This window comes from Janthinobacterium sp. GL_088 (genome assembly GCF_057837845.1).
Genome location: NZ_CM174453.1, coordinates 4,445,989 through 5,366,699, shown reverse-complemented (window position 1 = coordinate 5,366,699; position 920,711 = coordinate 4,445,989). Strand labels below are relative to the sequence as shown.

Here is a 920,711-nt window from a genome sequence, read left to right as displayed (position 1 = left end):
CCAACGTGAATACGGTCGACGAGATGGTCAACATGCTGTCGGCTTCGCGTTCGTACCAGACCAACGTGGAAACCATGAACGCGGCCAAATCGCTGCTCCTGAAAACCCTCACCCTCGGCCAATAAGGCTGACTGACCAATATGGCAACCATCGATACCAGCACCTCCAAAGTCACCGACCTGATGGCGACGATGAATCCGAAGAAGACCACGGCCGAGAAAGGCAGCGTCGAGGAAGAAACGAACAAATTCCTGACCCTGCTGGTGACCCAGCTGCAAAACCAGGATCCGATGAACCCGCTGGACAATGCACAGCTGACGAGCCAGCTGGCCCAGCTGTCCACGGTGACGGGCGTCAACAAGCTCAATACCACCCTGGAAACGCTCAAAACCAGCTACCAGCAGGCCGAATCGATGCAGGCGGCCAATATCATCGGCCACGGCGTGCTGACGGCAGGCAAGAGCATCAACTTGAGCAAGAGCGCGGCCCTGCTGGGCGTGGACTTGGCGACTCCGGCCGACAAGGTCAAGGTCATCATCTACAACAGCACGGGCAAGGAAGTCCATTCCATCGACCTGGGCCCGCAGGACGCGGGTACTTTGCCGCTGGGCTGGAACGGTTCCACCGCCGAGCTCGACAAGGATGGCAAGAACATCGTGCTGCCGGATGGCGCCTACACCTTTTCGGTGGAAGCCACGCGCGGCGGCGCCAAGCTGACCGATGCCGCGGCGCTGATGTTTGGCTCGGTCGCCAGCGTGTCGACGGGCGCGGGTGGCGTGAAATTGAACGTGCCGGGCGTGGGCAGTATCACCATGGCCGATGTGAAACAGATTTTGTAAGCCGCTTCCCCTTAGCGTGACCCTCTACCCCTAATTTCTACCAGGAGAACACAATGTCTTTCCAACAAGGCCTGAGCGGCTTGAACGGCGCCGCCAAATCGCTGGACGTCATCGGTAACAACATCGCCAACTCGGCCACCGTGGGTTTCAAGCAATCGCAGGCGCAGTTTGCCGACATCTATGCCAACTCGCTGTATGGCGTGGGCGGCAACCAGCCCGGCATCGGCGTGTCCGTGTCACAAGTGGCGCAGCTGTTCAACCAGGGTAACCTGGAGAGCTCGTCCAATCCGCTCGACATCGCCATCAATGGCGGCGGTTTCTTCCGCACCAGCGTGAACGGCGCCATCCAGTATTCGCGCAACGGCCAGTTCCAGGTCGACAAGAGCGGCTTCATCATCAATGCGCAGAAAGCCCAGCTGACCGGCTATCCGGCCGATGCGAACGGCAAGATCCTGGCCGGCGCCACCGTGCCGCTGCAGATCGACCCGTCCGACATGGCGCCGCAGGCGACCACCAAGGTCGATACCCAGATTAATCTCGATTCCAAATCGGCCATGCCGACCGTGGTGCCGTTCACCGTGGGCGAGCAAAAGTCGTGGACCCAGCAATTCCCTGTGCCGGTTTTCGACTCGCTGGGCAATGCGCACACCATGTCCAATTTCTATGTCAAGACGGGCACCAATACATGGGATGTCTACTCGGCCACTGACGGCAAGGAAATCACCAGCGCGAAAGTGGCGTCCGCAGCGCAGACCGATGCCGCCTCGGTGGCTGCGCGTGCCACCTACCAGGCCGCCGTCACGGCCGTGCCGCTGGTACCGGCGGCTATCACGGCTGCCGCCGTCGCCTATGGCAATGCGGCCGGCGCCGCAGTGCGCGCCGCCGCGGTGCTGGCCGGCGCCAGCACCGCCCAGTTGAATGCCATCAGCGCCACCTATGGCAGCGCCGTGCCCAACGGCGTCAATTCCAGCCTGACGCCAGACCAGATCGACGCCAATATCTCCTCGGTGACGGAGGTGCCCGCCGTGAAGTCGGCTTCGCTGGTGTTCAACAGCGTCGGCAACCTGGACAAGGCAGCCATGCTGGGCCTGACGCCGCCGCAAACCTTGCCGGTGACGGTGAACCTGCCCGTCTTCCCTGCCACAGGCGCGAACGCCAACCTGGCGATCAAGGTCGACTTCACCAATTCCACCCAGCTCAGTTCGTCCACCAGCGAAAAGCGGACCGTGGCCGATGGCTACGCGGCCGGCCAGCTGAGCCGTTTCGTCGTGGGTTCCGATGGCGTGATCCAGGGGCAGTACAACAATGGCAAGACGCGCGACCTGGGCCAGGTGGTATTGACCAAGTTTGCCAATCCGAATGGCCTCGAACCGCTGGGTAACAATGCCTGGGCGGAAAGCTCGGTCTCGGGCAGTCCCATGACGGGTTCGCCAAGCTCGGGCGGTCTGGGCGACCTGCGCGCGTCGGCCGTCGAAGTGTCGAACGTCGACCTGACGGCGGAACTGGTCAACATGATCACGGCCCAGCGCGCCTACCAGGCGAATGCGCAGACCATCAAGACGCAGGATTCCGTTTTACAAACCTTAGTCAACCTCCGCTAATAAGTTGACCGGGGGCGCATGCCCCCGATTTTATTGTTGGTTTGGGAGAAATAGAAAATGGACCGTCTCATTTACACCGCCGGCTCGGGCGCCAAGCACATCCTCGACAAGCAGGCGACCACGGCGAACAACCTGGCGAACGCCACCAGTACGGGTTTCCGTGCCCAGCTCGACTCGTTCCGCGCCGTGCCCGTGGTGGCCGACGGCATGATGCCAACGCGCACCTTTGTTGTCGATTCGACGGTCGGTTCCGATTTCACGCAAGGTCCGATGCAGCACACGGGCCGCGCGCTCGACGTGGCCGTGGAAAACGGCGGCTGGATCGCGGTGCAGTCGGCCGACGGTTCCGAAGCCTACACGCGCAACGGCGCCCTGAAGCTCAATGAAAACGGCATGCTGCAAACGCAGGGCGGGCTGATGGTGCAGGGCGATACGGGCCCCATGGCGATTCCACCCGGCGTGACGGTAGCGATTGCCAGCGACGGCACGGTGGGCACGATTTCCACGGACGTGCCGCCGGGCCCGTCGACGGTGCTCGGGCGCATCAAGCTGGTCAATCCGCCCGAGCAGCAACTGGTGCGCGGCGACGACGGCCTGTTCCGCCTGAAGGATGGCACGGTGGCGCAGGCCGACCAGGCCGTCAAGCTGACCACCGGTGCCCTGGAGGGCAGCAATGTCAGCCCCGTCGACTCCATGGTCAGCATGATCGCCCTGGCGCGCCAGTTCGAAACGCAAATGAGCCTGTTGAAGAATGCCGAGAATAACGCGGCGAAAGCCACCCAGATCCTCGCTTTGAATTGATGGGGGCCACCGCATAATGGTCACATAGAAATAGTCTACAGGGCTGGTTAGCGCTGTTATTGGAGAAAAATCATGATTCGTTCCCTTTGGATTGCCAAAACCGGCCTGGAAGCGCAACAGACGCAGATGGACGTGATCGCCAATAACCTGGCCAACGTCAGCACCACCGGCTTCAAGAAGTCGCGCGCCGTGTTTGAAGACTTGCTTTACCAAAATGTGCGCCAGCCGGGCGCACAATCGTCGCAGCAAACCCAGCTGCCATCGGGCTTGCAGATCGGCACGGGCGTGCGCACCGTGGCTACCGAACGCATCCATACGCAGGGCAATCCCCAGGCATCGGGCAATTCGCGCGACGTGATGGTCAACGGCACGGGTTTCTTCCAGGTGCTGATGCCGGACGGCGCCACCGCCTACACGCGCGACGGCTCGTTCCAGACGGATGCCAACGGCCAGCTGGTGACGTCCGAAGGTTTCGTCATCCAGCCCGCCATCACCGTGCCGACCAATGCGCTGAGCCTGACCGTGGCGCGCGACGGCACCGTTTCCGTTACCTTGCCCGACACGGTGGCGCCATCGCAAATCGGCTCGTTGCAGCTGACCACCTTCGTCAACCCGGCCGGCCTGGAATCGAAGGGCGAAAACCTGTACATGGAAACGGGCGCTTCCGGCGTGGCGCAAACCAACACCCCGGGCACGAACGGCGCCGGCGTGCTGATGCAGGGCTATATCGAGACGTCGAACGTCAACGTGGCCGAGGAAATGGTCAACATGATCCAGACGCAGCGCGCCTACGAGATCAACAGCAAGGCCATCACCACATCCGACCAAATGCTGCAGAAACTGTCGCAACTTTAATTTTCATAGTCGTCATGCCATCCGCCGCCGGATGGCAGCGGAGGTTCGCCATGCAATACCCCATCATCGCTTTGTTCTCTGCAGTCCTGCTGTCCGGCTGCGCCATCACGCCTACGTCCATCGTGCAATACCCGACCACCACGCGCGCGCCGATGCCGGAACCCGTGGTCGTCAACAACGGCTCCATCTACCAGCCGTCGACCTACCGTCCCGCCTTCGAAGACCGCCGCGCGCGCCACGTGGGCGACACCATGACGATCGCCATCACCGAGCGCACGAATGCCGTCAAGGCGGGTGCCAGTTCCGGCAACAAGTCGGGCAGCGTGGGCTTCAGCACGCCCGGCTTCGCCCAAGGCCGTTTCGGCGGCACCGTGGCGGCAAATGGCGCGACGAAATTTGCCGATGGCGACAACCAGTCCGCCAGCAACACTTTTAGCGGCACGATCGGCGTGACGGTGATCGAGGTATTGCCAAACGGCAACCTGATCGTTGCCGGCGAAAAACAGATCGCCATGAACAAGGGCACGGAATTCATCCGCTTCTCGGGCATGGTCAATCCGGACACCATCGGCACGGGCAATGTCGTGCCCTCGACCCAGGTGGCCGAAGCGCGCGTCGAATACCGCACCAACAGCCAGATCGACCGCGCCGAGATGGCTTCGATGGCCTCGCGCTTCTTCCTCAGCCTGCTGCCTTTCTGATCATGGCAACTTTTACCTTTTCCCGCTTTGCCGCCATTTTCGGCCTGGCCATCTCTCTGCTGGCGCCCATGGCGCAGGCCGAGCGCATCAAGGACCTGGCCAGCATCGCCGGCGTGCGCCAGAATCAGCTGATGGGCTATGGCCTCGTCGTCGGCCTCGACGGCAGCGGCGACCAGACCACGCAAACCCCATTCACCATCCAGAGCGTGGCGGCGATGCTGCAGCAGCAGGGCATCAACTTGCCGCAAGGCACCAGTTTGCAGCTGAAAAACGTGGCCGCCGTGATGGTGACGACGGCCTTGCCCGCGTTTGCCCAGCCGGGCCAGTTGCTCGACGTGACGGTGTCGTCGATGGGTAATGCGAAAAGCTTGCGCGGCGGCACTTTATTGATGACGCCCTTGAAGGGCGCCGATGGCCAGGTGTATGGCATGGCGCAAGGCAACGTGCTGGTGGGAGGCGTGGGCGCGCAGGCGGCCGGCAGCTCCGTTGTCATCAATCACCTGAGCGTGGGACGTATTTCTGGTGGTGCTACCGTCGAGCGCAGCGTGCCGTCAGTGCTGGGCGCCAACAACACCATCCGCCTGGAATTGAACGCCACCGATTTCGCCACCGCCAGCCGCGTGGTCGACGCCATCAACAGCCGCTACGGCGCCGGCACGGCCGCCGCGCTCGATGGCCGCGTGATCCAGGTGCAGTCGCCCAGCGGCAGCGACCAGCGCGTGTCCTTCCTGGGCCAGCTGGAAAGCATCGAAGTCAACCCGGCCCGCCTGGCGGCCAAGGTCATCATGAACGCGCGCACCGGTTCCGTCGTGATGAACCAGTCCGTGACCCTGGAAACGTGCGCCATTTCGCACGGCAACCTGTCCGTTACCATCAATGTCGAGCCGCAAGTGAGCCAGCCGGCGCCCTTGTCGGGCGGACGCACGGTGGTCACGCAGACGGCGCAGATCGATATCAAGAAGGAACCGGGCAAGGTCATGCTGATCAAGGGCGGCGCCTCGCTGTCCGACGTGGTGAAAGCCCTCAACGCCATCGGCGCCTCGCCGCAAGACTTGCTGGCCATCCTGCAGGCGATGAAGGCGGCCGGTTCGCTGCGCGCCGAACTTGAAATCATTTGATGGACACGCCATGATCAGTCAAACCGACCTCAGCAATACCGCCGCCTATGACGTGAAAGGCATGGATGGCTTGCGCCAGTCCGCCAAGGCGAAGGACCCCGCCGCCCTGAAAGAGGCGGCCACGCAATTCGAAGCCATGTTCATCAACATGATGATGAAAAGCATGCGCGAAGCGACGCCGCAAGACGGCATCATGGATAGCCAGCAAAGCAAGATGTACACCTCGATGCTGGACCAGCAGACGAGCCAGAACCTGGCCAAGCGGGGCACGGGCCTGGCGGACGTGCTGATCCGCCAGCTGTCGTCGTCGAACCAGGCGCTGGCCGCCGATGGCGCCGAAGCGCCGTCGCCCCGGTCATCGAGCATGGCGCAGGCGCTGGCCGCCTTCCGCCAGCAGCAGGGCGCCCTGACGGATGGCGCCGGCAGCGCCGCCGCCGCCGGCAAGACCCTGAGCGACAAGGCCAACGCCACGCAGGCGCCGCACGTGCGCGCCTTCCAGGAAAAACTGGGCGTGCATGCGGAAGAAGCCAGCCGCGCCACGGGCATCCCGGCCAAGTTCATGCTGGGCCAGGCGGCACTGGAAACGGGCTGGGGCAAGCGCGAAATCATCGCCCGCGACGGCAGCAGCAGCCACAACCTGTTCGGCATCAAGGCATCCAGCGACTGGAAGGGCAAGGTCACGGAAGCCGTCACCACGGAATACGTGAATGGCAAGGCGCAGCGCAAGGTGGAAAAATTCCGCGCCTACGACAGCTACGCGGACAGCTTCAAGGACTATGCGCAGTTGATTACGAACAACAAGCGCTACGAGAAAGTCCTGGCCAGCGCGGGCGACGCCAGCACGTTCGCCCACGGCTTGCAGAAAGCCGGCTACGCGACGGACCCGAATTACGCTGCTAAATTGACAAAAATCATTAAAAATTCGCTGGTCGGTTAAGCCACCGCCATACCCCTGTGCAGGCCGCGCGCTTCAAGTTTTCGCCGCGGCTGCCGTAAATACATTTGACGGTAACCAATAAGACACCATGACTTCGAATCTACTCAGCATCGGTAAGAGCGGTTTGCTTGCAGCGCAGGTGGGCCTGTCGACGACCGGGCATAACATCACCAATGCCAACGTGGCCGGCTACAACCGCCAGGTGGTGCTGCAGCAGACTTCGCAGTCCAACTATGCCGGCTATGGCTTCATCGGTACGGGTACGGAAGTGTCGCAGATCAAGCGCCAGTACGACAGTTTCATGGCTACCCAGGTCAATGCCGCGCAAAGCGCCACCAGCGCGCTCGACGCCTATTACACGCAGATCAGTCAGATCGATAACTTGCTGGCCGATCCCACGGCGGGCCTGTCGCCCGCCCTGCAGGACTTCTTCAAGGGCGTGCAGGATTTCAGCTCCAATCCCTCCTCGGTCGCATCGCGCCAGGCGCTGCTGTCGAGCGCCGGCTCGCTCGCTTCCCGTTTCCAGGGTTTGAGCGCGCGCCTGACGGAGATCGGCGACGGCGTCAATTCGCAGATCACCTCGAATGTGACGGTGATCAATACCTACGCCAAGCAGCTCGCCGAGCTGAACAAGTCAATTTCCCAGTTGTCGGTCGATGCCAGCAACCAGCCCAACGATCTGCTGGATCAGCGCGACCAGCTGATCACGGAATTGAACAAATATGTCAAGGCGACGGTGCAGCCCGCTGCCAACAATACCGTCACCATTTCCATCGGCTCGGGCCAGCCGCTGGTGGTGGCGGACCGCAGCTTCGAGCTGGCGGCCACGCCTTCGCGGACGGACCCGAACCGCATCGAGGTGGGCTATGTCACGGGCAGTACCGTCACCGTACTGCCGGACAGCTCCCTGACCGGCGGCTCGCTGGGCGGCTTGCTGGAATTCCGCAGCGGTACCCTGGACAATGTCCAGAACTCGCTGGGCAAGGTGGCCATCGCGCTGGCCAGCACCTTCAACGACCAGCACAAGCTGGGCCTGGACTTGAATGGCGCCATGGGCGGCGACTTTTTCAAGATACCCGATCCCGTGATCGGCGCCGATCGCGGCAACAACGCCAGCAGCACCACTGTGCTGTCGGCCAAGGTCAGCGACCCCACCAAACTGACGGCCAGCGATTACAGCCTGAAATACGACGGCAGCAATTATGTGGTGACGCGCGAGTCCGACGGCGCGCACACCATCATCAATCCCTACCCGCAAACGGCGCCGCAAACCATCGACGGCGTCGATTTCTCGATCTCGGGCACGGCTGCCCAGGGCGACAACTACGTCATCAGGCCGACGGCGAACGGTGCGGCCGGCCTGGCCGTGCTGATCACCGACCGCAACAAGATCGCCGCGGCCGCACCAATCGTCACGGCGGCGCCCGTGGCCAATACGGGTTCGGGCAAGCTCAGCGCCGGCTCCGTCGACAAGGCCTACCTGACACCAGGCAATGCCCTGACCGGTCCCGTGACCTTGACCTACGACAAGGCGACCACCTCGCTGACGGGTTTCCCGGCGGGTCAGGCGGTGACGGTCAAGGGCTTGAATGGTGCCACCACGACCTATCCGGCCGGCACGGCGAACATCCCGTATACGGAAGGCGACAACTTCAGCTTTGGCGGCATCAATGTCGGCATGACGGGCACGCCGGCGCAGGGCGATAAATTTACCATTGCGCCGAACACGGGTGGCGTGGGCGACAATCGCAACGCCGCGCTGCTGGCGGGCTTGCAGACGAAGAACATCCTCGATGGCGGCAATGCCACGTTCCAGGGTTCGTATGCGCAAACCGTGAGCTTCGTGGGCAACAAGACGCGCGAAGTACAGGTCAGCGGCCTGGCCAGCCTGGCCTTGCTGCAGCAGACCAGTACCCAGCAGCAGGCAGTTTCCGGCGTCAATCTCGATGAAGAGGCGGCCAACCTGTTGCGTTACCAGCAGTCCTACCAGGCATGTGGCAAAGTCATGCAGATTGCCAGTACCCTGTTCGACGTGGTGATCGGCCTGGGACGTTAATCAATTTTTACCGCAGCGCAGCGCGCGGCGGCTTTCTGGAAGGGCAGCATCATGCGCATCAGCACACGAATGATTTATGACCAGGGCAGCTCGCAGCTGAACAATCTGCAGGGTGCCTTGAACCGTACGCAGATGCAGCTGTCGTCGAACCGCCGCAACCTGACGCCGGCCGACGATCCGATCGCCTCGGCGCGCGCGCTGGAAGTGACGCAGTCGCAATCGATCAACACGCAATTCGTGACGAACCGCTCGAACGCGAAGAACTTCCTGTCGCAGGAAGAGCTGGCATTGGCCAGCACCACCTCGCTGATCGCCGACGTGAAAGACCTGGTCGTGAAGGCCGGCAATCCTTCCCTCAAGGATGTCGACCGCGATACCCTGGCCAAGGAACTGGAAGGCCGGCTGACCGACTTGCTGGGCATCGCGAACACGGCCGACGGCGCCGGCGGCTACCTGTTTTCCGGCTATAAATCCACCACCCAGCCATTCAGCCAGACGCCGACGGGCGCCAGCTATGTGGGCGACCAGGGCCAGCGCGAACTGCAGGTGGGCTCGGCGCGCTACCTGGCTACCAGCGATTCCGGCGCTACCGTGTTTGAAAACAACCTGACCGGCAACGGCAAGTTCACCACGGCGGCCGCCACCGCCAACTTCACGCGCGGCGGCTCGGGCATCGTTTCCGGCGGCACGGTGACGGACCCGTCGGCATTGACGGGGCATAAGTATTCGATCGATTTCAAGGTCACGGGCACGGGCACGGATGCCGTCACCACGTACACTGTCACGGACGCCACCTTGGGCCAGACGGTGCCCAATCCCGCCGTGCCCATCCCCTACAAGGCGGGCGACGCCATCACCTTCGATGGCCAGCAGGTGAACATCACGGGCAAGCCGGCCGACCAGGACAGCTTTACCCTGGAGCCGAGCGCCAAGGAATCGCTGTTTACCACCGTGAAAAACCTGATCGGCGTGCTGCGCCAGCCGGGCAGTGGCGATGCGGGACAGGCGCGCCTGACGAATGGCTTGAACGCCGCGCATAATATTCTCGACACGGCCTACGACAATGTCCTGTCTGTGCGCGCGGAAGTCGGTTCGCGCATGAAGGAACTCGATTATCTCGACAGCGCCGGCGACGACCTCGACATCCAGTACGCCACCACCCTGTCGGACCTGCAAGACCTCGACATGGTCAAAGCCATTTCCAACTTCAGCCAGCAGCAAGTTACCCTGCAGGCGGCGCAGAAAACCTTCACCTCGATCTCGGGCCTGTCGTTGTTCAACTACATCAGCTAAACAGCCGGCATCGGCAGGAAGTCCGGCAAGCCGGGGCAGGGAGAACATCTTCCGCCCCGGTTTTTTTTCGTCCGCAATATAGCCGTCTTGACAAGATATACAGGCAAACTGTGCAGTCTACCTGCATATCTGTTATAGTAGGGGCCGTTGATCCACCACACGGCTACCATGACCGCCCCGCAAGAAGACCACGAACAAGTCCTGCAACTGGCCGGCGAATTGCGCATCCTGGTCGGCAAGTTGCGCCGCCGCCTGCGCGAAGAGGCGTACCTGGGCGATGTCAGCATGTCGCAGGCATCCGTGCTCAGCCGTCTTGAACGCGACGGCCCGGCCACTGCCAGCAGCCTGGCGCGCGCCGAAGGCATGCGGCCCCAGTCGATGGCCGCCACCGTGCAAGCCTTGACGGAAGCGCAGATGGTGACGGGTTCGCCCGATCCGCTTGATGGCCGGCAAACGCTATTGACCCTGACGGACAGCTGCCGCGCCTGGATAGCGGCCAGCCGCGCCGCGCGCGAAGACTGGCTGGCGCGCACCATTGAAACCCGGCTCACGCCGGACGAAGTCACCGAACTGAACCATGCGGTGGCATTACTCAAACGCTTGGCGGAGTGATCCGCTGAATTTTTCACCACGACCCCGGCAAGGAGCCCGCACGCCCAGATGAACAACACATTCCGTTCGCTACGCATTCCCAATTACCGTATCTGGGCCGGCGGCGCCCTCGTGTCGAATATCGGCACCTGGATGCAGCGCACGGCGCAGGATTGGCTGGTGCTGAGCGAATTGACGCAGCACAATGCCAGCGCCGTCGGCATCGTCATGGCCTTGCAATTCGGCCCGCAACTGCTGTTGCTGCCCCTGACGGGCATGGCGGCCGACTTGCTGGATCGCAGGAAATTGTTGTTGTGTACGCAGGCGGCCATGGGCTTGCTGGCGCTGGGCCTGGGCTTGCTGTGCATCAGCGGCCTGGTACAACTGTGGCACGTGTATGTGTTTGCTTTCCTGCTGGGCTGCGTGACGGCCTTCGATTCGCCCGTGCGCCAGACTTTTGTTGCCGAAATTGTTGGCGAGGAAGATTTGACGAACGCCGTGGCGCTCAATTCCACCTCGTTCAATGCGGCGCGCATGCTGGGCCCGGCGGTCGCCGGCTTGCTGATCAGCAGCGTCGGCAGCGGCTGGGTCTTCATCATCAACGCCGTCTCGTTTGCCGCCGTGATCGGATCGCTGTTGCTGCTGCGCGTGGAATTGCTGCGCCGCGCGCCGCGCCTGAAGGCCACGCGCGCCAGCCTGGGCGAGGGATTCCGCTACGTGCGCCAGCGGCCCGACCTGATGGCTATTTTGCTGATGCTGTTCCTGATCGGCACCTTTGGCCTGAACTTCCCGATTTTCCTGTCGACCATGTCCGTGACGGCCTTCCATGCGGGCGCCGGCCAGTATGGCGTGCTCAGTTCCATCATGGCTTGCGGCTCCGTGGCCGGCGCCTTGCTGGCGGCGGGGCGCGGCCAGCCCACCCTGGCCTTGCTGCTGGGCGCCGCAGCGCTGTTCGGCCTGGCGTGCGCGCTGGCCGCCGTGATGCCCAATTACTGGCTGTTCGGCATGATGCTGGTGGTCATCGGCATTGCCGCGCAAACCTTTACCACCAGCGTCAACAGCAGCGTGCAACTGTCGACGGCGCCCGCCATGCGGGGCCGGGTCATGGCCATCGTGCTGGCCATCTCGGCGGGCGGCACGCCGCTGGGCGCGCCCATCGTGGGCTGGGTAGCTGATACCTTCGGCCCGCGCTGGGCGCTGGGTATAGGCGCACTCTCGGGCCTGGCGGCGGCGCTGGTCGGCGTGCGCTACCTGGTCAAGCATCACCAGTTGCGTTTGAATGTCGACCTGCGGCGCTGGCGCTTCGCGCTCAGCAGCGACCAGCCCTGAGGTTGCCAATCAGGGCGGCAGCAGGCCCGTGCGGGCGGCGGCCAGGATGGCTGCGCTCAAGCCATCGAGCAGGCTGGACGCGGCACGCGCCGTATGCCAGTACAGGGGAACGTCCAATGGCGTAGCGGGCAGCAGTTCCACCAGGGCGCCCTTGTCAAGGTGGGGCTGGATCAGCGCCTGCGGGTGCAAGCCCCAGCCCATGCCGGCCAGGCCTGCCGTGACGAAGGCGTGCGGCGAAGGCAGGGCATGGCGCGGCAATTCCACGTGCCGGTGGCACAGGCGGCGCACCCAGCGCGATTGCAGTTCGTCCTTGGCATTGAAGACGAGGCTGGGCGCCAGCGCCAGGCTGGCGGCGCCCACGCCGTGGGCAAAATGCCGCTGCACGAAGGCGGGACTGGCGGCCGCCAGGTAGCGCATGGCACCCAGCGGACGGCTGTTGCAGCCTGATGCGGGCCGGGCCGTGGCGCTGACGGCCGCCAGCACGGCGCCGCTGCGCAGCCACTCGGCCGTATGGTCCTGGTCGTCGACGGCCACCTGTAGCAGCACCGGGTGTTCGGCAGCGAAGGCAGCGATGGCGGGCGCCAGCCAGGTGGCCAGGCTGTCGGCATTCACGGCGACGGGCACGCTGGCGCGCGAGGGGCCTTGCGCTGCCAGCGCCGGCAAGGTCCCCTGCAAATCCTGCTCCAGCAATTGCACCTGGTCCACGTGCTGGCACAGGCGCCGGCCCGTTTGCGTGGCGCGGCAGGGCTGGTCGCGTATCACCAGCGCGCAGCCGACGCGCTCTTCCAGCAGGCGGATGCGCTGCGAAATGGCCGATGGCGTCACGTGCAAGGCGCGCGCCGCGCGCTCGAAACTGCCTTCGCGGATGACGGCGGCCAGCGCGGCGAGGGCGGCATAATCGAGCATGAATGAAGTTTTCCTTAACTGGCTGTAGAAAAGGTAGTTTGCCTTCATTTCGTGGGGCTGGCAAGATCGCCGCATGACACTCCCGACCGCCACCACACCACTGGTTTTTTCCGTCTTTCTCCAAGGCATGACCCTGGGCTTGGGACTCATCGTTGCCATCGGTTCGCAAAACGCTTTTGTCTTGCGACAAGGCTTGCGCCGCGAACACGTGGGCGCCATCGTGCTGTTTTGCGCCCTGGCCGACGCGGCGCTGATTGCCGCCGGCGTCCTGGGCATGGCCAGTGCGCTGGGGCAGCGTCCCCTGCTGGCCAGCGCGCTGGCGCTGGGCGGCGCCGCTTTCCTGGCCGTCTACGGTTGGCAAGCCCTGCGGCGCGCGCGCCGGCCGCAGCAGTTGCGCGCGGCCGAAGGCGGGGCGCAACTGGGCCTGGCTGCCATCCTGGCCCAGGCGGCCGCATTTACCTTGCTCAATCCTCACGTGTATCTGGATACGGTATTGCTGGTGGGAAGTATTGGCGCGCAGCAGCCGGGCGCGTTGCGCGCCTGGTTTATTGCCGGCGCCAGCGCGGCCAGTCTGCTGTGGTTTGCCTCGCTGGGATTTGGCGCGCGCTGGCTGGCGCCGTGGTTTGCGCGGCCCCGGGCCTGGCAAGTGCTCGATGGCTTGATTGGTATCACGATGTTCGTGCTGTCGGCGCTGCTGCTGCGCCACGCGCTGGGCTGATACTTCTGTTCAGCGCGCGGCTGGCAGCGGTGCCGGTGGCGCCGGGCGCAAGGGATTCGGCGGTACGGGCGGCGCAGGCCGGTCGCGCGTGGCAAAGCCGCGCGGCAGCAGGCGTGCCGTTTCTATGCCGCGCAGGAACATGTTCTGGAAGGGTGTGGCCAGGTAGGGCAGGACCATGCCGATCACCAGCAAGCCCACGCCCAGGGTCACGGGAAAACCGATACCGAAAATGTTCAGCTGCGGTGCGGCCCGCGTCAGGATGCCCAGCGCCACGTTGGTCAGCAGCAGGGCCGCGATGATGGGCAGCGAAATTTGCAGACCGGAACGGAAGATTTCCCCACCCCAGGCCGCCAATTGCTGGAAACCACCACCGCTGATGGGACTCGACGAGATCGGCAGGCTGACAAAGCTTTCCGCCAGCGCCGCCAGCAAGACCAGGTGGCCGTTGACTGTCAAAAACATCAAGGTGGCCAGCATGACGAGGAACTGGCTGATGGCGGAAGAGCGGCCCTTGGTTTGCGGGTCGAAGAACGAGGCGAAGCCCAGGCCCATGGTGAGACTGCTGATTTCACCGGCCATTTCGATGGCGGAAAACACGATGCGGATGGAAAAACCCATGGCCAGGCCCACCAGCATCTCCTGCGTGAGAATCAACAAGCCTGGCAAGGACATCGGGTTGACGGCAGGCAAGGCCGGCACGGTGGGGGCGATGATCATGGCCAGCAGCGCGCCCAGGGTCACCTTGACGGTGGCCGGCACGGCCGCGTTACCGAACAGGGGGGCGGCCGCGATTAGGCCCAGGATGCGGCTAAGTGGCCACAGCAGTGCTGCGATCCAGGTATTGAGTTCGATGCTGGACAGGGTCAGCATGGCAACAGCGACTGCACTAGCCCACCAGGTTCGGGATGCCCGTAAACACCTGGCGCATATAGTCGAGCATGACGGACAGCATCCACGGGCCGGCCACGACGAGGGCGACGAAAATGCCGACCAGCTTCGGGATGAAGGACAGGGTTGCCTCGTTGATCTGCGTGGCCGCCTGGAAAATACTCACGATCAAGCCGATGATGAGGGCGACGAGCAGCATGGGCGCCGCTACCATCAGCGTGATTTCCATCGCATGGCGGCCCAGGGTCATGACGCTTTCGGGTGTCATCGTACTTCCCCTAGTAAAAACTCTGTGACAGCGAGCCCAGCAGCAACTGCCAGCCATCGACCAGCACGAACAGCATCAGCTTGAACGGCAGCGAAATCGTCGCGGGCGACATCATCATCATACCCATCGACATCAGCACGCTGGCGACCACCATGTCGATGATCAAAAACGGGATGAAGATGGCAAAGCCGATCTGGAACGCCGTTTTCAGCTCGCTGGTGACGAAGGCGGGCACGAGGATGCGCAGCGGCACGTCTTCCGGGCCTTGCAGGGCCGGCGAGCGCGACATCTTGGCAAACAGGGCCAGGTCGGCCTGGCGTGTCTGCTTGAGCATGAAGGTTTTCAGGGGATCGACGCCCTTGTCCATCGCCTGCTGCATGGTGATCTTGTTTTCCTGATAAGGAAGATAGGCATCCGTATAAATCTTGTCGAACACGGGACCCATGACGAACAGAGTCAGGAACAGGGCCAGCCCCACCAGCACCTGGTTCGGCGGCGCCGATTGCGTGCCGATGGCCTGGCGCAGCAAGGACAGCACGATGATGATGCGCGTAAAGCAGGTCATCATCAGCAAGGCCGCCGGCAAAAAGGTGAGCGACGTCATCAGGATGAGCGTCTGCACCGGCAAGGAATAATTCTGTCCCCCGCCCGGCGCCGGCGTGCTGTTGAAGGCCGGGATGCCCGGCTGGGCCATGGCCCACAGCGGCAAGGCCAGGGCGGCTGCCGCCAGCAGCCAGGTCAGGGGAGTCTTCAAGGTGGACCACGCCATCTGCTGCTTATTTCCCATTGCGTTTTTCGATGGTCTGTTTCAGCCACTCGGAAAAATTGGCGGCCGCGGGGCCGTTTTGCGCCGTGGCCAGTTGCGGCAGATCGCCTTCCTGGCGCGGCATGGTGGCCAGCGCGTTGATACGGCCGGGCGAGGCGCCGACGACGATCCACTGGTCGGCCACTTCGACGAGGACGATGCGTTCGCGTCCGCCCAGGTTGAGCGAGCTGACGACGCGCATCTTGTTGTTGCCGCCCATGACCTTGGGGCCATAGCGTTTCATGAACCAGGCCAGGCCGATCAAGAGGGCCAGCACGAACACGAGCGCGAAGATAGTTTGCAGCAGGCTGCCGGCCGAGCTGGTCGGCGCCATCGTCATCGGTGCGCCGGGCGGCATGGCGGGCAGGACGGCGGTAGGCGAGGCAGCAGCTGTAGTGGCAGGTGAGGCTGCTGGCGCCGCTGCGGCAGGCGGTGTCTCGCTTGCCAGCGCGACGGAAGCGCTGGCGGCGCTGGCCGCCGCTGGTGCGGACGCGGCTGGCGCTTCAGCCAGGGCAATGCTGCATGCCGCCATCAGCGGCAGCATGGTGGAAATCAACAGGCCAGGCTTCATTTATTCAATTTTCGGATGCGTTCGGAAGGCGTGATGATGTCGGTCAGGCGGATGCCGAACTTGTCATTCACCACCACCACTTCGCCCTGGGCGATCAGGCAGCCGTTCACCAGCACGTCCATCGGTTCGCCGGCCAGGCCGTCGAGCTCGACCACGGAACCCTGTGCCAGCTGCAGCAGGTTCTTGATGGCGATCTTGGTGCGGCCCAGTTCGACCGTCAGCTGCACCGGGATATCGAGGATGAAATCGATATCGTTGTGCGTTTCCGACTTCGATGCCTGCTTGGAAAAGTCCTTGAACACGGCGGCGCTGGCCGCGCTGGCCGTATTGGCGGCCTGGTTCTGCAGCGCTTCGGCTTCCGCCTTGGCCTGCTCGGCAATGGCCGCGCCCCAATCGTCTTCCGCGCTTTGGTCGTCTTGGTTGTCAGACATGTGTTTCTCCTGTTGTACAGATACGGACCGCAACGCGGCCCGGGTATTTATTTAGTGGTTATTCATGTTATCGGCATTGGCCAACAACTTTTCAACCTTTAAGGCATATTGTCCGTTCAACACGCCATACGTGCAATCCATCACGGGCACGCCGTCGACGGTGGCGGCGATCAGTTCGGGAATATTCAGCGGGATGATGTCACCCACCTTCATGTTCAGGATTTCATCGAACGACACGCGCGCCGTGCCCAGCGAGGCCACCAGCTCGACTTCGGCGATCTGGATCTGCTGCGTCATCAGGCGGATCCAGCGCTTGTCCACTTCCAGCGCCTCGCCCTGCAGGCTCGATGTCAGCGAATCGCGGATCGGCTCGATCATCGAATACGGCATGCAGAAGTGGATTTGTCCGGAAACGGAGCCCAGTTCCACCGTAAACGTGGACGCCACCACCACCTCGTTCGGCGTGGCGATGTTGGCGAACTGCGTGTTCATTTCTGAACGGATATATTCGAACTCGACGGGGAAGACCGGTTCCCACGACTTGGTGTAGGCCTCGAAGACGATGTCGAGGATGCGCAGGATGATGCGCTGCTCCGTCTGCGTAAAGTCGCGCCCTTCGACGCGCGTATGGAAGCGTCCATCGCCACCGAACAGGTTGTCGACCAGCAGGAACACGAGGCCCGGATCGAAGACCATCAGGGCCGTGCCGCGCAGCGGCTTCATGTGCACCAGATTCAGATTGGTCGGCACCACCAGGTTACGGATGAACTCGCTGTATTTCGACACGCGCACGGAACCCACCGACACTTCGGCGCTGCGGCGCAGGAAGTTGAACAGGCCCACGCGCAGCAGCCGGGCGAAACGCTCGTTGATAATTTCCAACGTCGGCATCCGGCCGCGCACGATGCGCTCCTGGGTTGCCAGGTTGTAGGTACGAACTCCCGTGACATCTTCCGGCGCCTGCGCGTCGTCCTGGTCTCCGTTGACGCCCTTGAGTAGGGCATCGACTTCTTCCTGGGAGAGGAAATTATCGGCCATGGCTGCTTATTGAATGATGAATGCGGTAAATAATACGTCCGTCACGTCCTGCTCCGGCCCTTTGTCCTCGAACGGCTGGTTCACCTGATTGATGATTTCGGCCGCCAGTTGCTGCTTGCCTTCCACGGTATTGAGTTCGGATGCCTTCTTGCCGGACAGCAGCAGCAACAAGCGGCTGCGCACTTTCGGCATGTTGACCTTGATCAAGTCCATTTCTTCCGGGCTGCTGGCCTGCAAGGTAAACGCGATTTGCAGGTATTGCTCGCCATTTTCCGGCTGCAAATTGACGGTGAAGGCATCGATGGGCACGAAGACGGGCGGACCTGCCTTGGAAGCGGCATGTTTTTTCTTGCTCGGTGCCGATTCTTCTTTATCGGCCTTGCCATGCAGGAAGTACCAGGCGGCACCGCCACCGATACCGCCAGCCACCAGCACCGAGGCCAGCACGATGATCAGAAGCTTCTTTTTCGAGGCGCCGGCGGGAGCCAGGCCTGCATCTGCTTTCGGATCTGCTTTCATTTTTGGATTTGCTTTCAATGGTACTCGAGTGCATGGAAGTGGATCACGACGCCATTATGTCATTATCGGCAAATTCTGCGCAGAAGGATGCAGTGAAAAGAGGGCGGAAGCGCCCTCAACTCGCTGTTTTTAGACGAAAAGTTACGCCGTGGGGCGCGCCAGTGGCTTGCGGACGACGAATTGACCTCAGGCAAAGGTATCCACGGCACTCAGGCTGGGCCGGCTGCGTCCGCCTGTCGCCGGCGCGATGGCGATCTCGCCACCCGATACGCCACCACCCTGGCCATTGCCACGGCGTCCGCCAGATGCTTCCCGGTTACCCTGGTCCTGCTGTTCCGGCGTGCCGGCCGAGACGGTGGCGCTGCCAAAGGCGATGCCCGCTTCGCTCATCATTTCGCGCAGGCGCGGCATGGCCGCTTCCAGCGCCTGGCGCACTTCCGGCTGGGCCGACATGAAGGCGGCATCGGCCTGGTCATTGGTGACTGTCAGTACCACTTGCACGGGTCCCAGGTCGGGCGGATTCAGGGTCAGGGTGGCGCTCTGGTCGCCGCCAGCCGCCATCCACACGACTTTCTGTCCCAGCTGCTGGTCCCAGGCCGGCGTGCCGACCCGGCCCGTCAGCTTGTCGGCCGGCACGGCCACGGCGGCCGCAGCCTGCTGCAGCGCGCCCGGCTGCAACTGGGCAGCCAGGCGGCTCAGGTCGGCAGGTGTTTCCTTGAGGATCGGTTCGGCCACGGCGGCGCCCGCCTTGGCGGTGGCTGCCAGCTGGGCGTCGATGGCCAGCTTGCCCGGTTCGGCCTTGCCGGTCGGCACGCTGGCGCCCGGTGTGGCGGCTGCCTTGCCCTGGGCCTGGCCCAGGCTGTCGGCAAAGTCGCCGCTGTCGGCTTGCGCGGCGGCGGTGGCGGCAGCCTTGCCGCTGCCCTGGCCCACTGCCAGCAGGGGGCCTGTTGCCGGATTCTTGCCCTCGGCCTTGACACTGGCGCGCGCCGGCAGTTCCGGCGCGGCCTTGGCGGCGGCTGCCGGTGGCTGGATGGCCAGCTGGATGCTGCCTACGAGGGCCAGCATTTCGGCGGCCGGATCGGCTGGCGGCGTGACTGTCGCGGCGGGGGCGGCAGGCACGCTGGCCTCGGCCGGGGCGCTGTCGGCGGTGGCTGGTGTCGCTGCCTCGCTCGATTGCGCGGGCGGCTGTTCGCTGCTGGCCGCCTGTTCGGTGCCTGCTTGCGCCGCTTTCGCTTCGCTGGCTGGCGCCTGGGCGGGTGCCTGCGTGGCGGCGGGGCTGGCGGGACGAGCTGCCGGTGCCGGCGCCGGCGTTTGTATTTGCGCTTGCGCCATATTGCGGCTGACCTGGCGCTGCTCGATCTGGCGATTCAGGGTGCGCTGGAAGTCGCCCGCCGTGCCGCTGGTGGACGGCTGGCTGCGGTTGGCGGCGCCCGGCGTGGCGTTGGGCGAGATAATCTGGGAAATCGGTGTTGGCTGGGTTTGCATGATGCTGCCTCAGTGTTGCTTAGCGTTTGTAATAGGCTTGTCGCGCCGCGTGCTCATCCATTGCTTTCTGGTCGCGCTTGTTTTCCAGCTTCAGCGCCTGTTCCTGCGCCCGGTTGTTCAGGGTGGTGTACGACATGCGCTTGCGTTCGGCCAGTTGCCAGCGCATCTTTTCATTGTCGCTGCGCGCTTGCGCATGTTCGACTACTTGCTGCTGGCCCAGGATGGCACTGTCGAGCTTGACCATGAAGGCCTGGAAGTTGCGGTAAGCCATGGGCGTAATGCCGCTGCTCATGCTTGCCTCGAAGCGTTTGGCGTAGTCGTCGCGGTAGCCGGACAGCATGTCGAGCTTCTGGCGGCAATCGTCGAGCGCTTTCAGGGCCGCGCCCAGGCGCTTGGCGCAGTCATCCGTTTCGCGCTGGGCAAGGTCGATCAGGGTTGCAAGTTGGGAAGGAGAAGCCATGGCTGATTATATTCCCGCTAGGCAAGCCCTAATCAGTCGAATAGAGCGGTAAGTTGCCCCAAGCTCTCGTCCATGCTGACCCGCTCCGTGATTTGCTGTTGCAAAAACGCCTCGATCTTTTCATGCAGGGCGATGGCCTGGTCCAGCACGGGGTCGGTGCCGGCGCTGTAGGCGCCCACGCTGATCAGGTCGCGGCTGCGTTCATAACGCGAATACAGCTGTTTCAGCTTGCGCGCCTGCTGCTGGTGTTCGTGCGTGGTGATCGAGTGGGCGGCGCGCGAAATCGATTGCTCGATGTCGATGGCGGGATAATGACCCGCTTCGGCCAGGCGCCGGTTCAGCACGATGTGGCCGTCAAGAATCGCGCGCGCCGAGTCGGCGATCGGGTCTTGCTGGTCGTCGCCCTCGGTCAGCACGGTGTAGAAAGCCGTGATCGAGCCGCCGCCTTCCTCGCCATTGCCGGCCCGCTCCACCAGCACGGGCAGCTTGGCGAAGACGGATGGCGGATAGCCCTTGGTTGCCGGTGGCTCGCCGATGGCCAGGGCGATTTCGCGCTGCGCCATGGCGTAGCGGGTCAGCGAATCCATGATCAGCAGCACGTTTTGCCCCTGGTCGCGGAAGTGTTCGGCAATCGCCGTCGCATACGCTGCGCCCTGCAGGCGCATCAGCGGCGGCGTGTCGGCCGGCGCGGCCACGACAACGGAACGGGCCAGGCCTTCGGGGCCGAGGATTTGTTCGATGAATTCTTTTACTTCGCGTCCCCGTTCGCCGATCAGGCCGACGACGATCACGTCCGCTTCCGTGTAGCGGGCCATCATGCCCAGCAGCACGCTTTTACCGACGCCGGAACCGGCGAACAGGCCCATGCGCTGGCCACGGCCCACGGTCAGCATGGCGTTGATCGAGCGCACGCCCACGTCGAGCGTGTCGACGATGGGGGCGCGGCCCAGCGGATTGGCGGGGCGTACATTGATGGGGGCGCTGTCGGTCGTGTGCAGCGGACCGAGCTGGTCGAGCGGGCGGCCCGCACCGTCGAGCACGCGGCCCAGCAGTTGCGGCCCCACGGGCAGGTGGCGCGCGCGGTCGCTGGGGCGGCGGCGCGGGTGCGCCACGCTGCCGGGGCGGGGAATGGCTGGTTCGACGGAAAACACGCGCGTGCCGGGCACGATGCCCTCGACATCGCTTTGCGGCATCAAGAACAGGCGTTCGCCTTCAAAGCCCACCACTTCCGCTTCGACCCGGCCGCCATTGGGCAGCGGCACGGTGCAGGCGGCGCCGACGGCCAGGCGCAAGCCCACGGCTTCCATCACCAGGCCTGCCACGCGCGTGACGCGGCCTGAAATCTGCATCGGTTCGACAAAGCCGACCACGGCCGTACAGTCGCTCAGGTAGGCGCGCCAGCGCGCCGCATGGGCAGTCGGGCCTTTGACGGGCTCGCTCACGGCGCTAGCCAGTCCAGGTCTTTGCCCAGCGCATGCGTCAGGCGGTGCCAGCGGGTGGACGTCTGCGCGTCGATCTGGTTGCTGGCCGTGTCGATCTTGCAACCGCCGCGTTCCACGCTGGGATCTTCGATGACGCGCCAGCCACCTTTGTCGAGCTCATCGCCGATGCCATCGCGTACCACTTGCGCATCGTCCGGGTTGAGCATCAGCAAGGCTGGTTGTTGTAGCACAGGTAAGTATTCGATGGCTTCGCGCACCATCGGCAGCATCAGTTCGGGGCGCACGGGCAAGGCCGTCTTGAGCATGCCCTTGGCCAGCTGCAGGGCCAGTTCCATCACGTCATTGGCGATCAGGTCGTCGGCCTGCTGCACGGCCGTGCCGAAGTCGACGGCGATGGTTTGCAGGTGTGCCAGCTCGATGGCCGAGGCCGCTTTGCCTTGCGCATACGATTCGGCATGGCCATCGGCATGCCCGGCCGCGTGGCCTTCCGCATAGCCGGCCGCGCGGCCTTCGTCGAAGGCCGTGGCGCGCGCTTCCTCGCGGATGGCGTCGAGTTCTTCCTGCGTCGGGTATTCGAGCGGCGGGGCCAGCTCTTCCTCGTGCAGTTCGGCAAAGGGGTCGAGCTCCGGTTCGGGGTCCGGTTCCAGCAGCTTGCGCGCCGCCACCACGCTGGGACGCTCGTCGCCAAACGAGGTCATTTCCCAGCGCTGGTAGGCGGTTTGCTGCTCTTTGGGAATCAAGTTAGACAAACGAATCCTCGCCTTTTCCGCCTAGGACAATCTGCCCCTCGTCCGCCAGGCGGCGCACGATCTGCAGGATCTGTTTCTGCTGCGATTCCACTTCCGACAGGCGCACGGGGCCTTTCGACTCGAGGTCTTCGCGCATCATCTCGCCGGCGCGCTGCGACATGTTCTTGAAGATCTTGTCGCGCAGCTCCTGCGAGGCGCCTTTCAGGGCGATGATCAGCATTTCCGACTGCACTTCGCGCAGCAGCAACTGGATGCCGCGGTCGTCGATATCGATCACGTTGTCGAACACGAACATTTCGTCCATGATCTTTTGCGCCATGTCATTGTCGTAGTTCTTGATATTGTCCATGACGGAGCCTTCCTGCTCGCCGCTCATGAAGTTCAGGATCTCGGCCGCCGCGCGCACGCCGCCCAGCGACGATTTCTTGATATTTTCATTACCGGACAGCAGTTTCGTCAGCACGTCGTTGAGTTCGCGCAAGGCGGCTGGCTGCACGCCGTCCAGGGTGGCGATGCGCAAGACGACGTCGTTGCGCAAGCGGTCCGTGAAGTGGCCGAGGATTTCGCACGCCTGGTCGCGTTCCAGGTGGACGAGGATGGTGGCGATGATCTGCGGGTGCTCGTTGCGGATCAGCTCGGACACGGATTGCGAATCCATCCACTTCAGCGATTCGATGCCGGACGCATCTTTGCCGCCCAGGATGCGCGACAGCAGCACGGACGCCTTGTCGTCGCCCAGCGCCTTGGTGAGCACTTGGCGGATGTATTCGTCCGAATCGAGGCCGACGGTGGAATTGAGTTCCGTCTGCGCGCGGAAGTCGCCGAGCACCTCGACCACCTGCTCGTGCGCGATGCCCTTCATGGTGGCCATGGCGGCGCCCAGTTTCAGCACTTCGCGCGGCCCGAGGAATTTCATGACCTCGGCCGCTTCGCTCTCGCCCAGTGCCAGCATCAGGATCGATGCTTTTTGCAGTCCCGTTGTCTCAGTCATTATTGCCTATCCATGCTTTGATTACGTTGGCCACGACGCGCGGGTCTTCCTGCGCCAGTTTCCTGGCCATCGCCAGGTTTTCGCGATAACCGCGGGCCGTATCTTCTTCCAGTTCTTCCAGCTCCGCTTCGCTGAGCAGGACTTCGTTTTCTTCGCCGTCCTTGCTCAATTCCGGCTCGATGACGGGCGGCGGGGCGCCGAAATCGTCGATCTTGCGCATCACGGGGCGCAGCATCGGACGCACGATCTTGATGAAGATATACAGCAGGATCAGGGCCGTGATGAGGAATTTCGCCAGTTCCTTGGCCAGCGGCAAGTTGGCCGGGTCGCGCCACCACTCCAGCTTGCCTTCCGGCGCGCGGTCGATGCCGTCGAAGGGCGAGTTGGCCACGCTGAAGCTGTCGCCGCGTTCCTTGTTGTAGCCCATCGCTTCCTTGACCAGATTATTGATCTGGACCATTTCGGCAGGGGAAATTGGCTTGACCGTAACCTTGCCATCCTTGTCGAAGCTGCGGCGGTAGTTGACGACGACGGCCACCGACAGGCGGCGCAAACCACCCATGGATTTCTGCTCGTAGCGCACGGTCTTGTCGACTTCATAATTCGTCGTCGATTCCTTCTGTGTCGGTGCCGTCGGCGCGCCGCCCGGTGCGCCAGGCGCTTCGGCCGTCAACGGGGCCGTCGCCACGCCTGGCGGCTGGTTCGACAGCGCGCCCGGCACGCCGGAAGGGTTGGCATTGCCGGCGCCCGTCGATTCGCTCGTTTGCTGGCTGCGGATGGTGGACGCTTCCGGCGGCGAGTTCGGCTTGTAGGTTTCAGCCGCCTGCTCGCTTTGCGAAAAATCAACATCGGCCGTCGCTTCGGCGCGTACATTGCCTTCGCCGACGATGGGCAGCAAGATCGATTCGACCTGCTTGATCACGCTTTGCTGCAATTGTTGCACGTACTTCAGCTGGTTCGGGTCCAGACTCTTGATGCCGTTGGCGCGGTCCTTGTCCTTTTCCTGGTTCGACAGCAGGGTGCCGGCCTGGTCGACCACGGTGACATTGATCGGCAGCAACTCCGGCACGCTGGAAGCCACCAGGTGCACGATGGCGCTCACCTGCAACTGATCGAGGCCACGGCCCGGATGCAGGTTCAGCAGCACGGACGCCGTCGGTTTTTGCTGTTCCCGCACGAAGACGGATGGTTTGGGCAGCGCCAGGTGGACACGCGCCGTGTCGACGGCGGAGACGGATTCGATCGATTTGGCCAGTTCGCCTTCCAGCGCGCGCTGGAAATTGACCTGTTCCAGGAATTGCGACACGCCCAGCTTCTGGTTTTCCATCAGCTCGAAGCCTACGTTGCCGCCCTTCGGCAAGCCTTGCGCGGCCAGTTTCAGGCGCGCGTCGTGGACTTGCTCGGACGGCACGAGAATGGCGCCGCCGCCTTCGGAGAACTTGTGCTTGATGCCTAGCTGGTCCAGTGACGCGGTGATGGCGCCGCCGTCGCGGTCCGTGTAGTTCGAGAACAGGACTTTGTATTCGGGCGGCTGGTTCCACATGTACAAGGCCACGCCGATGGCGACCAGTGCCGCCACGCCCAAGCCGCGCAGGAAATTCTTGCCCATCGGCGTCTTGGCGAAGGCTTGCACGGACTCCACGGGCGAGCGGGCAGGCGCCGGTTCCGGGGGTATGCGGTTCACATCGATTTCTTCGGCTACAGCCATGATTGCCTTCCAGGGCGCGTATGTTTGGTAATGAGCGGGGGCCGCTTCCTCGGGAGGAGGGGCGATATGCAGAATTATCCGCCACTGTCACGCGCTTCAATCGTCCAAATAGAAGGCGCTTTTGCCGCCTGCTCGGCCGAGCGGCTGGCGTTGGCGCTGGTATTGTGGAACCCTGGCAACATGTGACGGAAGTTATTGTACCCGTCGTTGCCTTGCAAGCCAGGGTTTTGTTCTCTGGGTGCAACAGGCATGGAACAGATATGAAGCAGACCAGAATCGGGAGGCAAAGTGAAAACAGGCGGTATCGATAGCAGCAGGATCGAGGCGATGATCGCGCAACTGAAGTCGGCGGCCACGCGGCCGGAGGCGAAAATACCGGCGATCCAGACCGAGCTGCCAGCGGCGAAGGTGAATTTTGCCGATGCCTTCAAGAGCGCGCTCGACTCCGTGAGCGGCGCGCAAAAGGCCTCGTCGGCCCTGGGCCAGCGCTTTACCATGGGCGACGAAAAGGTCAGCCTGTCGGACGTGATGGTGTCGATGCAAAAGTCGAGCATCGAATTCCAGGCGACGGTGCAGGTGAGAAACAAGTTGGTTTCTGCATATCACGAGATCATGAATATGCAGGTTTGATACAGGCAAGTGTATTGCTACGTCACGAACGCCTTACAAAACGTAGCGAGCGGAAGCCAGTTGTGGCCGAGAAGCGGAACTGTACTCTAGTACAGTGAGCATCGCAGGCCGCAAATGGCGACGCGCAGTAGGTTTGTAAGGTGTTAACCCAACCCCGCCATGCGGGCGTTGCGCTCACGCTCCAGCCGCGTGATATAGCGCTGCACGTGCGCCAGCATGCTGCGCGGCAGGTCGACGAACTGGCAGCCGAGGCGGCGGTTCAGCTTGTTGTTCAGCAAGGTCATGTCCAGCGAATTGCGAATTTGCAAAGTCGCGGTGACGATGCCGACGTCGGGCAAGTCGATGCGGCAGCCGGGATAATCCCTGCCGATGGTCTCGCCCAGCATCAGTTTATTGTCGAGGATGGCGATGCCGCCGCAGCTGATGTCGGCCAGCGGGAACAGGGTGTCGGCGCCACCCAGTGAGGGCGGCAGGGGGATCGCCACGCGCACGGGATTGCTCACGGGCGTCGTCATGCGGTAATACTCGCGCCGCTGCAGGCGGATCAGTGTTTCTGGAATGGCAATTTTCAAGGCGGGCGTGCCGCCGAAATGGCACTCTTCCACCAGGGCGCTGGCAAACAGGATGCGGATCTTGTCGAGCGAGGTTTCAAACGAAATGCCCTTGGCGGCCAGCATGCGCCGGTTCTGGTCGGCGTTCACGGAACGGTCGAGGATGACGGTATCGTGCTCGGCATCGACTTCCAGGATGGAAGTGACGCACACATCGGATTCACCGTGGATCAACATGCGGATCAGCTGGTTCTTTTCACTGATGCTGCGCAGCAAGGCGATGATTTCCCGCCGCGATTCCACTTCAAAATCATGCCAGTTTTCGAGGCCGGAATCCATAATATGTGCTTGCATTGATGCCTGTCTATGTATCGGTGAGGTTGACGCTGGTGTCGGGCGGCGGCGGGATCGGCCCGCCATTCGCAGATTCAATATGATATAACCAGGCCAGCAGTTCCGCAATCGCCCGATACAGGCCGGGCGGAATCTGACGGTCCAGGTCGACATCCATCAACAGCGCCACCAATTCCTTCGATTCATGCACGAAGACGCCGTGTTCGCGCGCCGTGCTGATGATCTGGTCCGCGATCAGGCCGCTGCCCTTGGCCACCACCTTGGGCGCCGGCGTGCCGCTCTGGTAAGCCAGGGCGACGGCCGTCTGCGGCACCTTGCGCTTGGTGTCGTCAAGCATCATCCGCTTCCGCTTCCGCTGGCTCGGCTGCCTCGGGCTTGCCGGCGATCGTCAACGACGACAAGGGCCAGCCGGCCGCATCGAGCGACGCTTCCAGCGCCGCCGCATGCTGGCGCAAGGTGCCGGCGCTGCCTTCGCTGCCCGCTTGCAACTGGATGGCCACGCGGCCGCCCTGCAAGACTACGTGCGCGGCCAGGTCGCCCAGCAGGGGAAACTGGAAGCGCACATTGCTGCGCCAGGCCGTCGCTTCCTCGTCGGCTTCCGTGCCAGCGTGCTGCTGTCCTTCCGGCGCATCGCGGCTGATATCCCACTGCATCTTCTGGCCGGGCCACGCTTCGCCCTGCCACTGCACGCGCGCCTGTTCGTGCGTATGCAGCTGTAAATTGATCAGTTGCGCTGAGGCCAGGTCGGTCCCCGTCCTGGCCATGTCGCCCTGTGCCGCCTTCTGCATTTGCGGCTCCAGCAGCAGCGACGCGAGCGGCCGCTTGCCTTCGGCCCATTCGGCCACATGCGATTCATAGAACAGGCCGCTGCTGCCGACGGCATCGCGCAAATTCTGGGCCACCTGGGCCGGGGCGGCGCCCGGCGTGGCCATCAGCGGCGTCTTGCCGACCAGGGACAGGGGCGCGCCGGGCACGCTTTCCGCCTGGCTGAGCACGCTGCTGATGGCGCGCGCGGTGGTGCTCAGTTCGGGTGCGGGCGTGTCGCCTGCCAGGGCGGGCAGCAGATTGGCGGGCGTCAGGGGCGCGCGGCTGAGCAGGGTGGCGGCCGTGCTGCTGGCGCGCGTGCCCGCCTGGGCGGCGCCGGCTTGGGGGCCGCGCGCTTCGGCAGCGTCGGGCTCGGCTTCCGCGTCCGCATACGTCAGCAGGGCGCTGGCGGGCTGGTCGCGGCTATTGCCGATTTGAAAAGAGGGGCGGGGATTGATGCCGATCAAGGTCAGCGGGATTTCCGTGCCCGGCTGGGCGCCGGCGGGCAGTTGCATGCGGGCCGGCGTACCGGCCACGCGCACGAGGAAGCTGCCGTCGCCCATGCGGGCCAGCACCTGTCCCTGCATGGATTTGCCGATCAGGCCCTGCAGCGAGCGCTGGAACTCGGCCTGGCGCGGGTCGGCGACGGCGTCGGCCGTCCGCGTGGCCTTGACCGGGGTCAGGGGCGTCATGCCGATCGCATCCATCTTCGGCAACATGATAGCTGACCTTGCCCCGTGGGCGCTTACGCGCCGTAGGCGTTGGCCAGGCGCCGCTCCGTGCCGGTGCTGCTGATCAGCTTGGACAATTGCGCCATCCACGGCATGGTCAGGTCGCGGATCTTGCGGTCGTCTTCCAGGATCTGCTTGATCAGGGCGACCTTGCGCTGGCGGCCAGCGCTTTCCAGCACGACTTTTTCTTCATTCGCCTTCAGCGCGGCCACATGCGTGCTGATGCGCTGTTCCAGCGCTTCCAGCGCATCCCAGTCGGCGTTGGTGGCGGCGGTGACCATCTGGCCCGTCAGGGTCTGCATGGCTTCGTAAGTGGTCAGGACTTCTTGATTCGTCATCATGGGTCAGGCGCTCGCAAGGCTGGGCATACGTTTCAGATCGGCGCCAGGCATGGCGGCGGGGGTGGCGCCTATGGCGTTCCAGGTTTCGCGCAAGTCGGTGAGCAGGCGCTGCACCTCTTCCAGCAGGGCGATATCGTTGTGCAGGTTGGCCGTCAGCAGGCGTGCACTCATGTATTCATACAGGGCGTCGAGGCCTTCGGCGATCTGGCCTCCCGCTTCCTTGTCCAGGCTGGCGCGCAAGCCATTGTCGATGATCTGGATGGCTTTCGAGATGGACTTGCCTTTTTCCGGCACATTGCCCGATTTCATGTGCATCTGCGCGCTGAGCACGGCCACCAGGGCGCCGTCGTACAGCATCACGATCAGCTTGTGCGGCGAGGCCGAAACGATGCCCGTTTCCAGACCGACCTTGGCATAGGCGTTGACGCCGCGTTGTTGGGTTCCAAACATTTAATTCTCCTGATGATTGGGCTTAACGGTTGGCGGCGATGGCGGCCAACTGCTGGGTCAAATAGCTTTGCATGCCCTGCAATTTATTCAGGGACACGTCCAGGCGCGAATACTGGGCGCGGTAGCGCGCTTCGATGTCGTTCAGTTTGTCACTGAACTTGTCACGCTGCGTCGCGATGCTCTTGATGGTTTCGTTGAGGCCCTTGGAGCGGTTGGTGATCATGCCGTCCGTGCCGAGGAAGGAAGTGGCCAGGTTATTCAACTGGTAGGCATAGCCTTGCGAGAAGCTGACGGTGCCGCGCGAGCCGGTGGTGCCGCCCGTGACTTCAATCTTCAGGCCATCGGCCGGCGAACCGGCGGCGCCCGTCAGGGTCTGGCCCGAGCCGATCACCGGTTGTCCGCCCAGGGTGCCAGCCACGTCCGTGCCCTTGACGGGCGCGGATGCGCCGAACAGGTCGGTTGGTGCCGTGCCGGTGCCGCTGCTGATGGCGATATTCGAGACGGAACCATAGCGGCTCGACGCCAGTACCAGTTTGCCCGCACCATCGACGGAAGCCGACACGGTGGAGCCGTTGTCGGAAAACGACTTCACGCCGTTGATCGATGACTGGATGATGGACGCCATCTGGGCCGGGGTGTACGTCCCGGCAGGAATGACGACCTGGGCCGTATTCTTGGCAGCGCTGGGCTCGGTATCGTTCAGCGTGATGCTCCACGTGGTATCGCTGCCTATCGTGGTGGTGGCCGGCATCACGGCGGCCGAGGTGATCGAGCCCTGGCTGGCCATCGTGGTGATCGTCAATTCATAGCTGCCTGGCTTGGTTGCTGCGGTCGAGCTGGTAAAGGCGACGTTGCTGTCGGTGGCCTTGCCGAGCGCGGAAAACAGGCCGGCGATGTCGGTGAAGTTGGCGCTGATGGCTTTGTCGAGCTTGCTGGAATCCAGGGTCAGGCTGCCATCTTTCTGAAAGGAAATGCCGACCTGGCTCAGGGTGCTCAAACTGCTGTTCAAGCCGGTAATGGGCGCACCCAGTTGCTTGCGCAACTGGCTCTGGATCGATTGCGCGGTGGAGTCCCCCAGCAGGACGCCGCCCTTCTTGGTTTCCGGATCATAGGCCGTCATCTTGGCCATCGCCGTATTCAGGTCGTTATACGCCTTGACGAAGGTATTGATGCTGGTCTTGACGGTGGAGGTATCTTTCTGCACCGACAAGCTGGTGCTGCCGACCTTGGCAATGCCCAGGGTCACGCCTTCGATGGCCGTATCGACACTGTTGGACGCGCTGGTGATGGCGATGCCGTTGACGCTGAAGTTGGTGTTTTGCGCGGCGCTGTTCTGTTTCAGGTTTTGCGTGCCGCTCGCATCGTAGGACAGCAAGTCATTCAGGGCGCTGTCCGGGGGCAGGCCGTCGCTGCCGCTCAGCGAGATCTTCATGGACGAGTTGGCGCCCGTCTTCGACGAGCTCAAGACCAGATGGAACGGCTTGTCCGTGCCGTCCGAAACGATGCTGGCGGTCACGCCCAGGCCTGCGTTATTGATGGCGTCGCGGATGCCTTGCAAGGTGTTGTTGGTGGCGTCGATCACCACCGTGCCCGTCGCCTGCGTGCCGTCCTGGGTAAAGTTGGTGTTCATGTAGGCGCCACCCGAGCCTGCCGTCAGTCCGGCGGCGGCCGGATTGCTGCCAGCGATGGTGATCGGGCTGGCATTGCTCGAGGCCAGGTTGATGGTGCTGGTCAGCGTCACGTTCGAGCCGTCATTGACCGAGTTCGAGGCGTGGCCGATGCCGCCCTTGACCGAGCCCGTCACCACTTCTTCGATGTTCAGGTTGGAACCGTCGGCGCGCGTAAATTTCAGGGTGCCGTCGGCGGCCTTGCCGGTGACGGTGATGTTGGCCGCGGCCAGCGCATTCGAGACGGCATTCGGACCTTCGAGCGTCGTATCGAGCGAGGCGGCCGTGATGCCGCCGTTGGCGGCCACGCCGTTGCCCTGCGTAACGATCTCGATGCCGCCCACCGACAGCGAGTAGGTGCCATCCGCGCCCGTTTCGACGCTGCCGAAGCCGGCGAACATGGTGGCGCTGCTCGACGTCGGCTGGGCCGTGGCGGTCACGCCCGTGGTGCTGCTCTTGGCGTTGATGGCGTCGGCCAGGGCGCGCGCGCTCTTGGTGCTGGCATCGGTGGGGATGGCGGTGCCGTTGAGTATCAGCGAGCCGTTGCTGATGCCGGTCTGCGCCGTGGTGGCGCCCAGGGCGGTGCCGTTCAAACCGAAGGTGCCGCCGGTGAGCGCGCCCAGCTGGAAGGAAATCGTCGTCTTGCTGCCCAGCCCGATGGTCGACAGCTTGCTGGCCATGCCGCCCGACATCAGGGTCTGCGACTGGGCCAGTTGGGTGACGTTGATGTTGTAGTTGCCGGCCACGGCCTTGGCGCCGGCGCTGGCCGTCAATACCAGGGGATCGGCGGGCGTGGCGCTGACGGCGCGGAAGTTATTGGTATTCGACAGGGCCGACAGCGAATTCTGGAAGGTGCTGACGGCGCCACTGAGCGTGCCCATCGCACTGAGCTTGGCCTGGTAGGAGGCCGTTTTCTTGTCAAAAGTACCCAGCGGTGCGGCTTCGGCCGTCATCAGCTTGTCGATGATGGCATTCACATCCAGGCCGCTGGCGCCGGCGCCGATGCCTATGGATGAAAGTGTAGGTGTGATGGCCACTGAATACTCCTAGGAAAACGCTAATATAAGCTGTTATCGGCAGAATCAATCAGGACTTGAGAGGGGGATTTACCGCGCTGTTTTCAGCGGGAGCGAAAAAGCGGGAAAGGGGCAGGGACGTGTTGTGTTGGTTGCAATAAAATCGGGGCCGGATAGCCAGGCTATCGGACCCCGTGGTCATGCCGATGCGTATTGCCACGATGTCGCATGTCCGTGTGCCATGCCATCGCTATGCGCTTTGACTGATCAGCGAACCTTTGGCCGAATCGAAGGTTTTGGACAATTCCAGGGCTTCCTTGGTAGGAATCTGGCGCAGTACTTCCTTGGTTTCCTGGTCGATGACTTTGACGACCGTGCGCTGGCTGTCTTCGTCGATGGAAAATTCCAGGCCTTGCGTCTTCATCTGCGACGACTGGTTCAGCTCCGATACCGCCTTGTCCAGCTGCTCGCGGCTGGGCTCCTTGCTGGCTTGCTGTGGCGCAACCGTAGCGTTTTCCGTGGCGTTGCGGGGTGCTGCCGGGCGTGCCGGCGACGTATCCGCAGACACATAACTCTTGTCTATCCTGGCCGCGGAGGCGGCCGCTATCGTGTCGATAGTCATGGTGCTCTCCTAGTGAAAATTCCCCTGCCGAAAAAATCCGGCAGGGGAATCGAGTCCTGCGCTGTTGCCTGACTAATCGGAGATTAGCCGCGCAGCAGACTCAGGACGCCGTTTGGCAGCGAGTTCGCTTGCGCCAGCATGGCCGTACCAGCTTGTTGCAGGATCTGGCCGCGGGTCATGTTGGCCGTTTCCGATGCAAAGTCGGTATCGACGATGCGGCTGCGCGATGCGGACAGGTTTTCCGTGGTCGATTGCAGGTTTGCAATCGCCGACGAGAAGCGCGATTGCAAAGCACCGTACTGGGCGCGTTGACCGTTTACCGTTGCCAGTGCTGCATCGGCAATTTTCAGTGCCAGTTGCGCGCCGTCAAACGTCGTCACGTCCAGGGTCGACACGGAGTTCAGGGTCGAACCTTGTGCCGTTGCTTTACCAACTGCCAGGCCGGTAGGGGTGTTTTCCGTCACCGAGAAGCTGTTTTGCGAGTCGAAAGTCACGCGGCCGTTGACCGTGGCAGCGGCGGCTGCGGTGATGATCGACTGGGATGCGGCTTGGACCTTGCCATCGGCCTTGTAGCCATCGACGTCGAATTTGGTGTTGGCCGTCGTGCCTTGCGTCAGGTTGATATTTTCGCCCGATGCATTGGTCAGCTTCATGCCCTTGTTGATGCTGTCGTACTGGGCCGTGACGCCGGTCTTTGCCGTTTGGGCATTGATGGCGTTGATGCCTGCGGCATAGTCGGCGGCGGTCGACGCCGTGCCGCTGACGGCAAACGATACGGTGACTGGCGCTGTGCTTGGGTTGTCCGAATTGATGGCGAACGAATACGATTCTGCGCCCAGGTTCAGGTTGACGTCCGTTTGTGCCGTTGCCGTCACGCCCGTTTTCGCCGTTTGGCTGTTGATGTCGGCGGCGACGGATTTGGCCGTGCTGCCTTTGACGCCGGCGGCTGCTGCCGTCGTGTCGACGGTCGCGGTGCCGATGGAGCCGGAAATCGTCAGCTTGCCGACGACTGCATTACCCAGCGCATCTTTCTTGACGGCCGATGCATCGTTGGCGATACGGTTGTTACCGTAGGTGTTGGTCAGGAAGTTCGCGCCGCTGGCGGAAATCAGCTGATTGGCATCTGCGCCAACCTGGAAGTTGGCCGTACCCATGGTGCCGTCCAGCAGCGCCTGGCCGTTGAACGAGGTGGTTTGGGCGATACGGTTCAGTTCCGAACCCAGCTGGCCTACCTCGGTTTGCAGCGCCTGACGGTCGCTCGACGAGTTGGTGGCGTTCGACGATTGCACGGCCAGTTCGCGGATACGTTGCAGGATGTCGCCCGAGCTTGCCAACGCGCCTTCAGCCGTTTGAGCCAGCGAAACGCCGTCGTTTGCATTGCGGGTTGCTTGGGTCATGCCGCGGATTTGCGACGTCATACGGTCGGAAATTGCCAGACCAGCGGCGTCATCCTTGGCGCTGTTGATGCGCATGCCGGAGGACAGGCGTTGCAGCGAGGTGCTCAGGGCCGACTGCGAGGTCGACAGATTGCGTTGCGAATTCAGGGACGAGATGTTGGTATTAATTACTGCAGCCATGATAATTCTCCAAACAGGTACTACATTGCGCTATGTGCTAGTCACTTTGGCCTGCCCCGCTGTTCCGGGACAATCAAGCCGCTGTTGTTTAGGGTAACGGTTGCTCTGCGGGAAAATTTATGGTGAAAAGTGCTTTAAATTTTAATTTTTAGCCCTTCAGTTTGCTGCCGGCCGCGCGCTAGGCGACAGGATTTAAGGAAACTTGAGGGTAAAAATAGTTTTATTTTTATATGTTGCGGAGGCTGGCGGCGTGCCGGAGGGGGAAGGATATTATTGTTTTTGCCATGATTGTGCCGTCCGGCCGGGTGGCGGGACGGCATGCGGCGAAGCGCCAGGGTTCAGTCCGCGACCACCACGCGGTTCTTGCCCGTCTGCTTGGCCTGGTACATGGCGCGGTCGGCGCGCTTGACCAGTTCGGCCTGGTCTTCGTTGGGCAGGCGCAGGGCCACACCGGCAGAAAAGGTGATCAAGACTTTTTCGTTGTCGTGCAGGAAGAAATGCCGGGTCAGCTCGCGCTGCAATCGCGTCATCGTCGATGAGGCGGCCTCGACCGTCGTTTCCGGCAGCAGGATGAGGAATTCCTCGCCGCCGAAGCGGGCGATGACATCCATCGAGCGCAGGGTTTCCTTGACGATTTTGACCAGGTGTTTCAGCGCCGCATCGCCGGCCAGGTGGCCGTAGGTGTCGTTCAGGCGCTTGAAGTCGTCCAGGTCCAGCATGGCGATGCACAGCGGCGTGCCGCGGCGGTCGGAGCGGGCCGTCTCGCGCTCGAACACGTCGTCCAGGCCACGGCGGTTCAGGCTGCCCGTCAGCTGGTCTTCCCGCACCAGTTCGCTCATATGCTGAAGCTTCGCTTCCAGCGTGTGGATGCGCTGTTCCGCATCCTGCACTTCCTGGCGCGCCAGCACCATCTTGTCGCGTGCGCGCAAGGCTTCGTTCTGCACCATGCGCGTTTCGCGCAAGACTTCGTCGAGAACGCTGTTCAGTTCGCTGATATTTTCCGCCTGGCTGATCTTTTCCGAATAGCCGCCGATCTTTTCATGGAAGTCGCCCGTGCTGGCCGCCACTTGTCCCAGGCGGTCGATGAAGGTCATCATCATGTTCTTGACCGTCAGCTTGACGTCGGACAGGCTGTGCTTGAGCTGGCCCTGCTTGTAGATGACTTCCTTCAGGCTGCGCGTGGCGTCTTCCAGCGCGCGCTGGTCGAGCGGGCCGGCGATCAGGTTTTGCACGGCATCGACCTGGCCGCGCAGCCAGCTGTCGTCGTCGAGCAACTGGCTGACGTTATCGAGCAGCAACTTGAACAGGCGCAGCAGCAGTTCCTGCTGCTCGGCCGTGTCGCCGCTTTTCAGTTCGATCTGGTAGCACAGCTGCTTCAGGCGCAGGGCCGCTTCGTTCAGCGCTTCTTCCGTGTGGGCCAGCTTGATGGCCGCGCCCAGCGATTCGGCTTCTTCCACCAGCGCGGGCGTGCCCGTCAGCAAGGTGGCGACGGCAAAGCCCAGGGTGCGGCTGAGCAATTCGCGCAGGGTGCGCGTCTGTTCGCCGTCCGGCAGGGGCGGCAATTCGATGCCGCCGCCTTTCTTGACCTGTTTTTCCGCCAGCTGCGCCAGGGTGCGCGCATAGCTGTCCCAGTCGCGCGCTTTCAGGGCACGCTGGAAGCGCCGGCCAAAGTCGCCCAGTTCGCCCGCCGATTCGCTCATCTTGGCGGCAAACTGCGTCAAGACATTCTCCGCGCCGCTTTCCGTGGGTGCGCTGGCGGCCAGCACGGCACCCGGCGCGGCAGGGCTGTCCGCCGGTTCGCTGATGCCGGCGATTTCATTATAGATATCGCGGTAGGCGCTTGGCGTCGGGGCGATGCGGCGCGTGGCCAGGCGGCGAAACGCTTCGCGGGCGATATCGGCAGGGTTCATCGCCGCAGCGGCGGCGGTCGTCGTGGCGCCAGCGGGAGCGCTTGCTGGTGAAGTTGGCAATTTACTGGACATGTAGGCACAGCCTTTTTAGATATTTCTAATTATCCTCATGATATGCGAGTTGGCAAAGAACTTATTGTGCGAGAAGCAAGGAGAAGTCCTGTCAATTCGCCCGATGCCAGCGTGCATGCCACTTTGCCGTCAATCCACCAGCTGGTTGCGGATGGCGTAATGCGTCAGTTCGGCACTGTTCTTGAGTTTCATCTTGACCAGCAAGCGGGCGCGGTATTCGCTGACGGTTTTCACGGACAATTTCAGTTCTTCGGCGATGGCGCCCACGGCCTTGCCGGAGGCGATCATGACCAGGGTCTGGTATTCGCGGTCCGACAAGGTGTCGTGCAAGGCCGTTTCGTGGTCTTCGCCCACCGTGTTGGCCAGTTCCTGCGCCAGCGAGGCGCTGATGTATTTCAAGCCCTGTGCCACCTGGCGGATGGCCGTGACCAGCTCGCGCGGCGCGCTCTGTTTCGTCAGGTAGCCGGCCGCGCCCGCCTTGAGCGAACGGATGGCGTACTGATCCTCGCGGTGCATGGAGAGCATCAGCACGGCCAGTTCCGGCTTTTCCTTCTTGATCTGCTTGAGCACCTCGATGCCGCTGCGGTCGGGCAGGGAGATGTCGAGCAGCAACACCTGGCATTTCGAGCCGCGGAACAGCTTGATGGCGTCGTGGCCATTTTCGGCCTCGCCGGCCACGATGATGTCCTTCGTGTCGGCGAGGATTTGCTTCAAGCCCTCGCGCACGATCGCATGATCGTCGGCGATGAATACCCGGATGGTGGCTTTTTCTTTCATGACTGCGTTGTTTCCTATCTGAATCTCTGCGCCCTGCGGCGGCCCTGTGGCCTTATGGCGATCCGCTCTGCGCTGGTGCGCTGGCTGCAGCCGCTATTATCGCCTCTCGCGGCGTGGTCAGCCGGATTTTTATGCTCAGGATGGTGCCGCCGTCCGGCCCGTCCATCAGGCTCAGGGTGCCGCCCAGCGCAGCGGCGCGCTCGGCCATGCCGCGGATGCCGAACGATTGCGGCTTGGCGCGGTCGGAGAGGCGCATGCCGACGCCATTGTCGGCGATCGACAGGCTGATATGCTGGCGCTGCCGGGCCAGGCGCACGCTGACCTTGCTTGCCTGCGCATGCTTGGCGATATTCGTCAGCGCCTCCTGCGCGATGCGGAACAGGCTGGTCGCCTGATCCAGTTCCAGTTCGATGTGCTGGCGGTTTGAAATGAACTGGCATTCGATGCCGGCCTGGCGCGCGAATTCCTTCACCTGCCAGTCCAGCGCGGCGACCAGGCCCAGGTCCAGCATGGAGGGGCGCAAGTCCAGCGAAATGCGGTGCACGGCGTCGATGCTGCGGTCGACCAGGGCATCGACATAGTCGGCCTTTTCCTGCAGTTGCGGGTCGTCCGGCGGCAAGCGGCGCGCCAGCATGGCCAGCGCCATCTTGATCGCCGTCAAATTGCCGCCCAGGTCATCGTGCAGTTCGCGCGCCAGGCGCGTGCGTTCGTGTTCCTTGACCTTGTCGATGTGCGCAGTCAGCTCGGCCAGGCGGGCGCGCGACTGGCGCACTTCGATCTGCTCGAGCCGGCTTTCCGTGATATTCGTCATGATGCCTTCCCACTGCACCGTGCCATCGGCCAGCGCGCGCGGCGTGGAGCGCAGGTTGATCCATTTGACATCCTTCCAGGCATCGATCCAGATGCGGCCTTCCCAGTTCCAGCTCCACAAGGCGCTTTTTGAGGCTTGCATCGATTCCAGATACGAGGCGCGGTCGTCAGCGAGGATCAACTGGTAAAACAGTTCCGGGTGCGCGTGCAGCTGTGCCGGCCCCAAACCCAGCAGGGCCTGGCAGCCATCGCTCAGGTAGGGGAAGGCGGCGCGCCCATCCGCATGCAGGCAGAACTGGTACACGAGGCCCGGCGTATTCGAGACGATGGCGTTAAAGCGCGACTGTACTTGCGCCAGGGCGGCGGCTGTCGCCTGCGGCGTGCGCAAGTCTTCGCCCTCGGCCAGCAGCAGGGCGCGTCCCTGGCGGCTGGCGCGCGACAGGTGCAGGCTGAGCGAATACAGGCTGCCATCGCGGCGGCGCTGCTGTACGTGCAGCAAGGCCTGCGCGCCGATGCTGTCGTCCAGGGTCGCCAGCACGGCGGCCAGTTGCTGCGCGTCCAGCTGCGGCGCCAGGGTGAAGGGCGTCATCGCCAGCAATTGCTTGCGCGCATACTGCAAGTTGTCGCAGGCGGCATTGTTGGCGTCCAGCAATTGCAAGCTGGCCGCGTCGTACAGGTAAATTTCCGGCGCCGCCGCGCGCATGGCGGGGGCCAGCCGGGGAGTGTCGTGCATGGAGTGGCCTTTCTTCATCAGCGGCGGGCGCGCCAGAAGGCGGCGAAACGGCGCAGCACCCTGGCCGGGCGGGAGTTATGGCGTCCTGGCGTGCCCTTGCGCAAGCGTTGCCACCAGGCACGGCGGGCGCGGCCCAGTGCGGCCGACAGGCGGCTGACACGGCGCCAGGGGCGCGTGGCGCGCAGGCGGGCGATCCAGCGGTCCTTGGTTTCCATGAACAGGCCATGCCAGCGCGCAAACCATGGCAGACTCAACAGGGTAGGGCGCGTCAGGCTGTACAGGCGCGCCACGGCGGCCGCGCCGCCCAGCTTGGCGATGACGATCACGCCGATGCCGGAAAATGCATGGCCGCGCGCGATGGCCAGCAGGGCCAGCAGTTTGACGGGGAACAGCAGCACGGCCGGCAGCACGAAGATGGCCAGCGCCCAGTACGGCGGCAGGCGCTTGATCCACGCTTCGAGCGCATGCAGGGGCGGAAATTGCGCGATCACCTGCATCAGGCGCGCCCCGGTCGCCCACAGCCATTCCTCGATCAACAGGAAGATGGCGGCCAGGTAGACCAGTGGCGCGAACAGCCAGCGCCTGACTCTGTAGAATTTTTTCATCCGTCTCCGTGTGCGGCGCAGGTTTGCCGCGATTGCCACGATGATACGTCAAAAAAGCCCGTTTGCCCCCGCATCCCGTGTGCCCGTGGCTCCCTGGCGGGGCTACAATAGGCAGATGAATAAAGCCTTTGTAAAAGAATCCGACAACGACGACGATGAAGAAGCGGCCGCGCTGGCGCTGGCCATTCCCGCCGGCGCCAAGAACTACATCACGCCGGCCGGTTACCAGCGCATCAAGGAAGAGTTGCTGCAGCTGATCGACGTCGACCGTCCGGAAGTGGTGCGCATCGTCCACTGGGCGGCGTCGAATGGCGACCGTTCGGAAAATGGCGACTATATCTACGGCAAGCGGCGCCTGCGCGAAATCGACCGCCGCATCCGCTTCCTCACCAAGCGTATGGACCTGGCCGCCATCGTCGACCCCAGCGTGCACCATGGCAACGACCAGGTGTTTTTCGGCGCCACGGTGACTTACCGCACCAGCGACGGCGAAACGCATACCATCACCATCGTCGGCATCGATGAATTCGATCCCCTGAACGGCAAGATCAGCTGGGTCTCGCCCATGGCCCGCACCATCACCAAGGCGCGCGAAGGCGACGTGATCACCCTCACCACGCCGCTGGGCGAGCAGGAGCTGGAGTTGCTGGAAGTGACGTATCCGGCGCCGGGGGAGGCTTGAAGTGATGTGATCGGCATGAAAAAACGGCTGGGCAGAGAATCTGGCCAGCCGTTTTTTAATTTCGTTCGCGCAATATTCTATTGACACCCGCTACCCGCCGCACATTGCGCAGCAGGGCGGCCAGGTGGACGCGGTCCTTGACTTGCACGGTGAAGCGCAGCTGGTCGAGGACGTTGTCCTTGTCTTCGTCCATGCCCACATAGATGATGTTGGCGTCGGACTCGCCGATTTCGGCGGCCACGCGGGCGAGGATGCCCCGCTCGCTGTTGATCAGCACCTTGATGCGGCAGTCGAAGCGGCGGTTCAGTTCGGTTCCCCAGCGCACGGCGATCCAGCGATCCGGTTCCTTGGCGCGCTGGCGCTTCGCTTGCGAGCAGTCGCTCGTGTGCACGAGCAAGCCCTGGTCGCGGCGCAGCTGGCCGATGATCTGGTCGCCGGGAATCGGCAAGCAGCATGGCGCCAGTTGCACGGAGACGCCTTCGCTGCCGCAGATGGTGACCGGGTCGAGTTCGCTGCCGCTATTGTGTTCCACCGGCATGCTGGCCGCTTCGCCGCCGATCAGGCCAAAGATGTGGCGCGCCACCAGGGTGGCCATGCGCTTGCCGATGCCGATGTCCGCGTACAGCTCGTCCATGGAATTGGCGCTCGACTCGTTGAGCAGGCGTTCGACCAATGGCGCTTGCAGGTCGGCGTCGATGTTCAAGGTCTGCAGCGCCTGCGACAGCAATTGCTGGCCCAGGGCGATCGATTCGGGCAGGTTGATCGTGCGCAAATGGTGGCGGATGGCCGAACGGGCCTTGCCGGTGCGCACGAACGACAGCCAGGTCGGGCTGGGGCGCGACGAGGAATCGGTGATGATTTCGACGATGTCGCCATTGTGCAGCTCGGTGCGCAGGGGCGAGGTTTCGTTGTTGATCTTGACGGCCACGGTCTGGTCGCCGATGCCCGTGTGGATCGAGTAGGCGAAGTCGATGGCCGTGGCGCCGCGCGGCAGGGCGATGATCTTCGACTTCGGCGTAAACACGTAGACGGAATCGGGGAACAGGTCGACCTTGACGTGTTCGAGGAATTCGGCCGAGTCGCCCGTCTGCTGCTGGATGTCGAGCAAGGATTGCAGCCACGCATGCGTGCGCTGCTGCAAGTCGGACGGGTTCGATTCGCCGCTCTTGTATAGCCAGTGCGCCGCCACGCCGGATTCGGCCGTGCGGTGCATTTCCTGCGTGCGGATCTGGAATTCGACAGGCGTGCCGTACGGGCCGATGACGGTCGTGTGCAGCGACTGGTAGCCGTTCAGCTTGCGGATTGCGATGTAATCCTTGAACTTGCCCGGCATGGGCTTGTACAGGCTGTGCAGGGTGCCGAGGGTCACGTAACAGTCGGCAAAGCTGCCCACCACCACGCGGAAGCCGTACACGTCCAGCACTTGCGAGAACGACAAATGCTTGCTGCGCATCTTTTTATAGATGTCGTACAGGGTCTTTTCGCGGCCCGTGACGTCGGCCTCGAGTTCGGCCATGGACAAGGTGCTTTTCACCGCTTCCATGATCTTGTTGACCACTTCGCGCCGGTTGCCGCGCGCCGCCTTGACGGCTTTCGCCAACGTGCGGTAGCGCATCGGATACAGGTGCGAGAACGACAGGTCCTGCAGCTCGTGGTAAATATTGTTCAGGCCGAGGCGGTGCGCGATCGGCACGTACACTTCCATGGTCTCGCTGGCGATGCGGCGCTTTTTGGCCGCCGTCATGAAGTCCAGGGTGCGCATATTGTGCAGGCGGTCGGCCAGCTTGATCAGGATCACGCGCACGTCGGAGGCCATGGCCAGCAGCATCTTGCGGAAGTTTTCCGCCTGCGCTTCGATCTGGCTCTGGAATTCGATCTTTTCCAGCTTAGACAGGCCATCGACCAGGTGTGCCACCGGCGCGCCGAAGCGCTCGATCAATTCATCCTTCTTGACGTCCTGGTCTTCCATGACGTCATGCAGCAGGGCGGCCATGATGGCTTGCGCGTCGAGCTTCCAGTCGGCGCAGATTTCGGCGACGGCGATCGGGTGCGAGATATACGGCTCGCCCGAGCGGCGCATCTGGCCCAGGTGCATTTCGTCGGAGAAGCGGTAGGCTTCCTTGACTTTTTTCAGGTCGGCAGGGGAAAGGTATTCGGCCAGCTTGTCGGCCAGGTGGCTGACGGAGGCCACGCCCAAGGCGGGCGCTGGCGGTACTGCGGGGGTGTTGCTGCCGGACGTGCCGGTGCCGGGCGCGGAAGCGCCCTGCGATTTTGCCGCCTGGCGCGAGGCCAGGGACGGCAGTGCTGCGGAAGTCGTGTCGGCTGGGGTCAGACTCATAAAACGTCGCGTTGCTTCACAGTGTGAATAAAGGATACGGTAGAACCAGGGGTCAGCACTGTTCCGGCACGCGGGTTCCCACTACATCGGGACCTTTTTCAGCATTTCGATACCGACTTTACCGGCAGCGATTTCACGCAGTGCGACAACGGTAGGCTTGTCCTTGGCTTCGACCTTGGGGGTGTGGCCTTGCAACAACTGACGTGCGCGATAAGTCGCAGCCAGGGTCAGCTGGAAACGGTTAGGGATCTGCTTCAGGCAATCTTCGATTGTGATACGGGCCATAGTAACTCCTAAATTGTGTGCGTGGTGCGGGGCGCTGTGTGAACTGGCGTGCAGAGACGATTATTCTGCGTGCAGGCCCAGCTGGGCGAATAGCGATGCGTTGCGGGCCGCTTGTTGCGCAAACCGGCAACGGGCCGCTCTCACGATCGCGCTCAGTTCGGACAAAGCGACCGTAAACTCTTCATTGATAATAACATACTCGAACTCGGGAGCGTGTGCGATTTCGCCGCCGGCCGCCAGCAGGCGGCGCGTGATCACGTGCGGCTCGTCCTGGCCGCGCTTGTTCAAGCGCTCTTCCAGCGCATCGATCGATGGCGGCAGGATGAAAATGCCGGCCGCGCGGGGAAATTGCTTGCGCACCTGGCGCGCGCCCTGCCAGTCGATTTCCAGCAGGATATCGGTGCCGGCCAGCATTTGCTGTTCCACCATGATGCGCGAAGTGCCGTAGTAATTGCCATGCACTTCTGCCCATTCCAGGAATTCACCCTGGTCGGCGCGCGCGACAAAGTCTTCCGCCGTCGTGAAATAGTACTCGCGGCCATGCTGCTCGCCCGGACGGGGCGCGCGCGTGGTGGTCGAGATCGACAATTTGATGCCGGGCTCTTGCGCCAGCAATGCATTGACCAGTGTCGATTTGCCGGCGCCCGATGGCGCGGCGACCACGAACAGGCTGCCGGAGAAGGCGGTAGGGTGGCTCATGCGGATCTTTCCATATGCGTGTGATGGCGGCGTGTGCACTTGCATGGGCGCCGCCCAATTCGGTATTTTACCAAGAGGCAAGGCGGCGAGCCAGCCCTGCGATGCGCCTTGCCGCCAGGCTTGCACATATTTTGCTTGTTATCTTGAGGAAATAGTTATTTAATTTGGAATGGTTTTTTCTTGATAACTATTTACCGACAGGATGCGCGCATGAAGAATTTTCCGTTTCTCAGTTCTGCCCAGGCCATGTTGCTGCTGCGCGTGGCCATCGCCGTGATGTTCATGGCGCACGCCATCACGCGCATCGCCAATGGCACCATTCCCCGCTTTGCCGGTTTCCTGGAAGACAAGGGGTTCATCTACGGTCTGGCCGTGGTGTGGGCGATTACCGTCGTCGAAATCGTTTGTGGCAGTTTGCTCATCGCCGGCAAATACACGCGCTGGGCGGCGGCCGGGCTGATGGTGATCTGCATCGGCGGCATCGCCATCGTGCATGCGGCCAAGGGCTGGTTCGTGGGCGAGCATGGCGCCGGCGGCGTGGAATACAGCATCGTGCTGTTTGTCGCCTGCGTCGTCATCGCCGCCAGCGACAAGGGGCGCGCCGGAGCGCGCCTGGTCTGAAGGGCGCTTACTCCAGGTTCTGTACCTGTTCGCGCATCTGCTCGATCAGCAGCTTCAAGTCCATCGAGGCGTCGGCCAGTTCCTTGACGGACGCCTTGGCGCCCAGCGTGTTGGCTTCGCGGTTCAGTTCCTGCATCATGAAGTCGAGGCGCTTGCCCACTTGCCCGCCCTTGGTGAGGATGTGGCGTGTTTCGCCCAGGTGGGCCGACAGGCGCGCCAGCTCTTCCGACACGTCGATGCGGATGCCGTACAAAATCACTTCCTGGCGGATGCGCTCCATGGCGTCCTGGCGCGACAGGGCCGAATTCGAGCCCTGACTGGCCAGGCCCAGCGCGTCCTGCATGCGCTCGATGGCTTTTTGCTGGAAGGCCGCCACCACTTGCGGAATCAATGGCGTGATGCGCTTGACGATGGCTTCCATCGCTTCGATGCGCGACACCAGCACCGCTTCGAGCGCGGCGCCTTCGCGCTTGCGGCTGTCGACGAAGGCGGCCACGGTGCGGCGGGTCAGCGCGCCCACGTCCGCCTGCAGGGACTCCTGTCCCACTTGCGCTTCTTCGATGACGCCAGGCCAGCGCAGCAGTTCGGCCACCGTCATGACGGGGGCGGAGACAAAATGCTGGCCCACTTCGTTTTGCAGGCGCGCCAGTTCTGCCAGCAGGGGCAGGTTCAGCGCTTGCGTGCCGTTTGTGGCGGCCTTGCGGCCAAAGCTCAGGCGTACCTCGACTTTGCCGCGCGTGATGGCGGACATGACGGCGGCGCGCAAGTCAGGCTCCAGGGCCCGCAGATCGTCGTTGATCCGGAATTGCAGGTCGAGAAAGCGTGAGTTGACGCTCTTGATTTCAATTGTCAGTGTGCCTGCAGCACCTTCGCTGGTGGCAACCGCGTAGCCTGTCATGCTTGAAATGCTCAAAGGATTCCCCGATTTGGTCTTGTATACAGTCACTTATACACTTAATCAGCCAGCGCAGGCAATACCGCCCGCGCCGCAAAAACAGAACCGCATGGTCTGATGGCCTGAAAATTGCTGAATAGTGTGCGTTTTACGGCATTGTAAAGAAAATTGTGTTTGGCGGGGCAGGATTGTAGGGATCATGTGTGCGCCGCGCGCCATTGCGTCCTGCGCTGTTGCATGACTGCAAACAGACGCGCGCGCGGTGGTAAAATCGCTGCCGCAACCCCAATCACACAGGACAACCCATGACATTTGAATCCCGCCCGAGCGGCCGCGCCGTCGACGCGCTGCGCGCCATCCGCATCACCCGCCAGTACACCAAGCATGCCGAAGGCTCGGTGCTGATCGAGTGCGGCGACACCAAGGTCATCTGTACCGCCAGCATCGAAGACAAGGTGCCGGGTTTCCTGAAAGGCAAGGGCCAGGGCTGGTTGACGGCCGAGTACGGCATGTTGCCGCGCTCGACGCACACGCGCATGGACCGCGAAGCGGCGCGCGGCAAGCAGTCGGGTCGCACGCAGGAAATCCAGCGCCTGATCGGCCGCTCGCTGCGCGCCGCCTTTGATTTGCAGGCGTTCGGCGAACGCACACTGCACCTTGATTGCGACGTCATCCAGGCCGACGGCGGCACGCGCACGGCCTCGATCACGGGCGCCATGGTAGCCGCGTATGACGCGTTTTCCCAGCTGCAGGCACGCGGCGCGATCACCGCGATTCCCGTGAAAAGCTTTGTCGCCGCCATTTCGGTGGGCGTCTACCAGGGCATGCCGGTGCTGGACCTCGATTACGTGGAAGACTCGGGCTGCGACACGGACATGAACGTGGTGATGACGGAAGCGGGCCACTTCATCGAAGTGCAGGGCACGGCCGAAGGCGCCGCGTTCGACCGCGCCGGCATGAACCGCCTGCTGGACCTGGCGCAAGGCGGCATCGCCGACCTGATCACCCTGCAGAAGCAAGCCCTCGGCATTTAATCTTTACATAAATTTACACATCACTGCCCGCGGCGCCGGGCAAAAAGCCCACACTTGCCGCCGTTGAGAGCGGAGGTGGGCCGAGGTGAGGGGAGCGCAAAAGGTTTACAATGTCGGCACTTCAACCGGACTACTGACATGACCCAACGCCTCATCCTCGCCTCCAATAATGCCGGCAAGCTCAAGGAATTCAATGAGCTTCTCTCGACCATCGGCTTTTCCGTCCATGCCCAGGGCGAGTACGCCGTGCCGGAAAGCGACGAACCGTTCCACACCTTCGTTGAAAACGCCTTGCAAAAGGCGCGCCACGCGTCGCGCCTGACGGGCTTGCCGGCGCTGGCCGACGATTCCGGTGTGTGCGTCAATGCGCTTGGCGGCGCACCGGGCGTGTACTCGGCCCGCTATGCGGGCGAGCCGAAATCGGATGCCGCCAACAGCGCCAGGCTGATCGCCGACCTGGAAGCGCATGCCGACAAGTCCGCATACTACTATTGCGTGCTGGTGTACGTGCGCCATGCGGATGACCCCCAGCCCGTGATCGCCGACGGCCGCTGGAATGGCGTGATGACCGCCGCGCCGCGCGGCAGCGGCGGCTTCGGCTACGATCCGCATTTCTTCATTCCCGCGCTGGGCAAGTGCGCGGCCGAACTGACGTCCGACGAAAAGAACGCGCTGTCGCACCGTGGCCAGGCCCTGCGCGCGCTGGTGGAAAAACTGCGATGATCCCGATCAAACTGGTGGGCGCCGTTGCCAAGTCGGCAGCCAAGCCGAATACCGCTCCCGCGCCGCAGGAAGGCATTTCCGGCGCGGCCGGAGCGGCCCTGAAATACCTGCAGCCGGGCGCGCTGAACCTGACGGCCCTGCCGCCGCTGTCGCTGTACATCCATTTCCCGTGGTGCGTGAAAAAATGCCCGTATTGCGACTTCAATTCGCACGAGGTGCGCGGCGACTTGCCGGAAGCCGAATACCTGGCGGCCCTGCGCCTGGACCTGGAAATGGCGCTGCCGCTGATCTGGGGCCGCAAGATCCACACCATCTTCATCGGCGGCGGCACGCCCAGCCTGATGTCGGCGGCGGGCCTGGACCGGTTGATGTCGGACGTGCGCACCTTGCTGCCACTGGAGCCCGATTGCGAAATCACCATGGAAGCCAATCCGGGCACCTTTGAAGCGGAAAAATTCAAGTCTTACCGGGCCAGCGGCATCAACCGGCTGTCGATCGGCATCCAGAGCTTCAATGGCCGCCATTTGCAGGCGCTGGGCCGCATCCATGACGATGACGAAGCGCGCCGCGCGGTGGAGATCGCGCACGCGAATTTCGATAATTTCAACCTCGACCTGATGTACGCGCTGCCCACGCAAACCCTGGCCGAAGCGCAGCAGGACCTGGACACGGCGCTGTCGTTCGCGCCGCCGCATTTGTCGCTGTACCACCTGACGCTCGAACCGAACACCTTGTTCGCCAAGTATCCACCGGTGCTGCCAGACGATGACGAGAGCGCGGACATCGCCGACATGGTGGCCGCGCGCGCCGCGCAGGCGGACTATGGCCGCTATGAAGTGTCGGCGTATGCGCAGCCGGGCCGCCAGGCTAAGCACAACCGCAATTACTGGGAATTCGGCGACTACCTGGGCATCGGCGCGGGCGCGCACAGTAAAATCTCGTTCCCGCACCGCGTGCTGCGCCAGGCCCGCTACAAGCAGCCGCGCGCCTACATGGACGCGGTACTGGCCGGTAGCCCCGTGCAGGAAGAGCGCGAACTGGCGCGCGAGGAAATGGGTTTTGAATTCATGCTCAATACCCTGCGCCTGACGCAGGGTTTTTCGCCGAACCTGTTCGCCGAGCGCACGGGTCTGGCCCTCAACGCCATCGAGCAGCCGCTGAATGCGGCCGAAGCGAAAGGCTTGCTGTACCGCGACCACCAGGTTATCCGTCCGACGGCGCTGGGATTGTCCTTCCTGAATGACCTGCAGCAGATGTTCCTGGAAGACTGACGCTGCCTGTGCGCTAATGCGCGCTGGCGGCGCGCAGGCGCTGCAGCTTGGCTGCGTACAGCCCGTGCTCGCCGCGCGTGGTGCTGTTGTCCATCGCCAGTTCCAGCTGCCTGTCCGCCAGCGAGAGTTGTCCCATGCGCGCATACGCCTGCGCCAGCCAGAAGTGGAATTCATGGTAATAGGGGTCACGCGCGATCTCGCGCTTGAACAGGCGTGCCGCTTCCTGGTAGTTGGCGCTTTCCATGGCGCGCTGGCCCAGGTTGAAAAAGTGGAAGGGCGGCTCCGGCTGCAGGGCCAGCAATTTGCGCCGCAGCAGCTGCGCTTCCTCCGCGCGTCCCAGGCCGTCGAGTGCCTGCGCCAGGTTGGACAGCAGCACGGTGTTCGATGGCGAGCGTTCCAGTGCGTAAGCGAGCGTGCGCCGCGCCGGTTCGGTATCGCCGTGGCGTAGCTGGATGATGCCCAAGGTATTGAAGGAGCCCGCAAACGTGGGGTCTTGCAGGGTGGCGGCGCGGGCATACCAGTAGGCTTGATCGAGTTCGCCGCTGGCCATGGCTTCGGCGGCGCGATTGTTGAGGTACATGGCCACGATGGTTGCCTCGCGCACTTCCTGCGTGCGCTGGCCGACGAGGTCTTCGCCAGGCAGGAAGTCGATGAGCAGGATGGCGTCGGAATCGTAGCCGACCGCATTGCTGAGGGGGCGGCGTTCCAGCGCGAGATTGACGTGGCCGGCGACGAAATACATGCCACCGCTGCGGCTCCAGCTCTCTTCGCCCAGGACCACCTGGTAACGTACTTCCAGCCCCATCTCCTTGGCCAGTGCTGCCGTCATCAGGACCAGCGACAGGCAATTGCCACTGCGCGCATCGAATGTCTGTGCCGCCGTGCGCGTCATGGCGGCATCATATTCCAGCTGCAGCCCGGCCCGGTTGCGCAGGGCCTCGGCCAGCGCGCGGCGGGGATTCTTGCTGCGCGCCTCGCGCGCGATATCGACACGCACGTAAAGCCGCATGGCGTCGCTCATGGCAAACGCCTGCTGCGGGTCGACCGGCACGGCCGGCGCGGCAAAGCTGGCATCGTTGAACAGGTCGGGGGGAGGCGGTGTGGCGGGCACCGTGGCGCAGCCGGCAAGGGCTGCGCACAGCAGCAAGGGGGACAGGAAGCCCAGGCGCAGCTGTTCGCTGACGCGGCGGATACTTTTCATGTTCGTGCTCCCGCAGAACGATGTCAGGCGCAACACGTATCGCTGCCGGTGGAGCGCCATGCCACCTGAAGCCAGTATCCTCGCGCGCCAGGGCGCTGTCAAACCCTTTTGACGGACCCTGTTGCCCGCCTTAAAACTCTTCCCAATCCTGCTCGCCAGCCACCTGCGCCTGGGGCTTGCGCGCAGCAGGCGCGCTTCTTGCCGCGATGACTGGCTGCCTGGCGGTGGTGCTGTTGGCCGCCGGCTTGGCCAGCCGGGTGGGCGCCGACCGAGCGGTGCGTACCGGCGCCGCTGCGGCCATGTGTTCGAGCTGGAAGCCGGCCGCCACTTGCGCCAGGCGCGCGGCCTGGTCCTGCATGCTTTCGGCGGCTGCCGCCGCTTCTTCCACCAGGGCCGCATTTTGCTGCGTCACCTGGTCCATCTGTGCGATGGCCTGGTTGACCTGGTCGATGCCCATGCTTTGCTCGGCGCTGGCGGCAGTGATCTCGGCCATGATGTCGGTGACCCGGCGCACGCTGTCGACCACTTCGCCCATGGTGTTGCCGGCCTGCTGCACCAGCCGCGTGCCGTTGTTGACCTGTTCCACCGAGTCGCCGATCAGGGTCTTGATTTCGCGCGCCGCCGCGGCCGAGCGCTGCGCCAGGCTGCGCACTTCCGTGGCGACGACGGCAAAGCCGCGTCCCTGCTCGCCAGCGCGCGCCGCTTCGACGGCCGCGTTCAGGGCCAGGATATTCGTCTGGAAGGCGATGCCGTCGATGACGCCGATGATGTCGACGATTTTCGTCGATGCCGTATCGATGGCGCCCATGGTGTCGACCACCTGGCTGACGATGCTGCCGCCCCGTTCGGCCACGCCGGAGGCGGCCACCGCCATCTGGTTGGCCTGGCGCGCATTGTCCGCATTCTGCTTCACGGTGCTGGTCAGTTCTTCCATCGACGATGCCGTCTCTTCCAGCGAACTGGCCTGCTGCTCCGTGCGTGCCGACAGATCCTGGTTGCCGGCGGCGATTTCGCCCGACGCCGTGGCAATCGCATTGGTACCCGTCTGCACTTCCGACACTACCTTGCGCAGTGCCTCGTTCATGCCGTGCAGCGCGCGCATCAAGTCGCCGATTTCATCGCTGGCAGGGGTGCCGAAATGCGTGCGCAAGTCGCCGTCGGCCACCGTTTCGGCGACCTTCACGGCGGCCTTCAACGGTTGTGTGATCGAGCGTGTGATCAGCCAGGCGCAGACGCTGCCCAGCGCCACCACCAGCACGCACAGGGTCAGCAGCAGGGTGAAGCTGCGCCCGTTGGCCGCCTCGATCGCTTGCGCCGTGGCGTCGATGGCCTGGCGCTGCTGCGACAGCAGGGCCTTGACATTGTTCTGGTATTTGGCGGCGGCCGGCGCGAAGCTGTCGCGGTAAGTGCTTTCCGCCTGCGCCGCGTCGCCGGCCTTGCGCGCATTCATCACCAGGGTCTTGGCATCCTGGTATTTGACGCGCTCGGCGATGGAGGATTTGAAGATGGCTTTTTCTTCGTCGCTGTCGAGCAGCGCCTCGATTTTCTTCAGCAGTTCGCTGCCCTGTTTCGTGCTGTCGGCGATGGTGTCGGCAAACACGCTCGACAGCGTTTCATCCGTGCTTTTGGCGATCATCGAGGTGCGCGCGATGGCCGAGTAAATCAGCACGTACCAGTCCGAGACGAGGCGTTCCTTGGCGAGCGGTTTTTCCATCATTTGCCGCGTCGCTTCGGCGTTCACGCTGGCGCTGTACAGCGCGTACGAGGTGGAAATCACGGACAGCAGCAGCACCAGCGCGAAGCCTGCAGCCAGGCGCGTGCCGATACGAAGGTGGGAAAGGGCGTGCATGGTTGGAACTCCTGTCGCAGAGGGATTGAAGGTTGCCTGTGCGACATAGTATGCACTGATAAGTGACCAATAGGCGAGGGAAAAGCACGCTTGTTTTCGAGCCTGTTGCAGTCTCGCCCGTGCTACAGGTCGAGCGCCTGGCGCAGGTTCGGCTGCTCGGCCCAGCGGGCGAAGGCGGCCGCCATGCGTTCGCTTTCCGCGATGGCGCGGCGCCAGTCGCGCATGCGCGCTGCATGATCCTGGCCGTAGTGCGGGAAGTCGCGCCGGTCCGGCAGTTTGCCATTCGGCAGGCTGGCCACGAAGGCGGGCGAGGGCGAGACGAGGATCATGTTGTCGAGTGCGCTATCGCCGCTTCGTGCGCGGCGCCAGGGCATGGCCTTGTCCAGCCAGCCCGGCACGATATGGTCGGCAAAATGCGGGTACAGCACCAGATCCGGTTCGCGCTGGTAGGGCAGGTGCAAATGATAGTCGACCAGGCCGCCGTCCCAGTAGCGCCCGGGCGGGGCGCCGGCGATGTCCGTCACGGCGTCAAGCACCAGTGGGATGGAGCCGGAAGCGAGCAGCGCGTCGCGCAGGTTGTCCTGCGCCAGCGGCACGAAATGGGAATGAAAGGCGTCGAAGCGCGAGCGCAGCCAGCTGGCACCGTCCGGTCCGGCATGGAACACGGTTCGTTCCAGCGAGGCGGCCAGACGCGCCCGCGCCACGGCGTTGCCGGCGGCCGCCAGCAGGAAGCCGCGCCGGTCGCGCCATTTGCCCGGCTGCGCCAGCGCGCCGATGCCGCGCACGGCCAGCACCGACAGACTATGTTGCGCATGCCGCAGCAGCTGCGCATCCTGGCCATCGAGGACGGCATCGAGCAGGGCGCGGCAAGTGCGGCTGACGTGCGCCGCCTCGGGCTTGTCTGGATAGCGCTGGCCCACGTATGCGCGCACCAGGCGGCGTTGCGCGGCCACCGGGTCGGGGAACACGGCGGCGGCCATGCGCCAGGCGCCGATCGAGGCGCCGACGAAGTGGCGCGGACGCGGCGCCTGCGCCAGAAAATCGCCGAACAGCCAGCAATCGAGCTGGTGCAGGATCAAGCCTTTCGGCCCGCCCGCGGCGGCAGGCACGATGGCGATGTCGCTCGCGCGCAAGCCGTTGTCGGCAATGCGGGCGCGGGCGCGGCGGCCCAGGCGGATGGTGATCGGTGATTGCATGAGTAGTTGTTGGCGGCCGGTAGCCAGGCATTTTACCGCCAGCGTGGCGCCACGACGCAGTCGCGCTCGTTATAGTCACATTGTTAGTATTAATAAATTTCTTTCAGGCAACCATTCTTTTGAGAAATGTTGCATAATATTGGACGTTGAATTTTTGGCATGAGCCAAGGATTCCTTATGTCTTGCTTTTTTATTGGAATCGTATGCAACTGAATCACGCTTTTGTTCTGACCCTGATCGCCGCTTCGCTCGCCGCTTGCGGTGGCGGCGGTTCGTCTTCCCCATCCGACACGTCGGTTGCCGTGAATACGGCCAAGCCTGCCGATCCGGTAGCGCCCGTCGTTCCAGTCGTTCCCGCCGTGCCGGCGGCCACTGGCGAAAACACGGGCACCGTCAGCGCACGTTTCGTCAATGGCGACAACAGCCGCTACGTCTTTACGTCGATCGGCTTGCAGGGTAATGGCAAGGCCGGTCTGCTGGTACAGGATGCCTCCGGCGCCTTGAGCAATATCGGTGGCATCGTACTGACGGGCAATCCGGCCGTGACGCGTGAAATCAGCGGCGACGCCAGCTTTGCGCAGGGACGCTGGTTCAAGGGCTCATTCAGCAATAGCTCTGGCGCCACTACGTTGAGCGGCAACAATGCCAGTGCGCATTACGTCGCTTATAACGTGCTCGCCGCACTGCCAGCGACCGGCACGTTCTCCTGCGATGCAGGCACGTTCACGGCGCCAAGCTATACGGGTGGCAGCAGCGTCTCGTCGACAGCTTACTTTGGTACCGTCAGCGGCAATGCCAGCATGTCCTTCGATGCCTCCGGCGCCAAAATAGCGCTGACCATCGACGCCAGCGCAGGCGGCAGCACGGGCAAAGTAACGGCTTCGACGACCATGGCTTCGGCCGCGTCGAGCAGCATCACCGGCGGCTACCTGTCGAATGGCACGGGCGCGCAGCTGATGCTGGGCGACGGCGGCGCTGGCCGCTATCTGCTGATCGCCGCTTACAAGGCGCAACTGGCAAATGGCCCCAATTACCAGGGTGTGGCCACATTCCGTTGTTCCTGATCACGCGGGCATGAAAAAAGCGGCGCCGTGCACTGCACGGACGCCGCTTTTTTTACGCACGTCGTGATTAACGCAGTGCCGCGATCATCTGTTTCAGCTTGCCGGAATCGACGCAGAAGGCGCGGATGCCTTCGGCCAGTTTTTCCGTCGCCATCGCGTCTTCATTCATCATGAAGCGGAAGGCTTCTTCGTTCAGCGACATTTGCACGATGTTGGTCGATGGCGCCGCTTCGGCGCTCAGCTTGCGTTCCACCGGCGCATCGCTGTCGGCCAGCTTTTGCAGCAGGTCGGGGCTGATGGTGAGCAGGTCGCAGCCGGCCAGTTCGAGGATTTGCGACGTGTTGCGGAAGCTCGCGCCCATCACCTCGGTCTTGTAGCCGAACTTGCGGTAGTAATTGTAGATGCGGCGTACCGATTGCACGCCCGGATCTTCCGCGCCCATGTAGTCGATACCCGTCGATTTCTTGTACCAGTCGTAGATGCGGCCGACGAACGGCGAAATCAGCTGGGCGCCCGCTTCGGCGCAGGCGATGGCCTGGGCCAGCGAGAACAGCAGGGTCATGTTGCAGCGGATGCCTTCCTTTTCCAGGATGGCGGCGGCGCGGATGCCTTCCCAGGTGGAAGCGATCTTGATTAGCACGCGTTCGCGTGGAATGCCGGCGTTCGAATACAGGGCGATCAGGTCGCGGCCCTTGGCGACAGTACCTTCCGTATCGAACGACAGGCGCGCATCGACTTCGGTGGAGACGCGGCCGGGGATGGTTTGCAGGATTTCCACGCCAAAGGCGATCAGCAGACGGTCGATGATTTCGGCGGTCGAGGCATTCGGATGGTCGCGCACGGCCTTTTCCAGCAGCGGCTTGTATTCATCCTTTTGCACGGCCTTCAGGATCAGCGACGGATTCGTCGTCGCATCGCGCGGCGTGTAAGCCTGGATCGATTGGAAGTCGCCGGTGTCGGCCACCACGGTAGTAAATTGCTTCAGTTGTTCGAGTTGGTTCATGGCTGCACGGGAAAGAGTGAATGGGCTTGCCGGAGTATTGTACCGAATCCATTGCCCGAAGCATCGACTATTGTCTTCCCCGCGCACTACTTGTTCAATTGAATCTTGCTTTTTTGAGAACTCGCGCATAATTGCCTGGACTTGTTTATTTTGCACATTGTTTTGATAAGCAATGTGCGATGCCACTTTCCAGATGAAGAGCATCCTTTGACACAAGATATCGTTAGCGCGGTAGCCGCCTTCAATGGCGCGACGCGCCTGTATGCATTGTCCATCGGCGACGATGGCCAGGACAGCGGCTTGCTGGTCGAAGCCTTTGCCGCCGATGAACGGCTGCAGGAGGTTGGCGCGCGCGAGATTATCGCCTTGTCCACGAATGCCCATGTTGCGCTCGCCTCCTTGCTGGGCCAGCCTGCCAGCCTGCATATCAGCCTGGCCGACGGCACGCGCACGCAGTTTTCCGGCTATATCAGCGCAGCGGCCATGCTGGGCAGCAATGGCGGCCTGGCGCGCTACCGCTTGCGCATCACGCCCTGGCTGTGGCTGTTGACGCAAGTGCGTAACAGCCGCGTATGGCAAGACCGGAGCGTGACGGCCATCGTCGACGAGGTATTGCAAGCCTATGCGCCGCATGCCCTGTGGCAATGGAGCGACGAGGTGGCGCAGTGCATGCGGCAGGCGGGCGAGCGCAGCTATTGCTGCCAGTACCGGGAATCGGACTTCGATTTCGTGCGCCGGCTGCTGACGGAAGAGGGCATCGCCTGGCGCTTCGAGGCGCACACGCTGATTTTGTTCGCCGACAGCAGCCAGCCCTGCGCCACGCCCGAGGACGCCAGCAGCGCGCAAGGCGGCGGCTTGCGTTTTCATGGCGCCAGGGCCGGCGAAGCGAGCGACAGCGTGCAAGCGCTGTGTGCGCGGCGCAGCCTGCACGTCGGGCTGAGTAGCGTGCTGAGCTACGATTACAAGGCCAAGAAGGCGGTCGCCGCCAGCGTGCCGACGAATCTGGCCATCGGCGGCAAGCATGCCCCCGTGCTGGAAAGTTACGATACGCCGGGCCAGTACTGGTATGCGAATGGCGCGCAGGCGCAGCACTATGCCGCGTTGCAGATGCAGTCGCGCGAAGCGCGCGCCCAGTTGTGGCAGGCGCGCTCGACGGTACGCACCCTGCGCGCCGGCACGCGGTTCACCCTGACGCAGGGGCCGTTGCCGCAGGCCGATGGTGCCGCGTCCGACTATGTCGTGCTCCGCGTGGCCAGCATCGGCATCAACAACCTGCCGGCGCCCGCGTCGCAGGCGCTGGCAGAACTGTTCGGCCCAGTGCCCGAACTGCTGCAAGAAGCCATGCCTGGCCTGGGCGACGGCTTTGCCGACTTTGCCGCCGCGATTGCCCAGGCGAAAGCCAGCGGTTACGCCAACTGCATCGAGATGCTTGCCGCGGCAACGCCATGGCGCCCCGTGCATGACGGCGGCGACGCGCGCCACCACCCGAAACCGACGGCCTGCGGCAGCCAGAGCGCCATCGTCGTCGGCGCCGACGGCGGCACCAGCGCCAGCGGCGGCAGCGAGATCCATTGCGACAAGCTGGGCCGGGTGCGCATCCGTTTCCACTGGCAACTTGACGGCAGCGCCACCTGCTGGGTGCGCGTGGCGCAGCGCTCGGCCGGCGGCGGCATGGGCAGCCAGTTCCTGCCGCGCATCGGCCAGGAAGTGCTGGTGCAATTTCTGGAAAACGATATCGACCGGCCCATCATCGTCGGCGCCCTGTACAACGGGCAAGGCGAGGGTGGCGTCGCGCCCACGCCGGGCGGCATCACGGACAAGCCCGCGGACGCCAGCGTCTTCGAGCCGGCGCGCGACCATGCGCCATCGGCGCAGGGCAACGTGGCTGGCGGCAACAGTCCGCTCTGGCATGGCGCGGCTGGCGGCAGCGCCGGCCACCGCAACGGCGCGGCGCAATGGGGCATCCGCAGCAAGGAATTCGGCGCCGCCGGCTCCGGCTCTGGCTACAACCAGTTGCTGTTCGACGATACCGACCAGCAAGGGCGCATCCAGCTCAAGAGCAGCCATGCGGCAAGCGAACTCAATCTTGGCCACCTGATCCATGCGGCCGACAATTACCGGGGCAGCCTGCGCGGCACGGGCGCCGAGCTGCGCACGGACGCTTACGGCGCCGTGCGGGCCGGTGCCGGCCTATTGATTTCCAGCTACCTCGTCAACCACGACGCGCAGGCGCGCGATCCGGCCGGCGACAATGCACCGGGCATGGTCTTGCTCAAGCAGGCAGCCAAGCTGGGTGCAACCTTCAGCGCCGCCGCCGTCACGCACAAGACGGTCGCGTATGCCAGCCACCTGGGCCCGGCCAAGGCGAATGCCAGCGTGCTCGACGAAAAGGCGGCGCCCTTGCCAGCGTTCCAGACGAGCGTCTCCGGCATGCTGAGCCAGGAAAATACGGCCGCCGCCAGGCGCGACGCGGCGGGCAAGCCGACCAGCCCCGGCGACGACAAGCTGCCGCACAGCAGCGACGCCATCATCGCCATCGCCGCCCGTGCCGGCCTGGGCGTGCTGGCGGGCCAGGATATCCAGCTGGTCAATGGCGAAACCACCTCCCTGATGAGCGGGCTGGACACCCAGTTCGTCGGCGGCGGCCAGCTGCGCGTGCACAGCGGCCAGGCCATCGGCGCGCTGGCCGGCGTCGTCAAGGCGGGTGAGAACAATATCGGCCTGCAACTGATTGCCGCCAAACAAGCCATCGACCTGCAGGCGCAGGCCGATGTGCTCAACGTGCAGGCGCGCGAGGAAGTCAATATCGTCAGCGCCGCCGCGCACATCGACTGGGCGGCGGCGAAAAGTATCCGCCTGTCGACGGCGGGCGGGGCGAATATCACCATCGAGGGCGGCAACATCACCGTGCAGTGCCCCGGCAAGATCACGGTGCATGCGGGCAAGAAGAGTTTTATCGGGCCGGAACGGCTGGCTTATCCATTGCCGGCGCTGCCTGCCAGCGTCTGCAAGGCGTGCCTGTTGGCAGCGTTGCGTAGCGGCAGCCCGTTTGTCGCGCCCACGGCAGCCTAGAAAAGGAATCCTGATGTACTTTGCCATCAATCTTCCTGACCCTGCAGTTCCAGCGCAGATCGCACAGCAACTGCAGGCCTTGAGCGCGGAAGCGGCGGTGGCGAACGGCGGCCAGCCCTTGCACCTGCTGGCGCTGCTGGACGGCGCCTGCGATGAGGAGTTTTTCACCAAGCGCTACCCGAGCCGTTTGCGGCGCCAGTCGCTGTATGCGCACACCTCGCTGCAAAACTTCAAGAGCGCCGCACCGCATTTAATGGCGGCGCCATCGGCAAGCAGCGAGCAGACCGAGTGGCTGCAGCGCCTGTTTTCGCTGTGCGCAGGCAAGCCCATGCTCAGCATCATCGCCAGCACGCTCGATATCGACCAGCTGGAACAGCATCTGCGCCCCTATTTGATTGCCATCACGCCAGACACCGTCGAATGGCCCGTGCGCTGGGCCGATAGCCGCACATTGCCGGCCTTGCTGGCAGCCTTGACTGAAACGCAGTCCGCGCATTTGCTGAGCCCCATTTACCGCTGGTGGTCGCTGCAGCGCGATGGTTCGCTGATCAGTTGGCAGGGCGAGGCGCAGCCCAGTCCCGTCCCTGCGGAGTTTGATAAATTCCCCCTCGGCGACGACGCCTTCGCCGCCCTGGTGGATAGCGCCGAAGCCGACGCCATCCTTGCCAACCTGCATGATGTGCAGCCGGATCTGTTTCATTCCGGTACCCCGGCCCAGTGCCACGCGCGCGTGGCGCGTCATTTGTTTGTGGCAAACGCCAGCGGCATCGAGGCGGCGGGCCAGCGTCAGCATTTCAGCGCCTTGGCCTTGATGCTGGCCGATGATTTCACCTTGCATCCTGCGATGGCCAGCCTGTTGCGGCGCACGCGCCAGGGGGCGAATTACCTGTCCGAGCTCGACACGCTGCCCGACGATTTCTGGCAGGCGCGCTCGGCTGCCTAGCCTTGTTCATTCAACTACTTACTTTGATAAAAGGAAAATCATGAAATGGATTATGTATCTTGGCACTGCCTTGCTGTTGAGCGGCTGCGCCCTCAAGGCCAGGCAGGTTGAGCAAGCTGGCCCAAGTCCTACCGCGACGGCGCAGGTGGGTATTGTCAACCATACGGGGAAGTATATTTATTCCGCATCGGTTGATGGCGCGGGAGGAGCCAATATGGCCAGATGGGGAGCGGGGGGGGCTGATGTTTGTTGTGCTTCTATTCCGCGGGTATGGTATCCGGGAATGAAAGTCTTGGTGCGTTGGAATATGCCTGAAGGGCGTACCGACGTTATCAAAGAAAAAATGGTGGAAGTGGAAAAATACGATGAGCCTGGGGATATCTATATGCATTTCTTCCCCAATGATGAGGTGAGAGTTGTCGTGTCAAATGCCGGAGGGGGGGCAAAAACTCATCCTATTCTTCACTCCGGAAAACCTGCCAATATTCCTTGATATTATGATCAGTGAAACTCCCAATTCCGCGCCGTTTCCCGTCGATTTCTTTCTAAAACCGTCGACGAAAGAACAATCCGAAATTTCCAAGGAGGCATGTGCTAATAAAGATAGCGCGCCGTGCAGTATTCCAGTAAGGGTTGGACTTTTCTTTGATGGAACCAATAATAATCTGGAGCGCGATAGGAATGGGGTTAGGACAGGCGTGCTCGACCCGAAAACAAAGAAGCCTATTTCTATAAGTAATGCTGTAGTCGACGCCAATAGCGCCAGTCATAGCAATGTGGCGCGGCTATTTTCGAGTTTTCCATCGAATAAGCGGGGTGCTGGATATTTTCGAAATTATATTCCTGGCGTGGGAACGCCATTTGCGGAAATCGGTGAATTGACTGAATCGGATGAGGGGAAAGCTTTTGCCAAAGGAGGGCAGCCGCGCATTATCTGGGGATTGTTGCAGGTTCTAAATGCAATTCATCGAACGGTATATGGAGATGAAACTCCATTATATAAATCAGATAAGGCTGGCGAACTTGCCCGTGCTTATGATAATGCCGTAGGCCACAAAAAGGTGCCGCATCCCTCAACCGGCAGGGAGCGCTTCATGACTCACTCGGACTGGTTCGCTGAGCATATTGAAAAACTAAGGGAGGCGATGGCGGCACGGCCCAAGCCGAATATTCCATCGCTGACCCTGTCCGTGTTCGGTTTTTCGCGGGGCGCCGCCGAGGCGGTGGCGTTCTGTCAGCTGTTTGCCGATTTGCTCAAGCCGGGCGAGAAGGGGCCGGAGTTTGCCGGCATCCTTGCCAGCATCGATTTTCTTGGCGTCTTTGACACGGTGGCAACCGTGGGCAGCTCGGCGTCTGTCGCGAAAACCACGATCGCGCCTGGCGCGATGTTCGATGGCCATTGGGCCTGGGCCAATGAATTGCTCAAACCATTGCCGTCCTGCGTCCAGGCAGGTCTGCATTGTATTGCCACGCATGAGCAGCGCATGAATTTTCCCGTCACGCGCCTGACAGGGAAAATCGAGGAAGTGTATTTCCCTGGCGTGCACTCGGACGTAGGAGGCGGCTATGGTCCGGGCGAGCAGGGAAAGGGGCGTGGCGGACAAGCGGCCTTGTTGTCGCAAATCCCGCTCGCGCATATGTTCAAGGAAGCGCGCCTCAAGGGCGTGCCCTTGATACCGTTCAGCGAACTGGAACTTCGCGATCAGGAGGATTTCCAGGTCAGTCAAGAGCTTGCCAAAGCATGGGAAGCATATACCGCCGAGCTTAACAAGCAAGGCGCCTTGCTGAGCAAGCACATGGAGCTGTATTACCGCTGGCGCGCCGCGCGCGTCAAGACCCTGGAAGCCACGGCCAGCTTCAAGGCGGCCAGCGCGCAAGAGCGGGAGGATCTGGGTTCCTACAACCGTTTGCTGGCAGGCGATCTGGAAGCGCTGCGCGCGCGCAAAGCCTTCCTTCATGGCGATGAGGGGCAACCGTTCAGTGCCCGGGACATTGCGCGCATCAATCACTGGCAATACTATCGAGCCCAAAATCACATCTCCTTGGATGATTGGGAATCATGGGCGCTCGACATATTCGATCACCCCAAACCGCTGCCGCCCGAAGTGATGCGGTTTTTTGACGACTATGTACATGATTCGTTGGCCGGTTTTTATATGGCAGGCGAAGTGACGGAATACGACAAGCGGGCCAGGATCGCCTCGTTCGCCAATAAACCACCTGAAGAACGTTTTTATAAACGCGTATATGAGCTCAGCCGAAAGACGGAAGCCGCGCAACTGAAACAGAAGAATGGCGAAGCATTGACGCCGGAAGAGGAAGCACTGGTCAAGGAAGCGCAGTATGGCACTCCCTATCCGATCCGCACGGATGCCGACAGCGCCGACATGCGCAGCTGGGCGATTACCACGCAAACCTATACGCGGCGCGAGGGTGGCGGCTATATCTTGCGCCGAGGCTATTACCCGCAAAGCGGTTTCTTCCGGAAAAGCGTGCACGAGAAGGAGCTGCAACGCATGCCGACGGCCGGCATCGAGGCGAAAGAAGCACCCGAAGAATTTGTGTGGAGCGAAAACTTAACACAGGATATTGCGCAGGCCAAATCCGATGAAGAGATTTACCTGGCGCAGCAGCGCTACGCAACGCGTGCCGAGGCGCTCGCATAGAGCGTGATTTCAGCGCGGCTGGAGCCGGGTAGATTCATTTGGCGATTTTATAGATAGCGATGACATCATGACGACGTTGCTCAAGCACCATTGCTGGCGAGTCCTCTTGCTGGCCGCATGTTTACCCGGCGTCGCCATGGCCGCGAGCATTCAGGCGCTGAATTATTCTTCGCGCGAAGTCGATTACATCGCGGTTGAAAATCCGGGCAATACCAACAGCGGCGGCGGTGGCGATTCGATCCGTCCATACGGGCAGGGCGGATCGATATGCTGTTTCACCGTGCCGGAAAAGTGGCATGCGGATTTGAAGGTGGTGGTGGTCTATCAGTTGTCCCCGGACCCGACCTTTCATCGCGAGACGGTCAGTGTTCCACAGTATCCGGATGGGAAGGCGGGCGATATCTGGCTGATCGTCTATGAAGATGGCAGCGTGGGAGCCGTGGTGTCGCTTTACGGACCGAGCCGACCGGAGTGGCCGGGAAAAATCAAGGGGTATCCGGTGCCGACGAAGGAGTATCGGGATGAGCGTCGTAAGCAGAAATTGAAGAGAGAAAAAGCTAGCTTACTTACGCTGGAAAGAGGACTGTTGCTTAGAGGGATTTCTTTGCCAGACGAGAAGGTAAAGGAGATTCAGGAAATCATTGAGTTTCAGAAAAAAGTCATCCAAAGCTTGGAAGGAAATCCATGACTGCTTTTTTAGCCAAAAGCTATTCTGTTGAACCATCCACGTGTGGACAGTCCCCTATTTTCTATTGCCGTATATGGCAGTAAAGTAGAAAAACAACGTAGCATTTTTGCAAGGTGAAAACCATGAAATGGATTATGTATCTTGGCACTGTCTTGCTGCTGAGCGGTTGTGCCCTCAAGGCCAGGCAGGTTGAGCAAGCCGGCCCAAGTCCTACCGCGACGGCGCAGGTGGGTATTGTCAACCATACGGGAAATTTTATTTACTCCGCATCGGTGGATGGTGCCGGAGGCGCGAATATGGCCAGATGGGGAGCGGGGGGAGCCGAAGTTTGCTGCGCCTCTATCCCGAGAGTGTGGTATCCAGGAATGATGGTGCTGGTGCGGTGGGATATGCCGGATGGACTAAAACATATTATTAAAGAAAAAATGGTGGAAGTGGAAAAATATGATGAGCCTGGGGATATCTATATGCATTTCTTTCCCAATGATAAAGTGAGGGTTGTCGTGTCAAATGCTGGAGGGGGTGCAAAAACTCATCCTATTCTTCATTTCGGAAAACCTGCCAATATTCCTTGATAGGATGATCGATAAAATTTCCATTTCTGGACCGCTTCCGAGCACTTTTTCTTGAAGCATCCACGTGTGGACAGTCCCCTATTTTCTATTGCCGTATATGGCAGTAAAGTAGAAAAACAACGTAGCATTTTTTGCAAGGTGAAAACCATGAAATGGATTATGTATCTTGGCACTGTCTTGCTGCTGAGCGGTTGCGCCCTCAAGGCCAGGCAGGTTGAGCAAGTCGGCCCAAGTCCTACCGCGACGGCGCAGGTGGGTATTGTGAACCATACGGGGAATTTTATTTACTCCGCATCGGTGGATGGGGCAGGAGGGGGGAATATGGATAAATGGGGGGCGGGAGGTGCGAATATTTGCTGTACATCAATCCCGAGAGTATGGCATCCAGGAATGAACGTCATGGTACGGTGGGATATGCCTGAAGGGCATACGCATATTGTTAAAGAAAAAGTAGTGAGAGTTGAAAAATATGATAGACCCGGAGATATTTATATGCACTTTTTTGAGAATGATGAGGTGAGGGTTGTTGTGTCGAATGATGCAGGGTATGGAAAAGATCACCCGATTCAACACACGGGTAAACCATCACTTAAAAAATGATTCATTATGATTAATGTTCCGCCTTTCAAAGCTCCCGTTCCTGTCGATATATTCTTAAAGCCAGGCACGAGTGAACAGTCAAAAATCGCTCAAGTTGTATGCAGCGCGGCATCAGACGCACCATGCAGCATAGCTGTACATGTGGGACTATTTTTTGACGGCACGAACAATAATTTGGAACGGGATCGCAACGGCTTGCGTACCGGTGTAATTGATGAAAAAACGAAAGTCCCCATTGCCATTGCGAAAATTCCACTCAAACCGGAAGATGCCAGTCACAGTAATGTGGCGCGCCTTTTTTTAACATATCCAAATGGCAAGCAACAGAGCGGATATTTTTCAAACTATATTCCAGGCGTAGGGACTCCGTTCAAAGAAAGGGGGGGAATATGGCCAGATGGGGGCGGGGCTTGCCAATATTTGCTGCGCATCCATTCCTCGTGTGTGGTATCCGGGAATGAAAGTCCTGGTGCGGTGGGATATGCCGGAAGAACATACGCATATTGTCAAAGAAAAAATGGTGGAAGTGGAAAAATATGATAGACCCGGAGATATCTATATGCATTTTTTTGAGAATGACGAGGTGAGAGTGGTTGTGTCAAATGCTGGAGGGCCTAGCAAAATTCACCCCATTCTTCATTCCGGAAAACCTGCCACTATTCCTTGATGGGATGAACGATAAAATTTCTATTTCTATTTCTATTTCTATTTCTATTTCTATTTCTATTTCTGAGGCTCTTTCCAGTCTTTTTCTTAAGCCGTCGACGCTTGATCGATCCAATTAGCCATTGGTCTTATATGATGAAAATTATGAAACGGTTTTTTTGGGGTGGCGTTTTGTTTGCTGCCTTGCTGCTGAGCGGCTGTGCATTCAAGGCCAGGCCGGTTGAGGAAGCCGGCCCGAGTCCTACCGCGACGGCGCAGGTGGGTATTGTCAATCATACGGGGAAGTATATTTATTCCGCATCGGTGGATGGGGCGGGAGGGGGGAATATGGCCAGATGGGGGGCGGGACTTGCCAATATTTGCTGCGCATCTATTCCTCGAGTGTGGCATCCGGGTATGAAAGTCTTGGTGCGTTGGAATATGCCTGAGGGGCATACCGACGTTGTCAAAGAAAAAATGGTGGAAGTGGAAAAATATGATAGACCAGGAGATATTTATATGCATTTTTTTGAGAATGACGAGGTGAGAGTGGTTGTGTCAAATGCTGGAGGGCCTAGCAAAATCCATCCTATTCTTCACTCCGAAAAACCTGCCAATCTTCCTTGATAAGATGATCGATAAAATTCCATTTCTGGACCGCTTCCCAGCATTTTTTCTTGACGCATCCACGCATGGGCATCCCCCTATTTTCTATTGCCGTATGTGGCGGTAAAGTGAAAAACGACGTGGCATTTTCTGCAAGGTGAAAATCATGAAATGGATTATTTATCTTGGCGCTGCTTTGCTGCTGAGCGGCTGTGCGTTCAAGGCCAGGCAGGTCGAGGAAGCCGGCCCAGGTCCTACCTCGATAGCGCAGGTGGGTATTGTCAATCATACGGGAAAATATATTTATTCCGCGTCGGTGGATGGGGCGGGAGGTGCCAATATGGCCAGATGGGGAGCGGGAGGACCTGAAGTTTGCTGTGCCTCCATTCCGAGAGCGTGGTATCCGGGAATGATGGTGCTGGTGCGGTGGGATATGCCGGATGGACTAAAACATACTATTAAAGAAAAAATGGTGGAAGTGGAAAAATACGATGAAACAGGAAGTATTTATATCCATTTTTTTCCAAACGACGAAGTTCGGGTTGTGGTTTCAATTTATCCCGGATATAGCACTGCTCATCCGATACGCCACTATGGGAAACCAAAGGATCCCAATTCTTAGACACGGATGGTGGGCTGATCTTTCGATGCAAAGGCTGCGCGTGTATCGGTTCCTGATGTGAGATCAAGGAAGAGATATCCTGGTCCGATGGAGACGTTTGGATACGGAGCGGCACCAGCGAGGCTGGCGCCGATCGGGGATCAGCCGATGAAGGAATCGAACTGCATGTCGAATTCCTGCAGCGCTTTCTGCGCATTTTGCATTTTCTTGCGGAATTCCGGCCCGCGCTGCAGGGCCAGGCCCACGGCCAGCACGTCGATCACGACCAGGTAGGCCAGGCGCGCCGAAATCGGGGTGTAGGGGTCGGTGTTGAAGACCAGGTCGATCGGGATCAGCACGGTTGCCAGGTCGGCCAGCGGCGTGCCCGATGGGGCCAGCACGACGACGTCGGCGCCGCCGCGGCGCGCCAGTTTCACGGAGCGGACCAGGGCGGGGCTGTTGCCGCGCTGCGAGATGGCCACCAGGCAGTCGCCGCCGCGCAGCAGGGCCGCGGCGATACTGTGGATGTTCGGATCGCTGTAGGCCACCGTCGGTACGCCCGAACGGAAGAACTTGTGCTGCGCGTCGGCCGCCACGATGCCCGATGTGCCCTGGCCATAGAATTCGATCTTGCTGGCGCGCGACAGGATGTCGAGCGCGCGCTGGATCGCTTCCGGGTTCAGGTTGTTGCGCAGGTCGAGCAGGGTGTTGATCGAGCGGCTGCAGATTTTATTCACCAGGTCGGCCGCCAGGTCGTCCTGCGCCGGCTGCTCGTTCGCACCCGGCATGGCCAGGGCCAGGCCCTGCGCCAGCTTCAGCTTGAATTCATGCCAGCCGTCATAGCCCAGCGTGCGGCAAAAGCGCACCACGGTCGGTTCCGACACCTGCGCGCTTTTCGCCAGCGCCGTGATGTTCTGGCTGACCGTCTGGTTAGGCTGGTCAAGCACGGCCAGCGCGACCTTCTTCTCCGACTTGGAGAGCGAATCGAGCTGGGTGCGGATGGAATCAAGCAGCATTAAATTAGTCTTCTGATTTCGGGAAGCGGTGAAGCAGGGAATTCGCGGAGCACAGCTCCGCGCCTGCGTAACGGCCGTGCCTTGCAAGGCACGGCTCCTTGCCCTGCTAGATTAGTCTTCCGGCAGGGCTTCTTCACGCCACTGCAAGCCATCGCGGCCGATCAGGGCGCTGGCGGCCGCGGGGCCCCAGGTGCCGGCCGTGTACGGAATCGGCGCGCTGTCGTTCTGTTCCCAGTTGTCGAGAATCGGCTCGACCCATTCCCAGGCCGCTTCCAGTTCGTCGCCGCGCATGAACAGGGTCAGCTGGCCGCGCAGGACGTCGAGCAGCAGGCGCTCGTAGGCGTCCATGCGCGGGGTCTTGAACGATTCGCGGAAATCGAGTTCCAGTTCCGCCGGTTTCAAACGCATGCCGTCGCCCGGGGTTTTCGCCATCAAATTCATGCGCAAGCCTTCGTCCGGCTGCAAACGGATCACCAGGCAGTTCGGCTGGAAGCTCGACGTGGGCTGGTTGAAGATCGAGTGCGGGATCTGCTTGAAGCGCACGACGATCTCGGCCAGGCTGTCGGCCATGCGCTTGCCCGTGCGCAGGTAGAACGGCACGCCGGCCCAGCGCCAGGTGTCGATTTCCGCCTTCAGGGCAACGAAGGTTTCGGTGCGCGAATGTTCCGGCGCATCCGGTTCGTCGCGGTAGCTCGGCACGGTGGCACCGTCGACGTGGCCGGCGCGGTACTGGCCGCGCACGATGTTCTGAGCCAGAGTGGTGGGCGTGAATTTTTTCAGCGAGCGCAGCACTTGCAGCTTTTCATCGCGCACGGCGTCCGGCGCGATCGAGGTCGGCGGTTCCATGGCGACGATGCACAGCAGTTGCAGCAAGTGGTTTTGCAGCATGTCGCGCAGCGCGCCCGACGTGTCGTAGTAACCCATGCGGTTGCCCACGCCCAGTTTCTCGGCGATGGTGATCTGCACGTCGGAAATCCATTCGCGGCGCCACAGCGGTTCGAACAGGATATTGCCGAAGCGTAGGGCCAGCAAGTTCTGCACGGTTTCCTTGCCCAGGTAATGGTCGATACGGTAGATCTGCGATTCCTGGAAGACCTTGCCCACTTCGGCATTGATCTGCTTGGCGCTGGCCAGGTCGCGGCCCAGCGGCTTTTCCAGGACCACGCGCGAATTCGGCGTCACCAGGCCGTTGTCTTCCAGGTTGTCGCAGATCAGGGCGAACAAATGCGGCGGCGTCGCCAGGTAGTACACGCGCGTCAGGTCGGCATCGCCGCGCAGCGCTTCGACCAGCGGCGCGTACGTGGCCGCATCGCTGGCGTTGAGCGACACATACACGATGCGCGCGCAAAATTTGCTCCAGGTGGCGGCATTCAGGGTGCTGGCCTTGATATGGGGACGCGAGTTGGTCTCTACCATTTTCAGGAAGGCATCCTGGCCGCTGTCCTGGCGGCCCACACAGATGATGCGCGCCGTCGGCGGCAAATCGTTCGCGACGTCGCGCGCATACATTGCAGGCAACAACTTGCGCATTGCTAAATCGCCGCTGCCGCCAAACAGGACCAGGTCAAAATCGGTAAGTGCCATAAGTGAGTGTCGTCGCAAAAGTAAAAGGGCCGGAGCGGGGAGAAAGCCGACCGGAAGTGCCAGTCTGTCGCTACTATAATCGGTGGTGTAAATTTACTACGTAGAACAGGCAATTGCAAGAAATTTTACTACATTCCATCCGCTGCCGTCGCCATTTTGCCCGGTATTCTTGCCAGTGATGCCAGCATGGCCATTATATGCCGTTCGCCGCTGCTGGCGCTGTGCCATGCTTCTTACCTGGCTTTTCAAAGCAACCATGGTTGCCACGGAAATTTTCGATTCTCTCCGTCATCATTTGCGCTGTAGCAACAAGCAAATCAAGAAATGCTGTCAGGATCGGCGTTGGCAGCGTAAAGTAGCTTTGAAGAAAGTAAAAAACCGTATAATTCAAGATCAAATCGATAGCAACTATTGGTTGTAAGAAATTGTACGATACACACTGCACCGCTAGCGCCGGCCATGCCCCGAACCCGCCATCCGACGTCCATGCGACGTGCAGTCCGCATTGCCCGCAGCATCAGGGGCAGGCGACTTAACTTTACAAGACGGCTCAAGGGGACACAATGAATTCAATGCAGCAAGATGTCGATGAACGCACCAGCCTGACAGGCAATAACAAATTCGAACTGTTCCTGTTCAAGCTGGGCACCAGTGATCACTCGACCAGCCGCGAACTCTTCGGCATCAATGTGTTCAAAGTCCGTGAAATCATGGAAATGCCGGCCATTACGGCCGTGGCCGGTTCGCACCCGCACATGCTGGGCGTGGTCAACATCCGTGGCCAGATCGTGCCCGTGATCGACTTGCCGATGGCGGTCGGCTGCAAGAGCAATGGTTTGAAGATCCTGATGGTGACCGAATTTGCCCGCTCGACACAGGCGTTTGCCGTGGAAGAGGTCGATGAAATCGTGCGCCTGGAATGGAATCAGGTGCTGTCGGCCGAGTCGAGCGTCGGCGGCGGCCTCGTCACCAGTATCGCGCGCCTCGATGGCGACACGGACAAGACACGCCTGGCACAAGTGCTGGACGTGGAACAAATCCTGCGCAACGTGCTGCCGTCGGGCGACCCGGATGTGGACGAGAACAGCATCGGCCCGCAAGTGCGCTTGCCGGCAGGCGCCGTGATCCTCGCGGCCGATGATTCCTCGCTGGCCCGCTCGCTGATCGAAAAGGGCCTCGAAGCGATGGGCGTGCCTTTCATCATGACCAAGACGGGCAAGGAAGCGTGGGAACGCCTGCAGGCGATCTCGGCCCAGGCGGCTACCGAAGGCAAGACGGCGAAAGACAAGGTCGCGCTGGTGCTGACCGACCTGGAAATGCCGGAAATGGATGGCTTTACCTTGACGCGCAACATCAAGAACGATGGCCGTTTCTCCAACATTCCCGTGGTGATCCACTCTTCGTTGACGGGCTCGACCAACGAAGACCACGTCAAGGGCGTCGGTGCGGATGGCTACGTGGCCAAGTTCGTGGCGGCGGAATTGGCGGAAACCATCCGCAAGGTGCTGGCGCGTTAATCAGCTCGCTCGCATATGAAAAAGCGCCGGTACCCGCGAGGGTCCGGCGCTTTTTCATGCTGGCAGACGACTACGCCTGGTAAGCCGTCTCCGGCTGTCCCGCCACGTCCACGCGCACGGACAGCACGTGGCCCGTCAACGGGTAGTCGGCGATCTCGGCGTTTGACCGGTTGTGGCTGGCGCTGGTGATGTACAGGGTGCGCAGGTCGGGGCCGCCGAACGTCACCATGGTGGGGCAACGCACGGGCACGGTAATTTCGCCCAGCAGATGGCCATCGGGGGCGAAGCGCAAGATCTTGCCGCCTTCAAACATGGCCGACCAGTAATTGCCTTCGCTGTCGACGGCCGCGCCATCGGGGCGCCCGCCGTAATCAAATGCTTTCTTGTCCGTGGAAAAACGCTGGAACGGCTGCGGCGCGGAAATGGCACCCGTGGCCGCATCGAAATCAAAGCGGTCGATGCGGTGCGTGGTGGTATCCGAGTGGTACATGGTGCGCTTGTCCGGACTGAAACCCAGGCCGTTCGACACGGTCATGCCGCCCGACCAGACCTTGCGTACTTGTCCCTTTTCCAGCACGAACATTTCCGCCGCATCGGCGCTGCGCGGCTCGAAAATCGTGCCGACCCAGAAACGGCCGGCCGGGTCGACCTTGCCATCGTTAAAGCGCGTGGTGGCCATGTCGAACGGCGCCGGGGCGATTTCCGCCAGGCTGCCCGTTTTTGTATCGAGGTGGGCGAAGCCGCTGCGCAAGGCCACGATCAGGCCGCCGCCGGCGTTGATCGCCAGCGCCGACGGTTCCGTCGGCATGTTCCATTGCTCATGCTTGCCGCTGGCCGGGTGCAAGCGGTGCACGGCGCGGCCATCGATATCGACCCAGTACAGGGCCGCTTCCTTGCCATGCCATAGCGGGCATTCGCCCACTTGCATGGGCTTGTCGCTCACTACTTTGATTTCGTAAATATTCATCTATCTCTTTTTAATATGCGGCCTTGGCGGCTTTAGCCAGGGCAATCAAGCCATTGGTCGAGCTGTCGTGGTGGTCGGGACGGGCTTCACCCGTCAGTTCGGCCTGGATTTTCTTGGCCAGCACCTTGCCCAGTTCCACGCCCCACTGATCAAAACTGTTGACGTTCCACAAGACGCCCTGCACGAAGGTCTTGTGTTCGTACAGCGCGATCAGGGCGCCCAGGGTGGTCGGGGTCAGCTGGTCCATCAAAATGGTATTGCTGGGGCGGTTGCCGGGGAAAGTTTTGTGCGGCACCAGCGCTTCGATCTCGCTTTCCGGCAAGCCTTGCGCCTGCAAATCAAGGCGCACTTCCTCGCCCGTCTTGCCTGTCATGAAGGCTTCCGACTGGGCGAAGCAGTTTGCCAGCAGGGCGTCGTGGTGGCCCGGCAAATCGTGCGTGGCGCGCAGGGCGGCGATGAAATCGATGGGCGTGATGTCGGCACCCTGGTGCAGCAGCTGGAAATACGCGTGCTGCGCATTCGTGCCGCAATCGCCCCAGATGACGGGGCCGGTAGGCACGTCGACGGGCACGCCATCCTTGGTGACGCGCTTGCCGTTGCTTTCCATGTCCAGCTGTTGCAGATAGGCGGCAAAGCGGCTCAAGTCCTGGTGGTACGGCGCGATGGAAACGGAGCTGCAATCGAGGAACTGGCGGTTCCAGAAGCCCACCATGGCCAGCACGACGGGCATGTTCTGTTCCAGCGGCGCCTGGCGGAAATGCTGGTCCATCGCATGCGCGCCGGCGAGGAAATCGCTGAAGTATTCAAAGCCGACGGACAGGGCCACGGCCAGGCCGATCGACGACCAGACGGAATAGCGGCCGCCGACCCAGTCCCAGAACGGGAACATGTTGTCCGGTGAAATGCCGAAGTCGACGATGGCTTGCGTGTTGGTCGAGACGGCCACAAAATGTTGCGCCAAATCCTTTTCTTCGCCTTCGAGCAGGAACCAGGCGCGCGCCGTGTTGGCGTTGAGCATGGTTTCAGCCGTCACAAAAGTTTTCGAGGCCACGATGAACAGGGTCGTTTCCGGATCGACTTTCGACAGGGTCGCTTCCATGTCGTGCCCGTCGACGTTGGAAACAAAGTGCATTTCCAGGCCCGGGTTGGCGTACGAGCGCAAGGCCAGGCAAGCCATTTTCGGACCCAGGTCCGAACCGCCGATGCCGATATTGACGATGTCGCAAATCGGTTTGCCCGTGTAGCCGAGCCAGCTGCCATTGCGTACTTTGTCCGTAAACGCCTTCACGCGTTGCAACACATCTTGCACGTCGGCATCGATATCCTGGCCATCGACGACCAGCTTGGTGCCGCGTGGCGCGCGCAAAGCCGTATGCAGAACGGCCCGATGTTCGGTAAGATTGATTTTCTCGCCAGTGAACATGGCTTCGCGCTGTGCTTCCACGCCGCGCTCGCGGGCCAGGTCCATCAGCAGCGCCATGGCGGTGGCGTCGACCCTGTTCTTCGAGTAATCGAGCAGCAGGCCGGCTGCATCGACCGTCATTGTCGAGAAACGTGCTGGATCTGCGGCGAACAGCTGGCGCAGATGCACGTCGCGCAGGCTGGCGCTGTGCGCTTGCAGGGACTGGAAACTGGCGGTGGCGGTGATGGCAGGAGTAGGTGCTGGCTGGCGCATGGCGGTCGGCTTGGGTGCTTGTCTCGGTTGAAAGGAGCGCGGCGCGTTCATCGTGGCGAACAGCGGATCCGGCATTGGTATGAGAATAATACATCAGAAAAACGTAATTTCACTACAGTTTGTGCAGGCGCATGGCATTTTCAGCGTTTTTTCAGCGTTTTATCCGTGCTGCAATAGATAGGCACGCAAGACGGGTGGATGTGGCATGCTGTTGTTTTGCCTTGAAAGGTCGTGGAAAAATGGATTATTTCTGCCACTGGCCACTGCAAGAGTGCTTCTGCGCGACCATTTTGTAGTAAAATTTCACGAAATACTCATTTTTAAGGAAATCCATATGGCGCTGCATCCAGTAGTCGAATCCGTAACAGCGCGCATCATCGCGCGCAGCCGGCCATCGCGCGGCGCCTACCTGGCGCACCTGGATGCGGCCCGCATCCAGGGCGTGCAGCGCGGCGCTCTGTCGTGCACCAACCTGGCGCACGGCTTTGCCGCCTTTCCCGCCAACGACAAGCTGTCGCTGAAGGAATACAAGAAGCCGTCCGTGGCCATCGTGTCCTCGTACAACGACATGCTGTCGGCACACCAGCCGTTTGAAGGCTTCCCGCAAATTATCAAGCAAGCCGTGCGCGAAGTGGGCGCTGTCGCCCAGTTCGCCGGCGGCGTGCCTGCCATGTGTGATGGCGTGACGCAAGGCCAGCCGGGCATGGAACTGTCGCTGTTTTCGCGCGACACCATCGCCATGTCGACGGCCGTGGCGTTGTCGCACAATATGTTCGACTCGGCCCTGTACCTGGGCGTGTGCGACAAGATCGTGCCGGGCCTGTTGATCGGCGCGTTGCACTTCGGCCACTTGCCAGCCGTCTTCGTGCCGGCCGGTCCGATGACGTCGGGCCTGTCGAACCAGGAAAAAGCCAAGGTGCGCCAGCTGTATGCGCAAGGCAAGGCCACGCGCGAAGACTTGCTCGAAGGCGAATCGAAAGCCTACCACGGCGCCGGCACCTGTACCTTCTACGGTACCGCGAACAGCAACCAGATGCTGATGGAAGTGATGGGCCTGCACTTGCCGGGCGCCGCCTTCATCACGCCAAATACCCCGCTGCGCGATGCACTGACCGCCGCCGCCGCCCAGCGCGCCGCCGTCATTACGGCGCAAAGCGGCAGCTACTTGCCAGTCGGCCATATCGTCGACGAGAAATGTATCGTCAACGCCGTCGTGGGTCTGCTGGCCACGGGCGGTTCGACCAACCATACCTTGCACCTGGTGGCCATCGCCAAGGCGGCCGGCATCGTCATCGACTGGAACGATTTCAATGAACTGTCGGCCATCGTGCCGATGCTCACGCGCATCTACCCGAACGGCGACGCCGACGTGAACCATTTCCACGCGGCCGGCGGCACCGGTTACCTGATCCGCGAACTGCTGGACGCCGGCTTGCTGCACGAAGACGTCAACACCATCCTGGGCCACGGCTTGCGCGCGCACTGCATGGAACCGTTCCTCGGTGAAGATGGCAAGGTCTTCTGGAAAGATGCTCCGGCAGCCAGCGCCGACGACAACGTGCTGCGTCCCGCCTCGAACCCGTTCGCGCCGGACGGCGGCATGGTCCTGGTCGCGGGTAACCTGGGCCGCGCCGTGATGAAGGTCTCGGCCGTCAAGCCGCAGCACCGCACGGTCGAAGCGCCGGCGCTGGTGTTCAATTCGCAGGAAGAATTCATGGCCGCCTACAAGGCGGGATCGCTGGACCGCGACTTCGTTGCCGTGCTGCGCTTCCAGGGCCCGCGCGCCAACGGCATGCCGGAACTGCATGCGCTGACCCCCGCGCTGGCCAACCTGCAGGATGCGGGCCGTCACGTGGCGCTGGTCACCGATGGCCGCATGTCGGGCGCGTCGGGCAAGGTGCCTGCCGCCATCCACGTATCGCCTGAAATCCTCGCCGGCGGCCCGCTGGGCCTGGTGCGCGACGGCGACATCATCCGCCTCGACGCCTTTACCGGCGTATTGGAAGCGCTGGTGCCGGCCGACGTCTGGCACGCCCGTGCGCTGGTCACGGCCGACCTGTCGCCGAACCACGTCGGCATGGGCCGCGAGCTGTTTTCCATGTTCCGTTCCACCGTCAGCGCGGCGGAAGAAGGTGCCACCACCTTCGGCCTGCCGTCGCCGATTCCCACCACCGTCGCCTTGCACGACGCCGACAATGTCGGTGATACCGTACCGGGTTCCGATGAAGACTTTTTGGCTAGGAAATAAGAGATGACCATGACACTACTGGAAATTATGCGCACCTCGAGCGTGATCCCCGTGATTGCGATCGATGATCCTGAACATGCCGTACCGCTGGCGCGCGCGCTGGTGGCGGGCGGCATCCGCGTGCTGGAAGTGACCCTGCGCACCAAGCACGGCCTCGAAGCGATCCGCGCCATGTCGGCAGTGCCGGGCGCCATCGTCGGCGTCGGTACCTTGACCCGTCCCGAGGAATTCGCGCAGGCGCGCGATGCGGGCGCCGTGTTTGGCGTCTCGCCAGGCCTGACTTCCGCCCTGGTGGCGGCGGCGAAAAGCAGCGGCTTGCCCTTGCTGCCAGGCGTGATGACGCCAGGCGAAGTGATGGCGGCGCGTGAAAACGGCTTCCAGCAGCTGAAGCTGTTCCCTGCCGTGCCGGCGGGCGGCATCGGCATGCTCAACGCGATTTACGGCCCGCTGCCGGACATCACGTTCTGCCCGACGGGCGGCATCTCGCAAGAGACGGCGTCGCAGTTCCTGGCGTGCAAGAACGTCGCCTGCGTGGGCGGTTCGTGGCTGACGCCGAAAGACGCGATCGCGGCCGGCAACTGGGACCGCATCACGGAAATCGCGAAAGCGGCCAGCGGCCTGCGCTCGGCGTAAGCGCTACCGGCGCGGCAGGCCTGCCTGCCGCGCTTTCTTCTCTTCTTCCTATGCGAGTCTTGCGCCGCCCTCTCACCATCGGCGAAACCGCCATGGCCCGCAGCGTCTTCCAGAGCGCCATCGACTACGCGCGCGTGCGCGTCGTGCGCGGCTCCTTTCTACCGTTCGGCTTGCAGGACCAGAACACGGCGATGACGCCGCGTGGCAGCCTGTACTTCATGCCGGCCCAGTACCGTGACGATTTTTCCCGCGAAGGCAACAGCGGCAAGCTGTTCTTCATCCACGAGATGGTGCATGTGTGGCAGTACCAGCTCGGCTACAGTGTGCTGCTGCATGGCGTGCTGCTGGCGCTGTGCGGCGGCTATATCCGGCAGCGTGCCTACCGCTACGACGCGCAGGCGGGCGGCGTCCTGTCCGACTTCAACATGGAACAGCAGGGCGATATCATCGCCCACTATTTCGGCGCGCGCCAGCTGGGCATTCCCGCCTATGTGGCGAAGCTGCCTCAACTGCAGGAGATCCTGCAAGGCTTCCTGATCAACCCTGCCGACCGCCGCCTGCTGCCGCGCTGATTTCACCATTACGGCGCCAGGTTCGATGCCAGGCGCACGTCCGGCGCGCGCAGGCTGGCCGCCGCATCCTTGCCCAGCAATAAACGCAGGTCGGCGCCCGCGCCGATGCCGCTGTCGTCCGCCGCCTGCAGCTGCGGCATGCCGAAGTGATGGCTGCGCGTGAAAACAGCTTCCAGCAGCTGAAACTGTTCCCAGCCGTGCCGGCGGGCGGCACCGGCATGCTCAACGCCATCTATGGCCCGCTGCCGGACTCTGCACTTCATGCCGGCCAAGTACCGCGACGACTTTTCGCGCGAAGGCAACGGCGGCAAGCTGTTCTTCATCCACGAAATGGAAAGTTTGTGGTGGTTTGCACACCCGATGGCTAGGCGACGGATGCCATACAATTAACTGATGGATGTCATACCTTTGAATCGCCCACGCTCACGCCTGCTCACTGCCGGTGAGATAGCTGCTGAAAAATCACATTTTTAAGAGCAGTCCTATATGCGAAGCAGTTGCAAGGCAGTAAATTTACTGAGCCGTTATGATGGATTGATTTCATGAAGGTGAGTAAAATTTTCGTAGCTGGACAATTCAATAGCTGTTGAACAGCCACATTTAATAAATGGAGTAAGAATGCAAATTTTATCGGAAATTGAAATTCAAGACATTTCGGGTGGTCGCGCATTTTGCTCGGATCGCATGTCAGCTAGCGACTATTCCAGCACGGCTGGTTTCTGGGGTGGCATCGCCAGTATCGGAGGGGGCATTGCTGTCGTGCCAGGTGGACAAGCTCTGGGCGGCAGCATCATGATAGGTGCTGGCGCGTTGTATGCGTACAATTCATATTGCTCGGGCTAATAAGGGAAGCGATAAAGCGGGCTGAACATACCCAGCTACTTGCTATCCTGGTGCTGATAGTGACGCCGGCCGCAATATTTCTGTGACAGTATTGTGGCCGCTTGTTGCCTGAGGAAAGTCATACGCCTGAATTGAAGAGAGAACTTTTAATGCATATAGCCGTCGACAAGTCAGGTTCACAATGGTTGGTACTGGAACATTTATTAAAGAAGAAAAATGGCGTGCTGCTCGCGTCGCTAGCAGGATTTCAAAAAAGAAAATTTCTGTATATTTTTTGCGATCTGTTGGCATTGCTTTCCATCATCGCCGGAATGGCGTGGATTCTGTATCCCGAGAGAATTTTCCTGCAATCCTTTCCACTGACCGTCTTGCTGTTGCTGCTGGCAGGGCAAGGTATCCGTTTTAAAACGGTAGCGATGCCGCAAGCGGTGAGCCAGGAAAAAATGGATGCGTTCTTAAAGATACACATTGGGCTATTGTTCGCGGCCATGATGGGCTGTCTTTTGCAGGTTGCAGTGGCTGTGTGGAAGATGTTTGCACCGTGGTGAAAAAAGTTCGCTGCAATCGCCAGCGTGCGGGCGAAGGTCGGGCATCCGTTTCATGTCATGAAGAACCTGTTCCGGCATCGCAAAACGCGCTATCGCGGCCTGGCCAAAAACACTGTACAGCTGTTTAAGCTGCTCGCCTTCGCCAATCTGGTGCTCGCCGCCAGGCGCTTTACGATCACTAAATCCCGTAGTCTGTCTTGATTACAGAAATATGCAGGACATCCTGCTCAACCCCGTCGACCGCCGCTTGCTGCCGCGCTGATGCTTCCGTCACGGTGTCGTAGTCGATGCCAGGCGCACGTCTGGCGCGCGCAGGCTGGCCGCCGCATCCTTGCCCAGCAATAAACGCAGGTCGGCGCCCGCGCCGATGCCGCTGTCGTCTGCCGCCTGCAGCTGCGGCATGCCGCCCAAGGCCAGGGCCAGGGTGGCTGCCGCCTGCGCATGGCCGGGCCGGTAGACGATGCTGCTGGCCTGGACCATGTATGGCCGCTGGTTGCCCAGCCGCAGCACGCTGATGCCCATGCCACCCAACATGCCGCGCATGCGCGCCGCCATCCCCGTTGTGCCATTGCCGTTGATGACTTCCAGCCGTGGCAGCGCTGCCGCCGTCGCCGGCGCCACCGGTTTTGCCGGGGCTGGCAAGGCGACGCGTGCCGCCACGGGACCATCGCGCCAGCTCAGCGCAAAGATATTCGGCTGCAATTGCGTCAGCTGCAGGCGGCTGGCCGGCGCCGCTGGCACGGGCGCCGGCGCGAGGTCGGGCGCGATGGCGTCCGCGGTGGCATCGACTGTGACTATGCTGCGCGCCAGCGCCGCGATGGCCAGCTCCAGGTTGGCGCGCGCCGGCTGCTGGCCGTTGTCGAGCTGCAGCGACTGGCGCAGTACGCTGGCCGCCTGCGCGTAATCGCCCTGCAGGTACAGCACGTAGCCGAGGTTGTTGTAGGTCCTGGCCGTCGGCGCTTCTTGCGCTAGCGCCTGCAGCATCCTGCGCGCCGTTTCCAGCTGGCCCAGTTGCGCGTGCAGCACGGCGGCGCCATTGCGTGCATCGGCCGAACCGGGCTCAAGCAGCAGGGCTTCGCGGTAGGCCGCCAGCGCCGCGCGCGAGTCGCCCACTTCCTGCAGGCGCTTGCCCAGCTTGCAGAACGCGGCGGTGCGGGTGGCGGGGCTGTCATCGATGCGCGTCTGGAGCGGCGCAACATGGCTGCCTTGACTGCCCTGGCTGGCGGGGCCGGGCAGGTGGCCGCAGGCGGGCAGCAGGCCCGCGCAGGCGAGCATGAGCATCAGGGTGGTGTGCTGTGACATGGCGGTTCTCCGGTCAGTTGCCGCTGCCCATGCTGGGCAGGAGCACGCGGTAGATTTGCAGGAAGGCTGGTCCCATCAGGACGACCAGCAGCGACGGGAAGATGAAAAAGATCAGCGGGAACAGCAGCTTGAGGGCGATCTTCGCCGCTTCTTCCTCGGCCATCTGGCGACGTTTGGTGCGCAGCTGGTCCGACTGCACGCGCAGCGAGGCGGCGATGCTGGTGCCGAAGCGCTCGGCCTGGATCAGCATGGCCACCAGCGCGTCGACATCCTCGACGCCCGTGCGCAGGGCCAGGTTGCGCAGGGCCCGTTCCTTGGTGTTGCCGGCGCGCAGTTCCAGCATCACCAGATGCAGTTCTTCGGCCAGCACGGTGCTTTTCAGGGCGATCTCGGCCGCCACCCTGGCCAGCGCCGCATCCATGGCCAGGCCCGCTTCCACGCACACCGTCATCAAGTCCAGCGCATCGGGAAAGCTTTCAAAGATATCGCGCTGGCGCCGCTTGATCATTTGCGCCAGGACAATATTGGGCAGGTAGTAGCCGATGGCGGCCACGATCAGCAGCCAGAACAGGAGAGCTTTGCCCGCCATCTGGCTGCCCGAGGCGCTCAGTCCCAGGAACAGCAGCAGGGGCAGGCCGATGGCCAGCATGGTCTTGGCGGAAAAGAACAGGATGGGCGCCGACGCCTGGCGCAGGCCGGCATTCATGAAGCGCCGGCGCATCACGGAGCCTTCCCAGCCCTGATCGGGCAGCGACAGTTTGGCCAGCGGGCCGCTCAGGCGCACCATGCGCGCCAGCCAGGGGCTGGGCGCGGATGCGCCAGGCGCTGCCGCGCTCTTGCCGGTGGCGTTGTCCATGCGCTGGCGCATGGGATCGGGGGCGAAGCTGCGCATGGCCACCAGCACGCTGCCGAAGACGGCGATGAAGAGCAGGGCGAGAAAGGCGAAATGGACGGGGTTCATGAGGATTCTCCTTGCGGGCTCAGACACGGATGCGGATGATATTGCGCATGACCAGGACGCCGCATACCATCATCAGCAGGGCGCCGACCAGCATCTTGCGTCCGCCCGGATCGACGAACAGCATTTCCAGGAACTGCGGATTGGTCAGGTGGATCATGGCCGCCGCGCCGAAGGGCAGCAGCGACAGGATCCAGGCCGACAGCCGGCCTTCGGCCGACAGCACGCGCACCTGTCCCAGCAGCTTGATGCGCTCGCGGATGATGCGGCTGATGCTGTCGAGCAGCTCGGCCAGGTTGCCGCCCGTTTCGCGCTGGATCAGCACGGCGATGACGAAGTAGCGCAAGTCCGTGCTGGGCACGCGCGTGGCCAGGTTCATCAGGGCGTCCTGCATGGCGATGCCGAAATTGACTTCGTCGAAGGTGGCGCGAAATTCCACGGCCAGCGGTGCGTTCATTTCATCGCCGACCATTTTCAGGGCCGTGGGGAAGGCGTGGCCGGCGCGCAGGGCGCGCGCCATCAGGTCCAGTGCATCGGGCAATTGCTGCTCGATGCGCTGCAGGCGCTTGGCCTTGGCGCGCAAGACCACCAGCAGCGGCAGCAGGGCCGCGCCGGCCACCAGCGGCAGGCGCAGCAGCCACGGCACGCTGAAGTAGCTGAGCAGCAAAAACGCGGCGCCGGCCGAGGCCAGCATGACGCCGGCGAAGCTGGCCACGCTCCAGCTCAGGCCCGACTGTTCCAGCAGGCGGTCGAGCGCATGCACGCGGGGCACGCTGAGCAGCACGCGCTGCAGGGCCGGGGTGTCGCTCAGCAGGCGCTTCTTGATCATCGAACTGCCCGCGTCGCCATGCGCGCCGGCCGACATAATGCGCAGGCGGCGCGCGACCCGTTCCGCTTCCGGACCGCGCGACGTGTTCCACGCCAGGTACAGTCCCTCGATCAGCAGCACCACGGCGATGAAGGTGAGGATGGCGAATACGTAGTAGAGATAGTCCATGATGCTCCCCTTAATGGTACTGGCGGGCGGGATCGAACAGGGTTTCCGGCAGGCTGATGCCGAAGGCGCGCAGGCGTTCCAGGAAATGCGGCCGCACGCCGCTGGCATGGAAATGCCCCTGCACCGTGCCGTCCTCGCCGATGCCCGTCTGGCGGAAGGTGAAGATTTCCTGCATGGTGATCATCTCGCCTTCCATGCCCGTGATTTCCTGGATCGAGATGATCTTGCGCTTGCCGTCCGTCAGGCGCGCCACCTGTACCACCACGCTGATGGCGGAACTGATCTGCTGGCGCATGGCTTTCACGGGCAGGCCTGCCGAGGCCATGCTGATCATGTTTTCCAGCCGCGTCAGCGCGTCGCGCGGGGTGTTCGCGTGGATGGTGGCCATCGAGCCTTCGTGGCCCGTGTTCATGGCGCCCAGCATGTCGAGCGCTTCGGCGCCGCGTACCTCGCCCAGGATGATGCGGTCGGGGCGCATGCGCAGCGCGTTGCGCACCAGCGCCCGCTGCGTCACTTCGCCCTTGCCCTCGATGTTCGCGGGCCGCGTTTCCAGGCGCACCACGTGCGGCTGCTGCATCTGCAGTTCGGCCGCGTCCTCGATGGTGACGATGCGTTCGGCCGTGCTGATGAAGCCGGAAATCGCATTGAGCATGGTGGTCTTGCCGCTGCCCGTGCCGCCCGAGATCAGGATGTTGACCTTGGCCTTGCCCAGCGCCTGCAGGGTGGTGCTCATTTCCTCCGTCAGGCTGTGCTTGAGCATCAGGTCGGCCAGGCGCAGGGGCTGGGCAGAGAAGCGGCGGATCGACATCACGGGGCCGTCGATGGCCAGCGGCGGGATGATGGCGTTGACGCGCGAACCGTCGGGCAGGCGCGCATCGACCATGGGGCTCGATTCGTCGATGCGCCGGCCCACGCGCGAGACGATCTTGTCGATGATCTTCATCAGGTGGGCGTCGTCGGTGAAGCAGACGTCGCTCAGCTCCAGGCGCCCATGGCGCTCGACATACACCTGGCGATAGGTGTTGACGAGGATATCGGACACGCCGGGATCGGCCAGCAGCGGTTCGAGCGGGCCGAAGCCGAGCACCTCGTCCTGGATGTCGCGGATCAGCGAGCGCCGTTCCAGCTCGTTGATCACCACATTGTCTTCTGTGAGCACGTCGCTGACGAGGATTTTCAGCTCTTCGCGGATCTGCTCGCGCGACAGGCGCTGCATGCCTTCCAGGTCGACGCGGTCGAGCAGCGCCTGGTGGGTGCGGTGCTTGAGTTGCTGGTAGCTCTGGCTCGATGCGCCCTGGTGCGCGGCATCGTCATTCAGGCTGGCGTCATCCTGGGCATAGCCCAGGCGGTCCCGCAGGGTGAGTTTTTCGGCAGTCATGGTCGGTCTCCGGTGAATGTGGGGGATCAGGCGCGCTGTAGGGAATCAAGCGCGCTGTAGCGAATCAAGCGCGCGCCAGTAGCCGCGAAACCCAGCCTTGCGCGGCGGGCGGGGTTTCGCCGGCCAGGCTGGCGGCCAGTTCCTGCAGGGCGCGCGAGACGGGATTGTGCGACGCCAGCTTGAGGATGGGCACGCCCTGGCTGACGGAGGCCGCCACCGCCTCGTAGTGGTTGGGGATGGATTTGTAGACGTGCTTGCCATATGCCGCTTCCAGGTCGGCCACGCGGATGTTGTCGCTGCTGGCATAGCGGTTCAGGATCAGGCGGATCTTGTCTTCGCGGTAGCCGAGGCCGCGGAACACGTCGAGCAGGCGCTTGCCGTCGCGCACATACGGCAAGGTTGCCTGCAGCACGGGGAAGATCAGGTCGGCCCGGTCCAGCGCACGCACGCTGACGGGGTCGAGGCCGCGTCCCACGTCGAGCACGATGTAGTCGTACTGGCTGCGCGCCAGCGTCAGCAGCCGATCGATATGGTCGGCCTCGACGTCGGCCGCATGGGCGGGATCGTCGGCGGCGGCCAGCACGCTGTAGGCAGGCGTGATCTGGATCATGCTGGCGCTGAGCAGCGAGGCGTCGAGGCGCACGATCTGCTGCGACAGTTGCGACAGGGTGGTTGCCGGCTTGTGGTCCGAGACGAACAGGGCGGCATCGCCGAACTGCAGGTTCAGGTCGAACAGCGCCACCTTGCGCTGTTCGCCGGCGGCCAGTGCGTAGCCGAGGTTGGCGGCGATGAAGGTGGCGCCGCTGCCGCCCTTGCACGAGACGAAGGCCAGCACCTGGCCCTTGCGCGTGACTTGCTTGTGCAGTTTTTCCTCGATGCGGCGCAAGGCGGCGCACAGAGCCGCGTCGTCGTCCGGCTGCAGCACTTCGCGCACGCCGGCGCGCATCGAGCGCAGCAGGAATTGCGGGCTTTGCTGCGGACACTGCACGATGATGGCCAGGCTCGGATAGCGCCCGCCCAGCAGTTCCAGCTGTGCCAGCTCCGCCTCGCCCGTCTGCTCCTGCTCCAGCAGCAGCAAGTCCGGCGTGAGGCCGTTGTCGAAGACATCCGGTATGCTCGCCAGCAGCGCGACGCGGTCGGCCGCGCTGCGTTCGCGCAGCAAGCGGGTGAGCCGCTTGAGCTGGACTTCATTTTTCGAGACGATGACGATATTCACGTGGTACTCCCCGGTAAAGGCGTTCGGTAAAGGCGTTCAGTTGATCTGGAAGCCCAGGCTTTCGGCGTGCATGACCACCACCGAGGCGGGCACGGCGATATTGAGAAAACCGAACAGGCTGACCATCGGCGTATAGCTGACGTTGTCGATCGATACGCGCACGCTGTCGATGCAGCTGGCCGTGCGCGTGTTGTCGCCGCAGGCCGACAGGTTGTCGCCCGGGTCCAGCGGCGGCAGGGTCACTTCGGCGCCGCTCTTGTTCAGGTAGCGGATGGTGATGTTGGCGGCCGTCAGTTCCGGCGCGGCCGGCAGGGCCGTGCCGCCGAACAGGGCCAGCGTCTTGATGGCGTCGGTCTGGTCGATCCAGCGCACCACCGCTTCGCGCGCGGCGCGGCGGCTCACTTCCTGCACCGTGTTGTACAGGAATAGCATGCGGCCAAATTCGAGGATGCCGAACAGCAGGGTGAAAAACAGCAGCGCCACCAGGGCGAATTCGACGGCGGCGGCGCCGCGCTGGCGGCCAGTGCGGAGGGCAAGTGGAAGGCGGTGGCGCATGGCGTTCTCCTTACAGCATGTAGCGCATGGTGGTGCGCGGCGACAGCGGCGTGGCATAGCTGCTGGCCGCGCCGATCACGAAGGGCAGGTACTGGCCCACCGACAGCGTGTAGTTGACGACTTCGACGCGGATGCCGCCCGGCGCCGTGCCATCGGTGCAGCTGCTGTCGTTGAAGCTCGCGTCCAGGCAAGTCACTGTCACGTTGGCCGTGGTGAAGTCGCTGATGCCGGCGCTGAGGGCCGCATCGACCACAGTCTGCCTGGCCGCCGGCACGCCCTGCGAGGCGATGCCGGCCTTGGCCTTGACGGACATGTTGCGCGCCGCGTCGCGCGTCGCCTTGGTCAGCGCGTCGTAGTACCAGAAGGCGCGGCCGAAGCCGAAGATGCCGGCCAGCAGGGTGACCAGCAGGGCCAGCACGATGCCGAATTCGACGGCGGCGCCGCCGCGCTGGCTGAGAGGGGAAAGGGGGATGCGCATGGCCGCCTCACTTGTAGAGTTTGATTTCGGAATTCGGCACGGGCTCGATCAGGCCCGCGAACTCGACGTCGAGGCGCGCGCCGCCGCTGAAATCGGCCTTCATCGTCATGAAGAATTTGCCGATGCCCACAGCATCCATGGCGCCGCACGAGGCCGGCCCCACGGGTGCCGTGCGGCAGTCGACCAGCACCACGTTGAGGATGCGCCGGTTGTTGCGGCCCGGATGGGCTGCCGAGGGCGCCTGGAACGTGGGGCCGCTGGTCTGGTTGTACGGCGAAGGCGGCGTACTGGCAGGAAAGCTTGCGCCGGGGCTGACGGGGTAGCTGGCCGTGTCGAAGTAGGTCGCCTTGGCCGTGCTGTACATGGGGTTGGCATTGGCGTCCGCGACGCTATACGCCGTGCCGGCCTTGGCCGGGGTGGCTCCGTTGCTTTGGTAGGCAGGGCCGTAGGACCACAGCACGCCATAGCCGGCGAACTGCGCCTGGGCCGCCGTCACGGGCGTCGTGAAGGTCGGCGGCAGGCGGTAGTTCGGCTTGCTGCCGGACAGACTGACCGACTGCTGGCTGGGCAGGGTGCTGGCGCCCGGTTCCATCCAGCCGGTGGGCGGCGAGTTGGCGGCGCTGGCGACGCAGGGCGATGAGCCGCCCTTGCAGGGATATTCCTTGATGTTGGTATCGGGTGGCGCCGTGGCGGGGTCGCACACGGATGGCCCGCTGTAATCGTCGAAGCGTGAATTGAGGGCCGCTGCGATCTTGCCGGCGCTCAAACCCGTGTTCGTGTAGACCTTGCCCGAGCCGCTGCTGACGACGGCGCTGCTGCCCGTGCACATGAACGGCGCGGTGGAATTGGCGCTGGCATGCGATGCGTCGCAGGCGCCAGGGGGCGCGTCGACAGGGTTGATCAGGTAGGGATCGGACGGGCCGCCCAGGGGATTGAGACCGAACAGGTTGTAGGTGACGCCGCGGCGGAAACCGAATTCCAGCAGTTCCGTCAGGCCCGTGCCGGCCGGCGCGGCCGGATACGTGTATTGCGCCGTCTTGTTGGCCGGATCGACGGCGCACACGCCGATCGGCGTGACGTCGTTGACGAAGCGGCCCGCCACCGCCACGCCCGAGGTGCTGGTGCTGGCGATGCCGGCGATGCCCATCAGGTAGGTGGCGAAGGTCTTGCTGCCCGTGTCGACGCGGATGAAGGTCTGGCCCTGGGGACTGGTGCGGGCGCTGGCGCCGGACGACCAGGGGCCATCCGGGCTGGGGCCGAAGCTGATGTTGGCGGCCGTCAGCGTCAGCGTGGTGGAAAAATCGTAGCGGTTCTTTTGCGCGATGGAGATGGCCTTGGCCTGCGCATTGTCGATGCCGGTGGCGCTTTGATTGAGTTCCACGGCGCCTGCCAGCGCCGAGCTGTCGGCGCCGTTCTGCAGCTCCGTCTTGGCGATGTACAGGTGGCCCAGGTCCAGCACCAGACCGCCCATGGCAAACAGCACCACCAGGGTCAGCCCCAGCACGATGGCGATCGCGCCCTGCTGCTTGTCGTGCCTGCGAAATGCGGTGTTCATGGCTGTCTCCTGGTGGCCTGGGGGGGGGGATCGCGGGACTGGCGCCTACTGGCGTCCGCCCACGCCGATGGTGAAGACATTCGGTTGCGGTTCCGGCGCCGCGAACGATTTCTGGTAGCGCTGGTAGGCGCTGGCGCCGGCCTTGCCGTCGATGCCGCTGACGGGGTTGGCATTGCGGTAGGCGTCCGGGTACATGATCTGCTGGGCCTTGAGCAGGGCCACCGATTCGCCGAAGTGCGAATCGAGCACGGGCGTGGTGGTGGCGGTGCAGCCGGCCAGCAGCGACAGCAAAGACAACAGGGCGGCGCAAGGCAGGCGATGTGCGGTTTTCATGGTGTTCTCCTATTTGAGGTCGAAGCCGGCGGCAGGCTGGGGCGCGGCCGCTTGCGGCGGCATGGGGGCCGCTGGTGCTGGTTCCTGTGCCGCTGCGGGCGCCGGCGCGCTGCCTTCCATTTTTCCCTGCATGAACATGTCGCCGCGCGTCGGCTGGATGTAGCCGTCGGTGGGCAGCTTGTAGTCGGGCGGCAGCGGCTTGACCAGGTGCGGCGTGATGATGAAGACCAGTTCCGAGCGGTCCGTCTGGAAGTCCGTGCTGCGGAACAGGGCGCCCAGCACGGGCACTTCGCCCAGGCCTGGCAGGGCCTTGATATTGCTGGTCACGTTGTTCTTGATCAAGCCGCCGATGGCGAAGCTCTGGCCGTCGAACAGCTGCACCGTGGTGGTGGCGCGCCGCGTCGTAAACGAAGGCAGGACGGCCGTGGCCGAGATGCCGGTGGCGGTGATGCCGATGCCGTCCTTGTTCAGGTCCGACACTTCCGGCGCCACCTTCAGGTTGATGCGTCCCCCTTCGAGCACGGTGGGCGTGAATTTCACGGCCACGCCGAACTCCTTCTCTTCCAGCGTGATGGTGGGCACGCCGCCATTGTTGGTCTGGCTGACGGGGATGAAGATTTTTCCGCCGGCCAGGAAGCTCGCCTCCTGGCCGCTGATGGCCATGATGTTCGGTTCGGCCAGCACCTTGATCAGGCCATCGCGTTTTTGCGCGTCGAGGTTGAAGAAGTTGTTCTTGCTGGCGCCGCTCAAGCCGCTGGGATTGTTGCTGAGCAGGCTCGACAGCAGCGAATATGACCAGCTGCCGATGGTCTTGTTGATGCCCAGGCTGGCGCCCAGCTGGTCGACCAGCACCTTCGACACTTCGGCCACCTTCACTTCCAGCATCACCTGTTGCGGCGCGGCGATCGACAGCAGGTTGATCACGCGCGGCATGCCCGCATCGGGCGCCGCTGCTGGAGCGGCGGCGCCCGCGGCTGGCGCGGCGCCCGAGGAGGCACCGCCGCTGCGGCTGCTGCGCTGCACATAGGCGTTGGCCAGCGACAGGGCCTGGTCGGCCTTGACGACATCGCTGACCATGCCCGACAGGATCAGGGTGTCGCCCGCTACCGTGACGTGGATCTTTTCGTTCGGCAGCAGCTCGGCCATGCGTGCCTGCAGGCTGCTGCTGTCGATGCCGACGGCCAGGTCGATGATGGTGGCGTCATTGCTCTTGTTCCACAGGATCAGGTTGGTGGTGCCGACGGAGCGCCCCAGCAGGTACACCTCGTTGGGGTTGAGCAGGATGACGTCGGCGATGCGCGGATCGCCGACGGACATGCGGCTGGCGGCGAACGGCAGGCGCATCAGGGTCGACTTGCCTTCGGCCAGGCTCATTTGCGGCGCCATCTCGGTGCGGCCGGCGCGCGATTCGCTTTGCGGCGGCGTGGACTTGGGACGGACGGCTGCCCGGCTGCTCCTGGCGGTGCCCGCTTCGGCGGCAACGGCGGTGGCGGTGGCGGCCGTGGCGGCGACTGGCTCGGCATGCGCCCGGGGCGCCAGGGCGCCGATGGCGGCGATGGCAAGCGCCAGGTGCAGGCCCCGGATGCCGCTTGCTGTGCGATATGTACTCATGGCTAGGCTCCTCTGGTGCAGGTTAGAATTGTTGGGAGCTGCGTTCCAGCCCCTTGATGACATCGACGCGGGGACCGGCCTGTGGCGCAGCTGCGGCTGCAGGACGGCGGCGGGGGAGCGGCTTGGCTTGCACCATGGCGGCGGGGGCTGCCATGGAGACTTTTTCATCGAGCAAACTGGACTTGGTGGCGCCTTCCGTGTTGACGGGCTTGTCCTCGACCTGGTTGCGCAGCACCAGCGACAGGGTGCCCACGCTGCGCGCCAGGTCGAGTTTTTCCGCCTGCTCCGGCGTCAGCTCCAGGGTCACGGCGTTGACCACCTTGGGTTTGGTGTCGTCGCGGCTCGATTCCTGGGCGATGGCCAGCACGAGGATGCGTTCGAGCACGATCTTGGAAATATTCGGATCGCGGTCCGGCGTCTTGCGCGCCCCTTCGCCCTGGGTGTTGACGAGGATGTCGACGAAGTTGCCGGGCAGGGCGAAGCCGGCCACGCCCACCACATCGTTGACGCGCACGGTCATGGCACGCTTGCCCTCGGCGACGACGGCCGACAGGCCGCCTTGCGTGCCGGGAGGCGCCAGCTTGCCTTCCATGATCGGTTCGCCGTGCTGGATGCTGGTGCGCGTGACGCGCGTTTCCAGCAGTTTCGGATCGTTGATGGCCCCTGGCGGCAGTGCGTTCGATGGCCAGTCCACCATGCGCACCATGTCGGGCGTGAGGCGCGCCCCCAGGCTGATGTCGACCTGGGCCACGGCCACCTTGTTGATGTTGCCCGAGGCTTGGGCATTGATCCAGCGCGCGGCCACGATGACCGCGGCGAACGCCAGGATGACCGCAATGGCCATCATCGTCAGTGCGCGTGCGTTTCTCATTTTGCTTCCCCTTTGTGCTGGACCGCTGCCGGTCCGTTATGTGTGCTTGCAAGGTCGTCATCGCTGCCGAAATAGTTTTTCCATGCCCACAGCAGCACTTCCGGATTCAGTTGCGCCGCGTGGTCTTCATAGCGCGCCTGGTCGCACACCTGCGCCAGGATGTCGCGCGGATAGCAGGCCAGCAAGGGCCGCTGGTGCTGGTTGTGCAGGTGCAGCAGGTAGGTGTAGGAGGCTTCGTCGAAGTTGATGCCCAGCTGGGCGCAGGTGCTGCGGAACACGGCCAGGTAGTGGTAGGCGCTCAGGGGGCCCACGTGGATCTTGTAGCCGATGCGGCGCAGGAAGGAGTCGTCGGCCAGGTGCTGCGGCGCCAGGTTCGACGAGAACACGACGATGACGTCGAAGGGCACGGGGAATTTGTAGCCCGTGTGCAGCGACAGGTAATCGATGTGGCGCGCCATCGGCACGATCCAGCGGTTCATCAGCTCCACGGGCGAGCAGCGCTGGCGCCCCAGGTCGTCGATGATGAAGATGCCGTTGTTGGCCTTCAGGTGCGGCGGCGCCTGATACAAGCGGGTGCCCTGGTCGAATTGCAGGTCCAGCATGTCGAGTGTCAGCTCGCCGCCCGTCAGCACCGCAGGGCGCTCGGCGCGCACCCAGCGCGGGTCGGATGGCACGGCGCCGCCGCGCGACAGGGTGTGCAGCATGGGGTCGAGGAAGGGCAGCACTTCGCCATCGACCATCACGGCATGAGGCAGGGCGATGGCGCCGCTGAGCAGGCCGTTCAGGCGCTCGGCCAGGTAGCTCTTGCCGCTGCCGGCGGGGCCGTGGAAGAACAGGGCGCGCCCGGAATTCATGGCCGCGCCCAGCTGGTCGAGCACGGCCGAACTGGCCACCACGTCGCGGAACTGGCGCTGCACGTCGTCGCGCGTGACCTGCATGTCCGCCACGCTTTGCGCCAGCACCTGGTTGCTGTAGTCGGCCAGGGTGACGGGGGCGGGACCGCTGTAGGCATTGCGGCGCATGTATTCGGCGGCGCGCAGGCGGCCCTGGTCGCCCAGCAGGTAATACAGGTCGGCGTCGGTGCCGTTGCCGCCGTTGCGGCGCGCTTCGCACAGTTTTTCGGCGCGCATGAAGGTGAGCAGCGGTTCGAGCACGCCGGCGCCCAGTTTTACGTGCGTCGACAGGGCGGGCAGGCCGATCTGGCCGCGCAGGAAGAGTATCTTGACCAGCAGTTCGACCAGGAACAGGAAGGGCAATCCCGTTTCCTCGACCGTGCGTGGCGCGCGCCGGGCCGCCGGCTCGATGCCGCCGCCGTCGCTGCGTTCTGGATAAGTGTCAGGCATGATGGATACTCCTCGCTTGGGTGGCCGGTGATCAGAAAATGAAGGGCAGCAGGCGGTACTTCACCTGGCGCATGTAGACGCGATAGCGCACGTCGGTGGACAGAAAGCGTTCTTCGCGCAGCAAACGCGCCACCAGCATCAGCATGGCCAGCACGTACACGGCGCCATTCGCGGGCGAGGTATTGGCCAGCAGGTAGCCGCTCAGGGAAATCAGGTAGCTGGCATACAGCGGATGGCGCACCACGCGGTAGGCACCGCCCGTCTTGATCTCGCGCTGCGCCGCCACCAGGCCGAAGCTGCGGTTCAGCGACAGCAGGCCGGCGATCTGCAGCAGGCTGCCGACGGCCAGCAGGTAGCGCGCGCCGGGCCAGATGGCCATGTCGGCGGGCGACAGCAGGAAGGGCGCGAAGGTGGCGCCGATGGCCAGCAGCCAGTCGCCCGCATCGGTGGAGACGCTGACGGGGGCCGAGCGCACGACGAAGAACAGGGCAGCCAGGGTTTCGGCGGCGCAGAACAGCAAATAGCTCCAGTCGCCGCCGTGCAGGTAGCCCACCACGTGGGCACTGGCGAAGAACGTCCACAGGCAAGCCATTGCGATGCTGGTGAACAGGCTGGCGTGGCGCGAGTGGCAGAGGGTGGCGAGAGTGTGCATGGTCGGATCCTGTGGTGGCTGGTCGTCGGAGCGGCGCGTTTCAGCGCAGGCTCCACAGATGGTTGTATTGCAGGAACACCTGCAGCGCGGTGCCGCTGGCAATGGCGTAGGCGTAGGCCAGCTTGCCTGTGGCTGGCGGCGGTTCGGCGATCGTGGCGGCGCCGCCGGCAAGGCTGTGCAGCAGCGCACCCAGCATCATGTGGTAGGTGTTGCGCAGCACCAGGCGCAGGCGGCGGCCTGCCAGCGCGGCGACCAGGGCCAGCACGCCGCCGCACAGGAAGGTCAGCAGGGCCGCTTCCAGCACCGCATCGGGACCGAGGAAGGCGCCGCACATGGCCATCAATTTGACGTCGCCGGCGCCCAGGGCGCGCAGCAGGTACATGGGCAGCAGCAGGGCCAGTCCGGCAGCGGCACCGGCCAGTGCCTGCAGCAGTCCCAGGCCGCCGAAGGCGGCGTCGAACAGGCCGGCGCCGGACGGCACGAAGCTGTTCAGGATCAGTCCCGCCAAGGTGCCCCACAGCACCAGCAGGTTGGGGATGCGGCGCGTGCGCAGGTCGTGCCACAGCGCGGCAGCGAGCAGGGTGGCCAGCACGGCCAGGCACAGCAGCATGGGCAGGCGGGCGCTCATGATGTCAGTCCTCCCTTGCTCATGCAGGGCGCCGTGGCCATGTGCATGTTGGGGGCTGGGGCCTGGCTGCCCAGCAGCCGTCCCACCAGCTGCCACACCAGCGCCGCGCCGGCCGCACCCACATAACCATCGAGCGCATAGTGCCAACCGAGGTGGATGGAGCCAAGCAGGATCAGCACGGCGAAGGCGGACAGGGCGAGTCCGGCGGCGCGGCTGACTTTCCAGCCCATGATCGCCATCAGCACGGCCGTGGCCACATGCATGCTGGGCATGGCGGAGATGCCCAGTTCGCCGTTCGCGCCCTTGCTTTGATAGCCTTGCCACAGCATGTCCTGCACTTGCAGGGCCCAGACAGGGACGTGCTGGTTGGCGTCATGCAGGTAGGCCATCAGCGGCGCATACGGGTCGCTGGCGTGCAGGTGGCCGTAGTAGCAGGGGCCGACCGAGGCAAACAGCACGGCCAGTATGCTGCCCAGGGCGATCCAGGTCAGCGCAAAGCTGAGCAGGAACTGCATGCGGAGCAGTGGGCGGCGCGTGTCGAGGATGAGCCAGTACAGGATGGCGTAGAACAGGAAGAACCAGAAGTGGTAGCTGAAGTTGAGCAGGCCCGTGACGAGCGGGTGGCCCAGCAGCGGCTGCAGCCTTTCCCATGGGGCCTTGCCGCCATGCAGCGCGATGTCCCAGGCGGACAGGCTGGCATCCCAGGTGTACGGATGCAGGCGGGGGATGGCGGCCTTGAAGACGGTGAAGCTGGAGGCGAAGACGGGGATCAGCAGCATGGCCGGCAGCGCGTGCAGCAGGCGCTCGTTGCTCAGGTAGCTGCGCAGATCGTGGTACAGATAGTGGCACAGGCGGTGCGGGCGTTTCACCACCATGACGTGGATGGTGTAGCCGCACAGGATGAAGACGGGGCCCGTGAGGATGGCCATGAGGAAGCCGGCCAGCACGTTGAGGGTATCCGAGGCGCTGGGCAGGCCGCCGGCCAGCAGTGCCGCCGCGGCGGCATACAGCAGCACGATCAGCAGCAGGGCGCGGTGGGTGCGCAGCGAGGCGCGCAGGGTATTCATGACAGGGCCAGGACCACTTGGTCCTTGACGTAGACAAACAGCAGCCGGACCTGGTCACCGAGCAGGGTGATCGTGATCACCAGCACTGCCGCGATCAGGCTCGCCAGCAGCGCGTACTCGATCGCCGTGACGGCGGACTCGTCGGATAAACGGCTGAAGAGAGATTTCACGATGGGCCTCTGATAGGTGAGCAGGAGAAATGAGCCTGTGGCGTTGACCTGGCGGTAACCGGACTGGCGACGTGCCAGCCCGGAGTACCGTGTTCAGGCGGCAGCGGTGTTGGCGGAGGTGAGCTTGGTGCCGATGGTGCTGAAGGTTTTTTTCAGCTGCGTGCCGACGATGGTGACGGCAGCGATGATCACGACGGCAATCAGGGCGGCGATCAGGCCGTATTCGATTGCGGTGACGCCATCTTCTTCGCGGATAAAGTTTTTGATGAGGTTCATGACAACTCCTGGTGGTGGTTAAGGTACAGCGGTGGGTAAAACGGCATGGCAGCGTTGCTTCCTGGCGTACTCATGGGCTCTCGCCCAGTGCCAGCAGTCCGATGATGCAGACCACCGCCATGAGGGCCGCCACCAGGGCATAGCGGTAGAACGCAGCCTTTTCCTTGCCCTGCAAATAGGTGATCAGGGCTGTCGGAAGAAACTTGTCAAAGCGCATGCTGTGCTCCGTGTTGTGGTGGGCCGCGCGGTGATTTGCACTCCGGTAAATCCACTATAGAAGTCGGCACCTTGATCTACATCAGAAGAACATCCTTTTATTGCGGGGAGGAACTGCTTGTTTTTTTCGTGACAATTGTCATGCTTGAGTTTGGCGCGCGCAGGGGCGCGGCGAGGCCGCGCCGGTGGCGGGCGAAGGGGGCGGCGGGGAGGAAGGGCGCGGCCGTGCGGTGGCCGTGCAGGGGGATGGCGGCGTCAGGCGCCGGGCGGCAATTGGCCCAGCTGGTGCTTGGTGGCGTAGGCGTACAGTTCCAGGCGGTTGTACACGCCCAGCTTGCGGTAGATCGACGTCAGGTGATTGCGCAAGGTGTGTTCGGAGATAAACAGCTGGTCGGCCAGCAGCTTGGCCGGCGTGCCGCTGCCGTGCACCAGCGCGGCGATGATCTTTCTTTCCTTGAGGGTCAGGCTGGCGACGGCGATGGCTTGCGCCGAGCCGCCGCCGGGCTGGGTCAGCTGCGTCAGCATGCGTCCCAGCATCGCGTGTTCCAGCCACAGTTCGCCCTGGTAGACCTTTTCGATGGCCTTCAGGACCATCTCCGCCGGCGCATCCTTGCTGACGATGCCGCGCGCGCCTTTCAGTACCGTCTGGTCCAGGATGGCCTGGTCGTGGCTGGCCGTCAGCACCAGCACGCGCGTGCCGCCGCACTGCGCCAGCGCGGGCAGGATGGCCAGCGAGCTGATGCCGCCCAGGTCCAGGTCCAGCACGATCACATCCGGTTGCAGTGCCTTCGCCTGCTCCAGCGCCTCGGCGCTGTCGGACGCCGTGGCGACCACGCGCATGCCCGAGTGCTCGCCGCCGATCAGCCGCTCCAGGCCCCACAGCATGGTCTTGTGATCGTCCACCAGCATGACGCTGATGACATGTCCGGTCGGTGGCATGTGGCGTAAGTCATTCATATGGGGATCTCGATCTGTACGGAGGTGTTGCCCAGCATGCCATGCGTGACGCGGGCGGTGCCGCCGAGGGCGGCGGCGCGCTCGGCCAGCGAGTCGGGCAGGAAATCGGGGACGTGCGCGGCGGCGCATTCGTTGTCGATGCTGATGTGCAGCGCGCCCTGCACGCAGGTCAGCTTGACGGCGCCATGGCGCGCCGACGTATGCTTGCGGATATTGCTCATGCCTTCGTTGACGATCTGGAACACCTCGGCCGCCAGGCGGTCGTTGATGTGCAGGTCGCCTTCGATGTGCAGGGCGATGTCGATGCCATAGAATTCGCGGATCTGCGTGGCCTGGCGGCGCAGCGCGACCAGCAGTTCCGGCTCGCTTTGCACCTGGCCGTTCTTGAACGTGCGCGCATAGCTGCGCAGGTCGGTGATCACCTGGCCCGACATGATGATCAGTTTTTCCAGTTCGGGCAGCAGCGGGTTGCCCGGCGTGGCTTCGTTGCGCAGGGCGGCCAGGCCATGGCGCAAGCCGATATATGGCTGCACCGCCGTGTCATGCAGGTCGCGCGCGATCTTTTCGCGCTCGCGCGAGGCCGCCTGCGACGCCAGGCGGTCGAGCAGGTCGATGTTTTCAATGACGGGAAACGCCTGCGCGCCTATATGGCTGAGAAACAGGGCGTCCGTCTTGCTCATGCTGGTGGCGGACACGATGAAGATGCGGCCTTTGCCATTGCGCAAGGGCAGCGGCGCGCTGATGAAGGCGTGTGCCTCGAGCAGTTCGGCCAGGCGGGCGCCTGCCGCGTCGTCATGCCGCAGCCAGCGCCCGCTGTCGGGTTCGAGCATGCGCGCGCCGCCGGTCCACGGCAGCCAGCGCCCGGCGGGCTGGTTGTACAGGGCGATCTTGTCATAGGGGAAAGCGAGCAGGGGGCTGGCCGCGTCGTCGCTGAGGAGCGAACTCGTATGCACGACGCCCGTGCCAGTATGAATCACGCTGCGCAGCGACCAGACCCGCGTGCCCTTGTCCTGCATGATCAGCAGGCAACTGCGGCCGTTGAAATAACTGCGGGTCTTTTCCAGCACCGAGGTGATGGTCTGGTCGACGCCGAAGCGGGGATTGGATAGCTGGCTGACATCGCGCAGCAGCGCCAGGTGGCTGCGCTGGGTGATGGCCGAGCCACCCCAGTAGGCGATCATGTAGCCGAGCGCCAGCAGGAAGGTGGTGCGCAGCAGCAGGCGCGACAGTTCCGCATCCGTTTCGCCGAACAGGGCGGTGGCGGCAAACAGGCCGGCTGAGGCCAGGGTGACGCGCGCGCCTTCCTCGAAGCCCCGCTGGAACGACGAGGTGAGGATGGCAAAGAAAAAAAACAGGAAGAATAAATTGTTGTGGCTGCTGGTGGAAAACACGATCAGCGCATACCAGGCCACGTCCAGCCAGTACAGCAGTATATCTTCCGGCAAGCTAAGGCCCAGGACGGCCAGCACATACAGCAGCAGGCTGTGCATGGTGTAGGCGGAAAAGATCAGCCAGGTGATCTTGGTCAGCTTGCCGGCGCTTTCGGGGTCGATGAACAGGGTCAGCAAGGTGGCGCTCGACAGCAGCAGGCGCATGCCGTTCACCATGGTCGTATCCATGCCGGCGCCCGGCAAGCCGGATCTGAGGGGAGGATCGAGATTCACAAGCGCTCCTGGCCATGTCCCGCATGGGTGGGCCATGCGCAGGGATAGATACCACAGATAAATTCTTGTTGTTGTTGCTGCAATCAGTAACGAGTCTACGCACACGCCGTAAAGATGTCTACAGGAATCCTTTGCCTTGTGTTGCTTTTTTTATAGCGGCTGCACCATCACGCGGTTGCGCCCGGCACCCTTGGCCAGGTACAGGGCGCGGTCGGCGGCGCCGATCAGGGCGGAGATGGCCAGCGGCTGCTGCGGTTGCTGCGTGGCGATGCCGATGCTGACCGTGATGTGCTTGACCTCATTGCCCGTCTTGGCATGCGGAATGCGCAGGTCCGCCGCATGCTGGCGGATCGCCTCGGCCATGCGCAGCGCCTGCGCCGCGTCCGTGTCGGGCAGGATGGCGGCAAACTCTTCGCCGCCATAGCGGGCCAGCAAGTCGGTCGGGCGCTGCAGCATGGCGGCCAGTTCGGCCGCCACGCGGATCAGGCAATCGTCGCCTTGCTGGTGGCCGTAATGGTCGTTGTAGTCCTTGAAATGGTCGATGTCGATCATCAGCAGCGACAGCGGGCTGCTGGTGCGCATGGCGCGCCGCATTTCCTTCTCGATCGCCACGTCGAAGTGGCGGCGGTTGGCGATGCCCGTCAAGCCGTCGGAAAAGGTTTGCGAGCGCAAGACCATGGTCTGTTCGCGCAGCAGCTTCTCGCGTCCCACGGCGATGGTGACATCATTGATCTGGATCAGGCAGTGGCGCGGCGAACCGGGTAAATTGATCGGCGTGACGGCGATGGCTTGCTGCATGCGTTCCTCGCCATCGCTGCCGCCCGTGGCCGCGCCATGCGTGTACAGCGCAAACGGCGCCTTGTGCAGGGTTTGCGACAGCAGCGACTGGAAATTGTCGCGCAGGGCCTGGGTGATGGCCGAATCGATGCGCTTGTGCCGCATTTCCGGGAAGACGGCGAAGAAATCCTGGCCCAGCACGGCGTCGGCCGGGTGGGCCGAGTGGCGCGCCATCCAGCGGTTCCACAGTACGATGCGGTGCTCCTCATCGAGCACGATGGCGCCCAGGTTCACGGCGCCGAGTATGCTCTCGAGCAGGGCGAGTCGGTGCAAGGCATCCGGCATGATCGTCACGCCTGTCCCAGCACCTTGGCCAGGTAGCGGCTGACTTGCTGTTTCAGGTCGTGCAGGGCGGACAGGTCGAGCACGAAGGCCACATAGCCATGGATCTGGTGCTTGGACAGCACGAAGTCGATATGCAGCATCAGCACGACGGCCTCGTCATCCTGGCCGCCGAACGAGGACAGGATTTCCGCGCTGGTGCCCACGTGGTACAGGGGCAGCGAACCGTGCAGTTCGCTGTCGAACAGGTTGGCCAGGGTCCCCACGCAGGAGTTGAGGATGATGTTGCCGATCTCGCTCATTGCCTCCTGTTCCATCTCCGTCAGTTCCTGCAGCGGCATGGCGTCGCCCACCATCAGGCGCACGATTTCCAGGCTCTTGTCTTCCGGGAACATCAGGATGGCTTCGGTGGCAAACGCGCCATCGTAATGCTGGCTGACGCCGCAGATGCGTTCGCCATCCTTCTTGCTGCCCAGCAAGGCGGCCGCGTCGGCACGGTTCAGGAAGGTGATCGACGGCACCGACATGGTGACTTCTTCATTCACGATCTCGCTCATGGCCGCCGCCGCGTGGCCCACCCCGATGTTGAATATCTCTACCAGGGCGTCGTTCTCGAGTTCGGAGAGATTGATCATGCTCACAGTCCCAGTGATTCGATCAGCTGGTGGATGCGCGTTTCCGTGATCGGTTTTTCCATGAAGCCGACTTTCATTTCGCTGGCGCGGTTGCGGGTGGCGTTCTGCACATTGGCCGTGACGAGAATGATGTGCGTCTGCGGGCACAGCGCGCGCAATTGCTCCGCGGCCGCGATGCCGCCCATGCCGGGCATGTTGACATCCAGTAGTATCAGCACAGGGGTGACGGTCTTGACTTTTTCCAGGGCTTCCTCACCCGTCGTCGCCTCAATCACTTGCCAGTCGGCGTGTTTGCTGAGGATGAATTGATGCGACATCAAACGTGAAACCCGGCTGTCATCGACAACAAGTACCTGTTTACTGTGAGTCATGTGCTATTCCTGAAACGTCATATCGGTGTATCGTTTCATTTTCGCATATTTTAGAGGGCATAGAGTGTAATTGGGTGCGCAATTGCCCTAGGGCAATGTTTTCCCGTTTAGCTGTTGTATCGCGTCTTCTCGTCGGTCATGATGGCCGGTTGGCCAGGCTGGCAATCCGTTAAAATAGCGCCATTCCTCACTTTAGCCTGAATGCCATGACCCAAGACGAATTGAAACAAGCCGTAGCCCGTGCCGCCATCGCCTATGTGGTGGAGGGTGAAATCATCGGTGTCGGCACCGGTTCCACCGCCAACTTTTTCATCGATGAACTGGCCAAGATCAAGGACAGCATCAAGGGCACGGTCGCGTCGTCCGAAGCGACGGCCGCGCGCCTGGCAGGCCATGGCATTCCCGTCTTCGACCTGAACGATGTTGAATCGATCGCCGTCTACATCGACGGCGCCGATGAAATCACGGCCAGCGGCGCCATGATCAAGGGCGGCGGCGCGGCATTGACGCGTGAAAAGATTGTTGCTTCCGTAGCGAAACAGTTCGTCTGCATCGCCGACGGCTCCAAGCTCGTCGATACCCTGGGTGCCTTCCCGCTGCCGGTGGAAGTGGTGCCGATGGCCCGCGCCGCCGTCTCGCGCCAGCTGGCCGCGCTGGGCGGCACGCCCCGTTTGCGCCTGAAGGCCGGCAGCACGGAAGCGTTCATTACCGACAATGGTGGCGAAATCATCGACGTGCTGGGCTTGCAGATCGCCGACCCGGTGGCGCTGGAACAGCAGATCAACCAGATCGTCGGCGTCATTGCCGTCGGCCTGTTCGCCGTGCGCGGCGCGAATGTCTGCCTGCTGGGCATGCCGGAAGGCGTGCGTACTCTGGCATATTAAGGTGATAGCCGGTGCTTGCCGGCTTCCACACCTGTCTTACACGGCGGCCCCTTGCGGGCCGCTTGTCATATGTGCCTGGCGGTACACGGCCACGGTGCGCAGCAAGCCGCCGAGGAAGATGCCGCTGAAGCAGCCATAGGCGAGGCAGACGGGCACGTTGAAGCCGGGCGCTTGGGCATAGGCCGGGGCGATGGCCAGGGTCACGGCGACCGCATATTTCATGCAGAAAATGCTCATCATCAGGACCAGCGGTACCCAGCTGCCGGGACGCTGCACGCTGCCCCGCGCGGGAATGGCCACGATGGCGTCTGTCCTGGTCAACGACCATGCCAGCACCGCGCCGGCCAGGGCGCCTGCTGCCCAGGCGAACGGCGCCACACCGGCCAGGCCGAAGCTGCCATGTACGCCGCTCAGCGACAGGGCCAGCATGACCAGGGGAATGATGCACAGCTTGCGCAAAGTCACTTCGCGTGCGCGGCTGGCCAGCACGCCCCGGTACACGAGAAAGCCCAGGATGGCCCAGACGTAGAGGGGAGTGTGGCTGAAGATTTGCTGCAACATGGTGTCCGCCTTGGAATGAGGTTGTCGATGGACGTACTGTGCCAGCCGGCGGCGTGGGCGGCGAGCGGTGTGCGACGAAACGGGGAGGCAGTGCCGTGAAACGGCGGGGGAGGGCGTGAAACGCAGGTGCAGCGAAGGTGAAACTGCCCGTGACGTGGTCACGGGCAAGCGGTAACACTTATTCCGTTGGCGGCACGTAACCCATGGCCGCATCGGCGCCATCGCCGAAGAAATGTTTTTCCATCTGCGTGGCCAGGTATTTGCGGGCGCGCGCGTCGGCCAGGTTCAGCCGGTTCTCATTGACCAGCATGGTCTGGTGCTTGAGCCAGGCAGCCCACGCTTCCTTCGACACGGATTCGTAAATTTTCTTGCCCAGTTCGCCCGGGTACGGCGGGAAATCCAGTCCTTCGGCTTCCTTGTTGAGTTTGATGCAGTGGATCGTGCGGGCCATCTGTGCTCCTGAATCAGTGTAGAGATAAAGCGTGATTATAAGGCACTTTGCGCCTGCCCTCGCGGGGCCGTCGCGGCCTGGCGACACGCCGTTTGCCGTGCCCTTGCGCTGGATCAAATTTGATCTGCGCCGCCCTAGCTAGTAAGATGCCTTATCGCGCCAGCCGCTGGCTGCGCCTCTTCCAACCCAGTAGTAACAATTAACCAATATGGAATCCCCTATGGCCTCAGTGAAAGTCAATGGCATCGATGTCAGCAATGAAGGCAGCTTTGTGCTGTTTGGCGGCATTAATGTGCTCGAATCGCGTGATCTTGCCATGCGCGCCTGCGAAGAATATGTGCGCGTGACGCAAAAACTGGGCATTCCCTATGTGTTCAAGGCCAGTTTCGACAAAGCCAACCGCTCCTCGATCCATTCTTATCGCGGTCCGGGCCTGGAAGAAGGCATGCGCATCTTCCAGGACGTCAAGACGGCGTTCGGCGTGCCCGTGATTACCGACGTGCATGAGCCATGGCAGGCGCAGCAGGTGGCCGAAGTGGTCGACGTGCTGCAATTGCCCGCCTTCCTGGCGCGCCAGACGGACCTCGTCGTGGCCCTGGCGAAAACCGGTAAAGTGATCAACATCAAGAAGCCGCAATTCCTCAGCCCTGGCCAGATGGCCAATATCGTCGAAAAATTCAAGGAAGCGGGCAATGATCAATTGATCCTGTGCGACCGCGGCACCTGCCTCGGCTACGACAACCTGGTGGTCGACATGCTGGGCTTTGGCGTCATGAAGAAAACCTGCGACGACCTGCCCATCATCTTCGACGTCACGCATGCGCTGCAGCAGCGCGACCCCGGCGGCGCCGCGTCGGGCGGCCGCCGCCAGCAGGTGGCGGACCTGGCCCGCGCCGGCCTGGCCGTCGGCATTGCCGGCCTGTTCCTGGAAGCCCATCCTGATCCCGACAACGCCCGCTGCGACGGCCCCAGCGCCTTGCCGCTGGACCAGCTGGAGCCATTCCTGGCGCAATTGAAGGCGCTCGATGACCTGGTCAAATCGTTTGCGCCGCTGAATATCAAGTAATGATATTTTAGTAAAGAAAAAGCCCGGCATGCCGGGCTTTTTCAGTTTTAGAGTGTCTTGATCAACACTTGGGATTTGCGCTGCCAGTTATACATATGCTGGCGGTCCTTCGGCAAATCGTCGACGGTGGCCGGCACGAAGCCGCGTTTCTTGAACCAGTGCGAGGTACGCGTGGTCAGCACGAACAGCTTGTTCAGGCCGGCGGCGCGCGCGCGGTTTTCCATGTGTTTCAGGATGCGCTCGCCGTCGCCCTGGGCTTGCACTTCCGGGTTGACCGTCAGGCATGCCATTTCCGCCATCTTTTGCGCAGGGAAAGGGTACAGGGCGGCGCAGCCGAAGATCACGCCATCGTGCTCGATGACGGAGAAATAATCGATTTCCCGCTCGATCAGCTCGCGGCCCCGCTTTACCAATGTGCCGTCCGCTTCCAGCGGTTCGATCAGCTTGATGATGCCGCCCACGTCTTCGATGGTGGCCTGGCGCAAGCTTTCCAGGTTTTCATGGCTGATCATGGTGCCCACGCCATCATGGGTAAACAATTCCAGCAGGGCCGAACCATCCATCGAGAAGGGCACGATGTGCGAGCGCTCGACGCCGTTGTGGCATGCCTTGACGCAATGTTTCAGGTAAAACGCCGTGGCGTCCGGCAAGAAGCCCGCCATCAGTACGGCTTCGGCCTGGTGCGACGACAGTTCGCGGATTTCCACGCCCGTGGCGTCTTCCATCATCGGTGTTTCGGTAATGAAAATCAGTTTATCTGCGTGCAGGGCGATGGCAGCGCTGCAGGCCACGTCTTCCATGGTCAGGTTGAATGCTTCGCCGGTCGGCGAAAAGCCCAGCGGCGAGAGCAGCACCAGGCCGTCCGAACCGAGGATGGAATGGATGGTTTCGGCATCGACCTTGCGCGTGATGCCCGTCAGTTCCAGGTCCACGCCATCGATCACGCCCAGCGGGCGCGCCGTGATGAAGTTGCCGGAAATGATACGGATGGCTGCATGCGACATGGGCGTGTTCGGCAAGCCCTGGCTGAACGCGGCCTCGATATCGAGGCGCAGCTCGCCGGCGGCTTCCTTCGCGCATTCCAGCGCGGCGATGTCGGTGATGCGCACGCCATTGTGGAAGCGGCCTTCGACGTTACGCAAGGCCAGCTGTTCCGCCACCTGCGGCCGCGAGCCGTAGACGACGGTGACATTGATGTCCAGCGCATGCAGCAGGGACAAATCATGGGCCAGCACCTGCAGCGCCCCGGCGCTGACGAGTTCACCGGGGAAGGCGACCACGAAGGTCTTGCCGCGAAAGGCGTGGATGTAGGGCGCGACTGAGCGCAGCCATTGGACGAATTGGGTAGGGTTTTCCATTAAGCGCATTATAATTCGCTGCGCGATGTGCGCGCTTAAAATACCTGTAAAAAACAATGTCTTCAGCCAGCAATAAGTCTTCCCCTCCTTCCAACGTTGCAAATGTGCCCGCCAGCGGGGATGTTTCCGCGCCTGCAGGCACGCCTGCGCAGGGCCGCCAGCGCCCGCCCGTGAGCCAGCAAAGGCCGCAGGCGCCGCGCGCGGAGCAGCCGAAAGTACAACAGCGGCAGCAACAGCAGCAGCGATCGGCAGAGGGCAAGCCCCAGGCCGCGCGCCCGCCGCGCGAGGGGCAGGAAAGCCGCGAGAGCCGTGACGCAGCCCGCGCCGCGCGCGAGGCGGAAAAGGCCTTCCGCAATCCGCTGCCGCCGATTACGTATCCGGAAGACTTGCCCGTCTCGGGCCGGCGCGCGGAAATCGCCAAGGCCCTGATGGAAAACCAGGTCATCATCGTCTCGGGCGAGACGGGTTCCGGCAAGACGACGCAGTTGCCGAAGATTTGCCTGGAACTGGGACGGGGCCAGAAGGGCATGATCGGCCACACGCAGCCGCGGCGTATCGCCGCTTCCTCGACGGCCAAGCGCATCGCGCAGGAGCTGGGGACGCCGCTGGGCGAAACCGTGGGCTTCAAGGTGCGTTTTACCGATACCCTGAGCCGTGGCGCTTCCGTCAAGCTGATGACGGACGGTATCTTGCTGGCCGAGACGCAGACCGACCCGTTGTTGAAAAACTACGACACCATCATCATCGATGAAGCGCACGAACGCAGCCTGAACATCGACTTCCTGCTGGGTTATTTGAAACAGCTGCTGCCGCGCCGGCCTGACCTGAAAATCATCATCACCTCGGCCACCATCGATGCGGAACGCTTCTCGCGTCATTTCGGCACGCCGGAAAAGCCGGCGCCCGTGATCGAAGTGTCGGGCCGCCTGTACCAGGTGGAAGTGCGCTACCGTCCCGTCGAGCGCGAGCAGGTGGCCATGCCTGGTTCGGGCGCGAACGCCGACAAGCCGGGCCAGCGCACGGCCGCAGCGCGCGAAAAGCGCGACTTGATGGATGCCGTCGTCGATGGCGTGGAAGAACTGTGCCGCATCGGTTCGGGCGATGTGCTGGTGTTCTTGCCGGGCGAGCGCGAAATCCGCGACTGCGCCGAAGCGCTGCGCAAGCACCATCCGCCGCATGTGGAAATCCTGCCCCTGTTCGCCCGCCTGTCGGCCGAAGAGCAGGAACGCGTGTTTAAAACCAGCAACGCGCGCCGCATCGTGCTGGCCACCAACGTGGCGGAAACGTCGCTGACCGTGCCCGGCATCCGCTACGTGGTCGACGCGGGCCTGGCGCGCGTGAAACGCTACAGCTACCGCAATAAAGTGGAACAATTGCAGGTCGAGCCGATCGCCCAGTCGGCTGCCAACCAGCGCGCCGGGCGTTGCGGCCGCGTGGCCGATGGCGTCTGCATCCGTTTGTACGAAGAGCAGGATTATTTGCTGCGCCCGAAATTCACGGAGCCGGAAATCCTGCGCTCCTCGCTGGCGGCCGTCATCCTGCGCATGAAATCCCTGCACCTGACGGACGTGGAAACCTTCCCCTTCATCGAGCCGCCGCTGGCGCGCGCGGTGGCCGACGGTTATCAATTGCTGCAGGAACTCGGTGCCGTCGACGAGGTCAACAAACTCACGCCGCTGGGAAACAAGCTGGCCAAGCTGCCGCTGGACCCGCGCGTGGGCCGCATGATCCTCGCCGCGCTCGATAACGCGTGTCTGACGGAAGTGCTGATCGTCGCCTCGGCCCTGTCCGTGCAGGATCCGCGCGACCGCCCGATGGAACACCAGCAGGCGGCTGACGAGGCGCACAAGAAATTCGCCGATGAAAAATCGGAATTTCTCAGCTACCTGAAAATCTGGCGCTGGTTCGAATCGGCCATCGAGCACAAGAAAACCAACCGCCAGCTGCAGGATAATTGCCGCACGAATTTCCTGTCGCAGATGCGCTTGCGCGAATGGCGCGACGTGCATTCGCAGTTGCTGACCATCGTCAAGGAACAGGGCTGGCGCCTGAACGAAGCGCCGGCCACCTACGATAACCTGCACATGGCTTTGCTGACCGGTTTGCTGGGCAATATCGGCTTCAAGGGCGAGGACGAGCCGGGCGCCGGGTATCTGGGCGCGCGCGGCATCAAGTTCCACATCTGGCCCGGTTCCTCGCTGCTGAAAAAGCCGGGCAAGTGGATCATGGCGGCCGAACTGGTCGACACGACGCGCCTGTACGCTCGTTGCGTGGCGCAGATCCAGCCCGAGTGGCTGGAAAAAGTCGGCGAGCATTTGCTGAAGAAATCGTGGGGCGAGCCGCGCTGGGAAAAACGCTCGGCGCAGGTGACGGCGTCCGAACGGGCGACCTTATATGGCCTGGTGGTGTACAGCCAGCGCCGCATCAACTACGGCAATTTCAACTTGCCGGAAGCGCGTGAAATCTTCATTCGCGACGCTCTCGTTGGCGGCGATTTCGACACGCGCGCGCCGTTCTTTGCGCACAACCATAAATTGATCAAGGACATCGAAAACCTCGAACACAAGTCACGCCGCCTGGACGTGCTGGTCGACGATGAACTGATCGCCGCTTTCTACGATAAATTGCTGCCGGCGGACGTGTGCAATGGCGCCGGTTTCGAGAAATGGCATAAAGAGGCCACGCGCGACAATCCGAAGCTGCTGTATCTGAACCGCGAAGAGCTGATGCGCCACGAGGCGGCCGGCGTGACGACGGACCTGTTCCCGAAAACCATGTCGGTGACGGGCCTGGAAATGGGCCTCACGTACCACTTCGAGCCGGGCAGCGTGCGCGATGGCGTGACCTTGAGCGTGCCCCTGTATGCGCTGAACCAGTTGCCGCGCGAGCGCTGCGAATGGCTGGTGCCGGGCATGCTGAAAGAAAAAGTGCATTTGCTGTTGAAATCCTTGCCGCAAAAGCTGCGCCGCCACTGCGTGCCGCTGCCCGATTACGCAGCGAAATTTTGCGAGCGCGTGCATGAGGCGGGCGTGTTTGGCCGCGGCGATCTGATCGACGCCATCATCCTCGATATCCGCACCCAGATCACGATCAATGTGCTGACGACGGATTTCAAACCGGAAACCCTGCCTGCCCATCACTTCATGAATTTCAAGGTGATCGATGAGCACGGCCGTCAGCTGGACATGGGCCGCAACCTGGCCACCCTGCAAGCGGAATTCGGCGGCCAGGCGCGCCAGAGCTTCCAGAAACTGGCCGAAGTGTCGGGCGTGTCCGGCACGGGCACGCCCGGTGCCAAGGTGGCGGGCGCGCAAGTGGCGTCGCGGCTGCAAGCGCAGGGCGCCAGCGCGGCAGCAGGCAAGGGCGGTGCGCCAGCCAAGGGCGCAGCCGCTGCCGCGCCGGCATCGCCGAATGCCACCGTCTCGCAGCACATGGGCTTGACGGCCTGGACCTTTGGCGAATTGCCGGAGTTGCTAGAAATCGTGCAGGGCAAGCTGACCCTGATCGGCTTCCCCGCCCTGGTCGACAAGGGCACGCATTGCGACCTGGAAGTGTTCGATGATCCGACCGTGGCCGCCCGCACGCACAAGATTGGTTTGCGCCGTTTGTTCGCGCTGCAAATGAAGGAGCAGATCAAATACGTCGAGAAAAGTATTCCCGGCCTGCAGCAGATGGGCATGCAATTCATGGCCCTCGGTTCGCAGGAAGAGCTGCGCGAGCAAATCATCAACAAGGCGCTCGACATCGCCTGCCTGCAAGATCCGCTGCCGCTGGACGCCGCCTCGTTTGCCAAGCGCCAGACGGAGGGCAAGTCGCGGTTGGTTCTGTTGGTGAACGAAATTGCCCGTTTGCTGTCGCAAGTGCTGACGGAATTCCACGGCTTGCCGAAGCGGCTACAAAATATTCCCGCAGCGGCGGCCACCGATATCCAGGCGCAGCTGCAGGGCCTCGTGCATAAGCGTTTCCTGACGGAAAACGAGTACACGCAGCTGGCGCATTTCCCCCGCTATTTGAAGGCGATCAATGTGCGCCTGGAAAAACTGCGGGCCGACCCCGCGCGCGATATCAAGCTGATGGCCGAATGGCAATCGGCCGCCGCGCCGTATCTGCGCCAGACCAAGGACCGCCAGGCTGGCAAGAACACGGATCCGAAACTGGTCGACTTCCGCTGGATGCTGGAAGAGCTGCGCGTGTCGCTGTTTGCGCAGGAATTACGGACGCCGATGCCGGTGTCTGCCAAGCGCCTGCAGAAAGTATGGGAGTCGATGCAGCGGTGATGGCACCTCTATAAACCTACTGCGCAGCTCACTATCGCGTCGGCGTTGCTCACCGTACTAGAGTACGGTTGCGCTACTCAACGCGATATTGAACTTGCTCGCTATGGTTTCTAGAGGCGCCTTGACGCTAACGATGGGCAGCAACATGCTCCGCTAATCCATCCTACCCGACCTACGTTCCACCTGATCTCTCAAGTGCGCTTGTTGAGATCATCATCATCGCCGAGCGATGAGCGCGAACCCAGGTCGCCCTGGCTGCCGCCCGTGCCGGCGCGGCTGCCGCTCATGGAGGTGCCGGACAGGCTGCCTTCGCTGCCCGCTTGCAGGCTGGCGCCGCTGCGCAGGTCGCTGCCGGATGGCATGCGGCTGCCTGCCATGGCGCCGCTGCCGTAGCGCGTGCCGCTGCCATAGAACGCTTCCATCTGCAGATTCCACGCTTCACTGCCCATGTCGGGCCAGTTGTTCTTGTCGAAGCCGGGGGCATCCTTCAGCAGGTCCTTGTCGACGTTGAGCAGGAAGCGCTTGTTGACGGTGTCCAGGGTCAGGCGCTCCCAGGGCACGGCAAACAGCTTGTCGCCCATGCCCAGCATGCCGCCGAAGGACAGCACGGCATAGGCGATCTGGCCGGTGCGCATGTCGAGCATGATTTCCTTGATGTCGCCCAGCTCCTCGTCGTTGTGATTGTAGACATCGTCCCCGATCAGGGTATCTGCCCCCATCAGGGCCGGCCCCGGGCCGTCGTGGTTGCGGTACATGCCCAGGATATCGCGGTCCAGATAGCTCATGGTGTTCTCTCCTCGTGTGAAGTGCTGATCGAACATCCAGAGTAAGCATACGCCCCAGGTCGCGCTTGATCTGCCTCAATGGTGCTAAGTAACCCCCAATAAATTATTATGATTTCTGACTTCCATAACCGGCGCTCTGCGGCGTTGCCCGCTGCTAGCAGTGCTCGCACTGCGTCGCAGTGGGCGCCTTGCATAGCATCCGGTTCTGTTCGTTATAAATTCACAATAATTTCCTGAGGATTACTTAGCGGCACTTTATCGGTGTGCAACCGTACGGTGTGGTCAGCCAATTGCGGTACTCTATGCGATATACGGAGGAGGCCGCACATGCTGACGATGCAACGATGCAGAGGGATGAACTTGCGGTACGCTCCACTACGACACGCGCGCCGCTTGTCATGGTAAAGCCCGCCACCAAGTGGCTGCGTGGGCTTTTGCGCGCCGGCAAGGCGCAGCAGCGCACTGCCACCAAGCTGGCGAAGGTGCTGTTCGGCCCCGTGCCGGCCAAGCCCAAGGCTAAATCCAAACCCCGTGGCAAGACCGTGGTCAAGGCCGTGGTCAAGACCAGGCCGCCGCCGCGCGCCAGGCCTGCCAGCGGCGCCGTGCCCGCCCTGGCACCCTTTGCCACGCCCCTGTCGCCACCGCGCGTGCGCAAGCGAACGGCGCCCCCGCCGGGCAAGTGGCTGGCCGCCCACTATGCACCGTTGCCTGAACTGGGTCAGTTGCCGGGCCGGCGCCTGCCATATTTCCTGTACTTGCCCGAGAAGGCGCCAAGTGCCGCCATGCGCAGCCGGGGCCGGCCGCTGTTGGTGATGCTGCATGGCTGCGAACAGAGTGCCACGCAGTTTGCCGAAGGTACGCGCATGAACCGCCTGGCCGAACGCAAGGGCTATGCCGTGCTGTATCCGCAGCAATCGCTGCGTTCGCATGCGCGCCGTTGCTGGAAGTGGTACGACAAGCTGACGCAGGAGGGTGGCGGCGACGTGCGCCTGATCGTCGGCGCCATCGAGCAGGTGGCGGCCCGCTATGCGATCGACCGCGCGCGCATCTATATCTGCGGCATTTCCGCCGGCGCCGGCATGGCGCATATCGTGGCCCTGAACCATCCCCATCTGTTTGCCGCGCTGGGCCTGCATTCCGGGCCCGTGTTTGGCGCCGGGCATAACCTGATCGGCGCGCTGGGCGTGATGCAGCATGGCGCCAGCGCCCGTGCCGACGCGGCCATCGATGAAGTGCTGGCGCGCCAGCCCGCGTTTCCCCGCCTGCCCACCATCCTGCTGCAAGGGCTGGCCGACAAGGTGGTGCGTCCCATTAACCAGACGCAGCTGGTGCGCCAGAGCGTGCGCGTCAACCGCTTGCCGGTTGATACCGTGGTGACGGCGCAGCGTTTGCCTGGCGGCGCGGCGGGCGGACGCAATCCGGCCCATGCGTATGGGCTGCACGATTATCAGGTGGGCAAGGATGTGCTGCTGCGCGTGGCGCAGGTCGAGCACCTCGAGCACGCGTGGAGCGGCGGCGACGCCAGTCTGCCATTCAACGACAAGGCCAAGCCCGACGCCAGCAAGATGCTGCTCGATTTCTTCGCCAGCCACCGCCGCCGGTAAGCCAGCGTGCTGCGCGCCGCAACGGTGCGCAGGTACTGGTACGCATCGTTTTCCTTTCTCCCGTACGGCTGCTGCCGCGCGCCGGCACGCTGGCGGTGCCCTTTCCAGCGCAGATTCCACATGCCGGAGCACCATGAATTTTGTAAAGTGGTATTGTTTCGGTATTTAAAAATAACAAAATCAGGCGCTAAAAATACTAATTGGTATACAATTGGTACACGTTTTCAGTGTGATCCGTGTCCGCCGTCCCATGCCCCGACGGCTGGCATGCACTGACGGCAGCCACCCACGTTACGGAACGCGCCATGTCCATCAAGTCCAAGCAGTTGCTGTGGTTTTTTGCGTTTTTTCTCGTCTTTGAACTGAATATTTATTTGTCGAACGACATGATCATGCCGGCCATGCTGGGCATCGTCGGCGAGTTCCAGGCAGAGGAAAAATTCGTCCCCTTGTCCCTGAGCCTGTATCTGCTGGGCGGCAGCTCGCTGCAGATTTTCCTGGGGCCGCTGGCCGACACCATCGGCAAGCGCAAGCTGGTACTGACCGGCAATACCTTGTTCCTGCTGGCCACCTTGGCTGTGCCATTTGCCGCCTCGATCGAGCAGTTTCTCGCCGCCCGTTTCATCCAGGGCATGGGCTGCTGCTTCATCTTCGTCGGCTATGCCATGATCCATGAGTTGTTCGATGACATGGCCGCCGTCAAGCTCAGCAGCATCCTGTCGAGCACCACCATCCTCGCGCCCCTGGCCGGCCCCATCCTCGGCAGCGCCATCATCAGCCGGCTGGACTGGCGCTACGTCTTTTTCCTCTCGGGCCTGCTGGCGCTGCTGTCCCTGCTGGGCCTGTGCAAGACCATGCCGCGCGTGGCGCCCAAGGTCACGCGCCTGGACCTGGCCGCCATCGTGCGCAGCTATGTCGCCATTTTCAGCAACGGGCGCTTCATGTTCGGCATGTTCACGGCCGGGCTGGCCACCGTGCCCCTGACGGCCTGGATCGGCTTTTCGCCCCTCTTCGTGCTGCAGGAAATGGGCGCGTCCTACGCCACGTATATCGCCTTGCAATGCGTGATTTTGTCCGGTTTCGTTCTCAGCAGCATCGCCATCCAGCGTTTGCGCCAGGATTTCCCGCTCGTGTCCCTGCTGCGCCTGGGCGGGCTGATCGCGGCCGCCGGCATGCTGGGCGCCGGCGCGGGCCGCCATCACGTCGACGTGTTTGCCGCCTGCATGTTTGTCTATTCCATCGGCTTCGGCCTGTTCAATGGCGCCCTGATTCGCAGCGCGATTACGGCCAGCAAGGAATCGATGACACTCACGACGGCCGCCATGAGCTTGCTGTACTGCATTTATCTGTCCGCCTGGCTGCAGCTGTACAACGTGCTGTGCCAGCGCTTTGGCTATGCGCTGGAAACGTATGCGCTGCTCAATATCCCCGTCATCGTGGTCATCGCCGCCTGCCTGCTGCTGTTTGCGCGGGGTATGGCGGGGCGCCGGGAAAGCGAGGTGCTGCTCGCCCGGCACTGATGGCGCAGCGATGCGCATGTTGTCGACCTTGTTTTACCTCCTGCGAAGTTCATTGACACTCTCCTGCGGAAAATGGTGCGCCCATGAAAATAGATGACCTGGCCTCGAAACACGATCAAGCAAAGATTTTCAACCTGGAATACGAGTTTCGCATCAACCGGCTGAAACTCGATTACATCACCCTGGCCGATGTCCGGCCCCCCGGCATTGATCTGGAACGACTGGCCGTGGAGCACCAGGCGGGCATCGCGGCCCTGCGCAGCTTTGTCGCCCTGAACTTCAACCATTTCAATGCGGCAAGCTGTTCCTCGCTCAGCTGCATCCCCACGCGCGCGCTGGGTGACGACGAGCGCTACCTGCACCGCATCTGGATGGGCGGACCATTGCCGGCCATCGCCTGTGAGGCGATCGGGCAGTGGGGCGCGGCGCTCGACGACGTGCGCTACAACGGCGGCGCGCCGTACGTCTCCATCCTGTGGGTGTGGGATGCGCAGCAGCTGCGCGATGACGAGCGCTTCAGCCCCACGGGCGGCGCCGGGCGCTACACGATAGGCCGCTACGACATCGGCGGCACGACCCTGCATATCAACTCGCTGCGCGCGCTGGCGCTCGATTTCGCGCCGGCCCGCTTCGATATCCTCGATACCCTGCATACGCAGCGCTACTTCGCCACCTTGTCCGATTATTTCCGCATCCTCATCATGTGCGAATACGGCGGCATGTATATGGATGTCGATACGATCCCGCACAATCCGGCGACGATTTTCCTGATGAAGCCGGAAGTGCCCGATTATTTCCAGCGCAACGCCGATGACAGCGAAGAGCGCCGGCATGTCAGCTGGATGAATCTGTTTCTCGATGAAACGGGCATGCTGATCGCCAAGAAGAACGATGCCGCGTTGCGCGTGATCCAGCGCAATGTGAACCTCGCCTATGCTGGTATCGATGCGCAGGTTCCCCGTTCTTGCCCGCAATTCGAGGCGCAGCTGTTTGGCCAGTTCTATGCCGAATGGAAGAAAAACCTGGGCGTGACCCTGCTCAGCCATGCCGAGTTCTACCAGCGCTATTGCGTGCTGTATGACGGCGCGCGCGAAGCGGTGGCGGGCGGCATCCGCGGCATGCGCTTGCTGGACGATATCATTACCGACATGCACATCCCCTTGAGCGACGAGGAGCGGCGCGCGTACGCGCGCTGCGTGGCGCGGCTCGATGAAATCGCTTGGCAGCTCGACGATCCTTTGAGCCTGGTCAATATCGTCGACGTGTTCGATATCGAGGAAGTGCCGCGCATGGCGTATGCTGCCCAGTTGCGGGCGGACATCGACCACTTTCACTATTACTCGGTGCTGTCGGACGACCCGCAGCTCGACCGCGTGAATGCCGTCTTTTGCCGTTACCTGCTGGCCCACCGCTCGGAGCAGATTGCCGCCGGCAACTTCTGGCGCCCGACCGTGGGCCGCCACGGCAGCCGCATGCCGGCCACCAGCGATGCCGCCGCGCCAAGTGACGAGGCGCAGGCGGGCCTGCTGTCGCATGCGCCGCTCACACTGGTGGCGGGAGAACTGCTGGGCGACGAGGCGAAGAACCGCATGGCCAAATTGCTGTTTGCCACCAGTTACCTGGAATACTGTTCCTTTGGGAATAAATTGAATCTGCAGTTAGTCGAACTGCAGCGGCGGCAAAATATCGATCCGTATCTGGCGCACATCCACGGCCTGCATGACGAGGAGGGGCGTTTCATCGGCTTCTTCACGGCCGCGACGATGGACGAGTTCCAGGCCTGCGGTGCCGTCTCGTATTACCGCGATGACATGAAGGCGCTTGACGATGCGTATGACGCCTTCGTGCTCGCGCATGCGCGCGCCGACGACTGTTTCGTCAGCAGCCTGGCCATCGACGAGAAATACCGGGGCCAGGGCTTGTTTCGGCAAATGTTCCATGAAATCCGCGACCTGGCCAGCCGCAAGGGCTGTGCGCGCATCACTTTGACGGTGTGGGAAAAGAGCGAAGCGCTGCAAGTGTATCTGCACAAGGGTTTTCGCAGCGTGGGCACGTTCGATTATGCCTACAGCCTGTTCTATGACCGGCTGCATTTTTTGGTGTATGAAGGTAACTGAGGAGGGCAACTGAGGGAAACAGGGGCGGCCGGCAGCCGCCCCGCGATGCAGCTTACAACGCCAGGAAGGCCAGGCCCGCCACGGCCGTCGGCAGCAGGGCGCCGGCCAGCAGGCCGACGGCGCCGATCGATTCATCCTTGAAACCGCGGCGCAGCAGGGCCACGCCGGCCGGGTTCGGCGCGTTGGCGATGACGGTCAGGCCGCCGCCGGCCACGGCGCCAGCCATCAGCATGTATTTTGCTTCGTCCGTCATGCCGACGATCAGCGAACCGAGGTAAGTGAGGGCCGCATTGTCGGTAATGGCCGTCAAGCCCAGGGCGCCGAAGAACAGGGCCAGCGGCTTCAGGCTGGAAACGATGGGCTGCAGCCACCATTGCTGCATGCCGCCCAGTACCACCAGGCCGCCGAGGAAGAAGCCGACCAGCAAGCCTTCCTTGAGGATCAGCGGGCTTTGATAGCGCTCATACGCCTGCACGAAGCCGAGGAAGAACAGGAACAGGCCGATGAACAGCACGGGATGGTGCGCCAGGGTGACCACGCCGGCCAGCACGATCATGTGCACCAGGCTGACGGCCAGCGGCACTTTCGGCGCTTCCACTTCACCGGCTTTCGGCTTGATGTCGGAAGTGTTGCTGTGCAGATATTTGCGCAGCAAGATGCTCACGCCCGTGGCGTTGATCAGCACGGCGATGGCGGCCTTCCAGCCGAAATGGCTGGCCATGAAGGCGCTATCCCAGTTCCACGTGGTGGCCACCATCAGCACGGGCGGCGCCGCGTACGAGGTGAGGGTGCCGCCGATGGAAACATTGACAAACAGCACTCCCAACGCGCCGTATTTCAGCCATTCAGGGATGCCCGGGCGGAAGATTTGCGGCGCCAGCATCAGCGCGGCCAGGGTCATGGCGGCCGGTTCCGTGATCAATGAACCCGTCAGGGGCACGAGCGCCAGGCCCAGCCAGACGAGGGCCAGTTCCGTGCGCAGCGGCATCACGCGCGCCACGCCTTTCAACAGGCGCTGTACGGCGTCGAGCACGGGGCGTGAGGCGGCCACGACCATGACGACAAAGACGAACAGCGGCTCCGTGTAATGGCGCGACTCGGCATACTCGATGGCCGCATCGCCGCCCGAGACAAAGGCCATGATGATGATCAGGATAAAGGCCCAGAAGCCGAACACGACTTCCACTTCACCCAGCAAATGCAGCAGGCCCGCATGGCGGGGATGGCGCCTCGATAATGTTTCAAACGACTTGGCGGCGAAGGTGTGGATGAGCGCAAGGCCGAAGACGATGGCGCTGATGATTTGGATGGTGGTCAAATGCGTTTCCTTATGGACGGAGGAAGCCGCCCGGTGCATTGCCGAGCGGTAAGGAGAGTGCTTATGGTACAGCAATCGATGCCAGAAACGGGGTTTTTCGGACATGGCGGAGCGGCCTCCGGGCAGGCGCTGAGCAGATAAGCCTTGCCAAAAGCAGGACTGGATAGTACTGTATATGCATACAGTATTTATCTTCATATTCAATTATGCAACATTCTCAATTGATGGCCTCGCCGGAAGCCTTGCACCCGTCTTTATGGCGCGCATCGCAGCTGGGACAGGGCGCCACGCGCTGCCTGGACACGGGCTTTGCCGCCCTGTCCGCGCAGTTGCCCGGCGGCGGCTGGCCCAGCGGCAGCCTCATCGATCTGCTGGTGCAGCAGCCAGGCAGTGGCGAATTGCGCTTGCTGGCGCCCGCGCTGGCGCAGCTGCCGGGCTTGCCCATCGTGCTGCTGCAGCCGCCCCATCCGCCGCAGGCGCTGGCCCTGGTGGCGCAGGGACTGGCGCCGTCGCAGCTGCTGTGGCTCAAGAGCGCCGGCAGCAAGGATGCCCTGTGGGCGGCGGAAAACATCTTGCGCAGCGGTAGTTGCGGCGCCTTGCTGTTCTGGCAGCCGCACGTGCGCGCCGACAGCCTGCGCCGCCTGCACCTGGCTGCGCAAGGAGGCAATACCTTGTTCTGCATGCTGCGCCCCTTGCACGGCGCGCAGGATGCGTCGCCGGCGCCGCTGCGCCTGTCCGTGCGCCCGGCCGCCGGCGGCATCGAGATCGGCTTCATCAAACGCCGGGGACCGCAGCGCGACGCGCCCCTGTTCCTGCCCCTGCAACCTCCTTCATTATTGCCACGCCATGCGACTCTGGATCGGCCTGTGCCTGCCCCGGCTTCCGCTCGAAGTATTTTGCCCGCGCTGGTCGGCTGACAGCCTCGGCGTGGTGCTGGAGCAGGAGCAAGTGATGGCCCTGTCGCCGCTGGCGCGGGCGGCCGGTATCCGGCCGGGCATGCGCCGCGCCGGCGCGCTGATGCTGGCGCCGCAGGCGCGCCTGCACGAGCGCTCGCTTGAACTGGAAGCGCAGGCGCTGCAGGCGGTGGCGCTGGCGCTGCTGCAATACTCGCCGCTGGTGGCGCAGGGCGAGGAAGCGACCCTGCTCGTCGATGCGGGCGCCAGCCTGCGCCTGTTTGGTGGCGTGCGCGCCCTGTGCAGGCAGATCGCGGCCAGCTTGCGCGCGCTCGGCTACACGGCCCAGCTGTCGTGCGCCCCCACGGCGCGCGGCGCCTGGCTGCTGGCGCGCGCCGGCACGCGCCGGGGCCGCGTGCTGGGCATGGCCAGCCTGGTGCGCCGTCTCGACGGCCTGCCGTGCGCCTTGCTGCCGCCCGCGCGCGCCTATCTGGACTGGTTCGAGGGCATCGGCTGCCGCACCCTGGGGCAGCTGCGCCACTTGCCGCGCCCTGGCTTGCAGCGCCGCTGCGGCGGGGCCTTGCTCGACATGCTCGACGATGCGCATGGCCACAGCACGGAACTGTTCGTGTGGCTCGAAGCGCCGCCCACGTTCCGCGCCAGCCTGGAATTGTTCGACCGCGTGGAGCACGCGGACGCGCTGCTGTTCGGCGCGCGCCGGCTGCTGCAGCAAATGACGGGCTGGTTGTGCGCGCGGCAATTTGCCGTCGAGCGCATACAGTTGCTGCTGGCGCACGAGCGGGGCAGGGTGGCGCGCCCGCCCACCATCATCGACCTGGCGCTGGGCGAGGCCGTCTGGCGCGACGAGCACCTGGTGCGTTTGCTCAAGGAGCGCCTGGCGCAGCTGGTGCTGGACGCGCCCGTGATCGGCCTTACTCTGGAAGCGCTGCAGGTGCAGCCGATGGCGCCGCCCAGCGATACCCTGTTCCCCGAACCGGGCGGTACGCCGCAGGAGCGCCAGCGCTTGCTGGAATTGCTGGTGGCGCGCCTGGGGAGCGACAATGTCTTGCAGGCCGCGCCGCGCGCCGATTACCGTCCCGAGGCGGCCAACCAGTGGTTGCCGTTGCCGGCCAAGCCAGGCGGCAGGAACACGGTGCCCGACTTGCCGCCCGGCTTGTCCGGCATGCCCCGTCCCGGCTGGCTGCTGGCCCAGCCCATCGCCCTGCTGATGCGCGAGCACCGGCCGTTCTATGGCTCGCCCCTGAAAATGGTGTCAGTGGCCGAGCGCATCGAGGCAGGCTGGTGGGGCCAGTCGCAGGCGCGTGATTATTTCATCGCCGAAGGTCTCGACCACGCCCATTACTGGGTCTACCGCGAACGCATCGCCGGCAGCGGAGAAGACGCCGCGCCGCGCTGGTTTTTGCATGGCTTGTTTGGCTGAATGCGCTGTCCTGCTGAAACTGCCATGCTTGGCTATACTTGCTCTCTTGCGCCGCGTCAACCATCTCAATAAGGATTCCAATGTCCCAACTTTCCGACTTCCCCATCACCCAAAAATGGCCTGCCCGGCATCCGGAACGCCTGCAGCTGTACTCGCTGCCGACGCCGAACGGCATCAAGGTTTCCATCCTGCTGGAAGAGCTGGGCCTGGCGTACGAGCCGCACCTGGTCAGCTTCGAACAAAATGACCAGCTGTCGCCCGCCTTCCTGTCGCTCAATCCGAACAACAAGATTCCCGCCATCCTCGACCCGGACGGTCCCGATGGCAAGCCGCTGGCCCTGTTCGAGTCGGGCGCTATCCTGCTGTACCTGGCCGAGAAAACGGGCAAGTTCATCCCGCAGGACGCGGGCTTGCGCTATGAAACGATCCAATGGCTGATGTTCCAGATGGGCGGTATGGGCCCCATGTTTGGCCAGGTGGGCTTCTTCCACAAATTTGCCGGCAAGGACTATGAGGACAAGCGGCCGCTGGAACGCTATATCGGCGAGGCCAAGCGCCTGCTGAGCGTGCTCGAGCAGCGCCTGCAGGGCCGCGACTGGATCATGGGTAGTCAGTACACGATTGCCGACATCGCCATCTTCCCGTGGGTGCGCTGCCTGGTGGGTTTCTATGGCGCAGGCGATCTCGTCGGTTTCAGCAGCTTCCCGAACGTGCAGCGCGTGCTGGACGCGTTTCTGGCCAGGCCAGCCGTCATCAAGGGTGTCGACATCCCATCGCGTGGCTAAAACAGCTGTGGCCGGCCGGCGCTACAATGCGTCATCGGCCGCCCTGTGCGGCAGCTTTGATCTGAGACAATGAAATCCACCCGGCAAGATTTTCCCGGCGCGCACGGCCATGTGCTGGCAGCGCGCCTCGATGCGCCCGACGGCGCCATCCGCGCCTACGCGCTGTTCGCCCACTGTTTTACCTGCGGCAAGGACGTGCTGGCCGCGCGGCGCATCGCGCAAGGCTTGACGGAGCACGGCATCGCCGTGCTGCGCTTCGACTTCACGGGACTGGGCGCCAGCGAGGGCGAGTTCGCCGCCACCAATTTCTCGTCGAATGTGGACGACCTGGTCGCCGCCGCCGATTTCCTGCGTGCAAAACATGCGGCCCCGCAATTGCTGATCGGCCATAGCCTGGGCGGCGCCGCCGTGCTGGCTGCCGCGTCGCAAGTGCCGGAAGCGATCGCCATTGCCACCCTGGCCGCCCCGAGCACGCCCGCCTACGTGACGCGCATGTTCAGCGCGCACCTGGAGCAGATCGCCGCGGAAGGCGAGGCGCTGGTGCAGCTGGAAGGGCGGCCCTTCCGCATCCGCCAGCAATTCGTCGACGACGCCGGCAGCCACAGTTTAAAAGAGCACATCGCCGGCCTGCGCCGCGCCCTGCTGGTGATGCACGCACCGAACGACACGACGGTGAGCCTGTCGAACGCGATGGAGATCTTTACGGCAGCCAAGCACCCGAAAAGCTTCGTTTCGCTCGACGATGCCGACCATTTATTGACGGGGCGCGATGACGCGGCATATGTCGCCAACGTCATCGCCGCGTGGAGCGCGCGCTATATCAACTAAGCAACTAAGCTGAATTAAGTCTTCACCCATGAAAAACGCCGTACCGGCAAGATGCGGGTACGGCGCAGATGGGGAGAAAACGGCTCAGTCCTCGTCGAATTCTGCCGAAAGATCCTTCCAGCCTTTGCAGATTGCAAAGGCGGAAAATTCCTCTGGCGCTTCCAGAACGATCAGTTTCTTGTCTTGCAGGCCAAGGTCGCCATGGCCGAAGTCGGGGCCAACGTAGCCGAGGCTGCGCAGGCGGGTCAGGATGTGGCCGACCAGGGTCTTGTCCTTGTAGGCGCCCGCTTCGAGCGGGGCGGCGAAATCGACGTAGACGTCGATGATGCCGTAGCCTTCGTCGAAGATGCGGATGGCCTTGATGTCGTGGGCACGGCCGGAGCCGTCGGTGGCCTTGAAGGGGCCGCTGAGCTGGATGTCGGTGTCATTATTCATGCCGCCAGCATACACCAAAAGCCGGCACCGCATGGGGGACGCCATGCAAAATCCCCGTGGATGGGCCATGTAAAAATTTCTTACAAATTCTTCGCCGTCTGGGGCGCTTTTCGCCAATTTCAAGGCCTTGAAAGGGCGTTGACAGGCCGTATATCGGTAACAGGCGGATGCTCACGGTGAGGTCCGCCCCTCTTATCGCTTCATTTGAAAAGGATAGTTATCATGCGTACTTTTGACCTTGCTCCCCTGTATCGTTCCGCCATTGGCTTTGACCGCCTGGCACAGCTGCTCAACGAACAGCGCGCCGATGCGCAACCGAGCTACCCCCCATACAACATCGAACTGGTGTCGGAAGACAAGTACCGCATCGTGATGGCCTTGGCCGGCTTCTCGCGCGAAGAGATCGACATCATCACGGAACGCGACTCCCTGCACGTCACGGGCCGCAAGCAGAAAGATGGCGTCGAGCGCACGTTCTTGCACCGCGGCATCGCTGCCCGCGATTTCGAACAGCGTTTCCAGCTGGCCAACCATGTGAAGGTCACGGGCGCCACGTTTGAAAATGGCATGCTGACCATCGACCTCGTGCGTGAAGTGCCGGAAGCGCTGAAACCGCGCAAGATCGAGATCGGCAGCGGCGGCGATACCGTCAGCGTGCTGGAACAGCGCCAGGCAGCCTGATCTGAGCTGAGCTGACCCCGGCGCCCCTCGGGCGCCCAGGTAGGCTCTTTCCATGCAGTAAAATACTGGCCGGTTGATCCGGCCAGTGTCACGTCCGGAGCCCGTTCGGGTACTCCTTGATCGCCATGCAACCTGCGTGCGGCAGGCAAGATTAAACCCTGCTTAAAGGCGCAAATGCTTGTTTCCAAATGGAAAAATGTTAAGCACCGCCTAAGACTCGTGGCCCACTATTGCATACATCAAAATCTCATTGAATGAGGAGCAATTCATGGAACAGCAAACGAATACCGCATCCCTGAAAATCAAACGCACCGTAGCCGCGCTGGCCGCGATCGGTGTGCTGGGCGCCGGCGGCGCCATGGTGGTGCATCAGAACAATGCCGGCGCGAATGCCGCAGCGGCCGCCGCCGCAGCACCCGTGGCCGCCGCTGTCGCGCCTGCCGCGGCCTCGCCGCTGGTGGCCTTGCCCGACTTTAGCCAGATCGCCGCGCGCAACAGCCCCGCCGTGGTGAATATCAGCGTCACGGGCAGCACCAAGGTGGCCTATGACCCCTCGGCCCAGGCCGGCAATGACGACTTCGGCAACGACCCGTTCCTCGAATTTTTCCGCCGCTTCCAGGGACCGCAAGGCGGACAGCGCGGTGGCCGCGACGTACCGACGCATGGCCTTGGTTCCGGCTTCATCGTCAGCCCGGACGGCATCATCATGACGAATGCCCACGTGGTGCGCGATGCGCGCGAAGTGACCGTCAAGCTCAACGACCGCCGCGAATTCCGCGCCAAGGTGCTGGGCACGGATCCGAAGACCGATATTGCCGTATTGAAAATCGACGCCAACAACCTGCCCATCGTGCCGCTCGGCCATTCGAGCGACCTGAAAGTGGGCGAGTGGGTGCTGGCCATCGGCTCTCCTTATGGCTTCGACAGCACGGTGACGGCCGGCGTGGTCAGCGCCAAGGGCCGCTCCTTGCCGGACGACAGCAATGTGCCCTTCATCCAGACGGACGTGGCGGTGAACCCCGGCAATTCGGGCGGCCCGCTGTTCAACACGCGCGGCGAAGTGGTCGGCATCAATTCGCAGATCTACAGCCAGACGGGCGGCTTCCAGGGCTTGTCGTTCGCCATCCCCATTGACCTGGCCGGCCGCATCAAGGACCAGATCGTCGCCACGGGCAAGGCCAGCCATGCCAAGCTGGGCGTGACGGTGCAGGAAGTCAACCAGGGCTTTGCCGACTCGTTCAAGCTGGCCACGCCGGAAGGCGCGCTGGTGGCCAATGTGGAGCGGGGCAGCCCGGCTGACAAGGCGGGCTTGAAGTCGGGCGACGTGGTGCGCAAGGTCAATGGCCAGCGCATCATCGGCTCGGCGGACTTGCCGGCGCTGGTGGGCACGTCCTTGCCAGGCGACAAGATCAGCATGGATGTCTGGCGTGACGGCAAGATCGTCAGCCTGACGGCGACCCTGGGCAATGCGGCCGACAAGGTGGCCGAAGTGGCGAAGAGCGACAGCGCAGCCGGCAAGGTAAAGCTGGGCCTGGCCCTGCGTCCGTTACAATCGGATGAAAAACGCGAGGCGGGCATCAGCGCCGGCCTGCTGGTGGAAGACGCGGGCGGCGCCGCCGCGAATGCCGGAGTGCAGCCGGGCGACGTGCTATTGTCGGTCAATGGCCGTCCCGTCAACACGGTCGAGCAGGTGCGCGACGTGGTGGAAAAATCCGCCAAGTCGGTCGCCTTGCTGATCCAGCGCGGCCCCGACAAGATATTCATTCCAGTACGCCTGGGTTGAACACACGAGTAACGAGATAGAGAGGCAAACCATGCGCTTATTGCTGGTAGAAGACGACACGATGATCGGCGAGGTGGTGCTCGACTTGCTGCGCGCCGAGCATTACGCGGTGGACTGGGTCAAGGATGGCGACATGGCCGACACGGCCCTGCAGACGCAGACCTATGACCTGGTGCTGCTGGACCTGGGCTTGCCGCGCAAGGATGGCCTCGACGTGCTGCGCTCGATGCGTTTGCGCAAGCTGGACACGCCCGTGCTGGTGGCCACGGCGCGTGACGCCGTCGAGCAGCGCATCGCCGGCCTCGACGCGGGCGCCGACGATTACGTGCTGAAACCGTATGACCTCGACGAATTGCTGGCGCGCATACGTGCCCTGCTGCGGCGCGCCTCGGGGCGGCCGGAACCGATCTTCGAGCACCAGGGCGTGAGTATCAATCCGCTGACGCGCGAAGTGATCGCCGAGGGCCACCCCGTCAACCTGTCGGCGCGCGAATGGGCCGTGCTGGAAGCGCTGATCGCCCGTCCCGGCATCGTGCTGTCGCGCGCGCAGCTGGAAGAAAAGCTGTACAGCTGGAAGGATGAAGTCAACAGCAATGCCGTGGAAGTGTATATCCATGGCTTGCGTAAGAAGCTGGGCAGCGACTTGATCCAGAACGTGCGCGGCCTTGGTTACATGGTGCCCAAGGCATGAGGATGAAGGTCACGGTGACGCATTCGCTGCGCGGCCGCCTGCTGTGGTTTTTGCTGGCGGCCATCATCATGGCGGCGCTGGCGCAAGCGTCGATCGCCTACCGCAGCGCCCTGTACGACGCCGACCAGATTTTTGATTACCACATGCAGCAGATGGCCCTGTCGCTGCGTTCCGGCGCGCCGCTGGCCAACCATGCGCAAGCCTTGCCTGCCGACCCCGTCAACAACGACATGGTGGTGCAGGTGTGGACGCCGGACGGCGTGCAGGTGTTCCGTTCGATCACGCGCGCGGAACTGCCGCAGCGCGCCGTGCTGGGCTTTTCCAACGTGAAAGCCAACGGCACGACTTACCGCATCTTTTCCGTGCAAACCAGTTCCCAGACCGTGCAGATCGCCCAGGACATGGCCGTGCGCAAGCGCATGGCCGGCAGCCTGGCGCTGCGCACGGTCGGTCCCATCGCGCTGATGGCGCCTATCCTGATGCTGGTCGTCTGGTGGGTCGTCAGCGGTTCGCTGGCGCCCGTCTCGCGCGTGCGCAAGCAGGTGGCGGCGCGTCAGGCGGACGACCTGTCGCCCGTCTCGGAAGCGGGTTTGCCTGACGAAGTGCGCCCCCTGGTGCATGAATTGAATTTGCTGTTCGGGCGCGTGAAAACGGCGTTCGACGCGCAGCAGCACTTTGTTGCCGACGCCGCGCATGAATTGCGCACGCCGCTGGCTGCCCTGAAACTGCAGGTATTGAGCCTGGAACGGGCCGAATCGGAAGAAAAACGCAGCCTGGCGATTTCCCGCGTCAGCGCCGGCATCGAGCGGGCCACGCGCCTGGTCGAGCAGCTGCTGGTGCTGGCGCGCCAGGAAGCCAGTGCCGCCAGCGGCGACCAGCTGCAGGCGGTGGACTTGAACGATGTCGTCAAGCGGGCGCTGGGCGACATGGCCGGCATCGCGCAGGCGCGCAAGATCGACCTTGGCCTGCATCACATGGACCCGGCCAAGGTGGCGGGGCAGGCCGATGCGCTCAACATCATGCTGCGCAACCTGGTCGACAACGCCATCAAGTACACGCCGCAGGGCGGCACGGTCGATATCGACCTGCGCGCCAGCCCCGTCGGCGTGACCTTGTCGGTGGAAGACAGCGGCCCTGGCATCCCGCCCGAGGAGCGCGAGCGCGTCTTCAGCCGCTTCTACCGCGTGCCCGGCACGGACGCCAACGGCAGCGGCCTGGGGCTGGCCATCATCAAGGCCATCGCCGAGCGCCATGGCGCGCGCCTGGTGCTGGATAAATCCGAGCGCCTGGGCGGCCTGTGCGTGCGCGTGGAGTTCCCGCAAGCCGTGAAAAAATGACGTTTTGATCATGATCTTTGGCCTGTTGCATTGACGCGCGCGCCGCTGGCATATATTGTCTGCGCAATAAGCAATCAAGCAAACGGAGCGCAGCATGCAGAAGATCGGCTTTTCAGGAACCCTCGATCCCATCACCAACGGCCACATGTGGGTGATCGGCGAGGCGCGTTCGCTCGCCGACGAGGTGATCGTGTTCCTGTCGCAAAATCCCGCCAAGAAGCCGCAATTTCCCGCCGAAGACCGCAAGCGCATCATCGAACAGAGCGCGCGCGAGTGCGGCTGGGACAATGTGCAGGTGGTCATCGTCAAGGGCGACTACACGGCCCGCGCGGCGAAAAAGCATGGCTGCGACTACCTGATCCGCGGCATCCGCACGACGGCCGATTTCGACTATGAAAACCTGATCCAGCAAACGAATGTGGACGTGCTGCAGGGCGCCAAGACGATCTTCGTCATGCCGCCGCGCGACCTCGGTTCCGTCAGCTCCAGCTTCGTCAAGGCGCTGGAAGGGCCCGTGGGCTGGAACTGGACCATGAAGAAATTCGTCCCCGGTCCCGCCTACCAGGCGTGGATACTCGACTGCCTGCGCAAGGAGTGGGAAGCGCTGTGGAACTACGCCACCGCCTCGTCAGACGACATTGCGCTGGCGGATCACTGGTTCGCCCACCTGACGGGGCCGCAGGCGTATGGCGGCGCGGACCGCCACTATCACAACCTCGACCATCTGGTGCACGGCCTGTCCGAGATCCGCGTGTGGGCCGACAATACCTTTGCGCCCAAGCGCGACAGCGCGCTGGTCAAGAAGGCGTTCTGGTTCCACGACGCCGTCTACAGCCACGACGACGATGCCCTGTATTCCAGCGAAGAGGCGAGTGCCCAGTTGTGGCTGGCAAGCGGCCTTGATGCGGGCGATAACCTTGATGTGGCGCAATTGATACGCGCCACCGACCATTTCCAGGGGCCGGGCATCAGCCACGCGCTGAAAGACGCCATGCTCAGCGCCGACCTGGCCATCCTGGGGCAGGATGAAGAGGTGTATCTAGCCTACACGCAAGCCATCGTCCGCGAATACGCGCACGTCGACCCCGTGCGCTTCAACGAGCAGCGGGGCCTGGCCCTGCAGCACCTGTGCAGCAAGGCGCAGGCGGGCCAGCTGTTTGGCGATGCGTATTTCGCCGACCAATATAACGAGCGGGCGATCGAGAACATGCAGAAAGAGATCGCGGCGCTGGCCGGCGCCTGAGCCGATGCGCGCGTGGTGGCCGCTGCCCGCCTCTATTGTATGGACTGCTTCACCGCATGCTGTACCTGCAGCAGCATCCAGTCGCACTCGAAGCGCAGTTCCGCCGTCTTGCCGTTGATGGGTCCCCATAAACTGCGCCTGAGCCGCAGCCCCAGGGCTGCCAGTTCGACGGCGAAGGCGGGGCAGGACTTCGATAGTTGCTGGAATGCCAGGCCATTCTTTTCCGAACCATGATTTTCCAGATCGGCGGGCTTGCAATGCACGCCTTCCTGGAAGACCGATAGCAGTTCCGTGGAACCCGCATACGAGGTGAATATCTGCTGCATCAGGGCAGATTTTCCGATCAGGTTATAGCTGGATTGGAACAGTCCCGCCTCCGCCGTGTTTGCCGCCGTATTATGGGCATCCTTGTCGCGGCCTTCGCAATAGCGGCCCGAACTTTCGCGCATGCCCAGGCCCGTCAGGAGGACATACAGATGCCGCAGCGTATCGGCGCCATCCTTGTCATTCTGCATGCCCAAGGCCGCGAATTGCCCGCCATACCAGTCCAGCGCATCGTTGTCGTCGTTGCCATGCGTGGCTGCGGCCATTCTCACGGCAGTGGCATCGTTTTCTAGCCAGTTGTGGTACGCCTTGGCAAATGCCAGGGCCATGCCCTTGATGTAGCCTGCCGGCGCGACGCCGCGGCCGGGCCAGTCGTAACGCGCCAGTTCGGAATGGGCGGCAATTTCCAGTATGGTTTCCTGCAGCTGGGCCGGTACTTGGGCGGGCAAATGCGCTGGCAGCGGCAAGGCCGATACCGTCAGCGGGACGGCGGCGATGTCCGGACCGCTGGGCCGCAGGAAATACTCGGTGGGCGTTTTGCCATTGCCTGAGGCATGGCGTATATGGGTCTGCGCCTGCTGGTTGTCGGCGATGCGCATGGCATCGGCGTCGAGGCGTTCCGCCACGAGGTAGATGTGGTCGGCGCCAGGCGGACTCTTGAGGTCATACGTGACGCCGACGTCGCCGGCCTGCTGCTCGCCTACGCCGATGCGCTGCCAGCGGCGCGATTGGCCGCCGCTGCCGCCAAGGCGTTGCGCCAGATGCCCTGCGCCCAAGGTGAGGGGAATATCCACGCCGACGGAGATCAGCAGTGCGCTCAATGTTGCCGCGCAGCCATTGAGCAATGGCGGTTGCGCATCGTCCAGATCAAGCGCCACGGCCGCGCGCTGCTGGGCTGCGTGCAGCCGTGCATCGCTATTGGCCGCTGCGATGATCTGGTCGATCAGTTGCTTATCCATGGGTATGCTCCGTTTCTCATCGCAATCTGGGTTGGTCATCGCAATCGGGTGAAAGTTCGCAGCAAGTGATTATTCCGCCTTGGGTTTGCCGATCAGGACGCAGGAGTCGATTTCGTCCAGGGCAAGCTCGCCCAAAGCCGTAATTTGGGCCAATTGAGCGATGCGAACGGCTTCACTCCTCTCGTTCGCCGCAGCCAGCGCGGCAAGCTGGGCTGCCTTGCTCGGCTCTTTGATTTCTCTGGCCTGTATCTGACGCGACTGTTTCTGCAGGAGCTGAAGCGCCTGTTCCTGCTGGAGCAGGGCGGCCGAGAGAGTATTTCCTGTACTGTTGACTAAAATGTTGTTGCTGGCATAGCGGTCGCGCAGGTCGATGACTTGCTTGATGCTTACTTCTTGCGGCTTGAGCACTTGCAGCGATGCACGCAGTTCTGCCAGCACCGAGAGCCAGGCGACATTGAGCGAAGAAGTGGTTTGTTGTTCGATGCTGTCGGGCCAGGCGATCACGCTTGCGACAGGACGCTTGCGCTGCTCATAGTTCGACAGGACGACGCTCAGGCAGGCCACCTTGTCGGCCGCCTTGGCGTAGAGCGTCGATTGCTGGTCCAGTGAGTAGCGCGAAGCGACCAGGCCGGCGCCACCGCCGATGACGGCACCCAGTGCCGCTGTCGGCAGCGATTTGAGCAGGCCGCCCGCGGTTCCGATGGCGCCGCCCGTCAAAGCCCAGTCGCTCTGGTTGTAGATGGCGCGCTGGCTATCCTCGGCCAGCTTCAAATACCAGAATCTTTGTTTGAGCAATAATATCTTGCTCTCTGCCAGCGTGGCGGGAGCGCCAAACAAGGTATTGCTCTGCACGCTCTCGGTCAGCGCATTGCTTTCCGCGTTGCTGGGCATGCGAAAGATCGGATAGGCATTGGGCGGTGCAAAGCCGCATCCACTCAATAGCAGCGCCAATAATGGCAGCGCAGGAAATGCTTTCATTTCGCTCCTCCTTGCATGGCATACATGCAATTACCGAAGGGAAATGTACGTGCAATCCCAAGCAACGACAAGTTAATTATTTTTTTGTCATGGCGCTATTTTCATGCGGGGAAGGTGTAGAAACGCGTGCGCAGGTGTGTTGCTGAGGCTGCTTCTTGCGCACGTCGTTCCTGAAAACAGCGTCAGGTTTCACATTGACAGTGACCGTGCGACCGCCGCATGCGCCAGCGCATCGTCCAGCCAGTCGTTGCCCTAGAATAATTTCCCATGGCTGATGCAATTGGGGGCGCCGAACAGGTTCAGCGCTTGTGCCTGCTCAGTTTAGCTGCTTGTGGCCGCCGCCTTGGCGCGCGCCGCATGCAACTTCTTGAAGCTGTCGATCAGGCGCTGGTGCCTGTCGAGGCCTTCCAGTTGCATGCTGGTCGGGGTCAGGCCGAAGAAGCGCACGCTGCCGTCCACCGAGCCCAGCACCGCGTCCATGCGTTCGTTGCCAAACATGCGGCGGAAATTGACGACGTAATCGTCCAGCTCCAGTTCGTCGTCGAGTTCCACTTCCAGCACCACGTTCATGGCTTGATAGAACAGTTTGCGCTCGAGCGTGTTGTCGTTGTACTGCAGGAAGGTTTCCACCAGCTCTTTCGCTTCTTCGAATTGCTGCAGGGCGAGATGAATCAGCAGCTTCAATTCAAGGGTCGTCAGCTGGCCCCACACGGTATTTTCGTCAAATTCGATGCCGATCAGGGTGGCGATGTCGCCGTACTCGTCGAGCTCGCTGTTTTCCAGGCGCTCGAGCAGGTCTTCCAGGCTGGCATCGTCCAGGCCGTGCAAGTTCAGGATGTCGGCGCGGAACAGCAGCGCCTTGTTGGTGTTGTCCCAGATCAAATCTTCGACCGGATACACTTCCGAATAGCCGGGCACGAGGATGCGGCAGGCGGTGGCGCCCAGCTGGTCGTACTCGGCCGTGTAGACTTCCTTGCCCATGCCGGCGAGGATGCCGAACAGGGTGGCCGCTTCCTCGGCATTCGAGTTCTCGCCGTGGCCGGAAAAATCCCACTCGACAAAATCGTAATCTGCCTTCGCGCTGAAGAAGCGCCACGAGACGATGCCGCTCGAATCGATGAAGTGTTCGACAAAGTTGTTTGGCTCGGTGACGGCTTCGCTGGCAAACGTCGGCTGCGGCAAGTCGTTCAAGCCTTCAAAACTGCGGCCCTGCAGCAATTCCGTCAGGCTGCGTTCGAGCGCCACTTCCAGGCTCGGGTGTGCGCCGAACGAGGCAAACACGCCGCCTGTGCGCGGGTTCATCAGGGTGACGCACATCACCGGGTACACGCCGCCCAGCGACGCATCTTTCACCAGCACGGGGAAACCCTGTTCTTCCAGGCCGGCGATGCCGGCCACAATGCCCGGATACTTCGCCAGCACGTCCTGCGGCACGTCGGGCAGGGCGATTTCGCCTTCGAGGATTTCGCGCTTGACGGCCCGCTCGAAAATTTCCGACAGACATTGCACTTGCGCTTCAACCAGGGTATTGCCGGCGCTCATGCCATTGCTGACGTACAGGTTTTCAATCAGGTTCGACGGGAAATACACGACCTCGCCATCGGAGTGGCGCACATACGGCAGCGAGCAGATGCCGCGCTCGGCATTGCCGGAGTTGGTGTCGATCAGGTGCGAGCCGCGCAGCTCGCCATCGGGGTTGTAGATGTCGAGGCAGTAGGCGTCGAGAATCTCTTTCGGCAGCGCATCCTTGCGGCCCGGCTTGAACCAGCGCTCGTTCGGGTAATGGACAAATGCCGCGTTGGCGATGTCGTTACCCCAGAAAGATCCGGCGTAGAAATGGTTGTTGCTGAGGCGCTCGATATACTCGCCCAGGGCCGACGCCAGCGCGCTTTCCTTGGTCGCGCCCTTGCCGTTGGTGAAACACATGGGCGAATGCGCGTCGCGGATATGCAGCGACCATACATTCGGAATGATGTTGCGCCACGAGGCGATTTCAATCTTGATGCCGAGGCCCGCCAGCAGGCCAGACATATTGGCGATGGTCTGTTCCAGCGGCAAGTCCTTGCCCACAATATAGGTGCTGGCTTCGCCGGCCGGATTGAGCATCAGCAAGGATTGCGCATCGGCATCCAGATTCGCGACTTCTTCAATGACGAACTCGGGCCCCGCTTGCACCACTTTTTTCACCGTGCAACGGTCGATCGAGCGCAGGATGCCCTGGCGGTCCTTGGCCGAGATATCGGCCGGCAACTCGACCTGGATCTTGAAAATCTGCTGATAGCGGTTTTCAGGATCGACAATATTGTTTTGCGATAAACGGATATTTTCCGTGGAAATATTGCGCGTATCGCAATACAACTTCACGAAGTAGGCCGCGCACAGGGCCGACGATGCCAAAAAGTAATCGAACGGGCCGGGGGCCGAACCATCGCCCTTGTAGCGGATAGGCTGGTCGGCGATGACCGTAAAATCGTCGAACTTGGCTTCGAGACGCAGCTTGTCGAGAAAGTTGACTTTAATTTCCATGGTAATCCAATATGTGCATAAGTAAGTTAGCCGCTATTATCCGTTCTTTCTGCCGCAGGGCAAAGATTGTTCACCGCGGCCGTGCTGGCTGGAAGCGGCCGGGGCAATGAGGCAGGCTGATAAATGGGCGAGGCGATTCAACTGAACATGCGAATAACACTGATGCGTCACGGCGAGCCCCGACTCGCCAAGGGGCGCTGGATAGCGCCCATGCAAATGGGACAGTGGATTGATCGCTACAATCAATCCGTCATTGAAGACAATGACATCCCTGCGGAATGCCCTTTGGCAGCGCTTTCCGCGTCAACCATCGTGGCAAGCACGGCACCCAGGGCATGCTCCTCGGCCAGGGCATTGGGCGAATTGCCGTTCATGCAAGAGGCGATTTTTATTGAGGCCGGGCTTCCCTTTGCCCTCTGGAAAGCGCCCTGGTTGCCGTCTCAAGTCTGGGCAGTGATTTTTCGCCTGCTCTGGTTGTTCGGTTATGCGCGCGGTGCGGACTCGCTAGCGATAACCCGGCGGCGCGCCAGGGCTGCCGCAGAGCGGCTTGTCGCGCTTGCCGCCAATGGGCCTGTGCTGCTGGTCGGACATGGCATCATGAATCGTTTGATCGGCAAAGAGCTGCAGGCATTGGGGTGGCTTGCCCGCAACAGGCAAGGCAGCCGCTACTGGAGCATGGGAGTGTATGAGTTATGAAACTGGTGGGACGTGGATCGATACAATAGATGTTGATGTTGTCGAAACGCTTGGACCTTCCCATTGCGAAGGTCAGCGCCATCCATAAAGAAGGCCGTGCCGATGCAAATTTCCATGAATGATGTGATTACCGAGCAAGAAGTGATAGCCATCTACAAGGCCAATCACTGGTCATCCGCAGAAAAGCCCAAGGAGCTGATGGCCGCATTGCGCAATTCCCACAGCCTGGTGACGGCCCGCGCAGATGGCAAATTGATTGGCATCGGCAATGCCATTTCCGATGGCTATCTGGTGGTCTACTTCCCGCATATGCTCGTCGATCCCATGGCGCAAGGCCAGGGCGTCGGCAGAAGGATGATGGCGGCAATGCTGGAAAAATATTCGGGGTTTCACCAGCAAATGCTGACAGCGGACGGCAAGGCCATCGCGTTCTATGAATCTGTGGGCTTCGTGCGGGCAGGGAAAACAGAACCGATGTGGATCTATGCGGGCGATGAGCATTGAATTGCGTATGCCGATATAACAACAGCGGCTGTCCATGCTGGCGCAGCCGCTGTTTTCTTATACGGACACGGTGATCAGAACTTCACCCACAGCCGTCCGAAATACGAAGCGCCGTTCAGGCCGAACTGCACGCTGTCGTATTTGAAGCCGTTATCCGTTTCATCCGCGTTTTGCGTGGTCGGCTTGACGTTGAAGATGTTGTTGCCGCCAAAAGTGAGCTTGGTATTTTTGCTGATGCTGTAGGTGAAGCTCAGGTCGGCCGAGGTCTTGGCCGCATAGCGGGCGTTCGGTACGCCTTCGGCCGTGCCGCTGAAGGTGCCCAGGGTTTGTGGACCAAAATAGATGATGCGCAGGTCGGACTCCAGCTTGCCCGTGATGTAGTCGAAGCCCAGAGTGGCTTTCGCGCGCGGGCCGCCCTGCTCGATGAACAGGCGTTCGCGCTCGGACAGCAGGACATCCTCGAAGCCCGTCAGCGAGGCGGGCGTCTTGACTTTCGTCACTTCCGTTTTGCTCAAATTCAAGGCCAGGAAGGTGTTCAGGCGGTTGCCGGCCAATTCTCCCTTGTGCGAGGCCGTCAGGTCCAGCCCGCGCGTGCGCGTGTCGATGGAGTTGACGAAGAATTGCGCCTCGCCCACACCCAGCAGGGCCAAGCGCGCGGCCAGGTCCGGGTAGTTGTCCGCGTTGAAGCGGCCCGACAGCACGATGCGGTCCTTGATCTTGATGTTGTACAGGTCGGCTGTGACGGAAATGGCTTGCGTCGGCGTCCAGGTGGTGCCCAAGGTAAAACTGGTGGATTTTTCCTCTTTCAACTTCGGAATACCGGCCGCGTTGGCGACGGCGCCGCCGTTCGGCGCCAGCACCACGTCGGTGGGTACGCCGCCGATGAAGTCGGTGAAGGTGGACGAGAAATACACTTGTTGCAACGATGGCGCGCGGAAACCCGTGCTGGCCGAGCCGCGCAGCAGCACGTTCGGCGCCACTTTATAGCTGGCGGCCAGCTTGCCCGTCACGGTGGAGCCAAAGTCGCTGAATTTTTCATAGCGCAGGGCGGCCTGGGTCTTCAGGCGCTCCGTCCAGTCCAGTTCCACGTCGCCATACGCGGCGATGCTGTGGCGTTTGGCCTTGGTGGCGTCGCCGGGCTGGAAGCCGGGAAAGCCCTGGCTGCCCGCATTGCCGCCCACGCCCACGCCGTCGGCGTCGCTGTAGGAGCCCGGTTCGCCGGCCATGATCTTGTATTCCTCGCTGCGGTATTCGGCGCCGAAAGCCACGTTCATGCCGCGCATCACTGTGTCGTAGTAACGGCTGAAGTCGGCGTTGCTGGTCAGCTGCTGGAACGAGAAGCCGCCCGCGTCATAGCTGCTGGCGCTGATGCCCTTGCCGCCGTTCATCAGGTCGAGATTGGCGATCGAGGCGTTCAAGGTATGGCTGATGTCATAGCGCATCTTGTTGTAGCCATAGGTTTGCGAAAAGTCCGCATGCCATTCGCCGATCTGGCTGCGGTGGCCGATGGTGGCGTACTGGTCGTCGATCTTGCCGTTAATGAAAGGCACGAAACCGTCCGGATACATGGCGGCCGAATTGCGCGATGGAATGTCGTCGCTGCCGATGCCGCCCCGGCCAAATGCGGCGCTGGACGCGTCGCGCGTCTGCGCGCCGGCCGTGAAGTACAGCTTGCCCGTGCCGCTGGTGGCGTAGTCGCCATTCACGTACAGGGTCTTGTTTTTGGACTTGGTGTCGCCGATGATGCGCATGCTGTCCGCATCGGCCCGGTTCGAGCGGCCCCGGTCCAGGTATTCGCCCGTGATGGCCAGGGTGCCCTTGTCGCCCAGCGCGATGCCGCAATAGGCGGAGGTCATGTAATTCTTGCCGTCGCCTTCGGAATACTGGCTGTAGCCTGCCACGGCTTCGCAGCCCAGGCTTTTCTTCAGTTCGATGTCGATCACGCCGGCAATGGCGTCCGAGCCGTACTGGGCGGCGGCGCCGTCGCGCAGCACTTGCACGTTCTTGATCGCCAACAAGGGAATCGCATTCATGTCCGTGCCCGTGTTGCCGCGGTTGCGCGCGCCGAACAGGTTGACCAGGGCTGTCGTGTGGCGCCGCTTGCCGTTCACCAGCACCAGGGTCTGGTCGGAGCCGAGGCCGCGCAGGGCGGCCGAATCGATCAGGTCGGCCCCGTCGGCGCCCGTCTGGCGCGTGGAGTTGAACGAGGGCGAGATGTATTGCAGCGATTGCGCCAGGTCAAACTGGCCGCCTTGTTCGGCCACCTTGGAAATGGGAATGATATCGACCGGCACCATGGTATCGGTGGCGGAACTGGCAACCCGGCGCGAGCCGACCACGCTGACCGTTTGCACGGGGCCGTCCGTGGCGGCCGCTTCCGTGTTCTGGGCCATGGCGGCGGGACTGAAAACGGCCAGGGCGGCGCTGCCGTACAGGCTGATAAGGACTGCTTTACGCAAGGTGGTGAGGGTCGGCACGCAGTATCTCCAAGTGGCTGATGAGCAAGATTCGTGACTTGATTCTAGTGCCATCATTTCAGCATTCACCAGCGATACTTTGTTTTGTTATTACAAATTTGCTGTAACTGTTGTTTCCTGGTTGATTATCTTTTCGTCGCTGCCTGGCTTGCCTTGCGCTGGTGCGGCATGCCCCATTCAGGTGCTGCGTTGCACCATGCCGCCCACCCGGATGGCCTGCGCGCTGTACTGCACCTGGATCAAACACGGCTGCTGCGTCACGTGGCCCTGATGCAGGCTCAGCGACTGTTGCCAATGCGCTGCCAGCGCGCCCGCCGCCACACCCGTAGCGCTGTCTTCCAGCGCCGGATCGAGGTGGTTGAAGTTGCGCCCTTCGTACTCGTGCTCGCCCGTGCGGCAATACGCATAGCAGCCGTTGACCTTGTGCAAGGCGCTCCAGTCGGCGATCAGTTCCAGGTTCGGCCGCAGCGCGCGCAGGATGGTGCGGTCGGCCACTTCCAGCAGCAGCTTCGGACTGCCGACAGAGGCGATGACGGGCGGCGACAGCAAGTGCATGTGTTGGCCCATGAGTTCGGACGGCACATATTTTTCCAGCATGACGGCAGGCGCCGGCTGCGGCGCCAGGCTGATGAATAGACCGGCGGCGTTGCACTCTAGCTGCAAGGCTTGCCCGCGCATGGCCGTGCTTACCGTCAGGGTTGCCGGGGCGCCAGGCGCCGTCAGCAGCACATGCGCGGCGGCCAGGGTGGCATGCAGGCACAGGGGACTGCGCGTGTGCGGATAAAAATAGTCAAGCACGATGCCGCCGTCCGCTTGCCGGTCGAGGAAGACGCAGGCACTCACATTGCGCTCGCGGGCGAATTGCTGGCGCGCCGTTTCGCTGCTGTCGTCGTTCTCCACGACCAGCGCCGCATTGCCGCCACCGGGTGCGGCGCCGAAACATTTTAATAAGTGGACGATCATGGCGGATGATGTGCAAGGTAAAACATCAGCATAAACGATAAGCCCGATTCCAGATAAGTATAATATACTGTGTTTATATACAGTATTGAGGTAGATCATGTGGGGCGCAGTCTTACCCGAGTATGCTGAGTTGTACTGCCTGAGCAATTTCAGCTTCCTGCATGGGGCCTCGCATGCGGAAGAGCTGGTGGCGCGCGCCGTCCAGCTCGGGTACAAGGGGCTGGCCATCACGGACGAGTGCTCGCTGGCCGGTGTCGTGCGCGCCCATGCGACGGCCAAGCGGGTTGGTTTCCCCTTGATTATCGGCGCGCATTTTCACTTGACGCAGGCCGACGGCAGTCCGGCCCTGTCCTTGCTGGCGCTGGTGCAGAACCGCGATGGCTATGGCAATTTGTCGGAACTGATCACCATGGCGCGCACGCGGGCGGCCAAGGGCAGCTATTTGCTGACGCCTGATGATTTCGCCGCGCCTTCGGCGGAGTTTGCCCATTTGCAGGGCTTGCCCGGCTGCCTGATGATCTTGCTGCCCAGCTACCCGGCCCAGTCCGGGACGCTGCGCGCACAGGGAGCGTGGATGGCGTCCACCTTTGGCGGCGAGCGCAGCTGGATCGGCCTGAACCTGCTGCAGCGGGCGCAGGATGACGCACACCGCAGCGCCGTGCAGGCGGCGGCGCAGGCGCTGGGCTTGTCCGTGGTGGCTGTGGGCCATGTGTGCATGCACGTGCGTTCGCGCAAGCCCCTGCTCGACACCCTGTGCGCGATACGCGTGGGCAAGCCCGTGGGCGAGTGCGGCTATGCGCTGGCGCAAAATGCGGAGCAGCATCTGCGCGCGCGCCTGCGCCTTGCCAATGTGTATCCGCCGCAGGCGCTTGCGGAAACCTTGCGCATCGCCAAGAAGTGTACATTTTCCCTCGACAGCCTGTGCTATGACTATCCAGTCGAGCTGGTACCGCACGGCCACACGCCGGCGACCTATCTGCGCGAAGAGACGTATGCGGGGGCGCGCAGCCGCTTTCCGCTGGGTATTCCGGCCAACGTGCAGGAGCAGATCGAGCAGGAGCTGGAACTGATCGCCGAGCTGTCGTATGAAGCATACTTTTTGACCGTGTACGACATCGTGCGCTTTGCCCGCTCACAAAACATCCTGTGCCAGGGCAGGGGCTCGGCCGCCAATTCGGCCGTCTGTTATTGCCTGCACATCACGGAAGTGGACCCGGCGCGCGGCAACTCGCTGGTCGGACGCTTCATGTCGCGCGAACGCAACGAGCCACCCGACATCGACGTCGACTTCGAGCACCAGCGGCGCGAAGAAGTGATTCAATATATCTACGGAAAATATGGCCGCGAACGAGCCGCTCTGGCAGCCGTGGTGATCAGCTACCGGCCGAAAAGCGCCTTGCGCGACAGCGGCCGGGCGCTGGGGATCGACCTGGCCATCGTGGAAAAAGTGGCCAAGGCGCATCGCTGGTTCGATGGCAAGCGCGATCTGCTGGAGCGCCTGGCCGAATGCGGGCTCGACCCGGAGGCGGAATTGTCGCAGCAGTGGGCCGGCCTGGCGCAGCAGTTGCTGGGTTTTCCCCGCCATCTGTCGCAGCATCCGGGCGGCTTTGTGATTGCGCAAGGAAAATTGTCGCGACTGGTGCCGATTGAAAACGCCAGCATGGCCGAGCGCAGCGTCATCGAGTGGGACAAGAATGACCTCGAGGAGCTGGGCTTGATGAAGGTTGATGTGCTGGCGCTGGGCATGTTGTCGGCCCTGCGCCGCGCGCTGGAACTGGTGAGTGCGCGGCGCGGCGAGGAATTTCGCCTGCAGGATATCCCTGCCGAAGACCCCGCCACCTACGACATGATGTGCGAGGCCGACACCATCGGCGTGTTCCAGATCGAGTCGCGCGCCCAGATGAGCATGCTGCCCCGTCTGCGCCCCCGTGAATTCTACGACCTCGTCATCGAGGTGGCGCTGGTGCGTCCCGGCCCCATCCAGGGCGGCATGGTGCATCCGTATCTGCAGCGGCGCCAGCAGAAAGAACCTGTCGACTATCCGAAGGGCCTGGAAAAGGCGCTGGGACGTACCCTGGGCATTCCGATTTTCCAGGAGCAGGTGATGCAGGTGGCCATCATCGCGGCCGATTTCAGTCCCGGCGAGGCCGATGAGCTGAGGCGCGCCATGGCGGCCTGGAAACGCAAGGGCGGCATGAACAATTACAAGAAACGTATCGTTGAAACGATGGTCAAAAATGATTATGACCGGGAGTTCGCGGAGGCCATCTTCAGCCAGATTGAGGGCTTTGGCGAATATGGTTTTCCCGAGTCGCACGCGGCCAGTTTCGCGCTGCTGACGTACGCCAGTTCCTGGCTGAAATGCCACGAGCCGGCCGCCTTTCTGTGCGCCTTGCTCAACAGCCAGCCCATGGGCTTTTACAGCCCCTCGCAACTGGTGCAGGATGCGCGCCGGCATGGCGTACACGTGCTGCCCGTCGACGTGTCCATCAGCGGCTGGGAAGCGGTATTGGAAGAAGGCAAGGGAGCGGCGCCCGCCGTGCGCCTGGGCTTGAACAGTCTGTTCGGCATGCGCGCCGAGGCGGCCCTGCGCATCGAGGATGCGCGCGCCATCACCGCCTTTGTCGACGTGGCCGACCTGGCGCGGCGTGGCGGCCTGGACCGTCATGACTTACAGGTGTTGGCTGCTGGCAACGCCCTGCACGCGCTGGCTGGCCACCGGCGCGAGGCGCTATGGCAGGCGGCCGGCGCCGTGCCTGACAAGGATTTGCTGCGCGTCACCACGCAAGAGGAAGACTTGCCCGTACTGGCCGCACCGACGGAAGGCGAGAGCATCGTCAGCGACTATCGTGCGCAAGGCCTGACCCTGGGCCGCCACCCGCTGGCGCTGCTGCGCAGGCAATTGCTGGAACAGCGTTTCCTGCCCGCGTCCGCGCTGGCCAGCTACACGGATGGCCAACTGGCGCGCGCCTGCGGCATCGTCACCGTGCGCCAGCGTCCGGGCACGGCCAAGGGCGTGATCTTCATGACCCTGGAAGACGAGACGGGCACCGTCAACGTCATCGTCTGGCCCGACCTGGTGGAAAGCCAGCGACGCGAAGTACTGAGCGCGCCGCTGCTGGGCGTGTACGGCGTGTGGCAGCGCGAAGGCATCGTGCGCAATCTGGTGGCCAAGCGCCTGGTCGACATGTCGCATTTGCTGGGGCGCTTGCGCACCAGCAGCCGGGATTTCTGTTGATGCTTGTCAACATTATCCAGCTGATGGCATGATTGTTATATGACTACTTTGCCCGAACCGACATTGCGTCCCGCCCTGGTTGCCGACGCGCCCGCCATCGTCGCCCTGATCGACGACCTGATGCCCTTTCTGACCTTGCACCCTGATGGCGCGGGGGCGGAAAAGTTCATCGAACACTGCCGCCAGCCGGCCATCGAAGGCTATCTGTCGCAGTCGCGCTACGCGTATCAGCTCGCGCATATCGACGGCGCACTGGCCGGCGTGGTGGCCATGCGCGACAACACGCATCTGTTCCACATGTTCGTGCCGCGCGCCCTGCACCGGCGCGGCATGGCGCGCCGGCTGTGGCAGGCTGCCCGCGATGCGTCGCTGGCCAAAGGCGATGTGACGGCCTTTACCGTCAATTCCTCGCTGTATGCCTTGCCCCTGTACACCAGCCTGGGCTTTGTCGCCACGGGGCCGAAGGTGGAAATGGATGGCATCGCCTTCGTGCCGATGCGCATGGAATTGACGGCCTGATTACCAGCGCACGATCTTGCCCGGATTCATGATGTTCTTCGGGTCCAGCGCGTGTTTCAGGGCGCGCATGGTGTCGATGGCACCTGCACCATGTTCTTCCACCAGGAAAGCCATCTTGTGCATGCCCACGCCATGTTCTCCCGTGCACGTACCATCCATGCCGATGGCGCGCGTGACCATGTCGCTGTTGACCTTTTCCGCGCGCGCGATGTCGGCGGGGTCGTCCGGGTCGACCAGCATCTGCACGTGGAAATTGCCGTCGCCGACGTGGCCGATGATGGCGTAGACGAGCCCCTGCGCTTCGCAATCGGCCTTGGTGGCCAGGATGCATTCGGCCAGGCGCGAAATCGGCACGCAGCAGTCGGTGGAAATGGCGCGGCTGCCGGGACGCATCTGCAACAGGGCGAAATAGGCGTTGTGGCGCGCGGCCCACAGGCGAGAGCGGTCTTCCGGGCGGCTGGCCCACTCGAAATCGCTGGCGCCGTGTTCCGCCGTGATGGCTTGCACCAGCTGCGCTTGCTCGGCCACGCTGGCCGGCGTGCCGTGAAATTCAAACAGCAACAAGGGTTTCTCCGGCAGCGCCATCTTGTCGTAGGCATTGATGGCTTTCACGCCATTTTCATCGAGAAACTCGACCCGCGCCACAGGAATACCCATCTGGATGGTCTGGATCACGGCGCTGACGGCCTCGCCCGTGCCGTGGAACGAGCACACGGCCGCCGAGATCGCTTCCGGCAGCGGATACAGTTTTACCGTCACTTCCGTGATGATGCCTAACGTGCCCTCGCTGCCGACGAACAGGCGCGTCAGGTCGTAGCCGGCCGACGATTTTTTCGCCCTGGTCCCCGTCTTGATGATGCGGCCATCGGCCGTCACCACCGTCAGGGCCAGCACGTTTTCGCGCATGGTGCCGTAGCGCACGGCGTTCGTGCCCGAGGCGCGCGTGGCAGCCATGCCGCCCAGCGACGCATTGGCGCCGGGGTCGATGGGGAAGAACAGGCCCGTGTCGCGGATTTCTTCATTGAGCTGTTTGCGCGTCACACCCGCCTGCACGGTGGCCGTCAAGTCTTCACTATGCACTGCCACCATCTGGTGCATTTGCGACAGATCAATCGTCACGCCGCCATGCAGGGCCAGCACGTGACCTTCAAGCGAAGTGCCGCTGCCGTAGGCGATGACGGGCACGTCGTGCGCGCTGCACAGCTTGACGGCGGCCGCCACTTCCTCGGTGGAATGGGCGAAGATAACGGCGTCCGGTAACATGGGAGGATAGCTCGACTCGTCGCGGCCATGGTGTGCGCGCATGGCTTGTGTCATGGAAAAGCGGTCGGCAAAGATCAGGGAAAGTACGGCAGCAAGGGATTCTGGCAGCGGTTTTTTCAGTACCGCCAACTGGTCAGTTTGATTCACGCGAGTCCTCCGTTTTTTTTATTCTACTCCGCGCCCGGGGATTTCACCGAAGCACCATTTTTATTTTTGCCAGTTGTAAAAAAATCTGCCTGGTTCAGCGTACATTGGTTGTAAATGAGAATCATTTCTATTAAAATGCCCGCCAGTAGTTATTTTGCAATGCGTGCTTCCACCCGAAAGGCCATGCCCATGAAATTCCCCTTGTCCCTCGCTGCTGTCCTGCCCGCCTGCGTACTGGCGTTGAGCGCCTGCAGCAGCGTCGCCCCGGTTGCAGGCACGGCCACCGGCGCCGCCACAGCGTCCGCTACTGTACAAGACGTGCGCCAGCTGGGCGAGATCGTCGACCTGCGCAGCGGCCAGCGCGTGACTGCCGAACAATTGCTGGCCCAGCTGGCCACCGCGCCAAGGATCATTGTCGGCGAACAGCATGACCAGCTCAGCCATCACCAGATCGAGCAATGGCTGCTGCAGCAACTGCAGGGCCAGCGCCCGCAAGGCAGCGTGCTGCTGGAAATGCTGAACCCGGACCAACAAGCCAAGGTGGACAAGGTCAAGCCGTGGCTGCAGACGGATCCCGTGGTGCGCCCCGAACACGTGGCCGAGCTGCTGGCCTGGCAGCCGAGCTGGAAGTGGGAACAATATGGCGACCTGGTCATGACCGTGATGCGCGCGCCGTATCCCGTCTGGTCGGCCAACCTGGACCGCAGCGAGATCAAGCAACTGTTTATCGACAAGCCGGCCGTGCAGGGCAAGCACTCGAACCTGGCCAACGATGGCAAGGTGCATGACAAATTGAAGGACATCATCCGCGTCATGCATGACAACCAGATCGATGAGCCGCGCCTGGCCGCCATGCTGTCGGTGCAGCAGCAGCGCGACCGCCGCATGGCCGAGCGCCTGCTGGCCGCGCCCGCGCCGGCCGTGCTGATCGCCGGCGCCTACCATGCGCACAAGGACCTGGGCGTGCCGCTGCACGTGCAGGACTTGACGGGTGGCCCCGCGCCGCTGGTGCTGGTTCTGGCACAGCAGGGCGCCACGGTGCTGGCGCCGCAGGCGGATTTTGTCTGGTTCACGCCGGTTGTTGCACCTGCCGTCGCCAGCGCCAAATAATTTTTTGTATGTCCGCCGGGCGTTCTGCCCGGCACTCTCCCCCAGCAAGCTCCCCCGCAGCAGCCAGGTAGTCCGTCCGATTTTTTTGCATGCGCGTGCGCGCCGTTGGCGCAGCCATGCCTGTTACCTGTCAAAGTTCTCATGCGTATCCTCCGTATCAAAGCCGCCAGCTGCGGTGCCGTTCTTTCCCTCTGTCACGCCACCGCGCAAGCGTCCGCTTTGCCCCATGACATGTCGCCGCTGGGCATGTTTTTCGCCGCAGACCAGGTCGTCAAAAGCGTGCTCATCGGTTTGCTGGTCGCCGCGCTGGCCACCTGGGTGGTCTTGCTGGTGAAGGGCGCCAGTTTGCTGCAAGCCCGGCGCGAGGCGGCGCAAGCCGTCGCCATGCTGAAGTCGGCCACTTCCTTGCCCGATGCGGCCGCCAAAGTGGAGGGGGCGGGCAGCACTTCGCTGGCGCGGCAACTACTCGACGATGTGCAGCAGGAGCTGAGCCTGTCGCACGCCAATGCCCCGGCGGTAGCCCTGAAGGAGCGGGCCGGCTTTCGCCAGGAGCAGCTCATTGCGCAGCAGGTGCGCGGCATGACGCACGGCATCGGCCTGCTGGCCAGCATCGGCGCCGTGGCGCCGTTCGTCGGCCTGTTCGGCACCGTGTGGGGCATCATGAACAGTTTTATCGGCATCGCCGTCAGCCAGAGCACGAATCTGGCGACAGTAGCGCCTGGCATCGCGGAAGCCTTGCTGGCGACAGCGCTGGGCCTGGTGGCGGCGATACCCGCCGTCGTCATTTATAACGTGCTCAGCCGCGGCATCAACCAGTACAAGGCGCAGCTGCGCGCCGCTTCCGCGCAAGTGCTGCTGATGCTGAGCAGGGATCTCGACATGCGCAAGCAGGCCTGAGCCATGGCGTCCCTGTTTCCTTCGTCGGACGACGACACGGCCGACATGCCGGAGTTGAGCGAGATCAATGTCACGCCTTTCATTGACGTGATGCTGGTGCTGTTGATCATCTTCATGGTGGTCTCGCCGCTGGCCACTGTCGACCTGAAAATCGACTTGCCGGCCGCCACGGCCAAGCCGGAGCCGCGTCCCGAAAAACCGCTGTTCGTTTCCCTGAAAGCGGACCACAGCCTGTACCTGGGCGAGTCGCCCGTGGCGCGCGAGCAGCTGGGCAGCCTGCTCGATGCGCAAACGGGCGGCGACCGCCAGCGCACGCTGTTTTTCCAGGCCGACAAGCAAGCCGCGTATGAAGACGTGCTGAGCGTCATGGACGCCCTGCGCCAGGCCGGCTATCTGAAAGTGGGCCTGGTGGGCCGGGAGGGCGGGTGAATCCGCGCCCTGTATTGAGCTGGGGCATTGCCACGTCGCTGGTGATGGCGGGCGCGCTGACGCTGCTGTTGTGGGCCAGCTGGCAGCCCGTCACCGTCGTGCCCGCCAACCCGGCGGCCAGCGTGATGGTGGTATTTGCCGTGCAAGCGATGTCGCCGGAAACACAGGTGGCGCATGCCGTGGGCGCGCGCCAGTCGGCGGCGTCCAGCGCCGCCCGGCCGCCCAAGAGTGCAGTCCGGCAGGAAGCCTTGCCGGTGCTGGCGCGTGCCGCCGCGCCGGACATCGTCGCCGCGGAAAAAGACACCAAGGCAGCGGCCAGTCCGTCGCCCGATCCCGGCAAGGATGCCGCGAAGGACGCGTCCGTGCCTGCGCAGGCCAGCAGCAGCGCCACGCCGGCGCCGGCTGCCGTGCGCGGTCCCCAGGCGGCGCCGTTCAACAGCGACACGCCATCGACCAGCGCGGCGCCCGCCAGCTGGCAAAGCCAGGTGCTTGGCCACTTGGCCCATTTCAAGCGCTATCCGGGCGATGCGCGCCAGCGCAAGCGGGCTGGCGCCGCCTGGGTGCGCTTCCAGGTGGATCGCGACGGAAAATTGCTGGCCAGTGAATTGATCACCTCGTCGGGCACGGTGCTGCTCGACCGCGAAGCCTTGCAAGTGCTGCAGCGCGCGCAGCCGCTGCCGGCGCCGCCCGCCACCGTATTGCGACAGGGCACGGTGACGGTCACCTTGCCCGTGTCGTTCCGGCTCGATGCCGACGGCGGCACCAGCTGAATGTCACATTTTTCAATCACATAACAAATCGAGGGTGTATGCATATCAAGACAATGACGCAGGCCGTGGGCATCTGCATGGCCTTGCTCGCGCAGCAGGCATGGGCGCAACAAGCGCAAGACAGCGGCAAGGTAGAATTTTCGCCGTTGAATGTATCGGGTGAAACTGTCCCGGCGGAACAGCAGGCGCTGGAAAAACCGGGCGCCGTCAGCGCGCGCGGGGCCGATACGCGCTTGCAGCCCGTGGACCAGATCGTGCGCAGCATGCCGGGCACGTTTACCCAGATCGACCCGGCGCAGGGCGCCGTCAGCGTCAACATCCGCGGCCTGTCGGGCCTGGGGCGTGTCAACATGATGGTCGATGGCGTGAGCCAGAATTACTATGGCAGCGCGCCGTCGTCCGTGTCCCACGGCGGCGTGCCCAGCAGCCAGTTCGGCGCCCTGATCGACCCGAATTTCATCATAGGCGTGGATGTGTCGCGCGGCAATGTCGTCGGTGGCGACGGCGTCAATGCGCTGGCCGGCAGCGCCAATTTCCGCACCATCGGCGTCGATGACGTCGTCTTCGCCGGTGAAAAAACGGGGGCGCGCACGAAGATGTGGAGCGGGAATAATGGCGTGGGACGCAGCGCCATGCTGGCCATGGCCATGAAAAACCCCGCCTTCGATGGCGGCAGCGTAGGCTTCATGGCTGCCACCAGCGCTAGCGTGATCGGCAACAACTACAAGAATGCCAAGGGCGTCAACAGCGAGGAATTCGGTTTCGGCTACAACCGCTATTACAAACAGAAACCCAAGTCGCAGCTGCTGAAGCTGGACCTCAAGTTGAGCGACTTCCATGCGCTGGAACTGTCGGCGCGCGATTACCGCAGCACGTTTACGCGCCGCGACATCCGCAGCAATGACTACTACGTAAAATATCACTACACGCCGTTTTCGGAATTGATCGACCTCAATGTGGTGGCCAGCAGCAGCCGCGGCAACCAGAAATACATGCCCGAGGCGCTGACCAATTTCATCAACACGAATGCGGCCAACCGCGCCGACGCTGTCGACATCAACAACACCAGCAGCTTCAGGCTGGCGGGCGGCGATGCGCTGGTGACCATAGGCGGCAAGCTGATGCGCAATAAATACAGCAAGCACGTGGAAAGCCTCGTCGACGATCCGGACAATCCGGACGCGAACCAGCAATCGATTGAAAACAATACGTTTGGCCCCGAGGGCGTGCAAAAGATCAACAGCCTGTATGCGGGCCTGCAATACAACCGTGGGATTGTGCAGGTCAATGCGGGCCTCAATTACACGCACTTTGATTTGACCGGCTACAAGCCCGCCTGCGACCCGCGCGTGCAGTGTTTCCCGCAAGGGGCGAGCAATATTGCGCTCAAGGAGCATGGCATCAATCCTTCGCTGCTCGTTTCCGCGCAAGTGACGCCGTGGTTCCAGCCGTTTGCCAGCGCCGAGCGCACCATGCGCGGGCCGAATCCGCAGGAAGTGTTTTTCTCGAATGACGGCGGGGCCTCGATGAATCCTTTCCTGAAGGGCGAGCGGGCCAGCACCTATCAGCTGGGTTTCAATTCCAGCCTGCATGGTTTGCTGAGCAAGAATGATGTGCTGAACTTCAAGGCCCTGTATTTCAAGAGCAAGATCGACGGCTATATCACCAGCCAGTCCTTCCTCGTGTGCGACCGCGGCCGCAAGTGCAATATCGCGGAAGTGCTGGCCAATGACTGGCAGAATGTGGATGACTACATGACCAATATGTATATCTACATCAACTCGGCCACGCCCGTGTACTCGCGCGGATGGGAACTGGAAGCGCAATATCATCTGGGGCCGGCCTATGCGCGCCTGTCGTACACGCGTGAAACGACGCGCCAGCCCACGTCAATCGCCAGCGCCTGGTTTGGCGCGGCCGACATCAGCGAGCTGCCCAGCGTGTATTACAACCTCGACGTGGGCACGCGCCTGCTGGATAACAAGCTGGAAGTGGGTGCCATCCTCAAGCACACGGGTTCGAACCGCCGCCTGTCGCCGGACAATGAAGCCGATGAAGCGACGGGCGAAGTGCTCAAGGCCGAGAATCCGAAGATCCCGGCTGTGATCGACTTGTATGCGAGCTGGCAGGTGACGAAAAATCTGTTCCTGCGCCTGTCCGTGCAAAACGCCATGAACAAGGATTTCTCGGAAGCGCTGAACCGTTTGAACTCGATGCCGTCGCAGTCGCAGGAAAACACGCCGCTGAGCACGGCGCGGGGCAGGACGTATGTGGCTGGGCTGGAGTACCGCTTTTAAAGCAGACCCCAGCCCCGCGCTTTGGCTTGATTAATACTCGCGTGGTGTCGTTCCGTAGTAACTATGGATGGACTGGGCCCACGTGGTATCGGCCATGTTCGGCCAGTTATCCGTATCGAAGCCGGGCGCATTTTCGATGCGCTCCTTGTCGACGTTGAGGGTGAAGCGCTTGTTGACGGTGTCGAGCAGCAGCGCTTCCCAGGGCACGGCGAACAGCTTTTCGCCGATGGTGAAGACACCGCCGTGCGACATGACGGCATAGGCGATCTTGCCGCTGCGCATGTCGATCATGATTTCCTTGATTTCGCCCAGATGTTCATCCTTGGCGTTGTGCACATGGTCGCCGATCAGGGTGTCGGCACCCATCAGTTCGGGGCCGGGACCTTTGTGGCCGCGGTTGACATACATGCCGTAGGCGTCGCGTTCTTCGTAGCTCATGATGGACCTCCTGTTGAAAATGCCAGTCTGCCGCCAGGGCGCGGCAGGGTCTGTTCGCTCTCCCACACAATATATGGAATTGGAAATATTTCAATTATTGCCACTACGCAATTTTGTTGTGTGTAGACAGCAGGAGGGGGAGGGATAGTCGGTATTTGCCGCAAATTTCCGTGCGCGGGGAGCGACGCAGGCGGGCTTTAGTGTATAATTTCAATTTCCCGCACGTGCCGTTCGGCACCATCTGCAATGACCAAATTTGTCTTCGTCACTGGTGGCGTTGTGTCTTCCCTTGGAAAAGGGATTGCCGCCGCCTCCCTCGCCGCGATCCTCGAATCGCGCGGCCTTAAAGTCACCATGCTCAAGCTCGACCCGTATATCAACGTCGATCCTGGCACGATGAGCCCTATGCAACACGGTGAAGTATTCGTCACCGATGACGGGGCCGAAACCGACCTCGACCTCGGTCACTACGAGCGCTTCATTTCCACCCGCATGAAAAAGGTGAATAACTTCACCACTGGCCAGATCTATGAATCGGTGATCCGCAAGGAACGCCGGGGCGAATATCTGGGCAAGACCGTGCAGGTGATTCCGCATATCACCAATGAAATCCAGGATTACATCCGCCGTGGCGCCGAAGGCTACGACGTGGCCCTGTGCGAAATCGGCGGCACCGTCGGCGATATCGAATCCTTGCCCTTCCTGGAAGCGGCACGTCAGCTGAGCCTGCGCGCCGGCCGCAAGAACACGGCTTTCGTCCACCTGACCCTGGTGCCTTACATCGCCTCGGCCGGTGAACTGAAAACCAAGCCGACCCAGCACTCGGTGCAAAAGCTGCGCGAAATCGGCATCTTGCCGAATGCGCTGCTGTGCCGCGCTGACCGCGCCATCCCGGAAGACGAACGCGCGAAAATCTCGCTGTTCTCGAACATCGAGGAAGACGCCGTCATTTCCGTGTGGGACGTCGACACCATCTACAAAGTGCCACAAATGCTGCACGACCAGGGCCTCGACAAGATCATCTGCGACGCGCTGGACCTCGATCCGGCACCGGCCGACCTGTCGATCTGGAGCAAGCTGATCTACACGATGGAGCATCCGAAGGCGGAAGTGACCGTCGGCATGGTCGGCAAGTATGTCGAGCTGACCGAGTCGTACAAGTCGCTGATCGAAGCGCTGCGCCACGCCGGCATCCACACGGAAAGCCGCGTCAACATCGAGTACATCGATTCGGAAGAAATCGAAACGACCGGTTGCGACAACCTGGCCAAGTACGATGCCATCCTGGTACCGGGCGGCTTCGGCAAGCGCGGCGTGGAAGGCAAGATCAAGGCCGCCCAGTTCGCCCGTGAAAACAAGATCCCTTACCTGGGCATCTGCCTGGGCATGCAAGTGGCCCTGATCGAATACGCGCGCAACAAGGCAGGCATGCCGAACGCGAATTCGACCGAGTTCGACCTTGATACGGATCAACCTGTCGTTGCACTGATCAATGAGTGGCAAAACCACGATGGTAAAGTCGAGTTGCGCGATGAAAACTCGGACCTGGGCGGTACCATGCGCCTGGGCGCGCAGACCTGCGCCGTCAATCCGGGCACCCTCGCCGCCGAGATCTACGGCAGCGTGGTGACCGAGCGTCACCGTCATCGCTACGAAGCCAATAATCACTACCTGGCCCGTGTCGAAACGGCTGGCCTGATCGTGTCGGCCCGCACGCCGAGCGAAGATTTGTGCGAAATCATGGAATTGCCACGCACGGGTGAAAATTCCCACCCATGGTATATGGGCGTGCAATACCATCCTGAGTTCAAGTCGACGCCACGCACCGGCCATCCGTTGTTTACCTCGTTCATCAAGGCAGCGCTGGCGCACAAAGAAGCCAACGCCGCTGCGCAATAACGCGGTCGATCGGTACAGTATTACCCGTAAGACAGCTCCCGGCCAGATCGTTCCCGCCGGGAGTTTCTTTGCCCCCTTTGTGCAATTGCGCATCAGAACGCAGTGTGCAGCCCCCTGTTAAGCTTAACTTTGGAGAATGACATGAGTGCTATTGTTGATATTATCGGTCGCGAAATCCTGGACTCGCGCGGTAACCCGACCGTCGAATGCGATGTGTTGCTGGAATCGGGCGTGATGGGCCGTGCGGCCGTGCCGTCGGGTGCCTCGACCGGTTCGCGCGAAGCCGTGGAATTGCGCGATGGCGACGCCAAGCGCTACTTCGGCAAGGGCGTGTTGCAAGCATGCGAAAACATCAATACCGAAATCTCCGAAGCCATCATGGGCCTGGACGCCAATGAACAGGCTTTCCTGGACCGTACCCTGATCGACCTGGACGGCACGGAAAACAAATCGCGCCTGGGCGCCAACGCCATCCTGGCCGTCTCGATGGCCGTTGCCAAGGCTGCCGCCGAAGAAGCGGGCTTGCCGCTGTACCGCTATTTCGGCGGTTCGGGCGCCATGCAGATGCCAGTGCCGATGATGAACGTCATCAACGGCGGCGCACACGCCGACAACAACCTGGACATCCAGGAATTCATGATCATTCCCGTGGGCGCCCCGTCGTTCAAGGAAGCTGTCCGCTACGGCGCGGAAGTGTTCCACACGCTGAAAAAGATCCTGCACAAGAAGGGCCTGAACACCAACGTGGGCGACGAAGGCGGTTTCGCGCCATCCTTGGCCAACCATGAAGAAGCCATCAAGCTGATCATCCAGGCTATCGAAGAAGCGGGCTACGAGCCAGGCACGCAGATCGCCATCGGCCTCGATTGCGCCGCGTCCGAGTTCTACAAGAATGGCAAGTACGAAATGGAAGGCGAAGGCCTGAGTCTGACCGCTACCGAGTTCACCAACCTGCTGGCGACCTGGTGCGACAAGTACCCGATCATCTCGATCGAAGACGCGATGCATGAAGGCGACTGGGACGGCTGGGCGATCCTGACGGCGGAACTGGGCAAGAAAGTGCAACTGGTCGGCGACGACCTGTATGTCACCAACACCAAGATCCTGAAAGAAGGCATCTCGAAAGGCATCGCCAACTCGATCCTGATCAAGATCAACCAGATCGGTACCCTGACGGAAACCTTCGCCGCCATCGAAATGGCCAAGCGCGCCGGCTACACGGCCGTCATTTCGCACCGCTCGGGCGAAACGGAAGACTCGACCATCGCCGATATCGCCGTTGCCACGAACGCCCTGCAGATCAAGACCGGCTCGATGTCGCGTTCGGACCGCATGGCCAAGTACAACCAGTTGCTGCGTATCGAGGAAGACCTGGGCGACATCGCCAGCTACCCTGGCCGCGATGCGTTCTATAATCTGAAGTAAGCTGATGTAAAACCCACTGGCCGGCCGGAAATGTTCCGGCCGGTTTTTTAACTGAATGCCCCATGCGCCTGATTACGCTCGCCCTGGCAGCCCTGCTGCTGTTGATTCAATTTCCCCTCTGGCTGGGTAAAGGCGGCTGGCTGCGTGTTGCCGACATGGAATCCCAAGTGGCGGTGGCCAATAAGAAGAATATGGAATTGAAGGCGCGCAACGCCAAGCTCGAATCCGAAGTGCGCGACCTGAAAGATGGGACGGGCGCCGTCGAAGAGCGTGCCCGCTATGAGCTGGGCATGGTCAAACAGAATGAGATTTTCGTGCAGATCGTGCGCAAGGGACAAACCCCGCCACTGCTGGAAACGCCGGTGGACGCCGCTGCGCCACACTAAGATAGTACGACTTCCCGCTTGCCAGCCTGGACCGATTGCCAGGCTGACCTGTCACATGACTACCTTGTTACCTTGTACTGCTACGCACGACTGGCCGCACGGCGCGGCGTGCTGCTGCCTTGCTGCTTGCTGATCAGAAACGGGCCTTGCCGGTCGTGATCAGGTAAAAATGGATGCTGGTGACCACGATGGCAACAGCGATCAGTGCGGTTTCGAGAAATATCATATAAAAATCCTTGTCAGTATTTATTTGGTTGGCTTAAAAAACGTCCAGGGCCAGGCGCCAAGCCGAAGACAGTACGAACGTACGGCGAGGCGCAGGCAACGCCGCCCTGGGCATTTTTTAGCCGCGCGAGGCCAGGAAGCGCAGTTCCGAAGCCAAGTTCGGCATCAGGTTTTCGTAACGGGCCGCTTCCGAGTTCAGCAGGGCGATGTCGCGCTTGCTTGGGCGCACATAGCGCGCGTCATCGGTACTGGTCGTCGTGCTGGCGATGACTTCCTTCTGTGCCAGTTCGCTGTACGGCTTGGAAGCGAGCAGGGCGCCGAGGAAGGCGCGCGTGGCGCGGCCCAGGTTGCTGAAGTAGTTGTCGTTGTCGTTGCTGTAGGTGTTGGTAAAAGTGGACATATGCCCTCCATGAATGGTCTGTTGTTGCATTGCACAATAATGGAGTTTGCGATATGCGTCCAATTTCAAATTCCAATTTCAGAAATTCAAGAAACGAATAATAAGGGCGTAGCCATCGGCCACGCCCTGAAAATGAATTTGTTACTAAATGTTTATCCTGCGGTTTATCCTGCGGCGATGCGTCCCAAACCCGGATCGTCGCTGAAAAAACCGTCGAGTCCCGTCTCGATGTAACGCCGCATTTCCGCCACGGAACCGGCCTCGTTGCGCGCATTTTCTCCATTGCCATCGCGGAAGTCGGCCGCCAGGAAACGGTTTTCCGGGCGGAAGGTCCACGTGTGCAGCAGCAAGCCTGCCTGGTGCGCATCGTCGACGATGGACGAGGGCTTGGCCAGGCGCTGATCGGCGCCCAGCGCGATGACGCCCCGCGTGGGCGGCGCCACCACGTCCGCGTAGGCGGCGATGTCGCGCAGGCCGGCTGGCGTCGTCATCTGCCCGAACGTCAGCTTGCCGCCTGCCTTGGCCACGTCCATCGGGCGCACATCGCCACCCACCACCAGCTGCATCAGGCGCACGTTGGCGCGCCGTCCCAGTTTCTCGCGCAGGTATTTCAAATTTGCCACTTCGAAGGACTGGATTTCGATCGGCGCGCGGCGCGTGTACTCGTGCGCGAGCAGGGTCGACAGGAAACGGTCTTCCAGCGCCAGGTTCGCATCGCGGAAGTAGGTCGAGCTTTTCAGCTCGGGCACGAGGCCGATGATGCGTCCGCTGGCGGCAGATTGCGCTGCAACAAAATCGATGATTTCTTCCCAGGTCGGGATCTGGAATTGTCCATCGTACAAGGTGTTGCCGGTACGTACTTTCGGCAGCCGTTCGATGGCGCGCAGGGTTTTCAATTCCGCCAGGGTGAAGTCGTCGACGAACCAGCCTTCGTGCCATTCGCCGTCGACCAGCTTCTTGCCGCGCCGGCTGGCGAACTCGGGCCGGCGCGCCACGTCGGTGGTGTCGATCAGATTGCTTTCGTGGCGCGCCACGAGGATGCCGTCGCGCGTGGCGACCAGATCCGGCTCGACGTAGTCGGCGCCGTCGAGGATGGCCTTGGCATAGGACGCCAAGGTATGCTCGGGACGCAGGGCGCTGGCGCCGCGGTGGGCGAATACGAGCGGACGGGCAGGTTTTGTCTCCAGCAGGCCGGCCGCAAAGCCGGGCGCGGCGGCCAGGGCCAGTCCGCCCACGGCCGCCTGGACGAAGCTGCGGCGCGAAAAGTGACGCTGGGGCAGCACAGGGGCGATATGCGGCGTGCGCATCAGAAATCCGCCGTCAAGGTGAGGAAGCCCTGGCGTGGGGCGATCGGGAAGGTGTTGTATGTCTTGTCGGCCGCGCCGACCACCACGTTCAGCGAGCCTTCGCGGTTGGCCAGGTTGCTGACGTTCACTCTCCAGCGCGGGTTTTTCAACCAGCTGGCCATGGCCGGCAGCTTGCCCGACACGCCCAGGCCCATCAGGAAATAGCTGGGGACGGACAGATCGTTGGTGTACGTCGCGTAGCGCTTGCCCACATAGTCTCCCGTCAGCTGCACTTCGATATCGCCAAAGGTAGCCGAAGCAACAAACTTGTTCAGCCACTCCGGCGAGCCGGGCACGTTCTTGCCCGCTGTCAGCACCAGCGCGGCGCCATTATTGTAATTGTCCGCATACTGCGAGCGGTTGTACGACAGGGCATTGTAGAACGAGAAATTGTTGCCGAAGTGCACAGTACCCGCGATATCGATGCCGTCCGTGCGCACGCTGCCCACGTTGGCCAGCACGGGGTTGCCGCCAATGATGGAGGAAATCACGGGGGTTGGGCTGATCTGCAGCAAGCGGTTGCTGAAATCGACGTGGTACACATTGACCTGGCCATCGATGGCCGTGATGGCGCCCAGGTTCAAGGCGTGGCTGCCGCGCACGCCCACTTCATAGGTGAGGGCCGTTTCCGGCTTGGCGTCGCGCTTGAACAGGTCGAACGCGGCCTGGCTCGACAAGCTCCACGGCGAGGCGCCGCCACCGCCATAGGTGACGAACTGGCGCATGTTTTTCTGGATATTGAAGTACAGCTGGTCTTGCGGCGTGAAATCCCAGCGCGCGCCCACTTGCGGCAAGAACCATTTTTTCGTGTTGATGGTGCCGACCGGCAAGGCCGTCGAACCGCCGGAAATGGCGCCCTTGGCCGGCTGCACGGGGAACTGGCCATCGGCGAATTGCAGGCTGGACTTGAAGCCCGCTTGCAGGGCGATATCGGGGCGGATGCGCCATTCATCCTGCAAGTGCAGCTGCACCACCTTGTTGTCGATCTCGCTGCCGTACTGCGTGATCAAAGGATTGCTGGGGCGGTCGTACGGCGAGGTCGGGTTGTTGACGTCCAGCGCATACCAGCGGCGGTAGGCGGACGAGCGGTTCTGTTCCAGCCACAGGCCCGCTTCCAGCTGGTGGTTGCCGATTTCCTTGCGCAGGGTGGAAATGAAGCCGCCGCGCTTGATGTCGTATTCCGTCGTGCGCACGGCGTAGCCGGAGTTGCCGAACACTTCCTTCAAATTCTGTTTCGGGTAGTACACGCTGAACAGGCCCGGCAAGCCGGCCACGCCGATGGGGCCGGCCACCACGCCCGCGCCGTCATCCTTGTGGTAATACACCTGGTTCGACCAGGTCATGCCTTCGGACAGGTTGGCGTCGAACTTGGCATATGCCAGGTAATCGGTGCGCTGCGCATCGCTGTAGTAATTGCGGTAATTGTTGCCGTCCGCGGCAGGCGTGGCGCCCGTTGGCGACAGGTAATTCAGGGCCGCCTTGAAGTCCGGGTACAGGAAGGGGCGCGTGTATGGCGCGCTCGTTTCGCCGGCCACGTGCACGGTGCTGTCTTCGTTCGGCTCGATCTTGTCCGAGTAATTGAAGAACAGGGTCAGCTTGCCCGCTTCGCTGCGGTTGACATATTTGGCGTTGAACTGGTCGCCGCCCTGGCGCGCATCGAAATCCCAGGCCCGCGCTTCATGGTGCAGGATGGAAAAATAGGCGCTGCTGCCATCGCCGAAGGCGCCCGTGTCGTAGCGGGCAAACGTGCGCGAAGTGCGGTGGCTGCCCACGGTTTGCTGCACGCTGGCGCCCTGCGTGGACAGCGGGTCGCTGGAATAGGTTTCGATGGTGCCGCCCAGGTTGCTGGTCGAGGCCGTGGCCAGGTCGCCCGCACCCGACGACAGCACGACGCTGCGCACGTTTTCGCTGATGACGGCGCGCTGCGGCGACAGGCCGTTGTAGTTGCCGTATTGCTGGTCGCCCAGCGGCACGCCATCCATGGTGTAACCGAGTTGCTGGCCGGAAAAACCATGCACGAACAGCGACAGGTTTTGCTCGTTGTTGCCCCATGGATCGGCCGTCTGGAAGCTGACGCCTGGCAGGGTTTGCAGGGCTTTCAGGGGATTCGTGCCGGGCAGGATTTTCTGGATTTCATTCTTGCTCAGGGCGACGGAAGAGCGCGTCTTGCGCGAGGAAATCTCCACGGTGGCCATCGGAGCATTGTCGTCGGCAGCCGGGGCGGCCGCTGCGGCCATGTCGGTAGTGGCCGAGGCCACGGCGGCGGCGACGGCCGTTTGCGCCAGGGTTGGCAAGCTCAAGCCCGCGGCGCAAGCGCCCAGCAAAACGTGGAAGGAATGGCGGCGCAGGGCCAGCGTCAAGTGGGAGTTCATCATCAGCCTGTGGAAAGTATTGGAAGGAATACAAGCTGCGCAGCGTAACGGCGGCGCGTGACGGGCTGATGACGAACTGATGACGGAACGATGACAGTGGAAACAATTGCGCCGCCTCAAGGGCGGCGCGGCAGATTCATTACGAAACTGTAATGCTTAGTTGATGCTGGCTGCGGGTGGAATCAAAACTTCCGCCGGCGCATCCGTGATGAACAGCTGCGCGCAATCGACCTTGTCGAATTCATAGTGCTGGCCGCAGAAATCGCAATTGACACCCACTTGTCCCACTTCGTCCAGGGTGCTGTTGACTTCTTCCTCGCCCAGCATCTTGAGCATATTGCCCACTTTTTCACGCGTGCAACTGCAATGGAAGCTCGGGTGCAGCGGGTCGAAGACGCGGATCGTTTCTTCCCAGAACAAACGCTGCATCAGGGTCTCGATGTCCGTCGACAGGATTTCCGCCTCTTTCAGGGTCGACGCCAGCATCACGGCGCGGTTCCACGTGTCCAGTGCCGCTTCTTCCGACACGGGCGTCGCTTCGGCCTTGCCGCCATGGTGGGGCAGCTTTTGCAGCAGCAGGCCGCGCGATACGGTGTCGTCCGTGGCCAGCCACAGACGCGTATCGAGCTGTTCCGAGCGCAACATGTAGTTTTCGATCACGGTCGCCATGTCATCGCCGTCCAGCGGCACGATGCCCTGATACGGTTGCTGGCCCGGCACCTTGTCGGCCGGGTCCAGGGTGATGATGAAGCGGCCCTTGCCGGTGGCATTGAGCAATTGCGGCACGGTGGCCACGTCGGGGATGGTGGCGTCCGGGTCCAGCTTGGCCGTGGCGCGCAGGCGCAGGTCGGAGTCGCACTCGACCACCATCAGGCGCACGGGACCGTCACCATGGATTTGCATGATGATGGAGCCGTTGAATTTCAGGTTGGCCGACAGCAGGGCGGCGGCAGCCACCATTTCGCCCAGTACTTTTTTCACGGCTGTCGGGTAGGCGTGGCGCGACACCACTTCCTGCCAGGTGCCGGAGACGTCGATGAACTGGCCGCGCACGGCGGCGTTGTCGAAAATAAATTTTTGCAGGGTATCCTGGCCGCTAACGGCTGCGCTGACCGCGCCCGTGGTTTCAGTCGTCATTCTCTTATCCAATCTTCTTGAGTTGCGTATTAAATAGCTGGCCGCGTTGCACATAGTTCACGGCGTTGCCTTGTAGTCTGGTGATATCGTCTGCCGTCAGGACCCGCACAGCTTTCGCCGGTGAGCCGATGATCAGCATATTATCGGGAAATTCCTTGCCTTCCGTGACCAGCGCGCCCGCGCCGACCAGGCAGTTTTTGCCGATCTTCGCGCCATTCAGGATCACGGCCTGGATGCCGATCAGGGCGCCATCGTCGATGGTGCAGCCATGCAACATTGCCTGGTGACCAATGGTGACGTTCTGGCCGATGTCCAGCGGATAGCCCGGATCCGTATGCAGCACGGCGCCTTCCTGCACATTGCTGTTGGCGCCCACGGTGATGCGTTCGTTGTCGCCGCGAATCGTGGCGCCGAACCATACGGACGTATTCGCTTCCAAGGTCACCTTGCCGATCACATTGGCCGTGTCGGCAACAAAAGCGGAAGCATCAATCTGTGGCGCATCGGCGCCCAATTGGTAGAGTGTCATCGTTAGCCTGTGGCGGTCGTGGAAGCGCCGGGCACGGCCGGACGCGGAAGTTTTGCGCTATTTTACGCTGTTGCAGGGCAAGTCCGAACGCCGGGCGTTAATCCGGTATAATTATCGAACGGTCGTACTTTTATGCGCACCCTATCTACAGACACAGCATGTGGCGCCATCTGCGCCACTTTCAAGGCAGGCATCCGATGAAACCCATGAAACTTTCCCGTTCCGAATGCATCAACGTCCGCGGCGCCCGCACGCATGTGCGCCACTGGGGCCGCGACGGCGCGCCCATCCTGTTCATGGTGCATGGCTGGATGGACGTGGCCGCCTCATTCCAGTTCGTCGTCGACGAACTTGCCGGCGACTGGCATGTGATTGCCCCCGACTGGCGCGGCTTCGGCCTCAGCGACTATACGCAATCGGACACTTACTGGTTTCCCGACTACCTGGCGGACCTGGACGCCATGCTGCTGCATTACTCGCCGGACGCACCTGTCAACCTGCTGGGCCACAGCATGGGCGCCAACGTGGCCGGCCTGTACGCGGGCGTGCGGCCCGAGCGCATCAGCCGCTTCATCAACCTGGAAGGCTTCGGCATGATGGCAACAAAACCGGAGCAGGCGCCGGGCCGTTACGCCAAGTGGCTAGCCGAATTGCGCGAGCCGCCCGCGATGCGCAGCTATCCCACGCAAAAGGCCGTGGCCGAGCGCCTGCAAAAGACCAATCCGCGTCTGCCGGACGAGCGCGCGGCTTTCCTGGCCGAGCACTGGTCGGCGCAGAACGAGGCGGGCGAGTGGGACATCATGGGCGACCCTCAGCACAAGCGGGTCAATCCCATCCTGTACCAGGTGGAAGAAGTGATGGCGTGCTGGCGCCGCATCACGGCGCCCGTGCTGTGGGTGGAAGCCGACGATACAAATATGTGGCAATGGATGGGGCCCAAGGAAGAGGCGCGCATAGAAATCGACCGGCGTTTGGCCTGCATCAAGGATGTGCGCTGCGAGATGATGCGCGATGCGGGCCACATGCTGCACCATGACCAACCGGCGGCACTGGCGCGCCTGGTGGAAGCCTTTTTGGCCTGATTTTTGGCCCGATATGTGACGGGAACGCCGCAGCGCTATTTGACAAGCAGCGTACAATGAAAACTTCTTCCATGCTGAGCCCGTGCAGGGTATTGTTTTCACATGCTTAAAGTCGACCTGCATTGTCATTCGAATATCTCCGACGGCGTGCTGTCTCCCGCCGCCGTGGCCGCGCATGCTTGCCGCGCCGGCGTCGATGTATGGGCGCTGACGGACCACGATGAAGTGTCCGGCGTCGCCGCTGCGCGCACGGCCGCGCTGGACCTGGGCATGCGCTTCGTGGCCGGTGTGGAAATTTCCATTACCTGGGCCGGCGAAACCGTGCACATCGTGGGCTTGCAAGTCGATGAAAACAATCCCGGTCTGGTACAGGGCTTGCACCAGACGCGCTCGGGGCGCGACGCGCGCGGCCGGGAAATTGCCCGCCAGCTGGATCTGGCCGGCATCCCCGACGCCTATGAAGGGGCACTGAAATTTGTCGGCAACCCGGACCTGATGTCGCGCACGCACTTTGCCCGCTACATCGTGGAAATGGGCAAATGCGCGAACATTCCCGACGTATTCAAGAAATACCTGTCGGAAGGCAAGCCCGGCTACGTCGAACACCGCTGGGCCACCCTGACCGAAGCGGTGGGCTGGATACGCGGCGCGGGCGGCGTGGCCGTCATCGCCCATCCGGGCCGCTACCGCTTCAGCGACATGGCGCAAGGCGTGCTGTTCGATGAGTTCAAGCAGCTCGGCGGCGTGGCCATTGAAGTCGTCACGGGCAGCCACAGTCCGGACCAGTATCCGGAATACGCGCAACTGGCCAACGCCTACGGCTTCCTCGCTTCGCGCGGCACGGATTTCCATGCGCCAGGCGAGTCGCGCGTGGATTTTGCCATGCTGCCGCCTTTACCTTCCAACGTGACCCCGATCTGGCACGACTGGTTCTAGGGCGCGGCTGGCCTGCGCCTGCCGCGCGGACTTGAAAAGTCGCGGCCGTATACTTATCTTTTAGCCATTCTTGTTTTTCCGGAGCCAACGCCCATGAAACGTATCGTCCTGTTTATTGCAACCAATCTGGCCGTGATGCTGGTGCTGTCGCTCGTGCTCAGTTTGCTGGGCGTGGGCAATCCGGCGCGCGGCAGCACCCTGAACCTGGGCAGCCTGCTGGTGTTTTCGCTGGTGGTCGGTTTCACGGGGTCGATCTTTTCCCTGTTGATCAGCAAACCGATGGCCAAGTGGAGCACGGGCGCGCGCGTCATCGAGAACCCGACCTCGTCGACGGAATTGTGGCTGGTCAATACCGTGCGTGCGCTGTCCGAGCGGGCCGGCATCGGCATGCCGGAAGTGGCCGTCTATGAGGGCGACGCGAATGCGTTCGCCACGGGTGCTTTTAAAAATTCGGCGCTGGTGGCCGTCTCCACGGGCTTGCTGCAAAGCATGAACCGCGATGAAGTCGAAGCCGTGCTGGGCCACGAGATCGCTCACGTCGCGAATGGCGACATGGTGACTTTGACCCTGATCCAGGGCGTAGTGAATACCTTCGTCGTCTTCATGGCCCGCGTCGTGGGCTTCTTTGTCGACAATGTGCTGCTGAAAAATAACAACCGCGAAGGCGGCGGGCGCGGCATTGGCTACTTTGTGACCGTGATGGTGTGCGAAGTGATCTTTGGCTTGCTCGCTTCCATCATCGTGGCCTGGTTCTCGCGCCAGCGCGAATTCCGTGCCGACGCCGGTTCCGCCAAGCTGCTGGGCAGCCCCACGCCGATGATGCATGCGCTGGCCCGCCTCGGCGGCGTGCCGCCGGGCGAACTGCCGCAATCGATGCAGGCGTTGGGCATCAGCGGTGGCAATGGTGGCTGGGGCGCCCTGTTCGCCACCCATCCGCCACTCGAACAACGCATCGCCGCGCTGCGCGGCGTACAATAATGCTAACTTAACAAGCTGGTTCGCCAGAACGCTTACACATGAGTCAATTTTTTCATATTCACCCTGACAATCCGCAATTGCGCCTGATCAAGCAGGCGGCGCAGATCATCCAGTCCGGCGGTGTCGTGGCCTTGCCGACCGATTCCTGCTACGCGCTGGTGTGCCAGCTCGACGACAAGGGCGCCGTCGAGCGCCTGCGCCGCATTCGTGGCGTGGATGAAAAGCACCATCTGACCTTGCTGTGCCGCGACTTGAGCGAGTTGGGCGTGTACGCCCGCGTGGACAATCGCCAGTTCCGCCTGCTCAAGGCGGCCACGCCGGGCGCCTATACCTTCATCCTGGAAGCGACGAAGGAAGTGCCGCGCCGCCTCAGCCATCCTTCGCGCAAGACCATCGGCCTGCGCGTGCCGCAACACCGTATCGTGCAATGCCTGCTGGAAGAGCTGGGCCAACCCTTGCTGGGCGCCACCCTGACCCTGCCCGGCGACGAAGACAGCCTGACGGATGCCGACACCATCCGCGAGCGGCTGGAAAAGCTGGTCGACCTGATCATCGATGGCGGTGTCTGCGCGCATGGCCCCAGTACCGTGATCGACCTGACGGGGCCGGAGCCGGAGGTGGTGCGCGTGGGACGCGGCGACCCGGCCGTGCTGGGTTTGTAGTGGCTGGCGCAGGGGGCCGAATTTACCTATCTTTAATGGCAACATAAGAAAGTGCCTGGGACGCCTCTGGTAGAATCGCGGTCATGAGCGATTTCAATACGATAGTCCAGACCATTGCGGTGTACCTGGTGCCGGTGCTGTTTGCCATTTCCCTGCATGAGGCGGCGCACGGCTACGCGGCCCGCTATTTCGGCGACCCCACGGCCTCGAACGAGGGCAGGCTGAGCCTCAATCCCATCCGGCATATCGATCCTTTCGGCACGATCCTGCTGCCCTTGATGCTGTATTTCACGATCCAGGTGCCGTTCGGCTATGCCAAGCCGGTGCCCGTCGATTTCAGCCGCCTGCGCAATCCGAAGAAGCAGATGGCCTGGGTGGCGTTTGCCGGGCCTGGCGCCAATTTCGTCATGGGCTTCGGCTGGATGATCGCCTTTGTCGTGCTCAGCGTTATGCCGCCGACGGAAATGGGCATGTTTTTCCGCAAGATGGCGGGCGCCGGCGTCAGCGTGAATGCGGCCATGTTCGTCTTTAACCTGATACCCGTGCCACCCCTCGATGGCGGACGCATCATGACGGGCTTGCTGCCGATGCAGCTGGCGCGTCCTTACGCCAGCATCGAGCGCTACAGCCTGTATGTGTTTGGCGCCCTGGTGCTGCTGATGTACACGGGCGTATTGAACCGCGCCTTGCTGGCGGCGATCGAATTTGTCATCGGCATTTTTGTCACCCTGGTCACGCCCCTGACGGCGCTATTGACTTGATGCCCGCAACTGGAAGTACGCAAATAATTGATGGAAGTACCGATGCAAGTAATTGAACCAACAATAGAAACCGAAGCGATTTCCGGTTGGGTACGCCGCTGGGCGCCCCTGATCCCGGGCGGCGAAGTGCTGGACCTGGCCTGCGGCGCCGGCCGCCACGCGCGCCACTTGGTAAGCCTGGGCCACCCCGTGATCGCGCTCGACCATGATCCGGAAATGCTGGAAAAGGCGGCCGGCACGGGCATCACCACCTCGCTGGTGGACCTGGAAACGCCGGGCGCCGTGTGGCCCTTCGCGCCCGGCCGTTTTGCCGGCATCGTCGTCACCAATTATCTGCACCGGCCGCTGCTGGACGCCATGATTGCCAGCCTGGCGCCCGATGGCGTGCTCCTGTATGAAACGTTTGCCGAGGGTAATGAGCAGTTCGGCAAGCCGTCGAATCCGAAATTCCTGCTGAAGGAAGGCGAAATGCTGACCTGGGCGGTGCAGCAGGGCTTGCGTGTGGTAGCGTATGAGGATGGGCGCGTGGAACAGCCAAAAGCTGCTCTGGTGCAACGAATTTGCGCCGTCCGGCCGGATTTTCCACGGTTGGCAGCCCTGCTGCCGACGTTTTGAGCGGCCATACTATGTCAGAATGCACCACAGGCGCGGGCTATCCGCTACAATCGTTGTTTTATTTATCGGCGCTATAAACTTACTATGATCAAGGGCAGCATTGTAGCAATCGTCACCCCGATGCACGCAGACGGCAGTCTGGACTTTCCAGGTCTGCGCAAGCTGATCGACTGGCATATCGCCGAGGGTACGGACGGCATCGTCATCGTTGGCACGACGGGCGAATCGGCAACAGTCAGCGTGGAAGAACACTGCGAACTGATCCAGTTGACCGTCGAACATGCCAAGGGACGCATTCCTATCATCGCCGGCGCCGGAGGCAACTCCACGGCCGAGGCGATCAAACTGACGCGCTATGCGAAAGAAGCGGGCGCCGATGCTGTCTTGCAAGTGGTGCCGTACTACAACCGTCCTACCCAGGAAGGCATGTACCAGCACTTCAAGGCCATCGCCGAAGCCGTCGACATCCCCGTCATCCTGTACAACGTGCCGGGCCGCACGGTTGCCGACATGAGCAACGAAACCATCGTGCGCCTGTCCGCCATCCCGAATATCGTCGGCGTGAAAGATGCGACCGGCAATATCGGCCGCGGCATCGACCTGCTGCGCCTGGTTCCAGCGGACTTCGCCGTGTACTCGGGCGACGATCCGACGGCCATGGCGCTGATGTTCTGCGGCGGCCACGGCAACATCTCCGTGACGGCCAACGTCGCGCCGCGCGCCATGCATGACATGTGCGTGGCAGCCATGGCGGGCGAGCGCGCCACGGCGATTGCCATCAATAACAAGGTTTTTCCTTTGCACCAGAAATTGTTTGTCGAGCCCAACCCGGTGCCCGTCAAATGGGCGCTGGCCGAAATGGGCCTGATGCCAGCTGGCATACGCTTGCCACTGGTGCCACTGGCTGAAAATTGCCATGCCACCGTGCGCGATGCCTTGCGCGACGCGGGCATCCTGTCTTAAGCCGAACTTCAAGCCCGGACTTGACCAGTCCGGACCTTCCCTGATTCCAGCTGCTACTTAGCTTCTTATCCAGTTACGACATGACTAATTGCAAGAAAACCCAATCGGCGCCTGCCACCATCGCCGTCCGCGGCATCGTCATCGGCGCCGTCGCAGCCAGCCTCGCGGGCTGCGGCATGATCAGTTCGGTAGTCGGCGGCGACAAGGTCGACTACAAGTCGGTCAAGAAAGCCAGCACCCTGGACGTGCCGCCTGACCTGACGCAATTGCAGCAGGACAACCGTTACTCCTTGCCGGATTCGAAAAACGGCGTGGCCACGGCTTCCGGCTATAACGCGCAGCGCAACGCCACGGCCGGCGCGCCCGTCATCGTGGGCGCCGACGGCGTAGTCGGTGTCGTGCCCGTCACGGCCGGTGGCGTGAAGGTCGAGCGCGCGGGCAACCAGCGCTGGCTGGTCGTCAAGCAATCGCCTGAAGTGCTGTGGCCGCAACTCAAGCAATTCTGGGAAGATTCGGGCTTTACCGTCGCCATCGACCAGCCAACGGCTGGCATCATGGAAACCGAGTGGAACGAGAACCGCGCCAAGCTGCCGCAAGACTTTATCCGCAACACCATCGGCAAGGCTTTCGATTCGATGTACTCGACCGGTGAAAAAGACAAGTTCCGCACCCGTGTGGAGCGTCTGGCCGATGGCTCGACCGAGATCTACATCAGCCACCGTGGCGTGGAAGAGGTCGTCACGGGCCGCGACAAGGAAACCACCACCTGGACCGCGCGTCCCAACGATCCGGGCCTGGAAGCGCAATTCCTGGCCAAGCTGATGACGCGCCTGGGCGCGGCCAGCGACGAAGCGCAAGCGAAGACGGCTGTCGACGGCGCCATCGTGCAGCCGCTGCACGCCAAGCTGGTGGGCGACGCCGCCACGCCGGCGCGCGCCATCGAAGTCGATGAAGGTTTCGACCGCGCCTGGCGTCGTGTCGGCCTGGCGCTGGACCGCGTTGGCTTCACCGTGGAAGACCGCGACCGCACGCAAGGCACGTATTTCGTGCGTTACGTCGATCCGGACGCGGTCAAGAAAGATGGTTTCTTCTCGAAACTGTTCAGCTGGGGTTCGTCCTCGGACAAGGACAAGGAAGCGCAGCGCTACCGCGTCCTCGTCAAGGCCGGCAATGGCTCGACCAGCCTGGTCAGCATCCTCAGCAACGAAGGCCAGCCGGATGTCTCGCCAGTGGCCGAGAAGATCCTGGGCCTGCTGAACGAGCAGTTGAAATAAGTGGTGTGACAGCGGCAGGTTTGAAAACCTGCCGCGCCTTAAAAAGGCTGGCCCGGTGCAAACCGGGTCAGCCTTTTTTATTGCCTGCGTCCGGCGTCATATCTTGCGGACAAAACGCCGGACGCAAAAAAGCCGACCCGAGGGTCGGCTTTTCCTAGTGCAGGGTGCTAAATTACTTAGCAGCCGATGCAGCAGCCGAAGCAGCCGAAGCAGCGTCGGTAGCGGCCGAAGCGGCAGCCGAAGCAGCAGCAGCAGCGTCGGTAGCGGCCGAAGCAGCAGCGTCAGCAGCAGCAGCTGGAGCAGCTTCAACTGCTGGTGCTGGTGCTGGGGTTTCAACTACTGGTGCTGGTGCAGGAGCTTCTTCTTTTTTGCTGCAAGCAGCCAGAGCAACAACCATCAGGGAGGCGATCAGCAGGGATTTTTTCATTTGTTTTCCTTAATTATTTCAAAAAATAAATCAATATTGTTGCGATGAATAATTACCGGTAATTATCGCTCGTTAGGTCGTCTTCGAAGGCTTTTCGTACCAGGTGGTGCCTGCCAGACAACGGAAACTTCCTAACCGAATATTATAGCGATTTTTGGTGCGTCGCAATAGGAGCAAGAGGCAAATTCGCAACTATTTTGTGATATCGCAATATTTGCCGAAGCAAATTGCAAGCAAGTGTAAGCGATTTGCGAAAGCGCGACAAAACGATATAAAAATAATATGTTTTTATTGCGCTAACGCAGATACTGTTATTTTACCTACTGTAATACCACTTTGCTACGCCGCACCCATTCAAGCCAGTTCGATCCAGCCATCCTGATACCACGTATATAAGGCATCCATCACGTCATCGGAAGCCTGGGCCACGGCGGCGCCATCGAGCGCGCGTTCGTTGGCCAGGGTTTCCAGGGCCGTTTTATCGGCCTTGCCAATGGCAAACGATTCGCCATTGATGAAGACATTCTTGCCACGATACAGCATCAGCGTCTTGCGCGACAACACGACACCCTTTTTCTGTGCGGCATCCGCGAAGCGGCCCACCGTCAGCGGCTTGGACAGCGGTGTGAAAAACACATTGTGCTTGGGTTCCGACAGGTGTTCGCCGAGGAAAATGGTCACGTCTTCTTCCGTGAAGCGCACCTTGTTCATTTCTTCCGCGATGGTGCTGAGCATTTCACGGGGGATTTCCGCCGGTTTGCCCGACGCTTTCAGGTCCGGATCGCTATAGATGCCCGGCAAGTCGATCGAGTCGGCCATGAATTGCAGGAAAGCTTCGCCCAGTTCCTGAAACGTCGGCGAGCGGAAGCCGATCGAATACGTCTGGCAATCGCCAATGGCCACGCCGTCGTGCGCGTAGTGGGGCGGCAAATACAGCATGTCGCCCGGTTCCAGCGTGAATTCTTCGTCGGGCGTGAAGTTGCTGAGGATTTTCAGCGGCAAGCCGTCGATCAGGCTCAAGTCTTTCTGCGCGCCGATGCGCCAGTGGCGCTTGCCCTGGCCTTGCAGCAGGAACACGTCATAGGAATCGAAATGCGGGCCCACGCCGCCGCCATCGGTGGCAAAGCTGACCATCAGGTCGTCCAGGCGCGCGTCCGGCAGGAAACGGAACTGGCGCAGCAGGGCGTCGGCCTTGGCGCTGTGCAGGTTGGCGCCCTGCACCAGCAGGGTCCATTCCTTCTGTTTCAGCGAAGGCACGCTGGTCAGCGGGCCTTGCTGCATGTTCCAGTGGCCATCCGCATGGCTGACCAGGCGCGATTCGACGTGATCGAGGGTAGCCAGCTCGGCCAGGGCCTTGAAATCGAACAGCGCCTTGAAGCCAGGCACGGCTTGACGGATCAACAAGGGTTTTTTATGCCAGTAGTCGCGCAGGAATTGCGCCGGCGTGATATCGCCGAGGAGAGTTAATGTTTTCATGCGCCCATTATAACAACCGGAAATGCAGGAATGCGCCTGCCGTTGGCGGCGTGAAGGTATAATTTGCCAGCTTATACAATGAAAGGAAGCATAATGAAGATTGCCAAAAATACGGTCGTGACTGTCAACTACAAACTGTCAGACGCGCAAGACAATCTGATCGAAGACGGCCGCCAGCCGATGGTCTACCTGCACGGTGATTATGAAAACACCCTGCCAAAGATCGAAGAAGAGCTCGACGGCAAGGAAGTTGGCTATTCCAACACGATCCAGATCGAACCGGATGATGCTTTCGGTGAATACGATCCAGCCCTGGTGAAGGTCGAGCCGCGCAATCGCCTGCCTGAGCCGCTGGAAGTGGGCATGCAGTTCGAAGGCATGCCGGAAAGCGACTCGCCGGACGAAGAAGCGATGATCTTCACGGTCACCGACATCGCCGACGACAAGGTCGTGCTGGATGGTAACCATCCTCTGGCCGGCATCGCGCTGCGCTTCTCGCTGACCGTCGCTGACGTGCGCGAAGCCACCGAAGAAGAAATCGCCCATGGCCACGTGCATGGCGCACACGGCCATGACCATGGCGATGAAGATGATGAAGGCGAAGGCGAAGAGGGCGACCACTTCCGTACGCATCCGATTCATTAATACTGCTTGTTCCAGGCCGGCTCTATGCCGGCCTGTTCGTTTGTGCGCTGTTACTAACGGCGCACAGTCGACGCCTTGGCGCGCGCCTGCGCCGATGGGCGGGTAGCGCGTTGACGCACCTCAAAGAATGGCGTCTTGCCTGGCCGCACGGCGATGGCGGACCAGTCGTTGTCGATGCTGACGTGGCCCAGGTTGCCTTTCCAGCTGATCTTCGGCCCGCCTGCCCTGGCTGCGGCCTTTTTACTCTTGCCTTCCTTGCCGTCCGCGTCGCCATCGCGCTGCGTATCGACCAATAAGACCTTGCCACTGAATTTCTTCGCCAGGGTGCGGATCTGTTTGCGCGGTCCGGCAAAGCCGTCCTGTTTCGAGCTGAAGCTGGGCAGCAGCGAATTGTCGTCTTCATCGAGCGCGCCCACGTCGCCATCGGAAAACAGCACGATGCCGTCGAGCTGCTTGCGCTGCGCCATGGCGAACAGGCGCTGCAGCCAGGAACGGTTGGCGACCAGGCGGTCTTCGAATTCGCTGTTGCGTCCCGCTTCCGGCAAGAAATGGTTGTTATTCGCGGGCAGGTTGACGGTGGCAAACAGAACGCCGCCGTATTCCCAGTGGGCATTTTCCGCATAGCTGCGGAACTTCGCCGTCGATGATAATCGCGACAGGGTCAGCTTGCGCTGGCCCAGGCTCTGGTCGTCGGCAAAATACACGTCGCGCAGGCGGTTCAGGCGCTCGATGGCGTTGACCCTGCCGCGCGAATTGCGGCAGTTGGCCCAGTCGCTGGCCGACAGCGAGACGATCAGCGGCGGGCCGCTGGCGTCCAGCAAATCCTTGCGCTGGCCATACAGCTTGTCGCTGCACGACTCACTGGCGGCCTTGATGCCGGTGGCCACGACGAACGACGCATTGAAGGCGCTGGTGTCGGCGATGGCTTTTTTCAGGGGACCATCGTCCGGCCCCGCGTTGAAGGAATGGCCCAGCACGGCAAACTCGAAGCCGGCCTGATCGACCTGGCCGGCCAGCGCCGCTTGCCACTGCAGGCTGGCAGCCAGCAGGCCGGCGGCCAGCAGGCGCAGGCTAGCGATGCTGCGCCGCGTGGTCATGCGGCGGCCAGCCGTTTCAACTGGTACAACTGCTCCAGCGCATCGCGTGGCGTGAGCGCATCGGGATCGAGGTCGGCGATGGCGTCGAGCAAGGCTTGCTGCGCCGCATTCAGCGCGGCCAGCGGCGCCGCTTCCTCTTCTTCCTCTTGCGCATATGGATCGGTTGCCGGCGCGGCGAACAGGTCGCGTTGCGGCGTGGCGTCGAGCGCCTGCGCTTCCAGGCGCGCCAGATGCTTGCGCGCGGCCTTGATCACGGGCTGTGGCACGCCAGCCAGTTGCGCCACCTGCAAGCCATAGCTTTGCGAGGCGGGACCTGCCTGCACGGCGTGCAGGAAGACGATGCTGTCCTTGTGCTCGACGGCGGACAGATGCACGTTGGCGGCGCTCGGGTGACTGTCCGGTAGTTGCGTCAGTTCAAAGTAATGTGTGGCGAACAGCGTAAAGCTGCGGCTGGTATCGATCAGATGGCGCGCGATAGCCCAGGCCAGAGCCAGGCCGTCGAAGGTCGAGGTGCCGCGGCCCACTTCATCCATCAGCACCAGCGAGTGCTCGGTGGCGCCGTTCAAAATCGCCGCCGATTCCGTCATTTCCACCATGAAGGTCGAGCGTCCGCCCGCCAGGTCGTCGGTGGCGCCGATGCGCGTGAAGATGCGGTCGATGGGGCCGATGGTGGCGGACGCGGCCGGCACGTAGCTGCCCACGTAGGCCAGCAAGGTGATCAGGGCCACCTGGCGCATGAAGGTCGATTTACCGCCCATGTTCGGACCGGTAATCAAGAGCAGGCGGCGCTCGTTGACGAAGCGGCAGTCGTTGGCGATGAAGCGTTCGATCTGCTTTTCCACAACGGGGTGGCGGCCTTCGACGATGTTGATGCACGGCTCCTCGACCAGTTGCGGCGCGGCCCAGTTGTGTTGTTGCGCGTGTTCCGTCAGCGCGTTCAGGGTGTCGAGCTGGGCCAGGCCCTGCGAAATGGTCTGCAAGGTGCCGATGTGCGGCGCCAGGTCGGCCAGCAGCAGGTCGTACAGCATCTTTTCGCGCACCAGCGCCTTGTCTTGCGCCGACAGGGCCTTGTCTTCGAACACTTTCAGTTCCGGCGTGATGTAGCGCTCGGCGTTTTTCAGGGTCTGGCGGCGGCGGTAGTCGTCCGGCACCTTGTCCGTCTGGCCGTGCGTGACTTCAATATAGAAGCCGTGCACCTTGTTGTATTCCACGCGCAAATTGGCGATGCCCGTGCGCGCCCGTTCGCGCGTTTCCAGGTCGAGCAGGAACTGGCCCGCGTTTTCCGACAGTGCGCGCAGCTCGTCCAGTTCGGCATCGAAGCCGGTGGCAAACACGCCGCCGTCGCGCACCATGGCGGCCGGTTCCTGCGCCACGGCGCGCACCAGCAAGTCCAGGCAGGCCGTTGGCGTGGCCAGCGCCGCGTGGATGGCGGCCAGCAAGCCGGTTTCGCCGCCCTGGCCAGGACCATAACAACGGACGACGTCGCCGCGCAGGGCCGGCAGTTGCAGCAGGCCGTCGCGCAGGGCGGCCAGGTCGCGCGGACGCGCCGACAGCAGCGCGATGCGCGTGGTGATGCGTTCGATATCGGGCACTTGCGCCAGGGTGGCGGCCAAGGGCCCCGCCGCTTCGCTTTGCGCCAGCGCGGCGATGGCTTCATGGCGCGCGCGTGCCACGCTCTGGTCGCGCCGCGCATGGTGCAGCCAGTGGCGCAGCATGCGCGAACCCATGGCCGTGCGGCAATGATCGAGCAGCGAAAATAAAGTCGGCGATTCCTGGCCGCGGATGGTTTCCGTCAACTCCAGGTTGCGCCGCGTGGCCGCGTCCAGTCCGATGAATTCGCTTTCCGTTTCCGTCGTCAATGAGCGCACGTGCTGCAAGCCGCGTCCCTGCGTCGATTGCGCATAGCGCAGCAGGGCGCCGGCCGCGCCGAACGCGGCGCCGAGGCCATCGGCGCCAAAACCCGTCAAGGTCGCCACGCCCAATTGATCCAGCAGGGCCTTGTGGCCGCCGACCACATCGAAATGCCAGTCCGGCACGCGGTTGATGTGCGTGCCTGCGTAGTCGTCGAACAGGTTGCCATTGTCGCCGCTCAGGATTTCGGCCGGCACGATGCGCTCCAGTTCCTGCTGCAGGCGCACGGCCACGGTGCTGCTGTCGCCGGAAAACTCCATCAGTTTCAATGCGCCGCTGGCCAGCGACAGCCAGGCCAGGCCCGTCGTCACCGTCTTGCGCTGCGTGATGCTGCACATGGCCAGCAGCGGGCGCTCGGCCTTCTCTGGCAGCAAGTCCGCATCCGTCAGTGTGCCGGGCGTGACGACGCGCATGACCTTGCGTTCGACGGGGCCTTTGCTGGTGGCCGGATCGCCGATCTGCTCGCAAATGGCCACCGACTCGCCCAGCTTGACCAGCTTGGCCAGATAGCCATCGAGCGAATGAAACGGCACGCCGCACATTTTAATAGGGTTGCCACTGGCCACGCCGCGCGCCGTCAAGGTAATGCCCAGCAGGCGCGAGGCTTTTTCCGCATCCTCGAAAAACAGCTCGTAGAAATCACCCATGCGGTAGAAGACCAGCATCGTCGGGTGGTTTTCCTTGATGCCTAAATATTGCTGCATCATCGGAGTAAGCTTTTCAGCCGAATTTTTCTTTGCCGCGGCGGCGTTGATTTCTTTTGGGACGGTGGTCATGTGTTCTTTGTCGTTGGTCCGGCGGCAGGAAAAGGCGTGCCTGCCGGGCTGTGTGTGGTGCTGTGTGCAGTCAAGGCCGCGCCAGGGGGCGGAGCTTGGGTTCAAGGCCGTCATTTTACCGCTTTCGGCGGGCGGGGCGGCGTATTGCGTGTGGGTGTGAAAAAGCCGCGCCGGTGGAGGTGGCGCGGCTTGGAGTGTGGAGTGGGTCGGCGCTGTCCGCGCGGCGCTTGCGCCACGCGTCAGCTGTTACATGTCGATCGAGCCGCCGACTGAGCTTTCCGGATCGAAGGCCAAGACGCGCAGTTCCGGTTGCACGCCTTCACCGCGCAAGATGCGCACGGTAATGACAAAGGATAATTCCCAGCGGCCTTTTGTATGACCTACGTCCAGCGTATGCTTCCATTCCTGGCGAATGCGGCGCAGGTCCGGCAGTTCAGGGTCTGGCGGCAGCAGGTGCGACTCGAAATCCAGTTGCAGTGGATAGGCGGCGCCTATGGCTTGCAGGAATGGCGAGGGGGGCGAGTAAACGGTCGGCACATTTGGGCCAATCTGCGTCAGTTGCGGAATGGTGACGATGCAGCAATCAACGATCTGGAATGAGGTGAAGCCGCTTTTCTTGGAGCCGCAGCAATTGACATCCAGGTAGACATGCTGTCCTGGCTGAAAGTGCACACCGCCCATATATTCGCCGTGGCGTGGGTCCGCGGTACCATCGCAAGAGATAAATTTGTAGTCCAACTCGCTGCTGGTCTGGTCTGCATCAAAATGTACGGATAGTTTCATCCAAGGGCTTACAGGCGTCATGTTTTACGATCTCTTTTGAGGTTAATAATAAACTGCTGGTAGCGAGCATCTCGCCTGAGGTTCAACAGATCGGGTGCAGTCTCGATCAGATTGACGGGGTAGCCGAGTTTGGCCGCTTGTTGTAGCGCCGCCAGCGCCTCGTCGTGATTGCCGATCAGCTCATGAGTCAGGGCGGCACGGAACTGTACGTCTGCCACTTCGCCGGACAATTCCAGCGCCTGTTTGAGCCGTGCCTGCGCTTCCTTTGCCTCTCCTACGTAGGCACGGTACAGCGCCATGCGCGAATGGATGATCGCGTTATCCTTCCGGCGCTGCAAAATGGGTGTCAACAGTGCTATGGCGCGGCGGTAGGAATCCGTCGATGCAGCGGCCTGGGCTGGAATCCAGCGTTGCGCGTCGGCCAGGTTAGCCCACAGTAAATAGGTGTTCGGGCTGCCCTTGCTGGAGGACACGGCATTCTTGAACGCTTCCACCGCACCCAGGTAGTCGGCCTTGGCGAACAGCGAGGCGCCCAGATTGTTGTACAGCTCCCAGTGTGGCTGGATTTGCAAGCCCTGCTGCAGAACGCGCAAGGCTTCATCGTTGCGGTCCAGCCGCAGGAGGGTGGCATTCAGGTAGGCATAGGCGTTCGATGATTGCGGATCAAGCTCGATAGCCCTGCGGAACGACTTTTCCGCATGGGTGTAGGCGGACTGGCGAAAGTGCAGCATACCCTGCATGATGTGAAACAGACGTTCGTGCGGGTAGATAAGTTGTGCCTTGTCGATGACGGATTGTGCCAGATCAAATTTTTGCACATTCATCAGCACGCGTATCTTGCCCATGTGCGCCAGCAGATTTTGTGGATCCAGGTTCAATGCTGCAGCGGTACTTTTCAGGGATGCCTCGGACTGTCCCTTCAGTTCCTGCACCCAAGCTTGCGCGACATGAGCCAGCGCAAGTTGGTTATCCTCCACCAATGCCTGCTGGGCACTGGCATCGGCACGCTGCAGCCAGGTTTCGTCTCGGCCATTGCCCACGTAGCGCTGGCTATATGCCAGGGATAGGCCTGCCGCCGCTGCCGCACTCTTCGGATTGTGCGTCAGCACAGTGGTGAATTGCTCGATGGCTTTCGCCTGGCTCGTATCGCGATCAAACACCCGCAACGCCTCCATCCCCGCCGCCATGCTGGCCATTTCCGAATATGGCGCGGGCGCCTTTTCGCCTGTGACGAACGATTTGACGGTAGGAACGATATTGGGCAGCTGCCATCCCGCCAGTACCGCCAGCAGCGCCACGCCCGCGCCCCATTTCAGGGTGCGCTTGCGTGGCAGGGGCAGGCGGATGGAGACGCTGGCGGGCGGTTCTTCTTTTGCAGGCGTCTCGTCGGCAAGGGGCGTGGCCATGGTGAGCGGTTCCCCGCGCTGCGCGCCAATCGCTTCGCGCACATCGCGCATGGTGCGTGGCCGTTCCGCCGGGTCGTGCGCCGTCATCGCGCGCACGAGGGCGTTGATGGTGGGCGGGACGGAGTCGGGCAGGTCGGGCCAGGCTTCCGTCGCCTGCATGTGGGCGGCGGCCAGGGCCAGGCCGTTCAGGTGGGCGAAGTGGCGCTGGCCGGCCAGCAGTTCGTACAGCATGGCGCCCAGCGCATAGACGTCGCCGCGCGTGTCGGGCAGGCGGCCCATCAGGCGCTCGGGCGCCATGTAGGCGATCGTGCCCTGCAAGTCGCACAGGGTGGTCGTTTGCGTTGCTTGCGGGTCGATGTGGCGCGCCAGGCCGAAGTCGAGGATGCGCACCTTGCCATCCGCCTCCAGCATCAAGTTCGATGGTTTCAGGTCGCCGTGCACGAGATCCATGGCGTGCGCCTCGTCCATGGCGTCGGCGATCTGGTAGGCGATGTCGAGCGCCGCCTGCAAGTCCGCCTTGCCGCTGTGCATGAACTGGCCCAGGGTCTGGCCTTCGACCAGTTCCATGATGATGGACTGGCTCGTGCCCTGGCCCTCGATGGCAAAGATGCGCACGAAGGCCGCATGCTTGAGCGAGGCGGCCAGGCGTGCTTCATTGATGAGTTTTTCCGGATGCAGCACGTCGGCTTGCGGTTTCAGGCGCTTGAGCGCCACGCTGCGGCACAGCTTGGCATCCCAGGCTTCGAATACATGGCCGAAACCGCCTTCGCCCAGCAAGCGGCGCACTTCATAGTGCCCGCTGATCGTGTCGTCTTGCGGTGGGGTCTGACGCAGGGAGTCGAGCAGTTCCATATACCTTGGCTTCAGAGTGCATCAACGTGGGCGTCAAGCATCGAAAAGGGGTAATGCGATGTTTGAATCCTCAAGATGATTGATTTTGAGTAACTTCCTGATTTAAAACGATTGTTTCGAATAAGTCAATTAATATTGACAAGGAGTGAACAAAAGCTGCCATTGACGGCGATTGTCATGTCGGCGGCGGGCAAGCCGTCAATGTGCTCGAACGCAATGACGACTGTTGCGTAGCGCCCGATAATGCAAACGGGAGCGGCACCGTATGGACCGGTGCCGCGGTATGCGCTGGACAGGAACAGGAGGCAGTATGCGCGGCGTGATCCGCTTGAACGACCCCACCAGCCATGGTGGCAAGGTGGTGGGCGCGGCGCCGAACAGTACGGTACTGGGCGTGGCCGTGGCGCGCAAGGGCGACCCTTGCGTGTGCCCGATCAAGGGTCACGTGCGCTGCGTGATCGCCGAGGGCGATCCACAGGTGCTGATCGATGGCGTGCCCGTGGCCTTCGAGGGTCACAAGACCAGCTGCGGTGCCAGCCTGATGTCCACCGTGGGTAACAGCGGGCGGGGTTAGACGACGCAGGCGTCGATGGCCGGGCTCAGCTTGTCGACGATTTCATCGACGTGGCTGGCGTCGATGATGTAGGGCGGCGCCAGCAGGATGTGGTCGCCGTGCAGGCCGTCGATGGTGCCGCCCATGGGGTAGCACATCAGTCCGTTTTGCATGGCGTGCGCCTTGATGCGCGCGTGCAGGCGGCGGGCCGGGTCGAACGGCTGCTTGGTATTGCGGTCCTGCACCAGTTCCAGGCCCAGGAACAGGCCGCGGCCGCGGATGTCGCCCACGTGCGCATGGCCGTCGAAACGCGCCTGCAGCCGCTCCTGCAGCAAGTCGCCCATGGCGCGCACGTTGGCCAGCAAATCGCGTTGCTCGATCTGCCGCTGCACGGCCAGGGCGGCGGCGCAGGCCGTGGCGTGGCCGATATACGTGTGGCCGTGCTGAAAAAAGCCCGTGCCGGCGCGGATGGTGTCGCGGATATCCTTCGATACCATCACGGCGCCGATGGGCTGGTAGCCGGCGCCCAGGCCCTTGGCGATGCAGACCAGGTCAGCCGTGACGCCTTCCTGTTCGCAGGCGAACAGGCTGCCCGTGCGCCCCATGCCGCACATGACTTCGTCGAGGATCAACAGGATGCCGTGGCGCTGGCAGATGGCGCGCATGCGCGCAAAATAGCCGGCGACGGCGGGCAGGGCGCCGGCCGTGGCGCCGACGACGGGTTCGGCGATGAAGGCCATGACGTTGTCCGCGCCCAGTGCGGCGATATGGTCTTCCAGCTCCTGGCCCAGGCGCGCCACGTAGTCGCCGTCCGTTTCATGCACCTGCTGGTCGCGCCAGGCGTAGCAGGGCGACACGTGGGTGACGCCTATCAGCAACGGCTCGAACTGCTGGCGGCGCCAGGCATTGCCACCCGTGGCCAGCGCACCCAGGGTGTTGCCATGGTAGCTCTGGCGGCGCGCGATGACGTGGCGGCGCTGCGGCTGGCCCTGTTCCACGAAATACTGGCGCGCCATTTTCAACGCGCTTTCCACCGCTTCCGAACCGCCAGAGACGAAATATACGCTGTCGATACCGGCAGGCGCGCGGGCGACGAGGAAATCGGCCAGCTGCTCCATCGGCTCGCTGGTAAAGAAAGAGCTGTGCGCGTAGGCCATGCTGGCGATCTGCCGCTGCACGGCGGCGATGACGGCCGCATCGGAATGGCCAAGGCAAGAGACGGCCGCGCCACCGCAGGCGTCCAGGTAGCGCTTGCCAGCCGCATCGATCAGGTAAGGGCCATCGCCGCCCGTGGCGACAGGATAGCTGGCGGTCAAGCTGCGGTGGAAGACGTGGCTCATGGCATCGCTTTCTTATCGGCAAGGGAGATGGCCGATTATAGGCTGCGTTGCACCGTATAGCAACGTTCGATGTATTTGTTTCTAATTTACATCATTTGATGTTTTTTCGTAGGCGCCCAGCGTCCGCAGTTGGGTTTCCGCCGCACCGATGGCGTGTACGGCGTCCGGCCCCGCGCGCGCCACCAGCAATTCCACCAGGCTTTCCACGGCCGCGACGCCGGCCACGATGGAGGGAAAGAACGAGGGACTGTCGACGGCGATGACGATGCTGGCGTCGGCCTGCAGGGCCAGCGGCGACATGGCGCTGTCGCTGATGGCAACCACCTGGCAGCCGGCCTGGCGCGCCGCTTGCGCCACCAGCAGCGCTTCGCTCGAATACGGCGCGAAGCTGACGACGACGACGGCTTCGTCCGCCTGCAGGGCGCGCAAGTCCATCTCCAGCGTGCCGCCCTGGCCGCTCAGCAGCTGCACGCTGGGGCGCAGCAGCCGGTACAGATAGTGCAGGGTGTAGGCGATCGGGTGGGCGGCGCGAAAGCCGGCCACGTGCACGCGGGGCGCCGCCTGCAGCAGGCTGGCGGCCGCATCCAGGGCCGCATGGTTGGCGCTCTCCGTGGCGGCCAGGTTGCGCTGCTGCGCCGTGAACACTTCGGTGACCAGGTCGCGCTCTTTCCCCTCTTTGCCAGCAAGCGCGCCGGCCTTTGCCGCATAGCCGCTTGGCCCCGCGCGCAGGCGTTCGACGAAGATGGCTTTCAGTTCCGGCCAGCCGGCAAAGCCCAGCTGCTGCGCAAGGCGCACGAGGGCGGCCGATTGCACCTGCGCGCGCGCGGCGATGCTGCGCATCGACGACACGGCCACTTCGTCAGGATGGTCGGCCAGGTAGCGCGCGCCAGCCTGGAATTGCGGACTCAGTTCCGCATGGCGCGCCTTGATCAGGTCCATCAGTGCCGCATAGGAATCGTGGGGTGTCGCTGCCTGCATCGCCGTGCCTCATTGGATAGGTTGCGGCGATGGTACAGGATTCGTCAGCGCGCCGGTAGCGGTGCGCCTTGCGCCAGGGCAGCCGTGCGTGGACGCAGGCGGGTAAACAGGTGCGGCCCGGCCGGCTTGCGGCGCGGTCCCGTCGTCAGCACGCGCAAGGCGGTGGGCAGCGGCACGTCGTGGCAGTGCAGGAACAGGGCGGCGGCGCCCGTGCCGGCCATTTCCTGCAAGGCCAGCGCATGCTCGACCAGCGCCGCCGTGCGCATGTCGAGCCGCACCGGGATGTCGGGTTGAAATAGCTGTGTGTCGACGTGCCGTGCATCGCGCATGCTGTCCCCGCCGGGTTCGATGGTCAGACTGCCAGCATAAAAGCGCCCCGGCGGCGCTACTTTGCGCCAGATCACTCCTGTGTCGGATAGATTCCACAAAGCAAAAAAACGCCAGCCGTTGCCGGCTGGCGCTGAAAACCCTCAAGGAAGAAAGGGTGGGGGACTGGCTAGTAGCTCCAGCGTACTGATAAACCTACGACCTTGTCATAGCGCCGCACGTCGCGCACGTAGTCCGGCGTGTCGTGATAGTCGCGGTAGGTCGAGTCGAGCAGATTGTTGGCGTCCAGGGTCACCGTGGTGTTCGGATTGAGCTTGTACGACACCGACGCGTCCAGGGTCTTGGTGGGCGCCACGGTCAGGTGGATGCCCTTGCCGCGGTAGTTGTAGTCGTCGACGTACTTGTCGCGCCAGCTGTAGGCCAGGCGCGCCGACCACGCTCCCTGTTCGTACAGACCGACGATGTTGGCCGACCACTTCGACATGCCCGTGAACGGATGTGCGCTGCCATTCAATTCCTCCAGCTCGCCCGTCATGTAGGTGGCGTTCGCCTGCAGGCCCAGGCCGCTCATCCAGCCCGGCAGCTTGTCGTAGAACTGCTGGTAGGCCATTTCCAGGCCTTGCAGATGGCCCTTCGAGGTGTTGCGCGGACGCGTGATGTCGTATTCGATGCCGCCATACGTTTCCTTGGCCGATCCGGACAGGATGTAATTCTTGAAGTCGTGGCGGAACACGGTGGCCGTGACGGAACCCGTCTGCGCGAAATACCATTCCAGCGCCACGTCGAGGTTCTTGCCTTCCACGGGTTTGAGGTCGGGGTTGCCGCCGCTGCCCGTCGGGCGCACCATTTCCAGGCTCTGGCCCAGGCTCACGCCGGGGTTGAAATCGGCGAAGTTCGGGCGCTGCACGGCCTTGCCGGCCGTCAGGCGGGCGACCAGGTCCTGGCGCAGCATGGCTTTCAGGGTCATGCTGGGCAGCACGTCTGTATCCGAGGTCTTCACGCGCACGGGCGTGATGATGCCGTTTTGCGCGGAATTGCCTTGCAAGTCCTGCTTGGTCTGCACCACGCGCACGCCCAGGGTGCCATCGACCGGTACCTGCGCCAGGTCAAAGCCGATGCGCGCCTTGCCGTAGACGGCATTGGTTTTTTCCACATCCTTGAAGTGGGTCATCGGATCGTCGGGACTGCGTTCGCTGCTGCCCGTAAACAGCTGGCGCAGCGCGGCCGTGTTGTTGAGCATGAAGTCGCGGCACGGCGTGAGCCAGCTTTGCAGGCCGAAGTTGCCCGTGTTGTCGTGCGAGGTGCATGCCAGGCCGGGAATCGCGTCCGCAGTCATGATCGACGTCAGCCCGCCCTGGCCATTTTTTTCGCGGACCGATTCGGCCTTGCGCTTGGCCAGGCGCACGCCGCCCGAGAATTCGCGGAAGAAGCCCGTGCTGTCCATGTCGTAGGTAACGTCGCCGCGCCAGTCGGTCGAGCTGCCTTCGTCGTGGTTGTGATTGTCGTAGAAACCGAGCAGGGTATAGTTCTTCGGGTCCAGCATGTTGTAGCCGGGGTAGCTGATCTGCGCGCCGCCGTTGACGTTCGTGCTGCCGATCACGCTGGTCGGATGGGCGAGGAAATCGAGGATGGGAAATTCGCGCTCGAAGTTGCTGACCGTGCGCGCCAGTTCCGTCGTGGCGCGCAGCTGCGGCGTAATGTCCCAGCGCGCGCCGATGGCGCCTTGCGAACCGATCGAGCGGTCGCGCCGCGCCTGGGTCGAGCCCAGCGTGAACGGCGACCAGGGGCCGTCGATCTTGCCCACCGTGGCCGCCTGGCTGGTGCCGGGGATCAGGGTGATGTCCGGGTTCTGGCCCCAGGGCAGCGAACCGACGAAGAACTGGCTGTCGAACGCGTGCTTGATCAGGGTCGACATGCCTTCCGCATACACTTCCACCTGCGAGTTCGGACGCCACTGGAAGGCGGCGTTGGCCGCGTAGCGCTTGCGGTCGCCCACGGTGGGGATCATGCCGACGGAATCGGGGCCCGTGATGTTGCCCGCGTCGGGGCGCTTGACGGGTTCGGCGTTCCAGATCGTCTCGTCATAGTATCTGCCGCGCTGGTAGGACAGGCCGAGCAGGGCGCCGAATTCGCCGTATTGGGTCTTCCAGCGGTTCGAGACCATGCCGCCGACGTTCGGGTCCGTCGAGCCGGACTTGTCGCGGTGCTCGGCGCGCACGTTGCCCGATGCCGTGAAGCCCTTGAAGTCGAACGGTCGGTTGGTGCGCACGTCGATCACGCCGGCCGTGCCGCCTTCGACCATGTCGGCGCCCTGCGATTTGTACACGTCCACGCGCTGTAGCATGGCCGTCGGAATGTCGGCCAGGTACAGGCTGCGGCCCACGGAGGTGAACATTTCACGGCCATTGAGCAAGGTCACCACGCCGGGCAAGCCGCGGATGATGACGGTGCCCGCCTCGCCACCCTCGCGGCGGATCTGCACGCCCGTCACGCGACCGAGGATTTCGGCCACGTTCTTGTCGGGGAATTTGCCGATTTCATCGGCGACGATGGAGTCGACCACTTGGTCGTTGTTTTTCTTGATCGTCTGCGCGCTCTGTGCGGCCCTGCGCACGCCCGTGACGGCGACGACGGCGATGCCGGCATTGTCGGTCGCCGCCGGTGCCGCTACTGCAGCCTGTGCCGTTTCTTCCGCTGGCGTGTCCACGACGGGCGCCTGTTGCGCCCATACGGAAGCGCTGCTCAGCAAGCCGGCGCTGGCCAGCGCGGCCACCGTTGCCTTCAAGGTCAAGCGCGTGTTTTGTGCGGACGTGCGGGTGCCCGTTGCCATCAATTGCTTCATCTTGTCTCCACCTGTATTTTAGTTATGTTGAGAACGCTGCGGCAGTCGCCGCCAGAGCTGGAACCTGCTCAGAAACATGGTAGGTGGGAATGACTTTGCCCCACAAATGACTTCTTTTGCGATGTCAATACCGATTCCGGTATCCCTGCTGCATTCATGCGCCCTGGCGGCGCGGCGCGCATTGCCGAACTTGGCGCGTGCGCGTTGCGGGCGCTCCACAGAAAGTGTCAGGCGGCGCAGGGCGCGGCGCTTTGCGCCAGCCAGTCCATGAAGTGCGCCTGCGGCATGGGGCGGGCAAAGTAAAAGCCCTGCAATTCATCGCAGCCGGCTTGGCGCAGCACGTCGGCATCGGCCGCGCTTTCCACGCCTTCGGCGGTGACCGTCAAGCCCAGCGTATGGCCAAGGCCGATGATGGTTTTCGTCACCGCCAGATTCTGCGGCGAACCGTGGATGTCCTGCACGAAGCTCATGTCGATTTTCAGCTTGTCGAGCGGGAAGCGGCACAGGTAGTTCAGGCTCGAATAGCCGGTGCCGAAATCGTCGATCGACAGCGCAAAACCCAGCGCCTTGATGGCGTGCAGGGTGGCGATGGTGTCGTCCACGTTGTCCATCAGGATCGATTCGGTCAGTTCGAATTCGATCTGTTCCGGCGTGACGGGAAATTCGCGCAGCACTTCGCGCAAGGTCGCCACCAGGCCGCCGTTTTTCAGCTGGATGGCCGACAGGTTGATCGACACGGCGATGTCGCCCGCGCCCGCCTCGCGCCAGGCCAGCTGCTGGCGGCACGCTTCGCGGATGACCCACGCACCGATGGAGACGATCAGGCCCGATTCCTCGGCGGCGGGAATGAAGCTGTCGGGCGCGATCAGGCCGTGCTGCGGATGCTGCCAGCGGATCAGGCTTTCCACGCCATTCAGGCAGCTGCTTTTCGCATCGATGCGCGGCTGGTAGTACAGCACCAGTTCCTGCCGCTCGATGGCGTGGCGCAGATCGCTTTCCAGGTGCAGCTGCTGCAACTGCTGTTCCTGCATCTGCGGCGTGAACATGCGCGCGTGATCGCGTCCGCCGCTCTTGGCCTGGTACATGGCCGCATCGGCGTGGCGCATCAGGGTATCCATGTCGTCGCCGTGGTCCGGGTAGACGGCCACGCCCACGCTGCACGAGACATACAGCGCGTTGCCTTCCACCTGGTGCGGCTCGCGCATGGCCGGTATCAGCCGCGTGTCGAGCAGGGCGGCGATGGCTGCGGCGTCGCCGACGCCGTTGAGGATGACGACGAATTCATCGCCGCCCAGGCGGCTGACGGTGTCGCCTTCGCGCACCAGCTGCAGCAGGCGCTTTGAGACCGATTGCAGCAGCGCGTCGCCCACATGGTGGCCCAGTGCGTCGTTGACGTGCTTGAAGCGGTCCAGGTCGACGAACAGCACGCCCACCTTTTCGCCACTGCGGCGCGCCTGCGCGATGGCGGCCGCCAGGCGCAGTTTCGAGACGTGGCGGTTCGCCAGTCCCGTCAGCGCGTCGTGGTGGGCCATGTGCTCGATCTGCCGCTCGCTGGCCTTGCGTTCGCTGATGTCGAGCGAGCTGGCGATGAAATGCGTGGTGACGCCATCGAGGCCGCGCACGGCGTTCATCACCAGCCAGGCGGGATAGCTTTCCAGCGACTTGCGCTGCACCCGGATCTCGCCCTGCCAGTAGCCGCGCCGCGCCAGGGTCCGGCGCAGGCTGTCGAGCTGTTCGGGATTGTTGTCGGGCGCGAGCAGGAAGGCGGGGCGCTTGCCGATCAGCTCCACCATGTCGTACAGCGAATGGCGGCGGAAGGCCTGGTTGACGGTGATGATGCGCATGCCTGCGTCCATCACGATCAGGCTTTCGGCCGAGGCCTCGAAGACCTTGGCCCACAGTTCCAGGCGCGACTCCATCAGCTTCATCTTGTTGATCGGCGTGAAGGTCGACAGCACGGCGCGCTGGCCCTGGTAGTCGATCAGGCGCGCGGAAATAAGGGCCCAGGTGGGCGTGCCTCCGCCGCTCCAGCACACTTCGAATTCATCGACGGCGCCCAGGTCGCTCAAGCGCTGGAAGAAGCGCGAACGGGCTTGCGGACTCATGCCGCCCACCCACGGGTCCAGTTCCAGGCCGCCCTGCCACGCGTGCGCAGCCTGGTTCGCGTGCAGCACCTGGTGGTGCGGGATCGAGGTGACCATCAGCGGGATGGGAATGGCGTCGACCAGCTGGCGCTGCGCATCGGCCGCGCTGGCGCGCGCCACCAGTTCCTGTTGCGCCATGCGCTGGAAGTCGAGCTGCTGCAGCATGGTATTGAAGGCGCGCACCAGACGTCCCGTTTCATCTTCGCTGTCCCAGACGGCGCGCAGGCTATGGTCGCCCGTTTCGCGCACTTCCTGCGCCACGCGCGCGAGGCGGCGGATGGGCAGGGCGATCTGGCGTGCGACGAAAAACACCAGGCCCAGTATCATCACCAGCAGCAGCACGGCCGTACCCAGGTGCAGCCACATACGCGTAAAAAAGCCGTCCACGCGCAGCTGGATCAGCCGGTGCAATTGGCCTTCTGCCTCGCGCCAGGCATGCTGCAGGGCCGTGGCGGCGGCCGCATCGCGGCGCAGCAGTTCCTGCGTGCCGGCGGGGTAGGCTTGCGCGCCGGCCAGCGGCTGGGTACTGGCGCGTAAGCGCGCCACGGCCTGCTGCAGGACTGCGCGCGAACCATCGAGGTGCTGGCGCAGCAGCGGCGTGCTGGCCGCGAACGCCTCCGTGTAGTCGCTGCCGATGCCGCCCATGGTGGCGTCCATGCGGCCTTCCAGGATCAGGAACTGGGTCTGCAGGCGCTGGCGCTGCGCGCCTTCGGCCGTGGCCAGTTGCAGGGCCAGGGCGCGCGTGCTGTTGATCACTTCCAGCAGCTCGGGAAAGCGCAGGATCACCAGCGACATCGTGTAGTAGCTGTCGAGGTCCGGGTCGAGGATCAGGTTCGACTGGTTGCCCACGCGGGTGAGCAGTGCGCGTCCTGCAACAAAGGCGGGCGAGGGGGCGATGCCGTCGTCGGGTGAGGCGGGAGTACTGCCGGCCTGGCGCAGCAGGGTGGCAAATTGCGCATTCAGTTCGGCGCTGCGCATGCCGCTGCCGAAGCGGCTCTCAGCCTGCTCCAAGGCCGCGGCCTGCGCGCCCGCTTGCGCCGTGCTGCGCACCAGGGGCAGCAGCGCATCGCGGATCGCGGCGATGTAGTCATTGCCCGCCATCTCCTTGCGCGAGAAATCGATGGCCAGGTATTTTTCGTTGATGAGGATGCCGGAAATGAAGATGACGGCGGACAGGTCGAGCAAATAGATCAGCGCCAGTTTGCGCCCCACCGTCAATTTTCCGATCATGCGCGAGATTCTGCCCAGCATGCGTGCCCCACCTTCTCGTCAGCCCATTTATGTTTTCTTATGAGCAATTTTCATGCCTGAATTTACAAGCTTGCAAGGGGGCTTTTGCACCATGCGGGTGCGCGCAGGGAGGTGGCGGGCGCCAATAAAAAGGGCGGCCCGCAGGCCGCCCTTGTGCGCAGTGATGCAGCGCTTAAGCTTCGGCAACGCGCTTGGCGATGTGCGCCAGCGCTTCTTCCACCTGGTCGATCAGGATCAGGCACAGGTCGCCTTCACCGAGGCGCGCCAGGGCCTTGTCGATGGCGACGAATTCGCCGTTGATTTCATCGATATGCGTGGTGCGCTTGGCGCCGTTCAAGCCCTGGCGCAGCAAGGCCACCACTTCTCCGTCGGCGCGGCCGCGCTGGCATTGATCCTGGTACAGCAGCACGTCGTCGAAGGCGGCACCGAGGATTTCCGTCTGCTGGCGGATGTCTTCGTCGCGGCGGTCGCCGGCGCCGCTGATGACCACCGAGCGGCGCTTGGCCGGCATGCTTTCGACGGCCTGCACCAGCGCCAGGATGGCGTCCGGATTGTGGCCGTAGTCGGCGATCAGGGTGGCGCCCTTGTAATCGAAGACGTTGAAGCGGCCCGGCGCATTGTCGGCTTCATTGGCAAAGGTTTTCAGGCCCAGCGCGATGGTTTTCCAGTCCAGGCCCACGGCCCAGGCGGCGGCCAGCGACGCCATGACGTTGTCGACCTGGAAGCCGATGGCGCCGTTGCGCGTGATCGGCACCTGCGACAGGGCGATTTCGTGGCGCTCCTTGCCCTGTGCCGCGACCAGCTTGCCGTCTTCCACGTACACGACGCGGTTGCCCTGCGCGCGGTGCGTGGCCATCACGGGATGCGTCTTGTCGGCGGCGAAGAAGGTCACCGTGCCGCTGCAATTCTTGGCCATGCGGGCCACGGCCGGGTCGGTGGCGTTCAGCACGGCCACGCCGCTGTCGGCCACGTTCTGCACGATCACGCGTTTCAATACCGCAAGGTCTTCCACGGTGGTGATGTAATTCAGGCCCAGGTGGTCGCCGGCGCCGATATTCGTCACCACGGCGACCTGGCAGCGGTCGAAGGCCAGGCCTTCGCGCAGCATGCCGCCGCGCGCCGTTTCGAACACGGCCGCGTCCACGTCCGGGTGCAGCAGCACGTTGCGCGCGCTGCGCGGGCCGCTGCAGTCGCCGCTGTCGATCTGGCGCCCTTCGATGTACACGCCATCCGTGTTGGTCATGCCCGTGCGCAGGCCGGAGGTGGTGAGCAGGTGGGCGATCAGGCGCACGGTGGTGGTCTTGCCGTTTGTGCCGGTGACGGCGACGACGGGAATGCGGCCATCGTCGCCTTCGGCGAACATGGCGGCGATGATGGCTTCACCGACGGGGCGCGGCTTGCCGAACGACGGCGCCAAATGCATGCGCAAGCCCGGTGCGGCGTTCACTTCGACGATGCCGGCGTTCTGTTCTTCCAGCGGTTTCAAAATGCTTTCGGAGACGACGTCCACGCCGCAGATGTCCAGGCCCACCATGTGCGCGGCGGCGACGGCGCGCGCCGCCACTTCCGGGTGCACGTCGACGGTGACGTCGGTGGCCGAGCCGCCCGTCGACAGGTTGGCGTTATTGCGCAAGATCACGCGCTGGCCCACGGGAGGCACGGATTCGGCCACATAGCCCTGCTTGGCCAGGCTGGCCAGGGCGATGTCGTCGAAGCGGATTTTCGTCAGCGAGGTGGCGTGGCCGCTGCCGCGGCGCGGGTCCAGGTTGACCTGGTCGACCAGTTCGCGCACCGTGTGCTGGCCGTCGCCCACCACTTGCGGCGGGTCGCGGCGGGCCGCTGCCACCATCTTGTTGCCGATGACGAGCAAGCGGAAATCGTGGCCAGGCAGGTAGCGTTCGACGAGAATGTCGTCGCGGAACTCCTGCGCCGCGAGGAAGCCGGCCGTCAGCTGTTCGCGCGTGGTGACATTGACGGTGACGCCCTTGCCCTGGTTGCCATCTTTTGGTTTCACGACGACGGGCAGGCCGATTTCGCAGGCGGCGGCCCAGGCGTCGTCCGCATCGACGGCGACACGGCCGTGCGGCACCGGCACGCCGGCCGAATCGAGCAGCTTCTTGGTCAGTTCCTTGTCTTGCGCGATGGCTTCGGCAATGGCGCTGGTGCCGTCCATTTCGGCGGCCTGGATCTTGCGCTGCTTGCTGCCCCAACCGAATGTCACCAGGCTGCCCTCGGTCAGGCGGCGGAACGGAATGTTGCGCGCCACGGCGGCGTTGACGATGGCGCCCGTCGATGGGCCCAGACGCACGTCTTCATCGAGTTCCTGCAACTGGTGCAGGGCGCCGGCCAGGTCGAACGGCGCATCGTCGAGCGCCGCACGGCACAGCTGCTGCGCCAGTTCCAGGGCCAGGCGGCCGACGGCTTCTTCCGAGTATTCGACGACGACCTGGAAGATACCCGTTTCCAGGGTCGGCGTGGTGCGGCTGAAGGTGACGGGGCAGCCGGCTTGCGCCTGCAGGCCCAGCGCCGCCAGTTCCAGCACCTGCGCCATCGGCGCGGCGTTGTAGTTGCCCAGTGGTTGCAGCGGGCTCAGTTGCGGAAAGCGCGCGCGCAGGCGGGCTTCGAAGCCGGGCAGCTGGGCGATGTCGAGTTCCTGCGTGGTGCAGGAAACAATGGCTTCCACGGCGGTGTCGTGGCTCCAGAGGTTAGGGCCCCGCAAGGCCCGTACGCGAGATACTTCCATAATTAAACCGTAATCCTGTTGTGTTCTTGTGGGCCCGGCCGTCCTGGCCGGGCTTGAGTGCTGCTTTGCCTTAGTTGCCGATGCAGCCGGGTGCGGCGTCGAACGTGCGCAAGCCAGCGCAAATCAGGTCGACGGGCAGGTTCAGGGCCCAGGCGGCGGCCGCGACGGCCAGCACGCTGTCGACATTGCCGGCCGTGGCTGGTTTCAGCAGGTCCAGGCACAGCAAGACCGTTTCGATGCCGCCTTCGGCCAGCACGATGTGGTTGCCGCGCACGAATACGGCGCGCTGGCCGGCGGCCAGTTGCGCCGCGATGGCTGGCAAGCCGCCGTCCTGCGCATACAGGGTCACCGTGCCGTCGCACAGTTCGGCCAGTTCCAGCACGTGCGCGTTGGCCGCGTTGAGCACGGCCACGCCCGTCGGCACCACCACGTCAACCTGGCTGCGCACGGCCTTGTACAGGCCCACTTCGTCCAGCACGTCGAAATCCTTGACGCTATCGAGGCTGCCCATGTCCGTGACGATGCCGATCTGGCACTTGTCGTAGGCCAGGCCTTCGGCCAGGATCATGCGCGGATTGCTCTCGAACAGGGCCGTCTGCACGGTGCGGTTGAGCAGCAGGCGCTGGCCCGCGTCCCAGTTCACGCAATCGCTGCTGACGACGCGGCGCTGGTCCAGATACATGCCTTCGCTGCAGACGGCGCCCGTGTGCAGGCCCGACAGGTTGAGCAGCTTGCACAGCATGCGCACGATCAGGCTGGCGCCGCGCGTGCCCGTCACGCCGATCAGCGGAATGCGGCCCGTTTCCTCGGCAGCGAACAGGTGGTCGACGATGGCCGCGCCGACAGGGCGGCTCTGGCCCACTCCCGGCTTGATGTGCGCCAGCAGGCCGGGGCTGGCATTGACTTCGATGATGGCGCCGCGCTGTTCTTCCAGCGGACGCGTGATGTCGGTGGTGACCAGGTCGATGCCGGCGATATCCAGGCCGACCACGCGCGCGGCCAGCAGGGCAGCATGCACGACGGACGGATGCACGTCGTCCGTGACGTCGATGGCCACGTTGCCGTTCGGCTGGATCAGCACTTTCTGGCCCGCCTGCGGCACGGACAGGGCGGTCATGCCCTGGCGCTGCAGTTCCAGCACGATTTCGCCCGATTCGTGCGGCTTGACGGTGCCTAGCGGGAAGTCTTCGCCTTCGCCGCGGCGCGGATCGGTATTGATCTGCGTGTTGACCAGTTCCAGCACGGTCGAGACGCCATCGCCGTCGACCCACAAGGATTCGCCCTTGGCGGCCGCGATCAGCTTGTTGCCGACGACGAGCAGGCGGTGTTCGTCGCCCGTGATGAAGCTTTCCACCAGCACGGCCGAGCTGTCGCCCTTGCGTGCGGCCAGTTCGTAGGCGGCCTTCACGTCCGCTTCCGTCATCAGGTTCAGCGACACGCCGCGGCCATGATTGCCGTCATACGGCTTGACGACGACGGGCACGCCGATGTCCTGCGCTTCTTCCCAGGCCGCTTCGGCGCTGCGCACCAGGCTGCCCTCGGGCACGCGCACGCCGCACGATTTGAGCAGGAATTTGGTCAGATCCTTGTCGCTGGCGATGCCTTCGGCGATCGCGCTGGTGCGGTCCGTTTCGGCCGTCCAGATGCGGCGCTGGGCGGCGCCGTGGCCCAGTTGCACCAGATTGCCGTCGTTCAGGCGCAGCGAAGGGATGCGGCGTTCGGTGGCGGCATCGACGATGCTGGCCGTGCTCGGGCCCAGGCAGCGCGAATCGACCATGTCGCGCAGGGGCGCCAGGGCCGCTTCCAGGTCATAGGCTTCATCGTTGATGGCGGCCATCAGCAGTGTGCGCGCGGCGGCCAGGGCGGCGCGGCCCACGTGCTCTTCACGCGTGCGGAAAGCCATCTTGTAGACGCCGCGCTGGCTGGTCGAGCGCGTCTGGCCGAAGCCCGTGCGCATGCCGGCCAGGTTTTGCAGCTCCAGCACCACGTGTTCGAGGATGTGGGCCGACCACGTGCCTTCGCGCAGGCGCTCGAAAAAGCCGCCCCGTTCGCCCACGCCGCAGCGGTGCTCGATCATGCCGGGCAGCCAGGCCACCAGGCGCTCGTACAGGCCGGGCAGGGTATTCGATGGATAGTCTTCCAGTTCGCCGATGTCGACCCAGGCTTCAATCACCGGGCGATAAGTCCAGATGTTGGGGCCGCGCAAGTGGGTGACGCGGGCAAATTCGATGTTCTTCTTCTTGATCATGTAAGTGGTTTCTTGATAACAAGCCAGGCGTCTGGGCGCCAGATACTTTATGTTGGCTCTACAGAGTCTTTTCAGGCTCGTGCTTGGTTCTTTATCCCGGGTATGCGCAGTGTGCCACTTTTAGCGGCCTCTTGTCGCGTTTGCTTCTCGTATTCTGCTGGTGTTGTCATTCTAATTGTTACTAATTGTTGCCATACTTGTTATAAAGATACCGACTCTGCTTAAAGCTGGAGCATTTGTGCAACAGCGGGATGTTGTATACTTGCTCCGGTACGACGGTCGCCCATTTTTTTGCGCCGTTTTGTCATCATTCCTTACCGGCAGGCATCCATTCGATACAATACAGGAAATTGCCACTGGTGCATCCACCTCGCCATCGCGCAGTACACAAACATTGATCGGGCGTCTGCCCCATCCCCCAAATCCCGCCCTGAAGGGCTTGGCCTCGAGCCGGAGTATGCTTTACGATGACAACTGAACTGAGTGTTCCTGCAACAACTATTCCCCTCACCTCGCTGCCTGAACACTGGCTGGTGGAAGTGGAGAGCAACCTTTCTCCAGGGGAGAACGTTTTAAGTAGCGTTGAGGTTGACCTCGATGCGCGATTACGTTTCACAAAAGGCATAATAGTTGTCACCGAGAAGCGATTACTGGCCCGTTCGCCGGGCGACACCGTCTGGAAAAGCTGGTCTTTCCGCCACGGATTGCGCCTGACGCACCACGACCACGCCGGCGTCGGCCACCTGGAACTGTTCGATGACCACGGCCGCCTGGCCTCATGGCGCTTCACTTTGGGACAGAACTTGCACGCCATCCGCGTGCTGGAGCAGTTCGTCGAGCGCCTCGACAGCCACCTGACGGGCCAGCCCGTGCTGGAAGCGGAGCAGGAAGTCTGTCCGAGCTGCAAGGCGCCTTTGGCGCCTGAGCAGGAAGAATGCCCGATCTGCGCCAAGGTGCTGCACACGCCCCCATCGACCTGGACCCTGTTCCGCCTGTGGCGCTTCGCCCACCCTTACCGCGGCCAGCTGGCCCTGGGCTTCATGCTGATGCTGCTGAGCACGGCCGCGCACATGATTCCGCCCTATCTGACGGCGCCGCTGATGGACAATGTGCTGATCCCGTATCAGAACGGCAAGCACATCGACCCATGGCTGGTGGTGTACTACATGAGCGGCTTGCTCGGTTCGGCCCTGCTGGCCTGGCTGCTGGGCTGGGGCAAGACGTATGTGCTGGCCCTGGTGTCCGAACGCATGGGCGCCGACTTGCGCTCGGCCACGTATGAACACCTGATGAAGCTGTCGCTGGAATTTTTCGGCGGCAAGCGCACGGGCGACCTGATGGCGCGCATCGGCAGCGGCAGCGACCGCATCTGCGTCTTCCTCTCGCTGCATCTGCTCGATTTCGCTTCCGACGTGCTGATGATCATCATGACGGGCGTGATCCTGTGGTCGATGAACCCGTGGCTGGCCATCATGACGCTGGCGCCGCTGCCCTTCATCGCCTGGATGATCCACCTGGTGCGCGACCGCTTGCGCACGGGCTTTGAAAAGATCGACCGCGTGTGGAGCGAAGTGACCAACGTGTTGGCCGATACCATCCCCGGCATCCGCGTGGTGAAGGCGTTTGCGCAGGAAAAACGCGAAGCGGCCCGCTTCCGCGACGCCAACGCGCACAACCTGGCCGTCAACGACAAGTTGAACAAGGTCTGGTCGCTGTTCTCGCCGACCGTTTCCTTCCTGACGGAGATGGGTTTATTGGTCATCTGGTGCTTCGGCATCTGGCAGCTGTCGCGCGGCGAAATCACCGTTGGTGTGCTGACCGCCTTCATCGCCTACAGCACGCGTTTCTATGGCCGCCTCGACTCCATGAGCCGCATCGTCTCCGTGACGCAGAAATCGGCGTCGGCCGCCAAGCGCATTTTCGACATCCTCGACCACGTGTCGAGCGTGCCGGAACCGGCGCAACCGGTGAAACTGGACAAAATCGAAGGACGCATCGACCTGCGCGAAGTCGGTTTCCGCTATGGCAACCGCGCCGTCAACCGCGGCATCACCCTGAACATCAAGGCGGGCGAGATGATCGGCCTGGTAGGCCACAGCGGTTCGGGCAAGAGCACCCTGGTCAACCTGATCTGCCGTTTCTATGACGTCTCGGAAGGCGCGATCCTGCTCGACGGCGTCGACATCCGTTCGTTCGCCGTGTCCGACTACCGCCGCAATATCGGCCTGGTGCTGCAGGAGCCATTCCTGTTCTTCGGCACCATCGCGGAAAATATCGCCTACGGCAAGCCGCACGCGACGCGCCAGGACATCATCGCCGCTGCGCGCGCCGCGCATGCCCACGAATTCATCCTGCGCCTGCCGCAAGGCTACGATTCGATGGTGGGCGAGCGTGGCCAGGGCTTGTCGGGTGGCGAACGCCAGCGCATCTCGATTGCCCGCGCGCTCTTGATCGACCCGCGCATCCTGATCATGGATGAAGCGACATCGTCGGTCGACTCGGAAACGGAAAAAGAAATCCAGAAGGCGCTGGACAACCTGGTGCAGGGCCGCACGACGATCGCCATCGCGCACAGGCTGTCGACCCTGCACCGCGCCGACCGCCTGGTGGTGCTGGACCGCGGCCAGGTCGTCGAAGTGGGCAGTCACGATGAACTGATGGCGAAAGAGGGCGCCTATTTCCGCCTCTACGAAGCACAGGCGCGCAACAACGAACTCGCCCTGGATGACAAGGAATAAGCATGGCCAGTACAACTTTTACATTAAGCCGCGACACCTTCGGCAAGCTGGTGATGACGGACGCGGACGGCCAGGTCTTTGAAGGCGTGGCGCCCGTGCGCGCCTTTCCCATCCAGTCGCCGGACGAAGGCATTTCGCTGGTGCTGGGCAATGGCAAGGAAGTGGCGTGGATCGACCGCATCGACGCCTTGCCGGAACCGGCGCGCAGCCTGCTGCAGGAAGAGCTGGAGGGGCGCGAATTCATGCCCGAGATCGCGCGCGTGAAAAGCGTTTCCAGCTTCGCCACGCCGTGCACCTGGCATGTCGATACGGACCGGGGCGAGACGCAATTCGTGCTGAAGGGCGAGGAAGACATCCGCCGCATCGGCGCCACGTCGCTCTTGATCGCCGATAACCACGGCATTCACTTTTTGATCCGCGACATGTTCAATATCGACAAGACGACGCGCAAGATACTCGACCGCTTCCTGTAAGCGATGCGACAATCAAAAACGGCGCCTTCAGGGCGCCGTTTTTTACTGTTGCAGCATATCTTTGTGTTTTTCGCGCATCGTCTCAAGTTGTCCTTGCAGGCATGCCAACAAATCGGTGCGTGCAGATAGTGGCATTTTTTCCGAAAAACTGATGGCGTACTGGGGCAGTTCGGCAGCATATTCGATGCCGAACTGCATTTTTTTGCCGGCAACAAAGTGCTCCAGCTGGTCGATGGCGGCAGGCAGGGGCACGGCGCCGGTCAGGTAGCCAGGCTCATTGGTCTGCGTTGTCTGCGTGCGCATGGCCTTGCCCTGGTCGGCTGCACTCAGCCAGAATCCCGTGGGTCCCGGCAGTTTCGGCTGGTGTTGTATTGGCCGCACATCGAGCTGGCTGATTGGCAGGCTGTTCCTTCCCGCCTTGACACTGCCCCGCAATGTCGACGCTGAAGTGAGCAGCAAGAACTCGTGTCTTTCAAGAATTTCCCCGACCATCACCGTCGCTGTCAGCTTGATGCCGCAGACGTCAAAGCCCTCTTTGGCGCGCTCGATGATCGGATGCATGGTGACATGCCTGGGTGTGACGAGCATTGCTGCTGACAGCGCGGGCGCCGACAGGCAAAGTGGCGCGGCAAGCGCGCACCATCGAACAAAATGCATGGATGTCCTTTTTTGAACACTGGGCGGATAGTCTGATCCGCCCAGCGATAACGTTGGCTTACTGAAACGCCACTTCCGCAAAGCTGCGCAATTTGCGGCTATGCAGCCGGTCCACGCCCTGGCGGCGCAGCAATTCCACGGCGCGGATGCCGATGCGCAGATGCTGGTCGACCCGTTCGCGGTAGAAGTGGTTGGCCATGCCGGGCAGCTTGATTTCGCCGTGCAGCGGCTTGTCGCTGACGCACAGCAGGGTGCCGTAAGGGACGCGGAAACGGAAGCCGTTGGCGGCAATCGTCGCGCTTTCCATGTCCAGCGCGATGGCGCGGCTCTGGCTGAAACGGCGCTCCGGCGTGCGCTGCGGCAGCAGTTCCCAGTTGCGATTGTCCGTGCTGGCCACGGTCCCCGTGCGCATGATGTGCTTCAGATCATGCCCGGTCAACTGGGTGATTTCCGCCACGGCCGTTTGCAGCGCCTGCTGGATTTCCGCCAGCGGCGGGATCGGCACCCACAGCGGCAAATCTTCGTCGAGCACGTGGTCTTCGCGCACATACGCATGCGCCAGCACGTAGTCGCCCAGGCTTTGCGTGGTGCGCAAGCCGGCGCAATGACCGAGCATCAGCCAGGCATGCGGACGCAGCACGGCGATATGGTCGGTGATGGTTTTCGCATTGGCGGGACCGACGCCGATATTGACCATGGTGATGCCGCTGCCATCCGCGCGCAGCAGGTGGTAGGCGGGCATCTGCGGCAGGCGCGGCGGCGCGGCGCCCAGCGCATCCTCGCTCTCGACCGTCTGGCCGACCCGGCGCGTGACCACGTTGCCCGGTTCGACAAAGGCGACGTAGCCATCGTCGTCCGAGGGTGCGGCCGCATCGGGCGCGCGGTCCATCATGGCGTGGCCCAGGCGGATGAATTCGTCGATGTAGAACTGGTAATTGGTGAACAGCACGAAGTTCTGGAAATGCTGCGGCGATGTGCCGCTGTAATGGCGCAGGCGCTGCAGCGAATAATCCACGCGCGGGCCCGTGAACAGCGACAGCGGCTGCGCTTCGCCATGCGCCGGTTCGTGCGTGCCGTTGGCGATGCCGTCGTCCATGGCCGACAGGTCGGGCAGGTCGAACAGGTCGCGCATGGCCAGGCGGCGGCCCGCATCCATATTGCCTTCGATATGGTCATGCTCGGCGAACGAGAAATGCACGGGAATGGGCTGGGCGCTGACGCCCACTTCCAGGTGCACCTTCTGGCCGCTGTTATGGTTTTTCAGCAGCAGGGTGAATTGATCGAGGTAATAGTCGCCGAACAGGTCGGGGCGCGTCAGCGTGGTTTCAAACACGCCGGGGCCGGCGACAAAACCATAGGCCAGCGGCGAGTCGGCGCGCGCCACGGTGTCCGTCTGGATGCGCACGAAGGGGTAGCAGGCGCGCACGCGCTCGTGCATGTCTTCGCCGGCGACAAAGCGCTGCAGCGCATCGCGCAAGTGTTCGATGCTGCTGCGGTAAATGGCTTGTACTTGTTCCAGCGCCAGGCGTGGATCGTCGAAGCGGGAGGAGGCGATGAAGGGGGGCGTAAGCAAGCGGATTCTCCTTTAGCGGTTCGTGCATACCATTGTAAGGCAGCGGGGCAACTCTTGTCGGCGCATCTGGGGCCGCTTGACGGATTCAAATAGAATCTGTATTCTATTTGAATGGTCAGACTAGCTAAATTCAACGAAAACAACTTCATCGACAGCGCGATCGCCGTCGCCGCCCAATGTGGCGTGGGTGCCGTCTCGATGGCCGCCATCGCCGTCAAGGCCGGTGCGCCCATCGGTTCCGTGTATCACCGCTTCGATTCGCGCAACGCCATCCTGGCGCGCGCCTGGCTGCGCGTGAAGAGCGACTTCCGCGAGGAAGTGGCCAGCCGCTGGCTTGGTGGCGACACCTGGGCCGGCGTGCACGGCTTGCTGGACTGGTGCCGGCGCAAGCCCGTGTATGCACGCTTCCTGCTGCAATGCGCGGACAGCCCCGATTTCAGCAATGGCCTCAGCGAGGAATTGCTGGCCGCCGTCGAAGAAGAGCAGGCCGCGCTCGACGCCTGTTTTGTCCGCTGCGCCGAAGCCATGCCCGCCACCACGGAGCTGGACCTCGACCACATGCTGCTCAAATTCGTTCTGATCGACGCCCCCGTGGCCGTCGTCAAGCCTTACCTGACCCAGGAGCGGCCGATACCGGCCAGCGTCGACGCCATGCTGCGCGCTTCGCACGACGCCGTGCGCGGCTGGGCCGCCCACACCACATCACACTAACAAAGAAAAGAATCCCCATGCGCTATTCCACCCAGCTTGAACACGGCAAGAAAATCCCCCTGCACGACGAAGAAGGTTTCATCGGCATGCGCGCGGCCGGCCGCATCGCCGCCGACACGCTCGACTACATCGCGCCTTTCGTGAAACCGGGCGTCTCGACGGCCAAGCTCGACGCACTGTGCGAAGAATTCATGCGCGCCGCCGGCGCCATTCCGGGCACCATCGACTACCACGGCTACAAGCACGCCAGCTGCATCTCCGTCAATCACGTGGTCACGCACGGCATCCCGTCCGAGACCAAGATACTGAAAGTGGGCGATATCCTCAACATCGACGTGACGCCGAAGTTCCAGGGCTGGTTCGGCGACACCAGCCGCACCTTCAAGGTGGGCGCTGTCTCCATTCTCGCCAACCGCCTCGTCAACACGGCGTATGACGCCATGATGGCAGGCATCCACACCGTGCGTCCGGGGGCGACTTTGGGCGACGTGGGCGCCGCCATCGAAGCGGTGGCCAAGGCGCAGGGCTTTTCCTCCGTGCGCGACTTCTGCGGCCATGGCGTGGGCCAGGTCTTCCACGACACGCCGCAAGTGCTGCACTATGGCCGCGCCGGCACGGGCATCGTGCTCGAACCGGGCATGATTTTTACCATCGAGCCGATGCTCAACGTGGGCAGCTACCAGGTCAAGGTCTTGCCCGACAAATGGACGACGGTGACGAAAGACCGTTCGCTGTCGGCGCAGTTCGAGCACTCGCTGGCCGTGACGGAAACGGGCTTTGAAATCTTCACCCTGACCGGTTCGACCGAGCCGCTGGTGTAAGCATGGATGACGCGCGCCGGCAGCAGCTCATCGATATCGTCGCCGCGAAAACCGGCGTGGATGTCGCTTGCGCGGCGCGCCACCTGGCGCTGCATGACGACGACGTGGCGGCCGCCCTGCGCGGCATCGACATCGAGCGCCATACACTGACGCAGCGCCTGCTGAACAAATACCGGCGCGATCCGGAAGACGCGCTGCAACACGTGGCGCTGGCCGTGCTGCAGCACGAAGGCATCCGCAGCGACAGCGTGCTGCGCACCGAGCGCATCGCGGCCCTGGCGCCGCCCGTCGCCGGCATGGTGCTGCTGGCCGAGTGGCTGGCCTATGTGGACTGGGAAGGCTTCGACAGCGCCCTATACGCGAATATCGACGCGGTGGCGGCATTCATCGCCGGCGGATTGGACCTGCCCGAAGTGGCCGCCAATCTGCTGCAAACGCGCGATGAAGCCGTGTTTGAAACGCAGCGCCTCGCGCTGGCGACAGCGGCCCTGCTGTTCATCGAGCGCCACACTACGCAGTTTCCCTGACGGCTGGCGCTTTGCCGCCGGGAGGCGCGCGTCTTACAATGGCGGCAAGCACTGTTGCCCCATTTTGAAGACTTCCGCATGAGCGATTTTCCCGAAGATATCTACACCGAGCCGTCCGCCGACGTGCACACCCTGAACAACCTGGGTCCCTTGACGGGCATGGCTGGCATCTGGACGGGCACGCGCGGCCTGGACGTCAAGCCGAAAGCGGATGGCCCACGCAAGCAGGCCTTTGTCGAGCGCATCGAACTGCAGCCGATCGACCCCGTCACCAACGGCCCGCAACTGTTCTACGGCTTGCGCTACTACATCCACATCACCAAGCCGGACCAGGTCAAGACGTACCATGAGCAGGTCGGCTACTGGCTGTGGGAACCGGCCACGGGCGCCGTGATCCAGACCCTGGCCATCCCGCGCGGCCAGATCGCCATGGCGTCCGGCACGACGACGGCGGACGCCACCAGTTTCGAATTGGTGGCCAAGCGCGATTCGACGGCCTACGGCATCTGCTCGAACCCTTTCCTCGAACACGCGTTCACCACCGTCGAATATCGCATCAAGGTCGATATCCACGCCGATGGCACGTGGGGCTACGATGAAGACACGGTCATGCTGATCCGCGGCAAGGACGAACCATTCCACCACACGGACCGCAACCTGCTGACAAAAGTCGCCGAGCCGACGCCGAACCCGATGGCCTTGCAGGCGCTGGCGGCGGCTGCTTAAGGCTGCCCCTGGGCGACGGCCTTGATCGCGCGTTCCTCGCCCATTGCGGCGGCGATCTTCCAGCGCTGCATGGCGCTGGCGCGGTCGGGGCGTTTCAAGCCCGCACCTTCCCAGTCCATCAGGCCCAGGTTGTAGATGTCGCCCGCGCTGCCCTTGTCGGCGGCCAGGGTGAACCATTTGCGCGCTTCCTTGTGGTTGACGGGGATCTGGTAGCCGCGCACGTGGTACAGGCCCAACAAGTGCATGGCTTGCGCATTGCCCTTGTTCGCGGCCTGTTTCAGCAGGTCGAGTCCGCGCGCCATGTTGCGCGGCTCTTGCCAGCCTTCGGCCAGCATCACGCCTTTCGCTGTCAGCGCATAACTGTCGTTTTTCACGAGGCCCTTGCCGATCAGCGGCTTGGCGGCCAGCTGGCGCGCTGCGCGCTGCTGCGCCGTTGGCGCGGTGATGGGGCCGGGTTTGCCTTCGCCCATCAGCAGCATCCAGCCATACAGACCATACGCGCCCGCGTCACCCTTGCCGACCAGGCTTTCCAGCATGGCCAGCGCCTGCGCCTTGTCGCCATTTTCATACAGTTTGACGGCCTTGGTGCTACTGGCATCCTGCGGCACGGTGGCTGGCGCATGCGGTGCGACGGGCGCCGATGCCATGGCCGTTTGCGGCGGTGGAGCAGCCGGGCGTACGCGCACGGGCAAGCCATAGCTGGCGGCCAGCACGGCCAGGCTGGCGGGCGCGAGGATCAGCACGTGCGCCAGCTGGTTGCGGCGGCCCTTGCCGGCGATGCCCATGGCCCGTTCCGCCTGCTGTTCGCCGCCCAGCGCTTCGCTCAGCACGTTTTTCACCTTGCGGTTGAACAGCCAGTAGCCGGCGCCCGTGACGAGCAAGCCGGCGACGGCGGCCGCACCGCGTCCGGCGAAAAACCACGTGGCGATGGCGGCGGCCAGGGCGGCCAGCGCGCTTTTCCACCAGAATTGCTTGGCCAGCCGCGTGTAGACCTGGCGCAAGGCGCCCAGCACGCAGGTGCGCACATTGTTGGCATAGTCGGCGGAAACGACATCGACGTGCGCGTGGTCGGTTACTCCGCTGAGCACCGATTCAATCACGTCCGCATTCAGTTCCGAGGCGGCCACGTCGCGCAGCGGCGTGAGCAAACCCTGTACGTGGGCCGAGAACAGGCCGTCGTCGGCGCTGCCGGCCAGCGCATCGCTGAGCGCCTTGAGGTCGCCGCGCAGCAGCTTTTCCACGATGTCGTCCAGGGTCAGCCAGCGCAGATCCGTGCCGTACGCCACCAGGTGGTGCTTTTCGGTGTTGCACGATGCGTCCAGGCGCACGATGCGCAGTTTGCCCGCATACAGGGCGTCGACTTCCTGCGGCTGGTCTTCATTGTAAATGCTCACTTTCGCCAGGCCCAGGCTGCTGGCAATGGCGGCCAGTGAGTGCACGCTCTCCTTGTCGCGGATACGGCGCGCGTCGTCGGGCGCCTGCTTGGGCAGGCTGACACTGTAGCCTGGTGTCACGTGCACGTCGACCCAGGCCGCCTTGCCCACCTTGCCGGAACCGTCGCACGGGTTGCAGCGCAAGTCGCCCACGCCGCTGCAGGTGCGGCACGTCACCTTGCCGCTGGCGCGGCAGGTGCCGCAATTGATGCTGCCGGAACCGTGGCAGGTGCTGCAACTGACCTTGCCGTAGCTGCAATGGTAGCAAGAGCGGTATTCGGTGCGGTACTGGGCGCGCGTTTCGCTGTGGTAGCTGGTGTGCGAGCTGCCGTTGCTGTAAGTGGTAGTGGGTACTTGCACCGTGACGTAGTCGGTGACTTGTTCTGACACCGTGCCGCTGCCGCTGCAATACGAGCACGACACCTTGCCGCTGCCGTAGCAGCCATACGCGTCGCAGCTGACGGTGCGCCCGCCGTGGCAGCTCCAGCACGTTTCCGTCGTCGCGCCATAACAGGTGTGGCAGCCGATGCGGCCTTTGCCGGTGCAGTTGCTGCAGGTGTCCAGGTGCCAGTACTTGACGGCGTGCGGCAGGTAGACGCCCGCTTCGATGCCGTTGTAGGCCTGGCCTGCCTGGCGCAAGGCATTGTCGAGTTTGCCCGCCGCGCGGCGCAGCCGTTCCTTTTCCTGCGCGTGAGCGAGCGCTCCCACCTCGTGCGAGCCACAGCGGCAGTCATTGCCCGCCGGCGTGAAATAGCCATTGATGACGCGCTGCTCGAAGCGCGCCTCGAGCGCGTAGTTCGCTTGCAGCGAGAATTCCTGCAGCACGTCTTCCTCGTCCAGCGGCGTGATGTCGTGCGGTTCGAAACGTGTCTTGTCCTGCACCAGGGTGCGCAGCTTGCCCAGCACCGTGGGTATCTCTTCCTTGTCGAGTTGGATGGGCGCTGGCGCCGTCACGACCGTCTCCGTCACCTGCGGCGCATCCTCGCTGCCTGGGGTTTCATGGGTCGTCTCGGTGCTGGGGTTCATGCGCGTCCTTTTGCTCTCTGGAAAGATGTTTGAATTTTAGCATCCCCATATGACAAACCATGACAAAGCGGATCCGCTTTTCAGCGCAGGCCGCGGCGGAACTGGTCGGGCGTGCCGCCGCTCTGGCGGCGAAACATGGCGATGAAGGCCGAGGCCGTGCTGTAGCCCAGTTCCAGCGCGATGGCCTGCACGGTGTCTCCCTGTTCCAGCAGGGGCAGGGCGGCCAGGAAGCGCTGGCGCTGGCGCCATTCGCCGAACGGCATGCCCAGTTCGCGCTGGCAGCGGCGCGCCAGGGTGCGCTCGGTCACGTGCAGCTGCGCGGCCCACTCCGCCAGTGAGCGGTTACTGCCCGGTTCCGCCTGCAGGGCGGCCAGCAGCGCCGCGATGACGGGTTCGTCGCTGCCGGGCAGGTAGTTGCGGCTGCACGGCGCCAGTTGCAACTGGTCCACCAGCACCTGCGCCAGGCGCTGGTCGGCTTCGGTGGCGGGCGTGGTGACGCCCCGTTCGGCAAAGTCGCCGAGTATGGCTTTCAGCAAGGGACTCAATACCAGCGCGCACGGCTGCGCCGGCAACTGCGCGCACAGGCTGGCGTCGATGTAGGCCGAGTGAAATACGACATCCTGGCGGATATAGCCATCGTGCAAGGTCTCGGGCGGTATCCACACGGCGTACTGGGGCGGCGACAGATAGCGCTGTCCCGCCACCATGATTTCCATCACGCCCGTGGAGCAATACGTGAGCTGGCCCCACGGATGGCTCTGGTAATCGAATTGCTGGTGCGCGTGGTAATCGTCGAGGCGAAAGTACACGGGATAGGGCAGGGCGTCGGAAACGGCGGGGAAATGCTGGTTGCTGGCCATGGTGTCTTTGTCCTGTTCTTCGCATCGATTGTCCGATATGGATTATATCCATGGAATCGGACCATGCGAAAATGGCGGTCTTGAATAATGGAGTACGCCGCATGCAAGTGAAACACTATCTGTTACCCGTGATCGCCGTGCTGATCTGGGCCATCAATACCATCGTCAGCAAGATGGCTGTCGGCGTGATCGATCCGGCCGCCATCTCGTTCTACCGCTGGCTGCTGGCCGGCGTGCTGCTGGCGCTCGTGTTTGGCCGCGCCGTGTGGAAGCAGCGGGCCGTGGTGAAACCGTATTTGGGCAAATTGTTTGTGCTGGGCATGTTGGGCATGGTCATGTACCAGTGCCTCGCCTACATCGCCGCGCAAACGACGACGGCTACCAATATGGGCATCCTGGCGTCCATGATGCCGCTGCTGGCCGTGGGCCTATCCGTATTGTTGTTGAAAGAAGCGCCCACCGTGGGCGGCGTGTTTGGCGGCCTCGTGTCGCTGCTGGGACTTGGCTACTTGCTGAGCCATGGCGACCCGGCCGCTTTGCTCGCCCATGGCGCGGCCGTGGGCGATGCCCTGATGCTGCTGGCGTGCCTGTCGTATGCGGGCTATGGCGTGCTGCTCAAGCGCTGGAAGATTCCCCTGAATAACTGGCACTCGCTGCTGATCCAGGTCTGGTGCGCCGTGCCCGTGCTGTTCGTGTATTACCTGAGCCAGTCCGCGCCGCCCGTCACCAGCGCCGGCTTGCCGCTGGTGCTGTTTGCCGGCATTCCCGCGTCCATCATCGCGCCGTTCCTGTGGATGCACGGCCTGGCCAAGCTGGGGCCCAGCCGCGCGACGACCTTGATGAATCTGCTGCCCGTGTTCACGGTGATCATCGCCATGCTGTTCCTCGGTGAAACTTTGCACAGCTATGACGTGATCGGCGGCGGCGTGACCCTGCTGGGCGTGGTGATGGTGCAATATCTGAAACGTCCGCTGCGCCGCGCCAGCGCCTAGTGCTATGCTGGTGTTTTGAACAAGGAGCCATCATGCCGGACATTGATACCCTGTTGAGCGAACTGGAAGCATTTGGCAGCAGCAACGATGCGGCGCATGCGGAGCGGGCCAGCCGCATGCTCAACATCACGCGCGACACGGGCGAGCTGCTGGCCGTGATGGTGCACGCGCGCGGTGCGCGGCGGGTGCTGGAAATCGGCACCTCGAACGGCTATTCCACCCTGTGGCTGGCGCGCGCCGTGCAGGCGCTGGGCGGCAAAGTGGTGACGGTGGAAAAGGCGCAGGACAAGTTCGACATGGCGCATGCCAACTTTGTACGCGCGCAATTGCAGGGCGTAATCGGCCAGCTGCTGGCGGACGCGGGCGACGTGCTGCGCGATGCGGCGGACGGCGCCTACGATTTCATCTTCCTTGATTCCGCGCGCCAGCAATACGCGCAATGGTGGCCGCAGCTGGACCGCGTGCTGGCGGCCGGCGGCGTGCTGGTGGTCGACAACGCCAGTTCGCACTACGCGGACATGGCCGGTTTTATCGAGGCCATCCGCGCCGACAGCCGCTACACGACGTGCCTGGCCACCGTCGGCAAGGGCGAATTCATCGCCGTCAAGGCAGGCAACTAGTTATTCAGCAACGATAGCCGCTTCCAGCACGCGCACCAAGGATTCGACGCCTTGCGCGTCGACTTCGTCGAAGCGGCCGATCAGGGGGCTGTCGAGGTCGAACACGCCGATGATCTGGTCGTGCGCAAACACGGGCACCACCAGTTCCGAGCGGGAATTGACGTCGCAGGCGATGTGGCCAGGAAACGCGTGCACATCGTGCACGACGATGGACTTGCCTTCGACCACCGTGGTGCCGCACACGCCGCGGCCCTTCTTGATGCGGATACAGGCCGGTTTGCCTTGGAACGGCCCCAGCACCAGTTCCTCGCCTTTCATGAAATAAAAGCCGGCCCAGTTGAGGCCCGGCATCGTATTGAAGACCAGCGAACTGAAGTTGGCCGTATTGGCGATGAAATCGGTCTCGCCTGACAGCAAGCCTTGCAGCTGCGAGCGCAAGTCCGCATACATGGCTTGCTTGGCTTCTGGGGTATCGGTGCCGTAGGCGGCGTCGCTGATGGTAAACGTCATGGTCGTGGTGGCGCGCAAAATGGGGAAGGCGTTATGGTAGCGCGTCTGGCCTGTCCGCGTGCGGCGTTCACTTTTGCAGATGTTCCACCGCCAGCTGGCGCAGCAGGGGCAGGGCTGCATGGCCGTGATCTTCCCGCCAGGCAAGGCCGATGCCGGCCGCCAATTCCTTTCCCTCCACCAATGGCCGGTAGGCCACGCCAGCCAGGCGCAACGCGCGGAAGGAGTCGGCCAGCAGGGCCATGCCCTTGCCGGCCGCCACATCGCCGAGCAGCACATGATGGTCGGGCGCTTCGCGCAGGAAGACGGGGGCGAAGCCATGCCGGCGAAATACTTGCTGGCAATGGTCGAAAAAGGCAGGCTGGCGCGCCCGTTCGAACCAGTAGACGGATTCCTGGGCGATATCGGCCAAGCTGAGCTTGCGCTTTTTCGCCAGCCGGTGCCCGGCGGGCAGGGCCAGCATCATGGGCTGGCGCGCCAGCGGCTGCACGGCCAGTTCGAACGTGGCGCTGGGTAGCGCGAGCAGGGCCGCATCGAGCTGGCCCTTGCGCACGGCCGCGACCAGGCGCGGCGAGGGAGCGGACGTCAGTTCCAGGCGCACATCGTGTAGCTGCTCTTCCAGCGCCGCCAGCAGCGGGCGGAACAGGCCGGCCGCCACGGAACTTGTCAAGCCCAGGCGCAGGCGCGCGGGCGCGCTGTCTTGCCGCAGCGACGCTTGCGCCATCTCCAGCAAATCGAGGATGTGCAAGGCCTGTGGCAGCAGGGTGCGTCCCGCTTGCGTCAAGGCCACGCCCTGCGTGTCGCGCTCGAAAAGGCGCGCGCCCAGCCGCTCTTCCAGCACCTTGATGGCGCGCGACAGGGGCGGCTGGGTCATGTGCAACTGCTCCGCCGCCTGGCGGAAATTCAGGCAGCGGGCGACGGCGCAAAACAGTGTCAGGGCATGGGTATCGAGGACTCTCATACCAGAAAGGTATCACGAAATCGCGCATTCCCCCGCCAGCCGGCGCGGCCTAGACTGGCCGCATTGACATCAACGATTGAGGGAGATCAACATGCAACAACGACGGATCGGCAATAGCGGCTTGACCAGCTCGGCACTGGGCCTGGGCTGCATGGGCATGTCGGAATTTTATGGCGCCACGGACGAGGCGCAGTCCTTGGCCACCCTGGAAGCGGCGCTGGCGGCGGGCGTGACCCTGTTCGACACGGCCGATGCCTACGGTTTCGGCCACAACGAGCAATTGCTGGGACGTTTCCTGGCGCGCCATCGCGGCCAGGCCCTGGTCGCCACCAAATGCGGCTTGGCGCGCGAGGCGGGCAGCTATGCGCGCCGCGTCGACAATTCCCCCGCCACCATCCGCCAGGCGTGCGACGCGTCGCTGGCGCGCCTGGGCGTGGAGAGCATCGACCTGTTCTATCTGCACCGCCTGAACCTGGAGACGCCACTGGAAGAATCGATGGGCGCGCTGGCGCAACTGCGGCAAGAGGGAAAGATCCGCGCCGTCGGTCTGTGCGAAGTGAGCGCCGCCACCTTGCGGCGCGCGGCGGCGATCTGCCCCGTGGAGGCCGTACAGAGTGAATACTCGCTGTGGACGCGCGAGCCGGAGCAGGGGGTGCTGACCGCCTGCCGCGACGTGGGCGCCAGTTTCTTTGCCTACAGCCCGCTGGGGCGCGGTTTCCTGACGGGCGCCATTGCCGATGCGGCCAGTCTCGACGCGGGCGACTTTCGCCAGTTCAATCCCCGCTTCGCTACCGATAACCTGGCGCGCAACCAGGCCATCGTCGCGCAGGTCAGGGATATTGCGCGCGCAAAAGGCTGCACGCCGGCCCAGCTGGCGCTGGCCTGGCTGCTGGCGCAAGGCGACGACGTCATTCCCATCCCCGGCACCAAGCGCATTGCGTATCTGCACGACAACCTCGGCGCGCTGACCGTGCGGCTGGACGGTGCCGAACTGGCGGCGATGAACGCGGCCTTTCCCTTGGGCATGGCGGCGGGCGCGCGTTATACGGAGGAGGGCATGAAGGGCTTGGATGCCTGAAAAAAGACGCGTGAGTGTACGCCAGCGTACCTAACTGAAGCTTTTCCTGCGGGATAATCGGCGACGATCTGCTAGCATTTGGCCGTGACTACGCGGTGCGTATTGCACCGCGTTCAATGGTCAGGTATCCGATGAGGTGGATGTTGTTAGAGGACGATATTTTCGATATAGAACTGAAATTGTTGCTTGAGGGAATCTTATTGAGATATCAGCACGATTTCCGCGATTATTCGGTGGCGTCGCTGCGCCGGCGCATGCGCCAGGCCATGGAGCGCTTCGGCTGCGCCAGCCTGTCGCAATTGCAGGACCGCATCTTGCACGAGCCAGCCATGTTCGCGCAGATGTTGCAGTTTTTCACGGTGCAAGTGAGCGAGATGTTCCGCGATCCCGCCTATTTCCGCGCCTTGCGCGAAAAAGTCGTGCCCATCCTGCATACCTATCCTTCCATCAAGATCTGGGTGGCGGGCTGCAGCAGCGGCGAAGAAGTGTGGTCGCTGGCCATCTTGCTGGAAGAGGAAGGCTTGCTTGAACGCAGCATGATTTACGCGACGGACATCAACGTGGAAGCGCTGGCCGCCGCCGAAGCGGGCATCTATCCAGTCGAGCGCATCGCCCAGTTCAGCGAGAATTACCAGTTGGCGGGCGGCAAGCGTTCGCTGTCCGACTACTACACGGCCGCCTACAAGGGCGCCATCTTTGAGCGGCGCTTGCGGCGCCAGTTTGTCTTCGCCGACCACAGCCTGGCGACGGACAGCGTGTTTTCGGAGGTGCACATGGTTTCCTGCCGTAACGTCATGATTTACTTCAATAAAGACTTGCAAGATCGCAGCCTGGGCCTGTTCCACGAAGCGCTGGTGAACCGGGGCTTCCTGGGCCTGGGCATGAAGGAAAGCCTGCATTTCAGCCGCCATGCGGCCAGCTTCAACGAGCTGAGCCCGGCTGAACGCATCTTCCAGCGTGCCTGACATGCTGCCGACCTGCGACGTGGCGCCGCCGCCTGCCGGCCTGCGCCTGATCGCCATCGGCGCCTCGGCTGGCGGCGTGGAAGCGCTGGGCATCGTGCTGCGCGCCTTGCCCGCCACCTGCCGCGCCGCCGTGGTGGTGGTGCTGCACCTGGCGCCGGGCCGCTCGAGCCAGTTGCCGCATCTGTATGCGGCACGCTGCGCGCTGCCCTTGCGCGAAGCGCAGGACAAGGAGCCCTTGCAGGGGGGCACCGTGTATTTCGCGCCACCTGATTACCACCTGCAAGTCGAACCCGATGGCTGTTTTTCCCTGTCGCAGGAAGCACCCGTGTATTTTTCGCGCCCGTCCATCGATGTCTTGCTGGAAACAGCAGCGTACGCCTACCGGCGCGCCATGCTGGCCATTATCCTGACAGGTGCCTCGGCCGATGGCGCGGCGGGCCTGGCGCGCGTGCGGCAGCTGGGAGGCGGTGCTTGGGTGCAAGATCCGCAGCGGGCCAGTTGTGGCATCATGCCGGCCGCCGCGCTCAAGCGGGCCGGCGCCGACCGCGTGCTCGATTTGCCGCAGATGGCTGCCAGCCTGGCATTGCTCGGCGATGACGAACACAAGTGAATGGGAATAGTGCAGTGCGTGTAATATATGTGAGAATTGAAACAATGTTTATGTCCATATCGAAACACGATGGCATCTTGCCGTTGCGATGCCTGAAGACTGATCCGTGACCGCCCCTATCCATATTCTCGTCGTTGACGACATCGCGCAAAACCTGGTCGCCGCCGAAGCCGTGCTGGCACGGCCCGGTATTGTCATCCTGAAGGCAAGCTCGGGCGCGCAAGCGCTGGAATTGCTGTTGACGCACGAGGTCGCAGTGGCCCTGATCGACGTGCAAATGCCCCAGATGGATGGTTTTGAACTGGCCGAGCTGATACGCGGCAGCGAACGCACGCGCAGCATTCCCCTGATTTTCCTCACGGCGGCGTCGCGCGAACCGAGCTACAGTTTCCGTGGCTACGAGGCGGGCGCCGTCGATTTTTTGTACAAGCCCATCGACGTGAAGGCCTTGCAAAGCAAGGTCGCCGTGCTGGTCCAGTTGTACCAGCAGAAACGCGAATTGTCGGCTCAGCTCGACGAGCTCAAGCATGCCCTGCACCTGAATGAACTGTTCACGGCCGTGCTGGGCCACGACTTGCGCACGCCCCTGTCGGTGGTGATGAACGGTGCCATGCTGTTGCCGATGATGAGCGACCACCCGAAGGTGATCGTCACGGCGCAGCGTATCGAAAGCAGCGCCAAGCGCATGGCGCGCATGGTCGACCAGTTGCTGGACCTGGCGCGCATCCGTTCCGGCACGATGGAGTTGCGCAGCAGCACGCACGACTACCTGGCACTGGCGCGCGCCATCGTCGAGGAATTCGAGACGGCTGGCCAGGTCCCGCGGGTCGAAGTCAGCAGTGTGGGCGAGCTGCGCGGGCAATGCGATGCGGGCTTGCTGTCGCAAGTCATCTCGAATCTGTTATGCAATGCTCTCACGCATGGCGAGGCGGGCACGCCGGTGCAGCTGGCCCTCGATGGGCGTGCTGCGGACAGCATTGAGTTGCGCATCGCCAATCGCGGCGTCATCCCCGCCGCCCTGCTGCCGACCCTGTTCGAGCCGTTCCAGCAGGCAGGCGAAAAGCGCAGGACGGGGCAGGGTCTGGGGCTGGGCCTGTACACGGTGAATATGTTCGTCAAGGCCCACGGCGGCACGGTCGAGCTCAGTTCGACGGCCACGCAGGGCACGCTGGCGACCGTGCGCATCCCGCGCCAGTGCCAGGTGCGCGTGCAAGCGGGACTGGCCACATGAGCGCGCCAGCCTGGCCGCGCGGCGGCGGCCGCATGGGCGAGCTGGTGCGCCAGCGCGACTGGTCCGCCACCAGCCTGGGCGCCCTCGATGGCTGGCCGGCCAATTTGCGCACCAGCGTCGACATCGTCCTCAATTCGCCGATGGCGATGGTGCTGATGTGGGGGCCGCAGCACGTGATGATTTACAACGACGACTACATCCAGATCGCCGGGGCGCGCCATCCGGCGGCGCTGGGCGCTACGGTGCCGGCCGTCTGGCCCGAAATCTGGGACTGGAACGCGCGCATCCTCGAAGCGGGATTGCGCGGCGAGACCCAGGTGCACCGCGAATGCTGTCTGCCGCTGTTGCGCGACGGACAGCGCGCGGATGTCTGTTTCGACCTGTATTACGCTCCCGTGCATGGCGCCGGCGGCCAGGTGGATGGCGTGCTGTGCACGGCGCTGGAATTGACGGCGCGCATGGAGGAGGGGCGTCAGCTGAAGCTGGCCACGGCCGAACTGGGCGAACTCAACACCACCTTGCAAGCCGAGAGCGAGGCCGTGCGCGCGGCCAACCGCCGCCTGGGCGAGGAACGCGCGCTGTTGCGTGCCCTGTTCCAGCAGGCGCCCAGCTTCATGGCCATGCTGCGCGGACCGCGGCACGTGTTCGAATTGGCGAATGAGCATTATCTGCGCCTGGTAGGGCACCGCGATCTGCTGGGCAAGACAGTCGAAGTAGCCTTGCCCGAAGTTAAGGAACAAGGCTTCATCGCGCTGCTGGATCAGGTCTACCGCACGGGCGAACCTTACGAGGGGCGGCAGGTCAAAGTGGATTTGCAGACGGCGGATGGGCAGACGGGCCAGCGCCAGATCGATTTCGTCTACCAGCCCATCAAGGATGACGAGGGCGTGGTCACGGGCATCCTCGTCGAAGGCATCGACGTTACCGAGCGCATGGAAGGCGAGGAGCGTTTGCGCCTGGCCCAGCAGGCCGGTGGCATTGGCACCTTCGAATGGTTCCCCGAGACGGGCGCGATGCTGGTATCGCCCACCTTCCGCCGCCTGTGGGGCATTGCCGACGAGGTGGAGGTGACGGAACGCCTGCTGGTGAGCCTGGTCGATGCGCGCGACCAGCAAAAGGTCGGGCCGAGCAAGCTGGACCTGACGCCCAATCCCCTCGAATACGTGGAATACCGCATCCGCCGTCCCGCCGATGGCGCGCTGCGGTGGATCGCGCGCCAGGGCGAGGTGGTGGCGGGCCGCGTACCGGGCCAGCGCCGCTACGTGGGCGTGTCGTTCGACGTGACGGAGCGGCGCCAGATCGAGGATGAACTCAACGCCAGCCAGGAGCGCATGGCCGCCATTTTCGGCCAGGCTTCGGTGGGCTTGTCCGAGCTGGGCCTCGATGGCCGTTTCCAGCGCGTCAATGGCGCCCTGTGCCGCATGCTGGGGCGTTCCGCCGAAGAATTGCTGAGCCTGAACATGAACGACATCATGCATCCGGCGGATGTGCCCGGCAACGGCGTGCTGTTCCAGCGCCTGGTGGAAACGGGCGAGTCGTTCTCGCTGGAAAAACGCTACCTGAAGCCCGATGGCTCGCAAGTGTGGGTGTCGAGCAATGTCAGTCGCCTGGTCGATGAGCAGGGTCATACGCGTTCCTTGATCGCTGTCAAGACGGACATCACGGACCGGCGCCGCGTGGAAAAAGCGCTGCATGAATTGAACGAAACGCTGGAACACCGGGTCGAACAGGAAGTCAACGAGCGCACCAAGGCCGAGGACGCCTTGCGCCAGGCGCAAAAGATGGAAGCCGTGGGCCAGCTGACGGGTGGCATCGCGCACGATTTTAATAATGTGCTGCAAATCATTTCCGGTAATTTGCATTTGTTGCAGCACCTGGCGGGCACGGATGGCCTCATGCGCCAGCGCCTGGACACGGCGATCGCTGCCGTCGAGCGGGGCGCCAAGCTGTCGTCGCACCTGCTGGCGTTTGCGCGGCGCCAGCCGCTGCAACCGGTGGTGGCCGACCTGGCGCGCGTGGTGCGCAACATGGATGCGCTGCTGCGGCGCGCCCTGGGTGAAGCGATCGACATCGTGCTGGTGGGCGGCGGCGGACTGTGGAATACCCTGGTCGACCGCAGCCAGATCGAGAACGTCATCCTCAACCTGGCCATCAATGCGCGCGATGCCATGGATGGCGTGGGCAAGCTGACCATCGAGCTGGGCAACGTCGTGCTCGACGAACAGTATGTGCACAACCTGGTCGACGTGCCGGCCGGGCAGTACGTGATGCTGTCGGTGACCGATACGGGCCGTGGCATGAGCGGCCCCGTGCTGCAGCGGGCCTTCGAGCCGTTCTTCACGACCAAGCCGGAAGGCGCGGGCACGGGCCTGGGCTTGTCGATGGCGTACGGCTTTGTCACGCAAAGCCGCGGCCATATCCGCATCTACAGTGAACCTGGCGTGGGCACGGGAGTCAAAATCTATTTGCCCCGTTCCCTGATGGCGGAAGCGGACGAGGAACTGGAATTGAGCGGCGTCGTCACGGGCGGCACGGAAACCGTGCTGGTGGTGGAAGATGACGTGGGCGTGCGCACCACTGTGGTCGATATGCTCGGTGCGCTCGGTTACCAGGTGCTCAAGGCCGAGGATGGCGAAAGCGCGCTGGCCGTGCTGCACAGCGGTGCGCAGATAGACTTGCTGTTTACGGACGTGATCATGCCCGGTCCCGTCAGCAGCACGGAGATGGCGCGTCAGGCGCGCGAATTGCAGCCTGATATCGCCGTCTTGTTTACTTCGGGCTACGCACAGGATGTCATCGTGCACGAAGGCAGGCTCGACGCGGGCGTGGAATTGCTCAGCAAGCCATACCGGCGCGAAGAGCTGGCGCGCAAGCTGCGCCATGTGCTGGCCAACCGTCAGCAACAAATGCGTGCGCGCCAGTTTGAACGGTCCGGTGCGCCGGTGGCCGGCACGCTGGCAAGCGGCAGCACGGCGGCCAGCCTGTTGGGGGGCGGCACGCCGGGGCTGGACTTGACGGGGCATGCGCCAGAACCGCAGGGGGACATGCCGACATCCATGAAGATACTCGTGGTGGAAGACAATCTCGATTCCCAGCTGATGGTATGCGAACTGGTGGGCATGCTGGGCCACACGGTGAGCGGCGTGTCCGATGGCGAGGCGGCGTGGGAATTGCTCAACGAGCAAGACTTCGATATCCTGTTTACGGATGTCAGCCTGCCCGGCATGTCCGGCATCGCGCTGGCGCGCATGGTGCTGCGCGAGAAACCGGACATGCGCATCATCTTTTCCACCGGCTATGGCAAGGAATCGATGGATGAGCTGGGCTTTTCCGCCAGCGTCTTGCGCAAGCCCTATGATTTGATGGAGTTGCAAGCGGCACTCGACCAACCCTGACGGGCATGCGCCGGCACGGCTTGCCTGTCTCACCCGCAGAGGTAAGACATGACCCCTGAACTGACGATGCTGGCTTGTACTTTGGTGCTGGCGCTGGTGCAAATCCTGCTGCCCGCGCTGTTTCGCACGCGCGAGACAGGCACGGCCTATAACGTGAGCGCGCGCGACGGCGACGGGCCGCCCGTCGGCAAGATCACGGGCCGCTTGCGGCGGGCCCAGGCGAACCTGTTCGAAACCCTGCCCCTGTTCGCCGCCGCCGTGCTGATTGCCCACGTGACGGCGCAGGAAAGCGCGCTGACACTGTACGGTGCCGCCCTGTACCTGGCCGCGCGCGTGCTGTATTTACCGCTGTACGCGTTCGGCGTGCCCGTCGTGCGTACGCTCGTGTGGTGCGTGTCGATTGCCGGCTTGCTGATGCTGTTCTGGGCCATCCTCTTTACTTCCTGAAGTCCTACGCCGGCTGTGGCGCCCGTCCTATGGCGGTGCGCCAGGCCCGGCCGTAAAGTAACTGCACCTTGGCGCAGGGGCGCCGGCAGTGTTACTTTCGGGACGGCAATAATGCATGCTTCAGTGTACAAGTCTGGTCGACACATCCAGCGCCTGCTGCGCACGGTCTTTGGCGTGGCGCGGCTGCGCACGGGCCAGCAGGAAGTCATCGACAGCGTGCTGGCCGGGCGCGACACCCTGGCCATCATGCCCACCGGCAGCGGCAAGTCGCTGTGCTACCAGCTGCCTGCCGCCCTGTTGCCGGGTGCCACTCTGGTCGTGTCGCCGCTGATTTCGCTGATGAAAGACCAGCTGGAAAAGCTGCACGAACTGGGCATCACGGCCGTGCAGCTCAACAGCAGCCTGTCGCGCGCGGAAGAGGATGAGGCCATCGCCCGTATCGGCCAGGGCGGCAGGCTCATCATCTTTTGCACGCCGGAACGCCTGGCGACGCCCGAGTTCCTGTCGCTGCTGGCCAGCGCGCCGCCCAGCCTGGTCGTCATCGATGAAGCCCATTGCATTTCCCAGTGGGGCCACGACTTCCGGCCCGCCTACCTGGACATCGCGGCCGCCTTGCGCGCGCTGGGCCGTCCGCCCGTGCTGGCGCTGACGGCCACGGCCACCGGGGAAGTGATAGACGATATCGACACGCAGCTGGAAGCGCGCAAGCTGCAGGTCATCAATACCGGCATCTACCGCGCCAATTTACGCTACCGCGTGATCCAGGTGACGAATGCCGCAGAAAAACAGGATACCGCCTTGCGCCTGCTGCGCGAGACACCAGGCGTGGGCATCGTGTATGCGGCCACCGTCAAGGCCGTCGAGGACCTGGCGGCGCGGCTGGAGGAACTGGGCGAGAGCGTCACGTGCTACCACGGCAAGCTGGCGGCGCGCGAGCGCAAGCACAACCAGGATTTGTTCATGAATGGCGAACGCCGCATCATGGTGGCCACCAACGCCTTCGGCATGGGCATCGACAAGCCCGACACGCGCTTCGTCATCCACTTGCAGGTGCCTGCCAACCTGGAAGCGTACTACCAGGAATCGGGCCGGGCGGGACGCGACGGCTTGCCCGCCGATTGCACCTTGCTGTATTTCCAGGAAGACAAGCGGGTGCAGCAGTTTTTCCTGGCCAAGCACTATCCCACGGAAGGTGAACTGGCTGCCATCATTGCGGTAGCGCAAGAATTGCCAGCCACGTTTGCTTTCGCTGCACTGGCGTCCAGCCTGCCCGAGTTTTCCGACGGCCACTTGAAGGTATGCCTGAAACTGTTGAAAGACGGCAAGCTGCTGCGCCAGGACCGCAAGCTGGGCTACCGCTTGACAGCGCCGTCGGCCGCCGCGCCCCCGTATGCGCAACTGGCGCAAATCTATGTCGACAAGCAGGAGCGCGACAAACAGGCGCTCGAGCAGATGGTGGCGTATGCGCAAAGTGGCCTGTGCCGCTGGAAACCGCTGCTCGATTACTTTGGCGATGCCGGCGATTTCGAGCGCTGCTGCAGCTGCGACAATTGCCAGTCGCCGCCCGCGCTGGCAGCGCCCATCACCCTGGTCGAGTTGCCGCCGGCGCCTGGCCAAGTACCTGCGCCGGCGCCGGTACCCCAGATCGCCGTCGGCAGCCGCGTGCGCGTGCCCCGCTACCAGATTGGCACCGTGCTGTCCGTGGCGGGCGACCAGGTCACCATTGCCTTTCCGGAAGACACCACGCGTACCTTCATGGCGGAATTCGTCGTGCCCGCATGAAGCCATGGTGCGCTGTCGAACAGTGATCTGGCGCAAGCGCGCTAGAATCAGCCCATTCCAACGCGCTTTTTTAACGCAGGGAGCAGGGCATGGCAGACATGGTTGTGGTGCGCAAGGAAGGCTTGTATTGTGTGCCGGGTCAGTTCTACATCGACCCGTGGCGCCCCGTCGAGCGCGCCATCATCACGCACGCGCACGCCGACCATGCGCGTGTCGGGCACCGGCATTATTTGTGCGCCGCTGCCGGCGAGCAAGTGTTGCGCGCGCGCCTGGGCGCCGTTTCCATCCAGGGCCTCGCGTATGGCGACAGCATCGAACACCACGGCGTGCACGTGTCGCTGCATCCGGCCGGCCATGTGCTGGGTTCGGCGCAGGTGCGCATGCAGCACGGTGGCGAAGTGTGGGTGGCGTCCGGCGACTACAAGCTGCAGCCCGACCCCACCTGCGCACCGTTCGAGCCCGTGCGCTGCGATACTTTTATTACGGAATCGACCTTCGGCCTGCCCATCTACCGCTGGCAGGCGCCGCAGGACGTTGTTGACGACATCAATCAGTGGTGGCGCAGGAATGCGGCCGAAGGGCGCACCAGCGTGTTGTTCTGCTATGCCTTCGGCAAGGCGCAGCGCATCCTGGCGGGACTCGACGCCACCATCGGCCCCATTATCTGTCATGGCGCGGCGCAGGCCTTGACGCAGGTCTACCGCGAGTCCGGCGTGGCCTTGCCCGCCACCGTGATGGTGGGCGACGTCACGGACAAGGCGGCCCTGAAGACGGCGATGGTGATCGCGCCGCCGTCGGCCGCCGGCTCGCCGTGGATGAAGCGTTTCGGCGACTACAGCGATGCGTTCGCCAGCGGCTGGATGCTGCTGCGCGGCGCGCGCCGGCGGCGTGGCGTGGACCGGGGTTTTGTGCTGTCCGACCATGCCGACTGGCCCGGCCTGATGCAAGCCATCCAGGCCACGCAGGCTGAACGCATCATCGTCACGCATGGCTCGATTCCCGTGATGGTGCGCTGGCTGCAGCAGAACGGCTGGCAGGCGGGCGGCTTCGAGACGGAATATGGCGACGACGAGGCGGAAGACAGCGTAGTTGCACAGCAGGAGGCAGCGCCCCATGCGTGACTTTGCCCGGCTGTACGCGGAACTCGATGAAACCACGTCCACCAGTCGCAAGCTGGCGGCCCTGCAAGCCTATTTTCGCGGCGCTTCGCCCGAGAATGCGGCCTGGGCCGTGTATTTCCTGGCCGGCGGCAAGCCGCGCCAGGCCGTGCCCACCAAGTTGCTGCGCGAGTACGCGACCGAGCGGGCGGGCCTGGACGCCTGGCTGTTCGACGAGGCCTATCACGCCGTGGGCGACCTGGCCGAAACCATCGCCCTGATCCTGCCCGCGCCCGCCAGACGCAGCGACATCGGCCTGGCCGAGTGGGTCGAGCAGCGCATCGCACCGTTGCGCGGCGCGGCGCCCCACACCATCCGCGCCGACTTGCTGGCCTACTGGGACGAGCTGGAAACGCGCGAACGTTTTTTGTTGATCAAACTGATCGGCGGCGGCTTTCGCGTGGGCGTGTCAAAACTGCTGGTGACGCGCGCGCTGGCCTCCATCGCCGCCGTCGACAGCAAGCTGATCGCCCAGCGCCTGATGGGCTGGACGGATGGCAAGGTCAGCCCCACGGGCGCGGGCTTTCTCAAACTGATCGCCGCGCAGTCGGAGGGAGAACATGCGCTGCGCGGCGGCCAGCCGTATCCGTTTTTCCTCGCGCACCCCTTGCAGACGGGGCCGGAGACGCTCGGTGACATCGGCGGCTGGCTGGCCGAATGGAAATACGACGGCATGCGCGCCCAGCTGCTGCGCCGCGAGGGCGTGAACTGGCTGTGGTCGCGCGGCGAGGAATTGATCACGGAGCGCTTTCCCGAACTGGCGCAACTGGCCTTGCCCGAGGGGACCGTGCTCGATGGGGAAATCCTCGTCTGGCAGCCGGGCGACGTGCCGGCGCCATTTGCCGATTTGCAACAACGCATGGGCCGCAAGAGCGTGTCGCCCAAGCTGCTGGCCGGGTTGCCCGCCGTGCTGGTGGCCTACGATGTGCTGGAAATGGATGGCGTCGATGTCCGCCAGCTGCCCCAGCTGGAACGCCGCGTGCTGCTGGAAAGCGTGGTGGCCCAGGTAAATGCTCCCGCGCTGCGTCTGTCGCCGCGCATCGAGGCGGCAAGCTGGGATGCGCTGGCGGCCATCCGCAGCGAATCGCGGGCGCGCGGCGTGGAAGGCTTGATGCTCAAGGCCGTGTCAGCCGCGTATGGCGTGGGCCGCACGAAAGACGTGGGCACGTGGTGGAAATGGAAGATCGACCCGTATGCCGTCGACGCCGTGCTGATCTACGCCCAGGCGGGCCACGGCCGGCGCGCGTCGCTGTACACGGATTACACGTTCGCCGTCTGGGATGAGGAGGGTGGTGAAGGTGGCGGGGAACGCAAGCTGGTGCCGTTCGCCAAGGCGTATTCGGGCTTGACGGATGCCGAGATCGCGCAAGTGGACGCCGCCATCCGCAAGACGACGATAGAAAAATTCGGCCCCGTGCGCAGCGTGCAGCCGACCATGGTGTTCGAAATCGGCTTCGAAGGCATCGCCGCGTCCAGCCGCCACAAGGCGGGCATCGCCGTGCGCTTTCCCCGCATCCTGCGCCGGCGTGACGACAAGGCCATCGCCGAGGCGGATACGCTGGCCACCCTGAAGGCCATGCTGGCCCAGGCCACATGAGCAAAAGCGCGCTGGCGCAGCGCATCGACGCGTGGTTTGCCGCACGCGACTGGTCCGTGTTCCCGTTCCAGCGCGCCGTCTGGCGCACCGCCGCCCAAGGGCAATCCGGTCTGCTGCATGCCAGCACGGGTTCCGGCAAGACGTATGCCGTCTGGTTTGGCGCCTTGCTGCGCGCCGAGCGGCTGGCGCGCAAAGGTAAAAAACAGGGCTTGCGCGTGTTGTGGATCACGCCCATGCGGGCGCTGGCGGCCGACACCGTGCGCGCCCTGCAAGGCTCTAGCGCCGACCTCGCTCCCGGCTGGCGCATCGAGGCGCGCACCGGAGATACCAGCGCCGCGCAGCGGGCGCGGCAGGCGAAAGCCTGGCCCGACGTGCTGGTGACCACGCCGGAAAGTCTGTCATTGATGCTGAGCCAGGCGGATGCCCGGGAACGTTTCAGCCTGCTGGAAACCGTGATCGTTGACGAGTGGCATGAATTGATGGGCAGCAAGCGCGGCGTGCAGGTGCAGTTGGCGCTGGCCCGCTTGCGCCGCTGGAATGACGCATTGATGACGTGGGGCCTGTCGGCCACCCTGGGCAATCTGCGGCAGGCGCAGGATGTCTTGCTGGGCGAGGAAAACGCCGGCGTGCTGGTGGAAGGGAAAATTAAAAAACGCATCCTCGTCGACAGTTTGATCCCCGTCAACCCTACGCGCTTTCCCTGGGGTGGCCACCTGGGCATCCAGATGCTGCAACCGTTGATCGCCGAAATCGAGGGCAGCGACACCACCCTGGTGTTTACGAATACGCGGTCGCAGGCCGAGCTGTGGTACCAGCATCTGCTCGATGCGCGCCCCGACTGGGCGGGACTGATCGCCCTGCACCACGGTTCGCTGGACCGCGAAGTGCGCGAGTGGGTCGAACAGCACTTGAAATCGGGTGAGCTGAAAGCCGTCGTGTGCACTTCCAGCCTGGACCTGGGCGTCGATTTCCTGCCCGTCGAACGGGTCTTGCAGGTGGGCAGCGCGAAAGGCATCGCGCGCCTGGTGCAACGGGCCGGGCGCAGCGGCCACGCGCCGGGGCGCATCTCGCGCGTCACGCTGGTGCCCACCAACAGCCTGGAATTGCTGGAAGCGGCTGCTGCCCGCACTGCCCTGGCGCAGGGCCAGCTGGAAGCGCGGCCCGTGCCGGACAAGCCGCTCGACGTGCTGGTGCAGCACCTGGTGACGATCGCCCTGGGCGGCGGTTTCCAGTCGGGCCCATTGTATGAGGAAGTGCGCGCGGCCTGGTCCTACCGCGACCTGACCCTGGACGAATGGCAATGGGCGCTCGACTTCGTCGCGCGCGGCGGGCAAAGCCTCACCGTGTATCCGGAATACCGGCGCGTGCTGCCCGATGAGGCGGGCGTGTATCGCGTGCCGGATGTGGCCCTGGCGCGGCGCCACCGCATGAGCATCGGCACCATCGTCTCGGAGGCGGCGATCCAGGTCAAGTTCCTCGGTGGCGCGCGCATCGGCAGCATCGAGGAATCGTTCATCGCGCGCCTGAAGCAGGGCGACCATTTTTTGTTTGGCGGGCGCATCCTGGAATTCGTGCGCGTGCACGAGATGACGGCCTACGTGCGGCGCGCCACGGGCAGCCGCGGCGCAGTGCCGCGCTGGCAGGGTGGCAAGATGCCCCTGTCGTCGGAACTGGCGCATGCCGTGCTGGACCAGTTGCAGCTGGCGCAAGATGGGAAGGCCAGCGGGCCGGAAATGCGCGCGCTGGCGCCGCTGCTGGCCATCCAGCAGGCATGGTCCAGCCTGCCCACGCGCGCGACCTTGCTGCTGGAAACCCTGTCCAGCCGCGAAGGCCATCATTTGTTCGTGTATCCGTTTGCGGGACGCTCCGTACACCTGGGTCTGGCGTCCCTGGTGGCCTACCGCATCGCGCGCGTGCAGCCGGCGACCTTGTCGATCGCCGTCAACGATTACGGCTTTGAATTGCTGGGCGCGGACGATGTCGATTTTGCGCCGCTGTTGACGGCCGCCAGCGGCGCCGGTATTGCCCTGTTCAGCACGGACAACTTGCTGGAAGACGTGCTGGCCAGCCTGAACGCGACGGAATTGTCGCAGCGGCGCTTCCGCGAAATTGCCCGCATCGCCGGCCTCGTGTTCCAGGGCTATCCGGGCCAGCCGAAAAGCGCGCGCCAGTTGCAGGCTTCGTCTTCGCTGTTTTTCGAGGTGTTCCGCAAGCACGATGCGGCCAATTTGCTGCTCACGCAGGCGCAGCGCGAAGTGCTGGAACAGGAACTGGAACTGACGCGCTTGCGCGCCACCTTGCGCGAGCTGCATGGACGGCGCATTTCCCTGCAGCCGTTGGCGCGGGCGTCGCCCTTTGCCTTCGGTCTGATGGTCGAGCGCTTCCGCGAACAGCTGACGACGGAAAAATTGTCGGACCGGGTGGCGCGGCTGGTCAGCGCGCTGGAAAAGGCGGCCGCATGAGCGGGCCGCAGCAAGCGCACTGCGTGGTGGAGCTGGCCGGCGAGATGCTATGGCTGCTGGCGCACAAGGCCGTGTATTGGCCCGCGCGCAGGATGCTGGTCATCGCCGACATTCATTTCGGCAAGGCGGCCGCGTTCCGCGCACTGGGCGTGCCCGTGCCGCGCGGCACCACCACGCAAAACCTGCTGGCGCTCGACGCCTTGCTGGCCAGTTACGCCTGCGGGGAAATCGTTTTTCTCGGCGATTTCTTGCACGCGCGCGCCGCGCATGCGCCCGCCACCGTGGCCGCCATGCTGGCCTGGCGCGCGCGCCATCCGGACGTGCGTCTGACGGTGGTGCGCGGCAACCACGATGCGCATGCGGGCGATCCGGCCGCCGCGCTGGGGATACGCATGGTCGATGAACCGCACCAGGTGGGCAAGCTGACGTTCTGCCATCACCCGGATACCGTCGCGCCCGGCTATGTACTGGCCGGTCACGTGCATCCCGTGTTTCACTTGCGCGCAGCAGGGACGGGACGATATGGAGGCGGCTTGCGCCTGCCGTGTTTCCTGCTGGGCCAGCAGCGCGCCATCTTGCCTTCGTTTGGCGCGTTCACGGGCGGCCATGCGGTGCGGCCCGCCGTTGGCGAGCGCGTGTATGTGACGGCGGACGCGGCAATTTTCCCGCTGCCTGCTAACTGCTGAGTGTCTGGTACTTTTGGTGGAAAACTGAAAGTAACTGCGCCACCGTGGGCGGGACTCATCCTACATGCGCTCTTGCCATCCTCCTATTTCTTGTGCCCCATGTGCGCACTAAGATGACGGTTCCCTTGCCATGCGAGGGGGAAGAATTGCATGGTTTGCATTGTTTTTTGCATTGTTTCTGATTCCATCGATTAAGGAGATCATCATGGCCACATCGAGCGACAATAAACAGCAAGGTAGTAAAACCAGTAGCAGCAGCAGTAGCAGCGGCGGCAACAAGCAAAGCGATACCAGCAAACGGGGTTTCGCTTCCATGGATCCCGCCCAGCAGCGTGAAATCGCCAGCGAAGGCGGACGTGCTGCGCATGAAAAGGGCACTGCGCATGAATTCACGTCGGAAGAGGCACGCCGCGCAGGCAGCCAAAGCCACAAGAACGATGCCAGCCGGCAAAGCGCCACCAGCTCCAGCGGTACGCGCGACAATGCCAGCATGAACCAGGATGGCAACCGCGACAGTGGCAACAAGCAAAGCGGCGGTGCGGGTTCCAGCTCGGGCTCCTCGGGTTCGCGCAACAAGTCGTAGCAAGTCGTCATGAGCAGTAGGAAGTGAGCATGGCCAGCGGCAGGTACGCCGTTGGCCATGGTCGCATCTGTCCGGTCGCCGCAAAATTTTGATGCAATGCAGCAGGCATGGACTATGATGAAATAGCTGCGCCAGCAAGGTGCAATCACCGTGCAATCGCCTCGCAGTCAACTTGTATTGATGATCAGGGAGAAGATTATGGGCAACTCGAATACGCCGCAACCGGGCAATAGCCAAGGCGGCACGCCATCTACGGCGGGCAGCAAGCAAAGCACGGCCGACTCGGCCGAAAACTTTGTGCTGGTCGATAGCGAGCAAGGCCTCGATATTGGCGACGATCTGTTTTCCATCGGCGAAGTGCGGCGCGCCGACCGCTTGCCCCATCACCAGTCCGGTTCCTCCGGGCAGAGCCGGCAGAGTGCCGACGATGCGCCAGACACCACGGGCAGTACGGGCGTCTGAACTTTCCTTCCTGACTGTCTGATCATCCCCGCAAGGCCAGCCGTCAGGCGTGTTTGCACACGCCGACTGGCCCGCATGCGCGCGGGTAAATCAGGAAGGCTCCGCTACAGGTCGACCCGTCCATGTTCGCCCAGGTCCTTCGGCGGCTCGCCCGTAATGGCGGCCCTGGCCATCTCATAGAATTGCATCATCTTGCTGGCGCTGCTATCCCAGTACTCGGCCGACTGGATCGTCACCTTGATCAGCGACAGCTTCGGATCGTCGAGTCCGCCCGGGAACCAGGCTTTTACGAGCGGGTTCCACAATTCCTCCGCCTTGGCGCGGTCCTTCAGCAGCTGCGCGTGGCCGCAGACGGACACATACAGGCTGTCGCCCGTGTCGACAAAGCTGACATTGATTTGCGGATTGTTCAGCAAATCGCGCGTGTAGGCGGCTTCATCCGAGACAAAGAACCAGATGTGCCCATCGCTGTCGACCTGCTGCTGCGTCAACGGCCGGCTGGTGAGGGTGCGCATGTCATCGCTGGTGGTCAGCATGCCGAATTTGACGTCCTTGATTTTGGCCGCGATGCTGGCCAGTTGTTCGCTGGAATACGCTTGCATGGGGTGCTCCCTTGATGGTTGTCCTGAACAAGAGCATAGGCGGGCGCGGCAGTCGGCTCTGTACGGCAGCTTACGTAGTGGCGTCGGCCTGTCTGCCTCGCGCCATGTTTCAAAGCTGTTACAAAACGCTGGCCCGACGGGGCGCCCCATGTATTGACTTAATAAATGATAATCATTATCATTTGTTTGAAAATTAGGCATGAACTTTGATTGAAGGATGGGAATGAAGCACACTGACTTGTCGCGCCACCTGGCCCGCTCCTTGCCGGGAGCGCTCGATGGGTAATGCGGGCGCCGCAGACAAGGCCAAGAACAACGCCAGCCGCGCCGTCTGGCTGAAGAATTTGCATCAATGGCACTGGATCAGCTCGGCACTCTGCCTGCTGGGCATGTTTCTTTTCGCCATTACCGGCATCACCCTGAACCACGCCGGCCAGATCGAAGCCAAGCCGTCCATCACGCGGCAGAAGGCAGAATTGCCGGCACCCCTCGTCACGCAACTGGCCGCCTATGCCGCCAAGCACGATGGCGCCAACGCACCGATGCCGGCCGCCGCCGAAGCCTGGCTCAAGCAGCAGTGGTCGCTCAACGCGGGCGGCCGTCCCGCCGAATGGTCGATCGACGAAGTGTATTTACCGCTGCCCAAGGCGGGCGGCGACGCCTGGGTGCGCATCGGCCTGGAAGACGGGGCCGCCGAATATGAATTGACGGACCGGGGTTGGGTGTCCTGGCTCAACGATGTCCACAAGGGCCGTAACACGGGCGTGGCCTGGAGCTGGTTCATCGACATTTTTGCCGGCGCCTGCATCGTGTTTTGCCTGACGGGTTTGTTGATTTTGAAATTCCACGCGGTCAACCGGCCATTTACCTGGCCGATGGTTGGCCTCGGTATCTTGATACCTTGCGCGATCGCCTTGTTGTTTATCCATTGATCGTTTTTATTTTTCCTTTTTACAGGCACACCATGAAATTACGCTACTCCCTGGCGCTTGGCCTTCCCCTGATCGGTACGTCGGCGATGGCGGCCGACCTGGCCCTCAAGATTGAAATCCCGCAACTGAACGTAGCGGAATACCACCGTCCCTACGTGGCGGCGTGGCTGGAAACGGCGGACCAGAAGGTGGTTGGCAACCTGACGGTGTTGTATGACGTGAAAAAGAAAGACAAGGCGGGCGAGAAGTGGCTGAAGGACATGCGCCAGTGGTGGCGCAAGAGCGGCCGCGACCTGGCCATGCCGGTTGACGGCGTCAGCGGCGCCACGCGTGCGCCGGGTGAACACACCCTGACGTTCCCAGGCGCCAAGGCCTTGCTCGACAAGCTGCCCGCCGGCGAATATCAGGTGGTGGTGGAAGCGGCGCGCGAAGCGGGTGGACGCGAACTGGTGCGCGTGCCGTTCCAGTGGCCGCTGAAGTCGGCCCAGTCCGTGCCTGCCAAAGGCAAGGAAGAACTCGGCAATGTCGTCGTCCAACTCAAACCATAAGGCGCACACCATGTTCAAGCAATTCAATAAACCCCTGATCGCCCTGGCCCTGGCCGGCCTGGCCATGAACGCCCACGCCCACCGCGGTTGGATGGTGCCATCGAGCACGATGGTGGAAAGCAAGGACGCCTGGGTGACGGTGGATGCCGCCGTCTCCGACGGCCTGTTCGAGATCGACCACCAGCCGCTGCGCCTGGACGCGCTGCAAGTCATCGGTCCGGACGGCGCCAAAGTTACGCCGGCGAACACAGTCACGGGCCGCTTGCGCAGCGTCTTCGACGTCAAAATGGAAAAGCCGGGCACGTACAAGGCGGCCATCGTGTCGCAAAACGTGATGGGCAGCTACAAGCTCAACGGCGAGCAGAAGCGTTTCCGCGGCAACGAAGAGACGTTCAAGAAGGAAGTGCCGGCCGATGCGCAAGAGCTGAAAATCACGCGCACGGCAGCGCGCCTGGAAACCTTCTTCAGCAATGGCGAAACCAGCACGGAAGTGTTCAAGCCGACCGGCGTGGGCCTGGAATTCGTGCCGGTGACGCACCCGAACGACTTGCGCGCGGGCGAGAAAGCCACGTGGCGCTTCCTGGTCGATGGCAAGCCGGCGGCGAACCAGGCCTTCAGCCTGGTGCCAGGCGGCGTGCGCTACCGTGGCGTGCTCGGTGAAATCCGCCAGAGCACGGATGCCAAGGGCGAGATCACGTTTACGGTGCCAGCGGCCGGCATGTATTACCTGAGCAGCACCTGGCCAGCGGCCGCCCCGGCCGTGGCCGGCCAGCCGCCGGTGATGCCCGAGCGCCGCATGACGTACGCGGCCACCGTGGAAGTGCTGCCGCAGTAAGCGGCGGCCTGTTCACAAGGTTTCCGATGCGCCGGGTCCTGCTGCCGCAGCATATTTCCGATCAGATCGCGCCGCCCGGCGCCGCGATCCGGGACTTGCGCGGCCTGACCATGGGCACCAGCTGGTCGGTGCGCCTGCTGGAGTCCGCCATGCCGGGACGCGCGGGCAGCGCCGACTTGCAGCAGGGCTTGCAGCAGCAGCTGGATCTTGTTGTAGCGCAAATGAGCCATTGGAGTGACGAGTCCGACCTGGGCCGCTTCAACCGGGCCGAACCCGGCAGCTGGCATAGCTTGCCTGCCGCGTTTTGCGAGGTGCTGGGCTTTGCCATGCACGTGTCGCAAGCGTCCGGAGGCGCGTATGACCCGTGCGCCGGCGCCCTCGTCAACCTGTGGGGCTTCGGCCCCCGCAACCGCTACGATGAGCCGGGTTTCCTGCCGCCGAAAGACGATACCGTGGCGTTGCTGCTGTCGCAGCGCCAGCGCCGCCGCCTGGAACTCGATTTGCCGGCCCGCCGCGCGCGCCAGCCGGGCGGCTTGCAGCTCGATTTGTCCGCCGTGGCCAAGGGCTATGGCGTGGATCGCCTGGCTCGCTACCTAGACAGTCAGGGCATTCAGCATTACCTGGTCGAAGTGGGCGGCGAGCTGCGCGGCGCCGGCAGCAAGCCCGACGGCCAGCCGTGGTGGGTGACGCTGGAACAGGTCGATGGCGCTGCCGATAGTGCCGGTCATGCACAGCATCCGCCGGAAATGCTGCTGGCGCTGCACGGCCTGTCCGTGGCGACGTCGGGCGACTACCGGCGTTTCTTCCAGGATGGCTCAGCGCGTTTCTCACACACCATCGATCCGCGCAGCGGCATGCCGATCGCCAATCAACTCGCTTCCGTCACCGTCGTGCATGCCGAATGCATGGCGGCCGATGCCTGGTCGACGGCCCTGACCGTGCTGGGTGTCGAGGCCGGCATGGCCCTGGCCGAAGAGCAGGGCCTGGCTGCGCGCTTCCTGCAGCGCGACGGCGATGGCTACCATGAAACGCTGAGCAGCCACATGCTGGCCATGCTCGACGAATGAACGATTAATTCCATGATTTTTACGCACGATACGACGCGGCTGGCCTTGCTGGCCGCCCTGTCCCTCAGTTATGCGGGCGTGTGCCTGGCGCCCTGGCTGCGCGCGCGCGCCAAGCGCCGCGCGTCCGACGCCGCCAGGGCGGCGCTGGCAAACAGTCCCGCCTGGCTGGTGGCGTATGCGAGCCAGACGGGCAATGCCGAGGAACTGGCCACGCAAACGGCACAGAGCCTGCAACTGGCCGGCATCCCCGTGCGCCTGTGCGCGCTGGCCGAACTCACGGCCCTTGATCTGCAACAAGCGGAACGGGCCTTGTTCCTGGTCAGCACGTATGGCGAAGGCGATGCGCCCGACAATGCGGCGGCCTTCATGGGCCGCCTGATGACGGGTGAGCTGGCGCTGCCGCAATTGCATTACGCCGTGCTGGCCCTGGGCGACCGCAGCTATGGCCAGTTCTGCGGCTTCGGCCGCGCGCTCGACGCCTGGCTGGCCGCGCAGGGTGCGTCGCGCCTGTTCCAGCGCATCGAAGTCGACCGCAGTGCCAGCGCCGCCATCGAGCAATGGTTCCAGCACCTGAGCCACCTGGCCGGCACCAGCGACGCGCCCGACTGGAGCGCCCCCGCCTTTGGCGACTGGCGTCTGACGCAAAGGCAGTTGCTGAATCCTGGCAGCGCCGGCGGCGCCATTTATCACGTGGAACTGGCGCCCGTGGCGGGCAGCTTGCCTGACTGGCAATCGGGCGACCTGGTGCAGGTGACGGCACCCGCCGACCCGTCGCAGCCGCGCGAATACTCGATCGCCTCGATCCCGCGCGATGGCGGTGTGCATCTGCTGGTACGCCAGCATGCGCATCCCGATGGCAGTCTGGGCCTGGCCTCTGGCTGGCTCACGGCGCAAGCCAAGGTGGGCGACGTGGTGCAGCTGCGCTTGCGCCAGCACAAACGCTTCCGCCTGGAAGACAATGCCCAGCGGCCATTGATTTTGATCGGCAACGGCAGCGGCATCGCCGGCTTGCGCGGGCATTTGAAAAGCCGCGTGCTGGCAGGGCAGCGGCGCAACTGGCTGATCTTTGGCGAGCGTAACGCGGCCCACGATTTCCATTATCGCGAAGAAATTGAGCGCTGGCACGCCAGTGGCGACTTGCCGCGCCTGGACCTGGCGTTTTCGCGCGACCAGGCAGAGCGGACCTACGTGCAGGACCGCCTGCGCGGCAATGCCGACGAGGTGAAACTGTGGCTGGAACAGGGCGCGGCCATCTATATTTGCGGCAGCCTGGCCGGCATGGCGGGCGGTGTCGACCAGGCCCTGCAGGAAATCCTGGGGCGTCCCGCGCTCGACGCGCTGGCGGCCGAAGGGCGCTACCGGCGCGACGTCTACTGAGTTTTTGACGCCGCCAGCGCGTTCGCGCGCACACGGCTATCATGATTGTTTCATCCAGGGAGAACCATCATGAGCGACAGCATTTACGACATTCCCTTGCGCCGCATCAATGGCGAGCCCACCAGCCTGGACGCGTATCGCGGCAAGGTCGTGCTGGTGGTCAATGTCGCCTCCGCCTGCGGCCTGACGCCGCAGTACGAAGGCCTGGAAAAACTCTACGCCGACAAGCAGGCCGAGGGCCTGGTGGTGGCAGGTTTTCCCGCCAATGAATTCGGCGCGCAGGAGCCGGGCAGCAATGCCGAGATCGCCGACTTTTGCCGTGGCACGTTTGGCGTGCAATTTCCCATGTTTGAAAAAATCGTCGTCAAGGGCCCTGGCCAGCATCCGCTGTACCAGCGCCTGGTGCAAGAGCAGCCGCGGGCGCAGGAAAAGCCGGGCAGCGATTTCCGCGCCAAGCTGGCCGGCTACGGCATCACGCAGGAGCAGCCCAGCGACGTGCTGTGGAATTTCGAGAAGTTTTTGATCAGCAAGGACGGCAAGGTGGTGGGGCGTTTCGCGCCCGACACCACGGTCGATGATGCGCTGTTGCGCGAGGCCATCGCGCAACAGCTGCAGGCCTAAGCTTGGGCCTGGCTTAGTCGGATGCGTCCAGCACGGCCGGCTCCATCTCGCCGCTCACTTCCTGCAAGCCGCGCGCCAGGCTGGAAATGCTGGGGTTGTCGATGAAGACGCAGCGCTTGCCCGTGCGCTTGCAATAATCCTTGACGCGCCAGTAGGCGCTGTGGCTGATGCAGCCCGTCTGGCAAATCACCAGGTCGGCCGCCGCCAGGCTCGAGTCGAGCAGGTTGGCATTGTCTTCCAGGCCGCCGTCGTGGTGGGCAAACTGCGCGCCGACCCGTTCGATCAGGGCGCGGTAGGTGGCGACATTCCCGCTGCGTCCGCCCACGCACAAGACGCTTTGATCGACGAGGCGGATCGGCATTTTCAGCTTGCCGCCCGTCGGCACTTCCAGCTTCGGCGCCGGCGGCGGCGCGACCGCGCCTGGACGTGGCTGGGCCTGTTTCAATTCCACGATTTGCTGGCGCAATTCCTTTTCGCGCTCATCCATTTGCGCCAGGCGCTCGACCAGGCGCGTGCGCGATTCCAGCGCCGGGATGGCCGCCTGCAATTGCGCCAGTTCCGCGCGCAAGCCATCGATCACGCTATCCTTGCCTATGGCCTCGGCACGCGTGCGCAGCAGCACGGCTTCCTGGCGTTCCAGTTCGCCCGTCTTTTCCATCAGTGCGGCCTGGCTGCGTTGTTGCAGCTTGGCCAGTTCGTGCGTCAGGCGTGCATTTTCTTCCTGCAAGGCCGTAAACTTGCCCATGTCGGCGCGCACGCAGGCGCCGGCCTGGTGCTGGATCATGTGCAAGTCGCGGCACATCTGCTCTTCCAGCTCGGCATCGCAGCGCGGGTGCGTCAGACCGGCCCAGAAAGCGCCCGACACGTCGCCGTTGGCGACGGCCGTGCGCCACAGTTCGGCCACTTGCGCCGTCGTCTTGGCGCCGCGAAAGCGCAGGATCACGGGAGCGTAGCGGCGTTCGAGTTCCTTTTGCAGCGCTTCGGACAGGCGGTTGCGCGCGCCGCATTCCGTCACGGCACCCACGTGCACTTCGTAATCGTCGGCCAGCACGCGCCCGCCCGTCATCTTGCCCACCAGCTTGCGCAGGTATCCCAAGGGCAAGCCCACGCCGACCAGCGGGCAATGACAGGTATGCGACAGTTCCCACAGCCGGCGGCGGCGCGAAGCGAGTGCGGCCGTTTCGGCCCCGCCGCTGGAACAATTGCTGATGACGGGCAGGGACTGGTCTTTGTCACACATGGCGATATCCTGTTGGACGGTGGGGATGGAAAAGAAATTATTGCGGCAGGGGCGAGGCAGGGCGCTTGGCGCTCAGCATGCGTGCCAGGCGATCCAGCAAGGAGGTCCTGGGCGGCGCGGGCTTGTGCAGCGCCACCAGGGCGGCCCATTGCTGCGACAGTTGCTGGCACGTCGCTTGCAGCACGGGGCCCAGACCGGGCGAACTCGACAGTACTTGCAGATGGCGTTCGATGACACCGGCCAGTTTCTCGCAGGGACTGCCCGCATGGTAGTGCGACATCAGGTGCAGCACGGCCGACAGCAGCAATTCAGGCTGTTGGCCTTGCGGGGAGGGAAACATCGGGGAAGGTCGGTCGTTCGCCATCAAACACTCCTGTGCGGTGGTTTGGCTGGCTGCGCGCACGGGGCGCGACTGGCTGGCGAGTGTGGTGACTGGCTGCCGTGCTGCTTCAGGCAGTCAGGATCAGCTTGTTCAACTGGGTGACGCGCAGGCGATAGATCTTGCCGCTGTGCTCAATCTCCACTTCGCGACCCTGCTGCAGCAGCGCTTCGCTGGTGATGCGGCGCGCCGGCTGGGTCATGCTGACGGGAGGGCGGACGTGGGCGGTAGCGGCATCCTGGATCAAGGCTGGTTTTGAGCTTTGCATGTTGGGCTTTCTTTATCTCAGTTGAGAATGATTCGTATTTGCATTATTGTTGAATGTGGCCCGAAAAGCAAGGCTTATTTGTGCGGAATCCGCGCTTTTTTATGGTGACATGGCAGCGTGGATGATCGTGCTGCGCAAAGCTGGCCGCAGGAGCGGCGCGGGAGGCGGAGGCGGCAAAAAAGACCCGGCAAGGCGTTGTGCGCCTTGGCCGGGTCAAGCCTGTGCCAAGCTTGAGGAAATCGGGATGGCGCTAAATAGTAGCCAGCAATTGCGCCGAAGCGCTGGCGGCGGCGGTGGTGTCGGCCTTGAGCTTGGCGGCGGCCAGCTGCTTGGCGCGCGAGCGCGACGGCGGCAGGCGGCGCAGGGTTTTCAGGGCGTCCGGATCCTTGATGCCGATGGTGCGCTGGTCAACCGTGATCAGGCCGATTTCATTGAAGGCGGACAAGGTGCGGCTCACCGTTTCCAGGGTCAGGCCCAGATAGCTGCCGATTTCATGGCGCGTCATGCGCAGGTTGAACAGCTTGCTCGAATAGCCCATCTGCGCAAAGCGGTCGGCCAGCGAGACGAGGAAGCGGGCCACGCGGGCTTCGGCACTGAGGGCGCCCAGCATGCCGATCATGGCTTGCTCGCGCACCAGTTCGCGGCTCATCACGCCGTACATGACGTTTTCCAGTTCCAGGTGGACTCTGCCCAGCGCCGTCAGCTTCTTGAACGGCAGCAGGATCAGGTCGCAGTCGGACAGGGCCACCGCTTCCGAGGAGTAATGGCGCGAGTGGATGCCGTCGACGCCCAGCATGTCGCCCTTCATGGGAAAGCTGAGCACCTGCTCATTGCCGAATTCATCGATGAGCACGGTTTTCAGGAAGCCTGAATTGACGATGTACAGGGTGTCGAACGGCTGGCCGATCGTGTGCACGCGCTGGCCCGTCTTGAATTGCACGTGCTGGAACAGCAGTTCGTCGGCGGCGATGGTGCAGGCGCTGGAGATATGCAGCAGGTCGCACACCTCCTTCAGGTTCGACCAGAGCCGGCCCTGGCGCTGGCGCCCCGCTTCCATCGGAGAGGAGGGGGCCAGCGATGGTGAGGCGGCGCGGGTATCGGGCTTTTGCGTGGACAGCATGTTCATCTCCTGGTGACAGGTAGTTCAGAGTTGAATAACGGGGTGCGCGGGACGGCGGGCGGGCAAGGGCCGGCGGCGCGCGTTCAGGCAGGTAATGCTCAATTCGCTGAAGACTTGCTGTGTGATGAAATAACTTCCCAGCAACTTGATTACTGGTTTCAGTATGCCAACAACCGTATGCAATTAATATCAGCAGTGGCTGAATATGGCAGTAGGAGCTGTGGTAGATGTAGTAGGATTGTTCCTACAGTCGACGCGCGGGCGCGCGCCGCCGGACTTAGGTCTTGAAGGGGGAAAGCAGGCGGTGCGCGACGGCATACTGGACCATTTCCGACAGCGAACTCATACCCATTTTTTGCATGATGCGCGTCTTGTGCGTACTCACCGTTTTGACGCTCAGGTGCAGGTTGTTGGCAATTTCCGTGATCGACTTGCCTGCCACCAGCAGGGAAAAGACTTCGAATTCGCGGTCCGACAACTGTTTGTGCAGCAAGCTTTCATTCGGCATCATGATGTTGAGCACGAGTTGCTCCGCCACCTCGGCGCTGATATAGGGACGGCCCGACGCCACCTTGTGGATGGCGCCCACGAGCTGGGTGCCCGCGCTTTCCTTGGTCAGATAGCCTTGCGCGCCGGCGCGGATGGCGCGCACCGCATATTGTTCTTCCTCGTGCATGGTGAGGATCAGGATGGACAGCTTGGGCGCCTCGCTGCGGATTTGCCGGATCAGGTCGACGCCGCTGCGGCCCGGCATCGACAGGTCGAGCAGCAACAGGTCGAAGCCGCCCTGGCGCACATGGTTGAGGACTTCAAAACCGTCGATGGCTTCACCCACGATGTCGATATCCGGCGCGCCGTCAAGGATGCGCTTTAATCCTTCACGCATGATGGTGTGGTCGTCGGCAATCACAATACGTATCATAGGCGGGCAATCTGGTGGCGTGTAATCTGCTCTGTCCGTCACCGGACAATCAAATGTTAAGAAACGAGAAATGTTGTCATTTTAACTGAAGTGGCCGCACGTTTGCCTTTTTCTTGGTGCGCCGGCAACGGCGGCCTTCGTGGCCATGTGACCCCTTATTTTGCCGGGGGTTCCTTGATCAGCCTGTGCACGAGCACGGGCAGTTTCGAGTGCGACAGCACCTTGTTGGTCACGCTGCCCAGCAGTAACTGCCCCCAGCCGCTGCGGCCGTGCGAGCCCATGAAGATCAGGTCGCATTGCTGCAATTGCGCCACTTCCACGATTTTCAGGGCAGGGCTGTCGGAAAAGGCCGTCAAGCCCGTCGCCTGCAGACCCCGCTTGGCGGCCGCGTCGAGGATGGGCTGCCAGTGGTCGGCGCCCGCCTTGCGCATGGCGATGCGGTATTCCTCTTCGCTGGGATAGCTCGGTGGAATGATTTCGATGTACACCGGGTACTGGTACTCGGGCGCCACGTACACGGCAAGGATGTCGGCGTGCATCTGTTCGGCAAAGGCAACGCCGGCACAGGCCGTCAAGTTGGAGACGGTGGAGCCGTCCGTGGCGATCAGAATTTTCTTATACATGGCAGGTCCTTTGGCAGTGACTCAGCGCGCGCAACGCCTCTTATTGTAGACGTGGCGGCAGCATTGTATTCATGTAAAGACTTGATAATTATCAATACTACTGCACCTTCAGTATAGACAACATTGGCAGAAAGATCGTGTTTAGCTGCAACGATGGCCGTGCGAGGCTGTTGCGCAGGCGCCCGGAGGCAGGATTTGTCATGTCGCGCGTGGTCTTGCACGCACGCCAATGGTAGTATTTCAAAATACAACAGCAGGAACACTTATTTCCTGGCGGAAAAGCTCTTGTGGACCCGCTTTGCACCAGGAAGCGCGTTTTGAGATTTACCAACAGGGCGGCGCCCTGCTACACTCGCACCATCGCAGCGGTATTGCCTCAAATCATCTTAATCGAGAAATTGTGGGTATCAGTCTGTAAAACGCACAGTTCAGGCGGAATTTTGACAAATTATGGAGAAGCAGGGATATGACCAACGCCGCTGATGATTTCGATGCATTATTCGATGAAGTATCCGCGCAAAGCGCGGCCGCAGCCACGCCGGCACCCGCCGCCGCGCCCGCTCCTGCCGTGATCGCGGATGATGATTTTGACGCGCTGTTCGACTCCGTGTCGGCCAGCGCCGCCGTCCCGGCAGCCGCAGCGGCGCCGGTGGCTGCCGCGCCAGCCGCTGCGCAAGCGGCCGCCGTGGCCAGCGCCGACGCGCATGGCGAGGCGGCAGATCCTGTCGACCAGTCCGACAAGCCGATGTTCGAGCGCCTGGGCGGCATCGTGCGCCTGCTGCACGATTCGCTGCGCGAACTGGGCTACGACAAAGCGTTGACGGAAGCGTCGTCACAGATCGTCGATGCCCAGGACCGCCTCGAATATGTCGCCACCCTGACGGAGCAGGCCGCCAACAAGGTACTGAATACGCTCGACGAAGGCATGCCGGCGCAAGACGTGTTGTCGAAGAAAGCCAAGGACATGGACGGCCGCTGGACAGCCTTGTTCGACGGCAAGCTGAGCCTGGAAGAATTCAAGGCTCTGGCCGGCGATTCGCGCCAGTTCGCGCAAGCCGTTGCCGAAGCGACGGAAGCGGAAAAAGCACGCTTGCTGGAAATCATGATGGCCCAGGACTTCCAGGACATCACGGGCCAGCTGATCAAAAAAGTGGTCAACATCACCAAGACGGTGGAGCACGAGCTGGCTCAGCTGCTGCGCGACAACGCGCCGGCCGAAGTGCGCGAGAAACTCGCACAGAAGCAGGACGCGCCGCTGATGCAGGGCCCGTCCGTGCCGTCGGTGGCGCTGGACCAGGATAATGTAGACGACCTTCTTGCGGATTTGGGATTCTAATGGACGATATGCTCAAGGATTTCGTCGTTGAGGCGATGGATCTTGCGGTTAATGTTGAAGAGCACTTATTACGCCTCGAGCGTGATCCTGACAACAAGGAAACACTGAATGCCGTGTTTCGTTCCTTCCACACCATCAAGGGTGGCGCCGGCTTCATGGGCTTGCCCGCGCTGGTGGCAGCCTGCCATCTGACGGAAAACCTGTTCGACGCCTTGCGCACTGGTGCCGCGCCCGTGACGCCGATCGCCATCGAGGCGGCGCTGCAAGCGTCCGGATTCGTGGCCGACCAGCTGACGGAGCTGGCGAATGGCGCCGCGCCGGAAAGCTTGCCGGCCATGCCAGAAGAGCTGGAACACATCCTGACGAACGCCATCGAAGGCAAGGGCATGGACGCGCCTGCGCCGGCCGCCGCCTTGGTGGCGGAAGTTGCCGTTGCCGAGGTTGTCGAAGTCGTCGTGGCCGCGCCTGCCGCCGCCGTTGCCACTGCCAGCGCCGATGGCCTGGACTGGGAAGGCATGTATAACGCCGTCGTGCCCGAGGGTAATCGCGTCGCAGCAGCGCCGGTGTCCGTCGTCGCCGCTGCGCCTGCCGCCGTGGTCGCCGCGCCTGCTGCTGCCGCTGCTGCCGCCAAACCGGTCGCCAAGGCCTGGGATGGCGCCGAACGCCGCGAAGAGCGTCCGGAAGTGCGCCATGCCGCGCCCGTCAAGGAAGACAGCATCCGCGTCGACGCCGTCAAGCTCGACGCCTTGCTGGAAGTGGCCGGCGAATCCGTGCAGGCCGCCAACCAGGCTGCCGTGCTGCTCGAGCGCTTGCTGCAATTCAAATTCGAAGGCCAGGCCGCCACCTTGATGGCGACCCTGGCGGAAACCCTGGAACGCGCTTCGCGTTACTCGACGGAACTGCAGCGGGCCACCCTGGCCACGCGCATGCAGCCTGTCGGCCGCCTGTTCCAGAAATTCCCGCGCCTGGTGCGCGAGCTGGCCAAGGATCTGGGCAAGGATGTCGAACTGACCATCGAAGGCGCGGAAACGGAAGTCGACCGCGTGGTGGTCGACAGCCTGTACGATCCGCTCGTGCACATGCTGCGCAACTCGCTCGACCATGGCGTCGAATCGCCGGAAGCGCGCCTGGCTGCCGGCAAGCCCGCCAAATCGTATATTTCGCTGAAAGCCTGGCAGGAAGCCAACAGTGTCATGATCGTGCTGCAGGATGATGGCAAGGGCATGGACCCGGCCTTCCTGCGCAGCAAGGCCCAGCAAAAGGGATTGATCAGCGAAAACGCGCAATTGAGCAACGACGAATGCTTCCAACTGGTGTTCCTGCCGGGCTTCTCGACCAAGGAAGTCGCGTCCAGCGTTTCCGGCCGTGGCGTGGGCATGGACGTGGTGAAAACGGCCGTGGAGAAAAACCGCGGCGCCATCCACATTGAATCGGCGCTGGGCAAGGGCACCAAGTTCGCCATCCGCCTGCCGATCGAACTGTCGATCGTGCCGACCATGCTTGTGTCGACCTCGGGCGCCGCGCTGGCGCTGCCGATGGCGGTGGTGCAGCGCGTCGTCGAATTGCCGGAAACTTTCATGGAAGTGGGCGGCGCGCCCGTGCTGAAAGACCAGGGACGTCCATTGCCCGTGCGCTCGCTGGCCGGCTCGCTGGGCTACGAATCGTGCAGCGAGCGCGTCGGCATCGTTGTCGCTGCGCCACAGCCGTACATCCTTGCCGTGGAAGCCGTCGATGGCACGGCCGACCTCGTGATCAAGCCGATGACGGCCATCACCGTGGAAGGCATCACGGGCACGGCCCGCTCGGCTGAAGGCGAACTGGTGCTGGTAGTCGGCCTGTCGTTCCTGATGGATGGTTGTCGAGGTAGCGTGCGTTTAGCTGCCTGACGTAAGTGTCGCTGTATTCTTTGGAAAGCCCGCCAGGTATGGCGGGCTTTTTTTATGGCGCCAGCGGTGTCAAATGTTGTTAGGGCGTAGCGTGCCGCCTTCCAGCCAGCGCTGCACGCGCACGATTTCCTGGGCGCGCCCCGCTTCGTCCTTCGGCGGCGGCAGGTAGATGTCGGGCATGATGCCGCCCAGGTCCACTTGCAGATGCGGCAGCCGGGCCGAGCGCGAGGTCGCGTATTGCAACTCGCGCACGCCGGAAGGCAGGGCGTGCAGGCGCAGGTTGGAATAGTCGAGCGCGCCTTCGCTGTTGCGGCCGATCAATTTGACATGAAAACTTTGCCGCGCCGCCAGCAGGAATTCCTCGCAGGAACTGGCGCACTCGCTGTCCATCAGCACGGCCACGCGTGCGGGCCGGCGCGGCTCCTGCGCGCTCACGCGGGCATAGCTGATGAGTTCGTCATTTTCCTGTGGCACGTAGTCGCCCGGCTTGACCGTGCGCATCTGTTTCACGGCCTGGGTCGCAAAGTCGATGCAGTCCTGGTCGCCGGGTGCCACCAGCGCGCAGATTTTTTCCTGGCTCGCGATATTGGCCGGCGTGGACAGCCATTCGGCGCCCACGCTGACCATCTCGTCTGAGCTGATCCATTGCAGCAGCGGCGCATACGTGCTGTCGCTGCCGCCGGCGTTGCGGCGCACGTCGATGATCCAGTTGGGACGCGCCGCCAGTACCGCGCGATGCGTATCGAGCAGGGCGGCCACGGCGGCGCGGTAGGGGTCGTGAAAGCTGGGCAGGCTCAGCAGCACCGTCGCGTCAGACAAGATTTGCAGCGCCGGCTCCTTCGACGGGGCTGCCTGGCTCGCCACGTTCGGCCTGGCTGGCGTCGGCTTGGCAATCTCTTGCACGCTGCCCGGCTTCACATACAAATGGCTCTTGCGCCACATGCCCAGATAGTTTCCCAGGATCGCGTTGCAAGCCTTGTCGTCGGCCGCGCTGGCCGCCGCCGTGGTGGCCGTGGCCAGCGCCAGGTCGAAGTAGGCCTGGCCCTTTTGCGCCAGGTGGGCGCGTGCGCCCGTATCATTTTCCAGCAGGAAGGGAGTAATCGCGCGCAAGTCCCGCACGCAGGTTTCTCCCGGCGCGGCGGCCAACGCATGCGTGTTGGCCAGGGTGAGGGCGGCCAGCGCCCAGAAGTGCAGTTTCATTCAGCTCCCCATCGGTTGTGGGCGCGTGCGCTTGCGCGCGCCGGTCATTATTGTCGAAATACAATACACGAAAGATTGAGTAAAAAATATCATTTTTTTGACCGCGCCGTGACTCGTTCGGCGGCCTGCGTGCGGACGGGGCCGGTATGCCGCCAGCAAGGCAATATCGGCAATTTTTCGCCCATATCCAACAAATGAGCCGAACTTTGTATCGCCAATCCCACGCTTTTGCCTGTTTCGGTTCTGTATTCCCCAATATATGGCATAATCCTTGTGGATCACCGTATGACCTGGTATCACTTGATCACTTAAACAGGCTGTGGCAACGCTGCATAAATCATGATGAAGACGCTTTACGACAAACTTTGGGAATCCCACGTTGTTCGGGCCGAAGATGATGGCACGACAATTCTGTACATCGACCGGCACCTGCTGCACGAAGTCACCAGCCCGCAAGCCTTCGATGGCCTCAGCGTGGCGGGCCGCCAGCCGTGGCGCATTTCCGCCAACCTGGCCGTGGCCGACCATAACGTGCCCACCACCAGCCGGGTCGACGGCATTGCCGACCCCGTTTCGCGCCTGCAGGTGGAAACGCTGGACAAGAACGCCAAGCACTACGGCTTGACCTACTTCAACATGAACGACAAGCGCCAGGGTATCGTGCATGTGATCGGCCCGGAACAGGGCGCGACCCTGCCCGGCATGACGGTCGTCTGCGGCGACTCGCACACGTCCACGCACGGCGCGTTCGGCGCGCTGGCGCACGGCATCGGCACGTCCGAAGTGGAACACGTGCTGGCCACGCAGACCTTGCTGCAAAAGAAATCCAAATCCATGCTGGTGCAGGTCGACGGCGCCTTGCCGGCCGGCGTGACAGCGAAAGATATCGTGCTGGCCATCATCGGCAAGATCGGCACGGCCGGCGGCACGGGCTACTGTATCGAGTTTGGCGGCTCGGCCATCCGCGCGCTGTCGATGGAAGGGCGCATGACGGTGTGCAACATGGCGATCGAGGCGGGCGCGCGCGCCGGCATCATCGGCGTGGACGACACCACCATCAATTACGTCAAGGGCCGTCCGTTTTCGCCGGCCGGTCCGCACTGGGAACGGGCCGTGACCTATTGGCGCACCCTGCATTCGGACCCGGGCGCCCGTTTCGACCTCGTCGTCACGCTCAACGCGCAAGAGATTCAACCGCAAGTGACATGGGGCACGTCGCCGGAAATGGTCATCGGCATCGATGGCCGCGTGCCAGATCCGGACAATGAAAAAGACAGCGTCAAGCGCGACGCCATCGAAAAAGCCCTGGTCTACATGGCCCTCAAACCGAACACGCCGATCACCGACGTACGTATCGACAAGGTTTTCATTGGTTCCTGCACCAATTCGCGCATCGAAGATTTGCGCGCGGCAGCCGCCGTGGTGCGCGGCAAGTACCGCGCCTCGAACGTGACCCTGGCGCTGGTCGTGCCCGGTTCCGGCCTCGTCAAGGATCAGGCCGAACGCGAAGGCCTGGACCGCATCTTCAAGGATGCCGGCTTCGAATGGCGCGAACCGGGTTGCTCCATGTGCCTGGCCATGAATGCGGACCGCCTGGAACCGGGCGAACGCTGTGCATCGACCTCGAACCGCAACTTCGAAGGCCGGCAAGGGCAGGGCGGCCGTACCCACCTGGTGTCGCCCGCGATGGCGGCCGCGGCGGGTATCGCTGGCCACTTTGTCGACGTGCGGGGCTTGCGATGACGGCAGGGACTGGCGCCGCTGGTTTACACTAGCGTTCCCAGTCCCTTACTTACTATCAAGAAATCATCATGAAAAAACTCTTCGCCCTCCTCATCGCCACCGTGATCCTGTCTGGCTGCAACACCGTCTCCGGCATCGGCCGCGATGTGCAGAAAGTCGGCCAGGTCGTCACTGGCGCCGGCGGAAAATAAACCGTGACGTGCCGGCGCCCAGCGCCGCGCGTCCTACCGAGTAGAAACAGCATGGATAAATTTACGATTTACGAAGGCCTGGTCGCTCCGCTGGACCGCGCCAACGTCGACACCGACGCGATTATCCCGAAGCAATTCCTGAAATCGATCCACCGCAGCGGCTTCGGCCCCAACCTGTTCGACGAATGGCGCTATCTCGACCATGGCGAACCGGGCCAGGACAACAGCCGCCGCCCGCTGAACCCGGAGTTCGTGCTCAACGAGCCGCGCTACCAGGGCGCCTCGATCTTGCTGACGCGCAAGAATTTCGGCTGCGGTTCCTCGCGCGAACACGCGCCGTGGGCACTCGATCAGTATGGCTTCCGCGCCATCATCGCGCCCTCGTTCGCCGACATCTTCTTCAATAATTGCTACAAGAACGGCTTGCTGCCCATCGTGCTGTCGGAAAGCCAGGTCGAGCACCTGTTCAATGAAGTCAAGGCGTTCCCCGGCTTCAAGCTGGTGGTGGACCTGGAGCAGCAATGCGTGCGCACCAGCAATGGTTCCGTGTCGTACCCGTTCGAGATCGACGCCTTCCGCAAATATTGCCTGATGAATGGCCTCGACGATATCGGCCTGACCTTGCGTCACGCCGACGATATCCGCGCCTTCGAAGAACGGCATCTGACTAATCAGCCTTGGCTGGCCAACGTTATCTAAAGATCATTCCATGAAAATTGCAATCTTACCCGGCGACGGCATCGGTCCTGAAATCGTCGCGCAAGCCGTCAAGGTCTTGAATGTGCTGGGCGAATCGTTCGAGCTGGAAACGGCGCCCGTGGGCGGCGCCGGCTATGCGGCCCATGGCCACCCGTTGCCGGAAGGCACGCTGGCGCTGGCGAAAGCGGCCGATGCCGTGCTGTTCGGCGCCGTGGGCGACTACCAGTACGACAACCTCGAGCGCCAGTTCCGTCCGGAACAGGCGATTTTGGGCTTGCGCAAGAACCTGGGTTTGTTCGCCAACCTGCGTCCGGCTATTTTGTATCCGGAACTGGCGGGCGCCTCGACCCTGAAGCCGGAAGTGGTGTCTGGCCTGGACATTTTGATTATCCGTGAATTGACGGGCGACATTTATTTTGGCCAGCCCCGTGGCGTGCGCGAGTGCCCGGACGGTCCGTTCAAGGGTCAGCGCGAAGGTTTTGACACCATGCGCTATGCGGAAGGCGAAATCCGCCGCATCGCCCATGTGGCTTTTCAGGCGGCACAAAAGCGCGACAAGCGCCTCACCAGCGTGGACAAGGCGAACGTGCTGGAAACCTTCCAGTTCTGGAAAGACATCGTCACCGACGTGCACAAGGAATACCCGGATGTTGCGCTTGATCATATGTATGTCGACAACGCGGCCATGCAACTGGTGCGGGCGCCAAAGAAATTCGACGTCATGGTGACGGGCAACATGTTCGGCGACATCTTGTCGGACGCTGCCGCCATGCTGACGGGTTCGATCGGCATGCTGCCGTCGGCCTCGCTGGACGCCAACAACAAGGGCCTGTACGAGCCATCGCACGGTTCGGCACCCGATATCGCGGGCAAGGGCATCGCCAATCCGCTGGCGACGATCTTGTCGGCCGCCATGATGCTGCGCTATTCGCTGAACCGCGAAGAGCAGGCAAACCGCATCGAGGCAGCCGTCAAGCAAGTGCTGGCGCAGGGTTTGCGCACGGCCGATATCCACGAAGCGGGCACGACTTTGGTCGGTACTGAGGCGATGGGTGATGCAGTTGTAAAAGCACTGGGATAAAATAGTCTAATGACGGCAGTCGCCGTCTCATCTTGAGGAATGGTAATGAAATTAGTTGGCTTGGTAGGTTGGCGCGGTATGGTCGGTTCGGTCCTGATGCAACGCATGCAGGAAGAGGGCGATTTCGCCCACATCGAACCGGTGTTTTTCACCACCTCGAACACGGGCGGCGCGGCGCCGGCCATGGCGAAGAATGAAACCATCCTCAAGGATGCCAACAACATCGCCGAACTGTCCAAGTGCGACATCATCATTTCCTGCCAGGGCGGCGACTACACGAGCGCCGTCTTCCCGCAGCTGCGCGCAGCGGGCTGGAATGGCTACTGGATCGATGCGGCCTCGACCTTGCGCATGGAAAAAGACGCCGTCATCGTGCTCGACCCCGTCAACCTGCACGTCATCAAGGATGCGCTGGGCAAGGGCGTCAAGAACTACATCGGCGGCAATTGCACCGTATCGTGCATGATGATGGGCCTGGGCGGCCTGTTCCAGCACGATTTGATCGACTGGATGACGTCGATGACCTACCAGGCGGCATCGGGCGGCGGCGCGCAGCACATGCGCGAACTGCTGACGCAATTTGGCACCATCAACGGTTCCGTCAAGGCGCTGCTGGACAACCCCGCTTCCGCCATCCTGGAAATCGACCGCCAGGTGCTGGCCACCCAGCACGGCTATTCCCCGGATGAAATCAAGCAATTCGGCGCGCCGCTGGCCGGCAACCTGATCCCGTGGATCGACAAGGACCTGGGCAACGGCCAGTCGAAGGAAGAGTGGAAAGCGGGCGCGGAAACGAACAAGATCCTGGGCCGCGGCATCGACTTCGGCACCAAGGAAATCCCTGTGGACGGCCTGTGCGTGCGCATCGGCGCCATGCGCTGCCATTCGCAAGCCTTGACCATCAAGCTGAAAAAAGACGTGCCGCTCGATGAAATCAACGACATCATCGCCAGCAACAATCAGTGGGTGAAATTCGTGCCGAACACGCGCGAAGCGTCCGTGCGCGACCTGTCGCCGGCGGCCGTCACGGGCAGCCTGACGATCCCCGTCGGCCGCGTGCGCAAGATGAGCATGGGCGGCGAATATCTGTCCGCCTTCACCGTGGGCGACCAGTTGCTGTGGGGCGCGGCCGAGCCGCTGCGCCGCATGCTGCGTATTTTGCTGGACGCGTAAGCGCCACAAATTGCTGATCCAGATCAAGCCGGGGCTGTTTTCCCGGCTTTTTTTTCGTCCTGGGCCCGTCAAGGCTCAACCATGCGGAGCTTGCATAGCTCTGGGCATGATGATATGTTGATACCTCTGGAAAAGTAACAGTTTTCCCATGTCAACTAAGATGCCGCCAACTATGCCTGTACACACTCGTCCCCGGGTCGCCTCCCTTGCCATTCAAACACTCAGCAGCGCTGTCGCCTGTGCGGTGTTATTGTCACCGGCGGTATCCGCAGCCGAGCTGGGCAAGATCACGGTGCTGTCCGCCGCCGGCCAGCCGCTGCGCGCCGAGGTCGAATTATCGGCCGTCAAGCCAGGCGAGGCGACCAGCCTGCTGGCCAAGCTGGCGCCGCCTGACGCCTACCGCCAAGCCAACGTGGAATTCAATCCTGCCCTGAATGCGCTGACGTTTGCCGTGGAAAACCGCAACGGCAAGTCCTTCATCCGCATCAGTTCGGCGCAACCGGTAGCCGAGCCCATGGTCGACCTGCTGCTGGAACTGAGCAGCAAGAGCGGCCGCCAGGTGCGCGAGTATGCATTCGTGCTCGACACGCCGGAAGCGCGCCAGACGCGCGGCGCGCAAGTGACAGCGCCAGTCGAGCCGGGCAAGGCCAAGCCGGCCGCCGCCTCTGCCGCTGCCGAGACTGCGCCGCCGGCCGCGAAAAAGGCGGCAGGTGAATACAAGGTCAAGGCGGGCGACACCCTGAGCCGCATCGCCAGCGAACTGAAACCATCTGGCGTCTCGCTCGACATGATGCTCGTCGCCCTGTACCGCGCCAATCCCGACGCCTTCAAGGGCGAGAACATGAACCGCATGCAGGCCGGGCGCATCCTGGCCGTGCCGGGTGCGGACACCGTGCGCGCCACCGGCGCGGCCGAAGCGAAGGGCATCGTGACGGCGCACGCCATCGATTTCGACGCCTACCGCAACAAACTGGCCGGCCAGGTGTCGCAAAGCAAGCCAGCCAAGGCCGCGCAAGCGACGCAAAGCACGGCCGGCAAGATCGGCCCGACGAAGGTGCAGGAAAAACCGACGGCCGTGAGCGAATCGCAAGACAAGCTGAAGCTGTCGAAGGCGGAGCCGGCGGCCAAGTCGGCCGGCAAGAGCGCCGTCGCCAGCGAAGAAGACAAGATCGCCAAGGCGAAACAGGTCGATGAAGCGGCTGCCCGCGTCAAGGAGCTGGAAAAGAACGTCAGCGACCTGGAAAAGCTGATGGCGGTCAAGAGCAAGGCCATGGCCGACAAGAGCGCGCCGGCACCTGCCAAGCCGGCCGAGGCCGCTGCCAGCGCATCGGTTAGCGCGCCTGCCAGCGCCGTTGCCAGCGCACCGGCCGAAGCCCTGCCACCCGTGCCGAAGGCGAAACCGGTGCCGCTGGTGAAAAAACCATCGCCGCTGGAACCGACCTTTGCCGACAAGATCAACGACCACCTGGGCGCCATCGGCATCGGCCTGGCCGCGCTGCTGGCCGCCGTGGCCGCGCTGGTGATCGCGCGCCGCCGCAAGGAGACGCCGCCGCCCGCCGAAGCTATCGCTCCCGTGCTGGAGCCGGAAGCGCCAGTGGCGCCGCCGACGACCGGCCTGGCGCCGGAAGACCAGCAGTCCGAAGCGAGCAACCACCTGTTCGGCACGGGTGCGGCCGCTGCCGGAGTGGCCGCCGCAGCGGGCGCCAGCATGCTCGACGCGAATGAAACGGACCCGGTCGCCGAAGCGGACGTGTATATCGCCTACGGCCGCGATGGCCAGGCGGAAGATATCCTCAAGGAAGCCTTGCGCATCCATCCGGAGCGCCATGCCGCCCGTTTGAAGTTGCTGGAAATCTATTCGGCCCGCAACGACGTGCGCGCGTTTGACGACCAGGCCAGCGAGCTGTACAGCCTGACGCGTGGCCAGGGCGAAGAGTGGCCGCAGGCGGCCGCGCTGGGTCTGGCGCTCGATCCCACCAACCCCCTGTATGGCGATACGGAAGACGACGCCGTTGTCAGCCTGAGCAAGGCTGCCGGCGACGACTTGCACGGCCAGAGCATGGATTTGCCTGACGAGCCGTCAGCGCCGCTGGCTGACCTGGCGCCAGCCGAGCCGCTATCCGCCGTGGCGGCCCGCGATCCGCTCGACTTTGACCTCGACAGCCTCGATTTCGAGCCCGTCTCCACCAGCGATCCGATCGTCATGCCGGGGCCGGACAGCAAGCCGGTCTCCGCCGCGCACGATGCGCAGTATGACGCCAGCATGGATTTCGGCCTGGACCTGGAGCCGCCAGCCGGCCCCGTGAATGGCGTGGGCGCCGGCTTGACGCCGTTGCCTGATCCGTTGAAGGATGTCGATCTGGCCCATTTTGACCTCGACGAACCGGTGGCAGCCGCTGCCGCGCCGGTGGCGGCGGCCGAGCCTTCGCTCGACAGCCTGTTTGAAGATGCGCAAACGCCCGCCACCTTGCCGGAAGCCATACCGCCGGCACAGGAATTCGACCTGTCCGGCATCGACCTGGACCTGAACGACGGCAAGACGGCCAGCGTGGGCGTGGACGACCCGCTGTCGGCCATCCACATGGAAATGGATACCAAGCTGGACCTGGCAATCGCTTACCAGGAAATCGGCGACAAGGAAGGCGCGCGCGAGCTGATCGATGAGGTCATCAAGGGTGGCAGCGAAGAGCAGGTGAAGAAGGCGAATACCATGCGCGCTTTGCTCAGCTAAGCTAAGCGTCGATACGACGTCCATGGCTGCGTTGCACGGTCTCGCCGTACTATTCGTACTGTCTTCGACCGTGCGCCTTGCCCTGAACGCCGTCTCGCTCGCTTAGGGCGATACGGCGCACCGGGGCTGCTGCGCCGGTATAATGCTTCGATGCAAAATATTACGACAGCAACGCCATTCAAGCGTATCGTCCTCGGCCTGCAGTACGACGGCACGGCCTGGCACGGATACCAGAAGCAGGAAGACGGGCAAACGGTGCAGGACCAGCTGGAAAATGCGCTGGAGCAGTTCGCCCGCGTGCGCCTGGCCACCACTTGCGCCGGCCGCACGGATACGGGCGTGCATGCGCTCGAGCAAGTCGTGCATTTCGATACGGACCTGAACCGTGACGTGCATTCGTGGGTGCGCGGCGTCAACGCCTTCCTGCCGAAATCCATCGCCGTGCGCTGGGCCAAGGAACTCGAAGGTGATCCGACGGTCAATGACTTCTTCCACGCCCGTTTCAGCGCCCGCGCGCGCACCTATCATTATGTGTTGTACAACAACGCTACCCGTTCGCCGCTGGTAGAAGGGCGTGCCGGCTTCTTTTTCCGGCCGCTGGACGTGGAACTGATGCGGCAAGCCGTGCAGCCGCTGCTGGGCTGGCACGATTTCACGGCCTTCCGCGCCGCGCAATGCCAGGCCAAATCGCCTGTCAAGCTCATGCATGACATCCGCATCGAGCGGCGCGGCGATTGCGTCATCTTTACCATTACGGCCAATGCCTTCCTGCACCACATGGTGCGCAACCTCGTCGGTTCGCTCGTCTACATCGGCACGGGACGGGAAAAGCCGGAATGGCTGGGGCATCTGCTGGAAAGCAAGGACCGCCACGCGGCCGCGCCCACCTTCATGCCGGACGGCCTGTACCTGGCACAGATCGATTACGATCCGAAATGGGCATTGCCGCAGGACAGCAGCAGCGCTTTGCCCTGGTTTTGATCTGCATCAAATCAAGTAAAGGATTGCCATGCCTCGCACACGCATCAAGATTTGCGGCCTGACCCGCGTTGAAGACATCCAGGCCGTCGTGGCGGCCGGCGCCGACGCCATCGGCTTCGTGTTCTATCCGAAAAGTCCCCGCTACGTCACGCCCGAACAGGCAGCTGCCCTGATCGCCGCCGTGCCGCCCTACGTGACGACGGTGGGCCTGTTCGTCAACGCCACGGTGGAAGAGGTGCGGGCAACGAAGGCCGTGGCGCCTTTATCCCTGCTGCAATTTCATGGCGACGAGACGCCGGAACATAGCGCCGCGCTCGCTGGCGCCGTGAATACGCCGTTTACGCAAGTGTTCCGCGTCAAACCCGACACCTCCTTTGAAGATTTGCTAGAATACGAACAGCGCTATCGCGCCGCCAGTCCCTTGTTTTCGAGTCTCTTGCTCGATACCTATGTGGATGCCTATGGCGGTGCAGGAAAGGTATTTGATTGGTCCCTCATTCCAAAAGAACTCGCGCCTCGGGTCGTTTTAAGTGGTGGCTTGAGCGTACAAAACGCGACTGACGCAGTGGTGCGCGTGCGCCCTTACGCCGTCGACATCAGCAGTGGTGTCGAAGCGTCCAAGGGCATCAAGGACGCGTCCCGTGTCCGCGCGTTTATCGCCGCGGTGCAGGATGCTGATGCCATCATTGCCAGAGGAAACAACCATGAATGACCGTACCACAGCGCCCGGCGCAGCCGCCGCATTGTTCCACGCCACCGATTACCCGTTTCCCGACCTGCGTGGCCACTTCGGCCCGTACGGCGGCTCCTTCGTTGCCGAAACGCTCACCCACGCACTGGCCGAGCTGAAGGATGCCTACGCCCGCTACAGCGTCGATCCGGAATTCCTCGAAGAATTCCGCTACGAGCTGAAACACTTCGTCGGCCGTCCCTCGCCGATCTACCACGCCAAGCGCTGGTCCGAAATGGCCGGCGGCGCGCAAATCTATTTCAAGCGCGAAGACTTGAACCACACGGGCGCGCACAAGATCAATAACGTCATCGGCCAGGCCCTGCTGGCCAAGCGCATGGGCAAGCCGCGCATCATCGCCGAGACGGGCGCCGGCCAGCACGGCGTGGCCACGGCCACCATCTGCGCCCGCTTCGGTCTCGAATGCGTGGTCTACATGGGCAGCGAAGACGTCAAGCGCCAGGCGCAGAACGTGTACCGCATGAAACTGCTGGGCGCGACCGTCGTGCCTGTCGAATCCGGTTCCAAGACCCTCAAGGATGCGCTGAACGAAGCCATGCGCGACTGGGTCACGAATATCGAAAACACCTTTTACATCATCGGCACCGTGGCCGGCCCCCATCCGTATCCGATGATGGTGCGCGACTTCCAGTCCGTGATCGGCGAGGAATGCCTGGTGCAGATGCCGGAAATGACGGGCCGCCAGCCCGACTACGTGCTGGCCTGCATCGGTGGCGGCTCGAACGCCATGGGCATTTTTTACCCGTACATCGACCAGAAGGATGTGAAATTGATCGGCGTGGAAGCGGCCGGCGAAGGATTGGACACGGGCAAGCACTCGGCGTCGCTGACGGCCGGTTTCCCGGGCGTGCTGCACGGCAATCGCACCTATCTGCTGCAGGATGAAAATGGCCAGATCATCGAGACGCATTCCGTCTCGGCCGGTCTCGACTATCCGGGCGTGGGCCCGGAACACGCGTGGCTGAAAGATTCGGGCCGCGCGCAGTATGTGTCCATCACGGATGACGAGGCATTGCAGGCCTTCCACGACTGCTGCCATATCGAAGGCATCATCCCGGCCCTGGAATCGTCGCACGCACTGGCCTACGCGGCCAAGCTGGCGGCCACCTTGCCGAAAGACCAGATCGTGCTGGCCAACCTGTCGGGCCGTGGCGACAAGGACATGCATACGGTGGCGGAGCGCATGGGATTGAATTTCAGTTAAGCAACTGACAATTCCAAGCAGGTCGGGTTGGCGCGAGCGCGTAACCCGACATTTCTCACCGATAACACGAAAGCATCCCATGTCCCGTATCGCCACCACCTTTGCCAATTTAAAATCCAACAACAAGACCGGCCTGGTCACGTTCATTACCGCCGGCGACCCCGGCCCTGACGCCACCGTGCCCCTGATGCACGCGCTCGTCGAGGGCGGTGCCGACATACTGGAACTCGGCGTGCCGTTTTCCGACCCCATGGCCGAAGGCCCCGTCATCCAGCGCGCCTGCGAACGGGCCTTGAAATTCAATGTCGGCATCCATGACGTGTTCGGCTATGTGCGCCAGTTCCGTGAAACGAACCAGACGACGCCCGTGGTGCTGATGGGCTATGCCAACCCGATCGAGCGCATCGGCAGCGCCGCTTTTATTGATGCAGCGCAAGCGGCCGGCGCGGATGGCGCCATCGTCGTCGACTATCCGCCGGAGGAGTGCGAGGAATTCGCGGCCGCCATGCGCGCAGCAGGCCTCGACCTGATCTTCCTGCTGGCGCCCACCTCGACCGAAGAGCGCATCGCGCAAGTGGCCAAGGTTGGCGGCGGCTTCAGCTATTATGTGTCGCTGAAAGGCGTCACGGGCGCCGGCAACATTGATACGGAACAGGTGGCAGAGCGCCTCGCGGCCATCCGCCAGCATGTAAAATTGCCTATCGGCGTGGGCTTCGGCATCCGCGATGGCGCCACGGCCAAGGCCGTGGCCAAGGTGGCCGATGCCGTCGTGATCGGCAGCCGCATCATCCAGGAGATAGAAAATGCCCCGGAAGGTGGCGCCGTCGACGCCGTGCGCAGCTTTACGGCAGGCATCCGCGCCGCACTGGATGCGTGAGCAAGCTTGTTGTTTACGCAAGCTCGGGTGGCGGCAAAGTTCGACAGCCCGGCGATAAACGGCTACACTTCGGCCACTGATTTGCCTGTTATTGTGCAATAGATAAAATTTTTGGTGGCGCCCTGCGGGGCGTTGCCGTTTACCGTCTGCCGGGGGCGTCCACCGACGCTACCCCTACAAGGGCCCAAGGAGAAAATATGAGTTGGTTGGAAAAACTGCTGCCACCGCGCATCCAGCGTTCGGACGCCGCCGCGCGCAAGACCATGCCGGAAGGCCTGTGGGTCAAGTGCCCGTCGTGCGAAGCCGTGCTGTACCGTACGGACCTGGAATCGAATTTGCACGTGTGCCCGAAATGCGACCACCACATGCGCATCCGCGCGCGTGAACGCCTCGACAGCCTGCTCGACGCGGGCGGCCGCTATGAAATCGGCCAGGAAATCCTGCCTGTCGACACCTTGAAATTCAAGGACAGCAAGAAATACCCGGACCGCCTGAAGTCCGCCATGGAAGCGACGGGCGAGACGGATGCGATGGTCGTCATGGGCGGCGCCATCATGAGCCTGCCGGTGGTCGTGGCGTGCTTCGAATTCGAATTCATGGGCGGCTCCATGGGCTCCGTCGTGGGCGAGCGCTTCGTGCGCGGCGCGCAGATCGCGCTGGAACAGAAAGTGCCGTTCATTTGCATCACCGCCACCGGTGGCGCGCGCATGCAGGAAGGCTTGCTGTCGCTGATGCAGATGGCCAAGACCACGGCCATGCTGACCAAGCTGTCGGAAAAGAAATTGCCATTCATCAGCGTGCTGACCGACCCGACCATGGGCGGCGTGTCCGCCTCGTTCGCCTTCATGGGCGACGTGGTCATCGCCGAGCCGAAAGCGCTGATCGGCTTTGCCGGCCCGCGCGTGATTGAAAACACCGTGCGCGAAAAACTGCCGGAAGGCTTCCAGCGCGCCGAGTTCCTCGTCACCAAGGGCGCCGTCGACATGATCGTCGACCGCCGCAAGATGCGCGAAGAAATCGCTCGTCTGCTGGCCTTGTTGCAAAACCAGGCTGTCGAAGTCTTGGCGTAATCCGCCAACGTAACAGGCCGGGCGGCGTCCGCAGGACACGCCCGGTTGCCACGCTACACCGTCTGCGCGCCGCGCGCACTGTCTCCTCATCAAGAAGTCTCCCATGCACAACCTCCCCACCACCTTGCCGGACTGGCTCGCCATGCTGGAAACCCGCCATTCGGAAACCCAGATCAACATGGGCCTGGACCGCGTGCAAGCCGTCAAGGCGCGCATGCAACTGGCTTTTACCTGCCCCGTGATCATGGTGGCGGGCACGAATGGCAAGGGTTCCACCTGCGCCATGCTGGAATCCGTGCTGTTGCGTGCCGGCTACAAAGTGGGGCTGTACATCAAACCGCACTTTCTCGATTTTAACGAGCGCGCCCGTGTGTTGGGCGAGATGGCCAGCGACGAACAACTCGTCGCCAGCTTCAACTCTGTTGAAGCCGTGCGTGGCGACACGCCGCTGACGTATTTCGAATTCACCACCCTGGCGATTTTGCACCTGCTGTCGCAGGCCAAGCTGGACGTGGCCATCCTGGAAGTGGGCCTGGGCGGGCGTCTGGACGCGGTCAACGTGATCGACGCCGACGTGGCCATCGTCACCAGCGTCGATATCGACCACACGGATTACCTGGGCGACACGCGCGAAGCGATCGGCTTTGAAAAGGCCGGTATCTTCCGTCCGGGCAAGGCGGCCATCTGCAGCGACCCCGTGCCGCCGCAGTCGCTGATCGACCATGCGACCGCCATCGGCGCCGACCTGTGGCTGATGGGCCGCGATTTCAATTATTCGGGCGACAAGCAGCAGTGGAACTACGGCGGGCGCGAGCAGCGCCGCAATTCGCTGGCTTACCCGAGCTTGCGCGGCGCCAACCAGATCCTGAATGCGACGGCCGTGCTGGCCGCGCTGGAAGTGCTGAAGCTGAAACTGCCCGTGGGTGCGCAGGAAGTGCGCACGGGCCTGGTGACGGTGGAACTGCCGGGCCGCTTCCAGGTCTTGCCTGGCCGACCCAGCGTGATCCTCGACGTGGCGCACAACCCCCACGCGGCCTCGGCGCTGAACCAGAACCTGGGCAATATGGGTTTCCACCCGTACACCTATGCCGTGTTCGGCTCCATGCTGGACAAGGATATCGATGGCGTATTGGCCGCGATGAGCGAACATGTCGACCACTGGTGCCTGACGGGCCTGCCTTCGCCGCGCGCGGCCACGGCTTCCGAGCTGGCCGCCAAGGTACAGATCATGCTGGAAGACAAGCCTGACAGCAGCGAACATACTGTGTCTATTTTCGATGATCCGGCACAAGCTTTTGCAAATGCAATGAGCCGGGCCGGTGAGAATGATAGAATTGTGGTCTTTGGTTCTTTCCTCACCGTTGCCGGCGTGATGAAGGCCCGAAAATCCTCACTTCACTGAAACGCACTCGACTGAAAATCACGCATGGGCTTGTTCTCGAAACTGTTTAAAAACAAGCAAGAATCCTCTGGCGAAGACAGCGGCTTTTATGTCCCTGGCGAAGCACAGTCGCCGACCCGCAAGCGCGCAGCCAACACCTCCGGTGGTGGCGGATCGCGCCGTGGCGGCAAGGAAGCGCCGGATCCGGTCTTGCCTGAAAAAAAACGCGCACGCCGCCGCCTGGTCGGGGCCATTGCCCTGGCCCTGGGCGTGGCTGTCGGCTTGCCGATGCTGCTCGATTCCGAGCCGAAGGCGCCCTTCAACGATATCGCCATCGACATTCCGTCGAAGGAAAAGGCTGTGGCGCCTGCGCCTGCGCCCGTGCCTGCTGTTCCGGCCCAGGCCGCATCGAATGGTCTGGACCAGTCCGAGGAAATTGTCGACGCGCCGCTGCCGCCTGCGGCCAAGCCGACGCCGACGCCAGCACCCGTGCTGGCCGCCGCCCAGCCTGCACCGGTCAAGCCTGCCTATGTGGAACCGAAGCCCGAGCCCAAGCCTGAGCCCAAGCCTGTCAAGGTGGAGCCGAAGCCGGAAGCCAAGCACGAACCCAAGCCTGAGCCGAAACACGAGCCAAAGCCCGAGCCCAAGCATGAGGTAAAACCGGAAGCGAAGCCCGAGACTAAGCCTGCCAAGCCGGCGCAATCGGCCGACGATGCCGCGCGTGCGCTGGCTATCCTGGAAGGCAAGCCGCAAGAGAAAGCACAAGACAAGGCTCACGACGCCGGCAGCGGCAAGTTCGTGGTGCAGGTGGCGGCCCTGGCAACGCAGGACAAGGTTGACGAATTGCAGGACAAGCTGCGCGAAGCAGGCATCAAGTCGTACACGCAGAAAGTCTCCAGCCCGGCGGGCGAGCGCATCCGTGTAAGAGTTGGCCCGTTCGGCAGTCGCGAAGATGCCGAAAAGACCCGCGCCAAGCTGCAGAAGCTGGGCCTGGGCGGCAGCCTGGTACCGGCGTGATGTTGCAAGGCTGAACGCGCGTGACGATCTTCGATTACCTGGTGCTGTTCGTGCTGGTGACGTCCGTGCTGATCAGCATGATGCGCGGCCTGGTCAAGGAAATACTGTCATTGGTCAGCTGGATCGTGGCTTTCGTCATTGCCAACGCCTATGGCGCCACCCTGGCGAAATTCCTGCCGGAAGCCGTGCCGGGCGAGGCCATCCGCCTGCTGCTGGCCTTCGTGGTGCTGTTCATCGGTGTGCGCATTTTGATGGGATTGCTGTCCATGACGGTCGACGCGCTGGTCAAGGTGACGGGCCTGAGCCTGGCCGACCGCACCCTGGGGAGCCTGTTCGGCGTGGCGCGGGGCCTTGTGATCGTGCTGACCGCCGTCATCTTGTGTGGCATGACGTCCATACCGCAGCAGCCCTTCTGGAAAAACGCGCAGCTCAGCCCGCTCGCGGAGCAGGGCGCGCGCGCCATCAAGCCTTATCTGCCTGCCGCTTACGCGCAGCATGTGAAATTTTGAATTTTGAATTTTTTTAAAATCAGTAGCACAGTTTAGGAGCACACCATGTGTGGCATCGTCGGCGTCGTTTCCCATCAACCTGTCAATCAATTGCTCTATGATGCATTGTTGCTCCTGCAACATCGCGGTCAGGACGCGGCAGGGATTGCGACCAATCACAGCAGTATGTTTTCCATGCACAAAGCCAATGGCCTCGTGCGTGACGTCTTCCGTACGCGCAACATGCGTTCGCTGCAAGGCACGACGGGCATCGGCCATTGCCGCTACCCGACAGCCGGTTCGTCGAGCGAAGAGGAAGCACAACCGTTCTATGTGAATGCGCCGTTCGGCATCACCCTGGCGCACAATGGCAACCTGACCAACTGGGAACAGTTGAAGCTGGAAATGTTCAAGAACGACCGCCGCCACATCAACACCGATTCCGATTCGGAAGTGCTGCTCAACGTGCTGGCGCATGAAATCCAGGAAGCGACGACGGGTCTGAACCTCGATCCGGAAGCCATCTTCAAGGCCGTTACCGTGCTGAACCGCCGCGTCAAGGGTGGCTACGCTGCGGTCGCGCAAATCGCCGGCGTGGGCTTGCTGGCCTTCCGCGACCCGCACGGCATCCGTCCGCTGTGCCTGGGCATCAATGAAACGGAGCAAGGTCCCGAATACCTGATCGCTTCCGAATCCGTGGCACTGGAAGGCATGGGCTTCCGCTTCGTGCGCGACATCGGTCCCGGCGAAGCCGTGTTTATCGATGCCGATAAGAAATTGCACAGCGCTCAATGCGCCGACAATGCCAGCCTGAACCCGTGCGTGTTCGAATTCGTCTACCTGGCCCGTCCCGACTCCGTCATCGACGGCGCCTCCGTGTACGCCACGCGTCTGAAAATGGGCGAGTACCTGGCCGAGAAGATCCGTGCCGAATTGCCAGGCGTGCATATCGACGTGGTCATGCCGATTCCCGATTCCTCGCGTCCGGCCGCCATCCAGCTGGCCATGGCGCTGAACATCGAGTACCGCGAAGGCTTCATCAAGAACCGCTACATCGGCCGCACCTTCATCATGCCGGGCCAGGCGGCGCGCAAGAAATCCGTGCGCCAGAAGCTCAACGCCATCCCGTCCGAGTTCAAGGATAAAGTGGTGCTGCTGGTCGACGATTCCATCGTGCGCGGCACCACCAGCCGTGAAATCGTGCAGATGGCGCGCGAAGCGGGCGCGACGAAGGTCATCTTCGCCTCGGCCGCGCCTCCGGTGATTTACCCGAACGTGTACGGCATCGACATGCCGACGCGCGACGAACTGATCGCCTATGGTCGCACGACGGAAGAAGTGTGCCGCGAAATCACGGCCGATTACCTGGTCTACCAGGATATCGGCGCGCTGAAGCAGGCGATCGCCGACGTCAATCCGGCCCTGACCAACTTCGAAGCATCGTGCTTCGATGGCGTCTACGTGACGGGCGACGTGTCGCAGGAATACCTGGATCGCCTGGAGTATGCACGCCACCATCCGAAGGCGGCAGCGCCCGAAGATACGCCGCGTTCCCAGCTGAACCTGAACCTGGCGACGACAGAAGCATAAGTACCTGCCCGGCCGATGCCGGGCTTTTTTTTCTTTGCGATCATGAACGATAAAAAAAACTACGGCTTTACCACCACCATCCTGCATAACGACCGCCGCAAGGGCATCGAGCACGGCTCCCTGCACAAGCCCGTGCACACTTCCGTTGCTTTTGGTTACGCCGATGCGCGCCAGCTCGCTTCCGTGTTCCAGGGCAAGGAGCCGGGTTTCCGCTACGGCCGCCAGGGCAATCCGACCGTCTCCGCGCTGGAAGACAAGGTCAACAAGATGGAGGACGGCGTGGCGACCCTGTGCTTCGCCACCGGCATGGGCGCCATCGGCGCCGTGGTGCAATCCTTGCTGCGCGCCGGTGATCACGTCGTGTCGTCGGCCTTTTTGTTCGGCAACACCAACAGCCTGTGGCAAACGGTGACGGGGCAGGGCATCGCCGTGTCCTTCGTCGACGCCACCGACGTGGCCAACGTGGCGGCCGCCATCACGCCGTCCACGCGCATCGTGTTTGTCGAAACCATCGCCAATCCGCGCACGCAGATCGCCGACCTGGCAAAGATCGGTGACTTGTGCCGTGAGAAGGGTATTTTGTACATCGTCGACAACACCATGACGACGCCATACCTGTTCCGTCCGAAAGCGGTGGGCGCGGGCCTGGTCGTCAATGCGCTGACGAAATCGATTGGCGGTCACGGCAATGCGCTGGGCGGCAGCTTGACGGACACGGGCGTGTTCGACTGGACGCTGTATCCGAACATCTTTGAGAATTATAAAAAGGCGGCACCGGCACAATGGGGCATTGCGCAAATCCGCGCGAAGGCCTTGCGCGATTTCGGCGCCTCGCTGGGCCCGGAAGCGGCGCACCACATCGCCGTCGGCGCGGAAACCATGGCCTTGCGCATGGATCGCACCTGCTCGAACGCCCTGGCGCTGGCCACCATGCTTGCCGCCGATCCGCGCGTAGCGGCCGTGCATTACCCGGGCTTGGCGTCGCACCCGCAGCACGCGCTGGCGACGGATTTGTTCCGCAGCTATGGCTCGCTGTTCAGCTTTGAGCTGAAAGATGGCATCGACTGCTTCGATTTCCTCAATCGTCTCAATCTTGCTATTCCAGCGAGCAACCTCGGCGACACGCGCACCTTGGTGATTCCCGTCGCCCATACGATTTTCTACGAGATGGGCGCCGAGCGCCGCGCCAGCATGGGCATCGCCGAATCGCTGATACGCGTGTCGGTGGGTATCGAAGATGAAGCAGACTTATTGGAAGATTTCAGTAACGCCCTGGATGCATAAGCAGCCGCGCATGTAAAAAGGGCCGCGACAGTCATGCTGTCGCGGCCCTTTTTTTACGCTGAAAGCTTAATGCCAGCTGCGCATCAGTCCGACGGCGAGGCCTTCCAGCGCAAACTCGTCTTCCGGCGACACGGTGATCACCTTGAAGTCGGGGTTTTCCGGCAGCAGTTCGATGACGGAGCCCGTCTTCTTGTAGCGCTTGACGGTGACTTCGTCGCCGATGCGGGCGACGACGATCTGCCCGTTCTTGGCGCTGTCGACTTTTTTCACGGCCAGCAAATCGCCATCCATGATGCCGGCGTCGCGCATGGACCAGCCGCGCACCTTCAGCAGGAAGTCGGGCTTGGCCGAAAACAGGGCCGGGTCGACGTTATAGCTCGCTTCCAGGTTTTCCTGCGCCAGGATGGGCGAGCCTGCAGCCACCCGGCCGATCAGGGGCAGCGACATCAGCAGGGCCGCCGGCACTTTCGACGGCGCCGCTTCGGCGGCCGCGCCGATCAGGCGGATGCCGCGCGAGGTGCCGGGCGAAATCTCGATCGCGCCCTTGCGGGCCAGGGCCTGCAAATGCTCTTCGGCCGCATTGGCCGATTTGAAACCCAGTTCATTGGCGATTTCCGCACGGGTGGGAGGAAAGCCCGTGTTTTCAATCGCGTCCTTGATCAGGTTCAGGATTTGTTCTTGTCGTGCTGTCAGCTTGATCATGAGCGGTGGGTGCATACTAAAATGCTGTCTATATGAACAGTCTGTATTTTTGTACAGTATCGCCCACTATGCAAGGGGATTTCCGTGTTTTCGGCGAATTTTGCAAGAAATACTTGCCCATGGGCCGAAAGCACGCTGGCGCACGGGCTTTTCGGGTGCTGGTGGAAGGAATGATTGAAACGTTTGCAAAAGGCGGTTATAATCTTCGGCTGACCTTCCCACACCCGTCTTGACGCCGGGGTGGGCGATTATCAATCCGACCTGAAGGAGTTTGCATGCGTCATTATGAAATAGTCTTTATCGTCCATCCGGACCAAAGCGAGCAAGTGCCCGCGATGATCGAACGCTACAAAGCCAGCGTAACCACCCGCGGCGGTTCGGTTCACCGCGTGGAAGATTGGGGCCGCCGTCAAATGGCTTACTCGATCCAAAAGCTGCCTAAAGCACACTACATCTGCCTGAACATCGAATGCGACAACGAGACCCTGGTCGAGTTGGAAACAGCATTCAAATTCAATGATGCCGTGTTGCGTCACCTGACCGTTAAAATGAAGAAAGCTGAAACAGCTCCTTCGCCGATGATGAAATCGGTACAACGCGAAGACGCGGCCAAAAGCCACCGCACCGAAGCACCAGCAGCCGCTCCAGCCGCAGCAGCAGCTTAATTCTTGACCAGGATCGTGCGCTGAACCAGCTACAAGTCACCGCCATCATTGCCGAGCGCGAAATATTGCGCTATACCCCGGCAGGGCTGCCGATTGTGAATGCAGTATTGCAACACAGTTCGCAGCAGATGGAAGCAGGGATTGCCCGTTTGACCGAGTTTGATGTTGCCGCGCTAGCCGCTGGCGAAATCTCAGGCCGGTTCAGTCAGGCAAGCTTGGGCGGGGTATATCAGTTCACGGGTTTCCTGGCCAGGAAGAGCCGCAACAGCAAGAGTTTGGTGTTTCACATCATTGATTTTAGTGCAGTCAATTTTGACTAGCGCATTTTAGATACAGGAGCCTGACATGGCATTCGGTAAAAAGTTCGACAAAAATAAGCTCAAGCTTAAAGAAAAACGCAAACAGCAAAACCCGTTGTTCAAACGCAAGAAGTTCTGCCGCTTCACCGCAGCTCACGTTGAGCAAGTCGACTACAAAGACGTCGACACGCTGAAAGACTTCGTCCAAGAAAACGGCAAGATCATGCCAGCACGCCTGACCGGTACCAAAGCGCACTACCAGCGCCAAGTTGACACCGCAATCAAGCGCGCTCGCTTCCTCGCGCTGCTGCCATACACCGATCTGCACCACGCTTAATCGGTCAGATATTCCTGGAGAAGAACTATGCAAATCATTCTGTTAGAAAAAGTTGTTAACGTCGGTAACCTCGGCGAAGTCGTCAAAGTCAAAGACGGTTACGCACGTAACTTCCTGATCCCGCAACGCCTGGCACGTCGTGCTACGGCAACCGCTGTGGCTGAATTCGAAGTCAAGCGCGCCGAACTGGAAAAAGCTGCTGCTGCCAAACTGGCCGCATCGCAAGCCCAGGGCGAAAAACTGAGCGGTCTGACCGTTCAAGTTGCTCAAAAAGCTGGTGTTGATGGCCGTCTGTTCGGTTCCGTCACCAACTTCGACATCGCTGAAGCGCTGACCAAGCAAGGTTTTGCTGTTGAAAAAGCACAAATCCGCATGCCTACCGGCCCGCTGAAGATCGTTGGCGAGCACAACGTTTCGGTTGCTCTGCACACCGACGTGGTTGTGGAAGTTGTTATCGCTGTCGTTCCAGACGCGAACGCGTAATCGTCTGCGGGCCTGGCCCGCAGGCATTGCCGCACTATGAAAAGCCGGGTTCGCCCGGCTTTTTTGTGGCCTTTTTTTCGCTCAATTTCAGCCCTTTATTTTTGCCAGCACGCCGAAGCGGGTATAATTCGCGCCATGAACGCCCCCTCTGATCCGCAACTGGATTCCCTCCGTATTCCGCCGCATTCGATCGAAGCAGAACAATCCGTTATCGGTGGTCTGCTGCGCGACAATGCCGCATATGACCGCATCGCCGACTTCATGCATGCGGAGGATTTCTATCGCTATGACCATCGCATCATCTTCGAGCAAATCGTCAAGATGGTTAACGCTTCCAAGCCCGCCGATGTCATTACTGTTTTTGAAACCCTGACCCAGCTCGGCAAGGCCGATGATGTGGGCGGACTCGCTTACCTGAACGCCATGGCGCAAAACACGCCATCGGCCGCGAACATCCGGCGTTACGCCGAGATCGTGCGCGACCGCGGCGTGCTGCGCAAACTCATCACCGTCGCCGACGATATCTCCGGCACGGCCTTCAGCCCGCAAGGCAAGGAAGTCAAGCAAATGCTTGACGAGGCCGAATCGAAGATTTTCGCCATCGCGGAAGAAGGCGCGCGCGGCGCCCAGGGCTGGACCGCCATCCAGCCCCTGCTGACGCAGGTGGTCGAGCGCATCGACGAACTGTACAGCCGCGACAACCAGAGTGAAATCACGGGCGTGCCCACCGGTTTCATCGACCTCGACCGCATGACCTCCGGTCTGCAGCCGGGCGACCTGGTGATCGTGGCGGGCCGTCCTTCGATGGGCAAGACGGCGTTTTCCGTCAACATCGGCGAAAACGTGGCCATCGACAGCGGCTTGCCCGTGGCCGTGTTCTCGATGGAGATGGGTGGCGCCCAGCTGGCCATGCGTATGCTCGGCTCCGTCGGACAGCTCGACCAGCACCGCCTGCGCACGGGCCGCCTGAACGACGAAGACTGGCCGCGCCTGACGAATGCGATCCAGAAGATGAACGACGCGCAGTTGTACATCGATGAAACGCCGGCGCTCAATTCCATCGAATTGCGCGCCCGCTCGCGCCGTTTGTCGCGTCAATGCGGCAAGCTGGGCCTGATCATCGTCGATTACTTGCAGCTGATGTCGGCCAATACGCCGGGCGACAATCGCGCCACGGAGATTTCCGAGATTTCACGGGGCTTGAAAGGCCTGGCGAAAGAACTCGGTTGCCCCGTGATCGCGCTGTCCCAGCTGAACCGCTCGCTGGAGCAACGCCCGAACAAACGTCCCGTCATGTCCGACTTGCGCGAATCGGGCGCTATTGAGCAGGATGCGGACGTGATCCTGTTCATTTACCGTGACGAGGTGTATAACCCCGACTCGCCAGACAAGGGAACGGCCGAAATCATCATCGGTAAACAACGTAACGGTCCAATCGGCAGCATCCGCCTTACCTTCATGGGGCAGTACACCAAATTTGGCAATTACAGTGGTGGCCTGGCGCTTTACCAAGGCGACTAAGACTCAGCAGCACTGGCAATTCCATCGGCCGCCCCCGATAACGGGGCGGCTTTCTGTAGTAAATAACACGACTCAATGCTTAACGGAGAATGACATGTTTGGACGCTTGATGCCCACTGAGGGCAAGTTTTTTGAATTGTTTAACCAGCACGCGGAACTGTGCGTCAAGGGCGCCAAAGAGATGCTCGGCCTGATGACCAATTTCGACGACCTGGAAAACCGCGTGCATGCGATCGAAAGCATCGAGAAACAGGCGGACAAAGTCACCTACGCCACCGTGGAAATGCTGCACAAGACCTTCATCACGCCGATCGACCGCGACGACATCCATCAGCTGATCACGCGTCAGGACGACATCCTCGACCTGCTGGAAGATGCGGCGCAAACCGTCTCGCTGTACGACCTGAAAGCCGTCACGCCGGAAGCCAAGCGCCTGGCCGAACTGGTGCTGGCCTGTACCGAAAAAGTGCGCGACGCCGTCGCCATGCTGCACAACATGGACAACTCGCGCAAGATCGTCGCCATTTGCGAAGAGATCGACCGCCTGGAATCGGACGCCGACCACGTGATGCGCGCCGCCATGTCCAAGCTGTTCCGCGATGAGCCGGACGTGCGCAACCTGATCAAGCTGAAAGCGATCTACGAAATTCTGGAAACCGTGACCGACCGTTGCGAAGATGTGTCCAATATTATCGAAGGCATCATCGTCGAAAACGCGTAAGCGTTGGGCCTGTCCTGAACCAGAATCAGAAAAGAAACTACAATGACCATACAAATCAGCATCTACGTGCTAGGCCTGTTGATCGTCCTCGCGCTGCTGTTTGACTTCATGAACGGCTTCCACGATGCCGCCAACGCGATCGCCACGGTGGTCTCGACGGGCGTATTGAAACCGCAAACCGCGGTTGCCATGGCCGCCACGTTCAACTTCGTCGCCATCTTCGTGTTCCACCAGCTGACCGTGGCCGCCACGGTGGGAAAGGGAACCATCGATCCGGCTGTGATCGACCAGTACGTGATCTTCGGCGCGCTGATGGGCGCCATCTTCTGGAATTTGTTTACCTGGTACTACGGCATTCCCTCGTCGTCCTCGCACGCGCTGATCGGCGGCTTGGTAGGCGCCGCTGTCGCGAAGTCCGGCACGGGCGCGCTGGTCGCGGCCGGCCTGTGGAAAACCGTGGCCTTCATCGTCATCGCACCGGTACTGGGCTTTGTCTTCGGCTCGATCATGATGCTGCTGGTGTCGTGGATATTCGTGCGTTCGACGCCGCGCAAGGTCGACAAGTGGTTCCGCCGTTTGCAACTGGTATCGGCGGCGGCCTACAGCCTGGGCCACGGCGGCAACGATGCGCAAAAAACCATCGGCATCATCTGGATGCTGCTGATCGCCGCCGGTTATTCCAGCGCGGCCGATGCCATGCCGCCGATGTGGGTCATCATTTCGTGCTACACGGCCATCAGCTTCGGTACCCTGTTCGGTGGCTGGCGCATCGTCAAGACCATGGGCCAGAAGATCACCAAGCTCAAACCGGTGGGCGGCTTCTGCGCCGAAACGGGCGGCGCGATCACCCTGTTCGTCTCGACGGCGCTGGGCATTCCCGTGTCGACCACGCACACCATCACTGGCGCCATCGTCGGCGTCGGCTCGTCGCAAAAAATGTCGGCCGTGCGCTGGGGTGTGGCGGGCAATATCGTCTGGGCCTGGATCTTCACGATTCCTGCCTCCGCTTTCGTGGCAGCAGTCGCGTGGTGGATTGGCCACCACATCATGTGATGGATAGCCAACGCCAGTAAAAAGGGAGCCTTGCGGCTCCCTTTTTTTATGCACCGGCCAGTTCCACCGTCAGTCCCTCGTAGGCAAGGAACACCTGCAGTCCGGCCAGGCGGCTCGCATAGCGGCCCATTACGTCGGCAAACACGGCTTCGAGCTGCTCGTCGCTGCGGGTCGGTTCGTGGTGGGTGCAGTACAGGCGCCGCGCGCCGCAGCGCAGGGCCAGGTCGAAGGCGGCGTCGAAGGTGCCGTGGCCCCAGCCCTGCTTGCCCGGGTATTCCTCGCGCGTGTACGAGCAATCCATGATCAGAGCGTCGACGCCGGCGACGACCGCATCGATGCCGGCCTGGCGCTGCGCATTGCGCGCCGCGCAGGCCGCATGCTCGGCGTGGCCGGGCGGATGCAGGTTGTAGAACGGTTCATGGTCGCCGCTGAAAAACAGCGCGGTGCCGCCGCAGTCGATGCGGTAGCCGAGGTTGACGACCGGGTGGTTCATTTCCGCGCCGCACACGCGCGCGCCGCCCACTTCGACGGCTTCGCCTGGCGCCAGGGTGCGGTACTCGATGCTGGCCGCCATGGCCGCTTCGCTGACGGGGAAATAGCTGCTTTGCAGCTGCACCGCCATCACGTGTTCGATGCCGCGTCCGGCGGCCGCATCGTGGGCGCCGTGCAGGCGCATGCGGTTGCCGGCCACGAACAGGGGCGAAAACATGGGCAGGCCGTGGATGTGGTCCCAGTGGCTGTGCGTAATGAAGACGTGCGCGTCGACGGGCTCGCCCGGCGGCAGTTGCTGTGCCAGCGAAAAGATGCCGCTGCCCGCATCGAGGATGATCAGGCTATCGTTGTCGGTGCGTACTTCGATGCACGTGGTGTTGCCGCCATAGCGCGCCGTGCGCGGGCCGGGAGAGGGGATGGAGCCGCGCACGCCCCTGAACGTGAATTTCATTCAGTACCTTGTTACGGTGTAATTATTGTTGATTCTATTCTAATTAATAAGATTGGCGGCAACATTTATGCGTGTTGCGATACGGCAAGTTATTTCATTTTGTTGTAACTAAGTAATGTACAGTGCGCAGGGGGGCCGTTACACTGGCGCTTGCCGACTTCCCCTTTTTTGCTTGCCCATTACCTGATTGCCGCCAACATGCCTCAGTTGCACCCTGAGAAAATCGCCCACAGACTGGAGCAATTGACCGAACTCAGTGTCGCGCTCGGCCATGGCCTGGGCGGCGAGGGACACGATATCGGCGCCTTGTTGCAGCGCATCGTGCTGCTGGCAAAAAGCATGAGCGGCGCCGATGGCGCGACCCTGTACCGGCCCGTGGCCGAGGGCCGTCAGCTGGCGTTCGACATCAGCGTCAACGATAGCCTGGGCATCGCGCAGGGCGCCGACATGGGCTTGCCGGGCGTGCCCCTTTTCGACGCTGCCGGCCAGCCGAACCTGGCATCGGTGGCCGCGTATGCGGCGAACCTGCGCCGCAGCGTGAATATCGCCGACGTCTACCGCGACGAGGGCTTCAATTTTTCCGGCATGCGCGAGTTTGACCGCCACCACGGCTACCACACGCAATCGATCCTGACGGTGCCCATGAGCGACCACGAGGGCGACCTGATCGGCGTGCTGCAACTGGTCAATGCCAAGGATGGCGAGACGGGCCAGGTGCGCGCCTTTTCCTCGACCGACCAGCGCTTCATCGAGGCGCTGGCCGCGCAGGCGGGCGTGGCGCTGACGAATCAATTGCTCATTTCGCAGCTGGAAGAGCTGCTCGAGTCCCTGGTCACCCTGATCAATATCGGCATCGATGAAAAGTCGCCCTACACGGGACGGCACTGCCAGTTCGTGCCCGAGCTGACGATGCTGCTGGCCGACGCCGCGCATGCGACGGACAGCGGACCGCTGGCCGATTTCCGGCTCAGCGACAACGAGCGCAAGCAGCTGTGGCTGGCCGGGCTGCTGCACGATTGCGGCAAGATCACCACGCCCGTGCACGTGGTCGACAAGGCCACCAAGCTGGAAACGATCTTTGACCGCATCGCCCTGATCGATACGCGCTACGAAGTGCTGCTGCGCGACGCCGAGATTGCGGCCTTGCGCCAGCAGGCGGCGCAGCCGCAGCAAACAGACGCCATCGCCCGCGAGCTGGAACAGGAGCAAACGGCGCTGCGCGAAGAGCGCGACTTCATCCGCACGGTGAACGTCGGCGGCGAAAGCATGGCGCAGGCGGACCAGGAAAGAGTGCGGCAGATCGCCAGGCGCCGCTGGCGCGCGGCGGACGGCGAGCTGCGCGATTTCCTCGACGCCGACGAGACGGAAAACCTGACCATCCGCGCCGGCACCCTGACGGCTGCCGAGCGGGCCATCGTCAACAACCATATCAGCGTGTCGATCCGCATGCTCGAAGCGCTGCCGTGGCCCAAGCACCTGCAAAAGGTGCCGGAATATGCGGGCGGCCACCACGAGCGCATGGATGGCAAGGGCTATCCGCGCGGGCTGACGAAAGAGCAGATGTCGGTGCCGGCGCGGCTGATGGCCATCGCCGACATTTTCGAGGCGCTGACGGCGCGCGACCGGCCGTACAAGAAGGGCAAGTCGCTGTCGGAATCGCTGCGCATCCTCGGCAATTTCAGCCTGAACGGGCATATCGACCCGGAGCTGTTCGACGTTTTCATCCGCAGCAAAGTCTATCTGACCTTCGCTGAAAAGCACATGCATCCGAGCCAGATCGATGCTGTCGACGAGGCGGCCATTCCGGGCTATACCCCTTGAAGCTGTCGCCGGCCTGGCGCAAGCACGGGGCGCGCTGCTTGCTGGGCGTGCTCCTGAGCGTGGGCGCGGCCGTCCTGTGCCTGGCCGGGAATGAGAATATTGCCCGCCTCGACGCCATGCTGGGCGACTGGCGCATGCGTGCCGAGACGCCGCAGCTCGACCGCCGCATCGTCATCGTCGACATCGACGAGCAAAGCCTGGCCCGGGTGGGCCGTTTTCCCTGGAGCCGCGACATCCAGGCGCGCCTGGTGCGTCAGCTCACCGGCCATTACGGCGTGGCCGCACTGGGCTTTGACATTGCCTTCCCCGAAGCGGACACCAGTTCCGGCTATGCCGTGCTGCAAGGTCTGGCGCGCGGCGAACTGGCGGGCGTGGTGGGCTTGCCGGCGCAGCTGGAAAAACTGCGCCCGGCCATGGATTACGATGGCCTCTTCGCCGAAGCCATGCGCGGCCAGCCCGTGGTGCTCGGCTACAGCGTGTCGGAGCAGCAAAGGAAGGGCGTGCTGCCCAAGCCCGCCTTCACCGTCGCCGACCTGAATGGCCGCATGGTGACGGCTTACGTGGCGCGCGGCTACGAAGCCAATATCGCGCCCCTGCAGGCGGCCGCGCAAGGCGCCGGCATCTTCACGGCGCTGACCGATGCCGACGGCGTCGTGCGTTCCTCGACCCTGTTGCAGCGCATCGGCGACGGCTATTACCCTTCGCTGTCGCTGGCCACCGTGGCCGTCTACCTGCAGACGCGCGCCATCGCCCCCCGTTTCACGGGCACGGCCGATACCCTGTCGGCGCGCGAACTGGCCAATGGCGGCCTCGAACACATCATGCTGTTTACGCCGCGCGGCGCGCTGGCGATCCCCGTGGGCGAAGCCTTGACCACCACGGTGCAGTACCGCGGCGAGGGCGGCCCCGATGGCGGCGCCTTCCGCTATGTGTCGGCGTCCGACGTGCTGGCCGGCACGGTGCCGCCCGCGCTGCTGAAGGGCGCCCTCGTGCTGGTGGGCACCACGGCGCCCGGCTTGAACGATATCCGCGCCACGCCCGTGAATGCCGAATATCCGGGGGTGGAGGTGCACGCCAACCTGATCAAGTCCATGCTCGACGGGCGCTTCAAGGCGCGGCCCGACTATGCGCTGGCATTGGAACTGGTGCAGATCGTGCTGTTTGGCCTGTTGCTGGCGGGCGCCTTGGCCGTGCTGCCGCCGGCCGGCGTGATGCTGGCCACCGTGGGTGCGCTGGCGGCCGCCATCGGCATCAACCTGTACCTGTACGCCGCGCACGACCTGGTGCTGGGCGGTGCCGTGCTGCTGTTGCTGATCCTTGCGCTGTTCATCGCCAACCTGGCGTGGGGCTACTTTTTCGAGGTGCGCAAGGGACGCGCACTGGTGGCGCGCTTCGGCGAATACGTGGCGCCCGAACTGGTGGCCGAGATGGCCGACGATCCGCAGCGCTACACGATGGAGGGCGAGAACCGCGAACTGACGGTGCTGTTTGCCGACGTGCGCGGTTTCACGGCCATTTCCGAGCAGCTGGCGCCGGCCGCGCTGCGCGAATACATCAATACCTACCTGACGGCGATGTCGGAAGATATCCGTGACAGCCATGGCGGCACCCTGGACAAATACATCGGCGACGCCGTGATGGCGTTCTGGGGCGCGCCCGTCGCCTTTGGCGATCACGCCAGCCGTGCCGTGGCCAGCGCCCTGCTGATGCAGGGCAGCGCGGCGCGGCTGAATCAGCAGTTCTGCGCGCGCGGCTGGCCGGTGCTGCGCATCGGCATCGGCCTCAATACGGGACCCATGCATGTGGGCGACATGGGCTCGCGCATCCGCCGCGCCTATACGGTCATGGGCGACAGCGTCAACCTGGCCGCGCGCCTGGAAGGCGCCAGCAAGCTGTATGGCGTGGGTATCGTGGTGGGCGAGGCCACGCGCGCCGCCGCCCCGGATTTCCTGTACCGAGAACTCGATCGCATACGCGTGCTGGGCAAGCAGGAAGCGGTGGCCATCTTCGAGCCGCGCTGCCTGCTGGCCGGTGCCGCTGCCGCCGAACTGGCGCAGCTCGAGCGCTGGCACGCGGTGCTGGCCCGTCTGCGCGCGCGCGACTGGGTGGCGGCCGGCGCGCAGCTGGCCCGTTTGCAGGCGGAGTTTCCTGACGACGGCTTGTACCGGCTGTACGCGGCGCGCCTGGAACAGTACCGCAACGCGCCACCGCCTGCCGACTGGGATGGCGTGACGGAATTACACAGCAAGTAAGACTGTCAGCGCATCAGAAAATGCAAGCGATTGCGGCATTTTTATCATGCTGCGCGCATGGTTTGTTGCGCTGCGATGAAAATCGCGGAGAAATGTTAGAAATTTCTGACTGGAAACTAAAAGCCGTCTAAAATTTGTCTTCAATCCATTGCCGGACATGCAGGCGCCTGCGGGCCGCGCGCTTGTCCGGTTACACAAGAAATCCTTCACATGACATATCGTTTGGTGCACCTGCTTGCGGGTTCCGCGCTGCTGTTCGCCGTCGGCGCCGCCGGCGCTGCCGTTTCCATGGATGAAGCTGCTCCTGCCGCGCAGGAAGACGGCGTGCCGCGCTTCGAGATCCGCCGCTTCGACGTCCAGGGCAATACCCTGCTCACGTCAGCGCAGGTGCAAACCCTGCTGGCGCCTTTTACAGGAGCGCAGCGCGATTTTTCCGACATCGCGCGTGCCGTCGAGGCGCTGGAAGCGGCCTACCGCGAGCGCGGTTACAGCGCCGTGCAGGTGCAACTGCCCGAACAGGAACTGGAGCATGGCGTGGTGCGCCTGAGCGTGCTGCAAACGCCGCTGGGCAAGTTCGCCATCAGTGGCAACGCCTACGTCGACGAGGCCAACGTGCGGCGCGCCTTGCCGTCCTTGCGCGAAGGCGAGACGCCGAACTTGCCGGCCTTGTCGCAAAGCCTGAAGCTGGCCAATGAAAACCCCGCGCGCAAGATCGAAGTGCGCCTGCAGGCCGACGAGCCGGCCGGCGCCATCGACGCCATCGTCACGGTGGCCGATGAAAAGCCGTGGAAAGCCATGCTCAACGTGGACAATACGGGCAATGCGCAAACGGGCAAGACGCACGTCGGCGTGGTGCTGCAGCATGCCAATCTGTTCGGCCTCGATCATGTAGCCAGCCTGCAATACACGAGCAGCCTGGAAAAGCCGGACAAGGTGGGCGTGTATGGCGCCGGCTACCACTTGCCGTTGTATGCGCTGGGCGACTCGATGGATTTTTTCGCCAGCTATTCGAACGTCGATTCGGGCAGCGTCTCGGCCGGCATTTTCGACCTGGCCGTCAGCGGCCAGGGCAGCATGGCCGGCATCCGCTACAACCAGAACTTTCCCCGCAGCGGCGATTTCGAGCCCAAGCTCGTGTACGGCGTCGACTACAAGGCTTACCGCAACAGCGTGCAGCTGTTCGGCATGGAGCTGGGCGCCGACGTCACCGTGCACCCGCTCAGCGTCAGCTACATTGGCAACTGGACCTTGCCCACGGGCGAGACCAGCGTGGCGGTCACGTTCGCGCACAATATCCCTGGCGGCAAGCATGGCGCGCAAGCCGATTTTGACCGGGTGCGCGCGCACGCCAAGGCGGCCTACAACACCTTGCGCCTGAGCGCCAGCTCGGGGCGCGTGCTGGCCGGCGACTGGCAATGGCGCGCGCTCGTCAATGCGCAAGTCACGCCGGATGCGCTGGTGCCGGGCGAGCAGTTCGGTGCCGGCGGCGCAGCGTCCGTGCGCGGCTTTGCCGAGCGCGAGGTATCGAACGATTCGGGCATCAACCTGAACCTGGAACTGTACACGCCGAACTGGTGCGGCCAGGCACTCGGCTACCAATGCCGCGCGCTGGCTTTCTATGACACGGCATGGCTGCGCCGCAACCATGCGCTGCCTGGCGAAAGCGCGTCGCAAGGGATCAGCAGCGGCGGCCTCGGCCTGCGTTTACTGCTGAGCCGCTATGCCAATCTGCAACTCGATTACGCCCATGTCGTCAATGGCGGCGACACGGGACAGCGGGGCGCCAACCGCCTGCATTTCCGCCTCGCCTTGGCCTACTAGCATCAGGATGAACACCATGCACAACCACGTTCAACACGCCTCCGTTTTCATCCTGACGCCACCGTTTGCACCACCCTTGCGCCGCACGGCGCTGGCGCTGCTGCTGGCCGGCTGTTTCGGCGCGGCGCAGGCCAATCCCGCCTTGCCGCAGGTGGTCAACGGACAGGCGACGTTCAACCAGCAGGGCAACATCTTCTCGATCACGAACACGCCCAACACCATCATCAACTGGCAGAGCTTTTCCATCCATGCGGGCGAAATCACGCGCTTCATCCAGCAAAACGGCAATAGCGCCGTACTCAACCGCATCACGGGACAAGACCCCAGCAAGATCCTCGGCGCGCTCGAATCGAACGGCAAGGTCTTCCTGATCAACCCGAACGGCATCGTCTTCGGCCAGGGCGCGCGCGTCGATGTGAACGGGCTGGTGGCGTCCAGCCTGGGCATGACGAACGAGGATTTCCTGGCCGGCAAGCGCCAGTTCACGGCCGGCAGCGTGGCCGGCGGCGTCAGCAATGCGGGCACCATCAACGCTGGCAAGGGCGGGCAAGTGCTGCTGATCGCGCCGAACGTGGAAAACACGGGCATCATCACGGCGCCAAATGGCGAAGTGATCCTGGCGGCCGGGCGCAGCGTGCAGCTGGCCGACCCCGGCAATCCGCAATTGCGCGTGCTCGTTTCGGCACCGACCGACCAGGCGCTGAACCTGGGCCAGATCATCGCCCAGGGCGGCAGCATCGGCATGGCCGGCGCGCTGGTCAGCCAGCGCGGCGTGCTCAACGCGAATAGCGCCGTCGTCGGCGAGAACGGCAGGATCGTTCTGAAGGCCAGCGGCAAGGCGCTGCTCGAAGCGGGCAGCGTCACCAGCGCCACGGGCGCGGTGGGCAAGGGCGGCGACATCCAGGTGCTGGGCGAACAGGTGGGCTTGCTGGGCAATGCGACCATCGACGCCAGCGGCGGCACGGGCGGCGGCACGGTCTTGCTGGGCGGCGACTACCAGGGCAAGAACGCGGCCGTGCAGAATGCGCGGCAAGTGCTTGTCGGCAAGGACGCCAGCGTCAAGGCCGACGCGATCAACAGCGGCAACGGTGGCAAGGTCATCGCCTGGGGTGATGACTCGGCGCAGGTGCACGGCAGCATCTCCGCGCGTGGCGGCGCGCAAGGCGGCGACGGCGGCTTCGTGGAAACCTCCGGCCATTCCCTGGCCGTCGACGGCATCCGCATCGATACCAGCGCCCGCTCCAGCAGAGGCAAGCGCGGTATCTGGCTGCTTGACCCATTCGATATCGATGTGGTGCAGGGCAGTGGCGGCAGCCTCGATGATGTAGACCAGTTCCTGGAGGGGCCGCCCGCCAGCAGCACCAGCATCGGTGCCGATACCATCTCCAACGCCAGCAGCAATGTGATCTTGCAGGCCCAGCACCGTATCAATTTCAGCGCTGCCGTCAACATGGTGCATGCCGACATCGGCCTGAGCGCCACGGCTGGCGAGACGATCAATGTGTACGCGCCCATCACCACCAATGGCGGTAACGTGACCCTGTCGGCGAACGACGCCAGCAGCGGCGGCGCATACGGCCCCGGGTCGAACGTCATCCTGAACGCGGCGATCACGACGAATGGCGGCAGCGTGTCCCTGTCCGGCGCCAGCGTGGTGGGTGCGGGCGTGGTCAGTGTCGGCAATGGCAACCTGTTCCTGCGTGCCAACCATGCGGGCGGCGAAATTAACCTGACGGGCGGCGGCGCGCGGCTGGTCGGCAGTGGCATCGCCAACCAGAGCGTGACCCTGCAGGCGGACAGTATCACGCTCGGCGGCACCTTGAATTTCGGCGGTAGCGCCGCAGGCGCCAACGTGACGCTCAAGCCCCTGAGCAGTTCGCGCATCATCGACCTGGGCAGCAAATCCGGTGGCGCCCTGGGCCTGACGGCAGACGAGCTCGCTGGCATCTCGGCCGCGTCGCTGACCATCGGCGACGGCACGAATACGGGTGGCATGCGGATTTCGGATGCGCTCGCCAGGACCGGTGATCTGCACCTCAATTCAGGTTCCGCCATCACGGCCACGGGCGCCGTGACGGTGGATGGCAGCTTTGTACTCGACGGCGGCAGCTGGGTGCAAAACGGGGCGGTCCTGCCAGGATTCAGCGCCAGAAGCTTTGCCATCGGCAGCGGCGCCAGTTTCCTGCGCGCGGCCGGCGGCGACGGCGGTTCGTCCTCGCCTTATCTGATCGCCGATATCTACGGCTTGCAAGGCATCGCCAGCCTTGGGCTTGGCAACAGCTATCGCCTGGCCGGCAATATCGACGCCAGCGGCACCGCGAATTGGAACGCTGGCCAGGGCTTTATGCCGATCGCCGGCGGCGGCAGCGGTTTTTCCGGCGTCTTCGATGGCGGCGGATTTACTCTCAGCAATTTGAAAATCGATCGCAGCCTGGCCTCCGGTTCGGCGGCAGGTCTGTTTGGCACCGTGCAGGGCGGCACCTTGCGCAACCTGACCCTGAGCGGCGGCAGCGTCACCGGCACGGCCAACGTGGGCGCGCTGGCGGGCGAGGTCGTCAGCGGCGTCATCGATGGCGTGAACAGCAGCATGGCCGTCAGCGGCCAGCGCAATGTCGGCGGCCTGGTGGGCAGCAATGGCGGCGTCATCACCTTGTCCGCCAGCAGCGGCGCCGTCACAGGCATCAATGCCGATGGCGGCGGCGCCGTCGGCGGCCTGGCGGGATTGAATGCGTCCGGCGCCCGTATCGCGACTTCGTACGCCACTGGCGTGGTGACGGGCGCGCGCGAAATGATCGGCGGCCTGGTCGGCAATAACCAAGGCGCGCTGAGCCAGTCTTATGCCACCGGCAATGTCACTGGCGCGCGCAGCATCGGCGGCCTGGTGGGCCTGAACGGCGGCAGCATCGACGATGCGTATGCCCGCGGCGCCGTGGGCCGGGCGGGCGTTGCCGATCCCATCCTGGCCAGGGAAAACATGGGCGGGCTGGTCGGTGAAAGCACGGGCAGCGTCAGCCATGTCTTCAGCAGCGGCGCCGTGACTGGCGACGGCTATGCGGCCGTGGGCGCGGTAGTCGGCCGCGTGTCCGCGGGTTCTCCGTTCAGCTATGGTTTTTTCAATTCTGAAACGTCGCTGGTGCAGACCGATCCAGGCGGCTCCAGCGGCCGCAGCACTGCGCAGATGCAGCAGCAGGGCAGCTTCAACGACTACGATTTCAGCAGCGTGTGGCGCATCTACGAAGGCTACACGACGCCGATGCTGAAGGCTTTCCTGAAGCCGCTGCAAGTGAATCTTTCTGGCAATGCCGCGGGCAAGGTCTACGATGGCCAGCTGGCCGCCTTCCTCGGTGCAATCGGCTATGTGGGATTGATTGATGGCGATGCCGGCGTGAATGGCAGTCTCGGTTACGGCAGCAACGCGCGCAATGTGGGCAGCTATGCGGCGACGGGCCTGTGGTCGACCAAATACGACATCACGATGGGTGGCACGACGACCTTCGCCATCACGCCGCGCGCGCTGACGGTGAGCCTCGGTGGCAATGGCAAGATATATGACGGCACCCTGGGTTACGACGGCGTCAACTTTGTGCTGGGCAATGTGGTGGCGGGCGACAACATCAGCATCAGCGGCAGCGCCGCCTTCCTTGACAAGAATGCGGGCGGCAGCAAGGCCGTGCACGCCAGCGGCCTGGCCCTGGGCGGCAATGAACTGGGCAACTACAGCCTGGCCGCGACGACGGTGGACGGCACGGCGGCCATCACGGCACGCATTCTGAACTATGGCGTCACGGGCGCGCAAAGCCGCGTCTACGATGGCACCTTGCAGGCGGCCCTGAATGGCTACTTCGAAGGCCTGGTGACGGGCGACCAGGTCGGCATGGCCGGCTTGCTGGGCAGCTTCCGCGACAAGCATGTCGGCACCGGCAAAGTGGTCGATTACCAGGTGGCGACCGGTCACCTGACGGGCGCCGATGCGGGCAACTATGTGCTCAATGGAAATGCGGGCAGCACGACGGCCGACATCACGGCGCGTACTCTGAACGTGAGTTTCAATGGCATCAACAAGACCTATGACGGCACGACGGGCGCGCAAGTGAGCTTTGGCGACGACCGTATCCAGGGCGACGCCTTGAACGTGAGCGGCAGCGCGGCCTTTGGCAACAAGAACGCGGGTGCCGGCAAGGCGGTCACGGTGACGAACGTGGCGCTGGGCGGCGACGACGCGGGCAACTACGTGCTGAGCAGCAATGCAGGCAGCACGACGGCCGATATCACGGCACGTTCCCTGAACGTGAGTGTTAACGGCATCAACAAGACATATGACGGCACGACGGGCGCGCAAGTGAGCTTTGGCGACGACCGTATCCAGGGCGACGCCTTGAACGTGAGCGGCAGCGCGGCCTTTGGCAACAAGAACGCGGGTGCCGGCAAGGCTGTCACGGTGACGAATGTGGCGCTGGGCGGCGACGACGCGGGTAACTATGTGCTGGGCAGCAATGCGGGCAGCACCACGGCCGATATCGCGGCGCGCGCGCTGAACCTGTCCGGCGTGGCGGGCAACAAGGTCTACGATGGCACGACGGGCACGCAGCTGAACCTGGGTGATGACCGCATTGCCGGCGACAATTTGACGGCCTCGGCAGTGGCCAATTTTGCGGACAAGAACGTGGGCGTAGGCAAGGCCGTGCAGCTCAGTGGCGCGGCGCTGACGGGCGCCGATGCGGGCAATTACTTTATCGTCCTGCCAACTGGCTTGCTGGCCAGTATCACGCCCGCCAGCCTGACCCTGGCGGGCCTGAGCGCCGTCGGCAAGGTGTATGACGGCACGACTTCCGCTACCGTCAGCGCCACGGCGAACGGCGTGCTGGGCCTGGATGTGGTCAGCGTGGTTGGCGGCAGCGGCAGCTTCGCCGACAAGAATGCGGGTGCCAACAAGCTGGTGACCGCCAGCGGCTTCCGCCTGGCGGGCGCCGATGCGGGCAATTACACCCTGGAAATGTCGGGCGGCACGGCGCAGGCAACGATTGCGCAAAAACAATTGTCGACCTGGGTCGGCAGCGGCAACGGCTTGTGGGGCGATGCGGCCAACTGGGACGGCGGCGTGGTGCCGGAAGGCGCGAACGTGCTGGCTGTCGACTTTAGCAACAGCAAGGGCGTCGTCACCTACAGCGCGGCGGCCGGCAACACCGTCCTGAAAAACCTGAACTCGGCGACGGGCTTGCTGTTGACGGGCGGCAGCCTGACCCTCGGTGAAAGCGCGCTGGACCGCTCCGTGCTGGGCGGTCTGGCTGGCCTGGAAATCAACGGCGGCAGCTTGCTGCTGAATGGCAGCCTATCGGCGGAGCGCTATGCGCAAGGCGGCGGCATGCTGAGCGGCAACGGTAACTTGCTTGTCGCCAACAGTTTTAATCAGACTGCCGGTGCCATCCGGCTGGCGGGTCAGCTGGCCATTACGCAAGCGGCTGGCGATTTGCGCTTCGCCAGCGTGGCGGCGAGCGAAGTACGCTTGAGCGCCCTGAACGGCGCCATAGTCCAGGACGGTGCCTTGCTCGCCAGCAGCCTGGCTGCGCAGGCGCGCGACGGCATCGTGCTGGACCATGCGGGCAACCAGGTAAGCAGTTTTACCGCCAGCAATAGTGCGGGAGGCGGGATTACGCTGAACAATACCTCGGCGCCGGGCACATTGACTCTGGGAGCGCTGACCACGGGCGCGGGCAATATCGCCATCGACAACACGGGCGGCATCAATGCTGGCAACATCAATGCGAATGGCGGCAACGTCAGCGTGACGGCGCACAGCCCCGTCACCGTCAACGGCAAGATCGCGGGCAATGACATCACTTTCAATGCCAGCACGGACGTGCTGCTGGGCGATGGCGCGCAGCTGACAGCGGCGCGCGACATCAGCCTGGTGGCTGGCGGCGATATCCGCGTCGAAGGCAATGCCAAGCTCGTCGGCGCTGGTAATTTTACCGCCAGCGCGGAAGGCTATGTGCGCTTTGCGGACTCGGCAAGCTTCGTCTTGCCGGCGGCGGGCAGCATGAGCGTGCTGGCGAAAACGGGCAACATCACGGGTGACTCGGGCGTGCGCATCAACCGCCAGCGTGCCAACGTCAGCTTGCTGGCGCCGAACGGCACGGTGAGCATGGCGGACGCCATCTTCCTGCCAGCGACCACCATCGACAAGCCCGTGATCGACGCCGCCACGAGCGCGGCCATCGACGATGCCTTGCGCATCATCAAGCAGGCTGATCGTGCCAACGATACGCTCGCGTCCACGCCGGCAGCCAAGCCGGACGACAAGAAGAAGGAGAGCAAGGATGTTGCCGATGCCACAGATAAATCCACAGGATACAAATTTGATGACCCTACTAAAAAAATGTACTGCAATTAAGGCCTTGCTGTGGCTGGCCCTGATGTGCCTGGGCGCGCACGCCTGGGCCGGGCAAGTGGCCGGCACGGTGATGCAATTGAGCGGCCCACTGATGGCCAAGAAAGTGGACGGCAAGGTGAAAATCCTGGCCATCAGGTCCGAGGTCGAGCAGGGCGACACCTTGCTGACGGAAAAGGACACGTATGCCTTGATCAAGCTGATCGACAATAGCGAAATCACCCTGAAGCCGAATACCAGTTTCGTGATCGAGCAATTCAGCTACACGGCCGAGCAGCCCGACGGCGACCACGCCATCTTCAGTTTGCTCAAGGGAGGCTTGCGTTCCGTCACGGGCCTGCTGGGCAAGCGCAACAAGGAGCGCTTCGAAATGAAGACGCCGGCTGCCACCATCGGCATCCGCGGCACGACGTTTATTGCCAGCTATGTCGCTCCCTCGGCAATGCCGCTGCCAACGGCGGCGCCATCGGCAGGACAAGGGCTGGCTCCCGGCCTGTATGTGCATGTGCTTGACGGCCTGATTCAGGTGAGCAATCCGGCTGGCGCGCAAAGCTTTGCCCCGGGCCAGTTTGGCTTTACGCCCAACTTCAGGCAGCCGCCTGTGTTGTTGCCCGTCAATCCAGGCCTGCAGTTCACGCTGCCGCCGGCCTTTGTACCGTCGCCATCGAGTGGGGGCGCCCCTGCCACGCCCGGCAAACCTGCTGCCATCGACTGCGTGGTGCGCTAGGTTTTCAAACAAGCCCTGCACACCGTGCAAATAGGGCTTGACCTTCCCATCATGGGATAGCAGATCCTGACCCTATTCGTTAATCTTTCGTACAGGATCTGCCATGAACCAGAGTGCACTCGCTCCCGCCAATTCCAGTCCTCCCCCTCCCGCCGCCGCGCATGCGCAGGCGCTGGCCATTGAAGGCATGAGCTGCGCCTCGTGCGTGGGCCGCGTCGAAAAGGCCTTGGCCGCCGTGCCCGGCGTGAGCCAGGTCAGCGTCAACCTGGCCACGGAAGTGGCCAAAATCACGTCCAGCACGCCGATTTCCCTGGTCACCTTGCAGGCGGCAGTGGAAAAGGCTGGCTATACGGTGGCGCAGCGCGAGATCGACCTGAACATCGCCGGCATGACGTGCGCCTCTTGCGTGGGCCGGGTGGAAAAAGCCCTGCTGAAAGTGCCGGGCGTGCTGGCCGCCAGCGTCAACCTGGCCACGGAAAGCGCGCGCATCAAGGTGACGGGCGGCCTGGAGGCGGGCACCCTGATCGCCGCCATCGACAAGGCCGGCTATGCAGCCAGGGTGCCCGCCGCCAGTCAGGCCAGTGCGTCCGCTGCCGCACCGAACCGCGACGGCATGAAAGTGGCATTCGCGGCCGTGCTGGCTTTCCCCCTGATGCTGCCGATGCTGCTCGAGTGGGCCGGCATCCATCTGATGCTGCCCGGCTGGCTGCAATTCGCGCTGGCCTCGCCGGTGCAGTTTTACTTTGGCGCGCGTTTCTACAAGGCGGGCTGGAAGGCGGCCCGCGCCGGCAGCGGGAATATGGATTTGCTGGTGGCGCTGGGCACGAGCGCCGCGTATGGCTTGTCCGTCTACCAATGGCTGACGGCGGGCGAAATGCTGCCGCACCTGTATTTCGAAGCGTCGGCCGTCGTCATCACCCTGGTGCTGCTGGGCAAATGGCTGGAAAGCCGCGCCAAGCGCCAGACGGCTTCGGCCATTCGCGCGCTGCAAGTCTTGCGTCCGGAATCGGCCCGCGTGCGCCGCGACGGCGTGGAAATCGACTTGCCCGTGGAGCAGGTGAAAGTGGGCGACCTGGTGGTGATCCGTCCCGGCGAGCGGGTAGCCGTCGATGGCGTGGTGGTGGAAGGCGCCAGCCAGATCAATGAGTCCTTGATCACGGGCGAAAGCTTGCCGGTCGATAAGCATCCGGGCGACAAGGTCACGGGCGGCGCCATCAATGCCGATGGTTTGTTGCTGGTGCGCACCCAAGCCGTGGGCGGCGAGACGACCTTGTCGCGCATCATCCGCCTGGTGGAAGATGCGCAGGCGGCCAAGGCGCCGATCCAGCATCTGGTCGACAAGGTCAGCGCGATCTTTGTGCCCGTGGTGCTGGTGCTGGCGCTGCTGACCATGCTGGGCTGGTGGTTCGCTACCGGCGAGCTGGAGAACGCCATCATCAATGCCGTTGCCGTGCTGGTCATCGCCTGCCCCTGCGCGCTGGGCCTGGCCACGCCGACGGCCATCATGGCTGGCACGGGCGTGGCCGCCCGCTATGGCATTTTGATCAAGGATGCGGAAGCGCTGGAAGTGGCGCACGCCGTCAATACCGTCGTGTTCGACAAGACGGGCACCCTGACGGTGGGCAAGCCTTCCTTGGCAGCCCTGCATGCGCATGGCATCGAGGATGCACGGCTATTGCAACTGGCGGCCAGCATCCAGCGCGGTAGCGAGCATAGCCTGGCGACGGCCGTGCTGGATGCGGCTGCCGCGCGTCATATCGAACCCTTGCCGGCCACGGGCCTGTCGGCCTTGCCGGGCCGCGGCTTGGCGGCCCACGTGGATGGTCTGGAGTTGAAACTGGGCAGCACGCGGCTGATGCAGGAACTGGGCGTGGACATGTCGCCTCTGGCGGCCCAGGCCTTGTCGCTGGAAAACACGGGCAACACGATTTCGTGGCTGGCGTCGGGATCGGAACTGCTGGGCTTGTTCGCCTTTTCCGACCAGGTCAAGCCGAACGCGCAGGCAGCCATTGCCCATTTGCACAGCCTGGGTATCCGCACGGTGATGTTGACGGGAGATAACCAGGGCAGCGCCGACGCCGTCGGCAAACTGCTGGGTATCGACACGGTGGCGGCGAAAATGCTGCCGGCCGATAAAACCGCTAAAATTGTCGCGCTGAAAGGCGAGGGCGCGAAAGTGGCCATGGTGGGCGACGGCATCAACGATGCGCCCGCGCTGGCGGCCGCCGACGTGGGCATCGCCATGTCGACGGGCACGGACGTGGCGATGCATGCGGCCGGCATCACCCTGATGCGTGGCGATCCGGCCCTGGTGGCGGACGCCATCGATATCTCGCGCCGCACCTACAGCAAGATACGGCAGAATCTGTTCTGGGCCTTCATTTATAACCTGATCGGCATTCCCTTGGCCGCCTTCGGCCTGCTCAACCCCATGGTGGCGGGCGCGGCGATGGCCTTCAGTTCGGTCAGCGTGATCAGCAATGCCCTGTTGCTGCGCCGCTGGAAAGCCCGCAGCGCGCATACCAAGGAGTCATAGGATGAATATCGGCCAGGCGGCAAGCGAGACGGGCGTATCGGCAAAAATGATACGCTACTACGAGAGTATTTCATTGTTAAAACCCAGCGCACGCAGCGACGCCGGTTACCGCATATACACGCCGAACGATTTGCACGCCCTGCGTTTCATCAAGCGCGGGCGGGGCCTGGGCTTTTCGCTGGAGCAGATCCGCGAGCTGCTGTCGCTGTGGCAAAACGACCAGCGCGCCAGCGCGGACGTGAAAGGCATCGCGCTGGCCCATGTCGCCGAGCTCAACAAGAGGATCGCCGAATTGACGGAGATGCGCGACACTTTGGCCCACCTGGCGCAATCGTGCCATGGCGACGACAAGCCCGATTGCCCCATCCTGCAAAGCCTGGGGCTGGCCGGCGACGCGGAAGCGAAAGCCTGTTGCCATTGAGGTAAATCAAAGGAGGTGGGGTATGGCGTATGCACTGTATTACTGGCCCGCGATACAGGGGCGCGGCGAATTCATTCGGCTGGCCCTGGAAGAAGCGGGCGCCGAGTACCGTGATATCGCCCGCTTGCCTGAACGCACGGGGCAAGGCCTGTCTGCCATGCTGGCCTGCCTTGATGGCGACAGCACGTCACAGGCCGCTTACGCGCCGCCCGTGCTGCGCGATGGCGATGTGCAGATCGGCCAGACGACGAATATCCTGTTGTACCTGGGCCGGCGCCTGGGGCTGGCGCCACGCGCGGAAAGCGGCCGTTTGTGGCTGAACCAGCTGCAACTGACCATGGCCGACTGGTTGACGGAAGTGCATGACACGCACCATCCGCTGTCGATGAATCAATATTACGAAGAGCAAAAGCAGGCGGCCATGTTGCGCAGCGCGGATTTCCGCGCAACACGTTTGCCCAAGTTTCTCGATTATTTCACGCAGGTGCTGCTGAACAGTCGCGGCCAGTATCTGGTCGGGGCCAGGCTCACGTATGGCGACCTGTCGCTGTTCCAGATGCTGGCCGGCCTGCAGTATGCGTTTCCGCAAGCCATGGCACGCCTGGCTCCGCAGTATCCTGCCCTGCTTGCGCTGCACGACATGGTGGCCGCGCGGCCGAATATTGCCCGCTACCTGCGGTCGAAGCGTAGGATCGCGTTCAATGAGGAAGGCATTTTCCGCCACTATCCCGAACTGGATGGATAAAAAAAGGCTCTGTCATCGATAAATAGGGGAACTGCCGGAATCTTCCCTTGGCATTGCTGTCTGACTCTGCATACTTACCACATAGGGAGCAGATCATGCAGCCAGCCGAATGGATGCGTTTTATCGCCCAGTTTGCTCACCTGAACCGACGCCAGCGGCAGACAGGCATCGCCCTGCTGCGTGGCAACGCACCGCAAGATGCGACCGTCGCGTTGCTGGAAAGCGTGGCGCAGCCGCGATTGGCCTGTCCCGCCTGCCGCTCGCCTCACCTGCACCGGCATGGCCATGCGCACGGCTTGCAGCGCTACCGCTGTGTGCCTTGCGGACGCACTTTCAATGCCTTGACGGGCACGCCGCTGGCCCGCTTGCGTCACAAGGCGCTGTGGATCGCGTATGCCGATTGCCTGCTCGACTCCTCCTCGGTGCGCCAGGCCGCTCAGCAGCTAGGATTGCACCGCAACACCACGTTTCGCTGGCGCCACCGCTTTCTCAGCGTGGCGAAGACGGACCGGCCGCATGGCCTGCATGGCATCGCCGAGGCCGATGAACTCTACGTGCTGGAATCGGAAAAGGGATCGAGGCAGATGACGCGGCCGGCTCGCCGCCGGGGCGGCCATGCCTTTAAACGTGGTATCTCGAATGAGCAAGTCTGCATCCTGGTGGCGCGCGACCGCACGGGCCAGACCCTCGATTTCGTCACGGGCAAAGGCGCGTTGACGAAGGCGCAGCTGCACCGATGTTTGTTGCCCGTTATCGACAAGGATGTTCTGCTGGTAACGGATGGCCATGCGGCCTACCGGGCGTTTGCGAGGGAAGCGGGTATCAGCCACGAGGCCGTCAACTTGCGCGCCGGCATCCGTGTGCAGGGCGCCGCGCATGTGCAGAACGTCAATGCGTATCACAGCCGCTTGCGGCAATGGCTGCGTCCGTTTCACGGCGTGGCGACGCGCTACCTGCCAAATTACCTGGGCTGGCGCTGGATACTCGACGCCAGACGCATCCGTTCACCAGAAACGTTATTGAAAGCAACACTGGGAGTATTCCCACATCTTACGGTGACATAGCCATAAAAAAAACAGCCGGCGCAAGGGCCGGCTGTTCTTTGTAAGTGTCGCTTATTGCGCGCTGGTGACGGGGTAGCCCGCCTCCACGATGGCTGCGCTGATGGCGCCCAGTTCGGCGGGTGAGTCCACCGTGACACGCTTGCTGGCCAGGTCGATCTGCACCTGGGCTTGCGGGTCGATGCCTTGCACCGCTTTCGTGACCGAGCCGACGCAATGGCCGCAGCTCATGTTTTCAACTTGTAACTGATACATGGCAAGTACTCCTTGAATGATTAAGTGCTGCCACTGTAATCCTTGCCCCGGTGGGAAGGTCAAGCGGCAGCGTGATCGTTGATTTTAATGCAGCAAATAATCGTCAGCTTGCATGGGTGGCGGCACGTTCTCGTCTTGCACGGATTCGCGCAAGCTGATTTCGATGGCGCGGCACATGGCCGACAGCGGCAGGTCGTTGGCGTCTTCGCCGAACGGTTCCTCGATCTCGTCCCCCAGGGCATCGAGGCCAAAGAAGGTGTACGCGACGATGGCGACGACAAACGGCGTCATGAAGCCCAGCGAATCGACGAGGCCGAAGGGCAGCAGGAAACAGTACAGATAGGCCGTGCGGTGCAGCAGCAGCGAATACGAGAAGGGAATCGGCGTGCTGCGGATGCGTTCGCACGAAGCGCCTGCGCCCACCATGGCCGAGACCGTATTATCGATCTGCGTGGCCAGGATGCTGTCGATGCGACCTTGCCGGACGCAGTCGGCCAGGTCGTGGCCCATCTGCAGCATCAGGTAGTCGGACGGATTCGATGCCTTGCAGGCCGCGTCCCATTCGGCCGGGCGCAGCAGCGGCTGCAGGTCGGCGGGTCCGCGCGTGTCGCGCAGCTGGTGGCGCAGGGCGTGGCAAAAGGCGATGGTGCGGTAAATCATGCGCACGCGCACGTCTTCCAGGCCCAGCCTGGCGTGGGTCGGCGTGTCGCTGCGTATCATCGTCTGGCACTGGCGCGAGAAATTCCGGCTGCGCAAGACCAGTTCGCCCCACAGCTTGCGCGCTTCCCAGTAGCGGTCGTAGGCGGCAGTGTTGCGAAAGCCCAGGAAGATGGCCAGCGGCAAGCCGATCAGGGTGAATGGGATGGTCGTGAGGATCACCTTGTGGTCGAACAAGGTGCCGTGGCACCAGGTGACGAGGGTGGCGATCAGGGTATTGACGATCAGCGTGGTGCGGATGCGCGGCAGGACGGAGCCGCGCACCACGAGGAACAAGCGCAGCGCCGAGGGACGCTCGCGCACGATCATGCTGCGCTCCCTGTGGGGAGCTGGGCTGGCGGGGAACAGCGCGCCCGGTGATCGTTAAAAGGGGAAAGACGGAGTGGCAATGGCCGGGAACAAAAAGCCCGCGAGGTATGCGGGCTGAGCAGGGTGTACATGGGAGGCAGAGTAGGGGAGACGGCTTGAGTATAGGCCGCCGTTTCGCTTCCGGCCAATTCACAGTGGCGATAGGTGTTATTCATTTCATGAATGAATATTTCATTTGTAATTTAAATCCATGTAAGCGCTGAAATTACGATCTTTCGTCTGGACCAGTCGCAAAAGTTCGCCTGTATCAGGTGCGCCTGCAGGGCAGGACTTTTCGCGTCGAGCCTGCCCGATTCGTCTTCTCAAGGCACCTGCTAAGTAGGGGAATCATTTCAGCAGTCCATTCGAGAGGCTTTACACCATGTCCGTCAGTCGCAAGCAGCATCGCTATATTTCCACACCGCAAATCCTTCCCATCGCCCGTGCCGTGTCGCTGGCCGTGTGCAGCCTGGCACTGTATGCGGCCATGCCAGCCCTCGCGCAGGCGCAAACTTCCCAGGCCCAGCAGGCTGGCGCCACGCGCCTGGCCTATAACATCCCTGCCGGTCCGCTGGCGCCTGCGCTGCGCAGCTTGGCCAGCGCCGCGAATGTCTTGCTCAGCTACACGCCCGAACAGGCCAGCGGCAAGAGCACGGCCGGCTTGCAGGGACAGTATACGCCGCAGGCTGCCCTGGCGGCCTTGCTTGCAGGCGGTCGAACTGGAAGCGGGCAGCTATGTGCTGCGCGCCGCGCCTGCCGTGGCCAGCGCAGGCACGGCGCCGGACGCCGTCATGCCGTTGATTTCCGTCATGGCAGCGGCTGACGCAGGCGAGGGTACGGTATCGCGCGGCTATGTACCGATCAGCGTGGCCGCCACCAAGATGCGCACGCCATTGATCGAGACGCCACGCGCCATTTCTGTCGTCACGCGTGAACAGATCAAGACGCAGGCGCCGAAAAGCATCGAACAGGCGCTGGCGTATACGGCGGGAGTGCTGACGGACGTGACGGGCGCCGACGTGCGCATGTCGGGCGCCACCATCCGCGGCTTCAGCGATGGCAGCTCGTACTACCAGGATGGCTTGAGGCTGTTGTCGGCGGGCAGTTATGGTTCCTGGAATAGCGAAATGGAAGACCTCGACAGCGTAGAAGTCATCAAGGGGCCCGCGTCCGTCTTCTACGGCCAGGGTCGCCCAGGTGGCATGATCAATGTCACGTCCAAGCTGCCGAGCGCCGACCACGTCAATAGCGTGGGCGTTTCCGCAGGGCGCTACCAGCGCTATCAGGTCAATGCCGACCTGGGCGGAGCCGTCGCGGGCAACGATGGCTTGTTGTACCGCGTCACGCTGACGGGTCGTGATGCCAACGACCGTCCCATCGAGTCGAAGAACAACCGCGTTTCCATCTCGCCGTCGCTGCGCTGGGACATCTCGGCGCGCACCAGTCTGACCGTGCTGGGCACATATTCGCAAGAGCGGGGTACGCCGAAACCATGGTGGCCCAGCCTGTTTGTCCATCCGCAAATCAAGGACTTGCCCGTAAGCCGCACGGCGGGCGACCCGTCCTTCGATTATTTCAACCGCGATACGCGCGCCCTCGGCTATATGTTCGAGCATGCAACAGGGAGTGGCTGGAAGCTGACGCAAAACTTGCGCTATGCCACCATCAAGGTCGATTACCAGCATATTTATGCCGAGGGTTTGCTGGCGGACGGACGCACGGCCACTCGCGGCAGCCTGGCGGAAAAAGTGGACGGCAAGACCTGGACGGTGGACAGCCGCGCACAAAAGGAATTTCGCTGGGGCGAGATCGAACACCGTTTTGTGGCGGGCATCGATTACCTGAAATACAAGGAAAATGACGGCCTGGGCTTTGGCTGGGACGTGCCGAACCTGGATATTTATTTGCCGGTGTACCATCAATCGATCGCCGCGCCTGAACTCGACTATACCGACACTGAACTCAAGCAGACGGGCCTCTACACCTTGAACCAGTTCAAGCTGGGCGCATGGGTGGCGAACGCCAGCCTGCGCCACGACCGTGCGCGCAGCACGCAGCGCAATTCGGCGACCACGCGCATCGGCGACAATGCCACCACGGGCAGCGCAGGCCTGCTGTACCTGTTCGACAATGGCGTGGCGTCGTATGCCAGCTATGCCACCTCGTTCGATCCGGCCACGGGCCGCGACTTTGACGGCAAGGCTTTCCAGCCACGCAAAGGCAAGCAGGTGGAGCTGGGTATCAAGTACCAGCCTGCTGGCACCTCCACCATGCTGACGGCATCATTGTTTGATCTGACGCAAACGAATGTCACGACTCCGGACCCACTGCATCCGCGTTCGTCAATACAGACGGGCGAAGTGCGCGCTACGGGCGTGGAACTGGAAGGCACGTTCAAACCCTTGCCCGAGCTGGGTGTGCTGGCTGGCTACACCTATCTTGACCCGCGCACGACGAAGAGCAACCACGACTACGAAATCGGCCGCCAGAGCCTGCAAACGACACGCCATGCGGCCAGCGTGTGGCTCGACTACCGGCCCCTGGCCGTGCCTGGCCTGATGCTCGCCGGCGGCCTGCGCTACCGTGGCCGTTCGCCCTACAATGGCGCGGCCAATGCGCTGTACCTGAATGATCCGTACACCTTGGCCGATATCGCCGTGGCCTATGAAACGGCGCATTACCGCCTAGCCCTGAATATCGGCAATGTCTTCGATAAAAAATACTTTGGCGGCATCTTCCGTGGCGCGGAACGTGAAGCCCTGTTGAGCTTGAAGGTGAATTTCTAGCCATGACCGGGCTGTACCAGGCTGTAGCCAGCCGGGGCCGTGCGATTACAGCCCCGGCGCGCGCCAGCCATATACGGCCAGCGCCGCCACCCACGCCAGCAAGATTGCCAGCCCCGGCAACAGCACCCATTTCGTCACCGTTTCTTCCCACGCCACAAAAGCGCGTCCGCCGCGCGCGATGGCCAGCAGCGCCTGTCCCCCGTTCAAGCCGGCGAACGGCAGCAGGTTGAAGGCGCACAGTTTCAATGAGAACAGGGCGAACAGCAGCGCAAAGCCGTGCGTGCGGGCAAAGGTTTCTCCATCACCCAGCAATTCCTGCGCCACGGACAGCGGCGCCAGTGCGCCGTGGATGATCTGCCCGAAGGCAGCGACAAAGCGCTCCCAGCCCGACGCTCCCATGATACCCAGCGATAAGGCCAGCAGTACCCCCACGCCGCTCAATGGCAGCAGCACCTGCTTCCACAACGGCTGGAAGTTATAGGCATCAAGACAGGGATCGTCGTCATACAAGGTTTCCTCGCGCGTATCCTTCAGCACCACGTTGCCGGCCAGGGGCAGCAGCTTGACATGGACTTTTCCTAAAGTCAGCAAGGTCGGTCCCACGCCATAGCTGATGCTGCGCACGGTGATGCCGAATGCGCGAGCGCACAGGGCCATGACGGAAATGTGGATCAGCATGAAGAGGATAAGGCAGAGCAACAACTGGAAAGCGGGGTGCATCGGATATGGTGTCCTGAAAGAAAGGAGCGGTATTAGAACATGCCTCCACGAAAAGTCGCGCACAAGAAAAAAGCCCCGCCTGCATCGCTGCAGCCGGGGCTTCGAATGACTGGGCAGCTTGCGCCGCCCGCTATAACTTACAGCACGTTACAGCACTTCGCTGGCGTGGTCGGCCAGGCGTGAACGCTCGCCGCGGGCCAGGGTGACGTGGCCGCTGTGGGTCCAGCCCTTGAAGCGGTCGACCACGTAGGTCAGGCCGCTCGAGCCTTCCGTCAGGTACGGTGTGTCGATCTGCGCGATGTTGCCCAGGCACAGGATCTTCGTGCCGGGACCGGCGCGTGTGACGAGGGTTTTGACTTGTTTCGGCGTCAAGTTTTGCGCTTCATCGATGATGAGGAACTTGTTCACAAATGTGCGGCCGCGCATGAAGTTGAGCGACTTGATCTTGATGCGCGAACGGATCAGGTCTTGCGTTGCCGCACGGCCCCATTCGCCGCCATCCGAGTCGGACTTGTTCAGCACTTCCAGGTTGTCGTCGAAGGCGCCCATCCATGGCGACATCTTTTCTTCTTCCGTGCCTGGCAGGAAGCCGATGTCTTCGCCCACCGGTACCGTCACGCGGGTGACGATGATTTCATTGTAGAGCTTGGTTTCCAGCACTTGCGCCAGGCCGGCGGCCAGGGCCAGCAAGGTCTTGCCGGTACCGGCCTGGCCCAGCAGGGTGACGAAGTCGCATTCCGGATTCATCAGCAAGTTCAGGGCGAAGTTCTGCTCGCGGTTGCGCGCCGTTACGCCCCACACATTGTTCTTCGTGTGGCTGAAGTCGCGCAGGGTTTGCAGCACGGCCGTCTTGCCGTTGATCTGTTTTACCTGGCCGTAGAATGGCGTTTCGCCGTTTTTCGGTTCCAGGTAGATGAACTGGTTGACCAGCAAGGATGGAATGAACGGGCCCGTCACGCGGTAGAACGTCGAGCTGTAGCCGTTCTTGCTTTCCTGCCAGGATTCCATATCCTTGCCGTGCTTGTTCCAGAAGTCGTCCGGCAATTGCACGATGCCCGAGTACAGCAAGTCCGTGTCTTCCAGCACATGGTCGTTGAAGTAATCTTCGGCTGGCAAGCCCAGGGCGCGCGCCTTGATGCGCATGTTGATATCTTTCGACACCAGCACGACGGGGCGGCCTTCCTGTTCCGACTCCAGCGAGCGCACGACGGCGAGGATCTGGTTGTCGGCCTTGCCTACAGGCAAGCCTGCCGGCAAGTCGGCGCTTTGCAGACGCGTCTGGAAGAACAGACGGCCCTTGGCATCCTTGTTGCCCAGCTTGGACAGCAAAATGCCGTGTTCGATGGCGTCGTCATCCGTGTTGCTGATCAGGGCGTCCAGGGTGCGCGAGACCTGGCGTGCATTGCGCGCCACTTCCGTCATGCCCTTCTTGTGGTTGTCCAGCTCTTCCAGGGTCATCATCGGCAGGTACACATCGTGTTCCTCGAAGCGGAACAGCGACGATGGATCGTGCATCAGCACGTTCGTGTCGAGCACGAACAGCTTGCTGATGCCGCGCTGGTCGGCGGCGCGGCTGGCGGACGACTTGAGCTGTACTTCGACCGCCTTGTGCTTGGCCGGATGTGGCTGCTCGGCTTGCTTGACTGGCTTGATCGGCGTGACCTTGCCTTTTGCCGCCGGCTTGGCTTTCGCCGCAGGCGCGGCAACGACGGCAGGTGCGGCCGCAACCGGCGCAGGTGCAGGTGCCGGCTTGGCGACCATCAGGGCCGCCACTTGCTTGATCTTCGTGGCCGCATTGCGGACCGGCTTGGCAACTTCGGCGATCGCCGCTTCAATGATCGGTGCAGCCACTTTCTTGGCTGCCGGGGTTTTGGTGGCCGGGCGCGCTGCGCCTGCGGTTGGGTAATCTTGGGTGGCCAGGATGGTGGCTGGCTTGCTCGGTAATTTTGGCAGTGGCATCAGGATCTCAATCAAAAAATTTCTGGAATGAATCGCCCATGGGCAGCCAGCTTCTGGCGGCACTTCTCATGGGGTGGATGCGGGGGAACAACAATGCTATAGGACGAGTAACTGCCGGAAGGCCGGCAGCATGGCCGGTCATGGACGCCATCGGCGGGCTGCAGGCCCGCCTGGCGGAGTGGGTGGAGGCGCTTCGTTGACTCAAAATGGCGATAGGTACCGTGAACTGAACTGCGGTTGAACCAGGCTCGCTGGAAGCCGACAACGCGCATTGGATCAAAATGGACGATCAATTCAGATGCGCTACGAATTCCAGCACTTCTTCCACGTGAGTTGCGACCTTCACGCCTCTCCATTCTTTCACCAATCGGCCCTGGGCGTCAATCACAAACGTACTGCGCTCGACGCCACGGACCGTCTTGCCGTACATCTGTTTCATCTTCATGACGTTAAACAGCAGGCAAACGGCTTCGTCCGGGTCGGAAATGAGCTCGAATGGCAGCTCCAGCTTGGCTTTGAAACTTTCGTGCGAGCGCAGGGAATCGCGGCTGATGCCGTAGATTTCCACGCCGGCGGCGACGAATTGTGAATACGCATCGCGGAAGGCGATGTTTTCCGTGGTGCAGCCAGGGGTGTTGTCCTTCGGATAGAAAAACAGCACGGTGGCCTTGGCCGGACGGCCCAGCAACTGAAAGGTCTTGCCGCTGGTCATAGCGGCGCTAAAGTCGGGTATGCTTACGAGGGATTGGCTATCAGCCACAGGTTCTCTCCTGAACGGTGATCATCAGCGCTGTTTTTAATCTGGCAACGCATCCAGGTGCAACAATACAGCATTCAGGCCGCTTTGCCCTGCACAATCAGGCGTCCCGAACGGCCTGGCAACTCATCCCAGGTGACGGGACAAACGGGCAAGTCCGTATTTTTTATCTTTTCATAATAATCGCCCATCGCTGCAAACTGGTAGCCCTGGGCTTTCCAACCAGCCAGCAATTGTTCGAAAATGGGGGCGAGTTTCTGTCCTTCAAGTTCCGCATGCAAGGTATACACGTGATCGCGGGGATTATCCGCCGTCAGCGACAATATATGCGCGGCAACATTGCCGGTCGTGATCAGTTTGCCGTCGATTTCGCAGCCCAGCAATTCATCCAGGGTGGGCAGGGTGGTGGGCAGTTGCACGCATTGCAGGATGGTGTTGCCATTGCGCACGCGGTGCGGGCCATTGCTAGGATGGACCATGGCGCCGCGCGCGTCGAGCATGGCGCGGCCATCGGAGGCAAAGCGGTAGCCGGCCGTGTCGTGTTCGACAAAGGCGCTGACATTCATTTGCCAGCCGGCCGCGCCGTGCGTGTGCGGCTTGGTGCCAAATACTTGCTCGTAGCGGTTGGCGGCCTTGCGCATCATGTTGATGGTCCAGGCGGCGTTGCGCTTGGCCACGTTGTCTTGCCACAGGGTGTGATCCCAGGTGTGGATGCCGCACTCGAAACCGGCATCGCGCACGGCGCGCAATTGCGCCGCGCATTGCTTGCCGATATCGGGTCCTGGCAGCAAAGTGCCGTACATCAATGTTTTCAAGCCGTAGTGCTCGACCACCGAGGTGCGCGACACCTTGCTGAAAAAGCCGGGCTTCAAGGCGCGCCGCAGGGCCCAACCCGTGTGGTCGGGGCCCAGCGAGAACAGAAAAGTGGCCTTGGCCCGGTGCGCGGCCAGCATGCGCACCAGATTGCCCATGCCTTCACGGGTGCCGCGATAGGTATCGACGTCGATTTTCAGGGTCAGGAACGGCTTGCTCAACATTAATCCATCAGTGCTTTGGCTTGGGCTACCTGGCTGCGGTAGGCGTCGAAAATATTGCGCAGGGAATCGGCCATGGTGGTGGTCGGCGCCCAGCCCAGCTCTTCGCAGGTATTCGTGATTTTCGGCACGCGGTTTTGCACGTCCTGGTAGCCGGCGCCATAGTAGGCGCCCGACGTCGTTTCCACGATTTTCACGTGTTTCGCGCCTTCGGCATATTCCGGGTATTCGGCGGCCAGGGTCAGCATCATGCCGGCCAGGTCGCGGATCGAATAGTTATTGGTCGGATTGCCAATGTTGTAGATCTTGCCGCTGGCGATGCCGTTCTTGTTGGCGATGATACGGATCAGTGCATCGATGCCGTCGTCGATGTAGGTGAACGCGCGTTTCTGCGCGCCGCCGTCGACCAGCGAGATGTTCTCGCCGCGCACGATGTGGCCAAAGAATTGCGTCACCACGCGCGAGGAACCTTCTTTCGGCGTGTGGATCGAATCGAGGCCGGCGCCGATCCAGTTGAACGGACGGAACAGGGTGAAGTTCAAGCCTTCCATGCCGTAGCCCCAGATCACGCGGTCCATCAGCTGCTTGGCGTTCGAATAGATCCAGCGCGGCTTGTTGATCGGGCCGCAGATCAGTTCCGAGTTTTCCGGGTCGAATTCCTCGTCATGGCACATGCCATACACTTCCGAGGTCGACGGGAAGACCAGGTGCTTGCCGTACTTGGCGGCCGAGCGGACGATGGGCAGGTTGGCTTCGAAGTCCAGTTCGAACACGCGCAGCGGCTGCTTGACGTAGGTCGATGGCGTGGCGATGGCGACCAGGGGCAGGATCACGTCGCATTTCTTGACGTGGTACTCGACCCATTCCTTGTTGATCGTGATGTCGCCTTCGAAGAAGTGCATGCGCGACTTGTAGTTGTCATCTTCCAGCAATTCCGTGATGCGGTCCGTGTTCATGTCCATGCCGTAGACATGCCAGTCGGTGGTTTCCAGGATGCGCTTGGACAGGTGGTGGCCGATGAAGCCGTTGACGCCTAAGATGAGGACTTTTTTCATGTGAGATTCTCTTGAGTGATATCAGTGTGTGCTGACGCGGGTGGTCAGACTTGCTTGCAATTGCTGAGCCGAAATCGGCTCCCCGGCAGCCCTCAGCGCGGAAATGGCCAGCATGCGGCCGTCTCCGCAGACGCCAAAGATGCAATTATCCACTACCGCCAAGCCCGGTGGCAAACTTCCTGCGGAATGCTTGCTCAAACGGGCTTTTTCGATGGTGTAAATGACATCGTTGACTTCGGTGAATGCGCCGGGATAGGGGGGCGCGACGGCCCGGTGCAGGTTGTATACCTGCACCGCCGGTAACTTCCAGTCGATGCGGCCGTCTTCGGGCTTGCGGCCGCCGAAGTAGCCGCCCTGGCGCAAATCGTTGAGCTGGCGCGGCGCCGTGCCGTCCAGCAAGGCCGGCAGCACGTTCCACAAGGTTTGTTCCGCCGCCACGGTGACTTTACCGAAGACTTCGAAGGCCGTGTCGTCGGGCAGGATGGGTACGGCCGTTTGCGCGACGATGGCGCCGGCATCGGGCTTGACCGTCATTTCATGCAGGGTCGCGCCCGTTTGCGGGGCGCCATGCAGCACGGCCCAGTTGACGGGCGCGCGACCGCGGAACTGCGGCAGCAGCGAGCCGTGCATATTGTAGGCGGGCGCGACTTCCAAGATGCTAGCCGGCAACATGTGGCGGTAGTAAAAGCTGAACAGCATGTCCGGCGTTGCCGCCTGCACCTGCGCCAGCAGTTCGGGCGCGCGCGCGTCCGATGGCGTGATGTACGGGATGCCTTCGGCCTGGCACAGACTGGCGACGGATTCGAACCACAGGTTTTCCGAGGGGCTGTCTTCGTGCGTGACGACCAGGGCGATGTCGACGCCACCGGCCAGCAGCACCTTGATGCAGCGCACGCCTACATTGTGGTAGCCGAAGACGACGGCGCGTGGCGCGCCCATCAGCGGCCCACCTGGCGCTTTTCCAGGCGCACGTACGATAGCGCCTCGGCTTCCGCCTGGATCATGCCGTCCTGCAAGATGGTTTGCACCACGTAGCGGGGCCGGGCACGAACTTGCTGGAAGATGCGTCCCACGTATTCGCCCACCAGACCGATGCCGAACAGGATCACGCCCATCAGGAAGAAGGCGATGGCGAACAGGGTGAACACGCCCTGTGCCTCGGCGCCGAACAGGAAGCGGCGCGCCAGCAAATAGATCACCAGCACGGCCGAACTGAAGGACAGCAGCATGCCCAGCATGGAAAAGATTTGCAGGGGAATCAGCGAAAAGCCCGTGACCAGGTCGAAATTCAGGCGGATCAGGCTGTACAGCGAATATTTCGATTCGCCGGCCGAGCGTTCCTCGTGCTCGACGGTAATTTCCGTGGGCTTGCGGGCAAACGTGTAGGCCAGGGCGGGCACGAAGGTGTTGACTTCGGCGCACTGGTTGACCAGGTCGATCACATTGCGGCCATACGCGCGCAGCATGTTGCCCTGGTCCGTGATCTTGATGTTGGTGATGCGTTCGCGCAAGCGGTTCATCATCTTCGATGCCAGTGTGCGCCAGGCGGAATCTTGCCGCTTGCGCCGGATCGAACCCACGTAATCGTAGCCTTCGCGCATCTTCGCCACCAGGTTGCCGATTTCTTCGGGTGGATTTTGCAGGTCGGCGTCGAGCGTGACCATGATTTGCCCGCGCGAGGCTTCAAAACCGGCCAGGATGGCCATGTGCTGGCCATAATTTCCGTTGAACAAGACCACGCGCGTGACGTCGGGGCGCTGGCGGAACTGTTCCGCCAGGATGGCTACCGAATTGTCGCGGCTGCCGTCGTTGATGAAGATGATTTCGTAGCTTGTCTGCAGGGCGTCGAGGGCGGGATACAGGCGGGCGAACAGGCTGGCCAGGCCATCCTGTTCGTTGTAGATCGGAATGATAATGGACAGTTCAGGTTTCATCGGCGCGCTGCTCATTTGATGAGAATGGATTTGACGGTGGCGACGGCGCGTTCCACGTCTTGTGTCGTCATGGCGTAGAACATCGGCAAGGTCACGGTCAGGCGGCCGATCTTTTCCGAGACGGGGAACATGCCCTCGGTAAAGCCGCGTTCGCGGTACATGGTAAACAGGTGGATCGGTGCGTAATGATAGCCCGTTCCCACGTTTTGCTGCGCCATTTGCTGCATGAAGGCGGCACGCGTGCCGGGGCCAATGTCGGGCAGGATGATCTGGAACAAATGCCAGTTGCTGTTTTCAAAATCCTGCACCGGCAACTGGGCGCCGCTCAGGGCTTCGAAGTCGCTGCCGAATTGCGCGAAATAGTGGCGTGCCAGCGCGCGACGGTGGGTCGTGATCGCATCGATATTGGCGAACTGGCCGAGGCCGATGGCGGCCATGATGTCGCTCATGTTGTACTTGCCGCCCAGCACATCGACGTCGATGCCGTCGACGCCGCTGCGCGTCACGCCCTGCAGCCGGTATTTCTCGGCCAGCTTCGCTTCTTCCAGGTTGTTCAGGACGAGGCAGCCGCCTTCGCCCGTGGTGATGTTCTTGTTGGCCTGGAAGCTGAACGAGACGAAGTCGCCAAACGCGCCGATGCGCTTGCCTTTCCAGGTGGAACCGAACGCTTGCGCCGCGTCTTCCACGACCCGCAAATTGTACTTGTCAGCGATCGCGTACAGGCGGTCCATGTCGACGGGCAGGCCGGACAGGTAGACGGGGATGATGGCCTTGGTACGCGGGGTGATGGCCGCTTCCAGCTTGTCGAGGTCGATATTCCGCGTGACGGGGTCGATATCGGCGAAAACAGGCGTGGCGCCCACTTCGATGATGACGTTGGCCGTCGCTACCCACGACACGGGCGTGGTGATGACTTCGTCGCCGGGGCCGATGCCGGCGATGCGCAGCGCGATTTCCATGGTGCACGTACCCGAATTGAAGGTGCGCACGGGACGCCCGCCAAAATACTCGGACAGCTGGGCTTCGAAGGCCTGCACTTTCGGGCCGCTGGTGATCCAGCCCGAGCGCAGCACGTCGCCGACGGCGGCGATGGTCGCTTCGTCGATGGTGGGTTTGGAAAAGGGCAAAAAGGGCAGGGTAGAGGTCATGGGGCGCAGTTCTTGGATCTGTATTGTGTCAGGGTATCGGCATCGCCGAGGCTGCCAGTGCCGTCAACAGCGGCCGGCAGGCATGGCTATTTTATATCGTCAGTATGGCGGCGCAGCCCCTTCAGCGGTGAAAAATCCTGCTGATGCGGGGGCGGCGCAAACTGGCCGGGGGCGCGATCCGTGCTGCCTCGCGCCCCTTTAAACATTTATTTGTTGGCAATGACCATGCGGCGCGCATCTTCGGCAATCACACGCATGGGCACGCCACGCGCTTGCAATTCCTTGTAACGGTTCAGGCTGATAATCGCCATGTCGCGCACGCCGGCATTGGCATCGTTCGTCCACTGCGTGATGAAAGTCTCGATGCTGGGGATGGACAGTTCGGGCTGCTGTTTCAGGCCAAACGTAAACTCATCCCAGTAATCGACGAGGATCACGGGCCGCTGCAGATAATACGTCAGCGACTGTTCATAGATGCCGACGGAATAGAGCTTGGTATCGGCCGTCAGTTCGGCCTGGATCTGCGGCAGCATGTCCGTGCCAGCGCGGTTCTGGCCATACAGCTCGGAGCCGGCCAGGATGCAGTGCGTGGCCAGGAAGCCGGCGCCGGCGATGGTCAGCACCGTCATGTCGCGGCGCAGCTGGCGCGCATGCAGCAAGGCCAGGGCGCCGCCGGCCAGGGCGAAGAAGCCGGCCGCCATCAGCCATGGCTGGTAGCCCTTGAGCGCGACCAGGGCTTCCGCGTCGCGTGCGCTGGCTTTGCTGAAGGCGATCGGTCCGCCGATCAGGATGGCCGCGCCCAGCACGCACAGCAGGCCGGCGGCGAACAGGCGCTGGCGGCGCGAAGCCGATTCCAGGTACAGCGCCACCAGCAGGGCCAGGGCCGGGAAGACGGGCACGATATAGCCGGGCAGCTTCGACGTCGAATAGCTGAAGAAGAAGAAAATGAAGACGGCCCAGACCAGCAGCATCAAGCGGGGCTGGAACGCGCCTTCCTGGCGCTGGAAGGCGGCGGCCAGGCTTTGCGGCAGCACGCCTATCCATGGCAGGATGCCGGGGATGAGCAGCACGAGGAAGTAATACCAGGCGCCTTCGCGCTTGTGGCCCTTCATCAGGAAGCGCTGGAAATGTTCGTGGATGAAGAAGAAATGCGGCTGCTCCGGATTGCGCAGGGCGACCAGCACGAACCATGGCGTGGCGATGGCAAAGAACACCAGCAAGCCCTTGACCAGGTGCAAACGCGTCCAGATACGCCAGTCGCGCGCACACAGCGAATACAGCACCAGCACGGCGCCCGGCAGCACGATGCCGATCAGGCCCTTGGCCAGCACGGCCAGCGCCATGGCGGCCCAGCAGGCCAGCATCCAGTTGCGTCGCTCGTTCGCCGTGGCGTCATCGCGCTGGGCGATCAGCAGGCTGCCCAGGGTGAGGGTCATCATGCCCGACAGGCCCATGTCCAGCGAATTGATCTGGCCGGAAGCGAGCCAGAACAGGCTCGACGCCAGAACCAGGGCCGCATACAGGCCGACGCGCGGGCCGAACACTTTCTTGCCCGCGTAGGCCGTCATGCACACGCCGATGATGCCGCACAGGCCAGTCCACAGGCGCGCCTGCCATTCGCCCAGGCCGAAGGCGGCGAAGGTCAGCGCATTCATCCAGGTTTGCAGCGGCGGCTTTTCAAAGTACTTGATGCCGTTCAGGCGCGTGGTTATCCAGTCGCCCGTGACGAACATTTCGCGCGCCATCTCGGCGTAGCGGCCCTCGTCGGGCGGCACCAGCGTGCGCACGCCCAGCGCATACAGGGTGACAACGATGAAGATGCCCAGCAGGGACCACATCAGCACCCGCGACGAGTGCAGCTCGTTGACATTGATTTTCATGCGGCCTTGCCTGCGGCCGGGGCCAGGATCAGTGCCAGGGTGACTTTGCGGCCTTCGCCCATGAGGATATTGTAGGTGCGGCAGGCAGCCTGGCTATCCATGCATTCGACGCCGATGCGGCGCATGGTCAGCGCGGCCGTCAGCTTCGGATGCACGAAGCGCTGGCGCTCGCCCGTGCCGAGGATGACCACGTCGGGCGCGTCGGCCAGGATTTGCGCGAAATGCGCCTCGTTCAATTGCTCGAAACTGTCCACCTCCCATGCCCGTGGCGGCATTTCCGGCATGACGATCAGGCTGTAGCTGTAGGGCTGGGCATTGATCTCGACGCCGTTTTCGTCATAGCCGGTGACAGTCTGGTATTGTTGGGTGCTGCTGGCATGGAGTTTCATGGCGATATCGGGGCTGGTCGTGTCGGTTGATCGGTGCGCGCGCGGCCAAACTGCGTGCCGCGGCCAAGGGCGTAAGCATGCCATAAATGACAGAAAAGAGCGACTGAAAAGCAACATCCTTTCCAAATTGCAATGTTCGGCGCCACAGTGGCGATGCCTGCTTGCGCCATGGTAGTGCTGCAAGATTAAGGGAAGATGAAGATGGCACCCACCCGATTGCCGTCGGGAGGCGCCGGCGTGGCAGAATCGGCGTCAAATGCTGGGGTTGGCCATGTTTAATTTGATAAAATGGCCTGTTTTCGGCGAGAATGGTTGTTTTCGCCTTGCAGTCTTTCGCATCGCAGTTTCACGGGTTCATAGTTCTGGCGCGGCTATCATGCTGCAAGCTTAGGTCTCCGCGCCGCATCACGACAGGGATTTATTTTGCGACCGATTCAGAAATCGAATAAATTGGCGGACGTCTGCTATGACATCCGCGGCCCGGTCCTGGAAAAATCCAGGCAAATGGAAGAAGAAGGCCACAAGATCACGAAGCTCAATATCGGCAACCTGGCCGTCTTCGGCTTCGATCCGCCGGACGAGATCGTGCGCGACATGATGCTCAATCTGCAGAACGCGGCCGGCTATACGGATTCGAAAGGCATGTTCGCGCCGCGCAAGGCCGTCATGCACTACACGCAGGGCAAGAATATCGCCGGCGTGACCATCGATGACATCTACCTGGGCAATGGCGCTTCCGAGCTGATCGTCATGTCGATGAACGCCCTGCTCAACAGTGGCGACGAAGTGCTGGTGCCGGCACCCGACTACCCGTTGTGGACGGCCGCCGTCAGCCTGTCGGGCGGCAATCCCGTGCACTATGTGTGTGACGAGCAGAACGAGTGGTATCCCGACATCGAGGACATGCGCCGCAAGATCACGCCGCAGACCAAGGCTATCGTCGTCATCAACCCGAACAATCCCACCGGCGCGCTGTACCCGGTGGAAGTGCTGCTGCAGATCGTCGAACTGGCGCGCCAGCACCAATTGATCATTTTCGCCGACGAGATCTACGACAAGGTCCTGTACGACGAAGCCGAGCACGTGTCGATCGCCTCGCTGGCCGACGACGTGCTGTTCATCACAATGAACGGCCTGTCGAAGAATTACCGCTCCTGCGGCTACCGTTCCGGCTGGATGGTGGTTTCGGGTGAAAAGCGTCACGCAAAAGATTACATTGAAGGCCTCAACATGTTGGCCTCGATGCGGCTATGCGCCAACGCGCCGGGGCAGTTTGCCATCCAGACGGCGCTTGGCGGCTACCAGAGCATACAAGACCTGGTGGGGCCCGGCGGGCGCCTGTTGAAACAGCGCGACCTGGCGCACAAGCTGCTGACCGATATTCCGGGCGTCACCTGTGTCAAGCCGAAGGCCGCGCTGTACATGTTCCCGCGCCTGGACCCGGAGATCTACCCGATCGCCGACGACCAGCAGTTTGCCTATGAATTACTGGCCGAAGCGAAGGTCCTGATCGTGCAGGGCACGGGCTTCAACTGGATCGCGCCCGACCATTTCCGCGTCGTCTTCCTGCCCAACTCCGATGACCTGACCGAGGCCATGGGGCGCATTGCGCGCTTCCTCGAAGGTTACCGCAAGCGTCACGGCCGGGGCTGAACCAGCCAGCAGCAGCAATCTCGATCAACCATACCGATCAACCTGGCGCCGCCCAAGGGGGCGCCACTTATGAGCAGTCAAGCACAATTATGAAATCCATCAAGATCGGCCTGCTGGGCCTGGGCAATGTCGGTTACGGCACGTTCAGCGTCCTGAAACGCAACCAGGAAGAAATCAAGCGCCGCGCGGGCCGCGGCATTGAAGTCGTCGCCGTCGCCGTGCGCGACGTGGCGCGCGCCGAAGCGCTCGTCGCCGGCGGCTGCAAGGTCGTCAATGACCCGATGCTGATCGTCAACGATCCCGAGATCGACATCGTCGTCGAACTGATCGGCGGCTACGACCTGTCGAAAACCCTGGTGATGCAGGCCATTGCCAACGGCAAGCACGTGGTCACGGCCAACAAGGCCCTGCTGGCCGTGCACGGCAACGAAATTTTCGCCGCCGCCCAGGACAAGGGCGTGATGGTGGCCTTCGAGGCGGCTGTCGCCGGCGGCATCCCCATCATCAAGGCGCTGCGCGAAGGCTTGACGGCCAACCGCATCGAATGGATCGCCGGCATCATCAACGGCACCACCAATTTCATCCTGTCCGAGATGCGCGACAAGGGCCTCGATTTTGCCACCGTGCTGAAACAGGCGCAGGAACTTGGTTACGCGGAAGCCGACCCCACCTTCGACATCGAGGGCGTCGACGCCGCGCACAAGGCCACCATCATGTCGGCCATCGCCTTCGGCATCCCGGTGCAGTTCGACAAGGCCTACGTGGAAGGCATCAGCAACCTCAATGCCGTCGATATACGCTACGCCGAGCAACTGGGCTACCGCATCAAGCTGCTGGGCATCACCAAGCGCGCCACCGTCAACGGCGTGGAAGGCATCGAGCTGCGCGTGCATCCGACCCTGATCCCGGCCAAGCGCCTGATCGCCAACGTGGAAGGTGCCATGAACGCGGTGCTGGTGCATGGCGACGCCGTCGGCGCCAGCCTGTACTCGGGCCGCGGCGCGGGCGCCGAGCCGACCGCCTCGTCGGTGATCGCCGACCTGGTCGACATCACGCGCCTGGCCACGGCCGACCCGGAACACCGCGTGCCGCACCTGGCGTTCCAGCCGAACGCGATGACCGATATCGCGATCCTGCCGATGTCGGAAATCACCACCAGCTACTACCTGCGCATGCACGTGGCCGACCAGCCGGGCGTGCTGGCCGACCTGACGCGCATCCTGGCCGAACGCGGCATCTCGATCGACGCCATGCTGCAAAAAGAGCCGGCCGAGGGCGAGACGCACACGGACATCATCATGCTGACGCACCAGACGCAGGAAAAGAATGTCACGGCCGCCATCGAGAAGATGGAAGCCCTCAATAGCGTGGTGGGCACGGTCACCAAGATTCGCCTGGAAAACCTGAGCTGATTTTCACAAGGTTGCATGCAAAACGGCGCCCGCGGGCGCCGTTTTTTCATACGATGACTGTCTTACAGTTGCGGCACGCCGGGCGCGCCGACCGGACCCACATCCATGCCGTCATAGCTGGCCAGCTGGTTGTCCTGCGCAAACGCCATCAGCTCGCCATTGCGCGCGTGGAGGCTGTCGACGCCATGCACTTCGGCCTTTTCCACGTGCAGTACCCACACGGGCGGTGCGGCAGGGTCGTCGAGTTCGGGCTGGTACAGTTCCACCGGGCGGTAGCCCTGCAGCGCCAGCAGGGTGGCGGCTTGCTCCAGCGGCTCGGACGCCGGGTTGGTGAAGTAATAGCCCCACAGCAGCGGCTGGGACAGATCCCACGGCGCGTTCTCGGCGATATTGGCAAACAGTTCGGTCACATCTTCTTTGGTCATCATGGCGGTGCCTTCCTTAAAATCTCAGGACGCGATCTTAGCATCGACTGGCGTCGGGGCGAAATACACGCCGACTTTCAGTCCATGTCCATTCGCCGCTGTCGTCAGTTCCAGGCGGGCACCGTGCAGGGCGGCGATGTCGCGCACGATGGCCAGGCCCAGGCCGGCGCCGCCAGGGTTGCTCTCGAGCGCCGTGCCGACCCGGTAGAACGGCGTGAACACGCGTTCGCGCTCGGCCGGCGGGATGCCCTTGCCGCTGTCTTCCACCTCCAGCACGGCGCCGTGTCCGTTCCCCGCCTGCGCGGCGCGCACGCGCAGGATCACGCTGCCGCCCTGCGGCGTGTAGCGCAGGGCGTTGTCGACCAGGTTGGCGACCAGTTCATGCAGCAGCAGGGCCTGGCCATGCACGGGCGCTTCGTCGGGCGCTTCCAGCGACAGGTCGATATGCTTGCCGACGGCGGCCATGGCCATTTCCAGTCCCACCTGCTGCGCCACGTCGCGCAAGGGTACGGTGTCCATCGCCAGGTTCTCGCCGCCATGCTCGATGCGCGCCAGGGTCAGCAGGCGGTTGGCCAGCAGCACGGTCGAATCCGTGGTGGCGGCGATCGAGCGCACGATGTCGCGCAGGGCGGCCATGTCCTGCGGCGCGGCGCCTTGCCGGTCGCACTCGCGCATGGCCAGTTCGGCCTGGGTTTTCAGCACTGTCAACGGCGTGCGCAACTGGTGCGAAGCGTCGGCGATGAAGCGGCGCTGGCTGGCGATCAACTGCTGCAGGCGCGACATGGAGCCGTTCATGGCGCTCACCAGCGGGCGCATTTCCTTGTGCACCAGCGTGGGGTCGACGTCTGACAGGTCGGACAGGGTGCGCGTCTCGACTTCCGTTTTCAGGCGCATCAGCGGGCGCAGCACCAGGCGCACGGCAAACCACACGAGGGCGCCCATCACCAGTATCATCGCCGCCTGCCAGCTCAGGGTGTCGAACAGGATCTGGTTCGACAGGCCGCGTCGCGCGTCCAGCGTTTCGGCCACCTGGATCAGGGCGATGCCGCGCATCGAGTCGTCATACACGGGTTGCAGCAGGGCGGCGATGCGGATCGGCTTGCCATGGTAGTCGGCGTGGTAGAAGCGCACCAGGGCCGGATAATTCTGTGAGCGGGGCACGTTTTTTGGCACGGGCGGCAAGTCGCCATAGCCCGACACCAGCTCGCCATTGATGCCCGTCACCTTGTAGTAGATGCGGCCCAGGGTGTCGGTCTCGAAGCTGTCGAGCGCCACGTAGGGCACTTCGGCCACCACCTTGCCGCCCACGATGGAAACGCGCTCGGCCAGCGCCCGCGTCGACGCCAGCAGGGAGCGGTCGTAGGCCATGTCGGCCGCGTCGAGCGCGTTGCGGTACACAAAAACGGCATCGAGCAGCACCAGCATCACCAGCGGGATGAGCAGCCAGCGCAATAGCTGGCTGCGCAGGCTGCCCAGCGGCCGCCCCTGCGCCCAGCGCCGGCGCAGGCGCTCGAACACGGGCAGGCGTGGGGCGCGCACGGTCATTTCGGCGCGGCCGGCGCCATGGCGCTGCGCGGCTGCAGCAGGTAGCCGATGCCGCGCAGGGTGGTGATGACGGCGCCGTCGGGCGAACCGCTTTCGAGTTTTTTGCGCACGCGGTGGATATACAGTTCGATGGCGTCCAGGTTGGCGTCGTCGGCCAGCGCGAAGACTTCATCGAACAGCTTTTCCTTCGATACGGCGCGCCCCGAGCGCGTGATCAGCGCTTCGAGCACGGCGTGTTCGCGCGGCGTCAGGGGAAAGGGGGCGCCGGCATAGCTGAACATGCGCGTGACGGTGTCGAAACTGAGGGCGCCGCAGGTGTGCACGAGGGCTTCGTTGCCCTGGCTGCGGCGCAGCAGGGCCTTTACGCGCGCTTCCAGCTCGGCCAGTTCGAACGGCTTGGCCATGTAGTCGTCCGCGCCCAGGTTCAGACCCTGCACTTTTTCATCGAGGCCGCCGCGCGCCGTGAGTATCATGACGGGAGTCTTGCCGCGCGTGCCGCCGCGCGCGCGCAGGCGGCGCAGCACGTCCAGGCCATCCATCTTGGGCAGGGTCAGGTCGAGCAGCACCAGTGAATATTCCTGCGTGTGCAGCAGGGCGTCGGCATCGGCGCCGTTGTGGGCGGTCTCCACCGTCAGGTGCGCGTCGCGCAGGGCCTTTGCCAGCCAGTGCGACAGCTCCAGATGGTCTTCCACTAATAATATGCGCATGGTCTCCGCCATTCGTTTGAATTGATGCAGTGTAAGCCTGCCGGCGCCGCGCCGACAGAGGCGGCGATGAATATGTTTGTCCCCCTTGTGGCTGGCGGACGACACCTGTCAGTCTGAAAGCGAATTGAAAGGATCGCGCTCATATAGTGTGATCCTGATTCATGAAATTGATCAGGCATATCACTAATAACTATATCTAAGGGAGACACGTTACATGAAGAAAACTGCATTCTCGCTGGCCGCCATGGCGGTACTCGCTGCCGCCGGCAGCGCCCAAGCCCAGTCGAACGTCACCCTGTACGGCCGCCTGGACGCCGGCATCAGCAACACCAGCAACGCCGGCCCGAACAAAAGCTCGATGACGCAAGTGAGCTCCGGCGGCATGAATACCTCGCGCTGGGGCATCCTGGGCAGCGAAGACCTGGGCGGCGGTCTGAAAGCCGTCTTCAACCTGGAAGGCGGCATTCTGGTCGACACGGGCGCGGCCGACGGCGCGCTGTTCAAACGCCAGGCCAATGTGGGCCTGGAAGGCGCGTTTGGCCGCGTCGTGCTGGGCCGCTCGTTCACCACCGTGTACGATTTCGTGCTGCCGTTCGATCCGATGGCGTATGCGCCGTTCTACTCGTGGGCCACTTCGGCCAACGCGACGGGGCCGAGCAAATACGGCATGACGACGGCCTTCGACAACATGGTCAAGTATTCGGGCAAGACGGGCGACTTCAGCTACGGCGCATCGTACGGTTTCGGCGAACAGTCGACGGGCAACTCGGATAGCGCCAAGCTGTCCACGGCCGTCACCTACAAGACGGGTCCTGTCAGCCTGCTGGCCACGTATGAGCAGGTCAACGGCAATGCCATCGCCGGCGGCGCGCGCGACAAGACCACCGTGTACCACCTGGGCGCCATGTATGACGACGGCCCGTGGAAAGTGCAGGCGGCGGCGCGCGACTACAAGCTCGATCCGGCTGCTTCCGGCAAGGCCGACGTGCGCGGCACCCTGTACTGGGGCGGCGTCAGCTACAAGACCACGCCGGTCATCACCCTGACGGGCGTGATCTACTACCAGGACGTGAAAAACGTGGCCGCCAACCTCAATGCCGATCCGATCATGTACGTGGCGCGCGTGCGCTATGCCCTGTCCAAGCGCACCGACCTGTACGTGGCCGGCGCCTACGCCAAGGCCAAGCACAACCAACTGGTCAGCCTGTCGCGTGACGATGCCGGTTTCGGCGACACGCAGCGCGGCCTGATCGCCGGCATCCAGCACCGCTTCTAAGGCATGACGATGCTGCGCTCCCTGTTCCTGTCGCTGCTGTGCCTGCTGCCCGCTGTTGCGGGGGCGCAGGCGTTCGCGCCGGCCGAGTGCGTGGTGCCGTCCAAACCGGGCGGCGCCATGGACCTGACCTGCAAGCTGGCGAAAAAAGGCCTGGCGCAGGAGGGCGTGGCCGCCGCGGCTGCGGGCACAGCCATGCGCATCAGTTATCTGCCCGGCGGCATCGGCGCTGTGGCCTGGCACTCGATGGGCTCGCAGCGCCGCCGCGCGGAAGCGAACACCCTGGTGGCCTTTTCGGGCGGTTCGCTGCTCAATCTGGCGCAGGGCAAGTTCGGCAATGCCAAGGCGGGCGACGTGCGCTGGGTGGCGGCCTTGGGCGCCGACTACGGCATGATCGCCGTGCGCAGCGATTCGCCCTACAAGACGCTGGGCGACCTGATCGCGGCATTGCGGCAGCATCCGGACAAGGTGCTGATCGGTGTCTCCGGCACCATCGGTAGCCAGGACTGGCTGAAGATGGCGCTGGTGGCCCGCCAGGCCGGCATCGATCCGAAAGTGCTGCGTTTTGTCGCGCTCGAAGGCGGCGGCGAAGTGTTTACGGCGATGCAGGCCGATTATGTGCAGGTGGTCTCGGGCGACACGTCCGAAGCCACCCTGAACGCCAGTGCCAACCACGCGCGCGTGCTGGCGGTGCTGTCGGAGAAGCGCCTGCCCGGCGTGCTGGCCGGCGTGCCGACGGCGCGCGAGCAGGGCGTCGACGTGGTATGGCCGATCATCCGCGGCCTGTGGATGGGCCCACAGGTGCCGGATGCGGATTACCAGCGCTGGGTAGCCACGTTCGAGCGCGCCATGGCCACGCCGCAGTTCGCCGAGTGGCGCGCGCAGGCTGGCCTGTATCCATTCGCCCTGACGGGGCCGAAGCTGACCGCGTATGTCAGGAAGGCGGTCGACGAGTATGCCAGGCAGGCGAATGAGCTTGGCCTGATGCGCTGAACGACCTCATATTAAAAAACCTATTCATAGACGGAGACAACCCCATGCAAACCAAGACCCTGCTTCAAGCCGCCCTTGCCACCGCGTTTGCCAGCCTGGCCGGCGCCGCTTTCGCCCAGGTACCGGCAGGCTATCCGGCCGACTACCAGAAGATCATCGACGCTGCCAAGAAGGAAGGCAAGGTGGTGATCTACAGCGCCACCGACAGCAAGGCCGCCGCGCCGCTGATCAAGGATTTCAGCGCCCTGTATCCTGGCATCTCGGTCGAATACAACGACATGAATTCCACTGAAGTGTATAACCGCTTCATTTCCGAAGTGGCCGCCGGCGGCAACACGGCCGACGTGATGTGGTCCTCGGCGATGGACTTGCAGATGCGCCTGGCCTCCGATGGCTACGCCCTGAAATACAAGTCGGTCGAAGCGGCCAAGATCCCCGGCTGGGCCATGTGGGACGACCAGGCCTACGGCACCACGTTCGAGCCGGCCGCCATCGTCTACAACAAGCGCTTGCTCGACCCGAAGGAAGTGCCGAAGAACCATGACGACTTCGTCAAGCTGATCGCCACGCCGAAGTTCAAGGACAAGGTCACGACCTACGACATCGAAAAATCGGGCGTGGGCTTCATGTTCATGTCGCAGGACGCGAAGGAATATCCGCAATTCCTGGCGCTGCAAAACGCGTTTGGCACGGCCAAGGTGCGCGTGCAGTCGTCGACGGGCACCATGATGGAGCGCATTTCATCGGGCGAAAACCTGATCGGTTATAACGTGCTGGGCTCCTACGCCCTGGTGCGCGCCAAGACCGACCCGTCGATCGGCGTGGTGCTGCCCAAGGATTACACCCTGATCCTGTCGCGCGTGCAGTTCATCAACAAGAACGCGAAGAACGTCAACGCCAGCAAGCTGTGGCTCGATTACATCCTGTCGCACCGCGGCCAGACCATCATCGCGAACGGCGCCAAGCTGTTCGCCATCCGCGCCGACGTCACGGGCGAGACCACCTCGGCGGACCTGATCAAGGAAATCGGCGCGGCCAATGTCAAGCCGGTGCCGGTGCATCCGATCATCCTGCAATTTTTGGGACCAGCCAAGCGCATGGCTTTCCTCAAGCAATGGAAAGAGACAGCCGGCAAGAAGTAACGCCGTCCTGGCCGTCCGCAGGCGCGTGCCAGCGGACGGATGCCGTACCCTTCATTCATTGGATTCATCATGCAAACTGCTATCTTGCCGCTGCCTGCACGGTCGCGCTCTCCCTTGTCGCGCCTGAACTGGCCGCGCGGCGTGGTCGTGGCGATCACCCTGGTCGCCATTTTCCTGCCGCTGTTCCTGATTTTTTACCAGAGCTTTTTGAACGCGCCCTTTTTCATGCCGGTGCGCGAATTCGGCTTTGATTCCTACCGTTTCATCTTCGATGATCCCGACTTTTCGATGGCCTTCAAGAATGGCCTGATGCTGGCCTTCGGCCTGACCGTCATCGCCGTGCCGCTGGGCGGCATGCTGGCCTTCCTGATGGTGCGCACGGATTTGCCGGGCCGCGGCTGGGTGGCGCCCATGCTGCTGGTGCCGATCTTTGTCTCGCCGATGGTGATGGGTTTTGGCTACGTCGTGTCGATGGGGCCCGTGGGCTTCTATTCGATCTGGGCCAAGGAGCTGCTCGGCTTCGTGCCCTGGAATATTTATTCTTTCACCAGCATCGTCATCATCGCCGGCCTGACGCACGTGCCGCACGTCTACCTGTATGCGTCGTCGGCTCTGAAAAGCCTGGGCTCGGACGTGGAAGAAGCGGCCCGCGTGGCTGGCGCCTCGCCGATCCAGGTGATGCTCAATGTGTCGCTGCCGATGATCATGCCGGCGCTGGCGTATGCGGGCGTGCTGGTGTTCTTCCTCGGCTTCGAAGTGTTCGGCCTGGTGCTGGTGCTCGGTGATCCGGAAGGCCACCTGGTGCTGCCGACCTATCTGTACAAGCTGACGAACAAGCTCGGTACGCCGTCGTACCATCTGATGGCCGCCGTCGCCGTCTGCCTGGTGATGGTGACGATGCCGCTGGTGATGATACAGCGCTGGCTGCTGAAATCGGCCAACAAATACGTGTCGATCAAGGGCAAGGGCGCGCGCAGCAAGGCCATGCCGCTGGGCCGCTGGAAGTGGCTCGCGTTTGCCTTGCTGGCAGGCTGGCTGATCTTCACCATCATCCTGCCATTGACGGGCATCGTGCTGCGCTCTTTCGTGCAGTACTGGGGCGAGGGCGTGCACCTGGCCGATGTATTGACCTTGCAGCATTTCCGCGATATTTTCGACCAGCCATCGCTGGTGCGCGGCATCGTCAACACCATCCTGATCGGCGTCGTCGGCGGCGCGCTGGCCGTGGGCTGCTACAGCTTCATCGCGCTGGCCATGCACCGCAAGCAGGACGGCATCACGCGTCTGCTCGACTACAGCGTGCTGGTGCCGCGCGCCGTGCCGGGCCTCCTGGCCGGCCTGTCGTTCCTGTGGGTATTCCTGTTCGTGCCGGCCTGGCTCGACGGCATATTGAAGGGCATGGACAACGGCGTGGCCCTGTGGCTGAGTGGCCATGTGATCCCCGTGCTGCGCGAAGTGCGCTCGACGATCTTTGCCCTGTGGCTCGCGTATTCGGTGGTGTGGATGGCCTACGGCATGCGACTCATTTCGACAGCGCTGCTGCAGGTGGGGCCGGAACTGGAAGAGGCGGCGCGCGCCGTCGGCGCCAACCGCGGCCAGGTGACGCGCGACGTGACCCTGCCGCTGATCAAATACGGTTTGCTGGGTGCCTGGCTGATGGTGTTCCTGATCTTCGAGCGCGAATATTCGACGGGCGTGTACCTGCTCTCGCCGGGCACGGAAGTGATCGGCGCCATGCTGGTGTCGCTGTGGGCGGGAGGCTCGACCGACCTGGTGGCGGCGCTGTCCTTCATCAATATTACCCTGGTGGCCATCGGCCTGGGCATCGCGCTGCGCTTCGGCGTGAAGTTGCATAACTAAATACAAAGACTGAGACCACATCATGAATGAATTGACTGTCAATGAGCTGTACCTGGACTACGGCACCGGCGCCTCCGCCAACCAGATACTGAAGGGTGTCTCGATGCACCTGAAAAAAGGCGAAGTGGTCGCCTTGCTGGGGCCTTCGGGCAGCGGCAAGACCACCTTGCTGCGTGCCGTGGCCGGGCTGGAAAGCCCGAAGGCAGGCACCATCCAGATCGGCGAGCGCAATGTCTACGATGGCGCGAAACACTTCGAGATGCCGGCCGAGCATCGCAACCTGGGACTGGTGTTCCAGTCATATGCGCTGTGGCCGCACAAGACCGTCTTCGACAACGTCGCCTATGGCCTCAAATTGCGCAAGATGGGCAGCACGGAGATCGCCGCGCGCATCAAGGAAGTGCTGACGCAACTGGGCCTGGGCCACCTGGGCGAGCGCTATCCGCACCAGCTGTCCGGCGGCCAGCAGCAGCGCGTGGCGATCGCCCGCGCGCTGGTGTACAACCCGCCCGTGATCCTGCTCGACGAACCGCTGTCGAACCTGGACGCCAAGCTGCGCGAGGAAGCGCGCGCCTTCCTGCGCGAACTGATCGTGCGCCTGGGCCTGTCGGCCCTGATGGTGACGCATGACCAGGGCGAGGCGATGGCCATTTCCGACCGCATCCTGCTGCTGAATAACGGCAAGATCGAGCAGCAGGGCACGCCGCAAAGCATGTATGAAACGCCGGACACCCTGTTCACGGCCGAATTCATGGGCAGTAACAACCGCCTTCCCGGCAAGGTGGTGCAGCGCGAAGGCAATCAGGTGCGCCTGCTGGTCGATGGCGCGTCCATGCAGGGCGTGGCGCGCGGCGCCAACGTGGGCACGGAAGTCACCACCATGATCCGCGTCGAGGAAGTGAAGATCAGCGCCACGCAGGTCGACAACGCCATCGAGCTGCCGCTGCTGACCTGCATGTACCTGGGCGACCGCTGGGAATGCCTGTTCGAACGCGGCGGCGCCGAGAACATCAGCCTGCGCGCCTATTCGCGCCACAAGCTCGAAGCGGGCAAGTACTGGCTGCACATGCCGGCCGATAAGCTCTGGGTGTTTTAACGGTGACGAGGTGGCCACGCTGGCGCACAGTATATTGCCCTTCCTGTGCGGCACTGGCTACCGGATTGGCGGGCGCCTCCATCTGTTGCGCCTGCCCGAATTGATGATGCGCACGGACCCTCTGTTCGTCGTCATCGCCCTGGGTACATGCTTCGGTCCCGCCTTCCTGGATACTGCTCCTCGCTACATGGCCGGCGCGGCGCGGTGCAGCTTCTTGATGCTGCTGGTCGCTGCCTTCGGGCTGGGCTTGTCGCATTGGCTGGGCATCCATCCCTGCACGGCCATCCTGACCTTCTCGCCCGGCGGTATTGCCAAGATGTCGCTGACGGCCAAGACCCTGCATATGGGCGCGCCCATCGTCACGGCGCTTCATGTTTTTTCATGCTGATATGCAAAGCCGCCAGAGTTGAATCGGCCGGCTGGAACTGGCATAAAGCAAATGCTCTGTATCGTCCCTGCTGCGCACCCGCTTTAAGCCATGCGTGGGTAATATGTGGCTGCCCGTTTTTCCAGGGCATTCCATCCTGGCGGTGCACTGGCCAGCCATGCCCGGCGACCGTATTTTCCGCACCGTTGCGCCATGTTGAGTGTGTTATCTAAAAACAACGCTCCAGTGTGTGGTATGCGCACCTTGTTTTGATCATGGATAAAAACACACCCGTTCTGAGAATGCCGGCGGTTTGCCGGAGAATGCTTATTCTCCCATTGAAAATATAGATGTGAGTGTTGCAAATAGTAACTAAAGGGAGGTCAAACTTTAAAAGATGAATTTTGTATTTGCATTTAAAAAGTTGCTCCACAGCCATTTATTTTAGTTATTTTTACTTCCTTCGTTTATAATTTGAAAAGAACGCCGGCGAGGCTTTTTGCGCAGTTTTGACGTGAGTTCGCCTTTTTTTGAGCTCAGGGATATGCATATGCGCACCGACGGTGTCCGTTTTTCAATTGTCAGACATGCCGCATGGGCGCCAGGCCTGGAAACGCCGCAGCAATGGCGCGCGTGGGCGCAAAGCACCTTGCCCGTCGCACCGATTGCTGCTGCTGGCGAGCCGGGCGTGCGCGCGATGACGCCGATGCTGCGCCGCCGCGCCGGTCAGCTGGGCAAGATGGCGCTCGAAGTGGCGTACGCCTGCCTCGGCGAACAGCGTGATATTCCGCTCGTCTTTTGTTCCCGCCATGGCGAGGTGGCGCGCGCCGTCGAACTGTTGTCTGCGCTGGCCCAGGGCGAACCCCTGTCGCCAACGGCATTCGGCATGGCCGTACACAATGCCAGCGCAGGCCTGTTTTCCATCGCTCGCGCCGATACGGCGAATCAGCTGGCCATCGCTGCCGGTGCGGCCAGCCTCGAAGCCGCGGTGATCGAGGCGTGCGGCTTGCTGGCCGATGGCGCGGAGCAGGTATTGCTGGTGCTGGCGGAGTGTCCCTTGCCAGCGCCATTCGAGGTTTTTGAGGACTGCCATGAGCAGTCGCATGCGTTTGCCTGGCTGCTGCAGGCCGAGGCTACCCCTGGCACCGCTTTCAGCCTGACGTGGCGCGCCCGCGGCAGTGATGACGCGTTCGCGGTGGCCGCCGGCGCCATGCCGGGCAGCCTGGCCGTGTTGCGATTCATGCTCGGCGAGGCCCGCACGTTCGAGCATGCGGCCAACCGCCAGGCATGGTGCTGGAGCCGCCATGCATAGGCTGAAGGCTGTCCGCACCGGCCTATCGATAGGCTGGCGTACCATCGCGACCGCGCTCAGTTTTGCCGCCTTCGGCCTCGGTGGCTTGCTGCTGCGCGTGCTGGTGTTTCCCGTGCTGCAGATGCTGATGTGGCGGCGCGAGACGCGCATTGCCTGCGCGCGCACCATCATCCGCTGGAGTTTTCGCTTGTACATCGGTCTGATGCATTTTCTCGGCGTGCTGCGCTACGACTTGCGCGGTCTCGACAAGCTGGAACGTGGCGGCTTGCTGATCCTGGCCAATCATCCGACCCTGATCGACACGATTTTCCTGATGGCGTATGTCAAGCAGGCCGATTGCATCGTCAAGTCCGATTTGTGGAATAACCCGTTTACGGGCGGTCCCGTGCGCGCGGCAGGCTATATCAATAACACGGGCGGCGCCGAACTGGTGGACGCCTGCCTGGCATCGCTGGAGCGCGGCAATAACCTGATCATTTTCCCGGAAGGCACGCGCACGCCATGCAGTGGCGAGGTCGTGCTGAAGCGGGGCGCGGCGAATATCGCCGTGCGCGGCCGCCGCGACGTGACGCCCGTGCTGATACGTTGCCTGCCCAGGACCCTGGGCAAGGGCGAAGCATGGTGGCGCGTGCCGGCCCGCCGTGCGCATTTCGAGATCGCCGTGCAGGACGACCTGGCGATCGGCGAGTTTACCGGCGGTGGCGCCAGCGACGTGATGGCGGCGCGCACCTTGACTACTCATTTGCAACATTACTTTAGCGGGAAACAGGAACAACATGCTTGAACAAGAAGTGAAGGAACTGATCATCGAGGCGCTGCAACTGGAAGACGTGAGCGCTGCCGATATCGATACGGATGCACCCCTGTTTGTCGAGGGCCTGGGCCTCGATTCGATCGATGCGCTGGAACTCGGCGTCGCCCTGCAAAAAAAATACGGCATTTCCCTGTCGGCCGATTCGGCCGATACGCGCCGCCACTTTGCCTCGGTACGGGCGCTGGCGGCCATGGTTGACACTCACAGAAAGAAGTAAGGAGCAGCAAAATGGTAGATATGAGCGCAATGAGCCGCGATGAATTGTACGCATGGGTGGTGCAGCTGCTGGCCGAAATGTTCGAGCTCGATCCGACGGCGCTGACGCCGCAGTCGAATCTGTACGCCGAACTCGATATCGACAGCATCGATGCGGTCGACCTGGCGGTCAAGCTGAAGCAGCTGACGGGCAAGCGCCTGCAGCCGGAAGTGTTCAAGACCATCCGCACGATCGACGATGTGGTCGAGGCGCTGCGCGCGATGTCGGTGTCGGAACAGGCGGCATAACGCGTGCTGCTCAATGCCGTCGCGTTGCTGCTGACCGTCCTGTATCCGTTGGTGATCTGGTTCGGTTACGGCCAGGTCGAGCCGCGCTGGCTGGCGCTGTTGCTGTTGCTGGCCGCCGCCTGCCGTCTGCCCGCGCTGAAGCTGCAGCGCGCCGCGCGCTGGTCGGTGGCCGCCGCGCTGCTGCTGGCCGCCATCGCTCTGTGGAGCAACCTGCTGCTGCCGCTGAAACTGTATCCGGTACTGGTCAACGTCGTCTTGCTGGCCACCTTCGGCTACAGCTTGTGGGCACCGCCTTCGGTGGTGGAACGCCTGGCGCGCTTGCGCGAGAAGGATTTTCCGCTCGCCGCCGTGCGCTATACGCGCCGCGTGACGCAAGTCTGGTGCGGTTTTTTTATCGTCAATGGCGCTATCGCGCTCGGTACGGCATTGTGGGCCAGCGAAGCCGTCTGGTCGCTGTACACGGGCGTCATCGCCTATGTCCTGATGGCCCTGTTATTTGGCGGCGAGTATCTCGTCCGCCTGCGTTTTAAGCGTTTGCACCATGCCTGAATCTTCCCTGCCGCAAGCCACTGTGCCTGACGCACATCCGCCGATTTCCCCGCTGGCGCGCCTTGCGCTGTTCGTGCATGGCCGCCCGCCGGCCATGCACGTGGGCTGGCGCGATGGCGCGGTGCTCGATTGCGCGCACTTTGCGGCGCGCATGGCCGCCTGGGCCGGCTTGCTGGAAGGCCAGGCAGGCCGCCATTTCGCCCTGTACCTGGACGACAGCATCGAGTTTGGCGCCGCCTTGCTGGGCGCCTGGCAGGCGGGCAAGACCGTCTGGCTGACGGCCGATACGCTGCCGGCCAGCTGCGCTTCACTGGCTGCGTCCGTCGATGGTTTCCTGGGACAGTTCCCGGCAGCGCATGCGCCGCTGCCGCCACCACCGGACAGTCTGGCCGAGCGTGCGTGGACGCAGCTCGCCGACGATTTCCCGGCGCTGGTGGTGTACACCTCGGGCAGTACGGGCGCGGCGCAAGCCATCCCGAAAAAACTCTCGCAGCTGGCCAGCGAGGTGGCCACGCTGGAGCAGCTGTTTGGCGAACACGCCGATGGCGCGGCCGTCGTCGCCACCGTCTCGCACCAGCATATCTACGGCTTGCTGTTCAAGGTCCTGTGGCCGCTGGCGGCCGGGCGTGCCGTGCATGCGCACAGCGTGGACTACCCGGAACAGCTGGCTGCCTTGCTGGCGCGCGGTCCGTGCGTGCTGGCCGCCAGCCCCGCGCACCTGAAACGCCTGCCGGAACACATCGACTGGTCCGGCGCGCGCGCGCAGCTGCGCGCCGTGTTTTCCTCGGGCGGGCCGCTGGCCCTGGACAGCGCGCTGGCTGCGGGGCATTTGCTGGGCCGCGTGCCGCGCGAAATCTATGGCAGCTCGGAGACCGGCGGCGTAGCCTGGCGTCAGCGCGTGCCGGAGCACCCTGACGACGAGAGCTGGCAGGGTTTTCCTGGCGTCGACTGGCGCCTGATGGCTGACGGCGCGCTGGAAGTGCGTTCGGCGCACCTGGCCGACGATGGCTGGCTATGTTTGGCCGACCGCGCGCGCGAAACGGCGTCAGGACGCTTCCAGCTGCTGGGACGCAGCGACCGCATTGTGAAGATCGAAGAAAAACGCATTTCCCTCAATGCCATCGAAGCGGCATTGCTGGCCACGCCGCTGGTGCTGGACGCGCGCGTGTTGCTGTGCGATGCGCCGGCCGGCGAGCGCCAGAAGGTGGCCGCCTTTGTCGTCTGCAGCGCTGCTGGCCGGGCGCTGCTCGATGCCGAAGGCAAGCTGGCCCTGAACCGCCAGCTGCAAACGGCGCTGGGCGGGCAGGTCGACGCCATTGCCATGCCGCGCCGCTGGCGCTACCTGGAACAATTGCCCATCAATGCACAGGGTAAGACGACGCAGGCGCTGTTGCTGGCATTGCTCGAGAAACCCCGCTTGCCGCATGCGCGGCTGATCGAGCGTTCGGCCGATGGCGAAACGCCACGGTTGCTGTTCCAGCTGCGCGTGCCGGCGAATCTGTTCTATTTTGACGGCCATTTCACGGGTGCGCCCTTGCTGCCCGGCGTGGTGCAAGTGGAGTGGGCGCTGCACTTCGCGCGCCAGCACCTGGATCTGCCCGCGCGGTTCCGCGCCATGCATGCCCTGAAGTTCCAGCAGCCGGTGCTGCCGGACCGGCCGGTCCGGCTGGCGCTGGAATACGACGCGCTCAAGGCCAGCCTGCAATTTCGTTATCTGTCGGACGCCGGCCAGCATGCCAGCGGCCGCATCCTGTTTCACCCGAATGCCGCTGCCGTTCCCGATGGCGGCACCGATACACCCACTCCAGCAGCGAGCGCATGTTAGATAAAAAATTCTCACCCGAACGCCAGACCGCCTTTGCCGCCCGTTTCGAGGCGCAAAAAATCGCTTTCGGTCCCGTCGTCTTTCAATGCGTGCGCTATGCCTGGAAGCGCGGCATGCTGCAGGCATTGGCCGACACAGGCCACAGCGGCTTGAGCGTGGCCGAGATGGCCGCCAGCGGCCGCTGGACGGAATATGCGCTGAAGGTGGCGCTCGAATCGTGCCTGTCGGCCGGCGTCGTCTCGCTGCGTGACGGCGCATATGTGCTCGATAAAGTCGGTTTTTGCATGCTGACCGACAGCATCACCCAGGTCAACCTGGACTTCATGCATGACGTTTGCTACCAGGGCTTGTTCGACCTGGACCGTTCGCTCGACGCCGAGCAGCCGCTGGGATTGGCCGCGCTGGGCGATTGGCCTACCCTGTACCAGGGCCTGTCTGCCCTGTCGGAGCCGGCCAAGGGCAGCTGGTTCGCCTTTGACCACCATTATTCGGATACATCGTTCCCCGAGATATTCCCTGACGTCTTCGCCACGGCGCCGCGCCGCATCATGGACATCGGCGCCAATACGGGCAAGTTCGCCAGTGCGGCGCTGGCCTACCATGCGGGCGTGGAACTGCACCTGGTCGACCTGGAGCGCCAACTGGCGGTGGCCGACCAGACTCTCACCGATGCCGGTGTGCGCGAGCGGGCGCATTTGCACGCCTGCGACCTGCTCGACGACGTGGCGCCCCTGCCGGCCGGCATGGACCTGATCTGGATGAGCCAATTTCTCAGCTGTTTCAGCGAGCCTGCCATCGCCAGCATCCTGCGCCGCGTGTCGCAGGCGCTAGGGCCGAACGGGCAAGTGCTGATCATGGATACCTTCTGGGACCGCCAGCAGTACGATATCGCCGCATATTGCCTGATCAATACCTCGCCGTACTTCACGGCCATGGCCAGCGGTAACAGCAAGATTTACCAGAGCACCGACTATATCCGCCTGGCGCAAGCTGCCGGCCTGGAGTTGCTGACCACGCGCGACGGTATCGGCTATTGCCATTCGCTGCTGCGCTTTGGCCGCGCCGGAGCGCACAGTGACTGAAGTGCGTTTTCAACCGTGCATCGTGATTCCCGTGTTCAATCATGAACACGCAATCGGCGCCGTGGTGCAGCGCCTGCTGCCGCATGGCGTGCCGCTGATCCTTGTCGACGACGGCAGCTTTGACGTCGGCGCGCGCACCCTGGACGCGCTGGCCGCCGCGCATCCTTCGCGCGTGACCCTGCTGCGCCATGCGCAAAACCAGGGCAAGGGGGGGGCGGTGCTGACGGGCTGCCGCCACGCGCATGCGCACGGCTACAGCCATGCGCTGCAGATCGATGCCGACGGCCAGCATGAAACGGACGATGTGCCGCGCTTCCTGGCGCAGGCGCAAGCCATGCCGGCGGCCGTGGTGGTTGGCTACCCAGTGTACGATGCTTCGGTGCCCAGGGCGCGCTACTACGGCCGCTATGCGACGCACGTCTGGGTATGGATCAATACCCTGTCGCTGCAGATTCGCGACTCCATGTGCGGCTTTCGCGTCTATCCGCTGGCGTCTTTCATGGCATTGGCAGAGAAGTGCCAGCTGGGACAGCGCATGAATTTCGACACCGATGTGCTGGTGCGCCTGTACTGGGATGGTTTGTCGATGGCGAATCTGCCCACGCGCGTCGGTTACCCCAGCGACGGCATCTCGCATTTTGAGCTGTGGCGCGATAACGTGCTCATTTCGCGCATGCACGCGCGTCTGTTTTTCGGCATGCTGTGGCGCGCACCGCGCCTGCTGGCCCGCCACTGGCGCGCGCGATGACGGCAGCACCGCAGCCGTCGCGCGGACACTGGTCCGGCTTCAATGAAGTCAGCTTCGTGGCCGGCATGCGCCTGCTGTTCTGGATCTGCCGCGTCTTCGGCCGCTGGCCTTTTCGCATCGTGCTGTACCCGGTGCTGGCCTGGTACGTGCTGACCAAGCCGCGTGCGCGCCGCGTGTCCCGCAGCTACTTGCGTCGCGTCGCGGCCTGCGGCGGCCCGGCAAACCTGAGCGTGCTGCGGCACTTTGCCACGTTTGCCGAAACCATCCTCGACAAGATGCTGCTATGGGGCGGCCTGTACGACACGCGTAGCGTGAGCCTGCACGGCGTCGATGGCGACGATGGCGTCAACCGCTGCCTGGACGAGGGACGCGGCGCCTTGCTGATCTGCGCCCACCTGGGCAACCTGGATTTGTGCCGCGTGCTCTCGCAGCGCACTACGCGCTTGAAGCTGACGGTGCTCGTGCACACGCGCCATGCGCAAGCGTTCAACCGCATGCTGGAGCGCCTCAATCCGGACAGCCAGCTCAATCTGATGCAGGTGACGGAAATCACGCCTGCCACGGCCATGCTGCTGGCGGAAAAGGTGGCGCAAGGTGAGTTCGTGGTGATCGCCGGCGACCGCGTTCCCGTCTCGCCGCAGCCGCGCGTGGCGGTGGCGCCGTTCCTGGGTCAGCCGGCCGCCTTTCCGATCGGCCCGTATGTGCTGGCCAGCGTGCTGCAATGCCCGGTGTACCTGCTGTTTTCCATGCGCATCGGCCAGCGCTCGGAAGTGCATTTCGAACTGTTCCGCGAGTCGCTGCACCTGCCGCGCAATGCACGCGAGGCGATGCTGGCCGAACTGGCGGCCGCCTATGCGGCGCGCCTGCAGTACCACTGCCTGCGCGCGCCGCTCGAATGGTTCAATTTCTACGATTTTTGGCAACTCCCCGATACTTCAAGACTGGATACTCCCGATGCAACTCGCTGACCTGAAAAACACCCGGCGCGCCGTCCGCTTCGACCGCGAGCGGCTGCGCATCGAAGACATTACCGACATCGCGCATGGCCGGGCCAGCGCCGAACTGTCCAGCGACCCCGTCTTTCTGGCGGCGATCGCGCGCGGCGCCGACTTTCTTGACCGCCTGCTGCGCGAGGATGGCACGATCTATGGCGTGACCACCGGGTACGGCGATTCGTGCACGGTGACCGTGCCGCCGGAACTGGTGGCCGAGCTGCCGCACCACTTGTACACCTATCACGGCTGCGGCCTGGGCGAATTCTTCACGCCAGCGCAGACGCGCGCCATCATGGCCACGCGCCTGGCGTCGCTCTCCAAGGGTTTTTCCGGCGTCAGCGTGGAACTGCTGGCGCAGATCGCGCGCTTGCTCGATGCTGGCCTGCTGCCGCTGATCCCGTCCGAAGGCTCGGTAGGCGCCAGTGGCGACCTGACGCCGCTGTCCTACCTGGCGGCCGTATTGTGTGGCGAGCGCGAAGTGTGGCGCGACGGCGTGCAGGTGCCGGCGCAGCAGGCGCTGCGCGAAGCGGGCATCACGCCTCTGCGCCTGCGTCCGAAGGAAGGCCTGGCGATCATGAACGGCACGGCCGTCATGACGGCGCTGGCCTGCCTCGCGTATGAGCGCGCCGAATACCTGACGCGCCTGACGACACGCATCACGGCCATGGCCTCGTTTGCGCTCGACGGCAACGCGCACCACTTCGATGAAACCCTGTTCTCCGTCAAGCCCCATCCAGGCATGCAGCAAGTGGCGGCCTGGCTGCGCGCCGATCTGCCCACCGATTCCTGGGAGCGCAATGGCAAGCGCCTGCAGGACCGCTACTCGATCCGCTGTGCGCCGCACGTGATCGGCGTGCTGGCCGACGCCTTGCCATGGCTGCGTTCGTCGATCGAGAATGAACTCAATAGCGCCAACGACAACCCCATCATCGACGCCGAAGGCGAGCGCGTGCTGCATGGCGGCCATTTCTACGGCGGCCATATCGCCTTCGCCATGGACAGCATGAAGAATACGGTGGCCAACCTGGCCGACCTGCTGGACCGCCAGATGGCCTTGCTGGTCGACAGCCGCTACAACCAGGGCTTGCCGGCCAACCTGTCTGGTGCCACGGGGCCGCGCGCGGCCATCAACCACGGCCTGAAGGCGCTGCAGATCAGCGCCTCCGCCTGGACGGCCGAAGCACTGAAGCTGACCATGCCCGCCTCGGTGTTTTCACGCTCGACCGAATGCCACAACCAGGACAAGGTCAGCATGGGCACCATCGCCGCGCGCGACTGCCTGCGCGTGCTGGAGCTGTGCGAGCAGGTGGCCGCCGCCTTGCTGATCACGGTGCGCCAGGGCGTCTGGCTGCGCTGCAAGGTCAGTCCCGACGTGCCGCCGCAAGCGGCGCTGGCGGCGATGATGGCGGCGCTGGCGGCCGACATCGCGCCGGTTGAAGAAGATCGCCGCCTCGATCCGGAACTGCGCGTGCTGCTCGAACGCATGCGCACGCAAGCGTGGCCGTTGTACGGAGCCGGGAATGACTGAGACGCATAAGGTGCGCGGCAAAAAGGCCACGCCTAGCCGCTGGAACGCCGAAGTCGAGATGCAGGTGCAGTTCTTCGACCTGGACCCGATGGAGATCGTCTGGCACGGCCGCTACGTGAAATACCTGGAAGTGGTGCGCTGCGCGCTGCTCGACAGCATTGGCTACAACTACGTCGACATGAAGGCCTCCGGCTATGCCTGGCCCGTGATCGACATGCACTTGCGCTATGTGGCGCCAGCCACCTTTGGCCAGCGCCTGACCTTGCGCGCCGACCTGGTGGAATGGGAAGACCGTTTGAAGATCGACTACCTGGTCAGTGACAGCGCGACGGGCAAGCGCCTGAACCGCGCCAGCACGACGCAGGTGGCCGTCGACATCGCCAGCGGCGAGATGTGCTTTGCCTCGCCGCCGATACTGTTTGAAAAATTGGGATTGAAGACCGTATGAAAAAACAATTCAAAGTTTTGCTGGCATGCCTGTGCCTGATGGCGATGGCGCCGCTGCACGCGGCCGCGCCCGTGGCAAAGATCGAGGCCATGCTGGCCAAGCCGCAACAGTTGTGCGGCCGTTTCGACCAGAGCAAGCAGCTGGCGGGCATGAAGAAGGCGCTGGCCTCGAATGGCCGCTTTTGCGTGGTGGCCGGCAAAGGTGTGCTGTGGCGCACCTTGCAGCCGTTTCCGAATACCCTGCGCCTGACGCGCGACGAGATCGTGCATTTCCAGGGCGAGCGCGTGGCCATGCGCCTGGACGCGAAGACGGAACCGGTGGTCAAGATGATCAACAGCGTGTTGTTTTCGCTGCTGGCCGGCGACCTGGCGCAACTCGATACGCTGTTTGAAGTGGACGGCAGCATCGATGGCGGCACCTGGCAGGTGGCGCTGAAGGCGCGCCAGCCGGCGCTGGCCAAGGCCATCGGCAGCATCCGCCTCGATGGCGGCGCCTTCGTGAAAAACATCAGCATCAGCGAAGCGAGCGGCGACCGCACCAGCATCGTGTTTTCCGCGATTGAAACGGGACCGGCCGCCATCACGGCGCAAGAGGCGGCCCTGTTTTGACTTCCCTGACGAAGCGTGGCCGCAACGCCGGGCGCTTGCTGGCCATCGCCTGGGCGCTGGTGGTGGCGCTTCTGCTCGCGCATAACGCCTATCTGTGGCTGGGCAAGCGCATCGCGCCCGAAACCGACATTCTTGCCTTGCTGCCGGTGCAGGAGCGCGACCCCGTCTTGCAGGCATCATTTACACACATGGTCGACGCGGCGCAGCAGCGTCTGGTGGTGCTGGTCGGTGCGCCCGACTGGACCGAGGCCAAAAAAGCGGCCGACGCCTATAGCGCCGTGCTGGCGCGCCAACCGGACCTGTTCCAGTCCACGCCGCTCGACGAGCAGACGCAGAACGACTGGCTGGCCCTGTTCCAGCAGCACCGCTTGACCCTGCTGACGGCGCCGCAGGAAACGCAGCTGCGCCAGGAAACGCCCGCATTCTGGCGCGATTCGGCGTTGAGTCAGCTCTACAGTCCTTTCGGTGGGCCGAAACTGGGCGCCTGGCAGGACGATCCTTTCGGCCTGTTCAGCGGCTGGGTGCAGGAGCGGGCGCAGGAAACCCCCGTGCGTCCGCGCGACGGCCATTTGTTCGTCGCCGACGGCGAACGCCAGTATGTGCTGCTGCCGCTGACCTTGCGCCTGCCCGCCTTTTCGCTGGGCGCGCAGGAAAGCGCGCTGCCCGTGCTGGCGCAAGCCGAGGCGGCGGCGCGGCAGGCTGTGCCTGGCGTGGACATCATCAGCGCCGGCGTGATCCTGCATGCGGCTGCCGCCAGCAGCCAGGCGGCGGGCGAGATGTCGACCATCGGCCTGGGCTCCCTGGCCGGCATCATCCTGCTGACGTGGCTGACCTTCCGCTCGGTCAAGCCGATTGCGCTGATCCTGCTGTCGATCGGCATCGGCTGCCTCGGTTCCTTGTCCGTGTGCTGGCTGCTGTTCGGTAAAGTCCACCTGATGACCCTGGTGTTTGGCGCCAGTCTGATCGGCGTGGCGCAGGATTACGGCATTTATTTCCTGTGCAACCGCCTGGGCGCCGATCCCGCGCTCGACTCGCGCGCCTTGCTGCGCCGGCTGCTGCCGGGCCTGTGCCTGACCTTGCTGGCCGCCGTCATCGGCTACCTGGGCCTGGCCCTGACGCCATTCCCCGGCCTGCGCCACATGGCCGTGTTTTCCGCCCTGGGCCTGGTGTTTGCCTGGCTGACCGTGGTGTTCTGGTTCCCTGCGCTGATACGCGGCGGCACCCTGAAAAGCGGCGTCCTGGTCGCGCGCTACGGCGCGGCGCGCGCGTGCTGGCCGCTGTTGCGCGCCAACCGCGCCACCCTGGCTGGCGGCGTGCTGTTCGCCGTGTTTGCCGTCTTCGGCATCGGCCGCCTCGGTGTCAACGACGATATCCGCTTGCTGCAAACGCCGCCCGCGCACCTGATACGCGACCAGATCAAATTGAGCAAATTGCTCGATGGGCCCACGCCGGTGCAGTTCTACCTCGTGCGCGGCGACAGTGCGGAAGCCGTGCTGCAGCGCGAGGAAGCGTTGAAACAACGGCTGCTGCCGCTGATCGCGCAAAAGCACATCAGCGGCTATCAGGCCATGTCGAACTGGGTGCCGTCGCTGCAGACACAGGCGGCGCGCCGGGCTTTGCTCGACACGGCCATCCTGCGGCCGGGCGCAGCGCTCGACTTGCTGGCGCAGTCCGTCGATGAAGGTCCCGAGTGGGCCGGCAAGGTACGCGCGCAGTTGGCGCAAGCCGGTGCGCCGCTGTCGATCGATGCCTTCTTGCAGGTGCCGGCCAGCGAGCCATGGCGCCACCTGTGGCTGGGCAAGGTCAAAGGCGGCTATGCCTCCATTGTCGCTCTGCGCGGCATGCAGTATGCGGCCATTCCTCTGCTGGCGCAGGCGGCCGACGGTTTGCCCGGGGTGCAGTGGGTCGACAAGGTGAGTGAAATTTCCTCGGTGCTGGGCCGCTACCGCGTCTACATGGGCGCCGTGGTGCTGGGTGCCTACGTGGTGGTCTTCGGTTTGCTGCTGCCCCGTTACCGGCGCCGCACCTGGCGCGTGCTGGCGCCGACTGCGCTGGCCAGCGTGGCGGCCCTGGCCTTGCTCGGTTATTTGAACCTGCCGCTGCAGTTGTTCCACGTGCTGGCGCTGATGCTGCTGCTGGGCGTGGGCGTCGATTACGGCATCTTCATGCAGGAGCATCCTGATCGCCGCAACAATACGCCGTGGCTGGCCGTGGGCTTGTCGGCGGCGAATACCATTCTGTCTTTCGGCTTGCTGGCCTTGAGCAAGACGGCGGCCTTGCAGGCATTCGGCCTGACCATGCTGATCGGTACGGCGCTGGTCTGGCTGCTGTCGCCATGCTTTGCCGAGGCAGACAACCGTAGCGCGGCCGATGCCGCAGGAGAAATCTGATGTTTTTGCACTGTCAACGATGGGTGCCGGCACTGCTGCTGGCACTGGCCGGCTGCGCCAGCACGCCTCCTTCGGCACCGGCGCGCCTGGGCCTGAAACTGGCGCCGGCCGCACTGGGCGCCACGGTCAGCTTGCAGCAGCATCTGGTTGTCGAACGGGCAGGGCGCATCGACGAACTCGATGCGGCGCTGGAAGTGGAGCCGTCGCACCTGGACCTGGTGGGCCTGGCGTTCGGCCAGCGCGTGCTGTCGCTGCATTACGACGGCAAGGAGATGACGTCGTGGCGCCACCTGATGCTGCCGGCACAGGTGCGCGCGGAAGACGTGCTGGAAGACATGCAGCTGACCTTGTGGCCGCGCGAGGCGATCGCCGAGGTCTTGCCGACCGGCTGGCGCATCGAGGACAGCGGCCTGCGCCGCACCCTGTTCCTGCATGACGAGGCGGTGACGGTGATCGACTACAGCGCCATGCCGCGCTGGAGCGGCACGGTGGTGCTCGACAACCTGCGCTACCGCTATCGCCTGACGATACAGAACGCCCCGGAAGGAAGCTGAATGACTGGCTTGACCGTGTATTTGAATGACTGCGGTATCGTCTGCGCGCTGGGGGCCAGCCGCGACGAGGTGCGCGCGCGCCTGTTTGCCGCGCACAGCGGCGTGCTGGCCACCGACCGCCACACGCCGGGCCGCGTGCTGCCGCTGGGCGTGGTCGATGCGGCCCTGCCATCGGTGGCACAGCACGGCATCGCCGCGCGCAGCCGCAACAACCAGATGGCGCTGGCGGCGCTGGCGCAGATCCGCCCCGCCGTGGAACATGCCGTCGTCCGCTACGGCGCGGACCGCGTGGCCGTGGTGATCGGCACCAGCACCTCGGGCATCGGCGAGACGGAAGACGCCATCGGCCAGCATGTGGCGGGCGACGGCTTGCCGGAAGCCTTCCACTATGGCCAGCAGGAGATGGCGTCGCCGGCTCTGATGCTGGCCGAGGAACTGGGCATCGACGGCCCGGCCCTCGTGCATTCGAGCGCCTGTTCGTCGAGTGCCAAGGCGATGGCCAGCGCGGCGCGCCTGATCCGCATGGGCCTGTGCGACGCCGTGCTGACGGGGGGCGTCGATACCCTGTGCGGCTTTACCGTGGCCGGTTTTTCCGCGCTGGCATCCGTCAGCGCGCGGCGCTGCAATCCGCTCGGCGCGAACCGCGACGGCATCAATATCGGCGAAGGTGCGGCCCTGTTCCTGATGACGGCGGAACCGGCCAGCGTGGCCTTGCGCGGATGGGGCGAATCGTCCGACGGCCACCACATGTCGGCGCCCGATCCCGCAGGCGGCGGGGCGCGCCTGGCCATCGGCCAGGCCCTGGCGCGCGCGGGCATCACGGCGGCGCAAGTCGACTATGTGAACCTGCACGGCACGGCCACGCCGCAGAACGATGCGATGGAAGCGCGCGTGGTGTCCGACCTGTTCGGCGCCACGGCGATGGTCAGCTCCACCAAGCCGCTGACGGGCCATGCACTGGGCGCGGCCGCCGCCATCGAGGCGGCCCTGTGCTGGCTGGCGATGCAGGACGATAACGCCGAGGGCTTGCTGCCGCCGCACCTGTGGGATGGCGTGCCCGATGATTCCCTGCCGCCGCTGCGCCTGGCTTTGCCTGGCGCGCGCCTGGGGCGTCCGCTCGACTGGGCGCTGAGCAACTCGTTTGCCTTCGGCGGATCGAACGCCGCTCTGCTGTTCGGGAGGGGAGCATGAGTTTTCCGCCTATCCGTGAGCTGGTGCCCCATTCCGGCGCCATGGTCCTGCTCGACCGGGTGCTGTCGGCCGATGTGGAAAACCTGTGCGCCGAAGTCACCATCCATGCCGGCAGCGTGTTGTATGACGCGCCGTCGGCAGGGGTGGGTAGCTGGGTCGGCATCGAATACATGGCGCAGGCGATCGCCGCGCATGCAGGCTACCGCGCCCGCTTGGCCGGTGCGCCCGTGAAGATCGGTTTTTTATTGGGGGCGCGGCGCTACGAAGCGCAGCTGCCTCTGTTCGTCGATGGCAGCGTGCTGCAGGTGCATGTGCAGCAAGCCTTGCAGGGCGAGAATGGACTGGGCGCGTTCGAGTGCCGTATCGAGATGGCGGGCGCCGTGCTGGCGCAAGCGACGATCACGGTATTTCAGCCCGAAGATGCAAAGCAATTTCTGCAGGAGAGTATGAATGGAGCGCAGCATGAGTAAAAGTGTATTGGTGACGGGATCGTCGCGCGGCATCGGCAAGGCGATAGCCTTGCGCCTTGCGCGCGATGGCTTTGACGTGGTACTGCATTGCCGCAGCGCGCGCGCCGAAGCCGACGCGGTGGCGCAGCAGGTGCGGGCGCTGGGGCGCGCGGCGCGCGTGCTGCAGTTCGATATCGGCGACCGTGCCGCGGCAGTTTGCGCGCTGGAAGCGGACATCGCCGAACATGGCTGCTATTACGGCGTCGTGTGCAATGCCGGCGTGGCGCGCGACAATGCGTTTCCCGCCATGTCGGGCGAGGACTGGGACATCGTCTTGCAAACCAACCTCGATGGTTTCTACAATGTGCTGAACCCGCTGGTGATGCCGATGGTACAGCGCCGCAAACCGGGGCGCATCGTCACCATGGCATCCGTCTCGGGCCTGATCGGCAACCGCGGGCAAGTCAATTACAGCGCGGCCAAGGCAGGCATCATCGGTGCGACCAAGGCGCTGGCGCTGGAACTGGCCAAGCGCGCCATCACCGTGAACTGCGTGGCGCCGGGCCTGATCGAGACGGACATGATCAGCGAGGTTCCACTCGACGAAGCGCTGAAGATGATCCCCGCGCGCCGGGTCGGCACGCCGGAAGAGGTGGCCGCCGCCGTGAGTTTCCTCGTTGGCGAGGAGGCGGGCTACATCACGCGCCAGGTCATTTCTGTCAACGGAGGCATGGCATGAGCCGCCGGGTAGTCGTGACCGGCATGGCCGGCATCAGCCCGATCGGCAACGACTGGCCGGCCATCCGCCAGCGCCTGGGCGAGTACCGCAACGCCATCGTGCGCATGGAGGAATGGGCCGATTATGAAGGCTTGAATACGCAGCTGGGCGCGCCGGCCGCGCCGTTCGCGCTGACAGACCGCTATAACCGCAAGGCGGTGCGCAGCATGGGGCGCATCGCCTTGATGGCCACGCGCGCCAGCGAACTGGCGCTCGAACACGCGGGACTGGCCGGGCACCCCGTGGTGAAAAGCGGGCAGATGGGCATTTCCTTCGGCTCGTCGGCGGGTACGCCCAGCGCCATCGGCGACTTTGGCCGCATGATGGAAGAGCGCACCACCAAGGGCATCAACGCCACCACCTACATCAAGATGATGGCGCACACGGCGCCCGTGAACATCGGCGTGTTTTTCGGCGTCACAGGCCGCGTCATCACCACCTCGAGCGCCTGCACCTCGGGCAGCCAGGGCATCGGCTATGCCTACGAGGCGATCGCCGGCGGCAAGCAACTGGCGATGATCGCCGGTGGTGCCGAGGAACTGTGCGCCACCGAGGCGGCCGTCTTCGACACCCTGTTCGCCACCAGCACGCGCAATGACGCGGGTCACACGACGCCGCGCCCGTTCGACGCCAGCCGCGATGGCCTTGTCATCGGCGAAGGCGCCGGTTGCCTGATCCTGGAAGAATTCGAGCATGCGCAGGCGCGCGGCGCCGCCATCCACGCGGAACTGGTGGGCTTCGGCACCAACAGCGATGGCTGCCACGTGACCCAGCCGAACGCCGCCACCATGCGCCAGGCGATGCTGCTGGCGCTGGCCGACGCCGGCTTGCAGCCGTCCGATATCGGCTACATCAATGCGCATGGCACCGGGACGCAGCAGGGCGACATCGCCGAATCGCAAGCCACGTTCGAGGTGTTTGGCGACCGCACGCCTATCAGTTCGCTGAAAAGCTACATGGGCCACACCCTGGGTGCCTGCGGCGCGCTGGAAGCGTGGATCAGCATCGAAATGATGCGCGAAGGCTGGTTCGCCCCGACCATCAACTTGCAGCAGGTCGACGCGCAATGCGCGCCGCTCGACTACATCGCTGGCGAAGGCCGGGCCATCGAATGCGAGTATGTGATGTCGAATAATTTTGCCTTTGGCGGCATCAACACGTCGCTGATCTTCAAGCGTTACCGGCCGTGAAGTCAGCTTGTGCTGGCGCAAGTGGCAAGTGTGCTTCCGTTTGTACTATCTTTAACTTATCGAGGAAAGCAGCATGAAAAAAATGATGATCCTGGCGGCGCTGAGTGCGGCGCTGACGGTTGCCTTGCCGGCACAGGCGGGCGATACCAAACACATGATGCCGATCGCCAATGCGATGTCCGCCAACGATGCCCAGGCCCGCCTTGGCGATACCGTCAAATTCTACTTTGGCGACCAGGCAACGCCGCCGATTGCCACGCGCATCAGCAGCGACAAGACGAGCCAGAAAACCAATGGCGTCGGCAAGTCCGCAGAAACCTCGTGCAACTGGGCCTTCCTGTCGGCCATGCTGGCGCTGCAAAAGCGTGCCCAGTCGGTGGGCGCGGATGCCGTCGTCAATATCGTCAGCAATTACAAGAACATCGAAAATTCCAGCGCCACGCAATTCGAGTGCCATGAAGGCACGATGATGACGGGCGTGGCCTTGAAGGGTGAGTTCGTGAAGTTGAAGGCAAGTAAGTAGCAGTAGCAGGAAGCAGCAGGGAAGTTCACCCCATCGGTGACCGGCGCAATCAGATGTAGTGATCGCGTCCGGGAGCCACTCCAATAAAAAAGTAGAAAGAGAATATGCAAAAAGTATCGAAAACTGTCGTCCTGGCTGGCGCGTTGCTGGCATTGACCATGTTGCAAGGCTGCGCCACGCGCATCAAGGCATCGTCGACGGCCAATCCGCCGCCGAGCGAGGCTTTCTCGTCGTTTGGCCGCATTGAAGTCAAGTCAACAGTCTTTGCCGAGGGCTACAAGGGCAACCAGGCCGCCATGGCGAAAATCGACGAGAATATCCGCAAGGACCTGGCCGAATCGCTGACCAGCTGGAATGCCGCCCCGGCCAATGGCCGCGTGCTTATCATCGAGCCTATCGTCGAAGAAATCCAGTTCAAGAGCGGCGCCAAGCGCGTATTCCTGGGACCATTGGCCGGCAGCTCCGGCGTGCGCATGCGCGTCATGATCCGCGACAACAAGGGCGCCCTGGTCGCGACGCCAGAGTTCTTCCAGCGCGCCGACGCGATGGCGGCCGGATTCACGTTTGGCGTGCACGATAACCTGATGCTGACCCGCATCGCCAACCTGACCAGCGCTTACATCAAGGCCAACTATGTACGTGCCGAAGGCGGCCCGACTGGCGCCGATAGTAAAGCGGTCGAAGCAGCAATGACGAACTAAGAAGGGCGCGGCGCGCAAGCGCCTGCAGACCTGCTGAGATGGCAGCGACGGGCAACCGCGCTGCCATTTTTTTGCTGCATGCATGCTGGTCATTTGTGGCAGACTGCGCCTTTGCCTATCCAGACCTTGTCATGTCACCAGCCTTCCCCGGTAACGGCGCCAGCATCTGCCTGCTCGATTCCCGCAGCATTGATCTCGCGCAGCTGACTCAGTATGAAACATGGCTCGGGCCAGCGGAAACGGCCCGATACGCGCGCTTTGTGCGGCCATTGCGCCGGCGCCAGTTCCTGCTGGGGCGTGCCTTGCTGCGCGTAGCCATGGGGGAAATGCTGGAAGTGGCGCCGGAGTCCATTGCGCTGGAAGAGAGATCAGGTCAGGCGCCGCGGCTGCTGGCGCCCGCCGGTGGTCCCTATTTCAGTATCTCGCATAGCGGCCACTGGGTTGCCTGTGCGTTGAGCGGTACCACGCGGCTGGGGCTCGATATTGAGCTGCGTGACCCGCGGCGCGACGTGCTGGCACTGGCGCGCCAGGCGTTTGGCGCGGCCGTGGCGGCGGATCTGGAAAAGCTGCCACAGGAGGAGCGCCGGGAGGCGTTTTACCAGTGCTGGAGCGAGGCGGAGGCGCGCTACAAGCTGGGCATGGACGCGGGCGCTTGCGTGACCTTGGCGCATGCCGAGCTGTCCATCGTGCTGTGCAGCGCCGCGCCGCTGGCACACCCGCCCGCCTTGCTATTGTCCTGTCTGGCGCCAGACTAATTCCCCCGTACCACGATTTCCTGCACTTTCGGTTCGCGCTGGCGCATGAAGCGCACGATGGAGTCGACGGTGACGACGTCGATCTGGCGCGTCATGCGGCGCTCGAACGGGTGGTCGTCGAAGGCGATATTTGCGCGGAACATGCGCGCGCCCAGGCGCGTGGCGGCGGGTATGCTCAGCGTTTGCGGCGCGTAGCTGGCGCTGCGCAGCCAGCCTTGCGCTTCGGCGCGCGTTTCTATCTTGCCGGGCTCGTTGCTGGCGGCGGCCAGGGTTTCCAGCACCCACTGGTTCGAATTCTGGTACTTGGTGGAAAACGGGTAGGCCAGCATGTTGTAGTGCGCCTCATGCAGGCGCTTGGGCGTGTTCGACGTCAGCAGGCGCACCAGTTGCTGCTGCGTATCCTGGCCCGGAATCAGGATCATGCTTTCATACATGAACACATCGTCCATGAAGAAATTGCCCAGGCCTTCGTTGTACAGCGACGATTGCGCCGTGCCGCACTCATTGAGTTCATGCACTACCAGCCAGCGGCCCTTCGGGTGGTCGCGCCAGGCCAGCGCCATGTGCGAATAGCGCAAATTGTACTTTGACAGGTCTTGCCCGGCGCGCGCCAGCAGCGCCACCTGCGCGCCCGAGCCATCGAGCGCTTGCAGTGTCTTTTGCGCCAGGTCCATCGATTTGACGAGGGTGGTCGCATCCGTTTGCTTTTCCTCGCACGAGCGTCCCGCATGGGCGGCGCCGGCCAGGGCCAGGCTGATGATCATGGCAGTCAGGCGTTTCATGGGTTTACGCTTTCGAATGGTGGAGGATGGCATTGCCGGCCGCATTCGGCACATAGGCGATGGCCTTGCCCGACAGCACCAGCATGTGGCCCGTCGAGACGGCCACCACCTGGATGGCCGTGCCGGCCGCCAGCGACAGGCCCTGCGTGGCCTTCTGGCTCAGCTTGACGGAGGCCTTGGCCGCCTGCGAGGCGCCTTTGGCTGCGCTTTTCAGCACGAGGACGCTGCCGTCGGCCACATCTTCCACCTTGTCGATGATGATTTCACCGGCGGCGGCCAGCACCGACATGGAGCCGACGAGCACGATGGCCGACGCCATGCTGGCGTTGTCGGACGCGTTGGTGGTGTCGGAGTTGGCGGCCCGGGCCAGTGGCGCCATGGTGGCGGCGCACAGGAGGGCGGTGGTGAGCAGATGTTTCATGGAATGTCCGTTCTTCATTGGTGGTTACACTTTGGAGTGGTGCAGCAGCGCCTTGCCCAGTTCGTTCGGGATAAAGGCGATGGCCTTGCCGGAAAGAACCAGCATGTGACCGGTGGACAGCGCCACCACGTTGACCACGGTGCCGGCCGCCAGCGACAGGCCCTTGGCCGCTTGCGTGCTCATCTGGATGGATGCGCCGCCCGCTTCGGACGCGCCTTTCAGCACGATGACGATGCCTTCGCCCACCGTTTCCACGCTGGCGACCACCACCTGGCCGGAGGCGACCAGCATCGACATGGAGCCTGCGACGACGATGGCGGATCCCTGGCTGAGGTTTTGCGAGCCATTTGACAGATTCTCGGAGGCGGCGGCGTGGACCAGGCCGGGAGCGGCCACGGAGAGCGTCAACAGCGACAGGGACAGGCAGAGGGGCAGCAGGCGTTTCATGTGTTTCTCCTTCAAGTGTGCCAAGTGGCAACGCCATCATTGTAGACTGTGGGCAATTGGTCAATGAAAACGCTACTCGTAGCGGGCAGGCATACCGCAGGTAGCGTATAGCGCTACTTTTTTGCCGCTGGAACCGATGCTATTTATATAAAGGAAGTGCATGCCGCAAACCCACGCCTTGATCGAAGCCTTGAAACGCCTGTTGAAAGCGCGTTCCGTCACGTATGCCGAGCTGGCCCAGCGCATCGGCGTGTCCGAAGCCAGCGTCAAGCGGATGTTTTCGCAAAAGCAATTTACCCTGCAGCGCCTGGACCAGATCCTGGTGGCCATCGGCAGCGATTTCCAGCAACTGGCGCTGGCCGTGCAGTCAGCCCAGGCCGCGCCCACCCTGATCACGGGACTGACGTATGCGCAGGAAAAGGAAATCATCGAGGATACCCGGCTGTTCGTGGTAGCTGTCTCCGCCCTGAACCTGCTGCCGCTGGAACAGATCGTCGCCATCTACGACATCAGCGAGGCGCAAGCCGTGAAATACCTGCTGCGCCTCGACAAGATCGGTTTTTTGGAACTGCTGCCGAATAACCGGGTCAAACTGCTGGTGGCACGCACGTTTGCGTGGATACCGAACGGTCCCATTCACACGTATTTCAAAAAGGAAGCCTATGGCGACTACTTGAATTCGCAATTCGATGGCGAGACGGAATTGCTGCGTCTGGTGAACGTGATGCTGTCGAAAAAATCCACGGCAGCCTTGCTGGAACGCCTGAAACAAGTGGCGGTGGAATTCTCGCAGCAGCACCAGGAAGACGCGCGCCTGCCCGGCGATGAGCGCCTGGCCATCAGTTTCATGCTGGCGGCGCGGCCGTGGATGCCGCAGACGTTCAAGGCGTTGCTGCGGCAGTGAGGCAGCCATATTGCGGGCAAGCGGCTATTGCTCCTGCTTGTCGGTACTGCCTTGTTCCTGTTTCATCTGCGTCAGCAAACGCCAGGCAAAAAAGCCCAGCACGCCCACGCCCAGCAGCAGTGCGCCCCACAGCGCGGCCAGGCGCCACGTTGTCCCGTCCTTGGTGACGCGTGCGGGCGCAGCCACGCTCCCGTTGGGTTTGAGCGGACCGGCGCTGGCCGTCTTGAGCGCCAGCAATTCGTCCGCCCTGAAGCCGGGCGCCACTTGCGCCAGCGGTTGCGCCACGGCGGCGGCGTTGCGGTTGCCGAACGCCAGCTGATAGGGCGGCTTGCCGCTGGCCAGGAAGACCACGGTGGCCGGTGTCCAGCCCAGGCGCATGGCGGGCGCGTCGCTGGCGGAGAGCGCGAGATCCGTGGCCGTCAGCAGCACCCATTCGCCCGTTTGTGTGACGGGCATGGTCAGGTCGCCCGAGACCCTCTCCTTGCCATCGAGGCCGATGCGGTAAAACGTTGTGCTCAGCAGGGGATCGAAATAGGCGCCTTGCGCGGGACGCGCCTGGTGGCGCAGGTGTAGCCGGTGCCGGGGAACATAGCTGCTTTGGCGATACACGCCCAGGGTCACGGGCAGCACCACATTGTTGTGCGTCAATTGCAGGGCGATGCTGTCGGCGGGGATGGCGAGGGGAGTGGCGTAGCGCCATTCATTCGCCCGTTTGCCGGGCAAGCCTTGCAGCACGATGGAGGCGCGCGGTGGGGCGATGTCCGTTTCGCTGACGGCTTGCGCCGTAATCGCCGCAAAGGCCAGCGGCTCGCCCGCTTGCCAACTCAGGCGCGCATAGCGAAACGCGCGCGGCGCAAAGGCGATGCTGTCGTTGGCCAGGGTCTGCGTGTCGCTGTTGCTGAGCCAATTCAGGGTGGTGGTGCCGATGGCGTCCCATTGTTTCAGGTCATCGCTCACTTCCAGCAGCACTTGCGCACTGTAATTGTCCGTGCGGGCCGGCGGCGTGAAGCGCAAGGCGGCGATGCGCTTGTCTTGCGTTTGCTTGCCCAGGTCGAGGATCAGCGCTTGCAGCGCCGCCGTGGCCGCTGCCGTGCCGGCGCGCGTGCTGACCGACAGCAAGCGGCCATCGTCGGCCGTGCGGATATCGATGCCTTGCATGCCATCGCCAGTTGCCGGCGCGCCCGTCACGGGGAAAATGCGGGCGGGAATGCTGGTGCGCTGCGTGGCCGATTGCGCGGGTGGTGCGCCGATGGCGTAGGCCAGGCGCTTGCCGTCGGCGTCGAACAGGCGCAGGTCGGCCAGGCTGGCCGAGCTGGCGTGCAGGTAAACGTCCCTGGGCAATGTTAGCTGCACGATGCCGGCGCCGGCCGGTGACTGGATGGGCATGCTCCAGGCATAGTCCTGCGGCCGGTCCTGGCCAGGTGCGGCCAGCGCGGCGCCTGCCACCAGCAGGCCGCAGCAGATCAATGAGGCTTTCATGCGGCTCCTTGTTGCGGTTCGGCTGGCGCTGGCGCAGCAGCCTTGGGGAAGGGGGCCAGGTAGCCGATCAAGACCATCAGCAAACCGACACCGACGAAGGAGACGATGCGTTCGATGCCGCCCACGTTCGACAGGTCGATCAGGAACAGTTTCAAGACGACCAGGCCCAGCAGCACGGCGCCCAGGCTCCATTGCTGGCGCCGCTGCTGGCGCGCCGCGTGGCGCATCAGCAGCAGGGCCGTGATGCTCCACACCAGCGACAGCATCGCTTGCACGAACTGCGAGGCCAGCATGGCGTCAAAGGTATACGGCACGCCCAGGTAATGCGACACGGTGCGCAGCAGCATCAGGTTGAACCAGGCATACAGCAAGCACACGGCCACGACAGGTAGGCGCGTTTGCCACACGGCGGGCAGCGGGATCTGGCCGGCCGGGAATAAACGGTAGCTGGCAATGGCCAGCAGGACGGCAAAGCCCGTACTCAGGTCCAGCGGATTGAGCAGCGGCAAATAGGGCAGGGGTGCCATGGCGCCGTTGTCGAAAATGTTCCATGCGGCGATCAGCAGCAGCGACCATGCCGCCGCCAGCGGTATCAGATAACGCTGGTACCAGTCTGCAATCGGCGCCACCGGCCAGGCGTTCGCGCGGCAGCGGCGGATCAGCAGGGCCAGTACCAGCATCATGGCCCAGGCCGGCAAGTAACGGGCCCAGGCAGGGCTGACGCTGTCTTCATGCTGTGCCAGCCAGGCGCTGACCTGGATGGCGCCCACGGGCCACAGCATCAACCAGGGCGCGGCCGTGCGCAGCGTATGCAACAGGCGCAGGGCACGCACGTCGAGTTGCCAGCCCGCTTGCGGCCAGGCCCGCAGCAGGTATTCGCCGGCCGCCAGGGCGCTGGCCAGGGCCAGCCAGCTCAAGCCGGTCGGCAGGTAATCGCGCAGGTACAAGGCCAGCAGCATGTGGGCGCTCCACAGGCCCAGGCCAAGCCAGGTGGCCACGCTGAGCCAGCGCAGTTGCTGCCAGTCGAGGCGCCGCGCCAGGATGGCGAACACGGGCGTCGTGACGCAGACGGCGATCAGGTACAGCGCCAGCCAGTGTTCGCCCGCGTGCGGTTGCAGCCCCAGGTCGCCGTCGATCAGGCGCAGCAGCCAGCTGGTGAAGGGCACGAGGATGGCGGCAAACCACAGCAAGCCGCTCCACACCAGCAGGGGGCGCGCCACCAGGGCCAGCAGCTCGTCGCCGCCGCGCGCGCGCAGCGCAAGGAAACGCGCGCTGGCAAACGCTGCGGTGCCCAGCAGCAGGGCGCTGAGGAAGGAACCGCCGAACAGGCTGGCCGGATGTTGGTCCCAGGCCCAGCTGGCGCGGCTGAGCATGACCATGCCGGCCAGCACCTGCACGGCCAGCAGCAGCGCGCGCGGCGCATGCCATTGTTCGCGCCGCGCCAGCGCCGCCAGCAGGGCTGCCACTGCCAGCGCGCTGACGGTCAGCAGGTTCAATTGCGTGGCGGCATCCGTGCGCAGCAGGATTTCGGTCCAGATGCCGCCCAGCAGCCAGACCGTGGCGGCCGTCAGGAACAGCACGGACAGGCTGCGCATGAACTCCGGGTGCAAGTGGCTGCCGTGGCGGCGGAAATTGTAGGCCATCACCAGCGCGGCGGCGGCCAGCAGCGCGCAGCCGAGCCAGATGTTGGCGTCCAGGGCCGCTGCCGTATTGAGTTCCTGCATGGCGCCGAGGAAGGCCAGCCAGGCGGCCCCCTGCACCAGCAAGCCGAAGGCCCAGGCCAGCGTCTGGCGCTGGCGCAAGCCGACCCAGACGATGCCCGCGCCTTCCAGCGCCCAGGCGGCGGAGGTCCAGCGGCCATCTAATGCGAACGGAATGGCCAGGGTGCCGAAGACGATGCCCAGCGCAAGGAAGGCTTCGGCCAGCAGTTTGAAACCGTTCCTGCGCCACAGGGCCACGGCCAGTCCCGTGTAGGTCAAGCCGGCGAGCAGCGCGGAAAACGCCAGGCCGAAGTCAAAGTGCCGCACCAGGCCGTATTGCAGGCCCATGGCCGCCAGCGGCGTGCCGAAGACGAGGGTGCCATCCACGTAATGCTTGAGGCGCGGCGCCTGGCGCGCGCAGTAGGCAATCGCGATGCCGATATAGAACAGCACGAACAGGATCAAAAACAGTTGCGTCGACAGGTAGTGTTCGGGCGTGTAGCGCAGCAGGCCCCAGGTGGTGGCGACGACAAAGGTAAAGCCAAAGCTCAGCACATTCAGGACCCGCCAGGCGCGTTTCAGGGCGATGGCGAAGACGCCTGCATTGAGCAGCGCGTAATAGCTGAACAGGCCGATATGGTTGCCGCTGCCCGTCGACACGAGCAGGGGCACGGCAAAGCCGCCGACGATGCCGAAGACGGCCAGCCAGACGGCGTTTTGCAGCACGGCCAGCAAACACGTGAATGCCGTCAGCACGAACAGCACGGCAAACGCCAGGCCGGCCGGGATCAGTTCATACAGGCGGAAGGCGCCAAACGTCACCAGCATCAATATCGCCAGCGCCGTGCCCTGCAGCGGCAGGCTGATGCCGGGACGGCTGAGGCGGATGCGCCAGGCCCAGGCCAGCAGGGCGATGTCAGCCAGCACGATGCCGGCCAGGCGCAGCTCGATGGGCAGCGTGACCTGCGCCGACACGTATTTGAGCAGGAAGCTGACGCCGAGGAAGAGGATCAGCAAGCCCAGCTTGGCAACCAGGTTGCCGGTAAACAGCCAGTTCTTGGCCTTGGCAACGAGGCCGTCCGGGTGCGCGATCCAGGACGGGGTGTTGGGGACGGCGGGAGCGGGCCTGGCCGGAACCGGCGGGGCTGGCTTCGGCGGCACGGGTGCAGCTGGTGCGGCCGGCGCGACCTTCGCCACCTCGGCCACCTTGATCGCTGCCGCTTGCGGCACGGGGGCGGGCGTCGGCAAAGGCGCCGGCGCTGCCACGGGCGCCACTCTAGCGGGCGCGGCGGGTGCGATGGGCACGGCGGACGTGCCGGCCGGCGCTTCGGCCTGGCCTTCCAGCGCTCGCAGGCGCTGCTGGATGGCGTCGACTTCCTTGCGCAAGCGCGCCGTCAGCAATTCCAGATCCGCTACTTTCCGGCGGTGCTGCAGCACCAGCACGAAGGCGGTGACCAGCAAGGCCAGGATGGTCAATGATGTCATTCCAAACATGGAGGCAGCTTTCCGGGAGGGGCGGGCAGGGGCGCCAGCGGTATGCGCACATTACCTTATTATCAAGAAACAAGCGATTTCTGTTGTATCAGAGTAAGAGCCAGGCAGCGCGTGGGCGGCAAGGCGAGCATGACGCGCAGGCTGTTTTCTGTATTGATGCCGAGCAAGAGGACGACATTCAGATTGTCGTGCGCAAGATAGTGCTGTATTTTAGCAATTCCTTAATTGCCAGTTCCCCATGCCATGAGTCAAAGCAGCCAGTTTTCCTTATTGTCGCAGCGCCGTTTCGGGCCCTTCTTCTGGACCCAGTTCTTCGGCGCCTTCAACGACAATCTGTTCAAGACGGCCTTGATGGTGATCCTCGCCTACGATGCGCTGAGCTGGACCACGCTCGACCCGTCCACCATCACCAACCTGATTCCCGGCCTGTTCATCCTGCCCTACGTCGTGTTTTCAGCCACGGCGGGCCAGCTGGCCGACAAGTTTGAAAAGGCGGGCCTGGCCCGTTTCGTGAAATGGATGGAACTGGCCATCATGGCCGTGGCCGCCGCCGGCTGGATGACGCATACGCTGTGGCTGCTGGTGGCGGCCGTGGTCGGCATGGGCGTGCATTCGACCCTGTTCGGCCCCGTCAAGTATGCGTACCTGCCGCAGCAGCTGAAACCCGAAGAGTTGGTCGGCGGCAATGGCCTGATCGAGATGGGCACCTTTGTCGGCATCTTGTTGGGTGAAATCCTCGGTGCTGTCTTGATCGTGCACAAGCCGCTGGGCGTGGAACTGGTGGCTGGCGCGACCATCGCCGTGGCCATTTTCGGCCTGCTCGCCAGCTACCGCGTGCCGCGCACGCCGGCGCCCGAGCCTGATTTGAAGGTGAGTTTGAATTTTGTGGCCGAATCGTTCCGCAACCTGAATTTTTCGCGCAAGAACCGTCCCGTCTTCCTGGCCATGCTGGGCAACTCCTGGTTCTGGTTCTACGGCGCCCTGATCCTGGCGCAGTTCCCCGTGTACTCGAAGGATTTCCTGCATGGCGACCATAGCGTGTTCGTGCTGCTGCTGACCGTGTTTTCCGTCGGTATCGGCACGGGGTCCTTGCTGTGCGAAAGGTTGTCCGGTCACAAGATCGAAATCGGCCTGGTACCGTTCGGCTCCATCGGCCTGTCGCTGTTCGGCATCGACCTGTATTTCGCCAGCAATGCGTATGCGAATACGCAAGTGGTCGACGCGCTGGCCTTCGTCAGCCAGGCGGGCGTGCCGCGCATTTTGCTCGACATCGTCATGATCGGCGTGTTCGGCGGCTTTTTCATCGTGCCCCTGTTCGCCCTGATCCAGACGCGCTGCGACCCGAAACACATTTCGCGCACGATCGCCGGCATGAATATCCTGAACGCGCTGTTCATGGTGGCGGCCGCGGGCGTGGCCATCGTGCTGCTGGGGCAAGGCTTTACGATCCCGCAGTTGTTTCTCGTTACGGCCATTTTGAATGCGCTGGTGGCCGCCTACATCTTCTCGCTGGTGCCGGAATTCCTCATGCGCTTCCTGGCGTGGATCTTGATCCAGACCGTGCACAGGGTCAAAGTCGTCGATGGCGAGCGCATCCCGGCGGAAGGGGCGGCCGTATTGGTGTGCAACCACGTCAGCTATGTGGATGCCATCGTCATCATGGCGGCCAGCCCCCGCCCCATCCGTTTCGTCATGGACCACCGCATCTTCAAGATGCCGCTGATGGGCTGGATTTTCCGCACGGCCAAGGCGATTCCCATCGCGCCGGCCAAGGAAGATCCTTTCCTGATGGAAAAGGCTTTCATTGACATCGCGCAAGCGCTGCACGAAGGCGAACTCGTCTGCATCTTCCCCGAAGGCAAGTTGACGCGCACAGGCCAGATCAGCGAATTCAAGGGCGGCATCGCGAAGATCGTCGAGCGCAGCAAGGTGCCCGTGATTCCACTGGCGCTGCGCGGCTTGTGGGGGCATCTGTTGAGCCATCGCAATGGCCATTTGTTCGAGCGCGCCTTCAAGGCGGGCTTGCGCTCGCGCCTGTCGCTGGCCGTGGGCATGCCCGTGGCGCCCGAGGCCGCCACGCCGGAACTGTTGCAGCAAAAGGTGCAGGAATTGCGCGGCAAGTGGAAGTAAGCGCTAGGTTGCCCGCGTAGTGTCCCCCGCCCGCCGCGCCAGGTGCTGTTCCAGCAGGGCTGCGATGGCGGCGAAATCCACCGGTTTCGTCAGATGATGGTCGAAACCGGCTTGTTCCGTGCGTGAGCGCGCCTCGCCCCAGCCCGTCAGGGCGATCAGCAGCACCTCGCGCCCGTGCGCACGCTGGCGTATCTGGCGCGCCGCTTCATAACCATCCATGTCCGGCATGCCCAGATCCATCACGACCAGTTGCGGCCACGTCATCTCGATGGCCGCCAGGGCTTGCGCACCGCCATACGCGACCCTGGCGGCATAGCCCTCGAGCTGGAACAGACTTTGCAGGGAGTCTGCCGCATCGAGGTTGTCGTCGACCACCAGCACTTGTACAGGCGGGACCGCGCCGGTGGGGGACTCTTGGGCGGCCGCCGCCGGCATGACGGCAGGGGCGTCGCCGGTGCTGGCCGGCAAGGTGACGATGAAGCGGCTGCCGCGACCGGGGCCATCGCTGCAGGCTTCGATGCTGCCGCCATGCATCTCGGCAAACTGGCGCGCCAGGCTGAGGCCGATGCCCAGGCCGCTGGCCATCTGACCGGCTACCGTGCGCCCCTGTTCAAACATGGAAAAGATGCGCGGGATGGCGTCCGGCTCGATGCCGATACCATTGTCTTCGACCGTCACCTGCAACTGGCCCTGCGCCAGGCATGCCGTGAGGTGGATGTGGCCGCCGTCGGGCGTGAACTTCACGGCATTCGACACGATATTGGCGAAGATCTGCACCACCCTGGCATAGTCGGCGTGCAAGGTCACGGCATGCGGCGGCAATGCCTGCGTGATGCTGATGTGCCGGCTGTCGGCAGCGGGCTGGCACAGTTCGATTACATGCTCGAGCACTTGCTGCAATTTAATATTCTCGCGCTGCAGCAGTACCTTGCCGCTGGTGATGCGCGCCACGTTGAGCAAGTCATCCACCAGCCGCGTCAGGTGCGTCACCTGGCGGTCGATCACGCCACTCACTTTGCTGACCTGCTCGGATGCCGGATACAGGTGCTTGAGCAGGGCCACCGAGGTCTTGATGGGCGCCAGCGGATTGCGCAGTTCATGCCCGAGGCTGGCAAGGAATTCATCCTTGCGTCGCTGCGTCTCGCGCACCTGGTACTGGCGCCGACGCGCGCGCAGCATGGCGTGGGCCGAGGTGATCAGGGTCAATATGTGTACGGGGCGTTCCAGTAGGGTCAGGTTGCCCAGGGTGGCAACGGCTTGCCGCAAAGGCAGGGAATCGAGTCCCGCGTGCGTCAGCAAAATGATGGGCAAATCGGACCAGTCCGGTTGCTGGCGGGCGTAGGCGTCGAGCACGGCGTACACGCCTGCATGCAAGGCCTCGTCCACCGTCAGCACGCCGCCGGCGCCCAGCGCCAGTTGCTCGGCCAGTTCGCCGGCGGAACGGCAGGCGTGGCTGGCGATGGCCTCGCCGGCGAGCACCCTGGTGGTCAGGGCAGCGTCCTGGCCGCCAGGCGCATAGATCAGGATACGCTGCTCCATGGCAACTCCTAGGGGAAGGGCGTGCCGCCGATGGTGGGCAAGCCCGACAGGATGCCGTGAAAGCCGGCCAGGGCCGGGCCGATGCGGATGCCCTGCGGGCTGATCTCGAAGCGGCGGATGCTGCGCTCGTGCGCGCTGCCGCGCTTCTTGAAGACGGAAATGGCTTGCCGCACCTCGCCTTCCGTTTCGTAGTAGCGCAGCATGATGACGCTGTCGGCCAGATAGCTGGCGTCGGCCGCCGTCGTCATCGAGGTGCCCAGCATGTTTTGCTGCACGCCGACGAGCAGGGTGGCCACGCCGCGTTGGCTCAGGTAATTGAGCAGTTCGTGCAGGTAGGTGCTCTGGAAGCGTTCATTGGGCACGGCATGCATGTAGCCGTTCAGGCTATCGATGACGATGACCTGGGCGCCCCGTTCTGCCGCGTCGACCACGGCCTGGGCGAATTCTCCCGGTGTCAGCTCGGCCGGATCGATTTGCTGTGCGCTCAGCAGGCCGGAGTCGAGTGCCGCCTGCAGGTGCATGCCAACGTTGCCGGCCCGGTTCAGGAGCTTGCTGCGCGCCTCCTCGAACAGGAACATGGCGCACGGTTCGCCGCGCGTTGTGGCCGCATGCACGAATTGCGCCGCCAGGGTGGACTTGCCGCTGCCGGCTGGGCCGGAAATGAGCGTGCTCATGCCTTCTTCCAGGCCGCCGCCTATCATGGTATCGAGTTCGGGCACGCCGCTCGACAGGCGCCGATGGTCGCCATCGCGTCGCGTGTCGGCCGCCACCAGGCGCGGATAGACGATCAGGCCGTCATGGGCGATCTTGTAGTCGTGCGTGCCGCTGCGAAACGGCACGCCCCGGTATTTCACCACCCGCACGCGGCGCCGGTCATTGCCATAGTCCTGGTTTTGCAGTTCCAGCGAGATCACGCAATGGGCCACGCTACGCACTTGCAAGCCGTCGTCCAGCGCGGAACGGTCATCGATCAGCAGGGTGGTGCAGTGCCGGCTGGCCAGGTATTGTTTCAACGCCACGACCTGGCGCCGGTAGCGCAAGGGGTTTTCCGCTAGCAATTGCAGTTCGGACAGCGAATCGAGCACCAGGCGGGCAGGGCGGTGCTTTTCGATGGCGGCGAGGATGCGCTGGTTGGTCGAGGCCAGTTCGATTTCCGACGGGTGGAAGATGGTGTACTGGCGTTCGGGGTCGAGGATGTCGTCGCTGGGCGCCACCTCTTCGATGGCGATGCCGGCCAGGTTCCAGCCATGCGACAGGGCCGCGCCGCGCAGCTCGATCTCGGATTCCGCCAGGGCGATATACAGCACGGGCACGCCGCTGCGCGCGCCCTCGGCCAGAAATTGCAGCGCCAAGGTGGTCTTGCCCGTGCCGGGAACGCCTTCGACCAGATACAGGCGCTCGGCCAGCAAGCCGCCCGTGAGTATGGCGTCGAGGCCGGCGACGCCCGTCGACAGCAGTGGCGGCGTGTCCGGGCCGCTCGGGCCATCTTGCTGCCTGGTATTTCGCGCCTGTGCTGTCATCGTTGCGCCCCCGCTTTGCCACGCTGTGGCCACTATACTAGCGCGTCCGCCGCGCCATGTCTTTTCGATACCATTGGTAAATATTTATGGTGGCGAGGTGTGTGTGCGCAGGCAGTGTTGCGCGCGCGATCACGGCTTCAGCAAAAAACGCATTACCCTGCTACAGTAATCATTCAATCCAACTTTCCCGCTTTGCCGTTTTGCCGCCGCCCGCCCGCTTCCTGCTCGACCTGGCTGGCGTGCCGACGCTGTTGCTGTCCTCATTTCATTGCCTCATTGATAATTTAATTCGCTTGATAGTTACTATGTTTCAATTGTAACGATGCTTGACGATTTTAGAATGATCGTTCATTCTTTGATCTGCGTTAATAAATTTAGTCATTTCTAACGACACTAGCCAGCTTCTTTTTCAGAAAGTCCAAGATGCAACCAACATTTTCCTTGACGTCGCCGCGTACGAGCGGCGCTATTGCCGTTCTGTGCGCCACTGTAATCATGGCCGGCTGCAGTAAAAAACAGGAAGCACCTCACGCGCAGCAAGCGCCACAGGTGGTCGTGTTTACTGTTAATCCGGCCGCGTTGCCGATGAGCGCCGAATTGCCCGGCCGTACGAATGCCTACCAGGTCGCCGATGTGCGCCCGCAGGTCGGTGGCTTGATCCAGAAGCGCCTGTTCATCGAAGGCAGCGATGTGAAAGCGGGCACGGCCCTGTATCAGATCGATCCTGCCACCTACCAGGCAGCCTACAATTCGGCCAAGGCCGCGTTGTCGAAAGCCAAGGCCAACCTGCTGACGGCCGGTCCGAAAGCATCGCGCTACAAGGAATTGGTTGCCATCGAAGGCGTGAGCCGCCAGGAATACGATGATGCCGTCGCGGCGTTCGAGCAAGCCAAGGCAGATGTCGAGTCCGCCACTGCGGCGCTGGAAACGGCAAATATCAACCTCAAGTACAGCACCGTGACGGCGCCGATCAGCGGCCGCACCAGCCGCTCGACCGTGACGGCCGGCGCGCTGGTCACGGCGGGCCAGGCCGATGCCCTGACTACGGTGCAGCAACTCGATCCGATCTATGTCGACGTGACCCAGTCGAGCACGGATTTGCTGCGCCTGAAACGCCAGATGGCCGACGGCTCGCTGAAAAAAGTCGGCGAAGGCCAGGCCAAGGTCGACCTGATCCTGCCGGATGGCAGCAAGTACAGCGAACCGGGCAAGCTGCAATTCGCGGGCGTGACGGTCGATCCGACCACCGGCAACGTAATCTTGCGCGCGCTGTTCCCGAACCCGAAAGGCGAATTGCTGCCAGGCATGTACGTACGTGCCCAGCTGGAAACGGGCGTCGATGAAAAAGCCATCACCGTGCCGCAAGTGGGCGTGACGCGCAACCAGAAGGGCCAGGCAACGGCCTTGATCCTGAACAAGGAAAACAAGGTCGAGCAACGCGTGCTGACCACCAGCGGCACCGTCGGCACCAACTGGCTGGTAACGTCCGGCCTGGCCGCAGGCGACCGCGTGATCGTGGAAGGCTTGCAAAAAGTCAAGCCAGGCGCGCCAGCCGTTGCCGTACCGGCCAAGGCTGCTGACGCGCCTGCCGCTGCCGCCTCTGCCGCCGCGTCGGCTGCCAGCGCCCACTAATTCAGGAGAATATTAATGGCCCGTTTTTTCATTGACCGCCCGATTTTTGCCTGGGTGGTCGCGATCGTCATCATGCTTGCCGGCGTGATTTCGATCCTCAGCCTGCCGATCGCGCAGTACCCGAGCATTGCTCCGCCGTCGATTTCGATCAGCGGCTCCTACCCTGGCGCCTCCGCCAAGACCGTGGAAGACGCTGTCACCCAGGTCATCGAACAAAAGATGAAGGGTATCGACGGCTTGCGCTACATGGCTTCGTCGAGCGATGCCACTGGCGGCATCAGCATCACGCTGACGTTTACCAGCGGCACCAACCCTGACATTGCCCAGGTGCAAGTACAGAACAAGCTGCAGCTGGCCACGCCACTGCTGCCGACGGCTGTTACGCAACAGGGTCTCGTCGTGTCGAAAGCGACGAAGAACTTCCTGATGGTGTTCGGCTTCATTTCCGAAAACGGCAAGATGGACCAGACCGACTTGAGCGACTATGTGGCCGCCAACGTCGTCGATCCGCTGAGCCGCGTGCCTGGCGTGGGTGACGTGACCCTGTTCGGTTCGCAGTACGCCATGCGCATCTGGCTCAATCCGGCCAAGCTGCAAAGTTTTAACCTGACCCCGGCGGACGTGATCACGGCCGTGCAGGCGCAGAATGCGGAAGTGTCGGCCGGTGAGCTGGGCGGCACGCCGTCCATCAAGGGCCAGCAGCTGAACGCGACCGTGTCGGCGCAAAGCCGTTTGCAAACGGTGGAGCAGTTCGGTGCCATCTTGCTGAAAACCACGACCAACGGCGCCATGGTGTACCTGAAGGATGTGGCCACCATGGAACTGGGCCGCGAGAACTACAACACCGTGGCCCGCTACAACGGCCATGCGGCAACCGGCGTGGCGATCAAGCTGGCGACGGGCGCCAACGCGCTCGATACGGCCAACGCGGCGAAAGCCATGCTGGGCAACCTGAGCAAGCAATTCCCTGAAGGCATGAGCTACCAGGTGGCGTTCGACACGACCCCGTTCGTGAAACTGTCCATCGAAGAAGTGGTCAAAACCCTGGTCGAAGCCGTCATCCTGGTATTCCTGGTGATGTATTTGTTCCTGCAGAACTTCCGCGCCACCCTGATCCCGACCATGGCCGTGCCGGTCGTGCTGCTGGGTACCTTCGGTATCCTGAACGCTTTCGGCTATTCGATCAATACGCTTACCATGTTCGCCATGGTGCTGGCCATCGGTCTGCTGGTCGACGATGCGATCGTGGTGGTGGAAAACGTCGAGCGCGTGATGAGCGAAGAGGGCTTGTCGCCGCTGGAAGCGACGCGCAAGTCCATGACGCAGATCACGGGCGCGCTGGTCGGTATCGCCATGGTGCTGTCGGCCGTGTTCGTGCCGATGGCCTTCTTTGGCGGTTCGACGGGCGTGATTTACCGCCAGTTCTCGATCACGATCGTCTCGTCGATGGTGCTGTCCGTCATCGTCGCGCTGGTGTTTACGCCAGCGCTGTGCGCCACTCTGCTCAAACCGGTCGAAAAAGGCCATCACGCGACGAACAAGGGTTTCTTCGGCTGGTTCAACCGCAGCTTCGACAGCAGCAGCAACAAATACCAGGGCCTGGTAGGCAGCATGATCCGCCACCGCGCCCGTTCGATGCTGTTGTACGTGCTGTTGCTGGCCGGCCTGGTGTTCGTCTTCATGCGCCTGCCGACCTCCTTCCTGCCGGAAGAAGACCAGGGCATCCTGTTTACGCAGATTCAATTGCCGACGGGAGCCACGCAAGAGCGCACCTTGAAAGTGATCGAGCAGGTCGAAGACCACTTCATGAACAGCGAGAAAGACAACGTCGCTTCCGTGTTTGCCGTCGCCGGCTTCAGCTTCGGCGGTAACGGCCAGAATACGGGTATCGCCTTCGTGCGCCTGAAAGATTGGTCGCTGCGCAAGGATGTGGCGCAAAAAGCGCCGGCCGTGGCCGGTCGCGCCATGGGTAAGTTGTTGCAGATCAAGGATGCGATGGTATTTACGTTTGCACCGCCTGCCGTGCTGGAACTGGGTAACGCCACCGGTTTCGACATGCAGCTGCAGGATATCGGCGGTGTCGGCCATGACGCCTTGATGGCGGCGCGTAACCAGTTGCTGGGCATGGCGTCGCAGAATCCGGCCATGGTCGGCGTGCGCCCGAACGGCCAGGAAGATACGCCGCAGTACAAGATCGACATCGACCAGCAGAAGGCAACGGCGCTGGGCTTACAGATCTCGGAAATCAACCGCGTGCTGAGCGTCGGCTGGGGTAGTTCGTATGTGAACGACTTCCTCGACCGTGGCCGCGTGAAGAAAGTGTTCATTCAGGGTGACGCCAGTTCGCGCATGCTGCCGGAAGACTTGAACAAGTGGTTCGTGCGCAATACCGCTGGCCAGATGGTGCCGTTCTCGGCCTTCGCCACCGGCAAGTGGATTTACGCGTCGCCACGCCTGGAACGCTACAACGGTTTGCCGTCGGTAGAGATACTGGGTACGCCGGCGCCGGGCCAAAGCACGGGCGCCGCCATGAATGCGATGGAAGAAATGGTCGCCAAGTTGCCGCCTGGCATCGGCTTCAGCTGGACCGGCGTGTCGCTGGAAGAGCGTGAATCCGGTTCGCAGACGCCGCAGCTGTATGCGCTGTCGCTGCTGATCGTGTTCCTGTGCCTGGCCGCGCTGTATGAAAGCTGGTCGATTCCGTTCTCCGTGCTGCTGGTAGTACCGCTGGGCGTGATCGGCGCCGTGCTCGGTACGTGGATGTTCGGCTTGTCGAACGACGTGTACTTCCAGGTGGGCTTGCTCACGGTGGTGGGCCTGTCGGCGAAGAATGCGATTCTGATTGTTGAATTCGCCAAGGAAATGCAGGAGTCGGGCATGTCGCTGCTGGACGCGACCTTGCATGCGGTGCGTCTGCGTCTGCGTCCGATTCTGATGACCTCGATTGCCTTCGGCCTGGGCGTGTTGCCACTGGCGATCTCCAGCGGCGCCGGTTCCGGCAGCCAGAACGCCATCGGTATCGGCGTGCTGGGCGGTATGTTGACGGCCACGTTCCTCGGTATCTTCTTCGTGCCGGTGTTCTTCGTGCTGGTGCGCGGCTTCTTCTCGAAGTCGGACGCGCCCGCCATGCCGGCGACGCCTGGCTCGCCAGCCGTCACGCTTTCTAAGGATGCGCATTAATATGAAAAAAACGCTACTCTCCATGGCGGCACTGGCCTTGCTGGCCGGTTGCAGCCTGGCTCCCACGTATGAGCGTCCGGCAGCGCCGGCGCCCACGGCGTGGCCGACCGGTCCTTCCTACAAGGCCGACACGGCCGCCGCCGACGCCAAGCCGGTGGCGGACGTCGCCTGGCGCGAGTTCTTTGCCGATGCGCGTTTGCGCCAGGTACTGGAACTGGCGCTGGCCAACAACCGCGACCTGCGCGTCTCGATCCTGAACATCGAGAAGGCGCGCGCCACGTACGGCATCGAACGCGCCGCGCTGATCCCGACCCTGTCGGCGTCCGGCGGCCAGACGGCCAGCCGCGTGCCGAAGAACGCCAGCGCCAACGGCGAAGCGTCCATCAACCGCCAGTACACGGCGAACCTGGGCGTGTCGGCGTACGAGCTGGACTTCTTTGGCCGCGTGCGCAGCCTGTCCGACAGCGCGCTGGAACAATACCTGGGCACGGAAGAAGCACGCCGTGCACAGCAGATCAGCCTGGTGGCCGAAGTGGCCAGTACCTATCTGAACCTGGTGGCGGACCAGCAGCGCCTGCGCGTGGCGCAGGATACCTTGAAGAGCCAGCAGTCGTCGTATGACCTGGCCGTGCGCCGCTTCAGTGCCGGTGCGACTTCCGGCCTGGACAAGTACGATGCCCAGACCAGCGTGGAATCGGCCCGTTCCGACGTGGCCGTCTACACGAGCCAGGTTGCGCTGGATCAAAACGCGCTGGTGCTGCTGGTGGGCGGCCCCGTGCCGGCCGACCTGCTGCCGCCAGCCGAGTTCGGCGCCGTGACGGCCCTGGCGGACATTCCGTCCGGCGTGCCGTCGGACGTGCTGCAACGCCGTCCCGACGTGCTGGCGGCGGAGCGCACCTTGCGCGCGGCCAACGCCAACATCGGCGCGGCGCGCGCGGCCTTCTTCCCGCGCATTTCGCTGACGGCCACAGCCGGCTCGCTGAGCGACAACCTGTCGGGCCTGTTCAAGGCGGGCAGCGGCACGTGGAGTTTCATTCCGCAGATCAGCTTGCCGATCTTCGATGGCGGCGTGAACCGCGCCAACCTCGATATCGCCAAGGTGCAGCGTGAAATCTCCGTGGCGCAATACGAAAAGGCGATCCAGGTCGCCTTCCGTGAAGTGTCCGATGCGCTGGCCCAGCGCGGCACCATCGACGAGCGCCTGCAATCGCAGGTCTCGCTGGTCGAGGCGTCGACGAAGAGCTACACCATCCACGACGCGCGCTACAAGCAGGGCGCCGAGTCCTACCTGAACGCCCTGGTGGCCCAGCGCGCGCTGTACACGGCGCAGCAAAGCCTGATCACGGCGCGTCTGGCCAAATCGACCAACCTGGTGACCTTGTACAAGGTGCTGGGCGGCGGTTGGCAACCTGAGCAGACAGCCGTCGCGGCGGCTGGCGGCGTCCAATAATCACGGGGACGCCGACGCCGGCCTTGCCCGCAAGGGCAGGGCCGGCGCGCTACTGGAAAATCATGAACCAAGTTGAAAAGAAGCATCCGGATCCCGAGCGCGCCAACACGCGGCGCAAGCAGGTGCTCGATGCGGCCGAAAGCTGTTTCAGCCGACGCGGCTTTCACGGCGCCAGCATGGCCGAGATATCGAAAGCGGCCGGCATGAGCGCGGGCCATATCTATAATTATTTTGACAGCAAGGATGCGATCATCGCCGCCTTCGTCATGCAGAATACGGAGCGGGTGTCGAACCTGATGCAGGACCTGGCGCAGCGCGAAGACCCGCTGCAGGCCGTGATCGACAATGCGGGCGAGCATGTGCTCGAAGCGCTGGACCCGAAAACGTGGATGATGCCGCTGGAAATTTTTGCCGAAGCATCGCGCAATCCGGTGATCGCCGAAATGCTGCAATGCTCGGACCAGCGCTCGCGCCAGCTGTTTCTCTCCATCATCCGCGATGCGCGCATCAAGCGCGGCTTGCCGGCCGATGAAGAGATGCTGGAAGGCCGCCTGAATGCCCTGGTCGCCATTTACCAGGGCTTGCCCGTGCGCTTCATTCACAATCCGGACGTGAAAGTCGAGCCGCTGATCGCGGGCTTCCGCATCGTCCTGACGGCGCTGCTGCTGAACGAATAGGCCGCTTGCCAGGGCCATGCAAAAAAGTTTGCGCAGATCGATATGAATCATGCGCAAAGCATGGCAAAAATCTAAAAGCCTCTGCTATAATTCCCACCTCGTCGGGGCGTAGCGCAGCCTGGTAGCGTACATGCATGGGGTGCATGGGGTCGGAAGTTCGAATCTTCCCGTCCCGACCATAAGAATCAAAGACTTAGCAGTTTTTGTGCTGCTGAGATAAGAAGCTGTGTACACAGATGTGTACACAGCTTTTTTTGTGACTATTGTGTTCATGAGGATATCTTGTTCTTTTGCGCGCCGAATTGACCCACTCTGTTTGACCCTCCCTCCATTGCCTGGCGAACGCCGCCACTCGGTCGTAAGACCCCTTGAACCCCAATTCCGTTAGGTCCTCGTGAAGCTGTTTTAGGCTGCGCCGTTGCTTGCGTGATTTGGCCGCCTCGGTCTTGAGCCAGCCTGCGAGGTGAAAAGCGTATGGGTCGATGGCGCTGGCCGATTGGCGCTCCGCATAGGCGGGCTCGGTTGTCTCCGAGCGCAGATAGCGCCGGACGGTGTTGCGCGAAATGCCGAGGCGCTTCGCGATTTCCCTCAATGAGACTTGGTCGCGAAGATGCCAGCGCCTAATAATTCCTAGTAATGCCACGTCAATCACTCCGATCCCCTACTCATTCAGATAAGTAGGATTGTGTGCTAAACGTGGGTCAGTTTTCGGTGCAAATCAACAGAGTAGCACTTCGACTGTCAAAGCTGGCCTCGTTATTCTAGTCCTGGCTCTGCACATATATTTTCCAGGTATGCCGCTTCAATTGCGAGCTAACACGGCCTAGTCAACGGCGCCGTCCCAGTGAGCCGCTTGTATTTGATGCGGTGGCTCCATGCGTATCCATGTTGCGCTGCTCCCCCCATCTGGGTTCATGCATATGTCCTTCTAAATCGCCAAGCCCGGGCAGCAACTCTATCGGCGGCGTTCATCCCGCCAGCGCCGGTTTCCTCCGCGATTTGTAGGCGTTCGTCGCATGGGAGAAGATACGGGCGTCCGTGCCGCTAGAATGGGGGCGAGCTAAACACAAGGAATTTGATGAGTTCTCCCCCATTTTTGCCATTCAACGCGCCTCCCGTATCGGAAGTCAAGCACGACCGCCACCTTGTGCGCCGCTACTTGCTACAGTCGGCGCTGCGCTTAAACGCCGGTTCACTCTTGTTCATGTCGCTGGCGATCGCGCTGCTGCCGCTCTGGCTGAACCACACCCCGGCCGCGCCCGGAGAAATGGAGACCCGCAAGCTGACTCCGTACATTGTCAGCGGCGTTGTAGCGGCGGTGATGGTCTGGCTCGCGCTGATGTCTAATGGGATCGCACGCGGCTTTCTAGCGCGGCTGGGCGAAGAGGGCAAGGCGCTGAGTGTCGAGGCGATGGCTTCCTTGGTTACGCGTCACATCCATGCGCCGTTCAATCCCTACACCACCTTTGACCTGTGCACCGAGTCCCTATCAGGGCTGGCGCTCGGCACGGCACTTGGCTACTCCGGTCCGCCTGCGTTTTTTCACGACCCTTTCAAGGGCCGGATCGTGCTGGGTCGCTGGCGCCCGTTGGCGCTGGGGCGCCATGTCGAGGTGAGAATATCGTCCGATTTGGGCCCCAGTTGCGACATTGAGCTGCGCTGCCGACCTGGCCTGGCTTGGTTCGCGATCCAGCAGGGTGAGTCGCTAAAGACTGCCGAGATGGTATCTACCCAACTGCACCAGCACCTCGCGCGCCATGCAAGCGCGCTAAATGCGGCTCGGCGTGAGCGCGAGCTGGAACGCACCTCTCTGCAGGCGCGCCTTTCAGCCTTGCAGGCCCAGGTAGAGCCGCACTTCCTGTTCAATACCCTGGCAAATCTAAAGTATCTGATCCGCACCGACCAGCGGGCCGCGCAAGAGATGCTTGACCATCTGGTCGGCTACCTGCAAAACGCGATGCCCGATATGCGCTCGGTGTCCTCGACCCTGGGACGAGAAATGGATCTTGTTAGCGACTACCTAGCGGTGATGCGCATCCGCATGGGCACGCGCCTGCGCTACGCTGTCGAAGTGGCCGAGGAATTGCGCAGCCTGCCATTCCCGCCGGCGATGCTGATCTCGCTTGTGGAGAACGCCGTCAAACACGGTTTGGAGCGGGCCAGCCGACCGGGCCTGATTACCATCAGCGTAAGGCAAGAAAGCGACAGCACGGACGGGCTGCTGAGCGTGTCTGTTGTCGACGACGGGGTCGGCTTGACCGAACAATCCGGGCAAGGAACGGGATTGGCGAATATTACAGAGCGCTTGCTGCTGCTATATGGACGGAAGGCTAGCCTTTTTGTGGAGCCGGGCGACGGACAAGGCGTATGTGCAGTGTTGACGGTGCCTATTGTCGGGAGCCACGCCTGATGCCAAGCGCTCTGATCGTCGAAGACGAGCCTCTGTTAAGGGCGGAGCTGGTGGACCAGCTGTACGCCTTGTGGCCCGAACTGCAAATCGCCGGCCAGGTCGAAAACGGCATCGACGCGGTGGCAAGCATCGACGTACTGAAACCGGACATCGTATTCCTGGACATACAGATGCCCGGCCTGAACGGCATGGAGGTGGCGCGCCATATTCCTGAGTCGTGCCAGGTAGTGTTCGTTACAGCGTATGCGGACTATGCCTTGGCCGCTTTCGATACCGGCGCGTCCGACTATCTGGTCAAGCCAGTGACGACCTCACGCCTGCTGCAGACGATCCGTCGTTTGAAGTCGCGCACGGCCGCAAGCCCGCCGCCGGCCGTGTGGGAACAGCTCTTTGAACAGGAGAGCGCACCGGTGTACCTCAAGTGGATCAAGGCCTCAAGCGGCAATTCGGTGCGGCTGGTGATGGTGAGCGAAGTGCTGTACTTCCAGTCGAACGAAAAGTACACGCGGGTGGTGACGGACAACGGCGATTCGCTGATTCGCTTGCCTCTCAAGTCCCTGCTCGATCAACTGGACCCGCAGTTGTTCACGCAAATCCACCGCAGTGCCGTCGTCAATCTGCAGGCCATTGACCGGATTGAACGCATTGAATCCGGGGTGCGCAGCGGCCCTTGGCTGGAGGTCATCCTGAAAGGCCGGACCGAGCGCCTGACCGTTAGTGAGGGATTTACCAAGCAGTTCCGCCAGATGTAGCAGGGATGTTAAAGCCTCCCTGCCGATTGGCCGCCTTCGTGACGACGGCGGATTTGTTGGTTCAGTTCGAAGTGAATCATTTAATCATATTAAAAAAGGAAAATAATGATAAATAAATGGATAGTCTCCCTGGCTTTGTTATTGCTGACCGTGACAGGGGCAATCGCAGCCCCCCCGGTGGCGCCGACAGTGGAGGTCAATCGGGCAGTCCGGTTGGAGGTCATCGATACGCTGATTGCCAAGCTCAATGCCCACTACGTTTTTCCAGACAAAGCCAAACAAGTCGAGCTTGTCTTGCGCCAGCATCAGCGCGAGGGCAAATACGATAGGGTCACGGACGGTCAACAACTCGCCAAACAGCTATTCGATGACATTGATGGCGTTATCCACGACAAGCATATGTTCATCGATGTCAGTGCCCACCCGGTGCCGCCCGATGATGCAATGCCGCCGCCACCACAGACGCGGGCGGAATGGGAAAAACAAGTGCCGCCTGCCGTGCTTGAAAGGGTTCTTGCATCAAAATTTGGCGTGGAAAAGGTCGATCATCTTAGTCCCAATATCGGCTACCTGGAGATTTCCTCATTCGGACCGGTTTTCCTCGTATCCGACAAGTTCGCCGCAGCGATGAATAAACTCGCTAACACCGATGGCCTCATCATCGATCTGCGCAACAACGGCGGTGGAGGGGAAGACTCAGTGGCGCTACTGATCAGTTATCTTGTTGACGGGCGCACCCGCCTCAACGACATCTGGGAACGTGCGACCGGTATCACCACACAGTATTGGACGCAGGATAAGCTCGACGGCAAACGCTATGGGGGCAAGAAGCCGGTCCTCATCTTGACAGGCCCCGATACGAAGTCCGCCGCCGAATCATTTGCGTACCAAATGCAGGCGCTGAAACGCGCCAAGGTGATCGGGGAACGCACTTGGGGCGGCGCCAACGCTTCGCGCCCATATCGTCTCAGCGAGCATTTTGCTATCTTTATCCCAAGCAAGCGCCCGATCAGCTCAATTACCCGTACAAACTGGGAGGGCACGGGAGTCACTCCGGATGTAGCTACAAAGGTGAACGATGCTCTCGCGGAGGCTAAAGTTCTGATGCAGCGACAATTTCATGGGGGCGCACCACGTACTACCAAGGATCACTAAAAACTATGGTCGATATGCCGGGTGCGAAGTTCATATTTGTCACGATGAGGTAGAAAACAGCCCAGTGCAGTCTTTGGGTGGCGAGATTCTTCACTTCGACGGCAAGAGTTTCACCCGGTTTGAGTTGCCGGAGACAAAGGCAGATAAACACGGCTAGAACGGGATTCAGATGTCAGGCTCAGTATTGATTGATAGGTTTTATATCTCCATGACGGCACGGCCCAAGCATGCACTATGGCGGGAGGGACACCTCCAAAGTGCACACCTCTGTTCGTTTTCTGGCTGGATTGACCCTCTCAGTTTGACCGGCCCTCCATGTCTTCGCGAACGCCGCGACCCTGTCGCAAGACCCCTCGAATCCCAATTCCTTCAAATCCTCGTGAATCTGTTTCAGCGTGCGCCGCTGCTTGCGTGATCGCGCCGCCTCGGTCTTCAGGAGTGCAGAAAGCTGGAACGCGTATTTGTCGATGGCGCGGGTAGAGCGCCGTTCAGAGTAAGCTGGCTCAATGGTTTCCGATCGCAGATAGCGCCGGACGGTGTTTCTAGAGATACCCAAACGCCTGGCTATCTCTCTCAAAGGGACCTGGTCGCGAATGTGCCAGCGTCGAATAATGCCTAGTAATGCCCACATCGATCACTCCAATTCCCCACTCAATGTCATGAGCAGGATTGTGTCTTATACGTGGGTCAGTTCGGTTTGCAAATTATGTGGCAAAGGGGGTCATATTTCGCTGCAAATCAACAGCGGACGCTCAAACATCCCGCGTCTGCAACTTCATAGCGGGCGTCTCGCGCTTTTAGGTTTCGCAGTAGCTTATGGTTCAATGCCATATCATGATCCTCATCACTGTGTACACTTGAATGTACACAGAGTTCATGGCAGTAGTTGAAACAGGCTGAACATCTGTGACCCAGGAGTGTTTATTAACTTGTTGAATATAAAGGGAATTATGCCACAAGTGGGAATGGATGAATTTTGTTGAATAGATTGAATACTTGTATGGGGTGCATGGGGGCGGAAGTTCGAATCTTCTCGCCCCGACCATTAGATTCAAGGAGTTACAGCGCAAGCTGTCTAGAAACCCAGTACTGTATTATACGTTTGTATAATATCGGTACTGGGTTTTTCCGTTTACGTGACGTATGATTTCTCATCGCCGCATGCCGATGGCTGCTACCGGCCGCCATGCGGCGGTCAAACGGTCCTGCATATTTTGTCTGAACTTACATCCGCCACCATGACGATTTCCGAATTTCTTACCGCTGTTCGCACGCCATACATCGGCACCTTGGCACGGGCCGCCACGCAGCTTGCATCGCATGTGGAGCCGGCATACAGGCAAAGCGATGGATCGCTGGCCGTCGAAGGCGCACTCGGCCTTCCTTGCAGAGCCGACGTCATCCCAATGGAAGGGGCCGCTGCGGGTCAATCGATTCAAGTCGACTCCGAGACCCGGTTGGAGTTTGAGGCAGTCACTTTTGCGTCGGGTGCGGGTGAAGTGGTTCTTGCACCGTTCGTGTGGGATTGGATGCCGCTCGAAGTGCGTGGCCTGAGCCAGGAGGCCGTTTCAGACGTTTTTCAGGCGTGGTTCCTGAAGTGGTTCGATACCGACGATGAAAATGTAGCTACTGCAGAAGGCCTTTTCGGCGTCGTCCACTTCATGTCTGAGCTGGAACCCACAGACGCGGGCTGGAGAGTGACGGTTGATCTTGGCTCGTCGCCGGTGAGCGCAGTTGAAGATTTCCTGTTTCGCATATTGGATGCCGGCGCATCTCAAGTTCGGGTCGGCTGACCCCATGCAATTCAATGCAGCCGCCTGACCAGTCATTCAAGCCATCGCAGAACGTCGGATTATTGCGTGTGCCATGCATGCCAGCCCGCTTTTGCCGGCGCCTGCCTTTGCCTTTCATTCCCCGTTTCCCCCATCCTGTCCCTTGATTTCCGTTCCCTGTCGCGTAGTCAACCTGGCAATACTGCTTTGGCCTATGATCTGCTGGCACATGCACGTGTGAAGTTTTCCTTCATTCATCAACCATGAGGTGTCCATGATCCGCTATGTCCTGCCTGTCCTGTTGTTCGCCGGCGCACTGCCGGCGCACGCCCAAGTCCCTGCCAAGGAAACGCCGCTGATCGAGCGGGCCAAGCTGTTTGGCAATCCCAGCAAGTCCGGTGGCAAGCTCAGTCCCGACGGGCAGTGGCTGTCATGGATCGCGCCGCGCGATGGCGTGCTCAATGTGTGGGTGGCGCCGGCCGGCGACCTGGCGCAGGCGCGCCCGCTGACGGAAGAAAAGGTGCGGCCCATCCGCAGCAGCTTCTGGTCGCCTGATTCGAAGACCCTGCTGTTCATCCAGGACAAGGGCGGCGATGAAAACTTCCTGCTGTACGGCGTGAACGTGGCGAGCGGCAAGCAGATCAACTACACGCCGTTCGAGAAGACGCGGGTGCGGATAGTCCAGATCAGCAGCAAGGTGAAGGACCGCATCCTCGTCGGCATCAATAACCGCGATGCGCGCTGGCACGACGTGTACAGCCTGGAGCTGGCCAGCGGCAAGCTGACCCTGGTGCAGCAGAACGATGGCTATGGCGGCTATGTCGCAGATGAACTGCTCAACTTGCGCATCGCCAGCAAGGCGCGCGCCGATGGCGGCATGCAGTATTTCCGCCTGGCCGATGGCAAGGTCGAGAGCACGCCGCTGGCCGAAGTCGGCCTGGAAGATGCGCAGACCACGTCGCCACTGGGCTTTACGGTCGACGGCAAGACCTTGTACTGGACCGATTCGCGCGGCCGCAATACCTCGGCGTTGCTGGCGCAGGATGTGGCCAGCGGCAAGACCACGGTGGTGGCGCAAGACCCGCGCACCGACATCGCCGACGCGCTGTACGACACGCGCACGGGCCGGGTGCAAGCCTATACGGTCAATTATCTGCAGCAGGAATATCTGCCGCTGACGGACGAGCTGAAAGGCGACCTGGCCTTCCTGAAGAGAAATACGAAGGGCCAGTTCACGGTGACGTCGCGCACGGATGCTGACGATAAATGGCTGGTAAGCGTCGATGCCATCACGGCGCCGCCATCGAGCTGGCTGTATGAGCGCAAGACCAAGAAGCTGACGCGGCTGTATGTGACGCGTCCGGAACTGGAAGGCGCGCCGCTGGTGCCCATGTATGCGCAGCAGATCAAGGCGCGCGACGGCCTGACCCTGGTGTCCTATCTGACCTTGCCGCAGGCATCGAAGGCGGGCGCCGGCGGCACGCCTTCGCAGGCGGTGCCGATGGTGCTGCTGGTGCACGGCGGCCCGTGGGCGCGCGATACGTATGGCTACAATGGTTATCACCAGTGGCTGGCCAACCGCGGCTACGCCGTGCTGTCGGTGAACTTCCGCGGTTCGACGGGCTTCGGCAAGCAATTCATCTCGGCCGGCGACCTGCAGTGGGGCCGCAAGATGCATGACGACTTGCTCGACGCCGTGCAGTGGGCGGTGCAGAGCGGCGTGACCACGGCCGACAAGGTGGCCATCATGGGCGGCTCGTACGGCGGCTACGCCACCCTGGCCGGCATGGCGTTTACGCCGACGACGTTTGCCTGCGGCGTCGACATCGTCGGCCCGTCGAACCTGTTTACCTTGCTGCAAACCATCCCGCCATACTGGGAAGCGGGCAAGCAGCAGTTCTACAAGCGCATGGGCGACCCGACCACGGAAGAGGGCAAGGCGCTGCTCAAGGAGCGTTCGCCGCTGAACTTTGCGCAGAACATCCAGCGCCCGCTGCTGATCGGCCAGGGCGCGAACGACCCGCGCGTCAACGTGGCTGAATCGGACCAGATCGTGGCGGCCATGGCGGCGAAGAATATTCCCGTGACGTATGTGCTGTTTCCCGATGAAGGCCATGGCTTTGCCCGGCCCGTCAACAACATCGCCTTCAATGCGGTGACGGAGAACTTCCTGGGGCAATGCCTGTCTGGCCGCGCCGAGCCGATTGGCGCCACCCTGAAGGCATCCACTGCGCAGATCAAGCATGGCGCCGAGTTCGCGCCGGGGTTGAAGCAGGCAATGCAGTAACGCTGCCAGCATGTGGCGCGGCCTGCGGGGCAATCTGCCGGGCAGGCCGTGCTGCCCGCTGACAAGAAGTTCCGCGCCGGTGGCTTGCAATGTGACAGCTTCCGGCGTTGCGTGCGTACAACTGATGGCGGGGTGTGCGAGGCCGCATTCGATGCGGCCACTGCCGATGACGCGGCAGCCATGCGCCGCAGAAATCCGCCGTGCAAGGTGGATTTCTGCTGTGGCGCAGAGCATACCGGACGGGAGAGCGGGCGGAAAACCCTTGCTGCTGCCTGGGAAAACTGGCGTCGGGCCGCGCCAGCATGGTTCACGGCGAGTTGGTCAATATAGCCATCCATGCGCCTTTCTTTTTCATATTTGTTGCTAAATAAATACACTCTTTTGGCAACAATTGATTTTCATTAAAAACTTCCCTATTTGATAATATTTTATAGTTGCTTTCTTTGTAAGTCGTAGTAGCATAGATTGACTTAAAGCAAGGTTCAATCATGCTGGAAAGCCATCTTCAGTCCTGTTGGCGGTCGTTGTCATCGGCGTGCAGGTTAGCCATGACCGTTATCAGTACCAGGCCCAGCGCCAAGATAAATGTATCGAGGGAAGACAAATGTTTCTAAATTTCACGAAATTTGGATGGCTATCCACGCCCGTCCGGGGTGTTGATGGCTGCATTGCCAGAGTCCATGGCGCGCCGCCTGCCCAAGGTCTGGCGCCGTCAATGCTGATGTACCTGGCGGGAACTTTGCTATTTGTCTTGCTGTTCCTTTTTTCCAGCCAGGCTTCCGCCGCCAGCACCTGCCCGAGCCCGCGCGCCGTCAGCATCGTAGCGGGGGGAGAGTATTACGAGGATTACACCAATGCGCCTTGTTCCCAGTTCGGCCTGACGGGAACCCTGGTGGCTCCGCTGTATGGCACGCTGGAAGATTCGAATGCCACGAATGCCGTGCGCTACCGGAATACCAATCTCAGCGCGACCTCGGACACGTTTACCGTCAGGGATGATGTGGGGCAGCCCATCGTGTACAACGTCACGATCACCTCCGCCATCGTGCTGTCGCCGGCTACCCTGCCGAATGCCACGGTGGCCCTGACTTACCCGACGACGACCATGACGGCGACGGGGGGCGCGGCACCGTACACCTATGCCATCAGCGCTGGCGCCTTGCCGGCTGGCATGAGCTTGAGTGCTGGCGGTGTGCTGTCGGGTACGCCGACAGCGGGCGGCACCTTCAACTTCACCGTGCGCGCCACCGACTCGCTGGCCATCAATGGCACGCGCCCGTATACGCTGACGGTCTCCGCGCCCACCATCACCATCGCGCCGACGACCTTGCCGGCAATGACAGTCGGTCTCGCCTACAGCCAGGCCATCACCGGCGGCGGCGGGACGGCAGCGTACAGCTATGCCGTCACTGCCGGCAGCGTGCCTGCGGGCTTGAGCCTGGCGGCGAACGGCACCTTGTCCGGCACGCCGACGGTAGCCGGGGCATACAGTTTTACCGTCACCGCCACCGACAGCAGCGCAGGGAGCGGTCCGTACACGGGGGCACGCGCCTATTCCGGCACGGTGGCGGCCGGTGCACCAGTCGCCAATGCCAGCAGCGCCATAGTGGCTTACGGCAGCAGCGCCAATCCGCTCACACTGAGCCTGAGCGGCGGTGCGGCGACATCGGTGGCCATCGCCTCCGGCGCCTCGCACGGCACGGCGACGGCCAGCGGCACCAGCATCACCTACACGCCGACGGCAGGTTACGGCGGACCTGACAGTTTTACTTACACGGCCAGCAACGGCATCGGCACCTCGGCACCGGCCACCGTGACGATCACGGTCAGTGGCCCCACGATCACGATTGCACCCTCCACCGTACCAGCGGGAAGCGTCGCTACGGCCTACAGCCAGACCGTGACGGCCGCGAACGGCACGGGGCCGTACACCTACGCGATCAGCGCCGGTTCCTTGCCAGCCGGGTTCAGCTTGAATACCGCCACCGGCACGCTGTCGGGCACGCCGACGGCGGGCGGCGTCTTCAACTTCACCTTGCGGGCCACGGACAGTTCGACGGGCAGCGGCCCGTATTCCGGTGCGCGCGCCTATTCGCTGACGGTGGCGGCGCCCACGATCAGTATCGCGCCAACGACCCTGCCGGCAATGATGGCCGGCGTCGCCTACAGCCAGGCCATCACCGGCGGCGGCGGGACGGCAGCGTACAGCTATGCTGTCACTGCCGGCAGCCTGCCCACCGGCTTGACCCTGGCGGCGGACGGCACCCTGTTCGGCACGCCGACGGCCACAGGCGCGTACAGCTTTACCGTCACCGCCACCGACAGCAGCACCGGCAGCGGACCCTACACCGGCGCGCGCGCCTATTCCGGCACGGTCGCGGCCGGTGCGCCAGTTGCTGGCGCCAGCAGCGCCTCGGTGGCCTACGGCAGCAGCGCCAACCCGATCACCCTGAACCTGAGCGGCGGTGCGGCAACGTCGGTGGCCGTGGCCTCCGGCGCCTTGCACGGCACGGCGACGGCCAGCGGCACCAGCATCACCTATACGCCGACGGCAGGTTACGGCGGGCCTGACAGTTTTACTTACACGGCCAGCAATGGCGTAGGCACCTCGGCACCGGCCACCGTCACGATCACGGTCAGCGGACCCACCATCACGATTACGCCAAGCACCGTGCCCCCGGCAACTGTGGGAACGGCCTATAGCCAGAACGTGACTGCAGCGAACGGCGCCGCGCCCTATACCTATGCGATCAGCGCCGGTTCCCTGCCAGCCGGACTCAGCCTGAATACGTCCACCGGTTTGCTGTCGGGCACGCCGACGGCGGCAGGCACGTTCAATTTCACCGTGCGCGCCGAGGACAGTTCGACGGGCAGCGGCCCGTATGCCGGTGCGCGTGCCTATTCGCTGACGGTGGCGGCACCGGCGGTCGGCATCGCACCATCGACCCTGCCGGCCATGACGGCAGGCGTCGCTTTCAGCCAGGGCGTCAGCGCCACGGGCGGCACGCCAGCATATAACTATGCCGTTACCGCCGGCAGCCTGCCCACCGGCTTGACCCTGGCGGCGGACGGCACCCTGTCCGGCACGCCGGCGGCAGCGGGCGCTTACAGCTTCACCATTACCGCTACCGACAGCAGCACCGGCGCAGGCGCTCCCTTCTCTGGCTCACGCGCCTATTCCGGCAGCGTGGCACCGGGTGCGCCCATTGCCGGCAATGTCAGCGCCACGGTAGCCTACGGCAGCAGCGCCAACCCGATCACCTTGAGCCTGAGCGGTGGCGCGGCAAGCTCGGTGGCGGTGGCTTCCGGTGCCTCGCACGGCACGGCGACGGCCAGCGGCACCAGCATCACCTACACGCCGACGGCCGGTTACGGCGGGCCGGACAGCTTTACCTACACGGCCACGAACGGGATCGGTACCTCGACCGCGGCCACCGTGACCATCACCGTGGGCACGCCGACGGTGACGATAGTGCAAACCAGCGTAGCTGGTGGAACAGTCGGCGCGGCCTACAGCCAGACCCTGACGGCCGCAAATGGCCTGGCACCATACACCTATGCGATCAGCGCCGGTGCCTTGCCGTCCGGCCTGAGCCTGTCCAGTGCCGGTCTGCTGGCGGGCACGCCGACGGCCGGCGGTACCTTCAACTTCACCGTGCGCGCCACGGACAGTTCCACGGGCAGCGGTCCCTATGCTGGCGCGCGGGCTTATTCGCTGACGGTGGCGTCGCCAACGGTCAGTGTTGCGCCGTCGACCCTGCCGACAATGACGGCAGGCGTCGCTTTCAGCCAGGCCATCACCGCCACGGGCGGCACGGCAGCGTACAGCTATGCCGTCACCACCGGCAGCCTGCCGGCGGGGCTGACTCTGGCGGCGAACGGCACCCTGTCGGGCACGCCGACGACGGCGGGAGCGTACACCTTCAGCATCACCGCCACGGACAGCAGCACCGGCAGCGGACCGTATGCAGGCGTTCATGCCTATTCAGGCACGGTGGCGATCGCCGTGCCCGTCGCTGGCGCCGTGACCACCACGGTGGCTTACGGCAGCAGCGCCAATCCGATCACCCTGAACCTGGGCGGAGGCGCGGCGGTCTCGGTGGCCGTGGCAGCGGTACCCGCGCACGGCACGGCGACGGCCAGCGGCACCAGCATCACCTACACGCCGACGCCAGGCTACAGCGGCAGCGACAGCTTTACCTACACGGCCACGAATGGCAGCGGCACGTCCGCTCCCGGCACCGTGACGGTCACCGTGGGCGCGCCGACGGTCAGCCTGGCTCCGGCCAGCTTGCCCAACCCGACGGCGGAAGCGGCTTACAGCACGACCCTGACGGCGACGGGCGGCACGGCGCCGTACAGCTATGCCGTGGTGGGCACCTTGCCCGTTGGCCTGAGCCTGAACGCAGCCACCGGCGTGCTGTCCGGTACGACGAATGCGGCCGGTAGCTTTACATTCAGCATCAAGGTCACCGACAGCAGCACGGGCTTGGGCGCGCCATTTAGCGCCAGCAACAGCTACACCCTGGCCGTGGCGGCGCCGGTATTGACCCTGACGCCGGCCAGCCTGGCGGCGATCCGCGCCGGCGACGCGTATAGCCAGACATTCACGGCCAGCGGCGGCATCGCACCCTACGTCTACTCCTTGAGCAGCGGCGCCTTGCCGACTGGCCTGGTGCTCAATGCGGCGACGGGCATCGTCAGCGGCACGCCGACGGTGGCGGGCAGCTTTGCCTTTACCTTGCAAGCGAAGGATGCGCACCAGTTCACGGTGCAGCAGGCGCTGACCTTGCAGGTGAACCAGGCGCCGCCGCCGGTGCCGAATGAAACGGCGACCACTTCGGCGAACCAGGAAGTGAGCCTGACCATCGCGTCCACGGATGGCAGCCCGATCACGGACGTGACCATCGTCACGCCGCCGCAGCACGGGACCGTCACGGTGGTTGCGAGCGGCGCGGCGGGGGGCGGCAGCGGCCGCTCTTTCAAGGTGTCGTATGTGCCGAATGCGAACTACTTCGGCCCTGACGCCTTCAGCTACACGGCGACGGGTCCGGGCGGCACGTCCGCGCCCGCCACGGTCAGCCTGACGGTGGCGCCGCAGCCCGTGCCGGTACCGGTCGCCAAGACGGCGATAGTGCTGGCCGGCACGCCGGTGACCTTGAACGTGACGCAAGGCGCGACGGGCGGGCCGTTCACGGCGGTGGCCATCACCACGCAGCCGGCCAGCGGCACGGCGGTGGTCAATGGCCTGGACATCGTCTACACGCCAGGCATCAACACCAGCGGCGACATCCGCATCGGCTACACCGTGTCGAACGCGTTCGGCACCTCGGCGCCGGTGACGTCGACGATTGCCGTCAATCCGATGCCGCAGGTACTCAGCCAGAGCGCCACGGTGGTGGCCGGCCTGACGGTCACCGTCGACCTGACGGCGGGCGCCACGGGCGGCCCGTTCACGGCGGCGAATGTACTCAGCGTGGCGCCGGCGGAAGCGGGCAAGGCGGTGGTGCGCGATGTGGGCACGGCCGGCAAGCCGTCGTACCAGCTGAGCTTTGCGGCTTCGGGCAAGTTTGCCGGTGCGGCCGTCGTCAGCTATACCCTGAGCAATGCCTTCGCCACCTCGAAACCGGGCGTGGTCAACGTGACGGTGACGGCGCGGCGCGACCCGTCGGTCGATCCGGAAGTGATCGGCCTGCAGGCGGCGCAAGCCGATGCGGCGCGGCGTTTCGCCAGCGCGCAGCTGTCGAACTTCACGCAGCGCCTGGAAAGCCTGCATGGCGATGGCTGGGGACGTTCCAGCTTTGGCCTGAGCCTGACGCCGCCGAACGACAGCGGTAACCCGACGGCGGCGCTGGCGCGCTGGCAGGCGGACGAAGCGGACCGCGTGTTTGGCGCGGCCGTGAAACCGTTCATGCGCAAGGCGGCCTTGCGCCAGCCTGACACGGGTTTCAGCAGCGACCGGCAACAGGTTGATGTCAGCGGCGCCACGCAGGGCTTGCCGGACATGCCGCAAAAGCCGGACACGCAGAAGCAGGCGTTGTCGCTGTGGCTCGGTGGCGCGGTGGATTTCGGTCAGCACTATGTGAATGGCCGCGAGACGGGCTTCCGCTTCCGCACGAATGGTGTCAGCGTGGGTGGCGATTACCGCCTCAGCGACCTGGCCACCCTGGGCGTGGGCGCCGGTTTCAGCCATGATCGCAGCGACGTGGGCCAGAACGGCAGCCGCAGCACGGCCGACAGCGCCGTGGCGGCTGTGTATGGCAGCCTGCGTCCGAGCAAGGGCGTCTTCCTTGACGGCGTGCTCGGCTACGGCACCCTGCAGTACGACGCCTCGCGCTACCTGTCCGATGGCAGCGGTTTCGCCACGGGCGAGCGCGACGGCAAGCAGGTGTTCGGCGCCCTTGTCGGCGGTATCGAGATGCGCCAGGAAACCTGGATGTGGTCGCCGTATGGCCGCGTGGAACTGATGTCGGCCAAGCTTGATCCGTACACGGAGAAGGCGGCGGGCATTAACGCGCTGAGCTACTTCAAGCAGACCGTGCGTTCGCGCATCGGCGCGCTCGGTGTGCGGGCCGAGGGCATCTATGTGGGCGGCCTGGGCACGTGGTTCCCGCGCGCGCGGCTCGAGTACCGGCACCAGTTCCAGGGCGCCGATGATGCGCGCCTGGCGTATGCCGACCTGGTGGCCGACGGCCCCGTGTACGTGATCCGCACGGTGCCGCAGCAGACGGGCAACTGGGCGGCCGGGCTGGGCGTCAAACTGCTGCTGTCGAACGGCATGACGATTACGCTGGACTACAACAGCAATCTGAACATCGATAGCGGGCGGACCCAGTCGGTGATGTTCGGCATCGCCATGCCGCTCAAGTAGGGCTGCGAATCACGGAGTGACGCCACGGGGCGGGAGCAGCTTGCTTCCGCCCCGTGGCGCATGTGACGCCTGTTTTTTTCATGTCATTGCCGTGCCAGGGCGGCAATGATTCCATTAGAATCAGGCATCGTCTTGACCACACTGCTTACGGAATGGAATACCTGGAATGATGAATGTACTGACCCTCGAACATTTTGCCGCGCGCGTCAACGAGACGTTTGTTGCGGCCGCTGACGGGAATGCCGCCTTTGTCCTGAAGGAAGTGCGCCCGCTGCCGACAGCGACCCTGGAGGGCTTGATGCGCAAGCCGTTCAGCCTGCTGTTTCACAATAGCTCGCCCATCCTGTTCAACCAGAAAATCTTCCAGATGCAGCATGAGGCGTTTGGCGAGGTGGGTATCTTTCTGGTGCCGGTGGCGCGTGACAGCCACGGCTTTCTGTACCAGGCAGTGTTTAACTGAGGCCAGTACGGGGAGAAAGGCAGGGCGGGCGCCGCGATGGCGCCGCCTGCCTGGATTAATCCAACTTAATCAAACGACGGGAATTCGCCTTGCAGGGCGATGCAGAAATTGACCGCCAGCAACGGCTGGCGGTTTTCGTGCGGCTGGCCGCCGCCAGCGGTACCGATCGCCGCAGGGGCCAGCGTGACATTGGGTGGCGTCGTCGGCACGAATGCGGACGTGCCGCCAAGCGCAATCAAGCCATCGCCACTGAGCGGTGTGTTGTGCTGCAGGCCGGCGGTGGGCTGGCGGTACACATTGAGCTGATGGGTGTGGTTCGGGATCTCCGTGACGTTCAACGTGACACTGTTGCTACCGAAGGTTTCGCCCATCACGCGCGGTGTCAGTCCTGGTCCTTGTCCCTGGCTGCAGGGAGCGCGTCCCGTGAAGTTGGGCAGCTGGAAGGTGGTGGTGCCATTGCCGCCATACTGCGTGCCGATCAATGAAAACAGGGCACTATATTGCTGGATTTGCAGGGTGGCGCCATTGCAGCTGGCCCAACCGTAGGGTGTGAAATTGAAGCCGAAGACTTGTATCTCGCCAATGTATGGTGATGTCACGGTAGGTTCTCCTGATCGATGTTAGTGGCTGCGCTTGCGTGCCGGCTGTTATTGCTGCGATGGGAAAATGCCTGCCCATGCGATGCAAAATGAGGCGGTCAGGGTCGGCATGGTGTTCTCGTGCGGCAGGTTTCCGCCTGTCGCGCCCGTGGCGGTGGTTGCCAGCGCATAGGCGCTCAGGCCGGTCAGATCGCTCGTGTACATCTTGTCGTTATTCGACGGGGCCGTCAGCAGCAGGTTGGTTGCTGGCACATTCGCCGTCGCCAGGGTGCTGTTCACATTGAACGGGTGCGTATGCGTAGGAAGCTGGGTGGCCAGCAAGGTCACCGATTCGCTGCCGCTTCTCAGTCCGATGGGCCGGTTGCTCAGGCCGGGACCGGTGCCCATATGCAGGGGAACCTGGCCGCGCAGGTCGGGCACGGCAAAGGTGGTGACGCCATCACCGCCGTAGGTGGTGCCCAGCAGGACGAACAGTACCTCGTATTCGGAGATCGGTTTCAGGCTGCCGTCGCAGGCGAACCAGCCGCTGGGAATGCGGGGAAAGGAAAACAGGCGAATTTCGCCGACATAGGGTGTGGTCATGACTATGCTCCGTAAGAAGTGGCTGATTCGTTAGTTGCGCGACGGGAAGATACCGCTCAAGGCGATATTGAAGTTGATGACCGAGAACGGCTGCATATTGTTATGCGCCTGGTTGCCGCCGGTCAACGCCAAGGTCTTGTTGGAGAGGGTCACTTGCGGGCCAGCCGAACCGTAGATGGATTCCGCGCTGCTGCCGCCAAACAGGGTATTGGTGGGGTTTTTCGAGGTGCCGGGCGTGGTCACCGCATTGGCCGCATGCGTGTGCGGTGGCATCTCGGTCGATATCAAGGTGACAGCCTCCACTCCCGCGCGCGTGCCGATCTGGTAGGGAGTGGGTTGCCAGGAACCATCCACCGAACCGCCTGCACCAACAGGGGTACTGCCTTGCAAGTTAGGCAAGGCAAAAGTCGTACTGCCATTGCCGCCGTAATACGTGCCCAACAGCGCAAACAGCGCCTGATTCTGCGCAACTGGCAGCAATTGCCCGTTACATGCTGCAAAGCCACGCGGCGCAAAATTGAAACCGCCCATCATGATTTGTCCTAGATACACATCAGCCATCATCGTTCTCCCACGGTTGGAATGCCATCAAATGTTAAGAAAATAATATTTTCCATTTGTAATCAATATTGTGTTTTGAAAAACCCTTTTTGTTATAGTTACTTTATTGAAATCTCGGAGTAGCATACGTTGTCATATGGCAAGCGTCAACATCTGTTGGCACTCTGGAAGAGCTCGGAATGGGCATTGCCGGCGACCTGAAATCACGTTCATTTTTGTCTGAATTTCGTCTGAAAAACTCTGTATTGGAGAAACTATGTTGCGTACTTGCAACGATATTATTGGCCGCCCGGCACATTTTTTCCTGCTTGCCTTGTTTGCTGCAAAGCGGCAGCGAAGGGCGGAGCGCGCGGCCTTCGGGACATCCGTATCTTGCCGTCTCGGGCAGTGGTTCGCTTCGCTATGCCTGCTGGTGCTGGCGTTCGGCGTCACCCCCGCGCAGGCGGCTGGCCCGAGCGTTATCTGCCCTCCCACTCAGAGTTTTATCGTCGCCTCGGGTGCTGCGTATGTCATCGACCTGTCGAGCTGCAATACTTTTGGCCTGAACGATAATGCCGCCACGGCATTGCATGGCACGATTACCGGCCTCACCAACAATCAGGATAACAAGGCGACCTATACCAATAATGGTGATGGCGCGCTGTCCGATACGTTTGTGCTGCTCGACGAGTCGCAAGGAGAGATCACCTTCACGGTGACCGTCTTGCCTCCTGCCGCCGCCTTCACTGTGTCGCCGGGCAGTCTGACCGCGCCCGTGATTGGCGTGCCGTACAGCCAGGCCATGTCGGCGAGCGGCGGCGTGGCGCCTTACACCTACGTGCTTGATTCCGGCACCTTGCCGCCTGGCATTAGCGTATCGGCGAGCGGCGTGATTTCCGGCACCGTGACGGCCACCGGCTCCTTTGCCTTTGGCGTCAAGGTCGCCGATACGACCCCGGGCACGCCGCAGGAGGTCACCAAGAACTATTCCGTGACGGTCGCCATACCGATCCTGTCCATCACGCCCACGGTCCTGTCAGCGGGAGGATTGTCGACGCCCTACAGCCAGCAGATGTCCACTTCCAATGGCACCGCGCCCTATACCTATGTAGTGGAGTCGGGCAGCTTGCCGCCGGGCCTGACCTTGTCGAGCAGCGGCCTGATTTCGGGCACGCCAGGCAGCCTGGGTACCTTCAACTTCGTGATCAAATCGACGGATGTCACGGGCGGAAACGGACCGTATAACACGTCCAGAAGCTATTCCCTGGTGATCAACGCCCAGCCGCCGCCGACCATCACCGCCGTGTCGCCTGCCTCCGGCCCTGCGACCGGCGGCACGGCCGTCACGATCACCGGTACCGGTTTTACAGGAGTCACGGCGCTGAAGTTTGGCGCCAACAATGGTGTCAGCGTTACCGTGGTCAATGCCACGACCATGACAGCCACGTCGCCAGCGGGCAGCGCCGGCACCGTGAACGTGACCGTCACCGCAAGCGGCGGCACCAGCGCCACCGGCGCCGCGAACCAGTTCACATATATTCCTGCGCCAACGGTCACCAGCATTTCGCCCACGGCAGGACCGACCACTGGCGGCAGCACCGTCATCATCACGGGCACGGGCTTTACCGGCGCCGCGGCGGTGACCTTTGGCGCGACTCCTGCCACCGGCTTCACGGTCAACAGCGCCACGCAGATCACGGCGACGGCGCCAGCTGGCAGCGGCGGCACGGTAGACGTGCGCGTGACCACGGCGGGCGGCACCAGCGCCACCAGCGCAGCGGACCAGTTCACCTTTGTGCCGGCGCCGACGGTGACGAGCATTTCGCCCACGGCCGGCCCGGCCACGGGCGGCAGCACCGTCACCATCACCGGCACGGGTTTTAGCACGACGACGGCGGTGACCTTTGGCGCCACGGCGGCCACCGGCTTTACGGTCAACAGCGCCACGCAGATCACGGCGACGGCACCCGCCGGCACGGGCACGGTGGATGTGCGCGTGACGACGATTGGCGGTACCAGCGCCACCAGCGCCGCGGATCAATATACCTATTTGGCGGCACCAGCGGTGACGAGCATTTCGCCGACGGCGGGTCCGACTACCGGCGGCACGAGCGTCATCATCACGGGCACGGGCTTTACCGGCGCCACGGCGGTGACCTTCGGCGCCACATCGGCCAGCGGCTTTACGGTCAACAGCGCCACGCAGATCACGGCGACGGCGCCGGTGGGCAGCGCTGGCACGGTCGACGTGCGCGTCACTTCGGCCGGCGGCACCAGCACCACGAGTGCCAACGATCAATTTACCTACGTGGCGGTACCGGCAGTGACGAGCATTTCGCCGACCGCCGGTCCGGCGACCGGCGGCACCACGGTCACCATCACCGGCTCGGGCTTCAGCGGCACGACGGCGGTGACCTTCGGCGCCACGTCGGCCACGGGCTTTACGGTCAACAGCGCCACGCAGATCACGGCGACGGCGCCAAGCGGCACGGGCACGGTGGACGTGCGCGTCACCACCTCGGGCGGCACCAGCGCCACCAGCGCGGCGGACCAATATACCTATGTGGCGGCGCCGGTGGTCACGAGCATTTCACCGACGGCGGGTCCTTCTACGGGCGGCACTACGGTGATCATCAGTGGTTCGAATTTTAGCGGCACGACGGCGGTGACCTTCGGCGCCACGTCGGCCACCGGCTTTACGGTCAACAGCGCCACGCAGATCACGGCGACGGCGCCGGCCGGTACGGGTACCGTGGACGTGCGCATCACCACCGCTGGCGGCACCAGCGCCACCAGTGCAGCGGACCAGTTTACGTATGTGGCGGCACCGGCGGTGAGCGGTATTTCGCCGGGCACGGGGCCGGCTACCGGCAGCACCGCGGTCATCATCACCGGCTCGAATTTCAGCGGCGCTACTGCCGTGACGTTCGGCGCGACGGCAGCTACTGGTTTCACCGTCAACAGCGCCTCGCAGATCACGGCGACGGCGCCCGCCGGGACGGGCACGGTGGATGTGCGCGTGACCACGGTCGGTGGTACCAGCGCCGCCGGCGCGGCCGATCAGTTCACTTATTTCGGTGCGCCAGTTGCAGGCGCCGCCAGCGCCTCGGTGGCCTACGGCAGCAGCGCCAACCCGATCACCTTGAACCTGAGCGGCGGCGCGGCAACTTCCGTGGCCATCGCCACTGGTGCCTCGCACGGCACGGCCAGTGCCAGCGGCACCAGCATCACCTACACGCCGACGCCAGGTTATGGCGGGCCTGACAGCTTCACTTACACGGCCACCAATATCGTCGGCACCTCGGCACCGGCCACCGTCACGATCACGGTCGGCGCGCCTACCCTGACGCTGGCGCCAAACACCGTGCCCGTGGCAGGCGCAGGGGTGGCCTACAGCCTGAGCGTGAGCGCCGCGAACGGCACGGGGCCGTACACCTACACGATCAGTGCGGGCGCCTTGCCTGCTGGCATAACCTTGTCTGGCGCCGGTCTGCTGTCGGGCACGCCGACGGCGGTTGGCACCTTCAACTTCACCGTGCTTGCCACGGACAGTTCGACGGGCAGCGGCCCGTATTCCGGCACGCGCGCCTACGCGTTGACGGTGGCGTCGCCATCGATCAGCGTTGCGCCGTCGACGCTGCCGGCCATGACGGCCGGCGTCGCCTTCAGCCAGGCCATCACCGCCACGGGCGGGACGGCAGCGTACAGCTATGCCGTCACCGCCGGCAGCGTGCCGGCAGGCCTGAGCCTGGCGGCGAACGGCACCCTGTCCGGCACGCCGACGACGGCCGGCGCCTACAGTTTCACCGTCAGCGCCACCGACAGCAGCACTGGCGCAGGCGCCCCGTTCTTGGGCGCTCTCGCGTATTCCGGCACGGTGGCGATCGCCGTGCCCGTTGCCGGCGCCGTCACCAGCACGGTGGCCTACGGCAGCAGCGCCAATCCGGTCACCCTGAACCTGGGCGGCGGGGCGGCAACGTCGGTGGCCGTGGCCTCCGGCGCCTTGCACGGCACGGCGACGGCCAGCGGCACCAGCATCACCTATACGCCGACGGCAGGCTACAGCGGCAGCGACAGCTTTACCTACACGGCCACGAATGGCAGCGGCACGTCCGCTCCCGGCACCGTGACGGTCACCGTGGGCGCGCCCACGGTCAGCCTGGCTCCGGCCAGCTTGCCCAACCCGACGGCGGAAGCGGCTTACAGCACAGCCCTGATGGCGACGGGCGGCACAGCGCCGTATTCCTACAGCGTGACCAGCGGCAGCCTGCCGGCCGGCCTGAGCCTGAACACTGCTACGGGCGTGCTGTCCGGCACGACGAATGTGGCCGGCAGCTTCACGTTCAGCATCAAGGTCACGGACAGCAGCACGGGCACGGGTGCGCCGTTCAGTGCAAGCAGAAGCTATACCGTGACCGTCTCCGCACCGACCATCACGGTCACGCCAGGCACGTTGCCGGCGGCGACCGTGGCCACGGCGTACAGCCAGCAACTGACGGCCAGCGGCGGCGTCGCTCCCTATGCCTACACGGTGTCGAGCGGCAGCCTGCCGGCGGGTCTCACCTTGAACGGCAGTGGTTTGCTCAGCGGCACGCCGACGGCCGGCGGCAGTTTTACCTTGACCGTGCAGGCGGCCGATGCACACCTGTTTACCGGTGCGCAAAGCTATACCCTGACGGTGGCCTCGGCCACGGTCAGCCTGGCTCCGGCCAGCTTGCCCAACCCGACGGCGGAAGCGGCTTACAGCACGACCCTGACGGCGACGGGCGGCACGGCGCCGTACAGCTATGCCGTGGTGGGCACCTTGCCCGTTGGCCTGAGCCTGAACAGCGCCACCGGCGTGCTGTCCGGCACGACGAATGTGGCGGGCAGCTTCCCGTTCAGCATCAAGGTCACCGACAGCAGCACGGGCTTGGGCGCGCCATTTAGCGCCAGCAACAGCTACACCCTGGCAGTGGCGGCGCCGGTATTGACCCTGACGCCGGCCAGCCTGGCGGCGATCCGCGCCGGCGACGCGTATAGCCAGACATTCACGGCCGGCGGCGGCGTCGCACCGTATGTCTATTCCGTGAGCAGCGGCGCCTTGCCGACTGGCCTGGTGCTCAATGCGGCGACGGGCATCGTCAGCGGCACGCCGACTGTGGCGGGCAGCTACAACTTCACCTTGCAGGCGCGCGACGCGCACCAGTTCACGGTGCAGCAGGCGCTGACCTTGCAGGTGAACCAGGCGCCGCCGCCGGTGCCGAATGAAACGGCGACCACTTCGGCGAACCAGGAAGTGAGCCTGACCATCGCGTCCACGGATGGCAGCCCGATCACGGACGTGACCATCGTCACGCCGCCGCAGCACGGGACCGTCACGGTGGTTGCGAGCGGCGCGGCGGGGGGCGGCAGCGGCCGCTCTTTCAAGGTGACGTATGTGCCGAATGCGAACTACTTCGGCCCTGACGCCTTCAGCTACACGGCGACGGGTCCGGGCGGCACGTCCGCGCCCGCCACGGTCAGCCTGACGGTGGCGCCGCAGCCCGTGCCGGTACCGGTCGCCAAGACGGCGACGGTACTGGCCGGCACGCCGGTGACCTTGAACGTGACGCAAGGCGCGACGGGCGGGCCGTTCACGGCGGTGGCGATCACCACGCAGCCGGCCAGCGGCACGGCGACAGTCAATGGCCTGGACATCGTCTACACGCCAGGCATCAACACCAGCGGCGACATCCGCATCGGCTACACCGTGTCGAACGCGTTCGGTACCTCGGCGCCGGTGACGTCGACGATTGCCGTCAATCCGATGCCGCAGGTACTCAGCCAGAGCGCCACGGTGGTGGCCGGCCTGACGGTCACTGTCGACCTGACGGCGGGCGCCACGGGCGGCCCGTTCACGGCGGCGAATGTACTCAGCGTGGCGCCGGCGGAAGCGGGCAAGGCGGTGGTGCGCGATGTGGGCACGGCCGGCAAGCCGTCGTATCAGCTGAGCTTTGCGGCTTCGGGCAAGTTTGCCGGTGCGGCGGTGGTCAGCTACACCCTGAGCAATGCCTTCGCCACCTCGAAACCGGGCGTGGTCAACGTGACGGTAACGGCGCGCCGCGACCCGTCGGTCGATCCGGAAGTGATCGGCCTGCAGGCGGCGCAAGCCGATGCGGCGCGGCGTTTCGCCAGCGCGCAGCTGTCGAACTTCACGCAGCGCCTGGAAAGCCTGCATGGCGATGGCTGGGGACGTTCCAGCTTTGGCCTGAGCCTGACGCCGCCGAACGACAGCGGTAACCCGACGGCGGCGCTGGCGCGCTGGCAGGCGGACGAAGCGGACCGCGTGTTTGGCACGGCCGTGAAACCGTTCATGCGCAAGGCGGCCTTGCGCCAGCCTGACACGGGTTTCAGCAGCGACCGGCAACAGGTTGATGTCAGCGGCGCCACGCAGGGCTTGCCGGACATGCCGCAAAAGCCGGACACGCAGAAGCAGGCGTTATCTCTGTGGCTCGGTGGCGCGGTGGACTTCGGCCAGCATTATGTGAATGGCCGCGAGACGGGCTTCCGCTTCCGCACGAATGGTGTCAGCGTGGGTGGCGATTACCGCCTCAGCGACCTGGCCACCCTGGGCGTGGGCGCCGGTTTCAGCCATGACCGCAGCGACGTGGGCCAGAACGGCAGCCGCAGCACGGCCGACAGCGCCGTGGCGGCCGTGTATGGCAGCCTGCGTCCGAGCAAGGGCGTGTTCCTCGACGGCGTGCTCGGCTACGGTACCTTGCAGTACGACGCCTCGCGTTACCTGAGCGATGGCAGCGGTTTCGCCACCGGTGAACGTGACGGCAAGCAAGTGTTCGGGGCGCTGGTGGGCGGCATGGAGATGCGCCAGGAAACCTGGATGTGGTCGCCGTATGGCCGCGTGGAGCTGATGTCGGCCAAGCTTGATCCGTACACGGAGAAGGCGGCGGGCATCAACGCCCTCAGCTACTTCAAGCAGACGGTGCGTTCGCGCATCGGCGCGCTGGGCGTGCGGGCCGAGGGCATCTATGTGGGCGGCCTGGGCACGTGGTTCCCGCGCGCGCGGCTCGAGTACCGGCACCAGTTCCAGGGCGCCGATGATGCGCGCCTGGCGTATGCCGACCTGGTGGCCGACGGCCCCGTGTACGTGATCCGCACGGTGCCGCAGCAGACGGGCAACTGGGCGGCCGGGCTGGGCGTCAAACTGCTGCTGTCGAACGGCATGACGATTACGCTGGACTACAACAGCAATCTGAACATCGATAGCGGGCGTACCCAGTCGGTGATGTTCGGCATCGCCATGCCGCTCAAGTAATCAACTAGCCCTCAGCTTAGCCCTGATCGCCGGCCCGGAGCCAATCCGGTCCGGCGATTTTTTTTGTCCGCGCGCCATCACAGCGTCCACGGATGGTCTTCCGCGCCGGCAACAATGCCGCCCAGCAGTGCCTGGTCGCGTTCGGCATGGCTCTGGCGCAGGAAGACGGGCAGGTCGGCAACCAGGCGGGCGAAACGGGCATCGCGGCACAGGGGACCGGCGCCCAGCGCCCGCGTGGCCAGATGCAGGACCAGGGCGGCGGCGTCTTCCGTTGCCAGGCGCAGGCGCAGGGCCAGCCCCATGGCGTCGCGTTGCGGATGCAGGTCGATTTTGGCGGCTCCTTCGCGCAGCAGGGCGCAGGTGGCGCGCAGGACGCAATCGATTTGCCCCAGCTGCGCCAGGCGCACGGGGTCGGGGGCGGCGTGCTGCGCGCGCGCATGCAGGTGGCTGGCGACGGCGCAGGCCGCGCCATACCAGGCGGCCGCGATGCCCGCGTTGCCATGCCAGAAGCCGGGCCGCTGCAGATAGGCACCCGGTGCACCAACGGGATAGGCGCGCGCGGCAGAAAAAGTCACGTCGACGCTGGCACAGGCATGCATGCCGACGGCTTGCCAGCCTTCGTCCGTGACGTGCACACCGGGCTGCGACAAGGCCACCGAGGCGAGGCAAGCCTGGCCAGCGTCGTTCCAGCAGCTGACTAATGCGTGGCTGAGGCCCTGTGCCCCGGCACACCAGGCCTTGCGTCCATCGAGCACATGGCGGCCCTCGGCCGTCTGCCGCAAGCGGACGCGCGCGCCCGGCAGGTCCGTGCACCAGACGCCCCAGCTGCTGCCGGCCGGCACGGCGGAGCCGCCGATTTCCGCCAGGATGGCGAGCGCATCGGTATGGCCTTCATACAGCTTGAGCAGGGAGAGGTCGACGGCGGCGATGGCGGCCAGCATTTGCCAGCGCTGCAGGGTGGCGCCGTGGCCGGGTAGGGGCAGCAGGTCCAGTCCCGCGTCGCGCAAGCGCCGCAAGCCTTCGATGGGGTGGAAAGCGCTGTCCTGAGGCTGCAGCAGGGCGTCCAGTGCAGCGTGGGAGGGCAGGGGAAAGGCATGGTGTGACATGGCAAGCTCCTGTTTTTCTACAGGATAGCTTTTTATTTTTGCAATGTCTGTTTGATTTTACACAGACTCCCGTTCACGCTTGCGAGTCCATGAAGCGGCGGGCGAGAAGATGCGCCGTGGCAACTGCAGGGCCGGGCGGCCCCGCAGCTGATCACGCGCTTATTTTTTCACGTAATGCACGTCCAGGACATACACGCCCTTTTTCGGGTCCAGCACCACCGAGTACAGGTCGTTGCCGTGCAAGGACAGGCCGCCGGGGATGCTCGGCGCCGGCAGCATGCCTTCATCCCACATGCACGATTCGCCATTATCCACGTTGACGCACCATTGCTGCTTGCCATCGCGCAATACATATTGCACGGTGGCGCCGCTGCGCTGGAAGGTATAGGCCGGCACCGACGAGGTGACCTTGTCGACGCGCAAGTTCGTTGCCGCGGCGTTTTCCGCCAGCTTGATCGGCATGTCGGCTGTACCGTCCGGCTTGCCGGTGATTTTCGCGCTCATGCCGTCCGTCGCGACCACGGGGCCGGTGCAATCGGCCTTGAAGTAGGTTTCGCCGGTCGGCGTCAGTTCCAGCGAACCGCTGCCGTCGCTCTTGAGCGCGATGACGAGCAGTTGACGGTCGTGATTGTCGCACGCCGATTGCCACGTGCCGAGATATGCGGCCAGTGGCGAGGTGGAACCGGAATCGCCGGCAAGCTGCTGCGCCGAACCGCCGCCACCGCCGCCACCGCAGCCGGTCAGGAGTGCCGCGGTCGAGCCGACCAATACTGCCAATAATTTTTTCATTCAGAGTCCTTTTTATCCGGCAGCGGTGCGTGCCGTCAACGCGGCCTGATTATAGGATTATTAATAGGAAGGAATTCTCACCGAATCTATCGATGATTTGATTTGGATCATGTCGCGGCAATGCGCTGAAATGATTTGCGGGAATGAAGGGAGGATGTGGTGTAACTGGTGTGCATTGCGCCGCTCACGCGGCGCAATGGCTGATTATTGGCTGATTACTGACTGATTTATTGTTTTACATAGTGCATATCGAGCACATAAGCACCGTCTTTTTGCATCACGGTAAACAATTCGTTACCGCGCAAATAAAAGCCGCCGTTGCCACTTACTGCCTGTTGTATGCCGGTATCCGGGATGTCCGTGGTGTCGCCACTGCCATCGGTGATGCGCCAACGGGGTTTGCCATCGACCATTACCGTGGTGACGGCCGGGCCCGTAATCTGGATGGTGTGGGCTGGCAGCGACGATACGACCTTGTCGATGCGGATGTCCGTGGCAGGGCTGTCCGCCGTCAGTTTGAGCTGGATATTGCCTGCGCCATCCGGCGTCGCGGTAATCTTTTCACTCGTGGTTTCCGTAAATTGCACGGGGCCGCTGCAATCGGCAGTGCTGAAGGTTTCATCGTAGGTCGATATTTCCAGGGCGCCGCTGCCATCGTTCTTGAGGGCGACGACGAGGCGCTGGCGGAAAGAGTCGTTACAAGCGGGTGTCCAGGTACCAACATAGGCGGCCAGTGCGGGAGGCGGCGGAGGTGCGACCACCACTGGCGGGGGCGCTACCACCACTGGCGGGACCGCTACGTCTGCATTGCCGTTAGCACTACCGTTAGCATTACCATTAGCGCTACTGTTTCCGCCACCACCGCAACCAGTCAATACCACTGTGCCCGATACCATTAATAAAGCCAATACTTTTTTCATCCGTGATTCCTGTAAATCTTCAACCGGCTGGAAGCGTGCCGGATACGCGGCGATATTATAAAGTACATGCGTATCTTATTTTTCTGAAATCTGTAATTGGCCGCAATTCCTGCATTGAAAATGGTCATCGGATAAATTCCGGCAGGAGCGGTTGACCATTTTCCTGGTGCTGATGTGGCGGGAAATAAAGGAAGGTAATCTCACGTGCGGCCATTCACTGGCGTCGAGGAGAAACAGGCGGGTGCCGCGCCGCATCCGGCGCGAGGCAGGTATTGATATGGCCGTTTATGAAATTCGTGCCGGCGCCTGAATCTGGCGCCGGCCGCAGCCGGAAATGGCCGGTTTAAAACTCTTCCCAGTCATCGCCTGCCGGCGCCTTGGCCGGCGCATGCTGTGCCGCTTGCGGCTTGGCAACACTCAGGCGTTTGGCTGGCGTGGCTGTCTTGGGCGTCACGGCGCGCGGCGCGGCTGGCGCTGCAGCCGGCGTTGCCTGCCGCGCCTGCTCGCCCAGCTTGAACACGCTGACCACCTCGGCCAGATGGCTGGCCTGGTCTTGCAGGCTTTCGGCGGCCGCTGCCGCTTCCTCGACGAGGGCCGCGTTTTGCTGCGTCACGCCATCCATCTGCGCCAGCGCCTGGTTGACCTGGGCGATGCCGTCGCTTTGCTCGGTGGTGGCGACGCTGATGTCGGCCATGATGGCGGTGACCTTGCGCACGCTGTCGACCACCTGCTCCATGGTGGCGCCTGCTTCATCGACGAGCTTGCTTCCGGCGGCCACCTTGCCCACGGAATCGTCGATCAGCAGCTTGATTTCCTTGGCCGCCGCGGCGGAGCGCTGCGCCAGGTTGCGCACTTCCGTAGCGACGACGGCAAAACCGCGCCCCTGTTCGCCCGCGCGCGCCGCTTCCACAGCCGCGTTCAGCGCCAGGATATTCGTCTGGAAGGCGATGCCGTCGATGACGCTGATGATGTCGACGATCTTGTTTGACGAGTCATTGATCGACGTCATGGTTTCTATGACTTTGCCGACCACTTCACCGCTCTTCTGTGCCACACTCGATGCGGAAGCAGCCAGTTGATTCGCTTGGCGCGCATGGTCGGCATTTTCCTTGACGGTGCCCGTCAGTTCTTCCACGGAGGCGGCCGTTTCTTCCAGCGAGCTGGCTTGCTGTTCCGTGCGGGCCGACAGGTCGTTATTGCCTTGCGCAATTTCTGCGCTGGCGCGCGCCACGTTGTCGGCACTGGCTTGCACTTGCTGCAGCACGGCGTGGATCTTTTCGACGAAGGCGTTGAAACCCTTGCCGATGACGGCGAGCTCGTCGGTGCCCTTGACTTCCAGCTTGACGCGCAGGTCGGCATCGCCGCTGGACAGGTCCGTCATGGTGCGGCCCAGGGTGCGCAGGGGGCGCGTCAGCTGGTTGACGACGAGGATCAAAATGCCGGCCGTGGCTGCCGCGCACAGCAGGGCAACGATCAGCGTGTAGACCATCAGGTCGCGCGCCGAGGCGGTGGCCACGCTTTTCGGGAAATTCAGTTCCACGCTCCATGGCGCGATGTCGGGGTGGATCTGCAGCGGCTGCAGCAAGTGGATGTAGCCCTTGTCGTCCTCGTATTCATACGCCTGGCCCTGGCGCACCTTTTCCAGGCCGGCGGCGGGCACGTCGTCCGCCTTCTTGCCCAGCCGTGCAGGCTCGGGGTGGCTGGCGTACAGGCCGCCGTTCGAGATCAGGGCCAGCTTGCCGCCCTCGATCACTTTCAGGTCGGCGAGGATTTTCGCCAGGCGCGTGAGCATGAAGTCGGCGCTGGCCGTGCCCTTGAAGCTGCCGTCGATCATGATGGGCGCCACCAGCGAAGCCATCAGCACATCCTTGCCGTCGACGGGGTAGATATACGGTTCCGTAAAGTAAGTCTTGCCGGTGCGCTTGGGCACGTCGTACCAGTCGTTGGCGCCCGCTTTCGGGTCGAAGACGATGGGTTCGACTTGCAGCTTGCCGCCGGCGCCCCGTGTCCAGTAGGGCATGAAGCGGCCGCTGGCGTCGTAGTTCGGTTTCTGGTTGGCAAACTCCGCATCCTTGCCGTCGAGCGCATTCGGCTCCCACGTCACGGCCGAGCCCAGCAAGTCTTCCGAGCTGGTCAACGTCGCCTTGGTCAGTTCATTGATCTGGTCGCGCTGCAGGGGCAAATTCGCGCCCTTGGTGCCGCGCATGGCGCCGGCCAGGCTGGAAACGCTCGACAGGTTGCTGGCGATGCGCGCCTGCAGCGCACCGGCCACTTCGCGTGCCGACGTGCGCGCCAGTTCCAAAGCAGCCGCCTCGGCGCTGGCGCTGCTCTTGTAGCCGATCACGGCCGCCGTGACGCCGAGGCTGAGGATGGCGAGCGCAGTGGCGGCGACGCAGATTTTACTGTTCAGTGATAGTTGCATGAGGCTGTTCCTTGATGGGGAGGGGTATCGGTGTCTCGGGCGTCGCGGGTAGCGCGCCTAGAAAGTCTTGCTGACGGCCAGCACGAAGGTGGCCGCGGCCGGGTTCGAGGTGTCGAACCGGCCGGCCGCATTCGGGATGCCCAGCGTGTAATGGTCGTAGGCGTCGGTGGCGCCCCAGGCGCGCGTCACGGCGCCACTCAGGCTCCAGCCGCCGTCGAAGGCCCGCGTGATGCCCACCTTGGCATCGCGCCAGTTCCACATGGCATTGCCCGTGCCCGCCACGCGACCATTGCCGGCGTGCAGGTTCAAGGTCCAGGCATTGCCCAGGTCGACATTCGCGCCCACGTCCAGGTAGCCGGTGCCGCGCGCATGCGTGATGCCGAAGAAGTCGCGCGTGACGGTATGGTTGTATTTGGCGTACAGCATGCGGTAGGTCAGGCCCAGCGACAGTTCGCCGTAGTCGTACTTGACGCTCGTGGCGCGGTACACGGCGCCCGGATACTTGTAGTAATACGCGAGCACGCTGTAGCCCAGCTCGCCCACCGTGCCGCCGTAGCCGCCGTACAGGTCCCATTCGACGCTTGCATCCTGGATATAGCGGTCGCTGACGGTGGAAGCCCAGGTGCCCAGCGACCAGCCGCTCGGGTGCGCGTAATCGACGCCCGCCTGCAGGGCCGGCTTGCCCCAGGTCTGGCGGAAGCCGCGCGAAATGTATTGCGAAGTGAGGCTGGCATTGGCGCTGAAGGTGGCGCCAGTGCTGTCCGTGGTCTGGGCTTGCACGGGCAGGGCGGCCGCCAGCAGGAAGGCGCAGCCCAGCAAGGATGATCCGGGGAAACGGTGGTGCGATGGCATGGCAGTCAGCTCCGTATTTGCCGGCAGCGGCCGTCCAGGCGCGTTGCCCTGATGGTTGCAATAAAAATGCGGAATGGACTTTTGTGAAGGCAAGGCGAGGCCGTTTGCATGTTCGTCTGAACATGCACACATTCTCACCAAACGTAACTGAAAGGATAGGGGCTAGGGCTAGTGGAAGTCAATAAAGTTGCGCTACGGAAATCGTAAGTTGTTGTTTCCTGGCACTTTTTCATGCTCCTGTCACATTTCCGGCCTGCCCCGGCTGGCGGCCTGTTGCAAGCCGGCCAGCAAGCCTGGCAGGGCCGCATGCAAGGCTTGCAGGCTGTCGGCGTCCAGCCCGGCCTGCATTTCCACCCGGCCCGAGGGCTGGCCCCAGACGACCTGTGCGCTGAGCCGGGCGCCGGCGTCGAGTCCCGTGACGCTGACCAGCAGCGCGACTTCTTCCGGCGCATCCTCGGGCACGTCTGCGAGCAGGCAGGAAATGCCGAAATGATAATCCTGGAAGGCGCTGGCCGTGCCGCTGGAAAAGGCGAAGACGGAAGCGAGCACCTGCGGCGCGGCGGCCGCCAGTGACGGCAGGGCGGCGCGAAACAGGGGTAGCAAGTCGTTTTCCAGCTGCTGTACCAGCGGATGAGTGTGGCTGAGGACGGTCATGGGCGGAGGAAAGGAGTGGCGGCGCGCGATGGTAGCAGTTTTCGCCGCCGCCGGGGCCGTCGTCAGGCGGCGTAGCGGCTGGCCATGCTGGCGATAGTGCTTTTCATCTGTTCGCGCAGGGCGGCAGGCGCCAGCACTTCCACGCCATCGCCCAGGCCCAGCAACCACCACTGCAGTTCGCGCGTGCTGGGCACGGTGGCGGTCAGGTGCAGCGAGCCATCGGCGCGTTCCTGCAATTGCTGGTCCGCGCTCAGCGGCGTCTCGTACAGGTGCTCGCCGCTGCGACGGGCAAACACGGCTTCCAGCAGCAGCGGTTCGCCCTCGCGGATGCCCATGGCGCCCGAAGCAATATACGCATCGATGTCGAAGCCTGGCTGCGCGCGCGCGGCCAGATAGAGCATTTCCGCCTGTTGCACGCGGTGCAGGACCAGGGTGCGCACGTCGTTGTAGTCGGCGAACAGGCATACCAGGTAGAGCAACTGACCGCGCTGCACGATGGCCAGCGGATGGACGGCGTCATAGTTGACGGGACTGTCGTTGTCACGCTTCTTGTAGCTCAGCTTGAGCTGGCGGTTTTGCATCAGCGCTTCATACACGGTGCGCTGGCAAGCTTCGTCGATGTCGGGCGCCAGCAGCCGCTGCATGGGGGCGATGACGCGTATCTTGTCCAGCCAGGCGGATGCGCTGGCACGTTCGCTGGCCGCGTTCAAGGTCTGGCGGGCCGCGCTGAAATACGGCTGCATGCTGTCCAGGGTGGATGGCGGCAATGCATGGCGCATGTGCTGTTCCATCAGGGCCAGGGTCAGCGCGGCCGGCGTCGACAGGCCCGGCATGTCCATGCGCGCCGCATTTTCCATCCAGCACCAGCCAAATGGCTTGCTGTCGGCGGGATTGGTCAGCGGGAAAATTTCGGCCAGGTCGAGCAAGTCGCGCTGGATCGTGCGCACGCCGATGGCAAAGTCGATGGCCTTGAGCTTGTCGTGCAATTCGGCGACGGTGATGGTGCGTGGCGCCTGCGGTATCAGGCGCAGCATTTGCCATTGGCGCATGATGGTGGAAGGGCGGGGCGCGTGTTCAGACATGGTGATTCCGTTCTCTTCAGTGGCAGGATGTGTACTGACAAGTACACAAGTTAACGAATGGTAACATTGATTCGATGGCAATTACAGGGCGTCCAGCATGGCTGCCCTGACGCAATTGCGCCCCGCGTGCTTGGCCTGGTACAGCAGGCGGTCGGCCGCCGCGACCAGGGCGGCGGCGCCGGGCGCCCGGCTATCGGGCGTACACGCGAGGGAGGCGACGCCGAAGCTGGCCGTCGTCCCGATGTGCCGTGCCAGGCCGTCGCGCAGGCGTTCGGCCAGGCGCACGCCGCCAGCCAGGTCCGTTTCAGGCAGGATCAGCAGGAATTCCTCACCGCCGTGGCGCACCACGCTGTCGATGCCACGGCGCGTGGCGTTGCCGAGCAGGCCGGCAAAGGTGCGCAGCACGGCATCGCCCGCAGCATGGCCGTGGGCGTCGTTGATGCGCTTGAAGTGGTCGAGATCGCACAGGATGGCCGTCAGGCACAGGCCATGGCGTTGTGAACGCGCAAGTTCGGCGCCCAGCAAGTGCTCGTCGAGATAGCGGCGGTTGTAGCAGCCGGTCAGGTGGTCGCGCACGGCCTGTTCTGCCAGGATGGCGTGTTGCAGGACGTGCGCGCGGCGCTGGCGCTGCTGGCCATGGCTGGCACACAGGCCAGTCAGGTTGAGCAGCAGCAAGGTGGCGGCGTTGCCGGCTTGAAAGTCATCCTGCAGGCCGAGCCAGGCCAGGCTCGCCACGATGGCCAGGCCGGCGGCGCCCAGCAGTTGCCGCGTGATGCCGGCATAGGGGGCAACGAGCAGGATGCAAAAGGCGGTTGCGTGCCAGCCGGCGTCGGTTTCGCGCAAGGCATAGCAGAGCAGGAACACGAGCACGTCCAGCGCCAGCAGCGCGGTGCCGGAGGCGGCGCTGCCAGGCTGTGCGGCGGGTGCGCGCAAGGCCCGCAGCAGCATGGCCAGAATAAGCAGGCAGCAGGCCAGGCCCAGCGGCCAGCCGGCGGGCGGCAGCAGCGCGACGGCAAAGCTGGCGCTGGCGCCGGCATGCAGCGCCAGCAAGGGAAGCGGCGCCGGATTGCGGAGATCGTCAATTGCATGGTGCAAATGCATGGAAACCTGTCGGATAGCGAATCGGGCCTCCATTCTTGCCCGGCCCTGCGACAAGCCACGACGCGTTGCGCCACCATGCTGCATATCAGATTGGTCCTACCAGTGACCCTTATTCGTCGCTGGTGACGCGCGTGCGCACGAAATCGATGTGGCCTTGCATGGCCGTGCGCGCCTCTTCGGGCTGGCTGGAGCAGATGGCCTCGCACAGCGTGCGGTGCTGCGACAGCAGTTGCAGCGAAGTCGCCTCGTCCTGCTGGCGCAAGCCTGTGCCATTGATGGTGATGTGTTCGCGCAGCATGCCGATGATGCTGGTGTGCAAGTGCAGAAACATGGTGTTGTGCGACGCCTGCGCGATGACTTCATGCAGCCGTGCATCGGCCTGCGCCTCGCCGTGCTTGTCGTCGCTGGCGCGCGCCTGTTCCAGCTCGGCCAGCAGCGCCATGATCTGCGCGCGCTCGTCGCCGCTGGCCCGCTGCGCCGCAAAATAGGCCGTCGCCCCTTCCAGCACGCGGCGAAATTCCAGGATGTCGTTGCGCAGGGCGGGGTGGTCGGCCACCAGCTGGCTCCACGGCGACGCCATGCCGGTGCGCAATTGATCCGTCACAAATACGCCGGCGCCGTGCCGGCTGCGCACGAGGCCCCGCGCCGCCAGCCGCTGCACCGCTTCGCGCACGGTGTTGCGCGAAACCGCATATTGCTGCGCCAGCAGGCGTTCGGCCGGCAGCTGCGCGCCCGCCGGCAAGCTGCCGTCCAGCAGGGCCGTTTCCAGCCGGCGCATCACCATCTCGACCCTGCCCCGCGTTTGCATGCCTGTCGCCATCGCTGTCTTCCGGTGTTGTTTTAAAGTGGTCTGAGCAATTTGAAGTGGCTCGCGGAAGCTGGAATTATGCGTGAACCGGTCATTCTTAACAACACACAGCGGCGCCGCAGCAACATACAGAGCGCCGGGGAGACACACTCATGCAGCCAGACCCGCGCCAGCCACGTCGCTATCCACCCGCACCGCTCCAGGTGTACCTGTTCGCCACCTGCCTGGTCGACCTGTTCGTGCCGCAGGCGGGACTCGACGCGGTGCGCCTGCTGGAGCGGGAAGGCTTGCTGGTGCATTATCCGCGCGGCCAGAGCTGCTGCGGCCAGCCCGCCTACAGCAGCGGCAATCCGGAGCAGGCGCGCGCCGTGGCCCGCGCCCAGCTCGACCTGTTTGCGCAGCCGTGGCCCGTGATCGTGCCGTCCGGCTCTTGCGCCGGCATGATGCGCCACCACTGGCCGCAGCTGTTCCAGGACGACCCCGTCGCCGGTCCCAAGGCGGTTGAACTGGCCGAACGCGTGTATGAACTGAGCGAATTTCTCTTCTGCGTGCTGAAACTCGACCTGGCCGGCCTTTCTGGCGCCGGACAGGCCGATGAAAACGTGGTGCTGCACACCTCGTGCGGCGCGCGCCGCGAAATGGGCACGCGCACCCACGGCTTGGCCCTGGTCGACGCCTTGCCCGGCGTGACGCGCATGGAGCATCAGCGCGAATCGGAATGCTGCGGCTTCGGCGGCACGTTTTCATTGAAACATCCGGATATTTCCGGCGCCATGGTCAGTGACAAGATCGCCTCGGCCTGCGCCACCGGCTGCGACCGGCTCGTCTCGGCCGATTGCGGCTGCCTGCTCAATATCGGCCACGCCGCGCAGCACCAGGGCGCGCCGCTGCCCGTCGAGCACCTGGCCAGCTTCCTGTGGCGCCGCACGGGAGGCGCGGCATGAGCGCGATCCTGACCGCCCGCGAACGCATGCTGGGGCGCTTGCGCGCCGCGGCCCCCACCGCGCCCGAGACGGTGGAGCTCATCGATACGGCCATCGACCGGCATTACCTGGCGCGCCGCGCGCAAGCGCCGCTGTCGCCACGGGGCGCGATAGCCGCCATGCAGGCCGCCTTGCGCGCCGCGCATGCGCAAGTCGACTGCGTGAGCAGCAACGCCTGGCCCGCCCTGCTGGCGCAGCGCCTCGGCGCGCAGCAGGTGCGCCGTTTGCTGATGGATACCGGCAGCGCCGAAGGGCTGGCCTTGCGCGCCGCCTTGCCCGCTGGCGTGGAAACGCTGTCCTTTGACCGTCCGCTGGCACAGTGGAAGGGCGAGTTGTTCGACACCGTCGACGCGGGGTTGACCGTCGCCCGTTCCGGCATCGCCGCCACGGGCACCCTGGTCATCGCGCCCGATGCGGCCGCGCCGCGCACGGTGTCCTTGGCGCCGCCGCTGCATATCTGTCTCGTGTATGCCAGCACTGTGCATGCGGACTTGCACGCTGCGGCGCGCGCCGAGCGCTGGTGCGACGGCATGCCGGCCAACCTGGTGCTGGTGTCGGGGCCCTCGAAAACGTCCGACATCCAGCAGACGCTGGCCTATGGCGCGCACGGTCCGCGCTGGCTGTGGGTTTTGATTATCGATGATTTATCTGCCCATGAAGGAGGCCAGCCATGAACGCCAAGCCCCTGCAATTCGTCAAGCCGGCAGACTTCCATGCGCGCGCCCGCGCCGCGCTGGACGACCCGAAGCTGCGCCAGAGCTTTCGCGGCGCGATGGATTTTTTACAGGACAAGCGTAGCACCCAGTTCCCCGACGGCGACGAACTGGAGCGCCTGCGCGACCTCGGCGAAGCCGTGCGCCGGCATGCGCTGGCGCGCCTGCCCGATTTGCTGGTGCAGCTGGAAGACAAGCTGACGGCGGGCGGCGTGCAGGTGCACTGGGCCGAGGATGGCGAGCAAGCCAACGCCATCATCCACGCCATCGCGCAGCGTAATCAGGCGACGCGCTTCATCAAGGGCAAGTCGATGGCCAGCGAGGAAATCGAGCTCAATCACTACCTGGAAGCGCGCGGCATGAGTTGCCTGGAATCGGACATGGGCGAATACATCGTGCAGCTGGCCGGCGAAAAGCCGTCGCACATCGTCATGCCGGCCATTCACAAGACCAAGGCCGACATCGCAGGCCTGTTCGCCGAGAACATTCCCGGCGCGCCCTACACGGAAGACGTCGACAGCCTGATCCAGACGGGACGGCGCGCCCTGCGCCAGGCGTTTGTCGAGGCGGACATCGGCCTGTCGGGCGTGAACTTCGCGGCGGCCGACACGGGCACCCTGTGGCTGGTGGAAAACGAGGGCAATGGCCGGCTGACGACGTCCGTGCCGGAGGTACACATCGCCATCATGGGCATGGAAAAGGTGGTCGCCAAGCTCGAACATATCGTGCCGCTGGCGAGCCTCTTGACGCGCTCGGCCACGGGCCAGGCCATCACCACGTATTTCAACCTGATTTCCGGTCCGCGCCGCGCCGGTGAGCTGGATGGCCCGCGCGAAGTGCACCTGGTCTTGCTCGACAACGGCCGCAGCCAGGCTTACGCCGACGAGCAGCTGCGCGCTACCTTGCAATGCATCCGCTGCGGCGCCTGCATGAACCACTGCCCCGTCTACACGCGCATCGGCGGCCACGCCTACGGCACCACGTATCCGGGGCCGATCGGCAAGATCATCTCGCCCCACTTGCTGGGACTGGCTGCGACGGCGGACTTGGCCACCGCGTCGAGCCTGTGCGGCGCCTGCGGCGAAGTGTGCCCCGTGCGCATCCCCATTCCGCAACTGCTGGTGCGCCTGCGCACGGAGGCCAACCGCAATCCGCACGAGGAAGTCAGCCATCCGCTGCGCGGCCAGGGTGCCAAGTTCAGCCGCGGCGAAAGCCTGATCTGGCGCTTCTGGAGCGGCGCCTTTGCGCGTCCTGCCAGCTACCGCCTGTTCCGTTGGGCCGCCACGCGCCTGCGCCTGCTGACGCCGCGCGCGCAGCTGGGTTGGACGCAGCACCGCAAGCCCTTGACGCCGGCGCCGCGCAGCCTGGCCGACCTGCTCAATGCACGAGGGCAGGAAGAATAGCGTCGCTCCGCCATACCGCAAAAAACACGCTACACACAATTACATCAAAAGCCGTTTTTTACTTAACCAGCATCCACCGGAGGAGACCCGACATGCAGACCTGGACCCAACTTTATACACCGCTCGGCAGCCTGTGGCTGTCGTCGCTGGCGGCAGCCGTTCCCATTATTTTCTTTTTCATCGCCCTGGCGGCACTGCGCATCAAGGGCCACGTGGCGGCCGCCGTCACCCTGGCGCTGGCGCTGGCTGTGGCCATCTTCGCGTATGGCATGCCCGTGCCGCAGGCGCTGGCGGCGGCCGGCTACGGCTTTGCGTATGGTTTGTGGCCCATCGCGTGGATCATCGTTACGGCCGTCTTCCTGTACAAGATCGTCGTGAAGACGGGGCAGATCGAGATCATCCGCGCCTCCGTATTGTCTGTTACGGACGATCAGCGCCTGCAGGTGCTGCTGATCGGCTTTGCCTTCGGCGCCTTCCTGGAAGGGGCGGCCGGTTTTGGCGCGCCCGTGGCGATCACGTCGGCCTTGCTGGTGGGCCTGGGCTTCAACCCTCTGTATGCGGCGGGCCTGTGCCTGATCGCCAATACGGCGCCCGTGGCCTTTGGCGCCATGGGCATCCCCATCATCGTGGCGGGCCAGGTGACGGGCATCGATCCGTTCCTGATCGGCGCCATGGCGGGCCGCCAATTGCCGCTGCTGTCGCTGGCCGTGCCCTTCTGGCTGGTCTTCATGATGGATGGCTTCCGCGGCGTGCGCGAAGTGTGGCCGGCCGCGCTGGTGACGGGTTTGAGCTTTGCCGTGACCCAGTACTTCACGTCTAACCATATCGGCCCTGAGCTGCCGGACATCACTTCGGCCCTCGTCAGCCTGGTGTCGCTGACCCTGTTCCTGAAAGTGTGGCAGCCGAAGAATGCGAAAGTGGCCCATGCCGTCGGCGGTGGCACGGCTGCGCTGTCCGGTTTTGGCGGTGGCGCCGGCAAGGCGGACTTGCGCGGCAGCGGCAGCCGCGCCGCCTCGCCCTACACGACGGCGCAGACCATGCGCGCCTGGGCGCCGTTCGGCCTGCTGACGGCCATCGTCACCGTCTGGAGCCTGCCCGGCTTCAAGGCCCTGTTCGCCGCCGGCGGGGCGCTATCGAGCCTGGTTGTCAAGATCCACGTGCCTTACCTCGATAAACTGGTGATCAAGACGATGCCCATCGTGGCGGAGCCGAAGGCGTATGACGCCGTCTTCAAGCTCGACCTGCTGTCGGCCGTGGGCACGGCGATCTTGCTGACGGCCGTGCTGTCGATGTGGATGCTGCGCATGAAGCCGCGCGATGGCCTCAAGGCCTTCGTCGAAACGCTCGTGGAATTGCGCCGTCCCGTGCTGTCGATCGGCCTGGTGCTGGCGTTTGCCTTCGTTGCCAATTACTCGGGCATGTCGTCCACCCTGGCCCTGTTGCTGGCCGGCAGCGGCGCCGCCTTCCCGTTCTTTTCGCCATTCCTGGGCTGGCTGGGCGTCTTCCTGACGGGTTCCGATACGTCCTCCAACGCCTTGTTCTGCTCCCTGCAAAACACGACGGCGCACCAGATCGGCGTCTCCGACACCTTGCTGGTGGCGGCCAATACGACGGGTGGCGTGACGGCGAAGATGATCTCACCCCAATCGATCGCCGTCGCCTGTGCGGCAACAGGCCTGGTGGGCAAGGAATCGGACCTGTTCCGCTTTACCCTGAAGCACAGCCTGATGTTTGCCGTGATCATCGGCATCATCACCATGCTGCAGGCCTACGTATTCACCGGCATGATCCCGCACTGAGCGATCCGTAGAAGTACGTAGTAAAACTAGATGAATTGATAGTAAAACGTGCATCAGGTCATGAAAATGACCTGATGCACTGCAGCATATCCAAGATAGCCCGGCGCAATGCCGGGTCTGCGGCGATGCCTTCCGCATCGAGACCCGACCCCAGCAGGGGCAGGCTGATACAGGCCTCGTCGATCAGTCGTGCCGACATGGTGCGTACCGTTTCGCGCAGGGCCGCTTGCGCATGCGTGGCGCGCGGCGAGGCGTTCAGCAGCACCAGCGGCTTGTCGATGAACGATTCATTTCCCACCATCCAGTCCAGCGCGTTTTTCATGGGGCCACTCACGCCGTGCGCGTACTCGGGACTGGCCAGCAGCAGCACGTCGGCCGCCAGGATGGCGTCGCGCAGGCCCGTCACGGCCGGCAGGCTGTCGGCGTCGAGGTCGGGATTGAACAGGGGCAGTTCACCGAGTCCCGGATAGATACGGATGTCGAATGGCGCTGGGGCAAGCCGGGCGATGGCGCGCAGCAGGGCGGTGTTCAGCGAGGCGGCGCGCAGGCTGCCGGCGATGGCGAGGATGGTAATGGGCGTTTGCATCCCGCCTGTATAGCCCATCCTGTGCTCAAGCGCAAGGCGAGCAGGATGGCGCTATCGATGTTGCAACAGCCGATGATGGGCTGCGTGTTGCCGTACTAATTAACGGCTCAGACCGCTCATCCAGCTTGGCTGCGGGTTGGCACGGGCCAGTTCGCGCATGCGGTATTCCAGATCGTAGCGGTCGGTCGATTCGGCCAGGTAGGCTTCTTCGTAAGCGCGCTCGCGGCGGTCGCTGCTTTGGTTCAGCCAGGCACCGACGCGCTTGGCGGCGTGGACCAGGGTAGCGACGATATTGCTGTTTTGCGTGGTGTGATAGGTAAATGCGGTAGACATGGCAGACTCCTTATGTGGCGTGCCGCGTTGTGCTGCACTGCAATATAAGTATAGCGATTCCAAGTTATAAGGCTACTTTTGATTTCAAATGTCAGCTATTCAATTTTGAAATAACAGCCGCTAAAGCTGCGCAATACGGGGCTTTAAGGCATAATGCCGGCGCAGTATCGTAGTTTTACTACAAGACTGTTTTGTCCTGGATGTTGTTTTCAGACGCAGCCCGCAGGCGCGCCGCGTCCACAAGACATCATCTGACGAGAAACGGTCGGCCGTGCGCCTGCCGCGCGCAAGAGTCGCCATGCCTGCCCCCATTTCGTCAATGGCAGTCATGGCCCACGCTGATATCTGCGTGGCGCTTGCGCGTCCTGGTGCTGCCCGGGTGGAAACGCTTCCATGCCTGGCAAGATCAACTTGGAATTGAAAAATGGAGAAGGTATGGAATACGTAAAGCAAGGTCCGGGCATACAGTCCGCACAGGCCGGCACGCAAAACAATACAGGCGCCCTGATCATTGTCACGGTGCTGTTTTTCATGTGGGGACTGCTGACATCGCTCAATGATGTGCTGATTCCCCACCTGCGTTCGATCTACACCCTGACCTATGTCCAGGCGATGCTGGTGCAGTTCTGCTTCTTTGGCGCCTACGCCATCGTTTCGCTGCCCGCCGGCATGCTGATCAAGAAAATCGGTTACCAGCGCGGCGTCGTCGCCGGCCTGCTGATCGCGGCCGCCGGCTGCGCCATGTTCTACCCGGCGTCCACCGGCAGCTATGCACTGTTCCTCTTGTCCTTCTTCATCCTGGCGGCCGGCATCACCGTGCTGCAGGTGGCGGCCAATCCCTACGTGACGGAACTGGGCGACCCGCAGACGGCGTCGAGCCGTTTGACCCTGACGCAAGCGTTCAACGCGCTGGGCACCACCGTGGCGCCTGCGCTGGGCGGCATGCTGATTTTGTCGGGCACCGTGCTGACGGTGCAGCAGTTCGATCTGCTGCCGGCCGTCGAGCAACTGGCTTACCGCGCCAAGGAAGCGGCCTCCGTGCAGGGGCCGTATCTGGTGCTGGCCGCTACCCTGGTGATCCTGGCGGTGCTGTTCGCGCTGGCCAAATTGCCGAAGATTTCGCATGCCGACGATGCGGCCGCCCTGGCGCAGGATGGCCACAAGGTCTCGATCTGGTCGCACCGCCACCTGGTGCTGGGCGCGCTGGCCATCTTCCTGTATGTGGGCGGTGAAGTCAGCATCGGCAGCTTCCTGATCAACTTCCTGGGCGAGAGCCATATCGCTGGTCTCAGCCACGCCGACGCCGCGTATTTCGTCAGCTATTACTGGGGTGGCGCCATGCTGGGCCGCTTCGTCGGCTTTGCCGTGATGCGCTATGTCAGCCCGGGCAAGACCCTGGCCTTCAACGCCGCCGTCGTCATCGCGCTGATCCTCGTTGCCGTGTTCTCCAGCGGTCACACTGCCATGTGGGCATTGATCGCCGTAGGCCTGTTCAACTCCATCATGTTCCCGACCATCTTCAGCATGGCCCTGAACAAGCTGGGCGCGCAAACGGGTCAAGGTTCGGGCATCCTGTGCATGGCCATCGTCGGCGGCGCCATCGTGCCGTTCATCCAGGGCTTCCTGGCCGACCACATCAACCTGCAGCTGTCCTTCCTCGTGCCGGCCCTGTGCTACACCTTCATTCTGTACTTCGGCTGGAAGTACGCCAGCATGTACAACGACGACGCCAAGTAAGCAAAGTGGCGTGATCAATCAAAAGGGTGGCTTCGGCCACCCTTTTTTGCATTAATGAGCGAACTGCGTGCCCAGCACGTCCTGGCATACCTCGAGCCAGGCGCGCGCCGCGTGCGACAGATAGCGCCCGCTCCAGATATGCGCCACCTGCCACGCCACTTCCGGCTCGACGATGCGCACCGCCTCCAACGGTTCGCCGGCCAGGCGGTGGATGAACGGCTCGGGCAACAGGGCCACGCCCAGGCCCGCCGAGGCCATCGCCACCAGCCAGTCCCACTGCCCGCTCTGCGCGGCGATGGTCGGCGTGAAGCCCGCTTGCGCGAAATGCTGGCGCAGGCTGCGCGTGAGCGCGAAATCATCTTTCAATAACACCAGCGGCAGCTCGGCCAGCGCCTTGAAGGGCAGTGTCGTGCGGTTTTTCTGGAAGGTGCCCGGCTCGGCCAAGGCCCAGATCGGATAGTTGGCCACTTCCACGGCCACGAGATCGAGTTCCGGGTCGGCCGGCAGCACCGTCATGCCGATTTCCAGCTCGCCGGCCGCCACCTTGCGCTCGATCTGCTGGCCCGTGTCTTCCTGCAAGGTCAGGCTGATGTTCGGATGGCGCGCGCGGAAGGCTTTTAGTACGGGCGTAAACAGCACATTGATCATGGGCGGGATGCCGACTGTCAGGCTGCCGCGCTGCAAGGCCTGCGTGTCGCGCACTTCCAGGGTCAGCTGGCGCATATTGGCCAGCATTTCCTGGCCATGCTGGTAGACGATGCGGCCCGTGTCCGTCAGGGTCAGCTTGCGCCCGTCGCGTACCAGCAGCTGGGCCCCAACCTCGTCTTCCAGTTGGCGCACCATCTTGCTGATGGTCGACTGGGTCAGGTGCAGCGATTCGGCCGCCTGCGTAAAGCTCGACAGGCGCACGGTTTCGACGAAATAGCGCAGGGAACGGATATCCAAGAGGAGGCTCGGCGTTGGCAAAGCATGAAAATATCGACTGGATATGACGAAATTAATTCATACCATGCATGTAGGCGGGATTTTATACTGAATCCACTTATGGGGTTGGTGTATGACAGCCATCCAGTTTGAGAATATTAAGAATATCAGGAGCATCAAGATGTACGAGGACCGTATTCGCCACCCAGGCTTGCTCAGCAAAATCATGAGCGCCGATGAGGCCGCCAAATTGTTCCACAACGGCATGCGTGTCGGCATGAGCGGCTTTACCCGTGCCGGCGACGCCAAGGCCCTGCCGCGCGCGCTGGCCGAGCGCGCCCTGCAAGACCCGCTGAGCCTGACACTGATCACGGGCGCCTCGCTGGGCAATGGCAGCGATGGCCTGATGGCCGAGGCGGGCGTGCTGGCGCGCCGCATGCCGTTCCAGGTCGACTCTGTGCTGCGCGGCAAGATTAACAACGGCGAAGTCATGTTCATCGACCAGCATCTGTCGGAAACGGCGGAGCAACTGCGTTCGGGCAACCTGGCCGCCGTCGACATCGCCGTCATCGAAGCGACGGCCATCACGGCCGCCGGCGCCATCATCCCGACCATGTCTGTGGGCAACTCCGCCGCGTTTGCCCAGCAGGCCACGCAGGTCATCATCGAGATCAACCTGTCCACGCCGCTGGCGCTGGAAGGCTTGCACGACATCTATATTCCGCAAACCTTGCCGGGGCGCGAACCGATTCCCCTCACGCGCGTCGACCAGCGCCTGGGCAGCACGGCCATCGCCATCGATCCGGCCCGCATCGCCGCCATCGTCATCACGGACAGTCCCGACAGCCCGTCGAACGCCTTGCCGCCCGACGAAGAGACGCAAGCCATTGCCGGCCACGTGATCGCCTTCCTGGAGGGCGAAGTGGCGGCTGGACGCATGGGGCCGGAATTGCTGCCCCTGCAGGCGGGCATCGGCACCATCGCCAACGCCGTGCTGCATGGCCTGATCGGTTCGCCTTTCCGCAATATGACCATGTATTCGGAAGTGCTGCAGGACAGCGCCATCGAGTTGCTCGACTCGGGCCAGCTGGCGTTTGCCTCGGCCTCGTCGATTACCCTGTCGGCCGCCGTGCATCAAAAGCTGATGGACAATATCGACCATTACCGCTCGAAGATCGTGCTGCGCCCGCAAGAGATCAGCAACCATCCGGAAATCGTGCGCCGCCTGGGCATCATCGCCCTGAACACGGCGCTGGAATTCGACATTTACGGCAACGTCAATTCCACGCACGTGTGCGGCACGCACATGATGAACGGCATCGGCGGCTCGGGCGATTTCGCGCGCAACGGGCAAGTGTCGATGTTCGTGTCGAAATCGGCGGCCAAGGGCGGGCGCATTTCCAGCGTCGTGCCGATGGTCTCGCATGTCGACCACACGGAGCATGATGTCGACGTACTGGTGACGGAGTGGGGTTTTGCGGACTTGCGTGGCCTGGCGCCGCGCGAACGGGCGCCGTTGATCATCGAGCGCTGCACGCATCCCGCTTACCGCGATCAATTGCGCGCGTATTACGACGCGGCATGCCAGCGCGGCGGTCATACGCCGCACATCCTGGAACAGGCGCTGTCGTGGCATACGCGCTATCAGGAAACGCAGAGCATGCTCGAAGCGCAGTAAGCTTCGGGCATATCAAGACGGGGCAGGGCGGTGCAGCACCGCGCCTGCCTTTACTTTTTCTCAGTACATGTGCAGCGCCTTGGCGCCCAGGTCCAGCAAGGCAAGTTTGCGCTGGATCAAGCGTCAGGAAGCCGGTGCAAAGCGCAGGCGGATGCCTGTCGTGACGACGGCCAGCAAGTCGTCGATATGCGCGTTCATTTCCGGGTGCGGCGTCCACGGGTCGCCCGCATCCATGACGATGCGCAGCGACACTAGGCCGTGCAGCGACTGCCAGAAGATTTGCGTCATCGTATGCAGCGCCAGCTCGTCCTGGCGTACCAGGCCCGTTTGTGCCAGTTCGGTAAACAGGTGCAGCGCATAGGCGTACGGGTCTTGTTCGATATTGCCGTGTTCCACTTCGACGGCGTCGAGTTCCGCGTGCGGACGCAATTCCATGAAGATCAGCGAATACTCGTCGGGATGCTGGAAGCCGTACTCGATATAGGCGCGGCCGACCAGGGCGATGCGCTGCCATGGATCGTCGCTGGCGGCGCACGCCTTGCGCATGGCGCGCACCAGTTCCAGCAAGTCCTTGTCCATGGCCTGGGCGATCAGGGTGGCCTTGTCGCGGAACAGGGCGTACACGACGGTGGTGGAAAAACCGGCCGCCTCGGCCACCTTGCGGATGGAGACGGCGCGCGCGCCACCCTTCTTGATGAGATCTTTGACGACGTCGATGATGTGCTCGCGCCGCGCCTGCGCCTCGCGTAACTTTCTTTCCTGGATGTTAGTTAACTTCTTGTCCACGACTCTTTCCTGGCGACTCTATGAAAGCAAGAATTATAGGGGGGCGACCGGGCGCCAATGTGTCAGCCGCTGTTACAAAGCAGTTTTTTGTCCGGTAGATGCAACAGCTGACCGATTTTTCGCGCTTTTGCCCGGCACTTTTCCATCGATGCCCCGGATTGGTGCATAAATCGCCGGGCCAGGCTTTGCGAACGGGGTCAAAGGGCGGAAAATAGCGGGATAGCTTACACTGCGCTTTTTAGCGCGACGGCGCTAGCCCACGAGGCAACGCCGTAACACTTACCTTCGGACGGGATCATTACATGACCATTAAAATCAGCCAGAACTTCGACTCGGGCGCCATCGACGTGGTGAGCGCCGCCAGTGCCGGCGCCATCGACCTGAATTTGCGCAAGGATAGCCACGCCGACATCCACCAGTGGTTCCACTTCCGCCTGCAGGGCGCGCGTGGTCAGGCATGCACGATGCGCTTCCTGAACGCGGGCCAGGCTACCTATCCGGCCGGCTATGAAGACTACCAGGCCGTGGCCAGCTACGACAGCGAAAACTGGTTCCGCGTGCCGACCTCGTTTGATGGCCAGGTCATGACGATCTCGCACACGCCGGAACTCGACAGCGTGTACTACGCCTATTTCGAGCCGTATTCGTGGGAACGCCATCTGCGCCTGCTGGGCGAAGTGGCCGAGCATCCGCTGGCGCGCGTGTCCGACCTGGGCAGCACGGTCGACGGCCGCGACATGAACATGATTACCATTGGCAATCCGCAGGCGGAAAAGAAAATCTGGGTCATCGCGCGCCAGCATCCGGGCGAATCGATGGCCGAATGGTTCGTCGAAGGCCTGATCGATTCGCTGCTCGACGATGCCAACCCGATCGCGCGCAAACTGTTGCAGCGCGCCGTGTTCCACATCGTGCCGAACATGAATCCGGACGGTTCCATCCGCGGCAACCTGCGCACGAATGCGGCAGGCGCCAACCTGAACCGCGAATGGATGACGCCATCGCTGGAATCGAGCCCGGAAGTGCTGTGTGTGAAAAACAAGATCCACGAAACGGGCGTCGACATGTTCTTCGACATCCACGGCGATGAAGCGCTGCCGTACAACTTTGTGGCCGGCAATGAAATGCTGGAAAACTTCACGCCGGCGCAAGCGGCGCACCAGAAGGCCTTCATCGAGCGCTACAAGCAGGCCAGCCCCGACTTCCAGGACAAGTTCGGCTATGCGGCCAGCAAGTACAAGTCGGACATGCTGACCCTGGCGTCGAAGTATGTCGGCCATCACTTCGGCTGCCTGGCGCTGACCCTGGAAATGCCGTTCAAGGAAAACGCCGACTTGCCGGATCCGGCCGTCGGCTGGAATGGCGCGCGCAGCGCGGCCCTGGGCGCGGCCATGCTGCAGCCTATCCTGCTGTCGCTGGATTGAACGGCGTTGTTCATGGGTATCGAGATCGAGCGTAAATTTCTGCTTGCCAGCGACGCCTGGCGTGGCCTGGGCCAGCCGGTCCTGCTGCGCCAGGGTTATTTGTCGTCCGCGCGCGAGCGCGTGGTGCGCGTGCGCATCGAAGGCGGGCAGGCGATGCTGACCATCAAGGGGGCGAATGTGGGCGCGACGCGCGGCGAGTGGGAGTATCCGATTCCGCTGGCCGACGCCGCCGAACTGCTCGACGGCCTGTGCGAACAGCCGCTGATCGAAAAGTACCGTCATCGCATCGAACATGCAGGCATGGTGTGGGAAGTCGATGAGTTCCTGGGCGCCAATGCGGGCCTGGTGGTGGCCGAGATCGAACTGGCCTCGGAAGACCAGCCCTTCGAGAAACCCGACTGGATCGGCGCGGAAGTGTCGGGCGATACGCGCTACTACAACGCAAACCTGATCCGCCACCCGTTTTCACAGTGGTGATGTTGGCCACAGGAACTGGAAAATCACGGCATTCATCGTCAGATTGAATGCCGCGTGCGCCGCCATTGCTGGCCATAGCGAAGCATGGCGACGACGTAACCACGCGAACAGGCAGGCTGTCGCAAACATCAGCACCACCCACACTGCCGCCGAGACCACATTCAGCGACAGGCCTGCAGCCGTCATGCTCAGGCCATGATGGCACAGGTGTGCCAGGCCGAACAGCCCTGCTTCCACGCAGGTGCTGCCGCGCACGGACAGTTTTTCCTCGAGTGCCTTTTGCAGCACGCCCCGAAAGAAGATTTCCTCCCCGATAGGGCTGAAGATGCAGGCCGGCACGGTGATCATCAGGTGCAGCATCCAGATACTCAGCCCGGCCGTGGGCGCCGTGCGGCGAAAGCTCGTCGCTATGCTGACAAACCAGTTGTCCGGCGTGGCGCCATACAGCAGCATGCCCAGCGCAAAGCACAGGAGCGCGGCCGCCGCGCCGCAGATCAGCGCCAGGGCATAGGGCGCCTTGCCCGAGGGCGCTTGCAGGCCGATGCTGCGCCGTCCGTGCGGTGACAGCAAGATCCATGGCAAGGCCGCCATCACGCAAAAACTCAGTGGCAGCATCCAGAACAAACCCAATGGCCCCAGCGTGCCCATGACGCGCATGGCGATGAATACGCCTGCCAGCAACATTGCCAGCATGGGGAAGGACAGCGCCAGCAATGCTGGCCGCAGGGGAGGGAGCGAGGCTGGGCTGGAATGCATCGGCGGCCGGGGCGAAAAAAAGGCCGGAAGAAAACTTCCGGCCAGATAAATCATCAATTAATGGAAATGCTCGGTGCCTTGCGGCGTATCTTCCGGCATTTCCGCATGCGCCAGCTCGCCGACAGGATCGGCAAACAGGGGCGCGCCGCAATCGTCGCAGTATTCGCCGACAAAACGTTCCGCGTGGCGCTTGATCTGCGTCACGCCGGCGGCGTTCAGGTGCTCGATGATTTCATCGACGGGCGTCTTTTGCTTGTCCAGCGCGGCGATGCCGACCTGGATCAAGCCTTCGATCGGCGTGCCATCCTCGTCTTCCTGGCCGTACAAAGGCCAGACGATGCCGTAGATGACGTCCGGCGCCTGGCGCAGGGTGAAGGCAATGCGGTACTCATCCACCTGGCCATCGGCCGCTTCCTCGCCGAAACCGGCGATGACGGCGCGCAGTTCCGACGGCTCGATGGCCAGCGTATGCGTCAGGTAATGCACGGCGGCACGCACGGAAACGGGGCGTATCAGCTTGTCCGCTTCGCGGCAGGCCACGTAATACGCTTCCGGCAGCAGCAACTCCAGGCCGCAGCCTGGCAGCAGGCGGGCAATCGTCGGCGTTGCCTGCGTGCGCCATTGTTCCAGGGCGGCGCTGCGCTCGGCGATGAAGTCGAGCTGGCTGGCCGGCGTCTGCCAGCGGAACAACGGTGCGCCCGCAGGGGCGACCACGGCCACCAGCAGGTAGCGCGTATCGGCCAGGAAGGGCGCCGTTTCCGCCTCTTTGGCTGACGGCTTGACGGCCGTGCCTTTCAGCGCGGCCAGTGCCAGCTTCTGCGTCTTGGCATAGGTCTCGACGTGGCTGCGCGGCAGCTGGTCGATCGAGTACAGGGTCGGCGCCATGGCCATCTTCGTGCCATCGGCCAGCAGGTGGGCGGCGAAATGCGCCGACAGCACGCCGTGCGCGTCGCCGGCCATGGGGCCGGAGGCGATGGAAAAGCGCGTCCACGCGAGGATGGGCACGGCGACCAGCAGGGCGTCGTAGCGCACGTCTTCATGTGTGACGACGGTCGATTCGCTGACGGCTTCAACGCAGTCCATCAGCACGTCGTAGGCGTTCAAGTCTTCCTTGAACAGGCTGCCCAGGGTATTGTCGATGGTGTCCTGGTGGCCGGTTTTGAGTAATTTCTGGAGCTGCGTATCCAGGCTGTGTTCCCAGGACCGCTCTTCGAGACGGCTGGCTGCCTGTACGATCGCCTGGGCAAAGGTGACCAGGCGCTGGCTGTCGGCAGTCAGTTTATGGGATGAATCTTTGGAAGGACGACGCATAGCGGGATAAGAGTCTCGGAAAGTGAAAAAAATGGATCAGTCAAACAATGATAAACCCTTATAACCGTATTGTAGAGGATTCAGCCGCACGCAATACGTAAGCTATCCTCAGATCATGCCAATAGTCGAAATTTCAAGGAAAAACGCGGGGCCGGGACGAAAAAAAGCGCCGGTCGGAACCGGCGCTTTTATCTTACCTCACAGCTGGGCTGATTACTCGGCCAGCAGTTGACGCAGGACGAATGGCAGGATGCCGCCATGCTTGTAGTAATCGACTTCGATCGGCGTATCGATGCGCAGCAGGACTTTGACTTCCTGGCTGCTGCCATCGGCGCGGTGGATCACCAGGGTGGCCAGTTGCTGTGGCTTGATTTCGCCTTCGAGGCCTTTCAGGTCGAAGGTTTCCTTGCCGGTGATGCCCAGGGTTTGCACGCTGTCGTCGCCGATGAATTGCAGCGGCAGCACGCCCATGCCCACCAGGTTCGAGCGGTGAATACGCTCGAACGAACGGGTGATCACGGCTTTCACGCCCAGCAGCTGGGTGCCCTTGGCTGCCCAGTCGCGCGACGAGCCCGTACCGTACTCTTCGCCGCCGAAGACCATGGTTGGCGTGCCTTCAGCAACATATTTCATCGCTGCGTCGTAGATCGACATTTCTTCGCCGGAAGGCTGGTGGATCGTGATGCCGCCTTCGACCGCCGAACCGTCCGCTTTCGCAGGGATCATGCGGTTCTTGATGCGCACGTTGGCGAACGTGCCGCGCATCATGATTTCATGGTTACCGCGACGCGAGCCGTAGGAGTTGAAGTCCGCTTTCAGGACGCCGTTTTCCTTCAGCCATTTGCCTGCAGGGCCGTTTTCCTGGATCGAGCCGGCTGGCGAGATGTGGTCGGTGGTGATGGAATCGCCGAACACGCCCAGTGCGCGCGCGCCTTCGATGCCGGTGGCCACTGCCGCTGGCGTCATCGAGAAATTGTCGAAGAACGGTGGTTCCGCGATGTAGGTCGATTTTGGCCAGTTGTAGACTTGACCGGACACGGTCGTGACTTTTTCCCACAGCTTGCCTGGTGCGCCCTTGACGTCGGCGTAGTTGTCCTTGAACACCTTGGCGTTCATGGCGAACTTCATCATGGCCGACACTTCAGCCGAGGTTGGCCAGATGTCGCCCAGGTAGATGTCCTTGCCGCCCTTGCCTTTGCCGACAGGTTCCGTCATCAGGTCGCGCGTCATGTTGCCGGCGATGGCGTAAGCGACGACCAGCGGTGGCGAAGCGAGGAAGTTCGAGCGGATGTTCGGGTGAATACGCGCTTCGAAGTTACGGTTGCCCGACAGTACGGCCGACGCGACGATGTCGTGCGTGGCAATCGCTGCGTTCAGCTCAGGCGTCAGGTCGCCCGCATTGCCGATACAGGTGGTGCAGCCGTAGGCGGTGACGCCGAAGCCCAGTTTTTCCAGGTAGGGCAGCAGGCCGGCAGCGGTCAGGTACTCGGTCACGACGCGCGAGCCAGGAGCCAGCGAGGTCTTGATGTGCGGCGCGACTTTCAGGCCGGCTTCCACGGCTTTCTTGGCCAGCAGGCCGGCAGCCAGCATCACGCTCGGGTTCGAGGTGTTGGTGCACGAGGTGATCGCAGCGATCAGTACGTCGCCGTTCGACACTTTCACGTTGTTGGTGGTCTCGTACACGGCGTTCAGATCGGCCGGGTTCTTGTTGAAACCGTTCTCCGAGGTTGGCTTGGCGAACAGTTCGGCGAAGTTCGCTTTCACATTGCCGATTTCGATACGGTCTTGCGGGCGTTTCGGGCCAGCCAGCGACGGAGCGACCGATGCCAGGTCCAGTTCCACCACGCGGGTGTAGTCGATGTCGCCGGCTTTTGGCACGCCGAACAGGTTTTGCGCCTTGAAGTAGCCTTCGAACGCGGCGATTTCAGCCTTGCTGCGGCCGGTGCCCTTGAAGTAATCGATGGTCGCTTCGTCGACCGGGAAGAAGCCCATGGTCGCGCCGTATTCCGGTGCCATGTTGGCGATCGTCGCGCGGTCGGTCAGGGTCAAGGACTCGGTGCCTTCGCCGAAGAATTCGACGAACTTGCCGACGACTTTTTCTTTGCGCAGCAGTTCGGTGATGGTCAGTACCAGATCGGTGGCGGTGCAGCCTTCGCGCAATGCGCCCGACAGGTTCACGCCGATGACGTCTGGCGTCAGGAAGTAGACCGGTTGGCCCAGCATGCCGGCTTCCGCCTCGATGCCGCCCACGCCCCAGCCGACCACGCCGATGCCGTTGATCATGGTGGTGTGCGAGTCGGTGCCGACCAGGGTGTCAGGGTAGTACACGTCGCCGGCTTTCTTGCCGGAGTGGTGCACGCCGCGCGCCAGGTATTCCAGGTTGACCTGGTGGACGATGCCGAAGCCTGGTGGCACGACGCCGAAGGTGTCGAAGGCTTGCATGCCCCATTTCATGAACTGGTAACGCTCGTTGTTACGCGAGAATTCCAGTTTCATGTTCAGGTCCAGCGCTTTCTTTTCGCGGTAGTGATCGATGGTGACCGAGTGGTCGACCACCAGATCGACCGGTACCAGCGGTTCGATCTTCTTGGCGTTGATGCCCATCTTGGCGGCCACGTTGCGCATCGCTGCCAGGTCGGCCAGCAGCGGCACGCCGGTGAAATCCTGCAGCACGACGCGCGCCACTACGAACGGGATCTCGTCGGTGCGCTCGGCGGTCGGGCCCCAGCTCGCCAATTGCTTGACGTGTTCTTCGGTGACTTTTTTGCCGTCGCAGTTGCGCAATACCGATTCGAGCACGATACGAATCGACACTGGCAGGCGGGAGACATTGATGCCCAAGCTTTTTTCCAGCGCAGGCAGGGAGTACAGCTTGCCCTTCTTGCTATCCGAAATATTAAAGTCCTTGAGCGTGTTCAGAGTGTTGCGGGACATGACCTCTCCTTGTTGGGTATCGTCTATTTATTGATTATTCAAATTACAAAACATGACTGAGCCCCCGAAGAGGCCCTTGCTGCTCACATCAGCCGCCGGTCGCCGGCAGCACGCCCAGCGATGGCGCGGCTTCCACCGCTGCCGCCGGCTTGGCTTGTTCCGCATCCTTGCATTCATTGGCCAGCTGGCGGCCCTGCTTGGAATCGAGCAGCATGCCTTTGGCCGGGATGCCGATCCAGACGAGACCGTACAGACGGTTCTCGAAGCGGTTGGCGCCGGTGGTGGTACCAACGCGGCTCAGGCGGTGCAGGCGCTTCTTCCAGCGCAGGGCGATGTGTTTGTCGTCAGTCGCATTGGTGTAGATGGTAATTTTATTACCAAGTTCACAATTGAAATCGGTGGAGGCCGAGCCTGCGGTGTCCGGTTCGTCGGATTCTTCCTTGTCGGCGACTGACATGGCGAGCGGATGGGCTTCCTTGGCGGCTGCCTTGGCTTTGGTGGTCTTGGCCTTTGGCTTGGCCTTGGCAGCCTTCACTGCCTTGGGGTTTGCCTCTGCCGTGGCGGCGAAGCTGGCTGGCGCCAGCGTGAGGGTCATGGCGCCCAGCGCGACGCTGCAGGCAATGGCTAATTTGGAGAGGGACATCGTGTAATTCCTGTCAGTTTTCAGTGGTGCTGGAAGAGGGGGTGTTGAGTAATGCAGCGGCCGCCTCGGGCAGGCCGAGGCCTGCCAGTTTGGCGCGTTGCAAAACGGTCCAATAATATCGGTAGCTGGCGCGGTCGTGCAAGCGGCCATTTTGCGCAATCGGTCCCCAGTTGGCGCGCAGCGCCTCATTCAGGATGTTGCTGGCCTCGTTGACTTCGGACAGGCGCGGCGTGAAGGCCTTGATGATGGGCTTGATCTGGTCCGGGTGGATGCTCCACATGCGCGTGTAGCCGAACTCGGCTGTCGCGCGCTGGGCGTCATTCGCCACCACGGCCGAATCGCGCACGTCCGTCGTCACGTTATGCGACGGCACCTTGCCGTGCGCATGGCAGGCGGCCGCCACTTCCAGCTTGGCGCGCACCACCAGCGGGTGCGTGAACTGGCCCGGCGTGCGCATGGCGGCGGCGGGAATGGCGCCGTAGTGGGCCGAGACGAAATCCATGATGCCGAAGGACAGGCATTCGACCTGGGGCAGGGCGGCGATCGCGTAGGCGTCGCGCAGCGCGCCATGCGTCTCGATCAGGATGTGCACGGGCAGGTTGTCGCGGCCGGCGCGGCGCGCGTGCAGGTTGATCAGGTCGATGGCCAGCATGGCATCCTGCACGCCTGCCACCTTGGGCACGGCGATGTAGGCCAGGCGGGAGGCTGCACTGCAGATGATTTCCACGTCGCGCGCGAAAAACGGGCTGTCGACGTCGTGCACGCGCACGCCGATACGGTTGAACTGGTTGTCGTCGCTGGCCAGCAGGCCGGCGATCATCAGGGCGTGGGCTTCTTCATTGCCGGCGCTGGCGCCGTCTTCGCAGTCGAACGTGATGTCGAACAGGGGGCCAAGCTCTTGTTGCAAAGCAATCGATTTACGCATCAGCTTTTCAGAGCCGGCGTAGTGGTCGCAAGCGGCGAGCAACAGCGGCTGGCGTTTGCCTTGGAATAAAACCTCGGAAGGGTGCATGCTTAAGGCATTTCTGCAGGTAAAAACTACTTGATAAACAGTCGGGCCGCGCAGGCCGCACCGCGACATGCGCGGGGCGGCCTTCTTTGGCGGGCGGCGCATTGCCGCGCCGCCAAAACTGGACTTAGGCCAGCAGGTGTTTCACGCCTTCGCGCTCTTCGGTCAGTTCTTTCAGGGTCAGGTTGATGCGCTCTTGCGAGAATGCATCGATTTCCAGACCTTGAACGATGGTGTACTCACCGTTGTCGGTGGTGACCGGGAAGCCGAACACTGTGCCTTCAGGAATGCCATACGAGCCATCCGAAGGAACGCCCATGGTGGTCCACTTGCCTGCCGTGCCCAGCATCCAGTCATGGATGTGGTCGATGGCGGCGTTCGCTGCCGACGCTGCCGACGACAGGCCGCGCGCTTCGATGATGGCCGCGCCGCGCTTGCCGACGGTTGGCAGGAAGGTGTTGGCGTTCCATTCCTGATCGTTGATCAGGTCTTTCACAGCCTTGCCGTTGACGGTGGCGAAGCGGTAGTCGGCGTACATCGTTGGCGAGTGGTTGCCCCACACGGTCAGCTTCTCGATGTCTTTCACGGCGGTGCCGGTCTTGGCAGCGACTTGCGACAGCGCGCGGTTGTGGTCCAGGCGCAGCATGGCGGTGAAGTTTTTCGCTGGCAGCGATGGTGCCGATTTCATGGCGATGTAGGCATTGGTGTTGGCAGGGTTGCCGACCACCAGCACTTTGACATTGCGCGAAGCGACGGCGTCGAGCGCCTTGCCTTGCACCGTGAAGATCTGGGCGTTCGCTTCCAGCAGGTCCTTGCGTTCCATGCCTGGGCCGCGTGGACGCGCGCCAACCAGTACGGCCACGTCGACATCCTTGAAGGCGGTCAGCGGATCGGAGTGAGCGGTCATTTCCGTCAGCAGCGGGAAGGCGCAGTCGTCGATTTCCATCATCACGCCCTTGAGCGCCTTCTGGGCTTTTTCGTCCGGGATTTCAAGCAGTTGCAAGATGACAGGCTGGTCTTTGCCGAGCATGTCGCCATTGGCGATGCGGAACAACAGGGCGTAGCCGATCTGGCCGGCGGCGCCGGTCACTGCAACACGCATTGGGGTTTTAGCCATGATGAATCTCCAAAAATGGGAAAGAAAACGGGCTTGAAGCTGGGCTTACGCTTATCCGGAAAAACTATAATGATACCAAAACCGGCACGCGCCACCGAATTGCTGGTGTACGCTGCCGTCACGCTCGTGCTGCACGAGGCCAGAGTGGCTGGCCGACAACATAAAACGCTGGCTCACAAGTTTTATCGAGGGCAGTTTAGGCCCCCGATCTGTATCTGTCAATCATATCTTATGTCTTATATAAGACAGATAACTACGAGTCTTTTACTGGACGCGGGCAGTGATTTGTGTTGAAATGTCGGACTATGAATTCCGCCTCGTCCAATCTGACCAACAATGCCACTGCTGCAAGCGGGGCGGTCAGTCCGACCGCGGGCACCCCGGCCACGCCCGTTGCCGCAGCGGCCAGCACCGCCGCCACCCCTGTCGCCAGCGTCAATACCACTGCCTCCACCGCCGTGGCCGCGCCTGCCGCAACTGCCTCGCCCACCTTCAGTCCCCTGTACCAGCAGATCAAGGCGCTCATCACGCAGAGCCTGCAATCGGGCGAATGGAAACCGGGCGAGCTGATTCCCAGCGAAGTCGAACTGGCAGGACGCTTCAAGGTCAGCCAGGGCACGGTGCGCAAGGCCATCGATGAACTGGCTGCCGAGAATCTCGTCATGCGCCGCCAGGGCAAGGGCACCTTCGTTTCCACCCACCATGAGGCGCGCGCGCATTTCCGCTTCCTGCGCCTGGTGCCGGACGAAGGCGTGCCGCATTATCCTGAAAGCAAGTTTATTGAAGTCAAGCGCGTGCGCGCGCCGGCCGACGTGGCGCGCCTGATGGACCTGAAGTCCGGCGACGCCGTCATCTTCATCAAGCGGGTGCAGTATTTCGACGGCGTGCCGACCATCGTCGAGGAGCTGTGGCTGCCTGGCCTGATCTTCAAGGGCCTGACGGCCGAGCGGCTGGTGGAATACAAGGGCCCCATGTACGGCCTGTTCGAAACGGAATTTGGCACGCGCATGATACGCGCGTCCGAGCAGATCCGCGCCGTGTGCGCGGACGCGGGCGCTGCCCAATTGTTAAATATCGACCTCGGCACGCCCTTGCTCAGTTCCGAGCGCGTGTCGTTTACCTACGGCGACAAGCCGGTCGAACTGCGCCGGGGCCTGTACCTGACCAGTCGTCATCATTATCAGAATGAACTCAGCTGAAGCGGCGGGGCACCCTTGGGTGCCCGAACAAGCAGCAAGGCTGAAGTGCATCGCTTGCAAGATGCCTGCTGCAAGGCGGGCAACGGAGACAACGGAAAGCGCAGCGACAGCATGGCCCGCCCCGGCGGGCCGTGTTTTGCCGGCGATTCTGTAATTAAATTACGTGAACTACGGAAAGTAGCGCGGTATTTTGTAGTAAAAAACCATTTTGGTTATATGTAACAATAGATATTGGTATGGGTTGCGAAAATCGGCGAAAATCGCGGCTTCAATATTTAGTTGAAATTCAAAGGGGAGGTTTTTGTTATGTCTGAAGCCGTAAGAGAAGTACCAAAAAAAGAACGGCCGCAATTCCGTAACATTCATGTTACCGAATTGTCGAACTACCGCATGGCTGTCGGCGCCATCGTCTCGATCCTGCATCGCATCAGCGGTTTCATCATTTTCGCCTTGCTGCCATGCATACTGTACATGCTGGAACTGAGCCTGCGTTCCGAAATGTCCTACGCCTACTTCCAGGGCATCGCCTCGCACTGGTTCGTCAAGCTGATCACCCTGGGTCTGGTCTGGGCCTTCCTGCACCACTTCTGCGCCGGTATCCGTCACCTGTTCATGGATGTGCACGTTGCCATCGAAAAAGATTCGGCACGCAAGACCGCTTCGTCCGTGCTGGTCGTGAGCCTGGTGTTGACGGCTCTGGTCGCTTTGAAACTGTTTGGAGTATTTTAAACATGGCAGACAATAATATCGGACCGAAACGCCTCGTCGTCGGTGCCCATTACGGCTTGCGCGATTGGCTGGCGCAACGCGTTACCGCCATCGTCATGGTGGCCTATGTGGCCATCCTGCTTATTTCTTTCCTGACCGGCAGCAACTTCAGCTATGAAGGCTGGGCTGGTCTGTTCGCACAGCAGTGGTTTAAATTGTTCAGCCTGGTGACCTTCGTCGCCCTGTTCTACCACGCATGGGTCGGCGTACGCGACATCTGGATGGACTACGTGAAAAGCGCTGGCCTCCGTCTGACCCTGCAAATTGCCACCATGCTGTGGTTGATCGCTTGTGCCGGCTGGACGGTACAGATACTCTGGAGTGTGTAATCGTGGCAGCATATAAATCTGCAATCCCTACCCGCCGCTTTGATGCGGTCATCGTTGGCGCCGGCGGTTCCGGCATGCGCGCGTCGTTGCAACTGGCTGAAGCCGGTCTGAACGTCGCTGTTTTGTCGAAAGTTTTCCCGACCCGCTCGCACACCGTGGCGGCGCAGGGCGGTATCGGCGCGTCGCTCGGCAACATGGCCGAAGACAACTGGTTCTGGCACATGTTCGACACCGTCAAGGGCGGCGACTATCTGGGCGACCAGGATGCCATCGAATTCATGTGCCGCGAAGCACCGAAGGTCGTGTACGAACTGGAACACTTCGGCATGCCATTCGACCGCAACCCTGACGGCACCATCTATCAGCGTCCATTCGGCGGCCACACGGCCCACTTCGGCGAAAAGCCGGTGCAGCGCGCTTGCGCGGCAGCCGACCGTACCGGTCACGCCCTGTTGCACACTCTGTACCAGCGCAACGTGCGTGCGCGTACGCACTTCTTCGTCGAATGGATGGCACTCGACCTGATCCGTGACGCCGAAGGCGACGTGATCGGTGTTGTCGCGCTGGAAATGGAAACCGGCGAATGCATGATCCTGGAAGCAAAAACGACGGTCATGGCAACGGGCGGCGCAGGCCGTATCTTCGCCGCATCGACGAATGCCTTCATCAACACGGGTGACGGCATGGGCATGGCGGCACGCGCCGGCTTGCCGCTGCAAGACATGGAATTCTGGCAATTCCACCCGACCGGCGTGGCCGGCGCGGGCGTATTGATCACCGAAGGCGTGCGCGGCGAAGGCGGCATCCTGATCAATAGCGAAGGCGAACGCTTCATGGAGCGCTATGCGCCGACCCTGAAGGATCTGGCGCCGCGCGACTTCGTCTCGCGTTCGATGGACCAGGAAATCAAGGAAGGCCGCGGCTGCGGTCCGAACAAGGATCACGTGATGCTGGACCTGCGCCATATCGGCGCCGACACCATCGCCAAGCGCCTGCCGTCGATCCTGGAAATTGGCCACAAGTTCGCCAACGTCGACGCCACCAAGGAGCCGATTCCTGTCGTGCCGACGATTCACTACCAGATGGGCGGCATCCCGACGAACATCCACGGCCAGGTCGTCACCCCGACCGGTCCGGATAATTCGGCCAAGGTTGTCAACGGCCTGTACGCGATCGGTGAATGCGCCTGCGTGTCCGTGCACGGCGCCAACCGCCTGGGTACGAACTCGCTGCTCGACCTGGTGGTCTTCGGCCGCGCGGCCGGCAACCACATCGTCAACAGCGGCCTGAAAGCCAAGGAAAACAAGCCTTTGCCAGCCGACGCTGCCGAATTCGCCATGGGCCGCCTGGCGCGCCTGGAAAACTCGACCGGCACGGAAACCGTGCAGGGCGTGGCGAATGACATCCGCGCAACGATGCAGAAGTACTGTGGCGTGTTCCGTACCGACGAGATGCTGAACAAGGGCGTCGAAGAAATCATGAAGCTCGACGAGCGCCGCAAGCACGTCTCCTTCAAGGATAAATCGATGGTCTTCAACACGGCCCGCGTGGAAGCGCTGGAACTGGATAACCTGATCGAAACGGCGAAAGCGACCATCGTTTCGGCAGCCGCCCGCAAGGAATCGCGCGGCGCCCACGCCCAGGACGACCATCCGCAACGTGACGACGACAACTGGATGAAGCACACTCTGTGGTATTCGGAAGGCAACCGACTGGAATACAAGCCAGTCGTGACCAAGCCGCTGACGGTTGATACCTTCAAACCGAAACCACGTACTTTCTAAGGCTATACCATGGCACGCACTCTTAAATTCAAAATCTACCGCTACGATCCTGACCAGGATGCCAAGCCGTACATGCAAGACCTGACGGTCGAACTGAAAGACACCGACAAGATGCTGCTCGACGCACTGCAGCGCATCAAGGCGGACGTCGATGACTCGCTGGCCCTGCGCCGTTCGTGCCGCGAAGGCGTGTGCGGTTCGGACGCGATGAACATCAACGGCAAGAACGGCCTGGCATGCACCACGAACCTGAACGAACTGTCGGAGCCTATCGTGCTGCGTCCGTTGCCAGGCTTGCCAGTCATCCGCGACCTGATCGTCGACATGACGCAATTTTTCAAGCAGTACGATTCGATCAAGCCTTTCCTGATCAACGATTCGATCCCGCCTGAAAAAGAACGCCTGCAGTCGCCGGAACAGCGCGAAGAACTCGATGGCCTGTACGAGTGCATCCTGTGCGCATGCTGCTCCACGTCGTGCCCGTCGTTCTGGTGGAATCCGGACAAATTCGTCGGCCCGGCTGGCCTGCTGCAAGCCTACCGCTTCATCGCCGATTCGCGCGACGAAGCCACCGGCGCGCGTCTGGACAACCTGGAAGACCCGTACCGCCTGTTCCGCTGCCATTCGATCATGAACTGCGTCGACGTCTGCCCGAAAGGGTTGAACCCGAACAAGGCGATCGGCAAGATCAAGGAATTGATGGTCCGCCGCGCGATCTGATCCTCCTGATCGCGTCCGCCGGGCGCCGTTTGCAGGAAGAGGGTATCCTCTCTTGCCTGCAGGCGGCGCCTGCAAAGCAGCACCGTGCCGCAAGGCACACGTAAAGTGGTAAACCAAATGACAGAATCAATTTTGTCCTCGCATCAGGCCGACCCGGCCAACCGCGCCCGCCTGCGCTGGCGTTCACGCCGTGGCCTGCTGGAAAACGACATTATCCTGACCCGTTTTCTCGATGCGTATGAAACCGAATTGACCGATGAAGAAGTTGACGCGCTGACGCGTTTGCTGGATTTATCGGACAATGCGTTAATGGATCTGGTACTGGCCCGTAAAGAGCCGGAAGGCGAAGTCGATCTGCCGCATGTGCGCGCACTGCTGCAACGACTGCGCATTGCCTAGACGCCTGGGCGATATATTGCAAACGGTGCGAGTGGCGCGCTGTAGCACTGCCGAATTGCGGTGCGAATTGCAGCCAGAATTTTTGATTTTAATTTCGACTCACTCCCGAGAAGGAAGAGCCCATGAATATCTCTGACACAAAAGCTACCCTGTCGTTCTCCGATGGCAGCCCATCGCTTGAATTTCCAATCTACAAAGGCACGGTTGGCCCGGACGTCATCGACATCCGCAAACTGTACGCCGGTAGCGGCAAGTTCACCTACGACCCAGGCTTTATGTCGACGGCCGCCTGCAACTCGTCGATCACCTACATCGACGGCGACAAGGGCGAGCTGCTGTACCGTGGTTACCCGATCGAACAGTTGGCCGTCAACGCCGACTTCATGGAATCGTGCTACCTGCTGCTGAACGGCGAACTGCCGAACGCGGCGCAAAAAGCCAAGTTCGTCGACACCGTCACCAAGCACACGATGGTGCACGAACAGATGCAATTCTTCTTCCGTGGCTTCCGCCGCGACGCGCATCCGATGTCGGTCCTGGTGGGCACCGTCGGCGCGCTGGCATCGTTCTACCATGATTCGCTGGACATCAACGACCCGCGTCACCGCGAAGTGTCGGCCATCCGCCTGATCGCCAAGATGCCAACCCTGGTCGCCATGACCTACAAGTACTCGGTCGGCCAGCCGTTCGTGTACCCACGCAACGACCTGTCGTACAGCGCCAACTTCATGCACATGATGTTCGCCAACCCGTGCGAAGAGTACAAGGTCAACGACGTGCTGGTGCGCGCACTGGACCGCATCCTGATCCTGCACGCGGATCACGAGCAAAATGCATCGACCTCGACCGTCCGTCTGGCCGGTTCGTCGGGCGCCAACCCGTTCGCCTGTATCGCTGCCGGTATCGCCTGCCTGTGGGGCCCTGCCCACGGCGGCGCCAACGAAGCGGCACTGAACATGCTGAAAGAAATCGGCACCGTCGAGAACATCCCTGCCTTCATCGAGCAAGTCAAGGACAAGAACTCCGGCGTCAAGCTGATGGGCTTTGGCCACCGCGTGTACAAGAACTTCGATCCACGCGCCAAGCTGATGCGTGAAACCTGCTACGAAGTGCTGCAAGAACTGGGTCTGCAAGACGACCCGCTGTTCAAGCTGGCGATGGAACTGGAAAAGATTGCACTGAACGACGAATACTTCGTGTCACGCAAACTCTACCCGAACGTCGACTTCTACTCGGGCATCGTGCAATCGGCGCTGGGCATCCCTGTGTCGCTGTTCACCGGTATCTTCGCTATGGCCCGTACGATCGGCTGGATCGCCCAGTGGAACGAAATGATCGCCGACCCAGAGCAAAAAATCGGCCGTCCGCGCCAGCTGTTCGTCGGTTCGACCACGCGCGAAGTACTGCCACTGGACAAGCGTTAATCCAGAGCGGTATCGAGCAAACAAAAAACGGGCTTCGGCCCGTTTTTTTATGCCGGGCTGTTATGCTCGGACCCTGGTTCAACAGGAAGTACAACGCGATGAATGAAGAAACCTGCGCCCCCGGCGGCGTGGCCCTGGGCGATACGGCATTTGGCTACACCTTGTCGCTGATCGGCGGCAAGTACAAGATGCTGATCCTGTATGCACTGGCGGAAAACACCGTGCTGCGGCATAACGAACTCAAGCGCCATCTCGGCGGCATTGCCTTCAAGACCCTCAGCGTCGTCCTGAAGGAGCTGGAAGCCGATGCGCTGATCATCCGCAAGGAATATCCCCAAGTGCCGCCCAAGGTGGAATATTCGCTCTCCAGCAATGGCGCCTCGCTGATCCCCGTGCTCCACACCTTGTGCGAGTGGGGCGAACGGCACCAGCCAGCCTGATCCGGATACGCATGGCAAAGCGCTATTCTACGGGCAAGTAACTTACTTTTTATAGGGTATGAGCAGTTAATGTGCGTACTTGTGAAAAGTACTCGCCATCGCTATGCTGTTTTTGCCTCTGCAGGCGCGCGGCCACATGCTGCGCGCCACGGGGCAGGGTGCCGGCTTGCCTGCTTTTTTGTGAGCGCGGGGCCGGTGCGTCCACCCATTTTCAGGAAAGCAGCATGATGAAAACCCTCGTTATCGTCTTCCATCCCTCGATTGACACGTCGGTCGCCAACAAGCGCTGGCTGCAGGAGCTGGCACAGTATCCCGACCGCTACACCATCCACGACGTGCATCGGGCCTACCCCGACGGCGTCATCGACGTGGCGCGCGAGCAGGCGCTGGTGGAGGCGCACGCCCATGTGGTCCTGCAATTCCCCGTGTACTGGTTCAACTGCCCGCCCTTGCTGAAGCGGTGGCTCGATGAGGTGCTGGCGTATGGATGGGCCTACGGTACGGGCGGCGATGCCTTCAAAGGGAGAAAAGTGGCGCTGGCCGTCACGGCAGGCATCCGCCAGGAAGACTTCACGCCGGAAGGCAAGTGGAATGTCACCCTGGCGCAGTTGCTGGCGCCGTTCGATGTCACCCTGGCGTATATCGGCGCCGACAACCGCCGCTTCTTTGCCTTCTATGGCGCGGAAGACGGGCCGAAGGAAACGGGCTATGCCGAGCGGCTGGCGCGCAGCGCGCAAGCGTATGAGCGCTTCCTGGCTGCGTTGTAGGGACGGCCTGCATCGTGTCAGTTCAAGGCCGCTGGCCGGTCGTGGTGATGGTGTGCGCTAACTGCGCGGCATCGGAAAGGTTGCCCGGGTACGCGAGGGGCGGGCGGCGCGTGCAAACATATTATTTGTCGTCGCATGGATCCTTTCGACCCGGCACGGCAAATAGGGTAGATTGCAAGCCTTAGTTGCATGAATCGGACGAATCAAGGGAGTACTGCATGGACCGCATCACCGCCGCACAAGTATTTGTCGCCATCGCCGAGCGTGGCAGCATGGTGGCCGCCAGCGACGCGCTCGACATGTCGCGCGCCATGGTGACGCGCTACCTGGCCGAGATGGAGCAGTGGGCGGGGGCGCGCCTGTTGCATCGCACCACGCGCCGTTTGAGCCTGACGGATGCGGGCGAGGCCACGCTCGCGCGCTGCCGGCAGATGCTGGAAGTGGCTGGCGCCATGGCCATCACCTCGTCCGAGGGTCTCGACACGCCACACGGCTTGCTGCGCATCACGTGCTCGCAATCGCTGGCGCAGACGGCACTGGCCGGCGCAGTAACCGCTTACCTGCGGCGCTACCCGCGCGCCGCCGTCGACCTGCAGATGGAAAACCGCGCCGTCAACCTGGTGGAGCAGCGCATCGACCTGGCGATCCGCATCACCAACGCGCTCGAACCGAACCTGATCGCGCGCCAGCTGGCCAGCTGCGCTTCGGTGGTGTGCGCCGCACCATCGTACCTGGCGGCGCACGGCACGCCGCGCCGGGCGGAAGACCTGGCCCTGCACAACTGCCTGACGTACACGTATTTTGGCAAGAGCCTGTGGCAGTTCACGCATGACGGGGAAGCGCTTACTGTCCCCGTCAGCGGCCGCCTGTCGGCGAATGAGTCGCTGGTCCTGCTGGTGGCCACGGTGGCGGGGGCGGGCATCGCCATGCAGCCGCGCTATTCGGCCGCGCCGCTGATCGCCAGCGGCCAGCTGGTGGAGCTGCTGCCCGCTTATGTGCCGCAGGACATGGGCATCTACGGCGTCTACACCTCGCGCCAGCACATGTCGCCGCTGCTGCGCACCATGCTCGACTTCCTGGTGGAGTGGTTTGCCGGCGATGCCGAGTGGCTGGCGGCCATCGCGGCGGCGCCGTTGCCGGGCAGACCAGTTGGGCGCAAACGGCATGCCGGCAGGGCCGCCGATGTGTTGTAAGCATAACAGTGACAGGCTTGCAAGCCCGGGAAAATCAGCAACACAGCTTACATTTGCTTGCCAAATAAAATTCAACTAGCCGTTGTTGCGTTACAATACCGCGTGCTATTCTAAATGACGGTATGCAGAATGCTGGTGCAATAAAAAAGCCCTTCCCCACAACTTGATGTGCAATCCGCTAACCGGTCAGGCCGTGTCGCGGAAGGTTAGATTAACCCGCTAATTCCTCGCGAAACGCGAAGAAAGGTGAGCAATATATGCAGCAATTAACGACCAACTCCTACCTGTTCGGTGGGAATGCTCCGTACGTGGAAGACCTGTACGAGGCGTATCTGAACAACCCAGGCTCGGTACCCGATAACTGGCGCTCCTACTTCGACGCGATGCAGCACGTGCCTGCCGTCGATGGCACCAACAAGCCTGACGTGGCGCATGCCTCCGTCGTCGCCTCGTTCGCCGAACGCGCAAAAGCTGGTCCGATCCGCACAGTAACCGCTTCCTTCGATGCTGAAATGGGCCGCAAGCGCGTCGCCGCCACGCAGCTGATCGCCGCTTACCGCTACCTCGGTTCGCACTGGGCCAACCTGGATCCGCTGCAGCGCCAGGAACGTCCGATGATCCCGGAACTGGAGCCAAGCTTCTACGGTTTCACCGACGCGGACATGGACACCGTGTTCAACATCAGCAATACCTATTTTGGCCCCGAGACCGCCACCCTGCGCGATCTGCTGAACTATCTGCGCGATACCTACACGCGTTCGATCGGCGCCGAATTCATGTACATCTCCGACCCGGCCGAAAAGCGCTGGCTGCAAGAGAAACTGGAAGCGATCCGCTCCACCCCGAATTTCACCCCAGAGAAAAAAATCCACATCCTCGACCGCCTGACCGCGGCTGAAGGCCTGGAACGCTATCTGCACACCCGCTATGTGGGCCAGAAGCGCTTCTCCCTGGAAGGCGGCGAAACCTTCATCGCCTCGATGGATGAAACCATCCAGCGCGCCGGCGAAAAAGGCGTGCAGGAAATCGTCATCGGCATGGCCCACCGCGGCCGCCTGAACGTGCTGGTGAACACCCTGGGCAAGGCGCCGCAGGAACTGTTCGAAGAATTCGAAGGCAAGCATGGCGACGACCTGCCTGCCGGCGACGTGAAGTACCATCAAGGCTTCTCGTCGGACATCTCCACCGCAGGCGGCCCGGTCCACCTGTCGCTGGCGTTCAACCCGTCGCACCTGGAAATCGTCAACCCTGTGGTCGAAGGTTCCGTCAAGGCCCGCATGGATCGCCGCGGCGACGCGCAGGGCGCGCAAGTGCTGCCTATCCTGGTGCACGGCGATGCCGCTTTCGCCGGCCAGGGCGTGGTCATGGAAACGCTGAATCTGGCGCAAACCCGTGGCTACCATACCGGCGGCACGGTGCATATCGTGATCAACAACCAGATCGGTTTCACCACTTCGGATCCGCGCGATGCCCGCTCGACCCTGTACTGCTCGGACGTCGTGAAGATGATCGAAGCACCGGTCCTGCACATCAACGCCGATGATCCTGAAGCCGTGGTGCTGGCGACGCAGATCGCGCTCGACTACCGCATGGAATTCAAGAAGGACATCGTCCTCGACATCATCTGCTACCGCAAGCTTGGCCACAACGAGCAAGATACGCCGGCACTGACGCAGCCACTGATGTACAAGAAGATCGGCCAGCACCCAGGCACCCGCAAACTGTACGCGGACAAACTGGTAGCGCAAGGCGTGATCCCTGCCGATGGCGGCGACAAGATGGTGGCCGCCTTCCGCGACGCCATGGACGCCGGCAAGCACACCGTCGATCCGGTCATCTCGAACTTCAAGAACAAGTACGCCGTCGACTGGCTGCCGTTCCTGAACAAGAAATGGACCGATTCGGCCGACACCGCCGTGCCGATGACGGAACTGAAACGCCTGGCCACCCGCATCACCACCGTGCCGGAAGACTTCAAGGTCCACTCGCTGGTTGAAAAAGTACTGGGCGACCGCGGCACCATGGGTCGTGGCGAAATGAACCTGGACTGGGGCATGGGCGAACACCTGGCCTACGCATCGCTGGTATCGTCCGGCTACGCCATCCGCCTGACGGGCCAGGACGCCGGCCGCGGCACCTTCGTGCACCGCCACGCCGTCTTGCACGATCAAAACCGCGAGCGTTGGGATGCAGGTACCTACATTCCGCTGCAAAACGTGTCGGACAACCAGGCGCCGTTCACCGTCATCGACTCGGTGCTGTCCGAAGAAGCCGTACTGGCCTTCGAATACGGGTACTCGACCGCTGAACCGAACACGCTCACGATCTGGGAAGCCCAGTTCGGCGACTTCGCCAACGGCGCGCAAGTGGTGATCGACCAGTTCATCAGCTCCGGCGAAGTGAAGTGGGGCCGCGCTTCGGGCCTGGTCATGATGCTGCCGCACGGTTACGAAGGCCAGGGTCCTGAGCACTCGTCCGCGCGTCCTGAGCGTTTCCTGCAGCTGTGCGCAGACAACAACATGCAAGTGGTGCAGCCGACGACGGCTTCGCAGATCTTCCATTTGCTGCGCCGCCAGATGGTGCGTCAGTTCCGCAAGCCGCTGGTCATCCTGACGCCGAAGTCGCTGTTGCGCAACAAGGATGCCGGTTCGCCGCTGACCGACCTGGCCAAGGGTGGTTTCCAGACCGTCATCGGCGAAGTCGACGACAAAATCGACGCCAAGAAAGTCAAGCGCGTGGTCGCCTGCTCGGGCAAGGTCTATTACGACCTGGTCAACGCACGCAAGACCCGCGGCCAGACCGACACGGCCATCGTGCGCCTGGAACAGCTGTATCCGTTCCCGCACAAGTCGTTCGCTGCTGAACTGAAGAAGTTCCCGAACCTGGTCGAAGTCGTCTGGGCGCAGGACGAGCCGCAAAACCAGGGCGCCTGGTTCCAGATCCAGCACAACATCTTCGAAGGCCTGGAATCGGGTCAGCGTCTGGCTTACGCCGGCCGTCCTGCTTCGGCGTCGCCTGCTGTCGGTTACTATGACAAGCACTACGCCCAGCAAAAAGATCTGCTGGAAACGGCATTCTCGAAGCTGAAGGGTTTTATCCTGACCAAGTAAGTGGCAGGAGCTTGCATACATCATGACGGAGCGCCGCCCTTGCTACGCAGGGGCGGCGCCGCAATAACAAAATAAACGGAGTTTTACATGGCACAAATCGAAGTCAAAGTTCCCCAGTTGTCGGAATCGGTTGCAGAAGCGACCCTGCTGGCATGGCACAAGAAAGTCGGCGAACCAGTCGCGCGCGACGAAAACATGATCGATATCGAAACCGATAAAGTGGTGCTGGAACTGCCGGCGCCAGCCGCTGGCGTGATCGTTCAAATCATCAAGGCTGACGGCGCCACCGTCGTCGCCGGCGAAGTCATCGCCATCATCGACACCGACGGCTCGGCCAAGGTCAGCCCGATGGAAGTGTCGGCCGTGCCTGCACCAGCCCTGGCTGCCGCTGCGCAAGACGCATCGACCGCTTCGGCGCCTGCCGCCGCGACCAAAGGCGATGTCGCCATGCCTGCCGCTGCCAAGATCCTGTCCGAAAAAGGCTTGTCCGCTGGCGACGTCGCCGGTTCCGGCAAAGACGGCCGCGTGACCAAGGGCGACGCCCTGGCAGCTTCCGCCAAGCCAGCTGTCGCGCCACTGGCGCCAGCCGCTGCCAAGCCAGCGCTGCAACAAGTTGCCACGCCATCGGCCGCCAGCCTGGGCGACCGCCCTGAAGAGCGCGTGCCGATGAGCCGCCTGCGCGCACGTATCGCCGAGCGCCTGCTGCAATCGCAATCGACGAACGCCATCCTGACCACGTTCAATGAAGTGAACATGCAGCCGGTCATCGACCTGCGCAACAAGTACAAGGACAAGTTCGAGAAAGAGCATGGCGTCAAGCTGGGCTTCATGTCCTTCTTCGTCAAGGCCGCCGTCGCCGCCCTGAAAAAGTACCCGATCATCAATGCCTCCGTTGACGGCAACGACATCGTCTACCACGGCTACTTCGACATCGGTATCGCCGTCGGTTCGCCACGCGGCCTGGTCGTGCCTATCATCCGCAACGCGGACCAGCTGTCGATCGCCGACATCGAGAAAAAAATCGGTGAATTCGGCGCGAAAGCCAAGGAAGGCAAGCTGACCCTGGACGACCTGACGGGCGGCACGTTCTCGATCTCGAACGGCGGCACCTTCGGCTCCATGCTGTCGACCCCGATCATCAACCCGCCACAATCGGCCATCCTGGGCGTGCATGCGACCAAAGACCGCGCTGTTGTCGAAAACGGCCAGATCGTGGTGCGTCCGATGAACTACCTGGCCATGTCCTACGACCACCGCATCATCGACGGCCGCGAAGCCGTCCTGGGCCTGGTGGCGATGAAAGAAGCGCTGGAAGATCCTGCACGCCTGTTGCTGGACCTGTAAGCACTGTAGTCCCCCGGCGTCGCCGCCGGGGCAATGTAGCTGATACCCCTTGCCAGAAGACGCAGCTGGCTGATCTCAATGAAAGAGGATTCCCATGAACGTCTCTGAAGAAATCAAGCGTCTGCACGAGTTGCACCTGGCGGGCGCCCTGAGCGACGCGGAATTCGCGCAAGCGAAAGCCAAGCTCCTGAGCAATATCAACCTGGACAAGCCGGACAACGCGTCCGGCGCCGATGCGGCCCCCGGCCCGGCGAACGACCTGGTGCAGGAATTCAACCGCCTGCGCCGTTCGCGCAACGACCGCTGGCTTGGCGGCGTCTGCGGCGGCCTGGGACGCGCTTCCGGCATGGAAGCGTGGATCTGGCGCCTCGTCTTCGTCCTGTTTACATTGACCTTCGGCTTCGGCGTGGTGATTTACCTTCTATTGTGGATTTTCGTACCAGACGAAGAGATTGGAATAACAAAACATGAGTACTAAACAATTTGACGTAGTTGTCATCGGTGCGGGCCCTGGCGGCTACATCGCCGCCATCCGCGCAGCGCAGCTGGGCTTTTCCGTCGCTTGCGTCGACGAGTGGTCGAACGCCAAGGGCGGCGCCGCTCCTGGCGGCACCTGCACCAACGTCGGCTGCATCCCGTCGAAAGCGCTGCTGCAATCGTCCGAGCATTTCGAACACGCGGGCCACAGCTTCGCCGAGCACGGCATCGACGTCGCCGGCCTGAAGCTGAACCTGGGCCAGATGCTCAAGCGCAAAGACACCGTCGTCAAGCAAAACAACGACGGCATCCTGTACCTGTTCAAGAAGAACAAGATCGCCTTCTTCCACGGTCGCGCCGCTTTCGCTGCCGCCGCCGCTGGCACGTACGAGATCAGCGTGACGGGCGAAGCCAACGAAACCCTGACGGCCAAGCACGTGGTCATTGCCACGGGTTCGAACGCACGCGAACTGCCGGGCGCACCATTCGACGAGAAACTGATCCTGTCGAACACGGGCGCACTGGCCATCGACGCCGTACCAGCCAAGCTGGGCGTCATCGGTGCCGGCGTGATCGGCCTGGAAATGGGCAGCGTCTGGCGCCGCCTCGGTTCCGACGTCACCGTGCTGGAAGGCCTGCCGGTCTTCCTCGGCGCCGTCGACGAGCAGATCGCCAAGGAAGCGTCGAAGCTGTTCATCAAGCAAGGCTTGAAGATCAACCTCGGCTGCAAGATCGGTGCGATCACGCCAGGCAAGAAAGACGTCACCGTGGAATTCGTGGACGCCAAGGGCGAAGCGCAAAAAGCCGTGTTCGATAAGCTGATCATCTCGATCGGCCGCACGCCGAACACGAATGGCCTGGGTGCCGACAAGGTCGGCCTGCAGCTGGACGAACGCGGCTTCATCGCCGTCGACGGCGACTGCAAGACCAACCTGCCGAACGTCTGGGCAGTGGGCGACGTCGTGCGCGGCCCGATGCTGGCGCACAAGGCCGAAGAAGAAGGCGTTGCCGTGGCCGAGCGTATCGCCGGCCAGCATGGTCACACCAACTTCAACACGATTCCTTGGGTGATCTACACCTCGCCGGAAATCGCATGGGTCGGCAAGACCGAGCAAACCCTGAAGGCCGAAGGCATCGCCTATAAGGCCGGCACCTTCCCGTTCATGGCCAACGGCCGTGCGCGCGCGCTGGGCGACACTTCGGGCATGGTGAAATTCCTGGCCGATGCGACCACCGATGAAATCCTCGGCGTGCACATCGTCGGCCCGATGGCCTCCGAACTGATTTCCGAAGCCGTCGTGGCGATGGAATTCAAGGCCTCGGCCGAAGACATCGCACGCATCTGCCACGCTCACCCATCCCTGTCGGAAGCGACCAAGGAAGCGGCACTGGCGGTTGACAAGCGTACGTTGAACTTTTAATTGTAGTTAGTCCTGCAGGGGCGCTCGCGGAATTTTTCCGCCGGCGCCCTTGTGCGTTAAAGCGAATCCCATGAACGTAGAAGAGTTTTACCAGCACGCGCTGCAGAAGCGTGATTTCAAGGCCGATGCCGCCCAGCGGCGCGCGGTCGACCGCCTGCAGCTGTGCTATGACGAGTGGGTGGCCTACAAGGGCCAGCGCTCGAGCACCTTCAAGCGCCTGCTGAACCGTCCTGCCGTGCCGAAAGGCGTGTACATGTGGGGCGGGGTGGGGCGCGGCAAGTCGTTCCTGATGGATAGCTTCTATTCGGTCGTGCCCCTGGTGCGCAAGACGCGATTGCACTTCCACGAATTCATGCGCGGCGTGCACCAGCAGCTCGATGAATTGAAAGGCGTGGCCGACCCGCTCGACGAGGTCGCCAAGCGCATCGCCAAGAAATACCGCCTCATCTGTTTCGATGAATTCCACGTCTCCGACATTGCCGATGCGATGATCCTGTACAACCTGCTGTCGGCCCTGTTCGCCAACGGCGTGTCCTTCATCATGACCTCGAACTACGATCCGGACCTGCTGTATCCGGACGGCCTGCACCGTGACCGCATGCTGCCGACCATCGCGCTGCTCAAGGACAAGCTCGACGTGATGAACGTCGACGCCGGCGTCGATTACCGGGGCCGCGCACTGGAACAGGTGGAAAGCTATTACACGCCGCTGGGCGCCGATACCGACAAGGCCCTGCGCGACGCGTACACGCGCATCGCCGAGACGGCCGACGAAGACGCGCGTATTCGCATCGAGAGCCGCGAAATCCATTGCCTGCGCCGCGCCGGCGGCATCATCTGGTTCGATTTCGCCACCCTGTGCGGCGGTCCCCGCTCGCAAAATGATTACCTGGAAATCGCCAGCCGCTTCCATACGGTGATATTGTCCGGCATACCGGCCATGTCGGCGGCGCAGTCGTCCGAGGCGCGCCGCTTCACGTGGCTGATCGACGTGTTTTATGACCAGAAGGTCAAGCTGATCATGTCGGCCGAAGTGGCGCCTGAAGAGCTGTACACGAACGGCATGCTGGCCAACGAGTTTCACCGCACCGTTTCGCGTATCATCGAGATGCAATCGCGCGAATACATGGAAAAAGAACAGCGCGGCGCGGCCGACGCGATCGTTTGAGGCAGGGATAAGGAACATGATGGCAAATACACTATACAAGCTGGGTGCGGCGCTGGGCCTGGTCCTGGCGTTGTCCGCCTGCGCCCACCAGGGCGCCGCGGCACTGGATGAAGTCGGCGCGCCGCAGGTGCCCGCCACCTTGTCGGTGGACGAGGCGGACGCCAAGCTGAAGCAGGTCGCCAGCGAGCGCGCGGCGGCGGAAAACGAGTTTGCCGCGCGCGAACTCGAGTGCTACGACAAGTTTTTCGTGAATAACTGCCTGGACACGGCCAAGGAAAAGCGCCGCCTGATCCTCGTGCGCCTGCGCGCCGTCGAAGCGGAAGCGAATTACTTCAAGCGGGCCGAGTCCGTGCGCCTGCGCGATATCGACCTGGCCCGCACGCAGGAAAGTGCGCGCCTGGACGCCGAGCAGCGGGCCGCGGCCCTGCCCAAGCCTGTGAAAGTGGTCGCGCCCGAGCCGGCGCCGCCCAAGCCGCAAGGCAAGAGCGTTGCCGAGCGCGAAGCCGAGCATGCGGCGAAGGTGGCGAAGCAGGCTGCCGCCGATGCCGCCGACGCGCCGCGCCGCGCGGCTCGCGAAGCGCAATATGCGAAAAAACAGGCTGACGCCGTGGCGCGCCAGAAACGGGTGGCGCAACGCCTGGCCGAGCGCCAGGCCGAAGCGCAGGCCAAGGCGGCCAAGGCGGCCGCCGCCGCTGCCAGCACGCCGGCCGTTGCTGTACCTGTGCCGCCTGTCAAATAAGACCACCGCGCAGGGGCATGCCGGAAATGGCGTGCCCTAACGCGCGCGGCAGGTTAAACTACGCACGATGGCTGCCTGCGTACGCTGCGCGCGCCGGTTTCCCAACACTGTCACCAACACTGCCTGGAACGCAACACATGAGCGATGCACAGCAAATAGAGCGGCGCCTGATTGAACTCAACGTGGAACACCGCGACCTCGATGCCGTCATCGAGTTGCTGATACTCGATGGCCACCATGACGAGTTGCAGCTGCGCCGCCTGAAAAAGCGCAAATTGCAATTGAAGGATCACATCACCTTGCTGAAAATGCAGTTGGTGCCCGACGTTCCCGCCTGAGGGGCGCCAGTAGCGTCCAGTCCAGCCTTCACCTAAGTATATTTTGACCGATCACAATTTATTGCCAGTAAACCCAGATGGCCAGCCTGCTGTCTTGCCAGCCGATGTGCCAGCCGAACCGCAGGCGGCGCCTGGCAAGCACGATGCCGACATCGAGCGCCTGTTCGGCGCCGGCGGTCCGCTCGGTCCGGCCGTGGGCAGCTACAAGCCGCGCCGTTCGCAAACGGAAATGGCGAAAGCCATCGCCAGCGCCATCGACAGCCAGACGACCCTGATCGCCGAGGCGGGCACGGGCACCGGCAAGACCTTCGCCTACCTGGTGCCGGCCCTGATGTGGGGCGGCAAGACCATTGTCTCCACCGGCACGAAGAACTTGCAGGATCAATTGTTCCTGCGCGACATCCCCACCGTGCGCGCCGCGCTGCAGGCGCCCGTTTCCGTCGCCTTGCTGAAAGGCCGCTCGAACTACGTCTGCCACTATCACCTGGAACGCACCCTGCAAAACGGCCGCATGACGTCGCGCGACGACGTGGGCCATTTGCGTGAAATCTCGCGTTTTATCAAGATGACCAGCTCGGGCGACAAGGCCGAGCTGACCAAGGTGCCGGAAAACGCCATGATCTGGAACCTGGTGACGTCCACGCGCGACACCTGCATGGGCGCCGAATGCCAGTACTACCAGGATTGTTTTGTCATGAAGGCCCGCAAGGAAGCCCAGCAGGCCGATGTGGTGGTGGTCAACCACCACTTGTTCTTTGCCGATGTGGCCCTGAAGGATACGGGCGTGGCGGAATTGCTGCCCTCGGCCAACACCATCATCTTCGATGAGGCGCACCAGTTGCCCGATACGGCCACCTTGTTCTTTGGCAACACGGTATCGACCTCGCAAATCCTGGAGCTGTGCCGCGACGTGCTGGCCGAGGGGCTCGCGCACGCGCGCGGCATCGACTGGGCCAAGACCGTCACGGTGGTGGAAAAGGCGGCACGCGACCTGCGCTTGACCTTCCCGCAGGATATCGTGCGCCTGTCCCTGCCGCAGATCGCCCCGTCGAGCGATTTCTTCCCCGCGCTCGACACCCTCAAGGATGAGCTTGACGGCATGGTGGCCGTGCTGGAAACGCAGGCGGAACGGGCGGAAACGCTGGAGCAGTGCCGCGTGCGCGGTGTCGAGCTGGCGCAGCAGCTGAGCGGCTGGAAGTTCGATCCGAAGGCGAAAGTGGCGGCCGGCGAAGAAGCCGTGTTCTGGGTGGAAGCGTTTTCCAGCTCCTTGCAATTGCATAAAACGCCATTGTCGATCGCGCCGATCTTCAACAACCAGCGCGAAGGCACGCCACGCAGCTGGATTTTCACGTCCGCCACCCTGGCCGTGAAAAACGACTTCAAGCATTTTTCCGAACAGATGGGCTTGACGGGCGAACCGTCGCATACGTGGCCGTCGCCGTTCGACTATGGCCAGCAAGGCTTGCTGTTCGTGCCGCAAAACCTGCCGCAACCGAACTCGCTGGGCTACACGGATGCCGTCATCGACTGCGCCCTGCCCATCATCGAGGCGGCCGGCGGTCGTACCTTCTTCCTGTGCACCACCTTGCGCGCCGTCAAACGGGCCGCCGAGCGCCTGGCCGATGAATTCAAGCAGCGCGGTTTGAACTTCCCCCTGTTCGTGCAGGGAGAAAAGGGCCGCACGGAATTGCTGGACCAGTTCCGCGCCGCCGGCAACGGCGTGCTGATCGGCAGCCAGAGCTTCTGGGAAGGCGTCGACGTGCGCGGCGATGCCTTATCTCTGGTAATCATCGACAAGCTGCCGTTCGCGCCGCCCGACGACCCCGTGCTGGCCGCGCGCATCGAAGTGATGGAAAAGCAGGGCAAGAACGGTTTCATGCACCACTCGCTGCCGGAAGCCATCATCAACCTGAAGCAGGGTGCGGGCCGGCTGATCCGTGACGAGGGCGACCGGGGCGTGCTGATGATCTGTGATCCGCGCCTGATCTCCAAGCCGTATGGCAAGCGCATCTGGCAAAGCCTGCCGCCGTTCAAGCGCACGCGCGACACGGCTGAAGTGGTAGAGTTCTTCCGCAACCTGCCCGCCAAGGGCGCTTAAGTCCTTGTTGCCGGCGCCTTCCGCGCGCCGGCATATTTCCCTTTGTTATCAGGCGAGTAGCGTTGTTCACGCGGTGCCCGCTTGCGCGCCTGGCATGCCAGAAATCGGCGTGATCGCGCCAGTTTCTGGCTTTCTTGCGAATGTCCAGGACGCCAGACACATCTTTGCGCCAGCGCAAACAGGCCGTTGCTCAGCGGTCTACAGTGACTTCATGCCTTGTGGGATCAAGGCGCGGCGATGGCAGGGCCGCACGGGGAACAGGGGGATGCCATGGAGATCCGCTACGGCTGTTTCTTGAGCTACGCGCACGGCCAATATGCGTACATGAACAAGTTCAAGAATGACCTCATCGAGGCGCTCGCTTGCTATCTGGAACCGCACCTGGACCGCGAGGAAGTCCTGTTCATCGACAGCGAGCAACTGGGAGGCGGTGACGATATCGACCTGCGCGTGGCGCGCGCCATGTGCCAGAGCGTCTGCATGATCGTGCTGTACACGCCTAAATATGAAGCGCACGGCTACACGCGGCGCGAATTTGCCGCCATGCAGCTGATCGAGCAGGAGCGGCGCGCCTGGTATGAACTGCCCAGCCATTTGATTATCCCCATCATCATGACGCGCCATCCCGACGGCTTGCCGCCGCAAATCACGGAATCGGGCCTGTACGTCGATTTTTCCGGCTACACCCTGGCCAGCGGCGACCTGAAATCGAATCCGCAGTACCTGCCCGACATCGAACGCATCGTGCAGCGCATCGCCACGCATTACCACTTGCTCAAGCGGTCAACACCGCCCGGCCACGATTGCAGCCGTTTCGTGTTGCCCGCTATTCCGCCGGAATGGCGCGCCATTCCGCCTCCCCACTTTCCGCGTTAATCACGTAAAAGGTCCTGTCATGGAATGCCAACGCCTCTCCCTGCCACCTTTGAGCGCCCCTGGCGAAGTCGTCACCTTCTATTCCTACAAGGGCGGTACCGGCCGCACCATGGCCCTGTCGAACATCGCCGTCCTGCTGGCGCGCCGCGAAAACGCCAGCGTGCCCGTGCTGATGCTGGACTGGGACATGGAAGCACCGGGCCTGCACCACTATTTCGAACAGCACGAGGAGCGCCCGGGCGTGCTGGAATTCTTTGAGGCGTGCCGCCAGCAGCTCGAACGCCTCAGCCTGGAGACGGGAGGCAAGCGCGGCTCGGTCGCCGACGATGTCGCCCTGGCCCAGCGCGTGCTCGACGCCATCGACTGGCAGCAGTACGTGGTGCGCGTCGACCAGGGCAGCCCGCTGTACCTGATGCGCGCGGGGCGCTTCGACGCCAGCTACAGCGAGCGCCTGGCGCAGATGCGCTGGGATCAGCTGTTCGACAGTTGCCCGGCCCTGTTCCGCTGCTTCGCCGATACCCTGGCCCAGCATTTCCGTTACGTGCTCGTCGATTCGCGCACGGGACGCACGGACAGCGCCGGCATCTGCACCACCTTGCTGCCGAAAAAGCTGGTGGTGGTCTTCACGCCGAACCGGCAAAGCCTGGAAGGCGTCGATGCGCTCGTCACGCGGGCCATCGAGTACCGCCGCAGCCATGAAGACGAACAGCGTCCGCTGCTCGTGTACCCCTTGCCCTCGCGCATAGAAATGGGCGATGGCGCGCAGCGTGCCGAGTGGCGCCGCGGCGACGCGCACAAGGGCATCGCCGGCTTCCAGCCCATGTTCGAGCGCCTGCTGCGCGCTTCCTACGGCTTGCCGCAGATCGCCCTCGACAGCTATTTCGACGAAGTCCAGCTGCAGCAGACGAAAACCTTTGCCTACGGCGAGCAGCTGGCCGTGCGCATCGACCAGGGCGGCGACCGTTTTTCCCTCACGCGCACCTTCGAAGCGTTTTTGCACTGGCTGACGGGCGGCTACTTCCCCTGGCAATCGAGCCGTGAAATCGCCTTGCTGGGTGCCATCAGCGAAGCGCGCCAGGCCTTGCTGCTTGAGCCGGGCCGCGCCGTGGCCCTGCCGCTGGCGCGCGACCTGGCCCGTCTGGGCGAGCTGTACCGCAAGGATGGACGCAGCGCGCTGGCGCTCGACGCCTTCCGCCAGAGCGTCGAGATCCGCGTGCGCCTGCTGGGCGAGGAGCATCCCGACAGCCTGGCGTGCAAGAGCGGCATGGCGCGCCTGCTGCGCCAGCTGGGCAAGCTCGATGAAGCCCGCTTCCTGGAAGAGGACGTGCTCGACGTGCGCGAGCGCGTGCTGGGCAGCGAGCATCCCGACACCTTGGCTGCCCGCGCCTGCCTGGCGAAGACCCTGTTGCTGCAGGGGGAGCTGGCGGCGGCGCTGCTGCTGCAGGATGCGGTGCTGGCAAGCTATGCGCGCCAGCTGGGCGGCGAGCATCCGCTGACCCTGGAAGCGATGGACGGCCGCGCCGCCACCTTGCTGCGCATGGGCCGGCTGGCGCAGGCGCAGCAAGTGCTGGCCACGGTGGTGGCGGCGCGCGAACGCCTGTTTGGCGCCGAGCATGGCGATACCTTGCGCAGCAAGCTGGCCCTGGCGCAGGCGCTGGGGCGCGAAGGCGACCTGGAAGGCGCGCGGCGCCTGTTCGTTGCCGTGCTGCAGGCGCAGGAGCGGCGCCTGGGCGGCGACCATGCGGCCACCCTGGCCACGCGCGATTTGCTGGCCGACATCGTGGCCGGGCAGGGCGACTGGGCCGGCGCGCGCCAGTTGCACGAAGACCAGGTGGCGGCGCGCGAGCGCACGCATGGGCTCGACCATCCGGAAACCCTGATGAGCCAGCGCAAGCTGGCCGAGGCGCTGTTGCGGCGTGGTGAGCTCGATGCGGCGCGCAGCGTGCAGGAGCAGGTGCTGGAAGTGCATGCGCGCCTGCTGGGCGAAGACCACCTCGATACCTTGCACAGCAAGACGCAATTGGCCGGTACCTTGCAGCAGCAGGGCGACAGCGAGGCCGCGCGCCTGCTGGAAGACGCCGTGCTCAGCGGCAGTGACCGGCTCCTGAATGCGCCCGTCACGGGGCATGCGGACAGCGTGCTGGACGGTGCGCGGCATTTGCAGGAAACCATCCTGGCCGGCCGCGCCAGCGGGCACGAGGGCGCGGAGCCGGATACCCTGGTCAGCATGATCTCCATGCTGCAAGGCATGATCGAGCGCGAACAGTATACGCAGGCGGGCGAACTGGCCGAACATTTGAAGTCTTGCCTGCTGCGTCCGGGCGTGCCGGGCAAGCTGCGCCGGCGCGGCATGGCGCAGCTGAAAAGAATGTACAAATTGCAAGGCGATTTGAATGCCTTGCTGGCCTTGCAGGAAGATGAAGTGCAGGCGCTGGAAGGGGCATTGTCCGAGGCGCGCATCGAGCAGCGCTGATCCTGTGCACCATGTCCGCGCGGCAGCACAAATAATGCTGTCTATCGGCGTGCGGCATGCGCAGTGTTGGCATCGCTTCGGGTAAAATCCCGTTATGAGAATTCTTATCAGTAACGACGACGGCTACCTGGCGCCTGGCCTGGCGGCCCTGGCCGACGCGCTCGCACCCATTGCCGACATCGTCGTGGTGGCGCCCGACAGCAACCGTTCGGGCGCCTCCAATTCGCTGTCCCTGGACCGCCCCTTGTCCGTGCACAAGGCCGCCAACGGCTTTTATTTTGTCAACGGCACGCCCACCGACTGCGTGCACGTGGCGCTGACGGGCATGCTCATCGAGCGACCCGACCTGGTGGTCTCCGGCATCAACAATGGCCCCAACATGGGTGACGACACCCTGTATTCGGGCACCGTGGCGGCCGCCACGGAAGGCTATCTGTTCGGCATTCCCGCCATCGCCTTTTCCCAGTCGCAGTTTGGCTGGGCCAACCTGGACGCGGCTGCCCGCGTGGCCAGGGAAATCGTCGAGCGCCAGTTCGACGCCCTGCAGAAACCGTATCTGCTGAATGTGAACATCCCCGCCATCCCTTATGAGCAAATGCAAGGCATGGCGGCCACGCGTCTGGGCAAGCGCCATTCGGCCGAGCCGGTGATCCGCGCGCTCGACCCCCGTGGCCGCGAAATCTTCTGGATCGGCCCGGCCGGCGCCGCCAAGGAAGGCGGTCCGGGCACGGACTTCCATGCCGTTGAACATGGACAAGTATCGATCACGCCGCTGCAGATCGACCTGACCCATACCACCCAACTCGATGCACTGGCGAAAGGCCTGGCATGACCGCTCACTATGACTGACAAGCCGCGCACCTTCCCCCTTACCCTCGATTCGCTGGCCGGCAAGCCCGCCAGGCCGGGCGGGGGACAGTCGCTGGCCCAGTCCAGGATCGCCACGCCGCAGACGGCCACGCAGAATGCGGCGCAAAACGCGGCGCGCGGCGTGGCGCAGCCGTATGGCGCGCACGCGGCCATCGCGCCGTCGCGCGCCCAGGCCATCGCCAATGAGCGGGCGCAGCCGGCGGTGGTGTCGCCGCCACGGCAAAACCCGCTCGTCTCGGAGGCCGTGCGCCGCGCCATGGTGGCCCGCGTGGCGAAGCAGGGCGTCAAGGACCAGGTGGTGCTCGACGCCATGCAGGCCGTGCCGCGCCACATGTTCATGGACGAGGCGCTGGCGTCGCAGGCGTATATCGACGCGTCCCTGCCCATCGGCCACCACCAGACCATTTCGCAGCCATATATCGTGGCGCGCATGATCGAAGTGATGCGCCAGGGCGGCAGCCTGCAGCGCGTGCTGGAAATCGGCACGGGCTGCGGCTACCAGGCGGCGGTGCTGTCGCTGGTGGCGAAAGAGGTGTATTCGATCGAGCGCATCCGGCCCCTGCACGAGCTGGCGAAGGCCAATCTGCGCCCGCTGCGCGTGTCAAATCTGCGCTTGCAGTACGGAGATGGTATGCTTGGCCTGCCGCAGGCGGCGCCCTTCGACGGGATCATCCTTGCCGCAGCCGGCCTGGAAGTCCCGCAAGCCTTGCTGGAACAGCTGGCGCCCGGCGGGCGTCTGGTTGCGCCGGTGGGGGCTAAATTGCAACACTTACAACTCATTACCCGGGTGGGGAAAATGGAATGGACTAGCCAAACCCTGGAAGATTGCCATTTCGTACCTTTGCGCCCGGGCACCATATGATCCCCGGATCAGCTAGCAAGCAGGACATACAATTACATGCGAATGATTAAGAAAAGTAACATACTTCTATGTGGCATCACCTTGGCCGCGCTGTTGAGCGGTTGCGGCACGACGGGCGTCCAGGCGCCCGTCGTGGAGCGCCACCCATCGAGCAGCAGCGCCGCGGCCAGCGATCCGCGCGACCGCGATCCGGCTTATTACACGGTCAAGCGTGGCGATACCCTGTTGCGCATCGCCCTCGAGCACGGGCAGAATTACCGCGACCTGGTGGCCTGGAATGACTTGAGCAATCCGAACGACATCAAGGTCGACCAGGTGCTGCGCGTGTTGCCGCCGAATGGCGATACGGGCGGGGCGCAAACGTCGGCCATCGTCATGCCGCCGGTGACGGAAGTCAAGCCGGCCGCGCCTGTCGTGCCGAAGAAAACGGGTCCGCGCGGCGAGAAGCGCGCGTATTCCGACGCTACCCTGGCCGAGCTGCGCGCCGATGGCGGCGACGCCAAGCCTGCGCCGGCCCCGGCAGCAACTGTTGCCTCCGCACCGGCCGCCGCCGCGGCAGCCCCTGCGGCATCGGCGCCTGGCGACGAGAAGATCAGCTGGATGTGGCCTTCCGAAGGCAAGGTCATCGGCACTTTCGACGAAGGCAAGAACAAGGGCGTCGATATCGCCGGCAAGGCGGGCCAGCAGGTCGTGGCCGCCGGCGCGGGAAAAGTCATGTATGCCGGGAGCGGAATCCGTGGTTATGGTAATCTTGTCATCGTGAAGCACAGTAATAGTTTATTGTCGGCGTATGCGCATAACCGCAGCATCCTGGTGAAGGAAGGGCAGAACGTCAACAAAGGCCAGGCCATCGCCGAAATGGGCGATTCCGATGCCGACCGCGTGAAACTGCACTTTGAAATCCGCCAGCAAGGCAAACCTGTCGACCCATCGAAATTCCTGCCTAACCGTTAGGTAAAGCAATGACACACGCGCCGCACGACCAGCTGGACGATGACCCGGAACTGCCAGAAGACGGGGCAGACGAAGTCGTGACGGACGATGCCGGCGAACTCGACGGCATTGACGCCGTCGACGCCGTCGACGCGGGCGAGGTGGCCAGCGTAACCGTGTTGGTCGAAAGTGTCGATGAACTGAAAAAGGTGCTGGCGGCCGAGCTGTCGACCGATACCACGCAGCACTATCTGAACCAGATCGGCACGCGGCCCCTGCTGACGGCGGCGCAAGAGGTGCATTACGCCACCCTGGCCAAGCAGGGCAATTTCGAAGCCCGGCAAACCATGATCGAGCACAACCTGCGCCTGGTCGTGTCGATCGCCAAGCATTACATCAACCGCGGCGTGGTCTTGCTCGACATGATCGAGGAGGGCAACATCGGCCTGATGCGCGCCATCGACAAGTTCGAACCCGAACGCGGTTTCCGTTTCTCTACTTATGCCACCTGGTGGATACGCCAGAGCATAGAGCGCGCCATCATGAACCAGGCGCGCACGGTGCGCCTGCCCGTGCACATGGTGCGCGAACTGAACCAGATTTTGCGCGGCAAATACCACCTGGAAGCCCAGCATCACGATGGCAAGGATGCCACCGCGGAAGATATCGCCCACCTGGTGGGCCGTCCCGTGGAAGAGGTGCAGGATATCCTGGCCCTGTCCGAGCACGCCACTTCGCTCGACGCGCCGCTCGACAACGATCCGCAGTCGTCGTTGATGGACATGTTGCCCGGCGCCAGCGAAGACAGCCCCGACGCGCGTGCCGAACACCATGAAATGACGGTGCTGGTGCGCGACTGGCTGACCAAGCTGCCCGACAAGCAGCGCGTGGTCATCATGCGCCGTTTCGGCCTCGACAATGACGATCCCGCCACCCTGGAAACCCTGGCCGAGGAAATGGGCGTGACGCGAGAGCGCGTGCGCCAGATCCAGCAGGAAGCCCTGATTAAACTGAAGCGGGCCATGGCGGCGCGCGGCGTAGTAAGAGATTCCCTTTTGTAATCCCCTGGCCCGGCTGTCGCGGGCCTGCATCTGCTATCATACGCCCCGCTCGCGGCGCCTGACCTTTCCCCCATTCTTTCAAGTTCCAGCGCGGCCCTGCGTCCTGGCCCACTCTTACCTATTGATCGCTATGCAAGAAAATATCATCGAAATCAAATCGCTCGACATGGACGCCCGCGGCGTTGGCCATATTGAAAACGAAGACGGCTCGCCGGGCAAGGTCGTGTTTGTCGAAGGCGCATTGCCGGGCGAGCGCGTCAGCTTTGTGACGTTCAAGAAAAAGAAGAACTGGGAAATGGCCCGCATGACGGCGCTGCACCGCGAATCATCGATGCGCGTGACGCCCAAGTGCAAGCATTTCGACAATTGCGGCGGCTGCTCGATGCAGCACCTGGAGCCGTCGGCGCAGGTGGCGATCAAGCAGCGCGTGCTGGAAGACAACTTGTGGCATATCGGCAAGGTGCGTCCGCAAAGCATCATGCGCCCCATGTATGGCCCGACGTGGGGCTACCGCTACCGCGCGCGCCTGTCCGTGCGCCACGTCAAGAAGAAAGACGCCGTGCTGGTAGGCTTCCATGAAAAGAAATCGGCGTTTGTTGCCGACATGGATAGCTGCGAAATCCTGCCGCCGCATATCTCCGCCATGCTGCTGCCGCTGCGTGGATTGATTGCTTCGCTGTCCATTTTCGACCAGATGCCGCAGATCGAGCTGGCCGTGGGTGAAGACGTCACCGCCATGGTCTTGCGCATCATGGCGCCGTTGACGGCGGACGATGAAACGAAACTGAAGGCCTTTGCCGACGAATACGGCGTGCAATGGTGGCTGCAGGTGAAAGGTCCGGAAACGGCCGTGCCGTTCTATCCGCTCGACAAGCATTTGCACTACCTGCTGCCGGAATTCGGCGTCAAGATGCCGTTCAAGCCTGTCGATTTCACGCAGGTGAACCACCACATCAACCGCGTGCTGGTATCGAAAGCCCTGCGTTTGCTGGAAGTGCAGCCGACGGACCGCGTGGCCGACCTGTTCTGCGGCCTGGGAAATTTCACCTTGCCGCTGGCCACGCAGGGCAGTGAAGTGGTCGGTATCGAAGGCAGCACCACTCTGACGGAGCGGGCGCTGGAAAACGCGCTGGCCAATGGCCTGGCGGAAAAAACCTCGTTCTCGACGCGCAACCTGTTCGAAGTGACGACGGACGACCTGATCGCGCTGGGCAAGTTCGACCGCATTCTCGTCGACCCGCCGCGCGATGGCGCCATGGCCCTGTGCCAGGCGCTGGTCGGTTTGTCGCAAGTGCGTCCTGACCTGCTGCCGAAACGCATCGTCTACGTGTCGTGCAGCCCGTCGACCCTGGCGCGCGACGCCGGCATCCTGGCGCTGGAAGCCGGCTATGTGCTGAGCAAAGCGGGCGTGGTGAACATGTTCCCGCACACTTCGCACGTCGAATCGATGGCCGTGTTTGATCTGCCGCAATAAGTCTGCCTGACACGGCGGGTGGCCAGGCAGGCACCCGCCGTTGCCGTATGTGACGGCACAGCAAGCTCCCCCAATACCACTTACAGCGTGTTATAAAACTGGTCTGTCTTTTCCCGATCCAGCGTCTTTTTTCATCCTTCCTCTGCCGTTTTTTTGCTTGTCCAGTAGGACAACGCGCCGTCCGCCTCCGCCGTTATGCTTTCTTTGTAAAGTGGTATTGCCCACTTTGAGGCCACTTCAAAACCACTTGACCGCCTATTTTTTCAGCAGCATGCTGTTCTTGCAACTGCAAAAAACAAAATCACAGGTAGCTTTTTATTGAAGCAGAGTGGTATTTCCGCAAACCTGAACAGGAGACAACGTGGAAAATTTAATACTCAAAAAAACGATCAGAAACATGATGGTATGTCTGGCCAGCGGTGGCGTGCTGGCCGCATGCGGCGGCGGTGGTGGTGATGCCGGCGCCCCGGCTGGCTCGCAATTGCTGGCGGCCAGCACCGTCGTCGCCTGCGTGCCTTGGCAAGAGGGTGGCACGTATAACGCAGGCACGGTGGTCACTTACCTGGGCGCCAACTACACGGCCCTGGTGACGCAGACCGATCACGTGGGCTCCGGTTGGAACCCCGTTTCCACGCCGAGCCTGTGGAGCGCCGGCGGCACTTGCGATGGCGGCACCACGCCGACACCTACTCCGACGCCCACGCCAACCCCGACGCCGACGCCGACGCCGACGCCGACTCCTGCGCCAACACCGAACCCGACGCCCACCCCGACGCCGACGCCCACCGGCGGCACCTGCGCGCTGGCCTGGGTGGCCGGCACGGCCTACAGCGCGGGCGCCACCGTCAGCTATGCGGGCACGAATTACCGCGCCAACTACTGGACACAGGGCGACAACCCGTCGACCAGCAGCGGCGCCGCCGGCACGGGCAAGCCATGGACCAGCCAGGAGATATGCAGCACCACGCCGACACCTACGCCTACGCCTACCCCGACACCGACACCGACACCGACTCCGACTCCAACGCCGACTCCGACCCCAACGCCAACGCCAACGCCAACGCCAACGGGCCGCGAAGTCGGTTCCTATTTCGCGCAATGGGGCGTGTATGGCCGCGACTATGAAGTGGCGAACGTCCACACCAGTGGCGTGGCCGACAAGCTGACCTTCATCAACTATGCCTTCGGCAATATTTACCCGAAAAACGGCGGCTATGAATGCGCCATGATTACCAAGACGGAACCGGGCGCGACGAATCCGAATTCGCCGGACGCGGGCACGGGTGGCGATGCCGAGGCCGACTACATCCGCACGCCGAAGCGCACCGTCGATGGCCAGGCGATCCCTTGGGACGCTCCGTTGTCGGGCAACTTCCTGCAGCTGAGGAAACTCAAGGCGGCGCACCCGAACCTGAAGCTGTTCATCTCGCTGGGCGGCTGGAGCTGGTCGAAGAACTTCTCCGTCGGTTCGGCCACGGATGCGCTGCGCAAGCAGATGGTGCGCTCGTGTATCGACATTTACATCAAGGGCAACTTGCCGGTGCAGGGCGGTCGCGGCGGCGCGGGCGCGGCGGCCAACATCTTTGACGGCATCGACATCGACTGGGAATATCCGGTCGGCGGCGGCCAGCCGTACAACACGGTCAGCCCCAACGACAAGCGCAACTTCACCTTGCTGATGGCGGAATTCCGTGCCCAGCTCGATGCGCTCGGTGCAGCCAACGGCAAGCGCTATCTGCTGACGGCCGCTGTCGGTGCGGGCAAGGACAAGATCGACAACACGGAACCGGCCCTGTACTCGCAGTACATGGATTGGATCAACCTGATGACCTACGACTTCCACGGCGGCTGGGAAACGAGCACCAACTTCAACGCCCAGCTGTTTGCCGATCCTGCCGATCCATCGACGGGCATGGCGCGCGAGTACGTGGGCGACAAGGCGGTGCAGTACATGATTGCCGCCGGCGTACCGCGCGACAAGCTGCTGCTGGGCATACCGTTCTATGGCCGCGGCTGGACCGGCGTGGCGCCGGGGCCGAACGGCGATGGCCTGTACCAGGCGGCGACGGGCACGGCGCCAGGCACGTACGAGTCGGGCATCGAGGACTATAAAATCCTCGTGGCCAAGGCCGGCACGCGCTACTACCACCCCGTGACCAAGCAGCTGTACCTGTACACGGGGGCGGGCGGCCAGTGGTGGAGCTATGATGACCCGACCGTCATCGGCACCAAGGTCAAGTACGTGAAGGACCAGGGCTTGCGCGGCGCGTTCTCGTGGGAACTCGATGGCGACGCGAATGGCGTGCTGGCGACCGAGGTGTGGAAAGTGCGGTAATGTTGATGTAGCGTAAGACGCGGCCGGATAGCCATGCTGTCCGGCTGCTTGTTCACATAAAAAAACAGGAGACGGGCGATGGCGGCAGTATCGACATTCGGAGTCAAGCAGCAGCAGGAGCAGCAGCAGGAGCTGAGCCGCGAGTGGCGCAGCTGGATCGCGGAAAACCTCATGCTGGGCAGCCACCCGTCGGCGCTGATGCCGGTGCTGCAACAGGCCGGCATCGCGGAGCCGCTGGCGCGCCGCGAAATCGAGCTGGCGCTGCAGAGTCCCTACCTGGCCGGCGCCGTGCGCCTGTCGAACCGGCTGGCCAAGCGCGACTGGGTGATCGACATCCAGCGCAAGCTGAACCAGCTGCGCCCACCCGAGATTCCCCGCCGCGAGAAACTGACGGCGCAAGAGTTCCTGACGGAGTTCTATTCCACCAACCAGCCCGTCATCATCACGGGCATGATGGACGACTGGCCCGCCATGGCCAAGTGGAGCCCGGCTTATTTTCGCGACCATTACGCGCAGCGCGAAGTGGAAGTGCAGTTCGGCCGAGAGGCGGACGCCCAGTACGAAATGAACAGCGTGGCGCACAAGCGCAAGATGGCGTTCGGCGAATACGCCAGCCTGGTCGAGGGCAGTGGCGCGACCAACGATTTCTACATGACGGCGAATAACAATTCGCAAAACCGGCAAGCCTTGCGCGAGCTGTGGGACGATATCGGCCAGCTGCCCGAATACCTGGAACAGAGTGGCGGCCCCACGGGCTTTTTATGGTTTGGCCCGGCCGGCACCGTGACGCCATTCCACCACGACCTGACGAACAACTTCATGGCCCAGGTCAAAGGGCGCAAGCGGCTGCGCATCATGGCCGCCTGCGAGGTGGCGCGCGCGTACAACCAGCGCCACTGTTTTACGCCCGTCGACGGCCGCGACATCGACCTGCGGCGCTATCCGCTGATGGCCGACGTGCAGGTGCGCGAATGCGTGCTGGCACCGGGCGAGATCCTGTTTTTGCCCGTCGGCTGCTGGCATTTCGTCGAAGCGCTCGACGTATCGATGACGGTGGCGTTTACCAATTTCAAATGGGATAACGATTTTTACAGCAAGTACCCGTCAAATCACGACTTTTGATGGTGACATGACTTGCTGCGAACAGCCGCCGTACAGGCGGCTTTTTTCATGCTGCGGAGCGTTTCGTACGAAAAATATTTCCATAAAAAAATTGATTCAAATCATTTTGCAGCAATTATTTTGATATGAATGACCATGATGTTTCATTATCCAGATGGGCATGGCAGGCGGATAATTTTATGACTGGTGCGTCGCCGGGCACCTGAGTGCATTGCCGGCGCGTGCCAGCACCGACAACCATCTGGAGGCGGCAGGGCATGAACACGCAGCAAATGACACGGTTACAGCAAGCACCAGCAGGTAGTACTGAACTCCAGCTCGACACGCGGCTGACCCGCGAAGCGGCCGAATTGCTGGCCAGGGCCGACATCCATTTGAATGGACGCGCCGCCTGGGATATGCAGCTGCGCAAACGGGGTGTGCCCGAACGTGCCTTCGCCAGCGGCAACCTGGGGCTCGGTGAAGCCTACATGGATGGCGACTGGGATGCGCAGCAGCTCGACGAATTCTTTTGCCATCTGCTGCGCTCCAGGGTGGCCGACGACGTGCGCCCCATGCGCCTGGCCTTCCACGCGCTGACCGCGCGCCTGTTCAACCTGCAGACGGAGCGCCGCGCCTGGATGGTGGGCAAGGAACACTACGACTTGGGCAATGTCTTCTATGCGGCCATGCTCGATCCGCGCATGACGTATACCTGCGGCTACTGGAAGGATGCGGCCAACCTGGCCGAGGCGCAGGAAGCCAAGCTCGATCTGATCTGCCGCAAGCTCAGGCTGGAGCCGGGCATGCGCGTGCTCGACATCGGCTGCGGCTGGGGCAGTTTCATGCGCTATGCGGCGGAAAAATACCAGGTGCGGTGCGTGGGCGTGACGATCTCGCAAGAGCAGGCAGAGTATGCGCGCGCCATGCCGGGCGGCGAGCAGCTGGACTTCCGCTTGCAGGATTATCGCGACACTGATGAAAAATTCGACCGCATCGTCAGTATCGGCATGTTCGAGCACGTGGGGCATAAAAATCACCGCACTTTCATGGAAGTGGCGCACCGCTGCCTGGAAGACGACGGCCTGTTTTTGCTGCACACGATCGGCAAGAACAAGCGCCATTCCACGTGCGACCCGTGGATCGACAAATACATCTTCCCGAATGGCGACTTGCCGTCGATCGGCCAGATCGGCGACGCCATGGACGATCTGTTCGTCGCCGAAGACTTGCACAACTTCGGCGCCGACTACGACAAGACCCTGATGGCCTGGCATGCGAACTTTGAGCAGGCGTGGCCGCGTTTTGCTGGCCAGCTGGGCGAGCGCTTCCACCGCATGTGGTCATACTATCTGCTGTCCTGCGCCGGCGCCTTCCGCGCGCGCGACTTGCAGCTGTGGCAATGGGTCTTGTCGAAGCAGGGGGTATTGGGTGGTTATGAACGCATTAGTTGAGATGTGCGGCAACTGATATGATGGATTGATGGATATCAATCAAGCGCGTACCTTCCTCGAAGTAGCGTCCTGCGGCAGCTTCATCATGGCCGCCGAGCGCATGCACGTGACGCAGACGGCCGTCAGCGCCCGCATCCGTACGCTGGAGCAGCAACTGGGGCGCCAGCTCTTTGTGCGCAACAAGGCGGGGGCGCGCCTGACGTCGGCCGGCGAGCGCTTCATGCGCCATGCGGCCACCATGGTGCAGGTGTGGGAAAGGGCGCGCCACCAGGTGGCCCTGCCGCCGGGGCGCGATGACGCCGTCAGCATCGGTTGCGAGCTGAGCCTGTGGCAACCGCTGCTCGGCGACTGGCTGATACGCATGAGCCGCGACTGCCCCGAGATCGCCTTGCGCGCGGAAGTCGACAGCCCCGCGCGCCTGCTCGACGCCGTGCACGACGGCTCGCTGGACCTGGCCGTACTGTACAACCCGCCGCAGCGCCCGGGCCTGGCCAGCGAATTGCTGGCCGAGGAAAAGCTGGTGATGGTGACCACGCGCGATGACGGCCAAATGCATGCCGATACGTATGTGTACGTGGACTGGGGGCCCAGCTTCGCGGCCAATCACCAGGCGGCCTACCCGGAGCTGAGCAGCCCGCCCATCTCCATTTCCCTGGGGCCGCTGGCCCTCGTCTACCTGCTGGAGGTGGGCGGCGCCAGTTATTTCCGTATCGGCAGCGCGCAGCCCTATCTCGATGCGGGCCTCTTGTACCGCGTGCGCGACGCGCCCGAATTCTCGCATTCCGCCTACGCCGTCTACGCGGCGCAGCGCGACAACCCGACCCTGGACCGCGCCCGCGCTTGTCTGCTGGAAGTGGCGGAGAGAATCAAGTAGATTCGACAGACGTAAAAAAGCCGACCCGAGGGTCGGCTTTTATTTTCATGCCCTGGTGCATAAGCGCAGCGCTTAGTCGCGGCTGCCGCCGGCGAAACCGAGCAGTGACAACAGGCTGGTGAAGATGTTGTACACGTCCAGGTAGATGCGCAGGGTGGCCGAGATGTAGTTGGTCTCGCCGCCGTTGATGATTTGCTGCACGTCATACAGGATGTAGGCCGAGAAGATGGCGATGGCGACCATGGAGATCACGATCGACAGTGCCGACAGGCCCAGGAAAATATTCGCCACCGACGCCAGGATCAGCACGATCACGCCGGCGAACAGCCATTTGCCCATGGCCGAGAAGTCGCGCTTCGAGACCGTGGCGATGGTTGCCATCACGGCCAGGATGGTGGCCGTGCCGCCGAATGCCGTCATGATCAGCATGCCGCCGTTCGAGTAGCCGAGCGTACGCGTCAGGATAGGCGTGAGCATCAGGCCCATGAAGAAGGTAAAGCCCAGCAGGACGGCGACGCCGAGGCCCGAGTTCTTGGTTTTTTCAATCGCGTACATGAAGCCGAAAGCGACGACCATGAAGATGATGAAACCCATGCCGCCGGTCAGCATCGGCAAATGCATTTGCACGCCGATGAAGGCGCCCAGCACGGTCGGGATCATGGACAGCGCCAGCAGCCAGTAAGTGTTGCGCAAGACCTGATGGCGGACTTGCTGCATGCCCCCCGACAGGTCAAAGGTGCGTTGCATGTTCTGATTCATAGTGCCTCCGTGTTGTCAATTCAAATTACTGCTTTACCCAAGGATAGCATGAGGGCCGGAATTTGCCAAAAAAGCAGCTTAAGATTTCATTAAACGGGGGTGGGGCGGCAAGATGCCCCCTGCCTCTCTGGGTGATATGGGGTGGAGTATGGTAAAATCAAAGGTTGATTGAGTTCTCAATTTACCGTTTTAAACCTTACTTTTTATTGGAGTTTTCACACATGGCAATCGAACGCACCCTGTCGATCATCAAACCAGACGCAGTTGCAAAAAACGTAATCGGTCAAATCTACTCGCGTTTTGAAAACGCTGGCCTGAAAATCGTTGCAGCACGCATGACCCAACTGTCGCGCGAACAAGCTGAAGGCTTCTACGCAGCGCACAAAGAACGCGGCTTCTTCAAAGATCTGGTCGACTTCATGGTTTCCGGTCCAGTCATGATTCAAGCCCTGGAAGGCGAAAACGCCGTTCTGGCCCACCGTGACCTGATGGGCGCGACCGATCCGAAGAAAGCAGAAAAAGGCACGATCCGCGCCGATTTCGCCGATTCGATCGACGCTAACGCCGTACACGGTTCCGACGCTGTCGAAGCTGCTAAAGTGGAAATCGCTTACTTCTTCCCAGAACTGAAGGCTTAATTGCCTTAGATAACGTTATTTCCTGGCGTTATCTGTGAAATAACTTATCACCCCCCTGTTCCCGCTGCGCTGTGGAGTTTTCGCTCCCGATGCGCGCGGGGACGGATTTTTAGAATAGACAAGATCATGAATACGACGACCCTCACCAACTTGCTGGACCTCGATCCCGCGCAACTCATCGCCTATTGCGCCGAGTTGGGAGAGAAACCGTTTCGTGCGAAACAATTGCAACGCTGGATACACCAGTTCGGCGCCTCCGACTTCGACGCCATGACGGACCTGGCCAAGTCGCTGCGCGACAAGCTGGCCACGCGCGCCGAAGTGCGCGCCCCGGCCATCATCAGCGACCATACGTCGACGGATGGCACGCGCAAGTGGCTGGTCGACGTGGGTAATGGCAATGCCGTGGAAACCGTGTTCATTCCGGAAGAAAACCGCGGCACCCTGTGCATCTCGACCCAGGCCGGCTGCGCCGTGAACTGCCGTTTTTGCTCGACGGGCAAGCAAGGCTTCAACCGCAACCTCAGTGTCGGCGAAATCATCGGCCAGCTGTGGATGGCGGAATTCGAATTGCGCCGTACCAAGGGCATCGAGCCTGGCCCGAAAGGCGAGCGCCAGATCACCAACGTGGTGATGATGGGCATGGGCGAACCCCTGCTGAACTTTGAGCCGACCGTCACAGCCCTGAAATTGATGCTCGACGACAACGCCTACGGCCTGTCGCGCCGCCGCGTGACCCTGTCGACCTCGGGCGTGGTGCCGATGATGGACAAGCTGTCGCAGGAAGTGCCGGTGGCCCTGGCCGTCTCGCTGCACGCCTCGAACGATGCCTTGCGCGATGGTTTGATTCCACTGAACAAGAAATACCCGCTGAAGGAATTGATGGCGGCCTGCAAGCGCTACCTGGAATTCGCCCCGCGCGATTTCATCACGTTTGAATACTGCATGCTCGACGGTGTCAACGACAGCGACGAGCATGCGCGCGAACTGCTTGCGCTGGTGCAAGACCGCGAGTTCGGCGTGAACTGCAAGTTCAACCTGATTCCGTTCAACCCGTTTCCCGAGTCGGGCCTGTTCCGCTCGAAAAACCCGCGCATCAAGGCCTTTGCCCAGGTGCTGATGGATGGCGGCATCATCACCACCGTGCGCAAGACGCGCGGCGACGATATCGACGCGGCCTGCGGCCAGCTGGCCGGCGAAGTCAAGGACCGCACCCGGGTGCAGGAGCGCATGGAAAAAATGACTGAGTATCAACAGAAATTTGGCGCCAATTTCGGCAAGATCGTGGAGATCCGCTCCTGATGCGGGGAAGCATGGCTTATCCTGGCGTACTTGCCGCGGCTGTTGTCAGCCTGGGCGTGCTGCTGGCCGGCTGTGCTTCCACCGCGGACAAGGAGCAAGCTGCTTCTGTCGAGCAGCGCGCCGCCTTGCGCTTGCAGCTGGCCAGCGCCTATTATATGCAAGACCAGTTTGCGGTGGCGTTGACAGAAGCGGATCAGGCGGTGCAGCTGCTGCCGGGCAATGCCCAGGTGCGCGGCATGCGCGCCCTGATTTTTGCTGCCCTGCGCCAACCTGCTGCTGCTGAAAAAGATTTTCTTTACGCATTGCGCCTTGCGCCCCACAATCCCGAGTTGAGCAATAATTATGGCCTGTTTCTGTGCCAGACCGGGCGCGCGGCGCAGTCGCTGGCGTATTTTGATGCCGCATTGCAAGATACCGCCTATGGCACGCCTGAACTTGCGCTGCATAATGCGGCCGCGTGCAGCCTGCTCATGAAAGATTACCCGCGCGCCGCCAACTACTGGCTCAAGGCGGAGCGCATCGCACCTGGCGCGGCAATCACGTATGCCGGCCTGGTGCGCGTGTATTACGAACAGCAAGACTACCGGCAAGCGGCTCAATACCTTGAGCGGCTCGGTAAAGCAGCGACAATGGAGAGCCAGACGGCCGATGTGCTGTGGCTCGGGATCAAGGTGCAGCATAAGCTCGGGGATGCGGGTGCGGAAGCTGGCCTGGGGGCGCATTTGCGCCGCCACCATTCCGGCTCCCCCGAATATGCTGCTTATCAAAATGGGGCGTTTGATGAGTGAGACAGGGATACCAATGAATTCAGAGTGGGCAGAAACGCCTCAGCAGCAGCCCCAGGGCAATCTTGCGTTGGCAGGCGCACAGTTGAAGGCACAGCGCGAAGCGCTGGGCTGGCCGGTGGAACAGGTGGCCGACCAGCTCAAGCTGGCGCCACGCCAGGTGATCGCGCTGGAAGAGGGCGACATGGCGGCCTTGCCGAACGTGGCCGTGGTGCGCGGTTTCGTGCGCGCCTACGCCAAGGTGGTGCGTCTCGACGCGGCGCCGCTGGTGGCCATGATCGAAGTCCATCCGGCGCCGGCGCAAGACCCGGCCGCGCCCGTGCGGCGTGAAATTTCCGCCACGTTTTCCGAATCGCGCTTCCCGTCGATGACGCAACGCTCGTCGAACCAGACTCCCCTCTGGATCGCCGGCGCCGTGGCCGTCGTCGTGGCGGCCGCCTTTGGCGCCTATAAACTCGGTTATGTGCCGGCCAGCCTGCTGTCCTCGCACACGGAGAAAGAAACGGCGCATGCGGAAGTGGGGCCCGTGGAAACGACCCTGATCAAGCCGGGCCAGGACTTGACGCCGGTGCAGTCGCCATCCGTGCCGCTGATCTCCGTGCCACCGCCGCCAGGCAACGATACGCAGACTGGCGCACCGGCCTCTGGCGTCGCTTCGGTGCCGGCCGCCGCCGTGCCGCCAGCAGCTGCGCCGGCAACGACGGCCGCCGTCACGCCGCCCGCGGCGGCTACCACTGCAGCTGCCGTGGGCGCGAATGCGCTGGTGCTGAAGGTCGAGCAGGATTCCTGGGTGGAAATCCGCCGTCCTGGCAGCACGCCGCTGATTTCGCGCATGGTGAAGGCGGGCAGCACGGAAACGTTTGATATCACGGGTCCGGCTACTCTGGTGGTGGGCAAGCCTGGTGTTGTGCAGGCAACTTTGCGTGGCGCCAAGCTGGATCTGCCAACCGTTGCCGGCGGCACGATTTCGCGCGTCAGCATCAAATAATTGCAGTAATCGTTCAAGCAAACTCAGAAGATAATATTATGGCTACCTCGAAAACAGCGATCGGCTCCGGTCCATCCGGCCGGCGCGACAGCCGCAAGGTGCTGATCGCGCACGGCCAGCGCCAGATCTGGGTGGGCGGCGACGCCCCCGTGGTGGTGCAGTCGATGACGAACACGGATACGGCCGACGCCATCGGCACGGCGATCCAGATCAAGGAACTGGCGCGTGCGGGTTCGGAACTGGTGCGCCTGACGGTGGACCGTCCGGAAGCGGCCGCGGCAGTGCCCTACATCCGCGAGCAGCTCGACAAGATGGACATCGACGTGCCGCTGGTGGGCGATTTTCACTATAACGGCCATACCCTGCTCAACGATTACCCCGATTGCGCGCGCGCGCTGTCGAAGTACCGGATCAATCCAGGCAACGTGGGCAAGGGCGCCAAGCGCGACACGCAATTTGCGCAAATGATCGAGGCGGCTTGCCGCTACGACAAGCCGGTGCGCATCGGCGTGAACTGGGGCAGCCTGGACCAGGCCTTGCTGGCGCGCATCATGGATGAAAACGCGGGTCGTGCCGAACCGTGGCCGGCGCAAGCCGTCATGTATGAAGCGCTGGTGACGTCGGCGATTGAAAATGCCGTGCGGGCCGAAGAGCTGGGCCTGGCGCGCGACAAGATCATCCTGTCGTGCAAAGTTTCTGGCGTGCAAGATTTGATCGCCGTGTACCGCGAACTGGCGCAGCGCTGCGACTATCCGCTGCATCTGGGCCTGACGGAAGCGGGCATGGGCAGCAAGGGCATCGTGGCGTCCACCGCGGCGCTGTCCGTGCTGCTGCAAGAGGGCATCGGCGACACCATCCGCATTTCGCTCACGCCAGAACCTGGCGGCGACCGCACGCGTGAAGTCATCGTCGGCCAGGAAATCCTGCAAACCATGGGCTTGCGCAAGTTCGCGCCCATGGTCATCGCCTGCCCGGGTTGCGGCCGCACGACGTCGACCACCTTCCAGGAGCTGGCCGACAATATCCAGACGTATCTGCGCGAGCAGATGCCGGAATGGAAGAAATCGTATCCGGGCGTGGAAGCGATGAACGTGGCCGTCATGGGCTGCATCGTCAACGGCCCCGGCGAATCGAAGCATGCGAACATCGGCATCAGCCTGCCCGGCACGGGCGAGTCGCCGGCCGCGCCCGTGTTTGTCGACGGCGAAAAAGTCGTCACCCTGCGCGGCGAACGCATCGTCGAGGAATTCCAGGACATCGTCTTGAAGTATGTACAGAGTCACTATGGAAACACGGTTGCCGTCTGAGCCTGATCCGATAAAAAAGTAAAGAAGAACACTATGTCCGAAAATAAAAAGCTCGACAAGATCACTGCCGTCAAAGGCATGAACGATATCCTGCCGGTCGACGCCCCGCTGTGGGAGTTGTTTGAAAACACGGCGCAGTCCGTGCTGCAAAGCTATGGCTTCCAGCAGATCCGCACGCCGATCGTGGAAGAAACGAAATTGTTCGCGCGCGCCATCGGCGCCGTGACCGATATCGTGGAAAAGGAAATGTATTCGTTCACCGATTCGATGAACGGCGACAACCTGACCCTGCGTCCTGAAGGCACGGCCGGCGTGGTGCGCGCCGTGGTCGAGCACAACCTCGTCTACGAAGGTCCGAAACGCCTGTGGTACAAGGGCCAGATGTTCCGCCACGAGCGCCCGCAAAAGGGCCGCTATCGCCAGTTCCACCAGTTCGGCGTGGAAGCCATCGGTTTTACAGGGCCGGATATCGACGCCGAAATCATCATGCTGTCGCGCCGCCTGTGGGATGACCTGGGCCTGGAAGGCATTCGCCTGGAACTGAACTCGATCGGCGACGCGGCCGAGCGCCTGCGCCACCGCGCCGACCTGATCGCCTACCTGGAAGGTCACAGCGAGCTGCTCGACGAAGAAGCCAAGCGCCGCCTGCACAGCAATCCGTTGCGCATCCTCGACACCAAGAACCCTGCCATGCAGGACCTGGTCAATGGCGCGCCGAAGCTGCTGGACTACCTGGGCGAGGAATCGCTGGCCCACTTCCATGGCGTGCAGAAGATTCTGAACCACAACAATATCCCGTTCACCATCAATCCACGCTTGGTGCGCGGCCTCGATTACTACAACCGCACGGTGTTCGAGTGGGTCAGCGATAAGCTGGGCGCGCAAGGCACGGTCTGCGCCGGTGGCCGCTATGACGGCATGGTGGAAATGTTTGGCGGCAAATCGACGCCCGCCGTCGGTTTCGGCATGGGCGTCGAACGCCTGGTGCTGCTGATGAAGGATGCGGCCGAGCCGGAACAGCCGGCCCAGTGCGACGTCTACCTGGTGCACCAGGGCGAGCAGGCAGGCTTGCAAGCCTTCGTGCTGGCCGAGCGGATTCGCGATGCGGGCCTGGACGTTGTGCTACATTGCGCAGCGAGCAACGGTGGTGGCAGCTTCAAGACGCAAATGAAAAAGGCCGACGCCAGCGGCGCGGCGTTTGCCGTGATCATGGGCGACGATGAAATCGCCAATAACGTCGCGACGGTGAAAGCCATGCGCGAAGCCGATGCCGGCGCGCAGCAGAACACGGTGCCGTTCGATGATGTCGTCGATTACGTGGTGGACCAGATCATCGGCGACCACGATTGCGGCCATGACCACGGTCCTGGCGGCCACGTGCATCACCACCACTGATTTGCAGCAAGACCGTTCTACCCTCGATCAACTACTCATTAAAACTGACGACCCATGGCATACGATCACGAAGAACAAGAACAACTGGCAACCCTCAAGGCCTGGTGGCAGCGCAATGGCAATCTGACCTCCTGGGTCCTGATCGTGGCGCTGGCAGGCTACAGCGGCTGGGCTGGCTGGCAGTACTACCAGCGCACGCAGGCCGCGCAAGCGGGCCAGCTGTACGACGAACTGCAAAACGCCATCGCCGCCAAGGACACGGCCAAGGTGATGCGCGCAGCCGGCGACATGCAGTCGCGCTTCGGTGGCACGGCATATGCGCAGATGAGCGCCCTGTCCGCTGCCAAGGTGGCGTTCGACGCGAATGACCTGAAAACGGCCAAGACCCAGTTGCAATGGGTGGCCGAGCATGGCACGGAAGAGTACAAGTCCATCGCCAAGCTGCGTCTGGCCGGCGTCCTGCTGGACGAAAAAGCCTACGATGAAGCGCTGAAAGTGCTGGCGACGGCTTCCGTGGCGCAATTTGCCGGCGCCGTGGCCGACCGCAAGGGCGACATCCTGGTGGCGCAAAACAAGCTGGCCGATGCGCGCACGGCTTACCTGGCCGCGATAGCCGCGACGGACAAGAACAATCCAGGCCGTCAATTGATCCAGGTCAAACTGGAAGCGATCGGCGGTACGGTACCGGAAGACAAGGCCAAGGCTGACAAGGCTGCCGCCTGACAGGAACACTGATGGCGTGGCCGCGCGGCGTTCTGCGCCGCCTGCCTTGCCCTTACAAGTACAAGAAAAAGGTTGGATAACACTTATGCGTGTCACTGAAAAGCTGGTAGCTGCAAGTCTGTTGGCCCTGATGGCCGGTTGCTCGTCGTGGAACCCGTTCGCCTCGAAAGATCCGAAAGTCGAACCGGCCAAGCTGGTCGAGTTAAAATCGAGCATCGCCGTGCGCGACGCCTGGAAGTATTCGATCGGCAAGGCCGGCGTGTACGCGTTTACGCCTGCGCTGGCTGGCAACAGCCTGTACGTGGTCAATGCCGATGGCGCGCTGGCGCGTCTGGATGCGGCCAGCGGCCGTGAAACGTGGCGCATCAAGGCCGGCAGCGACATCACGTCGAGCGCCGGCAGCGATGGCACGCTGGTGGCCGTGGGTGCCGCCAAGGGCGTCGTGCTGGCGTTCGACGCCGATGGCAAGCAGCTGTGGAAGGCGCAGGCGTCCAGCGAAGTGTTGACGGCGCCTGTCGTGGGCCAGGGCGTGGTGGTGGTGCGCAGCGTGGACAACCGCATCGTCGGCTTCGACGCCAAGACGGGTGAGCGCAAGTGGACGGTGCAGCGCGCCACGCCAGCCTTGACCTTGCGCAATGCACCGGGCATGGTACTGGGCGGCGCGAATATCTACGTGGCCCAGCCGGGCGGCAAGCTGCTGGCACTGACGGCCGCCACCGGTGTGGTACGCTGGGAGATCGTCGTCAGCGAACCGCGCGGCGCTACCGAACTGGAGCGCGTCTCCGACATCGCCGGCACGCCGGTGGCGTTCGAAGGCGAAGTGTGCGTCGTCACGTACCAGGGCAAGGCGGGCTGCTTCGACGCCGCCACGGGCGTGCCGCGCTGGACCAAGCCGATCTCGTCCGATGTGGGCGTGGCCGTCGATCAGCGTTTCGTGTTTGTTGCCGATGACCAGGGCGGCGTGGTGGCGTTCAGCCGCGAAGGCGGCCAGAGCGCCTGGAAGAATGAGGCGCTGGCGCGCCGCCGCCTGTCGACGCCGGCCTCCTACGGCCGCAGCGTCGCCGTCGGCGACTATCAAGGTTATATCCACTTCCTGTCACGGGAAGATGGCGCATTAATAGGTCGTGTCAGCACCGACGGTAGCCCGATTGTTTCGGCTCCCGTTGTTGCCGGTTCGAATTTGATTTTTCAAACCCAATCAGGGACAGTGACCGCTCTCGCGGTCGAGTAATACAATGAAGCCGGTAATTGCACTAGTAGGTCGACCCAATGTTGGGAAATCGACTTTATTCAATCGTCTGACCCGCTCGCGCGATGCGCTGGTGGCGGATTTGCCTGGGTTGACGCGCGATCGTCACTATGGCGAAGGCCGTGTTGGCGAACGTCCCTTCCTGGTCATCGATACGGGTGGTTTCGAACCCGTCGCCAAGGAAGGCATCATGCACCAGATGGCACTGCAGACCAAGCAGGCCGTGGCCGAGGCCGACGTGGTGGTGTTCATCGTGGACGGCCGTCAAGGCCTGACCCCGCATGACAAGACCATCGTCGACTTCCTGCGCAAGAGCGGTCGCCCGGTCTTGCTGGTGGTCAACAAAAGCGAAGGCATGCGCTATACGGCCGTCGTGTCCGAATTCTATGAATTGGGCATGGGCGATCCGTATGCGATCTCGTCGGCGCACGGCGACGGCGTCAACGACCTCGTCGAAGTGATGCTGGACCTGGCGTTCGCGCAGCGTCCGGATGAGCCTGAAGAGCTGGAAAAGACCGACCGCGGCATCAAGATCGCCCTCGTCGGCCGTCCGAACGTGGGCAAGTCGACCTTGATCAACACCCTGCTGGGCGAAGAGCGCGTGATCGCCTTCGACATGCCGGGCACGACGCGCGATTCGATCGAGATCCCGTTCGAGCGCGATGGACAGCAATACACCTTGATCGACACGGCCGGTATCCGCCGCCGCGGCAAGGTGTTTGAAGCGATCGAGAAATTCTCGGTGGTGAAAACGCTGCAGTCGATTTCCGAAGCCAACGTGGTCGTGCTGATGCTCGACGCGCAGCAGGATATCTCGGAGCAGGACGCGCATATCGCCGGCTTTATCCTGGAATCGGGCCGCGCACTGGTCGTGGCCGTGAATAAATGGGATGGCTTGCAATCGCACGAGCGCGATGAAATCAAGATCGATATCGACCGCAAGCTCGACTTCCTGTCGTTCGCGCAGATGCATTTCATTTCGGCGCTGAAGGGCACCAACATCGGTCCGCTGATGAAGTCGCTCAACGCCGCGTATGCGGCCGCCATGTGCGACCTGTCGACGCCGAAGCTGACGCGCGCCCTGATCGAGGCCGTGGAGAAGCAGGAGCCGCGCCGCAAGGGTTCGATCCGTCCGAAGCTGCGTTACGCCCACCAGGGCGGCATGAACCCGCCTGTGATCGTTATTCACGGCAATGCGCTCGACGCTGTTGGCGATCCATACAAACGCTATCTGGAAAAACATTTCCGCGATACGTTTGCGCTGGTCGGCACGCCGCTGCGCATCGAACTGCGCACGGGTAAAAACCCGTTTGCACGCACGCCAAGCAAGTAATGATTTAACTGCTGAATTAAGTGCATATTAAGGCGCCGCAGAGATAATGCGGCGCCGACAGCCAATTAATGGCTTTTGCACGGAAATAATAAAGTGTTAATGCGCCATGCGCGACAGCGATCGCGAAAACAGGTTACAGTAGCTATGACGCATCTTTCTTTCTTTGAAAGGTGTGAGAGCACTTGAAATCAAGCGAGTCGCCTCCAATTCTTACACAACAACATAAACAACGGAGCTGTTATGAGCAACAAAGGGCAACTGTTACAAGACCCATTCCTCAATGCATTACGCAAAGAGCATGTTCCTGTCTCGATCTACCTGGTCAATGGCATTAAATTGCAGGGCCATATCGAATCGTTCGATCAATATGTCGTATTGCTGCGCAATACGGTGACACAGATGGTGTACAAGCATGCCATCTCGACAGTGGTGCCGGCCCGTGCCGTCAATCTCAATATTGAATCTGAAGCGGAGTAAAGCGTTGAGCTTGACGGCCCAGCGCCTTTCACCCTCCATCGCCCCCGTCCGCGCCAGCGGCGCTGATGCGTTTGCATCGGCGTCGGCGTCCGCCACAACTCATCAGTTGCCATCATGCGCGCGGCACTAGTCGGGGTTGACTTCGGTCACAGCGACTTTGCCGCCAGCATGGAGGAACTCATGCTGTTGTCGCGTTCGGCTGGCGCCGATCCGATTTCCACCATCACGGCCAAGCGTTCCAGTCCCGATTCCGCGTATTTCGTCGGCAGCGGCAAGGCCGATGAAATTGGCGACGTCGTCGTCAACGATGGCCTGGAAATCGTCATCTTCAACCATGCCCTTTCGCCGGCTCAGCAGCGCAATCTGGAAAAGCGCCTGAATGTGCGCGTGCTCGACCGTACCAGCCTGATCCTCGACATCTTCGCGCAGCGCGCCAAGAGCCACGAGGGCAAGCTGCAAGTCGAGCTGGCCCAGCTGCAGCATCTGGCCACGCGCCTGATCCGCGGCTGGACCCACCTTGAGCGGCAAAAGGGCGGTATCGGCTTGCGCGGTCCCGGCGAGACGCAGCTCGAGACCGACCGCCGGCTGATCGGCGACCGCGTCAAGGCCTTGCGCGCCCGCCTGGAAAAGCTGCACAAGCAGCGCGAAACGCAGCGCCGCGCGCGCGGCCGCAATCACACATTTTCCGTGTCCCTGGTCGGCTATACCAATGCCGGCAAGTCGACCCTGTTCAATGCCGTGACCAAGGCCGGCGTGTATGTCGCCGACCAGTTGTTCGCCACCCTCGACACCACCTCGCGCCGGGTTTACCTGGGCCAGGAAGTGGGCAATGTGGTGATCTCCGACACGGTCGGCTTCGTGCGCGAATTGCCGCACCAGCTGGTGGCGGCCTTCCGCGCCACGCTCGAAGAAACCATCCATGCCGATTTGCTGCTGCACGTCGTCGACGCCGCGTCGCCGGTGCGCATGGAGCAGATCGAGCAGGTCAACCTGGTCTTGAAAGAGATCGGCGCCGATCATATTCCGCAAATCCTCGTGTGGAACAAGATCGATGCGGCCGGGCTGGAGCCTTCGGTGGAGCGCGATGAATATGCTACGATCAGTCGCGTATTCGTCAGTGCGCAGAAGGGCAGCGGGCTCGACCTGCTGCGCGATGCGATCGTCGAGATGGCCAGGAAGGCGCCCGGTTCGGCCCACCTGTACCAGAATGACGAATCACTGCAGGAAGATCAGTTTGACGGTCAGTACGACCAGCACGATGGCGCCGCCCCGGACCAGGACGAAGAGCCTGGCGAGGACGATAGGATTTCCACCCACTCCCAAGTCGGAACACGATAGTTATGCTTGTCTCCCTACTCAAAAAAACAGGCTTGAAGTTGTCCCTGAACGACCCCCGCTGGGGCAATCGCAAGGACGACGGCAAGAAAGCCCAAGAAGGCAAAAAGCCCGGCGAAGGTCCGCCGGACCTCGATCAGTTGTGGCGCGATTTCAATCAGCGCCTGAACGCCTTTTTCGGACAGAAGAACCGTCCCGACAACGGCGGCAATAACAACGGCGGTGCCGGTGGTCCGCGTCCCGACATGAAGGGCGCCGGCATCACCGCCGGCGTGGTCGGCGTGATCGCCGTCTTCATCTGGCTTGCCAGCGGCGCGTTCATCGTGCAAGAGGGCCAGAGCGGCGTCGTGCTCACGTTCGGCAAATACAGCCACACCACGCCGGCCGGTTTCAACTGGCGCTGGCCGTATCCGTTCCAGACCGACGAAACGGTCAACGTGTCGCAGGTGCGCACGGTGGAAGTAGGTTACCGCCAGTCGCTGCGCAACAAGCAGGCCAGCGAATCGCTGATGCTGACGGATGATGAAAACATCATCGACATCCAGTTCGCGGTGCAATACACGCTGAAAGACCCCGTGGCGTGGCTGTTCAACACGCGTGACCAGGAAGACACCCTGCGCCAGGTCGCCGAAACGGCGATCCGCGAAGTGGTCGGCCGCAGCAAGATGGACTTCGTGCTGTACGAAGGTCGTGAAAAGGTCGCGTACGATACGCAGCAGCTGATGCAGCAGATCCTCGACCGCTACAAGGTCGGTGCCGCCATCACCAACGTGACGATGCAGGCCGTGCAGCCGCCGGAGCAGGTGCAAGCCGCCTTCGACGATGCCGTCAAGGCAGGCCAGGACCGCGAACGTCAGAAGAATGAAGGCCAGGCTTACGCCAACGACGTCATTCCGAAAGCCCGCGGTGCCGCTTTCCGCCTGATGGAAGAGGCGCAAGCCTACAGTGCGATGGTGACCGAGAACGCTGCCGGTAATGCTTCGCGCTTCAAGCAGGTGCTGGTCGAGTACCAGAAGGCGCCGGTCGTCACGCGCGACCGCATGTATCTGGAAACGATGCAGCAGGTGTTCAGCAGTGCCAGCAAGGTCATGGTCGACGCGAAGACGGGCAGCAATCTGCTGTACCTGCCGCTCGACAAGCTGATCGCCCAGACGGCTGCCACCGATGCTGCCGCTGCTGCCGCCCGTGCTGCCGCGACACCCGCAGCCAACACCGTTTTGCCACAGGAAGCCATGCCGACAGTAGAAGTCAATCAGCGCCGCGACAGCCGCTCTTCGCGTGAACGGGAGAGCCGCTAATGAACCGTATCGTAGCCGCCCTGATCGCGGGCTTTATCGCGATCATGCTCTTGTCCTCGACCGTGTTCGTGGTCGACCAGCGTAAGTATGCGGTCGTCTTCGCCCTCGGTGAAGTCAAGGAAGTCATCAGCACGCCAGGCCTGTATTTCAAGCTGCCGCCGCCGTTCCAGAACGTGCTGTATCTGGACAAGCGCATCCTGACCCTGGATACGCCGGAGCCGGAACGCTTCATCACGGCCGAGAAGAAGAACATCCTCGTCGACGCCTATGTGAAATGGCGCATCGCCGATCCACGCCTGTATTTCCGCAGCTTTGGCGGCGATGAAAAGCCGGCCCGCAACCGCATGTCGCAAATCGTCAAGGCGGCGCTGAACGATGAAATCACCAAGCGCACCGTGCGCGAAGTGATCTCGGGCCAGCGCGGCAAGGTGATGGAAGCGATCCTGGCCAAGGTCTCGGCGGAAGCCAAGGCCATCGGCGTGGAAATCGTCGACGTGCGCCTGAAGCGTGTCGACTACGTCGAGCAGATCAACAACTCCGTGTACGAGCGCATGAAGTCCGAGCGCGTGCGCGTGGCCAATGAGCTGCGTTCGACCGGTTCGGCCGACTCCGAGAAAATCCGCGCCGACGCCGACAAGCAGCGCACGGTGATCCTGGCCGAAGCGTATCGCGAAGCCGAGAAGATCCGCGGCGAGGGCGATGCCAAGGCATCGCAGGTCTATGCGGAAGCGTTTGGCAAGAATCCGGAGTTCTACAAGTTCTACCGTAGCCTGGAGGCCTACCGCGCCACGTTCAAGGACAAGGGCGACGTGATGGTGGTCGATCCGAGTTCGGAATTCTTCAAGTACTTCAAGGGCGGCGGCGCAGCCGGTTCGGCCAAGAAGTAAGGCAGCATCGACACTGCCCCCGGCCGCAAGGACGGGGGGCGGCAACAGCGGGGCCGGCATCGATGCCGGCCCCGTTTTTTTGTGCCCGTCATGCTGTTGCGGGAAGGCGTAAAATGCGGTGTTTTTAGGGCTGTGCGGCAGCGTTTCGGAGAACTTATCCCTAAAGGCCCGTGTTTTCGCGTAAAATATCAGGTTCGGCCTCTTGCCTGGCGCGCCCGCCGCTGCCTCGCATGATGCATTTTTTCAACTTTCTTCCGTATCTCGCTCCCTCATGCCGAATTGGCTTTTGCCCGAAAATATTGCCGATGTTCTGCCGTCGGAAGCGCGCAAGATCGAAGAGCTGCGCCGCCTCATGCTGGATAATTTCCGTCTGTACGGATATGAACTGGTGATGCCGCCGCTGCTCGAGTATCTGGAATCGCTGATGACTGGCGCTGGCAAGGATACCGACCTGCGCACGTTCAAACTGGTCGACCAGCTGTCGGGCCGCATGCTCGGCCTGCGTGCCGACATGACGACGCAAGTGGCGCGCATCGACGCGCACCTGCTCAACCGTGCCACCGTCACCCGCCTGTGCTACGCCGGCAGCGTGCTGCATACCCGTCCGTCGGGCCTGCACGCCACCCGCGAACCGCTGCAGATCGGCGCCGAAATCTATGGCCACGCCGGCCTGGAAGCGGATGCCGAGATCCAGGAACTGGCGCTCGCTTCGCTGGCACTGGCAGGTTTCGATAGCGTCCGCCTGGATTTGTCGCACGTTGGCCTGTTGCGCGCTATCATTGCGCAAGACGCCGCCGCCGTGCGCGACGAAGCTGCGCTGTACACCTTGCTGCGCGCGAAAGATGCGCCGGGCCTGCGCGCCCTGACCGCATCCTACGATGCCGTGACGCGCGATGCGCTGCTGGCCTTGCCGAACCTGTACGGCGACATCGATGTGCTGGCGCGTGCGCGCGAAGTGCTGCCGCCGTTGCCGGGCGTGCTCAAGGCGCTGGCCGAACTGGCCGCGCTGGCTGGATCTGCCCTGGGCCGCGCCGAAGTGGCGATCGACCTGGCCGACCTGCGCGGCTACCAATATGAAAGTGGCGCGATGTTTGCGCTGTATGTACCTGGCTTGCCGAACGCGGTTGCGCGCGGCGGCCGTTATGACCACGTCGGCGAAGCGTTCGGCCGGGCACGTCCCGCGACCGGCTTCTCGCTCGATTTGCGCGAACTGGCGCGCCTGTTGCCGACCGCGGAACGGAAGCATTCGATCCGCGCGCCGTGGGGCAGCGCGCCAGAATTGAAGGAAAAAATCGCCGAGTTGCGCAAGGCGGGCGAGGTCGTGATCCAGAGTATGCCGGGTCACAGTAATGAACAAGACGAGTTCGAGTGCGATCGCGTGCTGGTACTTGCCGATAATGGTAGTAGCTGGATTCTTAAAAACTTAGGTTGAGTGATGTCAAAGAAAATTATGGCAAAGAACGTTGTTGTCATCGGCACCCAATGGGGCGATGAAGGTAAAGGCAAGATCGTCGATTGGTTGACCGATCACGCCCAGGGTGTGGTGCGTTTCCAGGGCGGCCACAATGCAGGCCACACGCTGGTCATCGGCGGCGTGAAAACCGCGCTGCAGCTGATCCCGTCGGGCATCATGCGTCCGGGCGTCGCCTGCTATATCGGTAACGGCGTGGTCGTTTCCGTGCCGGACGTGCTGCGCGAAATCGACAAGCTGGAAGCGGTCGGCGTCGAAGTCGCCTCGCGCCTGAAAGTGTCGGACGCGGCGCCCGTGATCCTGCCTTACCACACCGCGATCGACCTGGCGCGTGAAGCCAAGCGTGGCGATGCGAAGATCGGCACCACCGGCAAGGGCATCGGCCCGGCCTACGAAGACAAAGTAGCGCGCCGCGCGATCCGTATCGCCGACCTGCTGAACGAGAAGCGCTTTGCCGAAAAGCTGGCCGAAAACCTCGATTACCACAACTTCGTGCTGGAAAACTACCTGAAAGCACCGAAAGTCGACTATCAGAAGACCCTCGACGACGCGCTGGCCTATGTGCCGCGTCTGCGTCCGATGGTCACCGACGTGTCGAGCGCGCTGTACAAGGCGCACAAGGCTGGCGCCAACCTGCTGTTTGAAGGCGCGCAGGGTTCCCTGCTCGACGTCGACCACGGTACGTATCCGTTCGTCACCTCGTCGAACTGCGTGGCCGGCAATGCCGCCGCCGGTTCGGGCGTGGGTCCAGGCATGCTGCATTACATCATGGGCATCACCAAGGCTTACACGACGCGCGTCGGTTCCGGCCCGTTCCCTTCGGAACTGCCAACGGATGCGGGCGTCGGCCACCACCTGGCGCAAGTCGGCCATGAATTCGGCACCGTGACGGGCCGTGCCCGTCGCTGCGGCTGGTTCGACGCCGCCTTGCTGCGCCGCTCCGTGCAGATCAACGGCGTGACGGGCATGTGCCTGACCAAGCTGGATGTACTGGACGGTATCGAAACGCTGAAACTGTGCACCGGCTACACTATCGACGGCGTGGCCACGGACATCTTCCCATCGGGCGCTGAAGAAGCCGCCCGTTGCGTACCAGTGTACGAAGAGATGCCAGGCTGGACGGAAAGCACGGTCGGCGCGAAATCGCTGGCAGCCCTGCCAGCAACAGCCCGCGCTTACATCAAGCGCATCGAAGAACTGGTCGGCGTACCGGTGGACATGGTTTCGACCGGTCCGGATCGTGAAGAAACGATCGTGCTGCGTCACCCATTCGAGTAAGCTGCTGGACACAATCCGCCGCAAGGCGGATTTTTTTAATCACGCTAATAATAAGATTTCACTATCATGACTACCCCACAATCGAACGATCAACATCTCTGGGTCAACTGGGAAGAATACCACCGCCTGATCGAGCGCCTGGCGCTCAAGGTCTACGAATCGGGCTGGAAATTCGACCAGGTATTGTGCCTGGCGCGCGGCGGCGTGCGTCCTGGCGACGTGTTTTCGCGTATTTTTGATTTGCCGCTGGCCATCCTGTCGACCAGCTCCTACCGCGAAGACGCGGGCACGGTGCGCGGCGACCTCGATATCGCCAAGTACATGACCATGACCAAGGGCCCGCTGGCTGGCCGCATCCTGCTGGTCGACGACCTGGCCGATTCGGGCGTCACCCTGGACAAGGTCACGCGTCACCTGAAGGAAAACTTCCCTGACGTGACCGAAGTCAAATCGGCCGTGATCTGGCTGAAGGGCTGCTCCGTCGTGCGTCCCGACTACTTCCTCGACGAACTGCCGCACAATCCGTGGATCCACCAGCCGTTCGAAGACTACGACGGCCTGCGTCCGCACCAGTTGGCGGCGTGGATCAAGAAGGGCGAAGCAGGCAAGTAATTGCGTGCGCGCTTGCAAAAAAAAGACGATCGTGTATCGTCTTTTTTTTCGTCCAAGGAAATGCGATGACCATACTGACGACGGCGCGCCTGCGCCTGGAACCGATCAACGAGAGCCATTACGAGCGCATGCGCACGCTCAACACCGATCCCGAGGTGATGACGTATCTGAACGCGGGCCAGCCCGAGACGGAAGAGGACACGCGCGCGGCCGTTGCCCGCACCATGGGCCGCTGGGCCGAGTGGGGCTATTCGTGGTGGGCGATGATACGCCTCGACGATGGTGAGCTGGTGGGCATGGCGTGCCTGCAGCACCTCTCCGGCGTCAAGGCCAATCCCCTGGAAATTGGCTGGCGCCTTGCGCGCACCAGCTGGGGTCAGGGCTATGCCAGCGAAGCGGCGGCCGCCATCGTCGCGCATGCCTTCGACGTCGTCGGCGCGCCCGAAGTGGTGGCCGTGGCCCACCCGGACAATGCCGCCTCGATCAAGGTCATGACGCGCCTGGGCATGCAATACGTCGGCATGGAGCGCCATTACGACCTCGATAGCGTCGTCTACCGCCTGGCGCGCCCATGACGGCAGCGCAGAAGCCCCTGAGGCTGGGCTGCAGCTACGGCGTGCGCTTTTCACCGGATGGCACGCGCCTGGCCGTGCTGGGCCGCGACCTGGTCCTGTGGGACGTGGCGGCGCGGACCAAGCTGTGGCGCGGCAAATTCATCGCGCACATGTCGGGTATGGCCTTTTCTCCCGATGGCGGCCGGCTGGCCATCAAGAGCACGACGGGGCAGATGGCCGTGGTGGATGCCCACGCAGGCCAGTTGCTGCTGAACTTCCAGAACAAAAAGGATGGCGAAGGCTGCGGTCCCGTGTGGTCGCCATGCGGCCGGTATCTGGCCGACGGCGGCTGGGATGGCCGTCTGCGGGTGCGCGACGCGCAAACGGGCGAGGTGCTTTTCACGCAGCTGCATCCGGGCGAGATGCTGCGGGGTGTCTACGCCATCGATGGCGGGCGGCGTTTGCTGGTCCATCATGGCGTCAAATCGGTGGACGAAGGGCAGGTGCAGCCGCCTGATTACTGCAGTGTATGGGACTGGCCCTTGCAAGACGGCGGCGGACGCAAGGTGCTGTCGCTGCCAGGCTTGAAGTCCTGCGCGCCATCGCCGGATGGAAAGTATCTGGCCGTGCTGCACCATGCCGGTGGCGAGGAGTATCTGTCCATGTATGCGCTGGCCGACGGCCGCTGTCAGGCCAAGGTGCCCGTGGAGGCGGGTGGCGGCACGGGTAACGGCTTGCGCTGGCTGCCCGACGGCAGCGCGCTGGGACGCATCGGCAAGGGCAAGCTGCTGTTTTACGGCTGGCCCGGGCTCGGCGTCCTGGCGCAGGAAGATTTTATCTATCCCTGCGCGCTGGACTTTTTGCCTGGCTCGCCATTGGCCGCCATCGGCTCCTGGGAGTCCGGCATGCTGATGGATCTGAACCTTCACAAGGAAACCGCATGATCACCTGTTATTTGCGTTACATCATCGATCCGTATAAATTGCGGGAATTCGAAGCCTACGGCAAGCTGTGGATACCGCTGGTCGAACGCTTCGGCGGCCAGCACCACGGTTACTTTTTACCATCCGAAGGCGCCAGCAACGTGGCGCTGGCCATGTTTTCGTTCCCCAGCCTGGCCTTGTACGAGCAGTACCGCAGCGACTCGATGCAGGACGCCGAGTGCCAGGCCGCCTTCCGCTACGCCGAAGAGACGCGCTGCATCGTCAGCTACGAGCGCAGTTTTTTCCGCCCCGTGTTTGCCTGAACAGGGTCAGTCGCGCTGCGGTGCACCCAGCGGGAAGAGGTGGCGGTACGGGCGCGCTTCTTCCATCGCGCGGGCGAACGATGGGCGGGCCAGCAGGCGCGCGCGGTAGGCGCGCAGCAGCGGTAGTGTGGCGGGAATCGGCTGCGTCCAGTCCGCATAGAACAGTGAAGGAGCGGCGGCGCAGTCGGCCAAGGTGAAGTGGTCGCCAGCGGCCCAGGACCTGCCGGCCAGGCGGGCTTCCAGCCAGGTATAGGCGAGGTCCAGCTTGTCGCCGGCAAATGCGCGGCCTTCGCGCGTCTTCACCGGGTCGCCGCTCAGGGCGGCGCCAACGGCATGCTGCACGGGCGTCATCACATGCAGGTCGAAATAGCGGTCGAGAAAACGCACGTCCAGCGCCTGCATCGGGTCGTCCGGCAGCAGGCGCAGCGGGCCCGGATGGGCCAGTTGCAGGTATTCGATGATGATGCTGGTCTCGGCGACATTGCGCTCGCCGTCCACCAGCAGGGGAAACTTGCGCAGCGGCCAGCGCTCCAGCCATTCCTGAAGGTGCTGGGGTTCGTCCGGCGCCAGGCAGCGGAAGGCGAACGGTATGGCATTCTCGTACAGGGCGATGAGCACCTTTTGCGTGTACGAGGAAAAGGGATGGCCGTAGAGGATCAGCGACACGATGGGATCTCCTGTCATTGCGAAAGGTTGGCAACACGCGCGTGCAGCAACGATAGTGCAATGACAGGATCAATGCAAGCGGTCCGGGCTGTTCCCGCTGGCCTCCGTGGCCTGTCCGTCTAGCCGAGGTTCGCCAGGTAGCGCAAGCCCGTGATGCTGGGGAAGAAGCAATACACGCCGCCACGCGTGATGACGCTGCGCGAGAAATGCTGCAGTTCCGTGTTGCCGCTGCCCTTGGGGCCCACGCCGGGCAAGGTGAAGGAACTGACGGCCGGGTCGTTGACACCCAGAAACACGTCCTGGCCGCTGATGTTGAGCGTGGCATTGCCCGCCTCGGGACCGGCCGGACCGACGGCCGATTTGACGAAAATATCCTCATTGTTCCACTGCTTCATCAGGAATTCAAACTGATTGCGCAGGCTGGCATTGATGAAATAACCGACCAGGCCGCGCTGTTCTGCGATGGGGGCGGCCGGATCATATTCGCTACCGTAGGGCATGGCGCGCCGCACGATGCGGTGGTGGCGGGCGGAGGCGCCCACGACGGCTTCGTCGCGCGGATTGTTGCGCCGGATATGCGAACCGATCGGGCATTTCAGACCCAGCGTGTCGTCCAGTTCCGGCTGTTCATCGACATAGTGAAAGCGGTTCAGGCTGGCGTCCGGCAGCACGGGGCCTGCCTCGTCCGGCCTGAGCACAAGCGGATTGCCGTTGCGCCAGCGCCCGCACATCTTGGCGGCCACCATTTCGGTGCTGAGCCCGGAACTGGCCGCGCCCTGGCTCAGGATGCTATCGAACAGGGGCACGTCCTGCTCCAGGATGCGGAAGGCGGCGTAGCTGCCATTGGTGGACAGTTGCGGCGGCTGCACCTCGTAGGTGCCGCCGTTCTCATTCTGATAGCCGAGCAGGAATTCCCCCGTCATGACGCTGTTGAGCGGGTCAGGGTCGTGCTCGTGCTCGTGCTTGCGCTGCGGTGCGCCATCGACGTCCGGCTGGGCGATGCTGTCGCGGTAGCCAAAATGCACGCGGTTGTCTGGCAGGGCCACGCCGTCGTGTGCATACAGTTCATGCCAGCCGGCGGCAAAGGCCCGGCGAAGTCTGGCCGAGCTTGCCTCCAGCACTTCCGTCGATTCGCTGACCCATAGGCTCAGTATCGCATGCACCTGGCCCGCTTGGGTGGCCGGCCCCAGGTTGCCGAGCCAGTGTTCGGGGGCGCTGTCGCCCACGTCGCCCACGGCCTTGACGCTGGCCGGGTCGGCTGCGCCCCGTTGAAATGCCTGGTCAAAGGTGCTCAGGTCGGTCGCGGCAACGCCCAGCGCCGACAGGCCGGGAGCGGTAAAGCTGAGGTTCAGGAAGCAGGGCGGCTTGGGATGGATATGGCGCGCGGTGGTAATGGACGGCAAGCCGTCGCTGCCGTCGAGCAGGGCCGCGATGGTGCGCCGTGCCTGCACCGCATCCGTGATGCTGAAGATGAAATGGCGCGCCAGGTTGACGCGGTAGCCGCGCAGGATCGTGCCTTGCACGTCGTCGTAATCGATGGTGGGATCGGCCATGCTGTCTCCGGGGGCTGGGGTGGTGGCTGGCAGGGTGGTGGGGCCGCTTGCGCAGCCCCGGCGTGGTGTTCGGTTCAGACCGAGGCGAGGATTTTCTGAACGGTCTGCGGATAAGCGCTATACAGGCCATTATTGGGCACGTGCTGCGCGGCGTCGTTGGCCGTGATGAAGGCTTCAAATGCGGTCACGTGCTTCGCAACGGGCATCAACGCCTTGCCACCCACGACAAACTGCAGCAGTGCGTCGAATACCTCGCCCAGTTGGTCCACGAAATCTTCGATGTAGTCGTTGAAGCTGCCGTCATATTCGGTGATTACGCCGATGATCAGGGTATCGGAAGGGCCCACTGATTGAAGGTTGGGCAGCAGATTGGCCTGGGAGCGGTCAAGCAGGGTGAAACGGGCAAAGTGCACGGTACCGATATCGGTGAGGGCGGCATTGATCTTCGCCTGGTATTCCACCAATGTTGCGGCGATGGCGGTCGGATTGGTGCCGGGAAGTACCGGCATCATTAAGCACAGTGGATTTGCCATGGGAGGCTCCTCATTACGTGGTTGTCGGGAGGACCGACACTACGCCGCGGCGCCCGGTGCGTCAAAAACTATATTTTCGCGTCTGTTGTTAAATGTATACTATTGCAACATGATAAATATGCGAAATGCGGTCTCATGTGGATAGTTGCCGAGGCTGGCCGGCGCCGGCGGACACTCTGCCGCCAGGCTGTTCCCGCCTGTTTCAGGAAGCGCAAGTGGCGCCGTCGGCAGCGCCGGGTTCCGCAGGTTTTATTGGAGGCGCGCTGCATCGCCCGCTGTTAAAACCGGATGGGACAAGGCGCCGCCGTTCCTTCGCCGAAACCGGCGTAGCCGGACCGCGCGCTGAGGTTCAGCGACATGCTGCCTTTGTCGGGTAAATAGATGCAGTATTCACCGGTCGCCGTGATGACGCGGTAGATGCGTTTCGGGTCGTTTGGCGCGCTGAACAGCTCAATGCGGGCCGCTTCGAACCACTTCGGCTTGACCGCCGCATGCGCTTGCGCAAATCCCTTTGCCAGGCGCGTCTGCGGCGTATCGGGCGGCGCCACGAACTCCTGCGAATGCTCGGCGCGCAGCTGGCGGTCGATGGCGCCGGCTGCCAGCAGCGCCTGTTGCGCCAGGGTGAGGGTGCCGGTCTTCGGGGCGGCCGGTGCCGGTTCTGCCGGCAGGGCATCGTCTTGCGGCTGGTCCTGCAGCGATGCCGTCGCCTCCTTTGGCGGCGACACGCTTGCCGCGCTCGATGGATGGGCTGGCGCGCGTGCCGGCGCCGGATCGGGCTTGGCGGGTGGAATGAAGCGTTGCATTGGGCGCTGTGGCGGCATCAGCTGCAGCCAGATCCGGTCATCGTGCTCGATTCTCATGTGTGCGGGCCGCGTGGCTACCCAGAACAGCGCCAGGTGCAGCACGATAATCGCGGCGATGTAGCGGCCATGGGAACGCTGGCCGAGAGAAAAATCATGCGCTTGTCCTGCAAGGTCGATGCGCATCTGTTTCCCGCCTGCCCAGGCCGTCACGCCTCAATCCTCGGCCTGGAATTCGCTGGCCGAGACGAACAGATCCCACGAGGCGATGAACAGGGCCGCCACCACGGGGCCGATGACGAAGCCGTTCAGGCCAAACAGGGCCATGCCGCCCACGGTCGACAGCAGCACCACGTAGTCGGGCATCTTGGTGTCCTTGCCGACCAGGATGGGGCGCAGCACGTTGTCGACCAGGCCGATGACGAAGACGCCGAAGGCGGCCAGGCCTGCGCCTTGCCAGATGGCGCCGGTGGCCAGGAAATAGGCGGCCACGGGCGCCCAGACGAGGGCGGCGCCGACGGCCGGCAGCAGCGACAGGAAGGCCATCAGCACGGCCCACAGCAGGGGCGCGGGCACGTCCAGGAACCAGAACGCCAGCCCGCCGAGGGCACCCTGGGCGATCGCCACGAGTATATTGCCCTTCACCGTGGCGCGGATCACCGTGGTGAAATTGGTGAACAGGCGTTGCTTGTACTTGCGGCTCAGCGGCACGGCACCCTTGATGCGGGCCGACAGGGCGGAGCCGTCGCGCATGAGGAAAAACAACAGGTACAGCATGATGCACAGGCTGGTGAGAAATTCGAAGGTGTACAGGCCCACATTGATGGCTTTCACGGCCACCACCTGGCTCACTTGCGTGGCGCCCTCGGCCAGCTTGTCCTGCAGGCTGGCCAGGCTGGTCAGGTTGAAGCGGTCGAGCAAGTTGATCAGCCATTGCGGCAGCACCGCCATGATCTTATTGAAGAACATGGTGACCGTGATTTCACCCGAACGCACCATTTCCACGACGCTGGCCGCCTGGTTTACGAGCGACACGGAAATGAGCGACAGTGGCAGGATCACGATGACGATGATGAGCAGCAAGGTCAGCAGCGACGCCAGGCCGGCGCGGCCCTTGGTTTTCCTCAGCAGCCAGCGGTACACGGGGGCGAACAGGATCGCCAGGATGACGCCCCAGAAGATGGCGCCCGCATACGGCGCCAGTATCCAGCCGAAGCCGATGGTGACGATGCTCAGGAGGAGCAAGAACACTTTCTGGTGCAGCGTGAGGGTATGCATGGGCGGTAGTGGAATGATAAGGGTTGAGTTGTCCCATCATAAGCGAGGCATGGTGCGGCGCGCCATAGAATTGTCGTGATGCGTGCGCGAGCGCACCCGGCACCGGCGGGCTGACAACGCGGTAGCGGCAATTCCAGTAAGCTGTCGCTCCAGGCGTTCCATCCCGGGCGCCTAAGACTTCGACTTCAGGAACGCGCGTGGCCGACAATATTCACTTTTATGAACCGGCACAGGGCCATGGCCTGCCGCATGATCCGTTCAACGCCATCGTGGGGCCGCGGCCCATCGGCTGGATCGCTTCGCAGAGCAGCGAGGGCGTGCTCAATCTGGCGCCGTACAGCTTTTTCAACGCCTTTAATTACCATCCGCCGCTGATCGGTTTTTCCAGCATCGGCCGCAAGGATACCTTGCGCAATATCGAACAGACGGGCGAATTCGTGTGGAACCTGGCGACGCGTCCGCTGGCCGGGGCCATGAATATCAGCTGCGCGCCGGCGCCGCCCGAAGTCGATGAATTCGCGCTGGCCGGCCTGACGCCGGCCGCCTCGCGCATCGTCAACGTGCCGCGCGTAGCGGAAAGCCCCGTCTCCTTCGAATGCCGGCGCACGCAGATCATCGAGCTGCAAGGCGTCAATGGCGACGGTGTCGGCAGCTGGCTGGTGCTGGGGGAAGTGGTGGGTGTGCACATCGCGCGCCACCTGTTGACCGATGGCGTGTACGACACGGCCGCCGCGGCGCCGATCTTGCGCGGCGGCGGTCCGGCCGATTATTTCGAGATCGGACCGGACAGCCTGTTCCACATGCGCCGGCCCAGCTATCCCTGAGCCAGGATTTATTTCTGCATGATGGGGTCGCGTCCCAGGGTGCGCGCCAGCGCGCCGCCGTCGCCGCGCCAGAATTCGCGGTCGGCCAGGCGCACGCGTTCGGCCGCATGCTGCATGTGTTCCATGGCCGCCTGGCGCGCCCGCTGCGGGTCGCCGTCAGCAATCGCCTGCACGATCTTTTCATGTTCGCGCCGCACTTCGATGGAAAAGTCCGTGCGCCGCGCTTCATTCGCGCGCGTCACCTTGACGGCCGAGCGGATCGGGTCGGCGAACATGGCGACGAATTTCGGCCAATAGGGATTGCCCGTCGCCTCGGCGATGCACAAGTGCAGGCGCACGTCTTCTTCCACGCCATCGACGCCGGCCGCCACCGCTTCCTCGATGCGCCGCAGCGCGTGTTCGATGTCGGCCAGCTGGCCCGGCGTGCGCCGCACGGCCGCCAGCGCGGCGATTTCCGCTTCCAGGCCCTGGCGCACTTCGATCAGGTTCAGCAGCGATTGCACCGATTGCTCCGTCAGCGCGTCGCCCCGTTCGCCGCTCTTCGCGCCATCCTGCGCGCACACGAAGGTGCCGCTGCCCTTGCGCGTGACGAGGATGCCTTCGGCCTGCAGCAAGGCTATGGCTTCACGCAGCACCGTGCGGCTCACGCCGAAATGCTCGGCCATCGCCTGCTCCGACGGCAGGCGCGTGCCGGCGGCCAGACCGTCGTGCTGGAGCTGCTGGCGCAAGCGGGCCGCCACGCGCGCACCCAGGGTGCCGGTGGTGAAGCTGCCCGCGGCGGGCTCCGGCGCGGGGAGGGTGAAGCTGAACGTGCGGTCCATCGGGTGCATCCTTGCGCTAACGGTTTTCAAATGGGATTGCCTGCTTGCCATTATATGGAATATACAGCTTGACACACATAAAACACACACATAATATACATCCATACAAATTTTAGACAAGTTGCCAGCCACCTCCGGTGGACCATAAAAACCCGGCACGGTCGATCCCTTCGTGATCAGGAGACAAGCATGGAAGTGTCACAAACAATGCCGGGCCAGCCGGCAGGCGCCGCCGCCAGCCAGAAAATCATCGATGACGCCGTCTACCGCAAGGTGACTTGGCGCATCATCCCCTTCCTCATGCTGTGCTACATCGTCGCTTACCTCGACCGTGTGAACGTGGGCTTCGCCAAGCTGCAGATGCTGGCCGACCTGCAGTTTTCCGAAACCGTGTATGGCCTGGGCGCCGGCGTGTTCTTCCTCGGCTACTTCCTGTTCGAAGTACCCAGCAATGTGATGCTGCATAAAATCGGCGCGCGCGTGTGGATCGCCCGCATCATGATCACCTGGGCCATCATCTCGGGTGCCTTCATGTTCGTCACCACGCCGACCATGTTCTACATCATGCGCTTCCTGCTCGGCGTGGCCGAAGCGGGCTTCTTCCCCGGCATCATCCTGTACCTGACCTACTGGTATCCGTCCGAGCGCCGCGCACGCATGGTCTGCACCTTCATGGCGGCCATTCCCGTGGCGGGCCTGATCGGCGGCCCGCTGTCGGGCTGGATCATGGAAACCTTCGCCGGCGTGCATGGCTATGCGGGCTGGCAGTGGATGTTCGTGCTCGAAGCCATCCCCGCCGTGATCATGGGCGTGGCCGTGCTGCTGTACCTCGATAACAGCATCCGCGCCGCCAAGTGGCTGACGGAAGACGAAAAAGTGATCCTCGAGCAGCGCATCGCCACGGAAGCGAAGGGCAAGGTGTCGCACCCGTCGATCCGCGCCATGTTCGCCGATCCGCGCATCTGGGTCATGGCCCTGATTTATTTCTGCTGCGTGATGGGCCAGTATTCGCTGACGTTCTGGCTGCCCAGCCTGATCAAGGCGGCTGGCGTGACGGGCGTGCTCAATATCGGTTTGTTTACCGCGATTCCCTATTCGTTTGCCGTGGCCACGATGATTTTGCTGGGCCGCAGCTCGGACAAATACCGCGAACGCCGCTGGCATATGGCCATTCCGCTGGTGATCGGCGGGGCCGCCATCGTTTGCAGCGCGCTGGCCGGCGCCCATAACACGGGCTGGGCCATCTTCTTCCTGACGATCGCCGCCGGCGGCATCCTGGCCGCCTCGCCCATGTTCTGGAGCCTGCCGACGGCCTTCCTCGGTGGCGTCTCGGCCGCCGCCGGCATCGCCGCCATCAATTCGGTGGGCAACCTGGCCGGTTTCGCGGCGCCATACATGATCGGCTCGATCAAGGACCTGACACAGTCGACCGACATCGCCATCTACCTGCTGGCGGCCATCCTCGTGATCGGCGCGGTCATCATCATGCGCGTGCCGGCCAAGCTGGTGAACAAATAAAACTGGAGTAGCAGATGAACGTAGCAATCAAAAAAGTAGGTGTGATCGGCCTGGGCGCCATGGGCATGGGCATCGCGCAATCCTTGCTGCGCGCCGGTTTTGAGGTGCATGCCTGCGACGTGCGGCCCGAAACCGTGCAAGCGCTGGCAGACAAGGGCGCCCGTGCGGCGCAGTCGCCGGCCGCGCTGGCGGCGCAGGTGCAGGCCGTGCTGATCGTCGTTGTCAACGCGCAGCAGACGGAGTCCGTGCTGTTTGGCGAACACGGCGCGGCGGCCAGCCTGGCGGCGGGCAGCGTGGTGATCGCCTGCGCCACCGTGGCGCCGGAGTTTGCCGAAGCCCTCGGCGCGCGCCTGGCGGCCATGGGCTTGCGCTTCATCGATGCGCCCATCTCTGGCGGCGCGGCCAAGGCGGCGGCCGGCGAAATGTCCGTCATGGCGGCCGGCGCACCCGAGGCGTTCGATGCCTGCGCCGGCATCTTTGACGCCATCTGCGCAAAGTTGTACCGCCTGGGCGAACAGCCGGGGCAGGGCTCGAAAGTCAAGATGATCAACCAGCTGCTGGCCGGCGTGCACATCGCCGCCGCCGCCGAAGCGATGGCCTTGGGACTGCGCGCTGGCTGCGACCCGGACGCGCTGTACGAAGTGATCTCGAACAGCGCTGGTAGTTCCTGGATGTTCCAGAACCGGGTGCCGCATATTTTGAAAGGCGATTACGCGCCGCTGTCGGCCGTGAATATCTTCGTCAAGGATTTGGGCATCGTGCTCGATTACGCAAAAAAAAGCGTGTTCCCGTTGCCCCTGTCGGCCACGGCGCACCAGATGTTCATGCAGGCGTCGGCGGCAGGCTTTGGCGGCGAGGACGACTCGGCCGTCATCAAGACTTTCCCAGGGATCGATCTGCCGGCGAAAGCGTAACTGAATAAAAAGGAACAATCATGACCGTACTACTGGGATGTATCGCCGACGATTTCACGGGTGGCACCGACCTGGCCGGCATGCTGGTCAAGGCCGGCATGCGCACGGTGCAGCTGATCGGCGTGCCGCAAGGTCCGCCGCCAGCCGATGTCGACGCCGTCGTCATCGCGCTGAAGTCGCGCACGACTGCGCCGCAAGACGCGGTGGCCGAGTCGCTGGCGGCCTTGCGCTGGCTGCAGCAGGCCGGATGCAAACAGTTCTACTTCAAGTACTGCTCCACCTTCGACTCCACGCCGCGCGGCAATATCGGTCCCGTGGCCGAGGCGCTGATGCGGGCGCTTGACACGGATTTTACGATTGCCTGCCCGGCGTTCCCCGCCAACGGCCGCACCATCTACAAGGGCAACCTGTTTGTCGGCGACGTGCCACTGGCCGAATCAGGCATGCGCGAGCATCCCTTGACGCCGATGACGGATTCGAACCTGGTGCGCGTGCTGCAGCAGCAGGTGCGAGGCAAGGTGGGCCTGGCCGACTACGGCGTGGTGGAGAAGGGCGCCGCAGCCATCGCCCAGCGCTTCACGGACTTGCGCGGCCAGGGCTGCCATTTCGCCGTCGTCGATGCCGTCTCGAACCGCGACCTGGAAGCCATCGGCGCCTCCTGCGCCGACTTGAAGCTGATCACGGGCGGCTCCGGCATCGCGCTGGGATTGCCACAGAATTTCCGCCAGCGGGGGCAGCTGGCGCCATCGCCCGCGGGCCAGGCGGGGCGTTTGCCGCCGCCGACGGGTTTGCGCGCCGTGATTTCTGGCAGCTGTTCGGTGGCCACGCAGCAGCAGGTGGCACACCTGCGTGAACTGGTCCCTTCGTTCCACGTCGATCCCCTGCAGCTGGCGGCCGGCGGCGAGGTGGTCGACGCCGTGGTCGAGCAGGCGTTGGCCTGGGCCGGCGCGCATCTGGCGCAAGGCCCTGTGCTGATCTATGCCACGGCCACGCCGGATGCCGTGCGCGCCGTGCAGGCGCAGCTGGGCGTGGAGCGGGCCGGCGCGCTCGTCGAGGAAACCTTGGCCGCCATCGCGCAAGGCCTGGTGCGCCTCGGCGTGGGCCAGCTGATCGTCGCCGGCGGCGAAACCTCGGGTGCGGTGGTGAAAGCGCTGGGCGTGGCGGGCTTGCGCATCGGCCCCGAGATCGACCCTGGCGTGCCGTGGACGCAAGCCTTGCCTGCATTGGGTGACGATGGCGCGGCGCCGCTGGCGCTGGCGCTCAAGTCCGGCAATTTCGGCACGGTCGATTTCTTCAGCAAAGCGTGGCAGGTGCTGGCATGAGCAGCAGCGAATCGCGCCAGCGCGAGCAGATCGTCGACTTCGGCAAGTCGCTATACGAGCGTGGCTTGACGGCGGGCAGCAGCGGCAACCTGAGCGTGCGCCTGGATGACGGCTGGCTGCTGACGCCGACGAACGCCAGCCTGGGACGGCTCGATCCCGCGCAATTGTCCAAGCTCGATTGGGACGGCAACTTGATCAGCGGCGCACCGCCGTCGAAAGAGGCGTTCCTGCACCGCGCCATGTACGCGGAGCGGGGCGGCGCCGGCGCCATCGTGCATCTGCACTCGACGCACTCGGCGGCCGTGTCGTGCATGTGCGGCTTGAACCATGACGACTGCATCCCGCCGCTCACGCCCTACTTTGTGATGAAGGTGGGGCGCCTGCCGCTGGTGCCGTATCACCGTCCGGGCGACCCGGCGCTGGCTGGCGCCATCGGTGCCATGGCACGCAAGCATTCGGCCGTGCTGCTGGCCAATCACGGCCCCGTCGTCTCGGGCTCGAATCTGGAAGCGGCCGTGTATGCGGCCGAGGAACTGGAAGAGACGGCCAAGCTGTTTCTGCTGCTGCGCGACGTGCCCACGCGCCCGCTCGACGCGGCGCAGATCGCCGACCTGAAACACACATTCAAACTCGACATATAAAAAATCCAGGAGATACGCATGCCCCGCTTTGCCGCCAATCTGACCATGATGTTCAACGAAGTGCCGTTCCCGCAGCGCTTTGCCGCCGCCGCGCAAGCGGGTTTTAAAGGCGTCGAATTCCTTTTCCCGTATGACCACGCGCCGCAGGAAGTGGCCGGCTGGCTACGCGAGCATGGTTTGATAAATGTGCTGTTCAACCTGCCGCCGGGCGACTGGGTGGCGGGCGAGCGGGGCATCGCTTCGCTGCCGGGCCGCGAGGAAGAATTCCGCGCTGGCGTGGCGCGCGCCATCGAGTATGCGCTGGCGCTGGGCACCCCGCGCGTGCACATGATGGCGGGGCTGGTGCCGGAGGGCGCCGACCTGGCGCTGCACCGTGCCACGTACCTGACGAACCTGAGGTACGCGGCCCAGGCCGTGGGCCAGCATGGCATCGAACTCTTGATCGAACCGATCAACGGGCGCGACATGCCTGGCTACTTCCTCGTCACGCAGGCGCAGGGCCATGCGCTACGCCTGGAATCGGGCCAGCCCAACGTCAAGGTGCAGATGGATTTTTATCACACGCAGATCGTCGAGGGCGATATCGCCATGACGTTCAGGAACAACTTCGACGGCATCGGCCACGTGCAGATCGCCAGCGTCCCGGCGCGCAATGAGCCGGACGATGGCGAAGTCAATTACCCGTATTTATTCAGCCTGCTCGATGAACTGGGTTACGACGGCTGGATCGGCTGCGAATACCGTCCGCGCGGGCGCACAGAAGATGGCCTGGGCTGGCTCGCCGCATACAACAACAAACAAGGAGCATGAACATGAAAGTACTCATTACCGGCGGCGCCGGTTTCCTCGGGCAGCGCCTGGCGCGCCAGTTGCTGGCGCAAGGCCAGCTGACGGACAGCCAGGGCCAGTTGCAAACGATCAGCGAGCTGGTATTGGTCGACGTGGTGGCTGCGCATGACTTCAACGATGCGCGCGTAAAAGTGGTCACGGGCGACATCGCCGACGGTGCCCTGATGCGCGCCACCATCGATGCGCGCACAAGCTCGATCTTCCACCTGGCCGCCATCGTCAGCGGCCAGGCCGAGACCGATTTCGAGCTGGGCATGCGCATCAACCTGGACGCGTCGCGGCTGCTGCTCGATATCTGCCGCGAACTGGGACACAAGCCGAAAGTGGTGTTTACCAGTTCCGTGGCCGTGTATGGCGGCAAGCTGCCGGACGTGGTGCAGGATACGACGGCGTTGAACCCGCAGTCGTCATACGGCGCGCAAAAGGCCATCGGCGAACTGTTGCTCAACGATTACAGCCGCCGCGGCTTTGTCGATGGCCGCGTGCTGCGCTTGCCCACCATCAGCGTGCGTCCCGGCAAACCGAACAAGGCGGCGTCATCGTTCGCCAGCGGCATCATCCGCGAACCCTTGAATGGCGAGGCGGCCGTCTGCCCCGTGTCCACCGACCTGCGTCTGTGGCTGCTGTCGCCGCGCGGCGCCATCGCCTCGCTGATCGCCGGCCATGAATTGGCGGGCGAGGCGTTTGGCGCCAGCCGCACAGTGAACTTGCCGGGCTTGAGCGTGAGCGTGGGCGAAATGCTCGCCGCACTCGAAGCCGTGGCCGGCGGCGAAGTGGCGGCCCGCATCAGCTATGCACCCGATCCCGCCGTCGAGCGCATCGTCAGGAGCTGGCCCGGCGCCTGGGATACGGCACGGGCCGAAGCGCTGGGTTTGACGGCCGATGCAGATTTCGCCGCCATCATCCGTGCGTATGTCGACGACATGAAAGCGGCCGGCTAGGTCACTGTCGCCAGCTGCGAGCGGCGATAGTCGAGCGGCGTGCTGCCCACCAGGTCCGCAAAACTGCGGCTGAAATGGGCCTGGTCAAAAAAGCCCAGTTCCTGCGCCAGGCTGGCCAGGTCGGGCGCATCGGGCTGCGCCAGGCGCCAGATCGCTTCCTGCAGACGGTAGCGTTGGATCACCCACTTCGGCGGCACGCCCACGTAGTTGGCGAACAGGCGCTGCAGCCGTCGTTCGCCGATGGCCATTTTTTCGCACAGTTGCGCCACGCTTGCCGGGCCGTTGTGGGCCGCCGCCGCGGCAGTCAGCCTGGCTGCCAGCAGGGCACCATCATCGACCTGCGGCAGCCTTGCCAGCAGCAGTGCCTGTGCCTGCGCCACCATGGCCGTATCGTCGGCTTGTTGCAGAACCAGCGCCTCGGCATCCCTTGCCGGCATGCGCAGCAGGGCATCGGCGGCGATGGTCGCGTCGGTGAATGACGACAAGGGCTGGCTGATGAACGGGCGCAGGCCGCCCGGCGAAAAACGCACGCCCAGCACCTTGCCCGCTCCGCTCAATGGCCGGTTGAAGGCGCCGCGCACCACGCCATGGATGGCCGTGCGCCCAAGGTCGAACACCAGGTGGGCGTTCGGGTAGGGCAGCACGCGCTGCGTCTCCGGCGCGCAGTCCCGCCTGTCCCATTCGACCACCCAGAAGTAGTCGACGAACGGCGCCAGCGCGCCAGCCGGCGGATAGGTCGCCAGCCGTATGCGGCGCGCCGCTGCCTGCGGGTCGACGATGCCTTTCGGCGCCTGGCCGCGTGTGGCGAGCACATTGCGCGGGTTGTCGGGTTTATCCAATATTTGTCTCCTGCGCGCCACTAGGATGGCTCTCTCGCATCGATTGAAAGGGAGTCATGAAATCACACAGCTTGTCTGGCCTGGTGCTGGCCGCATGTTGTCTATCGGTGGCGCCAGCCGGCGCCGCCTCGTCTGCAGAGGGGGATCATCGCATGCATGTACGCGCCACGGGAAGTTTCAGTATCACCATGACGCCGTCCGCGGCGCCGCAGCGCGCGGGGCGCACGACCTTGGGCAGGGTGCTGCTCGACAAAGTCTATGCCGGCGACCTGGTCGCCACGGCAAAGGGCGAGATGCTCAACGCCGTCACCGACACCAGGGGCGCGGCAGGCTATGTCGCCATGGAAGCCATCACGGGCGTGCTGCAGGGCCGGCAAGGCACCTTCGTGGCGCAGCATGCGGGCACCATGGCCGACGGCCAGCAGACGCTGTCCATCGTGATCGTGCCGCATTCCGGCACGGGGCAGCTGAAAGGCATCAGCGGGACGCTGGCCATCCGCATCGTCGATGGACAGCATTTCTACGACATCGACTATTCGCTGCCGGAGCCGTAGGCGGGTCAAGGCACGGATAGCCGTCTATTTGCCCAGTATCGACGCCACATTGTCGGTACCGGGCGCGCCGAACAGCTGCTGCTTGAGGACGTGCAGCTGGTCGCGCACCTGCGCCGCTTTTTCGAACTCGAGGTTCTTGGCGTGGTCGACCATCAGTTTTTCCAGGCGCTTGATTTCCTTGCTGACCTGCTTCTCGCTCATGGCTTCGAACTTCGCCGCTTCCTGCGCCACTTGCAGGGTTTCGCGCGCTTCCTGCGGACTGTAGACGCCGTCGATCATTTCGCGGATCGATTTTTTCACGCCGATCGGCACGATGTTGTTGGCTGTGTTGAAGGCGATCTGCTTGTTGCGGCGGCGTTCCGTCTCGTCGATGGCGCGGCGCATGGAGTCCGTGATGCGGTCGCCGTACAGGATCGCCGTGCCGTTCAGGTTACGCGCGGCGCGGCCGATGGTCTGGATCAGGCTGCGTTCGGAACGCAAAAAGCCTTCCTTGTCCGCGTCGAGGATGGCGACTAAGGAGACTTCCGGCAAGTCCAGGCCCTCGCGCAGCAGGTTGATCCCCACCAGCACGTCGAAGGTGCCCAGGCGCAGATCGCGCAGGATTTCCACGCGCTCCACCGTCTCGATATCGCTGTGCAGATAGCGCACCTTGATGCCATGGTCGCCCAGGTATTCCGTCAATTGCTCCGACATGCGCTTGGTGAGCGTGGTCACCAGCACGCGCTCGTCCTTCTTGATGCGCTCGACGATTTCCGACATCAGGTCATCCACCTGGCTGCTGGCGGGGCGCACGATGATCTGCGGGTCGACCAGGCCGGTGGGGCGCACGACCTGCTCGACCACCTGGTCCGAATGCGTCTTTTCGTATTCGGCCGGCGTGGCCGAGACGAACACGGTCTGGCGCATCTTCTGCTCGAATTCCTCGAATTTCAAGGGCCGGTTGTCGAGTGCCGACGGCAGGCGGAAACCATAGTCGACCAGATTCGTCTTGCGCGAGCGGTCGCCGTTGTACATGGCGCTCAGCTGGCCCGTCAGCACGTGCGATTCGTCGAGGAACATCAAGGCGTCGGGCGGTAAATAATCGACCAGGGTCGGCGGCGGTTCGCCCGGCAGCGCGCCGCTCAAATGGCGCGAGTAGTTCTCGATGCCCTTCGTAAAACCGATTTCCGCCATCATTTCCAGGTCGAAGCGCGTGCGCTGTTCCAGCCGCTGCTCCTCGATCAGCTTATTCTCCTTGCGGAAGAATTCGAGGCGTTCGCGCAGCTCGTCCTTGATGGTTTCCACGGCGCGCAGCACGGTGGAGCGGGGCGTCACGTAATGCGAGCCCGGATACACGGTGAAGCGGGGGATTTTCTGGCGCACTCTGCCCGTCAGCGGGTCGAACAGCTGGATCGATTCGATCTCGTCGTCGAACATTTCCAGGCGCACGGCCAGTTCCGCATGCTCGGCGGGGAAGATGTCGATGGTATCGCCGCGCACGCGGAAGGTGCCGCGGCCGAAATCGACTTCGTTGCGCGTGTACTGCATCTGGATCAGGCGCGCGATGACGTCGCGCTGGGCGACCCTGTCTTTGACGCGCAACGTCAGGATCATCTGGTGGTATTCGTTCGGGTTACCGATACCGTAGATGGCCGAGACGGTGGCGACGATGATGACGTCGCGCCGTTCCATCAGCGACTTGGTGCATGACAGGCGCATTTGCTCGATATGCTCGTTGATCGATGAGTCCTTTTCGATGAACAGGTCGCGCTGCGGCACGTAGGCTTCGGGCTGGTAGTAATCGTAGTAGCTGACGAAGTATTCGACGGCGTTCTGCGGGAAAAAGTCGCGGAACTCGCTGTACAGCTGCGCCGCCAGGGTCTTGTTCGGCGCGAAGACGATGGCGGGCCGGCCCATGCGCGCGATGACGTTGGCCATGGTGTAGGTCTTGCCGGAACCGGTCACGCCCAGCAGGGTCTGGAAGGCCAGTCCGTCGGCGATCCCCTCTGATAACTGGTCGATTGCCGTGGGCTGATCGCCGGCCGGAGGGAAGGGCTGGTGCAGCTTGAAGGGGGAGTCCGGGAAAGAGATAATTGCGCTTTCCGCCTCGCTGGCGGTAGATAATTCGGGCATGTGAATCAGACCTTTGTTAGAATAGTGCTCTGCTGGCGGCCCTGGCGTTGTATTTTGGGGCGCTGTCTACAACTCCGCTGTGAACCTGCTTCCAATCGAATCCAATCTTATCATGACGAACCCAACTGTTTCTGCCAGTCTGTTTAGCGCCATCGAGATGGCCCCACGCGACCCGATCCTGGGCATCACCGAAGCATTTAACGCGGACCAGAATCCCGCCAAAATCAATCTGGGCGTTGGCGTCTATTATGACGACAACGGCAAGGTGCCTCTGTTAGCTTGCGTACGCAAGGCGGAAGCCATCCTGATCGAACAGGCGGCGCCACGCACCTACCTGCCGATCGAAGGCCTCGCCGCCTACGACAAGGCTGTGCAAGAACTCGTATTTGGCGCCGACAGCGCCGTAATTCAAGAGCGCCGCGCCGTGACCGTGCAAGCCATCGGCGGCACGGGCGCACTGAAGATCGGTGCCGACTTCCTGCAGCGCTTCGCGCCGGGTGCCCAGGTCTACATCAGCGACCCGAGCTGGGAAAACCACCGCGCGCTGTTTGAAAACGCCGGTTTTGTCGTGAATAACTACGCCTACTACGATGCCGCCACCCATGGCGTGAACTTCGACGGCATGCTGGCCAGCCTGAACGCCATGCCAGCCGGTTCCATCGTCGTGCTGCACGCCTGCTGCCACAACCCGACCGGCGCCGACCTGAGCGTGGCCCAATGGGATCAGATCATCAGCGTCGTGACTTCGCGCGGCCTGGTGCCGTTCCTGGACATGGCGTATCAAGGCTTCGCCAACGGCATCGCCGAAGACGGCGCCGTGGTGCGCCGCTTCGCCGACGCGGGCGGCCCGCTGCTGGTATCGAACTCGTTCTCGAAATCGTTCTCGCTGTACGGCGAGCGCGTGGGCGCCCTGAGCGTTGTCGCTGCCGACGCTGACGAAGCGGCCCGTTTGCTGTCGCAGCTGAAACGTGTCGTGCGCACCAACTACTCGAACCCGCCAGTACACGGCGGCAAGGTGGTCGCCACCGTCCTGGCCACGCCGGAACTGCGCCAGCTGTGGGAAGAGGAACTGGCGGGCATGCGCGTGCGCATCCGCGAAATGCGCAATGCCTTCGTGGAAAAACTGAAAGCCAAGGCGCCAGCCCACGATTTCGAATTCGTGCGCCAGCAAATCGGCATGTTCTCGTACTCGGGTCTCACCAAGGAGCAGGTGGCGTCCTTGCGCGAGCAGTCGATCTACGCCGTGGACACGGGTCGTATCTGCGTGGCAGCGTTGAATTCGCGCAATATCGACATCGTCATTGACGCGATCGCCAAAGTACTTTAATATCTTGCTTCTTCGGCGCTGCATGCAAGTGCGGCGCTGATGGCGGTAGAAAGTCGGCGATGGCCGTGTTTGTGAAGATGCAGTATCAGTCTTGCAAATATGGAACAAGCGACATATAATATTGCCTCTTTTCCCTGATAGCTCAGTTGGTAGAGCGACGGACTGTTAATCCGCAGGTCCCTGGTTCGAGTCCAGGTCGGGGAGCCAGAATTCGGAAGGCCACGTTGAAAAACGTGGCCTTTTTTGTTTTTGCGGCGCCGGCGCGTAGTTTGGGGCAGGGTAAGATTTTCCCTATGGAAATCTGGACAGCGCCAAGTTTGGCCTATATAATACGGCCTCTTTTCCCTGATAGCTCAGTTGGTAGAGCGACGGACTGTTAATCCGCAGGTCCCTGGTTCGAGTCCAGGTCGGGGAGCCAGAACACGCAGTAGCAGAAAGCCCAGCCTTTACCGGTTGGGCTTTTTGCATTTCAGGGTCCGTTTATTTACGCATAGTAGGTCACGGTGAGACCGCCCGACATCATTCGACGCGGGCACCTTCGTGATCAGATATTAATACAAGAAATTGCTAGACGACTGGATATCTCACGCAATACTGTCCTGCGCTATCTGTGATCGGAAATCACTGGATCCTCTTGTGCGGGGCGGGATTGGTCAGCGGCTTGGAAAAATACTTGTTACAGCTATCCGATTGACAAGGCTGAGAAGGCTAAGAGCGCCTAACAAAACCTCACCCATAGAAACAAACGGCCCCGAAGCTGGTCAAACTCACCTGACATCGTTTTTGGGAGCCGATCACATGGCCAAAGCACTTCTTCCTGATGACCTGTGGGCGCTGATCCAGCCTTTACTGCCAGTACATCAGCCTTCCCCAAAGGGAGGACGCCCTCGCATTGACGACCGCGCCGCCTTGACCGGTATCCTGTTCGTCCTCAAGACAGGCTTGCCCTGGGAATATCTTCCTCGTGAATTGGACTGTGGCAGCGGCATGAGTTGCTGGCGGCGCCTGCATGCATGGCAACAGGCTGGTCTGTGGCAACGCATCCACGAAGCCATGCTGCACCACTTGCGGGAATACGATCAGATTCAATGGGAACGCGCCAGTGTCGACTCGGCCAGCGTGCCATCCCCCCCCCCCCCCCCCCTCGGCGGACAGCATACCGGCCCCAATCCCACCGACCGCGGCAAGCTCGGATGCAAGCACCATCTGCTCGTCGACCAACGCGGACTGCCTCTGGTGGCGAGCATATCGGGGGCTCAGGTACATGATTCCCGGATGCTGATCCCGCTGCTCGAAACTGTCCCATCCGTATCCGGGCTGGCGGGCCGGCCACGCAAACGTCCGGCCAAACTGCACGCCGACATGGCATATGCTTCGCGTGCCCATCGGGCCTGGTTGCGCAGCCGTGGCATCGCTCCACGCATAGCCCGCCATGGCATCGAGTCGCGCGAACGCCTGGGTAAATGGCACTGGGTGGTCGAACGTACACTCGGTTGGCTCCACCGTTTCCGCCGGTTGCGTATCCGCTACGAGCGCCGAGCCGATATCCACCAAGCATTCCTCTCGCTTGCCTGCATACTCATCTGCTGGCGATATATTCAGAGGTTTTGTTAGGCGACCTAAGCCACGTAAATAGCGACGCATTTTGAAGTGGGGCCATGAGAACCTGAAAGAGTTGGGTTGTACAGAGTCATGCGACCGCGTGGTAGCGTTTGCTAGGCAATGAAAGTAGGATCAAACGGATAGGGTTAATTCTGCTAGAAAATCAGCATCGGTGTGACTTGTGCGCAACTTATGGTATTGTTGCGTTACTCTTAGGCAAGGTTCTTGTTAAATGAATTTGTTGCCCTGTGTTACTTAAGCGTCTGGATAATGTGACCATGAATTTTCGCCAAAACACCTCCGAACCATCCGAAATTGTCATTGGTCTCATCGGCCCTATTGGTTGCAATCGCCCCATGATTGCCAAAACGATAGAAAATCTGGCAAAACATTATAGCTACCGAACAGAAGTTGTCTCAATGAGTTCGTTAATAAACGAGCATGTAACAGTCCCGGATCATTGTGGTGATAATTACAAAAGAGTAATTGATCTAATGAATGCAGGAAATGAACTCCGCGGACGCAGTAAGGATAGCTCATTATTGGCAAAGCTTGCGGCCGCAAAGATTGCCGAAAAGAGAGATGGACAGGCCGATAGAAGAGTTATTTACATAATTGATTCGATCAAACGCCCGGAGGAGGTTGAGGAGCTTCGAAATATATATGGGGTAGGTTTTTATTTATTTGCCGCGCATTCGTCAGCTAAGTCGAGACAACTCTATCTTGAAAAGCAATGTTCTGTTCATGAAAGAGAAAAACGAGACGATCTAATAAAGCGGGATAGGGGTGAAGACAATATTGACTACGGGCAAAGCACCAGCGCAGCCTTTCATTTGGCAGACTTTTTCTTCACTGAGAACGGGGATGAGCATAAGGTGTGGAACTCTTTAGAACGTTTCTTCGATATAATTTTTGGAGATCCGTTTAGAACACCAACTTTTCACGAGTATGCAATGTTTATGGCACATGCTGCAGGAATGAAAAGTGCCGATATGTCAAGGCAAGTTGGGGCCGTTATCACTCGGAATAAAGATATTGTTTCTACCGGCGCAAATGAGTGTCCAAGCCCGGAGGGAGGAACCTATTGGCCGACATTTGATGAAAAGACGAATGTAATCGGCGATGTTTCAAATGGCCGGGATTATATGAATGGAATAGATCGCAATGCGAAAGAGAAACAAACGATTATTAATTCTTTGAAGAAGGGCCTAAGGGGAGCGGCCCTTGCTCATCTTGAACGAAATATCGAATCTTCCGGCCTAATGGATATAAGTGAATATGGTCGCGTTGTGCATGCTGAAATGGATGCAATTCTAGGATGTGCTCGCCGCGGTATTGGCTGCGACGGGGCAGTAATATTCTGTACAACATTTCCTTGTCATAATTGTGCGAAGCACATCATAGCCAGTGGAATTCGCGATGTAGTTTTTATTGAGCCCTATCCTAAGAGCAAAGCCTATGAGATGCATCCGGATGCTATAAGGAGTCCTGAAGATCAAAAAGATAATAAAGTTTTGTTTCAGCCATTTGTTGGTGTCGGACCAAGGCAGTTCATAAATCTATTTTCTTTAAGTTTAGGTTCTGGACAGAAAATAAAGCGAAAACAAAAGGATGGTTTCGAGAAGGCTGCGTGGCTCAGGAAGAATGCTGTTCCAAGAGTTAAGGCGTTTAGTATTTCATATCTCGAAAAAGAAGAATCGGTAAAGAATGAGGCGGATGAGCTTCTCAAAACGGTTGCGGTGATATAGTTGGCATGACTGTAACCTATATTGAAAAATTACAGAATAATTCAATTTTAAGTTATTGGATTTTATTGTAAACGTGGGACCAGAACACGTAGTCGCTAAAAAGCCCAGCCTTCATTGGTTGGGCTTTTAGCATTTCCGGCCCCTGTTTGTTGGCGCGTGGCGCGCCCAGGTCGCCGACTTTTGATTCAGCGCACAGATCGTCAGGCCTCCGGAGCTAATCTTGAGAAATTCAGGCGCCGGCAGGTTGGTCATCGTCTGCACTGCAACTGTATGGGGAGGCTGACATGGATGAGGCTAGAAGTGTTGGGAGGGCAACGATCGTGCTCGTGCACGGCGGTTTTGTCGATGGATCTGGCTGTGAGGGTGTCTACCGGGCATTGTGTGAGGAACGCTGCCACGTTGATATTGTGCAAAATACAACGCTATCGCTGGAGGACTACGTGGTCACGACTCAGCGGGTTATGGCCGCGTCACCGGACCCCGTGGTTTTGATCGGTCATTCGTATGGCGGCGTCGTGGTCACTCAAGCGGGGAGCGATTCCAAGGTCAAGGCATTGGTTTACCTTGCGGCCTTGGTGCCGAATCACGGCGAGGCAGTCGATTCCTTGCTGAAGAATGCCCCGCCTGCTGTGCCGGTGCCGCCAATCTTGCCGCCGCACGATGGCTTTCTGTTGCTCGATCAGAAAAGTTTGCGGCCGCCTTCGCCGCGGATGTGCCCAGGGGCAAGGCCGACTCCATGGCGGCATCGCAAGTGTCCTGGCGAGTGGCCGCCTTGACCGGCGTGGTCGCCACGCCGGCTTGGAGGCACAAGCCAAGCTGATACCTGGTCGCAACCGGGGGGCAAGATGATTGCACCGGAGATGCAGCGTGAGATGGCTGAATGCACGGTCTCGAAGGTGGTCGAAGTGGCCGGCAGCCATGCCATTTACATTTCGCAAGCCCATTCGGTGGCGTCGCTGATCCGGAAAGCCGCCGCGAGCATTGCCGGTGTCTAGGCCAGGTTACTGGACCTTGCATCAGGATTTTGTAGTCGCATCCAATGTCTTGATGATGGCTTCTTGAAATTTCACCGGTTCATCCTGGTGTATCTGATGTCCCGACTGTTCAAATACAAACAACCCTTTCCTGGGCGCCTGCAGCTGCTCAAAATAGTCTTGCGTGATGCGGGTGGAGGTCTGGATGTCGTTCTTGCCGACGAAGAAATACACGGGGCAGTCAACGCTTTGCAAGGTCTTGGGCAGATCAATGTTCATGACTTCGTTCCAGACTGGCGACCAGGTTTTCGACCATTGAAGAAAACCCGTCTTGAAGCCCTCGCTCGTCGCAAATTCCTTGCCATCCTTGTAAAAAAGCCATTTCCTTAGATAAAACATGCTTTCGTCACTGGTAAACGGGAAAGTGACGCTTCCCAGTTCCTGGCTGGCGACGGCATTGTCCTTGAAATGCACTTTCAAGGTCTTCAGCAATTCCTTTTCGCTGGCCAGCTGGCTGATGACGGGATTGACGGCGAAATACGCATGCAGCAGTTCCGGATGCTGTTTGACGATATGAAAGCCGAGCACATTGCCCCAGGAGCTGCCCAGCAAGTATATTTTTTCCTGCTTGAGCTCTTTTTGCAGAAACGTGATGACCTGGTAGGTGTCCTGTTCCATCTGCGCGACGGAAGGCTGGCTAGGCGACGGATTGAGTTTCAGGGTTTTTCCCGCATCGCGCTGATCCCATTGGACCAGCGTAAATCTGTTTTTCAGGATGGTGGTAAAGGCATCCGCATTCTTCATCATCGAACTTCCCGGCCCGCCCGATAAGAAGAGCAGAACTGGTTTTTTTGAGTCATCTGTTTTTATTTCCACAAATTGCTTGATGCCGCCGATGTCCGGTGTCAGCAGCGTGTCGATGGCAAGCGCTTGCGCTTTGCATGCGGAAAATGGCATCAAGGTGATGAATAGCACTACCAGTAGCTTTGTCATGGTCTGATATGGATGGTTGCCTGCGGGTAGGGGGTGTCCATGGAGGATATTATCCGAATAATATGTTGCATATAGAAAATATGTGCGGCATGGCGGGCCGCTGCCTGTGTGCTTTTTCGTTTTGCGCTATCCTGAGTGCAACCCCATAGGAGAGCTGCCACCATGACCTGTTCTATTCCCCTACGCCATATCGTCCTGTGTGATTTTCTCGAGGACATCACACCGGCCAAGCATGCTGAGCTGGTCCATGAGTTTTCCCAGCTTAAACACCGCATTCCCGGCGTGCTGCAATTCGAATGGGGGCCGAACGTCAGCCCGGAAGGCCTCGATGACGGCTTTACCGATTGCTTTACCTTGACCTTCGATGGCGCCAGCGCGCGCGACGTGTACCTGGCCCATCCGGCCCACCTGGACTTTGTCGATCTGCTCAAGCCATGGCTGGGGCGGGTGCTGGTATTTGACTATCAGCCCAGGGAAAGTCCGGGCTGAGCGGCGTCGCGCATAATTTTTTTGGCGTAAATCTGGACAACTGAAAATTTGCCCTATAGAATGCGGCCTCTTTTCCCTGATAGCTCAGTTGGTAGAGCGACGGACTGTTAATCCGCAGGTCCCTGGTTCGAGTCCAGGTCGGGGAGCCAGAACATCAGCAGTATCGAAAAGCCCAGCCTTCATGGTTGGGCTTTTTGCGTTGCTGCCATGGCGTGCGTGACATTTCACGCAGATTTGCCGAAAAGCATCTGCCATACTTGCAGAGTCTGTTTACTGCCTGTGGATGAAAACAACCTTTCCTATGAAGAATCTCTGCGCCCTAGTGCTGATGCTGGCCGCCGGCACAGCCTATGCGCCCCTTGCCGGCGGCCAGGGACGCCAGGCGCCAGCCGAAGCGAAGGTCAAACAGCAGATCATCGCCGAGTCGATTGCCGCCTATCCGGGCCGTTGCCCCTGTCCCTACAATGCGGCCAAAAATGGCAGCGCCTGTGGGGCGCGCAGCGCATGGAGCCGCAAGGGCGGTTACGCCCCCATTTGCTATGAACGCGAAATCAGCAACGAGATGGTGCGCAAGTGGCGCGAGGACAATGCCGCTGCGCTGTGACTATTACCCTGTGCGCAATGTTTCCAGCGCCAGATAACTCGGTTGCACTTGCGCGGCGATGGCGGCCAGGCCGCTTGCCGCGGCCAATGGCGGATCGCCGTGGTAAGCGGTGCCGTACTTCGCATGCACGCCGCCGCGCGCGCGCATCGCTTGCAGCTGTGCCGGCGTGGCGGTGATGCCGAAGCGGGCCAATACATCGCTGAAGAGGATGTCGGGCAATTGCTTGTAGTGAATTAACTGCAGCTGGCCAGCGGCCGCATGGGGCAGGGCGGCGTCGAACAGGCTGGCCAGCACGAGGCCCGTATAGCCATCGAGTTCGCCGGGTTCCAGCAGGTGCGCGGGCAGCGGCAGCTGTGCCGGATGCAGCATGCCGGGCACCATTTGCGGTCCGCGCTGGCGCTGGTGCGAGGCCAGCACGGCCAGCGGTTCGCGGTAGACGAACAGGCAGGGCGTGCCGGGAAACGCTTGCCGCAGCAAGTCCAGGTTGTGGATGTGCCAGCAGTCGAACTTGATGAGGAAATGCGTCTCGTCGCCCGAGCGGCGCCGGCCCAGGGCCAGGATGGCCTGGCGCAGCAGGGCGATGCTGTCGCTGCCCGCCATGCCATCGTGATGCAGCCGCAGCAGCGAATCGATCACGGGCGGCTCGGACATGACGATGCATTGCGGCAGGGATGCCAGCAACTGGCTCAGCAGGGTTGAGCCGCAGCGCGAGACGTGGAAGATGAAGGCGTCGGGCGCCAGGCCATCGCCCAGCGTGGCCACCATGGCCAGCGCCGCCAGCGGCGTGCGGCAGACGCGGCGCTCCTCGTGCGGCTGGCGCGCCAGGGTGTTGACAAAAAAGGCGTCGTTGAAAGGTGTTTTTCCCAGGTGGCGCCAGCACATGGTGGCGTCCGCCAATGTTTCGCCGCGCTCCACGTACAGCGGATACCAGCCGCGCAGATCCATGCCCTCGTGCCACGTCACCGTCTCGCCCCTGGCCAGCAGACGTTCTTGCTGGGCAAGGCCCGGAGCGGCGCTCACGGGGCGGCCCCGTCTGCCAAGGCAGACAGTTGGCTCGCCAAGGCCAGGCTGGCAGGCGAGGGCGACAGTCGCAGCTGGGCGATGACGGCCCGCACATTGCCATCATTGATGCAGGGATCGCCATATTTTGGGGCCGCTTTCGGCACGAAGCCGGCCGAGGCGAACAGCGCTTCGATCCAGGCATTGGTGACGCAGTCGAGCACGAGGTGGATGCGCGGCGCCGTGCCCTGGTTGTGCACCGCGTGCAGGCAGCTGGCGTCCATGTACCAGGCGTGGCCGGCCGTAAAGTGCACGCTCTCGCCATCGATGGTAAACAGCACCTGTGGCGAAGTGTGGATGGGGATGTGGATGCGGATCAAGCCATCTGCCAGCGACGTGCCGGCGTCGCGGTGCGCGCGGATGACGGCGCCCGGCGCCAGGGCCATCAGGCGCGCGGCGCGGATATCGCAGGCGAAGCTGGCGAGCACTTCGCGCAGGCCGGGACAGCGCGCCAGCTGCGGCGTGGCGGCGTAGGCGGCGCCATCGACGGGCATGATGTCGCCGGCTGCTCCGCCGGGCGAGCGCAGCGGCACGCAGCTCCAGCCGTTTTCATAGGCGCCCGTGTTGAAATGGCTGATCCACTCGCTGGTGGAGAACTGGTCGCTGTCGCCTTGCATGCCCGCCACGTCGAAGCGCAGCGGCAGTTGCAGCCAGGTGCTGGGGGTATTTTGCGCCGGCACTAGGGTGCGCTCCATTCCAGTTGCTCCTGGACGTCGTTTTCCCCGCGCAGGCGAAAGCCCAGCCGCTGGTACAGCGCGCGCGCGGCGGTGTTGCTTTTGTTGACGGCTAGGTGGAGGTGTAATTGCTCCGCACTGGCTTGCGCCTGCAGGCCGCGCAGCACGGCGCTGCCGGCGCCCTGGCCTTGCGCGGCGGGCAGGATGGCGATGTCGACCAGGTGCAGCACCTGATCCTGGCGCTCCAGAACCAGGCGGCCGATGGGGATAGTGCCGTGCTGCAGCACCAGGTACACGGCGTGCGGATACGCCTGTCGGTAGCCGTGGCTTTGCATGCGGCGCTGCATGGAGATCAGCTGTTCGATGACGGCGGGCTCGGCCGGCATCTGGCGCAAGTCGTCGCGCGTGGAGCTGTACAGCGCGGCGGCAAAGCCATCGTCGTCGTCGCGCTGGACGCGCAACTGGTAGGGGGCGGAAAGCGGCAAGTTGTGCATCGGTGCTCCGGCAGGTTGTGGCAAATGCGCAGGCGTGTATTTATTTGCTATGCTGCCAATTTTTCCGCGTACTTGCAATCATTTCAAGGAAGCCGCCATGCATTCTGTCTTTATCCCGCATTTTCCGTGGAGCCGCGCGTGACTTCGGCGCGAGCGGAACTGGCCGCCATCGCGGCCGCGCTGTGCGATTCGCGGCGTTCCCTGGCCAGCCTGGTCGGCGAAACGGTGCAATTGCGCCAGCTCGTCGAGCGCCATTCGCGCCTGTCCATGGACCGGCAGGACGGCTTGCGCGATGGCGAGAGTTTTCTTCCCAGCGGCTGGGCCATCTCGCCCGTGCAGGCGGGACTGTGCGCGCGCGAGCCGTACCGCAGCGCCGCCTTCATCCAGGGCCTGGCGCTGGCCGTGCGCGAGCGCCTGGACGTGAGCGGCGGGCGGCCCGTGCGCGTGCTGTATGCGGGTTGCGGCCCGTTCGCCCTGCTGGCCTTGCCGGTGATGGCCTTGCTCGATGCGAAGCAGGTGCAGTTTGCCATCCTCGACGTGCACGCGGAGACGCTGGCGTATGCGCGCGAGCTGATTGCAAGCCTGGGCCTGGACGGCCACGTCGCCGAGTACCTTTGCGCCGACGCGGCCGCCTATCAAATGCCTGCCGGCGCCACACCGGATGTGATCGTCAGCGAAACCATGAATACGGCGTTGGGCAAGGAGCCGCAGGTAGCCATCCTGCGCAATCTGCACGCGCAAGCGCCTGCGGCGGCGCTGTTGCCGGCGGCCGTCACGGTGCACCTGGGCCTGGACCGGCGCGCGCCGGGCGAACCGTGCACCGACTGGGGCCGCGTGTTTGCGCTCGATGCGGACGCCTTGCGCACCTGGCAGGGTGAGTCGGGCGACAGCTTGCCGGCCGCCAGCATCCGCCTGCCCGACGTGCTGGAACAGGCGCCGCGCTTGCTGACGCGCATCCGCGTGCATGGCGACATCGTTCTGGGCGACCATGAGTGTAGCCTGAACCTTCCACTGCCCTTGCCGGGCAAGCCAAGTCTGCCTGGTGGCAGCGTGCTCGACTTCCATTACCGCCTGGGCTGCCAGCCGGGACTGGCGTTTTGCCTGCGCGAAACGCCTGCATCCCTGCAGGCATTGCACCAGCCAGTGCCTCAGTAGTAGTACTACATTGGCAGACTATTTACTTCTGTAGGATAATATGGAACCGGTTCCATCTATGCGCAAATGCAATGTGGCGCAATCATCGAAGTCAATAAAACAACAAGTCTTGCGGGAGTCTCATGAACCATCCAGGCACTGAACCATCTGCAACATCCGCTTCATCCCTTCCCCGTATCAGCCGCCGCCACGCCCTGATCGGCCTGGCCGCCTTGCTGGCGCAGGCCGGTTTCTGGAGCAATCCCCTGTCCGCCGCCATGCAGGCGCCGGCCAGCGTTCCCGCGACGGGCGTGGTGCCCGCCACCATGCTGTTCTATACCTTGTCGCAAACCATCACGGGCCACCGCGACCTGTCCACCGCGACGGCGGCGCGCATGGAACAAGCCATGCGCAGCAACGTGCCCGGCTTCGCCGAGCGCTTGCCGCAACTGGGCGCGCTGCTTGTCACAGGCCAGGAAGCCAAGGCCTTGCTGGCGGCCGCCACCGCCGCGGATGCCGGCTTGCGCGAGCTGGCGCTGGCCATCGTCGCCGCCTGGTACACGGGCACTGTCGCCGGCAACGCGGCGCAGGGCACGAAATCCATCGTCGTCGCCTACGCCGAGGCCTTGATGTACCGCACGGTGGCCGATGGCCAGGTCGTGCCCACGTATTGCAATTACGGCCCCTTGTGGTGGTTGAAGGCGCCGCCGGCCGTGCGCGTCTCCGCGCCCGTGGCGCCAAAACCTGTACCGGCCCCGGCCACCACCGGCACCCCTGAAACTAAAGGCAAGCAAGCAAAATGAAATCACCCCAATTCAAGAGTAATGGCGACGTCGTCGCCGATGTCGTCATCGTCGGGACCGGCGTTGTCGGCGCCATGATGGCCGACCAACTGGCCGCGCAGGGTCACTCCGTGATCATGCTGGAAGCGGGCCTGCGCATCGAGCGGGGACAAGCCGTGGAAAACTGGCGCAACATGCCGTTCGAAAACCGCGTCGGTTCCGACTTCCAGGGCCTGTATCCGCAGGCGGAAAACGCTCCCGCACCCCTGTATTTCCCGAAGAATAACTACGTGGAAGTATCCGGCCCCAACGGCAGCAGTTTCCAGCAAGGCTATCTGCGCACGGTGGGCGGCACGACCTGGCACTGGGCCGCGTCGTGCTGGCGCCACTTGCCATCCGACATGCGCATGAAGAGCGATTACGGGGTAGGGCGCGATTGGGCCATTTCCTATGACGAGCTGGAACCGTACTATTGCCGCGCCGAGCAGGAAATGGGCGTCGCCGGCTCCAACGATCCGGCGCTGCAATCGCCGAGCGAGCGCAGCGCGCCGTATCCGATGGACATGGTGCCCTGGGGCTATGGCGACAAGCGTTTCGCCGAAGTGGTCAACCCGCACGGCTACCGCTCCGTGCCGATCCCGCAAGGCCGCTCGACGCGCCCATGGCAGGGCCGTCCGACTTGCTGCGGCAACAACAATTGCCAGCCGATCTGCCCCATCGGCGCCATGTACAACGGCATCCACCACGTGGAGCGGGCCGAGCTGAAAGGCGCCGGCGTATTGGCCGAGGCCGTCGTCTACCGCATCGATACGGATCAGAACAACCGCGTCACCGCCGTGCACTGGTACGACGCCAAGAAGCAGTCGCACATGGCGACCGGCAAGGCTTTCGTGATCGCCTGCAACGGCATCGAGACGCCGCGCCTGTTGTTGCTGGCGGCGAACCAGAACAATCCGAACGGCATCGCCAACAGTTCGGACCAGGTGGGCCGCAACATGATGGACCACTCGGGTTTCCACTGTACCTTCCTCGCCAATGAGCCGATCTGGACGGGCCGTGGCCCGGCGCAGAGCAGTTGCCTGGTGGGACCGCGCGACGGCGCCTTCCGCGCGCAGTATTCGGCCAACAAGATGATCTTGAACAATATCACTCGGGTGGGACCTGCTACCCAGCAGTCGCTCAAACTGGGCCTGGTGGGCAAGGATCTCGACGATGAAATCCGCCGCCGCGCCGCGTTCGGCGTGGACTTGTCGATCAGCCTGGAACCGCTGCCCGAGGCGCACAACCGTTTGACCTTGAGCAAGACGCGCAAGGATCCGCTGGGCCTGGCCTGTCCCGATATTTACTACGACGTGGGCGATTACGTGCGCGATGGCGCGAAGGCCGCGCATGCGCAACTGGAACACATCGGCAAGCTGTTTGGCGCCGTGGAATTCCATATCACCGACAGCCTGAACGCGAATAACCACATCATGGGCGGCGTCATCATGGGTTCGAATCGTCTTGACTCCGTGGTCGACGGCAATTGCCGTGCCCACGATCACGCCAACCTGTGGCTGCCGGGCGGCGGCGCCATGCCGTCGGCCAGCGTGGTCAACACCACCCTCAGCATGGCTGCGCTCGGTTTGCGCGCGGCCGACGACATCGCCCGTACTCTGGCAAGGGAGGCTGCATGATGCGCCGTTTATTCCTGAGCCTGGCGCTGACGGCCGGCTTGCCGCTGGCCGCGCACGCTGTGCCACCTGTTCCTCCCGTCACCCTGACGCCGGACCGCCCGGCCGCGCCCGTGGCCGCCAAGCCCGATGCGCGCCTCGAACGGGGCCGCTACCTGGCCATCGCTGCCGACTGCATGGCGTGTCATACGGCTGCGGGCGGCAAGCCGTATGCGGGCGGCTACGCCATCGATTCGCCGCTGGGCACGATCTACGCGACGAACATCACGCCATCGAAAACAGGCGGCATCGGGCATTACAGCGAAGCGGATTTTGCGCGCGCCCTGCGCGAAGGCGTGCGCGCCGATGGCAGCCATTTGTATCCGGCCATGCCCTACACCAGCTATGCGCAGCTGACGGATGCGGATGTGGGCGACCTGTATTACTACTTCATGCAGGCCGTCAAGCCCGTCGATGCGCCGGCGCGCCAGACGGCCCTGCCATTCCCGTTCAATGTGCGCCTGTCCATGCTGGGCTGGAATACCTTGTTCCTCGACAATAAACGCTTTGTGCCTGATCCAACGAAGAGCGCGCAGATCAACCGGGGCGCTTATTTGGCCGAAGGCCTGGCGCACTGCAGCGCCTGTCACACGCCGCGCAACGCGCTGATGGCGGAGATCGGCAGCCAGACCCTGGCCGGCGCCTCGCTCGGTTCCTGGCATGCGCCGAATATCACGTCCGACAAGGTCAGCGGCATCGGCGCCTGGACGGATGCCGAACTCACGGCTTACCTGAAGACGGGCCACGTGGAAGGCAAGGGGCAGGCGGCGGGCGGCATGGCCGAAGCCATCCAGAACAGCCTGCAATTTCTGCGCGACGATGACGTGGCCGCCATCGTTGCCTGGCTGCGTACGGTGCCGCCCGTGCGCGCGCCGGGCCAGACGAAGGCTGCCTTCAGCCATGGCAGCGCCGCCAGCGAAGAACCGCTGCTGCGGGGCATGGCCAGTTCCACCGAGCATCATTCACTGAACAGCGGTGCCGTGCTGTTTTCCGGCTATTGCGCCAGCTGCCATTCGGCCAGCGGCGCCGGCAGCACGGGACAAAGCTACCCCGCCCTGTTCAACAACACGGCGACGGGCGGCAATACGCCTGCCAACCTGGTGTCGGCCATCTTGTTTGGCGTCGAGCGCAAGATCGAAGGGGAGGAGCACGAAGCGTTCATGCCCCGTTTCGACCAGCGTTCCTACGTGCAACCGTTGACGGACGAGCAGATCGCTTCGATCGCCAATTACGTATTGAAACAGTATGGCAACCCGGATGCGTCCGTCACGCCCGCGTATGTGGCGCAGGCGCGCAGCGGCGGCGAGAAGCCCGTGCTGGCGCGGGCGCAACCGTTCATGCTGCCGGGCGGCATCGTGGGAATCCTCCTGCTGATCGCGCTGTCCGTATGGCTGCGCCGGCGCCGCCAACGCAGAGGGTGAACGCTGAAACGGCGGCGAATATGAACGTTGGGCGCAACTTGCAGTAAAATGCAGGCTGAAAAATGGTTACGAGCAATCGTAGCCATTTTTTATTCTGGCACTATCCTGGCGAGTGTGTTCGCCTTATTTTAAAATTGACAATGTCCCATTCCCTGCATCACCAATTTTTACGTTTCGCCGCCGTCGGCGCTTCCGGCACGGCCGTGCAATACAGCGTGCTGTGGGGCGGCGTGGAATGGGCCGGCATCAGCGCCGCCGCCGCGTCCGGCATCGGCTACATCCTCGGCTCCGTCGTCAACTACCTTCTCAATTACTTTTTCACGTTTAAAAGCGACAAGGGCCATGGCGAGGCGGCCAGCAAGTATTTTGCCTTGCTGGGCATCGGCTGGTGCATCAATACGGGCCTGATGTGGCTGCTCGTGCACCAGCTGGGCTGGTATTACTGGCTGGCGCAGGTGCTGGCGACGGGCATCGGGCTGGTCTGGAATTTCGCGGGCAGCCGCTGGTGGGCCTTCAAGCCGGCCGGCGCAGCGACCAAGTAACTGGTTATTGCAAGAAAAAAATGCGCTAGGCCAAGACCTGGCGCGCGGTTTTACCAAAACAAGGGGTTAATCATGCAGTTCCTGGAACGCTATTTCAAACTGAAGGACAACGGAACCAATGTGCGCACGGAGTTGCTGGCCGGCCTGACCACGTTCCTGACGATGGCCTACATCATCTTCGTCAACCCGTCCATCCTTGGCGACGCGGGCATGCCGAAAGACGCCGTTTTCGTTGCCACCTGCCTGGCGGCCGCCATCGGCACCCTGATCATGGGCCTGTACGCGAACTACCCGATCGCGCTGGCGCCGGGCATGGGCTTGAATGCGTACTTCTCGTACACGGTGGTCAAGGGCATGGGCATGAGCTGGGAAGTGGCGCTGGGCGCCGTTTTCATTTCCGGCTGCCTGTTCATCCTGGTGAGCCTGTTCAAGGTGCGCGAGATGATCATCAACAGCATTCCGCCCGCGCTGCGCACGGCCATCACGGTGGGTATCGGCCTGTTCCTGGCGATCATTTCGCTGAAAAGCGCCGGTATCGTGGTGTCGAACCCGGCCACCATCATCGCCCTGGGCGACTTGCACCAGGCGGCGCCCATCCTGGCCATTCTCGGCTTTTTCATCATCGTCGCGCTGGACCGCCTGAAAGTGCCGGGCGCCATCCTGATCGGCATTCTCACCATCACGATTGCCAGCTTCTTCTTCGGCGGCAACCAGTTCAACGGCATCGTCTCGGCGCCGCCGGCCATCGAACCGACCCTGTTCAAGCTCGACATCATGGGCGCGCTGTCGATCGGCATCGTCAACGTCGTGCTGGTGTTTTTCCTGGTCGAACTGTTTGACGCGACGGGCACCCTGATGGGCGTGGCCAACCGCGCGGGCTTGCTGAAAGACGGCAAGATGGAGCGCATGAACAAGGCCTTGCTGGCTGACAGCACGGCGATTGCCGCCGGCGCCTGCCTGGGCACGTCGAGCACCACGGCCTTCGTCGAAAGCGCGGCCGGCGTGCAAGCGGGCGGACGCACGGGCTTGACGGCCGTGGCCGTCGCGCTGCTGTTCCTGGGCAGCCTGTTCTTCGCCCCGCTGGCACACACGGTGCCGCCGTACGCGACGGCGCCCGCGCTGCTGTACGTGGCCTGCCTGATGCTGCGCGAACTGACGTATATCGACTGGGATGACAGCACGGAAAGCATTCCCGCCGCCATCACGGCCTTGATGATGCCGTTTACCTATTCCGTGGCCAGCGGCGTCGCGTTCGGTTTCATCACCTATGCTGTATTGAAGCTGTTGACGGGCAAGGGCAAGCAGGTATCCGTGGTGGCTTACATCATCGCCGCCATCTTCCTGTTCAAGTTTATTTACCTGGGTGAGTAGCGTGGGCGAATAGCGCGTTTGCCGCCGCATGCGACAAGGCCGCCCGTGCATCCGCACCGGCGGCCTTTTTTGATGGCGCCGCCTACATCAGCAGCGCGGCCACCAGATCTTTTTTGGCGTCGCCGGCGCTGCCGTCGAAGCGCAGGGCCGCTTCCACATGCGCTAGGTGTTCGACCATCAGGCGCGCGGCAAGATCCGCGTCGCCGCTGCGCGCCGCGTCGAGAAAGCGGCCATGCTCGTCGTACGAGCAGGCGGCAGCATGGCCGGACTGGTACAGCATGGTGATGAGCGAGCTGCGGCCCACCAGTTCGCGCACGATGTCGCGCAGCACGGCGTTGCCGGCAATATCGGCCAGCAAGACGTGGAAGTCGCCCAGCAGTTGCGAGCGCAGCGGCGTCGCTTGCGCCAGCGCCAGGCGTTCCGCTTTCAGGTGGCGCTCCAGCATCCTGTAGTCGGCAGCTTTGGCCCGCGCGACGAACTCGCGTGCCAGGGCCGCTTCGATGATGCGCCGCGCGGCAAAGATGTCGCGCGCCTCCGCCTCGGTCGGCTGGCTGACGAAGGCGCCCTTGTCGGGCACCATGCGTATGAGTTTGTCCTTCGAGAGTATGAGCAGGGCGGCGCGGATCTTGGTGCGGCTGACGCCGTACAGCCGGCACAGCGCCTCTTCGCGCAGTCGCGTGCCGGGCGGCAATTGGCGCGCCACGATGGCGGCCGCCATATGCTCGGCAATTTCCGCCGAGCTATCGCCGCTGCCGGCTTTGTCCACCAAGGTTGCGCTTGATTCTGTCATGTCGGGTGAGAGCAGTAAGCCAGGGGCAAGGTGACCTTGCAAGCGCATGTCCGCGCGGCGGCGTGGTTGACGCCCCGCTGCCGGCATGCCGTTATGCGCCTTGCATATCAGCAAGGCCTGGCTATTCTACTATCTTGCGTGGCGCCGCGCAGACGGCCCCTGCCACATTGCGAGGCTCGCCCGCTGGCGGCCTGTTTTGCTGGCCATGCAGCAACCATGCAGCAACCATGCAGCAACAACTGGACACGAGAAATTTTGACGTATATAATTCGGCCTCCTTTCCCTGATAGCTCAGTTGGTAGAGCGACGGACTGTTAATCCGCAGGTCCCTGGTTCGAGTCCAGGTCGGGGAGCCAGAACAAGCAGCAGCAAAGGGCCACGTGGCAACACGTGGCCCTTTTGTCATGCGCACACGGTTTCTCATTCACGCCAGTCATCGCTTCAGTGCGTCAGCGACGTGCGCGGTGTTTCCCGGATCAGGGATCGACAAACACGTCGAAACGCACCTTGAGCGGACTGCCCCACGAGATATCCACCCAGGCACGGAAGCCGCCGTTATAGGGCGCGATGTTGTACACGGCCATGCGGGCGGCGCCGATGAAACGGTCCTGGGGCGTCGCGGCATACTCGCTGATGTTGAGCAGCACGCGCGAGTTGGCTTTCACGTTGGCGTTGGCGAAGTTGACCGAAGGATTCACGCCATTGGCCGTCCACGTGTAGTAGGTGGTGAAGGCGGCGGCGCTCAGGTTCAGGTCCTGTGCGGCCGCGCCTTTCGCGGCTTGGCCGTCCTGCTCCAGAGGCAGATCGGTGGTTTCCGGCGCCAGGTTGCTGCCGGTGCGATGTTCTACTTTCATTTCCATGATGTACTCCTGATCGATAGTTTGGACGCCGCGCCTGTCGTCGTGCGGCAAGACGCCCTATCTGTTGCCGTGACGGCCAGTGTCACGTCCTGGCTGATAAGGTAGCCGCCTGCTCCATGCTGTTGGAGTAATTCATTCTAGGCGTACACAGGGGACGAATGCGCGCGGCGCCACCGGAAAAACGGCGCTTGCTTGTGCTGGCGCAAACACCTTGCAGGCAGGCGGCAGGATCTTTTCTCGCAGGCTATTTTTATGGGGCGCCACGCATGCCGCGCAGGACAATGGCACAATAGGCCCAGCCGACCTGTCGATGCGGAACCCGTTGCGAGCCTAGCCCATGCCGATACTGAACCTGAGTGCCGAAACCGATATCTATTACGAATTGATCGAAGGCGACCCCGCCAAGCCCTGCCTGGTATTCCTGCACGAGGGACTCGGTTGCTGTGCGATGTGGAAAGATTTTCCCGCGCAGCTATGCCAGGCGACAGGGTGCCGCGGCTTGCTGTATGACCGTCATGGCTATGGGCAGTCGTCGCCGCTGGCGGCACGGCGCCAGCTCCATTACTTGCACGACTATGCGCTGTGCGAGCTGCCGCAGGTGCTGGCGGCACTGTTGCCGGGGCAGGATCATTTTCTCGTCGGCCACTCGGACGGCGGCAGCATCGCCCTGATTTATGCGGCGCAGCAGCCGCCGCGTTTGCGCGGCATCATCACCGAAGCGGCGCACGTGTTTGTCGAGGACATCACGCTTGACGGCATCCGCGTGGCGGACGCGGCGTTTGGCGCGGGCAAGTTGCGCGCGCTGGCGAAATACCATGGCGACAAGACGGAAACCATCTTCAAGGCCTGGTTGGATACATGGCTCAGCTATGGCTTCCAGTTCTGGAATATCGAGTATCTGTTGCCCTCCGTTGAATGCCCGGCGCTGGTGCTGCAGGGAAGCGAGGACCAGTACGGCAGCGCGGCCCAGGTCGACACGATCGTGGCGCAGGCGCTTAACGCCGTGCCCGCCATGGTCGAGCAATGCGGCCATACGCCGCACCAGGAGCAGCCGCAGGCATTGCTGGCGCTGATGGAAGGCTTTTTGCAAGGCCGCATGGACGCGGCCACTCACCCGAGAAATATATGCTAGACCACCTCGATCACCTCGTATTGACCACCCGCGACAAGCCGGCCTGCATCGATTTCTATACGCGCGTGCTGGGCATGCAGCTGGAAACGTTTGGCGCCGGCCGTCATGCCTTCAAGTTTGGCGCGCAAAAAATCAATCTGCATGAAGCCGGCAAGGAATTCCTGCCCAAGGCGGACGTGCCCACGCCCGGCTCGCTGGATCTGTGCTTCATCGCCGCCGTGCCGCTCGACGTGTTCATCGCCCACCTGGCGGCGCTGGGCATTGCCATCGAGGAAGGACCGGTGGCCCGCACGGGCGCCAATTGGCCCATCCGCTCTGTCTATCTGCGCGACCCGGACCGCAACCTGATCGAAGTGTCCGAACGCGCCTGAGGTTCGTCAACCGCCGGCAACACCCATCAATGGCAGGCGGGATCGCTGTCCCAGCGGCCCGAGCAGATGCGCGAGCGGCACAGCATGCCTTCGATCAGGCCCAGCTGCTGACAGCGTTGCAATAGTTCTGCCGTTTCTTCTTCCTGCCTGCGCAGCACCACGTCGCGCACGGGCGTCGTCGTGCCTTCTTGCCGGTGCGCATGGGCCACCATCGCCGTCAGCAGGGTGACGTCGCTGTCGCCGGGTGCGGCAGCCGGCCTTGTCCCCTGTGGCCGCACGTTTGCCGGGCGCACGGGCGGCGGCGCCTTGCGCGGCGCGCTCGCGGCTGCCACCTCGGGCAAGGACGGTGCCGCCGTATTGACGATGGTGGCCGCCTGTGCCGGGTGTTGCAGCACCGTTGGCGCCGGCATTGCGGGCGCAGCCATGGCGATGGCGGGTGCCGGCGGCCGGGGCCGGGGCAGGGGCTGAACCTCCGTATCGTAGGCGAGTACGGCCGAGACCAGCACCGCCAGGCACAGCGCGCCAGCGGCCCAGTGCCGCCAGCCGGGGCGCCAGCGCAGGGCCGGCATGGATGCGGGCGCGGCGATGCCATGTTCGAGCTGCGACAGGATGCCCTTGCCTTCGATGCGCGCACCAGCCGCGCCGGCTTTGCTCAGCAGGTTGGGACCGCGCGCCTGGCCATCCCCGGTTTTCAGTAAAGACAAAATATCACCTCCGCAGTGGATCAAATTCGACTGACCTTGATGTAAACCGCGCTCATGCGGGCCGCGGACGCCTACGATCTAGCGATACCGCCGAGCAATGGATTGCCCGGTCCCGCCGATTCCCGTCACGGAGCGCCCCATGTTCGTCGCCCTGGTTCTGATGTATTTCCTGTTGGCCTGTTTTGCCTGCTGGCTGCTGCTGTTTCCCGGCGGCCGCGCCATCGTGCTGCACACGCTCGTCAACCTGGGCTGGCGCGTGCAGCGGCGCGCGCAGCATTTGAAGGGCGGCAGCGGCGCGCAGTGGCAGCGCGTGCAACGGCACACGAGCTCGGGCATGGCGCGCGCCTGGCAGCTGCTGTGGCGGCATCGCTGGTTGAGTCTGGCCGGCAGCGTGCTGGTCATCGTGCCGCCGCTGCTGGCCTGGCTGTCCAGCGACCGCATTGCCCTGCGCGGCTATGCCGATCAGCAACACGTCATCAACGACCAGGTCAGCGACTTGCTGAAAGGCGAGCAGCTGGTGCCGCCGCCGGCCTTGCCGCCGCTGCTGTTTTCCACGGCGGAAGTAACGCAGCTGCGTCCGCTGCTGGGCGGCGCCAGCCGCAACTGGCAATTGCTCGACCACGATTTCGCGCAGCGTTTGCTGCTGGTGTTCAAGATCATGAAAGACGTGCATGGCTATGACATGGTCTTGCTGGAAGGCTATCGCAGCCCCGCGCGCCAGGATCAACTGGCGGCGGCCGGCCCGAACGTGACGAACGCGAGGGCGTTTCAAAGCTATCACCAGTATGGCCTGGCGGCCGATTGCGCATTCATGCATGAAGGAAAGCTCATCATTTCTGAAAAAAATGCCTGGGCCATGCGCGGCTACCGTTTATATGGCGTGACGGCCGAATCGGTGGGCCTGCGCTGGGGCGGGCGCTGGACCATGATGGATTTTGGCCACACGGAATTGCCGCAACCGCGCGTGCTGGGCAAGTAAGCCGCGCCAGCCATTCTAGCGCCGGGTCGGGGTCTGAATTTCACCGCTGCAAACTTGCTTGCGCAGCGTCAAGGGCACACCGGCAACTGCCGCGCGCTGGCGCCTGGTACTTGTCATATGTCAACAAAGGCGCGCCGCATTGCTGTCAGCATGGGCCGACTCCGCCTTACTGCGCGGCGGCGTTCCTCCTGCTTTGCGACCTTACCCTGGGCTCATCATGCTGCGACGACTCTGGCATTTCCTCATCGACAGCCGCCATCTGACCATACTCGGCTTCGTGGCGCTGGCCGTGTTCCTGTACCTGGGTGCCGAGGTGCTGGAAGTGGCGCTGATCTGGGCACTGGCCTTGCTGCTGCTGGCCTTTCTTACCTGGCTGGGCCTGTGGCTGTGGCGGCGGCGCCGCGCGCGGCGCGATGCGCAGGCGCTGGGCCAGGCCATCCTCAACGAGGCCGAGATTGCCGCCGCGCAAGCGGCCTCGGGGTCCACGGCCAGCAGTCCGCAGCAGGGTGAACTCGGCGCCGTGCGCACGGGCATGCTGGCCGCCATCGAGACCATCAAGACATCCAAGCTGGGCCTCAAGTCGGGCGCCGCCGCCCTGTACGAATTGCCGTGGTACATGATCATCGGCAATCCGGCCGCCGGCAAGAGCAGCGCCATCCTGCATTCGGGCCTGCAATTCCCTTTCGCCGACGGCAAGGTCGTGCAAGGCGTGGGCGGCACGCGCAACTGCGACTGGTTTTTCACCACGGACGGCATCGTGCTCGACACGGCAGGGCGCTATTGCGTCGTCGACGAGCACCGCGGCGAATGGTTCGGCTTTCTCGACCTGCTGAAAAAATACCGGCGCAAGGCGCCCGTCAACGGCATCCTCATCGCCGTCAGCATCGCCGAATTGAACGGCGACCCTGACGTTGGCATGCAACTGGCGCGCAGCCTGCGCAAGCGCGTGCAAGATGTCATCGAACGCCTGGAAGTGTTCGCGCCGCTGTACATCGTGTTCACCAAGGCGGATCTGATCGCCGGCTTCACGGAGTTTTTCGCGGATGCCGAGCGCAGCGAGCGCGAGCGCGTCTGGGGCGCCACCATGCCCTACCAGCGCAAGCTGCCGACGGCCGACTTGCTGGCGTTTTTCGACCAGAGTTTCGATGAATTGCACGACGGCTTGACAGAGCTGAGCCTGGCCAATATGGCGCACCGGCAACGCAAGACGATGGCGCCCGGTGTATTTACTTTTCCGTTGGAATTTGCCGCCATCAAGCCGGCCCTGCGCGCCTTCATCGCCACCCTGTTCGAGGAAAACCCGTTCCAGTTCCAGCCCGTGTTCCGCGGCTTTTACTTCACCAGCGCGCTGCAGGAGGGCGAGCCCGTCAGTGCCTCCTCGCAGCAGGTGGCGCGCCGCTTCGACCTGGCCTTTGCACCGGCCCCGGCCGCCGCGTCATCGGGTGTGCGCCAGCACGGCTATTTCCTGCTGGAGTTGTTCCGCAAGGTCATTTTTGCCGACAAGCACCTGGTAGCCAACTATGCCAACCGCGCCAGGCTGCGCTTCAAATATGCCGTGTTCTTTGCCGCCACCGTGTCGCTGGGCACTTGCCTGGGCGGCTGGAGCTGGTCCTATCTGGGTAACCGGCAACTGGTGGCCAACGTCGAGGCCGATTTAACTAAAGTGGTGAAGCTGCAGGAGCGGCGCCTGGACTTGCAGTCGCGCCTGGAAGCGCTTGAAATATTGCAGGACCGCATCGAGCAGCTGGAAACGTACCGAGCGCAACGGCCGTGGTCCTTGCGCCTGGGCCTGTACCAGGGCGAACTGCTTGAACGCAAGCTGCGCGAGGAGTATTTTGCCGGCGCGCGCCAGGTCATGCTGACCCCCGTGGCGGGTGCGCTGGAAGCCCTGCTGTTCGAGATGAACGCCAGCGCCGACCAGCTGCAGCCCGCGGCGCGCACGCCGCAGACGCCGGCCGCCGCATCCTCTGCGCCACGCAATGTCCAGTACCAGGCGGCCAGCGCGACGAATGTGGAAGACGCCTACAACGCGCTGAAAACCTATCTGATGCTGGCCCATAAATCGCATGCGGAAAGTAGTCACCTGAACGACCAGCTGACGCGTTTCTGGCGCGCCTGGCTGGAGGGCAACCGGGGCGCCATGCCGCGCGAGCAGATGATACGCAGCGCCGAACGGCTGCTGACGTTTTACCTGGCGCAGATCGGCGACCCGTCCTGGCCGCGCATCGAACAGAAGCTGGCGCTGGTCGACCAGGCACGCGAAAACCTGCGCCGCGTGGTGCGCGGCATGCCGGCGCGCGAGCGCGTGTATGCCGACGTCAAGGCGCGCGCCTCGACGCGTTTTCCCGGCATGACGGTGGCGCGCATCGTCGGCGAGCAGGATCAGGCCTTGCTGGCGGGCAGTTACGCCGTCTCCGGCGCCTTTACGCGCCAGGCCTGGGAAAAGTTCGTCGAGGGCGCGTTTCGCGACGCCGCCAACCGCGAGCTGCAAAGCGCCGACTGGGTGCTGAAAAGCGCCTCGACCGACGACCTGACCCTGGAAGGCAGTCCGGAGCAGATCGAGAAAAACCTGGTGGCCATGTACAAGGCCGACTATGCGCGCGAGTGGCAGAAATTCGTGCAGGGCGTCGCCGTCGCCGACCTGAAAGGTTTTGACGGCGCCGTGCAGGCGATGAACCGCCTGGGCGACCCGCAGTCGTCGCCGATCGCCAAGCTGCTGACGACCATTTATGAGGAAACCTCGTGGGACAACCCGGCGCTGCAGAACGCGCAATTGCGCAAGGCGGAACGGGGTCTCATCGCCTGGTTCAAGGAAACCGTGCTGCGCCGCGCGCCGTCGCAGCTGACGGCCAATCCCGGCGTCAATGCGCAGCTCGACCCGGCGCGCCTGGATAAACCGATGGGCCCCGTGGGCCGTGAATTTGCCGGCGTGGGCAAGCTGGTGTCGGCCCGGGACAACAATGCCTCGCTGATGCGCGCCTACCTGGAAGCGCTGTCGAAACTGCGCAGCCGCCTGAACCAGCTGAAGAACCAGGGCGACGCGGGGCCGGGGGCGCGCCAGTTCATGCAACAGACCCTGGAGGGCAGCGGTTCCGAGCTGGCCGACGCGCTGAAATTGGTCGACGAGCAGGTGCTCACGGGGATGAGCGACGCGCAAAAGCAGGCGATTCGTCCCATCCTCGTGCGCCCGCTGATGCAGACCTTTGCCGTCATCGTCGCGCCGGCCGAACTCGATATCAACAAGACCTGGGCGGCGCAAGTGTATGAACCGTTCCAGAAATCGCTGGCCAACAAATATCCGTTTGCGCCCACGGCGCGCATCGAGGCGAGCAACCTGGAAATCGGCCAGTTCTTCGGCCCCGAAGGCCTGGTGGCGAAATTCGTCACGACGTCCATGGGACCATTGGTAGTGCGGCGCGGCGACGTGCTGGCGCCGCGCACCTGGGCCGACATGGGCATCAGCCTGGCGCCGCAGGTGGTGGCGCGCTTCCCCGGCTGGATCGCGCCGCTGGGCGCGGGCGGCGTGGCGGCCACCTCGACGGCGGCGCAAACCGTCTTCCAGATCCAGCCGTCGCCCGCGCCGGGCACCCTGGAATACACAGTAGAGATCGACGGCCAGCAGCTGCGTTACCGCAACACCCCCGCGCAGTGGACGAATATGGTCCATCCCGGCCCGCAAGGCGCGGCGGGCGCCCAGGGCGCGCGCATCACGGCCGTCACCTTCGACGGACGCACGGTGGAACTGTTCAACGAACCGGGGCAATTCGGCTTGAAGCGCATGATCGACGCGGCGGCCAAGAAGCGCAAGGAGGGCGGCGTGTTCGAACTGCGCTGGGCGCGCGGCGAGGTGGCCGTGGCGGTCGACCTGAAAATCACCAGCAGCGCCGAAACCTCGGGCGCGGGATCCGCCACGGCGCTGCAGGAGCAGGGCTTTCGCGGCATGCAGCTGCCCGAGACCATCGTCGGCATGCCGGGCGGGCCTGTGCCAGTCGTCGCTGCAGTTGCGGCGAACGGGGTGGCGCCATGATGCGCGCGCAACAGCAGGTGCGCCTCGGTTACTTTGGCAAGATCCCCGCGCGCGGCGATTTCATCAAGGCTTGCGACAATCACGCGCTGGTGCAGCTGCTCGACGACTGGCTGGCGCAGGTGATGACGGCACTGACGGTGGAGCCGCGCTGGAAGCTCAATTACGACGCCTTGCCGCCGCTGCGCTTTGCCTTTGTCGGCACGCGCAGCCGGCGCGCCATCGCCGGGCGCCTGGAAGCGAGCAACGACCAGTCGCTGCGGCGCTTTCCCTTCATGGCCATGGGCGCGCTGGAAGTCGACGACGCCGAAGCCTTTGTCGCCTGCAGCCCGCTGGCGCTGGCGCCCCTGTGGCAGCGCGTGGAGCAGCTGTCGCACGGCATCGTGGCCAGCGCCGAACCGGGGCCGGCCCTGCTGGCGCTGGCCGGCAACGTGGTCGACATCGAACCGGCCGCACCGGATCACGCGGCGCGGCTGGCCGCCTTTTTGCAGGCGCAGACCGTGCATGGTTTGCAGGCGATGCTGGCGTCACCCGCCTTCCCGGTGACGGTGCGCGAATTGCTGCTGGGCCTGGGCCTGCTGCTGCAGCCGGTGCGCCAGAGCGGCTTGCCGCGCCTGGAAAAAAGCCTGGTGCTGCCGCTGCCGCAGGACGCGCAGCTGCGCGACCTGGTGGCCAGCTTCTGGCTGCATCTGATTGCGCCTTTCCTGCGCCAGGCCGATTTCGAACTGGCGCTGTTCTTTTCCCACCTCGACGAGGCGCCCGTGCTGGTGATCGGGTTTTGCGGCGCCGACCCGCATGGCTTGCGCGCGCTGATCGATCCGCAGGCCGGCTGCGAACGGCTGATCGTGTTCGACCAGCTGGACTGGGTCGAGGAGCAGCTGGGACACGAGGCGGCGCTGCGCCAGTTGTCCGCCTGCCTGCAGCAGGAGCAGCTGTCGCTGCGCTCGGCCTGCGCCATGTTTGCCGACACCTTTGCCTGAAGGATTGCGATGAAATTCCCCGTCATTTTCCTGCTGCCGCTGCTGCTTCCTGCGGCCATTCCCTGCCACGCCCAGGCGCAAGCGCCCCAGACGCCGATGCCGGGGCAGATCCTCGTCACGGGTACCCTGGCCGACGAGGCGGGCAAGGCGGCCGTGCTGGCCCGTCTGCGCGAATTGTATGGCGCCGAGCGCGTGGTCGACCAGATCGCCATCGGCAACGTGGCCGTGCCGGCCAACTGGAACGGCTACGTGCACAAGCTGATCGCGCCGAACCTGAAGCTCATTTCACGAGGACAGATCAGCATCGACGGCAACAACGTCAGCGTGCGCGGCGAAGTGGCGAACGAGGCGCAGCGCCAGCAGATCGCCAGCGACATCGCCACCAGCCTCAATCCCACGTATGTCGTCAACAATGGCTTGCGGGTCAGGGCGGCCGAGGCCGAGCAGGGCTTGCTCGATGCGGCGCTGGATAAACGCATCATCGAATTCGACAGCGGCAAGGCCACCATCACGCCGGCGGGCCTGGCCATTCTCGACGAAATGGCGGCCGCCATGCTCAGGCTGCGGGGCCGCAAGGTGGAGGTGATCGGTCACACGGACGACACGGGCCTGCGCGCCAGCAATGTGGCCCTGAGCCAGGCGCGCGCCGAAGCCGTGCGCGCCTACCTGGCCAGCAAGGGCGTCGTGGCCGATACCGTGCTGGTGTCGGGGCAGGGGCCGGACCGCCCCGTGGCCAGCAACGCCACGGCCGATGGCCGGGCGAGAAACCGGCGCATCGAGTTCAGGATTGCGCAGTAGATTGGGTTGACACCTCACAAAACCGACGCGCAGTAGGTTTTGTGAGGTGTTCAGGGCAAGGTGATGGTCAGGTGTGCTGGCCGTGGCGCCAGCTTGACCAGGTCCGCATATGCGGCCAGGGTCGTTTGCGTGCCGCGCGTCAGATGCGTTTTCAGGCCCAGGTAGGCGCAGATGGCCAGCAGGGCGAAAAAGCTCGACAGCGCCCACAGCGGCACGTCGCTGCCGCGTTTGTTGACCACCTGGTCGGGGCGTTCCGCGCGCGGCGCGAAGCCGCGGCTCTTGCCCTTGATGTGGGCGATCTCGTCACCCAGGCGCGCCGTCAGGTAGCTGAGTTTTTCGCCGCCGTCGATCGCATACTTGCCCTGGAATCCCAGTAATAGACACATGTGGAAAACCTGCAGCGCTTGCACGCGCATGGCGCCCTTGCCGCGCAAGGCGTCGAGGCGGTCGAAAAAGTGTTCACCGGCCAGCTGGTCGCCAAAGATCAGCAGCTGCAGCGGGCGCCGCTCCCACTGCTTGCGCAGGGCGAAGGGCGAGGCCAGGATGATTTCATCGACGGCCGCGCAGAACGCATATTTGGCCGCCTCGATATCGTCGCCGTCGGCGCGGATCTTTTTCGCTTCGCGCTCGAAGTCGTCGAGGAAGGCCGTGATGCGGTCCATGAAGCTTTGCTCGTCGCCGGGCGCCGAACCGTGCTTCAGCATGAACAGCATGTAGAAGCCTTCGTGCATCAGGTCCAGCAGGGCGCTGCCGGCATGCCGGCCGCTGCCTGCAGGAGCGGAACCGCGTTGTCCCAGCAGGGATGGCGCCGCGCGCCGTTCGATGAGCTGGCTCATGCCGTCACCGCGATCAGTTCCAGCTGCAGGTCGCGTATGCCGGCCGGCACGTAGACGGAAATCGACTGCGCCTTGAGCATCTGTTCATACAGCACGCCGCGGTTTTCAATCGCAAAATAATAGGTATCGGGGCGCACGGGAATGGCGGCCGGCACTTGCGGCGCATGCGACAGCTTCAGGCCGGGCATGGCCGTGAGCACGCATTTTTCCACGTCGTCGGGCGCGCCCACTTTCACGCGCAGCGGCACCACCTCCACCAGTTCGATGGCGGGCATGGCGGCGCGAATGGCCAGGTACAAGGTGGTGCGCTGGTCGATCTTGCCCGAATCGAGCTTGCCCAGGTAGTACGACGGCTTGTCCTCGAGCAGGGCGATGGAAAAATACTTCGACGAGATGACGGTGTCGAGCAGTTCGCGGATGATCGCGTCGATGGCGTCGAAGCAGGCGCCCGGCTGCGCGTGGTCGTAGGCGGGCAGGCTGGCCAGGGTGTAATGCTTGGAGTAGCTGAGCAGGCCGCCCGCCAGGCCCAGCAGCGCCTCGTACAGGCGCTCCGGATGCAGGGCCGGATGGCGCACATAGTGCATCAGCGCAGCGGCGGCCGTGCTGACCGTGTGCAGCAGCCAGAAAGACGACACGTCGCCTGAGCGGAACTCAATCACGTTGCGGCTTGGCTCGCGGTGGTGGCCGTGCAGCGCGCTCACTTTCGCCTGCAGCGCGTCGAGCAGGTATTCCAGCACGCCCTGCAGGCGCGGCGCGCCGGCGATCGCCAGGCTGGGCGCCATGAACGAGGGCACGGGCTGGAAGCCGCCCGACACCGTGCGCCGCAGGGCGATCAGGGGCAGGCAGTCGTAGGAGCCGCGCGCCTCGCTGTCGGGAATCAGGCGCACGGTCTTCTTCAGGTAGGCCACGTCGGCCACGGCGGACTCCGTGAACAGGTCGGGCGTGGCGCGCATGGCGTGCGCAAAGCGCGTGGCCGCCGGCGTGCCTGCCGTTGACGCCTGCGCCGTGTAATTCATGCCTTCGCGGTTGAGGATGGGCAGCGCCGCGTAATACGTCACTTCCTGCACCGCCGGCGGCAGCGCTTCCAGGTCCACCGGCGGGGGCAGGGTATCGCTGCCCGGTGCGCCGTCGCCCAGCGCCTCGAACACTTCGCCATCGCGGAAGATCGCCGACAGGGCGTGCAGGCGCAAGCTGCCCGTCTTCAGCGCCGCCAGGTCCCATTCCATGTGCGCCACGCCCCACAGGTAGGGATGCAGCGCGCTGGCCGTGTGATGCAGGCGCGCTTCGTGATATTGATCCTGGCGCTGGAAATGCTGCGGCCGCAGGAACAGGCCCTCTCCCCACAAGACTTTCGCTGCCATGCTCATCTCGTTTCTCCTTGAATGTGTGGCGTGTTTGTGTGTGCTACTGGCAGCGCGGGGCCGACAGCGTGGCCATGCCGCTGACGCTCAGCGCGCAGGCGTGCAGGCCGACGGTGATGCCGCCGCGTTCCGCGTCGGCGGCAGCAAAGGTGGCGCGCCAGCGCTGCGCAGCCGGCGCGCGGAACAGGGCCACGACGCCGATGAAATATGCTTCCTTGCTGACTTTCTCCTGGACCTCGTAGCGCTGGCCCGGCACCAGCAGCACTTCCTTCACTTCCATCAGGTCGGCGCCCAGCGCGACCTTTTCGCGCTGCGTATCGAGGAAGCTGTCGTAGGGCGCCTGCTCGAAGGCGGCGCTCTGGCGCAACTTGTAGATGCGCGCCACCAGCGCCAGCGGCCGGCCGTCCGCATCCGTGTTGAGGCGCTGCGCCGCATGCAGGCGGATGCTGACGTTGCGCGGCGGCTTTTGCGCGTCGGGCAGTTCCGGCGGCGGCTTGGCCACGCCGGCCATCTGCAGCGCCGCGTTGGCCAGGGTACCGATGGCGCCGCCTGCACAGCCGGCCAGCAGCAATGTCTGCGGCAACACCAGCAGCAGTAGCGCGACGGAGCGGGCCAGGCGGCGGAGCGGGGCGTCAATTGGCATGGCGGATCTTTGCAAGGTGAAGGGTGGAAATAAAAGTGTTGCAGTCATTTAAGCGCATGCATGGGCGGCCTGCTTGCGCTGGCGCAAAATCGGACAGCGATCAAGGTAATTACTGCGCCAGATCAGGTTTCATGTCGCTGTACGCGGCTCTGATGTGGAACTTCTTCTTTGCTGATTAATCTCAATCTGGCAAAAAAATTGGCGATCAATAATGGCCTCCACCAAGGCGCCGCCCATCTTTCCCAGCGGTAGCGTCCTCCACGTGAAGGAATGCCCCGATGAAGCCAGCCACCATATTGCCCCGTATTGCCTGCCTCGCCAGCGCCTTGCTGTTGTCCGCCTGCGCCACGCCGGACCAGCCGGCACCTAAAAAACCTGCCGCGCCGACCCTGGCGCAAGTGATGAACGACGCCGATGCGGCCGCGCGCGCCGGCCAGTACGAGCGCGCCATGACCCTGCTCAAGGGCGGCGGCAGCAGCTACCCGGCCGACAAGGCGCCGTGGCTGCAAATGGCGCAGATGAAGTTCGACCGCGGTCAGTACGGCGACGCCATCGGCCATGCGCTCGAAGCGCTGGAACGCGACCCGGACGACAAGGTCGCCAACAGCATCGTCGCCGTCAGCGGCTTGCGTTTGTCCGGCAAGGCGCTGGCCGACCTGTCGCGGCAAAACAATCTGAATGGCTCGTTGCGTTCGGAAGCGCAGGACCTGGCCAAGCTGCTGCGCGCGAGCATCGGCGAAGACGTGCTGGTGCCGCCGGCCAGGCGCCCGCTGGCGGCCGGCAAGCGCGCCGCCGGTTCCGGCACACCGGCGGCGAAGGGCGCGGCAGCGCCAGGCGGCACGGCCGACCCGTTCAGTGGCCTGAAATAAGCGAGCATTCCCACCATCCCCTTGCAAAGGAAGCGCCATGCCCAAGTCCGACAGCGTGCAAAAACGCCTGCAAAAGATACGCGCGCCGCGCGTGCAAATGACCTACGACGTCGAGATTGGCGACGCGATTGAAAACAAGGAGCTGCCTTTCGTGGTCGGCGTGCTGGGCGACTTCGGCGGCAATCCGGACAGCGAAAAAAAGCGCCTGAAGGATCGCAAGTTCGTCGCCATCGACCGCGACAACTTCGACGAAGTGCTGGCCGGCGTGGAGCCGGTGGCCCGTTTCGCCGTGCCGAACCGCCTCAGCGAGGCGGGCGGCACGTTCGCCGTCGACCTGCACTTTCGCTCGATGGACGACTTCCGCCCGGAATCGGTGGTGCGCCAGGTCGATCCCTTGCGCAAGCTGCTCGAGGCGCGCACCAAGCTGGCCGACCTGCGCAACAAGCTGGCCGGCAACGACAAGCTGGAAGACTTGCTGACGGAAGTGCTGAACAACACGGACAGCCTGGCCACCCTGAAACCGCAGTTCCCAGCGCAGGAGGATTAAGATGAGCGCCCAGGCAGAAGCCCCAGAAGCCCTTGCGGTATCCACGCCCGACGCGCCGGCCGCCATCGACTTGCTCGATCAGATCGTCGAGCAGAGCCGCGTCGCCAAGTCCGGCGCCGAACATGCGCGCGCACGCGATCTGATCTCGGAACTGGTGGCGCAGGTGCTTGACGGCACGGTGCTGATGTCGACCAGCCTGTCGGCGACCTTGGACGCGCGGGTGGCGGAAATCGACCGCCTGATCTCGGCCCAGCTCAGCGAAATCATGCACGCGGCGCCATTCCAGCAGCTCGAACAAAGCTGGACGGGCCTGCGCTACCTGGTCGGCAGCTCCGATACGGGCACGCGCCTGCAGATCCGCATGTTCAACGCCACCAAGCGCGAACTGGTGAAGGATTTCCAGGCCGCGCTGGAGTTCGACCAGAGCAGCATGTTCAAGAAGGTGTATGAAGAGGAATTCGGCACCTTCGGCGGCGCGCCGTTCGCCGCGCTGCTGGGCGACTTCGCCATCTCGCGCCAGCCGGAAGACATGTATTTCATCGAGCAGATGTCGCACATCGCCGCCGCCGCGCATGCGCCCTTCATCGCTTCGGCCGCGCCGGAACTGTTTGGCCTGGAAAGCTACGGCGACCTGGGCAAGCCGCGCGACCTGGCCAAGGTGTTCGACACCATCGAGTACGCGAAATGGAAAGCCTTCCGCGAATCGGAAGACGCGCGCTACGTCGGCCTGACCTTGCCGCGTTTCCTGGGCCGGTTGCCCTTTAATCCCGTTGACGGCACCACGGTCGAAGGTTTTAACTTCGTCGAGGAAGTCGACGGCAGCGACCATCACAAATACCTGTGGTGTAACGCCGCGTATGCGTTCGGCTGCAAGCTGACAAGCGCCTTTGCCGACTACGGCTGGTGCGCCGCCATCCGCGGCGTGGAAGGCGGCGGCCTGGTGGACGACCTGCCGACCCACACTTTCAAGACGGACGAGGGCGACGTGGCCCTGAAATGTCCTGCCGAAGTGGCGATCACCGACCGCCGCGAAAAGGAATTGTCGGATCTGGGCTTCATCTCGCTGGTGCACTGCAAGAACACGGCGTATGCGGCGTTTTTCGGCGCGCAGTCGGCGCAGAAAAGCCGCAAGTACAACAGCGACGCGGCCAACGCGAACGCGCTGCTGTCATCCCAATTGCAGTACATCTTCGCCGTTTCGCGCATCGCCCATTACATGAAGGCCATGATGCGCGACAAGATCGGCAGCTTTGCCGCTGCTTCCAACGTGGAAGATTTTCTGAACCGCTGGCTGATGCAGTACGTGCTGCTCGACGATAACGCCAGCCAGGAACAGAAGGCGCAGTTCCCACTGCGCGAGGCGTCTGTGCAGGTGCATGAAGTGCCGGGCCGGCCCGGCGTGTACCGCGCCGTGTCGTTCCTGCGGCCGCACTTCCAGCTCGATGAATTATCCGTTTCGCTCCGACTGGTCGCGGAGTTGCCGAAGTCGACCAATTCCTGATCCACCCATCTTTCAACCACAGGAGCACACCATGGCAATCGATGTATATCTGCAGATAGACGGCATCAAGGGCGAGTCCACCGATGACAAGCACAAGGACTGGATCGAGTGCAAATCGGTCAGCTGGAGCGTCGAGCAGCCGAAGTCCGCCACCGCTTCGACGGGCGGCGGCCACACGGCCGAACGCTGCGAGCACAAGGACATCGTCATCTCCAAGCTGGCCGACCTGGCCTCGCCGGTGCTGCTGCAGACCTGCTCGGCCGGCAAGACCATCCCCAAGGCGCGCTTCGAATTCATGCGTGCCGACGGCCAGGGCGAGCGCGTCAAGTACTTTGAAATCGAAATCGAAAATGTGCTGATCGGCGCCGTCACGCCGAATGTGGAAGAGGGCGACATCCTCGGTGAACACGTCGGCTTGAAGTTCTCGAAAGTGAAGTGGAAATACACGCAGCAAAAAGTGACGGGCGGCGCCGGCGGCAATACTTCGGGCGGCTGGGACCTGGCCGCGAACCGCGTGGCTTGATCCATCCTTGCGCGGCGCGCGGCGGACATCCTCCTGCGCGCGCCGCGCCGACTTTTCAGGAGAGCGCATGGACAGTTATGTACCTGGCCTGTTCGACCGCCTGATGGGCGACGGCGGTGCGGCGGGCGGCGTGGCGGTGCGCCTGTCGCTGGAACAATTGAAGGATGCGGTGGCGCGCGACCTGGAAGAGCTGCTCAACACGCGCGTGGCGCTGCCGCCTGGCGCGCTCGACGCCTATCCGGAATGCGCGGCCTCCATCGTCAACTATGGCCTGATCGATTTCGCCGGCATGTGTTTGTCCAGCAGCGAAGACCGCACCCGCATCTGCGCCGCGCTGAAGGCGGCCATCGAACGCCACGAACCGCGCCTGCGCAATGTGCGCGCCCGCCTGGAGCGCGAGGCGGGCGCCATCAACCGCGTGGGTTTTGTCATCAGCGGCACCCTGGCCGTGAGATCCGGCGGGGAGACGGTCAATTTCGACGCCGTGCTGCAGCCGTCGTCGCTGCGTTATTCGATCAACCGCAAGGGAGCCGCCGCATGAGCAATAACCTGAAAACCCTGATCGCCAAACTGAATGACACGGCGCGCACGGCCGCCACCCGCGCCGCCGCCATTTGCGTGGGGCTGGGCCAGTATGAAGTCGATATCGAACACCTGTTCCTGGCGCTGCTGGAGCAGGAGCGCAGCGATTTCGTCACCATCGCGAAGCGCAGTGAAATCAGCCTGACGGCGCTGGAGGCGGACCTGCGCCGCGAGATCGGCAGCTTCCGCACGGGCAGCGCGCGCACGCCCGTCTTCTCGCCCCATTTGCCGCTGCTGTTCGAACACGCCTGGCTGATCGCTTCGCTGGACACGGCGCAGCCAGGGCCCATCCGCAGCCGCCATCTGCTATTGGCGCTGCTGACGGAGCCGGAACTGTCGCAGCTCGCATACCGCGGCTCGAAGCTGTTCGCCCGCTTCAGCGTGGAGCAATTAAAGCACCATCCGGACAAGCTGACGGCCGGTTCCGCAGAGGAAAGCGCGGCAGTGCCGCAGCTTGCCGACACGTCCGACGATCTTGTGGCTAGCCTGGCCAGCAAAACCCCGGCGCTGGACCAGTTCACCACCGACCTGACGCAGCTGGCGCGCGACGGCAAGCTCGATCCCGTGATCGGCCGCGAGGCGGAGATACGCCAGGCCGTCGACATCCTGCTGCGCCGGCGCCAGAACAATCCGATTCTTACGGGCGAGGCGGGCGTGGGTAAGACGGCCGTGGTGGAAGGCCTGGCCTTGCGCATCGCCGCCGGCGATGTGCCCGAGGTGCTGCAGGGCGCGCACATCCACGCGCTCGACATGGGCTTGCTGCAAGCCGGCGCCAGCGTGAAGGGGGAATTTGAAAGCCGGCTGAAAAACGTCATCGACGAGGTGACGAAAAGCCCGCACCCGATCATCCTATTCATCGACGAGGCGCACACGATGATCGGCGCCGGCGGCCAGGCGGGGCAGAACGATGCGGCCAACCTGCTGAAACCGGCGCTGGCGCGCGGCGCCCTGCGCACCATCGCCGCCACTACCTGGAGCGAGTACAAAAAGTATGTTGAAAAGGATGCGGCGCTGGCGCGGCGCTTCCAGGTGGTGAAGGTGGAAGAGCCGAATGAAGATATCGCCTGCGCCATGCTGCGCGCCATGGCGCCGCTGATGGAGCGCCATTTCGGCATCCGCGTGCGCGATGCCGCCATCGTCGATGCCGTGCGCCTGTCGCACCGCTACATCAGCGGGCGCCAGCTGCCCGACAAGGCCATCAGCGTGCTCGATACGGCCTGCGCCAAGGTGGCGCTGGGCCAGCGCGCCACGCCGGCGCAGCTGGAAAACGCGCACCGGCGCCAGGAACGCGTCGGCGCGGAGATCGCCGCCCTGGCCCGCGAGGCGGCCGATGGCGAAGTGCCCGACAAAGCCGGCGCCGCGCGCCTGGCGCAGCTGCGGCGCGAGCATGATGACGGGCAGGCGATGGTCGCGGCGCTGGCGCAGCGCTGGGAGCGTGAAAAGGCGCTGGTGGCGCAGATCGGCGACTTGCGCGTGCAGCTGCGCGGTGAGCGGCCGGGCGAGATCGGCGCGGCGCGCCTGCTGGCGCTGAAGGAAGAACTGGCGGCCCTGCAGGGAGAAGCGCCGCTGTCGCCGCTGGAAGTCGATGCGCAGGTGGTGGCCGGCATCGTCGCCGGCTGGACCGGCATCCCGCTGGGGAAAATGCTCAAGGATGAAATCCGCACCGTGCTGACCCTCGATGGGGCGCTGCGCGAACGGGTGCTGGGACAGGAGCACGTCATCGAGGCGGTGGCGCAGCGCGTGCGCACGGCGCGCGCCAGCCTGGACGACCCGAACAAGCCGCAAGCCGTGTTTTTGTTCACGGGGCCGTCCGGCACGGGCAAGACGGAAACGGCGCTGGCGCTGGCCGACCTGCTGTATGGCGGCGAGCGCAAGCTCATTACCATCAACATGAGCGAGTATCAGGAGGCGCACAGCGTGGCCGGTCTGAAAGGCTCGCCGCCCGGCTATGTCGGCTATGGCGAAGGCGGCGTGCTGACGGAAGCCGTGCGGCGCCAGCCCTACAGCGTGGTGTTGCTCGATGAAGCGGAAAAAGCCCACCCCGACGTGCTGGAACTGTTCTTCCAGGTCTTCGACAAGGGCGTGCTCGATGATGCCGAAGGGCGCGAAGTCGATTTTCGCAACACCATCATCATCGCCACCTCGAACCTGGGGTCCGGCGCGATGATGGCCGCCTGCCTGAACCGGGCGGCGCAAGACTTGCCCACGCCGGCCGCGCTGGAAGAACTGGTGCGCCCGCAATTGGTGGCGCACTTCAAACCGGCCCTGCTGGGGCGCCTGAAGGTGCTGCCTTTCTATCCGTTGAACGACGCGGTGCTGGCCGAAATCATCGCGCTGAAGCTGGCGCGGATAGGTACACGCATCGCGCGCAACCACCAGGCGCAGTTCAGCCATGACGCGGGCCTGGTCGACGCCGTGCTGGCGCGCTGCACCGAGGTCGATTCGGGCGCGCGCAATGTCGACCATATCCTCAACGGCAGCCTGCTGCCGGCGATCGCCGAAGCGGTGCTGGCGCGCATGGCCGCAGGCGAGCCGGTGGCATCGATACGCGTCAGCGCGAATAAGCAGGGGCAGTTCAAGTACACGATCCGATAATCCACCTTCCGGAGAGCGCCATGTTCAATCTGGAGCAATTGCTGCACCCCGTCAGCGCCGTCAGTCCATGCGGCGAAGATATCACCTTCAGCCAGGAGCTCGACGCCATCGCGCGCGCGCGCCAGCACGACGACCCGAGCCTGGACCAGGGCGAGTGGGTGACGGCGCTGAAGGAAGCCGACTGGCCCTTCGTGGCGACGCGCTGCGAACAGCTGATCGCAGCGCGCAGCAAGGATTTGCGCGTGGCAGTGTGGCTGGCCGAAGCGCACGCAAAGACGCGCCACTTCCGTGGCCTGGGCGATGGCTATGCGCTGCTGGCCGGTCTGTGCGAACGTTACTGGGATGGCCTGTACCCGCCGGCGGAAGAGGGAGACCAGGAACAGCGCATCGGCAATGTCTTCTGGCTGCTGTCACGCACGCCCCAGCTGCTGCGCGAGATCCCGCTGACCGAAGGCGCCGACGGCTTGTACTCGCTGCAGGATTTCGAGGCGGCGCGCCAGCGCGCGGCCGCCAGCCTGGCGCAGGGCGCAGCGGATCAGGGCTGGGGCGATGCGCGTCACGAAGAAGGGACGACCCTGGCGCAGATGGAGGCGGCGCGGCAAAGGAATACGCGCACCTTTTCCGACGCCTTGCTGGCTGATGCGCAGTACTGCATGCAGTCGATGCTGGCGTTCGAGCGCAGCGTCGATGCGCGTTTCGGCGCCGATGGTCCGAGTTTTCGCGCCGCGCGCGAAGCGCTGGAAAACGTCATTCACTTCATCGCGCCGCTGTCGCCTGGCGCCGACTTTGCCGGCGCGCCGGCCGCCGCTGGCCAGGGTGCCGGTGGCAGCGGGGGCGCCATTGTGCAGCGCCAGCAGGCGCTGGCCCAGCTGCGCCAGGTGGCCGATTTCTTCCGCCGCACGGAGCCGCACAGCCCCGTCGCTTACCTGGCCGACAAGGCCGCCAGCTGGGGCGAGCTGCCGCTGCACCTGTGGTTGCGCGCCGTCGTGAAGGACTCCAGTACGCTGGCGCAGCTCGACGAAATGCTGGGCACGAACAGCGCAAGCGGATGATGGCGTTTGCCCCTTCCATGCTACTCTTCGGGCATGTCCAGAATGCCCATCCTGCCTGCCGCGCTATGCCTGTTCATTGCTGCCAGCGCGCAGGCCGAGGGGGTAACGCCGCTGGTGATTTATGGGGACGATGATTATCCGCCGTACTCCTACGTTGAAAACGGCCAGCTGAAAGGCATCTACACGGAGATCGTGCGCGAAGCGGCGCAATCGATGCCGCAGTATGCGGTGCAGCTGCGTCCCGTGCCCTGGAAACGGGGCGTGCTGATGCTGCAGACAGGCGAGGCGTTTGCCCTGTATCCGCCGTATTCGTGGCGCAGCGAGCGGCCGTATGTGCGCTATTCCGTGCCGCTGCTGATGGAGCAGCTGGTGGTGCTGTGCAACCGGGAGGTGCTGGCCAAGCGCACGCTGCGGCAGTGGCCCGCCGATTACGGCGGCCTGCACATCGGCGTGAATGCGGGGTTTTTGCTCGGTGATGCGAAGCAGACGGCAGCCCTGCAAGCGGCCAGCATCGTGTTCGATACGGCCAAGGGCACGCGCACGAATCTGCTCAAGCTGATGCGCGGTCGCATCGATTGCTATGTCAGCGACCGCCTGTCTGCGCAGTGGGAATTGCAGCGTATCCGGCGCGAAGGGCCGCCGGGCACGCCGATGCAGGCGATACAGGAAACGGCGCAGCTGGCCAGCCAGCAGGGCCACCTGGGTTTTACGGCGCGCCGGCCCGCCACCTACCCTTATCGCGATGATTTTATCGAACAATTCAATGCCGCCATCGTGCGCATGCAACATAGTGGCGCGATCCGCCGCATCATCGACCGTGCGCTGCTGCCCTGACGTTGCCACCTTGATTCACCCGATGGAGAAGACCATGAAAAAACTGCTGTTCCTGTGTGTGCTCGTGCTGGCCGGCTGCGTGGGCCGCCCCGAGAATATTGTGCCTGTTAGTAACTTCGACACGAGCCGCTATCTGGGCAAGTGGTATGAGATCGCGCGCCTCGACCATTCCTTCGAGCGGGGCCTGAGCCAGGTGACGGCCGATTACAGCTTGCGCCAGGATGGCGGCCTGAAAGTGCTCAATCGCGGCTACAAGGATGCGGACGCGGTCTGGAAGGATGCGGAAGGCAAGGCGTATTTCGTCGACAAGAAAGACGTGGGCTACCTGAAAGTGTCGTTTTTCGGCCCCTTCTATGGTTCCTACATTGTTTTTGATTTGGACCAGCAAGATTACAGCTATTCCATGATCAGCGGCCCCGACAAGTCCTACTTCTGGCTGTTGTCGCGCACGCCAACCATGGACCCGGCCTTGCAGCAGCGCCTGATCGGAAAAGCCGCTGGCCTGGGTTTCGATACATCAAAATTGATCTATGTAAAGCAAAACTGACCTTGCTTGCCTGCCGCCCGTTCGTGGCGGCATACCATCTTCTGAGTGTTGCTTTTCTGCATGTTATTTCTTGCAATACCACTCTGATTCACTCACAATCTGCTCCAAAGTAGTGCGCTGCGGCGCGCTGCCATTCCGGTGGCGACCTTACCGTTGCGCCACCGCTCGTGATTGCCGCACGGCAGATGCCTGCTATATTGGTACGTAGCAGTAGCTCGGTTTCGTGGCGTCTGTGCATCGTTTTCTTCAGATAGGAATCACGTAATGAAAAACCTCAAGATCGGCGTACGTCTCGGTGGCGGTTTTGCCGCCGTCCTGTTCCTGTTGACCAGCCTGACCGTGGTGGGCATCGTGCAGATGCAAAGCGCCAGCAAGGAAACCGATGCGCTCGTCAACGTCAAGGTGCGCAATGAGCGCCTGATCGCCGAGTGGACCAAGGTCATCGAGGTCAATGCGGCGCGCACGGCCGCCGCCTGGAAAGTCAGCGATCCCGAACACCAGAAGCAGTTCGAAAAGGAAATGGCGGTCTCGTCGGCACGCGCCACGGAAATCCAGAACGATATCGGCAAGAGCGAGCTGAGCGCGGACGAGCAGGCGCTCTACCAGGAAGTATTGAGCACGCGCAAGGCGTACACGGAAGTGCGCAAGAATGTGTTCAAGGCCAAGAATGCGGGCGACCTGGAACTGGGCAAGCGCCTGTATGAAGGCGACATGGCCGTCAAGCGCGATATCTACCTGGCGTCGCTGAAGAAGCTGGAATTGCTGGAAGCCAAATTGCTCGATGAAACGGCCGCGCAAATCCGTTCGCGCTACGAAAACGGCCGTTTGCTGCTGATCTCGCTGGGCGTGGTGGCCATCTTGCTGGGCATCGCCTGCGCATACTGGATCACGCGCTCGATCACGCGTCCCATCACGCGCGCCGTCGAGGTGGCGGAAGCCGTTTCCGCTGGCGACCTGACCAGCCATATCGTGGTGGAAAGCCGCGATGAGACGGGGCAATTGATGCATGCGCTGAAAAACATGAACGATAAACTGGTCAGCATCGTGGGCCAGGTGCGCGCCGGCACCGAATCGATCAGCACGGCGTCGAGCGAAATCGCCGCCGGCAACCTGGACTTGTCGTCACGCACGGAAGAGCAGGCCAGTTCGCTGGAAGAGACGGCGTCGTCCATGGAAGAGCTGACCTCCACCGTGAAACTCAATGCCGACAATGCGCGCAGCGCGAATCAACTGGCCATCGACGCTTCGCAGATCGCCAGCAAGGGTGGCGTGGTGGTGTCGGAAGTGGTCAGCACCATGGGTTCGATCAACGATTCCTCGCGCAAGATTGTCGACATCATCAGCGTCATCGACGCCATCGCCTTCCAGACGAATATCCTGGCCCTGAACGCGGCCGTGGAAGCGGCCAGGGCCGGTGAACAGGGCCGTGGTTTTGCCGTCGTGGCTTCCGAGGTGCGCAACCTGGCGCAGCGTTCCAGCGCGGCGGCCAAGGAAATCAAGGGCTTGATCGACGATTCCGTGCAAAAGGTCGAGGCCGGTTCGCAACTGGTGGACAAGGCTGGCCGCACCATGGATGAAATCGTGCAAAGCATCAGCCATGTGACGCAGATCATGAACCAGATCACCGACGCCAGCGATGAACAGCGCGCCGGCATCGAACAAGTCAACCAGGCCATCGGCCAGATGGACCAGGTGACGCAGCAAAACGCGGCCCTGGTGGAAGAAGCGGCCGCGGCGGCCGAATCCATGCAGGAACAGGCGGCCAGACTGGCCGAGGTCGTGGGCGTGTTCAAGCTCGATGCGACGCAGCAATATGTTGCCGCCAGTGCTGGCCCGTCCGTGACGGCGTCTGCGCCAATCAAAGCTGCCACGCGAGTTGCCATGCAAGCTGCCGCGCGACCTGCGATACGGCCCGCCAAGCGACACGCGCCGGCATCGGCTGTGACCGCGTCCACGTCGGACAAGGCGGCGCCAGTGGAAGCGATGCGCCCGCGCGCGCCAAAGGCGCCCGTGGCATCCGGCGCTGACGAATGGGAAGAATTTTAAGCGAAGATTCCCCTCGGCATGGCGCGGGCGCTACAATCGCGGCTTGAAGACAGCCGCGAACGCGCTCCGCCATGACCACCCGCCGTACCTCCAGCCCGATTTTCAACCCTATCTCTAGCGCTATCGCCAGCCCTGCCACCGCCTCGTCCTCCCTGGCTGAACCGGCCAAACGGGCGCGCTGCCCCGCCTGCCTGCGCGCAGCAAGCAGCTGCATCTGCCGCTGGATCGCCCCCGTTGCCCACGCGGTGGACGTGCTGATCCTGCAGCATCCGCTGGAAGTCCACAATGCCAAGGGCAGCGCCCGCTTGCTGCACCTGAGCTTGCCCAACAGCCGCATGCTGACGGGCGAGCAGTTTGCCCCCGATACGCTCGCCGGACTGCTGGCCGGCAAGCACAACGTGCTGCTATACCCCGATACGCCCGGCGACCGTTCGCTGGGCATCGCGCCGCCGCCAGCGCTCGACCCCGCCATCTTGCTCGATCCCACCTTATTGCGGCTGGTGGTGCTGGATGCCACCTGGCGCAAGAGCCGCAAGATGCTGTATCTGAATCCCCCGTTGCAACAGCTGCCGCGCCTGCCCCTGCGCGATACGCCCGCTTCCCATTACCTGATCCGCAAGGCGCACGCGCCAGACCAGTTATCGACCCTGGAAGCGACGTGCTATGCCCTGATGCAGTTGGAGCAGGACGTACCCCGCTTCGTTCCCTTGATCGGGGCATTTGACGGCTTTGTCGCGCAGCAGTTGAGTTATGTCATACCGGAGGGGGAAAAAGCGTGAAACGGCATCACGCCAACCCTTGATCTTGTCCGCATGGCGGCATAGTATACTGTACGTATATACAGTTGATGGGGCCGTTCATGAAAGCAATCATTCCAGAGCACGATGACAGCTTCGCCGGGCAAGCCATGTTGCCGCCGCAATCGCTGAAAGCCCACAAGGGGCGCGGCGCCGTCTCGAACCTGCAGGGGCGCTACGAAGTGCACGCGCGTGCCGGTTTCGATGACGGCTGGAGCGTGGGCGGCCTGGATGCGGCAGATGGTGAGGCGCCGGCGCCGGGCTGGAAGACGCAGGTCAGCGACGAGCAGGCGCGCACTATTCTCACGCGCAACGCTTCGCCCGATTTGCCATTCAACGTCTCTCTGAATCCGTACCGGGGCTGCGAACATGGTTGCATTTATTGCTTTGCCCGCCCTACGCACAGCTATCTGGGCCTGTCGCCGGGCCTGGACTTCGAAAGCCGCATCTACGCCAAGGTGAATGCCCCCGAACTCTTGCGGCGCGAGCTGGCCAAGCCCTCGTATGTGCCCGAACCGATCGCCCTGGGCGTCAATACCGATGCGTATCAGCCGTGCGAACGCGAACGGCAGCTGACGCGGCGCGTGCTGGAAGTGCTGCACGAATGCGATCATCCCGTGGCGCTGATCACGAAATCGTCGTTGATCGAACGCGACATCGACATTCTGGCGCCCATGGCGGCCAAGCGCCTGGCAGCCGTGGCCGTGACTGTCACCACGCTCGACCCGGCCATCGCGCGCACTCTGGAACCGCGCGCGGCCGCCCCGGCGCGGCGCCTGCGCACCATCCGCACCCTGACGGAGGCGGGTATTCCCGTGGGCGTGAGCATTGCGCCCATCATCCCGTTCGTGACGGAGCCGGAAATCGAGCAGCTGCTCGAAGCCGTGCGCGATGCGGGTGCCATCCACGCCCATTACGTGGTGCTGCGCCTGCCGTGGGAAGTGAGCCCCTTGTTCCAGCAATGGCTGGAAGCGCACTTCCCGGAACGGGCCCAGCGCGTGATGAACCGGGTACGTGAAATGCGTGGCGGCAAGGATTACGACAGCGCGTTCGGCACGCGCATGCGGGGCGAAGGCGTGTGGGCCGACCTTATCCGCCAGCGCTTTGAAAAAGCCGTGCACCGGCTGGGGCTGCACGGCAAGGGCGGTCGCTTCAAGCAGCTCGATTGCACGCAGTTCCGCCGGCCGCTGGTGGTGCCGCCGTTGGGAAACAAGGCAAAAGGGGGAAATGCGGGTCAGCTGGATTTGTTCTAGCGCATGGCGTGACCGGACTGCGGTCAATGCAGTTCCCGCTTCCGGCAGAGGCCAGGAGGCGGGAATCTGGCGAGCGGAATCGGTGCTCAGTGGCAGATGGCAAAGGTGCCATTCACGCCTTGCCAATGAATCGCGCCGCGCCGGGCGCAGCAGGCGCTGCAATTATGGGCTGTCGGTCCGCCTATCGGCCCGTGTGTATCGAAGCACTGGCCTTGGCCCGTGTTGGTCGGTCCGCAAGCGGACGGCTGCATGCCGCTGGTATGCGGGCCGCTGGCTTGTACGTTGGCTTGTACGTTGATAGGGCCACGCGCGCTGCGCGAAACAGGCGGGCTTTGTAGTGGGAGTCGCATCGCTGTCCTTCCTCAATCGTGGGTGATGCCGGCTGGCTGAACGGGCGACGAGAAACTCATCGCCCGCAGGCATGCCGGGTTTAGCCGGGATGGCTCGATCTTGCTGGCTTGATCAGCAAACGGTGGCGTTGCAAGCCATCAGGCAGAGTTGCTGTGCGGTGCCGCTCAAGGCGCCGCAAGCCGCTTTGCACAGGGTGCAGGTAATGCCGGAAGGAGCGACGCCCTGGCTGATGGCGGAGATGCTGGGGCTGCGTTGTACGGCTTTGGCTTGCAATGGCAGATTGTTCATTTCGAAACTCCTTGTGGTGGCGCCGCCGCGGGCAGCGGCAATGGGTGTGCGTACCGAAGTACGGTGCTGATCGTTTCCCGCCAACGACCGTATGCTGAGGCGCGTGCACGCATCGCTGCGCCCACGTGCCCCGACATTCAAATGCTGTTAGCGTTGCGACCAGTAGCGCACTGCGCCGACGCTGACCGGTATCACGTCGCTGACGTCGACGGCGAAGCGGGCGACCGTGTTGGCTACCTGCAGGTTTTCCGGGTTGAAGAAGGTCATGATGATGTCGTAGCATTCGGAGCCCGGGCGGCAGACAGGGCTCTGTTGCACGACGATGGTATCGAGCTGCATGCCGGTGGTCTTGGCCAGCATTTCCGCCGCTTGCATGGCATTCGTGGCCGAGAAGTTGAGCGCGCGGTCCATGCCCGTGACGCCCAGGTTGCGGAAGTCGTAATAGATGCGGTTCAGGAAGTTTTCCAGGCGCGCGCCCGTGTTGCTGCTGTTGATTTCCAGGCTGTCCTGCACCGCCATCAGGCTGTCGATCAGCTGCGGCACATTCCAGCTGAACATGCCCCGGATGGCCGGCTGGATCACGGGAACGACCTGGCCGGACATCAGCCTGGCGGCGCCCGAGATTACGCCGGGAAACGAATTCATGACGACCAGGCCATCGATGGTGCCGACATAGGCCTCGAACAGCAGTTCATAGGTCAGGTCGGCATATGGGCCGACGGGAACGATCGCATAAATCGGCGTGGCGTCCAGGTTGACGGTCCAGGTCAGCGATTGGCGGAAATATGGCTTTGCGCGCAGGAATTCGATCAATTGCTGCGGATCGCCAGGATTGTCCCTGCCTGGTGGCATGGCCTGGACGAAGGAATCGCGGCGCGCTTCACTGCCGAAGTCGATGCCCAGGTTGCCCAGCGCATACACCAGGGTCGGGCCCTTGGCGCTGCCGCCGCCGCAGCCGCAATCGGAGGCATCGATGCCGGAAGCGCTGATGCCTTGCCGCGTCGCGCCGGAAGGGCCCGCGAAGTTGGCCGGAGAGGGGGTTTCCAGCATGGGAATGCTGAGCGGATGCGCCTGCGCGGAAGTGTCGGCATTGGCTGGGCTCGCTTCAATCACAGTATCGTCTGACATTTCAATTTTCCCTTTTAATAATAGTTGAGTGGCGTCCGGCACATTCAATGTCCCAGTCAGGAGGCGGCGACAGTCCAGCTCGCCATTGGTGTTGCAACGCGTTGCGCTTTGCAGCAATGCGCTGCAAACTCCACGAGGGTCAGGACGATCCCCATGTTGGTGTTGCCGGCATAGCAGCAAGGCTGCGATGGCCGAGACGATCGGGGTGGCAAAGCTGGTGCCGCTGCTGAGCCGCACGCGCCCTGCGGGAGCTGCGCCGAGGATGTCGGTGCCGGGCGCCATGATGCCGCGCGCGCGATAGGCTTCGCCCCAGTTGCTGTTGGGCATGGGCGCGCCTTGCCGGTCCAGGGCGCCGACGACCAGGGTGTACTCGATGGAGGCGGGAATATGCAGGCAATCGCAGCCGTCATTACCCGCCGCCGCGATCAGCAGGACGTTGCGTTCATGGCACAGCTGTATGGCTTTTTGCAGCAGGCCATCGGCGGCGCCGCTGTCGGACAGTTCACCGCCGCTGACATTGATGATGTGCGCGCCGTGCTCGACGGCCTGGGTGATGGCGCGGGCCAGGTCGAGCTGCGTGCATTGTGTCAGTGCGCCGTCGGCGCGGTCGGCAAAGATGGGTAGGATCAAGCCCCGACAATGGGGGGCCAGGCCCGTGACGGGGCTGCCGGGCTGGCCAAAGATGATGCTGGCGACATGGGTGCCATGTTGCGATGCCCGGCCGCTGCCGCTGGCACCCGTGGCGAGCGTGTCGAGCAGTTGCAGCCTGGCGCCGGCAAAGCAGGGATGGCTGGTATCGACGGGACCGTCGAGCACGGCGATGCAGATGTCGGCACAGCCGGTGTTGCCATCTTGCAAGGCAGCCAGGCCGGGCAGCAAGCCATGATTGGCCAGGCTGTCGTGGGTGGTGGATACTTCCATGGTCGTCGGCACGCGGCGCTCCTTGCTGGGTCCTGGAGGGCGTGCGGCTCACCGCTTGAGGTGCTCCGCCCGCCTGCTGCGGCGCCTGTTGCTCTAGCGCCGATAGCATGATCTTTAGCAAGGGCTGTGCCAGAAGGCCAAGTGCTTGATTTTCAAGGGATGGCGCTGATTTGCATTGTCGTGACGCAACAATGATGACTGATATCGTCCACTCTTTTTGAGCGTGATGGACGAAAACGGCAGGCGGCAAGGACGGGGAGGGGGCGCCCGGGACACGGCATGGCGTGACGCGGGCGCGTGCGGCGGTTCAGCTATCCTTGCTGTAGCAGGCGCGGCTGGGACGCAGGCGCATGCGCACGAGGGACACCAGGAAGCTGAAGCCTGCCTGGTTCGGATCGATGACCGGCACATAGGTCTGCAGCGCGTCCTCCAGCAGCGCGCTGACGCGCGCGGCGACGCCGACAAATCCTGTGCAGCCGAGCAGGATGGACTGGGCGCCGTCTTCCTGTATCGCCAGCATGGCGGCCTGGAAGGTTTTTTCGACCACCGTGTCCAGCTTGCCGAGATCGGCGACGGGACAGTCGATGGAACGGATCGAGGCGAAGCTGTCCTGTAAGCCGTAAGCCTGCATGTGGCCCCGCTGCATGGCGAGCGTGCTGGGCAGTATCGTCATGATCGACAGGCGCTGGCTGAGGGCCAGCGCCGTAAAGGCGGCGGGCGGGAAGCCGCCGAGGATGGGAATGTCGATCACTTCGCGCGCGGCCTCCACGCCGCACATGTCGAAGTCGCTGAGCCAGATGCCGTCATAGCCTTCGCCTTCGATTTCTCTGGCCAGCTGCACCACCGGATAACCGTTTTGCAGCCAGTCGACGCGGTATTCGATGCAGTCGTGCCCGCTCGAAATATTGCGTACGGACACTTCGACATCGGGCGGCATCACGGGCTCGATGGCGTCCAGCAGGCGCTGATTGTAGATGGACGTGGACACCGGCGCCACGATACAGATGCGCAGCGGCTTCATGCGGCGCTCCCTGCCGCTGCGCCGGTGTTGCCCGCCAGCGGCACGTAGGGGCCCAGGTAGCCGATGGTGTTGAGCAGTTGCATGAAGCTGTCGAGTATCAGGCCGCCCCGTTCCCGCAATGCCGGGTGGGCTTGCAGGCCCAGCAGCGTCACCTTGCGCTGCAGGAGGGCCGGGTTGAGCGTGCCGTCAGGCAGCAGCAAGTCGCCATTCGAATACACGGCCTGGCCATCGCCCTCGACAAAGTAACTGATGGTGTCGGGCGCCATGCAGAGGGGCGTGCTGCGGCTGCTATCCCAGGCCAGCAGCGATTCGTTCTGGTACAGGACCGTGCATAGCCGTTCACCCGCGCGGATGGTGATCTTGCCCAGGTCGAAGCCATTGCGCGAGTCGACTTCGGCGGCGACGAATGTACCCTGAGGAAACAATGGCCAGGCGCGCATGTCGCATTGCCGCGCAAGATAGTCGACCAGTTCGTCCGCGTTGCGCAAGCGGCCTGCCTGCAGTTCGCGGCCCAGGCGCAGGGCGCGTCCCAGGGTGCCGCGCACGGGCAGCGCGCGGGCCAGTTCCGCCGGCGCCATGATCCACATGGCCAGCCCGCCGAACTGCTTGAAATCGGCCTGCGAGACGATGGGGCGCATCATCTGGTCGATGATCGTTGCCACGTCCTGCTGGTGGGCGTGGGCGCCGTTCACGCCCTGGCTCGGCTGGACGTCGAGTTCCACGCGCAGTCCCGACTGGCTGACGAGGAAGGCCGGGCGCGGATTGATCTGCTCGGCCGCATACGTCAGCTGCGGCAGCGAGGGAACGGCGCGGCCGGCGCCATCGGCGTCGATCACCGCCAGCCCCAGGTGGGCGGCGACCAGGCAGGCGACGAGAAACCCCAGTGCCCCGCTCTCGGGCGGCGCCAGGTAGGCCAGGGTGCGGTTTTCCAGCGCCAGGCGCTCCCTGACGGCGATCACGGCATCGACGGGACCTTGCGGAAGTTGGGCGCCATTGATCGCCACGGGCGAACCCAGGTAAGCCACCATGACCGTCTCGCCATCGGTGGCTTCGTCGACGCTGACCACGCGCACTTGGGCGTCCGGATAGTAATCGCCGGCGTGGAATTGGGCCAGCAGGCTGCGCGCGGAAGTGAGCGTGCCGCCGCCACCGCTGCCGAAGAAGCAAGCTCCCAGCAGTAGCGATTCAAGGTCATCGTGGTTCAGCACATAGCTCATGTTGCGGGTCCTCAGGTTGGCATGGCATGGGAATGGTTTGCGCCAGGGTGGTCTGCAACTGCAGCGCCTGGGCAAACCGGGGGAAAGCCGTGTCACGTTCCACGCCGCGCAAGGCGCGCGTGAGGTGTTCGAGTGCTTCGGGCCGGCGTCCGCGCTGCAGCAGCAGTTGCGCCAGGCGGGTCGCCACCAGCAGGCCGCCGGCCGTCGCGCCCAGCGCCTTGGCGGTCGACAGCGCACTGCCCAGTTCGCGTTCCGCGTTGTCCAGGTCACCCACCGCGATCCACGTCTGCGCATGCATGTCGAGCAGTTCGACCAGATAGGCCCGTTCGCCATGTTCCAGCGCCAGTTCGATGGCGCCGTGCAGCAGTTGCCGGGCTTGCGATGGCTGGCCTGCCGACAGCAGCAGCTCGCCCCGTTTCCAGGCCTGGAATGAATGGAAGAGCATGCCGCCTTCGCACAGCATGTATTGCTGGTAGCCATCGGCGATGCGCTGTTCGGTCTGCGCATGGACGTTGCCCGACGCCAATGCGCAGGCATGGAATATCTGGCCCACTCCCAGGTAGAATTGATAGCCATATTCGCTGGCGACGGTTTGCAGGTCTGCCGCCAGGTTTGCCAGCCGGCTCCAGTCCTCGAACATGCAGGCGAGCCACGCGGCGCCCTGCAGTGCGATGGCGCGATGGAAGGGATGCGGGTTGTCGGCGCCGCCGCGCAATGCCAGGTGGTCCATCACCTGGCGCGCGCGCCGGAAGGCGCCGCTCTGGAAGCAGGACAGGCCTTCGAAAGTGGTCGACAGCGCGGCGATGTCCAGGCCCTGTCCCCCGGTGTCGGCCGATGCCGCGCCGCATAGCAGGTGTCCACGCTCCAGGCAGGCCAGCGTCTCGCGGTAATCGCCGAGCCAGAACAGCGTGTTGGCCAGGGCCAGGTGGGCCTGCGACAGCAAGTCCGTGTCACCTATGGCTTGCGCCCGCTGCAGCATGTCTTGCGCCGTAGCCCGCGCCGCCACCAGGTCCAGCGCCATCAGTTGCGAGCTCCAGATGCCGAAGCGCAGGGCGGTGATTTCCACCTCGTCGCCCAGCGCCGCCGCTTCCTGCAATGCCTGCTGGTAGCAGGCGAGCGCTTCCGCGCTTTGCCAGCCGCTGATGCCGCGGTGCGAAATGGCGAGCCAGCGGTGCAGGTCGCAGCTCAGGCGGCGCGCGGTGCAGGGGTGGGCGTCGGCGGCCAGCAAGGTGAGGCCGTGACGCAATACTTCGATGGCTTCCTTGAAACGGGCCGCCTCGATCAGCGCACGTCCCTCCAGCAGGCAGACGCGGGCAAAATTGCTGCGCTCCTCGTCGCCATGCACGCGGCGTTCGATGACCTTGCGGTTGATGCCCAGGTGGCGCGCCGCGATCGTCTTGTTGCCATCGGCAAGGCGCATCGCATAGTCGATCAGCAATTGTTCCGCGGCCTCCAGCTTGTCGTCGCCTTCCAGCCGCATGAGGGCTTCCGCCAGCAGCGTGTGATCCGCGTCTTCCGGCATGCCCGCCGACAGGAAGGCTTCCAGGCTGTGGGCATCGATCAGCGCCGATTCGGCCAGTATCGACAGCCGTTCAACCAGGTTGCGCAGTTCGCGGATATGGCCGGGCCAGGCATGCCGGCCCAGGCGTTCCATGGCGGTGGCGGTAAAGCGGATGGGCCGCTTCTGCAGGCTGGCAAAGTGGGCGGCGAGGGCGGCGACGTCGCCGCGGCGCTGGTCCAGGCCCGGTACGTCGAGTTTCAATACCGCCAGCCGGTAATACAGGTCTTCGCGGAAACGGCCCGCTTGCACCATCGCGGCCAGGTCGCAGTGGGTGGCGGCCACGATGCGGCCGTTGAACGGCTGGGTATCACCTCCGCCCAGTGGCCGGAAACAGCGTGCTTCGAGTACGCGCAGCAGCTTGCTCTGTACACCTAGCGGCAATTCGCCTATTTCATCGAGAAACAGCGTGCCTTGTCCCGCCTGGGCGAAGAACCCGGTGCGGCTGTTGAGCGCTCCCGTAAATGCGCCCTTGGTATGGCCGAAGAGTTCCGCGTCGATCAGGTGTTCCGGCAGTGCGCCGCAGTTGAGATCGACAAAGGGCGCAGCGGGATCGCCGCTGTGCCGGTGCACGAGCTGGGCGATGATTTCCTTGCCGGAACCGGTTGGGCCACTGATGAGCACCGTGCAGCGGGTCGGCGCCACGGCTTCGACCATGCGCAGCAGGCGTTGGAATATTGGGGAGCTGCCAATGATGTTCAGCCCGCCCCCGGCGCTGCCGCAGTGGACGGGGACATGCACAGGGGCAATAGCGCCTGCTCCGGGAAGCATGCAATGCGGCTGCCTCCCATGCTGTTGCAGCATAGACCTTTCGGACATGGTCGTCTCGCTCCGGTGATTTCGCTCCGATCATGCAGGGCCGTATGTTTTGTTCTGCCCCGCTGCCTGCCGACGCGTACCGTAGCTCCACTCATGCATAAAGGAATCGCGCGTTCCGATTATGGCCGTTAATAAAACGGCGATAGTCGCCAATTGTCACAATGAAAATATATTCATCGCTTGCATCATGCAAGCTGCTTGCCCGCCGTCACTCACTGCGTTGTTGGCGGCGCATCCTTCAATTGCGCCAGATGTTGCTCGATGGCAAAGACGTGCGGGTCGCTCTTGCCCAGCTCGCGCAGGGCATTGGCCAGGTGCAGCAGGTATTCGCTGTTCGGGCCGCTGGGGCCGGCAGAGCGGGCGATCTGGCGCGCGATGTCCAGTTCCGGGGCGGCGCCGAGGAAGGCGGCGTTTTCCTCGTTGGCGATGTACACCAGGCCTTCGACCTTGCTGCCATCGTCGAAGGTGATGTCGGTGGCCAGGCGCAAATAGCCGTTCTTTTCGCGGTGGTCGAGGTGGGCGAAGACTTCGGGCGTGATCAGGTAAGCCATGCCGTCGCACACGGCGCCCGCTTGCGGCACGATGGTGGCGACGCGGCCCGGCGCCATCGGCGTGCCCCGGTGGTCGTGCGAGCCTTGCCAGAAGCGCCGCGTCCAGCCGGCGATGCTGGCCGGGCGGCGCTCGATGTAGGGGAAATCGGCCTTGTAGATCAGCGAGCCATAGCCGAACAGCCAGACCTGTGCATGGCCGTCGAATTTGTTCATGCGCTGGTTGATGGCGATGGTGGCGGCGTCGATGGCGGACAGATCGTTCTGGTGAGGCTGGGTCATGGTGCGAGCGGTGAAAGGGCGATGCCCGATTATAAAGCGGCGCCAGCCGGGCCGCCCGCTCCCACGTTCCACTCGTGCGTCTCGACAAAGCGGAACAGGAAGGCCATGAAGCTTTCGGCTGCCGGCGACCGCGACCGCCCCGTCTTCGTATAGACGAAAAAGCGCCGCGTCAGTTCCGGCTCGTGCAGGGCGCGCATCTGCAATTGATATAGTTTGACCATCGGTTCCGCGTACGGCAGGCAGACCGTGATGCCCAAGTTGGCGCTGACCATGGCCAGCGCCGTCGTCATGAAGGTCACTTCGTTGTACGGATTGAGCGACAGCTCGCGAAACGCGCCGTGCATGTCGCGCAGCAGGCGTTCCGTGAACTGGCCCTGCAGCGAAATGAACGGATAGTCGCCCACGTCGGCCCAGGTGACCCTTTCCTTTTGCTGCAGCGGGTGCTGTTCGGGGAAGACCAGCACGAAGGGCATTTCAAACAGCACTTGCGCGGCGATTTCCGCCGTGGGGTCGCGCTCGGGGCCGATGCCGAAATCGACTTCGCCGCTGAAGACACGCGCCGACACATTCTCCACGGGGCAGTCGACGAGGCGCAGCTGCACGTCCGGGTGCGCCTGGCGGTAGGCGGCGATCACTTCCGGCAGCAGGGTGCACGCCATCATCTGCGGCGCAGCGATGCGCACCATCCCCGTTTTCAGGGCCTTGCGCTGGGCGATGCCGGCCATGGCGCCGTCGAGGTCCTCGATCATCTTTTCAAACAGCGGATACAGTTCGCGGCCGATTTCCGACAGCTGCGTCTTGCGCGTGCTGCGCTCGACCACGCGCACGCCCAGCACGCTTTCCAGTTCCTTGATCAAGCCGCTCAAGGCGGACTGCGTCACGTGCAGGTATTCGGCGGCCAGCGTGAAACTGCCGGTCTTGGCCAGCGCCACGAAGGCGCGCATCTGTCGCAGGCTGGGACTCATAAGATAATCCGATAAATCAATGGTTAAAAATTGTTTGTATGATAGCTGTAACTCGATTCTAATGGTGAAAAGCTGAAAAACAGGCCAGCCATCGCGCCCACGGCGCCATCCATTGGAGACAAGCACCATGAAAATCAAACAGATCCACCACGTCGCCTACCGCTGCATCGACGCGAAGAAAACCGTCGAGTGGTACGTCAAGCATTTGAACATGAATTTCGTCCTCGCCATCGCCGAAGACCTGGTGCCGTCGACCAAGGCGCCGGACCCGTACATGCACGTCTTCCTCGATGCGGGCCAGGGCAATGTGCTGGCCTTCTTCGAGCTGCCGACGCAGCCGCCGATGGACCGCGACCGCAATACCCCGGCCTGGGTGCAGCACCTGGCGCTGGAAGTGGGCAGCATGGACGAACTGCTGGCCGCCAAGGAGCGCCTGGTGGCCGGCGGCATCGAGGTGCTGGGTCCCGTCAACCACGCCATCTTCCAGTCGATCTACTTCTTTGACCCGAACGGCCACCGCCTGGAGCTGGCGGCCAACGTGGGCACGCCCGAGATGATGGCCAAACTGGACGCCGTCAAATGGGAAATGCTGGAAGAATGGTCGCAGACGCGCCGCGCGCCGAAACACGCCGCCTGGATGCACGCGCCGGCCGACGCCTGAGCGCCGCACACGGAAATCATCTGAACAATACGCCAAACAAGGAACACACTCCATGAAACTCGCAACCCTGAAAAACGGCAGCCGCGACGGCGCCCTGATCCTCGTCAGCCGCGACCTGCGCCAGTACCAGCGCGTGGCAGCCATCGCGCCCACCCTGCAGGCGGCGCTCGACAACTGGGACGCTGTCGCGCCCAAGCTGGAGCAGGCGTATGCTGACCTGAACGCGGGCCAGGCGCCGGACGCGCAGCCATTTGATGTCAATCAATGCCACTCGCCGCTGCCGCGCGCCTACCAGTGGGCCGACGGTTCCGCCTACATCAATCACGTGGAACTGGTGCGCAAGGCGCGCAATGCGGAAGTACCGGCTTCGTTCTACACGGACCCGTTGATGTACCAGGGTGGCTCCGACAGCTTTATCGGCCCGCGCGACCCGATCTTCGCCCTGTCGGAAGAGTGGGGCATCGACCTGGAAGCGGAAGTGGCGGTGATCACGGGCGACGTGGCCATGGGCGTCGGCGTGGACGATGCGGCGAAAGCGATCCGCCTGGTCATGCTGGTCAACGATGTCTCCTTGCGCAACCTGATTCCGGGCGAGCTGGCCAAGGGTTTCGGTTTCTTCCAGTCGAAGGCGGCCAGCGCATTTTCCCCCGTCGCCGTCACGCCCGATGAACTGGGTGCCGACTGGGTTGGCAGCAAGCTGCATTTGCCGCTGCTGGTGGACCTGAACGACAAACCGTTCGGCAAGCCGAACGCGGGTGAAGACATGACCTTCGACTTTGCACAACTCGTCGCGCATGCGGCCAAGACGCGCGAACTGGGCGCCGGCAGCATCATCGGTTCCGGCACCGTGTCGAACAAGCAGGGCAACCTGTTTGGCTCCAGCATCGAGAACGGCGGCGTCGGCTACTGCTGCCTGGCCGAAGTGCGCATGTATGAAACCATCGAACACGGCGCACCAAAGACGGCCTACCTGAAGTTCGGCGACACGGTGCGTATCGAAATGCGCGACGCGGCCGGCGCCAGCATCTTCGGCAGCATCGAGCAGACCGTGGCCCTGTATGCTGGCCGCGCCTGAGGGGAGGCGCCCGATGAAGCTGTACACCTACTTTCGCAGTTCGGCCGCCTACCGCGTGCGCATTGCCTTGAATCTCAAGGGTATCGCTTACGACAGCATCCCCGTGCACCTGCTGCAGGATGGCGGCCAGCAACTGCTGCCAGCCTACCGCGCCGTCAATCCGTCGGCCCTGGTGCCGGCCCTCGATGACGACGGCGCCATCCTGACGCAGTCGCTGGCGATGCTCGAGTATCTCGACGAGACGCGCCCTAGCGTGCCGCTGCTGCCGGCCGATGCGCTGGGCCGCGCCAGGGTGCGCGCGCTGGCGCTGGCGATCGCCTGCGACGCCCATCCGCTGACAAATCTGCGCGTGTTGAAATACCTGAAAAACACTCTGGGGCTGTCGGACGAGGCCAAGCAGGAGTGGTACCGCCACTGGATGGCCGAGGGCCTGGCGGCCGTGGAGGCGCTGCTGGCGCAGGGCGACCCGGCCGGCACGGGCCTGTTCTGTCATGGCGACAGCCCGACGATGGCCGATTGCTGCCTGGTGCCGCAGGTATTCAATGCGCAGCGCTTCGCCATCGACCTGGCGCCATATCCGCGCGTGGCGCGCATCCATGCCCATTGCGCCGGCTTGCCCGCGTTTGCTGCCGCCCATCCGTCGCAGCAGCCTGACGCCGAATAGGCTGAAAGTAGCTCAATGCAGAGATCCCCGGCCTGGCAACAGGCCGGGGATTTTTTATGCGTGCTTGATGTTGGGCAGTCAATACCAGCTTGCCGGTGCGCTACAATTTGCGTTTGCCCAAATACTTTACGTCCCATGACCGCGACAACCGTTCCTGCCAGCATCACCGATGCCCTGTCCCTGGCGCACGCTTCCTGGCGTCCCATCCTGCTGCGCGGCTTGCAGGCCGTGATGGCGGCCGATCCCGCCTACCTGCCGGCGCTGGCCATCGACGATTACCTGCCCACGCAGGGCCGGCTGTTCGCCGCCTTTGCCCTGCCGCTGGCGCAGGTGCGCTACGTGCTGGTGGGCGAGGGGCCGTATCCGCGCGCCGACAGCGCCACGGGCGTGTGCTTCATGGACGGCGCCGTCGGCAGTCTGTGGTCGGCCACGGGCCTGTCGAAGCCCGTCAACCGCGCCACCTCGCTGCGCAACTTCATGAAGATGCTGCTGGTGGCCGATGGCCAGTTGCAGGGCGGCGACACGTCCGGCGTGGCCATGACGCCCGTGGCCGCCGCCGCGCAACTGCCGTGCAGCGGCGTGATCCAGACCCTGCCCGACTTGCAGCGCAAGATGACGGAGCAGGGCTTCCTGCTGCTCAACGCGGCGCTGGTGTTCCGTGCCCACGTGCCGCCCGTGCAGGATGCGCGCGGCTGGCTGCCCTTCCTGCAGGTGGTGCTGGAAGCGCTGGCGCAGCAGGGCGGGGCGGCCACGCCGCAACTGGTGCTGTGGGGCAAGATCGCCGAGCTCATCAAACGCCTGCCGGTGGCGGCATTGTTGCCGCAGGTGACGGCGGAACATCCGTATAATCTGTCCTTTATCGGCAATCGTGACATGCAGGCCTTGTTTGGCCCGATGCAACTATTGCGTGCTTGAGCTTGAATCATCGCCTGTCTGGCGGAAGTGCGGGGAATATGCAAATCAGTAACGTGGAAGAATTGAAGGCGTGGATCGCGGCGGGCGGCGTGCCCGACTATCTGTATTTCTGGGGGCACACGCCGGCGCAGCCGCAGGTGCCCGACAAAAGCTGCTTCAGCCAGTGGTTTCCGTCACCGTTCAGCCTGGCTGGCGTGACGTATGCGACGGCCGAGCACTACATGATGGCGCAAAAGGCGGCCCTGTTTGGCGACACTGCCGTGCAGGCGCGCATCGTGGCGGCCGGGCGGCCGTCGGAAGTGAAGAAGCTGGGGCGCGAAGTGGCGAATTTTGACGCCAAAGTATGGGAAGCGGCCCGCGCCGGCATCGTCTTCGATGGCAACTTTGCCAAGTTTTCGCAAAAGGCCGCGCTGCGCAAGTTTCTTCTGGGCACGGGCGAGCGCGTCATCGTCGAGGCCAGTCCCGTCGACCGCATCTGGGGCGTGGGCCTGGCGTCGGACAATCCGCGCATCCTGGACCCCGCCACCTGGGACGGCTTGAACCTGCTGGGATTTGAACTGATGAAAGTGCGGACCGCTTTACGGGGCTGAGAACGCCCTGCGATTTCCCGACTGTTGTTTTCCTGATGCCGCCGCGCCTGGCGCGGCCGGCCATGCCCCTTCCAGCCCTGTGGTCATCGAGGGGCGCTCTGACAAACCCCGCCGAATTTGTTATACTTGACTAAATCATTCAACTACTCGGGGTTTGAGGAGTTGAAAAACCGCAATATTTTAAACCAGTTGACCAGAGGATGTATGCGTCTGACTACAAAAGGCCGTTTTGCCGTGACAGCGATGATCGATCTTGCCCTGCGCCAGGGCAAGGGACCGGTCACCTTGTCCGGCATCAGCCAGCGCCAGTCGATTTCCCTGTCCTACCTGGAACAGCTGTTCGGCAAGCTGCGCCGGCATGAGATCGTCGAGTCGATCCGCGGTCCCGGCGGCGGCTACAGCCTGGCGCGCCGTGCGGACAAAGTGACGGTGGCCGACATCATCATCGCCGTCGACGAACCGCTCGACGCCACGCAGTGCGGCGGCAAGGAGCATTGCCACGGCGCCGACGCGGCCACGGGTGCGCGCTGCATGACGCATGAATTGTGGTCCACACTCAACGAAAAAATGGTCGATTATCTGGATTCTGTGTCCTTGCAGGACCTGGTCGACCAGCAGAGACAAAAGATTGCCGAGCAAAGCGTGATGGTGATGCACCGTAACCACGCCGCCCTCGGTTGATAATGACAAAAATACCAGTTGCTGATTGCAGGAGTTATTGATGAACGCCCCAGAAAAAAACGTAGGCCAAGTGCACTTTGAAACCGCACCGCATTTCCCGATCTACATGGATTACTCGGCCACGACGCCGATCGATCCACGCGTCGCCGACAAGATGATTCCGTACCTGCGCGAGCAGTTCGGCAATCCGGCATCGCGCAGCCACATGTATGGCTGGACGGCGGAAAAAGCCGTGGAAGAGGCACGCGGCCACGTGGCGGCCCTGGTGAACGCCGATCCGCGCGAAATCATCTGGACCTCCGGCGCGACGGAAAGCAACAACCTGGCCATCAAGGGCGCGGCACAGTTCTACAAGACCAAGGGCAAGCACATCATCACCGTCAAGACCGAGCACAAATCGGTGCTGGACACGGTGCGTGAACTGGAACGCATCGGCTTTGAAGCGACCTACCTGGAACCGCAGGACAACGGCCTGATCACCGTCGAGCAGCTGGCCGCGGCCGTGCGCCCGGACACCATCCTCGTGTCGGTGATGCTGGTGAATAACGAAATCGGCGTGATCCAGCCGATCGACGAAATCGGCGTGTTCTGCCGCTCGAAAGGCATCATCTTCCATTGCGACGCCGCGCAAGCGACGGGCAAGGTCGTCATCGACCTGCAAAAAACCAAGGTCGACCTGATGACCTTCACGGCACATAAAACCTACGGCCCGAAAGGCGTGGGCGCCCTGTACGTGTGCCGCAAGCCGCGTGTGCGCCTGGAAGCGCAGATGCACGGTGGCGGCCATGAGCGCGGCCTGCGCTCGGGCACCCTGCCGACGCACCAGATCGTCGGCATGGGCGAAGCGTTCCGCATCGCCAAGGAAGAAATGGACAGCGAAATCGGCCGTATCAAGGCCTTGCGCGACCGCCTGGCCAAGGGCCTGCAAGAGATCGAAGAAGTCTACATCAACGGCGACATGGAGCACCGCGTGCCGCATAACCTGAACGTCAGCTTCAACTACGTCGAAGGCGAGTCGCTGATCATGGCGATCAAGGATATCGCCGTGTCGTCCGGTTCGGCCTGCACCTCGGCCAGCCTGGAACCATCGTACGTGCTGCGCGCCCTGGGCCGCAGCGACGAACTGGCGCACAGCTCGATCCGTTTCACCATCGGCCGCTTCTCGACCGAGGAAGACATCGACTTCGCCGTGAACCTGCTGAAATCGAAAGTGCACAAGCTGCGCGACCTGTCGCCGCTGTGGGACATGTTCAAGGACGGAATCGACATCAATTCGATTCAATGGGCCGCCCACTAACCAATACCCGGGCCTCCACTACGGGGCCGGCAAGAATATTTAAGGAGCATCAAAATGGCTTACTCGGACAAAGTACTCGATCACTACGAAAACCCGCGCAACGTGGGCGCTTTCGACAAGGGTGATGAAACCATCGGCACCGGCATGGTAGGCGCGCCTGCCTGCGGCGACGTGATGAAACTGCAGATCAAGGTTGGCGCCGATGGCCTGATCGAAGATGCGAAATTCAAGACCTACGGCTGCGGTTCGGCCATCGCGTCGAGCTCGCTGGTGACCGAATGGGTCAAGGGCAAGACCCTGGACCAGGCACTGGCCATCAAGAACACGCAGATCGCCGAAGAACTGGCCCTGCCGCCAGTGAAGATCCACTGCTCCATCCTGGCGGAAGACGCCATCAAGGCAGCTGTTCTGGATTACCAGACCCGTCACCCGGCAGCAGCTTAAACGTTGGTAGCCCGCCCCGGCCGCAAGGCCGGGGCAGTTACGGAGAAATACATGATCACACTGACCGAAAAAGCGGCGAAACACATCAACCGTTATATCGAACGGCGCGGCAAGGGCATGGGCCTGCGCTTTGGCGTGCGCACCACGGGCTGCTCGGGCCTGGCTTACAAGCTCGAATATGTCGATGAAGTGGCGGCCGAAGACAGCGTTTTTGAGTCGCACGGCGTGAAAGTCTTCGTTGACCCGAAAAGCCTGCCTTACATCGACGGCACGGAACTCGATTTCGCGCGCGAAGGCTTGAACGAAGGCTTCAAGTTCCACAATCCGAACGAAAAAGACGCCTGCGGCTGCGGCGAGTCCTTCAGGATTTAAACAGCTGGCAAGACCCCGGTCGGTGCGCTGTACCCATCGATTGCGGTACAGCGACCACCGACCATTATGCAAAATCACTTCGAATTATTCCAGTTGCCGGCGCAGTTCTCGCTCGACATGAGCGCGCTCGACGCGGCCTACCGCGACGTGCAGGGCAAGGTCCACCCTGACCGCTTCATCAATGCCAGCAGCGCTGAAAAGCGCGTGGCGATGCAATGGGCTACGCGCGCCAATGAAGCCTACCAAACCCTGAAAAGCCCGCAAAAACGCGCGCAATACCTGTGCGAACTCAATGGCGTCGACTTGCAGACGGAGTCGAACACGGCCATGCCTGTCAGCTTCCTGATGCAGCAGATGGAATGGCGCGAAGAGCTGGGCGATGCCCGTGCCGGCAAGGATGCCGACGCGCTCGACGCCCTGGACCGCCAGCTGCGCGGCGAACGCAAGGCCTTGCTGGCCCAGGTGGCGGCCCAGCTGGACGCGGCCGACTATGTGAATGCCGCGCAAAGCGTGCGCGCCCTGATGTTCCTCGACAAATTCGGCGAGGAAGTGCGTTTTGCATATGAGGCCATGGAAGCCTGACTGGCCAATCGCTTGACCGGCGTGCCAAGCGCCAGTCCGGCGCGCGTCTTATAATGCGCGACAGGCATCAACTGCATCACGCAAAAAATTAATCGAGGCACGAATACAATGGCACTTCTGCAAATTTCCGAACCAGGCATGTCGACCGCGCCGCACCAGCACCGTCTGGCCGTCGGCATCGATCTGGGCACCACCAATTCCCTGGTCGCCACCGTCCGCAACAGCATTCCCGAGGTGCTCAACGACGAAGAAGGGCACTCGCTGCTGCCGTCCGTCGTGCGCTACCTGCCGAATGGCCACGCCAACATCGGCTACAAGGCCCTGGCCGCGCAGACCACCGACCCGAAGAACACCATCGTTTCCGTCAAGCGCTTCATGGGCCGCGGCCTGGCCGACATCGCCTACGCGGAAAACCTGCCCTACGACTTCCAGGATTCGCCTGGCATGGTGCAGCTGAAAACCGTGGCCGGCGTGAAAAGCCCCGTCGAAGTGTCGGCGCAAATCCTCGCCACCCTGCGCCAGCGCGCGGAAGATTCGCTGGGCGACGACCTGGTGGGCGCCGTGATTACTGTACCAGCGTATTTCGACGATGCCCAGCGCCAGGCCACGAAAGATGCGGCACAATTGGCCGGCATCAATGTCTTGCGCCTGCTGAGCGAGCCGACGGCCGCCGCCATCGCCTACGGCCTCGACAACGCCTCCGAAGGCGTTTACGCCGTGTATGACCTCGGCGGCGGTACCTTCGACATCTCGATCCTGAAGTTGAGCAAGGGCGTCTTCGAAGTGCTGTCCACGGGCGGCGACTCGGCCCTGGGCGGCGACGATTTCGACCGCCGCCTGTTCTGCTGGATCAGCGAGCACGCCAAGCTGGCGCCCCTGTCGGACGAAGACACGGCCATCCTGATGGTGAAAGCGCGCGAGATCAAGGAAACGCTGTCGACCAAGTCGGAAACGATGATCGATGCGGCCCTGAATTCGGGCGAAGAGATCCACCTGCGCATCACGGCAGCGGACTTTGCCGCCATGACGCAGCACCTGGTGGCCAAGACCATGAACGCCATCAAGAAAGCCCTGCGCGACGCGAACGTGGATGCGGACGACGTCGACGGCGTGGTGATGGTGGGCGGCGCCACGCGCATGCCGCACGTGCAGCGCGCCGTGAGCGAATTCTTCCACACGACGCCGCACGCGAATATCGACCCGGACAAGGTGGTGGCGCTGGGCGCCGCCATCCAGGCGAACTTGCTGGCCGGCAACCGCGCCGCCGGCGACGACTGGCTGCTGCTGGACGTGATCCCGCTCTCCTTGGGCATCGAGACCATGGGCGGCCTGGTGGAAAAGATCATCCCCCGCAATTCGACGATCCCGTGCGCGCGCGCGCAGGAATTCACGACGTTTAAAGATGGCCAGACGGCGCTGGCCGTGCACGTGCTGCAGGGCGAGCGCGAACTGGTCAGCGACTGCCGTTCGCTGGCGCGTTTTGAATTGCGCGGCATTCCGCCGATGGTGGCGGGTGCCGCGCGCATCCGCATCACCTACCAGGTCGATGCGGACGGCTTGCTGTCCGTCTCGGCGCGCGAATTGCGCTCGGGCGTGGAAGCGTCGATCAGCGTCAAGCCGGCGTATGGCCTGGGCGACGACGACATCGCCCGCATGCTGCAGGATTCCTACACCTCGGCCGACGTCGACATGGTGGCGCGCGCGCTGCGCGAAGAGCAGGTGGAGGCGGAACGCATCCTGCTGGCCACGCAGTCGGCGCTCGATGAAGACGGCGGCTTGCTCGACGATGCCGAGCGCGTCATCGTCGACGGCTTGATGCAGCGGGTGCGCGACGCCATTGCGCAATCGCAAAGCGGCGCCATCGACCACCAGGCCTTGAAGCTGGCGATCGAGCTGCTCGCCGACGGCACCGAGGATTTCGCCTCGCGCCGCATGGACCGCAGCGTACGCACGGCCTTGACGGGTAAATCCCTGGACCAGGTCGTATAAAACCAATTGAACAGCGCGCCGCCGAAGCTGCGGCCGCGCTCCGAATGACAGACTGAAAGAAGAAACCATGCCACAAATCGTTATCCTGCCGCACGCCAAGCTTTGCCCGGACGGCGCCGTCATCGAAGCACCTGCCGGCAAGTCCATCTGCGACATCCTGCTGGAAAACGACATCGACATCGAGCACGCCTGCGAAAAATCGTGCGCCTGCACCACCTGCCATGTGCTGGTCCGCGAAGGCATCGACTCCCTGAACGAAGCGACGGAACTGGAAGAAGACATGCTGGACAAGGCCTGGGGCCTGGAAGCCGTGTCGCGCCTGTCGTGCCAGTCCATCGTGGCCGAGGCCGACCTCGTCGTCGAAATCCCGAAATACACGATCAACCAGGTCAGCGAAGGCAGTCACTAACATGAAATGGTCCGACATCACCGCAATCGCCGAAGCCTTGTTCGACGCGCATCCGGACATCGATCCCCTGACCGTGCGCTTCACCGACCTGCATAACTGGGTGGTGGAACTGGACGGCTTCGACGATGACCACACGCGCGGCGGCGAAAAGGTGCTCGAAGCGATACAGATGGCGTGGATCGATGAAGCGCGCTAAGGGCGCGGCAGCCGCCGCCACCGCAGCCGCTGTGCCGAAAGACGTCATCACGGCCGCCAGCAACATGCCCGAGATCAAGGATGGCCAGTCGGTCGCCTTGCTGCAGGAATTGCACATCCTGACGCGCGACGGCAAGATGAACCAGGACAGCCGCCGCAAGCTCAAGCAGGTGTACCACCTGACGCAGTTCATCGAGCCGCTGCTGCGCGAAGTGCAGCTGGATCACCCCGGCGTGTCGCTGGTCGACCACGGCGCCGGCAAGTCGTATCTGGGCTTCATTTTGTACGACCTGTTCTTCAAGAATGGCAACGATGGTTCGCACATCTACGGCATCGAGACGCGCGAAGAGCTGGTGCAGCGCTCGCAAGAGCTGGCGAAGAAATTCAAGTTCCCCGGCATGTCGTTTTTGCCGCTGTCCGTGGCCGAATCGACGGAGTCGAACCTGCTGCCGCAGCAGATCGACATCGTCACGGCCTTGCACGCATGCAACACTGCCACCGATGACGCCATCCACTTTGCCTTGAAGAAAAAGGCGAAATTCATGGTGCTGGTGCCATGTTGCCAGGCGGAAGTGGCGTCCGTATTGAAGAAGAACAAGGGCAAGAGCCTGGGCAAGAGTGTCTTGACGGAATTGTGGCGCCACCCGCTGCACACGCGCGAGTTCGGCAGCCAGATCACCAACGTGCTGCGCTGCCTGCAGCTGGAAGCGCACGGCTACCAGGTCAGCGTGACGGAACTGGTGGGATGGGAGCATTCGATGAAGAATGAACTGATCATCGCCAGTTACAAGAACTTGCCGCGCCAGCGTCCGACGGAACGCCTGCAGGAAGTGCTGCAGACCTTGGGCCTGGAAGAGATGGGCCACCGTTTCTTTGCTGAAGAGCTAGCCAAGGCCACTGCGTAAGCATACGCTGTTGCACACGAGGGGAGGAGCGGGTCGGTTACAATACCGGCTTTCTCCTCCCTTGCTTTTTGCGCCTCCCCATGACCACACCACACGAAATGCCCACCGTCCGCCTGGCCAAGCGCCTGTCTGAAGACGTGCCCTGTTCGCGCCGCGAGGCCGAGCTGTATATCGAGGGCGGCTGGGTCACGGTCGATGGCGTGCTGGTGGAGGAGTCGGGCGCGCGCGTGGCCGACAATCAAACGGTGGTGCTGCTGCCGAACGCGACCCTGGAAGAAATGCCGCCCGTGACGATCCTGCTGCACAAGCCGGCCGGGATCAACGGCGGCGTCGGCGCGGAAGGCAAGCCAGCCTTGAGCTGTTTGCGTCCCGAAGAAATTTTCACGCCGGAAAATGTGGCGCCCAGCTCAGTCACGCGCTTCCTCAAGCGTCATCTGATCGGCTTGACCGTCACCAATCCGCTCGAGACCATGGCGTCCGGCTTGCTGGTGTTTACGCAGGATTTCCGCGTCGCCCGCAAGCTGGTCGATGAAGCGAAAACGGTGGAGCAGGAATTCATCGTGGAAGTGTCGGGCGCCATCGCCGAGAATGGCTTGGCGCTGCTGAATCACGGCTTGCCCTTCAATGGCAAGCCTTTGCCGCCGATCAAGGTCAGTTGGCAAAATGAAACGCGTTTGCGCTTTGCCCTGAAAAACGTGCAGCCGGGCCAGATCGCCCACATGTGCAAGATGGTGGGACTGGACGTCGTCGCCATGAAACGGCTGCGCATCGGCCGCATTTCGATGGGCGCCATGCCCGCGGGTCAATGGCGCTACTTGCAGGGTTACGAACGCTTCTAAAGCTGCGGCGCCACGATGGAATGGCTTTCCGCAAAGCTTTTCCATAGCCGTTCGGCAATATTCAAGGCGATGGTATCGGCCTTCTCTTGCAGGGCCGCATTGCCCATGCCCTCGGTCGTGGCAAAGAACAGGGTCAGCCAGCGGCGGAACATGCAGGGCGTGAGATGCTCCATTTGCGCGTGCTGGGCCAGCGGCTTGCCGTGGTAGCGCATGGTGCCGCGCAACAAGCCTGACCAGAAATCGACCAATGTTGCCAGGTGGGCATCCCAATCCTTGACCTCGGCGGCAAAGATGGGGCCCAGCATGGCGTCGTCGCGCGCGGCCGCATAAAAGGTGTGGACGAGGTGCTTGACTTCGTCTTCGCTGCAGACTTCCTCGCGGTAGGGCGCGAAGCGTGTGTGGGGGAGGGGGGCGGTATTATTCATGGCATGCCATGATCGCAGAGCCCCCGTGGCGCTTCAATGACCCAGGTCAAGCCGCTTAAAAACTCAGGCGGCGACTTTCTTCGACTTCTTCGCCGGGGCTGGCAATTGCACGATTTGCGTGCCCGCCAGCTTGTCGTGCAGGAATTGCCCGTTGCCCGTGAACAGGGCCGTGCCTGACCAGGCCAGGATGCCGATACCGATGGCGCCCAGGGCTGTCCAGTGCTGCAAGTCCAGCAAATACGACACCAGCAGCGCCGGCAGCAGCCACATCCATGACAGGACATAGCGGTACGCGGCCACGCGCAGCGGCACATGGGCGTGGCCCGGCAGCACGACTTTCAGGCGCCACGTCTTCATGGCCAGGGTTTGCCCTTCGCGGCTCCACTGATGGATGAAATACGCCCCCATGACGAGGAAGGCCAGGCATTGGCGCATGTGTTCCGTCAACGGCGTATGCGCGCCTTGCACGGCCAGTTCAAACAGCAGGAACGGCAGGAACAGCACGGCCAGGGCCAGCAGCGACTCGTACACCATGGAAATCAGGCGGCGCTTGATCGTGGGATGGGACGTGATGCTGGCGGCGGGCGTGCTATTTGTGCTATTTGGCATTGGTTGGCAGTGGGGCAGGCGTGGCAGGTGGCGTGACAGGCACGGTGGCAGGGGCCGCGGCGGGATCGCCTGGCACTGCCGTCGCTGCGGGAGCGGGCGGCAGGACGGGCGCGGCGGCGGCAGGCGCTGCCGGCATGGCGGGTGGCAGGATCACGGGCGGCTTGCTCGTATTCGAATTGATCGCAGGCACTTTGCCCAGCGGTTTTTTCGGCACGAGCTCCGTCGCCAGCTTTTTCTTTTGATCTTCCGGCAATTGCTGGTATTGCTCCCATTGCGCGGTTTTTTGACCCGGATCAATTTTCTTCGTGCGCGCATAGTTTTCGCGCACAAGGCTGCGCTGTGCCGGCGTCAGCTTGATCCATTCGCGCATGCGTTCATGCACGCGGGTTTGCTCGTCCGGCGTCATGGACGCAAAACGGCTGGCGATATCGAGCCATTTCTGCTTGCGCAGCGGTTCCAGCTTGTTCCATTCGCCCGCCAGCGGCTGCAGGGCTTCCTGCTGCGCGCGCGACAGCTTGTTCCACGATGGATTCTCGCCCGCCTTGGGCGTGCCGCCTTTGCCGGCCGTGCGGGGCGAGCCGGGCTTGACGGCCGGGGCCGGCGCCACCACGGGCGCGGCTGCCACGGGAGGGGCGGCGGGAGCGGCATGTTGCTGCGCGCCTACCCAGGCGGCGCCGGCGAGGGCGCAGGCACCCAGGCCGATGCCGCCAGCCAGCCAGCCTTTGCGTACGCTCGAACGTGCCATGCTTATTGCTCGCGTTTCGTCAGGTAGGCGTTGAAGCCATGGTCCATATAGGCCGAGAGCGGCAATTCGTCCGACAGCACGGCGGCGTCGATTTCTGCCAGTTCGGCAATATGTTGTTCCTGCTCAAACTGATAGATGCCCACCAGGCCGCCGACCAGCAGCAGCAGGGGGATGATGACGCTCATGCGGCCCAGCCACGACAGCGGCTCGACAAACAGGCTGCTGGCGATGCCGGCGAAGACGTCCTTGCGCACGGCGACGGCGGCGGGCGCGTCCGCCTTCTTGCGCGACAGGGCCAGCTTGCGTGCCGCTGCCAGGCGATCGGTGGCCGATGCGGGCAGGTCGTCGAGTTTTTCGTTCAGTGCATGGCGCACTTTGTAAGCGAAATTGAGATCGTCGGTGTTCATAATTTAATTCCCTTGGCTTTCAGCGATTCGGCGAGCGTGTGGGTAGCTCTAGAGCAATGTGTTTTCACGCTACCTTCGGAGCAACCCATCGCTTCCGCTGTTTCAGCCACATCCATGTCCTGCCAATAACGCATGAGGAAGGCTTCGCGTTGACGTGAAGGCAGTTTTTGTACCTCTGCATCAATCAAATCAAGGATTTGCGCGCGTTCGACCTGGTCGGCCGACGATTCGGCGGCGCTGGAGCCCTGTTCCGATTCATAAGTGTCAAGTATATCAAAATCCTCCTGCTCGTCGCCCGAGGGCTTCATGCCGGAGAAGAGGCTGACCCAGGTGTTGCGAACTTTTTCTCGGCGGAAATAATCGAGTATGGTGTTCTGCAAGATGCGCTGGAACAGCATCGGCAGTTCGGCGGCCGGCTTGTCGCCGTACTTTTCGGCCAGCTTGATCATGGCGTCCTGCACGATGTCGAGTGCCGACTCTTCCTTGCGGACCGCGTAGGCGGCCTGCTTGAAGGCGCGCCGCTCGACATTTTCTAGAAAGTCGGATAATTCTTTGTCTGTTGCCATGCGGTATTGGGGATCTTAGCGGCTGCGGGGGCGGTGGGCGAATTGGGGCGGGTATGCTTTTTGCAACCCCGTGCATGCTAGCAAAAAATGTGCGTTTCCGCAGGGTTTTTGCACTACGTGCGAGCAAAATGGCCTTTCGGCTGACATTTTCCTTGACCATAATGGTGCGACGCGATAACGTATGGGACGCTTTGAACACCCCAAAGCCCTATGGTCAAGTCGCGACCGGCACACAAGGCCATCCGCGGCAAGACGCGCTTTCATTTGTAGGCAGTTTGTTCTAACCCGCGCCACAAGCGCGAGCGGTTCGTACAGGCGCCACAGAAACTCCGGCCAAACGAGTTGCGTTAAGCGTTGTTTTGTAAGGTATCTATGGGTGCCCAAAGAAATGTCGTGACCGCATGAAAAGGGAAGCAGGAGCACTGTCGCGCACGGCGAACTTCGTCAGGAAAGAACATCCGATCAATCTCCAATGGACCTTGAAAGGAATGTTTCATGAATACCGAAGCAGCAGCAGGACCCATTACCGGCGCAGAAATTGTCGTGCGCTGTCTGGCTGAAGAGGGCGTCGAGCACGTCTTTGGATACCCGGGCGGAGCCGTACTCTACATCTACGACGCCATCTTCCAGCAAAACAAATTCCAGCATATCCTGGTACGTCACGAGCAGGCCGCGATCCACGCCGCCGATGCCTATTCGCGCAGCTCGAACAAAGTCGGTGTCGCCATCGTCACGTCCGGTCCGGGCGTCACGAATGCCGTCACGGGCTTGTCCACTGCGTACATGGACTCGATTCCCATGGTGGTGATCTCCGGCCAGGTGCCGAGCCACGCCATCGGACAGGATGCGTTCCAGGAATGCGACACGGTCGGCATCACGCGCCCCGTGGTCAAGCACAACTTCCTCGTCAAGGACGTCAAGGACCTGGCAGCGACGATCAAGAAAGCCTTCTTCATCGCCCGTACCGGCCGTCCGGGACCCGTGCTGGTCGATATCCCTAAGGATATCAGCATGCACAAATGCCATTTCGACTATCCGAAGGAAGTCGAGATGCGTTCCTACCGTCCCGTCGACAAGGGCCACTCGGGCCAGATCCGCAAGGCCGTGCAGCTGTTGCTGCAAGCCGAACGGCCGATGATCTACACGGGCGGCGGCGTGATCCTGGCGAATGCCTCGGCCGAGCTGAACAAGCTGGTCGACCGCCTGGGTTTCCCGTGCACCAACACCTTGATGGGTCTGGGCGGCTACCGCGCCTCGAGCGAGCAGTATGTCGGCATGCCCGGCATGCACGGCACCTATGAAGCGAACATGGCGATGCAGAACTGCGACGTCTTGATCGCCATCGGCGCCCGTTTCGATGACCGCGTGATCGGCAACCCGAAACATTTCGCCTCGCATCCGCGCAAGATCATCCACGTGGACATCGATCCATCGTCGATTTCCAAGCGCGTCAAGGTCGATATCCCCATCGTCGGCAACGTCAAGGATGTGCTGATCGAGTTCCTCGCGCAACTCGACGCGGCCGAAGCCAAGCCGAACGTCAACGCCTTGAGCAACTGGTGGAAGCAGATCGCCGAATGGCGTGGCCGCGAATGCCTGAAATACCCGACTTCCGACCTGGTCATCAAGCCGCAATCGGTGGTGGAAAAAGTGTTCCAGATCACCAAGGGCGACGCCTTCATCACGTCCGATGTGGGTCAGCACCAGATGTGGGCCGCGCAATACTATGGCTTCGACAAGCCGCGCCGCTGGATCAATTCCGGCGGCCTGGGCACCATGGGTGTCGGCTTGCCATACGCCATGGGCGTGCAGATGGCCAATCCGGACGCCACCGTTGCCTGCATCACGGGCGAAGGCTCGATCCAGATGTGCATCCAGGAATTGGCAACGTGCAAGCAGTACCACCTGACGCCGAAGATCATCATGCTCAACAACCGTTTCCTCGGTATGGTGCGCCAGTGGCAGGAAATCGATTACGGTTCGCGTTATTCCGAGTCGTACATGGATTCGCTGCCCGACTTCGAGAAGCTGGCGGAAGCCTACGGCCACGTGGGCATGAAAATTGAAAAACCGGGCGACGTCGACGGCGCCCTGAAAGAGGCGTTTGGCATGAAAGACAGGCTGGTATTCATGAACTTCATTACCGACCAGTCCGAAAACGTGTGGCCCATGGTGAAAGCCGGCAAAGGCCTGTCCGAAATGATGCTCGGCTCGGAGGACCTCTAATCATGCGCCATATTATTTCTGTCTTGCTGGAAAACGAAGCGGGCGCCCTGTCGCGCGTGGTGGGCCTGTTCTCGGCACGCGGTTACAACATCGAAACGTTGACCGTGGCGCCGACGGAAGACTCGACCCTGTCGCGCATGACCATCGTCACCAGCGGCTCGGACGACATCATCGAGCAGATCACCAAGCACTTGAACCGCCTCATCGAAGTGGTGAAGGTGGTGGACCTGACCGAAGGCCAGCATATCGAACGCGAGTTGATGCTGATCAAGGTTCGTGCCGTGGGCAAGGAGCGCGAGGAAATGAAGCGCACCGCCGATATCTTCCGTGGCCGCATCATCGATGTCACCGAAAAGACGTACACGATCGAACTGACCGGCAACAAGGTCAAGCTCGACGCGTTCATCGATTCGATCGACCGCGCCGCCATCCTGGAAACCGTCCGCACGGGTGGTTCCGGCATCGGCCGCGGCGAACGCATCCTCAAAGTATAAAAATAGAAGCAGCACTACGCGGCCCAAGGGCCGCATTTAAAACAACAACGCATCATCAAATTATAGGAAATACCATGAAAGTTTTTTACGACAAAGACGCTGACCTCTCCTTGATCAAAGGCAAAAACGTTGCCATCATCGGCTACGGTTCGCAAGGCCACGCGCACGCACAAAACCTGAACGACTCGGGCGTCAACGTCACCGTCGGCCTGCGCAAGGGCGGCGCTTCGTGGACCAAGGTCGAGCAAGCTGGCCTGAAAGTGGCGGAAGTCAACGACGCCGTGAAAGCGGCCGACGTCATCATGATCTTGCTGCCAGATGAAAACATCGCCCAGGTCTACAACGAAAACATCGCCCCGTTTGCCAAGCAAGGCGCCGTACTGGCCTTCGCCCACGGCTTCAACGTGCATTATGGCCAAGTCGTGCCACGCGCCGACCTGGACGTGATCATGGTCGCGCCGAAAGCCCCAGGCCACACCGTGCGCGCCACCTACACCCAGGGCGGCGGCGTGCCCCACCTGATCGCCGTGTACCAGGACAAATCGGGCATCGCCCGCGATATCGCCCTGTCGTACGCGTCGGCCAACGGCGGCGGCCGTGCCGGCATCATCGAAACGAATTTCCGTGAAGAAACCGAAACGGATCTGTTCGGCGAACAAGCCGTGCTGTGCGGCGGTGCCGTGGAATTGATCAAGGCCGGTTTCGAAACCCTGACGGAAGCGGGCTACGCGCCTGAAATGGCCTACTTCGAGTGCTTGCACGAACTGAAGCTGATCGTCGACCTGATCTATGAAGGCGGCATCGCCAACATGAACTACTCGATCTCGAACAACGCCGAATACGGCGAATACGTGACCGGCCCTAAGGTTGTGACGTCGGCCACCAAGGATGCGATGCGTCAATGCCTGAAAGACATTCAAACGGGCGAATACGCGAAGAGCTTCATCCTGGAAAACAAGGCAGGCGCACCGACCCTGATCTCGCGCCGTCGTTTGACGTCCGAGCACCAGATCGAAGAAGTGGGCGCGAAACTGCGCGCCATGATGCCTTGGATCGCCAAGAACAAGATGGTTGACCAGTCGAAGAACTAAGCAGTTATCGTTCCTTGCAAGAAGCCGGCGCAAGCCGGCTTTTTTTATGCGCATCGTTTTGCAGGCAACATCCGTTACAATCAGGCCCATTCAATCCTACCGTCAGCATCATGCTTGTTTTTTCTAAAGTTTTTGTCGGGAATCTTCATGTGGTCAAGCGCCCCTTCCTGGTGACCATCAGCTGCTGGTTTCTGGTCTTCGGCTCGCTGTCAGCGCTGGTATCGTCCTACCTCGGCCGCAACGATCCCGTCATGCTGGCCGGAATGGGGCACAGCGTGATTCCCGCCGAGGCGCAATACGCGATTTTGATCTTTAGCATGGGCATTAACCTGGTGGCAGCGCTGGCCATGCTGCAAAGGCAGCGTGGCGCGCGCACCGTGTATCTGGTGTGGGGCGTGATCGACATTGCGCTGTGCCTGGCGACCTTGCCGGCCAAGATGCACGTCGTGCCTGGCGCGCTCCTGTTCGCCGTCATCTGCGCCTTCCTGTACAGTCCGAAATCGAATGCCTGGTTTTCGCCACGCAAGGCAGCCAATGATGCCTGCATGACGCCAGCTTGAGCACGGCTGTCTTGGCGCGCACGCTTTTCGCCCGCCTCCTGTCTTTTTATATTCCTATATAATTCCGCCCTTCCTTTGCAGTTTCCTGTGGACTGCATCTGTTTCGGTATCTGCCGACCGCAACGCGCATCACCGCTTTTGTAGCACGCCAGGCGCTAATTGATCAGCCGCTTGCGCAACCTGAAGGACCCCTATGACTGACCGCATTACCGCCACAGTACCCATGCCGGGCGCTGCCGAATCCTCCGTTTCCGAACGGCTTCCCGTCCTGGCCTTGCTGGCCCTGGCCATGACGGCGTTTCTCGCCCTCCTGTCGGAAACCTTGCCGGCCGGCTTGCTGCCGCAGATTGCCCGTGACCTGAATATTTCCGAAGTCATGACGGGCCAACTGGTGACCGTCTACGCCATCGGTTCCATCCTGACGGCGATTCCCCTGACGGCCCTGACGAGTGGCTGGCGCCGGCGCAATGTCTTGCTGCTGGCCATCATCGGTTTCTTGATCTTCAATACGGCGACAGCCCTGTCGCCCAACTATATGGTCGCCCTGGCCTCGCGCTTCGTCACCGGCATGGCCGCAGGCTTGGCCTGGGGCTTGATGGCGGGCTACGCGCGCCGCATGGTGTCCGTCGAACAGCAGGGCAGGGCGATGGCCATTGCCATGATCGGCACGCCGCTGGCCCTGTCGCTGGGCGTACCGCTGGGCACCCTGATGGGCGGCGTGCTGGGCTGGCGCAGCATCTTCGGCATCATGTCGGGCCTGGCCGTGGTGCTGGTCGCGTGGGTGTTGCTGGTTGTGCCCGATTACCCTGGGCAAAAGAATGGCGAGCGCCTGTCGATCCGCCAGGTGTTCCTGACGCCGGGCGTGCGGCCGATTCTGTTTGTCATCGTCGCCTGGATGTTGGCGCATAACATTCTGTATACCTATATCGCGCCGTTCCTGGCGCCGTCCGGCTTGCGCCCCCGCGTTGACCTGGTGTTGCTCGTGTATGGCGTGGGTTCCTTGGCCGGCATCTGGCTGGTCAGCCAGCTGATCGACCGCTGGCTGCGTCCGCTCGTGCTGGGCTGCATCGCCGCCTTGGCCCTCGTGATGGTGGCGCTGGGCCTGGCGATGGACTCGCCTGCCGTGATCTATGTCAGCATGGCCATCTGGGGCATCACCTTCGGCGGCGCCGGCACCTTGCTGCAGACGGCGTCGGCGGACGCGGCCGGCGACGGCATGGATGTGGCGCAAGCGATGGTGGCGACCATCTGGAACGTGGCCATCGCGGGCGGCGGCCTGGCGGGCGGCTTGCTGCTCGACAGCTATGGCGCGGCATCGTTCCCGTGGGCCATGCTGGCCTTGCTGCTGGTGGCATTGACCATCGCCTGGCGCGCGCGCCGGCACAGTTTCAAGCCGGGCCGGCGCAGCGGCGGCGCAGTCGTAGGTCACTAAGAGCCCATCCCAGCAGAAGACGCTCCCTACTGGGATAGGCTCCAATAACATTGTTATTTATGATGACAGTGTGTTGAAATGTGAGCAGATGTGACTGGCAAGCACATTTTGTGACGATTTGTTAATTTGCGCCACGGGAATGAATGAGGCGTTAGAATCTACACAGTTTGACAAGTTTCTCAGGCGAAAGGGGTGGCAAAAGCGTCCCTTTCGCTGGCTGTCAGCCACATTAACTACCTAGGAGTACCCCTATGACCGTGATGAAATCCGTCCTTGTTGCCGCCGCAGCCACCGTTGCCCTGAGCGCACAAGCTCAAACCTTGCCAACCAACGGCACCCTGGTGGTCGTACCCGCATTTGGCGAAGTCAAGCATGTCAATGACCAGGTGGTCGCTACCCTGGCCGTCGAAGAACAGGACAAGGACAAGGCTGCCGCCGCGTCGAGAGTCAACCAGAAAATGAACAAGGGCATCGCCATCGTCAAGCAGGCCGACCCGTCGGCGGCACTCAAATCGTACGGCTACTACACCTATCCCGTGTACCCGGAAGAGCGCCCATTGCCGGCCGGCGCCGTGGCCAAGCCGCGTTTGCCTACGGCCTGGCGTGTCGGCCAGTATCTGGAAGTGACGACGGCCAATCTGGCGACCCTGCCAAAAACCGTGTCGGCGGCGCAAGGCGTGCTGACCCTGAATGGCTTGAATTTCGGCCTGAAGCCGGAAACCATCCGCCTGCTGGACGACCAGCGCATCGCCGCCACGTATAAAAACCTGAACGAGCGCGTGGCCGCCATCGCCAAGGCCATGGGCCGCAACGTTTCCGACGCCGTGCTCGATACGGTGGACTTCGAAGGTTCGGGCAACTATGTCACCGAAAACCGTGCTGCCGCCGCACCGATGATGATGCGCAGCGCCAAGATGGCCGAAGACAGCACCGTTGCCGAACCGAGCTTCGAGCCGGGCGAAACGACGCTCGACATGCGTGTCGTCGGCAAGGTCAAGTTCAAGTGAGCTTATTAGCGTGGAAATACTTCCACAATAAAATGTTTTAAAAATCATGGGGCTGCTGGCCCCATGGTCGTTTTTGCCCCATTATTTCCAGGAGAACATTATGACCGTCATGAAATCGCTGCTGGCTGCTGCCGCCGCTACCGTTGCCCTGAGCGCACAAGCCCAAACCTTGCCCACTTCCGGCACCCTCGTGGTGGTGCCCGCCAATGGCGAAGTGGTGCATGCGAACGACCAGGTGACTGTCACCCTGGCCATCGAAGAGCAGGACAAGGACAAGGCTGCCGCCGCCTCGCGCGTGAACCAGAAGATGAACCAGGGCGCGGCCATCGTCAAGAAAGCCGATCCGCAAGCCGTGCTGAAGACCCAGGGCTATTACACGTATGCCGTGTACCCGGAAACGGCACCCCTGCCGCCAGGCGTCGCGGCCAAGCCCAGAGTGCCGACCGGCTGGCGTGTGGGTCAGTATCTGCAGGTAACGACGACCAATCTGGCTGCCTTGCCGAAAACCGTTTCCGCGGCGCAAGGCGTGCTGACCCTGAACCGCCTGAACTTCGGCCTGGCGCCCGCCACCATCCGCAAGCTCGACGACCAGCGCATCGCCGCCGCTTACAAAAATCTCAACGAGCGCGTGGCTGCCATCGCCGGCGCCATGGGCCGCAACGTCAATGACGCCGTGATCGACACCATCGATTTCGAAGGCTCGGGCAATTACGCGCAGCGCGTCAGCGTGGCCGGCGCGCGCAACATGAGCGCCGACTCCATGGGCTATGGCGGCAGCCAGGTGGCCGAGCCGAGCTTCGAGGCAGGCGAAACGACCCTCAACATGGGCCTGGTGGCCAAGATCAAGTTCAAATAATGCTTGAGCAGGCGTCAATATTGCCGGCTTGACGCCGCCGCGCTTTTCTTTGGCGGTGGCTCCTCTATAATGGCAACATCGGCAGGCGCATGCCGCAAGACGAATGCGCCTGCCATCTGGCACCGAATCCCCCGCAGTACACAAGATATGGAACAACATGGCAAACTTCCCCCGTCGTAGAGGCAAGAACGGCACTCCCGCAGCATCCAAAGCGTCCCGCTTCAGCAAATTCGTGCGCCAGCCGGTGACCGATGGTACTGGCAAGAAAACCTTGCGCCGCCGCGGCATCTATCTGTTGCCGAATGCCTTCACGACGGCAGCCCTGTTTTGCGGCTTCTACGCCATCGTCATGGCCATGAACCAGAAATTCGAACACGCGGCCTGGGCCATCTTCATCGCCATGATCCTCGACGGCCTCGACGGCCGCATCGCGCGCCTGACGAATACGCAGAGCGAATTCGGCGCCCAGTACGACAGCCTGTCCGACATGGTCTCGTTCGGCGCCGCGCCGGCGCTGGTGATCTATGAATGGTCGCTGCGCGGCATGGGCAAGCTGGGCTGGCTGGCCGCCTTCGTGTATTGCGCCGGCGCCGCCTTGCGCCTGGCCCGCTTCAACACGAATATCGCCGTGGTCGACAAGCGCTTCTTCCAGGGCTTGCCCAGCCCGGCGGCCGCCGCCATGGTGGCCGGCTTCATCCTGCTGATGAACGACCTGGAATTTGCCGGCAACCAGCTGGCCTGGGTCTCGTGGACGATCGCCCTGTTCTCCGGCTTGACGATGGTCACCAACGTGCCGTTCTACAGTTTCAAGGATGTGAATTTCCGCAAGTCCGTGCCCTTCATCGTGGTATTCCTGCTGGCATTGTTCTTCGCGCTCATTTCCATCGACCCGCCGAAAGTGCTGTTCCCGATTTTCGTCGCCTATGGCCTGTCCGGCTACGCCGTGTTTTTCTGGCGCATGGCGAAGGGCAAGCCCGTCAGCATCATCCAGACCGACCCCGAGCATTGATGCGCTGAGTCGGTAGCGTCGCCAGTCTTCAGCCAGCCAGGAGCAGCCATGAGCACCAGCAACCGACTCATCATTTTTGACACCACCTTGCGCGACGGCGAGCAATCGCCGGGCGCTTCCATGACGCGCGAGGAAAAGCTGCGCATCGCCAAGCAGCTCGAACGCCTGAAGGTCGACGTGATCGAAGCGGGCTTCGCCGCCGCCTCGCAGGGCGACTTCGAATCGATACGGGCGATTGCCGGCGCCGTGCGCGAGTCCACCATCTGCTCGCTGTCGCGCGCCAACGACCGCGACATCGCCCGCGCCGCCGAAGCGCTGCAGCCGGCCGAGCGCAAGCGCATCCACACGTTTATCGCCACCTCGCCCCTGCACATGCAGATCAAGCTGCGCATGACGCCAGAGCAAGTGCTTACGCAGGCGCAAAACGCCGTGCGCTACGCGCGCCAGTTCACGGACGATATCGAATTCAGCCCCGAAGACGGCAGCCGCTCGGACGAGGATTTTCTCTGCCGCGTGCTGGAAGGCGTGATCGCCGAGGGCGCCACCACCATCAATTTCCCCGATACCGTGGGTTATGCCGTGCCGGAAATCTTTGGCGCCACCATCAAGCGCTTGCGCGAACGCATATCAAACTCCGATAAAGCCATCTGGTCTGTCCATTGTCATAACGACCTGGGCCTGGCTGTGGCCAATTCGCTGGCCGGCGTCATGATCGGCGGCGCGCGGCAGATCGAGTGTACCGTCAATGGCCTTGGTGAGCGGGCCGGCAACACGGCGCTGGAAGAGGTGGTGATGGCGCTGCGCACGCGCGCCGCCTATTACAACCTGACGGTGGGCATCGATACGACGCAGATCGTGGCCGCGTCCAAAATGGTGTCGCAGATCACGGGTTTTGCCGTGCAGCCGAACAAGGCCGTCGTCGGCGCGAACGCCTTCGCGCACGCGTCCGGCATCCACCAGGACGGCATCTTGAAGGCGAGGGAAACGTATGAAATCATGCGTGCCGAAGACGTGGGCTGGACGGCCAACAAGATCGTCCTCGGCAAACTGTCGGGGCGCAATGCCTTCAAGCAGCGGCTGCACGAGCTGGGTATCGCGCTGGAATCCGAGGGGGAAGTCAACGCGGCTTTCCTGCGCTTCAAGGAGCTGGCGGACCGGAAATCCGAGATTTTCGACGAAGACATCATGGCCCTCGTCAGCGAGGAACAGCAGGCGCAGGAGAGTGAGCACTACCGTTTCATTTCCCTGACACAGCAGTCGACGACGGGCGCCGTGCCCCATGCGCGCGTGGAATTTCTCGTCGGCGGCGTGCAGCGCAGCTGCGAAGGGCAGGGCGACGGCCCCGTCGACGCGACGGTGAACGCCATCGAAAGCGCGGCCGCCAGCGGCGCGGAGCTGGTCTTGTTCTCCGTCAATGCCATCAGCACGGGCACGCAGTCGCAGGGCGAAGTGACGATGCGGCTGTCGCGCGACGGGCGCATCGTCAACGGCGTGGGCGCCGACCCGGACATCATCGTGGCGTCGGCCAAGGCGTATTTGTCGGCATTGAACAAATTACACGCCAAGGATGAGCGGATCGATCCCCAGCCGTGAGGGGGCGCTAACTACCAGAAGAAGCGCCGCTCTTCCTTGGCCGGATCGGGTCCGTTCATCATCATGCGCACGATGCCGTCATGGTCGAAGTGCACGTGCATCATGGAATCCCACACGCCCGATTCCTTGTAGCGGTAAGACCAGACGTGCAGTTTCGGCAGCGACAGATACGAGGTTTCCGTCGGGCGGCCCAGGGTGTGCAGCACGTCTTGCTGGGTCGACACGCCCACCTTGATGCGGGCAAAGCCGGGCGTGTCGAGCACTTGCTCGTAGGAAATCAACTTGTCGTCGGGGCCGAAGCGGGCCATATACGTGTACTGGCCGTACGGACCCGTCGCGTATTCGAGTTCCGCACCCGTGGGCAGTTGATAGATATTGCTTGGCCGGCCCAGGCGCGCTTCCACGGCGGCGCGCGCTTCACCCGGCTGCGGCGGCGGGACGTTCCAGCTGGCGCAGCCGGCCAGCACGGCAAACAGCAGCGGTGTTGCTGATTTGAGCAGTTTTTTCATGGTTGACCTCCTGAAATGCAGGAAAACCCTATCATGCACCGAGAAAAGCGCGCACGGCAGGATACAGGCGGGCATTTTTCCGATATACTTGCGCGTCTGGTTGGCAGCATAGGCCAGTATTTTAATAATCGTAGTTCACGGTGGATAGGGTTCAGACTCTGTGCACCGCATGTGAAAGGTTTATCATGACAGTAGAAAACATCAACAAAGCCGCTATCATCGCGGACAACGCACGTGGTCAAAACGACACCGGCTCCCCTGAAGTGCAAGTTGCACTGCTGACAGCTCGCATCAACGAACTGAACGGCCACTTCAAAGCCCACTCGAAAGATCACCACTCCCGCCGCGGCCTGATCATGATGGTCAACCGTCGTAAGAGCCTGTTGTCCTACCTGAAGGCTAAAGACGCTACCCGTTATCGCGACCTGATCGCTAAACTTGGTCTGCGCAAGTAATTTTTGCCGTACAAGGTTTATACAGAAATGCCTGCGCCAGTTCGCTGACGCGGGCATTTTGTCATTTGAATTCCGGATTTTTATCGGTAAGTGCAGTATTCTCTACCGATATCATGTTTTAAAAGTAAAGTAGTAAAGGTGGCAACGATGTTTCTGCCGCCTGTGGTGAGGTGAACGACAGCCCCTGAAAATCTGTCGGCAATTAGAAAAGGGATACCCCATGTTTAACAAAGTTACGAAAACCTTCCAGTACGGTCAACACCAAGTGACCCTGGAAACCGGCGAAATCGCACGTCAGGCATCCGGCGCAGTGCTGGTGTCGATCGAAGATACCGTCGTTCTGGCAACGGTAGTGGCACGCAAAGATGCCAAGCCAGGCCAGGATTTCTTCCCTTTGACGGTTGATTATGTCGAGAAAACCTATGCTGCCGGTAAAATCCCGGGCGGTTTTTTCAAGCGCGAAGGCCGTCCTTCCGAAAAAGAAACACTGACATCCCGTTTGATCGACCGTCCTATCCGTCCGCTGTTCCCGGAAGGCTACCTGAATGAAGTGCAAGTCATCATTCACGTGCTGTCGGTCAACCCGGAAATCGATCCGGACATCGCCGCCATGATCGGCGCTTCGGCTGCCCTGTGCGTATCGGGCGTGCCTTTCAACGGTCCTATCGGCGCCGCGCGCGTCGGTTACGCCAATGGCCAGTACATCCTGAACCCGACCGTCCAGCAACTGAAAACGTCGGAAATGGACTTGGTTGTCGCCGGTACCGAAACGGCCGTGCTGATGGTCGAATCGGAAGCGAAACAGCTGTCCGAAGAAATCATGCTGGGCGCCGTGGTCTTCGGCCACGACCAGATGAAAGTCGTCATCGACGCGATTCACGACCTGGTGCGTGACGGCGGCAAGCCGGAAGTGGAATGGGCGCCTGCGCCGAAAAACGAAGCACTGATCGCCCGCGTCGCGCATTTCGCCAACGCCAAGATCAATGACGCGTATCAAACCAAGGACAAGCAAGAGCGTACGGCCAAGCTGAAAGCAGCAACGTCGGAAGTGATCGCCGACCTGTCGGCTGAAGCGGCTGCTGCCGGCGGCGCGTCCATCGATAGCGCTGAAGTGAACAACATCCTGTTCGACATCGAAGCGAAAATCGTGCGTACGCAAATCCTGGACGGCGAGCCACGCATCGACGGCCGCGACACGCGCACCGTGCGTCCGATCTCGATCCGCACCAGCGTGCTGCCACGCACCCACGGTTCGGCCCTGTTCACGCGCGGCGAAACGCAAGCGCTGGTCGTGGCAACTTTGGGCACCGCCCGCGACAGCCAGAAGATCGATGCACTGATGGGCGAGTTCACCGATTCGTTCATGCTGCATTACAACATGCCTCCGTTCGCCACCGGCGAAACGGGCCGTGTCGGTACGCCGAAACGCCGCGAAATCGGCCACGGCCGCCTGGCCAAGCGCGCGCTGATCGCCGCCCTGCCGGCAGCTGAAGAGTTCAGCTACTCGGTGCGTCTGGTATCGGAAATCACGGAATCGAACGGTTCCTCGTCGATGGCTTCCGTCTGCGGTGGCTGCCTGGCACTGATGGACGCCGGCGTGCCGATGAAAGAACACGTGGCAGGTATCGCCATGGGCCTGATCAAGGAAGGCGGCAAGTTTGCCGTGCTGTCCGACATCCTGGGCGACGAAGATCACCTGGGCGACATGGACTTCAAGGTAGCCGGTACCCGCAACGGTATCACGGCGCTGCAGATGGACATCAAGATCATGGGCATCACCAAGGAAATCATGCAAGTGGCACTGGCGCAAGCCAAGGAAGGCCGCGAGCACATCCTGGGCGAAATGCAAAAAGCCATGCCGCACGTCAAAACCGAACTGTCCGATTTCGCACCGCGTCTGATCACCATCAAGATCAACCCGGAAAAAATCCGTGACGTGATCGGCAAGGGCGGCGCCGTGATCCGCGCGCTGACCGAAGAGACGGGCACCCAGATCGACATCAGCGACGAAGGCGTGGTCACCATCGCTTCCGTTGACGCTGCTGCCGGCCAGGAAGCCAAGCGCCGCATCGAAGAACTGACCGCTTCCGTCGAAGTGGGCAAGACCTACGAAGGCACCGTGCTGAAACTGCTGGACTTCGGCGCCATCGTGCAAGTCATGCCAGGCAAGGACGGCTTGCTGCACATTTCGCAGATCGCCAACGAGCGCGTCAACGCCGTGGCCGACTACCTGAAAGAAGGCCAGCTGGTCCGCGTCAAGGTTCTGGAAACGGACGACCGCGGCCGCCTGAAACTGTCGATGAAAGCTGCCGAAGGCAACGAAGCGCCAGCCGCTTAATTTCCTTCAGATTCGCCTGACTGCGGCCCCGGCCGCATGATCAAAACCGCCAGCGCGCAAGCCCTGGCGGTTTTTTTTGCGCCTTGTTTGCGCTGTATCGAAGGTGGATGCCGGATTGTGCATCGATCTTGATGCAGCGCGTATCGGCCGCCGCCGCGCCTTGTAGATTCGGGAGGGGATATTCCCCTGAACGAGTCTTCCAAGGAGAAGCAGCATGCGCACATTCCGTGGGCTGGCCGCCGCCTTTCTGCTTGCCGTCGCGCCCGGTGTCCGGGCGCAGCTGGACAACGCACCGACGCCGGTGCCGCTGCCCATCCCCATCGCCGCCGCGTCCGCGGCCATGCCGGCGCAAGACCTCGACACCTTGCGCGCCGTGCATGCGCGCGAAATCAATGACCTCAGCACCTTCAAGACGGCGGGCTTGCAGCGCGCAGCCATCGATCCCTACCTGGACAGCGCGCCGGGCCAGCAATTCCTGCGCGAACTGCGCGCCGCCGATCCTGCCGCCCCGGCCGAGACGATTTACGCGCGCGCGGTCGAGCAGCTCGCCTCCGGCAGCACCTTGCCTGATGTGCGAGCCATGTCGGCCGCGCTGGTAAAAATCGTGCCGCATGGCCAGAATGTGTCGCCGTACTCGCCGTATTTCACCACCAGCGCGCAATTGCAGCAGGCTTCGGGCCAGTGTGCCAGCCTGGCCGACTGTTTCGGATTGCCCTTGAAGAGCGAGGCGCCGCTGTATGATGTGTATCAGATCATGCCCAAGGGGACTGTCAACGTGTTCGTCAGCCAGGTGGCGCCGACGCAAGAGCTGGGCGGGCTGGTGCGGCGCCGTGGCGGGGCACAGCAATATCTGCTGCCCAACCGCAGCCTGTGGTCGGCGCCCGTGCTGATCGGCACGATCAAGAATTGAGGAGTGATAATGGATCAACAACGTTTGCAAGCCCATGCCGCCGAACTGGAACAATGGCTGGCCCGCCTGGCGTCGGCCGACGGGGAGGTGGCCGACCTGCGCAGCGCGCTCGAGCCGCTGCTGGCACTGGCGGGCAGCGGGGCCTTGACGACGCCCCTGCCGTGGGGCGATATCCCCGGCGGGCGTTATTTTACGGAAGGCGGCTTGCGCCAGTACCCCGAGCTGGAGCAGGCATTTGCCCGTTTCCGCATCGAGGCCACGGGCGGCGAATCGCCAGCCTTGCGCAAGCTGCGCGGCGAGCTGTAATTAATATATGGTATCAATTGTTGTTTATGGGTAATTGACTGTCAGTATTGCTTGACGACAAAATCTTATTCATCGACCATGGCGCATCCCTCCCGATTTTCTCTTTTTTATTGGATGCACCATGTTGTCCTCCCTTAAGGCGCGGCTGATCGCCATCGCCGTTTCCATCGTCGTGCTGGCCATGCTGGCCGTCGCCATCGCCAATTTCTTCACTACGCGCTCCAGCACCCTGGCCGCGCTCGACACGCAGATGTTGCAGTTGTCGCACAGCCATGCCGCGGCCATCGCCGAATGGCTGCGTTCCAAGCAAGCCGTCGTGGGCTCGCTCAAGCAGGGCGCCACGGCGGCCGATCCGCTGCCCGCCCTGAAGGCGGCCGAGCAGGCCGGTACCTTCGACATGGCGTATATCGGTTTTGCCGACAAGCACGCCGTCTTTTCGCAAGAGCGCAAGCGCGCGGCCGACTACGATCCTACGGCGCGCCCCTGGTACAAGCTGGCGTCCGAGGTGGGCGGCCCCATCATCACGGCGCCCTACATCGGCGCCAGCACGGGCAAGCTGGTGGTGACGTTTGCCGAGCCGCTGGGCGGCAAGGGCAGCGTGACGGGCGTGATGGCGGCCGATGTGATGATGGATGCGGTGGTGCAAAATGTCGCCTCGATCAAGCCGACGGCATCCAGCTATGCCTTCCTCGTCGATGGCGGCGGCAAGATCATCGCCCACCCGGACGGCAAGCTGACCCTGAAGCCGCTGGCCGAGCTGGATCCGGGCCTCAGTGCGCAGGCGCTGGCCGATATCGAAAAGAGCGGTGATGGCGCCGCCATCCGCCTGGGCGAACGCAATGGCATCTTGCATGTGAGTAAAGTGCCGGGCAGCGACTGGCTGCTGGCTACCGTGCTCGACCGCGCAGAAGCGACGCAAGCATTGACCTCCATGCTGCGCGCGTCGGCCCTGACGGCCTTGCTGGTGCTGGCCCTGGCCGCCACGGTATTGAGCGTGCTGGTGGCGCGCGCCTTGCGCCGCCTGGGCTTGGTGCGCGATGCGATGGAAGCGATCGCCACGGGCGATGGCGACCTGACCAGCCGCCTCGACGCGCAAGGTTCGGACGAGCTGGCGCAGATCGCCAAGGCATTTAACTTGTTCGTCGAAAAGATTGCCACCGTGCTGGTGCAGATCCGCAGCATCAGCACCCTGGTGCGCAGCGAATCGGCCGATATTGCCGCCGGCAATGCCGACCTGTCCTCGCGCACGGAAGCGCAGGCGGGTGCGCTGGAAGAAACGGCCAGTTCGATGGATGAGCTGACGTCGACCGTCAAGCAGAATGCGGAAAACGCGCATGCGGCCAATGAGCTGGCCATGTCCGCCTCGGAAGTGGCGGCCAAGGGCGGCAGGGTGGTGCAGCAAGTGGTGGGCACCATGGCCGGCATCCAGGAAAGCTCGCGCAAAATCGTCGACATCATCGGCGTGATCGACGGCATTGCCTTCCAGACGAATATCCTCGCCCTGAACGCGGCCGTCGAGGCGGCGCGCGCGGGCGAGCAGGGCAGGGGCTTTGCCGTCGTGGCGTCCGAAGTGCGCAACCTGGCGCAACGCTCCGCTGGCGCGGCGAAGGAAATCAAGGAGTTGATTGGCGATTCGGTGGAGAAAGTGGATGCCGGCGGGCGCCTTGTCGATGAAGCGGGCCAGACCATGGACCAGGTGGTGGCATCGGTGCAGCAATTGACGACCATCATGAGCGAGATCACGGTGGCCAGCCGCGAACAGAGCGCCGGCATCGGCGAGATCAATACGGCCGTCACGCACATGGATACCATGACGCAGCAAAATGCGGCCCTCGTCGAGCAAGCCGCCGCCGCCGCGGAAAGCCTGCAGGAACAGGCCGTGGATCTGGCGCAAGCCGTCGGCATGTTCCGTCTGGGTGATGCGCCTGCCGCGGCATCCGCGCCCGTGACGCGCCTCAAGGCGAAGCCAGCCGTTCGTGTCCTTGCGTCGCGTGCGCCGGTCCGCGCGCCGTCGCCGGCCAAGTCCGTCAAGGCGGCCAAGTCCGGCGCCGACGAGTGGGAAGAGTTTTAAGAAGACGAGTAGCGATCTGCACGTTCATCCGCGTTTTTGTCAGGCCAGCCTGCCAAAAGCGCAGTTCGTCGCAATCGGCGTGTCTGCCGGGGGCGGTATGGCTATAGTCACACCATACCGCAAGCCCACTGCCAGACACCCGAGGAGATTCACATGAACGTCGCTAAAAACATGGAAGTCATCGCCGTTGCCGCCGCCATCCTGCTCGGCGCCAGCTGCTACGCCACTGCCCCGGCCGCCCCGGCCCTGCAAGTGGCCAGTTCCACGGCCACCCTGGCCGCGCCAGCGGACACGGCTGCCATGCACGTGGTGGTGGTCAAGGCCAAGCGCCTGAGCGCTACCGAAAAAGCCCGTTTCGCATAATTGATTGTCAGCAATTTTTGCTGCTGCTACAGTGGCAGCCAGTGGCGATGCGCGCAAGCCCCACGAGGGCGCCGCGAGACATAAAAACAAGATACCGAGGATGCACTACATGAAAAAGACACTGCAACTGGCGCTGTTGTTCCTGGCGACTTTGGGCCTGGTGCGCGGCGCGGCCGCCGAGACCCGCCTGCTGGAAATGCGCAACATCGACGCCCGCGTGGTGCGCGTCAAGCTCGATGGCGTGATGGAAGTACGCATTCGCCAGGGCAACGTGCCTTCGCTGAGCATTACGGCCGACAAGCGCTATATCGCCGATGTCAGCACGGCGCAAAGCGGTGATACCCTGCACATCGAAACGGAAGTGCGCGGCTTCAAGATCGGCCCTTCATCGATCCGCGCCGACCTGGTGCTGCCGAATTTGCGCGAAGTCAGTTCGGAAGGCTTTGGCAGCACGGATATCACGGGTTTCAAGGGCGAGGAACTGACCCTGTCGCTGGAAGGGGCGGGCAGCATCAAGCTGGTGGGCGACTACCGCAAGCTGAATGCCAGTCTGGGCGGTGTGGGCAGCATGCAACTATGGATAGGCAACAATGAGCGGGCCGAGCTGGACTTGCAGGGCGCGGGCTCGGTCGTGCTGGGCGGACGCGGACGACTCCTGAAAGCCAGCCTGGGCGGCCTGGGCAGCCTGAATGCGCAGCAATTCGAAGCCGACGCCGTCAACCTGGAATTGAGCGGCCTTGGCAACGCCACGGTGAATGCCCATACGAATGCCAAGCTGAACTTGAGCGGGCTCGGTTCGGTGGTGGTGTACGGCAAGCCAGCCAACCGCGATGTCAGCGTCGAGGGCCTGGGCAAAGTCAGCTGGAAGTAAAAGCATCCTGCCACAGGCCTTCGGCAGAACAATAATAAGTAGTCAGACCACATCCCATTCCGATGAAAAAACTGATCATTACCTTACTCATGCTGTTGACGATACAGCTACCCGCGCGGGCTGGTTTCGCCGAAGGCGCCAGTGCCTATAACAACAAGAATTACACGCTAGCCTACAAGGAAATATTGCCACTAGCTAAGACCGGCAACGCCGATGCCCAGCATTTGCTGGGCTTGATGTATTACATGGGACGGGGTTTGCCGCAGGATTACAAGCAAGCCATGTTCTGGCACCGCAAGGCGGCCGAGCAGGGCAAGGCCGACGCCCAGTATGTGGTGGGCGCCATGTATTACACGGGCAACGCCGTGCTGCAGGACCATAAACAGGCCGTCGGCTGGTTCCGCAAGGCGGCCGAGCAGAACCATGCCGAAGCGCAGCAGGTGCTGGGCCTGATGTACCGCTACCACATGGGCGGCGTGCAGCAGGACAACGTCATCGCCTACATGCTGTGGAATCTGGCGGCCGCGAATGGCAACGCGAATGCGGCCGACCAGCGCGCCGCCGTGGTGCGCAAGATGACGCATGAGCAAGTCGAGGAAGGGCAAGCCCTGTCGGCGAAATGGAAGCCGGGCACGCCCTTGCCGCGCCAGTCGAAGACGGGCGCCGGTTAAGAGCGGCGGCGGTCTGCAGGGGAGGGCGGCTTGGCGTACAATCGCCGTTTTCCCTTGAAAGAGTCCCGCCATGCGTGCAGTTGCCATCAGCCAGCCAGGTCCCGCCGACGTTTTGCAGATCGTCGAGTCTCCCGTTCCCGCCTTCAAAGCCGGAGAGCTGCTGATCAAGGTGCACGCGGCCGGCATCAACCGTCCCGACGTGCTGCAACGCCTGGGCAAATATGCGCCGCCCGCCGGCGCCTCCGACTTGCCGGGCCTGGAAGTGGCGGGCGAAGTCGTCGATGGCGATTTCAGTAACACTGAATTCAAAAAAGGCGACCTGGTCTGTGCACTGGTGCAGGGCGGCGGCTATGCTGAATACTGCGCCGCGCCCGCCGGCCAGTGCCTGCCGCTGCCGCAAGGTTTGACGGCGATGGAAGGTGCGTCCCTGCCGGAAAATTTCTTTACCGTCTGGAGCAATGTCTTCGACCGCTGCGCGCTGGCCGATGGTGAAACGTTATTGGTGCAGGGCGGCACGTCCGGCATCGGCGTGACGGCCATTCAATTGGCGGCCGCCCTGGGGCATCGCGTCTTCGCCACGGCGGGCAGCGACGAAAAGGCGCGCGCCTGCGAGGCGCTGGGTGCCGAACGGGGCATCAATTACCGCACGGAAGATTTCGTCGCCGTCGTCAAGGAATTGACCGATGGCAAGGGCGTCGATGTCATCCTCGACATGGTGGGCGGCGACTACCTGCCGCGCGAGATCAGCTGCCTGGCCGACGACGGCCGCATCGGCCTGATCGCCGTGCAGGGTGGCACCAAGGCGGAGCTGGATCTGGGCACCTTGCTGCGCCGCCGCCTGACGGTGACGGGTTCCACCCTGCGTCCCCGTTCCGTGGCCTTCAAGGCGGCCATCGCGAACCATTTGCGCACGACCGTCTGGCCGCTGATCGAGGCGGGCAAGATCAAGCCCGTGATCTATAAAACTTTCCCGTTGGAAAAAGCCAACGAGGCGCATGCCTTGATGGAGGCGAGCACACACGTGGGCAAGATCATGTTGCAAGTTGTTTGAAACGGGGCACTGCCTGTTTGACCGGCATCGGTGCCGGAGTTAGAATGACGGGTTATTAGAATTTAGGCTACTATGCGTCGCAAACTCGTCGTCGGAAATTGGAAAATGAACGGCAGTCGCACCTCGAACGCGGTGTTATTGTCTGAAATAGTTGCTGGCCTGGCTGCCTCTGGCGCCGCCAGCGCCGTCTGTGTGCCTGCGCCGTATCTGGCGCAGTGCCAGGCGCAATTGGCAGGCACGGCCATTGGTTGGGGTGCGCAGGATGTCTCGGCGCACGCCAGCGGCGCCTACACGGGAGAAATCTCGACCGCCATGCTGCAGGATTTTGGCTGCGGCTATGTGGTGATCGGGCATTCCGAGCGCCGCGCCTACCATGGCGAGAGCGATGCGCAGGTGGCGGCCAAGACGGTTGCGGCGCTGGCGGCGGGCATCACGCCTATCGTCTGCATCGGCGAAACCCTGGCGCAGCGCGAAGCGGGCCAGACCAATGCCGTGGTGGCGCAGCAACTGGGCGCCGTGCTGGCGGCGATTTCCGCCGACGACGTGGCGAAACTGGTGCTGGCCTATGAGCCAGTCTGGGCCATCGGCACGGGCAAGACGGCCACGCCGCAAATGGCGCAGGACGTGCATCAGGTATTGCGCGCCCAGCTGGTGGCAAAGAATGCGGTAGCAGCGACCGGCGTGCAAATCCTGTACGGCGGCAGCATGAAGCCGGAGAACGCAAAAGAATTGATGGCGATGCCGGATATCGATGGCGGTCTGATCGGTGGCGCAGCATTGAAGGCGGCGGATTTCCTGGCGATTATTCACGCCGCTGATTGAATTACTTTAAACTAAGAATGGAATTGCAATGAACATGATGTTCAATCTGGTAGTGGTAGTACAGGTTATTTCGGCATTGTCGATTATCGCGCTGGTGTTGTTGCAGCACGGTAAGGGCGCCGACATGGGCGCCGCCTTCGGTTCGGGCGCCTCGGGCAGCCTGTTCGGTGCGACGGGTTCGTCGAACTTCATGTCGAAATCGACGGGCGTTGCCGCCGCGATCTTCTTCGGCGCCACCCTGGCCCTGTCGCTGATGGCGAATCAGCGCGCCACGACGGTCGGCGGCGGCGTGATGGATAAAGTCGTCAAACCAGTGCCGGTCACCGGCGCGGGCGCGATCCCGACGACGGTACCTGCGGCGCCGGCAGCCAGCGCTCCGGCAGCGGCGGCACCGGTTGCCAGCACCCCAGCCGGCGCGATTCCGAAGTAATTCTGGTTCAGCTCGATACCTCATCGAGAGTAATTCTCATTACGGGCAGATTATTGCTCAATGTTTCAGCAGCGCGGCAGGAAAAAATCGTGACGCGCTGGAAGATGTAAAAATTTATCGTTTTTATCTGTGTTTTGATGCATTTGTGCATTAACTTTAGCGGCAAAGCAGAGTAGAATACGGGCCTTACCGCCGACGTGGTGAAATTGGTAGACACGCTATCTTGAGGGGGTAGTGGCGCAAGCTGTACGAGTTCGAGTCTCGTCGTCGGCACCAGAAATCAGAAGCCAGCAACGGCGCACGAGCCATGGCTCGTACAAAGTTGCTGGCTTTTTTTACGAGGATGTGTCGTTCGATCCTGGTCTTAGCTTTGATTGGGATCGTGCGTTAGATACGCTGCAAATGATCGCAGCGTCCTCATTTAACCGATCGTTCAATATAAGCTCATCAATCGTGAACCTCGAAAATTACTTCCCCGTCCTGCTGTTCATTATTATCGGCCTTGGTGTCGGTATCGCTCCCCAGCTCCTGGGGCGCCTGTTAGGTCCTAACAAGCCTGACGCAGCAAAACTCTCCCCGTACGAATGTGGCTTTGAAGCATTCGAAGACGCGCGCATGAAATTTGATGTGCGCTACTATCTGGTCGCAATCCTGTTTATTTTGTTCGATCTGGAAACGGCATTCTTTTTCCCATGGGGCGTTGCAATGCGCGACCTGGGCTGGGCCGGTTTCGTCACGATGATGGTGTTCATCGCTGAATTCGTGGTCGGATTTTGGTACATTTGGAAGAAAGGTGCCCTTGACTGGGAATAAGCCATGGCTATTGAAGGCGTATTAAGCGAAGGTTTCATCACCACCTCGGCCGACAAGCTGATCAACTGGGCGCGCACCGGGTCTATGTTCCCGATGACGTTCGGTCTGGCCTGCTGTGCGGTCGAAATGATGCATGTGGGCGCTGCCCGCTACGATATGGACCGTTTCGGCGTCGTGTTTCGTCCGTCGCCGCGTCAGTCCGACGTCATGATCGTTGCCGGCACCCTGTGCAACAAGATGGCGCCGGCCCTGCGCAAGGTCTACGACCAGATGGCGGAGCCACGCTGGGTTATCTCGATGGGTTCCTGCGCCAATGGCGGCGGGTACTACCATTACTCCTATTCCGTGGTGCGCGGTTGCGACCGCATCGTGCCCGTCGACGTGTATGTGCCTGGCTGTCCTCCGACCGCTGAAGCCTTGCTGTACGGCATCATGCAGTTGCAGAACAAGATCAAGCGTACCAGCACGATCGCACGCTAACCGGGCCGCTTCAGATTATGACAACACATTTAGAAGTATTGCAAAACGCCCTCGGCACTGCCCTGGGCGATCGCGTTAGCACGACGGTTGCGCTGGGCGAAGTCACTCTGGTCGTCAAGGCCGAGGACTACCTGGCCGTGATGCAGACCCTGCGCGACGATCCGACCCTGCATTTCGAGCAAATGCTCGACCTGTGCGGCGTCGACTACTCGACCTATGGCGACGGTAGCTGGGATGGCCTGCGTTTCGCGGCCGTCTCGCACTTGCTGTCGGTCAAGCACAACTGGCGCGTGCGCGTGCGCGTGTTCGCGCCGGACGACGACATGCCGCTGCTGCCCTCCGTGGTGAGCATCTGGCGCGCCGTCAACTGGTACGAGCGCGAAGCATTCGACCTGCTGGGCATCCTCTTCGAAGGCCACAACGACTTGCGCCGCCTGCTGACCGACTACGGTTTCATCGGCCATCCGTTCCGCAAGGATTTCCCCGTCTCCGGTTATGTCGAGATGCGTTACGATCCGGAACAAAAGCGCGTGATTTACCAGCCCGTGACGATCGAGCCGCGGGAAAACGTGCCGCGCGTGATCCGCGAAGAACATTACGGGATGAAATAATGGCTGAGATTAAGAACTACACCCTGAACTTTGGGCCACAGCATCCGGCCGCGCACGGTGTGCTGCGCCTGGTGCTGGAGATGGATGGCGAAGTCATCCAGCGCGCCGACCCGCATATCGGCCTGCTGCACCGCGCCACCGAAAAGCTGGCCGAACAGAAGACCTATTTGCAATCCGTGCCGTACATGGACCGTCTCGACTATGTGTCGATGATGTGCAATGAACATGCGTACGTGATGGCCATCGAAAAGATGCTGGGCCTGGAAGTGCCGCTGCGCGCGCAATACATCCGCGTCATGTTCGACGAGATGACGCGCATCCTGAATCACCTGATGTGGCTCGGCACCCACGCGCTGGACGTTGGCGCCATGGGCCCGTTCCTGTATTGCTTCCGCGACCGCGAAGACTTGTTCGACGCCTACGAGGCAGTCTCGGGCGCGCGCATGCACGCGGCCTACTACCGTCCGGGCGGCGTGTACCGCGACCTGCCGGACGCGATGCCGCAGCACAAGGCGTCGATCATCCGCAACGCCAAGGCCATCGGCAAACTCAATGAAAACCGCCAGGGTTCCCTGCTGGACTTCATCGAAGACTTCGCGCGCCGTTTCCCGAATTCCGTGGACGAGTACGAAACCCTGCTGACCGACAACCGTATCTGGAAACAGCGTACCGTCGGCATCGGCGTGGTCTCGCCGGAAGATGCGCTGGCCATGGGCTTTACGGGCGCCATGCTGCGCGGCTCGGGCGTGCAGTGGGACTTGCGCAAGAAACAGCCGTACGAAGTGTACGACCTGATGGACTTCGACATTCCTATCGGCACCAACGGCGATTGCTACGACCGCTACCTGGTCCGCGTGGAAGAACTGCGCCAGTCGAACCGCATCATCAAGCAATGCGTGGAGTGGCTGCGCAACAATGAAGGTCCTGTGATGACCAGCAACCGCAAGGTGGCGCCTCCGGGCCGCGTCGACATGAAGACCAACATGGAATCGCTGATTCACCACTTCAAGCTGTTCACGGAAGGTTTCCACGTGCCGCCAGGCGAGGCCTACAGCGCCGTGGAACATCCGAAGGGCGAGTTCGGCGTGTACCTGGTGTCCGATGGCGCCAACAAGCCGTACCGCATGAAATTGCGCGCGCCAGACTACGCCCACTTGCAGTCGCTCGACGAGATGGCGCGTGGGCACATGCTTGCCGACGCCGTGACCATCATCGGGACGCAAGATATCGTGTTCGGCAGTATTGACCGCTAAGAGGCAAAAAGTATGTTGTTATCAGAGCAATGCTATAAGAAAATTGACCGCGAGCTGGCCAAGTATCCGGCCGACCAGCGTCAGTCGGCCGTCATGGCCGCGCTGGCCCATGCCCAGGATGAACTGGGCTGGCTGGCGCCGGAAACCATGAAGGAACTGGCCGATTACATCGGCATGCCGGCGATTGCCGTGCAGGAAGTGGCCACGTTCTACAATATGTACAACGTGAAACCCGTGGGCAAGCACAAGATCACTGTGTGCACCAACCTGCCATGCGCCCTGTCGGGCGGCGTGCGCGCTGCAGACTACCTGAAGCAGAAACTGGGCATCGATTTCCGCGAAACCACCGCAGACGGCCAGTTCACCCTGGTTGAAGGCGAGTGCATGGGTGCTTGCGGCGATGCGCCTGTCTTGCTGGTCAGTAATAAAACCATGTGCAGCTGGATGTCGAACGAGAAAATCGACGCCATGCTGGAGGAACTCAAGAAATGACGTCACTCCACAACCGCCATATCGATCCATTGATCCTGAAGGATCTGGATGGCAAGAACTGGCATTTGCAAGATTATGTGAACCGCGGCGGCTACAGCGCCCTGCGGCGTATCCTGGAAGAGAAAATCACGCCGGAACAGATCATTGCCGACCTCAAGGCTTCGTCCTTGCGCGGCCGTGGCGGCGCGGGTTTCCCTACCGGCTTGAAGTGGAGCTTCATGCCGCGCCAGTTCCCGGGCCAGAAATACCTCGTCTGCAATACAGATGAAGGCGAACCGGGCACTTTCAAGGACCGCGACATCATTCGTTACAATCCCCATGCCCTGATCGAAGGCATGGCCATTGGCGCTTATGCGATGGGCATCACCGTGGGCTACAACTATATCCACGGTGAAATCTTCCAGGAATACCTGCGTTTCGAAGAAGCGCTGGAAGAGGCGCGCGCCGCCGGTTTCCTCGGTGACAAGATCATGGGCAGCGAGTTCTCGTTCCAGTTGCACGCGCACCATGGTTATGGCGCCTACATCTGCGGCGAAGAAACGGCCCTGCTCGAATCGCTGGAAGGCAAGAAAGGCCAGCCGCGCTTCAAGCCGCCTTTCCCTGCCTCGTTTGGCCTGTACGGCAAGCCGACGACGATCAACAACACGGAAACCTTCGCGGCCGTGCCTTTCGTGCTGAACATTGGTCCAGAGAAATATCTGGCGATGGGCAAGCCGAACAACGGCGGTTCGAAGATCTTCTCGATCTCGGGCGACGTGGAAAAACCGGGCAATTACGAAGTGCCGCTCGGCACCCCGTTTGCGACCCTGCTGGAACTGGCAGGCGGCATGCGCGGTGGCAAAAAGATCAAGGCCGTGATCCCTGGCGGTTCGTCCGCTCCGGTGATCCGCGGCGACATCATGATGCAGACCGACCTGGACTACGACTCGATCGCGAAAGCCGGTTCGATGTTGGGTTCGGGCGCCGTCATCGTGATGGACGAAACACGCTGCATGGTAAAGGCGCTGGAACGCCTGTCCTACTTCTACTTTGAAGAATCGTGCGGCCAGTGTACGCCTTGCCGTGAAGGCACAGGCTGGATGTACCGCATGGTGCACCGCATCGAGCAGGGGCAGGGTCGTCCAGACGACCTGGACATGCTCAACTCGATCGCCGACAACATCCAGGGCCGCACCATTTGCGCGCTGGGCGATGCGGCTGCCATGCCGGTACGGGCCTTCATTAAGAATTTCCGTGAAGAATTTGAATATCATATCGAGCACAAGCATTGCTTAGTGCCCGCATATATCTAAGCTGCGTCAGGTAACGATCACCATGGTTGAAATCGAAATAGACGGCAAAAAAGTCGAAGTCCCTGCTGGTAGCATGGTGATGGACGCCGCCAACAAATTGGGAACCTACATTCCGCACTTCTGCTATCACAAGAAATTGTCGATCGCAGCGAACTGCCGCATGTGCCTGGTCGAAGTGGAAAAGGCGCCCAAGCCTTTGCCCGCTTGTGCGACCCCGGTCAGTGCCGGCATGATCGTGCGTTCCGCCAGCGATAAAGCTGTGCAGGCGCAAAAGTCGGTCATGGAATTCTTGCTGATTAACCACCCGCTCGATTGCCCTATCTGCGATCAGGGCGGCGAATGCCAGTTGCAAGACTTGGCAGTGGGTTACGGCAAGAGCGAATCGCGCTACAAGGAAGACAAGCGCGTCGTGCAGCCGAAGGAAGCCGGTCCGCTGGTGTCCATGCAGGAAATGTCGCGCTGCATCCAGTGCACCCGTTGCGTACGCTTTGGCCAGGAAGTGGCTGGCGTGATGGAACTGGGCATGATCGGCCGCGGTGAACATTCGGAAATCGTGTCCTTCGTCGGCCAGACGGTCGACTCGGAACTGTCGGGCAACATGATCGATCTGTGCCCGGTTGGCGCACTGACCTCGAAGCCGTTCCGTTACAGCGCCCGTACGTGGGAACTGTCGCGCCGCAAATCGGTCAGCCCGCATGACGGTCTGGGCGCGAACCTGATCGTGCAAGTGAAAGCTGGCAAGGTCAAGCGCGTATTGCCGCTGGAAAACGAAGCCGTCAACGAGTGCTGGATCTCGGACAAGGACCGTTTCTCGTACGAAGCGCTGGACAGTGCCGAGCGCCTGACTTCCCCGATGCTGAAACAAGGCAACGAGTGGAAAGAAGTCGATTGGCAAACGGCGCTGGAATATGTGGCGCACGGTTTGAAAAATATCAAGCACGAGCATGGCGCCGACGCCATCGCCGCGCTGGCAACGCCGCATTCGACCGTCGAAGAGCTGGTACTGCTGCAAAAAGTCGCCAACGGTCTCGGTTCCGAGAACGTCGACTTCCGCCTGCGCCAGACCGACTTCGCGCTGGACGCTGGCGTCAAGCCATGGCTGGGCATGCCGATTAACGAATTTGGCCAGATCAAGCGCGCCTTCGTCATCGGCTCGTTCCTGCGCAAGGATCACCCATTGCTGGCCACGCGTTTGCGCGCGTCCGTCAAGGGCGGCGCCAAGCTGTCGATCCTGCACGCCTCGGACGATGATCAATTGATCACCATCGCCAACAAGATGATCGTGGCGCCTAGCGATTGGCTGGCGGCCTTGTCGGAAGTGGTCGTCGCTGTTGCTAAAGCGAAAGAAATTACGGCGCCTGCAGGCTTCGAAGCCGTCAACGCTTCGGACGTGGCTGTCGCCATCGCAGCGAGCCTGATGGCTGGCGACAACGGCGCCGTGCTGCTGGGTAACGCGGCAACGCAACACCCGCAAGCGTCGCAACTGCATGCTGCCGCGCAATGGATCGCCGAACAGACGGGCGCCAAGCTGGGTTACCTGACGGAAGCGGCCAACACGGTTGGCGCGCACTTGGTCGCCAAGCCGCGCGCCAACGTGCAAGCAGCGTTTGCCGTACCGAAAAAAGCCTACGTGCTGCTGCACGCCGAGCCGGAACTCGATGCCGCCAATCCACAAGCGGCCCGCGCCGCCCTGGATGGCGCCGACATGGTCGTGGCCATGTCCGCCTTCAAGCACGGCATGGATTACGCCGATGTCTTGCTGCCGATCGCCCCGTTCGCTGAAACCTCGGGCACCTTCGTCAACTGCGAAGGCCGCGCGCAAAGCTTCAACGGCACCGTGAAACCGCTGGCCGATACCCGTCCAGCCTGGAAAGTGCTGCGCGTCCTGGGCAACATCCTGGGCCTGGCCGGTTTCGACTACGACACCTCCGAAGCGATCCGCGACGAAGCGTTTGGTGCCGGCGTGACCGATCTGTCGGCACAGCTGAACAACATCGCGAAAAATGCACCGGAAGCGGCAAGCTACGCCCCGGCGTCGCCTGCGCTGCAACGCATCGCCGACGTGCCGATCTACTTCGCCGACGCGCTGGTACGCCGCTCCGAACCGCTGCTGCGCACGGTCGATGGCGCCGCGCCGCAAGCGCACCTGTCCCTGGCGCTGGCTGAAAAGCTGGGCATCAAGGCGGGCGACAAGGTCAAAGTGGCGCAAGGCTCCGGCAGCGCCATCCTGGTGGCGGCAATTCACGCCGGCCTGCCAGCCAATGTGGTCAAAGTGTCGGCGGCGCATGCCTCGACGGCTAACCTGGGCGGCATGTTCGGTGACATCACAGTTGAAACAGCAGAGGGGAAAATCTGATGGCTCTGCCTGAATTTGTAAACGTCATCAACAGTACCGGCCAGGATTTGCTGGGCGGTACCTGGCCGTTCTTCTGGACCCTGATCAAGATCCTGTGCGTGCTGTTGCCGCTGATGGGCTTGGTTGCTTACGCCACCCTGTGGGAGCGCAAGCTGATCGGCTGGATCCAGATCCGCGTCGGCCCGAACCGCGTGGGTCCCCTGGGCCTGCTGCAACCGATCGCCGATGCGCTGAAACTCTTGTTCAAAGAGATCATCATCCCGGCCAAGGCCGCCAAGGGCCTGTTCGTGATCGGCCCGATCATGACCATCATGCCGGCCCTGGCCGCCTGGTCGGTCGTGCCGTTCGGTCCGGAAGCCGTGCTGGCCAACGTCAACGCGGGCTTGCTGCTGCTGCTGGCGATTACCTCGATGGAAGTTTACGGCATCATCATCGCCGGCTGGGCCTCGAACTCGAAGTACTCGTTCATGGGCGCCATGCGCGCTTCGGCACAGATGATTTCGTATGAAATCCCGATGGGCTTCGTGATGGTCATCGTGCTGATGGTCTCGGGCAGCCTGAACTTCATCGACATCGTTGGCGGCCAGCAAATCGGTTACTTCGCCGAAAAAGGCGTGAACTTCATGTCGTGGAACTGGCTGCCGCTACTGCCGATGTTCGTCATCTACCTGGTGTCGGGTCTGGCTGAAGCCAACCGTCACCCGTTCGACGTCGTCGAAGGCGAGTCGGAAATCGTCGCCGGCCACATGGTCGAGTACTCGGGCATGGCCTACGCCATGTTCATGCTGGCCGAATACGCCAACATGATCCTGATCGGCGCGCTGGCTTCGATCATGTTCCTCGGTGGCTGGTCCGCACCATTTGCCTTCCTCGAGTTCTGGGGTGGTTTCGGCGGCTTCTTCTGGCTGTTCGCCAAGACCTTCTTCATCGTGTCGGTGTTCATCTGGGTGCGCGGTACTTTCCCACGCTACCGTTATGACCAGATCATGCGCCTCGGCTGGAAAGTGTTTATCCCGTTGACGCTGGTCTACCTGGTCTTCGTCGCTGCCTGGATGCAGACATCCTGGAATATTTGGAAGTAAGAGAGTGCATACGAATGGATAAGGTAAAAGATTTCTTCAGCAGCCTCTTGTTAGGCGAGCTGATCAAGGGCATGGCGTTGACAGGCAAGTACATGTTTTCGCGCAAGATTACGGTGCAATTCCCGGAAGAGAAGACACCGATCTCGCCGCGTTTCCGTGGCTTGCACGCGCTGCGCCGCTACCCGAACGGCGAGGAACGTTGCATCGCCTGCAAACTGTGCGAAGCAGTTTGCCCGGCGATGGCCATCACGATCGAATCGGAACAGCGTGACGACGGTTCGCGCCGCACCACGCGTTACGATATTGACTTGACCAAGTGCATCTTCTGCGGTTTCTGCGAAGAGTCCTGCCCGGTTGATTCGATCGTTGAGACGCAAATCCTGGAATACCACGGCGAGAAACGCGGGGATTTGTATTACACGAAAGAGATGTTGCTGGCCGTAGGTGATCGTTATGAAAATGACATCGCCGCTGCGCGCGCCGCCGACGCACCTTATCGCTGATGGATGCGCCGTAGCCCCTGGCTGCGGCGCGCCCCTCGTTCATCTGTACGTCTATTGGGTTTTTTATGGACTTTAAAACAATTTTGTTTTACGCCTTCGCGCTGATCTTGATTCTGGCAGCGACGCGCGTCATCACGGCCCGTAATCCGGTCCACGCAGTACTGTTCCTGGTACTGTCCTTCTTCTCCGCGGCCGGCATCTGGATGCTGCTGCAAGCTGAATTCCTGGCCATCGTGCTGGTATTGGTGTATGTCGGCGCCGTGATGGTGCTGTTCCTCTTCGTGGTCATGATGCTCGATATCAATATCGACCGCATGCGCGAAGGCTTCTGGGGCTATCTGCCTTTGTCGGTGACGGTGGGCGTGATCATCGTGCTGGAAATGGCCGCTGTTCTGTGGCACGGTTTCCGCAACTTTGCGCCTAGCATCGCTCCGGTGAACGTCAACCTGGGCGGCACCAAGGAACTGGGCCTGCTGATCTACACGAAATATGTGTTCGCCTTCGAGATCGCTGCCGTCGTGCTGCTGGTGGCCATCGTTGCCGCGGTTGCACTGACCCTGCGCAAACGCAAGGACACCAAGCACTTTGCTCCAGGCGACGCCGTGCGCGTCAAGCGCAACGACCGCCTGAAGATCATCAAGATGGACGCGGTTGTCGAGCGTCCTGCGGCTGAGCCGGAAGTTAAGGAGGCACCATGACATTATCGCTCACACATTTTCTGGTCCTGGGCGCGATCCTGTTCGCAATCTCGATCGTCGGTATTTTCCTGAACCGCAAGAACATCATCGTATTGCTGATGGCAATCGAATTGATGCTGCTGGCGGTGAATATGAATTTCATCGCGTTCTCCCATTTCATGGGCGACGCGGCCGGTCAGATCTTCGTTTTCTTCATCCTGACGGTTGCCGCCGCTGAGTCGGCTATCGGTCTGGCTATTCTGGTGGTGATGTTCCGTAATCTGGATACCATCAACGTCGAAGACCTGGACAGCCTCAAAGGCTGATGTTTTTCAGACTCGATCTCTCGAATAATAACGATTAAGGTTCATCATGGCGGGGCAACTCCTCAACCCTAACCTCCTTCTTGCCGTACCGCTGGCGCCGCTGGCCGGTGCCGCGATTGCAGGCTTGCTTGGCACCCAGTTCCTGGGTAATTTGGTCGGACGCAAGACGTCGCATACCGCGACGATCCTGGGCGTACTGATTGCGTTCATCCTGTCCGTGCAGACACTGCTGGCAGTGATGGATGGCGCGACATTCAATGGCACGATCTATAACTGGATGACGATCGGCACCCTGAAGATGGAAGTGGGCTTCCAGATCGATTCGCTGTCGGCGATGATGATGTGCGTGGTCACCTTCGTCTCCCTGATGGTGCACATCTACACGATCGGCTACATGAAGGACGACGAAGGCTACAACCGCTTCTTCGCCTATATCTCGCTGTTCACGTTCTCGATGTTGATGCTGGTCATGGCCAACAACTTCCTGCAACTGTTCTTCGGTTGGGAAGCCGTGGGCCTGGTCTCTTACCTCTTGATCGGTTTCTGGTACCAGCGGCCGACGGCCATCGTGGCCAACATGAAGGCTTTCCTCGTCAACCGCGTGGGCGACTTCGGCTTCATCCTGGGCATCGGCCTGCTGCTGGCCTACGCCGGCACCATGAACTATCAGGAAGTGTTCGCCAAGAAAGACGAACTGGCTCTGTTGAGCCTGCCAGGTACCGACTGGGCCCTGCTGACCGTTGCCTGCATCTGCCTGTTCATCGGCGCGATGGGCAAGTCGGCGCAGTTCCCGCTGCACGTGTGGCTGCCTGACTCGATGGAAGGTCCTACCCCGATCTCGGCACTGATTCACGCCGCGACGATGGTGACGGCCGGTATTTTCATGGTTTCGCGCATGTCGCCGCTGTTCGAACTGTCCGACACGGCACTGTCCTTCATCCTGGTGATCGGCTCCATCACGGCATTGTTCATGGGCTTCCTGGGCATCATCCAGAACGACATCAAGCGCGTCGTCGCTTACTCGACCCTGTCGCAGCTGGGCTACATGACCGTCGCGCTGGGTTCGTCCGCGTACTCCGTGGCCGTGTTCCACCTAATGACACACGCATTCTTCAAGGCACTGCTGTTCCTGGGCGCCGGTTCCGTCATCATCGGCATGCACCATGATCAGGATATCCGCAACATGGGTGGCCTGCGCAAATACATGCCGATCACGTGGATCACGTCACTGGTCGGTTCGCTGGCCCTGATCGGCACGCCGCTGTTCTCCGGTTTCTACTCGAAAGACAGCATTATCGAAGCCGTCGAAGCGACGCACATCTGGGGTGCTGGCTTTGCCCAGTTCGCCGTGCTGGCTGGCGTGTTCGTCACCGCCTTCTACTCGTTCCGCATGTACTTCCTCGTCTTCCACGGCAAGGAACGTTTCGGCCAGGCGCACGCGCACGGTCATGACGACCATCACGCACCGAAAGCGGCCCATGGCGCGCACGGCGATGCACATGACGATCATCACGAGGAAGAGGAAGACGACCACGCGCACCACGGTCTGGAACCTGGCCAGAAGCCGCATGAATCCCCATTCGTCGTCTGGTTCCCGCTGGTGATGCTGGCGATTCCTTCGCTGATCATCGGTTACCTGACGATCGGCCCGATGCTGCATGGCGATTTCTTCAAGGGCGTGATCTTCGTCGGCGAAAACCATCCAGCAATGGAAGAGTTGTCGCATGAATTCCACGGCGCAATGGCGATGGCGATCCACGGCCTGTCGACGGCACCGTTCTGGCTGGCATTGTCCGGCGTGGTGGCAGCCTACTACTGCTACATGGTCAACCCGCGTGTACCGGCCTGGTTCTTTGCCAAGTTCCACGCGATCCACACCCTGCTGGACAACAAGTACTACATGGACAAGTTCAATGAAGTCGTGTTCGCCGGCGGTGCCCGCTTGCTGGGTAATGGCCTGTGGAACTTCGGTGACAAGAAGCTGATCGATGGCCTGCTGGTCAACGGTAGCGCCAAGGTCGTCGCCTGGCTGTCCTCGCTGTCGCGAGTGTTGCAGACCGGCTACATCTATCACTATGCATTCGTGATGATCCTGGGCGTGCTGGGCTTCCTGATCTATTTCCTGCCATTCTGGCCCGCTAAGTAAGCTGACCTGATAAAAGAATACTGAGAACCATGATGCAGTCTACGATTTCTACACTACCTCCTTACCTGAGTCTGTCGATCTGGGTGCCGATCATTTGCGGCGTCCTGATCCTGGCTCTCGGCCGTGACAGCAAAGCGGGCTTTACCCGCTGGCTGTCGCTGGCTGGCGCCGTGCTCAGCATGCTGTGCACCTTGCCGCTGATCCAGCATTTCGACAACGCCGCACACGGCATGCAATTCGTCGAAAAAGCACCGTGGATTGAAACCTTCAATATCTGGTACTCGCTGGGTATCGACGGCCTGTCCTTGTGGTTCGTGCCACTGACGGCGTTCATCACCGTCATCGTCGTCATTTCCGCTTGGCAAGTGATCGAGAAGCGCATCGCCCAGTACATGGGTTCGTTCTTGATCCTGTCGGGCCTGATGATCGGCGTGTTCTGCGCGCTGGACGGCTTGCTGTTCTACTTCTTCTTTGAAGCAACCCTGATCCCGATGTTCATCATCATCGGTATCTGGGGCGGTTCGAACCGCGTGTACGCGTCGTTCAAGTTCTTCCTGTACACCTTCTTCGGTTCGCTGCTGACCCTGGTTGCCATCATCTACCTGCGCAATGTGTCGGGCACCTTTGACATCCTGGCCTGGCATGCGTTCAAGCTGACGATGAACGAACAGATCTTCATCTTCCTGGCCTTCCTGATGGCGTTTGCCGTCAAGGTGCCGATGTTCCCCGTCCACACGTGGTTGCCGGACGTCCACGTGGAAGCGCCTACCGGCGGTTCCGCCGTGCTGGCCGCCATCATGCTGAAACTGGGCGCCTACGGCTTCCTGCGTTTCTCGTTGCCGATCACGCCGGACGCCAGCCACTACCTGTCGGGCTTCATGATCACTCTGTCGCTGATCGCCGTGATCTACATCGGTCTGGTTGCCCTGGTGCAAACCGACATGAAAAAACTGGTCGCCTATTCGTCGATCGCGCACATGGGCTTCGTCACCCTGGGCTTCTTCATGTTCAACGACATTTCGGTGCAGGGCGGTATCGTGCAGATGGTCTCGCACGGTTTCATCTCCGGCGCGATGTTCCTGTGCATCGGCGTGCTGTATGACCGCATGCATACCCGCAATATCGCCGACTACGGCGGCGTCGTGAACCGCATGCCGAAATTTGCCGCCTTCTTCGTGCTGTTCTCGATGGCCAACTGCGGTCTGCCAGCCACTTCCGGCTTCGTCGGCGAGTTCATGGTGATCCTGGGCGCAGTGAAATACAACTTCTGGATCGGTCTGCTGGCTGCAACGGCACTGATCTGGGGTGCGGCGTACTCGCTGTGGATGGCCAAGCGCGTGGTGTTCGGCAAGATCAAGAACAAGCATGTGGCCGAACTGACCGACATCAACAAACGTGAATTCTTCATGCTTGCTGTGCTGGCCATCGCCGTGCTCGTGATGGGTCTGTACCCAGCCCCGTTCACCGACACGATGCAAACTTCGGTTGCTGACCTGCTGCAGCATGTCGCCACCAGCAAGTTGCCTTAAATAGAAGACCGATAACATGACTAATGCACCTAATCTGGTACCGCTGTACGCGGAAATCTTTCTGCTGATCGCCACGTCGGCGCTCTTGCTGATCGATATGTTCTTGCCTGCGGCGAAGCGTTCGATCACTTACGTGCTGGCCTTGCTGACCCTGGCCGGCTGCGCCTTGCTGACCGTGGGCGACTTCAACGCGGGCACCACCGTCTACACGTTCCACAACATGTTCGTGTCGGACCCGATGTCGCAGCTGCTGAAACTGTTCTCGTACGGCGCCGTGGCGCTGACCCTGATCTACTCGCGTGCCTATGCCACCGACCGCAACATGCTGTCGGGTAACCTGGGCGGCGAGTTCTACGTGCTGGCCCTGTTTGCACTGCTGGGCCAGATGATCATGATCTCGGCCAACAACTTCCTGATCATCTACCTGGGTCTGGAACTGATGTCGCTGTCGCTGTACGCACTGATCGCTTTGCGCCGTGACAATGCCAAGGCCACGGAAGCGGCCATGAAATACTTCATCCTGGGCGCATTGGCTTCCGGCTTCATGTTGTACGGTATCTCGATGCTGTACGGCGCGTCCGGCACGCTGGACCTGGGCGAACTGCGCGTGGCGCTGGAAAACGGCAAGACCAACGGCACCATCATGGTCTTCGGCCTGGTGTTCCTGGTTGCCGGCCTGGCCTTCAAACTGGGCGTCGTGCCATTCCACATGTGGGTGCCTGACGTGTATCAAGGTTCGCCAACGGCAGTGACCCTGCTGCTGGGCGCGGCGCCGAAACTGGCCGCGTTTGCCATCACCCTGCGCTTGCTGGCCGAAGGCTTGCTGCCGATGGCGCATGACTGGCAGCAAATGCTGCTGGTGCTGGCCGTGATGTCGCTGGCCATCGGTAACTTCACCGCCATCGCGCAAACCAATTTGAAGCGTATGTTGGCGTACTCGACCATCGCACAAATGGGCTTCGTTCTGCTGGGCTTGCTGTCCGGTACCGTTGACGCACCGAACAACACCCTGAACGCGGCTGGCGCAGCCACCGCCTACGGCGCTTCGATGTACTACGTCATCACCTACGTGTTCACCACGCTGGGTACCTTTGGCGTGATCATGTTGTTGGCACGTAATGGTTTCGAAGCAGAAGAACTGGCCGACTTCAAGGGCCTGGGCAAACGCAGCCCGATCTTCGCGCTGGTGATGACCCTGTTCATGTTCTCGCTGGCCGGCGTGCCGCCGCTGATGGGCTTCATGGCCAAGTACTCGGTGCTGGCTTCCGTGCTGGCCACGGGCCAGCTGTGGCTGACCATCGCTGCCGTGCTGTTCTCGCTGATCGGTGCCTTCTACTACCTGCGCGTCGTGAAAATGATGTGGTTTGACGAGCCGACGGACAGCAATGCGCTGGTCGTGCATGGCGACATGCGCGTCGTGCTGGCTTTGAACGGCGTGTTCGTCCTGGCGCTGGGTGTGATGCCTAACAGCATTCTGGCTGCCTGCGCGACCGCCATCACCAAGACCCTGGCGTCCTGACCGATGGATGTCACCGCTTCGAGCTGGCTGGTGATCGCCCTGGGTATCCTGGGCGCCAACCTGCCTTTCCTGAACGAGAAACTGTTTGCCGCCGTACCCTTGAAAAAGGCGGCGCAAGCAGAGCAGGGCTGGCGCAAGCCGCTGGCGCTGCGCCTGCTGGAGATGGTGATTTTGTACTTCATCGTCGGCGCCGTGGCATTCGCGCTCGAAGCGCGCATCGGCAACGGTTTCCCGCAGACGTGGGAGTTCTACGCCATCACAGGCTGTCTGTTCCTGGTGCTGGCTTTCCCGGGGTTTGTGAGCCGTTATTTACGCAAACGCCGCTAGGCAACATCTCCGAAAGCGGCGCCTCTGGCGCCGTTTTTTATTGAATAAAGGAATCCCATGGATACCCAAGCCACTGATACGCAATTGATTGAAACCAAGGTGGACGGCGAGCTCGTCTACCAAGGCGGCTTCCTGCGCGTGCAGCGCGACCGTGTTGCCTTACCTGATGGCAAGATCACGGCGCGCGAATTCGTGCTGCATCCGGGCGCCGTCGTCATCCTGCCGCTTCTCGACGATGGCACGGTGCTGATGGAACGCCAGTACCGCTATCCGCTGGACAGGGTCTTCATTGAATTCCCGGCCGGCAAGATCGATGCGGGAGAATCGCACCTGGCGTGCGCCCAGCGCGAGTTGCTGGAAGAAACGGGCTACACGGCCAGCGACTGGCAATTCGTCTCCACCATCCATAACGCCATCGCGTATTCCGACGAACACCTGGAATTGTTCCTGGCGCGCGGCCTGGTGGCCGGCGAACGCCAGCTCGACGAGGGCGAATTCCTGGAGACATTCACGGCCACCGTGCCGCAGCTGCTCGACTGGGTCAAGGATGGCACGATCACGGACGTGAAAACCGTCATCGGCATCTTCTGGCTCGACAAGATTACCAGCGGCGCCTGGCAAGCAGCTTGATCCTGCGCATGCGCACGGTTCTTTTTCTGCTGCTGACCTGCATCACCTTGGAGGCGCAGGCGCAGGCGCGCACGCCGTTCCAGGTGCGCTGCGAGGACACGATCAGCAAGACGGTGTCCGTGCTGACGGCGCAGCAGAACGGCTACAGCATCGACACGCATCTGCCGTACAAGGCGTTGACGGTGATGAAGGGTACGGCGCGCGCGAATACCTGGGTGCTGGGACTGACGAAGACGGATTCGCGCGTGGCCATCGCCCTGGCCGGTCCCATGCTGCAGGACCCGGCCAGCGGCTATGAATGCGTGGCGCCGCAGATCACCGTGACCCTGACGTATGCGCCCGTGGTGATCTATATCGGCCGCGAGTTTGCCCCCGGCACTTGCGCGTATGATGAGATACTTGCGCACGAGCTGCGGCACATGAAAACCTATATGGAGCACTTGCCGCGCGTGGAAAAGACCGTGCGCGCGGCGCTGGCCAAGCGCTTCGAGGCGCGGCCCCTGTATGCGCCCAGCGGCACGGCCAAGGCGGCGCTGGCGCGCGAGATTGACACGGGCTGGTTGCCATACGTCAAGGCCGAAATGCGCAAGGTGGAAGCCTTGCAGGCGGCCATTGATTCTCCGCAAGAATATGCGCGCCTGGGCAAGGCGTGCAAGGGCGAGATCCAGAATATCCTGACGGGCAAGACAGCGCCCGGCAACTAGACAAGGAATGGCATGACAGCAGCACCGAATAGTGTCCGTTACTTTGCGTTGATCCCCGCCGCCGGCGTGGGCGCGCGCATGGAAGCGGGCAGTCCCAAGCAGTATTTACCCATCGCCGGCAAACCCATGCTGCGCCACGCGCTCGACGCCTTTCTCGCCAGCCCCCTGATAGCGCATACCTATGTCGTCGTCAGCGCGGAGGATGGCATGATTGATACTGTCGTGCCGGAACACGGCGCAGGGGTTGGCGTATCGGTGTTGCGCTGCGGCGGCGCCACGCGCATGGAAACCATCCTGAATGGCCTGCAGGCGCTGCACGGCAGCATCGCTGCCCACGACCAGGTGCTGGTGCACGACGCGGCGCGCCCTGGTCTGACGCCGGCACTGATCGCAAAACTCATTGCCGAAGTCGGCGCGCATCCGGCCGGCGGCTTGCTGGCCTTGCCCGTGGTCGATACCGTCAAGCGGGCCGGGCCGGGCGGCCTGTCGACGCAGACGGTGCCGCGCGACGGCCTGTGGCTGGCGCAGACGCCGCAAATGTTCAGCTATGCGCTGCTGCACAAAGCCTTGTCCGAAGCGCCCGATCCGCAAGCGATTACCGACGACGCCAGCGCCGTCGAAGCGCTGGGCCTGGCGCCGAAACTGATCGAGGGCCACCCGCGCAACCTGAAGGTGACCTTGCCGCGCGACATACACACGGCCGAGCTATATTTGGCCCACTCTTGGCCCATCCTTGAATCCTGAACAGAAAGACCGCATGACGACCATCACCACTCCCGTACTGCCTTTCCGCATCGGCCAGGGCTATGACTGCCACGCGCTGGTGGAAAACCGCGACCTGATCATCGGCGGCGTGAACATCCCCCATCACCTGGGCTTGCTCGGCCACTCCGACGCGGACGTGCTGCTGCACGCGATTACGGACGCCATCTTCGGCGCCGCCGCCCTGGGCGACATCGGCCGCCATTTCCCCGACACGGACGCGCAATTCAAGGGCGCCGATTCGCGCACCCTGCTGCGCGAAGCCGTGCGCCGCGTGCAGGCGACCGGTTATATCATCGGCAATATCGACGCCACCATTATCGCCCAGCGTCCGAAAATGGCGCCGCACATCGCCGCCATGTGCGCCAATGTGGCGGAAGACCTGGGCGTGAGTGTGGGCCAGGTCAACATCAAGGCCAAGACAAATGAAAAACTGGGCTACCTGGGCCGTGAAGAAGGCATCGCGGCCGAAGCCGTGGCCTTGCTGCTGCGCGCCTGATACGCCACCGATGATCGACCACTGACAGGAGAGAGCATGTTCCAGCGACGCCGTATCAGCATTGTGCTTGCATGGGCACTGACCGCCGCGCCATCGGCCTGGGCCGAACTGCAAGCCACGGGCGAGCCGCCCGCCGCGAAACAGGGCTGGAAGGCCGAGACCGTCGCGCAGGGCGTGCGCCAGCCGTGGGGCATCGCCTGGCTGGGCGAGGGGCGCGCGCTCGTCACCAGCAAGCAGGGCACTTTGCACCTGCTGAACGGCAAGAAATTCGAGGACGTGGCGCTGGAAGGCATGCCCAAGGTATTTACGGGCGGGCAGGGGGGCTTGCTCGATATCGTCATTCACCCGCAAGATGCCAGCAAGCCGAATCCACGCGTCTACATGACGGTGTCGACGGGCACGAATGACGCCAACCGCACGACGCTCGTGCGCGGCGTGTTCGACGGCAAGAAGGTGACGGGCATCCAGACACTGTTCAAGGTCGCCACGGACAAGAGCGGCGGGCAGCACTTCGGTTCACGCCTGCTGTGGCTGCCGGACGGCACCTTGCTGATGAGCGTGGCCGATGGCGGCAATCCGCCGTTGCGCATCGGTGACCGCCTGGCGCGCGAGCAGGCACAGAATCTGGCCACGCACCAGGGTTCCATCCTGCGCCTGACGGACGAGGGCAAACCGGCGCCCGGCAATCCGCTGGCGGCCAAGGGCGCCTTGGCGGAAATCTGGTCGTATGGGCATCGCAACGTGCAGGGGCTGGCGCTCGATCCCGTCTCCGGCCGCGTGTGGGCCACGGAACACGGTCCGTATGGCGGCGACGAGCTGAACCTGGTGGTGGCGGGCGGCAACTACGGCTGGCCTTTGCAAAGCTATGGCGCCGACTACACGACGCACGAACCGGTCGGCAAGCATGAAGTGGCCGGCATGCTCAATCCGAGCGTGGCCTGGGTGCCATCGCCGGCGCCGTCGGGGCTGGCCGTCTACACGGGCGACAAGATTGCCGCCTGGCGCGGCAGCATCTTCAGCGGCGGCCTGGCGGCCCAGGATATCCGCCGCATCGCCGTCGATGCAAATGGCAAGGTGACGGGGCAGGACCGCCTGTCCATCGGCGCGCGCGTGCGCGACGTGCGCCAGGGGCCGGATGGCTATCTGTACGCGCTGACGGATGAAGACAAGGGACGCTTGCTGCGCATCGTGGCGCAGTAGCACGGCAGGCGCCCACTTCGCTTAAGATGGCGCCTTTACTTCATTCAAGGTGGCGGCATGGCCCGTGATACTTATGCATACCGGCACGTCGCCGTCGAATCGCGCGCGGTTCATGGCCGCGTGGAAATCCGCCCCGTGCCGGGCCAGGCTTTTTCACCGGAACTGGCCGTGCAGTGTTCGCGCCGCCTCGTCGACCTGCAGCGCTATCCGCTTGGCAGCCGTTTTCTGCTCTTTGCCAAGCTGACGGACCGCCTGGGCGGCACGCCTTTCCTGTACGCATATCACGGCGACGCGGACGTGGTGATGACGCCGGCCGAAGTGACGAAATTTCTCGGCGAATTTCGCCGCGGCCGCATTTGATACCTACGATGCGATGCAGGCCGCGCCGGCCTTGACGCTGGCCTGCGGCTTGCCGAAGATGGCGATCGTCAGAGCGCAGCCGAGGGCGAACAGGCCGCCTACCACCATCGCGCTGGACACGCCTAGCCGGTCGACGGCCATGCCACCCAGCAAGGCGCCGGACGCCAGCGACACTTGCACGATGGCGACAAACAGCGCGCTGCTGCCTTCCATCAAGTGCGGCGCCGCCTTGAACATCCACGTCTGCACGGCGATCGGCATGGCGCCGAAACCGAAACCCCACACGGCCACCAGCAGCATGGCGGTGAGCGAATGGCTGCCGAACGCAGCCAGGGCCAGGGTGGACAAGCCCAGCACGGCGCCCGTCACCATCAGCGCGGCCCGTTCGTAGCGGCCGGCGGCCCAGCCGCCCACGAGGTTGCCGATGAAGCCGGAAGCGCCGTACACGAGCAGCATGGCGCTGACCGTGCCGGCCGCCAGGTGCGAGATTTGCGTGAGGAAGGGCGCGATATACGTGTAGGCGGCGAACTGGCCCGTGAAGAGCATGGCCGTGGCGATCAGGCCCAGCCTGGCCTTGCGGATGCCGAAAATCATCGGCAACTGGCGCAAGCGGATGGCCTGCGTCGGTGGCAGTTTGGGCAGCAGCAATAGCTGGCCGAGGAAGACCAGCACGGCAATGGCGCTGGCAGCGCCGAAAGCCACTCTCCATCCCACCAGCTCGCCCACCAGAGCGCCGGCCGGCACGCCCGCTACCGTGCCCAGCGAGACGCCGGCGAAGATGATGGACATGGCGCGCGACGCATGTTGCGGCGCCACCAGGCGCGGGCCGATGGCGCTGCCGATGGCCCAGAAGCCGCCCACGCCCACGCCCAGCATGGCGCGGCCCAGCAGTATCCACGCGTATGAAGGCGCTAGCGCCACCAGCAGGTTCGAGGCGACCAGCAGGGCCGTGAGGGCCAGCAGCACGATGCGGCGGTCCAGGCGGCCCGAGCCGACGGTGACGAAGATGGCGGCAAAGGCGGCAACGATGCCGGGCGTGGTGATCATCAAGCCAGCCTGGCCCTTGCTGATGGCCAGTTCGGCGGCCATGGCCGGCAGCAGGCCGACGGGCAGGAATTCGGAGGTGACGAGGGCGAAAGCGCCGATGCCGACGGACAAGACGGCCAGCCACGGCGCCACGGTGGTATCGTCGTCAGTAGGGTTGGAAGGTGTGTGCATAGGGGTTCCTGAAAAGCCCGGAGGTTTTTAACCGGTCGGTATATAATCAGGGCAGGCGGACATTGTTGTCAATAATTTTTTACCGAACGGTATGAAACAAGATAAAAAAGAGGAAGCCGTCAAGGCGAAAACGGGGCGGCCACGCACGTTCGACGCGGACGAGGCGCTCGATTGCGCCATGAAAGTGTTCTGGGAAAAGGGTTATGAAGGCAGTTCCCTGCCGGAATTGACGAAGGCCATGGGCATGAACCGGCCCAGCCTGTATGCCGTGTTCGGCAACAAGGAGCAATTGTTCCACAAGGCGCTCGAGCGCTACAGTGACACGCGCATGCGGTTTTTCGACGCGGCGCTGGAACAGCCGACGGCGCGCCAGGTGGTGGAAGCCTTGCTGACGCAGTATGTCGACGCGCAAACCATGCCGGACGGTCCGCACGGCTGCATGGGCGTCAATGCGGCGCTGGCCTGCAGCGACGATGCCTTGCCGATCCGCGATGAATTGTTCGCGCGCCGGCTGCGCGGTGAGATCAAGCTGCGCGACCGCTTGCGGCGCGCGAAGGAAGAGGGGGATTTGCCGCCCGATTCCTGCCCCGAGCAGCAGGCGCGCTTTGTCGTGACCCTGTCGCAGGGCATGGCCATCCAGGCGGCCGCCGGCGTCTCGCGCGAGCAATTGCAGCAGATGGTGGGCTTGCTGCTGCGCAATTGGCCGCTGTAACTAGCCTGTCGGGGCGATGGTCTTGGCCAGGTCGCTGGGCGCCTTGCGCCGCCAGGCGGCCGTCAGGGCGGCGGCCAGCATGTCCAGTTCGGCATCCGCCAGGCGCACCGTGATGCCGGCCAGGCGTTCGCCCCACCACAGCTTCTCGCAGCCTGACGGCGTGATGACGGTGGCGATATGCGCCGCTTCCGCATCGAGCAGAACGTTGATGTGCTCGTCATCGGGCAGGGTGGCAAAGATCTTCCCGCCCACGCGGAAGGCCGGACGGTCGTGGTGTTCTTCCTCGGTGGCGTCGGGAAACGACAGTGCCAGATAGCGTAGTTCTTCCAGGTCGACCATTCCTCTTTCCCCCCCCAGTTCGGACAGATAGCAGCGTGACTACATTTTGCCATGCTGTTTCGCCCCGTGGTGCAGCGGCATGCGAAAAGAAATGCGCACGATGCGACACTGTCGCGCGCGCTTGTGGCGCTTGCGCGACAGGTCCGGCTACCGCTCCAGGGGCAAAATGCCCGTCCAGGCAGGCCTGTTCAGCCTGTTTGCGTGTGATTGTCATAAAAGTATCTTACATGACTAAAAGAAAAATACTTTTCTTCTAGGGAATTTAAGATAGAATAGATTCAACGTTCACCTGACCCGTCAACTGTCTGGTTTTGTCCCGGGAACCCGAACCCTTTCCAGGACGCTTGCAGTGCCGCCATGGCACGCCGCAAGTCCGCGCTGTTTTGCGGAAGCCACGTCCCCGACCGCTCATCCTTGCAATTCTTGCGCTACGCCGACACGCCTCAATGCAGCGTGTATTCAGCTCAAGCGCCTTCACGCCTGTTGCGCCCGTTGAATACTTACTGACTGGATACTTATCATGAAAAACTTGCCTAAATTCGCCCTGTCCCTGATCGTCGCTGGTGTGTTTTCCCACGCGAACGCCAGCACCATCACCGTGTCCACCGGCTACTCGAACGCCGGCGCGCAAGCTTCCGCCGCCGCTTACCAGTCCGTGGTGAATGCCGCCGTGGCCACGCCGGGCGCCGGCTATGGCACGACAACGATCGCCAGCTACAACAACTTCACGAATAGCAGCCTGTTTGGCGCCGGCAGCAACGTTGCCTTCAAGTCGGTGATCAATTTTGGCGTCAGCGCAGCCGATGCGGGTGCCTGGAGCTTCCGCAGCGGCGTCGATTTCGGCAAGGGCGGCGCCCTGTTCCTCGACGGCGTTGCGCTGGATTTCAAGAGCAGCGACTTGTGGTGGGCTGGCAATTACAATAGCAGCAGCCAGTTCCTCGGCGGTTCGGGTACCTTGTCGGCCGGCAACCACACCTTGAGCATCTTTGGCCTGGAAAACTGCTGCGATGGCGGCCAGCAAGTCCAGTTCAAGGCGGGCAACAACAATTTCGCCAGCTTTTCCAGCACCGATGGCCTGGTGTCGGCCGTGCCGGAACCAAGCACCTATGCCATGCTGCTGATCGGCCTGGGCTTGCTGGGTTTCACGGCGCGCCGCAAGCAAGATGACAAGTTTTAAGCGCAAGTCTTAAGTAGCACTCTTCTGCGCGCCTCGCGGCGCACGTAAAAAAGCCCGCCGGTCTGCCAGGACACGGCGGGCTTTTTGCATGGCGGCTTAATCGCCGCTGTCTTCGTCTTCGTCGGCGCCCTTGGCCGCCTGGCCGCGCTCGGCGTCGACGGCGCGCTGCAGGCTGGCCACATCGCGGAAGAAGGCGTCCGTCGTGTGATTCGGGCTCAGGCGCAAGGCTGGCGGATAGATCACGGACATGTAGGGCTCGTCGGCCAGGCGGCCGCTGGCCTGCAGGTTGCTCAGCAGGATCAGGGTCGAGCCAAGGATGGCCAGCACGATGGCGACGAGGCCGAAGCGGCGCGGATGCTGCGGCTTGATCGTGCATAAATGGTAGTAGATCATGACGCATACAATGACGATGAACATATGCCGTCCGTAGCGCGTCAGCACTTCCAGCGACAGCGCATACGCCGCCACGTTGCTGCCCAATTCCCACACTTCCATGGCCAGCAAGCCGCAGCCGATGATGAACAGGTGGCGGCCGAAGCGCGCCACATGGCCAAACAGGCGGTTTGCCACGGCCCAGATTGACGCCCACACGAGGCCGCCGGCCAGCGCGTAGGCGATGATCATCAGGTAGGAAATGGGTTCGAAGGCGTCCGCATCACTGAGCCAGTTGCTGAAGGCGGCCGAGGCGCCGATCATGGTCAGGCCGGCAACGGCCGGGCGCAAGCCTTCCCAGTCGTGCCTGGTCGTGTCGCCCAGTTCGGGCGCCACCGGCTGGTCGCTGGCGCGCACGCGCAGGCGCGTGTGGCCCAGGCGCACGATGCTGTTGCCGCTCATGGCCACTTGCAGTTGCCGCTGTCCCCGGTGGATCACGCCATTCTGGCTGCCCAGGTCGCGCAGCAGCAGGCCGCCCGCGCCGTCGTCCTCGACAATGGCGTGCGCGGCGGCCGTATGCGCGTCGTCGAGGATGAAGTCGTTGTCGTAGCCACGTCCGATGCGGATCGGCAGGGATTCGATCCGCTGGCGTTGCCGCACCTCGCCATTCTCGGCGAGGATTTCGATGAAGTATGGTGCTTTCATGGCTTGCGGCTGCTGGTGGTGGAGGGCGCGCGCGACAGCGCTTCGAGGAAGGTGCGCGTGACGCGCATGCCGTTGGCGTAGGATACGCCGCGCGCGTCGATGCGGCTTTGCAGGCTCATGAGTGGCTCATCGGTGCTGGCGGCCAGCAGGGCAAAGTCGTACAGTCCCGTAAACTTGCGGTAGGCGCGCACGCACAGGATGGCGCGCAGGGGCAGGGTGGTGTTCTTGACGAACTGTTCGGTGCATTGCGGGCCGGTCAGATTCACGCTCTTGTAGCTGCCGAAACTTTCATTCTTGAACGAAGCGCTGGCCAGCTCGGAAAAGCGCAGCGGGCCCAGTTCGCTGCTGCGCAAAAATTCGTGGCGCATCGACACTTGCCCCGTCTGCAGGGCGCCGGAGATGAAGATGGCCGATTCCATGGCGCAGCTGGTGTTGTCGAGCATGTAGGGTTTGTCGGACTTGACGTTGGAGCGGCCCCAGCAGCGCATCTGGTCGGACTCGCGCACGGGCACGCGATACGGGCCCATGGCTTTCAGGCTCAAGGGCGTATCGAGCAGGCGCGCCAGCATGACTTCCTGGTGCGCCAGCAGTTGCGCCGTCACCAGCGGCTTGAAGTCCTTCGGCGGCTTGCCTTGCTGCGCCACCTTGGCCAGCAATTGCTGCGCATAGCGGGCGGGCACGAGAAAACTGACGAGTTCGCCGTCGAGGCGTTTCGACACGTTCACACCGGCGACGTCGCCATTCGCGGTGACGCTGGGGCCGCCGCTCATGCCGGAATTGATCGGTCCCGTAAACATCAGCTGGTCGTAGAAGCTGCGCGTGACGACGCCGTTGTACGAGCCTTCCGAAATAGCGAAGCCCAGGTCCAGCGGATTGCCCATCGAATACAGGTACTGGCCCTGGGTCAGCGGCGCCAGCGGCTCCGGCATCTTGAAGAAACCCGTGCCGTGGCGGTTCACGCGCAATACCGCCAGGTCGTGCAGCACGTCGACGGCCAGCAATTCCACATTGCCGCGCTGGCCGCTCGTGTCGACCCACTCGCCCACATAGGTATCGGGGTCGAGGGCGAATTGCGACACGACGTGATAGTTGCTGACCACCAAGTCGCCCGTGCCGATCAAAAAGCCCGAGCCGACGGACGATTGCGTGCGGCCGTTCTTCAGCAGCACGCGCACTTGCAGGATGTCGGCGCGCGCGGCCGTGTACAGCTTTTGCGCGGCCGATGAGGGCGGCGGCAGGGCCGCATGTTCGGTGGCGGCGGGCGCGGCGGTGGCCGGCGGCGGCTTGATGGGGGGAGTCGATGCGGTGGGGAGCGCGGCTGGCGCAGGCGCCTGCGCCGCGTGTGCGCCTGCGCCAGCGCACAGGCTGGCCAGCAAGCAGGCGTAGTTAGATAATTTCATGCATCCTTTGTGCGTGAGCAGGAGCGAGGCCGGCGCCCGGGTGACGCGCCGCTGCGCGCCGCCCCGGGGGACTACAGGGCGCCGTCTTCCAGTGCCGGTGCCGTTTCCGGCGTCATCATGTGGCCGAGCTTGCTTTGCTTGGTATTCAGGTAGTGCTGGTTGAAGGCGTTGCGGTTGACCAGCAGCGGCACCCGTTCGGCCACCGTGATGCCCAGCGCTTCCATGGCGGCGATCTTGCGCGGGTTGTTCGTCATCAAACGCAGGCTATTGATGCCGAACTGTGCAAACATGGGCTTGCACAAGGTGTAGTTGCGCGCGTCGGCCTTGAAACCCAGCTGCTCATTTGCCTGTACCGTGTCGGCGCCCGCTTCCTGCAGGCGGTAGGCGCGGATCTTGTTGATCAGGCCGATGCCGCGTCCTTCCTGGCGCAGGTACAGCAAGATGCCGCGACCTTCCTCGGCGATGCGTTTCAAGGCGCCTTCAAGCTGCGCGCCGCAGTCGCAGCGCTGCGAAAACAGCACGTCGCCCGTCAGGCACTCGGAATGCACGCGCGCCAGCACCGGTTCGCCGTTGCCGATATCGCCCAGCACCATGGCCAGGTGTTCCTTGCCCGTGGCGTGTTCGACAAAGGCGTGCAGGGTGAACTGGGCCCACGGCGTCGGCAGTGCGCAGGAAGTCGTGTAATCCAATTCGCCTGTCGCCAGGAGGTCTGCGCCGCTTTGCATGGTTGTGCTCATATAAGTAATTATCAAAAATAAAAGGCGCGCGACACCACTCCGGTGCCGGCGCGCCTTGCCATCATACCAAAAAGCAGGGAAACGTTTTCCCTGGCTGCCATTCGGTCGTTGCAATGTCTGGTGATAAGCCTTACTTAGGGGCACTTCCTTCTTTTACAAGGTGAATTGCCGGCTTTGCCTGGCGGCGGCTGCCGCCAGGCACGGTGCATCAGCTGCCGATGCGTCCGCCGTCGTTCTTGGTGATCACGATGGTGGCCGAGCGGGGGCGTTTGCCGGCGCCATAACCGGCGTTGGCCGGCCACTGGCTCGTGTATTTGGACGGATCGCCGATATTCGCCAGCTTGGTATTTTCGCCCGGATGCTGGATGTTGATGAACATGGTCTTGCCATCGGGCGTTTCGCTGATGCCCGTGATTTCCGAGCCGACCGGCCCCACCAGGAAGCGCTTGAGCGTGTCGGCCGTGGGTTTCTTGCCGATGAAGGTGTCGACGGCCAGGTTGCCGCCGGCCGCCGTCGCGTAGTTCAGGGTCGACTTGGCGCCATCGCCGACCTTGCCGGGGATGGCCGCCAGCATCATGCAGTTGGTGACATCCGTGTACGCGCCATCGTCCGTCTGGATCCAGCAGATGCCGGTGTAGGGGCTGAAGGCGAGGCCGTCGGGGCTGGAGAAATCCTGCTCGGCCGTCAGGTTCGACAGGTTGATCTTGCTGGCGTCGGCGCCGCTCTCGGCGCCAAACAGGTAGACATCCCAGGTAAAGCTGGTGGCCGCGGCCGCGCCCGTGCCTTCCTTGAAGCGGATGATGTGGCCGTTCGGATTGCCGTTTTGCGCCGTCGTGCCCTTCATGTCCGTGTAGGCGCGCGGGTTGGCGCTGTCCGGCGCCAGTTGCGACGAGCCGCTCGGATTGACGGTGCGGTTCGAATTGTTGGTCAGCGTGTAGTAGATCTCGCCATTCGCCGGGTTGACCGAGCACCATTCCGGGCGGTCCATTTTTGTTGCGCCCACGGCGTCGGCCGCCAGGCGGGCATTCACCAGCACGTCGGCCAGGTCGGCGAACTTGTAGGCGCTGTACGCCTGGATCAGCGCGTTCGACATGGCCAGCTCGATCCACTGGCCCGTGCCGTCGGCGGCCAGCTTGGCCACGTACAGCTTGCCCGAATCGAGGTATTTGTCGCCGGTGGCGATACGGTCGGCCGGATTGGCGTCCGCGGCGGCCCAGACGGCGGTCGTGACGAATTTGTAGATGTACTCGTTGCGCGAATCGTCGCCCATGTACACGGCCAGTTGCTGGCCCACGGCCGGCACGCTGAAGGCGGCGCTTTCGTGCGCGTAGCGGCCCAGCGCCGTGCGCTTGCGGATGGCCTTGGTCTTGTCGTACGGGTCCATCTCGACGATGTAGCCCATGCCATTCAATTCATTGCGGTAATCGTCGCTGCCGTTGGCGGATGCGCCGATCTTGCTCAGGTTCCAGCGCGCGTACTTGTCGTCGCTGCCGCCCGTTTCCCAGCCGTGGCGCGAGGCGCCGCCCTGGCTGCGGCCATAGCGGTTCAGCGAAGCGACGGATTTGTCGCCGCGCGCCGCATTGTCGGTGGCCGAGCGGGTGAAGTAGCCGGCCCAGTTTTCTTCGCCGGACAGGTAGCTGCCCCAAGGCGACTTGCCCGTGCCGCAATTGTTGATGGTGCCGCGCGTCTTGGTGCCGGTCGGCGAATACTTGGTGACGACGAGGGCGTTGCCGCGCACGGGGCCGGCAAGCTCGATGTCCGTCAGCGGCGTGACGCGGCGGTTGAAGGCGGAATCGTTGACGGTGGCCCAGGCGCTGCCCGTCTTTTTGACTTCCACCACGCTCAGTCCGTGGACGGCCACTTCCTTGTCGACTTCGGCGGCGGGGCGGGGCAGCGAGGTGGTGCCGCCATTCACGTGCAGGAAGTGCGAGGACAGTGTTTCGTCCGTGGTCGCTTCGTGGTTCATCGCCAGCAAGCCCCGTTCGGCGCCGGACGCCAGCGGCGCACCGGCGGCGGACAGGCCGTAGTATTCCATGCCGTCGTGATGGTCGCCGGCGCGGTTGTCGAAATCGGTATCGCTGCCGTCATTCTTGTACGCTGGCGTGGCCGCGCGCAGCGAGTCGCCCAGCGCATACAGGGCCGTGGCCGTGTAGCCTGCCGGCACCGACACGACGTCGGCCAGGCTTTTCGGCACGGCCGTGAAGGCCAGCAGTTTTTCGGGCGTCGGTGTCGGCGTCGGCGTGACGGCGATGGCGTCGCTGCCGCCACCGCAAGCGGACAGGCCCATCGAACCCATGACGGCGGTAGCGGCCGTGACGGCGCTGCCGCGCAGCCAGTTGCGGCGGCTCAGGCGGGCGTTCAGGATGCTGTTGAAATGGTTGTCGTGGGACGCGTTGCTGTCAATGTCGTTCAGATCGGTGGCGCGGATGGCCAGATCGTTGGGCTTGTTCATGGGCTGCGATGTCCTGTGGTTGCGTGATTAAATGGCAACCGCATGATAGTCAGTGTATGTGACCGCGCCATGTCAGCTTGATGACAAAACGGTGACAGGCTGCCGGCCGGCCGGGCGGACCGCGTCCGTGACGGGCCCGTCCGGTCAGGCAGCCTTGGTCTTACCTGGCCTGGCGAAAACCGCGCTCCACCAGCAACAGCATGCCGCCGAAGATGGACAGGTTCTTCAGGAAGTTCGTCAACTGGTCCTGGAAGTGGGCCGCATCGGCGCTCCAGAAGGCGTGGAAGATGAGCGTCGTCGGGATCAGGAACAGCGCCAGGGCCAGCGCCGCCCAGCGCGCCTGCCAGCCCGTGATCAAGAGCAAGCCGCCGCCCACTTCCAGGACGATCACGCCCACCAGCAAGATATTGGCGATCGGCAAGCCCTGGCTGGCCATGTAACCGGCCACACCGGCAAAGCCGCCGATTTTCAGCAAGCCCGAGACAAAGAACAGCACGCCAAGGGCGGCACGGCCGAGGGGCAGCAGGATATCCGTATTATTTTTCATGTTTGTTTCCTTTTCTTTATTTTTATCAATTATTTAGGCAGGTCGAAGAGCAGAAATTCCGCGTCTTCCGGCTGGGTAATGCTCACGGCCGCTTCCTGCGTCAATTTCAGCGCATCGCCCGCTTTCAAGGGCGTGCCGTTGACGACCAGGCTGCCGCGGATCAGGTGCACATAGGCGAGGCGGCCTTCGTCGAGCGCATGTTCGGCCTGTTCGCCTTCCTGCAGGATGCTGGCGTAGATCGCCGCATCCTGGTGGATCAGCACGGAACCCTGGCGGCCGTCGGAGGAGGCGATCAAGCGCAGCTTGCCCCGTTTGCTGTCCGGCGTGAAGTGTTTCTCTTCATAGCTGGGGGGAATGCCCGTCACGTTCGGCTGTATCCAGATCTGCAGGAAGTGCAAGCCATCCGTTGCCGAGTGGTTGAACTCGCTGTGGCGCACGCCGCTGCCGGCGCTCATGCGCTGCACATCGCCGTAGTGCAGGACGGAACCGGTGCCCATGCTGTCCTTGTGCTCCAGCGCGCCGTCGAGCACATACGAAATGATTTCCATGTCGCGGTGGCCGTGCGTGCCGAAACCCTGGCCAGGCGTGACCCTGTCTTCATTGATCACCAGCAAGGGGCCAAAGCCCATGTGCAGCGGATCGTGGTAGCTGCCGAAGGAAAAGCTGTGGTGGGAATTGAGCCAGCCGTGGTTGGCGGCGCCGCGTTCTTCGCTATGACGAATCTGTAACATGGAGGACTCCGTTTCTATAAGTTAATGTGCGATAATTTCGAAGGACCGTTGCCTGGCGCTGTGCCGTGGCTTCTTTTCTGCCCTTCGCAGTACGATGAACAAAGTATAGGCGCCTGTTCAGAGAAAGAAAAACGGAAAATATTGCGACCTATGATCGAAAAAATCGAATGTTAAGACTTAGCCTGGAAGCCTTGCAAATCGTTGACGCCATCGACCGCCGTGGATCGTTCTCGTCGGCCGGCAAGGAATTGCATAAAGTCCCGTCCACCATTTCCTATACGGTGGCCAAGCTGGAAGACGACCTGGGCGTGCAGGTGTTCCAGCGCAATGGCCCGAAAGTCATGCTGACGGCGGCCGGCCAGGAATTGCTGAAAGAGGGCCGCTATTTATTGAAGGCGGCGCAGGACCTCGAGCACCGCGTGCGCAGGGTGGCGTCCGGCTGGGAAACGGAATTGTCCATCGGCATCGATTCCATGTTTTCCGCCGTGGCCTTGGCCGACGACGTGCGCGCCTTTTACGACGTGGCGCAGCAGACGCGCCTGCGCCTGTCGCAAGACACGCTGTCGGGCACGTGGGAAGCGCTGCTGGACCGGCGCGCCGACTTGCTGGTGGGCGCGCCCGGTGACGGGCCGGCCGGCGGCGGCTATATCGCGCAGCCGATCGGCATGCTCGACTTCGTCTTCACCGTGGCGCCCACGCACCCGCTGGCCCAGGTGCAGGAACCGTTGTCGCGCGGCCACCTGCAGCAATACCGGGCCGTGGTGGTGGCCGATTCGGCGCGCCAGATGGCGCCGCGCACGGTGGGCTTGCTGCTGGGGCAGGATGCCTTGAGCGTGCCGAACATGCAGGTCAAGTTCGATTACCAGGTGCTGGGGCTGGGCTTTGGCTTCCTGCCGGGGCCGTGCGCGCGGGCCGCCATCGCGCGCGGCTTGCTGGTGGAAAAGGCCGTGGAAGAACCGAAACCGTCGGAAACGTTTTACCTGGCCTGGCGCGTGGGCGAGGATGGCGCCGCATTGCGCTGGTGGATGGCGCGCATGCGCGAACCGGATGTGTTTGCCCGCCTGGCGCAGCATCTGCCGGGCCATTCGGCGTAGGTCTTAAAATGTTGACATAGGCCAACATTTTTAAGTTACCATATTCACAGTATTTCCGCCCGACCTCCACGCCCCACAGTGGGATTTTGATGATTACACACACAGCAGCGCTCCTGATATGTTCCCCTGACCTGGTCCACGAGTGGGGTTGCCATGCTTGAGGCGAAGGTTGCGCTGTGCCTGCGCCTGGCTCAGGATGCCCGTGAACAGGCGGGGCCGCAGCAGGCCGCCACCCTGGCGCGGCTGGAGGAGGAACTGGAGCGTCTGCGCGGCGCCAGCCGCCCCGTGGTGCGCGTGGCGCCCCCCGACGCCTTGCTGGAAATCGACCCTGACGGCTTTTTGATCGGCTGGAACCATGGCGCCGAACAGATGTTCGGCTATTCCGAACTGGAAGCCCTGGGCCAGCACATCCTGTTCCTGTATCCGGAAGACGACGCGGAAGCGAGCGTGCTGGAATTGCATTTCACGCAGGGCGACGTGGCCACCGATGTGCGCCGGCGCAAGAAGTCGGGCATGGTGACGTGGCTGCGCATGCACCGCCATGTGATCCACGACCAGGCGGGCAAGGGCTGCGGCATGGCCGTGCGCCTGTCGGCCATGAGCGAGCCGCTGTCCGACGTGGACAAGGTCAGGTTGCACGCGCGCATCATCGAAGACAGCGAGCAAGCCGTGCTGATCACGGACGCGGAAGAGCGCATCGTCTCGATCAACAGTTCCTTCAGCCGCATCACCGGCTACTCGCCGGCCGAAGCCATCGGCCGCACGCCGGACTTGCTGCGCTCGGGCGTGCACGACCCCGATTTCCGCGCCAAGGTGCGCGCCGCCATGCGGGGCCACGGCTCCTGGCGCGGCGAAATCATCGGCAAGCGCAAGAATGGCGAATTGTTCCCGCAAGACGTCACCATCAGCGTCGTGCGCGACGAATTCGGCGAAATCAGCCACGTGTTTTCCCTGTTTTCCGATATCTCGGTGCACAAGGATGCCGAGGCGCGCATGCAGCGCATGGCCAACTACGACAGCCTGACGGGCTTGCCCAACCGTTGCCTGCTGAATCAACTGGTCGACCAGGGCCTGGCCGAAGCGAAACGCCAGGGCACGCATGGCGCGCTGATGGTCATCGACATCAGCCGCATCGGTTCCATCAGCGACACGCTTGGCCATGAAGTGGGCGACCAGCTGGTGATCGCCATCGGCCAGCTGTTCCGTGGCGCCCTGCGCGACGCGGACATCCTGGCGCGCGTCGACAACAGCAAGTTCGTCGTGGCCCTGCTGCATATCGAAAAGCGCGAACACGCGGCGAATGTGGCGCAAAAGCTGCTCAACCTGCTGGAGGCGCCGATCAATATCGACACGCACGCGCTGCACGTGGGCGCCAGCATCGGCATCACCGTGTATCCGGAAGACGGCCTGGAAGCGCCGGCCCTGTTCCGTTTTGCCGACGTGGCCGTGGCCAAGGCGGGGCAGACGATCGAATCGACCTTCCTGTTTTACCGCGAAGACATGAACCGCCGGGCCAAGGAACATTTGCGCCTGGAAAGCGAAATGCGTTTGGCCTTGGGTGACAAGGAGCTGGAATTGCATTACCAGCCGAAAGTGAGCCTGGCCAGCGGGCGCATCGTGGGCGCGGAAGCCTTGCTGCGCTGGAAGCATCCGATGCGCGGCATGGTCTCGCCCGGCCTCTTCATCCCCGTTGCCGAGGAAACCAGTTTGATCCTGGAACTGGGCACCTGGGTGCTGGACGAGGCCTGCCGCCAGATCCGCAACTGGGAAGACCGTGGCCTGCACATGCCGGCCATCGCCGTCAACCTGTCGGCGCGCCAGTTCGATGAACAGTTGCCGGCGCGCATAGCGGCCGTGCTGGAGCGCTACGGCGTGCGGCCCGACCAGATCATGCTGGAAATCACGGAAAGCCTGCTGATGCGCGGCGCCGACAAGGTGATCGACATCATGAACCAGCTGGTGGCCATGGGCCTGGCGCTGGCGCTGGACGACTTCGGTACCGGCTATTCCAGCCTCGCGTATTTGAAAAAATTCCCCATCAGCACACTGAAAATCGACCGCTCGTTTGTCATCGGCTTGCCCTTCGAGGAAAACGATTGCGCCATCGCCCGCGCCATTGTCACCATGGCGCAGCAGCTGCGCCAGGAAATCGTTGCCGAAGGGGTGGAAACGGCCGAGCAGATGCGCTTCTTGCGCGAACTCGGCTGCGACCAGCTGCAAGGTTATCTGTTCAGCCCGGCCGTGACGGCGGCCGAGTTCGAGCTGATGCTCGATGAAGGCCGGCAGTTGCGGCTGGAAGAGCTGGCCTGAGCCGGCGATTGTCAGATGGTTAGTCGTCCACGGAAACCCCGGCTCGCATAATACGATTCGGCGCCATTGTGGTAGACGAAGACCTGTTCATAGCGGCGGTCGCAAAACAGGGCGCCGCCCAGCGCGCGGATGCTGTCCGGCGTGGCGATCCAGCTCGACGTTTTGCGGTCGAATGGCCCCAGTTCCTGCAACTGGCGGTATTGCGTTTCCGTCAGCAGTGTGACTCCCATCGCCTGCGCCATGGCCATGGCGCTGCCGGCCGGCTTGTTGGCCTTGCGCGCGGCCAGGGCCGCCGCATCGAAACACAGGCTGCGCCGGCCGAGCGGACTTTCTGCCGAGCAATCGCAAAACGTGACGGCGCCCGTGTCGCCGGCGTGCCCGATGACGTCCGGTTCGCCGCCCGTGTCTTCCATCTGCTGCAATACCGCCAGGCTGGCGGGAGCGGTGTCCAGCCGCGCCAGCACCTTGTCCCACGTCCATTGCGGATGGCGGTGCCTGTGCTGGCTGAAGCGGGTTTGCAAGGTGTGGATCAAGGTCTCATGCATGAGCGCGGCTCCCGGAAGTTTCAACGATAGGGCCGATTATAAGACGCGATGCCGGCAAGCGGCGCTCACCCCAGTTTTACTTTTTCCAGCAGATAATCGAGCATCACGCGCACGCGAGCCGGCACCTGTAAACCCGGTCCCACGAAGACAGCGTGCACGAGTTCCTTGTCGCCCGGATTGTAGTCCTGCAGCACTTCTACCAACTGACCTTGCGCAATGTCGCGCAGCACGTGCTGGCGTGAAAAGCGTCCCAGTCCCATGCCCGCCAGTACCAGCTGGCGCATGCTTTCGCCATCGCTGACGCAGGTATTGCCCTGCGGCGCCACATTCAACATGCCGCCAGCGCCATCGAGGAAGGGCCAGGTTTCGTTCTGGCAGCGGAAGTTGAAGGCCAATAAATTGTGTCCGGATAATTCCTGCGGCGTGCGCGGCAGGCCGTGGCGCGCCGCGTAGGCGGGCGACGCCACGACAACCATCGCGTCTTCGCCCAGTTTGCGCGCCACCAGGTTCGATTCCTTCAGCTTGCCCGTGCGGATGGCGATGTCGGTGCGGTCTTCCAGCAAGTCGACGATGGCGTCGCTGACGACGACGTCGAGCACGATGTCGGGATAGCGCTGCGCGAATTCGGGCAGGATGGGCAGCAGATGGCGCACGCCGAACGGCACGAAACAGTTGATGCGCAAGCGTCCGCGCGGCGCTGCGCCCTGCGATGCTTCGCGCTCGGCGCCATCGATATCGTCGAGGATGCGCTTGCACTGCACGAAGAAGGCGTCGCCCTCGGGCGTCGTGTGCAGTTGGCGCGTGCTGCGCTGGAGCAAGCGGGCACCCAGCCGTGCTTCCAGGCGATTGACCAGCTTGCTGACGGCCGATGGCGTCAAGGCCAGACGGCGCGCGGCGGCGGAAAAGGCCCCCGTTTCCACCACGGCGGCAAACACGGCCATTTCGAACGCGCGGTTGATGTCTTGCCTGGCCATTATTGAATCCATTTCACAGGTGTTTCCATTATCAGAGTCTATATCAAAAGCGCCTGCTTCGATACACTGGCTGGCTTGAACCATTGTTGGAGCCATCATGACCACCGCAAGCCCTGTTTCCACTTCAGCCAGCAAGATGCCGCCCGGCGTGCTGGCGCTGGCCGTCGGCGCCTTTGCCATCGGCGTCACCGAATTCATCGTCGTCGGCATCCTGCCCACCATCGCGAAAGATTTGCAGATTTCCATCGAATCGGCCGGCTCGCTGGTCAGCCTGTATGCGCTGGCGCTGGCCATCGGCACGCCGCTGCTGGTGCTGCTGATGTCGCGCCTGCCGCGCAAGGCCGCCTTGCTGGGGCTGATGAGCGTGTTCCTGGCCGGCAACCTGCTGGCCGCCTTTTCGCACACGTTCGAACTGTTGCTGGCGGGACGGGTCATCACGGCCGTGGCGCACGGCACCTTCTTTGCCATCGGCGCCACCGTGGCCGCCAGCCTGGTCAGCAAGGCGCAGGCGGGCAGGGCGATTTCCGTGATGTTTGCCGGACTGACCCTGGCCATGGTGATCGGCGTGCCCTTCGGCAGCTTCCTCGGCAATCTGATGGGCTGGCGCCTGCCCTTCTTTGCCGTCGTCGTGCTGGCTGCACTGGGATTGGCCGCCATGGCGCGCTGGCTGCCGGCCGGTTTGCAGCAGGGCAAGGGCGGCAAGGCCATGACGCAGCTGGCGGCCCTGGGCAGCGGCCCCATCCTGACGATGATGGCAATTACGACGTTCGGCTTTGGCAGCAGCTTTGCCGCCTTCACGTTCATCACGCCCATCCTGACGGATGTGACGGGTTTCTCCGCCACCATGGCCAGCGCCTTGCTGATCGTGTTTGGCGCCGCCACCTTTGCCGGCAACCTGGCGGGTGGCTACCTGACCAGCCACCTGGGCTGGCAAAAGGCCTTGCGCCTGATGCTGTTGTTGCTGGCCGTCACGCAAGCGGGCGTGGCGTTGAGCATCAGTTCACCCTGGATGATGACGGTGATGCTGTTCGTCTGGGGCGTGTTTTCCTTCGGCCTGTCGCCCGCCTTGCAGGCAGGCATGCTGGCCACGGCCGAGCGCTACACGCCGCAAGCCGTCGATTTCGCTTCGGGCCTGAACATTTCCGCGTTTAATCTGGGCATTTCCTTCGGTTCCATGCTCGGTGCGTTGATGGTCTCGCGCCAGTTGATGGCGTCGTCGCCGTGGGCCGGCGTGGCCGCTGCCTTGCTTGCACTGTTGCCGCTGGCCTGGCTGGCGCGCAAGAACCTGGCGTCGCACGTGGCGGGTGCGGCCGTGCACTGAGGTTCAGGTATGCACGGCGGCGGCCGGCGCCGCTTTCTTCATGCGCTGCGCCATGTACGAACTGCCCATCGACGCGGCCATGATCATGGCGATGGCCAGCCATTGCCCGGCACCCAGGCGCTCGTCGAGCAGGATGTATGCGAGCATGGCGGCCACGGCCGGTTCCATGCTGCTCATGATGCCGAACGCTTGCGGCGTCAGCCGCTTCAGGGCCACCATTTCCAGCGAGATCGGGATGGCGCTGGAAATGAGGGCCACGCCCAGGCCCACGCCCAGCACGACAGGCGAGAGCAGGGCGGCGCCGCTGTGCATCACGCCCACGGGCACGACCACCAGCGCGGCCATTGCCAGGCCCAGCGATACGGAGTGTCCCGCATGCAAATGGCTGGCGCGCTTGCCGAAGACGATGTACGAAGCCCAGCAGACGGCGGCGCCCAGGGCGAACAGCACGCCCGTGGGGTCGAGGTTGCTGACGTCGTGGCCGAGCGGCAGCAGCAGCGCCAGTCCCGCTACGGCCAGGGCCACCCAGACGAAGTCGATGGGGCGGCGCGAGGCCAGCAGGGCCACAGCCAACGGGCCGGAAAACTCGATCGCCACGGCGATGCCGAACGGGATCGTGCGCAAGGCCATGTAGAAGCACAGGTTGGTCATGCCCAGCGCCGCGCCATACAGGGCCACCGTGCGCAGATCGGCGCGGCTCAGCTGCCAGCGCCACGGGCGCCAGAACAGCAACAGTAGCAGGGCGGAAAAGCCCACGCGCACGGCCGTCGTGCCCTGTGCGCCGACGAGCGGGAACAGGCTGTGCTTGGCCCATGACGTGCCCAGTCCCAGGCAAGTGACGGAGCCGAGGATGGCCAGCAGGGGAATCAGCGAGGAATAGCGGCGTAATGGCATGGTGATAAAAGGCTTGATAACGGAATAGCGAAAGTTTATTGTGTCTGCTCCGATATTTGCACTGCAATTTGACCTTCATGACGCAACTTTCGCTCACGCCCTCCCTTGCCCTAGACGCCTTCGATCTGGCGATCCTCGATATTTTGCAGCGCGATAACACGACTTCGCAGCGCGAAATCGCCCGGGCCGTGCACTTGTCCGCGCCGGCCGTGCAGCGGCGCATCCGCCGCCTGCGCGAGAGCGGCGTGATCCGCAACGAGGTGGCCGTGCTCGACGCGAGCCGCCTGGGCCGTCCCCTGATATTGACGGTGGAAGTGCATTTGCACGACGAGCATCCTCAGCGCACGGCCGGCATGCGCGCGCGCATCATGGCCGAGCCTGCCATCCAGCAGTGCTACGGGATTACCGGCGAGGCCGACTACCTGCTGGTGATCACGGCCAGCAGCATGGCCGAATACGAAGCGCTGACGGAACGCCTGTTCGGCGGCGACGACAATATCCGGCGCTACCGCACCTCGGTGGCCTTGACTTGCCTCAAGATGGGTTTGCACGTGCCGCTGGGGTAGGGCTTACTGCTCCTCGCGCTGCGCATCGCGTTCGCGGCAGCTCAAGGATGCGTAATGACCTTTCGGCAGCCGGGTCTTGATGGCCACCTCGTTCAGTGCATGTTGAATATCGACCGGGTCCGTCAAGGTGCAGCGCTGGGCGCTGGCGAACGCTTGCAGGTTTTGCGTGCTGCCGCGCACTTTCACCGTCACGCCGGCGCCGGGGCTGACGCAGCAGCCTATGTATTGCGTGATGTATTCCTCTTCGATGAGCACCAGTTCATGCCCCATGAAGCTGGCCGGCTTCTTCAGCAGGTAGTAATCGGTGTAGTCGAAGCGCTGCTGGGGGCGCTGGCTGATAAAACCTTCGCGCACATAGGCGGCGATGGCCTTGCCGGAGGTGCCTACTCTGTCCGTCGTGCCCTTTTTCAGGTGCAGGGCATGCCGCAAGCCCATTTCGAGCCCGGGATCGGTAGCGGCGAGGGCGCTGGCGCAACTGGCGGCGAGCAGAAGAGCGCCGAGCAGGCGGCGGGTGCGGCATGCAGGCATGAGAGTGATTTCTTGCATATATTTAAACTAAAGGGGAGTAGGGGCGCAGTGTAGCGCACGTCACGCGGTAGGCATGGCACAATGCGTGATCCGCATGCCACTCACCCCAGGATTTTCATGACCCGCGCCCTCCTTGACCAAGCCCAGATCCATCCCGCCGCCCGCCCCTTGATCGGCAGCAAGCACAAGGACATCGTGCGCGAGGTGCAGGCGGCCATCGCCGCGCACCAGGTGGTGGTCGTCGGCATTGCGCTCAATCCGTTTCCGCGCAAGGCGCGCAAGATCCTCGACGTGCTGGGCACGCCCTACCAGTACCTGCAATACGGCAGCTATCTGAACCAGTGGCACCGCCGCAATGCCCTGAAAATGTGGACGGGCTGGCCCACGTTTCCCATGGTCTTTGTCAACGGCGTGCTGATCGGTGGCGCCAGCGAACTGCACAAGCTGGTGGAAAATGGCGAGTTCAGCGCCATGCTGGCCAAGAAGGTGCGCGAGTTTTAAGACCCGCCTTCTATTCTCCTTACTCGCCCGGCCGCCACGGTGACTTGCGCGTGCGCAGCGGGTCGAGCAAGCTGCGCAAGTCGTTGTGGTCGAGCTCGTACATCAGCGCAATTAAACTGCCCAGTTCGCCCGAGGGGAAACCCTCGCGCGCGAACCAGCCCAGGTAGTGTCCGGGCAAATCGGCCAGCAAGCGTCCCTGATACTTCCCATATGGCATTTCGCGCGTGACCAGCAGCGCCAGTTTTTCTGAATTCATGGTGGTGATCCCGTGTTGATGCGGTCAGTGTAGCAGACCATACAATTGTTGATTTGCGCGCAAGTATCTTCTTCCTGTGGAGGTATTTTTCGAAACAAAGAAAGCCCCGATACTGCAAGCCTCGCATTTGCATCCACCTATATCGGAGTCTTTCATGCCCATTGCCTTGCTCGCGCTGACCCTCAGCGCATTTGCCATCGGAACCACCGAGTTTGTCATCGTCGGGCTGTTGCCCACCATCGCCGCGGACCTGGGCGTCAACCTGCCATCGGCCGGCTTGCTGGTCAGCCTGTATGCGCTGGGCGTCGCCGTCGGCGCACCCGTGCTGACTGCCCTGACGGGCAAGATTCCCCGCAAAACCTTGTTATTGTCGCTGATGGTCCTGTTCACCCTGGGGAACTTGTTGGCGTGGAAGTCGCCGGGCTACGAGACCCTCGTCATCGCCCGCATCCTGACGGGGCTGGCGCATGGCGTATTCTTTTCCATAGGCTCGACCATCGCCACCTCGCTGGTGCCGAAGGACAAGGCCGCCAGCGCGATTGCCATCATGTTTACGGGCCTGACCGTGGCCCTGGTGACGGGCGTGCCGCTGGGCACCTTCATCGGCCAGCATTTCGGCTGGCGTGAAACCTTCCTCGCCGTCTCGGCCCTGGGCCTGGTCGCCTTTGTCGGCAGCCTGCTGTACGTGCCGTCGACCATCAAGCACAGCAAGCCTGCATCGTTGCTGCAGCAAGTGCAGGTGCTGGGCCAGCCGCGCCTGTTGCTGGTGTACGCCATGACGGCCGTCGGCTATGGCGGCTCTTTCATCGCCTTTACGTATCTGGCACCGATCCTGCAAGACGTGTCGGGTTTCAGCGCCGGCGCCGTGGGCGTGGTGATGCTTGTGTATGGCGTGTCGGTGGCGTTTGGCAATATCTGGGGCGGCAAGCTGGCCGACAAGAAAGGCCCAGTGCGTGCCCTGAAACTGATCTTCCTGCTGCTGGCGCTTGTTTTGCTGCTGTTGACCTTCACGGCGCCGCATCCCGTGCTCGTCGTCATCACCGTGCTGCTATGGGGCGCCGTGGCCTTCGGTAACGTGGCTGGCTTGCAAGTGTATGTCGTGCAGCAAGCGGAACACTTCACGCCCCGCGCCGTCGACGTGGCTTCGGGGCTGAACATCGCCGCGTTTAATCTGGGCATCGCCGGCGGCGCCTGGGGCGGCGGCCTGATCGTCGAATACCTGGGACTCGTGCATACGGGCTGGATCGGTGCGCTCGTCGTGCTGGGTGCGTTCGGCTTGACGGCCTTGAGTGGTCGGATGGACCGCTTGAATCCCATCCCTGTGCGCACTGGCGGCGAAAAGTCGATCCATGCGGTAGGGCATTAAGCCGGCTTGATTTGCAAGCAAGTTGCTGGCACGGGCGAGAGTAGGGTTTACAATAGTGCTTACCTTTCTCTCGCCCATACTCCCCATGTCCGATACAGCAATGTCACCGCTGCGCCTGCGCGCCGCCATCAATCCGAAACCGCTGGGCGTCGCCCTGTTGCTCATCGTGCTAGGCGCGTGGTACCTGGCGCAAACCGTCGGCATTCACCAGTCCGCGCTGTACGTGGTGGGCGCCTTGCTCGGCATTACCTTGTATCACGCGGCCTTCGGTTTTACGTCCGCCTGGCGCGTCTTCATCGCCGATGGCCGCGGCGACGGCTTGCGCGCGCAAATGCTGATGCTGGCCGTGGGCGTGGCGCTGTTCTTCCCGGCATTGTCTGCCGGGACCCTGTTCGGCACGCCCGTCGCGGGCCTGGTGTCCCCCGCCGGCACCTCCGTCATCTTTGGCGCCTTCATCTTCGGCATCGGCATGCAGCTGGGCGGTGGTTGCGCTTCCGGCACCCTGTACACGGTGGGGGGCGGCAGCACGCGCATGCTCATCACCCTGGCCGCCTTCATCGTCGGCTCCGTCATTGGCACGGCGCACATGCCGTTCTGGACGGCGCTGCCGCAATTGAAACCCATTTCTCTCGTCACAAGCCTGGGCCTGGTGCCCGCACTGGCGCTGAACTGGATCGTCTTCGCACTGATCGCCGGCCTCACGGTGCTGGTGGAAAAGCGTCGCCATGGCAAGCTCGTCGCGACGCCCCTGCGCCCGGCGCAGGCGTCACCCTGGCTGCATGGCCCGTGGCCGCTGGTGGCGGGCGCCGTTGCTCTCGTCGTGCTGAACTTCGCCACCCTGGCGCTGTCGGGCAAGCCGTGGGGCGTGACGTCCGCGTTTGCCCTGTGGGGCGCCAAGGCCGCGTCCGTGGTCGGTATCGATACGGCCAGCTGGGCCTACTGGTCGACCAAGGCCAACGCGGCCGCCCTGGCCGCGCCGTTGACGCAGGACAAGACTTCCGTGATGGACATCGGCATCGTGCTGGGCGCCATGCTGGCGGCGGCGCTGGCCGGCCGCTATGCGCCCGTGTGGCGCATCCCGCGCCGCTCGATCATTGCCGCCATCGTCGGCGGCTTGCTGCTCGGCTACGGCGCGCGCCTGGCCTACGGCTGCAACATCGGCGCTTATTTCAGCGGCATCGTCTCGGGCAGCCTGCACGGCTGGCTGTGGCTGGTCTGCGCTTTTCTGGGCAACGTCATCGGCACGCGCTTGCGTCCGTGGTTCGGCCTGGAAGTGGAGAAAGTCAAACCGACCGGCTGCTGACGCCGGCGGAAACAGGGGCTTTGCTGTATATTTCTGCCCCTGTTCCCCTTTGCCGCCAGCGCAACGTTCATGTCCCCAGTCACCCTGTTTGCCGTCGTCCTCGCGTATTTCCTGATCCTGCTGGGCGTGGCATGGCGCACCTCGCGCCATGCTACCAATGACAGTTTTTTCATCGGCAACAAGGATAGCAACTGGATGCTGGTGGCCTTCGGCATGGTGGGCACGACGCTTACGGGCGTGACTTTCATCAGCGTGCCCGGCGCCGTGGGGAATAACGGTTTCGGCTATATCCAGCTGATGATCGGCTATGTGCTCGGTTACCTGGCCATCACCTTCATTTTGCTGCCGCTGTACTACCGGCTGCAGCTGACCTCCATCTACCGCTACCTGGAACTGCGCCTGGGACGGCGCTCCTACCAGAGCGGGGCGGCGTTTTTCATCGTCTCGCGCTTGCTGGGCGCCACGGCGCGGCTGTATCTGGTGGTCAATATCCTGCAAGCGACCATACTCGACAGCCTGGGCGTGCCGTTCTGGCTGACCTCGTGCGTCGTGCTGCTGCTGATCCTGCTCTACACCTATGAAGGTGGCGTGAAAACCATCGTCTGGACCGATACCCTGCAGACGGCATGCATGCTGGCCGGTCTCGTCATCTGCAGCGTGTTTTTGCTGCGCGACATGGATATGTCCCTCATCGACAGCCTTGAGCGCATGCGCGTGCAAGGTCTCACGCGCATCTTCACCGTCGATCCGGACAGCCCCGCCTATGTATGGAAACACATTCTTGCCGGCATGTTCATCACGATCGCCATGACGGGCATGGACCAGGAAATGATGCAAAAGAATATCTCCGTGCGGACCTTGCGCGACTCGCAAAAGAATATGCTCAGCCTGACCGTGGTGCTGACCGGCGTGCTGCTGCTGTTCCTGTTCCTCGGCGGCTTGCTGCACCTGTATGCGCCGCTGGCCGGCGTGACGGCCACCGGCGACAAATTGTTCCCGGCCGTGGTGCTCGGACATTTCCCTGCCGTGGTGCAGCTGATTTTCTTCATCGCCCTCATTTCCGCCCTGTTTCCCAGCGTGGATGGGGCGCTCACGGCCTTGACGTCCACCTTCTGCATCGACATCCTCGGCGTGCAGCGCAGGCAGGATTTGACTGCGGCGCAGCAGATGCGCTGGCGCCGCCGCGTGCACCTGGGGTTTGCCGCATTGTTTTTGATCCTGATCATGGTTTTCAAGTGGTTTGACGACCCCAGCATGATCGGCGTGATCCTGAAACTGGCCAGCTACACCTATGGTCCGCTGCTGGGCCTGTTTGCCTTCGGTTTGCTGAGCCGGCGCGGCGTGCGTGACCGCTGGGTGCCGCTGGTGGCCGTGGCGGGGCCATTGCTGTGCGCGCTGATCGAGCAGGAGCAGATGCGGCTGTTCGAGCATTACCGCATCGGCCTGGAATTGCTGATCCTGAATGGCGCCCTGGTGCTGGGTGGCCTGTTCCTCATTTCCACGCCGCCAGGGCAGGGCGGACAAGGCACGGCATAGTTATCAAAATAAGACGAATCCGAAGACGATCGGGGCCATTTTCAGCTATATTGATTTCCTTTAGGTACATAACCTCACGGAGCATCAATGTCACTCAACCCCTTCCCGCCGCTACGCCGCGGTTTTGGCGCATTCTGGCGCGCGCTGGACGCCACCCGCCGCGCGGTCATCAATCTGATTTTCCTGCTGATCGTCATCGCCATCCTGATCGCCATCTTTGGCGGCGGCGCCAAGCCTCTGGCGGAAAAGACCACGCTGGTGCTGGACTTGCAAGGCCCGCTGGTCGAGGAAACCCCGGGCGGCGTGCGCGAGGCCGTGCTGGCCAATGTCAGCGGCGAAGTCAAGAAAAACGTGCAGCTGCGCGATGTGCTGGCGGTGCTCGACACGGCGGCCAAGGACAAGAATATCGGCTCCATGGTGATCCTGCTCGACGAATTGCAGGGCGGCGGCCTCGCTTCGCTGCGCGAAGTGGCGGCCGGCGTGGAACGCTTCCGCGCCACGGGCAAGAAAGTCACGGCCTGGGGTTCGAGCTATAACCAGCGCCAGTACCTGGTGGCCGCCAAGGCCGACGAGGTATTCCTGCACCCGATGGGCGGCGTCATGCTGGAAGGCTTTGGCCGCTACCGCAATTACTACCGCGACGCGCTCGACAAGGTGGGCGTGACGGTCAACCTGCTGAAAGTGGGCACGTATAAAAGCGCGGCCGAGCCTTTCATCGCCAACGGCCCGTCCGAAGCGGCGGCCGAAGCGGATCGCTACCTGAACAACGGCCTGTGGACCACTTACACGACGGACGTGGAAAAAGCGCGCAAGCTGCCGGCCGGCGCCATCATGCAATCGATCGACAAGCTGCCCGAGCTGATGACGGCCGCCGGCGGCGACCTGGGCAAGCTGTCGCTGGACGCCAAGCTGGTCGACGGCCTGAAAACGCGCGACGAGCTGCGCCAGTTCATGATGGCGCGCGGCGCGAAGAACACGGAAGGCACGAATTTCCGCCAGGTGAACTACACCGATTACCTGGCGCGCCTGCGTCCCGTGCACATCGGCGACGCCGTCGGCGTGGTCATCGCTTCCGGTGAAATCGGCGACGGCATCGCGGCACCGGGTTCCATCGGCGGCCTGTCCACCTCGCGCCTGATCCGCCAGGCGCGCGAAGACAAATCGATCAAGGCCATCGTGCTGCGCGTCGATTCGCCGGGCGGCAGCGCCTTCGGCTCGGAACTGATCCGCCGCGAACTGGAACTGACGCGCGCCGCCGGCAAACCGGTGGTCGTCTCGATGGGCAACGTGGCCGCTTCGGGCGGCTACTGGATCAGCACCTCGTCCGATGAAGTCATCGCCGACGCGGCCACCATCACCGGTTCCATCGGCGTGTTCGCGATTCTGCCGACGGCCGACAAGGTGGTGGAAAAGCTGGGCATCCACACGGCCGGTTCGCCGACCACCTGGCTGGCCGACGCGGGCAACCCCTTGCGTCCGCTCGACCCGCGCTTTGCGCAAGTGATCCAGGGCTCGATCAACCACGTATATGGCGACTTCCTGAACCTGGCCGCCAAGGCGCGCAAGACGACGCCGGAAAAGATCAATGAAGTGGCGCAGGGCCGCGTCTGGACGGGCTTGCAGGCGAAAGAGCGCAACCTGGTCGATCGCATCGGCAGCTATGGCGATGCGCTGGCCTCGGCCGCCAAGCGCGCCAACCTGGGCACCGACTACCGCGTGACGTACCTGGAGCAGGAAACGTCGAACGTGGACCGCTTGATCGGCATGTTCGGCTCGAAGGCCATGGCCTCGCTGGGACTGGGCGAACACGTGAAACTGGGCCTGGCCAGCACGGGCTTGCCGGCCGACGCGGCGCTGGGCATGGCGCAGGACCTCTCCTGGCTGTCGGGCATCACGCGCGAACACAAACCGTTCATGGCCCTCACGCACTGCCTGTGCGAGGTGCCTTTGGGCGGCAGGTAACACTCATATCAACAGCATATCCAAGCCGGCTTCGTCCGGCTTGTTTCATATCAGGAGCAAGGCATGGCAAGCGACATGAGTACACACACTGACACGGCGATCGCCATCCGGCCGTGCGCGAAGGGCGATGAAGCGGCGCTGGCGCTGGTGGGGCAGGCCACATTCCTGGAAGCGTTTGCCGGCATCCTCGACGGCGCCGACGTCATCGCCCATTGCCAGCGCCAGCACGATGCGCAGTTGTACCGCGACTGGCTGGCGCTGCCGGCCATGCGGCTGTGGGTAGCCGAGGCCACGCCGGGCGGCGCGCCTGTCGGCTACCTGGTGCTCAGCCCCGCCAGCTTGCCGGTGGCGGATCCGCAGCCAAAGGACCTGGAAATCAAGCGCATCTACCTGCTGCACCGCTTCCAGGGCCAGCGCGTGGGCCAGCGTCTGATGCAGGCGGCGCTGAGCCAAGCGCGCGCCAGCGGGGCAGGGCGCGTGCTGCTGGGCGTCTATGCGGAAAACCACGATGCGCTGGCGTTCTATGCGCGCTGCGGCTTTGCGCAGGTGGGCCGGCGCACCTTCCGCGTGGGCCGCACCGACTACCAGGATGTCATCCTTGGCATGACGCTGTAAGCGCAAACGGCCCGCGTGGCGCCAGGTCAAGCCGGCTGGCGGGAGATTTGTAGCGAGTTTGTATCTGCATGCGAGTCGCCCGCGCGCCGCTGGATCCGGGGGGCGACACCCGCCAAGCCTGATTTTTCCACCGTTCCCCCACAGGGGCGGCGTGCCTGCCGGCGCGCCTGATCCGCCCATGCCTGCCTGGCTGTGTGTAATTGTTTCAAGTAGAAATGAAACAGTTACATGACTATGCTAGAGTCGTTTCACGCTAGGGAGCGATGTTTTTTCAGCTGACTTTCAGCTCTTGACTCCCCCGGCTTTGTACCGAAACAACCCCGAAAAACGGTCGTCCGGCCTGAGTGTGTCCCACCTCGGCCGGCGCCACAGACTCGCCGTGCCAGCGGCCTAGACAAGGATAAGCGATGGATTCGCAGACAACACCCAACACCCCGCGGCGCAGCCGCCGTTCGAAAATCGTCGGCACGGTCATCGCGCTGGCCGTGATGGCTGCGCTGGGGGGCGGTGCCTGGTACCTGACCCACTCGGGCGTCAGCGCGCAGCCTGGCGCCGGTGGCCCTGGAGGACCGGGAGGCCCTGGCGGGCGTCGCGGCGGCCCTTCGACCACCGTCGGCGTGGCCACGGCCGTGAAGTCCGACCTGCCTGTGGTGCTCGATGCGCTGGGCACGGTGACGGCCGCGTCCACTGTGACAGTGCGCCCGCAAGTGTCGGGCATTTTGAAGGAATTGAAATTCAAGGAAGGCGGCATGGTCAAGGCGGGCCAGGTGGTGGCGCAGATCGACCCGGCGCAGTTCGAGATGGCGCTGATGCAGGCCACGGGCCAGCGCCAGCGCGATGAAGCGCAGCTGGAAAACGCGCGCCTGACCCTGAAACGCTATCAAACCCTGCTGGGCCAGGATTCCATCGCGCGCCAGGATGTCGACACGCAGGCCGCCCTGGTGAAACAGCTGGAAGGCACCGTCATGACGGACCGCGCGGCCGAAGGCACGGCCAAACTCAATCTGGGTTACACCAAGGTGGTGTCGCCGATCAGCGGGCGCGCGGGCCTGAAGGTGGTCGACATCGGCAACCTGGTCAGCACCAGCGATACGGGCGGCGTGGTGGTGGTGACGCAGCTCTCGCCCATCGACGTGGAATTCTCCGTGCCGCAGGATAAGGTGCAAACCATCCAGGAACGCCTGAATGGCGGCTCGGCCCTGGCGGCGCTGGCGCTGGACCGCACGCGCACGCATACCCTGGACAAGGGCAGCCTGACGGCGCTCGACAACCAGGTCGACGTGCAGACGGGCACCGTGCGCGCCAAGGCCCGCTACACGAATGACAAGATGGCCCTGTTCCCCAGCCAGTTCGTCAACGTGCGCCTGGAACTGGGCAACATCACGGGCGCCGTGCTGGTGCCTGTGACGGCCCTGCGTCACAGCAATAACGGCGACTTCGTCTACGTGCTGAAAGCGGATAAAACCGTCACCGTGCGCATGGTCACGCGCGGCCAGGCCACCACCGACATGGTGGAAATCCGCGCCGGCCTGGAAGCGGGCGAGCAAGTCATCACGGAAGGCGCCGACCGTCTGAAGGAAGGCGCGAAAGTCACCCTGGCGGGCGACAAGCCTGCCATGGGCGGCGCAGGCGGCGCGGGAGCCGCCAACGGCGAACGCCGCCACCGCCGCCAGCACGCTGATGGCAGTGGCGGTGCGGCCAGCGCTTCGGCTTCCGCATCGGCACCGGCCAGTGCGCCAGCCGCGGCGCCGGCGAAGGGCGCAGCGCAATGAGTCCATCGACTCCCTTCATCAAGCGCCCCGTCGCCACGGCGCTGCTGATGCTGGCCATCGTGCTGGCGGGGCTGGTCGGCTTCAAGTTCCTGCCGCTGGCGGCCTTGCCGCAGGTGGACTTCCCCACCATCCAGGTGCAGACCCTGTACCCGGGCGCCAGTCCGGAAGTCATGGGGCAGACTGTCACGGCGCCGCTGGAGCGCCAGTTCGGGCAGATGTCGGGCTTGCAGCGCATGAGTTCCACCAGTGCGGCCGGCGTCTCCATCATCACCCTGCAGTTCACCCTGGGCCAGACCCTGGATGTGGCCGAGCAGGAAGTGCAGGCGGCCATCAACGCGGGCGGCTCGCTGCTGCCGACGGACTTACCGGCGCCGCCCGTGTACGCAAAGATCAACCCGGCCGACGCGCCCGTGCTGACCCTGGCCATCACGTCGGACACCATGCCGCTGACGCAGGTGCAGAACATCGTCAACACGCGTCTGGCGTTGAAGATCAGCCAGGTCAACGGCGTCGGCCTCGTGTCGCTGTCGGGCGGCCAGCGTCCGGCAGTGCGCATCCAGGGCGACACCAAATTGCTGGCGTCGTACGGCCTGGGCCTCGACAGCCTGCGCACGGCCATCGCGGCGGCCAACGTCAACAGCGCCAAGGGCAGTTTCGACGGCCCCACGCGCTCGTTTACCATCAACGCCAACGACCAGCTGGTGACGGCGGAAGACTACAAGCGCCTGATCATCACCTATAAAAACGGCGCGCCCGTGCGCCTGTCCGACGTGGCCAATGTCGTCGACAGCGCGGAAAACACGCGCCTTGGCGCCTGGTCGGGCAAGCAGCCGGCCATCATCCTGAACGTGCAGCGCCAGCCCGGCGCCAACGTCATCAAGACGGTTGACGCCATCAAGGCACTGCTGCCCGACCTGCAGGCCAGCCTGCCGGCGGCCATGAAGCTCGACGTGCTGAGCGACCGCACGACGGGTATCCGCGCCTCGGTCGAGCACGTGGAAATGGAACTGCTGTTGTCCGTGCTGCTGGTGGTGTTGGTGATCTTCGCCTTTTTGCACAGCATGCGCGCCACGGTGATCGCCAGCCTGTCCGTGCCCATTTCCCTGATCGGCGCCTGCGGCGTCATGTATTTGCTCGGCTACAGCCTGAACAACCTGTCGCTGATGGCCTTGACGATTGCCACGGGCTTTGTCGTCGATGACGCCATCGTCATGATCGAAAACATCGCCCGCTACATCGAAGAGGGCGAAACGCCGATGGCCGCCGCCCTGAAAGGCGCGTCGCAGATCGGCTTTACCATCATCTCGCTGACGGTGTCATTGATCGCCGTGCTGATTCCCCTGCTGTTCATGGGCGACGTGGTGGGCCGGCTGTTCCGCGAGTTTGCCATGACCCTGGCCATCACGATTCTGATTTCCGCCGTGGTGTCCTTGACCCTGGTGCCGATGATGTCGGCGCGCTGGCTGAAAAGCCACGCCGACGAAAAGGTCAGCGCCACGGGCCAGCGCATCCAGGCTTTCCTCGACCGCGTGATTGTGCAGTACGACCATGCGCTCGTATGGGTCTTGAAACGCCAGGGCCTGACCTTGCTGGTGGCCCTGGCCACCTTGCTGCTGACCGTCATCCTGTATATCACCATCCCGAAAGGCCTGTTCCCCACGCAGGACACGGGGCAGCTGCAGGCGCGCATCGAAACCTCGCAAGCCGTCTCGTACGAACGCATGGCCACCTTGCAGCAGGCCGCTGCCAGCGCGCTGCTGGAAGACCCCGCTGTCGATACCCTGAGTTCCCTCGTCGGCGTCGATGCAGCCAACAATACCATGCTGCACACGGGTAGCATGCTCATCAATCTCAAGCGTCCGCGCAGCGGCAGCCAGGACGAGATCATGGAGCGCCTGCGCAACCGTGTGGCCCAGGTGGCCGGCGTGACCCTGTATCTGCAGCCGACGCAGGATCTCACCATCGATGCGGAATCGGGCCCGACGCAGTACCGCGTCTCGCTGGAAGGGGCCGACACGGCCACCGTCACCGAGTGGGCCGGCAAGCTGGCCGCGCGCATGCGTGAAAAATCGCAGCTGCGCAACGTGGTCACGGACGCGGGCGCCACGGGCGCCGCCGTCACCGTGGCGATTGACCGCGACAGCGCCGCGCGCATGTCCGTTACCACGGCTACCGTCGACGATGCGCTGTACAACGCCTTCGGCCAGCGCATCATCTCGACGATTTTCACGGAAACCAACCAGTACCGCGTGATCCTCGAAGCGCAGCCGGGCATCGTCACCACGCCGTCCGACCTGTCGGACCTGCAGGTGCGCACGGGTTCCGGCAAGTCGACGCCGCTGTCCGCCTTTGCCAGCGTCAGCGAAAAACAGGCGCCGCTGCAAATCACGCACGTGGCGCAGTACCCGGCCACCACCCTCGGTTTCGATACGACGCAGGGCGTGGCCCTGGGCAGCGCCGTCGACGCCATCCGCCAGGCGGCGAAAGACATCGCCTTGCCGCCATCGGTGACATTGACGTTCCTCGGCGCGGCCGGCGCGTATGAAAACTCGCTGTCGAACCAGCTGTGGCTGATTCTCGCCGCCGTCGTTTGCGTGTATATCGTGCTGGGCGTGCTGTACGAAAGCTACATCCACCCGCTGACGATTTTGTCGACGCTGCCGTCGGCCGGCGTGGGCGCCTTGCTGGCGCTGATGATTTCCGGGCAGGACCTGGGCGTGATCGGCATCATCGGCATCATCCTCTTGATCGGCATCGTCAAGAAGAACGCCATCATGATGATCGACTTTGCCATCGAGGCCGAGCGTGACGAGGGGAAAAGCCCGCAGGAAGCCATCCACCAGGCGGCGCTGCTGCGCTTCCGCCCTATCTTGATGACGACCCTGGCGGCCCTGTTCGCGGCCGTGCCGCTGATGCTGGGCTGGGGCGAGGGCGCCGAGTTGCGCCGTCCGCTGGGCCTGGCCATCTTCGGCGGCCTGATCGTCAGCCAGGTGCTGACCCTGTTTACCACGCCCGTCATCTACCTGGCCTTCGACCGCCTGGGCCAGCGCTTCGCGCGCAAGACAGCTGGGGTGAACCTGGACAAGCCGGCCGATAACGGGGGGGGCGTAGCGTGAACCTGTCCGAACCGTTCGTCAAGCGTCCCATCGCCACCGTGCTGCTGACCATTGGCATCGCGCTGGCAGGTATCGGCGCCTTCTTCGTGCTGCCCGTCTCGCCGCTGCCGCAGGTCGATTATCCGACCATTTCCGTCAGCGCCAGCCTGCCCGGCGCCAGCCCCGCGACCATGGCCACCTCGGTGGCGACGCCGCTGGAACGGCGCCTGGGCGTGATCTCGGGCGTGAACGAGATGACGTCGTCGTCGGGTACGGGTTCGGCGCGCATCAACCTGCAGTTCGACTTGAACCGCAAGATCGATTCGGCCGCGCGCGAAGTGCAGGCCGCGATTGCCGCTGCGCGCGTGGACTTGCCGGCCACCTTGCGCAGCAATCCCACCTACCGCAAGGCCAATCCGTCCGATGCACCTGTCATCATCCTGGCGCTGACGTCGAAAACGCGCACACCGGGCCAGATCTACGACGCCGTGTCGAACCTGGTGCAGCAAAAAGTGGCGCAAGTGAAGGGCGTGGGCGACGTGGAACTGGGTGGCGGCTCGCTGCCGGCCGTGCGCGTGGAACTGCTGCCATATCAACTCAATCACTATGCCGTGTCGATGGAAGACGTGCGCGCCGCCATCCAGGCCAGCAACGCCAACCGCCCGAAAGGGGCGATTTCCGGCGACGAACGCAGCCTGCAAATCTATTCGGGCGCGGCGACGGCGTCGGGCGGGCGCAGCGCCGCCGATTACCGCAGCCTGGTCGTGGCCTGGCGCGACGGCGCCGCCATCCGCCTCGACGACGTGGCCGAAGTGATCGACGGCGTGGAGAACAACAATACCCTGGGCCTGTTCAATGGCGACCCGGCCGTCATCGTGCTGATCACGCGCCAGCCGGGCGCCAACGTCATCGCCACGGTGGACGGCGTGCGCGCGCTGCTGCCGCAACTGCAGGCGCAGCTGCCGGGCGACATCAAGTTGCAGGTGGCGTCCGACAGCACCAATTCCATCCGCTCCTCGCTGCACGAGATCGAGTTCACGCTGATCCTGTCCATCGTGCTGGTCGTGCTGGTGGTCAGCGCCTTTTTGCGCAGCGTGCGCGCCACCATCATTCCCGCCGTGGCCACCATCGTCTCGCTGCTGGGCACCTTCGGCGTGATGTACATGCTGGGTTTCAGCCTGAATAACCTTTCCTTGATGGCGCTCACGGTGGCCACGGGCTTTGTCGTCGATGATGCCATCGTGGTGCTGGAAAATACGCAGCGCCACATCGAGGCGGGCATGGACCGGTTCAAGGCGGCCTTGCTGGGCGCGCGCGAAGTGGGCTTTACGGTGCTGTCGATCAGCCTGTCGCTGGTGGCCGTCTTCATTCCGCTGCTGTTCATGGGCGGGCAGGTGGGACGGCTGTTCCGCGAGTTCGCCGTGACCCTGTCGGCCGCCGTGATGATTTCGCTCGTCATTTCACTGACGACCACGCCGATGATGTGCGCCTGGCTGCTGAAAAGCGGCGCGCAGCACAAGCCGCCTGGCCGTGTCGCGCGCTGGTTCGAACGCGGTTTCGAGCGCATGCTGACAGTCTATGAGCACTGCCTGGACTGGGCCTTGTCGAGTGCCGCTCTCGTGATGACCATCCTCGTCTTCGTCGTCGGCCTGAACGTGTACCTGTTCGCGGCCGCGCCCAAGGGCTTTTTCCCGCAGCAGGATACGGGTCAGATCAATGGCGGCATGCGCGCCGACCAGAGCATCTCGTTCCAAGCCATGCAGAGTAAATTGCGCCAGCTGGTCGACATCATCAAGGACGATCCGGCCGTCGCCACCGTCGTGGGATTCACGGGCGGTGGACGGGCAGGGGGCGGCTTCATGTTCATCGACCTCAAACCCGCGTCGCAGCGCACGGACAAGGGCCAGGCCGTGATCGCCCGCCTGCGCCCGCAGCTGGCCAAGGTGACGGGCATTTCGCTGTTCCTCAACCCCGTGCAGGATTTGCGCATGGGCGGGCGTTCCAGCAATTCGACCTACCAGTACACCCTGATCAGCGACAACCAGGCGGACCTGAAGAAGTGGGCGGCCAAGCTGGCCGACCAGATGAAGCTGCAGCCGGCCCTGATCGATGTCGACACGGACCAGGCGGAAAACGGCGTGGAAACCTTTGTCAGCATCGACAAGGACCGCGCCACGCAGCTGGGCGTGCAAGTCAAGGATATCGACAATGCGCTGTACAACAGCTTCGGCCAGCGCCAGGTGGCGACCATCTACGATGAGCTGAACCAGTACCACGTGATCATGGAAGTGGCGCCGCGCTATGCGCAAAGTCCGGAAGCGCTGCGCTCCGTGTACGTGCCGGCGTCGAATGCGGCGGCCGTCGCAGCCACGGCCACGACCACGACAGCAACCACCAGCACCGTCACTGCGACGACGTCCAATACGACGGCGGCGCGCGACCCGTCCAGCGGCTCGGCCCTGTCCACGACCCTGGCGCACATGGTGCCGCTGTCGTCGTTCAGCACCTTCGCGGAAAGCTCGACGGCCACCTCGATCAATCACCAGGGCGGGGAACTGGCGACCACCGTGTCGTTCAACCTGGCCGACGGCTATCCGCTCAGCGACGGGCAGGCTGCCGTGGCCCAGGCGGAGTCGGAAATCGGCATGCCCGTCAATGTGCGCGGCAGCTTCCAGGGTTCGGCGAAGAGCGCGCAGGACAGCAACAAGGAGCAGCCGCTGTTGATCCTGGCGGCCATCGTGGTGATCTACATCGTGCTGGGCATCCTGTACGAAAGCCTGATCCACCCGATCACCGTGCTGTCGACTTTGCCCTCGGCAGGCGTGGGCGCCGTGCTGGCCTTGCTGCTGTTCCGCATGGAGTTTTCCATCATCGCCCTGATCGGCGTGTTCCTGTTGATCGGTATTGTCAAGAAAAATGCTATATTGATCATCGACTTCGCGCTGGAGGCCGAGCGTTCGCGCGGGCTGACAGCTGTGGAAGCGGTGCGCGAGGCATGTTTGCTGCGTTTCCGCCCCATTCTGATGACCACCCTGGCGGCGGCGCTTGGCGCCTTGCCGCTGGCGATCGGTTTCGGCGAGGGGTCAGAGCTACGCCAGCCCTTGGGGGTCGCCATCATCGGCGGCCTGATTGCCAGCCAGTTACTCACATTGCTGACCACCCCGGTGGTCTACATCCTGCTCGACAAGCTGCGCACGCGCAGCGCCGACGAGCAGCAATTGAGCCGCATTCCTGGGCCAGATAACCCGAGCACACAATCATGAAGCAAGTAAAACCTATTCCATCCGCCGTCCCCGCACGCCACCTGCCGGCACTGGCCGCTGCCACCGCTTTCCTGCTGCTGGCCGGCTGCGCCGTCAGCCCCGCGTATGAGACGCCGACGGCCGCCGCGCCGCAAACGTTCAAGGAGGCGGCCGGCTGGCAACCCGCCGCGCCGGCCGATACCCTGGAGCGGGGCCCGTGGTGGACCCTGTTCGGCGACGCGCAATTGAACCAGCTGGCCGAAGGCATCGACATATCGAACCAGAACGTGGCCGCCGCCATCGCCTCGTACGAGCAGGCGCGCGCGCTGGTGCGCGAACAGCGCGCCTCGCTGTTCCCGACGGTGAACCTGACGGGCAGCGGCGCCCGCTCCGGCGGCGGAGGCGAGCAGCAGACGAACAACAATTTCAAGGCGGCCATCGGCGCCTCGTGGGAACCGGACGTGTGGGGCAAGCTGCGCGCCGGCGTGACGGGGGCGGACGCCAGTGCCAGCGCCAGCGCGGCGGATCTGGCCGCGGCGCGCCTGTCGGCGCAGGGCGAACTGGCCACCAATTACTTTTCGCTGCGCCAGAGCGATGCGCAGATCGCGCTGCTCACTGCCACGATCGACGGCTACAAGCGCGTGCTCGAGATCACCGGCAACCGCTTCAACTCCGGCATCGCCGCCAAGTCCGATCTGCTGCAGGCGCAGACGCAGCTGGCCAATGCGCAGATCGATCTGTCCAGCCAGACGCGGGCGCGCGCGCAGCTGGAACACGCGATCGCGATACTTTTGGGGCGTGCCCCGTCCGACTTCAGCCTGGCCGTGGCGCCATGGACGCTGACCGTGCCCGAGGTGCCGCTGGGCGTGCCATCGACCCTGCTGCAGCGCCGTCCCGACATCGCGGCCGCCGAACGCCGGGTGGCCGTGGCCAACGAGCAGATCGGCATCGCCCGCTCGGCCTATTATCCGAACCTGAACCTGACGGGATCGTATGGTTCCGGCGCCAGCCGTGTGGGCGACCTGTTCAATGCATCGTCGAGCCTGTGGTCGCTGGGCGTGTCGGCCGCGCAAACCCTGTTCAACGCGGGCGCCACCACGGCCAGCGTGGATGCGGCCAAGGCAGGCCATGAGGCGGCTGTGGCGCGCTACCGTCAGACGGTACTCAGTGCCTTTGGCGCCGTGGAAGACCAGTTGTCGGCCACGCGCGCGCTGGCAGAGCAGCTGGCCTTGCGCCAGCAGGCGTCGTCCGCCGCCGACCAGGTCGAGCAGCAGATGCTGAACCGCTACAATGCGGGCCAGGTCGGCTATACGGACGTGGTGACGGCGCAAGTGACGGCCCTGTCGGCGCGCCGTTCGCTGGTGCAGGCGCAGGCGGACCGCCAGACGACGGCCGTGGCCCTGATCCAGTCGCTTGGCGGCGGCTGGCACGTGCCGCAGGCGCAGTAACGGGGTAATCAGGCGCAGGAAAACCCCTGCGCCAAATTCGCGTTTTTACGCGCTGCTTGAGTGCTAGAATGCAAGATTATCAATTGCCGGCCATGGTAAGGTTTGCCGAGGCTGGTTTCTTGCAGACGATGATAACCCGCAAACGCAGCAAAACCAGTCTGGCCAGCCTGCCTACTGTTACGGAAGCGCCCACCATCGGGTTTCCCGTGGTGGCCATCGGCGCTTCCGCCGGCGGCCTCGACCCTATTGTCGCTTTCCTGACCCATGTGCCGCCGGAAAGCGGCATCGCCTATGTGGTGATCCAGCACCTTGATCCCACGCAAAAAGCCCTGTTGCCGGAACTGCTGCAGCGGGCCACCAGCATTCCCGTCACGGAAATCACGCACCAGACCGCATTGCGGCCCAACCATATTTACGTGATCCCGTCGAATGCCGACCTCGGCCTGTCGAAGGGGCGTTTCCTGCTCAGCGAACCGCTGCAGCTGCGCGGACACCGCTTGCCCATCAATGCTTTCTTGGAAAGCCTGGCGGCCGAGCTGGGCGAACTGGCCGTGGGCGTGATTCTGTCCGGCATGGGCAGCGACGGCACGCGCGGCTTGCAGGCCATCAAGCAGGCGGGCGGCCTGACCCTGGCCCAGCATCCCGATACGGCCAAGTTCGACATGATGCCGCAAAGCGCTATCGCTGCCGACGCCGTGGACCTCGTCGATTTTCCCGACAAGATGCCGGAAAAGATCGTCAGTTACCTGTTTCGCAGCAGCTTCCTGGAGTTGCCGGGCAGGGAGCCGAGCGGACGCAATGCATTGCAGGAAATTGTCGCCTTGCTGTCCGAACATACGGGCAACAGCTTCTCGGACTACAAGATCAATACGGTGCTGCGCCGCATCGAACGCCGCATGAGCCTGTACCAGATGACGTCGATGGAAGAGTACATTCCCTATCTGCGTAACAATCCCGCGGAAATCGACTTGCTGTTCAAGGAATTGCTGATCGGCGTGACGAATTTTTTCCGCGATCCGAAAGTGTGGGAATACCTGAAGATGGTGGTCTTGCCGCAAATGCTGGCGGCTCACCCGGACGGGCGCGCGTTCAAGGCCTGGATTCCTGCCTGTTCCACGGGAGAGGAAGCATATTCGCTGGCCATGGTCTTTCATGAAGTGGTGGCCGGCAGCAACCCGCCGGCGAAATACAGCCTGCAGATTTTTGCCACCGACCTGTCGGCCGACGCCATCGACCGCGCGCGCCAGGGCCGTTTTCCGCCAACGATCAGCAGCGATGTGTCGGCCGAGCGTCTGGAACGGTTTTTCTTGCAGGACAAGAACGATTACCTGGTCCGGAAAGAGATCCGCAACATGATCATCTTTGCCCAGCAAAACATCATTTCGGACCCGCCGTTTACCAAGCTCGACATCCTGTGCTGCCGCAATCTGTTGATTTATCTCAATGCCAAGCTGCAGCAGCGTTTGATTCCCCTGTTTCATTACGCCTTGAACCGCGACGGCGTTTTGCTGTTGGGCAGCGCCGACACGCCCGGTCATTTTTCCGACCTGTTTTCGCCGCTGACGACATCGACCCGGTTGTACCGCCGTCTCGACAACCTGGCGCGCCAGCGCCTGCTGACGTACTTCCCCACCAAGGTGTCGTCGGCCACTCCTCCTACCCCCAGCGACACGAGAGAAGTCAGCATGCCCGGAAAAATCCAATCCCATGTCGAGCAATTATTGCTCCAGAAATACTCGCCTGCGGCCGTGCTGCTGAACCAGGATGGGGACATCCTGTATATCAATGGCCGCACGGGCGCCTTCCTGGAACCGGCGGCCGGCAAGGCCAACTGGAATATCCACGCCATGGCGCGCGAGGGCTTGCGCTACGAGCTGGCCAGCCTGATCAAGCAGGCGTTGCAAAGCGACAGCCTGGTACGCCTGAAAGGCCTGGTGCTCAAGGATTACGCAGGACAGGCGCAGGGCGTGGATTTGACGGCGGAAGCGTTGCGCCAGCCCGAAGCGCTGCGCGGCATGGTCTTCGTCACGTTTGACAGCGTGCCGCTGGCGGCTGCCCCGCGCCGGGGCCGCTCGCCGAATCCCAAGGTGCTGGAACTGGAGCAGCAGCTGATCCAGGCGCGCAATGAAATCCAGGCCGTGCGCGACGAAATGCAGACCTCGCGCGAAGAGCTCAAATCGGCCAACGAGGAATTGCAGTCGACCAATGAAGAGTTGCAATCGGCGAACGAAGAGCTGACCACGTCGAAGGAAGAAATGCAGTCGCTCAATGAGGAGTTGTACACCGTCAATGCCGAGCTGCAATCGAAGGTCGATGATTTGTCGCTGGTCAACAGCGACATGAAAAATCTGCTTAATAGTACCGACATCGCCACCATCTTCCTCGACAGCGACCTGCGCATCCGCCGCTTCACGGCGCCGGCCACGCAAATCTACAAGCTGATCCAGACGGACTTGCGCCGCCCGCTCAGCGACATCGTCAACGACCTCGCCTACCCGAACCTGGAGGCGGACGCGCTGGAAGTGATCCGCAGCCTCGTGTTTTGCGAGCGGCAAGTGCAGACCAAGAATGGGCGCTGGTACAACGTGCGCATCATGCCGTACCGCACGGTGGAAAATGTCATCGATGGCGTGGTGGTGACCTTTATTAATATTACCGAGTCGAAGGTACTGGAAGCCCAGTTGCGCCAGATCCAGTCCGGCGCTGCGGCGGCAGGCAATAGCGGCGAGAACGTGTCATGAACGAACCATTCGACGAGGAGAACGTGCCGGCCAGATTGCGAGAGCAGGCCGAGCAATTGGCGGCGCAGCAGCGCCAGCCCTTGCCGCAGTCGAATGAAGAGGTGATGCGCCAGTTGCATGAGTTGCAGGTCAGCCAGATCGAGCTGGAAATGCAGAGCGCGGCCCTGGCCGAACTGGAGCAGCTGAAAAATGAATATGAAAGCAGCCGCGACCGTTATGCGCAGCTGTATGAACAGGCGCCCGTCAGCTATTTTTCGCTGGCGCGCGAAGGCGTCATCACGCGTGTCAACGTGGCGGCTTGCGGCTTGTTGCAACGCGACAAGAACCGGCTGCTGGGGCGGCGTTTCGAACAATTCGTCGCGCCCCAGGCGCAGGGCGGCTTCCGGCGCTTTCTCGACGCCGTCTTCACCAGTGGCACGCGGCAGGTGCTCGAAGCGCAATTGTTCGAGGGCATGGCGGGCGGCATGGTGCGCATCGAGGCCAATTTCGATGTGGACAGCGCCACGGCGCGCATGCTGGTGACGGACCTTGGCGACGAGCATGCGCGCGAATCGGCCTTGCGGCGCGCATTTGTCATTCTCGACAGCATCCGCGAAGGCGTGCTGGTGACGGACAGCGCCAACCGCATCATTTCCGTCAACCCCGCCTTCACCACCATCACCGGCTACCAGGCGGAGGAAGCCATCGGGCGCGATCCGTCCTTCCTCGGCGGCGGCACGCATTTGCCGCATTTTTATGAAGCCATGTGGCGCAGCCTGCACCAGGATGGCAGCTGGTATGGCGAACTGGTGAACCGGCGCAAGAATGGCGAGCGTTTCGTCGAATCGCTGTCGATCACGCCCATGCGCAGCCCGGATGGGGCGATCAGCCATTTTGTCGGCGTGTTTTCCGATATCACCGAGCGCAAGCTGGCCGAGGCGGACTTGCGCGAACTGCACCGCGAGCTGGACCAGCGGGTGGTCGACCGCACTGCCGAATTGCTGCGGGCCAACCAGCACCTGCAGCTGGAAGTGCATCAGCGCGAGCGGGCGCAGGAAGCCTTGCGCGATGCCGAGCGCTTCTTTCACGCTACCATCGATTCCCTGACGGACCGGGTGCTGGTGCTGGACCGGGCCGGCCGCGTCGTGCATGCCAACCAGGCTTGCCTGGCCTTCGTCGGGCAAACGCCGCAGCCGCTGCAGTACCTGGAATTTTGCGAAACGGACCCGCGCTGGCAGCGCAGCGCCGGGCGCGAGCTGGCTGCCGGCATCCGCGCCGTGATTGCCGGCAATGCGGACACGTTTGCGCTCGAGTACGAGTTTGCCACGCGGGCCGGCCCCCGCTGGTCGCAGGCCAGGATCAGCCGTTTTCTCGGTGAAGGGCCGCTGCGCGTGGTGGTGGCGCACACGGACATTACCGAACGCAAGCTGATGGATGGCGCCCTGCGCCAGTCGCACGCGCAGCTGCGCCAGCTGGCCCTGCACCTGGAAACGGCCAAGGAAGACGAGCGCAAGCGCATCTCGCGCGATATCCACGATGAACTGGGGCAAAACCTGCTGGCGCTGCGCATCGATATTTCCATGCTCAGCGCGCGCACGGAAGGCTCGCATCCGCGCCTGCACCGCCGGGTCGGCGCCGTGCTCAGCAATGTCGACACCACCATCAAGAGCGTGCGCGGCATCATGAACGAGCTGCGTCCGATGGCGCTGGACCTGGGCTTGCAAGCGGCCATCGAGTGGCAGGTGGGCGACTTCCGCAAGCGCAGCGGCGTCGCTTGCCAGCTGCTGATACGCGATGAGGCGCTGTTTTCCACCATCGGCAGCCAGGTCGAGATCGTGCTGTTCCGCATCGTGCAGGAAGCGCTCAGCAACGTCATGCGCCACGCCCAGGCCAGCCAAGTCGCGATCGAACTCAGTTCGGATGCCTGCGCCGTGTATGTGGCCATCAGCGACAATGGCATCGGCATCACGCCGCAGCAGCAGCGCAAGAAACAGTGCTTTGGCCTGATCGGCATCGCCGAGCGGGTGACGGCGCTGGGCGGCCAGTTCGAGGTGGGCATGCCGGCATCGGGCGCCGGTTGCCGGCTGTCCCTGCAGATACCCTTGCAGGGGACGGGCCGGCCGGTTGCCTGATACAGAAATTGCAATGGGTTAATTTTTGCCGACTCATGCCGGCTGGACAGGCTATACTTTCGCCTGCTTTTTATGGAGGAGCAAATCTTGTTCAAGACAATCGTTTTACCAGTCGCCTTGATGGGCGCGTTCGCCGGCGCACACGCCGACGAAGGGCAGTGGCAACCACACCAGCTGCCACAGCTGAAAGCCGAACTGAAACGGGTCGGCATCGAAATTCCTGCAGAAAAACTGGCAGATCTGAGCAAGCACCCGATGAGCGCCATCGTGTCGCTGGGCGGCTGCTCGGCCGCTTTCGTTTCCGACGCCGGCCTGGTGGTGACGAACCACCATTGCGCGTATGGCGCCGTGCAGCGCAATTCCACGCCGGAACACAATTACATCACCAACGGCTTCCTGGCCAAGACGCGCGCCGCAGAGCTGCCGGGCGGTCCGAACAGCCTCGTGTATGTGACGGACAAAGTGGAAAACGTCAGCGAGCGCGTGCTGAAAGGATTGACGGACGACATGAGCGGCCGCGCGCGCCACGAAGCCGTGGAAAAGCGCGTCAAGGACCTGATCGCCGAATGCGAAACGGACAAGATGTACCGCTGCTCCGTGCCCGCCTTCCACCGCGGCCTCGAGTACTACCGCATCCGCCAGATGATGATACGCGACGTGCGCCTCGTGTACGCGCCATCGGACAAGATCGGCAACTTCGGCGGCGACATCGACAACTACGAATGGCCGCGCCATACAGGCGATTACTCGTTCCTGCGCGCCTACGTGGGCAAGGATGGCCGTCCGGCCGACCCGTCGCCCGACAACGTGCCGTACAAATCGAAGGATTTCCTGGTGGTCTCGGCCGAAGGCTTGAAAGCCGGTGACGGCATCTTGCTGGCGGGCTACCCCGGCCGTACCAGCCGCTACAAGCTGCCGGCGGAAATCCGTTTCGCGCGCGATACGGCCTTCCCCCTGAAAGTGTCGGAACTGCAAGCGGACCTGGCCGTGATGGCTGACGCGACGAATGGCGACGCTGCCGCTGCCGTGCGCTATGCGAGCGTGGTGAAAAGCATCAACAACGTGCTGAAGAAAACCCAGGGCTTGCTCGACGGTTTCGCGCGCAAGGATATCGCCGCCATCAAGGATGTGCAGGATGCCGAGTTCCGCGCCTGGTACGCGAAACAGCCGAACGTGTCGACTACCCTGCTGGCCGAACTGGACGCGGCGATCGCCAGCGACATGGCCTTGAGCGAAGAAGAGTTCGCCTGGAGCGTGGCCACCAACAGCGACTTGCTGAAAAGCGCGCGCACCCTCTACCGTTTGTCGCTGGAGCGCCAGAAAGCGGATGCCGAGCGCGAATCGGGCTTCCAGCAGCGCGACCTGGCCTTCATCAAGGCCCGCCTGACCCGTCTGGAACAGTCGTACGTCAACAAGGTCGACCAGGCACGTTTTGAGGCTGGCCTGAAGCGTTACGCGCAACTGGCGGCGAAGAGCCATCCGCAAGGCCTGGACGCGCTGCTGCCGGCGCCAGCGGCCGTGGCGGCCCTGTACCAGCAGACGCAGCTGGCTGATACGGCCAAGCGCCTGGCCTGGCTGGAAAAGGACCAGGCTGCCGTTGCCCAGTCCGACGACGCCTTCATGGCGCTGGCCATCAAGCTGCAGCCGGTCGAGGCGGCGCTGGAAGAGCGCCGCAAGGAAATCGACGGCAACCTCGAACGCGTGATTCCGCAATACATGCAAGCCGTGATCGCGTGGAAGAAATCGCAAGGCAAGCCCGTCTATCCTGACGCCAACTCGACCCTGCGCGTCACCTACGGCACGGTCTCGCCGTACTCGCCGCGCGACGGTCTCAGCAAGGGACCGTTCACGACCGTGGAAGGCATCGTCGAGAAAGTCACGGGCAAGGCCCCGTTCGAAGCCCCGCAAGCGCTGCTCGACGCCGTCAAGCAAAAACGCTACGGCCAGTTCCGCGATTCGGCCCTGGGCACGGTACCCGTCAACTTCCTCACCAGCGCCGACACCACGGGCGGCAATTCCGGCTCGGCCGTGATGAACAAGCGTGGCGAACTGATCGGCCTGAACTTCGATTCGACGTATGAATCGATCACCAAGGACTGGTACTTCGACACAGCCATCACGCGCGCCATCCACCTCGACATCCGCTACATGCTGTGGGTGATGAAGGAAGTGGACCACGCGGATAATTTGCTGCAGGAAATGACGATCAAGTATCCGAAGCCAGCGAAAGCTGCGAAGAAGTAAGCTTGAATTTGCGCTAGCGCAAAGCCGCATCCGCCGCACGGCCGATGCGGCTTTTTTGCGGCGGCGCCACGTATAATTCCTATCCCTCTTTATTCTTTTCCGACAGGCCCGCCATGCCCCTGACTCCCGCTTCACCACTTGACTGGCAAACGTTTGAAACGGCATACGCTGTCGAAGAAACCTGGTTCAAGCTAGCCAGCGCATCGCTGGTAGTGCTGGGTACCTCCCCATTCAAGGGTCAGGCATTTTCAGCCTTTGCCTTCAACGCCGTTTCATTCCCGTCCCTTTCGCTGAGCTTTGACACCGATCCCGACAACAAGGAACACGATGCTTACCCTCCGGACTGGTCGAACGAGTGCATGGAAGTCGACGTGCCGGCAATCGGCCAGCTGTGGGAAGAGGGCCATGCCAGCATCGAAGCTGCGCTGAGCGAGCTGTTCGACGCTGCCGGGGACGAGCAGCTCGACGCCATCGAAGAGGGCTATCTGCACAGCCTGAGGAAAACGATGGTGCGGCTTGAAACGAGCCATGCTTTCGAGCAAATCAAGACCTGTGCGCGATTCTGGACCGTGGTCACGCAAGTCGATGCCGATACGGATGAAGAGGAGCGGCTGCTCGACCAGGTGCGGCTGGCGGCATTGAGCAGCCATGCATGACGGGCTGACTGCTATATCAGGGCTTTCCAGGCCCTGACTTCCGCATCCGTGAGCACCGGCCCCCAGCCGCCGCGCAGCGCCGCATCGTGCTGTGCATAGTGCGCAAGCTGCGGCACGGCCACGTCATGCCTGGCACAGATATCAAGGACGGCTTCCAGCTGCAGCTGGCTGGCCGGAAGGTCATCGCCATACCAGCTACAGGCGCTCGTTTCCAGCACATGCTGAACAAGTTCCTCCAGTGTGCCGAGCAGGTGGCCCGGCAATGCCATGCGGAGGTCGTCCGGCCAGGGATCGCCCATGCCGTTCACAGCCAGGGAAGCAAAGCCGCGTTCCCAGGCTGCAAAATCCCCAGGCGCGACCTGCGCCACTTTCCACACGTGTTCGGTGAATGCGGACAGGGCCGGATGGTGAAGGGCATGCTGCTGGCAAAAGCGTTGCAGGCACGTGAGCGCAATGCATTGCCTGGCAATCACGGAGAGCGTGGCTATCGATATATTGTGCATAAATTGATGACGTTTCAAAAATAATGGCTAGCTTTGGCTGACTGCGCGCCGTGCCAACTCCCTGGCGCATGCTGCTTCAGCTTGAATCATTTCTCAAAAACAAGCCAGGACCAGCTCACTCCCGCCTGGCGATTTTGCGGCTGAACGGACGGCGCCGGCGTATTCAGCATCACTTTGAGCTGATGTCGCATCGCGAGCTCTGCCGTTTCATTGGCAGATACATCAAAGATGCGACGGCCTTCAGGGGCTGGTCCATGCCTCAGGGAGATGACGAGCATTGCGCCGGGCTTGAGTAATGTGCTGATATTGCCCATCGCCTCCATTCTTTCTTCCGCTGCCAGATGCATCCAGACGGCCGCAACGACAATCAGGTCATACCCGGTTTGGCGCGCGCCTATCGCAGACAGGGCGGGCAGACTATCGTTCACCCATTCGATGTTGGCCGGGGCATGCGCCTTCATGCCTGCTTCGCGGAAGGCGGCAACAGGCTCAAGCGCGATCACTGTGTGCCCCAGGCTTGCCAGGCACGCCGCGTCGCCGCCTGTCCCGGCGCCGATGTCGAGCACACTGCTTGCTCGCGTCGGCAAGAGATGAACAACGGGGCGGTACTTCTCCAGGAAGGCAACGCTTTCGTATCGGGCGATGAGCTGCCCTGCATTTTCTGCATAGCCCTCGGTGCCCGGAACGGTGGATGGTTCCATGGGATTTTGCATGGTCAGCCGGCGCATCTGGCGATGGTCGTCACTGCTGTTCTCCCGCTTGCTGATGCGCTTGCCGCAGTGCCTCCACCGGCAACTGGAAAAAGCGCGGCACCATCGCGGGCGATAGGTCGTCGCCGCCGTCCGCCATGGCCAGGCGGCCGCTCAACAGCAGCATCACGTAGCCGTGGCCCAGCGACCAGCCGGCGCTGGCGGCGGCCTTGTCCCAGCGCGCATCGAGGCCCGCTTCGCGCACGGCGGCGCCGGCCGTCTGCAGCACGTACTGGAAGCACGCCTGCGCCGCTTCCAGCAGGGCGGGGAACTGGCGCACGTCCTGGTGTTCGAACATCAGCCGGTAGTGGGCCGGTGCGGCCAGGGCGAATTCGATATATTGCTGGCCCAGCAGCTGGAAACGCTGTTCGGAGGGCAGGCTGCCCGGCGGCGGCAGTTCTGCCTCCCACTTGGCGATCAGGCTGGCGAAACCGGCCGCCGCCACGTCGGCCAGCAAGGCTTCCTTGCTGGGAAAGTGGCGGTACACGGCGGCGATCGACACGCCCACCGTGCGCGCCAGTTCGCGCAGCGATAGGGTGGCGTCGTGCTGCTGCGCCAGTTGCGCGATGGTGGCGGCGACCAGGGTGTCGCGCAGGTTGCCGTGATGGTAAGTACTTGGGCTTGTCATTCTATGTTATCGCTGTTCACATTGTCGTGTATGATGCTCATGTTATCACTGAACACATGGAGAGCACATGCAAGAGATGAACAACACTGTACGCGCCGTGGCCTTGCCGCCCGGCGCCAGCATCGCCCCCTTGTACCCGGGCAGCAACCTGGCCGACGCGTATGCCGTCGACCTGCCGACCGCGCAGGCGCGCCAGATGGACATGGAAAGCATGGCGCGCGTGCTGCTGGGCAGCCAGCCGGGTTGGGCGCGCAAGCTGATGGTGGTGCGCGACGCCATCGTGGCGCGCTTCGGCATCCGCACGGCCAGGCAGATGGAAGCCCGGCCAGGCAAGCGCATCGGCATCTTCCGCATCTTTGCCGTCAGCGACGATGAAATCATCGTGGGCGAGGATGACAGCCACCTGGATTTCCGCCTGTCGGTGCTGCGCAACCGCGATGCGGGGCCGCATGGCAGCGTCACCATGTCCAGCGTCGTGCATTGCCATAATGGGGTGGGGCGCGCCTACATTCTGGTGATCCGGCCTTTCCACAAGCTGATCGTGCAGCGCTCGCTGGCGCGCGCCGTCAAGGGCGGCTTCGCCTAAGCGCACTGAGCAGGCAATCTTGCTTATTCAGGGCTGATATTGCATACTGCACCACCAGCCTCATCACGATTCCCATGAACGATACGCTTCTCCTGCTGGGTTTTGCCACCACGCCGCTTGAACTGATTTCCTTTGTCCTGGCATTGACAACCGTTGCGCTGAACATCCGCCAGAATCACTGGGCGTGGCTGTTCGCCATCATTTCCTCGGCCGCCTACGGTTTCGTGTTTTTCGAGTCGCGCCTGTATGGCGACATGGCCTTGCAACTGCTGTTCATCAGCGTCTCGTTCTGGGGCTGGTACCAGTGGCTGCATCCGGCCAGCGGCGGCAAGGTCCTGCCCGTGACGCGCCTGAACGGACGGGGCTGGCTGGCCTGCGGCATGGGCTGGCTGGTCGGCTTCCTGCTGATCGCCTGGCTGCTGACGACGACGGACACGGACGTGCCGCATGCGGATGGTTTCCTTACGGCAGGAAGCCTGGTGGGACAATTCCTGTTGTCGCGCAAGAAGCTGGAAAACTGGATCGCCTGGATCATCGTCGACGTGCTGTACGTGTGGCTGTATGTGCACAAGGGCCTGACCCTGACGGCCGTGCTGTACGCCTTCTTCGTCGTGATGGCCATCATCGGCTTGCTGGCGTGGAAAAAATCGGCCCCGGCCGCCCCCGGCGCGATGGTCCTCAAGTGATGGGGCACTGCGTGCGCGTGGCCATCCTGGGCGCGGAATCGTCGGGCAAGTCGACCCTGGCGGCCGCCCTGGCCGAACGCTACGGCAGCGTCTGGGTGCCCGAGTATTTGCGCGAATTTGTCGAGACGCAGGGCAGGGTGCCCGTCGCGGCTGACCAGTTTGGTATTGCGCGAACGCAAGTCGAACGCGAAGCGGCAGCCACTGCGCAAGCGCATAATTTCCTGTTTTGCGACACGACGCCGTTGATGACGGTAGTCTACAGCCGCCATTATTTCCATGGCGCCGATGCGCCGCTGGCGGCGCTGGCCGATGCCACGCGCTACGATCTGACCCTGGTGACGGCGCCCGACAGCCCGTGGGTGGCCGACGGCTTGCAGCGCGAGTCGGAAGCCGTGCGCCAGCTGATCTACCGCTACCTGCTTGATGAGCTCGACGCGCGCGGCATCGCCTACCACGTGCTGCACGACAGCCTGGAGGCGCGCCTGGCACAGGCGGCGCCTTTGCTGCAACAGGCGCTCGCTGCAGCGCCTGCTATTTCCCTCAATTAAAAGTCAAACTGCGCCGAAACCTTGAACGTGCGGCTGGCGCCCGGATACAGATAGCCATCCGATTCCGGCGTCACGTCGCGCCAGTAGAACTTGTCGGCCACGTTGTTGACGCTGGCGCGCAGCACGGCGCGCGTGCCGGCGATGCGCGTGGCCCAGGCGGCGCCCAGGTTGAACACGTTGTACGACGGCACGAAGGTCGTGTTGTTGTACTCAAACGCTTTCTTGCCCGCAAATTCCCAGCTGCCATTCACGCTCAAGCCCGCCACCTGTTGCACGGCGTAGTCCGCATGCACGGCCGCCTTGAAGGCCGGCACGTTGGGCACGCGCTTGCCGTCGAGGTCCGCATTGCCCGTGCCTGACTGCTGGCTGTTCAGGGCCGTCACGGAAGCGCCCAGGCTCAGGTTGGACGATGCCTTGCCCTGGGCCGACAATTCCAGGCCACGGTGCTGGGCCTGGCCTTCGCGCACGAAGTTATATTTTTTTGGCTGCAATTCCAGCGGCTGGTTGAATTCCAGGCCCTTGCGGATCTGGAACAGGCTGGCCGCCACCATGAAGTCCGGCGTCACATCCATTTTCACGCCGAGTTCGATTTGCTTCGAACGGCTGGGCGACAACTCCACGTTGGCGTTCTCCGCCTTGCGGTCGGCCGTGCCGCCATGTTCCATGCCCTGCGAATAGGCCGCATACACGGACAGATTGTCAAGCGGGGTGTAGACGAGCGAAACGTTGGGCAGCAGGAAATCGTGCTTGGCGCGGATTTCCGTGTCGGCCTTCAGCACATACTGGTAGCCATCGACATTGATATGGCGCAAGCCGCCATGCAGCTTCCAATTTGGCGCCAGGCTGACGATATCCTGCACGAAGACGGAGTTTTCCGTATCCTTGCGCACCAGGCGCACGGGGCCTTGCACGCCTGTCGACATGTCGACGATCTGCGGGCGGTAGATATTGCTCACGCCAGCCCAGTCGTACACGTACAGGCCGGCGCGGTCCTTGCGGCGGAAGGTTGAGACGCCGGCCGTGAATTCATGGCGCAGCGAGCCGGTGGCGAATTTGCCCTGGATCATGGCTTGCGCGCTCAGCGGCTTTTTCGTCTCGCCCAGGCTGCGGTAGTCATACACGTCGTAGTCGCCATTGCCGCAGAAGCCCGGGTACAGGTCTTGTGCGCTGCAGCCGTATGGGAAGGCCGTGTAGTCGTCGCGCTTGAACGAGTGCTGGTTGGCCGACAGGGTGGCGTGCCAGTCGTCATTGAAGGCGTACTGGAAGCGCAGGCCGATATTGCTGGTGACGGTTTCCACGGGGCGCGTCCATGGCTGCAGGTTGAGCATGGCATCGGCGCTGATGCCGGTTGGCAAAGTTGTATTGTTCAGCAGCTGGAAGCCGGGCGCCGTCGCCTGCGCCTTGTCCTGGTAGTCGGCATCGAGTTGCAGCAGGGCCTGCGGCGAAATCTGCCAGTCGAAGGCGCCGGAAATGAATTTGCGGTTGCCGTCGGCACCCTTGATGTAGGAGCGCAGGCGCTCGGCCGCCACGTTGACGCGGTAGCCGAAACGCGTGTCTTCCAGGCGGCCGCCCAGGTCGATGGCGCCATACAGGGTGCCCCGCTCGCGCGCTTCCACAGTGACGGTGCGCAATGGCGCGGCGGTCGGGCGCTTGACGATGAAGTCGATCACGCCGCCCGGCGCGGCCACGCCTGCCTGCAAGCCGGCCAGGCCTTTCAATACTTCGATGCGTTCCTTGTTTTCCAGCGGAATTTGCGTGTCGCCGGGAATGGCCACGCCATCCTTGCGGTAGCTGGAATTGTTGTCGAGCTTGAAGCCGCGGATGGAAAATTGTTCCGCATAGCCGACGGCGTTGTAGGCGTCATTGATGCTGGTGTCGAGCTTGACGGCATCGCTGAGATTGCGGATCTGCAAGTCCTGCATGTCTTTTTGCGAAATGACGGTGACGGACGCCGGCGTCTGCAGCAGCGGCGCGTCGGAAAAACCGCCCACGGAGGCGCGCTTGGCGGCTGGCGCCTTGCTGGCCGTGACGACGACTTCGGCCATGCTTTGGGCCTGCGGGTCTACGGCTTCGGCGGTGTCATTTGCGGCCAGGGCGGGTGCGGCAAACGCGTGCAGGATCGCCAGGGTCAGTACAGAAACAGATAAATTCGGTGTGGACATAGATTGCTCGTGGTTCAAGCCGACTCGGTAAAGAGCACGGCAGGCTGCTTGTTCGGCTGGCGCCAACGCAGGAGCTATCAAAGGAGGGAGGTACTTTGCGCTTTCCTTCGCTGGCATTATCCAGATCAGGTACGAAGGGTATCTCTCACCCGGATGACTGCTCCAGGACCCCTAGCGAAATGACAGCTTAGCATGAACCACGGCCAGCTGTCCCGCTGGCTGACCGTTTTACAACAGTGTGGCTGGAATCTATAAACTGAGTTCCAGCACCTTGCGGCTGACGGTCGGCGTCACTTCACGCTGTTCGCCCAGCGCCGTCATGCCGTGCGCTTCGAGGGCGGAGACGACGGCGTCCACGCTGGCGTGATTCAGGCCATAGTCGGCCAGGCGCGTCTTGACGCCCATGTGGCGGAAGAAGAATTCCGTGCGCGCAATGGCCGCCTCGATGCGGCCATCCTCGTCGCCGCCGTCGAGGCCCCAGACGCGGGCCGCGTACTGCAGCAGCTTGGCGCGCTTGGCCTGCTTGCGCACGCGCAACATGCTGGGCAGGATGATGGCCAGGGTCTGTGCATGGTCAAGCTCGTACAAGGCCGTCAATTCGTGGCCGATGGCGTGCGTGGACCAGTCCTGTGGCACGCCCACGCCGATCAGGCCGTTCAAGGCCAGGGTGGCGCTCCACATCACGTTGGCGCGCACGTCGTAGTCGTCCGGGTGCGACAGCGCCTTCGGGCCTTCCTCGATCAGGGTCAACAGAATGCCTTCGGCGAAGCGGTCCTGCACGGATGCGTTCACAGGGTAGGTCAGATACTGTTCCATCACATGCGCAAACGCATCGACGACGCCATTGCCCACCTGGCGCAGCGGCAAGGTGAACGTTTTCGACGGGTCCAGCACGGAGAATTTAGGATATACCTTGCGGCTCATGAACGAGCGCTTTTCCTGCGTGGCCTTGCGCGTGATCACGGCCGAACCATTCATTTCGGAACCCGTGGCCGGCAAGGTCAATACGGTGCCGAAGGGCAGGGCGGCCTCGACGATCTTGCCGCCTTTCGCCAGGATGTCCCACGCCACGCCTTCGTGCAGGGCGGCCGCGGCGATGAACTTGGTGCCATCGACCACGGAACCGCCGCCGACGGCCAGCAGGAAATCGATGCGCTCGCTTTTCACCATGGCCACGGCCTGCATCAGGGTTTCATAGCTGGGATTGGGTTCGATGCCGGCAAATTCCAGCACCGTATGGCCGGCCAGCGCCGCCTTGACTTCATCGTAGACGCCGTTCTGCTTGATGCTGCCGCCGCCGTAGGTCATCAGGACCCGCGCCTGCGGCGGGATCAGGCTGGCGATGGCGGCGATCTGGCCCTGGCCGAAAAGGATTTGCGTCGGATTGTAAAAGTCGAAATTGAACATGGGGCTCCTGCCGCTGGGGTTTATGCTGTTGCTGAGCCATGATTATGGCCGAACAGGTGGAAACGTGTCGTGGACGCTTGAGCTTTTCGTCCGCGCGGTGGAGAATGCAGCCGATGTCACCACCACGCGAAAAGGAATGCGCATGACCAACGTCCCACTGGAAGAATCCGGCTTGCCGGCCACCGCGCTCGACATGCACCGCGCCATCGGCGCCACCATCGCCGCACTGCAGGCGCTGGACCTGAACAGTCAGCGCTTCGAGGCGTGCACGGACCCGGAACTGCGCCGCGTGCTGGCGCATGCGGGCGACACCAGCCGCAAGGAAGCGGCCATGCTGCTCGAATGGATGCGCCGCCGCGATGCGCGCCTGGACACGGCCATGAAGGAAGCGCTGTTCAAGGCGGGGCCGATAGTTGCCCAGTATCACTATGACGAGAAAATATTGTAACTATTGGTTTGTTGCTGTGGCGTACCATGCGCCACTTTCGCTTTGCTTCGCGTAGACTGTGCCCCTAATTAAATTGAACGTCGGATAGCAGCGGCTGTCCGGTGTATTCCAGGGGGCTTTAAGAAATGAAATCATTACCATACCGAGAAGGCAGCTGGTTTGCCGTGCCCTTGCCGGGCGGCGGCTATGCCGTCGGCGTGGTGGCGCGCAGGGCGCCTGCCGGGCGCATCATGCTGGCGTATATGTTCGGGCCGAAGCGCGACAGCCTGCCCACGCTCGATGAGCTGGAAGGCTTGCGCCCGGAACAGGCCGTGCGCCGCCTGCGCACGGGCGACATGGCCCTGCTCAACGAGCGCTGGCCCCTGCTGGGTGATAGCCTCCACTGGGAGCGCGACGCCTGGCCCATGCCGGCCTTTATCCGCCGCAACGAATCCCTGCAGCGCGCCTGGCGCGCCAGCTATGCGGACGCCGACCCTGCCAAGCTGAACCGTGAAGAATCGATCCCCTTCGATACGCCGGGCATGGAAAGCGATTCCCTGTACGGCTACGGGGCGACGGAATTGCTGATGAATAAATTGCTGGCGCAGGAGCAGGCGTCGGCCTGATGACACGGGGCCAGTCCCGACGGGACTGACCCCGGCATGTCAAGTCACGCCGCCGGCAAGCTGATCTGGAATGCCAGGCCGCCGCCTTCGCGGTTGCGCACTTGCAATTCGGCGCCATGGCGCAGCAGCACGCGGTCGACGATGGCCAGGCCCAGGCCGGCGCCGTTTGCCTGCCCGCGCGCCGTGTCGAGGCGGGTGAACGGCTTCATCAGTTGCTCGATCTTTTCTGCCGGCACGCCCGTGCCATGGTCCTGTACCTCGATGATCACCTTTTTCGCGCCGTGGCTGGTGCGCACCTGGCAGGCGATGTCGATTTCCGTCACGTCGCTGCCCGGCGTCTTGCCATAGCGGCGCGCATTTTCGATCAGGTTGTTCAGCACGCGGCGCAGGTCGGTGGGGTTGCCCATCGCATGCGCGCCGTCGGCGATGCTGGCGTTGATCTTCACGTCCGGCAGGCGCATCGCTTCGCGCGTCATGTCAGTCAGCAAGCCACTGAGGTCGACGTCCGTAAAGCTCGACGCTTCCGTCGGCTTGGCATAGTCGAGGAACTGGCCGATGATGGCGTCCATTTGCCCGATGTCGGACTGGATGCCTTCACGCGCCTCGTCCGACAGGTTCGCCATTTCCACTTCCAGCTGCATGCGCGCCAGCGGCGTGCGCAAGTCGTGCGAGATACCGGCCAAAATCACGGCGCGGTCCGATTCCACCTGTTTCAGATCATCGACCATCTGGTTGAAACTGCGGTTCGCCTCGATGATTTCGATCGGGCCCTTTTCCGGCAGCGGTGCCGGCTGCTTGCCCTTGGCGATGTCGCGCGCGGCCGCCGTCAGACGCGACAGCGGCAGATTGATCAGGCTGGAAATGATGGCCGCGCCCAGCAGGGACAGCAGGGACACCAGGCTGGCCCAGCCCAGCCACTGGAAGCCCGTCAGGCCGCGCAGGCGCTCGCGGTCCAGCATCAGCCAGTACTCGTCGTCGTCGATCTTGAAGCTGACCCAGAAGCCGGCCACGCCGTTGACGCGCGCGGAAAAGCGCGTGTCCTTGCCCAGCTTGGCCTTCACCAGCGCCTCGATGTCGGGCATCAGGTAGTTGTCGGGCGGTGGCTCGATGCGGTCGTCCTCTTCCAGCGAAAAGATGCGGATGCCTTCATTGCTGACAAGGTCGAACAGCAGCTCGCGCCGCAGCTCGGGAGCCGAGTGCGTCAGTGCCGCATGCGTGATGGTGACGACGGAAATGATCTGGGCGGAAATCTGCTGCGCCTGCGGCTCGCGCTGGATGAAGGAAATCATGCTGAACCAGGCGATCATGCTGACCGTGGTCAAGGTGCCGAGCAGCAAAAAGGTGCGCCAGAACAAGCCGCTTTTCAGCCGCGCCAGGCTGATATCGGGAAAAAGCTTCATCATGCCTCGCCAGCGATCAGCGCGGCTGTCCGTCCGGGATGAAGACGTAGCCGAGGCCCCACACGGTCTGGATGAACAGCGGGCTCGACGGATCTGGCTCGATGAGTTTACGCAGGCGCGAAATTTGCACGTCCAGGCTGCGGTCGAACACTTCGTATTCGCGGCCGCGCGCCAGTTCCATCAGTTTCTCGCGTGACAGCGGCTGGCGCGCATGGCGGGCAAACACTTTCAGCACAGAAAATTCACCGGTCGTCAGCGGCACCGTTTCGCCATTCTTTTTCAGGGTACGCGTGCCCAGGTCCAGCACGAAGTCGCCGAACTCGAAGGTTTGCGGCGTTTCCGACGGCGCGCCCGGGATTTCATCGGGACCCTTGCGGCGCAGCACGGCGCCGATGCGGGCCACCAGCTCGCGTGGATTGAACGGTTTCGGCAGGTAATCGTCGGCACCCATTTCCAGGCCCACGATGCGGTCCACGTCCTCGCCCTTGGCCGTCAGCATGATGATCGGCGTCTGGTCGCCCGCGCCGCGCAGGCGGCGGCAGATCGACAGGCCGTCTTCGCCCGGCAGCATCAGGTCGAGCACCAGCAGGTCGTAGCGTTCGCGCAGCCACAGCTTGTTCATGGCCGTTGCGCTCTCTGCCGTGAAGACATTGAAGCCCTGTTCGGTCAGGTAGCGGCGCAGCAGGTCGCGCAGGCGCACATCGTCATCGACCACCATGATTTTTGCCTGGTGGCCGTGGATCGATTGCGTTGTTGTATTGCTGCCGGAAGTGGAGGTTGTGGTCATTTAGGGTGTCGTGTTATCTTATATTAGTTGCTATAGTAACGCCTCGCGCGGCGTCGGCAAGGGGCTGTGGCGACCCATTACAAAGTGTTACAAACTTTACCCAATTACTCTTACTGCACCGTGTAAAGCATCATACACTGGGGCCACAGTGGAAATCAGCTTTAAGTTTATACGGCATCGCGGAAGAGGAACTCAATGAATATCTTTACTAAAAAAATTCACGCCGCTCCCAGCGCAGCTATTGCCGCACGTACGACTGTGCTGTCCGTATTTGCCGTTTGCTCCGTGTTTGCCGCCAGCCTGGCGTCAGCGCAAAACCAGCCGCCGCCACGCCGTGACGACCAGCAGCAAATGCAGGCCCAGCGGTATGAACAGGTACAGCGCACCAGCAGCAATGATACGCGACTGCGCGAACAGCGTGACGCACGCAGTTTCGACACGCGTGCCGAAGAGCAGCGCCGCGCCAACGAAGGCGCCGATGCTTCGCGCCGCACGGGCCGCATGACGCCCGACGAACGGCGCGATCTGCGCCGCCAGATCAACGAAGTGGGCCAGGACATTTACTCGAATCCGCCGCGCCGCTAGGCAGCCGTCCCCCTCCGACAGGGCCATCTCGCAAGACATGGCCCTGTTTGCATCTGGCCGCCAACATTGTTGCTCAGTCAGGCACACGGCCCCGCCCCGTGATATTGTTCTAACGCAATGAGGCAATTCTCGGTTTTTGGGGAGGCAAGAGGTGAGCGACGACGACACACCCGTTCCGGATGCGGCCCCCGCAGGCGGCTTGCCGCACGGCCTGGTCCAGCGCGACGAGGGCGTGTTCCTGGATCTGTCGCTGGCGCCGGCGCAACTGCGCGCCGCCGTCGACCAGCTATTCCAGTCGGGCCAGTTGCTGGCCGGCCTCGATTACGGTTTGTTCCTGCTGACCCTGTTCCATGCCCCCGCACCCCGCGCCGCGCCCAAGGGCGACGCCTTGCTGCGCATCGCCGTGCGCGTGGCGCCATTCCCGCCGCCGCGCCGCGCGCTGTATAAACAAATCAAGATCCGTGGCGACAGCGCCGAGTTTTACTTTGAAACCTTGCCGGCTGACACTGATGGCCAGGTGCCGGCGCGCCGCGAGTTTGACGAGCTGGTGGCGGACTTGTGGTGCAAGGGCGTGCACTACGGCATCGATGGCACGGCCGTGCGCGCCATGCTCGCCAGCGGCAAGGCCGAGCGCATCACGGTGGCGCGGGTGCTGCCGCCGCAGCCGGGGCGCGACGCCCAGCTGGTGGAAGTGTCGCAAGGCATCCACCGCGACGATGCGCCGCGCGAACGCTCCGATGGCCGCCTGGATTTGCTCAGCTTCAAGAACCGCTTTCCGCAAGTCAAAAAACATGCGCGCCTGCTGCGTCTGCTGCCTGGAACGCCCGGCTTGCCCGGCTACGACCTGGCCGGCAAGGCGCTGCCTCCGCCCGCGCCGCTGGAACTGGACCTGGCCACGGTGGCGGGGCCAGGCACGGCGGTCGAGTATTTCAGCGATGGCGCTTTCCTCGTCGCCACCCAGGATGGCTACGTGAATGTCGATGAGCACGGCAAGATGTCGATCGAAAACAAGATCGTCAGCCGCGAAGGTGTCAGCAGCCGCACGACGGGCAATCTGAAGCTGCGCGCCGCCTACGAGGAGTACGGCGAAGTGCAGGAGCAACGCCAGCTCGACGGCAGCGACATCACCATCCATGGCGATGTGTATGGCCATCTGCACTCGCATGGCGGATTAATATGGCTACGGCGCAATCTGGTGGGCGGCACGGCCTTCAATGAACACGGCGACGTGCGGGTCGAGGGTGTCGCGTCCGGTTCCGTGCTGCAGGCGCTGAGCGGCGAAGTGCACGTGAAGCGCGCGGAAAGCTGCGTCATTGCCGGCACGCGCGTGGTGATCGACAGCGCCAGCAATTGCGAGATCATCGCCGACGAGGTCGTCATCGAACTGGCCGAAGGCTGCGCCGTGGCGGCGCGCACCATCCGCATCGGCAGCGCCGGCCCCCGCAGGCAGGTGGAAATGCTGCTGTTTCCCCTCGTGCCCGACCTCAGCGCGCTGGAGCAAAAGATTGCCGAGAGCCTGGCGAAGGCAACGCAGTACCAGCAAGTGCAGCACAAGCGCCAGCAGGAAATCGATGCCATCGCGCAATTGCCCGAGGTGCGCAATTACCTGACCCTGGCGGGCCAGCTGCGGCGCGGCGAATTGCAACTGCAAGCAACGCAGCAGGTGCAGTACGACAAGCTGGCCGCGCGCATCGCTCCCGTCCTGAAAGAGGTGGCGCGCCTGCGCGTGGAGGTGAAACAGTCGGAAATCCTGTATGCGCAGATGCTGGCGCTGGTGGCGCAGCTGCGCCAGGAACGGCAGGCAACGGCGGGCCAGTCGCGCTGCACCCTGGGCCTGATCGATGGCGAGACGACGGTGCGCGCCCTGGTCGTGCCGCCCGGACCGGCCAAGGTCTACGACCGGCCGCCGAAGGAAATCAAGGCCTTGCTGCGCAGCGCCACGCCGGCCACCCAGCCCGTGTTCGCGGACAGCACGGGCAGCCTGGACTGGACTTACCAGCCACCGCCGTAATCAGTCCGTGACCTTGCCGCGTGATTGCTTGAGCACGCTGTGCGTGCTCTTGCTGTCGAGGCGGCGCCGCTGCGAGCTGCGCGTGGGCTTGGTGGCGCGGCGCACGGCGGGCAGGAAGGTCACGCTGTCGATGATTTCCTGCAAGCGCCGCAACGCTTCTTCCTTGTTCTGCTCCTGGCTGCGCGACTGCTGCGCCTTGAGCACCAGCACGCCATCCTTGCTGATGCGGCTGTCGCGCAGGGCCAGCAACCGCTCCTTGTACGCTTCCGGCAGCGACGAGGCGGCGATGGGAAAGCGCAAATGGATGGCGCTGGACACCTTGTTGACGTTCTGCCCGCCCGGCCCCTGGGCGCGGATGGCGGAAAATTCAACTTCAGCGGGATTGACGAGGTGTTGCATGGCCTGCCTGTGGGGAAACGATGGGGGTATTGTAAGGGAAGATGGCTGCGCCGGCGCAATGCCGGGCGGCCAGCCGACGATGTCTTCCGGGAAAGTTGATGTTTCTCAACGCCGCCTGCGGTGATGCTGGTTAGCATGGGGCCAACATTGCGCCACTGCGCATCCTGGCAGCGCCTACCGGACGAAAGGAACACCATGCAGCCCACGACCACGCCTGGCGCAGCAACCGCGCAATACCTGACGCAGTACTTGAGCTTCCGGCTGGGCGGCCTGGAATATGGCCTCGACTACCGCTGCGTGCGGGAATTGCGTCCGCTGAAGGAACTCGACCGTTTTTCCTCGGAAGGGGAAGTGCTGCACAGCGTGGCCGTCTCGCGCGGCGTGATCATCCCCATCGTCGACATGCGCGCCGCGTTCGGCAGCGCCCACGGCGCGCCCGATCCGGCCACCGACGTGATCATCTTGCAGCTGAGCAATGGCGTGATGGGCATGGTGGTCGATGGCGTCACCGATATCGTCAGCCTGGCGCCCGGCGACATTGCCGCTGTGCCCGGTCTGGGCGAGGCGGAAGCCGATTATCTGCTGGGCCTGGGCACGGTGGCGGGGCGCCGATTGATCCTCGTCGATATCGACCGCCTGATGGCTATCCGCAGCCCCAGCCCCATGCAGGCGGCATAAAAAAAGACGACCCGAAGGTCGTCTTGTGTCGCCGCTTGATTAACCGAGTTTTTCCAGCTGATCCTGCAGATCCAGCCATTCCGCTTCCAGCTGCGCCAGGTCCTTGGTAAAGAAGGTCTGGTCGGCCAGCAATTGCTTCAATTTCGCCTTGTTGGCGGCGTCATAGATGGTCGGCTCGCCCAGCTTGGCTTCCGTTTCCGCCTTTTGCGCGTTGCGCTTGGCGATTTGCTCTTCCTGGCGCTTGATCTTGTTTTCGATCGGCTTGCGCAGGGCGGCCGCCTTCTGGCGGTCTTCCGCTTCCTGGCGCTTGTCGCGCACGGGCGCGGCAGGGGCGGCGGCTACCGGCGAAGGGACGGAAGACGTCACGGGGAAGTCGGTCTTGTTGGCCTTGCCGGCGGCCGGCAGCACGTCCGTGCCCTTGCCCAGCTTGGTCTTGAACAGCCAGTCCTTGTAGTCGTCCAGGTCGCCGTCGAACGGCTGCAGCTTGCCGTCGGCAACGATGATGAATTCGTCGGTGGTGGCGCGCAGCAAGTGGCGATCATGGGACACGACGACCAAGGTGCCTTCGAACTGGGCCAGCGCTTCCGTCAGCGCTTCGCGCGTTTCCAGATCCAGATGGTTGGTCGGTTCATCGAGCAGCAGCAGGTTAGGACGCTGCCAGACGATCAGGGCCAGCGCCAGACGGGCTTTTTCACCGCCCGAAAACGGCGCGATCGAGGCGGTGACCATGTTGCCGGGGAAGTTGAATCCGCCGAGGAAGTTGCGCAGTTCCTGCTCGCGCACGGTCGGGGCGATCTTCGCCAGATGCCACAGCGGCGATTCGTCGTGGCGCAGCATTTCCACCTGGTGCTGGGCGAAGTAGCCGATGTTGAGGCCCTTGCCCATGGTGGCGTCGCCCGTCAGCGGCATCAGTTCGCCTGCGATGGTCTTGATCAGGGTCGACTTGCCGGCGCCGTTCTGGCCCAGCAGGCCGATGCGCTGGCCGATCTGCAGCGAAAACTTGATGCCGTTGACGATGGTTTTATGCGTGATTTCGCCCGTCGCTTCGTTCTCGATCTTGTAGCCCGCATCGACGTCTTCCATCACCAGCAGCGGATTTGGAGCCGACAGCGGCTCGCGGAATTCGAACGAGAATTCGGCGGCGGCGCGCAACGGCGCCAGTTCTTCCATCTTCGCCAGCGCCTTCATGCGGCTTTGCGCCTGGCGGGCCTTCGAAGCTTGCGCCTTGAAGCGGTTGACGAACGATTCCAGATGGGCACGCTTGCGCTGCTGCTTTTCCAGCGCGCCGGCGGCCAGGATCATCTGCGCCGCGCGTTGGCGTTCGAAGCTCGAATAGTTGCCCGAGTAGCGTTTCAGCTTGCGCTCGTCGATATGCACGACCACGTTGACCACTTCATCGAGGAAGTCGCGGTCATGGGAAATGATCAGCAAGGTGCCGGCGTAGCGCTTGAGCCAGTCTTCCAGCCAGATGATGGCGTCCAGATCCAGGTGATTGGTCGGTTCATCGAGCAGCAGCAGGTCGGACGGGCACATCAGCGCTTGCGCCAGGTTCAGACGCATGCGCCAGCCGCCGGAGAAACTGGCCACCGGTTGCTGCATCTGGTCCAGGGTGAAACCCAGGCCCAGCAGCAATTGCTCGCCGCGCGACTGCACCGTGTACGCGTCCGCATCGGCCATGGCGCTGTAGATTTCGCCGATGGCGATGCCGTTTTCCGACGTGGCCGGCTCCGATTCCAGGCGCTCCAGTTCCGCTTCGAGTTTACGCAGGGTGATGTCGCCATCGATCGCGTAGTCGAGCGCGGCACGGTCCAGCGGCGGCGTTTCCTGCGCCACGTAAGCCACGCGCCACTTGGCCGGGAAATCGATCTCGCCCTGGTCAGGGTGCAATTCGCCACGCATCATGGCGAACAGGCTCGATTTGCCCGCGCCATTGGCGCCGATCAGGCCGATCTTGTCGCCCGGATTGAGGGTGACATCGACTTGTTCGAGCAACGGTTTGATGCCGCGCATCAGGCTTACTTGTAGGAAACGTATCATTTTTTTCTTTGTGTTGTAAATTAAGGCGCTGCGTGCTGAAGCCTGCGCTTACGCCAGCTTGAGCTGCTCGGCCGTCAGCAGGAAGACCATGTCGTCGCCGGCGCTCGTCGTCAGCCAGGTCAGGCCCAGCTCGCCGAAGGCCGCTTCCGCGTACTCGCGTTCGTTGCCGATTTCAATCATCAGGATGCCGTCGTCCGTCAGGCGTTCGGCCGCGCCGGCGATAATCTTGCGCACCAGGTCCATGCCGTCGCTGCCGCCGTCGAGGGCGATTTGCGGTTCCGCCAGGTATTCCTGGGGCAGGGCGCCCATCGACGCGGAATTCACGTATGGCGGGTTGCTGATGATCAAATCATATTTCTTGGCCGGCACGTTCGTGTACAGGTCTGATTCGATCAGGGTGACGCGGTCCTGCAGTTTGTACGTGTCGACGTTGCGCTTGGCCACGGCCAGCGCGTCGGCGGAAATGTCCACGGCATCGACGGCGGCGTTCGGGAAGGCGTCGGCCATCATGATGGATAGGCAGCCCGAGCCGGTGCACAGTTCCAGGATGTTTTCCACGGCTTCCGGTTCCGCCACCCATGGCGAAAAGTATTCAGGGATCAGCTCGGCGATGAAGGAGCGGGGCACGATCACGCGCTCGTCGACGTAGAAGTTATACGTACCCAGCCAGCCTTCCTTGGTGATGTAGGCGGCCGGCACGCGGTCGATGCTGCGGCGGTCGATGACGCTCATCACGCTGGCCACTTCCGACGGCAGCAGCTTGGCGTCGAGGAAGGGTTCGAGCTTGTCGAGCGGCAACTTCAACGTGTGCAGGATCAGATAAGCCGCTTCGTCGAACGCTTCGGCGCTGCCGTGGCCGAAAAACAGCTTGGCGGTATTGAAACGGGTAACGGCGTAGCGCAGCAGGTCGCGTGGCGTGGAAAACGGGTTCGGGGTCATGGCATTCTCGAAAAGACGGTGTTCTGGCCCGCCGTGACGGGCCTCGGTATTCTGGTTCAGACGGGCAGCAAATGCTCCAGCGTGCGCCGGTAAATATTCTTCAGGGGATCGATGTGGCGCAGTTCGATGTGCTCGTCGATCTTGTGAATACTGGCATTGGGCGGCCCGAATTCTATCACTTGGGGGCAGATTTGCGCGATAAACCGGCCATCCGAGGTGCCGCCCGTGGTCGACAGCTCCGTCGCGATACCCGTTTCTTCGAGGATCGCGGCGGACAGCGCATCGCTCAAGGTGCCGCGCGGCGTGAGGAAGGGCAGGCCGCTCAGGGTCCATTGCAAAGCGTATTGCAAATCATGCTTGTCGAGGATGGCGTGCACCCGCTCCTGCAGGTTTTCCGCCGTGCTGGCCGTGGAAAAGCGGAAATTGAAATCGATCACCATGTCGCCCGGAATCACGTTATTCGCGCCCGTGCCCGCGTTGATATTCGACATTTGCCACGAGGTCGGCAAATAGTACTCGTTGCCGGCATCCCATTTTTCCTCGACCAGGTCGGCCAGCGCCTGCGCCGCTTCGTGGATCGGATTCTTTGCCAGGTGCGGGTAGGCGATATGGCCTTGCACGCCCTTGATCGTCAGCCGGCCCGACAGCGAACCGCGGCGGCCGTTCTTGATCATGTCGCCCAGCTGCGCGCTCGACGTCGGCTCGCCCACCAGGCAATAGTCGATCTGCTCGCCGCGCTCTTTCAATTTATCGCACACGATGACGGTGCCGTCCGTGGCCGGGCCTTCTTCGTCGCTGGTGATCAAAAAGGCGATCGAACCCGTGTGCCCGGGCGTGGCGGCAATGAATTCCTCGCAGGCGACCACCATGGCGGCGATCGAGGTTTTCATGTCGGCCGCGCCACGGCCGTACAGCTTGCCGTCGCGGTGCGTGGGAATGAAGGGCAGCGAACGCCATTGCTCGACGGGACCGGTGGGCACCACGTCCGTATGGCCGGCAAAGACGAACACGGGCGATGTCGTGCCGCGGCGCGCCCACAGATTGGTGACGTCGTTCGACTGTATCGTTTCGCAGACAAAGCCCAGCGGCGTGAGGAGGTCGATCAGGTGCTGCTGGCAGCCCTTGTCGTCGGGCGTGACCGAGGACAGGGCGATCAGTTTTTCGGTCAGGGCGAGGGTTTTGGAGGTGGTCATGGGTATGGTCGTGCCGGCAACATCGTGGTCAACTAGGGGATTACAGCGAGAAAATGGTCTTGTACTGCGCATCCGAAAACGCCACGCTGAACTGGCCATCCTTGTCCAGCACAGGGCGCTTGATGATGGACGGGTTTTCCAGCATCAGCTCCAGGGCGCTGGCCGCGTCGACGGTGGACGCCTTGCGCTCGTCGGACAGGGCGCGCCAGGTCGTGCCTTTCTTGTTGACCAGCACATCCCACGGCAATTGCTGCAGCCACGCTTCCACGGTGGCGCGTTCCAGGCCCTGCTTCTTGAAGTCGTGGAAGGTGAAATCGAGTTGCTGCGCGGCCAGCCAGGTGCGGGCCTTTTTGACGGTATCGCAGTTGGGGATACCGTAGAGTGTAATGGTCGTCATGGGTAGGGCAAAGGGGAATGAATGCGGTTCGCTTGATCGCGGCGCTTGCGCCAGGGAAAAATGCGATGGTAGCCGACATTATACAGTCGATGCGTAGTCGATGCGGCGGTGCAACAAGGTTGCATGATCCTGGCAGATTCAGTGCCAGGCGCTGCGGATGCCAAGCAGTGTGGCGACCTGGCCGAAGTCCGGATGGACAGAAAGCGGCGTGGCGGACTTCATCGCGAGCTTGGGCGCGGCGCGGTGGAACAGTACCAGCGCCGTTTCATCATTCTTGTGGCGTGACATGTAGAGCATGCCGTCGACCGCGTCCGGATGCGCATGGATGGCGGCCGACCAGGCCTTGGTCGTTTGATACGACGACGTGCCGCTGAGCCCCGCATGGCCACCCAGTTGCCTGAGGGCGGCACCAGTCAGATCAGCCACGATAAGCGGTTTGCCGGCGAAGCGAATCACAAAGCGTGCCTGTATCACGGCCAGCTCGATCACGAAGCGGTTATGGATGGGTTTGCGGTCATGCAGCAAGGTTTCGGCAAGCGCCACAGCAAGCGACGTGCCCAGGTAGCAGGTGCCGAAGCGGGCCGCAGCCTGTGGGTGGGGATCGTCGAAGCGGTAGGTGTTCGCCCTGCCGAAATACGGTTCGCCCGTGGCGTGGCCGGAGACACGGTACAGCGCTGCGGGATCGCAGCGCACCGTCTGTAGCGCTGCGGGCAGTTGCGGCAGACGGGGCAGGCGCAAGGTTGCCACGGTCGCGCGGTTATTCGTCAGCGTAGGCGCGGGCGGCCGCCATCACGGCATCGAGTTTGCCTTTGGCCAGGGCTTCGAGCGGCGACTTGCCGCCCAGCGACAGGCGCGGAGCGATAAAAAAATCCCATTTGGCGGCGCCCGGCAAGTCGCCGAGGATTTTGCTGATTTTTTCCAGGATGTGGCGGTCGTGGCGGGGATCGGCGAAAAATGCCGGATAGACATATTCGCCCGAAGCGCCGCGCAAGGCGAACAGGCGTCTGGCTTTGAGTGCCGCACTGAGCGCCTGCGGCGTGACTTTCAGCCGGGCGCGCAGTTCGGGGCCAGACAGCAAGCTGTGCGAGGCCAGGTCTTTTTGACGCTGCTGCCGCTCCTGCTCTTCCAGGCCGCGCATGAATTGCCGGGTATTGATGTGTCCTGCATGCGCGCCGATATCAGAGGCCAGGTTCAGCTCGCGTTCGGCGACGATATCGAGGTCGCGCCGCATTTGCGCCAGCAGCGCGGGCCGGTCGTCGCGCGGCACGGAGTCCAGCAGCGATGCATAGGCTTCCTGGAACGTATCTTGTGCAATGTTAAAACGCAAGCCCGTGGCATTGGGAGCGAGTGCATTCGCCAACTGCCTGGCCAGCGAGGGCGCGGCTGAAGCATGCCCGCTGCCGGTGGCGGCCTCATCAATCGTGCTGGTGTCGCCATCGCTGACAGGGGAGCGTGTGTTCGATGTGTTCGACATGGCTGTCTCCTTGAAACGCATGTTTCAGCATAGGACACGAAGTCAAACAAAGCAAACAAAGCAAGGAAATTAAATTCCCCACTTTGATTTGCCACAAACCTTGGCTGGCCTACACAGGCCGTGGCGCCGCCTGGCCCGATTCCGCCGGGCCGAAATGCAGGCCAAGCCGCAAGGCCAGGGCGCGCAGGGCGCCGCTTTCCTGCAGGTGCAGGGCCAGCGCAATGTGGCCGTCGGGGCGAACCAGGTAGGCCGCATCGCGGCCCAGGCCGGCCAGCTTGGCGGCCACGTTATAGGTGTAGCAGTGCACGGGCAGTTTCAGCACACGCGCTTCGTCCAGCAGTTCGGGCGCCGCTTCGCCATAGATGTGCAATTGCCAATCCATGCTGCGCAGGGCCGTAAAATTGTCTTGCGTGCCGTCGGAAAACCACGGCAGGCGGTCGCCGCCGCGCAGGTATTCCGCATGGCCGGCGGAGAGGGCGCTGTCTTCATAATGGATCTGGATTTGCGACACGGTCTGGAACAGCAAACGGCGCGCCCGCGCGAAGCCCGAGAGGAAGGGCAGCGCGTGCGGCACCAGCCAACGGCGCAGGAATTGCCCGGCCATGCCTTGCGCGACGATGGCCTGGAAGGCGCGGTCGGTGGTGGCGACGAGCTTGCGGGCAAACACGATGCGCTCGCTTTCATAGGTGTCGAGCAGGGCGTCGTTGCTTTGTCCGCGCAGCTTTTGCGCCAGTTTCCAGGCCAGGTTGACGGCGTCGCCCAGGCCCGTGTTCATGCCCTGGCCGCCCACGGGGCTGTGCAGGTGGGCCGCATCGCCGAGGATGAAGCAGCGTCGTTCGCGAAATTGCGCCGCCACTCGGTGGTGCACTTTATACGTGGAAAACCAGTTCACGTGCTCGACCTGGACGCCCAGCAAGGTTTCCACGTCGCTGCGCACGTCGTCAAACACGGGCGCCGGCGCGCCATCGGGGCGGTCGGGCAGGATGCCGATCAGGCGCTGCATGCCACTGGTGCGCACGGGCAACATCAGCGCAAACGAGTTCGCGCCCAGATGGGCATGCAAATCCGTATTCTTGCCGGCCACTTGCGCGTCTGCCACGTAGTACAGGTGATCGTAGGTGCCGCCGGAAAAGTCGAAACCGGCGATTTCGCGTACCTTGCTGCGGGCGCCGTCGCAGCCGCAAATATAGTTAAACGTGCAATATTGTCGTTCGCCATGGTTGAGCAAGATGGCTTGCACTTCGCTATCGTCCTGCGTCCACAGGTCCAGCGCCACGTTCCATTCCACGTGCACGCCGGCCGCCGCCAGCTTGCTGATCAGGAAGCGTTCATGCTCGTCCTGGGGCAGGCTCAGCACGAAAGGATAGGGGCTCAGGCCTTCGCCGATCTCGCCCAGCGCCAGTTTCACCAGCTCCTCGCCGCCCTCGTGGATGTGCATGGCATTGATCTTGATGCCCAGGCTGACGAGCTCGTCGGCAAAGCCCAGTTGCTGGTAAAACTCCAGGGTGCGCGCATGCACGGCCATGGCCCGCGACGCCTGGCCCGGGCCGCTGTTCTTGTCGATGATGCGGCAATCGACGCCATGGCGCGCCAGGCGCAAGGCAAGCATGAGGCCGGTAGGACCGGCGCCGACGATCAGGACGGGAGGAGTATTCATGCCATCCAGTATAGGGCAGGATGGGAGCGGACAACGGGACAATTGAAGATGGTATTCAGATGCGGTGCGGGAGATGTGCGGTGCTGGCCATGGTGCCAATTTGACTGTTGCGCAGTTTTTTCAGTGTGGCAAATTGCGCACCGTCTTCATCTATCCGATAGTCTTTGAGCAGAGTGCCCTGCGCGTCCCACACTTGTTCCAGGATGCATATTCCGAGTTCATAGCGTCCATCGGATTTGCGCGCGCCATTGTCGTGCCATTCATGCGCCGGGCCATGTAACGCGTTCAGGGCAAACCATTCTTCGCGAATAAGTCTGCTCGCAACCGACCATTGCCGGGAAATACCGTTTTTCTGGCCATCAATAAAACTCGTTTCTGTTATCAATACGCCATCCGTATCGTTTTCAAATGCTATGCCGCTAAACGGTATGCCTGCGTAGCACATTAGCAGGTAATCCTCTGATGGCTCCAACGCTTCGTAATCGACTCTGGACATGCTTTACCTTCAACAAGTGTTGCACTGGCGTGGACAAAAACGACAATGTCCCGCCGGGGCGGGACATTCGGATGTTACTGATGCTTCACAGCGCAGTGATCAAATGCCGCGCAGCAATTCGTTGATGCCCGTTTTCGCGCGGGTTTTTGCATCCACGCGCTTGACGATCACGGCGCAGTACAGCGAGTACTTGCCGTCTTCCGAAGGCAGGTTGCCCGAGACCACAACGGAACCGGCTGGCACGCGGCCGTAGGTGACTTCGCCCGTGGCGCGGTCGTAGATCTTGGTCGACTGGCCGATGTACACGCCCATCGAGATGACGGAGTTTTCTTCGACGATCACGCCTTCGACGATTTCCGAACGGGCGCCGATGAAGCAGTTGTCTTCGATGATGGTCGGGTTCGCTTGCATTGGCTCCAGCACGCCGCCGATGCCGACGCCGCCGGACAGGTGGACGTTCTTGCCGATCTGGGCGCAGGAGCCGACGGTGGCCCAGGTGTCGACCATGGCACCTTCATCGACGTAGGCGCCGATGTTGACGTAGGACGGCATCAGCACGACGTTCTTGGCGATGAAGCTGCCGCGGCGGGCGACGGCTGGCGGCACCACGCGGAAACCGCCCTTGACGAAGTCTTCCTTGGTGTAGTTGGCGAACTTGGTCGGGACCTTGTCGTAGAACTGCATCGTGCCGTCGGACGGCAGGACGACATTGTCTTCCAGGCGGAACGACAGCAGCACGGCTTTCTTGACCCACTGGTTGACCACCCAGTCGCCCGTGGTTTTTTCCGCCACGCGGATGCTGCCGTTGTCCAGGCCATTGATGACGTGGGAAACGGCATCGCGCAGTTCGGCCGTGCCGTTGCCCGGATTGATCTCGGCGCGGTTTTCCCAGGCCTGGTCGATGATGGTTTGCAGTTGTTGGCTCATGATGATGTCTTGTTTATTTAGTTGGTTGATGCGGATGCGGAAAGCTGCTGGCAGAATTTTACTATGCGCAGTGCGGCTTCCAGCCCTTCGGCCGTTTCGGCCACCAGGGCCATGCGGATGCGGTTGCGGCCCGGATTGATGCCGTGTGCGTCGCGCGCCAGGTAACTGCCAGGCAATACCGTCACATTATATTCGGCGTACAGGCGTTGCGCGAATTCGGTGTCGGACAGTCCCGTGCGGCTGACGTCGGCCCACAGGTAGAAGCCGGCATCCGGCAATTGCACGTCCATCACCGATTGCAGCAGCGGCGTGATGGCGTCGAACTTGGCGCGGTACTTGGCGCGATTTTCCTCGACATGGGTTTCGTCGTTCCAGGCCGCGACGGAGGCCGCCTGCACGGCGGGGCTCATGGCGCCGCCGTGGTAGGTTCGGTAGAGCAGGAATTTTTTCAATACTTCGGCATCGCCGGCAACAAAGCCCGAGCGCATGCCCGGCACGTTCGAGCGCTTCGACAGGCTGGAAAACACCACCAGGCGCGCATACGGGCGCTCGATGGTGGACAGGCCCAGCATGTGCGCCGCCTGCAGCGCGCCCAGCGGCGGCGTGTCGCCGTGGTAGATCTCGGAATAGCACTCGTCGGCGGCGATGACGAAATCATAGCGCTCGGACAGGGCGAACAGGTGTTCCCAGTCCGTCAGGGTCAAGACGGCGCCCGTCGGGTTGCCGGGCGAACACAGGAACAGCAGCTTGACCTTTTCCCACACGCTGGCCGGTACGCTGTCGTAGTCGCAGCCGAAATTGCGCGCCGGGTCGGAATTGACGAAATATGGTTCGGCGCCGGCCAGGTAGGCCGCGCCTTCATAGATCTGGTAAAACGGATTCGGGCTGATCACCAGCGAACCGGCCGACGGATCGATCACCGTTTGCGCCAGCGCAAACAGCGCTTCGCGCGAACCGTTCACGGGCAGGATTTGCGTGGCAGGATTGAGCTTGGGGATGTCGTAGCGGCGTTCGAGCCAGCCGGCGATGGCGCTGCGTAACGCTTCCGAACCGATGGTGGTCGGATAGCTGGCCAGGCCGTGGATATTGTCGACCAATGCCTGCTCGATGAACGGCGGCGTCGGGTGCTTGGGTTCGCCCATGCCCAAGCTGATGGGCGCATACTCGGGATTGACCGTCACGCCGGCAAACAGCTGGCGCAGCTTTTCGAATGGATATGGTTGCAGTTTGGCAAGAAGTGGATTCACGGAGCGGACCAGGGCAAGAGTGGAAAGACGATGTTGCTAAGCGATTGCTGCTAAGTGAATAATTGCTTGGCGCGGCAGACTTGATGCCGGTCAAATAATTAGCTGCGTCTTTCATTATAGCCGTCCTCGCGGGCCCGCTGTGCAAGCCGCATCGCGCTGCACCGGCCTGATCGTTGCCCGGCTTGCCACGGCATGCCGCAGCGGGGAGTGCCGCGCCATGGCGCGGCAAGGTAAAATACGCTATGTCTACCTTACTTCCCACCCTGCTTGCTATTGAAACCTCGTCCGAACTCGCCTCCTGCGCCTTGTTGCGCGGCGATGTCGTCCTGTCCCGCGCCTCGTCGGGCGTGCGCACCCATTCCCAATCCATCTTGCCGATGGTGCAGGAATTGCTGGCTGAAGCGGGCGTGACCCTGGTCGACGTCGATGCCGTCGCCTACGGCTCCGGTCCCGGCTCGTTTACGGGCGTGCGTACGGCTTGCGGCATCGCTCAAGGCCTGGCCTACGGCGCCAATTTGCCCGTCGTGCCCGTCGTCACGCTCGACGCCATGGCCCTCGCCTGCCACCAGCAGCATGGCGCGCAATGCATCGTGACCGTGCTCGACGCCCGCATGGGCGAAGTGTACTGGGCGCAATACGATTACCAGGATGGCTTGCAGATTGTTTCGCCGCCGGCCCTGAGCGCGCCGGCCGGCGTGGCGCCGCAAGGCGAGGTCACCGGTTGCGGCAACGGTTTTAGCGCCTATGCCGAGGCGCTGGCAGCGCTGCCGTGCTCCGCCAAGGCTGACGCCGCCATCATGCCGCACGCCGTGCAGGTGGCGCAGCTGGCGCGCATCGCCTTTGCGGCTGGTCAGTTCGTGACGGCGGCCGAGGCGCAGCCTTTGTACTTGCGCAACAAGATCGCTTACACGAGCGCGGAACGGCAGCAGATGCAACTGGCCAAGGCCGCTGCGGAGCCAGCACAATGAGTGTAGCGGGCCAAGATCGTGCTGCCGGCTGGGACTTGCTGCGCCTCGACTATCAGCCCATGGTCGAAGCGGACTTGGTCGAAGTGCTGGCGCTGGAGCAGCGCGTGTATCCGCATCCCTGGACGCACGGCAACTTTGTCGATTCCCTCAAGAGCGGTTATCCGGCCTGGGTGCTGCGCGACGTGGATGGCACCTTGCTTGGTTACTTCTTGCTGATGCTGGTCGTCGACGAGGCGCACTTGCTCAACGTGGCCGTCGAAGGCGCCATCCAGGGTCAGGGATTGGGCCGTTTCCTGCTGAACCAGTCCTGCGCCAGCGCGCGCCAGCTGGGCATGGAATCGATGCTGCTGGAAGTGCGCCCGTCGAACGTGCGCGCGCTCGACATTTACCAGCGCTATGGATTTGAACAGATCGGCCGGCGCAAGGGATATTATCCGGCCAGTAACTCACAACGTGAGGACGCCATCGTGATGCGTTATACCTTATGAGCCGCAGCGCCGTTTTCCTCGATGAAATGGGCGTCGGCCCCCTGTGGCGCTTGCGCCAGGGTGTTGCACCCGAAGCGGTTGACGTCGCCGCCGAGGCCCCCGTGGAGATGGAAGCCGTCGTGGCGGGGCCTGTGGCAGAAGCCATAGAAGCCGTGATCGAGGTGGTTGCTGAGGCGGTCGCCGAGGTGCAGGTCGAAGTGCCCGTTGCTGTTGCCGCTACGCCAGCTCCTGCCGCCGAGCCGGACGACACGGCCTGGTTCGATGATGCGCCGCCACCGCCACCGGCCAAACAGCTGAGCGATGCCGATATCGCCGCCCTCGAATGGGATGGCTTGACGGCCGCCGTCGCCAAGTGCGCGCGCTGCGACCTGTGCAAGACGCGCAAGGGCGTCGTCATGGGCCGTGGCGACCGCCAGGGTGATTGGCTGATGCTGGCCAGCAGCCCGTCGCGGCTGGAAGAGCGCGAAGGGCATGCCTTGCCGGGCGAGCAGGGCAAGTTGCTCGACAATATGCTGAAAGCCATCGATATCGATGCGGGCAGCGGCGTGTACATCACGCACTTGCTGAAATGCCGTCCGCTCGACGAGGCGGGGCAGGAACGCTTGCCCACCGAATCGGAGTCGGCCGCCTGCCGTCCCTATTTTGACCGCGAACTGGCCCTGCTGCAGCCGCGCACCATCGTCACCCTCGGTTCGATGGCAGCCGCCGGCATCAATCCCGGTGAAAAACCCGTGCGCGGCACGGTGCGCCAGCTGGGCAATGCGTCCGTCGTGGCCACCTTCCACCCGGAAATGCTGCTGCAGGACGGGACGGGCAAGGCCAAGGCGCGCGCCTGGGCCGACCTGTGTCTGGCGAAAAGCACGCACGGTGGGTGACAGCTTCCAGGCCCGTTTTGAGCGCCGCTGGGGGCATCTGACGCACCCCCGCGTGCGTGCGCTGGCCTGGCTGCTCGACTCGCCCGACTTGCTCGATCCGTCCAGCCGCCACTGGGGCGGGCGCATCGCCAGCCTTGCGCCCGTCACGCCCTCCGTGGCGGCGTGGCTGGCGGGGCTGCAGGATGACCCGTCGCCGCTCGATGCGGCGCTGGGGCCGAAATTCTATTCCCGCCTGGGCCTGTACGCTGAAAAGCTGCTGGCCTTTTATTTTGAACAGCACGGGGTATTGCAGGCGCATGGCTTGCAAGTGCAGGTGAACCGCAACGACACGGTAGGCGAGTTCGATTTTCTGCTGCGTGACGGTAACGACTTGCTGCACTGGGAATTCGCCACCAAGTTCTACCTGCTCGAAGGCGCGCCCGATCCGGGCGTCTTCAACCACTTGATCGGCCCCAACCTGGCCGATACCCTGGGGTTGAAGATGCGCAAGATCCTCGACAAGCAACTGGCCTTGTCTCGCCATCCTGCCGCGCAAACCCTGCTGGCGCAGCCCGTGCGCGCGGCGCAGGCGCTGGTCAAGGGCTGGCTGTTTTATGCGGCAGGCGCCACGCCTGCCCTGGACGGTATTTCCCCTGAACATGGATACGGCTTCTGGTGCACGCCGGCGCAACTGCCGGAGCAGCGCTATGTCGTGCTGCCGCGCCTGCAATGGCTGGCGCCATACAAGGGGCGCGACGAGGAAGTGCTGGACGTGGATGCCTTGCGCGCGCGTTTGTTTGATCTGGCGCAACCGGTGATGGTGGCCACAGTGGATACTATCGAAGGCTGGGAAGTGGAGCGCACGCGTGGTTTTGTCGTGCCGCATGACTGGACGGAGCAGGCTGCCGCGCGGCGAATAACAGGCGCGCTACCTGCGTAGATCGGTAGGTCGGATTAGCGCCTGGCGCGTAATCCGACACCACATTGCTTAATGTTTCTGCTCGCCAATCAGCGACAGATTGTCGTGCTCCGCCTGGTTCAGCTTGTGCCTGCGCATGATCATGTACATGGTGCCGGCGACGAACAGGCCGAACAGGGTGATGATGATGTTCAGCGGCAGGTGCAGACGGATCATGATGGAATACACGGCCAGCATGGTGAGAATCGACAGGTTCTCATTGAAGTTCTGCACGGCGATGGAATGGCCTGCGCTCATCAGCACGTGGCCGCGGTGTTGCAGCAGAGCATTCATTGGCACGACGAAAAAGCCGGACAGGGCGCCGATCAGTATCAGCAGCGGGTAGGCGATCCACACGGAATGCACTTGTGTCATCATCATGACGATCACGCCCATGGCGATGCCCAGCGGAATGACAGTCAGCGATTTGCGCAGCGGAATGAAGCGGGCCGACAGCACGGCGCCGGCGGCCACGCCGATGGCGACCACGCCCACCAGGCTGGTCGCCTTGTCGAATGGCATGTTCAAGGATTGCTTGGCCCATTCCAGCACGATCAGTTGCAAGGTGGCGCCAGCGCCCCAGAACAGGGTCGTCACGGCCAGGGTGATCTGGCCCAGCTTGTCTTTCCACAGGATGGAATAGCAATTGGCAAAATCGGTAATCAGTTTGATAGGATTGCGTTCCTGGTGCGGATACACGCAGCCCGTGTCGGGAATCTTCAGGTTGGCCAGGGTTGCCAGCACATAGATGCCGACCACCACGCACAGGGCCGCTTCCGTCTTGTTGGTGATGCCCGTGTCGATCAGGGGGAAGTCGAAGGACAGCAGCATGTCGGACACGTGGCCGCTGACGAGTGCGCCGCCCATGACGGTGCCGAGGATGATGGAGGTGACGGTCAAGCCTTCGATCCAGCCATTCGCCGCCACGAGTTTTTCCGGCGGCAGCAGTTCCGTCAGGATGCCGTACTTGGCGGGCGAGTACACGGCCGCGCCAAAACCGACGACGGCGTAAGCCAGCAGCGGGTGTACGTGGAAGAAGACGAGGGCGCAGCCGAAAATCTTGACCATGTTGGCGATGAACATGACCTTGCCTTTTGGCAATGCATCTGCGAAGGCGCCGACAAAAGCGGCTAACAGCACGTAAAACAGGACGAATGACAGTTTGAGCAGCGGCGTGATCCACGCCGGTGATTTCATGGACACCAATAAATCGACGGCGACAAAAAAGAGGGCGTTATCTGCCAGCGAGGAAAAGAACTGCGCCGCCATGATGGTATAAAAACCACGATTCATTCTGGAATGCCTGAAATCATATCTGGCTTGCTTTATACCACGAAAAAACGGCAAACCCCAAGTTTGGAAGGGGCTGCTTTGCATAGTCTTGTCTAAGCGAAGCTTAATTTTTCTGCCGTAGAAAAATACATCACATGTGAGCATTTTATACATGGTGTCCTGTGCGCCGGTCTGGCGCGCGGCGACGGACCAGCTTGCGGCCCATCCGGTAAAATACGGCTTTCCCACCCGCCGTGAACGACGCATATGCCCAGGCCCCTCATCGCCACCATCCATCTCGATGCCATGCAACACAATCTGGCGCGCGCCCGTGCCGGCGCCCGCGGCGCCAGGGTGTGGGCCGTCGTCAAGGCAAATGCCTATGGCCACGGCCTGGAACGGGCCATGCGGGGCTTTGCCGAGGCCGATGGCCTGGCGCTGGTCGAGGTCGACTACGCCGTGCGTCTGCGCGAACTGGGCTGGACCAAGCCCATCTTGCTGCTGGAAGGTTTTTTCGACGCCAGCGATTTGCCTGTCATGGCGCAACATGGCTTGAACGGCAGCGTGCATTGCGAAGAACAGATCGCCCTGCTGGAAGCGGCGCGCCTGCCGCACGCCATCGATGTGCACCTGAAAATGAATACGGGCATGAATCGCCTGGGTTTCACGCCGGGCGCCGTGGCCGCCGCGTATGCGCGCCTGCGGGCCATCCCGCATGTCGGCACGATCACGCTGATGACGCATTTCGCCAATGCGGACGAGGCGGGGGCCACGCGCTTGCCTTTGGCCCAGCAGATGCTGCGTTTCGAAGCGGGCGCGGCCAGCATTGGTGCTGCCTTGCCGCGCAGCCTGTGCAATTCGGCCGGCGTGCTGCTGCATCATCTGGACAGTGACTGGGTGCGCCCCGGCATCATGCTGTACGGCGGCACGCCCAGCGGCGCTCCTGGCGGCACGTCCGCCCAGGCGTTCGGCTTGCTGCCCACCATGACCTTGCGCAGCCGCATTATCGGTATCCAGGATATCGCCGCCGGCGAAGTGGTGGGCTATGGCAGCCGCTACGAAGCGGCCGGCAATATCAAGGTGGGCGTGGTGGCGTGTGGCTATGCGGATGGCTACCCGCGCCACGCGCCCGAAGGCACGCCCGTGCTGGTCGACGGCGTGTGCACGGGCCTCATCGGCAGGGTGTCGATGGACATGCTGATGGTCGACCTGACCCACGTGCCGGGCGCTAAAGTTGGCAGCGCCGTGACCTTGTGGGGCCAGGGCATGCCGATCGACGAGGTGGCCCTGGCCGCCGGCACCATCGGCTACGAGCTGATGTGCGCACTGGCGCCCCGCGTTCCGGTGATCGAGGCGTGACCTCGCAGCCTTGTTTGTATATACTGTATATATAAACAGCAGTTTCACCTTACCCGGGCAAAGTACACCATGGCAAAAGTCAAGACCATCTACACCTGCAGCGATTGCGGCGCCATCAGCAACAAATGGATGGGGCAATGCACCTCGTGCAACCAGTGGAATACCATGGTGGAAACCCTGCCCGAAACGGGTGGCAACAACCGCTATTCGAATCCGCAGCACATGTCGCTGGCCCAGACGGCGCCCGTGCTGTCGCTCGACGATATCGACGCCATCGACGTGCCCCGTTTCGGCACGGGCATCGAGGAATTCGACCGCGTGCTGGGCGGCGGCATGGTCGCGGGCGGCGTCGTGCTGATCGGCGGCGACCCCGGCATCGGCAAGTCGACCCTGCTGCTGCAGGCGCTGGCGAACATGTCGCATCATAAGCGCGTGCTGTATGTCAGCGGCGAGGAATCGGGCGCGCAGATTGCCCTGCGCGCCAAGCGTCTCGTCATCGACGCCAAGGAACTTAAATTGCAGGCCGAGATCCAACTCGAGAAGATTCTTGCCACCCTGGCCGACCTGAAACCGGAAGTGGTGGTCATCGACTCGATCCAGACCGTGTATTCGGATGCCCTCAGCTCGGCGCCCGGTTCCGTGGCGCAAGTGCGCGAATGCGCGGCCCAGCTGACGCGCGCGGCCAAGCAGACGGGCGTGACCATCATTCTAGTGGGGCACGTGACGAAAGAGGGCGCGCTGGCCGGTCCCCGCGTGCTCGAGCACATTGTCGACACGGTGCTGTATTTCGAGGGTGACGCCCATTCCAGCTTCCGCCTGGTGCGCGCCATCAAGAACCGTTTCGGCGCCGTCAACGAGCTGGGCGTGTTCGCCATGACGGAAAAGGGCTTGAAGGGTGTGTCGAACCCTTCCGCGCTGTTCCTTTCGCAGCACGACAACCAGGTGCCCGGTTCTTGCGTGATGGTGACGCAGGAAGGCACGCGTCCGTTGCTGGTGGAAATCCAGGCCCTGGTCGACACGAGCCACTTGCCGAATGCGCGCCGCCTGTCCGTCGGCCTGGAGCAGAACCGCTTGGCCATGCTGCTGGCCGTGGCGCACCGCCACGCGGGCATCGCCGCGTTCGACCAGGATGTGTTCATCAACGCCGTCGGTGGCGTCAAGATTACGGAACCGGCGGCCGACCTGGCCGTGTTACTGGCGATTAACTCGTCGATGCGCAACAAACCGCTGCCACGGGGGCTCGTGGTATTTGGCGAAGTGGGGCTGGCGGGCGAAATACGCCCTGCGCCACGGGGCCAGGAGCGCTTGCGCGAAGCGGCCAAGCTGGGCTTTACCCTGGCTGTGGTGCCCAAGTCGAACTTGCCCAAGCAAGTCATCGAAGGCCTCAAGGTCATCGGCGTCGAGCGTATCGACGAAGCATTCAATAAGCTGCGCGACCTGGAGTAAGAGTTGGTATGGTTTAAATGCCAAGCTTGAGACAAGTCAAACAAAATTTCCGTTTAGAACTATAATATTTGTCCGATGGATTCACCCCGTGAATCCGCATCGACAATGCATAGTTAGAGAAGCGGAATATAGTGTCAGTTGAGCAAAGGCAGGGCGCACGCAAGATATTGCGTGCCAAGGCAATGTTGGTAATGGATGGCGCGGGCCCCGTGGCGGCGCGCACCCTCGATGTGGGGCCGGGCGGCATGGCAGCCGTCATCGCGGAACCGGTGCCGACAGGTAAGCAGGGCAAGGTGCTGTTCGAATTGTTTTACGATGGTTCGGCGCACATCATCGAGGCGCGCGTGTCCGTCTCGCATTGCATTTTCAGCAGCGCAGGTTTCAAGGTGGGACTCACTTTCCTGCAGTTGGACATGGCCGTCAGCAGCGCCATCTCGAAATTCATGCGCTGAGGCAAGCCTGGAGGGCGCGACAGGTGAAATGCGCTAAAATGGTGCATATGGGATTGCAGTCAGGAAAAACCTGTTCTGTTCGCTGTTTTGATATTCCAGTAATACTGCATAATTATCAACCAGAAGAGGGACCTTGCCGCGCCACGCGCGCCTGCCGTCCGTTTCCAGCGCAGCACGGTCACGACCTGAACCGTGTGCCATGACCTTACACCCGACGGGAACGCCTACCATGTTTAATTCGACCATCAACAGCAGGGCCTACACCAACAACACGCAGCAAACGACGCAGGGCAATATTTCGGCCGATGTGTATGCGAAGGTGGAGCGCCAGATGCAGTCGCAGAACACGGGCGTCGTCAAGCTCAACGCCAGCCTGGCGCGCGACCAGGCCAAGTTCTCGGGCCTGGGCCAGCTGCAATCGGCGCTGGCGAAATTCCAGACCGTGGCCAAGAACATGGCCGGCAGCGGCCTGGCCACGTCGGCCACGTCCAGCAGCAAGGATGTGCTGAGCGCCACCACCACCGACAAGGCTGTCAGCGGCAGTCATGAACTGAATGTCAAGCAACTGGCGCAGGGACAGACTTTGCTCAGCGGCGCGCAGAAATCCTCGAGCGCGGCGATCGGCACGGGGGCGCCCGCGCTGGTGAAGATCGAAGTAGGCTCGGCCGACGGCAAGCAATTTACGCCCGGCAGCGGCAAGATCATTTCGCTGACCATCGACAGCAGCAACAATAGCCTCGACGGCATCGCCGCCGCGCTCAAGCAGCAGGGTATCGACGCCAGCGTGGTGAAGGGCCCCGATGGCTACTCGCTGGCCTTGAACGGCAAGAGCGGCGCCGACAGCAGCATGCGCATCAGCGTGGCTGGCGACGCGGCCGTCAGTAATTTGCTCAGCTATGCGCCCGGCGCCGGCAAGGGCATGCAGCAGACGGCCGCCGCGCAGGACGCGCTGCTGACCGTTGACGGCAAGGAAATCAAGAGCGCCACGAATACCCTGACGACGGCCGTCGAGGGCGCCACCATCGAATTGAAGAAAAAAGGCACGACGGACCTCGTCATCGCCAAGGACAGCAGCCAGATCGCCAGCAATGTGGCCAGCTTCGTCACGGCCTACAATGAACTCAACAGCAAGCTGCAGAGTCTGCAGCAGGGCGATTTGAAGTCCGACACGGCCCTGGGCCAGGTGCGTTCGCAGATGGAGCAGGTGCTGCGCACGGCCAGCACGGGTGTGCCATCGTCGGTGCTGGGCAGTGCCGGCGTGACCCTGGGCAAGAGCGGCGAGCTGGTGCTCGACGATAAAAAGCTCAAGGCGGCCATCGCGGCCGATCCTGAAGCCGTCAGCAAGATGTTTACGAATAACGGCAAGGGTGTGGCGGACCAGTTCGCCAGCAAGATCGGCGAGCTGACGGGCGAAACGAGCATCATCCGCAAGGAAGTGCAGACGGTCGGCAAGGACATCACCACCCTGACCAACAAGAAAGCCGTACTGGCCAAGGCGCTGACGGCCCAGGCGCAGGCGCTGGTGAAAGCGTATTCGGCGCAGGAACAGATGGGAACGAACTCGGCCTTGCCGGGTTATACGGGCAAGAACTCTTTATTCGACTTCATGGCCTAAGGGCGCCCGCCTTGGGCAAAGAAGGCTGACGGCGAGCTGCCGAAAGTCTTCTTGAACATGGCGGAAAAGGCCGACTGGCTGGCGTAGCCCAGTTCTTCGGCCACCTGCGACAGCGGCACGCCGCGCGCGATCAGGGGCGCCGCGTGCGCCAGGCGCACTTGCTGGCGCCACTGGCCAAAACTCATGCCCAATTCCCGTTCGAACAGCCGCGCCAGGGTACGCTCCGAGGCGCCGACTTGCTGCGCCCAGTGTTCCAGGGTCTGGTTCAAGCCCGGTTTCTCGATCAGGCTGTCGCACAGGGTCTTCAGGCGCTTATCGCCAGGCAAGGGCACGCGGATGGGGCGCGTGGCCGAGCGTTTCAATTCATCGAGGATCAGTTCAGCCAGCAGCGCCTCGCGCGCCGGTTCCTGGCCAGGGTCCAGCTGTTCCAGCGCCATGATCAGCTGGCGCAGCAGGTTCGATACTTCCAGCACCTTGCAGTCCTGGCCGGCGAACGGTGCGCGCGCGGCATGGATGCACAGCGGGCGCAAACGGGTTTTTTCCAGTATCGTGACGGCATGCTCCACGTTGGGCGCGATCCAGATGGCGCGCATGGGCGGCAGTACCCAGCTGCTGTTGTTGGCGGTGATGCGCAGCACGCCTTCGAGCGCCATGGTGACCTGGCCCCAGGGATGCGTGTGTGGCGAGAGAAATTCATCGGGTTGCAGGTCGCGCGCGATCATGGTCACGGGGATGGTCGCGCTCGGCGCTTCCCGTGGCGGACACATGCGGGTATGGTGGAGGATAGGTACACCCATCAGCTTGGCCTTCATTCGATAAATTATGTCGTTCTGTCGGAAAACAGACGATGGTATTTTGCATACACTTGAGCTTCACCAGTATAAGACAGGGTATGACATGATAACAACTAACTCGGCATCCGAAATTCCCACCTTGCGCAGCGACGCCCGCGTCATCGGCCTGGTGGGGCTGGCGCATGGCGTGTCGCACTTCTATCACCTGATCCTCGCGGCCCTGTTCGTCTGGCTGAAACCCGCCTTCGACCTGTCGTATGCGGAACTGGGCCTGCTGATGACGGTGTTCTTCATCATTTCGGGCGTGGGACAGGCGCTGGCCGGCTTTGTCGTCGACCGTTTCGGCGCCCGTGCTGTGTTGTTTTCCGGCATTTTCTTGCTGGGCGTGTCGGCGCTGGCCCTGTCTACCGCACACAGCTATGCGGCGCTGATGCTGGGCGCTATGCTGGCCGGCATGGGCAACAGCGTGTTTCATCCGGCCGACTACACCATCCTCAACCAGCGCGTCTCGGCGGCCCGCGTGGCCTACGGCTTTTCCGTGCATGGCATCAGCGGCAATATCGGCTGGGCGCTGGCGCCCCTGTTCATGACGTATGTTGCCACCCATTATGACTGGCGGGTGGCGCTGCAATGCGCGGCCGTGCTGCCGTTTGGCGTGCTGCTGATCCTGTTCCTGAACCGCCACGCCATCCGCCCCGAACCCGTGAAAAAGGCCGCGCCGGGCCAGGCGGCTGGCGGCGAAGGCACGCTGGACTTCCTGCGCCTGCCTGCCGTGTGGATGTGCTTTGCCTTCTTTTTCATTACCGCCATCGCCCTGGGCGGCATCCAGAGCTTTGCCAGCGTGGCCCTCGTCAAGCTGTACGGCATGAGTCTGGCGCTGGCTACCAGCGCCTACACGGCCTATATGCTGGCCTCGGCCGTGGGCATGCTGGCCGGCGGCGTGGTGGGTGCGCGCAGCAAGCAGCCGGACCGCAACGTGGCGATCGCTTTTTCCGCCGCCGCGCTGCTGGCCGTGCTGCTGGCCATGGCCGTCGTGCCGGCCTGGGGCGCGGTGGTGCTGATGGGCGCCATCGGCCTGATGTCGGGCGTGGCGGGGCCTTCGCGCGACCTGATGATACGCGCGGCGGCACCGAAGAATGCCACCGGGCGCGTGTATGGCGTCGTGTATTCGGGCCTCGACAGCGGCCTGGCCGTCGGTCCCCTGTTCTTTGGCGCGCTGATGGATGGCAACCATCCGGCCCTGCTGTTCGTCTTCATCGGCGTGTTCCAGGCGCTGGCGATTGCCACGGCCGTGGGCGTGGGCGGCAAAACACGTGCTGCGGCGCTGCAAAAGGCATAGAATCGTTGCCATCTGCCACGAAAGGAATTCCCATGACCTTTGCCACCACCGACCTGTGCGACGACTATGCAGCCATGCTGGACGATGGCACCCTGGCCGTGCTGCCGCCCGTGTACCGCGCCTTTGGCCAACGTGTGCGTTTCAGCGGCCCGGCCACCACCTTGCACGTGTTCGAAGACAACGCGCTGGTGCGCAGCACGCTGGAAACGCCGGGCCAGGGTCATGTGCTGGTGATCGATGGCGGCGGCAGCCTGCGCCGCGCGCTGGTGGGCGGCCAGCTTGGCGTGCTGGCTGAAAACAACGGCTGGGCCGGCATCATCGTCGATGGCTGCATCCGCGACAGCGAGGAAATCAATGTCTGCCAGATCGGCGTGCGCGCCCTGGCCACGCATCCGCGCAAGAGCAACAAGACGGGCGCCGGCCAGCGCGACGTGCGCGTGCAGATCAGCGGCGTGGCCGTGCATCCGGGCGACTGGATCTACGCCGATGCGGATGGCATCCTGGTGGCGCGCCAGGAACTTGATTGAGCCGCCCCTCTCCGGAAGAGCGTTACAAATTGTCCATATTAAATATATTTTTGTAAAGTTCTTTGATTTTTATCATGGCTGGGATATGATTTCACTTAAGGTAACTTTAATGCCTATAAGGCAAGGAAATCAGCTCATGAAAATCGCCACCATCGCCGCAGTTGTCGCCCTGTTTGCTGCAGGCACCGCCAGCGCCAGTCCCGTCAACCTGATCACGAATGGCAATTTTGAAACGGTCGCTGCCGGCTACACCTTCGACAGCGGCTTTAAGGTCGTCAACAGCGGTTCGTCGGCCATTACAGGCTGGACCGTTGGCGCCAGTTCCGTCGACCTGATCCGCAACGCGTATAACGCCATCAACGGTTACAGCATCGATTTGCTGGGTACGCCAGGTCCGGGTTTCTTGTCGCAAAGTTTCAATGTCGTTGCTGGCCAGACCTACAGCCTGAGCTTTGACATGGCGCGCAATTCCGGCGGCCCGGCAGGCCAGGGCGTGGCCGTCAATTTTGGCGGCGTGGTCGGGGATTTCTACTCGACGGCTGCCGCCTCGAACACCTTGTACAACAATACCCTGAGCTTCACGGCCGCTTCCACCGGCCTGGCAACCCTGTCGTTTGCCAGCGCCGCCAAGGCCGGCACGCCGTTCGACAATTACTCGGGCGCCGTGATCGACAATGTTTCCGTGATGGCCGCCGTGCCGGAACCGGAAACCTACGCCATGCTGCTGGCCGGCCTGGGCCTGATGGGTTTCCTGCGCCGCCGCAAGGCCGCCAGGTAATCCCGGCTCCGCCCCACGTCAGAACCGCCTGCTGCATTGCACAGGCGGTTTTTTGTTTTTCAGGGGGCTGGTGCTGCCTCGGCATCTCCCCGCAACGGACAGGCGGCCGCCTGCGGTTCCAGTCGCCGCGCCAACTCGCCGCGCAACTGCGTCAATCCCGCGATGCGCACATCGATTTCGCCCAGCTTGCGCGCCAGCGCCGCGCGCAGCAGTTCCGCCGTGGCGGGATCGCCGGCGGCCGCCAGCAGCGGCATGTCGGCCTCGATTTCAGCCAGGGTAAAACCCAGTTGCTGCGCCGTGCGCAGGTAGCGCAGCCAGTCGGCCGCTTCGGGCGGGTAGTCGCGGTAGCCATTCGCGCCGCGCCGCGCGCGCAGCAAGCCCCGCTTTTCATAAAAACGCAGGGTATCGCGGCTCAAGCCCGTCGCCTGTGCCATCTCGCCGATCCGCATAGGTTTCCTTTCATAAAGTGCTTGACCATGGAGTGTACTCCAGCCTTGATCATGGGCGCTTTCCATAGACAGGAGTTGCCATGTTGTCCGTTTCCGCCTTCCGCCGCGTGGTGCGCGCCAGCGCCATTTATGATGTGCTCATGATTGCCCCGTTTACCACGCCATGGACGTTTTTGCTGCTGCGCGAGCATTTGAACGCCCTCAACATGAGCCTGGGCGGCGTGCCGCTGCCCGTCTTCGGACCGTTTCATCTGCTCATCAGCAGTTTGCTGGGCAGCGTGGTGATGGTCTGGTCGGTGCTGCGCATGCTGGACCCGCAGCCGCGCTTCGGCCGCTATGATGCGGCGGCCCGCTACCTGTTTTCCACCTGGATGGCGTGGGCGCTGCTGGTGACGGGCCAGCCCGTGCTGTGGCTGTTCCTCGTGCCGGAACTGGCCTGGGGCCTCGCGCAAAGCCTGCCATTGCGCCGTAGCGCAGGTGCGCGGGGAGGGCCGCCGCACGAATCGCTGTTGAGATGACGATAACGAAATGCAATAATGGCCGTGCTCGCAGTACAGCAATGACTGCAATGAACGACTATTAAGAGGATGACTATGCAGCAGGATGCCGCAGGAAAAAACATGGCGTTGCTCGATCCGGTGGTGGCGCCGCGCATCGCGGTGACGCGCCTGGTGACGGGCCTGCTGCAAGGCTTGCTGCTGTACTGGCTGTACAGCACGGCCCAGGACAAGGTGTGGCCCGCCACGGAAGCCTATCTGCTGGGTCCGTTGATGCTGATCAGCTTGCTGCTACCGATCCTGCTGGTGTCCAGCCTGGGCCATATGTCGGCGAAGCGCATCGTGCTGTGGATGGCAGGTGCGGCTGTCGTGCTGGCCGTGCTGGCCTGGCATGACGTGGCGCGCGGCGCCGAGCACGTGATCTGGGGCAACTACAAGCCGGGCGCGCCCCTGCGCGTGATCTCGGCCCAGCTGTTCGGTTTTTGCGTGGTCGGCTTTTATATCGCCCACGCGCTGGTGCTGGCCAGCGCCCAGGATGGCCAGCGCATCGCCCGCTATCCGACCTACTTTGAAATCGCCTGGAAGCTCGGCATCCAGCTGCTGTTTTCCCTGCTGTTCGTGCTGGGCCTGTGGCTGGTGTTGTGGCTGGGCGGGCAGCTGTTCCTGCTGATCAAGCTCAGCTTCCTGAAAAAACTGCTGGGCCAGGCCTGGTTCGTGATTCCCGTCATCTGCTTCGCGTTTTCATTTGCCATCCACATCACGGATGTGCGTCCGTCCATCGTGCGCGGCATCCGTACCTTGCTGCTGGTGCTGCTGTCGTGGCTGATGCCGATCGCCGCTGTGCTCGTTTCCGGTTTCCTGCTGACCTTGCCCTTCATCGGTTTCGAGCGCCTGTGGGCCACGCGCCATGCGGCGTCCGTGCTGCTGGGCATGGCCGGCGTGCTGGTGGTGCTGATCAATGCCGCCTTCCAGAATGGCGAAGTGGGCCATGGCGTGGCGCGCGGCATCCGCCTCGGCACGCGCCTGGCTTGCCTGTTGCTGCCGTGGGTGGTGGGCATCGCCATCTATGCGCTGACCCTGCGCGTGATGTCGCATGGCTGGACGTCCGACCGCCTGATCGCTGCCGCCTGTCTGTTGATCGCCACCTGCTACGCCGCCGGCTATGCCTGGGCGGCCAGCAAGTATGGCGACTGGCTGCACCTGATCGCCAACGTCAACGTGGCCACCGCCTTTGTTACCCTGCTGGTGCTGTTCGCCCTGTTTTCTCCGCTGGCGGACCCGGCGCGCATTTCCGTGGCCAGCCAGATGGCGCGCCTGGACAGCGGCAAGGTCGGCGTGGACAAGTTCGATTTCGAATACCTGCGCTTCCAGGGCGCCCGCTACGGCCAGGCGGCCCTGCAGGAATTGACGAAACGCACGACGGGGCCGGATGCGGCCATCGTGCGTGCCCGCGCCGACGCCATGCTCAAGCGCCAGAACCGCCTCGACGAGACGGGCGCGCTGAGCGACGTGTCGATCAACCTGACCCTGCGCCCGGCCACGGCGAAGCTGCCGGAGAGTTTCCTGCGCCAGGACTGGACGCAAGTGAGCCCGGCCTGGCGCCTGCCCGCCTGCCTGAAGCGGGCAGGGCCGCAGTGCGATGCCTACCTGCTCGATTTCGATGGCGATGGCAAGCAGGATGTGTTGCTGATCAGCAATGACCCGCGCGCCTCGTCGGTGTTGCTGGCGGAAAAGGAAGACGGCAGCTGGACCGCGCGCGGACAAATCCCCACGGATGCGCTGCGCTGCAAACCCCTGCGCGAGAAACTGCAGGCGGGCGAGTTCCAGCTGGTGCCGCCGAAAGTGCGCGAACTGGAAGTCGACGGCCAGCGCGTGCCGATGACTTTATATACGCCAGAGGATGAGGTCAGCTGCCCCGATGAGACGGTGCCGGGCCCATAAATCGCAGGAGAGGGCTTCCAGCGCCGGACAGAACTCTGAACGCAGCAACTTCGTGCACTGCATCATTCTGACTGGCCGGTATCGGCGTTAGCTGCCAACGACGATAACCGGCCAGAGGCTGTCACTGAAGCACAGGAAATATCATGTCCATTGCAAGAAAAGGAAGCCGCCGGATTATTGTCGATTCTTTACCATATCGATGGTCGGTCAGCCTGCCTGCCTGTACACAGGCCATGGGGGAAACGAATGTGTCTTTCGCCGTTGCATCTGAAAACGGTGGCCGAACCACTCTTCTGGTGAGAACAGATATCGCACGTCCGGATATTTGGCTGGGTAATTTTACGCGTGCTATTATGCCCTCAGTCGTGGAACACGCTATTCGACAGGCATTGAGGAAGGGGTGGTATCCCAGCCAATGTGGAAGCTCCTTTGAAATGACAATGCGACTCGCTTGAGCCCACTGGCAATCCGCCAGTTGCGTTGTGCACCTACGGTGGACGCTGCAGTCCATTATCAACATTGACAATGCCCTTCGGCACTGTCGGCCGCAAGCGGCTGTGGTTTGTTCCCATCATCGATGTTATTTAATTATTTCTACAATATATTGCGCAATATATTGTATGATCGAGACTCACCGAGGGGGAACATTAGAATGCGCTATCACTTATGTCTGCTTAAAACGCTGTCGGCACTGTCCATCATGTGCGCACCGGGCGCTTTTGCCGAGGAGCCAAGCATCTCGCGCAACGAAAAGAGCGAGATCATCGCCTCCCTCAATAGCACCTTGAATGCAAACTATGCGTTTCCTGACATCGCAAGAAAGATTGCGCCGGTGCTTCAGGCGCATCTGGCAAACGGAGATTATGACTCGGCGACGACGCAGGCAGCGTTTGCGAGCAAGCTGACGGACGATCTCATCAAAGTCAGCGGCGACCTGCATTTTTTCGTGGGTGCCGACGCAAAATGGATCGCGGAATTCAAGGCAAAGGCCAATCCGACGCTCAAGGCCAAGATACGCAAAGAAGAATCGAGCAGGCTGGAGGAGACCAATTTTGGTTTCGATGAGGTCGCTCGCCTGAAGGGAAATATCGGTTATATACGATTCAGCTATTTTGCCGATCCGGAGCTTGCCTATGATACGGCGGCGTCCGTTATGCGCTTCGTCGGCAATACGGACGCCCTCATTATCGATTTGCGCTATAACAATGGCGGGCATCTGGAAATGGCGCAGTTTCTAGCGAGCTATTTCTTCTCCAGCGAGAAAGACCAGCTGCTCTTTGACTACTATTACAATGAGGATGGCAAGCGTATCCAGCGCGGGCAATGGGTGCTGCCGGGCCTGCCAGGCAAGCGCATGGTGGACAAGCCGGTGTATATCCTGACCGGTTCCACGTCGTTTTCCTCCGCAGAATGGTTTTCCTATGCGATGAAAAAGCTCGGGCGAGCGACACTGATCGGGGAGCGGACCGCCGGTGGTGCGCATCCGGTTGCCCGCAAGCCCCTCAATGACGATTATTTCGTGCAAGTGCCGATCGGCCAGATCCAGGATCCCGTGGAGCATGGCGATTTCGAAGGAGTTGGCGTGCAACCCGATATTCCAAGCCCGTCCATTCGCGCGCTGCCTCTGGCGCACAAGCTGGCGCTTGAAAACCTGGCGAAGACCGATGACGCCAGGCGAACCGAACTTGCCTGGCTGCTCCCCAGCTTGACGGCAGCGATCGAGCGCCCGCATGTCGATGCCGGGCTGCTGACGAGCGCCGCCGGAAAATATGAAGGCCGCCAGCTCGTCCTGGACAATGGCACGCTCTACACTATCTGGCGCGACCGGTTTCGGGTCGCGCTTGAGCCGATCGGTCCCGACCTGTTCGCGGTGGAAGGCGTGTCGGGTTTTCGATACCGCTTGAATGTTTCGCGCGGGAAAGTGACGGCGCTGGAACGCGTGAACCAGGACGGCAGCATCCAGAGGTACAAGCGCCTTGACTAAGAAGACACCTCACCCGGCCGCGATCGATGACGCCGTGTTTCTCGGCCGAGCCGTCGAACGGCTGAGCATTCTGATCGCTGAGCAATCCCAGACCGTCTTCGATACGATGGGGATCGTCATCCCGGTGCGTTCGTGTTCGCTGATGACTGTTCTTGCCACGCTCGGCGCGGCCTCCGCTTCGGATCTGGCGCGCGAACTCGGACATTCGCACCAGTTGGTCATGCAAAAGATACCCAAGCTGCACCGCCTGGGTCTCATACAGTATCGGAATGATGACAATGATGCCCGGCGGCGGATATTTATGCCCACTGATGAGGGCTTGTCGCAGCTTGCAAAATTCGAGCAGTGCACTGTGCTGATACGGGCGGCCTATGCCGGCTTGTTTGCCGAGGTAGGGGACGTCAGGCAATTCGTGGATCGGGCCGCAGATGCGCTCAACGAGAGGCCGCTGGACAAACGCATCAATTCCCCGGCCTGACGCAGACGGTGTCCACTTCAGGCCACGAGCAGAGCGTTCCTGATGCTTGTCCGGGCGAGGCGGCCTGTTTCGCTGCTGTAGCAGTCGTTCGACTGATACAGCATGTGCTTGTATGCGGCGCCTTGTGCCTTGTCCCCGCCGTGCCGCGCTTCTAGACTGGGGCCTTCTCCACGCTGCGATTGACTGCCATGACCGAACTCCTGCCCCTGATGAGCTATTGCTTTGTGATGTCCGCCACGCCCGGGCCGAACAACGTCATGCTGGCCACCACCGGCGCCAATTTCGGCTATCGCGGTGCGCTGCCGGTGATCCTCGGCATCCAGGCCGGCATCTTTGTGCAGACCATGCTCATGTGCGTGGGGCTGGGCAGTGTGTTCGTCGCGTACCCGATGGCGCAGCAGGTGCTGCGCATCGCGGGCGCGCTGTACCTGATGTTCCTGGCCTGGAAGCTTGCCGGCGCCTCGGTGGCGGGAAGCAGCACAGCGAAAGCCGTGTCGTTTGCGCAGGCGGCGCTGTTTCAGGCGCTGAATCCCAAGAGCTGGCTCAAGGCGGTCACCATGGCGTCGGTCTTCATGCCTGCACAGGGCAACATGCTTGCCAGTGCGCTGCTGGTGTCCCTGATCGGCACCGTGGTGGGCACGCCGTGCAACGCCATGTGGGCGCTGTTCGGCGTCTCGATCCGCAGCCTGCTGAAAGCGCCCCGCAACCAGCGCATATTCAATCTGACGATGGGCGCCATCCTGCTGGTACTCGCCGTGATGTTTTTACGCTAGACTTCCACCCATGTTCGCCATCGACCGCTCCTCGCCCATCGCCCTGTTCAAGCAGATCGAGGCTGCATTGCGCCAGCAGATCGCGCAACGCGTCCTGCCTGGCGGCACCAGGCTGCCGTCGATCCGTCAGCTCGCCACGCAGCTCGCGGTCAGCACCAACACCGTGGTGGTGGCGTATGACCGACTGGTGGCCGCAGGCGTCATCGATACGCACGGCACGACAGGCTTCTTCGTCTGCGCCCCCACCGACGCCAGCCGCGCCATTCCCGACGAGGTGGCGCTGGAAGCGGGCCAGGAGCAGGAGCCGGTCTGGCTGAGCCAGCAAGTGAACGACCAGCGGCCGGGCGTGCTGCTGGCCAGCAGCGGCGCCTTGCCCCCCACCTGGCTGCAGGACGCGCTGCCGGCCGCCGCCGTGCAGCGTGGCCTGGCGCGCAGCGCGGCCGGCATGGCCTCGCGCTGTCCGCCGCAAGGGCTGGCCGAACTGCGCGAGCAGATCGCGCTGCTGTTGCGCGGCATCGGCATCGCCGCGGACGCCAGCCACATCCTCACCACTTTCGGCGGCACCCATGCCATCGATCTGATCTGCCGCACGTTTCTGCAGCCCGGCGATACGGTGCTGGTGGAAGACCCCGGATACTTCCTGATGTTCGGCAGGCTGCGCCAGGACGGCGTGCGCCTGGTGCCCATCAAGCGCCGCCCCGATGGCCTCGACCTGGACGAACTGGAAGCGGCTTGCCGCGCGCACCGTCCGCGTCTGCTGTTCATGCAGACGGCCTTGCACAATCCCACCGGGTGGAGCAGCAGCGCCGCCAACCTGCACAAGGTGCTGATTTTGGCGCAGCAGCATGGCTTCCTGATCGCCGAAGACGACGTGCACGGCCATTTCCAGCCGGGCCACAGCACGCGGCTGGCGTCGCTGTCCGGACTCGATGGCGTGATCTATTATTCGAGCCTGTGCAAGGCGCTGAGCCCGGCCCTGCGCATGGGCTACCTGGCCGCGGCGCCCAATCTGCTCAAGCTGCTGATGCGCACCAAGATCCATTCCATCATGACCTTGCCTGCGCTGAACGAATACGTGCTGCTGGAAGTGCTCAAGGCCGGCAACCTGCGCAAGCACCTGGAGCGGCTGCAACGCAAGATCATGGTGGCGCGCAACGCCAGCACGCGGCAACTGAGCGCGGCCGGCGTGCTGTTCGAGCAGCCCGGCGACGCAGGCATTTTCCTGTGGGGCAGCATGCCCGAAGGGCTGGACGTGGACTTGCTGGTGCAGGACGCCTACCGCAACAAGATCCTGCTGATGCGCGGCGCCGCGTTCTCGGCCAACGACACGCCCGACCAGCACATCCGCTTCAACGTCGCCTTCAGCCAGCATCCGCGCGTGAGCGCCTACCTTGAAGAACGCCTGCGCGCGGTGGCTGGCGCGCGCTCCAGCCTGGCCCGCGCCTTTCTTTAGTTTTTATTGGTATTCTGGAGGTACGATTTTTTCGTCAACGTGTGAGCAAGGAAGCGCCATGCACAAACAGATCATCCTCAACCTGCCCGTCAAGGACCTGGACACATCCAGGGCCTTCTTTTCCGCCCTTGGCTTTACCTTCGATCCCCGCTTCAGCGGCGAGAACGCGGCGTTCATGAACATCGTCGACGGCAGCATCCAGGCCATGCTGACGACCGAAGCCTTCTTCCAGTCGCTGATTGGCAAGCCGGTGGCGAAGGCGAAGGAGGCCAATGAAGTCGTCATTTGCCTCAGTTGCGAAAGCCGGGAAGAGGTGGACGGCCTGATTGCCAGGGCGGCCGCCGCCGGTGGCCGCATACCGCATCCGCCCGAAGACCATGGCTTCATGTATGACCAGGGCTTCGAGGATATCGATGGCCACCTGTGGAACCTGGTCTGGACGGCGCCGGAAGCCTGACGATTGAGGCTAACCGGCCGTATCAGTTCTTCGTGCGCACCTGGCGCACGTGGTTTTCCAGTTCGCTGAACGATGGGCGTTCCGTGGCGGAAATGACCTTGCGGCCGAATTCCACGGCCAGCGCCGGCGCATAGCCGTTCAGGCTGGCCAGCAGGGTCACTTTCACGCACTGGTACATCTTCGCCGTTTCATGGTGCTTGCGGCGCAGCAAGCTGGCCAGCGGCGCGATGAAACCGTAGGCCAGCAGGATGCCGATGAAGGTGCCCACCAGCGCCTGCGCGATCAGCACGCCCAGTTCGGCCGGCGGCAAGCCGACGGAGGCCATCGTGTGCACCACGCCCATCACGGCGGCCACGATGCCGAAGGCGGGCATGGCGTCGGCCAGCTGCGAAATCGTCTGGATCGGCATTTCCGCATCTTCGTGGTGCGTCTCGATCTCGTTATCCATCAGGTTTTCGATCTGGTAGGCGTCCATATTGCCCGACACCATCAGGCGCAGGTAATCGGTGATGAATTCCAGGATGTGCTCGTCACCGAGCGTGTACGGGTATTTTACGAAGATGGGGCTGCGGTACGGGTCGTCGATATCGTCCTCGACCGACATCAAGCCTTCCTTGCGGATCTTGCTGAGGATTTCATACATCAGGCCCATCAGCTCCATGTAGCGCGCCTTCGTGTATTGCGAGCCGTGGAACAGGGTGGGCAGGGCGGCGAACGTGGCGCGGATGGCCTTGGCGTCATTGCCGACAAAGAAGGTGCCCAGCGCGGCACCGCCGATCATCAGCAGTTCCAGCGGCTGGAACAGGGCACCCAGGTGACCGCCCTGCATGGCGAAGCCGCCAAAGACGGAAAACAGCACGACGAGAAATCCGAGTATGACTAGCAAAACCTACTCCTTCATAATATTGCCATATCGCAATATTGTAGTTTAACCTGATTTGGCCGCTGTGGCCGCTTCCGGCTGCAACTGCTCGATGAGAAAATTGATAAAAGCGCGCACTTTGGCGGGCAGCTGGTGGCGGCTCGGGTAGTAGGCGTACAGGTCGGCCGGCGCCAGCGCGTAATCGGCCAGCACCACACGCAGGCGGCCGCTGTCGAGGTAGCGCGTCAGGTCCCATTCCGAGCGCAGCAGGATGCCGTGCCCGTCCAGCGCCCAGCCCAGCACCACGTCGCCATCATTGCTGGCCACCGTGCCGCGCACCTTTACCGTGTGGGTGGCGCGGCCCCGGCTCAAACGCCAGATGCCGTAGGCGTCGTCATTCTGCCGGTGCACGATGCAGCGGTGCTGCGCCAGCTCGTCCGGGGTGTGCGGCGTGCCGTGCGCCTGCAGGTAGGCGGGCGAAGCGCACAGGAAGCGCCGGTTCGACATGATGCGCCGCGCCGACAGCCGCGTGTCGGGCAAGTCGCCGAAGCGGATGCCCAGGTCGTACGCCTGCTCGACCAGGTTGATGGGGCTGTCCGTCAGTTGCAGCTGCACTTCCAGCTGCGGGTGGCGCAGCGCGAATTGCGACAGCAGGGGCGCGATCACCGTGCGCCCGAAACCCAGGGTGGCGTTGACGCGCAGCAACCCGCGCGGCTGCGCGCTGCCGCTGGCCAGGGATTCTTCCATGGCGCGGATGTCGTCGAGGATTTGCCGCGCCTGTTGCAAATAGTTTTCGCCATCGCCCGTCAGGCTGATGCGCCGCGTGCTGCGGTTCAGCAAACGCACGCCCAGGCGCTGTTCCATCAGCAGCAATCGCTTGCTGACGGCGGGCGGCGTGATGCCCAGTTCGCGCGCCGTGGCCGACAGGCTGCCCAGCTTGGCCAGCAGCACAAAGAAGGCCATTTCCGTGGTGGCGTCGCTTTTCATTGTTAACTTCAAGTGAAGAATGGTTTAAATTGCTATCGATTATACGACTGCTTATCGCGGTTAAGCTGGCGTCACCATTCAAGCACAGGAGACCCGCATGAAAATCGTTGAAATCCGCGAAAAGACCATCCCCATCTCTTCCCCCATCCGCAACGCCTACATCGACTTCACGAAGATGACCCTGAGCCTGGTGGCCGTCGTCACCGACGTGATGCGCGACGGCAAGCCTGTCGTCGGCTACGGCTTCAATTCGAATGGCCGCTACGGCCAGGGCATGCTGATGCGCGAGCGTTTCATTCCCCGCATCCTCGACGCCGATCCGGCCAGCCTCGTGACGGATGACGGCGCCAACCTCGATCCGCACAAGGTGTGGGATTGCATGTACACCAATGAAAAGCCGGGCGGCCATGGCGAGCGCTCGGTGGCCATCGGCACCATCGACATGGCCATCTGGGATGCCGTGGCGAAGATCGAGAACAAGCCGCTGTTCCAGCTGCTGGCCGAACGCCATGGCACGGGCGTGCCGGACAAACAGGTGTTCGTGTATGCGGCGGGCGGCTATTACTATCCGGGCCAGAGCCTGTCCGCGCTGCAGGATGAGATGCGCAGCTATATCGACCGCGGCTACACGGTGGTCAAGAAAAAGATCGGCGGCGCCTCGCTCGATGAAGATTTGCGCCGCATCGACGCCATCATGGAGGTGCTGCAGGATGGGCAAAAACTGTGCGTGGATGCCAACGGCCGCTTCGATCTGGACACCTCGATCGCCTACGCCAAGGCGCTGCGCCAGTACGACCTGTTCTGGTATGAAGAGGCGGGCGACCCGCTCGACTTCGAGCTGCAATCGACCTTGCGCAGTTATTACGACAAGCCGATGGCGACGGGCGAAAACCTGTTTTCCATGCAGGATGCGCGCAACCTGATCCGCTACGGCGGCATGCGCGCCGACCGCGACTGGCTGCAGTTCGACTGCGCCCTCAGCTATGGCCTGGTGGAATACCTGCGCACCCTGGACATGCTGCACCAGCACGGCTGGTCGCGCAGCCGCTGCATCCCGCACGGCGGCCACCAGATGTCCTTGAATATCGCGGCAGGACTGGGCCTGGGCGGCAATGAATCGTACCCGGATTTATTCCAGCCGTTCGGCGGCTTCCCCGACGGCGTCAGGGTGGAAAATGGCCACATCACCATGCCGGACCTGGTCGGCATCGGCTTCGAGGGCAAGGCGAACCTGTATGCGGAAATGCGGGCGCTGAGCGGGCAGTAGGCCTCAGGCCGGCGCCTGGCGTTTCACCTGCGCGGCGGGGCTGGACTTCTCCCAGCGGAACAGCCACATGATGGCAAGCTTGGTCGTGGCACTGACGCAGGCCAGCAGCAGCAAAGGCCAGCCCGTCGATAGCCCCATGACGCAGGCAAAGAAGATGGTACTGATATCCATTGCCAGGATGAACTGACTCATTTTCAGGGACACTGCGCCCGTCTTGCCGGAGCGCCAGATCAGGCGGATCTGATGCGCATAGCCCTGCGCCAGCAGCACGGTGACGGCGACGATCAGGCTTTGCGAGATCACGCGCTTTTCATCCGTGAAGGTGGGGCCGAACAGCAATCCCGCCACACCCGCGCACAGCAGGAGCGCGCAGGTCAGCAGCGCGTTGCGCGATGCCACGCTGCGCCGGTCGCGGTCGATTTCATACAGGATGCCCAGCGCGATCAGCGAGGCGATCAGGCGCGGCCAGACGATGTAGTGGTTGAACGGCGTGATCGAATAGCCGTAGACGAAGAACGCGCAATACGCGAGGAAGCTGACGGTGAACTGGTTGAGCGACAGGACGTCCGTTGCCTGGCCTGCGCCCAAGTTGGCGTCGCGCTTGCGCCGCCAGATCTTTTGCAGCTGCGACCACAGGCCAAACAGGCTGACGATAATGAAAAGGGAATTGAGGCTGCCGGCGAGGGTGTACAGTGAACTGGATTGCAAGATGTCTCCCTGGAGGACAAGGCTGCCCTGTGAGACAGGCTGCCTTGTCTATACATTTTATTTGTGCAACATGCTCTCATGAAACAAATTGGCAGGCAAGCAATGCTTTTTCTGTTGCAGCCTGTTGCATCGAAACCTGTCTGAACTCACCTGTTCCTGTGCTTGCCCTTATAATCAGGGCATGACTTTCTTATCACATCGTGCCCGCTCCGTGCTGGGCACCTTCGGCAAAATGGCCGTTTCCCTGATTCTCCTGTTGACTGCACTGTGGGGCGCGCTGGCGCTGTGGTACCAGCTGTCCGGCGGCACGGCCGCGCAAGCCATCGGCGCGCTGCTGTGGGGCCTACTGGGCGTGGCCAGCATCGCGCTGTGGTGGATGCGCGGCGATGCGCGCGTGCTGCTGCCGTATGCGGCCGGATTTATCCTGCTGCTTCTGTGGTGGAGCCTGATCACGCCGAAACAGCAGCGCGTGTGGGCCGACGACGTGGCGCGCAATGTCACGGGCACGCTCAAGGGCAATCTCGTCACCCTGGACAATGTGCGCAATTTCGACTGGCGCAGCGATGACGACTACACGGTCAAATGGGAGCAGCGCAGCTACGACCTCGACGAACTGCGCACGGTGGACACGGCGCTGTCGTACTGGACGGGCCCCTACATTGCGCACACCCTGATCTCGTTCGGTTTTGCGGACGGGCGCTTTCTGACGTTTTCCATCGAAATCCGCAAGGAGAAGGGCGAGAGCTTTTCCGCCATCGGCGGCTTCTTCAAGCATTTCGAGATGAGCCTGATCGCCGCCGACGAGCGCGACATCCTGCGCGTGCGCACGAATGCGCGCGGCGAGGACATGCATCTGTACCGCGTGATGATGCCGAAAGCGGCCATGCGCTCGCTGTTCCTCGCTTACCTTGACGAAGCGCAAGCGCTGAAGAACCAGCCGCAGTTCTACAACACCCTGACGGCCAACTGCACCACCATCGTCTTCGAGATGGTGCGCCGCATCGTGCCTGGCTTGCCGCTCGACTACCGGCTGATGGCCTCGGGTTACCTGGACCGCTACCTGTTCGACGTCAAGGGCCTGGTGCCCGGCTTGAGCTTCCAGCAGCTGCGCGACGGCGGCCACGTCACGGCGCGCGCGCGCGCGGCCAACGACGACGCGGACTTTTCGCACGCCATCCGCCGCGGCATGCCGGGCTACGATGAAGCGGGCTTTCCGAAACTGCAAATGCCACGCCAGTAGCGGTCTGCCTTATACTGTCGCAATTCCGACCGGCCGCCTTTCGCGGCCGGTCTCACTTTACGAATAAAGAAGGCCCGTTATGCCATTTTCCTCACTGGGTCTGATTCCCGCCCTGGTCCGTGCCGTCGACAAGGCCGGCTATGCCGCGCCGACGGCCATCCAGGCGGCCGCTATTCCCGCCATCCTGCGCGGCAGCGACGTGCTGGGCGCGGCGCAGACGGGTTCCGGCAAGACGGCCGCCTACGCGCTGCCGCTGCTGCAGGCGCTGATGGCGCCCGCTTCCGGCCCGCGCCAGGTGCGCGCGCTGATCCTCGTGCCCACGCGCGAACTGGCGGCGCAGGTGGGGCAGACGGTGCACGCGCTGGCCAAGCCGCTGCCGATCAAACTGAAGATTTCCGTGCTGTTCGGCGGCGTGTCGATCAATCCGCAGATGATGGACTTGCGCGGCGGCGCCGATATCGTCGTCGCCACGCCGGGCCGCTTGCTGGACCTGGTGCGCCAGAACGCCGTGAAACTGGGCGGCGTGTCGCTGTGCGTGCTCGACGAGGCCGACCGCCTGCTCGACATGGGTTTTGCCGAGGAAATCAACGCCATCCTGGCGCTACTGCCGGGCAAGCGGCAAAACCTGTTTTTCTCCGCCACCTTCCCCGACAGCGTGCAGGCGCTGGCCGACAGCCTGCTCAAGGACCCCGTGCGCATCGAAGTGGCGTCCGAGCCGCAGGACAAGCCCGACATCGTGCAGCGCGCCATCACGGTCGACGTGCCGCGTCGCACGCAGCTGCTGCGCTACCTGATCCTGCAGCAGCAGTGGGAGCGCGTGCTGGTCTTTGTCGCCACCAAGTACGCGGCCGAACACGTGGCCGACAAGCTGCAGCGCGCGGGCCTGCACGTGGGCGCTTTCCACGGCGAATTCAGCCAAGGCACGCGCAGCCAGCTGCTGGCCGATTTCAAGGCGTGTCGCTTGCAGGTACTGGTCGCCACCGACGTGGCCGCGCGCGGCATCGACATCGCCGGCCTGCCGGCCGTCGTCAACTATGACTTGCCCCGCTCGGCCGTCGACTACACGCACCGCATCGGCCGCACGGGCCGCGCCGGCGAAAGCGGCACGGCCATCAGTTTCGTGACGGCCGACTCGGAAGCGCATTTCCGCCTGATCGAAAACCGCAATGACTTGCGCATCGTGCGCGAAGTGGTGGCCGGTTTCGAGCCGACGGAATTGCCAGCGCCCGTGAATTCCGTCACGGACACTGTCAACGGCGGCGTGAAGGGCGCGCGCAAGAGCAAGAAGGACAAATTGCGCGAAGCGGCCGCCAAGGCCGCCGGCGAACACTAAATCGCCCTTATGTGCGCTAGCCGCTTGAACGGCTGGCCGTCCCGCTTTAAGATGATGTTTCTATAAAGCAAGGGGACTGTTGATGCACATGACCTTCATCACGCGCGCGGGCGCTTTGGCTGGCGCGCTGGCGCTGGCCGGTTGCGCCGGCATGGGCGGAAAAAGTGATGGCGCCGGCATGCAGATGCCGGGCAAGACGCCGGCCGATGCCGCCGTGGCCGCCACCTGGTACAACCCGCCCAGCGAATTTCCCGGCATTTGCCTGACCCAGTTCAAGGATGGCAGCCTGCGTTTCGACGGCGGCTTCGCCTTCTTCAACCCGGGCCGCTGGGCCTACGATGCGGCCACGTCCGAGCTGCGGCTGCAACTGGCGCCGACGCCGTCGCTGGAACTGTCGCACGCGCAAACGGTGCTGCATCAGAACCTGCTGCGGGTCGAGGCGTCAAAGAACACGCTGGTGTACGCCGTGAAGGCCGACACGCAGGCCATCGGCCTGGGCGGCTTTGTGTTTTACCGCGACACACCTTGTCCTGCACGGCGCGGATAAATGCCAAAAAGGAACATTTAGTCGTATAATTTCAGCGCAAGCTGGCTGCCGCGCAAGACTCGCAAGACGGTCTCGCGCGGCAGATCCCCCTCCAGGCAAGCTCCGATATCGCCATGGCGATGAGAGGATGGTCCGATGGATGTGCACGACGAGCATGGTGTGCCAGGGACGGCGGTGCCTGCGGCGCCCCCGCGCACCTTGCTGCTGGTCGATGACGAGCCGAATATCCTCGCTTCCCTCAAGCGCCTGCTGCGGCGCGACGGCTACCATATCCTGACGGCCGGCAGCGGCCAGGAAGGGCTGGACGTGCTGGCCAGCCATGTCGTTGACGTGATCGTGTCGGACCAGCGCATGCCCGGCATGCTGGGCGCCGACTTCCTGCGCAAGGCCAAGCTGCTGTGCCCGCAAACCATCCGTATCATGCTGTCGGGCTATACCGAGTTGCAGGCCGTCACGGACGCCGTCAACGAGGGCGCCATCTTCAAATTCCTCACCAAGCCCTGGGAAGACCATCAGCTGCGCGAGCATATCGCCGAAGCCTTTCGCCTGAAGGGCATCGACGACGACAATGTGCGCCTCAATGCGCAGTTGCGCGACGCCAACCAGGCACTGGCGGCAGCCAATGCCGCCATGCAGGCGCTGGTGCGCCAGCAGCAGCATCAGATCAACCGCGATGAAGTCAGCCTGGGCATCGCGCGCGAAGTATTGCAATTCCTGCCGCTGCCCGTGATCGGGCTCGACGACGAAGGCATGATCGCCTTCATCAATACGGCGGCGGCCAACCTGTTCGAACGGGGCGCGGCCCTGTTGGGCAACGAGGCGGCGATCGTCTTGCCGCAACTGTTCGACGGGCAGGACACGCCCCGCCTGGCCGCCATCGACGGCCAGCCGTATGTCGTGGCAGTCCATCCGATGGGTCTGCATTCGCGCTCGCGCGGCAGCCTGGTTACCCTGAGTCGTCATGGAGTGGGTAAATGAGTGAAAGCATGAGCGAAAGCGGACGCGAGATTTCCATGGAGCAGGCGCAGGAAGGCATGGTGCTGGCCCAGGCGTTGAACGACGCCAGCGGCGCCGTGCTGCTGGCACAGGGCGCCACCCTGACGGCGGCGAACCTGACGGCCTTGCGCAGGCGCAATGTGGAGCGCTGCCACGTCGTCATGGACGAGGCGCCGGATCCCGCCGCGCAGGCGCATGCCGAGCAGGAACGCTTGCGCCACCTGGAACGGCTGGCCGTGCTGTTCCGCGCCACGCCGCCCGATTCCGCCGGGGCGGAACTGCTGGCGCTGCTGCAGCGCTACCGGCAAGGGGGCGCCGCATGACACGCCTCAGTTTTGAACACATCATCCGCCAGATACAGGAACTGCCTTCGCTGCCCGTGGTGGTGCTGGAGCTGCTGTCGAGTATGGACCAGGATGACACGGACGTGCATGTGCTGGCGCAAAAGATCGAACTGGACCAGGCCCTGGCGGCAAAGACCTTGCGCATCGCCAACTCCTCGTTCTACGGCATGCAATCGAAGGTCACCAGCATTCCGCAAGCCGTTTCCGTGCTGGGTTTTCACAGCATCCGCACCGTCGTCACGGCCTGCGCCCTGACGAGCAGCTTTGCACCCGTCAGCGGCGGCTTCGATTTCCAGGCGTTCTGGCGCCATTCGCTGGCCACGGCCATCGCCGCGCGCCTGCTGGCGCCGCACTTGCGCGTCAATCCCGAGACGGCATTCACGGCGGGTCTGCTGCACGACCTGGGCACCCTGGTGCTGGTGACGCGCTTCCCGGCCGAGCACGCGCTCGTGCGCAGCCACCGCCAGGCGCATGACTGCCAGATGGCCGAGGCGGAACTGGCCGTCATCGGCATCGATCACGCGCAGGTGGGCAGCGCCCTGGCCGCCTACTGGAAGTTTCCCGAGGCGATACAGCAGGCGGTGGCCGACCACCACGCCATCGACCGCCTGGACGCAGGCGGCTTGCCGCTGGCCGTGCACCTGGCCAATGCCGTCGCCCTGGCGCTCGACCTGGCCAACATCGACGATGCGCTGGTGCCGCCCCTGTCGCCCGCGGGCTGGCGCAGCGTCGCCCTGGACGAGCCGGCCTGGCTGGCGCTGCTGGGGCAAGCGGAACACACCTTCGATGAAATGTCGCGGATCATGCTGGCATGAACAGGATAGAGTCCATGGAAACCGATGCAGGAAAGGCATTGCCCGCCACGCCGGAACGCCGCCAGGGAGATTCCATCGCGCTGTCGGCGTTTTTCGATGGACATCCCGTGGCCACCTTCGCCATCGACACGGACCACGTGGTAACGCACTGGAACAGCGCCTGCGAACAGTTGCTGGGCTTTACGGCCGCCGAGATGGTCGGCACGCGCGACCACTGGAAGGCGTTTTATCCGCAGCCGCGCGCCTGCCTGGCCGATCTGCTGGTGGCCGACGATATCGCGTTCGGCGAAAATGAACTCTACCTTGGCAAGCTGAAGCGCTCTCCCGTGATTCCCGGCGCCTACGAAGCCGAGGATTACTTTGCCGATATCGGCCCCGACGGCCACTGGCTGCATTTCACGGCGGCGCCCCTGCGCGACCGCCAGGGACGCCTGGTAGGCGCCATCGAAACCCTGCGCGACGTGAGCGAGCGGCGCCTGGCGGAACTGGCGCTGCGCAAGGCGCACGACAACCTGGAACACCTGGTGGCCAAGCGCACGGCCCAGCTGGCGGAAATGAACGAGCGCCTGGCCGATGATATCCGCCAGCGCCAGATCGCCGATCTGGAATTGCGCGAGCGCAACCTGGCCCTGACGGAATTGAACAGCAAGCTGTCGCTGGCCCAGCAAAAGCTGCTGCAATCGGAAAAACTGGCCTCGATCGGCCAGCTGGCCGCCGGCGTGGCGCACGAGATCAACAATCCCATCGGCTATGTGTTTTCCAATGTCGGCACCCTGGAAGGCTACCTGGATGACCTGTTCAGCATGCTCGACGCCTACGAGGAAGCGGAGCCGGCCGTCGCCGACCCCGTGGTGGCGGCGCGCCTGCGGGCGCTGCGCGAGCAGATCGACCTGGACTTCCTGCGCACCGACATACCGATGCTGATGGGCGAGTCGAAGGAAGGCATTTCGCGCGTGCGCCGCATCGTGCAGGACCTGAAGGATTTTTCGCGCACGGATGCGCACCAGGAGTGGGTCTGGGCCGACCTGCGCCAGGGCATCGACACCACGCTCAATATCGTGAATAACGAAGTCAAGTACAAGGCCGACGTGATGCGCGAGTATGGCGACATTCCCGATATCGAATGCCAGCCTTCCGAGCTGAACCAGGTGATCATGAACCTGGTCGTCAACGCGGCCCACGCCATGGGCGAGGCGCGCGGACGCATCACCCTGCGCACGGGCAGCGACAACGCGGCGGAAGTGTGGATCGAGGTCGAGGACACGGGCGGCGGCATCGCGCCCGAACACCTGTCGCGCATCTTCGACCCGTTCTTCACCACCAAGGCCGTCGGCAAGGGCACGGGGCTGGGCCTGTCGCTGGCCTACACGACGGTACAGAAACACCATGGCCGCATCGACGTGCGCAGCATCATCGGCCGCGGCACCACCTTCCGCATCACCTTGCCCGTGCGCCAGGCGCAGGCCGTCGCACCATGACCGAACAGGACAGCATGTATACGAGCACCAGCATCGCGCCGCCCACCATCCTGTGCGTCGACGACGAACCGAATATCCTGTCCTCGCTGCGGCGTTTGTTCCGCCCGCACGGCTACCGCGTGCTGACGGCCGATGGCGGCGCGGCCGGCCTGACCCTGCTCGAGAGCGAGACGGTGGACCTGGTCATCTCCGACATGCGCATGCCGCACATGGATGGCGCGCAATTCCTGGCCCAGGTGCGCCAGCGCTGGCCCTCCACCATGCGTTTGCTGCTGACCGGCTATGCCGACATTCAGTCCATCCTCGACGCCATCAACCAGGGCGAAATCTACCGCTACGTGACCAAGCCGTGGGACGACAACGATATCGTCCTGGTGGTGCGCCACGCGCTGGAACGGCGCGCGCTGGAGCAGGAAAAGCTGCGTCTGGAAGCGCTGACGGCCAGCCAGAACGTGGAACTGCAGGCGCTCAACGCCAGCCTGGAAGCGAAGGTGGCCACGCGCACGCAGCAGCTGAAACTGTCGCACGACGAGGTGCAGGCGGCCAATGAACGCCTGAAGGCCACGTTCGTGACGACGATCAAGGTGTTTTCCAACCTGATCGAGATGCGCGGCGGCAAGCTGGCCGGCCATGCGCGCAGGGTGGCCGAGCTGTCGCGCAAGCTGGCGCAGGCGCTGGGCCTGGAAGGGCAGGAGGCGCGCGACGTGTTCATCGCGGCCCTGCTCAAGGATATAGGCAAGCTCAGCTTGAGCGATGACGTGCTGGAATTGCCGGCCAGCGCCTGGAATGGCGAGCAGCTGGCCGCCTTCCGAAAGCATCCGCTGCGCGCCGAACAATTGCTGATGGCGCTGGAGGAATTGCGCGCCGTCTCCGTGATCCTGCGCTCGCAGCTCGAGCGCTTCGACGGCGCCGGCTTTCCCGATGGCCTGGTGGGCCTGGCCATTCCCATGGGCGCGCGCATCCTGGCGCTGGCGTCGGACTATGACGGCTTGCAGATCGGCGCCATGGTGCAGCGCAGCCTGCGCGCCGACGAGGCCCGCACCCTGATCTATGACAGCGTCGGCAAGCGCTACGACCCCGCCGTGGTAGCCGCTTTCCGCGGCCTCATGGAAGAGACGGAGCCGCCGGCGCGCGACCTGACCGTGCTGTCGGGCCAGCTTGAGCCTGGCATGGTGCTGTCGCGCGACCTGATCAGCCGCGATGGCCTGATGCTGCTGGCCGCCGAACACGTGCTGACGGCGCGCGTGATCAGCCAGCTGCTCGACTTCGAAGGCAAGAATGGCGGACGCCTGAGTATCCGCGTGTACGCGCCCTTGAAGGAATGCTAGGGCGGGAAGGTTAGGGCGTTGGCTGGGCCGCCGGCGGTGTGACGGGCAGGTGCACGGTAAAACGCGTGCCGCGGCCCACTTCCGAGGCCACCTCGATGCGTCCGCCATGCTTGTTGACGATGCCGTACGACAGCGACAGGCCCAGGCCCGTGCCGCTGCCGACGGCCTTGGTCGTGAAGAACGGCTCGAAGATGCGCTTCAGGTGCTCGGGCGCGATGCCGGCGCCCGTGTCGCCGATTTCCACCCACACCCAGTCGCCCGCGTGCCCCGTGCGGATGCTGATCACGCCGTCGCTGCTGATGGCCTGGCCTGCGTTGACGAGCAGGTTCATGAAGACCTGGTTCAGCTGCGAGGCCAGGCACAGTATCTGCGGCAGCTCGCCATAGTGTTTTTCGATGCGCGCCTTGTATTTCAATTCGTTGGCGACGATATTCAGCGTGCTGTCCAGGCCCGCATGCAGGCTGGCCACTTGCCAGTCCGTCTCGCCCACGTGGGAAAAATCTTTCAGCGCCTGCACGATGTCGCGCACGCGCTTCAAGCCATCCATCGATTCGCGCACCAGGTCGCCGATGTCGTCCTGCAGGAAGGCCAGGTCGGCCTGCGCGCGCACCTGGGCCACTCTGCCGGCCAGGGCCGGGCCATCGAGCGGCTCGCCCATCGCCGCTTCATACTGGGCGATGACGTCGAACAGGGTGCCGACATAGCCTTGCAGCGAACTCATGTTGGAATTGACGAAGCCGATCGGGTTATTGATTTCATGCGCGATGCCGGCCGCCAGTTGGCCGATGGAGGCCATCTTTTCCGATTGCAGCAGCTGGTCGTGGGCTTCTTGCAACTTGCTGATCAGTAGTTGCTGCTCTTCGCCGCGCGCCTGCAGCATCGCTTCCATGCCCTTGCGTTCCGTGATGTCCGTCAGCGAGCCGATCACCTCGAACGGCACGCCGTGATCGTCGCGCACGAGGCGCAGGCTGTCGTGCATCCACAGATAGCTGCCGTCGCGCACGCGGAAGCGGTACTCGTAGGCGCGCGCGCCTTCGACGAAGATCTGCGCCAGGCTGGAAAAGATGCCGGGCGCATCGTCGGGGTGGATGTGGTCGAACCAGAAATTGGGATCGGCAACCATCTCCTCTGGCTGGTAGCCCAGCACGTTGAGGGCATTGTTGCTGACAAAGGTCATCTTGAAGTCGCCGCTGGGCACGGTGCAATAGATGATGGAAGGTGTATTGTCGAGCAGGTATTGCAGGCGCACGGCCGTGGCGGCCGACGCGTCATCGCCAGGCGCCGCGCCGGCATGCCGGCCGGTATCGGGAGTGGAAAGGTCGAAATCCTCGAACTGCATCGTCACACCTCGCTGCCTGCACGGCCTTGATGTCATCCTCGCTCGATTATGCCTGATTCTGCCTGCCTTGGGCCGCCATCGGCGCGCTCAAGGCGCCAGCGGCTGCTCGACGATCGCCATGCGCCGCGCGATGCGCTGCGCCGCTTGCGTGTCGCCCGCCTGTTCGGCGCGCAGGCGCTGCACGCCCAGCCACGCCAGCAGCGGCCGGCGCCAGCCCTGGTCCGATGCCGTGGCGACGGCCGTATCGAGCAGCGCCGGCGTGGCGCGGCCCGAGCGCAGCAGCACGCCGGCCGCCACCAGTTGCGACAGCGGATCCTTGATGGCGGCCACGGTGCTGGCGGCGGCCGTGTCGGAGCTGGCGCCGGCGGCCGCGCGCTGCGTTTCCGGCAGCAGGGCGACGTCGGCCGCCTGCGCCTTGCCGGCCAGCCAGGCCGCATACGCGCGGTCGGCGGCTGTCGCGTCAGCTTGCAGGGCGTCAAAGCCGGCGCAGTCCTCGAACGCCAGGCTGGCCACGCGCGCGGCGCAGCGCAGCAGTTCGATGCGCGCCACGAGTTCAAGCTTGCCCGTACCGGCCACCTGGCTGCGGGCGCGCCGGAATTCCGTCTGCTCGACCAGAGCGTTGCCATTCAAGTAGGCCGCTTGAAAACGTTCGACGGAACTTTGCGCATTCATTTTCCAGTCCGGCACGGGCGGGCCGCTGGAGCAGGCTGCCAGCGCGGTGCACAACAATGCGGCCAGGGCGGACAAGGTGACATTGCGTTTTCTCATGGCAGTTTGATCTCCGGATTGCGCTTGAACGGCCATTTGCGGTTGATTTCATTGACCAGTTGCTCGACCTTGCGCAGATTGCTTTCCACGTCGGCGCGCAGCGGACCCAGGTCGGCTGTGGCCGCCTTGGCATTGGCACCCACGGCTTGCGCCTCGACCAGCACGGCGTCGACTTTTTTCAGGCTGTTGCGGGTGTCGGCCAGCAGCGCGTTCAGCTGCACGATGGTCGCCTGCGCATCCGTCATCACGCCTTTTTCGCCGAAGACGCGCGTATCGGCATTGGCCACCAGGCCATCCGTGCGGCGCGCCAGCTGGTCGGCCGTGATCAGCAGGGCGTTGGCCCGCTCGATCAGCAGGCGCGACTGTTTGTCGTCGCCCGTCAGCAAGCCCATGGCACCGCCCGGACCGCTGAGCTTGCCGGTGACGGCCTGCACATTGCGCATGGTGCCGTCGAGCGCGGAATCGGTACCTGTCAGGTTGCCCAGGTTGTTGAGCAAATCCTTGGCGGCGGCCAGCAGGCGGGGAATTTCCGCCGCCATGTCGCCTACCAGCAAGTCGCGCGTGGCGTCGTCTGGCAGTGGCGGGTCCGTCAGGATGCCGCTGTAGGCGCGCAGCTTGGCGCCGCCCACGATGCCCCGTTCCAGGGTGAAGATGGAGCTGGTGCGCAGCCAGTGCGCATCTTTTCGCGGCACGTCGATGATGACGCGCGCGCGGCCGTCCGGCGCCAGTTCGATGCGCTGCACGCGGCCGATGGGAAAGCCGGAAAAGGTCAGGTCGGCGCCCACGCCGACGCCGTCGGAATCGTCGGCCGTCAGCACCAGGGTTTGCGTTGCCTCAAAGGCGCCACGCGCATACATCAGGTAGACGACGGAGCCGACCACCAGCACGAACATGAAGACGAGCAGAATGGCCGCCTTCAATTCGGCGTGGCGCACGGGCGGCGGGGCGGGCAGGACAGCGTCGGGCGCCGTGACGTCGGTCTGGTCGGGATTCGGTGGCTGGCTCTGGCTCATGGCTTCTGGCTCTCGTATGGATGGTTCGGGGATCGCTGGCGGTGGCGGGCGGGGCATCAGTAGTAATTGCCCATCAGCGAAGCCACTTCGACCAGCAGGATGACGGAAAACAGGCGCAGCATTTCAGACAGTCCGTGCGCGGCCCACAGGCGGTTGCGCCGGCCATGCGGCTCTTCCGGGTAGTAGGACGAGGCCAGCGGGATCAGGGCCACTGCAAAGCTGAAGAAGATGACCTTGAGCATCAGGATCAGGGCCACGGCCGGATTGAAGATCTGCCCCACGACGCGCGTGTAGCCTTGCAGCGCCCACGGGGTAAAACCGTAGATGGTGATGTAGGCGAGGATCAGCGAAGTGACGCAGCTGACGATGGCCAGCATCCACACGGCAAAGATGCCGGACATGACGCGTGGAAAGTACTCGCGGCGCAGCAGGTCGACGCCCTGGCGCTGCATGGTATCGAGCATGCCGGAAGAACGCATTTGCGCAAACGCAATGCCGTCGGGCAGGGTCAGGCGCAGCGCAACGAACAGGGCGGCCGTCAGCGGTATCAATTCCAGCACCAGCACGCGCACCACCATTTCCAGCGCATAGCGCGACAGGCCGTAGCTTTGCGCGCTGACGACGACGATGCGTATCAGCACCAGGCTGACCAGCGCGCAGGCCACGCTGAACCACACGAGATTGGGCGCCGTATTGGTCACGAGGCGGTGCGCGAGGATGGGGCGGTTGTCGCGGTTATAGCTCGACGGCGACAGGGCCAGCGAAAACACGAGGATGGCGAAATGCAGCATGCGCCACCAGCTGACCAGCCAGGCCATGGTGGCCCGGTGCAGGCGGCGCAGGCTGATGATGAGGGAGACGGATAGGGTCATCATGGCATCTTAACATTGGATGCGTTCGATACAAACGATTGTCCAGCCGTGCGCGGGTGGCCCGCTATTGCCCCGCCACGCTGGCGATGATGGCATCGGCCGCCGCGCGCACGCGGGCAGAGCGGTTCAGGTCGGCATGCATGACCAGCCACACGTCGTAGCTTTCCGCCCGCTCGGGCCAGATGCGCACGAGGAGCGGGTCGATGTCGCCCAGGTGGGTGGCCAGCTCGGCCACGCCCAGGCCTGCGCGCGTGGCTTCCTGCAGCATCGCCGCCGAATTGACTTCCATGGCGACCCGGGCGTTGGCGACGGATTCGCCGGCCAGTTTTTCCGCGTGACGGGGCGCCACGGAATGGTGGTAGATGACGATGTCGTGGCCGGCCAGCGCCGTGCCGCGCACGGGTTCGCCCCGCTGCGCCAGGTAGGTTTTTGACGCGTACAGGCCCAGGCTGCGCTTGACCAAGTGGCGCGAGATCAGGTCCGGGTCGGTGGGACGCACGCCGCGCACGGCCAGGTCCGCTTCGCGCCGCGTCAGGCTGGCCAGCTGCGGCGCCACGTGCAGCACGATGCGGATGTCCGGATGGGCCGCGTGCAGCTGCTGCATGGCGCGGATGACGAAATGGCTGGCCATGGTGTCGGTGGTTGCCACGCGCACCAGGCCGGACAGGCGGTTGTCTACGCCCTGCATCTCGCGTTGCAGCTTGTCGGCCGCCCGTTCCATCGCTTCGGCCGCCGTGAGCGCCAGCTCGCCGGCCGGCGTGGGCACGTAGCCCGACGGCGTGCGCAGGAACAGGGTGGCGCCCAGCGAGCTTTCCAGCGCGGCCAGGCGGCGCCCGCAGGTGGCCTGGTCGATGCGCAGCAGGGCCGCCGCGCCGCGCAGGGTGCCGGCCCGGCCGATGGCCAGAAAGATGCGCGCGTTATCCCAATCCATGAGCCCAGTCCATATTCTTGTCTTTGTTTTCTGATGCAATTTTGCATCAAGGTGCCGATTTTATGCCTGTTTACTGCATCGTGCAACGCTCGCATAATGGCTGCCCTTCTATCCCTGCAAGGAATGCCATGCCTGCCCCCACACCGCGCCGCGCCAGCGGCTTGATCCTGCTGACCCTGGCCTTCGGCTTCGTCATGGCCATGCTTGACGTCACGGCCGTCAACGTGGCCTTGTCCGATATCGCGCTCGACCTGGCCATACCGCTGACGGGCCTGGTCTGGGTGGTCGACGGCTACACCTTGACGTTTGCCGCGCTGCTGCTGGCCGGCGGTGCGCTGGCCGACCGCTACGGGCCGAAAGCCGTGTACCAGGGCGGCCTCGGCGTTTTCATTCTCGGCTCGGTCCTGTGCGGCGCGGCGCCTGACGGGCATTTTTTGACGGCCGCGCGACTGCTGCAAGGGGCGGGCGCGGCCCTGTTCATGCCCAGTTCGCTCAGCCTGCTGACGCACAGCTTTGACGACGAGCGCGAGCGCACGCGCATGCTGGGCGCCTGGTCGGCGCTGGTGGGCGTGGCGGGCGCGTCCGGCCCCCTGATCGGCGGCATCCTCGTGCACCAGTTCGGCTGGCGCAGCGTGTTCTGGGTGAATGTGCCGCTGGGCGTATTGGCCATCGTCATGGCGCAGTTGCTGCTGGCCGCGCCGGCGCGCCAGCCGCGCGATTTATCGCTGTTCAGCCATGCACTGGGCGTGGCGGCGCTGGCGGGCCTGAGTTTCCTGCTGATCGAAGGACCCGTGCTGGGCTGGCTGTCGCCCGGCGTGCTGGCGGCGGGGGCCTTGACGGTGCTGTCGGCCGGGCAATTGCTGCGGCGCGAACGCAGCGGCAGCCATTCGCTGTTGCCGCGTGCACTGTTTCATAGCAGCAGCTTTGGCGCGGCCAACGGCGTGGGTTTTTTGATCAATTTCTGCGTGTTCGGCCAGCTGTTCTTATTGAGCCTGTTCCTGCAGCAGTCTGGCGGCGCCGATGCCTTGCAGTCGGGCTTGCGCCTGCTGCCCATGATGGCGGCCTATACGGTAGGAAATTTCATGGCGGGAAGTATTGCGGCCCGTCATGGCACGCGCCGGCCCATGCTGCTAGGCTTGCTGGTAGGGGCCGTCATGGCCGTATTGTTGATGGGCTTGCGTCCAGGCACGCCGTACGCGCTGCTGGCGCTGGGCACGGCCGTCATGAACGTGGCCATCGGCATCGTGATTCCCGCCATGACGGCCACCGTGATGCGGGTGGCCGGCAAGCAGCATGCGAACAGTGCGGCGGCGGCCTTGAATGCGAACCGGCAAATCGGCGCCCTGGTGGGCGTGGCCCTGATCGGCAGCATCCTGCACATGGTGCAGGACTGGTCGCTGCGCTTGCCGCTGGCCTACGCGACGATTGCCGTTGCGTATGGCCTGGCGGCGGGCCTCGTCTACCGGCACGTGCAGCCGCCGAAGGCCGTGGCCGCCTGAAGATGGCTTACTGTTCGCGCGTGCTGCGCCATTCCACCAGTTCTTCGATGGTCAGGATCGGCATGCCGTGCAGTTCGGCGAAACGTTCGATATCGTCGCCGCGCATCATGGTGCCGTCCGGGTTCATCAGCTCGCACAGCACGGCGGCCGGGTTCAGGCCCGCCATGCGCGACAGGTCGACGGAGCCTTCCGTGTGGCCACGGCGTTCGAGCACGCCACCGGGCGCGGCGCGCAGGGGGAACACGTGGCCGGGGCGCACCAGGTCGGCGGGCTTGGCATTGGGCGCGATGGCGGCGCGGATGGTGGTGACCCGATCGGCGGCCGACACGCCCGTCGTGACGCCGTCGCGCGCCTCGATGGACACGGTGAATGGCGTGCCGTAGCGGCTGCCGTTGTCGGACGACATGGGCGGCAATTCCAGCGCGCTGACGACGTCCGTCGGCAGGCACAGGCAGACGATGCCGCTGCATTCGCGGATCAGCAAAGCCATGGTTTCGTTCGTGAGTTTCTCGGCAGACAGAATCAGGTCGGCTTCGTTTTCACGGTCGAAATCGTCGAGCAGGATGACGGGGATGCCGGCGCGCATGGCGGCCAGGGCGGATTGGATACGACCTTCCAGGTCGTTGGAAAGCAGGGTATAGCTGTTGACTAACATGGTGAAACGCTCCTCGCATAGGCGAAAAACGCTGCAGGGCAAGCGAATAGACGCAACTGGCCGCATCGCCGGGGCGATGGGACATCACACTACTGCACATCTTCTTTCATCCGGACTATACCGTCGGCCCCGGAATCACACCGGATCTGCTGACCCCGCCAAACGACGTTTGACAGGCGCTCGCGGGCTTGACCGTTGCCGGTCTTACCGCCGGTGGGGAATCGCACCCCGCCCCGAAGACGTATTGTTGTGCCGGTCCACATGACCGGCGGCAATACTTTAGCACAATTGAAAAAAGCTGGCAGGACACTGCTGAGTTTGTCATTCGGCAAAGTTGCCTGGGAAAAGCCGTTTTTCCTAAGCTGTTTTTAATGGCGGAAACAGGATTTCAGTGTAAGGTATGCCTACTGAATCTTACCGTTGAGAATACATGAAGCTGAGTAAATTACGCCTGATCTCGGGCGCCGTCTTGCTGGCGTGCGCCTGCATGGCCCAGGCGGAAATCCGTTTGAGCGATCCCCTGCCGCTGGCACCAGAAGTTACCGTTGGTAAACTGCCGAACGGCTTGACCTATTACATCAAGAAAAATGCCCGTCCCGCGCAGAAAGTGGAATTGCGCCTGGTGGTGAAAGCCGGTTCCATCCTGGAAGATGAAGACCAGCAAGGCCTGGCGCATTTCACGGAACACATGGCCTTCAATGGTTCCACGCATTTCAAGCGCAATGAACTGATTTCCTATCTGCAATCGATCGGCGTGAAGTTCGGCGCCGACTTGAATGCCTACACGAGCTTTGATGAAACCGTGTACGTGCTGCCGATTCCGACGAACAAGAAGGATAACCTGGAAAAGGGTTTTCTCGTGCTGGAAGACTGGGCGCATGGCTTGAAATTCAATCCGGCCGACATCAACAGCGAACGCGGCATCGTGCTGGAAGAGGCGCGCCTGGGCAAGGGCGCCAGCGACCGCATGAACAAGGTCCTGTATCCGAAGCTGCTGAACGGTTCGCGCTATGCGGAACGCATGCCGATTGGCAAGGAATCCGTGCTGAAAACGTTCAAGCCGGAAGCCATCAAGCGTTTCTACAAGGATTGGTACCGTCCCGACCTGATGGCCGTGGTGGTGGTCGGTGATGTGGAGCCGAAGCAAGCTGAAGCGATGATCCGCCAGCATTTCGGCAAGCTGAAAAATCCCGCGAAACCGCGTCCGCGCCTGTATGCGGAAGTACCGCAGCGTTCGCAAACGGAAGCGCTGGTGATCACGGACAAGGAAGCGCCGGACGACACGGTCTTCATCCGCTACCCGATCCGCGCCGCGCAGGAACCCGTCACCATCGCCGACTACCGCCGCCAGATGATCGAGAACCTGTACGGGCAAATGCTCAGCGCGCGCATGCAGGAATTGACGCAGCAGGCGAACCCGCCGTTCATCCAGGGCGGCAGCAGCATGGGCAAGCTGGTGCGCGGTTATGAATCGTTCAGCGCGTATGCCTTGCTGGGCAAGGGCGGCGTGCAGCCGGCCGTCGATGCGCTGGTGCAGGAAGATGAGCGGGCGCGCCGCTTCGGTTTCAGCCAGGATGAGCTGGACCGCGCGCGCAAGAACATGCTGCGCAATTACGAGCGCGCATACAGCGAGCGCGACAAGTCCGATTCCTCCGGTTTCGTGGCCGAGTATTCGCGCAACTTCCTGGAGCAGGAAGCCATCCCCGGCATCGCCAATGAATTGCTGTACGCGCAGGAACTCTTGCCGCAGGTAACCTTGCAAGAAATCAACGAGACGGTGGCCAAGGTGATTCCCGACCAGCAAAAGAAACTCGTGGTCTTCATGGGCGCCGAGCCGAAAGCGGGGGCCAGCGTGCCGACGCAGCAGCAATTGCTCGATGCCGTGGCGAAAGCCGAGCAGCAAACCATCGAGCCGCGCACGGAAAAAGTGCTGGCCAGCAAGCTGATGGACGGCCCGCCGGCCGGTGGCAGCATCGTCTCGGAAAAGTTGAACAGCGCCATCGGCGTGACGGAACTGACCCTGGGCAATGGCGTGCGCGTGCTGCTCAAACCGACGGACTTCAAGAATGACCAGGTGCTGATGGGCTCGACGCGCTTCGGCGGCCAGTCGCTGTTCGGCGACGCCGATATCTATAACGCCCGCTATGCGAGCGCCGTGGTCGGCAGCATGGGCCTGAAAGACCTGGCGCCGCTGGATTTGCAAAAGGTGTTGGCCGGCAAGACGGTCAACGTGGGCGCGTCGCTGGGCGAGCTGAGCGAAGGCTTTGGCGGCTCGGCCAGCAGCGCCGACGTGGAAGCCATGCTGCAACTGGTGTATTTGTATTTCAACGACGTGCGCAAGGATGCGGGCCTGTACCAGTCCTTCATCGGCAAGCAGCAGGACTTGGCGAAAAACAGCATGGCGCAGCCGGAAGCCGTGTTTTACGATGCCATCCAGCACGCCATGTTTGGCGACAACCCGCGCGTCGATGGCGTGCCGCGCGTGGCCGATTTCGACAAGGTGGGCCTGGACCGTTCGCTGGAAATCTTCCGCCAGCGCTTTTCCAGCGCGCGCGACATGACCTTCATCTTCACGGGCAGTTTCGAGCTCGACAAGATCAAGCCGCTGATCGCCAGCTACCTGGGCACCTTGCCCGTGGCCGACGTGCCGCACGCCTACCGCGACGTGGGCATGCGCCCGGTGACCGGGGTCGTCAAGAAGGACATCTACATGGGCAGCGAGCCGAAGAGCACGATTTCCATCACCTTCAATGGCGACGTGGCGTATTCGGACGAGCAAAAGCTGACCCTGCAGGCGCTGGGCGAGGTGCTGAACCTGAAAGTCATCGAAGTGCTGCGTGAAAAGATGAGCATGATCTATGGCGGCGGCTTTGAGACGTCCATGGGCCAGCATCCGTACGGCCACTATTCCGTGGCCTTGAACTTGCCGACGGGACCGGAAAACGTGGACAAGGTGATCGCCGCCGCGTTTGCCGAAATCAACAGGATGAAGACGGACGGGCCGTCTGCGGCGGACCTGGAAAAGGTCAAGCTGAACTGGATCACGCGCCAGCAGAAATCCTTGCGGGAAAACAACTACTGGATGAACCAGTTGATGGGTTCGGTGACGCAGGGACGCGACCCCGCGCACATCCTGCGCTATGAGCAGCGCGTGCGCGCCCTCACGCCGCAAGCCGTCAAACTGGCCGCGCAGCGTTACCTGGACATGCACAATTATGTACAGGTGGTACTGTATCCGGAACGCAAAAACGTTGCAGCCAAGTAAGCTTCATTGTTGAGCTGCAGGGGCGGCAGTGTGGCGAAGCTGTTAAACTGCTGCTGATTGATGTGATCGCAATTTAACAAGCAAGGACTGTACGATGGCTAAGAAAGAAGAACTCGATCCGGAAACCCTGGAATTGATCAACTGGTGTATCGAGGTCGAAGGCTTCCTCGTGGCCGGCGGTGCCACCGTGGCGCAGGCGCAGGACCACATCGAAGAGCAGGTCGAGTGGTTCACCGACCAGTTCTACGACGGCTTGACGCCGGAAGAGGCGGCCAAGGAAGCCTTGGCCTGACCTTTCATCCAGACTTCAGCAAGACATATGCGGGCGGTGCCTGCCGGGCATCAGCCTGGTAGCGCCGCCCGCTTTGCTTTTCTGAAAAGATTTCCATATGGAAATTGTTTATAATTCCACATTTTATTCTTTACCCAGGCTCCCATGACTCTCCGTTCGCGCATTCTTCTCCTGTGTTTCAGCACCTTGCTGGGCATCGTCCTCATCGCTTCATTCTCCCTGTATTCGCTGCGCCAGACCATGATGGCGGAAAGGGTCGAGCAATTGACGGTGCTGGTGGAATTGGCCAATGCCTCGGTGGAAAAGGCGTATGCGCTGGAACAGTCGGGCAAGCTCACGCGTGAGCAGGCGCAGCAGCAGGCCAAGCTGGCCATCGGCAGCTTCGTCAAGGACGAGATGTATTATTTCGTGCGCGATTTCAGCACCGACTTGCTGTACGTACACCCAAATCCTGCGCGCATCGGCACGCCGCAAAAGAACATGAAGCAGTCGGGAGACCGCTATCGCGTGGCCCTGGCCAGCAGCCGCATCGGCCTGGTGCAGGCGGATGGCACGCGTCCCGGCGTGAAAGATCCGGTGGCGAAGATGTATGCCGTGGTGAAATTTGCGCCGTGGGACTGGCTTATCGGCACGGGCACGTATATCGATGACATCAACCACAAGTTCTGGGCCCAGGCCGGCGTGCTGCTGGCCATCGGCGGCGCGCTGATGCTGGTGGTGGGCGCCCTGGCGGCCCTGATGCTGCGCCGCATCCTGGCCCAGCTCGGTGGCGAACCCGACTATGCGGCGGCCATCGTGGCGCAAATCGCCCAGGGCGACCTGACCACGCAGATCGATACGCGTCCCGGCGATACCTCCAGTCTGTTGATGGCGATCAAGGCCATGCGCGACAACCTGGCCCATCTGGTAAGCCAGGTGCGCAACGATGCGGAATCCATTTCCACGGCGTCGGGCGAGATCGCTTCCGGCAACCACGACCTGTCGGCGCGCACGGAACAGCAGGCGGGATCGCTGGAAGAAACGGCCTCGACCATGGAAGAAATGACCTCGACCGTGCGCCAGAATGCGGACAATGCGCGCCAGGCCAACCAGCTGGCTATTTCCGCCTCGCAAGTGGCGACGCAGGCGGGCGGCGTGGTGAGCCAGGTGGTCGACACCATGGGCGCCATCAATGCCTCGTCGAAGAAAATCGGCGACATCATCGCCGTCATCGACGGCATCGCTTTCCAGACGAATATCCTGGCCCTGAATGCGGCTGTGGAAGCGGCGCGCGCGGGCGAGCAGGGCCGTGGCTTCGCTGTCGTGGCCAGCGAAGTGCGCAACCTGGCGCAGCGTTCGGCCGCGGCGGCCAAGGAAATCAAGCAATTGATCGACAGTTCCGCCGAGCAAGTGGGCGCCGGTGAAAAACTGGTGGCGCTGGCGGGCGAAACGATGGAAAAAGTCGTTTCCAGCGTGCAGCATGTCACCGATATCGTGGCCGAAATTTCCTCTGCCAGCGCCGAGCAGAGTGCCGGCATCGAGCAGATCAACCAGGCGATCGTCGAGATGGACAACATGACGCAGCAAAACTCGGCCCTGGTCGAGCAGGCGTCGGCGGCGGCGCAGGCGATGAACGAGCAGGCGGCAGGGCTGGCGCAGATCGTCAGCGTGTTCAAGGTGGGCGCAGTGGCACCGGCTGCGGCAGCGCTACAGCGCAGCGTGCCTGCGGCGCGGCGCCTGACACGCTAAGCGATTTTTTCTGTCATGCGGGGAACTTAACCCCGGCTCACCTGTCCAAACTTTTTCGTCCGCAAGGGATGCACAGAAGAGGTGAGCATGACAGACGGTTTTTCCTATCACGCGGCGTTCGCCCGCAATCTGGGCTGGGTCACGCAGGCGGAGCAAAATAGCTTGCGCGGCAAGCGCGTGGCCATCGCCGGCATGGGCGGCGTGGGCGGCGTGCACTTGCTGACCCTGGCGCGGCTGGGCATCGGCGCCTTCCACATCGCCGATTTCGACACCTTCGATATCGCCAATTTCAACCGTCAGGCGGGCGCCATGGTGTCCACCCTGGGCCAGCCCAAGGTGGCCGTGCTGGCGCAGATGGCGCGTGACATCAATCCTGAACTTGAGATTAAACAATTTCCAGACGGCATACACGACAGCAACCTGGCCGAATTCTTCGCCGGTGTCGACCTGTATGTGGACGGCCTGGATTTCTTCGCCTTTCCCGCGCGCCAGGCCACCTTCGCCACGTGCGCGCGCCTGGGCATCCCCGCCATCACGGCCGCGCCGCTGGGCATGGGCACGGCCGTGCTCAGCTTCATGCCGGGCGGCATGACGTTCGAAGACTATTTTGGCTGGGGCGACTTGCCCGAGGAAGAAAAAGCCCTGCGCTTTCTCGTCGGCCTCGCGCCGGCCGGCTTGCACGCTCCCTACCTGGTCGACCCGTCCGCCATCAACCTGAAAGAGCGGCGCGGGCCGTCGACCATCATGGGCTGCCAGCTGTGCGCGGGCGCGGCCGCCACGGAAGCCTTGAAGATATTGTTAAAGCGGGGCAAGGTGATGGCGGCGCCGCACGGCATGCATTTCGACGCCTACCGCAACAAGCTCGTGCATACCTGGCGTCCCGGCGGCAACCGTCATCCGCTGCAGCGCCTGACGATGGCCATCATCAAGCGGCGCCGCGCCGCCCAGGGGAAATGAATGGGGCAAACTTTGCAGATCGATCCCGTGCTGGAAAACATCCTCGAGCAGGCGCGCTGGGCGCCCAGCGGCGACAACACGCAGCCGTGGCGCTTTGAAGTCGTGGACCCGCGCCACGTGGTCGTGCATGGCTTCGATACGCGTAGCCATTGCGTGTACGACCTCGACGGCCATCCCAGCCAGCTGTCGCTCGGTGCCTTGCTCGAAAGCATGGCACTGGCGGCCAGCAGCCATGGTCTGCGCATGGAAGCGCGCCGGCGTCTGTCCCTGCCCGACACCTTGCCCACGTTTGACGTGCACCTGCTCGACAGCCCTGGCATGCTGCCCGATCCGCTGGCGGCCTTCTTGCCGCAGCGCAGCGTGCAGCGGCGCCGGCTCAGCACGCGCCGCTTGCGCGCCAGCGAAAAGGCAGCGCTGGCGGCCAGCTTGCCGCCCGGTTACGGCGTGCAGTGGTTTGAAGGCGGGCGCGCGCGCCTGGCCTGCGCGCGCCTGATGTTTGACAATGCGAAGCTGCGCCTGACCATGCCCGAGGCGCACAAGGTGCACCGCGACGTGATCGAGTGGGGCGCGCGCTACAGCAGCGACCGCATCCCGGAGCAGGCGCTCGGCGTCGATCCGATGACGGCGCGCCTGATGCGCTGGGTCATGCACAGCTGGCGCCGCGTGGATTTTTTCAATACCTGGCTGGCTGGCACCGTCGCGCCGCGCCTGCAGATGGATTTGCTGCCTGGCCTGTATTGCGCCGCGCATTTCGTGCTGCTGGCCGAGGCGCCGCCGCGCCACATCGACGATTACGTGGCGGCCGGCCGCGCCATGCAGCGCTTCTGGCTGACGGCCACGCAACTGGGCCTGCAATTGCAACCGGAACTGACGCCGCTGATCTTTTCCCGCTATGTGCGCGAACGGCGCAGTTTTTCGCGCACCGATGGCATGCAGGAGCTGGCGCAGGAGTTGGCCGTGCGGTGCCAGGCCGTGCTGGGGGAGGCGGCGTTTGACCGGGCCGTGTTTCTCGGGCGCATAGGTGCCGGGCCGGCGGCCAGTGCGCGCTCGCTGCGCCGTCCGCTGCAAGACTTGCTCGTCGCGCCGTCCCCCGGGCAATGAGCCGCGGCCGCGTGCTTCAAGAGTGCCGCCGGCGCGCCAGGGCCAGCATGCCCAGGCCGGCCGCCAGCAGCGGCAAGGTGCCCGGCAGCGGCATCGGCGTGGTGGTCGGCACGTAGACCAGTTCGGAACTGTTCAGCAGGTTCAACACCAGGGTGTAGTTGCCCGCCACCAGGTGGTCCGTGACGGCGCCGTACTGCCCGCCGCACGTCGTGCCGATGCCGGTGCCCGTGGGCGCGCCGCAGCCGCTGGGATCGTAGGTGAACACGCTGCCGCTGGTGAGCGGCGTTTGCGCGTAGCCGGTATTGAGGTTGGCGGCATCGGCCAGTTCGGTGCCGCCCAGGATGCCGGAGCCGAGCTTGCCGTCGGGCGCCCAGTTGAAGACGATCTGGCCATTTTCATCGATGATGGTAAATGTCATCGCCATATTCGTCGTGGCCGCCGAGCCCGTGCCGGCCAGCGCGTCCAGGTACAGTTGCATGAAGGGCAGGGCCTGGAAATCGAAGGCCAGGGTCGCGCCCGGTTGGCCGACGACGAAATTGACGGTCATCGCGGTGCTGGAACCATTGCGTCCGGAGGCGTCGGCGCTGCCGCTGCCCGTCAGGAAGGTTTCCGCCGCATTCACGGTATGCGTGCTGGTCGAGCCCGGTGGAAAGGGGGGGATTTGCGAGGTGACGATTTGCGCCTCGCCGCGCGCATACGAGGCATTGCCCATGCCTTGCCGGGTAAAGTCGTTTTCTCCCTTGCTCACGGCGCCGCGTTTCGCTTGTGGCGCATCGATTTCGTTGCTGCCGCCATTGATGATGCTGCTGCCATTGAGCGTGGCGGTGGTGCGCGACAGGTCGATGTTGCTGAGCAAGGTGGTGGAGCCGGAGGGATTGCTGATGACCAGGCCAAAGACACTGGTGTACGAATAGCCGTAGGCGGCGGCGCTGGCAGTGCCGCTGCTGGCCAGCAACAGCAAGGCCAGCAGGGCCGTTGGCAGCCGGGTGCATAAAAAGGTAGTCATGAAAATCCTCATCTCCTGGTCGGCCGCGTTGTAAGGAAAACCGACAGGCTTGCCACATAAAAAAGGCGAGGACACGCCCTCGCCTGTGAAGCCCCCCTGTGGCCTGGTCAGGCGGCAACTTTGCGGCGGCGGGCATAGCCGAGGCCAGCCAGACCCAGCCCCAGCAAGGCGAGGGTGCCCGGTTCCGGTGTCGCTTGCTGTTTCACCAGATCCACGCTTTCCACCGCATTCAGGGTCAGGGTGTAATTACCAGTCGCTAGAGCATTGCTGACGGAGGCGAAGTGGCCGCCGCAAGCCGTGCCCACGCCCGTGCCCGTGGGCGTGCCGCAACCGCTGGGGTCATACGTAAACAGGTTGCCGCGCGTCAGGAAGTTAGTCGCCAAACCTGTGTTCAGGTTGGCCGCATCGGCCGATTCCGTGCCACCGAAAATGCCGGAGCCGATGACGCCATCAGGTGTCCAGTTGAAGACGGTCGCGCCGGTCGAGTCGGTGATGGTGATGGTCATCACCAGGTTGGCCGTCGCGGTGGAAAGCTGGCCCACTGTGCTTTGCAGGAAGACTTGCATGAATGGCGACGAGAAGAAGTCAAAGCTCAGCGTTGCCGTGGGCGAACCGACGACGAAGTTGACGGAGAAGCCCGTGGTCGAGCCGTTGCGCCCGGATGCATCGGCCGTGCCGGAAGGACCGTCCAGGTGGGCCTCGGCCACGTTCACCGCTTGCGTGGAGGTGGAGCCGGGCGGGAACGAGGGGAACTGCGTGCTGACGATCTGCGCATCGCCGCGCGAGTAGTTGCCCGCGGCACCTTGTTGTGTGAAATTATTCTCGCCCTTGGTCACGGCGCCGACGGCGGCGCGGGGCGAGTCGAGCAGGCCGGGGCCGCCATTGATGACGCTGACGCCATTCAGGGTGGCCGTGGCGCGCGAGATCGTGGTGCTGTTCAGGGCGGTGATGGAACCCGTGGCGGCGGCGATCTGCAGGCCGTAGATGTTGTTGTAGGCATAGCCGTAGGCACCCGCCTGTGCGCTACCGGCGACGCACAGCATTGCCAGTGCCGCTGCGGCCGGGAGCAGTTTCAGTTTCGAGAGTTTCATTGTAGTCACCTCGTGGTTGAGTGAGTCTGGAAGTCTTGCCTGAGTCCTGTCGGCAGGTGCTCATGGCCAGACTTAAGCGACTTCCATGCCAACGCATGAGGTTCTTTTGAAATCAAGGACTTGGCGTGCTTTTGTTGACGTGCTGCAGGTACTGCCGGACGTGCTGTAAGAAAAACCGACGCCGCCCGTCAAGGCTGGCTGCCTTGCGGCAACGGACCCAGCAAGGCGTGCAGATGGGGCAGCAGGCGTTGCGCGGGCACATAGTCGCGCATGGCCGTGGCCAGTTGACGCGCCGCCAGCCTGGCCCGGCCATCGTCGAGCATGCGCGTGGCGGCATGGCGCAGGGTGGTTTCCTGGAAGCGGTCGGCGCGCAGCAGCAGGCCGGCGCCGGCCCCCGCGATGCCGTGCATGTTGAGGAATTGATCGAGGTTGCCGGCGATGCCGATGACGGGCACGCCCGCCGTCAGTGCCTGCTGGCTGGTGGGGCTGCCGCCGTTGCAGATCACCAGGCTGGCGCGCCGGGCCGCCGCGTCGCCCGGCAGAAATGGCGCGACATAGGCATTCGGCGGCACGGCATCGATGCGGATGGTGCCGGCTGTGGCTGCCAGCACGGTGACGGGCAGGGGCGCCAGCGCGCGCAGCACGCGCGGCAGCAATTGCCCCTGGCCGGAACTGCCCAGGGTGACATAGATGATGGGCCGTCCGCTGCTCAGTTCCGGGCGCTGCCACCAGTCCGGCAAGTCGAGCGGCGGGGCCCAGATGATGGCGCCCAGGTAGTCGTGCGTGGGCGGCATGGCATGCGGCGGGAACAGTTGCGGAATATCCGCATACAAGGTGCGGTCGGCATCCGTATAGATGCGCCGCAGGTCGCTGCCCAAGGATGGCAGGCCGTGATTGCGGCGCACGCGATTCAGGGGCACGGCATGCGCGGCGAAGGCCAGCGGGCGGATCAGGCGGAACATCGGATCGGCCAGCCAGATGGGCAGCATGCCTGTCAGGGGCAGGCTGGGCACCGTGTAGTGCTGGCGCACCCAGGGACTCCAGTAGGCATTGCTGACGGTAATGTAGGGAATGCGCTGCAGGCGCGCGCTGACGGACAGCGACAGGCGGAAGTCGCCGATCACGAGATCGGGCTGGACGGCATTGAGCAGGTGCAAGTCGTCTTCCACATACGCGTGCAGGGTGCTTTCCGTGTAGACAGGCTTGCCCTGGGCCAGTGCCTGCAGGAATTGCAGCGATGAAATACTGTCGATGCGCCAGCGCCGGAAGGGGGCGTGCTTGAAACAAAAGTCATAGCCGTCGGCGCAGGCAAAATGCACCTCATACTCGTTCTCGTCCAGACCCTGGGCCAGGCTCAGGGGGCGGCCGACGTGGGCCAGGGTCACTGCCTCGGCCATGAAGAGGATTTTCTTGCGCGCCATGGGGATCGCTTGCACTCGCAGGAGAGATACCTGCCAAGTTGGAGTGGCGCCACGCCGTTTAGTTCCCGCAGATGCCGTCACTGGCGGGCGCCAGGATTTGGCCGCATCGGCTACAGTGGGGGCAAAGGAGGCCACATGCAAACACCAGCCCGTCATGCCCTGTTGCGTGCACACAGCACGCCCGAACCCGATATGCCGCCACCGCCGGAAGGCGATCCCGTCACGCCGCCGCCGGAAACGCCGCCCCACATCGACCCCGTGCCGGTCGAGGAGCCGACGCCGCCGCCACCGCCCGTGAAAATGCATTGACCGGGCACGCTGCGCTCCGTCATGGCGGTTGCGGGGGAGGCGCACGCCGCGTTTATTTCCGATCGGAAATGGACTGCGCGGTGGTCGCCGGCGCTACGCCATTTAAACAACAAAAACGTCAATAAATGTTGCCGAGTGGATACAAATCAAGCCCTAACTGTCGAGTGTCATGCGGCCGTCACGATTCTGTTCTTATAATGAGACATCATAAAAATTCTTGTACAGGAGACCATCGTGGGCAATTCCTTGCATAACAAAATCTACCTGGGCCGGCGCCCTGTGATCACCAGCAAAAACCTTGTGGCGCTGGCCCTGGCGGGCGCCGTGGCGGGTTGCGGCCTCGCATGGCTGCTGCTGCGCAGCTACAAATAACGCTCATCACGCCCGTGTTTCCGCTGCCTGGCCGCTTGGCGGGCGGCGGTAGATTCACGTTGCCTGTTGCCGATGCGCAGCGGGGCGCGTACCATGGGGGCCGAACACCTGGCCTTTTATGGAAAAGTAATGAAGAACGAGAAATTAACAACCGATGAATATGAAGCGCTGGAGCAAGTTGCACGCGGCATCAAGACCGAGCGCCCCAGCGCTTGCGTTGCCCGCAATGCCAAGCGCCTGTCCGGCCTGAAGCTGCTCAGCTATGCACGCGATGGCCGTCTGTCCATCACCGAAAAGGCGCAACAACTGCTGTTCCTGCGCCGCTGCATCATGGGGCTGCGCGCCGTCGCTACCGATCCGCTGACCAAGCTGGAGTCGGACGTGGCCTATTTCCTGGGCAAGAAAGCCCACATCGTGGCGCGCGCCGACGGCGAGGGGCACGACATTTCCGACAAGGGCCGCGAATCGCTGGCCGACATCGACACCCTGGGACTGTAACAAGCTGTCCTTGCCACCGGCCCCTGGGGCCGGTTTTCACATCTTCCCTCACTTTTAATTTCCCCTTGGAGAACACTTTGGACAGCGCGATGAACTGGTCGGCCCACGAACTGACGATGACGGTCCTGATGACGCCCGATATGGCCAATTTTTCCGGCAACGTGCACGGTGGCACCATCCTGAAATACCTCGACAGCGTCGCCTATGCCTGCGCCAGCCGCTATTCGGGCAGCTATGTGGTGACCCTGTCGGTGGACCAGGTGATGTTCCTGCAGCCCATTCACGTGGGCGAGCTGGTGACCTTCCTGGCGTCGATCAATTACACGGGCACGACGTCGATGGAAGTGGGTATCCGCGTGGTGACGGAAAACATCCAGCAGCGCCTGGTGCGCCATGCCAACAGCTGCTATTTCACGATGGTGGCCGTGGATGCCAACCGCAAGCCGGTGGCCGTGCCGCCGCTGGCGCTGGAGACGCCGGAGCAGCAGGTGCGCTTCGAGCAGGCCAAGCTGCGCAAGCTGTCGCGCCAGAAGGTGTCGAAGAAGTAAGTGCGCCGGGCATGAAAAAACGGCCACCAGAGTGATCTGGTGGCCGTTTTTTTATTGCTTGCCGCCTGCTGGCGGCATGGCGTCGTGATTAACGGTCGCCGTAGCTGCGGCGTGCGCCGTCGGTGCTGCGCGGGTTGGAACCCTTGTAGCCGCCGCCGGTGCTCGGTGCGCCGTCTTTGCGTGGTGCGCCTGGCTTGCTGAACGTGCGTTGGCCTGGCTTCGCGCCGCCACGGTTGTCGCCTGGTTTCCAGCCGCCTGGACGGGCGCTCGAACGTGGTGCCGATGCCGTTTTCTTCGGCTCGAAACCTTCGATGACATTGACCGGGATCAATTGCTTGGTGAAGCGTTCGATGCGCTTGACGTTCATGCCTTCAGCGTGGTTCACCAGCGAGATGGCCAGACCATTGCGGCCAGCGCGGCCGGTACGGCCGATGCGGTGGACGTAGTCTTCCGGGAACTTCGGCAGATCGTAGTTGAACACGTGGGTGATCGTTGGCACGTCGATACCGCGAGCGGCAACGTCGGTGGCAACCAGCACTTTGACCTGGCCGCGGCGCATGCCGTCCAGGGTGCGGTTACGCGCGCCCTGATGCATGTCGCCGTGCAAGGCGGCAGCCGAGAAACCGGCGATGTTCAGACGGTCGGCGATGGTGTCGGCGTCACGCTTGGTGGCGGTGAACACAACAGCCTGGTCCAAGGTTTCGTCGCGCAGCAGGTGGTCCAGCAGGCGATTCTTGTGCGACAGATCGTCGACGAAGTGGACGCGCTGGGTGATGTTTTCATGCTTGTTGCTCGAACTTGCCACCTGGATGACCAGCGGGTTTTTCGTGATGCGGCGCGCCATGTTGCCGACCACGCCATCGAGCGTTGCCGAGAACAGCATGGTTTGACGGCCTTCCGGCGTCGCTTCCACGATCTTTTCGATGTCGTCGATGAAGCCCATGTCCAGCATGCGGTCGGCTTCGTCCAGCACCAGGATTTCCAGTTGCGAGAAGTCGATCTTGCCCGAGTCCATGTGGTCGATCAGACGGCCAGGGGTAGCGACCAGGATCTCAGGATTCTTGGCCAGCAATTGCATCTGTTTAGGGTAAGGCATGCCGCCCAGGATCGACACAGCCTTGATGCGGCGGATGCCGGTGCTGTACTTGTCGGTATTGGTGGTCACTTGCAGGGCCAGTTCGCGCGTTGGCGTCAGCACCAGCATTTTTGGCTGGGCAGCCTTGAAACGTGGACGCTCGCCGCGGGCGCGCGATGCTTGCATTTCCTGGTTCGGCGTCTTGCCGGCGGCGCTTTGTTCGGCGCTGGCCAGTTTGTGCAACGATGGCAGCATGAAAGCTGCCGTCTTGCCCGAACCGGTCTGCGACGAGACCAGCAGGTCACGGCCTTCGATCGCGGCTGGAATCGCTTGCGACTGTACCGCGGTTGGCGCGGTGTAGCCCGATTCGGTCAGAGCGGCGATGATGGACGGATGCAGGCCTAAGGATTCAAATGTCATTCTTTTCTTTCGTAAAAATCAGCGTTCTTGCAAAAAGCAGAACGCAAAATAGCAACGCCAACCAAAACGAAATGACTCAACTAGAAAGAAATTTCGGCACAAAAGCTTTGCGCCGGGACGGTGTCAGGTGCGACACACAAGGCGGGAGGGCTTTATAAGCGGCATCCTGTGGATGCGCTAAGGCTTGCGAAGCTGCTAAGTTTGTAGTGCATATAACTGCGGTGTTGCCATCGCTTCAAGGGAACATATTGCAGCGCACAACGACACTATACCGTATTTGATGCCGTTTTGCACGGTCTAAATGGGAAGAAACGAAAGTCCTACCACGTTTCGATGCTGTTTCCTATGTGAAATCAGTAGAAATACGTAGATTTTGCGCGTTTACTTGAGCATGGCCACGATGTCGGCGGACAGCGGCGGCGCCTGTCGCGTTTCCCTGGCCAGGTTGATTTGCCGGGTGACCTGCGCCAGTTCGACCAGGCTGCGTTCCAGCTGATACGTTCCCTTGGCATGCAGCCAGGCCAGTACGTCGGCCAGGTGCCAGATGGTGGCGCTGCCCTCATGCACGGGTACGGGGAAGCTGTGGCGGTGTTTGCTCATCAGCTTGTGCAGGTTTTGCCGGGACAGGCCCAGCACCTGCGCCACGTCGGTCAGGCCCACGAGGTCGGGCGCGGCCTCGACCAGCACGGCATCGGGCACGATGGCCTTGACGTCGGCCAGGGCGCTGAGCAGCGCTTCCCTGGCATTGCTGGCCTCGCGCGTGAATTCCAGCGCCAGGCGCCCCGCTTGCCCGATGCCGACCTGGGCGTCGTCGCAACCGCCGCTGCCCAGGCGCTCGGCCAGCGCATCGAGATCGGTTTCGTGGTCGGGCAGGCGGTACTTGAGGGTAAAGATGTAATCCATAATTGTTACCCCCCTGAGTTTGCGTTGCATGCAGTCGTGGATCAGTTTATTGAAGGCGCAATTGTCGACCACCTGCCGGATCGCCCGCGCGTGGTTGCCGGGATTCTTCGGCGTGCTCCAGATGCAGGCGATGCAAAATTCACCGCAGCGGCAGCCGTCGTCATTGTAGGGGCGAGATTTTCCCCCAGGCATGGCTGCCGCCCATTTCCACTCTCCAGCCCTGGCTTTCCGCGTGGCGCAGCGCCGCTTCGATTTCTTTCTTCGGATGCGAGGAGCGCGCCATGCGATGTCTCCAATGTAGGTCGATATTTATTGGTTGTCAAGTGACAACCGATAGATATCGACTATCACCGCATCACTCTACTTCGGGATTGACGGCCATCACTTGCGAAAAGCCGCCATCGACGTAGGTAATCTCGCCCGTGATGCCGGAGGCCAGATCGGATAGCAAGAAGGCGGCCGTGTTGCCCACCTCTTCGATGGTCACGTTGCGCCGAAGGGGGGCGTGTTCGGCCACAAAGCCCAGGAGTTTGCTGAAATCCTTGATGCCGGAAGCGGCCAAGGTCTTGATGGGGCCGGCGGAAATGCCGTTGGCGCGGATGCCGCGCGGACCCAGCGATTCGGCCAGGTAGCGCACGGACGCTTCCAGCGATGCCTTGGCCAGCCCCATGGTGTTGTAGTAGGGCACGGCGCGCATGGCGCCCAGGTAAGTCAGGGTCAGGACCGAGGCGCCCGGATGCAGCAGCGGCAAGGCGGCCTTGGCCATGGCGGGAAAACTGTAGGCGGAAATGTCGTGCGCGATGCGGAAGCTGTCGCGCGACAGGCCGTCGAGGAAGTCGCCGGCAATCGCTTCGCGCGGCGCGAAACCGATGGCGTGCACCAGGCCGTCCAATTGATCCCAGTGGCGCGCCAGGTCGCTGAAGACGGCGCTGATCTGTTCATCGCTGGACACGTCGCAGTCAAACACCAGTTCGCTGCCGAATTCCGCCGCAAATTCCGTGATGCGCTCCTTGAAGCGCTCGCCCACATACGTGAAGGCGAGGGTGGCGCCTTCGCGGTGGCAAGCTTTGGCGATGCCATAGGCGATGGAGCGGTTCGACAGCAAGCCCGTGATGAGGATTTTTTTGCCTTGCAAGAAAGCCATGATGACTCCTGTCTGGGTAAGTGGGCGGGTAGAGCGGATGTACAACCGGCCGCGACAGCAAGGCTGTGGCGGCCGGTGGATCAGATGTCAGGTGGTTTGTAACGCCTAACAACGCCTGATAGAACCGTAGTGAGCGGAAGTGAGTTGTAGGTGAGAAGCGCAACCGTACTTTTAGTACGGTGAGCATCGCAGGCTGCAAATCACGACGCGCAGTAGGTTATGTCAGGTGTACTCAGTGGCGGGCTTTTGCCCGGCTGTTGCCGCCGCCACGCTGGATACGCGGTTTCACCAGGGAAATTGGCGCGGCTTGCACCTTGCCACCCTTGGCGGCGCGGCGCAGTGCCTTGGCGGCCCGTTCCGGACGGTCCGCTTCCAGCAGCATGGTGGCGCTGTCGGCGATTTCCTGGGTGATGTCCTTGTTCATCGTGGCCGAGGTTTTCGGCACGAGGATGGTGGAGCCGGCGCGCAGGCTGGTGCGCTGCGGAATATTGTTGGCCTGGCGCAGCACGTCGGCCGTGGTGCCGAATTTCGACGCCAGGGTTTCGATGCGTTCGCGCGCATTGGTGATCTTGTGCGTCGTCCAGCTCGACAAGGCATGGCCCCATTGCGCCAGGTTGGTGGTGAACTTGGCGGCGTTTTCCTGTGGCAACAGAATCTTGGTCTTTTCGCCGCCGATGATGACGGGGCGGTTAAATTGCGGATTCAAGGCCTTGAATTCATCCATCGACAGTTCGGCTAGCTGAGCGGCAACGGTGATGTCGATGTCGCTGGTCTTGTCGATGGCCGTGAAATACGGCTGGTTGTCGACCACGGGCAGGGTCAGGCCGAACTGGGCCGGATTGGCGATGATGTTTTTCACCGCTTGCAGTTTCGGCACGTAGTTGCGCGTTTCGGCCGGCATCAGGTCGGCCAGGCTTTCGAAGTCGGTCGGCTTGCCCAGCGCCTGGTTTTTCTTGATGGCGCGCTGCACCGAGCCTTCGCCCCAGTTGTAGGCGGCCAGCGCCAGTTGCCAGTCGCCAAACATGTCATACAGGCGCTGCAGGTACGTCAGGGCCGCATCGGTCGAGGCCAGCACGCCGCGGCGCTCGTCCTTGAACATGTTTTGCTTGAGGTTGAAATCACGCCCGGTGGCGGGCACGAATTGCCACATGCCGGCCGCATTGGCGCTCGAGAATGCTTGCGGGTTGAAGGCGGACTCGATGAACGGCAGCAAGGCCAGTTCCGTCGGCATGCCGCGCTTTTCCAGTTCCTGCACCACGTGGAAGATGTAGCGCGAGGCGCGCGCCGTGGTGCGGGCGATGTAGTCGGGGCGGGTGGCGTACCAGTTGACGTGATTGGCTACCAACTGGTTGTTGATGTCGGGAATCGCATAGCCGCTGCGGATGCGGCCCCAGACGTCGGCTTCGCGCAGCGGATCGGAATTGTCGCTGAGGTTTTTCAGCAGACGGTCGGTCTTTTGCAGGCGGTTGTCGAGGGTGGGGAGTTTCGCCGTGACCTGGGCGGTCATCGGGATCAGGGCAGGTGCGGCGGCGGCGACTGGCGCGTTATCGCTCTCAACACCGGCTTCGTACGCCTGGCTGAGGGCGGGCGCAAGCGCCAGGGCCAACGCCGCCAGGACGGTAGATTTAAAGGAGTTTTCGTGCATAGTGTTCCATTGTTGTCGTCGGAGAAACATCGGACAGACCCATGATCAAGCAGCGAGTGTACGTATATCCACATGCCGGAGTCAAGAATTATGTCAGCATGATGACAGGAAATAAGCGGCAATAAGTGGGAAACGGCTGAGTTTCCATTCGCAAATGCTGTCATTATTGCAAATTTAATTTGCCCAATGCGTGATTCGGCCGCTGTTATAGCATACATGGCGACGAGGCTGGCGCAAGCCTGGATGGCGCCCGGCATGAGGCTGCGCAAAAGTGCGTACAATTTGGCTTTGGCCGGCCATTCAGCCGCTGGCCGCCTTATTGATAGAGAGTCAAGTATATGAACACCCCGACGCGCCACGACGACGACAACGCCGTCATCATCGCCAATACCGTTGCCTGGCTGGAAAAGGCCGTGATCGGCCTGAACCTGTGCCCGTTCGCCAAGGCCGTGCACGTCAAGAAGCAGATCCGCTATGTGGTGTGCGAGTCGAGCAATCCCGAAGATCTGCTGGCGATGCTGATGGACGAGCTGCAAACCCTGGCCGACACGGATCCCGAGCAAATCGACACGACCCTGCTGATCCATCCTTACACCTTGAACGATTTCCTCGACTACAACGAGTTCCTCGATGTGGCCGACGCGGCCGTCGAAGACATGCACCTGGCGGGCGAACTGCAAGTGGCCAGTTTCCACCCGAATTACCAGTTTGCCGAGACGTTCGAGGACGACATCAGTAACTACACCAACCGTTCGCCGTATCCGACCCTGCACCTGCTGCGCGAAGACAGCATCGAGCGCGCCGTCGAGGCGTTCCCGGAAGCGTCGGAAATCTTTGACAAGAATATCGCCACCCTGGAAGCGCTGGGCACCGAAGGCTGGGAAAAGCTCGGTTTGCCGAAGGTGTCTTGATGGCTGACAAGGAATTGCCGCCGCGTCCCGATACGCCCTGCGTGGCCGTGTGTTCGACGACTTTCGATGAAATCTGCCGCGGCTGCGGCCGCAGCGTAGTGGAAGTGGCCCACTGGGTGTCGATGACGGATGAAGAGAAGGAAGTGGTGTGGGTGCGGATTCTGGCGCAAGGGTATCCGCGCCGGAATACCTGATTTAACCCAACTGCAACTGCCGGGGTCGGACCTTGAAGGTCCGGCCCCGGTACTTCAGAGGCTAGCGATCAATAGCTGCCAATAAAATCCTTTTTACCCACTTCAATGCCATTATGGCGCAGGATGTCGTACGCCGTCGTTGCGTGGAAGAAGAAGTGCGGCAGCGCGTAGTGGAACAGATACGTCTGGCCCGTGAAGTGCTTGGTCTTTTCGCCGCTGCCGGTGGTGATGGCGCGCGTTTCGCTGCCGTCGATGTCCGCTTGCGGCAGGCTTTCCAGGAAGGCGATGGTTTTCACGATGCGCGCCTTCAGCTCTGCAAAGCTCTGTTCGCTATCTTCATACGGTGGCACGGCCACGCCGGCCAGACGCGCGCCGCAGCCCTTGGCGAAGTCGGTGGCGATCTGGATCTGGCGCACGAACGGCAGCATGTCGGGGAACAAACGGAATTGCAGCAGGGCGTTCGGGTCGATTTTCTTGTCCTGCGCGTGCGTTTCCGCCTTGTCCAGGATGGCGGCCAGGCTGCCCAGGATCTGTTTGAAGACGGGGATCGAAGCGGAGTAGATGGAGAAGGTCATGGTGGTTCCTCTAGGTAAAGTGGCGCGATGATAGCAAGCTGCGCGCTTTTCTGCTGGCGCCGGCCGGGCGCATCATCCCACGTGTGGTTTTTCAGCCCTGTCTATATAGCATGACGTCGCCGCCAGCGCGTGTTTATTGGTGACTTTTTCCACTTTTTCCATGCATAATTGCTCCTCATAAAGTTTCTTCCCGCCTCACCACCCGATTCCCCTGTAAAGTCAATGATCGCCCGCCTGACCCCTGTTGCCCTGTTGCCGCATGTTTAATTCACCTTACCAGCGCCTGCGCGCCAGCCTGCGCGTGCTGTATGGCTCGTCGATCTATGGCGCCTTGCTGCTGGTGGTATTTGGCGGCCTGGTCGTGCCCGCCATCTTCGGCAGCTATGTGCTGGTCGGCGTGCATGAGCGCCAGTCGGCGCGCACCAGCCTGAACGAGGCCTTGCAGCGCAATGCCGACATCCTGGCGCTGGGCATGCAGGAGTCGTTGTGGAACATGAATGCGGAATCGGCCCATTCGCTGGTCGAGTCGGTGATGCGCGACCGCTCCGTGCTGCTGGTGAAGGTGCTGGGGCAGGGCGACACGGAATTCATCAGCCTGCAGGCGCCGCAACGGCCCGTGGGCAATCTGTACCGCGCCGAGCGCGACATCCTCGTGCGCGGCGAACGCATCGGCCACGTCGTCGTCGAGATGGACGATGCGCGCAGCCAGCAGGAGCTGCGCGAAAAGCAGATGTCGTATATTTTCGTGCTGGGTGCGCAGCTGGCCGTGTCGATGGCGCTGATCGTGCTGTTCCTGAACCGCCGTCTGTTGAAGCCGCTGCGCCGCCTGACGCGCTTTTCCGACCGCCTGTCGCACGGCGATTTCGACACGCCGCTGGCCTCGCACAGCAATGACGAGTTGGGTCGCCTGACGGCCCAGCTTGAGCAAATGCGCGCGGCCATCGGCCAGCTGTTCGAGGATGTGGGCCAGCGCGAGGAACGTTTCCGCACCATCGTCACGCAGGTGCCGGGCGCCGTCTTCCGCTACCGTCCCGACGGCCCCATCGATTTCGTCAGCGACGCCATCGAAGACATTTCCGGCTATTCGGCGCGCCAGTTCATGCGCGGCACCACGCATGCCTGGGCCGACCTGATCTGCCCGGAAGACCGCCGCGAGCACCGCCGCGCCGTGCGCCAGGCGGTGCTTGATGTGCGGCCGTATGCGCTGGAATACCGCATCATCGATGCCTTCGGCATCGAACGCTGGGTGGCCGAGAATGGCCAGCCGCAGGCGGGCGAACAGGGCGTCACCTGGGTCGATGGCATCATCGCCGACATCAGCCAGCGCAAGCACCACGAGATGCGCATCGAAGCGCTGCTGACCGAGCAGAGCGCGATTCTCGACAACGTGATGTTCGGCGTGATGTTCGTGCGCCACCGCCGCATCATTTCCGTCAACCGCCGCTGCGAGGAACTGTTCGGCTATGACCATGCCGAGATGACGGGCAGTTCGACGGCCATCGTGTTCATGACCTCGTATGACTTCGAAGAGGCGGGCGAGCGCCAGTATCCGGCGCTGGCCATGGGCGGCGATTTCAGCGAGGAGCGCCAGTACAAGCGCCGCGACGGCAGTGTGTTCTGGGCGCTGGTCAGCGGCTGCGCGCTCGACCCGCTGCGCCCCACTGAAGGCAGCATCTGGGTGTATGCGGACATCACGGCGCGCAAGGAAGCCGAGGAAAAGCTGCGCCTGTCGGCTACCGTGCTCGAACATATCGCCGATGGCGTGATGGTGGTCGATGCCGGCGGCATCATCGTCACCGTCAATCCCGCCTTTACGCAGATCACCGGCTATACCGAGGCCGAAGCGGTGGGCCAGCACTCGTCGCTGACACGCTCGGCGCGCCACGACGCGGCGTTCTACGAGGCGATGTGGAACGAGCTGAAAGCCAGCGGTTTCTGGCGTGGCGAAATCTGGCACCAGCGCAAGAACGGCGAACTGTACCTGGAATGGCTGACCATCAGCGCCGTGCGCGACGCGCGTGCCGGCACCACGCATTACGTGGGCGTGTTCAGCGACATCACCCTGATCAAGGAGTCGCAGGAAAAGCTCGATCACATGGCCCACCACGACCCGCTGACGGCGCTGCCGAACCGGCTGCTGTTCCACGACCGCCTGCAGCACGCGCTGCTGCGCGCCGCGCGCGACCAGGAACAGCTGGCCGTGCTGTTTATCGACCTGGACCGCTTCAAAAACGTCAATGACACCCTGGGCCACCATGTGGGCGACGAATTGCTGCAAAAGGTGGCCGGCCAGCTGGCGGCCCGCCTGCGCGAAGGCGATACCCTGGCGCGCCTGGGCGGCGATGAATTCATCGTCCTGCTCGAACGCGTCGACGGAGAGTACGGTGCCACGCAGGTGGCGGAAAAGCTGATGACCATGTTCGACCAGCCGTTTACGGTGGCCGACCATGAGTTGTTCGTCACCTGCAGCGTGGGCATCAGCCTGTATCCGGACGATGCGCTGGACTTGAACATGTTGATCCGCAATGCCGACGTGGCCATGTACCAGGCCAAGGCGCGCGGGCGCAACGGCTACCGCTTCTATGCGCCGTCGATGACAGGCGAAGGCGTCGAGCGCCTGCGCCTGGAAACATTCTTGCGCCGTTCGCTGGAAAAGAACGAAATGTTCCTCAATTACCAGCCGCAGGTGGAAATCGACACGGGCCGCCTGGTCGGCGTCGAGGCGCTGGTGCGCTGGAACCACCCGGAACTGGGCCTGGTGCCGCCGGCCCGCTTCATTCCGCTGGCCGAGGACAGCGGCTTCATCAACCAGCTGGGCAAATGGGTGCTCGACGAGGCGTGCCGCCAGATGATGCGCTGGCAGGCGCAGGGCTTGCACGTGCCGAAGATGGCCGTCAATCTGTCCGTCAAACAGTTCGAGCGGGGCAGCATCGCCGGCATGGTGGCCGCCATATTGAAGGAAACGGGCCTGGAGCCGCAGCGCCTGCAGCTGGAAGTGACGGAATCGGTCATCATGAACACGGGCGACGCGCTGGGCTTCATCAACGACTTGCACGCCATCGGCGTGGGCCTGGCCATCGACGACTTTGGCACCGGCTATTCCTCGCTCGCGTACCTGAAACAGCTGCCTGTGCAGACCCTGAAGATCGACCGCTCCTTCATCAAGGATATCTCGACGGACGTCAATGACGAGGCGATTGCGATTGCCATCATCCAGCTGGGCAAGAGCATGCAATTGTCGGTGATCGCCGAAGGCGTGGAGACGGAAGAACAGGCCGCCTTCCTGCTGCGCCATGGCTGCAAGCTGGCGCAAGGCTATTTTTATAGCCGTCCGGTGCTGGCACAGGATATGCTGGAGCGCTGGATCGATACGCTGGATCAACCCGCTGGATCCACCACTAACTAATTAAAGGGTATCCCATGGCCGGAGAAAAAAACACGTCGCGCCGCCGTTTCCTGCTCGGCGGCCTGGGCCTTGGCGTGGCCGGCGTGGGCGCCCTGGTGCTGGGCTGGGGCGTGCTGCCGCCGCGCCAGCGCCTGCATGGCAGCACGCCGCTGCCGCTGCAGGATGGCGCCGTGGCCCTGAATGGCTGGCTGGCTATTCAAGCTGACGGCAGTGTCCTCCTGGCCATGCCGCGCAGCGAGATGGGGCAGGGCGTGCATACGGCCTTGCCCATGCTGGTGGCGGAGGAACTCGACGTACCGCTGGCTAGCGTCAAGCTGATCCAGGCGCCCATGGATAAAATCTTCGGCAACGTGGCCATGCTCCAGGATGGCCTGCCCTTCCACCCGGACGACCGGGGCCGCGTCAAAGCGCTGGCCCAGTGGACTGTGGCCAAGGCGGCGCGCGAACTGGGCGTGATCGTCACGGGCGGCTCGTCGAGCGTGAAGGATGGCTGGGGTCCCATGCGCGAAGCGGGCGCTTCCGCACGCGCCATGCTGGTGGGCGCGGCCGCCGCGCTGTGGCAAGTGCCGGCCGCACAATGCCGCACGGAAAATGGCGCAGTGGTTCATCCGGACGGCCGGCGCGCCAGCTACGCCAGCCTGGCGCAGCGCGCCGCCGGCATAGCCCCAGGCGCGCCCGTGCTGAAGTCGCCCAAGGATTTCAAACTGATCGGCCAGCCGGCGCCGCGCCGCGACACGCCGTCCAAAGTCAATGGCAGCGCGCGTTTCGGCATCGATGCGCGTCCGCCCGGCATGCTGTACGCGGCCCTGCATCTGCCTCCGCGCCTGGGCGATACCCTGTCCGCGTTCGACGCGGCGCCCGTGCTGGCCATGCCCGGCGTGAAAAAGGTGCTGGACCTGACGCCGCAGCTGGCCCAGCGCAGCGTCTCGTGCGCCGCCGTGGTGGCCGACACCTGGTGGCGCGCCAGGCAGGCGGCCGCCGCCTTGCCGACGCAGTGGAAGGCTGGCCCGCAAGCGAACTTGTCCAGCGCCGGCGTGTATGCGGAGTTTGCTCGCCTGTTAGACACTGAAGCCGGTTATGCCTACCACGCCAGCGGGGAAGTGGAAAGCAAGGCCGTGCAGGGTTTGCGCAGCATCAAGGCAGAGTACCGCGCCCCGTTTCTCGCGCATGCCGCCATGGAGCCCGTCAACTGCACCGCGCAAGTCAAGGATGGCAAGGTGATGCTGTGGGTGTCGACGCAGGCGCCCGGCATCGCCGTCGACGTGGCGGCGAAGGTGGCTGGCGTCGATGCGAAAGATGTGATGATCGAGGTGCTGCTGCTCGGTGGCGGTTTTGGCCGGCGCCTGGAAGTGGACATGATTGCCCAGGCCGTCGCCATCGCGCTGCAGTGCAGCGGGGCGCCCGTGCAGCTGGTGTGGACGCGCGAACAGGATACCAAGCACGATATGTACCGTCCCGCCGCGCTGGCCCGCTTCGCGGCCCGCCTCGACGAGCACGGCCGCATCGCTTCCTGGGACAATAAATCCGTCAGCGGCTCCATCACGCACCAGTTCTTGCAGCGCAATTTCGGCTTGCCCGGTGCGGGGCCGGACAAGACGACGGCCGAAGGCGAATTCGACATGCCGTATGAAATCGCCAACCAGCGCATCGCCCACGTGATCGCCGACAGCCCCGTGCCGATCGGCTACTGGCGTTCCGTCGGGCACTCGCACAACGCGTTCTTCAAGGAAAGCTTTATCGACGAGCTGGCGCACGCGGCGGGGCAGGATGGCATCGCCTTCCGCCGCGCCATGCTGGTGAAACATCCGCGCCACCTGGCCGTGCTCGATGCGGCCGTCGCCAGGGCGGGAACTCCGCCGCCTGGCCATGCGCATGGCGTGGCCTTGCACCAGTCGTTTGGCAGCATCGTTGCGCAAGTGGCGCAGGTGTCGGTGGAAAACGGCGAAATCCGCGTGCAGCGCGTGGTGTGCGCCATCGATTGCGGCATCGCCGTCAATCCGAACATCATCGCCCAGCAGATGGAATCGGCCGTGCTGTTCGGCCTGTCGGCGGCGCTGGGCGGCGAGATCACCTTCAAGGAGGGGAAAGTCGAGCAGGGCAATTTCCACGACTATCCCGTGCTGCGCATGGGGCAAACGCCCGAGGTGGAAACCATCATCATCGCCAGCGCCGAACATCCGGAAGGCGTGGGCGAACCGGGTACGCCGCCGATCGCGCCGGCCGTGGCCAACGCCGTGTTCAGTTTGACGGGGAAAAGGCTGCGCAGCTTGCCGCTGCGCCTGGGTTGATTTACATTAAGCCAGGGTGGCGGCCAGTAAATGACGCAGATTGCAGTCGCGCTGCCAGTCGCGCCGCTCCTGCGTGCTGCCGGCCAGCGCCGCCAGTTCGTCCCCGCTGAGGGCTTGCTGCGCCTGCACCATGCGGTGCGCCAGGCCGCCGTCGGGCAGCACGGTGCCGAAGAAGGCCACGTTGTCCTCGTGCTGGATCAGCAGGGTGGGGAAGTTGTCGATGTCGAGGTCGCCCACCACGTCGGCCTGGTCTTCGATATCGATCCAGACGAAGACGGTGTCCGGGTGGCGCGCGGCCAGTTCCTCGAACGTGGCGCGGTAGCTGCCGCAAGTGCCGCACCACAGCGCGCACAGGCAAGCCACCGTCCAGCGCGTGCCGGCCAGGGCTGTGGCGACGTCGGCGCGGTTGTCGGTCGTGAGGGTCAGGCTGTGCATGGTCGTATCTATATAGTGGGGCGGATGGGCGCCGGGCGCCCGATGCGTGTATTCTACCGCGCCCGGCGACGCCAGTCCTGGCAATGCATGAGCTTGTTTAGCCGTGTTTTTTGATGCAATCCGCCTTTCTGGTGGATAATGCTGGTAATTGCGCGCTGATTACGCTGGTCCATGCTGTTTCCTGGCCCCGCAGCCTGACCCCTCCAGTCTGTTTTCATGCCCTGCCCGGTGTCAGCGCTCCCGCCTTTATTTATTTTTATTATGGAATTAGCCAGCTTATGTTGAGTTACCGCCACGCCTTTCACGCGGGTAATCACGCCGATGTGTTGAAACATTATGTGCAGATTCAGTTGTTGCAATATCTGAATCAAAAAGATACCGCCTATAGTTATATCGATACCCACTCCGGCGCGGGCGTGTATGCGCTCGACGGCGGCTATGCGTCGAAAAATGCCGAGTACGAAACAGGCATCGCGCCACTGTGGGACCGCACGGACTTGCCAGCCTCGCTGGCCGAGTACATGAAGCTGATCAAGGAAATGAATCCGAGCGGCAAGATGCGCTACTACCCGGGTTCGCCGTACTGCGCCGACAAGGTCAGCCGTGAGCAAGACCGTCTGCGCCTGTTCGAGTTGCATCCTGCCGATGCCAAGATTCTGGCCGACAACTTCCGCAAGGTCGAGGCGCATGCGCTGGCCCAGGGCGAGCGTCCGACCGTGCGCGGCAAGCGCGTGCTCATCACCAAGGCCGACGGCTTCCAGAGCCTGAAAGCCCTGCTGCCGCCGCCATCGCGCCGCGCGCTGGTGCTGATTGACCCGCCGTATGAAGACAAGATGGATTACCGCAAGGTCAAGGACACCCTGGCCGATGCCCTCGTGCGCTTCCCTTCGGGCATGTATGCCGTCTGGTATCCGGTGCTGCAGCGCATGGAATCGCGCCAGTTCGCCGACAAGCTCAAGCAATTGCCCAGCTCGGACTGGCTGCATGTGGCCCTGACGGTCAACACCCCGTCGCCGGACGGTTTCGGCTTGCACAGCAGCGGCATGTTCATCTTGAACCCGCCGTACACCCTGGAGCCGATGTTGCGCGAAGTCATGCCGTATCTGGTGAAGGTGCTGGGCCGCGACGATGGCGCGAAGTTCGTATTGGAAACGGGCAAGGGCGGCCAAAAGAATACGGGTACCCGTCGAGTATGAAGACACCAGACCAAACCTACTGCGCGTCGGTATAGGCGGCCTGCGATGCTCACCGGCTCGGCGCCCCCGTACTGAGTACGGTTGCGCTTCTTAGCCACCTCTCCCTTCCGCTCGCTACGGTTTTGTCAGGTGTCGTAACTATCGTAGTTGAGCAAAGTAAATAAACGCCACGGCAAATATTTCCGTGGCGTTTGTCGTTTACTGTCCCAGCAACAGGAACACGGTCGGTTTCTTGTGGAAGTCGGGCGCCTTGCCGGCGGACAATTGTTTCTTCCACTGGCCGCCATTCCACGTCTGTACGCTTTCCGTGTCCAGGCTCAGGTCGGTGGCGACGCAGATCAGGGTGGACGGCGCGCATTGCGCCACCAGCGCTTCGAGCATGGCGGCGTTGCGGTACGGCGTTTCGATGAACAGCTGGGTCTGCTTTTCATTGCGCGAGCGGCTTTCCAGTTCCTTGATGCGTTTGGCGCGCAGGGCCGCGTCCGTGGGCAGGTAGCCGTTGAAGGCGAAGCTCTGGCCGTTCAAGCCGCTGGCCATCACGGCCAGCAGGATCGACGACGGGCCCACCAGCGGGCGCACTTTAATGCCGTGCTGATGCGCCAGGCGCACCAGGTCGGCGCCGGGGTCGGCCACGGCGGGCACGCCCGCTTCCGACACGAGGCCCGCATCGCGTCCCGCCAGCAGGGGCGCCAGCAAGCCGGCCAGCGCTTGCGCGGGGGTATTGACGTTGAGTTCGGAAATCGTGATTTCCTGCAGCGGCTTGGCCAGCGGATGCTGGTTGCCGATCAATTTCAGAAAGGCGCGCGCCGTCTTGGCGTTTTCTGCAACGAAATAATCGAGTTGCGACGTAATCTGCCGTACTTGCTCGGGAATGATGTGGGCCAGCGGGTCGGCCGGGCTGTCGGACAGGCCGAGGTGATTGGGAATCAGGTACAGGGTGCCGGTCATATTGTTATTGTCGGTAAATTAAATGGTGAAAAACGTGACGCCCGCCTTGCGCAGCATGCCGGTGAGGGCGATCAGCGGCAAGCCGGTGAGGGCGGTCGGGTCGGTGGTGGCGATGCATTCGAGCAGGGCGATGCCCAGGCCTTCGTTCTTGGCGCTGCCGGCGCAATCGTAAGGCTGCTCGATGCGCAGGTAGGCGTCCAGTTCCGTATCGGGCAAGTCGCGCACGGTGACGAGGGTCTGGATATCTTCCACTTGCGCCACAGGCAACGCCTGGCGGCCGTCGAGCAGGCACAGCGCCGTGTGGAACACGGTCTGGCGCCCGCGCATGGTTTGCAGTTGCAGCAAGGCATTCGCATGGTTGCCGGGCTTGCCGATCTGTGCGCCGTCCAGGGTGGCGACCTGGTCGGAGCCGATGACGAGGCTGCCAGGATAGCGGTCGAGCACGGCCTGCGCTTTTGCTTGCGCCAGGCGCAGGGCCGTGGCGCTGGGGCTTTCACCGGGCAGGGGACTTTCGTCGAGATCGGGCACGGCGACCTCGAAAGGCAGGCGCAGGCGTTCCAGCAATTCCTTGCGGTAGGTCGAACTCGATGCAAGAATCAAGCGCAATGGGGCGGAAGTTGGTATCATTCGGTAGTGGATGGCGGCCGGCATGGCCGCGCTGGTCGATGTCAGTGGAATTTCACGCAAATCCCAGGGCGCAGAGCCCACAATTGAGGCTCCATGCGGCATGACGGTGTTGATGAAGTTGTCATGTTGATGGCAATGATTGCGTCAAAAAAGATGCTTAGCCTTTGACTCCGTGCTAAAAACCCTGTTATTATCGCAGGTTTTCCGGGGAAATTTTCTACCAATGAATGCTTTTGTGATCGACGCCTTTGATTTTTGTCGTATCAGCGGGAGCCGCGAGGGTGTAACTCCTGTCGCTGAAATGACCCGGTTGACCAAGGATTGTGCAGATAATTCCGGCGAGATCGCCTGGAAGATCGTCGGCGGCACCAGCAAGCTGGGCTACCCACAACTGACCTTGTCGGTCAACGGCACCGTTCAGCTGGTTTGCCAGCGCTGCCTGACTCCGTATGCTTACGCAATTGATTCGACGACCACTCTGATGCTGGGCAAGGATGACGAGCACGCGGACGAGATCGAAGAAATCATCAACGATGAAACGATCGACGTGATCGTCGGCAGCCGCAGCATGGATGCCGCGGCCCTGATCGAAGATGAAGCCTTGCTGGCCCTGCCGCAGGTACCCAAACACGACGTCTGCCCCGATACGGCGCAGCTCGATGCTCTCAAGACTGAAAAGAAGTCGCCGTTTGCGGCCCTGAAAGACTTGAAGCCAGAATAAAGTAGTAGTTGTAGTTTATAGGTGGCCGCAAAAACCGTAGGTTTGTGAGGTCCCGCTTAGAGAACGTGTCAAACGCGTGTTGTAATCGAGTATGGCAAGTGTAGTGAAATGTAATTGTAATAAACGATGTCGGTCCGGGCTATTTTCGGGTAGTCTTTGCCGCTGGGATACTCGATTCGCATGTATTTGCTAATCGATTGTGCTAAAATTTTAGAACTTATGTATTAGGAGTCATCATGGCAGTTCAACAGAACAAGAAAACCCCTTCCAAGCGCGGCATGCACCGTTCGCACGACTTCCTGGTCGCGCCGCAATTGAGCGTCGAGCCAGTTACCGGCGAAACACACATGCGTCACCATATCAGCCCTAACGGCTTTTATCGTGGCCGTAAAGTGTTGAAGACCAAAAACGACGAGTAATCGACGTTTTTGTTGGGTAAGATGAAAGCGGTGTTGCGTGGTTATTCGGCGTGGCGCCGCTTCTTCTTTTTTATCGGCTGCAATTCATCTTGCGCACCCGTCATTTTGAATCAAGCTTGCTCAGGCGGTGCATGACATGCTGCGCCCTGCATATGCTCCAGTCCGATTCACATCTTGCCGCACGCCCGCAGCGGTATTGAATCAACACAAATGACAATCAAAATTTCTATCGACTGCATGGGCGGAGATCATGGTCCCTCAGTCACTATCCCCGCAGCAATTTCCTTCGTAAAACATGAGCCTGAAGCCGAACTGATCCTTGTTGGATTGGAAGACGTGATCCGTGCCGAACTGAAAAAACATAAAGCCGACACGCATCCGCGCCTGTCGGTATTGCATGCCTCCGAACAAGTTACCATGGACGATCCCCTGGAAGTGGCCCTGCGCCGCAAGAAGGATTCCTCCATGCGCGTGGCCATCGAACAGGTCAAGAATGGCGTGGCGCAAGCCTCCGTTTCCGCCGGTAATACGGCAGCCCTGATGGCCGTGTCGCGCTACGTACTGAAAACCATGTCCGGCGTCGACCGCCCGGCCATCTGCAGCATCTTGCCGAATCAAAAGAACGGCCCGACCTACATGCTGGACCTGGGCGCCAACGTCGATTGCGAACCGCATCACTTGCACCAGTTCGCCATCATGGGTTCCGTGCTCGTGTCCGCCATGGAGGGTATCGAACGCCCGACGATCGGTTTGCTGAACGTGGGCACGGAAGATATCAAGGGCAATGAAGTGGTGAAACTCACCGCGAAGCTGCTGCAGGCCGACCACGAGCGTGGCGCGCTGAACTTCTACGGCAACGTGGAAGGCAACGATATCTTCAAGGGCACGACCGATATCGTCGTCTGCGACGGTTTTGTCGGCAATGTCACCCTGAAAGCCATCGAAGGCCTGGCGCGCTTCATGAAAGACGTGCTCACTTCCGAATTCAAGCGCAATCCGATTACCATGCTGGGCGCGCTGATTGCCCGCGGGGCCCTGAAAGCCATCGGTAACCGCTTGAATCCATCGCGTTATAACGGCGCCAGCCTGCTGGGCTTGCGTGGTCTCGTCTTCAAGAGCCATGGCAGCGCCGATGCCTATTCGTTTGAATGGGCCTTGCGCCGCGCCTTTGATGCGGCAAAAAATGACGTGCAAGCACACCTGGCCAGCATGATCGCCGAGCTGATGCCGCGCACGCCAGTACCGGACGAACCTACATCAACAAGCTCTACCATTTAGTGGACGGGTATTTGCATGACTGTTTTTAGCAAAACTTACAGCAAAATTATCGGTACCGGCAGCTACTTGCCGGAGAAGCGCGTCACCAACCAGGATTTGACCGAACAGCTCGCCGCCAAGGGCATCGAGACGTCGGATGAGTGGATTGTGTCGCGCAGCGGCATTTCGGCGCGCCATTACGCGGCGCCGTCGCAAAACTCCTCGGACCTGGGCGTGGAAGCGGCCAAAAAGGCCCTGGAAATGGCCGGCCTGAACGGCAACGACCTGGACCTGATCATCGTCGCAAGCTCGACCCCCGATTTCTTCGGCAGCTTCCCCAGCACCGCCTGCATCGTGCAAAACAAGCTGGGCATCACGAATAACTGCGCCGCCGTCGACGTGCAAGCCGTCTGCAGCGGTTTCGTGTATGCGGTGGCCACGGCCGACAGCTTCATCCAGTCGGGCATGCATAAAAACGTGCTGGTGATCGGCGCCGAAGTGTTTTCGCGCATCCTCAATTTCGACGACCGCGGCACCTGCGTGCTGTTCGGCGACGGCGCCGGCGCCATCGTCATGACGGCGTCAAAAGAGCCGGGCATCCTGGCCACCAAATTGCACGCGGACGGCCGCCACTCGGACATCCTCAGCGTTCCCGGCAGCCTGGCTGGCGGCGCGCTGGCTGGCAGCGCCTTCCTCTACATGGATGGCCCGGCCGTATTCAAGCTGGCCGTGTCCGTGCTGGAAAAGGTCGCGCACGAAGCATTGGCGCACGCCAACATGACGTCGGACCAGATCGACTGGCTGATTCCGCACCAGGCGAACATCCGCATCATGAACAGCACGGCCAAGAAACTCGGCTTGCCGCTGGACAAGATGGTCGTCACCGTCGACCAGCATGGCAACACCTCGGCCGCCTCGATCCCGCTGGCGCTCGACATTGCCGTGCGCGATGGCCGCGTCAAGAGGGGCGACAACGTCATGATGGAAGGCGTGGGCGGCGGCTTTACCTGGGGCGCTGTGCTGGCGCGCATGTAATCCCGCAACACTATTAAAAAAACGGAGTCGACATGACACAATTTGCATTTGTTTTCCCAGGCCAAGGCTCGCAAGCGATTGCGATGCTCGACGGTTTCGCCGGCAACCCCGTGGTTGCGCAGACCGTCGCCGAAGCGTCGGACGCCCTGCAATTCGACCTGGGCAAGCTGATCGCTGAAGGCCCGAAGGAAGAACTGGACCTGACTACCAACACGCAACCGGTGATGCTGACGGCGGCCGTGGCCTTCTACCGCGCCTGGCTGGCGGCTGGCGGCCCCGTGCCGACGGTCGTGGCCGGTCACAGTCTCGGTGAGTACTCGGCACTGGTTGCCGCCGGCGTCATTTCCTTCAAGGATGCCGTGCCGCTCGTGCGTTTCCGCGCGCAAGCCATGCAGGAAGCCGTGCCTGTCGGGCAGGGCACGATGGCTGTCGTGCTGGGCCTGTCGGATGACGACGTGCGCGCCGTGTGCGCGGAAGCGGCGGCGGAAAACCCGGCCCTGGTGGTCGAGCCTGTCAATTTCAATGCGCCAGCGCAAGTGGTCATCGCGGGCCACACGGCTGCGGTCGAGCGCGCCTGTGAACTGGCCAAGGCCAAGGGGGCCAAGCGCGCCATGAAGCTGCCCGTTTCGGCACCGTTCCACTCGTCGCTGCTGAAGCCCGCGTCGGACCGCTTGCGCGAGTACATGGCTAGCTTGACGTTCGCCGCGCCGCAAATCGCCCTGATCAACAACGTCGACGTGGCCATCGTCAATGATGTGGCCGGCATCAAGGATGCGCTGGTGCGCCAGGCAGCCAGCCCCGTGCGCTGGGTGGAAACCATGCAAAAAGTGGCGGCCGACGGCATCACGCAAGTGATCGAATGCGGTCCGGGCAAGGTCCTGATGGGCCTGGCCAAGCGCATCGATCCGGTACTGGTGGGCGACGCTATCGTCGACCAGGCATCGCTGGAACGCATTTTGACGCAGCTCAAATAAACAGCAAACGGCAGTGCAGCTGTGGCTGCCGTCAGCCATCTTTAAGGATACTCATGAATTTAGCAAATCAAATCGTGCTGGTCACGGGCGCCTCGCGCGGCATCGGCCGCGCCATCGCCACCGAACTGGGCAAGCAGGGTGCCACCGTGGTCGGCACCGCCACCTCGGAAAGCGGCGCGCAAGCGATCACCGATTACCTGGCTGCCGAAGGCGTGACGGGCAAGGGCCTGGTCCTGAACGTGACCGATGCGGCGCGCTGCGCGGCCGTCGTCGATGAAGTGCAGAAAACCTACGGTAGCCTGTCGATCCTGGTCAACAACGCGGGCATCACGCAAGACCAGCTGGCCATGCGCATGAAGGATGAAGAGTGGGACAGCGTCATTTCGACGAACCTGTCGGCCGTTGGCCGCCTGTCGCGCGCCGTGCTGCGTGGCATGATGAAAGCCAAAACTGGGCGTATCATCAATATTACGTCGGTGGTGGCTTCGTCAGGCAATCCGGGGCAAATGAATTACGCGGCGGCCAAGGCTGGCGTGGAAGGCATGAGCCGCGCCCTGGCGCGCGAAATCGGCAGCCGCAACATTACCGTGAACTGCATCGCGCCGGGCTTCATCGATACCGACATGACCAAGGCGCTGAGCGAAGAGCAGCATGCGGCCCTGTTGACGCAAATTCCCCTGTCCCGCCTGGGCAAACCGGAAGACGTGGCAGCGGCCGTGGCCTTTTTGGCCTCGCCGCAAGCGGCGTATATCACGGGCACGACCCTGCACGTGAACGGCGGAATGTACATGAATTGATGTGAAAGCTAGACAGGGCGGGCGTTTGTGGCATGATTCAACGGCTGTTTTTGTCTATAATCGCATCTTTTAGCAGCAGCTTCGGTTGAATTAGCAGCAGACACCGAAATTAGTATTCGGACGCGCAAACCTGATAAAATGCGCGCACTTTCCGTAACACACACTTTGGAGCCATAACATGTCGGATATCGAACAACGCGTTAAGAAAATCGTCGCTGAGCAACTGGGCGTTGCAGAAGCAGACATCAAAATCGAATCCTCCTTCGTCGACGACCTGGGTGCCGATTCCCTGGACACCGTGGAACTGGTCATGGCCCTGGAAGACGAATTCGAAATGGAAATCCCTGACGAACAAGCTGAAAAAATCACCACCGTGCAACAGGCGATCGACTACGCCACCGCACACGTCAAGGCCTAAGCCTGTCTGACCGACTTCAGGAGAATCGCTTGAGCCGTTCTAAAAACCGTCGTGTTGTTGTCACCGGCCTGGGCTGCGTTTCACCTGTCGGCAATACTATTGCCGAGGCGTGGGGCGCAATCATTGAAGGTAAATCCGGCATTGCCACGATTACCAAGTTCGATGCACTGCCATTCACCACGCATTTTGCTGGTGAAGTCAAAGGCTTCAATATCGAAGAGTACATCTCCGGTAAGGAAGCCCGCCACATGGATACCTTTATCCATTACGGCATGGCTGCAGGCATCCAGGCGATGCAGGACTCCGGCCTGGAAGTGACCGAAGAAAACGCCGAGCGCATCGGCGTGATCATCGGTTCCGGTATCGGCGGCTTGCCGCTGATCGAGGAAACCAAGTCCGAGTACGAAAAGCGCGGTCCGCGCCGTATTTCGCCATTTTTCGTGCCTGCCTCGATCATTAACATGATCTCTGGCAACCTTTCGATCAAATATGGTCTGAAGGGCCCGAACCTGGCGATCGTTACGGCGTGTACCACCGGTTTGCACAGCATCGGTGCCGCAGCGCGCATGATCGAGTACGGCGATGCCGACGTCATGATCGCCGGTGGTGCTGAATCGACCGTGTCGCCACTGGGCCTGGGCGGTTTCGCTTCGGCGCGTGCCTTGTCGACCCGCAACGACGATCCGGCAACGGCATCGCGTCCGTGGGATACCGACCGCGACGGCTTCGTGCTGGGCGAGGGCGCTGGCGTCATGGTGCTGGAAGAGTACGAGCACGCGGTGGCCCGTGGTGCCAAGATCTATGCCGAAGTGCATGGTTTCGGGATGAGCGCAGATGCTTATCACATGACCTCGCCGCTGGAAGATGGTAGCGGCGGCAGCAAATCGGTGATCGCGGCCCTCGACAACGCAGGCTTGAACGCGGATCAGATTCAGTACCTGAACGCGCACGGCACGTCGACCCCGCAAGGCGACGTGGCGGAAGTGATGGGCATCAAGCGCACCTTCGGTGATCACGCCAAGAATCTGGTCGTCAACTCGACCAAGTCGATGACGGGCCATTTGCTGGGCGGCGCGGGCGGTCTGGAAGCGGTGTTTACGGTCCTGGCATTGCACCATCAGGTGTCGCCTCCGACCATCAACATCTTCAACCAGGATCCGGCGTGCGATCTCGATTTCTGTGCCAACACGGCGCGTGATATGAAGATCGATTATGCAGTGAAGAATTCGTTCGGCTTCGGCGGAACGAATGGCACGCTGATTTTCGGTAAAGCGAAATAAGCAGGAACTTTCAAGCGCTCGCTACGGTCAAATCGTAGTGAGCGCTGATTCGCCGCCAACGTTCGTTGGCGGCTGAATTTGCCCGGCATGGTGCCGGCGCGCCTTTTTTCCCCATGAAGTATGTCGATCGCGGTAGCGGCTGTCATTCGCACGCCTGTCTGTTTGCGCCTGTTGCAAGCGGTGCTGGGGCTGTGCGCGGTGCTGGCCGCCTGGCCCTTGAGTGGCGTCTGGCGCAGTCTGCCCGCGCCCGGCCAGCTGGTGGGCGACTATGCATTGGGCTTGCCTGGTGCCTTGCTGAGTGCGGCTGGCGGCGTGTTTTTACTGGCTTTTCTGCGCCGGCGCAGAAAGCCGCAGGCGCTTGATATTTCGCCGGTTGGGCAGTTGCGGCTGGCGGTATATCTGGAGCATGGCGAAGTGCCGGAAGCCGGTGCCGCCACGGTGGTGGCGCCGGCTGGGGCGGGGCTGCGCCTGTTGCCGGGCTCGACCTTGTGGCCGTCGCTGCTGGTGCTGTGCCTGGCGGATGGCGCCGGACGGCGCACGCAGCTGCTGGCGCAGCGCGGCGGCAGCTGCACCGCCTTCCGCCCGCTGGCCGTGGCGTGCCGGGCTATCGCGGCGCGGAACAGGGAAGAATAAAAGTGGGGCGAACACTGAACTTCTTGCAGCGGGCCAACTCTATATCCATACAGGCGCCCACGCTGCATGACTACAGGGACATTGGGCGTGAGGACAGAGCGCGAGTATGATCAGTTACTGGTCGAGCGGGTGCAGGCTGGCGACAAACGGGCATTCGATGTGCTGGTATCGAAATATCAGCGCCGCTTGATGCGCCTGGTGTCGCGCCTGGTGCATGACCCGGCGGAGGCCGAAGATGTGGTGCAGGAAACCTTTATCAAGGCATACCGGGCGCTGCGCCATTTTCGCGGCGAGGCCGCCTTTTATACCTGGTTGTATCGCATCGGCATCAATACGGCCAAGAATTATCTCGTCACGCAAGGGCGCCGCGCCGCCACGTCCAGCGATGCCGACGCCGAGCAGGCGGAGTCTTTCGATGACGGCAATAAGTTGCGAGACAACAATACACCCGAATCGGTGCTGGCCAGCAAGCAGATTGCAGCCACCGTCAATGCGGCCATGGATGTGCTGCCCATCGAGTTGCGCACGGCCATCGTGCTGCGCGAGATCGAGGGGCTGAGCTATGAAGAAATATCGGAGATCATGGCGTGCCCCATCGGCACCGTGCGCAGCCGGATTTTTCGCGCGCGCGAAGTGATTGCGGAGAAATTGAAACCGTTGTTGGACATGCCGATTGACAAGCGCTGGTAATCTGGGGAGTATGGAGTTGGCATGGCTGCGTCCGGTTTTCGCACCGATCTTCTTGAAATGGCAGGGCCCATCATGGACACGCATACACGATTGCACGAGACTATTTCCGCGCTGGCCGATGGCGAGCTGGCGGCGAGCGAACTCGAACTGGCTTTTGCCGCCCTCGATACGCCATCGGGAAGGCAAGCCTGGGATGCCTATCGCCACATCGGCGACGTGCTGCGCTCGGAGCAGTACGACCATGCACTGAGCGCCCAGTTCGACGCGCGCCTGGCCAGCCGCCTGGCCGCGGAGGCGGCGCCCGAAGGGGCGGTTGCCCATGTGGAGCCGTTGCCGCCCCTCGTGCCGCCGGGCGTGGCCGAGCCGCTGGCGCAGCGCTAAGTAACCCCCAATAAATTATTGTGATTTCTGACTTCCATAACCGGCGCTCTGCAAGGTGGCCGACGAGGCTTGCCCGCTGCTAGCAGTGCTCGCACTGCGTCGCAGCGGGCGCCTTGCATAGCATCCGGTTCTGTTCGTCATAAATTCACAATAATTTCCTGAGGATTACTTAGCTGTCGCGTTTTCCATCTTATGCCAGGCTTAACGTTCCCGCCGCCCCCTTGACACTGGCCTTCGCTACGATTGACACTGTGCGCAGGTAATATCTTGCTTTTGCGATATATTGTTGCTGCCATGCGCGCTGTCAGGTGGGTTTACCCCTGGGATTCCGTCATGACGGCCAATCATGCGCGCAGGCAATCGCCTGATCCGCGTTTTGATCCGTTTATAAACTCGAAAAGATCCTTTCCATGAAAAAAAACATGTGTGCCGCCAGCAAGTCGTTTTCAGTGAAGACGCTTTCCGCTTTATTGTTCGGTACGGCTGGCGTCTTCCTTGCTCCCACCATGCTGGGCCTGGCGCCACAAGCGCAGGCCGCCGTGCCTGCCATCAAACTGCCTGATTTCTCGGACCTGGTCGATGCCGTCGGTCCGGCCGTCGTGAATATCCGTACCACCGAGCGCCTGAAGATGGGGGGCGCCGGGGCTGGCGTGGGCGGACAGGACGAGCAGGAAATGCAGGAATTCCTGCGCCGCTTCTTTGGCGGCGCCATGCCGACGCCGCGCCAGCAGGCGCCGCGCGGCGGCCGCCGCGCCGTGCCGCAGGAGCAGGAAGTACAGCGCGGCGTTGGTTCCGGCTTCATTATTTCGGCGGACGGCTACGTGCTGAGCAATGCCCACGTGGTCGACGGCGCCGACGAGGTGTATGTGACCCTGACGGACAAGCGCGAATTCAAGGCCAAGGTGATCGGCGCCGATGCGCGCACCGACGTGGCCCTGCTGAAAATCGAGGGCGCCAACCTGCCGCGCCTGACCATCGGCGACTCGAACAAGATCCGCGTGGGCGAGTGGGTGATCGCCATCGGCTCGCCGTTCAACCTGGAAAACACGGTGACGGCCGGCATCATTTCCGCCAAGTCGCGCGACACGGGCGACTACTTGCCCCTGATCCAGAGCGACGTGGCCGTCAATCCCGGCAACTCCGGTGGTCCCTTGATCAATATGCGCGGCGAGGTGATTGGCATCAATTCGCAGATCGCCACCCTGTCCGGCGCCTACAATGGCATTTCGTTTGCCGTGCCCATCGATGAAGCCATGCGCGTGGGCGAGCAGCTGAAAAAGACAGGTAAAGTCGTGCGCGGACGCATCGGCGTGCAGATCGGCGAAGTGAGCAAGGACGTGGCGGAATCGCTGGGCTTGCCAAACGCCAAGGGCGCGCAAGTGTCGATGGTGGAGCCGGGCGGTCCGGCCGACAAGGCGGGCATCAAGGCGGGCGACATCATCCTGAAATTCAACGGCGCCCAGATCGAGCGTTCGTCCGACTTGCCGCGCCTGGTAGGTGGCGCCGCCGTCAATGGCAAATCCACGATCACCGTCTGGCGCAAGGGCGCGCAGCAGGATGTTCCCGTCACCGTCGTCGAGCTCGAAAGCGAGAAAACGGCGAAGAAGGGCGTCAAGGAGCCGGAAGCGCAAGCCGTCAATGCGCTGGGGCTGAAGGTCAGCGACGTGCCGGCCGCGAAGAAACAGGAATTGAAGATCGACGCGGGCGTGCTGGTCGACGATGCCGATGGCGTGGCGGCCCTCGCCGGCCTGCAGCCTGGCGATGTGATCTTGCAGTTGAACAACGTTGCCGTGAAAGATGCCAAGCAGTTCAATGTCCTGGTGGCCAAGCTCGATCCGAAGAAGACGTCGGCCGTGCTGGTACGCCGTGGCGACGTGGCGCAATTCGTTTCGCTGCGTCCATCGGCCAAGTAAGTCTCTGATTCACCTGCATCCCGGCTCCAGCCGGGATGCCTTTCCCTTTTCTTCATGCACTTCACCCTCTATTCCCGCAGTTATTGCCATTTATGCCAGGATATGCTCGATGCCTTGCTCCTGCTGCAGCCGCCCGGAACACCGTTCACGGTGGACGTGATCGATATCGATACGTCGCCCGACGCCGCGCTGCTGGCGCGTTTCGATGAGCTGGTGCCGGTGCTGTTTGGCGACCTGGCGCAGCCCGAGCTATGCCATTATTTCCTTGATGAAGCTGCGGTACGACGCTGCCTGATGTAGTTTAAATATCAATATTGACGCTGCATTGCACCATTCTGGTGCTGAAAACAGCTGAAAATGTCAGCTTGGCCCGGTGCCGGCCTCATAAGACGGGCTTTCTACTCTGAAATCCGGTAAAATGGGGAGGTCGAAAAAGCTACTGTCCGAGGCAGCAGCTTCTGTCGCTTCAAAAGCGCTCGCCTGGGCATGCAGATGTCCTGCTCGGAGCGCTTTTTTCATCATGAGTGGGGCGCCTGGTTTTGGCCCTGTTTGGCCCGGACATGATCCCCCTGATTCCTGTTAAAGCAGTGTCGTCAACTTCGCACTTATATTAGTTAATGAACAACATACGCAATTTCTCCATCATCGCCCATATTGACCACGGTAAATCGACCCTGGCTGACCGCATCATTCAATTGTGCGGCGGCTTGTCCGACCGCGAGATGGAGGCGCAGGTGCTCGATTCGATGGATCTGGAGCGCGAGCGCGGCATTACCATCAAGGCGCAAACGGCGGCCCTGCACTACAAGGCCCGCGATGGCCAGATCTACAATCTGAACCTGATCGATACGCCAGGCCACGTCGACTTCAGCTATGAAGTGTCGCGCTCGCTGTCGGCGTGCGAAGGCGCGCTGCTGGTGGTGGACGCGTCGCAAGGCGTGGAAGCGCAGACGGTCGCCAACTGCTACACGGCGTTGGACCTGGGCGTGGAAGTGGTGCCCGTCCTGAACAAGATCGACTTGCCGAACGCGGATCCGCCGAACGCCATTGCCGAGATCGAAGACGTGATCGGCATCGACGCGGCCGACGCCGTGCATTGCTCGGCCAAGACGGGCTTCGGCGTGCTGGACGTGCTCGAGCAACTGATCGTCAAGGTACCGCCGCCGAAGGGCGATCCCGATGCGCCGCTGCAGGCGCTGATCGTCGACTCCTGGTATGACGCCTATGTGGGCGTGGTCATGCTGGTGCGCGTGGTCAACGGTACCCTGAAACCGAAAGACAAGATCCGCCTGATGGCCACCGATTCGGTGCAGCTGGTGGAAGACATCGGCGTGTTCTCTCCACGTTCGCAATCCTTGCCGCAATTGTCGGCAGGCCAGGTGGGTTTCATCATCGCTGGCATCAAGGAATTGAAAGCGGCGAAAGTGGGCGACACCGTCACCCTGGTCAGCCGTCCTGCTGTCGCGCCATTGCCTGGCTTCAAGGAAGTGCAGCCGCAAGTGTTCGCCGGCCTGTTCCCTGTGGAAGCGAACCAGTATGATGCGCTGCGCGACTCGCTGGAAAAACTGAAACTGAACGATGCGGCCCTGATGTACGAGCCGGAAGTGTCGCAGGCGCTGGGCTTCGGCTTCCGCTGCGGTTTCTTGGGCTTGCTGCACATGGAAATCGTGCAGGAACGCCTCGAGCGCGAATTCGACATGGACCTGATTACGACGGCGCCAACGGTCGTGTACGAAGTGATCCAGCGCGACGGCACCATGATCAACGTTGACAATCCGTCGAAGATGCCCGATCCGTCGCGCATCGAGGAAGTGCGCGAGCCTATCGTTACGGTCAATCTGTACATGCCGCAGGAATACGTTGGTTCCGTGATTACCTTGTGTATCGGCAAGCGCGGCATCCAGATGGACATGAGCTACCACGGCCGCCAGGTCAAGCTCGTGTATGAAATGCCGATGGCCGAGATCGTGCTGGACTTCTTCGACCGTCTGAAATCGACGTCGCGCGGCTATGCCTCGATGGATTACGAGTTCAAGGAATACCGCGCGGCCGACGTGGTCAAGGTCGACATGCTGATCAACAGCGAAAAAGTCGATGCGCTGGCGATTATCGTCCACCGTTCGAACAGCCAGTACCGTGGCCGCCAGGTGGCTGCCAAGATGCGCGAACTGATCCCGCGCCAGATGTTCGACGTGGCCATCCAGGCGACCATCGGCGCGAACATCATTTCGCGCGAGAACGTGAAAGCCTTGCGCAAGAACGTGCTGGCCAAGTGCTATGGCGGCGACATCAGCCGCAAGAAAAAATTGCTGGAGAAACAAAAAGCGGGTAAGAAACGCATGAAGCAAGTGGGTTCCGTGGAGATCCCGCAAGAAGCATTCCTGGCAATTTTACAAGTGGACGGTTAATACATGAACCTGCAAGTGATTTTAGGAAATTTCGCTTTAATCCTGTTCGTGCTGATGGTATTGACAGGCCTGGTCTGGTGCCTGGATGTGTTTTATCTGTCCAAGCAGCGCCGCAAGGCGGCCGACCGCGCCCTGGCTGAATTCGATGCGCGCCAGTCCAAGCTGGCCGCAGAAGGCATCAAGTCCGATGCGGGCGGCAGCCGCGCGACCATCGAAGCGGCCCTGTTGCGCCAGCCGACCTGGGTCGAGTATTCGGGCAGCTTCTTCCCCGTCATCGCCCTCGTGTTCTGCCTGCGCTCGTTCCTGTATGAGCCATTCAAGATCCCGTCGAGCTCGATGGTGCCGACCTTGCTGGTGGGCGATCTGATCCTGGTCAACAAGTTTACTTATGGCATTCGTTTGCCGATCGTCAACAAGCGCATCATTGAAGTCAACGATCCGCAGCGCGGCGACGTGATGGTGTTCAAGTACCCGAAAGATATGTCGCAAGACTATATCAAGCGCGTGATCGGTGTGCCCGGTGATAAAATCACCTATGAAAACAAGCGCTTGACGGTCAACGGCAAGGAAGTCGCCTACACCCCGCTGGACGACTATCTGGATGATGAAAGCACTGTTTACCACAAGCAGCTGGAAGAAAACCTGACGGGCGTGAGCCACCGCATCCTCAACGACGAGCCAGCTCCTACGTTGAACTTGCGCGAAGTGAAGGATTTCCCGCACAAGGATGCGTGCGACTACAACGAAGACGGTTTTACGTGTGTAGTGCCACAAGGCAATTACTTCATGATGGGCGACAACCGCGACAATAGTGCGGACAGCCGCTACTGGGGCTTCGTGCCGAACGAGAACATCGTCGGCAAGGCATTCCTGGTGTGGATGAACTTCAGCAATCCGAAAAGAGTGGGCGGCATACACTAAGCCGCCCCTATGGCTGCCGCGCCGATTCCCCGCGCGGCGGCCAGCCGAATTACTCAGATGACACAGAAACAACAATGAATCTTCAGTTATTGCAAACCCGTTTAGGCTATACGTTCCAGGATGCTGGCCTGTTGCAGCAAGCCTTGACGCATCGTAGCCACAGCAGTTTGCATAACGAGCGGCTGGAATTTCTCGGCGACTCCATCCTCAACTGCGTGGTCGCTTCCATCCTGTACGAACGCTTCAAGTCCATCGACGAGGGCGACTTGTCGCGCCTGCGCGCCAATCTGGTGAAACAGCAGTCGCTGTATGAAATCGCGCAAAAGCTGGAACTGTCGCAATTTTTGCGCCTGGGTGAAGGCGAGCTCAAATCGGGCGGTTTTCGCCGTCCATCGATCCTCGCCGACACCCTGGAAGCCTTGCTGGGCGCGATTTTCCTCGACACGGGCTTTGACGCCGCCAGCACAGTGATCCGCGCCTTCTACATCCCCATCCTCGATTCGGTCGATCCGCAAACCCTGGGCAAGGATGCCAAGACCCTGCTGCAGGAGTTTTTGCAAAGCAAGAAAATTTCGCTGCCACAGTACAATGTGGTGGCCACCCACGGCGCCGCCCACAGCCAGGAATTCGAGATCGAATGCCTGGTGCCAAAATTGAATATCCAGGTCTACGGTCGTGGCGGAAGCCGCCGCGCCGGTGAGCAAGCCGCCGCCAAACTGGCGCTGGACGTGGCCGAGCAGGCGTTGTTGAAGTCGCCTGCCGCCAGCCGCAAGCCGAAACCGCGCGCCGCCCAGCTCAAGCTGGCCGGCATTGCCACCATCCAGAGCGACGACGCGCAAGCTCCTGCAGCCCCGGCGATCGCCGCTCACACTAAACAGAATCGACACTAGCATGACAGCCACCAAAATGCCCGACAACTTCCGCTGCGGCTATATCGCCATCGTGGGCCGCCCGAACGTGGGCAAATCGACCCTGATGAACGTGCTGATCGGCGCGAAGGTCAGCATCACTTCGCGCAAGGCGCAAACCACGCGCCACCGCATCACGGGCATCCAGACGGTGCCGGACGCGCAATTCATCTACGTTGACACGCCTGGCTTCCAGACGCGCCACTCGAACGCGCTGAACAAGACGCTGAACAAGACCGTCACGAACACCCTGATTTCCTCGGACGTCATCCTGTACGTGATCGAGGCGGGCACGTTCGGCCCGGCCGACCAGCAAGTGATGGACCTGCTGCCGAAGGAAGTGCCATGCATCCTCGTCATCAATAAATCCGACCGCGTCAAGGATAAGGCTGTATTGTTGCCCTTCGCGCAAAAGATTGCCGCTATGCGCGACTTCGCCGCCATCGTGCCTGTCTCGGCCAAGCTGCACTTCCAGCTGGAAGGCTTGCAGAACGAAATCAAGCGCTTCTTGCCGGAAAATCAGCCCATCTTTGGCCCTGACGACATCACCGACCGCAGCGAGAAATTCCTCGCCTCGGAAATCGTGCGCGAAAAACTGTTCCGCTTCGTCGGCGACGAACTGCCGTACACGAGCACCGTGCTGATCGAGAAATTCGAGCAGGAGGGCGATCTGCGCCGCGTGTTTGCCGCCATCCTGGTCGAGCGCGATACGCACAAGTCCATGATCATCGGTAATAAGGGCGCGCGCCTGAAGGAAGTTTCCACCCAGGCCCGCCTGGACATGGAAAAGCTGTTCGGCGGCCCCGTGTACCTGGAAATCTGGGTCAAGGTCAAGTCGGGCTGGGCCGACAACGAGGCGGGCTTGCGCGCCTACGGCTACGAGTAATCCGCAACCCGGGGGCGACGCCACACGCATGAGCACCACCACGCCAGCGCTGCACCATCCTGCGCCAGCCTCATCTGCTGCACCTGCGGCGATCCTTACGCCGGTGGCCATCGCGCCGCCGGCCGCACCTCCCACAGCGCCCCGGCGTAGCCGTCCGCCCACGCGCGACGGCCGCATCACGGGCCAGCCAGCCTTCGTGCTGCACAGCTATCCGCATAAAGAAACCAGCCTCATCGTCGACGTGTTTACGCGTGAGTACGGCCGTATCGCGCTCGTCGCCAAGGGCGCCAAGCGGCCCCACTCGCAGTTGCGCGGCGTGCTGCAGACGTTCCAGCCCCTGCAGGCGGGCTGGACGGGCAAGTCCGAGTTGCGCATTTTGACGGGCGCGGAATGGGTGGGGGGCATGTTGCCGCTGGAAAAGACCGCCTTGCTGTGCGGCTTTTATTTGAACGAATTGCTGGTGAAACTGCTGGCGCGCGACGATCCGCATCCCGTCCTGTTCGACCACTACGTTGCCACCTTGAATCAACTGGCGCACAATGAGCCGCCGCCCATCGTGCTGCGTAAGTTCGAGCGCGCCCTGCTCAAGGAAACGGGCGTGGCGGCCGACCTGACGCGCTGCACGGGCACGCGCCAGGCCGTCGAAGCGGGGCAGGTGTACGTGGTCGACCCGGAACGGGGGCCGCGCCCGGCGCGCGCCAGCGATGCCTGGCCGAAGATCACGGGCAAGACCCTGCTCGACATGGAGCGCGAAGATTATCTTGACGTGGCCACGCAGGCGCAAAGCAAGCTGCTGATGCGCTTTTTGCTGGCCCATCAACTGGGCGGCGCCACCTTGAATACGCGCCAGATACTGATCGATTTAATGCAGCTGTAGCGGCGGTTTGCCGCACGACAGCACTTTACGGATACCATCACTATGAGCTTTTTGCAGCCTTCCGGCCCCGTCATCGACCTGGGCGTCAATATCGACCACGTGGCTACCTTGCGCAATGCGCGCGGCACCGCGTATCCGGACCCGGTCCGCGCGGCCCTGCTGGCCGAACAGGCGGGCGCCGACGCCATTACCCTGCATTTGCGCGAAGACCGCCGCCACATCAAGGATGCGGATGTCATCGCCATTGCACCGCAATTACTGACGCGCATGAACCTGGAAGCGGCCGTGACGGCCGAGATGATCGATTTTGCCTGCCGCATCAAGCCGGCGGACGTGTGCCTGGTGCCGGAAAAGCGCACGGAAGTGACGACCGAAGGGGGGCTGGATGTGGTGCGCTACTTCAAGGAAGTGCAGGCGGCCGTGCAACAATTGCAAGGCGAGGGCATTCGCGTGAGCCTGTTCATCGATGCGGACGAGCAGCAGATCGCCGCCGCCGCTGAGCTTGGCGCGCCCGTGATCGAACTGCACACGGGGCGCTACGCGGACACCGAGGGCGCCGAGCAATTGGCGGAACTGGAGCGCATCAAGGCGGGCGTGCTGTTCGGCGTGGGGCGCGGCTTGAAGGTCAACGCGGGCCACGGCTTGCATTACACCAACGTGCAGGCCATCGCTGCCATTCCTGATATTGCTGAACTGAACATCGGCCACGCCATCGTTGCGCATGCCGTGTTTGTCGGCTGGGAAAACGCCGTGCGCGCAATGAAGGCCATCATGGTGGCCACGCGTCTCGCTGGCAAGGCATAAACGCGGGACCAAGGAGGCAGCATGATTTACGGCATCGGTACCGATATCTGCAAGATTCCCCGTATCGAAGCGGCCCTGGCGCGCCACGGCGAGCGTTTCGCGAAAAAGATACTGGGGCCGCAGGAGCTGGAAAAATTCCGCGCCCGCAGCGCCAAGAACGCCGTGCGCGGCGTACGCTTCCTTGCCACGCGCTTCGCGGCCAAAGAAGCGTTTTCCAAGGCCATCGGCCTGGGCTTGCGCATGCCGATGACCTGGCCCGCCGCGCAGATGCTGAATCACCCCAGCGGCAAGCCGATGATCGTCTGCAGCGGCGTGCTGGCCGAGTTCATGGAAAAGCACCGCCTGAGCGCGCAAGTGACCATCAGCGATGAAGAAGAATATGCGGTCGCGTTCGTGATCGTAGAGCAAGCAGTGTAACGATAAGTGCGCAATGAGCCAGCAATGACCGAAGCAAGCCCAGAACCTTCCTTGGCGGAAACGCCGCCCGACCCCCGCGCGCAAGTGCTGGCCACGGTCGCCAAGCTGCCGAACTTGCCCGGCGTGTACCGCTATTTCGACGCCGCCGACAAGGTGTTGTACGTCGGCAAGGCGCGCGACCTGAAAAAGCGCGTGTCCAGCTATTTCCAGAAAAACCTGGCCAGCCCCCGCATCGCCATGATGGTCGAGCGTATCGCGCGCCTGGAAACGACCGTCACGCACAGCGAGGCGGAAGCCTTGATTCTGGAAAACAACCTGATCAAGGCGCTGCAACCGCGCTACAACATCCTGTTCCGTGACGACAAGTCGTATCCGTATCTGAAAATCACCAATGGCGATGCGCCGCGCATGGTGTATTACCGGGGCGCGGTGGACAAGAAAAACCAGTATTTCGGGCCGTTCCCCAGTTCCTGGGCCGTCAAGGAGTCGATGCAGATACTGCAAAAGGTTTTTCTCATCCGCACCTGCGAGGACAGCGTGTACGCCAACCGCACGCGGCCTTGCCTGCTGCACCAGATCGGCCGCTGCAGCGCGCCGTGCGTGGATCTGATCAGCAAGGAAGATTACAAGAATGACGTGGAAAACGCGGCGCGCTTCCTGCGCGGGCGCCAGAGCGAAGTGATGGCGGACCTGGAAAAGAAGATGCACGCGTTTGCCGCCGAGCTGAAGTTCGAGCAGGCCGTGGTGGTGCGCAACCAGATCGCTTCGCTGTCGCGCGTGCTGCACCAGCAAAGCATGGAAACGACGGGCGACGCCGACGTGGACATCCTCGCCGTGCTGGTGCAGGGCGGACGCGCCTGCGTCAACCTGGCCATGGTGCGCGGCGGACGCCACCTGGGCGACCGCGCCTACTTCCCCAGCCAGCTCAGCGATGCGGCGGCGATTGCCGAGGAAGCCATCGAGGTGGAAGTGCTGGCCGCCTTCCTGGCCCAGCACTACACGGAAAAATTTATTCCCGGCACCCTGATCCTGAATATCGAATTCGACCAGCCAGCCCTGATGGTGGCGCTGATGGAGCAGTGCGGCCACCGCATCAACCTGATCTTCCAGCCGCAGGGGCAACGCCGCCAGTGGCTTGAGATGGCGCAAAAGGGCGCCGAGATTTCGCTGGCGCGATTGTTGTCCGAGCAGGGCTCGCAGCAGTCGCGCACGCGCGCGCTGGCCGAGGCGCTGCGCCTGGATTTGGGCGACCTCGACAGCCTGCGCGTGGAGTGTTTCGACATCAGCCACACGCAAGGCGAGGCGACGCAGGCGTCGTGTGTCGTGTTCCACCACCACGCCATGCAGAACGGCGAATACCGGCGCTACAACATCAACGACATCACGCCCGGCGATGATTACGCGGCCATGCGCCAGGTCCTCATGCGCCGCTACGAGAAAGTGGCGAATGGCGATGGCGTGATGCCCGACGTGGTCTTGATCGACGGCGGCAAGGGACAGATCGAAATGGCACGCCAGGTGTTCGCCGAGCTGGGACTCGATATCAGCCTGATCGTCGGCGTGGCCAAGGGGGAAGGGCGCAAGGTGGGCCTGGAAACCCTGCTGTTCGTCGATGGCCGCGCGGCGCAGGAACTGGGCAAGGAGTCTGCGGCCCTGATGCTGATCGCGCAGATTCGCGACGAAGCGCACCGCTTCGCCATTACCGGCATGCGCGCCAAGCGCGCCAAGACGCGCCAGACGTCGCGCCTGGAAGAGATAGAAGGCATCGGCGCCAAGCGCCGCCAGAAGCTGCTGTCGCGCTTTGGCGGCTTGCGCGGCGTGGTCGATGCCAGTGTCGAGGATTTGATGTCGGTGGAGGGGATTTCGACTCAGCTGGCAGAAGAAATCTACAAGCAGTTGCATTGATGAATAGCTTGCCTGGTCCGGTGCTGCGGCAACCGGACTAGGCTAATATCCTGGGGCCATGTAGACTAGTGGCGCTTTCTTCACGCTTTCTTGATATTCAATTTACCCGTCGGCCGATTGCTCCTTTATGCCTTTTAATATTCCCATCCTTTTGACCTGGCTGCGCGTGGCCCTGATACCGCTCGTCGTCGGCGTGTTTTATTTGCCGCCGTCGATGCTGCTGCATGGCGACCAGAACCTGGTTGCCACGCTGGTCTTCATTGTTGCCGCCGTGACCGACTGGTTCGACGGCTTCCTCGCGCGGCGCTGGAACCAGACCTCGGCCTTTGGCGCCTTCCTCGACCCGGTAGCCGACAAGCTGATGGTGGCGGGCGCCTTGCTGGTGCTGGTGCAGCTGGACCGTGTCAATGCAGTGCTGGCCTTCATCATCATCGGCCGTGAAATCACGATTTCCGCCTTGCGCGAATGGATGGCGCAGATCGGCGCTTCGAAATCGGTGGCCGTCAGCTCGATCGGCAAGATCAAGACGGCCGCGCAAATGACGGCCATTCCCCTGCTGCTGTACCACGAAGTGATCTTCGGTGCGATCGATACCCACGTGTGGGGCGAAAAGCTGCTGTGGATCGCCTGCGTGCTGACGGTGTGGTCGATGTTCTATTACTTGCGCCTGGCATGGCCCTTGATCAAGGAAAAAGCGGGGAATTTGCACTAAGAATAAGCAGGCGGCTGCTTTATGCGGAATATTTTGCAAAACACCAGATATTGCCCGTTGACAGCCCCTGTAATCCCTCTATAATGCTGGCCTGTTGTTGATGACGCGGGAGTAGCTCAGTTGGTAGAGCGCAACCTTGCCAAGGTTGAGGTCGAGAGTTCGAGACTCTTCTCCCGCTCCAGTTTTCTGGATCGTGTCATAGGTAAAAACAGCGAATGCAGTAAAAAGTAGTACTGGCGATGTAGTAGAGCTTCTGATACAATGTTGTCCACTGCGGGAGTAGCTCAGTTGGTAGAGCGCAACCTTGCCAAGGTTGAGGTCGAGAGTTCGAGACTCTTCTCCCGCTCCAGTGAATACTGGATCAGCAGTAAAGCAGCACTGGTAAACGGTAGCAAAAGGCAGTAAAATAGCGGTTCGTATGCGGGAGTAGCTCAGTTGGTAGAGCGCAACCTTGCCAAGGTTGAGGTCGAGAGTTCGAGACTCTTCTCCCGCTCCAGCGAAAGCTGAAGCAGCAAAGCAAGATGGCAGTAGCAGAAAATAGAAGCTCCAATGCGGGAGTAGCTCAGTTGGTAGAGCGCAACCTTGCCAAGGTTGAGGTCGAGAGTTCGAGACTCTTCTCCCGCTCCAGAATTCTAAAGGGAAGCTAAGCTGGCTTCCTTTTTTTATCCGTCGCAGTAGTCGGCGCGATTAGGCGGTAACCAAGCTCCAATGCGGGAGTAGCTCAGTTGGTAGAGCGCAACCTTGCCAAGGTTGAGGTCGAGAGTTCGAGACTCTTCTCCCGCTCCAGTTTTCAAGGTGTGCCGCAAGGCCCATCAGCAGTTCCTCTGGCGAGGTAGCAAAGAGGTTATGCAGCGGCCTGCAAAGCCGTTTAGACGGGTTCGATTCCCGTCCTCGCCTCCAGATGAAAAAAATAGCCCACTTTCGAGTGGGCTATTTTTTTGTCCAGATGGCTGTGCCATTTCTGCGCGGTTTCAATCGCTCATGACAAACGTGGCCTTGCTACATACGCATGCGTGAATACGATCACGTTACTGCAACACCTCATCAATACTGTTAATGAACCTGGTGTTGCGCTTGTGGTTTGAAACCGCTCCATGTGGCTCTGCATTAAACTTCCCATTGAAATTTCAAAGTCAATGATTTATTGGTCTTAGTCGGTTCGCGAGTCCTGTCATGCGAATAGCCAACCGACAGCGACCTTCCGTGGCGCCAGAGGTGACGGTATAGCAGTGAGCGGTGTACTTGCCTCTCCGCCCAAGACTCCAAGCCCGAAACTCCGTCGTCGCTGCGCGCCGCTGCCGTGTTTTGAGCCAGAAGCCGCAGTGAGTCAGTGGATGTGAAATGCAGCATGCCGAGCCAGCGCCAACTGTTGTCGACGAATGCAGGCCGTCCGAGCGTTCCCTGGACCCAGGCACGGTTCCAGCGCGGCTCAAGTTCTACCGCCCATCCACGTGGCAGTGAAAAACGCAAGCCCATTTCGGCAGTAGCGTTGCCGCCACGGCCCACGCGGTCGGCGTCAACATCGAGCTGACGGCCAAGCGTCACCTCGGCATTGAGCTTGGATAGCCATGGCAACGGAGATGATCCGAATCCAAAGTGCACAGCCGGCGTGTTGTGAAGCTGTCCCTCTCGATGCGCACGCTGCTGGTCGAAGCCAAGATTTGCCCAGAAGTCAGTCTGGCGCGATGCGCGTAGCGAGATCCCTGGTTGTACCTTGCGTTCGATAATTTGGTTTACCTGTTGGCCTAGCGTGGGATCTGGTAGCGTGCGAATCTCGTGCAGGCCAAGGTGTGCTTCCACCTCGTATAAATCGAGCGACACTGACTCCAGTTCAAGTCGATGCTGTCCGAGACGGCGATTGACGTTGATCTTGGTCGTGACGACACCGGTTTGTGGTACGAAGCCGTTATCGTTAATGAAGCCGGGGCTGCTTGCCTCAAGGAGGAAGTCGTTCCACCAAGTCTCATTAATATGGTTGAATTTGGCTGAAAGGTAGGTGCCGCTGCGGGTTGGCGCGCGGACCGGGGCCTGAGATGCTTGTTCGACGAAACCAACGTTGGTTTTTGAATGCATTAGCAACCACGCAGCCTGCTGGCCATCGCCGCGCCACTGTCCGTCGAAACCGGTCACATGGTTTGAGCCAGCGAGACCATAGTCGCGCTGGGAGACAAAGGCACCCAGCAGTGCGCCATCGCCGTGCCAGCGCGCGCGCACCAGGCTGGCAAGAGTGCGTGACGTCTGGTCAAATTCGGAGGTTTCGTAGGCGCCACCGCGCTGGATGACTCCACCTTCCCGATCTCGTAGGCTCATCGCGGTCGCATCAGCCTTGGCGGCACGCCAAGTCGCTCGCAGACCCCATTCCGGATCGACTACCGTGCGTGAATAGAATGCGGCCAAAGGCAGTCCGAGTACGTCGGAGCTTTCCAGAAAAAATCCTCGTTTCTCTGGAAGGCTGAGTGCGATGCGGCTGGCTCCGTTGGAAGTTGGCTCATCGATTTCCACCTGTGAGTAATCGGGATTCAGGGTGCCGTTGAAGACCCAGTCGGCGCGAGGCCTGGCATTAATCTCCAGTCCTAAGCTGGTCCGGTTGGCGTGGCGCTGGCCCTGCTTATCAGCGTCGCGCGTCGAGCGCATGGTCAACTCAGGTTTTATTTCCAGAAAACTGCGGTCGCGTACCGCTAGTACTGTGCCTTCCATGCCGCTGATCTCCTGCAACACGGCGATATGGCTTAAGGCATCGATAGTAAGCGGGGTACTGGTCAGCAGCAGGGCACCGGCGTGAGGCACGCTACGCTCGATCATGGCGCGCCACGTTTTGCCATCGGCGTATGGGAAGCGCAGATTCGACAATGGCCAGCGGACCTCCATGCTGTAGCCGTCGGCAAGACGCTGGACTGCTGCGTCGATAGGAAAATCGGGACCAAGGTCGGTCTCGTCCTCGTCGGCACGATAGATGCCGTCGCTCACCACGCCGGCGATATTTACGCGGACGAACTGGGCGGCGCGGCCATGGCCGGTCGGATCGAGCCAGATGCCGATAAAGTCTTGTTCGGTGCCTACTTTGTCACGCCGCGCCAGCGAACTTTGCTGCTTCCCTGGCGCATCATCCCAAGCGCGTATGCCGAATATCAAGGCGTCTTCATTGATCAGCAACTGCACGGTAGTGCGCAGCTGTGGTCGCACAGGCCGACCGCTCTCGGGCATAAACTCATGAAAATTTTCGAACAGTGGCGCACTTTTCCATGCCTCATCGAGCAGAAGTCCATCAATGACCGGCGAGGTATTTTTAATTAGAAGCGCCTTCAGGTGGGCTGGTTCTTGACTTTCATCCCTGGATTTTTGTTGTGCTCCCGCTTCGACGAAAGCAGCTAAGCTCGAAAAAATAAATGCGCTGACCAGTTTCTTTTTACTGCGGAACGTATTGAAAAAAGAATCCACTATCACCCTTAAGTCTGCATGTTGGCAGGCTGACGACGCCAGCATGAATATTGTCCGGGAGTGTAACCGAAGTTCGGATTTTTTGAAAATACATTGAGGGAAATGTATTTCCTGGGAATATTTATCATTAATTAATAACAACGACCGTGATCAACTCTAATTGCCAGGGCCGCTTGTTTATATATGTTTAAAAAATATTCAGGATTTTCGTTTTCGAACTAATCCATGGAAAATTATTGCGAAGTTATGGCGAACAGAAGCGGATGTAATGCAAGGTACCAATCGTTAGCAGAGCGAGCACTGCTAACGATTGGTACCACAGCCGTACGCCGATTGTGGAAGCTGGAAATCACAGGAATTTATTGGCGGGTGTACTTGATCCGTGGGGTCTGAATCAGCGACAAGTGGCATGCTGCCTCCTGCAGGATTCTGTCGTTATGTATCTTTAGATATGCAGCATCCATGGCAGCTTATTTTTCTGGAGGGCGAGCCATTTTCTTGGGCATCAGGTCTGTTAATGGGAAACGCAATGGCTATTCACGTAGCACCTCGGGTGCGCTGCCGTAGTCAGGTAATTCCGAACACGACAATGGGCTGCAGCAGATTTCCCTATTTTGAATAGGTCCGCTTGCAGTTGTGGAAGCCGACAATGTAACCGGTGATGTCGGCCTTTGCTTTGGCATGGCTGGCATATCGGTGTTGCCACACGCCAAGCCGCGCAAGTTAAGAAGAATGCAGATGATTAGACCGGTCAGTCGGTTAAGTGGTATTTGACGCGACACAGGCTTTGCGCGGCCGTTGGCCTTGCTGAAGTCTCTTTTTCGACAATGGCAAGGCGACAAGTAATGAAGATTTTTTGCTCTCCATTGGCTCCCATGTCACTTTCCGCTTTAGCGTCCTAGTTTGCCGGCCATTTGGATTCAGATCAGCTGCGCCACGGCGCGCGGACATTCTCGTTCGACCCGTGCTGGCACGGGCTGTGCGGGGCTGCGAAGTAGGTGGTGCTCTGTTCTCGCTTGAATTCTCCGCGCTATTTGTTTTTTTGGGGGGGGGCGGCGGCATCAGGTTGTTGGCCGAACGGCAAAGACATTTGGCAATGGATCGAATGGAGGTCAGGTCGTGCGCCCATGGTAATTATGATGGGTGGTCAAATGTTTGTAGATTCTCTTCATGGCAGCACTTTGCTGCAAAGGTATTGCACTTGCTTCCTGAGGGCGCCAAGTATGTAATTCATTATTTAAGCTGTTCTTAATAATTATTATTAAAAACGTGATTATTGGATAGATTTTATGGCATTGTAAAATGCAAGGAAATGGACGGTGGTAGTAATTATTTATATGTACATGTTGAAAAATAGAAAATAATCTTTACAATGCTGTTTTGTTTAAATACTATGTTGCAAACCTAAGGGGGCTACTCAGGAGTTTCTGTGGATTGAAAGTTGTGCATTGATAGGAATGGTGAAAATTTCGATATTTTGTATTTTAATATTATGCACAGTTGGTCACCGAGACTGTCATTTTGAGTCGTACTGACTTAATTGATTGTCTGTATTTCCTTGTGGGAAACAAAGCGTAGAGCTTATTTTCAGCGGTTGGTGCTTGCTGAAAGGGATATTTGTTGGCAATTTCATGGTTGTTTTCATTCGATGAGCTAATGTTGCTGCTTGTTAATAGTCCAAGCTGCAACTCTCTCTCTGCAATCGTTCGTGATGACAACTATCAGTTTCAAATCCCAAGCCCAACACCGGTTTAATTGGCCGTGTACGGATTATCAGCAACGAGCGGTGGGTGTTCTCGTTAGCAATGTGTTTTGGTATCAGATTAACGTAGCAGTTCTCTCGCGGCGCGATCTGAAAGGGAAGTTGGCATGGCATCCACGCATGAAGTGGAAATTGTCATGCAAGTGAATGCTTGGCTTGGCGATGTTTTATTTTCGACTGTGCAAACAATCGAGCGACGATGGGAGCGATTGCTCTATTTTTGCTGTTGGATATGTACGGGTTTTTGTTTGGTGTCCGCATTGCGGGCTGGTAAATAAATTGATAGTGAAGGCTTCATGAGTAGCTCGATACTTCCCCCTTTTTCCATGTCCTCCGCTCAGCAGGACATTATCTTTCATCAACTCCGTCAGCCTGAAGTTCCAATGTACAACATTGGGGGGTATGTCGAGTTCTGCCAAGCGTTGGATGTTCCTCTCTTGACGCAATGTGCTCAAGAGTGCATCAATGGCAGTGCGGGTCTGCATGTACGCCTTCATTTCAATGAGGATGGCGCATGGTTGCGTCAGACAGTTGATACAGTCGAACTGACGCTGTTCGATGTCTCGCTCTCCCCTGATTCTGAACAGCAAGCACGCGGTCTGCTTGACACGCACTTCGCTCAAGTATTTAAACTGGATACAGGTCCGCTGTTGAGAGTCGGTTTGATTCGCTTGTCGCCTCAGCGATACTGGTATTTTACAGTGGCACACCATCTCGTGATTGATGGCTGGGGATACACCAACTTACAACAGAAAATTTTTTCGCTTTATTCGGACCGCGCCTCTGGGATCGAAACGGGGCCAGGCTCGGCGCCACTTGAGGCGCCGATATTGACGCAGCCGCGCAATGGTGCCGAGGCATTTTGGCGCGCCGAACTGGCGGAACTTCCACCCTTGCTGTTCGTTCCTAAGTTGTCGGAGAGCGGCGGTAGCGATGTTGGACGAACCTCGCACCGTATTGAGCGTTCGCTTTCGGCTTCGTGGTTCAAAAAGGGTCAAGAATCCGGCTCTTTCGGCGGAGGGCTGCCGTTCTTCCTTGGTGTGCTCTTTGCCGCCGTAGGCGGGCTCTACGGTCATGACGAGATGACGGTTGGTGTGCCCATCCACAATAGACGCACGGCGGCAGAGCGAAAGCAGATATCGCTCGCGATGCAAGTTTATCCCGCGAAACTTTCCGGACAGCTCGATCAGACGTTTGATGATTTATGTGCCGACATTGCGCGCCGGTTGCGTGGCATATACCGACATACCAATGTACCTCTTTCCCGCTTGTTCGCCGAGCGGGACGTGTTGCATGGTGAACAACGCGTTGCAATTTTTGATGTTATTTTTAACTATCAGAAGCTTGATTTCGACTTTGCCGATTTGGGGCTACAAGCATCAACGCATTTTCTGCAGAATGGATTTGAGCAGACTCCCCTGACGTTTACCGTGTGCGACTACGGAGATGCATCAGCTCCCTTGTTGCAAATTGATTACCATGTTGGCTACTTTGACCAAGCTGAGGTGGAAGCTTTGGCCGATGTTTACTGCGGCCTGCTGCTGCAGGCCAGCGCTGCTTCCGGACGTGCACTGGAGCATTTCGACTTATTGACGTCCAGGCACCGTGAGCAGCTGCAACTGTGGCATCCCACTCCCTGCATTCCGCCAGCCGATAGAACGCTCTGGGCATGTTTTGCGCGAGAAGTGGCGCGGGCTCCCGGTGAGTTGGCAGTGCAAGCCGGCGAGGTAACGTTAAGCTATTCAGAGTTGGAAATCCAGGCTTGCTTGCTTGCGGCACGTCTACATGCGAGCGGCGTGGTGAGGGGCGACCGTGTTGCGGTGCTACTGGAGCGAAGTGTGGCACTAGTGGTAACTTTTTTGGCGACGTTAAAGGTCGGCGCGGTGTATGTGCCCCTTGACACCGCCTATCCATCAACCCGGCTGCAACTCCTGCTCGCGGATGCCAGTCCGCAACTGGTGATAACGACGAATAACTTGGTACATTTGGCCGGGCATGGTGCCAGAATAGTGTTGCTCGATCAGCCCGTTGCTAAGTTTGAGGAAGACGTATTGCCGCCGGCCGCGGGTTGCCTTTCCAGCGATCCTGCCTACATGATCTACACGTCGGGCTCGACGGGCATGCCTAAGGGTGTCGTAGTAACACATGAAAATGTTGTGAGCTATTTGCATGCTGTGCGCGAGCGCTACAACGTGCAGGCGCCGCTACGCGTGCTTCAGTTTGCTAGTGTGGGTTTCGATATTTTCATCGAGGAGCTTTGTTTGTCCCTTTTGTGTGGGGGCAGTCTGCATCTGCGTGACAGTGCTGCCGCGCCGGCGCCAGAGCAGTTGTGGGCAATGATCGAATCGCAGCAGATCTCTGCGCTTTCCTTGCCGACAGCATATTGGCATTTGCTTTGCGACGAGCTTTCCGATGACCAAGTCTCGATTGCGAGCAGCTTCTTGCGTCTGTGCGTGGTGGGTGGCGAAGCCATGCGACCAGATGCCGCAAGAGGATGGTTGGCGCGCATGCCTAGTGAGTTAGCGCTGTTCAATAGCTATGGGCCTACAGAGGCGACAATCATTGCCTCAGCAGAACGCATCACTGATGATCCTGCCAGCATGCTGACTATCGGCCTTCCTCTCAGTAATACTCGTTGCTATATCGTCGATCGGAAGGGGCGCCTACTGCCACCAGGCTTCAAAGGTGAGTTGTGGATAGGCGGCGCTGGCGTTGCCTGTGGTTACTGGCAGCGTGCGGATTTGAACCAACAGAGTTTCCGCTCCGACCCCTTTAATGCAGAAGCCGGCGCCAGGATCTATCGCAGTGGCGACTTGGTGAGCTGGCGAGGCGATGGCCATATGGTTTTTCACGGACGCATCGATCAGCAAGTCAAAATTTTGGGGTTTCGTATCGAAACGGGCGAAATCGCAGCCTCGTTGCGGCAACTGGCGCATGTGCGGGATGCCCATGTGGCTGTCCAGGATGGCGCCTTAGGCAAGCAGTTGATTGCCTATGTTGTACTAGACGAACTCGATTTCCCTCTGGCTCAACTGGCAGAACAATTGAAAGAATTGCTTCCCGAACAAATGGTACCCAGACTTTATATGGCGTTGCCAGAATTCCCACTCACGCCAAATGGAAAGCTCGATCATAAGGCTTTCCGTAGCGCTGGTGCCGAGGCGATTCGGTCGAATGTATTTGAATCAGCACGCAATGAAAGCGAGCAGATATTAGCTGAGGAGTGGATCAAGCTGCTTGCAGTTGAGGCCGTTAGTCGTCGAGATAATTTCTTCTCTTTAGGCGGGAATTCCTTGCTCGCGATGCGCCTGGTCAGCCGTTTGCGTGAACGAGGGCTGACGACCCGTGTCGAAGATGTGTTTCGTTCTGCGAATTTGGCTGATTTGGCGCAGGTGATGTCCCGTACAGCATGTAATGCAGTTGCGCCCGGCCCCGTAATTGCTCCTGGTTGCCTGTCGATTGACAGTGATATGGTGCCTCTTGCGGGCCTTAGCCAAAAAGAGATTGACCAGGTTGTCAGCACTGTTCCCGGTGGCATTGCCAACATTCAGGATATCTATGGTCTCTCACCGCAACAAAAGGGTTTTCTTTTCGAACATTTGCTTGAGCCTGACGCCGATCACTATGTGCTTTCCACCATCGTGCGCTTACCATCAGCCAGCCAGCTTGAACGGGTATTGCAGGCCTTGCGTACTGTGATTTGTCGGCAAGATGCGTTGCGCACCTTGTTTCTGTGGGAGGGATTGAACGCACCGATACAGGTGGTATTGAGAGAGGTAGGACTGGCCGTATTCCATGCGCCGGATGGCAATGCGCTGCAACAACTACGCAAAAAGGCACAGCCAGGCAGGATTTGCATTGACCTGCAATCCGCACCACTGCTGCAGGTACACGTGGCGACGGATGGTCCCCAGCAGCCAGTATATTTGCTTTTATTGGCACACCATATCATCGGAGACCATTTGTCCCAGGACCTACTGGTGGCAGAGGTTCAGCAACTTGTTACAGATGCGGGAGTGGAGTTACCTCGGCCTGCGCGTTATCGCGATTTCATTTCATCGCTGTATCACGCTGAGGAAAAAGAGCGCGCTCGCAGTAAGACCTTTTTCGAGGGTTTGCTCGGTGATTTCAACGAGCCTTCGTTGCCGTTTCGCCTCGCTGCCCTACGTAACAAAAAAAGTCGGGCGCCACTCGCCCATCGTGCGTTGGACTCGGAGCTGGCTAAGGCGATCCGAAACCGTTGCCAACTGGAGGGCGTTACGCCAGTGGCTTTGTTCCACCTCGTTTGGGCGCTGCTGATTGCAAAGACCTCAGCGAGCACCGACGTTGTATTCGGCACGGTATTTTCAGGCCGACTGCGCAATGTGCCGGATATAGAGCGCATGTTCGGGCCATTGATCAATACTTTGCCTTTCCGCTTGAGGCTGGATGGCATGTCGGTCGAGGATGGGTTGCAGCAGTCGCAAAATCTGTTGCGTCAGCTTATCCCCCATGAGCATGCGAATCTGGTCGACACGCAGCGCTGCAGCGGCGTAGCCGCACCGATGCCCTTGTTTACGGCCGCACTCAATTATGTGCATACGCAAAGCGAACCCTCCACTCAATGGGAAGTTGTCGACCAAGTCGAGTTGAACGAATGGAACATCTATCCGCTTAGCCTAACGGTGGAGGACTTGGCGTCAGACTTTTCTCTGTATCTGCAATGCGATCAAGGCGTCGATACCCAGCAGGTACTCGATGCCGTGCAAGCCACGCTGCAAGCCTTCCTTTGTGCGATTCAACGATCACCGGCTACTCCTTTGCTGACAATCGGTGTATTGCCCCAGGCTGAGCGAGCGAGGCTGCTTCAAGAAGGTCGTGCGACGCTGGTGCCGGCGGAGGCTGCGTGCCTGCATCAGGCGTTCGCGCTGCGGGCGGCATCGCAACCGGCGGCGGTGGCGCTGATCGATGGTGAAAGGCAGTGGTCTTATGGCGAGTTGGAGCGCGCGGCGAACGGCCTGGCGCAGCGCCTGCAGACGGCGGGGGCCATGCCGGGCACGCGGGTCGGGCTGTGCCTGGAGCGCTCGGGCGAGGTGGTGGTGGGCATCCTCGCCATTCTCAAGTGCGGCGCCAGCTATGTTCCGCTCGATCCGATCTATCCGGGCGAGCGTATCGCCTTCATGCTGGGCGACGCGGCAATCAGCATCGTGCTGGCGCAGGCATCCACGCGCCACTTGGTGGCCAAGGGATGCGACGTGCTGTTGTTGGATGACGGCGCCATGCCGGAGTTCGACGGGGATTGGACGCCTGTTGCAGGACATGCGGATGATCAGGCGTACGTGATCTACACCTCGGGTTCGACAGGACAGCCGAAGGGGGTGATGGTATCGCACGCGAATGTGGCGCGGCTGTTCTCCAGTACGGCGCCATGGTATCGCTTCAATGAGCAAGATTGCTGGTGCCTGTTCCATTCCTATGCCTTCGACGTCTCGGTATGGGAAATCTGGGGTGCGCTGCTGCATGGCGGGCGCCTGGTGGTGGTGCCGCGAGCGGTGGCGCAATCGACGCCGGACTTCTACCAGCTGGTGCGGGACCAGCGAGTGACGGTGCTGAACCAGACGCCGTCGGCGTTCTATGTATTCATCGAGCAGGATCAGTTGACGCCGGCGCCGCTGGCGTTGCGCACGGTGGTGTTTGCTGGCGAGGCGTTGGCCCTGGACAAGCTGCGGCCGTGGTTCGAGCGACACAGCGACACGGCGCCGGAGCTGGTGAATATGTACGGCATCACGGAAACGACGGTGCACGTGAGTTACCGCCGGATCCGCCAGATCGACGCGCAACGCAATCTGGGCAGCCTGATCGGACGTCCCATTCCGGACCTGACGCTGTGGCTGCTCGATGCCAGGGGAGAACCGGTGCCGACTGGCGTGGTGGGCGAGCTGTGCGTGGGGGGGGCGGGCGTGGCAGGCGGCTATCTGAACCGTCCGGAGCTGACGGCGGAGCGCTTCGTGGCGCATCCGGAACTGGGCGCTGGGGAACGGCTGTACCGTTCCGGCGACCTGGCGCGCTACACGCATGATGGCGAGCTCGAATATCTGGGCCGCAGTGACCACCAGGTGAAGATCCGTGGCTTCCGTATCGAACTGGGAGATATCGAATCGGCCCTGCGCGCCTGTACGGGCGTTGCCGATGCGGTGGTGCTGGCCGATAGTTCGCCTGCCGGTAGCCGCCTGGTGGCGTATGTACAGGGTGCGGAGGATGGCTGCGACAGCGCTTCGCTGCGCACCGAACTGGCGGTACGCCTGCCGGACTATATGGTGCCGTCGCTGTACATCCCGGTGACGGCTTGGCCGCTGACAGCGAATGGGAAACTCGATCGCCGTGCGCTGCCTGCTCCCGACATGAATGCTGTTACTGATGCGGATTTCTCGGCCCCGGAGGGGGAAGTGGAGAGCGCCTTGGCTGCTATCTGGCAAGAGCTGCTTGGAGTTGGGCCCATCAGCCGTCATAGCGATTTCTTCGCATTGGGAGGCCATTCCCTGCTGGCGATGCGCTTGGCATCGACCATTCGCGACACCTTCTATATGGACTTTAGCTTGAACAAAATTTTTGAACAAAGCGTATTGCATTTGCAGGCTGGAATGATTGCCATGTTAATTGAAGAAAATGCATTGAGTGCGCGTCTAAGCGCCAATGTTCAGGATACTAGCGAGGGGTTCTGGTTATGACATTACATGAGTTACTGCAAGCGCTTGAAACGCGAAATATTTCAATTGGCCTCAAGGATGGGCGCCTGTTCATTGGTGCCAGACCGCAGGAAATCGGTGATGACCTACTTGGACATTTACGTCTGCAGCGCGATGCGCTGGAAAAGCACTTTGTCGAGCGGGCTGCCAAGGCGGCGCAACAGCTGATCACGGCGCACGTATCGAAGGGAGAACGTTGCCCTCTATCATCTAGTCAGCAGGGATTGTGGCTGATTGACCATTTTAATGGTGGCACCAGCACGCAGTACCACATGCCGCAGGTGCTGGAACTGGGCGGCGCGCTGGATCTGAAGCTGTTGCATGCGGCGCTGCTAACAGTGGTGCGGCGGCACGAGGTGCTGCGCACGGTCTATGCCAGCGATGGCGACACGGTGTGGCAGGAGGTGCACGAGGTAACGGCGTTCGAGTTGCCGGTCGATGAAATCACGCCGCAAACGCTGGAGCAAGCGGTCGAGGCGGAATGCGCGCGCCCGTTCGCCCTCGGCAGTGATCTGCCGCTGCGGGGCCGCGTGTTGCGCTTGTCGGATGAGCGTCATGTGCTGGTGCTGGTTATGCATCACATCGCCTCGGACGGCTGGTCCAGTGCGATTTTGGTGCGCGAGTGCTGCGAGGCTTACGCGGCGCTGGCGCAGGGGCGGACGCTGGCGCTGCCAGCGTTGCCTGTCCAGTACGCGGACTACGCGTACTGGCAGCAGCAGGAGCCGCAGCAGGCACGCCATGCGCAGCAATTGCGCTACTGGGAAGAAAAGCTGGCTGGCCTGCCGACGGTGCACAGCCTGCCGTTGGACTATCCGCGCCCCACGCAGCAAAGTTTTCGTGGCGCATTGCACCGCAGCCGTCTGGATGCGGAGCTGAGCGCGCGGCTGGTGGCGGCTTGTCGCGTACAGGGCGCAACCCTGTTCATGGGCTTGCACGCAGTGTTCAGCGCGCTGCTGTCGCGCTACAGCGGCGCCGATGATATCGCCATAGGCACGCCGATAGCCAATCGGGAACAGCCAGAGGTGGCCGCACTGATCGGCTTCTTCGTCAACACGCTGGTGCTGCGGGTGCAGATCGACGGTGAGGGCAGTTTTGCGGATCTGCTGCGCCAATGCAGAGAGACTGGACTGGCGGCGTATGCGCACCAGCAACTGCCGTTCAATGAATTGGTGGAGGCGCTCAATCCGGCGCGTTCGCTCAGCTATGCGGCGCTGTTCCAGGTCATGCTGTCGCTGCAGAATAATGAACAGGAATCGGGCTCGTTGGCTGGACTGAGCGTGACGCCGATGGAGTCGGCGCAACGCACGGCGCAGTTCGACCTGACGCTCGATGTAAAGGACGATGGCGCAGGCCTGGCCATGTCGTGGATTTATTGCAGCGACCTGTTTACCCCGGCGACGATCGGGCACCTGGCCGACAGTTTTGTCTGCCTGCTCGAAGCCGCGCTGGCGGCCCCGGATGCGCCAATGGCCCGATTGTCGCTGATTGACGGCGTCAGCCGTGCTGCGTTACTCGATGCCGGCCGTGCGACGCTGGTGCCGGCGGAGGCTGCGTGCCTGCATCAGGCGTTCGCGCTGCGGGCGGCATCGCAACCGGCGGCGGTGGCGCTGATCGATGGTGAAAGGCAGTGGTCTTACGGCGAGTTGGAGCGCGCGGCGAACGGCCTGGCGCAGCGCCTGCAGACGGCGGGGGCCATGCCGGGCACGCGGGTCGGGCTGTGCCTGGAGCGTTCGGCCGAGGTGGTGGTGGGCATCCTCGCCATTCTCAAGTGCGGCGCCAGCTATGTTCCGCTCGATCCGATCTATCCGGGCGAGCGTATCGCCTTCATGCTGGGCGACGCGGCAATCAGCATCGTGCTGGCGCAGGCGTCCACGCGCCACTTGGTGGCCAAGGGATGCGACGTGCTGTTGCTGGATGACGGCGCCATGCCGGAGTTCGACGGGGATTGGACGCCTGTTGCAGGACATGCGGATGATCAGGCATACGTGATCTACACCTCGGGTTCGACAGGACAGCCGAAGGGGGTGATGGTATCGCACGCGAATGTGGCGCGGCTGTTCTCCAGTACGGCGCCATGGTATCGCTTCAATGAGCAAGATTGCTGGTGCCTATTCCATTCCTATGCCTTCGATTTTTCGGTATGGGAAATCTGGGGTGCGCTGCTGCATGGCGGGCGCCTGGTGGTAGTGCCGCGCGCGGTGGCGCAGTCGACGCCGGACTTCTACCAGCTGGTGCGGGACCAGCGAGTGACGGTGCTGAACCAGACGCCGTCAGCGTTCTATGCCTTCATCGAGCAGGATCAGTTGACGCCGGCGCCGCTGGCGTTGCGCACGGTGGTGTTTGGCGGCGAGGCATTGGCCCTGGACAAGCTGCGGCCGTGGTTCGAGCGACACAGCGACACGGCGCCGGAGCTGGTGAATATGTACGGCATCACGGAAACGACGGTGCACGTGAGTTACCGCCGGATCCGCCAGATCGACGCGCAACGCAATCTGGGCAGCCTGATCGGACGTCCCATTCCGGACCTGACGCTGTGGCTGCTCGATGCCTGGGGAGAACCGGTGCCGACTGGCGTGGTGGGCGAGCTGTGCGTGGGGGGAGCGGGCGTGGCAGGCGGCTATCTGAACCGTCCGGAGCTGACGGCGGAGCGCTTCGTGGCGCATCCGGAACTGGGCGCTGGGGAACGGCTGTACCGTTCCGGCGACCTGGCGCGCTACACGCATGATGGCGAGCTCGAATATCTGGGCCGCAGTGACCACCAGGTGAAGATCCGTGGCTTCCGTATCGAACTGGGAGATATCGAATCGGCCCTGCGCGCCTGTACGGGCGTTGCCGATGCGGTGGTGCTGGCCGATAGTTCGCCTGCCGGTAGCCGCCTGGTGGCGTATGTACAGGGTGCGGAGGATGGCTGCGACAGCGCTTCGCTGCGCACCGAACTGGCGGTACGCCTGCCGGACTATATGGTGCCGGTAGCATTCGTTGCGGTGGATCTCTGGCCCTTGACTGCCAACGGGAAACTCGACAAGGCCGCGCTACCGCGGCCGGAAATGTCGGCTGCACGTATTTATGTGGCCCCGCGCGGGCAAGTGGAAGAGACCATCGCTCAAGTCTGGTGCACTATCCTTGGCCTGGAGCGGGTGGGACGCGATGAACATTTTTTTGCGCTGGGCGGGCACTCCATGCTGCTGGTGCGCATGACACAGTTGCTGCGTCAGCAAGGTTTTCGCCTGGATGCTCGCTCCGTCTACGGCGCCGCTACCTTGGCCGATTTAGCATTGTTGGTGAGTAATTCGGTCGATCATGTGACCGCCCCGTGCGTCAGCGGAATTCCAGAAGGCTGCACCCACCTTGAGGCGGAAATGGTGCCGCTGTCTGACTTGACTGATGAAGAACTCGCGCGCATAGAACGCGCTGTCGAGGGTGGCGCGGAGGCGATCCAAGATATTTACCCCCTCTCTTCGTTGCAGGCTGGCATGTTATTTCATCACAGCCTGCAAACCGAAGGTGACGCCTATCAGATACGTTCGGTCTATGCCTTCAGCGTGCGATCCACGCTCGATCAGTTTGTTGACGCATTGCAAACCGTAGTGGCACGACACGATATCTTCCGCACTTCTTTCCACTCGACGGGCTTGCGCCAAGCGCAGCAGGTAGTGCAACGGCGCGCTGTCGTACCCATCCAAGAAATTACGTTGAGCCAGGGAGGCGACCCCTTAGCCGCCTTGTTGGATGCCACGGATCCGCAGCGGATACGCTTGGATCTGACGCGCGCGCCTCTTCTTCGGCTGCAAGTGATCTACGATCTCGATAATCGTCGGTGGCTACTCGCCATGCTGGACCATCATTTAATTAGCGACAATTACACGCTTCAGTTAATCAGTAATGAAATTGAAGCAGTGATGCTTGGGCGAGCACATGAATTGATGCCAAGCTGGCCATATCGCCAGTTCATGGAGCAGATTCTGAAGCAGGACACCAGTCAGCAGGAACTCCATTTCAAAGCCCAATTGGCTGACGTGGTTGCCCCGACCGCCCCTTATGGCCTGATGGATATTCTGGGGGAGGGCGACAACTTGCAGGAAGTACGTGCTGTCGTGCAGGCCAGCCTGGCGGCTAGCCTGCGTGAGACGGCCAGTCACTGGCAAGTATCGACAGCTGTACTGTTCCACGTGGCTTGGGCCTTGGTGGTGGCGCGCACTAGTGGGCATGACGACGTAGTGTTCGGCACCGTTCTTTCCGGGCGCCAAGGTGGCGCCGCCGGCATTGAACACGCCATGGGACTGTTCATCAACACACTGCCCTTGCGTGTCGCATTGAAGCGGCGCAGCGCAGAGGAGGTCGTGGCCGAGACCGCTGCATCTTTGGCGCAATTGTTGTCGCATGAGCAGATGGCCTTGGCGCTGGCTCAGCGCTGCAGTGGCATTCCGACCGGCCTGCCGCTATTCACGGCGTTGCTGAATTACCGTCATGTCCGCTTGATCGAGGGGAAGCGCGATCCCGCCGCTGCTGCGCTTTGGGACGGCATCGCAATGCTGCATAGCGAAGAACGCAGTAATTATCCGCTTGGCCTGTCGGTTGACGACCATGGCGACGGCTTCTTGCTAACGTTGCAAGCGCATTGTGGGCTTGATTGCGAACGTATCCTCGGTTATGTGCAGGCTGCGCTCGCTGGACTCTGTCAGGCGTTAAGAGAGGGGGGCAAGAAACCAATACAGGCCATTGATATTCTTTCCTCAAGCGAGCGTGAGAAATTACTGTATGGCTTCAATGTCCATGTGTCGGACACGCCCCAGGTCAGCCTTGTGCATGAAATGTTTGCGCTGCAAGCGCGACTGTCTCCCGATGCGCTGGCCCTCGATGATGGCGAGCGACAACTCACCTTCCGTCAATTGGACTTGGAGGCGAACCGCTGGGCAAAGGCTTTGCAGGAGCGTGGTGTCGGTCCAGAGCGGCTCGTGGCCGTTTTCCTGGAGCGGGGTATTAATATGGTGATCGCGATGCTCGCCGTGTTGAAAGCGGGAGGTGCATTTGTGCCGATCGATCCACGCTATCCGTCACTGCGCATTGCCAACATGCTTGATGATGTCTCGCCGACCGTCCTGTTTTCCACCTCTTCACTGGCGTCGCGTGTAGAGCAGTCGGCCTTTCAGGTCCTTGCTATCGATGTACCTCTGAACGGGGCAATGGAGATAGCATCCGCACCGGCTGTCGCTGGCATAGGGCCACAGTCATTGGCATATGTTATTTTTACATCAGGCTCGACAGGCCGGCCAAAGGGCGTGATGGTGGAACACGGTAGCGTGTGCAATTTGATCGCAGCGCAAGCGCTGGCGTTCGGTGTGGATGGACAGAGTCGCGTGCTTCAGTATGCTTCGCCCAGCTTCGATGCCTGCGTTTCAGAAGTCTTCGTCACTCTCTGCAGTGGTGCGTCGCTGCACCTCGTAGCTGCGGAAGTTGTGCTGGCCGGTCCGTCCTTAGTCGATGTGGTGCAAGAACGCCAGATTACGCTCGCGACCATTCCACCTGCGGTGCTCAGCGCGCTAGATGATCCTGCGCCACTGGCTTGCATACGGACACTTGTCATCGCGGGAGAAGCTGCGCCTTCTGGGTTGGCGCAGCGTTGGGCGAAAGGGCGGCGGCTGATCAATGCTTATGGTCCTACCGAGGCTACTGTATGTGCAAGCATGTACGAATGCGAATCTGGCATTGAGGGCGTGGCGCCTATCGGTACGCCGATGGCAAACGTCAAGTTGTACGTTCTTGACGCATTGCTGCAACCGGTGCCACTGGGCGTGGCTGGCGAACTGTATATCGGTGGCGCGGGGGTGGCGCGTGGGTATCTTGGTCAGCCGGACCTGACCGCGGAACGATTCCTCGCCGATCCGTTTTCTGACCTGCCGCGAGCCCGCATGTACCGCACTGGCGATCTTGTCTGCCAGCGTGTCGATGGCAATCTTGATTACATCGGACGCAACGATCAGCAGGTAAAAATCCGAGGCATACGCATCGAGTTAGGCGAAATCGCAGAGTGTCTACGTATACACCCGCAGGTGCTCGATGCGATTGCAGTGATACATCGTTCAACGTCAGGTGCCACCCAATTGCTGGCATATTTCTGCGACCGACCAGGGGTAGCACCGGCGCCGATTGACGTCTTGCGGATGCACCTGGAGCAGAACCTGGCTGCAGCGTCGCTGCCTGCGGCATTGGTGAGGCTGGCGGCCCTCCCGTTGACGGTCAATGGAAAGTTGGACCGGAGTGCCCTGCCAGCACCCGAAGATGATGCGTTTGGCGAGCGCAGCTACAGTGCTCCGACATCGCAGGCGGAAGAACGCATTGTCGCCATCTGGTCTTCATTATTAGGCGTGTCCAGGATTGGTCGTGATGATAACTTCTTCCAGCTGGGTGGGCATTCGCTGCTAGCTATTGAATTGGTCGCTCACCTGCACCAGGCAGGACTGGAGTGCAGTATTGCTCAGTTGTATAAGACTCCGACGCCGGCCGGACTAGCCGCCAGCTGCGCTTCGCAGGACACAATGGCGCCGACGGCGCCGACGGCCAGCATCTTGATGGCGTTGAGCCAGCCGGAGATGGCACGCATAGAGGCACAGGTTTTAGGCGGGAGCGCCAATATAAAAGATGTATTTCCTTTGACTGCCTTGCAGGAAGGCATACTTTATCATTCAATCGCTGCAGAGCAAGGTGACGCATACTTGCTGCAAACCTTGCTGGCTTTCGATAATCGCGCCCGCCTCGACGGCTATCTCGACGCCTTGCGCCTGGTGATCGCCAGGCACGACGCCTTGCGTACGGCAGTCTTGTGGGAGGGGATAAACGCGCCTGTCCAAGTTGTGTTGCGTGAAGTTAATCTGTGCGTGGACGAGTGGCATGCAGGGAATGTTCCTGATGTGGAAGCGGCGTTACGCCAACGCTACGATCCAGGCCATATGCGTGTGAACCTGAATCAAGCCCCACTTATGCACGCGGCCGCCAGCTTTGACCCCGTCGGCGGACGGTGGTTGCTAGTCTTGTTGTGCCATCACTTGGTACTTGATCACACGACACTTGAAATCGTACTCGATGAAGTCCGCGCTATTCTGCGCGGACAGGCGAGCGCGTTGCTCGCGCCGCCATCATATGGTGCCTTGATCAGCGCTTCTTTGGAGGCTGCTCAACGCCCTGAGCACATACATTTCTTTTCAAATCTGCTAGGGACGTTGACCGAAGCCACTCTGCCATATGGACTCAGTGATATTCAAACGACGGGTAATACATTGCGCTCTGCCAGCGTTAAGTTGGATAGCGGACGCGTAACACGGCTGAAGGCCCAAGCTCAGGCGCTAGGAGTCAGTGCAGCAAGCCTGATGCATCTGGCTTGGTGCAGGGTCTTGGCGACGCTAGCTGACCGTAGCGACGTGGTTTTCGGTACGGTGCTGTTTGGTCGTTCGCGTGCCGATGGCGCACGTGCCGTAGGGCTCATGGTTAATACTTTGCCATTCAGGCTTGAACTCGCTGAATTGTCTGTGCGGGATGGCGTATTGGCTAGCCACGCGCTACTGGCGCAATTGATCGAGCGCGAAATGGTGTCATTAAGCAATGCCCAGCGTTGCAGCGGTATGTCGGCTCAATCAGCACTGTTTTCCTCACTGTTCAACTATCGATATTCTGCGCCGGACAGCGGTGAAACCAATGTGACCGGGCTAGAGGGCGTCATCGCCCTGTCCTCTGCCGAATTCAGCAATTACCCACTGAATACTGATGTAGATGATCACGGTGACACCATGTCGCTGACCGTGCAGATCGTTCAACCGTTTGATCCCTTGCAGGTGGCGTGCTTGTTTGATACATGCCTATCGTCTCTGGTCAATGCGCTCGATTTCAGTCCGCAAACGACGCTACTGTCGTTGGATATCATTCCCTCTGCTGAACGGGCAGTGCTTTTGCAGCTGGGAAGTGGTGAAGATGCGTTCGTTCCCGTGCGTGGTTTGCACCATAGTGTTGAAGACTTTGTACGAAGCCAGCCACAATCGATTGCCGTGCTCGATGGTGAAATTTCACTTAGCTATGAAGATGTGGACAGGCAGGCAAGGCTTATCGCCTTGGCCCTGCATCGCAACGGTGTCGGTGACGGCGATCGTGTTGGTCTGCATCTCGAACGCTCATGGCGCGTGCCAGTGGCGATACTGGGCATTCTCAAAGCTGGGGCGTCGTACGTGCCACTCGACGTCGGCCAACCGCCAGAACGCCTGGCTTTCTATCTCGAGGATTCGCGTCCGAGTTGCATCCTGGTTGACGGCATACCCGGTGATTGGGTTGGCGTAGTGCCTTGCCTGGATTTTGCGGAGGCCAGCGTTGAGGCGGCGGATTCCTTGCTACTTGCAAATTCATTGGAGGGCGCGGAGCACGCTGGCGACGCCTATGTCGTCTATACATCAGGAACGACAGGCAAACCTAAGGGCGTGGTAGTTGGCCACTACGCGATGCAGCATCGCTTGCTCGGATGGCAGCGCCGGCTTGGTCTGCTTGAGAAGCCGCCGCGCGTAATGCAGATGGCGGGTCTGTCGGTCGATATCTGTTTTGGCGACATGCTCAAAGCGCTAGGCACTGGAGGGGAGTTGGTGATCTGTCCCAATGCACTGTTGCTTGACCCCGCCGGCCTATTCGATCTGTTCCAACGCACTCGCGCTTCCTTTGGCGATTTTGTTCCGGCAGTTCTGCGCGAGCTGGTCACCTATGCCTCTGCCAGAGGCCTGCGGCTGGACTATCTGCAACATATTTTGGTGGGGTCGGAGAGCTGGTATGGCGCCGACTTGAGCGCTCTTCAAACGGTCCTTGCTCCGCAGGCAAGGGTTTTCAATGCTTATGGGCAAACGGAATCGATCATTGATGTCAGTCTGCAGGATGTGACGGCGTTACAGCTGGCAACGGACAAGGTCGTGCCGATCGGTCGTCCGTTGCCAAATACCCGGATGCTGGTGCTTGATCGCCATGTCGCCATTCAACCACTTGATGTGCCTGGCGAGCTGTACATCGGTGGACCTGGATTGGCGAGTGGTTATCTTGACCGCGAAGAGTTGACCGCAGAACGTTTCGTTCATGTGGCCGGTGTCGACGGGTTGGTGTACCGAACGGGAGATTTCGCCCGTTTTAATAGTGATGGCACGATGGATTTCCTGGGGCGCGCCGACCAGCAAATCAAGATTCGGGGCTTTCGAGTTGAGTTGCAGGAGATCGAAGCGGCGTTGCAATCGATAGAGGGTATTCGAAACGCCGTTGTAGTGCTGTTCGAGCGCAGTCCTGGCGACAGTTTGTTAGTCGCGCATATCGAATGGCCTGGCATTCTGGAGGGAAGTCAAGGACATTTGCGGCAAGCTCTTAAGTCGCTGTTGCCCGAGTACATGGTGCCAGCTTGCCTCATGTTTTGTACGCAGTTACCGCTGCTAGCGAGTGGGAAGGTTGACCGGAAGTCGTTGCCGGAACCCGTATTCGACTTGGCTACCGGCGACGAGACAGCGGATACCGAAAGCGAGCAATTGGTGGCGTCTCTATGGCAAGAGCTGTTGCAACTGGCCGCACCGCCTGGACGCTATGCCAATTTCTTTGAACTAGGCGGACATTCATTGCTGGGCGTGCGTTTTGTTACGCGTTGTCGTGAACAACTGGAAGTCAATCTTGCGATCAAAGATTTGTTCATGCATGCCACGGTCTGGGAAATGGGGGCATGGATTGACTTGAAACGGGCTCTTACATACACGCCAGATTCCGGGTTGTCCAATGCTGTTGGAGACGAGATAACAGTCACCGAGTGGTAAGCCTTGTAAGGGTGATTCCAAGCGAGATCGCTGTTTGAACCATATCAGTAGGCCTGGCATGGATCTCGTCGGTGTACATCCGGATACCAATTAAGCGAATAGCCAGAATGAAGTGTGCACGAAGCATTGTTGCTGAGTTGAAGCGGCTCGGCGGCCATCTGTATGCGGAAGAGCGGCGATTGAAAACGGCGGCCGGGCCTGGCGCAATGACACCAGCGATGGGGATTGTTATCGACACGCATAAGGAAGCGCAGATTAACCGATTAAGCGCGGCGCAATCCGAGAAAGTGGTTCCCGGCAAACGTTTCCCGCCAGCCTCCTGCTGGGCACACCGCGCTGTCCTATGGTCAGCAGGGGGGGGGCGGGCGTTGCCTGCACGGCGTACTGGCCGACATAACAACTGAACTGCTGTTTCCCTTCACTATCACGAGTAGAAAATTTTATGATAAAAGCAATTGTCTTGAAAAACCGATGGACTTTGGTGTTATGTGCCTTGCTGTGCGCTACATCCGCAGCCGCCAATGTGTTGCTGCTCGACTATCTGAATGGACAGGTGAGCTCGACTTCTGCCAGCAATAGTGCCTGGCTGTTCCGCTACCTGCTCGGCGTAGGCGGTTTGTTTATTGTTTCGCTGGTCGCCAGCGCCCTCCTTGTGCGCGTTTCCACCAGTGCTATCGCCGATATCCGTACTCATTTGCTAAAAGGTATCTTAGCCACAGAGTATCGTGATATTGAAACAAAGGGTAAGGGCGCTTTGTTGGGAGTGCTCACCGACGATATTGACAATCTTGCCAATGGCTTTAGCGATGCACCGCAATTCATGATGCATTCAGTCACCATCATCGCTTGCTTTTCATATTTGGCATGGCTTTCGCCCTATGCATTCGCTTGTTTCCTCGTAACAGTAGTATTGGGTGGTGCGCTGACGATGTTTATCTTGCAGCGTGGAAATAGGCAGTATGAAAATTATCGCGCACTGAAAGATGGCTATTACGTGCATCTTCATGCCATGTTCGATGGTGCGAAGGAGCTGGCCACAAATATGGCCAGGCGGCGGCATTTTATGCAGGAAGAATTGCTGCCTTCGGTAGGCTTGCTCAAGCGTTCGCAGATCAAGTGGGATCTCTATTGGCATCTGGGCCAGAGTTGGACCAGTGTGTTGCTATTTCTGGCGCTCGGCATTGCCCTTGCCGCAATTGAGTTTTCTCAGCCCGCGGTGCAGGGCCTGGCAGTGAGCTTCTTTGTCACTATCACGTTTGTATCGGGCTCAATCGACTTTGTCGTCAATATTATTTCGACTATGTCAAAGGCGATGGTATCGGCCCGCGTTGTATCGCGCCTTCAATTGACCTTGCCAGATGCGACTGTTCCTGCGCAAGTCCTCAATTCGCACGCTGACTGGCGTGAAATCAATTTCGAAAGTGTGTGCTACACGTCCAGCCATGGCGAAGATGCTGCATTTGAAATGGGACCGATTTCGCTCACGGTGCATCGAGGTGAAGTGCTATTCCTTGTCGGAGGAAATGGTAGTGGGAAGTCTACTTTTGCCAAGATCATGAACGGCTTGTATCAACGCAACTCGGGCGATATCCGTGTCGATGGAAAACTGATCGAATTGAATACGCCGCCTAGCTATAGATCCCTGTTTTCTACTATTTATTCCGATTATTACCTATTCGGCTCGGTGCTGGACAACAAGGGTGCACCCGTCGCTGATGAGCTTGCTAACAAAAAAATTGCGGAACTTAGCTTGACTGGCAAGGTGAAGGCCGAAGGGGGGCGCTGGTCCAGCACGGCCTTATCCCAAGGGCAGCGCAAGCGGCTTGCGCTGCTGCAGTGCTGGCTTGACGATGCCTCGGTTTGCGTGCTTGACGAGTGGGCCGCAGACCAGGACCCAGGCTATCGCGCTCATTTCTATGAAGTGTTGTTACCCGTGATGCGAGAGCAGGGGAAGACGCTGATCGTCATCAGTCACGACGAGCGTTATTTTCATCACGCTGACCGGGTTTGCAAATTCGATAGTGGTGTGCTGTCGGGCTTGCCGCAACGGATATCCATTTGAGTTGACTGAGCTTCACATTTTCTTGTTCTAACCATTTGAAAATATTATGCCAATAAAACAACTTGTTGATCTACCCAATACGGTACCCGTACACAGCGTTGATCGGATGTCGCCTTTTCATTTTTGGCTTCATTGTCGTTTTCGCGACAAGCCACTGCACATTCGTGGCGCTGCATCTGACTGGAAAGCCACGAAAATGTGGACGCCGTCGTCGCTGAGTGCATTGCTTTCCGATACCGATGTAATCGTGGCCACCTGTAAAGCTGGCGTCTTTGACTATAACGCCAATGCCACAACTGGACTTGTGCATGAGCGCGAAAAGGTTCCATTTTCGGAGGCCGTTGACGCCATTCTGGCCGCAAGCACTCATGGCGAGCATTTTGCGTACATTCAGCAGCATTCCATCGCCGAAAAATTCCCAGCACTGCAGGAGCAAGTTGAGCGGCCGGAATGTCTGGACCCGAGCAAGTTCTTAAACGAAGTGAACTTGTGGCTAGGCAGTGCTGGATGTTTCAGTCCATTGCATTTCGACGAGCTCGATAATTTCCTGGTGCAAGTATCCGGAAGGAAGCATTTGACTCTGTTCGACAAACGCGACAGCCCGCGACTGTATCCAAACGTGGGGCAGGAACTGGCCCATTGCAGCATGATCGATCTGCGACACCCGGACCATGCGCGCTTCCCCTTGATGGTTGGTCTGCAGGCCTATGCTATTACGCTTGAACCCGGCGACATGATCTATATCCCGCGCGGGTGGTGGCACGCCGTGCATTCGCTCGATACTGCTATCTCAATCAACTATTGGTGGAGCGGTATTTTCGATATTTTTCGTCAGGGCCTGCAAAGTGTCTGGAGCACAGAGGGCCGCAAGGAAATTGCCTTGTTCCTGCGCCAACTGACCAGTAGGGAGGGCAAATGAACGTGGAATCTGCACCACACCTGGCAACTCTCCAGCGTCTGCAACGTGGCGAGGAGCACGCGTTGTTTAGTGTCTTCCAGTTGTATGTCTATGACAGCTCGGTGCGCGATGGTGAAGAATTGGAAGAGGACGGCCGTTTTGGAATTTGTCCGGATAGCGTGAGCGCATATGTGCTCGATGCGGATAAAGCTGCCTACTGGATCAAGGTAGATGGTGCACTGGCGGGTTTTGTGGTCACGGAGCCGGTGGAACTGGCTGACGGAACAATCGTTGAAGAATTCGCGGACCTCTTTATTGTGAAGAAGCATCGTCGCCGTGGACTGGCGCTCGATGTGGCCAGGCAGTTACTGATCGGGCAGGACAAACCATGGCTAGTTGCCGTCTATCGTGATGATTTTGTGGCGGCCGCATTTTGGAAGAGCGCTTTTGCGCGCCTGCCTTTCAGAGCTGTGCGATCCCATGCTGATCCTTCTTTGCCACAGTTCCTGTTGTACCTGATTGATGGGTAAATGAGCGGGGAAACCGCCATCTTGCTGCTTGCTTCAAAGGTCGCGGAGCATGAGATTGCGGTGGACATTTGTTTGCCGAAAAAGTGAGACAGACGATAGCAGCGCTGAATAAGTCTTTCGCTGAGTTTCTGTGAAATACGTATGTATAAAGCGGTTTTGTATTTATGAAAACGTTACAGAAAAGGAATAGATATGAGTGAAGTAGTTATTTTGGACGAGCATGATCGTGCCGCAATTCTTTCCGCCATGTCGCTTGTTGGACGCGAATATGGCGAGGACGATTTTTACCAATTCTTTTATCAGTGCTCCCGCATGAACGGGATGTTGCCAACGCGCCTGAGCAAGGCCCTGTTCGATTTTAGAATGGGACGCAGTGGTTCTGTTTTATTGATCAAGGGTTTATTGACGCAGCAGCATGTTCCGCCAACGCCGGCTCTGCGCGGAAATACTTGGAATAAAACGACATTAGCTGCGCGTAAGATTATGTGCATTGCTCTCTCTCAACTGGGGCATATTTATAATTTTTTGGGGAAGAAAGACTTCGACTACATTGATGATGTGTTCCCTATTTATAGAGATCGAAATGAGCAGTTGGGCAGTAATTGTGATTTTCTGGAGTGGCATGTGGAGGACGGATTTCATCCTGCTAAAGCAGACCTTGCCGCTCTGTTTTGTCTGCGCGGTGATGCTGCGGTGCAAACACACATCTGTAAAGCCCAGGATCTCGATTTGGATGCAAATTTCCGCGCTGAGCTCATGAAGAAAAACTTCTTGATACAGGTTGATCCGACTTTTCAGCCAGGTTCCGGCGCCGAAGGGCAATTCCGTTGCGCAGTACTCAGCGAAGGTGAGGATCCTGAAATTATCTATGATCCGGCCTACATGATCGGCGCCACGCCAGAGGCGCAGGCTGCGCTCAAGCATGTGCACGATTGTATACAAGCGGCCTACCAGAGTATTACTTTGGAACCGGGGGACTTGCTAGTCTTTGACAATCGCCGCGTGATGCATGCACGCAGTGCCTATCAGCCCGCTTACGATGGTAGTGATCGATGGCTCTTGCGCAGCCTGTTATTAGAAAGCTATTGGAAGACGCGTGAATGCTTGGATCAACTGGCTTTGACGCCGGATTCCGTGGCTTGGCCTCCTCCCCGCAGTACATCGACTATTGCCCAGATAAATGGACGGAAGGGTGCGGAAAACGAGCGCTTCATACAACAGGAGGCCGTATCCGATCACGCTAGTCAGCGGAGCGAAGTTTAATGCGCGGGCAGCAATGGATGCGGCGCCCGTTTGTTTGGGCGTTGCTGGTGTTGGCTATGTTGACGCTTGCGCTGCTTACGATTTTCTTGGGCGTGCGAGGCAGCTTACCTTTGCTGGATGGACGAGTGCATGCGGCCGGGGTAACGGCGGACGTACAGATCACACGCGACGCCGATGGTGTTCCGACCGTTAGCGCGGGGGATCGAAATGACGGTGCGTATGCAATGGGATTTCTGCATGCGCAAGAGCGCTTTTTTCAGATGGATTTATTACGTCGCGCTGCGGCAGGGGAACTATCGGCCCTGCTCGGTGCTGATGCGCTGGCCGACGACAAGGACCGGCGGCGCTTTCGCTTCCGTGCTCGCGCGCAGGCCGCGGTTAAGGAACTAGAACCTGCAGAGCGGCTGATGCTGTCACGTTACGTGTTGGGGGTCAATGAAGGTCTGGCGCGCCTCACGGTAAGGCCATTTGAGTATCTGGCACTGCGCGAGGCACCTAAGGCATGGTTGGCTGAAGATAGCCTGCTGGTCATGTGGGCTATGTACTTGGTGCTTCAGTCCAGTCAAGAACCGCGCGAGTTCGCGCGCGGTTGGATCAAGGACAACACGACGGCAGACCAGTTGGCGCTGTTGATGAATGAGAATAGCCATTTCGAAGCGACTTTAGACATGGTGCCTGCGGATATGCAATTGCCAACAATACCCAAATCAGCACCTGCATGGCTAGGCCGTAGAGGGTCTGGTGAAGGTACTGCTCATGTGCCTGCGGTAGGCAGCAATAGCTGGGCAGTAGCCGGTACACGCACTGCCGATGGGCGTGCCATTCTCGCCAACGACATGCATTTGGATCTGGGCCTGCCGAATACCTGGTATCGCGTTGCTATGCATTATCCAGTCGACGGGAAAATGCGCCGTGTTATAGGATTGACTTTGCCCGGTGTTCCATTGTTTGCGGTGGGAAGCAATGGTTTAGTCGCATGGGGTATGACGAACAGCTACGGTGATTATCTGGACCTGGTTGAAGTGCATTCCGATCCAGCCGATAAACGCCGTTTCAAGATTGGTACCACCTGGCATAGCGCGATCGCACACGAGGAATTTATCGAGATAAAAGGTGAGGATGCTATTCGGCTAACGGTGCTGGAAACGCCATTTGGACCCGTACGTGAACTTGCTGGACGCCATTATGCTGTGCATTGGATTGCTTCGGATCCACGCGCGGTAAATCTACGCCTTTTTCATTTGGAGTCCGCGAAAAATGTCGGAGAAGCCACAGCCTTCGCCGCGAAAGCTGGGATGCCCTCCCAAAACATCACGGTCGTGGATAGCGTGGGGCAGATCGGGTGGAGTATTGCCGGCCCCTTGCCAAAAAGGCTGGCAGTGAATTCTGCCACATATCCATATACTGATAATGATGGGTATGGCTGGACCCAGCTGTTGCACAGTGCAGAGTATCCGACAGTAATCAATCCGGCCAACGGCATCCTGTGGAATGCCAACAATCGCCAACTTGCAGGTCCAGACTATGCGAAACTCGGCGACGGCGGCACCGATTTTGGGGCGCGAGCGCAACGCATTCGCGACAGCCTAATTACGTTGCATCGAGCAAGCGAAAACGATGTAATGGCAGTTGCCCTAGATACATCGGCAGGGTATATGGGAGCTTGGCGGGCCCAGGCTCTGTCTGCGTTGCCTGCCTCCGTAATTGCGGGTCACCCGGCACGTGCAGAATTCCGGCGCTTGCTCGAAACGGCGTGGGATAACCGGGCTGAAGCCAGTTCCGTAGGGTACCGTTTGACGCGCGCATATTATCAGGCGATTTACGATGAGTTATACGGCTATGCCGACGCGCAGATGGCCTCTTTAATTCCCGGCATGAGTTTTGAAACAGCAAATAGACGTTGGGGGGAGCTGAGTCTGAGTCTGCTGCAGCGACGGCCAACAGGATGGTTGGCGCAGGGGCGAAGCTGGGAAAGCGTCGAACTAGCGGCGGTTGATCTGGCGATCCTCCGTCTAAGTGCGCAGGGCGAGACATTAGCTAACTCGACATGGGGAAAGCGAAATCGGCTCGAAGTTAGACATCCCTTGGCAACTGCCTTGCCATTTGGTTCTTTTTGGCTCTCTGTGCCGGATGAAGCGGTACCTGGAGATGATGACATGCCTCGTGTCAGTGGACCTAGTTTCGGTCAGTCCGAACGCTTGGTAGTGTCGCCGGGACGGGAAGAGCAAGGTTTGTTTAATATGCCAGGCGGCCAAAGTGGACATCCACTTTCTACCTATTTTCTTGCCGGCCATAAGGACTGGTTGCAGGGAAAATCGCGTTCTTTGTTGCCGGGAAAGACCCAATATCAATTGACGTTGACGACACAATGATGAACAAGCCAAGCATCGCGCACCACGGTGCTTGGTCTACGGTGTGGATAATTGCTGTGGCAATCGTGGTACGTCGCAGAAAAAAATAACTCATAATTTTTTCAGAACGCGGGAATCATGATTTTTGCTACAGCAGATTCGATCGTGGAAATTCAGCTTGGTAATGAGACGGCGCGAATATTCTTGATTCATTACGACCCGGCGAGTTTTTCACAAGAGTCATTTACGTCGGAAGCAATCACGCTTCCGTCAACAATTGCTGGCAGTGTGATGAAACGTCAAGCAGAGTACTTTTATGGTCGTCTGTGTGCCAAGTTTGCGTTGAATGCTTTGAGCATGACGCGCTGTGATGTGGGTACCGGGAGACAGCGTGAGCCGGTCTGGCCCGAACATGTCGTCGGCAGCATTACACACAATCACGAGTTTGCAGCCGCCATCGCATCGTCGTGTAATGTGTTTAATGGTATTGGCATCGACATTGAAGGCACCATTGGGCAGGAGGCGATAGACGCGGTCCTCGAAATCAGCGTCTCGCCGCGTGAGCTTGCCTACTTGAGGACGGAATTGACTACCTTGTCTTTTGAAGAACTGCTCACCATCGTGTTCTCGGTCAAGGAAAGCTTTTTCAAGGCAGTTTTCTCAGAGGTTGGGCATTATTTTGACTTCGGAGCAATTACTGTAAAAAAAATATATGTTGAGACGATGCAGGTTACGTTCGAGGTTAATCAATTTTTATCGCACCGTTTTACGCCGGGAACCAACTGGAATGCATATTTTCGGTATTTCGATCCCAAGACAGTGCTGACTATCTTCGTATGGTAGAAATTTTTCGCGTAAAAACTAAAGAAAGATTGCCAGCTGATCGCCATTCTGTTTTTTTTGAATGTGATAGGAGGTTTCAGCTAAATTTGCATAGCGCGCCATATCGAATAGTGTACTGATTCGCGATGTACCGTTCGCTTCACTGATTTTACCTGGACTGTCAAGATCGCGGAAAAATAATGTATGCAAACCTCATCAATACATGGCGTACAAGGTATCTCCTGTTTATGTTCTTGCACATGAAAGAAAATTTATCTTTAGAAAATTATTGCTTACACTTTTGTGGTAATTGGCGTAAGATTGTATTTACGGCAACCGGCAGAAAAAGTTTCACGATCTTGTAGTCAGGAGAAATAAAATAAGTGATATCGGCATGATTCGTGTCGATTCAATTATATATTTCCGAACTTCATTTTCGTTCTAAAAATCCATTGAGCATCGAAAAGCACAGTTCATCGTGCGGGATTTGCTCGCGCAAATTTTAGAGTTCGCTCGTTTCGGTTCTCGCTTTTTTCGCATTAATCGGTTTATTGAGTGTTATTAATAATATATGACAAATCCAGTAACTACCATATTCCACCGCTCACCCATTCAACAAGAAATCAGTTTACAAGTGGTCGAGGCCGCACTGTCCGATCCTTTGTTTGAGTGGGCCGGCGAAGGAGAGCTGCATGCATCGTCTGAACGCGTGACGACCGACATTCGGCGTGAATTGCTGCAACTCGGTTCGATTCCCGGCCAGTGCGGCAATTTCTTCGGACCGGGCGGACATCCTTTGTTCGCGGTGCGCTTTGTCTCCCGCTGCCGGGAACGGCTCGACGCCTCTGGTGATCCGGGACCTGGTCATGCATTCGGCCGTATGGGAAATGGCAGCGCTGGTCGGTCCGGGCTTGCAGGTGGTGAGTGCGGAGGAACAAACCGTGGACGACGCTGTCACTGTGATGGAGTGACTAGCCACTAAGAAAAAGACGGCACTACGCAGCAGCCCCGATACGCACAGCCCCTGAAAAAATCACCATGTCCCTTCCGCAGCGGGGAAGGATATCTATACACTTTTGAAGAGTTATATGAACAACGCACTGAGTATTGTTACTGAATTGGTTCGCCTGGGTGGACGCGTCTATGTGGAGGATGGCCGTTTGAAGACAGCAGCGCCGCCGGGAGTGATTACCGCGGCGCTCGGCGCGGCAATTCGCACTCACAAGGATGAATTGATGGCGCTTCTTGGCAGCGCGCGCGACGAAGCGCTGAGCAAGGACGCGCCGATCGTGCGCCGCGAACCCGGACGGGCGCTGTTGTCGCATGGCCAGCAGCGTCTGTGGTTGATCGATCAGATGGGTGGCGGGGCGAGCGCGCAGTATCATATGCCGACGGTCCTCGAACTGCGGGGCGAGTTGAATGTGGCGCTGCTGCAGCAGGCACTGCTGCTGCTGGTGCAGCGCCATGAAGTGCTGCGCACGACCTATGCCAGCGATGGCGATCATGCATGGCAGGAAGTGCAGGAGGTGGCCACGCTGGCCCTGCCGGTGCTGGCGGTGGAAGATGAGGCGGCCATGGCGGAGGCCATCGAAGCGGAGACAGGGCGGCCGTTCAACCTGCGTTGCGAGCTGCCATTGCGGGCGCAATTGCTGCGCCTGGCGCCGCAGCGCCATGTGCTGGTCCTGGTGCTGCACCATATTGCGTCGGACGGCTGGTCGGGCGTGATCGCGGTTACGGAATTCTGCCAAGCCTATGTGGCGCTGGTCGAGGGCCGGGCGCCGGGCTGGCAGGCGCTGCCTGTGCAGTATGCGGACTACGCCCGCTGGCAGCGCGAGGCGCCGCAACAGGCGCGCCATGCGCAGCAACTGACGTACTGGCAGCAGAAGCTGGCCTCCTTGCCGGAAGTACACAGCCTGCCACTGGACCATCCGCGTCCGGCGCAACAGAGCTTCGAGGGTGCGCTGCTGCACAGCCGGCTGGACGCGCAAGTGAGTAGCCGGTTGCACGCGGTGTGCCGCGAACACGGGGCCACGTTGTTCATGGGCTTGCACGCGGCCTTGAGCGCCTTGCTGTCGCGCTATAGCGGTGCCAGCGATATCGTGCTCGGCACGCCGGTGGCGAACCGCGAGCAGCCGGAGATCGCCGGCCTGATCGGTTTCTTTGTCAATACGCTGGTGCTGCGCGCCGAGCTGACCGAGGACATGAGTTTCGGCGCGCTGTTGCAGCAATGCCGTCAGACCAACCTGGAGGCGTATGCCAACCAGCAGTTGCCGTTTGACCGGCTGGTGGAGGCGCTGCAGCCGCAGCGTTCCCTCAGCTATTCGCCCCTATTCCAGGTGATGCTGTCGTTGCAGAACAATGAAGAGGAAAGCGGTTCGCTGCCTGGCCTGACGGTGTCGTCGCTGGCCGCGCAGCATCGCACGGCGCAGTTCGACCTGACGCTTGACGCCGAGGAGGAAGTGGATGGCCTGCAGCTCAGTTGGGAATACAGCACCGACCTGTTCGATGCGGCCACGGTGGCACGCTTCGCGGCCAGTTTTGAATTCCTGTTGAGCGCAATGTTGGCGCAGCTTGATGCGCCGATCTCTTCGCTGTCCTGCCTGCCGCCGGCAGAGCGATCGCGTCTGTTGGCACTGAGCGGCAAGGACGTAGCGGGATCGACTTCGCTGCTGCTGCCGGAGCGTTGCGCGCGAGTGGCGCGTCTGCATCCGGACCTGGTCGCCGTGGAAGATGGGGTGACATCGCTGTCGTACGGGGCACTGGACGTGCAGTCGAACCGGCTGGCTCATGCGCTGTTGCAGCGCGGCGTCGGGCGCGACGACTTCGTTGCGTTCTGCGTCGGGCGTAGCGTGCTGCTGCCGGTGACGGCACTGGGGATCATGAAGGCGGGAGCGGCCTATATTCCGCTGACGGCCGAGGTGCCTGTCGCCCGCGTTGCCGATATCATCACCGATGCCAAGGTGCGCTGGTTGATCGCTGACGGCGAACAGCGTCATTTGCTTTCGGGATGCGGTGCCACGGTCCTTGACCTGTCCGAGCTGCTGCTTGATGCTGCCCTGCCTGACACGGCTCCCGCGCTCGTGCTGGTGCCGGAACAGCTGGCCTATGCGACGTTTACGTCGGGAACAACCGGGCGCCCCAAAGGGGTGATGATCGAGCATGGTGGCCTGGCTGCCATCGGTGCGGCCTGGGATGACATCTACCAGTTGGCGCTAAAGGGCGACCGCTGGCTGCAGATGGCGAACGCCAATTTCGACGTATTTGCGGGAGATTTGGTGCGTACGCTCGGTTTTGGCAATACGCTGGTGATCTGCCCACGCGCGGTACTGCTCGATGCGCAGGCGCTCACCGCCTGGCTGCATGACGAACGCATCACAGCGGCCGAATTCGTGCCAGCGGTGCTGCGCGAATTATGCGCCTATCTTGAAGAGAGTGCTTCAAGCGCTCCGCCGATGCGCTTGCTGGTGGTCGGTTCGGATAGCTGGTATGGAGCCGACCAGGCACGGGTACGGGCCGCGTTCGGTGTATCGCCACGGCTGATTAATACCTATGGGGTGACTGAAGCGACCATCGACAGCAGCTACCACGAGGGGCAGGAAACCGGGCAGGGAATGGTGCCGATCGGGCGTCCGTTCGCAGGCAGTTGTCTGTATGTACTCGACGCCGCGTTAGCTCTGGTTGCACCCGGTGTCAAAGGTGAACTGTGCATCGGCGGGCCTGGGGTGGCGCGCGGCTATTTGGGCTTGCCGCAACTGAGTGCCGAAAAATTCGTGCGCGATCCTTATAGCCAGTCGGCAGGAGCCAGACTATATCGTACGGGCGATCTGGCCCGCATACGTGCGGATGGCGTGATCGAACTGGTGGGGCGTGCCGATAACCAGATCAAGCTGCGCGGTTTCAGGATCGAGTTGGGCGAAATCGAAACGGCGCTGCTGAAAATCGCCGGCATACGGCAGGCGGTGGTGAATGTATACGAATCGCAGGTCGGCGAAAAGCGCCTGGCGGCGTATGTCGTGGCCGAGCCAATGGCATGGTCGGCCGATGCGGTGCGTGCCCAGTTGGCCAGCACGCTGCCGGACTATATGGTGCCCACGGCGCTGATGTGCCTTGCGGCCTTGCCCGTCACGTCAAACGGCAAGATCGATCGCAAGGCGCTCCCGGCGCCGACGATAGCGGCCGAACAGGCTTTCGTGGCGCCGGCAACGGCGTGCGAATTATGGCTGGCGGATGTGTGGAGCAGTTTGCTCAAGCCAGGCCGGCCGGTGTCGGCGGCGGATAATTTCTTTGCCTTGGGCGGGCACTCGTTGCTGGCCATGCGCGTGATCGCCAAGGTGCGCCAGGAGCGTCAGGCGGCCTTGCCGATCACGGCCGTGTTCGAGGCGCAGACGCTGGCGGCGCTGGCACTGCGCATCGAGCAGGCCGCGCCAGCGGAGGCGCAGCCGATCGTGCATCGCGGACCCGGACGGGCGCCGTTGTCGCATGGCCAGCAACGCCTGTGGCTGATCGACCAGATGGGTGATGGTGCCAGCGTGCAATATCATATGCCGATGGCGCTCGAACTGCGGGGCGAGTTGAATGTGGCGCTGCTGCAGCAGGCACTGCAACTGGTGGTGCAGCGCCATGAAATACTGCGCACGACCTATGCCAGCGATGGCGATCATGCATGGCAGGAAGTGCAGGAAGTGGCCACGCTGGCCCTGCCGGTGCTGGCGGTGGAAGATGAGGCGGCCATGGAGATGGCCATCGAAGCGGAAGCGGGGCGGCCGTTCAACCTGCGCTGCGAGCTGCCATTGCGGGCGCAATTGCTGCGCCTGGCGCCGCAGCGCCATGTGCTGGTCCTGGTGCTGCACCATATTGCGTCGGACGGCTGGTCGGGTGCGATCGCGGTCGACGAGTGGTGCGAAGCGTACGCGGCGCTGGTCGAGGGCAGGGCGCCGGGCTGGCAGGCGCTGCCTGTGCAGTATGCGGACTATGCCCGCTGGCAGCGCGAGGCGCCGCAACAGGCGCGCCATGCGCAGCAACTGACGTACTGGCAGCAAAAGCTGGCCTCCTTGCCGGAAGTGCACAGCCTGCCACTGGACCATCCGCGTCCGGCGCAACAGAGCTTCGAGGGTGCGCTGCTGCACAGCCGGCTGGACGCGCAAGTGAGCAGCCGGTTGCACGCGGTGTGCCGCGAACACGGGGCCACGTTGTTCATGGGCTTGCACGCGGCCTTGAGCGCCTTGCTGTCGCGCTATAGCGGTGCCAGCGATATCGTGCTCGGCACGCCGGTGGCAAACCGCGAGCAGCCGGAGATCGCCGGCCTGATCGGTTTCTTTGTCAATACGCTGGTGCTGCGTGCCGAGCTGACCGAGGACATGAGTTTCGGCGCGCTGTTGCAGCAATGCCGCCAGACCAACCTGGAAGCGTATGCCAACCAGCAGTTGCCGTTTGACCGGCTGGTGGAGGCGTTGCAGCCGCAGCGTTCCCTCAGTTATTCGCCCCTATTCCAGGTGATGCTGTCGTTGCAGAACAATGAAGAGGAAAGCGGTTCGCTGCCTGGCCTGACGGTGTCGTCGCTGGCCGCGCAGCATCGCACGGCGCAGTTCGACCTGACGCTTGACGCCGAGGAGGAAGTGGATGGCCTGCAGCTCAGTTGGGAATACAGCACCGACCTGTTCGATGCGGCCACGGTGGCACGCTTCGCGGCCAGTTTTGAATTCCTGTTGAGCGCAATGTTGGCGCAGCTTGATGCGCCGATCTCTTCGCTGTCCTGCCTGCCGCCGGCAGAGCGATCGCGTCTGCTGGCACTGAGCGGCAAGGACGTAGCGGGATCGACTTCGCTGCTGCTGCCGGAGCGTTGCGCGCGAGTGGCGCGTCTGCATCCGGACCTGGTCGCCGTGGAAGATGGGGTGACATCGCTGTCGTACGGGGCACTGGACGTGCAGTCGAACCGGCTGGCCCATGCGCTGTTGCAGCGCGGCGTCGGGCGCGACGACTTCGTTGCGTTCTGCGTCGGGCGTAGCGTGCTGCTGCCGGTGACGGCACTGGGGATCATGAAGGCGGGAGCGGCCTATATTCCGCTGACGGCCGAGGTGCCTGTCGCCCGCGTTGCCGATATCATCACCGATGCCAAGGTGCGCTGGTTGATCGCTGACGGCGAACAGCGTCATTTGCTTTCGGGATGCGGCGCCACGGTTCTTGACCTGTCCGAGCTGCTGCTTGATGCGGCCCTGCCTGACACGGCTCCCGCGCTCGTGCTGGTGCCGGAACAGCTGGCCTATGCGACGTTTACGTCGGGAACAACCGGGCGCCCCAAAGGGGTGATGATCGAGCATGGTGGCCTGGCTGCCATCGGTGCGGCCTGGGATGACATCTACCAGTTGGCGCTGAAGGGCGACCGCTGGCTGCAGATGGCGAACGCCAATTTCGACGTATTTGCGGGGGATTTGGTGCGTACGCTCGGTTTTGGCAATACGCTGGTGATCTGTCCACGCGCGGTACTGCTCGACGCGCAGGCGCTCACCGCCTGGCTGCATGACGAACGCATCACGGCGGCCGAATTCGTGCCAGCGGTGCTGCGCGAATTATGCGCTTATCTTGAAGAGAGTGCTTCAAGCGCTCCGCCGATGCGCTTGCTGGTGGTCGGTTCGGATAGCTGGTATGGAGCCGACCAGGCACGGGTACGGGCCGCGTTCGGTGTATCGCCACGGCTGATTAATACCTATGGGGTGACTGAAGCGACCATTGACAGCAGCTACCACGAGGGGCAGGAAACCGGGCAGGGAATGGTGCCGATCGGGCGTCCGTTCGCAGGCAGTTGTCTGTATGTGCTCGACGCCGCGTTAGCTCTGGTTGCACCCGGTGTCAAAGGTGAACTGTGCATCGGCGGGCCTGGGGTGGCGCGCGGCTATTTGGGCTTGCCGCAACTGAGTGCCGAAAAATTCGTGCGCGACCCTTATAGCCAGTCGGCAGGAGCCAGACTGTATCGTACGGGCGATCTGGCCCGCATACGTGCGGATGGCGTGATCGAACTGGTGGGGCGTGCCGATAACCAGATCAAGCTGCGCGGTTTCAGGATCGAGTTGGGCGAAATCGAAACGGCGCTGCTGCAAATCGCCGGCATACGGCAGGCGGTGGTGAATGTATACGAATCGCAGGTCGGCGAAAAGCGCCTGGCGGCGTATGTCGTGGCCGAGCCAATGGCATGGTCGGCCGATGCGGTGCGTGCCCAGTTGGCCAGCACGCTGCCGGACTATATGGTGCCCACGGCGCTGATGTGCCTTGCGGCCTTGCCCGTCACGTCAAACGGCAAGATTGATCGCAAGGCGCTCCCGGCGCCGACGATAGCGGCCGAACAGGCTTTCGTGGCGCCGGCAACGGCGTGCGAATTATGGCTGGCGGATGTGTGGAGCAGTTTGCTCAAGCCAGGCCGGCCGGTGTCGGCGGCGGATAATTTCTTTGCCTTGGGCGGGCACTCGTTGCTGGCCATGCGCGTGATCGCCAAGGTGCGCCAGGAGCGTCAGGCGGCCTTGCCGATCACGGCCGTGTTCGAGGCGCAGACGCTGGCGGCGCTGGCACTGCGCATCGAGCAGGCCGGGCCAGCGGAGGCGCAGCCGATCGTGCATCGCGGGCCCGGACGGGCGCCGCTGTCGCATGGCCAGCAACGCCTGTGGCTGATCGACCAGATGGGTGACGGTGCGAGCGTGCAATATCATATGCCGATGGCGCTCGAATTGCGGGGCGAGTTGAATGTGGCGCTGCTGCAGCAGGCACTGCAACTGGTGGTGCAGCGCCATGAAATACTGCGCACGACCTATGCCAGCGATGGCGATCATGCATGGCAGGAAGTGCAGGAAGTGGCCACGCTGGCCCTGCCGGTGCTGGCGGTGGAAGATGAGGCGGCCATGGAGATGGCCATCGAAGCGGAAGCGGGGCGGCCGTTCAACCTGCGTTGCGAGCTGCCATTGCGGGCGCAATTGCTGCGCCTGGCGCCGCAGCGCCATGTGCTGGTCCTGGTGCTGCACCATATTGCGTCGGACGGCTGGTCGGGTGCGATCGCGGTCGACGAGTGGTGCGAAGCGTACGCGGCGCTGGTCGAGGGCAGGGCGCCGGGCTGGCAGGCGCTGCCTGTGCAGTATGCGGACTACGCCCGCTGGCAGCGCGAGGCGCCGCAACAGGCGCGCCATGCGCAGCAACTGACGTACTGGCAGCAAAAGCTGGCCTCCTTGCCGGAAGTACACAGCCTGCCACTGGATCATCCGCGTCCGGCGCAACAGAGCTTCGAGGGTGCGCTGCTGCACAGCCGGCTGGACGCGCAAGTGAGCAGCCGGTTGCGCGCGGTGTGCCGCGAACACGGGGCCACGTTGTTCATGGGCTTGCACGCGGCCTTGAGCGCCTTGCTGTCGCGCTATAGCGGTGCCAGCGATATCGTGCTCGGCACGCCGGTGGCGAACCGCGAGCAGCCGGAGATCGCCGGCCTGATCGGCTTCTTTGTCAATACGCTGGTGCTGCGCGCCGAGCTGACCGAGGACATGAGTTTCGGCGCGCTGTTGCAGCAATGCCGTCAGACCAACCTGGAGGCGTATGCCAACCAGCAGTTGCCGTTTGACCGGCTGGTGGAGGCGCTGCAGCCGCAGCGCTCCCTCAGCTATTCACCCCTATTCCAGGTGATGCTGTCGTTGCAGAACAATGAAGAGGAAAGCGGTTCGCTGCCTGGCCTGACGGTGTCGTCGCTGGCCGCGCAGCATCGCACGGCGCAGTTCGACCTGACGCTTGACGCCGAGGAGGAAGTGGATGGCTTGCAGCTCAGTTGGGAATACAGCACCGACCTGTTCGATGCGGCCACGGTGGCACGCTTCGCGGCCAGTTTTGAATTCCTGTTGAGCGCAATGTTGGCGCAGCTTGATGCGCCGATCTCTTCGCTGTCCTGCCTGCCGCCGGCAGAGCGATCGCGTCTGCTGGCACTGAGCGGCAAGGACGTAGCGGGATCGACTTCGCTGCTGCTGCCGGAGCGTTGCGCGCGAGTGGCGCGTCTGCATCCGGACCTGGTCGCCGTGGAAGATGGGGTGACATCGCTGTCGTACGGGGCACTGGACGTGCAGTCGAACCGGCTGGCCCATGCGCTGTTGCAGCGCGGCGTCGGGCGCGACGACTTCGTCGCGTTCTGCGTCGGGCGTAGCGTGCTGCTGCCGGTGACGGCACTGGGGATCATGAAGGCGGGAGCGGCCTATATTCCGCTGACGGCCGAGGTGCCTGTCGCCCGCGTTGCCGATATCATCACCGATGCCAAGGTGCGCTGGTTGATCGCTGACGGCGAACAGCGTCATTTGCTTTCGGGATGCGGTGCCACGGTCCTTGACCTGTCCGAGCTGCTGCTTGATGCTGCCCTGCCTGACACGGCTCCCGCGCTCGTGCTGGTGCCGGAACAGCTGGCCTATGCGACGTTTACGTCGGGAACAACCGGGCGCCCCAAAGGGGTGATGATCGAGCATGGTGGCCTGGCTGCCATCGGTGCGGCCTGGGATGACATCTACCAGTTGGAGCTGAAGGGCGACCGCTGGCTGCAGATGGCGAACGCCAATTTCGACGTATTTGCGGGGGATTTGGTGCGTACGCTCGGTTTTGGCAATACGCTGGTGATCTGCCCACGCGCGGTACTGCTCGATGCGCAGGCGCTCACCGCCTGGCTGCATGACGAACGCATCACGGCGGCCGAATTCGTGCCAGCGGTGCTGCGCGAATTATGCGCCTATCTTGAAGAGAGTGCCTCAAGCGCTCCGCCGATGCGCTTGCTGGTGGTCGGTTCGGATAGCTGGTATGGAGCCGACCAGGCACGGGTACGGGCCGCGTTCGGTGTATCGCCACGGCTGATTAATACCTATGGGGTGACTGAAGCGACCATCGACAGCAGCTACCACGAGGGGCAGGAAACCGGGCAGGGAATGGTGCCGATCGGGCGTCCGTTCGCAGGTAGTTGTCTGTATGTGCTCGACGCCGCGTTAGCTCTGGTTGCACCCGGTGTCAAAGGTGAACTGTGCATCGGCGGGCCTGGGGTGGCGCGCGGCTATTTGGGCTTGCCGCAACTGAGTGCCGAAAAATTCGTGCGCGACCCTTATAGCCAGTCGGCAGGAGCCAGACTGTATCGTACGGGCGATCTGGCCCGCATACGCGTGGATGGCGTGATCGAACTGGTGGGGCGTGCCGATAACCAGATCAAGCTGCGCGGTTTCAGGATCGAGTTGGGCGAAATCGAAACGGCGCTGCTGCAAATCGCCGGCATACGGCAGGCGGTGGTGAATGTATACGAATCGCAGGTCGGCGAAAAGCGCCTGGCGGCGTATGTCGTGGCCGAGCCAATGGCATGGTCGGCCGATGCGGTGCGTGCCCAGTTGGCCAGCACGCTGCCGGACTATATGGTGCCCACGGCGCTGATGTGCCTTGCGGCCTTGCCCGTCACGTCAAACGGCAAGATCGATCGGAAGGCGCTGCCGGCGCCGACGATAGCGGCCGAACAGGCTTTCGTGGCGCCGGCAACGGCGTGCGAATTATGGCTGGCGGATGTGTGGAACAGTTTGCTCAAGCCAGGCCGGCCGGTGTCGGCGGCGGATAATTTCTTTGCCTTGGGCGGGCACTCCTTGCTGGCCATGCGCGTGATCGCCAAGGTGCGCCAGGAGCGTCAGGCGGCCTTGCCGATCACGGCCGTGTTCGAGGCGCAGACGCTGGCGGCGCTGGCACTGCGCATCGAGCAGGCCGGGCCAGCGGAGGCGCAGCCGATCGTGCATCGCGGACCCGGACGGGCGCCGCTGTCGCATGGCCAGCAACGCCTGTGGCTGATCGACCAGATGGGTGATGGTGCCAGCGTGCAATATCATATGCCGATGGCGCTCGAACTGCGGGGCGAGTTGAATGTGGCGCTGCTGCAGCAGGCACTGCAACTGGTGGTGCAGCGCCATGAAATACTGCGCACGACCTATGCCAGCGATGGCGATCATGCATGGCAGGAAGTGCAGGAGGTGGCCACGCTGGCCCTGCCGGTGCTGGCGGTGGAAGATGAGGCGGCCATGGCGGAGGCCATCGAAGCGGAAGCGAGGCGGCCGTTCAACCTGCGCTGCGAGCTGCCATTGCGGGCGCAATTGCTGCGCCTGGTACCGCAGCGCCATGTGCTGGTCCTGGTGCTGCACCATATTGCGTCGGACGGCTGGTCGGGTGCGATCGCGGTCGACGAGTGGTGCGAAGCGTACGCGGCGCTGGTCGAGGGCAGGGCGCCGGGCTGGCAGGCGCTGCCTGTGCAGTATGCGGACTACGCCCGCTGGCAGCGCGAGGCGCCGCAACAGGCGCGCCATGCGCAGCAACTGACGTACTGGCAGCAAAAGCTGGCCTCCTTGCCGGAAGTGCACAGCCTGCCACTGGATCATCCGCGTCCGGCGCAACAGAGCTTCGAGGGTGCGCTGCTGCACAGCCGGCTGGACGCGCAAGTGAGCAGCCGGTTGCGCGCGGTGTGCCGCGAACACGGGGCCACGTTGTTCATGGGCTTGCACGCGGCCTTGAGCGCCTTGCTGTCGCGCTATAGCGGTGCCAGCGATATCGTGCTCGGCACGCCGGTGGCGAACCGCGAGCAGCCGGAGATCGCCGGCCTGATCGGCTTCTTTGTCAATACGCTGGTGCTGCGCGCCGAGCTGACCGAGGGCATGAGTTTCGGCGCGCTGTTGCAGCAATGCCGCCAGACTAACCTGGAGGCGTATGCCAACCAGCAGTTGCCGTTTGACCGGCTGGTGGAGGCGCTGCAGCCGCAGCGCTCCCTCAGCTATTCGCCCCTATTCCAGGTGATGCTGTCGTTGCAGAACAATGAAGAGGAAAGCGGTTCGCTGCCTGGCCTGACGGTGTCGTCGCTGGCCACGCAGCAGCACACGGCGCAGTTCGACCTGATGCTGAACGTGGAAGAGGACGAGGACGGCCTGCAGCTCAGTTGGGAATACAGCACCGACCTGTTCGATGCGTCCACGGTGGCGCGCATGGCGGACAGTTTCGCCTGTTTGCTGGATGGCGCACTGGCAAATCCGCAGCGTGCACTCGATACTTTGCCGTTGATGGCGCCTGCCGAACGCGAACGCTTGTTGCAGCTGGGGCGCGCGACGCAATCGACAGTGCCGGCGCAGTGCCTGCACCAGCTATTTACGGCGCAGGCACTGGCCACGCCGCAGGCGGTGGCCTTGACCGATGGCGAGCGTCACTGGACCTATGCCGAACTGGAGGCGGCATCGAACCAGTTGGCGCATCGCCTGCTGGCGTCGGGCGCGTCGCCCGGCGCGCGCGTCGGGCTGTGCCTGGAACGCTCGGGCGAAGTGGTGCAGGCGATCCTGGCCATCCTTAAATGCGGGGCGGCCTACGTCCCGCTTGACCCGATCTACCCGGCGGAGCGGATCGCCTACATGCTTGACGATGCCGCGGTGACACTGGTTGTGGCGCAGGTGGCCACGCGCGCAAGCGCCGGCACCGGTACGGTGGTGCTGCTTGACGACGCCGATGGCACCTGGCCGGTGCACGCGCCGCAAGTGGCGGTGTCGGCGACCGCGCAGGCTTACGTGATCTACACCTCCGGTTCGACCGGCAAGCCGAAAGGCGTCATGGTGTCGCACGCGAATGTGGCGCGCTTGCTGAGCAGCACCGAAGGCTGGTTCGGTTTCGGTGCCGCCGATACCTGGTGCCTGTTCCACTCTTACGCCTTCGATTTTTCGGTCTGGGAAATCTGGGGTGCATTGCTGACCGGCGGGCGCCTGGTGGTGGTGCCGCGCGCAGTGGCGCAATCGACACCGGAGTTTTACCAACTGGTGCGCGAGCAGGGCGTGACGGTGCTGAACCAGACGCCGACGGCGTTCTACGCTTTCATGGAAGAAGACCGTCAGGTGCAAGCGCTCCTGGCGCTACGCTGGGTGGTGTTCGGAGGGGAGGCCCTGGCGCTGGACAAGTTGTTGCCATGGTTTGAGCTGCATGCCGACACGGCTCCGCAACTGGTCAACATGTACGGCATTACCGAAACCACGGTGCACGTGACGTACCGTGCGATCAGCCGGGCCGATGCCCAGGCCAACCGCGGCAGCCTGATCGGCCGTCCGATTCCGGACTTGACGTTGTGGCTGCTTGACCGGCACGGGGAACCGGTGCCAACCGGTGTGGTGGGTGAACTGTGTGTCGGCGGTTCGGGGGTAGCGGAGGGTTACCTGAATCGTCCGGAACTGACGGCGGAGCGTTTCGTGTCGCATCCGGCGCTGGCGGCAGGCGAACGCTTGTACCGCTCGGGTGACCTGGCGCGGATGACGGCCGACGACGAGCTTGAATATCTTGGACGTGGCGACCATCAGGTGAAGATCCGTGGTTTCCGCATCGAGCTCGGTGAAATCGAGTCGGCCTTGCGCGGCTGCGAAGGTGTCGACGACGCGGTGGTATTGGCCGAGAAGGGCTCTGCAGGACAGGTGCGCCTGGTTGCCTACGTGCTCAATGCGCAGGCGGTGATCGACAGCGCACCGTTGCGGGCACAGCTTGGCCAGAGCCTGCCCGACTACATGGTGCCATCCATCTTTATGGCCGTGGCGGCATGGCCGCTGACAGCCAACGGCAAGCTCGATGTGAAGGCGCTGCCTGACGCCCGCGAGCGTTTTCAAGTGGAATATCTCGCACCGCGCACGGAGGTGGAAGTAAAACTCGCTGAAATTTGGGCTGAGATACTTGAACTGGAACAGGTCTCCGTGACAGCGAACTTCTTTGCGCAGGGTGGTGATTCAATCCGTGCTGTAAGACTGATTGCACGCTGTGGCCAGGAAGGGTTCGCGCTGGCGGTACGCGACCTTTTTGCTTATCAGTCAATCGAATTGATGGCCAATGCGATTTCATCGCGCTCGACTGCAACGACACACCTCGCGGTCGATGCCGGTCCGTTCAGTTTGTTAACGCCAGAGGAGCGAGTGCTCGTGGACGTGGCCAAGTACGAAGATGGCTATCCTTTGACGCAGCTTCAGGAAGGTATGGTTTTCCACAACCAGCGAGATGGCGACTATTTGATCATCGACAGCGTGAAGCTGGAACGGCCATGGTCAGAAGCAGCATTGCAGGAAGCGTTGACAGGGATGATGACGCGCCATGAAATATTGCGGACGGTTTTCGACTATGACATCGGCTACCGGCCATTGCAACTGGTGCTGCGCGATGCGCCGCTGCCACTGCAAGTGCATGATTGGCGTCATCTGGAGGCGACAGAAAGCGAAGCGAAGTTTGCAACTTGGTATGATTGTCAGGTTGCCAATACTTCCGTTTTCGATGGCAAGGCGCCGTTGTGGAGTATCGATGTGCACTGCGTGTCGGATGCTGTTTTCCATTACACGCTCATTCACCACCACGCGATATTGGACGGCTGGAGCGTTTCCTCTTTTAATACAGAGTTGTTCCAACGTTATCTGGAAGTCCAGCGTCTGTTGCCAGAAATCGCAAGGTCGTCACTGCCGCCGTATCGGCATTACGTCGCTCAAGAACTTGCAAGCTTAGCCGATCCAAAGGCCCGGGCATTCTGGGGGGAAATGATAGCGTCCGCCACCATGCCGACATGGGAGGCAGGCAAACGTTTGACGGCGCAGAGCGCGCATCTTGATCTCTCGACGCGCGGTGAACAGCTTCGCGAACTGTGTGCACGGCTCGGGGTCGCGCCAAGGACGGTATTGCTGGCAGTTTACCTCAAGGTGCTTGCCTTCCTTAACGGCGCTGAATCGATCACCAGCAGTGTCACTGGCCACGGCCGCCTTGAGGTGGCCGGCGCCGATCGCAGCTTGGGCTTGTTTTTGTCAACGCTACCGATTTGTACGAATATCGACCAACCTAGCTGGTCTGTATTGATCTCCGCCGTCGATAGTCAACTTCAGCAAGCATGGAATTACCGACATTACCCGGTCTCCCAACTTCAAAGGGATAGCGGCGTCGATTTATCCGCAGCGTTGTTCAACTATACAGATTTTCATGTGTACGACGGAGTCAATGGTGACGGTATCAGTGGCATGGATACCTTCGAGGTGACAAATTATCGTCTGTTGTGCCACTGGACGCATGACCCACGGCAGGGCCAGCTGAATTTGAGTATTAGTGCCGACGCGGGACTCTATTCCACTGAAGCATTGCAGCACGTCATGATCAATTTTGAGCGTGCACTTGACGCGGCCCTTCTTTGCACCAATGAACCTGTTTGGACAGCAAGCCTGATGGCGCCTGCCGAACGCGAACGCTTGTTGCAGCTGGGGCGGGCGACGCAATCGACGGCACCGGCGCAGTGCCTGCACCAGCTATTTACGGCGCAGGCACTGGCCACGCCGCAGGCGATGGCCTTGATTGATGGCGAGCGTCACTGGACCTATGCCGAACTGGAGGCGGCATCGAACCAGTTGGCGCATCGCCTGCTGGCGTCGGGCGCGGCGCCCGGCGCGCGCGTCGGGCTGTGCCTGGAACGCTCGGGCGAAGTGGTGCAGGCGATCCTGGCCATCCTTAAATGCGGGGCGGCCTACGTCCCGCTTGACCCGATCTACCCGGCGGAGCGGATCGCCTACATGCTTGACGATGCCGCGGTGACACTGGTTGTGGCGCAGGTGGCCACGCGCGCAAGCGCCGGCACCGGTACGGTGGTGCTGCTTGACGACGACGCCGATGGCACCTGGCCGGTGCACGCGCCGCAAGTGGCGGTGTCGGCGACCGCGCAGGCTTACGTGATCTACACCTCCGGTTCGACCGGCAAGCCGAAAGGCGTCATGGTGTCGCACGCGAATGTGGCGCGCTTGCTGAGCAGCACCGAAGGCTGGTTCGGTTTCGGTGCCGCCGATACCTGGTGCCTGTTCCACTCTTACGCCTTCGATTTTTCGGTCTGGGAAATCTGGGGTGCATTGCTGACCGGCGGGCGCCTGGTGGTGGTGCCGCGCGCAGTGGCGCAATCGACACCGGAGTTTTACCAACTGGTGCGCGAGCAGGGCGTGACGGTGCTGAACCAGACGCCGACGGCGTTCTACGCTTTCATGGAAGAAGACCGTCAGGTGCAAGCGCTCCTGGCGCTACGCTGGGTGGTGTTCGGAGGGGAGGCCCTGGCGCTGGACAAGTTGTTGCCATGGTTTGAGCTGCATGCCGACACGGCTCCGCAACTGGTCAACATGTACGGCATTACCGAAACCACGGTGCACGTGACGTACCGTGCGATCAGCCGGGCCGATGCCCAGGCCAACCGCGGCAGCCTGATCGGCCGTCCGATTCCGGACTTGACGTTGTGGCTGCTTGACCGGCACGGGGAACCGGTGCCAACCGGTGTGGTGGGTGAACTGTGTGTCGGCGGTTCGGGGGTCGCGGAGGGTTACCTGAATCGTCCGGAATTGACGGCGGAGCGTTTCGTGTCGCATCCGGCGCTGGCGGCAGGCGAACGCTTGTACCGCTCGGGTGACCTGGCGCGGATGACGGCCGACGACGAGCTTGAATATCTTGGACGTGGCGACCATCAGGTGAAGATCCGTGGTTTCCGCATCGAGCTCGGTGAAATCGAGTCGGCCTTGCGCGGCTGCGAAGGTGTCGACGACGCGGTGGTATTGGCCGAGCAAGGTTCTGCCGGACAGGTGCGCCTGGTTGCCTACGTGCTCAATGCGCAGGCGGTGATCGACAGCGCACCGTTGCGGGCACAGCTTGGCCAGAGCCTGCCCGACTACATGGTGCCATCCATTTTTATGGCCGTGGCGGCATGGCCGCTGACAGCCAACGGCAAGCTCGATGTGAAGGTGCTGCCGCAACTGGAGAGGGACGAGGAGCGTGCATACGAGGCGCCGCAGGGCGACGTCGAACAAGCTCTCTCGGACGTATGGGTAGCCTTGCTGAAGGTGGATCGCGTGGGCCGCAACGACCACTTCTTTTCCATGGGAGGAGATTCGCTGTTGGCGATGCGATTTGCCAGTCAATGCCGTAAGGCCGGCTTGCCCATTGCGGTGCGTGACATTTTTGTGGCGCCAACGATTCAAATGCTTGCCGTTCGCGTCATCAATTCCCGTGTTGCTGTTATCCAGGAAGAATAAATAGGACCATCTTTGTATGTTGAAATCAATATTGCTTGGCCGTCGCCGGAGGCTTTTCTTGTGCGCTTTGCTGTGCGCTAGTCCTGCAACAGTCTACGTGCTGTTACTGGACTTCCTGAAGAGGCGGATGAAGGGTAGGGCAATTCTTCGCTTCCGGGATGGATTGTGGCGTATTGGATGTCCGCCATTTTCACTGATGTGGTCGCTTCAGTGCGCGCCGCGCTATCGCATATCGAACTTTCCGAGCTCGACCTCTATGCCGTCAATATGCCGACTGACGCACGACAATAATTTTGCAAACAACCCGACGCAGGCCACCTGATTTGCGTCGCACTTAAGGAAATGATATGACTATGCTAAATGGAATTTTTACGCCGTCCCCACGCCCGAAGGCATCGTTTCGTTTATTCTGCCTACCCTATGCGGGAGGCAGTTCAAGCACTTACTTGAATTGGCAAAAAAATCTCGATGCGCATGTGGAACTGGTGTGTGTCGAGCCGCCAGGACGCGGCACTCGATTCGATGAGGCGCCTATTGATCGCGTTGATCGCCTGGTGGAGTTGTTGAGTGCTGAAATGCAATCCTGGCTCGACCGGCCGTTTGGCATCTTTGGACATAGCAACGGCGCTCTTGTCGGTTTTGAGCTTGCCCGCCGGCTGCAGGGGATGGGGAAAAGTCCGGCTATCTTCTTCGCATCGGCCAAGAAGGCGCCATCCCGCTTGGAGGAAGCGCGCTTGCATGTCATGTCCGATGCGGAGCTGATTGAGGAGCTGCGAATTAGTGGCGATACGCCAGATGAATTTTTTGAAACACCCGAATTGATCGATCTGTTTCTGCCCCCGTTGCGAGCCGACTTTGCGCTGAGCGAAACGTATGTGTATGCTCCGGGCCCCTTGCTGTCGGGCGAATTGGTGATGCTTTCCGGATCGGACGATGAGACCATGACACGGCAGGACCGTAGTGCGTGGTCGCACGAATTCACTGGAGAGCAAAGCTGGTGCGAAATCCCGGGCGGCCACTTCTTCATCGAAGAAAGCCAGAAGCACGTATTTGACGCGCTCAATAAATCGCTATCGGCGTTCCATGCGGCACCGAATCTACCCTAAATTTTGGAACACTCCTATTTTTTGGTAAACTTTGCCACTCATGGCGCTTTACGGGCTGGAGGCTAAGTTCGAAAAATGTCGAATGTCGACATTCATCGGCTCACGATATAGGACGCTGATGCGCTCGCGGCTGTCGGCCGCGCGCGCGTCGGCCAGTGAATTTGTTGGAGGGAGAGTGGGAATGCAGTTGATGCAACAAGAGCAGTTACTGCAACAAAGCCAAACGGCTTTTGACGCCTACTATGACGCGCTGGGCGCCTCGCTGGTGAATTTTGTCGAGCGCCTGGGCATCCAGCCGGCGCACGAAGTACTGACCAACGCGGCCGAGTACCTGCCGTACATCGACGCGGCCATGCGCACCATCGTCATCCGCGACGAGAGCTGGCAGTGGGTAAAAACCATGCTCGGCTACTTTATCGGCGAATACTTCGTGCAAGGCCATGCGGGCTGCTGGTATGTGGAAACGCGGGCGGAATCGCCGCATTTCTGCCGCACCATGGTGGGGGGCTTTGAACATGGCTTGCCGCTGGACGCGGCCATCGATCCGGAACAGCTGGCGCTCGATTTCCTGGCCCAGGCGGTGCCGCGCGAGCTGGCGAAACTCATTGAAGTTACGCAAGCCAGGCTGTGCTGACGCCTGGCCGTTTGGCATGCGTGGCAGCCACTGCCACGCATTGATTTTCACACCTTAAAACTCTTCCCACTCGCCTTCGGCAGGCGCCGTGGCCTTGCTGCTGGCGCGCGTCGGGGGCAGGCGCAGGGCAGGGGTGTTGGCCTTGCGGGCTGGCGCGGCAGGGGCTGTCGCTGCCGGCGCGCTGCGCTGGGCGGTTTTCACGCTGAAACGGTCGGTGGCCGCCGCATTGGCATCGAGGCGGAAGACGCTGACCACCTGCGCCAGTTCGCTCGCCTGTTCCTGCATCGCTTCGGCCGCTGCCGAGGCTTCTTCCACCAGGGCTGCATTTTGCTGGGTCACCTGGTCCATTTCAGAAATGGCCTGGTTGACTTGCTCGATGCCCGCGCTCTGCTCTTCGCTGGCGTTGCTGATCTCGCTCATGATGGAGGTCACGAAGCCGATGCTTTGCACGATTTCTTCCATCGTCTTGCCGGCCTTGTCGACCAGGTCCGTGCCCACGTCGACTTTTTGCACGGAGTCGTCGATCAAACCCTTGATCTCTTTCGCCGCCGCTGCCGAACGCTGTGCCAGGTTGCGCACTTCCGTGGCGACCACGGCAAAGCCGCGGCCCTGTTCACCGGCGCGTGCCGCTTCCACGGCCGCGTTCAGGGCCAGGATGTTGGTCTGGAAGGCGATGCCGTCGATGACAGAGATAATATCGACGATTTTCTTCGACGAAGTATTGATCTCGCCCATGGTGGCGACCACTTCGGCTACCACGGCGCCGCCGCGGCTGGCGATGCCGGCTGCGTCGCCGGCCAGTTTATTCGCCTGGCGCGCATTGTCGGCATTCTGTTTCACGGTCGAGGTCAGTTCTTCCATCGACGAGGCCGTTTCTTCCAGTGAACTGGCTTGCTGTTCCGTGCGCGACGACAGGTCCTGGTTGCCGGCGGCGATTTCCGCGGAGGCCGTGGCGATGGTGTCGGTGCCGCTGCGTACCTGGCCCACGATGCCGACGAGGCTGTCGTTCATGGTTTTCAGGGCGTGCATCAGCTGGCCCGTTTCATCGCGGCCTTGCGCCGTGATGACGCTGCTCAGGTCGCCCGCTGCCACGGTTTCCGCCACTTTCACGGCGGCGCGGATGGGGCCGGTGATCGAACGCGTGATCCACCAGGCGAAACCGATGCCCATCAGCACGGCCAGCACGCCCATGGTGATCAGGAAGATGCGGGTGCCGCTGTAGGCTTCGATGATGCTGGCGCCGACGCCGTCGGCCGCCTTGATCTGCATGCCGGCAAAGCGTTTTACTTCGGCCAGGTAGGCTACGGTGATCGGCGCGACTTCCTTGTCGAACACGATCTTGGCGCCCGCCACGTCGCCGTCGGCCTTCATCTTGAAGGCGCGCGCGCGCGTCGTCACGTAGTCGGTACGCACCTTGCGCACGACCTTGAATTGCTCGATCACGGCCGGGTTGAGCAAGGAGGCGATGATGTCGTCCTGCAGCTTGCTGGAGCGGTCCGCATCGACCTTCAGGTCTTCCTCGATCTTGGCGCGCACGACGGGATCGGTGATCTCGAACGAGGCGACGCCGCGCACGCTGTTGAGTTCAATGATCTTCGACCATTCGGCCACCATGCGCTGGTTCTTGATGCTGGTATTGATCAGGCGGTAAGTCAGGTCGCTGGCCGTTTGCATGCGCACGAGGGCGGTAATGGTCAAGGCGGCAAGCAACAGCAATACGACAGCAAAGCCGACGCCAAGGCGGCTGCCGATGTTCAGGTTTTTCATGTAGTTCCTAACAGTTTAATAGTCATGATCGCCGCCGCCAGCAGGGGCGGACAGGCGCCGCAAGGCGCAGGGGATCGGGGTCTTCGGGTGCCGCGTGATGGCTGTGCGGCGCGCCACGCTGAGCGTGGCGATGGAGGTAAAGCAAGGGGCATATCGGTCAGGCTGACCGCTGCCCAGCAAGCCGCAAGTATAGCATTGACGCAGAGAAATAGTTTTTCAAAGCAATTTTAATTGTTTTTTGATATTGATTTCCTGTTGTGTTTTTACGTCAAGTACCTAGTCCATAAGTACTATCACTTACATTTCGCCTTACTTTTCCCATCGTTGGCTGATAAAATACTAATGATAATCATTCGTATTAAAACATCGACCAGGGAATTGTATGCAGCAACAGCGCAAGCCAGGATGTAAACCGATCACCATCGCCGTACTGGGCGCCTTGACCTTGGGCGCCACGCCATTGGCGGCATGGGCACAGGAAAGCTTGCCCGCCGTCACCGTGACGGCCTCGAAGGACAAGGATGGCTATGTCGCCGCCACCTCCGCCAGCGGCACCAAGACGGAAATGGCCTTGCGCGACGTGCCGCAGACGATCAACGTGGTGCCGGCCGCCGTCATCCGCGACCAGAACGCCATGTCGATCCAGGACATCATGAAGAATATCCCTGGCGTGGGCTTGTCGACGGGCGATGGCCAGCGCGACCAGGTATTCATCCGCGGTTTCACGGCCATCGGCGACCAGTTCGTCGACGGCTTCCGCGATGACGCGCTGTATTTCCGCGACCTGTCGAACGTGGAGCGCCTGGAAGTGATCAAGGGACCGGCCGCCGTGCTGTACGGCCGCGGTTCCTCGGGCGGCCTGGTCAACCGCATCACCAAAAAACCGGGTATCGATATCACGGACGTGGCCCTGAGCCTGACGAACACGAAAGGGCGTCGCGGCGAAGTCGACGTGGGCCGTGTCGGAGAGACGGTGGACTGGCGTTTTACGGGCGCGCGCGAGTTGTCAGACAGCTATCGCGACCAGCAATTCATCAACCGCACGGCGCTGGCGCCTTCCGTGGCCATCCGCCTCTCCGGCGCCACCAAGCTGCTGCTGCAGGGTGACTACCTGGAAGACCGCCGCCTGACGGACTTCGGCATCCCGTCCTACCACGGCCGTCCCGTCGCCGTCGATGCGGGCACCTATTATGGCGCCGCGAATGCACGTGATGCGGACTTCAGCCAGTCGCGTGTGGTCTCCACGGCCGCCACCCTGACGCACAAGTTCAGCGATAGCTTGTCGCTGCGCAATGCCTTCCGCTACTACGACTATCACCTGGACCGCAACAACACGAATATTTCCGGCAACGTCAACGAAGTCAAGGGCACGATGAGCCTGGGCCACGCCAAGCTCAACCGCGACGAGAGCGGCTGGTTCAACCAGACGGAACTGACGCAAAAGCTGGTCACGGGCACCATGCGCCACGAAGTGCTGTACGGCGCCGAATTCGGCAAGCAAAACAAGGATGCCAACAGTTGGGCCGCCATCGCTGTAACGACACCTGCGAAGCCCGTGTCGATCTTCAATCCTGTTCTGCCCGTCGTCGATCGCAGCAAGCTGGGCGCGCGCAGTGATACCTTCGGTACCTACGACACGGCCGCCGCCTACGTGCAGGACGCCATCAGCTTCAGCGACGAGTGGAAGGCGCTGGCCGGCTTGCGCTACGACCGCTACAAGCAGCAGTCGCGCCTGGCCAATGCGCTTGGCGTGACGACGGCGGATTTGTCGCGCACGGATTCGGCCTACAGCCCCCGCGCCGGCCTCGTCTGGCAACCGAGCGCCGTGCAATCGTACTACGCGTCGTGGAGCCGCTCCTTCCAGCCGAGCGGCGAGAACTTCGCCCTGGCCGCCAACAATGCCGACCTGGCGCCGGAAACCACGCGCAACACGGAAGTGGGCGCCAAGTACGATCTGTGGGGCGGCCGCGCGAATGCCACCGTGTCGCTGTTCCGCCTGGAACGCGACAATATCAAGACCAGCGACCCGATCACGAACCGCATCGTGCCCGTCGGCACGCAACGCACGGACGGCCTGGAACTGACCTTCAACGCCGACTTGCATGACGGCTGGAAAATGATGGCAGGCTACGCTTACCTGGACGCCACCATTACCGATTCCATCGCCGTCGACCGCAGCGTGAATGCGCCGGGCACGACGACGGCCAGTTCCGTCGCCATCAAGGGCAAGCGCGCCACCCTGACTTCGCGCAACACGGCCAATCTGTGGCTGACCAAGGACCTGGGCCACGGCTTCACCGTGGGCGGCGGCGCGAATGCCGTGGGCAGCCGCTTCGCCAACCCGGGCAACACCGTCGTGCTGCCAGGCTACGTGACGGCCGACGTCATGGCCGCGTACCGCACGGGCCGCTATGAAGTGCAGCTCAACGTCAACAATATTGGCGACACGCGCTACATCGTGTCGGGCCACGGTTCCAGCCCGAACCTGAGCTTGCCGGGCGCGCCGCGCAATGTGGCGCTGACCTTGCGCTACAGCCTGTAATTTTTATCGTTTCCTCAAAACCCGCTCGCGAGCGGGTTTTTTCATGGGCGGGCGCTGCGCGGGACCGGGGTTGGCAGGCTGGCATTGTTTAGAGGAACTGTTCGGTACCGATAAAATAATGTTGACTATGTGGAATTTTTTCCGGCGGACTAAGCCTTGTCGGAGTTTGAGGGGTAAAATACTGTCATACGGCACAGGCATGGTGCTTATATCTTAGTGATATGACACGACCACGACGCCGTATGACTTTTATTTACTCACATCATAGAGGCCTGAATATGGTTCAGATGTCCAGGCGCCAGTTCCTCCGGGTAACTGGCGCGACCATTGCTGGTTCCAGCCTCGCCCTGCTCGGTTTCGCACCGGGCCAGGCGATGGCGGAAGTGCGGCAATACAAGCTGTCTCGCACCACCGAGACACGCAATACCTGTCCCTACTGTTCGGTAGGATGTGGCGTCCTGCTGTATGGACTGGGCGACGGCGCGAAAAATGCCGTCTCCAGCATCATCCACGTGGAAGGCGATGCCGATCACCCGGTGAACCGCGGCACCCTGTGCCCGAAAGGCGCCAGCCTGGTCGACTTCATCCACAGCCCGAACCGCCTGAAAGTGCCCGAATACCGCGCACCGGGCGGCACGGAATGGCAACCGATCTCCTGGGATGTGGCGCTCGACAAGATCGCGCGCCTGATGAAGGATGACCGCGATGCCAACCTGATCGAAAAGAATGCCGACGGCAAGACCGTCAACCGCTGGCTCTCCACCGGCATGCTTGCCGCGTCCGCCGGCAGCAACGAGGTCGGGTATCTGACCCACAAGACAGTGCGCAGCATGGGGATGCTGACCTTTGATAATCAGGCGCGTGTATGACACGGACCGACGGTGGCAGGTCTTGCCCCGACGTTTGGCCGTGGCGCGATGACGAATCATTGGGTCGATATCAAGAATGCCGACGTGATCCTGGTCATGGGCGGCAATGCAGCAGAAGCACATCCTTGCGGATTCAAATGGGTAACGGAAGCGAAGGCGCATAACAAGGCCAAGCTGATCGTTGTCGATCCGCGTTTTACCCGTACCGCATCCGTGGCAGATTACTACTGCGCCACGCGTACCGGCACGGACATCGTCTTCCTCGGCGCGATCATCAATTATCTGCTGACGAACGACAAGATCCAGCATGAGTACGTGCGCAACTACACGGACATGCCCTTCATCGTGCGCGAAGACTATGCGTTCGAGGACGGCCTGTTCTCGGGTTTCGACAAGGAAAAAGGCAAGTACACCGACAAGGCCACCTGGGATTACGAGATCGGCGAAGACGGCTACGCCAAGGTCGACCCGACCCTGGAACACCCGCGCTGCGTCTACCAGATGATGAAGAAGCACTACTCGCGCTACACGACCGAAATGGTCGAACGTACGTGCGGCGTGTCGGCCGACAAGTTCCACAAGGTGGCGGAAGCCCTGGCTTCGACCGCCGTGCCGGGACGCGCCGGTACCATCCTGTACGCGCTGGGCTGGACGCACCATTCGACGGGCGCGCAAACCATCCGCACGGGCGCCATGGTGCAGTTGTTGCTGGGCAATATGGGCATCGCGGGCGGCGGCATGAACGCCTTGCGCGGCCACTCGAACATCCAGGGCTTGACCGATCTGGGCCTGATGTCGAACCTGTTGCCAGGTTACATGACCTTGCCGAACGAGGGCGAGCAGGATTTCGACGCCTATATCGCCGCGCGTGCCACCAAGCCGCTGCGTCCGAACCAGCTCAGCTACTGGAGCAATTACCGCAAATTCCACGTCAGCTTCATGAAGACGTGGTGGGGTGATTTCGCCACGGCGGAGAACAACTACGCCTTCGACTACCTGCCGAAACTCGACAAGCCGTATGACTTGATGCAAGCCATCGAGAACATGCACCAAGGCAAGATGACGGGTTATATCTGCCAGGGCTTCAATGTGCTGGCGTCCGCGCCGAACAAGCAGAAGGTCACGGAAGCGCTGTCGAAGCTGAAGTTCCTCGTCATCATGGATCCGCTGGCCGTGGAAACGGGCGAATTCTGGAAGGCGCACGGGCAGTACCACGAAGTCGATCCCACCAAGATCATGACGGAAGTGTTCCGCCTGCCAACTAGCTGCTTCGCCGAAGAACGCGGTTCGCTGGTGAGCTCTTCACGCGTGCTGCAATGGCACTGGCAGGCGGCCGAACCGCCGGGCCAGGCGCGCAGCGACCTGGAGATCATGTCGGGCCTGTTCTTGCGCATGCGCAGCATGTACAAGAAAGAGGGCGGCAAGTTCCCCGATCCGATTCTCAACCTGACGTGGAATTATGCGCAGCCGCATAACCCGCAGCCGGAAGAAATCGCCCGCGAATTCAACGGCAAGGCGCTGGCCGACTTGTACGATCCGAAGGATGCGACCAAGCTGCTGGTGAAGAAGGGCGAGCAGCTGGCCTCGTTTGCGCAATTGCGCGACGACGGCACGACCACCAGCGGTTGCTGGATTTTTGCCGGCAGCTGGACGCAGGCGGGCAACCAGATGGGGCGGCGCGACAATAGCGACCCGACCGGCATCGGCCAGACCCTGGGCTGGGCCTGGGCGTGGCCGGCCAACCGCCGCGTGCTGTACAACCGCGCTTCGTGCGACTTGAAGGGCAAGCCTTTCGATCCGACCCGTAAACTCATCGAGTGGAATGGGACGAACTGGAGCGGGGCCGATATTCCCGACTTCAAGGTCGACGAACCGCCGGAAAACGGCATGGGTCCGTTCATCATGCTGGGCGAGGGCGTGGCGCGCTTCTTTGCGCGCGGCGCCATGGCCGAAGGACCGTTCCCCGAGCATTACGAGCCGTTCGAAAATCCGCTGGGCTACAACCCCATGCATCCGAAAAACCCGCAGGCGACCAGCAATCCGGCCGCGCGCGTGTTTGCCGATGACCGGAAAATGTTCGGCACGCATGAGGAATATCCGCATGTGGCCACCAGCTACCGCCTGACCGAGCATTTCCATTACTGGACCAAGCATGCACGACTGAATGCCATCATCCAGCCGCAGCAATTCGTTGAAATCGGCGAAGAGCTGGCCAAGAGCATCGGTGTTGTTGCCGGTGGTGAAGTGCGCGTCAGTTCCAAGCGGGGCCACATCATCGCCAAGGCCGTCGTCACCAAGCGCATCAAGGCGTTGACGATCGAGGGCAAGCAGGTGCATACCGTGGGCCTGCCGCTGCACTGGGGCTTTACAGGCGTGGCCAAGCCGGGGTATCTGATCAATACCTTGACGCCGGGCGTGGGGGATGCGAATTCGCAAACGCCGGAATTCAAGTCCTTCCTCGTGAAGGTGGAAAAAGCATGATGGGAGCTCAATAATGGCACTGCAATCCTTAGATATCCGGCGCCTGTCGGCTACCACGGTAACGCCGCCGCAAGCGCGCAGCCCGGTGACGGGCACCGTGGCCAAGCTGATCGATGTGTCGAAATGCATCGGCTGCAAGGCTTGCCAGACGGCGTGCATGGAATGGAACGACTTGCGTGACGAAGTCGGCGAAAACCATGGCACCTATGACAATCCGACGGACCTGACGCCGCAATCGTGGACGGTGATGCGTTTTGCCGAACACGAAAACAACGACGGCAACCTCGAGTGGCTGATCCGCAAGGATGGCTGCATGCACTGCGAGGACCCGGGCTGTCTGAAAGCCTGTCCGGCGCCGGGCGCCATCGTGCAGTACACGAACGGCATCGTGGACTTCCATCAGGAAAACTGCATCGGTTGCGGCTACTGCGTGGCCGGCTGTCCTTTCGACGTGCCCCGCATTTCGAAAAAGGACGACCGCGCTTACAAGTGCACACTTTGCTCGGACCGCGTCGCAGTGGGCCAGGAACCTGCCTGCGTGAAAACGTGCCCGACGGGCGCCATCGTGTTCGGCACCAAGGAAGACATGAAGGTGCATGCGGAAGAGCGCATCGTCGACCTGAAGTCGCGCGGTTTCGAGAACGCGGGCCTGTACGATCCGCTGGGCGTGGGCGGCACGCACGTGATGTACGTGCTGCATCATGCCGACAAGCCGAAGCTGTATTCGAACTTGCCGGAACGTCCGCGCATCAGCCCGATGGTGGGCTTCTGGAAGGGCTGGTCCAAGCCGCTGGCGGTGGCCGGCATGGCCGCCACGGCCCTGGCAGGCTTCTTCCATTACACGCGTGTCGGTCCGAACGAAGTGAGCAAGGACGAAGAGCACGAAGCGCTGGAAGAGGCCAAGCGCATCAAGGAGGAACAGCATGAATCCTAGTGAACATCACGATGGCAAGCTGCGCGACAAGGATGGCAACCCGCTGATTCAGCGCTACGCTCCCAACGAGCGCACGAATCACTGGGTGACCGCCGTCACCTTCGTCATGCTGGCCCTGTCCGGCCTGGCCATGTTCCATCCCTCGATGGCGTGGCTGGCGAACCTGTTTGGCGGCGGACAATGGACGCGCATCCTGCATCCGTTCGCCGGCCTGGTGATGTTCGTCTCGTTCGCGATCCTCGTGGTGCGCTTCTGGCACCACAACAAGTTCGAGGACGGCGACAAGCAGTGGCTGAAACAGATGGACGACGTGCTCAACAACCGCGAAGAAAAGCTTCCGAAGATCGGCAAATACAATGCCGGCCAGAAGATCCTGTTCTTCGTGCTGCTGGCTTGCATGGTGGGCTTGCTGCTGTCGGGCATCGTGATCTGGCGCGCGTATTTCGCGTTCTACTTCCCGATCCCCGTCATCCGCGCGGCCGCCTTGCTGCACGCCGTGTGCGCGTTCGGCATCATCTGCGCCATCATCGTGCACATCTATGCAGCCCTGTGGGTCAAGGGCTCGATCGGCGCCATGGTGCGCGGCACCGTCACTTACGGCTGGGCGCGCAAGCACCATCCGAAGTGGTTTGAGGCGGTCATTCGCAACGGCAAGGATTAAGCTGTTGTAAGTGCCACCCAGCTGCAAGAGCCGGGGCCGGTCCCACAGGATCGGCCCCTTTCTCTTTATCGATTAAAATACTTTGACAGCATGGTCAACTCCGCTGGCCCTGCTGTGCTACTTTTGATGGGAAAACTCCATTGGTACAACGCATTCTTCAGCCAGGCGAAATCGAAGGCCTGGACCACAACGCGATTCCGCGCCTGCTGCTGCCGCAGCCTGACAGCCTGTTCAAGGCACGCGCCTTGCGCTTGCGCGAACTGGCGCAGGGGAAAATCAAGGGCATCCCCGTCGACGCGGGCATGCAGGGTTACCTGGTGCTGATGGCCGCGCTGGCCGACGCGCAGGCCGCCGTGGTGGGAAAACTGGCGCCCGGCGCCGTGCCGGCCGCCAACCCCGATGCGCTGCGCCGCGCCATCCAGCACCGCATGCCGGTGCTGCCCGTCAGCGGCGCCCGTCCGCCCGTCTGGCGCGACATTTTCGCCAGCCTGCTCGATGAACTGGCCGCCACGGCGGCAAACCAGCCGGCCCTGTCGGGCGGCCTGACGCAGGTACTGGCGCAATTGCGTGCCCTCGACGCGCCAGCGTTGGACGCCTGCGCCGACGCCGTGCTCGATGAAAACGGCGACAACCTCAATCCCATGCATGCGCCATTCGTCGCCGCCGCCCTGCAAATCCTGTGGTCGGTGTCGGCCAGCGAATTGCGCGCCGCGCGCGTGCCGGACCTGGAAACGGGCACCCTGTGTCCCGTCTGCGGTTCGCACCCCGTCGCCAGCGTGATCCGCATCGGCGGCCAGTCGCAGGGTTACCGCTACCTGCACTGCGGCATTTGCGAAAGCGAATGGCATATGGTGCGCGTGAAGTGCTCGACCTGCGAACAGAATGGCAAGATCGCTTACCAGGGCCTGGACGCGGCCGACGCAAAGCCGTTCGACCCGGTGACGGCGAAGGACGACAAATTGCCCAACAAGGCGAACGATCCGAAGAAGGTGGCGCGCGCGGAAACCTGCGACGATTGCCATACCTATCGAAAAGTCTTCAACCAGGAACATGATTACAACGTCGAGCCCCTGGCCGACGACCTGGCCAGCCTGATGCTCGACCTGCTGGTGGGTGAGGCGGGTTACCAGCGCGCCAGCGGCAATCCGTTGCTGTGGCTGGGAAAGAATGAAAACAGCGAGGGCCAGCAGTCATGACGACGGGGCAAACCGTGCGCCTGCCGTCGGTAGACCGCATCCTGGGCGACGCGGCTTGCCTGGCCCTGATAGCACACTACGGCCGCGTGCAGACCCTGGCCTGCGCGCGCGCCGTGCTGGCCGAACTGCGCACGGCCATGCTGGCGGGCGCAGTGTTTGGTGAATTCGATGAGGAGGACGCATCGATTGCCGCCATCGCCGCGCAAATGGGCGAACGGCTGCAGGCGCAAGCGCGCTCGCAGCTGCGCGCCGTCTTCAACCTGACGGGCACCGTGCTGCACACGAACCTGGGCCGCGCGCTGCTGCCCGACGCTGCGGTGCAAGCCGTGGTGGAAGCGCTGCAGTGGCCGATGAATCTGGAATTCGACCTGGAAACGGGCAAGCGCGGCGACCGCGACGACCTGGTCGAGGAATTGCTGCGCGAACTGACGGGGGCCGAAGCTGCCACCATCGTCAACAACAATGCGGCCGCCGTGCTGTTGATGCTCAATACCCTGGCGCAGAATAAAGAGGTCATCGTCTCACGCGGCGAACTCGTGGAAATCGGCGGCGCTTTCCGCATCCCCGATGTGATGACGCGCGCGGGCGCCGTGCTGCGCGAAGTGGGCAGCACCAACCGCACCCACCTGGCCGACTATGCGAACGGGATCAGCGAGCATACCAGCCTGCTGATGAAGGTCCATTGCAGCAATTACGCCATTACGGGTTTCACGAAAAGCGTGGAACTCGACGAACTCGTGCCGCTGGCAGCAAAACATGCAATTCCCACGGCGGTGGACCTGGGCAGCGGCACCCTGGTCGACCTGGCGCAATATGGCTTGCCGCATGAAACGACGGTGCGCGAAACGATAGCGGCGGGTGCCGATCTGGTCACTTTCAGTGGCGACAAACTGCTGGGCGGGCCGCAATGCGGCGTCATCGTCGGGCGTGCCGATCTGATCGCGAAGATCAAGCGCAATCCATTGAAACGCGCACTGCGGGTCGGCAAGCTGACCCTGGCCGCACTGGCCCCCGTGCTGCAGCTGTACCGCGCGCCGGATTTGCTGGCCGAACGGTTGACCACGTTGCGTTTGCTGACGCGTCCCACCGCTGCCATGCGCACGCAGGCGGAAACCCTGCTGCCGCTGCTGCAAAGCGCGCTGGGCTTACAGTACGTGGTGACGGCTGAATCCATGAAAAGCCAGATCGGCAGCGGCGCCTTGCCCGTCGACCAGTTGCCCAGCTTTGGCCTGGCCATCCGCAGCGCGCCCGGTTCGCACCTGAGCAATCCCCTGGGCGTGCTGGAACAGCGTTTGCGTGCCTTGCCGTGCCCCGTGATCGGGCGTATCGGGCAAGACACCCTGTGGCTCGATTTGCGCTGCCTGGAAGCGGCGCACGAGACGGCCTTCATCGCGCAGCTCGCTGAGTTGACGGCATGATCGTCGGCACCGCGGGCCATATCGACCATGGCAAGACGACCCTCACGCGCGCACTGACTGGCGTGCACACGGACCGCCTGAAGGAAGAGCAGGCGCGCGGCATCTCGATTGAACTTGGTTACGCCTATCTGCCGCTGGCGGATGGCACGGTGCTGGGCGTGATCGACGTGCCCGGCCACGAAAAATTCATCCGCACCATGGCTTCCGGCGTGACGGGCATCGATTTCGCCTTGCTCGTGGTGGCGGCCGACGATGGCGTCATGCCGCAGACGCACGAGCACCTGGCCATCTTGCAGCTGCTGGGCGTGGCGCGCGGCGCCGTGGCGCTGACCAAGATCGACCGCGCCGACAGCGCCCGCGTGGCGCAGGTGGAAGCGGATATCGAAGCGCTGCTGGCTGGCACGCCGCTGGCGGGTAGCCCGATTTTCCCCACCGCCGCGAATCGCGACAACGATGCCGGCGTGGCCGCCTTGCTGGCGCACCTGACCCACGTGGCGCGCAGCTTGCCGCAACGCGACGAGCGGCGCTTGTTCCGCCTCGGCGTGGACCGCGTGTTCACCCTGTCGGGGCAGGGCACCATCGTTACCGGCACGGCGCTGGCGGGACGCGCGCGGGTGGGCGACATGCTGCAACTGGCGCCCGGCGATGCACAGGCGCGCGTGCGCAGCATCCATGCGCAGAACCGCGCGGCCGAGGTGGGCACGGCGGGCCAGCGTCTGGCGCTGAACCTGGCCGGCATCGACCGCGAGCGCATCGAGCGGGGCAACTGGATCGTCGCGCCCGAACTGGCGCAGTGTTCCGAGCGCCTCGACGTGGAACTGACCCTGCTGCCCGACGCGGGCGTGCAACTGCAAGCCTGGTCGCCGCTGCACGTGCACCTGGGCGCGGCGCACCAGCTGGCGCGCGCCGTCATGCTCGATGGCGAGACCCTGTCGCCGGGGCAGACGGGCAGGGTGCAGCTGGTGTTCGACGCACCCATGCACGGCGTGCCGGGCGACCGCTTCGTCGTGCGCAATGCGCAAGCCACGCAGACGGTGGGCGGCGGCATGGTGCTCGATCCATTCGGCCCCGCGCGCAAGCGCCGCAGCCCGGCCAGGCTGGCGTGGCTCGATGCGCTGGCCACGTTCATCGCGCAGGGCGACTATGCGGCCCTGCTGGCGCAAAGTCCGCTGGGTTTGCGCGAATCGCTGCTGGTGCGCCTGTCCCTGCTGCCGGCGGCGGCCCTGGCGCTGCCGCCCGACACGCGGCGCATCGCACTGCGCGGTGGCGACGCCCTGTTGCTGGCGCCGGCGGCGTTGCTGGCGCTGGAAGCGCGCGTGCTGGCAGCATTGGAAGCCTTCCACGCGCGCGCGCCCGACGAGGCGGGGCCGGAACTGTGGCGTTTGAAACGCATCGTCGACGCCGAGATGGAAGACGCCTTGTGGAGCCACCTGGTCGAAGGCTTGCTGGCGCGTGGCGAGATACTGGCGCGCGGCGCCAGCCTGCACTTGCCGACGCACAGCGTGGAACTGACGCCGCAGGAGCAGGCGATGGCCGAGCCCTTGCTGGCAGCCTTGGAGCAGGGGCGTTCCGATCCGCCGTGGACGCGCGACCTGGCGCGCGGCTTTGGCCTGGCCGAAGACGACACGCGCCGGCTGTTGCGCAAACTTGCCAAGGCAGGGCAGATCAGCCAGGTCGTGCACGACCTGTTTTATCACCAGGCGGCGCTGGCCGAACTGGCGCAGCTGGTGCGGGAACTGGCGCAAACGGCGGAAGGGGACGCAGGATTACCGGCCGGCAATGGCGCCGTGGGCGCGGCCACGTTCCGCGACGCCAGCGGCCTGGGCCGCAAGCGGGCGATCCAGGTCTTGGAATTCTTTGACCGCGTCGGTTATACTCGCCGTGTTGGCAATGGGCATCTATTGCGCCCGCAAGCGCTGTGGTCCTATACGGCAGCCTTGCCCAGCAGCTAAGTACTTAGGCTCAGGCACCGCGGAAAGCACACTCATCCGGTGATGTGGCCGGGCTTCAAACCCGGTGGAGGGCGTCAGACGTTCTCCCGTAGGTTCGACTCCTACTGTTTTCCGCCAGTTATTCATCCTTCCCCCGCATGCTGATCGTCCCGGCGTTGGCCTGTTGCCACGTTGCGGGAAATGAATGGCTTAATTGGCAATATGCGACGATGCCAGGGTGTGCCGATGGTAACATCGGCTTGAATCCCCCTGTGGCAGATGAAAGCAAGCATGAAACAAGCAAGCATGGCGTGGCTGCTGGCAGTGGCGCTGCTGATGCCGGCGCTGGCCGTGGCGGTGGACGTGCGCGTCGTCGGCGAGCATTTGCCGCCGTCGAGCATGATGGAAGGCAATGTGGTCGTGGGACGTGAAACGCTCAAGGTGCGCGACATCATGGCGCGCGCCGGTCTTTCCTACAGCATCGAGCTGCTGCCGTGGAAGCGCGCGTACGCGCAGGCGCTGCGCGAGCCTGATACTTGCATCTTTTCCACCAGCCGCACGCAGGAGCGCGAAGCGCAATTTCGCTGGATCGGGCCCCTCAACGAAGCGGAATGGATACTCTACGGCCTGGCCGAGCGGCACCTGGCCCTGCGTACGCTAGCCGATGCGCGCGGCCTGGTGATCGGCACGGTGCTCGGCGACGCGCGCGACGATTACCTGCGCCAGCGCGGCCTGAACGTGGCGCCCGTGACGCAGGAGTGGCTCAATCCGCAGAAGCTGCTGCTCGGACGCATCGACTTGTGGGCCGTGGGCATGGCGGTGGGCAGCAAGCCGTTTTCCGGCAAGGAGTGGGAGGGCAAGGTGGTGCCGCTGCTGACTTTTAATCGCGTGCAGACTTACCTCGCCTGCAACAAGCAATTGCCCGAGGCGCAGGTGGCGGCCATGCAGCGCGCCGCTGCCGCCATGCGCCGCGACGGCAGCATGGCGCGCGAGCATATTCGCTGAGCCAATGCGCGGATTCAGCTCTCCAGCCACTGGCGCACGCAGTTGCGCCCTTCGCGCTTGGCCTGGTACAGGGCCTGGTCCGCGTGGCTGTAGGCCGTTTCGAAGGCTGTGCCGGCGCGGTTCCAGCTCAAGCCCACGCTGACGGTGATGGGGCGCGTGATGGGCGCGGCATGGCGCTGGCGGCCGACGCTCTCGCAGATGCGCTGCGCCACTTGCGCCGCGTCGTCGCGCGAGGAAGTGGGCCAGACGACGGAAAACTCTTCGCCGCCGACCCGGCCGATGGCCGTTTCCTGTCCCAATAGTCCTTTCAGGCAGTCCACCACGGCCTGGATCACGCCGTCGCCGGCCGGGTGGCCGAAGTCGTCGTTGACCTGCTTGAACAGGTCGATATCGAGCACGATCAGCGCCATGTCGCCCTGTGCCAGGCAGCGCGAGGCATGGTCGATCACGGCGCCGCGGTTCAGGGCGCCCGTCAGAGGGTCGTGCGTGGCGCGGTATTCGAGCTGGCCGGCCAGGGTTTGCAACTGGCGGTTCAGCAGATGCATGTCGCGCTCGGCGCGATCGCTGCGGCCGATCAGGCGCCGCGTCTCGCGCATCAGCCGTTCGTAGTGAGTGATCAATTCACCGAGCACGCGGCGCTGCGCTTCGCCGCTGGCGTGACTGTCGGCGTGCATGCGGCGCGCGGCAGCCAGCGCCGCCGCTTCCACGGTGAACAGGTCGGGCTCCAGTCCGGCTTCGGAGATGGCGGCGCGCATGCCCTAGCTGCCCTGCACGGGATGGTCGTGGAAGTCCAGCGCCGTAAAGTCCTGCTGCAGCTCCTCGCCGAATTCCAGGATGGTGTCGTCGTCCTCGTCGTGATACCAGTTCAGGCGCACCTGGTTGCCATCGACGGCCGCCTGGTTCAGGGTGTCGAACAGGGTAAACAGCATCTTCGTGCTGGAGCTGTTGAAATAGGCCAGCGAGACGTTGACGGTGATGGCCGCCTCGTTGCAGCCTTCCAGGTAGGCGCGCACGGCGGCGATCAGCGGGCCATAGAAGGCGGCCGCGTTTTCCGGATACGACTCGCCCTTGATCGACAGGGTGTGCTGCTCGAAACGGAAGTCGATTTCGGGCGAACTCGGGGTCGCGGCGATGAACAGTGGTGACGGTAATTGCATATGCTTTCCTGAGTCGGCTCTTTCAAATGATGGCTTTGATGCAGAAGATGGTGTGGCCCGGTTCCTGGGGATCCTGGACGAATTCGAATTCCAGCGGCTCGCTGGCGTCGCGCGCCATGGTGAGAAAACCCAGGCCCGCGCCCTTGCTGTCGGCCGGCGCTTCTTCGCGCAAGGCCTTCTTGTACGCCAGGCGGATTTCTTCCATCGTCATCGTGTGCAGCGGTTCCAGGCGGGCGCGGATCTGCGCCACGTTGTCCGTCGAGACGGGGTTGGCGCACAGCAGAAAAAAACTGTCGCCGCGCGTGCCGATACAGAATGAACCGCGCCGCATCTGCTGGTCCAGCTGCGCATCGGGCGTCAGGCTGTCGGCGGAATAATGCATGATGTTTTGCGACATCTCGATGAACGAGGAAAAGATGCGCCGCCGCGTGGGCCCGGCCGCGCCGGCCGTATCGAGGCGCGCCTTGATGGTTTCGGAAATGGCATTCACCACGTGCTGCGAGAAATAGCCCACGTAAAAAAAGATGATGTTGCGCTTGCGGGCCACATCCCAAAACTCGTTGAATTCTTCGTACAGCACGTCCGTGCTCCTGGCTAGCCGGTGACCCGGTTTCTTGTTGATAAGGTGACTCGATGGCGCCAAAACTACAGGCGGAAACAGAAAAAGGTCAGGTCGTCGCGGCGCGGCTGTTTTCCCTGCCATGCCGCGCTGTCCTGCAGCAGCGCCGCCGCCACGTCGCCGGCGGGAGCGTCGCGCCGCGCCAGCAGCAGCTCGCGCATGCGGCGCTTGCCGTAGGCGATGTCGCGCGCGCCGCCGATCTGGTCGAGCAAGCCGTCGGTGGTGAGGAACAGCAGGCTGCCGGCGGGAATGGCCAGCGTCTCGTTGTGCCAGCAGTAGCCGGCCGGCGTGTCGACATAGCCCACGCCCATGCGCGCGCCATTGATGGCGCGCACGGCCTCTTCGCCCGGCGCGACCACGTGCAGCGCCAGTTTCGCGCCCGCGAAATGCAGGCTGGCACTGGCCGTGTCGTAGCACAGGAAGGCGCAATCCATGCCGTCGTTCGAGCCGGCGTGGCCGCTAGCCTCGCTGCTGCTGGCGCCGTCCTGGCCCAGCAGGGTCTTGATGGCGCGGCTGACGGCGCCGATCAGGGCGGCCGGATCATGCGGCCCCAGTTCGCGCAAGGCCTGGCTCAGGGCCGACGAGGCGATCAGTGTCATGAAGGCGCCCGGTACGCCGTGGCCGGTGCAATCGGCGATGGCGGCGAACCAGCCGCCCGCATGGCGCTCGAAGAAGTAAAAATCGCCGCCGACGACGTCGCGCGGCTGCCATTCCAGGTGCGCGTCGGGCAGGGTGGCGCGCAATTCCGCGCTTGATGTGCGCAGCAGGGCGCGCTGGATCACGCTGGCGTAATCGATGCTGTGCATGATCTGCCGGTTCTTTTCCGCCTGCATGGTGGCCACCACGTTCATCAGCTGCAAGCCGAAGCCCACGCCGGCCAGCGCGCCATCCTCGGTGATGATGAAGCCATCGGCCAGCGCCTTCTCGCCCGCTTCCACGGCGCGGAAGGTGAGGTCTTCGATGCTCATGGCGCCGTCGACGATCAGCGGCTCCTTGTCCATGAAGGCGATGCAGCTCTTCTTGCCATACACCTCGTGATAAAAGGGCTTGGACATTTGCGACATGAAGATGTTGCGACTGATCAAACCGATGGGACGCTGCTGCTCCGTGACTGGCAGGCTCATCATGTCGCGCCGTTCCGTGAACAGTTCCAGCACGGCGAAATTGCTGGCGTCGGCCTGCACGGATTCCGTGGGAATGCACAGATCAAACGCCACGGACGTGCGGTAACGGGGAAGATGCAAACGAGAAGCGTTGAACTCCACAGCGGCTACCTTTACATGACGATCGGACCCTTGTTGTCGCGACGGCAAGGCGACTGACAAACAGGCAATATCATCATGGTAGCCCTGGAATGTGACGGCTTGATTACCAGCTTGTCAAAACCGTATGCAAGATGGCTGCATGGCAAGCAACTTACAGGCGCCGGGCCAGCGCCTGTGCCTGTTCCAGCCAGCGCGCGCGCTGCGCTTCGGTGGAATCGATCATGGGACCAAAGCTGGCCACCTTGACAGGCTTGACGCCGCAAAATTCCAGGGTCGTCTTGCGCAGCTGGTGGATGCCGGGCATGTGGTAGACCCAGCGGAAATACCAGGGCGGCGTATCCATCGCCACCAGCAGCTGGGCCGTGCGGCCCTTCAGCAGCTGCGCCGGGAAAGCCTTGCCCGGGCGATACTTGAAGGCAAAGCCGGGCAGGAAGATGCGGTCGACAAAGCCCTTCAGCAGGGCTGGCGCGCCGCCCCACCAGATCGGGTAGGCGAAGACCAGGTGTTCGGCCCAGGTGATGGCCTCCTGCGCCGCCAGCAGGTCCGCCTCCAGCGGCTGCACCTGGCGGTAGCCTTCATGCAGGTTCTGGTCGAAGTCCAGCTGGCCCAGGCGCAGTTCGCGCACGGTATGACCCGCGCTGCGGGCCGTGGCGGCGTAGGCCTCGGCCAGGGCGGCGCAGAAGCTGTCGCTGGACGGGTGGCCGAGGAGTATCAATACGCGCTTGGGTGTTGTCTTGGTCATGATGCAGGCTATCCGTTAAAGAAGAGCTTGCATGCTAAAGCTTGCCCCTGGGGGCAGAGTCAAGCGGCCTCTTGCAGGCGCTGCTGCGCCAGGCAGTCGTGGATTTCCGTGTCGATGTCAGCCAATTGCGCGTCGAGCTGGCGCAGGCGGATGATATCCTGCTGTATCTGTGCGCGCTTGTCAGCGATGTGCTGCGACAGGGCGGCCCAGTCGGTATCGTTGCCGGCCAGGATGGGCAGCAGTTCGGCCAGGCGGAAGCCCAGCGCCTGCGCCTGGCGTATCAGCTTCACTTGCGCCAGGTCTTGCTGCGTGTAGACGCGGTAGGCGCCGGAACGGCGCACGTCGCCCAGCAAGCCCAGCGCTTCATAGTGGCGCAAGGCCTTGGGCGAGGTGCCCGCCAGGCGGGCGATTTCTCCGATGTACATGCTTCTTCCTTGTTGAGCTGCGGCGCACGCAGTGTAGCGCAGGTGGCTTGCCAGGCGCTACCTTGCGCGCTGCCTCAGGACGGCTTGCGTGGCGGCACTTTTTTTGCCGTGCACTCGGCGCAGGTGCCGTACAGCGACAGCGCGTGCTCGTGCAGCACGAAGCCCCGCTCGGCGGCGATCTCGTTCTGGCGCAGTTCGATGCCTTCGTCGACGAATTCATCGACCTTGCCGCAACCCGTGCAGACCAGGTGGTCGTGGTGCTGGCCTTCGTTCAGCTCGAAGACGGCGTGGCCCGATTCGAAATGCCGGCGAAACAGAATGCCTGCTTCGGCAAACTGCATCAGCACGCGGTAGATGGTGGCCAGGCCCACGTCGATCTTTTCGGCCAGCAACAGCTTGTAGACATCGTCCGCACTCAGGTGCTTGATCGTGCCTTCTTGAAACAGCTGCAGAATCCGCAAGCGGGGGATGGTGACTTTCAAGCCCGATTCACGCAGTTCCCTCAATATATCCATGTCTCCCATTCCTTTTTGTAGTCGCTTGAGCGAGGTAGTGCATTATATCGCAAATGATAATCATTACTATTCTCATTTGTATTGTGCGGAGTGGAAATAGTATGCTGGCTAGCAGGCCTGTCAACCAGTGACATCGGCGCAAGCTCCGATTGCGTTGCACGCATCTTGCATTGGAATTGCAAAACCAAGGTCGATATCGCTACACTGTGCAGCAAGGAATAACAATGGAGCAGGGACATGGACCGATTTGATGCGATGCGTATTTTTACCCGCATCGTCGAACTGCGCAGTTTCACGCAGGCGGCGCATGACCTCGGTTACCCGAAGGCGACCGTCACGCATGCGATCAAGCAGCTTGAAGCGCGGCTGCGCGTGCGCCTGCTGCAGCGGACCACGCGGCAAGTGACGCCCACGCCCGATGGGGACGCGTATTACCAGCGTTGCGTGCGCCTGCTGGCGGACCTGGAAGAAACGGAAGCCGTGTTCAGTTCGGCGGCGCAGCAGCCGGCCGGCAAGCTGCGCATCGACCTGCACGCGACCCTGGCCATGCATTTCGTGATGCCCGTGCTGGACCAGTTCTGCGCCCGCTATCCGCTGATCGAACTGGAAATCGGCATGGGCGACCGCCTCGTCGATCTGGTGCGCGAAGGCGTCGATTGCGTGCTGCGCGCGGGCGAACTGGGCGACTCGTCGATGGTGGCGCGCCGCGTGGCGCTGCTCGACCAGGTGACGTGCGCCAGCCCCTCCTACCTGGCCGCGCACGGCACGCCGGAGAATCTGGCGCAACTGGATGGCCACCGCGCCGTCAATTTCTTTTCCACCCAGTCGGGCAAGGTCTGGCCCTTCGACTTCAAGGTGGATGGGCAGCGGCACAGCGTAGCCTTGCCTGGCACGGTGTCCGTCAACAATGCGGACGCCTACCACGCCTGCTGCCGCGCGGGCATGGGCTTGATCCAGGCCCCCCGGTATCACCTTGAACTGGCGCTGGCGACGGGCGAACTGGTGGAAGTGCTACGGGACTGGCGGCCCGACCCGCTGCCCGTGTCCGTGCTGTATCCCCATCACCGGCAACTGTCGCCCCGTGTGCGCGTGTTTGCCGACTGGGTCGGCAGCCTGTTTGACGGCGTGCAGTGATTGGCATGCTCGCGCTGCGCTGCCGCATTTTCTTGACCTGGGCAAAGGAAAAAATCCCTCTAGTGATGCCATCTAGCACTATTTGATGTGGATCAAAGTTTTTGTTGCACTGCACTCTTAGACTTCGCAGCGTTACTTAACGACAAAAAGAGGGAACTAGAATGAAAAAGTCCGCAACTGCAGCAGCAATCGTCCTGGCCGCCATCGGCGCATTCGCCGGCAACGCAATGGCACAGGAAAGCCCATGGCTGGTCCGTGCGCGCGCCGTGCATATCGATCCGGCCGATAAATCTGCTCCGATCGGCGGCATCGGCGCATCCGACCGTTTGCATGTGAGCAGCAAGACGATTCCTGAAATCGATATTTCGTATTTCTTCACCCCGAACATTGCTGCCGAGCTGATCCTGACCTACCCGCAAAAGCATGACGTCAAGCTCGATGGCAACAATATCGGTACCTTCAAGCATTTGCCGCCGACCTTGTCGCTGCAATACCACTTCATGCCTGAAAAACAGTTCAGCCCATATGTGGGTGCCGGCGTGAACTACACGAATATCTCGGACGTGAAATTGCTGAACGGCGCCGGTCGCCTGGAACACGACAGCTGGGGCTACTCGCTGCAAGCCGGTGTCGACTACAAGCTGGATAAAAACTGGTCGCTGAACTTCGACATCAAGAAAGTGCAGATCCGCAGCGATGTGTTCATCGGTGGCGCCAAAGCCAGCGAAGTCAAGGTCGATCCTGTCCTGATCGGCGTCGGCGTCGGTTACCGCTTCTAAGCATTGCATGACAGCGCCCGCGCGGCGCGGACAATAAAAAAGGACGGCCAGGTTTACTCCTGGCCGTCCTTTTCGCATTGCAAGTGCCGCCTTATTTTTTCAGCGTCTTTTCCAGCGCCAGCTGGTAGTCCGTCTTTTCGTAGCCGGCCAAATACTTGTTCGTCGCGTCGAGGAAGGCGCGCGAGCGGTAGGCCGCTTCCAGGTCCTTGACCCATGGCTTGGCCTTGTCGGCCGTGCGGATGGCCACCAGGTTGATGTAGCTGTCCGAGATCTTTTCCACGCTAAGGGCCGACGTCAGCTTCATGCCGGCGGCCAGGGCGAAGTTACCGTTGACGAAAGCGTAGTCGGCGTCGGCCAGCGAACGTGGCAGCTGCGCCGCTTCCAGCGGCACCAGTTTCAGCTTCTTCGGGTTGTCCAGCACGTCGCGCTCGGACGCGCGCAGCGGGTCGACGTTCGGTTTCAGTTTGATCCAGCCCATCTTGGCCAGCATGACCAGCGCGCGCGCCTGGTTGGTCGGGTCGTTCGGCATGGTGATGGTGGCGCCGTTCTTCACGTCCGCCAGGGACTTTTGCTTGCCGCCGTACAGGCCGATCGGCATGGTCGGCACGGTGATCAGGGAGCTCAGTGGCAGCTTGTTATCGGTGGCGAACTTGGTCAGATACACGATGTGCTGGAACACGTTGGCGTCCAGCGAACCTTCGGCCAGCGCGTAGTTCGGCTGCACGTAGTCGTTGAATTCGACGATCTTGACTTTGTAACCCTGTTTTTCCAGGATAGGCTTGATGCCCAGCTTTAGCTGGTCCGAATACGGGCCGGAGCTGGTGCCGATGACGAGTTCTTTCGGGTCCTTGGCGTGGGCGGCGGTGGCGAAGGCCAGGCTGGCGGCGGCCAGGAGCAGGTTGCGGCGAATATGGTTCATGCTTTTCCTTGTACTGAAATACTGAAGATGAATTAACGTTTGTCGAGGCGCTTGGCGATGCGCGTGCCGGCGAACTGGATGGTTTGCACCAGCACGATCAGGATGGCCACGGTGGCGACCATGATGTCCGTCTCGAAGCGGTAGTAGCCGTAGCGGATGGCCAGGTCGCCGATGCCGCCGCCGCCCACCACGCCGGCCACGGCCGAATACGACAGGAAGCTGATCGACAGCACGGTCAGGGCCAGCACCAAGCCGGAGCGCGCTTCGACCAGCAGCACGCGGAAGATGATCTGCATTTCCGACGCGCCCATGGCGTGCGCCGCCTCGATCACGCCGCGCGGCACTTCGCGCAGGTTCTGCTCCACCAGGCGCGCCAGGTAGGGAATGGCGGCGAACGACAGCGGCACGGCAGCGGCCAGCGGGCCGATCGAGGTGCCCGCGATGATGCGCGTAAACGGCGTCAGGGCGACCAGCAAAATGATGAAGGGGAAGCTGCGCACGGTGTTCACCAGCCAGCCGAGGATCATCGACAGCGGACGGTTTTCCAGCGACTGGCCTTCCGAGACGAGGAACAGCAGGATGCCCAGCGGGCCGCCGATCAGGATGGCGGCCGTCAGTCCAATGCCCAGCATGGTCATGGTCTGGCCCAGCGCCACCCAGATTTCCGGCAGCAGCTTGATGACGTTATTGATCGATTCTTCAAACATGTGTTGCATCCTTCCATGCGGTGGCTTCAAACGCCTCGGTGCCGTAATACGCCAGCTCGCGTCCCAGCGCCGTCTTGCGCGGGGTGGCCGTGTCGCTCAAATCGAATTGTTCGGCGATGGCGCCGTTTTCCACGACGGCGACCCGGTTGCAGATGGCGCCCAGCACCGACAGTTCATGGCTGACGATGACGATGGTCACGCCAAGGCGCGCATTGATGTCGCGCAGGGTGTCGAGCAGGGCGCGCGTCGTTTCCGCGTCCAGCGCGGACGTCGGCTCGTCGCACAGCAGCACGTCGGGGTGGCTGGCCAGGGCGCGGGCGATCGCCACGCGCTGTTTCTGCCCGCCGGACAATTGTGCCGGATAGCTGTGCAGCTTGTCGGACAAGCCGACCAGCGCCAGGCATTCCTCGACCCTGGCGGCGATCTGCTCGCCCTTGGTCGTGCCATGGATTTTCAGGGGGAAGGCGACGTTGTCGAAGACGCTGGCGTTTTGCAGCAGATTGAATTGCTGGAAAATCATGCCGATGTTCTGGCGCGCGTCGCGCAATTCGCTCTTGCCCAGGCGCGTCAGTTCGCGTCCGGCCACGGTAATGGTGCCGCTGTCAGGGCGCTCGAGCAGGTTAATCAGGCGCAGCAAGGTCGATTTTCCGGCGCCGCTCTTGCCGATCAGGCCGAAAATATCACCGGGATAGACTTCCAGCGTGACCGATTTGACCGCGTGGAATTGTTCGCCTTTGGGCAGCGCGAAGGTCTTGTTTGCGCCATCGATGCGAATCACCGGCGTACGGTGTGATGTGGTCATGCAGTGTTTCCTTTTTTATTAGGCCGTGACAGGCGCGCTTGCAGGGGCCAAATCGCCCAGCCTGTTACGTCGGTTGCATAGTATACCTCCGATCGTGTTATTACTCCTACGACAGAATCTTGCTTTGAATATGCAAATAATGTCTATATGGGTGTTTGGCGAGAGTAAACGTGGTTTTTGCGCGATCAGCCAATGGAAAATTCGACGGGAATCGATAATTCCAGCGGGTCCGGCCGTTCCTTGGGAATGCGCGGCAGTGGCGCCGCCCGTTGCAAAGTGTCGAGCGCGGCCTGATCCAGTGCTGCGGAACCGGAACTGCGCTCGATGGCGGCCTCCAGCACCTGGCCATCGCGGTCGATGCGGCAGCGCAGATACACGACGCCCTGTTCCTGCTTCGCGCGCGACGCCGTCGGATAGCGGCGGAAGCGTTCCATGCGCGCCAAAACCTTGCCTTCCCAGCTAGATACGCCGCTGCGCAGCTCCTGTGGCGCGGGCGGCAGCACAGGCGAGGGCGGTGCCGCCGCGACAGACGCCGTGGCCACCGCTGCCGGCGTGACGGGGGCTTGGCGCACCTCGGCGACGGCTGCGATGGCCTCGGCTTGCGGCGGCAGGGGCGCGGCATCGGGCTGCGGCAGCACGAATTGTCTGATTGCCGGCGCTGCCTTTTTTGCAAGGGTGCGCGACGGTGCGGCGGCCGCGCTGACCTGTTCAGCAAGATTCTGCTCCAAAGGGCGGGGCGGGGCGGCGGCCGGCAGGTAGAGCATGGCCGGCTGCGCGGAGTCGGGCGCGATGGCCAGCACGGGCGCCGCTGGCGCGTGCTGGTACACGGCCCATCCCAGCAGGGCGCCATGCATGGCGAAGACGGTGGCGATGGTCAGCGGCTTGTGCCAGTCCGGCGGCGTCTTTTCTGGCGCAGGCGCCGGCCCTTCCGGGCGGCGCAGCAGGTAGATGATGACGGCGATTTCCATCGTTGCCACGAGGACGATGACCCACCAGGGCGGATGGCCGAGGCACATCGCGACAAAGCCGATGGCCATGCCCACGCAAGCGAGGACCTTGCCGCGGCGCGACACGGCGCGGTGTTCGCGCCACTGGCGCAGCGGCGCGCCGAAGCGCGGGTGGTGCAGCAGCCAGTGCTCCAGGCGTGGCGAGGCGCGGCTGAAGCAGGCCAGCGCCAGGATCAGGAAGATCGTCGTCGGCATGACGGGCAGCATGGCGCCGATCACGCCCAGCGCCACCATCAGCATGCCGGCGCCCGTCCACGCCCAGCGGCGCAGGCATGCCGTATGCGCTTCCGCAGCTGCCTGGATGACTGGCTCCTCCATCAGGCGCACGCCTCCACGTGGCCATGCATGCGCAGGAAGGCGGCGCGCGCGCCATCGATTACGCGCGCTTCACCGGCATCGTCAAGCACGGCCGTATCGAGCACGGACGTAAACTCGCGCCAGTGGCGCGCGCGTCCGTCCGGATGGCCGGCCAGGTGGCGCGCTCCATGGTGTTCATCGAGGCCGATTTTGCCGGCCAGTTTATACAGGATGGCCGCGCCCAGCTTCGAGCCTTCGCTCACGTACAGCCAGCCCAGCGCCGTGGCCAGATCCAGTTGCGCGTCGAACGGCGGCGTGGCCGCATCTGCCGGCAATGCTGTCTCGAGGTCGCGCAAGTCGGCCGCGATGCTGGCGTAGCGGCGGCGCTGTTCCAGGTCCGGCAGCAGGGCGGCCAGCTGCGCGTTGTCGTACAGCGCGTCGACATCGCGCAGGAACGCGTATTGCGCCTGCAAAAAGCGCGCATAGTTCTCGCGGCTGGAAAACGGCGCGCTGGCCATGATGCGCTGGTCCAGCAATTCGTGGGTGGCCATGGTGTCGGCTTTCAGGCGCTGGCTGCGGGTCGGGGCCGCGTTGGTCGGAACGGCGTTTAAAGTGGTGTCGCTTGCTGCATGCATGGAATATCTGCTCTCTATTATAAGGATGAATCAAATCAGAAACGAAGGCCAAGCGTGACGCGCGCCGTGCGGCCCGGTCCTGGCATCAGGCTCAGGGTCAGCGGATCGAGGTAGTAGCGGTCCGTCAGGTTGTCCACCGCCACGTCGACGGTGGCGTTGGGCGTGATCTTGTAGCTGGCGAACAGGTCGGCCAGCGTGTAGGCCTGCGTCAGCACCTGCGGCGAGGTGCCCGTCCACGATTGCCACACGGCCTTGTCGTCCTGGCGCGCCAGCGGATGGCCGACGTGCGTCAGGCGCGTGCCCACGGTGAGTTTTTCCTGCAGCCAGCGCGTGCCCAAGGTCAGGTTGGCGCTCAGCTTGGGCTGGATATGGTTGCTCACATAGGAACTGCTAAAGCCGATGGGCGAGCAGTCGGGCGTGTTCCAGATATCCGATTGCCACTTGCTGGCCTTGCGCAAATAGGCCGCCGTGGCCGCGTCGCAGATCAGGGTCTTGCGGTTCCAGGTGCCGGAAAAGTCGGCAAACACGCTACCCCGGTCATATGACGACTGCAGTTCGACGCCCGAGACGCTGTACTTGTCCGTGTTCGCCATCGAGAAATTCTGCGCGTAGGCCGGCAAGTCGGGAATCGGGCGGCGCGTGATGTAGCCGTGCGTGACGTTGTCGAAGTACGCAACGCGCAGGCGCAGCTTGTCGGCGGCGCTCCATACGCCATCCTTGACCACGCTCACGCCGATCTCGCGGTTGTGGCTGCGCTCGGCGTTCAGGGGTGACGAATACGTGGCCGAGAAGCCCATCGTCGATTCGTACAGGCTGGGCATGCGCAGGCCGCGCGCGTCGCGCAGGAACAGGCTGACGCTGTCGGACAGGCGCGCCGTCAGCGCAAACGTGGGCGCAAAACCGTGGTCCTTGCGGCGGATCGGCTTGCTGTAGGTGAACAGGCCGGGGATGGCGTCGCGGAAGACATAGTCGTTGCCGCTCCAGTCGGCGACCTGCGAGACGTCCAGCGGCGCCGGCTCGGCGCCGTAGTTTTCCACCATGCCGCCCACCAGCGCGGGATTGGTGGCGGGCGTGAACCGGCCCTGCGCATCCTGGTACCACTTCGAGGAGCCGAGCTGTCCGCCATCCTTGTCCCACATGGTGACCCATTGCCAGCCCTGCGGCTGGTACTGCTGTTCCGCGCGGCGGTTGCGGTCGCGGGAATCGAAGCGCTGGAAGCGTCCGCCCGCATCGATGGTCAGCCAGTCGCGCGCCTGCCACTGCAGCGAGGCGAATACGCTTTGCTCGTGGCGCTTGCCGTTGCGCAGGGTGTGATTGGCGTTCAGGTCTTCATCGAGGATGGTCACGCTGTCGGCCGGACCGATATCCTCGTTCTGCAGCGACAAGCCGTAATCGAGCTTCAGCGCGCCCATGCCGGTGGCGAAGCGCGAGGTGTTCGTCAGGTCGGCACCGACCCTGCGCGCCTGGTTCTTCGCCAGGTACAGCACCTCCACGCACTCCTTGCATTCATGGTCGCCCGGATTGGTCTTGCCTTCCAGCGGATTGCTGAAGATATCGCCGTTGCGCGACTTGCTCTGCATGTCCGTCAGCCACAGGTTGGCCTTCAGGTCGATGAGGTTCTGGCCTTCCGGCTTCCACTCGTAGCGCGCCGTCAGCGCGTTGGTGCGCACCTGGCTCGGGTCCCACTGGGGAATGCTGCCGGTGCTGTTGCGGTAGATTTGCGAGGGCATGATTTCGCCATAGCTGCTGTCGAAATAGCGGTAGCCCAGCTCCAGCTTTTGCGCGTGCGGCAGGCGCAGACTGGCCTTCAGCAGGGCCGAGGTGGTGCGGTTGGCCGTGTTCAGCACTTCGTCGCCCTTCTTGAAGAACTGCGTCACGCCATTGTCGTCGCCCCATTCATTGAGCATCTGATAGCGTTCGAAGCCCCGTGTGCCGGAAAAATAATTGCCGATGCTGCGCTGGCTGATGGCGGCCACCAGGTCGTAGTCGTCCTGGCGCGTGGCCACGGCGATGCTACCAAAACCGCTGCGCGGGTTGTCCAGCTTGTTGCGCTGCGTGCGCGGCGTGCTGCCGAAATCGGCGGGCGCCGAGACGCTGTTGTCCTGGATGCCGCCGCGCAGGCGCACGCCCGTGCGTTGGCCTGGTCGCAAAATGTCTTCAGGGCGCAGCGTCTGCATGCTGACCATGCCGCCGATGGCGCCCGCGCCTTGCGCCGACAGGTTCGGACCCTTGTCGATGCGGATGGCGCTGATCAGGTCCGGGTCGATGTAGCTGCGGTCGGCGATGCCCGCGTAGCCGCGGTAGACGGTCGATGATTGCAGGCTGCCGTCGATCAGCACGGGCACGCGGCCCTGGCCCTGCATGCCGCGCACGTTGACCTCGACGGCGCCGCTGTTGCGGCTGTCGCCTACCTGCACACCGGCCACGCCCTTGAAGATGTCGGCTGGCGAGGTGCCGCGGAAGCGTTCGATCTGCTCGCGGCCGATGTATACGGAGGCGGCTGGCGTGAGGTAGGGCAGGTCTGCCGGATCCGTGTCGTCCGCCTCGAACGTGCCGCTGCCGCCCTGGCCATTCACGCGCAGGGTGCCGATCTGCACCGCGCCGGCAGCGGCGGGCGCGGGCGCGCTGATGATGATGGTCGTGCCGCCTTGCAGCTGCGCCTGCAGGCCGCTGCCGGCCAGCAGCTGGCGCAGCGCTTCCGGCAGCGAATGCCTGCCTTGCAGCGGCGCGCTGTGGCGTCCCTGCGTCAGGCGCGCGTCGGCCAGCAGCACCATGCCGGCCTGGCGCGCCAGCTCGTTCAGCGCGCGGTTCAACGGCTGCGCGGGAATCTGCCATTCCACCTGCGCCACCGGCGCGGCGGCGGCATGCACGGCGGGCGTGGCGAAGGCCAGGCCGATGGCCAGGAAGAGAGGGGACAGGCGGGGAGACAGGCGGGCGTGCAAGGGAGGGCGCGGTGGAGTCATATGCATGTTTTTCCTATGGTGATGTGGTGGTCCTTCATAGTTAAAACGAATGAGTCTCATTTACCCTGACGTGCGGATGGATTTTATTTCGCGTCATGGGGACAAATCAGCGGGCGACGATATGCAGCTTGCCGTCCCGGCGCACCACGCGCACGGGCAAGGCCAGCGGCAGGGCGGCGGCAAATTGCGCCGGCAGCGTCGCGTCGAAGCTGCCGTTCAGGCGCAGGCCGGCCAGGGCCGGATCGCCGAGCACGAGGTGCGTATCGCCATAGCGCTCGAATTCGGCCAGCGCCTCGGCCAGGGTGGCGTCCTCGAAATCGAGGCGCCCGGCACGCCAGTTGCCCACCGCCTGCGCATTGACCCTGGCCAGCGCCTTCACACCCTGCGGCGTGACGGTGACCGTGTCGCCCGCCTGCAGCACTTCGGCATGCGCACCGGCTTCGCTTTCCACGCGCACCGTGCCTTGCGCCACGGTCACCTGTGTCGTGGCGCCCACGTGGCGCACTGAAAAATGCGTGCCCAGCACCGTCGCCGTGGCCGCTCCCGCGATGACCTGGAACGGACGCGCAGGGTCGGCGTGGACATGGAACATGGCCTGGCCGCGCAGCAGGCGCACGCTGCGCCGGTCGCGGTACAGGGCCACGTCGACGGCGCTGCCGCTATCGAGTTCGATGCGGCTGCCGTCGGGCATGACTTGCGTGGCGAACTGGCCGCGCGCCGTGCTGTAATCGTGCTGGAAGCCCGGTTGCTGCCAATGGCTGGCCAGCGGCCAGGCCAGCAGGCCGCACAGCAGCAGGCAGCCGCCGGCCAGTGCGCCGCGCGGCGGGAAGGTGGCCGCCTGGCGCAGCCTCTGCAGCAGCGATGACGGCGCGCTCGCCGCCGGAGCGGGCTGACTGAATGCCGCCACGCGCTGCGCCGGCAGGCTGGCCAGCAGCGCATCGGTGCGGGCCAGCGCCTGCCAGGCGTGCTGGTGGTGCGCGTCGGCGGCCAGCCATGCGTCCAGCGCCGCCAGTTCGTGGGCGGCCAGGCCCGCGTCGTGGCGCAGCAGCCATTGCGCCGCCAGGAAGTCGATGTCGTCGGCCGTCGTGTCTTGTGATGTCATGTGCTGTTTCATAGCGTATCCCGCTCGGGCAAGCCTTTTTTACAGGCGAGCATGCCGTTGATGATGTGTTTTTCCACCATGTTGACGGAGATACCCATCTGGGCGGCGATCTCGATCTGGCTCAGGCCATCGAACTTGTACAGCGCGAAAGCCTGGCGGCAGCGCGGCGGCAAGGCGTCGATGATGGCCAGCAGGCGTTCCATGGTTTGCCGGTCGTGCAGCCGTTGCTCGGGTTCATCGGCGCGCGGCGCGCGCAGCTGCATGTGCGGCTCGTCGAGCGCGTCATGGGGCCGCCTCTGGTGCAGGCGCTGTTCGTCGATGGCGATGTTTTTCGCCGTGACGTACAGCAGGGCGCGCTGGCCGCTGTCGGGCGGGGTATCGCCAGGCAGGGCGTGGGCGCCGCCGTGCTGCTTGCGCGCCAGGATGCGGGCGTAGGCTTCCTGCACCACGTCCTGTGCCTTGTCGCGGCATCCCGTGGAGCGCGAAATCAGGCGCAGCAATTCCTGGTAATAGCGTTCAAGCACCGCGCATGTCCCCGTGATCAAAGCGAGCGATGATAGCAAGCCCATCAAATAATAACAAGAATCATTCTCATTCAATGCTTGTTTGAGGTGCCGGATAACGCTGGATATTTTTGGCAATGCAGACAATAATCGGCAGCAGAAGGCGCTGTCGCGGACATGATCACCATGTATTATCGATTTTTTCGATGCTAACTAGGTATATTTTCCGTTTTACATCGATCTTCATGCCATGCATAATCTGTTGCAACTGAAGCCAGACAATCAGCCGCATGCGCCCCCCGCCTGCAGCTGCTTGCGGTTTTGACATCCTCCACTTTCTATCAGGAACCTACAATGAAAAAACTGCTCGCTTTTATCGCCGCCGCCGGCTTCTCGCTGTCCGCTTTTGCCGCGCCTGAAGTCTATGTCATCGATGGCAGCCACACTTTCCCCCGTTTCGAGTACACCCACATGGGTTTCTCGACGCAGCAAAGCCGTTTCAATAACACCACCGGCAAGGTCACCCTGGACCGCGCCGCGAAGACGGGCGCCGTCGAAGTGCTGATCGACACCAAGTCCGTCGATACGGGTTCGACCCTGTTCAACTCGCACATCCAGGGCGAAGACTTCCTCGACACGGCCAAGTATCCGGTCGCCACCTACAAATCGACCAAGTTCAACTTCGACGGCGACAAGCTGGCCTCCGTGGAAGGCAACCTGACCCTGAAAGGCGTGACCAAGCCAGTCACCCTGACCGTCACCTCGTTCGCCTGCGCACCGCACCCGATGCTGAAAAAAGACGCTTGCGGCGCCAACGCCACGGCCAAGATCAAACGCTCGGAATTCAACGCCGGCAAATATGCGCCAGCCGTCAGCGATGACGTCACTTTGACGTTCGCAATCGAAGCCATCAAACAGTAATCGTTGGCTGCATGAGGTAAAAATGGTGGCGGACTTCGGTCCGCCGCCATTTTTTTATACCTATCCCCAAAAGAGAGGGCTGGGGTCAGTCACTGCGTGATTGGAATGTTCCCCATTGGGTAACATTCCCCCGGCGGGCCTGACCCCGGATTTCACGCCAGGTGATGCACTTCCTGCTGCCCATACACGGGCGTGTTCAACCCTTCCATGCGCGCCTTCAGCTGCAGCGACAGGTACTGGGAATAGTGGCGCGACTGGTGCAGGTTACCGCCGTGGAACCACAGCGCCTGCTGCTGCGTGGGCTTCCACATATTGCGCTGCTCGCCCTCCCACGGGCCCGGGTCTTTCGTCGTGCTTGACCCGAGGCCCCACACCTTGCCCACCTTGTTCGCCACTTCCGGCGAGATCAGGTCGGCCGCCCAGCCGTTCATGGAGCCGTAGCCGGTGGCGTACACCACCAGGTCGGCCGGCAGTTCCGTGCCGTCGGACAGTACGATGGAGTGGCTTTTCAGTTCCTGCACGCCGACGCCGCTTTTCAGCTTGATCTTGCCCTCGGCGACCAGCTCGGAGGCGCCCACGTCGATGTAGTAGCCGGAGCCGCGGCGCAGGTATTTCATGAACAGGCCGGAATCGTCGTCGCCAAAGTCCAGCATGAAGCCCCGTTCTTCCAGGCGCTGGTAGAAATCCGCATCGCGTTCGCGGATGGCCTTGAAGACGGGCTTCTGGAAGTCGGCCAGGATTTTATAGGGGATCGAGGCGAACGTCAGGTCGGCCTTGTTTGTGGTCATGCCGGCGGCCAGCGCCCGTTCCGAGTACAGGTCGCCCAAGGCCAGGTCCATCAAGGAATCGGACTTGACGATGTGCGTCGACGAGCGCTGCACCATGGTCACGTCCACGCCCGCTTCCCACAGGGCGGCGCAGATATCGTGCGCGGAATTGTTCGCGCCGACCACCACCACCTTCTTGCCCACATACGCGTCCGGCCCCGGATGCTGCGACGAGTGCTGCTGCTCGCCCTGGAACACGTCCATGCCCTTGAACTTCGGCATGTTCGCCTTGCCCGACATGCCGGTGGCCAGCACCAGCTGCTTCGGTTTCAGGGTGACGGGCTGGCCATCGCGCAGCACCTGCACCGTCCACTCGCCGGTGGCTGCGTCAAAGCTGGCCGATTCGCATGAGGTCGAGCCCCAGTAATTGAGCTCCATCACCTTGGTGTACATTTCCAGCCAGTCGCCGACCTTGTCCTTCGGCGTGAAGACGGGCCAGTTGTCGGGGAACGGGATGTACGGCATGTGGTCGTACCAGACGGGGTCGTGCAGGCACAAGGACTTGTAGCGCTTGCGCCAGCTGTCGCCGGGGCGCGAATTTTTCTCGATGATGATGGTGGGGACATTGAGCTGGCGCAGCCGCGCACCGAGCGCGATGCCGCCCTGGCCGCCGCCGATGATGACGCAGTAGGGTTGGCGTGCGTAGCCCAGTTCCTTTGCTTCCTGTTCGCGGTGCTCCAGCCAGCTGCTGCGGTTCGTGCGGGCGCCGTGTTCCGCGCCCATGGGCCGCCGCCTGCCCTTGGCTTCCTCAAAACCCTTCAATTCGCTCATGGTGGTAAGCAGGGTCCATATCTTGCCATCGCGGATGCGGATGAAGCCCACGCCGCGCGCCGCGTTCGTTTCCACCGTGATCCAGCTTTGCAGCACGCCACCGGCTTCCACCGCATGCTCGCCGTCGGCGATGCGGATGGAGACTGGCTGCACGGTGCTCAGCTGGGCGGTCAGCATGGCGGCGATCTGTTCGCGGCCTTCCAGGGTTTTCAGGTTCCAGGTAAACAGCACCAGGTCGCGCCAGTAGCCGTCCTGTTCGAACAGTTGCGCGGCGCCCGTGCCGTCGCTGGCGCGCAGCGTGCCTTCCAGCTGCTCCAGGATGCCGGCCACGGCCAGGTTGTGGGGGTTGATATCGGTTTGCATCGTGTCTCCTCCAAGTCTGCTGACTTTATGATGGGATGCGGCTGTCTTGCCGCTGACGATGTTGTAACACTGGCGTTCCGGCCCTGCATTGCGCAGCGCAGCATGGCTGAATTTGAGACGGAAATCTCAGCTTTTCGGACGGTCTACTGGCGGTGCGGCGCCACGATGTGCAGCTGCTTGATGCGCCGGTACAGGGTGGCGCGCGAGATGCCCAACATGGCGGCAGCCTGCAGCGGGCGCCATTTGGCGGCGTTCATGGCGTGGACGATGCGCGTGCGTTCGGCCAGTTCCGGCGCCGTGTAGGCAACCGTCTCCTCCGTCGCGGGGGCGGCGTTCCTCACGCGTGCTCGCGCGCTGGCCTGGCGCAGCGGCGCGCGCACGCGGGCGTGCACCCAGGTGCCGCCGCCGGCCAGGCGCAGGGACAGCAGATTGTGTCCCGCGCGCGCATCGAACAGCCGTTCGGCGCGCACTTCCAGCACTTCGCCGACGGGACGCGGCAGGGTGTTCAGGCCAGCGATGACGTCACGCGCGCAGCGGTTGGCGGCGACGATGTCGCCATGTTCGTCGATGGCGAGCAGCATTTCCGGCTGCACTTCCACGAAGTGGCGGTTGCGGTGCGCCAGCAGGATGCAGCAATGGCTGTAGGATTTGAGAAAAAAGCCGTCCTCGATCAGGGTCGCGCCTTGCCGTACCAGCTGCTTGACCAGACGCTGGCTGTCGCGCGCATCGGGCGAACGCAGGGCCGACGCATCGAGCACGCCGATCAAGTCGCCGTGCGGCGAAAAAATCGGCGCTGCGCTGCAGGTCAGGCCCGTGAACGCGGCGCGAAAATGGTCCGTCTTGTGCACGGTGATGGCTTCATGGTCGAGCAGCACGGAGGCGATGCCGCATGTGCCTTCCTCCTCTTCCGACCAGCACGAACCCGGATACAGGCCCGCCTTCTTGAAATCCTTGCGCTGGTCCGTGTCGACCACGTAGTCGATGGTCACGCCGCGCGCATTGGCGAGGATGACGCAGTAACCCGCTTCGCGCACCATGGCGTGCAGGCGCGGCAGGCACTGGCCCGTGGAGCGCAAAAAATCTTCCTCGGACTGCTGGATGGCGCGCAGTTCGGCGCCCGTCAGGATGCGCGGCCCCGTGGTGGACGCCGGGTCGAGCCGGTAGTCGTCCAGCGAGCGCCGGTACGACGACGCCAGCCTGGCCGTATCGGCCCCTGGGTTGACGATACGGCCGGCGATCAGGTCGCGCACGCGGTCGATATGGCTGGTCTGGCGGACGTAGGGCATGGCGCTCTCCGGTGTCTCTGATGCTGGTGTTTGGATGGTTTTCCGTTTGTAGCACGAAGCGCCGGGCCGCGCATCCTGCGTTGCAGCATGGCGTGTGCGTGAGACGGTTGTCTCAGCTTGTGGCCCGCACAATAGGATGCCACAGGGCAAGATAAAAAGTTTCTCTGTTAGCATGGATCGCATGAAGCGAGCGCCGCCGCCGGCGCCAGCCATGACAGGAGAAATGCATGACGACACTGCCACCCATCCGCCGCTTGGCCCTGGCCGCAGCCTGCCTGGCGCTGGCCGCCGGCGCCCATGCGGCAGAGACAACGGCGCCGCTGTCGGCCGCCGCCAGCGACCCGGCTGCATTGCAATGGATGGTGGGCGCGCCGCCGCCGGCCGATAAGATCATCCGCTTCGACGATGGCAGCTATTTCAATTTCCCCCAGCTGCGCTGGAGCGTGTCGCACTTCCGCCAGTTGATGCCGACGGTGGCAGTGGCGCGCGGCTTGAAAGCGCCCGTGCCCTTGCCGCGCGCGCTGCGCAAGGATATCGACAGCCTGCGCTTTACCCCGCTGGGCGCGAAGGACGCGATGACCTGGGAGCAGTCGCTGGGCGCCAATTACACGGACGGCATCGTCGTGCTGCACCGGGGCCGCATCGTGTATGAACGCTATTTCGGCGTGTTGAAAGAGGGCGGCCAGCATGGCGCCATGTCCGTGACGAAGTCCGTGATGGGCATCATCGGCGCGGCGCTGGTGGCCGAAGGCAAGCTCGATCCAGGCAAGAAAGTGGCCGAGTACGTGCCGGAACTGGCCAAGTCCGCGTTTGGCGACGCCACCGTGCGCCAGGTGCTCGACATGACCACGGGCCTGCAATTCAGCGAAGATTACGCCGATCCGAAAGCGGAAGTGTGGCAGCACGCGGCAGCCGGAAGCCCGCTGCCCAAGCCGAAGGATTACAAGGGACCGCGCAGCTATTTCGACTACCTGCAGACGGTGCAGCACGAGGGCAGGCATGGCGAGGCGTTCGGCTACCGCACGGTCAACTCCGACGTGCTGGGCTGGATCATCGCCCGCGTCACGGGGCAGAACGTCAACGAATACCTATCCGAGCATGTCTGGCAAAAGCTGGGCGCCGAGCAGGATGCCTACATGACGGTCGATTCGACGGGCACGCCGTTTGCCGGCGGCGGCTTGAATACGGGCTTGCGCGACTTGGCCCGCTTCGGCGAAATGCTGCGTAACGATGGCCGCTATAACGGCCAGCAGATACTGCCCAAGGCGGTCGTCGACGATATCCGCCGTGGCGGCGACAAGCAGCTGTTCGCCAAGGGCGGCTACGATTTGCTCAAGGGCTGGAGCTACCGCGACATGTGGTGGGTCACGCATAACGAGCATGGCGCCTACATGGCGCGCGGCGTGTACGGCCAGCGCATCTACATCGATCCGAAGGCGGAAATGGTGATCGTGCGTTTCGCCTCGACGCCGACGGCGGCCAACGCGGCCAACGACCCGACCACCACGCCGGCCTTCGAAGCGCTGGGCAAGCTATTGCTGGCCAAGCCGAAGTAGGCTGCCAGCCGTGCGGCGGAACGGACTCAACTGCAATACACTATCCTTTCGTCATCATTCGTTGCTTGAGTGATAATTCATGCGCCGCACGCAAGGAGTACGCACCGTGGAAACCAACCAGCCGGATCAACCGCGCCCGCCACTCTGGCGGCGCCTGCTGTGGCCGGTCGCCCAGCTTGGTTCGGCTTTCAAGCTGACTGGCACGCATCTGCTGCACCACGTGATCGGCGCCAGCCTGATCGCCGCGCTGATGCTGGCGCTGGAGGGTTTTCACGTGCTCGAATGGCTCGATGCGGCCATGCTGCGGGCCAGCGCGGCGCAGGAGCAGCTGCTGGGCCGGGGCAAGGACCCGGGCGCCGCCTACCGGCCCGGCATCATCGAAATCGACCAGCCCGCGTTCGAACAGGTCTTCGACGAGCGCGAACCGCTGGAGCGCACGCGCCTGGAGCAATTGATCGCCAGCGCCGCCGCGCGCGGCAGCAAGGTGCTGGCCATCGACCTGGACCTGGCGCCGGCCGTATATGAACAGCACAAGGCGGGCGAGCGGCCGCTGGACCGCCTGCTTGACCGGCTGGCCGCGAATGGCCGGCAACTGGTGCTGATCCTGCCCGAGCAATCGGACCGCAACGCGAACCTGCCGTGGATACGCGCGCGCTGCGCGGCCGGCATCCACTTTGCCAGCCCGCGGATCCGCGAACGCATGGGCGCCGTCACGCGCATCGAGCTGAAAAGCCCCGTGCTGGCGGCCGTGGCCTTTGAGCTGGCGCATGGCGCCGACGAGCAGGAGCAGAAGCAGCCCATGCCGGCCGCCTTGTCCGAGCAAAAGGAAGTGGTGGCGCTGGCCGGTCGCGTGTGCCAGCTGGCGCGGCGCACGGGCAGCGAAAAGGAATTGGCGCGCTGGGCGTTCGAGCCCGTCATCCGCGGCGACGCCAAGGCGGCGGCCGAGCAGAACGCCGTTACCGCGCCGTTTCACCCGGCCGCCGTGGCGCCGGCATTCCTGAACCCCACGCGCACGCGCGTCAAACTGAGCGACGGCCAGGCTGGCGTGGATGCCGGCGCGCTGCGCAAGAACGTCGTGTATATCGGCAGCACGTATGACGTGCGCGACCGCTATACGACGGCCGAAGGCGAGCAGGCCGGCCTGCACCTGCATGCGGCCGCCCACACGTCGCTGGGCATCGGCACGGCCGACGTCAATAAATATGCGGTGTTCGTGGCCGACATCGTCATCGGCGTGCTGCTGGGCTGCCTGTTCGGCGGTCTGTGGACCCTGTACGGCCGCGCCGAACTGGCCATCGACAAGCGCATGGAAGGCCACGATTTCGGCCGCCTGCATCGCCTGGGCACCCTGGCGGAATTCTATGGCATCCGCCTGATGCTGGCGCTGGTGTGGGCCTCGCCGTTTGCCATCGGCGCGCTGGCCATTTACCTGTCGCGCGGCTTGCTCGAGCAGGGCTGGTGGGTCAATCCCGGCCCGCTGATCGCCGGCATGTTCTTGCACGCGATGTCGCTGCGCGACGAAGCCCACCATCCGCACGAGGAAGTGCCGGGCCTGTCCGTGTGGGCCCAGCTGCGCCGCACGCATCCGGGCATCGTGCTGGTGCAGGCGCCGCTGGCGGTGCTGCTGTTGATCATCGCCCTGATCTAGCGCAAACCGTTGCGCCGCAGCGGCGCTAAACTGGGCGCCTTTTTCATTTGCAGGAGGATGCCATGCTGAGCGGAGGATGTTTATGCGGCGACGTGCGCTACGAAGCGGGCACGGGCGCCTTCCATGAAACGGCCTGCCATTGCTCGATGTGCCGCCGCGCGTCGGGCGCGCCGTTTGTCGCCTGGTTCAGTGTGCCACGGGCGAACTTTCGCTGGCTGCGGGGACAGGCCACGCCATACGCGTCCGGCGAACACTGCACGCGTAGTTTTTGCCCCCGCTGCGGCACGCAGCTGACGTTCGAGGATGCGCGCGACCTGGACGAGGTTGGCCTGACCACCAGCAGCCTGGACGACCCCGAACAACTGCCACCGCACAGCCATATCTATACGGACACGCAACTGGAGTGGGTGAAATTGGCCGATGGCTTGCCGCGGTATCGTGGGGCGCGTAGCGAGGGGTAGGTCGGATTAGCGGGGCCGCCGAGGCGCGCAAGCGCGTAATCCGACATGCTACTGACGTCAATTTAGTCGCTAATGGCGCGCAGGCGCGCCAGCGCGTCTTCCACGACGAATTCAGGCGCGGTTTCGATGCGCTTTGCGCCGCGTGCTTCAAGGTCAAGCATGCGGATCTGGTTGACCAGCGCCACTCCCTGCGTTGCCGTGCCGCTGCCGCTCAATGACGCGGCAAAGCCCGCGTGGCGGGCAAAATCGCCGCCTTGCGTGATGGGGGCGACCAGCACGACACCGAGCGTGTTGAAGGCGCTGGTGGACAGCACCAGCGCTGGCCGGGACGCGCCGCGCTGTTCACGGCCTTCCGTTGGCTCCAGATTGACCATCACGATATCGCCACGGCCGAACTGAACGCGCTTTACCATGCTTCGCGGCCTGCCGGTTTGATCTGGCTCCATGCCGCCATGTCGGCCGGTTCTGGCGCCGTGACATCGCATTGGGCAACCAGATCGTCGAGCGTGAAGGCAGGGCGCTTGGCTTTCAGGAATACGCCGTCCGGACGCACATCGACCGCCAGCTTGTCGCCCAGCGACACCTTCAGCATGCCCAGCAATTCCGTTGGCAAGCGCACGGCCGCGCTATTACCCCATTTTTGGATCGATAGTTCCATATGACCTCCTATGTATCTACATTGTAGATTCATGTAATCTGATAATCAAGGACGGTGTTTACCCGATCAGCTTCAACCCCGGCGGCAGCGCCTCGCCCAGCATGCGGCGGGTAACAGCTTCGTCCAGCTGCGTCACTTCGCTGACCATGGCCTGCCACAGGGGTGGGGCGCCGAAGGCTTTCAGGCGGGCGAGGACGGTGGCGCGCAGCGCGTCGTCGATGTCGCGCGAGCGGTCGCCCGTCATGCATGCCAGGTGGGTGGCGGCAAACGCCGCCGGTTCCGTCTTTTTCCAGTCCAGCGCCAGCAGCACGTGCAGCCAGTCGGCCACGGTGGCGCTGTCGACCACTTCATGCGCGCTGCCGTGGAAGGGCTGGCGTGCGCCGACCCTGGCCAGCGCCCACAGGGTATTCGTGTCTGCCACTTCGCCCTTTTTATCAGCCTTCTGCAGCCGCTTGATCAGCCAGGCGCCCACTTCGGCCTTGTAGGCGCCGGGGATGCGCTCGAGCGAGGCGCCCAGGCGCAGCATGTCGTCGTCGCTGCCGTTCACCAGCGTGACGGGGCGGCTGCCGCGCTGGACCGCGTCGGCTTGCAGGTTGAAGGCGAAGTCGTCGAGCAGGCGCAGTTGCTGCTCCGAATTCAAGCCGCCCGTCACCCTGCGCCACAAAGTCCACCATTCGGCGCACACCTGATTGTCCTTGTGATGCTGCACGCCCGCGTCGAACATGGCCCATAGCTGCTCGATGCGCCACGGGTCGAGCGCGTCGCCATAGCCGGGCCGCAAACAGTAGCCGGCCAGGTTCAGCCACACCCGCTCATGTTCGGCGGAGCGGCGCCGGCCACGCGCGCGTTGTAGCAGGGCGTCGAACAGCTGGCGCAAGAGCGGCGTGTCCCAGCTTTCGCGTCCGCCCAGCCCCCGTTCCAGGTGCTGGCGCAGCTGGCGCACTTCCTTGGCCTCGACCTTTTGCGCCTTGCCGCCGAAGATGCGCTCGATTTTCTCGATGGCTTCTTTCACGCGTGGTGATACGCTGGACGTTTCGCTTGCTACGTCCTCTTCGCCTCGCAGCTGGAATTCCAGCAGCCAGCGCTGGCCGGCATCCGCTGCTGCCACGCAATGCACTTCCAGGGTACCCACTTCCGTCATGACTGTCACCAGCTGCACGGTGATGTCGCGCTTGTCACCGCTTTCCGCTTGCAGCACGCTGGCCAGCGGCGGCAGGCGCAAGTATTCTCCGGCATCCAGATCGACGATTTCGCCCAGTTGCGGCGGCGTGCCCGCCTCAAAGAGAGACGTGGCCAGGTGGAAGCGCACGGGCCGGCCCAGGCGCAGCGCGAACAGGCGCTCCGGCAGGCGGATTTCCTCGCCGCTGGCGCTGCCACGGGGCAGGATGCAGACGGCGCGCTTGTCCTTGCCTGCCTCGCCCAGCACGAGGAAATAGCTGCGCGGCGAGCCGCCGCCGATGCGCGGCGCCTGGCCGCGCCGGGCCAGCGCGTAGGCGACGGCGCCACGGGCCACGGCCACGTCGGGATTATCGTTGTGCAGGATGGTCAGGGGCTGGCCGCGCCAGTGCGCCAGGGTCTCGGCCAGGCGGCGCGCCAGCGCGTCGGCGCGGAACACGCCGCCATTGAGCAGCAAGGTATCGGGCAGTGCCCCTTGATGCTGTTGTAAAAAGCTGGCCAGGTGGCGCGTGATGGCCGCGTCCTGCGCATACGGCAGGCCGAATTCGACGATGCCGGCGCGGCCTTTTTTCGCTGTCTCTGTGAGTTCCACTTTCGGGAAGAAGCCGTCGACCACCATGGCCGCCACTTCCTCGCGCGTGACGTCGGCGGACCGGCTGCCACCAATCAGGCGCGAACCCGCGCCCAGCAGGGTGACGGTGGCGCTGTCCGGCGCATCGTGCGACAGCAGCAATTCCTTGGCGGCGCGGCAGCGTTCCATCAACTGCGACAAACGCGCGGCCGATAGCTTCATGCCGCCTTCGCTGCCAGCGGCCATGCGCGTTTCCACCAGGTGGGCCAGCGCCAGGTCCATATTGTCGCCGCCCAGTATCAAATGGTTGCCCACGCTGCTGCGCGTGAGCTGCGGTTCGCCGTTGCCATCGAAGGCCACGTCGATCAGGCTGAAATCCGTGGTGCCGCCACCCACGTCGCATACCAGAATGCGGCGCGTGTCGGCCAGGTCGTCGCGCAGGGTGGCGCGCCGGCGCTGCAGAAAGTCATAAAAAGCGGCCTGCGGTTCTTCCACCAGCCGCACCGTGGGCAAGCCCGCCATGCGCGCCGCTTCCAGCGTGAGTGCGCGCGCACCCTCGTCGAACGAAGCGGGGATGGTCAGCACCAGTTCCTGCTCTTCGAGCGGAGCATGCGGGAAGCGGTGATGCCATGCGGCGCGCACGTAGGCCAGGTAGCTGGCGCTGGCCGCCACGGGCGACACCTTGGCCACATCGGCATCGGCGCCCCACGGCAAAATCGGCGCCTGACGGTCGACGTTCGCGTGCGACAGCCAGCTCTTTGCGCTGGAAACGAGCCGGCCCGGCACCTGGGCGCCGAGCTGGCGCGCCAGGGCGCCCAGCACGGCATGCTCCAGGTCCTGCTGCGGCCAGGGCAGCTGCAAGTCGCCCGCCGCCAGTTCGCCGGCGGCAGGGTGGTAGCGCAAGGACGGCAGCAGGGGGCGTGCACCCACTTCGCCGGGGGCGACCAGCTGCTCGATGGGGAACAGGTTTATTTCAGCCTGCGCATCGCCAGCCGCCGCATACGCCACCACCGTGTTGGTGGTGCCCAGGTCGATGCCGACCAGGAAGGCCGGCCGCACCTTCGCGCCGCGCATGCTTATGGCTGCGGCGTGCCGCGCACGTCGAATTCCACTTTCCAGCGCTCGGCGCCGTCAGGGGACACGGCCAGCAGTTCCAGGGTGCCCGCCTCCGTCACGCGCGCATGCAGCTTGACCTGCACCACGTCGCCGGCCGACCGGCCTTCGGCGGACAAGGTCGCCTGGATTTCGCTCAGTTCCTGCAATTCGTCTGGGCCCCAGAAGTCGAGCAAGTCGCCGATCTGGTCGTTGCGGCGCGTGGACGAGGCGAAGAAGCGGAAATGCACGGGTTCGCCCACGACGAGGCCGAATTGCTGGCCCGGCAGTTCCAGTTCGCTGCCTTCTTCCATGCCGAACGGCGCCACGCACAGGGCCTGGATCGGCGGTTCCATGCCGGGGATGGCCGGCATCGCCGATTCGATGGCCACATAGAAGGAACTGGCCGTGCCGCCGCGGATGCGCACGCCATGGCCCCGGCGCACGTAGCTGTAGTAGGCCGCGCCACGGGCGACGGCCAGGTCCAGGTCGGCCCCGGCCAGCATGCGCGCCGGTTCAGCGCCTTCCATGTACAGCCAGTCGTTGACGGTCGCCATGATGCGCTGGACCAGCAAGTCGGACTTGAAGACGCCGCCGTTGAACAGCACGGCCGTCGGGTGCAAAAAGCTGGCGCCGTCCGCCTGGCGACCGGCAAAACCTTCCAGCTCGCTGGTGGCCGCCACTTGCCGGCCCAGGAAGGCGGCCAGGTGGCGCGTGATGGCCGCGTCCTGCGCATATGGCAAGCCCAGTTGCGTGAGGCCGGCGCGCGTGCGCACGGCAGGGCGGCTCGATGCTTCCACCTGCGGGAAGAAACCGTCGAGGATGAAGGTGGACACTTCCGCGCGCGTCAGTTCCGTGCGGATGGAGCCGCCGATCAGCTTCGAGCCGCGGCTCGGCACGACGATCGGTGCCACATCGAGGCCGCTGTCGGCCAGCAGGCTTTCCTTGGCGCTGCGGCAGCCATACGTGAGCGCCCGCATCTGCCAGGCGTCGAGCTGGGTGCCGTTGGCGGCCAGCTTGCGGGCCACCAGGTGGGCCAGCGCCAGGTCCATATTGTCGCCGCCCAGCAGGATGTGTTCGCCGACGGCCACGCGGTGCGGTTCCAGCACGCCGTCACGTTCCAGCACGGCGATCAGCGAAAAGTCGCTGGTGCCGCCACCCACGTCGACCACTAAAATGATGTCGCCTGGCTTGACTTCCTTGCGCCAGCGGCCTTCGCTGGTCTGGATCCAGCTGTACAGGGCCGCCTGCGGCTCTTCCAGCAGGGTGAGCGAGGTGTAGCCGGCCGCCTGCGCCGCTTCCATCGTCAGCTCACGCGCGGCCGGGTCGAACGATGCCGGAATCGTCACGGTGATTTCCTGCTGCGCGAACGGCGCTTGCGGGTGGGCGTTGTCCCAGGCCTGGCGCAAGTGCGTCAGATAGCGCGTGGCGGCCGTGATGGGTGAGATACGTGGCACTTCGGCCGGCGCGTCGTTCGGCAGGATGGCCGCGCGGCGGTCCACGCCCGGGTGGCACAACCAGCTTTTCGCGCTCGACACCAGACGGATCGGCGTGGTGGCGCCGCGGCTGCGGGCCATTTCGCCGACGACGAACGGCGCTTCGGCTTCCTCGGTAACCCAGGGCAGGGCCAGGTCGCCCGCCGCCACTTCATCGGCGTGCGGCAGGTAGACGAACGATGGCAGCAGTGACAATTCTTCGACGGTGCCTGGCGCTGACAGTTGCGGCACCTTCAGCACGCCGTGGCTGGACTTTTCGCCGTCGCTTTCGACCAGGTTCACATACGACAGGGCGCTGTGGGTGGTGCCCAGGTCGATGCCGATGGCGTAGCGCGGGCTGGGATTAGTTTGATCGTTCACAGCTCCACCTCGGCCGGTGCCAGGATGGCGGCGTCGTGCTGTTCGCTCAGTTTCGGCAGGCGCACGCTGGACGCGCGCCAGCCGCGATGGCTGAGGGTACCCGTAAATGGCGCCGAACCGACCACGTTGCCCGTCAGGCGTACTTGCGCGCTGTCAAAACCTTCCTGCAGTACGATGCGGCTGCCCTCGGCTTCCTGACGCACGGCGTCGATGGTGAAATACTCGCGCATGACCTTGGCGCAGCCCTCATGCACGACGCGGGCGGCCGCGCCGATGTCGGCATCGGCATGGCTGCCCAGGTTTTCCTGGGTAAAGTCGATCAATCGCGCTTCGCGTTGCAGCAGTGCCAGCAATTGCAGGGCGGCATCGGGCGTCGCTTCTTTCAAGATGACGGGCGCGGCGGCTGGCGTCGGCACGGGAGCAGGCGCCGGGGCCACGGGAGCGACGGGTGCAGCCTCGGGCAGGGACAGCTTTTCCACGCGGGCCGCATAGGCGGCGTCCGACAGGGTGCTGAAGAAGGCGCCGAAAGCCAGCGGGATACGGCGCCAGAACGATGGGTGGGACGATGAAGTGCTCATAGGGAACTCGTTTCTCTGATCTGTAGGGAGGCGTCGGCGGCGCGCCCGGTGGCGGGGCCGCTTCGCAGGGTAGTGCTTGTGCCGGGTCTATGTGGCCGGTTGCGTTTGCCCGCATGATACCAGCTACCGGGCCGGCGCCAAAGTCGCCGCCCCCCGCGCAGAGAGCCTGACGCGTGGATTTTCTTTGTTCCTGCGCAAGGAAACGCTCGATTTCATGCTGTTTCGACTAGAATCGCGCATTATCTTTTTGCATGACCTGGATGCCATGTCTACCGACTTTTCCATCTATCTAGCCAGCAGCCTGTATATCGACAGCGACCATCCAGCCGTGCGCGCCAGGGCGGCCGCATTGGCGGCAGGCGCGGTGGGCGACGCCGCCATCGCGGCCCGATGCTTTGCCTTCGTGCGCGACGAGATCGCCCACAGCTGGGACTACCAGCGCAATCCCGTCACCTGCCGCGCTTCCGACGTCTTGCAGCATGGCACGGGATACTGTTATGCGAAGAGCCATTTGCTGGCCGCGCTGCTGCGCGCCAACGGCATTCCTGCCGGCCTGTGCTACCAGCGCCTGGCTGTCGGCGAAGCGGGGCCGCCGTTTTGCCTGCACGGCTTGAATGCCGTGTATCTGCAAGACTTCGGCTGGTACCGCATCGATGCGCGCGGCAACAAGCCCGGTGTCGCGGCCGCCTTCACGCCACCGCGCGAGCAGCTGGCCTTTCCCGTGCTGGCGCTCGAGGAACGCGACTTGCCGGAAATCTGGCCGGCGCCGTTGCCGCAGGTGGTGGCGTCCCTGACCGTCTATGCCACCGTGCAGGACGTGGCGGCGCACTTGCCCGATATCGAATTGTTGCCTCTACAAAAATAATCCAAAGAAAGAAACCATGAAAAAAATCTGTATTGGCTTGATCGGCCTGATGCTGCTGGCCGGTTGCGGCAGCAAGGGCGAGAGCGGCGGACAATCGAGCGCCGCGCGCCTCGATGGCAAGGAAAAGGGCAGCGAGTTTCTTGCCTATGAACATAATGTCAGCGTCGATACGAATGAGGCGCAAGTGCGGCCCCTGTATGAAAAAGTGGTCGCCGCCTGCAAGGCCGACACGGAAAACGGCTGTCTGCTGCTCGATTCCAGCGTCGACAGCGGCCGCTACGTGCATGCGCGCATCAGCATGCGGGCCAAGCCTGCCGGCATCAAGAAGCTCGTCGCGCTGGTCGCGGCCGAAGGCGACGTCACCAGCCAGGGCACCAAGGTGGAAGACCTGGGGCGTCCCGTGCTCGACAGCAAGAAACGCCTGGAAATGCTCAAGCAGTACCAGGCGCAATTGCAAGACCTGGAAAAGCGCTCGGGAGCTAACGTCGACGCCCTGATCAAGGTGACCAAGGAACTGGCCACCGTGCAAGTGGAACTGGAGCAGGCGACGGCGGCCAACGCGCTGTTGATGCAGCGCATCGATACGGACTTGCTGAACGTCGTCGTCAGTGCCGAAGGCAAGCAATCGTTCTGGCGCCCCGTCAAGCGCGCGCTGGGCAATTTCACGGAAAACCTGTCGGAAGGCGTGGCCAACGCCATCACGGCCATGGCCTATATCCTGCCGTGGCTGATCGCTTTCGTGCTGCTGTTCCCGCTGGGACGCAAGGGCTGGCGCCGCTTGAGAGGCGTGCCGCGCAAGGATTAACTTCCTCGGCGCACTGTTTTACGGCAATTTGAAACCTGGCTGCACAGTCCTTGTGCAGCCAGGTTTTTTTTCGTGCGGCGACAGCGGCGTGCACCATGCTGGACGCCTGTTGGCGCTGGCATGCATTCTGCTTTAACAACATCGCAGGCTTAGCTCGACCCCCCACGAACCCATCACAGGAGTCCCCATGTCACGACGCATCATCCTGAAAGCGGCCGCCGCCGGCGCACTGGCCCTGGCCACGTCCACTTACATGCAGGCAGCCTTTGCCGCCGATACGATCAAGGTGGGCATTTTGCACTCCCTGTCGGGCACCATGGCCATTTCCGAAACGTCGCTGAAAGACGTGGCTTTGATGACGATCGCCGAGATCAATGCCAAGGGCGGCGTGCTGGGCAAGAAGCTGGAAGCCGTCGTCGTCGATCCGGCATCGAACTGGCCTTTGTTCGCGGAAAAAGCGCGCCAGCTGGTGACGCAGGATAAAGTAGCAGTCGTGTTCGGCTGCTGGACGTCCGTGTCGCGCAAGTCGGTGTTGCCTGTGTTTAAGGAACTCAACAGCCTGCTGTTTTACCCGGTGCAATACGAGGGCGAGGAGCTGGAAAAGAACGTGTTTTACACGGGCGCCGCGCCCAACCAGCAGGCGATCCCGGCCGTGGAATACCTGATGAGCAAGGATGGTGGCGGCGCCAAGCGCTTCGTGCTGCTGGGCACGGATTACGTGTATCCGCGCACCACCAACAAGATCCTGCGCGCCTTCCTGAAAAGCAAGGGCGTCAAGGATAGCGATATCAGCGAGGTCTACACGCCGTTCGGCCATGCCGATTATCAAACCATCGTCGCCAACATCAAGAAGTTTTCCACGGGCGGCAAGACGGCCGTCATTTCCACCATCAATGGCGACTCCAACGTGCCGTTCTACAAGGAACTGGGCAATGCCGGCCTGAAGGCCACGGACGTGCCTGTCGTCGCGTTTTCCGTCGGCGAGGAAGAGTTGCGCGGCATCGATACCAAGCCCTTGCTTGGCCACCTGGCGGCATGGAATTACTTTGAATCCGTCAAGAATCCCGTGAATACGGCCTTCATCAAGCAGTGGAAGGCCTATGCCGTGGCGCAAAAGCTGCCGAACGCGGGTTCGGTCGTGACGAACGACCCGATGGAAGCGACCTATGTCGGCATCCACATGTGGGCGCAAGCCGTGGAAAAGGCGAAATCGACGGACACGGACAAGGTGATCGCCGCCATGGCGGGCCAGAGCGTCAAGGCGCCATCCGGCTTTACCCTGACCATGGATGCCACGAATCACCACTTACACAAGCCCGTGATGATCGGCGAGATCAAGGCTGATGGGCAATTCAATGTCGTGTGGAAAACCAAGGAACCGATACGCGCCCAGCCGTGGAGCCCGTTCATCAAGGGCAATGAGGGCAAGCAAAAGCTGTAAAGAGCCACGCCAGCGCCATCGGGCAATGCGTCCGGTGGTGCCGACCATCAACGCTTTTCCGGGATATCAATGAGGCTATTCACATCGCAGCTGGTCTTCGCCTGCCTGTGCCTGTCATCCATGGCCCAGGCCGCCATCGATCCATCCTTGCTCAAACCGCTGGCCGGCGACGACCCCGATGCCAGGGTCGCCGCCGTCGCGCAGATCGCCGCCCTGGCCACGCCCGAGGCCGACCGTGTGCTGCAAGCCTTGCAGGGCGATGCCCTGTATGCCGCACCCGACGGCACGGTGTATATCGTCGATGGCGAGCAGGCATATGACCCGGCAAGCGGCAAGAACGTGCCGTTGCCGGACGGCATCGATGGCGTGATGGTCAACAACCGCTTGCGCTCGGCCGTGGCGGGGGCCTTGTCGGGCTTGCAGCTGCTGGCGCCGGAGCGGGCCACGCGCCTGGCAGCCGCGCAGGCCTTGCAAAAGGCGGTTGATCCCGCGCAGCTTCCCCTGATCCGCAAGGCGCTGGCGCAGGAAAACGATGCTGAGATTAAACAGATATTGCAGGTGCTGATCGCCAGCGCCAACCTGCATGCGCCCGACGCGGCCACACGCAAGCAAGCTGTGGAAGCGCTGGCCGGCAGCAGCGATGCGCGCCTGCTGCCCGTGCTGCAAGCCATGCTGGAGAAGGGCGGTGAGCCGGACGAGGCCGTGCAGCTGGCCGCCATCGAAACCATGCGCCAGATCAAGGGACGGGTGGCGCGCATGGAATTCGCCGGCAATGTGTTCTACGGCATCTCTCTGGGCAGCGTGCTGCTGCTGGCCGCGCTGGGGCTTGCCATCACCTTTGGCTTGATGGGCATTATCAACATGGCGCACGGCGAATTGCTGATGATAGGCGCTTACACGACCTACCTGTGCCAGTTGTTCTTCCGCAACTTCCTGCCTGGCCTGCAGGATGCGTATCTGCTGGCTGCGCTGCCGGCTGCCTTCCTCGTCGCCGGGCTGGTGGGCGTGGCGCTCGAGCGCACGGTGATCCGCTGGCTGTATGGCCGGCCGCTGGAAACCCTGCTGGCCACCTGGGGCATCAGCCTGATCCTGATGCAGGCCGTGCGCACCATCTTCGGCGCGCAAAACGTGGAAGTGGCCAATCCCGCGTGGATGTCGGGCGGTGTCACCGTGCTGGGCGGCCTCGTGCTGCCGTACAACCGGCTGGCCATCATCGGCTTTGCCGTCGTTGTCGTGGTGGCCGTGTGGTTGATTTTGAACAAGACACGGCTGGGCCTGTTCGTGCGGGCCGTCACGCAAAACCGCCGCATGGCCGATTGCGTGGGCGTGGCGACGGGCAAGGTCGACATGCTGACCTTCGGCCTCGGTTCCGGCATCGCGGGCCTGGGTGGCGTGGCCCTGTCGCAGCTGGGCAATGTGGGGCCGGACCTGGGCCAAAGCTACATCGTCGATTCTTTCATGGTGGTGGTGCTGGGCGGCGTGGGCCAGCTGGCTGGTACGGTGATCGCCGCGCTGGGCCTGGGCGAAGTCAACAAATTCCTCGAACCGGTGGCGGGCGCCGTGCTGGCGAAGATCGCCATTCTCGTGTTCATCATCATATTCATCCAGCGCCGGCCGCAGGGCCTGTTTGCCATGAAGGGACGCAGCGTCGAATGATTACCTCCTGTCAAACCAAGCAAGGCCTGTTTACGCGGCCCGTCTGGCTGGCGCTTGCCGCATGCACGTTGCTGGCGGCGCTGTTGCCCATTTTTAACCTGGCGTTTGCCGAAGGGCATGCGCTGCACGTGTCCGCCTACACGGTGGCGCTGGTAGGCAAGTTCATGTGCTACGCGCTGGCCGCGCTGGCGCTGGACCTTGTCTGGGGCTACACGGGCATCCTGTCCCTGGGCCACGGCGTATTCTTTGCGCTGGGCGCGTATGCGCACGGCATGTATCTGATGCGCGCCATCGGTGACCAGGGCCAGTACCACAGCAGCTTGCCCGATTTCATGATCTTTCTCGACTGGAAGACTTACCCGTGGTACTGGGCGTTTACGGAACACTTCTGGTACTGCATGGCGCTCGTCGTGCTGGTGCCGGGCGTGCTCGCCTTTGTGTTTGGTTATTTTGCGTTTCGCTCGCGCATCAAGGGCGTGTATTTTTCCATCATCACGCAAGCGATGACGTATGCCTTCATGCTCTTGTTCTTCCGCAACGATACCGGCTTTGGCGGCAACAACGGTTTCACGGATTTCAAGACCATCCTCGGCTATAGCATCACGGCGCCCGCCACCCGGGCCGTGCTGTTCCTGCTGACCCTGGCCTTCCTGCTGGCGGCCTTGATCGGCGCGCGCGCCATCGTCCGCTCGAAACTGGGCAGGGTGCTGCAGGGCGTGCGCGACAGCGAGGCGCGCTTGATGTTCCTCGGCTACAACCCGCTGTGGTTCAAGCTGTTCGTGTGGACCTTGTCGGCCGTGCTGTGCGGCATTGCCGGCGCCCTGTACGTGCCGCAGGTGGGCATCATCAACCCGTCCGAAATGTCGCCAGCCAATTCCATCGAAATGGTCGTGTGGGTGGCAGTCGGTGGACGGGGTACCTTGATCGGTCCCATCCTGGGCGCCTTCACCGTCAACGGCTTGAAAAGCTGGTTCACGGCCGCCTTGCCGGAGCTGTGGCTGTTCGCGCTGGGCTTGCTGTTCATCGTCGTCACCCTGTTCATGCAGCAAGGCATGCTGGGCGTGTTGAGCAAGCTCAAACGTAAAAAGGCGACCGTCGTGGCAGAGGAGGCCGCATGAGTATCCGCATGTTGCCCGGCATGGCCAGCACCGAGGCTGGCGCCACGTATTCGCGCGTCAAAGGCGAGGGTGTCGATACGACGCATGGCGCGATTTTGTATCTGGAGGACATCAGCGTGTCGTTCGACGGCTTCAAGGCCATCAACAAGCTGAGCCTCGATATTTCCGTGGGCGAATTGCGCTGCATCATCGGCCCTAACGGCGCGGGCAAGACGACGATGATGGATGTCATCACGGGCAAGACGCGGCCCACGTCCGGCACGGCCTGGTTTGGCCAGACCATGAACCTGGCGACGATGACGGAAGCGCAGATCGCCCACGCGGGCATCGGCCGCAAGTTCCAGCGCCCCACCGTGTTCGAGCAGCACACGGTGTTCGACAACCTGGAACTGGCGATGAAGATGGACAAGCGCGTGGCGCCCACCCTGTTTGCCCGTTTGACCTCCGAGCAGGCCGGCAAGATCGAAGCCATCCTGCGCCTGATCCGCCTCAACGGCCACGAGGCGCGGCCGGCCGGTTTGCTGTCGCATGGGCAAAAGCAGTGGCTGGAAATCGGCATGCTGCTGATGCAGGAGCCGCAGCTGATCCTGCTGGACGAACCCGTGGCCGGCATGTCGGATGCGGAAACGGCGCGCACGGCGGAGCTCCTCAATGAATTGCGCGGCAAGCATTCGATCATGGTGGTCGAGCACGACATGGGTTTCGTCACGGACATTGCCCAGCAAGGCATCGTCACCGTGCTGCATGAGGGTGCCGTGCTGGCGCAGGGCCGCATGGACGAAGTGCAGGCCGACGAGCGGGTCATCGAAGTCTATCTGGGAAGGTGAACACATATGCTGGAAGTCGAGCAATTGAATCAATACTATGGCTCCTCGCACACCTTGCGCGGCATCAATCTGTCGGCGCGCAAGGGCGAGTGTCTGGCTTTGCTGGGGCGCAATGGCGTGGGCAAGACGACCTTGTTGAAATGCCTGATGGGCGTGCTGCCCGTGGCGCAGGGCACGGTGGTGTTCCAGGGGCGCGACATCACGAAACTGACGCCGCATGCGCGGGCCAAGCTGGGCATCGCCTACGTGCCGCAGGGGCGCGACATCTTTGCGCGCCTGACGGTCGAGGAAAACTTGTTGATGGGCATGGCGGTGAAGCGGGGCAGGCAAGCCTCGCGCATCGATCCTCACGTGTATGAGCTGTTCCCGGTGCTCAAAGAGATGCTGCAGCGGCGCGGCGGCGATTTGTCAGGCGGGCAACAGCAGCAGCTGGCCATCGCCCGCGCCCTGCTGGCCGAGCCGCAGCTGATCATCTTCGACGAGCCGACGGAGGGCATCCAGCCGTCCGTCATCAAGGATATCGGCCGCGTGATCAGCCTGCTGAAACAGCGCGGCGACATGGCCATCGTGTTGTGCGAACAGTATTTCGATTTTGCCCGCGAGCTGGCCGATGCATTCATCGTGCTGTCGCGCGGCAGCGTCGTCGCCAGCGGACTGGCTGCGCAGATGGATGGCGACGACGTGAAGCGCCATTTGGCCGTGTAGGCTTAATAACTGGCTTAACAACGCCTAACAAAACCGTAGCGAGCGGAAGGAAGGCTCGGCGCCCCCGTTGGCTTGAGAAGCGCAACTGTACGAATGTACAGTGAGCATCGCAGGCCGCAAATTACGACGCGCAGTAGGTTTTGATAGGCTATGTCACCGTCAGATGTGGGAATACTCCCAGGGTTGCTTTCAATAACGTTTCTGGTGAACGGATGCGTCTGGCGTCGAGTATCCAGCGCCAGCCCAGGTAATTTGGCAGGTAGCGCGTCGCCACGCCGTGAAACGGACGCAGCCATTGCCGCAAGCGGCTGTGATACGCATTGACGTTCTGCACATGCGCGGCGCCCTGCACACGGATGCCGGCGCGCAAGTTGACGGCCTCGTGGCTGATGCCCGCTTCCCTCGCAAACGCCCGGTAGGCCGCATGGCCATCCGTTACCAGCAGAACATCCTTGTCGATAACGGGCAACAAACATCGGTGCAGCTGCGCCTTCGTCAACGCGCCTTTGCCCGTGACGAAATCAAGGGTCTGGCCCGTGCGGTCGCGCGCCACCAGGATGCAGACTTGCTCATTCGAGATACCGCGTTTAAAGGCATGGCCGCCCCGGCGGCGAGCCGGCCGCGTCATCTGCCTCGATCCCTTTTCCGATTCCAGCACGTAGAGTTCATCGGCCTCGGCGATGCCATGCAGGCCATGCGGCCGGTCCGTCTTCGCCACGCTGAGAAAGCAGTGGCGCCAGCGAAACGTGGTATTGCGGTGTAATCCCAGCTGCTGAGCGGCCTGGCGCACCGAGGCGGAGTCGAGCAGGCAATCGGCATACGCGATCCATAGCGCTTTGTGACGCAAGCGGGCCAGCGGCGTGCCCGTCAAGGCATTGAAAGTGCGTCCGCAAGGCACACAGCGGTAGCGCTGCAAGCCGTGCGCATGGCCATGCCGGTGCAGGTGAGGCGAGCGGCAGGCGGGACAGGCCAATCGCGGCTGCGCCACGCTTTCCAGCAACGCGACGGTCGCGTCTTGCGGTGCGTTGCCACGCAGCAGGGCGATGCCTGTCTGCCGCTGGCGTCGGTTCAGGTGAGCAAACTGGGCGATAAAACGGATCCATTCGGCTGGCTGCATGATCTGCTCCCTGTCTGGTAAGTATGCAGAGTCAGACAGCAATGCCAAGGGAAGATTCCGGCAGTTCCCCTATTTACCGATGACAGAGCCTTTTGATAGGCGTACTAAACCAGCTGGAACCAACCTAGCACGGCGCCAGCGGCCAGCAGCCACAACAAATGGATCTTCGTGCGCCAGATGATCAGGCCGGCCACGATGGACAGGCTCCACAGGGGCCAGTCCGTGCGGAAATCATGGTTGGCGCCGCCCAAAATCATGCCCGTGGAAATCAGGAGGGCAACAACGATGGGTGCCATGCCTTGCTTGAAGGCGCGCACGGGACGCAGGTCGCGGTTGCGGTAGCCCCACTGGGCTGCCACGTAGGTGAGGGTGGTGCTGGGCAGCATGATGCCCACCATCGTCACCAGCACGCCCAGATACGCCGCCGCATAGCTGCCCGCGTTCATGCCCACGTTCCAGCCCATCAGGGCGACGAACAGCACGTTCGGGCCGGGCGCGGCCTGGGCGATGGCGATCGATTCATTGAATTGCGCCTGCGTCAGCCAGCCATGCTGTTCGACGAGGAAACGGTGCATTTCGGACGTGGTGGAAATGGCGCCGCCGATCGACATCAGCGACAGCATCAGGTAGTGGCCGAACAGGTTCAGCCAGTCGCCGGTGCTCAACACCAGTTGCAGGGGCGGATTCATGCGGACAGCTTCCGGTACGTGAGCAGGCAGCCGATGCCGCCCAGGCCCAGCAGGATGTACAGCAGGGGCCAGCGCAGCACGGCCACCATCAGCACGCCCAGCACGGTGATGGACAAGGTCAGCCACAGGGGCAGCGGATGCTTGGCCAGCGCGGTCGCCAGTTTCACGCCCGTGGCAGCGATCATGCCGGCCGAGACGGCGGCCATGCCGCGCAGGGAGCCCGCCATCTGCGGATTGTCGCCAAAATGCGTGTACAGCACGCCCAGCACGAGCACGATGACGAGGGGCACGGCCAGCATGCCGGCCAGCGCCGTCAGGGCGCCTTGCAAGCCGAAATAGCGCCCGCCCACCATCAAGGACAGGTTGACGACATTCGGTCCGGGCATGATTTGCGCCACGGCCCAGTCTTCCAGGAATTCCTCCTGCGTCAGCCAACGCTTGCGCTCGACCATCTCGCGCTGGATCACGGCCAGCACGCCGCCAAAGCCTTGCAGGGCCAGCCAGGTGAACGAGAAGAACAGGTCGGCAAGCGAGGCGGGCTGCGGGCGGGGAAGGTCGGGCGGAAGGGGAGAAGGCGAGGACATGGCTGATTATCGCCGTGGCCGCTCGCGCTTGTCCATCGCTTTCGGCTGCGCTTGTGCCTGCAAGAAAAAACCGTGGCTCATGTTTCCCTGCCATTGACATCGAGAGTTTATCGGCAATACTTTTAGCGGCAACACGAGCACTGTCCCTTTCCGCGCTGTCGCGGTTCGCACCGCTACGCCGTCTTCCCCTCCGTCCCCTTCGCAGGAGTTGTCCATCATGCCTCATTCCACAGAAACGCTGCATATGCCTGCCATACCGGTGGTGCGCCATGTGCGCATCGACCAGAAGATGTGCGATATCGTCAATCTGGGCATCGCCGTGCAGGCCGCCTTCAGCACCTTGTGTGCGCTGGAATACCTGAAGTCATACAATGTCGCCCCGGAATTGATCGAGCGCGTGCTGCTGCATCCGGAGCAGCGCCGCCAGACCGTGCATTGAGTTTCTACGCGGCAACTGTGTTGCCGGCAGCGTGAGTCCGGTGTTGTCGGATTGATCATTACGGCTCAGTTATGCACAAATGATGGGTTAACGAAATTGGCGAAATAATTTTCTTGTGATTATGTGTGAGTTTCTAAGTGTTTGATTTTAATGAGTTTTATTTTTGCTGTTTGATTGAGCAGTTTATTGAAAGCCGCACGGGCTGTGGCTTTGAGGCCTGTCAATAGGCGCTTATCCACAAAGATATCCACAGTCCGTGTGGATATCTGAAAAAGCGCTTAACAATCCGCCACTTAGGAAATTGGAGCCGCTCGGCACATGCGATGGGCCGGCAAGACGGGCCAAAATGGGGCATGCCACAAGCCTGTATGCCCATCCAGTGTTCTGATTTTTATGACTGAAAGTAGCGGGCGGTGGTCAGGGCGTGCCGCTGGCCGGCGCCGCTGGCGTGTCGCCGCACTGGGCCAGCGCGGCGGCCAGTTCGGTGACCTGTTGCTGCGCTTCGCGCAAGGTGGCGTAGGTGCGCAGCGAGGCGATCACGGTGGTAAACAACTTGCGCGTGGTGAGGTCGGTCTTGCACCAGAAATCGTTGATGTCGTAGTCGATGATGATGCGGTGTTCCAGCGCCTGGCCGGGCTGGCCCGTGCGCAGGATGATGCGCACGGCGCTGTTGTGCAGTTCTTCGCGCACCTGGCGTGCCACTTGCAGGCCGGCATCCTGGGTTTCCATGATCACATCGAGCAGCACCACGGCGATATCGGGAGTGCCGCGCAGTAAGACCAGCGCCTCGGCGCCCGAATACGCGTGCAAAAAGCTCAGCCGGCGGCCCTGGAAACTGGCCTGGCTGAGGGCGAACTTGGTCACCACATGCACGTCGACATCGTCATCGACGATCAGCACGCGCCAGGGCGCCGCGGTGGCGGGTTCTGCCGCCGCATCGGTCCGTCCCAGCGGTTCGTCGACCAGCCAGTCCGGTTCGTCCGCCCCTTTGGCGGAACTGTCGCTATCCGTATTCATGCGTTTATCCACCGTTGATCGTAGTCGCTACTCCACACTATGCCAGTCTGCGGGGTTTGTCAAAACAATGCTGTTCAAGCAAGACGGCCTGGCGCCACTCTGCTTATGCACAGCAAAATATATTTTCATGGTGGCAGAGTAAGTTTGTTCTAGCGCAAACTCTTGATCACAAGTCATTGATTTCATTGGGGTAAAAAATTGCCTGTGAAATCAGCAAATTGTTGAAACCCGCATCAATACTGGTGTTGCGGCTTGTCAAGAGGGGCTTATCAACAACTTTATCCACAGTTGCTGTGGATATCTAAAAAAGCCGTGCAAAAACCGGGGCTTAGCGCCCGTTCGTGAAGCTGCGGCAGAAGTGTTCATGCCGCCAGTCCAAACCCGCCCAGCTGGGCAAAGGCCTGCAGGAAGCGCTGCTTGGCTTCGGCCGGGCCCATGGCCTCGATTATACCGGGCAAGGGGGCGATGCCGTCAAGGTAAGCCCAGCGCTCGGCCGAGTGCGGCATCAGGTCGCGCTTTTCCGTGGCCAGCGCGATCAGGTCGGCCCGCTTGATGGGTGCGTAGTCGGAAAAATCCAGGCCATACGTGGCGGCGATGATGGCGCTGACCTTGTCTTCCAGCACCGAAAACTCCGGCAGCAACACTTTCAAGGGTTTCACCATGTCACCCAGGTAGGCTTCGGCCGCATCGTGCAGCAGGGCAGCCAGGCGCAAAGGGGGCGGCACCAGTTCGGCGACGATCAGGCTGTGCTGGGCGACCGAGTAAAACACTTGCGTCTGTCCATTGAAGCGGCACTGGTAAGCGAGGCCGTGGGCGATGTCTTCGATGGCGACCTTGTCGATTTGCGGGCGCAAGGGATAAAAGCGGTTGCCGGAATAAGTGGATACGTAGTCGGTAGTAATCATTTCTGGGTCAGTTCGCCTGCTTTGCACGGATGATCCATCCTACACCGGATGGCCGCCACTTGCCTTTCGCTGGTCCTCCCCCGTTTCTGCTGAGCCTATGCATCTTGGCAAATCCTTTAATTTATTTCATATCATTCATTGATCTTTCTCAAATACACTGTAGAAATCTTGTTTGAATGAAACTTAAAGGGGACAGGGCAATGACGGCGACACCTTCGGCAAGACCTTCGTATATCTATCAGGGTGGTTCGGTGATGATGCATGCGCCGCTGCAATTGAAACAGTCGGAAATGTACGGCTATTTCGTCCGTGGCGACCTGGCGAAATTGCAAGCGACCGTGAATACCACCCTGAACCAGGTGGCGGGCAGCAAGATGACCCTGAAGGCCCTGTCGCCGTATGTGATGCTGACGTTTACCCGCGTCAACCATGCGGACTCCGCCAATCCCGTCGACCAGGCCAAGGGCTGGATCACGGAAGTCGACATCGTCACCTGGATCATGGTCGGCCAGATGGATGCCGCAGGCAAGCTCGCGCATATCTATTGGTACCCGTGCCATATTTTTGTCGACGACGCGATGGCCCTGATCAATGGGCGCGAACTGTTCGGCTATCCGAAATACCTGTGCGACTATGAAATTCCCGCCGCCGGCAGCGAGCCGCTGCGCTGCTCCGTGGCCGCCAAGGGTTTCCAGCATTTCTCGCCGGAGACGAAACTGGCCCTGCACCCGTTGCTGGAAGTCAACGCCACCGTGCAGACGGGGCAGCACAAGCCCGTCAACAGCTTTTTGGAGCTCATCGAGCAGGCATTCCAGATTTTCCTCTCCATTCCCGATTTCTTCGACATGGACCAGGCCGGCTGGGCCGACATCCTGTCGCTGTTGCGCAATCCCCGCATCGACCAGATTTTCCTCAAGCAGTTCCCGGATAGCGCCGGTGTGAAAGCCGTGTACCAGGCCCTGGTGGCCGCGCCGGCCGAGATCAATCGCCTGCACAGCGCGCGCCTGCTGGGCTACGAGTATGAATGCACGGTGCACGCCTTCGACAGCTTCCCCCTGGACCAGACCCTGGGTTTGAAACTGGGGCCGCAAACGGCCATCCTGCCGTTCAATGTGAACTTCGATTTCACGGCCATGCCGGGCGAGGAACTGGTCGACAATTCCCGCATCGCGCCGGAAAAGATCGCCATTCTCGGCGGTGGCGTGGCGGCCATGACCACCGCGTATTATTTGACGAACCAGCCGGGTTGGCAAAACCAGCACGCCATCACGGTCTACCAGTTGGGCTGGCGCCTGGGCGGCAAGGGCGCCAGCGGACGCAATGCGCAAGTGGGCCAGCGCATCGAGGAACACGGCTTGCACATCTGGTTCGGCTTCTACGCGAATGCATTCAAGATGATCAAGGAAGCGTATGCGAGCCTGGAACGTCCGCCCGGCGCGCCGCTGGCCACCTGGCGCGACGCCTTCAAACAGCACGATTACGTGGCCCTGTCGGAAGACGTCAAGGGCAAGTGGCGCAACTGGTCCATCGTCTTTCCCACCTTGCCGGGCGAACCGGGCGAGGGCGGCGAAGACATCACCCTGTGGCAGATGGCCATCGCCATGGTGGGCTGGATCGAGCAGTGGATACGCCAGATCCGCCAGGTGGCCGATGCCGATGCGCGCATCGTGCGCGCCAGTGCGTCGCAAGGCGAAGGCGTGTGGCCGGGCTGGCTGCGCCGCCTGGCCGATGAAGTGGTGGGGCAGGCCGATGAACTGGGCCTCGACGTGGGCCTGTCCGTGGGCGCGCTGGCGGCCTTGGTGGCCGACCTGGCGCCGGATTCCACGCGCCACGACCAGGCCCGCCACCAGCTGCTGGCCAGTACCCTGAACGGCATCCGCGCCTGGCTGCGCCTGCGCTACCGCGCCCTGATCGATGGCGACGATGAATTGCGCCGCCTGTTCATTTGCCTGGACCTGGGCATCACGGTCATGAAAGGCATGTTCCAGGATGGCGTGTTCAAGCACGGCTTTGACGTCATCAACGACATCGACTTCCGTGACTGGCTGCGCAAGCATGGCGGCGACGAGCAGTTCAGCGTCAACTCGGCGCCCGTGCGCGGCTTTTACGACCTCGTCTTCGCCTACGAGGGCGGCGATTTTGGAAAGCCGAACATCGAGGCGGGCACGCTGTTGCGCTCGATGGCGCGCATCGGCCTGGCCTACAAGGGCGGCATCATGTTCAAGATGCAGGCCGGCATGGGCGACACGATTTTCACGCCGCTGTACGAAGTGCTGAAAAAAAGGGGCGTGGAATTCAAGTTCTTCCAGCGCGTGGAGGAACTGGTGCCGGGCGCGGGCGACATCGACAGCATCCGCATCACGCAGCAGGTGCAGTTGAAGGACCCGGCCGCCGGCTACGCGCCGCTGGTGGACGTCAAGGGCCTGGCTTGCTGGCCCAGCGCGCCCGATTACGCGCAGCTTGATCCTGCGCAAGCGGCGTTGCTGCAAGCGCAGGACGTCAACCTGGAATCGTACTGGAGCGGCTGGCCGCAGCAGTACCAGCAGGCGTTCGGCCGCGCGCTGCCCGCCACGGTCTTGAAGAAGGGCGTCGACTTCGACAAGGTGGTGTTCGGCATTTCCATCGGCTCGCTGCAAGCCCTGTGCCCGCAACTGCTGGCGCAAAGTCCGGCCTTGCAACTGGCGGCCGACAAGGTGAAAACCGTGGCCACGCAGGCCTATCAGGTGTGGTTGAACAAAAACCTGTCGCAGATGGGTTGGACCACGCAGCCGAAGGGCCAGCAGCCGGTGCTGTCGGCCTTCACGGAGCCGTACGACACGTGGGCGCCGATGGACCAGTTATTGGCGCACGAAGACTGGCCGGCGGGGCTGGAGCCGAAAAACGTCTCCTACTTTTGCAGCGCCTTCCCCGTCGACAGCTATCCGCCCGTCACCGACACGGATTTCCCCGCCCGCTGCGCGGCAAGGGCGAAGCAGGGCGCGCTGCACCAGCTGGAACGCGAGATCGGCGCGCTGTGGCCCGAGGCGGGCGCGCCGGGCGCGTTTCCGTGGCAATGGCTGGTCGACGCGAAGGAGCGTGCGGGAGCGACGCGCTTCGACAGCCAGTACTGGCGCGCCAACGTCGACCCGTCCGAGCGCTACGTGATGTCGGTGGTGAACAGCACGCAGTACCGGCTGGCCACCGACCAGTCGGGCTTTTCCAACCTGTTCCTGACGGGCGACTGGATCAAGACGGGCCTCAATGCGGGCTGCGTGGAGGCGGCCGTGATGGCCGGCATGCAGACGTCGCGCGCCATGACCGGGTATCCGGCCGTGATCCAGGGCGAGACGGATTTCAAGGCATGAAACGCCTGATGCTGGTGTGTCTTGTCCTTGTCCACCTGCACGCGGGTGCCGCGCCGCCTGGCGCGATTGTCCTGTGGCCCGGCGCGCCGCCCGGTGGCGCTGCGCCGGGCCCGCAGCGCGACAGCGCCAAAGGCTCCATCACGCAGGTCGACCAGCCTTACCTGATCGCGCACCGCCCGGCGCAGCCGAACGGTATCGCCATGCTCCTGGTCAGCGGCGGCGGTTATGCGCATATCGAGGCGGGCAAGGAGAGCGGCCCCACCGCCAACTGGCTGCAGGCGCACGGCGTCACGGCGTTTGAACTCGTGTATCGCTTGCCACGCGAAGGCGGCGGGGTGGCTGCGCCATTCCAGGACGGCCAGCGGGCCATGCGCGTGATCCGTGCGAGGGCGGCCGAGTGGGGTATCGACCCGGCGCGCATCGGCATGCTGGGTTTTTCCGCCGGCGCGCACCTGGCCGGCATGACGGCCGTGCAGGCCGATGCGGCCCGCTACGCGCCCGTCGATGCGATCGATGGCGTCTCCGCGCGGCCCGACTTTGCCGTGCTGCTGTACCCCGTGCTGACCATGCAAGCGCCATTCGACACGACGCATGCGAAGAAAGAGCTGCTGGGCGCCCATCCCGCGCAGGCGGCGCGCGACGCCTTGTCGGTGGAGTTGCACGTCGATGCGCGCACGCCGCCCATGTTCATTGCGCAGGCGCTCGACGATCCGATTTCCCCACCTGCGAACAGCCTGCTGATGGCCGCCGCCCTGCGCCGCGCGGGCGTACCCGTCGAGCTGCACCAGTTCCGGCACGGCGGCCATGGCTGGGGCCTGGGCAAACCGGGCAGCGAGCCGGCCGCCTGGCCGCAACTGCTGCTGGCGTGGTTGCAGGCGCAGGGCTGGATGCCTCAGCCTGCGGGCTGAGTTTCCAGGTCGCGCCGCGCCACAGCCAGCGCCGCCTGCAGCTGCGGCAGGAACTGTTCCACGTTATCGAGCTGGCCGTTCGAGGCCAGGGTTTCCATCTGGTGGCACAGGCCGTGCAGGGTGGGGCGGCTCAGGTAGCCGGCACTGCCCTTCAAGGCGTGGAAGGCGGCAGCGGCCGCGCTGGCGTTGCCGTCGCGCACGGCGTGGCAGGCCAGGTCCAGGCGCCTCGGCGCTTCCGTCAGGAACGCTTGCGCGATGCGCTGCAAATGTTGCGGCGACAGGCCAGCCAGCGGCAGGATGTGCACGGGCGCCGTCATGGGATCGGCCGGTGCGCTTGGCTCGTCGGCGGCGTCGTCCAGGCCGAACTGGCGCGCCAGGGTGTCGTCCTCGATGGGCACGGCTGGCGGCAACGCGTGGCCGCGCGCCAGCAGCAGGTCGATGATGGCGTCGATTTTCTCGAACAGCAGCGCTTCGTCGACGGGTTTGCTGAGGAAATCGTCCATGCCGCAAGCCAGGTAGCGTTGCCGGTCATGTTCGCTGGCGTTGGCCGTCAGCGCGAGGATGGGGATCTGCGCGTCGGAAATGGGGAATTGCGCGTTGCCGCCGTCGCGGATCAGGCGTGCGGCCTGTTCGCCATCCATCAGCGGCATGCGGCCATCCATCAGCACGCAATCGTAGGGTTCCGTGCCCAGCGCGCACAGCGCCTGCTCGCCGTTTTCCACGATGGTCACGGCATGCCCCATGCTTTCGAGCAGGGTGCCGATGATGATCTGGTTGGTGCGCACGTCTTCGGCGCACAGGACGCGCAGGCGGCAGGCGTGGCGCGCGTGGCGTGCCGGCCGGCGCGCGTCGGCCGCCGGCGCGCTGCCCGGCGTCAGCGGCAAGGTGAAATGGAAGCGCGAGCCGATGCCGATCCGGCTTTCCACGCCGATCGTGCCTTGCATCAGTTCGACCAGTTCCTTGCAGATGGCCAGGCCCAGGCCCGTGCCGCCGTAGCGGCGCGTGGTGGAGTGGTCGGCCTGTTCGAATTTCTGGAACAGGCGCGGCAAGGTGTCCGCGTCGATGCCGGGGCCCGTATCGCTGATGATGAATTCAATCTCGCTGCAGCCGTCGCGGCGCGGCGGCGTGCGGGCGCGCCGCACTTCCAGCAGCACTTCGCCATTTGCCGTGAATTTCAGCGCGTTCCCCAGCAGGTTGATGAGGATTTGCCGCAGGCGCGTGGGGTCGGCACGCACGTAGCGCGGCAGGTCCAGCGCCAGTTCGCGGCGCAGTAGCAGGCTCTTGGCGTCGGCCTGGCCCTGCACGATGCCGGCCGCGTCGCCGATCAGCGCCAGCAGGTCGAAGTCCACGGTTTCCAGGGTCAGCTTGCCCGCGTCGATCTTCGAGAAATCGAGGATGTCATTGAGAATGGTCAACAGCGATACGCCATTGTGCAGGCCGATGCGCAGGTACTCCTGCGTGCGGCCCTTGACTGACTGGTCGCGCAAGGCGAATTTCAGCATGCCGATCACGCCGGCCAGCGGCGTGCGGATGTCGTGGCTCATGGCGGACAGAAAATCGATGCGGTGGCGGCTGACCACTTCCGCGTGTTCCTTGGCCTTCAGCAGGGCGTCGTTGCTGAGGGTGAGCGCCAGGGTGCGTTCCTGCACGCGCTGTTCCAGGTTGTTGCGCAGCAATCGGATCTGGTCGGCCAGGGCAAACGCCAGCAGCAAGCCGTCGAGCGTGCCGCCCAGCAGTGTCACCAGCTGGGCGTTGGCCACCATGGCCGGCATCAGGCCCAGGTTGGCCGGCAGGATCAGAAAGCCGGGCAGCATCAGGGCGACGAAGGCCAGCACGAAGAAGCGCGCCGGCTGGTAGCCGCGGCGCCAGACGACGATGCCGCAGACGAGCGCCAGCAGCATCCAGATGCTGATGACGATGGTGGCCAGGGTGTGCGCATACGACAGGGCGAAGAAGCAGCTGGGTAGCAGCAGCAGGGGCAGCACCAGGTTGACCTGGCTGATGCGGTACAGCCGGGGCGAATAGTCGCGCAGGCGCAGGAAGTGCATGTAGAACAGGGTGCTGAAGACGGGCAGCAGGAAAAACGGCACGTAATGCAGCTGCAGCAAATGCCAGTCGAACAGGTCGGCAAAGACGTGGAAAGTCATGGCCCAGGCCAGGCCATAGGTCAGCACGTACAGCGCGTAATAGGCCGAGGCTTTTTCCAGGGTGATGGAAAAGATGAAGAAATTGAACAGGCCCAGCGCCAGCAGGGCGCCGATCGACGCCACCATCAGGAAGTTTTCCTTGCCTACCAGCTTGCGGTAGTCTTGCTGCGTCTTCACGCCGAACAGGGGCGCGCGCGCGTAATACGGGCTGGAAAAGCGGATCAGGATGTCATACGTGGCGCCTGGCGCCAGTTGTACGTTCCTGCCGTAGTGCAACAAATATTCGTGCGGACGCTGGTAGCCCGTCAGCAAGGTTTGCGGCGCTGCGTGCGGCTCGAGGCCGTACACGTGCAGGTCGACCAGGTCGATCAGGGTGTCGTTCGGGTCGATGACCCAGGCCGTTTCGCTGCTGTCGTTGCGCACCTGCGCATGCAGCCAGTAGGCGCCGCCGAACAGGTCGACTTGTCCGGCTGGACGCTGGCGTGCCAGCCAGGCGGGCAGGGCGGCCGCATCGGCAGGCGCGGCCTCATTTCCGGCGAGAAATAGTTGCCCGCCGTTGCCCAGGTGCTGGATGCCTTGCGTGCTCAGGGGCAAGGGCGCCGCCTGCGCCGCGCCCGCCAGCCCCAGCAGGCCAAACAGCAGACTGAGCAGGAGCGGCCAGCCGCATAGCCAGGCGCAGACGCGGGAGCTGGAAGCGCGGTGGCGGGAAGGGGGCGGGTGGGCTGGCATCGATGGGTTGGGTGATGGTCGCGCGGGAACCGGCGGCAACGCCGTTTGCTGTGGAGTGCCCATTTTAATCGACTCTCGGTGACATACGGCAATTTCATGTCCTGCAGGCATGGCGCCCGCTCCGGTATCATGGCGCCTTTGCCCGCGAGATCTTCATGCTCAGTCCCGACCAGTTCCTGGCCTTCCTGGCCGCCGCCGTCCTCATTACCGCCAGTCCCGGCCCCGACAACCTGATGGTGCTGGGCGTGGGCATGTCGCGCGGGCGCCGCCAGGGCATGGCGTTCGGCCTTGGCTGCGCCCTTGGCTGCCTCACGCACACCGTGCTGGCGACCATCGGCGTGTCCGCCCTGCTGGCCGCCTCGCCCACCGCATTTACCGCGCTGAAAGTGGCTGGCGGGCTATATCTGGTGTGGCTGGGCATCGGCGCCTTGCGCAGCCGTGGCGGCGCCAGAGTCGATGGCGCGGCCGCCTTGCCGGACGAGTCCCTGCTGCGCCTGTTCGGCAAGGGCTTGTTTGCCAACAGTATCAATCCGAAAGTCGTGCTGTTTTTTCTCTCCTTTCTGCCGCAGTTCATCGTCGCGGGCCAGGGCAATGCCAGCTGGCAGACGGCGCAACTGGGCCTGGTCTTCACGGCGCAGGCTTGTGTGCTGTTCGGCCTGCTCGGCTATTTTTCCGGCGCCGTCGGCCTGTGGCTCAACCGCCGCCCGCGCGCCGGCCTGTGGCTGGACCGGGTGGCCGGCACCATTTTCATCGGCCTGGGCTTGCGCCTGATCCTGGCGCGCTGACCTCCTGCCGGGCGGTGATGCGAAACGCCAGTTCTATCTGATCCTGCACGGCCATGGCGCCGCCCAGGACGGCAAACGGCACGATGCCGAAGTCGCTCTGTTTCAGCAGCAGGCTGCCGCTGGCCTGCAGGCGGCGTCCATCGGCCGCTTGCTCGATCCGCACCGGCAGCTGCACCGTGCGCGTCACGCCATGCAGGGTGATGTTGGCGTCAAACACCTCATTGTTGCCCGTGCGGCGCGCGTCGATGCCCACCCACGGATAGCGTTCTGCCTCGAGCACGCGCACCAGCATGTTGTGGCGCGTGCCAGCGATGGCGTCGGCCGACGGCGTCGTCGTCAGGCCTGCCGCCTGGCGCAGGTTTGCTTCATCCACACGCAGCTCGTCGAGCCGGAAGCGGAACTGCGCGCGTCCCAGCGCGGGCGCCACCACGCCTTGCAGGCTGCGGCTGGCCACCACGTGGTCATGCCCGAGCCGCGCCAGCGCGCCGCCGCGGCGCACGGTGATGGTCAGCAGGGATTCTTCGGGCGCGATGTGCAGCAGGTGCACGCCTTGCCGCTGCCACGGCGGCGCGGGGATGGTGGCAGGAGCGGCCGGTGCAGGAGTTGGTGTGTGCGGCAAGGGCGTGCAAGCGGCCAGCACGGCGCAGGCAAGCAGAAAAACGGTGCGAAGGTTCTGGCTGAACATGGGGCAGACGGGGCAAGGGCGATGGGGGAATAGTACGCGATCCGCACGGCGGCGCGCGTGCAATCTTAGAGCTGCGTCATAAGGCGGTCATATGGCGCTGTTATGATGCTTTTGTTGGCACACAGCATGCGGTGCGCAAATCACTACGTTCCGGGAGCGATAGGATGCAGGCATGACTCAACAGCTTAGCCGGTGAGCTCAACCATCGGCACCAGACAGGCTGGCGCGGCAGGAAATATTGCCACGCGGGCAAGCAAAGCGGGGAAAAACAGGAAACGGCCAGCGATTTAATGAAGTCCTAAGCCTGCCCGAGGGAAGGACTGGCATAGTGGATACATGGCGCACGGAAACCCCGGGCGCAAGGTTGCCGGACACCTCAATGACCGGCACGATTTCCACTTTTTCATGTGTTTTCCGTTTTATCCCTGCGCTCTGAAACAGCGTTTCAACCGGCTACCGCACTTTGCGAAGCCGGTTTTTTTTGCCCGGATTTTCGTACTGGGCTGGAAAATGCCCGGCGCCGCCGTCCTGCGGCGCCGGGCGCGGGCGCTTAGCCCGTTTGCTTGGCCAGCCACGCATCGACGGCCGGCAGGCGCTCGGCGCGCACCTTGATGCGGTACTTGATGCCGGCCACGGAACTGTCGGCGTCGCCGCGCGCGCTGGCCGGCAGGTTGGCCTGCGCATATGCTTCCAGCTTGGCGATCATGTCCGGCTGCGCCGAACCGGCCGCCAGGCGCGGGAAGTAGCGGCTGCGCGAACTGGCGTCGACGCGCGCATTGACTTGCTCCAGGTGCGCCAGCGCGAAGTCGAAGGCCAGTTCCGGATGCCTGCGCGACACGCGCGAGATCATGGCCGGGCTGTTGGTCACGCCTGGTTCATCCGTCAGCGCCAGCGCCAGTGCGCGCTGCGCCAGGGCCGCATCGTCGGTCGACGCCAGCAGGTCGTACAGCTGGTTCTTGACCAGCGGCGTCTTTTCCTGCTGCGCCTTGGCGTGCAGCTGCTCCCAGGTGGCGGCATCCGCATGCTGGGCCACGACGCCCAGGATGGTGCGGCGCAGCGGTGCGGGCATGGCGGAGGGATCCTGTTCGCTGGCCGCGTAGCGGCGGCGCGCTTCCGCGATCACGCCCGGTTCGCCCATGTCGCCAAGGATGGCAATCAGGCGCCCGCGCAGGGTCGCCACGCTGGACGCTTCGCCGGCACGCGCTTCCCAGCCCGTCTGCGCCATCATCGGTGCCAGGCGGGCCATGGCGAAGCGGCCGAAAGCCTGCTGGCGCGCAGGGTCGCCCGCGTATTGCTCATACAGGCCGTTCAGCGATGCGGCCACCCGGCCCAGCACTTGCGGGTCGGCCGACAGCGGCGTGGCCTTCACCAGTTCCAGGAAGCCGGCCGGGTCCTGCAAGCCCGCCATGCCCAGCGACTGGCTGTCCGCCAGCAAGCCCAGTTGGTCGATCGGCGCCAGGCGCGCGAAGCTGCCCGCCAGCGCGCGCGTGCCGGTGGGCGCATACAGGGTGCGGTAGTAGCCGCTCTGGCCCGCGTTCACCAGCAAGGCGCCGCAACCGGGCACGTTCAGGGTCGCCTTGCCATTCTTGAGCACCACCTTGGCCAGCTTGCCGTTGCCGACCGTCGAAGCGATGACGGGCACGCGCCACGACAGTGGTTTCTTGTCCGGCTGGTCCTTGGAAAATTCTGTCTGCGTCAGGGTCACGCGCGTATTGCCCTTCCTGCACACGGCCTCGCCCACGGTGATCATCGGCACGCCCGGCTGGAGGGTGAAATCATGGGCGATGGCGCTGACGGGCTTGCCCGCGGCCGCATCGACTTCGCGCCACAGGTCGTCCGATACTGTATTGCCATACGCATGCTTGCGCATGTAGCTGCGCACGGCCGTGCGCCACGTGTCGGCGCCCACGTACGCTTCGAGCATGCGGATCACCGCTTCGCCCTTCTGATAGGTGATGCCGTCGAAGGCCTGGCTGGCCTGTTCCACGGTGGCGATGCGCTGCACCACCGGGTGCGTGGTGCGCAGCGCATCCTGGCTCATGGCCGATTCGCGCCCGCCCACGTTGGACAGGGCCGTATTCCACTCGGGGTGCAGATGCTCCGTGGTGCGGCTTTCCATCCACGACGCAAAGCCTTCGTTGAGCCACAGGTCGTCCCACCAGCGCATGGTGACCAGGTCGCCGAACCACTGGTGCGCCATTTCATGCGACAGGGTGGTGTAGATGTTTTCCTTGTCGGTCTGCGTCGAGATGGTCGGGTCGAGCAGCAGGCCGTATTCGAAGGTGAACACGGCGCCCCAGTTTTCCATGGCACCGAAGAACTGGCTGCGGCCCGGTGCGGCGATGTTGTCAAGCTTGGGCAGCGGATAGCGCACGCCGAAGTAATCGTTGTACTCGCGCAGCAGGGCTGCCGATTCGTCGAGCGCGAAGCGGCTTTGCGCCAGCGCACCCTTCTTCGTGATGACGCCCACTTCCGTGCCGTCGCTCATGGCCGTGGCGCGCTCGAAGTCGCCCAGGCCGAAGAACAGCAGATACGTCGACATGCGCGGCGTGGTGGCGAAGTACACGTGCTTCATGCCATTGCCCAGCTCTTCGCTGCTGGCGATCGGCATGTTACCGACGGCCATCTGGTTGCTCGGTACGATCACGTCCAGCGCGAAGGTCGCCTTGTAGTCCGGCTCATCCCACGACGGCAGCATGCTGCGCGCGTCCGAATTCTCGAACTGCGTGTACAGCGCGCGCTGGCGCCCTTGCGGCGTGTCATAGTCGAGCGAAAACAGGCCCGTGGCCTGCGTGCCGATCTTGCCGGTGTAGTCAATGCGCAACAGGTATTCGCCCTTGGCCAGGGGCTCGGCAAAATGCACGGTGGCCGTCTGCTTGTCCGCGTCGATATCGATCTTGCGCGTCACCTGCTTGCTGCCGCCTGCGCCTTCGATGGCGGCGGCGGCAAACGCCAGGTTCAAGGCATTGAAAGTGATGCTGCTGGTCGGTGTGTCGACGGCCACCTTGATGGCGGCTGCGCCCTTGAAGGTCGAGGCGGCAGCGTCCGGCGTGATCGACAGGATATAGTGCAAGGGCGTGACGCCGCGCGGCAACTGCGTGGTGGTGCCAAGGGCGTGGCTGGCCGACGCGTATTTGGCGGCGGGGGCGGCGTGGCCCGGGATGACGGCGGTGATGGCGGTCAGTGCCAGGACGGCGGCGGCCAGTTGGCTGCGGCGGAAACGCGGAGTCGGTGTGCGATGCATGGTATGCCCTTCGTTCATGGGTAAAACGCCCGCCAGCCGGGTAGGCTGCGAGCGTTGATGGCGGTAGCGGGACATCGCTGGAACTGAAAGCCAGCGTTCCCGTACAGCAATCTAAGTGGAAACGGGGGCAAAGTCAACGCGCCAGGAGGGCGCAGCATGGCGGTGCGCTGGTATGATGGGCGCCTGACCGCCTTGCCACGGGCCGATGCCGTACCTGACTGTCGACCACCATCCACCACTACAACGAGACGAGACCTGCACATGAAACTGACTATCAGCCCCCGCACGCCCAATCCGCGCCGCGTTACCATGTTCATTGCCGAAAAAGGCATCACCGGCATCGAGGAAGTGGCGCTCGACCTGATGGCGGGCCAGCACCGCGATCCCGCCTTCCTGGCGAAAAACCCGCTGGGTCGCGTGCCCGTGCTGGAATTGGCGGACGGTCGCGTGCTGACCGAAACGCGCGCCATCTGTACTTACCTGGAAGGCTTGCAGCCGCAGCCGAACCTGATGGGCGAAGGATTCGAGGAACGCGCGTTCATTGAAATGGCAGACCGCCGCGTGGAACTGCATTTGTTCAGCGCCGCCGCCAACTGGGTGCGCCACGGCCATCCGGCCCTGGTGGCGCTGGAAAACCCGCAGTTTCCCGATTTCGCCACGGCGCAGGCGGGCAAGCTGCGCGAGACGGCGCAGTGGCTGGACCAGGTGCTGGCCCAGCAGCCGTACATCGCCGGCGAGCGTTTCACGATTGCCGACATCACGGCCTTCTGTGCGCTGGAATTCGCGCGTGGCCTGATGAAGTACCGTCCCGGCGCGGAAGGCTTGCTCAACCTGCAGGCTTACCGCGACCGCATTGCCGAACGCCCCAGCGCGCAGGCGAAGTAACCGGGTAGGTCGGATTGGCGGGATGCGTAATCCGACACCACCCCATTACTTCAGCTGCTCCAGCAGGAAGGTGTAGGTCAGCGCCCACATCAGCGCCTGCTGGTCGTTGTTGGCCGCGCCCGCGTGGCCGCCTTCCGTGTTTTCCCAGTACAGCACGTCGTGACCTTGCTCTTCCATCTTGGCCACCATCTTGCGCGCATGGCCAGGGTGGACCCGGTCGTCGCGCGTCGAAGTGGTAAACAGCACGCGCGGATATTTCTTGTCCCTGAAGACGTTCTGGTACGGCGAGTACTTGCTGATGTACGCCCATTGTTCCGGCACGTCCGGGTCGCCGTATTCTCCCATCCACGAGGCGCCCGCCAGCATCTTGTTATAGCGGCGCATGTCGAGCAGCGGTACCTGGCTGACGACGGCGTTGAACAGGTCGGGACGCTGCACCAGCACGGCACCCGTCAGCAGGCCGCCATTGCTGCCGCCCATGATGCCCAGGTGGCGCGGACTGGTGAGCTTGCGCTTGATCAAATCCTGTGCCACGGAGATGAAATCGTCATACGCACGCTGGCGGTTTTCCTTCAATGCCGCCTGGTGCCAGCGGGGGCCGAATTCGCCGCCGCCGCGGATATTCGCCAGCACGTACACGCCGCCCTTTTCCAGCCACGCCACGCCCGTGGTGCCGCTGTAGCTCGGTTTCAGCGACACTTCGAAGCCGCCGTAGCCATACAGCACGGTGGGATTGCTGCCGTCGAACTTGGTCTTCTTGCCCATGATGGCGAAATACGGCACCTTGGTACCATCCTTCGACGTCGATTCGAACTGCTCCACCTTGTATGGCGCCGCGTTATAGTAGGCCGGCAGCGACTTGATTTTCGTGCGCTTGTCGCTCTGCGCCGTGGCCAGGTACAGGGCGGTCGGGTTGAGGAAGTCGGTCACCTTCAGGAAGTACTGGTCCGAGTCGACGGGATCGAGCGCGCTGACGACCAGGGTGCCCAGCTTCGGCGCATCGACGGCGCGGCGCTGCCACTTGCCGTTCACGTGGCGCAGCTCCGTCAGGCGGTTCTTGACCTTGTCCAGGGTCGTCACGAGGATGGCCGATTTCGTCGCCGTGACATTGTCCAGCGAAGACGTGGCCGTGGGTGCGTACAGCACTTCCAGTTCCTGCTTGCCTTGCATGAAGGCCTTGAAATCCGTGGCCAGCAAGGAGCCTTGCGCATAGGTCTTGCCGTTGACTTTCCAGTCCGAGCGCAGGGTGATGACCAGCTGGTCGCGCACGGTGAAGGCCGTGGAGTCGTCCGGTTTCGGCACCTTTTTCAACTCGGCGCCGTCGCGCAGGAACATTTCGCCGCTGTAGAAATCGATTTGCCGCTCGATGAACTGGTGTTCGTGGCCGGGAGTGAAGTCCTTGTAGGCGCCGGCGCTCAAGTCGTCGGGTTTGGCTTCGTACAAGGTTTGCGCCTGTGCCAGCGGCGTGCCGCGCTGCCACTGCTTGATGATGCGCGGGTAGCCGGAGCTGGTCATCGAGCCAGGGCCGAAATCGGTGGAAACGAACAGGGTATCCTGGTCGATCCAGCTGGCGCTGCCCTTCGCTTCGGGCAGGGTGAAGCCGCCTTCGACAAAGGCGCGCTTGGCCACGTCGTATTCGCGTACCACCTTGGCGTCGCCGCCGCCGCGCGACAGGGAAATGAGGCACCGTTCGCCCTTCGGATACAGGCAGGAGGCGCCGCCCCAGACCCAGTTTTCACTCTCGCCGGCGGCCAGTTGGTCGAGGTCGATCACGGTTTCCCAAGTTGGCTCGGCCAGCTGGTATTGCGCCAGCGTGGTGCGTCGCCAGATGCCGCGCACGTGCTGGGCATCGCGCCAGAAGTTGTAGTAATACTCGCCTTCCTTGCTGACATCGGGAATGCGTTCCTTGGAATTGAGGATGGTTTTCAGGCGCGCCTGCAGGGCGGGGAAGCCGGGCTGGCCTTCCAGTTCCTTGGTGGCGACGGCATTGTGCTGCTTGACCCAGGCCAGCGGCTTGTCGCCGAGGACGTCTTCCAGCCACAGGTGGGGATCGGTGTTGGCGGCGGCGGGCGTGGGTGCTTGTGCATGGGCGATGCCCGCTGCGGCCAGGCCGAGCAGCATGCTGCCGGCGAGAGTGCGATATGACGACATAGTGGGTTCCTGGTTGGTCCGAGGGAGGCCGCGTTGCAGGCAAAACGGCGCAGCCATGGTGCCATGGATTGCTGTGAGGAACCAGTGTCTACGGATGACTATTTAAAAAATAACATGTTTTTCCAATATTGTTTGCTGGAAAAGAGCGAGACCGCAGAATCTGCGGCGTGTGGCGCGCTTCAGGATGCGTCAGGTCCGCTCAGGGCGCTCACGGTAAGCCGCGTTTTTTCGACATCGCCGCCGTCGCAGTGATAAATCCACAATGCTTCGTTGTCGCGGCTGTCGATGAACAGGATGCGCGTGTTTTCCTCGCCGATGGACAGGCAATCCGCCAGCTCGGCAAGACTGAACGGTGCTGCCTGCTTCGAACCTGTTCCCGCCGCTTGCGCCAGGGTCTGCGCAAAGCCTGCCAGTTGCCGGACTGCCAGATACCGTGTGCCATCGACCTCGACGTCATGACACAGCGCGTCCAGGCTGTACAGCGTGAAGGGGTCTTCATCCGTGAAAATCGCCACGTCGGGACGCGACTTTCCGCTGCGGAGGTGAGCGAGATAGGCCTGGGGCAGGGCTACTTCTTTACTTGCCAGCAATTTCTCCAGCTGCTTGCCGCTTTTCTTCGCGACCTTGGGGGTGACGGCTTCGCAAGCCTGCGCTGTCCAGGCGACTGGATTGAACTGGAATATCCTTGAGCATGCGGGGCAGTGCAGGAACATGAAGGTCATGTTCTTGCCGATGGCCGATTTCAGAAAATCGCCATCGGCCGCATCGAGTGCGCTGCTGTCAAAATGATGGCCGCAGGCGTCGTGGTAGGGGCAAGTGATCTTTGTCATGGTTCAGATTGGTGTGGCATTGAAGTAGCGTTCCATACGCAAAGCGATCTCCTCTTTTTCTTGCGGATAAGATGCCTTGGGGTTTCTTTCCCAGTAGGCAATGCCTTCGTTCAAGGCCCACAAGGCTTTTTCCTGCTTGCCGGCCATCAGATAAAAATCGCAGGCCCTGGCATGCGAGTCGTGCGCTTCAACCAGGGCCAGGGCCGCATTTTCCCAGTTGGACCGGTGGTCGAGCCAGGGAATGGCCAACTCCAGCAGATTGTCCCGCAGGCAGACCATGACTGTTGCCCGATGGACCGGATCGACCAGCTGGTGTTCTTTGTCCTCCTTGACATCGATGACAGGGAATTGCCAATTCGGGATATTCCAGTCCGCCACGCCGCCAACGATATTGTTGACAGGTTCACGGCCGTAGCGTGCCTTGTGCCATGTTGTATAGGATCTGGACGAGACCTGATAGTGGCTCCAGAATGCCACGCAGACATCCTCTTCATTATGGCGGTTGGCCTGGAAATGGATGGCCTGGACGAATTCGTCCTTTGCTCGCTTGAAGGTCAGCTGGCTTGGCGAGAACTTGAAGCCCGCTGCGGTCAGCGGCTGCAGCAAGAACGCTTCAATATTGGTGATGATCAGCTCTTTTGGTTTCATGCTGTTCCCTGGCATTGACGGTTGCGCCGCCTTGCTGTCAAAACGGCGCTGCCATGTTGCCATAGATCAGTGCGAACGCATCTTGCGGCGGGCAATCGTGCGAGGGAAAACCGGCTTTTTTGCTATTGGCGGGGTGGCCGATCACGGCAACTGATTGACCCACACGGGTGCCGACCAGACGATGTTGCCATCGTCCTGCGTCAGCCGCGCGTAATAGAAATGGGGGCCGGGCGCGGGCGTGACGGTGAACTCGGCCTGGTCCGACACTGGCGTAACGGAACCATTGTTGCCCGGTACGCCGTGGAAAATGGCGACGGCGGCCGCTTGCCGCCCCGCGCTGTTGCTGAAATGGGTGGCCAGGTGCAAGGGGCCGTGGTTGTCGAAACGCTCGCCCATCAGCTTGCCATTGGCCGTAAACAGCAGTTGCGCGTGCTTGTCCATGGTGGCAAACACGCGGCGCGCGCGCAGCGCTTCGAGGAAGCCGTCGCGTGAAACGGGCGTGCCGGCGGCAGGGCTGGTTACCAGCACGGCCGTGCGGTTGCCATACGACGCCCCCCAGTTGGCGCAGTGATTGTCCTGGTTGCTGCTGAACGCAACGTGGTAGCCGGCCGCCAGCGCCCGGTTGCAAGCCGCTTCGTAATTGCTGCGCCGCGTCTCCGTTTCCTGGTCGTTGATGGAAAACGCGGAGGTGTTCATGACTTCGCACAGCACCATGGCCGCGTCGCCGTCCGGCGTGTAGCCCAGCGCCTGGTCGCCGACGAGGAACTGGCCCGTTTGGGCCGGGTGGTTGAACTGGCCGACCCAGCCCCGCTCGCGCATCAGCGTGTACAGGCCCGCGTAATCGCCCTTCGGCGTTTCCACGTCGGCCAGCAACTCGCCCAGGGCATTCCTTTCCCAGCCCAGCAACTGTTCGCTATTGAAAATGTTCAGGTGGCCGCCCTTGTTGATGACGCCCCATTCCATGCCGTACAGGGCCAGGAAACCGGGGTGGGCGGCGGTATACGCGGCCGCTTCGGCCAGGCCCGTCTGGTACAGGGTTGTCGCTTCGGCAGCGGTGGCAGCTGGGTTGGTGCCGTCGGAACCGTCATACATATGGTTGTGCTCGGACGTCAGCAGGGCGTCGAGGCCGTGTTCTTGCGCATACTTGTAGGCATCGATGGGGCCGAAGGGCGCCGTTTGCGGGTCTTGCGCGCCATGGCAGGCATCGAGTGCCGCGCCGCCGTCGCTGTGGCGCGTCTGGCTGTGCAGGTTGGCGTAGACGAGGCGATAGTCGGACTGGCCTTCCAGACTGGGTAGTTGTTGCAGGCCGGTCTGGAAGGCGGGCACCCTGGGCGCCGTGCTGGCGCCCCGTTGCACCTGGACGTGCCATTGCTGTTCCATCTGCATCTCTTGAGGCGTGCCAGGATCGGCCTCGGCAAGCAGGCGCAACTGGTACAAGCCGTCCGGCGCCAGCACCCTCCGTTCGCGCGCATCGGCGTCGGCGCGGCCATCCCAGGGCACGGTAACGCTCTTGCCACCAGCCCCCACCTGCTCCGTGCCCGACCAGCGCCGCAGTACAGCGCCTTGCGGGCCGGGTCCGGACAAGGTCAAGCTCCAGCGCACCGCATGGGTGCGGCCTGCGTCGGGATAGGCGAGGCGAACAATAAATGTGCGTGACTGCGAGGTACGCGCCTGCGTCGTCCGTGCACCGGCCGTGGCGCGGAAGGGAGCGACGACGGTGGCATCGAGTTCGCTGTGTTCCTTCGGCTCTTGGGTGGCGGCAGTGTTGCTCCATGTAATGAGCAGCAACCCGGCCCACGCGCAAACCAGCCACGGCGGCCGCCAGCGGCGCAATGTCTTGACCATCGTGCTCTCCCGCGTCTGCTTCGAATGGTATTTAGACAAGGGTTGCCACTTGCTGGTTCCCGCATGCACCAGCAAGTGGCGCGTTTGCACCGTGATTGGCCATGATCTGGCGCAAACCTCGTATCGATAAGGGCGTCTGCCCGTGCGGCAAGCTGGCACGGCGCTTGCTAGACAAGAGATACGGATCAACGGCGATCCCCTGAATAAACGCACAACGGTCCAACGACGGACCACATGGACAACGGCGTCCGCCCAGGCTGATTTTTTTCATCGGCGGGGGCGGGCGCCGTTTTGTTTTATCAACGGGATACTTCGGGAACCTATATGGCCAGCCAAAAAGCAACGCGCATCGCGCTCTTCTCCCTCGCCACGCCGCCCATGCGCGCATTCCATCTGACGTGGATGGCATTTTTCGTGTGTTTCTTCGCCTGGTTCGCCTGCGCTCCCCTGATGCCTGTCATCAAGGGCGAGTTCGGCCTTTCCTTGGCGCAAGTGGCGAACATCAATATCGCGGCCGTCGCCATCACCATCCTCGTGCGCCTGATCGTGGGACCCTTGTGCGACCGCTACGGCCCGCGCAAGACGTACACGGGCTTGCTCTTGCTGGGCGCCATCCCCGTGCTGGGCGTGGCCGCTTCGCAAAGCTATGAAAGCTTTCTGTTCTTCCGCCTGGGCATCGGCGCCGTCGGCGCCAGCTTTGTCATCACGCAATATCACACCTCCGTGATGTTCGCCCCGCGTGTTGTCGGCACGGCCAACGCGGCCGCCGCCGGCTGGGGCAATGCGGGCGGCGGCGCGGCACAGGCGCTGATGCCGCTGCTGCTCGGTGCCGTGGTGATGCTGGGCGTGTCCGAATCGCTGGGCTGGCGCGTGGCCTTGCTGGTGCCGGGCGTGCTGATGCTGGTGATAGCGGCCCTGTACTGGCGCTATACGCAAGATTGCCCTGAAGGTAATTACTCGGACTTGCGCGCCGCCGGTACGGCCATCGAGGGTGGTAAAAAGGGGGGCTGGGACAGCTTCAAGGCGGCCAGTTCCAACTACCGCGTCTGGCTGCTGTTCGTTACCTACGGCGCCTGCTTCGGCATCGAAATCTTCATCCACAACATCGCCGCCGTGTATTACGTCGACCATTTCGGCCTGTCCTTGAAATCGGCCGGCCTGGCCGCCGGCAGCTTCGGCTTGCTGGCCCTGTTTGCCCGCGCCTTGGGCGGCTGGATGTCGGACAAGCTGGCCCTGCGCGGCAACCTGAACAGCCGCGTCACCCTGCTGTTCATGCTGATGATCGGCGAAGGCGTGGGCCTGCTGTGGTTTGCGAAAGTCGACAGCGTCACCTATGCCGTCATCGCCATGCTGGTCTTCGGCCTGTTCACCCATATGGCGTGCGGCGCGACCTATGCACTGGTGCCCTTCATCGACAGCAAGGCGCTGGGCGGCGTGGCCGGCATCATCGGCGCTGGCGGCAACGTGGGCGCCGTGGCGGCCGGTTTCCTGATGAAGGGTACGGGCGACATCCGCCAGACCCTGATCATCTTGAGCGCGCTGGTGGTGATCTCGGCCCTGTGCGCCATCGCCGTGCGCTTTACCCGCGAAGCGGCAGAGCCGAACATGGCCGCGGCCTGAGGAGATAGCAATGAACCACCCCCTGAACATCGTCGTCCTTGGCCATGGCATGGTCGGACATAAATTCCTTGAACGGCTGGCGCTGGAGAACAACACGCGCCTGTCCGTGACGGTCTTGTGCGAAGAGCCGCGCCCCGCCTACGACAGGGTGCACCTGTCCGAATTTTTCAGCGGCAAATCTGCCGAGGACCTGTCCCTGGTGGCGCCCGGCTTTTTCGACAAGGACAACGTCGTGTTGAAACTCAATGCGCGCGCCGTGTCCATCGACCGCGTGGTGAAAACCGTCACCGTCAGCACGGGCGAAGTCTTGAGCTACGACAAACTGGTGTTCGCCACAGGCTCGACGCCGTTCGTGCCGCCTCTGCCGGGCAAGGAGAGGGATGGCTGCTTCGTCTACCGCACCATCGAAGACCTGGAAGCCATGCTGGCCTGGGGTGGAAAGTCAACAACTGGCGTGGTGATCGGCGGGGGATTGCTGGGCCTTGAATGCGCGAAAGCCTTGCGCGATTTGAAGCTCGATACCCATGTGGTGGAATTCGCGCCGCGCCTGATGGCCGTGCAGGTGGACGAGGGCGGTGCGCGCGTCCTGCGCCGCAAGATCGAGGAACTGGGCGTGACCGTGCACACGCAAAAGAACACCCTGGCCATCGTCGATGGCGAGGCGGCCACGCACCGCATGCAGTTTGCCGATGGCAGCCACCTGGAAGCGGACATGATCGTCTTTTCGGCCGGCATCCGTCCGCGCGACGAACTGGCGCGCGCCTGTGGCCTGGAGGTGGGGCCACGGGGCGGCATCGCCATCGACGACAGCTGCGTCACGTCCGACCCGGATATTTACGCGATCGGCGAATGCGCGCTGTGGGGCGGCCTGGTCTTCGGCCTGGTGGCGCCCGGCTACGAAATGGCCCGCATCGCGGCGCGCCATGTGTTGCAGGAAGAGGGCGAAGCCTCGTTCAAGGGCGCCGACATGAGCACCAAGCTCAAACTGATGGGCGTGGACGTTGCCAGCCTGGGCGACCCGCACGGCAATGCGCCGGGCAGCCGCTCCTACCAGTTCATGGATGAACGCAAGCAGATCTACAAGAAAATCGTCGTCTCCGATTGCGGCAAGTACCTGCTGGGCGGCGTGATGGTGGGCGACGCCAGCGAATACGGCACCTTGCTGCAGATGATGCTCAATAAGATCGAGCTGCCGGAATTTCCCGAATTCCTGATCCTGCCGCAGGCCGATGGCCAGCAAAAGGTGGGCCTGGGCGTGGACGCCTTGCCCGAGTCGGCGCAAATCTGTTCGTGCAACGATGTGTCGAAGGGCGCGCTGTGCGCGGCCGTCGCCGATGGCGCCACCACCATCGGCGCCCTGAAAAGCTGCACCAAGGCGGGCACCGCGTGCGGCGGCTGCGTGCCGCTGGTGACGCAGATCATGAAGGCGGAAATGCAGAAGCAGGGCCTGGCCGTCAACAATCACGTGTGCGAACACTTTGCGTACTCGCGCCAGGAACTGCACCACCTGGTGCGGGTCGGCAAAATCCGCAGCTTCGGCGCGCTGCTGGCGGCGCATGGCCAGGGTCTTGGTTGCGACGTGTGCAAGCCCGTGGCGGCGAATATCCTCGCCTCGTGCTGGAACGATTTCGTGCTGTCGCCCGTGCACGCCAGCCTGCAGGACAGTAACGATTACTTCCTCGGCAATATCCAGAAGGATGGCACGTATTCCGTCGTGCCGCGCATGCCGGGCGGCGAAGTGACGGCCGACGGCTTGATCGCCGTGGGCATGGTGGCGAAAAAATACGGTCTGTACACAAAAATCACGGGCGGCCAGCGGGTCGACCTGTTCGGCGCGCGCGTCGATCAATTGCCGGCCATCTGGGAAGAACTGATCGCGGCCGGCTTCGAATCTGGCCACGCTTACGGCAAATCCTTGCGCACGGTGAAATCGTGCGTCGGCTCCACCTGGTGCCGCTACGGCGTGGCCGACAGCGTGGGCTTTGCCATCCAGCTGGAAAACCGCTACAAGGGCTTGCGCACGCCGCACAAGATCAAGTTCGGCGTCTCCGGCTGCACGCGCGAATGCGCCGAGGCGCAGGGCAAGGACATTGGCCTGATCGCCACGGAAAAGGGCTGGAATTTGTACGTGTGCGGCAATGGCGGCATGAAGCCGCGCCATGCGGAACTGATCGCCTCTGACCTCGATGAAGCCACCCTGGTGCGCTATGTCGACCGCTTCCTGATGTTTTACGTGCGCACGGCCGACCGCCTGCAGCGCACCAGCGTGTGGCGCGACAATCTGGAAGGCGGTCTCGATTACCTCAAGCGCGTCATCATCGACGACAGCCTGGGCATGGCGGCGGAACTGGAAGCGGACATGCAGCACGTGGTCGACACCTACGCCTGCGAGTGGAAGGAAGCCGTGTCCAACCCCGCCGTGCGCCAGCGCTTCCGCCACTTCGTCAACAGCGAGAAGAACGATGAAAACGTGGTGTTCGTCGAAGAGCGGGGTCAGATCCGGCCCGCCACTGAAACTGAACGCCGCAGCACCGTGATCCCCATCCTTGCCGTGGAGGCTTGAGCCATGAATACGATGAATGAACTGTCCGGCGCCACCGCCGACAACTGGGTGGCCATCTGCCCCTTGGCCGACATCGTGCCCGACACGGGCGTGTGCGCGCTGCTGAATGGGCGCCACGTGGCCGTCTTCCGCGTCGGCGATGCGGCGCCGCGCGTGTACGCCATCGATAATGTTGACCCGAACGCGGGCGCTTCCGTGCTCTCGCGCGGCCTCGTGGGCAGCATCGGCGAGCGCGTCGTGGTGGCGTCGCCCATCTACAAGCAGCACTTCGACCTGGCCAGCGGCGAGTGCATCGAAGCGCCTGAACACTCGGTTGCCGCCTGGCCCGCGCGCGTGTTTGCCGACATGGTGTGGGTGGCCATATGAACACCGCCGCGCGGCCGTCTTTAGTCGTGGTTGGCAACGGCATGGCCGGCATGCGCACGGTCGAGGAACTGTTGAAACTCGCGCCGGACCTGTACGACATCACCGTGTTCGGCGCCGAACCGCACGGCAATTACAACCGCATCCTGCTCTCCCCGGTGCTGGCCGGCGAAAAGTCGGTGGACGACATCATGCTGCACACGCGCGACTGGTATGCGCACAACGGCATCACCCTGCATGCGGGCGACCCCGTGGTGCGCATCGACCGTCAGGCGCGCACCGTGCAAGCGCTGTCCGGCATCACGGTCGCCTATGACCGCCTGCTGCTGGCCACCGGTTCCACGCCCTTCATCGTGCCCGTGCCAGGCCATGCGCTGCCCGGCGTGATCGGTTTTCGCGATATCAGCGACGTCGACACCATGCTGCAGGCGGCGCGCACGCACCGCCACGCGGTGGTCATCGGCGGCGGTTTGCTGGGACTGGAAGCGGCCAACGGCTTGCAGCGCCAGGGCATGGACGTCACCGTCGTACACATGAGCGGCGCCCTGATGAACCAGCAGCTGGACGCACCCGCATCGATGCTGCTGAAATCGGCGCTGGAGGCGCGCGGCTTGCGTTTTCTGATGCACGCGCAAACGTCCGCCATCATGGGCAGCGCCCGCGTGGAAGGCGTGCAGTTTGCGGACGGCAGCAGCATCCCCGCCGACCTGGTGGTGATGACGGCAGGCGTGCGCCCCAACATCGCGCTGGCGCAAGCGGCCGGCCTGCACTGCGAACGCGCCATCGTCGTCGACGACTGCCTGCAAAGCTATGACCCGCGCGTGTACGCCGTGGGCGAATGCGTGCAGCACCGGCGCGCCACTTTCGGTCTGGTGGCACCCATCTGGGAGCAGGCGCGCGTGTGCGGCGCGCACCTGGCCGGCGCGGGGCACCGCCGCTACGTGCAGCAAGCCAGCGCCACCAAATTGAAAGTGACGGGCATCGACCTGTATTCGGCCGGCGACATCATCGGCGGCGAGGGCAGCGAGGACCTGGTGCTGCGTGATCCGCGCCGCGGCGTCTACAAGCGCCTGGTGGTGCAGGGCAACCGCCTGGCCGGCGCCGTGTTGTATGGCGACGTGCAGGACGGTCCCTGGTATTTCGACCTGATCCAGCAGCGCCGCGACATCAGCAAGCTGCGCGCCCATTTATTGTTTGGCCAGGCGCTGTGCGCCCAGGCCGCCTGACAGCGACCAACAGGATACTTTCATGACTAGCTGCACGCCCGTGAAAACCACTTGCCCGTATTGCGGCGTCGGCTGCGGCGTGGAAGCAACGCGCCTGCCCGACGGCGCCATCCGCATCGCCGGCGACGCCGCGCACCCGGCCAACCAGGGCCGCCTGTGCGTGAAAGGCTCGGCCCTGGGCGACACCCTGGACTTGGACAAGCGCCTGCTGCAGCCGCAGGTGCGCGTCGATGGCGTCCTGCGGCGCGCTTCCTGGGATGCCGCGCTGGACCAGGTGGCCGGCGGCTTGCGCGCCATCATCGCCGAACACGGCCCCGACGCCGTGGCCCTGTATGTCTCGGGCCAGTTGCTGACGGAAGATTATTACGTCGCCAATAAATTCATGAAGGGCTATGTGGGCAGCGCGAATATCGACACCAATTCGCGCCTGTGCATGTCGTCGGCGGTGGCGGGCCACAAGCGCGCGTTCGGCGAGGATATCGTGCCGGGCTGCTATGACGACCTGGAACTGGCCGACATGGTGGTGCTGGTGGGCTCGAACACGGCCTGGTGCCACCCGATCCTGTTCCAGCGCATCACGCGTATCAAGGAAAGCCGGCCGCACATGAAACTGGTGGTGATCGACCCGCGCCGCACGGCCACCTGCGAGCTGGCCGACCTGCATCTGCCCGTGAAACCGGGCACCGACGTGTGGCTGTTCAACGGTTTGCTGTGCTATCTGGCGAAGGAGGGCGTGATCGCCGATGATTTCGTCACGCGGCACAGTTCGGGTCTCGACGAGGCATTGGCGGCCGCCCATGTGGACTGCGACGATCCCTTGCAGGTGGCGGCCATCTGCAAGGTCGACCCGCTTGCCTTGCTGGCGTTTTACCAGGCGTTTGCCGCCACGCGCAAGGTGGTCACGGCCTTTTCGCAGGGTGTGAACCAGTCGTCTTCCGGCACGGACAAGGTCAACAGCATCATCAACTGCCACCTGGCGACGGGGCGCATCGGCCAGCCCGGCATGGGACCGTTTTCCCTCACGGGCCAGCCGAACGCCATGGGTGGGCGCGAAGTGGGCGGCCTGGCCAATATGCTGGCGGCGCACCTCGATCTCGACAAGCCGGCGCATCGCGAGGCCGTGCAAACCTTCTGGGACTCTCCGCGCATCGCCGACAAGCCTGGCCTGAAGGCGGTGGACCTGTTCCAGGCCATCGAGGCGGGTAAAGTCAAGGCCGTGTGGATCATCGCCACCAATCCGCTGGTCAGCATGCCAGACGCCGACCAGGTGCGCCGCGCGCTCGATAAATGCGAGCTGGTGGTGGTGTCGGACATCAGCGCCGGGTCGGACACGAACGCGCATGCCGATGTGCTGCTGCCGGCCCTGGGCTGGGGCGAAAAGGATGGCACGGTGACCAATTCCGAGCGGCGCATCTCGCGCCAGCGGGCGTTTCTGCCGGCGCCCGGCGCAGCGCGCGCCGACTGGGACGTGCTGTGCGATGTGGCGCGGCGCATGGGCTTTGGCGGTTTTGACTTCACGTCGCCGCAGGCCATCTTCGATGAACATGCGCGCCTGTCCGCTTTCCGCAACGAGGCGGAAACGGCGCGCCTGTTCAACCTGTCGCACCTGGCGGCGCTGAGCGCTGCGCAATACGACGCCTTGCAACCGCAGCAGTGGCCGCAGGGCCAGGCGCGCCTGTTTGGCGATGGCCGCTTCGCGCATGCGGACGGCCGTGCGCGTTTCGTGCCCACGGCGCCGCGCGCGCCGCGCAACATGCCCGACGAAGACTATCCACTCATCCTGAATACGGGCCGGGTGCGCGACCAGTGGCATACGATGACGCGCACGGGCAAGGCGGCCAGGCTGTCGGGCCATATCGCCGAAGCCTTCATCGACCTCCACCCGCAGGATGCGCTGCTGTACAGCGTGCGCGAAGGCGAGCTGGCGCGCATTTCCAGCGCCTGGGGCGCGATGGTGGCGCGCGTCGTGCATGGCGGCGGCATCGCGCGCGGCCAGGTCTTCGTGCCGATCCACTGGAGCGACGCGAATGCGTCCGATGCGCGCGTGGGCGCCGTCGTCAACCCGGTCGTCGACCCTGTCTCGGGCGAACCGGAATTCAAGCATACCCCCGTGCGCATCGAGCAGTTCCGCGTGCACTGGCATGCGTTTGTCCTGAGCCGCACGCCCTTGGACCTGGACGGCGTGGCGCACTGGACGCGCATTCAGGGCGAGCAATTCCTGCGCTACGAACTGGCCGGCCGCCAGCGCATCGAAGACCTGGGCGCCTGGGCGCGCGCGCTGCTCGGCGTCACGGACGACAACGCCGACTGGCTCGATTATGCGGACGCCAGCGCCGGCGTGTACCGCGCCGTGCACCTGGACGAGGGGCGCATCGCGCAATGCGTGTATGTTTCGCCCCGTCCCGACCTGCCGTCGCGCAGCTGGCTGGCGGGCCTGTTCGCGCACGAGCAGCTCGATGCTGCCGACCGCGCAGGCGTGCTGCTGGGCCAGCCCATCGGCAAGGGCATGGATGCCGGCCCCACCGTGTGTTCGTGCTTTGGCGTGGGGCGCAACACCATTTGCGCGGCCATCGTGGAACAAAAGCTGACGACGACGGCGCAGGTGACGGCCTGCGTCAAGGCCGGCGGCAATTGCGGCTCCTGCGTGCCCGAGATACGACAATTGCTGCTGGAGGCGCGCAGCGCAGCCTGATAATCTGTCCTTTCCCGCGCGGCTTTGTTATATTGCCAGCTCTACAAGAGAGAGGCAGTGTAATGACAGCAGGACAACACGACACGGTCTGGCTGACGGGCTTGAGCGGCGCCGGCAAGACCAGTATCGCCCTGTCGCTGGCGCAGGCGCTCAAGGCGCAGGGCCGCGCCGTGACGGTGCTCGACGGCGACCAGCTGCGCCATGGCTTGAACCGCGACCTGGGTTTTACGCCCGAAGACCGGCATGAAAATATCCGCCGCACAGCCGAAGTGGCGCGCCTGATGAACGGGGCGGGCCTGACCGTCATCGCCGCCTTCATCTCCCCCTCCCGCGCTGACCGGGCCATGGCCGCCGCCATCATCGGTACGGCGCATTTCATCGAAGTCCACGTCAGCACGCCGCTGGCCGTGTGCGAGGAACGCGATGTCAAGGGCCTGTACGCGAAGGCGCGCGCGGGGCAGATCGCCGAATTCACGGGCGTGTCGGCCCCCTACGAAGCGCCGCTGGCGGCCGCGCTGACCCTGGATACGGGCACCCTGGCGCTGGAAGAGTCGGTCGAGCGTCTGTGCCGCCATTTGCAGCTGCGGCCGTGACGACCTGGCGCAAATGGCTGCGCCGGCACTTGCCCGCCAGTCTGAAGGCGCGCATGAGCGTCGTCGTCTTCCTGCTCGTGCTGGGCGCGGTCGCGTCGCTGGCGCTGGCCACCCTGGCCGTGGCCGAGCGCGGCATGCGCGACGTGACGGGGCGCCAGCAGTACGTCTCGCTGTCCAGCGCCGCCGTCTTCATCGATGAAGAACTTGACGCGAAGCGCAATGTGCTGCGCGCGATGGCAGACAGCCTGGCGGCCGGCGGCGCGCACGACGGCGCCAGCCTGCAGCGTTTCCTGGCCGCGCAAACGGTGCTGGGCAAGGAGTTTTATTCGGCCGGTGTGGTCGGCATCGACGGCGTCGTCCTGGCCAGCGTGAGTCCCTTCAAGCCGCAGGCGGGGCTGAACGTGAAGGGCCGTCCGTACTTTGAACAGACGCTGGCGACCCGGCGCTCGGTGATTTCCGCACCGCTCAACGGCAGCATTTCCGGCATGCCCATCGTCGTGGTGACGCAGCCCGTGTTCGACGCGCAGGGCGGCGTGCGCTATGTGCTGGCGGCCAGCGTGAACCTGCGCCAGCCCGATTTCCTGGGCCGTCTCGGCGCGCTCAAGCCGGGTCCGGGCGGCTATCTGTACATCATGACCAGCACAGGCGTGATCGTCGAGCATCCCGACAAGTCGCGCATCATGCAGCATATCGAAGCACATGGCCCCATCAGCGTACCCACGCGGCGCGCCATGCAGGGCTTCGAGGGCTGGCTGACGGGCACCACCACGCAAGGCGTCGATGCGCTGTTTGCCTACCACCGCATCGCCTCGACGGGCTGGATACTGGCGTCCGTCTATCCCATGAGCGACGCGTTCGCGCCGCTGCATGCCATCCGCAGCAAGATCCTGCTGGCCGCCGTGCTGCTGGCGGCGCTGGCGGGCCTGGCCGGCTGGCGCGTGGTGTTGCGCCTGTTGCAGCCATTGGCGCGCTTGCGCCACCAGGTGCATGAGATTCGCCGTCATCGCCTGGGTATCGATGTGCTGCAAATCGAGCGGCGCGACGAGATCGGCGACTTGAGCCGCGACTTTTATTCGCTGGTGGCCGAGCGCGAAATCGCCGAGGCGCAGACGCGCGACGGCGAGCGGCGTTTGAAACTGCTGACGGACCATGTGCCCGTGGTGATCGTCTATATCGACCGCGAGCACCGCTACCAGTTCATCAACGCCACGTTCGAGAAATGGTTCGGCCGGTCGCAGCAGGAAAGCCTGATGCAGTCGATCCGCGAGGTGCTGGGCGAGGAAGCGTATCAAATGCGCGAAGCCTACCTGCGGCGCGCCTTTGCGGGCGAGGAGGTCGAATATGAATTCACCCTCGGCGGCGAGGGAGACACTGGCATGCGCGCCTTCCAGACCAGCTACGTGCCCGACGTGGGCGAGAGCGGCGCGGTGGAAGGCGTGTATGGCCTGATCCACGAAATCACCAAGACCAGGGCGGTGCACACGGCGCTGCAGTTTGCCGCCGCCACCGATACCCTGACGGGCATCGCCAACCGGCGCCGCTTCGACGAGCAGCTGGCGCAAAGCATGCAGCGCACGCGGATCGCGCGCGCGCCGATGGCGCTGGCCTATCTCGATATCGACCGTTTCAAGGCCATCAACGACAGCCTGGGACACAAGGCGGGCGACGAGGTGCTGAAGGAATTCGCCGCACGCCTGGTGCGCAGCGTGCGCGCCAGCGATCTGGTGGCGCGCCTGGCCGGCGATGAATTCGTGATTATTCTGGAAGGCGTGAACAGCGCGGCCGAAGTGCGCCAGATCGGCGCCAAGATCATCGACGCCATCCGCCAGCCCTTCGACCTGGCCAGCGGCCCGCTGCCGGTGACAACCAGCATCGGCATCGCCATCTTCCGTGAAGGCGCGCTGACGCCGGCGCAGTTGCTGGACCTGGCGGACCAGGCCCTGTATGCCGCCAAGGGGCAGGGCCGCGACGGCGTGGCGCTGCTCGAGGCGGCGCCCTAGCTACGACAGGGTGGTGCTCCAGTGGTCGAGCTGCTGCGTGGTGGCGGTCACGCCGCCGCAGACGATGACGAGCACCTTGCGGTAGGGCGCCAGTTCCGGCGCCTTGCCGTAGACGGCCGCCAGCGCCGCGCCGCAGGCCGGCTCCACCACCAAGCGCTGGTCGGTGATAAAGCGCTGGCAGGCGTCGACGGCGGCACGGTCCGACACTACCACGCTGTGCAGCAGGCGCGTCTGGCTGATGGCAAACGCCTGTGCGCAGACCTGGCGCGCGGCCAGCGAGGTGGCGATGCTGCTCACGGCCGGCAGGGCCACGTGCTCGCGCGCGGCCACTGCGGCCGCCAGCGAGGCCGCGCCTTGCGTTTCCACGGCCACCAGCGCCACGTCATCCCAGCCATTGCGTTGCAAGCCTTCGGCCACGCCGGCCAGCAGGCCGCCGCCACCCACCGACAGCACCACGGCGTCCGGTTTCAGGCCCGCGCGCGCCACTTCATCGATCATGCCGGCGTGGCCCTGCCACAGCAGCGGGTCGTCGAACGGGTGCAAAAAGGCGTCTTGCGGCGTGAGCATGGACTGCGCCAGCGCGTTCGCTTCCTGCCACGCTGCGCCGTGCACGATGACTTCGGCGCCTTCCTGCGCGATCAGGGCCTTGGCCCGTTCGCTGGTGGTTTCCGGCACGACGACGATGACGGGAATGCCCAGCTGGCGTCCCGCATAGGCGACGGCGATGCCGGCATTGCCGCCGGAAGAAGAGATGAAACGGCTGGCGCCGCGCCGCGCGTATTCTTCGCAGGCGAGGCCGATGCCGCGGATCTTGAAGGAGCCGGGCGGCTGCAAGGCTTCGAGCTTGAGCCAGATGGCGCGTTCGCTGTGCAAGCTCAGGGCGCGCGAGTTGAGCAAGGGAGTTTCGATGTGCAGTGCCATGCATGTTCCTGGTAAACAGTCAGGCCAACATCATAGCCGAAGCGCCCGTGGCTAGGCCCCACGCTTGCCGGCGTGGCGCTTAATCGAGGCGGTTGTCGGCTACGCGGTAGTGTGGGTCTTCCCGGTCGTTGACTTCCACCATGGGGCGTGCTTTGCCCAGGATCGCCAGGCAATCGGGGCTCAGGTGGCGCAGGTGCAGCGTCTTGCCCGCCTGCTGGTAGCGCTGCGCCAGCGCGTCGATCGCCTCGATGGCGGAATGGTCGACCACGCGCGCTCCCGCGAAATCGATCACCACGTGCTGCGGATCTTCTCTTGGCGTGAACAGGGCCGTGAAACTGGCCGTCGAGGCGAAGAACAGCGAGCCTTCCAGCAGATACACCTTCCAGCCACGTTCATCGGTGCCGGTGCGCACGGCGATCTGCCTGGCATGCTGCCACGCGAAGACGAGGGCGGCAAACACCACGCCGGCCAGCACGGCCACCGCCAGGTCCGTCAGCACGGTGATGACGGTCACGCCGACCACGGTAATGGCGTCGGCGCGGGGGATCTTGCGCAGGGTTTGCAGGCTGCCCCAGGCGAAGGTCTTGGCGCAGACGACAAACATCAGGCCCACCAGCGCGGCCAGCGGAATTTTCTCTATCCATGGCGACAGGAACAGGATAAAGCCCAGCAGCAGTACGCCGGCCACGATGCCCGACAGGCGCGAACGGGCGCCGTTGCCGATGTTGATCATGCTCTGGCCTATCATGGCGCAGCCGCCCATCGAGGCGAAGAAGCCGCTGACGATGTTGGCGAGTCCTTGCGCCAGGCTTTCGCGGTTCGGCTTGCCGCGCGTGTCGGTGATGCTGTCGATCAGGTTGAGGGTCAGCAGTGTCTCCAGCAAACCGATGGTGGCGAGGATCAGCGCATACGGGCCGATGATGGTCAGCGTCTCCAGCGTCAGCGGCACTTGTGGGAGGTGAAAGCGCGGCAGGCCGCCCGCGATCGATCCCATGTCGCCCACTGTCTTCGTTTCCAATCCACAGGCCCAGACCAGGCCGGCCACCAGCAGGATGGCTGCCAGCGAGGACGGGATGACGGTGGTCAGGCGCGGCAGCAGATAGATGACCAGCATGGTCACGGCCACCAGGCCCAGCATCAGGTAGAGGGGTGCGCCGCTGAGCCAGCTGAGCGCGCCGCTGGCGTCCAGCGTCTTGAAGTGGCCGAACTGTGCCATGAAGACGACGATGGCCAGGCCGTTGACGAAGCCCAGCATGACGGGGTGGGGCACCATGCGTATCAGCTTGCCAAGGCGGCAGGCCGCAAACAGTATTTGTAGCAGCCCCATCAGCACGACGGTGGCAAAAAGGTATTCGGCGCCATGGCTGACGACGAGACTGACCATCACCACGGCCAGCGCGCCGGTGGCGCCGGAAATCATGCCGGGTCTGCCGCCCAGCGCGGCCGTGATCAGGCACATGAAAAAGGCCGCATACAGGCCGGTGAGGGCACTGACATGGGCCAGCAGGGCGAAAGCGATCGCTTCCGGTACGAGGGCGAGGGCGACAGTGGCGCCGCTCAGGACATTGACCTTGATGTCGGCCGGGCTGAGTGTGGACATGGACTTCCAATGACAAATGCGGCGCAGCGCGTGCGCGCAGGAATACGGGCGCTGGCCGAAGGCGGCGCCGGGAACGGAGTGTGACAGGCTGGACGAGGGAAACTACATCGGTATGGGCTGTGCGAGTGAGCGGCAAGCCCTATTATTGCACAGGTAAGCGGGGCCGGTCACGGGGCCCGGGCTCGCCTGTGGCGCACGGTGGCGCAGTTAATTCAGGGGCGCGCTCTTGAGCTGATGCGTGCGCGCCACTTCCTTCATTGCTTCGAGCAGGTCGTCGCGCAGCTGGCGCGGCAGCTTGCCGAAGAATTCCTCGTCGTTCTGGTCGGCCATCCCGGCCAGCACGGGCACCAGCGCTTCGCCTTCCGTGGTCAGCTCGATCGAATGCTGGCGGCGGTCGGCCAGCAGGATCGACTTGCTGACCATGCCCTTGCTTTCCAGGCGGTCGATCAATTTCGAGACGGCGCCCTTGCTCATGCCGGACACTTGCGCCAGCACCGTGGGCGAGGTGCAGCCCAGGCGGAACATTTCGCGCAGCACCACCCATTCGGACACCGTCACGCCATTGGCTTCGGCTTTTTTCTGGAAGCTGTGGGAAACGTGGTTGGAAACGAATCGCAGCCAGTAACCGAGGTGGGCTTCCAGCTCGCTGACGGGGAGGCTGTTGGGGTGGGCGGCTTGCGGCATGGCGGCCGTTTCAAAATTATGGCTCATTTCTTTTCCTTCACTGGGCGGCGTTGCCGGCATGGTTAAGGCCTTCACGCTTGCTGTCGAGTGGTTTGTTTGGGAACAATCATCGTGCTTGAGGTAGTTTTAACACTGTTTTCACAGGAAATCACTTGCCGGCAAAGAGTTTTTCCTTTTTTCTTGCTCTGAATAGATAAAAAGCAATAACAAGCCAATAATCGTATTGCCGGAGAGGAAGATTAAAAAAATAACTCTTGTTGCATCAATGGTAACATCATTTTTGCCGAATTGATAAATATTTCATATCATTTCTGTGTGCTTGCCCACACATGACGTATTGCCCGCGCGACAGTGCGAGGTTTTCTTGCAGAAATGTGGCCCGCTCAGCCCAGCACCACCTTCACGCCCGCTTCGCGCAATACTTCGGCAAAGCGGGGCGGCGGCGGCGCATCCGTAAACAAGATGTCGACTTGCGCCAGGTCGGCCAGCCGCACCAGCGCCTTGCGGCCGAATTTATGCTGGTCGGCCACCAGCCACACTTCGCGCGACTGCTCGATGATGGCTTGCGCCACCTTCACTTCGCGCGCATCGAAGTCGCGCAGGCTGCCGTCTTCGTCGATGCTGGAAATGCCGATGATGCCGATGTCGACCTTGAACTGGCGGATGAAGTCGATGGTGGCTTCGCCGACGATGCCGCGGTCGCGCCCGCGCACCACGCCGCCGGCCACGATGACTTCGCAGGCGGCGTTGTCGGCCAGGATGGCGGCCACGTTCAGGTTGTTCGTCACCACGTGCAAGCCCGTGTGCCGGCCCAGCGCGCGCGCCACTTCCTCGGTCGTCGTGCCGATATTGATCAGCAGTGAACAGCCGTGCGGCACTTGCGCGGCGACGGCGGCGGCGATGCGCCGCTTGGCGTCGCTGTTGAACACTTGCCGCTGGCTGTAATCGATGTTTTCCACGGACGAAGGCAAGCCGACGCCGCCGTGGTAGCGGGCCAGCAGGCGCGCTTCTTCCATCTGCTTGACATCGCGGCGCACGGTTTGCGGCGTCACGTCCAGCTGCTGGGCCAGCTCTTCGACGGACATGGTGACCTTCTGGCGCACCACTTCGAGCAGGCGGCGCTGGCGGGGATTCAAAATCATGGGCTTGTCTCTTTAAAAATCACAAACGAACAAAAACGAACAAATAGTGATAAAAATATGTTGCTATCGATTCGCAATCTGGCGTATCTTATCCATATTGCATTCGAATTACATCTGTATTGATCTTAACGACAGTCGCCGGCGATGCCTAGTCTTTCCTCGCCAGCCTTTCCCCCGACAGACACGGAGTCCCGATGGCCGCAGCACAGCAAGGTGTGGAGACAGCGATGGCATGCGATGTGCTGGTGGTGGGTGGCGGCATCAATGGCGCCGGCATCGCGCGCGACGCGGCGGGCCGGGGCCTGTCCGTGCTGCTGTGCGAAAAGGATGACCTGGCCGCGCATACCTCGTCGGCCTCCACCAAGCTGATACACGGCGGCCTGCGCTACCTCGAATACTATGAATTCGGCCTCGTGCGCAAGGCGCTGATCGAGCGCGAAGTGCTGCTGCGCTCGGCGCCGCACATCATGTGGCCGCTGCGCTTCATCATGCCGCACGCCAAGGGCCAGCGCCCGGCCTGGCTGATACGCGCCGGCCTGTTTCTCTATGACATGCTGGCGAAGCGGGAAATCCTGCCGGCCTCCAGCGGCATCGACCTGACCCGCCACGCGGCCGGACAACCGTTAAAACCCGAGTTCAAGCGCGGCTTCGTGTATTCCGACGGCTGGGTCGACGATGCGCGCCTGGTGGTGCTCAACGCCATCGACGCGGCGGACAAGGGCGCACACGTGCTGACGCAGACGCGCTGCACGATGCTGGCGCGCGAAGGTGACGCTTGGCTGGCGACCTTGCAGCACGCCAACGGCAGGCAGACGACCGTGCGGGCGCGCAGCGTCGTCAATGCGGCCGGGCCGTGGACGGCCGAGTTCCTGCAGCAGGCGGCGCCCGGTGGACAGGGCCGCCATTTGCGCCTGATTAAGGGCAGCCATATCGTCGTCAAGCGCCTGTTCGCGCATGATCACGCATATATCTTCCAGCATCCGGACGGGCGCATCGTGTTTGCCATTCCGTATGAGCATGATTTCACCTTGATCGGCACCACCGACCTCGACTACCAAGGCGACCGTGGCAAGGTGGAAATCGACGACGAGGAAATTCGTTACTTGTGCGAGCTTTCCAGTTACTATTTCAGCAAGCCAATCTTGCCGGCCGACGTGGTGTGGACGTATGCGGGCGTGCGTCCGCTGGTGGAAGACGCGGCGGCCGACGCCAAGGCCGTCACGCGCGATTACCGCTTCGAACTGGACCAGGAAGGTGCGCCGCTGCTCAGTGTTTTCGGCGGCAAGATCACCACCTTCCGCAAGCTGGCCGAGGAAGCCATGGACATGCTGGCGCCCTTGCTGGGCAATACGCTGCCGGCCTGGACCGCCAGCGCCTGCCTGCCCGGCGGCGATGTGTACGGCAGCACGCCGCAGAACCGCTCCGTGCGCGAGTTCGGCCAGTTCGTGCAAGGCTTGCAGCGCGAATATGCGTGGCTGCCAGCAGCGCTGGTGGCGCGCTATGCACGCGCCTACGGCACGCGCATCCACGTGCTGCTCGCCGGGCGGACGGAGGTGGCGGCCATGGGCGAGGAAATCGCCGCCGGCCTGTACGCGGCGGAAGTCGATTATGTGCGGCGCCATGAATGGGCCGTCAGCGCGGCCGACATCCTGTGGCGGCGCTCCAAGCTGGGCCTGCACCTGCCGCGCGAGACGGCGGGCACGCTCGACGCCTGGCTGTTGCAGCACCCTTTGCCGAAGCAGTACCCATTGCTGTAAGCACAAAACGTTGGCGACCGCGCCCCGCAGAGGGTGCGGCGAAGAATAAGAAACCATCACTGGAGGAGAAGCGCGTGCAACTGGTACTGGACAAGATCAGCAGGAAGCAGGGGGCTGACGACTTTTTATATCCGATGTCGCTGGCACTGGTGCCGGGCGCCATCAACGTCTTGCTGGGCACCACGCGTGCCGGCAAGACGACCCTGATGCGCGTGATGGCGGGCCTGGACAAGCCCAGCGGGGGCACGGTGACGGCCGATGGCGTCGATGTGACGGGCGTGCCCGTCAGCAAACGCAACCTGGCCATGGTGTACCAGCAATTCATCAACTATCCGGCCTTCACCGTCTACGACAATATCGCTTCGCCCTTGCGCTTGCGCAAGGAACCCGAGGAACAGATACGCACCAAGGTGCTGGCGCTGGCCGAGCGCCTGCACATCACGCCCTACCTGCAGCGCACGCCCGGAGAATTGTCCGGCGGACAGCAGCAGCGCACGGCGCTGGGGCGCGCGCTGATCAAGGATGCGTCCCTGCTGCTGCTCGACGAACCTTTGGTGAATCTCGACTATAAGCTGCGCGAGGAATTGCGCCGCGAATTGACGGAACTGTTTTCCAGCGGCAGCACGACGGTCGTGTATGCGACCACGGAACCGCTGGAAGCGCTGCAGCTGGGCGGCCACGTGGCAGTGCTGCACGAGGGACGATTGCTGCAGCAGGGGCCGACCCTGGACGTCTTCAACGCCCCCAATTCCATCGACGTGGCGCGCACCTTCAGCGACCCACCCATCAACCTGATCCCCGCGCGCGTGGATGCGCACGGTGTGGCGCAGGCGGCCGACGGCCTGTCGATACACCTGAGCGGCGCACAGCGCGCCCGCCTGGGCGACAGCACGGAGGTGATCCTCGGCGTGCGCGCACACAGCCTGCATCTGTCGCCGCAGTCCGATGGCGACGTGCCCATCGCGGCACAGGTGGACCTGGCGGAAATCAGCGGTTCGGAAACCTATGTGCATGCGCGCCGTGGCGACCTGGCGCTGGTGGCGCAGCTCGGTGGCGTGCACAACCTGGAAATCGGCAGCGCCTGCACCGTGTATTGCCAGCCGCACGCCTTGCTGATCTTCGCGCAAGACGGTGGGCTGCTGTTTGCACCGGGAGGAGCTTGACATGGCGCGCATCGAACTGGTCGACCTGGCCCACGCCTACAAACCGAACCCCACGGCGCCAAGCGACTATGCGCTGCGGCCCATGAGCATGGAATGGCATGACGGCGGCGCCTACGCCTTGCTGGGGCCGTCCGGCTGCGGCAAGACGACCTTGCTCAACATTATCTCCGGCCTGGTGAAACCGTCGCATGGCAAGGTGCTGTTCGACGGCAAGGATGTGACGCAGCTGCCCACGGAAGCACGCAATATCGCGCAAGTGTTCCAGTTTCCCGTCATTTACGACACCATGACCGTGCATGACAATCTGGCGTTTCCGCTGCGCAATCGCGGCTGGAAAGAGATCGAGGTGAAAAAGCGCGTGCAGCAGGTGGCGCAGATGCTGGAATTGACGGGCGACCTGAAACTGCGCGCCAGCGGTTTGTCCGTGGATGCCAAGCAAAAGATTTCGCTGGGCCGCGGCCTCGTGCGCCCGGACGTGGCGGCCGTGCTGTTCGACGAACCGCTGACGGTGATCGACCCGCATTTGAAATGGTTGCTACGCAGAAAATTGAAGGAAATCCACCACGAACTGAAATTGTCCCTGATCTACGTCACGCACGACCAGGTGGAAGCGCTGACCTTTGCCGACCAGGTGGTCGTCATGACGCAGGGCGAAGTGGTGCAGACGGGCAGTGCGCAAGCGCTGTTCGAGGAACCGGAACACACGTTTGTCGGCTATTTCATCGGCAACCCGGGCATGAACTTGCTCGATTGCACCCTCGACGATGGCGGCGTGCGCGTGGCGGGGCAGCTGCTGGCCGTGTCCGCTGCCGCGCGCGCGGCGCTGTCTGGTGCGCAAGGGAAAATCACGGTGGGCGTGCGGCCGGAATTCGTCGAATGCGTGCGGGCGGGCGAGGGTGGCGACCATGGTGACCATTGCCTCGACGCGACGGTCACGGCCGTGCGCAACATGGGCACGCATTACCTGGCGGAATTCCAGCTGGGTGGCGCGACGGTGGCGGCCAAGCTGCGCGCCGTCGATGCCGTCGCGGGAGATGCCGTGCGGCTGCGCTTTCCGCCGCAACGCACCTTGTTCTATGTCAACGATAAGCGGGTGGCCTGATGATACATAACGGTAAAACCGATAACAACCGCCGCGCCTGGCTATTGATCCTGCCCGTGCTGCTGTGCGTGGCCTTTTCCGCCATCCTGCCCCTGATGACGGTGGTGAACTATTCCGTGCAGGATATCCTGAGCCCCACGCAAAAGGTGTTCGTGGGTACCGAGTGGTTCCGTATGGTCATGCTGGACGGCGACTTGCACAGCGCCTTGCTGCGCCAGCTGCTGTTTTCCGGTTCCGTGCTGGCGATCCAGATTCCGCTGGGCATTTTGATCGCCCTGTGCATGCCGGCCGATGGCTGGAAGGCGTCCCTCGCCTTGGTGCTGATCGCGCTGCCCCTCTTGATTCCCTGGAACGTGGTGGGCACCATCTGGCAAATCTTTGGCCGCGGCGACATCGGCCTGATGGGCTACACCTTGAACCAGCTGGGCTTTGACTACAATTACAACGGCAATTCGCTCGATGCGTGGCTGACGGTGATGGTGATGGATATCTGGCACTGGACGCCCCTGGTTGTGCTGCTGTGCTATGCGGGCTTGCGCGCCATTCCCGACGCGTATTACCAGGCGGCACGCATCGACGGCGCCTCGCGCCTGGCCGTGTTCCGCTACATTCAGCTGCCAAAACTGCGCAATGTGCTGATGATCGCGGTGTTGCTGCGCTTCATGGACAGTTTCATGATCTACACGGAACCGTTCGTGCTGACGGGGGGCGGACCGGGCAATGCCACCACGTTCCTGTCGCAATACCTGACGCAAAAGGCCGTGGGCCAATTCGACCTGGGGCCGGCGTCCGCGTTTTCCCTGATCTATTTCCTCATCATCCTGCTGTTCTGCTTTGTGCTGTACACGTGGATGCAGCGCGTCGGCACGGGAGACCAGAAATGATGCACAAGAAAATGAGCAGCGCCATCCTCGTCGTCTTCCTGCTGGGCTCGCTGTTGCCCATCTACTGGATGCTCAACATGTCGCTCAAGACCAACGAGGAAATCGTGGGCGTGCTGAGCCTGTGGCCCCAGCAATTGACGTTCGCCAACTATCACACGATTTTTACCGACCGGTCCTGGTACAGCGGCTACATCAATTCCATGATTTACGTGGCCTTGAATATGGTCATGTCGGTCACGGTCGCCTTGCCGGCCGCGTATGCTTTCTCGCGGTACAACTTTGTCGGCGATAAACACCTGTTCTTCTGGCTCTTGACCAACCGCATGACGCCGCCCGCCGTCTTCCTCGTGCCGTTCTTCCAGCTGTATTCCACCGTTGGTCTGATGGATACGCACCTGGCCGTGGCGCTGGCGCACATGGTCTTCAACGTGCCGCTGGCCGTGTGGATACTGGAAGGCTTCATGTCCGGCGTGCCGAAGGAAATCGACGAGACGGCGTATATCGACGGCTACAGTTTCCCCCGCTTCTTCATCCGCATTTTCTTGCCGATGATCAAGTCGGGCGTGGGCGTGACGGCGTTTTTCTGCTTCATGTTCAGCTGGGTGGAACTGTTATTGGCGCGCACCTTGACTTCCGTCAATGCCAAGCCGATTGCCGCCACCATGACGCGCACGGTGTCGGCGGCCGGCATGGACTGGGGCGTGCTGGCGGCGGCCGGGGTGCTGACCATCGTGCCCGGCGCGCTGGTGATCTGGTTCGTGCGGCATTACATTGCCAAAGGTTTCGCGATGGGGAGGGTGTGACATGGAAAATACCGATAGCACAGCCAGCCTGTTCGGCTGGATGGCCTGGACGCCGGAAGTGGCCATCTTCTTCATTTGCATCGGCTTGATGCTGGCCGGCATGACGGTGTGGCAAATCCGTTCGCCCAGCATTGAGCGCAAGGGCTTCTTGCCCATGCCGACTACGCGCGGCGACCGCCTGTTCATCGGCTTGCTGACGGCCGCGTATGTGAATCTGGCGTGGGCGGGGTTCACGGAAATGCAGCAGGCGATTGGTGCCGGCATCAGTTTTGTAGTGTTGTTAGTGGTAATGCGTTGGGGATAAGTCGTAGATGAGAACACTGGCCCGCTATCGCAGGCCAGATGACAACTAAAAAGGAGATTCACGATGAAATTGAAGTTCACGGTCTTCGCGGCTGCGGCCATGCTCGTGTCGAATGCGGCCCTGGCCGACGCCAAGCAGGCGCAAACCTGGATCGACAAGGAATTCCAGCCATCCAGCCTGAGCAAGCAGCAACAGCTTGCTGAAATGAAGTGGTTCATCGATGCGGCGGCCAAGCTGAAAGCCAAGGGCATCAAGGAAATTTCCGTGGTCTCGGAAACCATCGACACCCACGTCTACGAATCGAAGACGCTGGCCAAGGCCTTCGAGGAAATCACGGGCATCAAGGTGCGCCACGACATCATCCAGGAAGGCGACGTGGTGGAAAAGCTGCAGACCTCGATGCAGTCCGGCAAGAGCATCTATGACGGCTGGATTTCCGATTCCGATTTGATCGGCACGCATTACCGCTATGGCGCCGTCGAGCCGCTGTCCGACTACATGGCCGCCAAGGGCAAGGAATTCACCAATCCCGGCCTGGACCTGAAGGATTTCATCGGCATCAGCTTTACCACGGCGCCCGATGGCAAGGTGTACCAGCTGCCCGACCAGCAATTCGCCAACCTGTACTGGTTCCGCGCCGACTGGTTCGCGCGCAAGGATTTGCAAGCCAAGTTCAAGGCCAAGTATGGCTACGAGCTGGGCGTGCCGCAGAACTGGTCCGCCTATGAAGACATCGCCGACTTTTTTACCAATGACGTGAAGGAGCTGGACGGCAAGAAAGTCTATGGCCACATGGATTACGGCAAGAAAGATCCATCCTTGGGCTGGCGCTTCACGGATGCGTGGCTGTCGATGGCTGGCGCGGCCGACAAGGGCATTCCAAACGGCATGCCTGTCGACGAATGGGGCATCAAGGTGGCGGCCGACAAGTGCACGCCCGTGGGCGCCTCGATGTCGCGCGGCGGCGCCACCAATTCGCCGGCGGCCGTGTTTGCGCTGACGAAATACATCGACTGGATGAAGAAATACGCGCCGCCGCAGGCGAACGGCATGAATTTCTCGGAATCGGGCCCCGTGCCGGCGCAGGGTGAAATTGCCCAGCAAATCTTCTGGTACACGGCATTTACGGCCGGCATGACGAAACCGGGCTTGCCAGTGGTCAACAAGGACGGCACGCCGAAATGGCGCATGGCGCCGTCGCCGCACGGCCCGTACTGGAAAGAGGGCATGCAGAACGGCTACCAGGACGTCGGTTCCTGGTTCCTGTTCAAGTCCACGCCGGACGACCGCAAGGCCGCCGCCTGGCTGTACGCGCAATTCGTCACGTCGAAAACCGTGTCGCTGAAGAAATCGATCGTGGGCCTGACGTTTATCCGCGATTCGGACATCCGCCATGATTACTTCACGAAACACGCGAACGAATACGGCGGCTTGATCGAGTTCTACCGCAGCCCCGCCCGCGTGGCGTGGACGCCGACCGGCAACAACGTGCCCGACTATCCGAAGCTGGCGCAGCTGTGGTGGAAAAACGTGGCCACGGCGATTACGGCGGAAAAAACGCCGCAGGCCGCCATGGATAACCTGGCCGAGGAAATGGACCAGGTCATGGCGCGCTTGCAGCGGGCCGGCATGAAGGCGTGCGCACCCAAGCTCAATCCCAAGGTTGATCCGAACCAGTATCTGTCGGACCAGCACGCCCCATGGAAAAAGCTGGCGAATGAAAAACCGAAGGGTGAAACGATTGCCTACGATAAATTATTGCAGGCTTGGAAAGAAGGCAAGGTAAGGTAAACTGCCGCCGCTGTCCCGAGGCACGGAGCTTGATGGTTCCGTGCCTGTTTTTACCCGATGCTTGCATTACCAGACCATGACCAAATACATACTTGCTTTAGATCAGGGCACCACCAGTTCGCGCGCCATCCTGTTCGACCACGCGGGGCGGCCGCACGCCAGCGCGCAGCGCGAATTTCGCCAGATTTTCCCGCAGCCGGGCTGGGTCGAGCATGACGCGAACGAAATCTGGGCCTCGCAAGAGGGCGTGCTGCAGCAGGTGCTGCGCGACAGCGGCGTGGCCGCATCCGACGTGGCCGCTATCGGCGTGACCAACCAGCGCGAAACGACGGTACTGTGGGACCGCGCTACGGGCGAACCCGTCGCCAACGCCATCGTCTGGCAAGACCGGCGCAATGCAGCCTACTGCGAGCAACTGGTCGAGCAGGGCAAGGCGGACTTGATCCAGCAAAAAACGGGCCTCGTGCTGGACGCCTATTTTTCCGCTACCAAATTGAAATGGCTGCTCGACAACGTGGCCGGCGCCCGCGCGCGCGCCGACCGGGGAGAGCTGGCCTTCGGTACCGTCGACAGCTGGCTGATCTACAAGATGAGCGGCGCCCACTTGACGGACACGAGCAACGCGGCGCGCACCATGCTGTTCAATATCCACACCCTGCAATGGGACACGGATCTGCTGGCGCTGCTGGATATTCCCGCCTCCCTGCTGCCCGACGTCGTGCCATCGAGCGGCGTGGCCACGCACACGCACACTGACCTGCTGGGCGTCTCCGTGCCGATCGCCGGCATCGCGGGCGACCAGCAGGCGGCCACGTTCGGCCAGGCATGCCTGAAGCCGGGCATGGCCAAGAATACCTACGGCACGGGCTGCTTCATGCTGATGAACGTGGGCAAGCGCCCTTTGCCCTCGAAAAACCGGCTGTTGACGACGGTGGGCTGGAGCCTGGGTCCTGATGCAAATCAAACCGACTATTTGCTCGAAGGCAGCGCCTTTATCGCGGGCGCGGCCGTGCAATGGATGCGCGACGGCATCGGCATCATCCGCGACTCGTCCGAAGTGGAAGCGCTGGCCACCAGCGTGCCCGATTCGGGCGGCCTGGTCTTCGTGCCCGCGTTCGCGGGTCTGGGCGCGCCGTACTGGGACCCGTATGCACGGGGCACCCTGATCGGCATCACGCGCGGCACGGGCAAGGCGCATATCGCGCGCGCGGCACTGGAAGGCGTGGCGTATCAGAACGTCGATGTGTTGTCCGCCATGCAGGACGACGCGGGCATCGCGTTATCCGAATTACGCGTCGACGGCGGAGCGGCCCGCAACGACATGCTGATGCAGTTCCAGGCAGACATATTAAATGTGCCCGTGGTGCGCCCCGTGGTGACGGAAACGACGGCCCTGGGCGCCGCCTACCTGGCGGGCCTGGCCGTGGGTTTCTGGGAATCGCAGGAAGAAATCGCCGCCCAGTGGCAAGTGGGACGCCGTTTCGAACCTGCCATGGCGGCCGACGAACGCCTGACGCGGCTGCACAAATGGCAGCGGGCCGTGGAACGCTCGCGCGACTGGAGCGAATGATTAGCTGGCATTTTTCCTTTTGCCCAGCTGATCATCGCGTGCGGCGTCTGTCAGCATTGTAATAATCTGATCGAAGTCCTGTGTTGATCCAATGCTGCGCCGATAGTGTGTTGCCATCATATTCCGGAAGCCTGGCAAGTCAATCATTATCTTTTTTGCCAATTCCAACGGTGTCTGGTGAAAAGAGTTTTCCTTTGCTACGAGGTGTGCATGATGTTCGATCAAAAGGGATACGATGTCGGCATAGCCCATGCGCGCGGCAGTATGGAGCGCGGTGTTTCCCTCGTTGTAAGTGCCCTTGAGCGTGTCCGCCTGATGTGTCAACAGCATGGAAACACAGTGTTTTGAGCGGGCAGTAACCGCAGCATGCAAGACGGTGCGGCCCAGGAAATCCTGGGCATTGATATCGGCACCAGCAGTCAGGAACAGCAGAATTAGTTGCTCGTCACTTGCATCGGCCGCCATCATCAAGGGCGTCTGTCCTTTGAAGTCTGCAATGTTGACCTGTTTGGGCCATGCTTCAGCCAACAGATGAATGGCATGGTGCCAATGGGCCACGAACTTTTCCACCTTGCTTATTTCGCCTTGCAGATCGGAAGAGACTGCGGCACGCAGCATGGGCAGCTGTTTTGCAAAGCCTCCGTGCATCTTCAACCATGCCATGAGCACGGTGTTGCTGCGCACTTCACGCAGAGTGCCTTGTCTGAGCGTTTTGGCATGGTGTTTCATCCACTGCTTCAAGGCATCCCAGTTACCTTCGATGATGACAGGAAGCGCTTCCTGGATGAATGCCTCCGCCTGTTTTTTTGCCAATGGCTGCACGCTCTCCATGCCAGGATAGGGCTTGTAAAGGTCGTCCCAGAAATACGCCGACACCCATACGGCGGTGTCTTCCAGTGATGTCAGCTGGCCCTGAAACATGCCATAGGCAAGCATATTGCGATGGTATTTTTCGTGGTTGGCAGGAATTAGGCCCAGATTGGCAACTTCGATGGCAAACGCATCCTTGGCGATTTCACCGCGCAGTGTGCCGAAGTTTCCATCGTTGCAAGCGTCGAGTGCTGCCCGCATCAGCTTTGCCGCATCGTCGAACGCGTTTTGCGCCAGCAGGTGCTTGGCGCGGTACTGCAGCAAGGGCGCCTTCCATGTCGTATGGCCAGCGCTGGTTTCGGCATCTGCTAGGAGCGCTTCCACCTGTTGCCGGACATCGCTTGACCTGTTCGTGTGAGGGCAATTCAACAGCTCGGCCAGTTCCAGGACGATCGCGCCAACCATTTCCGCCGGCGTTGCCGCTAATTCCCGCAACCGTTGCATCGCCAGCAACCTGGTTTTTGCAGGAAAAGTGGTCGATTTGGCAATGTGGCTGACGACGGCATAGCTGGCTTCACCCTGGAGCGCCCCCCAAGGTGAGGCGGTGCGGACGCGCTCCAGCAAGGAGTGTAATCGCATGTTTTCTTCATGCTCTTCCTTCAATCGCAGGCATTTGCTTGCAATAAGGGTTGTGGCAGTGTGCATGTCGAGTGCGACGAGGTCTTCCAGGGCATCGCCATCAGCGAGTTTCGCGAACCGGCGCGTCAGCAGGTCGGCCACGGGGAGATGCCCCTCGTTTTTAATGGAAGGCAAGATCGAGAGAAAGATGTCCGCCTTGTCCCAGGGGGCCAGCCGTGATTCGAACAGGATGTCTTCCTCATCTTGCGTGTCGGAATTTTTCCAAGCATCAACAGTCAGATTGTAGACGGTGCCGAAGATTCCCGCCAATTGCAGCAGCTTGTTCTGAGACGGGTCCGTACAAGTGACCTGTACGCCCGGGCAGAGGAACTTCAGCAATCTGATGTATCCATCCTGCACCATGCGGGCGACCCGCAATCGCTGCCGGATCATGGCCATGCCTGGCTTTGCATAGCGTGTCAACAGTGCCTGCACGAAAAGCTGTTTCTCCTCATCGGTGGCCGATTCATCCATGACAGCTTCAAGCCGCCCCGGCTGTGTCATCGGAATCTGATCGCGAAGGTCGTCCGCAGATAAATTTCTGAATTGAATGAAGGCGAGGGCCGCTTCAAACTTGGCGTCATCAGCAAGATCTTCTGCAAGTTCAAATACGCCTTTGAACACCAGTTTGGCGCCGTCAGAGAAGTATCCATTGATCGAATGGACGCGCGGGATAGATGCGTTTTTCCAGTTGTGCAAGTTCCTGACGATGGAGTCCTTGTCGGTATTGTCGTCACCAGGCAATCCTGTCCCGACGCCTGCCTTGCCGATGGAGCAGTCCAGCAGGTCGATGAGCCAGTCTATGACGTGCGGCACAGGCAGCTCCATTGTTTTCGTAGTAACGTTTACGTGAGGCAAGAACCAGAATGCTCCGCCTGGCATTCCCTTGTCGAACGCCCCATCGATATTCCAGAACGCGATTCTGCGGGCCAGGTTTGGAACATAGCAGTATCCGAGAAGATGCCATACCACTTGGCGCTGGTCTGCATTCGAGGTCCATGTGTTGAGTTCAACAGCCTTGTGGTACCCCTCCCATTCGCTCATTCCCAGGACCGCATCTCGGCAAGCTGCAGCATCCATATCCAGGCTATTAAAGATGGCGCCACAAATGTCGGCCGCCATGTCCTTGTGGTTTTTGTTGCGCATGCCGAGATTGGCGAATTTGTCCTTGACCTTGCTTGAATAGGGAACTAAATCAAGGCTTTGATGGATTTCAAGTAAGAGCGCGTCAAAGCTAGGAATGGTTGCCATTGTGTTTTTGCTTTCATTGATTTGATTGCAATAATGTTCCCACGTTGCTCGTGCCGGTGTCACGGAAACTTCTCGTCCCCACCCCCTCTTTTCCATGGATATCGCTGTAAATGTCAAATCTCGAGGGGGCGGGGGCGGGATCTTTCATGGTTTTTGAGTAACTTTCTGGGTATCGTGAGGACTGATCAAACAACCGGAGTGTGCCGTGAGCCTTACCCCCACCATGTCCGTACGCGAACTCGTCGTCAATTGGCATGTTACCGAAGTGTGTAATTATGGCTGCCGCTATTGCTATGCAAAGTGGGACGATGGCGGTTCGACGCAGGAGTTGATACACGATGGCGCCGCCATCAAGGCATTGGTCGAGGAGGTGGGACGTTTTTTTAAACCTGGCAATTCGGGCAATCCGTTGTGGACCGGCATGCATTGGACATCGCTGCGGCTCAATCTCGCTGGCGGGGAACCTTTGCTGTATGCGGAGAAATCGCTGGACGTCATCAGGCGTGCCCTGCGATTGGGTCTTGAAACCTCCATTATCAGTAATGGCAGTCGTCTGACGCCTGTCTTGATGCAAGCACTGGCCCCCCCATCTTGCGATATTGGGGCTGAGCCTGGACTCCTCGGAAGCGAAGACCAATCTGGGTATCGGACGGGTTGATCGCCAGTTGCGCACGCTATCGATGCCTGAATTGCTTGGCATGATTGCTGTGGGCCGGCAGATCAATCCCCGCCTTCGGCTAAAGATCAATACTGTCGTCAACGCATTGAACTGGCAAGAAGATATGAGCAAATTGATCGGCAGTCTGGCGCCGGAGAAATGGAAAATTCTGCGCATGTTGCCAAAAATTACGGATGACCTGGCCTTGTCTGACGCGCAATTTGACACCTTTGTCCGGCGCCATGCCCACCTTGATCATTGCGTCCGTGTGGAGGATAACGCCGACATGACCGAGTCCTATTTGATGATAGACCCCTATGGCCGCTTCTTTCAGAACATACCTGGGGAAAAAGGCTATCGATATAGCGATTCCATTCTCGACGTCGGTGCCGCCAGGGCATTTTCCCAGATCAATGTGTCGGCGATGAAGTTCTGTTCCCGCTACACAGGCGAGTTGCCTGATCTGAAAGCATGAAATGGCCGCCCGCCCTTTCGCCACCGTTGTTGTTCTGGCACAGGGTTGATGAACATCCTGGCTGGCCATGTCCGTCCCTGCCAGCGCCTGTTGGCAGGCAGGCCGCAGTAGTGCCTATTTATGGCCGCGCGAAATACACGGCATACCCCACCGTTTCGCGCGGCACCGAGTACAGGTCGCGCAGTTCAAAATAGGGTGCGTGCACCTGGCCACTGACGGTGATGCCGGCCCGCTCTAAAGCCAGCCGGAAGCGCGGTACATGAAAATATTGCGTGGCGACCATGGCTGTCTGCCAGCCGTGCTGGTGCATGAGAAGCGCTGCGTTGCGGGCCGTGGCGTCCGTCGTCCAGCCTTGATTATCCTCAAGGATGGCGCTGGCGGGCACGCCGCGCGACTGCAGGTAGCGGGCCATGGACGCGGCCTCGTCAAAACCTTCCTTGCCCGTCGCCCCGCTGACGAGGATGCGCGGCGCCCTGCGCTCCTGAAACTGTTTCAGCGCCGCGTCGAGCCGCGCCTGCAGGCGGGGGCTGGGCGTGCCGTCAGGCAGGATTGTATTGCCGGGCACGACGATCACGTCGGCGGGGGCCTGCTTGTCGTTGAGTCCATCGAGCACCAGCGCGGCCGTGGCCAGCAGGAACACGCCAACAGCGCTTGAACCGACCAGTGTTATTTTTCGCATCGTTCATCATCAAATAGGGAATGGACGCATGATACGCGTCCATTCCCGCCGGCGTCAGTTCGCCTGCGCCTTGCGCGCGCGCTGGTTCGACAGATAAATATTGTCTATTTCCAGCGGCTTGCCTTCGCGCACGGCATCGAGCCAGTCTTGCGTGCTGGCGACGGCGGCGAAATTCGAGTGGAATACGGCGCTGAACACGCGGTGGATTTCTTCGGCGCTGGCCGTGCCGCCCGCGTTGGCGTAGGGCAGGGTGCCGGTGGCGTCCTGCAGGAACTCGACTTGCAAGCCGTCGTGCGCGGCGTGGTAGATGGTGGCCGCGTCGCAGTTGTGCGTCATGTAGCCGATCACGCTCAAGGTGTCGATGCCGTGGCTATCCAGCCAGGCGCGCAGATCCGTGCCCGCAAAGGCGCTGCCCATGCTCTTGTTGATGCGGTGGTCGGCGGCAAAGGCGGCTACTTGCGGATGCAGTTGCCAGCCGTCGCTGCCCTTGGCGAAGATGGGCGAGGCTTCCGGCGCATCGTGCTGGACGACGATGACGGGCACGCCGGCGGCGCGGGCGGCAGCCATGGCGGTGACGATATTCGGCAGCGAGATGTCGACGGACGGATATTCGATGGGCATGTCGCCCGTAAAGTATTCATTTTGTACATCGATGACGAGCAGGGCGCGGCGTGGTGCGGTAGTGTTGGACATGCGTGACTCCTGAATGGTTGAAAGAGGAAGGACTTCCCCGATACAGCCATTGTCAAGCCGCGCGTTGCAAATAAAAAGTGGCCCGAAGGCCTGTATGCGATAAAATCGGGCCATGCCTGCTATTCCTGCCACCACCCTGATAATTGCCGTGATCGCCTTCGACGGCATGACGCCATTTCACCTGTCCGTGCCTTGCCTCGTGTTTGGCGCCCAGACGGACGAGGCCGATCTGCCGCCTTTCCACGTGCGCGTCTGCGCCGCCGACCCCGCGCCCTTGCGCACGGCGGCCGGCTTCGGCATCACGCCCGAGTTCGGCCTGGAAGGATTGGACGGGGCCGATATCGTCATCATGCCGGCCTGGCACGACGATTGCCGCGACGCGGCGACTGCCCTGGTCGAGGCGTTGCAGTCAGCGAGCCGGCGCGGCGCACGCATGGTGGGCTTGTGCCTGGGCGCGTTCCCTTTGGCGCAGGCGGGCTTGTTGGATGGCAAGAGCGCAGCCACGCACTGGGGCATGGCGGAGAGGCTGGCGGCCCGCTATCCCAAGGTCAGGGTGGACCGCGAAGTGCTGTACGTGGACGATGGCGGAGTACTCACGTCGGCCGGCGTGGCAGCCGGCCTCGATTGCTGCCTGTACCTGCTGCGCCAACTGGCGGGCGCCGAAGTGGCGAACCGGGTGGCGCGCCGCCTGCTGGTGGCGCCGCACCGCCAGGGCGGGCAGGCGCAATTCATCGCGCGTCCGTTGCCCGTGTCCGGCAGCGAAGGGCGCTTTGCCGAGGTGCTGGCCAGCGTGACAGCCAGCCTGGGCCAGGCGCACAGCATCGACGCGCTGGCCGAACGGGCCGCCATGAGCCGGCGCAATTTTACGCGCCACTTTCGCCAGGCGACGGGTACGTCGTTCAAGCAATGGCTGCTGAACCAGCGCCTTGCACATGCGCAAGGCATGCTGGAAAAAAGCGCGGCCTCGATCGATGTCGTGGCGCAGGAGGCCGGCTTTGGCACGGCATTGTCGCTGCGTCAGCATTTCCGGGCGAATCTGCAGACGTCGCCCTCGGCGTATCGCAAGCTGTTCCGGCAGCAGCTAGGCCAGGTCGTTGGACCATAGCGTGGCAGGGTCGCGGCTGCCCTGGGGCAGCATTGCGCTGACGGCGATTTGCCGCCCGATGAAAGCAGTGGCATCGAAGCCGTAGCGTTCCTGGAAGGACACGGTTTCTGCGCTCATCAATTCGGCATACGTTTGCATCAGGGTCGAGGCGCCAACATGGTTGTCTTGCGCCAGGTAGGTGGCGATGGCGGCCATTAGCACGGGGTAATCGGCATTGTCCTTGCTGCCGCCAAAGTGGAACGACAATTGCCCGCAGGCGCGCCAGATGGGGTCAATTTCCTCGTCCGGCACCGGCTGCGCGCGCAGCCATTGCAAGGCTTTCAGGGGCGGGCCGCCAAAGGACGGCGGCGAGATGATGGCCTGGATGGCCACCTTGACGGCGGCATCGATTCTTCCCGCGCGCACATACTGGCCATGCAGCAGCACCAGCGCGTCCGTATATTCGGGCACGATGGCCAGCGCCGCTTCCAGCAGGGCGATGGCCGCGTCCGGGTTGCGCTGGGCAATCTGTTCCTTGGCTGCCAGAAACGCGGCGCGCGGCGAGGCGGGGTCGTCGGCCAGCGATGGCGTGCCCACATACTCATCTTCCGCTGCCGCGTAGGCTTGCAGGAACGCCGCCAGGCTGGAAAAGTGCGGCTGGATACGCCACTCGTCGTGCCACGTCTCGACGACGATCGGCTCGGACGCTTCGCGGCCGATGGGCCAGTACAGGCCGAAAGTGTCACCATTACCCAGCGCGCCTTCGGAAAACGGGGTGAAGCCTAGCGGTGGATATGCTGTCGCGTGTTGCCAGTCTTGTTCCGCGGAAATATGGATGAGGTTTGCAGGTCGTTGCATGGAGGTAAGGGAGGATAAAACGCCAGTGTAGGGCAAGCGGGCGGCGCCGGGCGCGCGTATCGCGCGGCCTGCAAGCAATGAGCGAACTGATAAAATAGGGGATTCTTCGCCCAGGCGGTCTCGCCATGTCCAGCACACCCCACTCTGCCATCGACCTCAGCTTTCGCAGCTATGCGGAAATCGGTGCGCCGAACCGGCATGATTTCGTGCAACTCGTGCTGCCCGTGCACGGCCAGCTGTTGCTGGAAATCGACGGCAGGGAGGGAAAAGTCGATACGCAGCTGGGCGTGGTGATCCCGGCGCACACTTGGCATGCCCAGCATAGCCGGGTGGCCAACCATTCCATCATCGTCGACGTGGACGCGGCCGCCGTGGCCACGGGCAGCTGGCAGCGCCTGCTGGAGCGTCCCTATACGGTGATCGGGCTGGGCGCCCGCAAGCTGATTGACTACCTGGGCGTCATGGCGCAGCAGCAGGCGCTGACGCCGGCCATCGTCACGGGCTGGACGCCGCTGCTGCTCGATACCTTGCTGCTGGGCGAGCCGCAAGCGCGTTCGCGCCTGGGTGCGTTGATTGCCCGCGTGCAAGCCGAACCGGGATTGCCGTGGTCGACGGCGTCGATGGCGCGCTTTGCCAGCCTCAGCGTCAGCCGCCTGCACGCGCTGTTCCGCGAGGAAATGGATATCAGTCCGCATGCCTGGCTGTTGCAGCAGCGCCTCGGACGCGCCTGCGACTTGCTTGCCGCCAGCGATGCCGGCCTTGCCGAAATCGCGCTGGCGGCCGGCTTTTCCGAGCAGAGCGCATTGACGCGCGCCATGCGCGACAGCATGGATGTCACGCCAGCGGTCTACCGGCGCGCATGTCGCGATAAATGGGAGAAATGGTCAACAAGGCAGTAGCTGGCGCCAAGATCGGACGCGGCAGACTTGCCACAATCTCCTTTTCAGGAGATTGACCATGCATCAAGAGAACAAGAGCTGGCTGGGCATGCTGGCGGGCATCGCCGCAGGCGCACTGTGGGGGCTGGTGTTCCTGGCGCCGGCGCTGATCCCCGCCTTCCAGCCGCTGGAACTGTCAGTGGGCCGCTACCTGGCGTATGGCCTGATCGCGGCCGTGCTGGTCGCGCCGTCGTGGCGGCGTCTGCTGCGCACCCTGACGTGGCGCGAATGGCGCGGGCTGATCTGGCTCAGCCTGACAGGCAATATCGTGTATTACGTGCTGCTGGCCAGCGCCGTGCAGACGGGCGGCGTGGCCATGACGTCGATGGTGATCGGCTTGCTGCCGCTGGTCGTCACGCTGGTGGGCAGCCGCGACCGCCATGCCGTGCCCTTGCGCAAACTGATCCCTTCGCTGTTGCTGAGCGCGGGCGGGCTGGCCTGCATCAGCTGGCAGTCGCTGGCGCATCCGGGACACGCTTCTCTGCTGGGGCTGTTGTGCGCGCTGGCAGCACTGCTGTCGTGGACGGTGTATGCGGTTGGCAACAGCCGCTGGCTGGGGCGGTTGCGCTCGGTCTCGGCGCAGGAGTGGAATTTGCTGACGGGCGTGGTCACAGGCGCTGCCGCGCTGCTGCTGGCCATTCCTGTCGCGCTTGCCGCACCTGGTACGCATGGCGGCACGGCCTGGCTGCAGTTTGCCGGCGTCGCCACGGGTGTCGCGCTGCTGTGTTCCGTCGTCGGCAATGGGCTGTGGAACCATGCCAGCCGCGTCTTGCCGCTGACCCTGATGGGGCAGATGATCGTCTTTGAATTCCTGTTTGCCTTGCTGTACGGCTACTTGTGGGAGCAGCGCTGGCCCACGCTGGCCGAGGCGGCTGCCACCCTGCTGTTGTTGGCAGGCGTGGCGGCATGCGCCGCGGCGCACCGGCCGCAGCGTGCAGCCAATGCGGCGACGGCTTGATCGGCAGGGGCAGGGGTTTTCAGTCGCGTTCCGGCACCGGCACGTTGAAGCCGTTCAAGGTGGTCGAGACCAGCGCGTACAGGCCCACCAGGTAGATCAGCTCGTTGGTGCCGTGCTGGCCAAAGGTGGTCAGCGCCAGCCGGTACAGTGGCTCCGGCAAGGTGCCGCCACCGCTGAGCGCGTAGGCCAGGTCGTAGGCGATGCTTTCGTGTTTGTCCAGGTCGACAGGCTTGACGTCGGCCACCAGCGTGGCCAGGCGCTCGGCCGGCATGCCTTCGCGCTCCGCGACGGCGATGTGGGCGTAGATTTCATAGGCGGCGTTGTAGCGCGCGCCGACCACCAGGATGGCAATCTGGCGCACGTTGTCGGGCAAGGTGGCGTTGGCTGTCATGGCCAGGGTCAGGTCCCAGATGGCCTTGCCGATGGCCGGTTCGTGCAGCCACGGATTCCATGGCCCCATCAGGGCGCCGTCTTCGCGCACGGCGATGAAATCGTTGAAATTGCTGCTGATGCCTTTGCGCATATCGTCATACAGCGGCTTCTGTTCTTGTGTCAGGTCTTGCGGAGCGATCAGGGGCAGGCGCATGCAAACTCCTTGCTGGGTGGCGGGCGGCGGGACGCCGCAGCCAGCAGCCAGTATAGCCAGCATGGACGCTATTTGCGCGGCTCGTGTATCCGGAATTTCCGCACGATGCCCGCCTGGTCGAACATGACGGCCACCTCGCGCGTGCCTTTTTCTCCCAGCAGGGGGATCAGGCGCGTCATCTTGGGTGCTTGCAACTGGTTCTTGTAGACCCAGACCTCATAGCCGGGATCGAAGCTGACGACGGTGGCGTTGCCCAGGGCCGCGTCGAGGTCGAGGCGGGTGGTCTTGCCCACCTTGATGTTTTGATAGATGGCGCCATTGTCCGGCGCGCGGTTGACCTTGTATTCACTGGCGGTGCACATGGCCACGGCCAGGCCCGCGAGGCAGGAAGCTGCCAGTTTTATCAATGTGTTCATACGGACTCCCAGTGTGCATCACTGCTTCCAATCTCAGAGGGGACGGGCGTGATGTCAGGACAGGAGTGTGCTTGCGTGGCCCCGAATGTGCTACAAGATTATACAAAGGCGCACAAGACGATGCCTTTGGTGCCGGCAGGCGGTACTTTTATCGGCTCTGCAATACGTCGGTCGACAGCGCCAGGGTTTCCTTGATTTCTTCCATCACCACATAGCTTTTCGATTGCGCGGCGCCGGGCAGCTGCAGCAGCATGTCGCCCAGCAGCTTGCGGTACTCGGCCATCTCATGGATGCGCGCCTTGATCAGGTAATCGAAGTCGCCCGATACCAGGTGGCATTCCTGCACTTCGGGAATTTGCAGCACTTCGCGGCGGAATTGCTCGAAGGCGGACGCGGATTTTTGATTCAGCGTAATCTCCACAAAGACCAGCAGTTTGGCGCCCAGCGCGGCCGGGTTCACCTTGGCGTGGTAGCCCGTGATGACGCCGTCGCGCTCCATGCGCTTGACCCGCTCGATGCAGGGCGTGATGGACAGTCCCACCTGTTCGCCCAGGTCTTTCATCGAGATGCGGCCATCCTGTTGCAGGATGCGCAGGATGTGGCGATCCAGCTTGTCGAGGCCACGTGCCGATTCTTTAAGGATTCTCATGATTTATTGCTGAATATCTCGATTTATACGTGAACAAATACTGGCTCTTTCCCAATATGATAGCGGTTAATCTGGCGTCAGCCTAAAAAAATATAATGAGGAAACTATGCGTATTGTGATTCTGGGTAGCGGCGTCATCGGCGTCACCAGTGCTTACTATCTGGCCAAGGCAGGACATGAGGTGACAGTCATCGACCGCCAGCCGGGCCCGGCACTGGAAACCAGCTTCGCGAATGCGGGGCAAATCTCGCCCGGCTACGCTTCGCCATGGGCTGCGCCCGGCATTCCCCTGAAAGCCGTGAAGTGGATGATGCAGCGCCACGCGCCCCTGGCCATCTCGCTCGACGGCAGCGCCGCCCAGCTCAAATGGATGTGGCAGATGTTGCGTAATTGCACACCGGAAGCGTATGCCGTGAACAAGGAACGCATGGTGCGCCTGGCCGAATACAGCCGCGACTGCTTCAAGGTGCTGCGCGCCGAGGCGGGCATTATGTATGAAGGCCGCCAGCAAGGCACGATGCAATTGTTCCGCACGGAAAAGCAATACAACGATGCCGCCAAGGATATCGAAGTATTGAAAGACGCGGGCGTGCCGTATGAAGTGCTGCAGCGCGACGAGCTGTCGCGCGCCGAGCCGGCCCTCGAAGCGGTCAAGGATAAGCTGTTCGGCGGCTTGCGCCTGCCCAACGATGAAACGGGCGATTGCCAGCTGTTTACCACGCGCCTGTCCGAGATGGCCGAGGCGCTGGGCGTGAAGTTCCGCTACGGCGTGTCCATCGATGCCTTGCTGACCCAGGGCGACGAAATTGCCGGCGTGCAATGCGGCGCGGAAATCGTCAAGGCTGATTCCTATGTCGTGGCGCTCGGTTCCTACTCGACGGGCTTCATGAAGCCGCTGCTCGACATTCCCGTGTATCCGCTGAAGGGTTACTCGATCACCGTGCCTATCGTCAACGCGGCCAAGGCGCCCGTGTCGACCATCCTCGATGAAACTTATAAAATTGCCGTGACGCGTTTTGACGACCGCATCCGCGTGGGCGGCATGGCGGAAATCGCCGGCTACAACCTGAACCTGAACCCGCGCCGCCGCGAAACCCTGGAAATGGTCGTCAACGACCTGTTCCCCGGCGGCGGCAACACGGCCGAAGCGACTTTCTGGACGGGTTTGCGCCCGATGACGCCGGACGGCACGCCGATCGTCGGCCGCACACCGCTGCGCAACCTGTTCCTCAACACGGGCCACGGCACCCTGGGCTGGACCATGTCCTGCGGCTCGGCGCAATTGCTGGCCGACCTGATGTCGTCGAAACAGCCGGCGATTCTGGCCGACGACCTGTCCGTCAGCCGCTACAGCGGCGCGCAGGGCCAGGGCAAACTGCAACACGCGGTGGCTTGAGATGGGGGCCAGCATGCCTCCCAAGGAACGTAGCGGCGCCATCCTGACGGTGGACCTGGACGCCGTGCGCGCCAACTACCGCTTGCTGCGTGACAAGGCGCATCCGGCTGCCTGTTCGGCCGTCGTCAAATCCGACGCATATGGCCTGGGCGCCGCGCAAGTGGGCGCGGCCCTGTATGAAGAGGGGTGCCGCCATTTCTTCGTCGCCCACCTGGAAGAGGGCATCAGCCTGCGCCCGCACGTGGCGCCCGACGCGGCCATCTTCGTGCTGCACGGCCCGCCCGTCGGCACGGAAGGCGAGTTCACGGCCCACGACCTGATACCCGTGCTCAACAGCGAGCCGCAGGTGGCGGGCTGGCGCCTGCACGCCAAGGCGCTGGGCACGACCCTGGACGCCATCGTGCAGGTCGACACGGGCATGTCGCGCATGGGCTTGTCGCCGCAGGAAATCGACGCCTGGCTGCTGGACCCGCACTTTCTCGACGGCATCAAGGTGCGCTACCTGATGAGCCACCTGGCCTGCGCCGACGAGCGCAGCAACCCCATGAATGGCGAGCAGCTGGCCCGTTTCATCGCCATCCGCGCCCGTCTGCCGCAATACCGCGCCAGCCTGGCCAATTCCTCGGGCACTTTCCTGTCTCCCGACTACCACTTCGACCTGGTGCGCCCGGGCGCTGCCCTGTACGGCATCGGGCCGCAGGGCGGCGAGCCGAATCCCCTGCGCTCCGTGGTGCGCCTGCAAGGCAAGGTCATGCAGACGCGCACGATTGCTGCCGGTGACCATGTGGGCTACAGCCGCCGCTACACGGCCAGCGAGCCGCGCCAGGTGGCGACGGTGTCCGTCGGCTACGCCGATGGCTGGCTGCGCAGCATGAGCAACCAGGGCCTGGCCATCGTCGACGGCGTGAAAGTGCCGCAGATCGGCGCCATCTCGATGGATTCCATCACCCTGGACGTGAGCGCCATCGCCGGCGACCGCGTCGTGCCGGGCAGCCTGGTCGACCTGATCTGCGCCGACCACCCGGTCGACGCCGTGGCGGCCATGGCCAATACCATCGGCTATGAGGTGCTGACGAACCTGGGCGGACGCTATTACCGCGAGTATCAGGGTCTTGCCCAAGCCGCACGCTAAACAGCGCAAATCCGATGATTGTGTGGCAAGATAGCCCTGGTGTGAGCTTCACTCCAGGGCTTTCTTTTAACCGTTATCGGGGATTTATATGAGCCAATATCAAGTCGCAATCATCGTCGGCAGCCTGCGCAAGGATTCCTTCAACCGCAAGCTGGCCGACGCCATCATCAAGCTGGCGCCGCCCGAGTTTTCCTTCAAGCATATCGAGATTGGCGATTTGCCGCTGTACAACCAGGATGACGATGGCGCGCAGTCCGAGCAGGTGCTGCGTCTCAAATCCGACATTTCTGCATCGCAAGCCTTGCTGTTTCTCACCCCCGAATACAACCGCTCGATTCCCGGCGTGCTGAAAAACGCCCTCGACCACGGCTCGCGCCCGTATGGCCAGAGCGTGTGGGGCGGCAAGCCGGGCGCCGTGCTCGGCGTTTCCGTCGGCGCCACGGGCACGGCCCTGGCGCAGCAGCATTTGCGCAATATCCTGGCTTACCTGGACGTGCCGCTGCTGGGACAGCCTGAAATGTTTATCCAGGCCAAGGAAGGCCTGTTTGACGAGCATGGCGGCATCGGCCCTGCCAGCCTGGGCTTCTTCCAGGGCTGGATGCAGCGTTACACGGACTGGGTCCGCAAGCACGCCATCCACGCTTGAGGCAAATCAAGGCGGCAGCGCTCTGCGTTGCCGCTTGTACACTTTCTTTGACCATTGATGCCAAGATTTCAATATTGGCACGGGTGTCTCGGTATAATGCGCTCTTTCTTTAGCGCAATACTTTTTCTTGTCGACCCCATGCGGACTAAACCTGTTCTGCGCATGAATTTGCGCCGCTTGATCGTGCTCGTGGCCTTTGCCAGCGCCCTGGTGTCCCTGGTTAATACGTTTTATGCCAGCTACAGCGTGCAGCGCCAGCTGTTGATCGACACCACGCTGGAAGCGAACCACGCGTATGCCAGCAAGCTGGCCAGCACGGCCGAGGACTTCCTGCAGTCGGCGCGCCAGCAACTGGCCTACAGCGCCGGCAGCCTGGCCTCGCGCCTGGGCGACGAGCAATGGTTGACGGACGAAGCGCAGCGCCTGCGCCTGCAAACGAACAGTTTCAATTCCGTGCTCATCGTCGATGCCCGGGGCAAGGTGCTGGGCGTGTCGCCGGAAACCCTGGCCCTGAAAAACCGCACGCTCGATTCCGTCGGCGCCATCCAGGCGCTGCGCGAGCGGCGCCCGCTGGTGACGCAGCCGTACGTGTCGTCGGCCGGCAACCTGGTGGTCTTCATTTCGCATCCCATCCTGGGCAAGGATGGCCGCTATCTGGGCTATGTGGGCGGCAGCATTTACCTGAAACAGAAAAACATCCTGTACACCATGCTGGGCCAGCATTACTACCGCGACGGCTCCTACCTGTACGTGGTCGACCAGAACCGGCGCCTGCTGTACCACCCGGACCCCGAGCGCCTGGGCGACGTGGCCGGCAGCAATCACGTCATCGACGCCATCATCGCGCAGCAGGGCGGCGGCAACCGGCGCATGCACAACAGCCTGGGCGTGGACATGCTGGCCGGCTATGCCATCATGCCATCGACGGGCTGGGGCATCGTGGCGCAGCGCCCGACGGCCATGACCCTGGCCCCGCTGAACCAGCTGATGGCCAATACGGTATGGCATTCGCTGCCGATCGCCTTGCTGAGCCTGCCATTCATCTGGTGGCTGGCCAGCCTGATTTCGCGGCCCCTGGTGCAACTGGCCGAAGGTGCGCGGCGCATGGATGCGCCAGGAACGGCCGAGCATATCGCCGCCATCCGCTCGTGGTATGTGGAGGCGGCGCAGATCAAGAAAGCCCTGCTGAAGGGCTTGGCATTGTTGCAGAACAAGATCGGCAAGCTGAAGACCGACGTGCAGACGGACCCGCTGACGGGCCTGTCGAACCGGCGCGGCATGGCGGCGGCGCTGGATGCATGGCAGGCACAGGCGCGGCCGTTTTCCGTCATCGCCATCGACATCGACCATTTCAAGCAAGTCAACGACCGCTGGGGCCATGCCGTGGGCGATGAAGTCATCCTGCGCCTGGCCCAGCTGATGCGCGCCTGTTCGCGCGATGCCGACGTGCTGTGCCGCAATGGCGGCGATGAATTCATCATGCTGCTGCCCGATGCCGACCTGGACGTGGCCATGCAGGTGGCCGAGCGCTTGCGCGCCAAGGTGGCCGCCGCCGTGATTCCCGGTGCGGGCTTTGTCACGGTATCGCTGGGTGTCGTGTCGTCGGAACAGGAAGCGGGCAACACGGACGCCGTGCTGCGCGCCGCCGATGCGGCCCTGTACGTGGCCAAGGAAAACGGGCGCAATTGCGTGGGCATCACGGAGCCTGCCTGATAAACTGATCCGTTGTTTTCTGTCGCATCTGAGCCTGTCCGGGGTGCCCGCCAGCGCTTACCATGTGGCACTGAAACGCATAACGAGGACAACAGGCATGGCAGGATTGGATATTGATGACGTTTGAGCAATCACCGGGCATCCGCTGCGAAGTCGATGGACAGCCGCACCCGCTGGCCTATCTGGGCTGCCGCGGACTCAACTATGGCCAGCACAGTGTGCTGCCGCTGCACCCGTTTCGCCTGAGCGTGCCGGAAACGGCGCTGGCGGGCCTGCTCGACGAGCCGTTCAACAGTTTTATCCAGACTTGCCGCGAGGATGACCTGCAGGACGAGGAAAGCGACTTGCCCGAACTGATGCAGGCCGGCTATCCCGACATCACGGCCATGCTGGCGGGCCACCGGCCGCTGCTGGCCGACATGCTGTACGACTTCATGATCAGCGATTTGATGGACGCGATCGGGCGAGCCAGCGGCTACCGGAGCCAGGTTCCACGCTACTGGGGCGATGTGGAGGCGGCGGACAACCGCGCGTATTTCATCGTCAATAAAGTGGAGACAGTTTCCTTTGCCGACGGCCAGGTCATATTCGAAGGGCAGGGCTACTACGGCGTCTACGTCATCTGGCTGACGCACGGCTGCCGGCGCAAATAGGGGCTTGACCTTCCTCATGTGGGAAGGTTTATAGTTGTGTCATGAACCGTGCCTTTTCCCGCTTTCTCGCCCGCTCGCTGCTCTGGCTGCTGGCCGTCACGCTGCCCTTGCAGGGCTTTGCGTCGGCCATGCGCAGCTGCTGCGTGGACGAGCTGGCGGTGACGGTCACCGTGGTGGCAGCGCAGGCACCCCAGTGCCACGATATGGGCGACATGGCCGGCATGCAGATGGCGGACCAGCCGATGAAAATGGCCATGGACGATGTCGGCGCCACGCATCACGGCCACGATTGCAGCAACCATGGCGCGTGTACCGTGGGCGCCACGGCGCCGCCCGGCATGCCCGCCTTGCACGCCTTGACCCTGCGCGCGCCGCCTCCGGCGCTGGCGCCCGATTCCCTGTTCGCCGGGCATATCCCGCCTGGTCCCGAACGTCCCCCAAGAAGCACGCGCTCCGCCTGACCGCCCGTTGAACCTGGTGGTGCTGCCGTCGCACGTCCCCGCACGTTGCAGCGGCCGCGCCAGCGTTCCAGTCGCGCGCCCGCCGCGCCATACCCTGATCTTCAAGGAATACCATGAAACACCTGTTCAGCCTCGCGCTGGCTGTACTGCCGCTGGCCGCCGCAGCGCAATCCCCGTCCGCCCCGCAAGAGGCGCAAGCATCCGTGCCGGCCACCACTTACCGTTCCGCCTTTGCCGGCTACCGTCCTGCCGCCGAGGAAGAGGCCACGCCCGACCAGACCTGGCGCGCCGTCAACGACAAGGTTGGCAAGGCCGGCGGCCACATGGGCATGATGAAGATGGACGGCCACAAGATGGAAGGGCACAAGATGCCGATGGCTCAGCCCAGCCCCAAGCCGGATGCCAAGCCTGCCCCGCAACATCAGCACCACCAGCATGAAGGACATTGACATGGCCCGCTTCACAAAATCAACTTGCCTGACGCCGCTGGCGCTGGCGGCAATCTTGCTGCTGAGTGGCTGCGCCAGCTTCAGCCAGGATGGCGGCATGCAGGCGGTGTCCGCGCTGGCCGACGCCCGCACGGGCGCTCCCGCAGCGTTGGCCGACAAGGGCGGCGAGGAAAAACTGGCTGCCTTGCTGGCCCAGCCGCTGGACGCCGACAGCGCCGTGCGCATCGCCCTGATGAACAACCACGGCATGAAAGTGGCGCTGGCCGAACTGGGCGCGTCCGAAGCGGATCTGGTACAGGCGGGGCGCTTGCGCAATCCTGGCCTGTCATTCGGCCGCTCGCATGGCAGCCATGGCAATGAAATCGACCGCGGCGTCAGTTTCGACCTGGCCGGCTTGCTGACCATGCCGATGCGCGTCAATATCGAGCGGGGCCGTTTCGAGCAAGCCAAGCTGCAAGCCGCCAGCAGCGCCGTGCAGCTGGCGTCGGACACGCGCCGCGCCTATTTCAATGCCGTGGCCGCCGTGCAGACGGAAGCTTTCATGCAGCGCGCGCTGCTGTCGGCCGAGGCGGGCGCCGAACTGGCCACGCGCTTGCAACAGGCGGGCAACTGGAGCCGTCTCGACCAGGCGCGCCAGCAAGTGTTTTACGCGGACGCCGTCGGCGACCTGGCCCGTGCGCGCCACCAGGCCACTGCCACGCGCGAGCACCTGACGCGCCTGCTTGGCCTGTGGGGCAAGCAGACCAGCTTTACTTTGCCGTCGCGCTTGCCCGATTTGCCGGCCCAGGCGGCTGAGGCAGGCAATATCGAGGCGCAGGCGATGGAACAGCGGCTCGACGTGCAAAAAGCGAAACTCGACGCGCACGCCACGGCCAGCGCGCTGGGCTTGTCGAAGGTGACGGGTTTCATCAACGTGCTCGACGTGGGCTATAGCAACAAGAGCAGCAGCGAGGCGCCGCGCGAAAACGGCTATGAAGTGTCGCTGGAATTGCCCCTGTTCGACTGGGGTTCGGCGCGCAACGCCAAGGCGCAAGCGATGTACGAGCAGTCGCTGCAGCGCACGGCGGGCACGGCCGTGCGGGCCCGCTCGGAGGTGCGCGAGGCGTATTCGAGCTACCGCACAGCCTACGACCTGGCGCGCCACTACCGCGATGAAGTCGTGCCGCTGCGCAAGACGATCTCGCATGAAGTATTGCTGCGCTACAACGGCATGCTGGCCAGCGTGTTCGAACTGCTGGCCGATGCGCGCGAGCAAGTTGCCAGCGTGAACAGCGCCATCGAGACCCAGCGCGATTTCTGGATCGCGCAAACTGAACTGCAAGGCGCCATCAATGGCAGCGGTCCTGCCAACAAGGAATAATGATGATTACACGTAGAAACTTTTTCATGAATGCGGGCGCTGTTGCCCTGAGTGCGGCAGCCGTGAGTCGCGTGGGGGCGGCCTCGTTGCCGGAAGCCGCCAGCATGGCCGGTGCGGAGACGAAAGCGCCGCCACCGCCGCCGAACGGGCGTCCCTACAACCCCGTCGTCACCCTGAATGGCTGGTCCTTGCCCTGGCGCATGAACAACAACGTCAAGGAATTTCATCTGGTGGCCGAGCCCGTCGTGCGCGAACTGGCACCCGGCATGATGGCCAATCTGTGGGGCTACAACGGCCAGTCTCCGGGCCCGACCATCGAAGTGGTGGAGGGCGACCGCGTGCGCATCTTCGTCACGAACAAATTGCCGGAACACACGAGCGTGCACTGGCATGGCCAGCGCTTGCCCAACGGCATGGATGGCGTCACGGGCCTGACCCAGCCGGGTATTCCTCCCGGCAAGACTTTCGTCTATGAATTCGTCGCCAAGCGGCCCGGCACCTTCATGTATCACCCGCATGCGGATGAAATGACCCAAATGGCCATGGGCATGATGGGTTTCTGGGTGACGCACCCGAAAGACCCGAACTTCATGAAGGTGGACCGCGATTTCGTCTTCTTGCTGAGCAACTATGACATCGATCCCGGCAGCTACACGCCGAAGATCATGACCATGACGGATTTCAATCTGTTCACCTTCAACAGCCGCGTCTTCCCCGGCATCGACCCCATGGTCGTGCGCCAGGGCGACAAGGTGCGCGTGCGCGTGGGCAATCTGACGATGACGAACCACCCGATCCACATGCATGGCCATGAATTCGAGGTGACGGGCACGGACGGCGGCTGGACGCGCCCCGAATCGCGCTGGCCCGAGGTCACCACGGACGTGGCCGTTGGCCAGATGCGCGCCGTGGAGTTTACCGCCACGGACCTCGGCGACTGGGCTTTCCACTGCCACAAGTCGCACCACACGATGAATGCCATGGGGCACGACGTGCCGACCATGATCGGCGTCGACCACCAGGGCGTGGCGGCGAAGATCAACCAGCTCGTGCCCGGCTACATGGTGATGGGTGAGCGGGGCATGGCCGACATGGGCGACATGCAGATGCCGATCCCCGACAATACCCTGCCGATGATGGCGGGCGACGGCCCCTTCGGCGCCATCGGCATGGGTGGCATGTTTACGACAGTCAAGGTGCGCAAGGACCAGAAACCGGGCGACTACCGCGATCCGGGCTGGTACAAGCACCCGGCCGGCAGCGTGGCTTATGAATGGACGGGCGCCTTGCCGGAACCCGTGCGCGGCCAGGGTGCGGGCAAGCAAGTGGTGAAAGGTGGCGTCGAGATGACGGTGCGTAAACCTGGGGCTCACACGGGCCACTAATACACGCTGTCAAGCTTGCTCCCGAACGGCTTGCCTAGCATGGCAAGCCGTTTTGCATGTTGCCATAAATCAAGGAATTGTTGTTTGGTGACAATCCGAGCATTTTTTTCCGTGATTTTTCTTTATATTCAAGCCAGTACGCTCCAGTTACATCGAGTATCGGCCAGTCTTATGGGAGAAATCATGTTGAACCGGATGAAGGTGGGAACGCGCTTGCTGGCGGCTTTTTTTTGCGTGGCGCTGATGGGGGCCATCGTGGCCGGCATCGGCATCTTCAACATGGGCAAGATCGATACCATGGCGGGGCAGATGTACAACCACGAATTGCTGGGCTTGTCATACATCAAGGAAGCCAATATCGCCCTGATCAAGGTGGGCCGCGCGCGCAGCAATTTCCTGCTGGCCACGACCGCCGAAGAGCGCGCCACGCGCCAGGCCGACATCGCCAAATTCCTCGAGTTGAATAAAAGCTACCTGGCCAAGGCGGAACCGCTGTTCGTCACGTCAGCGGCCAAGGAACTGTTTGCCCGCTTCGCCGCCGTCGAAGCGGAGTACATTGCCACCATGCAGCAGGCGCTGACCCTGGCGGCAGCCGAACCGCTGGCCCAGCGCAGCGCGCAACTGGTCGAATTGCTCAACAAGACGCGCCAGCATGCCGACGAACTCGACGGCGTGCTCGACAAATTGTCGCTGCAGAAGGAAGAGCGCGCCAAGGCGGCTTCCGAGCAGGCCTCGGGCGTGTACCAGGCCAGCCGCAGTTTCATGATCGCGCTGGTGCTGGGCAGCATGGCGGCCGGTCTGGCGCTGGGGGCGCTGATCACGCGCGGACTGACGCGCCAGCTCGGTGGCGAACCGTCGTATGCCGTCAGGATCGCCGGCGCCATCGCCGAGGGCGACCTCACCGTCGATATCCGCACGGCCAGCCACGACAGCGCCAGCCTGCTGTTTGCCATGAAAAGCATGCGCGACAAACTGGTGGGCATCGTCAGCCAGGTGCGTTCGGGCACGGACACCATCAACACGGCCTCGGGCGAAATCGCCCAGGGCAACCTCGACTTGTCGTCCCGCACGGAAGAGCAGGCCAGTTCGCTGGAAGAAACGGCGTCGTCGATGGAGCAGCTGACGTCGGCCGTGCGGCAGAATGCAGACAATGCGCGCCAGGCCAATGCGCTGGCCGGCGCCGCGTCCGACGTGGCAGGCAAGGGCGGCGCCGTGGTGGGGCAGGTGGTGCAGACGATGGAATCGATCAATGCCTCGTCGCGCAAGATCGTCGACATCATCAGCGTCATCGACAGCATCGCCTTCCAGACGAATATCCTCGCCTTGAACGCGGCCGTGGAAGCGGCCAGGGCGGGCGAGGAGGGGCGCGGTTTTGCCGTCGTGGCCTCCGAAGTGCGCAACCTGGCGCAACGCTCGGCCAGTGCCGCCAAGGAAATCAAGACCCTGATCGGCGACTCCGTCGAACAGGTGGAAATCGGTTCCAAGCTCGTGCATGACGCGGGCAAGACGATGGATGAAGTGGTCGCCAGCGTGCGCCAGGTGGCCGACATCATGCAGGAAATCACGGCTGCCAGCGCCGAGCAAAGCGCCGGCATCGAGCAAGTTAACCAGGCCGTGCTGCAGATGGACCAGGTGACGCAGCAAAACGCGGCCCTGGTGGAAGAGGCGGCCGCGGCGGCCGAATCGCTGCAGGACCAGGCGCAGACCCTGACGGAACTGGTGGGCGTGTTCCGCCTGCATGCCCAGGCGCAACAGATGGCCGTGCCGGCGTCCAGCAATGTCACGCCGCTGCGCCGGCCGGTGCCGGCCGCCAGACAGGGCGTGCGGCGCCTGGCCTGAAACGGAGCAGGCTCGGGCGCAATCGGCGCGGCGGTGGTAGGCTGTCGCTATTGCGCGTTTGCCACTTCCGGGTCTTTCATGTTATTTCCCCGCTTGCTTTGCTTATCCCTGCTGCTGTCCCTCGCGCCCCTGGCGCAGGCACAGCAGGGCGATCCCGTACTGCCTTACCGTCCTTCCGTCGCCAGTCCCGCCCAGCTGCCCGTGCCGGGCCAGCTGGAATTCGAGGCGGGTGGCCTGCTGTCGAAAACGGATGACACGCGCCGCGCCAGTCTGCCATATACCTTCAAACTGGCGTTCACGCCCGAATGGGGCGTGCTGCTTGAAGGCGAGGGTGTGGTGCGCGCACGCGATGACACGGGCCGGCGCGACACGGGCGTGGGCGATACGACGGTCGTGCTCAAGCGCGCCTTTTTGCTCGACAGCGCCACGGCGCTGGGACTGGAACTGGGCTGGAAGTTGCCCACGGCCAAGGACAGCATCGGCAGCGGCAAGAGCGACGTGTCGCTGAACGGCATTTTCAGCCGCGACCTGGGTGCCGTGCACATGGACGCCAACCTGAACGCCACGCGCCTGGGGGCATCCGACCCGGTGACGGGCCGGGTGCAAACGGGCTGGGCGACCTCCTTTTCCACGCCCGTCAGCGACCGCTGGGGCGCCACGGCGGAGGTGTCGGGCACGCGCCTGCGCGGCGCGCCGGCCACGGCGCAATTGCTGCTGGCCGCCAGCTACAGCCCCACGCCGCGGCTGACCATCGATATCGGCATGGCGCGCGGCTTGACGGCGGCGTCGCCGGACTGGTCGCTGTTCAGCGGCCTGGTCGTGCCTTTGGGCAAGCTGTGGTGAGATTGCGACGGCCATCCTTATGTGTCCTTGCGAACAAACAGTTGGTTGCACAAGGTTTACAATGACGGCATAACTGATAAAAGGAGTGTCCCCATGAAAACCCTGATTCTTGCCGCCGTCTTGCTGTCGGCCGCTACCGCTGCCGTCGCCCAGGTTGGCGTCTCTGTTACCGTCGGCCAGCCAGGCTTTTACGGACGCATCGACATAGGCGACTATCCCGCGCCGCAATTGATCTATGCCCAGCCTGTCATCGTGCAGCGCCCGCAATATTATTCGGCCCGTCCCATCTATTTGCGCGTGCCGCCCGGCCATGCGAAAAACTGGTCCAAGCACTGCCGCAAGTATAATGCCTGTAACCAAGAGGTGTATTTCGTCCAAGATAGTTGGTATAACAACCAATATGTGCCCCGTTACCGCCAGCAGCATGGCGACCATGGCCGTCCCGATTACGGCGACCGCGGCCGTCATGACAACAAGCATGACAAGCACTTTGACAAGCATGATGACAAGCGCGACAAGCATGACAACAAGCCGGGCAAGGGTCATGGCAATGGCCACGGCAACGGCAACGGGCACAGGGACTAAAAATTTAAGCAGGAGGATCTTTGCACAGTAAAATCGTTATCGTAGGGGGAGGAGCAGGCGGCCTGGAGCTGGCCTGCAAACTCAGCCGCAAGCTCGGCGCCGGCCAGGTCACCCTGGTCGACAGTCGCCTGTACCATATCTGGAAGCCGTCGCTGCATGAAGTGGCGGCCGGCACCCTGGATATTCATCAAGAGGGCCTGTCGTACCAGATGCTGGCGCATGACAATGGTTTTACCTATGTCTATGGTCCCCTGATCGCACTCGACGCCGCGTCGAACAGCCTCACCGTGGGCGCCATCGCCACGGACAAGGATGAGCAACTCTTGCCGCAGCGCACCGTCAGCTACGACCAGCTGGTGCTGGCCGTGGGCAGCACCTCGAATTACTTCGGCGTGCCCGGCGCCAAGGAAAACACGATTTCCCTGAATGCCACGGAAGACGCCGAACGTTTCCGTCTGACCTTGCTGAAACTGCTGGCCATGGCCGAGCAGCGCCAGGGCGACGCGGGCCATCCCGGTGTCGACATCGTCATCATCGGCGGCGGCGCCACGGGCGTGGAACTGGCGGCCGAATTGCGCGAAGCGAGCGGCGTGTATGCCGCGTATGGTTTCCAGAATCTCAACGCCATCAAGGATGTGCGCATCACCCTGCTCGAAGGGGCGCCGCGCATCCTGGCGCCGCTGCCCGAGCGCGTGTCGATTGCCGCCTCGAAATTGCTGCACCAGCATGGCATCAGCGTGGTGACCGATACGCGCGTCACCACGATCGAAGCCGACAAGGTGACGGTGGCCAGCGGCACCAGCTATGCGGCCGACATCTGCGTGTGGGCTGCCGGCATCCGCGCGCCGGAATTCCTGGCCACTTTGGGCTTGCCGACCAACCGCGCCGGCCAGCTGGAAGTGACGGGCATGCTCAATGTGCAGGGCCATGCGAATATCTTCGCGCTCGGCGATTGCGCCGCCTGCACGGGTCCCGACGGCAAGCTGGTGCCACCGCGCGCCCAGGCCGCCCACCAGCAAGCCGATTACCTGCTGAAAACATTCCTGCTGCAAGCCAAGGGCAAGCCGCCGCAAACGAAACCGTACGAATACCTGGACTACGGTTCGCTCGTGTCGTTCGGCCGCACCACCTCGGTGGGCACCCTGATGGGGTCGCTGAAGGGCCTGAGCTGGTTCGTCGAAGGCTTTGTCGCGCGCATGATGTATGTCAGCCTGCACCTGATGCATCACAATGCCGTGCTGGGCAGCGTGCGCACGGCCGTCATGGCCATGGGCCGTTTCCTGATCAAGCGCAGCACGCCGCAGGTCAAGCTGCACTAAGCCGTTGCTATTCCATCAAAAAGGGGCCGCGAGGCCCCTTTTCATTTGCTGCGCGTGACGGGTGCCGCTTCGCAGCGGCCCCGCGTCATGGGGAAATCGATGGTGGTGAATTTCCCTTTCAGAGTGCCGGCGATGCTGGCATGCAAGATGCGCTCGCTGTCGTGGCGGTAGATGATGCGGCTGGGGAAGTCATTGTCCAGGTTGGCGAAGATGAATTCATTCGGCTTGTCCTGGCGCAACAGGTTGAAGATTACGGGCGGCTGGCCTGACGGCTGCACGATGTAGGCCAGCTGGCCCGGCTCGGTGAGGCGGATCTGCACGAATTCAAAGGCTGTCGTCTTGCCGCCCTTGACGGTGCGGCTGGTGCCGAGGAGGGTGCCGCCGGCAGCCGTGCTCCATTGTTCGCCGGAGCCGGGCTCGGCGCCGTCGACGTTCCAGCAGCCGGCCAGCCAGGCCAGCTTGTCCACGGTTTCCGGCGGCGGCACGGTCTTGTCGGCGGCATGGGCGCTGCCCAGGGTCAGCAGTGCAGCCAGCAGGGTGGGGATCAGTCGTTGCATGCGGTCTCCTGTCGTCGAATCGTGCTGCGGTTCGGGGTGCCCCGGCAGTGTTCTGGCCCGATGCGGCCTGGCAAGGACTATTCTTTCGGGCTAATACGCGGCAAGACGACGGTCAGGGCCGTGCCGCCTTGCGGATTGGCCGTCAGGCTCAGGCTGCCGCCCAGGTAGTGCACGCGCTCGCGCACGGAGCGCAGGCCGTGCTTGCTCATCTCGACGGGCTCGTTGGCTGGCAAGCCGCTGCCGTTATCCTTGACCGTCATCATCAGCGCCTCTTCATTGTCGTCGATGATGATGTCCACCTCTGTGGCGTGGGCGTGCGCGGCGATGTTGCCGAGCGCTTCTTCCAGGGTGCGCAGCAGGGCCACGCCCACGTTGCGCGGGCAAATCAGTTCATCTTCGGGCAGGCTGCAGCGCACGGTGATCTTGTGCTGTTCGGCAAATTGCGCGGCCAGCTCGCCCAGCGCCACATTCACGCCGAGAAACTCAAGTTTGTCGTTCCACAGCTTCATCTGCATCTGGCGGTTGGTTTCAATCACATTCAGCAGCAGTTGCTTCATGGTCGCCGCGCGGTCGAGCAGAGCCGCTTCCTGCGGCATCTTTTGCGTCAGCAGCGACAGGTGCATGGTCAGCGCCGTCAGCGAGGAGCCGAGGCTGTCGTGCAGCTGGCGCGACAGGGCGCGCCGTTCATTGTCCCAGCTGGTGTTGACATGGCCGAGCAACTCGCTGAGATCGGCGGCGCGTTCCGCATCGGCCTGGGCCGCTTCCTTGTTCGGATCTGTTTGTGCGGACATAGCGCCCCGTGAATGGTGAAAGGTGAGGACCAAATTCAAGTTGTGGATCATACATGAGGATTTCATCGCGGGGCGCATGGATGGAAAATTTCTGTCTTTTCGGCAATTTTAATCTCCTTCCATCATTTTTATATGATAGACAATATTATCGTTTGCGCCAGCAGGTATCGTTCCTGTCGTTACGTACGGCTGCGCACATACCGGGGCGCCCTACGCTGCCATAGTGGGGCTGTGCCTCCCCCATGCAGCACTGGCCCGCTTACCGAAACGAAAGGACATGCCATGAATATCGATACCATCGTCGACAAGGAATACCTCGACAAAAGCTTCCGCGACATCGTCAATGCGCCCATCAGCGCCCTGCGCGGCGTCAGCGCAAAAGACGCCAAGGCCTTGCAGCAAGCGTTTGGCGTGACCACCGTGCGCGAATTGTCCAACCTCAATTTCGTCAAATGGGCCAGCGCGCTGGCCATCCTGGCTGATGAAGAAGGCATGAGCGGCGAAGAGCGGGCCAAGGAAGAATTGCTCGACGACGCCGTGGAAATGACCTTCCCCGCCAGCGACCCGATCTCCGTCGATGCCGGCATCACGCGCATCGAAGTGCCGCCGGAAACCGTCAATGCGCAAACGGACCACCAGCATGCGGGCCAGCATGAAGTGACGGCTGGCAAGAAATAAAGTGTCTCTGCAATAAAAAAACCGGTTGGCCGCGAGGCTCGCCGGTTTTTTTACGTGCCGCGCGACGTCAACGTCAGGCGATCGACGGAATGCTGCTTTTCTGCATGTTGACCTGCGACGCGATCACTTCATGCGGCGTGCAGCAAAAGCGGTTCTTGCCGGCACGCTTGGCTTCATACAGGGCCGTGTCGGCCGCGCCCAGCAGGGATTCGACGGTGCTGGCGTCGTCCGGGTAGATGGCGATGCCGATGCTGGTCGACAGGCGCAGGGTCAGGTCGTTGATAAAATACGGTTCGGAAATGACTTCAATCAGCTTGGCGGCCGGTTCGCGCGCGTCGCCCTTGCCGGCCAGGTTGCCCAGCACGATGACGAATTCATCGCCGCCGATGCGCGCCACCGTGTCTTCCTTGCGCGAGGCGCCCACCAGGCGGGCCGCCACCATTTTCAGGATCTCATCGCCATAGCCGTGGCCGTAACTGTCGTTGATGGCCTTGAAGCCATCCAGGTCGAGATACAGGATGGCCGACTTGCCGCGGCTGCGGGCCGATTGCTGCAGGGTATGCTCGATGCGGTCTTCCAGCAGGCGCCGGTTCGGCAAGCCCGTCAGCGGATCGTGCAGCGCCAGTTCCTGCTGCTGCTTGCTGTATTGCGCCAGTTCCTTGTACAGCAGGCGCACTTCCAGCATGTTGTGGATGCGCTTGTGCACTTCCATCAGGTCGAAGGGCTTGCTGATGAAGTCGCGCGCGCCCGCTTCCAGGGCGGCGATCTTGAAACTCGGTTGCGCCGTCAGGGCCAGCACGGGCAGGTAGCCGCCATGTTCGATTTCTTTCAAGCCTTTCATGACCTGGAAACCATTGAGTTCCGGCATTTGCAGATCCAGCAAGATCAAGTCGTAGCAATGCTCCTGATGCAAGGGGCAGACCTGTGCCGGACGCATGGTGGCCGTGACATTGGTGTAGCCGGCATCGCGCAGGATTTCCAGCATCAGGTCGACATTGTCGGGTGAATCGTCAACGACCAAAATTTTGGCTTTCAAAATCTCATCTTGGCTGGGCATGTAGGGTCTCGGTTATACGGTCTATGCAACACTGGCTTCTACCGCGGCCAAGGCTGGCAGTGCGGCTGACGGTGGTCGGAATGATAGTAGCGCCTTGCAACAAGATAGGGCGCACAACAGCGCATGAACTCGCTTCTGCCATTCTCTCCGGCCAGGGTCGGCATTTCCAGCCTGCCGTGCAGGTGTGCTTCTGCATTTCAGTGTAGCAAACTTCAGCTTAGTTGCTTGTAGGACAGTGCCGCGTCTGAAAGTAGGAAGGCCAACCCATGGAAATAGACATTTTGTACTGCACTATGTATTTCTTTGCATCATCTTTTTAGGGTAGTGGTTTGCGCTCCGGTCCAGGGCGCGCAGCGGCCAGTTGTGCCACGGCCGCCACCAGTTCGGCCGGGTCGAGCGGCTTCGAGACCCAGGCCTGGAAGCCGCTGTCCAGCGCCCGCTGGCGATCCTGCGGTTGTGCAAACGCCGTCAGCGCCAGCGCGGGCAGGCGGGCCACATCAGGGGCGGCGTGTGCGCGCACCTGCGCCAGCAAGTCGAAGCCGTCGGCATCGGGCATGCCGATGTCGCTGACCAGCACATCCGGCTGCACCTGATCCAGCAGTTGCAGCGCTTGCGCCACGCTGCCGGCACCGTGCACTTCGGCGTTGTTGTCGCGCAGGATGCGTTCCGTCAGTTCGCGCGCATCGGCTTCGTCATCGACCAGCAGCACCGTGACGCCGCGCAAGTCATGGCTGGCGGACGGGGCGGTGCCTGCCTGGCGCGCGGCGGCCGGCGTCCCCAGGGGCAGGCGCACGGTAAAGCTGGCGCCCTGCATGTCGCCGGCGCTGCTGACCGTGACCGTGCCGCCATGCTGTTCCACCAGGTGTTTGACGATCGCCAGTCCGAGCCCCAGGCCGCCATGCCGGCGCGTGGTGGAGGCGTCGGCCTGGCGGAAGCGGTCGAACACGTGGGGCAGGAAATCCTTCCGGATGCCGACGCCGTTGTCGGCCACCGTGATGGCCAGGCGGGTCGCCTCGCGGCGCACGCCGATATCGACCCGTCCCCCTTGTGGCGTGAACTTCAGGGCATTCGACAGCAGGTTCCAGATCACTTGCTGGATACGGCTGGGGTCGCCCGTGATGCGGCCCGCATCGCTGGCGATGTTGCAGTGGATGGCGATGTGCTTGGCGTCGGCCGCCGGGCGCAGGGTTTCGATGGCCGAGGCGATGACGCTGGCGGGCGCGAGGGTTTGCAGGTCGAGCAGCACCTTGTCGGAGGTGATGCGGCTCATGTCGAGCAAGTCCTCGATCAGCTGCGCCTGCGCGCGCGCATTGCGTTCGATGCTTTGCAGGCCGCGGTGCAGGTCGGCCTGGTCGCGCGTGCCGCGCCGCAGCACCTGCGCCCAGCCGAGGATGGCCGACAGCGGCGTGCGCAGTTCATGCGACAGGGTGGCAAGAAAATCGTCTTTCAGCTGGTTCGTGCGCTCGGCTTCGGCGCGCGCCTCGCGTTCGCTGTCGAGCAGTACCTTGCGCTCTTCGGCGGCGCGCGTGGCGGCCGCGTACAGGCGCGTATTGTCGAGCGCGACGGCGGCCTGGGCCGCGATGGCCGAAACGATGCGCTCGCTGCGCGCGCTGAACATGCCTGCTTGCGGATGGCCGAGCAGCAAGCGCCCCAGCGGCAAGCCGGCGCGCGAATTGACGGGCAGACTCAGGCAGCTGCGCAGCTGCGGCCCGTCGGCACCTCCGTCTGGCGCCGCCAGCAGGTCATTCTGGCGCGTGGCCGGGCCGAGGCGCAGCTCGGCGGCGATGGCGTCGGCTTGTTGCAGGCTGATGCCGCTCACGGCGCGCGCCGCCGGCAGCGCGTCCGCATCGGGCACGGCCGCATCGTCATGGTAGAAGAAGGCGCCGAAACGCGCGCCGCTGATGCGCGTGGCCGCATCGACGGTTTCCTGCAGCAGCGCCGGCAAGTCCAGGGTGCCGGCCAGGGCCGCGCCCGTATTGTTGAGCAACTCGAGCACGCGCGTTTCATCACGCAAGGCTTCCTGCGCGCGCTTGACCTGGTCGACGTCGGTGCTCGTGCCAAACCAGCGCAGCAGCTGGCCGCCCCGGTCGCGCACGGGATTGGCGCGCGTCAGGAACCAGCGGTACTGGCCGTCGGCGCCGCGGATGGGGAACTCCATTTCAAAGGGCGTGCCGTCGCGCAAGGCGGCCTTCCACGCGTGCAGCATGGGTGGCAAATGCTGCGCGTCATAGGCGATGCTCCAGCCGTCGCCCGCCATCTGCCCGGCGCTGGTGCCCGTGTAGTCGTGCCAGCGCTGGTTGTACCAGGCAATGGTGCCGTCGAAGCTGGCGATCCAGGCCAGTTGCGGGATGGAGTTGGCCAGCGCGCGCAAGTCTTCCTCGCTGTGGCGCAAGCTTTCCTCGGCCGCCTTGCGCTGGCTGATGTCCTGGATGTACGTGGTCAAGCCGTCGCTGGAAGGGAAAATGCGCACTTCCAGCCAGCGCCCCAGCGGCGGATACAGCAGTTCGAAACTGCAGCTGTGCTGCTGCGCCATGGCGCGCCGGTACTGCGCTTCCAGTTCCGTGCCCTGCAAATCGGGACAGGCTTGCCACAGATTGTTGCCTGCCAGGCTGGCGCCAGGCGGACGCTGCGGTACAAGCATGTCGGCGCCGCGCGTATTGATATAGCGGATGGTCCAGTCGCGGTCGAGCAGGCAGAAACCATCGGTGATGCTTTCCAGTAAGTTAGCCAGGCGCTCGTCGGAGAGGCTCAGCGGCGCTGATGGAGGCAGCAGATCTTGCGTGCGGTCAGGCTTGGCCATCGGAAATCCTGCAACAGTGAGTCTGCCGCACGGGCTCTTGCCCCACCGGGCCGCCGCCGCTCAGCTCAGTTAAATGGGTCATGTTGGTCAATGCCCGCCGTGATGAATGAGGGGAGGCACAAGCGCCCCTGTCTGGCTGGTATTGTAGCCCCAAGCGGCGCGGCGCCTCCGCACGCTTGCGCGCCACTTGCAGATAGCACTGGACAGGCTGGAAAGCAGTCCCTATAATCCCGCTTCTTTCGAGACAGCAACTTCTCGATTCGCTGGAGGCTCCTGTGAAAGCAGAAGTGTCCATCGATAAAAAGGCGTGAGCTTTTTAGCAGTGAAAAGGTAGTCGATCATGCGGGGCGGTATTCTGCAAAATCAGCTAAGCGATTGAAAAATCGAACTTTTCAAAGCGAAATGAATACGCTATAATGTTTGCCTGCGCGGCTGTAGCTCAGCTGGATAGAGTACTTGGCTACGAACCAAGGGGTCGTGGGTTCAATTCCTGCCAGCCGCACCAGAATACTGAAAATCAGACTTTGCCTGGTTTTGTCGTACCAAGTTTCACCTCCATGTTGTTGATGGAATGTTGTAGAAGTTTTGCGGCTGTAGCTCAGCTGGATAGAGTACTTGGCTACGAACCAAGGGGTCGTGGGTTCAATTCCTGCCAGCCGCACCAGTATTGCCAAGATGGAGTTCGCTTCGTTTTGATGAAAGTTTCAAGCTTCGCGCCGTCCGGCGAAGTGTGTCAGAGTTTGCGGCTGTAGCTCAGCTGGATAGAGTACTTGGCTACGAACCAAGGGGTCGTGGGTTCAATTCCTGCCAGCCGCACCAGTATCAGCAGTAGTGAAAAAACCCGGAAAGTTCGCTTTCCGGGTTTTTTTTCGTCATCACGGCGGGAAGGCAGGGCCCATGTTGGCAGCCTGGGCAATTGTGAAATATCCGCACGGCGCCCTTTGCCATTCTGCAAAGCCCTGCTATAATCTTGTCTTAGGCGGCTGTAGCTCAGCTGGATAGAGTACTTGGCTACGAACCAAGGGGTCGTGGGTTCAATTCCTGCCAGCCGCACCAGAATATTGGGGGTCAGATTGTAAAATCTGATCCCCTTTTTCGTTTCCGAATGGATTTACGCTGCGCCTGTGGCGCCGCGCCGGTATTGCAGGCGAAACGCGCGCGGCGTGACATGCCTGGCGGCGCGGAACTGGCGGTTGAAATGCGCGAGATTGCGGTAGCCCGCCTCTTGCGCGATGACGGCGATGGCCAGATTGCTCTCGATCAGCTGTTGGCAGGCGCGGCCGATGCGCAGCCGCGCCAGGTACTCGCCCGGCGTGCAATGCGCGTGGCGCTTGAAGCAGCGGTGAAACGCGCCCAGCGAAAGCGCCGCCCGCTGCGCCAGGGTTTCCAGTGCGATCTCTTCCCGGAAATGCGCGTGCATGTAGTCAAACACGATAGCCATGCGCTTTTGCTGCCCATCGGCATGCATCGGCGCCTGCGCTTCCGACGCCAGCGGCTGCGCACTGCCATCGCCCGCCAGGTCCAGCAGCACGTCGAGCAGCAGCGGCAGGCGCTGCGGCACGGGCAGTTCATTGAGTTGCAGCAACCTGGCCGCGCTGCGCGCGCTCGTTGCCGGCGAAAAATGCAGGGCAGGCCCGGCGCGGCGCGCCAGTTGCCGCACGCTGTGCAATTCCGGAAAACAGGCCGCCAGCTGCTCCACCCATTCCAGCGAAAACCACACGACGACGGCCAGCATGGGCTGCGTGCTGTCGATGCGCTCGTTGGCCGACCACGTGTGCGGCAAATTCGGTCCCAGCAGCACCAGGTCGTCCGGTTCGAAGTCGCCCAGATGGTCGCCGATATAGCGTTGCCCCCGCGCATTGACCGTCAGGGTCAGCTCGAATTGCGGGTGGTAGTGCCAGAGGAAGGGAATCGCATCGAGTTCGCGCCACAGCAAGCCCCAGGAGTGGCCCGTCGGAATCGTGACTTGTTCGAATAAAGGCGTCATCGTGACGTTTTGAGGTGGTGGATAGTCAGGATAGTATCAGTTTTGGTTGCTGCGCACGTATTTTACGCGGCACTGCCGAAGCACAATCTGTCTCACACCAACACAGGAGACAGCGATGCAAGAAGACCGATATCAGTACGGCGAAGACCGTCCCGGCAACCCGTCCGTGGCCTACACGGAACAGACCCAGTTGCGCGACATCCAGAAACAGCTGCCCCTGCGCGTGCTGTCCGACAGCGACTTTTTGCACTGGCAAACCTACGGTTACGTCATCGTCAAGGATGCCGTGTCGCCGGAACAGGTGCGCCGCACAACCGATTTCTTGTGGGAATTCCAGGGACTCGACCAGAACGACCCCGCCACCTGGAACCAGGACCAGTTGCGCGACCATGCCATGAAAGAACTCAACGGTTCCGGCATGGTCGAGGCCTATCACAACCAGACCCTGTGGGATAACCGCCAGACTCAACGCGTGTACGATGCCTTTGTCGACATCTGGGACCGTCAGGATTTGTGGGTGACCATCGACCGCGCCAACCTGAACACGCCGAACAATGGCAAGCGCAAGTTTGGCGGCTTCATCCACTGGGATGCCGACACCACGCTCGACCCGCTGCCCGTCAACGTGCAGGGCGTGCTGGCCCTGTCCGACACCTCGCCCGAGAGTGGCGGCTTTCAATGCTATCCGGAATTGTTCAACAACTTGCTGGCGTGGCGCAAGACCGTGCCGCTTGATCGCAACCCGTGGCAGCCGGACCTGGCGACGGTGCCGTACCCGATGGAATTCATCGCCATGAAGAAGGGGGAGTTATTGATCTTCAACAGCCTGCTGGCGCACGGCATCCGTCCGAACACGTCCACCGACCAGGTGCGTTTGGCGCAATACATTTCCTTTACGCCGGCCCAGGAAGACAATCAAACGCTGCGCGACTGGCGCGTGCAAAGCTGGCGCGAGCGCAGCGCACCGCAGGGCTATGCGTTTCCCGGCGACCCCGAGGAAAAGGAAAAGCTGCGCTATCCGCAGGCGCAGTTGAGTGAACTGGGCGAGAAGATCCTCGGCGCGCGCAGTTGGTAAGTGTGGCGGCATTGCCTGCCGGATAGACAATTTCCGGTAAATGCACGATCATGGTTCGACTTGCCATCGACCGAGGAAACGCATGAGTATCATCACCTGCATCGAAGACTTGCGCGTGCTGGCCCAGAAACGGGTGCCGCGCATGTTTTACGACTACGCCGATTCCGGCTCCTGGACGGAATCGACATACCGCGCCAACAACAGCGATTTCGCCAGGATCAAATTCCGCCAGCGCGTGGCCGTCAACTTGGAAAACCGCAGCCTGGCGTCGACCATGGTGGGCCAGCACGTGTCGATGCCGGTGGCCCTGTCGCCCACGGGCTTGACGGGCATGCAGCATGCGGATGGCGAAATCCTCGCGGCCCAGGCGGCCGAGCGCTTCGGCGTGCCGTTCACCCTGTCGACCATGAGCATTTGCTCGATCGAGGACGTGGCGGCGAACACGACGAAACCGTTCTGGTTCCAGCTGTATGTGATGAAAGACCGTGAATTCATCAACCGCCTGATCGACCGCGCCAAGGCGGCCAAGTGCGGCGCGCTGGTATTGACGCTCGACTTGCAGGTGCTGGGCCAGCGCCACAAGGACTTGCGTAACGGCCTGTCGGCGCCGCCGAAACTGACGATTCCAAATATCCTCAACATGGCCACCAAGCCGCGCTGGGTGGCGGGCATGCTGGGCACGAAACGGCGCGGTTTCGGCAACATCGTCGGGCACGCCACGTCCGTGTCGGACATGTCGTCGCTGTCGGCCTGGACGCAGCAGCAGTTCGACCTGAGCCTGTCGTGGGCGGACGTGGAATGGATCAAGCAGCGCTGGGGCGGAAAACTCATCATCAAGGGCATCATGGACCCGGAAGACGCGCGCCTGGCCGTGGAAAGCGGCGCCGACGCACTGATCGTCTCGAACCACGGCGGGCGCCAGCTCGATGGCGCGCAATCGTCGATCGAAGCCTTGCCCGCCATCGTCGACGCCGTCGGCAGCCAGATCGAAGTGCACATGGACGGCGGCATCCGCTCGGGCCAGGACGTGATCAAGGCCGTGGCGCTGGGCGCGAAAGGCGTGTACATCGGCCGCCCGTTTTTATACGGCCTGGGCGCCATGGGCGGGCCGGGCGTCACCAAATGCCTGGACATCATCCGCAATGAACTCGACCTGACGATGGCCTTTTGCGGCTTGCGCGACTTGCAGCAGGTGGATAAAAAGATCCTGCTGCCGGGGACGTTTTAAGCGGAGGCTGGCGCCAGCCTTTCCCACGGCTCGCGGAACGTGGCCGCATCGAGCGGCCGCGCATGCGGGTCGTCCTGCCGGAACAGGCCGCCGATCAGCATATCCTGGATGGCGCCCGTGAAGCCGCCATACGCGGCGCGGCCCCACTGACGTTGGGTGCGGGCGAAGACGACGGCGTCTTGTTGCACGGCCAGTTGCGCCAGGGATAGGCGCAAGGCGGCGGCCGCATCGGGCCCCATGTCCGTGGCGATCGCGCACACCAGGCGCTGGCTGAATTGCAAGGTTTTGCCCGCCCGTCCCAGCAGCGATTCATTGGCCAGGGCGAGGAACAGATCGGGCGCCTGGTCGTCTTTTTCGCAGGTCGTCCACGATGGCGCCCAGGCTTCCAGGCTCATGAAGCGCGCTTCCGTCGTGGCCGCCGTATGCGTCCACTTGGCGTGCGATTTGCCGTCCCAGCCCAGGCGGCCAAAGGGAACCGGCTTGCCCTTGGGATTGTATTGATGGCTGCGTACGCCGGCTTTGCCCCGCGCGCTGGCTTGCGCCATGAGACCATCGAGGCTGGCGGCAAACGGTGTCCACTGCGCCGCACTCCACAGTGGTGTTGCACCGGGCGCGGCCAGCAGCAGGAATACTTCGTAGTCACGTGAAAAAAACGCCATGCAGATTCCTTATGGTTGCAAAAAGGCCGCCCGCTGGCTGGGACGCAGCAGGTAGACGCCGTACAGGCACAAGGGCAGCACGGCCAGCAGGGCGATATATGGCAGGATCGACGCGCCGTCTTCGGCCGGGTTGGGCAAGGTGGCTGTCACCAGCGCGTAGTCCCACAGGCCATGCACGAGCACCATGGGCCAGATGGAGCGGGTGCGCAGGCGGATGGCCGCGTAGCCGACGCCCTGCAAGGTGGCGGCCACGGCTTGCCACAAGGCGCCGCTGACGTCGCCCGTGGCCAGGCCGTTGGCGGTGTGGGCCAGGCCGAACAGCGCCGAGGACATCAGGACGGCTGGCCAGACGGCGTAGCGGTCCAGCATGCCCTGCAGCAAGATAGCGCGGAACATCAGCTCTTCCGAGATGGCCACCAGCGCCGCATTGCCAGCGACGATCAGCAGCACGCGCGGCTGCGGCCAGCCGCCGGCCCAGGCCAGCAGCAGCATCAGCAGCGCATACAGCAGGGGCGGCGAGACGAGCCACACTGTTTTCCATGGCTGCGGCGCGCACAGGCCCGCTTCGCGGGGCCGGCTTGACGCCAGCAGCAGCGCCAGCGCGAACAGGGCGGCCAGCGCCCATGACAGGCCGATACGGCCGGTGACGGCTGTGCCTGGCAAGGCGTAGCCGGCGGCTTCCAGCCAGCGGCCGCCCATGCTCAAGCCCAGCCAGACGGCCAGTGCACTGAGGGTGACCGGCAAGGTGAGGGCGATTCTTTTCCTGGACATGGTCGGCCTCATGCTGCTGGCACGCTGCTGCTGACGCGGTTGCGGCCCGTGTTTTTCGACTGGTACAGCAAGGCGTCGGCTTCGCGTATCAGCTCGTTGCTCTCCGTGCGTCGCTCCTGGCCCGGCTGCAGCGTGGCCGCGCCGAGGCTGACGGTCACGACGCCATTTGCGCTGGCCGCATGGGGAATCTGCAAGGCTTCCACCGCCGAGCGGATGGCTTCCGCAACTTCCAGCGCGCCTGCGGCATTGGTGCCAGGCATGATCACGGCGAACTCTTCGCCGCCGTAGCGGGCCGCCAGGTCTTCGGCCCGGCCGACGCTGCGCGCCACGGCGCCAGCAACGGCCTGCAGGCATGCGTCGCCCGCCACGTGGCCATACTGGTCGTTGAATTTCTTGAAGAAATCCACGTCGAGCATGATCAGCGATACCGCGTGCCCGCTGCGCTGGGCGCGCTTCAGTTCATGCGCCAGGGTCTCGTCGAAACAGCGGCGGTTGGCCAGTCCCGTCAAGCCGTCTTGCGACGCCCGCGCCGCCAGATCCGCGTTCGCGTGCCGCAGTTCCGTCGTGGCCTGGCGCAGGCTGGCTTCGATACGGTCGCGTACGGCAATCTGCCGCATCAGCCTGCGGAACAGGTAGAGCAGCGCCGCCCCCGCCGCCAGCGACGCCAGCACGATTTGCATGCTCAGCCGTTGCCACTCGGCAAAGATGTCTTCCTTCGACAAGCCCGCCGCCACGATGACGGGAAAGCGTTCCAGGTGGCGATAGCTGTACAGCCGCTCGATTTCGTCCACCTTGGCCGTCATCATGGCCGTGCCGACCGGCCCTTTTTCGCGGTAGGCGCGCAAGAGTGCGCCCGATGAAATATCCATGCCGATGACATCGGGCTGGAACGGCCGCCGGTAAATCAACGTGCCGTCGTCGAGGGCAAAGAATGCCGTGCCCGTCTTGCCAAGGCTGAGGCTATCGTAGATGCGTTCGAACGAGGCGAGCCCCAGGGTGACCAGCACCACGCCGGCAAAGGAACCGTCCGCCGATTCCACCCGGCGCGACACGGGCAAGACCCATTGCCCCGTCGATTTGCTGCGCATGGGCGCGCTGATGCGGCTGCCCAGCTGCGCATGCGTCTTGTGATAGATAAAGTAGTCGCGCTCCGCGTTGTTGCCGTCCTGCCTGGTGCCGGACGAGGTGGCGAGCCAATCGCCCTCGCTGTCAAAAATGAAGACGCCGGCAATTTCCACGATATTCCTGGACAGTTGCACCAGATGGGATTCCAGCCGCTCGCCGGTCGCGTCATTATTGCCTTCGTTGCGGACGTGTTCGGCAATATCTTCCAGCATCGCATCGGCGATTTCCAGTTCCATGTACGCTTGCGTCGCCAGGGCGCGCGCCATGTTTTCCGTCGCCGCGCTCGCTTCGCGCAGGCGGACCGCATGCGAAGACCAGACGATCCAGATGGTCATGCCAAGCAGCATGGCACACATGCAGAAGAAGCCGATGCTGGCCCAGACGATCACTGGCCGCTTGTGCTTGCTCAAGACCTCGGGCTGCGCCGTGGCATCGATAACTGGTGCGTCCTTTACTGCGTGCATAGGCGAATCATGAAGTTGTATCAATGATATGGTGAAAAATATTGCCATAGTACATTAAAAGCAGCGCCACAAAATTGCCACATCGTTATAGTTGCATGGAATAATAAGTATCGTTCTTGAACCATCGATTGGAGTTGCATGGCTTATACCAAAACCATCACCACTGAGCGGCTGATCCTGCGCAAGCCGCAAGCATCGGATGAGGCGGCGCAATTCGCCATGCATTCCGATCCCGAAGTGATGCGCTATTTCAGCGAACCGCCCTGGGAGGATGCCAGCCGCGCCGCGCGCCAGATTGCCGAGGATATCGCCGCTTTCGAGAAAGAGGAATTCTTCCGCTTCGCCGTCGAGCTGAAGGCGACGGGCGAATACCTGGGCAGCTGCAGCCTGTTTTCCGAGCACCGCCAGAACCGCCGGGCCGAGATCGGCTACGCGCTGGGCCGTCCGTACTGGGGCAAGGGCTATATGCACGAAGCGCTGTCGGCACTGCTGGAATACGCGTTCATCGAGCGCGACCTAAACCGCCTGGAAGCCGATATCGACCCGCTCAACGCCGGTTCGGCCAGCGCGCTCGAACGCCAGGGTTTCAACAAGGAAGGTTTTCTGCCAGAGCGCTGGATCGTCGGCGGCCACGTCAGCGACTCGGCCCTGTACGGCTTGCTGCGGCGTACGTGGGAAGCACGGCGCAAGGGCGCTGCGTGAGCCAGCAGGAAGTCGAAGCGTTCGAGCGCTGGCTGGGCCACGCCTTGCCGGCGCACTACCTGCGCTTTCTCCAGGACGGGCAAGCAGGCATGCGCGGTGAGCAGGTAGTGCTGTACGGCGTGGAAAGCTTGCGGGAACGCAATGAAACGTATGAGACGCAGCAATTTTGCCCCGGCTACATGACCATCGGCGATGACAGCGGCGGCCGTGCCGTCATGCTGGCGTTTGATGGCGCTGAGCGCGCTGTCTACCTGGTGGGGCATGGCTCGATGCAGCGCGACGATTTCGAGCTGGCCGCCGATGATTTCGCCACCTGGCTGGCCGCCGATTGCCCGCTCGCCTGAGGAAGATGCAAAGCAATGAACGTTGTTGATTTACCCGCTTCTGACCATCCACTGGTGACCTTGCGCCACCTGGAGCGTAGCGACGCGCCCGCCTGGTATGCCTACCTGGCCGACCCTGCTGTCGTGGAACACACGAGCTGGAACTTGCGTTGCGTCGACGACCTGCAGGCCAATTTCGATGACTATGCGTCGTCTCAGCCATCGTCGTCCATTCGCCTGGCCGTCGTGCTGCGCGAGGGCGGCCAACTGGTGGGCACGATCGGTTTCAATGCGATTTCCCCGCAGCATCGCACGGCGGAAATCGCCTACGACCTGGCGCCCGCCGTCTGGGGGCAGGGCGTGGCCACGTCCCTTGCCGCGTCGGTCGTGGACTGGGGTTTCCTGCGCCTGGGCTTCCTGCGCATCCAGGCGACCGTGCTGGAAAGCAATGAACGTTCGATGCGCGTGCTGGAACGCTGCGCTTTCGAGCGGGAAGGCTATCTGCGCTGCTATCGGCAAATTCGCGGAAAATCCGGCAATTTCTGGCTATACGCACGCATCGCCGGCGTGTCATGAGCAAGCTTGCCTTGAGCATCCTGCTGGTGGAAGACCACCTGGCCATCGCGCGCCAGGTGCTCGACTTCCTCGACGGCCTGGGCTGGCAGACGGACCATGCGGGCACGGGCGCGCTGGCAGTGCAGCTGGCCACGCGCAACAGCTATGACGTGGTGCTGCTGGACCTGAACCTGCCTGACATGGATGGCTTGCAAGTGTGCCGCGCCATCAAGGCGGCTGCGCCCAGCAATGTGCCGATTTTGATGCTGACGGCGCGCGATGCGTATGAAGACAAGGCACGCGGTTTTCGCGACGGCGCCGACGACTATTTGACCAAGCCGTTCGACCTGCGCGAAGTGGCCTTGCGCTGCGAAGCGCTGGCGCGCCGGCAGCAGTTGCACGTGCACCAGGAAATGCGCGTGGGTCCCTTTACCTTGCAGACGCGCGAAGGGCGCGCGCTGGTCGGCGACGTGCCGCTGCAACTGACGCAGACGGGTTTTAAAATCTTGCTGCTGCTGTGCCGCGAGCATCCGCACGCCGTCTCGCGCTCGGCCTTGCTGCAACAGTTATGGGGCAGCCAGCCGCCCGACAGCGACGCCCTGAAATCGCATATCTACACGCTGCGCAAGCAACTGGAGTTGGTTGGCGGGGCTGGCGCGGCGGGTGTGCTGGTGACCATACCGCAGCTGGGCTACCGTCTTGTCTTCGATGCGGCGGCCAGCGATGGTTAAGTCGATCCGGCAGCGTCTGTTCGCCGCCCTGGCCGGCTTCGCTGTATTGCTGTGCCTGTGCTACACGGGCCTGGCGCTGGTGATCGCCTACGTGACGGAAGACATGCTGGTGCAGCGCCTGCTCGAGCGCGAAGCGGCGGCCGTCGGCATGCGCTGGCAGCAGCACGGCAAGCTTACGCCGTCTGGCAGCGACCTCATCACGGTTTATGGCAGCTACCTTGACTTGCCTCAAACGGTGCGAGACCACGTGCCACCGTCGGCCCCGCGCGGCGAAGTGTTTACCACGACGGGCCAGCATTATCATGTGCTGGCGCTGGACCTCATTGCCGCTGGCCAGCCCCGGCGCAGCTATCTGCTGGCCGACGTGGCGCCCGTGCTGGTCGTCTCGCGCCTGACGCGGGAAGTGGGCAGTGTCGTCGCTGGCGTGGCCTTGGCGCTGATCGCCCTGGCCTTGCTGCTCGCGTACTGGCTGGCACGGCGCCTCGTGCTGCCCTTGCAGCGCCTGGCGCAGGAAGCGCGCCAGCTGGCACCCGGCAACGCCGTGCATTTCAGCGAGCGTGACCGACCAGACGAAATCGGTTTCCTGGCGCGCCGCCTGGAAACCACCTTTGCCGAACTGCAGGCGGTGTTGCAGCGCGAACAGGCATTCACCCGCGACGTCAGCCATGAATTGCGCACGCCGCTGACCTTGATGCACAACACCCTGGCACTGGCCCATGCGCAGCCCCTGGGCGGGCGCGAACAGGCCCAGCTGCGGCAATCCACGGACGAAATGCGCGCCACCATCGACGTGCTGTTCGCGCTGGCACGGGCCGAGCAACTGCCCGGCGAAATGGTGGAATTGCGCGGCTGCATCGAGCAATGCCTGTTGCGCCTGCTCGACGACCATCCCTGGGATGCCAGCCTGCTGAGCCTGGACTTGCCCGAGCGGCTGGACGTGGCCGGTAACCCGCAACTGGTCATGTTGCTCATCAATAATTGCCTGGCGAATGCGCTGTTCCATGGCGGTCCAGATTGCCGCATCAGCATTGCGTTTGCGCAAGGTTGCCTGAGCATCGACAATACCGTGCCGCCGGGACAGCCTCGGCGCGTCCACGGCTTCGCGCATGGCCAGAACCTGCTGCTGCGCCTGGCACAAGCCATGTGCTGGGACATCGTTTTCCACCCCGGCGTGACGCGCTACCGTGTCGCCATCGTTCCTGCTCCGGCGCCATAAAGTCAGCGGATTTCACCGCGATTTCACCTGCCCCTGCTTATGCTGGCTGCTCTTTTACTTGAAGGGAAGCCCATGAAAATCGTCATCAGCCTGTTGCTCCTGTCCTGCCTGTCCGCGCCCGTGCTGGCCCAGGTGCAATCGTTGCAGCACAAGGAAGACAAGCGCCGCTACATCGTCTACACGCCGCCGTCTTACCAAAGCCAGCCGCAGCAAGCCTTTCCCGTCGTCTTCAATTTCCATGGCGGCGGCATGAGCATGGCGGAACAAATGCTGTACACGCAGATGAACAAGACGGCCGAGCGGCACCAGTTCATCGTTGTGTATCCGCAAGGCATCAAGCAAGACTGGAACGTGGGCTTCGGCATGGATTACCTGGCGGGCACGGACGACGTCGGTTTTACGCAAGCGATATTGAGTAAACTCAAGCAGGATTACCGCATCGATGACAAGCGCGTGTATGCGACGGGCTTGTCGCGCGGCGGCTTCTTTGCCCTGCGCCTGGCGGCCGAGCTGCCGCAGCAGTTCGCCGCCGTCGCCTCGGTGGGCGCGCCCATGCCGGAACCCGTGGTGCAGCATCACCAGAAAACGGACAAGGTCGGCATGCTGTTAATACAGGGCACGGCCGACAAGGTCGTGCTGTTTGAGGGCAAGGCCGCCAGCTACCTGTCGGCCGAAGGTACCTTCGATTACTGGCGCAAGCACAACGGCATCGAAGGCGCCACGCCGCAGCCGCGCCTGATGCCTGGTCCTGCTGGCGACACTACGCAAGTGAACTGGCTGGAGCAGGGGAGTGGTGCTGGCAGCGCCAGCGTGGCCTTGCTCAGCGTCAAGGACGGCGGCCACACGTGGCCGGGCGCCGATGCCTTCAATATCGGCCTGCCCATCGGCAAGACCACGCGCGCCATCGATGCGAATGAGGTGATGTGGGCGTTTTTCAGCCGCCATCGCCGTTGACGCCATGCTAGGATGGCGGCGCATGGCGTAACCATCAGGCAACAGGAAAGGCAGGCACAGTGGGATTATCAACAGCAGGTATCGCGGCCATGGCCGAGGCAATCTTCGCCAAGCCCGGCGCGGCCGTGGCAGAAGTGTATTCGGAGGCGGAACGGGAAACGCTGCATTTCCACTCGCCTGCCGAGCTGTGCGCGTATGCGGCCAGGCTGGAAGCGGAAGGGGCTAGCGACGTGCTCCTGGCCGTGCATTACCCGGACATGGCCGGGCACTTTGCCCCGCGCCGTATCGCCCTCGACCCGGCCCAGTGCGGTGGGCTCACGTATCGTTACGTCTGCGAAGGCTGGGGCGTCATCCGCGTGTACCTGCGTTTGTCCAGCGGCAAGGGGCTGGACTCGCATGTGAGCGTCAATTCGCAGAAGCGCGCGGAAAAATGGCAGCGCCATTACCCGGAATTCGGCCCGACCGACGCCTGGGATTGGGCCGCCGTGGGCCGCCATGAACGCCGGCTGATCCGTGTGCTGAAGAAGGTTGCCGCACAGGAGGGTTTGTCATGACGGACGCAATGCACATCAACCCCGCCGCCATCTTTTGCCGTTCCCTGGCGCAGCTTTCCGCCATGCTCGACAAGACGGGCACGGCGCCGCAACTGTTGGCAGCGCGTTTGCATCCGGACATGCTGCCATTCGCCCAGCAAGTGCGCGCGGCCGTGAGCTTTTCCCTGCGCGGCTGCTGCCCGCTGGCGGGGCTGGACGTGGCCGATTTCAGCGCTGCCGCCAGCTTGCAGGAGCAGATCGCGCACACCATGCGCTACCTCAAGGACATTCCCGTGGAGCGTTTTGACGGGCCGCCCGGGCGCATCTGCCGCGACCGGGCCGGTTTTGCCGACATTGCGCTGCCGGCCGATGAATACTTGAATTTGTATATTTTGCCGAATTTCTATTTTCACTTCAGCATGGCGTATGCGATTGCCCGCAGCCAAGGTGCCGCCATCGGCAAGGGCGATTTCGACGGCTATCACGCTTATGCGCCGGGATTTAGCTTTGAGCGGTCTGCCGCGCCGTAGTTCCTACAAGCCCGCTTCTTTCCATGAGGACAAACCGAGCCGTTTCAACAGGCGGCCCGACAGTCCGCAGCTCCAGCAACTGATCTGGATTTGCCGCTGCCGCGTCGGTCCCGCCGCATGCCAGGCTTGCCCGGCGTAATCGAGCAGGGCGTCGCTGAGCGGGGAGGCGTCGGCTGTCGCTGGCAAGCGCGTCATCAATTCGAACACGCCGTAGGTGGCCTCCTTGATCTGCAGCAAACCGGCCAGCAGGGCGCGCAGCACGGTGCCGTCAATGCTGGCGCTGGCCTGGGTAAAACGTTGCTGCCAGCACAGCCCGCGTGCGTGCCACAGGGCCAGCAGCGCGGGCACGTCGTCCGTCCGCAATTGCCCGATCAGCTCGTCCGCATCGAGAAACAGGTCGAGGCGGTCGTATTCATCGTCGTCCAGCGCCAGCAGTTCATCGAGTTCCTGCAATACGCTCATGCCACCGCGTTCGTCGGTGCACCGCGTTCGAATGCTTCCACGTTGCCGATCAGGATATCGGCCAGCTTTTGCATGGCTTCGCCGCTGGCCCAGGCCGTGTGCGGCGTGAGGATGAAGTTGGGCAGGCGCAAATTCAACAGCGGGTTGTCGGGCAGGGGCGGCTCCTTCGATAGCACGTCGAAACCGGCGCCGGCGATCACGCCACGCGTTAATGCATCGGCCAGCGCCGCTTCATCGACGAGGCCGCCCCGCGCCGTGTTGATCAGCAGCGACGTCGGCTGCATGCGCGCCAGTTCTTGCGCGCCGATGATGTTGCGCGTGGTGTCCGTCAAGGGCAGGTGCAGGCTGAGCACGTCGGAAGTGGTCAGCAAGTCCTCGAAGCTCACTTGCGTCACGCCGTTCTCATCGATAGGCGAGCGGTTGTGCACCTGCACCTGCATGCCGAAGGCGCGCCCCAGCTGGGCCACGGACTTGCCCAGCGCGCCGTAGCCGAGCAAACCCAGGCGGCTGCCGGCCAGGTCGCGGATCGGGTGGCCGAACAGGCAGAAGCGTTCCGACGCCTGCCACAGGCCCGCTTCCACATCGGCGCGGTAAGCAACCAGCTGGCGGCGCAGGGCCAGCATCAGGGCCAGCGTGTGCTCGGGCACGGTGGCGCGCGCATAGTCGCGGATATTCGCCACGACGATGCCCCGTTCGCGGCAGGCGGCCAGGTCGACAATATCCGTGCCGGTGGCGGCCACGGCGATCATTTTGAGGTCCGGCAATTGCGCCAGCTCGGCCGCGCGCAGCGGCACCTTGTTCGTGATGGCGATGCTGGCGTCTTGCAGGCGGGACACCGTCTGTTCGCTGCCCTTGGTATGTGGATATTCTTCCCAGCTGTGCGCGAAGGCGGGCGGACGCACGCTGGCGATCAGGCTGTCGCGGTCGAGAAAGACGATGCGGTGCGGGTGCGGCGATTTGCTTGCTGCTGTCATGGCTGGGCCTCGGTCAGTGTGGCGCGCGCGCTCGCGGGACTGCTCTTGCCCTTGAGCTGCGTGGCCGGGTGGTTGGTAAACATGTCGGCGACCCATTCCACAAACACGCGCACCTTGGCGGACAGATGGCGGTTGGGCGGATAGATCACGTGGATGGGCAGCGGGTCGGATTCCCATTCGCCAAGCAATTCCACCATTTTGCCCTGTTCTATCAGCGGCGCAAGCATGAAATGCGTCATTTGCACGATGCCCAGGCCCGCCAGGCCGGCGGCCGTGTAGGCATTCGAGTCGTTCAGGGCGATATGGCTGGGCATGGCAACCTGGATGCGTTCGCCGGCGCGCGTGAAATCCCAGTCAAACGTTTTGCCGGTCTTGGCGGAGAAAAAATTCACGCCGCGGTGGCGCGGCAGGTCGTCCGGGTGCAGCGGCGTGCCGTGGTGCGCCAGGTAGCCGGGCGACGCGCACGTCATGAAGTGCAGCACGCCGACCCGGCGCGCGATCAGGTTCAGGTCGCCCAATTCGCCGCCGCGCACGGCGCAGTCGACGCCTTCCTCGATCAGGTCGACGGGGCGGTCGCTGCAACCGAGTTCCAGCGAGATATCCGGGTAGCGGGCAAAGAAGTCGGGCAGGGCAGGGATGATCAGTTCGCTGGCCAGGGCCGTGGGCGCATCCACGCGCAGGCGTCCGCTGGGGCTCAGGCGCGTGCGCGACAGCGATTCCTCGGCCTCGCGCACGTCAGACAGGATGCGCACGCAGCGTTCGTAATAGGCGGCGCCATCGGACGTGATGCTGACATGGCGCGTGGTGCGGTTGAGCAATTTAACCGACAGGCTCGCTTCCAGCGACTGGATCAGGGTCGACACGGTGGCTTTCGGCAGCTGCATGTTTTCCGCCGCGCGCGTAAAGCCGCCCGCATCGACGACTTGGATGAAAACTTCCATGGCTTGCAGCTTGTTCACTTGAATTCCTATCACTTTATCCGTGATTATTCAGAATCCTGAACAATCAATTCGTCATTGCACTCTTTATCAGATTGTAGATCAAGTCTATAGTTGTTGTACTGCAGCATAAATGTGATGCCGCAGGCAGTACAACAGGAGAGATCATGGGTCATCGGAATGGAAACTTTGCAGTATTCGCCCTCGTGGCGAGTGTACTGGCTTTGGCCGCGATGGTATCGACGGATGCGTATTCACTGGCGGCGCAAAGCGAAGCCAGCGGTTATAGCGCCCTGACCCATGAAGTCGG

804 protein-coding genes, 17 tRNA genes, 5 pseudogenes and 2 riboswitches (2 of these 828 only partly in view) are annotated in these 920,711 nt (G+C 62.6%); of the genes and pseudogenes, 526 read left to right on the top strand and 300 right to left on the bottom strand.

Annotation, left to right across the window (positions count from 1 at the left end):
- The 12 genes from flgC to AC3IQ7_RS23890 all read left to right on the top strand — a co-directional run.
- Nucleotides 1-125 carry the 3' portion of a flagellar basal body rod protein FlgC gene (flgC, locus tag AC3IQ7_RS23945; protein ID WP_071075845.1) on the top strand. The gene continues 277 nt to the left of window position 1, outside the view, so 125 of the gene's 402 nt are visible here — the last part of the coding sequence; its start codon lies off the left edge, out of view; it ends in the stop codon at nt 123-125.
- A 15-nt stretch (nt 126-140) separates the two neighbouring features.
- A complete protein-coding gene (locus tag AC3IQ7_RS23940; protein WP_322426391.1) occupies nt 141-839 on the top strand; it encodes a flagellar hook assembly protein FlgD in 699 nt (232 codons plus the stop codon).
- Nucleotides 840-892: 53 nt separating this feature from the next.
- Entirely contained in the window at nt 893-2,440 is a 1,548-nt protein-coding gene (locus AC3IQ7_RS23935; protein WP_322426392.1) for a flagellar hook protein FlgE, read from the top strand.
- 57 nt (nt 2,441-2,497) lie between these two features.
- Nucleotides 2,498-3,241 (top strand): flagellar basal body rod protein FlgF, encoded by a 744-nt coding sequence (locus AC3IQ7_RS23930; RefSeq protein WP_077407841.1) that lies wholly within the window; start codon nt 2,498-2,500, stop codon nt 3,239-3,241.
- A gap of 72 nt (nt 3,242-3,313) precedes the next feature.
- Entirely contained in the window at nt 3,314-4,096 is a 783-nt protein-coding gene (gene flgG / locus AC3IQ7_RS23925; protein ID WP_034754070.1) for a flagellar basal-body rod protein FlgG, read from the top strand.
- A 50-nt stretch (nt 4,097-4,146) separates the two neighbouring features.
- Nucleotides 4,147-4,797, top strand: a complete 651-nt coding sequence (locus tag AC3IQ7_RS23920) for a flagellar basal body L-ring protein FlgH (protein ID WP_099377950.1) — start codon at nt 4,147-4,149, stop codon at nt 4,795-4,797.
- A 2-nt stretch (nt 4,798-4,799) separates the two neighbouring features.
- A complete protein-coding gene (locus AC3IQ7_RS23915) occupies nt 4,800-5,915 on the top strand; it encodes a flagellar basal body P-ring protein FlgI (protein ID WP_322426393.1) in 1,116 nt (371 codons plus the stop codon).
- Nucleotides 5,916-5,925: 10 nt separating this feature from the next.
- Nucleotides 5,926-6,852 (top strand): flagellar assembly peptidoglycan hydrolase FlgJ, encoded by a 927-nt coding sequence (gene flgJ, locus AC3IQ7_RS23910; protein WP_489207486.1) that lies wholly within the window; start codon nt 5,926-5,928, stop codon nt 6,850-6,852.
- Between the two features lie 88 nt (nt 6,853-6,940).
- Nucleotides 6,941-8,908 (top strand): flagellar hook-associated protein FlgK, encoded by a 1,968-nt coding sequence (flgK, locus tag AC3IQ7_RS23905; protein ID WP_322426395.1) that lies wholly within the window; start codon nt 6,941-6,943, stop codon nt 8,906-8,908.
- A 51-nt stretch (nt 8,909-8,959) separates the two neighbouring features.
- On the top strand, nt 8,960-10,201 hold the full coding sequence (flgL, locus tag AC3IQ7_RS23900; RefSeq protein ID WP_322426396.1) for a flagellar hook-associated protein FlgL: 1,242 nt from the start codon (nt 8,960-8,962) through the stop codon (nt 10,199-10,201).
- A gap of 168 nt (nt 10,202-10,369) precedes the next feature.
- Nucleotides 10,370-10,813 carry a MarR family winged helix-turn-helix transcriptional regulator gene (locus tag AC3IQ7_RS23895; protein ID WP_489207485.1) on the top strand — a complete coding sequence of 148 codons (444 nt, stop codon included), beginning with the start codon at nt 10,370-10,372 and terminating at the stop codon, nt 10,811-10,813.
- Nucleotides 10,814-10,861: 48 nt separating this feature from the next.
- On the top strand, nt 10,862-12,121 hold the full coding sequence (locus AC3IQ7_RS23890; RefSeq protein ID WP_099377945.1) for an MFS transporter: 1,260 nt from the start codon (nt 10,862-10,864) through the stop codon (nt 12,119-12,121).
- A 9-nt stretch (nt 12,122-12,130) separates the two neighbouring features.
- Here AC3IQ7_RS23890 and AC3IQ7_RS23885 read toward each other — a convergent pair whose 3' ends face one another.
- Nucleotides 12,131-13,027, bottom strand: coding sequence for a LysR family transcriptional regulator ArgP (locus AC3IQ7_RS23885; RefSeq protein ID WP_489207484.1), 897 nt, complete (start codon nt 13,025-13,027; stop codon nt 12,131-12,133).
- Between the two features lie 73 nt (nt 13,028-13,100).
- On the opposite strand from AC3IQ7_RS23885, the gene AC3IQ7_RS23880 reads away from it, so the two are divergent.
- Nucleotides 13,101-13,745 (top strand): LysE/ArgO family amino acid transporter, encoded by a 645-nt coding sequence (locus tag AC3IQ7_RS23880; protein WP_099377943.1) that lies wholly within the window; start codon nt 13,101-13,103, stop codon nt 13,743-13,745.
- 9 nt (nt 13,746-13,754) lie between these two features.
- On the opposite strand, the gene fliR is transcribed toward AC3IQ7_RS23880, so the two are convergent.
- The 13 genes from fliR to fliF form a co-directional block, all read right to left on the bottom strand.
- Nucleotides 13,755-14,615, bottom strand: a complete 861-nt coding sequence (gene fliR, locus AC3IQ7_RS23875; protein WP_099377942.1) for a flagellar biosynthetic protein FliR — start codon at nt 14,613-14,615, stop codon at nt 13,755-13,757.
- A 16-nt stretch (nt 14,616-14,631) separates the two neighbouring features.
- Entirely contained in the window at nt 14,632-14,901 is a 270-nt protein-coding gene (gene fliQ / locus AC3IQ7_RS23870; RefSeq protein WP_035821365.1) for a flagellar biosynthesis protein FliQ, read from the bottom strand.
- A gap of 10 nt (nt 14,902-14,911) precedes the next feature.
- Entirely contained in the window at nt 14,912-15,688 is a 777-nt protein-coding gene (gene fliP / locus AC3IQ7_RS23865) for a flagellar type III secretion system pore protein FliP (protein WP_099377941.1), read from the bottom strand.
- Nucleotides 15,678-16,277 (bottom strand): flagellar biosynthetic protein FliO, encoded by a 600-nt coding sequence (fliO, locus tag AC3IQ7_RS23860; RefSeq protein ID WP_489207483.1) that lies wholly within the window; start codon nt 16,275-16,277, stop codon nt 15,678-15,680. The genes fliP and fliO overlap by 11 nt, the downstream gene beginning before the upstream one ends.
- On the bottom strand, nt 16,274-16,708 hold the full coding sequence (gene fliN / locus AC3IQ7_RS23855) for a flagellar motor switch protein FliN (RefSeq protein WP_034754038.1): 435 nt from the start codon (nt 16,706-16,708) through the stop codon (nt 16,274-16,276). Before fliN ends, fliO begins: the two co-directional genes overlap by 4 nt.
- A gap of 51 nt (nt 16,709-16,759) precedes the next feature.
- The gene (gene fliM / locus AC3IQ7_RS23850; RefSeq protein WP_034754035.1) at nt 16,760-17,746 is read right to left on the bottom strand and encodes a flagellar motor switch protein FliM; all 987 of its coding nucleotides are present in this window, start codon (nt 17,744-17,746) and stop codon (nt 16,760-16,762) included.
- Nucleotides 17,747-17,752: 6 nt separating this feature from the next.
- On the bottom strand, nt 17,753-18,265 hold the full coding sequence (gene fliL, locus AC3IQ7_RS23845) for a flagellar basal body-associated protein FliL (RefSeq protein WP_101482395.1): 513 nt from the start codon (nt 18,263-18,265) through the stop codon (nt 17,753-17,755).
- Nucleotides 18,266-18,451: 186 nt separating this feature from the next.
- On the bottom strand, nt 18,452-19,750 hold the full coding sequence (locus AC3IQ7_RS23840; protein WP_489207482.1) for a flagellar hook-length control protein FliK: 1,299 nt from the start codon (nt 19,748-19,750) through the stop codon (nt 18,452-18,454).
- 19 nt (nt 19,751-19,769) lie between these two features.
- Entirely contained in the window at nt 19,770-20,210 is a 441-nt protein-coding gene (gene fliJ / locus AC3IQ7_RS23835; RefSeq protein ID WP_035821358.1) for a flagellar export protein FliJ, read from the bottom strand.
- Between the two features lie 32 nt (nt 20,211-20,242).
- Nucleotides 20,243-21,559, bottom strand: coding sequence for a flagellar protein export ATPase FliI (fliI, locus tag AC3IQ7_RS23830; protein ID WP_233516143.1), 1,317 nt, complete (start codon nt 21,557-21,559; stop codon nt 20,243-20,245).
- 89 nt (nt 21,560-21,648) lie between these two features.
- Entirely contained in the window at nt 21,649-22,350 is a 702-nt protein-coding gene (locus AC3IQ7_RS23825; protein WP_489210512.1) for a flagellar assembly protein FliH, read from the bottom strand.
- Nucleotides 22,351-22,393: 43 nt separating this feature from the next.
- Nucleotides 22,394-23,392 carry a flagellar motor switch protein FliG gene (fliG, locus tag AC3IQ7_RS23820; protein ID WP_034754023.1) on the bottom strand — a complete coding sequence of 333 codons (999 nt, stop codon included), beginning with the start codon at nt 23,390-23,392 and terminating at the stop codon, nt 22,394-22,396.
- Nucleotides 23,385-25,100 (bottom strand): flagellar basal-body MS-ring/collar protein FliF, encoded by a 1,716-nt coding sequence (gene fliF / locus AC3IQ7_RS23815; RefSeq protein WP_099377938.1) that lies wholly within the window; start codon nt 25,098-25,100, stop codon nt 23,385-23,387. Before fliF ends, fliG begins: the two co-directional genes overlap by 8 nt.
- Nucleotides 25,101-25,388: 288 nt before the next feature.
- Here fliF and fliE point away from each other — a divergent pair, with 288 nt between their 5' ends.
- Nucleotides 25,389-25,730 carry a flagellar hook-basal body complex protein FliE gene (fliE, locus tag AC3IQ7_RS23810; RefSeq protein ID WP_035821347.1) on the top strand — a complete coding sequence of 114 codons (342 nt, stop codon included), beginning with the start codon at nt 25,389-25,391 and terminating at the stop codon, nt 25,728-25,730.
- A 143-nt stretch (nt 25,731-25,873) separates the two neighbouring features.
- On the opposite strand, the gene AC3IQ7_RS23805 is transcribed toward fliE, so the two are convergent.
- The 12 genes from AC3IQ7_RS23805 to AC3IQ7_RS23750 form a co-directional block, all read right to left on the bottom strand.
- Nucleotides 25,874-26,635 carry a flagellar brake protein gene (locus tag AC3IQ7_RS23805; protein WP_233516132.1) on the bottom strand — a complete coding sequence of 254 codons (762 nt, stop codon included), beginning with the start codon at nt 26,633-26,635 and terminating at the stop codon, nt 25,874-25,876.
- Between the two features lie 10 nt (nt 26,636-26,645).
- On the bottom strand, nt 26,646-26,972 hold the full coding sequence (locus AC3IQ7_RS23800; protein ID WP_035821344.1) for an EscU/YscU/HrcU family type III secretion system export apparatus switch protein: 327 nt from the start codon (nt 26,970-26,972) through the stop codon (nt 26,646-26,648).
- A complete protein-coding gene (gene fliK / locus AC3IQ7_RS23795; protein WP_489207481.1) occupies nt 26,965-28,158 on the bottom strand; it encodes a flagellar hook-length control protein FliK in 1,194 nt (397 codons plus the stop codon). Before fliK ends, AC3IQ7_RS23800 begins: the two co-directional genes overlap by 8 nt.
- A 26-nt stretch (nt 28,159-28,184) precedes the next feature.
- On the bottom strand, nt 28,185-28,511 hold the full coding sequence (locus AC3IQ7_RS23790) for a flagellar protein FliT (protein ID WP_099377935.1): 327 nt from the start codon (nt 28,509-28,511) through the stop codon (nt 28,185-28,187).
- A 3-nt stretch (nt 28,512-28,514) separates the two neighbouring features.
- Nucleotides 28,515-28,961, bottom strand: coding sequence for a flagellar export chaperone FliS (gene fliS / locus AC3IQ7_RS23785; RefSeq protein WP_489207480.1), 447 nt, complete (start codon nt 28,959-28,961; stop codon nt 28,515-28,517).
- A gap of 22 nt (nt 28,962-28,983) precedes the next feature.
- On the bottom strand, nt 28,984-31,665 hold the full coding sequence (gene fliD, locus AC3IQ7_RS23780) for a flagellar filament capping protein FliD (protein WP_233516131.1): 2,682 nt from the start codon (nt 31,663-31,665) through the stop codon (nt 28,984-28,986).
- A 229-nt stretch (nt 31,666-31,894) separates the two neighbouring features.
- Nucleotides 31,895-32,266 carry a flagellar protein FlaG gene (locus AC3IQ7_RS23775; protein ID WP_489207479.1) on the bottom strand — a complete coding sequence of 124 codons (372 nt, stop codon included), beginning with the start codon at nt 32,264-32,266 and terminating at the stop codon, nt 31,895-31,897.
- A gap of 83 nt (nt 32,267-32,349) precedes the next feature.
- Nucleotides 32,350-33,843: a flagellin N-terminal helical domain-containing protein gene (locus AC3IQ7_RS23770; protein ID WP_099377933.1), complete on the bottom strand. Its 1,494-nt coding sequence runs from the start codon at nt 33,841-33,843 to the stop codon at nt 32,350-32,352.
- A 338-nt stretch (nt 33,844-34,181) separates the two neighbouring features.
- Nucleotides 34,182-35,753 carry a diguanylate cyclase gene (locus AC3IQ7_RS23765; RefSeq protein WP_489210510.1) on the bottom strand — a complete coding sequence of 524 codons (1,572 nt, stop codon included), beginning with the start codon at nt 35,751-35,753 and terminating at the stop codon, nt 34,182-34,184.
- Nucleotides 35,754-35,954: 201 nt separating this feature from the next.
- Nucleotides 35,955-36,602, bottom strand: a complete 648-nt coding sequence (locus tag AC3IQ7_RS23760; protein ID WP_034753998.1) for a response regulator — start codon at nt 36,600-36,602, stop codon at nt 35,955-35,957.
- A 52-nt stretch (nt 36,603-36,654) separates the two neighbouring features.
- Nucleotides 36,655-38,145 (bottom strand): sensor histidine kinase, encoded by a 1,491-nt coding sequence (locus AC3IQ7_RS23755; RefSeq protein WP_489207478.1) that lies wholly within the window; start codon nt 38,143-38,145, stop codon nt 36,655-36,657.
- Between the two features lie 17 nt (nt 38,146-38,162).
- On the bottom strand, nt 38,163-38,750 hold the full coding sequence (locus tag AC3IQ7_RS23750; RefSeq protein WP_289898645.1) for a hypothetical protein: 588 nt from the start codon (nt 38,748-38,750) through the stop codon (nt 38,163-38,165).
- 115 nt (nt 38,751-38,865) lie between these two features.
- Here AC3IQ7_RS23750 and greB point away from each other — a divergent pair, with 115 nt between their 5' ends.
- On the top strand, nt 38,866-39,432 hold the full coding sequence (greB, locus tag AC3IQ7_RS23745; protein WP_099377931.1) for a transcription elongation factor GreB: 567 nt from the start codon (nt 38,866-38,868) through the stop codon (nt 39,430-39,432).
- 55 nt (nt 39,433-39,487) lie between these two features.
- Here the strand turns inward: greB and AC3IQ7_RS23740 are convergent, their stop codons facing one another.
- The 3 genes from AC3IQ7_RS23740 to gmk all read right to left on the bottom strand — a co-directional run bounded on the left by AC3IQ7_RS23740 (nt 39,488) and on the right by gmk (nt 42,754).
- Nucleotides 39,488-41,770 carry a RelA/SpoT family protein gene (locus tag AC3IQ7_RS23740; RefSeq protein WP_489207477.1) on the bottom strand — a complete coding sequence of 761 codons (2,283 nt, stop codon included), beginning with the start codon at nt 41,768-41,770 and terminating at the stop codon, nt 39,488-39,490.
- An 81-nt stretch (nt 41,771-41,851) separates the two neighbouring features.
- Nucleotides 41,852-42,055 carry a DNA-directed RNA polymerase subunit omega gene (gene rpoZ, locus AC3IQ7_RS23735; protein WP_010400723.1) on the bottom strand — a complete coding sequence of 68 codons (204 nt, stop codon included), beginning with the start codon at nt 42,053-42,055 and terminating at the stop codon, nt 41,852-41,854.
- Nucleotides 42,056-42,115: 60 nt separating this feature from the next.
- On the bottom strand, nt 42,116-42,754 hold the full coding sequence (gmk, locus tag AC3IQ7_RS23730) for a guanylate kinase (RefSeq protein ID WP_077407781.1): 639 nt from the start codon (nt 42,752-42,754) through the stop codon (nt 42,116-42,118).
- Nucleotides 42,755-42,964: 210 nt separating this feature from the next.
- Between gmk and AC3IQ7_RS23725 the strand changes: the two genes are divergently transcribed.
- Nucleotides 42,965-43,375, top strand: a complete 411-nt coding sequence (locus AC3IQ7_RS23725; protein WP_489207476.1) for a DoxX family protein — start codon at nt 42,965-42,967, stop codon at nt 43,373-43,375.
- 7 nt (nt 43,376-43,382) lie between these two features.
- Here the strand turns inward: AC3IQ7_RS23725 and AC3IQ7_RS23720 are convergent, their stop codons facing one another.
- Nucleotides 43,383-44,273 carry a YicC/YloC family endoribonuclease gene (locus tag AC3IQ7_RS23720; protein WP_099377928.1) on the bottom strand — a complete coding sequence of 297 codons (891 nt, stop codon included), beginning with the start codon at nt 44,271-44,273 and terminating at the stop codon, nt 43,383-43,385.
- Between the two features lie 302 nt (nt 44,274-44,575).
- Here AC3IQ7_RS23720 and rph point away from each other — a divergent pair, with 302 nt between their 5' ends.
- From rph to hemW, 3 genes are all read left to right on the top strand, one after another.
- Nucleotides 44,576-45,304 carry a ribonuclease PH gene (gene rph, locus AC3IQ7_RS23715; protein ID WP_289945333.1) on the top strand — a complete coding sequence of 243 codons (729 nt, stop codon included), beginning with the start codon at nt 44,576-44,578 and terminating at the stop codon, nt 45,302-45,304.
- Between the two features lie 138 nt (nt 45,305-45,442).
- Complete coding sequence (gene rdgB, locus AC3IQ7_RS23710; RefSeq protein WP_489207475.1) at nt 45,443-46,027, top strand: RdgB/HAM1 family non-canonical purine NTP pyrophosphatase; 585 nt, start codon at nt 45,443-45,445, stop codon at nt 46,025-46,027.
- Complete coding sequence (gene hemW / locus AC3IQ7_RS23705) at nt 46,024-47,298, top strand: radical SAM family heme chaperone HemW (protein WP_489207474.1); 1,275 nt, start codon at nt 46,024-46,026, stop codon at nt 47,296-47,298. The genes rdgB and hemW overlap by 4 nt, the downstream gene beginning before the upstream one ends.
- Nucleotides 47,299-47,311: 13 nt before the next feature.
- On the opposite strand, the gene AC3IQ7_RS23700 is transcribed toward hemW, so the two are convergent.
- From AC3IQ7_RS23700 to AC3IQ7_RS23690, 3 genes are all read right to left on the bottom strand, one after another.
- The gene (locus tag AC3IQ7_RS23700) at nt 47,312-48,499 is read right to left on the bottom strand and encodes a tetratricopeptide repeat protein (RefSeq protein WP_489207473.1); all 1,188 of its coding nucleotides are present in this window, start codon (nt 48,497-48,499) and stop codon (nt 47,312-47,314) included.
- Between the two features lie 130 nt (nt 48,500-48,629).
- Nucleotides 48,630-50,348 (bottom strand): methyl-accepting chemotaxis protein, encoded by a 1,719-nt coding sequence (locus AC3IQ7_RS23695; RefSeq protein WP_489207472.1) that lies wholly within the window; start codon nt 50,346-50,348, stop codon nt 48,630-48,632.
- Between the two features lie 122 nt (nt 50,349-50,470).
- The gene (locus AC3IQ7_RS23690; RefSeq protein WP_489207471.1) at nt 50,471-51,544 is read right to left on the bottom strand and encodes a patatin-like phospholipase family protein; all 1,074 of its coding nucleotides are present in this window, start codon (nt 51,542-51,544) and stop codon (nt 50,471-50,473) included.
- A gap of 203 nt (nt 51,545-51,747) precedes the next feature.
- On the opposite strand from AC3IQ7_RS23690, the gene AC3IQ7_RS23685 reads away from it, so the two are divergent.
- Nucleotides 51,748-52,608, top strand: coding sequence for a hypothetical protein (locus AC3IQ7_RS23685; RefSeq protein WP_489207470.1), 861 nt, complete (start codon nt 51,748-51,750; stop codon nt 52,606-52,608).
- Nucleotides 52,609-52,675: 67 nt separating this feature from the next.
- Here AC3IQ7_RS23685 and tal read toward each other — a convergent pair whose 3' ends face one another.
- Nucleotides 52,676-53,611 carry a transaldolase gene (gene tal, locus AC3IQ7_RS23680; RefSeq protein ID WP_034753971.1) on the bottom strand — a complete coding sequence of 312 codons (936 nt, stop codon included), beginning with the start codon at nt 53,609-53,611 and terminating at the stop codon, nt 52,676-52,678.
- Nucleotides 53,612-53,818: 207 nt separating this feature from the next.
- On the opposite strand from tal, the gene AC3IQ7_RS23675 reads away from it, so the two are divergent.
- The 11 genes from AC3IQ7_RS23675 (at nt 53,819) to AC3IQ7_RS23625 (ending at nt 64,028) form a co-directional block, all read left to right on the top strand.
- The gene (locus AC3IQ7_RS23675) at nt 53,819-56,683 is read left to right on the top strand and encodes a type VI secretion system Vgr family protein (protein ID WP_489207469.1); all 2,865 of its coding nucleotides are present in this window, start codon (nt 53,819-53,821) and stop codon (nt 56,681-56,683) included.
- A 13-nt stretch (nt 56,684-56,696) separates the two neighbouring features.
- Nucleotides 56,697-57,626: a DUF4123 domain-containing protein gene (locus AC3IQ7_RS23670; protein ID WP_489207468.1), complete on the top strand. Its 930-nt coding sequence runs from the start codon at nt 56,697-56,699 to the stop codon at nt 57,624-57,626.
- A gap of 40 nt (nt 57,627-57,666) precedes the next feature.
- Nucleotides 57,667-58,119, top strand: coding sequence for a DUF3304 domain-containing protein (locus AC3IQ7_RS23665; RefSeq protein WP_158301269.1), 453 nt, complete (start codon nt 57,667-57,669; stop codon nt 58,117-58,119).
- Nucleotides 58,120-58,123: 4 nt separating this feature from the next.
- Nucleotides 58,124-60,292, top strand: coding sequence for a phospholipase effector Tle1 domain-containing protein (locus AC3IQ7_RS23660; protein ID WP_099379030.1), 2,169 nt, complete (start codon nt 58,124-58,126; stop codon nt 60,290-60,292).
- A gap of 67 nt (nt 60,293-60,359) precedes the next feature.
- Nucleotides 60,360-60,980, top strand: a complete 621-nt coding sequence (locus AC3IQ7_RS23655) for a DUF3304 domain-containing protein (protein ID WP_099379031.1) — start codon at nt 60,360-60,362, stop codon at nt 60,978-60,980.
- Between the two features lie 122 nt (nt 60,981-61,102).
- Nucleotides 61,103-61,555 (top strand): DUF3304 domain-containing protein, encoded by a 453-nt coding sequence (locus tag AC3IQ7_RS23650; RefSeq protein WP_489207467.1) that lies wholly within the window; start codon nt 61,103-61,105, stop codon nt 61,553-61,555.
- A gap of 51 nt (nt 61,556-61,606) precedes the next feature.
- Nucleotides 61,607-62,155, top strand: coding sequence for a DUF3304 domain-containing protein (locus AC3IQ7_RS23645; RefSeq protein ID WP_489207466.1), 549 nt, complete (start codon nt 61,607-61,609; stop codon nt 62,153-62,155).
- A 6-nt stretch (nt 62,156-62,161) separates the two neighbouring features.
- Nucleotides 62,162-62,695 (top strand): hypothetical protein, encoded by a 534-nt coding sequence (locus tag AC3IQ7_RS23640; RefSeq protein WP_489210568.1) that lies wholly within the window; start codon nt 62,162-62,164, stop codon nt 62,693-62,695.
- Nucleotides 62,589-62,822 (top strand): DUF3304 domain-containing protein, encoded by a 234-nt coding sequence (locus tag AC3IQ7_RS23635; RefSeq protein ID WP_489210508.1) that lies wholly within the window; start codon nt 62,589-62,591, stop codon nt 62,820-62,822. The genes AC3IQ7_RS23640 and AC3IQ7_RS23635 overlap by 107 nt, the downstream gene beginning before the upstream one ends.
- A 101-nt stretch (nt 62,823-62,923) precedes the next feature.
- A complete protein-coding gene (locus tag AC3IQ7_RS23630) occupies nt 62,924-63,427 on the top strand; it encodes a DUF3304 domain-containing protein (RefSeq protein ID WP_489207465.1) in 504 nt (167 codons plus the stop codon).
- 145 nt (nt 63,428-63,572) lie between these two features.
- Nucleotides 63,573-64,028 carry a DUF3304 domain-containing protein gene (locus tag AC3IQ7_RS23625; protein ID WP_099379035.1) on the top strand — a complete coding sequence of 152 codons (456 nt, stop codon included), beginning with the start codon at nt 63,573-63,575 and terminating at the stop codon, nt 64,026-64,028.
- A 140-nt stretch (nt 64,029-64,168) separates the two neighbouring features.
- Here the strand turns inward: AC3IQ7_RS23625 and AC3IQ7_RS23620 are convergent, their stop codons facing one another.
- The 3 genes from AC3IQ7_RS23620 to AC3IQ7_RS23610 all read right to left on the bottom strand — a co-directional run bounded on the left by AC3IQ7_RS23620 (nt 64,169) and on the right by AC3IQ7_RS23610 (nt 66,998).
- The gene (locus tag AC3IQ7_RS23620; protein ID WP_034750862.1) at nt 64,169-65,023 is read right to left on the bottom strand and encodes an SIS domain-containing protein; all 855 of its coding nucleotides are present in this window, start codon (nt 65,021-65,023) and stop codon (nt 64,169-64,171) included.
- A gap of 111 nt (nt 65,024-65,134) precedes the next feature.
- Nucleotides 65,135-66,607, bottom strand: a complete 1,473-nt coding sequence (zwf, locus tag AC3IQ7_RS23615) for a glucose-6-phosphate dehydrogenase (RefSeq protein ID WP_034750861.1) — start codon at nt 66,605-66,607, stop codon at nt 65,135-65,137.
- A gap of 193 nt (nt 66,608-66,800) precedes the next feature.
- Nucleotides 66,801-66,998, bottom strand: coding sequence for a hypothetical protein (locus AC3IQ7_RS23610; protein ID WP_489207464.1), 198 nt, complete (start codon nt 66,996-66,998; stop codon nt 66,801-66,803).
- A gap of 172 nt (nt 66,999-67,170) precedes the next feature.
- Between AC3IQ7_RS23610 and AC3IQ7_RS23605 the strand changes: the two genes are divergently transcribed.
- Nucleotides 67,171-68,124: a chemotaxis protein gene (locus AC3IQ7_RS23605; protein WP_099379036.1), complete on the top strand. Its 954-nt coding sequence runs from the start codon at nt 67,171-67,173 to the stop codon at nt 68,122-68,124.
- 70 nt (nt 68,125-68,194) lie between these two features.
- On the opposite strand, the gene AC3IQ7_RS23600 is transcribed toward AC3IQ7_RS23605, so the two are convergent.
- Both AC3IQ7_RS23600 and pgi read right to left on the bottom strand, forming a co-directional pair.
- Nucleotides 68,195-69,091, bottom strand: coding sequence for an SMP-30/gluconolactonase/LRE family protein (locus AC3IQ7_RS23600; RefSeq protein ID WP_489207463.1), 897 nt, complete (start codon nt 69,089-69,091; stop codon nt 68,195-68,197).
- Nucleotides 69,092-69,101: 10 nt separating this feature from the next.
- Complete coding sequence (pgi, locus tag AC3IQ7_RS23595) at nt 69,102-70,766, bottom strand: glucose-6-phosphate isomerase (RefSeq protein ID WP_489207462.1); 1,665 nt, start codon at nt 70,764-70,766, stop codon at nt 69,102-69,104.
- Nucleotides 70,767-71,100: 334 nt separating this feature from the next.
- Here pgi and edd point away from each other — a divergent pair, with 334 nt between their 5' ends.
- The 7 genes and pseudogenes from edd (at nt 71,101) to AC3IQ7_RS23560 (ending at nt 75,811) form a co-directional block, all read left to right on the top strand.
- Entirely contained in the window at nt 71,101-73,014 is a 1,914-nt protein-coding gene (gene edd / locus AC3IQ7_RS23590) for a phosphogluconate dehydratase (protein ID WP_489207461.1), read from the top strand.
- A 3-nt stretch (nt 73,015-73,017) separates the two neighbouring features.
- Nucleotides 73,018-73,647: a bifunctional 4-hydroxy-2-oxoglutarate aldolase/2-dehydro-3-deoxy-phosphogluconate aldolase gene (gene eda, locus AC3IQ7_RS23585; protein WP_070260457.1), complete on the top strand. Its 630-nt coding sequence runs from the start codon at nt 73,018-73,020 to the stop codon at nt 73,645-73,647.
- Nucleotides 73,648-73,706: 59 nt separating this feature from the next.
- Complete coding sequence (locus AC3IQ7_RS23580; protein ID WP_489207460.1) at nt 73,707-74,219, top strand: Rhs element Vgr protein; 513 nt, start codon at nt 73,707-73,709, stop codon at nt 74,217-74,219.
- Between the two features lie 140 nt (nt 74,220-74,359).
- Nucleotides 74,360-74,470: pseudogene (locus AC3IQ7_RS23575) on the top strand (keto-deoxy-phosphogluconate aldolase); the annotation flags it as partial.
- A gap of 367 nt (nt 74,471-74,837) precedes the next feature.
- Nucleotides 74,838-75,062, top strand: a complete 225-nt coding sequence (locus AC3IQ7_RS23570) for a hypothetical protein (RefSeq protein WP_158301272.1) — start codon at nt 74,838-74,840, stop codon at nt 75,060-75,062.
- Between the two features lie 149 nt (nt 75,063-75,211).
- Complete coding sequence (locus AC3IQ7_RS23565; protein WP_489207459.1) at nt 75,212-75,610, top strand: hypothetical protein; 399 nt, start codon at nt 75,212-75,214, stop codon at nt 75,608-75,610.
- A gap of 15 nt (nt 75,611-75,625) precedes the next feature.
- Complete coding sequence (locus AC3IQ7_RS23560) at nt 75,626-75,811, top strand: transposase (RefSeq protein WP_489210506.1); 186 nt, start codon at nt 75,626-75,628, stop codon at nt 75,809-75,811.
- Between the two features lie 69 nt (nt 75,812-75,880).
- On the opposite strand, the gene AC3IQ7_RS23555 is transcribed toward AC3IQ7_RS23560, so the two are convergent.
- The 23 genes from AC3IQ7_RS23555 to AC3IQ7_RS23445 all read right to left on the bottom strand — a co-directional run bounded on the left by AC3IQ7_RS23555 (nt 75,881) and on the right by AC3IQ7_RS23445 (nt 95,962).
- A complete protein-coding gene (locus AC3IQ7_RS23555) occupies nt 75,881-76,912 on the bottom strand; it encodes a LytR C-terminal domain-containing protein (protein ID WP_489207458.1) in 1,032 nt (343 codons plus the stop codon).
- Nucleotides 76,913-76,925: 13 nt separating this feature from the next.
- A complete protein-coding gene (locus AC3IQ7_RS23550; protein ID WP_099379043.1) occupies nt 76,926-77,873 on the bottom strand; it encodes a type II secretion system F family protein in 948 nt (315 codons plus the stop codon).
- 19 nt (nt 77,874-77,892) lie between these two features.
- On the bottom strand, nt 77,893-78,867 hold the full coding sequence (locus AC3IQ7_RS23545; protein WP_099379044.1) for a type II secretion system F family protein: 975 nt from the start codon (nt 78,865-78,867) through the stop codon (nt 77,893-77,895).
- Nucleotides 78,868-78,877: 10 nt separating this feature from the next.
- Nucleotides 78,878-80,245 (bottom strand): TadA family conjugal transfer-associated ATPase, encoded by a 1,368-nt coding sequence (locus AC3IQ7_RS23540; protein ID WP_099379045.1) that lies wholly within the window; start codon nt 80,243-80,245, stop codon nt 78,878-78,880.
- Nucleotides 80,246-80,309: 64 nt separating this feature from the next.
- Nucleotides 80,310-81,461 carry a CpaE/TadZ family protein gene (locus tag AC3IQ7_RS23535; RefSeq protein WP_099379046.1) on the bottom strand — a complete coding sequence of 384 codons (1,152 nt, stop codon included), beginning with the start codon at nt 81,459-81,461 and terminating at the stop codon, nt 80,310-80,312.
- Nucleotides 81,462-81,497: 36 nt separating this feature from the next.
- Nucleotides 81,498-82,016: a TadE/TadG family type IV pilus assembly protein gene (locus AC3IQ7_RS23530; RefSeq protein ID WP_099379047.1), complete on the bottom strand. Its 519-nt coding sequence runs from the start codon at nt 82,014-82,016 to the stop codon at nt 81,498-81,500.
- Between the two features lie 10 nt (nt 82,017-82,026).
- Nucleotides 82,027-82,494: a TadE/TadG family type IV pilus assembly protein gene (locus AC3IQ7_RS23525; RefSeq protein WP_099379048.1), complete on the bottom strand. Its 468-nt coding sequence runs from the start codon at nt 82,492-82,494 to the stop codon at nt 82,027-82,029.
- 7 nt (nt 82,495-82,501) lie between these two features.
- Entirely contained in the window at nt 82,502-84,049 is a 1,548-nt protein-coding gene (locus AC3IQ7_RS23520) for a Tad domain-containing protein (RefSeq protein WP_322428362.1), read from the bottom strand.
- Between the two features lie 45 nt (nt 84,050-84,094).
- Complete coding sequence (locus AC3IQ7_RS23515) at nt 84,095-84,382, bottom strand: hypothetical protein (protein WP_035821256.1); 288 nt, start codon at nt 84,380-84,382, stop codon at nt 84,095-84,097.
- A 9-nt stretch (nt 84,383-84,391) separates the two neighbouring features.
- Nucleotides 84,392-85,993, bottom strand: a complete 1,602-nt coding sequence (locus tag AC3IQ7_RS23510) for a type II and III secretion system protein family protein (RefSeq protein WP_099379050.1) — start codon at nt 85,991-85,993, stop codon at nt 84,392-84,394.
- Nucleotides 85,994-86,015: 22 nt separating this feature from the next.
- Nucleotides 86,016-86,864, bottom strand: coding sequence for a Flp pilus assembly protein CpaB (cpaB, locus tag AC3IQ7_RS23505; protein WP_489207457.1), 849 nt, complete (start codon nt 86,862-86,864; stop codon nt 86,016-86,018).
- Complete coding sequence (locus tag AC3IQ7_RS23500; RefSeq protein ID WP_199534438.1) at nt 86,861-88,207, bottom strand: DUF8689 domain-containing protein; 1,347 nt, start codon at nt 88,205-88,207, stop codon at nt 86,861-86,863. The genes cpaB and AC3IQ7_RS23500 overlap by 4 nt, the downstream gene beginning before the upstream one ends.
- A gap of 31 nt (nt 88,208-88,238) precedes the next feature.
- On the bottom strand, nt 88,239-88,859 hold the full coding sequence (locus AC3IQ7_RS23495) for a methyltransferase family protein (RefSeq protein ID WP_099379051.1): 621 nt from the start codon (nt 88,857-88,859) through the stop codon (nt 88,239-88,241).
- 40 nt (nt 88,860-88,899) lie between these two features.
- Nucleotides 88,900-89,487, bottom strand: coding sequence for a prepilin peptidase (locus AC3IQ7_RS23490; RefSeq protein ID WP_489207456.1), 588 nt, complete (start codon nt 89,485-89,487; stop codon nt 88,900-88,902).
- On the bottom strand, nt 89,484-90,554 hold the full coding sequence (locus tag AC3IQ7_RS23485; protein ID WP_489207455.1) for a phosphatase PAP2 family protein: 1,071 nt from the start codon (nt 90,552-90,554) through the stop codon (nt 89,484-89,486). The genes AC3IQ7_RS23490 and AC3IQ7_RS23485 overlap by 4 nt, the downstream gene beginning before the upstream one ends.
- Complete coding sequence (locus tag AC3IQ7_RS23480) at nt 90,551-90,724, bottom strand: Flp family type IVb pilin (RefSeq protein WP_081922552.1); 174 nt, start codon at nt 90,722-90,724, stop codon at nt 90,551-90,553. Before AC3IQ7_RS23480 ends, AC3IQ7_RS23485 begins: the two co-directional genes overlap by 4 nt.
- A gap of 93 nt (nt 90,725-90,817) precedes the next feature.
- A complete protein-coding gene (locus tag AC3IQ7_RS23475; protein ID WP_035821247.1) occupies nt 90,818-91,000 on the bottom strand; it encodes a Flp family type IVb pilin in 183 nt (60 codons plus the stop codon).
- 70 nt (nt 91,001-91,070) lie between these two features.
- A complete protein-coding gene (locus AC3IQ7_RS23470) occupies nt 91,071-91,217 on the bottom strand; it encodes a hypothetical protein (RefSeq protein ID WP_158300249.1) in 147 nt (48 codons plus the stop codon).
- A 254-nt stretch (nt 91,218-91,471) separates the two neighbouring features.
- Complete coding sequence (locus tag AC3IQ7_RS23465) at nt 91,472-92,173, bottom strand: response regulator (RefSeq protein WP_233516218.1); 702 nt, start codon at nt 92,171-92,173, stop codon at nt 91,472-91,474.
- Nucleotides 92,170-93,837, bottom strand: a complete 1,668-nt coding sequence (locus tag AC3IQ7_RS23460; protein ID WP_158301273.1) for a sensor histidine kinase — start codon at nt 93,835-93,837, stop codon at nt 92,170-92,172. The genes AC3IQ7_RS23465 and AC3IQ7_RS23460 overlap by 4 nt, the downstream gene beginning before the upstream one ends.
- A gap of 150 nt (nt 93,838-93,987) precedes the next feature.
- Nucleotides 93,988-94,968 carry a diguanylate cyclase gene (locus AC3IQ7_RS23455; RefSeq protein ID WP_489207454.1) on the bottom strand — a complete coding sequence of 327 codons (981 nt, stop codon included), beginning with the start codon at nt 94,966-94,968 and terminating at the stop codon, nt 93,988-93,990.
- Nucleotides 94,965-95,591 carry a chemotaxis protein CheC gene (locus AC3IQ7_RS23450; RefSeq protein ID WP_099379055.1) on the bottom strand — a complete coding sequence of 209 codons (627 nt, stop codon included), beginning with the start codon at nt 95,589-95,591 and terminating at the stop codon, nt 94,965-94,967. Before AC3IQ7_RS23450 ends, AC3IQ7_RS23455 begins: the two co-directional genes overlap by 4 nt.
- A 2-nt stretch (nt 95,592-95,593) precedes the next feature.
- Nucleotides 95,594-95,962 carry a response regulator gene (locus AC3IQ7_RS23445; protein ID WP_099379056.1) on the bottom strand — a complete coding sequence of 123 codons (369 nt, stop codon included), beginning with the start codon at nt 95,960-95,962 and terminating at the stop codon, nt 95,594-95,596.
- A gap of 206 nt (nt 95,963-96,168) precedes the next feature.
- Here AC3IQ7_RS23445 and rpiA point away from each other — a divergent pair, with 206 nt between their 5' ends.
- Entirely contained in the window at nt 96,169-96,846 is a 678-nt protein-coding gene (gene rpiA / locus AC3IQ7_RS23440; RefSeq protein WP_099379057.1) for a ribose-5-phosphate isomerase RpiA, read from the top strand.
- Nucleotides 96,847-96,882: 36 nt separating this feature from the next.
- Here rpiA and AC3IQ7_RS23435 read toward each other — a convergent pair whose 3' ends face one another.
- Entirely contained in the window at nt 96,883-97,407 is a 525-nt protein-coding gene (locus AC3IQ7_RS23435) for a DUF6622 family protein (RefSeq protein ID WP_099379058.1), read from the bottom strand.
- A gap of 178 nt (nt 97,408-97,585) precedes the next feature.
- Nucleotides 97,586-97,858: an oxidative damage protection protein gene (locus AC3IQ7_RS23430; protein ID WP_034750797.1), complete on the bottom strand. Its 273-nt coding sequence runs from the start codon at nt 97,856-97,858 to the stop codon at nt 97,586-97,588.
- Between the two features lie 220 nt (nt 97,859-98,078).
- Here AC3IQ7_RS23430 and kdsA point away from each other — a divergent pair, with 220 nt between their 5' ends.
- Nucleotides 98,079-98,924 (top strand): 3-deoxy-8-phosphooctulonate synthase, encoded by an 846-nt coding sequence (gene kdsA, locus AC3IQ7_RS23425; protein ID WP_099379059.1) that lies wholly within the window; start codon nt 98,079-98,081, stop codon nt 98,922-98,924.
- Nucleotides 98,925-98,971: 47 nt separating this feature from the next.
- Here the strand turns inward: kdsA and argA are convergent, their stop codons facing one another.
- On the bottom strand, nt 98,972-100,282 hold the full coding sequence (gene argA / locus AC3IQ7_RS23420) for an amino-acid N-acetyltransferase (protein WP_046685875.1): 1,311 nt from the start codon (nt 100,280-100,282) through the stop codon (nt 98,972-98,974).
- A gap of 56 nt (nt 100,283-100,338) precedes the next feature.
- Between argA and hrpA the strand changes: the two genes are divergently transcribed.
- The gene (gene hrpA, locus AC3IQ7_RS23415; RefSeq protein WP_489207453.1) at nt 100,339-104,559 is read left to right on the top strand and encodes an ATP-dependent RNA helicase HrpA; all 4,221 of its coding nucleotides are present in this window, start codon (nt 100,339-100,341) and stop codon (nt 104,557-104,559) included.
- A gap of 191 nt (nt 104,560-104,750) precedes the next feature.
- Here hrpA and AC3IQ7_RS23410 read toward each other — a convergent pair whose 3' ends face one another.
- Nucleotides 104,751-105,344, bottom strand: a complete 594-nt coding sequence (locus AC3IQ7_RS23410) for a PRC-barrel domain-containing protein (protein WP_489207452.1) — start codon at nt 105,342-105,344, stop codon at nt 104,751-104,753.
- A 398-nt stretch (nt 105,345-105,742) separates the two neighbouring features.
- On the opposite strand from AC3IQ7_RS23410, the gene AC3IQ7_RS23405 reads away from it, so the two are divergent.
- From AC3IQ7_RS23405 to AC3IQ7_RS23395, 3 genes are all read left to right on the top strand, one after another.
- The gene (locus tag AC3IQ7_RS23405; protein WP_322428373.1) at nt 105,743-106,948 is read left to right on the top strand and encodes an extracellular catalytic domain type 1 short-chain-length polyhydroxyalkanoate depolymerase; all 1,206 of its coding nucleotides are present in this window, start codon (nt 105,743-105,745) and stop codon (nt 106,946-106,948) included.
- Nucleotides 106,949-107,253: 305 nt separating this feature from the next.
- Entirely contained in the window at nt 107,254-108,468 is a 1,215-nt protein-coding gene (locus tag AC3IQ7_RS23400) for an MFS transporter (RefSeq protein WP_489207451.1), read from the top strand.
- 83 nt (nt 108,469-108,551) lie between these two features.
- Entirely contained in the window at nt 108,552-110,585 is a 2,034-nt protein-coding gene (locus tag AC3IQ7_RS23395; RefSeq protein WP_489207450.1) for a GNAT family N-acetyltransferase, read from the top strand.
- Between the two features lie 52 nt (nt 110,586-110,637).
- Here AC3IQ7_RS23395 and AC3IQ7_RS23390 read toward each other — a convergent pair whose 3' ends face one another.
- Nucleotides 110,638-111,903: a putative Na+/H+ antiporter gene (locus tag AC3IQ7_RS23390; RefSeq protein ID WP_099379065.1), complete on the bottom strand. Its 1,266-nt coding sequence runs from the start codon at nt 111,901-111,903 to the stop codon at nt 110,638-110,640.
- Nucleotides 111,904-112,109: 206 nt separating this feature from the next.
- Here AC3IQ7_RS23390 and imuA point away from each other — a divergent pair, with 206 nt between their 5' ends.
- From imuA to AC3IQ7_RS23370, 4 genes are all read left to right on the top strand, one after another.
- Nucleotides 112,110-112,820: a translesion DNA synthesis-associated protein ImuA gene (gene imuA / locus AC3IQ7_RS23385; RefSeq protein ID WP_099379066.1), complete on the top strand. Its 711-nt coding sequence runs from the start codon at nt 112,110-112,112 to the stop codon at nt 112,818-112,820.
- Nucleotides 112,750-114,237 (top strand): Y-family DNA polymerase, encoded by a 1,488-nt coding sequence (locus tag AC3IQ7_RS23380; RefSeq protein ID WP_489207449.1) that lies wholly within the window; start codon nt 112,750-112,752, stop codon nt 114,235-114,237. Before imuA ends, AC3IQ7_RS23380 begins: the two co-directional genes overlap by 71 nt.
- A gap of 80 nt (nt 114,238-114,317) precedes the next feature.
- Nucleotides 114,318-115,022, top strand: a complete 705-nt coding sequence (locus tag AC3IQ7_RS23375; protein ID WP_489207448.1) for a glutathione S-transferase N-terminal domain-containing protein — start codon at nt 114,318-114,320, stop codon at nt 115,020-115,022.
- 69 nt (nt 115,023-115,091) lie between these two features.
- Nucleotides 115,092-115,850, top strand: a complete 759-nt coding sequence (locus AC3IQ7_RS23370) for an alpha/beta hydrolase family protein (protein ID WP_099379069.1) — start codon at nt 115,092-115,094, stop codon at nt 115,848-115,850.
- A gap of 84 nt (nt 115,851-115,934) precedes the next feature.
- On the opposite strand, the gene AC3IQ7_RS23365 is transcribed toward AC3IQ7_RS23370, so the two are convergent.
- Entirely contained in the window at nt 115,935-116,285 is a 351-nt protein-coding gene (locus tag AC3IQ7_RS23365) for a hypothetical protein (protein WP_489207447.1), read from the bottom strand.
- A gap of 222 nt (nt 116,286-116,507) precedes the next feature.
- On the opposite strand from AC3IQ7_RS23365, the gene AC3IQ7_RS23360 reads away from it, so the two are divergent.
- The 5 genes from AC3IQ7_RS23360 (at nt 116,508) to coaD (ending at nt 122,020) form a co-directional block, all read left to right on the top strand.
- On the top strand, nt 116,508-116,966 hold the full coding sequence (locus AC3IQ7_RS23360; RefSeq protein WP_035821223.1) for an Hsp20 family protein: 459 nt from the start codon (nt 116,508-116,510) through the stop codon (nt 116,964-116,966).
- A gap of 268 nt (nt 116,967-117,234) precedes the next feature.
- Entirely contained in the window at nt 117,235-118,749 is a 1,515-nt protein-coding gene (locus tag AC3IQ7_RS23355) for a Do family serine endopeptidase (protein ID WP_099379070.1), read from the top strand.
- A 31-nt stretch (nt 118,750-118,780) separates the two neighbouring features.
- Nucleotides 118,781-119,440 (top strand): response regulator, encoded by a 660-nt coding sequence (locus AC3IQ7_RS23350; RefSeq protein ID WP_010400558.1) that lies wholly within the window; start codon nt 118,781-118,783, stop codon nt 119,438-119,440.
- A 2-nt stretch (nt 119,441-119,442) separates the two neighbouring features.
- Nucleotides 119,443-120,777 carry an ATP-binding protein gene (locus AC3IQ7_RS23345; protein WP_099379071.1) on the top strand — a complete coding sequence of 445 codons (1,335 nt, stop codon included), beginning with the start codon at nt 119,443-119,445 and terminating at the stop codon, nt 120,775-120,777.
- 94 nt (nt 120,778-120,871) lie between these two features.
- Nucleotides 120,872-122,020 (top strand): pantetheine-phosphate adenylyltransferase, encoded by a 1,149-nt coding sequence (coaD, locus tag AC3IQ7_RS23340; protein ID WP_489207446.1) that lies wholly within the window; start codon nt 120,872-120,874, stop codon nt 122,018-122,020.
- A gap of 32 nt (nt 122,021-122,052) precedes the next feature.
- Here the strand turns inward: coaD and AC3IQ7_RS23335 are convergent, their stop codons facing one another.
- The 3 genes from AC3IQ7_RS23335 to AC3IQ7_RS23325 form a co-directional block, all read right to left on the bottom strand.
- Nucleotides 122,053-123,303, bottom strand: a complete 1,251-nt coding sequence (locus AC3IQ7_RS23335; protein WP_489207445.1) for a hypothetical protein — start codon at nt 123,301-123,303, stop codon at nt 122,053-122,055.
- Nucleotides 123,304-123,372: 69 nt separating this feature from the next.
- Nucleotides 123,373-124,281, bottom strand: coding sequence for a hypothetical protein (locus tag AC3IQ7_RS23330; RefSeq protein WP_099379074.1), 909 nt, complete (start codon nt 124,279-124,281; stop codon nt 123,373-123,375).
- A 321-nt stretch (nt 124,282-124,602) separates the two neighbouring features.
- Nucleotides 124,603-126,807: an OsmC domain/YcaO domain-containing protein gene (locus tag AC3IQ7_RS23325; protein ID WP_489207444.1), complete on the bottom strand. Its 2,205-nt coding sequence runs from the start codon at nt 126,805-126,807 to the stop codon at nt 124,603-124,605.
- A 123-nt stretch (nt 126,808-126,930) separates the two neighbouring features.
- Between AC3IQ7_RS23325 and AC3IQ7_RS23320 the strand changes: the two genes are divergently transcribed.
- Together AC3IQ7_RS23320 and AC3IQ7_RS23315 are read left to right on the top strand one after the other, a co-directional pair.
- Nucleotides 126,931-127,503: a histidine phosphatase family protein gene (locus tag AC3IQ7_RS23320; protein ID WP_199534440.1), complete on the top strand. Its 573-nt coding sequence runs from the start codon at nt 126,931-126,933 to the stop codon at nt 127,501-127,503.
- Nucleotides 127,504-127,617: 114 nt separating this feature from the next.
- The gene (locus AC3IQ7_RS23315; RefSeq protein ID WP_199534441.1) at nt 127,618-128,007 is read left to right on the top strand and encodes a GNAT family N-acetyltransferase; all 390 of its coding nucleotides are present in this window, start codon (nt 127,618-127,620) and stop codon (nt 128,005-128,007) included.
- A 74-nt stretch (nt 128,008-128,081) separates the two neighbouring features.
- Here the strand turns inward: AC3IQ7_RS23315 and AC3IQ7_RS23310 are convergent, their stop codons facing one another.
- Nucleotides 128,082-130,484 (bottom strand): TonB-dependent receptor plug domain-containing protein, encoded by a 2,403-nt coding sequence (locus tag AC3IQ7_RS23310; protein ID WP_099379077.1) that lies wholly within the window; start codon nt 130,482-130,484, stop codon nt 128,082-128,084.
- Nucleotides 130,485-130,661: 177 nt separating this feature from the next.
- On the bottom strand, nt 130,662-131,447 hold the full coding sequence (locus AC3IQ7_RS23305; RefSeq protein WP_099379078.1) for a PhzF family phenazine biosynthesis protein: 786 nt from the start codon (nt 131,445-131,447) through the stop codon (nt 130,662-130,664).
- A gap of 97 nt (nt 131,448-131,544) precedes the next feature.
- On the opposite strand from AC3IQ7_RS23305, the gene AC3IQ7_RS23300 reads away from it, so the two are divergent.
- Both AC3IQ7_RS23300 and AC3IQ7_RS23295 read left to right on the top strand, forming a co-directional pair.
- Nucleotides 131,545-134,685 (top strand): error-prone DNA polymerase, encoded by a 3,141-nt coding sequence (locus AC3IQ7_RS23300; protein ID WP_489207443.1) that lies wholly within the window; start codon nt 131,545-131,547, stop codon nt 134,683-134,685.
- Between the two features lie 39 nt (nt 134,686-134,724).
- The gene (locus tag AC3IQ7_RS23295; RefSeq protein ID WP_489207442.1) at nt 134,725-135,204 is read left to right on the top strand and encodes a GNAT family N-acetyltransferase; all 480 of its coding nucleotides are present in this window, start codon (nt 134,725-134,727) and stop codon (nt 135,202-135,204) included.
- Here the strand turns inward: AC3IQ7_RS23295 and AC3IQ7_RS23290 are convergent, their stop codons facing one another.
- Nucleotides 135,205-136,614, bottom strand: coding sequence for an FAD-binding oxidoreductase (locus AC3IQ7_RS23290; RefSeq protein ID WP_489207441.1), 1,410 nt, complete (start codon nt 136,612-136,614; stop codon nt 135,205-135,207).
- A 189-nt stretch (nt 136,615-136,803) separates the two neighbouring features.
- Here AC3IQ7_RS23290 and AC3IQ7_RS23285 point away from each other — a divergent pair, with 189 nt between their 5' ends.
- The 5 genes from AC3IQ7_RS23285 to AC3IQ7_RS23265 all read left to right on the top strand — a co-directional run bounded on the left by AC3IQ7_RS23285 (nt 136,804) and on the right by AC3IQ7_RS23265 (nt 142,117).
- A complete protein-coding gene (locus AC3IQ7_RS23285; protein ID WP_489207440.1) occupies nt 136,804-137,724 on the top strand; it encodes a ChaN family lipoprotein in 921 nt (306 codons plus the stop codon).
- Nucleotides 137,725-137,865: 141 nt separating this feature from the next.
- Nucleotides 137,866-138,621, top strand: a complete 756-nt coding sequence (gene exbB / locus AC3IQ7_RS23280) for a tonB-system energizer ExbB (RefSeq protein ID WP_489207439.1) — start codon at nt 137,866-137,868, stop codon at nt 138,619-138,621.
- A 3-nt stretch (nt 138,622-138,624) separates the two neighbouring features.
- Nucleotides 138,625-139,050 (top strand): TonB system transport protein ExbD, encoded by a 426-nt coding sequence (gene exbD, locus AC3IQ7_RS23275; RefSeq protein ID WP_489207438.1) that lies wholly within the window; start codon nt 138,625-138,627, stop codon nt 139,048-139,050.
- A complete protein-coding gene (locus AC3IQ7_RS23270) occupies nt 139,047-139,820 on the top strand; it encodes an energy transducer TonB family protein (RefSeq protein ID WP_489207437.1) in 774 nt (257 codons plus the stop codon). Before exbD ends, AC3IQ7_RS23270 begins: the two co-directional genes overlap by 4 nt.
- A gap of 38 nt (nt 139,821-139,858) precedes the next feature.
- On the top strand, nt 139,859-142,117 hold the full coding sequence (locus AC3IQ7_RS23265; protein WP_489207436.1) for a TonB-dependent receptor domain-containing protein: 2,259 nt from the start codon (nt 139,859-139,861) through the stop codon (nt 142,115-142,117).
- Between the two features lie 30 nt (nt 142,118-142,147).
- Here the strand turns inward: AC3IQ7_RS23265 and AC3IQ7_RS23260 are convergent, their stop codons facing one another.
- On the bottom strand, nt 142,148-142,555 hold the full coding sequence (locus tag AC3IQ7_RS23260; RefSeq protein ID WP_071075939.1) for a PRC-barrel domain-containing protein: 408 nt from the start codon (nt 142,553-142,555) through the stop codon (nt 142,148-142,150).
- A 246-nt stretch (nt 142,556-142,801) separates the two neighbouring features.
- Here AC3IQ7_RS23260 and pyrG point away from each other — a divergent pair, with 246 nt between their 5' ends.
- The 3 genes from pyrG (at nt 142,802) to ftsB (ending at nt 146,265) form a co-directional block, all read left to right on the top strand.
- Nucleotides 142,802-144,454 carry a CTP synthase gene (gene pyrG, locus AC3IQ7_RS23255; RefSeq protein WP_099379084.1) on the top strand — a complete coding sequence of 551 codons (1,653 nt, stop codon included), beginning with the start codon at nt 142,802-142,804 and terminating at the stop codon, nt 144,452-144,454.
- 141 nt (nt 144,455-144,595) lie between these two features.
- The gene (gene eno, locus AC3IQ7_RS23250) at nt 144,596-145,879 is read left to right on the top strand and encodes a phosphopyruvate hydratase (protein ID WP_034750709.1); all 1,284 of its coding nucleotides are present in this window, start codon (nt 144,596-144,598) and stop codon (nt 145,877-145,879) included.
- A gap of 62 nt (nt 145,880-145,941) precedes the next feature.
- Nucleotides 145,942-146,265, top strand: a complete 324-nt coding sequence (ftsB, locus tag AC3IQ7_RS23245; protein WP_099379085.1) for a cell division protein FtsB — start codon at nt 145,942-145,944, stop codon at nt 146,263-146,265.
- Nucleotides 146,266-146,608: 343 nt separating this feature from the next.
- Here ftsB and AC3IQ7_RS23240 read toward each other — a convergent pair whose 3' ends face one another.
- From AC3IQ7_RS23240 to AC3IQ7_RS23220, 5 genes are all read right to left on the bottom strand, one after another.
- Complete coding sequence (locus tag AC3IQ7_RS23240) at nt 146,609-146,890, bottom strand: hypothetical protein (protein WP_489207435.1); 282 nt, start codon at nt 146,888-146,890, stop codon at nt 146,609-146,611.
- 164 nt (nt 146,891-147,054) lie between these two features.
- Nucleotides 147,055-148,197, bottom strand: coding sequence for a glycerophosphodiester phosphodiesterase (locus AC3IQ7_RS23235; RefSeq protein WP_489207434.1), 1,143 nt, complete (start codon nt 148,195-148,197; stop codon nt 147,055-147,057).
- Entirely contained in the window at nt 148,197-150,611 is a 2,415-nt protein-coding gene (locus AC3IQ7_RS23230; RefSeq protein WP_322428397.1) for a TonB-dependent receptor, read from the bottom strand. The genes AC3IQ7_RS23235 and AC3IQ7_RS23230 overlap by 1 nt, the downstream gene beginning before the upstream one ends.
- 153 nt (nt 150,612-150,764) lie before the next feature.
- On the bottom strand, nt 150,765-151,745 hold the full coding sequence (gene hslO / locus AC3IQ7_RS23225; RefSeq protein WP_099379089.1) for an Hsp33 family molecular chaperone HslO: 981 nt from the start codon (nt 151,743-151,745) through the stop codon (nt 150,765-150,767).
- Between the two features lie 4 nt (nt 151,746-151,749).
- The gene (locus AC3IQ7_RS23220) at nt 151,750-152,274 is read right to left on the bottom strand and encodes a gamma carbonic anhydrase family protein (protein WP_099379090.1); all 525 of its coding nucleotides are present in this window, start codon (nt 152,272-152,274) and stop codon (nt 151,750-151,752) included.
- Nucleotides 152,275-152,480: 206 nt separating this feature from the next.
- On the opposite strand from AC3IQ7_RS23220, the gene AC3IQ7_RS23215 reads away from it, so the two are divergent.
- From AC3IQ7_RS23215 to bamC, 8 genes are all read left to right on the top strand, one after another.
- Nucleotides 152,481-153,356 carry an alpha/beta fold hydrolase gene (locus AC3IQ7_RS23215; RefSeq protein ID WP_489207433.1) on the top strand — a complete coding sequence of 292 codons (876 nt, stop codon included), beginning with the start codon at nt 152,481-152,483 and terminating at the stop codon, nt 153,354-153,356.
- 102 nt (nt 153,357-153,458) lie between these two features.
- Entirely contained in the window at nt 153,459-154,292 is an 834-nt protein-coding gene (locus tag AC3IQ7_RS23210) for a 3',5'-nucleoside bisphosphate phosphatase (RefSeq protein ID WP_489207432.1), read from the top strand.
- A 93-nt stretch (nt 154,293-154,385) separates the two neighbouring features.
- Entirely contained in the window at nt 154,386-155,270 is an 885-nt protein-coding gene (htpX, locus tag AC3IQ7_RS23205) for a protease HtpX (protein WP_099379092.1), read from the top strand.
- A gap of 38 nt (nt 155,271-155,308) precedes the next feature.
- Entirely contained in the window at nt 155,309-155,932 is a 624-nt protein-coding gene (locus AC3IQ7_RS23200) for an L-threonylcarbamoyladenylate synthase (protein WP_035821164.1), read from the top strand.
- Between the two features lie 83 nt (nt 155,933-156,015).
- On the top strand, nt 156,016-156,693 hold the full coding sequence (locus AC3IQ7_RS23195) for a site-2 protease family protein (RefSeq protein WP_225242182.1): 678 nt from the start codon (nt 156,016-156,018) through the stop codon (nt 156,691-156,693).
- Between the two features lie 42 nt (nt 156,694-156,735).
- Complete coding sequence (locus tag AC3IQ7_RS23190) at nt 156,736-157,308, top strand: class I SAM-dependent methyltransferase (protein ID WP_489207431.1); 573 nt, start codon at nt 156,736-156,738, stop codon at nt 157,306-157,308.
- 84 nt (nt 157,309-157,392) lie between these two features.
- On the top strand, nt 157,393-158,271 hold the full coding sequence (gene dapA / locus AC3IQ7_RS23185) for a 4-hydroxy-tetrahydrodipicolinate synthase (RefSeq protein WP_034783351.1): 879 nt from the start codon (nt 157,393-157,395) through the stop codon (nt 158,269-158,271).
- Between the two features lie 80 nt (nt 158,272-158,351).
- Entirely contained in the window at nt 158,352-159,545 is a 1,194-nt protein-coding gene (bamC, locus tag AC3IQ7_RS23180; protein WP_099379095.1) for an NlpB/DapX family lipoprotein, read from the top strand.
- A gap of 172 nt (nt 159,546-159,717) precedes the next feature.
- Here the strand turns inward: bamC and AC3IQ7_RS23175 are convergent, their stop codons facing one another.
- On the bottom strand, nt 159,718-159,972 hold the full coding sequence (locus AC3IQ7_RS23175; RefSeq protein WP_034783358.1) for a hypothetical protein: 255 nt from the start codon (nt 159,970-159,972) through the stop codon (nt 159,718-159,720).
- A 354-nt stretch (nt 159,973-160,326) separates the two neighbouring features.
- The gene (locus tag AC3IQ7_RS23170) at nt 160,327-161,448 is read right to left on the bottom strand and encodes a cupin domain-containing protein (RefSeq protein WP_322428400.1); all 1,122 of its coding nucleotides are present in this window, start codon (nt 161,446-161,448) and stop codon (nt 160,327-160,329) included.
- A 93-nt stretch (nt 161,449-161,541) separates the two neighbouring features.
- On the opposite strand from AC3IQ7_RS23170, the gene AC3IQ7_RS23165 reads away from it, so the two are divergent.
- The gene (locus AC3IQ7_RS23165; RefSeq protein WP_099666953.1) at nt 161,542-162,093 is read left to right on the top strand and encodes an FKBP-type peptidyl-prolyl cis-trans isomerase; all 552 of its coding nucleotides are present in this window, start codon (nt 161,542-161,544) and stop codon (nt 162,091-162,093) included.
- Nucleotides 162,094-162,146: 53 nt separating this feature from the next.
- On the opposite strand, the gene AC3IQ7_RS23160 is transcribed toward AC3IQ7_RS23165, so the two are convergent.
- The 4 genes from AC3IQ7_RS23160 to AC3IQ7_RS23145 all read right to left on the bottom strand — a co-directional run bounded on the left by AC3IQ7_RS23160 (nt 162,147) and on the right by AC3IQ7_RS23145 (nt 168,918).
- Nucleotides 162,147-163,190, bottom strand: coding sequence for a hypothetical protein (locus tag AC3IQ7_RS23160; RefSeq protein ID WP_099379096.1), 1,044 nt, complete (start codon nt 163,188-163,190; stop codon nt 162,147-162,149).
- Nucleotides 163,187-165,877 carry a DNA mismatch repair protein MutS gene (gene mutS / locus AC3IQ7_RS23155; RefSeq protein ID WP_489207430.1) on the bottom strand — a complete coding sequence of 897 codons (2,691 nt, stop codon included), beginning with the start codon at nt 165,875-165,877 and terminating at the stop codon, nt 163,187-163,189. Before mutS ends, AC3IQ7_RS23160 begins: the two co-directional genes overlap by 4 nt.
- A 246-nt stretch (nt 165,878-166,123) precedes the next feature.
- Complete coding sequence (locus AC3IQ7_RS23150) at nt 166,124-166,681, bottom strand: LbetaH domain-containing protein (RefSeq protein WP_322428403.1); 558 nt, start codon at nt 166,679-166,681, stop codon at nt 166,124-166,126.
- A complete protein-coding gene (locus tag AC3IQ7_RS23145; protein ID WP_489207429.1) occupies nt 166,678-168,918 on the bottom strand; it encodes a serine/threonine protein kinase in 2,241 nt (746 codons plus the stop codon). The genes AC3IQ7_RS23150 and AC3IQ7_RS23145 overlap by 4 nt, the downstream gene beginning before the upstream one ends.
- A 310-nt stretch (nt 168,919-169,228) precedes the next feature.
- Here AC3IQ7_RS23145 and AC3IQ7_RS23140 point away from each other — a divergent pair, with 310 nt between their 5' ends.
- Nucleotides 169,229-169,492, top strand: coding sequence for a PAAR domain-containing protein (locus AC3IQ7_RS23140; RefSeq protein WP_322428405.1), 264 nt, complete (start codon nt 169,229-169,231; stop codon nt 169,490-169,492).
- Here AC3IQ7_RS23140 and AC3IQ7_RS23135 read toward each other — a convergent pair.
- The 7 genes from AC3IQ7_RS23135 to AC3IQ7_RS23105 all read right to left on the bottom strand — a co-directional run bounded on the left by AC3IQ7_RS23135 (nt 169,489) and on the right by AC3IQ7_RS23105 (nt 183,344).
- A complete protein-coding gene (locus AC3IQ7_RS23135) occupies nt 169,489-170,811 on the bottom strand; it encodes an aspartate aminotransferase family protein (RefSeq protein WP_489207428.1) in 1,323 nt (440 codons plus the stop codon). The genes AC3IQ7_RS23140 and AC3IQ7_RS23135 overlap by 4 nt on opposite strands.
- Before the next feature lie 81 nt (nt 170,812-170,892).
- Nucleotides 170,893-171,789, bottom strand: a complete 897-nt coding sequence (locus AC3IQ7_RS23130) for a MurR/RpiR family transcriptional regulator (RefSeq protein WP_489207427.1) — start codon at nt 171,787-171,789, stop codon at nt 170,893-170,895.
- Nucleotides 171,790-171,833: 44 nt separating this feature from the next.
- Nucleotides 171,834-172,118, bottom strand: a complete 285-nt coding sequence (locus AC3IQ7_RS23125; RefSeq protein ID WP_489207426.1) for a hypothetical protein — start codon at nt 172,116-172,118, stop codon at nt 171,834-171,836.
- 167 nt (nt 172,119-172,285) lie between these two features.
- Nucleotides 172,286-174,958 (bottom strand): TonB-dependent receptor, encoded by a 2,673-nt coding sequence (locus AC3IQ7_RS23120; protein ID WP_489207425.1) that lies wholly within the window; start codon nt 174,956-174,958, stop codon nt 172,286-172,288.
- Nucleotides 174,959-175,185: 227 nt separating this feature from the next.
- Nucleotides 175,186-178,353, bottom strand: a complete 3,168-nt coding sequence (locus tag AC3IQ7_RS23115) for an EAL domain-containing protein (protein WP_489207424.1) — start codon at nt 178,351-178,353, stop codon at nt 175,186-175,188.
- Between the two features lie 172 nt (nt 178,354-178,525).
- The gene (gene cphA, locus AC3IQ7_RS23110) at nt 178,526-181,096 is read right to left on the bottom strand and encodes a cyanophycin synthetase (protein WP_322428411.1); all 2,571 of its coding nucleotides are present in this window, start codon (nt 181,094-181,096) and stop codon (nt 178,526-178,528) included.
- 70 nt (nt 181,097-181,166) lie between these two features.
- On the bottom strand, nt 181,167-183,344 hold the full coding sequence (locus tag AC3IQ7_RS23105) for a cyanophycin synthetase (protein ID WP_489207423.1): 2,178 nt from the start codon (nt 183,342-183,344) through the stop codon (nt 181,167-181,169).
- A 467-nt stretch (nt 183,345-183,811) separates the two neighbouring features.
- Between AC3IQ7_RS23105 and AC3IQ7_RS23100 the strand changes: the two genes are divergently transcribed.
- Both AC3IQ7_RS23100 and AC3IQ7_RS23095 read left to right on the top strand, forming a co-directional pair.
- Nucleotides 183,812-186,082, top strand: coding sequence for a cyanophycin metabolism-associated ABC transporter (locus AC3IQ7_RS23100; protein ID WP_322428413.1), 2,271 nt, complete (start codon nt 183,812-183,814; stop codon nt 186,080-186,082).
- A gap of 2 nt (nt 186,083-186,084) precedes the next feature.
- Complete coding sequence (locus AC3IQ7_RS23095) at nt 186,085-186,555, top strand: cyanophycin metabolism-associated DUF1854 family protein (protein WP_070260331.1); 471 nt, start codon at nt 186,085-186,087, stop codon at nt 186,553-186,555.
- Between the two features lie 42 nt (nt 186,556-186,597).
- Here AC3IQ7_RS23095 and AC3IQ7_RS23090 read toward each other — a convergent pair whose 3' ends face one another.
- Together AC3IQ7_RS23090 and AC3IQ7_RS23085 are read right to left on the bottom strand one after the other, a co-directional pair.
- A complete protein-coding gene (locus AC3IQ7_RS23090) occupies nt 186,598-187,212 on the bottom strand; it encodes a hypothetical protein (RefSeq protein ID WP_489207422.1) in 615 nt (204 codons plus the stop codon).
- A gap of 58 nt (nt 187,213-187,270) precedes the next feature.
- The gene (locus AC3IQ7_RS23085; protein WP_070221052.1) at nt 187,271-188,785 is read right to left on the bottom strand and encodes an AMP nucleosidase; all 1,515 of its coding nucleotides are present in this window, start codon (nt 188,783-188,785) and stop codon (nt 187,271-187,273) included.
- A gap of 111 nt (nt 188,786-188,896) precedes the next feature.
- Here AC3IQ7_RS23085 and AC3IQ7_RS23080 point away from each other — a divergent pair, with 111 nt between their 5' ends.
- From AC3IQ7_RS23080 to AC3IQ7_RS23065, 4 genes are all read left to right on the top strand, one after another.
- The gene (locus tag AC3IQ7_RS23080) at nt 188,897-189,496 is read left to right on the top strand and encodes a TetR/AcrR family transcriptional regulator (RefSeq protein ID WP_046685830.1); all 600 of its coding nucleotides are present in this window, start codon (nt 188,897-188,899) and stop codon (nt 189,494-189,496) included.
- A 17-nt stretch (nt 189,497-189,513) separates the two neighbouring features.
- Nucleotides 189,514-190,317, top strand: coding sequence for a type I methionyl aminopeptidase (gene map / locus AC3IQ7_RS23075; RefSeq protein ID WP_100874007.1), 804 nt, complete (start codon nt 189,514-189,516; stop codon nt 190,315-190,317).
- A gap of 2 nt (nt 190,318-190,319) precedes the next feature.
- Nucleotides 190,320-190,844 (top strand): hypothetical protein, encoded by a 525-nt coding sequence (locus AC3IQ7_RS23070; protein ID WP_489207421.1) that lies wholly within the window; start codon nt 190,320-190,322, stop codon nt 190,842-190,844.
- Nucleotides 190,845-190,922: 78 nt separating this feature from the next.
- Nucleotides 190,923-191,570, top strand: coding sequence for an FABP family protein (locus AC3IQ7_RS23065; RefSeq protein WP_219327531.1), 648 nt, complete (start codon nt 190,923-190,925; stop codon nt 191,568-191,570).
- Here the strand turns inward: AC3IQ7_RS23065 and AC3IQ7_RS23060 are convergent.
- Both AC3IQ7_RS23060 and AC3IQ7_RS23055 read right to left on the bottom strand, forming a co-directional pair.
- Nucleotides 191,567-194,029, bottom strand: a complete 2,463-nt coding sequence (locus AC3IQ7_RS23060) for a tetratricopeptide repeat protein (protein WP_489207420.1) — start codon at nt 194,027-194,029, stop codon at nt 191,567-191,569. The genes AC3IQ7_RS23065 and AC3IQ7_RS23060 overlap by 4 nt on opposite strands.
- Nucleotides 194,030-194,109: 80 nt before the next feature.
- Nucleotides 194,110-194,889 carry an AraC family transcriptional regulator gene (locus AC3IQ7_RS23055; RefSeq protein WP_489207419.1) on the bottom strand — a complete coding sequence of 260 codons (780 nt, stop codon included), beginning with the start codon at nt 194,887-194,889 and terminating at the stop codon, nt 194,110-194,112.
- Nucleotides 194,890-194,990: 101 nt separating this feature from the next.
- On the opposite strand from AC3IQ7_RS23055, the gene AC3IQ7_RS23050 reads away from it, so the two are divergent.
- Both AC3IQ7_RS23050 and AC3IQ7_RS23045 read left to right on the top strand, forming a co-directional pair.
- Nucleotides 194,991-195,881: a DMT family transporter gene (locus AC3IQ7_RS23050; RefSeq protein WP_489207418.1), complete on the top strand. Its 891-nt coding sequence runs from the start codon at nt 194,991-194,993 to the stop codon at nt 195,879-195,881.
- A 32-nt stretch (nt 195,882-195,913) separates the two neighbouring features.
- A complete protein-coding gene (locus AC3IQ7_RS23045) occupies nt 195,914-196,501 on the top strand; it encodes an O-methyltransferase (RefSeq protein WP_489207417.1) in 588 nt (195 codons plus the stop codon).
- Here AC3IQ7_RS23045 and AC3IQ7_RS23040 read toward each other — a convergent pair whose 3' ends face one another.
- Together AC3IQ7_RS23040 and AC3IQ7_RS23035 are read right to left on the bottom strand one after the other, a co-directional pair.
- Entirely contained in the window at nt 196,502-197,011 is a 510-nt protein-coding gene (locus tag AC3IQ7_RS23040) for a GAF domain-containing protein (RefSeq protein ID WP_489207416.1), read from the bottom strand.
- 67 nt (nt 197,012-197,078) lie between these two features.
- Nucleotides 197,079-197,969: a LysR family transcriptional regulator gene (locus AC3IQ7_RS23035; RefSeq protein ID WP_489207415.1), complete on the bottom strand. Its 891-nt coding sequence runs from the start codon at nt 197,967-197,969 to the stop codon at nt 197,079-197,081.
- A 91-nt stretch (nt 197,970-198,060) separates the two neighbouring features.
- Between AC3IQ7_RS23035 and AC3IQ7_RS23030 the strand changes: the two genes are divergently transcribed.
- The 13 genes from AC3IQ7_RS23030 (at nt 198,061) to AC3IQ7_RS22970 (ending at nt 214,424) form a co-directional block, all read left to right on the top strand.
- On the top strand, nt 198,061-199,047 hold the full coding sequence (locus AC3IQ7_RS23030; RefSeq protein WP_489207414.1) for an aldo/keto reductase: 987 nt from the start codon (nt 198,061-198,063) through the stop codon (nt 199,045-199,047).
- A gap of 131 nt (nt 199,048-199,178) precedes the next feature.
- A complete protein-coding gene (locus AC3IQ7_RS23025) occupies nt 199,179-200,012 on the top strand; it encodes a CheR family methyltransferase (RefSeq protein WP_489207413.1) in 834 nt (277 codons plus the stop codon).
- Nucleotide 200,013: 1 nt separating this feature from the next.
- Nucleotides 200,014-200,622: a chemotaxis protein CheB gene (locus AC3IQ7_RS23020; RefSeq protein WP_489207412.1), complete on the top strand. Its 609-nt coding sequence runs from the start codon at nt 200,014-200,016 to the stop codon at nt 200,620-200,622.
- 106 nt (nt 200,623-200,728) lie between these two features.
- Nucleotides 200,729-201,853 (top strand): hybrid sensor histidine kinase/response regulator, encoded by a 1,125-nt coding sequence (locus AC3IQ7_RS23015; protein ID WP_099379122.1) that lies wholly within the window; start codon nt 200,729-200,731, stop codon nt 201,851-201,853.
- Complete coding sequence (locus AC3IQ7_RS23010) at nt 201,850-205,248, top strand: hybrid sensor histidine kinase/response regulator (RefSeq protein WP_489207411.1); 3,399 nt, start codon at nt 201,850-201,852, stop codon at nt 205,246-205,248. Before AC3IQ7_RS23015 ends, AC3IQ7_RS23010 begins: the two co-directional genes overlap by 4 nt.
- A gap of 48 nt (nt 205,249-205,296) precedes the next feature.
- The gene (locus AC3IQ7_RS23005; RefSeq protein WP_099379124.1) at nt 205,297-205,695 is read left to right on the top strand and encodes an MAPEG family protein; all 399 of its coding nucleotides are present in this window, start codon (nt 205,297-205,299) and stop codon (nt 205,693-205,695) included.
- Between the two features lie 111 nt (nt 205,696-205,806).
- The gene (locus AC3IQ7_RS23000; protein WP_489207410.1) at nt 205,807-207,477 is read left to right on the top strand and encodes a RecQ family ATP-dependent DNA helicase; all 1,671 of its coding nucleotides are present in this window, start codon (nt 205,807-205,809) and stop codon (nt 207,475-207,477) included.
- 89 nt (nt 207,478-207,566) lie between these two features.
- Nucleotides 207,567-208,598 (top strand): ligase-associated DNA damage response exonuclease, encoded by a 1,032-nt coding sequence (locus AC3IQ7_RS22995; protein ID WP_489207409.1) that lies wholly within the window; start codon nt 207,567-207,569, stop codon nt 208,596-208,598.
- Nucleotides 208,591-210,231: an ATP-dependent DNA ligase gene (locus tag AC3IQ7_RS22990; RefSeq protein WP_489207408.1), complete on the top strand. Its 1,641-nt coding sequence runs from the start codon at nt 208,591-208,593 to the stop codon at nt 210,229-210,231. Before AC3IQ7_RS22995 ends, AC3IQ7_RS22990 begins: the two co-directional genes overlap by 8 nt.
- Nucleotides 210,228-212,693, top strand: coding sequence for a ligase-associated DNA damage response DEXH box helicase (locus AC3IQ7_RS22985; RefSeq protein ID WP_489207407.1), 2,466 nt, complete (start codon nt 210,228-210,230; stop codon nt 212,691-212,693). Before AC3IQ7_RS22990 ends, AC3IQ7_RS22985 begins: the two co-directional genes overlap by 4 nt.
- Entirely contained in the window at nt 212,690-213,379 is a 690-nt protein-coding gene (gene pdeM / locus AC3IQ7_RS22980) for a ligase-associated DNA damage response endonuclease PdeM (RefSeq protein ID WP_489207406.1), read from the top strand. The genes AC3IQ7_RS22985 and pdeM overlap by 4 nt, the downstream gene beginning before the upstream one ends.
- Nucleotides 213,380-213,584: 205 nt before the next feature.
- Entirely contained in the window at nt 213,585-213,962 is a 378-nt protein-coding gene (locus AC3IQ7_RS22975; protein WP_322428435.1) for a KGG domain-containing protein, read from the top strand.
- Nucleotides 213,963-214,160: 198 nt separating this feature from the next.
- Nucleotides 214,161-214,424 (top strand): hypothetical protein, encoded by a 264-nt coding sequence (locus AC3IQ7_RS22970; RefSeq protein ID WP_099379130.1) that lies wholly within the window; start codon nt 214,161-214,163, stop codon nt 214,422-214,424.
- Between the two features lie 104 nt (nt 214,425-214,528).
- Here AC3IQ7_RS22970 and AC3IQ7_RS22965 read toward each other — a convergent pair whose 3' ends face one another.
- Nucleotides 214,529-215,026, bottom strand: a complete 498-nt coding sequence (locus tag AC3IQ7_RS22965) for a pyridoxamine 5'-phosphate oxidase family protein (RefSeq protein WP_489207405.1) — start codon at nt 215,024-215,026, stop codon at nt 214,529-214,531.
- A gap of 278 nt (nt 215,027-215,304) precedes the next feature.
- On the opposite strand from AC3IQ7_RS22965, the gene AC3IQ7_RS22960 reads away from it, so the two are divergent.
- The 6 genes from AC3IQ7_RS22960 to AC3IQ7_RS22935 all read left to right on the top strand — a co-directional run bounded on the left by AC3IQ7_RS22960 (nt 215,305) and on the right by AC3IQ7_RS22935 (nt 220,406).
- Nucleotides 215,305-215,958, top strand: a complete 654-nt coding sequence (locus AC3IQ7_RS22960; RefSeq protein WP_099379132.1) for a PepSY-associated TM helix domain-containing protein — start codon at nt 215,305-215,307, stop codon at nt 215,956-215,958.
- A gap of 32 nt (nt 215,959-215,990) precedes the next feature.
- Nucleotides 215,991-216,506, top strand: coding sequence for a DUF2271 domain-containing protein (locus AC3IQ7_RS22955; RefSeq protein WP_034783417.1), 516 nt, complete (start codon nt 215,991-215,993; stop codon nt 216,504-216,506).
- A 10-nt stretch (nt 216,507-216,516) separates the two neighbouring features.
- Nucleotides 216,517-217,341 (top strand): DUF4198 domain-containing protein, encoded by an 825-nt coding sequence (locus tag AC3IQ7_RS22950; RefSeq protein ID WP_099379134.1) that lies wholly within the window; start codon nt 216,517-216,519, stop codon nt 217,339-217,341.
- A 26-nt stretch (nt 217,342-217,367) separates the two neighbouring features.
- On the top strand, nt 217,368-218,408 hold the full coding sequence (locus tag AC3IQ7_RS22945) for an FAD:protein FMN transferase (protein WP_489207404.1): 1,041 nt from the start codon (nt 217,368-217,370) through the stop codon (nt 218,406-218,408).
- A gap of 12 nt (nt 218,409-218,420) precedes the next feature.
- Nucleotides 218,421-219,785, top strand: coding sequence for a sulfite reductase subunit alpha (locus AC3IQ7_RS22940; RefSeq protein WP_489207403.1), 1,365 nt, complete (start codon nt 218,421-218,423; stop codon nt 219,783-219,785).
- 69 nt (nt 219,786-219,854) lie between these two features.
- Nucleotides 219,855-220,406: a glutathione peroxidase gene (locus tag AC3IQ7_RS22935; protein WP_099379137.1), complete on the top strand. Its 552-nt coding sequence runs from the start codon at nt 219,855-219,857 to the stop codon at nt 220,404-220,406.
- A 13-nt stretch (nt 220,407-220,419) separates the two neighbouring features.
- On the opposite strand, the gene AC3IQ7_RS22930 is transcribed toward AC3IQ7_RS22935, so the two are convergent.
- From AC3IQ7_RS22930 to AC3IQ7_RS22905, 6 genes are all read right to left on the bottom strand, one after another.
- Nucleotides 220,420-221,646: a DUF2325 domain-containing protein gene (locus AC3IQ7_RS22930; RefSeq protein WP_489207402.1), complete on the bottom strand. Its 1,227-nt coding sequence runs from the start codon at nt 221,644-221,646 to the stop codon at nt 220,420-220,422.
- Nucleotides 221,647-221,683: 37 nt separating this feature from the next.
- Nucleotides 221,684-222,010: a hypothetical protein gene (locus AC3IQ7_RS22925; RefSeq protein ID WP_099379139.1), complete on the bottom strand. Its 327-nt coding sequence runs from the start codon at nt 222,008-222,010 to the stop codon at nt 221,684-221,686.
- An 85-nt stretch (nt 222,011-222,095) separates the two neighbouring features.
- Complete coding sequence (hemP, locus tag AC3IQ7_RS22920) at nt 222,096-222,293, bottom strand: hemin uptake protein HemP (RefSeq protein ID WP_436478554.1); 198 nt, start codon at nt 222,291-222,293, stop codon at nt 222,096-222,098.
- A 250-nt stretch (nt 222,294-222,543) separates the two neighbouring features.
- Nucleotides 222,544-223,350, bottom strand: a complete 807-nt coding sequence (locus tag AC3IQ7_RS22915) for a Crp/Fnr family transcriptional regulator (RefSeq protein WP_035821063.1) — start codon at nt 223,348-223,350, stop codon at nt 222,544-222,546.
- 340 nt (nt 223,351-223,690) lie between these two features.
- Nucleotides 223,691-224,335, bottom strand: coding sequence for a response regulator (locus AC3IQ7_RS22910; protein ID WP_034783426.1), 645 nt, complete (start codon nt 224,333-224,335; stop codon nt 223,691-223,693).
- Nucleotides 224,336-224,490: 155 nt separating this feature from the next.
- Nucleotides 224,491-224,958: a universal stress protein gene (locus tag AC3IQ7_RS22905; RefSeq protein WP_070260284.1), complete on the bottom strand. Its 468-nt coding sequence runs from the start codon at nt 224,956-224,958 to the stop codon at nt 224,491-224,493.
- Nucleotides 224,959-225,424: 466 nt separating this feature from the next.
- Between AC3IQ7_RS22905 and AC3IQ7_RS22900 the strand changes: the two genes are divergently transcribed.
- Complete coding sequence (locus AC3IQ7_RS22900) at nt 225,425-226,294, top strand: protein phosphatase CheZ (RefSeq protein ID WP_489207401.1); 870 nt, start codon at nt 225,425-225,427, stop codon at nt 226,292-226,294.
- On the top strand, nt 226,294-228,180 hold the full coding sequence (locus AC3IQ7_RS22895) for a chemotaxis protein CheA (protein WP_489207400.1): 1,887 nt from the start codon (nt 226,294-226,296) through the stop codon (nt 228,178-228,180). The genes AC3IQ7_RS22900 and AC3IQ7_RS22895 overlap by 1 nt, the downstream gene beginning before the upstream one ends.
- A 69-nt stretch (nt 228,181-228,249) precedes the next feature.
- Here AC3IQ7_RS22895 and AC3IQ7_RS22890 read toward each other — a convergent pair whose 3' ends face one another.
- Nucleotides 228,250-229,380 carry a S41 family peptidase gene (locus AC3IQ7_RS22890; RefSeq protein WP_489207399.1) on the bottom strand — a complete coding sequence of 377 codons (1,131 nt, stop codon included), beginning with the start codon at nt 229,378-229,380 and terminating at the stop codon, nt 228,250-228,252.
- A 339-nt stretch (nt 229,381-229,719) separates the two neighbouring features.
- Here AC3IQ7_RS22890 and leuC point away from each other — a divergent pair, with 339 nt between their 5' ends.
- The 16 genes from leuC (at nt 229,720) to AC3IQ7_RS22810 (ending at nt 247,641) form a co-directional block, all read left to right on the top strand.
- A complete protein-coding gene (gene leuC, locus AC3IQ7_RS22885; RefSeq protein WP_099379143.1) occupies nt 229,720-231,123 on the top strand; it encodes a 3-isopropylmalate dehydratase large subunit in 1,404 nt (467 codons plus the stop codon).
- Between the two features lie 68 nt (nt 231,124-231,191).
- On the top strand, nt 231,192-231,314 hold the full coding sequence (locus tag AC3IQ7_RS22880) for an entericidin A/B family lipoprotein (protein WP_010400408.1): 123 nt from the start codon (nt 231,192-231,194) through the stop codon (nt 231,312-231,314).
- 51 nt (nt 231,315-231,365) lie between these two features.
- A complete protein-coding gene (gene leuD, locus AC3IQ7_RS22875; protein ID WP_035821053.1) occupies nt 231,366-232,013 on the top strand; it encodes a 3-isopropylmalate dehydratase small subunit in 648 nt (215 codons plus the stop codon).
- Between the two features lie 10 nt (nt 232,014-232,023).
- Nucleotides 232,024-233,094, top strand: coding sequence for a 3-isopropylmalate dehydrogenase (leuB, locus tag AC3IQ7_RS22870; RefSeq protein ID WP_489207398.1), 1,071 nt, complete (start codon nt 232,024-232,026; stop codon nt 233,092-233,094).
- A gap of 45 nt (nt 233,095-233,139) precedes the next feature.
- The gene (gene asd / locus AC3IQ7_RS22865; protein WP_071653756.1) at nt 233,140-234,267 is read left to right on the top strand and encodes an aspartate-semialdehyde dehydrogenase; all 1,128 of its coding nucleotides are present in this window, start codon (nt 233,140-233,142) and stop codon (nt 234,265-234,267) included.
- A 250-nt stretch (nt 234,268-234,517) separates the two neighbouring features.
- A complete protein-coding gene (locus AC3IQ7_RS22860; RefSeq protein WP_489207397.1) occupies nt 234,518-236,998 on the top strand; it encodes a motility hub landmark protein FimV in 2,481 nt (826 codons plus the stop codon).
- A 150-nt stretch (nt 236,999-237,148) separates the two neighbouring features.
- Complete coding sequence (gene truA / locus AC3IQ7_RS22855) at nt 237,149-237,979, top strand: tRNA pseudouridine(38-40) synthase TruA (protein WP_099379146.1); 831 nt, start codon at nt 237,149-237,151, stop codon at nt 237,977-237,979.
- A gap of 28 nt (nt 237,980-238,007) precedes the next feature.
- Entirely contained in the window at nt 238,008-238,691 is a 684-nt protein-coding gene (locus tag AC3IQ7_RS22850; RefSeq protein ID WP_322428446.1) for a phosphoribosylanthranilate isomerase, read from the top strand.
- Entirely contained in the window at nt 238,684-239,934 is a 1,251-nt protein-coding gene (trpB, locus tag AC3IQ7_RS22845; protein WP_099379148.1) for a tryptophan synthase subunit beta, read from the top strand. The genes AC3IQ7_RS22850 and trpB overlap by 8 nt, the downstream gene beginning before the upstream one ends.
- Before the next feature lie 79 nt (nt 239,935-240,013).
- Nucleotides 240,014-240,811: a tryptophan synthase subunit alpha gene (trpA, locus tag AC3IQ7_RS22840; protein WP_489207396.1), complete on the top strand. Its 798-nt coding sequence runs from the start codon at nt 240,014-240,016 to the stop codon at nt 240,809-240,811.
- 197 nt (nt 240,812-241,008) lie between these two features.
- Entirely contained in the window at nt 241,009-241,881 is an 873-nt protein-coding gene (accD, locus tag AC3IQ7_RS22835; RefSeq protein ID WP_010400390.1) for an acetyl-CoA carboxylase, carboxyltransferase subunit beta, read from the top strand.
- Nucleotides 241,882-241,984: 103 nt separating this feature from the next.
- Entirely contained in the window at nt 241,985-243,283 is a 1,299-nt protein-coding gene (gene folC, locus AC3IQ7_RS22830; RefSeq protein WP_099379150.1) for a bifunctional tetrahydrofolate synthase/dihydrofolate synthase, read from the top strand.
- Nucleotides 243,284-243,307: 24 nt separating this feature from the next.
- A complete protein-coding gene (locus AC3IQ7_RS22825; RefSeq protein ID WP_489207395.1) occupies nt 243,308-244,279 on the top strand; it encodes an SPOR domain-containing protein in 972 nt (323 codons plus the stop codon).
- Between the two features lie 20 nt (nt 244,280-244,299).
- Nucleotides 244,300-244,788 (top strand): CvpA family protein, encoded by a 489-nt coding sequence (locus tag AC3IQ7_RS22820; protein WP_077407525.1) that lies wholly within the window; start codon nt 244,300-244,302, stop codon nt 244,786-244,788.
- A gap of 45 nt (nt 244,789-244,833) precedes the next feature.
- Nucleotides 244,834-246,357 carry an amidophosphoribosyltransferase gene (gene purF / locus AC3IQ7_RS22815; RefSeq protein ID WP_034750508.1) on the top strand — a complete coding sequence of 508 codons (1,524 nt, stop codon included), beginning with the start codon at nt 244,834-244,836 and terminating at the stop codon, nt 246,355-246,357.
- Between the two features lie 42 nt (nt 246,358-246,399).
- Nucleotides 246,400-247,641 (top strand): cystathionine gamma-synthase family protein, encoded by a 1,242-nt coding sequence (locus AC3IQ7_RS22810; RefSeq protein WP_489207394.1) that lies wholly within the window; start codon nt 246,400-246,402, stop codon nt 247,639-247,641.
- A 66-nt stretch (nt 247,642-247,707) separates the two neighbouring features.
- Here the strand turns inward: AC3IQ7_RS22810 and lexA are convergent, their stop codons facing one another.
- On the bottom strand, nt 247,708-248,343 hold the full coding sequence (lexA, locus tag AC3IQ7_RS22805; protein ID WP_035821024.1) for a transcriptional repressor LexA: 636 nt from the start codon (nt 248,341-248,343) through the stop codon (nt 247,708-247,710).
- A gap of 275 nt (nt 248,344-248,618) precedes the next feature.
- Between lexA and rpsF the strand changes: the two genes are divergently transcribed.
- From rpsF to AC3IQ7_RS22770, 7 genes are all read left to right on the top strand, one after another.
- Nucleotides 248,619-249,008 carry a 30S ribosomal protein S6 gene (rpsF, locus tag AC3IQ7_RS22800; protein WP_034750499.1) on the top strand — a complete coding sequence of 130 codons (390 nt, stop codon included), beginning with the start codon at nt 248,619-248,621 and terminating at the stop codon, nt 249,006-249,008.
- 20 nt (nt 249,009-249,028) lie between these two features.
- Entirely contained in the window at nt 249,029-249,328 is a 300-nt protein-coding gene (priB, locus tag AC3IQ7_RS22795) for a primosomal replication protein N (RefSeq protein ID WP_099379153.1), read from the top strand.
- A gap of 25 nt (nt 249,329-249,353) precedes the next feature.
- Nucleotides 249,354-249,644, top strand: a complete 291-nt coding sequence (gene rpsR, locus AC3IQ7_RS22790; RefSeq protein WP_010400024.1) for a 30S ribosomal protein S18 — start codon at nt 249,354-249,356, stop codon at nt 249,642-249,644.
- A gap of 27 nt (nt 249,645-249,671) precedes the next feature.
- Nucleotides 249,672-250,127 carry a 50S ribosomal protein L9 gene (rplI, locus tag AC3IQ7_RS22785; protein WP_034783456.1) on the top strand — a complete coding sequence of 152 codons (456 nt, stop codon included), beginning with the start codon at nt 249,672-249,674 and terminating at the stop codon, nt 250,125-250,127.
- A 135-nt stretch (nt 250,128-250,262) separates the two neighbouring features.
- A complete protein-coding gene (locus AC3IQ7_RS22780) occupies nt 250,263-251,648 on the top strand; it encodes a replicative DNA helicase (protein WP_034750488.1) in 1,386 nt (461 codons plus the stop codon).
- Nucleotides 251,649-251,742: 94 nt separating this feature from the next.
- Nucleotides 251,743-252,369 (top strand): DUF47 domain-containing protein, encoded by a 627-nt coding sequence (locus tag AC3IQ7_RS22775; protein ID WP_010400015.1) that lies wholly within the window; start codon nt 251,743-251,745, stop codon nt 252,367-252,369.
- 42 nt (nt 252,370-252,411) lie between these two features.
- Nucleotides 252,412-253,422, top strand: coding sequence for an inorganic phosphate transporter (locus tag AC3IQ7_RS22770; protein WP_034783457.1), 1,011 nt, complete (start codon nt 252,412-252,414; stop codon nt 253,420-253,422).
- 46 nt (nt 253,423-253,468) lie between these two features.
- On the opposite strand, the gene AC3IQ7_RS22765 is transcribed toward AC3IQ7_RS22770, so the two are convergent.
- On the bottom strand, nt 253,469-254,365 hold the full coding sequence (locus AC3IQ7_RS22765) for an MBL fold metallo-hydrolase (RefSeq protein WP_099379154.1): 897 nt from the start codon (nt 254,363-254,365) through the stop codon (nt 253,469-253,471).
- Between the two features lie 198 nt (nt 254,366-254,563).
- Between AC3IQ7_RS22765 and AC3IQ7_RS22760 the strand changes: the two genes are divergently transcribed.
- The 9 genes from AC3IQ7_RS22760 (at nt 254,564) to AC3IQ7_RS22720 (ending at nt 272,140) form a co-directional block, all read left to right on the top strand.
- Nucleotides 254,564-256,186: a GAF and HD-GYP domain-containing protein gene (locus tag AC3IQ7_RS22760; protein WP_489207393.1), complete on the top strand. Its 1,623-nt coding sequence runs from the start codon at nt 254,564-254,566 to the stop codon at nt 256,184-256,186.
- Nucleotides 256,183-258,438 carry a CHASE2 domain-containing protein gene (locus AC3IQ7_RS22755; RefSeq protein WP_489207392.1) on the top strand — a complete coding sequence of 752 codons (2,256 nt, stop codon included), beginning with the start codon at nt 256,183-256,185 and terminating at the stop codon, nt 258,436-258,438. Before AC3IQ7_RS22760 ends, AC3IQ7_RS22755 begins: the two co-directional genes overlap by 4 nt.
- A 210-nt stretch (nt 258,439-258,648) precedes the next feature.
- Complete coding sequence (locus AC3IQ7_RS22750) at nt 258,649-260,259, top strand: ShlB/FhaC/HecB family hemolysin secretion/activation protein (protein WP_489207391.1); 1,611 nt, start codon at nt 258,649-258,651, stop codon at nt 260,257-260,259.
- Nucleotides 260,260-260,275: 16 nt separating this feature from the next.
- Nucleotides 260,276-266,650, top strand: a complete 6,375-nt coding sequence (locus AC3IQ7_RS22745) for a YDG domain-containing protein (RefSeq protein ID WP_489207390.1) — start codon at nt 260,276-260,278, stop codon at nt 266,648-266,650.
- Complete coding sequence (locus tag AC3IQ7_RS22740; RefSeq protein WP_489207389.1) at nt 266,619-267,374, top strand: FecR family protein; 756 nt, start codon at nt 266,619-266,621, stop codon at nt 267,372-267,374. The genes AC3IQ7_RS22745 and AC3IQ7_RS22740 overlap by 32 nt, the downstream gene beginning before the upstream one ends.
- A 103-nt stretch (nt 267,375-267,477) precedes the next feature.
- Nucleotides 267,478-269,910 (top strand): heavy metal translocating P-type ATPase, encoded by a 2,433-nt coding sequence (locus AC3IQ7_RS22735; protein WP_099379158.1) that lies wholly within the window; start codon nt 267,478-267,480, stop codon nt 269,908-269,910.
- 1 nt (nt 269,911) lies between these two features.
- The gene (gene cueR, locus AC3IQ7_RS22730; protein ID WP_099379159.1) at nt 269,912-270,331 is read left to right on the top strand and encodes a Cu(I)-responsive transcriptional regulator; all 420 of its coding nucleotides are present in this window, start codon (nt 269,912-269,914) and stop codon (nt 270,329-270,331) included.
- A 22-nt stretch (nt 270,332-270,353) separates the two neighbouring features.
- On the top strand, nt 270,354-271,076 hold the full coding sequence (locus tag AC3IQ7_RS22725) for a glutathione S-transferase (RefSeq protein ID WP_489207388.1): 723 nt from the start codon (nt 270,354-270,356) through the stop codon (nt 271,074-271,076).
- A gap of 95 nt (nt 271,077-271,171) precedes the next feature.
- Nucleotides 271,172-272,140: an IS1595 family transposase gene (locus AC3IQ7_RS22720; RefSeq protein ID WP_489207387.1), complete on the top strand. Its 969-nt coding sequence runs from the start codon at nt 271,172-271,174 to the stop codon at nt 272,138-272,140.
- Between the two features lie 51 nt (nt 272,141-272,191).
- On the opposite strand, the gene AC3IQ7_RS22715 is transcribed toward AC3IQ7_RS22720, so the two are convergent.
- Entirely contained in the window at nt 272,192-272,392 is a 201-nt protein-coding gene (locus AC3IQ7_RS22715; RefSeq protein WP_489207385.1) for a heavy-metal-associated domain-containing protein, read from the bottom strand.
- A gap of 84 nt (nt 272,393-272,476) precedes the next feature.
- Entirely contained in the window at nt 272,477-273,418 is a 942-nt protein-coding gene (locus tag AC3IQ7_RS22710; RefSeq protein WP_099380396.1) for a bestrophin family protein, read from the bottom strand.
- A gap of 421 nt (nt 273,419-273,839) precedes the next feature.
- Here AC3IQ7_RS22710 and AC3IQ7_RS22705 point away from each other — a divergent pair, with 421 nt between their 5' ends.
- On the top strand, nt 273,840-274,280 hold the full coding sequence (locus AC3IQ7_RS22705) for a hypothetical protein (protein WP_489207384.1): 441 nt from the start codon (nt 273,840-273,842) through the stop codon (nt 274,278-274,280).
- Nucleotides 274,162-276,243, top strand: a complete 2,082-nt coding sequence (locus AC3IQ7_RS22700) for a TonB-dependent siderophore receptor (protein ID WP_489207383.1) — start codon at nt 274,162-274,164, stop codon at nt 276,241-276,243. The genes AC3IQ7_RS22705 and AC3IQ7_RS22700 overlap by 119 nt, the downstream gene beginning before the upstream one ends.
- Nucleotides 276,244-276,288: 45 nt before the next feature.
- Here the strand turns inward: AC3IQ7_RS22700 and AC3IQ7_RS22695 are convergent, their stop codons facing one another.
- The 10 genes from AC3IQ7_RS22695 to AC3IQ7_RS22650 form a co-directional block, all read right to left on the bottom strand.
- Nucleotides 276,289-276,963 (bottom strand): site-2 protease family protein, encoded by a 675-nt coding sequence (locus tag AC3IQ7_RS22695; protein WP_489207382.1) that lies wholly within the window; start codon nt 276,961-276,963, stop codon nt 276,289-276,291.
- A gap of 147 nt (nt 276,964-277,110) precedes the next feature.
- Nucleotides 277,111-278,922 (bottom strand): PhoH family protein, encoded by a 1,812-nt coding sequence (locus AC3IQ7_RS22690; protein ID WP_099380394.1) that lies wholly within the window; start codon nt 278,920-278,922, stop codon nt 277,111-277,113.
- Between the two features lie 289 nt (nt 278,923-279,211).
- Entirely contained in the window at nt 279,212-279,682 is a 471-nt protein-coding gene (locus AC3IQ7_RS22685; RefSeq protein ID WP_034785468.1) for a peroxiredoxin, read from the bottom strand.
- Nucleotides 279,683-279,756: 74 nt separating this feature from the next.
- Nucleotides 279,757-280,716: a polysaccharide deacetylase family protein gene (locus tag AC3IQ7_RS22680; protein ID WP_322428463.1), complete on the bottom strand. Its 960-nt coding sequence runs from the start codon at nt 280,714-280,716 to the stop codon at nt 279,757-279,759.
- Nucleotides 280,716-281,768, bottom strand: a complete 1,053-nt coding sequence (locus tag AC3IQ7_RS22675; RefSeq protein WP_070290550.1) for a bifunctional UDP-4-keto-pentose/UDP-xylose synthase — start codon at nt 281,766-281,768, stop codon at nt 280,716-280,718. The genes AC3IQ7_RS22680 and AC3IQ7_RS22675 overlap by 1 nt, the downstream gene beginning before the upstream one ends.
- Before the next feature lie 21 nt (nt 281,769-281,789).
- The gene (locus tag AC3IQ7_RS22670; protein ID WP_489207381.1) at nt 281,790-282,707 is read right to left on the bottom strand and encodes a formyltransferase; all 918 of its coding nucleotides are present in this window, start codon (nt 282,705-282,707) and stop codon (nt 281,790-281,792) included.
- A complete protein-coding gene (locus tag AC3IQ7_RS22665; protein WP_489207380.1) occupies nt 282,707-283,702 on the bottom strand; it encodes a glycosyltransferase in 996 nt (331 codons plus the stop codon). The genes AC3IQ7_RS22670 and AC3IQ7_RS22665 overlap by 1 nt, the downstream gene beginning before the upstream one ends.
- 11 nt (nt 283,703-283,713) lie before the next feature.
- Nucleotides 283,714-284,850, bottom strand: a complete 1,137-nt coding sequence (locus tag AC3IQ7_RS22660; RefSeq protein WP_489207379.1) for a DegT/DnrJ/EryC1/StrS family aminotransferase — start codon at nt 284,848-284,850, stop codon at nt 283,714-283,716.
- Between the two features lie 206 nt (nt 284,851-285,056).
- Complete coding sequence (locus AC3IQ7_RS22655) at nt 285,057-286,730, bottom strand: glycosyltransferase family 39 protein (RefSeq protein WP_099380388.1); 1,674 nt, start codon at nt 286,728-286,730, stop codon at nt 285,057-285,059.
- Nucleotides 286,727-287,119, bottom strand: coding sequence for an Mth938-like domain-containing protein (locus AC3IQ7_RS22650; RefSeq protein WP_322428468.1), 393 nt, complete (start codon nt 287,117-287,119; stop codon nt 286,727-286,729). Before AC3IQ7_RS22650 ends, AC3IQ7_RS22655 begins: the two co-directional genes overlap by 4 nt.
- A gap of 423 nt (nt 287,120-287,542) precedes the next feature.
- Here AC3IQ7_RS22650 and AC3IQ7_RS22645 point away from each other — a divergent pair, with 423 nt between their 5' ends.
- Together AC3IQ7_RS22645 and AC3IQ7_RS22640 are read left to right on the top strand one after the other, a co-directional pair.
- Nucleotides 287,543-288,772, top strand: coding sequence for a pyridoxal phosphate-dependent aminotransferase (locus AC3IQ7_RS22645; RefSeq protein WP_099380387.1), 1,230 nt, complete (start codon nt 287,543-287,545; stop codon nt 288,770-288,772).
- Between the two features lie 89 nt (nt 288,773-288,861).
- Nucleotides 288,862-290,184, top strand: coding sequence for a homoserine dehydrogenase (locus AC3IQ7_RS22640; RefSeq protein ID WP_034785478.1), 1,323 nt, complete (start codon nt 288,862-288,864; stop codon nt 290,182-290,184).
- 62 nt (nt 290,185-290,246) lie between these two features.
- Here AC3IQ7_RS22640 and AC3IQ7_RS22635 read toward each other — a convergent pair whose 3' ends face one another.
- The 3 genes from AC3IQ7_RS22635 to AC3IQ7_RS22625 are packed head-to-tail and all read right to left on the bottom strand — an operon-like array spanning nt 290,247 to nt 292,861.
- Nucleotides 290,247-290,612, bottom strand: a complete 366-nt coding sequence (locus AC3IQ7_RS22635) for a ribonuclease E inhibitor RraB (protein ID WP_099380386.1) — start codon at nt 290,610-290,612, stop codon at nt 290,247-290,249.
- Between the two features lie 21 nt (nt 290,613-290,633).
- Nucleotides 290,634-292,148 carry a sensor histidine kinase gene (locus tag AC3IQ7_RS22630; protein ID WP_489207378.1) on the bottom strand — a complete coding sequence of 505 codons (1,515 nt, stop codon included), beginning with the start codon at nt 292,146-292,148 and terminating at the stop codon, nt 290,634-290,636.
- A gap of 2 nt (nt 292,149-292,150) precedes the next feature.
- Nucleotides 292,151-292,861: a response regulator gene (locus AC3IQ7_RS22625; RefSeq protein WP_489207377.1), complete on the bottom strand. Its 711-nt coding sequence runs from the start codon at nt 292,859-292,861 to the stop codon at nt 292,151-292,153.
- A 214-nt stretch (nt 292,862-293,075) separates the two neighbouring features.
- Between AC3IQ7_RS22625 and AC3IQ7_RS22620 the strand changes: the two genes are divergently transcribed.
- The 27 genes from AC3IQ7_RS22620 to AC3IQ7_RS22490 all read left to right on the top strand — a co-directional run bounded on the left by AC3IQ7_RS22620 (nt 293,076) and on the right by AC3IQ7_RS22490 (nt 318,536).
- Nucleotides 293,076-294,137 (top strand): porin, encoded by a 1,062-nt coding sequence (locus tag AC3IQ7_RS22620; protein WP_099380385.1) that lies wholly within the window; start codon nt 293,076-293,078, stop codon nt 294,135-294,137.
- Nucleotides 294,138-294,140: 3 nt separating this feature from the next.
- Nucleotides 294,141-295,127 (top strand): Bug family tripartite tricarboxylate transporter substrate binding protein, encoded by a 987-nt coding sequence (locus AC3IQ7_RS22615; protein WP_489207376.1) that lies wholly within the window; start codon nt 294,141-294,143, stop codon nt 295,125-295,127.
- Nucleotides 295,128-295,171: 44 nt separating this feature from the next.
- Nucleotides 295,172-296,269: an ABC transporter substrate-binding protein gene (locus AC3IQ7_RS22610; protein ID WP_322428473.1), complete on the top strand. Its 1,098-nt coding sequence runs from the start codon at nt 295,172-295,174 to the stop codon at nt 296,267-296,269.
- Nucleotides 296,270-296,338: 69 nt separating this feature from the next.
- Nucleotides 296,339-298,129, top strand: a complete 1,791-nt coding sequence (locus AC3IQ7_RS22605; RefSeq protein ID WP_099380400.1) for an ABC transporter permease — start codon at nt 296,339-296,341, stop codon at nt 298,127-298,129.
- 22 nt (nt 298,130-298,151) lie between these two features.
- The gene (locus AC3IQ7_RS22600) at nt 298,152-299,225 is read left to right on the top strand and encodes an ABC transporter ATP-binding protein (protein WP_322428474.1); all 1,074 of its coding nucleotides are present in this window, start codon (nt 298,152-298,154) and stop codon (nt 299,223-299,225) included.
- Between the two features lie 10 nt (nt 299,226-299,235).
- On the top strand, nt 299,236-299,613 hold the full coding sequence (locus AC3IQ7_RS22595; RefSeq protein WP_489207375.1) for an AbrB family transcriptional regulator: 378 nt from the start codon (nt 299,236-299,238) through the stop codon (nt 299,611-299,613).
- A gap of 529 nt (nt 299,614-300,142) precedes the next feature.
- The gene (locus AC3IQ7_RS22590; protein ID WP_489207374.1) at nt 300,143-300,904 is read left to right on the top strand and encodes a beta-ketoacyl synthase chain length factor; all 762 of its coding nucleotides are present in this window, start codon (nt 300,143-300,145) and stop codon (nt 300,902-300,904) included.
- Nucleotides 300,897-301,688 carry a lysophospholipid acyltransferase family protein gene (locus tag AC3IQ7_RS22585; protein ID WP_322428477.1) on the top strand — a complete coding sequence of 264 codons (792 nt, stop codon included), beginning with the start codon at nt 300,897-300,899 and terminating at the stop codon, nt 301,686-301,688. Before AC3IQ7_RS22590 ends, AC3IQ7_RS22585 begins: the two co-directional genes overlap by 8 nt.
- The gene (locus AC3IQ7_RS22580; protein ID WP_034750401.1) at nt 301,681-301,935 is read left to right on the top strand and encodes a phosphopantetheine-binding protein; all 255 of its coding nucleotides are present in this window, start codon (nt 301,681-301,683) and stop codon (nt 301,933-301,935) included. The genes AC3IQ7_RS22585 and AC3IQ7_RS22580 overlap by 8 nt, the downstream gene beginning before the upstream one ends.
- 29 nt (nt 301,936-301,964) lie before the next feature.
- Nucleotides 301,965-302,222 carry an acyl carrier protein gene (locus tag AC3IQ7_RS22575; protein ID WP_353660972.1) on the top strand — a complete coding sequence of 86 codons (258 nt, stop codon included), beginning with the start codon at nt 301,965-301,967 and terminating at the stop codon, nt 302,220-302,222.
- Nucleotides 302,223-302,225: 3 nt separating this feature from the next.
- Nucleotides 302,226-302,771, top strand: coding sequence for a COG4648 family protein (locus AC3IQ7_RS22570; protein ID WP_489207373.1), 546 nt, complete (start codon nt 302,226-302,228; stop codon nt 302,769-302,771).
- The gene (locus AC3IQ7_RS22565) at nt 302,764-304,596 is read left to right on the top strand and encodes an ApeI family dehydratase (protein ID WP_489207372.1); all 1,833 of its coding nucleotides are present in this window, start codon (nt 302,764-302,766) and stop codon (nt 304,594-304,596) included. Before AC3IQ7_RS22570 ends, AC3IQ7_RS22565 begins: the two co-directional genes overlap by 8 nt.
- Nucleotides 304,590-305,678, top strand: coding sequence for a class I SAM-dependent methyltransferase (locus AC3IQ7_RS22560; protein WP_489207371.1), 1,089 nt, complete (start codon nt 304,590-304,592; stop codon nt 305,676-305,678). Before AC3IQ7_RS22565 ends, AC3IQ7_RS22560 begins: the two co-directional genes overlap by 7 nt.
- Nucleotides 305,671-306,426: a glycosyltransferase family 2 protein gene (locus AC3IQ7_RS22555; protein ID WP_322428482.1), complete on the top strand. Its 756-nt coding sequence runs from the start codon at nt 305,671-305,673 to the stop codon at nt 306,424-306,426. The genes AC3IQ7_RS22560 and AC3IQ7_RS22555 overlap by 8 nt, the downstream gene beginning before the upstream one ends.
- Entirely contained in the window at nt 306,423-307,394 is a 972-nt protein-coding gene (locus AC3IQ7_RS22550; protein ID WP_489207370.1) for a lysophospholipid acyltransferase family protein, read from the top strand. The genes AC3IQ7_RS22555 and AC3IQ7_RS22550 overlap by 4 nt, the downstream gene beginning before the upstream one ends.
- Nucleotides 307,381-308,949 (top strand): HAL/PAL/TAL family ammonia-lyase, encoded by a 1,569-nt coding sequence (locus tag AC3IQ7_RS22545; RefSeq protein WP_322428484.1) that lies wholly within the window; start codon nt 307,381-307,383, stop codon nt 308,947-308,949. The genes AC3IQ7_RS22550 and AC3IQ7_RS22545 overlap by 14 nt, the downstream gene beginning before the upstream one ends.
- Entirely contained in the window at nt 308,942-309,397 is a 456-nt protein-coding gene (locus AC3IQ7_RS22540) for an acyl-CoA thioesterase (protein WP_322428485.1), read from the top strand. The genes AC3IQ7_RS22545 and AC3IQ7_RS22540 overlap by 8 nt, the downstream gene beginning before the upstream one ends.
- Complete coding sequence (locus AC3IQ7_RS22535) at nt 309,394-310,005, top strand: LolA family protein (protein WP_322428486.1); 612 nt, start codon at nt 309,394-309,396, stop codon at nt 310,003-310,005. The genes AC3IQ7_RS22540 and AC3IQ7_RS22535 overlap by 4 nt, the downstream gene beginning before the upstream one ends.
- A gap of 5 nt (nt 310,006-310,010) precedes the next feature.
- Entirely contained in the window at nt 310,011-312,395 is a 2,385-nt protein-coding gene (locus tag AC3IQ7_RS22530) for an MMPL family transporter (RefSeq protein ID WP_322428511.1), read from the top strand.
- On the top strand, nt 312,395-312,949 hold the full coding sequence (locus tag AC3IQ7_RS22525) for a DUF3261 domain-containing protein (RefSeq protein ID WP_322428487.1): 555 nt from the start codon (nt 312,395-312,397) through the stop codon (nt 312,947-312,949). The genes AC3IQ7_RS22530 and AC3IQ7_RS22525 overlap by 1 nt, the downstream gene beginning before the upstream one ends.
- Nucleotides 312,950-314,140: a beta-ketoacyl-ACP synthase gene (locus tag AC3IQ7_RS22520; protein WP_322428488.1), complete on the top strand. Its 1,191-nt coding sequence runs from the start codon at nt 312,950-312,952 to the stop codon at nt 314,138-314,140.
- Nucleotides 314,137-314,610, top strand: coding sequence for a hotdog family protein (locus AC3IQ7_RS22515; RefSeq protein WP_322428490.1), 474 nt, complete (start codon nt 314,137-314,139; stop codon nt 314,608-314,610). Before AC3IQ7_RS22520 ends, AC3IQ7_RS22515 begins: the two co-directional genes overlap by 4 nt.
- Nucleotides 314,603-315,328, top strand: coding sequence for a 3-oxoacyl-ACP reductase FabG (fabG, locus tag AC3IQ7_RS22510; protein WP_322428491.1), 726 nt, complete (start codon nt 314,603-314,605; stop codon nt 315,326-315,328). The genes AC3IQ7_RS22515 and fabG (AC3IQ7_RS22510) overlap by 8 nt, the downstream gene beginning before the upstream one ends.
- On the top strand, nt 315,325-316,557 hold the full coding sequence (locus AC3IQ7_RS22505; protein WP_322428492.1) for a beta-ketoacyl-ACP synthase: 1,233 nt from the start codon (nt 315,325-315,327) through the stop codon (nt 316,555-316,557). The genes fabG (AC3IQ7_RS22510) and AC3IQ7_RS22505 overlap by 4 nt, the downstream gene beginning before the upstream one ends.
- A 73-nt stretch (nt 316,558-316,630) precedes the next feature.
- Nucleotides 316,631-317,080, top strand: coding sequence for an excinuclease ATPase subunit (locus AC3IQ7_RS22500; protein ID WP_322428493.1), 450 nt, complete (start codon nt 316,631-316,633; stop codon nt 317,078-317,080).
- Nucleotides 317,081-317,184: 104 nt separating this feature from the next.
- Nucleotides 317,185-317,781 carry a hypothetical protein gene (locus tag AC3IQ7_RS22495; protein WP_322428494.1) on the top strand — a complete coding sequence of 199 codons (597 nt, stop codon included), beginning with the start codon at nt 317,185-317,187 and terminating at the stop codon, nt 317,779-317,781.
- A 131-nt stretch (nt 317,782-317,912) separates the two neighbouring features.
- On the top strand, nt 317,913-318,536 hold the full coding sequence (locus tag AC3IQ7_RS22490; protein WP_322428495.1) for a 4'-phosphopantetheinyl transferase family protein: 624 nt from the start codon (nt 317,913-317,915) through the stop codon (nt 318,534-318,536).
- Here the strand turns inward: AC3IQ7_RS22490 and AC3IQ7_RS22485 are convergent.
- Genes AC3IQ7_RS22485 through AC3IQ7_RS22475 form a run of 3 tightly spaced genes read right to left on the bottom strand, consistent with a single transcriptional unit; the run spans nt 318,533 to nt 320,186 of the window.
- On the bottom strand, nt 318,533-319,318 hold the full coding sequence (locus tag AC3IQ7_RS22485; RefSeq protein WP_322428496.1) for a DUF2145 domain-containing protein: 786 nt from the start codon (nt 319,316-319,318) through the stop codon (nt 318,533-318,535). The genes AC3IQ7_RS22490 and AC3IQ7_RS22485 overlap by 4 nt on opposite strands.
- Nucleotides 319,319-319,322: 4 nt before the next feature.
- The gene (locus tag AC3IQ7_RS22480; protein WP_489207369.1) at nt 319,323-319,739 is read right to left on the bottom strand and encodes a hypothetical protein; all 417 of its coding nucleotides are present in this window, start codon (nt 319,737-319,739) and stop codon (nt 319,323-319,325) included.
- A 24-nt stretch (nt 319,740-319,763) separates the two neighbouring features.
- A complete protein-coding gene (locus AC3IQ7_RS22475) occupies nt 319,764-320,186 on the bottom strand; it encodes a hypothetical protein (protein ID WP_077407467.1) in 423 nt (140 codons plus the stop codon).
- Nucleotides 320,187-320,346: 160 nt separating this feature from the next.
- On the opposite strand from AC3IQ7_RS22475, the gene AC3IQ7_RS22470 reads away from it, so the two are divergent.
- Nucleotides 320,347-321,090, top strand: coding sequence for a helix-turn-helix domain-containing protein (locus AC3IQ7_RS22470; protein ID WP_070219154.1), 744 nt, complete (start codon nt 320,347-320,349; stop codon nt 321,088-321,090).
- Nucleotides 321,091-321,114: 24 nt separating this feature from the next.
- Here the strand turns inward: AC3IQ7_RS22470 and AC3IQ7_RS22465 are convergent, their stop codons facing one another.
- Together AC3IQ7_RS22465 and AC3IQ7_RS22460 are read right to left on the bottom strand one after the other, a co-directional pair.
- The gene (locus tag AC3IQ7_RS22465) at nt 321,115-322,569 is read right to left on the bottom strand and encodes a DUF3999 family protein (protein WP_489207368.1); all 1,455 of its coding nucleotides are present in this window, start codon (nt 322,567-322,569) and stop codon (nt 321,115-321,117) included.
- The gene (locus AC3IQ7_RS22460; protein WP_489207367.1) at nt 322,566-325,754 is read right to left on the bottom strand and encodes a DUF2339 domain-containing protein; all 3,189 of its coding nucleotides are present in this window, start codon (nt 325,752-325,754) and stop codon (nt 322,566-322,568) included. Before AC3IQ7_RS22460 ends, AC3IQ7_RS22465 begins: the two co-directional genes overlap by 4 nt.
- Before the next feature lie 252 nt (nt 325,755-326,006).
- Here AC3IQ7_RS22460 and AC3IQ7_RS22455 point away from each other — a divergent pair, with 252 nt between their 5' ends.
- Nucleotides 326,007-327,893: an MFS transporter gene (locus tag AC3IQ7_RS22455; RefSeq protein WP_099380377.1), complete on the top strand. Its 1,887-nt coding sequence runs from the start codon at nt 326,007-326,009 to the stop codon at nt 327,891-327,893.
- A gap of 3 nt (nt 327,894-327,896) precedes the next feature.
- Here the strand turns inward: AC3IQ7_RS22455 and AC3IQ7_RS22450 are convergent, their stop codons facing one another.
- The gene (locus AC3IQ7_RS22450; RefSeq protein WP_489207366.1) at nt 327,897-329,432 is read right to left on the bottom strand and encodes a hybrid sensor histidine kinase/response regulator; all 1,536 of its coding nucleotides are present in this window, start codon (nt 329,430-329,432) and stop codon (nt 327,897-327,899) included.
- A gap of 8 nt (nt 329,433-329,440) precedes the next feature.
- Nucleotides 329,441-330,952, bottom strand: a complete 1,512-nt coding sequence (locus tag AC3IQ7_RS22445; RefSeq protein ID WP_489207365.1) for an ATPase domain-containing protein — start codon at nt 330,950-330,952, stop codon at nt 329,441-329,443.
- Between the two features lie 423 nt (nt 330,953-331,375).
- On the opposite strand from AC3IQ7_RS22445, the gene AC3IQ7_RS22440 reads away from it, so the two are divergent.
- The 5 genes from AC3IQ7_RS22440 to AC3IQ7_RS22420 all read left to right on the top strand — a co-directional run bounded on the left by AC3IQ7_RS22440 (nt 331,376) and on the right by AC3IQ7_RS22420 (nt 338,070).
- Nucleotides 331,376-332,584: an efflux RND transporter periplasmic adaptor subunit gene (locus AC3IQ7_RS22440; protein ID WP_489207364.1), complete on the top strand. Its 1,209-nt coding sequence runs from the start codon at nt 331,376-331,378 to the stop codon at nt 332,582-332,584.
- 15 nt (nt 332,585-332,599) lie between these two features.
- Nucleotides 332,600-335,764: an efflux RND transporter permease subunit gene (locus AC3IQ7_RS22435; protein ID WP_489207363.1), complete on the top strand. Its 3,165-nt coding sequence runs from the start codon at nt 332,600-332,602 to the stop codon at nt 335,762-335,764.
- Between the two features lies 1 nt (nt 335,765).
- Nucleotides 335,766-337,214, top strand: a complete 1,449-nt coding sequence (gene adeC / locus AC3IQ7_RS22430) for an AdeC/AdeK/OprM family multidrug efflux complex outer membrane factor (protein ID WP_489207362.1) — start codon at nt 335,766-335,768, stop codon at nt 337,212-337,214.
- A 62-nt stretch (nt 337,215-337,276) separates the two neighbouring features.
- Nucleotides 337,277-337,891 carry a TetR/AcrR family transcriptional regulator gene (locus AC3IQ7_RS22425; RefSeq protein ID WP_322428506.1) on the top strand — a complete coding sequence of 205 codons (615 nt, stop codon included), beginning with the start codon at nt 337,277-337,279 and terminating at the stop codon, nt 337,889-337,891.
- 102 nt (nt 337,892-337,993) lie between these two features.
- Nucleotides 337,994-338,070, top strand: a tRNA-Pro gene (locus AC3IQ7_RS22420).
- A gap of 143 nt (nt 338,071-338,213) precedes the next feature.
- Here the strand turns inward: AC3IQ7_RS22420 and AC3IQ7_RS22415 are convergent.
- Nucleotides 338,214-338,543, bottom strand: a pseudogene (locus AC3IQ7_RS22415) (helix-turn-helix domain-containing protein); the annotation flags it as partial.
- Between the two features lie 426 nt (nt 338,544-338,969).
- Here AC3IQ7_RS22415 and AC3IQ7_RS22410 point away from each other — a divergent pair.
- The 3 genes from AC3IQ7_RS22410 (at nt 338,970) to AC3IQ7_RS22400 (ending at nt 342,208) form a co-directional block, all read left to right on the top strand.
- Nucleotides 338,970-340,301: a sensor histidine kinase gene (locus AC3IQ7_RS22410; protein ID WP_489207361.1), complete on the top strand. Its 1,332-nt coding sequence runs from the start codon at nt 338,970-338,972 to the stop codon at nt 340,299-340,301.
- Nucleotides 340,301-341,053: a LytR/AlgR family response regulator transcription factor gene (locus tag AC3IQ7_RS22405; protein WP_489207360.1), complete on the top strand. Its 753-nt coding sequence runs from the start codon at nt 340,301-340,303 to the stop codon at nt 341,051-341,053. The genes AC3IQ7_RS22410 and AC3IQ7_RS22405 overlap by 1 nt, the downstream gene beginning before the upstream one ends.
- A 105-nt stretch (nt 341,054-341,158) precedes the next feature.
- Nucleotides 341,159-342,208 carry a S41 family peptidase gene (locus tag AC3IQ7_RS22400; RefSeq protein WP_489207359.1) on the top strand — a complete coding sequence of 350 codons (1,050 nt, stop codon included), beginning with the start codon at nt 341,159-341,161 and terminating at the stop codon, nt 342,206-342,208.
- A gap of 262 nt (nt 342,209-342,470) precedes the next feature.
- Here AC3IQ7_RS22400 and AC3IQ7_RS22395 read toward each other — a convergent pair.
- Nucleotides 342,471-342,839: pseudogene (locus AC3IQ7_RS22395) on the bottom strand (helix-turn-helix domain-containing protein); the annotation flags it as partial.
- Between the two features lie 607 nt (nt 342,840-343,446).
- Here AC3IQ7_RS22395 and AC3IQ7_RS22390 point away from each other — a divergent pair.
- From AC3IQ7_RS22390 to AC3IQ7_RS22375, 4 genes are all read left to right on the top strand, one after another.
- On the top strand, nt 343,447-344,001 hold the full coding sequence (locus AC3IQ7_RS22390; protein ID WP_489207358.1) for a hypothetical protein: 555 nt from the start codon (nt 343,447-343,449) through the stop codon (nt 343,999-344,001).
- 253 nt (nt 344,002-344,254) lie between these two features.
- Nucleotides 344,255-346,267: a S9 family peptidase gene (locus AC3IQ7_RS22385; RefSeq protein ID WP_489207357.1), complete on the top strand. Its 2,013-nt coding sequence runs from the start codon at nt 344,255-344,257 to the stop codon at nt 346,265-346,267.
- Nucleotides 346,268-346,982: 715 nt separating this feature from the next.
- Complete coding sequence (locus AC3IQ7_RS22380) at nt 346,983-353,138, top strand: putative Ig domain-containing protein (protein ID WP_489207356.1); 6,156 nt, start codon at nt 346,983-346,985, stop codon at nt 353,136-353,138.
- 166 nt (nt 353,139-353,304) lie between these two features.
- A complete protein-coding gene (locus tag AC3IQ7_RS22375) occupies nt 353,305-353,598 on the top strand; it encodes a DUF6916 family protein (RefSeq protein ID WP_322429425.1) in 294 nt (97 codons plus the stop codon).
- A gap of 65 nt (nt 353,599-353,663) precedes the next feature.
- Here AC3IQ7_RS22375 and AC3IQ7_RS22370 read toward each other — a convergent pair whose 3' ends face one another.
- Genes AC3IQ7_RS22370 through AC3IQ7_RS22360 form a run of 3 tightly spaced genes read right to left on the bottom strand, consistent with a single transcriptional unit; the run spans nt 353,664 to nt 355,313 of the window.
- The gene (locus tag AC3IQ7_RS22370; RefSeq protein WP_322429426.1) at nt 353,664-354,197 is read right to left on the bottom strand and encodes a phage tail protein; all 534 of its coding nucleotides are present in this window, start codon (nt 354,195-354,197) and stop codon (nt 353,664-353,666) included.
- Nucleotides 354,198-354,245: 48 nt separating this feature from the next.
- Nucleotides 354,246-354,779, bottom strand: coding sequence for a phage tail protein (locus AC3IQ7_RS22365; protein WP_489207355.1), 534 nt, complete (start codon nt 354,777-354,779; stop codon nt 354,246-354,248).
- 30 nt (nt 354,780-354,809) lie between these two features.
- Nucleotides 354,810-355,313, bottom strand: a complete 504-nt coding sequence (locus tag AC3IQ7_RS22360) for a phage tail protein (protein WP_233516394.1) — start codon at nt 355,311-355,313, stop codon at nt 354,810-354,812.
- A 439-nt stretch (nt 355,314-355,752) separates the two neighbouring features.
- Between AC3IQ7_RS22360 and AC3IQ7_RS22355 the strand changes: the two genes are divergently transcribed.
- On the top strand, nt 355,753-362,613 hold the full coding sequence (locus AC3IQ7_RS22355; protein WP_489207354.1) for an IPT/TIG domain-containing protein: 6,861 nt from the start codon (nt 355,753-355,755) through the stop codon (nt 362,611-362,613).
- A 77-nt stretch (nt 362,614-362,690) separates the two neighbouring features.
- Here AC3IQ7_RS22355 and AC3IQ7_RS22350 read toward each other — a convergent pair whose 3' ends face one another.
- The 3 genes from AC3IQ7_RS22350 to AC3IQ7_RS22340 form a co-directional block, all read right to left on the bottom strand.
- The gene (locus AC3IQ7_RS22350) at nt 362,691-363,719 is read right to left on the bottom strand and encodes an acyl-CoA dehydrogenase family protein (protein ID WP_489207353.1); all 1,029 of its coding nucleotides are present in this window, start codon (nt 363,717-363,719) and stop codon (nt 362,691-362,693) included.
- A 159-nt stretch (nt 363,720-363,878) separates the two neighbouring features.
- A complete protein-coding gene (locus AC3IQ7_RS22345; RefSeq protein ID WP_099380852.1) occupies nt 363,879-364,508 on the bottom strand; it encodes a hypothetical protein in 630 nt (209 codons plus the stop codon).
- Between the two features lie 227 nt (nt 364,509-364,735).
- Entirely contained in the window at nt 364,736-365,428 is a 693-nt protein-coding gene (locus AC3IQ7_RS22340; protein WP_158301398.1) for a hypothetical protein, read from the bottom strand.
- Nucleotides 365,429-365,579: 151 nt separating this feature from the next.
- Here AC3IQ7_RS22340 and AC3IQ7_RS22335 point away from each other — a divergent pair, with 151 nt between their 5' ends.
- On the top strand, nt 365,580-365,738 hold the full coding sequence (locus AC3IQ7_RS22335; protein ID WP_158301397.1) for a hypothetical protein: 159 nt from the start codon (nt 365,580-365,582) through the stop codon (nt 365,736-365,738).
- Nucleotides 365,739-365,771: 33 nt separating this feature from the next.
- Here the strand turns inward: AC3IQ7_RS22335 and AC3IQ7_RS22330 are convergent, their stop codons facing one another.
- The 6 genes from AC3IQ7_RS22330 to AC3IQ7_RS22305 all read right to left on the bottom strand — a co-directional run bounded on the left by AC3IQ7_RS22330 (nt 365,772) and on the right by AC3IQ7_RS22305 (nt 372,347).
- On the bottom strand, nt 365,772-367,850 hold the full coding sequence (locus AC3IQ7_RS22330) for a methyl-accepting chemotaxis protein (RefSeq protein WP_099380850.1): 2,079 nt from the start codon (nt 367,848-367,850) through the stop codon (nt 365,772-365,774).
- Nucleotides 367,851-367,907: 57 nt separating this feature from the next.
- A complete protein-coding gene (locus AC3IQ7_RS22325; protein WP_489207352.1) occupies nt 367,908-368,702 on the bottom strand; it encodes a TorF family putative porin in 795 nt (264 codons plus the stop codon).
- A 240-nt stretch (nt 368,703-368,942) separates the two neighbouring features.
- A complete protein-coding gene (locus tag AC3IQ7_RS22320; protein WP_099380849.1) occupies nt 368,943-369,356 on the bottom strand; it encodes a hypothetical protein in 414 nt (137 codons plus the stop codon).
- 62 nt (nt 369,357-369,418) lie between these two features.
- Nucleotides 369,419-370,438 carry a helix-turn-helix transcriptional regulator gene (locus AC3IQ7_RS22315; protein ID WP_489207351.1) on the bottom strand — a complete coding sequence of 340 codons (1,020 nt, stop codon included), beginning with the start codon at nt 370,436-370,438 and terminating at the stop codon, nt 369,419-369,421.
- A gap of 81 nt (nt 370,439-370,519) precedes the next feature.
- Complete coding sequence (locus tag AC3IQ7_RS22310) at nt 370,520-371,539, bottom strand: GGDEF domain-containing protein (RefSeq protein ID WP_489207350.1); 1,020 nt, start codon at nt 371,537-371,539, stop codon at nt 370,520-370,522.
- Nucleotides 371,540-371,648: 109 nt separating this feature from the next.
- Nucleotides 371,649-372,347 carry a FadR/GntR family transcriptional regulator gene (locus tag AC3IQ7_RS22305; RefSeq protein WP_099380846.1) on the bottom strand — a complete coding sequence of 233 codons (699 nt, stop codon included), beginning with the start codon at nt 372,345-372,347 and terminating at the stop codon, nt 371,649-371,651.
- A 152-nt stretch (nt 372,348-372,499) separates the two neighbouring features.
- On the opposite strand from AC3IQ7_RS22305, the gene AC3IQ7_RS22300 reads away from it, so the two are divergent.
- The 4 genes from AC3IQ7_RS22300 to AC3IQ7_RS22285 all read left to right on the top strand — a co-directional run bounded on the left by AC3IQ7_RS22300 (nt 372,500) and on the right by AC3IQ7_RS22285 (nt 377,245).
- A complete protein-coding gene (locus AC3IQ7_RS22300; protein WP_489207349.1) occupies nt 372,500-373,291 on the top strand; it encodes a (Fe-S)-binding protein in 792 nt (263 codons plus the stop codon).
- Nucleotides 373,288-374,004, top strand: coding sequence for a LutC/YkgG family protein (locus tag AC3IQ7_RS22295; protein ID WP_489207348.1), 717 nt, complete (start codon nt 373,288-373,290; stop codon nt 374,002-374,004). The genes AC3IQ7_RS22300 and AC3IQ7_RS22295 overlap by 4 nt, the downstream gene beginning before the upstream one ends.
- The gene (locus AC3IQ7_RS22290) at nt 374,001-375,446 is read left to right on the top strand and encodes a LutB/LldF family L-lactate oxidation iron-sulfur protein (RefSeq protein ID WP_489207347.1); all 1,446 of its coding nucleotides are present in this window, start codon (nt 374,001-374,003) and stop codon (nt 375,444-375,446) included. Before AC3IQ7_RS22295 ends, AC3IQ7_RS22290 begins: the two co-directional genes overlap by 4 nt.
- Before the next feature lie 92 nt (nt 375,447-375,538).
- Complete coding sequence (locus tag AC3IQ7_RS22285; protein ID WP_489207346.1) at nt 375,539-377,245, top strand: lactate permease LctP family transporter; 1,707 nt, start codon at nt 375,539-375,541, stop codon at nt 377,243-377,245.
- A 58-nt stretch (nt 377,246-377,303) separates the two neighbouring features.
- Here the strand turns inward: AC3IQ7_RS22285 and AC3IQ7_RS22280 are convergent, their stop codons facing one another.
- Entirely contained in the window at nt 377,304-377,831 is a 528-nt protein-coding gene (locus AC3IQ7_RS22280; protein WP_099380856.1) for an NADPH-dependent FMN reductase, read from the bottom strand.
- A gap of 99 nt (nt 377,832-377,930) precedes the next feature.
- Nucleotides 377,931-378,164 carry a DUF3563 family protein gene (locus AC3IQ7_RS22275; RefSeq protein ID WP_080698581.1) on the bottom strand — a complete coding sequence of 78 codons (234 nt, stop codon included), beginning with the start codon at nt 378,162-378,164 and terminating at the stop codon, nt 377,931-377,933.
- Nucleotides 378,165-378,599: 435 nt separating this feature from the next.
- Between AC3IQ7_RS22275 and fucP the strand changes: the two genes are divergently transcribed.
- Complete coding sequence (fucP, locus tag AC3IQ7_RS22270) at nt 378,600-379,901, top strand: L-fucose:H+ symporter permease (protein ID WP_099380855.1); 1,302 nt, start codon at nt 378,600-378,602, stop codon at nt 379,899-379,901.
- 51 nt (nt 379,902-379,952) lie between these two features.
- On the opposite strand, the gene AC3IQ7_RS22265 is transcribed toward fucP, so the two are convergent.
- Entirely contained in the window at nt 379,953-380,846 is an 894-nt protein-coding gene (locus tag AC3IQ7_RS22265; RefSeq protein ID WP_099380841.1) for a LysR substrate-binding domain-containing protein, read from the bottom strand.
- A 160-nt stretch (nt 380,847-381,006) separates the two neighbouring features.
- On the opposite strand from AC3IQ7_RS22265, the gene scpC reads away from it, so the two are divergent.
- Nucleotides 381,007-382,503, top strand: coding sequence for a succinyl-CoA:acetate CoA-transferase ScpC (gene scpC / locus AC3IQ7_RS22260; protein ID WP_489207345.1), 1,497 nt, complete (start codon nt 381,007-381,009; stop codon nt 382,501-382,503).
- Nucleotides 382,504-382,626: 123 nt separating this feature from the next.
- On the opposite strand, the gene AC3IQ7_RS22255 is transcribed toward scpC, so the two are convergent.
- Nucleotides 382,627-383,289 carry a TetR/AcrR family transcriptional regulator gene (locus AC3IQ7_RS22255; RefSeq protein WP_489207344.1) on the bottom strand — a complete coding sequence of 221 codons (663 nt, stop codon included), beginning with the start codon at nt 383,287-383,289 and terminating at the stop codon, nt 382,627-382,629.
- A 302-nt stretch (nt 383,290-383,591) separates the two neighbouring features.
- Between AC3IQ7_RS22255 and AC3IQ7_RS22250 the strand changes: the two genes are divergently transcribed.
- Both AC3IQ7_RS22250 and AC3IQ7_RS22245 read left to right on the top strand, forming a co-directional pair.
- Nucleotides 383,592-384,713 carry a M14 family metallopeptidase gene (locus AC3IQ7_RS22250; RefSeq protein ID WP_099380838.1) on the top strand — a complete coding sequence of 374 codons (1,122 nt, stop codon included), beginning with the start codon at nt 383,592-383,594 and terminating at the stop codon, nt 384,711-384,713.
- 12 nt (nt 384,714-384,725) lie between these two features.
- Nucleotides 384,726-385,190 (top strand): CYTH domain-containing protein, encoded by a 465-nt coding sequence (locus tag AC3IQ7_RS22245; protein WP_099380854.1) that lies wholly within the window; start codon nt 384,726-384,728, stop codon nt 385,188-385,190.
- On the opposite strand, the gene AC3IQ7_RS22240 is transcribed toward AC3IQ7_RS22245, so the two are convergent.
- The 6 genes from AC3IQ7_RS22240 to AC3IQ7_RS22215 all read right to left on the bottom strand — a co-directional run bounded on the left by AC3IQ7_RS22240 (nt 385,179) and on the right by AC3IQ7_RS22215 (nt 392,960).
- Complete coding sequence (locus tag AC3IQ7_RS22240; RefSeq protein WP_489207343.1) at nt 385,179-385,946, bottom strand: CPBP family intramembrane glutamic endopeptidase; 768 nt, start codon at nt 385,944-385,946, stop codon at nt 385,179-385,181. The two genes, AC3IQ7_RS22245 and AC3IQ7_RS22240, sit on opposite strands and share 12 nt — an antisense overlap.
- A 57-nt stretch (nt 385,947-386,003) precedes the next feature.
- Nucleotides 386,004-387,257, bottom strand: coding sequence for a DUF2863 family protein (locus tag AC3IQ7_RS22235; protein WP_099380836.1), 1,254 nt, complete (start codon nt 387,255-387,257; stop codon nt 386,004-386,006).
- 213 nt (nt 387,258-387,470) lie between these two features.
- Complete coding sequence (gene acnA / locus AC3IQ7_RS22230; protein WP_099380767.1) at nt 387,471-390,191, bottom strand: aconitate hydratase AcnA; 2,721 nt, start codon at nt 390,189-390,191, stop codon at nt 387,471-387,473.
- An 88-nt stretch (nt 390,192-390,279) separates the two neighbouring features.
- Nucleotides 390,280-390,834 carry a hypothetical protein gene (locus tag AC3IQ7_RS22225; protein ID WP_489207342.1) on the bottom strand — a complete coding sequence of 185 codons (555 nt, stop codon included), beginning with the start codon at nt 390,832-390,834 and terminating at the stop codon, nt 390,280-390,282.
- 13 nt (nt 390,835-390,847) lie between these two features.
- Nucleotides 390,848-391,846, bottom strand: coding sequence for an HpcH/HpaI aldolase/citrate lyase family protein (locus AC3IQ7_RS22220; RefSeq protein ID WP_099380769.1), 999 nt, complete (start codon nt 391,844-391,846; stop codon nt 390,848-390,850).
- 124 nt (nt 391,847-391,970) lie between these two features.
- A complete protein-coding gene (locus tag AC3IQ7_RS22215; RefSeq protein ID WP_034789110.1) occupies nt 391,971-392,960 on the bottom strand; it encodes a malate dehydrogenase in 990 nt (329 codons plus the stop codon).
- Between the two features lie 305 nt (nt 392,961-393,265).
- Between AC3IQ7_RS22215 and AC3IQ7_RS22210 the strand changes: the two genes are divergently transcribed.
- The 29 genes from AC3IQ7_RS22210 to AC3IQ7_RS22070 all read left to right on the top strand — a co-directional run bounded on the left by AC3IQ7_RS22210 (nt 393,266) and on the right by AC3IQ7_RS22070 (nt 426,991).
- Entirely contained in the window at nt 393,266-394,159 is an 894-nt protein-coding gene (locus AC3IQ7_RS22210) for a GntR family transcriptional regulator (RefSeq protein ID WP_099380770.1), read from the top strand.
- Between the two features lie 306 nt (nt 394,160-394,465).
- Entirely contained in the window at nt 394,466-394,888 is a 423-nt protein-coding gene (gene sdhC, locus AC3IQ7_RS22205; protein WP_034752080.1) for a succinate dehydrogenase, cytochrome b556 subunit, read from the top strand.
- Between the two features lie 2 nt (nt 394,889-394,890).
- A complete protein-coding gene (sdhD, locus tag AC3IQ7_RS22200; RefSeq protein WP_034752078.1) occupies nt 394,891-395,256 on the top strand; it encodes a succinate dehydrogenase, hydrophobic membrane anchor protein in 366 nt (121 codons plus the stop codon).
- A 2-nt stretch (nt 395,257-395,258) separates the two neighbouring features.
- Nucleotides 395,259-397,040 carry a succinate dehydrogenase flavoprotein subunit gene (sdhA, locus tag AC3IQ7_RS22195; RefSeq protein ID WP_035820761.1) on the top strand — a complete coding sequence of 594 codons (1,782 nt, stop codon included), beginning with the start codon at nt 395,259-395,261 and terminating at the stop codon, nt 397,038-397,040.
- A 9-nt stretch (nt 397,041-397,049) separates the two neighbouring features.
- Entirely contained in the window at nt 397,050-397,760 is a 711-nt protein-coding gene (locus AC3IQ7_RS22190) for a succinate dehydrogenase iron-sulfur subunit (RefSeq protein ID WP_034752075.1), read from the top strand.
- A gap of 117 nt (nt 397,761-397,877) precedes the next feature.
- Nucleotides 397,878-398,159 (top strand): FAD assembly factor SdhE, encoded by a 282-nt coding sequence (locus AC3IQ7_RS22185; RefSeq protein WP_034752073.1) that lies wholly within the window; start codon nt 397,878-397,880, stop codon nt 398,157-398,159.
- A 122-nt stretch (nt 398,160-398,281) separates the two neighbouring features.
- On the top strand, nt 398,282-399,583 hold the full coding sequence (gene gltA / locus AC3IQ7_RS22180) for a citrate synthase (protein ID WP_035820759.1): 1,302 nt from the start codon (nt 398,282-398,284) through the stop codon (nt 399,581-399,583).
- A gap of 98 nt (nt 399,584-399,681) precedes the next feature.
- Entirely contained in the window at nt 399,682-400,023 is a 342-nt protein-coding gene (locus tag AC3IQ7_RS22175; RefSeq protein WP_489207341.1) for a winged helix-turn-helix transcriptional regulator, read from the top strand.
- Nucleotides 400,024-400,247: 224 nt separating this feature from the next.
- Nucleotides 400,248-400,790 (top strand): NAD(P)H-dependent oxidoreductase, encoded by a 543-nt coding sequence (locus AC3IQ7_RS22170; RefSeq protein ID WP_489207340.1) that lies wholly within the window; start codon nt 400,248-400,250, stop codon nt 400,788-400,790.
- A 218-nt stretch (nt 400,791-401,008) separates the two neighbouring features.
- On the top strand, nt 401,009-401,983 hold the full coding sequence (locus tag AC3IQ7_RS22165; protein ID WP_489207339.1) for a LysR family transcriptional regulator: 975 nt from the start codon (nt 401,009-401,011) through the stop codon (nt 401,981-401,983).
- 257 nt (nt 401,984-402,240) lie between these two features.
- Nucleotides 402,241-405,093 (top strand): 2-oxoglutarate dehydrogenase E1 component, encoded by a 2,853-nt coding sequence (locus AC3IQ7_RS22160; RefSeq protein ID WP_034789088.1) that lies wholly within the window; start codon nt 402,241-402,243, stop codon nt 405,091-405,093.
- Between the two features lie 87 nt (nt 405,094-405,180).
- Nucleotides 405,181-406,437 carry a 2-oxoglutarate dehydrogenase complex dihydrolipoyllysine-residue succinyltransferase gene (gene odhB, locus AC3IQ7_RS22155; RefSeq protein ID WP_099380774.1) on the top strand — a complete coding sequence of 419 codons (1,257 nt, stop codon included), beginning with the start codon at nt 405,181-405,183 and terminating at the stop codon, nt 406,435-406,437.
- Between the two features lie 94 nt (nt 406,438-406,531).
- The gene (locus AC3IQ7_RS22150) at nt 406,532-406,915 is read left to right on the top strand and encodes a PspC domain-containing protein (protein ID WP_099380775.1); all 384 of its coding nucleotides are present in this window, start codon (nt 406,532-406,534) and stop codon (nt 406,913-406,915) included.
- Nucleotides 406,905-408,335, top strand: a complete 1,431-nt coding sequence (lpdA, locus tag AC3IQ7_RS22145) for a dihydrolipoyl dehydrogenase (protein WP_489207338.1) — start codon at nt 406,905-406,907, stop codon at nt 408,333-408,335. The genes AC3IQ7_RS22150 and lpdA overlap by 11 nt, the downstream gene beginning before the upstream one ends.
- Before the next feature lie 70 nt (nt 408,336-408,405).
- Nucleotides 408,406-409,503 carry a cell division protein ZapE gene (zapE, locus tag AC3IQ7_RS22140; protein ID WP_099380777.1) on the top strand — a complete coding sequence of 366 codons (1,098 nt, stop codon included), beginning with the start codon at nt 408,406-408,408 and terminating at the stop codon, nt 409,501-409,503.
- A gap of 19 nt (nt 409,504-409,522) precedes the next feature.
- The gene (locus tag AC3IQ7_RS22135) at nt 409,523-410,242 is read left to right on the top strand and encodes a hypothetical protein (RefSeq protein WP_233516375.1); all 720 of its coding nucleotides are present in this window, start codon (nt 409,523-409,525) and stop codon (nt 410,240-410,242) included.
- 137 nt (nt 410,243-410,379) lie between these two features.
- Complete coding sequence (locus AC3IQ7_RS22130; protein ID WP_034752051.1) at nt 410,380-410,580, top strand: YdcH family protein; 201 nt, start codon at nt 410,380-410,382, stop codon at nt 410,578-410,580.
- A gap of 43 nt (nt 410,581-410,623) precedes the next feature.
- On the top strand, nt 410,624-412,678 hold the full coding sequence (gene yoaA, locus AC3IQ7_RS22125; RefSeq protein ID WP_416208767.1) for a DNA repair helicase YoaA: 2,055 nt from the start codon (nt 410,624-410,626) through the stop codon (nt 412,676-412,678).
- A 270-nt stretch (nt 412,679-412,948) separates the two neighbouring features.
- On the top strand, nt 412,949-413,554 hold the full coding sequence (locus tag AC3IQ7_RS22120; RefSeq protein WP_099380780.1) for a toll/interleukin-1 receptor domain-containing protein: 606 nt from the start codon (nt 412,949-412,951) through the stop codon (nt 413,552-413,554).
- 19 nt (nt 413,555-413,573) lie between these two features.
- Nucleotides 413,574-416,027 (top strand): tetratricopeptide repeat protein, encoded by a 2,454-nt coding sequence (locus tag AC3IQ7_RS22115; RefSeq protein WP_489207337.1) that lies wholly within the window; start codon nt 413,574-413,576, stop codon nt 416,025-416,027.
- A gap of 94 nt (nt 416,028-416,121) precedes the next feature.
- A complete protein-coding gene (gene surE, locus AC3IQ7_RS22110) occupies nt 416,122-416,859 on the top strand; it encodes a 5'/3'-nucleotidase SurE (protein ID WP_099380781.1) in 738 nt (245 codons plus the stop codon).
- Nucleotides 416,860-416,868: 9 nt separating this feature from the next.
- On the top strand, nt 416,869-417,759 hold the full coding sequence (locus tag AC3IQ7_RS22105) for a protein-L-isoaspartate(D-aspartate) O-methyltransferase (protein ID WP_099380782.1): 891 nt from the start codon (nt 416,869-416,871) through the stop codon (nt 417,757-417,759).
- A gap of 42 nt (nt 417,760-417,801) precedes the next feature.
- A complete protein-coding gene (locus AC3IQ7_RS22100; RefSeq protein WP_489210501.1) occupies nt 417,802-418,713 on the top strand; it encodes a peptidoglycan DD-metalloendopeptidase family protein in 912 nt (303 codons plus the stop codon).
- 8 nt (nt 418,714-418,721) lie between these two features.
- Nucleotides 418,722-419,753: an RNA polymerase sigma factor RpoS gene (gene rpoS, locus AC3IQ7_RS22095; RefSeq protein WP_489207336.1), complete on the top strand. Its 1,032-nt coding sequence runs from the start codon at nt 418,722-418,724 to the stop codon at nt 419,751-419,753.
- Between the two features lie 130 nt (nt 419,754-419,883).
- Nucleotides 419,884-421,227 carry a 23S rRNA (uracil(1939)-C(5))-methyltransferase RlmD gene (gene rlmD, locus AC3IQ7_RS22090; protein ID WP_489207335.1) on the top strand — a complete coding sequence of 448 codons (1,344 nt, stop codon included), beginning with the start codon at nt 419,884-419,886 and terminating at the stop codon, nt 421,225-421,227.
- Nucleotides 421,228-421,624: 397 nt separating this feature from the next.
- Nucleotides 421,625-423,562: a glycosyl hydrolase family 18 protein gene (locus AC3IQ7_RS22085; protein WP_489207334.1), complete on the top strand. Its 1,938-nt coding sequence runs from the start codon at nt 421,625-421,627 to the stop codon at nt 423,560-423,562.
- Between the two features lie 78 nt (nt 423,563-423,640).
- On the top strand, nt 423,641-424,684 hold the full coding sequence (locus AC3IQ7_RS22080) for a cupin-like domain-containing protein (protein WP_489207333.1): 1,044 nt from the start codon (nt 423,641-423,643) through the stop codon (nt 424,682-424,684).
- A gap of 272 nt (nt 424,685-424,956) precedes the next feature.
- The gene (gene cfa / locus AC3IQ7_RS22075) at nt 424,957-426,117 is read left to right on the top strand and encodes a cyclopropane fatty acyl phospholipid synthase (protein WP_489210500.1); all 1,161 of its coding nucleotides are present in this window, start codon (nt 424,957-424,959) and stop codon (nt 426,115-426,117) included.
- A 28-nt stretch (nt 426,118-426,145) separates the two neighbouring features.
- Nucleotides 426,146-426,991: a LysR family transcriptional regulator gene (locus tag AC3IQ7_RS22070; RefSeq protein WP_322428190.1), complete on the top strand. Its 846-nt coding sequence runs from the start codon at nt 426,146-426,148 to the stop codon at nt 426,989-426,991.
- Nucleotides 426,992-427,063: 72 nt separating this feature from the next.
- Here the strand turns inward: AC3IQ7_RS22070 and AC3IQ7_RS22065 are convergent, their stop codons facing one another.
- Entirely contained in the window at nt 427,064-427,750 is a 687-nt protein-coding gene (locus AC3IQ7_RS22065; RefSeq protein ID WP_035820723.1) for a Bax inhibitor-1/YccA family protein, read from the bottom strand.
- Nucleotides 427,751-427,971: 221 nt separating this feature from the next.
- Between AC3IQ7_RS22065 and ndk the strand changes: the two genes are divergently transcribed.
- The 19 genes from ndk to AC3IQ7_RS21970 all read left to right on the top strand — a co-directional run bounded on the left by ndk (nt 427,972) and on the right by AC3IQ7_RS21970 (nt 446,628).
- Complete coding sequence (gene ndk / locus AC3IQ7_RS22060; protein ID WP_034752036.1) at nt 427,972-428,388, top strand: nucleoside-diphosphate kinase; 417 nt, start codon at nt 427,972-427,974, stop codon at nt 428,386-428,388.
- 126 nt (nt 428,389-428,514) lie between these two features.
- Entirely contained in the window at nt 428,515-429,690 is a 1,176-nt protein-coding gene (gene rlmN, locus AC3IQ7_RS22055; RefSeq protein ID WP_034752035.1) for a dual-specificity RNA methyltransferase RlmN, read from the top strand.
- A 56-nt stretch (nt 429,691-429,746) separates the two neighbouring features.
- Nucleotides 429,747-430,478, top strand: a complete 732-nt coding sequence (gene pilW, locus AC3IQ7_RS22050) for a type IV pilus biogenesis/stability protein PilW (RefSeq protein ID WP_489207332.1) — start codon at nt 429,747-429,749, stop codon at nt 430,476-430,478.
- A gap of 82 nt (nt 430,479-430,560) precedes the next feature.
- Nucleotides 430,561-431,463: a RodZ domain-containing protein gene (locus AC3IQ7_RS22045; protein WP_489207331.1), complete on the top strand. Its 903-nt coding sequence runs from the start codon at nt 430,561-430,563 to the stop codon at nt 431,461-431,463.
- Nucleotides 431,464-431,501: 38 nt separating this feature from the next.
- Nucleotides 431,502-432,770 (top strand): flavodoxin-dependent (E)-4-hydroxy-3-methylbut-2-enyl-diphosphate synthase, encoded by a 1,269-nt coding sequence (ispG, locus tag AC3IQ7_RS22040; RefSeq protein WP_322428192.1) that lies wholly within the window; start codon nt 431,502-431,504, stop codon nt 432,768-432,770.
- Between the two features lie 33 nt (nt 432,771-432,803).
- Nucleotides 432,804-434,165, top strand: a complete 1,362-nt coding sequence (hisS, locus tag AC3IQ7_RS22035) for a histidine--tRNA ligase (protein ID WP_322428193.1) — start codon at nt 432,804-432,806, stop codon at nt 434,163-434,165.
- 54 nt (nt 434,166-434,219) lie between these two features.
- Entirely contained in the window at nt 434,220-434,888 is a 669-nt protein-coding gene (locus AC3IQ7_RS22030; protein ID WP_099378207.1) for a YfgM family protein, read from the top strand.
- Nucleotides 434,889-434,973: 85 nt separating this feature from the next.
- On the top strand, nt 434,974-436,119 hold the full coding sequence (gene bamB, locus AC3IQ7_RS22025; protein WP_099378208.1) for an outer membrane protein assembly factor BamB: 1,146 nt from the start codon (nt 434,974-434,976) through the stop codon (nt 436,117-436,119).
- 4 nt (nt 436,120-436,123) lie between these two features.
- Nucleotides 436,124-437,470, top strand: a complete 1,347-nt coding sequence (der, locus tag AC3IQ7_RS22020; RefSeq protein WP_034752028.1) for a ribosome biogenesis GTPase Der — start codon at nt 436,124-436,126, stop codon at nt 437,468-437,470.
- A 240-nt stretch (nt 437,471-437,710) separates the two neighbouring features.
- Nucleotides 437,711-437,947, top strand: coding sequence for an RNA chaperone Hfq (gene hfq, locus AC3IQ7_RS22015; RefSeq protein ID WP_008450615.1), 237 nt, complete (start codon nt 437,711-437,713; stop codon nt 437,945-437,947).
- Between the two features lie 114 nt (nt 437,948-438,061).
- Nucleotides 438,062-439,285 (top strand): GTPase HflX, encoded by a 1,224-nt coding sequence (gene hflX / locus AC3IQ7_RS22010; protein WP_099378209.1) that lies wholly within the window; start codon nt 438,062-438,064, stop codon nt 439,283-439,285.
- Between the two features lie 2 nt (nt 439,286-439,287).
- Entirely contained in the window at nt 439,288-440,580 is a 1,293-nt protein-coding gene (gene hflK, locus AC3IQ7_RS22005; RefSeq protein ID WP_489207330.1) for an FtsH protease activity modulator HflK, read from the top strand.
- The gene (hflC, locus tag AC3IQ7_RS22000; protein WP_489207329.1) at nt 440,580-441,467 is read left to right on the top strand and encodes a protease modulator HflC; all 888 of its coding nucleotides are present in this window, start codon (nt 440,580-440,582) and stop codon (nt 441,465-441,467) included. The genes hflK and hflC overlap by 1 nt, the downstream gene beginning before the upstream one ends.
- Nucleotides 441,468-441,738: 271 nt before the next feature.
- A complete protein-coding gene (locus AC3IQ7_RS21995) occupies nt 441,739-442,899 on the top strand; it encodes an ATP phosphoribosyltransferase regulatory subunit (RefSeq protein ID WP_035820702.1) in 1,161 nt (386 codons plus the stop codon).
- A gap of 3 nt (nt 442,900-442,902) precedes the next feature.
- The gene (locus tag AC3IQ7_RS21990; RefSeq protein WP_034752021.1) at nt 442,903-444,216 is read left to right on the top strand and encodes an adenylosuccinate synthase; all 1,314 of its coding nucleotides are present in this window, start codon (nt 442,903-442,905) and stop codon (nt 444,214-444,216) included.
- Between the two features lie 66 nt (nt 444,217-444,282).
- A complete protein-coding gene (locus tag AC3IQ7_RS21985) occupies nt 444,283-444,828 on the top strand; it encodes a phosphoribosyltransferase (RefSeq protein ID WP_034752020.1) in 546 nt (181 codons plus the stop codon).
- 65 nt (nt 444,829-444,893) lie between these two features.
- Entirely contained in the window at nt 444,894-445,403 is a 510-nt protein-coding gene (locus tag AC3IQ7_RS21980; RefSeq protein WP_489207328.1) for a GNAT family N-acetyltransferase, read from the top strand.
- Nucleotides 445,400-446,326, top strand: a complete 927-nt coding sequence (locus AC3IQ7_RS21975) for a WD40 repeat domain-containing protein (RefSeq protein WP_489207327.1) — start codon at nt 445,400-445,402, stop codon at nt 446,324-446,326. The genes AC3IQ7_RS21980 and AC3IQ7_RS21975 overlap by 4 nt, the downstream gene beginning before the upstream one ends.
- Nucleotides 446,323-446,628 (top strand): NIPSNAP family protein, encoded by a 306-nt coding sequence (locus AC3IQ7_RS21970; protein ID WP_034752016.1) that lies wholly within the window; start codon nt 446,323-446,325, stop codon nt 446,626-446,628. The genes AC3IQ7_RS21975 and AC3IQ7_RS21970 overlap by 4 nt, the downstream gene beginning before the upstream one ends.
- A 6-nt stretch (nt 446,629-446,634) precedes the next feature.
- Here the strand turns inward: AC3IQ7_RS21970 and AC3IQ7_RS21965 are convergent, their stop codons facing one another.
- The 5 genes from AC3IQ7_RS21965 to AC3IQ7_RS21945 all read right to left on the bottom strand — a co-directional run bounded on the left by AC3IQ7_RS21965 (nt 446,635) and on the right by AC3IQ7_RS21945 (nt 451,458).
- Nucleotides 446,635-447,294: a glutathione S-transferase family protein gene (locus AC3IQ7_RS21965; protein ID WP_322428198.1), complete on the bottom strand. Its 660-nt coding sequence runs from the start codon at nt 447,292-447,294 to the stop codon at nt 446,635-446,637.
- Between the two features lie 119 nt (nt 447,295-447,413).
- Complete coding sequence (locus AC3IQ7_RS21960) at nt 447,414-448,847, bottom strand: Dyp-type peroxidase (RefSeq protein ID WP_489207326.1); 1,434 nt, start codon at nt 448,845-448,847, stop codon at nt 447,414-447,416.
- A gap of 74 nt (nt 448,848-448,921) precedes the next feature.
- Nucleotides 448,922-449,380, bottom strand: coding sequence for a hypothetical protein (locus AC3IQ7_RS21955; protein ID WP_158301205.1), 459 nt, complete (start codon nt 449,378-449,380; stop codon nt 448,922-448,924).
- A gap of 278 nt (nt 449,381-449,658) precedes the next feature.
- Nucleotides 449,659-450,393 carry a hypothetical protein gene (locus AC3IQ7_RS21950; RefSeq protein WP_489207325.1) on the bottom strand — a complete coding sequence of 245 codons (735 nt, stop codon included), beginning with the start codon at nt 450,391-450,393 and terminating at the stop codon, nt 449,659-449,661.
- A 3-nt stretch (nt 450,394-450,396) separates the two neighbouring features.
- Nucleotides 450,397-451,458, bottom strand: a complete 1,062-nt coding sequence (locus tag AC3IQ7_RS21945) for an AI-2E family transporter (protein ID WP_489207324.1) — start codon at nt 451,456-451,458, stop codon at nt 450,397-450,399.
- A 197-nt stretch (nt 451,459-451,655) separates the two neighbouring features.
- Between AC3IQ7_RS21945 and AC3IQ7_RS21940 the strand changes: the two genes are divergently transcribed.
- Nucleotides 451,656-452,282: a flavin reductase family protein gene (locus AC3IQ7_RS21940; protein ID WP_489207323.1), complete on the top strand. Its 627-nt coding sequence runs from the start codon at nt 451,656-451,658 to the stop codon at nt 452,280-452,282.
- 8 nt (nt 452,283-452,290) lie between these two features.
- Here the strand turns inward: AC3IQ7_RS21940 and AC3IQ7_RS21935 are convergent, their stop codons facing one another.
- Nucleotides 452,291-453,103, bottom strand: coding sequence for a FadR/GntR family transcriptional regulator (locus AC3IQ7_RS21935; RefSeq protein ID WP_489207322.1), 813 nt, complete (start codon nt 453,101-453,103; stop codon nt 452,291-452,293).
- Between the two features lie 189 nt (nt 453,104-453,292).
- Here AC3IQ7_RS21935 and AC3IQ7_RS21930 point away from each other — a divergent pair, with 189 nt between their 5' ends.
- The 6 genes from AC3IQ7_RS21930 to denD are packed head-to-tail and all read left to right on the top strand — an operon-like array spanning nt 453,293 to nt 459,288.
- A complete protein-coding gene (locus AC3IQ7_RS21930) occupies nt 453,293-454,621 on the top strand; it encodes an MFS transporter (protein WP_489207321.1) in 1,329 nt (442 codons plus the stop codon).
- Nucleotides 454,622-454,635: 14 nt separating this feature from the next.
- Nucleotides 454,636-455,535 (top strand): L-threonate dehydrogenase, encoded by a 900-nt coding sequence (ltnD, locus tag AC3IQ7_RS21925; RefSeq protein ID WP_489207320.1) that lies wholly within the window; start codon nt 454,636-454,638, stop codon nt 455,533-455,535.
- Between the two features lie 20 nt (nt 455,536-455,555).
- Nucleotides 455,556-456,857: a 3-oxo-tetronate kinase gene (gene otnK / locus AC3IQ7_RS21920; RefSeq protein ID WP_489207319.1), complete on the top strand. Its 1,302-nt coding sequence runs from the start codon at nt 455,556-455,558 to the stop codon at nt 456,855-456,857.
- Nucleotides 456,854-457,498, top strand: coding sequence for a 3-oxo-tetronate 4-phosphate decarboxylase (gene otnC, locus AC3IQ7_RS21915; RefSeq protein WP_099378224.1), 645 nt, complete (start codon nt 456,854-456,856; stop codon nt 457,496-457,498). Before otnK ends, otnC begins: the two co-directional genes overlap by 4 nt.
- Nucleotides 457,499-457,516: 18 nt before the next feature.
- Nucleotides 457,517-458,308 carry a 2-oxo-tetronate isomerase gene (gene otnI / locus AC3IQ7_RS21910; RefSeq protein ID WP_489207318.1) on the top strand — a complete coding sequence of 264 codons (792 nt, stop codon included), beginning with the start codon at nt 457,517-457,519 and terminating at the stop codon, nt 458,306-458,308.
- A gap of 2 nt (nt 458,309-458,310) precedes the next feature.
- On the top strand, nt 458,311-459,288 hold the full coding sequence (gene denD / locus AC3IQ7_RS21905; RefSeq protein ID WP_489207317.1) for a D-erythronate dehydrogenase: 978 nt from the start codon (nt 458,311-458,313) through the stop codon (nt 459,286-459,288).
- On the opposite strand, the gene AC3IQ7_RS21900 is transcribed toward denD, so the two are convergent.
- Nucleotides 459,285-460,127 carry a DUF6597 domain-containing transcriptional factor gene (locus AC3IQ7_RS21900; RefSeq protein WP_489207316.1) on the bottom strand — a complete coding sequence of 281 codons (843 nt, stop codon included), beginning with the start codon at nt 460,125-460,127 and terminating at the stop codon, nt 459,285-459,287. The two genes, denD and AC3IQ7_RS21900, sit on opposite strands and share 4 nt — an antisense overlap.
- 56 nt (nt 460,128-460,183) lie before the next feature.
- Here AC3IQ7_RS21900 and AC3IQ7_RS21895 point away from each other — a divergent pair, with 56 nt between their 5' ends.
- Nucleotides 460,184-460,681: a DUF3224 domain-containing protein gene (locus tag AC3IQ7_RS21895; RefSeq protein ID WP_489207315.1), complete on the top strand. Its 498-nt coding sequence runs from the start codon at nt 460,184-460,186 to the stop codon at nt 460,679-460,681.
- A gap of 24 nt (nt 460,682-460,705) precedes the next feature.
- Here the strand turns inward: AC3IQ7_RS21895 and uvrB are convergent, their stop codons facing one another.
- Nucleotides 460,706-462,793 (bottom strand): excinuclease ABC subunit UvrB, encoded by a 2,088-nt coding sequence (gene uvrB / locus AC3IQ7_RS21890; RefSeq protein ID WP_489207314.1) that lies wholly within the window; start codon nt 462,791-462,793, stop codon nt 460,706-460,708.
- Nucleotides 462,794-462,905: 112 nt separating this feature from the next.
- On the opposite strand from uvrB, the gene AC3IQ7_RS21885 reads away from it, so the two are divergent.
- The 8 genes and pseudogenes from AC3IQ7_RS21885 to AC3IQ7_RS21850 all read left to right on the top strand — a co-directional run bounded on the left by AC3IQ7_RS21885 (nt 462,906) and on the right by AC3IQ7_RS21850 (nt 468,465).
- The gene (locus tag AC3IQ7_RS21885; RefSeq protein WP_489207313.1) at nt 462,906-464,120 is read left to right on the top strand and encodes an amino acid aminotransferase; all 1,215 of its coding nucleotides are present in this window, start codon (nt 462,906-462,908) and stop codon (nt 464,118-464,120) included.
- Between the two features lie 131 nt (nt 464,121-464,251).
- Nucleotides 464,252-464,327: transfer RNA gene (locus AC3IQ7_RS21880), tRNA-Asn, on the top strand.
- A 135-nt stretch (nt 464,328-464,462) separates the two neighbouring features.
- Nucleotides 464,463-464,538, top strand: a tRNA-Asn gene (locus AC3IQ7_RS21875).
- Nucleotides 464,539-464,623: 85 nt separating this feature from the next.
- Nucleotides 464,624-464,731, top strand: a pseudogene (locus AC3IQ7_RS21870) (helix-turn-helix domain-containing protein); the annotation flags it as partial.
- Between the two features lie 187 nt (nt 464,732-464,918).
- The gene (locus AC3IQ7_RS21865; RefSeq protein WP_489207312.1) at nt 464,919-465,734 is read left to right on the top strand and encodes an IS5 family transposase; all 816 of its coding nucleotides are present in this window, start codon (nt 464,919-464,921) and stop codon (nt 465,732-465,734) included.
- A gap of 266 nt (nt 465,735-466,000) precedes the next feature.
- On the top strand, nt 466,001-467,470 hold the full coding sequence (locus AC3IQ7_RS21860) for an anti-phage dCTP deaminase (protein WP_489207311.1): 1,470 nt from the start codon (nt 466,001-466,003) through the stop codon (nt 467,468-467,470).
- A 284-nt stretch (nt 467,471-467,754) separates the two neighbouring features.
- Complete coding sequence (locus AC3IQ7_RS21855; RefSeq protein ID WP_425253885.1) at nt 467,755-468,246, top strand: alpha/beta fold hydrolase; 492 nt, start codon at nt 467,755-467,757, stop codon at nt 468,244-468,246.
- Nucleotides 468,247-468,342: 96 nt separating this feature from the next.
- The gene (locus AC3IQ7_RS21850) at nt 468,343-468,465 is read left to right on the top strand and encodes a hypothetical protein (protein ID WP_425253886.1); all 123 of its coding nucleotides are present in this window, start codon (nt 468,343-468,345) and stop codon (nt 468,463-468,465) included.
- Between the two features lie 21 nt (nt 468,466-468,486).
- Here the strand turns inward: AC3IQ7_RS21850 and AC3IQ7_RS21845 are convergent, their stop codons facing one another.
- Nucleotides 468,487-469,401, bottom strand: coding sequence for an alpha/beta fold hydrolase (locus AC3IQ7_RS21845; protein WP_489210498.1), 915 nt, complete (start codon nt 469,399-469,401; stop codon nt 468,487-468,489).
- A gap of 198 nt (nt 469,402-469,599) precedes the next feature.
- On the opposite strand from AC3IQ7_RS21845, the gene AC3IQ7_RS21840 reads away from it, so the two are divergent.
- The 3 genes from AC3IQ7_RS21840 to AC3IQ7_RS21830 all read left to right on the top strand — a co-directional run bounded on the left by AC3IQ7_RS21840 (nt 469,600) and on the right by AC3IQ7_RS21830 (nt 470,530).
- Nucleotides 469,600-469,926: a Dabb family protein gene (locus tag AC3IQ7_RS21840; protein ID WP_489207310.1), complete on the top strand. Its 327-nt coding sequence runs from the start codon at nt 469,600-469,602 to the stop codon at nt 469,924-469,926.
- A gap of 73 nt (nt 469,927-469,999) precedes the next feature.
- Nucleotides 470,000-470,075, top strand: a tRNA-Asn gene (locus AC3IQ7_RS21835).
- 152 nt (nt 470,076-470,227) lie between these two features.
- Entirely contained in the window at nt 470,228-470,530 is a 303-nt protein-coding gene (locus AC3IQ7_RS21830) for a hypothetical protein (protein WP_425253889.1), read from the top strand.
- A 3-nt stretch (nt 470,531-470,533) separates the two neighbouring features.
- Here the strand turns inward: AC3IQ7_RS21830 and AC3IQ7_RS21825 are convergent, their stop codons facing one another.
- The 3 genes from AC3IQ7_RS21825 to AC3IQ7_RS21815 are packed head-to-tail and all read right to left on the bottom strand — an operon-like array spanning nt 470,534 to nt 472,757.
- Entirely contained in the window at nt 470,534-471,550 is a 1,017-nt protein-coding gene (locus tag AC3IQ7_RS21825) for a hypothetical protein (protein ID WP_489207309.1), read from the bottom strand.
- On the bottom strand, nt 471,547-472,284 hold the full coding sequence (locus AC3IQ7_RS21820; protein WP_489207308.1) for an aspartyl/asparaginyl beta-hydroxylase domain-containing protein: 738 nt from the start codon (nt 472,282-472,284) through the stop codon (nt 471,547-471,549). The genes AC3IQ7_RS21825 and AC3IQ7_RS21820 overlap by 4 nt, the downstream gene beginning before the upstream one ends.
- Entirely contained in the window at nt 472,269-472,757 is a 489-nt protein-coding gene (locus tag AC3IQ7_RS21815) for a GNAT family N-acetyltransferase (RefSeq protein ID WP_489207307.1), read from the bottom strand. Before AC3IQ7_RS21815 ends, AC3IQ7_RS21820 begins: the two co-directional genes overlap by 16 nt.
- A gap of 138 nt (nt 472,758-472,895) precedes the next feature.
- Between AC3IQ7_RS21815 and AC3IQ7_RS21810 the strand changes: the two genes are divergently transcribed.
- The 6 genes from AC3IQ7_RS21810 (at nt 472,896) to AC3IQ7_RS21785 (ending at nt 479,719) form a co-directional block, all read left to right on the top strand.
- On the top strand, nt 472,896-473,912 hold the full coding sequence (locus tag AC3IQ7_RS21810) for an SAM-dependent methyltransferase (protein ID WP_489207306.1): 1,017 nt from the start codon (nt 472,896-472,898) through the stop codon (nt 473,910-473,912).
- 122 nt (nt 473,913-474,034) lie between these two features.
- Nucleotides 474,035-474,694 carry a sugar dehydrogenase complex small subunit gene (locus AC3IQ7_RS21805; RefSeq protein ID WP_489207305.1) on the top strand — a complete coding sequence of 220 codons (660 nt, stop codon included), beginning with the start codon at nt 474,035-474,037 and terminating at the stop codon, nt 474,692-474,694.
- Nucleotides 474,691-476,349 (top strand): GMC family oxidoreductase, encoded by a 1,659-nt coding sequence (locus AC3IQ7_RS21800; RefSeq protein ID WP_489207304.1) that lies wholly within the window; start codon nt 474,691-474,693, stop codon nt 476,347-476,349. Before AC3IQ7_RS21805 ends, AC3IQ7_RS21800 begins: the two co-directional genes overlap by 4 nt.
- Entirely contained in the window at nt 476,346-477,806 is a 1,461-nt protein-coding gene (locus AC3IQ7_RS21795; RefSeq protein ID WP_489207303.1) for a c-type cytochrome, read from the top strand. The genes AC3IQ7_RS21800 and AC3IQ7_RS21795 overlap by 4 nt, the downstream gene beginning before the upstream one ends.
- 140 nt (nt 477,807-477,946) lie before the next feature.
- Nucleotides 477,947-478,348, top strand: coding sequence for a GtrA family protein (locus AC3IQ7_RS21790; protein ID WP_099400336.1), 402 nt, complete (start codon nt 477,947-477,949; stop codon nt 478,346-478,348).
- A gap of 72 nt (nt 478,349-478,420) precedes the next feature.
- Nucleotides 478,421-479,719, top strand: a complete 1,299-nt coding sequence (locus tag AC3IQ7_RS21785) for an NCS2 family permease (protein ID WP_219133676.1) — start codon at nt 478,421-478,423, stop codon at nt 479,717-479,719.
- 82 nt (nt 479,720-479,801) lie between these two features.
- Here AC3IQ7_RS21785 and AC3IQ7_RS21780 read toward each other — a convergent pair whose 3' ends face one another.
- Entirely contained in the window at nt 479,802-480,509 is a 708-nt protein-coding gene (locus AC3IQ7_RS21780) for a GntR family transcriptional regulator (RefSeq protein WP_489207302.1), read from the bottom strand.
- Nucleotides 480,510-480,789: 280 nt separating this feature from the next.
- On the opposite strand from AC3IQ7_RS21780, the gene AC3IQ7_RS21775 reads away from it, so the two are divergent.
- Nucleotides 480,790-480,865 (top strand) — tRNA-Asn (locus AC3IQ7_RS21775).
- Between the two features lie 120 nt (nt 480,866-480,985).
- Here AC3IQ7_RS21775 and AC3IQ7_RS21770 read toward each other — a convergent pair.
- A complete protein-coding gene (locus AC3IQ7_RS21770; RefSeq protein WP_233516153.1) occupies nt 480,986-481,369 on the bottom strand; it encodes a hypothetical protein in 384 nt (127 codons plus the stop codon).
- 337 nt (nt 481,370-481,706) lie between these two features.
- Here AC3IQ7_RS21770 and AC3IQ7_RS21765 point away from each other — a divergent pair, with 337 nt between their 5' ends.
- Both AC3IQ7_RS21765 and AC3IQ7_RS21760 read left to right on the top strand, forming a co-directional pair.
- Nucleotides 481,707-482,501: an alpha/beta fold hydrolase gene (locus AC3IQ7_RS21765; protein WP_489207301.1), complete on the top strand. Its 795-nt coding sequence runs from the start codon at nt 481,707-481,709 to the stop codon at nt 482,499-482,501.
- Nucleotides 482,495-482,872, top strand: a complete 378-nt coding sequence (locus AC3IQ7_RS21760; RefSeq protein ID WP_035820641.1) for a VOC family protein — start codon at nt 482,495-482,497, stop codon at nt 482,870-482,872. The genes AC3IQ7_RS21765 and AC3IQ7_RS21760 overlap by 7 nt, the downstream gene beginning before the upstream one ends.
- A 26-nt stretch (nt 482,873-482,898) precedes the next feature.
- On the opposite strand, the gene AC3IQ7_RS21755 is transcribed toward AC3IQ7_RS21760, so the two are convergent.
- On the bottom strand, nt 482,899-483,576 hold the full coding sequence (locus AC3IQ7_RS21755; RefSeq protein WP_158301207.1) for a hypothetical protein: 678 nt from the start codon (nt 483,574-483,576) through the stop codon (nt 482,899-482,901).
- A gap of 139 nt (nt 483,577-483,715) precedes the next feature.
- On the opposite strand from AC3IQ7_RS21755, the gene AC3IQ7_RS21750 reads away from it, so the two are divergent.
- The 4 genes from AC3IQ7_RS21750 to AC3IQ7_RS21735 all read left to right on the top strand — a co-directional run bounded on the left by AC3IQ7_RS21750 (nt 483,716) and on the right by AC3IQ7_RS21735 (nt 490,357).
- Nucleotides 483,716-484,555: a M15 family metallopeptidase gene (locus AC3IQ7_RS21750; protein WP_489207300.1), complete on the top strand. Its 840-nt coding sequence runs from the start codon at nt 483,716-483,718 to the stop codon at nt 484,553-484,555.
- A 217-nt stretch (nt 484,556-484,772) separates the two neighbouring features.
- The gene (tssM, locus tag AC3IQ7_RS21745) at nt 484,773-488,582 is read left to right on the top strand and encodes a type VI secretion system membrane subunit TssM (RefSeq protein ID WP_489207299.1); all 3,810 of its coding nucleotides are present in this window, start codon (nt 484,773-484,775) and stop codon (nt 488,580-488,582) included.
- Complete coding sequence (gene tagF, locus AC3IQ7_RS21740) at nt 488,579-489,559, top strand: type VI secretion system-associated protein TagF (RefSeq protein ID WP_099378244.1); 981 nt, start codon at nt 488,579-488,581, stop codon at nt 489,557-489,559. The genes tssM and tagF overlap by 4 nt, the downstream gene beginning before the upstream one ends.
- Before the next feature lie 9 nt (nt 489,560-489,568).
- Nucleotides 489,569-490,357, top strand: a complete 789-nt coding sequence (locus AC3IQ7_RS21735) for an OmpA family protein (protein WP_489207298.1) — start codon at nt 489,569-489,571, stop codon at nt 490,355-490,357.
- 50 nt (nt 490,358-490,407) lie between these two features.
- Here AC3IQ7_RS21735 and icmH read toward each other — a convergent pair whose 3' ends face one another.
- From icmH to tssJ, 3 genes are read right to left on the bottom strand one after another with little or no spacing between them, the layout of a single operon-like run.
- Nucleotides 490,408-491,193: a type IVB secretion system protein IcmH/DotU gene (icmH, locus tag AC3IQ7_RS21730; protein ID WP_322428225.1), complete on the bottom strand. Its 786-nt coding sequence runs from the start codon at nt 491,191-491,193 to the stop codon at nt 490,408-490,410.
- Nucleotides 491,190-492,560, bottom strand: a complete 1,371-nt coding sequence (gene tssK / locus AC3IQ7_RS21725) for a type VI secretion system baseplate subunit TssK (RefSeq protein ID WP_489207297.1) — start codon at nt 492,558-492,560, stop codon at nt 491,190-491,192. The genes icmH and tssK overlap by 4 nt, the downstream gene beginning before the upstream one ends.
- A 37-nt stretch (nt 492,561-492,597) precedes the next feature.
- Complete coding sequence (gene tssJ / locus AC3IQ7_RS21720) at nt 492,598-493,197, bottom strand: type VI secretion system lipoprotein TssJ (protein ID WP_489207296.1); 600 nt, start codon at nt 493,195-493,197, stop codon at nt 492,598-492,600.
- A gap of 278 nt (nt 493,198-493,475) precedes the next feature.
- On the opposite strand from tssJ, the gene AC3IQ7_RS21715 reads away from it, so the two are divergent.
- From AC3IQ7_RS21715 to AC3IQ7_RS21660, 12 genes are all read left to right on the top strand, one after another.
- Nucleotides 493,476-494,066, top strand: a complete 591-nt coding sequence (locus tag AC3IQ7_RS21715) for a hypothetical protein (RefSeq protein WP_489207295.1) — start codon at nt 493,476-493,478, stop codon at nt 494,064-494,066.
- 37 nt (nt 494,067-494,103) lie between these two features.
- The gene (tssB, locus tag AC3IQ7_RS21710) at nt 494,104-494,613 is read left to right on the top strand and encodes a type VI secretion system contractile sheath small subunit (RefSeq protein ID WP_035820626.1); all 510 of its coding nucleotides are present in this window, start codon (nt 494,104-494,106) and stop codon (nt 494,611-494,613) included.
- Nucleotide 494,614: 1 nt separating this feature from the next.
- Nucleotides 494,615-496,114: a type VI secretion system contractile sheath large subunit gene (gene tssC, locus AC3IQ7_RS21705; protein ID WP_489207294.1), complete on the top strand. Its 1,500-nt coding sequence runs from the start codon at nt 494,615-494,617 to the stop codon at nt 496,112-496,114.
- 31 nt (nt 496,115-496,145) lie between these two features.
- Complete coding sequence (locus tag AC3IQ7_RS21700; protein ID WP_489207293.1) at nt 496,146-496,637, top strand: Hcp family type VI secretion system effector; 492 nt, start codon at nt 496,146-496,148, stop codon at nt 496,635-496,637.
- A 67-nt stretch (nt 496,638-496,704) separates the two neighbouring features.
- A complete protein-coding gene (gene tssE, locus AC3IQ7_RS21695; RefSeq protein WP_322428231.1) occupies nt 496,705-497,178 on the top strand; it encodes a type VI secretion system baseplate subunit TssE in 474 nt (157 codons plus the stop codon).
- Nucleotides 497,175-499,814, top strand: coding sequence for a type VI secretion system ATPase TssH (gene tssH / locus AC3IQ7_RS21690; protein WP_489207292.1), 2,640 nt, complete (start codon nt 497,175-497,177; stop codon nt 499,812-499,814). Before tssE ends, tssH begins: the two co-directional genes overlap by 4 nt.
- Nucleotides 499,815-499,834: 20 nt before the next feature.
- Nucleotides 499,835-500,866, top strand: a complete 1,032-nt coding sequence (tssA, locus tag AC3IQ7_RS21685; protein WP_099378253.1) for a type VI secretion system protein TssA — start codon at nt 499,835-499,837, stop codon at nt 500,864-500,866.
- A 33-nt stretch (nt 500,867-500,899) separates the two neighbouring features.
- Nucleotides 500,900-501,700, top strand: a complete 801-nt coding sequence (locus AC3IQ7_RS21680) for a substrate-binding periplasmic protein (RefSeq protein ID WP_099378254.1) — start codon at nt 500,900-500,902, stop codon at nt 501,698-501,700.
- A 34-nt stretch (nt 501,701-501,734) separates the two neighbouring features.
- Complete coding sequence (locus tag AC3IQ7_RS21675; RefSeq protein ID WP_099378417.1) at nt 501,735-502,247, top strand: lipocalin family protein; 513 nt, start codon at nt 501,735-501,737, stop codon at nt 502,245-502,247.
- A 264-nt stretch (nt 502,248-502,511) separates the two neighbouring features.
- Nucleotides 502,512-504,293, top strand: a complete 1,782-nt coding sequence (locus AC3IQ7_RS21670) for a methyl-accepting chemotaxis protein (protein WP_489207291.1) — start codon at nt 502,512-502,514, stop codon at nt 504,291-504,293.
- A 71-nt stretch (nt 504,294-504,364) separates the two neighbouring features.
- A complete protein-coding gene (locus AC3IQ7_RS21665) occupies nt 504,365-505,072 on the top strand; it encodes a tRNA-uridine aminocarboxypropyltransferase (protein WP_489207290.1) in 708 nt (235 codons plus the stop codon).
- Between the two features lie 80 nt (nt 505,073-505,152).
- Nucleotides 505,153-506,343: a PA0069 family radical SAM protein gene (locus tag AC3IQ7_RS21660; protein WP_489207289.1), complete on the top strand. Its 1,191-nt coding sequence runs from the start codon at nt 505,153-505,155 to the stop codon at nt 506,341-506,343.
- A 462-nt stretch (nt 506,344-506,805) separates the two neighbouring features.
- On the opposite strand, the gene AC3IQ7_RS21655 is transcribed toward AC3IQ7_RS21660, so the two are convergent.
- The 7 genes from AC3IQ7_RS21655 to AC3IQ7_RS21625 form a co-directional block, all read right to left on the bottom strand.
- A complete protein-coding gene (locus AC3IQ7_RS21655; RefSeq protein ID WP_158301208.1) occupies nt 506,806-506,982 on the bottom strand; it encodes a hypothetical protein in 177 nt (58 codons plus the stop codon).
- A gap of 147 nt (nt 506,983-507,129) precedes the next feature.
- Nucleotides 507,130-509,043, bottom strand: a complete 1,914-nt coding sequence (locus tag AC3IQ7_RS21650; RefSeq protein ID WP_489207288.1) for a cyanobactin maturation protease PatG family protein — start codon at nt 509,041-509,043, stop codon at nt 507,130-507,132.
- A gap of 295 nt (nt 509,044-509,338) precedes the next feature.
- Nucleotides 509,339-510,052 (bottom strand): aspartate/glutamate racemase family protein, encoded by a 714-nt coding sequence (locus tag AC3IQ7_RS21645; RefSeq protein ID WP_489207287.1) that lies wholly within the window; start codon nt 510,050-510,052, stop codon nt 509,339-509,341.
- Nucleotides 510,049-511,269, bottom strand: a complete 1,221-nt coding sequence (locus AC3IQ7_RS21640) for an S-methyl thiohydantoin desulfurase domain-containing protein (RefSeq protein WP_489207286.1) — start codon at nt 511,267-511,269, stop codon at nt 510,049-510,051. Before AC3IQ7_RS21640 ends, AC3IQ7_RS21645 begins: the two co-directional genes overlap by 4 nt.
- A complete protein-coding gene (locus AC3IQ7_RS21635; protein ID WP_489207285.1) occupies nt 511,244-513,568 on the bottom strand; it encodes a sigma 54-interacting transcriptional regulator in 2,325 nt (774 codons plus the stop codon). The genes AC3IQ7_RS21640 and AC3IQ7_RS21635 overlap by 26 nt, the downstream gene beginning before the upstream one ends.
- Before the next feature lie 290 nt (nt 513,569-513,858).
- A complete protein-coding gene (locus AC3IQ7_RS21630; protein ID WP_489210496.1) occupies nt 513,859-514,443 on the bottom strand; it encodes a gamma-glutamylcyclotransferase in 585 nt (194 codons plus the stop codon).
- Between the two features lie 62 nt (nt 514,444-514,505).
- Nucleotides 514,506-515,441 carry a LysR family transcriptional regulator gene (locus tag AC3IQ7_RS21625; protein WP_489207284.1) on the bottom strand — a complete coding sequence of 312 codons (936 nt, stop codon included), beginning with the start codon at nt 515,439-515,441 and terminating at the stop codon, nt 514,506-514,508.
- Between the two features lie 127 nt (nt 515,442-515,568).
- Here AC3IQ7_RS21625 and AC3IQ7_RS21620 point away from each other — a divergent pair, with 127 nt between their 5' ends.
- From AC3IQ7_RS21620 to AC3IQ7_RS21550, 15 genes are all read left to right on the top strand, one after another.
- Nucleotides 515,569-516,102 (top strand): VOC family protein, encoded by a 534-nt coding sequence (locus AC3IQ7_RS21620; protein WP_322428241.1) that lies wholly within the window; start codon nt 515,569-515,571, stop codon nt 516,100-516,102.
- Between the two features lie 52 nt (nt 516,103-516,154).
- Nucleotides 516,155-517,177 (top strand): fumarylacetoacetate hydrolase family protein, encoded by a 1,023-nt coding sequence (locus AC3IQ7_RS21615; protein WP_489207283.1) that lies wholly within the window; start codon nt 516,155-516,157, stop codon nt 517,175-517,177.
- Nucleotides 517,178-517,190: 13 nt separating this feature from the next.
- A complete protein-coding gene (maiA, locus tag AC3IQ7_RS21610; protein WP_489207282.1) occupies nt 517,191-517,841 on the top strand; it encodes a maleylacetoacetate isomerase in 651 nt (216 codons plus the stop codon).
- A gap of 135 nt (nt 517,842-517,976) precedes the next feature.
- The gene (locus tag AC3IQ7_RS21605; RefSeq protein WP_489207281.1) at nt 517,977-518,756 is read left to right on the top strand and encodes a uracil-DNA glycosylase family protein; all 780 of its coding nucleotides are present in this window, start codon (nt 517,977-517,979) and stop codon (nt 518,754-518,756) included.
- A gap of 38 nt (nt 518,757-518,794) precedes the next feature.
- Nucleotides 518,795-519,346, top strand: a complete 552-nt coding sequence (ybiA, locus tag AC3IQ7_RS21600) for a riboflavin biosynthesis intermediates N-glycosidase (RefSeq protein ID WP_099378265.1) — start codon at nt 518,795-518,797, stop codon at nt 519,344-519,346.
- 204 nt (nt 519,347-519,550) lie between these two features.
- Entirely contained in the window at nt 519,551-520,027 is a 477-nt protein-coding gene (gene iscR, locus AC3IQ7_RS21595; RefSeq protein WP_034779566.1) for a Fe-S cluster assembly transcriptional regulator IscR, read from the top strand.
- A 40-nt stretch (nt 520,028-520,067) separates the two neighbouring features.
- Nucleotides 520,068-521,324 (top strand): IscS subfamily cysteine desulfurase, encoded by a 1,257-nt coding sequence (locus AC3IQ7_RS21590; RefSeq protein WP_099378266.1) that lies wholly within the window; start codon nt 520,068-520,070, stop codon nt 521,322-521,324.
- Nucleotides 521,325-521,378: 54 nt separating this feature from the next.
- Nucleotides 521,379-521,768, top strand: a complete 390-nt coding sequence (iscU, locus tag AC3IQ7_RS21585; RefSeq protein WP_034779562.1) for a Fe-S cluster assembly scaffold IscU — start codon at nt 521,379-521,381, stop codon at nt 521,766-521,768.
- Between the two features lie 51 nt (nt 521,769-521,819).
- Nucleotides 521,820-522,140: an iron-sulfur cluster assembly protein IscA gene (iscA, locus tag AC3IQ7_RS21580; protein WP_010399774.1), complete on the top strand. Its 321-nt coding sequence runs from the start codon at nt 521,820-521,822 to the stop codon at nt 522,138-522,140.
- A gap of 66 nt (nt 522,141-522,206) precedes the next feature.
- Nucleotides 522,207-522,722 (top strand): Fe-S protein assembly co-chaperone HscB, encoded by a 516-nt coding sequence (hscB, locus tag AC3IQ7_RS21575; protein ID WP_099378267.1) that lies wholly within the window; start codon nt 522,207-522,209, stop codon nt 522,720-522,722.
- 108 nt (nt 522,723-522,830) lie between these two features.
- A complete protein-coding gene (gene hscA, locus AC3IQ7_RS21570; RefSeq protein ID WP_489207279.1) occupies nt 522,831-524,711 on the top strand; it encodes a Fe-S protein assembly chaperone HscA in 1,881 nt (626 codons plus the stop codon).
- A 67-nt stretch (nt 524,712-524,778) separates the two neighbouring features.
- The gene (gene fdx, locus AC3IQ7_RS21565) at nt 524,779-525,120 is read left to right on the top strand and encodes an ISC system 2Fe-2S type ferredoxin (protein WP_099378269.1); all 342 of its coding nucleotides are present in this window, start codon (nt 524,779-524,781) and stop codon (nt 525,118-525,120) included.
- A gap of 1 nt (nt 525,121) precedes the next feature.
- Nucleotides 525,122-525,316: a Fe-S cluster assembly protein IscX gene (gene iscX, locus AC3IQ7_RS21560; RefSeq protein WP_099378270.1), complete on the top strand. Its 195-nt coding sequence runs from the start codon at nt 525,122-525,124 to the stop codon at nt 525,314-525,316.
- Nucleotides 525,303-526,220 carry a class I SAM-dependent methyltransferase gene (locus tag AC3IQ7_RS21555; RefSeq protein WP_099378271.1) on the top strand — a complete coding sequence of 306 codons (918 nt, stop codon included), beginning with the start codon at nt 525,303-525,305 and terminating at the stop codon, nt 526,218-526,220. Before iscX ends, AC3IQ7_RS21555 begins: the two co-directional genes overlap by 14 nt.
- An 80-nt stretch (nt 526,221-526,300) precedes the next feature.
- On the top strand, nt 526,301-527,059 hold the full coding sequence (locus AC3IQ7_RS21550) for an rRNA pseudouridine synthase (protein WP_489207278.1): 759 nt from the start codon (nt 526,301-526,303) through the stop codon (nt 527,057-527,059).
- On the opposite strand, the gene AC3IQ7_RS21545 is transcribed toward AC3IQ7_RS21550, so the two are convergent.
- From AC3IQ7_RS21545 to AC3IQ7_RS21525, 5 genes are all read right to left on the bottom strand, one after another.
- Nucleotides 527,056-527,484 carry a group III truncated hemoglobin gene (locus AC3IQ7_RS21545; protein ID WP_099378273.1) on the bottom strand — a complete coding sequence of 143 codons (429 nt, stop codon included), beginning with the start codon at nt 527,482-527,484 and terminating at the stop codon, nt 527,056-527,058. The genes AC3IQ7_RS21550 and AC3IQ7_RS21545 overlap by 4 nt on opposite strands.
- 63 nt (nt 527,485-527,547) lie before the next feature.
- Nucleotides 527,548-528,093 carry an RDD family protein gene (locus tag AC3IQ7_RS21540; protein ID WP_099378274.1) on the bottom strand — a complete coding sequence of 182 codons (546 nt, stop codon included), beginning with the start codon at nt 528,091-528,093 and terminating at the stop codon, nt 527,548-527,550.
- Nucleotides 528,083-528,838: a DUF3106 domain-containing protein gene (locus AC3IQ7_RS21535; RefSeq protein ID WP_489207277.1), complete on the bottom strand. Its 756-nt coding sequence runs from the start codon at nt 528,836-528,838 to the stop codon at nt 528,083-528,085. The genes AC3IQ7_RS21540 and AC3IQ7_RS21535 overlap by 11 nt, the downstream gene beginning before the upstream one ends.
- A 2-nt stretch (nt 528,839-528,840) precedes the next feature.
- The gene (locus AC3IQ7_RS21530) at nt 528,841-529,245 is read right to left on the bottom strand and encodes a DUF3619 family protein (RefSeq protein ID WP_035820561.1); all 405 of its coding nucleotides are present in this window, start codon (nt 529,243-529,245) and stop codon (nt 528,841-528,843) included.
- The gene (locus AC3IQ7_RS21525) at nt 529,242-529,811 is read right to left on the bottom strand and encodes an RNA polymerase sigma factor (RefSeq protein ID WP_489207276.1); all 570 of its coding nucleotides are present in this window, start codon (nt 529,809-529,811) and stop codon (nt 529,242-529,244) included. Before AC3IQ7_RS21525 ends, AC3IQ7_RS21530 begins: the two co-directional genes overlap by 4 nt.
- 495 nt (nt 529,812-530,306) lie before the next feature.
- Between AC3IQ7_RS21525 and AC3IQ7_RS21520 the strand changes: the two genes are divergently transcribed.
- The 9 genes from AC3IQ7_RS21520 (at nt 530,307) to AC3IQ7_RS21480 (ending at nt 540,079) form a co-directional block, all read left to right on the top strand.
- Nucleotides 530,307-532,037 carry an acetolactate synthase 3 catalytic subunit gene (locus tag AC3IQ7_RS21520; RefSeq protein WP_099667148.1) on the top strand — a complete coding sequence of 577 codons (1,731 nt, stop codon included), beginning with the start codon at nt 530,307-530,309 and terminating at the stop codon, nt 532,035-532,037.
- A 2-nt stretch (nt 532,038-532,039) separates the two neighbouring features.
- Entirely contained in the window at nt 532,040-532,531 is a 492-nt protein-coding gene (gene ilvN, locus AC3IQ7_RS21515; RefSeq protein WP_010399754.1) for an acetolactate synthase small subunit, read from the top strand.
- 74 nt (nt 532,532-532,605) lie between these two features.
- Nucleotides 532,606-533,622 carry a ketol-acid reductoisomerase gene (gene ilvC / locus AC3IQ7_RS21510; protein WP_034750044.1) on the top strand — a complete coding sequence of 339 codons (1,017 nt, stop codon included), beginning with the start codon at nt 532,606-532,608 and terminating at the stop codon, nt 533,620-533,622.
- A gap of 149 nt (nt 533,623-533,771) precedes the next feature.
- Nucleotides 533,772-534,182: a hypothetical protein gene (locus tag AC3IQ7_RS21505; protein WP_489207275.1), complete on the top strand. Its 411-nt coding sequence runs from the start codon at nt 533,772-533,774 to the stop codon at nt 534,180-534,182.
- A gap of 193 nt (nt 534,183-534,375) precedes the next feature.
- Nucleotides 534,376-535,614: an MFS transporter gene (locus AC3IQ7_RS21500; RefSeq protein WP_489207274.1), complete on the top strand. Its 1,239-nt coding sequence runs from the start codon at nt 534,376-534,378 to the stop codon at nt 535,612-535,614.
- A 251-nt stretch (nt 535,615-535,865) separates the two neighbouring features.
- Nucleotides 535,866-536,621, top strand: a complete 756-nt coding sequence (locus AC3IQ7_RS21495; protein WP_489207273.1) for an SIMPL domain-containing protein — start codon at nt 535,866-535,868, stop codon at nt 536,619-536,621.
- Nucleotides 536,622-536,721: 100 nt separating this feature from the next.
- Nucleotides 536,722-537,477 carry an SIMPL domain-containing protein gene (locus AC3IQ7_RS21490; RefSeq protein WP_489207272.1) on the top strand — a complete coding sequence of 252 codons (756 nt, stop codon included), beginning with the start codon at nt 536,722-536,724 and terminating at the stop codon, nt 537,475-537,477.
- Nucleotides 537,478-537,634: 157 nt separating this feature from the next.
- Complete coding sequence (pssA, locus tag AC3IQ7_RS21485; protein WP_086136413.1) at nt 537,635-538,486, top strand: CDP-diacylglycerol--serine O-phosphatidyltransferase; 852 nt, start codon at nt 537,635-537,637, stop codon at nt 538,484-538,486.
- A 48-nt stretch (nt 538,487-538,534) separates the two neighbouring features.
- The gene (locus AC3IQ7_RS21480) at nt 538,535-540,079 is read left to right on the top strand and encodes a 2-isopropylmalate synthase (protein WP_489207271.1); all 1,545 of its coding nucleotides are present in this window, start codon (nt 538,535-538,537) and stop codon (nt 540,077-540,079) included.
- A gap of 11 nt (nt 540,080-540,090) precedes the next feature.
- Here the strand turns inward: AC3IQ7_RS21480 and bamE are convergent, their stop codons facing one another.
- Nucleotides 540,091-540,588, bottom strand: a complete 498-nt coding sequence (gene bamE / locus AC3IQ7_RS21475; protein ID WP_099400375.1) for an outer membrane protein assembly factor BamE domain-containing protein — start codon at nt 540,586-540,588, stop codon at nt 540,091-540,093.
- Between the two features lie 185 nt (nt 540,589-540,773).
- Between bamE and rpsO the strand changes: the two genes are divergently transcribed.
- The 33 genes from rpsO (at nt 540,774) to AC3IQ7_RS21310 (ending at nt 570,437) form a co-directional block, all read left to right on the top strand.
- Nucleotides 540,774-541,043, top strand: coding sequence for a 30S ribosomal protein S15 (gene rpsO, locus AC3IQ7_RS21470; RefSeq protein ID WP_010399743.1), 270 nt, complete (start codon nt 540,774-540,776; stop codon nt 541,041-541,043).
- Between the two features lie 220 nt (nt 541,044-541,263).
- Nucleotides 541,264-543,381 (top strand): polyribonucleotide nucleotidyltransferase, encoded by a 2,118-nt coding sequence (gene pnp, locus AC3IQ7_RS21465; RefSeq protein ID WP_010399742.1) that lies wholly within the window; start codon nt 541,264-541,266, stop codon nt 543,379-543,381.
- Nucleotides 543,382-543,595: 214 nt separating this feature from the next.
- Nucleotides 543,596-544,291, top strand: coding sequence for a hypothetical protein (locus tag AC3IQ7_RS21460; RefSeq protein WP_489207270.1), 696 nt, complete (start codon nt 543,596-543,598; stop codon nt 544,289-544,291).
- Nucleotides 544,292-544,300: 9 nt separating this feature from the next.
- On the top strand, nt 544,301-544,597 hold the full coding sequence (locus tag AC3IQ7_RS21455) for a hypothetical protein (protein WP_099378287.1): 297 nt from the start codon (nt 544,301-544,303) through the stop codon (nt 544,595-544,597).
- Between the two features lie 121 nt (nt 544,598-544,718).
- On the top strand, nt 544,719-546,668 hold the full coding sequence (locus tag AC3IQ7_RS21450; RefSeq protein WP_489207269.1) for a methyl-accepting chemotaxis protein: 1,950 nt from the start codon (nt 544,719-544,721) through the stop codon (nt 546,666-546,668).
- Nucleotides 546,669-546,821: 153 nt separating this feature from the next.
- Nucleotides 546,822-547,031, top strand: coding sequence for a hypothetical protein (locus AC3IQ7_RS21445; protein ID WP_322428254.1), 210 nt, complete (start codon nt 546,822-546,824; stop codon nt 547,029-547,031).
- A 109-nt stretch (nt 547,032-547,140) separates the two neighbouring features.
- A complete protein-coding gene (locus tag AC3IQ7_RS21440; protein WP_099378289.1) occupies nt 547,141-547,902 on the top strand; it encodes a GIN domain-containing protein in 762 nt (253 codons plus the stop codon).
- A gap of 62 nt (nt 547,903-547,964) precedes the next feature.
- Nucleotides 547,965-548,573, top strand: a complete 609-nt coding sequence (locus AC3IQ7_RS21435) for a tetratricopeptide repeat protein (protein ID WP_099378290.1) — start codon at nt 547,965-547,967, stop codon at nt 548,571-548,573.
- 70 nt (nt 548,574-548,643) lie between these two features.
- Nucleotides 548,644-549,624 (top strand): NAD(P)H-quinone oxidoreductase, encoded by a 981-nt coding sequence (locus AC3IQ7_RS21430; protein ID WP_099378291.1) that lies wholly within the window; start codon nt 548,644-548,646, stop codon nt 549,622-549,624.
- Between the two features lie 72 nt (nt 549,625-549,696).
- A complete protein-coding gene (gene tpiA, locus AC3IQ7_RS21425) occupies nt 549,697-550,446 on the top strand; it encodes a triose-phosphate isomerase (protein WP_099378292.1) in 750 nt (249 codons plus the stop codon).
- Nucleotides 550,447-550,474: 28 nt separating this feature from the next.
- A complete protein-coding gene (gene secG / locus AC3IQ7_RS21420; RefSeq protein WP_035820525.1) occupies nt 550,475-550,876 on the top strand; it encodes a preprotein translocase subunit SecG in 402 nt (133 codons plus the stop codon).
- Nucleotides 550,877-551,067: 191 nt separating this feature from the next.
- A tRNA-Leu gene (locus AC3IQ7_RS21415) sits at nt 551,068-551,152 on the top strand.
- Nucleotides 551,153-551,329: 177 nt separating this feature from the next.
- A complete protein-coding gene (locus AC3IQ7_RS21410; protein WP_010399734.1) occupies nt 551,330-551,689 on the top strand; it encodes an NADH-quinone oxidoreductase subunit A in 360 nt (119 codons plus the stop codon).
- A 3-nt stretch (nt 551,690-551,692) separates the two neighbouring features.
- On the top strand, nt 551,693-552,169 hold the full coding sequence (locus AC3IQ7_RS21405; RefSeq protein WP_010399733.1) for a NuoB/complex I 20 kDa subunit family protein: 477 nt from the start codon (nt 551,693-551,695) through the stop codon (nt 552,167-552,169).
- Between the two features lie 17 nt (nt 552,170-552,186).
- Nucleotides 552,187-552,780 carry an NADH-quinone oxidoreductase subunit C gene (locus tag AC3IQ7_RS21400; protein WP_489207268.1) on the top strand — a complete coding sequence of 198 codons (594 nt, stop codon included), beginning with the start codon at nt 552,187-552,189 and terminating at the stop codon, nt 552,778-552,780.
- Nucleotides 552,780-554,033, top strand: a complete 1,254-nt coding sequence (locus AC3IQ7_RS21395) for an NADH-quinone oxidoreductase subunit D (protein WP_034749992.1) — start codon at nt 552,780-552,782, stop codon at nt 554,031-554,033. The genes AC3IQ7_RS21400 and AC3IQ7_RS21395 overlap by 1 nt, the downstream gene beginning before the upstream one ends.
- 12 nt (nt 554,034-554,045) lie before the next feature.
- Complete coding sequence (gene nuoE, locus AC3IQ7_RS21390) at nt 554,046-554,525, top strand: NADH-quinone oxidoreductase subunit NuoE (protein ID WP_034749989.1); 480 nt, start codon at nt 554,046-554,048, stop codon at nt 554,523-554,525.
- Entirely contained in the window at nt 554,522-555,817 is a 1,296-nt protein-coding gene (gene nuoF / locus AC3IQ7_RS21385) for an NADH-quinone oxidoreductase subunit NuoF (RefSeq protein WP_010399729.1), read from the top strand. The genes nuoE and nuoF overlap by 4 nt, the downstream gene beginning before the upstream one ends.
- 22 nt (nt 555,818-555,839) lie before the next feature.
- Entirely contained in the window at nt 555,840-558,173 is a 2,334-nt protein-coding gene (gene nuoG, locus AC3IQ7_RS21380) for an NADH-quinone oxidoreductase subunit NuoG (protein ID WP_099378295.1), read from the top strand.
- Complete coding sequence (gene nuoH, locus AC3IQ7_RS21375) at nt 558,173-559,255, top strand: NADH-quinone oxidoreductase subunit NuoH (RefSeq protein WP_099378296.1); 1,083 nt, start codon at nt 558,173-558,175, stop codon at nt 559,253-559,255. The genes nuoG and nuoH overlap by 1 nt, the downstream gene beginning before the upstream one ends.
- 14 nt (nt 559,256-559,269) lie before the next feature.
- Nucleotides 559,270-559,758 (top strand): NADH-quinone oxidoreductase subunit NuoI, encoded by a 489-nt coding sequence (nuoI, locus tag AC3IQ7_RS21370; RefSeq protein WP_010399726.1) that lies wholly within the window; start codon nt 559,270-559,272, stop codon nt 559,756-559,758.
- A 65-nt stretch (nt 559,759-559,823) separates the two neighbouring features.
- Nucleotides 559,824-560,456, top strand: a complete 633-nt coding sequence (locus AC3IQ7_RS21365; protein WP_034779507.1) for an NADH-quinone oxidoreductase subunit J — start codon at nt 559,824-559,826, stop codon at nt 560,454-560,456.
- The gene (gene nuoK, locus AC3IQ7_RS21360; protein ID WP_010399724.1) at nt 560,453-560,761 is read left to right on the top strand and encodes an NADH-quinone oxidoreductase subunit NuoK; all 309 of its coding nucleotides are present in this window, start codon (nt 560,453-560,455) and stop codon (nt 560,759-560,761) included. The genes AC3IQ7_RS21365 and nuoK overlap by 4 nt, the downstream gene beginning before the upstream one ends.
- 46 nt (nt 560,762-560,807) lie before the next feature.
- Nucleotides 560,808-562,907, top strand: coding sequence for an NADH-quinone oxidoreductase subunit L (gene nuoL / locus AC3IQ7_RS21355; protein ID WP_034749978.1), 2,100 nt, complete (start codon nt 560,808-560,810; stop codon nt 562,905-562,907).
- 29 nt (nt 562,908-562,936) lie between these two features.
- The gene (locus AC3IQ7_RS21350; RefSeq protein WP_072452736.1) at nt 562,937-564,436 is read left to right on the top strand and encodes an NADH-quinone oxidoreductase subunit M; all 1,500 of its coding nucleotides are present in this window, start codon (nt 562,937-562,939) and stop codon (nt 564,434-564,436) included.
- 16 nt (nt 564,437-564,452) lie between these two features.
- Nucleotides 564,453-565,955, top strand: a complete 1,503-nt coding sequence (nuoN, locus tag AC3IQ7_RS21345) for an NADH-quinone oxidoreductase subunit NuoN (protein WP_099378297.1) — start codon at nt 564,453-564,455, stop codon at nt 565,953-565,955.
- A gap of 3 nt (nt 565,956-565,958) precedes the next feature.
- Nucleotides 565,959-566,282: a DUF2818 family protein gene (locus AC3IQ7_RS21340; RefSeq protein WP_099378298.1), complete on the top strand. Its 324-nt coding sequence runs from the start codon at nt 565,959-565,961 to the stop codon at nt 566,280-566,282.
- Between the two features lie 57 nt (nt 566,283-566,339).
- Nucleotides 566,340-566,912, top strand: coding sequence for an NUDIX domain-containing protein (locus AC3IQ7_RS21335; RefSeq protein WP_099378299.1), 573 nt, complete (start codon nt 566,340-566,342; stop codon nt 566,910-566,912).
- A gap of 8 nt (nt 566,913-566,920) precedes the next feature.
- Nucleotides 566,921-567,616, top strand: a complete 696-nt coding sequence (locus tag AC3IQ7_RS21330; RefSeq protein ID WP_233516156.1) for a hypothetical protein — start codon at nt 566,921-566,923, stop codon at nt 567,614-567,616.
- A gap of 12 nt (nt 567,617-567,628) precedes the next feature.
- The gene (gene ispD, locus AC3IQ7_RS21325) at nt 567,629-568,360 is read left to right on the top strand and encodes a 2-C-methyl-D-erythritol 4-phosphate cytidylyltransferase (protein ID WP_489207267.1); all 732 of its coding nucleotides are present in this window, start codon (nt 567,629-567,631) and stop codon (nt 568,358-568,360) included.
- 13 nt (nt 568,361-568,373) lie between these two features.
- Entirely contained in the window at nt 568,374-568,877 is a 504-nt protein-coding gene (gene ispF, locus AC3IQ7_RS21320; protein ID WP_322428262.1) for a 2-C-methyl-D-erythritol 2,4-cyclodiphosphate synthase, read from the top strand.
- 36 nt (nt 568,878-568,913) lie between these two features.
- Nucleotides 568,914-570,077: a PQQ-dependent sugar dehydrogenase gene (locus tag AC3IQ7_RS21315; RefSeq protein ID WP_489207266.1), complete on the top strand. Its 1,164-nt coding sequence runs from the start codon at nt 568,914-568,916 to the stop codon at nt 570,075-570,077.
- A gap of 57 nt (nt 570,078-570,134) precedes the next feature.
- The gene (locus AC3IQ7_RS21310) at nt 570,135-570,437 is read left to right on the top strand and encodes a hypothetical protein (protein ID WP_322428264.1); all 303 of its coding nucleotides are present in this window, start codon (nt 570,135-570,137) and stop codon (nt 570,435-570,437) included.
- Between the two features lie 3 nt (nt 570,438-570,440).
- On the opposite strand, the gene AC3IQ7_RS21305 is transcribed toward AC3IQ7_RS21310, so the two are convergent.
- Nucleotides 570,441-571,655, bottom strand: coding sequence for an MFS transporter (locus AC3IQ7_RS21305; protein ID WP_322428265.1), 1,215 nt, complete (start codon nt 571,653-571,655; stop codon nt 570,441-570,443).
- 91 nt (nt 571,656-571,746) lie between these two features.
- On the opposite strand from AC3IQ7_RS21305, the gene AC3IQ7_RS21300 reads away from it, so the two are divergent.
- Complete coding sequence (locus tag AC3IQ7_RS21300) at nt 571,747-572,367, top strand: TetR/AcrR family transcriptional regulator (protein ID WP_099378306.1); 621 nt, start codon at nt 571,747-571,749, stop codon at nt 572,365-572,367.
- Here AC3IQ7_RS21300 and AC3IQ7_RS21295 read toward each other — a convergent pair whose 3' ends face one another.
- The gene (locus AC3IQ7_RS21295; RefSeq protein ID WP_099378307.1) at nt 572,368-572,706 is read right to left on the bottom strand and encodes an MmcQ/YjbR family DNA-binding protein; all 339 of its coding nucleotides are present in this window, start codon (nt 572,704-572,706) and stop codon (nt 572,368-572,370) included. It lies immediately after the preceding gene.
- A gap of 520 nt (nt 572,707-573,226) precedes the next feature.
- Between AC3IQ7_RS21295 and AC3IQ7_RS21290 the strand changes: the two genes are divergently transcribed.
- Entirely contained in the window at nt 573,227-573,883 is a 657-nt protein-coding gene (locus AC3IQ7_RS21290) for a CCXG family PEP-CTERM protein (RefSeq protein ID WP_099378308.1), read from the top strand.
- 96 nt (nt 573,884-573,979) lie between these two features.
- On the opposite strand, the gene AC3IQ7_RS21285 is transcribed toward AC3IQ7_RS21290, so the two are convergent.
- From AC3IQ7_RS21285 to AC3IQ7_RS21260, 6 genes are all read right to left on the bottom strand, one after another.
- Nucleotides 573,980-574,960, bottom strand: coding sequence for an FHA domain-containing protein (locus AC3IQ7_RS21285; RefSeq protein ID WP_489207265.1), 981 nt, complete (start codon nt 574,958-574,960; stop codon nt 573,980-573,982).
- Entirely contained in the window at nt 574,957-576,360 is a 1,404-nt protein-coding gene (locus AC3IQ7_RS21280; RefSeq protein ID WP_099378310.1) for a S1 family peptidase, read from the bottom strand. Before AC3IQ7_RS21280 ends, AC3IQ7_RS21285 begins: the two co-directional genes overlap by 4 nt.
- 71 nt (nt 576,361-576,431) lie before the next feature.
- Entirely contained in the window at nt 576,432-577,085 is a 654-nt protein-coding gene (gene ribA / locus AC3IQ7_RS21275; RefSeq protein ID WP_099378311.1) for a GTP cyclohydrolase II, read from the bottom strand.
- 220 nt (nt 577,086-577,305) lie between these two features.
- The gene (locus tag AC3IQ7_RS21270; protein ID WP_322428268.1) at nt 577,306-579,549 is read right to left on the bottom strand and encodes a PhoX family protein; all 2,244 of its coding nucleotides are present in this window, start codon (nt 579,547-579,549) and stop codon (nt 577,306-577,308) included.
- A gap of 160 nt (nt 579,550-579,709) precedes the next feature.
- Nucleotides 579,710-580,096 (bottom strand): DoxX family protein, encoded by a 387-nt coding sequence (locus AC3IQ7_RS21265; protein WP_099378313.1) that lies wholly within the window; start codon nt 580,094-580,096, stop codon nt 579,710-579,712.
- Nucleotides 580,097-580,125: 29 nt separating this feature from the next.
- Complete coding sequence (locus tag AC3IQ7_RS21260) at nt 580,126-580,827, bottom strand: pirin family protein (protein WP_322428269.1); 702 nt, start codon at nt 580,825-580,827, stop codon at nt 580,126-580,128.
- Nucleotides 580,828-580,994: 167 nt separating this feature from the next.
- Between AC3IQ7_RS21260 and AC3IQ7_RS21255 the strand changes: the two genes are divergently transcribed.
- On the top strand, nt 580,995-581,921 hold the full coding sequence (locus AC3IQ7_RS21255; RefSeq protein WP_035820476.1) for a LysR family transcriptional regulator: 927 nt from the start codon (nt 580,995-580,997) through the stop codon (nt 581,919-581,921).
- 153 nt (nt 581,922-582,074) lie between these two features.
- Nucleotides 582,075-584,231 (top strand): putative bifunctional diguanylate cyclase/phosphodiesterase, encoded by a 2,157-nt coding sequence (locus tag AC3IQ7_RS21250; protein ID WP_099378316.1) that lies wholly within the window; start codon nt 582,075-582,077, stop codon nt 584,229-584,231.
- 11 nt (nt 584,232-584,242) lie between these two features.
- Here AC3IQ7_RS21250 and AC3IQ7_RS21245 read toward each other — a convergent pair whose 3' ends face one another.
- Nucleotides 584,243-584,776, bottom strand: a complete 534-nt coding sequence (locus tag AC3IQ7_RS21245) for a DUF4256 domain-containing protein (RefSeq protein ID WP_489207263.1) — start codon at nt 584,774-584,776, stop codon at nt 584,243-584,245.
- A gap of 65 nt (nt 584,777-584,841) precedes the next feature.
- A complete protein-coding gene (locus AC3IQ7_RS21240; protein ID WP_489207262.1) occupies nt 584,842-585,750 on the bottom strand; it encodes a LysR family transcriptional regulator in 909 nt (302 codons plus the stop codon).
- Between the two features lie 97 nt (nt 585,751-585,847).
- Between AC3IQ7_RS21240 and AC3IQ7_RS21235 the strand changes: the two genes are divergently transcribed.
- Nucleotides 585,848-587,071 carry an MFS transporter gene (locus tag AC3IQ7_RS21235; protein WP_489207261.1) on the top strand — a complete coding sequence of 408 codons (1,224 nt, stop codon included), beginning with the start codon at nt 585,848-585,850 and terminating at the stop codon, nt 587,069-587,071.
- 3 nt (nt 587,072-587,074) lie between these two features.
- On the opposite strand, the gene AC3IQ7_RS21230 is transcribed toward AC3IQ7_RS21235, so the two are convergent.
- Nucleotides 587,075-587,965, bottom strand: a complete 891-nt coding sequence (locus AC3IQ7_RS21230; protein ID WP_099378320.1) for an EamA family transporter — start codon at nt 587,963-587,965, stop codon at nt 587,075-587,077.
- 77 nt (nt 587,966-588,042) lie between these two features.
- On the opposite strand from AC3IQ7_RS21230, the gene AC3IQ7_RS21225 reads away from it, so the two are divergent.
- Nucleotides 588,043-588,531, top strand: a complete 489-nt coding sequence (locus tag AC3IQ7_RS21225) for an Lrp/AsnC family transcriptional regulator (RefSeq protein ID WP_099378421.1) — start codon at nt 588,043-588,045, stop codon at nt 588,529-588,531.
- A gap of 3 nt (nt 588,532-588,534) precedes the next feature.
- On the opposite strand, the gene AC3IQ7_RS21220 is transcribed toward AC3IQ7_RS21225, so the two are convergent.
- A complete protein-coding gene (locus tag AC3IQ7_RS21220) occupies nt 588,535-589,059 on the bottom strand; it encodes a hypothetical protein (RefSeq protein ID WP_489207260.1) in 525 nt (174 codons plus the stop codon).
- 117 nt (nt 589,060-589,176) lie between these two features.
- On the opposite strand from AC3IQ7_RS21220, the gene AC3IQ7_RS21215 reads away from it, so the two are divergent.
- A complete protein-coding gene (locus tag AC3IQ7_RS21215; RefSeq protein WP_489207259.1) occupies nt 589,177-589,560 on the top strand; it encodes a glutaredoxin domain-containing protein in 384 nt (127 codons plus the stop codon).
- Between the two features lie 19 nt (nt 589,561-589,579).
- Here AC3IQ7_RS21215 and AC3IQ7_RS21210 read toward each other — a convergent pair whose 3' ends face one another.
- Nucleotides 589,580-589,816: a DUF3820 family protein gene (locus AC3IQ7_RS21210; protein ID WP_034749909.1), complete on the bottom strand. Its 237-nt coding sequence runs from the start codon at nt 589,814-589,816 to the stop codon at nt 589,580-589,582.
- Between the two features lie 154 nt (nt 589,817-589,970).
- Here AC3IQ7_RS21210 and AC3IQ7_RS21205 point away from each other — a divergent pair, with 154 nt between their 5' ends.
- From AC3IQ7_RS21205 to AC3IQ7_RS21145, 13 genes are all read left to right on the top strand, one after another.
- Nucleotides 589,971-591,182, top strand: coding sequence for an MFS transporter (locus AC3IQ7_RS21205; protein WP_489207258.1), 1,212 nt, complete (start codon nt 589,971-589,973; stop codon nt 591,180-591,182).
- Nucleotides 591,183-591,267: 85 nt separating this feature from the next.
- On the top strand, nt 591,268-592,485 hold the full coding sequence (locus AC3IQ7_RS21200) for a YeeE/YedE family protein (RefSeq protein ID WP_322428278.1): 1,218 nt from the start codon (nt 591,268-591,270) through the stop codon (nt 592,483-592,485).
- A 69-nt stretch (nt 592,486-592,554) separates the two neighbouring features.
- Nucleotides 592,555-594,021 (top strand): sodium:solute symporter, encoded by a 1,467-nt coding sequence (locus AC3IQ7_RS21195; protein WP_489207257.1) that lies wholly within the window; start codon nt 592,555-592,557, stop codon nt 594,019-594,021.
- Between the two features lie 87 nt (nt 594,022-594,108).
- Nucleotides 594,109-595,983, top strand: coding sequence for a signal peptide peptidase SppA (gene sppA / locus AC3IQ7_RS21190; RefSeq protein WP_489207256.1), 1,875 nt, complete (start codon nt 594,109-594,111; stop codon nt 595,981-595,983).
- A 75-nt stretch (nt 595,984-596,058) separates the two neighbouring features.
- Nucleotides 596,059-596,598 (top strand): GNAT family N-acetyltransferase, encoded by a 540-nt coding sequence (locus AC3IQ7_RS21185; RefSeq protein WP_322428281.1) that lies wholly within the window; start codon nt 596,059-596,061, stop codon nt 596,596-596,598.
- Between the two features lie 407 nt (nt 596,599-597,005).
- The gene (locus AC3IQ7_RS21180) at nt 597,006-598,370 is read left to right on the top strand and encodes an efflux RND transporter periplasmic adaptor subunit (RefSeq protein ID WP_489207255.1); all 1,365 of its coding nucleotides are present in this window, start codon (nt 597,006-597,008) and stop codon (nt 598,368-598,370) included.
- On the top strand, nt 598,367-601,486 hold the full coding sequence (locus AC3IQ7_RS21175) for an efflux RND transporter permease subunit (RefSeq protein ID WP_489207254.1): 3,120 nt from the start codon (nt 598,367-598,369) through the stop codon (nt 601,484-601,486). Before AC3IQ7_RS21180 ends, AC3IQ7_RS21175 begins: the two co-directional genes overlap by 4 nt.
- The gene (locus AC3IQ7_RS21170; protein ID WP_489207253.1) at nt 601,483-604,728 is read left to right on the top strand and encodes an efflux RND transporter permease subunit; all 3,246 of its coding nucleotides are present in this window, start codon (nt 601,483-601,485) and stop codon (nt 604,726-604,728) included. The genes AC3IQ7_RS21175 and AC3IQ7_RS21170 overlap by 4 nt, the downstream gene beginning before the upstream one ends.
- Entirely contained in the window at nt 604,725-606,155 is a 1,431-nt protein-coding gene (locus tag AC3IQ7_RS21165) for an efflux transporter outer membrane subunit (RefSeq protein WP_489207252.1), read from the top strand. The genes AC3IQ7_RS21170 and AC3IQ7_RS21165 overlap by 4 nt, the downstream gene beginning before the upstream one ends.
- 128 nt (nt 606,156-606,283) lie before the next feature.
- Nucleotides 606,284-608,896, top strand: coding sequence for a chemotaxis protein CheB (locus tag AC3IQ7_RS21160; RefSeq protein WP_402718891.1), 2,613 nt, complete (start codon nt 606,284-606,286; stop codon nt 608,894-608,896).
- A complete protein-coding gene (locus tag AC3IQ7_RS21155) occupies nt 608,893-611,007 on the top strand; it encodes a sensor histidine kinase (RefSeq protein ID WP_489207251.1) in 2,115 nt (704 codons plus the stop codon). The genes AC3IQ7_RS21160 and AC3IQ7_RS21155 overlap by 4 nt, the downstream gene beginning before the upstream one ends.
- A gap of 87 nt (nt 611,008-611,094) precedes the next feature.
- A complete protein-coding gene (locus AC3IQ7_RS21150) occupies nt 611,095-613,251 on the top strand; it encodes a S46 family peptidase (protein WP_489207250.1) in 2,157 nt (718 codons plus the stop codon).
- A 113-nt stretch (nt 613,252-613,364) separates the two neighbouring features.
- Nucleotides 613,365-613,907 carry a hypothetical protein gene (locus AC3IQ7_RS21145; protein WP_489207249.1) on the top strand — a complete coding sequence of 181 codons (543 nt, stop codon included), beginning with the start codon at nt 613,365-613,367 and terminating at the stop codon, nt 613,905-613,907.
- An 11-nt stretch (nt 613,908-613,918) separates the two neighbouring features.
- On the opposite strand, the gene AC3IQ7_RS21140 is transcribed toward AC3IQ7_RS21145, so the two are convergent.
- The 3 genes from AC3IQ7_RS21140 to AC3IQ7_RS21130 form a co-directional block, all read right to left on the bottom strand.
- A complete protein-coding gene (locus AC3IQ7_RS21140; protein ID WP_489207248.1) occupies nt 613,919-614,428 on the bottom strand; it encodes a hypothetical protein in 510 nt (169 codons plus the stop codon).
- Between the two features lie 68 nt (nt 614,429-614,496).
- Complete coding sequence (locus AC3IQ7_RS21135; RefSeq protein ID WP_489207247.1) at nt 614,497-615,111, bottom strand: class I SAM-dependent methyltransferase; 615 nt, start codon at nt 615,109-615,111, stop codon at nt 614,497-614,499.
- 40 nt (nt 615,112-615,151) lie between these two features.
- Nucleotides 615,152-615,787: a TetR/AcrR family transcriptional regulator gene (locus tag AC3IQ7_RS21130; RefSeq protein WP_489207246.1), complete on the bottom strand. Its 636-nt coding sequence runs from the start codon at nt 615,785-615,787 to the stop codon at nt 615,152-615,154.
- Between the two features lie 67 nt (nt 615,788-615,854).
- Here AC3IQ7_RS21130 and AC3IQ7_RS21125 point away from each other — a divergent pair, with 67 nt between their 5' ends.
- The 3 genes from AC3IQ7_RS21125 to AC3IQ7_RS21115 all read left to right on the top strand — a co-directional run bounded on the left by AC3IQ7_RS21125 (nt 615,855) and on the right by AC3IQ7_RS21115 (nt 617,607).
- A complete protein-coding gene (locus AC3IQ7_RS21125; protein WP_489207245.1) occupies nt 615,855-616,373 on the top strand; it encodes a DUF2867 domain-containing protein in 519 nt (172 codons plus the stop codon).
- 74 nt (nt 616,374-616,447) lie between these two features.
- On the top strand, nt 616,448-617,059 hold the full coding sequence (gene pnuC / locus AC3IQ7_RS21120) for a nicotinamide riboside transporter PnuC (RefSeq protein ID WP_099378335.1): 612 nt from the start codon (nt 616,448-616,450) through the stop codon (nt 617,057-617,059).
- Nucleotides 617,059-617,607: an AAA family ATPase gene (locus AC3IQ7_RS21115; protein ID WP_099378336.1), complete on the top strand. Its 549-nt coding sequence runs from the start codon at nt 617,059-617,061 to the stop codon at nt 617,605-617,607. Before pnuC ends, AC3IQ7_RS21115 begins: the two co-directional genes overlap by 1 nt.
- Here AC3IQ7_RS21115 and AC3IQ7_RS21110 read toward each other — a convergent pair.
- Together AC3IQ7_RS21110 and AC3IQ7_RS21105 are read right to left on the bottom strand one after the other, a co-directional pair.
- Entirely contained in the window at nt 617,604-619,769 is a 2,166-nt protein-coding gene (locus AC3IQ7_RS21110) for a TonB-dependent siderophore receptor (RefSeq protein WP_489207244.1), read from the bottom strand. The two genes, AC3IQ7_RS21115 and AC3IQ7_RS21110, sit on opposite strands and share 4 nt — an antisense overlap.
- A gap of 85 nt (nt 619,770-619,854) precedes the next feature.
- A riboswitch (TPP riboswitch) is annotated at nt 619,855-619,952 on the bottom strand.
- Between the two features lie 66 nt (nt 619,953-620,018).
- Nucleotides 620,019-621,176 (bottom strand): iron-containing alcohol dehydrogenase, encoded by a 1,158-nt coding sequence (locus AC3IQ7_RS21105; RefSeq protein ID WP_322428296.1) that lies wholly within the window; start codon nt 621,174-621,176, stop codon nt 620,019-620,021.
- Between the two features lie 142 nt (nt 621,177-621,318).
- On the opposite strand from AC3IQ7_RS21105, the gene AC3IQ7_RS21100 reads away from it, so the two are divergent.
- Complete coding sequence (locus AC3IQ7_RS21100) at nt 621,319-621,624, top strand: ferritin family protein (protein WP_035827789.1); 306 nt, start codon at nt 621,319-621,321, stop codon at nt 621,622-621,624.
- Nucleotides 621,625-621,749: 125 nt separating this feature from the next.
- On the top strand, nt 621,750-622,229 hold the full coding sequence (locus AC3IQ7_RS21095; protein WP_099378339.1) for an Imm26 family immunity protein: 480 nt from the start codon (nt 621,750-621,752) through the stop codon (nt 622,227-622,229).
- A 44-nt stretch (nt 622,230-622,273) separates the two neighbouring features.
- On the opposite strand, the gene AC3IQ7_RS21090 is transcribed toward AC3IQ7_RS21095, so the two are convergent.
- Together AC3IQ7_RS21090 and ompR are read right to left on the bottom strand one after the other, a co-directional pair.
- The gene (locus AC3IQ7_RS21090) at nt 622,274-623,632 is read right to left on the bottom strand and encodes a sensor histidine kinase (protein ID WP_322428297.1); all 1,359 of its coding nucleotides are present in this window, start codon (nt 623,630-623,632) and stop codon (nt 622,274-622,276) included.
- A 13-nt stretch (nt 623,633-623,645) separates the two neighbouring features.
- A complete protein-coding gene (gene ompR / locus AC3IQ7_RS21085; protein WP_223278807.1) occupies nt 623,646-624,347 on the bottom strand; it encodes an osmolarity response regulator transcription factor OmpR in 702 nt (233 codons plus the stop codon).
- A gap of 264 nt (nt 624,348-624,611) precedes the next feature.
- On the opposite strand from ompR, the gene AC3IQ7_RS21080 reads away from it, so the two are divergent.
- A complete protein-coding gene (locus AC3IQ7_RS21080) occupies nt 624,612-625,001 on the top strand; it encodes a hypothetical protein (protein WP_489207243.1) in 390 nt (129 codons plus the stop codon).
- A gap of 151 nt (nt 625,002-625,152) precedes the next feature.
- The gene (locus AC3IQ7_RS21075) at nt 625,153-627,012 is read left to right on the top strand and encodes a flagellar assembly protein A (RefSeq protein WP_489207242.1); all 1,860 of its coding nucleotides are present in this window, start codon (nt 625,153-625,155) and stop codon (nt 627,010-627,012) included.
- Here AC3IQ7_RS21075 and arfB read toward each other — a convergent pair whose 3' ends face one another.
- Nucleotides 627,013-627,411, bottom strand: coding sequence for an alternative ribosome rescue aminoacyl-tRNA hydrolase ArfB (arfB, locus tag AC3IQ7_RS21070; protein ID WP_034749850.1), 399 nt, complete (start codon nt 627,409-627,411; stop codon nt 627,013-627,015).
- Between the two features lie 195 nt (nt 627,412-627,606).
- On the opposite strand from arfB, the gene AC3IQ7_RS21065 reads away from it, so the two are divergent.
- Nucleotides 627,607-628,089 carry a chemotaxis protein CheW gene (locus AC3IQ7_RS21065; RefSeq protein WP_489207241.1) on the top strand — a complete coding sequence of 161 codons (483 nt, stop codon included), beginning with the start codon at nt 627,607-627,609 and terminating at the stop codon, nt 628,087-628,089.
- A 39-nt stretch (nt 628,090-628,128) separates the two neighbouring features.
- Here AC3IQ7_RS21065 and AC3IQ7_RS21060 read toward each other — a convergent pair whose 3' ends face one another.
- From AC3IQ7_RS21060 to dapC, 10 genes are all read right to left on the bottom strand, one after another.
- On the bottom strand, nt 628,129-630,126 hold the full coding sequence (locus tag AC3IQ7_RS21060; RefSeq protein ID WP_489207240.1) for an ATP-binding cassette domain-containing protein: 1,998 nt from the start codon (nt 630,124-630,126) through the stop codon (nt 628,129-628,131).
- 48 nt (nt 630,127-630,174) lie between these two features.
- Nucleotides 630,175-631,065 (bottom strand): 50S ribosomal protein L3 N(5)-glutamine methyltransferase, encoded by an 891-nt coding sequence (gene prmB, locus AC3IQ7_RS21055; protein ID WP_166448008.1) that lies wholly within the window; start codon nt 631,063-631,065, stop codon nt 630,175-630,177.
- Between the two features lie 56 nt (nt 631,066-631,121).
- Nucleotides 631,122-632,258: a succinyl-diaminopimelate desuccinylase gene (gene dapE, locus AC3IQ7_RS21050; protein ID WP_099378345.1), complete on the bottom strand. Its 1,137-nt coding sequence runs from the start codon at nt 632,256-632,258 to the stop codon at nt 631,122-631,124.
- A 40-nt stretch (nt 632,259-632,298) separates the two neighbouring features.
- On the bottom strand, nt 632,299-632,655 hold the full coding sequence (locus AC3IQ7_RS21045; protein ID WP_035820383.1) for an ArsC family reductase: 357 nt from the start codon (nt 632,653-632,655) through the stop codon (nt 632,299-632,301).
- 138 nt (nt 632,656-632,793) lie between these two features.
- The gene (locus AC3IQ7_RS21040; protein ID WP_278316495.1) at nt 632,794-633,402 is read right to left on the bottom strand and encodes an RES family NAD+ phosphorylase; all 609 of its coding nucleotides are present in this window, start codon (nt 633,400-633,402) and stop codon (nt 632,794-632,796) included.
- A gap of 10 nt (nt 633,403-633,412) precedes the next feature.
- Nucleotides 633,413-634,129 (bottom strand): hypothetical protein, encoded by a 717-nt coding sequence (locus AC3IQ7_RS21035; protein WP_489207239.1) that lies wholly within the window; start codon nt 634,127-634,129, stop codon nt 633,413-633,415.
- A gap of 109 nt (nt 634,130-634,238) precedes the next feature.
- Nucleotides 634,239-635,786, bottom strand: a complete 1,548-nt coding sequence (locus AC3IQ7_RS21030; RefSeq protein WP_489207238.1) for an FAD-dependent oxidoreductase — start codon at nt 635,784-635,786, stop codon at nt 634,239-634,241.
- Nucleotides 635,787-635,841: 55 nt separating this feature from the next.
- On the bottom strand, nt 635,842-636,282 hold the full coding sequence (locus AC3IQ7_RS21025; protein WP_158301211.1) for a toxin-antitoxin system YwqK family antitoxin: 441 nt from the start codon (nt 636,280-636,282) through the stop codon (nt 635,842-635,844).
- 99 nt (nt 636,283-636,381) lie between these two features.
- Nucleotides 636,382-637,209 carry a 2,3,4,5-tetrahydropyridine-2,6-dicarboxylate N-succinyltransferase gene (gene dapD, locus AC3IQ7_RS21020; RefSeq protein ID WP_035820379.1) on the bottom strand — a complete coding sequence of 276 codons (828 nt, stop codon included), beginning with the start codon at nt 637,207-637,209 and terminating at the stop codon, nt 636,382-636,384.
- A 17-nt stretch (nt 637,210-637,226) separates the two neighbouring features.
- Nucleotides 637,227-638,456, bottom strand: a complete 1,230-nt coding sequence (gene dapC / locus AC3IQ7_RS21015) for a succinyldiaminopimelate transaminase (protein ID WP_489207237.1) — start codon at nt 638,454-638,456, stop codon at nt 637,227-637,229.
- 242 nt (nt 638,457-638,698) lie between these two features.
- Here dapC and tsaB point away from each other — a divergent pair, with 242 nt between their 5' ends.
- The 4 genes from tsaB to AC3IQ7_RS20995 are packed head-to-tail and all read left to right on the top strand — an operon-like array spanning nt 638,699 to nt 641,706.
- Nucleotides 638,699-639,424 carry a tRNA (adenosine(37)-N6)-threonylcarbamoyltransferase complex dimerization subunit type 1 TsaB gene (tsaB, locus tag AC3IQ7_RS21010; RefSeq protein ID WP_489207236.1) on the top strand — a complete coding sequence of 242 codons (726 nt, stop codon included), beginning with the start codon at nt 638,699-638,701 and terminating at the stop codon, nt 639,422-639,424.
- Nucleotides 639,421-639,912: a ribosomal protein S18-alanine N-acetyltransferase gene (gene rimI / locus AC3IQ7_RS21005; RefSeq protein WP_489207235.1), complete on the top strand. Its 492-nt coding sequence runs from the start codon at nt 639,421-639,423 to the stop codon at nt 639,910-639,912. The genes tsaB and rimI overlap by 4 nt, the downstream gene beginning before the upstream one ends.
- Nucleotides 639,909-640,787, top strand: a complete 879-nt coding sequence (locus tag AC3IQ7_RS21000) for a uracil-DNA glycosylase (protein WP_489207234.1) — start codon at nt 639,909-639,911, stop codon at nt 640,785-640,787. Before rimI ends, AC3IQ7_RS21000 begins: the two co-directional genes overlap by 4 nt.
- Nucleotides 640,780-641,706, top strand: a complete 927-nt coding sequence (locus AC3IQ7_RS20995; RefSeq protein ID WP_489207233.1) for a DUF1853 family protein — start codon at nt 640,780-640,782, stop codon at nt 641,704-641,706. The genes AC3IQ7_RS21000 and AC3IQ7_RS20995 overlap by 8 nt, the downstream gene beginning before the upstream one ends.
- 48 nt (nt 641,707-641,754) lie before the next feature.
- Here AC3IQ7_RS20995 and lplT read toward each other — a convergent pair whose 3' ends face one another.
- Nucleotides 641,755-643,017 (bottom strand): lysophospholipid transporter LplT, encoded by a 1,263-nt coding sequence (lplT, locus tag AC3IQ7_RS20990; RefSeq protein WP_035820370.1) that lies wholly within the window; start codon nt 643,015-643,017, stop codon nt 641,755-641,757.
- A 246-nt stretch (nt 643,018-643,263) separates the two neighbouring features.
- Here lplT and alr (AC3IQ7_RS20985) point away from each other — a divergent pair, with 246 nt between their 5' ends.
- The 4 genes from alr (AC3IQ7_RS20985) to fliD (AC3IQ7_RS20970) all read left to right on the top strand — a co-directional run bounded on the left by alr (AC3IQ7_RS20985) (nt 643,264) and on the right by fliD (AC3IQ7_RS20970) (nt 647,868).
- Complete coding sequence (gene alr, locus AC3IQ7_RS20985; protein ID WP_489207232.1) at nt 643,264-644,355, top strand: alanine racemase; 1,092 nt, start codon at nt 643,264-643,266, stop codon at nt 644,353-644,355.
- Between the two features lie 69 nt (nt 644,356-644,424).
- Nucleotides 644,425-645,801, top strand: a complete 1,377-nt coding sequence (gene radA / locus AC3IQ7_RS20980; protein ID WP_230540493.1) for a DNA repair protein RadA — start codon at nt 644,425-644,427, stop codon at nt 645,799-645,801.
- A 131-nt stretch (nt 645,802-645,932) separates the two neighbouring features.
- Entirely contained in the window at nt 645,933-646,253 is a 321-nt protein-coding gene (locus AC3IQ7_RS20975) for a PilZ domain-containing protein (protein WP_322428311.1), read from the top strand.
- Between the two features lie 229 nt (nt 646,254-646,482).
- Nucleotides 646,483-647,868, top strand: coding sequence for a flagellar filament capping protein FliD (gene fliD, locus AC3IQ7_RS20970; RefSeq protein WP_489207231.1), 1,386 nt, complete (start codon nt 646,483-646,485; stop codon nt 647,866-647,868).
- Here fliD (AC3IQ7_RS20970) and AC3IQ7_RS20965 read toward each other — a convergent pair.
- Nucleotides 647,865-648,665, bottom strand: a complete 801-nt coding sequence (locus tag AC3IQ7_RS20965) for an AraC family transcriptional regulator (protein WP_489207230.1) — start codon at nt 648,663-648,665, stop codon at nt 647,865-647,867. The genes fliD (AC3IQ7_RS20970) and AC3IQ7_RS20965 overlap by 4 nt on opposite strands.
- A 100-nt stretch (nt 648,666-648,765) precedes the next feature.
- Between AC3IQ7_RS20965 and AC3IQ7_RS20960 the strand changes: the two genes are divergently transcribed.
- The 3 genes from AC3IQ7_RS20960 to AC3IQ7_RS20950 all read left to right on the top strand — a co-directional run bounded on the left by AC3IQ7_RS20960 (nt 648,766) and on the right by AC3IQ7_RS20950 (nt 651,306).
- On the top strand, nt 648,766-650,001 hold the full coding sequence (locus AC3IQ7_RS20960; RefSeq protein ID WP_099378357.1) for an MFS transporter: 1,236 nt from the start codon (nt 648,766-648,768) through the stop codon (nt 649,999-650,001).
- 32 nt (nt 650,002-650,033) lie between these two features.
- Nucleotides 650,034-650,528 (top strand): ribonuclease E activity regulator RraA, encoded by a 495-nt coding sequence (rraA, locus tag AC3IQ7_RS20955; RefSeq protein WP_099378358.1) that lies wholly within the window; start codon nt 650,034-650,036, stop codon nt 650,526-650,528.
- A gap of 136 nt (nt 650,529-650,664) precedes the next feature.
- Entirely contained in the window at nt 650,665-651,306 is a 642-nt protein-coding gene (locus AC3IQ7_RS20950) for a choice-of-anchor C family PEP-CTERM protein (RefSeq protein WP_233516162.1), read from the top strand.
- Nucleotides 651,307-651,365: 59 nt separating this feature from the next.
- On the opposite strand, the gene AC3IQ7_RS20945 is transcribed toward AC3IQ7_RS20950, so the two are convergent.
- A complete protein-coding gene (locus tag AC3IQ7_RS20945; protein ID WP_489207229.1) occupies nt 651,366-651,755 on the bottom strand; it encodes a MerR family transcriptional regulator in 390 nt (129 codons plus the stop codon).
- An 80-nt stretch (nt 651,756-651,835) separates the two neighbouring features.
- Here AC3IQ7_RS20945 and AC3IQ7_RS20940 point away from each other — a divergent pair, with 80 nt between their 5' ends.
- From AC3IQ7_RS20940 to AC3IQ7_RS20910, 7 genes are all read left to right on the top strand, one after another.
- Nucleotides 651,836-652,273 (top strand): hypothetical protein, encoded by a 438-nt coding sequence (locus AC3IQ7_RS20940; protein ID WP_489207228.1) that lies wholly within the window; start codon nt 651,836-651,838, stop codon nt 652,271-652,273.
- A 102-nt stretch (nt 652,274-652,375) separates the two neighbouring features.
- Nucleotides 652,376-654,193: a DUF4153 domain-containing protein gene (locus AC3IQ7_RS20935; RefSeq protein WP_489207227.1), complete on the top strand. Its 1,818-nt coding sequence runs from the start codon at nt 652,376-652,378 to the stop codon at nt 654,191-654,193.
- A gap of 652 nt (nt 654,194-654,845) precedes the next feature.
- Complete coding sequence (locus AC3IQ7_RS20930) at nt 654,846-656,177, top strand: S41 family peptidase (RefSeq protein ID WP_489207226.1); 1,332 nt, start codon at nt 654,846-654,848, stop codon at nt 656,175-656,177.
- The gene (locus tag AC3IQ7_RS20925; RefSeq protein WP_489207225.1) at nt 656,170-656,655 is read left to right on the top strand and encodes a MarR family winged helix-turn-helix transcriptional regulator; all 486 of its coding nucleotides are present in this window, start codon (nt 656,170-656,172) and stop codon (nt 656,653-656,655) included. The genes AC3IQ7_RS20930 and AC3IQ7_RS20925 overlap by 8 nt, the downstream gene beginning before the upstream one ends.
- 188 nt (nt 656,656-656,843) lie before the next feature.
- Complete coding sequence (locus AC3IQ7_RS20920) at nt 656,844-657,428, top strand: LysE family translocator (RefSeq protein WP_489207224.1); 585 nt, start codon at nt 656,844-656,846, stop codon at nt 657,426-657,428.
- A gap of 10 nt (nt 657,429-657,438) precedes the next feature.
- A complete protein-coding gene (locus tag AC3IQ7_RS20915) occupies nt 657,439-658,881 on the top strand; it encodes an aminotransferase-like domain-containing protein (RefSeq protein ID WP_489207223.1) in 1,443 nt (480 codons plus the stop codon).
- 58 nt (nt 658,882-658,939) lie between these two features.
- On the top strand, nt 658,940-659,338 hold the full coding sequence (locus AC3IQ7_RS20910; protein WP_099400455.1) for a VOC family protein: 399 nt from the start codon (nt 658,940-658,942) through the stop codon (nt 659,336-659,338).
- A 22-nt stretch (nt 659,339-659,360) separates the two neighbouring features.
- Here AC3IQ7_RS20910 and motA read toward each other — a convergent pair whose 3' ends face one another.
- Entirely contained in the window at nt 659,361-660,224 is an 864-nt protein-coding gene (motA, locus tag AC3IQ7_RS20905) for a flagellar motor stator protein MotA (protein WP_034779327.1), read from the bottom strand.
- Between the two features lie 42 nt (nt 660,225-660,266).
- Complete coding sequence (locus tag AC3IQ7_RS20900) at nt 660,267-661,187, bottom strand: LysR family transcriptional regulator (protein ID WP_489207222.1); 921 nt, start codon at nt 661,185-661,187, stop codon at nt 660,267-660,269.
- Between the two features lie 97 nt (nt 661,188-661,284).
- Between AC3IQ7_RS20900 and AC3IQ7_RS20895 the strand changes: the two genes are divergently transcribed.
- Entirely contained in the window at nt 661,285-662,454 is a 1,170-nt protein-coding gene (locus AC3IQ7_RS20895) for a mandelate racemase/muconate lactonizing enzyme family protein (protein ID WP_489207221.1), read from the top strand.
- Between the two features lie 3 nt (nt 662,455-662,457).
- Here AC3IQ7_RS20895 and AC3IQ7_RS20890 read toward each other — a convergent pair whose 3' ends face one another.
- Nucleotides 662,458-663,162: a hypothetical protein gene (locus tag AC3IQ7_RS20890; RefSeq protein WP_489207220.1), complete on the bottom strand. Its 705-nt coding sequence runs from the start codon at nt 663,160-663,162 to the stop codon at nt 662,458-662,460.
- A gap of 181 nt (nt 663,163-663,343) precedes the next feature.
- Here AC3IQ7_RS20890 and AC3IQ7_RS20885 point away from each other — a divergent pair, with 181 nt between their 5' ends.
- The 8 genes from AC3IQ7_RS20885 (at nt 663,344) to nosR (ending at nt 671,243) form a co-directional block, all read left to right on the top strand.
- Nucleotides 663,344-664,402 (top strand): Lnb N-terminal periplasmic domain-containing protein, encoded by a 1,059-nt coding sequence (locus tag AC3IQ7_RS20885; protein WP_489207219.1) that lies wholly within the window; start codon nt 663,344-663,346, stop codon nt 664,400-664,402.
- A 79-nt stretch (nt 664,403-664,481) separates the two neighbouring features.
- Nucleotides 664,482-665,735: a DEAD/DEAH box helicase gene (locus tag AC3IQ7_RS20880; protein WP_489207218.1), complete on the top strand. Its 1,254-nt coding sequence runs from the start codon at nt 664,482-664,484 to the stop codon at nt 665,733-665,735.
- A gap of 82 nt (nt 665,736-665,817) precedes the next feature.
- Nucleotides 665,818-666,282 (top strand): hypothetical protein, encoded by a 465-nt coding sequence (locus AC3IQ7_RS20875; protein ID WP_099378372.1) that lies wholly within the window; start codon nt 665,818-665,820, stop codon nt 666,280-666,282.
- Nucleotides 666,283-666,417: 135 nt separating this feature from the next.
- Nucleotides 666,418-667,260 (top strand): response regulator, encoded by an 843-nt coding sequence (locus tag AC3IQ7_RS20870; RefSeq protein WP_099378373.1) that lies wholly within the window; start codon nt 666,418-666,420, stop codon nt 667,258-667,260.
- Entirely contained in the window at nt 667,257-667,601 is a 345-nt protein-coding gene (locus AC3IQ7_RS20865) for a hypothetical protein (protein WP_099378374.1), read from the top strand. Before AC3IQ7_RS20870 ends, AC3IQ7_RS20865 begins: the two co-directional genes overlap by 4 nt.
- A complete protein-coding gene (locus tag AC3IQ7_RS20860; protein ID WP_489207217.1) occupies nt 667,598-668,437 on the top strand; it encodes an HDOD domain-containing protein in 840 nt (279 codons plus the stop codon). The genes AC3IQ7_RS20865 and AC3IQ7_RS20860 overlap by 4 nt, the downstream gene beginning before the upstream one ends.
- Before the next feature lie 14 nt (nt 668,438-668,451).
- Entirely contained in the window at nt 668,452-669,915 is a 1,464-nt protein-coding gene (locus tag AC3IQ7_RS20855) for an ATP-binding protein (protein WP_322428327.1), read from the top strand.
- Entirely contained in the window at nt 669,912-671,243 is a 1,332-nt protein-coding gene (gene nosR, locus AC3IQ7_RS20850; protein ID WP_489207216.1) for a response regulator c-di-GMP phosphodiesterase, NosR family, read from the top strand. Before AC3IQ7_RS20855 ends, nosR begins: the two co-directional genes overlap by 4 nt.
- 10 nt (nt 671,244-671,253) lie before the next feature.
- Here nosR and AC3IQ7_RS20845 read toward each other — a convergent pair whose 3' ends face one another.
- From AC3IQ7_RS20845 to AC3IQ7_RS20825, 5 genes are all read right to left on the bottom strand, one after another.
- Nucleotides 671,254-672,582 carry an ATP-binding protein gene (locus AC3IQ7_RS20845; protein ID WP_489207215.1) on the bottom strand — a complete coding sequence of 443 codons (1,329 nt, stop codon included), beginning with the start codon at nt 672,580-672,582 and terminating at the stop codon, nt 671,254-671,256.
- An 87-nt stretch (nt 672,583-672,669) separates the two neighbouring features.
- Nucleotides 672,670-673,350 (bottom strand): hypothetical protein, encoded by a 681-nt coding sequence (locus AC3IQ7_RS20840; RefSeq protein WP_489207214.1) that lies wholly within the window; start codon nt 673,348-673,350, stop codon nt 672,670-672,672.
- Nucleotides 673,347-674,363: an MlaD family protein gene (locus tag AC3IQ7_RS20835; protein ID WP_489207213.1), complete on the bottom strand. Its 1,017-nt coding sequence runs from the start codon at nt 674,361-674,363 to the stop codon at nt 673,347-673,349. Before AC3IQ7_RS20835 ends, AC3IQ7_RS20840 begins: the two co-directional genes overlap by 4 nt.
- A gap of 56 nt (nt 674,364-674,419) precedes the next feature.
- The gene (locus tag AC3IQ7_RS20830; protein ID WP_035827750.1) at nt 674,420-675,235 is read right to left on the bottom strand and encodes an MlaE family ABC transporter permease; all 816 of its coding nucleotides are present in this window, start codon (nt 675,233-675,235) and stop codon (nt 674,420-674,422) included.
- Nucleotides 675,236-675,299: 64 nt separating this feature from the next.
- The gene (locus AC3IQ7_RS20825) at nt 675,300-676,166 is read right to left on the bottom strand and encodes a LysR family transcriptional regulator (protein WP_322428330.1); all 867 of its coding nucleotides are present in this window, start codon (nt 676,164-676,166) and stop codon (nt 675,300-675,302) included.
- A gap of 128 nt (nt 676,167-676,294) precedes the next feature.
- On the opposite strand from AC3IQ7_RS20825, the gene AC3IQ7_RS20820 reads away from it, so the two are divergent.
- Nucleotides 676,295-677,665, top strand: a complete 1,371-nt coding sequence (locus tag AC3IQ7_RS20820; RefSeq protein WP_489207212.1) for an MFS transporter — start codon at nt 676,295-676,297, stop codon at nt 677,663-677,665.
- A 7-nt stretch (nt 677,666-677,672) separates the two neighbouring features.
- On the opposite strand, the gene ribB is transcribed toward AC3IQ7_RS20820, so the two are convergent.
- The gene (gene ribB / locus AC3IQ7_RS20815; RefSeq protein WP_035820303.1) at nt 677,673-678,320 is read right to left on the bottom strand and encodes a 3,4-dihydroxy-2-butanone-4-phosphate synthase; all 648 of its coding nucleotides are present in this window, start codon (nt 678,318-678,320) and stop codon (nt 677,673-677,675) included.
- Between the two features lie 94 nt (nt 678,321-678,414).
- Nucleotides 678,415-678,565: riboswitch (FMN riboswitch) on the bottom strand.
- 185 nt (nt 678,566-678,750) lie between these two features.
- Here ribB and AC3IQ7_RS20810 point away from each other — a divergent pair.
- The 5 genes from AC3IQ7_RS20810 (at nt 678,751) to AC3IQ7_RS20790 (ending at nt 685,663) form a co-directional block, all read left to right on the top strand.
- Nucleotides 678,751-681,585 carry a M16 family metallopeptidase gene (locus AC3IQ7_RS20810; protein ID WP_489207211.1) on the top strand — a complete coding sequence of 945 codons (2,835 nt, stop codon included), beginning with the start codon at nt 678,751-678,753 and terminating at the stop codon, nt 681,583-681,585.
- Nucleotides 681,586-681,679: 94 nt separating this feature from the next.
- Nucleotides 681,680-681,877, top strand: coding sequence for a hypothetical protein (locus AC3IQ7_RS20805; protein WP_010399555.1), 198 nt, complete (start codon nt 681,680-681,682; stop codon nt 681,875-681,877).
- 144 nt (nt 681,878-682,021) lie between these two features.
- Entirely contained in the window at nt 682,022-683,605 is a 1,584-nt protein-coding gene (locus tag AC3IQ7_RS20800) for a methyl-accepting chemotaxis protein (RefSeq protein WP_489207210.1), read from the top strand.
- Nucleotides 683,606-683,692: 87 nt separating this feature from the next.
- Nucleotides 683,693-684,562, top strand: coding sequence for a ThiF family adenylyltransferase (locus AC3IQ7_RS20795; RefSeq protein WP_099378385.1), 870 nt, complete (start codon nt 683,693-683,695; stop codon nt 684,560-684,562).
- Entirely contained in the window at nt 684,563-685,663 is a 1,101-nt protein-coding gene (locus AC3IQ7_RS20790) for a nitroreductase family protein (RefSeq protein ID WP_489207209.1), read from the top strand.
- A gap of 16 nt (nt 685,664-685,679) precedes the next feature.
- On the opposite strand, the gene AC3IQ7_RS20785 is transcribed toward AC3IQ7_RS20790, so the two are convergent.
- The 3 genes from AC3IQ7_RS20785 to AC3IQ7_RS20775 all read right to left on the bottom strand — a co-directional run bounded on the left by AC3IQ7_RS20785 (nt 685,680) and on the right by AC3IQ7_RS20775 (nt 689,181).
- Complete coding sequence (locus tag AC3IQ7_RS20785) at nt 685,680-686,669, bottom strand: EDSAP-1 family PEP-CTERM protein (RefSeq protein WP_489207208.1); 990 nt, start codon at nt 686,667-686,669, stop codon at nt 685,680-685,682.
- Between the two features lie 107 nt (nt 686,670-686,776).
- Nucleotides 686,777-687,760, bottom strand: coding sequence for an EDSAP-1 family PEP-CTERM protein (locus AC3IQ7_RS20780; protein WP_489207207.1), 984 nt, complete (start codon nt 687,758-687,760; stop codon nt 686,777-686,779).
- Nucleotides 687,761-687,948: 188 nt separating this feature from the next.
- On the bottom strand, nt 687,949-689,181 hold the full coding sequence (locus tag AC3IQ7_RS20775) for a glycosyltransferase (protein WP_489207206.1): 1,233 nt from the start codon (nt 689,179-689,181) through the stop codon (nt 687,949-687,951).
- Nucleotides 689,182-689,316: 135 nt separating this feature from the next.
- On the opposite strand from AC3IQ7_RS20775, the gene AC3IQ7_RS20770 reads away from it, so the two are divergent.
- The 4 genes from AC3IQ7_RS20770 to AC3IQ7_RS20755 all read left to right on the top strand — a co-directional run bounded on the left by AC3IQ7_RS20770 (nt 689,317) and on the right by AC3IQ7_RS20755 (nt 690,908).
- Nucleotides 689,317-689,490, top strand: a complete 174-nt coding sequence (locus AC3IQ7_RS20770) for a hypothetical protein (protein ID WP_199534388.1) — start codon at nt 689,317-689,319, stop codon at nt 689,488-689,490.
- A gap of 234 nt (nt 689,491-689,724) precedes the next feature.
- Nucleotides 689,725-689,862, top strand: coding sequence for a hypothetical protein (locus tag AC3IQ7_RS20765; protein WP_180979422.1), 138 nt, complete (start codon nt 689,725-689,727; stop codon nt 689,860-689,862).
- A 129-nt stretch (nt 689,863-689,991) separates the two neighbouring features.
- Nucleotides 689,992-690,360, top strand: coding sequence for a hypothetical protein (locus tag AC3IQ7_RS20760; protein WP_489207205.1), 369 nt, complete (start codon nt 689,992-689,994; stop codon nt 690,358-690,360).
- Between the two features lie 89 nt (nt 690,361-690,449).
- The gene (locus tag AC3IQ7_RS20755; protein ID WP_071326331.1) at nt 690,450-690,908 is read left to right on the top strand and encodes an acyl-CoA thioesterase; all 459 of its coding nucleotides are present in this window, start codon (nt 690,450-690,452) and stop codon (nt 690,906-690,908) included.
- Nucleotides 690,909-690,996: 88 nt separating this feature from the next.
- On the opposite strand, the gene AC3IQ7_RS20750 is transcribed toward AC3IQ7_RS20755, so the two are convergent.
- From AC3IQ7_RS20750 to AC3IQ7_RS20730, 5 genes and pseudogenes are all read right to left on the bottom strand, one after another.
- Nucleotides 690,997-692,403, bottom strand: a complete 1,407-nt coding sequence (locus tag AC3IQ7_RS20750; RefSeq protein WP_077406752.1) for a DEAD/DEAH box helicase — start codon at nt 692,401-692,403, stop codon at nt 690,997-690,999.
- 381 nt (nt 692,404-692,784) lie between these two features.
- Nucleotides 692,785-693,306: a helix-turn-helix transcriptional regulator gene (locus tag AC3IQ7_RS20745; RefSeq protein WP_489210492.1), complete on the bottom strand. Its 522-nt coding sequence runs from the start codon at nt 693,304-693,306 to the stop codon at nt 692,785-692,787.
- A gap of 45 nt (nt 693,307-693,351) precedes the next feature.
- Nucleotides 693,352-693,589, bottom strand: a pseudogene (locus AC3IQ7_RS20740) (hypothetical protein); the annotation flags it as partial.
- Nucleotides 693,590-693,661: 72 nt separating this feature from the next.
- Nucleotides 693,662-694,450 (bottom strand): enoyl-ACP reductase FabI, encoded by a 789-nt coding sequence (gene fabI / locus AC3IQ7_RS20735; RefSeq protein WP_322428338.1) that lies wholly within the window; start codon nt 694,448-694,450, stop codon nt 693,662-693,664.
- Nucleotides 694,451-694,682: 232 nt separating this feature from the next.
- On the bottom strand, nt 694,683-696,095 hold the full coding sequence (locus AC3IQ7_RS20730) for a transglycosylase SLT domain-containing protein (protein WP_034779271.1): 1,413 nt from the start codon (nt 696,093-696,095) through the stop codon (nt 694,683-694,685).
- Between the two features lie 338 nt (nt 696,096-696,433).
- Here AC3IQ7_RS20730 and AC3IQ7_RS20725 point away from each other — a divergent pair, with 338 nt between their 5' ends.
- Entirely contained in the window at nt 696,434-697,006 is a 573-nt protein-coding gene (locus AC3IQ7_RS20725) for a DUF1415 domain-containing protein (protein ID WP_099378395.1), read from the top strand.
- The gene (locus AC3IQ7_RS20720; protein WP_034779267.1) at nt 697,006-697,200 is read left to right on the top strand and encodes a DUF1289 domain-containing protein; all 195 of its coding nucleotides are present in this window, start codon (nt 697,006-697,008) and stop codon (nt 697,198-697,200) included. Before AC3IQ7_RS20725 ends, AC3IQ7_RS20720 begins: the two co-directional genes overlap by 1 nt.
- 68 nt (nt 697,201-697,268) lie before the next feature.
- Here the strand turns inward: AC3IQ7_RS20720 and AC3IQ7_RS20715 are convergent, their stop codons facing one another.
- Nucleotides 697,269-697,775 (bottom strand): DUF1993 domain-containing protein, encoded by a 507-nt coding sequence (locus tag AC3IQ7_RS20715; RefSeq protein WP_034779265.1) that lies wholly within the window; start codon nt 697,773-697,775, stop codon nt 697,269-697,271.
- Between the two features lie 259 nt (nt 697,776-698,034).
- Between AC3IQ7_RS20715 and AC3IQ7_RS20710 the strand changes: the two genes are divergently transcribed.
- Nucleotides 698,035-701,181, top strand: a complete 3,147-nt coding sequence (locus AC3IQ7_RS20710) for a bifunctional diguanylate cyclase/phosphodiesterase (protein WP_489207204.1) — start codon at nt 698,035-698,037, stop codon at nt 701,179-701,181.
- Nucleotides 701,182-701,195: 14 nt separating this feature from the next.
- On the top strand, nt 701,196-703,469 hold the full coding sequence (locus tag AC3IQ7_RS20705) for a xanthine dehydrogenase family protein molybdopterin-binding subunit (protein ID WP_489207203.1): 2,274 nt from the start codon (nt 701,196-701,198) through the stop codon (nt 703,467-703,469).
- 6 nt (nt 703,470-703,475) lie between these two features.
- On the opposite strand, the gene AC3IQ7_RS20700 is transcribed toward AC3IQ7_RS20705, so the two are convergent.
- Nucleotides 703,476-703,904 carry a thioredoxin family protein gene (locus AC3IQ7_RS20700; RefSeq protein WP_489207202.1) on the bottom strand — a complete coding sequence of 143 codons (429 nt, stop codon included), beginning with the start codon at nt 703,902-703,904 and terminating at the stop codon, nt 703,476-703,478.
- 278 nt (nt 703,905-704,182) lie between these two features.
- Here AC3IQ7_RS20700 and AC3IQ7_RS20695 point away from each other — a divergent pair, with 278 nt between their 5' ends.
- Nucleotides 704,183-705,100, top strand: coding sequence for a 23S rRNA (adenine(2030)-N(6))-methyltransferase RlmJ (locus tag AC3IQ7_RS20695; RefSeq protein WP_489207201.1), 918 nt, complete (start codon nt 704,183-704,185; stop codon nt 705,098-705,100).
- A 198-nt stretch (nt 705,101-705,298) separates the two neighbouring features.
- On the opposite strand, the gene AC3IQ7_RS20690 is transcribed toward AC3IQ7_RS20695, so the two are convergent.
- Together AC3IQ7_RS20690 and AC3IQ7_RS20685 are read right to left on the bottom strand one after the other, a co-directional pair.
- Nucleotides 705,299-706,048 carry an SAM-dependent methyltransferase gene (locus AC3IQ7_RS20690; protein WP_489207200.1) on the bottom strand — a complete coding sequence of 250 codons (750 nt, stop codon included), beginning with the start codon at nt 706,046-706,048 and terminating at the stop codon, nt 705,299-705,301.
- Nucleotides 706,049-706,066: 18 nt separating this feature from the next.
- Nucleotides 706,067-706,675 carry a Maf-like protein gene (locus AC3IQ7_RS20685; RefSeq protein WP_322428355.1) on the bottom strand — a complete coding sequence of 203 codons (609 nt, stop codon included), beginning with the start codon at nt 706,673-706,675 and terminating at the stop codon, nt 706,067-706,069.
- Nucleotides 706,676-706,898: 223 nt separating this feature from the next.
- On the opposite strand from AC3IQ7_RS20685, the gene AC3IQ7_RS20680 reads away from it, so the two are divergent.
- From AC3IQ7_RS20680 to AC3IQ7_RS20545, 28 genes are all read left to right on the top strand, one after another.
- A complete protein-coding gene (locus AC3IQ7_RS20680; RefSeq protein ID WP_099378399.1) occupies nt 706,899-707,396 on the top strand; it encodes a YceD family protein in 498 nt (165 codons plus the stop codon).
- 236 nt (nt 707,397-707,632) lie between these two features.
- A complete protein-coding gene (gene rpmF / locus AC3IQ7_RS20675; protein WP_034749653.1) occupies nt 707,633-707,815 on the top strand; it encodes a 50S ribosomal protein L32 in 183 nt (60 codons plus the stop codon).
- Between the two features lie 210 nt (nt 707,816-708,025).
- Nucleotides 708,026-709,093, top strand: a complete 1,068-nt coding sequence (gene plsX / locus AC3IQ7_RS20670; protein WP_099378400.1) for a phosphate acyltransferase PlsX — start codon at nt 708,026-708,028, stop codon at nt 709,091-709,093.
- A gap of 15 nt (nt 709,094-709,108) precedes the next feature.
- On the top strand, nt 709,109-710,107 hold the full coding sequence (locus AC3IQ7_RS20665; RefSeq protein ID WP_489207199.1) for a beta-ketoacyl-ACP synthase III: 999 nt from the start codon (nt 709,109-709,111) through the stop codon (nt 710,105-710,107).
- A gap of 32 nt (nt 710,108-710,139) precedes the next feature.
- Nucleotides 710,140-711,081: an ACP S-malonyltransferase gene (gene fabD / locus AC3IQ7_RS20660; RefSeq protein ID WP_099378402.1), complete on the top strand. Its 942-nt coding sequence runs from the start codon at nt 710,140-710,142 to the stop codon at nt 711,079-711,081.
- 53 nt (nt 711,082-711,134) lie between these two features.
- Nucleotides 711,135-711,878, top strand: coding sequence for a 3-oxoacyl-ACP reductase FabG (fabG, locus tag AC3IQ7_RS20655; protein ID WP_099378403.1), 744 nt, complete (start codon nt 711,135-711,137; stop codon nt 711,876-711,878).
- A gap of 178 nt (nt 711,879-712,056) precedes the next feature.
- A complete protein-coding gene (acpP, locus tag AC3IQ7_RS20650; protein ID WP_008449912.1) occupies nt 712,057-712,296 on the top strand; it encodes an acyl carrier protein in 240 nt (79 codons plus the stop codon).
- A 29-nt stretch (nt 712,297-712,325) separates the two neighbouring features.
- Nucleotides 712,326-713,576: a beta-ketoacyl-ACP synthase II gene (gene fabF, locus AC3IQ7_RS20645; RefSeq protein WP_322428341.1), complete on the top strand. Its 1,251-nt coding sequence runs from the start codon at nt 712,326-712,328 to the stop codon at nt 713,574-713,576.
- 120 nt (nt 713,577-713,696) lie between these two features.
- Nucleotides 713,697-714,209, top strand: coding sequence for a hypothetical protein (locus AC3IQ7_RS20640; RefSeq protein ID WP_099378405.1), 513 nt, complete (start codon nt 713,697-713,699; stop codon nt 714,207-714,209).
- A 66-nt stretch (nt 714,210-714,275) separates the two neighbouring features.
- A complete protein-coding gene (gene rpoE, locus AC3IQ7_RS20635) occupies nt 714,276-714,899 on the top strand; it encodes an RNA polymerase sigma factor RpoE (protein WP_035820241.1) in 624 nt (207 codons plus the stop codon).
- 72 nt (nt 714,900-714,971) lie between these two features.
- Nucleotides 714,972-715,280 (top strand): RseA family anti-sigma factor, encoded by a 309-nt coding sequence (locus tag AC3IQ7_RS20630; RefSeq protein WP_489207198.1) that lies wholly within the window; start codon nt 714,972-714,974, stop codon nt 715,278-715,280.
- 410 nt (nt 715,281-715,690) lie between these two features.
- A complete protein-coding gene (locus tag AC3IQ7_RS20625) occupies nt 715,691-717,193 on the top strand; it encodes a DegQ family serine endoprotease (protein ID WP_489207197.1) in 1,503 nt (500 codons plus the stop codon).
- Nucleotides 717,194-717,247: 54 nt separating this feature from the next.
- Entirely contained in the window at nt 717,248-717,493 is a 246-nt protein-coding gene (locus tag AC3IQ7_RS20620; RefSeq protein ID WP_099378408.1) for a glutaredoxin family protein, read from the top strand.
- 317 nt (nt 717,494-717,810) lie between these two features.
- Entirely contained in the window at nt 717,811-719,601 is a 1,791-nt protein-coding gene (gene lepA, locus AC3IQ7_RS20615; protein WP_099378409.1) for a translation elongation factor 4, read from the top strand.
- 3 nt (nt 719,602-719,604) lie between these two features.
- Nucleotides 719,605-720,522, top strand: a complete 918-nt coding sequence (gene lepB, locus AC3IQ7_RS20610; RefSeq protein WP_489207196.1) for a signal peptidase I — start codon at nt 719,605-719,607, stop codon at nt 720,520-720,522.
- Between the two features lie 74 nt (nt 720,523-720,596).
- Nucleotides 720,597-721,412 carry a ribonuclease III gene (gene rnc / locus AC3IQ7_RS20605; RefSeq protein ID WP_034749615.1) on the top strand — a complete coding sequence of 272 codons (816 nt, stop codon included), beginning with the start codon at nt 720,597-720,599 and terminating at the stop codon, nt 721,410-721,412.
- Between the two features lies 1 nt (nt 721,413).
- A complete protein-coding gene (gene era, locus AC3IQ7_RS20600; RefSeq protein WP_034749612.1) occupies nt 721,414-722,316 on the top strand; it encodes a GTPase Era in 903 nt (300 codons plus the stop codon).
- Nucleotides 722,317-722,344: 28 nt separating this feature from the next.
- Nucleotides 722,345-723,193 (top strand): DNA repair protein RecO, encoded by an 849-nt coding sequence (gene recO, locus AC3IQ7_RS20595; RefSeq protein ID WP_489207195.1) that lies wholly within the window; start codon nt 722,345-722,347, stop codon nt 723,191-723,193.
- Between the two features lie 42 nt (nt 723,194-723,235).
- Complete coding sequence (gene pdxJ / locus AC3IQ7_RS20590; RefSeq protein ID WP_489207194.1) at nt 723,236-723,997, top strand: pyridoxine 5'-phosphate synthase; 762 nt, start codon at nt 723,236-723,238, stop codon at nt 723,995-723,997.
- A 21-nt stretch (nt 723,998-724,018) separates the two neighbouring features.
- Entirely contained in the window at nt 724,019-724,414 is a 396-nt protein-coding gene (acpS, locus tag AC3IQ7_RS20585) for a holo-ACP synthase (RefSeq protein WP_092714701.1), read from the top strand.
- A 24-nt stretch (nt 724,415-724,438) separates the two neighbouring features.
- Complete coding sequence (gene uvrC, locus AC3IQ7_RS20580) at nt 724,439-726,319, top strand: excinuclease ABC subunit UvrC (RefSeq protein WP_099378413.1); 1,881 nt, start codon at nt 724,439-724,441, stop codon at nt 726,317-726,319.
- A gap of 127 nt (nt 726,320-726,446) precedes the next feature.
- Nucleotides 726,447-727,031 (top strand): CDP-diacylglycerol--glycerol-3-phosphate 3-phosphatidyltransferase, encoded by a 585-nt coding sequence (gene pgsA / locus AC3IQ7_RS20575; RefSeq protein ID WP_034749601.1) that lies wholly within the window; start codon nt 726,447-726,449, stop codon nt 727,029-727,031.
- Between the two features lie 105 nt (nt 727,032-727,136).
- Nucleotides 727,137-727,212 (top strand) — tRNA-Gly (locus tag AC3IQ7_RS20570).
- Nucleotides 727,213-727,304: 92 nt separating this feature from the next.
- Nucleotides 727,305-727,380: transfer RNA gene (locus AC3IQ7_RS20565), tRNA-Gly, on the top strand.
- Between the two features lie 71 nt (nt 727,381-727,451).
- A tRNA-Gly gene (locus AC3IQ7_RS20560) sits at nt 727,452-727,527 on the top strand.
- Between the two features lie 55 nt (nt 727,528-727,582).
- A tRNA-Gly gene (locus AC3IQ7_RS20555) sits at nt 727,583-727,658 on the top strand.
- Between the two features lie 83 nt (nt 727,659-727,741).
- A tRNA-Gly gene (locus AC3IQ7_RS20550) sits at nt 727,742-727,817 on the top strand.
- A 40-nt stretch (nt 727,818-727,857) separates the two neighbouring features.
- A tRNA-Cys gene (locus AC3IQ7_RS20545) sits at nt 727,858-727,931 on the top strand.
- A gap of 207 nt (nt 727,932-728,138) precedes the next feature.
- Here the strand turns inward: AC3IQ7_RS20545 and AC3IQ7_RS20540 are convergent.
- A complete protein-coding gene (locus tag AC3IQ7_RS20540) occupies nt 728,139-730,514 on the bottom strand; it encodes a DOMON domain-containing protein (protein WP_489207193.1) in 2,376 nt (791 codons plus the stop codon).
- 2,013 nt (nt 730,515-732,527) lie between these two features.
- On the opposite strand from AC3IQ7_RS20540, the gene AC3IQ7_RS20535 reads away from it, so the two are divergent.
- The 11 genes from AC3IQ7_RS20535 (at nt 732,528) to AC3IQ7_RS20485 (ending at nt 775,491) form a co-directional block, all read left to right on the top strand.
- Nucleotides 732,528-738,938 (top strand): amino acid adenylation domain-containing protein, encoded by a 6,411-nt coding sequence (locus AC3IQ7_RS20535; protein ID WP_489207192.1) that lies wholly within the window; start codon nt 732,528-732,530, stop codon nt 738,936-738,938.
- Entirely contained in the window at nt 738,935-748,768 is a 9,834-nt protein-coding gene (locus tag AC3IQ7_RS20530; protein WP_489207191.1) for a non-ribosomal peptide synthetase, read from the top strand. The genes AC3IQ7_RS20535 and AC3IQ7_RS20530 overlap by 4 nt, the downstream gene beginning before the upstream one ends.
- Nucleotides 748,769-749,210: 442 nt before the next feature.
- A complete protein-coding gene (locus AC3IQ7_RS20525) occupies nt 749,211-750,830 on the top strand; it encodes a cyclic peptide export ABC transporter (protein ID WP_099380876.1) in 1,620 nt (539 codons plus the stop codon).
- 46 nt (nt 750,831-750,876) lie between these two features.
- Nucleotides 750,877-751,749, top strand: a complete 873-nt coding sequence (locus AC3IQ7_RS20520; protein WP_099380875.1) for a cupin-like domain-containing protein — start codon at nt 750,877-750,879, stop codon at nt 751,747-751,749.
- Complete coding sequence (locus AC3IQ7_RS20515) at nt 751,746-752,258, top strand: GNAT family N-acetyltransferase (RefSeq protein ID WP_158301401.1); 513 nt, start codon at nt 751,746-751,748, stop codon at nt 752,256-752,258. Before AC3IQ7_RS20520 ends, AC3IQ7_RS20515 begins: the two co-directional genes overlap by 4 nt.
- 192 nt (nt 752,259-752,450) lie before the next feature.
- Nucleotides 752,451-753,521 (top strand): TauD/TfdA family dioxygenase, encoded by a 1,071-nt coding sequence (locus AC3IQ7_RS20510; protein WP_158301400.1) that lies wholly within the window; start codon nt 752,451-752,453, stop codon nt 753,519-753,521.
- Nucleotides 753,521-755,893, top strand: a complete 2,373-nt coding sequence (locus AC3IQ7_RS20505; RefSeq protein ID WP_489207190.1) for a penicillin acylase family protein — start codon at nt 753,521-753,523, stop codon at nt 755,891-755,893. The genes AC3IQ7_RS20510 and AC3IQ7_RS20505 overlap by 1 nt, the downstream gene beginning before the upstream one ends.
- Before the next feature lie 117 nt (nt 755,894-756,010).
- Nucleotides 756,011-756,715, top strand: a complete 705-nt coding sequence (locus AC3IQ7_RS20500) for a 4'-phosphopantetheinyl transferase family protein (RefSeq protein ID WP_489207189.1) — start codon at nt 756,011-756,013, stop codon at nt 756,713-756,715.
- Nucleotides 756,716-757,782: 1,067 nt separating this feature from the next.
- Nucleotides 757,783-773,751: an amino acid adenylation domain-containing protein gene (locus tag AC3IQ7_RS20495; protein ID WP_489207188.1), complete on the top strand. Its 15,969-nt coding sequence runs from the start codon at nt 757,783-757,785 to the stop codon at nt 773,749-773,751.
- Nucleotides 773,752-774,098: 347 nt separating this feature from the next.
- The gene (locus AC3IQ7_RS20490; protein WP_099380917.1) at nt 774,099-774,857 is read left to right on the top strand and encodes a thioesterase II family protein; all 759 of its coding nucleotides are present in this window, start codon (nt 774,099-774,101) and stop codon (nt 774,855-774,857) included.
- A gap of 181 nt (nt 774,858-775,038) precedes the next feature.
- The gene (locus tag AC3IQ7_RS20485; protein WP_322429388.1) at nt 775,039-775,491 is read left to right on the top strand and encodes a hypothetical protein; all 453 of its coding nucleotides are present in this window, start codon (nt 775,039-775,041) and stop codon (nt 775,489-775,491) included.
- Between the two features lie 54 nt (nt 775,492-775,545).
- Here the strand turns inward: AC3IQ7_RS20485 and AC3IQ7_RS20480 are convergent, their stop codons facing one another.
- Entirely contained in the window at nt 775,546-777,258 is a 1,713-nt protein-coding gene (locus tag AC3IQ7_RS20480; protein ID WP_489207187.1) for a methyl-accepting chemotaxis protein, read from the bottom strand.
- 382 nt (nt 777,259-777,640) lie between these two features.
- Here AC3IQ7_RS20480 and AC3IQ7_RS20475 point away from each other — a divergent pair, with 382 nt between their 5' ends.
- From AC3IQ7_RS20475 to AC3IQ7_RS20435, 9 genes are all read left to right on the top strand, one after another.
- Nucleotides 777,641-779,800, top strand: a complete 2,160-nt coding sequence (locus tag AC3IQ7_RS20475; RefSeq protein WP_489207186.1) for a TonB-dependent receptor — start codon at nt 777,641-777,643, stop codon at nt 779,798-779,800.
- A 278-nt stretch (nt 779,801-780,078) separates the two neighbouring features.
- On the top strand, nt 780,079-783,150 hold the full coding sequence (fdnG, locus tag AC3IQ7_RS20470; protein WP_322429386.1) for a formate dehydrogenase-N subunit alpha: 3,072 nt from the start codon (nt 780,079-780,081) through the stop codon (nt 783,148-783,150).
- 13 nt (nt 783,151-783,163) lie between these two features.
- Nucleotides 783,164-784,084, top strand: a complete 921-nt coding sequence (gene fdxH, locus AC3IQ7_RS20465) for a formate dehydrogenase subunit beta (RefSeq protein WP_099380701.1) — start codon at nt 783,164-783,166, stop codon at nt 784,082-784,084.
- Nucleotides 784,074-784,745: a formate dehydrogenase subunit gamma gene (locus tag AC3IQ7_RS20460; RefSeq protein ID WP_489207185.1), complete on the top strand. Its 672-nt coding sequence runs from the start codon at nt 784,074-784,076 to the stop codon at nt 784,743-784,745. Before fdxH ends, AC3IQ7_RS20460 begins: the two co-directional genes overlap by 11 nt.
- A gap of 140 nt (nt 784,746-784,885) precedes the next feature.
- The gene (gene fdhE / locus AC3IQ7_RS20455; protein ID WP_322429384.1) at nt 784,886-785,941 is read left to right on the top strand and encodes a formate dehydrogenase accessory protein FdhE; all 1,056 of its coding nucleotides are present in this window, start codon (nt 784,886-784,888) and stop codon (nt 785,939-785,941) included.
- Nucleotides 785,938-787,359, top strand: a complete 1,422-nt coding sequence (gene selA / locus AC3IQ7_RS20450; protein ID WP_322429383.1) for an L-seryl-tRNA(Sec) selenium transferase — start codon at nt 785,938-785,940, stop codon at nt 787,357-787,359. Before fdhE ends, selA begins: the two co-directional genes overlap by 4 nt.
- Entirely contained in the window at nt 787,356-789,311 is a 1,956-nt protein-coding gene (selB, locus tag AC3IQ7_RS20445) for a selenocysteine-specific translation elongation factor (protein WP_489207184.1), read from the top strand. Before selA ends, selB begins: the two co-directional genes overlap by 4 nt.
- A gap of 21 nt (nt 789,312-789,332) precedes the next feature.
- Nucleotides 789,333-789,428 (top strand) — tRNA-Sec (locus AC3IQ7_RS20440).
- 153 nt (nt 789,429-789,581) lie between these two features.
- Nucleotides 789,582-790,295: a substrate-binding periplasmic protein gene (locus tag AC3IQ7_RS20435; RefSeq protein WP_489207183.1), complete on the top strand. Its 714-nt coding sequence runs from the start codon at nt 789,582-789,584 to the stop codon at nt 790,293-790,295.
- A 14-nt stretch (nt 790,296-790,309) separates the two neighbouring features.
- Here AC3IQ7_RS20435 and AC3IQ7_RS20430 read toward each other — a convergent pair whose 3' ends face one another.
- From AC3IQ7_RS20430 to fur, 7 genes are all read right to left on the bottom strand, one after another.
- Nucleotides 790,310-791,050 carry a GGDEF domain-containing protein gene (locus AC3IQ7_RS20430; RefSeq protein WP_099380706.1) on the bottom strand — a complete coding sequence of 247 codons (741 nt, stop codon included), beginning with the start codon at nt 791,048-791,050 and terminating at the stop codon, nt 790,310-790,312.
- Between the two features lie 3 nt (nt 791,051-791,053).
- A complete protein-coding gene (locus AC3IQ7_RS20425; protein ID WP_099380707.1) occupies nt 791,054-791,452 on the bottom strand; it encodes a DUF1987 domain-containing protein in 399 nt (132 codons plus the stop codon).
- Between the two features lie 22 nt (nt 791,453-791,474).
- On the bottom strand, nt 791,475-792,032 hold the full coding sequence (locus AC3IQ7_RS20420) for a SiaB family protein kinase (protein ID WP_034756676.1): 558 nt from the start codon (nt 792,030-792,032) through the stop codon (nt 791,475-791,477).
- A gap of 65 nt (nt 792,033-792,097) precedes the next feature.
- On the bottom strand, nt 792,098-793,315 hold the full coding sequence (locus tag AC3IQ7_RS20415) for a SpoIIE family protein phosphatase (protein ID WP_489207182.1): 1,218 nt from the start codon (nt 793,313-793,315) through the stop codon (nt 792,098-792,100).
- 172 nt (nt 793,316-793,487) lie between these two features.
- Nucleotides 793,488-794,078 carry an NAD(P)H-dependent oxidoreductase gene (locus tag AC3IQ7_RS20410; RefSeq protein ID WP_099380710.1) on the bottom strand — a complete coding sequence of 197 codons (591 nt, stop codon included), beginning with the start codon at nt 794,076-794,078 and terminating at the stop codon, nt 793,488-793,490.
- Between the two features lie 59 nt (nt 794,079-794,137).
- Nucleotides 794,138-794,503 carry a MerR family transcriptional regulator gene (locus AC3IQ7_RS20405; protein ID WP_489207181.1) on the bottom strand — a complete coding sequence of 122 codons (366 nt, stop codon included), beginning with the start codon at nt 794,501-794,503 and terminating at the stop codon, nt 794,138-794,140.
- Nucleotides 794,504-794,577: 74 nt separating this feature from the next.
- Nucleotides 794,578-795,018, bottom strand: a complete 441-nt coding sequence (gene fur / locus AC3IQ7_RS20400; protein WP_035820181.1) for a ferric iron uptake transcriptional regulator — start codon at nt 795,016-795,018, stop codon at nt 794,578-794,580.
- Between the two features lie 237 nt (nt 795,019-795,255).
- Between fur and AC3IQ7_RS20395 the strand changes: the two genes are divergently transcribed.
- Nucleotides 795,256-796,152 (top strand): LysR family transcriptional regulator, encoded by an 897-nt coding sequence (locus AC3IQ7_RS20395; protein WP_489207180.1) that lies wholly within the window; start codon nt 795,256-795,258, stop codon nt 796,150-796,152.
- Nucleotides 796,153-796,313: 161 nt separating this feature from the next.
- Entirely contained in the window at nt 796,314-796,931 is a 618-nt protein-coding gene (locus tag AC3IQ7_RS20390) for an OmpW/AlkL family protein (RefSeq protein ID WP_489207179.1), read from the top strand.
- A gap of 91 nt (nt 796,932-797,022) precedes the next feature.
- Here the strand turns inward: AC3IQ7_RS20390 and AC3IQ7_RS20385 are convergent, their stop codons facing one another.
- The 8 genes from AC3IQ7_RS20385 to AC3IQ7_RS20350 all read right to left on the bottom strand — a co-directional run bounded on the left by AC3IQ7_RS20385 (nt 797,023) and on the right by AC3IQ7_RS20350 (nt 805,887).
- The gene (locus AC3IQ7_RS20385) at nt 797,023-797,850 is read right to left on the bottom strand and encodes a MetQ/NlpA family ABC transporter substrate-binding protein (protein WP_489207178.1); all 828 of its coding nucleotides are present in this window, start codon (nt 797,848-797,850) and stop codon (nt 797,023-797,025) included.
- 32 nt (nt 797,851-797,882) lie between these two features.
- Complete coding sequence (locus tag AC3IQ7_RS20380; protein ID WP_278316437.1) at nt 797,883-798,557, bottom strand: methionine ABC transporter permease; 675 nt, start codon at nt 798,555-798,557, stop codon at nt 797,883-797,885.
- Nucleotides 798,550-799,359 (bottom strand): methionine ABC transporter ATP-binding protein, encoded by an 810-nt coding sequence (locus AC3IQ7_RS20375; protein WP_100873622.1) that lies wholly within the window; start codon nt 799,357-799,359, stop codon nt 798,550-798,552. The genes AC3IQ7_RS20380 and AC3IQ7_RS20375 overlap by 8 nt, the downstream gene beginning before the upstream one ends.
- 185 nt (nt 799,360-799,544) lie before the next feature.
- On the bottom strand, nt 799,545-800,684 hold the full coding sequence (locus AC3IQ7_RS20370) for a TonB family protein (RefSeq protein WP_489207177.1): 1,140 nt from the start codon (nt 800,682-800,684) through the stop codon (nt 799,545-799,547).
- On the bottom strand, nt 800,684-801,298 hold the full coding sequence (locus AC3IQ7_RS20365; RefSeq protein WP_322429378.1) for a biliverdin-producing heme oxygenase: 615 nt from the start codon (nt 801,296-801,298) through the stop codon (nt 800,684-800,686). Before AC3IQ7_RS20365 ends, AC3IQ7_RS20370 begins: the two co-directional genes overlap by 1 nt.
- Nucleotides 801,299-801,333: 35 nt before the next feature.
- Nucleotides 801,334-804,267 (bottom strand): TonB-dependent receptor, encoded by a 2,934-nt coding sequence (locus tag AC3IQ7_RS20360; RefSeq protein WP_489207176.1) that lies wholly within the window; start codon nt 804,265-804,267, stop codon nt 801,334-801,336.
- Between the two features lie 100 nt (nt 804,268-804,367).
- Nucleotides 804,368-805,363, bottom strand: a complete 996-nt coding sequence (locus tag AC3IQ7_RS20355) for a FecR family protein (protein WP_489207175.1) — start codon at nt 805,361-805,363, stop codon at nt 804,368-804,370.
- A gap of 8 nt (nt 805,364-805,371) precedes the next feature.
- Nucleotides 805,372-805,887, bottom strand: a complete 516-nt coding sequence (locus AC3IQ7_RS20350; RefSeq protein ID WP_489207174.1) for an RNA polymerase sigma factor — start codon at nt 805,885-805,887, stop codon at nt 805,372-805,374.
- A 333-nt stretch (nt 805,888-806,220) separates the two neighbouring features.
- On the opposite strand from AC3IQ7_RS20350, the gene AC3IQ7_RS20345 reads away from it, so the two are divergent.
- Complete coding sequence (locus tag AC3IQ7_RS20345; protein WP_034756709.1) at nt 806,221-806,787, top strand: YceI family protein; 567 nt, start codon at nt 806,221-806,223, stop codon at nt 806,785-806,787.
- A 152-nt stretch (nt 806,788-806,939) separates the two neighbouring features.
- Here the strand turns inward: AC3IQ7_RS20345 and AC3IQ7_RS20340 are convergent, their stop codons facing one another.
- Both AC3IQ7_RS20340 and AC3IQ7_RS20335 read right to left on the bottom strand, forming a co-directional pair.
- Entirely contained in the window at nt 806,940-808,748 is a 1,809-nt protein-coding gene (locus AC3IQ7_RS20340; protein WP_489207173.1) for an NAD(P)-binding domain-containing protein, read from the bottom strand.
- 143 nt (nt 808,749-808,891) lie between these two features.
- Complete coding sequence (locus AC3IQ7_RS20335) at nt 808,892-810,034, bottom strand: sigma-54-dependent Fis family transcriptional regulator (protein WP_489207172.1); 1,143 nt, start codon at nt 810,032-810,034, stop codon at nt 808,892-808,894.
- 227 nt (nt 810,035-810,261) lie between these two features.
- Here AC3IQ7_RS20335 and AC3IQ7_RS20330 point away from each other — a divergent pair, with 227 nt between their 5' ends.
- The 3 genes from AC3IQ7_RS20330 (at nt 810,262) to AC3IQ7_RS20320 (ending at nt 813,699) form a co-directional block, all read left to right on the top strand.
- Nucleotides 810,262-811,590 (top strand): serine hydrolase domain-containing protein, encoded by a 1,329-nt coding sequence (locus AC3IQ7_RS20330; protein WP_489207171.1) that lies wholly within the window; start codon nt 810,262-810,264, stop codon nt 811,588-811,590.
- Between the two features lie 79 nt (nt 811,591-811,669).
- Nucleotides 811,670-813,238, top strand: coding sequence for a CHASE2 domain-containing protein (locus AC3IQ7_RS20325; RefSeq protein WP_489207170.1), 1,569 nt, complete (start codon nt 811,670-811,672; stop codon nt 813,236-813,238).
- A 62-nt stretch (nt 813,239-813,300) separates the two neighbouring features.
- Nucleotides 813,301-813,699 (top strand): GFA family protein, encoded by a 399-nt coding sequence (locus AC3IQ7_RS20320; RefSeq protein WP_489207169.1) that lies wholly within the window; start codon nt 813,301-813,303, stop codon nt 813,697-813,699.
- Between the two features lie 62 nt (nt 813,700-813,761).
- Here the strand turns inward: AC3IQ7_RS20320 and AC3IQ7_RS20315 are convergent, their stop codons facing one another.
- The 5 genes from AC3IQ7_RS20315 to AC3IQ7_RS20295 are packed head-to-tail and all read right to left on the bottom strand — an operon-like array spanning nt 813,762 to nt 819,630.
- Nucleotides 813,762-814,112: a type II toxin-antitoxin system ChpB family toxin gene (locus tag AC3IQ7_RS20315; RefSeq protein ID WP_489207168.1), complete on the bottom strand. Its 351-nt coding sequence runs from the start codon at nt 814,110-814,112 to the stop codon at nt 813,762-813,764.
- Nucleotides 814,106-814,357 carry an AbrB/MazE/SpoVT family DNA-binding domain-containing protein gene (locus tag AC3IQ7_RS20310; protein WP_099380726.1) on the bottom strand — a complete coding sequence of 84 codons (252 nt, stop codon included), beginning with the start codon at nt 814,355-814,357 and terminating at the stop codon, nt 814,106-814,108. Before AC3IQ7_RS20310 ends, AC3IQ7_RS20315 begins: the two co-directional genes overlap by 7 nt.
- A gap of 58 nt (nt 814,358-814,415) precedes the next feature.
- Complete coding sequence (locus AC3IQ7_RS20305; protein ID WP_489207167.1) at nt 814,416-817,178, bottom strand: Hsp70 family protein; 2,763 nt, start codon at nt 817,176-817,178, stop codon at nt 814,416-814,418.
- A 2-nt stretch (nt 817,179-817,180) separates the two neighbouring features.
- Nucleotides 817,181-819,052, bottom strand: coding sequence for an Hsp70 family protein (locus AC3IQ7_RS20300; protein ID WP_322429367.1), 1,872 nt, complete (start codon nt 819,050-819,052; stop codon nt 817,181-817,183).
- Entirely contained in the window at nt 819,049-819,630 is a 582-nt protein-coding gene (locus AC3IQ7_RS20295) for a DUF2760 domain-containing protein (RefSeq protein ID WP_489207166.1), read from the bottom strand. Before AC3IQ7_RS20295 ends, AC3IQ7_RS20300 begins: the two co-directional genes overlap by 4 nt.
- A 265-nt stretch (nt 819,631-819,895) precedes the next feature.
- Between AC3IQ7_RS20295 and AC3IQ7_RS20290 the strand changes: the two genes are divergently transcribed.
- The 7 genes from AC3IQ7_RS20290 (at nt 819,896) to urtE (ending at nt 827,047) form a co-directional block, all read left to right on the top strand.
- Nucleotides 819,896-820,495, top strand: coding sequence for a transglutaminase-like domain-containing protein (locus tag AC3IQ7_RS20290; protein ID WP_489207165.1), 600 nt, complete (start codon nt 819,896-819,898; stop codon nt 820,493-820,495).
- A gap of 16 nt (nt 820,496-820,511) precedes the next feature.
- A complete protein-coding gene (locus AC3IQ7_RS20285; RefSeq protein WP_489207164.1) occupies nt 820,512-821,300 on the top strand; it encodes a DUF4349 domain-containing protein in 789 nt (262 codons plus the stop codon).
- Between the two features lie 187 nt (nt 821,301-821,487).
- Nucleotides 821,488-822,741 carry an urea ABC transporter substrate-binding protein gene (urtA, locus tag AC3IQ7_RS20280; RefSeq protein WP_489207163.1) on the top strand — a complete coding sequence of 418 codons (1,254 nt, stop codon included), beginning with the start codon at nt 821,488-821,490 and terminating at the stop codon, nt 822,739-822,741.
- Nucleotides 822,742-822,810: 69 nt separating this feature from the next.
- On the top strand, nt 822,811-824,397 hold the full coding sequence (urtB, locus tag AC3IQ7_RS20275; RefSeq protein ID WP_489207162.1) for an urea ABC transporter permease subunit UrtB: 1,587 nt from the start codon (nt 822,811-822,813) through the stop codon (nt 824,395-824,397).
- Complete coding sequence (urtC, locus tag AC3IQ7_RS20270) at nt 824,394-825,515, top strand: urea ABC transporter permease subunit UrtC (RefSeq protein ID WP_489207161.1); 1,122 nt, start codon at nt 824,394-824,396, stop codon at nt 825,513-825,515. Before urtB ends, urtC begins: the two co-directional genes overlap by 4 nt.
- Complete coding sequence (urtD, locus tag AC3IQ7_RS20265) at nt 825,512-826,342, top strand: urea ABC transporter ATP-binding protein UrtD (protein WP_099380734.1); 831 nt, start codon at nt 825,512-825,514, stop codon at nt 826,340-826,342. The genes urtC and urtD overlap by 4 nt, the downstream gene beginning before the upstream one ends.
- Nucleotides 826,343-826,348: 6 nt before the next feature.
- Nucleotides 826,349-827,047 (top strand): urea ABC transporter ATP-binding subunit UrtE, encoded by a 699-nt coding sequence (gene urtE, locus AC3IQ7_RS20260; protein ID WP_099380735.1) that lies wholly within the window; start codon nt 826,349-826,351, stop codon nt 827,045-827,047.
- Nucleotides 827,048-827,195: 148 nt separating this feature from the next.
- On the opposite strand, the gene AC3IQ7_RS20255 is transcribed toward urtE, so the two are convergent.
- The 3 genes from AC3IQ7_RS20255 to AC3IQ7_RS20245 all read right to left on the bottom strand — a co-directional run bounded on the left by AC3IQ7_RS20255 (nt 827,196) and on the right by AC3IQ7_RS20245 (nt 829,437).
- Nucleotides 827,196-828,164 carry an IS1595 family transposase gene (locus AC3IQ7_RS20255; protein ID WP_489207160.1) on the bottom strand — a complete coding sequence of 323 codons (969 nt, stop codon included), beginning with the start codon at nt 828,162-828,164 and terminating at the stop codon, nt 827,196-827,198.
- Between the two features lie 104 nt (nt 828,165-828,268).
- Nucleotides 828,269-828,853, bottom strand: a complete 585-nt coding sequence (locus tag AC3IQ7_RS20250; protein WP_489207159.1) for a chromate transporter — start codon at nt 828,851-828,853, stop codon at nt 828,269-828,271.
- Entirely contained in the window at nt 828,850-829,437 is a 588-nt protein-coding gene (locus AC3IQ7_RS20245; RefSeq protein ID WP_489207158.1) for a chromate transporter, read from the bottom strand. Before AC3IQ7_RS20245 ends, AC3IQ7_RS20250 begins: the two co-directional genes overlap by 4 nt.
- Nucleotides 829,438-829,654: 217 nt before the next feature.
- On the opposite strand from AC3IQ7_RS20245, the gene AC3IQ7_RS20240 reads away from it, so the two are divergent.
- Complete coding sequence (locus AC3IQ7_RS20240; protein ID WP_099380899.1) at nt 829,655-829,876, top strand: hypothetical protein; 222 nt, start codon at nt 829,655-829,657, stop codon at nt 829,874-829,876.
- Between the two features lie 417 nt (nt 829,877-830,293).
- On the opposite strand, the gene AC3IQ7_RS20235 is transcribed toward AC3IQ7_RS20240, so the two are convergent.
- Nucleotides 830,294-830,893, bottom strand: a complete 600-nt coding sequence (locus tag AC3IQ7_RS20235; protein ID WP_489207157.1) for a hypothetical protein — start codon at nt 830,891-830,893, stop codon at nt 830,294-830,296.
- Nucleotides 830,894-831,255: 362 nt separating this feature from the next.
- Entirely contained in the window at nt 831,256-831,798 is a 543-nt protein-coding gene (locus AC3IQ7_RS20230) for a phosphohydrolase (RefSeq protein WP_489207156.1), read from the bottom strand.
- A gap of 200 nt (nt 831,799-831,998) precedes the next feature.
- Between AC3IQ7_RS20230 and AC3IQ7_RS20225 the strand changes: the two genes are divergently transcribed.
- Both AC3IQ7_RS20225 and AC3IQ7_RS20220 read left to right on the top strand, forming a co-directional pair.
- Nucleotides 831,999-835,142, top strand: coding sequence for an NAD(P)-binding protein (locus AC3IQ7_RS20225; protein ID WP_489207155.1), 3,144 nt, complete (start codon nt 831,999-832,001; stop codon nt 835,140-835,142).
- On the top strand, nt 835,139-836,050 hold the full coding sequence (locus AC3IQ7_RS20220) for an alpha/beta hydrolase (RefSeq protein WP_322429355.1): 912 nt from the start codon (nt 835,139-835,141) through the stop codon (nt 836,048-836,050). Before AC3IQ7_RS20225 ends, AC3IQ7_RS20220 begins: the two co-directional genes overlap by 4 nt.
- Here the strand turns inward: AC3IQ7_RS20220 and AC3IQ7_RS20215 are convergent.
- Nucleotides 836,035-838,926 carry a hybrid sensor histidine kinase/response regulator gene (locus tag AC3IQ7_RS20215; RefSeq protein ID WP_489207154.1) on the bottom strand — a complete coding sequence of 964 codons (2,892 nt, stop codon included), beginning with the start codon at nt 838,924-838,926 and terminating at the stop codon, nt 836,035-836,037. The genes AC3IQ7_RS20220 and AC3IQ7_RS20215 overlap by 16 nt on opposite strands.
- Before the next feature lie 155 nt (nt 838,927-839,081).
- Here AC3IQ7_RS20215 and AC3IQ7_RS20210 point away from each other — a divergent pair, with 155 nt between their 5' ends.
- Nucleotides 839,082-839,711 (top strand): LysE family translocator, encoded by a 630-nt coding sequence (locus AC3IQ7_RS20210; protein ID WP_034754929.1) that lies wholly within the window; start codon nt 839,082-839,084, stop codon nt 839,709-839,711.
- Here the strand turns inward: AC3IQ7_RS20210 and AC3IQ7_RS20205 are convergent.
- Nucleotides 839,674-840,396 (bottom strand): YceI family protein, encoded by a 723-nt coding sequence (locus AC3IQ7_RS20205; RefSeq protein ID WP_489207153.1) that lies wholly within the window; start codon nt 840,394-840,396, stop codon nt 839,674-839,676. The two genes, AC3IQ7_RS20210 and AC3IQ7_RS20205, sit on opposite strands and share 38 nt — an antisense overlap.
- Before the next feature lie 550 nt (nt 840,397-840,946).
- Nucleotides 840,947-843,640: a M1 family metallopeptidase gene (locus tag AC3IQ7_RS20200; protein WP_489207152.1), complete on the bottom strand. Its 2,694-nt coding sequence runs from the start codon at nt 843,638-843,640 to the stop codon at nt 840,947-840,949.
- A 261-nt stretch (nt 843,641-843,901) separates the two neighbouring features.
- Here AC3IQ7_RS20200 and AC3IQ7_RS20195 point away from each other — a divergent pair, with 261 nt between their 5' ends.
- Nucleotides 843,902-844,525, top strand: coding sequence for a glutathione S-transferase family protein (locus AC3IQ7_RS20195; RefSeq protein ID WP_099378646.1), 624 nt, complete (start codon nt 843,902-843,904; stop codon nt 844,523-844,525).
- 45 nt (nt 844,526-844,570) lie between these two features.
- Here AC3IQ7_RS20195 and AC3IQ7_RS20190 read toward each other — a convergent pair whose 3' ends face one another.
- From AC3IQ7_RS20190 to AC3IQ7_RS20175, 4 genes are all read right to left on the bottom strand, one after another.
- Entirely contained in the window at nt 844,571-846,676 is a 2,106-nt protein-coding gene (locus AC3IQ7_RS20190; RefSeq protein WP_489207151.1) for a prolyl oligopeptidase family serine peptidase, read from the bottom strand.
- 179 nt (nt 846,677-846,855) lie between these two features.
- A complete protein-coding gene (locus AC3IQ7_RS20185) occupies nt 846,856-847,506 on the bottom strand; it encodes a hypothetical protein (RefSeq protein ID WP_489207150.1) in 651 nt (216 codons plus the stop codon).
- A gap of 3 nt (nt 847,507-847,509) precedes the next feature.
- On the bottom strand, nt 847,510-848,154 hold the full coding sequence (locus AC3IQ7_RS20180; RefSeq protein WP_489207149.1) for a DUF4304 domain-containing protein: 645 nt from the start codon (nt 848,152-848,154) through the stop codon (nt 847,510-847,512).
- Nucleotides 848,155-848,295: 141 nt separating this feature from the next.
- Nucleotides 848,296-849,999 carry a CehA/McbA family metallohydrolase gene (locus tag AC3IQ7_RS20175; protein WP_489207148.1) on the bottom strand — a complete coding sequence of 568 codons (1,704 nt, stop codon included), beginning with the start codon at nt 849,997-849,999 and terminating at the stop codon, nt 848,296-848,298.
- Nucleotides 850,000-850,323: 324 nt separating this feature from the next.
- Here AC3IQ7_RS20175 and AC3IQ7_RS20170 point away from each other — a divergent pair, with 324 nt between their 5' ends.
- The 7 genes from AC3IQ7_RS20170 (at nt 850,324) to AC3IQ7_RS20140 (ending at nt 861,056) form a co-directional block, all read left to right on the top strand.
- Nucleotides 850,324-851,619: an MFS transporter gene (locus tag AC3IQ7_RS20170; RefSeq protein ID WP_489207147.1), complete on the top strand. Its 1,296-nt coding sequence runs from the start codon at nt 850,324-850,326 to the stop codon at nt 851,617-851,619.
- A gap of 10 nt (nt 851,620-851,629) precedes the next feature.
- Nucleotides 851,630-854,182 (top strand): nitrite reductase large subunit NirB, encoded by a 2,553-nt coding sequence (gene nirB, locus AC3IQ7_RS20165; RefSeq protein WP_489207146.1) that lies wholly within the window; start codon nt 851,630-851,632, stop codon nt 854,180-854,182.
- 12 nt (nt 854,183-854,194) lie between these two features.
- A complete protein-coding gene (gene nirD / locus AC3IQ7_RS20160; RefSeq protein ID WP_099378652.1) occupies nt 854,195-854,548 on the top strand; it encodes a nitrite reductase small subunit NirD in 354 nt (117 codons plus the stop codon).
- A complete protein-coding gene (locus AC3IQ7_RS20155) occupies nt 854,545-855,771 on the top strand; it encodes an NAD(P)/FAD-dependent oxidoreductase (protein ID WP_489207145.1) in 1,227 nt (408 codons plus the stop codon). The genes nirD and AC3IQ7_RS20155 overlap by 4 nt, the downstream gene beginning before the upstream one ends.
- Nucleotides 855,772-855,793: 22 nt before the next feature.
- Nucleotides 855,794-858,463 (top strand): molybdopterin-dependent oxidoreductase, encoded by a 2,670-nt coding sequence (locus AC3IQ7_RS20150; protein ID WP_489207144.1) that lies wholly within the window; start codon nt 855,794-855,796, stop codon nt 858,461-858,463.
- 62 nt (nt 858,464-858,525) lie between these two features.
- Nucleotides 858,526-859,056 carry an adenylyl-sulfate kinase gene (cysC, locus tag AC3IQ7_RS20145; RefSeq protein WP_099378655.1) on the top strand — a complete coding sequence of 177 codons (531 nt, stop codon included), beginning with the start codon at nt 858,526-858,528 and terminating at the stop codon, nt 859,054-859,056.
- Nucleotides 859,029-861,056: a diguanylate cyclase domain-containing protein gene (locus AC3IQ7_RS20140; RefSeq protein ID WP_489207143.1), complete on the top strand. Its 2,028-nt coding sequence runs from the start codon at nt 859,029-859,031 to the stop codon at nt 861,054-861,056. The genes cysC and AC3IQ7_RS20140 overlap by 28 nt, the downstream gene beginning before the upstream one ends.
- Here AC3IQ7_RS20140 and AC3IQ7_RS20135 read toward each other — a convergent pair whose 3' ends face one another.
- From AC3IQ7_RS20135 to AC3IQ7_RS20120, 4 genes are all read right to left on the bottom strand, one after another.
- Complete coding sequence (locus tag AC3IQ7_RS20135) at nt 861,057-861,977, bottom strand: pyridoxal-phosphate dependent enzyme (RefSeq protein ID WP_489207142.1); 921 nt, start codon at nt 861,975-861,977, stop codon at nt 861,057-861,059. It lies immediately after the preceding gene.
- 79 nt (nt 861,978-862,056) lie between these two features.
- Nucleotides 862,057-863,577, bottom strand: a complete 1,521-nt coding sequence (locus tag AC3IQ7_RS20130) for a SulP family inorganic anion transporter (RefSeq protein ID WP_099378658.1) — start codon at nt 863,575-863,577, stop codon at nt 862,057-862,059.
- 207 nt (nt 863,578-863,784) lie between these two features.
- Entirely contained in the window at nt 863,785-864,288 is a 504-nt protein-coding gene (locus tag AC3IQ7_RS20125) for a MarR family winged helix-turn-helix transcriptional regulator (RefSeq protein ID WP_099378659.1), read from the bottom strand.
- Nucleotides 864,289-864,644: 356 nt separating this feature from the next.
- Entirely contained in the window at nt 864,645-865,403 is a 759-nt protein-coding gene (locus AC3IQ7_RS20120) for a DeoR/GlpR family DNA-binding transcription regulator (RefSeq protein ID WP_185982124.1), read from the bottom strand.
- Nucleotides 865,404-865,630: 227 nt separating this feature from the next.
- Here AC3IQ7_RS20120 and glpD point away from each other — a divergent pair, with 227 nt between their 5' ends.
- The 8 genes from glpD (at nt 865,631) to glpK (ending at nt 874,777) form a co-directional block, all read left to right on the top strand.
- Nucleotides 865,631-867,160 (top strand): glycerol-3-phosphate dehydrogenase, encoded by a 1,530-nt coding sequence (glpD, locus tag AC3IQ7_RS20115; protein ID WP_489207141.1) that lies wholly within the window; start codon nt 865,631-865,633, stop codon nt 867,158-867,160.
- A 74-nt stretch (nt 867,161-867,234) separates the two neighbouring features.
- Nucleotides 867,235-868,323, top strand: a complete 1,089-nt coding sequence (locus tag AC3IQ7_RS20110; protein ID WP_489207140.1) for an ABC transporter ATP-binding protein — start codon at nt 867,235-867,237, stop codon at nt 868,321-868,323.
- 1 nt (nt 868,324) lies between these two features.
- A complete protein-coding gene (locus tag AC3IQ7_RS20105; protein ID WP_489207139.1) occupies nt 868,325-869,425 on the top strand; it encodes an ABC transporter ATP-binding protein in 1,101 nt (366 codons plus the stop codon).
- Nucleotides 869,425-870,309 carry a carbohydrate ABC transporter permease gene (locus tag AC3IQ7_RS20100; RefSeq protein ID WP_034754965.1) on the top strand — a complete coding sequence of 295 codons (885 nt, stop codon included), beginning with the start codon at nt 869,425-869,427 and terminating at the stop codon, nt 870,307-870,309. The genes AC3IQ7_RS20105 and AC3IQ7_RS20100 overlap by 1 nt, the downstream gene beginning before the upstream one ends.
- Complete coding sequence (locus AC3IQ7_RS20095; RefSeq protein WP_099378663.1) at nt 870,306-871,112, top strand: carbohydrate ABC transporter permease; 807 nt, start codon at nt 870,306-870,308, stop codon at nt 871,110-871,112. Before AC3IQ7_RS20100 ends, AC3IQ7_RS20095 begins: the two co-directional genes overlap by 4 nt.
- 1 nt (nt 871,113) lies before the next feature.
- Nucleotides 871,114-871,416 (top strand): DUF2160 domain-containing protein, encoded by a 303-nt coding sequence (locus AC3IQ7_RS20090; RefSeq protein WP_369811512.1) that lies wholly within the window; start codon nt 871,114-871,116, stop codon nt 871,414-871,416.
- Nucleotides 871,417-871,479: 63 nt separating this feature from the next.
- Nucleotides 871,480-873,207: an ABC transporter substrate-binding protein gene (locus AC3IQ7_RS20085; protein ID WP_034779106.1), complete on the top strand. Its 1,728-nt coding sequence runs from the start codon at nt 871,480-871,482 to the stop codon at nt 873,205-873,207.
- A gap of 76 nt (nt 873,208-873,283) precedes the next feature.
- Nucleotides 873,284-874,777: a glycerol kinase GlpK gene (gene glpK, locus AC3IQ7_RS20080; protein WP_489207138.1), complete on the top strand. Its 1,494-nt coding sequence runs from the start codon at nt 873,284-873,286 to the stop codon at nt 874,775-874,777.
- Here glpK and AC3IQ7_RS20075 read toward each other — a convergent pair whose 3' ends face one another.
- Complete coding sequence (locus AC3IQ7_RS20075; RefSeq protein ID WP_489207137.1) at nt 874,778-877,516, bottom strand: ankyrin repeat domain-containing protein; 2,739 nt, start codon at nt 877,514-877,516, stop codon at nt 874,778-874,780.
- Nucleotides 877,517-877,721: 205 nt separating this feature from the next.
- Here AC3IQ7_RS20075 and AC3IQ7_RS20070 point away from each other — a divergent pair, with 205 nt between their 5' ends.
- Together AC3IQ7_RS20070 and AC3IQ7_RS20065 are read left to right on the top strand one after the other, a co-directional pair.
- Nucleotides 877,722-878,174, top strand: coding sequence for a radical SAM protein (locus AC3IQ7_RS20070; RefSeq protein ID WP_489207136.1), 453 nt, complete (start codon nt 877,722-877,724; stop codon nt 878,172-878,174).
- Nucleotides 878,116-878,649: a viperin family antiviral radical SAM protein gene (locus tag AC3IQ7_RS20065; protein WP_489207135.1), complete on the top strand. Its 534-nt coding sequence runs from the start codon at nt 878,116-878,118 to the stop codon at nt 878,647-878,649. Before AC3IQ7_RS20070 ends, AC3IQ7_RS20065 begins: the two co-directional genes overlap by 59 nt.
- Nucleotides 878,650-878,767: 118 nt before the next feature.
- Here the strand turns inward: AC3IQ7_RS20065 and AC3IQ7_RS20060 are convergent, their stop codons facing one another.
- Nucleotides 878,768-879,328, bottom strand: a complete 561-nt coding sequence (locus AC3IQ7_RS20060; RefSeq protein ID WP_489207134.1) for a YdcF family protein — start codon at nt 879,326-879,328, stop codon at nt 878,768-878,770.
- Between the two features lie 54 nt (nt 879,329-879,382).
- On the bottom strand, nt 879,383-880,021 hold the full coding sequence (locus AC3IQ7_RS20055) for a cysteine hydrolase family protein (protein ID WP_489207133.1): 639 nt from the start codon (nt 880,019-880,021) through the stop codon (nt 879,383-879,385).
- Nucleotides 880,022-880,133: 112 nt separating this feature from the next.
- On the opposite strand from AC3IQ7_RS20055, the gene AC3IQ7_RS20050 reads away from it, so the two are divergent.
- Nucleotides 880,134-881,126: a GlxA family transcriptional regulator gene (locus AC3IQ7_RS20050; protein ID WP_489207132.1), complete on the top strand. Its 993-nt coding sequence runs from the start codon at nt 880,134-880,136 to the stop codon at nt 881,124-881,126.
- Here the strand turns inward: AC3IQ7_RS20050 and AC3IQ7_RS20045 are convergent.
- A complete protein-coding gene (locus AC3IQ7_RS20045) occupies nt 881,103-881,963 on the bottom strand; it encodes a tetratricopeptide repeat protein (RefSeq protein ID WP_322427707.1) in 861 nt (286 codons plus the stop codon). The genes AC3IQ7_RS20050 and AC3IQ7_RS20045 overlap by 24 nt on opposite strands.
- 125 nt (nt 881,964-882,088) lie before the next feature.
- On the opposite strand from AC3IQ7_RS20045, the gene AC3IQ7_RS20040 reads away from it, so the two are divergent.
- Entirely contained in the window at nt 882,089-882,862 is a 774-nt protein-coding gene (locus AC3IQ7_RS20040) for a helix-turn-helix transcriptional regulator (protein WP_322427708.1), read from the top strand.
- 58 nt (nt 882,863-882,920) lie between these two features.
- On the top strand, nt 882,921-883,859 hold the full coding sequence (locus AC3IQ7_RS20035) for a DMT family transporter (RefSeq protein WP_489207131.1): 939 nt from the start codon (nt 882,921-882,923) through the stop codon (nt 883,857-883,859).
- A gap of 19 nt (nt 883,860-883,878) precedes the next feature.
- On the opposite strand, the gene AC3IQ7_RS20030 is transcribed toward AC3IQ7_RS20035, so the two are convergent.
- From AC3IQ7_RS20030 to AC3IQ7_RS20020, 3 genes are all read right to left on the bottom strand, one after another.
- On the bottom strand, nt 883,879-884,445 hold the full coding sequence (locus AC3IQ7_RS20030; RefSeq protein ID WP_322427710.1) for a carboxymuconolactone decarboxylase family protein: 567 nt from the start codon (nt 884,443-884,445) through the stop codon (nt 883,879-883,881).
- Nucleotides 884,446-884,513: 68 nt separating this feature from the next.
- Complete coding sequence (locus tag AC3IQ7_RS20025) at nt 884,514-884,861, bottom strand: hypothetical protein (RefSeq protein ID WP_099378671.1); 348 nt, start codon at nt 884,859-884,861, stop codon at nt 884,514-884,516.
- Between the two features lie 148 nt (nt 884,862-885,009).
- On the bottom strand, nt 885,010-885,510 hold the full coding sequence (locus AC3IQ7_RS20020) for an Lrp/AsnC ligand binding domain-containing protein (RefSeq protein WP_034754979.1): 501 nt from the start codon (nt 885,508-885,510) through the stop codon (nt 885,010-885,012).
- Between the two features lie 106 nt (nt 885,511-885,616).
- Between AC3IQ7_RS20020 and AC3IQ7_RS20015 the strand changes: the two genes are divergently transcribed.
- From AC3IQ7_RS20015 to AC3IQ7_RS19955, 13 genes are all read left to right on the top strand, one after another.
- Nucleotides 885,617-886,906: a D-amino acid dehydrogenase gene (locus AC3IQ7_RS20015; RefSeq protein WP_489207130.1), complete on the top strand. Its 1,290-nt coding sequence runs from the start codon at nt 885,617-885,619 to the stop codon at nt 886,904-886,906.
- A gap of 13 nt (nt 886,907-886,919) precedes the next feature.
- Entirely contained in the window at nt 886,920-888,038 is a 1,119-nt protein-coding gene (alr, locus tag AC3IQ7_RS20010) for an alanine racemase (protein ID WP_489207129.1), read from the top strand.
- Nucleotides 888,039-888,126: 88 nt separating this feature from the next.
- Nucleotides 888,127-888,684 (top strand): NADPH-dependent FMN reductase, encoded by a 558-nt coding sequence (locus AC3IQ7_RS20005; RefSeq protein WP_099378674.1) that lies wholly within the window; start codon nt 888,127-888,129, stop codon nt 888,682-888,684.
- Nucleotides 888,685-888,822: 138 nt separating this feature from the next.
- Nucleotides 888,823-890,397 (top strand): sensor domain-containing diguanylate cyclase, encoded by a 1,575-nt coding sequence (locus AC3IQ7_RS20000; protein WP_489207128.1) that lies wholly within the window; start codon nt 888,823-888,825, stop codon nt 890,395-890,397.
- Between the two features lie 116 nt (nt 890,398-890,513).
- The gene (locus AC3IQ7_RS19995; RefSeq protein ID WP_489207127.1) at nt 890,514-891,050 is read left to right on the top strand and encodes a hypothetical protein; all 537 of its coding nucleotides are present in this window, start codon (nt 890,514-890,516) and stop codon (nt 891,048-891,050) included.
- Nucleotides 891,051-891,091: 41 nt separating this feature from the next.
- Nucleotides 891,092-891,511, top strand: coding sequence for a hypothetical protein (locus AC3IQ7_RS19990; RefSeq protein WP_489207126.1), 420 nt, complete (start codon nt 891,092-891,094; stop codon nt 891,509-891,511).
- 113 nt (nt 891,512-891,624) lie between these two features.
- Entirely contained in the window at nt 891,625-891,960 is a 336-nt protein-coding gene (locus tag AC3IQ7_RS19985) for a hypothetical protein (RefSeq protein WP_489207125.1), read from the top strand.
- A 1-nt stretch (nt 891,961) separates the two neighbouring features.
- On the top strand, nt 891,962-893,320 hold the full coding sequence (locus AC3IQ7_RS19980) for a TolC family protein (protein WP_489207124.1): 1,359 nt from the start codon (nt 891,962-891,964) through the stop codon (nt 893,318-893,320).
- A 2-nt stretch (nt 893,321-893,322) separates the two neighbouring features.
- Nucleotides 893,323-894,705 (top strand): multicopper oxidase family protein, encoded by a 1,383-nt coding sequence (locus AC3IQ7_RS19975; RefSeq protein ID WP_489207123.1) that lies wholly within the window; start codon nt 893,323-893,325, stop codon nt 894,703-894,705.
- Nucleotides 894,706-894,888: 183 nt separating this feature from the next.
- A complete protein-coding gene (locus AC3IQ7_RS19970; RefSeq protein ID WP_099378825.1) occupies nt 894,889-896,544 on the top strand; it encodes a methyl-accepting chemotaxis protein in 1,656 nt (551 codons plus the stop codon).
- Nucleotides 896,545-896,622: 78 nt separating this feature from the next.
- Nucleotides 896,623-897,387, top strand: a complete 765-nt coding sequence (locus tag AC3IQ7_RS19965; protein ID WP_489207122.1) for a transporter — start codon at nt 896,623-896,625, stop codon at nt 897,385-897,387.
- Between the two features lie 93 nt (nt 897,388-897,480).
- Nucleotides 897,481-897,972 (top strand): hypothetical protein, encoded by a 492-nt coding sequence (locus AC3IQ7_RS19960; RefSeq protein ID WP_070280290.1) that lies wholly within the window; start codon nt 897,481-897,483, stop codon nt 897,970-897,972.
- 20 nt (nt 897,973-897,992) lie between these two features.
- Nucleotides 897,993-899,291: an NAD(P)/FAD-dependent oxidoreductase gene (locus tag AC3IQ7_RS19955; RefSeq protein ID WP_035820065.1), complete on the top strand. Its 1,299-nt coding sequence runs from the start codon at nt 897,993-897,995 to the stop codon at nt 899,289-899,291.
- Nucleotides 899,292-899,332: 41 nt separating this feature from the next.
- Here AC3IQ7_RS19955 and AC3IQ7_RS19950 read toward each other — a convergent pair whose 3' ends face one another.
- Nucleotides 899,333-899,848: a DUF6265 family protein gene (locus AC3IQ7_RS19950; RefSeq protein ID WP_489207121.1), complete on the bottom strand. Its 516-nt coding sequence runs from the start codon at nt 899,846-899,848 to the stop codon at nt 899,333-899,335.
- Between the two features lie 77 nt (nt 899,849-899,925).
- On the bottom strand, nt 899,926-900,639 hold the full coding sequence (locus AC3IQ7_RS19945) for a sensor histidine kinase (protein ID WP_099378683.1): 714 nt from the start codon (nt 900,637-900,639) through the stop codon (nt 899,926-899,928).
- Between the two features lie 282 nt (nt 900,640-900,921).
- Here AC3IQ7_RS19945 and AC3IQ7_RS19940 point away from each other — a divergent pair, with 282 nt between their 5' ends.
- On the top strand, nt 900,922-901,317 hold the full coding sequence (locus AC3IQ7_RS19940; RefSeq protein WP_099378684.1) for a hypothetical protein: 396 nt from the start codon (nt 900,922-900,924) through the stop codon (nt 901,315-901,317).
- Nucleotides 901,318-901,390: 73 nt separating this feature from the next.
- Here the strand turns inward: AC3IQ7_RS19940 and AC3IQ7_RS19935 are convergent, their stop codons facing one another.
- Together AC3IQ7_RS19935 and AC3IQ7_RS19930 are read right to left on the bottom strand one after the other, a co-directional pair.
- Nucleotides 901,391-902,374, bottom strand: coding sequence for a GGDEF domain-containing response regulator (locus AC3IQ7_RS19935; protein WP_099378685.1), 984 nt, complete (start codon nt 902,372-902,374; stop codon nt 901,391-901,393).
- 316 nt (nt 902,375-902,690) lie between these two features.
- A complete protein-coding gene (locus AC3IQ7_RS19930) occupies nt 902,691-905,174 on the bottom strand; it encodes a hybrid sensor histidine kinase/response regulator (protein ID WP_489207120.1) in 2,484 nt (827 codons plus the stop codon).
- A gap of 428 nt (nt 905,175-905,602) precedes the next feature.
- On the opposite strand from AC3IQ7_RS19930, the gene AC3IQ7_RS19925 reads away from it, so the two are divergent.
- The 4 genes from AC3IQ7_RS19925 to AC3IQ7_RS19910 all read left to right on the top strand — a co-directional run bounded on the left by AC3IQ7_RS19925 (nt 905,603) and on the right by AC3IQ7_RS19910 (nt 906,230).
- Nucleotides 905,603-905,679: transfer RNA gene (locus AC3IQ7_RS19925), tRNA-Arg, on the top strand.
- Nucleotides 905,680-905,761: 82 nt separating this feature from the next.
- Nucleotides 905,762-905,838, top strand: a tRNA-Arg gene (locus tag AC3IQ7_RS19920).
- 78 nt (nt 905,839-905,916) lie between these two features.
- Nucleotides 905,917-905,993, top strand: a tRNA-Arg gene (locus tag AC3IQ7_RS19915).
- Between the two features lie 160 nt (nt 905,994-906,153).
- A tRNA-Arg gene (locus AC3IQ7_RS19910) sits at nt 906,154-906,230 on the top strand.
- A gap of 55 nt (nt 906,231-906,285) precedes the next feature.
- Here the strand turns inward: AC3IQ7_RS19910 and AC3IQ7_RS19905 are convergent.
- Nucleotides 906,286-907,161 carry a helix-turn-helix domain-containing protein gene (locus tag AC3IQ7_RS19905; protein WP_489207119.1) on the bottom strand — a complete coding sequence of 292 codons (876 nt, stop codon included), beginning with the start codon at nt 907,159-907,161 and terminating at the stop codon, nt 906,286-906,288.
- A 115-nt stretch (nt 907,162-907,276) separates the two neighbouring features.
- Here AC3IQ7_RS19905 and AC3IQ7_RS19900 point away from each other — a divergent pair, with 115 nt between their 5' ends.
- The gene (locus AC3IQ7_RS19900) at nt 907,277-908,236 is read left to right on the top strand and encodes a phytanoyl-CoA dioxygenase family protein (protein ID WP_489207118.1); all 960 of its coding nucleotides are present in this window, start codon (nt 907,277-907,279) and stop codon (nt 908,234-908,236) included.
- A gap of 82 nt (nt 908,237-908,318) precedes the next feature.
- A complete protein-coding gene (locus AC3IQ7_RS19895; protein WP_099378689.1) occupies nt 908,319-909,464 on the top strand; it encodes an alpha-hydroxy acid oxidase in 1,146 nt (381 codons plus the stop codon).
- Here AC3IQ7_RS19895 and AC3IQ7_RS19890 read toward each other — a convergent pair.
- The 3 genes from AC3IQ7_RS19890 to AC3IQ7_RS19880 are packed head-to-tail and all read right to left on the bottom strand — an operon-like array spanning nt 909,461 to nt 912,483.
- A complete protein-coding gene (locus AC3IQ7_RS19890; protein WP_489207117.1) occupies nt 909,461-910,123 on the bottom strand; it encodes a hypothetical protein in 663 nt (220 codons plus the stop codon). The genes AC3IQ7_RS19895 and AC3IQ7_RS19890 overlap by 4 nt on opposite strands.
- 9 nt (nt 910,124-910,132) lie before the next feature.
- Nucleotides 910,133-910,894 carry a CPBP family intramembrane glutamic endopeptidase gene (locus AC3IQ7_RS19885; RefSeq protein ID WP_489207116.1) on the bottom strand — a complete coding sequence of 254 codons (762 nt, stop codon included), beginning with the start codon at nt 910,892-910,894 and terminating at the stop codon, nt 910,133-910,135.
- An 8-nt stretch (nt 910,895-910,902) separates the two neighbouring features.
- Nucleotides 910,903-912,483 (bottom strand): GGDEF domain-containing protein, encoded by a 1,581-nt coding sequence (locus AC3IQ7_RS19880; RefSeq protein WP_489207115.1) that lies wholly within the window; start codon nt 912,481-912,483, stop codon nt 910,903-910,905.
- Nucleotides 912,484-912,621: 138 nt separating this feature from the next.
- Here AC3IQ7_RS19880 and AC3IQ7_RS19875 point away from each other — a divergent pair, with 138 nt between their 5' ends.
- From AC3IQ7_RS19875 to AC3IQ7_RS19840, 8 genes are all read left to right on the top strand, one after another.
- Nucleotides 912,622-913,185, top strand: coding sequence for a GNAT family N-acetyltransferase (locus AC3IQ7_RS19875; protein WP_176388492.1), 564 nt, complete (start codon nt 912,622-912,624; stop codon nt 913,183-913,185).
- Complete coding sequence (locus tag AC3IQ7_RS19870; RefSeq protein ID WP_176388493.1) at nt 913,182-913,529, top strand: SMI1/KNR4 family protein; 348 nt, start codon at nt 913,182-913,184, stop codon at nt 913,527-913,529. The genes AC3IQ7_RS19875 and AC3IQ7_RS19870 overlap by 4 nt, the downstream gene beginning before the upstream one ends.
- A gap of 15 nt (nt 913,530-913,544) precedes the next feature.
- On the top strand, nt 913,545-914,084 hold the full coding sequence (locus AC3IQ7_RS19865) for a GNAT family N-acetyltransferase (RefSeq protein WP_489207114.1): 540 nt from the start codon (nt 913,545-913,547) through the stop codon (nt 914,082-914,084).
- The gene (locus AC3IQ7_RS19860; protein ID WP_322427732.1) at nt 914,081-914,794 is read left to right on the top strand and encodes a response regulator transcription factor; all 714 of its coding nucleotides are present in this window, start codon (nt 914,081-914,083) and stop codon (nt 914,792-914,794) included. The genes AC3IQ7_RS19865 and AC3IQ7_RS19860 overlap by 4 nt, the downstream gene beginning before the upstream one ends.
- The gene (locus AC3IQ7_RS19855; protein WP_489207113.1) at nt 914,787-916,010 is read left to right on the top strand and encodes a sensor histidine kinase; all 1,224 of its coding nucleotides are present in this window, start codon (nt 914,787-914,789) and stop codon (nt 916,008-916,010) included. The genes AC3IQ7_RS19860 and AC3IQ7_RS19855 overlap by 8 nt, the downstream gene beginning before the upstream one ends.
- 72 nt (nt 916,011-916,082) lie before the next feature.
- Entirely contained in the window at nt 916,083-916,964 is an 882-nt protein-coding gene (locus tag AC3IQ7_RS19850; RefSeq protein ID WP_489207112.1) for a CE1 family esterase, read from the top strand.
- 89 nt (nt 916,965-917,053) lie between these two features.
- A complete protein-coding gene (locus tag AC3IQ7_RS19845; RefSeq protein WP_099378699.1) occupies nt 917,054-917,518 on the top strand; it encodes a hypothetical protein in 465 nt (154 codons plus the stop codon).
- Nucleotides 917,515-918,027, top strand: coding sequence for a DUF1993 domain-containing protein (locus AC3IQ7_RS19840; RefSeq protein WP_322427736.1), 513 nt, complete (start codon nt 917,515-917,517; stop codon nt 918,025-918,027). Before AC3IQ7_RS19845 ends, AC3IQ7_RS19840 begins: the two co-directional genes overlap by 4 nt.
- Before the next feature lie 3 nt (nt 918,028-918,030).
- Here the strand turns inward: AC3IQ7_RS19840 and AC3IQ7_RS19835 are convergent, their stop codons facing one another.
- From AC3IQ7_RS19835 to AC3IQ7_RS19825, 3 genes are read right to left on the bottom strand one after another with little or no spacing between them, the layout of a single operon-like run.
- Complete coding sequence (locus tag AC3IQ7_RS19835) at nt 918,031-918,489, bottom strand: hypothetical protein (RefSeq protein WP_489207111.1); 459 nt, start codon at nt 918,487-918,489, stop codon at nt 918,031-918,033.
- The gene (locus AC3IQ7_RS19830; RefSeq protein WP_489207110.1) at nt 918,486-919,463 is read right to left on the bottom strand and encodes a D-2-hydroxyacid dehydrogenase; all 978 of its coding nucleotides are present in this window, start codon (nt 919,461-919,463) and stop codon (nt 918,486-918,488) included. Before AC3IQ7_RS19830 ends, AC3IQ7_RS19835 begins: the two co-directional genes overlap by 4 nt.
- Nucleotides 919,460-920,422, bottom strand: coding sequence for a LysR family transcriptional regulator (locus tag AC3IQ7_RS19825; protein WP_099378702.1), 963 nt, complete (start codon nt 920,420-920,422; stop codon nt 919,460-919,462). The genes AC3IQ7_RS19830 and AC3IQ7_RS19825 overlap by 4 nt, the downstream gene beginning before the upstream one ends.
- A 146-nt stretch (nt 920,423-920,568) precedes the next feature.
- Between AC3IQ7_RS19825 and AC3IQ7_RS19820 the strand changes: the two genes are divergently transcribed.
- Nucleotides 920,569-920,711: the 5' portion of a hypothetical protein gene (locus AC3IQ7_RS19820; protein ID WP_158301236.1), read on the top strand. The gene runs 70 nt beyond the window's last position; only the first 143 of its 213 coding nucleotides appear in the window; its start codon is at nt 920,569-920,571; its stop codon lies off the right edge, out of view.

Bases quoted from the DNA above. Each gene is read 5' to 3' on its own strand.
- AC3IQ7_RS23940 (WP_322426391.1), top strand. From the start codon at position 141: ATGGCAACCATCGATACCAGCACCTCCAAAGTCACCGACCTGATGGCG.
- AC3IQ7_RS23935 (WP_322426392.1), top strand. From the start codon at position 893: ATGTCTTTCCAACAAGGCCTGAGCGGCTTGAACGGCGCCGCCAAATCG.
- AC3IQ7_RS23930 (WP_077407841.1), top strand. From the start codon at position 2,498: ATGGACCGTCTCATTTACACCGCCGGCTCGGGCGCCAAGCACATCCTC.
- flgG (WP_034754070.1), top strand. From the start codon at position 3,314: ATGATTCGTTCCCTTTGGATTGCCAAAACCGGCCTGGAAGCGCAACAG.
- AC3IQ7_RS23920 (WP_099377950.1), top strand. From the start codon at position 4,147: ATGCAATACCCCATCATCGCTTTGTTCTCTGCAGTCCTGCTGTCCGGC.
- AC3IQ7_RS23915 (WP_322426393.1), top strand. From the start codon at position 4,800: ATGGCAACTTTTACCTTTTCCCGCTTTGCCGCCATTTTCGGCCTGGCC.
- flgJ (WP_489207486.1), top strand. From the start codon at position 5,926: ATGATCAGTCAAACCGACCTCAGCAATACCGCCGCCTATGACGTGAAA.
- flgK (WP_322426395.1), top strand. From the start codon at position 6,941: ATGACTTCGAATCTACTCAGCATCGGTAAGAGCGGTTTGCTTGCAGCG.
- flgL (WP_322426396.1), top strand. From the start codon at position 8,960: ATGCGCATCAGCACACGAATGATTTATGACCAGGGCAGCTCGCAGCTG.
- AC3IQ7_RS23895 (WP_489207485.1), top strand. From the start codon at position 10,370: ATGACCGCCCCGCAAGAAGACCACGAACAAGTCCTGCAACTGGCCGGC.
- AC3IQ7_RS23890 (WP_099377945.1), top strand. From the start codon at position 10,862: ATGAACAACACATTCCGTTCGCTACGCATTCCCAATTACCGTATCTGG.
- AC3IQ7_RS23885 (WP_489207484.1), bottom strand. From the start codon at position 13,027: ATGCTCGATTATGCCGCCCTCGCCGCGCTGGCCGCCGTCATCCGCGAA.
- AC3IQ7_RS23880 (WP_099377943.1), top strand. From the start codon at position 13,101: ATGACACTCCCGACCGCCACCACACCACTGGTTTTTTCCGTCTTTCTC.
- fliR (WP_099377942.1), bottom strand. From the start codon at position 14,615: ATGCTGACCCTGTCCAGCATCGAACTCAATACCTGGATCGCAGCACTG.
- fliQ (WP_035821365.1), bottom strand. From the start codon at position 14,901: ATGACACCCGAAAGCGTCATGACCCTGGGCCGCCATGCGATGGAAATC.
- fliP (WP_099377941.1), bottom strand. From the start codon at position 15,688: ATGGGAAATAAGCAGCAGATGGCGTGGTCCACCTTGAAGACTCCCCTG.
- fliO (WP_489207483.1), bottom strand. From the start codon at position 16,277: ATGAAGCCTGGCCTGTTGATTTCCACCATGCTGCCGCTGATGGCGGCA.
- fliN (WP_034754038.1), bottom strand. From the start codon at position 16,708: ATGTCTGACAACCAAGACGACCAAAGCGCGGAAGACGATTGGGGCGCG.
- fliM (WP_034754035.1), bottom strand. From the start codon at position 17,746: ATGGCCGATAATTTCCTCTCCCAGGAAGAAGTCGATGCCCTACTCAAG.
- fliL (WP_101482395.1), bottom strand. From the start codon at position 18,265: ATGAAAGCAGATCCGAAAGCAGATGCAGGCCTGGCTCCCGCCGGCGCC.
- AC3IQ7_RS23840 (WP_489207482.1), bottom strand. From the start codon at position 19,750: ATGCAAACCCAGCCAACACCGATTTCCCAGATTATCTCGCCCAACGCC.
- fliJ (WP_035821358.1), bottom strand. From the start codon at position 20,210: ATGGCTTCTCCTTCCCAACTTGCAACCCTGATCGACCTTGCCCAGCGC.
- fliI (WP_233516143.1), bottom strand. From the start codon at position 21,559: ATGCAGATTTCAGGCCGCGTCACGCGCGTGGCAGGCCTGGTGATGGAA.
- AC3IQ7_RS23825 (WP_489210512.1), bottom strand. From the start codon at position 22,350: ATGACCTCGTTTGGCGACGAGCGTCCCAGCGTGGTGGCGGCGCGCAAG.
- fliG (WP_034754023.1), bottom strand. From the start codon at position 23,392: ATGACTGAGACAACGGGACTGCAAAAAGCATCGATCCTGATGCTGGCA.
- fliF (WP_099377938.1), bottom strand. From the start codon at position 25,100: ATGGCTGTAGCCGAAGAAATCGATGTGAACCGCATACCCCCGGAACCG.
- AC3IQ7_RS23805 (WP_233516132.1), bottom strand. From the start codon at position 26,635: ATGCAAGCACATATTATGGATTCCGGCCTCGAAAACTGGCATGATTTT.
- AC3IQ7_RS23800 (WP_035821344.1), bottom strand. From the start codon at position 26,972: ATGCTTGACGACACCAAGCGCAAGGTGCCGCAGACGGCCGTCGCCCTG.
- fliK (WP_489207481.1), bottom strand. From the start codon at position 28,158: ATGTTGCCGAAGATGGATGCGATCGGCATGACGCCCCTGACCCCGGTC.
- AC3IQ7_RS23790 (WP_099377935.1), bottom strand. From the start codon at position 28,511: ATGATGACGAATCAAGAAGTCCTGACCACTTACGAAGCCATGCAGACC.
- fliS (WP_489207480.1), bottom strand. From the start codon at position 28,961: ATGTTTGGAACCCAACAACGCGGCGTCAACGCCTATGCCAAGGTCGGT.
- AC3IQ7_RS23775 (WP_489207479.1), bottom strand. From the start codon at position 32,266: ATGACTATCGACACGATAGCGGCCGCCTCCGCGGCCAGGATAGACAAG.
- AC3IQ7_RS23770 (WP_099377933.1), bottom strand. From the start codon at position 33,843: ATGGCTGCAGTAATTAATACCAACATCTCGTCCCTGAATTCGCAACGC.
- AC3IQ7_RS23765 (WP_489210510.1), bottom strand. From the start codon at position 35,753: ATGAACCCTGCCGATATCGCCCGCGAAGCGTTTCGCCGCCTGGCCACG.
- AC3IQ7_RS23760 (WP_034753998.1), bottom strand. From the start codon at position 36,602: ATGAAAGAAAAAGCCACCATCCGGGTATTCATCGCCGACGATCATGCG.
- AC3IQ7_RS23755 (WP_489207478.1), bottom strand. From the start codon at position 38,145: ATGCACGACACTCCCCGGCTGGCCCCCGCCATGCGCGCGGCGGCGCCG.
- AC3IQ7_RS23750 (WP_289898645.1), bottom strand. From the start codon at position 38,750: ATGAAAAAATTCTACAGAGTCAGGCGCTGGCTGTTCGCGCCACTGGTC.
- greB (WP_099377931.1), top strand. From the start codon at position 38,866: ATGAATAAAGCCTTTGTAAAAGAATCCGACAACGACGACGATGAAGAA.
- AC3IQ7_RS23740 (WP_489207477.1), bottom strand. From the start codon at position 41,770: ATGAGTCTGACCCCAGCCGACACGACTTCCGCAGCACTGCCGTCCCTG.
- rpoZ (WP_010400723.1), bottom strand. From the start codon at position 42,055: ATGGCCCGTATCACAATCGAAGATTGCCTGAAGCAGATCCCTAACCGT.
- gmk (WP_077407781.1), bottom strand. From the start codon at position 42,754: ATGAGCCACCCTACCGCCTTCTCCGGCAGCCTGTTCGTGGTCGCCGCG.
- AC3IQ7_RS23725 (WP_489207476.1), top strand. From the start codon at position 42,965: ATGAAGAATTTTCCGTTTCTCAGTTCTGCCCAGGCCATGTTGCTGCTG.
- AC3IQ7_RS23720 (WP_099377928.1), bottom strand. From the start codon at position 44,273: ATGACAGGCTACGCGGTTGCCACCAGCGAAGGTGCTGCAGGCACACTG.
- rph (WP_289945333.1), top strand. From the start codon at position 44,576: ATGACATTTGAATCCCGCCCGAGCGGCCGCGCCGTCGACGCGCTGCGC.
- rdgB (WP_489207475.1), top strand. From the start codon at position 45,443: ATGACCCAACGCCTCATCCTCGCCTCCAATAATGCCGGCAAGCTCAAG.
- hemW (WP_489207474.1), top strand. From the start codon at position 46,024: ATGATCCCGATCAAACTGGTGGGCGCCGTTGCCAAGTCGGCAGCCAAG.
- AC3IQ7_RS23700 (WP_489207473.1), bottom strand. From the start codon at position 48,499: ATGAAAAGTATCCGCCGCGTCAGCGAACAGCTGCGCCTGGGCTTCCTG.
- AC3IQ7_RS23695 (WP_489207472.1), bottom strand. From the start codon at position 50,348: ATGCACGCCCTTTCCCACCTTCGTATCGGCACGCGCCTGGCTGCAGGC.
- AC3IQ7_RS23690 (WP_489207471.1), bottom strand. From the start codon at position 51,544: ATGCAATCACCGATCACCATCCGCCTGGGCCGCCGCGCCCGCGCCCGC.
- AC3IQ7_RS23685 (WP_489207470.1), top strand. From the start codon at position 51,748: ATGCAACTGAATCACGCTTTTGTTCTGACCCTGATCGCCGCTTCGCTC.
- tal (WP_034753971.1), bottom strand. From the start codon at position 53,611: ATGAACCAACTCGAACAACTGAAGCAATTTACTACCGTGGTGGCCGAC.
- AC3IQ7_RS23670 (WP_489207468.1), top strand. From the start codon at position 56,697: ATGTACTTTGCCATCAATCTTCCTGACCCTGCAGTTCCAGCGCAGATC.
- AC3IQ7_RS23665 (WP_158301269.1), top strand. From the start codon at position 57,667: ATGAAATGGATTATGTATCTTGGCACTGCCTTGCTGTTGAGCGGCTGC.
- AC3IQ7_RS23660 (WP_099379030.1), top strand. From the start codon at position 58,124: ATGATCAGTGAAACTCCCAATTCCGCGCCGTTTCCCGTCGATTTCTTT.
- AC3IQ7_RS23655 (WP_099379031.1), top strand. From the start codon at position 60,360: ATGACGACGTTGCTCAAGCACCATTGCTGGCGAGTCCTCTTGCTGGCC.
- AC3IQ7_RS23650 (WP_489207467.1), top strand. From the start codon at position 61,103: ATGAAATGGATTATGTATCTTGGCACTGTCTTGCTGCTGAGCGGTTGT.
- AC3IQ7_RS23640 (WP_489210568.1), top strand. From the start codon at position 62,162: ATGATTAATGTTCCGCCTTTCAAAGCTCCCGTTCCTGTCGATATATTC.
- AC3IQ7_RS23625 (WP_099379035.1), top strand. From the start codon at position 63,573: ATGAAATGGATTATTTATCTTGGCGCTGCTTTGCTGCTGAGCGGCTGT.
- AC3IQ7_RS23620 (WP_034750862.1), bottom strand. From the start codon at position 65,023: ATGCTGCTTGATTCCATCCGCACCCAGCTCGATTCGCTCTCCAAGTCG.
- zwf (WP_034750861.1), bottom strand. From the start codon at position 66,607: ATGGCACTTACCGATTTTGACCTGGTCCTGTTTGGCGGCAGCGGCGAT.
- AC3IQ7_RS23605 (WP_099379036.1), top strand. From the start codon at position 67,171: ATGAATTCAATGCAGCAAGATGTCGATGAACGCACCAGCCTGACAGGC.
- AC3IQ7_RS23600 (WP_489207463.1), bottom strand. From the start codon at position 69,091: ATGAATATTTACGAAATCAAAGTAGTGAGCGACAAGCCCATGCAAGTG.
- pgi (WP_489207462.1), bottom strand. From the start codon at position 70,766: ATGCGCCAGCCAGCACCTACTCCTGCCATCACCGCCACCGCCAGTTTC.
- edd (WP_489207461.1), top strand. From the start codon at position 71,101: ATGGCGCTGCATCCAGTAGTCGAATCCGTAACAGCGCGCATCATCGCG.
- eda (WP_070260457.1), top strand. From the start codon at position 73,018: ATGACCATGACACTACTGGAAATTATGCGCACCTCGAGCGTGATCCCC.
- AC3IQ7_RS23570 (WP_158301272.1), top strand. From the start codon at position 74,838: ATGCAAATTTTATCGGAAATTGAAATTCAAGACATTTCGGGTGGTCGC.
- AC3IQ7_RS23565 (WP_489207459.1), top strand. From the start codon at position 75,212: ATGCATATAGCCGTCGACAAGTCAGGTTCACAATGGTTGGTACTGGAA.
- AC3IQ7_RS23555 (WP_489207458.1), bottom strand. From the start codon at position 76,912: ATGTCACAGCACACCACCCTGATGCTCATGCTCGCCTGCGCGGGCCTG.
- AC3IQ7_RS23550 (WP_099379043.1), bottom strand. From the start codon at position 77,873: ATGAACCCCGTCCATTTCGCCTTTCTCGCCCTGCTCTTCATCGCCGTC.
- AC3IQ7_RS23545 (WP_099379044.1), bottom strand. From the start codon at position 78,867: ATGGACTATCTCTACTACGTATTCGCCATCCTCACCTTCATCGCCGTG.
- AC3IQ7_RS23540 (WP_099379045.1), bottom strand. From the start codon at position 80,245: ATGACTGCCGAAAAACTCACCCTGCGGGACCGCCTGGGCTATGCCCAG.
- AC3IQ7_RS23530 (WP_099379047.1), bottom strand. From the start codon at position 82,016: ATGCGCCACCGCCTTCCACTTGCCCTCCGCACTGGCCGCCAGCGCGGC.
- AC3IQ7_RS23525 (WP_099379048.1), bottom strand. From the start codon at position 82,494: ATGCGCATCCCCCTTTCCCCTCTCAGCCAGCGCGGCGGCGCCGCCGTC.
- AC3IQ7_RS23520 (WP_322428362.1), bottom strand. From the start codon at position 84,049: ATGAACACCGCATTTCGCAGGCACGACAAGCAGCAGGGCGCGATCGCC.
- AC3IQ7_RS23515 (WP_035821256.1), bottom strand. From the start codon at position 84,382: ATGAAAACCGCACATCGCCTGCCTTGCGCCGCCCTGTTGTCTTTGCTG.
- AC3IQ7_RS23510 (WP_099379050.1), bottom strand. From the start codon at position 85,993: ATGAGTACATATCGCACAGCAAGCGGCATCCGGGGCCTGCACCTGGCG.
- cpaB (WP_489207457.1), bottom strand. From the start codon at position 86,864: ATGAGAAACGCACGCGCACTGACGATGATGGCCATTGCGGTCATCCTG.
- AC3IQ7_RS23500 (WP_199534438.1), bottom strand. From the start codon at position 88,207: ATGCCTGACACTTATCCAGAACGCAGCGACGGCGGCGGCATCGAGCCG.
- AC3IQ7_RS23495 (WP_099379051.1), bottom strand. From the start codon at position 88,859: ATGCACACTCTCGCCACCCTCTGCCACTCGCGCCACGCCAGCCTGTTC.
- AC3IQ7_RS23490 (WP_489207456.1), bottom strand. From the start codon at position 89,487: ATGAGCGCCCGCCTGCCCATGCTGCTGTGCCTGGCCGTGCTGGCCACC.
- AC3IQ7_RS23485 (WP_489207455.1), bottom strand. From the start codon at position 90,554: ATGAATACCCTGCGCGCCTCGCTGCGCACCCACCGCGCCCTGCTGCTG.
- AC3IQ7_RS23475 (WP_035821247.1), bottom strand. From the start codon at position 91,000: ATGAACCTCATCAAAAACTTTATCCGCGAAGAAGATGGCGTCACCGCA.
- AC3IQ7_RS23470 (WP_158300249.1), bottom strand. From the start codon at position 91,217: ATGCGCTTTGACAAGTTTCTTCCGACAGCCCTGATCACCTATTTGCAG.
- AC3IQ7_RS23465 (WP_233516218.1), bottom strand. From the start codon at position 92,173: ATGAATGACTTACGCCACATGCCACCGACCGGACATGTCATCAGCGTC.
- AC3IQ7_RS23450 (WP_099379055.1), bottom strand. From the start codon at position 95,591: ATGATCAATCTCTCCGAACTCGAGAACGACGCCCTGGTAGAGATATTC.
- AC3IQ7_RS23445 (WP_099379056.1), bottom strand. From the start codon at position 95,962: ATGACTCACAGTAAACAGGTACTTGTTGTCGATGACAGCCGGGTTTCA.
- rpiA (WP_099379057.1), top strand. From the start codon at position 96,169: ATGACCCAAGACGAATTGAAACAAGCCGTAGCCCGTGCCGCCATCGCC.
- AC3IQ7_RS23435 (WP_099379058.1), bottom strand. From the start codon at position 97,407: ATGTTGCAGCAAATCTTCAGCCACACTCCCCTCTACGTCTGGGCCATC.
- AC3IQ7_RS23430 (WP_034750797.1), bottom strand. From the start codon at position 97,858: ATGGCCCGCACGATCCACTGCATCAAACTCAACAAGGAAGCCGAAGGA.
- kdsA (WP_099379059.1), top strand. From the start codon at position 98,079: ATGGCCTCAGTGAAAGTCAATGGCATCGATGTCAGCAATGAAGGCAGC.
- argA (WP_046685875.1), bottom strand. From the start codon at position 100,282: ATGGAAAACCCTACCCAATTCGTCCAATGGCTGCGCTCAGTCGCGCCC.
- hrpA (WP_489207453.1), top strand. From the start codon at position 100,339: ATGTCTTCAGCCAGCAATAAGTCTTCCCCTCCTTCCAACGTTGCAAAT.
- AC3IQ7_RS23410 (WP_489207452.1), bottom strand. From the start codon at position 105,344: ATGAGCTATCTGGACCGCGATATCCTGGGCATGTACCGCAACCACGAC.
- AC3IQ7_RS23405 (WP_322428373.1), top strand. From the start codon at position 105,743: ATGGTAAAGCCCGCCACCAAGTGGCTGCGTGGGCTTTTGCGCGCCGGC.
- AC3IQ7_RS23400 (WP_489207451.1), top strand. From the start codon at position 107,254: ATGTCCATCAAGTCCAAGCAGTTGCTGTGGTTTTTTGCGTTTTTTCTC.
- AC3IQ7_RS23395 (WP_489207450.1), top strand. From the start codon at position 108,552: ATGAAAATAGATGACCTGGCCTCGAAACACGATCAAGCAAAGATTTTC.
- imuA (WP_099379066.1), top strand. From the start codon at position 112,110: ATGCAACATTCTCAATTGATGGCCTCGCCGGAAGCCTTGCACCCGTCT.
- AC3IQ7_RS23380 (WP_489207449.1), top strand. From the start codon at position 112,750: ATGCGACTCTGGATCGGCCTGTGCCTGCCCCGGCTTCCGCTCGAAGTA.
- AC3IQ7_RS23375 (WP_489207448.1), top strand. From the start codon at position 114,318: ATGTCCCAACTTTCCGACTTCCCCATCACCCAAAAATGGCCTGCCCGG.
- AC3IQ7_RS23370 (WP_099379069.1), top strand. From the start codon at position 115,092: ATGAAATCCACCCGGCAAGATTTTCCCGGCGCGCACGGCCATGTGCTG.
- AC3IQ7_RS23365 (WP_489207447.1), bottom strand. From the start codon at position 116,285: ATGAATAATGACACCGACATCCAGCTCAGCGGCCCCTTCAAGGCCACC.
- AC3IQ7_RS23360 (WP_035821223.1), top strand. From the start codon at position 116,508: ATGCGTACTTTTGACCTTGCTCCCCTGTATCGTTCCGCCATTGGCTTT.
- AC3IQ7_RS23355 (WP_099379070.1), top strand. From the start codon at position 117,235: ATGGAACAGCAAACGAATACCGCATCCCTGAAAATCAAACGCACCGTA.
- AC3IQ7_RS23350 (WP_010400558.1), top strand. From the start codon at position 118,781: ATGCGCTTATTGCTGGTAGAAGACGACACGATGATCGGCGAGGTGGTG.
- AC3IQ7_RS23345 (WP_099379071.1), top strand. From the start codon at position 119,443: ATGAAGGTCACGGTGACGCATTCGCTGCGCGGCCGCCTGCTGTGGTTT.
- coaD (WP_489207446.1), top strand. From the start codon at position 120,872: ATGCAGAAGATCGGCTTTTCAGGAACCCTCGATCCCATCACCAACGGC.
- AC3IQ7_RS23335 (WP_489207445.1), bottom strand. From the start codon at position 123,303: ATGGATAAGCAACTGATCGACCAGATCATCGCAGCGGCCAATAGCGAT.
- AC3IQ7_RS23330 (WP_099379074.1), bottom strand. From the start codon at position 124,281: ATGAAAGCATTTCCTGCGCTGCCATTATTGGCGCTGCTATTGAGTGGA.
- AC3IQ7_RS23325 (WP_489207444.1), bottom strand. From the start codon at position 126,807: ATGGAAATTAAAGTCAACTTTCTCGACAAGCTGCGTCTCGAAGCCAAG.
- AC3IQ7_RS23320 (WP_199534440.1), top strand. From the start codon at position 126,931: ATGGGCGAGGCGATTCAACTGAACATGCGAATAACACTGATGCGTCAC.
- AC3IQ7_RS23315 (WP_199534441.1), top strand. From the start codon at position 127,618: ATGAATGATGTGATTACCGAGCAAGAAGTGATAGCCATCTACAAGGCC.
- AC3IQ7_RS23305 (WP_099379078.1), bottom strand. From the start codon at position 131,447: ATGATCGTCCACTTATTAAAATGTTTCGGCGCCGCACCCGGTGGCGGC.
- AC3IQ7_RS23300 (WP_489207443.1), top strand. From the start codon at position 131,545: ATGTGGGGCGCAGTCTTACCCGAGTATGCTGAGTTGTACTGCCTGAGC.
- AC3IQ7_RS23295 (WP_489207442.1), top strand. From the start codon at position 134,725: ATGACTACTTTGCCCGAACCGACATTGCGTCCCGCCCTGGTTGCCGAC.
- AC3IQ7_RS23285 (WP_489207440.1), top strand. From the start codon at position 136,804: ATGAAATTCCCCTTGTCCCTCGCTGCTGTCCTGCCCGCCTGCGTACTG.
- exbB (WP_489207439.1), top strand. From the start codon at position 137,866: ATGCGTATCCTCCGTATCAAAGCCGCCAGCTGCGGTGCCGTTCTTTCC.
- exbD (WP_489207438.1), top strand. From the start codon at position 138,625: ATGGCGTCCCTGTTTCCTTCGTCGGACGACGACACGGCCGACATGCCG.
- AC3IQ7_RS23265 (WP_489207436.1), top strand. From the start codon at position 139,859: ATGCATATCAAGACAATGACGCAGGCCGTGGGCATCTGCATGGCCTTG.
- AC3IQ7_RS23260 (WP_071075939.1), bottom strand. From the start codon at position 142,555: ATGAGCTACGAAGAACGCGACGCCTACGGCATGTATGTCAACCGCGGC.
- pyrG (WP_099379084.1), top strand. From the start codon at position 142,802: ATGACCAAATTTGTCTTCGTCACTGGTGGCGTTGTGTCTTCCCTTGGA.
- eno (WP_034750709.1), top strand. From the start codon at position 144,596: ATGAGTGCTATTGTTGATATTATCGGTCGCGAAATCCTGGACTCGCGC.
- ftsB (WP_099379085.1), top strand. From the start codon at position 145,942: ATGCGCCTGATTACGCTCGCCCTGGCAGCCCTGCTGCTGTTGATTCAA.
- AC3IQ7_RS23240 (WP_489207435.1), bottom strand. From the start codon at position 146,890: ATGTCCACTTTTACCAACACCTACAGCAACGACAACGACAACTACTTC.
- AC3IQ7_RS23235 (WP_489207434.1), bottom strand. From the start codon at position 148,197: ATGCGCACGCCGCATATCGCCCCTGTGCTGCCCCAGCGTCACTTTTCG.
- AC3IQ7_RS23230 (WP_322428397.1), bottom strand. From the start codon at position 150,611: ATGATGAACTCCCACTTGACGCTGGCCCTGCGCCGCCATTCCTTCCAC.
- hslO (WP_099379089.1), bottom strand. From the start codon at position 151,745: ATGACGACTGAAACCACGGGCGCGGTCAGCGCAGCCGTTAGCGGCCAG.
- AC3IQ7_RS23220 (WP_099379090.1), bottom strand. From the start codon at position 152,274: ATGACACTCTACCAATTGGGCGCCGATGCGCCACAGATTGATGCTTCC.
- AC3IQ7_RS23215 (WP_489207433.1), top strand. From the start codon at position 152,481: ATGAAACTTTCCCGTTCCGAATGCATCAACGTCCGCGGCGCCCGCACG.
- AC3IQ7_RS23210 (WP_489207432.1), top strand. From the start codon at position 153,459: ATGCTTAAAGTCGACCTGCATTGTCATTCGAATATCTCCGACGGCGTG.
- htpX (WP_099379092.1), top strand. From the start codon at position 154,386: ATGAAACGTATCGTCCTGTTTATTGCAACCAATCTGGCCGTGATGCTG.
- AC3IQ7_RS23200 (WP_035821164.1), top strand. From the start codon at position 155,309: ATGAGTCAATTTTTTCATATTCACCCTGACAATCCGCAATTGCGCCTG.
- AC3IQ7_RS23195 (WP_225242182.1), top strand. From the start codon at position 156,016: ATGAGCGATTTCAATACGATAGTCCAGACCATTGCGGTGTACCTGGTG.
- AC3IQ7_RS23190 (WP_489207431.1), top strand. From the start codon at position 156,736: ATGCAAGTAATTGAACCAACAATAGAAACCGAAGCGATTTCCGGTTGG.
- dapA (WP_034783351.1), top strand. From the start codon at position 157,393: ATGATCAAGGGCAGCATTGTAGCAATCGTCACCCCGATGCACGCAGAC.
- bamC (WP_099379095.1), top strand. From the start codon at position 158,352: ATGACTAATTGCAAGAAAACCCAATCGGCGCCTGCCACCATCGCCGTC.
- AC3IQ7_RS23175 (WP_034783358.1), bottom strand. From the start codon at position 159,972: ATGAAAAAATCCCTGCTGATCGCCTCCCTGATGGTTGTTGCTCTGGCT.
- AC3IQ7_RS23170 (WP_322428400.1), bottom strand. From the start codon at position 161,448: ATGAAAACATTAACTCTCCTCGGCGATATCACGCCGGCGCAATTCCTG.
- AC3IQ7_RS23165 (WP_099666953.1), top strand. From the start codon at position 161,542: ATGAAGATTGCCAAAAATACGGTCGTGACTGTCAACTACAAACTGTCA.
- AC3IQ7_RS23160 (WP_099379096.1), bottom strand. From the start codon at position 163,190: ATGACCACGCGGCGCAGCATCGCTAGCCTGCGCCTGCTGGCCGCCGGC.
- mutS (WP_489207430.1), bottom strand. From the start codon at position 165,877: ATGACCACCGTCCCAAAAGAAATCAACGCCGCCGCGGCAAAGAAAAAT.
- AC3IQ7_RS23150 (WP_322428403.1), bottom strand. From the start codon at position 166,681: ATGACGCCTGTAAGCCCTTGGATGAAACTATCCGTACATTTTGATGCA.
- AC3IQ7_RS23145 (WP_489207429.1), bottom strand. From the start codon at position 168,918: ATGGAACTGCTCGACTCCCTGCGTCAGACCCCACCGCAAGACGACACG.
- AC3IQ7_RS23140 (WP_322428405.1), top strand. From the start codon at position 169,229: ATGCGCGGCGTGATCCGCTTGAACGACCCCACCAGCCATGGTGGCAAG.
- AC3IQ7_RS23135 (WP_489207428.1), bottom strand. From the start codon at position 170,811: ATGAGCCACGTCTTCCACCGCAGCTTGACCGCCAGCTATCCTGTCGCC.
- AC3IQ7_RS23130 (WP_489207427.1), bottom strand. From the start codon at position 171,789: ATGCAGGCAGCGACACCCCACGATTCCTATGCGGCACTGATGGACCTG.
- AC3IQ7_RS23125 (WP_489207426.1), bottom strand. From the start codon at position 172,118: ATGCGCGATGCACGGCACGTCGACACACAGCTATTTCAACCCGACATC.
- AC3IQ7_RS23120 (WP_489207425.1), bottom strand. From the start codon at position 174,958: ATGAAGCAATTGATGGCAACGGGCACCCGCACGTCCGCACAAAACACG.
- AC3IQ7_RS23115 (WP_489207424.1), bottom strand. From the start codon at position 178,353: ATGCTGGGCAGAATCTCGCGCATGATCGGAAAATTGACGGTGGGGCGC.
- cphA (WP_322428411.1), bottom strand. From the start codon at position 181,096: ATGGAAGTATCTCGCGTACGGGCCTTGCGGGGCCCTAACCTCTGGAGC.
- AC3IQ7_RS23105 (WP_489207423.1), bottom strand. From the start codon at position 183,344: ATGATCAAGAAGAAGAACATCGAATTTGCCCGCGTCACCCACTTGCGC.
- AC3IQ7_RS23100 (WP_322428413.1), top strand. From the start codon at position 183,812: ATGACAACTGAACTGAGTGTTCCTGCAACAACTATTCCCCTCACCTCG.
- AC3IQ7_RS23095 (WP_070260331.1), top strand. From the start codon at position 186,085: ATGGCCAGTACAACTTTTACATTAAGCCGCGACACCTTCGGCAAGCTG.
- AC3IQ7_RS23090 (WP_489207422.1), bottom strand. From the start codon at position 187,212: ATGCATTTTGTTCGATGGTGCGCGCTTGCCGCGCCACTTTGCCTGTCG.
- AC3IQ7_RS23080 (WP_046685830.1), top strand. From the start codon at position 188,897: ATGGTCAGACTAGCTAAATTCAACGAAAACAACTTCATCGACAGCGCG.
- map (WP_100874007.1), top strand. From the start codon at position 189,514: ATGCGCTATTCCACCCAGCTTGAACACGGCAAGAAAATCCCCCTGCAC.
- AC3IQ7_RS23070 (WP_489207421.1), top strand. From the start codon at position 190,320: ATGGATGACGCGCGCCGGCAGCAGCTCATCGATATCGTCGCCGCGAAA.
- AC3IQ7_RS23065 (WP_219327531.1), top strand. From the start codon at position 190,923: ATGAGCGATTTTCCCGAAGATATCTACACCGAGCCGTCCGCCGACGTG.
- AC3IQ7_RS23060 (WP_489207420.1), bottom strand. From the start codon at position 194,029: ATGAACCCCAGCACCGAGACGACCCATGAAACCCCAGGCAGCGAGGAT.
- AC3IQ7_RS23055 (WP_489207419.1), bottom strand. From the start codon at position 194,889: ATGGCCAGCAACCAGCATTTCCCCGCCGTTTCCGACGCCCTGCCCTAT.
- AC3IQ7_RS23050 (WP_489207418.1), top strand. From the start codon at position 194,991: ATGCAAGTGAAACACTATCTGTTACCCGTGATCGCCGTGCTGATCTGG.
- AC3IQ7_RS23045 (WP_489207417.1), top strand. From the start codon at position 195,914: ATGCCGGACATTGATACCCTGTTGAGCGAACTGGAAGCATTTGGCAGC.
- AC3IQ7_RS23040 (WP_489207416.1), bottom strand. From the start codon at position 197,011: ATGACGTTTACCATCAGCGACGCCGCCTACGGCACCGATACCCCAGAA.
- AC3IQ7_RS23035 (WP_489207415.1), bottom strand. From the start codon at position 197,969: ATGAGAGTCCTCGATACCCATGCCCTGACACTGTTTTGCGCCGTCGCC.
- AC3IQ7_RS23030 (WP_489207414.1), top strand. From the start codon at position 198,061: ATGCAACAACGACGGATCGGCAATAGCGGCTTGACCAGCTCGGCACTG.
- AC3IQ7_RS23025 (WP_489207413.1), top strand. From the start codon at position 199,179: ATGAGGTGGATGTTGTTAGAGGACGATATTTTCGATATAGAACTGAAA.
- AC3IQ7_RS23020 (WP_489207412.1), top strand. From the start codon at position 200,014: ATGCTGCCGACCTGCGACGTGGCGCCGCCGCCTGCCGGCCTGCGCCTG.
- AC3IQ7_RS23010 (WP_489207411.1), top strand. From the start codon at position 201,850: ATGAGCGCGCCAGCCTGGCCGCGCGGCGGCGGCCGCATGGGCGAGCTG.
- AC3IQ7_RS23005 (WP_099379124.1), top strand. From the start codon at position 205,297: ATGACCCCTGAACTGACGATGCTGGCTTGTACTTTGGTGCTGGCGCTG.
- AC3IQ7_RS23000 (WP_489207410.1), top strand. From the start codon at position 205,807: ATGCATGCTTCAGTGTACAAGTCTGGTCGACACATCCAGCGCCTGCTG.
- AC3IQ7_RS22995 (WP_489207409.1), top strand. From the start codon at position 207,567: ATGGCAGACATGGTTGTGGTGCGCAAGGAAGGCTTGTATTGTGTGCCG.
- AC3IQ7_RS22990 (WP_489207408.1), top strand. From the start codon at position 208,591: ATGCGTGACTTTGCCCGGCTGTACGCGGAACTCGATGAAACCACGTCC.
- AC3IQ7_RS22985 (WP_489207407.1), top strand. From the start codon at position 210,228: ATGAGCAAAAGCGCGCTGGCGCAGCGCATCGACGCGTGGTTTGCCGCA.
- pdeM (WP_489207406.1), top strand. From the start codon at position 212,690: ATGAGCGGGCCGCAGCAAGCGCACTGCGTGGTGGAGCTGGCCGGCGAG.
- AC3IQ7_RS22975 (WP_322428435.1), top strand. From the start codon at position 213,585: ATGGCCACATCGAGCGACAATAAACAGCAAGGTAGTAAAACCAGTAGC.
- AC3IQ7_RS22970 (WP_099379130.1), top strand. From the start codon at position 214,161: ATGGGCAACTCGAATACGCCGCAACCGGGCAATAGCCAAGGCGGCACG.
- AC3IQ7_RS22965 (WP_489207405.1), bottom strand. From the start codon at position 215,026: ATGCAAGCGTATTCCAGCGAACAACTGGCCAGCATCGCGGCCAAAATC.
- AC3IQ7_RS22960 (WP_099379132.1), top strand. From the start codon at position 215,305: ATGGGTAATGCGGGCGCCGCAGACAAGGCCAAGAACAACGCCAGCCGC.
- AC3IQ7_RS22955 (WP_034783417.1), top strand. From the start codon at position 215,991: ATGAAATTACGCTACTCCCTGGCGCTTGGCCTTCCCCTGATCGGTACG.
- AC3IQ7_RS22950 (WP_099379134.1), top strand. From the start codon at position 216,517: ATGTTCAAGCAATTCAATAAACCCCTGATCGCCCTGGCCCTGGCCGGC.
- AC3IQ7_RS22945 (WP_489207404.1), top strand. From the start codon at position 217,368: ATGCGCCGGGTCCTGCTGCCGCAGCATATTTCCGATCAGATCGCGCCG.
- AC3IQ7_RS22940 (WP_489207403.1), top strand. From the start codon at position 218,421: ATGATTTTTACGCACGATACGACGCGGCTGGCCTTGCTGGCCGCCCTG.
- AC3IQ7_RS22935 (WP_099379137.1), top strand. From the start codon at position 219,855: ATGAGCGACAGCATTTACGACATTCCCTTGCGCCGCATCAATGGCGAG.
- AC3IQ7_RS22930 (WP_489207402.1), bottom strand. From the start codon at position 221,646: ATGTGTGACAAAGACCAGTCCCTGCCCGTCATCAGCAATTGTTCCAGC.
- AC3IQ7_RS22925 (WP_099379139.1), bottom strand. From the start codon at position 222,010: ATGGCGAACGACCGACCTTCCCCGATGTTTCCCTCCCCGCAAGGCCAA.
- hemP (WP_436478554.1), bottom strand. From the start codon at position 222,293: ATGCAAAGCTCAAAACCAGCCTTGATCCAGGATGCCGCTACCGCCCAC.
- AC3IQ7_RS22915 (WP_035821063.1), bottom strand. From the start codon at position 223,350: ATGGAAGCGGGGCGCCAGCGCCAGGGCCGGCTCTGGTCGAACCTGAAG.
- AC3IQ7_RS22910 (WP_034783426.1), bottom strand. From the start codon at position 224,335: ATGATACGTATTGTGATTGCCGACGACCACACCATCATGCGTGAAGGA.
- AC3IQ7_RS22905 (WP_070260284.1), bottom strand. From the start codon at position 224,958: ATGTATAAGAAAATTCTGATCGCCACGGACGGCTCCACCGTCTCCAAC.
- AC3IQ7_RS22900 (WP_489207401.1), top strand. From the start codon at position 225,425: ATGACCAACGCCGCTGATGATTTCGATGCATTATTCGATGAAGTATCC.
- AC3IQ7_RS22895 (WP_489207400.1), top strand. From the start codon at position 226,294: ATGGACGATATGCTCAAGGATTTCGTCGTTGAGGCGATGGATCTTGCG.
- AC3IQ7_RS22890 (WP_489207399.1), bottom strand. From the start codon at position 229,380: ATGAAACTGCACTTCTGGGCGCTGGCCGCCCTCACCCTGGCCAACACG.
- leuC (WP_099379143.1), top strand. From the start codon at position 229,720: ATGATGAAGACGCTTTACGACAAACTTTGGGAATCCCACGTTGTTCGG.
- AC3IQ7_RS22880 (WP_010400408.1), top strand. From the start codon at position 231,192: ATGAAAAAACTCTTCGCCCTCCTCATCGCCACCGTGATCCTGTCTGGC.
- leuD (WP_035821053.1), top strand. From the start codon at position 231,366: ATGGATAAATTTACGATTTACGAAGGCCTGGTCGCTCCGCTGGACCGC.
- leuB (WP_489207398.1), top strand. From the start codon at position 232,024: ATGAAAATTGCAATCTTACCCGGCGACGGCATCGGTCCTGAAATCGTC.
- asd (WP_071653756.1), top strand. From the start codon at position 233,140: ATGAAATTAGTTGGCTTGGTAGGTTGGCGCGGTATGGTCGGTTCGGTC.
- truA (WP_099379146.1), top strand. From the start codon at position 237,149: ATGCAAAATATTACGACAGCAACGCCATTCAAGCGTATCGTCCTCGGC.
- AC3IQ7_RS22850 (WP_322428446.1), top strand. From the start codon at position 238,008: ATGCCTCGCACACGCATCAAGATTTGCGGCCTGACCCGCGTTGAAGAC.
- trpB (WP_099379148.1), top strand. From the start codon at position 238,684: ATGAATGACCGTACCACAGCGCCCGGCGCAGCCGCCGCATTGTTCCAC.
- trpA (WP_489207396.1), top strand. From the start codon at position 240,014: ATGTCCCGTATCGCCACCACCTTTGCCAATTTAAAATCCAACAACAAG.
- accD (WP_010400390.1), top strand. From the start codon at position 241,009: ATGAGTTGGTTGGAAAAACTGCTGCCACCGCGCATCCAGCGTTCGGAC.
- folC (WP_099379150.1), top strand. From the start codon at position 241,985: ATGCACAACCTCCCCACCACCTTGCCGGACTGGCTCGCCATGCTGGAA.
- AC3IQ7_RS22825 (WP_489207395.1), top strand. From the start codon at position 243,308: ATGGGCTTGTTCTCGAAACTGTTTAAAAACAAGCAAGAATCCTCTGGC.
- purF (WP_034750508.1), top strand. From the start codon at position 244,834: ATGTGTGGCATCGTCGGCGTCGTTTCCCATCAACCTGTCAATCAATTG.
- AC3IQ7_RS22810 (WP_489207394.1), top strand. From the start codon at position 246,400: ATGAACGATAAAAAAAACTACGGCTTTACCACCACCATCCTGCATAAC.
- lexA (WP_035821024.1), bottom strand. From the start codon at position 248,343: ATGATCAAGCTGACAGCACGACAAGAACAAATCCTGAACCTGATCAAG.
- rpsF (WP_034750499.1), top strand. From the start codon at position 248,619: ATGCGTCATTATGAAATAGTCTTTATCGTCCATCCGGACCAAAGCGAG.
- rpsR (WP_010400024.1), top strand. From the start codon at position 249,354: ATGGCATTCGGTAAAAAGTTCGACAAAAATAAGCTCAAGCTTAAAGAA.
- rplI (WP_034783456.1), top strand. From the start codon at position 249,672: ATGCAAATCATTCTGTTAGAAAAAGTTGTTAACGTCGGTAACCTCGGC.
- AC3IQ7_RS22780 (WP_034750488.1), top strand. From the start codon at position 250,263: ATGAACGCCCCCTCTGATCCGCAACTGGATTCCCTCCGTATTCCGCCG.
- AC3IQ7_RS22775 (WP_010400015.1), top strand. From the start codon at position 251,743: ATGTTTGGACGCTTGATGCCCACTGAGGGCAAGTTTTTTGAATTGTTT.
- AC3IQ7_RS22770 (WP_034783457.1), top strand. From the start codon at position 252,412: ATGACCATACAAATCAGCATCTACGTGCTAGGCCTGTTGATCGTCCTC.
- AC3IQ7_RS22765 (WP_099379154.1), bottom strand. From the start codon at position 254,365: ATGAAATTCACGTTCAGGGGCGTGCGCGGCTCCATCCCCTCTCCCGGC.
- AC3IQ7_RS22760 (WP_489207393.1), top strand. From the start codon at position 254,564: ATGCCTCAGTTGCACCCTGAGAAAATCGCCCACAGACTGGAGCAATTG.
- AC3IQ7_RS22750 (WP_489207391.1), top strand. From the start codon at position 258,649: ATGACATATCGTTTGGTGCACCTGCTTGCGGGTTCCGCGCTGCTGTTC.
- AC3IQ7_RS22745 (WP_489207390.1), top strand. From the start codon at position 260,276: ATGCACAACCACGTTCAACACGCCTCCGTTTTCATCCTGACGCCACCG.
- AC3IQ7_RS22740 (WP_489207389.1), top strand. From the start codon at position 266,619: ATGACCCTACTAAAAAAATGTACTGCAATTAAGGCCTTGCTGTGGCTG.
- AC3IQ7_RS22735 (WP_099379158.1), top strand. From the start codon at position 267,478: ATGAACCAGAGTGCACTCGCTCCCGCCAATTCCAGTCCTCCCCCTCCC.
- cueR (WP_099379159.1), top strand. From the start codon at position 269,912: ATGAATATCGGCCAGGCGGCAAGCGAGACGGGCGTATCGGCAAAAATG.
- AC3IQ7_RS22725 (WP_489207388.1), top strand. From the start codon at position 270,354: ATGGCGTATGCACTGTATTACTGGCCCGCGATACAGGGGCGCGGCGAA.
- AC3IQ7_RS22720 (WP_489207387.1), top strand. From the start codon at position 271,172: ATGCAGCCAGCCGAATGGATGCGTTTTATCGCCCAGTTTGCTCACCTG.
- AC3IQ7_RS22715 (WP_489207385.1), bottom strand. From the start codon at position 272,392: ATGTATCAGTTACAAGTTGAAAACATGAGCTGCGGCCATTGCGTCGGC.
- AC3IQ7_RS22710 (WP_099380396.1), bottom strand. From the start codon at position 273,418: ATGATCGTGCGCGAGCGTCCCTCGGCGCTGCGCTTGTTCCTCGTGGTG.
- AC3IQ7_RS22705 (WP_489207384.1), top strand. From the start codon at position 273,840: ATGTCCGTCAGTCGCAAGCAGCATCGCTATATTTCCACACCGCAAATC.
- AC3IQ7_RS22695 (WP_489207382.1), bottom strand. From the start codon at position 276,963: ATGCACCCCGCTTTCCAGTTGTTGCTCTGCCTTATCCTCTTCATGCTG.
- AC3IQ7_RS22690 (WP_099380394.1), bottom strand. From the start codon at position 278,922: ATGCCACTGCCAAAATTACCGAGCAAGCCAGCCACCATCCTGGCCACC.
- AC3IQ7_RS22680 (WP_322428463.1), bottom strand. From the start codon at position 280,716: ATGTTGAGCAAGCCGTTCCTGACCCTGAAAATCGACGTCGATACCTAT.
- AC3IQ7_RS22675 (WP_070290550.1), bottom strand. From the start codon at position 281,768: ATGAAAAAAGTCCTCATCTTAGGCGTCAACGGCTTCATCGGCCACCAC.
- AC3IQ7_RS22670 (WP_489207381.1), bottom strand. From the start codon at position 282,707: ATGGGCGCGCCACGCGCCGTCGTCTTCGGCTACCACAATGTAGGCGTG.
- AC3IQ7_RS22665 (WP_489207380.1), bottom strand. From the start codon at position 283,702: ATGAAACCTGAACTGTCCATTATCATTCCGATCTACAACGAACAGGAT.
- AC3IQ7_RS22660 (WP_489207379.1), bottom strand. From the start codon at position 284,850: ATGACCTCTACCCTGCCCTTTTTGCCCTTTTCCAAACCCACCATCGAC.
- AC3IQ7_RS22655 (WP_099380388.1), bottom strand. From the start codon at position 286,730: ATGAAAATCAATGTCAACGAGCTGCACTCGTCGCGGGTGCTGATGTGG.
- AC3IQ7_RS22650 (WP_322428468.1), bottom strand. From the start codon at position 287,119: ATGAAACTCCATGCCAGCAGCACCCAACAATACCAGACTGTCACCGGC.
- AC3IQ7_RS22640 (WP_034785478.1), top strand. From the start codon at position 288,862: ATGAAATCCATCAAGATCGGCCTGCTGGGCCTGGGCAATGTCGGTTAC.
- AC3IQ7_RS22635 (WP_099380386.1), bottom strand. From the start codon at position 290,612: ATGATGACCAAAGAAGATGTGACCGAACTGTTTGCCAATATCGCCGAG.
- AC3IQ7_RS22625 (WP_489207377.1), bottom strand. From the start codon at position 292,861: ATGCGCATATTATTAGTGGAAGACCATCTGGAGCTGTCGCACTGGCTG.
- AC3IQ7_RS22620 (WP_099380385.1), top strand. From the start codon at position 293,076: ATGAAGAAAACTGCATTCTCGCTGGCCGCCATGGCGGTACTCGCTGCC.
- AC3IQ7_RS22615 (WP_489207376.1), top strand. From the start codon at position 294,141: ATGACGATGCTGCGCTCCCTGTTCCTGTCGCTGCTGTGCCTGCTGCCC.
- AC3IQ7_RS22610 (WP_322428473.1), top strand. From the start codon at position 295,172: ATGCAAACCAAGACCCTGCTTCAAGCCGCCCTTGCCACCGCGTTTGCC.
- AC3IQ7_RS22605 (WP_099380400.1), top strand. From the start codon at position 296,339: ATGCAAACTGCTATCTTGCCGCTGCCTGCACGGTCGCGCTCTCCCTTG.
- AC3IQ7_RS22600 (WP_322428474.1), top strand. From the start codon at position 298,152: ATGAATGAATTGACTGTCAATGAGCTGTACCTGGACTACGGCACCGGC.
- AC3IQ7_RS22590 (WP_489207374.1), top strand. From the start codon at position 300,143: ATGCGCACCGACGGTGTCCGTTTTTCAATTGTCAGACATGCCGCATGG.
- AC3IQ7_RS22585 (WP_322428477.1), top strand. From the start codon at position 300,897: ATGCATAGGCTGAAGGCTGTCCGCACCGGCCTATCGATAGGCTGGCGT.
- AC3IQ7_RS22580 (WP_034750401.1), top strand. From the start codon at position 301,681: ATGCTTGAACAAGAAGTGAAGGAACTGATCATCGAGGCGCTGCAACTG.
- AC3IQ7_RS22575 (WP_353660972.1), top strand. From the start codon at position 301,965: ATGAGCCGCGATGAATTGTACGCATGGGTGGTGCAGCTGCTGGCCGAA.
- AC3IQ7_RS22565 (WP_489207372.1), top strand. From the start codon at position 302,764: ATGCCTGAATCTTCCCTGCCGCAAGCCACTGTGCCTGACGCACATCCG.
- AC3IQ7_RS22560 (WP_489207371.1), top strand. From the start codon at position 304,590: ATGTTAGATAAAAAATTCTCACCCGAACGCCAGACCGCCTTTGCCGCC.
- AC3IQ7_RS22550 (WP_489207370.1), top strand. From the start codon at position 306,423: ATGACGGCAGCACCGCAGCCGTCGCGCGGACACTGGTCCGGCTTCAAT.
- AC3IQ7_RS22545 (WP_322428484.1), top strand. From the start codon at position 307,381: ATGCAACTCGCTGACCTGAAAAACACCCGGCGCGCCGTCCGCTTCGAC.
- AC3IQ7_RS22540 (WP_322428485.1), top strand. From the start codon at position 308,942: ATGACTGAGACGCATAAGGTGCGCGGCAAAAAGGCCACGCCTAGCCGC.
- AC3IQ7_RS22535 (WP_322428486.1), top strand. From the start codon at position 309,394: ATGAAAAAACAATTCAAAGTTTTGCTGGCATGCCTGTGCCTGATGGCG.
- AC3IQ7_RS22525 (WP_322428487.1), top strand. From the start codon at position 312,395: ATGTTTTTGCACTGTCAACGATGGGTGCCGGCACTGCTGCTGGCACTG.
- AC3IQ7_RS22520 (WP_322428488.1), top strand. From the start codon at position 312,950: ATGACTGGCTTGACCGTGTATTTGAATGACTGCGGTATCGTCTGCGCG.
- AC3IQ7_RS22515 (WP_322428490.1), top strand. From the start codon at position 314,137: ATGAGTTTTCCGCCTATCCGTGAGCTGGTGCCCCATTCCGGCGCCATG.
- fabG (WP_322428491.1), top strand. From the start codon at position 314,603: ATGAGTAAAAGTGTATTGGTGACGGGATCGTCGCGCGGCATCGGCAAG.
- AC3IQ7_RS22505 (WP_322428492.1), top strand. From the start codon at position 315,325: ATGAGCCGCCGGGTAGTCGTGACCGGCATGGCCGGCATCAGCCCGATC.
- AC3IQ7_RS22500 (WP_322428493.1), top strand. From the start codon at position 316,631: ATGAAAAAAATGATGATCCTGGCGGCGCTGAGTGCGGCGCTGACGGTT.
- AC3IQ7_RS22495 (WP_322428494.1), top strand. From the start codon at position 317,185: ATGCAAAAAGTATCGAAAACTGTCGTCCTGGCTGGCGCGTTGCTGGCA.
- AC3IQ7_RS22490 (WP_322428495.1), top strand. From the start codon at position 317,913: ATGTCACCAGCCTTCCCCGGTAACGGCGCCAGCATCTGCCTGCTCGAT.
- AC3IQ7_RS22485 (WP_322428496.1), bottom strand. From the start codon at position 319,318: ATGAAACGCCTGACTGCCATGATCATCAGCCTGGCCCTGGCCGGCGCC.
- AC3IQ7_RS22480 (WP_489207369.1), bottom strand. From the start codon at position 319,739: ATGAAACATCTGCTCACCACCGCCCTCCTGTGCGCCGCCACCATGGCG.
- AC3IQ7_RS22475 (WP_077407467.1), bottom strand. From the start codon at position 320,186: ATGAAACGCCTGCTGCCCCTCTGCCTGTCCCTGTCGCTGTTGACGCTC.
- AC3IQ7_RS22470 (WP_070219154.1), top strand. From the start codon at position 320,347: ATGCCGCAAACCCACGCCTTGATCGAAGCCTTGAAACGCCTGTTGAAA.
- AC3IQ7_RS22465 (WP_489207368.1), bottom strand. From the start codon at position 322,569: ATGAAAGCCTCATTGATCTGCTGCGGCCTGCTGGTGGCAGGCGCCGCG.
- AC3IQ7_RS22460 (WP_489207367.1), bottom strand. From the start codon at position 325,754: ATGACATCATTGACCATCCTGGCCTTGCTGGTCACCGCCTTCGTGCTG.
- AC3IQ7_RS22455 (WP_099380377.1), top strand. From the start codon at position 326,007: ATGAGTCAAAGCAGCCAGTTTTCCTTATTGTCGCAGCGCCGTTTCGGG.
- AC3IQ7_RS22450 (WP_489207366.1), bottom strand. From the start codon at position 329,432: ATGGAGCAGCGTATCCTGATCTATGCGCCTGGCGGCCAGGACGCTGCC.
- AC3IQ7_RS22445 (WP_489207365.1), bottom strand. From the start codon at position 330,952: ATGACAGCACAGGCGCGAAATACCAGGCAGCAAGATGGCCCGAGCGGC.
- AC3IQ7_RS22440 (WP_489207364.1), top strand. From the start codon at position 331,376: ATGCAACCAACATTTTCCTTGACGTCGCCGCGTACGAGCGGCGCTATT.
- AC3IQ7_RS22435 (WP_489207363.1), top strand. From the start codon at position 332,600: ATGGCCCGTTTTTTCATTGACCGCCCGATTTTTGCCTGGGTGGTCGCG.
- adeC (WP_489207362.1), top strand. From the start codon at position 335,766: ATGAAAAAAACGCTACTCTCCATGGCGGCACTGGCCTTGCTGGCCGGT.
- AC3IQ7_RS22425 (WP_322428506.1), top strand. From the start codon at position 337,277: ATGAACCAAGTTGAAAAGAAGCATCCGGATCCCGAGCGCGCCAACACG.
- AC3IQ7_RS22410 (WP_489207361.1), top strand. From the start codon at position 338,970: ATGAGTTCTCCCCCATTTTTGCCATTCAACGCGCCTCCCGTATCGGAA.
- AC3IQ7_RS22405 (WP_489207360.1), top strand. From the start codon at position 340,301: ATGCCAAGCGCTCTGATCGTCGAAGACGAGCCTCTGTTAAGGGCGGAG.
- AC3IQ7_RS22400 (WP_489207359.1), top strand. From the start codon at position 341,159: ATGATAAATAAATGGATAGTCTCCCTGGCTTTGTTATTGCTGACCGTG.
- AC3IQ7_RS22390 (WP_489207358.1), top strand. From the start codon at position 343,447: ATGACGATTTCCGAATTTCTTACCGCTGTTCGCACGCCATACATCGGC.
- AC3IQ7_RS22385 (WP_489207357.1), top strand. From the start codon at position 344,255: ATGATCCGCTATGTCCTGCCTGTCCTGTTGTTCGCCGGCGCACTGCCG.
- AC3IQ7_RS22380 (WP_489207356.1), top strand. From the start codon at position 346,983: ATGCTGATGTACCTGGCGGGAACTTTGCTATTTGTCTTGCTGTTCCTT.
- AC3IQ7_RS22375 (WP_322429425.1), top strand. From the start codon at position 353,305: ATGATGAATGTACTGACCCTCGAACATTTTGCCGCGCGCGTCAACGAG.
- AC3IQ7_RS22365 (WP_489207355.1), bottom strand. From the start codon at position 354,779: ATGACCACACCCTATGTCGGCGAAATTCGCCTGTTTTCCTTTCCCCGC.
- AC3IQ7_RS22360 (WP_233516394.1), bottom strand. From the start codon at position 355,313: ATGATGGGCGGTTTCAATTTTGCGCCGCGTGGCTTTGCAGCATGTAAC.
- AC3IQ7_RS22350 (WP_489207353.1), bottom strand. From the start codon at position 363,719: ATGTCACACCATGCCTTTCCCCTGCCCTCCCACGCTGCACTGGACGCC.
- AC3IQ7_RS22345 (WP_099380852.1), bottom strand. From the start codon at position 364,508: ATGAAAAAATTATTGGCAGTATTGGTCGGCTCGACCGCGGCACTCCTG.
- AC3IQ7_RS22340 (WP_158301398.1), bottom strand. From the start codon at position 365,428: ATGAAAAAAGTATTGGCTTTATTAATGGTATCGGGCACAGTGGTATTG.
- AC3IQ7_RS22330 (WP_099380850.1), bottom strand. From the start codon at position 367,850: ATGCAACTATCACTGAACAGTAAAATCTGCGTCGCCGCCACTGCGCTC.
- AC3IQ7_RS22325 (WP_489207352.1), bottom strand. From the start codon at position 368,702: ATGCCATCGCACCACCGTTTCCCCGGATCATCCTTGCTGGGCTGCGCC.
- AC3IQ7_RS22320 (WP_099380849.1), bottom strand. From the start codon at position 369,356: ATGACCGTCCTCAGCCACACTCATCCGCTGGTACAGCAGCTGGAAAAC.
- AC3IQ7_RS22315 (WP_489207351.1), bottom strand. From the start codon at position 370,438: ATGTCTGAACACGCGCCCCGCCCTTCCACCATCATGCGCCAATGGCAA.
- AC3IQ7_RS22310 (WP_489207350.1), bottom strand. From the start codon at position 371,539: ATGCATTTGCACCATGCAATTGACGATCTCCGCAATCCGGCGCCGCTT.
- AC3IQ7_RS22305 (WP_099380846.1), bottom strand. From the start codon at position 372,347: ATGCAAACGCGGGGCAGGGTCGAGATGGTGATGCGCCGGCTGGAAACG.
- AC3IQ7_RS22300 (WP_489207349.1), top strand. From the start codon at position 372,500: ATGCAGCCAGACCCGCGCCAGCCACGTCGCTATCCACCCGCACCGCTC.
- AC3IQ7_RS22295 (WP_489207348.1), top strand. From the start codon at position 373,288: ATGAGCGCGATCCTGACCGCCCGCGAACGCATGCTGGGGCGCTTGCGC.
- AC3IQ7_RS22290 (WP_489207347.1), top strand. From the start codon at position 374,001: ATGAACGCCAAGCCCCTGCAATTCGTCAAGCCGGCAGACTTCCATGCG.
- AC3IQ7_RS22285 (WP_489207346.1), top strand. From the start codon at position 375,539: ATGCAGACCTGGACCCAACTTTATACACCGCTCGGCAGCCTGTGGCTG.
- AC3IQ7_RS22280 (WP_099380856.1), bottom strand. From the start codon at position 377,831: ATGCAAACGCCCATTACCATCCTCGCCATCGCCGGCAGCCTGCGCGCC.
- AC3IQ7_RS22275 (WP_080698581.1), bottom strand. From the start codon at position 378,164: ATGTCTACCGCATTTACCTATCACACCACGCAAAACAGCAATATCGTC.
- fucP (WP_099380855.1), top strand. From the start codon at position 378,600: ATGGAATACGTAAAGCAAGGTCCGGGCATACAGTCCGCACAGGCCGGC.
- scpC (WP_489207345.1), top strand. From the start codon at position 381,007: ATGTACGAGGACCGTATTCGCCACCCAGGCTTGCTCAGCAAAATCATG.
- AC3IQ7_RS22250 (WP_099380838.1), top strand. From the start codon at position 383,592: ATGACCATTAAAATCAGCCAGAACTTCGACTCGGGCGCCATCGACGTG.
- AC3IQ7_RS22245 (WP_099380854.1), top strand. From the start codon at position 384,726: ATGGGTATCGAGATCGAGCGTAAATTTCTGCTTGCCAGCGACGCCTGG.
- AC3IQ7_RS22240 (WP_489207343.1), bottom strand. From the start codon at position 385,946: ATGCATTCCAGCCCAGCCTCGCTCCCTCCCCTGCGGCCAGCATTGCTG.
- AC3IQ7_RS22235 (WP_099380836.1), bottom strand. From the start codon at position 387,257: ATGCGTCGTCCTTCCAAAGATTCATCCCATAAACTGACTGCCGACAGC.
- acnA (WP_099380767.1), bottom strand. From the start codon at position 390,191: ATGTCCCGCAACACTCTGAACACGCTCAAGGACTTTAATATTTCGGAT.
- AC3IQ7_RS22225 (WP_489207342.1), bottom strand. From the start codon at position 390,834: ATGTCCCTCTCCAAATTAGCCATTGCCTGCAGCGTCGCGCTGGGCGCC.
- AC3IQ7_RS22220 (WP_099380769.1), bottom strand. From the start codon at position 391,846: ATGCACCCTTCCGAGGTTTTATTCCAAGGCAAACGCCAGCCGCTGTTG.
- AC3IQ7_RS22215 (WP_034789110.1), bottom strand. From the start codon at position 392,960: ATGGCTAAAACCCCAATGCGTGTTGCAGTGACCGGCGCCGCCGGCCAG.
- AC3IQ7_RS22210 (WP_099380770.1), top strand. From the start codon at position 393,266: ATGAATTCCGCCTCGTCCAATCTGACCAACAATGCCACTGCTGCAAGC.
- sdhC (WP_034752080.1), top strand. From the start codon at position 394,466: ATGTCTGAAGCCGTAAGAGAAGTACCAAAAAAAGAACGGCCGCAATTC.
- sdhD (WP_034752078.1), top strand. From the start codon at position 394,891: ATGGCAGACAATAATATCGGACCGAAACGCCTCGTCGTCGGTGCCCAT.
- AC3IQ7_RS22190 (WP_034752075.1), top strand. From the start codon at position 397,050: ATGGCACGCACTCTTAAATTCAAAATCTACCGCTACGATCCTGACCAG.
- AC3IQ7_RS22185 (WP_034752073.1), top strand. From the start codon at position 397,878: ATGACAGAATCAATTTTGTCCTCGCATCAGGCCGACCCGGCCAACCGC.
- gltA (WP_035820759.1), top strand. From the start codon at position 398,282: ATGAATATCTCTGACACAAAAGCTACCCTGTCGTTCTCCGATGGCAGC.
- AC3IQ7_RS22175 (WP_489207341.1), top strand. From the start codon at position 399,682: ATGAATGAAGAAACCTGCGCCCCCGGCGGCGTGGCCCTGGGCGATACG.
- AC3IQ7_RS22170 (WP_489207340.1), top strand. From the start codon at position 400,248: ATGATGAAAACCCTCGTTATCGTCTTCCATCCCTCGATTGACACGTCG.
- AC3IQ7_RS22165 (WP_489207339.1), top strand. From the start codon at position 401,009: ATGGACCGCATCACCGCCGCACAAGTATTTGTCGCCATCGCCGAGCGT.
- AC3IQ7_RS22160 (WP_034789088.1), top strand. From the start codon at position 402,241: ATGCAGCAATTAACGACCAACTCCTACCTGTTCGGTGGGAATGCTCCG.
- odhB (WP_099380774.1), top strand. From the start codon at position 405,181: ATGGCACAAATCGAAGTCAAAGTTCCCCAGTTGTCGGAATCGGTTGCA.
- AC3IQ7_RS22150 (WP_099380775.1), top strand. From the start codon at position 406,532: ATGAACGTCTCTGAAGAAATCAAGCGTCTGCACGAGTTGCACCTGGCG.
- lpdA (WP_489207338.1), top strand. From the start codon at position 406,905: ATGAGTACTAAACAATTTGACGTAGTTGTCATCGGTGCGGGCCCTGGC.
- zapE (WP_099380777.1), top strand. From the start codon at position 408,406: ATGAACGTAGAAGAGTTTTACCAGCACGCGCTGCAGAAGCGTGATTTC.
- AC3IQ7_RS22135 (WP_233516375.1), top strand. From the start codon at position 409,523: ATGGCAAATACACTATACAAGCTGGGTGCGGCGCTGGGCCTGGTCCTG.
- AC3IQ7_RS22130 (WP_034752051.1), top strand. From the start codon at position 410,380: ATGAGCGATGCACAGCAAATAGAGCGGCGCCTGATTGAACTCAACGTG.
- AC3IQ7_RS22120 (WP_099380780.1), top strand. From the start codon at position 412,949: ATGGAGATCCGCTACGGCTGTTTCTTGAGCTACGCGCACGGCCAATAT.
- AC3IQ7_RS22115 (WP_489207337.1), top strand. From the start codon at position 413,574: ATGGAATGCCAACGCCTCTCCCTGCCACCTTTGAGCGCCCCTGGCGAA.
- surE (WP_099380781.1), top strand. From the start codon at position 416,122: ATGAGAATTCTTATCAGTAACGACGACGGCTACCTGGCGCCTGGCCTG.
- AC3IQ7_RS22105 (WP_099380782.1), top strand. From the start codon at position 416,869: ATGACTGACAAGCCGCGCACCTTCCCCCTTACCCTCGATTCGCTGGCC.
- AC3IQ7_RS22100 (WP_489210501.1), top strand. From the start codon at position 417,802: ATGATTAAGAAAAGTAACATACTTCTATGTGGCATCACCTTGGCCGCG.
- rpoS (WP_489207336.1), top strand. From the start codon at position 418,722: ATGACACACGCGCCGCACGACCAGCTGGACGATGACCCGGAACTGCCA.
- rlmD (WP_489207335.1), top strand. From the start codon at position 419,884: ATGCAAGAAAATATCATCGAAATCAAATCGCTCGACATGGACGCCCGC.
- AC3IQ7_RS22085 (WP_489207334.1), top strand. From the start codon at position 421,625: ATGATGGTATGTCTGGCCAGCGGTGGCGTGCTGGCCGCATGCGGCGGC.
- AC3IQ7_RS22080 (WP_489207333.1), top strand. From the start codon at position 423,641: ATGGCGGCAGTATCGACATTCGGAGTCAAGCAGCAGCAGGAGCAGCAG.
- cfa (WP_489210500.1), top strand. From the start codon at position 424,957: ATGACACGGTTACAGCAAGCACCAGCAGGTAGTACTGAACTCCAGCTC.
- AC3IQ7_RS22070 (WP_322428190.1), top strand. From the start codon at position 426,146: ATGGATATCAATCAAGCGCGTACCTTCCTCGAAGTAGCGTCCTGCGGC.
- AC3IQ7_RS22065 (WP_035820723.1), bottom strand. From the start codon at position 427,750: ATGAATCAGAACATGCAACGCACCTTTGACCTGTCGGGGGGCATGCAG.
- ndk (WP_034752036.1), top strand. From the start codon at position 427,972: ATGGCAATCGAACGCACCCTGTCGATCATCAAACCAGACGCAGTTGCA.
- rlmN (WP_034752035.1), top strand. From the start codon at position 428,515: ATGAATACGACGACCCTCACCAACTTGCTGGACCTCGATCCCGCGCAA.
- ispG (WP_322428192.1), top strand. From the start codon at position 431,502: ATGGCTACCTCGAAAACAGCGATCGGCTCCGGTCCATCCGGCCGGCGC.
- hisS (WP_322428193.1), top strand. From the start codon at position 432,804: ATGTCCGAAAATAAAAAGCTCGACAAGATCACTGCCGTCAAAGGCATG.
- AC3IQ7_RS22030 (WP_099378207.1), top strand. From the start codon at position 434,220: ATGGCATACGATCACGAAGAACAAGAACAACTGGCAACCCTCAAGGCC.
- bamB (WP_099378208.1), top strand. From the start codon at position 434,974: ATGCGTGTCACTGAAAAGCTGGTAGCTGCAAGTCTGTTGGCCCTGATG.
- der (WP_034752028.1), top strand. From the start codon at position 436,124: ATGAAGCCGGTAATTGCACTAGTAGGTCGACCCAATGTTGGGAAATCG.
- hfq (WP_008450615.1), top strand. From the start codon at position 437,711: ATGAGCAACAAAGGGCAACTGTTACAAGACCCATTCCTCAATGCATTA.
- hflX (WP_099378209.1), top strand. From the start codon at position 438,062: ATGCGCGCGGCACTAGTCGGGGTTGACTTCGGTCACAGCGACTTTGCC.
- hflK (WP_489207330.1), top strand. From the start codon at position 439,288: ATGCTTGTCTCCCTACTCAAAAAAACAGGCTTGAAGTTGTCCCTGAAC.
- hflC (WP_489207329.1), top strand. From the start codon at position 440,580: ATGAACCGTATCGTAGCCGCCCTGATCGCGGGCTTTATCGCGATCATG.
- AC3IQ7_RS21995 (WP_035820702.1), top strand. From the start codon at position 441,739: ATGCCGAATTGGCTTTTGCCCGAAAATATTGCCGATGTTCTGCCGTCG.
- AC3IQ7_RS21990 (WP_034752021.1), top strand. From the start codon at position 442,903: ATGTCAAAGAAAATTATGGCAAAGAACGTTGTTGTCATCGGCACCCAA.
- AC3IQ7_RS21985 (WP_034752020.1), top strand. From the start codon at position 444,283: ATGACTACCCCACAATCGAACGATCAACATCTCTGGGTCAACTGGGAA.
- AC3IQ7_RS21980 (WP_489207328.1), top strand. From the start codon at position 444,894: ATGACCATACTGACGACGGCGCGCCTGCGCCTGGAACCGATCAACGAG.
- AC3IQ7_RS21975 (WP_489207327.1), top strand. From the start codon at position 445,400: ATGACGGCAGCGCAGAAGCCCCTGAGGCTGGGCTGCAGCTACGGCGTG.
- AC3IQ7_RS21970 (WP_034752016.1), top strand. From the start codon at position 446,323: ATGATCACCTGTTATTTGCGTTACATCATCGATCCGTATAAATTGCGG.
- AC3IQ7_RS21960 (WP_489207326.1), bottom strand. From the start codon at position 448,847: ATGGCCGATCCCACCATCGATTACGACGACGTGCAAGGCACGATCCTG.
- AC3IQ7_RS21955 (WP_158301205.1), bottom strand. From the start codon at position 449,380: ATGGCAAATCCACTGTGCTTAATGATGCCGGTACTTCCCGGCACCAAT.
- AC3IQ7_RS21945 (WP_489207324.1), bottom strand. From the start codon at position 451,458: ATGCATACCCTCACGCTGCACCAGAAAGTGTTCTTGCTCCTCCTGAGC.
- AC3IQ7_RS21935 (WP_489207322.1), bottom strand. From the start codon at position 453,103: ATGGACCGCACGTTCAGCTTCACCCTCCCCGCGCCGGAGCCCGCCGCG.
- AC3IQ7_RS21930 (WP_489207321.1), top strand. From the start codon at position 453,293: ATGGAAGTGTCACAAACAATGCCGGGCCAGCCGGCAGGCGCCGCCGCC.
- ltnD (WP_489207320.1), top strand. From the start codon at position 454,636: ATGAACGTAGCAATCAAAAAAGTAGGTGTGATCGGCCTGGGCGCCATG.
- otnK (WP_489207319.1), top strand. From the start codon at position 455,556: ATGACCGTACTACTGGGATGTATCGCCGACGATTTCACGGGTGGCACC.
- otnC (WP_099378224.1), top strand. From the start codon at position 456,854: ATGAGCAGCAGCGAATCGCGCCAGCGCGAGCAGATCGTCGACTTCGGC.
- otnI (WP_489207318.1), top strand. From the start codon at position 457,517: ATGCCCCGCTTTGCCGCCAATCTGACCATGATGTTCAACGAAGTGCCG.
- denD (WP_489207317.1), top strand. From the start codon at position 458,311: ATGAAAGTACTCATTACCGGCGGCGCCGGTTTCCTCGGGCAGCGCCTG.
- AC3IQ7_RS21895 (WP_489207315.1), top strand. From the start codon at position 460,184: ATGAAATCACACAGCTTGTCTGGCCTGGTGCTGGCCGCATGTTGTCTA.
- uvrB (WP_489207314.1), bottom strand. From the start codon at position 462,793: ATGCCCGAATTATCTACCGCCAGCGAGGCGGAAAGCGCAATTATCTCT.
- AC3IQ7_RS21885 (WP_489207313.1), top strand. From the start codon at position 462,906: ATGACGAACCCAACTGTTTCTGCCAGTCTGTTTAGCGCCATCGAGATG.
- AC3IQ7_RS21865 (WP_489207312.1), top strand. From the start codon at position 464,919: ATGGCCAAAGCACTTCTTCCTGATGACCTGTGGGCGCTGATCCAGCCT.
- AC3IQ7_RS21860 (WP_489207311.1), top strand. From the start codon at position 466,001: ATGAATTTTCGCCAAAACACCTCCGAACCATCCGAAATTGTCATTGGT.
- AC3IQ7_RS21855 (WP_425253885.1), top strand. From the start codon at position 467,755: ATGGATGAGGCTAGAAGTGTTGGGAGGGCAACGATCGTGCTCGTGCAC.
- AC3IQ7_RS21850 (WP_425253886.1), top strand. From the start codon at position 468,343: ATGGCTGAATGCACGGTCTCGAAGGTGGTCGAAGTGGCCGGCAGCCAT.
- AC3IQ7_RS21845 (WP_489210498.1), bottom strand. From the start codon at position 469,401: ATGCCATTTTCCGCATGCAAAGCGCAAGCGCTTGCCATCGACACGCTG.
- AC3IQ7_RS21840 (WP_489207310.1), top strand. From the start codon at position 469,600: ATGACCTGTTCTATTCCCCTACGCCATATCGTCCTGTGTGATTTTCTC.
- AC3IQ7_RS21830 (WP_425253889.1), top strand. From the start codon at position 470,228: ATGAAGAATCTCTGCGCCCTAGTGCTGATGCTGGCCGCCGGCACAGCC.
- AC3IQ7_RS21820 (WP_489207308.1), bottom strand. From the start codon at position 472,284: ATGGAGCGCACCCTAGTGCCGGCGCAAAATACCCCCAGCACCTGGCTG.
- AC3IQ7_RS21815 (WP_489207307.1), bottom strand. From the start codon at position 472,757: ATGCACAACTTGCCGCTTTCCGCCCCCTACCAGTTGCGCGTCCAGCGC.
- AC3IQ7_RS21805 (WP_489207305.1), top strand. From the start codon at position 474,035: ATGAACCATCCAGGCACTGAACCATCTGCAACATCCGCTTCATCCCTT.
- AC3IQ7_RS21800 (WP_489207304.1), top strand. From the start codon at position 474,691: ATGAAATCACCCCAATTCAAGAGTAATGGCGACGTCGTCGCCGATGTC.
- AC3IQ7_RS21795 (WP_489207303.1), top strand. From the start codon at position 476,346: ATGATGCGCCGTTTATTCCTGAGCCTGGCGCTGACGGCCGGCTTGCCG.
- AC3IQ7_RS21790 (WP_099400336.1), top strand. From the start codon at position 477,947: ATGTCCCATTCCCTGCATCACCAATTTTTACGTTTCGCCGCCGTCGGC.
- AC3IQ7_RS21785 (WP_219133676.1), top strand. From the start codon at position 478,421: ATGCAGTTCCTGGAACGCTATTTCAAACTGAAGGACAACGGAACCAAT.
- AC3IQ7_RS21780 (WP_489207302.1), bottom strand. From the start codon at position 480,509: ATGACAGAATCAAGCGCAACCTTGGTGGACAAAGCCGGCAGCGGCGAT.
- AC3IQ7_RS21770 (WP_233516153.1), bottom strand. From the start codon at position 481,369: ATGGAAATGAAAGTAGAACATCGCACCGGCAGCAACCTGGCGCCGGAA.
- AC3IQ7_RS21765 (WP_489207301.1), top strand. From the start codon at position 481,707: ATGCCGATACTGAACCTGAGTGCCGAAACCGATATCTATTACGAATTG.
- AC3IQ7_RS21760 (WP_035820641.1), top strand. From the start codon at position 482,495: ATGCTAGACCACCTCGATCACCTCGTATTGACCACCCGCGACAAGCCG.
- AC3IQ7_RS21750 (WP_489207300.1), top strand. From the start codon at position 483,716: ATGTTCGTCGCCCTGGTTCTGATGTATTTCCTGTTGGCCTGTTTTGCC.
- tssM (WP_489207299.1), top strand. From the start codon at position 484,773: ATGCTGCGACGACTCTGGCATTTCCTCATCGACAGCCGCCATCTGACC.
- tagF (WP_099378244.1), top strand. From the start codon at position 488,579: ATGATGCGCGCGCAACAGCAGGTGCGCCTCGGTTACTTTGGCAAGATC.
- AC3IQ7_RS21735 (WP_489207298.1), top strand. From the start codon at position 489,569: ATGAAATTCCCCGTCATTTTCCTGCTGCCGCTGCTGCTTCCTGCGGCC.
- icmH (WP_322428225.1), bottom strand. From the start codon at position 491,193: ATGAGCCAGCTCATCGAACGGCGCGCGGCGCCATCCCTGCTGGGACAA.
- tssK (WP_489207297.1), bottom strand. From the start codon at position 492,560: ATGAGCATGGCAGCGAAAGTCTTGTGGGGAGAGGGCCTGTTCCTGCGG.
- tssJ (WP_489207296.1), bottom strand. From the start codon at position 493,197: ATGCCAATTGACGCCCCGCTCCGCCGCCTGGCCCGCTCCGTCGCGCTA.
- AC3IQ7_RS21715 (WP_489207295.1), top strand. From the start codon at position 493,476: ATGAAGCCAGCCACCATATTGCCCCGTATTGCCTGCCTCGCCAGCGCC.
- tssB (WP_035820626.1), top strand. From the start codon at position 494,104: ATGCCCAAGTCCGACAGCGTGCAAAAACGCCTGCAAAAGATACGCGCG.
- tssC (WP_489207294.1), top strand. From the start codon at position 494,615: ATGAGCGCCCAGGCAGAAGCCCCAGAAGCCCTTGCGGTATCCACGCCC.
- AC3IQ7_RS21700 (WP_489207293.1), top strand. From the start codon at position 496,146: ATGGCAATCGATGTATATCTGCAGATAGACGGCATCAAGGGCGAGTCC.
- tssE (WP_322428231.1), top strand. From the start codon at position 496,705: ATGGACAGTTATGTACCTGGCCTGTTCGACCGCCTGATGGGCGACGGC.
- tssH (WP_489207292.1), top strand. From the start codon at position 497,175: ATGAGCAATAACCTGAAAACCCTGATCGCCAAACTGAATGACACGGCG.
- tssA (WP_099378253.1), top strand. From the start codon at position 499,835: ATGTTCAATCTGGAGCAATTGCTGCACCCCGTCAGCGCCGTCAGTCCA.
- AC3IQ7_RS21680 (WP_099378254.1), top strand. From the start codon at position 500,900: ATGTCCAGAATGCCCATCCTGCCTGCCGCGCTATGCCTGTTCATTGCT.
- AC3IQ7_RS21675 (WP_099378417.1), top strand. From the start codon at position 501,735: ATGAAAAAACTGCTGTTCCTGTGTGTGCTCGTGCTGGCCGGCTGCGTG.
- AC3IQ7_RS21670 (WP_489207291.1), top strand. From the start codon at position 502,512: ATGAAAAACCTCAAGATCGGCGTACGTCTCGGTGGCGGTTTTGCCGCC.
- AC3IQ7_RS21665 (WP_489207290.1), top strand. From the start codon at position 504,365: ATGACCACCCGCCGTACCTCCAGCCCGATTTTCAACCCTATCTCTAGC.
- AC3IQ7_RS21660 (WP_489207289.1), top strand. From the start codon at position 505,153: ATGAAAGCAATCATTCCAGAGCACGATGACAGCTTCGCCGGGCAAGCC.
- AC3IQ7_RS21655 (WP_158301208.1), bottom strand. From the start codon at position 506,982: ATGAACAATCTGCCATTGCAAGCCAAAGCCGTACAACGCAGCCCCAGC.
- AC3IQ7_RS21645 (WP_489207287.1), bottom strand. From the start codon at position 510,052: ATGAAGCCGCTGCGCATCTGTATCGTGGCGCCGGTGTCCACGTCCATC.
- AC3IQ7_RS21640 (WP_489207286.1), bottom strand. From the start codon at position 511,269: ATGAGCTATGTGCTGAACCACGATGACCTTGAATCGCTACTGCTGGGA.
- AC3IQ7_RS21625 (WP_489207284.1), bottom strand. From the start codon at position 515,441: ATGAGTCCCAGCCTGCGACAGATGCGCGCCTTCGTGGCGCTGGCCAAG.
- AC3IQ7_RS21620 (WP_322428241.1), top strand. From the start codon at position 515,569: ATGAAAATCAAACAGATCCACCACGTCGCCTACCGCTGCATCGACGCG.
- AC3IQ7_RS21615 (WP_489207283.1), top strand. From the start codon at position 516,155: ATGAAACTCGCAACCCTGAAAAACGGCAGCCGCGACGGCGCCCTGATC.
- maiA (WP_489207282.1), top strand. From the start codon at position 517,191: ATGAAGCTGTACACCTACTTTCGCAGTTCGGCCGCCTACCGCGTGCGC.
- AC3IQ7_RS21605 (WP_489207281.1), top strand. From the start codon at position 517,977: ATGACCGCGACAACCGTTCCTGCCAGCATCACCGATGCCCTGTCCCTG.
- ybiA (WP_099378265.1), top strand. From the start codon at position 518,795: ATGCAAATCAGTAACGTGGAAGAATTGAAGGCGTGGATCGCGGCGGGC.
- iscR (WP_034779566.1), top strand. From the start codon at position 519,551: ATGCGTCTGACTACAAAAGGCCGTTTTGCCGTGACAGCGATGATCGAT.
- AC3IQ7_RS21590 (WP_099378266.1), top strand. From the start codon at position 520,068: ATGAACGCCCCAGAAAAAAACGTAGGCCAAGTGCACTTTGAAACCGCA.
- iscU (WP_034779562.1), top strand. From the start codon at position 521,379: ATGGCTTACTCGGACAAAGTACTCGATCACTACGAAAACCCGCGCAAC.
- iscA (WP_010399774.1), top strand. From the start codon at position 521,820: ATGATCACACTGACCGAAAAAGCGGCGAAACACATCAACCGTTATATC.
- hscB (WP_099378267.1), top strand. From the start codon at position 522,207: ATGCAAAATCACTTCGAATTATTCCAGTTGCCGGCGCAGTTCTCGCTC.
- hscA (WP_489207279.1), top strand. From the start codon at position 522,831: ATGGCACTTCTGCAAATTTCCGAACCAGGCATGTCGACCGCGCCGCAC.
- fdx (WP_099378269.1), top strand. From the start codon at position 524,779: ATGCCACAAATCGTTATCCTGCCGCACGCCAAGCTTTGCCCGGACGGC.
- iscX (WP_099378270.1), top strand. From the start codon at position 525,122: ATGAAATGGTCCGACATCACCGCAATCGCCGAAGCCTTGTTCGACGCG.
- AC3IQ7_RS21555 (WP_099378271.1), top strand. From the start codon at position 525,303: ATGAAGCGCGCTAAGGGCGCGGCAGCCGCCGCCACCGCAGCCGCTGTG.
- AC3IQ7_RS21550 (WP_489207278.1), top strand. From the start codon at position 526,301: ATGACCACACCACACGAAATGCCCACCGTCCGCCTGGCCAAGCGCCTG.
- AC3IQ7_RS21545 (WP_099378273.1), bottom strand. From the start codon at position 527,484: ATGAATAATACCGCCCCCCTCCCCCACACACGCTTCGCGCCCTACCGC.
- AC3IQ7_RS21540 (WP_099378274.1), bottom strand. From the start codon at position 528,093: ATGCCAAATAGCACAAATAGCACGCCCGCCGCCAGCATCACGTCCCAT.
- AC3IQ7_RS21535 (WP_489207277.1), bottom strand. From the start codon at position 528,838: ATGGCACGTTCGAGCGTACGCAAAGGCTGGCTGGCTGGCGGCATCGGC.
- AC3IQ7_RS21530 (WP_035820561.1), bottom strand. From the start codon at position 529,245: ATGAACACCGACGATCTCAATTTCGCTTACAAAGTGCGCCATGCACTG.
- AC3IQ7_RS21525 (WP_489207276.1), bottom strand. From the start codon at position 529,811: ATGGCAACAGACAAAGAATTATCCGACTTTCTAGAAAATGTCGAGCGG.
- AC3IQ7_RS21520 (WP_099667148.1), top strand. From the start codon at position 530,307: ATGAATACCGAAGCAGCAGCAGGACCCATTACCGGCGCAGAAATTGTC.
- ilvN (WP_010399754.1), top strand. From the start codon at position 532,040: ATGCGCCATATTATTTCTGTCTTGCTGGAAAACGAAGCGGGCGCCCTG.
- ilvC (WP_034750044.1), top strand. From the start codon at position 532,606: ATGAAAGTTTTTTACGACAAAGACGCTGACCTCTCCTTGATCAAAGGC.
- AC3IQ7_RS21500 (WP_489207274.1), top strand. From the start codon at position 534,376: ATGACTGACCGCATTACCGCCACAGTACCCATGCCGGGCGCTGCCGAA.
- AC3IQ7_RS21495 (WP_489207273.1), top strand. From the start codon at position 535,866: ATGACCGTGATGAAATCCGTCCTTGTTGCCGCCGCAGCCACCGTTGCC.
- AC3IQ7_RS21490 (WP_489207272.1), top strand. From the start codon at position 536,722: ATGACCGTCATGAAATCGCTGCTGGCTGCTGCCGCCGCTACCGTTGCC.
- pssA (WP_086136413.1), top strand. From the start codon at position 537,635: ATGGCAAACTTCCCCCGTCGTAGAGGCAAGAACGGCACTCCCGCAGCA.
- AC3IQ7_RS21480 (WP_489207271.1), top strand. From the start codon at position 538,535: ATGAGCACCAGCAACCGACTCATCATTTTTGACACCACCTTGCGCGAC.
- bamE (WP_099400375.1), bottom strand. From the start codon at position 540,588: ATGAAAAAACTGCTCAAATCAGCAACACCGCTGCTGTTTGCCGTGCTG.
- rpsO (WP_010399743.1), top strand. From the start codon at position 540,774: ATGACAGTAGAAAACATCAACAAAGCCGCTATCATCGCGGACAACGCA.
- pnp (WP_010399742.1), top strand. From the start codon at position 541,264: ATGTTTAACAAAGTTACGAAAACCTTCCAGTACGGTCAACACCAAGTG.
- AC3IQ7_RS21460 (WP_489207270.1), top strand. From the start codon at position 543,596: ATGCGCACATTCCGTGGGCTGGCCGCCGCCTTTCTGCTTGCCGTCGCG.
- AC3IQ7_RS21455 (WP_099378287.1), top strand. From the start codon at position 544,301: ATGGATCAACAACGTTTGCAAGCCCATGCCGCCGAACTGGAACAATGG.
- AC3IQ7_RS21450 (WP_489207269.1), top strand. From the start codon at position 544,719: ATGTTGTCCTCCCTTAAGGCGCGGCTGATCGCCATCGCCGTTTCCATC.
- AC3IQ7_RS21445 (WP_322428254.1), top strand. From the start codon at position 546,822: ATGAACGTCGCTAAAAACATGGAAGTCATCGCCGTTGCCGCCGCCATC.
- AC3IQ7_RS21440 (WP_099378289.1), top strand. From the start codon at position 547,141: ATGAAAAAGACACTGCAACTGGCGCTGTTGTTCCTGGCGACTTTGGGC.
- AC3IQ7_RS21435 (WP_099378290.1), top strand. From the start codon at position 547,965: ATGAAAAAACTGATCATTACCTTACTCATGCTGTTGACGATACAGCTA.
- AC3IQ7_RS21430 (WP_099378291.1), top strand. From the start codon at position 548,644: ATGCGTGCAGTTGCCATCAGCCAGCCAGGTCCCGCCGACGTTTTGCAG.
- tpiA (WP_099378292.1), top strand. From the start codon at position 549,697: ATGCGTCGCAAACTCGTCGTCGGAAATTGGAAAATGAACGGCAGTCGC.
- secG (WP_035820525.1), top strand. From the start codon at position 550,475: ATGAACATGATGTTCAATCTGGTAGTGGTAGTACAGGTTATTTCGGCA.
- AC3IQ7_RS21405 (WP_010399733.1), top strand. From the start codon at position 551,693: ATGGCTATTGAAGGCGTATTAAGCGAAGGTTTCATCACCACCTCGGCC.
- AC3IQ7_RS21400 (WP_489207268.1), top strand. From the start codon at position 552,187: ATGACAACACATTTAGAAGTATTGCAAAACGCCCTCGGCACTGCCCTG.
- AC3IQ7_RS21395 (WP_034749992.1), top strand. From the start codon at position 552,780: ATGGCTGAGATTAAGAACTACACCCTGAACTTTGGGCCACAGCATCCG.
- nuoE (WP_034749989.1), top strand. From the start codon at position 554,046: ATGTTGTTATCAGAGCAATGCTATAAGAAAATTGACCGCGAGCTGGCC.
- nuoF (WP_010399729.1), top strand. From the start codon at position 554,522: ATGACGTCACTCCACAACCGCCATATCGATCCATTGATCCTGAAGGAT.
- nuoG (WP_099378295.1), top strand. From the start codon at position 555,840: ATGGTTGAAATCGAAATAGACGGCAAAAAAGTCGAAGTCCCTGCTGGT.
- nuoH (WP_099378296.1), top strand. From the start codon at position 558,173: ATGGCTCTGCCTGAATTTGTAAACGTCATCAACAGTACCGGCCAGGAT.
- nuoI (WP_010399726.1), top strand. From the start codon at position 559,270: ATGGATAAGGTAAAAGATTTCTTCAGCAGCCTCTTGTTAGGCGAGCTG.
- AC3IQ7_RS21365 (WP_034779507.1), top strand. From the start codon at position 559,824: ATGGACTTTAAAACAATTTTGTTTTACGCCTTCGCGCTGATCTTGATT.
- nuoK (WP_010399724.1), top strand. From the start codon at position 560,453: ATGACATTATCGCTCACACATTTTCTGGTCCTGGGCGCGATCCTGTTC.
- nuoL (WP_034749978.1), top strand. From the start codon at position 560,808: ATGGCGGGGCAACTCCTCAACCCTAACCTCCTTCTTGCCGTACCGCTG.
- AC3IQ7_RS21350 (WP_072452736.1), top strand. From the start codon at position 562,937: ATGATGCAGTCTACGATTTCTACACTACCTCCTTACCTGAGTCTGTCG.
- nuoN (WP_099378297.1), top strand. From the start codon at position 564,453: ATGACTAATGCACCTAATCTGGTACCGCTGTACGCGGAAATCTTTCTG.
- AC3IQ7_RS21340 (WP_099378298.1), top strand. From the start codon at position 565,959: ATGGATGTCACCGCTTCGAGCTGGCTGGTGATCGCCCTGGGTATCCTG.
- AC3IQ7_RS21335 (WP_099378299.1), top strand. From the start codon at position 566,340: ATGGATACCCAAGCCACTGATACGCAATTGATTGAAACCAAGGTGGAC.
- AC3IQ7_RS21330 (WP_233516156.1), top strand. From the start codon at position 566,921: ATGCGCACGGTTCTTTTTCTGCTGCTGACCTGCATCACCTTGGAGGCG.
- ispD (WP_489207267.1), top strand. From the start codon at position 567,629: ATGACAGCAGCACCGAATAGTGTCCGTTACTTTGCGTTGATCCCCGCC.
- ispF (WP_322428262.1), top strand. From the start codon at position 568,374: ATGACGACCATCACCACTCCCGTACTGCCTTTCCGCATCGGCCAGGGC.
- AC3IQ7_RS21315 (WP_489207266.1), top strand. From the start codon at position 568,914: ATGTTCCAGCGACGCCGTATCAGCATTGTGCTTGCATGGGCACTGACC.
- AC3IQ7_RS21310 (WP_322428264.1), top strand. From the start codon at position 570,135: ATGGCCCGTGATACTTATGCATACCGGCACGTCGCCGTCGAATCGCGC.
- AC3IQ7_RS21305 (WP_322428265.1), bottom strand. From the start codon at position 571,655: ATGCACACACCTTCCAACCCTACTGACGACGATACCACCGTGGCGCCG.
- AC3IQ7_RS21300 (WP_099378306.1), top strand. From the start codon at position 571,747: ATGAAACAAGATAAAAAAGAGGAAGCCGTCAAGGCGAAAACGGGGCGG.
- AC3IQ7_RS21295 (WP_099378307.1), bottom strand. From the start codon at position 572,706: ATGGTCGACCTGGAAGAACTACGCTATCTGGCACTGTCGTTTCCCGAC.
- AC3IQ7_RS21290 (WP_099378308.1), top strand. From the start codon at position 573,227: ATGAAAAACTTGCCTAAATTCGCCCTGTCCCTGATCGTCGCTGGTGTG.
- AC3IQ7_RS21285 (WP_489207265.1), bottom strand. From the start codon at position 574,960: ATGAAAGCACCATACTTCATCGAAATCCTCGCCGAGAATGGCGAGGTG.
- AC3IQ7_RS21280 (WP_099378310.1), bottom strand. From the start codon at position 576,360: ATGAAATTATCTAACTACGCCTGCTTGCTGGCCAGCCTGTGCGCTGGC.
- ribA (WP_099378311.1), bottom strand. From the start codon at position 577,085: ATGCAAAGCGGCGCAGACCTCCTGGCGACAGGCGAATTGGATTACACG.
- AC3IQ7_RS21270 (WP_322428268.1), bottom strand. From the start codon at position 579,549: ATGAACAAGCCCAACGATCTGGCCATCCGCGCCACCGATCTGAACGAC.
- AC3IQ7_RS21265 (WP_099378313.1), bottom strand. From the start codon at position 580,096: ATGAAAAATAATACGGATATCCTGCTGCCCCTCGGCCGTGCCGCCCTT.
- AC3IQ7_RS21260 (WP_322428269.1), bottom strand. From the start codon at position 580,827: ATGTTACAGATTCGTCATAGCGAAGAACGCGGCGCCGCCAACCACGGC.
- AC3IQ7_RS21255 (WP_035820476.1), top strand. From the start codon at position 580,995: ATGTTAAGACTTAGCCTGGAAGCCTTGCAAATCGTTGACGCCATCGAC.
- AC3IQ7_RS21250 (WP_099378316.1), top strand. From the start codon at position 582,075: ATGCTTGAGGCGAAGGTTGCGCTGTGCCTGCGCCTGGCTCAGGATGCC.
- AC3IQ7_RS21245 (WP_489207263.1), bottom strand. From the start codon at position 584,776: ATGCATGAGACCTTGATCCACACCTTGCAAACCCGCTTCAGCCAGCAC.
- AC3IQ7_RS21240 (WP_489207262.1), bottom strand. From the start codon at position 585,750: ATGGCCAGGCAAGACATCAACCGCGCGTTCGAAATGGCCGTGTTTGCC.
- AC3IQ7_RS21235 (WP_489207261.1), top strand. From the start codon at position 585,848: ATGACCACCGCAAGCCCTGTTTCCACTTCAGCCAGCAAGATGCCGCCC.
- AC3IQ7_RS21230 (WP_099378320.1), bottom strand. From the start codon at position 587,965: ATGCCATTACGCCGCTATTCCTCGCTGATTCCCCTGCTGGCCATCCTC.
- AC3IQ7_RS21225 (WP_099378421.1), top strand. From the start codon at position 588,043: ATGACGCAACTTTCGCTCACGCCCTCCCTTGCCCTAGACGCCTTCGAT.
- AC3IQ7_RS21220 (WP_489207260.1), bottom strand. From the start codon at position 589,059: ATGCCTGCATGCCGCACCCGCCGCCTGCTCGGCGCTCTTCTGCTCGCC.
- AC3IQ7_RS21215 (WP_489207259.1), top strand. From the start codon at position 589,177: ATGACCCGCGCCCTCCTTGACCAAGCCCAGATCCATCCCGCCGCCCGC.
- AC3IQ7_RS21210 (WP_034749909.1), bottom strand. From the start codon at position 589,816: ATGAATTCAGAAAAACTGGCGCTGCTGGTCACGCGCGAAATGCCATAT.
- AC3IQ7_RS21205 (WP_489207258.1), top strand. From the start codon at position 589,971: ATGCCCATTGCCTTGCTCGCGCTGACCCTCAGCGCATTTGCCATCGGA.
- AC3IQ7_RS21200 (WP_322428278.1), top strand. From the start codon at position 591,268: ATGTCCGATACAGCAATGTCACCGCTGCGCCTGCGCGCCGCCATCAAT.
- AC3IQ7_RS21195 (WP_489207257.1), top strand. From the start codon at position 592,555: ATGTCCCCAGTCACCCTGTTTGCCGTCGTCCTCGCGTATTTCCTGATC.
- sppA (WP_489207256.1), top strand. From the start codon at position 594,109: ATGTCACTCAACCCCTTCCCGCCGCTACGCCGCGGTTTTGGCGCATTC.
- AC3IQ7_RS21185 (WP_322428281.1), top strand. From the start codon at position 596,059: ATGAGTACACACACTGACACGGCGATCGCCATCCGGCCGTGCGCGAAG.
- AC3IQ7_RS21180 (WP_489207255.1), top strand. From the start codon at position 597,006: ATGGATTCGCAGACAACACCCAACACCCCGCGGCGCAGCCGCCGTTCG.
- AC3IQ7_RS21175 (WP_489207254.1), top strand. From the start codon at position 598,367: ATGAGTCCATCGACTCCCTTCATCAAGCGCCCCGTCGCCACGGCGCTG.
- AC3IQ7_RS21165 (WP_489207252.1), top strand. From the start codon at position 604,725: ATGAAGCAAGTAAAACCTATTCCATCCGCCGTCCCCGCACGCCACCTG.
- AC3IQ7_RS21160 (WP_402718891.1), top strand. From the start codon at position 606,284: ATGATAACCCGCAAACGCAGCAAAACCAGTCTGGCCAGCCTGCCTACT.
- AC3IQ7_RS21155 (WP_489207251.1), top strand. From the start codon at position 608,893: ATGAACGAACCATTCGACGAGGAGAACGTGCCGGCCAGATTGCGAGAG.
- AC3IQ7_RS21145 (WP_489207249.1), top strand. From the start codon at position 613,365: ATGCCCCTGACTCCCGCTTCACCACTTGACTGGCAAACGTTTGAAACG.
- AC3IQ7_RS21135 (WP_489207247.1), bottom strand. From the start codon at position 615,111: ATGGAACCATCCACCGTTCCGGGCACCGAGGGCTATGCAGAAAATGCA.
- AC3IQ7_RS21130 (WP_489207246.1), bottom strand. From the start codon at position 615,787: ATGACAAGCCCAAGTACTTACCATCACGGCAACCTGCGCGACACCCTG.
- AC3IQ7_RS21125 (WP_489207245.1), top strand. From the start codon at position 615,855: ATGCAAGAGATGAACAACACTGTACGCGCCGTGGCCTTGCCGCCCGGC.
- pnuC (WP_099378335.1), top strand. From the start codon at position 616,448: ATGAACGATACGCTTCTCCTGCTGGGTTTTGCCACCACGCCGCTTGAA.
- AC3IQ7_RS21115 (WP_099378336.1), top strand. From the start codon at position 617,059: ATGGGGCACTGCGTGCGCGTGGCCATCCTGGGCGCGGAATCGTCGGGC.
- AC3IQ7_RS21110 (WP_489207244.1), bottom strand. From the start codon at position 619,769: ATGTCCACACCGAATTTATCTGTTTCTGTACTGACCCTGGCGATCCTG.
- AC3IQ7_RS21105 (WP_322428296.1), bottom strand. From the start codon at position 621,176: ATGTTCAATTTCGACTTTTACAATCCGACGCAAATCCTTTTCGGCCAG.
- AC3IQ7_RS21100 (WP_035827789.1), top strand. From the start codon at position 621,319: ATGACCAACGTCCCACTGGAAGAATCCGGCTTGCCGGCCACCGCGCTC.
- AC3IQ7_RS21095 (WP_099378339.1), top strand. From the start codon at position 621,750: ATGAAATCATTACCATACCGAGAAGGCAGCTGGTTTGCCGTGCCCTTG.
- AC3IQ7_RS21090 (WP_322428297.1), bottom strand. From the start codon at position 623,632: ATGATGAAGCTTTTTCCCGATATCAGCCTGGCGCGGCTGAAAAGCGGC.
- ompR (WP_223278807.1), bottom strand. From the start codon at position 624,347: ATGGTGGTCGATGACGATGTGCGCCTGCGCGACCTGCTGCGCCGCTAC.
- AC3IQ7_RS21080 (WP_489207243.1), top strand. From the start codon at position 624,612: ATGAATATCTTTACTAAAAAAATTCACGCCGCTCCCAGCGCAGCTATT.
- arfB (WP_034749850.1), bottom strand. From the start codon at position 627,411: ATGCAACACCTCGTCAATCCCGCTGAAGTTGAATTTTCCGCCATCCGC.
- AC3IQ7_RS21065 (WP_489207241.1), top strand. From the start codon at position 627,607: ATGCAGCCCACGACCACGCCTGGCGCAGCAACCGCGCAATACCTGACG.
- AC3IQ7_RS21060 (WP_489207240.1), bottom strand. From the start codon at position 630,126: ATGATACGTTTCCTACAAGTAAGCCTGATGCGCGGCATCAAACCGTTG.
- prmB (WP_166448008.1), bottom strand. From the start codon at position 631,065: ATGACCCCGAACCCGTTTTCCACGCCACGCGACCTGCTGCGCTACGCC.
- dapE (WP_099378345.1), bottom strand. From the start codon at position 632,258: ATGACCACCTCCAAAACCCTCGCCCTGACCGAAAAACTGATCGCCCTG.
- AC3IQ7_RS21045 (WP_035820383.1), bottom strand. From the start codon at position 632,655: ATGACGACCATTACACTCTACGGTATCCCCAACTGCGATACCGTCAAA.
- AC3IQ7_RS21035 (WP_489207239.1), bottom strand. From the start codon at position 634,129: ATGTCGAACACATCGAACACACGCTCCCCTGTCAGCGATGGCGACACC.
- AC3IQ7_RS21030 (WP_489207238.1), bottom strand. From the start codon at position 635,786: ATGAATACTCCTCCCGTCCTGATCGTCGGCGCCGGTCCTACCGGCCTC.
- AC3IQ7_RS21025 (WP_158301211.1), bottom strand. From the start codon at position 636,282: ATGTCCAGAGTCGATTACGAAGCGTTGGAGCCATCAGAGGATTACCTG.
- dapD (WP_035820379.1), bottom strand. From the start codon at position 637,209: ATGAGCCAACAACTGCAAACCATCATCGACCAGGCCTGGGAAAACCGC.
- tsaB (WP_489207236.1), top strand. From the start codon at position 638,699: ATGTCTACCTTACTTCCCACCCTGCTTGCTATTGAAACCTCGTCCGAA.
- rimI (WP_489207235.1), top strand. From the start codon at position 639,421: ATGAGTGTAGCGGGCCAAGATCGTGCTGCCGGCTGGGACTTGCTGCGC.
- AC3IQ7_RS21000 (WP_489207234.1), top strand. From the start codon at position 639,909: ATGAGCCGCAGCGCCGTTTTCCTCGATGAAATGGGCGTCGGCCCCCTG.
- lplT (WP_035820370.1), bottom strand. From the start codon at position 643,017: ATGAATCGTGGTTTTTATACCATCATGGCGGCGCAGTTCTTTTCCTCG.
- alr (WP_489207232.1), top strand. From the start codon at position 643,264: ATGCCCAGGCCCCTCATCGCCACCATCCATCTCGATGCCATGCAACAC.
- radA (WP_230540493.1), top strand. From the start codon at position 644,425: ATGGCAAAAGTCAAGACCATCTACACCTGCAGCGATTGCGGCGCCATC.
- fliD (WP_489207231.1), top strand. From the start codon at position 646,483: ATGTTTAATTCGACCATCAACAGCAGGGCCTACACCAACAACACGCAG.
- AC3IQ7_RS20965 (WP_489207230.1), bottom strand. From the start codon at position 648,665: ATGGGTGTACCTATCCTCCACCATACCCGCATGTGTCCGCCACGGGAA.
- AC3IQ7_RS20960 (WP_099378357.1), top strand. From the start codon at position 648,766: ATGATAACAACTAACTCGGCATCCGAAATTCCCACCTTGCGCAGCGAC.
- rraA (WP_099378358.1), top strand. From the start codon at position 650,034: ATGACCTTTGCCACCACCGACCTGTGCGACGACTATGCAGCCATGCTG.
- AC3IQ7_RS20950 (WP_233516162.1), top strand. From the start codon at position 650,665: ATGAAAATCGCCACCATCGCCGCAGTTGTCGCCCTGTTTGCTGCAGGC.
- AC3IQ7_RS20945 (WP_489207229.1), bottom strand. From the start codon at position 651,755: ATGCGGATCGGCGAGATGGCACAGGCGACGGGCTTGAGCCGCGATACC.
- AC3IQ7_RS20940 (WP_489207228.1), top strand. From the start codon at position 651,836: ATGTTGTCCGTTTCCGCCTTCCGCCGCGTGGTGCGCGCCAGCGCCATT.
- AC3IQ7_RS20935 (WP_489207227.1), top strand. From the start codon at position 652,376: ATGGCGTTGCTCGATCCGGTGGTGGCGCCGCGCATCGCGGTGACGCGC.
- AC3IQ7_RS20930 (WP_489207226.1), top strand. From the start codon at position 654,846: ATGCGCTATCACTTATGTCTGCTTAAAACGCTGTCGGCACTGTCCATC.
- AC3IQ7_RS20920 (WP_489207224.1), top strand. From the start codon at position 656,844: ATGACCGAACTCCTGCCCCTGATGAGCTATTGCTTTGTGATGTCCGCC.
- AC3IQ7_RS20915 (WP_489207223.1), top strand. From the start codon at position 657,439: ATGTTCGCCATCGACCGCTCCTCGCCCATCGCCCTGTTCAAGCAGATC.
- AC3IQ7_RS20910 (WP_099400455.1), top strand. From the start codon at position 658,940: ATGCACAAACAGATCATCCTCAACCTGCCCGTCAAGGACCTGGACACA.
- AC3IQ7_RS20900 (WP_489207222.1), bottom strand. From the start codon at position 661,187: ATGAAAAGCGACGCCACCACGGAAATGGCCTTCTTTGTGCTGCTGGCC.
- AC3IQ7_RS20895 (WP_489207221.1), top strand. From the start codon at position 661,285: ATGAAAATCGTTGAAATCCGCGAAAAGACCATCCCCATCTCTTCCCCC.
- AC3IQ7_RS20885 (WP_489207219.1), top strand. From the start codon at position 663,344: ATGACTTTCTTATCACATCGTGCCCGCTCCGTGCTGGGCACCTTCGGC.
- AC3IQ7_RS20880 (WP_489207218.1), top strand. From the start codon at position 664,482: ATGCCATTTTCCTCACTGGGTCTGATTCCCGCCCTGGTCCGTGCCGTC.
- AC3IQ7_RS20875 (WP_099378372.1), top strand. From the start codon at position 665,818: ATGCACATGACCTTCATCACGCGCGCGGGCGCTTTGGCTGGCGCGCTG.
- AC3IQ7_RS20870 (WP_099378373.1), top strand. From the start codon at position 666,418: ATGGATGTGCACGACGAGCATGGTGTGCCAGGGACGGCGGTGCCTGCG.
- AC3IQ7_RS20865 (WP_099378374.1), top strand. From the start codon at position 667,257: ATGAGTGAAAGCATGAGCGAAAGCGGACGCGAGATTTCCATGGAGCAG.
- AC3IQ7_RS20860 (WP_489207217.1), top strand. From the start codon at position 667,598: ATGACACGCCTCAGTTTTGAACACATCATCCGCCAGATACAGGAACTG.
- AC3IQ7_RS20855 (WP_322428327.1), top strand. From the start codon at position 668,452: ATGGAAACCGATGCAGGAAAGGCATTGCCCGCCACGCCGGAACGCCGC.
- nosR (WP_489207216.1), top strand. From the start codon at position 669,912: ATGACCGAACAGGACAGCATGTATACGAGCACCAGCATCGCGCCGCCC.
- AC3IQ7_RS20845 (WP_489207215.1), bottom strand. From the start codon at position 672,582: ATGCAGTTCGAGGATTTCGACCTTTCCACTCCCGATACCGGCCGGCAT.
- AC3IQ7_RS20840 (WP_489207214.1), bottom strand. From the start codon at position 673,350: ATGAGAAAACGCAATGTCACCTTGTCCGCCCTGGCCGCATTGTTGTGC.
- AC3IQ7_RS20835 (WP_489207213.1), bottom strand. From the start codon at position 674,363: ATGAGCCAGAGCCAGCCACCGAATCCCGACCAGACCGACGTCACGGCG.
- AC3IQ7_RS20830 (WP_035827750.1), bottom strand. From the start codon at position 675,235: ATGACCCTATCCGTCTCCCTCATCATCAGCCTGCGCCGCCTGCACCGG.
- AC3IQ7_RS20825 (WP_322428330.1), bottom strand. From the start codon at position 676,166: ATGGATTGGGATAACGCGCGCATCTTTCTGGCCATCGGCCGGGCCGGC.
- AC3IQ7_RS20820 (WP_489207212.1), top strand. From the start codon at position 676,295: ATGCCTGCCCCCACACCGCGCCGCGCCAGCGGCTTGATCCTGCTGACC.
- ribB (WP_035820303.1), bottom strand. From the start codon at position 678,320: ATGTTAGTCAACAGCTATACCCTGCTTTCCAACGACCTGGAAGGTCGT.
- AC3IQ7_RS20810 (WP_489207211.1), top strand. From the start codon at position 678,751: ATGAAGCTGAGTAAATTACGCCTGATCTCGGGCGCCGTCTTGCTGGCG.
- AC3IQ7_RS20805 (WP_010399555.1), top strand. From the start codon at position 681,680: ATGGCTAAGAAAGAAGAACTCGATCCGGAAACCCTGGAATTGATCAAC.
- AC3IQ7_RS20800 (WP_489207210.1), top strand. From the start codon at position 682,022: ATGACTCTCCGTTCGCGCATTCTTCTCCTGTGTTTCAGCACCTTGCTG.
- AC3IQ7_RS20795 (WP_099378385.1), top strand. From the start codon at position 683,693: ATGACAGACGGTTTTTCCTATCACGCGGCGTTCGCCCGCAATCTGGGC.
- AC3IQ7_RS20790 (WP_489207209.1), top strand. From the start codon at position 684,563: ATGGGGCAAACTTTGCAGATCGATCCCGTGCTGGAAAACATCCTCGAG.
- AC3IQ7_RS20785 (WP_489207208.1), bottom strand. From the start codon at position 686,669: ATGACTACCTTTTTATGCACCCGGCTGCCAACGGCCCTGCTGGCCTTG.
- AC3IQ7_RS20780 (WP_489207207.1), bottom strand. From the start codon at position 687,760: ATGAAACTCTCGAAACTGAAACTGCTCCCGGCCGCAGCGGCACTGGCA.
- AC3IQ7_RS20775 (WP_489207206.1), bottom strand. From the start codon at position 689,181: ATGGCGCGCAAGAAAATCCTCTTCATGGCCGAGGCAGTGACCCTGGCC.
- AC3IQ7_RS20770 (WP_199534388.1), top strand. From the start codon at position 689,317: ATGCAAACACCAGCCCGTCATGCCCTGTTGCGTGCACACAGCACGCCC.
- AC3IQ7_RS20760 (WP_489207205.1), top strand. From the start codon at position 689,992: ATGAAGAACGAGAAATTAACAACCGATGAATATGAAGCGCTGGAGCAA.
- AC3IQ7_RS20755 (WP_071326331.1), top strand. From the start codon at position 690,450: ATGAACTGGTCGGCCCACGAACTGACGATGACGGTCCTGATGACGCCC.
- AC3IQ7_RS20750 (WP_077406752.1), bottom strand. From the start codon at position 692,403: ATGACATTTGAATCCTTAGGCCTGCATCCGTCCATCATCGCCGCTCTG.
- AC3IQ7_RS20745 (WP_489210492.1), bottom strand. From the start codon at position 693,306: ATGGATTACATCTTTACCCTCAAGTACCGCCTGCCCGACCACGAAACC.
- fabI (WP_322428338.1), bottom strand. From the start codon at position 694,450: ATGGCTTTCTTGCAAGGCAAAAAAATCCTCATCACGGGCTTGCTGTCG.
- AC3IQ7_RS20730 (WP_034779271.1), bottom strand. From the start codon at position 696,095: ATGCACGAAAACTCCTTTAAATCTACCGTCCTGGCGGCGTTGGCCCTG.
- AC3IQ7_RS20725 (WP_099378395.1), top strand. From the start codon at position 696,434: ATGAACACCCCGACGCGCCACGACGACGACAACGCCGTCATCATCGCC.
- AC3IQ7_RS20720 (WP_034779267.1), top strand. From the start codon at position 697,006: ATGGCTGACAAGGAATTGCCGCCGCGTCCCGATACGCCCTGCGTGGCC.
- AC3IQ7_RS20715 (WP_034779265.1), bottom strand. From the start codon at position 697,775: ATGACCTTCTCCATCTACTCCGCTTCGATCCCCGTCTTCAAACAGATC.
- AC3IQ7_RS20710 (WP_489207204.1), top strand. From the start codon at position 698,035: ATGTTTAATTCACCTTACCAGCGCCTGCGCGCCAGCCTGCGCGTGCTG.
- AC3IQ7_RS20705 (WP_489207203.1), top strand. From the start codon at position 701,196: ATGGCCGGAGAAAAAAACACGTCGCGCCGCCGTTTCCTGCTCGGCGGC.
- AC3IQ7_RS20700 (WP_489207202.1), bottom strand. From the start codon at position 703,904: ATGCACAGCCTGACCCTCACGACCGACAACCGCGCCGACGTCGCCACA.
- AC3IQ7_RS20695 (WP_489207201.1), top strand. From the start codon at position 704,183: ATGTTGAGTTACCGCCACGCCTTTCACGCGGGTAATCACGCCGATGTG.
- AC3IQ7_RS20690 (WP_489207200.1), bottom strand. From the start codon at position 706,048: ATGACCGGCACCCTGTACCTGATTCCCAATCACCTCGGCCTGTCCGAC.
- AC3IQ7_RS20685 (WP_322428355.1), bottom strand. From the start codon at position 706,675: ATGATACCAACTTCCGCCCCATTGCGCTTGATTCTTGCATCGAGTTCG.
- AC3IQ7_RS20680 (WP_099378399.1), top strand. From the start codon at position 706,899: ATGAATGCTTTTGTGATCGACGCCTTTGATTTTTGTCGTATCAGCGGG.
- rpmF (WP_034749653.1), top strand. From the start codon at position 707,633: ATGGCAGTTCAACAGAACAAGAAAACCCCTTCCAAGCGCGGCATGCAC.
- plsX (WP_099378400.1), top strand. From the start codon at position 708,026: ATGACAATCAAAATTTCTATCGACTGCATGGGCGGAGATCATGGTCCC.
- AC3IQ7_RS20665 (WP_489207199.1), top strand. From the start codon at position 709,109: ATGACTGTTTTTAGCAAAACTTACAGCAAAATTATCGGTACCGGCAGC.
- fabD (WP_099378402.1), top strand. From the start codon at position 710,140: ATGACACAATTTGCATTTGTTTTCCCAGGCCAAGGCTCGCAAGCGATT.
- fabG (WP_099378403.1), top strand. From the start codon at position 711,135: ATGAATTTAGCAAATCAAATCGTGCTGGTCACGGGCGCCTCGCGCGGC.
- acpP (WP_008449912.1), top strand. From the start codon at position 712,057: ATGTCGGATATCGAACAACGCGTTAAGAAAATCGTCGCTGAGCAACTG.
- AC3IQ7_RS20640 (WP_099378405.1), top strand. From the start codon at position 713,697: ATGTCGATCGCGGTAGCGGCTGTCATTCGCACGCCTGTCTGTTTGCGC.
- rpoE (WP_035820241.1), top strand. From the start codon at position 714,276: ATGACTACAGGGACATTGGGCGTGAGGACAGAGCGCGAGTATGATCAG.
- AC3IQ7_RS20630 (WP_489207198.1), top strand. From the start codon at position 714,972: ATGGACACGCATACACGATTGCACGAGACTATTTCCGCGCTGGCCGAT.
- AC3IQ7_RS20625 (WP_489207197.1), top strand. From the start codon at position 715,691: ATGAAAAAAAACATGTGTGCCGCCAGCAAGTCGTTTTCAGTGAAGACG.
- AC3IQ7_RS20620 (WP_099378408.1), top strand. From the start codon at position 717,248: ATGCACTTCACCCTCTATTCCCGCAGTTATTGCCATTTATGCCAGGAT.
- lepA (WP_099378409.1), top strand. From the start codon at position 717,811: ATGAACAACATACGCAATTTCTCCATCATCGCCCATATTGACCACGGT.
- lepB (WP_489207196.1), top strand. From the start codon at position 719,605: ATGAACCTGCAAGTGATTTTAGGAAATTTCGCTTTAATCCTGTTCGTG.
- rnc (WP_034749615.1), top strand. From the start codon at position 720,597: ATGAATCTTCAGTTATTGCAAACCCGTTTAGGCTATACGTTCCAGGAT.
- era (WP_034749612.1), top strand. From the start codon at position 721,414: ATGACAGCCACCAAAATGCCCGACAACTTCCGCTGCGGCTATATCGCC.
- recO (WP_489207195.1), top strand. From the start codon at position 722,345: ATGAGCACCACCACGCCAGCGCTGCACCATCCTGCGCCAGCCTCATCT.
- pdxJ (WP_489207194.1), top strand. From the start codon at position 723,236: ATGAGCTTTTTGCAGCCTTCCGGCCCCGTCATCGACCTGGGCGTCAAT.
- acpS (WP_092714701.1), top strand. From the start codon at position 724,019: ATGATTTACGGCATCGGTACCGATATCTGCAAGATTCCCCGTATCGAA.
- uvrC (WP_099378413.1), top strand. From the start codon at position 724,439: ATGACCGAAGCAAGCCCAGAACCTTCCTTGGCGGAAACGCCGCCCGAC.
- pgsA (WP_034749601.1), top strand. From the start codon at position 726,447: ATGCCTTTTAATATTCCCATCCTTTTGACCTGGCTGCGCGTGGCCCTG.
- AC3IQ7_RS20540 (WP_489207193.1), bottom strand. From the start codon at position 730,514: ATGCTGGCGTCGTCAGCCTGCCAACATGCAGACTTAAGGGTGATAGTG.
- AC3IQ7_RS20535 (WP_489207192.1), top strand. From the start codon at position 732,528: ATGAGTAGCTCGATACTTCCCCCTTTTTCCATGTCCTCCGCTCAGCAG.
- AC3IQ7_RS20530 (WP_489207191.1), top strand. From the start codon at position 738,935: ATGACATTACATGAGTTACTGCAAGCGCTTGAAACGCGAAATATTTCA.
- AC3IQ7_RS20525 (WP_099380876.1), top strand. From the start codon at position 749,211: ATGATAAAAGCAATTGTCTTGAAAAACCGATGGACTTTGGTGTTATGT.
- AC3IQ7_RS20520 (WP_099380875.1), top strand. From the start codon at position 750,877: ATGCCAATAAAACAACTTGTTGATCTACCCAATACGGTACCCGTACAC.
- AC3IQ7_RS20515 (WP_158301401.1), top strand. From the start codon at position 751,746: ATGAACGTGGAATCTGCACCACACCTGGCAACTCTCCAGCGTCTGCAA.
- AC3IQ7_RS20510 (WP_158301400.1), top strand. From the start codon at position 752,451: ATGAGTGAAGTAGTTATTTTGGACGAGCATGATCGTGCCGCAATTCTT.
- AC3IQ7_RS20505 (WP_489207190.1), top strand. From the start codon at position 753,521: ATGCGCGGGCAGCAATGGATGCGGCGCCCGTTTGTTTGGGCGTTGCTG.
- AC3IQ7_RS20500 (WP_489207189.1), top strand. From the start codon at position 756,011: ATGATTTTTGCTACAGCAGATTCGATCGTGGAAATTCAGCTTGGTAAT.
- AC3IQ7_RS20495 (WP_489207188.1), top strand. From the start codon at position 757,783: ATGAACAACGCACTGAGTATTGTTACTGAATTGGTTCGCCTGGGTGGA.
- AC3IQ7_RS20490 (WP_099380917.1), top strand. From the start codon at position 774,099: ATGACTATGCTAAATGGAATTTTTACGCCGTCCCCACGCCCGAAGGCA.
- AC3IQ7_RS20485 (WP_322429388.1), top strand. From the start codon at position 775,039: ATGCAGTTGATGCAACAAGAGCAGTTACTGCAACAAAGCCAAACGGCT.
- AC3IQ7_RS20480 (WP_489207187.1), bottom strand. From the start codon at position 777,258: ATGAAAAACCTGAACATCGGCAGCCGCCTTGGCGTCGGCTTTGCTGTC.
- AC3IQ7_RS20475 (WP_489207186.1), top strand. From the start codon at position 777,641: ATGCAGCAACAGCGCAAGCCAGGATGTAAACCGATCACCATCGCCGTA.
- fdxH (WP_099380701.1), top strand. From the start codon at position 783,164: ATGGCACTGCAATCCTTAGATATCCGGCGCCTGTCGGCTACCACGGTA.
- AC3IQ7_RS20460 (WP_489207185.1), top strand. From the start codon at position 784,074: ATGAATCCTAGTGAACATCACGATGGCAAGCTGCGCGACAAGGATGGC.
- selA (WP_322429383.1), top strand. From the start codon at position 785,938: ATGACGACGGGGCAAACCGTGCGCCTGCCGTCGGTAGACCGCATCCTG.
- selB (WP_489207184.1), top strand. From the start codon at position 787,356: ATGATCGTCGGCACCGCGGGCCATATCGACCATGGCAAGACGACCCTC.
- AC3IQ7_RS20435 (WP_489207183.1), top strand. From the start codon at position 789,582: ATGAAACAAGCAAGCATGGCGTGGCTGCTGGCAGTGGCGCTGCTGATG.
- AC3IQ7_RS20430 (WP_099380706.1), bottom strand. From the start codon at position 791,050: ATGCGCGCCGCCATCTCCGAAGCCGGACTGGAGCCCGACCTGTTCACC.
- AC3IQ7_RS20425 (WP_099380707.1), bottom strand. From the start codon at position 791,452: ATGCAATTACCGTCACCACTGTTCATCGCCGCGACCCCGAGTTCGCCC.
- AC3IQ7_RS20410 (WP_099380710.1), bottom strand. From the start codon at position 794,078: ATGACCAAGACAACACCCAAGCGCGTATTGATACTCCTCGGCCACCCG.
- AC3IQ7_RS20405 (WP_489207181.1), bottom strand. From the start codon at position 794,503: ATGTACATCGGAGAAATCGCCCGCCTGGCGGGCACCTCGCCCAAGGCC.
- fur (WP_035820181.1), bottom strand. From the start codon at position 795,018: ATGGATATATTGAGGGAACTGCGTGAATCGGGCTTGAAAGTCACCATC.
- AC3IQ7_RS20395 (WP_489207180.1), top strand. From the start codon at position 795,256: ATGGACCGATTTGATGCGATGCGTATTTTTACCCGCATCGTCGAACTG.
- AC3IQ7_RS20390 (WP_489207179.1), top strand. From the start codon at position 796,314: ATGAAAAAGTCCGCAACTGCAGCAGCAATCGTCCTGGCCGCCATCGGC.
- AC3IQ7_RS20385 (WP_489207178.1), bottom strand. From the start codon at position 797,850: ATGAACCATATTCGCCGCAACCTGCTCCTGGCCGCCGCCAGCCTGGCC.
- AC3IQ7_RS20380 (WP_278316437.1), bottom strand. From the start codon at position 798,557: ATGTTTGAAGAATCGATCAATAACGTCATCAAGCTGCTGCCGGAAATC.
- AC3IQ7_RS20375 (WP_100873622.1), bottom strand. From the start codon at position 799,359: ATGACCACATCACACCGTACGCCGGTGATTCGCATCGATGGCGCAAAC.
- AC3IQ7_RS20370 (WP_489207177.1), bottom strand. From the start codon at position 800,684: ATGGAGGAGCCAGTCATCCAGGCAGCTGCGGAAGCGCATACGGCATGC.
- AC3IQ7_RS20365 (WP_322429378.1), bottom strand. From the start codon at position 801,298: ATGCATGCAGCAAGCGACACCACTTTAAACGCCGTTCCGACCAACGCG.
- AC3IQ7_RS20360 (WP_489207176.1), bottom strand. From the start codon at position 804,267: ATGCATATGACTCCACCGCGCCCTCCCTTGCACGCCCGCCTGTCTCCC.
- AC3IQ7_RS20355 (WP_489207175.1), bottom strand. From the start codon at position 805,363: ATGACATCACAAGACACGACGGCCGACGACATCGACTTCCTGGCGGCG.
- AC3IQ7_RS20345 (WP_034756709.1), top strand. From the start codon at position 806,221: ATGAAAAAACTGCTCGCTTTTATCGCCGCCGCCGGCTTCTCGCTGTCC.
- AC3IQ7_RS20340 (WP_489207173.1), bottom strand. From the start codon at position 808,748: ATGCAAACCGATATCAACCCCCACAACCTGGCCGTGGCCGGCATCCTG.
- AC3IQ7_RS20335 (WP_489207172.1), bottom strand. From the start codon at position 810,034: ATGCCCTACGTCCGCCAGACCAGCCATATCGACCGCGTGCGCGACCTG.
- AC3IQ7_RS20330 (WP_489207171.1), top strand. From the start codon at position 810,262: ATGACGACACTGCCACCCATCCGCCGCTTGGCCCTGGCCGCAGCCTGC.
- AC3IQ7_RS20325 (WP_489207170.1), top strand. From the start codon at position 811,670: ATGCGCCGCACGCAAGGAGTACGCACCGTGGAAACCAACCAGCCGGAT.
- AC3IQ7_RS20320 (WP_489207169.1), top strand. From the start codon at position 813,301: ATGCTGAGCGGAGGATGTTTATGCGGCGACGTGCGCTACGAAGCGGGC.
- AC3IQ7_RS20315 (WP_489207168.1), bottom strand. From the start codon at position 814,112: ATGGTAAAGCGCGTTCAGTTCGGCCGTGGCGATATCGTGATGGTCAAT.
- AC3IQ7_RS20310 (WP_099380726.1), bottom strand. From the start codon at position 814,357: ATGGAACTATCGATCCAAAAATGGGGTAATAGCGCGGCCGTGCGCTTG.
- AC3IQ7_RS20305 (WP_489207167.1), bottom strand. From the start codon at position 817,178: ATGCGCGGCGCGAAGGTGCGGCCGGCCTTCCTGGTCGGCATCGACCTG.
- AC3IQ7_RS20295 (WP_489207166.1), bottom strand. From the start codon at position 819,630: ATGAGCACTTCATCGTCCCACCCATCGTTCTGGCGCCGTATCCCGCTG.
- AC3IQ7_RS20290 (WP_489207165.1), top strand. From the start codon at position 819,896: ATGTCTACCGACTTTTCCATCTATCTAGCCAGCAGCCTGTATATCGAC.
- AC3IQ7_RS20285 (WP_489207164.1), top strand. From the start codon at position 820,512: ATGAAAAAAATCTGTATTGGCTTGATCGGCCTGATGCTGCTGGCCGGT.
- urtA (WP_489207163.1), top strand. From the start codon at position 821,488: ATGTCACGACGCATCATCCTGAAAGCGGCCGCCGCCGGCGCACTGGCC.
- urtB (WP_489207162.1), top strand. From the start codon at position 822,811: ATGAGGCTATTCACATCGCAGCTGGTCTTCGCCTGCCTGTGCCTGTCA.
- urtC (WP_489207161.1), top strand. From the start codon at position 824,394: ATGATTACCTCCTGTCAAACCAAGCAAGGCCTGTTTACGCGGCCCGTC.
- urtD (WP_099380734.1), top strand. From the start codon at position 825,512: ATGAGTATCCGCATGTTGCCCGGCATGGCCAGCACCGAGGCTGGCGCC.
- urtE (WP_099380735.1), top strand. From the start codon at position 826,349: ATGCTGGAAGTCGAGCAATTGAATCAATACTATGGCTCCTCGCACACC.
- AC3IQ7_RS20255 (WP_489207160.1), bottom strand. From the start codon at position 828,164: ATGCAGCCAGCCGAATGGATCCGTTTTATCGCCCAGTTTGCTCACCTG.
- AC3IQ7_RS20250 (WP_489207159.1), bottom strand. From the start codon at position 828,853: ATGAATCCGCCCCTGCAACTGGTGTTGAGCACCGGCGACTGGCTGAAC.
- AC3IQ7_RS20245 (WP_489207158.1), bottom strand. From the start codon at position 829,437: ATGTCCTCGCCTTCTCCCCTTCCGCCCGACCTTCCCCGCCCGCAGCCC.
- AC3IQ7_RS20240 (WP_099380899.1), top strand. From the start codon at position 829,655: ATGCCTCATTCCACAGAAACGCTGCATATGCCTGCCATACCGGTGGTG.
- AC3IQ7_RS20235 (WP_489207157.1), bottom strand. From the start codon at position 830,893: ATGAATACGGATAGCGACAGTTCCGCCAAAGGGGCGGACGAACCGGAC.
- AC3IQ7_RS20230 (WP_489207156.1), bottom strand. From the start codon at position 831,798: ATGATTACTACCGACTACGTATCCACTTATTCCGGCAACCGCTTTTAT.
- AC3IQ7_RS20225 (WP_489207155.1), top strand. From the start codon at position 831,999: ATGACGGCGACACCTTCGGCAAGACCTTCGTATATCTATCAGGGTGGT.
- AC3IQ7_RS20220 (WP_322429355.1), top strand. From the start codon at position 835,139: ATGAAACGCCTGATGCTGGTGTGTCTTGTCCTTGTCCACCTGCACGCG.
- AC3IQ7_RS20215 (WP_489207154.1), bottom strand. From the start codon at position 838,926: ATGCCAGCCCACCCGCCCCCTTCCCGCCACCGCGCTTCCAGCTCCCGC.
- AC3IQ7_RS20210 (WP_034754929.1), top strand. From the start codon at position 839,082: ATGCTCAGTCCCGACCAGTTCCTGGCCTTCCTGGCCGCCGCCGTCCTC.
- AC3IQ7_RS20205 (WP_489207153.1), bottom strand. From the start codon at position 840,396: ATGTTCAGCCAGAACCTTCGCACCGTTTTTCTGCTTGCCTGCGCCGTG.
- AC3IQ7_RS20200 (WP_489207152.1), bottom strand. From the start codon at position 843,640: ATGCATCGCACACCGACTCCGCGTTTCCGCCGCAGCCAACTGGCCGCC.
- AC3IQ7_RS20195 (WP_099378646.1), top strand. From the start codon at position 843,902: ATGAAACTGACTATCAGCCCCCGCACGCCCAATCCGCGCCGCGTTACC.
- AC3IQ7_RS20190 (WP_489207151.1), bottom strand. From the start codon at position 846,676: ATGTCGTCATATCGCACTCTCGCCGGCAGCATGCTGCTCGGCCTGGCC.
- AC3IQ7_RS20185 (WP_489207150.1), bottom strand. From the start codon at position 847,506: ATGACAAAGATCACTTGCCCCTACCACGACGCCTGCGGCCATCATTTT.
- AC3IQ7_RS20180 (WP_489207149.1), bottom strand. From the start codon at position 848,154: ATGAAACCAAAAGAGCTGATCATCACCAATATTGAAGCGTTCTTGCTG.
- AC3IQ7_RS20175 (WP_489207148.1), bottom strand. From the start codon at position 849,999: ATGGTCAAGACATTGCGCCGCTGGCGGCCGCCGTGGCTGGTTTGCGCG.
- AC3IQ7_RS20170 (WP_489207147.1), top strand. From the start codon at position 850,324: ATGGCCAGCCAAAAAGCAACGCGCATCGCGCTCTTCTCCCTCGCCACG.
- nirB (WP_489207146.1), top strand. From the start codon at position 851,630: ATGAACCACCCCCTGAACATCGTCGTCCTTGGCCATGGCATGGTCGGA.
- nirD (WP_099378652.1), top strand. From the start codon at position 854,195: ATGAATGAACTGTCCGGCGCCACCGCCGACAACTGGGTGGCCATCTGC.
- AC3IQ7_RS20155 (WP_489207145.1), top strand. From the start codon at position 854,545: ATGAACACCGCCGCGCGGCCGTCTTTAGTCGTGGTTGGCAACGGCATG.
- AC3IQ7_RS20150 (WP_489207144.1), top strand. From the start codon at position 855,794: ATGACTAGCTGCACGCCCGTGAAAACCACTTGCCCGTATTGCGGCGTC.
- cysC (WP_099378655.1), top strand. From the start codon at position 858,526: ATGACAGCAGGACAACACGACACGGTCTGGCTGACGGGCTTGAGCGGC.
- AC3IQ7_RS20135 (WP_489207142.1), bottom strand. From the start codon at position 861,977: ATGGCACTGCACATCGAAACTCCCTTGCTCAACTCGCGCGCCCTGAGC.
- AC3IQ7_RS20130 (WP_099378658.1), bottom strand. From the start codon at position 863,577: ATGTCCACACTCAGCCCGGCCGACATCAAGGTCAATGTCCTGAGCGGC.
- AC3IQ7_RS20125 (WP_099378659.1), bottom strand. From the start codon at position 864,288: ATGAGCCATAATTTTGAAACGGCCGCCATGCCGCAAGCCGCCCACCCC.
- AC3IQ7_RS20120 (WP_185982124.1), bottom strand. From the start codon at position 865,403: ATGATTTTGAATCCCCGCCAGCGCCGCCTGCTCGAAGTGGTGCGCCAG.
- glpD (WP_489207141.1), top strand. From the start codon at position 865,631: ATGGCATGCGATGTGCTGGTGGTGGGTGGCGGCATCAATGGCGCCGGC.
- AC3IQ7_RS20105 (WP_489207139.1), top strand. From the start codon at position 868,325: ATGGCGCGCATCGAACTGGTCGACCTGGCCCACGCCTACAAACCGAAC.
- AC3IQ7_RS20100 (WP_034754965.1), top strand. From the start codon at position 869,425: ATGATACATAACGGTAAAACCGATAACAACCGCCGCGCCTGGCTATTG.
- AC3IQ7_RS20095 (WP_099378663.1), top strand. From the start codon at position 870,306: ATGATGCACAAGAAAATGAGCAGCGCCATCCTCGTCGTCTTCCTGCTG.
- AC3IQ7_RS20090 (WP_369811512.1), top strand. From the start codon at position 871,114: ATGGAAAATACCGATAGCACAGCCAGCCTGTTCGGCTGGATGGCCTGG.
- AC3IQ7_RS20085 (WP_034779106.1), top strand. From the start codon at position 871,480: ATGAAATTGAAGTTCACGGTCTTCGCGGCTGCGGCCATGCTCGTGTCG.
- glpK (WP_489207138.1), top strand. From the start codon at position 873,284: ATGACCAAATACATACTTGCTTTAGATCAGGGCACCACCAGTTCGCGC.
- AC3IQ7_RS20075 (WP_489207137.1), bottom strand. From the start codon at position 877,516: ATGGCAACCATTCCTAGCTTTGACGCGCTCTTACTTGAAATCCATCAA.
- AC3IQ7_RS20060 (WP_489207134.1), bottom strand. From the start codon at position 879,328: ATGCGAAAAATAACACTGGTCGGTTCAAGCGCTGTTGGCGTGTTCCTG.
- AC3IQ7_RS20055 (WP_489207133.1), bottom strand. From the start codon at position 880,021: ATGTCCAACACTACCGCACCACGCCGCGCCCTGCTCGTCATCGATGTA.
- AC3IQ7_RS20050 (WP_489207132.1), top strand. From the start codon at position 880,134: ATGCCTGCTATTCCTGCCACCACCCTGATAATTGCCGTGATCGCCTTC.
- AC3IQ7_RS20045 (WP_322427707.1), bottom strand. From the start codon at position 881,963: ATGCAACGACCTGCAAACCTCATCCATATTTCCGCGGAACAAGACTGG.
- AC3IQ7_RS20040 (WP_322427708.1), top strand. From the start codon at position 882,089: ATGTCCAGCACACCCCACTCTGCCATCGACCTCAGCTTTCGCAGCTAT.
- AC3IQ7_RS20035 (WP_489207131.1), top strand. From the start codon at position 882,921: ATGCATCAAGAGAACAAGAGCTGGCTGGGCATGCTGGCGGGCATCGCC.
- AC3IQ7_RS20030 (WP_322427710.1), bottom strand. From the start codon at position 884,445: ATGCGCCTGCCCCTGATCGCTCCGCAAGACCTGACACAAGAACAGAAG.
- AC3IQ7_RS20025 (WP_099378671.1), bottom strand. From the start codon at position 884,861: ATGAACACATTGATAAAACTGGCAGCTTCCTGCCTCGCGGGCCTGGCC.
- AC3IQ7_RS20020 (WP_034754979.1), bottom strand. From the start codon at position 885,510: ATGAGAATCCTTAAAGAATCGGCACGTGGCCTCGACAAGCTGGATCGC.
- AC3IQ7_RS20015 (WP_489207130.1), top strand. From the start codon at position 885,617: ATGCGTATTGTGATTCTGGGTAGCGGCGTCATCGGCGTCACCAGTGCT.
- alr (WP_489207129.1), top strand. From the start codon at position 886,920: ATGCCTCCCAAGGAACGTAGCGGCGCCATCCTGACGGTGGACCTGGAC.
- AC3IQ7_RS20005 (WP_099378674.1), top strand. From the start codon at position 888,127: ATGAGCCAATATCAAGTCGCAATCATCGTCGGCAGCCTGCGCAAGGAT.
- AC3IQ7_RS20000 (WP_489207128.1), top strand. From the start codon at position 888,823: ATGCGGACTAAACCTGTTCTGCGCATGAATTTGCGCCGCTTGATCGTG.
- AC3IQ7_RS19995 (WP_489207127.1), top strand. From the start codon at position 890,514: ATGACGTTTGAGCAATCACCGGGCATCCGCTGCGAAGTCGATGGACAG.
- AC3IQ7_RS19990 (WP_489207126.1), top strand. From the start codon at position 891,092: ATGAACCGTGCCTTTTCCCGCTTTCTCGCCCGCTCGCTGCTCTGGCTG.
- AC3IQ7_RS19985 (WP_489207125.1), top strand. From the start codon at position 891,625: ATGAAACACCTGTTCAGCCTCGCGCTGGCTGTACTGCCGCTGGCCGCC.
- AC3IQ7_RS19980 (WP_489207124.1), top strand. From the start codon at position 891,962: ATGGCCCGCTTCACAAAATCAACTTGCCTGACGCCGCTGGCGCTGGCG.
- AC3IQ7_RS19975 (WP_489207123.1), top strand. From the start codon at position 893,323: ATGATTACACGTAGAAACTTTTTCATGAATGCGGGCGCTGTTGCCCTG.
- AC3IQ7_RS19970 (WP_099378825.1), top strand. From the start codon at position 894,889: ATGTTGAACCGGATGAAGGTGGGAACGCGCTTGCTGGCGGCTTTTTTT.
- AC3IQ7_RS19965 (WP_489207122.1), top strand. From the start codon at position 896,623: ATGTTATTTCCCCGCTTGCTTTGCTTATCCCTGCTGCTGTCCCTCGCG.
- AC3IQ7_RS19960 (WP_070280290.1), top strand. From the start codon at position 897,481: ATGAAAACCCTGATTCTTGCCGCCGTCTTGCTGTCGGCCGCTACCGCT.
- AC3IQ7_RS19950 (WP_489207121.1), bottom strand. From the start codon at position 899,848: ATGCAACGACTGATCCCCACCCTGCTGGCTGCACTGCTGACCCTGGGC.
- AC3IQ7_RS19945 (WP_099378683.1), bottom strand. From the start codon at position 900,639: ATGTCCGCACAAACAGATCCGAACAAGGAAGCGGCCCAGGCCGATGCG.
- AC3IQ7_RS19940 (WP_099378684.1), top strand. From the start codon at position 900,922: ATGAATATCGATACCATCGTCGACAAGGAATACCTCGACAAAAGCTTC.
- AC3IQ7_RS19935 (WP_099378685.1), bottom strand. From the start codon at position 902,374: ATGCCCAGCCAAGATGAGATTTTGAAAGCCAAAATTTTGGTCGTTGAC.
- AC3IQ7_RS19930 (WP_489207120.1), bottom strand. From the start codon at position 905,174: ATGGCCAAGCCTGACCGCACGCAAGATCTGCTGCCTCCATCAGCGCCG.
- AC3IQ7_RS19905 (WP_489207119.1), bottom strand. From the start codon at position 907,161: ATGACGCCTTTATTCGAACAAGTCACGATTCCGACGGGCCACTCCTGG.
- AC3IQ7_RS19900 (WP_489207118.1), top strand. From the start codon at position 907,277: ATGCAAGAAGACCGATATCAGTACGGCGAAGACCGTCCCGGCAACCCG.
- AC3IQ7_RS19895 (WP_099378689.1), top strand. From the start codon at position 908,319: ATGAGTATCATCACCTGCATCGAAGACTTGCGCGTGCTGGCCCAGAAA.
- AC3IQ7_RS19890 (WP_489207117.1), bottom strand. From the start codon at position 910,123: ATGGCGTTTTTTTCACGTGACTACGAAGTATTCCTGCTGCTGGCCGCG.
- AC3IQ7_RS19885 (WP_489207116.1), bottom strand. From the start codon at position 910,894: ATGTCCAGGAAAAGAATCGCCCTCACCTTGCCGGTCACCCTCAGTGCA.
- AC3IQ7_RS19880 (WP_489207115.1), bottom strand. From the start codon at position 912,483: ATGCACGCAGTAAAGGACGCACCAGTTATCGATGCCACGGCGCAGCCC.
- AC3IQ7_RS19875 (WP_176388492.1), top strand. From the start codon at position 912,622: ATGGCTTATACCAAAACCATCACCACTGAGCGGCTGATCCTGCGCAAG.
- AC3IQ7_RS19865 (WP_489207114.1), top strand. From the start codon at position 913,545: ATGAACGTTGTTGATTTACCCGCTTCTGACCATCCACTGGTGACCTTG.
- AC3IQ7_RS19860 (WP_322427732.1), top strand. From the start codon at position 914,081: ATGAGCAAGCTTGCCTTGAGCATCCTGCTGGTGGAAGACCACCTGGCC.
- AC3IQ7_RS19855 (WP_489207113.1), top strand. From the start codon at position 914,787: ATGGTTAAGTCGATCCGGCAGCGTCTGTTCGCCGCCCTGGCCGGCTTC.
- AC3IQ7_RS19850 (WP_489207112.1), top strand. From the start codon at position 916,083: ATGAAAATCGTCATCAGCCTGTTGCTCCTGTCCTGCCTGTCCGCGCCC.
- AC3IQ7_RS19845 (WP_099378699.1), top strand. From the start codon at position 917,054: ATGGCCGAGGCAATCTTCGCCAAGCCCGGCGCGGCCGTGGCAGAAGTG.
- AC3IQ7_RS19840 (WP_322427736.1), top strand. From the start codon at position 917,515: ATGACGGACGCAATGCACATCAACCCCGCCGCCATCTTTTGCCGTTCC.
- AC3IQ7_RS19835 (WP_489207111.1), bottom strand. From the start codon at position 918,489: ATGAGCGTATTGCAGGAACTCGATGAACTGCTGGCGCTGGACGACGAT.
- AC3IQ7_RS19830 (WP_489207110.1), bottom strand. From the start codon at position 919,463: ATGACAGCAGCAAGCAAATCGCCGCACCCGCACCGCATCGTCTTTCTC.